707 protein-coding genes, 7 tRNA genes, 1 rRNA gene, 6 pseudogenes and 2 riboswitches (1 of these 723 cut by a window edge) are annotated in these 802,983 nt (G+C 62.1%); of the genes and pseudogenes, 382 read left to right on the forward strand and 339 right to left on the reverse strand.

The window, feature by feature from the left end:
* The 4 genes in view from V2B23_RS00550 to V2B23_RS00565 are tightly spaced (each overlapping or abutting the next) and all read left to right on the forward strand, a layout consistent with a single transcriptional unit that may run on beyond the window.
* Positions 1–8,432, forward strand: the 3' portion of a protein-coding gene (locus V2B23_RS00550; RefSeq protein WP_430948555.1) for an amino acid adenylation domain-containing protein. The gene continues 4,027 nt to the left of window position 1, outside the view; only the last 8,432 of its 12,459 coding nucleotides appear in the window; its start codon lies beyond the left edge, outside the window; its stop codon occupies positions 8,430–8,432.
* Positions 8,432–9,445, forward strand: coding sequence for a Fe2+-enterobactin ABC transporter substrate-binding protein (locus tag V2B23_RS00555; protein WP_430948556.1), 1,014 nt, complete (start codon positions 8,432–8,434; stop codon positions 9,443–9,445). The genes V2B23_RS00550 and V2B23_RS00555 overlap by 1 nt, the downstream gene beginning before the upstream one ends.
* Complete coding sequence (entS, locus tag V2B23_RS00560) at positions 9,442–10,755, forward strand: enterobactin transporter EntS (protein WP_430948557.1); 1,314 nt, start codon at positions 9,442–9,444, stop codon at positions 10,753–10,755. Before V2B23_RS00555 ends, entS begins: the two co-directional genes overlap by 4 nt.
* Positions 10,752–11,594: a siderophore-interacting protein gene (locus V2B23_RS00565; RefSeq protein ID WP_430948558.1), complete on the forward strand. Its 843-nt coding sequence runs from the start codon at positions 10,752–10,754 to the stop codon at positions 11,592–11,594. The genes entS and V2B23_RS00565 overlap by 4 nt, the downstream gene beginning before the upstream one ends.
* A gap of 42 nt (positions 11,595–11,636) precedes the next feature.
* On the opposite strand, the gene V2B23_RS00570 is transcribed toward V2B23_RS00565, so the two are convergent.
* Entirely contained in the window at positions 11,637–12,947 is a 1,311-nt protein-coding gene (locus V2B23_RS00570) for an alanine racemase (protein ID WP_430948559.1), read from the reverse strand.
* 32 nt (positions 12,948–12,979) lie between these two features.
* Positions 12,980–14,455 carry an amidohydrolase family protein gene (locus V2B23_RS00575; protein ID WP_430948560.1) on the reverse strand — a complete coding sequence of 492 codons (1,476 nt, stop codon included), beginning with the start codon at positions 14,453–14,455 and terminating at the stop codon, positions 12,980–12,982.
* A 188-nt stretch (positions 14,456–14,643) separates the two neighbouring features.
* Between V2B23_RS00575 and V2B23_RS00580 the strand changes: the two genes are divergently transcribed.
* The 4 genes from V2B23_RS00580 to V2B23_RS00595 all read left to right on the forward strand — a co-directional run bounded on the left by V2B23_RS00580 (position 14,644) and on the right by V2B23_RS00595 (position 19,399).
* Complete coding sequence (locus tag V2B23_RS00580) at positions 14,644–15,489, forward strand: M55 family metallopeptidase (protein ID WP_430948561.1); 846 nt, start codon at positions 14,644–14,646, stop codon at positions 15,487–15,489.
* Between the two features lie 144 nt (positions 15,490–15,633).
* Positions 15,634–16,728 (forward strand): M20 family metallopeptidase, encoded by a 1,095-nt coding sequence (locus tag V2B23_RS00585; RefSeq protein ID WP_430948562.1) that lies wholly within the window; start codon positions 15,634–15,636, stop codon positions 16,726–16,728.
* A 2-nt stretch (positions 16,729–16,730) separates the two neighbouring features.
* A complete protein-coding gene (locus V2B23_RS00590; RefSeq protein WP_430948563.1) occupies positions 16,731–17,669 on the forward strand; it encodes a GNAT family N-acetyltransferase in 939 nt (312 codons plus the stop codon).
* Complete coding sequence (locus V2B23_RS00595) at positions 17,666–19,399, forward strand: PucR family transcriptional regulator (protein ID WP_430948564.1); 1,734 nt, start codon at positions 17,666–17,668, stop codon at positions 19,397–19,399. Before V2B23_RS00590 ends, V2B23_RS00595 begins: the two co-directional genes overlap by 4 nt.
* Before the next feature lie 56 nt (positions 19,400–19,455).
* Here V2B23_RS00595 and V2B23_RS00600 read toward each other — a convergent pair whose 3' ends face one another.
* Together V2B23_RS00600 and V2B23_RS00605 are read right to left on the reverse strand one after the other, a co-directional pair.
* On the reverse strand, positions 19,456–20,352 hold the full coding sequence (locus tag V2B23_RS00600; protein WP_430948565.1) for a serine hydrolase: 897 nt from the start codon (positions 20,350–20,352) through the stop codon (positions 19,456–19,458).
* Between the two features lie 91 nt (positions 20,353–20,443).
* Complete coding sequence (locus V2B23_RS00605) at positions 20,444–21,331, reverse strand: LysR family transcriptional regulator (RefSeq protein WP_430948566.1); 888 nt, start codon at positions 21,329–21,331, stop codon at positions 20,444–20,446.
* 194 nt (positions 21,332–21,525) lie between these two features.
* Between V2B23_RS00605 and V2B23_RS00610 the strand changes: the two genes are divergently transcribed.
* The 5 genes from V2B23_RS00610 (at position 21,526) to V2B23_RS00630 (ending at position 27,825) form a co-directional block, all read left to right on the forward strand.
* A complete protein-coding gene (locus V2B23_RS00610) occupies positions 21,526–23,073 on the forward strand; it encodes an N-acyl-D-amino-acid deacylase family protein (protein ID WP_430948567.1) in 1,548 nt (515 codons plus the stop codon).
* The gene (locus V2B23_RS00615; RefSeq protein WP_430948568.1) at positions 23,070–24,497 is read left to right on the forward strand and encodes an FAD-binding oxidoreductase; all 1,428 of its coding nucleotides are present in this window, start codon (positions 23,070–23,072) and stop codon (positions 24,495–24,497) included. Before V2B23_RS00610 ends, V2B23_RS00615 begins: the two co-directional genes overlap by 4 nt.
* Complete coding sequence (locus tag V2B23_RS00620; protein ID WP_430948569.1) at positions 24,494–24,976, forward strand: RidA family protein; 483 nt, start codon at positions 24,494–24,496, stop codon at positions 24,974–24,976. Before V2B23_RS00615 ends, V2B23_RS00620 begins: the two co-directional genes overlap by 4 nt.
* A gap of 254 nt (positions 24,977–25,230) precedes the next feature.
* Positions 25,231–26,625, forward strand: a complete 1,395-nt coding sequence (locus V2B23_RS00625) for a serine hydrolase domain-containing protein (RefSeq protein WP_430948570.1) — start codon at positions 25,231–25,233, stop codon at positions 26,623–26,625.
* Between the two features lie 264 nt (positions 26,626–26,889).
* Positions 26,890–27,825, forward strand: a complete 936-nt coding sequence (locus V2B23_RS00630; protein WP_430948571.1) for an alpha/beta hydrolase — start codon at positions 26,890–26,892, stop codon at positions 27,823–27,825.
* 82 nt (positions 27,826–27,907) lie between these two features.
* On the opposite strand, the gene menC is transcribed toward V2B23_RS00630, so the two are convergent.
* Genes menC through V2B23_RS00660 form a run of 6 tightly spaced genes read right to left on the reverse strand, consistent with a single transcriptional unit; the run spans position 27,908 to position 35,216 of the window.
* Complete coding sequence (gene menC, locus V2B23_RS00635) at positions 27,908–29,041, reverse strand: o-succinylbenzoate synthase (protein WP_430948572.1); 1,134 nt, start codon at positions 29,039–29,041, stop codon at positions 27,908–27,910.
* Positions 29,031–29,894 (reverse strand): GNAT family N-acetyltransferase, encoded by an 864-nt coding sequence (locus V2B23_RS00640; RefSeq protein WP_430948573.1) that lies wholly within the window; start codon positions 29,892–29,894, stop codon positions 29,031–29,033. Before V2B23_RS00640 ends, menC begins: the two co-directional genes overlap by 11 nt.
* A complete protein-coding gene (locus V2B23_RS00645) occupies positions 29,891–30,682 on the reverse strand; it encodes an ABC transporter ATP-binding protein (RefSeq protein WP_430948574.1) in 792 nt (263 codons plus the stop codon). Before V2B23_RS00645 ends, V2B23_RS00640 begins: the two co-directional genes overlap by 4 nt.
* Positions 30,679–32,556 (reverse strand): dipeptide/oligopeptide/nickel ABC transporter permease/ATP-binding protein, encoded by a 1,878-nt coding sequence (locus V2B23_RS00650; protein ID WP_430948575.1) that lies wholly within the window; start codon positions 32,554–32,556, stop codon positions 30,679–30,681. Before V2B23_RS00650 ends, V2B23_RS00645 begins: the two co-directional genes overlap by 4 nt.
* Position 32,557: 1 nt before the next feature.
* Positions 32,558–33,571: an ABC transporter permease gene (locus V2B23_RS00655; RefSeq protein WP_430948576.1), complete on the reverse strand. Its 1,014-nt coding sequence runs from the start codon at positions 33,569–33,571 to the stop codon at positions 32,558–32,560.
* Between the two features lie 43 nt (positions 33,572–33,614).
* The gene (locus V2B23_RS00660; protein WP_430948577.1) at positions 33,615–35,216 is read right to left on the reverse strand and encodes an ABC transporter substrate-binding protein; all 1,602 of its coding nucleotides are present in this window, start codon (positions 35,214–35,216) and stop codon (positions 33,615–33,617) included.
* A gap of 593 nt (positions 35,217–35,809) precedes the next feature.
* Between V2B23_RS00660 and V2B23_RS00665 the strand changes: the two genes are divergently transcribed.
* From V2B23_RS00665 to V2B23_RS00680, 4 genes are all read left to right on the forward strand, one after another.
* Entirely contained in the window at positions 35,810–37,147 is a 1,338-nt protein-coding gene (locus tag V2B23_RS00665; protein ID WP_430948578.1) for a serine hydrolase domain-containing protein, read from the forward strand.
* 160 nt (positions 37,148–37,307) lie between these two features.
* On the forward strand, positions 37,308–37,523 hold the full coding sequence (locus V2B23_RS00670) for an RGCVC family protein (RefSeq protein WP_430949149.1): 216 nt from the start codon (positions 37,308–37,310) through the stop codon (positions 37,521–37,523).
* A gap of 62 nt (positions 37,524–37,585) precedes the next feature.
* Entirely contained in the window at positions 37,586–38,209 is a 624-nt protein-coding gene (locus tag V2B23_RS00675; RefSeq protein WP_430948579.1) for a TetR/AcrR family transcriptional regulator, read from the forward strand.
* A gap of 26 nt (positions 38,210–38,235) precedes the next feature.
* Positions 38,236–39,492 (forward strand): DUF1214 domain-containing protein, encoded by a 1,257-nt coding sequence (locus V2B23_RS00680; protein WP_430948580.1) that lies wholly within the window; start codon positions 38,236–38,238, stop codon positions 39,490–39,492.
* Positions 39,493–39,498: 6 nt separating this feature from the next.
* On the opposite strand, the gene V2B23_RS00685 is transcribed toward V2B23_RS00680, so the two are convergent.
* From V2B23_RS00685 to V2B23_RS00775, 19 genes are all read right to left on the reverse strand, one after another.
* Entirely contained in the window at positions 39,499–40,128 is a 630-nt protein-coding gene (locus V2B23_RS00685) for a class I SAM-dependent methyltransferase (protein ID WP_430948581.1), read from the reverse strand.
* Positions 40,125–40,781, reverse strand: a complete 657-nt coding sequence (locus V2B23_RS00690; RefSeq protein WP_430948582.1) for a lysoplasmalogenase — start codon at positions 40,779–40,781, stop codon at positions 40,125–40,127. Before V2B23_RS00690 ends, V2B23_RS00685 begins: the two co-directional genes overlap by 4 nt.
* 19 nt (positions 40,782–40,800) lie before the next feature.
* Positions 40,801–42,396: an NADH-quinone oxidoreductase subunit NuoN gene (gene nuoN / locus V2B23_RS00695; protein ID WP_430948583.1), complete on the reverse strand. Its 1,596-nt coding sequence runs from the start codon at positions 42,394–42,396 to the stop codon at positions 40,801–40,803.
* Positions 42,393–44,012 (reverse strand): NADH-quinone oxidoreductase subunit M, encoded by a 1,620-nt coding sequence (locus V2B23_RS00700; RefSeq protein ID WP_430948584.1) that lies wholly within the window; start codon positions 44,010–44,012, stop codon positions 42,393–42,395. The genes nuoN and V2B23_RS00700 overlap by 4 nt, the downstream gene beginning before the upstream one ends.
* On the reverse strand, positions 44,009–45,901 hold the full coding sequence (gene nuoL / locus V2B23_RS00705; protein WP_430948585.1) for an NADH-quinone oxidoreductase subunit L: 1,893 nt from the start codon (positions 45,899–45,901) through the stop codon (positions 44,009–44,011). Before nuoL ends, V2B23_RS00700 begins: the two co-directional genes overlap by 4 nt.
* A 1-nt stretch (position 45,902) precedes the next feature.
* Positions 45,903–46,202 (reverse strand): NADH-quinone oxidoreductase subunit NuoK, encoded by a 300-nt coding sequence (gene nuoK, locus V2B23_RS00710; protein ID WP_033234863.1) that lies wholly within the window; start codon positions 46,200–46,202, stop codon positions 45,903–45,905.
* Positions 46,199–46,996, reverse strand: coding sequence for an NADH-quinone oxidoreductase subunit J (locus V2B23_RS00715; protein WP_430948586.1), 798 nt, complete (start codon positions 46,994–46,996; stop codon positions 46,199–46,201). Before V2B23_RS00715 ends, nuoK begins: the two co-directional genes overlap by 4 nt.
* A complete protein-coding gene (gene nuoI / locus V2B23_RS00720; RefSeq protein WP_430948587.1) occupies positions 46,993–47,520 on the reverse strand; it encodes an NADH-quinone oxidoreductase subunit NuoI in 528 nt (175 codons plus the stop codon). The genes V2B23_RS00715 and nuoI overlap by 4 nt, the downstream gene beginning before the upstream one ends.
* A complete protein-coding gene (nuoH, locus tag V2B23_RS00725) occupies positions 47,513–48,853 on the reverse strand; it encodes an NADH-quinone oxidoreductase subunit NuoH (protein WP_430948588.1) in 1,341 nt (446 codons plus the stop codon). Before nuoH ends, nuoI begins: the two co-directional genes overlap by 8 nt.
* Positions 48,850–51,264: an NADH-quinone oxidoreductase subunit G gene (locus tag V2B23_RS00730; protein ID WP_430948589.1), complete on the reverse strand. Its 2,415-nt coding sequence runs from the start codon at positions 51,262–51,264 to the stop codon at positions 48,850–48,852. The genes nuoH and V2B23_RS00730 overlap by 4 nt, the downstream gene beginning before the upstream one ends.
* Positions 51,261–52,562 (reverse strand): NADH-quinone oxidoreductase subunit NuoF, encoded by a 1,302-nt coding sequence (gene nuoF / locus V2B23_RS00735; protein ID WP_430948590.1) that lies wholly within the window; start codon positions 52,560–52,562, stop codon positions 51,261–51,263. Before nuoF ends, V2B23_RS00730 begins: the two co-directional genes overlap by 4 nt.
* A 1-nt stretch (position 52,563) precedes the next feature.
* Entirely contained in the window at positions 52,564–53,379 is an 816-nt protein-coding gene (nuoE, locus tag V2B23_RS00740) for an NADH-quinone oxidoreductase subunit NuoE (protein WP_430948591.1), read from the reverse strand.
* On the reverse strand, positions 53,376–54,701 hold the full coding sequence (nuoD, locus tag V2B23_RS00745) for an NADH dehydrogenase (quinone) subunit D (RefSeq protein ID WP_430948592.1): 1,326 nt from the start codon (positions 54,699–54,701) through the stop codon (positions 53,376–53,378). The genes nuoE and nuoD overlap by 4 nt, the downstream gene beginning before the upstream one ends.
* Complete coding sequence (locus V2B23_RS00750) at positions 54,701–55,360, reverse strand: NADH-quinone oxidoreductase subunit C (RefSeq protein WP_430948593.1); 660 nt, start codon at positions 55,358–55,360, stop codon at positions 54,701–54,703. Before V2B23_RS00750 ends, nuoD begins: the two co-directional genes overlap by 1 nt.
* Positions 55,357–55,911, reverse strand: coding sequence for a NuoB/complex I 20 kDa subunit family protein (locus V2B23_RS00755; RefSeq protein ID WP_033234854.1), 555 nt, complete (start codon positions 55,909–55,911; stop codon positions 55,357–55,359). Before V2B23_RS00755 ends, V2B23_RS00750 begins: the two co-directional genes overlap by 4 nt.
* Positions 55,912–55,987: 76 nt before the next feature.
* Positions 55,988–56,347 (reverse strand): NADH-quinone oxidoreductase subunit A, encoded by a 360-nt coding sequence (locus V2B23_RS00760; protein ID WP_045067371.1) that lies wholly within the window; start codon positions 56,345–56,347, stop codon positions 55,988–55,990.
* A 233-nt stretch (positions 56,348–56,580) separates the two neighbouring features.
* Positions 56,581–57,003, reverse strand: a complete 423-nt coding sequence (locus V2B23_RS00765) for a hypothetical protein (RefSeq protein WP_430948594.1) — start codon at positions 57,001–57,003, stop codon at positions 56,581–56,583.
* 160 nt (positions 57,004–57,163) lie between these two features.
* Positions 57,164–57,598, reverse strand: coding sequence for an SRPBCC family protein (locus V2B23_RS00770; protein WP_033234851.1), 435 nt, complete (start codon positions 57,596–57,598; stop codon positions 57,164–57,166).
* A 61-nt stretch (positions 57,599–57,659) separates the two neighbouring features.
* On the reverse strand, positions 57,660–58,118 hold the full coding sequence (locus V2B23_RS00775) for a toxin-antitoxin system HicB family antitoxin (RefSeq protein WP_430948595.1): 459 nt from the start codon (positions 58,116–58,118) through the stop codon (positions 57,660–57,662).
* 158 nt (positions 58,119–58,276) lie between these two features.
* On the opposite strand from V2B23_RS00775, the gene thyX reads away from it, so the two are divergent.
* From thyX to V2B23_RS00805, 6 genes are all read left to right on the forward strand, one after another.
* On the forward strand, positions 58,277–59,026 hold the full coding sequence (gene thyX, locus V2B23_RS00780) for an FAD-dependent thymidylate synthase (RefSeq protein WP_430948596.1): 750 nt from the start codon (positions 58,277–58,279) through the stop codon (positions 59,024–59,026).
* A 69-nt stretch (positions 59,027–59,095) separates the two neighbouring features.
* Entirely contained in the window at positions 59,096–60,001 is a 906-nt protein-coding gene (dapA, locus tag V2B23_RS00785) for a 4-hydroxy-tetrahydrodipicolinate synthase (RefSeq protein ID WP_378661197.1), read from the forward strand.
* Complete coding sequence (locus tag V2B23_RS00790) at positions 60,002–62,023, forward strand: ribonuclease J (RefSeq protein ID WP_430948597.1); 2,022 nt, start codon at positions 60,002–60,004, stop codon at positions 62,021–62,023.
* 46 nt (positions 62,024–62,069) lie between these two features.
* The gene (locus V2B23_RS00795; protein ID WP_430948598.1) at positions 62,070–62,693 is read left to right on the forward strand and encodes a TIGR03085 family metal-binding protein; all 624 of its coding nucleotides are present in this window, start codon (positions 62,070–62,072) and stop codon (positions 62,691–62,693) included.
* A gap of 114 nt (positions 62,694–62,807) precedes the next feature.
* Complete coding sequence (locus tag V2B23_RS00800) at positions 62,808–65,612, forward strand: DNA translocase FtsK (protein WP_430948599.1); 2,805 nt, start codon at positions 62,808–62,810, stop codon at positions 65,610–65,612.
* A 46-nt stretch (positions 65,613–65,658) separates the two neighbouring features.
* Positions 65,659–66,633, forward strand: a complete 975-nt coding sequence (locus tag V2B23_RS00805; protein WP_430948600.1) for a TerC family protein — start codon at positions 65,659–65,661, stop codon at positions 66,631–66,633.
* A gap of 6 nt (positions 66,634–66,639) precedes the next feature.
* On the opposite strand, the gene V2B23_RS00810 is transcribed toward V2B23_RS00805, so the two are convergent.
* Together V2B23_RS00810 and V2B23_RS00815 are read right to left on the reverse strand one after the other, a co-directional pair.
* Entirely contained in the window at positions 66,640–66,921 is a 282-nt protein-coding gene (locus V2B23_RS00810) for a YciI family protein (RefSeq protein WP_430948601.1), read from the reverse strand.
* Between the two features lie 31 nt (positions 66,922–66,952).
* The gene (locus V2B23_RS00815) at positions 66,953–67,477 is read right to left on the reverse strand and encodes an amino-acid N-acetyltransferase (protein WP_378661185.1); all 525 of its coding nucleotides are present in this window, start codon (positions 67,475–67,477) and stop codon (positions 66,953–66,955) included.
* 120 nt (positions 67,478–67,597) lie between these two features.
* Between V2B23_RS00815 and pgsA (V2B23_RS00820) the strand changes: the two genes are divergently transcribed.
* From pgsA (V2B23_RS00820) to pspM, 5 genes are all read left to right on the forward strand, one after another.
* Complete coding sequence (gene pgsA / locus V2B23_RS00820; protein WP_430948602.1) at positions 67,598–68,245, forward strand: CDP-diacylglycerol--glycerol-3-phosphate 3-phosphatidyltransferase; 648 nt, start codon at positions 67,598–67,600, stop codon at positions 68,243–68,245.
* A gap of 3 nt (positions 68,246–68,248) precedes the next feature.
* The gene (locus V2B23_RS00825; protein WP_430948603.1) at positions 68,249–68,746 is read left to right on the forward strand and encodes a CinA family protein; all 498 of its coding nucleotides are present in this window, start codon (positions 68,249–68,251) and stop codon (positions 68,744–68,746) included.
* A gap of 146 nt (positions 68,747–68,892) precedes the next feature.
* Positions 68,893–69,282, forward strand: coding sequence for a helix-turn-helix domain-containing protein (locus tag V2B23_RS00830; protein WP_430948604.1), 390 nt, complete (start codon positions 68,893–68,895; stop codon positions 69,280–69,282).
* A 166-nt stretch (positions 69,283–69,448) separates the two neighbouring features.
* Positions 69,449–70,261, forward strand: coding sequence for a PspA/IM30 family protein (locus V2B23_RS00835; RefSeq protein WP_033234841.1), 813 nt, complete (start codon positions 69,449–69,451; stop codon positions 70,259–70,261).
* A gap of 105 nt (positions 70,262–70,366) precedes the next feature.
* Positions 70,367–71,149, forward strand: coding sequence for a phage shock envelope stress response protein PspM (pspM, locus tag V2B23_RS00840; protein ID WP_430948605.1), 783 nt, complete (start codon positions 70,367–70,369; stop codon positions 71,147–71,149).
* A gap of 12 nt (positions 71,150–71,161) precedes the next feature.
* On the opposite strand, the gene V2B23_RS00845 is transcribed toward pspM, so the two are convergent.
* From V2B23_RS00845 to V2B23_RS00855, 3 genes are read right to left on the reverse strand one after another with little or no spacing between them, the layout of a single operon-like run.
* Positions 71,162–71,767, reverse strand: coding sequence for an energy-coupling factor transporter transmembrane component T family protein (locus V2B23_RS00845; RefSeq protein WP_430948606.1), 606 nt, complete (start codon positions 71,765–71,767; stop codon positions 71,162–71,164).
* The gene (locus V2B23_RS00850; RefSeq protein ID WP_430948607.1) at positions 71,764–72,444 is read right to left on the reverse strand and encodes an energy-coupling factor ABC transporter ATP-binding protein; all 681 of its coding nucleotides are present in this window, start codon (positions 72,442–72,444) and stop codon (positions 71,764–71,766) included. The genes V2B23_RS00845 and V2B23_RS00850 overlap by 4 nt, the downstream gene beginning before the upstream one ends.
* A 7-nt stretch (positions 72,445–72,451) precedes the next feature.
* Positions 72,452–73,048 (reverse strand): biotin transporter BioY, encoded by a 597-nt coding sequence (locus V2B23_RS00855; RefSeq protein WP_430948608.1) that lies wholly within the window; start codon positions 73,046–73,048, stop codon positions 72,452–72,454.
* A gap of 230 nt (positions 73,049–73,278) precedes the next feature.
* On the opposite strand from V2B23_RS00855, the gene V2B23_RS00860 reads away from it, so the two are divergent.
* The 8 genes from V2B23_RS00860 to recX all read left to right on the forward strand — a co-directional run bounded on the left by V2B23_RS00860 (position 73,279) and on the right by recX (position 79,727).
* On the forward strand, positions 73,279–73,455 hold the full coding sequence (locus V2B23_RS00860) for a hypothetical protein (RefSeq protein ID WP_378661164.1): 177 nt from the start codon (positions 73,279–73,281) through the stop codon (positions 73,453–73,455).
* A gap of 18 nt (positions 73,456–73,473) precedes the next feature.
* Positions 73,474–74,187: a PIG-L deacetylase family protein gene (locus V2B23_RS00865; RefSeq protein ID WP_430948609.1), complete on the forward strand. Its 714-nt coding sequence runs from the start codon at positions 73,474–73,476 to the stop codon at positions 74,185–74,187.
* 65 nt (positions 74,188–74,252) lie between these two features.
* Positions 74,253–74,891, forward strand: a complete 639-nt coding sequence (locus tag V2B23_RS00870; RefSeq protein WP_430948610.1) for a TetR/AcrR family transcriptional regulator — start codon at positions 74,253–74,255, stop codon at positions 74,889–74,891.
* A gap of 4 nt (positions 74,892–74,895) precedes the next feature.
* Positions 74,896–76,440: a glycerol-3-phosphate dehydrogenase/oxidase gene (locus V2B23_RS00875; protein ID WP_430948611.1), complete on the forward strand. Its 1,545-nt coding sequence runs from the start codon at positions 74,896–74,898 to the stop codon at positions 76,438–76,440.
* Between the two features lie 32 nt (positions 76,441–76,472).
* Entirely contained in the window at positions 76,473–77,636 is a 1,164-nt protein-coding gene (locus V2B23_RS00880; protein WP_430948612.1) for a glycosyltransferase, read from the forward strand.
* 47 nt (positions 77,637–77,683) lie between these two features.
* Positions 77,684–77,878, forward strand: coding sequence for a DUF3046 domain-containing protein (locus tag V2B23_RS00885; RefSeq protein ID WP_033235000.1), 195 nt, complete (start codon positions 77,684–77,686; stop codon positions 77,876–77,878).
* A gap of 191 nt (positions 77,879–78,069) precedes the next feature.
* Positions 78,070–79,107 (forward strand): recombinase RecA, encoded by a 1,038-nt coding sequence (gene recA, locus V2B23_RS00890; protein WP_033234999.1) that lies wholly within the window; start codon positions 78,070–78,072, stop codon positions 79,105–79,107.
* 8 nt (positions 79,108–79,115) lie between these two features.
* The gene (gene recX / locus V2B23_RS00895) at positions 79,116–79,727 is read left to right on the forward strand and encodes a recombination regulator RecX (RefSeq protein ID WP_430948613.1); all 612 of its coding nucleotides are present in this window, start codon (positions 79,116–79,118) and stop codon (positions 79,725–79,727) included.
* Between the two features lie 134 nt (positions 79,728–79,861).
* Here recX and V2B23_RS00900 read toward each other — a convergent pair whose 3' ends face one another.
* From V2B23_RS00900 to gluA, 4 genes are all read right to left on the reverse strand, one after another.
* Positions 79,862–80,758 carry an amino acid ABC transporter permease gene (locus tag V2B23_RS00900; protein ID WP_430948614.1) on the reverse strand — a complete coding sequence of 299 codons (897 nt, stop codon included), beginning with the start codon at positions 80,756–80,758 and terminating at the stop codon, positions 79,862–79,864.
* Complete coding sequence (locus tag V2B23_RS00905; protein WP_033234831.1) at positions 80,755–81,435, reverse strand: amino acid ABC transporter permease; 681 nt, start codon at positions 81,433–81,435, stop codon at positions 80,755–80,757. Before V2B23_RS00905 ends, V2B23_RS00900 begins: the two co-directional genes overlap by 4 nt.
* 100 nt (positions 81,436–81,535) lie before the next feature.
* A complete protein-coding gene (locus V2B23_RS00910) occupies positions 81,536–82,372 on the reverse strand; it encodes a glutamate ABC transporter substrate-binding protein (protein WP_430948615.1) in 837 nt (278 codons plus the stop codon).
* A 78-nt stretch (positions 82,373–82,450) separates the two neighbouring features.
* Positions 82,451–83,179, reverse strand: coding sequence for a glutamate ABC transporter ATP-binding protein GluA (gene gluA / locus V2B23_RS00915; protein WP_430949150.1), 729 nt, complete (start codon positions 83,177–83,179; stop codon positions 82,451–82,453).
* A 309-nt stretch (positions 83,180–83,488) separates the two neighbouring features.
* On the opposite strand from gluA, the gene miaB reads away from it, so the two are divergent.
* A complete protein-coding gene (gene miaB / locus V2B23_RS00920) occupies positions 83,489–84,967 on the forward strand; it encodes a tRNA (N6-isopentenyl adenosine(37)-C2)-methylthiotransferase MiaB (RefSeq protein ID WP_430949151.1) in 1,479 nt (492 codons plus the stop codon).
* Entirely contained in the window at positions 84,964–85,557 is a 594-nt protein-coding gene (locus tag V2B23_RS00925) for an Rv2732c family membrane protein (protein ID WP_430948616.1), read from the forward strand. The genes miaB and V2B23_RS00925 overlap by 4 nt, the downstream gene beginning before the upstream one ends.
* A gap of 30 nt (positions 85,558–85,587) precedes the next feature.
* Here the strand turns inward: V2B23_RS00925 and V2B23_RS00930 are convergent, their stop codons facing one another.
* On the reverse strand, positions 85,588–86,988 hold the full coding sequence (locus V2B23_RS00930; protein WP_430948617.1) for a DUF349 domain-containing protein: 1,401 nt from the start codon (positions 86,986–86,988) through the stop codon (positions 85,588–85,590).
* A 139-nt stretch (positions 86,989–87,127) separates the two neighbouring features.
* Here V2B23_RS00930 and V2B23_RS00935 point away from each other — a divergent pair, with 139 nt between their 5' ends.
* The 6 genes from V2B23_RS00935 (at position 87,128) to V2B23_RS00960 (ending at position 93,118) form a co-directional block, all read left to right on the forward strand.
* Positions 87,128–87,859 carry a class III extradiol dioxygenase subunit B-like domain-containing protein gene (locus V2B23_RS00935; RefSeq protein ID WP_430948618.1) on the forward strand — a complete coding sequence of 244 codons (732 nt, stop codon included), beginning with the start codon at positions 87,128–87,130 and terminating at the stop codon, positions 87,857–87,859.
* Positions 87,856–88,797 (forward strand): tRNA (adenosine(37)-N6)-dimethylallyltransferase MiaA, encoded by a 942-nt coding sequence (miaA, locus tag V2B23_RS00940; protein WP_430948619.1) that lies wholly within the window; start codon positions 87,856–87,858, stop codon positions 88,795–88,797. The genes V2B23_RS00935 and miaA overlap by 4 nt, the downstream gene beginning before the upstream one ends.
* 50 nt (positions 88,798–88,847) lie before the next feature.
* Positions 88,848–89,564 carry a class F sortase gene (locus V2B23_RS00945; protein ID WP_430948620.1) on the forward strand — a complete coding sequence of 239 codons (717 nt, stop codon included), beginning with the start codon at positions 88,848–88,850 and terminating at the stop codon, positions 89,562–89,564.
* A gap of 31 nt (positions 89,565–89,595) precedes the next feature.
* On the forward strand, positions 89,596–90,465 hold the full coding sequence (dapF, locus tag V2B23_RS00950) for a diaminopimelate epimerase (RefSeq protein WP_430948621.1): 870 nt from the start codon (positions 89,596–89,598) through the stop codon (positions 90,463–90,465).
* A gap of 66 nt (positions 90,466–90,531) precedes the next feature.
* Complete coding sequence (gene hflX / locus V2B23_RS00955; protein WP_430948622.1) at positions 90,532–92,094, forward strand: GTPase HflX; 1,563 nt, start codon at positions 90,532–90,534, stop codon at positions 92,092–92,094.
* Positions 92,087–93,118 (forward strand): hypothetical protein, encoded by a 1,032-nt coding sequence (locus V2B23_RS00960; protein ID WP_430948623.1) that lies wholly within the window; start codon positions 92,087–92,089, stop codon positions 93,116–93,118. Before hflX ends, V2B23_RS00960 begins: the two co-directional genes overlap by 8 nt.
* Before the next feature lie 52 nt (positions 93,119–93,170).
* Here V2B23_RS00960 and V2B23_RS00965 read toward each other — a convergent pair whose 3' ends face one another.
* Genes V2B23_RS00965 through V2B23_RS00980 form a run of 4 tightly spaced genes read right to left on the reverse strand, consistent with a single transcriptional unit; the run spans position 93,171 to position 97,315 of the window.
* Complete coding sequence (locus V2B23_RS00965) at positions 93,171–93,428, reverse strand: HPr family phosphocarrier protein (RefSeq protein ID WP_033234824.1); 258 nt, start codon at positions 93,426–93,428, stop codon at positions 93,171–93,173.
* A 36-nt stretch (positions 93,429–93,464) separates the two neighbouring features.
* Positions 93,465–95,543 (reverse strand): PTS fructose transporter subunit IIABC, encoded by a 2,079-nt coding sequence (locus tag V2B23_RS00970; RefSeq protein ID WP_430948624.1) that lies wholly within the window; start codon positions 95,541–95,543, stop codon positions 93,465–93,467.
* Between the two features lie 18 nt (positions 95,544–95,561).
* The gene (gene pfkB / locus V2B23_RS00975; protein ID WP_430948625.1) at positions 95,562–96,551 is read right to left on the reverse strand and encodes a 1-phosphofructokinase; all 990 of its coding nucleotides are present in this window, start codon (positions 96,549–96,551) and stop codon (positions 95,562–95,564) included.
* Entirely contained in the window at positions 96,548–97,315 is a 768-nt protein-coding gene (locus V2B23_RS00980; protein ID WP_430948626.1) for a DeoR/GlpR family DNA-binding transcription regulator, read from the reverse strand. Before V2B23_RS00980 ends, pfkB begins: the two co-directional genes overlap by 4 nt.
* 205 nt (positions 97,316–97,520) lie before the next feature.
* Between V2B23_RS00980 and V2B23_RS00985 the strand changes: the two genes are divergently transcribed.
* The 3 genes from V2B23_RS00985 (at position 97,521) to V2B23_RS00995 (ending at position 101,815) form a co-directional block, all read left to right on the forward strand.
* Positions 97,521–99,194 (forward strand): phosphoenolpyruvate--protein phosphotransferase, encoded by a 1,674-nt coding sequence (locus tag V2B23_RS00985; protein WP_430948627.1) that lies wholly within the window; start codon positions 97,521–97,523, stop codon positions 99,192–99,194.
* A gap of 45 nt (positions 99,195–99,239) precedes the next feature.
* A complete protein-coding gene (locus V2B23_RS00990) occupies positions 99,240–100,538 on the forward strand; it encodes a uracil-xanthine permease family protein (protein WP_430948628.1) in 1,299 nt (432 codons plus the stop codon).
* A 134-nt stretch (positions 100,539–100,672) separates the two neighbouring features.
* Positions 100,673–101,815 carry an acyl-CoA dehydrogenase family protein gene (locus tag V2B23_RS00995; RefSeq protein WP_033234819.1) on the forward strand — a complete coding sequence of 381 codons (1,143 nt, stop codon included), beginning with the start codon at positions 100,673–100,675 and terminating at the stop codon, positions 101,813–101,815.
* Positions 101,816–101,881: 66 nt separating this feature from the next.
* Here V2B23_RS00995 and lexA (V2B23_RS01000) read toward each other — a convergent pair whose 3' ends face one another.
* On the reverse strand, positions 101,882–102,607 hold the full coding sequence (lexA, locus tag V2B23_RS01000; protein ID WP_033234818.1) for a transcriptional repressor LexA: 726 nt from the start codon (positions 102,605–102,607) through the stop codon (positions 101,882–101,884).
* A 416-nt stretch (positions 102,608–103,023) separates the two neighbouring features.
* Here lexA (V2B23_RS01000) and V2B23_RS01005 point away from each other — a divergent pair, with 416 nt between their 5' ends.
* The gene (locus tag V2B23_RS01005; protein ID WP_430948629.1) at positions 103,024–103,647 is read left to right on the forward strand and encodes a LysM peptidoglycan-binding domain-containing protein; all 624 of its coding nucleotides are present in this window, start codon (positions 103,024–103,026) and stop codon (positions 103,645–103,647) included.
* Positions 103,648–103,872: 225 nt separating this feature from the next.
* On the forward strand, positions 103,873–104,358 hold the full coding sequence (nrdR, locus tag V2B23_RS01010; RefSeq protein ID WP_430948630.1) for a transcriptional regulator NrdR: 486 nt from the start codon (positions 103,873–103,875) through the stop codon (positions 104,356–104,358).
* A gap of 285 nt (positions 104,359–104,643) precedes the next feature.
* On the opposite strand, the gene hrpA is transcribed toward nrdR, so the two are convergent.
* Positions 104,644–108,549 carry an ATP-dependent RNA helicase HrpA gene (gene hrpA, locus V2B23_RS01015; RefSeq protein WP_430948631.1) on the reverse strand — a complete coding sequence of 1,302 codons (3,906 nt, stop codon included), beginning with the start codon at positions 108,547–108,549 and terminating at the stop codon, positions 104,644–104,646.
* Positions 108,550–108,645: 96 nt separating this feature from the next.
* On the opposite strand from hrpA, the gene V2B23_RS01020 reads away from it, so the two are divergent.
* Positions 108,646–109,266: a Pr6Pr family membrane protein gene (locus V2B23_RS01020; protein WP_430949152.1), complete on the forward strand. Its 621-nt coding sequence runs from the start codon at positions 108,646–108,648 to the stop codon at positions 109,264–109,266.
* Positions 109,267–109,309: 43 nt separating this feature from the next.
* Here the strand turns inward: V2B23_RS01020 and V2B23_RS01025 are convergent, their stop codons facing one another.
* Positions 109,310–109,624, reverse strand: a complete 315-nt coding sequence (locus tag V2B23_RS01025) for a DUF2322 family protein (RefSeq protein ID WP_430948632.1) — start codon at positions 109,622–109,624, stop codon at positions 109,310–109,312.
* A gap of 143 nt (positions 109,625–109,767) precedes the next feature.
* Here V2B23_RS01025 and V2B23_RS01030 point away from each other — a divergent pair, with 143 nt between their 5' ends.
* Positions 109,768–110,991, forward strand: a complete 1,224-nt coding sequence (locus tag V2B23_RS01030; protein ID WP_430948633.1) for an aspartate aminotransferase family protein — start codon at positions 109,768–109,770, stop codon at positions 110,989–110,991.
* A gap of 9 nt (positions 110,992–111,000) precedes the next feature.
* On the opposite strand, the gene V2B23_RS01035 is transcribed toward V2B23_RS01030, so the two are convergent.
* The gene (locus V2B23_RS01035) at positions 111,001–111,255 is read right to left on the reverse strand and encodes a hypothetical protein (protein ID WP_033234812.1); all 255 of its coding nucleotides are present in this window, start codon (positions 111,253–111,255) and stop codon (positions 111,001–111,003) included.
* A 43-nt stretch (positions 111,256–111,298) separates the two neighbouring features.
* Between V2B23_RS01035 and V2B23_RS01040 the strand changes: the two genes are divergently transcribed.
* Positions 111,299–111,988 carry a hypothetical protein gene (locus tag V2B23_RS01040; RefSeq protein ID WP_430948634.1) on the forward strand — a complete coding sequence of 230 codons (690 nt, stop codon included), beginning with the start codon at positions 111,299–111,301 and terminating at the stop codon, positions 111,986–111,988.
* Here the strand turns inward: V2B23_RS01040 and V2B23_RS01045 are convergent.
* From V2B23_RS01045 to V2B23_RS01055, 3 genes are all read right to left on the reverse strand, one after another.
* Positions 111,983–112,663: a PhzF family phenazine biosynthesis protein gene (locus V2B23_RS01045; protein ID WP_430948635.1), complete on the reverse strand. Its 681-nt coding sequence runs from the start codon at positions 112,661–112,663 to the stop codon at positions 111,983–111,985. The genes V2B23_RS01040 and V2B23_RS01045 overlap by 6 nt on opposite strands.
* Before the next feature lie 89 nt (positions 112,664–112,752).
* Positions 112,753–113,292, reverse strand: coding sequence for a carboxymuconolactone decarboxylase family protein (locus tag V2B23_RS01050; protein WP_430948636.1), 540 nt, complete (start codon positions 113,290–113,292; stop codon positions 112,753–112,755).
* Between the two features lie 2 nt (positions 113,293–113,294).
* Positions 113,295–113,882, reverse strand: coding sequence for a peroxiredoxin (locus V2B23_RS01055; protein ID WP_033234808.1), 588 nt, complete (start codon positions 113,880–113,882; stop codon positions 113,295–113,297).
* A 197-nt stretch (positions 113,883–114,079) separates the two neighbouring features.
* Here V2B23_RS01055 and V2B23_RS01060 point away from each other — a divergent pair, with 197 nt between their 5' ends.
* Entirely contained in the window at positions 114,080–115,006 is a 927-nt protein-coding gene (locus tag V2B23_RS01060) for a LysR substrate-binding domain-containing protein (RefSeq protein ID WP_430948637.1), read from the forward strand.
* 249 nt (positions 115,007–115,255) lie between these two features.
* Here V2B23_RS01060 and V2B23_RS01065 read toward each other — a convergent pair whose 3' ends face one another.
* From V2B23_RS01065 to V2B23_RS01100, 8 genes are all read right to left on the reverse strand, one after another.
* A complete protein-coding gene (locus V2B23_RS01065; RefSeq protein ID WP_430948638.1) occupies positions 115,256–115,435 on the reverse strand; it encodes a DUF7683 domain-containing protein in 180 nt (59 codons plus the stop codon).
* A gap of 199 nt (positions 115,436–115,634) precedes the next feature.
* Positions 115,635–115,778, reverse strand: coding sequence for a hypothetical protein (locus V2B23_RS01070; RefSeq protein ID WP_430948639.1), 144 nt, complete (start codon positions 115,776–115,778; stop codon positions 115,635–115,637).
* Positions 115,779–115,879: 101 nt separating this feature from the next.
* Complete coding sequence (locus V2B23_RS01075) at positions 115,880–116,125, reverse strand: DUF7683 domain-containing protein (RefSeq protein ID WP_033234805.1); 246 nt, start codon at positions 116,123–116,125, stop codon at positions 115,880–115,882.
* A gap of 3 nt (positions 116,126–116,128) precedes the next feature.
* Positions 116,129–117,334, reverse strand: coding sequence for a colicin E3/pyocin S6 family cytotoxin (locus V2B23_RS01080; protein WP_430948640.1), 1,206 nt, complete (start codon positions 117,332–117,334; stop codon positions 116,129–116,131).
* A complete protein-coding gene (locus tag V2B23_RS01085) occupies positions 117,334–117,621 on the reverse strand; it encodes a WXG100 family type VII secretion target (protein ID WP_033234803.1) in 288 nt (95 codons plus the stop codon). Before V2B23_RS01085 ends, V2B23_RS01080 begins: the two co-directional genes overlap by 1 nt.
* Entirely contained in the window at positions 117,621–117,995 is a 375-nt protein-coding gene (locus tag V2B23_RS01090; RefSeq protein ID WP_307718109.1) for a WXG100 family type VII secretion target, read from the reverse strand. Before V2B23_RS01090 ends, V2B23_RS01085 begins: the two co-directional genes overlap by 1 nt.
* A gap of 166 nt (positions 117,996–118,161) precedes the next feature.
* Positions 118,162–119,547: an FAD-binding oxidoreductase gene (locus V2B23_RS01095; protein ID WP_430948641.1), complete on the reverse strand. Its 1,386-nt coding sequence runs from the start codon at positions 119,545–119,547 to the stop codon at positions 118,162–118,164.
* Positions 119,548–119,603: 56 nt separating this feature from the next.
* Complete coding sequence (locus tag V2B23_RS01100; protein WP_430948642.1) at positions 119,604–120,452, reverse strand: LysR substrate-binding domain-containing protein; 849 nt, start codon at positions 120,450–120,452, stop codon at positions 119,604–119,606.
* Between the two features lie 56 nt (positions 120,453–120,508).
* Here V2B23_RS01100 and V2B23_RS01105 point away from each other — a divergent pair, with 56 nt between their 5' ends.
* Positions 120,509–120,916: a DUF5997 family protein gene (locus tag V2B23_RS01105; RefSeq protein WP_033234799.1), complete on the forward strand. Its 408-nt coding sequence runs from the start codon at positions 120,509–120,511 to the stop codon at positions 120,914–120,916.
* Between the two features lie 53 nt (positions 120,917–120,969).
* Here V2B23_RS01105 and V2B23_RS01110 read toward each other — a convergent pair whose 3' ends face one another.
* The 3 genes from V2B23_RS01110 to V2B23_RS01120 form a co-directional block, all read right to left on the reverse strand.
* Entirely contained in the window at positions 120,970–123,474 is a 2,505-nt protein-coding gene (locus V2B23_RS01110) for a DEAD/DEAH box helicase (protein ID WP_033234798.1), read from the reverse strand.
* Between the two features lie 26 nt (positions 123,475–123,500).
* A complete protein-coding gene (locus V2B23_RS01115) occupies positions 123,501–124,538 on the reverse strand; it encodes an alpha/beta fold hydrolase (protein WP_430948643.1) in 1,038 nt (345 codons plus the stop codon).
* A 175-nt stretch (positions 124,539–124,713) separates the two neighbouring features.
* Positions 124,714–125,673, reverse strand: a complete 960-nt coding sequence (locus tag V2B23_RS01120; RefSeq protein WP_033234796.1) for a proteasome assembly chaperone family protein — start codon at positions 125,671–125,673, stop codon at positions 124,714–124,716.
* Between the two features lie 311 nt (positions 125,674–125,984).
* On the opposite strand from V2B23_RS01120, the gene V2B23_RS01125 reads away from it, so the two are divergent.
* Positions 125,985–126,752: a sensor domain-containing protein gene (locus tag V2B23_RS01125; RefSeq protein WP_430949153.1), complete on the forward strand. Its 768-nt coding sequence runs from the start codon at positions 125,985–125,987 to the stop codon at positions 126,750–126,752.
* Positions 126,753–126,908: 156 nt separating this feature from the next.
* A complete protein-coding gene (locus tag V2B23_RS01130; RefSeq protein ID WP_430948644.1) occupies positions 126,909–128,030 on the forward strand; it encodes a DUF4192 domain-containing protein in 1,122 nt (373 codons plus the stop codon).
* 31 nt (positions 128,031–128,061) lie between these two features.
* Here the strand turns inward: V2B23_RS01130 and galE are convergent, their stop codons facing one another.
* Together galE and V2B23_RS01140 are read right to left on the reverse strand one after the other, a co-directional pair.
* Positions 128,062–129,045 carry a UDP-glucose 4-epimerase GalE gene (gene galE / locus V2B23_RS01135; RefSeq protein ID WP_430948645.1) on the reverse strand — a complete coding sequence of 328 codons (984 nt, stop codon included), beginning with the start codon at positions 129,043–129,045 and terminating at the stop codon, positions 128,062–128,064.
* A gap of 8 nt (positions 129,046–129,053) precedes the next feature.
* Complete coding sequence (locus V2B23_RS01140) at positions 129,054–129,740, reverse strand: metal-dependent transcriptional regulator (protein ID WP_033234793.1); 687 nt, start codon at positions 129,738–129,740, stop codon at positions 129,054–129,056.
* A 176-nt stretch (positions 129,741–129,916) separates the two neighbouring features.
* Here V2B23_RS01140 and V2B23_RS01145 point away from each other — a divergent pair, with 176 nt between their 5' ends.
* Complete coding sequence (locus V2B23_RS01145) at positions 129,917–131,188, forward strand: acetoin utilization protein AcuC (RefSeq protein ID WP_430948646.1); 1,272 nt, start codon at positions 129,917–129,919, stop codon at positions 131,186–131,188.
* Positions 131,189–131,246: 58 nt separating this feature from the next.
* Complete coding sequence (locus V2B23_RS01150; protein WP_430949154.1) at positions 131,247–133,898, forward strand: GNAT family N-acetyltransferase; 2,652 nt, start codon at positions 131,247–131,249, stop codon at positions 133,896–133,898.
* 89 nt (positions 133,899–133,987) lie between these two features.
* Here the strand turns inward: V2B23_RS01150 and V2B23_RS01155 are convergent, their stop codons facing one another.
* From V2B23_RS01155 to V2B23_RS01165, 3 genes are all read right to left on the reverse strand, one after another.
* Positions 133,988–134,959 (reverse strand): sigma-70 family RNA polymerase sigma factor, encoded by a 972-nt coding sequence (locus V2B23_RS01155; protein WP_033234790.1) that lies wholly within the window; start codon positions 134,957–134,959, stop codon positions 133,988–133,990.
* Between the two features lie 163 nt (positions 134,960–135,122).
* Positions 135,123–136,607, reverse strand: a complete 1,485-nt coding sequence (locus tag V2B23_RS01160; protein ID WP_430948647.1) for a DUF7059 domain-containing protein — start codon at positions 136,605–136,607, stop codon at positions 135,123–135,125.
* Between the two features lie 42 nt (positions 136,608–136,649).
* A complete protein-coding gene (locus V2B23_RS01165) occupies positions 136,650–137,009 on the reverse strand; it encodes a DUF3099 domain-containing protein (RefSeq protein ID WP_430948648.1) in 360 nt (119 codons plus the stop codon).
* 85 nt (positions 137,010–137,094) lie between these two features.
* Here V2B23_RS01165 and V2B23_RS01170 point away from each other — a divergent pair, with 85 nt between their 5' ends.
* Positions 137,095–137,331 carry a DUF3039 domain-containing protein gene (locus V2B23_RS01170; protein WP_033234787.1) on the forward strand — a complete coding sequence of 79 codons (237 nt, stop codon included), beginning with the start codon at positions 137,095–137,097 and terminating at the stop codon, positions 137,329–137,331.
* Here V2B23_RS01170 and V2B23_RS01175 read toward each other — a convergent pair.
* The gene (locus V2B23_RS01175) at positions 137,304–138,551 is read right to left on the reverse strand and encodes a YihY/virulence factor BrkB family protein (protein WP_430948649.1); all 1,248 of its coding nucleotides are present in this window, start codon (positions 138,549–138,551) and stop codon (positions 137,304–137,306) included. The genes V2B23_RS01170 and V2B23_RS01175 overlap by 28 nt on opposite strands.
* A 255-nt stretch (positions 138,552–138,806) precedes the next feature.
* Here V2B23_RS01175 and V2B23_RS01180 point away from each other — a divergent pair, with 255 nt between their 5' ends.
* Positions 138,807–140,588: a DEAD/DEAH box helicase gene (locus V2B23_RS01180; RefSeq protein ID WP_430948650.1), complete on the forward strand. Its 1,782-nt coding sequence runs from the start codon at positions 138,807–138,809 to the stop codon at positions 140,586–140,588.
* Between the two features lie 98 nt (positions 140,589–140,686).
* On the opposite strand, the gene V2B23_RS01185 is transcribed toward V2B23_RS01180, so the two are convergent.
* On the reverse strand, positions 140,687–140,878 hold the full coding sequence (locus V2B23_RS01185; RefSeq protein ID WP_033234784.1) for a DUF7455 domain-containing protein: 192 nt from the start codon (positions 140,876–140,878) through the stop codon (positions 140,687–140,689).
* A gap of 234 nt (positions 140,879–141,112) precedes the next feature.
* On the opposite strand from V2B23_RS01185, the gene V2B23_RS01190 reads away from it, so the two are divergent.
* The 3 genes from V2B23_RS01190 to V2B23_RS01200 all read left to right on the forward strand — a co-directional run bounded on the left by V2B23_RS01190 (position 141,113) and on the right by V2B23_RS01200 (position 143,239).
* Entirely contained in the window at positions 141,113–141,490 is a 378-nt protein-coding gene (locus V2B23_RS01190) for a DUF952 domain-containing protein (RefSeq protein WP_430948651.1), read from the forward strand.
* Between the two features lie 86 nt (positions 141,491–141,576).
* Positions 141,577–142,059 (forward strand): cation:proton antiporter regulatory subunit, encoded by a 483-nt coding sequence (locus V2B23_RS01195; RefSeq protein WP_033234782.1) that lies wholly within the window; start codon positions 141,577–141,579, stop codon positions 142,057–142,059.
* Between the two features lie 7 nt (positions 142,060–142,066).
* Positions 142,067–143,239, forward strand: coding sequence for a cation:proton antiporter (locus tag V2B23_RS01200; RefSeq protein ID WP_430948652.1), 1,173 nt, complete (start codon positions 142,067–142,069; stop codon positions 143,237–143,239).
* A gap of 114 nt (positions 143,240–143,353) precedes the next feature.
* On the opposite strand, the gene V2B23_RS01205 is transcribed toward V2B23_RS01200, so the two are convergent.
* Both V2B23_RS01205 and ppgK read right to left on the reverse strand, forming a co-directional pair.
* Complete coding sequence (locus tag V2B23_RS01205; RefSeq protein WP_202025569.1) at positions 143,354–144,799, reverse strand: RNA polymerase sigma factor; 1,446 nt, start codon at positions 144,797–144,799, stop codon at positions 143,354–143,356.
* A gap of 112 nt (positions 144,800–144,911) precedes the next feature.
* On the reverse strand, positions 144,912–145,655 hold the full coding sequence (gene ppgK / locus V2B23_RS01210; protein ID WP_430948653.1) for a polyphosphate--glucose phosphotransferase: 744 nt from the start codon (positions 145,653–145,655) through the stop codon (positions 144,912–144,914).
* A 95-nt stretch (positions 145,656–145,750) separates the two neighbouring features.
* Between ppgK and V2B23_RS01215 the strand changes: the two genes are divergently transcribed.
* The gene (locus V2B23_RS01215) at positions 145,751–146,680 is read left to right on the forward strand and encodes an inositol monophosphatase family protein (RefSeq protein WP_430948654.1); all 930 of its coding nucleotides are present in this window, start codon (positions 145,751–145,753) and stop codon (positions 146,678–146,680) included.
* Here the strand turns inward: V2B23_RS01215 and cei are convergent.
* On the reverse strand, positions 146,670–147,350 hold the full coding sequence (gene cei / locus V2B23_RS01220; protein ID WP_430948655.1) for an envelope integrity protein Cei: 681 nt from the start codon (positions 147,348–147,350) through the stop codon (positions 146,670–146,672). The two genes, V2B23_RS01215 and cei, sit on opposite strands and share 11 nt — an antisense overlap.
* A gap of 535 nt (positions 147,351–147,885) precedes the next feature.
* Between cei and V2B23_RS01225 the strand changes: the two genes are divergently transcribed.
* Complete coding sequence (locus V2B23_RS01225; protein WP_003942593.1) at positions 147,886–148,188, forward strand: DUF4193 domain-containing protein; 303 nt, start codon at positions 147,886–147,888, stop codon at positions 148,186–148,188.
* A 98-nt stretch (positions 148,189–148,286) separates the two neighbouring features.
* Here the strand turns inward: V2B23_RS01225 and V2B23_RS01230 are convergent, their stop codons facing one another.
* On the reverse strand, positions 148,287–148,787 hold the full coding sequence (locus V2B23_RS01230) for a DUF3093 domain-containing protein (protein ID WP_430948656.1): 501 nt from the start codon (positions 148,785–148,787) through the stop codon (positions 148,287–148,289).
* Positions 148,788–148,906: 119 nt separating this feature from the next.
* Here V2B23_RS01230 and dut point away from each other — a divergent pair, with 119 nt between their 5' ends.
* Both dut and V2B23_RS01240 read left to right on the forward strand, forming a co-directional pair.
* Complete coding sequence (gene dut, locus V2B23_RS01235; RefSeq protein WP_033234988.1) at positions 148,907–149,401, forward strand: dUTP diphosphatase; 495 nt, start codon at positions 148,907–148,909, stop codon at positions 149,399–149,401.
* 3 nt (positions 149,402–149,404) lie between these two features.
* Positions 149,405–150,232 (forward strand): DUF3710 domain-containing protein, encoded by an 828-nt coding sequence (locus V2B23_RS01240; protein ID WP_430948657.1) that lies wholly within the window; start codon positions 149,405–149,407, stop codon positions 150,230–150,232.
* Here the strand turns inward: V2B23_RS01240 and V2B23_RS01245 are convergent.
* Complete coding sequence (locus V2B23_RS01245) at positions 150,226–150,972, reverse strand: alpha/beta fold hydrolase (protein WP_430948658.1); 747 nt, start codon at positions 150,970–150,972, stop codon at positions 150,226–150,228. The two genes, V2B23_RS01240 and V2B23_RS01245, sit on opposite strands and share 7 nt — an antisense overlap.
* A 137-nt stretch (positions 150,973–151,109) precedes the next feature.
* Here V2B23_RS01245 and V2B23_RS01250 point away from each other — a divergent pair, with 137 nt between their 5' ends.
* A complete protein-coding gene (locus tag V2B23_RS01250) occupies positions 151,110–151,484 on the forward strand; it encodes an OB-fold nucleic acid binding domain-containing protein (RefSeq protein WP_033234775.1) in 375 nt (124 codons plus the stop codon).
* 66 nt (positions 151,485–151,550) lie between these two features.
* Positions 151,551–152,228 carry a DUF3159 domain-containing protein gene (locus tag V2B23_RS01255; RefSeq protein ID WP_430948659.1) on the forward strand — a complete coding sequence of 226 codons (678 nt, stop codon included), beginning with the start codon at positions 151,551–151,553 and terminating at the stop codon, positions 152,226–152,228.
* Here the strand turns inward: V2B23_RS01255 and V2B23_RS01260 are convergent.
* The 3 genes from V2B23_RS01260 to V2B23_RS01270 form a co-directional block, all read right to left on the reverse strand.
* On the reverse strand, positions 152,221–152,514 hold the full coding sequence (locus V2B23_RS01260) for a GNAT family N-acetyltransferase (protein ID WP_430948660.1): 294 nt from the start codon (positions 152,512–152,514) through the stop codon (positions 152,221–152,223). The genes V2B23_RS01255 and V2B23_RS01260 overlap by 8 nt on opposite strands.
* Positions 152,515–152,544: 30 nt before the next feature.
* Positions 152,545–153,207: a potassium channel family protein gene (locus V2B23_RS01265; protein ID WP_138868212.1), complete on the reverse strand. Its 663-nt coding sequence runs from the start codon at positions 153,205–153,207 to the stop codon at positions 152,545–152,547.
* Positions 153,208–153,285: 78 nt separating this feature from the next.
* Positions 153,286–153,951, reverse strand: a complete 666-nt coding sequence (locus tag V2B23_RS01270; RefSeq protein WP_430948661.1) for a potassium channel family protein — start codon at positions 153,949–153,951, stop codon at positions 153,286–153,288.
* A 171-nt stretch (positions 153,952–154,122) separates the two neighbouring features.
* Between V2B23_RS01270 and V2B23_RS01275 the strand changes: the two genes are divergently transcribed.
* The 4 genes from V2B23_RS01275 to V2B23_RS01290 all read left to right on the forward strand — a co-directional run bounded on the left by V2B23_RS01275 (position 154,123) and on the right by V2B23_RS01290 (position 159,743).
* Positions 154,123–156,117 (forward strand): APC family permease, encoded by a 1,995-nt coding sequence (locus V2B23_RS01275; RefSeq protein WP_430948662.1) that lies wholly within the window; start codon positions 154,123–154,125, stop codon positions 156,115–156,117.
* A gap of 88 nt (positions 156,118–156,205) precedes the next feature.
* The gene (locus V2B23_RS01280) at positions 156,206–157,480 is read left to right on the forward strand and encodes a class I SAM-dependent RNA methyltransferase (protein WP_430948663.1); all 1,275 of its coding nucleotides are present in this window, start codon (positions 156,206–156,208) and stop codon (positions 157,478–157,480) included.
* 150 nt (positions 157,481–157,630) lie between these two features.
* Positions 157,631–158,137, forward strand: a complete 507-nt coding sequence (locus V2B23_RS01285) for a MarR family winged helix-turn-helix transcriptional regulator (protein WP_430948664.1) — start codon at positions 157,631–157,633, stop codon at positions 158,135–158,137.
* 4 nt (positions 158,138–158,141) lie between these two features.
* Entirely contained in the window at positions 158,142–159,743 is a 1,602-nt protein-coding gene (locus tag V2B23_RS01290; protein ID WP_430948665.1) for an MDR family MFS transporter, read from the forward strand.
* Here the strand turns inward: V2B23_RS01290 and V2B23_RS01295 are convergent, their stop codons facing one another.
* Both V2B23_RS01295 and glsA read right to left on the reverse strand, forming a co-directional pair.
* On the reverse strand, positions 159,744–160,412 hold the full coding sequence (locus tag V2B23_RS01295) for an SIMPL domain-containing protein (protein WP_430948666.1): 669 nt from the start codon (positions 160,410–160,412) through the stop codon (positions 159,744–159,746). It abuts the gene before it with no gap.
* Positions 160,413–160,425: 13 nt separating this feature from the next.
* Complete coding sequence (gene glsA / locus V2B23_RS01300) at positions 160,426–162,249, reverse strand: glutaminase A (RefSeq protein ID WP_430948667.1); 1,824 nt, start codon at positions 162,247–162,249, stop codon at positions 160,426–160,428.
* Between the two features lie 252 nt (positions 162,250–162,501).
* On the opposite strand from glsA, the gene dxs reads away from it, so the two are divergent.
* Entirely contained in the window at positions 162,502–164,439 is a 1,938-nt protein-coding gene (gene dxs, locus V2B23_RS01305; RefSeq protein ID WP_430948668.1) for a 1-deoxy-D-xylulose-5-phosphate synthase, read from the forward strand.
* A gap of 77 nt (positions 164,440–164,516) precedes the next feature.
* Here the strand turns inward: dxs and V2B23_RS01310 are convergent, their stop codons facing one another.
* The 4 genes from V2B23_RS01310 to V2B23_RS01325 form a co-directional block, all read right to left on the reverse strand.
* Positions 164,517–165,959 carry a sugar porter family MFS transporter gene (locus V2B23_RS01310; RefSeq protein WP_430948669.1) on the reverse strand — a complete coding sequence of 481 codons (1,443 nt, stop codon included), beginning with the start codon at positions 165,957–165,959 and terminating at the stop codon, positions 164,517–164,519.
* Between the two features lie 158 nt (positions 165,960–166,117).
* Positions 166,118–166,588, reverse strand: a complete 471-nt coding sequence (locus tag V2B23_RS01315; protein WP_430948670.1) for an SRPBCC family protein — start codon at positions 166,586–166,588, stop codon at positions 166,118–166,120.
* A gap of 39 nt (positions 166,589–166,627) precedes the next feature.
* Positions 166,628–167,641, reverse strand: coding sequence for an iron-siderophore ABC transporter substrate-binding protein (locus V2B23_RS01320; protein WP_430948671.1), 1,014 nt, complete (start codon positions 167,639–167,641; stop codon positions 166,628–166,630).
* A 49-nt stretch (positions 167,642–167,690) separates the two neighbouring features.
* Positions 167,691–169,028, reverse strand: a complete 1,338-nt coding sequence (locus tag V2B23_RS01325) for a lipase family protein (RefSeq protein ID WP_430948672.1) — start codon at positions 169,026–169,028, stop codon at positions 167,691–167,693.
* 339 nt (positions 169,029–169,367) lie between these two features.
* Here V2B23_RS01325 and V2B23_RS01330 point away from each other — a divergent pair, with 339 nt between their 5' ends.
* A complete protein-coding gene (locus V2B23_RS01330) occupies positions 169,368–169,919 on the forward strand; it encodes a TetR/AcrR family transcriptional regulator (RefSeq protein ID WP_430948673.1) in 552 nt (183 codons plus the stop codon).
* A 168-nt stretch (positions 169,920–170,087) separates the two neighbouring features.
* Positions 170,088–171,683, forward strand: coding sequence for a GMC oxidoreductase (locus V2B23_RS01335; RefSeq protein ID WP_430948674.1), 1,596 nt, complete (start codon positions 170,088–170,090; stop codon positions 171,681–171,683).
* A gap of 95 nt (positions 171,684–171,778) precedes the next feature.
* Here V2B23_RS01335 and V2B23_RS01340 read toward each other — a convergent pair whose 3' ends face one another.
* From V2B23_RS01340 to V2B23_RS01360, 5 genes are all read right to left on the reverse strand, one after another.
* Positions 171,779–173,884, reverse strand: coding sequence for a 3-hydroxyacyl-CoA dehydrogenase NAD-binding domain-containing protein (locus V2B23_RS01340; RefSeq protein WP_430948675.1), 2,106 nt, complete (start codon positions 173,882–173,884; stop codon positions 171,779–171,781).
* Entirely contained in the window at positions 173,885–175,105 is a 1,221-nt protein-coding gene (locus tag V2B23_RS01345; RefSeq protein WP_430948676.1) for a thiolase family protein, read from the reverse strand. It lies immediately after the preceding gene.
* A gap of 161 nt (positions 175,106–175,266) precedes the next feature.
* On the reverse strand, positions 175,267–176,580 hold the full coding sequence (locus V2B23_RS01350; protein WP_430948677.1) for an HRDC domain-containing protein: 1,314 nt from the start codon (positions 176,578–176,580) through the stop codon (positions 175,267–175,269).
* 11 nt (positions 176,581–176,591) lie between these two features.
* Positions 176,592–178,031 (reverse strand): WS/DGAT/MGAT family O-acyltransferase, encoded by a 1,440-nt coding sequence (locus tag V2B23_RS01355; RefSeq protein WP_430948678.1) that lies wholly within the window; start codon positions 178,029–178,031, stop codon positions 176,592–176,594.
* A 62-nt stretch (positions 178,032–178,093) separates the two neighbouring features.
* A complete protein-coding gene (locus V2B23_RS01360; protein ID WP_430948679.1) occupies positions 178,094–178,684 on the reverse strand; it encodes a DUF3000 domain-containing protein in 591 nt (196 codons plus the stop codon).
* A gap of 181 nt (positions 178,685–178,865) precedes the next feature.
* Between V2B23_RS01360 and hemE the strand changes: the two genes are divergently transcribed.
* From hemE to V2B23_RS01395, 7 genes are all read left to right on the forward strand, one after another.
* The gene (gene hemE, locus V2B23_RS01365; protein WP_430948680.1) at positions 178,866–179,963 is read left to right on the forward strand and encodes a uroporphyrinogen decarboxylase; all 1,098 of its coding nucleotides are present in this window, start codon (positions 178,866–178,868) and stop codon (positions 179,961–179,963) included.
* Positions 179,960–181,321: a protoporphyrinogen oxidase gene (locus tag V2B23_RS01370; RefSeq protein WP_430948681.1), complete on the forward strand. Its 1,362-nt coding sequence runs from the start codon at positions 179,960–179,962 to the stop codon at positions 181,319–181,321. Before hemE ends, V2B23_RS01370 begins: the two co-directional genes overlap by 4 nt.
* 4 nt (positions 181,322–181,325) lie before the next feature.
* Positions 181,326–182,021: a hydrogen peroxide-dependent heme synthase gene (hemQ, locus tag V2B23_RS01375; RefSeq protein ID WP_033234754.1), complete on the forward strand. Its 696-nt coding sequence runs from the start codon at positions 181,326–181,328 to the stop codon at positions 182,019–182,021.
* A gap of 48 nt (positions 182,022–182,069) precedes the next feature.
* Entirely contained in the window at positions 182,070–184,346 is a 2,277-nt protein-coding gene (locus tag V2B23_RS01380; RefSeq protein ID WP_430949155.1) for a molybdopterin-dependent oxidoreductase, read from the forward strand.
* Between the two features lie 83 nt (positions 184,347–184,429).
* Positions 184,430–184,897 carry a YbaB/EbfC family nucleoid-associated protein gene (locus tag V2B23_RS01385; protein WP_430948682.1) on the forward strand — a complete coding sequence of 156 codons (468 nt, stop codon included), beginning with the start codon at positions 184,430–184,432 and terminating at the stop codon, positions 184,895–184,897.
* Entirely contained in the window at positions 184,890–185,201 is a 312-nt protein-coding gene (locus V2B23_RS01390) for a WXG100 family type VII secretion target (RefSeq protein ID WP_430948683.1), read from the forward strand. Before V2B23_RS01385 ends, V2B23_RS01390 begins: the two co-directional genes overlap by 8 nt.
* On the forward strand, positions 185,201–185,878 hold the full coding sequence (locus V2B23_RS01395; protein ID WP_430948684.1) for a hypothetical protein: 678 nt from the start codon (positions 185,201–185,203) through the stop codon (positions 185,876–185,878). The genes V2B23_RS01390 and V2B23_RS01395 overlap by 1 nt, the downstream gene beginning before the upstream one ends.
* A gap of 105 nt (positions 185,879–185,983) precedes the next feature.
* On the opposite strand, the gene V2B23_RS01400 is transcribed toward V2B23_RS01395, so the two are convergent.
* Complete coding sequence (locus V2B23_RS01400; protein ID WP_430948685.1) at positions 185,984–186,652, reverse strand: TetR/AcrR family transcriptional regulator; 669 nt, start codon at positions 186,650–186,652, stop codon at positions 185,984–185,986.
* Positions 186,653–186,879: 227 nt separating this feature from the next.
* Between V2B23_RS01400 and V2B23_RS01405 the strand changes: the two genes are divergently transcribed.
* Complete coding sequence (locus V2B23_RS01405; RefSeq protein ID WP_430948686.1) at positions 186,880–187,689, forward strand: TauD/TfdA dioxygenase family protein; 810 nt, start codon at positions 186,880–186,882, stop codon at positions 187,687–187,689.
* A 104-nt stretch (positions 187,690–187,793) separates the two neighbouring features.
* Here V2B23_RS01405 and msrB read toward each other — a convergent pair whose 3' ends face one another.
* The 4 genes from msrB to V2B23_RS01425 all read right to left on the reverse strand — a co-directional run bounded on the left by msrB (position 187,794) and on the right by V2B23_RS01425 (position 191,899).
* A complete protein-coding gene (gene msrB / locus V2B23_RS01410; RefSeq protein ID WP_033234722.1) occupies positions 187,794–188,213 on the reverse strand; it encodes a peptide-methionine (R)-S-oxide reductase MsrB in 420 nt (139 codons plus the stop codon).
* A 9-nt stretch (positions 188,214–188,222) separates the two neighbouring features.
* Complete coding sequence (locus V2B23_RS01415; protein WP_430948687.1) at positions 188,223–189,503, reverse strand: glycosyltransferase family 87 protein; 1,281 nt, start codon at positions 189,501–189,503, stop codon at positions 188,223–188,225.
* Positions 189,504–189,564: 61 nt separating this feature from the next.
* Positions 189,565–191,121, reverse strand: a complete 1,557-nt coding sequence (locus V2B23_RS01420) for an alpha/beta fold hydrolase (RefSeq protein WP_430948688.1) — start codon at positions 191,119–191,121, stop codon at positions 189,565–189,567.
* Between the two features lie 19 nt (positions 191,122–191,140).
* Positions 191,141–191,899, reverse strand: a complete 759-nt coding sequence (locus tag V2B23_RS01425) for a pyrimidine reductase family protein (RefSeq protein WP_430949156.1) — start codon at positions 191,897–191,899, stop codon at positions 191,141–191,143.
* Positions 191,900–191,933: 34 nt separating this feature from the next.
* On the opposite strand from V2B23_RS01425, the gene zapE reads away from it, so the two are divergent.
* Complete coding sequence (zapE, locus tag V2B23_RS01430; RefSeq protein ID WP_033234718.1) at positions 191,934–192,950, forward strand: cell division protein ZapE; 1,017 nt, start codon at positions 191,934–191,936, stop codon at positions 192,948–192,950.
* Here the strand turns inward: zapE and V2B23_RS01435 are convergent.
* Positions 192,947–193,480: a GNAT family N-acetyltransferase gene (locus V2B23_RS01435; RefSeq protein ID WP_430948689.1), complete on the reverse strand. Its 534-nt coding sequence runs from the start codon at positions 193,478–193,480 to the stop codon at positions 192,947–192,949. The two genes, zapE and V2B23_RS01435, sit on opposite strands and share 4 nt — an antisense overlap.
* Before the next feature lie 66 nt (positions 193,481–193,546).
* A complete protein-coding gene (locus V2B23_RS01440; RefSeq protein ID WP_430948690.1) occupies positions 193,547–194,743 on the reverse strand; it encodes an MFS transporter in 1,197 nt (398 codons plus the stop codon).
* A gap of 118 nt (positions 194,744–194,861) precedes the next feature.
* Between V2B23_RS01440 and V2B23_RS01445 the strand changes: the two genes are divergently transcribed.
* A complete protein-coding gene (locus tag V2B23_RS01445) occupies positions 194,862–196,247 on the forward strand; it encodes a GH1 family beta-glucosidase (RefSeq protein WP_430948691.1) in 1,386 nt (461 codons plus the stop codon).
* Between the two features lie 161 nt (positions 196,248–196,408).
* On the forward strand, positions 196,409–196,888 hold the full coding sequence (locus V2B23_RS01450; RefSeq protein ID WP_430948692.1) for a 2-isopropylmalate synthase: 480 nt from the start codon (positions 196,409–196,411) through the stop codon (positions 196,886–196,888).
* 150 nt (positions 196,889–197,038) lie between these two features.
* Here the strand turns inward: V2B23_RS01450 and V2B23_RS01455 are convergent.
* The 3 genes from V2B23_RS01455 to V2B23_RS01465 all read right to left on the reverse strand — a co-directional run bounded on the left by V2B23_RS01455 (position 197,039) and on the right by V2B23_RS01465 (position 197,283).
* A tRNA-Val gene (locus tag V2B23_RS01455) sits at positions 197,039–197,113 on the reverse strand.
* A 1-nt stretch (position 197,114) separates the two neighbouring features.
* Positions 197,115–197,185 (reverse strand) — tRNA-Cys (locus V2B23_RS01460).
* Between the two features lie 25 nt (positions 197,186–197,210).
* A tRNA-Gly gene (locus V2B23_RS01465) sits at positions 197,211–197,283 on the reverse strand.
* 285 nt (positions 197,284–197,568) lie between these two features.
* Here V2B23_RS01465 and V2B23_RS01470 point away from each other — a divergent pair.
* Positions 197,569–197,640 (forward strand) — tRNA-Val (locus V2B23_RS01470).
* 293 nt (positions 197,641–197,933) lie between these two features.
* Here V2B23_RS01470 and V2B23_RS01475 read toward each other — a convergent pair.
* Both V2B23_RS01475 and V2B23_RS01480 read right to left on the reverse strand, forming a co-directional pair.
* On the reverse strand, positions 197,934–198,809 hold the full coding sequence (locus V2B23_RS01475; RefSeq protein WP_430948693.1) for a zinc-binding dehydrogenase: 876 nt from the start codon (positions 198,807–198,809) through the stop codon (positions 197,934–197,936).
* An 81-nt stretch (positions 198,810–198,890) separates the two neighbouring features.
* A complete protein-coding gene (locus V2B23_RS01480; RefSeq protein ID WP_430948694.1) occupies positions 198,891–199,484 on the reverse strand; it encodes a TetR/AcrR family transcriptional regulator in 594 nt (197 codons plus the stop codon).
* Positions 199,485–199,629: 145 nt separating this feature from the next.
* On the opposite strand from V2B23_RS01480, the gene V2B23_RS01485 reads away from it, so the two are divergent.
* The 14 genes from V2B23_RS01485 (at position 199,630) to V2B23_RS01550 (ending at position 210,767) form a co-directional block, all read left to right on the forward strand.
* The gene (locus tag V2B23_RS01485; RefSeq protein ID WP_430948695.1) at positions 199,630–199,989 is read left to right on the forward strand and encodes an MmcQ/YjbR family DNA-binding protein; all 360 of its coding nucleotides are present in this window, start codon (positions 199,630–199,632) and stop codon (positions 199,987–199,989) included.
* Complete coding sequence (locus V2B23_RS01490; protein ID WP_430948696.1) at positions 199,986–201,329, forward strand: replication-associated recombination protein A; 1,344 nt, start codon at positions 199,986–199,988, stop codon at positions 201,327–201,329. The genes V2B23_RS01485 and V2B23_RS01490 overlap by 4 nt, the downstream gene beginning before the upstream one ends.
* The gene (locus V2B23_RS01495; protein ID WP_430949188.1) at positions 201,326–201,520 is read left to right on the forward strand and encodes a hypothetical protein; all 195 of its coding nucleotides are present in this window, start codon (positions 201,326–201,328) and stop codon (positions 201,518–201,520) included. The genes V2B23_RS01490 and V2B23_RS01495 overlap by 4 nt, the downstream gene beginning before the upstream one ends.
* On the forward strand, positions 201,517–201,711 hold the full coding sequence (locus V2B23_RS01500) for a hypothetical protein (protein WP_430949157.1): 195 nt from the start codon (positions 201,517–201,519) through the stop codon (positions 201,709–201,711). The genes V2B23_RS01495 and V2B23_RS01500 overlap by 4 nt, the downstream gene beginning before the upstream one ends.
* A 146-nt stretch (positions 201,712–201,857) precedes the next feature.
* Positions 201,858–202,259 (forward strand): TIGR02611 family protein, encoded by a 402-nt coding sequence (locus V2B23_RS01505; RefSeq protein ID WP_430949158.1) that lies wholly within the window; start codon positions 201,858–201,860, stop codon positions 202,257–202,259.
* A 131-nt stretch (positions 202,260–202,390) separates the two neighbouring features.
* Positions 202,391–204,448 (forward strand): threonine--tRNA ligase, encoded by a 2,058-nt coding sequence (thrS, locus tag V2B23_RS01510; RefSeq protein ID WP_430948697.1) that lies wholly within the window; start codon positions 202,391–202,393, stop codon positions 204,446–204,448.
* Positions 204,445–204,999 carry an HIT family protein gene (locus V2B23_RS01515; protein ID WP_430948698.1) on the forward strand — a complete coding sequence of 185 codons (555 nt, stop codon included), beginning with the start codon at positions 204,445–204,447 and terminating at the stop codon, positions 204,997–204,999. Before thrS ends, V2B23_RS01515 begins: the two co-directional genes overlap by 4 nt.
* 60 nt (positions 205,000–205,059) lie before the next feature.
* The gene (pgsA, locus tag V2B23_RS01520; protein WP_430948699.1) at positions 205,060–205,719 is read left to right on the forward strand and encodes a phosphatidylinositol phosphate synthase; all 660 of its coding nucleotides are present in this window, start codon (positions 205,060–205,062) and stop codon (positions 205,717–205,719) included.
* Positions 205,716–206,618: a phosphatidylinositol mannoside acyltransferase gene (locus V2B23_RS01525; protein WP_430948700.1), complete on the forward strand. Its 903-nt coding sequence runs from the start codon at positions 205,716–205,718 to the stop codon at positions 206,616–206,618. The genes pgsA (V2B23_RS01520) and V2B23_RS01525 overlap by 4 nt, the downstream gene beginning before the upstream one ends.
* On the forward strand, positions 206,615–207,742 hold the full coding sequence (locus V2B23_RS01530; RefSeq protein ID WP_430948701.1) for a glycosyltransferase family 4 protein: 1,128 nt from the start codon (positions 206,615–206,617) through the stop codon (positions 207,740–207,742). Before V2B23_RS01525 ends, V2B23_RS01530 begins: the two co-directional genes overlap by 4 nt.
* Positions 207,739–208,761, forward strand: coding sequence for an NUDIX hydrolase (locus V2B23_RS01535; protein ID WP_430948702.1), 1,023 nt, complete (start codon positions 207,739–207,741; stop codon positions 208,759–208,761). The genes V2B23_RS01530 and V2B23_RS01535 overlap by 4 nt, the downstream gene beginning before the upstream one ends.
* A 103-nt stretch (positions 208,762–208,864) precedes the next feature.
* A complete protein-coding gene (gene pdxS / locus V2B23_RS01540) occupies positions 208,865–209,773 on the forward strand; it encodes a pyridoxal 5'-phosphate synthase lyase subunit PdxS (protein WP_033234706.1) in 909 nt (302 codons plus the stop codon).
* A 26-nt stretch (positions 209,774–209,799) separates the two neighbouring features.
* A complete protein-coding gene (locus V2B23_RS01545; protein WP_430948703.1) occupies positions 209,800–210,462 on the forward strand; it encodes an AzlC family ABC transporter permease in 663 nt (220 codons plus the stop codon).
* Entirely contained in the window at positions 210,459–210,767 is a 309-nt protein-coding gene (locus tag V2B23_RS01550; RefSeq protein ID WP_430948704.1) for an AzlD domain-containing protein, read from the forward strand. Before V2B23_RS01545 ends, V2B23_RS01550 begins: the two co-directional genes overlap by 4 nt.
* A gap of 43 nt (positions 210,768–210,810) precedes the next feature.
* Here V2B23_RS01550 and V2B23_RS01555 read toward each other — a convergent pair whose 3' ends face one another.
* Together V2B23_RS01555 and V2B23_RS01560 are read right to left on the reverse strand one after the other, a co-directional pair.
* The gene (locus V2B23_RS01555) at positions 210,811–210,999 is read right to left on the reverse strand and encodes a hypothetical protein (protein WP_430948705.1); all 189 of its coding nucleotides are present in this window, start codon (positions 210,997–210,999) and stop codon (positions 210,811–210,813) included.
* Between the two features lie 310 nt (positions 211,000–211,309).
* Positions 211,310–212,134 (reverse strand): helix-turn-helix transcriptional regulator, encoded by an 825-nt coding sequence (locus tag V2B23_RS01560; RefSeq protein WP_430949159.1) that lies wholly within the window; start codon positions 212,132–212,134, stop codon positions 211,310–211,312.
* Between the two features lie 244 nt (positions 212,135–212,378).
* Between V2B23_RS01560 and V2B23_RS01565 the strand changes: the two genes are divergently transcribed.
* Entirely contained in the window at positions 212,379–213,203 is an 825-nt protein-coding gene (locus tag V2B23_RS01565) for an SDR family oxidoreductase (protein ID WP_430948706.1), read from the forward strand.
* Positions 213,204–213,322: 119 nt separating this feature from the next.
* Positions 213,323–213,856 (forward strand): DUF4440 domain-containing protein, encoded by a 534-nt coding sequence (locus V2B23_RS01570; RefSeq protein ID WP_430948707.1) that lies wholly within the window; start codon positions 213,323–213,325, stop codon positions 213,854–213,856.
* Between the two features lie 113 nt (positions 213,857–213,969).
* Here V2B23_RS01570 and V2B23_RS01575 read toward each other — a convergent pair whose 3' ends face one another.
* On the reverse strand, positions 213,970–214,908 hold the full coding sequence (locus V2B23_RS01575; protein ID WP_430948708.1) for a LysR family transcriptional regulator: 939 nt from the start codon (positions 214,906–214,908) through the stop codon (positions 213,970–213,972).
* 119 nt (positions 214,909–215,027) lie between these two features.
* Here V2B23_RS01575 and V2B23_RS01580 point away from each other — a divergent pair, with 119 nt between their 5' ends.
* The 6 genes from V2B23_RS01580 (at position 215,028) to V2B23_RS01605 (ending at position 220,339) form a co-directional block, all read left to right on the forward strand.
* Complete coding sequence (locus V2B23_RS01580; protein ID WP_430948709.1) at positions 215,028–216,275, forward strand: MFS transporter; 1,248 nt, start codon at positions 215,028–215,030, stop codon at positions 216,273–216,275.
* Between the two features lie 247 nt (positions 216,276–216,522).
* Complete coding sequence (locus V2B23_RS01585; RefSeq protein WP_430948710.1) at positions 216,523–217,389, forward strand: amidohydrolase family protein; 867 nt, start codon at positions 216,523–216,525, stop codon at positions 217,387–217,389.
* 49 nt (positions 217,390–217,438) lie between these two features.
* Positions 217,439–218,023: a TetR family transcriptional regulator gene (locus tag V2B23_RS01590; RefSeq protein WP_430949160.1), complete on the forward strand. Its 585-nt coding sequence runs from the start codon at positions 217,439–217,441 to the stop codon at positions 218,021–218,023.
* Between the two features lie 201 nt (positions 218,024–218,224).
* Positions 218,225–218,350 carry a hypothetical protein gene (locus tag V2B23_RS01595; RefSeq protein WP_430948711.1) on the forward strand — a complete coding sequence of 42 codons (126 nt, stop codon included), beginning with the start codon at positions 218,225–218,227 and terminating at the stop codon, positions 218,348–218,350.
* Positions 218,350–219,198: an SDR family oxidoreductase gene (locus tag V2B23_RS01600; protein ID WP_430948712.1), complete on the forward strand. Its 849-nt coding sequence runs from the start codon at positions 218,350–218,352 to the stop codon at positions 219,196–219,198. Before V2B23_RS01595 ends, V2B23_RS01600 begins: the two co-directional genes overlap by 1 nt.
* Before the next feature lie 52 nt (positions 219,199–219,250).
* Positions 219,251–220,339, forward strand: a complete 1,089-nt coding sequence (locus tag V2B23_RS01605) for an alpha/beta fold hydrolase (protein ID WP_430948713.1) — start codon at positions 219,251–219,253, stop codon at positions 220,337–220,339.
* Positions 220,340–220,373: 34 nt separating this feature from the next.
* Here V2B23_RS01605 and V2B23_RS01610 read toward each other — a convergent pair whose 3' ends face one another.
* Entirely contained in the window at positions 220,374–222,002 is a 1,629-nt protein-coding gene (locus V2B23_RS01610; RefSeq protein ID WP_430948714.1) for a flavin-containing monooxygenase, read from the reverse strand.
* Positions 222,003–222,115: 113 nt separating this feature from the next.
* Here V2B23_RS01610 and V2B23_RS01615 point away from each other — a divergent pair, with 113 nt between their 5' ends.
* The 6 genes from V2B23_RS01615 (at position 222,116) to V2B23_RS01640 (ending at position 229,338) form a co-directional block, all read left to right on the forward strand.
* Positions 222,116–222,733, forward strand: a complete 618-nt coding sequence (locus V2B23_RS01615) for a TetR/AcrR family transcriptional regulator (protein WP_430948715.1) — start codon at positions 222,116–222,118, stop codon at positions 222,731–222,733.
* A 100-nt stretch (positions 222,734–222,833) separates the two neighbouring features.
* The gene (locus tag V2B23_RS01620; RefSeq protein WP_430948716.1) at positions 222,834–223,811 is read left to right on the forward strand and encodes an alpha/beta hydrolase; all 978 of its coding nucleotides are present in this window, start codon (positions 222,834–222,836) and stop codon (positions 223,809–223,811) included.
* Positions 223,804–225,537, forward strand: a complete 1,734-nt coding sequence (locus V2B23_RS01625; RefSeq protein WP_430948717.1) for an N-acyl-D-amino-acid deacylase family protein — start codon at positions 223,804–223,806, stop codon at positions 225,535–225,537. The genes V2B23_RS01620 and V2B23_RS01625 overlap by 8 nt, the downstream gene beginning before the upstream one ends.
* 40 nt (positions 225,538–225,577) lie before the next feature.
* A complete protein-coding gene (locus V2B23_RS01630) occupies positions 225,578–227,191 on the forward strand; it encodes an ABC transporter substrate-binding protein (protein WP_430948718.1) in 1,614 nt (537 codons plus the stop codon).
* Between the two features lie 184 nt (positions 227,192–227,375).
* Positions 227,376–227,801 (forward strand): DUF7144 family membrane protein, encoded by a 426-nt coding sequence (locus V2B23_RS01635; protein ID WP_430948719.1) that lies wholly within the window; start codon positions 227,376–227,378, stop codon positions 227,799–227,801.
* A gap of 166 nt (positions 227,802–227,967) precedes the next feature.
* On the forward strand, positions 227,968–229,338 hold the full coding sequence (locus V2B23_RS01640; RefSeq protein WP_430948720.1) for a cytochrome P450: 1,371 nt from the start codon (positions 227,968–227,970) through the stop codon (positions 229,336–229,338).
* A gap of 6 nt (positions 229,339–229,344) precedes the next feature.
* On the opposite strand, the gene adhP is transcribed toward V2B23_RS01640, so the two are convergent.
* Positions 229,345–230,385 (reverse strand): alcohol dehydrogenase AdhP, encoded by a 1,041-nt coding sequence (gene adhP, locus V2B23_RS01645; RefSeq protein WP_430948721.1) that lies wholly within the window; start codon positions 230,383–230,385, stop codon positions 229,345–229,347.
* Positions 230,386–230,725: 340 nt separating this feature from the next.
* Between adhP and V2B23_RS01650 the strand changes: the two genes are divergently transcribed.
* From V2B23_RS01650 to V2B23_RS01685, 8 genes are all read left to right on the forward strand, one after another.
* Positions 230,726–231,520, forward strand: a complete 795-nt coding sequence (locus V2B23_RS01650) for an SDR family NAD(P)-dependent oxidoreductase (RefSeq protein ID WP_430948722.1) — start codon at positions 230,726–230,728, stop codon at positions 231,518–231,520.
* Between the two features lie 51 nt (positions 231,521–231,571).
* Complete coding sequence (locus tag V2B23_RS01655; RefSeq protein ID WP_430948723.1) at positions 231,572–232,489, forward strand: tyrosine-protein phosphatase; 918 nt, start codon at positions 231,572–231,574, stop codon at positions 232,487–232,489.
* Between the two features lie 146 nt (positions 232,490–232,635).
* The gene (locus V2B23_RS01660; RefSeq protein WP_430948724.1) at positions 232,636–233,220 is read left to right on the forward strand and encodes a biotin transporter BioY; all 585 of its coding nucleotides are present in this window, start codon (positions 232,636–232,638) and stop codon (positions 233,218–233,220) included.
* Positions 233,217–234,323: an AMP-binding enzyme gene (locus V2B23_RS01665; RefSeq protein ID WP_430948725.1), complete on the forward strand. Its 1,107-nt coding sequence runs from the start codon at positions 233,217–233,219 to the stop codon at positions 234,321–234,323. The genes V2B23_RS01660 and V2B23_RS01665 overlap by 4 nt, the downstream gene beginning before the upstream one ends.
* Positions 234,320–235,447: a thiolase family protein gene (locus V2B23_RS01670; RefSeq protein ID WP_430948726.1), complete on the forward strand. Its 1,128-nt coding sequence runs from the start codon at positions 234,320–234,322 to the stop codon at positions 235,445–235,447. Before V2B23_RS01665 ends, V2B23_RS01670 begins: the two co-directional genes overlap by 4 nt.
* Positions 235,448–235,457: 10 nt before the next feature.
* Positions 235,458–236,840, forward strand: coding sequence for an AMP-binding protein (locus V2B23_RS01675; protein ID WP_430948727.1), 1,383 nt, complete (start codon positions 235,458–235,460; stop codon positions 236,838–236,840).
* 62 nt (positions 236,841–236,902) lie between these two features.
* Positions 236,903–238,081, forward strand: a complete 1,179-nt coding sequence (locus V2B23_RS01680) for a helix-turn-helix domain-containing protein (RefSeq protein WP_430948728.1) — start codon at positions 236,903–236,905, stop codon at positions 238,079–238,081.
* A gap of 148 nt (positions 238,082–238,229) precedes the next feature.
* Positions 238,230–239,051: an alpha/beta fold hydrolase gene (locus V2B23_RS01685; protein WP_430948729.1), complete on the forward strand. Its 822-nt coding sequence runs from the start codon at positions 238,230–238,232 to the stop codon at positions 239,049–239,051.
* Between the two features lie 90 nt (positions 239,052–239,141).
* Here V2B23_RS01685 and murJ read toward each other — a convergent pair whose 3' ends face one another.
* Positions 239,142–240,755, reverse strand: a complete 1,614-nt coding sequence (gene murJ, locus V2B23_RS01690; protein WP_430948730.1) for a murein biosynthesis integral membrane protein MurJ — start codon at positions 240,753–240,755, stop codon at positions 239,142–239,144.
* Between the two features lie 86 nt (positions 240,756–240,841).
* Here murJ and V2B23_RS01695 point away from each other — a divergent pair, with 86 nt between their 5' ends.
* The gene (locus V2B23_RS01695; protein WP_430948731.1) at positions 240,842–241,369 is read left to right on the forward strand and encodes a hypothetical protein; all 528 of its coding nucleotides are present in this window, start codon (positions 240,842–240,844) and stop codon (positions 241,367–241,369) included.
* Between the two features lie 499 nt (positions 241,370–241,868).
* Here V2B23_RS01695 and V2B23_RS01700 read toward each other — a convergent pair whose 3' ends face one another.
* The 3 genes from V2B23_RS01700 to V2B23_RS01710 are packed head-to-tail and all read right to left on the reverse strand — an operon-like array spanning position 241,869 to position 244,758.
* Positions 241,869–242,552, reverse strand: coding sequence for a TetR/AcrR family transcriptional regulator (locus V2B23_RS01700; protein ID WP_430948732.1), 684 nt, complete (start codon positions 242,550–242,552; stop codon positions 241,869–241,871).
* Positions 242,552–243,367, reverse strand: coding sequence for a Fic family protein (locus V2B23_RS01705; RefSeq protein WP_430948733.1), 816 nt, complete (start codon positions 243,365–243,367; stop codon positions 242,552–242,554). The genes V2B23_RS01700 and V2B23_RS01705 overlap by 1 nt, the downstream gene beginning before the upstream one ends.
* Complete coding sequence (locus V2B23_RS01710) at positions 243,364–244,758, reverse strand: putative nucleotidyltransferase substrate binding domain-containing protein (RefSeq protein WP_430948734.1); 1,395 nt, start codon at positions 244,756–244,758, stop codon at positions 243,364–243,366. The genes V2B23_RS01705 and V2B23_RS01710 overlap by 4 nt, the downstream gene beginning before the upstream one ends.
* A gap of 199 nt (positions 244,759–244,957) precedes the next feature.
* On the opposite strand from V2B23_RS01710, the gene V2B23_RS01715 reads away from it, so the two are divergent.
* Genes V2B23_RS01715 through atzF form a run of 5 tightly spaced genes read left to right on the forward strand, consistent with a single transcriptional unit; the run spans position 244,958 to position 251,697 of the window.
* Entirely contained in the window at positions 244,958–246,481 is a 1,524-nt protein-coding gene (locus V2B23_RS01715) for an amino acid permease (protein ID WP_430948735.1), read from the forward strand.
* Positions 246,478–247,365: an urea amidolyase associated protein UAAP1 gene (locus V2B23_RS01720; RefSeq protein ID WP_430948736.1), complete on the forward strand. Its 888-nt coding sequence runs from the start codon at positions 246,478–246,480 to the stop codon at positions 247,363–247,365. Before V2B23_RS01715 ends, V2B23_RS01720 begins: the two co-directional genes overlap by 4 nt.
* The gene (locus tag V2B23_RS01725) at positions 247,362–248,015 is read left to right on the forward strand and encodes an urea amidolyase associated protein UAAP2 (RefSeq protein ID WP_430948737.1); all 654 of its coding nucleotides are present in this window, start codon (positions 247,362–247,364) and stop codon (positions 248,013–248,015) included. The genes V2B23_RS01720 and V2B23_RS01725 overlap by 4 nt, the downstream gene beginning before the upstream one ends.
* A complete protein-coding gene (locus tag V2B23_RS01730) occupies positions 248,012–250,024 on the forward strand; it encodes a 5-oxoprolinase/urea amidolyase family protein (RefSeq protein ID WP_430948738.1) in 2,013 nt (670 codons plus the stop codon). The genes V2B23_RS01725 and V2B23_RS01730 overlap by 4 nt, the downstream gene beginning before the upstream one ends.
* Entirely contained in the window at positions 250,021–251,697 is a 1,677-nt protein-coding gene (gene atzF, locus V2B23_RS01735; RefSeq protein ID WP_430948739.1) for an allophanate hydrolase, read from the forward strand. Before V2B23_RS01730 ends, atzF begins: the two co-directional genes overlap by 4 nt.
* A 28-nt stretch (positions 251,698–251,725) precedes the next feature.
* On the opposite strand, the gene V2B23_RS01740 is transcribed toward atzF, so the two are convergent.
* Positions 251,726–252,154 carry a pyridoxamine 5'-phosphate oxidase family protein gene (locus V2B23_RS01740; protein WP_430948740.1) on the reverse strand — a complete coding sequence of 143 codons (429 nt, stop codon included), beginning with the start codon at positions 252,152–252,154 and terminating at the stop codon, positions 251,726–251,728.
* A gap of 56 nt (positions 252,155–252,210) precedes the next feature.
* Positions 252,211–253,509 (reverse strand): serine hydrolase domain-containing protein, encoded by a 1,299-nt coding sequence (locus tag V2B23_RS01745; RefSeq protein WP_430948741.1) that lies wholly within the window; start codon positions 253,507–253,509, stop codon positions 252,211–252,213.
* Between the two features lie 175 nt (positions 253,510–253,684).
* On the opposite strand from V2B23_RS01745, the gene V2B23_RS01750 reads away from it, so the two are divergent.
* Positions 253,685–254,506 carry an acyl-CoA thioesterase gene (locus V2B23_RS01750; protein ID WP_430948742.1) on the forward strand — a complete coding sequence of 274 codons (822 nt, stop codon included), beginning with the start codon at positions 253,685–253,687 and terminating at the stop codon, positions 254,504–254,506.
* Here the strand turns inward: V2B23_RS01750 and V2B23_RS01755 are convergent.
* The gene (locus V2B23_RS01755) at positions 254,500–255,147 is read right to left on the reverse strand and encodes a hypothetical protein (protein ID WP_430948743.1); all 648 of its coding nucleotides are present in this window, start codon (positions 255,145–255,147) and stop codon (positions 254,500–254,502) included. The genes V2B23_RS01750 and V2B23_RS01755 overlap by 7 nt on opposite strands.
* Positions 255,148–255,236: 89 nt before the next feature.
* Between V2B23_RS01755 and V2B23_RS01760 the strand changes: the two genes are divergently transcribed.
* Both V2B23_RS01760 and pdxT read left to right on the forward strand, forming a co-directional pair.
* Entirely contained in the window at positions 255,237–256,109 is an 873-nt protein-coding gene (locus V2B23_RS01760) for an acyl-CoA thioesterase (protein ID WP_430948744.1), read from the forward strand.
* Positions 256,106–256,711: a pyridoxal 5'-phosphate synthase glutaminase subunit PdxT gene (gene pdxT / locus V2B23_RS01765; protein ID WP_430948745.1), complete on the forward strand. Its 606-nt coding sequence runs from the start codon at positions 256,106–256,108 to the stop codon at positions 256,709–256,711. Before V2B23_RS01760 ends, pdxT begins: the two co-directional genes overlap by 4 nt.
* Here pdxT and V2B23_RS01770 read toward each other — a convergent pair.
* Both V2B23_RS01770 and V2B23_RS01775 read right to left on the reverse strand, forming a co-directional pair.
* A complete protein-coding gene (locus tag V2B23_RS01770; protein WP_430948746.1) occupies positions 256,708–257,643 on the reverse strand; it encodes a hypothetical protein in 936 nt (311 codons plus the stop codon). The genes pdxT and V2B23_RS01770 overlap by 4 nt on opposite strands.
* Complete coding sequence (locus V2B23_RS01775; RefSeq protein WP_430948747.1) at positions 257,640–257,996, reverse strand: GntR family transcriptional regulator; 357 nt, start codon at positions 257,994–257,996, stop codon at positions 257,640–257,642. The genes V2B23_RS01770 and V2B23_RS01775 overlap by 4 nt, the downstream gene beginning before the upstream one ends.
* 146 nt (positions 257,997–258,142) lie before the next feature.
* Between V2B23_RS01775 and V2B23_RS01780 the strand changes: the two genes are divergently transcribed.
* The 10 genes from V2B23_RS01780 to V2B23_RS01825 all read left to right on the forward strand — a co-directional run bounded on the left by V2B23_RS01780 (position 258,143) and on the right by V2B23_RS01825 (position 269,690).
* On the forward strand, positions 258,143–258,898 hold the full coding sequence (locus V2B23_RS01780) for a YebC/PmpR family DNA-binding transcriptional regulator (RefSeq protein WP_045067518.1): 756 nt from the start codon (positions 258,143–258,145) through the stop codon (positions 258,896–258,898).
* A 130-nt stretch (positions 258,899–259,028) separates the two neighbouring features.
* Positions 259,029–259,601 (forward strand): crossover junction endodeoxyribonuclease RuvC, encoded by a 573-nt coding sequence (ruvC, locus tag V2B23_RS01785; protein WP_033234673.1) that lies wholly within the window; start codon positions 259,029–259,031, stop codon positions 259,599–259,601.
* Positions 259,598–260,194, forward strand: coding sequence for a Holliday junction branch migration protein RuvA (gene ruvA / locus V2B23_RS01790; RefSeq protein ID WP_430948748.1), 597 nt, complete (start codon positions 259,598–259,600; stop codon positions 260,192–260,194). Before ruvC ends, ruvA begins: the two co-directional genes overlap by 4 nt.
* The gene (gene ruvB / locus V2B23_RS01795; RefSeq protein WP_430948749.1) at positions 260,191–261,288 is read left to right on the forward strand and encodes a Holliday junction branch migration DNA helicase RuvB; all 1,098 of its coding nucleotides are present in this window, start codon (positions 260,191–260,193) and stop codon (positions 261,286–261,288) included. The genes ruvA and ruvB overlap by 4 nt, the downstream gene beginning before the upstream one ends.
* Before the next feature lie 138 nt (positions 261,289–261,426).
* Entirely contained in the window at positions 261,427–261,774 is a 348-nt protein-coding gene (gene yajC, locus V2B23_RS01800) for a preprotein translocase subunit YajC (RefSeq protein ID WP_430948750.1), read from the forward strand.
* A gap of 128 nt (positions 261,775–261,902) precedes the next feature.
* Positions 261,903–263,639, forward strand: coding sequence for a protein translocase subunit SecD (gene secD / locus V2B23_RS01805; protein ID WP_430948751.1), 1,737 nt, complete (start codon positions 261,903–261,905; stop codon positions 263,637–263,639).
* On the forward strand, positions 263,636–264,856 hold the full coding sequence (secF, locus tag V2B23_RS01810; protein ID WP_430948752.1) for a protein translocase subunit SecF: 1,221 nt from the start codon (positions 263,636–263,638) through the stop codon (positions 264,854–264,856). The genes secD and secF overlap by 4 nt, the downstream gene beginning before the upstream one ends.
* Before the next feature lie 2 nt (positions 264,857–264,858).
* Entirely contained in the window at positions 264,859–266,592 is a 1,734-nt protein-coding gene (locus tag V2B23_RS01815; protein ID WP_430948753.1) for an ABC transporter substrate-binding protein, read from the forward strand.
* A gap of 35 nt (positions 266,593–266,627) precedes the next feature.
* A complete protein-coding gene (locus V2B23_RS01820) occupies positions 266,628–267,179 on the forward strand; it encodes an adenine phosphoribosyltransferase (protein ID WP_045067526.1) in 552 nt (183 codons plus the stop codon).
* 96 nt (positions 267,180–267,275) lie between these two features.
* Positions 267,276–269,690 carry a RelA/SpoT family protein gene (locus V2B23_RS01825; RefSeq protein ID WP_430948754.1) on the forward strand — a complete coding sequence of 805 codons (2,415 nt, stop codon included), beginning with the start codon at positions 267,276–267,278 and terminating at the stop codon, positions 269,688–269,690.
* Between the two features lie 71 nt (positions 269,691–269,761).
* On the opposite strand, the gene V2B23_RS01830 is transcribed toward V2B23_RS01825, so the two are convergent.
* From V2B23_RS01830 to V2B23_RS01845, 4 genes and pseudogenes are all read right to left on the reverse strand, one after another.
* Positions 269,762–270,070: a hypothetical protein gene (locus V2B23_RS01830; protein ID WP_430949189.1), complete on the reverse strand. Its 309-nt coding sequence runs from the start codon at positions 270,068–270,070 to the stop codon at positions 269,762–269,764.
* A 29-nt stretch (positions 270,071–270,099) separates the two neighbouring features.
* Positions 270,100–270,264, reverse strand: a pseudogene (locus V2B23_RS01835) (flavodoxin domain-containing protein); the annotation flags it as partial.
* A gap of 90 nt (positions 270,265–270,354) precedes the next feature.
* Positions 270,355–271,155, reverse strand: coding sequence for a peptidylprolyl isomerase (locus tag V2B23_RS01840; RefSeq protein WP_430948755.1), 801 nt, complete (start codon positions 271,153–271,155; stop codon positions 270,355–270,357).
* The gene (locus V2B23_RS01845) at positions 271,155–272,027 is read right to left on the reverse strand and encodes a peptidylprolyl isomerase (protein WP_430948756.1); all 873 of its coding nucleotides are present in this window, start codon (positions 272,025–272,027) and stop codon (positions 271,155–271,157) included. Before V2B23_RS01845 ends, V2B23_RS01840 begins: the two co-directional genes overlap by 1 nt.
* A gap of 166 nt (positions 272,028–272,193) precedes the next feature.
* On the opposite strand from V2B23_RS01845, the gene V2B23_RS01850 reads away from it, so the two are divergent.
* Genes V2B23_RS01850 through V2B23_RS01870 form a run of 5 tightly spaced genes read left to right on the forward strand, consistent with a single transcriptional unit; the run spans position 272,194 to position 276,893 of the window.
* Positions 272,194–272,874, forward strand: coding sequence for an MBL fold metallo-hydrolase (locus tag V2B23_RS01850; RefSeq protein ID WP_430948757.1), 681 nt, complete (start codon positions 272,194–272,196; stop codon positions 272,872–272,874).
* Positions 272,875–272,890: 16 nt separating this feature from the next.
* Positions 272,891–274,162 carry a histidine--tRNA ligase gene (gene hisS, locus V2B23_RS01855; RefSeq protein ID WP_430948758.1) on the forward strand — a complete coding sequence of 424 codons (1,272 nt, stop codon included), beginning with the start codon at positions 272,891–272,893 and terminating at the stop codon, positions 274,160–274,162.
* The gene (locus tag V2B23_RS01860; protein WP_045067991.1) at positions 274,152–274,781 is read left to right on the forward strand and encodes a hypothetical protein; all 630 of its coding nucleotides are present in this window, start codon (positions 274,152–274,154) and stop codon (positions 274,779–274,781) included. Before hisS ends, V2B23_RS01860 begins: the two co-directional genes overlap by 11 nt.
* A gap of 53 nt (positions 274,782–274,834) precedes the next feature.
* Positions 274,835–275,824 (forward strand): malate dehydrogenase, encoded by a 990-nt coding sequence (locus tag V2B23_RS01865; RefSeq protein ID WP_430948759.1) that lies wholly within the window; start codon positions 274,835–274,837, stop codon positions 275,822–275,824.
* 58 nt (positions 275,825–275,882) lie between these two features.
* A complete protein-coding gene (locus V2B23_RS01870) occupies positions 275,883–276,893 on the forward strand; it encodes a hypothetical protein (RefSeq protein ID WP_430948760.1) in 1,011 nt (336 codons plus the stop codon).
* Here V2B23_RS01870 and V2B23_RS01875 read toward each other — a convergent pair.
* Complete coding sequence (locus V2B23_RS01875) at positions 276,847–277,476, reverse strand: hypothetical protein (protein ID WP_430948761.1); 630 nt, start codon at positions 277,474–277,476, stop codon at positions 276,847–276,849. The genes V2B23_RS01870 and V2B23_RS01875 overlap by 47 nt on opposite strands.
* A gap of 68 nt (positions 277,477–277,544) precedes the next feature.
* Positions 277,545–277,904 (reverse strand): PadR family transcriptional regulator, encoded by a 360-nt coding sequence (locus V2B23_RS01880; RefSeq protein WP_430948762.1) that lies wholly within the window; start codon positions 277,902–277,904, stop codon positions 277,545–277,547.
* 163 nt (positions 277,905–278,067) lie between these two features.
* On the opposite strand from V2B23_RS01880, the gene V2B23_RS01885 reads away from it, so the two are divergent.
* From V2B23_RS01885 to V2B23_RS01895, 3 genes are all read left to right on the forward strand, one after another.
* A complete protein-coding gene (locus V2B23_RS01885; RefSeq protein WP_430948763.1) occupies positions 278,068–278,772 on the forward strand; it encodes a TetR/AcrR family transcriptional regulator in 705 nt (234 codons plus the stop codon).
* Positions 278,773–278,797: 25 nt separating this feature from the next.
* Positions 278,798–279,970 (forward strand): FAD-dependent oxidoreductase, encoded by a 1,173-nt coding sequence (locus V2B23_RS01890; protein WP_430948764.1) that lies wholly within the window; start codon positions 278,798–278,800, stop codon positions 279,968–279,970.
* Between the two features lie 115 nt (positions 279,971–280,085).
* On the forward strand, positions 280,086–281,459 hold the full coding sequence (locus V2B23_RS01895) for a DUF222 domain-containing protein (RefSeq protein ID WP_430948765.1): 1,374 nt from the start codon (positions 280,086–280,088) through the stop codon (positions 281,457–281,459).
* Between the two features lie 91 nt (positions 281,460–281,550).
* On the opposite strand, the pseudogene V2B23_RS01900 reads toward V2B23_RS01895, so the two are convergent.
* The 8 genes and pseudogenes from V2B23_RS01900 to V2B23_RS01935 form a co-directional block, all read right to left on the reverse strand.
* Positions 281,551–281,910, reverse strand: a pseudogene (locus V2B23_RS01900) (amino acid permease); the annotation flags it as partial.
* 174 nt (positions 281,911–282,084) lie between these two features.
* Positions 282,085–283,098, reverse strand: a complete 1,014-nt coding sequence (locus V2B23_RS01905; protein ID WP_430948766.1) for a HEAT repeat domain-containing protein — start codon at positions 283,096–283,098, stop codon at positions 282,085–282,087.
* Between the two features lie 16 nt (positions 283,099–283,114).
* Positions 283,115–283,780, reverse strand: coding sequence for a HEAT repeat domain-containing protein (locus V2B23_RS01910; RefSeq protein WP_430948767.1), 666 nt, complete (start codon positions 283,778–283,780; stop codon positions 283,115–283,117).
* Positions 283,781–283,848: 68 nt separating this feature from the next.
* Positions 283,849–284,268, reverse strand: coding sequence for a hypothetical protein (locus tag V2B23_RS01915; RefSeq protein ID WP_430948768.1), 420 nt, complete (start codon positions 284,266–284,268; stop codon positions 283,849–283,851).
* Between the two features lie 172 nt (positions 284,269–284,440).
* Positions 284,441–285,181: an acyl-CoA thioesterase gene (locus V2B23_RS01920; RefSeq protein ID WP_430948769.1), complete on the reverse strand. Its 741-nt coding sequence runs from the start codon at positions 285,179–285,181 to the stop codon at positions 284,441–284,443.
* Between the two features lie 543 nt (positions 285,182–285,724).
* Positions 285,725–285,859 (reverse strand): hypothetical protein, encoded by a 135-nt coding sequence (locus V2B23_RS01925; RefSeq protein WP_255285223.1) that lies wholly within the window; start codon positions 285,857–285,859, stop codon positions 285,725–285,727.
* A 164-nt stretch (positions 285,860–286,023) separates the two neighbouring features.
* Positions 286,024–287,370, reverse strand: coding sequence for a hypothetical protein (locus tag V2B23_RS01930; protein WP_430948770.1), 1,347 nt, complete (start codon positions 287,368–287,370; stop codon positions 286,024–286,026).
* Positions 287,367–287,696, reverse strand: coding sequence for a type VII secretion target (locus V2B23_RS01935; RefSeq protein WP_430948771.1), 330 nt, complete (start codon positions 287,694–287,696; stop codon positions 287,367–287,369). Before V2B23_RS01935 ends, V2B23_RS01930 begins: the two co-directional genes overlap by 4 nt.
* A 100-nt stretch (positions 287,697–287,796) precedes the next feature.
* On the opposite strand from V2B23_RS01935, the gene otsB reads away from it, so the two are divergent.
* Positions 287,797–288,591 (forward strand): trehalose-phosphatase, encoded by a 795-nt coding sequence (gene otsB / locus V2B23_RS01940; RefSeq protein WP_430948772.1) that lies wholly within the window; start codon positions 287,797–287,799, stop codon positions 288,589–288,591.
* A 371-nt stretch (positions 288,592–288,962) separates the two neighbouring features.
* Positions 288,963–289,514: a transglycosylase family protein gene (locus V2B23_RS01945; protein WP_430948773.1), complete on the forward strand. Its 552-nt coding sequence runs from the start codon at positions 288,963–288,965 to the stop codon at positions 289,512–289,514.
* A gap of 84 nt (positions 289,515–289,598) precedes the next feature.
* Here V2B23_RS01945 and V2B23_RS01950 read toward each other — a convergent pair whose 3' ends face one another.
* From V2B23_RS01950 to V2B23_RS01960, 3 genes are all read right to left on the reverse strand, one after another.
* Positions 289,599–291,032 (reverse strand): putative nucleotidyltransferase substrate binding domain-containing protein, encoded by a 1,434-nt coding sequence (locus V2B23_RS01950; protein WP_430948774.1) that lies wholly within the window; start codon positions 291,030–291,032, stop codon positions 289,599–289,601.
* A 50-nt stretch (positions 291,033–291,082) separates the two neighbouring features.
* Positions 291,083–291,976, reverse strand: coding sequence for a DUF5995 family protein (locus V2B23_RS01955; protein ID WP_430948775.1), 894 nt, complete (start codon positions 291,974–291,976; stop codon positions 291,083–291,085).
* A gap of 63 nt (positions 291,977–292,039) precedes the next feature.
* Positions 292,040–292,405: a RidA family protein gene (locus V2B23_RS01960; protein ID WP_430948776.1), complete on the reverse strand. Its 366-nt coding sequence runs from the start codon at positions 292,403–292,405 to the stop codon at positions 292,040–292,042.
* A 99-nt stretch (positions 292,406–292,504) separates the two neighbouring features.
* Between V2B23_RS01960 and V2B23_RS01965 the strand changes: the two genes are divergently transcribed.
* The 9 genes from V2B23_RS01965 (at position 292,505) to V2B23_RS02005 (ending at position 300,802) form a co-directional block, all read left to right on the forward strand.
* Positions 292,505–293,527 (forward strand): Rv2578c family radical SAM protein, encoded by a 1,023-nt coding sequence (locus tag V2B23_RS01965; RefSeq protein ID WP_430948777.1) that lies wholly within the window; start codon positions 292,505–292,507, stop codon positions 293,525–293,527.
* Positions 293,528–293,758: 231 nt separating this feature from the next.
* Positions 293,759–294,169, forward strand: coding sequence for a hypothetical protein (locus V2B23_RS01970; protein WP_430948778.1), 411 nt, complete (start codon positions 293,759–293,761; stop codon positions 294,167–294,169).
* A gap of 90 nt (positions 294,170–294,259) precedes the next feature.
* Positions 294,260–294,745, forward strand: a complete 486-nt coding sequence (locus tag V2B23_RS01975; RefSeq protein ID WP_045067557.1) for an FBP domain-containing protein — start codon at positions 294,260–294,262, stop codon at positions 294,743–294,745.
* Between the two features lie 142 nt (positions 294,746–294,887).
* A complete protein-coding gene (locus V2B23_RS01980) occupies positions 294,888–295,331 on the forward strand; it encodes a helix-turn-helix domain-containing protein (RefSeq protein ID WP_430948779.1) in 444 nt (147 codons plus the stop codon).
* Positions 295,332–295,341: 10 nt separating this feature from the next.
* Positions 295,342–295,752: a VOC family protein gene (locus V2B23_RS01985; protein ID WP_138868378.1), complete on the forward strand. Its 411-nt coding sequence runs from the start codon at positions 295,342–295,344 to the stop codon at positions 295,750–295,752.
* A 77-nt stretch (positions 295,753–295,829) separates the two neighbouring features.
* Positions 295,830–298,211: an ATP-binding cassette domain-containing protein gene (locus V2B23_RS01990; protein ID WP_430948780.1), complete on the forward strand. Its 2,382-nt coding sequence runs from the start codon at positions 295,830–295,832 to the stop codon at positions 298,209–298,211.
* Between the two features lie 119 nt (positions 298,212–298,330).
* A complete protein-coding gene (locus V2B23_RS01995; RefSeq protein ID WP_430948781.1) occupies positions 298,331–299,605 on the forward strand; it encodes a M23 family metallopeptidase in 1,275 nt (424 codons plus the stop codon).
* 84 nt (positions 299,606–299,689) lie between these two features.
* Positions 299,690–300,115, forward strand: a complete 426-nt coding sequence (locus V2B23_RS02000) for a hypothetical protein (RefSeq protein ID WP_430948782.1) — start codon at positions 299,690–299,692, stop codon at positions 300,113–300,115.
* 141 nt (positions 300,116–300,256) lie between these two features.
* A complete protein-coding gene (locus V2B23_RS02005) occupies positions 300,257–300,802 on the forward strand; it encodes a hypothetical protein (RefSeq protein WP_430948783.1) in 546 nt (181 codons plus the stop codon).
* Between the two features lie 299 nt (positions 300,803–301,101).
* On the opposite strand, the gene V2B23_RS02010 is transcribed toward V2B23_RS02005, so the two are convergent.
* Positions 301,102–302,037, reverse strand: a complete 936-nt coding sequence (locus tag V2B23_RS02010; protein WP_430948784.1) for an NADP-dependent oxidoreductase — start codon at positions 302,035–302,037, stop codon at positions 301,102–301,104.
* A gap of 203 nt (positions 302,038–302,240) precedes the next feature.
* On the opposite strand from V2B23_RS02010, the gene V2B23_RS02015 reads away from it, so the two are divergent.
* The 9 genes from V2B23_RS02015 to V2B23_RS02055 all read left to right on the forward strand — a co-directional run bounded on the left by V2B23_RS02015 (position 302,241) and on the right by V2B23_RS02055 (position 310,249).
* Positions 302,241–302,747, forward strand: a complete 507-nt coding sequence (locus V2B23_RS02015; RefSeq protein ID WP_430948785.1) for a MarR family winged helix-turn-helix transcriptional regulator — start codon at positions 302,241–302,243, stop codon at positions 302,745–302,747.
* A gap of 424 nt (positions 302,748–303,171) precedes the next feature.
* Positions 303,172–303,738: a hypothetical protein gene (locus tag V2B23_RS02020; protein ID WP_430948786.1), complete on the forward strand. Its 567-nt coding sequence runs from the start codon at positions 303,172–303,174 to the stop codon at positions 303,736–303,738.
* A 181-nt stretch (positions 303,739–303,919) separates the two neighbouring features.
* On the forward strand, positions 303,920–304,516 hold the full coding sequence (locus V2B23_RS02025; RefSeq protein WP_430948787.1) for a hypothetical protein: 597 nt from the start codon (positions 303,920–303,922) through the stop codon (positions 304,514–304,516).
* A 372-nt stretch (positions 304,517–304,888) separates the two neighbouring features.
* A complete protein-coding gene (locus tag V2B23_RS02030; protein ID WP_430948788.1) occupies positions 304,889–305,272 on the forward strand; it encodes a VOC family protein in 384 nt (127 codons plus the stop codon).
* Positions 305,269–305,391: a hypothetical protein gene (locus V2B23_RS02035; RefSeq protein ID WP_430948789.1), complete on the forward strand. Its 123-nt coding sequence runs from the start codon at positions 305,269–305,271 to the stop codon at positions 305,389–305,391. The genes V2B23_RS02030 and V2B23_RS02035 overlap by 4 nt, the downstream gene beginning before the upstream one ends.
* Before the next feature lie 766 nt (positions 305,392–306,157).
* On the forward strand, positions 306,158–306,661 hold the full coding sequence (locus V2B23_RS02040) for a DinB family protein (protein WP_430948790.1): 504 nt from the start codon (positions 306,158–306,160) through the stop codon (positions 306,659–306,661).
* A 276-nt stretch (positions 306,662–306,937) separates the two neighbouring features.
* On the forward strand, positions 306,938–308,191 hold the full coding sequence (locus V2B23_RS02045) for a DUF3500 domain-containing protein (RefSeq protein WP_430948791.1): 1,254 nt from the start codon (positions 306,938–306,940) through the stop codon (positions 308,189–308,191).
* 190 nt (positions 308,192–308,381) lie between these two features.
* Positions 308,382–309,191, forward strand: a complete 810-nt coding sequence (locus tag V2B23_RS02050) for a hypothetical protein (RefSeq protein WP_430948792.1) — start codon at positions 308,382–308,384, stop codon at positions 309,189–309,191.
* A complete protein-coding gene (locus V2B23_RS02055; protein ID WP_430948793.1) occupies positions 309,188–310,249 on the forward strand; it encodes an ABC transporter substrate-binding protein in 1,062 nt (353 codons plus the stop codon). The genes V2B23_RS02050 and V2B23_RS02055 overlap by 4 nt, the downstream gene beginning before the upstream one ends.
* A 337-nt stretch (positions 310,250–310,586) precedes the next feature.
* Here the strand turns inward: V2B23_RS02055 and V2B23_RS02060 are convergent, their stop codons facing one another.
* From V2B23_RS02060 to V2B23_RS02070, 3 genes are read right to left on the reverse strand one after another with little or no spacing between them, the layout of a single operon-like run.
* On the reverse strand, positions 310,587–311,183 hold the full coding sequence (locus tag V2B23_RS02060; RefSeq protein WP_430948794.1) for a CHAP domain-containing protein: 597 nt from the start codon (positions 311,181–311,183) through the stop codon (positions 310,587–310,589).
* 27 nt (positions 311,184–311,210) lie between these two features.
* Positions 311,211–312,842, reverse strand: coding sequence for an MDR family MFS transporter (locus tag V2B23_RS02065; RefSeq protein WP_430949161.1), 1,632 nt, complete (start codon positions 312,840–312,842; stop codon positions 311,211–311,213).
* Positions 312,803–313,435: a TetR/AcrR family transcriptional regulator gene (locus V2B23_RS02070; RefSeq protein ID WP_430948795.1), complete on the reverse strand. Its 633-nt coding sequence runs from the start codon at positions 313,433–313,435 to the stop codon at positions 312,803–312,805. The genes V2B23_RS02065 and V2B23_RS02070 overlap by 40 nt, the downstream gene beginning before the upstream one ends.
* 111 nt (positions 313,436–313,546) lie before the next feature.
* Between V2B23_RS02070 and V2B23_RS02075 the strand changes: the two genes are divergently transcribed.
* On the forward strand, positions 313,547–313,891 hold the full coding sequence (locus V2B23_RS02075) for a zinc ribbon domain-containing protein YjdM (RefSeq protein ID WP_430948796.1): 345 nt from the start codon (positions 313,547–313,549) through the stop codon (positions 313,889–313,891).
* A gap of 9 nt (positions 313,892–313,900) precedes the next feature.
* Here the strand turns inward: V2B23_RS02075 and V2B23_RS02080 are convergent, their stop codons facing one another.
* The 4 genes from V2B23_RS02080 to ppk2 all read right to left on the reverse strand — a co-directional run bounded on the left by V2B23_RS02080 (position 313,901) and on the right by ppk2 (position 319,628).
* The gene (locus V2B23_RS02080; protein WP_430948797.1) at positions 313,901–314,146 is read right to left on the reverse strand and encodes a hypothetical protein; all 246 of its coding nucleotides are present in this window, start codon (positions 314,144–314,146) and stop codon (positions 313,901–313,903) included.
* Positions 314,147–314,163: 17 nt separating this feature from the next.
* Positions 314,164–315,867, reverse strand: a complete 1,704-nt coding sequence (locus V2B23_RS02085; protein ID WP_430948798.1) for a SulP family inorganic anion transporter — start codon at positions 315,865–315,867, stop codon at positions 314,164–314,166.
* Positions 315,868–315,946: 79 nt separating this feature from the next.
* Positions 315,947–318,730, reverse strand: coding sequence for a cation-translocating P-type ATPase (locus tag V2B23_RS02090; protein ID WP_430948799.1), 2,784 nt, complete (start codon positions 318,728–318,730; stop codon positions 315,947–315,949).
* Positions 318,731–318,761: 31 nt separating this feature from the next.
* Positions 318,762–319,628: a polyphosphate kinase 2 gene (gene ppk2 / locus V2B23_RS02095; RefSeq protein ID WP_116104390.1), complete on the reverse strand. Its 867-nt coding sequence runs from the start codon at positions 319,626–319,628 to the stop codon at positions 318,762–318,764.
* Between the two features lie 190 nt (positions 319,629–319,818).
* Between ppk2 and V2B23_RS02100 the strand changes: the two genes are divergently transcribed.
* Positions 319,819–320,031 carry a three-helix bundle dimerization domain-containing protein gene (locus tag V2B23_RS02100; RefSeq protein ID WP_430948800.1) on the forward strand — a complete coding sequence of 71 codons (213 nt, stop codon included), beginning with the start codon at positions 319,819–319,821 and terminating at the stop codon, positions 320,029–320,031.
* 168 nt (positions 320,032–320,199) lie between these two features.
* Positions 320,200–320,580 (forward strand): SHOCT domain-containing protein, encoded by a 381-nt coding sequence (locus V2B23_RS02105; RefSeq protein ID WP_430949162.1) that lies wholly within the window; start codon positions 320,200–320,202, stop codon positions 320,578–320,580.
* A 98-nt stretch (positions 320,581–320,678) separates the two neighbouring features.
* On the opposite strand, the gene V2B23_RS02110 is transcribed toward V2B23_RS02105, so the two are convergent.
* A complete protein-coding gene (locus V2B23_RS02110) occupies positions 320,679–321,515 on the reverse strand; it encodes a lysostaphin resistance A-like protein (protein ID WP_430948801.1) in 837 nt (278 codons plus the stop codon).
* A gap of 46 nt (positions 321,516–321,561) precedes the next feature.
* A complete protein-coding gene (locus V2B23_RS02115) occupies positions 321,562–322,284 on the reverse strand; it encodes a methyltransferase domain-containing protein (protein ID WP_430948802.1) in 723 nt (240 codons plus the stop codon).
* A gap of 242 nt (positions 322,285–322,526) precedes the next feature.
* On the opposite strand from V2B23_RS02115, the gene V2B23_RS02120 reads away from it, so the two are divergent.
* Together V2B23_RS02120 and V2B23_RS02125 are read left to right on the forward strand one after the other, a co-directional pair.
* Positions 322,527–322,946 (forward strand): DUF1622 domain-containing protein, encoded by a 420-nt coding sequence (locus V2B23_RS02120; protein ID WP_430948803.1) that lies wholly within the window; start codon positions 322,527–322,529, stop codon positions 322,944–322,946.
* Between the two features lie 49 nt (positions 322,947–322,995).
* Complete coding sequence (locus V2B23_RS02125; protein WP_430948804.1) at positions 322,996–324,432, forward strand: DUF2252 domain-containing protein; 1,437 nt, start codon at positions 322,996–322,998, stop codon at positions 324,430–324,432.
* A 25-nt stretch (positions 324,433–324,457) separates the two neighbouring features.
* On the opposite strand, the gene V2B23_RS02130 is transcribed toward V2B23_RS02125, so the two are convergent.
* From V2B23_RS02130 to ypfJ, 4 genes are all read right to left on the reverse strand, one after another.
* The gene (locus tag V2B23_RS02130; RefSeq protein ID WP_430948805.1) at positions 324,458–325,105 is read right to left on the reverse strand and encodes a maleylpyruvate isomerase family mycothiol-dependent enzyme; all 648 of its coding nucleotides are present in this window, start codon (positions 325,103–325,105) and stop codon (positions 324,458–324,460) included.
* Positions 325,098–325,814, reverse strand: coding sequence for an SRPBCC domain-containing protein (locus V2B23_RS02135; RefSeq protein ID WP_430948806.1), 717 nt, complete (start codon positions 325,812–325,814; stop codon positions 325,098–325,100). Before V2B23_RS02135 ends, V2B23_RS02130 begins: the two co-directional genes overlap by 8 nt.
* 2 nt (positions 325,815–325,816) lie before the next feature.
* Positions 325,817–326,425 (reverse strand): winged helix-turn-helix domain-containing protein, encoded by a 609-nt coding sequence (locus V2B23_RS02140; protein WP_430948807.1) that lies wholly within the window; start codon positions 326,423–326,425, stop codon positions 325,817–325,819.
* A 75-nt stretch (positions 326,426–326,500) separates the two neighbouring features.
* Positions 326,501–327,421 (reverse strand): KPN_02809 family neutral zinc metallopeptidase, encoded by a 921-nt coding sequence (ypfJ, locus tag V2B23_RS02145; RefSeq protein WP_430948808.1) that lies wholly within the window; start codon positions 327,419–327,421, stop codon positions 326,501–326,503.
* A gap of 163 nt (positions 327,422–327,584) precedes the next feature.
* Between ypfJ and aspS the strand changes: the two genes are divergently transcribed.
* From aspS to V2B23_RS02160, 3 genes are read left to right on the forward strand one after another with little or no spacing between them, the layout of a single operon-like run.
* Positions 327,585–329,387, forward strand: coding sequence for an aspartate--tRNA ligase (gene aspS, locus V2B23_RS02150; RefSeq protein ID WP_430948809.1), 1,803 nt, complete (start codon positions 327,585–327,587; stop codon positions 329,385–329,387).
* An 18-nt stretch (positions 329,388–329,405) separates the two neighbouring features.
* On the forward strand, positions 329,406–330,371 hold the full coding sequence (locus V2B23_RS02155) for a DUF389 domain-containing protein (protein ID WP_430948810.1): 966 nt from the start codon (positions 329,406–329,408) through the stop codon (positions 330,369–330,371).
* A 54-nt stretch (positions 330,372–330,425) separates the two neighbouring features.
* The gene (locus V2B23_RS02160) at positions 330,426–331,604 is read left to right on the forward strand and encodes a kinase (protein WP_430948811.1); all 1,179 of its coding nucleotides are present in this window, start codon (positions 330,426–330,428) and stop codon (positions 331,602–331,604) included.
* 60 nt (positions 331,605–331,664) lie between these two features.
* Here the strand turns inward: V2B23_RS02160 and V2B23_RS02165 are convergent, their stop codons facing one another.
* On the reverse strand, positions 331,665–332,045 hold the full coding sequence (locus V2B23_RS02165; RefSeq protein ID WP_430948812.1) for a nuclear transport factor 2 family protein: 381 nt from the start codon (positions 332,043–332,045) through the stop codon (positions 331,665–331,667).
* 157 nt (positions 332,046–332,202) lie between these two features.
* On the opposite strand from V2B23_RS02165, the gene V2B23_RS02170 reads away from it, so the two are divergent.
* From V2B23_RS02170 to V2B23_RS02195, 6 genes are all read left to right on the forward strand, one after another.
* On the forward strand, positions 332,203–333,549 hold the full coding sequence (locus V2B23_RS02170) for a replication-associated recombination protein A (protein ID WP_430949163.1): 1,347 nt from the start codon (positions 332,203–332,205) through the stop codon (positions 333,547–333,549).
* A gap of 91 nt (positions 333,550–333,640) precedes the next feature.
* Entirely contained in the window at positions 333,641–336,313 is a 2,673-nt protein-coding gene (gene alaS, locus V2B23_RS02175) for an alanine--tRNA ligase (protein WP_430948813.1), read from the forward strand.
* Positions 336,314–336,315: 2 nt separating this feature from the next.
* On the forward strand, positions 336,316–336,852 hold the full coding sequence (gene ruvX, locus V2B23_RS02180; RefSeq protein WP_430948814.1) for a Holliday junction resolvase RuvX: 537 nt from the start codon (positions 336,316–336,318) through the stop codon (positions 336,850–336,852).
* Complete coding sequence (locus V2B23_RS02185; protein WP_430948815.1) at positions 336,849–338,159, forward strand: endolytic transglycosylase MltG; 1,311 nt, start codon at positions 336,849–336,851, stop codon at positions 338,157–338,159. The genes ruvX and V2B23_RS02185 overlap by 4 nt, the downstream gene beginning before the upstream one ends.
* Positions 338,149–338,976: a shikimate dehydrogenase gene (locus tag V2B23_RS02190; RefSeq protein WP_430948816.1), complete on the forward strand. Its 828-nt coding sequence runs from the start codon at positions 338,149–338,151 to the stop codon at positions 338,974–338,976. The genes V2B23_RS02185 and V2B23_RS02190 overlap by 11 nt, the downstream gene beginning before the upstream one ends.
* Before the next feature lie 56 nt (positions 338,977–339,032).
* A complete protein-coding gene (locus tag V2B23_RS02195) occupies positions 339,033–339,647 on the forward strand; it encodes a prepilin peptidase (protein ID WP_430948817.1) in 615 nt (204 codons plus the stop codon).
* Positions 339,648–339,653: 6 nt separating this feature from the next.
* Here V2B23_RS02195 and V2B23_RS02200 read toward each other — a convergent pair.
* Positions 339,654–339,915 (reverse strand): annotated as a pseudogene (locus V2B23_RS02200) (Txe/YoeB family addiction module toxin).
* Positions 339,912–340,178 (reverse strand): type II toxin-antitoxin system Phd/YefM family antitoxin, encoded by a 267-nt coding sequence (locus V2B23_RS02205; RefSeq protein ID WP_430949164.1) that lies wholly within the window; start codon positions 340,176–340,178, stop codon positions 339,912–339,914. The pseudogene V2B23_RS02200 and the gene V2B23_RS02205 overlap by 4 nt, the downstream one beginning before the upstream one ends.
* A gap of 92 nt (positions 340,179–340,270) precedes the next feature.
* Between V2B23_RS02205 and V2B23_RS02210 the strand changes: the two genes are divergently transcribed.
* Complete coding sequence (locus V2B23_RS02210) at positions 340,271–340,570, forward strand: hypothetical protein (protein WP_430948818.1); 300 nt, start codon at positions 340,271–340,273, stop codon at positions 340,568–340,570.
* Positions 340,571–340,733: 163 nt separating this feature from the next.
* Here the strand turns inward: V2B23_RS02210 and V2B23_RS02215 are convergent, their stop codons facing one another.
* On the reverse strand, positions 340,734–341,030 hold the full coding sequence (locus V2B23_RS02215) for a hypothetical protein (protein WP_430948819.1): 297 nt from the start codon (positions 341,028–341,030) through the stop codon (positions 340,734–340,736).
* A gap of 468 nt (positions 341,031–341,498) precedes the next feature.
* On the opposite strand from V2B23_RS02215, the gene V2B23_RS02220 reads away from it, so the two are divergent.
* The 4 genes from V2B23_RS02220 to V2B23_RS02235 all read left to right on the forward strand — a co-directional run bounded on the left by V2B23_RS02220 (position 341,499) and on the right by V2B23_RS02235 (position 343,825).
* Entirely contained in the window at positions 341,499–341,966 is a 468-nt protein-coding gene (locus V2B23_RS02220; protein WP_430948820.1) for an SRPBCC domain-containing protein, read from the forward strand.
* Positions 341,963–342,298: an ArsR/SmtB family transcription factor gene (locus V2B23_RS02225; protein WP_430948821.1), complete on the forward strand. Its 336-nt coding sequence runs from the start codon at positions 341,963–341,965 to the stop codon at positions 342,296–342,298. The genes V2B23_RS02220 and V2B23_RS02225 overlap by 4 nt, the downstream gene beginning before the upstream one ends.
* A 19-nt stretch (positions 342,299–342,317) precedes the next feature.
* Positions 342,318–342,761: an SRPBCC family protein gene (locus V2B23_RS02230; protein ID WP_430948822.1), complete on the forward strand. Its 444-nt coding sequence runs from the start codon at positions 342,318–342,320 to the stop codon at positions 342,759–342,761.
* Positions 342,762–342,838: 77 nt separating this feature from the next.
* Positions 342,839–343,825 carry a tellurite resistance/C4-dicarboxylate transporter family protein gene (locus tag V2B23_RS02235; protein WP_430948823.1) on the forward strand — a complete coding sequence of 329 codons (987 nt, stop codon included), beginning with the start codon at positions 342,839–342,841 and terminating at the stop codon, positions 343,823–343,825.
* Here V2B23_RS02235 and narI read toward each other — a convergent pair.
* The 6 genes from narI to V2B23_RS02265 all read right to left on the reverse strand — a co-directional run bounded on the left by narI (position 343,799) and on the right by V2B23_RS02265 (position 351,797).
* Entirely contained in the window at positions 343,799–344,530 is a 732-nt protein-coding gene (gene narI / locus V2B23_RS02240; RefSeq protein WP_317540392.1) for a respiratory nitrate reductase subunit gamma, read from the reverse strand. The two genes, V2B23_RS02235 and narI, sit on opposite strands and share 27 nt — an antisense overlap.
* Position 344,531: 1 nt before the next feature.
* A complete protein-coding gene (gene narJ / locus V2B23_RS02245; RefSeq protein WP_430948824.1) occupies positions 344,532–345,185 on the reverse strand; it encodes a nitrate reductase molybdenum cofactor assembly chaperone in 654 nt (217 codons plus the stop codon).
* Positions 345,182–346,840 carry a nitrate reductase subunit beta gene (gene narH, locus V2B23_RS02250; protein ID WP_430948825.1) on the reverse strand — a complete coding sequence of 553 codons (1,659 nt, stop codon included), beginning with the start codon at positions 346,838–346,840 and terminating at the stop codon, positions 345,182–345,184. The genes narJ and narH overlap by 4 nt, the downstream gene beginning before the upstream one ends.
* Positions 346,840–350,517 carry a nitrate reductase subunit alpha gene (locus tag V2B23_RS02255; RefSeq protein ID WP_430948826.1) on the reverse strand — a complete coding sequence of 1,226 codons (3,678 nt, stop codon included), beginning with the start codon at positions 350,515–350,517 and terminating at the stop codon, positions 346,840–346,842. Before V2B23_RS02255 ends, narH begins: the two co-directional genes overlap by 1 nt.
* A 127-nt stretch (positions 350,518–350,644) precedes the next feature.
* Positions 350,645–351,043 (reverse strand): low affinity iron permease family protein, encoded by a 399-nt coding sequence (locus tag V2B23_RS02260; protein ID WP_430948827.1) that lies wholly within the window; start codon positions 351,041–351,043, stop codon positions 350,645–350,647.
* 40 nt (positions 351,044–351,083) lie between these two features.
* Positions 351,084–351,797 (reverse strand): GntR family transcriptional regulator, encoded by a 714-nt coding sequence (locus tag V2B23_RS02265; protein WP_430948828.1) that lies wholly within the window; start codon positions 351,795–351,797, stop codon positions 351,084–351,086.
* Between the two features lie 109 nt (positions 351,798–351,906).
* Between V2B23_RS02265 and V2B23_RS02270 the strand changes: the two genes are divergently transcribed.
* The 16 genes from V2B23_RS02270 (at position 351,907) to V2B23_RS02345 (ending at position 369,792) form a co-directional block, all read left to right on the forward strand.
* A complete protein-coding gene (locus V2B23_RS02270) occupies positions 351,907–352,626 on the forward strand; it encodes a phosphonatase-like hydrolase (RefSeq protein WP_430948829.1) in 720 nt (239 codons plus the stop codon).
* A gap of 68 nt (positions 352,627–352,694) precedes the next feature.
* The gene (locus V2B23_RS02275) at positions 352,695–353,663 is read left to right on the forward strand and encodes a phosphate/phosphite/phosphonate ABC transporter substrate-binding protein (RefSeq protein WP_430948830.1); all 969 of its coding nucleotides are present in this window, start codon (positions 352,695–352,697) and stop codon (positions 353,661–353,663) included.
* A 2-nt stretch (positions 353,664–353,665) separates the two neighbouring features.
* A complete protein-coding gene (phnC, locus tag V2B23_RS02280) occupies positions 353,666–354,463 on the forward strand; it encodes a phosphonate ABC transporter ATP-binding protein (protein WP_430948831.1) in 798 nt (265 codons plus the stop codon).
* A 29-nt stretch (positions 354,464–354,492) separates the two neighbouring features.
* On the forward strand, positions 354,493–356,055 hold the full coding sequence (phnE, locus tag V2B23_RS02285) for a phosphonate ABC transporter, permease protein PhnE (protein WP_430949165.1): 1,563 nt from the start codon (positions 354,493–354,495) through the stop codon (positions 356,053–356,055).
* Positions 356,031–357,080, forward strand: coding sequence for a zinc-binding dehydrogenase (locus V2B23_RS02290; protein WP_430948832.1), 1,050 nt, complete (start codon positions 356,031–356,033; stop codon positions 357,078–357,080). Before phnE ends, V2B23_RS02290 begins: the two co-directional genes overlap by 25 nt.
* A gap of 107 nt (positions 357,081–357,187) precedes the next feature.
* Positions 357,188–357,670 carry a hypothetical protein gene (locus tag V2B23_RS02295; protein WP_430948833.1) on the forward strand — a complete coding sequence of 161 codons (483 nt, stop codon included), beginning with the start codon at positions 357,188–357,190 and terminating at the stop codon, positions 357,668–357,670.
* Positions 357,671–358,257: 587 nt separating this feature from the next.
* A complete protein-coding gene (locus V2B23_RS02300; protein WP_430948834.1) occupies positions 358,258–359,340 on the forward strand; it encodes an NAD(P)H-dependent amine dehydrogenase family protein in 1,083 nt (360 codons plus the stop codon).
* 56 nt (positions 359,341–359,396) lie between these two features.
* Positions 359,397–359,951 (forward strand): nuclear transport factor 2 family protein, encoded by a 555-nt coding sequence (locus tag V2B23_RS02305; protein ID WP_430949166.1) that lies wholly within the window; start codon positions 359,397–359,399, stop codon positions 359,949–359,951.
* A gap of 281 nt (positions 359,952–360,232) precedes the next feature.
* Entirely contained in the window at positions 360,233–361,561 is a 1,329-nt protein-coding gene (locus tag V2B23_RS02310) for an ABC transporter substrate-binding protein (RefSeq protein WP_430948835.1), read from the forward strand.
* A 30-nt stretch (positions 361,562–361,591) separates the two neighbouring features.
* The gene (locus tag V2B23_RS02315; protein WP_430948836.1) at positions 361,592–362,404 is read left to right on the forward strand and encodes an SDR family oxidoreductase; all 813 of its coding nucleotides are present in this window, start codon (positions 361,592–361,594) and stop codon (positions 362,402–362,404) included.
* Positions 362,405–363,109: 705 nt separating this feature from the next.
* Positions 363,110–364,558: an ABC transporter substrate-binding protein gene (locus V2B23_RS02320; protein WP_430948837.1), complete on the forward strand. Its 1,449-nt coding sequence runs from the start codon at positions 363,110–363,112 to the stop codon at positions 364,556–364,558.
* A gap of 3 nt (positions 364,559–364,561) precedes the next feature.
* A complete protein-coding gene (locus V2B23_RS02325; protein ID WP_430948838.1) occupies positions 364,562–365,401 on the forward strand; it encodes an NAD(P)-dependent oxidoreductase in 840 nt (279 codons plus the stop codon).
* Between the two features lie 227 nt (positions 365,402–365,628).
* Positions 365,629–366,804, forward strand: a complete 1,176-nt coding sequence (locus tag V2B23_RS02330; protein ID WP_430948839.1) for a sulfotransferase family protein — start codon at positions 365,629–365,631, stop codon at positions 366,802–366,804.
* Positions 366,797–367,858 carry a hypothetical protein gene (locus tag V2B23_RS02335; protein WP_430948840.1) on the forward strand — a complete coding sequence of 354 codons (1,062 nt, stop codon included), beginning with the start codon at positions 366,797–366,799 and terminating at the stop codon, positions 367,856–367,858. Before V2B23_RS02330 ends, V2B23_RS02335 begins: the two co-directional genes overlap by 8 nt.
* A 65-nt stretch (positions 367,859–367,923) precedes the next feature.
* On the forward strand, positions 367,924–368,760 hold the full coding sequence (locus V2B23_RS02340; RefSeq protein WP_430948841.1) for an aldo/keto reductase: 837 nt from the start codon (positions 367,924–367,926) through the stop codon (positions 368,758–368,760).
* A gap of 150 nt (positions 368,761–368,910) precedes the next feature.
* A complete protein-coding gene (locus V2B23_RS02345) occupies positions 368,911–369,792 on the forward strand; it encodes an IclR family transcriptional regulator (protein WP_430948842.1) in 882 nt (293 codons plus the stop codon).
* A 123-nt stretch (positions 369,793–369,915) separates the two neighbouring features.
* On the opposite strand, the gene V2B23_RS02350 is transcribed toward V2B23_RS02345, so the two are convergent.
* The 7 genes from V2B23_RS02350 to V2B23_RS02380 form a co-directional block, all read right to left on the reverse strand.
* Positions 369,916–371,508, reverse strand: coding sequence for an ABC transporter substrate-binding protein (locus V2B23_RS02350; RefSeq protein WP_430948843.1), 1,593 nt, complete (start codon positions 371,506–371,508; stop codon positions 369,916–369,918).
* A gap of 50 nt (positions 371,509–371,558) precedes the next feature.
* The gene (locus V2B23_RS02355; protein ID WP_430948844.1) at positions 371,559–372,293 is read right to left on the reverse strand and encodes a 3'(2'),5'-bisphosphate nucleotidase CysQ; all 735 of its coding nucleotides are present in this window, start codon (positions 372,291–372,293) and stop codon (positions 371,559–371,561) included.
* A 6-nt stretch (positions 372,294–372,299) separates the two neighbouring features.
* A complete protein-coding gene (gene cysN / locus V2B23_RS02360; protein WP_430948845.1) occupies positions 372,300–374,222 on the reverse strand; it encodes a sulfate adenylyltransferase subunit CysN in 1,923 nt (640 codons plus the stop codon).
* Positions 374,222–375,124 (reverse strand): sulfate adenylyltransferase subunit CysD, encoded by a 903-nt coding sequence (gene cysD / locus V2B23_RS02365; RefSeq protein WP_430948846.1) that lies wholly within the window; start codon positions 375,122–375,124, stop codon positions 374,222–374,224. Before cysD ends, cysN begins: the two co-directional genes overlap by 1 nt.
* 327 nt (positions 375,125–375,451) lie before the next feature.
* Entirely contained in the window at positions 375,452–376,510 is a 1,059-nt protein-coding gene (locus V2B23_RS02370) for a hypothetical protein (protein WP_430948847.1), read from the reverse strand.
* 9 nt (positions 376,511–376,519) lie between these two features.
* Positions 376,520–377,662, reverse strand: a complete 1,143-nt coding sequence (locus V2B23_RS02375; RefSeq protein WP_430948848.1) for a sulfotransferase family protein — start codon at positions 377,660–377,662, stop codon at positions 376,520–376,522.
* Between the two features lie 286 nt (positions 377,663–377,948).
* Positions 377,949–378,821: an SDR family NAD(P)-dependent oxidoreductase gene (locus V2B23_RS02380; protein WP_095886235.1), complete on the reverse strand. Its 873-nt coding sequence runs from the start codon at positions 378,819–378,821 to the stop codon at positions 377,949–377,951.
* A gap of 156 nt (positions 378,822–378,977) precedes the next feature.
* Here V2B23_RS02380 and V2B23_RS02385 point away from each other — a divergent pair, with 156 nt between their 5' ends.
* The 5 genes from V2B23_RS02385 (at position 378,978) to V2B23_RS02405 (ending at position 385,241) form a co-directional block, all read left to right on the forward strand.
* A complete protein-coding gene (locus V2B23_RS02385) occupies positions 378,978–379,919 on the forward strand; it encodes a LysR family transcriptional regulator (RefSeq protein WP_430949167.1) in 942 nt (313 codons plus the stop codon).
* Positions 379,920–380,422: 503 nt separating this feature from the next.
* On the forward strand, positions 380,423–383,737 hold the full coding sequence (locus tag V2B23_RS02390) for a protein kinase domain-containing protein (protein WP_430949168.1): 3,315 nt from the start codon (positions 380,423–380,425) through the stop codon (positions 383,735–383,737).
* A 155-nt stretch (positions 383,738–383,892) separates the two neighbouring features.
* Positions 383,893–384,336, forward strand: coding sequence for a hypothetical protein (locus V2B23_RS02395; protein ID WP_430948849.1), 444 nt, complete (start codon positions 383,893–383,895; stop codon positions 384,334–384,336).
* A gap of 74 nt (positions 384,337–384,410) precedes the next feature.
* Complete coding sequence (locus V2B23_RS02400) at positions 384,411–384,752, forward strand: ArsR/SmtB family transcription factor (protein WP_430948850.1); 342 nt, start codon at positions 384,411–384,413, stop codon at positions 384,750–384,752.
* Positions 384,753–384,755: 3 nt separating this feature from the next.
* On the forward strand, positions 384,756–385,241 hold the full coding sequence (locus V2B23_RS02405; RefSeq protein WP_430948851.1) for an SRPBCC family protein: 486 nt from the start codon (positions 384,756–384,758) through the stop codon (positions 385,239–385,241).
* An 83-nt stretch (positions 385,242–385,324) separates the two neighbouring features.
* On the opposite strand, the gene V2B23_RS02410 is transcribed toward V2B23_RS02405, so the two are convergent.
* Both V2B23_RS02410 and V2B23_RS02415 read right to left on the reverse strand, forming a co-directional pair.
* Positions 385,325–386,749: an ABC transporter substrate-binding protein gene (locus V2B23_RS02410; RefSeq protein WP_430948852.1), complete on the reverse strand. Its 1,425-nt coding sequence runs from the start codon at positions 386,747–386,749 to the stop codon at positions 385,325–385,327.
* Positions 386,750–387,272: 523 nt separating this feature from the next.
* On the reverse strand, positions 387,273–387,680 hold the full coding sequence (locus tag V2B23_RS02415; RefSeq protein WP_430948853.1) for an SRPBCC family protein: 408 nt from the start codon (positions 387,678–387,680) through the stop codon (positions 387,273–387,275).
* 948 nt (positions 387,681–388,628) lie between these two features.
* Here V2B23_RS02415 and aroC point away from each other — a divergent pair.
* From aroC to aroQ, 4 genes are read left to right on the forward strand one after another with little or no spacing between them, the layout of a single operon-like run.
* A complete protein-coding gene (gene aroC, locus V2B23_RS02420) occupies positions 388,629–389,816 on the forward strand; it encodes a chorismate synthase (protein WP_033232168.1) in 1,188 nt (395 codons plus the stop codon).
* Between the two features lie 28 nt (positions 389,817–389,844).
* Positions 389,845–390,354, forward strand: a complete 510-nt coding sequence (locus tag V2B23_RS02425; protein WP_033232167.1) for a shikimate kinase — start codon at positions 389,845–389,847, stop codon at positions 390,352–390,354.
* 25 nt (positions 390,355–390,379) lie between these two features.
* Positions 390,380–391,489: a 3-dehydroquinate synthase gene (gene aroB / locus V2B23_RS02430; RefSeq protein WP_430948854.1), complete on the forward strand. Its 1,110-nt coding sequence runs from the start codon at positions 390,380–390,382 to the stop codon at positions 391,487–391,489.
* On the forward strand, positions 391,486–391,914 hold the full coding sequence (aroQ, locus tag V2B23_RS02435) for a type II 3-dehydroquinate dehydratase (RefSeq protein WP_430948855.1): 429 nt from the start codon (positions 391,486–391,488) through the stop codon (positions 391,912–391,914). The genes aroB and aroQ overlap by 4 nt, the downstream gene beginning before the upstream one ends.
* A gap of 91 nt (positions 391,915–392,005) precedes the next feature.
* Here aroQ and V2B23_RS02440 read toward each other — a convergent pair whose 3' ends face one another.
* Positions 392,006–392,614: a B-4DMT family transporter gene (locus V2B23_RS02440; protein ID WP_430948856.1), complete on the reverse strand. Its 609-nt coding sequence runs from the start codon at positions 392,612–392,614 to the stop codon at positions 392,006–392,008.
* Positions 392,615–392,725: 111 nt separating this feature from the next.
* Here V2B23_RS02440 and V2B23_RS02445 point away from each other — a divergent pair, with 111 nt between their 5' ends.
* The 20 genes from V2B23_RS02445 to V2B23_RS02540 all read left to right on the forward strand — a co-directional run bounded on the left by V2B23_RS02445 (position 392,726) and on the right by V2B23_RS02540 (position 414,228).
* Entirely contained in the window at positions 392,726–393,844 is a 1,119-nt protein-coding gene (locus V2B23_RS02445) for a M24 family metallopeptidase (RefSeq protein WP_430948857.1), read from the forward strand.
* A gap of 35 nt (positions 393,845–393,879) precedes the next feature.
* Entirely contained in the window at positions 393,880–394,443 is a 564-nt protein-coding gene (gene efp / locus V2B23_RS02450) for an elongation factor P (RefSeq protein ID WP_430948858.1), read from the forward strand.
* 1 nt (position 394,444) lies between these two features.
* The gene (gene nusB / locus V2B23_RS02455; protein ID WP_430948859.1) at positions 394,445–394,942 is read left to right on the forward strand and encodes a transcription antitermination factor NusB; all 498 of its coding nucleotides are present in this window, start codon (positions 394,445–394,447) and stop codon (positions 394,940–394,942) included.
* 182 nt (positions 394,943–395,124) lie between these two features.
* Complete coding sequence (gene pyrR / locus V2B23_RS02460) at positions 395,125–395,751, forward strand: bifunctional pyr operon transcriptional regulator/uracil phosphoribosyltransferase PyrR (protein ID WP_430948860.1); 627 nt, start codon at positions 395,125–395,127, stop codon at positions 395,749–395,751.
* Positions 395,748–396,692, forward strand: a complete 945-nt coding sequence (locus V2B23_RS02465) for an aspartate carbamoyltransferase catalytic subunit (RefSeq protein WP_430948861.1) — start codon at positions 395,748–395,750, stop codon at positions 396,690–396,692. Before pyrR ends, V2B23_RS02465 begins: the two co-directional genes overlap by 4 nt.
* Positions 396,689–398,026 carry a dihydroorotase gene (locus tag V2B23_RS02470; RefSeq protein WP_430948862.1) on the forward strand — a complete coding sequence of 446 codons (1,338 nt, stop codon included), beginning with the start codon at positions 396,689–396,691 and terminating at the stop codon, positions 398,024–398,026. Before V2B23_RS02465 ends, V2B23_RS02470 begins: the two co-directional genes overlap by 4 nt.
* Positions 398,027–398,037: 11 nt before the next feature.
* On the forward strand, positions 398,038–398,589 hold the full coding sequence (locus V2B23_RS02475) for a transporter (RefSeq protein ID WP_430949169.1): 552 nt from the start codon (positions 398,038–398,040) through the stop codon (positions 398,587–398,589).
* On the forward strand, positions 398,586–399,761 hold the full coding sequence (carA, locus tag V2B23_RS02480) for a glutamine-hydrolyzing carbamoyl-phosphate synthase small subunit (protein WP_430948863.1): 1,176 nt from the start codon (positions 398,586–398,588) through the stop codon (positions 399,759–399,761). The genes V2B23_RS02475 and carA overlap by 4 nt, the downstream gene beginning before the upstream one ends.
* Complete coding sequence (gene carB, locus V2B23_RS02485; RefSeq protein ID WP_430948864.1) at positions 399,761–403,117, forward strand: carbamoyl-phosphate synthase large subunit; 3,357 nt, start codon at positions 399,761–399,763, stop codon at positions 403,115–403,117. Before carA ends, carB begins: the two co-directional genes overlap by 1 nt.
* Positions 403,114–403,935 (forward strand): orotidine-5'-phosphate decarboxylase, encoded by an 822-nt coding sequence (pyrF, locus tag V2B23_RS02490; RefSeq protein WP_430948865.1) that lies wholly within the window; start codon positions 403,114–403,116, stop codon positions 403,933–403,935. The genes carB and pyrF overlap by 4 nt, the downstream gene beginning before the upstream one ends.
* Before the next feature lie 57 nt (positions 403,936–403,992).
* Positions 403,993–405,201: a glycosyltransferase 87 family protein gene (locus V2B23_RS02495; protein ID WP_430948866.1), complete on the forward strand. Its 1,209-nt coding sequence runs from the start codon at positions 403,993–403,995 to the stop codon at positions 405,199–405,201.
* Positions 405,202–405,571: 370 nt separating this feature from the next.
* Positions 405,572–405,892, forward strand: a complete 321-nt coding sequence (mihF, locus tag V2B23_RS02500; protein WP_033232153.1) for an integration host factor, actinobacterial type — start codon at positions 405,572–405,574, stop codon at positions 405,890–405,892.
* A 60-nt stretch (positions 405,893–405,952) separates the two neighbouring features.
* Positions 405,953–406,549: a guanylate kinase gene (gene gmk / locus V2B23_RS02505; protein WP_092808094.1), complete on the forward strand. Its 597-nt coding sequence runs from the start codon at positions 405,953–405,955 to the stop codon at positions 406,547–406,549.
* A gap of 73 nt (positions 406,550–406,622) precedes the next feature.
* On the forward strand, positions 406,623–406,922 hold the full coding sequence (gene rpoZ / locus V2B23_RS02510; protein WP_033232151.1) for a DNA-directed RNA polymerase subunit omega: 300 nt from the start codon (positions 406,623–406,625) through the stop codon (positions 406,920–406,922).
* A complete protein-coding gene (gene coaBC / locus V2B23_RS02515; RefSeq protein ID WP_430948867.1) occupies positions 406,919–408,214 on the forward strand; it encodes a bifunctional phosphopantothenoylcysteine decarboxylase/phosphopantothenate--cysteine ligase CoaBC in 1,296 nt (431 codons plus the stop codon). Before rpoZ ends, coaBC begins: the two co-directional genes overlap by 4 nt.
* Positions 408,215–408,390: 176 nt before the next feature.
* Positions 408,391–409,605: a methionine adenosyltransferase gene (metK, locus tag V2B23_RS02520; RefSeq protein WP_033232149.1), complete on the forward strand. Its 1,215-nt coding sequence runs from the start codon at positions 408,391–408,393 to the stop codon at positions 409,603–409,605.
* A 25-nt stretch (positions 409,606–409,630) separates the two neighbouring features.
* Positions 409,631–411,649: a primosomal protein N' gene (locus V2B23_RS02525; RefSeq protein WP_430948868.1), complete on the forward strand. Its 2,019-nt coding sequence runs from the start codon at positions 409,631–409,633 to the stop codon at positions 411,647–411,649.
* A gap of 217 nt (positions 411,650–411,866) precedes the next feature.
* Positions 411,867–412,925: an ABC transporter substrate-binding protein gene (locus V2B23_RS02530; protein ID WP_430948869.1), complete on the forward strand. Its 1,059-nt coding sequence runs from the start codon at positions 411,867–411,869 to the stop codon at positions 412,923–412,925.
* Positions 412,926–413,001: 76 nt separating this feature from the next.
* Positions 413,002–413,598: a PadR family transcriptional regulator gene (locus V2B23_RS02535; protein WP_430948870.1), complete on the forward strand. Its 597-nt coding sequence runs from the start codon at positions 413,002–413,004 to the stop codon at positions 413,596–413,598.
* Positions 413,599–413,694: 96 nt separating this feature from the next.
* The gene (locus tag V2B23_RS02540) at positions 413,695–414,228 is read left to right on the forward strand and encodes a glutathione peroxidase (protein WP_430948871.1); all 534 of its coding nucleotides are present in this window, start codon (positions 413,695–413,697) and stop codon (positions 414,226–414,228) included.
* Between the two features lie 195 nt (positions 414,229–414,423).
* Here V2B23_RS02540 and V2B23_RS02545 read toward each other — a convergent pair whose 3' ends face one another.
* A complete protein-coding gene (locus V2B23_RS02545; RefSeq protein WP_430948872.1) occupies positions 414,424–415,335 on the reverse strand; it encodes a hypothetical protein in 912 nt (303 codons plus the stop codon).
* 267 nt (positions 415,336–415,602) lie between these two features.
* Between V2B23_RS02545 and V2B23_RS02550 the strand changes: the two genes are divergently transcribed.
* Together V2B23_RS02550 and V2B23_RS02555 are read left to right on the forward strand one after the other, a co-directional pair.
* A complete protein-coding gene (locus tag V2B23_RS02550) occupies positions 415,603–416,058 on the forward strand; it encodes a MarR family winged helix-turn-helix transcriptional regulator (protein ID WP_430948873.1) in 456 nt (151 codons plus the stop codon).
* Positions 416,055–417,476, forward strand: a complete 1,422-nt coding sequence (locus V2B23_RS02555; protein WP_430948874.1) for an MFS transporter — start codon at positions 416,055–416,057, stop codon at positions 417,474–417,476. The genes V2B23_RS02550 and V2B23_RS02555 overlap by 4 nt, the downstream gene beginning before the upstream one ends.
* Before the next feature lie 10 nt (positions 417,477–417,486).
* On the opposite strand, the gene V2B23_RS02560 is transcribed toward V2B23_RS02555, so the two are convergent.
* Positions 417,487–418,131 (reverse strand): TetR/AcrR family transcriptional regulator, encoded by a 645-nt coding sequence (locus V2B23_RS02560; protein WP_430948875.1) that lies wholly within the window; start codon positions 418,129–418,131, stop codon positions 417,487–417,489.
* Positions 418,132–418,256: 125 nt separating this feature from the next.
* Here V2B23_RS02560 and V2B23_RS02565 point away from each other — a divergent pair, with 125 nt between their 5' ends.
* The 18 genes from V2B23_RS02565 (at position 418,257) to tpiA (ending at position 436,923) form a co-directional block, all read left to right on the forward strand.
* The gene (locus tag V2B23_RS02565) at positions 418,257–419,696 is read left to right on the forward strand and encodes an MDR family MFS transporter (protein ID WP_430948876.1); all 1,440 of its coding nucleotides are present in this window, start codon (positions 418,257–418,259) and stop codon (positions 419,694–419,696) included.
* A 69-nt stretch (positions 419,697–419,765) separates the two neighbouring features.
* Positions 419,766–420,731 carry an esterase/lipase family protein gene (locus V2B23_RS02570; RefSeq protein ID WP_430948877.1) on the forward strand — a complete coding sequence of 322 codons (966 nt, stop codon included), beginning with the start codon at positions 419,766–419,768 and terminating at the stop codon, positions 420,729–420,731.
* 205 nt (positions 420,732–420,936) lie between these two features.
* The gene (fmt, locus tag V2B23_RS02575) at positions 420,937–421,860 is read left to right on the forward strand and encodes a methionyl-tRNA formyltransferase (RefSeq protein ID WP_095886253.1); all 924 of its coding nucleotides are present in this window, start codon (positions 420,937–420,939) and stop codon (positions 421,858–421,860) included.
* Entirely contained in the window at positions 421,857–423,299 is a 1,443-nt protein-coding gene (locus V2B23_RS02580) for an RsmB/NOP family class I SAM-dependent RNA methyltransferase (RefSeq protein ID WP_430948878.1), read from the forward strand. The genes fmt and V2B23_RS02580 overlap by 4 nt, the downstream gene beginning before the upstream one ends.
* Positions 423,300–423,392: 93 nt before the next feature.
* Positions 423,393–423,740 carry an MmcQ/YjbR family DNA-binding protein gene (locus V2B23_RS02585; protein ID WP_033232253.1) on the forward strand — a complete coding sequence of 116 codons (348 nt, stop codon included), beginning with the start codon at positions 423,393–423,395 and terminating at the stop codon, positions 423,738–423,740.
* A 64-nt stretch (positions 423,741–423,804) separates the two neighbouring features.
* Positions 423,805–424,488 carry a ribulose-phosphate 3-epimerase gene (gene rpe / locus V2B23_RS02590; protein WP_033232252.1) on the forward strand — a complete coding sequence of 228 codons (684 nt, stop codon included), beginning with the start codon at positions 423,805–423,807 and terminating at the stop codon, positions 424,486–424,488.
* A 10-nt stretch (positions 424,489–424,498) separates the two neighbouring features.
* Positions 424,499–425,551, forward strand: coding sequence for a bifunctional diaminohydroxyphosphoribosylaminopyrimidine deaminase/5-amino-6-(5-phosphoribosylamino)uracil reductase RibD (gene ribD / locus V2B23_RS02595; protein WP_430948879.1), 1,053 nt, complete (start codon positions 424,499–424,501; stop codon positions 425,549–425,551).
* A 6-nt stretch (positions 425,552–425,557) separates the two neighbouring features.
* Positions 425,558–426,166: a riboflavin synthase gene (locus V2B23_RS02600; RefSeq protein ID WP_430948880.1), complete on the forward strand. Its 609-nt coding sequence runs from the start codon at positions 425,558–425,560 to the stop codon at positions 426,164–426,166.
* A 152-nt stretch (positions 426,167–426,318) separates the two neighbouring features.
* Positions 426,319–427,593 carry a bifunctional 3,4-dihydroxy-2-butanone-4-phosphate synthase/GTP cyclohydrolase II gene (locus V2B23_RS02605; RefSeq protein ID WP_430948881.1) on the forward strand — a complete coding sequence of 425 codons (1,275 nt, stop codon included), beginning with the start codon at positions 426,319–426,321 and terminating at the stop codon, positions 427,591–427,593.
* Complete coding sequence (ribH, locus tag V2B23_RS02610; protein WP_033232136.1) at positions 427,590–428,087, forward strand: 6,7-dimethyl-8-ribityllumazine synthase; 498 nt, start codon at positions 427,590–427,592, stop codon at positions 428,085–428,087. The genes V2B23_RS02605 and ribH overlap by 4 nt, the downstream gene beginning before the upstream one ends.
* On the forward strand, positions 428,084–428,551 hold the full coding sequence (locus V2B23_RS02615; protein ID WP_430948882.1) for a PH domain-containing protein: 468 nt from the start codon (positions 428,084–428,086) through the stop codon (positions 428,549–428,551). Before ribH ends, V2B23_RS02615 begins: the two co-directional genes overlap by 4 nt.
* Before the next feature lie 75 nt (positions 428,552–428,626).
* Positions 428,627–430,789 (forward strand): excinuclease ABC subunit UvrC, encoded by a 2,163-nt coding sequence (gene uvrC, locus V2B23_RS02620; protein ID WP_430948883.1) that lies wholly within the window; start codon positions 428,627–428,629, stop codon positions 430,787–430,789.
* The gene (gene rapZ, locus V2B23_RS02625; protein ID WP_430948884.1) at positions 430,786–431,685 is read left to right on the forward strand and encodes an RNase adapter RapZ; all 900 of its coding nucleotides are present in this window, start codon (positions 430,786–430,788) and stop codon (positions 431,683–431,685) included. The genes uvrC and rapZ overlap by 4 nt, the downstream gene beginning before the upstream one ends.
* A complete protein-coding gene (locus V2B23_RS02630; RefSeq protein ID WP_430948885.1) occupies positions 431,682–432,737 on the forward strand; it encodes a gluconeogenesis factor YvcK family protein in 1,056 nt (351 codons plus the stop codon). Before rapZ ends, V2B23_RS02630 begins: the two co-directional genes overlap by 4 nt.
* Positions 432,734–433,711 carry a DNA-binding protein WhiA gene (whiA, locus tag V2B23_RS02635; RefSeq protein ID WP_172935629.1) on the forward strand — a complete coding sequence of 326 codons (978 nt, stop codon included), beginning with the start codon at positions 432,734–432,736 and terminating at the stop codon, positions 433,709–433,711. The genes V2B23_RS02630 and whiA overlap by 4 nt, the downstream gene beginning before the upstream one ends.
* Positions 433,712–433,879: 168 nt before the next feature.
* Positions 433,880–434,899, forward strand: coding sequence for a type I glyceraldehyde-3-phosphate dehydrogenase (gene gap, locus V2B23_RS02640; RefSeq protein WP_033232131.1), 1,020 nt, complete (start codon positions 433,880–433,882; stop codon positions 434,897–434,899).
* Positions 434,900–434,916: 17 nt separating this feature from the next.
* Positions 434,917–436,128 carry a phosphoglycerate kinase gene (locus V2B23_RS02645; protein ID WP_430948886.1) on the forward strand — a complete coding sequence of 404 codons (1,212 nt, stop codon included), beginning with the start codon at positions 434,917–434,919 and terminating at the stop codon, positions 436,126–436,128.
* A gap of 6 nt (positions 436,129–436,134) precedes the next feature.
* Positions 436,135–436,923, forward strand: a complete 789-nt coding sequence (gene tpiA, locus V2B23_RS02650) for a triose-phosphate isomerase (RefSeq protein ID WP_430948887.1) — start codon at positions 436,135–436,137, stop codon at positions 436,921–436,923.
* A 66-nt stretch (positions 436,924–436,989) separates the two neighbouring features.
* Here tpiA and V2B23_RS02655 read toward each other — a convergent pair whose 3' ends face one another.
* Entirely contained in the window at positions 436,990–437,772 is a 783-nt protein-coding gene (locus V2B23_RS02655) for a tyrosine-protein phosphatase (protein ID WP_430948888.1), read from the reverse strand.
* Positions 437,773–437,958: 186 nt separating this feature from the next.
* On the opposite strand from V2B23_RS02655, the gene secG reads away from it, so the two are divergent.
* The 6 genes from secG to V2B23_RS02685 all read left to right on the forward strand — a co-directional run bounded on the left by secG (position 437,959) and on the right by V2B23_RS02685 (position 443,500).
* On the forward strand, positions 437,959–438,192 hold the full coding sequence (gene secG, locus V2B23_RS02660; protein WP_430948889.1) for a preprotein translocase subunit SecG: 234 nt from the start codon (positions 437,959–437,961) through the stop codon (positions 438,190–438,192).
* Positions 438,193–438,266: 74 nt separating this feature from the next.
* The gene (gene ppc / locus V2B23_RS02665; RefSeq protein ID WP_430948890.1) at positions 438,267–441,047 is read left to right on the forward strand and encodes a phosphoenolpyruvate carboxylase; all 2,781 of its coding nucleotides are present in this window, start codon (positions 438,267–438,269) and stop codon (positions 441,045–441,047) included.
* 275 nt (positions 441,048–441,322) lie between these two features.
* Positions 441,323–442,582: a PucR family transcriptional regulator gene (locus V2B23_RS02670; RefSeq protein ID WP_430948891.1), complete on the forward strand. Its 1,260-nt coding sequence runs from the start codon at positions 441,323–441,325 to the stop codon at positions 442,580–442,582.
* A 352-nt stretch (positions 442,583–442,934) separates the two neighbouring features.
* Positions 442,935–443,078, forward strand: coding sequence for a hypothetical protein (locus tag V2B23_RS02675; RefSeq protein WP_165826291.1), 144 nt, complete (start codon positions 442,935–442,937; stop codon positions 443,076–443,078).
* A gap of 45 nt (positions 443,079–443,123) precedes the next feature.
* Positions 443,124–443,267: a hypothetical protein gene (locus V2B23_RS02680; RefSeq protein ID WP_165826289.1), complete on the forward strand. Its 144-nt coding sequence runs from the start codon at positions 443,124–443,126 to the stop codon at positions 443,265–443,267.
* A gap of 65 nt (positions 443,268–443,332) precedes the next feature.
* Positions 443,333–443,500 (forward strand): hypothetical protein, encoded by a 168-nt coding sequence (locus V2B23_RS02685; RefSeq protein WP_165826287.1) that lies wholly within the window; start codon positions 443,333–443,335, stop codon positions 443,498–443,500.
* A gap of 95 nt (positions 443,501–443,595) precedes the next feature.
* Here the strand turns inward: V2B23_RS02685 and V2B23_RS02690 are convergent, their stop codons facing one another.
* The 3 genes from V2B23_RS02690 to V2B23_RS02700 are packed head-to-tail and all read right to left on the reverse strand — an operon-like array spanning position 443,596 to position 444,920.
* Complete coding sequence (locus V2B23_RS02690; protein ID WP_430948892.1) at positions 443,596–443,796, reverse strand: hypothetical protein; 201 nt, start codon at positions 443,794–443,796, stop codon at positions 443,596–443,598.
* A gap of 50 nt (positions 443,797–443,846) precedes the next feature.
* Positions 443,847–444,521, reverse strand: coding sequence for a hypothetical protein (locus tag V2B23_RS02695; RefSeq protein ID WP_430948893.1), 675 nt, complete (start codon positions 444,519–444,521; stop codon positions 443,847–443,849).
* Between the two features lie 42 nt (positions 444,522–444,563).
* The gene (locus tag V2B23_RS02700) at positions 444,564–444,920 is read right to left on the reverse strand and encodes a hypothetical protein (RefSeq protein WP_430948894.1); all 357 of its coding nucleotides are present in this window, start codon (positions 444,918–444,920) and stop codon (positions 444,564–444,566) included.
* 212 nt (positions 444,921–445,132) lie between these two features.
* Between V2B23_RS02700 and V2B23_RS02705 the strand changes: the two genes are divergently transcribed.
* Both V2B23_RS02705 and V2B23_RS02710 read left to right on the forward strand, forming a co-directional pair.
* Entirely contained in the window at positions 445,133–445,708 is a 576-nt protein-coding gene (locus tag V2B23_RS02705; RefSeq protein WP_430948895.1) for a Chromate resistance protein ChrB, read from the forward strand.
* Positions 445,705–446,880, forward strand: coding sequence for an MFS transporter (locus tag V2B23_RS02710; RefSeq protein ID WP_430948896.1), 1,176 nt, complete (start codon positions 445,705–445,707; stop codon positions 446,878–446,880). The genes V2B23_RS02705 and V2B23_RS02710 overlap by 4 nt, the downstream gene beginning before the upstream one ends.
* A gap of 69 nt (positions 446,881–446,949) precedes the next feature.
* Here V2B23_RS02710 and V2B23_RS02715 read toward each other — a convergent pair whose 3' ends face one another.
* From V2B23_RS02715 to V2B23_RS02735, 5 genes are all read right to left on the reverse strand, one after another.
* Positions 446,950–447,375 (reverse strand): hypothetical protein, encoded by a 426-nt coding sequence (locus V2B23_RS02715; RefSeq protein ID WP_430948897.1) that lies wholly within the window; start codon positions 447,373–447,375, stop codon positions 446,950–446,952.
* A 196-nt stretch (positions 447,376–447,571) separates the two neighbouring features.
* Positions 447,572–448,501: a TIGR01777 family oxidoreductase gene (locus V2B23_RS02720; protein ID WP_430948898.1), complete on the reverse strand. Its 930-nt coding sequence runs from the start codon at positions 448,499–448,501 to the stop codon at positions 447,572–447,574.
* On the reverse strand, positions 448,498–449,175 hold the full coding sequence (locus tag V2B23_RS02725) for a TetR family transcriptional regulator (RefSeq protein WP_430948899.1): 678 nt from the start codon (positions 449,173–449,175) through the stop codon (positions 448,498–448,500). The genes V2B23_RS02720 and V2B23_RS02725 overlap by 4 nt, the downstream gene beginning before the upstream one ends.
* A 76-nt stretch (positions 449,176–449,251) precedes the next feature.
* Positions 449,252–449,578, reverse strand: a complete 327-nt coding sequence (locus V2B23_RS02730) for a TfoX/Sxy family protein (RefSeq protein ID WP_430948900.1) — start codon at positions 449,576–449,578, stop codon at positions 449,252–449,254.
* A gap of 470 nt (positions 449,579–450,048) precedes the next feature.
* Positions 450,049–450,423 carry an iron chaperone gene (locus tag V2B23_RS02735; protein ID WP_430948901.1) on the reverse strand — a complete coding sequence of 125 codons (375 nt, stop codon included), beginning with the start codon at positions 450,421–450,423 and terminating at the stop codon, positions 450,049–450,051.
* Between the two features lie 105 nt (positions 450,424–450,528).
* Between V2B23_RS02735 and V2B23_RS02740 the strand changes: the two genes are divergently transcribed.
* A complete protein-coding gene (locus V2B23_RS02740) occupies positions 450,529–450,705 on the forward strand; it encodes a hypothetical protein (protein WP_430948902.1) in 177 nt (58 codons plus the stop codon).
* 105 nt (positions 450,706–450,810) lie between these two features.
* Positions 450,811–451,113 (forward strand): hypothetical protein, encoded by a 303-nt coding sequence (locus V2B23_RS02745; RefSeq protein WP_430948903.1) that lies wholly within the window; start codon positions 450,811–450,813, stop codon positions 451,111–451,113.
* Between the two features lie 47 nt (positions 451,114–451,160).
* Here V2B23_RS02745 and V2B23_RS02750 read toward each other — a convergent pair whose 3' ends face one another.
* The 6 genes from V2B23_RS02750 to tkt form a co-directional block, all read right to left on the reverse strand.
* Positions 451,161–452,087: an SDR family oxidoreductase gene (locus V2B23_RS02750; protein WP_430948904.1), complete on the reverse strand. Its 927-nt coding sequence runs from the start codon at positions 452,085–452,087 to the stop codon at positions 451,161–451,163.
* A 305-nt stretch (positions 452,088–452,392) separates the two neighbouring features.
* Positions 452,393–453,133 (reverse strand): 6-phosphogluconolactonase, encoded by a 741-nt coding sequence (pgl, locus tag V2B23_RS02755; protein WP_430948905.1) that lies wholly within the window; start codon positions 453,131–453,133, stop codon positions 452,393–452,395.
* Positions 453,126–454,034 (reverse strand): glucose-6-phosphate dehydrogenase assembly protein OpcA, encoded by a 909-nt coding sequence (gene opcA, locus V2B23_RS02760; protein WP_092808104.1) that lies wholly within the window; start codon positions 454,032–454,034, stop codon positions 453,126–453,128. The genes pgl and opcA overlap by 8 nt, the downstream gene beginning before the upstream one ends.
* The gene (zwf, locus tag V2B23_RS02765) at positions 454,034–455,578 is read right to left on the reverse strand and encodes a glucose-6-phosphate dehydrogenase (protein ID WP_430948906.1); all 1,545 of its coding nucleotides are present in this window, start codon (positions 455,576–455,578) and stop codon (positions 454,034–454,036) included. The genes opcA and zwf overlap by 1 nt, the downstream gene beginning before the upstream one ends.
* Positions 455,579–455,582: 4 nt before the next feature.
* The gene (tal, locus tag V2B23_RS02770; RefSeq protein WP_430948907.1) at positions 455,583–456,707 is read right to left on the reverse strand and encodes a transaldolase; all 1,125 of its coding nucleotides are present in this window, start codon (positions 456,705–456,707) and stop codon (positions 455,583–455,585) included.
* Between the two features lie 5 nt (positions 456,708–456,712).
* Entirely contained in the window at positions 456,713–458,815 is a 2,103-nt protein-coding gene (gene tkt / locus V2B23_RS02775) for a transketolase (RefSeq protein WP_430948908.1), read from the reverse strand.
* A gap of 216 nt (positions 458,816–459,031) precedes the next feature.
* Between tkt and V2B23_RS02780 the strand changes: the two genes are divergently transcribed.
* On the forward strand, positions 459,032–460,015 hold the full coding sequence (locus tag V2B23_RS02780; RefSeq protein ID WP_430948909.1) for a heme o synthase: 984 nt from the start codon (positions 459,032–459,034) through the stop codon (positions 460,013–460,015).
* 18 nt (positions 460,016–460,033) lie between these two features.
* Here V2B23_RS02780 and V2B23_RS02785 read toward each other — a convergent pair whose 3' ends face one another.
* Positions 460,034–460,999, reverse strand: coding sequence for a quinone oxidoreductase family protein (locus V2B23_RS02785; protein WP_430948910.1), 966 nt, complete (start codon positions 460,997–460,999; stop codon positions 460,034–460,036).
* A 99-nt stretch (positions 461,000–461,098) separates the two neighbouring features.
* On the opposite strand from V2B23_RS02785, the gene V2B23_RS02790 reads away from it, so the two are divergent.
* Positions 461,099–461,467 (forward strand): hypothetical protein, encoded by a 369-nt coding sequence (locus tag V2B23_RS02790; RefSeq protein WP_430948911.1) that lies wholly within the window; start codon positions 461,099–461,101, stop codon positions 461,465–461,467.
* Between the two features lie 59 nt (positions 461,468–461,526).
* Here V2B23_RS02790 and V2B23_RS02795 read toward each other — a convergent pair whose 3' ends face one another.
* Entirely contained in the window at positions 461,527–462,156 is a 630-nt protein-coding gene (locus V2B23_RS02795; RefSeq protein WP_430948912.1) for a MerR family transcriptional regulator, read from the reverse strand.
* Between the two features lie 101 nt (positions 462,157–462,257).
* Between V2B23_RS02795 and V2B23_RS02800 the strand changes: the two genes are divergently transcribed.
* On the forward strand, positions 462,258–462,737 hold the full coding sequence (locus V2B23_RS02800; protein ID WP_430948913.1) for a DUF4188 domain-containing protein: 480 nt from the start codon (positions 462,258–462,260) through the stop codon (positions 462,735–462,737).
* 13 nt (positions 462,738–462,750) lie between these two features.
* Here the strand turns inward: V2B23_RS02800 and V2B23_RS02805 are convergent, their stop codons facing one another.
* Positions 462,751–463,722, reverse strand: coding sequence for a COX15/CtaA family protein (locus V2B23_RS02805; protein WP_430948914.1), 972 nt, complete (start codon positions 463,720–463,722; stop codon positions 462,751–462,753).
* Between the two features lie 144 nt (positions 463,723–463,866).
* Here V2B23_RS02805 and lexA (V2B23_RS02810) point away from each other — a divergent pair, with 144 nt between their 5' ends.
* Positions 463,867–464,526, forward strand: a complete 660-nt coding sequence (gene lexA, locus V2B23_RS02810; protein WP_430948915.1) for a transcriptional repressor LexA — start codon at positions 463,867–463,869, stop codon at positions 464,524–464,526.
* A 6-nt stretch (positions 464,527–464,532) separates the two neighbouring features.
* Here lexA (V2B23_RS02810) and V2B23_RS02815 read toward each other — a convergent pair whose 3' ends face one another.
* From V2B23_RS02815 to mptB, 4 genes are read right to left on the reverse strand one after another with little or no spacing between them, the layout of a single operon-like run.
* Positions 464,533–465,930 carry a hypothetical protein gene (locus V2B23_RS02815; RefSeq protein WP_430949170.1) on the reverse strand — a complete coding sequence of 466 codons (1,398 nt, stop codon included), beginning with the start codon at positions 465,928–465,930 and terminating at the stop codon, positions 464,533–464,535.
* A gap of 47 nt (positions 465,931–465,977) precedes the next feature.
* Positions 465,978–466,835 carry an ABC transporter permease gene (locus V2B23_RS02820; RefSeq protein WP_430948916.1) on the reverse strand — a complete coding sequence of 286 codons (858 nt, stop codon included), beginning with the start codon at positions 466,833–466,835 and terminating at the stop codon, positions 465,978–465,980.
* Positions 466,832–467,776: an ABC transporter ATP-binding protein gene (locus tag V2B23_RS02825; protein ID WP_430948917.1), complete on the reverse strand. Its 945-nt coding sequence runs from the start codon at positions 467,774–467,776 to the stop codon at positions 466,832–466,834. Before V2B23_RS02825 ends, V2B23_RS02820 begins: the two co-directional genes overlap by 4 nt.
* Complete coding sequence (mptB, locus tag V2B23_RS02830) at positions 467,773–469,527, reverse strand: polyprenol phosphomannose-dependent alpha 1,6 mannosyltransferase MptB (protein ID WP_430948918.1); 1,755 nt, start codon at positions 469,525–469,527, stop codon at positions 467,773–467,775. Before mptB ends, V2B23_RS02825 begins: the two co-directional genes overlap by 4 nt.
* Before the next feature lie 210 nt (positions 469,528–469,737).
* On the opposite strand from mptB, the gene V2B23_RS02835 reads away from it, so the two are divergent.
* The 9 genes from V2B23_RS02835 (at position 469,738) to V2B23_RS02875 (ending at position 492,950) form a co-directional block, all read left to right on the forward strand.
* Positions 469,738–470,403 (forward strand): helix-turn-helix transcriptional regulator, encoded by a 666-nt coding sequence (locus V2B23_RS02835; RefSeq protein ID WP_430949171.1) that lies wholly within the window; start codon positions 469,738–469,740, stop codon positions 470,401–470,403.
* A 128-nt stretch (positions 470,404–470,531) separates the two neighbouring features.
* The gene (sufB, locus tag V2B23_RS02840; protein WP_430948919.1) at positions 470,532–471,992 is read left to right on the forward strand and encodes a Fe-S cluster assembly protein SufB; all 1,461 of its coding nucleotides are present in this window, start codon (positions 470,532–470,534) and stop codon (positions 471,990–471,992) included.
* Positions 471,992–473,212: a Fe-S cluster assembly protein SufD gene (sufD, locus tag V2B23_RS02845; RefSeq protein ID WP_430948920.1), complete on the forward strand. Its 1,221-nt coding sequence runs from the start codon at positions 471,992–471,994 to the stop codon at positions 473,210–473,212. The genes sufB and sufD overlap by 1 nt, the downstream gene beginning before the upstream one ends.
* A gap of 33 nt (positions 473,213–473,245) precedes the next feature.
* Positions 473,246–474,049 carry a Fe-S cluster assembly ATPase SufC gene (sufC, locus tag V2B23_RS02850; protein ID WP_430948921.1) on the forward strand — a complete coding sequence of 268 codons (804 nt, stop codon included), beginning with the start codon at positions 473,246–473,248 and terminating at the stop codon, positions 474,047–474,049.
* Positions 474,050–474,054: 5 nt separating this feature from the next.
* Positions 474,055–475,320: a cysteine desulfurase gene (locus tag V2B23_RS02855; protein ID WP_430948922.1), complete on the forward strand. Its 1,266-nt coding sequence runs from the start codon at positions 474,055–474,057 to the stop codon at positions 475,318–475,320.
* Between the two features lie 3 nt (positions 475,321–475,323).
* Positions 475,324–475,851, forward strand: coding sequence for a Fe-S cluster assembly sulfur transfer protein SufU (gene sufU / locus V2B23_RS02860; RefSeq protein WP_430948923.1), 528 nt, complete (start codon positions 475,324–475,326; stop codon positions 475,849–475,851).
* The gene (locus V2B23_RS02865) at positions 475,851–476,273 is read left to right on the forward strand and encodes a metal-sulfur cluster assembly factor (RefSeq protein ID WP_430948924.1); all 423 of its coding nucleotides are present in this window, start codon (positions 475,851–475,853) and stop codon (positions 476,271–476,273) included. The genes sufU and V2B23_RS02865 overlap by 1 nt, the downstream gene beginning before the upstream one ends.
* Positions 476,274–476,502: 229 nt before the next feature.
* A complete protein-coding gene (locus V2B23_RS02870; RefSeq protein WP_430948925.1) occupies positions 476,503–478,509 on the forward strand; it encodes a condensation domain-containing protein in 2,007 nt (668 codons plus the stop codon).
* A 266-nt stretch (positions 478,510–478,775) separates the two neighbouring features.
* On the forward strand, positions 478,776–492,950 hold the full coding sequence (locus V2B23_RS02875; RefSeq protein ID WP_430948926.1) for an amino acid adenylation domain-containing protein: 14,175 nt from the start codon (positions 478,776–478,778) through the stop codon (positions 492,948–492,950).
* Between the two features lie 4 nt (positions 492,951–492,954).
* Here V2B23_RS02875 and V2B23_RS02880 read toward each other — a convergent pair whose 3' ends face one another.
* The 3 genes from V2B23_RS02880 to V2B23_RS02890 all read right to left on the reverse strand — a co-directional run bounded on the left by V2B23_RS02880 (position 492,955) and on the right by V2B23_RS02890 (position 495,403).
* Positions 492,955–493,782: a Ku protein gene (locus V2B23_RS02880; RefSeq protein WP_430948927.1), complete on the reverse strand. Its 828-nt coding sequence runs from the start codon at positions 493,780–493,782 to the stop codon at positions 492,955–492,957.
* A gap of 82 nt (positions 493,783–493,864) precedes the next feature.
* On the reverse strand, positions 493,865–494,212 hold the full coding sequence (locus V2B23_RS02885; RefSeq protein WP_430948928.1) for a DoxX family protein: 348 nt from the start codon (positions 494,210–494,212) through the stop codon (positions 493,865–493,867).
* A gap of 51 nt (positions 494,213–494,263) precedes the next feature.
* The gene (locus tag V2B23_RS02890; RefSeq protein ID WP_430948929.1) at positions 494,264–495,403 is read right to left on the reverse strand and encodes a lycopene cyclase family protein; all 1,140 of its coding nucleotides are present in this window, start codon (positions 495,401–495,403) and stop codon (positions 494,264–494,266) included.
* A gap of 158 nt (positions 495,404–495,561) precedes the next feature.
* Between V2B23_RS02890 and V2B23_RS02895 the strand changes: the two genes are divergently transcribed.
* Positions 495,562–497,193: an ABC-F family ATP-binding cassette domain-containing protein gene (locus V2B23_RS02895; protein WP_430948930.1), complete on the forward strand. Its 1,632-nt coding sequence runs from the start codon at positions 495,562–495,564 to the stop codon at positions 497,191–497,193.
* Between the two features lie 60 nt (positions 497,194–497,253).
* On the opposite strand, the gene V2B23_RS02900 is transcribed toward V2B23_RS02895, so the two are convergent.
* Both V2B23_RS02900 and acnA read right to left on the reverse strand, forming a co-directional pair.
* Complete coding sequence (locus V2B23_RS02900) at positions 497,254–497,820, reverse strand: TetR/AcrR family transcriptional regulator (protein WP_430948931.1); 567 nt, start codon at positions 497,818–497,820, stop codon at positions 497,254–497,256.
* Between the two features lie 140 nt (positions 497,821–497,960).
* The gene (gene acnA / locus V2B23_RS02905) at positions 497,961–500,762 is read right to left on the reverse strand and encodes an aconitate hydratase AcnA (protein WP_430948932.1); all 2,802 of its coding nucleotides are present in this window, start codon (positions 500,760–500,762) and stop codon (positions 497,961–497,963) included.
* 443 nt (positions 500,763–501,205) lie between these two features.
* Between acnA and V2B23_RS02910 the strand changes: the two genes are divergently transcribed.
* From V2B23_RS02910 to V2B23_RS02970, 13 genes are all read left to right on the forward strand, one after another.
* The gene (locus V2B23_RS02910) at positions 501,206–501,805 is read left to right on the forward strand and encodes a DUF6676 family protein (RefSeq protein ID WP_430948933.1); all 600 of its coding nucleotides are present in this window, start codon (positions 501,206–501,208) and stop codon (positions 501,803–501,805) included.
* Between the two features lie 407 nt (positions 501,806–502,212).
* Positions 502,213–503,778: an NlpC/P60 family protein gene (locus V2B23_RS02915; protein ID WP_430948934.1), complete on the forward strand. Its 1,566-nt coding sequence runs from the start codon at positions 502,213–502,215 to the stop codon at positions 503,776–503,778.
* A gap of 173 nt (positions 503,779–503,951) precedes the next feature.
* Positions 503,952–505,124 carry an AAA family ATPase gene (locus V2B23_RS02920; protein WP_430949172.1) on the forward strand — a complete coding sequence of 391 codons (1,173 nt, stop codon included), beginning with the start codon at positions 503,952–503,954 and terminating at the stop codon, positions 505,122–505,124.
* A complete protein-coding gene (locus tag V2B23_RS02925) occupies positions 505,121–506,095 on the forward strand; it encodes a DUF58 domain-containing protein (RefSeq protein WP_430948935.1) in 975 nt (324 codons plus the stop codon). Before V2B23_RS02920 ends, V2B23_RS02925 begins: the two co-directional genes overlap by 4 nt.
* Entirely contained in the window at positions 506,092–507,072 is a 981-nt protein-coding gene (locus tag V2B23_RS02930; RefSeq protein WP_430948936.1) for a VWA domain-containing protein, read from the forward strand. Before V2B23_RS02925 ends, V2B23_RS02930 begins: the two co-directional genes overlap by 4 nt.
* 67 nt (positions 507,073–507,139) lie before the next feature.
* A complete protein-coding gene (gene fabG1 / locus V2B23_RS02935; protein ID WP_045067715.1) occupies positions 507,140–507,889 on the forward strand; it encodes a 3-oxoacyl-ACP reductase FabG1 in 750 nt (249 codons plus the stop codon).
* Between the two features lie 57 nt (positions 507,890–507,946).
* Positions 507,947–508,744, forward strand: coding sequence for an NADH-dependent enoyl-ACP reductase InhA (gene inhA, locus V2B23_RS02940; RefSeq protein ID WP_430948937.1), 798 nt, complete (start codon positions 507,947–507,949; stop codon positions 508,742–508,744).
* A gap of 114 nt (positions 508,745–508,858) precedes the next feature.
* Positions 508,859–509,626: a hypothetical protein gene (locus V2B23_RS02945; protein WP_430948938.1), complete on the forward strand. Its 768-nt coding sequence runs from the start codon at positions 508,859–508,861 to the stop codon at positions 509,624–509,626.
* 162 nt (positions 509,627–509,788) lie between these two features.
* A complete protein-coding gene (locus V2B23_RS02950; protein ID WP_430948939.1) occupies positions 509,789–511,357 on the forward strand; it encodes an LVIVD repeat-containing protein in 1,569 nt (522 codons plus the stop codon).
* Positions 511,354–512,019, forward strand: coding sequence for a DUF305 domain-containing protein (locus V2B23_RS02955; protein WP_430948940.1), 666 nt, complete (start codon positions 511,354–511,356; stop codon positions 512,017–512,019). Before V2B23_RS02950 ends, V2B23_RS02955 begins: the two co-directional genes overlap by 4 nt.
* Positions 512,020–512,124: 105 nt before the next feature.
* On the forward strand, positions 512,125–513,000 hold the full coding sequence (locus V2B23_RS02960; RefSeq protein WP_430948941.1) for an LLM class F420-dependent oxidoreductase: 876 nt from the start codon (positions 512,125–512,127) through the stop codon (positions 512,998–513,000).
* Between the two features lie 62 nt (positions 513,001–513,062).
* Complete coding sequence (locus V2B23_RS02965) at positions 513,063–514,784, forward strand: SulP family inorganic anion transporter (protein WP_430948942.1); 1,722 nt, start codon at positions 513,063–513,065, stop codon at positions 514,782–514,784.
* Between the two features lie 144 nt (positions 514,785–514,928).
* On the forward strand, positions 514,929–515,996 hold the full coding sequence (locus V2B23_RS02970) for a ferrochelatase (protein ID WP_430948943.1): 1,068 nt from the start codon (positions 514,929–514,931) through the stop codon (positions 515,994–515,996).
* A gap of 10 nt (positions 515,997–516,006) precedes the next feature.
* Here the strand turns inward: V2B23_RS02970 and V2B23_RS02975 are convergent, their stop codons facing one another.
* Both V2B23_RS02975 and V2B23_RS02980 read right to left on the reverse strand, forming a co-directional pair.
* Complete coding sequence (locus V2B23_RS02975) at positions 516,007–516,615, reverse strand: transcriptional regulator (protein WP_430948944.1); 609 nt, start codon at positions 516,613–516,615, stop codon at positions 516,007–516,009.
* A gap of 108 nt (positions 516,616–516,723) precedes the next feature.
* On the reverse strand, positions 516,724–517,065 hold the full coding sequence (locus V2B23_RS02980) for a metallopeptidase family protein (protein ID WP_430949173.1): 342 nt from the start codon (positions 517,063–517,065) through the stop codon (positions 516,724–516,726).
* 77 nt (positions 517,066–517,142) lie between these two features.
* Between V2B23_RS02980 and V2B23_RS02985 the strand changes: the two genes are divergently transcribed.
* Entirely contained in the window at positions 517,143–517,631 is a 489-nt protein-coding gene (locus tag V2B23_RS02985) for a hypothetical protein (protein WP_430948945.1), read from the forward strand.
* Between the two features lie 263 nt (positions 517,632–517,894).
* The gene (locus V2B23_RS02990) at positions 517,895–519,583 is read left to right on the forward strand and encodes an enoyl-CoA hydratase-related protein (protein WP_430948946.1); all 1,689 of its coding nucleotides are present in this window, start codon (positions 517,895–517,897) and stop codon (positions 519,581–519,583) included.
* Positions 519,584–519,602: 19 nt separating this feature from the next.
* Here V2B23_RS02990 and V2B23_RS02995 read toward each other — a convergent pair whose 3' ends face one another.
* Positions 519,603–520,421 carry a hypothetical protein gene (locus tag V2B23_RS02995; RefSeq protein ID WP_430948947.1) on the reverse strand — a complete coding sequence of 273 codons (819 nt, stop codon included), beginning with the start codon at positions 520,419–520,421 and terminating at the stop codon, positions 519,603–519,605.
* 67 nt (positions 520,422–520,488) lie between these two features.
* Here V2B23_RS02995 and V2B23_RS03000 point away from each other — a divergent pair, with 67 nt between their 5' ends.
* From V2B23_RS03000 to V2B23_RS03010, 3 genes are read left to right on the forward strand one after another with little or no spacing between them, the layout of a single operon-like run.
* Positions 520,489–521,322 carry a DUF3097 domain-containing protein gene (locus V2B23_RS03000; protein ID WP_430948948.1) on the forward strand — a complete coding sequence of 278 codons (834 nt, stop codon included), beginning with the start codon at positions 520,489–520,491 and terminating at the stop codon, positions 521,320–521,322.
* Positions 521,323–521,359: 37 nt separating this feature from the next.
* The gene (locus tag V2B23_RS03005) at positions 521,360–521,791 is read left to right on the forward strand and encodes an NfeD family protein (protein WP_430948949.1); all 432 of its coding nucleotides are present in this window, start codon (positions 521,360–521,362) and stop codon (positions 521,789–521,791) included.
* A gap of 4 nt (positions 521,792–521,795) precedes the next feature.
* Positions 521,796–523,070 (forward strand): SPFH domain-containing protein, encoded by a 1,275-nt coding sequence (locus tag V2B23_RS03010; RefSeq protein ID WP_430948950.1) that lies wholly within the window; start codon positions 521,796–521,798, stop codon positions 523,068–523,070.
* A gap of 36 nt (positions 523,071–523,106) precedes the next feature.
* Here V2B23_RS03010 and V2B23_RS03015 read toward each other — a convergent pair whose 3' ends face one another.
* Genes V2B23_RS03015 through V2B23_RS03025 form a run of 3 tightly spaced genes read right to left on the reverse strand, consistent with a single transcriptional unit; the run spans position 523,107 to position 525,008 of the window.
* Complete coding sequence (locus V2B23_RS03015) at positions 523,107–523,640, reverse strand: hypothetical protein (RefSeq protein WP_430948951.1); 534 nt, start codon at positions 523,638–523,640, stop codon at positions 523,107–523,109.
* A gap of 14 nt (positions 523,641–523,654) precedes the next feature.
* Positions 523,655–524,272, reverse strand: coding sequence for a hypothetical protein (locus tag V2B23_RS03020; protein ID WP_430948952.1), 618 nt, complete (start codon positions 524,270–524,272; stop codon positions 523,655–523,657).
* A 31-nt stretch (positions 524,273–524,303) separates the two neighbouring features.
* Positions 524,304–525,008, reverse strand: coding sequence for a TVP38/TMEM64 family protein (locus V2B23_RS03025; RefSeq protein WP_430949174.1), 705 nt, complete (start codon positions 525,006–525,008; stop codon positions 524,304–524,306).
* 400 nt (positions 525,009–525,408) lie between these two features.
* Between V2B23_RS03025 and mutA the strand changes: the two genes are divergently transcribed.
* From mutA to meaB, 3 genes are read left to right on the forward strand one after another with little or no spacing between them, the layout of a single operon-like run.
* Positions 525,409–527,304: a methylmalonyl-CoA mutase small subunit gene (gene mutA, locus V2B23_RS03030; protein WP_430948953.1), complete on the forward strand. Its 1,896-nt coding sequence runs from the start codon at positions 525,409–525,411 to the stop codon at positions 527,302–527,304.
* Positions 527,301–529,553, forward strand: coding sequence for a methylmalonyl-CoA mutase (scpA, locus tag V2B23_RS03035; protein ID WP_430948954.1), 2,253 nt, complete (start codon positions 527,301–527,303; stop codon positions 529,551–529,553). The genes mutA and scpA overlap by 4 nt, the downstream gene beginning before the upstream one ends.
* Positions 529,554–529,570: 17 nt before the next feature.
* Positions 529,571–530,590 (forward strand): methylmalonyl Co-A mutase-associated GTPase MeaB, encoded by a 1,020-nt coding sequence (gene meaB / locus V2B23_RS03040; protein ID WP_430948955.1) that lies wholly within the window; start codon positions 529,571–529,573, stop codon positions 530,588–530,590.
* Between the two features lie 112 nt (positions 530,591–530,702).
* Here meaB and V2B23_RS03045 read toward each other — a convergent pair whose 3' ends face one another.
* The 15 genes from V2B23_RS03045 to V2B23_RS03115 all read right to left on the reverse strand — a co-directional run bounded on the left by V2B23_RS03045 (position 530,703) and on the right by V2B23_RS03115 (position 548,109).
* Positions 530,703–531,209 (reverse strand): response regulator transcription factor, encoded by a 507-nt coding sequence (locus tag V2B23_RS03045; RefSeq protein ID WP_430948956.1) that lies wholly within the window; start codon positions 531,207–531,209, stop codon positions 530,703–530,705.
* Positions 531,210–531,311: 102 nt separating this feature from the next.
* A complete protein-coding gene (locus V2B23_RS03050; RefSeq protein ID WP_430948957.1) occupies positions 531,312–532,262 on the reverse strand; it encodes a sulfite exporter TauE/SafE family protein in 951 nt (316 codons plus the stop codon).
* 231 nt (positions 532,263–532,493) lie between these two features.
* The gene (locus tag V2B23_RS03055; RefSeq protein ID WP_430948958.1) at positions 532,494–533,528 is read right to left on the reverse strand and encodes a nucleoside hydrolase; all 1,035 of its coding nucleotides are present in this window, start codon (positions 533,526–533,528) and stop codon (positions 532,494–532,496) included.
* On the reverse strand, positions 533,521–533,997 hold the full coding sequence (locus tag V2B23_RS03060) for an OsmC family protein (protein WP_430948959.1): 477 nt from the start codon (positions 533,995–533,997) through the stop codon (positions 533,521–533,523). Before V2B23_RS03060 ends, V2B23_RS03055 begins: the two co-directional genes overlap by 8 nt.
* 31 nt (positions 533,998–534,028) lie before the next feature.
* Positions 534,029–535,333: a CoA transferase gene (locus V2B23_RS03065; RefSeq protein ID WP_430948960.1), complete on the reverse strand. Its 1,305-nt coding sequence runs from the start codon at positions 535,331–535,333 to the stop codon at positions 534,029–534,031.
* 18 nt (positions 535,334–535,351) lie between these two features.
* The gene (locus V2B23_RS03070) at positions 535,352–536,230 is read right to left on the reverse strand and encodes a 3-methyladenine DNA glycosylase (protein ID WP_430948961.1); all 879 of its coding nucleotides are present in this window, start codon (positions 536,228–536,230) and stop codon (positions 535,352–535,354) included.
* Positions 536,231–536,233: 3 nt separating this feature from the next.
* Positions 536,234–537,322, reverse strand: a complete 1,089-nt coding sequence (locus V2B23_RS03075) for a hemolysin family protein (protein WP_430948962.1) — start codon at positions 537,320–537,322, stop codon at positions 536,234–536,236.
* Positions 537,315–538,697, reverse strand: coding sequence for a hemolysin family protein (locus V2B23_RS03080; protein WP_430948963.1), 1,383 nt, complete (start codon positions 538,695–538,697; stop codon positions 537,315–537,317). The genes V2B23_RS03075 and V2B23_RS03080 overlap by 8 nt, the downstream gene beginning before the upstream one ends.
* 311 nt (positions 538,698–539,008) lie before the next feature.
* On the reverse strand, positions 539,009–540,445 hold the full coding sequence (locus V2B23_RS03085) for a GuaB1 family IMP dehydrogenase-related protein (RefSeq protein ID WP_430948964.1): 1,437 nt from the start codon (positions 540,443–540,445) through the stop codon (positions 539,009–539,011).
* 3 nt (positions 540,446–540,448) lie between these two features.
* Positions 540,449–541,330 (reverse strand): DMT family transporter, encoded by an 882-nt coding sequence (locus tag V2B23_RS03090; protein WP_430948965.1) that lies wholly within the window; start codon positions 541,328–541,330, stop codon positions 540,449–540,451.
* A gap of 5 nt (positions 541,331–541,335) precedes the next feature.
* Complete coding sequence (locus V2B23_RS03095) at positions 541,336–542,844, reverse strand: DEAD/DEAH box helicase (protein ID WP_430948966.1); 1,509 nt, start codon at positions 542,842–542,844, stop codon at positions 541,336–541,338.
* A gap of 62 nt (positions 542,845–542,906) precedes the next feature.
* Positions 542,907–544,364: an NADP-dependent phosphogluconate dehydrogenase gene (gene gndA / locus V2B23_RS03100; RefSeq protein WP_033232053.1), complete on the reverse strand. Its 1,458-nt coding sequence runs from the start codon at positions 544,362–544,364 to the stop codon at positions 542,907–542,909.
* Positions 544,365–544,581: 217 nt separating this feature from the next.
* Positions 544,582–546,435 (reverse strand): DEAD/DEAH box helicase, encoded by a 1,854-nt coding sequence (locus V2B23_RS03105; RefSeq protein WP_430948967.1) that lies wholly within the window; start codon positions 546,433–546,435, stop codon positions 544,582–544,584.
* A gap of 280 nt (positions 546,436–546,715) precedes the next feature.
* A complete protein-coding gene (locus tag V2B23_RS03110; RefSeq protein ID WP_430948968.1) occupies positions 546,716–547,669 on the reverse strand; it encodes a M56 family metallopeptidase in 954 nt (317 codons plus the stop codon).
* Between the two features lie 44 nt (positions 547,670–547,713).
* Positions 547,714–548,109: a BlaI/MecI/CopY family transcriptional regulator gene (locus tag V2B23_RS03115; protein WP_033232050.1), complete on the reverse strand. Its 396-nt coding sequence runs from the start codon at positions 548,107–548,109 to the stop codon at positions 547,714–547,716.
* 165 nt (positions 548,110–548,274) lie between these two features.
* On the opposite strand from V2B23_RS03115, the gene V2B23_RS03120 reads away from it, so the two are divergent.
* Positions 548,275–550,848, forward strand: a complete 2,574-nt coding sequence (locus tag V2B23_RS03120) for a rhomboid family intramembrane serine protease (RefSeq protein ID WP_430948969.1) — start codon at positions 548,275–548,277, stop codon at positions 550,846–550,848.
* Between the two features lie 10 nt (positions 550,849–550,858).
* Here V2B23_RS03120 and V2B23_RS03125 read toward each other — a convergent pair whose 3' ends face one another.
* Genes V2B23_RS03125 through V2B23_RS03135 form a run of 3 tightly spaced genes read right to left on the reverse strand, consistent with a single transcriptional unit; the run spans position 550,859 to position 554,276 of the window.
* Entirely contained in the window at positions 550,859–551,713 is an 855-nt protein-coding gene (locus V2B23_RS03125; RefSeq protein ID WP_430948970.1) for an ABC transporter ATP-binding protein, read from the reverse strand.
* Positions 551,710–552,813, reverse strand: coding sequence for a FecCD family ABC transporter permease (locus V2B23_RS03130; RefSeq protein ID WP_430949175.1), 1,104 nt, complete (start codon positions 552,811–552,813; stop codon positions 551,710–551,712). The genes V2B23_RS03125 and V2B23_RS03130 overlap by 4 nt, the downstream gene beginning before the upstream one ends.
* A gap of 2 nt (positions 552,814–552,815) precedes the next feature.
* Positions 552,816–554,276, reverse strand: coding sequence for a FecCD family ABC transporter permease (locus V2B23_RS03135; RefSeq protein WP_430948971.1), 1,461 nt, complete (start codon positions 554,274–554,276; stop codon positions 552,816–552,818).
* A gap of 208 nt (positions 554,277–554,484) precedes the next feature.
* On the opposite strand from V2B23_RS03135, the gene V2B23_RS03140 reads away from it, so the two are divergent.
* Positions 554,485–555,240, forward strand: a complete 756-nt coding sequence (locus V2B23_RS03140) for a hypothetical protein (RefSeq protein ID WP_430949176.1) — start codon at positions 554,485–554,487, stop codon at positions 555,238–555,240.
* A 259-nt stretch (positions 555,241–555,499) separates the two neighbouring features.
* Positions 555,500–555,928, forward strand: coding sequence for a PaaI family thioesterase (locus tag V2B23_RS03145; RefSeq protein ID WP_430948972.1), 429 nt, complete (start codon positions 555,500–555,502; stop codon positions 555,926–555,928).
* A gap of 75 nt (positions 555,929–556,003) precedes the next feature.
* Here V2B23_RS03145 and V2B23_RS03150 read toward each other — a convergent pair whose 3' ends face one another.
* Together V2B23_RS03150 and V2B23_RS03155 are read right to left on the reverse strand one after the other, a co-directional pair.
* The gene (locus V2B23_RS03150; RefSeq protein WP_430948973.1) at positions 556,004–557,395 is read right to left on the reverse strand and encodes an NAD(P)/FAD-dependent oxidoreductase; all 1,392 of its coding nucleotides are present in this window, start codon (positions 557,393–557,395) and stop codon (positions 556,004–556,006) included.
* Positions 557,396–558,552: 1,157 nt separating this feature from the next.
* Positions 558,553–558,780, reverse strand: coding sequence for a hypothetical protein (locus V2B23_RS03155; protein ID WP_430948974.1), 228 nt, complete (start codon positions 558,778–558,780; stop codon positions 558,553–558,555).
* Between the two features lie 89 nt (positions 558,781–558,869).
* On the opposite strand from V2B23_RS03155, the gene V2B23_RS03160 reads away from it, so the two are divergent.
* The 6 genes from V2B23_RS03160 to V2B23_RS03185 all read left to right on the forward strand — a co-directional run bounded on the left by V2B23_RS03160 (position 558,870) and on the right by V2B23_RS03185 (position 564,964).
* A complete protein-coding gene (locus tag V2B23_RS03160; protein ID WP_430948975.1) occupies positions 558,870–560,939 on the forward strand; it encodes a glycosyltransferase in 2,070 nt (689 codons plus the stop codon).
* Between the two features lie 28 nt (positions 560,940–560,967).
* Entirely contained in the window at positions 560,968–561,237 is a 270-nt protein-coding gene (locus V2B23_RS03165; protein ID WP_430948976.1) for a PqqD family protein, read from the forward strand.
* Between the two features lie 8 nt (positions 561,238–561,245).
* Positions 561,246–562,121, forward strand: coding sequence for a hypothetical protein (locus V2B23_RS03170; RefSeq protein WP_430948977.1), 876 nt, complete (start codon positions 561,246–561,248; stop codon positions 562,119–562,121).
* Positions 562,100–563,236, forward strand: a complete 1,137-nt coding sequence (locus V2B23_RS03175) for a nucleotidyltransferase family protein (protein WP_430948978.1) — start codon at positions 562,100–562,102, stop codon at positions 563,234–563,236. Before V2B23_RS03170 ends, V2B23_RS03175 begins: the two co-directional genes overlap by 22 nt.
* A gap of 223 nt (positions 563,237–563,459) precedes the next feature.
* Positions 563,460–563,858 carry a hypothetical protein gene (locus V2B23_RS03180; protein ID WP_430948979.1) on the forward strand — a complete coding sequence of 133 codons (399 nt, stop codon included), beginning with the start codon at positions 563,460–563,462 and terminating at the stop codon, positions 563,856–563,858.
* A gap of 347 nt (positions 563,859–564,205) precedes the next feature.
* Positions 564,206–564,964 (forward strand): ArsR/SmtB family transcription factor, encoded by a 759-nt coding sequence (locus V2B23_RS03185; RefSeq protein ID WP_430949177.1) that lies wholly within the window; start codon positions 564,206–564,208, stop codon positions 564,962–564,964.
* 709 nt (positions 564,965–565,673) lie between these two features.
* On the opposite strand, the gene V2B23_RS03190 is transcribed toward V2B23_RS03185, so the two are convergent.
* Positions 565,674–566,147, reverse strand: coding sequence for an alpha/beta fold hydrolase (locus V2B23_RS03190; RefSeq protein WP_430948980.1), 474 nt, complete (start codon positions 566,145–566,147; stop codon positions 565,674–565,676).
* A 335-nt stretch (positions 566,148–566,482) separates the two neighbouring features.
* On the opposite strand from V2B23_RS03190, the gene V2B23_RS03195 reads away from it, so the two are divergent.
* Positions 566,483–566,926: a MarR family winged helix-turn-helix transcriptional regulator gene (locus V2B23_RS03195; RefSeq protein ID WP_430948981.1), complete on the forward strand. Its 444-nt coding sequence runs from the start codon at positions 566,483–566,485 to the stop codon at positions 566,924–566,926.
* Between the two features lie 12 nt (positions 566,927–566,938).
* Here V2B23_RS03195 and V2B23_RS03200 read toward each other — a convergent pair whose 3' ends face one another.
* Positions 566,939–567,961, reverse strand: coding sequence for a hypothetical protein (locus V2B23_RS03200; protein ID WP_430948982.1), 1,023 nt, complete (start codon positions 567,959–567,961; stop codon positions 566,939–566,941).
* A gap of 106 nt (positions 567,962–568,067) precedes the next feature.
* Here V2B23_RS03200 and V2B23_RS03205 point away from each other — a divergent pair, with 106 nt between their 5' ends.
* The 3 genes from V2B23_RS03205 (at position 568,068) to V2B23_RS03215 (ending at position 570,598) form a co-directional block, all read left to right on the forward strand.
* The gene (locus V2B23_RS03205) at positions 568,068–568,526 is read left to right on the forward strand and encodes a helix-turn-helix domain-containing protein (RefSeq protein WP_430948983.1); all 459 of its coding nucleotides are present in this window, start codon (positions 568,068–568,070) and stop codon (positions 568,524–568,526) included.
* Positions 568,527–568,877: 351 nt separating this feature from the next.
* Complete coding sequence (locus tag V2B23_RS03210; RefSeq protein WP_430948984.1) at positions 568,878–569,018, forward strand: hypothetical protein; 141 nt, start codon at positions 568,878–568,880, stop codon at positions 569,016–569,018.
* 611 nt (positions 569,019–569,629) lie between these two features.
* On the forward strand, positions 569,630–570,598 hold the full coding sequence (locus V2B23_RS03215; protein ID WP_430948985.1) for a GGDEF domain-containing protein: 969 nt from the start codon (positions 569,630–569,632) through the stop codon (positions 570,596–570,598).
* A gap of 19 nt (positions 570,599–570,617) precedes the next feature.
* Here V2B23_RS03215 and V2B23_RS03220 read toward each other — a convergent pair whose 3' ends face one another.
* From V2B23_RS03220 to V2B23_RS03235, 4 genes are all read right to left on the reverse strand, one after another.
* Positions 570,618–571,061, reverse strand: a complete 444-nt coding sequence (locus V2B23_RS03220) for a DUF5709 domain-containing protein (RefSeq protein ID WP_430948986.1) — start codon at positions 571,059–571,061, stop codon at positions 570,618–570,620.
* A 48-nt stretch (positions 571,062–571,109) separates the two neighbouring features.
* Positions 571,110–572,300 carry a lipase family protein gene (locus V2B23_RS03225; protein ID WP_430949178.1) on the reverse strand — a complete coding sequence of 397 codons (1,191 nt, stop codon included), beginning with the start codon at positions 572,298–572,300 and terminating at the stop codon, positions 571,110–571,112.
* A 129-nt stretch (positions 572,301–572,429) separates the two neighbouring features.
* Positions 572,430–598,964 (reverse strand): non-ribosomal peptide synthase/polyketide synthase, encoded by a 26,535-nt coding sequence (locus V2B23_RS03230; RefSeq protein ID WP_430948987.1) that lies wholly within the window; start codon positions 598,962–598,964, stop codon positions 572,430–572,432.
* A 326-nt stretch (positions 598,965–599,290) separates the two neighbouring features.
* A complete protein-coding gene (locus V2B23_RS03235; protein ID WP_033232035.1) occupies positions 599,291–599,632 on the reverse strand; it encodes a hypothetical protein in 342 nt (113 codons plus the stop codon).
* A gap of 201 nt (positions 599,633–599,833) precedes the next feature.
* On the opposite strand from V2B23_RS03235, the gene V2B23_RS03240 reads away from it, so the two are divergent.
* Both V2B23_RS03240 and V2B23_RS03245 read left to right on the forward strand, forming a co-directional pair.
* On the forward strand, positions 599,834–600,172 hold the full coding sequence (locus V2B23_RS03240; RefSeq protein WP_033232034.1) for an RNA polymerase-binding protein RbpA: 339 nt from the start codon (positions 599,834–599,836) through the stop codon (positions 600,170–600,172).
* Positions 600,173–601,527: 1,355 nt separating this feature from the next.
* On the forward strand, positions 601,528–602,733 hold the full coding sequence (locus V2B23_RS03245; protein WP_430948988.1) for a YncE family protein: 1,206 nt from the start codon (positions 601,528–601,530) through the stop codon (positions 602,731–602,733).
* Between the two features lie 297 nt (positions 602,734–603,030).
* Here V2B23_RS03245 and V2B23_RS03250 read toward each other — a convergent pair whose 3' ends face one another.
* From V2B23_RS03250 to V2B23_RS03270, 5 genes are all read right to left on the reverse strand, one after another.
* Positions 603,031–603,828, reverse strand: a complete 798-nt coding sequence (locus V2B23_RS03250; protein ID WP_430948989.1) for a hypothetical protein — start codon at positions 603,826–603,828, stop codon at positions 603,031–603,033.
* 73 nt (positions 603,829–603,901) lie between these two features.
* Entirely contained in the window at positions 603,902–605,209 is a 1,308-nt protein-coding gene (locus V2B23_RS03255; protein WP_430948990.1) for a TerD family protein, read from the reverse strand.
* Positions 605,202–606,803 carry an apolipoprotein N-acyltransferase gene (gene lnt, locus V2B23_RS03260; RefSeq protein ID WP_430948991.1) on the reverse strand — a complete coding sequence of 534 codons (1,602 nt, stop codon included), beginning with the start codon at positions 606,801–606,803 and terminating at the stop codon, positions 605,202–605,204. Before lnt ends, V2B23_RS03255 begins: the two co-directional genes overlap by 8 nt.
* Positions 606,793–608,391, reverse strand: coding sequence for an amidohydrolase (locus tag V2B23_RS03265; RefSeq protein WP_430948992.1), 1,599 nt, complete (start codon positions 608,389–608,391; stop codon positions 606,793–606,795). The genes lnt and V2B23_RS03265 overlap by 11 nt, the downstream gene beginning before the upstream one ends.
* Before the next feature lie 18 nt (positions 608,392–608,409).
* Positions 608,410–608,973, reverse strand: a complete 564-nt coding sequence (locus V2B23_RS03270) for an FxsA family protein (RefSeq protein ID WP_430948993.1) — start codon at positions 608,971–608,973, stop codon at positions 608,410–608,412.
* A gap of 230 nt (positions 608,974–609,203) precedes the next feature.
* Between V2B23_RS03270 and V2B23_RS03275 the strand changes: the two genes are divergently transcribed.
* Entirely contained in the window at positions 609,204–609,896 is a 693-nt protein-coding gene (locus tag V2B23_RS03275; protein ID WP_430948994.1) for a hypothetical protein, read from the forward strand.
* Between the two features lie 12 nt (positions 609,897–609,908).
* Here V2B23_RS03275 and V2B23_RS03280 read toward each other — a convergent pair whose 3' ends face one another.
* The gene (locus V2B23_RS03280) at positions 609,909–610,568 is read right to left on the reverse strand and encodes a response regulator (protein WP_033232028.1); all 660 of its coding nucleotides are present in this window, start codon (positions 610,566–610,568) and stop codon (positions 609,909–609,911) included.
* 36 nt (positions 610,569–610,604) lie between these two features.
* Positions 610,605–611,327, reverse strand: coding sequence for a hypothetical protein (locus tag V2B23_RS03285; RefSeq protein WP_430948995.1), 723 nt, complete (start codon positions 611,325–611,327; stop codon positions 610,605–610,607).
* A gap of 142 nt (positions 611,328–611,469) precedes the next feature.
* On the opposite strand from V2B23_RS03285, the gene V2B23_RS03290 reads away from it, so the two are divergent.
* Positions 611,470–612,090, forward strand: a complete 621-nt coding sequence (locus V2B23_RS03290; RefSeq protein WP_430948996.1) for a class I SAM-dependent methyltransferase — start codon at positions 611,470–611,472, stop codon at positions 612,088–612,090.
* Between the two features lie 99 nt (positions 612,091–612,189).
* On the opposite strand, the gene V2B23_RS03295 is transcribed toward V2B23_RS03290, so the two are convergent.
* Both V2B23_RS03295 and V2B23_RS03300 read right to left on the reverse strand, forming a co-directional pair.
* Complete coding sequence (locus tag V2B23_RS03295) at positions 612,190–612,810, reverse strand: YdeI/OmpD-associated family protein (RefSeq protein WP_430948997.1); 621 nt, start codon at positions 612,808–612,810, stop codon at positions 612,190–612,192.
* Between the two features lie 128 nt (positions 612,811–612,938).
* On the reverse strand, positions 612,939–613,907 hold the full coding sequence (locus tag V2B23_RS03300) for a helix-turn-helix transcriptional regulator (RefSeq protein WP_430948998.1): 969 nt from the start codon (positions 613,905–613,907) through the stop codon (positions 612,939–612,941).
* 108 nt (positions 613,908–614,015) lie between these two features.
* Between V2B23_RS03300 and V2B23_RS03305 the strand changes: the two genes are divergently transcribed.
* On the forward strand, positions 614,016–614,957 hold the full coding sequence (locus V2B23_RS03305; protein WP_430948999.1) for an alpha/beta fold hydrolase: 942 nt from the start codon (positions 614,016–614,018) through the stop codon (positions 614,955–614,957).
* On the opposite strand, the pseudogene V2B23_RS03310 reads toward V2B23_RS03305, so the two are convergent.
* A pseudogene (locus tag V2B23_RS03310) lies at positions 614,911–615,268 on the reverse strand (hypothetical protein); the annotation flags it as partial. The gene V2B23_RS03305 and the pseudogene V2B23_RS03310 overlap by 47 nt on opposite strands.
* Positions 615,269–615,640: 372 nt before the next feature.
* On the opposite strand from V2B23_RS03310, the gene V2B23_RS03315 reads away from it, so the two are divergent.
* The 7 genes and pseudogenes from V2B23_RS03315 (at position 615,641) to V2B23_RS03345 (ending at position 620,373) form a co-directional block, all read left to right on the forward strand.
* The gene (locus V2B23_RS03315; protein WP_430949000.1) at positions 615,641–616,003 is read left to right on the forward strand and encodes an iron chaperone; all 363 of its coding nucleotides are present in this window, start codon (positions 615,641–615,643) and stop codon (positions 616,001–616,003) included.
* Positions 616,004–616,678: 675 nt separating this feature from the next.
* Positions 616,679–616,996, forward strand: coding sequence for a hypothetical protein (locus V2B23_RS03320; protein WP_430949001.1), 318 nt, complete (start codon positions 616,679–616,681; stop codon positions 616,994–616,996).
* A complete protein-coding gene (locus V2B23_RS03325) occupies positions 616,993–617,133 on the forward strand; it encodes a hypothetical protein (RefSeq protein ID WP_430949002.1) in 141 nt (46 codons plus the stop codon). The genes V2B23_RS03320 and V2B23_RS03325 overlap by 4 nt, the downstream gene beginning before the upstream one ends.
* A 395-nt stretch (positions 617,134–617,528) precedes the next feature.
* A pseudogene (locus V2B23_RS03330) lies at positions 617,529–617,858 on the forward strand (transglycosylase family protein); the annotation flags it as partial.
* 226 nt (positions 617,859–618,084) lie between these two features.
* The gene (locus V2B23_RS03335; RefSeq protein WP_430949003.1) at positions 618,085–618,993 is read left to right on the forward strand and encodes a DUF2268 domain-containing protein; all 909 of its coding nucleotides are present in this window, start codon (positions 618,085–618,087) and stop codon (positions 618,991–618,993) included.
* A gap of 29 nt (positions 618,994–619,022) precedes the next feature.
* Complete coding sequence (locus V2B23_RS03340) at positions 619,023–619,790, forward strand: MerR family transcriptional regulator (protein ID WP_430949004.1); 768 nt, start codon at positions 619,023–619,025, stop codon at positions 619,788–619,790.
* Between the two features lie 41 nt (positions 619,791–619,831).
* A pseudogene (locus V2B23_RS03345) lies at positions 619,832–620,373 on the forward strand (integrase core domain-containing protein).
* On the opposite strand, the gene V2B23_RS03350 reads toward V2B23_RS03345, so the two are convergent.
* Positions 620,370–621,035 carry a TetR/AcrR family transcriptional regulator gene (locus V2B23_RS03350; RefSeq protein WP_430949005.1) on the reverse strand — a complete coding sequence of 222 codons (666 nt, stop codon included), beginning with the start codon at positions 621,033–621,035 and terminating at the stop codon, positions 620,370–620,372. The pseudogene V2B23_RS03345 and the gene V2B23_RS03350 overlap by 4 nt on opposite strands.
* A 119-nt stretch (positions 621,036–621,154) precedes the next feature.
* Between V2B23_RS03350 and V2B23_RS03355 the strand changes: the two genes are divergently transcribed.
* Positions 621,155–622,549: an MFS transporter gene (locus tag V2B23_RS03355; RefSeq protein WP_430949006.1), complete on the forward strand. Its 1,395-nt coding sequence runs from the start codon at positions 621,155–621,157 to the stop codon at positions 622,547–622,549.
* 270 nt (positions 622,550–622,819) lie between these two features.
* On the opposite strand, the gene V2B23_RS03360 is transcribed toward V2B23_RS03355, so the two are convergent.
* Positions 622,820–623,983 (reverse strand): sensor histidine kinase, encoded by a 1,164-nt coding sequence (locus tag V2B23_RS03360; RefSeq protein WP_430949007.1) that lies wholly within the window; start codon positions 623,981–623,983, stop codon positions 622,820–622,822.
* Between the two features lie 87 nt (positions 623,984–624,070).
* On the opposite strand from V2B23_RS03360, the gene V2B23_RS03365 reads away from it, so the two are divergent.
* From V2B23_RS03365 to V2B23_RS03375, 3 genes are read left to right on the forward strand one after another with little or no spacing between them, the layout of a single operon-like run.
* Complete coding sequence (locus tag V2B23_RS03365; RefSeq protein ID WP_267951586.1) at positions 624,071–624,811, forward strand: TSUP family transporter; 741 nt, start codon at positions 624,071–624,073, stop codon at positions 624,809–624,811.
* Between the two features lie 4 nt (positions 624,812–624,815).
* Entirely contained in the window at positions 624,816–626,342 is a 1,527-nt protein-coding gene (locus V2B23_RS03370; RefSeq protein WP_430949008.1) for a TldD/PmbA family protein, read from the forward strand.
* On the forward strand, positions 626,339–627,700 hold the full coding sequence (locus tag V2B23_RS03375; RefSeq protein WP_430949009.1) for a metallopeptidase TldD-related protein: 1,362 nt from the start codon (positions 626,339–626,341) through the stop codon (positions 627,698–627,700). The genes V2B23_RS03370 and V2B23_RS03375 overlap by 4 nt, the downstream gene beginning before the upstream one ends.
* A 394-nt stretch (positions 627,701–628,094) precedes the next feature.
* Here the strand turns inward: V2B23_RS03375 and V2B23_RS03380 are convergent, their stop codons facing one another.
* Positions 628,095–629,585: a hypothetical protein gene (locus V2B23_RS03380; RefSeq protein ID WP_430949010.1), complete on the reverse strand. Its 1,491-nt coding sequence runs from the start codon at positions 629,583–629,585 to the stop codon at positions 628,095–628,097.
* A gap of 138 nt (positions 629,586–629,723) precedes the next feature.
* Positions 629,724–630,518: a TolB family protein gene (locus V2B23_RS03385; RefSeq protein WP_430949011.1), complete on the reverse strand. Its 795-nt coding sequence runs from the start codon at positions 630,516–630,518 to the stop codon at positions 629,724–629,726.
* Between the two features lie 278 nt (positions 630,519–630,796).
* On the opposite strand from V2B23_RS03385, the gene V2B23_RS03390 reads away from it, so the two are divergent.
* Positions 630,797–631,288, forward strand: coding sequence for a hypothetical protein (locus tag V2B23_RS03390; RefSeq protein WP_430949012.1), 492 nt, complete (start codon positions 630,797–630,799; stop codon positions 631,286–631,288).
* A 94-nt stretch (positions 631,289–631,382) separates the two neighbouring features.
* Here the strand turns inward: V2B23_RS03390 and V2B23_RS03395 are convergent, their stop codons facing one another.
* The gene (locus V2B23_RS03395) at positions 631,383–632,135 is read right to left on the reverse strand and encodes a pyrimidine reductase family protein (RefSeq protein WP_430949013.1); all 753 of its coding nucleotides are present in this window, start codon (positions 632,133–632,135) and stop codon (positions 631,383–631,385) included.
* A complete protein-coding gene (locus tag V2B23_RS03400) occupies positions 632,132–632,650 on the reverse strand; it encodes a flavin reductase family protein (RefSeq protein WP_430949014.1) in 519 nt (172 codons plus the stop codon). Before V2B23_RS03400 ends, V2B23_RS03395 begins: the two co-directional genes overlap by 4 nt.
* A 717-nt stretch (positions 632,651–633,367) precedes the next feature.
* On the opposite strand from V2B23_RS03400, the gene V2B23_RS03405 reads away from it, so the two are divergent.
* From V2B23_RS03405 to V2B23_RS03425, 5 genes are all read left to right on the forward strand, one after another.
* Entirely contained in the window at positions 633,368–635,515 is a 2,148-nt protein-coding gene (locus V2B23_RS03405) for a catalase (protein ID WP_430949015.1), read from the forward strand.
* A gap of 306 nt (positions 635,516–635,821) precedes the next feature.
* Positions 635,822–637,162, forward strand: coding sequence for an APC family permease (locus V2B23_RS03410; RefSeq protein ID WP_430949016.1), 1,341 nt, complete (start codon positions 635,822–635,824; stop codon positions 637,160–637,162).
* A 104-nt stretch (positions 637,163–637,266) separates the two neighbouring features.
* Positions 637,267–637,416 carry a hypothetical protein gene (locus V2B23_RS03415; protein ID WP_430949017.1) on the forward strand — a complete coding sequence of 50 codons (150 nt, stop codon included), beginning with the start codon at positions 637,267–637,269 and terminating at the stop codon, positions 637,414–637,416.
* A 30-nt stretch (positions 637,417–637,446) separates the two neighbouring features.
* Entirely contained in the window at positions 637,447–637,833 is a 387-nt protein-coding gene (locus V2B23_RS03420) for a DUF4440 domain-containing protein (protein ID WP_430949018.1), read from the forward strand.
* 98 nt (positions 637,834–637,931) lie between these two features.
* Positions 637,932–638,804 carry a TIGR03620 family F420-dependent LLM class oxidoreductase gene (locus tag V2B23_RS03425; RefSeq protein ID WP_430949019.1) on the forward strand — a complete coding sequence of 291 codons (873 nt, stop codon included), beginning with the start codon at positions 637,932–637,934 and terminating at the stop codon, positions 638,802–638,804.
* A gap of 567 nt (positions 638,805–639,371) precedes the next feature.
* On the opposite strand, the gene V2B23_RS03430 is transcribed toward V2B23_RS03425, so the two are convergent.
* The 13 genes from V2B23_RS03430 to V2B23_RS03490 form a co-directional block, all read right to left on the reverse strand.
* Positions 639,372–641,027 carry an ABC-F family ATP-binding cassette domain-containing protein gene (locus tag V2B23_RS03430; RefSeq protein WP_430949020.1) on the reverse strand — a complete coding sequence of 552 codons (1,656 nt, stop codon included), beginning with the start codon at positions 641,025–641,027 and terminating at the stop codon, positions 639,372–639,374.
* Between the two features lie 1,001 nt (positions 641,028–642,028).
* Positions 642,029–642,889: an alpha/beta fold hydrolase gene (locus tag V2B23_RS03435; RefSeq protein ID WP_430949021.1), complete on the reverse strand. Its 861-nt coding sequence runs from the start codon at positions 642,887–642,889 to the stop codon at positions 642,029–642,031.
* A gap of 87 nt (positions 642,890–642,976) precedes the next feature.
* A complete protein-coding gene (locus V2B23_RS03440) occupies positions 642,977–644,140 on the reverse strand; it encodes an acyl-CoA dehydrogenase family protein (RefSeq protein WP_430949022.1) in 1,164 nt (387 codons plus the stop codon).
* Between the two features lie 25 nt (positions 644,141–644,165).
* Complete coding sequence (locus V2B23_RS03445; protein WP_430949023.1) at positions 644,166–644,927, reverse strand: 3-hydroxyacyl-CoA dehydrogenase; 762 nt, start codon at positions 644,925–644,927, stop codon at positions 644,166–644,168.
* 212 nt (positions 644,928–645,139) lie between these two features.
* Positions 645,140–645,655 carry a thiolase family protein gene (locus tag V2B23_RS03450; RefSeq protein WP_430949024.1) on the reverse strand — a complete coding sequence of 172 codons (516 nt, stop codon included), beginning with the start codon at positions 645,653–645,655 and terminating at the stop codon, positions 645,140–645,142.
* Positions 645,656–645,826: 171 nt separating this feature from the next.
* Complete coding sequence (locus V2B23_RS03455; RefSeq protein ID WP_430949025.1) at positions 645,827–646,606, reverse strand: crotonase/enoyl-CoA hydratase family protein; 780 nt, start codon at positions 646,604–646,606, stop codon at positions 645,827–645,829.
* Positions 646,607–646,757: 151 nt separating this feature from the next.
* A complete protein-coding gene (locus V2B23_RS03460) occupies positions 646,758–647,402 on the reverse strand; it encodes a TetR/AcrR family transcriptional regulator (protein ID WP_430949026.1) in 645 nt (214 codons plus the stop codon).
* A gap of 70 nt (positions 647,403–647,472) precedes the next feature.
* The gene (locus tag V2B23_RS03465) at positions 647,473–649,026 is read right to left on the reverse strand and encodes an AMP-binding protein (protein WP_430949027.1); all 1,554 of its coding nucleotides are present in this window, start codon (positions 649,024–649,026) and stop codon (positions 647,473–647,475) included.
* Positions 649,027–649,127: 101 nt separating this feature from the next.
* Complete coding sequence (locus tag V2B23_RS03470; RefSeq protein WP_430949028.1) at positions 649,128–650,258, reverse strand: CaiB/BaiF CoA transferase family protein; 1,131 nt, start codon at positions 650,256–650,258, stop codon at positions 649,128–649,130.
* An 83-nt stretch (positions 650,259–650,341) separates the two neighbouring features.
* Positions 650,342–651,487 (reverse strand): acyl-CoA dehydrogenase family protein, encoded by a 1,146-nt coding sequence (locus tag V2B23_RS03475; RefSeq protein WP_430949029.1) that lies wholly within the window; start codon positions 651,485–651,487, stop codon positions 650,342–650,344.
* A gap of 127 nt (positions 651,488–651,614) precedes the next feature.
* Positions 651,615–651,758: an alcohol dehydrogenase catalytic domain-containing protein gene (locus tag V2B23_RS03480; RefSeq protein ID WP_430949030.1), complete on the reverse strand. Its 144-nt coding sequence runs from the start codon at positions 651,756–651,758 to the stop codon at positions 651,615–651,617.
* Positions 651,759–651,876: 118 nt separating this feature from the next.
* Positions 651,877–653,328: an aldehyde dehydrogenase family protein gene (locus V2B23_RS03485; protein ID WP_430949031.1), complete on the reverse strand. Its 1,452-nt coding sequence runs from the start codon at positions 653,326–653,328 to the stop codon at positions 651,877–651,879.
* A gap of 475 nt (positions 653,329–653,803) precedes the next feature.
* Positions 653,804–654,220 carry a hypothetical protein gene (locus V2B23_RS03490; RefSeq protein ID WP_430949032.1) on the reverse strand — a complete coding sequence of 139 codons (417 nt, stop codon included), beginning with the start codon at positions 654,218–654,220 and terminating at the stop codon, positions 653,804–653,806.
* Positions 654,221–654,408: 188 nt separating this feature from the next.
* On the opposite strand from V2B23_RS03490, the gene V2B23_RS03495 reads away from it, so the two are divergent.
* From V2B23_RS03495 to V2B23_RS03505, 3 genes are all read left to right on the forward strand, one after another.
* Positions 654,409–654,882, forward strand: coding sequence for a carboxymuconolactone decarboxylase family protein (locus V2B23_RS03495; RefSeq protein WP_430949033.1), 474 nt, complete (start codon positions 654,409–654,411; stop codon positions 654,880–654,882).
* A gap of 663 nt (positions 654,883–655,545) precedes the next feature.
* Positions 655,546–658,770 (forward strand): HAD-IA family hydrolase, encoded by a 3,225-nt coding sequence (locus V2B23_RS03500; protein WP_430949034.1) that lies wholly within the window; start codon positions 655,546–655,548, stop codon positions 658,768–658,770.
* Positions 658,771–658,783: 13 nt separating this feature from the next.
* Positions 658,784–659,635 carry a DUF1206 domain-containing protein gene (locus V2B23_RS03505; RefSeq protein ID WP_430949035.1) on the forward strand — a complete coding sequence of 284 codons (852 nt, stop codon included), beginning with the start codon at positions 658,784–658,786 and terminating at the stop codon, positions 659,633–659,635.
* Here the strand turns inward: V2B23_RS03505 and V2B23_RS03510 are convergent, their stop codons facing one another.
* From V2B23_RS03510 to V2B23_RS03520, 3 genes are all read right to left on the reverse strand, one after another.
* Entirely contained in the window at positions 659,636–661,465 is a 1,830-nt protein-coding gene (locus V2B23_RS03510) for an AMP-dependent synthetase/ligase (RefSeq protein ID WP_430949036.1), read from the reverse strand. It lies immediately after the preceding gene.
* 44 nt (positions 661,466–661,509) lie between these two features.
* Complete coding sequence (locus V2B23_RS03515; RefSeq protein WP_430949179.1) at positions 661,510–662,925, reverse strand: aldehyde dehydrogenase family protein; 1,416 nt, start codon at positions 662,923–662,925, stop codon at positions 661,510–661,512.
* Positions 662,926–663,148: 223 nt separating this feature from the next.
* Complete coding sequence (locus V2B23_RS03520) at positions 663,149–663,574, reverse strand: PPOX class F420-dependent oxidoreductase (protein ID WP_430949037.1); 426 nt, start codon at positions 663,572–663,574, stop codon at positions 663,149–663,151.
* 148 nt (positions 663,575–663,722) lie between these two features.
* Here V2B23_RS03520 and V2B23_RS03525 point away from each other — a divergent pair, with 148 nt between their 5' ends.
* The gene (locus V2B23_RS03525) at positions 663,723–665,357 is read left to right on the forward strand and encodes a GMC oxidoreductase (protein ID WP_430949038.1); all 1,635 of its coding nucleotides are present in this window, start codon (positions 663,723–663,725) and stop codon (positions 665,355–665,357) included.
* A gap of 6 nt (positions 665,358–665,363) precedes the next feature.
* On the opposite strand, the gene V2B23_RS03530 is transcribed toward V2B23_RS03525, so the two are convergent.
* Together V2B23_RS03530 and cobN are read right to left on the reverse strand one after the other, a co-directional pair.
* Positions 665,364–666,164: a hypothetical protein gene (locus tag V2B23_RS03530; RefSeq protein ID WP_430949039.1), complete on the reverse strand. Its 801-nt coding sequence runs from the start codon at positions 666,162–666,164 to the stop codon at positions 665,364–665,366.
* Between the two features lie 39 nt (positions 666,165–666,203).
* Entirely contained in the window at positions 666,204–669,824 is a 3,621-nt protein-coding gene (gene cobN, locus V2B23_RS03535) for a cobaltochelatase subunit CobN (RefSeq protein WP_430949040.1), read from the reverse strand.
* A 3-nt stretch (positions 669,825–669,827) separates the two neighbouring features.
* Positions 669,828–669,998, reverse strand: a riboswitch (adenosylcobalamin (AdoCbl) riboswitch).
* A gap of 47 nt (positions 669,999–670,045) precedes the next feature.
* Between cobN and cobG the strand changes: the two genes are divergently transcribed.
* From cobG to cobJ, 3 genes are read left to right on the forward strand one after another with little or no spacing between them, the layout of a single operon-like run.
* Positions 670,046–671,188 carry a precorrin-3B synthase gene (gene cobG / locus V2B23_RS03540; RefSeq protein ID WP_430949041.1) on the forward strand — a complete coding sequence of 381 codons (1,143 nt, stop codon included), beginning with the start codon at positions 670,046–670,048 and terminating at the stop codon, positions 671,186–671,188.
* Positions 671,189–671,207: 19 nt separating this feature from the next.
* Entirely contained in the window at positions 671,208–671,834 is a 627-nt protein-coding gene (locus V2B23_RS03545) for a precorrin-8X methylmutase (protein ID WP_430949042.1), read from the forward strand.
* A complete protein-coding gene (gene cobJ / locus V2B23_RS03550) occupies positions 671,831–673,315 on the forward strand; it encodes a precorrin-3B C(17)-methyltransferase (protein ID WP_430949043.1) in 1,485 nt (494 codons plus the stop codon). Before V2B23_RS03545 ends, cobJ begins: the two co-directional genes overlap by 4 nt.
* Before the next feature lie 24 nt (positions 673,316–673,339).
* Here the strand turns inward: cobJ and V2B23_RS03555 are convergent, their stop codons facing one another.
* The 7 genes from V2B23_RS03555 to V2B23_RS03585 form a co-directional block, all read right to left on the reverse strand.
* On the reverse strand, positions 673,340–673,837 hold the full coding sequence (locus V2B23_RS03555) for a DUF1990 domain-containing protein (RefSeq protein WP_430949044.1): 498 nt from the start codon (positions 673,835–673,837) through the stop codon (positions 673,340–673,342).
* Positions 673,838–673,855: 18 nt separating this feature from the next.
* On the reverse strand, positions 673,856–674,497 hold the full coding sequence (locus tag V2B23_RS03560; RefSeq protein WP_430949045.1) for a ScbR family autoregulator-binding transcription factor: 642 nt from the start codon (positions 674,495–674,497) through the stop codon (positions 673,856–673,858).
* A gap of 155 nt (positions 674,498–674,652) precedes the next feature.
* Complete coding sequence (locus tag V2B23_RS03565) at positions 674,653–675,555, reverse strand: HAMP domain-containing protein (protein ID WP_430949046.1); 903 nt, start codon at positions 675,553–675,555, stop codon at positions 674,653–674,655.
* A 163-nt stretch (positions 675,556–675,718) separates the two neighbouring features.
* A complete protein-coding gene (locus tag V2B23_RS03570) occupies positions 675,719–676,474 on the reverse strand; it encodes a cobalt-precorrin-6A reductase (RefSeq protein ID WP_430949047.1) in 756 nt (251 codons plus the stop codon).
* A 2-nt stretch (positions 676,475–676,476) separates the two neighbouring features.
* A complete protein-coding gene (gene cobM / locus V2B23_RS03575) occupies positions 676,477–677,226 on the reverse strand; it encodes a precorrin-4 C(11)-methyltransferase (protein WP_430949048.1) in 750 nt (249 codons plus the stop codon).
* On the reverse strand, positions 677,223–678,500 hold the full coding sequence (gene cbiE / locus V2B23_RS03580; RefSeq protein WP_430949049.1) for a precorrin-6y C5,15-methyltransferase (decarboxylating) subunit CbiE: 1,278 nt from the start codon (positions 678,498–678,500) through the stop codon (positions 677,223–677,225). The genes cobM and cbiE overlap by 4 nt, the downstream gene beginning before the upstream one ends.
* Positions 678,497–679,258, reverse strand: a complete 762-nt coding sequence (locus tag V2B23_RS03585; protein ID WP_430949050.1) for an SDR family NAD(P)-dependent oxidoreductase — start codon at positions 679,256–679,258, stop codon at positions 678,497–678,499. Before V2B23_RS03585 ends, cbiE begins: the two co-directional genes overlap by 4 nt.
* Before the next feature lie 30 nt (positions 679,259–679,288).
* On the opposite strand from V2B23_RS03585, the gene V2B23_RS03590 reads away from it, so the two are divergent.
* Entirely contained in the window at positions 679,289–679,720 is a 432-nt protein-coding gene (locus V2B23_RS03590) for a PPOX class F420-dependent oxidoreductase (protein ID WP_430949051.1), read from the forward strand.
* Here the strand turns inward: V2B23_RS03590 and V2B23_RS03595 are convergent.
* Positions 679,717–680,850, reverse strand: a complete 1,134-nt coding sequence (locus tag V2B23_RS03595) for a M24 family metallopeptidase (protein ID WP_430949052.1) — start codon at positions 680,848–680,850, stop codon at positions 679,717–679,719. The two genes, V2B23_RS03590 and V2B23_RS03595, sit on opposite strands and share 4 nt — an antisense overlap.
* A 37-nt stretch (positions 680,851–680,887) precedes the next feature.
* Here V2B23_RS03595 and V2B23_RS03600 point away from each other — a divergent pair, with 37 nt between their 5' ends.
* Positions 680,888–681,853 (forward strand): 5'-3' exonuclease, encoded by a 966-nt coding sequence (locus V2B23_RS03600; protein WP_430949053.1) that lies wholly within the window; start codon positions 680,888–680,890, stop codon positions 681,851–681,853.
* Positions 681,854–681,857: 4 nt separating this feature from the next.
* Here V2B23_RS03600 and V2B23_RS03605 read toward each other — a convergent pair whose 3' ends face one another.
* The 7 genes from V2B23_RS03605 to pafA form a co-directional block, all read right to left on the reverse strand.
* Entirely contained in the window at positions 681,858–682,679 is an 822-nt protein-coding gene (locus V2B23_RS03605) for a DUF4333 domain-containing protein (protein WP_430949054.1), read from the reverse strand.
* A gap of 80 nt (positions 682,680–682,759) precedes the next feature.
* On the reverse strand, positions 682,760–685,486 hold the full coding sequence (locus tag V2B23_RS03610; RefSeq protein ID WP_430949055.1) for a DEAD/DEAH box helicase: 2,727 nt from the start codon (positions 685,484–685,486) through the stop codon (positions 682,760–682,762).
* A gap of 109 nt (positions 685,487–685,595) precedes the next feature.
* Entirely contained in the window at positions 685,596–686,627 is a 1,032-nt protein-coding gene (tatC, locus tag V2B23_RS03615; RefSeq protein WP_430949056.1) for a twin-arginine translocase subunit TatC, read from the reverse strand.
* Positions 686,628–686,717: 90 nt separating this feature from the next.
* Complete coding sequence (gene tatA / locus V2B23_RS03620) at positions 686,718–686,987, reverse strand: Sec-independent protein translocase subunit TatA (protein ID WP_430949057.1); 270 nt, start codon at positions 686,985–686,987, stop codon at positions 686,718–686,720.
* 123 nt (positions 686,988–687,110) lie between these two features.
* The gene (locus tag V2B23_RS03625) at positions 687,111–688,088 is read right to left on the reverse strand and encodes a helix-turn-helix transcriptional regulator (RefSeq protein ID WP_430949058.1); all 978 of its coding nucleotides are present in this window, start codon (positions 688,086–688,088) and stop codon (positions 687,111–687,113) included.
* Positions 688,088–689,098, reverse strand: coding sequence for a helix-turn-helix transcriptional regulator (locus V2B23_RS03630; RefSeq protein ID WP_430949059.1), 1,011 nt, complete (start codon positions 689,096–689,098; stop codon positions 688,088–688,090). The genes V2B23_RS03625 and V2B23_RS03630 overlap by 1 nt, the downstream gene beginning before the upstream one ends.
* Positions 689,099–689,141: 43 nt before the next feature.
* Positions 689,142–690,500 carry a Pup--protein ligase gene (gene pafA / locus V2B23_RS03635; protein WP_185993216.1) on the reverse strand — a complete coding sequence of 453 codons (1,359 nt, stop codon included), beginning with the start codon at positions 690,498–690,500 and terminating at the stop codon, positions 689,142–689,144.
* Between the two features lie 143 nt (positions 690,501–690,643).
* Between pafA and V2B23_RS03640 the strand changes: the two genes are divergently transcribed.
* Positions 690,644–692,065, forward strand: a complete 1,422-nt coding sequence (locus V2B23_RS03640; RefSeq protein ID WP_430949180.1) for a phosphatase PAP2 family protein — start codon at positions 690,644–690,646, stop codon at positions 692,063–692,065.
* Positions 692,066–692,074: 9 nt separating this feature from the next.
* On the opposite strand, the gene prcA is transcribed toward V2B23_RS03640, so the two are convergent.
* The 4 genes from prcA to dop form a co-directional block, all read right to left on the reverse strand.
* Positions 692,075–692,863 carry a proteasome subunit alpha gene (gene prcA, locus V2B23_RS03645; RefSeq protein WP_430949060.1) on the reverse strand — a complete coding sequence of 263 codons (789 nt, stop codon included), beginning with the start codon at positions 692,861–692,863 and terminating at the stop codon, positions 692,075–692,077.
* Positions 692,860–693,738 (reverse strand): proteasome subunit beta, encoded by an 879-nt coding sequence (prcB, locus tag V2B23_RS03650; RefSeq protein WP_430949061.1) that lies wholly within the window; start codon positions 693,736–693,738, stop codon positions 692,860–692,862. The genes prcA and prcB overlap by 4 nt, the downstream gene beginning before the upstream one ends.
* On the reverse strand, positions 693,735–693,929 hold the full coding sequence (locus V2B23_RS03655; protein ID WP_033231954.1) for a ubiquitin-like protein Pup: 195 nt from the start codon (positions 693,927–693,929) through the stop codon (positions 693,735–693,737). Before V2B23_RS03655 ends, prcB begins: the two co-directional genes overlap by 4 nt.
* A gap of 144 nt (positions 693,930–694,073) precedes the next feature.
* Complete coding sequence (gene dop / locus V2B23_RS03660) at positions 694,074–695,573, reverse strand: depupylase/deamidase Dop (RefSeq protein ID WP_430949062.1); 1,500 nt, start codon at positions 695,571–695,573, stop codon at positions 694,074–694,076.
* Positions 695,574–695,630: 57 nt separating this feature from the next.
* Here dop and V2B23_RS03665 point away from each other — a divergent pair, with 57 nt between their 5' ends.
* Entirely contained in the window at positions 695,631–696,203 is a 573-nt protein-coding gene (locus V2B23_RS03665) for an NUDIX hydrolase (RefSeq protein ID WP_430949063.1), read from the forward strand.
* Between the two features lie 168 nt (positions 696,204–696,371).
* Here the strand turns inward: V2B23_RS03665 and arc are convergent, their stop codons facing one another.
* Positions 696,372–698,147: a proteasome ATPase gene (gene arc, locus V2B23_RS03670; protein ID WP_430949064.1), complete on the reverse strand. Its 1,776-nt coding sequence runs from the start codon at positions 698,145–698,147 to the stop codon at positions 696,372–696,374.
* Between the two features lie 192 nt (positions 698,148–698,339).
* On the opposite strand from arc, the gene V2B23_RS03675 reads away from it, so the two are divergent.
* A complete protein-coding gene (locus V2B23_RS03675) occupies positions 698,340–698,858 on the forward strand; it encodes a hypothetical protein (RefSeq protein WP_430949065.1) in 519 nt (172 codons plus the stop codon).
* A gap of 71 nt (positions 698,859–698,929) precedes the next feature.
* Here V2B23_RS03675 and V2B23_RS03680 read toward each other — a convergent pair whose 3' ends face one another.
* Entirely contained in the window at positions 698,930–699,943 is a 1,014-nt protein-coding gene (locus tag V2B23_RS03680) for a tRNA (adenine-N1)-methyltransferase (protein WP_430949066.1), read from the reverse strand.
* A gap of 87 nt (positions 699,944–700,030) precedes the next feature.
* On the opposite strand from V2B23_RS03680, the gene V2B23_RS03685 reads away from it, so the two are divergent.
* Together V2B23_RS03685 and V2B23_RS03690 are read left to right on the forward strand one after the other, a co-directional pair.
* Positions 700,031–700,921 (forward strand): RecB family exonuclease, encoded by an 891-nt coding sequence (locus V2B23_RS03685; RefSeq protein ID WP_430949067.1) that lies wholly within the window; start codon positions 700,031–700,033, stop codon positions 700,919–700,921.
* The gene (locus V2B23_RS03690; protein ID WP_430949068.1) at positions 700,921–701,730 is read left to right on the forward strand and encodes a thioesterase family protein; all 810 of its coding nucleotides are present in this window, start codon (positions 700,921–700,923) and stop codon (positions 701,728–701,730) included. The genes V2B23_RS03685 and V2B23_RS03690 overlap by 1 nt, the downstream gene beginning before the upstream one ends.
* Positions 701,731–701,938: 208 nt before the next feature.
* On the opposite strand, the gene V2B23_RS03695 is transcribed toward V2B23_RS03690, so the two are convergent.
* The 11 genes from V2B23_RS03695 to metH form a co-directional block, all read right to left on the reverse strand.
* Complete coding sequence (locus V2B23_RS03695; RefSeq protein WP_430949069.1) at positions 701,939–702,526, reverse strand: GTP-binding protein; 588 nt, start codon at positions 702,524–702,526, stop codon at positions 701,939–701,941.
* Positions 702,507–702,881 (reverse strand): DUF742 domain-containing protein, encoded by a 375-nt coding sequence (locus V2B23_RS03700; RefSeq protein WP_033237375.1) that lies wholly within the window; start codon positions 702,879–702,881, stop codon positions 702,507–702,509. Before V2B23_RS03700 ends, V2B23_RS03695 begins: the two co-directional genes overlap by 20 nt.
* A 5-nt stretch (positions 702,882–702,886) precedes the next feature.
* Complete coding sequence (locus V2B23_RS03705; RefSeq protein ID WP_430949070.1) at positions 702,887–703,303, reverse strand: roadblock/LC7 domain-containing protein; 417 nt, start codon at positions 703,301–703,303, stop codon at positions 702,887–702,889.
* Positions 703,300–706,077, reverse strand: a complete 2,778-nt coding sequence (locus tag V2B23_RS03710; RefSeq protein ID WP_430949071.1) for an ATP-binding protein — start codon at positions 706,075–706,077, stop codon at positions 703,300–703,302. The genes V2B23_RS03705 and V2B23_RS03710 overlap by 4 nt, the downstream gene beginning before the upstream one ends.
* 322 nt (positions 706,078–706,399) lie before the next feature.
* Positions 706,400–707,194 carry an MHYT domain-containing protein gene (locus V2B23_RS03715; RefSeq protein WP_430949072.1) on the reverse strand — a complete coding sequence of 265 codons (795 nt, stop codon included), beginning with the start codon at positions 707,192–707,194 and terminating at the stop codon, positions 706,400–706,402.
* A gap of 986 nt (positions 707,195–708,180) precedes the next feature.
* Complete coding sequence (gene hisG / locus V2B23_RS03720; RefSeq protein ID WP_430949073.1) at positions 708,181–709,032, reverse strand: ATP phosphoribosyltransferase; 852 nt, start codon at positions 709,030–709,032, stop codon at positions 708,181–708,183.
* Positions 709,033–709,104: 72 nt separating this feature from the next.
* A complete protein-coding gene (locus tag V2B23_RS03725; protein ID WP_003944933.1) occupies positions 709,105–709,368 on the reverse strand; it encodes a phosphoribosyl-ATP diphosphatase in 264 nt (87 codons plus the stop codon).
* Between the two features lie 58 nt (positions 709,369–709,426).
* Positions 709,427–710,287, reverse strand: a complete 861-nt coding sequence (locus tag V2B23_RS03730) for a pseudouridine synthase (protein WP_430949181.1) — start codon at positions 710,285–710,287, stop codon at positions 709,427–709,429.
* A 58-nt stretch (positions 710,288–710,345) separates the two neighbouring features.
* Positions 710,346–711,206: a rhodanese-related sulfurtransferase gene (locus V2B23_RS03735; RefSeq protein ID WP_430949074.1), complete on the reverse strand. Its 861-nt coding sequence runs from the start codon at positions 711,204–711,206 to the stop codon at positions 710,346–710,348.
* A gap of 16 nt (positions 711,207–711,222) precedes the next feature.
* Positions 711,223–711,921, reverse strand: a complete 699-nt coding sequence (locus V2B23_RS03740; protein ID WP_430949075.1) for an HAD family hydrolase — start codon at positions 711,919–711,921, stop codon at positions 711,223–711,225.
* The gene (gene metH / locus V2B23_RS03745) at positions 711,914–715,483 is read right to left on the reverse strand and encodes a methionine synthase (protein ID WP_430949076.1); all 3,570 of its coding nucleotides are present in this window, start codon (positions 715,481–715,483) and stop codon (positions 711,914–711,916) included. The genes V2B23_RS03740 and metH overlap by 8 nt, the downstream gene beginning before the upstream one ends.
* A gap of 51 nt (positions 715,484–715,534) precedes the next feature.
* Between metH and V2B23_RS03750 the strand changes: the two genes are divergently transcribed.
* The 7 genes from V2B23_RS03750 to V2B23_RS03780 all read left to right on the forward strand — a co-directional run bounded on the left by V2B23_RS03750 (position 715,535) and on the right by V2B23_RS03780 (position 726,589).
* Positions 715,535–716,482: a PAC2 family protein gene (locus V2B23_RS03750; RefSeq protein WP_430949077.1), complete on the forward strand. Its 948-nt coding sequence runs from the start codon at positions 715,535–715,537 to the stop codon at positions 716,480–716,482.
* Positions 716,479–717,660, forward strand: a complete 1,182-nt coding sequence (locus tag V2B23_RS03755; RefSeq protein ID WP_430949078.1) for an MFS transporter — start codon at positions 716,479–716,481, stop codon at positions 717,658–717,660. Before V2B23_RS03750 ends, V2B23_RS03755 begins: the two co-directional genes overlap by 4 nt.
* 148 nt (positions 717,661–717,808) lie before the next feature.
* Positions 717,809–718,894, forward strand: coding sequence for a helix-turn-helix domain-containing protein (locus V2B23_RS03760; protein WP_430949079.1), 1,086 nt, complete (start codon positions 717,809–717,811; stop codon positions 718,892–718,894).
* A 33-nt stretch (positions 718,895–718,927) separates the two neighbouring features.
* Positions 718,928–720,436, forward strand: a complete 1,509-nt coding sequence (locus tag V2B23_RS03765) for a TIGR02677 family protein (protein ID WP_141485635.1) — start codon at positions 718,928–718,930, stop codon at positions 720,434–720,436.
* The gene (locus V2B23_RS03770) at positions 720,433–721,863 is read left to right on the forward strand and encodes a DUF2398 family protein (protein WP_430949080.1); all 1,431 of its coding nucleotides are present in this window, start codon (positions 720,433–720,435) and stop codon (positions 721,861–721,863) included. The genes V2B23_RS03765 and V2B23_RS03770 overlap by 4 nt, the downstream gene beginning before the upstream one ends.
* Positions 721,860–726,035, forward strand: a complete 4,176-nt coding sequence (locus V2B23_RS03775; RefSeq protein WP_430949081.1) for a TIGR02680 family protein — start codon at positions 721,860–721,862, stop codon at positions 726,033–726,035. The genes V2B23_RS03770 and V2B23_RS03775 overlap by 4 nt, the downstream gene beginning before the upstream one ends.
* A 149-nt stretch (positions 726,036–726,184) precedes the next feature.
* Positions 726,185–726,589 carry a hypothetical protein gene (locus V2B23_RS03780; protein ID WP_430949082.1) on the forward strand — a complete coding sequence of 135 codons (405 nt, stop codon included), beginning with the start codon at positions 726,185–726,187 and terminating at the stop codon, positions 726,587–726,589.
* A gap of 60 nt (positions 726,590–726,649) precedes the next feature.
* Here the strand turns inward: V2B23_RS03780 and mshC are convergent, their stop codons facing one another.
* Entirely contained in the window at positions 726,650–727,891 is a 1,242-nt protein-coding gene (gene mshC / locus V2B23_RS03785) for a cysteine--1-D-myo-inosityl 2-amino-2-deoxy-alpha-D-glucopyranoside ligase (protein ID WP_430949083.1), read from the reverse strand.
* 10 nt (positions 727,892–727,901) lie between these two features.
* Complete coding sequence (locus tag V2B23_RS03790) at positions 727,902–730,034, reverse strand: MMPL family transporter (RefSeq protein WP_430949084.1); 2,133 nt, start codon at positions 730,032–730,034, stop codon at positions 727,902–727,904.
* A gap of 72 nt (positions 730,035–730,106) precedes the next feature.
* On the opposite strand from V2B23_RS03790, the gene V2B23_RS03795 reads away from it, so the two are divergent.
* On the forward strand, positions 730,107–730,565 hold the full coding sequence (locus V2B23_RS03795) for a MarR family winged helix-turn-helix transcriptional regulator (RefSeq protein ID WP_430949085.1): 459 nt from the start codon (positions 730,107–730,109) through the stop codon (positions 730,563–730,565).
* Here the strand turns inward: V2B23_RS03795 and V2B23_RS03800 are convergent.
* From V2B23_RS03800 to V2B23_RS03815, 4 genes are read right to left on the reverse strand one after another with little or no spacing between them, the layout of a single operon-like run.
* On the reverse strand, positions 730,562–731,368 hold the full coding sequence (locus tag V2B23_RS03800) for an SCO1664 family protein (RefSeq protein ID WP_430949086.1): 807 nt from the start codon (positions 731,366–731,368) through the stop codon (positions 730,562–730,564). The two genes, V2B23_RS03795 and V2B23_RS03800, sit on opposite strands and share 4 nt — an antisense overlap.
* Positions 731,369–731,371: 3 nt before the next feature.
* The gene (locus tag V2B23_RS03805) at positions 731,372–731,971 is read right to left on the reverse strand and encodes a DUF3090 domain-containing protein (protein WP_430949087.1); all 600 of its coding nucleotides are present in this window, start codon (positions 731,969–731,971) and stop codon (positions 731,372–731,374) included.
* A gap of 54 nt (positions 731,972–732,025) precedes the next feature.
* Positions 732,026–732,721 (reverse strand): histidine phosphatase family protein, encoded by a 696-nt coding sequence (locus tag V2B23_RS03810; protein ID WP_430949088.1) that lies wholly within the window; start codon positions 732,719–732,721, stop codon positions 732,026–732,028.
* Positions 732,722–732,779: 58 nt separating this feature from the next.
* Complete coding sequence (locus tag V2B23_RS03815) at positions 732,780–733,625, reverse strand: undecaprenyl-diphosphate phosphatase (protein ID WP_430949089.1); 846 nt, start codon at positions 733,623–733,625, stop codon at positions 732,780–732,782.
* A 242-nt stretch (positions 733,626–733,867) separates the two neighbouring features.
* On the opposite strand from V2B23_RS03815, the gene V2B23_RS03820 reads away from it, so the two are divergent.
* The 5 genes from V2B23_RS03820 to V2B23_RS03840 all read left to right on the forward strand — a co-directional run bounded on the left by V2B23_RS03820 (position 733,868) and on the right by V2B23_RS03840 (position 738,575).
* Positions 733,868–734,803: an aldo/keto reductase gene (locus V2B23_RS03820; protein ID WP_430949090.1), complete on the forward strand. Its 936-nt coding sequence runs from the start codon at positions 733,868–733,870 to the stop codon at positions 734,801–734,803.
* A 94-nt stretch (positions 734,804–734,897) separates the two neighbouring features.
* Positions 734,898–735,581: a heme oxygenase (biliverdin-producing) gene (locus V2B23_RS03825; RefSeq protein WP_045067844.1), complete on the forward strand. Its 684-nt coding sequence runs from the start codon at positions 734,898–734,900 to the stop codon at positions 735,579–735,581.
* Positions 735,578–736,588 (forward strand): heme/hemin ABC transporter substrate-binding protein, encoded by a 1,011-nt coding sequence (locus V2B23_RS03830; RefSeq protein WP_430949091.1) that lies wholly within the window; start codon positions 735,578–735,580, stop codon positions 736,586–736,588. The genes V2B23_RS03825 and V2B23_RS03830 overlap by 4 nt, the downstream gene beginning before the upstream one ends.
* A complete protein-coding gene (locus tag V2B23_RS03835; protein ID WP_430949092.1) occupies positions 736,585–737,670 on the forward strand; it encodes a FecCD family ABC transporter permease in 1,086 nt (361 codons plus the stop codon). The genes V2B23_RS03830 and V2B23_RS03835 overlap by 4 nt, the downstream gene beginning before the upstream one ends.
* Positions 737,667–738,575 (forward strand): heme ABC transporter ATP-binding protein, encoded by a 909-nt coding sequence (locus V2B23_RS03840; protein ID WP_430949093.1) that lies wholly within the window; start codon positions 737,667–737,669, stop codon positions 738,573–738,575. Before V2B23_RS03835 ends, V2B23_RS03840 begins: the two co-directional genes overlap by 4 nt.
* Here the strand turns inward: V2B23_RS03840 and V2B23_RS03845 are convergent.
* A complete protein-coding gene (locus tag V2B23_RS03845; protein WP_430949094.1) occupies positions 738,556–738,957 on the reverse strand; it encodes a hypothetical protein in 402 nt (133 codons plus the stop codon). The genes V2B23_RS03840 and V2B23_RS03845 overlap by 20 nt on opposite strands.
* A gap of 187 nt (positions 738,958–739,144) precedes the next feature.
* On the opposite strand from V2B23_RS03845, the gene V2B23_RS03850 reads away from it, so the two are divergent.
* The 3 genes from V2B23_RS03850 to V2B23_RS03860 are packed head-to-tail and all read left to right on the forward strand — an operon-like array spanning position 739,145 to position 741,557.
* Positions 739,145–740,170 carry a hypothetical protein gene (locus tag V2B23_RS03850; protein WP_430949095.1) on the forward strand — a complete coding sequence of 342 codons (1,026 nt, stop codon included), beginning with the start codon at positions 739,145–739,147 and terminating at the stop codon, positions 740,168–740,170.
* A 2-nt stretch (positions 740,171–740,172) separates the two neighbouring features.
* Positions 740,173–740,442: a DUF5703 family protein gene (locus V2B23_RS03855; RefSeq protein WP_033231923.1), complete on the forward strand. Its 270-nt coding sequence runs from the start codon at positions 740,173–740,175 to the stop codon at positions 740,440–740,442.
* Positions 740,443–740,486: 44 nt separating this feature from the next.
* Positions 740,487–741,557, forward strand: coding sequence for a quinone-dependent dihydroorotate dehydrogenase (locus V2B23_RS03860; protein ID WP_430949096.1), 1,071 nt, complete (start codon positions 740,487–740,489; stop codon positions 741,555–741,557).
* A 51-nt stretch (positions 741,558–741,608) separates the two neighbouring features.
* On the opposite strand, the gene V2B23_RS03865 is transcribed toward V2B23_RS03860, so the two are convergent.
* Positions 741,609–742,145: a YbhB/YbcL family Raf kinase inhibitor-like protein gene (locus V2B23_RS03865; RefSeq protein ID WP_430949097.1), complete on the reverse strand. Its 537-nt coding sequence runs from the start codon at positions 742,143–742,145 to the stop codon at positions 741,609–741,611.
* A 43-nt stretch (positions 742,146–742,188) separates the two neighbouring features.
* Positions 742,189–743,541, reverse strand: a complete 1,353-nt coding sequence (locus tag V2B23_RS03870) for a M20/M25/M40 family metallo-hydrolase (protein WP_430949098.1) — start codon at positions 743,539–743,541, stop codon at positions 742,189–742,191.
* Between the two features lie 117 nt (positions 743,542–743,658).
* Between V2B23_RS03870 and V2B23_RS03875 the strand changes: the two genes are divergently transcribed.
* From V2B23_RS03875 to V2B23_RS03915, 9 genes are all read left to right on the forward strand, one after another.
* Positions 743,659–743,744, forward strand: a tRNA-Leu gene (locus V2B23_RS03875).
* A 105-nt stretch (positions 743,745–743,849) separates the two neighbouring features.
* On the forward strand, positions 743,850–744,371 hold the full coding sequence (locus V2B23_RS03880) for a hypothetical protein (RefSeq protein WP_430949099.1): 522 nt from the start codon (positions 743,850–743,852) through the stop codon (positions 744,369–744,371).
* A 97-nt stretch (positions 744,372–744,468) separates the two neighbouring features.
* Positions 744,469–744,554, forward strand: a tRNA-Leu gene (locus tag V2B23_RS03885).
* A gap of 181 nt (positions 744,555–744,735) precedes the next feature.
* Positions 744,736–746,178, forward strand: a complete 1,443-nt coding sequence (locus tag V2B23_RS03890) for an SDR family NAD(P)-dependent oxidoreductase (RefSeq protein WP_430949182.1) — start codon at positions 744,736–744,738, stop codon at positions 746,176–746,178.
* Between the two features lie 142 nt (positions 746,179–746,320).
* Positions 746,321–746,734, forward strand: coding sequence for a universal stress protein (locus V2B23_RS03895; protein WP_430949183.1), 414 nt, complete (start codon positions 746,321–746,323; stop codon positions 746,732–746,734).
* A gap of 44 nt (positions 746,735–746,778) precedes the next feature.
* Positions 746,779–748,047, forward strand: coding sequence for a saccharopine dehydrogenase family protein (locus V2B23_RS03900; RefSeq protein WP_430949100.1), 1,269 nt, complete (start codon positions 746,779–746,781; stop codon positions 748,045–748,047).
* 106 nt (positions 748,048–748,153) lie between these two features.
* A complete protein-coding gene (locus V2B23_RS03905; RefSeq protein ID WP_430949101.1) occupies positions 748,154–750,337 on the forward strand; it encodes a malate synthase G in 2,184 nt (727 codons plus the stop codon).
* 131 nt (positions 750,338–750,468) lie between these two features.
* Entirely contained in the window at positions 750,469–752,124 is a 1,656-nt protein-coding gene (locus tag V2B23_RS03910) for a substrate-binding domain-containing protein (protein ID WP_430949102.1), read from the forward strand.
* Entirely contained in the window at positions 752,124–753,269 is a 1,146-nt protein-coding gene (locus V2B23_RS03915) for a metallophosphoesterase (RefSeq protein ID WP_430949103.1), read from the forward strand. Before V2B23_RS03910 ends, V2B23_RS03915 begins: the two co-directional genes overlap by 1 nt.
* Positions 753,270–753,291: 22 nt before the next feature.
* On the opposite strand, the gene gcvP is transcribed toward V2B23_RS03915, so the two are convergent.
* The 11 genes from gcvP to V2B23_RS03970 form a co-directional block, all read right to left on the reverse strand.
* Positions 753,292–756,150, reverse strand: a complete 2,859-nt coding sequence (gcvP, locus tag V2B23_RS03920; protein ID WP_430949104.1) for an aminomethyl-transferring glycine dehydrogenase — start codon at positions 756,148–756,150, stop codon at positions 753,292–753,294.
* 52 nt (positions 756,151–756,202) lie between these two features.
* Positions 756,203–756,332: riboswitch (glycine riboswitch) on the reverse strand.
* A gap of 213 nt (positions 756,333–756,545) precedes the next feature.
* Positions 756,546–757,124 carry a MerR family transcriptional regulator gene (locus tag V2B23_RS03925; RefSeq protein ID WP_430949184.1) on the reverse strand — a complete coding sequence of 193 codons (579 nt, stop codon included), beginning with the start codon at positions 757,122–757,124 and terminating at the stop codon, positions 756,546–756,548.
* A 380-nt stretch (positions 757,125–757,504) separates the two neighbouring features.
* The gene (locus V2B23_RS03930; RefSeq protein ID WP_033231914.1) at positions 757,505–757,978 is read right to left on the reverse strand and encodes a bifunctional nuclease family protein; all 474 of its coding nucleotides are present in this window, start codon (positions 757,976–757,978) and stop codon (positions 757,505–757,507) included.
* A gap of 89 nt (positions 757,979–758,067) precedes the next feature.
* Positions 758,068–758,805, reverse strand: a complete 738-nt coding sequence (gene ftsR, locus V2B23_RS03935; RefSeq protein WP_033231913.1) for a transcriptional regulator FtsR — start codon at positions 758,803–758,805, stop codon at positions 758,068–758,070.
* Positions 758,805–759,296, reverse strand: coding sequence for a glycogen accumulation regulator GarA (gene garA, locus V2B23_RS03940; RefSeq protein WP_033231912.1), 492 nt, complete (start codon positions 759,294–759,296; stop codon positions 758,805–758,807). The genes ftsR and garA overlap by 1 nt, the downstream gene beginning before the upstream one ends.
* Positions 759,297–759,495: 199 nt before the next feature.
* Positions 759,496–759,900 carry a glycine cleavage system protein GcvH gene (gene gcvH / locus V2B23_RS03945; protein ID WP_092807693.1) on the reverse strand — a complete coding sequence of 135 codons (405 nt, stop codon included), beginning with the start codon at positions 759,898–759,900 and terminating at the stop codon, positions 759,496–759,498.
* 46 nt (positions 759,901–759,946) lie between these two features.
* Positions 759,947–760,699, reverse strand: coding sequence for a DUF881 domain-containing protein (locus V2B23_RS03950; protein WP_430949105.1), 753 nt, complete (start codon positions 760,697–760,699; stop codon positions 759,947–759,949).
* Positions 760,700–760,702: 3 nt separating this feature from the next.
* Entirely contained in the window at positions 760,703–761,053 is a 351-nt protein-coding gene (locus V2B23_RS03955) for a small basic family protein (RefSeq protein ID WP_033231909.1), read from the reverse strand.
* 14 nt (positions 761,054–761,067) lie between these two features.
* Positions 761,068–761,934: a DUF881 domain-containing protein gene (locus V2B23_RS03960; RefSeq protein WP_430949106.1), complete on the reverse strand. Its 867-nt coding sequence runs from the start codon at positions 761,932–761,934 to the stop codon at positions 761,068–761,070.
* Positions 761,931–762,464, reverse strand: a complete 534-nt coding sequence (locus tag V2B23_RS03965) for a CDP-alcohol phosphatidyltransferase family protein (RefSeq protein WP_430949185.1) — start codon at positions 762,462–762,464, stop codon at positions 761,931–761,933. Before V2B23_RS03965 ends, V2B23_RS03960 begins: the two co-directional genes overlap by 4 nt.
* A 202-nt stretch (positions 762,465–762,666) precedes the next feature.
* Positions 762,667–763,281, reverse strand: coding sequence for an NUDIX hydrolase (locus V2B23_RS03970; RefSeq protein WP_430949107.1), 615 nt, complete (start codon positions 763,279–763,281; stop codon positions 762,667–762,669).
* 101 nt (positions 763,282–763,382) lie between these two features.
* Between V2B23_RS03970 and V2B23_RS03975 the strand changes: the two genes are divergently transcribed.
* A complete protein-coding gene (locus V2B23_RS03975; RefSeq protein ID WP_430949108.1) occupies positions 763,383–765,605 on the forward strand; it encodes a DUF2254 domain-containing protein in 2,223 nt (740 codons plus the stop codon).
* A 1-nt stretch (position 765,606) separates the two neighbouring features.
* On the opposite strand, the gene pepN is transcribed toward V2B23_RS03975, so the two are convergent.
* The 5 genes from pepN to V2B23_RS04000 form a co-directional block, all read right to left on the reverse strand.
* Complete coding sequence (gene pepN, locus V2B23_RS03980; RefSeq protein WP_430949109.1) at positions 765,607–768,093, reverse strand: aminopeptidase N; 2,487 nt, start codon at positions 768,091–768,093, stop codon at positions 765,607–765,609.
* A 38-nt stretch (positions 768,094–768,131) separates the two neighbouring features.
* Positions 768,132–768,932, reverse strand: a complete 801-nt coding sequence (thiD, locus tag V2B23_RS03985; protein WP_430949110.1) for a bifunctional hydroxymethylpyrimidine kinase/phosphomethylpyrimidine kinase — start codon at positions 768,930–768,932, stop codon at positions 768,132–768,134.
* A gap of 106 nt (positions 768,933–769,038) precedes the next feature.
* On the reverse strand, positions 769,039–770,334 hold the full coding sequence (locus V2B23_RS03990; protein WP_430949111.1) for a DUF1254 domain-containing protein: 1,296 nt from the start codon (positions 770,332–770,334) through the stop codon (positions 769,039–769,041).
* Between the two features lie 89 nt (positions 770,335–770,423).
* The gene (locus V2B23_RS03995; RefSeq protein WP_430949112.1) at positions 770,424–771,044 is read right to left on the reverse strand and encodes a class F sortase; all 621 of its coding nucleotides are present in this window, start codon (positions 771,042–771,044) and stop codon (positions 770,424–770,426) included.
* Positions 771,041–771,766 carry a hypothetical protein gene (locus tag V2B23_RS04000; protein ID WP_430949113.1) on the reverse strand — a complete coding sequence of 242 codons (726 nt, stop codon included), beginning with the start codon at positions 771,764–771,766 and terminating at the stop codon, positions 771,041–771,043. The genes V2B23_RS03995 and V2B23_RS04000 overlap by 4 nt, the downstream gene beginning before the upstream one ends.
* 522 nt (positions 771,767–772,288) lie before the next feature.
* On the opposite strand from V2B23_RS04000, the gene V2B23_RS04005 reads away from it, so the two are divergent.
* Complete coding sequence (locus V2B23_RS04005; protein WP_430949114.1) at positions 772,289–773,779, forward strand: UDP-N-acetylmuramoyl-L-alanyl-D-glutamate--2,6-diaminopimelate ligase; 1,491 nt, start codon at positions 772,289–772,291, stop codon at positions 773,777–773,779.
* A 38-nt stretch (positions 773,780–773,817) separates the two neighbouring features.
* On the opposite strand, the gene V2B23_RS04010 is transcribed toward V2B23_RS04005, so the two are convergent.
* Complete coding sequence (locus V2B23_RS04010) at positions 773,818–774,174, reverse strand: hypothetical protein (protein ID WP_430949115.1); 357 nt, start codon at positions 774,172–774,174, stop codon at positions 773,818–773,820.
* 300 nt (positions 774,175–774,474) lie between these two features.
* On the opposite strand from V2B23_RS04010, the gene V2B23_RS04015 reads away from it, so the two are divergent.
* Together V2B23_RS04015 and V2B23_RS04020 are read left to right on the forward strand one after the other, a co-directional pair.
* Positions 774,475–775,146: a HemK2/MTQ2 family protein methyltransferase gene (locus V2B23_RS04015; RefSeq protein WP_430949116.1), complete on the forward strand. Its 672-nt coding sequence runs from the start codon at positions 774,475–774,477 to the stop codon at positions 775,144–775,146.
* 5 nt (positions 775,147–775,151) lie between these two features.
* Positions 775,152–775,364, forward strand: coding sequence for a CDGSH iron-sulfur domain-containing protein (locus tag V2B23_RS04020; RefSeq protein WP_430949186.1), 213 nt, complete (start codon positions 775,152–775,154; stop codon positions 775,362–775,364).
* A 211-nt stretch (positions 775,365–775,575) separates the two neighbouring features.
* Here the strand turns inward: V2B23_RS04020 and V2B23_RS04025 are convergent, their stop codons facing one another.
* Positions 775,576–775,887: a MerR family transcriptional regulator gene (locus V2B23_RS04025; RefSeq protein ID WP_430949117.1), complete on the reverse strand. Its 312-nt coding sequence runs from the start codon at positions 775,885–775,887 to the stop codon at positions 775,576–775,578.
* 977 nt (positions 775,888–776,864) lie between these two features.
* On the opposite strand from V2B23_RS04025, the gene V2B23_RS04030 reads away from it, so the two are divergent.
* From V2B23_RS04030 to V2B23_RS04040, 3 genes are all read left to right on the forward strand, one after another.
* On the forward strand, positions 776,865–778,007 hold the full coding sequence (locus tag V2B23_RS04030) for an alkane 1-monooxygenase (RefSeq protein ID WP_430949118.1): 1,143 nt from the start codon (positions 776,865–776,867) through the stop codon (positions 778,005–778,007).
* Positions 778,008–778,488: 481 nt separating this feature from the next.
* Entirely contained in the window at positions 778,489–779,199 is a 711-nt protein-coding gene (locus tag V2B23_RS04035) for a GAF and ANTAR domain-containing protein (protein WP_430949119.1), read from the forward strand.
* A 215-nt stretch (positions 779,200–779,414) separates the two neighbouring features.
* A complete protein-coding gene (locus V2B23_RS04040; RefSeq protein WP_430949120.1) occupies positions 779,415–779,828 on the forward strand; it encodes a hypothetical protein in 414 nt (137 codons plus the stop codon).
* Between the two features lie 137 nt (positions 779,829–779,965).
* On the opposite strand, the gene V2B23_RS04045 is transcribed toward V2B23_RS04040, so the two are convergent.
* The gene (locus V2B23_RS04045) at positions 779,966–780,409 is read right to left on the reverse strand and encodes a DUF6389 family protein (protein WP_430949121.1); all 444 of its coding nucleotides are present in this window, start codon (positions 780,407–780,409) and stop codon (positions 779,966–779,968) included.
* 123 nt (positions 780,410–780,532) lie between these two features.
* Entirely contained in the window at positions 780,533–783,799 is a 3,267-nt protein-coding gene (locus tag V2B23_RS04050; protein WP_430949122.1) for a protein kinase domain-containing protein, read from the reverse strand.
* Between the two features lie 134 nt (positions 783,800–783,933).
* Between V2B23_RS04050 and V2B23_RS04055 the strand changes: the two genes are divergently transcribed.
* Positions 783,934–784,764, forward strand: a complete 831-nt coding sequence (locus tag V2B23_RS04055; protein WP_430949123.1) for a class II glutamine amidotransferase — start codon at positions 783,934–783,936, stop codon at positions 784,762–784,764.
* 77 nt (positions 784,765–784,841) lie between these two features.
* Here the strand turns inward: V2B23_RS04055 and V2B23_RS04060 are convergent.
* From V2B23_RS04060 to rrf, 19 genes are all read right to left on the reverse strand, one after another.
* Positions 784,842–784,915: transfer RNA gene (locus V2B23_RS04060), tRNA-Pro, on the reverse strand.
* A 101-nt stretch (positions 784,916–785,016) separates the two neighbouring features.
* Positions 785,017–786,444, reverse strand: coding sequence for a ribosome biogenesis GTPase Der (gene der, locus V2B23_RS04065; RefSeq protein WP_138868844.1), 1,428 nt, complete (start codon positions 786,442–786,444; stop codon positions 785,017–785,019).
* A complete protein-coding gene (cmk, locus tag V2B23_RS04070; protein WP_430949187.1) occupies positions 786,441–787,121 on the reverse strand; it encodes a (d)CMP kinase in 681 nt (226 codons plus the stop codon). Before cmk ends, der begins: the two co-directional genes overlap by 4 nt.
* 11 nt (positions 787,122–787,132) lie before the next feature.
* Positions 787,133–788,650 carry a pseudouridine synthase gene (locus V2B23_RS04075; RefSeq protein ID WP_430949124.1) on the reverse strand — a complete coding sequence of 506 codons (1,518 nt, stop codon included), beginning with the start codon at positions 788,648–788,650 and terminating at the stop codon, positions 787,133–787,135.
* A gap of 80 nt (positions 788,651–788,730) precedes the next feature.
* On the reverse strand, positions 788,731–789,438 hold the full coding sequence (gene scpB / locus V2B23_RS04080; protein ID WP_430949125.1) for an SMC-Scp complex subunit ScpB: 708 nt from the start codon (positions 789,436–789,438) through the stop codon (positions 788,731–788,733).
* A complete protein-coding gene (locus tag V2B23_RS04085) occupies positions 789,435–790,250 on the reverse strand; it encodes a segregation and condensation protein A (protein ID WP_430949126.1) in 816 nt (271 codons plus the stop codon). Before V2B23_RS04085 ends, scpB begins: the two co-directional genes overlap by 4 nt.
* Positions 790,250–791,233: a ParA family protein gene (locus V2B23_RS04090; protein ID WP_430949127.1), complete on the reverse strand. Its 984-nt coding sequence runs from the start codon at positions 791,231–791,233 to the stop codon at positions 790,250–790,252. Before V2B23_RS04090 ends, V2B23_RS04085 begins: the two co-directional genes overlap by 1 nt.
* Positions 791,234–791,405: 172 nt before the next feature.
* Entirely contained in the window at positions 791,406–792,329 is a 924-nt protein-coding gene (xerD, locus tag V2B23_RS04095) for a site-specific tyrosine recombinase XerD (protein WP_430949128.1), read from the reverse strand.
* Between the two features lies 1 nt (position 792,330).
* Positions 792,331–792,963, reverse strand: a complete 633-nt coding sequence (locus tag V2B23_RS04100) for an NUDIX domain-containing protein (protein ID WP_430949129.1) — start codon at positions 792,961–792,963, stop codon at positions 792,331–792,333.
* A gap of 7 nt (positions 792,964–792,970) precedes the next feature.
* Positions 792,971–794,731: a CTP synthase gene (locus V2B23_RS04105; protein ID WP_430949130.1), complete on the reverse strand. Its 1,761-nt coding sequence runs from the start codon at positions 794,729–794,731 to the stop codon at positions 792,971–792,973.
* 143 nt (positions 794,732–794,874) lie between these two features.
* A complete protein-coding gene (locus V2B23_RS04110; RefSeq protein WP_430949131.1) occupies positions 794,875–795,822 on the reverse strand; it encodes a copper transporter in 948 nt (315 codons plus the stop codon).
* Positions 795,819–797,003: a putative cytokinetic ring protein SteA gene (steA, locus tag V2B23_RS04115; RefSeq protein WP_430949132.1), complete on the reverse strand. Its 1,185-nt coding sequence runs from the start codon at positions 797,001–797,003 to the stop codon at positions 795,819–795,821. Before steA ends, V2B23_RS04110 begins: the two co-directional genes overlap by 4 nt.
* Before the next feature lie 88 nt (positions 797,004–797,091).
* Positions 797,092–798,867 (reverse strand): DNA repair protein RecN, encoded by a 1,776-nt coding sequence (gene recN / locus V2B23_RS04120; RefSeq protein ID WP_430949133.1) that lies wholly within the window; start codon positions 798,865–798,867, stop codon positions 797,092–797,094.
* A gap of 3 nt (positions 798,868–798,870) precedes the next feature.
* Entirely contained in the window at positions 798,871–799,818 is a 948-nt protein-coding gene (locus tag V2B23_RS04125; RefSeq protein WP_430949134.1) for an NAD kinase, read from the reverse strand.
* Positions 799,815–800,645 (reverse strand): TlyA family RNA methyltransferase, encoded by an 831-nt coding sequence (locus V2B23_RS04130; protein WP_430949135.1) that lies wholly within the window; start codon positions 800,643–800,645, stop codon positions 799,815–799,817. Before V2B23_RS04130 ends, V2B23_RS04125 begins: the two co-directional genes overlap by 4 nt.
* A 1-nt stretch (position 800,646) precedes the next feature.
* Positions 800,647–800,889, reverse strand: coding sequence for a hypothetical protein (locus V2B23_RS04135; protein ID WP_430949136.1), 243 nt, complete (start codon positions 800,887–800,889; stop codon positions 800,647–800,649).
* A gap of 75 nt (positions 800,890–800,964) precedes the next feature.
* Positions 800,965–801,948 (reverse strand): HAD hydrolase-like protein, encoded by a 984-nt coding sequence (locus V2B23_RS04140; RefSeq protein ID WP_430949137.1) that lies wholly within the window; start codon positions 801,946–801,948, stop codon positions 800,965–800,967.
* Positions 801,945–802,856, reverse strand: a complete 912-nt coding sequence (locus V2B23_RS04145; protein WP_430949138.1) for a hypothetical protein — start codon at positions 802,854–802,856, stop codon at positions 801,945–801,947. The genes V2B23_RS04140 and V2B23_RS04145 overlap by 4 nt, the downstream gene beginning before the upstream one ends.
* A 52-nt stretch (positions 802,857–802,908) precedes the next feature.
* Positions 802,909–802,983 (reverse strand): 5S ribosomal RNA (gene rrf / locus V2B23_RS04150); the annotation flags it as partial.

Here is an 802,983-nt window from a genome sequence, read left to right on the forward strand (position 1 = left end):
GGCAGAACAGTCGTGGGCACGAACTGGGTGATACGCAGACAGTGACGGTCGAAGGACACGGCCGTGACCCGCTGACCGACGACACCGACTTCGCCGGAACAGTCGGCTGGTTCACCAGCGAGTTCCCGGTTTTGGTTCCCACCGACGCAATTTCGAGCCGCGATGCCCTGATTGACGCTCTGAGTGGCGGTACAGCGGCCGGTGCTCTGCTGCGCAGCGTCAAGGAGTCGAAGCGAGCTGTTCCGGGCGGGGGTGTCGGCTACGGCGTGCTGCGCTACCTGGATCCTGTTGCGGCGCCGGAATTCTCCGACGCCGTTGGGCCTGAACTTCTGCTCAACTATCTGGGACGCTTCCCGTCGTTGCCGGGAACCGGGTGGAGGCTGCCCGAGCACGACGCATTCTCTGTTATCGAACCGGCAACAAAGGCAATGTCGGAAGTGTTGGCGCTCAACGCGTTTGTTCGCGAAGACGGTGACCCCCAGTTGGCTGTCGAGTGGACGGTAGCGGGCCGCGTGCTGGACGCCGCGACCGTGGATGAACTGCACGGACATTGGGATCACGCTCTAGCGGCACTCACCGCGCATGCGGCACTCTGTGCCGGCGGATTGACCCCCTCCGACTGCTCGGCTGATTGGGTCGATCAGGACGGCATCAACGAACTGGAGTCGATTCACGGCCCGCTCGCCGATCTTCTTCCGTTGTCCCCGTTGCAGGAAGGGTTGCTGTTCCACGCTGTTCGAGACGGCGTTGCAGATGTTTACACCCTCACCGCTCGATTTGATCTCACCGGACCCTTGGATGACGCGCGACTGGCTGACGCATTCGAGACGGTCATCGACCGGCATCCGAACCTGCGCGCAGCGTTCCACTACGAACAGTTCGATCGCCCGGTGCAGGCAATTCCGCGTTCGGCCAAGGTCGCCTGGCGATCTGTCGATTTGACGACGGTACCGAAGGCGGCAGCACTGCGTTCGGCGCAGCGCTTGGAGGACGAAGCTGCCGAGCACATCTTCGATGTCGGAATGCCACCGTTGTTGCGCGCCCTACTGATTCGTCTCCCCGGTGATGTTCATCGGCTGATCCTCAATGCGCATCACCTGCTCACCGACGGCTGGTCCACGCCCATCGTCCTGCGCGAATTGATGAACGTCTACCACGACGGTGACGCCGGTCTGCCGGCGCCGACTCCGTACCGCGACTACCTGGCGTGGATCGCCGACCGCGACGAGGATGCGCAGCGGGCAGCGTGGAGCGAGCGTCTACGTGGGCTGACCTCCCCGACACTCGTTGCCGACGGACAGTCGGAACGAGGCGTGCCGGTGCAGGTGCCGGTTCCGCTGTCGGACACGGACGCCGCAGCGCTGATCGAACTCGGACGCGCCCGCGGTTTGACTGTCAACACCCTGGTCCAAGGCGCCTGGGCTGCAGTTCTTGCCGAGTTGACCGGGCAGTGGGACGTTGTTTTCGGAGCGACGGTTTCCGGTCGTCCCGCCGACCTTTCCGGTGTGGAAGCAATGGTCGGATTGTTCAGCAACACCATCCCGGCGCGGCTCGACATTGCTGCCGACGTGCCCCTTCTCGACCAGTTTGCCGGTCTACAGAACGCACAATTCGATATACAGGACGTCGAGCACGCCAGTCTGGCAGAGATCGAGCGAATCGCGGGAATCGGGCAACTGTTCGACACACTTCTCGTTTTCGAGAATTTCCCGAATTCCGGAGCCGGCCAGCCCAGCTCGCACGAGCTGCGCGTCAGTAGCTTCACGAACCGTGGTGTCACGCACTACCCGATGACGCTGATGGCACCGCCGAGCCTCGGTCTCGATCTTGTGCTCTATCACGACCCTGTTGCCATTCCCGAAGACACCGCTGCGCGGGTGGTGACGCGATTGGGCGAGATTCTGGGCAGTGTTGTTCACTCGCCGTCGTTGCCCGCGGGGCACCTTCTCGACGTCGTGAAGCGCGTGTCGGTGCGCAGATCTTCACCGACGCCGATCACGTCGGACGCGGCGGCTACGGGTGGCGCAGACCCTGTCATCGTGGATATGGTGTGCCATTGCGCTGCAACGGTGTTGGATCTTCCCACAGTGAACCCGGCTGACAACTTCTTTGCCCTCGGCGGTCATTCGCTGACCGCTATGCGTCTGGTGGGAAGCCTGCGCAAGCTGGGCTTGCGCGTATCGGTTTCGGATGTGTTCGATACACCGACCCCGTTGGGGCTGGCCGGCGTTGCAAGGATTGACAACACGAAGTTCGTTGCGCTCGAGTTGGACTCCGCGGTGGCAACGGCCGAGGACGTTGTCGGGGATCAGAGCGAGGTGCGCCGCGGCCGGGCAGAGCCGGGAAATCCTGACGACGAACAGTATTGGGTTCAGGTGCTCAGCGGTCTGCCGCTCGACCTGGATCTTCCCTACGACCGAACTCCGTCACCGGCGTACCGTGCCCACACGTACATTCGGCAGTTGGGCGAAACCGTCTACCGGGATTCGGTGTTGCTGGCTGCTGTTGCCACCACGCTGAGTACCTTCGGCGCGGGCCGCGACATTGCCGTCGGATTGGTCGAGCCCGAAGCGGAGTCGATCATTCGGGTCGACCTGAGCGGCCGTCCGACCTTTACCCAGGTCGTGGACCAGGTCGAGAATGCCATGTCGGGCGCCCGTTCGCATTCCGACGTGAGTCTCGATCGACTCGCGAACCTCCTGGATCGCTCTCGGGCAAGTCTGTGCGCCGCTCGTGTGGGACATACCGACGATACCGCCGTCGATCTCGAATTCAGCCGCGCTGGTTCCGAGGTTCACCTGACCGTCAACGCTGAGGTGTACGACGGATCCACCGCCGACGCTCTACTCGACACCGTGATCTCGGTACTCGAGCGCGGGGCCCGACGCGGGGATCTTCCCGTTGCCGAATTGCTTCCGCCAGTGGTTCATCCGCACAACGACCCGCCACGGCGGCTCGAGGCTCCCGCAGGAATATCGATCCTGTTCGAGCGGAACGTCGCCACGGCACCAGACGGCATCGCGCTGGTCTCCGGCAAGTCAACGCTCACCTACCTCCAATTGTCCCGCCGGGTCGACGAATTGGCGCGTGAACTTGTTGCGGCCGGTGCCGGGCCGGAGCAGGTGGTTGCCGTTGCTCTGGACCGTTCCGTTGATCTGGTGGCAGGACTGCTGGCTGTTCTGCGCATCGGTGCGGTGTACCTGCCACTCGATGTCGATTATCCGGCCGAACGGCTCGAGTTCATGATCGAAGATGCCGCACCTGTGTGTGTTGTGACGAGTTCGGATGTGGCAGGGCAACTTCCGTCGACTGCGCCTGCGGTAGTGCTCGTGGACGAAGCATTGACGAGTGCAGATGTCGTTCTTGCGGAACCGCGACCGGCCGGTGAGCACCTTGCCTACGTCATTCACACCTCGGGTTCGACAGGTCGACCCAAGGGAGTGATGGTCAGCACCGCCAATCTCGCGGCGTTTGCCGAGACTGTGATCGGCGATCATTGGATCAGGCCGGGTGATCGCATTGTTGCTGTGACCACGGTGTCCTTCGACATCGCCGCGCTGGAACTGTTGTGCCCGCTGGCTGCCGGTGCCACCGTCGTGCTCGCCGATCGGGGGACGGTCCGTGATCCGGATGCCCTGCTGGAGTTGATCGCGCAAAGCCGTGCCACCGTCATGCAGGCAACTCCGTCGCTGTGGCGAGTTGTCACGGAACACGAGAATGCGCACCACCTTCGACAGGTTCGAGCGTTGGTGGGAGGAGAAGCATTACCGCAGGATCTAGCCGATGACCTGGTGACCTTCTGCCCATCGGTGCGCAACGTGTACGGCCCCACGGAAGCGACAGTGTGGGCGACGTCGGCGGTACTCGAACACGATGATCGGGTCACGATCGGGCGGCCGTGGACCGACGTCCACGTTCGGGTGCTCGACGACGATCTGCGGAACGTTCCGGAAGGTGTTGCAGGCGAGCTGTATCTGGGCGGTTCGCAGGTTGTTCGCGGATACCTGAACCGCCCGGACCTGACGGTCGCCAGATTTGTGGCGGATCCGAGCGTGCCGGGCGCACGCCTGTACCGCACCGGCGATCTGGTTCGACGCAGGAACGGTGTGCTGCAATTCCTGCGGCGCGCAGACGATCAGGTGAAGGTCCGCGGATTCCGTATCGAACTCGGTGAGGTCGAGGGCGCGCTCTGCGCTGTCAGTGGCGTGTCCCGCGCGGCGGCCACCGTCCGAATGGATGCGGCGGGCATCGCCACTCTGCACGGATATGTTGTAGCCGAAGTCGGTACCGGGCTCGATTCGGCTCTGGTTCGCAAGGAAATTGCGCTGCTGCTTCCCGAACACATGGTGCCGCAGACGCTTACGGTGTTGGACGCGCTTCCGCTGACACTCAACGGAAAGGTCGACCGCAAGGCTCTTCCCGAAACGGCGCCCGATCGGTTGCGCCGCCCGTTGGTGACCGTCGACGCCGATCGTCGGGCACGGCTCGACATCCTCAGCCCGGGTTGGCGGGATGTAATGCCTCTCGGCCCGTTGCAGGAAGGTATGTACTTCCAGTCGGTACTCGACGGCGCCGGCGGCACTGACGTCTATCACATGCAGCCGAAATTCGAGTTCTCGGCGGAAGCCGATGTGGACGTGTCTGCGCTGCGCGCGGCGGGTGATGCTCTTCTACGCCGCTACCCCAACCTGCGTGCCGGCTTCACTCACGCCGGGTTCGACGCTCCGGTTCAGTTTGTTCCGCTGGCGGCCTGCATGCCGTTCCGGGAAGTTGACCTGAGCAATACTCCGGCGAGCGAGATCGAGGGTGCAGTACAGGCACTCGACGAAGCAGAGTTCGCCACTGTCTTCGACCTGAGCGCTCCACCGCTGATCCGAATGGTTCTGGCGTGGTTGCCGGGCGGCGGCGCGCATCTCGTCTTCACCCAGCATCACCTGCTGACCGACGGTTGGTCGCAGACGCTGATGTACGCGGAACTGTTTGCGCTGTACGAGTCTGCTCGTTCGAACGGCACAGATCCGGTCAACCTGGACTCGGCGCTGGAAACCCCGGCGGATTTCCGTGATCACCTGCGCTGGATCGCCGAGGCGGATCGCCCGCAGGCTCTATCGTCGTGGAAGAGCTATCTGGCAGACCTCGAACAGCCGACGCTTGTTGGCGGGACCGGTTCCGGCGGTAGCGCGCCGCTTCCGGTATTCACCCGAGTTGTGTTGGAACAGAGCATCAGTAACGGCGTACGGGAACTTGCTCGCAGGTCAGGTGTGACCCTGTCTACGGTTGTCTCGGCGGCGTGGGGACTGGCTCTGCGAGCAGTGACCGGTCGCGACGACGTCGTCTTCGGTTCGACGGTGTCGGGGCGCACACCTGAGGTGGACGGCGCGGACCGCATGGTGGGTCTTGCGCTCAACACCATTCCGGTGCGCATGAATGTTCGCCCCTGGGAGCGGATCTCCGATCTGCTCGGACGGTTGTTCCGCGAGCAGGGTTCACTACTCGAACATCACCATGTGGGTCTCGGCGACGTTCAGCGCGCGGCCGGATTTGCCGCACTGTTCGACACGCTCTACGTTTTCCGCAATACCCCTCGCGACGAACAGGCACGCCAGGACACGTTCGGGCGCAGCGGAATCGTAGGATTCGACGCGGTGGACGGCACCCACTACGCGCTCACACTCGATGTCGATCCCGGTGTGGGTGACGCGTCGATGGCACTTGTTCTCGAGAACCGGCCGGATCTGGTTCCCGGCGATGTGGCGCACGACGTCCTGGCTCGTACCGAAGCGATCCTCGAACTGATGGCACGTTCCGAGGCGGCGACCGTGGCCGACACGGCAGTTCCGCGCGCACAGACGCCTGACGAGTTCGTGTCGCAGCGCGTCACGATGCCCCTGCCCGGTGAGCCAGGCGGTAGCGTCGACGCGTTGTTGCGAGAACGAGCATTGGCAACACCCGACGACACAGCACTCGTATTCGGCGGCGTCACATTGAGCGCCGCGCAGATGAACACGCGAGTTGATCGGCTGGCACGAATACTTGCAGCGTCCGGCGCGGGGCCGTCCAGCGTTGTTGCGCTTGCTCTTCCGCGGACAGCGGATCACGTGGTGGCGATCTTTGCCGTCATGCGAACCGGAGCTGCGTACCTCCCGTTGGATCTCGCGCATCCCGCCGCCAGGTTGCGGGAGTTGATCGAAGACAGCAATGCTGCCGTGGTCATCACCACTACCGATCAACACGATCTCATCGCGGCTGATAGCCGGACAAGCATCGTCATCGATCTGCCGAACATCGTTGACATTCTTGACGGCCGCGCCGAGACGCCCACAGTTGCCGATGCAGCTGTAGGCGGTCCGACATCGGCGGATCAGCCTGCCTACGTGATCTACACGTCGGGCAGCACCGGAAAACCCAAGGGCGTTGTGGTGGGCCACCGCGGACTGACCACGATGTACCACAACCACAAGGCCGAAATCTTCACGCCGACCGAAAACAGTGCTGCCGGGCGACGATTGCGCATCGCACACACGGTGTCCTTCTCCTTCGACATGTCGTGGGAAGAACTGTTCTGGCTCCTCGCCGGTCATGAGGTTCATGTGATCGACGAGCAAGCGCGGCTGGATCCGGTGTCGTTGGTCAAGCACTACCAGTCCGTCGGCATCGATGTCGTGAACGTGACGCCCTCGTATGCACGGGAATTGATGGCGGCCGGACTTCTCGACGGTGAACACACTCCGGCGCTGGTCATGCTCGGCGGCGAAGCGGTTCCCGCGGAATTGTGGTCGCGGTTGCGTGATCAGGACGGCGTCGACGGCTACGACCTGTACGGCCCCACCGAGTTCACGATCAATGCGATGGGCTCGCCGGTTCGTGCAAGTGACACTCCGTGCTTGGGGCGGCCGATCCTCAATGCGTCGGCGCGGGTGCTTGATTCAGGCCTGCGCGAAGTCCCGATCGGGGCGGCAGGGGAGTTGTACATGTCCGGTGACGGAACAGCGATGGGCTACCTCGATCGGACCGCTCTGACGTCGTCGGTATTTGTCGCCGACCCGTTCAGCGTCGGCGGGCGCATGTACCGGACCGGTGACGTGGTGCGTCGGCGGCGCGACGGGGAACTCGAATACCTCGGACGCGCAGACCATCAGGTGAAGATCCGAGGAATCCGGATCGAACTGGGAGAGGTGGAATCTGCACTGGTGGCGTGCCCCGGCGTGCTTCGCGCCGCGGCGACAGTTCGGCATGACAACGGTGCAGCTCCACGGCTGATCGGTTATGTGATTCCCGAAACCGGTTGTGCGCCGGCAGACCTACGGGCTGTTATGCGGGAACGTGTACCGGCGCACCTGGTTCCGTCGGATATCGTCACCGTGGCGTCGATTCCGCTGACACCCAACGGAAAGCTGGATCGAGCGGCGTTGCCCGCGCCGCCGACCCGGGCTGCAGCGCGCGAACCTCGCACCGAGACCGAAAGGCAACTGTGCCAGGTCTTCGCGCGTGTTCTCGGTGTCGACACCGTCGATCCGGAAGAGAGCTTCTTCGACCTCGGTGGAGACTCGTTGCGCGCCATGCGATTAGTGGGCGAAGTGGAACACGAACTCGGAGTCGGCGTCGGCGTGGGAACGCTGATGGCACGTCCGAGCGTTGCCGAACTTGCTGCCTATATCGCAGACGGTGCGCTTGATGTGGACCTCAGCCGTGATCACCTGGTGTCGCTGCGGGCCGAAGGCGCCGCCGAACCGTTGTTCTGTGTTCACCCGGCCGGCGGATTCGCGTGGCCCTATGCTCCGCTGACCGGGGTGCTCGAGGCTGATCGTCCGGTGTTGGGACTGCAGTTGCCGACGCTCACCGGCGAAACCCTCGAGGCTGCGAACGTGGATCAACTGGCATCGCTGTACGTGGAGACGATTCGCGGTGTGCAACCGGAAGGTCCCTATCACCTCCTCGGATATTCGTTCGGTGGCAACGTCGTTCACGCGATGGCTGCGCAGTTGGCGGAGGCGGGACACGCGGTAGGATTCACCGGCCTGATCGACACCCATCCGCTCGCAGGCGGGTCAGATGAGAACCGCGAAGACCGCGGCACCGAAGAGGACCTGGCAGCGGCACTCCCTCCGGAGCTCCTCGCGCAGGCACCCGTGCTGGTCGAGTTGGTGCGAACCGGATTCGATGCCACTCGTTCACTGGCGTCGGGTTCGGTAGACGCGAATTACGCCGGGTCGGTTACTCTGATCACCGCTGACGCGGGTGTCTCCGGGGAAGTGCTGGCCGATCGCTGGCGCACAATCCGGGGCGACCAAGAGCTTTCTGTCCACCACCTACCGTTCGACCACGCCGGATTGGTGACCCCATCCGGTTGGGCGGCAATTGCGCCACTGCTCGACAGTCATCTGTCGCAGCTCACAAACCACACAGTTGGAAACACAATGGGAGTTGAATGATGAAGTCCACACCGCCCCTCGCGATTCGGAGTTGGCGACGATTCGTCGCGATTGCGGGTCTGTTGATCGTTGCACTCGTTGCGATGATCGGTTGCAGCAGCGCGTCCTCGGACGAGCCTGCAAAGGCAGACGAACCTACGACGCGTGTGATCGAAACCGAGAAGGGTTCGGTCACCGTGCCGGCGTCGGCTGAACGCATCGTGGTGCTCAGCGGTGGCCTCGCCGGCTACCTCTATGCACTCGACGCACCCGTAGTCGCAACCGACACACGCGTTTTGGGTGTGACGAACCTCGATGGCGGCTTCCCGCCAGCCTGGGCAGCGGATGCAAAGGCCCAGGGCACCAAGGAATTGCCCGCCGGTGAGCAGCTCAGCGTCGAAGCCGTCGCCGCAGCTCAGCCCGACCTGATCATCGGTGGTGGACAGGGTGTCACCTCGGTGCAGGCTGAGGAGCTCTACGACCAGCTCACAGCAATCGCGCCGACCGTCCTCGTGCCGCGCACCGTTGCCGCATGGGACAAGCAGCTCGAGATCGTCGCTGACGCAGCCGGACGCTCCGACCAGGTTCCGGCTCTGATGGATGCCTACGATGCCAAGGTCAAAGAGGTAAAGGGCAAGATCACCGTTCCCGAGGGCAACGTTGTCTACATCCTCTCGCTCGCGAACAACAAGCCGTACCTCGTGCCGCCGACTGCCGCTCTGCCCGCGATGCTTGCAGAACTCGGATTCAAGGCCGACGACGTCATGACAAAGGCCGGAAACCCACAGCTCTTCGGCTCGGGTGACTCGTTCGAGGTCAGCCCGGAAATGCTCTCGCAGGTTGCCGACGCCCCTGTCGCATTTGTCATTCCGGTATCCGGACGCCCGATGGCAGAGCTTGCCACCGATCCGCTGTACTCGCAGCTTCCTTCCTTCAAGGCCGGAACGACGTTCGAGCTTCCCGCGACCAGCTACCGTCCTGACTACGACGGCGCAATGGCGACTCTCGACCTGATCGGTCAGACCTTCGGATGACCCGACTCGGTGGGCTGGTCATCGACGTATCACCATTGCGGACCAGCCGTCCCTTCCGGTACGCGTTCTCCGCGCGAATGATCTCACTGCTCGGGATCGGACTACTTGTCGTAGCCGTTCCCGCGCAGACGTACCAGCTCACCAAGTCGACCTTGCAGGTTGCCGGAGTGTCCACGGCGATGGCCATCGCCATGTTCGTCGGCAGCCTGTTCGGTGGGGTGCTCGCTGATCGATACGATCGGCGACGCACTATCCAACTTGCCCGCAGCGCTGCGGGTCTCGGATTTGTGATCCTCGGGTGCAACGCTCTGCTTCCGCATCCGTCCATGTGGGTCATCTATGTCGCAGCGGCGATCGACGGCTTGGCCGGCGGCGTCAGTAGCTCCGCCCTGATGGCTTTGATGCCGGCGTTGCTGCCTCGCGAGAAGATGGCGGCAGCCGGCGCACTGGTGGCGTTGACCACCGATGTCGGGACGATGATCTCACCGGCGATTGCCGGCGTGATCATCGCTTCCGGCGGTATTCCCGTGACGTACTTCGTGGCTGCCGCGGCCACGGCGGGCACGGTTACTCTCTTCCAGGCTGTCGGACCGGCGCCGGCACCCGGCACCAACCACGAAAGCCCCGTCCGCTCTCTCGTGACGGGAGTGAAGTTCGCTGGTACCCATACCGTGATCCGCGGGATCCTGATCAGCGGATTGCTGGTCATGTTTGTCAGTGGTCCGATGGTCCTGCTTCCGGCCTTTGTCGACGACGTACTCGGCGGTGGCCCCACGATGCTGGGTCTGCTGTATGCGGCGCCGGCAGTGGGCGCGGTGATCGGTTCGCTGACCAGCGGATGGACTGGGCGCGTTCACCGCAGCGGTGCGGCCATGTTGATATCGGTTGCGCTCATGCCGCTCGGTTTGGTGATTCTCGGGGCTTCGGGGGCTGCATTCCTGGCCTTCCTCGGTCTTGCCGGATTCGGGCTCGGACGGGCCCTGAACGACATCTTGCGCTTCGCCGTCCTGCAGCAGAACACGCCGGACGAATTGCGTGGACGTGTGTCGAGTCTGTGGATGGTGCAGGCCGTCACCGGTACGGCGATCGGGTCCATGGCAGCGGGATTCCTCGGGCAGTGGCTCGAACCGGGTACTGCTCTGCTGGCCCTGGGGATTGCAGGCCTGACGTTGGGACTGATACTCCTCGCAACACTGGGTTCGGTGCGGCGGGTAACTTCGGAGGTAATCGTGCTCGATCGCCCAGGCACTCGCCCCGGCACTGCGGTGCCCGTCGCCTCTGCGGCACGGGAAAAGAAAGGTAGTTCATGAATCGAGGAGACCACCTCGCGGCCATCGCCGACGTGCTGGCGGGAACCAGCGGCGCAAAAGTGCCGTACCCCATCGGCATTCGCGAACTCGAAGTTGTTCGCAGCACCATGGTCGGATCCGGGTTGTTGCGATTGACGTTGGGTGGACCCGAACTCGAAGGGTTCGAGTCGCATGCTCCGGATGAACATGTGCGTTTGGTTTACCCGAACGAGGACGGAACACTTCGACTGCCCGAGCGTGATGGAACCATGCTGAAATGGCCTAGGCCGCTTCCAATCTCACGCGAATACACCGTCCGTCGATACGACGCGGACCTGGCAGAACTGGACATCGACTTCGCCCTTCACGAGGGTGGCTTCGCTTCCGATTGGGCCCAGGCCGTGACGCCGGGAACTCGGATTCATGTGGCGGGACCGCCTGGTGGCGTCATCGTGCCGTGGACGTACGACCGGTACCTCCTCGCGGGCGATATCACCGCGCTGCCGGCGATTGCCCGGTGGCTCGAGATGCTGCCGGAAGCTGCATCCGGGTGGGCGTTCATCGAAATTACCGACGCTTCAGAGCAAATCGAGTTGACGGTCCCCGAGGGCGTCGAGGTCAGATGGCTACACCGCGGTGACGTGCCGGCCGGACATTCCGATCTGCTCGAGCAAGCAGTTCGAACTGTCACCGTTGCCGAAGGTGAGCGTATCTACGCCTGGATCTCCGGCGAAGCCACCAGCCTCAAGCCGCTTCGCAGGTTCGTTCGCGACGACCTGAAGTTGGACAAGGGCGATTACCTGATCACGGGTTACTGGAAGCGCGGCGTCGCCGATTTCGACGAGGACGACGAAGACTGAACTGGAAAAGGCGTCCCCGCGGGGACGCCTTTCTCGGAGTTTTCAGAAAAACGTGTGGACCGATCCTACGACGCGATAATGCGCATCGACCTCGGGAATCAGGGACCATTTGTCGAAAGTCGTGCACGGGTGCGAGATTCCGCAGCCCAGGAGATCACCGATACGCAAGTCGAAATCTGCCGGCAGATCGACGTACGCGTGCTGATCGTTGAGTGCAGAGACGGACAGTTCCCGAGCTGACTGATTGGACCCGTCTCGGCGTCGCCACAGTACTGTGGGAAAGCCCGCGTCGGAACCCACGTCGCGACGACCGAAGCCGAGGATCGCATGGCCAGGCTCAGGTAGGGAGAGCACAACACCCCAGACCTCAGCAGCTGCCCGCAAAGTTCGCGGACCATCTGCCCATGGCGAGGTATCAGCGTAGAGGCCGTGATCGTGAGTGATGTAGCAACCACTGCGAAGTACGACGCGCACACCGTTGTCTGTTGCCCAACGGCCGGCCAACTCGCGGACGACCAGATCGTGGAATGCGCTGCCGCCGAAGGTAACCAGGGGGAGCGGGGCTTGTGTCGAGTTGTTTTCGAACAGGTTCTCTGCGACGCAGATCTCGGTGAATACTCGCGCGGATCTGAGATACGAATCGACGGAGATGCGGCGGGCGGCCACGGAGGCGCCCGGCATCATGCCCTCGAACCCCTCGACTCCGGTGAGGACGAGTGACTGGGCCTGTGACGCTGCGCGGGCAACGTCGAGCGCCTGATCGAGAGTGCGTGCCCCGGCGCGACCGTTGTCGTAGCCGAGTTCGACAAGTACTCGGATTCTGCTACTCGGTGAGACTTTTGCGATCAACCGCTCCATCAGCTGGACGCTCTCGATCGAGTCGACCAGGGTGGCGACGAAGAATGTGGGATCGCTCGACTGCACATCACAGATCCATCGAATGCCCGCCGGGTCGAGTACTTGGCTCGCGATGACGATGGTGTCGACTCCGAACTCGCGGAGAATGCGGGCCTGCGCGACAGTGGCCGCGGTCATTCCCCACGCGCCTGCGTCGAGTTGCCGACGAACCAACTCCGGACTCATCGTGGTCTTCGCGTGAGGCGCCAGGTCTACATCGTGGTCGGCACAGAACTGCGCCATGACGGCCACGTTATGTGAGACCGCGTCACGATGGAGTGTCATCACCGGGAGTGGGAGGTCGCCGTCGAGAGCGGAGATCCCCAACGCCTCGAGGTCGGAACTGTGCAGACCGTGGAGGTCGGTTCCGAAGGCTTTGTGCTGCCAGCCGATCGGTGGGTTCGTGTGGTCGGTCATGCCGTCGTAAGTGCCTTTGACTGGTAGTGACGTGTTCATGAGTGAAAGACTTTCTGTCAGAGCTTTTCCGGTCACGAGCGGCGAATTGGTCGACCTGGCAGTGCATCCTCGACGAGGAGGCCTCCATCTACGACGGGTATTCCGCCGACCAGTACCCGGCTGATTCCACTGGAAGGCCGAGTGCCGTCGACGTAGGTGGCGTTGTCGGTAATTCTATCGGGGTCGAAGACGACGATGTCGGCGTCGCTGCCTGGGCTGATCCGCCCTTTGAACGACATCGCGGGAACTGACTCCTCCAAAATCTGGGCCGGGATCACTGTGCAGCGAGCGATGACGTCCGACAGCGACAGTAGTTGACGTTCGCGATACAGCGTGCGAATTGCACGTGAGTAGGTACCCGCGCCGCGAGGATGGCCGAGTGCAGTCGGGGGCAGCGGCCACTGCAGTGCGTCGGCCGGGGTCCGGCCGGGCCACGTCAGTGGCATCGCGTCGCTGGCTATTGCAGCTCGATCGAAAGTCATTGCCCGTTCGAGGAATTCGCGATGCACGGTGTCGTTCTCGTCGAGGAACTCCACCAAAACGAGGCCGCCGGGGTCGGTCGCCCGAAGATGTTCCAGCTGCTTGCGGTCCGCGATGCGTTCGCCGGTGGGCACGAATGTCAGCGATCGCGGTGTCAGATTCATCAGGTGCAGCTTGTCCGGATCGAGAAAGGCAGCGCCGACCGCAGTCGACCCGGAACCGTACGGATACGCCTCGGTGGTGACGCGTGAGCCTGCTTCCTGAACGCGCGCCACCACCGCCAGAGAATGGTCGACGTGTGCCCCCGAGGTGCTGTTGACATGGCAGTAATGCATGTGAGCGCCGGTTTCGGCTGCAGCCCGGGCGATTTCGACGGCGCCGTCCACCGGACTCGACGGATCCATCGAAATGAGCGGCCGCGCATGGGTATAGGTAGGCACACCCGCTCGGGCAGCGAGCGTCGCGACCTGCAGGTATTCCGCAGGGTCGGACTTCGGGGCGTATCCGACCACGACCCCGATTCCGAGAGCTCCTGCGGCGAGGTCACTGTCGATGAGTTCGAGAATGTGTGCGCGCTGCGCCGGCGTCGGCTCGCCCTGCCAACTCGGCGCACCCAGGTGATGAAGAAGTGTTCGGATGTCGCCGTCGGGATCGGCGCCGGCAAGTTCGATCATGCGGGCGTGTGCCCACGATGTTGCGTAACCGTAATTGATCGGGCGTCCTTCGGAAGCCGCTCGCGAGTACGCCTTCGCGACGGGTATGACCCCGGCCTCGAGTTCGAGGGCCGTCGTGACTCCGTCCATCGCCTGCAGTCGTTGCTCGGCGATTTCCTGTCCGTGGCTGTGCATATCGATGAACCCGGGGCAGATCACCTGCCCGGTCACGTCGATTGTCCGGAGGGCGTCGATCGCGTCGTGGCCCCAAGCGGACACCGTGCCGTCGGTGATCGCGATATTGCGAACCTCGTCGGTGCCCGATGCCGGATCGACCACGCGGCCGCCGGTGAACACGATGTCGTGGACCTGCATAAGCGTTGCACTCCTGTCGTCGATCGATAGTGTCCCGATGGTTTCACGGGTGCAGCTCCGGATTCTGGTGTGAACGTCCGAAATGGAGGCGTGCTCACCGTTCTGCAGAACAAGAATCTGACGCTCACGAATGTGAAGGTGAGGGGGAACGACCAACACGACTGGAACAGATTCGACGGAGGGCACGGATGCACGTCTATATTTCGGTGGACATGGAGGGTATCGCGGGTATTGCGACTCTCGATCAGACGGTTCGCGGTGGCAGCGGGTATCCGCGGGCGCAGGCGCTCATGACAGCAGAGACGAATGCTGCAATTGCCGGTGCGTTCGACGGCGGCGCGACGAGCGTCCTGGTCAACGACAGCCATGGAACGATGGACAACCTGATTCACGCTGATCTGGATGCTCGTGCGCGGGTGATCTTCGGTTCTCCGAAGTTGCAGTGCATGGCCGAGGGGCTGACGTCGGATCACGACATAGCGCTTTTTGTGGGCTATCACGCGCCTGCGGGTGGGCCCGGCGTCCTGGCCCATACGTTCTCGAGTTTGTTCGCTGACGTTCGACTCGACGGTAAGTCGGTGTCCGAGACCGATGTCAACACTCTGTACGCAGCGACGCAGGGTGTTCCGGTAGGTCTGGTAAGCGGCGACGACATTATCTGCGCCCTGGTGGATGCAGCTTCGCCGACGACGGAGACCGTGGAGGTCAAGAAGGCGCATGGATGGTCGGCTGCAAACTCGCTGCCTCCGTCGCTCGCGTGCGAGCACATCAGGGCAGGAGCGGAACGTGCGGTGCGCAAGGCCGACATGCTGAAACCCGTAGCGCTCCGGGACGAATGGACGCTCGAGATCGTTCACCCCACGACTACGGCTGCCGAGCTTGCCGAGGCTGTTCCCGGTTCGAGGAGGACCTCGGACCGCACCATCTCGCACACTCTGGGCAGTGTCGACGACATACTCGGTTTGATCACGGTCAACTCACGATTGGCCGCGGTCGGGGTCAAGACGATTGTGACGGTTGCCAATCGAACCTGATTCGCCGCTGCGCAGTCGGGGAAGAGTTTGGTGAGCCACGACGAATTCGAGTCGGAAGGACAGTAGTCCTGGACAAGATCTGCGGTAGCCGGTTCGGCCAAGCTTGACGGGAGTAGTCGACGTCGGTGACAGGAGTACCTGAGAGTGGACAAGAAGACAATGGTGGCGGACTTGGCCGCTTTGGTGATCGCCGAGTCACCCAGTTCAGATCTCGCGGCGGTCGACGCCTGTGCGGACGTGGTTGCCGAGATCGGGGAACGCCACCTCGGAAGTGCGCCCGAACGCATCCGTATCGACGGACGGCAGCACTTGCGGTGGGCATTCGGCCCGGAGCCGAAGGTGATGCTCCTGGGGCATTTCGACACCGTGTGGCCGCTCGGAACACTCACTGAACTGCCCTGGTCCGTCACCGACAACATCGCCACCGGCCCCGGAGTCTTCGACATGAAGGCCGGTATCGTCCAGCTCTTTCATGCGCTCGCATCTCTCCCGTCGCTCGACGGCGTAGTCGTGCTCCTCAATTCCGACGAAGAAATCGGCTCCCCGACTTCGCGCGCACTGATCGAGGAGAACGCGCGCCAGGTCGAGGCGGTGCTGGTCCTCGAAGCCGCCGCCGACGGCGCGGTGAAGACAGCGCGAAAGGGCATGTCGCTCTACTGCATCAACATCGAGGGACGCGCCGCGCACGCCGGCCTGGAACCCGAGCGGGGTGTAAACGCTGTCGTGGAACTCGCGCATCAGATTCTGGCCGTGGCGGAACTCGCGGATCCGGCCGCGGGAACGTCAGTGGTCCCGTCGGTCATCAGCGGCGGCACCACAACCAATACCGTTGCAGCGCAAGCGCAACTATGGTGCGACGTTCGGATGTGGTCCGCGAAGGAACAGGAACGCATCGATCGTTCGATCCGTGAACTGGCACCGGTGCTGGCCGAAAGCCGGATTTCGGTGACGGGAGGTCCCAACCGCGGACCGCTCGAGGCCGCGTCGTCGGAGAAGCTGTACTTCCTCGCCCATCAGATCAGCAGCGAGAGCGGGCTGGGGATGCTCCGCGACTGCGCGGTCGGCGGTGCGTCGGACGGAAACTTCACCGCTGCAGTCGGAACCCCCACGTTGGACGGCCTCGGCGCCGTCGGCGGTGGCGCCCACGCAGCTAACGAACACGTAGAGATAGATCAGATGATCCCGCGTGCCACGTTGTTGGCCGGTTTGGTGAGTCGAATCCTCAAGGGAGGACTGTAACGATGACGTCGCCGAACAAGTTCCAACGCAAGACCGTTCAACCATTCGGGGGTGTTTCGCCCTCACTTATGCGACGAGCGATCAGCCAAGCCGAGCAGGCAGCCCTGCTGGCGTGCGTGACTATCGAAACCGTTACCGGGCATGCCAAGTTGGAACAGGTATTCGGCCTGTTCGAGAAGGTATGGCAGCCGGAGAGCGGAAATCCGCCCGTGCACCGGGATATGATGCAGGCGTTCTCGCACTCCGGTAATTACGTGGCCGGCGCATTTCATGGTGGAGACCTGATCGGCGCGTCGGTCGCATTCTTCGAGGAACCGCAGCACCGTTCGTTGCACTCTCACATCACGGGGATCCTCCCGACCGTCCAGAACGGTCATATTGGTCTTGCACTGAAACTGTTCCAGCGGGCGTGGGCGCTGAAGCGGGGGATTCTCCACGTGCGGTGGACTTTCGATCCCCTCGTCGCGCGCAATGCCTACTTCAATGTCTCGAAACTCGGTGCGCTCCCGATCCAGTATCTGCCGCGTTTCTACGCGCCGATGAACGACAGTCTCAACGGAGGCGCAGACAGCGACAGGTTGCTGATCGACTGGGAAATCGGCAGTAGCAAGGTCTCCGATGTGGTCTCGGGTGCCGGCGAGGTTCCGACTCCTGAGTCTGTGGGCGCGAGCGAATTGCTGTCCATCTCGGAAGCCGGCCTGCCCCTGATGAAGCCGACCAAAAATCGATTTGTCACCGTGGCCACGCCGAATGACGTGTATGCACTGCGTAAGTCGGGCCCGACGGCGGCAAAAGATTGGCGACTGGCTGTCCGCGACGCACTCGGTGGCGTGCTCGCCGAGAACGGGGTGGTTGTCGCCGTCACCCGGTCCGGGCAGTACGTGCTGGATCGTGCGCCGGGATCAGAATTCGTCAAGGCGACAGTAGAGGTTACTTCGTGAAGGTTCCGGGAGGCCCAGGTGTTGCGGGAGGCCCAGGTGTTGCGGGAGGCTCGGGTATCGGCGTCGAACCGTATGACACACTTCGTTCACAGGACGAAGGAGTGATGGACGTGGGCACCGTGCGACCCCGCATCAGTTTGGTGCGGCTTCTCGAAGACGTGGGAACTACGGTGCTGAACCCGGTTGTCGGTGATCCGCAGTCGATGGACGAGGTTGCATCCGTCGTCATTCACGATCCCGACGACGATTCGCCGTCGACGTCGGACTCGATGGTATTGCTCGTCGGGATCAGTGGCGGTGAACGTATCGCGGAATCCGTCGTAGATCTGGCCGAGCGTGGTGTAGCGGTGGTGGTCGCGCGTGTCAGCTCCGACCTGAGCTCTGTGGACCGGGAGACCATCGAATCCACGGGTGTCGTCGTGTTGGCGCTGGCCAGGGGAGTCTCGTGGGTTCAGTTGACAAGCCTGCTTCATTCGGTGCTGGAAGCTCGTAACGAAGTCGGCCACATACATTCTCGCGGAGGTGGCCCGGCTGGGGATCTGTTTGCGTTCGCCAATGCCGTCAGCGCACTCCTGGACGCGCCGATCACGATCGAAGACAGAAGCTCACGGGTCATCGCATTCTCCGGCCGTCAGGAGGAAGGTGACGGTCCGCGTATCGCGACCGTTCTGGAACGGCAAGTCCCTGACCAGTACATCCGAGTGCTCGAAGAGGCAGGGGTATTCGACCGGCTCTATCGCAGCGACGATCCGGTATGGGTGCCCGCAGAGGTCCTCGGTACCAAAATGGGACGTATCGCAGTGTCTATTCGAGCGGGCGACGAGTTCCTCGGCTCCATGTGGGTAGCACTGGTCGCTCCGCTGTCGGAAGACCGAACGCGTGCGTTGCTCGATTCGGCAGGGATGATCGCGTTGCAGATGCTGCGGTTGCGCGGCGGCGCCGACGCCGAGCGGCGACTGCGCGCAGACCTGATCGCGACCCTGCTCGACGGAGGGTCCGGTGCGGTCGACGCGATGAATCGGCTCGGCCTCGGCACTGGCCCCATGCTCGTAATGGCTTTGGGCCGACGGTCTTTCGAGGGGTCCTCCAAGCCGGATGACGCCGCCCATATCGTGCGATTGACTGACGCTCTGGCGATGCACCTCGGCGCCGTCCACTCGCAGTCGGCGGCTGCCCTGGTCAACGGAACCGGCTACGCGGTGCTGTCCGTTCGCGGGCAGTCCCCGGCAGAAGCCGAGCTGCAGGCGTCCCGTGTGGCCTCGGATTTCCTGGACCGCACCGGAGCGTCAGGCGATACGATTATCGGGATCGGACGGGTCGTGACCAGGCCGGCTCAGTTGAGCAGATCGAGGCGCGATGCCGAGCATGCACTCGAAGTGTTGTTGGCGGGACGAGCGTCGGGCAGTGTCGCCACTTTCAGCAGTGTCCACGTTGATGCCATTCTGTTGGAGATCGCGTCGGAGGCCGCAGCCGAGGGGTTTTCGGACCTCGGACCGATCGAGGCGATTGCCAGTCACGACGCTGCTCATGCGACCTCGTTTGTCGACACCCTCGATGCGTGGCTCAACGCCTTCGGCGATGTCGGTGACGCGGCAGCGTCATTGCATGTGCATCCCAACACATTTCGTTACCGGCTCAGCAAGGTGAAGAGTATGGCGGCACTGGATCTCGACGATCCGAACGTGCGCTTCCGGCTGATGGTGCACCTTCGCTTGCGCGGGCCGCGTTAGCTCGAAAGCCGAAAAATGCGGGTCGCGTTGAATTCTCAGCGCGGCCCGCATTCTTGTCAGCTGTTACTGCGGAGAGCTTCGATCGCGATGCGGCCGACAGTTCCGATCGAGGCGTCGATTTTCGGTGCGCGTTTGGTGAGTTCGTGAGACTTGGTGAAGACACCCACGGCGTAACGCTTGCCGTCCGCGTACGTCACGACACCGGCTTCATTTCGTACCAATCCCAACGTTCCGGTCTTGGCCGCGACAGTGACCTCGTCGGGGAAACCGGATGAGAGTCGGTGCGGCCAGACCTGCTTGCTCATGATCGTTCGGACCTCGTCACAGGCCGATGCGGGCCCTGCTTCGTCGCGCCAGATTGCAGCCAGCAACTGTGTGATCTCGCGCGGAGTGCTGGAGTTGGTGCGGGCCGGATCCATGACGGAAATCGTCCGAAGAATTTCGATCTCGGGGTATTCGAGCAGCGTACCCGCGTCGACTCCGAGATCTTCGTAGACCGTCGTGAACAAGCCGCGGCAATCGCGGACCAGATTGGTCTTTTCCAGACCCAGACTGCGCAGCGTCGCAACGATGTTGTCGAGCCCGAGTCGGTCGTAGATGAAGTCGGTGGCCGCGTTGTCGCTGAAGCTCATCATGAGCAGAGCGAGGTCTCGCCAGCTGGCGGTGACGTCGTCGGCGCAGCCGCCGATACCGATGCCACCCGAGCGGAACTCGGCGGTCACGCTGGCGTGCTCGGTCGGATCAAGGGTGCCGGCCGCTACTGCGCGGGCGTACTCGAGAACGACGGGAATCTTGAAGACGGAGGCGAGGATGACACCGTCGTCAGCGCCGTAGCCGAACTCTTCGCCGGAATCGATGTCACGTACGTGCACGAACGCGTCGGTCTTCGCTTCGGCCAGAACAGAAGCGATCTCCTGCTGTGCGCTGTCAACGTGGGTGGCAGTGTCGGTCATTCGAGGGGCCTTTCGTCGGTGTCCGTAGATCTGAGGATAGTGAGATCCCGAAGGCCGGTCTTGTGTGAATCGACGAAGGTTGGCGCTGAGTTCAGTGGTGATCTACTACCTCGTCGACTATTTCGAGGAAAAGCCGGAGCGCGAGGTTCGGATTGTCTGCTCGAAACGCGAGACCGACCGTCAGATACAGTGGCGGTCCCTCGATCTCGCACATGTGAACCCCGGGAACCCGGTAGGTTGCGGCGCGGCCGGCGGGCATCGGCGCTACCCCGACGCCGGCCGCCACTGCGTGCAGTACCTGCTCGTCATCGGCCTCGCGTCGGACCACGTTCGGTGCCCTTGTGGGCCAGAACATCTCGACGATGGCGTCGTACATGCCTGGTCCGTTCGCCCGGGGCCAGAACACCACCGGCTCGTCGGTAAGTTGTGCCAGTTCGACTACTTCGAGGGCGGCGAACGGATGCCCGGACGGTACCGCGAGCAGGAGTCGCTCACGGTCGAGAATCCGAACCGTCAGCTTCGACTGGCCAAGAGGCGGGCGTACCACTGCGATGTCCACGGCCCCATCGGTGGCAAGTGCTGTGTTCCGGGTGGTGTAGCCCCGGTGCTCGGTAATCGCGACCTTTGGGTACCGGGCGCGAAATTGGTTGACGGCCAGCGCAATTGATCCACCGGCCCATGACCGCGTGTGGGCGATGCGCAGTTCGCCCTCGGATCCGAGCGCTGAGGCCCGGATCCGTTCGACGGCGCGGTCGGCTGATTCGAGCAGGAATTTGGCTTCACGAACCGCGACGATTCCGGGATCCGTCAGGCTGATCCTGGGCCCTCGCCGATCGAACAACACTACGCCGAGTTCACGTTCGAGAACTTTGATCTGTTGGCTCAGTGCGGATTGTGCAACATGCAGCTCAGCGGCGGCGCGCGTGAAGTTCAAGTGGTCCGCGATTGCCACCAGATATCGCGCCCGATGCAGGTTCACGCAGTAACTATAAGTGAAGATGATCGAACAAGCGTGAATGCGACTTGGACAGCGTGCGTGCGCCGAGGCATGCTGGGTGCTGATCGACATGCTGTCGAAATCAGACGGGCCGAAGCCCTCGAGGACCCCCACATGGCAGAAGACTCCCGCGTGTACCTGCTGATCATGGTCACCGAAACACGTTAGGAAATATCATGGACTACGACTTCGCGATAACCGGGGGAACGGTCATCGACGGAACCGGATCACCACGACGAACGACGGACGTGGCCATCGTAGGCGATCGGATCGCGGCGATCGGGCCGGGTCCGTTCCCGGCCACCGAGACCATCGACGCCACCGGATGCATTGTGACTCCCGGCTTCATCGACCTGCACTCGCACGCCGACTTCACCGTACTCGGCCACCCCGGCGCCGAAACGCAACTGGCACAGGGCGTCACGACGCTCGTCACCGGCAACTGCGGACTGTCGACGTTCCCGGTGCCAGGCAGCGCGCAGGCAGGGTCTGCGTGGCCCGACGCCTACGGCTTCGGTGCCGCGATCACCGCAGCACGACCGGCTGTCAACGTGGGATTGCAGGTAGGGCACAACACGCTTCGGGTTGCCGTGATCGGTGACGAGGATCGGCCTCCGACAACAGCGGAACTCGAGCAGATGTGCGCGATCATTTCCGAGTCTGCGACCGCGCCCGGCATCGTCGGGTTCTCGACCGGCCTCATCTATATCCCCGGACTTTTTGCCGAGACCGACGAACTGCGCACTCTGGTGGCAACCGCCGCGACCGCGGGACTGTTGTACTCGACGCACATGCGCAACGAAACATCTGAATTGGCCGCTGCGGTCGAGGAAGCCATCGAGACCGCCGAGCAGGCCGGCGCCCGTCTGCAGATTTCGCACCTCAAGGCAATGGGGCCGGAGAACTGGGGGTCGGTGCACCGCGCCCTGGAACTGATGGACCAAGCCCGGGTACGCGGAGTGGACGTCACCGCAGATGTTTACCCGTACACCGCGTCGAGCACGGACCTGTCCTCGCGGCTTGCGAGATGGGCGGTCGACGGTGGCCTCCCGGCGCTGCTGGAGCGGCTCGCGGACCCCGGGACCCGGATGCGTATTGCCGACGAGTTGAGGTCCCGGTTCGGCCGGGATATCGACCCCGACGGCGTCGTGATCGCGGCTCTGCCTAGCGGAGAGTTCCACCGCTACATCGGATACTCGCTCTCCGAGATCGGCGCGGACCGCGGTACCGACGCCGCCGATGCTGCTCTCGATGTACTTGCTGCACATCAGGGTTCGGTAAGCATCGTCAACCACGCGATGAGCGAGGACGACATGCGGTCGGTGTTGACACATCCGCAGGTATCGGTCGCCAGCGATGGCGCGATGCTTGCCCCGGACGGCCCCGGCCGCCCGCATCCACGCAGCTTCGGCACCTTTGCGAGAGTCCTCGGCCGGTACGTCCGCGACGAGCGCACTCTGACGCTCGAGGACGCGATCCGGAAAATGACATCGCTGCCGGCATCCCGGATCAGGGTGACCGACCGCGGCATTCTCGCGCCTTCCGCGGCCGCCGACGTGGTGATCCTCGACCCCGACACGGTCGAGGACACCTCTACCTTCGACGCACCCTGGCAGCTCGCCCGCGGTGTGCGTGACGTGTTCGTGAACGGCATACCGACTGTGAGCGGCGGAGACCTCACCGGCCACCGCGGCGGGCGACTACTCGAGAGGAGCGCAGCGTGATCGCATCCACCACGACGCTCGTCGACGAACTCGCCCGCATTGTCGGGCCGGCACACGTCTTGACAGATCGTGACCTGGTCGCGGGATATGTCACCGACTGGACGGGGCACTGGCACGGCGCCACCACTGCTGTGGTCAGGCCCGCCGACACCGGACAGGTCTCCGCGGTCCTCGCCTGTTGTCACCGCGCCGGCGTCGCCGTCGTGCCGCAGGGCGGCAACACCGGGCTGGTCGGTGGATCGGTTCCGATGTGCGGCGAGGTGGTGCTCAGCACGACTCGCCTCGACACCATCGAGGAAATCGACAAGGTAGGTCGCACGCTGGCAGCCGGCGCCGGTGTCACCGTCGCACAGGCGCAGCGGGCCGCCCGCGAACACGGGTTGGACCTCGGTATCGACCTGGCCTCGCGTGATTCTGCGACGCTCGGAGGGATCGTCTCCACCAACGCGGGTGGCGTGCGAATGATCAAGTACGGCAACACTCGATCACGCCTGCTCGGCGTCGAAGCGGTTCTCTCCGACGGCCGGGTGCTCTCGCGTTGGAAGGCCTTGACCAAGGACAACGTCGGCTACGACCTGCCGGGTCTGCTGACCGGCGCCGAGGGCACCCTCGCCGTCGTCACTCGTGTCCTGATGCGTCTGGTGGTTCCGGCCGCTGCGACCCAGGTCGTGATGATCGGGGTCGAATCGGTGGGTGCCGGACTGGAACTGATCCACAGGCTCGAGCGCGCGGGACTCACCCTCGAAGCTGCCGAGCTGATGACTCGCGCAGGTATCGGTCTGGTCCGGAAGCATCGGCAGCTGCGGCTACCGCTCGACGTGGATGCGCCGTTCTACGTACTCGTCGAGGTCTCCGGGCCGCCGCAAGCGCAGTCGCTCCTGCTCGGTGTGCTTGCCGACGCCGAGGAGATGGTGCACGGCGCCGTCGTCGAGACTGGGCCGGCAACAAAGCTCTGGCAGTACCGTGAGAGCCACACCGAAGCTGTCAGTGCCGAATCATCCACCCCGCCAGTGAAGTTGGATATCGCGACGCCGCTGCGAGAAATAGAACCCTTCCTCGAGTCCTTGACCGCAGGGCTTGCCATCTCTTTTCCCAGTGTCTACCCGATTTGCTTCGGGCACGTCGCCGACGGCAACATCCATGTCAATCTGCTCGACGTCAGCGGCGACCAACGAGATGCCGTCACCGACTTCGTGCTTCGCCTGGTTGCCCGACATGACGGCAGCATCAGTGCGGAGCACGGAGTGGGCCGCGCGAAGGCTCCCTGGATCACACTCGGCCGGAGCGACGTGGACCTCGACCTCATGGCCTCGATCCGGACTGCTCTGGATCCAGCAGGCATGCTCAACCCACACATCCTCCCGGGATCATCTGACTCCGAGAGTAATTCGCCGATACTGCTCGAACGAGAGGTTGCCCGATGACCCGCACAACGACCTGGACCGACCGGCTGCGAGAACTCGACCTATCCCTGCCGCCGGTCGCGACACCGGCGGGCGCGTACGTGCCGGCCGTGCGTACCGGGACCCTGGTCTATACATCGGGGCAGCTGCCACTGGTGGATGGCGTCAGCACCTGTACCGGGAAGCTGGGCGCGGACGTATCGGTCGAGGACGGAGTCGAGGCTGCGCGACTGTGTGCACTCAACGGACTCGCGGCGGTCGACATGCTCGTCGGCCTCGATCGGGTCGTCCGTGTGGTGAAGATCGTCGGCTTTGTCGCGTCCGGTTCCGGGTTCACGCTGCAACCGAACGTCATCAACGGCGCCTCCGACCTGCTCATCGAAGTCTTCGGTGATGCCGGTCGGCACGCACGCTCCGCGGTCGGGCTGGCCGAACTGCCTCGCGGTTGCGCCGTCGAGGTCGAGTTCGTCTTCGAAATCGAAGCCGACGGACTCTCGTAGCTGCTTGCCCGACGACGAACCCTGCGGCACGTCAGGCTCGTCGAATCGCACCATTTTCGGGTGCAAGTTCAGTGCGATCGACCAGGACGCGATTGCAAGCACGCTGAGATCATCGACTGACGGTTTTATCTTCCGCTTGCCTCACACCCCGACGAGTGAGACCTGGCGGAGCAGAACCGATTTTGCGAGACGGGTTGCGCCACAACGTGGATCGCATACATGCCATTGACTTCATGATCGAAGGAGTTCGACCAGTGACCGAATTACCCAAGGACCTACTTGTCGATCCGAAGTGGCAGGCACGCCTCGACGAACTGGCCGAGAAGCATTCGGTGCCAGGTGCCCAAGTGGGAGTGATCGCGCTGGGTGACGACGGCACTGCGGATCTCCGCGTGATCACTACCGGACTGACCAGCTTGAACACCCGCGTCGACGTCGATGCCGACACCCTGTTCCAGTACGGATCTGCAACCAAGATCTGGACGACAACTCTGATCATGCAGCTCGTAGACGAGGGCAAGCTCACGCTGGACACCCTTGTGGTGGAAGTTCTTCCGGAGTTCATGATCGCGGACCCGTCCAACACGAAGGAAATCACGATCCGCCAGTTGCTGACGCACACCAGCGGCATCGACGGAGACCTGTTCAACGACACCGGCGACGGTGACGACTGCGTCGAGAAGTACGTCGACGAGCTCGCGACCGCGATCAGCGTGACCAAGCCGGGCGGGCATCTGAGTTACAGCAACGCAGGTTTCTCAGTGGCCGGCCGCATCGTCGAGGTGCTTCGCGAGATGACGTGGGACGAGGCGTTGGTCGAATACCTCTGGAAGCCACTCGGATTGACGCACATCATCACCAAGGCCAAGGATGCCCCGCTGTTCCGCACCGCTGTCGGCCACGTGGGTAACCCGGATCGGACTTCACCGGACGCGGTGGTTCCGACGAAGCAGTGGCTGCTCCCACGCGGTATCGGACCGGCCGGCATCATCCTCGGATCCGTCAGCTCTCTGCTGACCTTCGGTGCTGCACACATGCGTGACGGCCTGGCTCTGACGGGCGAGCGCATCCTGTCCGAAGAATCCGCGCGTTTGATGCGGACCCCGCAGTTCGACCTGACAGCCGTGTCGAGCGTCGATCAGGCCTGGGGTCTTGGTTGGATTCTGTCCGACTGGGGCGGAGTCACGTCCGCGCAGCACGGCGGCGCGACGATCGGCCAGATCACCCGATTTCACACGTTTCCCGAGCTCGGCCTGGCCATGGCGGTCGTCACGAATTCGCGGGGCGGTGGAGCCCTGGCCCACGACATCGAGAAAGAGATTGCTCAGGAGTTCGATCTCGTCCTGCCCGAGCCGAAGTCCGAACGGGATGCTGCCGACATCGATCTGTCGACCATTCTCGGGACCTATGAATCGACAACCGTGCGAATCGAACTCACGCGCGGCGACGACGGTGGATTTCAGGTCCAGAACTTCGCCAAGGTCGAGATCGACGGTGAGCCCCCGGCCCCGCCCACCAAGGTCGTGCCGCTGTCTGCTTCCCGGTTTGCGGTCAGCAATGAGAGTGCCTCGGGCGAGATGGCTCACCTCACCATCGACGGTGAGGAATATCTCTACATGACAAGGCTTTTCAAGAAGATCCCAGAATAGCTGCGGCGAGATGATTCTCTCCGCTGAATGAAATCTCGGGCAGGTCGAGGGCGATGAGGGCCCTCGACCTGCCCGCACTACTTTCCCGAGGAAAACTCAGGTTGAAACCTCTCGCCGTCGGTATCGATCACATCGGATCAGGTAGTGATTACGATGGGTTCGACGACTTTCCCGGCGGCATGTGGGACCTATCGGCGAAACCGGTGTGGCCTCGATTTTGAGGCTTTCCTAGCAATAACGACGCTGAAGAACATGAGGATGAAGATGAAGAAGATTCGAACCGTTGCACTGAAAGCTCTTGCCTCGGTGTCCGTAGTTCTGGTTGTACTTGTGTCGGTTGCGCTTGTGTTCAACGCCGGTTCCAGTAAGGCAAACGTCCCGAGCGGGGAAGCGGGCAATCAGTTCGTGTCCGTCGACGGAAAGAATATGAGCGTCTCGATCCGCGGAAATGGCGATCAGACCGTCGTGCTGCTACCCGGGTTCGGGACCTCCGCACCGATTCTCGATTTCAAGCCGCTGATCGACGAACTCGCGCCGCACTACCGGGTTGTGGCGATCGAGCCCTTCGGGTACGGATACAGCGACGCGACGGACAAGGACCGCACCACGGAGAATATCGTCGACGAAATCCATGCCGCTGTGCAGTCTCTGGGGATTGACGAATACATCCTCATGGGGCACTCCATCACGGGAATCTATGCGCTGGACTACACAGCGAAGTACCGCGACGAGGTCACCGCTTTTGTGGGAATCGACAGCAGTGTCCCTGGTCAGCCGAACATGGACACGAAGTTTCCGATCGGAGCATTCAGAGTTGCAAAGCAATTGGGCTTCTCCGACGTTCTGGCCAAGTTCGCGGGTAACGAAGAATCCGATGCTTACCTCGATGACGCGGAGAAGGAAGAAATGAGCCGTCTGGTCGCGAAGAACAACTTCAGCGACACGTACCTCAACGAGATGGACCATCTTTCCAGCAACTTCGCTGCGTCGATCGGCAAAACGTTCCCGGCCGATCTTCCGATTCTGTTGTTTGCGGTACAGAATTCGAAGGTCGAGAGTTGGATAGCGCTGCACGAAGGGCAGGCAGCCTCCGTCGATCATGGTGAGTTGGTGTTGCTGGACGGGGACCACTACCTGCACCACACCAAGTCGAAGGAGATCGTCGAACACTTCACGACGTTCATGGACGAACTTCACTAGGCTCACCCGCGGTCACCGGCGCGAACGCAAACAGCCACCTCTACTGACAGACAGTGGAGGTGGCTGTTTGAGTTTGCGGACCTTACAGAATCTCGGTTCCGACGGTGAAGCGTTCTATGACGTCCTCGCGCGGAGTCACACCGAAGCCGGGTCCCTGCGGCACGGCGATGTGACCGTCTTCGATGACAAACGGCTCGGTGATGTCTTCTTTGTAGAAGCGATCGGACGCCGAGATGTCGCCGGGCAGCGTGAATCCGTCCAAGGCAGCGAGTGCGGTGTTGGCTGCGCGGCCGATACCGGTCTCGAGCATTCCGCCGCACCACACCGCAATACCGTGTGCGGAGGCGAGATCATGGATGCGCTTGGCTTCCAGGTATCCGCCGACACGACTCGGTTTGATGTTGATGACGGAAGCGGCGCCGAGCGTGATCGCGTCGGCGGCATCCTTCGCGGACTCGACCGACTCGTCGAGGCAGATCGGAGTCGACAGGGTTTGCGCGAGCTTGGCGTGCTGCACCAGATCGTCCTCGGCGAGCGGCTGCTCGATGAGCAGCAGGCCGAATTCGTCCAGGCGACGAAGCAGTTGGGAGTCCACGAGGGTGTACGCGGCGTTTGCATCGACCTGCAATGGCACGTCGTAACCGAATTCCTTGCGCACCGCGGCCACCGGGGCGATGTCCCAGCCCGGCTTGATCTTCAGCTTGATTCGCACGTAACCCTGCGACAGATAATTGCCGACGGTCTCGAGCAGCTGTGGAATGCTGTCCTGAATACCGACGGATACTCCCGAGGGAACCCGTGTGCGGGTCGCGCCGAGGTAGCGGGCGAACGACTGTCCGCGAGAACGTAATTCGGCGTCGAGGATTGCCATTTCGATGGCCGACTTCGACATCTGATGACCCACGATGGGGTGAAGCACGCTGCCGACCGTCTCAGCCGAGAGCGGCTGATCCGACTGCGACTTACGCAGCGTGGGGACAAGATACTCGCGCAGCATCGCTCGAGCCCCGGCGGTGTACTCCGAGTTGTAGTACGGATCGCTCAGCGAACCGCACTCGCCCCACCCGACTGCCGCTACGGGGCCGTTGGGGCCCTCGGTTGTACCGCTCACCTTCAGGACAAGAGTGTTGCGCTCGAGTTGGGTGCTGAAGGACGTGGTGAAGGGGGAGACGAGAGGGATGCGCAGCTCGCGCAATTCGACGGACTCAATGTGCATGGACTTGCTCTTCTCCGGTTGTCTCGCAGATTTTCGTGAACGTGTAAAAGCCGCTGGGGTCGAAGCCGGTCGATTGCCATTCTTTCGATGCGATGAGTGGCTCGAGGTACTCGCGAAGCGCGTGTCGCCAGGCGAAGGCGCAGGCGCGGTCGACCGTTCTCAGATGCTCGATATCTCTGGGTACCCCGACTGCGATGTCGACGCTGTCGGGCGGGATCGGGAGCATCCGAGGGCTACCGTCCTCGGCGGGTTGGAGCACTGTGAAGCTGTCATCAACGGCCACAGCCGATCTCGACACCGTTTCGGAGTCGAGGTCCCAACTCACCAACATGCGGTCGCTGGCATCGCCGGCATTGATACCGTCAGCCATCGACCCGTAGAAATCCGGATTGTATTCGGCCGGTTCGGCTCCGAGGCGCGCGATGTTGAAGTAGGCGTTCCGTGCGACGAGGGGGTCGAAAGTCCACCGGATCGTTCGGACTCCGCGTTCGATGCACCAGTCTCGCTGGTGATGCTTCAAAGCACGGCCGATTCCCTTGCCTGCGAAGCCCGGTAGAACCCCCGCGATGTGTGAGTGCAGAACCTCGCCGAGTGGCTCGACAAAGAATCCGACGCATCCGCCGATCATCGTGCCGTCGGAAAAGGCTCCCACTACGTAATGCCCGCCGTGATGAAGCGCAACCAGCATTGCCGTGCCGAAATGAGCCGGTCCGGGACTGGTAGCCCAGATCTCGTCGAAAACTGCAGAGAGATCCGCTATTTCGCGATTGTCGACAAGCTCTCGAAATTCAATTGCAGGGGAGAGCGCGGGCGCACCGGCGCCGGGTGAAGCCGGCCGGATCGAGTTTGTCATCGGAACATCGGCTCTCCGAATTGCGGAATCGCGGACAACAGCTTGGCCGTGTATGCCTCTCGCGGAGAATCGATCACGTCGAGAATCGGTCCGTGCTCGACGATCTCGCCGCCGAGCATCACTGCGACGTGGTCACAGACGTATCGGATCACCGCGAGATTGTGACTGACGAAGAGAACTGTGAGACCCAGCTGTTTCTGTAGATCTACCAGGAGATTCAGGACTGCGCCCTGCACGGACACATCCAATGCCGAGGTGATCTCGTCGGCGAGCAAAACGGACGGCGCAGCGGCGAGCGCCCTGGCCAGCGCCACACGCTGACGCTGACCGCCGGACAACGAACCCGGGTAGTCGTAGGCCTTCTCCGTCGGGAGTTGGACCGTGGTGAGCAACCGGGCCACCTCGACACCTCGCGCCGAACGATTGCGTTTGGTCTTGTCGCGGCGTTCGGTGGAGCGCAGCGCCTCGGCCAGGGACTGGCCGATTGTCATGCGGGGGTCCAGGCAGGAATACGGATCCTGGAAGACCATCTGGATTGTGTGGCGTAGGCGTGCCGTCGCCCCACGGGCATGTGCGACGTCGATACCGTCGAGGAGGATCTGCCCGGAACTCGGTTCGGCCAGACCGACCGTCGCCCGTGCCAGAGTGGACTTTCCGGAACCGGATTCGCCCACCAGTCCGACTATCGACCCCGAAGGGATGTCGAGGTTGACGTTCTTGACGGCGTGGAATCGTTTGGTGCCGTTGCCGAGATGGACGTTGACGTCGCGAAACTCCAGCCTGCTCATCGGATCTCCTCTGCAGCTGCAACCAGCTCTTGCAACTCGGCATCTGCAGTGCTCGTCATGGTGCCGAGGCTCTCGACCTGCCAGACTTCGTCGACGGTGGCGAGCGGCTTGTCGCGGTCGGTGGTCATGGTGGGAACCGCGGCGATCAGCGCGCGGGTGTACGGGTGCTGTGAGCGTCCGGCAACCAGATCGTCCACGGAGATGTCCTCGACGATGTTCCCGGCGAACATGACCAGGACGCGCGTGCACATTCCGGTGATGACGGCCATGTCGTGTGAGATGAGAAGGATTGCGGCACCGGTCTCTTCGCGAACCTCGTGCAGCAGACCCAGTACCTCACGCTGGACGGTGACGTCGAGTGCGGTGGTGGGTTCGTCCGCGATGATCAGTGCGGGCTTGCCCATCAGCCCCATGGCGATCATGGCGCGCTGACGCATACCGCCGGAGAACTCGTGCGGGTACTGCTTCGCCCGACGAGGAGCGTCGGGGATCTTCACCGCTGTGAGACGGTCTATGGCAGCCTTCTTGGCTTCGGCCTTGCTCATTCCCTCGTGCAACCAGCCGATCTCGGCGACCTGGTACCCGACCTTGATGGACGGGTTCATCGAGGACATAGGGTCCTGGAACACCATGGACATACGCGTTCCGAGTTGGCGCGCGATCTTGCGTGCGGCAGAACCTTCCGGCCGCTTTCCGTCCTTCATCAGGACGGTGCCGTCGAATTCGATCAGGCCGGCGTCGACGACCGTCGGGTGATCGGTCAGCTGCGAGATCGCCATGCAGCTGAGCGACTTTCCGGAACCGGATTCGCCGACGATGCCGACGGTTTCACCGCGGTGGACTGTGAAGCTGATGTTGTCGACAGGTCGACGCCACACGTTGCCCGCAGGAACCGCGACGGACATGTTGCGGACGGTGAGAACAGCGTTGTTGTCCACCGGAGCCGATGGGGACTCGCTCGAGGCCTTGTTGATCGGGTTCCACTTGGGGAGCTTGCTGCTGATCGGGCTGCGAATGCCGGCGCCGCGGGCGATGGCCTCGCCGACCAACGTGAACGTCAGACCGGAGAGCACGACGGCGATGCCGGGTGCCAGGGCGGTGGCGGGGTTGACGAAGATCTTCGACAAGCCTTCGTTGAGCATGCGGCCCCAGTCGAAGGACGGCGGCTGGATACCCAGGCCGAGGAACGACAGGCCGGCGAAGACGACCAGTCCGCTGCCGACGGAAATGCTGGCGTTGACGATGAGGGGTTCGCGGATGTTGGGGAGGATGTGCCGGAACAACAAGCCGGGCTTGGTGACTCCGAGGATGCGTGCGGCATCGATGAAGTCGCGGCCGTTCACCGAGGAGGATAGTGCGTATGTCAGCCGGGCGAACGGTGACGCCATGGCGAGACCGATCGCTATCACGGCGCTGCCGGAGCCCTGTCCGAGCACGACCAGCAGGAAGATGGCGAGGAGCAGTCCGGGGAACGCGATGGCGAAGTTGAGGAACGCCACGACGAACCGACCGATCCAGCGGGGAGCGAGCAGGGGGAGTGTTCCGAGGAACAAGCCCAACGCGACACCGAGACCTACGGCGCTCAGTGCCATGAGGACGGACAACCGGGCAGCGGTCATGGTGCGGGCGAAGACATCTCGTCCACCGGCGTCGGTTCCGAAGATGTGTTCGGAACTCGGCCCCTGGGAGAGTGCCTTGGGGTTGGCGACAACGGCGGCGTCGCCCCAGATGATCGGTCCGAAGATCACCAGCGCGATCAGCGCGGTCAGGAAGGTGAGAGCCAACACTCCCAGGGGTGTGCGGAAAGTCTGGACCAGCCAGTGCCGGCGAGGAGGCGTCGTTGCGGCCTTTTCGACCGTAGGTGAGGTGCTCAACTCAGTTCTCCCGGATGGTGGATCGTGGGTCGATCAGAGCGAGCACCACGTCGACGATGAAATTGATGAAGAGGACGATGCTGCCGTAGATCACAACCAGTGTCTGGGCGAGTGGATAGTCCTTCTCGGTGATGGCCTTGACCAAGGCCAATCCCATTCCCGGCCAAGCGAAGATGCTTTCGATGAGCACGGTTCCGGCGATGAGGCCACCCAACAGGAGACCGGCCAGCGTCAGGGTGGAGGTCAGGAGGTTGGGCATTGCGTGACGGAAATACATGCGCGCCGCGGACATCCGCTTGGCGCGTGCCGTTCGGATGTAGTCCATGTCCAGCACGCTGAGAGCCTCGGCGCGCACGATGCGTGACATGGAGGCGATGGTGCCGATGGACATTGCGGCAACCGGGAGGATGTAGCTTTCCGGTCCGCCTCGTCCGGCGACCGGAAGGATCGGGAACGTGACGGCGAACAGGTAGACCAGTGCCGTACCGAACATGAACTCCGGAATCACGGCGATGGTGCCCGACGTTGCGGTGTAACCGATTTCGACTCCGCGGCGACGCCCGCCTCGCGTCAGCGCCGCGAAAATCAGCCCGAGTGGGATGCCGATGACCAGCACGGTGATAACCGTGAGGAAGGCCAGTTCGAGCGTGGCGGGCAACCGGGTCCCGATCACCTCGAGGACCGGAGTCCTCAAGGTGATCGAGTCACCCGGATTGCCGCTGAGCAGACCGCCGATGAAGCGGAAGTACTGCTGGTAGAGCGGAAGGTCGTATCCGAGTTGCGACCTGGTCGACTCGACAAGCTCGACCGGGGCGTTCAGTCCCAGTGCCAACCGGACGGGATCGCCCGGAATCAGCTGGAGCATCAGGAAGGCAGCCGTCACCAGCGCCCAGAGAGAGACCACGAACGTGCCGAGGCGGCGCAGAAGGTACGCAGGCCAGCTGTCGGACTCGAATAATTTCTTTCGAGCCGACGGTGCCGCTTGTGGTGTCGCGGCTTCAATTGTTTGACTCATGGCTGTCTTTCCGAGGGGCGGGATGCTGGGACGGTGAATCGGCCTACTGGTAGACGCGCAGTGCGGACCCGATGTAGGTCTTACCGAATGCGAGTCCTGACTCGGAGAAGTAGGTGTTGTTGACCGAGTTCGCGAACGGCACGGCGTCGACCGACTTGACGATCTCGGACTCGGCCGCTGCCCAGGCATCACACGCTGCGTCGCCGGTCAGGTTGGAGGCCTCGGTTGCGCCTGCTTCGTATGCGGCGTTGCTGATGTCGGAGAAGTTCTTGCCCGCTGCCGGAACCGGTCCGGCGAAGAAGCCGGTGAACGCACTGGGCAGGGTGTTGTTGATCTGAATCCAGCCGATGTCCCAGGCGGAGTTGTCCTTGCCGCTGAGCATGACGTCGATGATCTTGTTGGAATCGCCACCGGTCACCTCGACCACTGCGCCGAGAGCATTCCAGGCGGTCTGTGCCATCTCGACTGCTGCGTTGCGCGAGTCGTCGACGCCGTCGTAGTACATGCGGAGCTTGAGGGCGGTTCCGTCCTTGCTGCGCTTGCCGTCCGATCCGGCGGTCCAGCCTGCGGCGTCCAGGGTCGCCTTGGCAGCGTCGAGGTCGAACTTGGGCAGGTTGCCGTCCACCGAGTTGTAGATGCAGGCGCGAGGTTCGAGGGCGACGAAGCTGGTTGCACGGACTCCATTACCAGCGGTGAGAACCTGGGTTATGTCGTCGAGATCGACGGCCTGAACCAGAGCCTTACGCACGGCGGGGTCGCTGGTCGGGTTACCGGCCAGGTGGTTGAAGTACATCTGACCGGCCGGAACCGGACGCTCGACGACGGTCAGGTTGGCGGAGTCGACACGGGCCTTGTCCGGTCCGGAGATCGCCACGGCGTTGATTTCGCCGTTCAGCAGCTGGTTGGCTGCGGTGCTCACGTTCGGAATCATGGACGCGATGACCGTCTTGGGGACACCCGGTGTCTCCGAGGTGGTGTCGTCCGGGCCCCAGTTGTAGCCGTCGCGGCGTTCGAACGTGTAGTGGTTGTTGGGAACGACCTCCGTGACCTTGAACATGCCGGTACCGAGCGAAGCCTTGTTCGCGGCAGTCGGGTCCTTCAATGCGCCGTCGCAGACGATGGGCAACCGGGCGAGGTTCAGCAGCAGGAACGGGCTGGCCGCCGGGGTGGTCACCGTGACCGTGCGGGTCGCGACGTCTGCCGTGGCCGTTGCAGTCGACGGAACGGTGGTTCCGCGCATCTGCGAGCCGTTGGCGGGGTCCGCGACAAAGTTGACGTTGTCGGCCACGGTCTGGGCGGTCAGGGTGGACCCGTCCGTACAGGTCACCCCGTCACGAATGGTGAAGGTCGCCGACGTGGGCGTCTCTTCCCACTTCTCGGCAAGCCACGGTCCGACGACGCTGGTTTCGGGGTCCTGGAAGACCAGGTAATCGTACGCCAGCTTCGAGATCTCCGCCGTGGCCGTCGAAGCTGCCATGATCGGGTTGAGTGAGCCGGGATCCGCTTGAAGTCCGAACCGGAACGTACCGTCCGTGACGGGATCGCCACCGGAGCCGCCTGTGCTGGTGCTTCCGGAGCCACACGCGGACAACACGAGCGCGAGCCCGGCGGCCGCCGCAATTGTTGGATAGGACCGGTTTTTCATAGTACCTCCGTGAAAGAGCGCGGGTCCGAGCGAATCGGTTGTACGCGGGTTGGCTTACTGACTGCTAAATCTCCACGATCGGCGTGACGCGTGTCTCGGCCGATCCTCAAGAAAATCAAGCCGTATTTCGTCCAGTCCCACCAAACCCGGCCGACGGTACTAGAGGATTACAGGATTCAGTACTTCAGGCTGAGTAACTCAGCACCGCAAGCCGATGTGCCGACATGAGACTGCTGATCAGATGGATCCATGAATTTCGGTGACACGCGAAGGAAGTGTCGCGCGCTCGCACTGGTACGCTCGGGCTTTATGTGCATGCGTGCCGGACAGCCTTGAACCACAGTCGATTACGGGTCGGCGACGTGTCAAGGGCATCATTTCCGTTACCCGCGAGACTGACACCGGATAGCCACTGCGCGGCTGGCCTGGCGGTTGATGACGATTCGGGTTTGGTGGCATCGAACGAAAAGCGGCTTGATAATTTTGAGGATCGGCTGAGACACGCATCACGCCGATCGTCAAGAATGGCAGTCGGTAACCTAGTCGCGTCCAATCGATTATCGCTCGGGCCCAGGCTTTTTCACGGAGGTAGCATGAAGCAGTTGCAGGAACTTGTCGACCAGTGGAGGGTCGAGGCGAACATCCCCGGCGTCTCGGTGGGCATCGTGCACGGTGACAAGGACATCGTCGTCACCAGTGGTATCGAGAGCATCGACACGCAACTTCCGGTCACCGACAAGACCATGTTCATGATCGGCTCCACCACAAAGGTTTTCGCCTCGACTGCTGCCATGGCACTCGTCGAGGACGGCTTGCTCGACCTCGACAGCCCGGTGGTCGAATACGTACCCGAACTTGTCCTCGCCGACGAAGAAGCCACCCGCACAGTCACCATGCGCCACCTCCTCACTCACACCGGCGGCTTCACCGGCGACGCCAGCCTCTCGGCAGGCTGGGGCGAAGACGCACTGGGACGCTCGGTTTCACGACTGAACGAGCTGCGACAAGAATTCCCCGTCGGTGAAGTCTTCTCGTACAGCAACTCCGGTTTTGTCCTCGCCGGACACGTCGTGGCCAAGATCAGCGGGCTGACGTTCGAAGAGTTGGTCAAACAGCGAGTCCTGGAACCTCTTGAAATGAAGGATTCGGCCTTCCTGCCCTGGGATGTGATGACTCATCGGTTTGCTCTCGGCCATTACATTCGCGACGGGGTCCCGTTCGTTTCCAACGAGACCGGACTCGACCGCGGCATGACGCCCTGCGGCGGAATGTGGTCCTCGGTGCGGGATCAACTCGTCTGGGCGCGCTACGCACTTTCCGGCGAACACCCCGGTGAGGGACGGCCGCTCGACGAGTCCACACGGTTGCTCATGCAGACACCGCAGCGGCCGGCGGCGATGATGTTCGAAGAGGTCGGTTTGGGGTGGCTGCTGACGAGATACGGCAGCACACAAGTCGTCCGGCACGGCGGAAACGTCAGCAATCTCCAGGTTTCCGAGTTCATGACGGTTCCCGAGAGGAACTTCGCCATCACCGTTCTGACAAATGCACTCGGTGGGGGTATCGCCAAGAAGATTGTCGATTGGTGCATGAGCAACATCGCGGAACTGCCCACGCCCGTTTCCCTCGACCTGGTCGACCTCACTCCCGCTGCGGTCGACGCAGTTCTGGGTAAGTATCAGGCCGGTTCACTGACAATGACGGTCGCCCCTGGTGACGAGGGAATCGGCATCCGAATGGGTAGCGCTAAGGACCTCGGTGAGTACGAGGACATCGTCTGGCCGCCGGCGATCCCGATCGCCTTCGTTGGCGACAGCAACTTCGCTGCACGTGCGGACACCACACGGGCGTTGGGACGCTTCGTTACCGATGACACCGGACGCGCCGTGATGTTGGAATTCGGTGGCCGCACAGCCAAGCGGGTGGTTTAGGCCGGTATCGGGAGGGCACCGAGTCCAACAGGGTAGCGTGGAGGCTGCCGAGGGTAATTCGTACATGCGCCGTCAAGCCATGTCGTCCTCGGCGTCCAAATCGGTCTGAACTCGAACGGCCGAGAATCGGAGAAACGCCATGGCTTCGAACCCGACTGATATGTCGAATTCTGCCGAGGTTTCTCAGTCACCTGCCCCGCAGCAGCTGGAGGGAGCGACAGACTCGACGCCGTCCTGTCCGGCTTGTGGGCACAGTCTGGAAGCCCACGATCCCCTCGGAGTTCGATTCTGCCGCGTGACTGCGGACCGGAACCTCGACCGGAAATGCATCTGCCCGGATGAGCATGTGAGCATGCAACACTACACGCGGTATTGAATCGAACCTGGAATTAACGCACTGCATTGACAATTTAATGCAGTGCGTTATAGCGTCCTCGTATGGCATCAGTAGATCCCAAAAGTGCAATGGTCGACGTCGCCGAGCGGCTACTCGGTACCCAGGGAGTTGATGCGCTCTCGATGCGAGATGTGGCAAATATTGCGGGCCAACGCAATACGTCCGCTGTGCAGTATCACTTCGGCGGACGTGATCAACTGCTGATCGAAGTGTTCCGTCGCCGAATGGTGGCAATCGCAGAGGATCGACGCGCCTTCTTGGCGGCAGCCGACGCAGCCGGTCGCGGCCGCGAATTGCGAGCACTTGTCGAGGCGTCGATCATTCCTTTTGCGTCCTCGGTGAGCAGTTCCGCCGACGGCGCGAACTACGCTGAATTCATTGTCAGACTCCTTCCTACGGTGGACTACTATGGCGCGGATCTTGATTCGCCCGGCAATGTGAACCGGGAAATCCACCAAAGGTTGGTGTCTTCATTGAAGCATTTGCCGGAGAACCAGGCCGCTGAGCGAGTCGAGATGATGTTCACTATGGCGTTCTCGGCGATCGCGCTACACATGAAACGCAATGCACTCGGAATCGGCTCTGCTTCAGGAACTTTCGATGACTATGTCGAACATGTACTGGTAGTTGCCGTCGCGGCGTTGTCGGCCGCGCAATCAGTGTGACTCTGAACAAACAGAAATGAGCAAAGATGGACGTTTCCTCTTATTCTGAAGCCGAAAATTCTGCGCTGGATGCAGCCTGGGCAAAAATGTGTGACGACCTGCGGTCCGCGGGCGCTCTTGTGGCACGTGACCCGGTAGCAATCGATCCCACGATGCGTTCGGCGGGATACCGATACTTGCTGAATCTTCTCAATGCGGGGCTGGAACAGATGGTGTTCAGCGCAGATCCACAATATCCGGAAGTTGGCCACCTCCAAGACAATACGAAGCGCTACGCGACGGAGTCTCCGGACTGTTTGTTCGGTCACGCAACTCTCGATGCGTCCGGTACATACCGACTGACGGGTACCGGCGGGTGCGCGCGATATCTGGGGCTGACGTTGTACGACTCCGTCAATCTGTACGAGAACCTGGACCGCGCCGCGCTCGAGCGCAGAGATTTTGCGGCTGCCTTCAAGGCGGCTACGTCCGGTACCCTGGGCGCGATGTCGAATCCCGGCGGAATCACCTTGGATGCAGAGGGCAACTTCGAGGTAATCATCAGTGCTGATCGCCATGACGGGAACTGGCTGCCGATGGACGCCGCCGCGACGAAGCTGATGATCCGTCAGTACTTCTACGACTGGGAAAATGAAGAGCCCTATCATGTTTCCCTCGAGCGGCTGGACTTCTCAGGAAATGGGCCGGTACCGGACCCAGTGGTGATCGCCAGTCAGGTAACGAGGGTCGGCGAGTTCGTCGACGGATTCTCGGACTACTGGGCAGCAATGTATTCGGCCCGCGCCGGTGACCGCAACGTACTGCGAACACAGCCACCCGTCAGCGAGACCTACGCTTCCGATACCGGGTACATCGCCTATGGCGGAGGAAGTTTCGAGATCGACGACGACGAAGCCGTCATTATCGAAGTGACGCCACCGGACTGCCATTTCTGGAATATTCATCTCGGCGACTACTGGGGCCAATCGCTGGACTACACGTTCCGCCAGACGTCGCTCAACGGACACCAAGCAGTGCTCGACGGCGGTGTCTTTCGTGCTGTTCTTGCACATCGCGATCCGGGCGTGGCCAATTGGCTCGACACGGCTGGAAACCGCTTCACCCGTTGTGTGTACCGATGGTGGCTCGCCGGCAGTGACGATCTGCCGACGCCCACAGTGCGAGTCGTGAAGTTCGCTGACCTGGCCGAGGAACTACCTGGGGTCGAACGGATTTCGGCGGACAAAAGGTCGTCGATGCTCGATCGTCGCCGTCGAGCGGTACTGGCTCGTTATCAACGATAGGGCCGACTATTCTGCGCGTGAACACACCGCGACCAAGAAACCGGAATTGCCGGTGAACGGGCGTAGGTCCCACGTGGAGAGCAGCAGATCAACCGCAAGCCCGCTGGCTGACGCGTCGGCCAGGAAGTCCGAGAATTCGTAATCGCGACCGGCGCCGAAACCGATGACCACGCGTCCGGTCGGGGAGATATGACGAGCGAATCCGGCCAATACAGTTGTGCGGGTGGATGGGGCAAGGAACGCCATGACGTTTCCGGCGCAGACGATGACGTCGAAATCTGCCGCAACTCCACGGGCCGGAAGGTCCAACTCCGCGAGATCGCCGACGAGCCACGTCGGTCCGGGGTGGTCTTCCTCAGCGGCGGCAATCAACACAGGATCAACGTCGACGCCGACAACTTCGTGCCCGGCCTCGTGTAGGTGGCCTCCAAGTCGACCAGGTCCGCAGCCCGCGTCGAGAACCCGACCGCCCCGGCCGAGCATTGCGTCGATCAGTCGCGCTTCACCGACTATGTCGTTTCCCTCTGCCGCCATGGTGCGGAACCGCTCCACATAACGCGACGAATGTGTCGGGTCTGCAGCAGTGATCTCTTCCCACTGGCTGGGGGTGCGCTGGCGCGGTGCCGGTTCAGTCATCTGTTGATGGTACCGAGCCTCATTTTCTCCTGGCTCAGGATGCCAACCGTCAGGAGTAGCAGCGCCAGTATGTACGACGCCATGATCCAGATATCGGTGGGCTCGGGCTGCCACTTGTCCGCCTGGCCCAACAGAATAATGGCATCCGAAAAGAGAAAGAGTGCTCCGCCCAATCCCGCAGTCTTGTTGTAAGCCAATGATGTTGCAGCGGTGCAGACAAGGATTGCGGCGTAGATCGGGACGGGAATCTGGAGTTCGCCGAGGCCGGACCAGGTGTAAGCAACAAGGGCGAGTGCCGCGGCGGTGTAGGCGAGGAGCACCCACGGGTTCTTGCGAATGCCTTGCAGTGCGCCGTGGGAGATGAAGAAACGGATGAAGCAGATGTGGCCGATCGCGAAGGCCGCCATTCCGACGATGAAGGTGGCGTCCCAGAGAAGAAACAGATCGCCGAAGGCGCAGGCGACAAGCGCGGCGGCGACAATTTTCGGTCCGTGATCCGCCAGAACCCAGGCGGCCAGTAGCGGAGCAAGCATCACTTTTGTGACGCCATCCCACGGCGTCACGTCCGCGCCGTTGAGGATCAGGTGCGCGGCGGCAACAATCGCGAAGGCAACAAACCACGGACTCCGCACGATGAGCTTTTCCACTGTCATCGATCCACCGTATCGGGACTTAACGGATGAACTCCGCGGCACGCTCGGCAAGATCGAGTGCTGGTTGCGGCAGCACTCCGAGGATCAGCGTCACGCCGGCACCGAGGCCGATGACACTGCTGGTGAGCGCACTCGGAACAACCACGCGCGGGGCGTTGTCAACAGGATCGGTGAAGAACATCAACACGATGACTCGCACGTAGAAGTACGCCGCAATCGCGCTGCACAGAACACCGACAATCACCAGTGGGGCGGCGCCGCCCTCTGCGGCGGCTTGGAATACCGCGAACTTGCCGATGAAACCACTGGTCAGGGGAATTCCGGCAAAGGCGAGCAGGAACAGTGCAAACACGACTCCGATCAACGGTGAGCGTCTACCCAATCCGGCACAGCGATTCAGTGCGGCAACTTCGCCGTCGGAGTCACGCACCAGAGTGACTACGGCAAAAGCGCCGAGGGTGCTGAATCCGTAGGCGAGTAGGTAGAACATCGTCGACGACAGACCCGCATCCGAATCGGCGGCCACTCCGGTCAGGATGAATCCGGTGTGTGCGATGGCCGAGTACGCCAGCATTCGCTTCATATCTGTCTGTGTGAGAGCGACAACCGATCCGACAACCATCGTGGCGATCGCAACGCCCCACATCAACGGACGCCAATTCACGTACTCGTTGGGCAGCGCTACGTAGAACACTCGTAGGATGGCTCCGAAGCCGGCGATCTTGGTGGCGGTAGCCATGAAGCTGGTGATCGGGGTTGGTGCACCTTGATATACGTCGGGAATCCACGAATGGAAGGGCACCGCACCGACTTTGAACAACAGGCCAACTGCAAGCAGAGCGGTGCCGAGCCACAGGAAGGAATCGTTCTCCGTTCCGATTCGTGCCGCTTCGGCGATTCCGGAGAGCGTGACCGTGCCCGCATAGCCGTAGAGCAGGGCAATGCCGAAGACGAAGAACGCCGACGAAAATGCGCCGAGCAGAAAGTATTTCATCGCCGCTTCCTGCGACAGGAGACGGCGTCGTCGCGCCAATCCGCATAGCAAGTACAGGGGAAGCGAGAAGACCTCGAGCGCAACAAACATCGTGAGGAGGTCGTTGGATGCGGGGAAGAGGAGCATACCGCCCACCGCAAAGAGCGTGAGTGGGAACACTTCTGTTTGTGCAACACCGGCTTTGGTTGCTTCCTGTTCGGCGACGCTGCCGGGAACGCTCGACGCTTGAGGCGTGAAACTTCCCAGCGCGTCCTCGTGATCCTCGGCGGGCACCGTATCGCCGGATCCTCGCTCGGCGATCAGCAACACGGCCGGAATCGCAACGAGCAGAATGGTGCCCTGCAGGAACAGAGTGGGACCGTCGACGGCAACGGATCCCGCCATCGCGAGTGATCGCGTACCCGCGAGCGCAATAACTGCTACAAAAGCCGCAGCCAATCCGCCGATGCCGAGGACCAACTGGACGGGGTAGCGCACGGAGCGAGGTGCAAACGCTTCGACCAGCACTCCGATCACCGCGACACCGAAAACGATCAGCATCGGCGAGAGCAGGCCGTATTCAACACTCGTGGAATGGGATGCAGGCTCCGCGAGAAGGGTCAATCCGTCGAAGGAACTCATCTGTGGGCACCTTCCTCGGCATCGGCATCGGCATCGGCATCGGCGATCACGGGTGTGGGCACCTCATCGACTACGGTGTGGCTGACCGCAGGGGTAATGATGTCGAGAGCCGGTTTGGGGTAGATGCCCAGGAAGAGCAGGAGGGCGATCAACGGCGCCACCACAGCAAGTTCGCGGCGAACCAAATCGCGGATTTTGTCGGAGCCTTCTTTCGCGGGACCACCCATCACCCGCTGGTAGAGCCACAGGATGTAGATCGCAGATAGGACCAGCGCACTGGTCGCGATGATGGCAGCGACGTGATAGCGCGTGTATGTGCCGATCAGGACCAGGAATTCGCTGATGAACGGCGCCAGACCAGGAAGCGAGAGAGTGGCAAGTCCGGCAATGAGGAAGGTGCCGGCCAGAACCGGCGCAACTTTCTGCACACCCCCGTACGCCGCGATGGTGCGTGTACCACGCTGCGAGACAAGGAAACCCGCGATCAGGAACAGTGCGGCGGTCGAGATTCCGTGGTTGACCATGTACAGCGCGGAACCTGCCTGGCTCTGAGTCGTCATCGCAAAGATCCCCAGAATGATGAACCCGAAGTGCGAAATCGACGTGTAGGCGATCAGACGCATGATGTCGGTCTGCCCGATCGCGAGAATCGCGCCGTACACGATACCGATCACTGCGAGCGTGATGATCCACGGTGCAAACGTCGCGGACGACTCCGGAAACAGTTGCAGGCAGTAGCGAATCATCGCGAAGGTACCCACCTTGTCGACGACGGCCATCATCAGAACAGCTGTCGACGGTGTGGACTCCACTGCCGAATCAGGCAGCCAACTGTGCAGCGGCCACAGCGGTGCTTTGACCGCAAACGCAAACATGAAACCGAGGAACAACGCGTTGAGTACACCGGGTCCGACACCCAGGTCGCCGTTCGCAGCCGCTGCAGCGATGGCTTGGAAGTCGAAAGTTCCTGAGGTGAATGGGCTTTCCGCGCGGGCGGTCACAACATAGAGACCAACGACTGCTGCGAGCATGACCAACCCGCCGAGCAGGTTGTACAACAGGAATTTGACCGCAGCGCGTGACCGGTTGGCGCCTCCGAAACCACCGATCAGGAAGTACATCGGTATCAGCATTGCCTCGAAGAAAATGTAGAAGAGCAGAACGTCGAGCGCGCTGAACGAGAGCAGTACCATTGATTCGACTACGAGGATCAAGGCGAAGTACGTGTGCGGCAAGCGCCGTGGCGGCTCGTCCGGGGTCTCCGGCGGCACCGCGGGGACGTCGTTCCATCCGGCAATCAACAGCAGCGGCACCAGAACTGCCGTCAGCAGAACGAGAACAAGCGCGATGCCGTCCAGTCCCAGGCTGTAGCTGGTCCCGAACGCGGGGATCCAACTGTGCCTTTCCACGAATTGGAACTGCTGCCCGCCACGGTCGAACGTGATGCCGAGAGCTACAGCGATGACCAGGACACCCATCGACACCGCAAGAGCTACGGATTTGGCGACGTGAGACATCCGGGCCGGAAGTGCGACCACCAGGGCGGCGCCAACCAGGGGGAGTAGCCACAGGATCGTCAAAGCGGGGAATCCGGCGTTTGTCACAGATTCGTTCACCACAGTGTCACCGCCATCATCGTCGCGACCACCAGCGCTGCACCCACGAACATCACCAGGGCGTAGGAGCGGACGAAGCCCGTCTGCAGCTTGCGGACCAGGCCGGAGAGTCCACTGACCGCTGCGGCAAAGCCGTTGACACTGCCGTCGATGCCTTTCGTGTCGACTACCTCCAGCGTCTGAGTGAGTTGCTGGCCGGGCTTCATGAATACCGCCTCGTTGAATGCGTCGCCGTACAGATCACGACGGGCCGCGACGGTCAGCGCGGACACAGCCATTGGCGCCTCCACCGGGATTTCCCGAGTTGCATACTCGCGGTAGGCAACTCCGACGCCGAGTGCGACCACTACCAGGGCCATCAGGGTGATGGTCCACGCGGGTATCGGCGGCTCCACGTGATGGGCGCCGACGACGGGTTCGAGCCAGTCCTGCAAGCTGGACCCGATGGTCAGCAGCATGCCGGCGCCGACGGATCCCACCGCGAGCACAATCATCGGAGACGTCATCACAGAAGGGGATTCGTGTGGGTTCTGGTTGTCCCATCGAGGTTTCCCGAAGAACGTCATGAGCATCACGCGGGTCATGTAGAACGCGGTGAGTGCGGCACCCAGCAACGTGACCAGGCCGAGGACTATGCCCTTGATCCCGCCGTCGCCGATGGCAACTTCGATGATCTTGTCCTTGGAGAAAAAGCCGGCAAACGGCGGAACTCCGATGATGGCAAGGTATCCGAGCCCGAACGTGACAAACGTCAACGGCATGAATGCTCGCAGGCCGCCGTAGCGTCGCATGTCGGTTTCGTCGTTCATCGCGTGCATCACGGAACCGGCGCCGAGGAAGAGGCCGGCTTTGAAGAAACCGTGGGTGATGAGATGCAAGATTGCGAAGGCATACCCGGCGGGCCCCAAACCGGCTGCGAGCACCATGTAACCGATCTGACTCATGGTCGACGCGGCAAGAGCTTTCTTGATGTCGTCTTTTGCGCAGCCGATGATCGCGCCGAACAGGAGCGTGACCGCTCCGACGATCACCACCACTGTTTGGGCGTCTGGTGACAGGTCGAAGATCGGGTTGGAACGCACGATCAGATAGACACCTGCAGTGACCATGGTTGCCGCATGGATCAGTGCCGACACTGGCGTGGGGCCCTCCATCGCGTCGCCCAGCCAGGACTGCAATGGAACCTGGGCGGACTTCGCGCATGCCGCAAGCAGCAGCATGAGGCCGATAGCTGTCAGAACGCCTTCACTCGCCCCCGAAGCGTTGCCGAAAACGGTGGTGAACGACAGTGATCCGAAAGTGTTGAACATCAACATCATTGCGATCATCAGGCCGATATCTCCGACTCGGTTGACCACAAACGCCTTTTTTGCCGCGGTCGCTGCTGTCGGCTTGTGCTGCCAGAACCCGATGAGCAGATACGACGCCAATCCGACGCCTTCCCAGCCGACGTACAGGCCGAGGAAGTTGTCGGCGAGGACCAGAAGCAGCATCGCCGCCAGGAACAGATTGAGGTACGCAAAGAACTTGCGGCGCTCGGGGTCGTGGTCCATGTATCCGACCGAGTAGATGTGGATCAGCGAGCCAACCCCGGTGATGAGGAGAACAAAGCACATGGAGAGTTGGTCGAGTTCAAGGCCGAACTGGACCTGCAGACTGTCAACGGGCACCCAGCTGAACAGGTGCTCGTTGATGCTCCGATCGGCGGTGTCGCGGCCGAGCATGCTGATGAAAAACGCCACGCCCACGGCAAACGACGCCAACGCCATGACACACGCGAACAGATGCCCCCAGGCATTGGTGCGACGACCGGCAAGGAGTAGGACGGTAGCGCCGCACAGCGGCAGGGCAGGCAGTAACCAGATGGCGGACGTGATTCCTCCTGACATGTCAGTACTTCAGCAGGTCTACGTCGTCGACGGATACAGAACGCCGAGATCGGAAGATAATCATGATGATTGCCAGACCCACAACCACTTCCGCGGCGGCCACAACCATCGTGAAGAACGCAAAGATCTGGCCGTCGAGATTGCCGTGCATCCGCGCGAACGTGACAAACGCGAGGTTGGCGGCGTTGAGCATCAGTTCGATGCACATGAACACGACGATGGCGTTGCGTCGTAGGAGAACTCCGGCTGCGCCGATGGTGAACAGCAGTACCGACAGGTAGAGATAGTTCTCGGGATTCATCGGTTGTTCTCCTCTCTGCTTGTCGGATCCTGCATGCGCGGCGTGAGGGCGCTCGAGACCGAGATGTCCGATGGCGAACCGTCGGGAAGCCGCGCCGGTATGTCGACAGCGTTGTTCCGCGCGTAGACGCCGGGGCTGGGCAGTGGTGTGGCCGAGCCCTTTTCGGGATTATGCTCGTCGCTGCCCAAATACTTGAATCGCTGCTGCGAGAGTTCGCGTTGACTCATCGACGCCTCGATCTTCTCCCGGTGCGCCAGCATCATCGCGCCCAGTGTGGCCGTAATCAGCAGAGCGCCGGTCAATTCGAAGGCCCAGACGTAGCGAATGAAGATCAGATCGGCGAGCGCGTCGATGTTGCCCTGCTCGAGGTTGGTGAACCCGGTGAATCCCGAGATCGATGCGTTGCCTAGTCCGCCGATCAGCAGCAGACCGAAACCGAGACCGATCACGATCGCGCTGACGCGTTGTCCCCGCAGGGTTTCGACCAGCGAGTCCGAGGAGTCGACGCCTACCAGCATCAGGACGAACAGGAACAGCATCATCACCGCACCGGTGTACACGACAACCTGAACAACTCCGAGGAACAAGGCACCTTGAACTATGTAGAACACGGCCAGGATGATCATGGTCATCGCCAGGAACAGCGCCGAGTACACAGCTTTCGGGGCAGCAACAACCCCGAGTGCGCTGATCACGGCGAGAGTGCCGAGAATCCAGAACTGCACGGCCTCACCCGTCGACGTCGACGTCAGCGTCCCCTGTGCGAGAACGTCAGCGGTGAGCGCGCTGATCATTGTTCCGGCTCCTGGCCGGCCGCAGCGATGTCGCCGCGGTAGTAGTCGTCTTGCGTGGTTCCCGGGCGCAATGCGTGCGGAGGCGCATCCATGTCGGGCTTGAGGGGTGCGAGCAATCGGTCCTTCTCGTAGATCAAACCGGCGCGATTGTCGTCGGCCATCTCGTATTCATTGGTCATGGTCAGCGCGCGAGTGGGGCACGCCTCCACGCACAATCCGCAGCCGATGCATCGCAAGTAGTTGATCTGGTACACCCGGCCGTACCGTTCGCCAGGGGAGTAGCGCTCGTCTTCGGTGTTGTCCGCGCCTTCGACGTAGATCGCGTCGGCGGGGCATGCCCAGGCGCAGAGTTCGCAGCCGATACATTTCTCGAGGCCATCGGCATACCGATTGAGTTGGTGACGACCGTGATAGCCCGGCGCCGTCGGCCGCTTCTCTTCCGGATAGAACTCGGTTTCCGGCTTCTTGAACATGGTCGACAGCGTGACGCCGAATCCGGCAAGGGGTCCGAGGAATTCAGGCATGGGAGTCCTCCGATGTTTCGGTGGGTGCAGCTGTCCCGGTGGGTGTAACCCCGGTTCGGCTGAATGCAGAAACCGTCTGACCAGGCATCGGCGGGACAGGGAAGCCGCCGGCCATGGGGTCGAAAGGCGTGGGCTCGAAAGGAGTGTGGGCGTCGGGTGGTTGCTCGAGGTCGCGTCGACGGCCCCGGTAGAGACCACCCACTGCCAGAACAAGCGCGCCGCCCAGCACCACACCGACGCAGAGGAGCACCAGCCAGGTGTTGTAGCCCGCGTTGCGGAAAGCACGTACCGAGGCGATTGCCATGACCCACACCAATGCTGCCGGAATGAGGATCTTCCACCCCAGGTTCATGAACTGGTCGTAACGCAACCGGGGAAGCGTGCTGCGGAGCCAGATGAAGATGAAGAGGAAGAACCAGACCTTGCCGATGAACCACAGCACCGGCCACCACCCCGAATTTGCGCCGTCCCAGAGATTGAACGGGAACGGTGCGTGCCAGCCGCCGAGGAAGAGCGTCGTGGCCAGGGCTGAGACCGTCACCATGTTCACGTACTCCGCAAGCATGAACATCGCGAATTTGAGCGACGAGTACTCGGTGTGGAATCCGCCTACCAGTTCGCCTTCGGCTTCGGGCAGGTCGAACGGTGCGCGGTTGGTTTCACCGACCATGGACACGACGTAGATGAGGAACGAGGGAAGGAGCAGGAAGACGTACCAGGATCCTTCCTGCGCGCTGACGATCCCGGACGTGGACATCGTTCCGGCGTAAAGGAACACGGCGGCAAACGACAACCCCATCGCCACTTCGTACGAGATGACTTGCGCCGTGGATCGAAGAGCGCCGAGCAGCGGATAGGTCGATCCGGACGACCACCCGGCAAGAACGATTCCGTACACCCCGACGGAGGTGACGGCAAGGATGTACAGAACGCCGACGGGAAGGTCCGTGAGCTGCAGCGGCGACCAGGTGCCGAAGATCGACACCTCGGGGCCGAACGGGACCACCGCAAACGCCATGAACGCGGGGACGACGGCGATGATCGGAGCCAACATGTAGATCGGTTTGTCGACGCCGGACGGTGTGATGCCCTCCTTGAGAGCCAGTTTCACGCCGTCGGCCAGGCTCTGCAGCAATCCGCGCGGGCCAACCCGGTTGGGGCCGACACGCATCTGCATTCGGGCCATGACCTTGCGCTCGACGTAGATCGCGATGAGCGTCGTGAGCAGCAGGAAAACGAAGATGACCAAGGCCTTGGCGATCACCAGCCACAGCGGATCGTGGCCGAACGCCGAAAGGTCCACCGGTTCAGCGATCAACGTGACGGTGCTCATTGCGGCACCTGATTCGAGATCGTGACGATGCCGCCCGGGGATACTCCCAGTGCTCGATTGACCTCGCTGCCGGTCGAATTGAGGGGGAGCCAGACAACTCGCGGCGGCAGATCCGTGATGGCCAGCGGCAGCGTGATCGTTCCACGATCCGAGCTGACCGACACGGGTCGGCCGTCCACTGCGCCGATTTCCGCGGCGGTGTCCGCGCACAGCCGCACAACCGGTGCGTGGGCCGTTCCGGCCAGGTTGGGATCACCGTCCTGTAGTCGTCCTCGGTCGAGAAGCAGGTGCCAGCTCGACAGGACGGCTTCACCGCGTTTCGGTTCGGGACGCACCGAGGCGGGGGAGCGGGGTGAGGGAACCCGCTTGCCCGACCAGGTTCCGAGGTGGAGGATCTCGGCGTGTGCGGTGGCAGCGTCGGGAAGTCCGAGGCTGATGCCCATCTCGGTCGCAATCGCCTGGAGGACTCGTTGATCGGGCATCACACCGGTGGTCCGCAGGGCAGTCTCGAAGGGACGCTCGCGGCCCTCCCAATCGACGAATGTGCCCGGTTTCTCGGCGACGGGCGCTACCGGGAACACGACATCAGCCAGTTCGGTGACGCTGCTGTGCCGAATCTCGAGACTGACGACAAAGCCGGTGGATTGGACGGCGGCGCGGGCAGCGTCGGGATCCGGCATGTCGGCAAGATCGACCCCACCGATCAGCAGAATGCCCAGCGCCGAGTCCGATCCCAACATCTGTGTTGCACTCAGGCCATGCTCGGTGGGAAGTTTCGCCGACCAGATCGAGGAAATATCCTCTCGTGCAGCAGGATCGGATGTCGGCCTGCCGCCGGGGAGTAGTCCGGGCACAGCACCGGCTTCGACGGCGGCCCGATCGCCGGCGCGACGCGGAATCCACGCGAGCCGTGCACCGGTGGTTTCAGCCAATTGAAGTGCTGCCGAGAGTCCGCCGTCGATTGCGCCAAGTCTTTCGCCGACCAGAATGACTGCACCAGGCTGACGCAGCAGCCGGCCGACTTCGCCGTCGGGATCACTCAGTGAATCCAGAAGGACAGGTTCGTGCCCTGGTGACGCCTGCAGAAGGGTGCCGGCCATTTTCTGTAGACCGCGGGTTGTGAACGGAGCCAGCGAAAGAACCCGAGTCCGATGCGTCCGCGCAGCCTTGCGGAGGCGGAGGAAGACCATGGGCGATTCCTCTTCAGGTTCGAGTGCCACCAGAAGCGCGACCGGGGCAGCCTCGAGGTCTGCATAGGTGACGGATTCATCGAGCGATCGCCCGGCGACGTGAGCGCCGAGAAATTCGGATTCCTCCTCGGACTGGGCGCGAATCCTGAAGTCGATATTGTTGGTGCCCAATGCAATACGTGCAAATTTGCTGTATGCGTATGCGTCTTCCAGGGTGGACCGTCCACCCACCAGTACGCCCGCATTGCCCCGTGATTCCGCAAACTTCCGGGCCACCATGTCAAGCGCGAATGGCCACGACGCGGGAACCAGCGCGCCCTCGCGGTCGCGGATCAATGGGGTGGTGATCCGATCACGTTGTGTTGCATACGAAAAGGCGAATCGCCCCTTGTCGCAGTTCCACTCCTCGTTGACGTCCGGGTCGTCGCCGGCGAGGCGCCGCAGTACCTTTCCGCGGCGATGATCGGTCCGTTGGGCACACCCGTCAGCGCAGTGTTCGCAGACACTGGGGCTGGACACCAGGTCGAAGGGACGAGCGCGAAAGCGGTACGACGTATTAGTGAGAGCGCCGACTGGACAAACCTGAATGGTGTTTCCGGAGAAGTACGACTCGAAGGGTTCGTTGGCATAGATCCCGACCTGCTGCAACGCACCGCGCTCGAGGAGATCGATGAACGGGTCACCTGCGATCTGCTGCGAGAACCGGGTACACCGCGCGCACAGTACACACCGTTCCCGATCGAGCAGAACCTCCGACGAGAGGGGAATCGGCTTGGGATACGTCCGCTTCTCCTCGCCGAACCTGGATTCTGTCCGGCCCGTCGACATCGCTTGATTTTGCAGCGGGCACTCGCCGCCCTTGTCGCACACCGGGCAGTCGAGAGGGTGATTGATCAGGAGCAGTTCCATCACTCCGCGCTGCGCCTTCTCGGCGACGGGCGAGGTGACCTGGGTGTTGACAACCATTCCGTCCGCGACCGTCGTGGTGCAGGACGCAAGCGGCTTGCGTTGGCCCTCGACCTCGACGATGCACTGTCGGCACGCGCCCACAGGATCGAGAAGGGGATGATCGCAGAAACGGGGAATGACGGTACCGATCATCTCTGCCGCGCGAATGATCAACGTGCCCTTGGGAACCTGGACCGTGGTGCCGTCGATGGTGAGGGTGACGAGGTCCGATGGGATTACGTCACCGGTTTCGACATCAGCCGCTGAAGTCATGAGGTGTACGCTCCTGTCGCCAGAACGGACCGCGCGGGATCGAACGGGCAGCCGTCTTGATCGAAATGCATCAGGTACTCGTCGCGGAAGTACTTCAGCGACGACATGATCGGACTGGTCGCCCCGTCGCCCAAGGCGCAGAAGGACTTTCCGAGAATAGTGTCGGAAATGTCGAGCAATTTCGTCAGATCGGACTCGGTGCCGCTTCCGCTTTCGAGGCGACGCAGAATCTGGACGAGCCAGTACGTGCCTTCGCGACAGGGGGTGCATTTTCCGCACGATTCATGGGCGTAGAACTCGGTCCATCGCAGCACCGCCCGCACGATGCACGTCGTGTCGTCGAAGATCTGCAGAGCCTTGGTGCCCAGCATGGATCCGGCGGCGCCGACACCCTCGTAATCGAGTGGAACGTCCAGGTGTTCATCGGTGAAAATCGGTGTCGACGATCCGCCGGGAGTCCAGAACTTGAGAGTGTGACCGGCCCGGACGCCGCCGGCGTAACCGAGCAACTCGCGCAACGTGATGCCGAGCGGGGCCTCGTATTGCCCGGGAGTCGTGACATGACCGGACAACGAGTACAGCGTGAATCCCGGTGATTTTTCCGTACCCATCGACTTGAACCATTCAGGGCCGTTGTGGATGATGGCCGGCACGCTGGCGATGGATTCGACGTTGTTGACCACTGTCGGGCACGCATACAGGCCGGCGACCGCCGGAAACGGTGGACGCAATCGTGGTTGCCCGCGGCGGCCTTCCAGCGAGTCGAGCAGCGCGGTCTCCTCGCCGCAGATGTACGCGCCCGCGCCGGCGTGCACCACCAGATCGAGGTCGAAACCGGAACCTTGGATATCGCGTCCCAGGTAGCCGGCCGCATAGGCCTCCGCGACCGCAGCCTGTAGGCGTCGTAGCACCGGGACAACCTCGCCGCGCACGTAGATGAAGGCCTTGGCCGCGCGAATTGCGTACGCCGCGATGATGACTCCCTCGACCAAGGTGTGCGGAGTTGCCATCATCAACGGCATGTCCTTGCACGTGCCCGGTTCGGACTCGTCGGCATTGACCACGAGGTAATGCGGCTTGTTGTCGCCCTGCGGGATGAAACTCCACTTCAATCCGGTAGGGAATCCGGCGCCGCCACGGCCCCGAAGACCCGCGTCCTTGATGGTTGCGATCACGTCGTCGGCTGTGCCCGCGAGCGCCTTGCGCAACCCCTGATAGCCGTCGTGTCGAAGATAGGCGTCGAGGGTCCACGAATGGGGTTCGTCCCAGTACCGGCTCAGTACAGGCGCAAGTGCCATGTCATTCCCCTTCGCCGGAGCTGGGATTGTCGGTGGACTGCGCCGCGGCCACTCTCAGTCCCGCGACAGTTGCCGCGCCACTGGTCTGAGCCTCGGCAGCTTCGGCGCGGGAATCCGCGAATCCGGCCAGGGTGCGGGCGGTTTCGCGGAAAGAACACAGCGTGGCACCGCGACTGGGGGTAACACGCTCGCCGCTACGGAGTGCATCGACCAACGTGCGTGCAGACTCGGGCGTCTGGTTGTCGAAGAACTCCCAATTCACCATCACCACCGGTGCGTAGTCGCATGCCGCATTGCACTCGATGTGTTCGAGCGTGATCTTGCCGTCCGACGTGGAAATCGAGTGTGACGCCTCGTCACGGGAGCCCGCCGATTCGAGGTGCTCCTCGAGAGCCTCGAAGATGGCGTCGCCGCCCATGATCGCGCACAGAGTGTTGGTGCAGACGCCCACCAGGTACTCACCCGTCGGACCGCGCCGATACATGGAGTAGAAGGTGGATACGGCCGCGACCTCTGCGCCGGTCAATCCGAGTTTTCCTGAGCAGAAGTCGATTCCGGCCGGCGTGATGTAGCCGTCCTCGGATTGGACAAGATGCAGTAGCGGCAGCAGTGCGGATCTGCTGGTAGTCGCGCCTTCGCCTGCCGAATCATCACGGTATCGCGCAATGACGGCCTCGGCATCGGCGTCGAGCCGTGCCAGGACATCGGCAGGGTAGCTGCTTCGAGCACCTGGTCGCACCAACTGGGTGGGCTCGTCGGGCCGTGGACCGAGTTCGAGGAAGACGCGGGTGCCACCGTTTTTCGTGGAGTCTGTCATCGGTCCACTCCGCCCATGACTGGATCGATGCTGGCCACCGACGCGATCACATCGGACACCATGCCTCCCTCACACATCGCCGCGACCGCTTGGAGATTCGTGAACGACGGATCCCGAAAATGCACTCGGTATGGACGGGTGCCGCCGTCGGACACCATGTGAACGCCGAGTTCTCCGCGTGGCGATTCCACGGCCACGTACACCTGACCGGCCGGAACGCGGATACCCTCGGTCACCAATTTGAAGTGGTGGATGAGGCCTTCCATCGACGACTCCATGATCTTGCCGACATGCTTCTGCGAATTGCCGAGTCCGTCAGCACCTACCTGGAGATCTGCAGGCCACGCAATTTTCCGATCGTCGACCATGATCGGTCCCGGGGCCAGCTTGTCGAGGCATTGTTCGACGATCTTCAAGGACTCCTTCATTTCCTCCACCCGAATGAAGTACCTTCCGTAACAATCGGACCCGGTGTGTGTGATGACGTCGAACTCGTAGTTTTCGTAACCGCAGTAGGGCTGCGCCCGACGCTGATCGTGGGGGAGACCGGTGGCCCGAAGAACCGGACCGGTGATGCCGAGCGCCATGCACCCGGTGAGGTCGAGGTATCCGATGCCGCTGGTGCGGGCTTTCCAGATCGTGTTGTCGGTGAGCATCAACTCCATGTCGCGCAAGCGATTCGGCAGAACCTTCAACAGTTCGCGGATCTTCGGGATAGCACCGGCCGGGAGGTCCTGAGCCAGTCCGCCTGGGCGGATGAACGCATGATTCATTCGAAGTCCGGTGATGGTCTCGAAGACATCGAGTATCAGTTCGCGCTCGCGGAACCCGAACAACATGGCCGTCACCGCGCCCAACTCCATACCGCCGGTAGCCAACGCAACAAGGTGCGAGGAGATCCGGTTGAGTTCCATCAACATCACGCGCACAACGGTGGCGCGTTCCGGGACGTCCTCGGTGATGCCGAGCAGCTTCTCGACGCCCAGGCAGTACGCGGTTTCGTTGAAGAACGGAGACAGGTAATCCATGCGGGTCACGAAAGTGACGCCTTGGGTCCAGTTCCGGTACTCGAGGTTCTTCTCGATTCCGGTGTGCAGGTAGCCGATTCCGCATCGTGCCTCGATGACAGTCTCGCCCTCGATCTCGAGGATGAGACGGAGAACGCCGTGCGTCGACGGGTGCTGTGGACCCATGTTGACGACGATGCGTTCGGCACCGGCATCGGATCGGCCCGCTGCCGCGGCAGCGACAATCTGGTCCCAGTCCTGCCCCGAGGCGGTGTAGACCGTCTCCTGCGATGGTGTGTCAGCTGTGTTGTTCATCAGATGTACGACCTGCGCTCGTCGGGTGGCGGGATATGTGCTCCCTTGTATTCGACGGGGATTCCGCCCAGCGGGTAGTCCTTGCGCTGGGGGTGGCCCCGCCAGTCGTCCGGCATCTCGATGCGAGTGAGCGACGGATGGCCGTCGAAGATGATGCCGAAGAAGTCGTAGGTTTCGCGTTCGTGCCAGTCGTTGGCCGGGTAGGTACCCACCAGCGAGGGAATGTGCGGATCGGAATCCGGTACCGACACCTCCAACCGGATACGACGATTGTGGGTGATGGACGAGAAGGGGTACACCGCGTGTAGTTCGCGTCCGGCATCGCGTGGGTAGTGAACGCCGTTGACTCCGAGACACAATTCGAACCGCAAGTCCGGTTCGTCGCGAAGACGCCGGGCCACCCGGGGTAGGTACGAACGTTCGATGTGCAACGTCATCTCGTCGCGGAAGATCACCACCTTCTCGACCGCGTCGTCGAAGGCAGTTCCGTTGTCCGACAGTGCAGCCGACAGTCCGTCCGCGATCTCGTCGAAGTATCCGCCGTAGGGTTGCGTCGCAGCATCCGGTGCGGCGGCAGGGCGGGCCAACCGGTTGTATCCGGAGGTGTCACCGCTGCCGCGTGCGCCGAACATTCCGCGGCCCGAGGATGCATCGGTCATCGCAGCAGCCCCTTGATGTCGATCAGGGGAGTGGACGCCAGTGCGGCGCGCTCGGCAGCGGCGCGCGCTTCTTCGCGGTTGACACCGAGCGGCATGTCCTGAATCTTTTTGTGCAGTTCGATAATTGCGTTGAGCAGCATCTCCGGACGCGGCGGGCATCCAGGTAAGTAGATGTCGACCGGTACGATGTGATCGACGCCCTGGACTATCGCGTAGTTGTTGAACATTCCGCCCGACGATGCGCAGACACCCATGGAGAGCACCCATTTGGGTTCGGCCATCTGGTCGTAAACCTGCCGTAGGACCGGCGCCATCTTCTGACTGACCCGTCCGGCGACGATCATCAGGTCTGCCTGCCTGGGTGACGCGCGGAAGGCTTCCATGCCGAAGCGTGCCAAGTCGAATCGGCCGGACGTTGTCGACATCATCTCGATGGCGCAGCACGCGAGTCCGAAGGTTGCCGGCCACAGCGATCCTTTGCGGAAGTACCCGGCCAGGCCCTCGACTGTTGTCAGGAGAAAACCGCTCGGGAGCTTTTCTTCGAGACCCATGTTCGACTCGTTTCCGTCGTGAGAGTTGCCGTCGGATGCGTGTGCAATTGCTGTGTGCAACTGCGGGGAAATCAGGTCAGTCCCAACTCAGACCGCCTCGTCTCCATTCGTAGGCATACGCAACCGAGACGTTGACGATGAACAGCCCCATGGCCGCGAGTCCGAACAAACCGAGCGAATCGAAATGGACGGCCCAGGGATAGAGGAAGACAATTTCGATGTCGAAGATGATGAACAGCATGGCCGTCAGATAGAACTTGACGGGAAACCGTCCGCCACCGGCGGCGCGCGGCGCCGGTTCTATGCCACATTCGTAGGCTTCGAGTTTCGCGCGGTTGTATCGGCGAGGTCCGACGACGGAGGCAAGAACGACAGACACCACGGCAAAGGCCATCGCAATGGCACCCAGAACGAGAATTGGCACATACGCGTTCATGTCGCACCGAACCTCTCTCCGTCTAGCGTGACGCCCCGTGAATGACGCTGCCCCCGAAAGACCATGCTGTTCCTGCCAGATCGATACTGCCAGCATCTCGCCGATCGTGTGACCTGTGACACTTACCCTAGGTGGTGCCTCCGACATTGGGGCTGATTTTCGAACTGTGGAGTTTTGCTCCCGAGATGCCGAAGTGCTCGCCGCCGCAAGGGAACTGTGTTTCTACCGGCCAGTCAGAGGTTCAGGCGAACGCGGAGCAAACGAATGACGGCCGACGCCAGTTCGATCGGGTCGAGTGGTTGGGAAACGGCAGCTTCCGCGCGTGACCACGACGCCAGCCAGGCGTCGTCGGGTCGACCGGTCAGAATCACGATCGGTGGGCAGTCCGCGATCTCGTCCTTGAGTTGCTTTGCGACGCCCATGCCACCGGCCGGGCTTGCCTCGCCGTCGAGAATGGCGAGGTCGATGCCGCCGCGGTCGAGTCGATCGATCACCACCGGTGCGGTGGCCACCTCGACGTATTCGATGGGCGGGAGATCGGGATGGGGGCGCTCGCCGAGGGCGAGGCGAACCTGTTCGCGCGTATGGGCGTCGTCGCTGAAGACGAGTACACGCACGGTGGGTGGGGTGCGAGGAGGTGCTGCCGCGTCGGACACGAGGCCGACGTTACCCCGCGACTATCCGGCGCGGCGGTGAATCATGAACTTCTCCAAGGGCTTTCCGTCGAACGCGGTGATCCGGGGCGTTCGTGAAATGCGGCAACCCTCGCGTCCGAGCTGGCCGGAGGCGAGGGTTGCGCGCGAATGGTACTGGCTGTCAGAAGTTTTCGACGAACTTCGTCAATCCCTTGCTGGCGGTCTCCAGTGCCGTTTTCTGGGCCTTCTTCACCAGGAATCCCGGCAGCGGAATCTTGGGGTCGATGGTCAGCTCGAAACTGATCTTGGTTCCGCCATCGGTCGGCGTCAGAGTGTACGAGCCGTCCTGCTGGTTCTGCTGTCCACTCTCGACGAGGGTCCAGCTCACCTTCTCGTCACCGTCGAAGGTGTAGTCCACCACTTGCTCGTCGTTGATGCCGAGAATCGACACGGCCATCCGGACGCGATGCGGCCGACCGTCGTCATGTGTGGTCTCGATCGTGATCTTCTTGTGCGCAGACGACCATTCGGGCAACCGGTCTACCGCCGCTACCGCTGCCATGACCGTGGCCGGATCGGCCTTGATCTCGAATTCCTTGACGCCCGAAACGGCCATACGACTTACTCCTCCATGCCTGACGGCAACAACTTCGTGGACTTGCTCGGACGCAATTAGATCAGTCCATGCCGTTCTTACGCATCTGATCCCGTAAAGCGCCTTGCACGGCTTGCGACACCCACGAATTCAAGGAGACGCCGTTCTGGTTTGCTGCTTCTTCGGCGCGGGCCTTGATCTGCTCCATCATGCGCAGGGTGACCCGACTGATGTCGCCGCTGACGTCGTCGAACGAGTAGGCGGATTCCTTTGCGGGCTCCTCGGCCGCGGAATCCTTCGATACTTTCTGGACGTCGACCAGAAGGTTGTTGCCGTCGAGATGGACCTTGACGTCGCGGTCCTCGACCTCGGCTCCGATTTCCTTGGCGAGCTCGGTTGCCGCGGCCAGGAGAACGAGGCGTATCGACGGTTCCATGGCGGCCGCGAGTGACGCCGCGATGCGGCGGGTGTGGTCGTCGCCGAGTTCGGCTGCGGTGACGAGGTCATCGTGCAGCTTTGCGGTGTACTCCGAAATATCCATGACACCACAGTGACGTCAAATGTGACGTCAGTCAAGGTGTCATGTGATGTCAGGGCTTCCCAGGTGGTTTCTGCCTATAGAGTTGCCGCGCAGCAAGGCCGGAAGCGTCCGGTTGGGCATGACAGCCGGAAGTGTCCGGCGGACTCGAGGAGTAGGTAGTGCCGCACACGGTGTCACTGAAAGTGCAGATGGTGGCAAAGTCCGAGTTCTTCCCGCCGGACGACATCGACTGGGAAACCGATGCCGACGGCGGTGAGGCACTTGCGGAATTCGCCGGCCGCGCCTGCTATCAGAGTTGGTCCAAGCCCAACCCGCGCACAGCCACCAACGCCGGATACATTCGACATCTCCTCGAAGTCGGGCATTCATCTGTACTCGAACATGCGACGGTCAGTTTCTACATCACCGGGATTTCGCGCTCCTGCACCCACGAACTGATCCGTCACCGCCACTTCTCGTACTCGCAACTCTCCCAGCGGTTCGTTCGGGAGAACGATGCCAACGTCGTGGTCCCGCCGGCCGTCGAAGGTGACCCGGAACTCGAAGCACTGTTCCTGGCCGCAACCGAGGAAAGTCGACGGGCCTACGGCGAACTGCTCGCTGCGTTGGAAGGTAAATTGCAGTCCGTCCCCGGTGCGCCCGTGCGCGGAAAACAAGCGCGTCAAGCCGCTCGCTCGGTCCTGCCCAATGCCACGGAAACCCGTCTCGTCGTCAGCGGAAACTACCGTGCTTGGCGACACTTCGTGGATATGCGCGCCACCGAGCATGCGGACGTCGAGATCAGGCGTGTCGCGATCGAGTGCTTGCGGCAACTTCAAACCGCCGCGCCAAATGTGTTCGGAGACTACGAGATTCTGCGCAGAAGTGACGGATCGGAAATTGCCGTCAGCTCGTTCGCTGCCGAGTGAAGTTACGTTCGCGACTCGAGTGAAGACTCGTGTGCAGAAGTAAGCGACTGACCGGGTAACCTTCTGACCATGACCTACGGTGATTCCGCTTCTCTCGTCGAGCGTCCGTTCGGCACCATTTCCGTTGCGATGGTGACCCCGTTCACTGCCGACGGGAAGTTGGACGTCGACTCGGGTGTGCGCCTCGCAGCCCATCTCGTCGACAACGGCTGCGACGGCCTTGTCCTTGCCGGCACAACCGGTGAGTCTCCGACCACCACCGAATCGGAGAAGCTCGACCTGCTCCGCGCGGTGATCGACGCCGTTGGTGACCGCGCCAAGATCGTTGCCGGAGCCGGCAGCAACGACACTGCACACAGCGTCGAACTCGCCCGCGACGCGGCCCGCGTCGGCGCTCACGGCCTTCTTGTCGTCACTCCGTACTACTCACGTCCCCCGCAGGCCGGGCTCTACGCGCACTTCACCGCAGTTGCCGACGCCACCGACCTGCCCGTCATGCTCTACGACATTCCGCCTCGCTCCGTTGTCCCCATCGAGACGGAGACAATCCGTCGCCTTGCCGAGCATCCCCGCATCAAGGCCGTCAAAGACGCCAAGGGTGATCTCAACGCGGGCGCAGAATTGATCGGCACCACCGAACTTCAGTTCTTCTCCGGCGACGACCCGTTGAACCTCCCGTGGCTCGCAGTCGGCGCCACCGGCTTCGTCAGCGTCATCGGACACCTGGTTCCCGGTCGACTCCGTGAGCTTCACACCGCATTTGTCACCGGCGACATCGCCCGTGCCCGCGAAATAAACCTCAGTTTGATCCCTGTGATCCGTTCCGTCGCCCGATTGGGCGGCGTCAGCGCGTCGAAGGCGGGTCTGCGACTCATCGGTATCGATGTCGGAGAACCGCGCCTTCCGCAGGTTGCACCCACTAAAGAGCAGATCGACGGCTTGGCCGCCGATCTGCATGCGGCAGGAGTTCTGTAAATGACCCGTCCCCCCCGACGTCGTAGTGCCAGTCGCCAAGCCGGACCGCCTTCGGCTCCGGCACCCGAATCAGCTGCGCCGGCAACCCCACCGGCAGCTCCGGCTCCGGTAGCAGCTGAGCCTGCTGCCGCGGCGTCGGCCCCGAAAAAGGCTGCACCGCAAAAGGCTGCACCGCAAAAGGCTGCCCCGCAAAAGGCCGCAGCCCAGAAATCGGCGCCGCAAAACGCCGCGCCGCAAAAGCAAGCCCGGAAGAGCGCTGCAGGCAACCGCCCGTCAGCCGCCAAGTCCGGTAACTCCCGTTCCGGGAACAAGCGTCCCGACAACCGTCCGCAGCTGGACCCGACCGCGCGTCTGGGCATGCCGCCCAAGGCACCGGCCAGTGGACTTCGTGTTGTTGCGCTCGGCGGTATCGGCGAAATCGGTCGAAACATGACCGTGTTCGAACACAAGGGCAAGTTGCTGATCGTCGACTGCGGCGTTCTGTTCCCCGAGGACCAGCAGCCAGGCGTCGACCTCATCCTCCCGGACTTCCGTTACATCGAAGACCGCATGGACGACGTCGAAGCCGTCATCCTCACGCACGGCCACGAAGACCACATCGGCGCATTGCCGTTCTTGTTGCGTCTGCGCGCGGACATTCCCGTCATCGGTGCCAAGTTCACGCTCGCGCTCGTGGCAGCGAAGTGCCGTGAACATCGCCTGCGCCCCAACCTCGTCGAGGTCATCGAGGGTGATTCCACCACACACGGTCCGTTCGACTGCGAGTACTTCGCGGTCAACCACTCCATCCCGGACGCGCTCGCCATTGCGATCCGCACCGACGCCGGAGTTGTACTGCACACCGGTGACATCAAGCTCGATCAGCTTCCGCTCGACGGGCGCTTGACCGACCTCGCCGGATTCTCCCGCCTCGGTGACGAGGGTGTCGACCTTTTCCTGGTCGACTCCACCAATGCCGAAGTGCCGGGATTCGTCACTCCCGAACGCGAAATCGGCGGCGTGCTCGACAACGTCATCGGCAAGGCCAAGCAGCGCGTCATCGTGGCGTCCTTCGCCAGCCACGTGCATCGCATCCAGCAGGTTGTCGACGTCGCGGCGCGGTACAACCGTCGTATCGTGTTCGTCGGCCGGTCCATGGTCCGGAACATGCAGATCGCGCAGGATCTCGGCTACCTGCGGGTACCCGACGGTCTGGTCGTCGACATCGATACCGCAGCCACCCTGCCGGACGATCGACTGGTTCTCATCTCTACGGGTTCGCAGGGTGAGCCTCTCGCAGCGCTCTCGCGGATGGCTCGCGGTGAGCATCGCCAGATCAACATCCGTGCCAACGACCTCGTCGTACTTGCGTCGTCGCTGATCCCGGGTAACGAGAACTCCGTTTTTGCCGTGGTCAACGGCTTGGCCAAGCGTGGCGCCACCGTCGTCACTCAGCAGAGCGCCAAGGTCCACGTATCGGGTCACGCTTCCGCCGGTGAGCTGCTGTACCTGTACAACGCGGTTCGCCCCACCAACGCGATGCCGGTCCACGGTGAATGGCGCCACCTGCGCGCCAACGCAGCCCTGGCCAAGGCGACGGGTGTTCCGGAAGAGCGCATTGTGCTGGCCGAGGACGGCGTTGTCGTCGACATGGTCGACGGTCTTGCCGAGATCGTCGGACGAGTTCCGGTCGGACACGTGTACGTCGATGGTCTTTCCGTGGGCGATGTCGGCGAGCCGACGCTCTCGGACCGTCTGGTGCTCGGTGAGGGTGGCTTCATCGCGATCACCATCGTCATCAACGAGTCGACGGGACGCGCGGTCAGCACCCCCGAGGTGTCCGGACGCGGATTCTCCGACGACCCGACCGCTCTCAAGGACGCCGCACAACTCGTGGAAGCGGATCTCCTGCGCCTCGCGGGCGAAGGAATCACCGACGCACATCGCATCGCACAGTCGGTGCGTCGCGTGGTCGGCCGTTGGGTTGCGGACAAGTACCGTCGCCGCCCGATGATCATTCCGACGGTTATCGCGGTTTCCTGAGCGACTTCTCCCGGCAGAGGGAAGAGTTTCGCGTACGTTGGCGAAGGTGACCTTTGCACATGACGAACGACTCGCCCTGGTGGACAGCATGGCCGAATTCGGCCCCGACGCTCCCACTCTGTGCGGGGAGTGGACAAATCGTGACCTGGCAGCACATTTGATCGTCCGGGAGCGGCGTCTCGACGCCGCTCCCGGAATCATGATCAGTGCCTTGGCGGGGCACACGGAGAGTGTCAGAAAAGCGGCCGCATCGCGCCCGTGGGAAGAACTACTCCGCGACGTTCGCAGCGGCCCGCCGCAGTGGTCGCCGATGTACTGGCTCGATTCTCAGGTCAACACCACCGAAATGTTCGTCCACCACGAGGATGTGCGTCGGGCACATCAGCATTGGGTGGCCAGGCCTCTGCCGCAGGCTCGTCAAGCGGAGTTGTGGAAGTACGCACGCCAGGTAGCCAAGCTGGGGTACCGGAAGTCCGACGTCGAAGTGATCTTCGAATTACCGTCGGGTGAAAGTGCCGTTGTGCATAAAGCAGATACTCGGACGGTTGTTCTGCAGGGGGAACCGGCCGAGCTCCTATTACACGCTTTCGGACGCAACGAAGTGGTGATCGAAGCCAAAGGGGAACTGTCCGACGTCCAGTCCGTTATGGGCTTGGATCGCGGTTTCTGACTCGGCGCATGGTCCGTTCCGCAGGCGTTGCGAACATCACGATTCGCACGTATGAACGGTGTTGCTGGTGTTGCGGATGGTCCGGATGGGGTTGCACCGACTAGCCTGAACGTCATGGCAGGTAAGTCGAGCGCCCGAGGATCCGGTACAGGTTCGAGTACAAGCACGTCCGCGTCCAGGGCATCGACCAGGTCGTCAGCGTCAACTCCAGCGGCAAAGTCGCGAACACGAACAGTCTCCACCCCCCGCAATGTCACGACGGCGTCGCATGCCGGTGGCCGCGCGGGAGCGGGTAAGGGAGCCAAATCGACCCCGCGGAAAGCGCCGGCGAAGAAGGCAGCTCCCAGGAAGGCGTCCGGTGCGTCCTCGGCGGCTCGTCGTCCGGTCGCAAAATCGAAGCAGAGTGCAAGCCCGCTCGACGTTGTCGGCAAAGGCATTGCCGCCGGGTGGTCGCTGGCCGCACGCGGCGTCGGCGCAACCACGCGCACGGTGAGCAAAGTCGGCGATATCGAGGCAGGCCACCGACGCGACGGAATTGCCCTCGGGCTCATTGCTTTCAGTGTTGTTGTCGCGGGCAGTGTGTGGTTCGCGGCCGGTGGTCCGATCGGCGGCGGAATCGAGACGGCGGTTCGCGCGGTGTTCGGGGCTGTGTCGGCCGTTTTGCCGATCTTGTGTGTCGGAATTGCAATCCTGCTGATGCGCACGGAGCCACGCCCCGAGATCCGGACCCGTCTCATCATGGGTTCGCTGCTGGTGGGGCTCCCCGCACTGGGCTTGTGGCACATCGGTTCCGGCGCGGAGACAACTGCGGACACACGTGAAATCGGAGCCGGATTTGTCGGCTCAGTTGTCGGCGGACCATTGACCAACGGTCTGACGGCGTGGCTCTCGGTTCCGTTGCTGGTAATTGCCGTTGGCTTCGGGATCTTGTTGTTGACCGGAACAACCTTGCGACAGGTCCCCGGAAAGTTTCAGTCGTTCTTCGGATCCCCGTCCGGTGACGACGACGAATTCGAGGACTACGGCAGCGAATTCGACGACGACAGCTACGGTCGCGACTACGGGGGAGGGTCGTACGAGTCATCGGAGTTCGACGCCGACGGGTATCCGGTGGACACGTATGCGGAACCTCCGCTGCGGCCGTCCAAGCGATCGAGCCGCCGGGCGCCGATCGACAACTACCCGACGGACGAATTCGAATCCGGCGACAAGAAGACCGAAATCCTCGACCTGTGGTCAGCGGACCCGGACGAGGTTGTCCCGGCAGCGGACGACACCGTCTCGGCTGCGGAAGCGCCGGTCGCCGAAAAGCCGGTGACCCGGACCAGGCCTCCTGCGCGATCGGTTCCGGTGGCGAAGCCGGCACCCAAGCCCGAACCGGAACCCGAAGAGGCAGAGAGCTTTGTCACCGATCGTGTGACGGACGGCGATTACAACCTTCCGCCCACATCGCTGCTGATCGACGGCGACCCTCCGAAACTGCGCAGTTCCGCGAACGACGCGATGATCGAGGCGATCAGCGAGGTTCTCGAACAGTTCAAGATCGATGCTGCCGTCACCGGATTCACGCGCGGCCCGACAGTAACGCGATACGAGGTAGAACTCGGTCCTGGCGTCAAGGTCGAGAAGATCACCGCGCTCGCTCGGAACATCGCGTACGCGGTCGCCACCGACAATGTGCGTCTTCTCGCTCCGATTCCGGGCAAGTCGGCTGTGGGTATCGAGGTGCCCAACTCGGACCGCGAACTGGTCCGCTTGGCCGATGTCCTGACGGCGCCGAGCATGCGACGCGAACACCACCCGCTCGTGATCGGACTGGGTAAGGACATCGAGGGCGATTTCGTCCATGCGAACCTCGCGAAGATGCCGCACTTGCTGGTCGCCGGTTCTACCGGTTCGGGTAAGTCGAGCTTCGTGAACTCGATGCTCGTGTCTCTGCTGACCCGCGCGACTCCCGATGAAGTCCGGATGATCCTGATCGACCCCAAGATGGTCGAACTGACGCCGTACGAGGGCATTCCGCACTTGATCACGCCCATCATCACCCAGCCGAAGAAGGCGGCGGCCGCGCTTGCGTGGCTGGTCGAGGAGATGGAGCAGCGATACCAGGACATGCAGGTCAACCGGGTACGCCACATCGACGATTTCAACGCGAAGGTGAAATCCGGCGAGATCACCGCGCCGCTCGGTAGCGAACGCGTCTACCGGCCGTACCCGTACATTCTGGCGATCGTCGACGAGTTGGCAGACCTCATGATGACGGCTCCGCGTGACGTCGAAGAGGCCATCGTGCGCATCACGCAGAAGGCACGTGCCGCGGGTATCCACTTGGTGCTCGCGACACAGCGCCCGTCTGTCGATGTCGTCACCGGTCTGATCAAGACGAACGTGCCGTCCCGATTGGCGTTCGCGACGTCGTCTCTGACGGACTCGCGAGTCATCCTCGATCAGCCGGGTGCCGAGAAACTCATCGGTATGGGTGACGGACTGTTCCTCCCGATGGGTGCCGGTAAGCCGACGCGTATGCAGGGCGCATTCATCACGGACGAAGAAATTACCGCGGTTGTGGATTTTGCGAAGAACCAAGCAGAACCCGAGTACACCGAAGGCGTCACCGCTGCGAAGGCCGGCGAGAAGAAGGACGTCGATCCCGATATCGGGGACGACATGGATGTGTTGCTGCAAGCGGTCGAACTAGTGGTGACCAGCCAGTTCGGTTCCACGTCGATGCTGCAACGCAAATTGCGTGTCGGGTTCGCGAAGGCCGGACGACTCATCGACCTCATGGAGAATCGTGGAATCGTGGGGCCGAGTGAAGGGTCCAAGGCTCGCGAGGTGCTCGTGAAGCCCGACGAGTTGGACGGATTGTTGTGGTCGATTCGTGGCGGCGATCCGGAGGACACTTCATCCGACGACTAGTGACGGGGTCGGCGGGTAACCGTCGGCAGACGACCGGAGGTTGCTCGTGCATGTGACACCGTTGACGTGGGTTATCACGATAGTGGTGATACTGGGTCTGTTTGTCTTCGATTTCTTCGCCCATGTCCGGACGCCTCATGCGCCGACCTTCCGTGAGTCGGCCTTCTGGTCGACGGTCTACATCTCGATTGCGATAATTTTCGGTCTGATCGTGATGTGGATCTGGGGGACGACGTACGGCGGCGAGTACTTTGCCGGCTACGTCACGGAGAAGGCGCTGTCCGTCGACAACCTTTTTGTGTTTGTCATCATCATGTCGACGTTTGCGGTGCCGCCCCAGTACCAGCAGAAGGTCTTGCTGATCGGAATCGTGCTCGCACTGGTGATGCGAGGGATTTTCATTGCGGTGGGCGCCGCGGCGATCAATGCCTACAGCTGGGTGTTCTACCTCTTCGGAGCCTTCCTGATCCACACCGCGTACACGTTGGTCCGCGACCACGGGCACGAGAAGGAAGCCGAAGAGAAACGTGACAGCCGCATCATCAGCATTGTGAAGCGTGTGCTGCCCACCACCGAGGAGTACGACGGCGACAAATTGATTACCCGGATCGACGGCAAGCGTGTCATTACGCCGTTGATGTTGGCGCTCATCGCCATCGGATTTGCGGACGTGTTGTTCGCGCTGGATTCCATCCCGGCGATCTACGGTCTGACCCAGGAGCCGTACATCGTGTTCACCGCCAACGCCTTTGCGTTGATGGGCCTACGGCAACTGTATTTCCTCATCGGCGGACTGCTCGAGCGGTTGGTCTACCTCTCGTACGGGCTGTCGATCATCCTCGCGTTCATCGGCGTCAAGCTTGTCCTGCACGCATTGCACGAGAACACGCTGCCGTTTGTCAACGGAGGTGAACACGTCAGTGTGCCCGAGATTTCGACGGCGTTGTCCCTGTCCGTCATCATCGGTGTGTTGGCCGTGACCACGATCGCGAGCCTGATGAAGACCCGCGACCGCACATGAGTCGGTTCAGGCCAACTGACCCAGCACCGGAACCCACTCGGTGATCCGGGTATTCGCGACCAGATCGGCTTTGGCAAACGGATCGTGCGTGAACAGAAGTGCCGCGGTGTCGGCGTCTGCCGTGTCGACGATGATGAGTGCTCCCAGGCCGTCGGCGAACGGGCCGGACGTCACGACGATGTCACGCTCGAGAAGATCACCGAGCCATGCCCGGTGATCGGGGCGGAGGGCGTCACGCTCGGCGTTTTTTGCGGGGTCATAGGTGTATTCGACGAGGAACAACGACATCGGGACCGCTTTCGGGATGTGAGTGAACCGATCAGAGCGTCAGAAGCATACGGGTATTTCCGAGGGTGTTGGGTTTGACGTAACTGAGATCGAGGAACTCGGCGACACCGGCGTCGTAAGACCGGCACATCTCGGTGTAGACCTCGGCGGTGACCGGAGTTCCCTCGATTTCGACAAAGCCGTGGCGGTGGAAGAAGTCGGTCTCGAAGGTCAACACGAACAGCCGCTCCAATTCCAACTCGCGTGCAACTTCGATCAGTTTGTCGACCACCTGGAATCCCGCTCCCTGGCCCTTGACGGTCGGATCGACTGCCACAGTGCGAATCTCACCGAGGTCCGCCCATAGGACGTGCATCGCCCCGCAACCCAGGATTCGGCCGTCCTTTTCGGCAACCCAGAACTCCTGCACAGCCTCGTACAACGTCACCAGGTTCTTTTCCAGCAGGATCTTGCCGGCATAGATGTCGATGAGGCGTTTGATTTCCGGGACGTCGGATGTTCGTGCCCGCCGCACGATCAAGTGGCTCTCGGTGTCGTTCGGCGCGGTGGAAGTCATGTGGTGCACATTAGTCAATGGGTCTACCGATATTCTGAGTCGCGTGCCTGTCCGCTCCACGAAATACCTCGCCCGCCCGGTCACCGTCCGGGTTCGGCCCGCCTTCCATGCGGTGATCCGATGAGTTCCCCGCGTGATCAAGCAGATGCCCATAGGGCTGCTGTAGGACCCACTGGAGAAACACCGGCCGACAAACCTGTCCCACTTTTCAATATCGCGAACATCTTGACGATGATTCGGATCGTTCTTGTTCCGGTCTTTCTCGTTGTGCTGTTTGTCGACGACGGTCAGACGACGTCGTGGCGTTTGGGCGCAATGGCGATTTTCATCGTCGCGGCAGTGACTGACCGGATCGACGGCCAGCTGGCCAGGAAGTACGGACTGGTCACCGACTTCGGCAAGTTGATGGATCCCATCGCGGACAAGGCGCTGATCGGCGCTGCGCTCATCGGGTTGTCGATGCTCGGCGATCTGTCGTGGTGGGTGACCGGGGTGATCATCGCCCGCGAACTCGGAATCACGCTGCTGAGGTTTGCCGTGCTCCGCCATGCTGTGATTCCTGCCGGCAAGGGTGGAAAGCTCAAGACCCTCGTCCAGGCCGTAGCGATCGGTTTCTACCTGTGCCCCTTGCCGAGCAGTTGGGACGTGGTCAGCTGGCTCCTGATGGCCGCGGCGGTTGTGCTGACCGTCGTCACCGGCCTCGAATATGTTGTTCAAGCCATCAGATTGCGGGCCGGCGTCCGGTTTGCCGAACGAGACGGACACTGACCTGTGCGCGATCCGCTGCTCGACCTCGGAGTCGGCGAACTCGTCGCCGCGTTGGTGGTTGCGGGGGAGAGCGTCGCCGCTGCCGAGTCGCTGACGGCCGGCCTGTTCACCGCTGCGCTTGCGTCGGTTCCCGGATCGAGCCAAGTCTTGCGCGGCGGCCTGGTGGTGTACGCAACCGATCTGAAAGCGACGCTGGCAGGCGTAGATCCAGATGCGTTGGCGCGCGGCGGCCCGGTTTCCGCATCCACGGCGATGGCTCTGGCCGACGGTGCCCGCACTCGTTGCGTCGCCGATTGGGGTGTCGGACTGACCGGCGTGGCGGGTCCGACCGAACAGGACGGGAACCCGGTCGGCACGGTGTTCTTGGGGATTGCCGGGCCTGACGGAACTCTGTGTGAGCGTCTGTCGTTGACAGGAGAGCGGTGGGATATTCGAATCGCTGCAGTCGCGGCAGCCGTGTCGCGGTTATGTGATCGTGTTGAAGAGCGCCGGGCACGATAGGCTCGGGAACCAATCGGTCGAGTTCGAACGTTGACTGTTGTGAAGGTGTGCAACAGCCGCGGTGTCGAGACGGTACCGATGTGGCCAGGTGACGGTGCGGACCTGTGAGATGACAGGCCCGGCACGACGGATGAAGGAGGAGCGAGATGGCGCTGCTATTGCGTGAGGCAATCGGTGACAGTCTCCGGCGTACGCGCGTTTCGCAGAGTCGCACGCTACGTGAGGTGTCGAACAGTGCGCGTGTGAGCTTGGGCTACTTGTCCGAGGTGGAACGTGGACGCAAGGAAGCGTCGAGTGAACTGCTGGCCGCGATCTGCGATGCGCTTGCCGTACCGCTGTCCGACGTGTTGGTCGACGTCAGTGAAACTCTGGCCACCAAGAAGTCCAACTCTGCGCTCGGTCGTCCGGTTTCCGGTGCCGCGACTTCCGGTGCGGCTGCTGCTGTGTCGGCACAGGTGTCCGGTTCGCCGTCCATCGCTCGGGATACCCGGGTGGTGATTCCGGCGCCCAACGCGCGCAGTTTGGCTGCTGCGTAGCTACTGGCCGGTTGAACCCTATAGATTCTGTAGATATACCGGTATGGCAGTGCAGGGTCAGGGCAGTTGGAGCGCAGCCCTGATGTATTGGTGAGTTTCGGTGTGCGACGGTCGTTCACCGGGTCGCGTAGCGCGCGGCGCATCAGATGGAGGCAGGATCAAACCCATGGCTAATCCTTTCGTCAAGGGCTGGAAGTACCTGATGGCGCTCTTCAATTCGAAGATCGACGAGAACGCCGATCCGAAGATCCAGATCCAGCAGGCGATCGAGGACGCGCAGCGTCAGCACCAGGCGCTCTCGCAGCAGGCCGCGTCGGTGATCGGTAACCAGCGTCAGCTCGAAATGAAGCTCAGTCGTCAGCTCGACGAGGTCGAAAAGCTCAACGCCAACGCGCGTCAGGCCGTCAACCTCGCCGATCAGGCTGCCGCTGCGGGCGACAACGACAAGGCGATCCAGTACACCAATGCCGCTGAGGCTTTTGCCGCTCAGCTGGTCACCGCCGAGCAGGGTGTCGAGGATCTCAAGGCGCTGCACGATCAGTCTTTGCAGGCTGCTGCGCAGGCGAAGAAGGCCGTCGAACAGAACGCGATGACGCTTCAGGCCAAGGTTGCCGAGCGCACGAAGCTGCTCAGCCAGCTCGAGCAGGCCAAGATGCAGGAACGCGTCAGCGAGTCGCTGCGATCCATGGACAGCACGCTGTCGGCACCCGGCAACACGCCCAGCCTGGACGCCGTTCGGGACAAGATCGAGCGTCGCTACGCAAATGCCCTCGGCTCGGCCGAACTTGCCCAGAACTCGGTGCAGGGTCGGATGATGGAGGTCCAGCAGGCTTCCGTGCAGATGGCCGGGCACAGCCGACTCGAGCAGATTCGCGCATCCATGAAGGGCGAAGCACTGCCGTCCGGTGGGACTGCGGCAGCACCTGCGCCTACATCCATCGAAAAGCAGCCGCCTGCTGCCGGAACCACCGGCCAGTAGATCGACGGTCTGCAGTTTTCCAGAGATACACGATTCGACGCACTGATGTTTTCTTCACGAGGTGGCCGGCCTGAGCGAGAGCCCAGGTCGGCCGTCCCTGTTTCCATGTCCGGCGCATTCGGTGCGCTGGGCCGTACGGCGGATTCGCTCCGCGAAGTGACGGCGTCGGCTGCGGAGGCGGCACGGCGGTGGCAGGATCCGCGGGCAAAATTCGAGCGCAAACGAGCACGTGCGAGGCGACGCGCTCAGCGCTGGGGATTCATCTCCGGTGGAACTGTGATCGGCACCGCCGGACTTGCGGTGGCGTCGGCGCCGGACTGGTCCGTTGTTGTCGCTGGTGGGGGAGCAGCCCTGTTTGCGGTACCTGCTGTTGTCGCGGTCGGGCGCTACCGGTCGATGAACGCCGGGCCTCCGCCCGCTCCGATCCGGCGTCGCCTGCCACCGTCGTCCTCGCGCGCGTTCATTCCGATGTCACGACTGGTCGGAGCAGAAACGTCGCTGTTCGAGATTCTTGGTGTGCTGCGACGCGCAGACACCATCGATCCCGGCGAACTCGACGAGATCACAGTTACTGCAGATTCCGCATTGCGCGCGATGTTTGCGGTGTCGAGCGACATCGCGTCGATGGAACGGGCTGTGACATCGACCCCCAAGGTTGCCGAGACACTCGAACCGACTATCGAAGGTGCAGTTCGCGAACTGCAGGCCGGACTCGGTCAGTACGAGGATCTCGTCAATTCAGCGGCCACCTTGACGGCGCCGCACACCCCGTCTGCCCTGGTGGGATTCAACCGTGAGTTGTCGGCTCTGCATGCGGCCGCAGAGCGTCTGTCCAGCCTGGCCGACGCGATCGGCGAGGTTGACGAGATCACCCAGAAATATCGCTGAGCTGGCTCAGGTTCAGTCGTCGGCCCCGCGAGCAGCCAGTGCCTCACCCATCGCGTCGGCGGTCATGAGGGTTCCGATGATGACGGGAACGGCAAAGGATCGCAGCGAGAACCCGAGTCCGCGGGCCTTGCGTGCTTCGGACACTTGAGTGATGACCTCGAACATCAACGGGATGCACCGGATGGTCATCGCCAGCAAGAGCGCGATTCTTTCGGGATTGACCCCGAATCGGCGCAGCGGAGTGAGGAAAGCCGTGATGGCGTCGAGCATTTCCGAAATGCGGGTGGTCAGACCCATGAGCGCGGCCAGCGCAATCGAGAGAATCAGAACTCCGCAGACTACGGCCGCGCGCTCCCATCCTGCGACGAGAATCTGGAATCCGCCGATGAACAACAGCATCCACAATGCCGGGCGCAGGTGGGCGATTGCGATGCGGAACGGAATACGCGCGGCCACGTAGAGCGCAACAACAACAACGGTGGGTGGCACCAATTGCCAAGGGCTGCGCACGAATACCGATACCGCAACGATTGCGACAATCAGCGCGAGAAGTTTGTAACCCGGCCGCGTCCGATGCAGTATCGACGTGCCGGCGCGATAGTGGCCGAGTGTGGTCACGAGACGAGGGAACGGTAGAAATCGACGGATTTCGCCGGCGGGCCGTCGGCAACAACAAGGCCGCGATCGATCACCAGCACCCGATCGAACGACGAGAGCAGATCCAGTTGGTGGGTCACCACGATCAACTGCTGTGTGAGGGACGCGAAGACAGAGCTGATGAGCTGAGAGTTGCGCAGATCGAGCAACGTTGTCGGTTCGTCCGCCACCAGAACCTTCGGCTCGGTCACCATGATGGCGGCCAGGGCAAGAAGTTGTTTCTGACCGCCGGACAGTTGATGGGTGGGATGGTCGCTGTGTGACGCCAGTCCGAAGCGCTCGAGGACGGACGAGACTTTGTGGGCCCGTTCAGCCTTGCCGAGTCCGCTTCGCCGCAGGGAAAACTCGATGTCCTCAGCGACGGTCGGCATGACGATCTGATGATTGGGATCGGTGAACACAAAGCCGACGTGCTTGCGTACGTCGCGTCCCTTCTTGGCGGTATCCAAACCGTCGATACGGACGGAACCGGTTGCCGGAACCACCAATCCGTTGATCATGCGGGCAAGCGTCGACTTGCCGCTTCCGTTTGCACCGACAATCCCGATGCGCTGCTCGGTCAGTGCCAGGTCGACACGTTCGAGCACGGTGCGTTCGCCGAAACTGTGTCCGACGCCGTCGAAGATGATCTCGCTCATCGAGGAATCAGTTCGCCACTGCTGTTTTTGCGCGTGCGGCGACGCTGTCACGAAGCAGTGCCGGATACGCGCGATGGACCTGAGCGGCGACCACCGCGGTGACAACGGCTTTCGCGGCGTCGAGGGGGATGAAGGCGGCGTTGGCGGTCCACGCGGCGAGGAAGGTCATGTGTCCACGGATCATCATTCCGGCGATTCCGAACAGGTAGAGAACTACGACACCGCCGAGAAGGTTGATGCCGATTCCCGGAATGATTCGGTACTTCGGGAGCATCTTCGTCGTCAGCCATCCGATGACAAACGCCGCAGGTATCCAGCCGATCAAGAACCCGGCAGTGGGACTCGACAGCGCAACTAATGCAGTCCGCCCGCCGGCGAGCACCGGTAGCCCGACCAGGCCGAGTGCGATCACGGTCAGCACCGCCAGTACGGCCTTGCGAGGCCCGAGGAGCGCACCGGCCATCATCACACCGAGTGATTGAAGGGTGATCGGCACACCGGAGATCCCGATGTTGATCGCCCCCGGCAGACCCAACGCGATGATGAGGGCCGCGAACACTGCAACGTGCGCGAGATCGCGGGCCGGAATTCGGGTGGTAGACACGGCGAACGTGCTCCTTAGGGCGTACTGGATGGAACTTCGCGAGTCTACGTCAGCGCGAATCGCGGGCGTTTTGGATGCATGCCCAGTCTCGTCATGGTTGATCAGGGTGAACCCTGATCTTTACCTGATCTTGCCGATGAGCTGCTGCTTTGTCCGACCGAACGTGTCAGGCTGGTGTCACGGACATTCTCTAGGCCAGTCCGAAAGCTCACGGTAAGTGGAGGTACGTCATGTTCTGGAAGATCGTGTTGGCTGTGGTCCTCGTGTGGATTGCGCTCGCAGTAGTCGGCGCGTTGATCAAGGGTCTGTTCTGGATTCTGGTGGTCGGCGCGCTGGGCGTCGGCATCTACTTCCTGGTGAAGGCGATGTCGAGCAATGATGAAAACTCACCCGTTTCACGGATGTGACAGGCACAATCGTGCGGTATGGAACCATTCCCCGAGGACTGGCAGCGCGCGATGGTGGTCGTCGCCCATCCGGATGACATCGAGTACGGAGCAGCTGCCGCGGTAGCCCGCTGGACGGATCAAGGCAAGGACGTCAGATACGTACTCGCGACGAGCGGGGAAGCCGGGATTGCGGGACTGCCACCGGCGGAGTCCGGACCCATCCGCGAGGCAGAAGAGCGTCGCAGCGCCGCTGTTGTCGGAGTAAGTGAAGTCGAGTTCCTGGGTCTTGCGGATGGTCGACTGATTGCCGGACTCGAATTGCGTTCCGTGTTGGCAGCCGCGATCAGGCGGCATCGGCCGGAACTCGTAGTAACGATGAACTTCTCGAACACCTGGGGCCCTGGCTACCTCAACAGCGCCGATCATCGAGCGTTGGGAATCAGTGTCCTGGACGCGACCGCGGACGCGGCCAACGAGTGGATCTTTCCGGAACTGTCGGACGGTGGCCTCGAACCGTGGACCGGAGTTCGGTGGGTTGCCGTGAGTTCGATGACACCGACTCACGGCGTCGACGTGAGTACAACGGTCGCGCGGGCGGTGGATTCCCTGGCGGAGCATTCACGGTATCTGGCTGCACTGAGTGAGATTCCGGTACGCGTGCAGGCGCAGGCTCAGATCGACATGGTGTCGGGGCCGAAACCCGGTTTCGAGGCCGACCGTGCGGTCGGGTTCGAGTTGTACTATTTCTGATAGTAGGAACACGCCGTGTACTAGTCGCGCTGCCAGACGGCGCGTCGGGTAGCGTGTTACACACGATGGCAATCCGTAACGCAGATGATCAAGTCCTGCCGCGAAAGGGCGACGGTCAGCGCAATCCAAACCTCGCGATCGACAATCTCATTCTTGATGCCGCGCGATCGTGCGTGCTCGATTTCGGTATGCAGCGCACAACGTTGGCCGAGATCGCACGGCGCGCCGGCGTCAGCCGGCCTACGGTCTACCGGCGCTGGACCGATACCAGAGCAGTTGTCGCAGACCTCCTTACTCGCGAAATTCGGGCGGTCCTCCCCGACATGCAGACGACCGGTTCGGCTCGGGATCTTCTTCTCTCCGCAGTGGTCGACGTTGTCGCCGAGATCCGCGATCATCCGTTGTTCGTGAAGATCCGGTCGACGGATCAGGAATTGTTGACCACTTACATCGTGGATCGCATTGGTGCCAGCCAGAAGTCGATACTCGAACTGATGACTGTTGTGGTCACAGCTGGGCAGCAGGACGGATCGATTCGTCACGGAAATGCCGACGAGATAGCGTCCATGATGTTGCTGATGGCGCAGTCGGTGGTGTTCTCGGCACCGACACTGCAGGATCGACTTTCTGCCGATGCAGCGGTGCAGCAGTTGAGAATTGCGGTGTCGGCGTACCTGACGCCGACTGCAGGAACGGACGGTTAGAGCGATGGCCGACAGCGATCGCACTGCACCGAATGCCGATCCGTCGGCGCTCAACGCCGCCCGTCGGACCCGCGAGTGGGATGAACTCTCACGCGGAAGTTCTGTGGATCTTCTCGTTATCGGCGGCGGAATCACCGGTGTCGGTGTGGCATTGGACGCCGTGACGCGTGGCCTGAGCGTGGTGTTGGTGGACAAGCACGACCTGGCCTTCGGTACCAGTCGGTGGAGTTCCAAGCTCGCTCACGGCGGACTTCGGTATCTTGCGTCGGGAAATATCGGTATTGCCCGCGAGAGTGCAGTCGAACGCGGAATCCTCATGACTCGAACGGCGCCGCATCTCGTACGGTCGATGCCGCAACTCGTACCGTTGCTCCCGCAGACGTCGTTCTTCGGAAAGTCTTTGGTGCGCACCGGATTTCTAGCCGGCGACGTGTTGCGGGCAACGGCTCGGACACCGTCGTCGGTGTTGCCTCGCTCGCGCGCGGTGAGCGCGTCTCGGGCACGCGAGTTGGTTCCGGCGGTACGGCAGGCGGACCTTCGTGGTGCGTTGACGGCCTACGACGGTCAGTTGATCGACGACGCTCGACTGGTTGTGAACATCGCCCGCACAGCAGCGTCTTTCGGTGCCCGGATTCTGACCAGGGTGGGTGCCTACGAGGTGTCCGGTACGTCCGCGACGTTGCGGGACGAGTTGACCGGAACCGAGTTTCTGTTGCGGGCTCGGAGCGTGGTCAACGCGACGGGTGTGTGGGCTGATCAGGTGGATCCCAGTATCACCCTGCGTCCGAGTCGCGGCACGCATCTGGTGCTCGACGCGAAATCGCTGGGCAATCCCACTGCCGCACTGACGGTTCCGATTCCGGGTGAGACCAATCGGTTTGTCTTCGCGTTGCCGGCGCAACTCGGCCGGATCTATCTCGGTTTGACCGACGAAGCGGCGCCCGGCCCCGTGCCCGACGTGCCGCAAGCGTCGGACGCGGAAGTGGATTTCCTTCTCGCTACGGTCAATACGGCTTTGGAAGTTCCGTTGACCCGGGCCGATGTGCTCGGGACATTTGCGGGTTTGCGACCGTTGCTCGATACCGGCGGGGGATCGACTGCGGACCTGTCGCGTAATCACGCGGTGGTCCGGTCGGCAACCGATGTGATCACGGTGGTCGGTGGCAAGCTCACGACATATCGCAAGATGGCGGAAGATGCCGTCGACTGCGCCGTAGAAGCGGGCGGATTGAACGCGGGTCCGTGCCGAACGCGCAACGTGCCGTTGGTCGGTGCCGCGTCGCGCGCCGTGTTGGACAAGGTTCGAGCGCCCGCCGGGCTGGTGGCGCGGTACGGCACCGAAGCCGAAGCGGTGGTCGGGGTGGGCGATGACGGACTTCGTCAGGTAGCCGGGCTGGATATCTGCGCCGCCGAACTCGCCTTCGCGGTGTCTCACGAGGGGGCGCTCGACGTGGACGATCTCCTGGATCGTCGGACGCGTATCGGACTGGTGGCTTCCGACCGTGAACGTGCCTTGCCGGAGGCAGAGCGGGCAATCCGGGCGGTATGACCGGTCGTTGTGGCGTGTGACACGCTGATGCGGTGCGAGTAGCCGTTGTTGCCGGGCCGGACCCGGGTCATGCTTTTCCCGCAATAGCGTTGTCGCTGGCGCTGATCGCCGCGGGCGACGAGCCGATCCTGTTCACGGGGTCGAGATGGGTGGAGAAGGCTCGTGCCGCGGGAGTGAACACCGAACCCCTCAAAGGCTTGGCGCCGAGGCCCGGCGACGACGACCTTGACGCCGGTGCGCGGATTCACTCGCGGGCGGCATACATCTCGACCGAACTGCTGCCCGATCTGAAAGCAGTAGCCCCGGACCTAGTGGTCTCGGACATCCTCACTGCCGGAGGCGGATTGGCTGCCGAGCGACTGGGGATTCCGTGGGTGGAGCTCTCACCTCATCCGCTGTACTCGCCGTCCCGTGGTCTACCGCCTATCGGCAGCGGGTTGGCTCCCGGTGTCGGGCTGCGCGGACGCCTGCGCGACACCGTGATGCGAGCGGCAACGGGTCGTTCGATCAAGCAAGGACTGGCTCAGCGATCCGATGCACGAGTCGGAGTCGGACTTCCCGCCGTGGATCCAGGTCCTCATGCGCGTTTGATCGCGACGATTCCCGCATTGGAAGTTCCGCGGCCGGATTGGCCTGCCCACGCGCACGTAGTCGGCCCGTTGTTGTGGGAACCGACTCGCGAGATTCTGGAACCGCCGCCCGGTTCGGAACCGTTGGTCATGGTGGCGCCGTCGACCGCGCACACCGGCGCGGTGGGAATGCTCGAGCAGACCGTCGACGGCCTGGAAGGGTCCGGCCTGAGGCTGATCGCGTCTGTTCTCGACGGTTCGGACGCGCTGTATCCGGACTGGGTTCGTGCCGGACTCGGCCGTCAGGACGTGATGCTGCGTGACGCTTCGGTTCTGGTGTGCGGAGGTGGGCACGGAATGCTGGCAAAGGCTCTGTCGGCCGGCGTGCCGACGGTTGTCGTTCCGGGCGGCGGCGATCAGTGGGAGTTGGCGAATCGTGCCGCTCGCGCCGGTAGTGCGGTGATCGTGCGACCGGCTGATGCCGGATCCATCAGGGATGCGGTGCTGCAGGTTCTTTCCCAGCGCAGCTTTGCCGAGGCGGCCGGCATTGCCGCGGCAACGGCATCCGACGTCCGCGACCCGGTAGCGGTGTGCCGGGAAGTTATGGCCGGGGGAGCGGCGGCCTGACCTGTACGGAGTGTGCACAGTTGCCTGGGTGGACTACCGTGGCGCCCGTGCGATTGACCGAGTTTCACGAATTGGTACGAGAAGAGTTCGGGCAGGTACGAGGTGACTCGATGCTGCTCGACCACGTCATCCTGAGCCTTGGCGGGCTGACTGCCGCAGAGGCTATCGAGGCAGGCCAGGACCCCCGCGAGGTGTGGCGCGCGTTGTGCGCGGAATTCGACGTGCCACCGTCGCGTCGCTAGTTTATTTCGGCAATGTTCGATCCTTGCCTGTGTTTCGAACAGATGTTCGTCTATGCTGAGTGTGTTCGGTGGTAACTGCCGCTTCCGCATGCAGGGTTCGAGTGGGTCGGAACGATGAATCAAAAGTTTGTCGGTAGCCGGATCTACTCTGATCGCAACACCACTGAAGAGACTTGAGAATGGGGATCACGATGGCACCACAGGCACCAGATCGGGACAAGGCGCTCGACCTCGCGTTGGCGCAGATCGACAAGAATTTCGGCAAGGGTTCGGTGATGCGCTTGGGCGAAGGCGTTCGCCAGCCCATCGCGGTGATCCCCACGGGTTCCATCGCGCTCGATGTCGCGCTGGGTATCGGCGGCTTGCCTCGTGGTCGAGTCGTCGAGATCTACGGCCCGGAATCCTCGGGTAAGACCACCGTTGCCCTGCACGCGGTTGCCAATGCGCAGGCCAATGGCGGTATCGCTGCATTCATCGACGCGGAGCACGCACTCGATCCGGATTACGCGGCCAAGTTGGGTGTCGATACCGACGCACTGCTGGTCTCCCAGCCCGATACCGGTGAGCAGGCGCTCGAGATCACCGACATGTTGATCCGCTCCGGCGCCCTCGACATCATCGTTGTCGACTCCGTGGCCGCACTTGTTCCCCGCGCCGAAATCGAAGGCGAAATGGGAGACAGCCACGTTGGTCTCCAGGCTCGTTTGATGAGCCAGGCACTGCGAAAGATCACCGGTGCCATGAACAACTCGGGCACCACCGTCATCTTCATCAACCAGCTTCGCGAGAAGATCGGTGTGATGTTCGGTTCACCCGAAACCACCACCGGTGGTAAGGCATTGAAGTTCTACGCATCTGTCCGTCTGGACATCCGCCGTATCGAGACGCTCAAGGACGGCACCGACGCAGTCGGTAACCGCACCCGCGTCAAGGTGGTCAAGAACAAGGTCGCTCCGCCGTTCAAGCAGGCCGAGTTCGACATCCTCTACGGCCAGGGCATCAGCAAGGAAGGCTCGCTCATCGACATGGGTGTCGAGCACGGGTTCATCCGTAAGTCCGGCTCCTGGTACACCTACGAAGGTGACCAGTTGGGTCAGGGCAAGGAAAACGCTCGAAAGTTCTTGCTGGAGAACACCGACATCCGTGACGAGATCGAGAAGAAGATCAAGGAAAAGCTGGGTATCGGTGCCGATGTCACCGCTACCGATGAAGCTCCCGCCGACTTCTGATCCCTGTCATGGAGTACATCGACGATGACGGTGGCAGCGACACCGGGTATCGACGGTCTCGTTCGCGCTCCGATCGGACAGGTAGCCGTGGTGGCAGCGACCACCGCGGTGAACGCAGGCAGCGCGGCGAAGGTACACAGCGCGCCGAGGGCGGCACGGAGGCGCAGGCAAAAGATGCTTGCCTGCGCCTCCTGAGTGACCGCGCGCGCAGTCGGTCCGAGTTGGAAAAGAAGCTGATCAGCCGGGGATACGAGACCGACATTATTACTCGGGCGCTCGATCGTCTCCAGGAGATCGGCCTCATCGACGACGCGGATTTTGCCAATCAGTGGGTGCATTCGCGTCATACCTACTCAGGTAAGGGCAAGAAGGCGTTGGCGGTCGAGCTTCGACTCAAGGGCGTCGACCAGGATGTGGCAACAGAAGCCTTGTCGCAGATCGATGCCGAAGACGAGCGCGAGCGGGCAGCAGATCTTGTTCGAAAGAAGTTGCGCAACAAGCCGGTCGACGATCGCGACAAGGTGATGCGACGTCTGGTGGCGATGCTTGCGCGCAAGGGCTACTCGGCGAGCATGTCGTACGAGGTCGTCAAAGCCGAGATGGCTGCCGCAGAGCCGTAGGCGACAAAACGACGCAGAGCCGTAGGCGACAAAACGACGCAGAGCCGTAGGCGACAAAACTAGAAGCGGGGTGTGTCACCGAATTCGGTGACACCCCCCGCTTCTAGTGTCAGTGGATCAGAAGGTTGATCAGATTACGGCTTGGTCAGATCCATTCCCGGAACCGACACCGCAACATCGGCGACCGGCGGAGCGATTGGGCCTTTACCCTTTCGCTTTCCGGACCTCAGTCGTTTCTCCACCTTGGTTGCCAGGTAAGTAAGCGACGAGTTCAAGATGATCATGATGACTGCAGCCACCATGAGCGCGGGCAGGTAGTTCTGGAACGCAGCACCCAACTGGGTGGACTGCCGAACAAGTTCGGTGTAGCCGATGATGTAACCCAGCGCTGAATCCTTGAGCGCAACAACCATTTGCGATATCAGTGCAGGCAACATGGTTGTGACGGCCTGAGGTAGCAAGATTGTCACCATGATTTGAGATTTGCGCATACCGAGAGCTTTGGCGGCTTCACTTTGTCCGCGGGGGAGTGAGTTGATTCCCGAGCGAACGATTTCCGCGATCACCGATCCGTTGTAGAGCGTCAAGCTCACCACGACGGCAGTAAGCGCCAAGTAGTCGAGTTTCACGATCTTGTATTCGGCAAGAACGGCGTACATGAAGATGATCAGCAGAAGCACGGGAATCGCACGGAACAATTCCACGATGACACCACTGATAATTCGCACGACGCGGTGATCAGACAATCTGCCGATTCCGAGAATTGCGCCGAGGATCAGTGCAAGCACGATGGACAGTGCTGCCGCAATCAAGGTGCCCTTGATGCCGGGAAGCAGATATGTCGTCCAGACGTCTGCCTGGAGGAAAGGATCCCATTTGGCCGAGGTCAGCTGCCCCTTGTCGTCAAGCGCGCGGTACACGACAAACGCGATGGCGAGGGCGAGGGCGGCTACGACAACCGAAGCGAGTCGGTACAGTGCCCGTGCCTTCGGGCCGGGTGCGTCGTAGAGAACCGTTGCTTGCTTTGTCATCGTGCGACCTCGAATTTCTTGGCGAGCTTACCGAAGAGCAATCCCGTAGGCAGGGTCAAGATGACAAAGCCGACTGCAAAGATTCCTGCGGTCACGAAGAGTGCGGCTTCGTTTTCGAGAATCTCCTTCATCAATTTCGATGCCTCGGACACGCCGATGACGGCGGCGACGGTGGAGTTCTTGGTAAGAGCGATCAGGACGCTTCCGAGCGGTGCGATCACAGCGCGGAAAGCCTGCGGAAGAACGATGAGTCGGAGGTTCTGCAGGAAGGTCAACCCGAGGGACCGTCCGGCTTCTGCCTGTCCGGCATGGACGGTGTTGATTCCGGCGCGGATCGACTCGCACACAAACGACGCGGTGTAGACGCTCAGTCCGAGGACGGCCAAGCGGAAGTTGTTGTCGATCACGAAGGTTGACGAGCTGGTCGATGCCAGGCTGATATCGAGAGTTTGGTACAGACCGAACACACAAAAGAGCAGAATCAGGGTGAGTGGCGTATTGCGGAAGACAGTGACATAAGCGGCGCCGAGGAATCGGGCAACAGGTACGGGGGATACCCGCATCGCGGCAACAATCACTCCGAGTATCAATGCGCCGATCGCCGAGAAGATCGTGAGCTGGATCGTGGTCCAGAACGCTTCGAGGATCTGGCTTCCGTAATCGTCGAGTATTTTCACTTACGGTCTCCCCAGTTCAGGGTCGTTGTTGAAAGTGCTTGCCCAGGTGGGGTTTCCGGACATGGAAACCCCACCTGGAATGGCTACTGCTCAGTGGGGATCAGTACCGGTCGACGGTGGGCGGAGCGGGCATCGTGTACCCGGACGGGCCGACCGTCTCGGTGAATGCTTCAGCCCACGCACCGGAAGAGATCATCTTCTCGATAGCGTCGTTGATCTTGCCGCGGCCTTCGGAATCGTCCTTGGCCAAGCCGATTCCGTAATTTTCGGTCGTGAACGGCTCACCGGCGATACGGAATGCACCGGGGGACTGTGCCGCGTAACCGGCGAGAATGATGTCGTCGGTGGTGACTGCGTCGACCTTGCCGTTGCGCAGTGCTTCGACGCACGCCGAGTAGGTGTCGAATTCCTGGAGCTGGACATCCTTGGCGTAGGTGTCCTTCACCTTCTGGGCGGGGGTGGACCCAGCCACCGAGCACAGGATCTTGCCACCGTTCAGTGATTCGGGGCCGGTGATGTCGGTGTTGTCGGCATTGACGAGCAGCGACTGGCCGGCGACGAAGTACGGTCCCGCGAAGCCGACCTTTTCCTTACGCGCGTCGGTGATGGAGTACGTCGCGACGATGTAGTCGACCTCGCCGTTCTGGATCAATGTCTCGCGCTGGGCGGACGGTGACTCCTTGAACGTGATGTTCTCGGGCGTGACGCCCAATTCGTTTGCAACGTACTTCGCGACCTCGACGTCGAAACCGGTGTACGTGCCGTCTGCGTTGCGCAGGCCGAGTCCTGGCTGGTCGAACTTGATGCCGATGGTGAGCTTGCCGTCAGCGGCGTTCTCGCTGACCGTCTTGCTCTCCTCGCCGCCGCCGCAGGCGGTTGCTGCGAATGCAATGGCCATGATTCCGATTCCGAAACGGACGGAACGATTGATCTTCATGGAGATCCTCTCAATTGTGTCGACATTCGAACTGTGCAGTCGAGACGGGTGTCTTGTGGACGTCGCTGCGGGACTTGATCAGTGCGTGAGGATCTTTCCGAGGAAGTCCTTGGCCCGATCCGACTTGGGGTGGGTGAAGAACTCTGTCGGGTTGGTGTCTTCGACGATTTGGCCGTCGGCCATGAACAGCACCCGATCGCCGGCCTTGCGGGCGAATCCCATCTCGTGGGTGACTACAAGCATGGTCATGCCTTCTTTGGCGAGGGAGGTCATGACGTCGAGGACTTCGTTGACCATCTCGGGGTCGAGGGCAGAGGTGGGCTCGTCGAACAGCATCACCTTCGGCTGCATCGCGAGCGCGCGAGCAATGGCAACACGCTGCTGCTGACCACCGGAAAGCTGTGCCGGGTACTTGTCGGCCTGATTGGCGATGCCGACGCGTTCGAGCAACTGTAGTGCCGTCTTCTTGGCGTCATCCTTCTTCGCCTTACGGACCTTCATCGGTGCGAGCATGACGTTCTCGAGGATCGTCTTGTGCGCGAACAGGTTGAAGGACTGAAAGACCATGCCGACATCGGCGCGAAGTGCGGCAAGGGCTTTGCCCTCCTCAGGGAGGGTTTTGCCGTCGACGGCGATGGTGCCCGAGTCGATGGGTTCGAGGCGATTGATGGTTCGGCACAGAGTCGACTTACCGGAGCCCGACGGACCAAGGACGATCACTACTTGGCCCTTGGGTACTTCGAGATTGACCTCTTGCAGGACGTGAAGTTCCCCGAAGTGTTTGTTCACCGAGGTCATCGAAATCATGGATGTGGAATCGCCGGAGGTAGTCGGCGTCGTCGCATCGTCGGCTTGGGTCATAACCGAGAACCTTAGGCGTAGTTTCCGTCTGTGCCCCGCATTTCGCCGGGGTTCCGCGTAACGGTAGTGAAAATTTTACGCCGTTGACGTTTATGTGGCGCTTTGTCGGTTTACCTGGGCGTTATTACACGTCGTAGTGGACGTGAGCTAGGCTGAAGCGTGTCACTGATCGACGAAAAGACCTCTACCGCGCCCGCGGCGACCACCGCTGAACCCTCGGCAACCACCGCAGCGCCTCCTGCCCGCACGTATGAAGTGCGGACTCACGGATGCCAGATGAACGTCCATGATTCCGAGCGTCTGTCGGGACTTCTCGAAGATGCGGGCTATCGCAAGGTGGAGTCCGGTGTCGATCCCGACCTTGTGGTCTTCAACACCTGTGCCGTCCGCGAGAATGCCGACAACAAACTGTACGGAACACTCGGTATGTTGGCGCAGAACAAGAAGGCCAAACCCGACATGCAGATTGCTGTCGGTGGATGCCTTGCGCAAAAGGACCGCGAGACCGTCGTCAAGAAGGCGCCGATCGTCGACGTGGTCTTCGGAACGCACAATATCGGTTCGCTGCCTGCTCTACTCGACCGTGCGCGCCACAATCAACGGGCCGAGGTCGAGATCCTCGACGCGCTGGAGGCATTTCCGTCGACACTGCCCGCGAAGCGTGAATCTGCCTATGCCGGTTGGGTTTCCATCTCGGTTGGCTGTAACAACACCTGCACGTTCTGCATCGTCCCAGCCTTGCGCGGCAAGGAAGTTGATCGCCGTCCGGGCGACATCCTGGCCGAGGTGCAGGCCCTCGTGAACGAAGGCGTGTCCGAGGTGACTCTGCTCGGTCAGAACGTCAACGCATACGGCGTGTCCTTTGCCGACCCCGAGCAACCGCGCGATCGCGGGGCCTTTGCGTCCCTGCTGAAGGCGTGCGGAAATATCGAGGGACTCGAGCGCGTCCGGTTCACGTCACCGCACCCCGCGGAATTCACCGACGACGTCATCGACGCCATGGCGACCACTGCCAATGTGTGCCCGCAGTTGCACATGCCGTTGCAGTCCGGGTCCGACAAGGTCCTCAAGGCGATGAAGCGTTCCTACCGCAAGTCCAAGTACCTCGGCATCATCGAGAAGGTGCGTGCCGCGATGCCGCACGCCGCGATCACCACCGACATCATCGTGGGCTTCCCCGGCGAAACCGAAGAGGACTTCCAGGAAACCCTGGATGTCGTGCGCAAGGCGCGGTTCTCGAATGCGTACACGTTCCAGTACTCCATCCGCCCGGGCACACCAGCGGCAGAGATGGAAGACCAGATCCCCAAGGACGTGGTCCAGGAACGCTACGTCAGGCTTCTGGCGGTGCAGGAAGAAGTCAACATCGAAGAGAACCGCAAACTCGTGGGCACCGAAGTGGAGCTCCTTGTTGCGGCAGGTGAAGGCCGTAAGAATGCGGCGACGCACCGTATGAGCGGTCGCGCACGCGATGGGCGCTTGGTGCATTTCCGGCCCGAAGGCAACCTGAACTCCTCGATTCGCCCCGGCGACGTCGTGACGGTGGTCATCACGCACGGAGCGCCGCACCACCTCGTTGCCGACGACGGAGTGCTCACCCATCGGCGCACACGCGCCGGAGATTCTTTCGACCAGGGCATCACGCCCAAGACCGCACCGATCGGTGTCGGTCTCGGACTGCCGAAGATCGGTGCCCCAGCCCCACAACCCGTCCAGATGGGATGCAATTCATGAGTTCAGCACACGACAACAGGACGTCGCCTTCCGGTGACGACGCCTCGTTCGAGGAATATCGTTCCGATTTGGACGCCGTCGAGCGAAAGATTGCCGGCGAAATCGATCCGGGTGTTCGAGCGATGGTTGTTGCGATAGCCGTTCTGGTGCTCGTCGGAACGCTTGCGCTTCCGCACTCCGGAGCAGCCAACGGCTGGGACGTCTTGGCGTTCAACCAGGATGCGGTTTCCGAGCGCATCGCACTGTTCTCACGACTGTATGTCTGGTTTGTTGTGATCTTCGGCATCGGATTCTCGATGCTCGCGTTGGTCACGCGTCGTTGGTCGGTGGCCTGGATCGCGCTGGCCGGTAGTGCGGTCGCAAGTGCGCTCGGCATGATGGCAATTTGGTCGCGTCAGACAATTCCCGAAGCGTTCCACGTAGCCGGACCGTCGATCGGACTTGTCATCGGCTGGTTCACCGTGATGTTCCTGACGTTCCACTGGCTCAAGGTCGTCTGGGCGCGCACGACAATCCAGTTGGCTGCCGAGGAACAGCGCCGGATCGCTGCGGCGGAAGCTGAGAAAAACCAGGAGTGGAACGCCGGCTGACCCCGCGGGGCCAGCCGACGGTAAACCCAGTCAGTCGTTCACTGCGCCTTCGGCTGCGTCTGCCCACTCTTGCCACTGCTTGGCCTGAGCGCGCGCCTTCTCCGCATCCTTGGTCTTGCCGGCAGCTTCAGCCTTCGCGGCCTGCTCCTCGAACTGCGTGACCCGTTCCTTGAACTGGGCTACGCGGGCGAGGGCCTCCGGGTCGGTACGACGCCACTGCGCGTCGACGGCATCACGGACCTTGCTCTCGAGAGCGCGGAGCCGTGCCTCGAGGTCCTGCATGCGATCACGTGGGACCTTGCCGATGGCATCCCACTTCTCCTGAAGATCACGCAGTGACGCGCGGGCACTGTCGAGGCCGTGCTCGGGATCGATGTTGGCGTGCGAGGCCAACAGCGCTTCCTTGGCTTTGGCGTTCTCCTCGAACTCTGCGTCGCGTTCTGCTGCTGCGGAATTACGCGCTGCAAAGAAGACGTCCTGCGCGGTCTTGAAGCGTTCCCACAGAGTGTCGTCGGCCTCGCGAGGAGCGCGACCTGCGGCCTTCCACTCGGTCAGAAGATCGCGGAACTGCCCCGCTGTCGGTCCCCATTCGGTGGACGTCGACAGCTTTTCGGCGCGCTCGACCAATTCTTCCTTGGTGGATCGGGCGCTGGCCCGGTCTCGGTCCAATTCAGCGAAGTGGGCGCCGCGTCGGCGGTTGAAGGATTCGCGGGCTTTGGAGTACCGCTTCCACAGGGCGTCGTCGACCTTGCGATCGATACCGCGGATGGTCTTCCACTCGTCGAGAATTTCGCGGAGACGATCGCCGGCGGTCTTCCACTGGGTGGATTGGGTGCCGATCTGCTCGGCCTCGACAGCCAGGGCTTCCTTGCGGGCCGTGTTGGTTGCCCGCGACTGCTCCTTCTCCTCCTTGGCGTGAGCTGCGGCTTCGTCGGAACCGGCAATGATGTGATCGAGGCGTGTGGCAAGCGCGTCGAGATCGCCGATCACGGCTGCCGTGGGAAGAGTTTCCAGAAGTGCAACGGCCGCGGTCTTGGTCTTCTTCGCATCACCGGCGCCCGAGGTCAGTCGCGCCTCGAGGAGAGTGACCTCGGTGGCGAGGTCGTCGTAGCGACGACCGAAGTGGGCCAGCCCCTCGGCGGCGTCACCGGCCTGCCACGATCCGATCTGGCGTTCTCCGTCGGCAGTCTTCACCCAGGCGGTGCCGTCTTCCTCGACGCGGCCGAACTTGCTCGGGTCGCTTGCCGGGGTAGTCGGTACGGCCGGTCGGCTGGCTGCCGGTCCTGGCCGTGGCGCGCCTGGCCGCGGTCCACCAGGTTTCGGAGCGCCCGGTTTGGGCGTCGACGCGCTCGGCTTGGCGGCACCGGGTGTTGGTGTGCCGGGTGCCGAGCTGGTCTCTGTTCCGGTGGTGGGTTCGCTGTTCTCGGTCATCGGTCCTCGTCTCTGCCGCGCGTCACGGCTGCCTGATCGCATTCCTGGTTCCATTGAACCCGGTACTCACGTTCTAGGACTATTGAATCAGGTAACAGGGTGTCAGGTTGTCACCTCGGGTTGGACTAGCGTGGCATCTGTGTTCACAGCTGCCGCACTGGTCCCGTCACCCCCACTTCTTGTTCCCCAATTGTCGGGTGACTCGGCCCCAGCCGGCGAGGTCAGGGCGGCTGCGCTCCAGGTGGTTCGCGAACTTGCAGCCACGGCGACGCGATGGATTGCCGTGGGCGCAGACACCGAGAAAGTCCTGGAAATGGCGGGAGCAGCGGGTGTAGGACGGGGAGAGGTGGGGACCTTTGCCGGCTTCGGAGCTGACGTTCGCACCCAACTCGACGGTGATGCGCAGGGACCGGCCAATCCGGAGCTGCCGCTGACTGCTCTGATCGCGGGCTGGCTTCGCGAGCAGGCCGGGCCGGACGTGTCCGTCGACGTACACCTGATTTCAACCAACGCGTCGGTGGACGAATGCCGCACACTCGGCGCGCACCTGCGTGAACTCTTGGACGCCGGAGACGAACCGGTCGGCCTGCTGGTCCTCGCGGATGGTGCGTCGACTTTGACCCCCAAGGCGCCGGGCAGCTTCGACGAGCGGGCCGCGCCAATTCAGGCGGTGATCGACGCTGCGCTCGAGCAGGGTGATCGGGCGGTGCTTCTGGATCTGGATCCTGCGCTGTGCGAGGAGATAGGTGCGTCGGGCCGAGCTGCGTGGCAGGTGTTGGCGTCGGTCTTCACCGAGCAACCCGACGCGGTGGCGCACTACAGCAGTGCACCGCTCGGCGTCGGCTATCACGTCGGGATGTGGCGCCCGTGACCAAAACCGGGGATTCCAAAACTGGGGATTGTCGACCCATTGCCGTGGTCGGTCCGACGGCTGCGGGTAAGTCCGATCTCGCGCTGGATCTGGCGCAGGAGTTCGGCGGCGAGATCATCAACATCGACGCGATGCAGCTCTATCGCGGCATGGATATCGGAACTGCAAAACTTCCATCCGCTGAACGTCGGGGGATTCCGCATCACCTGCTCGACGTGCTCGATGTCACCGAGACGGCCACTGTGGCGCGGTACCAACACGACGCCATCACCATCGCGGAACGGCTGATGGCGGCGGGCACAGTGCCCGTCATCGTCGGTGGTTCCATGATGTACGTGCAGTCACTTCTCGACGAGTGGGCCTTCCCGGCTACGGACCCTGTGGTGCGTGCGCGGTGGGAGGCCGTTCTTGCCGACGAGGGGATTGCGGCGGTGCACGCCGCACTGGTGGCGGCGGACCCCACTGCGGCTGCGTCGATTCTTCCGACCGACGGCCGCCGTATGGTGCGCGCGCTCGAGGTCGTGGAGTTGACCGGTCAGCCCTTCGCGGCATCAGCTCCGCAGATCGGTGAACCTCGTTGGGGCACAAGAATATTGGGTGTCGATCGGGAGACGGAACAGTTGGATGCGCGCATTCGGCTGCGTACGGAGTTGATGTTCGACGCCGGATTGGTCGGTGAGGTCGAGGCGTTGATCGAGCACGGTCTGCGCGACGGCGTGACCGCGCCGCGAGCGATCGGCTATTCGCAGGTGCTGGCTCATCTCGACGGCGAGTACGACCTCGCGGAGGCGCTGGAGCGCACATTTATCGGGACTCGTCGATACGTTCGGCGTCAGCGGTCGTGGTTCCGTCGCGATAAGCGAGTGCACTGGCTCGACGGCGGCGCTGACGGTTTGCTGGACGCTGCGCGCGCAGCTGTACTGGGGGAAATGCGCTAGTTGCCTGGCCCGGTGTGTAACGAATCCCCGAATTCAGCTATCTTACAGTTATGGCTATTGGTCATGGCGATCAGCTGACGAAGGGTGAAGAGAACATGGTGCAGACCGCGGCGCACGCTCGAACGCCCCGCAGGCGCAAGACAACTCTGCCCCTGGTTCTTCTCCTCGTCGTGTTTCTCGCAGCGGGTGGCATCCTTGTCTATCTGGCTGTCAGTGCCGCGGGAAAACCGATCAGCGCACCATTGCCTGATGCTCCGTTCGAGGTCGGAACAGCGCCGGACCCCGGCATGGTCTGGGCTCCCGCACCGACCGACCTGCCGCCCAGCACACTCGCGATCCCGGACCTCGACGTGCGGGCCGACATCGTGACCAGTGGTCTGGGCGCAAATCGCGGCATGATCCTTCCGCACCCCGACAAGGTCTCGCACTTCCTCAACGACGTGCACTTCGGTGAGCCGGACGGCACCAATCTTGTTGCCGGGCACGTCGACGACGGTGACCGCACCCACGGCGCGCTCTGGCCGTTGCACCAGATCAAGCCGGGAACGCCGATCTATGCCACCGACGACGCAGGCACCATGTACACCTACACCGCGGCAAGTCTGAAGCTCTACGAGAAGGTGGCGCTGCCGGCCGAGTTCTTCGAGGACACGGGTGCTCCGAGGCTGGTCCTGGTTACCTGCGGCGGTCCGACAGTTCCCGATCCGTCGATGCCCTCCGGATTCACGTACGAGCACAACCTGGTGGTCACCGCCTCACCGGCGTAAAGGTCCTGTCGGTCCGGATAGAATGGCGCCCATGGATTTCAGCAAGGGCCACGGCACTCAGAACGACTTTGTCGTGCTTCCCGACCTCGATGTCGCGATCGATCTCGAGCCGGCGCGCGTCGCCGCGCTCTGCGACCGTCGTCAGGGGTTGGGCGCCGATGGGATTCTGCGTGTCGCGCGGGCGGGTGCACTCGCCGACGCCGGTGTCCTGACCGAGATTCCGGCGGGAATTGCCGCAGACGACTGGTTCATGGACTACCGCAACGGTGACGGCTCGATCGCCGAGATGTGCGGCAACGGTGTTCGGGTGTTCGCGCATTACCTGACTGCGTCCGGCCTCGAGAACCGTCGCGAGTTCGTGGTCGGAAGCCGGGCCGGTGCGAGGCCGGTGGTAGTTCACGCCACAGGCGCCACCGCGGGTGATGTGACGGTTGGCATGGGAACCGTCACCGAGTTGGGAACCAGCAGCGCCAGCATCGAGGGCCGGGCCTTCACCGGACTGGGAATCGATGTCGGCAATCCGCACCTGGCCTGCGTCGAGAAGGATCTGCGCGCCGAGCAGTTGGTGGCACTCGATCTGTCTATCGCACCGGCATTCGATCCGGCATTCTTCCCGCACGGCGTCAATGTGGAATTCGTGACGCCACTCGAAGACGGTGGCGTCAGCATGCGTGTGTACGAGCGGGGAGTGGGCGAGACGCGCTCGTGCGGAACCGGAACTGTTGCCGCAGCCGCCGCGGCGCTGCGCCATGACGGTCGCAGTGACGGCACCGTCGCCGTCAAGGTTCTCGGCGGAGCGGTTCAGGTTGCGATCGACAAGGGCGTCGCCGAGCTTCGCGGACCGTCGGTTCTGCTCGCAGCCGGATCGATCAGCGACGACTGGTGGCGTTCACTTGCATGAGCTGCGTATGCCGTGCGCGAAAAGCGGATGCGCCGCTGTGAGGTTTCGTGGGAACATGGATCTTGTATGACGAAATCACATGACAATCAAGAATCCACTGCAGACGAGTCTGCAGAATCGTTTGCTGCCGACTCAGGTGCCGACTATTCACCGGCAGGCGAGCAGGCCGAGTACACAGCCGCCGGCGACGAGTCCGATTACGCAGCCGACGAGTCCGACTACGCAGCGTCCTCCGGTTCGGGAACGCCGTCGGTTGGCGAGATGCAGCTCTCCGAGCGTGGTGCATTGCGCCGCGTTGCGGGTCTGTCCACCGAGTTGGAAGACGTCACCGAGGTCGAGTACCGCCAGCTGCGCCTCGAGCGGGTTGTCCTGGTCGGTGTCTGGACCCAGGGGACTGCCGAGCAGGCGGAGTCCAGTATGGCCGAGTTGGCTGCGCTGGCGGACACGGCCGGTTCCGAGGTTCTCGACAGCCTCGTGCAGCGCCGCGACAAACCCGACACGGCTACGTACATCGGTTCCGGTAAGTCCCAGGAACTTCGTGAAATGGTGCTCTCGACCGGCGCCGACACGGTCGTCTGCGACGGTGAACTGACACCTGCGCAGCTCACCGCGCTGGAGAAGATCGTCAAGGTCAAGGTCATCGACCGCACGGCGCTGATTCTCGATATCTTTGCTCAACACGCCACCTCCCGCGAAGGCAAAGCTCAGGTCGCTTTCGCTCAGATGGAGTACATGCTGCCGCGTCTGCGCGGTTGGGGCGAGTCGATGTCGCGCCAGGCTGGTGGCCGCGCCGGCAGCAACGGCGGTGTGGGTCTGCGTGGTCCAGGTGAGACCAAGATCGAAACCGACCGTCGACGCATTCGTGAGCGCATGGCAAAACTGCGGCGCGAGATCAAGGCCATGAAGGCGGCCCGTGACACCAAACGGACGCGTCGACTGCGCAGCGACATCCCCGCAGTTGCCATCGTCGGCTACACCAACGCCGGTAAGTCGAGCTTGCTCAATTCGCTCACCGGCGCAGGCGTACTGGTGGAAAACGCACTGTTCGCAACGCTGGATCCGACTACTCGTCGCGCGTCGCTCGAAGACGGCCGCGAGTACGTACTGACCGACACTGTTGGTTTCGTGCGGCATCTCCCCACCCAGTTGATCGAGGCATTCCGCTCGACCCTGGAAGAAGTTGCCGACGCGGATCTGCTGATGCACGTCGTTGACGGTTCCGATGCGTTGCCCACCGAGCAGATCAAAGCCGTTCGGGAAGTGATCACGGACGTACTGCGCGAAACCAATTCACCTGCGCCGCCGGAGTTGATCGTGGTGAACAAGATCGACGCCGCAGATCCGGTCACGCTCACGCAATTGCGTGCGTTGCTTCCCGGCGCAGTGTTCGTCTCGGCCAAGACCGGCGAGGGAATTGCGGAACTGCGGGCTCACCTTGCCGAGGTTCTGGTGCGCCCCGACGTGGAAGTCGACGTCCTGGTTCCGTATCACCGCGGCGATCTGATGGCAAAGATCCATTCCGACGGAACAATTCTGGAGTCTGCTCACGAAGAGTCGGGCACCCGGGTTCACGCCCGAGTTCCACAGATGTTGGCGTCAGCTTTGGTCGAGTACGCACCGAGTGCGTAGTTCGCGCCTCGCGACTGTCGCCGCCGCCGGCGCGATGATAGTCCTGCTGTCCGGAAGTGCTGGAGCACAATCGAATACACCCGTCCCGGAGGCGGGTGTATTCGAGCCGCTCTGCACGCCGACCGATCCCGGACTCGAGGAACTCTCCGGCCTGGTGGCCGTCGGCAACCGGATCTACGCGGTCGGCGACAGTGGGAACGACGACGTAGTCCTGGAACTGGACACCGATTGTGTTGTGCGAAAACGGATTCCCGTTCCGATCGAACCGTACGACGTCGAGGATCTGGCGTCGTACGACGGATCGCTGATTCTCGCGGACATCGGCGACAACCTCAGGACCCGCGAGACCATCGCCTTCATCACGCTTGACCTTGCATCGGGTAGCGCCTCGTTGCATCGCGCGACCTACCCTGACGGACCGCATGACGCCGAAGCTGTGCTGGTCGATCGAAGTGGTCGCGTATTTGTCGTGACGAAGGAACTTTTCGGAACGAGCAGCATCTACACTCCCGCGCAGGGGCAGAGTCTCTCCGCGCTGGCCGAGCCCGGGCCAACACCCCTGACGCGAGTCGGCACGCTCAGCACCGGGGACGGGACCGCCGCTTCGATGTTCACGGGCGGCGCGGTGTCCACAGACGGTTCGGTGGTGGCTCTGCGGAACTATTCGGATGTCTATCTCTACACGGTCGGCGACGAGGGAATCGGCGCCGCACTCACCGAGGGGCAGCCGCTACGCATCTCGACGCCGTATCAACCTCAAGGCGAGTCGGTTACCTTCACGGCTGCCGGAGATCTGGTGATCGGTTCTGAGTCGAAGGGCGGAGCGCTCCCGCCGCTGTACGTGATGCGCGGGGCTGTCGAGAAGGCACTGGCGTCGCAAAACAGCGAGTCGTACGTGGCAGATATATCTGCGGGAGAGTCGCGCGAAGAGTCGAGTAACGCAGCGGTGTGGGGCATTGGCGGCGCTGTTGTTGCGCTCGCCATCGGTGGTGGTGTGCTCGTCCGCGTGCGCAAGCGCAGATAAACAGCACCGAAGCCGGACACTCGCACGAGCGTCCGGCTTCGGTGACGGCGATTCAGGCGTCGAGATCAGCAGCAACCAACTCGGCAACCTTCTCGAGGGCGTCGATGTCGTCGGATTCGATGGTGACTTCGGCACCCTTGGCGGCGCCGAGCGTCATGATCATGAGCGCTGAGCCTGCGTCGACTGGTTCCTCGCCGGCGACCGCGAGGGTCACGGTGGCTCCGGAGGCGCCCACGGCTTCGGCGATGAGGGCAGCGGGGCGAGCGTGGAGGCCGACTGCGGAACCTACGGCAACTGTCTTACTTGGCATGAGAACTCCTCAGGGTGGTGGTGGGTGTGATGTCGATCATGCCGCAGCGGGCACGATTTCGGGGTCCAACTCGGCGTCTGTCGGGCCACTTCGGATGAACTGTTTTGCGCCGATAACCGCCAGCGCAGCTACGACGGTTCCGGCGGCGAGAGAAACCAGGAACCAGCCGATTCCGCCGACTGCGAAGAATACGAAGATTCCGCCGTGCGGTGCGCTCAGTGTGACGTCGAATGCCATTATCAGACCGCCGGTGATGGCGCCGCCGGCCATCATCGAGGGAATAACGCGCAGCGGGTCGGCAGCGGCGAAGGGGATGGCGCCTTCGGAGATGAAGGCAGCGCCGAGCAACCATGCAGCTTTTCCGTTTTCGCGTTCCGCTTCACTGAACAACTGGGGACGCAGGACGGTGGAGGCAAGTGCCATCGCGAGCGGCGGGACCATGCCGGCTGCCATGACGGCGGCCATGATGCGCAGCGATGCGGGGTCGTTGACGTTCAAGCCGGCTACCGCGAAGGCGTAAGCAGCCTTGTTGACCGGTCCGCCCAGGTCGAAGCACATCATCAGGCCGAGGATGATGCCGAGGAAGATGGCGGAGCTACCCGAGAGTCCGTTGAGCCAGTCGGTGAGTCCGGTGGTGATCGCGGCCAAGGGGCGGCCGAGGACCAGGAACATCAGCGCGCCGACGATCATGGTGGCGAACAGCGGAATGATCACGACGGGCATCAATCCGCGGAGCCACTGCGGTACGGAGATCCGGCCGATGTACAGCGCGACAACACCAGCGATCAGACCACCGACGAGACCGCCGATGAATCCGGCACCGACAAAGACGGCCACGGCGCCGGCCGTGAAACCGGGAGCGATACCTGGCCGGTCGGCGATCGCAAAGGCTATGTAACCCGCGAGAGCCGGAACGAGGAAGCTGAAGGCCAGTGAACCGATCTGGAACAGAACGGCGCCGAGGTAGGTGGCGAGGCCGCCGTCGGGCAGGTCTGTCAGTGAGTTGTTGAGAACGATGTCGCCGGCGGGACCGGAGATCTCGTAACCGCCGAGGAGGAAGCCGAGTGCGATGAGCAAACCACCGGCGGCGACAAACGGAATCATGTAGCTGACGCCGGTCAGAAGGACCTGGCGCAGGTGCGTGCCGAACCCGACATCGCCGGTCTCGCCGTCGTCCGAGCCGTCGGCGACAACCCCGTCCACCGTTGCCGCTGAGGGATTGTCCGCGGCACGGAGTGCTTCGGCGAGCATCTTGTCCGGTTCGTTGATCGCCCGTTTCACTCCGGACGCCACGACGGGTTTACCGGCGAACCGCTCGCGGCCCTTCACCCCGACATCGGTGGCAAAGATGACGGCCGCGGCACTGGCGATGAGCGACGGAGAGAGCGGTGTGCTGCCGCTCGAACCCTGTGTTTCCACGTGGACCGTGACACCGGCGCGTTCACCGGCGGCGACGAGGGAATCAGCGGCCATGTAGGTGTGAGCGATACCGGTGGGGCAGGCCGTCACGGCAACGACGTGTCGCTCGGCAGCGGGAGCGGCAGGCGCGGCCGGTTCCGGTGTCGTCGGTTCCGCAGAGTGTTTCGCTGTGGAAACAGCGGCAGCTGCAGGCTCAGGAGTTGCCGGCTTTGCCGGTGCCGGATTAAGCACCTCGTCGACCAACCGCACGATCTCATCCGGTGTCGGGGCTTCCCGAAGGGACGTGACGAATGCGGGTCGCACCAGGGCGCGAGCCAGCGACGACAGGAGTTTCATGTGCTCTGCGCCGGCGCCCTCGGGGGCGGCGATCAGGAACACCAGGTCTGCGGGACCGTCGGGGGCGCCGAAATCGACCTTCGGATCGAGGCGCGCAAATCCCAGCGACGCCGACGTCACGGCCTCGGCGCGGCAATGCGGAATCGCGATTCCGCCGGGCAGGCCGGTGGCAGACTGCGCTTCGCGCGCAAGTGCTGCGTCGACCAGACCTTCGGCGTTGTCGGCCCGTCCCGCCGCAGTCAGTCGCGCGGCCAGCGCGCGGATGACGTCCTCTTTCGAGGCGCCGAGGTTGGTGTCGAGTGAGATCAGTTCAGGGCTGATGATCGGGGAGCCGGAACTGCGTGCAGTGGGTTCGGACATGTCGATTTCCTTACGGCGTCAGGCGAGTTCGGTGGGCAGGGCGGATGCGGATGTGGCAGACGAGATCGTGACGCCTGCAAGATCGACTTGTTCTGGAGTCGGGAGGGTAGTGCCGGGGAGGGATGCGGCAGCGCTTCCGTAGGCGACAGCGTGGCGAAGGCATTCACCTGGATCGGCCCCGGCAGTCGCCGCGAGGATGTATCCGGCAAGTGAGGAATCGCCCGCCCCGACGGTGCTGACCGCGACGATCGGGGGCGCAGTGGCAATCCAGGCGCCTTCGGCGGTGACCAGTACGGCTCCCGCTGCTCCGAGGGTCGCGAGCACCGCCCCGACACCGCGTTCGACCAGAAGTGTGGCCGCAGCGATCGCGGGCCCTGGATCGCCTTCTTGCGCAGCATTTTCCAGGGCATTTCCGTCGACGCCGGTGAGTTGCGCCAACTCTTCGCCGTTGGGCTTGAGGAGATCCGGCGCCGTGTGCGGAAAGTTCTCGGCAAGAGCGGACAGTGGTGCGTCGGAGGTGTCGACCGCGACCTTGCACGGGTGATCGCGCAGTGCCGCAACAAGTTCGCCGTACCAGCCGGGATCAACGCCCGGTGGAATGGAACCGGACAGAACGATCCAGCTGGCTACATCTGCTCGTGAGACGAGCTCGCGTGCCAGGTTGTCGAGTGTCGAACCGGAGAGTGCCGCGCCGGGTTCGTTGATCTTTGTTGTCGTTCCATCCGGCTCGGCGACGGTGATGTTGGTGCGCGCGAGGCCTTCGGTAGCGACGCCGAGGTGGGGGATTGCGCCTTCGGCAAGTGTGCTGAGCAGCGGATCGCCCGGGTTTCCGGGAAGAATGGCGAGAACCTCGAGTTTCGCCGCGCTCAGGACGCGGGCCACATTCACCCCCTTGCCGCCCGGATCGCTGCGGGTGGAGTGGGCTCGCAGTACTGAGCCTCGCTGCAGTGGTTGCTCCAGCTGCACCGTTCGATCGATGCTCGGGTTGGCTGTCAGGGTGACGATCATTCGATGACTACCTCGATTCCCTGGTCGTGGAACTCGGACGTGTCGGTCGGGGTGATGTCCTCGTCGGTGATGAGGACGTCGATACTGCTCAACGGCGCGAAGCTGATGAGATGCTCGCGGCCCACCTTGCTTGAATCTGCCAGTACCACTACGTGATTGGCGGCCTTGACCATTGCTCGTTTGACTGCAGCCTCCTCACTGTCCGGGGTGGACAGCCCGTGTCCGAGGCTGATGGCGTTGGTACCGATGAAAGCGACATCGACGCGCAAGGTGCCGAGCAGTCGTAGGGCGTCCTCGCCGACCGCTGCTTGGGTGACTCCGCGAACCCGGCCTCCGACGAGGATGAGTGACACCGAGTTCATCGACGCGAGTCGCGCTCCGATCGGAACGGAATTGGTGACTGCCGTGAAATCGAGATCGGTCGGAATCTCGGGAACCATCCGGCCGGTGGTGGTGCCGGCGTCGAAGAGTGCGCTACCGCCGTTCGGCGGCAGGTACGACAGCGCGCAGCGGGCGATGCGGTCTTTCTGCTCCGCGCGGGTTTGATCACGTTCGGCCATGCCGGGTTCGGTCACGTGCAGTGAGGCGGTGGGTACTGCGCCGCCGTGGACGCGTCGTACCTGCCCGATTCGTTCGAGAAAGGCCAGATCGCGCCTGACGGTTTCGGTGGTGACGCCGAAGGTCTCGGACAGTGCCGCCACGGACATGCGTCCTCGCTGCGACACCATCGTGCCTATCGCTTGTTGGCGTTCTTCCGCGTACACAGTCTCTCCGTTGCTGGTGCCGGTTGTGATTCGCGGGTGCGGTGCGAGTCACAGTCAATGTTGCTTTATGTTGTTTTACGCCCGAGTGTGTTGACATGTCAAGAGTTGCGAGTAATCTTCGTCACAACAAAGCTGAACAGGAAGTCAGCGCGGCGTGGGACCTACGGTTGGTAGCCAGTCGGGCAAATCGTTTCTAGGAGGACCGATGACCGAACAGATCGATATCGCGAGTGTGCATGGAACACCGGTTGTTCCCGGAGTCGCTTACGGCCCGGCAATCTGGCCGTCCCAGCGCCCCGAGTTGATCGCAGAAGCCCCACCACTGGACGAGTCGGTTCGGGCCGCCGCTCAGGACGATTTCATCGCGGCGGCCAAGACAGTCGAAGGTCGACTGCTCGCCCGAGCGGCCTCCGCGACCGGCGCTGCCGCAGAGGTGCTCACGGCAAATGCGGCTATGGCGGCTGACCGCGGCTGGATCGCAATAGCGAAGAAATCCATCGCTGCCGGGGTACCTCCGGTTCAGGCCACCATTGCGGCGACCGAACAGTTCGTGACGATGTTCACGAAACTCGGCGGGGTGATGGCAGAGCGTGTGACGGACCTCAAGGACATTCGCGATCGGGTGATCGCCGAGCTGTCCGGACTGCCCGAACCCGGAATTCCCGCCCCCGAGACGCCGTCCGTTCTGTGCGCCGACGATCTTGCGCCGGCCGACACCGCTGGCCTCGATGCAACCAAGATCATCGGACTCGTGACCATCCTCGGAGGTCCCACCAGCCACACCGCGATCATCGCGCGCCAACTGGGGATTCCGTGCATCGTGGCCGTCAAGGATCTCGAGACGGTGCAAGCCGGTACTCCCGTACTGATCGACGGAACCACCGGAGAGGTGATCAGCAATCCTGACGCCGACACGGCAAAGGCACAGGTCGAGCAGTCCAGACTCGAGCGTGAGCGGGTCAGCACCTGGGTGGGTCCAGGGCAGACAGCTGACGGTCGGCCCGTCGACGTACTGGCCAATGTCCAGGACGGCGCCGGCGCCCGCGCGGCAGCGCTCACCGCTGCCGACGGTATCGGGCTGTTCCGCACCGAACTTTGCTTCCTCGGACGCGAAACCGAGCCGACCGTGGACGAGCAGGCGGCAATCTACACAGAAGTTCTGGAAGCGTTTGCGGGCAAGAAGATCATCATCCGCACCCTCGACGCCGGTTCGGACAAGCCATTGAAGTTCGCCAATCACCAGGATGAGGCGAATCCCGCTCTCGGTGTTCGAGGTGTGCGAATTGCGTGGCAGGACATGGGGATTCTCGATCGGCAACTCGACGCGATCGCCGCCGCAGCAGCTGGTACGGGCTCGTCGCCGTGGGTCATGGCGCCGATGATCGCGACCCCGGCGGAAGCCAAGCGCTTTGCCGAGGCCGTCCGAGTCCGTGGCCTCGTTCCCGGCGTCATGGTCGAGGTCCCGGCTGCGGCGTTGCTCGCTGATCAGATCCTCGAGCACGTCGAGTTTCTCTCCGTCGGCACCAACGACTTGGCTCAGTACACGATGGCAGCTGATCGGATGTCGTCCGAACTGGCCGAGCTCACCGATCCGTGGCAACCGGCAGTGCTCGCGCTGGTGGCTCGGACCGCACAGGCCGGTCAGGCAGTCGGTAAGCGCGTCGGTGTGTGCGGCGAGGCTGCGGCCGACCCGTTGTTGGCGTGCGTTCTTGCCGGACTCGGTGTTTCGTCACTCTCGTGTGCTGCCGCGTCCGTTGCGGGCGTCGGAGCCAAGGTCGGTTCGGTCACGATGGAGCAGTGCGTCGCTGCGGCGGCCGCAGTTCTTGCCACCGGCGATCCGGCGTCGGCACGAAAAGCTGCTGCACTCGCCCTGAGTTGAACCGAATGAGGTCGCAGTACCAGCACTGACCTAGTATTTCGGGCTGTGACTAAACGAGAAACGACGACCGGGGCCAGCGGAATCGGTTGGACTGTCCACGGCGACGGTAAACGAATTGCCGACGGTGCTGTGGTGCGCCCGGACGAACGGCTCAGTTGGCCCCGAACCGTCGGCATCGGGATGCAGCACGTCATCGCGATGTTCGGCGCGACACTGCTCGTGCCGACGATTACCGGCTTTCCGGTCACGACCACTCTGCTGTTCTCGGGTATCGGCACCGCGCTGTTCCTGATCATCACCAAAGGACGGATTCCGAGTTACCTCGGTTCGTCGTTTGCGTTCATCGCACCGCTGACGGCGTCGGCTGGGTCCGGCCCGGCCGCGCAGCTCGGTGCGGTCATGGCGGTCGGCATCGTGCTGATGCTCATCGGTGTTGCCGTGCGCGTGATCGGCGGACGGGTGATCGACGCGGTCATGCCTCCTGTGGTGACCGGTGCCGTCGTGGCGTTGATCGGTCTCAACCTCGCGCCGACCGCAGCCGGGTCGTATCAGTCGCAGCCCCTGATCGCGACAGTGACGTTGTTCTCGATTCTTCTGGTCACCGTGGTCGGACCGGGCTTGCTCGGCCGACTCGGAATCCTGGTCGGCGTCGTGATCGGCTGGATTTTTGCCGCAATCTACGGTGGCCTCGACAGCGAGCGCGTTACTGCACTTCGTGAGGCCGACTGGTTCGGTGTCCCGAGCTTGCACGGTCCGTCGTTCGACTGGTCCGTCATCGTGCTGGCATTGCCCGTCGTGATCGTTCTGGTGGCCGAGAACGTCGGACACGTCAAGGCTGTGTCGGCGATGACCGGAAAGTCGTTGGACGACCTCGCCGGAAACGCACTCTTTGCCGACGGTCTGGCAACGACGTTGGCCGGCGCGGGCGGAGGATCGGGAACTACGACGTATGCCGAGAACATCGGCGTGATGGCTGCTACCCGCGTCTACTCGACTGCGGCCTACTGGGTCGCGGCGGCCACCGCGGTGGTCCTGGCGTTCTCGCCCAAGTTCGGTGCGCTGGTGTTCACCGTTCCGAACGGTGTCATCGGCGGTGCGACCATGGTCCTCTACGGCCTCATCGGCATTCTCGGTGTTCGGATCTGGATGGAAGCGAAGGTCGATTTCACCGATCCCGTGAACCTCACTGTGGCTGCTGCCGCGCTGGTCGCCGGTATCGGCAACCTGACCCTGACCATCGGCTCGGTCGAACTCGGTGGCATCGCCTGGGGTTCGATCGGCATCCTCGTCGCGTACCCGGTCATGCGTTATCTCGCCAAGTTCCGTACTTCGAGTAACAGTTAACCGGTACAGTCACGAATCGTGATCGTTCGGGTCATCGACGCGTGCTCGCAGGAGTTCTACCGTCAGAACGACAGTCAGGTGGGACGAGTGGACATCCGTTCGCCCCATGATGCATCGAAGCAGTAGGAGCTGGCGTGGAACGTACCCTGTTCGAACCGGAGCATGACCTTTTCCGGGAGTCCTTTCAGAAGTTCTTGGCACAGCATGTTGCACCCTTCCACGATCAGTGGGAGGAGCAGAACATCGTCGATCGTGGCGTGTGGGTCGAAGCCGGAAAGCAGGGCTTTCTGGGAATGGCCGTTCCCGAGGAATTCGGCGGCGGCGGCGTCAAGGACTTCCGCTACAACGCGATCATCACCGAGGAAGCCACCAAGGGTGGGTACAGCGGGCTCGGCTTCACGCTGCACAACGACGTTGTGGCGCCGTACCTACTCGATCTGTGCAACGACGAACAGAAGCAGCGCTGGCTCCCGGGATTTGCGTCGGGCGAGCTGATCTCCGCGATCGCGATGACCGAACCCGGCACGGGAAGTGACCTACAGGGCATCAAGACGAAGGCAGTCCGCGACGGTGACCACTGGATCCTCAACGGGTCCAAGACGTTTATCACCAACGGCATCAACGCCGATCTCGTCATCGTGGTGGCGTGCACCGATCCTGACAAGGGCGCGCAGGGCTTCAGCCTCTTTGTGGTCGAGCGCGACATGCCGGGCTTCGATCGCGGACGCAACCTCGACAAGATCGGCATGAAGGCCCAGGACACCGCAGAACTCAGTTTCACCGATGTTCGGGTTCCCGCAGCCAACCTGCTCGGCGAAGAGGGAATGGGTTTCCTCTACCTGATGAAGAACCTTCCGCAGGAACGCCTTTCCATCGCAGTGGTAGCGGCCGCGGCCATGGAATCCGTTCTCGAGAAGACCATCCAGTACTGCCGCGACCGGAAGGCATTCGGCAAGTCGATCGGCAGCTTCCAGAACACTCGATTCGTGCTGGCCGAATTGGCGACCGAGACCACAGCTGTCCGCGTTCTCGTCGACAAGTTCATCGAGCAACTCAACGCCGAGAAGCTGACGGTTCAGGAAGCTGCCATGGCGAAGTGGTGGACCACCGAGGCCCAGGTCAAGCTGATCGACCGTTGTCTCCAGCTTCACGGCGGTTACGGATACATGAAGGAATACCCGGTTGCCAAGGCGTACATGGATTCCCGCGTGCAGACCATTTACGGAGGCACGACCGAAATCATGAAGGAAATCATCGGACGGTCCCTGAACCTCTGATCGCAGCAGCAACAACTATGGCCCCGGCAGATTGCCGTGGCCATAGTTGGTTTTGCTCTATACGCGTCAGATCTTGCGCATGACGGTGACAACCTTGCCGAGAATGACGGCGTTGTTACCCGAGATGGGTTCGAACAGGGGATTGTGCGGCATCAGCCACACGTCCTTCTTGACTCGCTTGAATGTCTTGACCGTCGCCTCGCCGTCGATCATGGCAGCGACGATATCGCCGTTCTCGGCAACATTCTGCTGACGCACGACTACCCAGTCACCGTCGCAGATCGCAGCTTCGACCATGGATTCACCGACAACCTTGAGCATGAACAGCGAGCCCTGCCCGACCAATTCGCGGGGGAGCGGGAACACGTCTTCGACGGCTTCTTCCGCAAGAATCGGCCCGCCTGCAGCGATCCGACCGAGAACCGGCACAAATGCAGGTTCCGGAAGCGGATCGCCCGCAGCGCTGCGAATCTCCGACGCATGCCTCGTTACCGAAGCGATGGCGGTGTCGGCGGCAACCTCGTCCAGTCCTCGGACATCCACCGCGCGAGGGCGATTGGGGTCGCGGCGAATGAAGCCCTTGCGCTCGAGTGTGCGGAGTTGATGCGCGACCGACGACGTCGACGTCAATCCCACCGCGTCACCGATCTCCCGGATGCTGGGCGGGTAGCCACGCTCGCTCACCGAATCCCGGATCACTTCGAGAACGCGGCGCTGCCGCTGGGTGAGAGCTTCGGCTGACGTCGCGGCAACGCCTGCCGTTGCGGCACTTGTGGAGCGATCGTCCTTCATGGCGTTGAGCCTTCCGTGTTTGCGGTGATTGCAGTGTTTGCGGTGCTTGCAGTGTTTCTGGTGATTGCTTGTGGACGTGCAGTGAATATCAGGATTATCGGCGGTGCTGTGACTATTCGGTCGAACTTTGTTGTCTCGGTCGAACTTGTTGTCTCGGTCGCTTTGTTGTCGGTGGTGCGTGGTTCTCTGTGCGTACACGTCGCCCCAGGAGTCCCAGTTTCGGAATTCCCATTGTGTGACCTGACACGAATCTAGTCGCATTTGCTCGCGGTTTCAAACATCTGTTCGACCTGTGTCGCTCGAACAGAAGACTTTGTCAGTCAGACGTGGTAGAAATTCGAACATGCGTTCCATCGAACGCAGGTTCGAACCGCTAACGAGTTCGAATGAGCCGGTGTAGATCCGCGGAGGTCAAGATGGGCAACGCAGCACTGAAGTACGACGCAGCTTTCGAGTACGACCCAGCTTCTGATCAGGCACTCCCGGATCCTCGGGTGGCGCCGAAGTACCACGCGTCGTTCTACGATGCCGCGCCGTACGACGAGGCCGTCGGGGCGATGGCTTACCGCGTCCGCTGTGAGACGCCGGAATTTCGCGGCCGCCGTGACACCGTTCGTGAGCCGGCTGGTGATCGCCGATTCGATCGAGATTCGGATTCTTCACGGCCGCATAGCGGGAACTTCGAACACCGCAATCGAGTGGGAGTGTCGCGGGCGCCTCATTTTGTCGATGTCGATCGTGTCGATTCCGACGGCGTTGGTTGGCGGAGCATGGCCACCGGAGTGTTGTTGACGGCCGTGGCGGTGCTCGGTTTGGTGGGTCTCGCGGCTGTGTCCACAAGTGGTGCTTCGGATCCGGGCGGTGCTACCTCCGTCGTGCGTGTTGCGGCGGGTGAATCGTTGAGCGATATCGCAGCCGATATTGCTCCCGGCCAATCGGTGGGTGTTGTCATCGAGCGAATCATGGATCTCAATGCAATGAATGATTCCAGGCTGAAGGTAGGCCAGACGCTGATTGTTCCTGCCGCGCAGGGGCGTTGACGTACGCGCGGTGTAAGTGGAGGTCTCGGAGTGCGCGGGTGATCGGCACTCGATGGCCGGAGAAGGACCGAGCATGCGTTCGGGTGGTGTCGAACGAGTAAGCTGTGAGCTTGACAGTCACACCACCTCGGGTGGTCGCGCATCTGCTCTGTGGATCCTCCGAAGATTTGCAGTTGGTGGGAATTTTCAATTGCGGCCATTCCCGGCAACGAAGAAGGAACCGCGATGCATTGCCCGTTCTGCCGGCACCCTGACTCCCGAGTGGTCGACTCGCGTGAGGCGGATGAAGGTCAGGCAATTCGCCGTCGTCGTTCGTGTCCCGAATGTGGTCGTCGCTTCACAACGGTCGAGACAGCGGTGCTGTCAGTTGTCAAGCGCAGCGGTGTCACTGAGCCTTTCAGTCGCGAGAAAGTGGTGAAGGGTGTGCGCCGCGCGTGCCAGGGCCGTCATGTCGACAATGATTCGTTGAATTTGTTGGCTCAGCAGGTCGAGGATGCCGTGCGTGCTTCCGGTTCGGCCGAGATTCCGAGCAATGAAGTGGGATTGGCGATCTTGGACCCGTTACGCAACCTCGACGAGGTGGCATATCTCCGGTTTGCGTCGGTCTACAAATCTTTCAGTTCCGCCGAAGACTTCGAGCGTGAAATCACCGATATGCGTAATCGAGTGGATGCCAAGGCGTCCGGCGAAGAAGCCGTCGCCGTCGACTGAGTCACGTCGAGGGATCGTCCTTAGATAACGCTCCGAGAACAAATAGGGCTTTTGTCCTTATTCTTCGGCGATAGACGCCTACGCTCGACGAGTACGTTCAGCGGTCCGAGTCGGAATCGCAGCATTCGGGCCGAAAGTCCGCACCTGTCGTTACGGAGGCGTTATGCCCTTGAACGGAATCCTCGCAGTAGTCAACAGCCTGGTCACATTAGGTCTGGCCAACACTGTCGCAACGATTGGTGGCTCGGTCGCCAACGTGAACATTGTGCAGTGAATTCTTGACGGTCAGCGTTTGATCGCCTCAATTGCTTTGAGTACCCGCTTCTCCGAGACCGGGGTTGGGGTTCCCAAGGACTGTGCAAAAAGTCCCACCCGCAGTTCCTCGATCATCCACGAGATGGCGTCGACATCTCTGGCGCTGCGACGCTCTTCCGGCAGTGAATTCAGCAATCTGTCGTACGCGGCGTACACCCGATCGAGAACGTCCATGGCTTGGTGGTCGCGATGAGCGCTGGCCGGAAGCGCTTCGAGCCGGAAGGTCGCCGCCGCCAAGTATCGGGGCAGTTCGCGTAGTCTCGCCGAACCCAATTCCGCGACAAAGCCGGGGAAGAGGAGCGATTTCAGTTGCTCGCGAACGTCTTCGGCAGCTTCTCCGCTGGACCGCTGAAGGACGACATTCAAGCGGTGTGATTGTTCGAGGATGGGAACGATCATGCGCAGTATCGCGGACACGCGCCCGGCCAATTCCGATCGGGCTACTTTGACGAGTGCCGCGAAAGCCTCCGGTGTCCGTACCGGTCCACCTTGGGCAGCGATGATCTCGTTGGCTGCGGCTACACGGCAGTCCTCGACTAACGCTTCCAGGCTTCCGTCCGGATTCTGTCCCAGCATGAGTCGGTGTGTATTGGACAGCCCTGATGTGACTGCCTTGAGTTGAGTTGGCACCGCCGCGAGAAGAAGAGCCCGAGTGCCCTCGCGCATGGCCTGTGCCTGCGCCGCAGGGGTACTGAGAACCCGTACTGCCACACCGCCGTTTTCCGGCACCAGCGCCGGGTATCCGGTGACCTGCTGGCCGCCGATGCTCCTGGTGATGGTCGGCTCCAGTGCGCCCAGTGTCTCGGATGTCCACACCGTGGAGGCTGCCCGCTCGGTACCGGTCGCTGCTTTGGCGACTTCCTTCTGAACTCGCGGGGCGAGTGTGCGTCGTAGTTGCGCGAGGTCTTTGCCCTTGGCCAGAACCTTTCCGGATTCGTCCTCGACCACAAACGTCATTCGAAGGTGATCGGGGAGGGCGCTCGGATCAAAATCCTTCGCGTCGATGTGCGTTGCGCCCAGACGCGACAGCTCGCGCGCCATTGCGGTGAGCAGCGGTTCGGATCGTGGTTTCACGGAAGCCAGTGCTGCGCTTGCATAGTCGGGCGCCGGAACAACCTGCCGCCGGATGGTCTTGGGCAGCGTCTTGATCAATGCCGACACCAATTCGACACGCATGCCCGGTACCAGCCAGTCGAACCCGACGGGTTGGAGTTGAGCGAGGAGACCGACGGGAATGTGCGCGGTGACACCGTCGTCGTCCTTGCCTGGTTCGAATTGATAGGTCAGTGGCAACAGCATGTCGCCCTGACGCCAGGCATCGGGGTATTCGCCGCCCAAAACCGTTGCGGCATCGGAATTCACGACGGTTTCGGGCGTGAACGTCAACAGATTCGGATCTTGCCGGCGTGCTGCCTTCCACCACTTGTCGAAGTGTCGCGCGGACACAGCTTCGGCGCCGACGCGTGAGTCGTAGAACTCGTAGAGCGTCTCGTCGTCGACGAGGATGTCGCGTCGACGGGCCCGGTTCTCGAGTTCTTCGACGTTGTCGAGCAGTGCGCGGTTCTCGTGGAAGAACTTGTGCTGTGTAGTCCATTCGCCCTGCACCAGCGCATGACGAATGAACAGTTCGCGCGAGGTTTCCGGATCGATCGACGAGTAGGTGACAGCGCGTCCCGTGACCAGGGGTACGCCGTAGAGCGTCACGCGCTCGTACGCCATTGCCGAACCACGCTTGGATGACCAATGCGGCTCGGAGTAGGTTCGTTTGACCAGGTGAGGGGCCAGTTTTTCGGCCCACTCCGGTTCGATGCGCGCGGACATCCGCGCCCAGAGCCTGGTTGTCTCCACCAGTTCGGCGGCCATCACCCAGCGGGGTGGCTTCTTGAACAGGCCGGAGCCGGGGAAGATCGCAAATCGGCTTCCGCGAGCACCGAGGTAGTCGCGCTTTTCGCCTTCGCGGAGCCCGATGTGGGAGAGCAGGCCGGCCAGCAAGGATTGGTGGACCGAATTCTCGGATGCGGGAAGTTCGTTGACCGACCAGCCGAGTCCGCGAGTGATCTGACGCAACTGCCCGTGCAGATCTTGCCATTCGCGGATACGCAGCCAGTGCAGGAACTCGTTGCGGCACATCTTGCGGAATTGGCTCGAGGACAGATCGTTTCGCTGCTCGCGGAGGTAGTCCCACAACTTCAGGTAGGCAAGGAAGTCGGAATTCTCGACCGTGAAGCGGGCGTGCTTCTCGTCGGCGGCCTGCTGGAACTCGGCGGGCCGTTCTCGTACGTCCTGAATGGACAGTGCCGCGACGATGACGAGCGTCTCGTGCAACGCTCCGTTTGCCCTTGCTTCCACCAACATTCGAGCCATACGAGGGTCGACGGGAATCTGTGCCAATTCGCGGCCGATGGGAGTCAGTTCCGGATGTGACCCGTCGGATCCTCGTGCGATAGCGCCCAGTTCTTCGAGTAGGCCGATGCCGTCCTTGATGGCTCGCGAATCCGGTGGCTCGACAAACGGGAATGCACCGATGTCGCCGAGGTCGAGCGCTGTCATCTGCAGGATCACGGATGCGAGGTTGGTGCGCAGGATCTCCGGTTCGGTGAACGCGGGCCGCGCTTCGAAGTCCTCTTCGGAATACAGGCGGATGCAGATGCCTTCGGCGACACGGCCACAGCGACCGGACCGCTGACGCGCCGACGCCTGGGAAATCGGTTCGATCGGCAGCCTTTGCACCTTGGTGCGGACCGAATACCGCGAGATGCGCGCTGTTCCGGGATCGACGACGTAGCGAATTCCGGGAACCGTCAGAGATGTTTCGGCGACGTTGGTCGCCAGGACAACTCGTCGGCCGGTGTGCGGTGAGAACACTTTGTGTTGTTCGGCTGCCGACAGGCGTGCATACAGTGGAACGATTTCGGTATTGCGAAGTCTGCGGTCGCGCAATGCATCTGCGGTGTCACGAATCTCGCGTTCGCCGGACAGGAAGACGAGGATGTCGCCCTCGCCCTCTGCGCTGAGTTCGTCAACAGCTTCACACACGGCGTCGACCGGATCTCGGTCGTAGCTGATGTCGCCGGATTCGACAGTCAGTGGGCGGTAACGCATTTCCACCGGGAAGGTTCGGCCGGACACCTCGACGATCGGCGCGGGCTTCCCGTCGACGGCAAAGTGCTGAGCGAACCGCTCGGGGTCGATGGTCGCCGAAGTGATGATGACCTTGAGGTCGGGTCGGCGGGGGAGTAGCTGGGCCAGATACCCGAGGATGAAGTCGATGTTGAGGCTGCGTTCGTGAGCCTCGTCGATGATGAGAGTGTCGTAGCGGCGCAACATCTTGTCGCGCTGAATCTCCGCAAGCAGAATGCCGTCGGTCATCAACTTCACGTACGTGCGGTCGGATACCTGATCGGTGAATCGCACCGTGTAACCCACGGCGTCGCCGAGTTCGGTATCGAGTTCTTCGGCGATTCGCTCGGCGACCGTTCGCGCGGCGAGGCGCCGGGGCTGAGTATGGCCTATCAGCCCGCGAACTCCGCGTCCCAATTCGAGGCAGATCTTGGGAATCTGAGTGGTCTTGCCGGAACCTGTCTCGCCGGCGACGATCACCACCTGGTTTTCGGAAATCGCGCGAGCGATGTCGTCTTTGCGTTGGCTGACCGGCAGTGCCTCGGGGTAGGACACTGCGGGCACGTGCGCTGCGCGTTCCGCCAGCCGGATGCGTGCGGATTCGATCTCCTGGGCCAATGTTGCCAAGTTTTCCGGGGTGCGGGCGCGGTCGAGTTTGCGCCGCAGACGGTTCTCGTCACGGAGTGAGACCTCGGACAGGGCGCGTTTCAGGTCGCTTCGTCGTGGTGAGAGCGGGGCCGGTGGTGTTGTAGACATGCTGACGGACAGCTTATCGAACGCCGGGAAATCTCACTCCCGCAGCGTGCGTTGTGACACGATCGGGCAGTGACGACATTTGCGACATCCACTCCGATGGCGGTACGAATTCTCCGTCTTGCGTTTGCGGTCTACGGGCTGACCGCCCTGTTATGGATCCCGCTACGTAACGCCGAGGGATTCTCCCTTGTGAACTACCTCAGCTACTTCACTATCGAGAGCAATATCGCTGCAGCCGTCGTACTGATTGTCGGAGGGCTGCGGGATCCGCAGTCACGAACATGGCAGACGGTTCGAGGTGCGGTGACGCTCTACATGGTGATCACGGGCATCGTCTACGTCGTTCTGCTATCGGACGTCGATGTGACGCTGAACGACACCTGGATCAATGTCGCCCTGCATCAAGTTCTTCCGATGGTTCTGCTGGCCGACTGGGTGTTTTCGCCCTCGCGCCACCGCATTTCCGAAGGATCGGCCTTGACGTGGCTCGCCTTTCCCGCGCTGTATGCCGTGTATTCGCTGGTTCGCGGGGCGATCGTCGACTGGTACCCGTACCCCTTCCTCGATCCGCGAGCCCACGGTTACGTGTCCCTGGTGATCGGACTGGTTGTGCTCGCCGTGGCTATGGCCCTGATGGCACTGGCGGTCAATGCCGTCGGCAAACTGGGTGCGCGGTGGCGGTACGGCGACGCCGACAGGGACTCTGTCGCGATGTGAGACCGAGCGAACGCGCTTTATGTTGCCCTGGGAGGGGCTGCTACTACGCCGGAACTTCCTGCAGCCCGAGGGTGTTTCCGGTGGCAATAACCTGATCGAGACGGTCGATGTTGGGGTGCTTGCCGGGGTTCGCACGGGCATCGTCGGTGTGCTCGGCAAAAATTGCCAGCGCGGCCGTTGCGGCCTCAGGAGTGATGGCGCCGTAGACCTGCGCCAGGTGGTTGTAGACCTTGACCGAACCGGATTTGCCGGGCTTGTTCTCCACAGTGTCGATAACCGTGCCGTCGGTGTCGAGCACGTTGATGGCAGCGAGGTGATCGATGGCGGGGAGGGCAGCAAGATTCTCGGCAAAAGTCATGGTGATGAGATTACGTGCCCGGGGCGGCGATCCTCACGCAGGGCAGCATCACGCGGGGGCCGATTTGTGGTGTCGATATAGTTGCTGCACATTGTGTGCACACCAGCATCGTTGGTATTCGTTTGGACTCGAAGGGGAAAAAGATGGCTTCGGCACTGTGGCACGGGTTCGCGGATATGGGCGCGGTCGAGAAGAACGGCGCATTTGTCGTCTCTCGCGGTGAAGGCGCATATATCTGGGACTCGCAGGACAATCGGTACCTCGACGCAACTGCCGGGCTCTGGTTCACGAACGTGGGCCACGGCCGCACCGAGATCGCCGACGCCGTTGCCGCTCAGCTGTCGAAGATCGCTCACTTCTCCAACTTCGGTGATTTTGTCCCCGAAACCACGCAGGCATTGGCCGAGCGTCTCGCCAAGATCGCGCCGGTCCCCGGCAGCAAGATCTTCTTCACCTCCGGCGGTTCCGATTCCGTCGACACCGCAGCGAAGTTGGCGCGTCGGTACTGGCATGAGGTCGGCCAGCCCGACAAGAACATCATCGTCGGACGCCAGAAGGCCTACCACGGAATGCATGTTGCGGGAACAGCTCTCGCCGGTATCCCCGTCAACCGCGAGGGGTACGGCGAGCTGATGGCCGATGCTGCCACCGTCGGCTGGGACGACGCCAAGAGCCTCCTCGAACTGATCGAGAAGGTCGGCGCGAACAAGATCGCCGCATTCTTCGCGGAGCCCATCATCGGTGCCGGCGGCGTGTACCTTCCGCCTGAGGGATACCTGGCCGAGGTTCGCGACATCTGCCGTGAGCACGACATTCTGTTTGTCGTCGACGAGGTTGTCACCGGTTTCGGTCGTATCGGTGGCGAATGGTTTGCATCCACCCGCTTCGATCTGCAACCCGACATGATGACCACCGCAAAGGGTTTGACCTCCGGATACGTTCCGATGGGGGCCGTGTTCATCGCACCTCGCGTCGCGGAGCCGTTCTACAACGGTGCTTGGTGGCGTCACGGCTACACCTACGGCGGGCACGCCGGAGCGGCAGCTGCCGCCATGGCAAACCTCGACATCCTCGAGCGTGAGAACCTCCTCGGCGAGTCCAAGCGGCTCGAAGCGTCGTTGCACACGCACTTGCAGCCGCTGGCCGAGCATCCGCGGGTTTCCGAGGTCCGCAGTGGGCTCGGGGCCGTCGCCGCCGTTCAGCTGGCTGACCCCGCCGAGGCGCTGCCGTTCGTGAAGACGCTGCGCGAGCACGGAATTTCAGGTCGCGCAGCAGGTCAGGGAGCTATGCAGATTTCCCCGACCTTCGTGATGACGGACGATCAGGTGGCTGAGATGGCTGCGGGAATCCTCGCCGCTCTCGGATAGGTTTGCGAACTAGCTGCGGCGTCGGAAAAGCTTCTTCATCCGGCGCCGCAGTGTGCTCGGCACCGGCTCCAATTCGATAGTGTCCTGCTCTGACGCCCTGGCATACGCCTGTGTGTATCGCTCGTGGAGGACGGAGCGAATCTCGTCGGGGGAGTACGCCCGACGCGCACGCTCGTTCCGCACCGCGAGGACTCCGGTGGCCGCGACCCCCATAGCGCCGGCGAGGCCGACGAGCTTCCATATGTGCGAGGCACGAAGTGTCATGCCTCTAGGCTAAAGCCTGTGTCAGACCTCTACGCTAGAGGCTATGGACCGACGCTCGCGCTCTCAGGTGACCCTCGACGAGGCAGCCAGTGTCACCCGCACTGGCGATATCTGGATTTTCCGCGGAGCTTCCACCGCCGACAAGGCAATTCAGACGCTCACCAACAGTCCGGTCAACCACGTCGGCATGTCGGTCGTGATCGACGATCTGCCACCGCTCATGTGGCATGCGGAGCTCGGTCATTCGTTGCAAGACATGTGGACCGGGCGCTTCCAGCGTGGCGTGCAGCTGCACGATCTGAAGGCCGCCGTGCAGGTGTGGGGAGCCAAGTACGGGCAGCAAGGTTGGCTTCGGCAACTCGATACCCCGGTGACGCGTGAACAAGAGGATGCGTTGCTGCGCACCATAGCCCGCCTGGACGGCACGCCGTTTCCCTCCACCGCCAAGCTCGCGTCACGATGGTTCGGCGGGCGCGTCCCGAAGTTCCGGAAGAAGCCCGAAGCGCCCGCGTCGGGCATCGAAAGTGCCTACTGCGCCGAGGTTGTCGCGCAGACGTACGAGGCAATGGGTCTGATGGTGGGAAACCGTCGCATCAACTGGTTCGATCCCGGCAAGTTCTGGAGCGGCGATCAACTGCCGCTTGCACCCGGAGTGGCACTCGGCGACGAAATTACCGTGACACTCAGCGCCGCAGACCTCGAGGCAGGACGGAATCCGGCAGGGCAGTCATAAAGTTCGTGACTGCTCGGCAACCACGCGTCCGCCTACTTCCAGCCATCCTTCGGGTGAGTAGGTGGTGTGCAGGATCGATCCCCGTCCCTGGGTGATACGAAGCGATTTGCGTAGGTGATCGGTGATGCGCAGGGCTGCCGAGCCGGTAGCTTCGTCCTCGGGGATGCCCTTTTCCGGTGCGAACATCCGTGAGCGGATCGAAGATTCGAGCTTGTCCTGCCATGCCCACAGGTAGGAATGATCGGTTTCGTAGTCCGACGGAACCGCGTCGATTACGTCGTCCACCGTTTCCAGGGGGTAGAGAGCAAACTCCGGCGCCCATTCGGCGCGAGCGCGAACCCACGTGAGGTTGCTGCTGCGGCGTACACCGAGTTCACCGGCGGGGACGCCGAGTGTGGTCACCGGTCGAGCCTGCTCGTGCAGCCACCAGGTGAGACCGACTGTGGGATGGCCTGCAAAGGGGAGTTCTGCTGCCGGAGTGAAGATCTGGGCACTCGCCCGAGCGGCGCCCACATCGGGGAGATCGACAAAAATCGTTTCACTGTACCCGAGCGTCGCGGCGACTTCCTGCCGTTCGGATAGTTCGACCAGTGATGCGTCGACAATCCCGAGTAGGTTGCCGTGCTTTCCGTTCTCGTCCGTGAAGACCCGGACCACACTCACTTCGATGCCCATCGGTCCACATTAGCGCGCCGGAAAAACGAATAAACCCTCCCCGCCGTGGAAGGCGGGGAGGGTCTTTCGTCTACTGCGTCGGTCTGGGATCAGACCTGTGCGGCAGCGAGGATTTCATTGGCCTCGACAGCCTGCGCGACACCCATGACGATGGAACCGGCACGGATCGCTTCGAAGATGACCTCACGGGAAACGCCTTCCTGACGGAGGGTGTTCTCGTGAGCTTCGAGGCAATGGTTGCAGCCGTTGATCGCGGAAACCGCAAGCGACCACAATTCGAAGTCGGCCTTGTCGACGCCCGGGTTGCCGATGATGTTCATCCGCAGGCCCGCACGAAGGTCGTCGTACTTGCCGTCAAGGTAGCCCTTGGTGCGGTAGAAGACGTTGTTCATGCCCATGATCGCCGCTGCGCCGAGCGCTGCGTTGTAGGCCTCAGCGGACAGGTTGTCTGCCGCCTCGGCTGCGATCTCCTTGAGCGTGGTCGCCGACTTGGTGGCAGCGGCTGTTGCGAGGAGGGTGCCCCACAGCTGCTGCTCGTTCAGAACCGTGGTGCGCGCAATGGAACTCAGGTTGAGCTTGAGATCCTTGGCGTACTCGGGAAGCGAATCTTTCAGGTTGCCGACGCTCATGATCAGACGCTCGCGTTCAGCAGCTCGCCGGCGTTGATCGTCGGGTCGCCCTTCTTCCAGTTGCAGGCGCACAGCTCGTCGCTCTGCAGAGCGTCGAGAACACGAAGAACCTCGTCGACGTTACGGCCGACGGAACCGGCTGTGACGGAGACGAACTGGATCTCGTTGTTGGGGTCGACGATGAACGTCGCGCGGTCTGCAACGCCGTCAGCGTTGAGGACGCCGGTGGCCTCGGCAAGCTCGCGCTTGAGGTCCGAGAGCATCGGGAAGGGGAGGGTCTTGAGCTCGTCGTGCTGTGCACGCCACTGGAAGTGAACGAACTCGTTGTCGACGGAAGCGCCGAGAACCTGTGCGTCGCGGTCTGCGAACTCGTCGTTCAGCTTGCCGAATGCTGCGATCTCCGTGGGGCACACGAACGTGAAGTCCTTGGGCCAGAAGAAGACGATGCGCCACTTGCCGGCGTAGTCGTCGCTCGTGATCTGAGTGAAGTAGTCGTCGGGCTGCTGAGCGTCGACCTTGGAGAGGTCGCCGCCGATAACGGCCTTCAGGTTGTATGCCGGGAACTGGTCGCCGATTGTCAGCAGAGCCATATGTCTCGTCCTCCTACTTGTCTTGTGAACAGGTTTTTCTCACACGCACGATCACGAATGTTTGTGATCGAAAGTTCTCGATACCGTCGAAGCGGGTCTCACCGTCATGGTGCGTGACCGGCGCTTTTTGGTATGAGTCCATTCTGCATCAAAGTGGTCAAAAGGTAAAGGTGATAGGTGGCACTACACTGATAGCCATGGCTGATCAGACTTATCAACCTTCCTTGTCACAGCTGCGTGCCTTCGTCTCAGTGGCCGAACATCGGCACTTCGGCACCGCCGCAGCACGTTTGAGTGTGAGCCAACCCACACTGTCGCAGGCGTTGGCAGCGCTCGAATCGGGTCTCGGCGTGCAATTGATCGAACGCAGCACTCGGCGTGTTCTCGTCACAAGCGAGGGTCAGCGGCTCCTCGGCCAAGCAAAGCTGATCCTCGAAGCCGCCGACGGATTTGTCGCGAGCGCCGCCGGAATAGGGGATCGATTGGCCGGGCCACTTCGGATCGGGCTGATTCCCACTGTCGCGCCGTACATCCTGCCGTCACTGTTGCCGGCATTGCGGGCGTCCATGCCGACGGTTGCACCTCACGTCATCGAGGATCAAACCGCACGACTGCTCGACTCGCTGCGCTCCGGTGCCCTCGATCTGGCCTTGCTCGCGCTGCCCGCCGGTGCGCCTGGGCTGATCGAGATACCGCTCTACGATGAGGATTTTGTTCTTGTCGTCCCAGCAGACCACTCGTTGGCGGGACGCAGTGATCTCACCGCTGACGTCCTCGACGAACTGCCCTTGCTGCTTCTCGACGACGGGCATTGCCTGCGGGACCAGACACTGGATCTGTGCCGCTCCGTCGACGCCCACCCGCTCTCCGGGGATACACGGGCAACATCCTTGGCGACGATCGTGCAGTGTGTCGCCGGTGGGCTCGGTGTGACCTTGGTCCCCGAATCGGCTGTGCCGGTGGAGAGTCGGCGGGGTGAACTCGCCACGGCGACATTCACGGCACCTGCCCCTGGCCGGACAATCGGACTGGTATTCCGCTCGTCCAGCGGCCGCGCCGAAGGGTTCAGGCAGTTGGCGGAGCTGGTGAAATCCGTTGCGCCGGGGCGGACGATCCCTCAATGACCCCTGTCGTTATGACCGGAACCAGTACTGCTCGATTCCTTCAGATCAATATTTGACGGGTTTGGCATCCGGAAACCCCGGAAGAAACTCCGGAGCCTTGTGGAAATTCCACATCCCTCCGGGTTCAATGGTCTTGGCGTCGAATGTAGCCGGATTGGTCTCGAGGATTGGCCGACGAGGTGCAGTGTTGCTGTTCAGTCGGCGAATAGGCCTATTTCGTATTCGCGGTTCTCTGTTATCTCGATGGGTTTACAAGTGTATTTCGCGAACTCGAGTACTTTGTCGAGGGGAACGCCACTCTGACGGGAAATTTGGAGTCGTGTCGTCGATCCCGAGGATTTCCTTCACGATCTCAACAGCCATATCATGCAGAGCGTAATCTTTGATTAATCGATTATTTCCCTTGTCGAAAGCTTCGAGGTACCACATGTTTCACTTTCCTGCTAGACGACTTGGTGCGGCGCGGATGGTCTGCCGCATCCATTGAACTTGTCGGGTTCGAGCTGACAATCGAGGCCCAGGCTCGGTTCAATCCGTTAGATTTGAGACTTCAAACTCACTATTTCGGTCTATCTTGAAGGGTTCGTTAATGTATTTAGTGAACTCGGGCACTTTGTCGAGGGGTACGTCATTCTAGGATCCAGACGGGTAAGTCGAAGCCGCTGTCGTCAACGCCGAGAATATCTTTCACGATTTCGGCAATCATATCGTGCAAAAGGTAGATCTCGGTTTGTAATTCGGTGTCGTTGTCGTAGGCCTGGAGATGCCACATAAACTTCTCTCCTGGTTTGCGGGTGGAGTGGCGGGTCCGGAGTCGTGAAGTCGATCTGATGAACCGTCGGGCTCGACTGGTATTCGAACTCTCGATGGTTGTTACTCAGTTAAGAATGCTACTTCGTATTCACAATTTTGGTCTATCTTGAAGGGTTCGTTAATGTATTTAGCGAACTCGGGAACTTTCTCAAGAGGTACGTCATTCTGACGTATCCCAACGGGTAATTCGAAGTCGCTGTCGTCGATATCGAGAATTTCTTTCACGATCTCAACGGACATTTCGCGTAAGAGGTACTCCCCGGCTAATAATTCAGTATCGTTGTCGAAAGCTTCCAAATACCACATGTCTCACCTTTCTGTTCGGCGGCTTGGGTCGGCGGGTTTGGTCTGTGTGCCTGTATTCGCATCGTATTCTCCTAGATGCGTGCCGTTCTTGTTGTATTTCTCGACGGCACCGTGCTGATAGTCCCATTCGTAGATGTTGCCTTTGTCATCTTTCCAGCGCTTTCGCTCGTTCATTCTCTTGACTAGTTTGGCATTCGGGAATCCGGGGAGGTGCCGCGGTGCGGGATAGTAACCGAGCGTGTTTCCTCCGCCGCCGGTGTTGGCATTGAAGGTAGTCGGGTTGGCTTCGAGCAGTGGTTGCAGCTCGTTGACCGCACCCACAGCAGCAGCCCCCGCCGCGGCGACGCCACCGACCACCGCTACGGCGACCGCGTCCACGGCGCCGAGTACCCCAACGACACTGGCAGCGACCACACTTCCCGTCGCTCCGGCCGCGGCGACGGTACCAGCACCGAGGGTAAAGAGTGCGGTGACTGCGCCGGCCAAAGCCCCGACGATGATGGCTTTGCCGACGATGTCGAAGATCTTGCGGTGAGCCTCCTCGATTGTCTGTGCCCACTCGTCGCAGGCGGCGGCCAGTGTGTCGTACTGATCGGCGACGGCGTTGGTAGTGACGAAGACATTGTCGAGTTGAGCCAGGACCTGCGGCATCTCGTCGGAGTCGAGTTCCTCGAGGGCGACCCACGCTGTACCCGTTGCATCGTTTGCATCGCGCAACCCCTCGGCGGCTGTGCGCCACGCTCGCCCGAGTGCTTTCAATTTGTCGGGGTTCCCGTTGGGCCACATGTGTCCCTGCAGCCAGGCAGTAATCAACTCCCACCCGAGCGGCGGGTCGGTATCGCCGCCGAGCGCCCCGTGAAACGCCGGCGCCGACACGGTCGGAAGCTGCGACGCCGGCCCCTCCGGGGGCTCCGGCGGGTTGGTATTCGATCGCTCGGTGTTGGCGTGGTTGACACCGGTCGCCGCGAGTAGATCGTGCAGTTTGCTGAACGCGTTGACAATGTTTGTTCCGGCGGCGACGGCATCAAATGCGGCGGGGTCATAGCTCGCGGCCCACCCGGCTCCCGCGTTGTCGGTTCCGGCGCACCCCCAGTTGGTTTGGAGCGTTTCACCGAGCAGACGGATCACACTGTCAGTGCTGTTGCTGACCGTCTTGTACTGTGTGGCAGCGTCGACGAGGACTGCGGGGTCCATTGTGATCGGCGCCATCAGGGCCACATCCCACTGTTGTGTCGCGCGTTGGCGAGATAGCGATCGTGCGCGCCCTGGGCCATCGATTCGAGTTCGGACAGTGCAGTGCGCATGTCTTTCAGTTCGCGGTGCAAGGTTTCGTGTTTGGTGCGGTGGGCATCGGCGGCATCGCCGTCCCAGTCGACGTTGAGGGCCACGACTTCCCGTTCGACGTCGGTGATGCGGGCTTCGACGCGCATGCCGATCTGCTTCGCCCTGCCGACGAGACCGAGGATTTGCTCGGTGTCGGCAGAGTACCGGCCCATCAGAAGTCCATGTTCAGTCGAGTACCCGAAATGCTGCCGGCATTCTGGTCGTCGGTCCTTCTGTACTCGGTAGCTGCTTGATGCAGCAGTCCGGCGTCCTCGGTGAGTGCGCCCGCGACCTGGCGGGCGGAGTCGACCCACTCGGCCCACAGAGCGGCGTGGGTTCGGGACGCGTCCCCGGTCCATTCGGCTGTCATCAAGGATTCGGCATCGCGGCGCAACGTTTCCACGTCGTCCCAGAATTCGTCGGCGAGGTCTGAAATTCGAGTCGCTGTTGCGTGCATCTGTTCGGGATCGCAGCGCATCATTGCCCGCCAATTGATTTCTGGTACAGGTATTTTGCCTTTTTTGCGCTGGTAATGCCCACGATGGATCTACGCATTTACTGGTCCCCCCGGTCAGTGTAAATCTCGATGGAGTCTAGACCAATGTCGTCGCATGTCACTAACGCGAGGTGTTTGTCCGGAGTGTGCGGGCAGAGGTTTGGGCATGCACATTTTCGCCGACGGGTGTCAGCGAAAGTGGACTCGAGATGTGTGACTACTTCGCAGCGATGACCGCTCCGGGATTGAGAATCCCTAGAGGATCGAGCGCATCTTTGATCTTCCGGTTCAACGCCATTACGTCCTCGCCAAGCTGAGCTGGCAACCAGTCGCGCTTGATCCGGCCCACTCCATGCTCGCCGGTAATGGTGCCGCCCAGTGCAATTGCCAGATCCATGACCCGACCGAATGCAATCTGGGCGCGTTCGGTCATATCGGGATCAGACGGATCGAACACGATCAGCGGATGAGTGTTTCCGTCGCCGGCGTGCGCCACGGTGCAGATAAGGACATCTAGATCCGCGGCGATGGCTTCCACCCCGGTGATCAATCGTGGCAGTTCTCGCATCGGAACGCCGACATCTTCGAGGAGCAGATTCCCCAATGCTTGAACGGCTGGAAACACTGCCCGTCGAGCCGCAGTGAAAGCATCGCCCTCTGCTTGGTCGTCTGTCGCGAAAACTTCGGTGGCCCCGTTGTTTTCACACGCTGCGACAATGCTCTCGATCTCGAGTACGCCAGCGGCGCCGTGGGCATCGGATTGGGCCAGAATCAGTGCCCGAGCCTTCCGGTTGAGCCCCATCCGCACAGAATCCTCGACGGCATTGATGCTGGCGTGATCCATGAACTCGAGCATCGCCGGACGCATATTGCTGGTGATCGCCAAGACTGCGTCGGCAGCTTCCTCGACGGAATCGAACGACGCCACGACAGTGGAAGCGGGCGGCTGCGCCGGAATCAGACGCAAGGTGATCTCAGTGATGATGCCCAGAGTGCCCTCACTGCCGACAAATAGTTTCGTAAGTGATAGTCCTGCAACATCTTTCAAAAGAGGTCCGCCCAGTGACACCGCGGTGCCGTCGGCGAGCACTACCTTCAGGCCGAGCACATAGTCGGTGGTGACGCCGTATTTCACACAACAGAGTCCACCGGCATTGGTAGCGGCATTGCCGCCGATGGAACAGATTTCGAACGACGACGGGTCAGGTGGATACCAGAGTCCATGCTCAGCGGCAGCTTTCTTGACCTCGGCGTTCATCAAGCCGGGCTGAGTTACGGCCACCCGGGCTACCGGGTCGATGGTGATCGCGCGCATTCGCTCGGTGCTGACCATGATGCAACCGTCGACGGCGCTGGAGCCACCGGAGAGTCCTGAGCCTGCGCCGCGCGGAACCACGGGAACACGATGTTCGGTGGCCCAGCGCATCACGGCCTGGATATCTTCGGTGCAGGTGGCCCGGACAACCGCCAGGGGGTTGCCTGCATTCGGATCGGCTGCCCAGTCTTGGCGGTAACCAGCCGTCAGGTCCGGATCGCGCAGGAGTGCACCATCCGGCAGCACCGCGATCAGTTCTGCCAGTCCCGTCGAATCAACCGAAGTCATAACTCCATCATGCGCGCAGAACTTGGGGATGCGAGGTGAGTTGGCGGAACTCCCCGCTAACGGCCCTTCGGTTTGCCCGTGAACCGGCCACCCGAACTCTTGGTGCCGCCCGACTTGCCGCTACCCGCTTTGCCGCCGGCCTTGGCTTTGCCGCCGCTGGTATTGCGGCCCGAGACACTCTTTGCCGTTCCGGCGCTCTTGGCTTTGTGGTCGGCTTTAGCCGCTTCGGCACGGCGTTCCTTCGCTGCCTGCTTAGCTTTGACCGAACCCTTGATCTTCTCGGCCGGCTGGCCGTTGCGCCCGCGCGAACTCTGAGCGGTACGTCCTCGCACGATGCCGATGAGTTCTTCGACCAATTCTGTGGTCTTGGACTCCAACCATGCCAAGGCGATCGGGGACTCGGGAGCACCGGCAACAGGACGGAAGGTCAGATCCTTGCGGTGGTGCAACCGCGCAACTGAATGCGGAACTACAACAACGCCGATGCCGGCCGCAACCAACTCGATGGCGTCGGCGATAGTTTCCGGCCGCTCGGCTGCTGCCTTACCTGGACGCGTCGGCCATTCGAGGGTGTCCTCGAGAGGGTTGAGCACAATCTCGTCGTCCAGATCGGCGACAGAGATCTGTTCTACAGCGGTGAACACGTGATCCTTCGGGATCACCACGACCGGTGTCTCTGCATACAGGGAGATTGCGCTGAGTTCTGTGCGATCGATCGGCAACCGAACCAGGCCGGCGTCGGCCTCGCCCGCCCGTAGCGCCGCCACAACCTCGAGAACCGGAAACTGGACCAACTCGAGACGGACGTCTGGAAGCCGCTCGTGCCACACCCGAATCCACTTGGTCGGCGTTACCCCGGGGGCATACGCGAGTCGAAAAATTGCCGGACTATCCGCGTTGCTCACCCGGCAAGGTTACCGCCTTGGTAAAACGCGACGCGATGGCTGGCTACTCTTGTTGCATGACGTCGAACAAAACGCCCCAGACGATGAAGCCGACGACGGCTGCCAAGAAGCTGGGTGTGTACCTGGAAGCAACACCGAAAGAGTTCCAGGAAGGCGACGTGACCCGTGAAGAACTGACCGCGCTTCAGACCGAAGCACCGGAGTGGCTGCTGGAACTGCGCCGCACCGGCCCGCACCCGAAGCAGGTCATCGCCGCAAAGCTGGGCATCTCCATCGCCGGCCTTGCTCGCGGCGGCGTCGAAGAGGCGCTCACCACGGATCAGGTTGCTGCCCTGCTGGAAGAAAAGCCCGAGTGGCTGGAGAAAGAACGCGCCCTGCAAGCGGAGGTGCGCGCCGAGAACCTCCGTATCAAGGAGAAGCGCGCATCGCGCCGCAATCAGCCGCGCAAGGCTCGTAGGGGCTAAAGCCCCCTTGCGCCTTTTCGGTAGTGCCCACTGCCAAAAAGGCGCACAGGGTGTCAGCCCTCGACGATGCTGAGCTCGTCGAACACGATTTCACCCAACGCGTCGGACTCCGGGATGTCGACGACACCGAGCAGTGCCCAGCCGTGATCACCCTCCGGGTCCTCGAGCACCTGACGTACTCGCCAGAACTCGCCTTCCTCGACTACCTGGAACAACGCCGGCCCACGCGCAGACGGTCCTGTTCCGATGGAGCTGTACTCCTCGAAATAGGGGAGCAGTTGCTCTTCCCACTCGGCGGCGTCGATACCGTCGTCGAGGTTTTCCAGTTCGTTCCACTGTCGCCGCGACGCGAGGTCGATCCGGCGGAACATCGCGTTGCGCACCATGACGCGGAACGCGCGCGGGTTGGCCGAGATCGGGCGCGGAATGTCGGCGCCGAATGCAACCTCTTCGGTGTCGGCTTCGGCTCCGGGGTCGGTGAGCGACTCCCACTCGTCGAGCAGGCTCGAGTCGACCTGACGGATCAACTCACCCAGCCACTCGATGATGTCTTCGAGTTCTTCGGTACGCGCCTCGGTAGGCACCGTCTGGCGCAGGGCGCGGTACGCGTCCGCGAGATAACGCAGAACCAGGCCTTCGGAGCGGGTGAGGCCGTAATGGCTGATCAATTCGGCAAACGTCATGGCGCGTTCGATCATGTCGCGCACGACGGACTTGGGGGAGAGCGCAAATTCGGTGATCCACGGATGGCCGCCGCGGTACATCTCGAAGGCGGGGAACAGTAACTCCGCCAACGGTTTCGGCCAGGTGACCTCTTCGAGGAGTTCCATCCGCTCTTCGTACTCGATGCCGTCGGCCTTCATCTGGGCAACAGCCTCACCGCGGGCGAAGTGCTGCTGACCCATCAACACCTGACGGGGATCGTCGAGCGTCGATTCGATGATGGACACGACATCGAGTGCGTACGTATCGGATTCGACGTCGAGGAGTTCGAACGCGGCCAGAGCAAACGGCGAGAGCGGCTGATTCAAGGCGAAGTCGCGCTGCAAGTCCATCGTCAACCGCGCCATGCGGCCGTGCTCGTCGGGTTCGTCGAGGCGTTCCACGATGCCGGCGCTGAGCAATCCGCGGTACAGCGAGATCGCCTTGAGGATGTGCTTGCGCTGCGCCGGACGCGATTCGTGGTTGTCCTCCAACAGATGTCGCATCGCGTCGAAGCAATTACCGGGTCGGGCAATGACATTGAGCAGCATGGAGTTGCTGACGGAGAACCGCGACACCAGCGGTTCCGGTGATGCCGCAACCAGGCGGTCGAACGTCGCTTCGCTCCACGACACAAAACCTTCGGGAGCTTTCTTGCGTTGAATTTTCTTGATCTTCTTCGGATCGTCGCCGGCCTTGGCGACCGCCCGCAGATTGTCCACCTCGTGTTCCGGCGCCTGCACGACGACGGTACCCATCGTGTCGTAACCGGCGCGGCCGGCGCGACCCGCGATCTGATGGAACTCACGAGCCTTCAGGTGGCGGGTGCGGACGCCGTCGTACTTGGCCAGACCCGTCAGCAACACAGTGCGGATGGGGACGTTGATGCCGACGCCGAGTGTGTCGGTGCCGCAGATGACCTTGAGCAGACCGTCCTGGGCGAGGACTTCGATGAGCCGTCGGTATTTGGGCAACATGCCGGCATGGTGAACGCCGATGCCGTGGCGAACCAACCGGGAGAGCGTCTTGCCGAATCCCGTCGTGAAGCGAAATCCGCCGAGCGCCTCGGCAATTGCTTCCTTCTCCGTTTTGGAGCAGAAGTTGACGCTCGTGAGCGCTTGCGCGCGTTCGAGAGCTGCGGCCTGCGTGAAGTGCACGATGTACACCGGAGCCTGGTTGGTGGTGACCAACTCTTCGATGGTCTCTCCGACCGGTGTGGTGGCGTACGAGAACATCAGGGGGACAGGGCGTTCGGTACCCGAGACGACGGTGGTGGGCTTGCCGGTGCGACGCGTGAGGTCCTCGGAAAAGAAGTCCACTTCGCCCAGAGTTGCCGACATCAGCAAGAACTGGGCGTGCGGTAGTTCGATCAGTGGAACCTGCCACGCCCACCCGCGATCCGGTTCGGAGTAGAAATGGAACTCGTCCATCACTACCTGGCCGATGTCGGAATCGGGGCCCTCCCGCAACGCGAGATTAGCGACGATCTCCGCTGTGGCACAGATGATGGGAGCCGACGAGTTGACCGCAGCATCGCCGGTCATCATGCCGACATTCTCCGCGCCGAATACCTCGCACAGAGCAAAGAACTTTTCGCTCACCAAGGCTTTGATGGGTGCCGTGTAGTACGTGCGCTTGCCCTGGGACATCGCGTAGAAGTGCGCGCCGATCGCCACCATCGACTTCCCGGAACCGGTTGGGGTCGCCAAAATGACGTTGGCACCCGAGACCAGTTCCATCACAGCCTCTTCCTGGGCAGGATAGAGCGTCAAACCACGCTCGATCGTCCAGGATAAGAAGGCGTCGAAAACGGAATCGGGATCCGCGTTGTCGGGGAGCAGTTCCGTCAGCAGCACTTGTACAGGTTAGCCGCTGGCGGTGATCAGGTTGCGCTGCGCTCGTCGGAGCCCATCGCATCGAGTACCGCCATGCGTGTCGACGACGAACCGGTGATGGTGTTTTCGCCGACCCCGGCAATCAGCATGTGCCGCCAGTGCGCCTCGTCGAATACCAGTGGCGCGGTGTTCGAAAGGAATTCCTCGATCACCTGAAGGAAATGCATGGGGTCGTCGCGGAAGGGGAAGTGCCCGGATCCACGGAAAACTTCGAGTCGGGAGTTGGGCATCGCCGCATGCGCGAGGTGCGCGTGCGAGACGGGAATCACGGAATCCTCGTCACCCCAGATCAACTGAACCGGCAGATTCTCCGTCAGATAACACCGATCGAGCATCGTGACGACCTGACCTCGCCAGTCGACTACCGCGCGCAACGTCCGCAGGTATGCCTCGTAGGCCGTGGGGTCTGGTAGTTCGGCGAGAACACGAATCAGGTCCGGAGTGTCGTGCAGCATGGTTCCTGGACGCAGGTTCGATCCGTGAACGGCGCCGGCGAGACTACCGGCGAAGCGCACGATCGGCATCGCTCCGGGAATGCGCAGAAGTTTGAGGACCTCGTTGACCACCGGCACCGACATCAACCGGAGAATCGGATGGACGTCTTTGGTGATGCCGCCGGTCGAGACCAACACGAGTCGATCGACCATGTCGGGGAACTGGTATGCAAATTGCATCGCCACACCGCCGCCGAGCGAATGCCCGATGACACTGACGTGTTCGATGCCCAGAGTGGACAGCAAATCGCGCATGCCGTTGGCGTAGGCCGCTACCGAGTAATCGGCACGAGGCTTGTCGGAGCGACCGTGTCCGAGAAGATCGGGGGCGATGACGGTGTAGTTCTTGGCCAGGTGGGGGATGATCTCTGACCACGTGGACGAATTGTCGCCAATTCCGTGCAAGAGCAGAACTGCAGGGCCGTCGCCGGCAATGCGAAAAGCTCGACGGTAACCGTGAATCGTCCGAAACATCATCCGCGGTTCCTCGTCGGGAACTGGCCGGAGCTGCCGCGTTCGGGGTCTGCTCATGTCGCCTCCAGTATCAGCGCGTGACCACTGTTGACTGAATCGCTCCGATTTGTTGAGCCGTCAACAAAAGTCACGCAGAATTTGAGGCTATCCGACAGATGTATCGAGAACAACATCTCAGGTAACGACGTGGTTGCGGAATGCGCACGATGTGCGCAATTCCGCAGCTCGTATGTCAGTTTCGGTCGGATTCGCCGTCGTCCGGCGTGTCGAACTCTCCATTGCCTGCCTGTTCGGCCAGGAAGCGCTCGAATTCGGCACCGATCTCGTCTCCACTGGGAAGGTCGGCCTCACCGGCGAGCAGTGACGCCTGCTGTTCCTGCGCCGTCACGAAGGTGTCGTACTGGCGCTCGAGAGCGTGGACTACGGTCTGAACTTCTTCGTTCCCGGCTATGTGCTCGTTAACCTGTTCGAGGACACGCGCTGAAGCCTCACCCAGGGCGGCGAGTGGCAATTCGAGTCCGGACACCTCTGCCACATTCTCGAGCAAGGTCTCGGACGCAGCCGGGTAATCGGTCTGGGCCAGGTAATGGGGAACGTGAACGGAGAAACCGACAGCTTCGTGGCCGTGCTGGCTCATCCGGAATTCCAACAGCGACGACGCACTGCCGGGAACCTGAAGTTCGCCGGACCAGCGCTGGTGGTCGCCGATCAGATCCTTGTTCGTGGAATGCGCCGTCAGACCCAACGGGCGGGTGTGCGGAATCGCCATCGGGATCGCATTGAGTCCGATGGTCTGGCGCACGCCCAGCTGTTCGGCGAGCAAGCGGACAGCGGTGGTGAAGCGCTCCCACTTGAGATCGGGTTCCATGCCGGCAAGCAGCAGGAAGGGGGTTCCCACCGTGTCACGAAGCGCGTAAAGGTTCAGAGAGGGGGCGTCGTAGTCCGAGAAGTGATCGGCCTTGAACGTCATCGTGGGCCGGCGTGATCGGTAGTCGATCAACTCGTCCACGGCAAACGACGCGACAAGTTCGGTTTCGAGGCTCTCGCGCAAATGCTTCGTCGCAAGTTTTACGGCGTGACCCGCGTCGGAGTAGCCCTCGAGTCCGTGGATGAGAACCGGGCCCTGGCCGTCGGCAGCCGACAACTGGGGTGCCGGGAATTCCAGCTCGTACATTTTCGACTGGTCGTCCATCGCAGTCCCCTTCTTTCGCGGTGCGTGTTTCCAGTGTCCACTATCGGCGGTTGCCGATTCGCAGTGGAGTCGGCAGTGGAGTCGTCTTTACGCCGAGGTTCCTTTGGTGGAACGTGTCCGACGTGCTCAGGCATTCCCGAATTCCGACGCGGATGCGTTCGCCAGGAGCGAAGCGTGCCGGTTCGGGTTCGACACCGTCGCGCAGTGGGCGGAGATCCACGATCCGGGAGATAGGACATGGCAGAGTGGCGAAGAGGTACTGCCGTGGTGGATTTCTCCCATTCGGCTGCAGCCGAATGGAGGCACACGTGATGGTCGGTCGGGGATCGCGCAGGTCGATGCTCACAGGCGTCGTGGCTGTAGTTGCTGCGCTCGGATTGGTATCGGGGTGTTCCTCGTCGGTTTCCGGGGACGCTCAGCCTGATGCCGGCGGACAGACACCCGCCGCAGCAGGGTCGAGCGCTTCCAGTGCGGCAGCGTCGACACCACCAAGCACTACGGCTTCATCCACAGCAGCGCCGCTAGCGGACCTGTTGCTGACTCCCGCAGAGTTTCCGCCGCCATTCGACGCAGTAGTGCTTCCCGCGCAAGCTGTTCCGATGGCCGCGCCGGATCTGGTGGGCGTTCCGCGCGGAGCAACCGTCGACCCCGCAGACTGCGCCCCACCCGAACAGGACTACGGGCCGACGGGCACCGTCATGGCCGTGGGCACCGACAATGCGAGTAGGTCGACAATCTCGGTGGAGCTCACTCGGAGTGACACCAGCCTGACCACGTTGGAAGCGCAGACCGAAGATTGCACCTCGATGAAGGTGACCGCAAACGGAGTGACGTCGACGGTCACGACGGCAATTTTGCCGCCTTCGCCGATCAACGCCGATCAGACGTTGTCCTTGCGGAGGACGGTGTCCACGCCATCCGCGGCTACCGGGGACCAAACGATGTTGACTCTCATGGCCCAGGTCGGTGACGTGCGCATTGCTGTCACGCTGATGACATTCGGTGCAACCGAGCCGTCCACCGCGCCGCTGGACGAGGCATTCACCGCCGCTGTTCAGAAGGTTCGCGCGGGCAGCTGAGGATAATGCACGAGGCACCGACAATCATCGCGTGATCGGTGCCTGTGTTCGTGATTCATCCACAGCAAGATCGGTTGTCCACAGCTGACCTTGACGAGCGACGTTTTGCCAGGTCGAGCGCCGCAGGTCGGTGGCCGCTCTTGTCATGGTCTACGCATGACAACACCACCGTTTTCCCGGGAATTCGAATCCTCCGACGACCAGGCGCAGAGTTGGGCGTCGCGTGAGTCCGAACACCTTTCGGAACCTGGCGAGCTGATCGCCGCGATCCCAGCGTTGATGGGGTTCAGCCCCGAAGATTCCGTCGTCGCGTTGTGCCTGATGGGCACCACACCGAAAACGCTCGGACCGATCATGAGACACGACTACTTTCCGAACATCGGCTCCGAGCTGGCTCCGGCGATGCGCTCGGCCCTCGAGCAATTCGTTCGAGTCTGTGCGACAGAAGGAACAGTCGCGGTGATCCTGGTGATGATCGGAGACCATCCGTTGGGGGAATTATTCGATATCGCAGCGGAATTCAACGACATGCTTACCGGCAACTGCGTCGAACTCGTCGATGTGTTCGCAGTACCGGTGATCGCGAGGGGCCGCGACTGGATGAGCATCCTCGCGCCGGATCGGTATGGGCGCCTGCCCGATCCCGGTTCATCCTCTGTCGCGGCCGCCCAGGTCCTCGGCGGCCGTGTCATCCGAGCGTCGCGCAGCGAGTTGGTGCGCTCGGTTCGTGGGCAATCGAGCAACCACGCGACGATCGGGTCGTTGATCGACCAGGGGCGCGCGCAGATCGCGTCGGCGCGGTGCGAGGCGCACTGCTCGAACGATCCCTTCGCTCAGGTGCGCCGGGAGGTCGAGGAAGTTCTGGCGTTTGTCGAGCGGATGCGGCGCGGAGTATTTCCCGACCCCCGCGAATGTGCACACCTGGCACTGGTGTTGTCGGACGTGCGCGTCCGAGACACTGTCATGGGTCTAGCGGCCACGGAGTACGCAGATGCCGCGGAAGCGTTGTGGACGATCTTGACTCACGAGCTTCCGGTTCCCGAATGCTCTTATCCCGCTACGCTTCTGGGATTCTTCGCCTATGCCCGCGGTGATGGCCCACTCGCCGGCATCGCGCTCGCGTATGCGCTGGAAGCGGACCCCGAATACAGTCTGGCCGGCTTGCTCGACAACTCGCTGCAAGCCGGCATGCGACCGGACGGAATTCGCAGGCTGGCGGAAGTCGGACTCGACCTCGCCCGGGACTTCGACGTGAGTGCGATGCCCGAGGCGAGGTGAGTTGGACCTGAAGGACTCGAGCGTCGCAGATCTACCGAGCGGAGTGCGATGCAGAACCGAGGTCCTGTAGGAACTGCCAGGCATCCGCGACGATCACGTCGAGATCGGTGCGCGTCGGTGTCCACCCGAGTTCGGCAATTGCCTTGTCGCTGGACGCGATCAAGACGGCCGGGTCGCCGAGACGACGTGGCGCGTCTTCGACATTGATCGGCAGTCCCGTCACCCGAGCGCACGAAGCAATGACCTCGCGGACGCTGAATCCGGCACCGCTACCGAGGTTGTAGATGCGATGCTCGGACGGCGTGGACTTCTCCAAGGCGAGGAGATGAGCCTCGGCGAGATCGAGCACGTGGATGTAGTCCCGCACGGCAGTGCCGTCGGGCGTGGGCCAATCGGTGCCGAAGACCGCGATCTTGTCGCGCTGCCCGAGGGCAACCTGCAGGATCAACGGGATCAAATGTGTTTCGACAACCCGGTTTTCACCGGCAGACTTGTACGCACCCGCGACATTGAAGTACCGCAAGCTGGTGGCGGCAAGACCGTGCGCGACGGAGTACGACGTGATCGCGTGGTCGATGGCGAGCTTGGACGCTCCGTACGGATTGGTAGGCCGAGTCGGAGCAGTCTCCATGATCGGAGTCTGCTCAGGCTCGCCGTACGTCGCCGCCGTCGACGAGAACACCAACCTCGGAGTCCGAGAGGCGCGGATGGCCTCGAGGAGCGCGAGGGTTGTGACTACGTTGCCCTGCCAGTACTTTTCGGGATGCAGTACCGATTCACCGACGAGTGACTGCGCGGCAAAATGCAGTACACCGTCGAAAATCGGGGAGTTGCCGAGGACCTTCGCAGCCGTCTGAGCTACATCACCTTCGATGAAGTCGGCGCCGGCTGGGACGGCGTCGGCATTTCCGGTGGAGAGGTCGTCGATCACAACGACCTCGTGTCCGCGTTCGAGTAGCACTGTGCTGCAGACACTGCCGACATAGCCGGCACCGCCGGTAACCAAAAGTTTCATGAAATTCCTCAGACCAGCTTTACCTGTACGGCGTGCGCCATTTCTTCTGCCAACTCCACACCGTCGTGGCCGGGCACGATGATGGTCACCGAACCCGGGCGCGTCTCGACGGTAACCCTGGCGTCCGGAACGACGCCGGCGTCTCGCAGTTGCGCGATCACATCGGGATCGGACTGCACGTGCTCGGCAAGCCTGCGCACGACCACAGCCGTCGGCTTGCCCGCGGGAACGTCGGTGAGACGCATCAAGGTTTCGGCGGGATTGCTCGGCCCGTCCAGACCCAGCTGATCCAGCCCGGGAATCGGATTACCGTACGGCGACGTGGTCGGGTTGTTCAGAACGACGACGAGTCGGCGCTCGACGTCCTCGCTCATCACATGCTCCCAGCGGCACGCCTCCGCATGCACGTCTTCCCACTTCAAGCCGATGATGTCCACCAACAGTCGTTCTGCCAAGCGGTGCTTGCGCATGACTGAAACGGCAAGGTCGCGGCCCTTGTCGGTGAGCTCCAGGTGTCGATCGCCGGCAACCATCAGCAATCCGTCGCGCTCCATGCGCGCAACGGTCTGGCTCACGGTGGGTCCGCTCTGCTCGAGCCGTTCGGCGATCCGCGCCCGGAGTGGGACGACGCCCTCTTCTTCCAAGTCGTAGATCGTCCGGAGATACATCTCCGTGGTGTCGACTAGATCCTTCACACTCAACCCCTTCGTCAACGGCCATTCTACCGTTCGGTTCCGGAAACTTGTGCCGCTCCATCAGCGGCGAGTCCGGCTGTTCGGCCGGTGGCGACATCCCTGGTGTGACGGCCTGGACACACTTTCGAGATCAGTGTGGTGCACGGCACGAATCGACCACGAAGTAGCGTGTTCACATGACCGCCTCGATCAGATCTGACGAGGACCCCACGACGCCTCGAGCGAATCGAGTTGTGGTGTGGAGTCCGGAGTACCTGAGTTATCGGTGGAGTAACGATCACCCGATGAATCCGACCCGCCTCGACCTGACGATGGAACTCTCGCGTGGCCTCGGACTGCTCGAGGGAATCGAGTTCCTCGAGCCGACACCTGCCAGTGACGTCGACCTCCTCCGCATACACACGCCCGCCTACCTCGCCGCCGTCAAAGCAGCGGGCCACTCTGCATCCAACGGTGTTACCGGTGCGGATGTTCCCCACGGTCTCGGGACCGAGGACAACCCGGTCTTCCCACAGATGCACGAGGCGAGCGCAATTCTTGCCGGTGGTTCCCTGGCGGCTGCCAAGGAAATCGCGTCGGGGCGCACACGTCGAGCCGTCAGCATCGGCGGCGGAATGCACCACGCGATGGCGGACTGGGCATCGGGATTCTGTGTCTACAACGACGCGGCCGTCGCGATCTCCTGGCTGCTCGACAACGGGTACGACCGCATCGCGTACATCGACGTCGACGCACATCACGGTGACGGTGTGCAGCACGCTTTTCTCGGCGACCCACGAGTCTTGACGGTGTCTCTGCATCAGCATCCGGCAACTCTGTGGCCCAATACCGGTTGGTCCAGCGAAGTCGGGGACGGCGCAGCGGAGGGTACGGCTGTCAACATCCCGGTGTTGCCGGGAACCGTAGACGCATTGTGGCTGCGGGCATTTCACGCGGTGGTGCCCGGTGCGATCGCCGCGTTCCGGCCCCAGATCATCATCAGCCAGTGCGGGGTCGACTCGCATCGGGAAGACCCGCTCGCCGATCTGGCGCTGACCGTCGACGGTCAACGAGCGGCGTTTATCGCGATGCGTGATCTTGCCGACCGTTACTCCGAAGGACGATGGCTGGCGGTCGGTGGTGGCGGGTACGGACTGGTGCGCATCGTGCCGCGGGCGTGGACGCATCTCATCGCGGCAGCGCTCGATCGTGACATCGACGTGAACACGCCGCTTCCGGACGGGTGGAAGGAAAGGACCGGGGCCATGGCGCCGGGCGTCGAACTTCCCGAGATCATGGGAGACGGCGGCGACATCAACTTCTCGAAATGGGACGGGCCGGGCGGTACGCCCGAAACCGGAGTGGCGTCGGTAGACCGAGCACTCACCCGCATCGATTCGGCCATCATCGCGACGCGCCGCGCTGCGTTTCCCCTTCTCGGACTCGACCCGGAGGATCCCCGTGACTGAACAGTCCGACCCCAAGTCCGACCCCAAATCCGACAGCGAAGCCAAGGCAGACGCTGCGGTGGACGCGGCGCACAATTATCCGCACGAGTGGGTTGTCGACGTGCTCGCCTCGGACGGCGGCGCGGTTGCCTTGCGTCCGATCGTCCCCGAGGACGCGGACAAGCTTGTCGAATTCCACGGCAAGCTCTCCGAGCGCACGCGGTATCTGCGGTACTTCGGCCCGTACCCCACGATGTCCAAGCGCGACGTCACGAACTTCACGACGGTCGATCACCACAATCGGGTCGCGTTTGTCATGATGCTGGGCGACGAGATTATCGCGGTCGGCCGGTACGAGCGTCTCCTCGACGTCGGTGACGGCAAGTCGGCGGAGGTGGCATTTGTTGTCGCCGACGCCCATCAGGGACGCGGCCTTGGCCCCATCCTGCTCGAGTACCTGGCAGCGGCAGCCGCGGAGAACGGGCTGACGATGTTCGTGGCGGAGGTCCTGTCCGAGAACCGCAACATGGTCACCGTCTTCCGCGAGGCCGGATATCAGGTCAGCCGAACGTTCGACGGGGGAGTGCTGCGCCTGGAGTTCGCGATCGACCCCACAGAAGCCCTTGTGTCCGTGCGTAATTCCCGTGAGCGGGCGGCTGAGGCCCGGAGTATGGGCAACGTGCTCAGTCCGCGGTCCGTGGCCGTGATCGGGGCGTCGGCCGACCCGGCGAAGGTCGGTAACGCCGTGCTGACCAACCTCCTGCGTGGCGGTTTCACCGGTCCGGTCTATCCGGTCAACGCCGAACATCGTTCGGTACACGGAGTTCGGGCCTACAAGACTGTTCGCGAGATTCCCGACGACGTTGATCTCGCGGTGGTTGCGGTCCCCGCCGAATCCATCAGTTCGGTGCTCGACGACTGCCTCGACAAGGGCGTCAAGGCGTTGGTTGTCGTGTCTTCGGGATTCAGTGACAGCGGACCGGACGGTAGGGCGTCGGAGCGAAAGCTCGTCCATGCCGCCCGCGCCCACGGCATGCGTCTCATCGGGCCCAATGCGCTGGGCGTGGCAAACAACGATCCAGCGATTTCCCTGAACGCGACGCTGGCGCCGGTTCTTCCGGCGGCAGGCAACGTCGGCTTCTTCTGCCAGTCGGGTGCTTTGGGAATCGCGATCCTCGACGAGGCGGCGCGGAGTCGAATCGGGTTGTCTGCCTTTGTCTCTGCGGGCAACCGTGCCGACGTGTCCGGCAACGACCTTCTGCAGTACTGGGATTCGGATCAGTCCACCGAAGTGGTGCTCCTGTACTTGGAGAGCTTCGGTAACCCTCGAAAGTTCTCCCGGATCGCACGGCGGGTGGCGCGCAAGAAGCCCATCGTCGCAGTCAAGAGTGGACGCCACGCAGTGCCGCCCGTGCTGGCGGCCACCGGAGTCGAGATCGACGATTCCATTGTCCGCGCACTGTTCGAGCAGGCCGGTGTCATCCAGGTCGGGTCGATCTCCCAATTGTTCGACTGCGCACTGCTGTTCGGTTATCAACCGTTGCCGGCCGGCCCGCGTCTGGCCGTCATCGGCAACTCCACCGCTCTTGGTGTGCTGGCCGCAGACGCGGCCCGTAGCGAAGGGCTCCAAGTCAGCGACCCCATCGACCTGGGCGCGCAGGCCAGTCCGGAGTTGTTCGCGTCTGCCGTGCGTGATGCCTTGGCGTCCTTCGACGTCGACGCCGTCATTGCGGTGTTCGTCCCACCGGTCGCCATCCCGGTGGAGCCCTTCGCGAAAGCGCTCAAGGATGCGGTAGCTGGATCGGACAAGCCGATTCTCACGACGTTCCTGGCCGCGGAAGGTGTGCCGGAGGTGCTGACGGTCCGTGACGACGCGGGCAATCCGACTCGCGGATCGGTGCCGTCGTATCCGGGTCCCGAACGTGCGGCACTGGCGTTGGCTCGGGCCTGGCGATACGCCGAATGGCGAAGCAAGCCCGCGTCCAAGGTGGTTCGGCCCGCCGGAATCGACTCGGAACGGGCTCGTCAGATGGTTGCCGCGTGGCTCGAAAACTCGCCCGGCCGTTGGCTTTCCGACTTCGAAGCAGCGGAACTTCTGGCGTGCTACGGCGTCGACGTCGTCGAATTCCGCTCGGTCCTGAGCGAGGACGAAGCCGTCGAGGCAGCCGACGCACTCGGGTACCCCGTGGTTGTGAAGGCAACCGGCGAGCTATGGCGCCACCGCCCGGATCTTGGTGGTGTCCGCCTCGATCTGGTCGGGCCGGATTCGGTTCGACTCGCGTACAGCGACCTTGCCGCCGCATCGGGGGAGCCGCTCCTACACGTGCAGAAGATGGCGCCCAAGGGCATCGGGTGTGTTGTGGCCGTGCAGGACGACCCGTCGTTCGGTTCGCTGATCTCGTTCGGCTTGGCCGGCGTGATCTCGGATCTTCTCGGTGACCGGGCCTACCGAGTCCTGCCGCTGACCGAGGACGCCGCCACCGAATTGATCGACGCCCCCAAAGCCGCGCCGCTGCTCTCCGGATACCGCAACGCTGTCCCGGTCAACAAGGGTGCGCTGGTGGATCTGGTTCAGCGGATCTCGACGTTGGCCGACGATATTCCCGAAGTTCGGGAGCTTGCGTGTGAGCCGGTACTGGCGTCGGCTGTCGGCGCCGAGATCACGGACGCCCGCGTGCGTATCGGACCGGAGCCGAGCGCCGTGGATCTGGGACCCAGACGACTGCGCTGAAACCCCGCGTTCGACACAAAAAAGCCGGCCACCGTACGTTCCCGATGGGAGAACATACGGTGGCCGGTGAGTGTCACACGCCGCCGCAATCAGCTGGCGTAGGAGCGCAACTTCTCGGCACGATCGCCGACACGAAGCTTGCCCATGACCTCACGCTCGATCTGGCGCACTCGCTCGCGGGAGAGCCCGAAGAGCTTGCCGATCTGGTCGAGGGTGCGCGGCTGGCCGTCGTCGAGGCCGTAGCGCAGCCGGATTACCTGCTGCTCACGCTCGTCGAGGGTGCCGAGCACACTGCGGACATCGCTGTGCAGCAATCCGGCAATGACGGCGTTCTCGGCCGATGTTGCCTCGGCATCTTCGATGAAGTCACCCAAAGGTGCTTCTTCGTCGCTGCCGACGGGCATGTCCAGGCTTACCGGGTCGCGGCTGTGGTCGAGAAGATCGGCGATCTTGTGTGCCGGGATTCCCGACTCCTCCGCCAATTCGTCGTCGGTCGCTTCGCGTCCGAGCTGCTGATGGAGTTCGCGTTTGATCCGGGCCAGCTTGTTGACCTGCTCGACGAGGTGGACTGGTAGGCGGATGGTGCGGCTCTGATCAGCCATTCCGCGGGTGATGGCCTGGCGAATCCACCAGGTGGCGTACGTCGAGAACTTGAAGCCCTTGGCGTAGTCGAACTTCTCCATCGCGCGGATCAAGCCGAGGTTTCCCTCCTGGATCAGATCCAGGAGCGGCATTCCGCGTCCGGTGTACCGCTTGGCCAGCGATACGACGAGTCGCAGGTTCGCTTCCAGGAGGTGGCTGCGTGCCGACTCTCCCTCACGAACGATTGTTGCGAGATCCCTCTTCTTGGCAGCTGTCAAACGCTTTCCCGTAGCCAGAACGTGGCTGGCGTACAGCCCCGCTTCGATTCGCTTCGCCAGTTCGACTTCGTCTGCTGCTGTCAGCAGTGCGGTGCGACCGATTCCGTTCAGATAGACACGGACCAGGTCTGCTGACGGGCTCTGGGCGTCCAGATCCGCAGCGCTCGGACGAATGCGAGTAGTGGTGCTGGGGCTTGTCATGACTTGCCTCCCTATCGGCGGTCTCTCACAAGGTTCAACGCGTGAGAGTTCCGAGATAGTTCCCGCACCGATTTCGTCGAAATTGCTCTGACCTGCTGTGTTCCCCGAGCCGTCCTGAGAAGTTGCTGAGAACCCGAAAATCTGCAACTCAATCGGAACTCGACTACGTGACCGGCAACACCAATCCGTGACGTACGAGTGACACGAGCAGAGTGACGACGCCGGCACTGAGAGCTTCGGGGTCTTCACCGTTCGCGGCGGCAAGAAGTTCCACCAATTCCTCGACCACAAGTCCGTCGGCCCGCAGCCCCGCCAGTAGCGCGGCACCGAGGTCGTCGATCTCGTGCTGCCAATGCGGTCCGTTGCCACGGTGAATCCGAGTGACAACCTGGTGCCACCCTTCTTCGCCAGGCAGATAGACGCGTTCGAGGGCGGTGTTCGGATCGACGACAAACCGCTCCTGCAGCACGTCGTGTTCACGCAGCCAGGCAACCCGGTCGAAGTACGCCAGCGCCTCGGGCCCGAGCGGGTCGGCGAAACCGTGGAGGAGGTCCTCGGCCATCAAGTCAGTCGGGGAGTCCGTTCGGCGCAGGAAGACGAAGCCGAATCCCACACCTTCCACGTGCGATTCCTCGAGATGATCGAGCCACGCATTGGCGCGTTTCTCGGTGGCGGGGTCCCGCGGGTCCTGACCGCCGTCCTTGAGCCACGTCCCGACGTACAGCGCGGGATCCGCGACATCACGCTGCACCACCCAGGCGTCGACACCGTGTGCCGGGAGCCACGACGCGATCCGCGATCGCCAGTCTTCGCCTTCGATATGCACCCATGACGCGAGTAGCGCTGCGGTGCCACCGGGATTCAGATAGTCGACGGACCGCGAGATCATCAGTTCGCTGGCCCCGTCGAGATCGAGACCGGAATCTCGATAGGTGTGGTGAACGCGTGCCTCGCCGACGACAAAGGGGGGATTGGCGACAACTTGGTCGAAGGTTCGTCCCTCGATCGGTTCGAACCACGAACCCTGATGCAACTCGACGTCGAGGCCGTTGAGCGCCATGGTTGCTGCGGTGAGATCGATCGCGCGTTGATTGATGTCCGTCGCGGTGACGGAATCAGCGTAGGTCTTGGCGTGCAGGGCTTGGATTCCGCAGCCGGTGCCCACATCGAGAACCGTTCCGACGCGAGACGTCGGCGTTGCCTGCAGCAATGACAGTGAGGCATGTCCGACACCGAGGACATGGTCGCTGGTCGTGGACTGCTTCGGCCGAATTCCCCCGTCCAGGTCCGAAATCACCCAATGATCGCCGGCGCCGACGTCGATCGGCCGCAGATCGACGGCTGCACGCACAGCGGAGTCGGCTGAATTCTCGAGCAGACCGGCTTCGATCGCATCGTCGACGGTCAGCGGCGCCAGCGCGGCGGCGACGTCCTCGCGAGCACAGTCGTCGGCCAGGAGGAACAACCGGATGAGAACACCGATTTCACCGTGCTCACGGCTCGCGCGTCGCACCGGAACCGGTTCACTGCGACCGAGCGCTGCGTGAACTTCCGGACCGAGCAGCTCGAGCAGGGTGTCGGTGTCGAACCGATTGCGCAGCAGTGCCGTGCGCAGCGCAGGGGTGATGGACAGGAGTGTTGTGCTCACCCGGACATTCTCGCAGGCGAAGAATTTCTACCAGGTGATGCGTCAGCTCTCGATGATGTGATGCGGACTCGACTCGATCTCGCCGGCGGCCCGGCGTCGGCCGTCGTAGCGACTCGGCTCGTCCTTCGTGCGCGGTGGTCGATCATTTGCGATGAGGACCGCGATCCACGGAAGTGGGATGGACGCACCGATAATCAGCATCGAGACCCAGCCGTTCTCCCAAATGCCATACGCGATGGCAGCCAGAATCAACGCGGGAAAACGGAAAGCCATGATCGTCATGTACTTCCGCACGCGCGCTTTGTGCTGCTCGTCGATGGACAGCTGTGCTTCGGTGATCAATACGGGGTTGTCGGGTGTTCCGGCTTCGTCGGGGTGACCGAACGCGCCATTTCGTGCCATAGCTCCACTGTTCCACTCTCGGCCGACAATTGCACACGCGGCCCGACGGTCGCACTGCTGCCGCACAGACGGCATTATTGGAGGTATGAGCACCCAAACCAAGGAACGTCCCGACGTCTCGACCGACGAAACGACCGATGACGACACCCCGAAGGTCTTTCACTACGTCAAGAAGAACAAGATCGCCGAAAGCGCCGTGATGGGCACGCACGTGGTTGCACTGTGCGGCGAGGTCTTTCCGGTCACCAAGTCGGCGAAGCCGGGATCGCCCGTGTGTCCCGACTGCAAGAAGATCTACGAAGGACTTCGCAAAGGCGAATGACCGGGCAATCGGGAACGGCCTCGCTGGGCCGGATCCGATCCGCAGTCCGAGCTCGGCGACTCGACAGTGTCAGCGCAGTCGGTTGCCGGGTTCGTTTCTGCTCCGTTGCCGCCGCAATCCTTGATATCCGAGTCGGCGCGCCGACTGCGCGGGCGACCAAAGGTCGGAACTGTCGCCGGATCGGACTTGTCACCGGATACCCGAATCGGACTTGTTGCCAGGTGCCACGTCAGAGTGGCCACCGGTCCGGCGCTGCTGTCGTCGTCCTGCTGTGCGGCCAACCACTCGCGGACCTGTTCCATTCGCGTCGCTCGCGCCGGCCAGAATTCCTGCACCGTCGCGTTGAACTCGGCGCCGAGCACCACCGCAAAGCCGAGGAAGAATGTGAACAGCAGGAAGGCGATCGGCGTCGCCAAGGCTCCGTAGGTATAGCCGGTGCCGGTGACAAATCCCAGGTACCAGCGCAATCCGGTGCTCGCGGCCATGAAGAACACACCGGCAACCAGTGCGCCCGCAAGAAGTCGATGCCACGGCAGGGACTTCGGCAGCGCGACTTTGTACAGCGTTGTCAGGCCGATGATGACCAGCAAACCCACGGCCGGGTAGTAGAACGTGTCGACGAGGTTGGATCCCACGTCGTACCACGACGGCGGCAAGACCCGTCCGATCATCGTCGGGCCGAGGGCGACCATCGGCAGGATGAACACGGCCATCCCGAGGAACATCACGTAGAGCAGTAGCGCAAAAATCCGCTGCCAGATCGGGTTACGCGCATCCTTCTGCCCGTGCGCTTCGACAATCGAATCAACGAAAGTCGAGATCGCCGACGAACCGGCCCACAGCGACAGCAGGAAACCGACCGAGATGATTTCCGGCCGGCCACGCTGGAGAACGTCGGTGACCGTCGGCCTGATGATCTGATCGACGACGCTTTCGCTGAATATGGTCCCGCTGAACGTGACGATCTTCGACTCGATGATCTCGACTGTGTTCGGTCCGAACCAGCCGCCGATGTAACCGATCATGCCGAGCAGTCCCAGCAGCAGGGGCGCAAGCGAGAGGGTCTGCCAGAAGGCGGCTGTGGCGGCTTTGCCGAAGATCGAGTCGTCCCAGGCCTTGCTCAAAGTGCGGCCGATCAGTTGGCCCGTACGGCGCAGCGGATGCCATCTGCGGTGATGCAGATCACTTCCGCGCGTTTCCGGGCCGGCCTCTTCGCTCATGATCACTCCAGCATTCCTGATGACACACCCCGTTGCCCAACCGTGGCGTCGCCGTGTCGCACATTTTTCCGCGGTGACGTTGTGTCTCCGATCTCGTGAAACCTCGCCGAGGGGAGGGGATCGGTAGTGAATCAGGCCATGCCCGGGCGCTTCGGGTGCGGCTTTCGTCGGTGCCGACAGTTAGGCTCGTCGCCGGACATTCATGAAAAATCTAGGAGCGCGAGGCAACAGTGCGATTCCAGCGGAGGCGCGCTTATGACGTCTGAGACAACGGCGACAGAAGTGACAGGGGCAGCCGAAGTGAACAACTCGACCGAGAGTGCCGGAGCGCAACCGACGGCCTCGACAGGGTCGCTTCGCGCGTGGCAGCGGCGGGCACTCACCAAGTACTTGGCGAGCAGTCCTCGGGACTTTCTCGCGGTGGCAACACCGGGTGCAGGTAAGACGACATTTGCTCTGCGAGTGGCGTCGGAACTGCTTCGCGACCGGACTGTCGACCAGATCACCGTCGTCGCGCCCACCGAGCACCTCAAGCATCAGTGGGCGGAGTCGGCGCAGCGTTCGGGCTTGTCGTTGGATTCGCGGTTCTCCAACTCCACCGGCCAGACGTCCAGCGACTATCACGGCGTAGTTCTGACGTATGCGCAGGTGGCGGCGCATCCCACTAAGCATCGGGTCCGGACCGAAGGTCGCAAGACCCTCGTGATTCTCGACGAGATTCACCACGGCGGTGACGCAAAAAGCTGGGGCGAGGCAATTCAGGAGGCGTTCGGCGACGCCACCCGGCGCTTGGCACTGACCGGAACTCCGTTCCGAAGTGACGACAGCGCAATACCTTTCATTCAGTACGAGCCCGACAAAGAGGGATTGCTCCGATCCAAAGCCGATCATTCCTACGGCTACTCCGACGCGCTCAAGGACGGCGTTGTCCGTCCGGTTGTCTTTCTCGCGTATTCCGGTGAGGCCCGTTGGCGCAACAACGCCGGCGAAGAGTTCACCGCCCGGCTCGGTGAGCCGCTCAGTGCGGAGCAGACCGCCCGCGCCTGGCGCACGGCCCTCGACCCTGCCGGCGATTGGATTCCCGCTGTCCTGCAAGCAGCAGACACCCGTTTGGGGCAGCTGCGTTCCACCGGTATGCCCGACGCCGGTGGATTGGTCATCGCCACAGACCAGACTGTTGCTCGCGAATACGCCAAGGCGTTGACGGCGATCACGGGGGAGGAGCCCACCGTGGTCCTCTCCGACGACCCCACCGCGTCCAAGCGCATTGCGGAATTCGGTGCGAGCGACCAGAAATGGATGGTGGCGGTGCGCATGGTGTCGGAGGGCGTCGACGTTCCGCGTCTGGCTGTCGGCGTGTATGCGACCAGCGCATCGACACCGCTGTACTTCGCGCAGGCAATCGGCCGATTCGTGCGTTCACGGCGTAAAGGCGAGACCGCCAGCGTCTTCCTGCCGTCGGTACCGGTGCTGTTGGACCTTGCCGCACAGTTGGAGGCCCAGCGCGATCACGTCCTGGGCAAGCCGCACCGCGAGAAGGACGGCCTCGACGACGATCTTCTCGCCGACGCCAACAAGCAGAAGGACGAACTCGGCGAGGAAGAAAAGGCGTTCACGTCCCTGGGCGCCGACGCCGAGCTCGACCAGGTGATCTACGACGGCGCCTCGTTCGGAACCGCCACGTTCTCCGGCAGCGACGAGGAAGCCGACTATCTCGGTCTGCCCGGTCTGCTCGACCCCGATCAGATGCGCGCTCTCCTGCGTCAACGCCAGGCAGAACAGGTGAACAACAACACCGCGAAAGCGTCGGCTCCAGCGCCGACTGCCGCAGTAGTCGCGGAGCGCGCTGCCACCGCCGATCAACTGGGCGCTTTGCGACGCGAGCTGAACGGTCTGGTCGCGATGAATGTGCACCGCACCGGCCGGCCCCACGGAATCATTCACGCGGAATTGCGTCGTGTGTGCGGTGGCCCGCCGACGGCAATCGCAACTGTTGATCAGCTCACCGAGCGCATTGCGATCCTGCGTAGCTGGTAGAAATCCTGAAGACGGCAAAACGGGCGATCACAGTGACGTGATCGCCCGTTTTGGCGTTCATGGTGCGCCTCGCGAAGAGGCCACCCCCGGCTGACAGGTTAGTTTGCGGGTTCACTCTCGGAGACGACGGCATTCATCTCGCGAAGTCGATCCGCGTGTTCGGTTGCGTGGTGTCCGCAGAAGAGAAGCTCGCCGCCGGTGGGAAGCACGGCGCGTACGCGTGCTCCGGCACCGCACCGGTCGCACCGGTCGGCAGCGGTCAACTGTGGGCTGGTCAGTGTTCCGGGCATGACTCCTCCGTACTGGCTTGACGGCTTTCGTGCCGCGTGCCTGGGGCCTGGTCCGCCGCGTCGGAATGGCGCGGTAGATCCACTCTTACAGACGTTTGGCGTTCATGGGTTGTTCCCGGAAGAGTTTCTTAGTGTTGTGTCTCACTGGAAATGCGCTGGGCAGGCATTCTGTGGGCAAAATTGTTCGCTGAGAGCTGATTCAAATCCGCGTGTGCAGAGCGATATTCTGGGGCGATGAACCAGGACCCGGGAACGGACGTCGACGCATCGGTCGAGTTGCTCCATATGTGCACACACGCCGAATGGGAGCGCGCGCAGGAGATCGGGCAGCGCGTCCCCGACGGATTTGCCGCTGAGGGTTTTGTGCACATGTCGACGCCCGCCCAGGTTCATCTGCCGGCCAACCGGATCTTCGCGGGCCGAGACGACGTAGTGTTGCTTGCCCTCGATCCGGCTCTGCTGGGAGCCGAGGTCAAGTGGGAACCCGGGGTGCCGTCGGATCCCGATTCGATGCGTTTCCCGCATCTGTTCGGACCGATCCCCGTCGCCGCGGTTACCGCCGTCACCGAGTATCTCCGCGACGAGAACGGTGCATTTCCGTCCCTGCGGTGACGCGATGGAACACGCAGCGCGGCACTGGCCGACGATATTTTCGCCCTCCTGCGAAACTTGTCACAGATCGGCGCTACCGTTGATATATGAATGTAGAAGTCACCCCTCTACCGGGTATCGGGACTCGTAAGGATTTTGTCCTGGCCTCCGGTCGCCGCGTGGGTGTCGTCACTCATCGTGACGGACATACGGACCTCATCGTGTCCAAGGAAAACGATCCTGACGCGTGCGCCGCGTCGTTGCCTCTCACCACAGAAGAGGCCGCTGCACTGAGCAACTTGCTGGGTGCGCCGCAGCTGGTGGCCCAGCTCGAAGACGAACACAGCGACATACCCGGGATCAGAACCAAACAGCTGTACATCAAGGACGGCTCCCGCTACGACGGACAGACACTCGGCGACACCGGGATGCGGACACGCACCGGCGTCTCGATCGTCGCCGTGATGCGTGCCGGGCAGGTGAATCCGTCCCCGAACCCCGACTACACGTTCACCGGAGGTGATCTGCTGGTGGCAGTCGGCACACCCGACGGCTTGGCTGCCGCTGCAAAAATTCTGACCAACGGCTGACTGGCAGGTGGATACAACCACACTTGCACTTATCGAACTCGGCGCGGTCTTCTTCGCGCTCGGACTTCTGGGAAGGCTCGCAGCACGATTTGGCATGTCGCCGATCCCGTTCTACCTGATCGGTGGCCTGTGCTTCGGTCAGGGTGGATTCATCCAACTCGGCGACATCGGCGAATTTGCGCACCTCGCAAGCGAAATCGGCATCGTTCTCCTTCTGCTCCTGCTGGGACTCGAGTACACCGCAGCCGAATTGATGACCGGGCTCAAACGGTCGAGGGTTGCGGGAATCGTCGACATCGTTCTCAACGCCACCCCGGGCGCCGTAGTCGGGCTGATGCTCGGGTGGGGTGTTGTCGGCGCGACGGTTATGGCCGGTGTCACTTACATCTCGTCGTCGGGGATCATCGCAAAAGTTCTCAGCGACCTCGGACGCCTGGGCAACCGCGAAACACCGGTCGTTCTCTCGATCCTCGTGTTCGAGGATCTTGCGATGGCGGTGTACCTGCCGATTCTGACGGCGATGCTTGCGGGTGTCAGCTTCATGGGTGGACTCGAAGCTGTGGGAATTTCGCTGCTGGTCATCACCGTCGTGTTGGTGGTGGCCTTGCGATACGGCCGGTATGTCTCGGCTCTGCTGGACAGTCCCGACAGCGAGACATTGCTCCTCAAGTTGCTTGGTGCTGCCCTGCTGGTGGCCGGCGTCAGTTCTGCGATGCAGGTCTCCGCGGCAGTGGGGGCCTTCCTTCTCGGTATTGCGATTTCGGGTTCGACGGCACATAACGCCAGTCGGGTGCTCGAGCCCCTTCGTGATCTTTTTGCAGCGATGTTCTTCGTGGTGTTCGGACTCAGCACCGATCCCAGCACCATTCCGCCTGTGCTCGGGTGGGCCGCCATATTGGCCGTCGTGACCGCGATCACCAAACTGATCACCGGGGCATGGGCGGCCAAACGTCAAGGTGTGGCCCGTATGGGTCAGGCCAGAGCGGGAGCGGCATTGATTGCTCGCGGTGAGTTCTCGATCATCATTGCCGGTCTGGCAGTGTCCGCGGGCGCCGTGGAACCGGAACTAGCCGCGCTCGCAACGGCATACGTGCTTCTGATGGCCGTGATCGGTCCCGTTGCGGCTCGAGTTGTCGAACCGGTCACCTCGTTCTACATCAAAGTTCGCACAAAGTCCTGATCGGTGGACGAGATCGCACGGCTCAACGAGCTCGTGATCTGATGGTGAGCTGGAGACAAAAGAGCCGCTCCCCGACGAATGGGGGAGCGGCTCTTCTGTGTGGAACTGGTGTGACTAGTCGAGGTAGTCGCGCAGAACCTGCGAACGCGACGGGTGGCGCAGCTTCGACATCGTCTTCGATTCGATCTGGCGGATACGCTCACGCGTGACGCCGTAGACCTGTCCGATTTCGTCTAAAGTCCTCGGCTGACCGTCGGTGAGACCGAAGCGCAGGCGAACAACGCCGGCTTCGCGCTCGGACAGCGTCTCGAGGACCGACTGCAGCTGATCCTGCAGCAAGGTGAACGAGACGGCGTCAACTGCGACAACAGCTTCGGAGTCTTCGATGAAGTCGCCGAGCTGACTGTCACCCTCGTCGCCGATGGTCTGGTCGAGAGAGATGGGCTCACGCGCGTACTGCTGGATTTCCAGCACCTTCTCCGGCGTGATGTCCATTTCCTTCGCGAGCTCTTCCGGCGTGGGCTCACGGCCCAGGTCCTGGAGCAGCTCACGCTGGATACGGCCGAGCTTGTTGATGACCTCGACCATGTGCACCGGAATACGGATGGTGCGGGCCTGGTCGGCCATGGCGCGGGTGATGGCCTGACGGATCCACCACGTTGCGTAGGTCGAGAACTTGTAGCCCTTGGTGTAGTCGAACTTCTCGACTGCACGGATCAAGCCCAGGTTGCCTTCCTGGATGAGGTCCAGGAACGCCATGCCGCGGCCCGTGTATCGCTTTGCGAGCGAGACGACGAGTCGGAGGTTGGCTTCGAGGAGGTGGTTCTTGGCGCGGTTGCCGTCGCGGCAGATCCAGCTCATGTCGCGGCGCTGAGCTGCGGGCAGCTTCTCGCCCTTGTCAGCAAGATCCTGCATGATCTGCACGGCGTACAGGCCGGCCTCGATGCGCTTGGCGAGTTCGACTTCCTCTTCGGCGTTGAGGAGTGCGACCTTGCCGATCTGCTTGAGGTACGCGCGAACGGAGTCGGCAGACGCCGTGAGTTCGGCATCCTTACGAGCCTGACGAAGTGCCTCGGACTCTTCCTCGTCCCAGACGAAGTCGCCGGACGCTTTGTCCTTGTCGGTCGGTTCCTCGGTGGCGGGCTCTTCGTCCTCGCCGACTGCGACGACCTCGACCTCTTCGAGGTCTCCGTCCGTGATGTCGATGTCTTCCAACTCGACGTCGCCGTCTTCTACATCAGGATCCCCGGCCTTTTTGGGGCCGGCCTTCTTTGCTGCGGCCTTCTTCGCCGGAGCCTTTTTAGCGGGGGCCTTCTTAGCTGCTGCCTTCTTGGCGGGGGCCTTCTTCGCCGGTGCCTTCTTGGCGGCCGGAGCTGTGACGGTGGCCGCCTCCACGGCTGAAGATTGTGGCTCTGACTCTGATGGAGAATCAGCAGTCTGACGTGTATCGGTGGCTGCCACGTACGCCCTTTCGTGACGGTGTCGTGCGGCGTCACGCCAGAGTGGTGATCCGGCGGAGAGGTCAATGGTTGTGGCCGGCGCGCAGCCGGACTCCACCATTGTAACGACTCTCAGGAAACTCTTACGTCACGACGGGCGTTAACGGCTTTTTTCGCACCGGATTGATCCCTTGTTTCACCCTTTTGGTTGACCCGTCGGCAGCGGAGTCAACCTAAATTTTCGATGCGGCGAGGGCAGCGCCCGCGATTCCGGCGGTGTTCAGGAGGGCGGCAGGAACCACTGGCGTGCGGTTGGTGAGTAGCGGAATCCACTTCTCGTGTTTACGACTGATGCCGCCGCCGGCGATGAACAAATCGGGCCACGTCAGATCCTCGATCGTGGTGAGCACCTTCGAGACCTCGACTGCCCATTGCTTGTAGCTCAGCTCTTTCTTCTCCTTCACCGACGACGCAGCTCGATGTTCGGCTTCCTTGCCGTGGACTTCGAGGTGGCCGAACTCGGTGTTGGGCAACAGAACTCCGTTGTGCAGAATCGCAGACCCGATGCCGGTTCCGAAGGTCAGCAGGATGACAACCCCGGACGCGTCCTTGCCGGCGCCGTAGGTGTCTTCCGCGATACCTGCGGCATCGGCGTCATTCAGAACGGTGACGGCGCGGCCGCCGAGTGCCTGACCGAACAGTGCAACAGCGTCGGTTCCGATCCAGGACTTGTCGATGTTGGCGGCGCTGCGGGCGATGCCGCCGGTGACGACAGACGGCAGGGTGATACCGACGGGTCCGTCCCAGCCGGCCTGCTCGACGATCTGCGTCACAGTCGTGGCGATCGCCTCGGGAGTCGAGGGTTGCGGCGTCAGGATCTTGATGCGCTCACCGATCATCTCGCCGGTGCTCAGATCGATGAGTGCGCCCTTGACTCCGCTGCCGCCTACATCGATGCCGAAACCTGTCGTTGTCATCGTCCTGCGCTCCTGAGGGCTCGAATTCGAATGTCGCGATCTGACCGAATCAAACACTAACCCGAACGGGTACGCGTGGTGCGGCGCAACGATGGATGTGTTGCGATGGTGGTGTGCGCCCACAAGAGATTTCCCTGTCCGAGTTGTCCACGGATTCGCTCGATCCTGCCGAACTGAGAGTGGTGGCGGTGGCCGTCGCGGAACGCGCCGGCGCCCACGTTCGAACCCGCCGTCCGGAAGTATTCGGTGTCGTCGGTTCGGGTGAGACTGAGAACGGTTCCGACGCCGGAACTGTTGCGGCGAAGAGCACACCGACCGACCCGGTGACGATCGTCGACACCGAGACGGAACAGGTGATCCGGGATCTGCTTGCGACGCTCCGACCGCACGACTCGATTCTCGGTGAGGAAGGTGGCGGAGATGCCGGCGACGTCGTCGGGGTCCGCTGGGTTGTCGATCCCATCGACGGAACTGTGAACTTCCTCTACGGAGTTCCGGCGTTCGCGGTGTCGGTGGCGGTGCAGATCGACGGAGTTTCGGTGGCCGGCGCGGTAGTCGACGTGTCGGCGCGGGCGACCTATTCGGCGCACCGCGGTGGCGGCGCCACGATGACCACCGAGGACGGTGTGGTCAGTGAGCTCGCCGCCAACCCGGTGGTCGATCTGTCAATGGCGTTGGTGGCTACAGGTTTCGGATACGGCGCGCAGCGACGCAAGGCGCAAGGACGGATCATCGCGGAGATTTTGCCCCAGGTGCGCGATATCAGGCGGATCGGTTCCGCGGCGCTGGATTTGTGCATGGTCGCGACCGGTCGCGTCGACACCCATTTCGAGCACGGCCTGAGCCCGTGGGATTGGGCTGCGGGTTCGTTGATCGCCGAGGAATCCGGTGCCGTGATCTGCATTCCGGGCCCGAACTCGACGTCTGCGGCGGGCGATATCGTCTACGCGTGCGCCCCGGGAATCGCCGACGAGTTCGCAGCGATGCTCACCGCATGCGGTGCGGATCGCCCGATCAGCACCTAGCAGTTCGCGCTGCCTTCAGGAGATCGATGTCCATTGCAGCAGCTTCGGCATTCGCGGGTTGCTCGGCGAGGGCGCGGAGTACCTCGCCGGCATCGGTGTTGGGGGAGATCTTGCTGAAGTAAGTGCCGAGCGAAAGATCGACGGTGTCGTCGGTGCGGCCGTCCTTGATCAGTTCGGCACACGGAGCCACCAGCCACACGGCACTGGCCGCCGCGATTCCGTTCTCCCCGAAGCGGATCTGGCCTTGGCATTGCATGTTCTGATCCACGTAGACCGGGTCGTTGCCCACCTGTACGTCGGGAGCGCTGGCAAAGCCGTAGTCCTTCAACTGGGCGGCTACCTGCGAGGCCTGGCCACTTTCGCCGTTGGCATTGAAGACTCGAACCTTGGTCGCAGCCAGCGGCGCCGGTTCCACGTCGAGCAGCGTGGTTCGGTCCACAACCGAACCGAGGGGCATCGGTTGCGGCGCGGCCGGATCGGACGAGGCCTGCGGGCGATTGCAGGCGACGGTATCGCTGACTTTTGCGTCAGCCGTGAGGATCTTGATCCACAGCGCGCTGCCGAGGACGGCGAGTACTGCGAACACCGCGACGACCGGCCACACGCGCCGGCGCCGGAACGGACGACCCTGGTCGTCGGTCGCGCTGCCTTCGGTGATCAGAGAAACCACGGTATCCCTCGACTTTCTGGACGAGTTGGAGCTTCGTCGTCAAGCCGAGCAGAGCGGGCGTGACGTTCGGTGCCTACCTTAGAGGGCGCGCGGTTCAATCCCGTTCAGGTGTGTGCTGACTGGCCGTCAACCGAATTTTGCCGAGTTGATACGTCGGCGGTGCAGCGGTGATATCGAGGTGATTTCAGGAGCGTTTTCGGGGGCGAAGATCACAAAATGCTGTGTAGTTGGTGACGATTCGCAGACTTTTTTCGGAAATGACCGAATGGGTTACTACTTTCGCGCTTACGTCGGCTACTGTCTGGCGGCCCAGGTCGTTCGACTGGGCGTCGGCTCCATGCCGTAATGACAACCAAATGAGGCACAGATCACGTTCTCGGGAGAAGTTTCCGGGCACTTTTCCACCCGCTGCCACGTTGTGCAGCGACAGGGAATGATCTCCATGCCACGGCGGTTTCCATGCGCATGACGGGATCTACCGGATTCCAGGCGTTCATGGGACCGGGATACACGAGAAGGATGAGGGGTAAGCGACATGGCAACTGACTACGACGCACCGAGGCGTACAGAGTCCGACGAGGTTTCGGAGGATTCGCTCGAAGAGCTGAAGGCGCGGCGCAACGAGGCGCAGTCGGCTGTCGTCGATATCGACGAGACCGACACTGCAGAATCCTTCGAGCTGCCCGGTGCAGACCTTTCCGGCGAAGAGCTGTCGGTTCGGGTCGTTCCGAAGCAGGCCGACGAGTTCACGTGTTCGAGCTGCTTCCTGGTGCATCACCGCAGCCGTTTGGCGAGCGATGCAAACGGACAGCTTGTGTGCATGGACTGCGCAGCCTGATAGTTCTTCGCAGCTTTACATTGCGTCCCGGCGGTCGACCCGATGTCTTCGGGTCGACCGAGGGATCAAGGCGGTCGTGAGACCGCCCACTACTTGGCTCAGTCTTCGCTGAGGGCTTTGACCAGTTCTTCGGGTCGGCGTGAGCTCACGAGCCAGTACGGCGTCGGATCTTCCGGATCGTCGAGGACGATCAACACCATGGTCTTGACCCACGGGCGGTGCTGCACAAATGCAGACGGGTCGAGCTGGCGACCCATCGCTGCGCTCTTCGCCGAAGCCGGGACGGCAGCGGCGCGTGAGATCAGATTCACTGGAATGTGCGCTCGGCCAACATGCAATTCCTTGACCCCGCCGGTTTCGACAACCTCGACGCGGGTGCGGCTGAGCCAGAACGACAGCCAGATCGGGATGGGCAGAAGCACCACGTACGCGATCAGCGACACCAGCCCCGGGCGCCCCATGTGGACTTCCGCCGCCAGGAGCGCGGCTACCGCGATTCCGGCGATCCACCACCCGATGGGCAGCCAGAGGCGCTCGGAATAGAGCGTCGTGGACGCAGGGGCTGTGGCAGCGACGTCAGGTCGAGATGTTTCGGGCACGAGTCAAGGATAGTCCGTCGCGCGCAGTAGTCCTCTCGGCGCTCCGCGCGCAGTAGTCCTCTCGGCGCTCCGCGCCCAGTAGTCCTCTTGCCAGTCTGCGCCGAGTAGTCTTGGCCCACGTGAGCGATCATCTCTCCATCGCCTTGAAGCGACTGGACCCAGACCTGCCGGTTCCGCAGCGTGCACATCCCGGTGATGCCGGTGTGGATCTGTGCTCCACCAGCGATGTCACTATCGAGCCCGGTCGTCGTACCCTCGTTGGTACGGGTATTGCGATTGCCTTGCCGGTCGGCACCGTCGGACTCATCCATCCGCGTTCCGGACTTGCCGCGAAATCGGGTTTGTCCATCGTGAATGCGCCGGGCACCGTGGATGCAGGCTATCGCGGCGAGCTCAAGGTGTGTCTGATCAATCTCGACCCGGACACAGCGGTCGAGATTCGTCGTGGCGACCGAATTGCGCAGCTCGTGGTTCAGCGCGTCGAACTGCCGGTATTCGAGGAAGTGGAGTCGCTCGACGACACCGCCCGTGGTACCGGTGGATACGGTTCGAGCGGCGGACACGCGATACTCGACACCGATGCAGGTGTCAGTCCTGTCGTAGAGGGAGTCTGAAACATGTTCGGACGTAAGAAGAAGTCAGATGTAGACGAGGAACCGACAGGTTTCTTCGAGGGCGAGGATGTCGACCAGGTCGACGAATCCGACGACTCGGATGACACGGTGAGCGAAGAGTCGCAGGGCCCGTACGACATCGCGGACCTCGAGTCCGACGATCCGACTGCCGGTCGGAACGGTCAGCGACTCGATCTCGGTTCTGTTCTGGTTCCGATGCCGCCTGGCGGTCAACTACAGGTGGAGATGGCGCCGAACGGGTCACCCCAGGCCGTGCACCTGGTCACCGAGCACGGGCGGGTCACTGTTGCCGCCTATGCGGCACCGAAATCGCCCGGGCAGTGGCGTGAGGTCGTCGCCGAACTGGCGCAGTCCTTGCGAGACGACAACTCGCCGGTCAGCATCGAGAACGGTCCGTGGGGTCGCGAACTGGTCGCGGAGACCGCTGCCATGGATTTGCGTTTCATCGGCGTCGACGGTCCGCGGTGGATGGTCCGGTGTGTTGTGGCCGGTCCCAGTGGATCGACGGCAGCCGGTGCACCGCTGGTGGCTATTGCGCGCGACATTTTGCGCGATACCGTCGTCAATCGCGGAGCGGAGCCACATCCGGTTCGGACTCCGCTGCCGGTGGTGCTGCCGCAGGCGTTGGCCGAGCAGCTTGCTGCCGCGCATGAGCAGCAGATGGTCGCGCAGCAGCAGGCCGCAGCTCAGCAACAAGTCGATCAGCAGATCGCTGCGAGCCAGCAGGTGCAGCAACAGCCGCCCACGCCGCCGGTTCCGCCGCAGCGCCGCGGCGAATCCGGTTCTGCCATGCAGCAATTGGGTCAATAACCTACGTTTGCTTCAGGCGTTCGCGGCGGTTGAGAGTATTCGGCCGCCGTGAGCGACTCGAGGCAGGTGGCCCCGAGTATCGCGGCGTCCTGGCCGATCTGGTCCAGCTCGAGCGTGCCCACGTCGGCGCGGGGGAGCGCGGCCGCCCATTCGTAGCCGACGGTCGCCGGATGAACCGGATCGTCGAGCGCTACCGCAATTCCGACCGGGACGTCGATCTCCGCAAGGGCAGCTTCGGTCAGCGAGTAGTACGTTGCGGCCTCGTCGAGAGCCGCCGGCAGATCCGGCCACTGCGAACGCCACGAACGCTCCAGTTCGCGGCCCAGCCAAGTCGGGCTGGAGGCGAGCATCGCTGCAATGACCGATTCCAGACCCTCGCTGCGCAGTTGTGACGAGGTGAACCGCGCACTTGCCGCTGCCGGTGCGTGATCGGGTGCTCCGGTCCACGGTGGCAGCGCCGCCAACACCCCCGACGTTTTGTCCGGATTGAGCGCTGCCCATTGCAAGGCAACGGCAGCGCCGATGGACACACCACCAACAAGGATTTTTCCGTATTCGACGGCAGCGGCATCCATCGCGTCGAGGTAGCTGCCGACGACACGCCGAGGATCCGGTTCGATTGCGATGGTGCGCACACTTCGAGCTGTGAGCGGCCCGCGGAACGCGTGATCCGCGAAGTGTGCGTCAGAGCCCGTACCAGGGAGAACGACGGCAACGGACGGTGGATGTGTGAGCGCCATTACCTGATCTTGCCTGGTGCCCCGAGATCACCGATCGACCGGTGTGGTTACCCGCTCGTAATGGGGCTACAGTGGCGAACACACAGCCCTTCCGTGACGCGAAACCCGTGCGTCACATTTGTTCGCAGGAGCGCGCAATGGCACCCGCCGCCGCAGGATATTTTCGCCGACTGACCCGTCGTCTCACCGAGGATGTCGATCAGTTGGATGCACAGGAAATGACCGAGTCCATCGAGGCCGTGGGAGGCCGGAAAGCATGCGACTGTCGGCGTGGTGAAGAGGTCACGATGGAGGGTCGACTCCGTAGCGTCGACGCGTGTCCGAAGTCGGGCAATGCCAGCATCGAAGCGGAATTCTTCGACGGCACCGAGGTCATCAACCTCGTCTGGATCGGCCGACGCCGCATTCCGGGCATCGAGACCGGCAAGACCATCCTGATCCGTGGCCGCGTCGGCGAGCGGGACGGGCGCAAGGCAATCTTCAATCCGTACTACGAGCTGCGCGGCGAGTAGCCGCAGCCGTAGGACCAGACACAGCGCATTTGCCGCATAACGCGGCGCGTGTGGCACCCTCGACAGGTGAGCGAACCCAAACAGCAATCGGTGATGGACCAACTCGGTGGAGTGAGTGGTCTCGTCTACACGTCGTTGCCGATTCTGATCTTTGTTCCGGTCAACAGCATCTGGAACCTCACCGCTGCCATCTGGGCGGCTGTGGGCGTGGCCGTGCTGATCGCCGCGTGGCGAGTCTTCCGTAAAGAGTCGATCCAGCCGGCAATTTCAGGCGTTCTCGGTGTCGCCGTATCGGCGTTCATCGCGCACCGCACCGGAGATGCGAAGGGCTACTTCCTCTTCGGGATTTACACGAGCCTCGCCTATGGTGCCGCGTTTGTAGTGTCCATCCTGATTCGCTGGCCCCTGGTCGGTGTCATCTGGGGTTTTCTCAACGGTCACGGCAACCTGTGGCGTCGGCACAAAGGCGCTGTGCGGGCTTACGACATCGCTACCGCGGCATGGGCGTTGGTGTTCGGTGCCCGGTACATCGTGCAGTCGCAGTTGTACGACACAGATCACACGGGCTGGCTCGCGGTGGCACGTATCGCGATGGGGTGGCCGCTCGCCGGACTGGCGTTTGTGGTCACCATTTGGGCTGTGCGCAAGGCAGATCGGATTGTCGAGCCCCCGCCTACCGAGAGCGATATCGAAGCGGTAGGCGAGGAGCCAGGCGATCAGCCGGATCAGCGCGACATCAGCTGACCAGATCCTGATACTCGGGGTGCTTGCCGACGAACTTCACGACGTACGGGCACACCGGGTGTACTTTCAGCCCGCGTGATCGCAGTTGATCCAGTGCACCGCTCACCAGGATTGCGGCCAATCCGAATCCTTCGAATCGGGGATAGATCTCGGTGTGATTGAACGAGAGCACGTCACCGTTGGTGGTGTAGTCCTCGATCCCGGCAAGGTCTCCGTCGACGTGAATCTCGAAGCGGTTCTGAGCCGGATTGTCGACGACAACGGTGTTTTCGGGTGCAGTGGCCATGATTATCCCTTTCGTTGTGCGATGTCGGTGTCAGGCGTCGAGACGAAGCGCCGTTCGGAGCTGATCCTCGGTGTCGATAGCCGCAACGAAGAGAAGTTCGTCGCCGCCTTCGATCGGGTCGTCGAGTTCGGGAACAATGACGCGGCCACCGCGCAGGATCGTCACGAGCGCGCAGTCTCGGGGGAGTTCGAGCCGCTTGACGGGCTTGCCGGCGAGGGGTGTGTTGTCGGGCAGGGTGATCTCGACGAGGTTCGCCTGTCCCTGACGCAGAGTCATGAGTTTGACCAGGTCGCCGACCGAAACGGCCTCCTCGACCAGCGATGCCAGCATCCGGGGGGTGGAGACGGCAACGTCGACGCCCCACGACTCGTCGAAAAGCCATTCGTTTCGCGGATCGTTGACGCGAGCGACAACGCGGCGGACGCCGAATTCCGTTTTTGCGAGCAAGCTCAGCACGAGATTGGCTTTGTCGTCACCGGTTGCGGAGATGACCACCTCGTAAGACTCCAGCGAGGCTTCCTCGAGTCGGCTCAGCTCGCAGGCGTCGGCATGTACCCAGGTGGCTTCGGGTACTGATTCGGGTTCGACGTGTTCGATCTTGCGTTCGATCAGCATGACGTCGTGGTTACTGCGAATCAGTTCGCGCGCAATGGAGCGACCTACGGCACCTGCGCCGGCGATGGCGACCTTCACCTGGAACTTCCAATCACGTTGTGGTGCATCAAGTTTTCGGGCAGTGGGCTTGGGTGTGATGTGTGCATCGCGGCCACCTCAGTCGTCGCTCGGCGGCGGATTGCCGGCAAGCGCGATCGCTTCGGCAACGGTGCCGGACACCGCTGCGACGTACACCTGATCGTCGGCTTGGATGACCGTCTTGCGATCGGGGAGAACGCCGGTGCCGAAGCGGATGATGAATGCCACCCGGGAATTGGTCGCGCCTTCGAGAACCGAGATGGATTTACCGGCCCAATCCTCGTGTAGCGCAAGTTCGGTGATCGCGACGTTTCCCGACGGATCGCGCCACTTCGCAGTCTGGCTTTCCTTGGTCAGCGTGTGCAGGAACCGGTCGGTCGACCACGGAACTGTTGCCACGGTGGGGATGCCGAGGCGCTCGTACACCGCGGCGCGTTTCGCGTCGTAGATTCGTGCGACGACGCGTTCGACACCAAAAGTCTCGCGCGCAACCCGGGCCGCGATGATGTTGGAATTGTCACCCGACGAGACTGCCGCGAAGGCGTCGGCGCGCTCGATGCCTGATCGGATCAGCACGTCGCGGTCGAAGCCCATGCCGAGGACTGTGGTTCCCGTGAAATCATGGTCGAGCCGCAGAAATGCACTCTGATCGCGGTCGATGACCGCAACTTCGTGTCCGATCCTGGTCAGGGACGCAGCGAGGGAAGATCCCACACGACCGCATCCCATGATGACGACATACACGAACTACTCCATTCATGGACCTCCGACGCGATTGCACGTCGAAACGAACGGTACATCGCTGAGCGGGAAGAGCAAGTTTCGACTGGCGTTTTACCGGTGTGATCGCACAGCGGGCGACGGAGTTCTGCTGCGAATGACTCCATATCGGGCGCGACGGCTTACGCTTTGCACGTGTCTAAGCTCTCGACCGCGACGAAGCGGCTCTTGCTCGGCCGGCCGTTCCGAAGTGACAAACTCGGGCACACGCTGCTACCCAAGCGGATTGCGCTCCCTGTGTTCGCGTCCGACGCCATGTCGTCCGTTGCGTATGCCCCCGAAGAAATCTTCCTGGTTCTCTCCGTTGCGGGCATTTCGGCGTACGCCTACACGCCGTGGATCGGTCTGTCGGTCGCCATCGTGATGGCTGTCGTCGTGGCGAGCTACCGCCAGAATGTCCACGCGTATCCGTCCGGTGGCGGTGACTACGAGGTGGCGACGGTCAACCTCGGGCCGACAGCGGGTTTGACCGTCGGCAGTGCGCTGATGGTCGACTACGTGCTCACTGTTGCTGTATCGATCTCGTCAGCGGCGTCCAACATCGGTTCGGCACTGCCGTTCGTGGCTCAGCACAAGGTGCTGTTCGCGGTGGCGGCGATCGTCCTGCTGACGGCGGTGAACCTACGCGGCATCCGGGAGTCGGGAACTGCGTTCGCGATTCCGACCTATGCCTTCATCGTCGGGATGTTCCTGATGTTGGGTTGGGGGTTCTTCCGGATCTACGTGCTCGGTGAGGATGTTCACGCGGAATCGTCGTCGTTCACTCTCAATGCCGAGGACTCGCATCTGTACGGAATTGCCTTCGCGTTCCTGATCGCGCGCGCGTTTTCCTCAGGCTGTGCCGCGCTGACCGGCGTCGAGGCAATCAGCAACGGTGTGCCGGCCTTCCAGAAGCCGAAGTCGCGCAATGCTGCCACGACCTTGCTGCTGCTCGGGTCGATCGCCATCGTCTTGCTGATGGGCATCATCATCCTGGCTCAGAAGATCGGCATCGTGTACGCCCACAATCCGCAGGAACAGCTGGTCGGTGCTCCTGAGGGTTACCACCAGAAGACCCTGATCGCGCAGATCGCCGAAGCCGTGTTCAACGGATTCCCGATCGGATTCTTCTTCATCGCCATTGTGACTGCGCTGATCCTCGTGCTGGCTGCGAACACCGCGTTCAACGGCTTTCCTGTGCTCGCGTCCATCCTGGCCCAGGATCGCTACTTGCCACGCCAGTTGCACACTCGCGGCGACCGCCTGGCATTCAGCAACGGCATTTTGTTCCTGTCGGCTGCAGCTATCGCCTTTGTGGTCATCTTCGGAGCTGAGGTCACCAAGCTGATCCAGCTCTACATCGTCGGTGTCTTCGTCTCGTTCGTGCTCAGTCAGACCGGCATGATCAAGCACTGGACGCGCCACTTGAAGTCCGAGACAGACAAGGCGCAGCGCGCTCGTATGCAGCGGTCGCGGGTCATCAACTCGATCGGTCTCGCGATGACCGGCGCTGTGCTGATCATCGTTCTGATCACCAAGTTCGCAGCGGGTGCCTGGATCGCGATCGTCGCGATGGTGGCCATCTTCGGCGTGATGAAGTTGATCAGACGCCACTACGACAGCGTTGCCGCCGAACTAGAGGAGCAAGAGTGGGACGGAGTCCTGCCGAGCCGCACGCACTCGATCGTGCTTGTCTCGAAGCTGCACATGCCGACGATGCGCGCCCTGGCCTATGCGCGAGCAACACGACCGGACACGCTCGAGGCAATCACCGTCAACGTCGACGAACCTGACACCCGCGCGCTTGTTCGTCAGTGGGAGAAGAGCGACGTGACGGTGCCGCTCAAGGTGATCGAATCGCCGTACCGAGAGATTACGAAGCCGGTGCTCGACTACGTCAAGCGTGTACGACGCGACGCGCCCCGTGACGTGGTCACCGTCTTCATCCCCGAGTACGTGGTCGGCCATTGGTGGGAGCAGATCCTGCACAACCAGAGCGCATTGCGACTCAAGAGCCGTCTGCTCTTCCAGCCTGGCGTGATGGTGACGAGTGTTCCGTGGCAGCTGAGTTCGTCGGCGAAGGCCAAACCGCTCGATGTCGAGAAGACGGCCGGCGCTACCCGTCGGGGTTACGACGCAGGAGAAAAATGATTCGGCTACGACGCCGGAGAGAAATGATTCGCCTACGACGCGGGCGAAAGATGATCAATCGAGAAAATGGAACGGCAGGCGTAGTTCGTTGAGTGAGAATTGGACCGGTCAGACCTTCGAGGCCGAACTGGGCAAGCCCGGTCACGGCGGGTTTGTTGTTGCCCGCCACGAGGGACGAGTGGTGTTCGTCCGTCATGGCTTGCCGGGGGAGCGGGCTCTGGTTCGCGTCACCGAGGACAAAGGCGGATCGTTCGCCCGCGCCGACGCGGTGTCCATTCTCGAGGCGTCGCCGCACCGCATCGACCCGACGTGCCCCATCGCCGGGCCCGGAGGGGCAGGTTGCTGCGACTACTCGCATGCCGATATGCAGATCCAGCGCGAGATGAAATCTCTGGTGGTGGCAGAACAATTGCAGAGACTGGCCGGCGTCGAACACGACGTGCAGGTGGAGGAACTGCCGGGCACCGGCGACGGCACCGGGTGGCGGACTCGCGTTCGGCTGGCCGTCGACGGAAACGGTGAGGCCGGGTATCACGCGTTTCGCAGCAATCGCATCGTGACGGATTTGCGATGCACCCAGATCGAGGAACGTGCCTACGACGGATTGGCCGGACCGCAGTGGTCTCCGGGCAGTGAACTGCAGGTGGTCCTCGACGCCGCGGGTGCCAGGCATGTTGTCGAGATCAGTGCGCCCACCATCGCGAAGGCGGGGCGTCGTGCGCCCGGGCGGCGCGGGGCGACGGCTCGCCGTGCTGCGAGCAGTGGCCCGCGGAAAACCCGTGTTGCGATCGGTAATGACACCGTGCGTGAGCGCGTCGGAATCCGCGAGTGGGAATTGTCCGCGACGGGCTTCTGGCAGGCGCATCGTGGTGCGGCGCAAGCGTATTCAGAGGTCGTGCGGGAGTGGGCCGGTGTCGGGTCCGGTGCTACGGCGTGGGATCTGTACGGCGGAGTCGGGGTGTTCGCAGCGGTACTGGCCGATCTTGTCGGACCGGATGGCGTCGTGGAATCCGTGGAATTGTCGGCGCGGGCAACATCGGACGGACGGGCAGCGTTGTCCGATCTGGAACAGGTCCGATTCCACACTGACCGGGTTGAGAAGATCGTCGCAAGCGCGTCATTGTCTTCGGCGCCGGGTGTGATTGTTCTCGATCCGCCGCGAGCGGGCGCCGGCCGACCGGTGGTGGAGGCGATCGCGTCGACCGGAACCGAACGCGTGATCCATATCGGTTGTGATCCGGCATCGTTCGGCCGGGATATCGGTCTGTATCTCGAGCAGGGATTCCGCATCGGTGGGTTCCGTGCCTTCGACGCCTTTCCCCAAACGCATCACGTGGAATGCATCGCTCTACTCGAGCGTTGAGGACTCTCGGGGTCTGATCGCTGTCGGTTAGCTGATTCCCGAATCGAGTGTGACCCTTATCGCGTCGCCGGAGGTTGCTTGCGCTATGCAACTAAATGTATAGTTGCGTTCTGCAAGTAGTTTTCGCGTAGATCGTTGTCAGGGGTTCTCATGTCAGTGCAGCCGGATACGGCCCAAGCTCTTGTCGACACGGTTTTCCTGTTCGGCAGATCCTTGCGGGCCGTGGTGACGCACAGCGCTGAAAGCGTGTTACCGCCTGCGCTGGTCAGCGTGCTGTTCATGCTGGCAGCCAAAGGGGAGTGCAGGCAGAACGAGCTGGCAGTAGACCTTTGTGTCAGTCAGTCCTCGCTCAGTCGGCAGATGTCCGATCTCGTCGACGCCGGGTATGTCGAGCGAAGTCCCGACCCCGCAGACAAGCGAGCGTTCCGAATCCGGGTCTCGGACGAGGGACACAGCGTTCTCGAGGAAACGAAACAACGGCGAGCCGCGCGATTGCGCAGCATGCTCGAAGACTGGAGCCAGGAAGAGGCCGTGGCCGCAGTGGCGTCGCTTCAACGTCTCAACGAGACGTTCGGCGCAGCCCTCCATCGTCAGGCCTCACCTGCAGTCCCGCACCCGGTCATGCCGGTCGCGGGTGTAGAAACTATTGGGAGATAAGCACATGTCAGCCACAGTTGGAGAAACTCGGGCTAGTACCGAGAGCGGTGCTATGACGCACAGCGAAATTTTGAAAGTCCTCACCGGACTGATCGCGGCACTCTTTACCGCGCTGCTGAGCAGCACCATCGTCTCGACGGCTCTCCCGACCATCATCGGTGAATTGCACGGGACACAGACGCAGTACGCCTGGATCATCACGGCGGCACTGCTCGCGACGGCCGCGTCGACGCCCATCTGGGGCAAATTGTCTGACCTCTTCAACAAGAAGTTGCTGGTCCAGACGTCGATCGTGATCTTCGTGATCGGTTCTATTATCGCCGGCGCAGCACACAACGTGCCGCTGCTTCTTGGCGCCCGCGTGATTCAGGGCATCGGCATGGGTGGTTTGACGGCCCTCGTCGTGGCCATTATCGGCTCCATCATTCCGCCGCGTGATCGTGGTCGCTACTCCGGCTACATGGGTGCTGCCATGGCTGTCTCGATGTCCGGTGGACCCGTTCTCGGCGGTGTCATCGTCGACACTGTCGGTTGGCGCTGGTGCTTCTACGTGTGTGTTCCGTTGGCAGTGATCGCACTGTTCCTCCTGCAGCGCACCTTGCACATCGAGACCGAGAAGAAGGAAAACGTCTCTATCGACTGGTTGGGCGCCACCTTGCTCACCGCCGGTGTCAGCGTTCTGCTGATCTGGGTTTCCTTCGCCGGTCAGGATGACTACTACGCCTGGTTCTCGATGCAGTCGCTGTACTTCGTCGTCGGCGGACTTGCCTTGCTGGCTCTGACGATGTTCGTCGAATCCAAGGTCAAGGATCCGATCCTGCCGATCAAGATCATCACCGAGCGCACCACCGCGTTGGCCATCATCGCGTCGGTCGCTGTGGGTGTCGGCCTGTTCGGTGCGACAACCTTCCTGACGCAGTACTTCCAGACAGCTCGCGGTTTCGATCCGACGGCAGCCGGACTGCTCACCATCCCCATGGTGGCAGGCATGCTCGTCGCCTCGGTCGGCTCGGGTCAGATGATCACCAAATTCGGTCAGTGGAAGCCGTTCGTTGTTTCCGGCGCAGTCCTGCTGATGATCGGTTTCGGTCTGCTCTCGACGATCGACCACGCGACCAACCTGTGGACCATCGGAATCTTCATGGCCATCGTCGGTTTGGGCACCGGCATGCTGATGCAGAACATCGTGCTCGCGGTCCAGAACACCGTCAGCGTCGAAAACATCGGCGCGGCAAGCAGTATCGTTGCCTTCTTCCGTACCTTCGGTGGTGCGATCGGTGTGTCGGTACTGGGTTCCATCCTGGCAAGCCGCGTCGGCACCCTGACCAAGGAATCCGTGTCCGCACTGCCGCCCGAGCAGCAGATGGTTGCTGGAAAGAGCTTGCAGGACGGACTCGACCTGAACAACATGCCCGACTTCGTCGGACAGATCGTTCGATTCGCGTACGGCGACGCAACGGGACGCATCTTCCTGGTCGCAGCCGTAGTTGCCATCGTCACCCTGGTAGCGGTGTCCTTCATCCCGAACCGTGCACTGCGGACCACGATCGACATCGTTGTACCCGATGCGGACGAGGTCAACCTCGAAAAGTCGGCTTCACGCTGATCACGCCATAGACCATCGAACACGGATCGAGATCGTTTCCTCGATCTCACCGTGTTCGACGGCTAGCGGAGCAGAATCTGCCCGAGCCGCGGCAAACACACCGTGCACCGGGACCATCTGGTCGGCGCCCTCGACAATCTCGAGGGTGTCGACCAGATTTTTCCGTGCGAGGGCCGCCAACTGTAAGGCTTTTGATTGTGCTGACGCCCAGGCGGATTCGCGGGCGAGCTCGGCCAGCGCCGTTCGATCCTCGAGGTCGAATGCAACGCTGTCGAGTCGGATCGCGTCGCCGGAGGCGGACACGCAATCCGCGATAACGGCGGCGGGCGAATGCGCGCTGTTCGCAGTCAACTCGCGCACCACTAGTCGAAACGTCGTCGACGCAGTGAAACCGGTGGTTTCCGCTCGGCCGCCGTCCACCCACTGAGTTTGAGGGTGGATGCTCAATCCTGTTGTCACGAGGTCGGCTCCGCGGATGCCGTGCGCGTGCAGTGTGTCCGTCAATGCCGCCGAGTGCCTGGTAAGAGCATCGAACGCGTCGGCAACTGCCGGGTCTGTCACCGAGATGCCAATCGACAACCGGGCAATGTCGGGAGTGGCTGTTGCGCGGCCGATTCCACTGACCGTCACACTGGTCGCGTCCGACTGTTCCGAATGAGTGTTGGTCATAGGGTTTCTCCGATCAGATGCGTCCTGCGCCGATTACGCTGCGCAGGGTCATGTCGAGTTGTTCGTACGCGCCCGATGCCAGGCTCTCGAGCAGCGCAAGTTTGAGTTCCGGTGCCGCAGAGGTCAGTTCGCTGTACCGGGCAGTCGTAAGGACAGCAACAACGACAGTGGTGTCGGCGCGTACGTCGTTGAGGAAGCGGGAGTTCAGGAACATCGTCATCTCGCCGAACGTCATTCCGGCGGACAGCGTCGCGATCCGGTGCGTGAGGCCTTGAACATCGGTGAACGTCGTGCTCACCTGTCCTTGCAGAATCAGATAGAACCCTGACGCTGCATCACCGCGGCGGGCGATAGTTTCCCCCCTGGCATACGTACGGCTCTCGAGCTGAGACACGAAGGCAGACACCTGTTTCGGTGACAAGGCGTCGAGTACGGGGTGATCCTCGATCGATACGCTCGCCGGCTGCCGTTCCTGTGAGCAGTGGAGCGTCAGTAGCTCGTCCTCGCACCACGCCATCGCGGCGTCGAGGTCGGCAAAAACTCGTCCGCCGCGTTGTGCGGGATTGATACTCGAACTCGCCTGCCCGAGAAGTCCGCTCGGATCCACCAATGCCACGGCGCAGCCCTTGTCTGCCAGATCGGCGCGCAGAGCCGTGATCATGCGAATCGCCACGTCGCTGGCGTCGTCGACCCGTCGCACGTCGATCACGACCACCTCGAGTCCTTCGTCCACCGAACCGATCTCGCGCACGGCAGACTCTGCACCGGTGAACAGGAGATCGCCGTGTAGTTCGTAGATCCGGCTCCGCTTGCCGACGTCTTCGAGAACAGCCTGCTCGGTGGCTGTGCGCCTGACGCGGGAAGGAGCCTGCGTCACGTTGTAGCGAGCGCGGATCGACGACCTCGATGCCCGCGTCACATGGAGGAAGTGAAGTTCCAACTCCTTGGACAGTGCCTTTGCCGCGGCAACACCACGAACACTATTTCCATGAGCATCGAGTCTGGGGGAGTAGACGGCGATCCCGATCTGTCCGGGAAGAACTGCCATGACGCCGCCGCCGACGCCACTCTTGGCCGGCAACCCCACTTCGACCAGCCACTTTCCGGCACCGTCGTACATGCCACACGTCGACATGACACTGAGCACCTGTTCGACGCCGACGGCGGTGAGCGCGCGCTCGCGGGTCAGCGGATTGATTCCGTTGTTGGCCATCGTCGCGGCCATCAGGCTCAGGTCGCGGCAGGTCACGTCGATGGAGCACTGACGAAAGTACAGGTCCACGGCATCGTTGGGGTCGCCGGAGATCACATCGAACGAACGCAGCATGTGTCCGATCGCGCGATTGCGATGGCCTGTTCGCGCTTCGGATTCGTAGACGGCTTCGTTGAACGCCAACTCCCGGCCCGCGTAGCGCGAATAGGCTGCGCGAATTCGTTCGAAGCGGGTTGCCTGATCTGCACCCGTCACCAACGAGGCCGCGGTAATCGCGCCCGCGTTGATCATCGGATTTCGTGGTCGTTCGGTGAGGGGGTCGAGGCTGATCTCGTTGAACGGCTCACCGGACGGTTCGACGTCGATTTTGGCTGCGACGGCGTCGGCACCGTGATCGGCGAGAGCGAGTGCGTACGTGAACGGCTTGGAGATCGACTGGATAGTGAACGGATGTCGGGAATCGCCGACTTCGTACACGTAACCGTCGATAGTGGCGAGGCAGATTCCGAACGAATCGGGGGCGACGGCAGCAAGTTCGGGGATGTAGTCCGCGACTTCTCCGGCATCGAGCGATTTCACGTCGTCGAAGACTCGGGCGATCAAATCGTCCACTACGTTTCCCATAGAACGACTGTAGGCGGACGAGTTCGACAATTTGGGGTTGCCGAGCGGGTCAACACAAGATCCTTCATCCGATTTGTCTGTGATTGCGGTCACGAACCGTCGCCGAGGTGGTGCTGTAACCCGAAGTCACAGGTGAATACCGCCGAGTCCGCGTGTCGGTTCGCCGCATCGCTCCGTAGACTGACAGAACTGTCGTACAGACAGCCGCGGCGCGCACCGGTGCAGCTGTGAAGCACGGAAGGAGCGATCTCGTTGGGTGTTCTTGCCCGCATTCAGGGTCCTGACGATCTGCGTCAGTTGAGCCACGCCGAGGTTTCGGAGTTGGCTGACGAGATTCGTGAGTTCCTGGTGCAGAAGGTCGCTGCCACCGGTGGTCACCTCGGCCCCAATCTCGGCGTAGTCGAGTTGACCCTTGCCCTGCATCGAATTTTCGATTCTCCGCAAGATGCCATCATCTTCGACACCGGGCATCAGGCGTATGTCCACAAGATTCTGACCGGACGCAAGGATCAGTTCGAGACCTTGCGTAAGCAGGGTGGATTGTCGGGATATCCCTGCCGTGCCGAGAGTGAGCACGACTGGGTCGAGTCCTCCCACGCGTCAGCTGCACTGTCCTATGCAGACGGTCTGGCCAAGGCGTTCGCGCTGACCGGTCAGGATCGACACGTTGTCGCCGTTGTCGGCGATGGTGCACTCACCGGCGGAATGTGTTGGGAAGCCCTCAACAACATCGCGGCCGGCAAGGATCGCTCCGTGGTGATCGTCGTCAACGACAACGGTCGTTCGTACGCGCCCACTATCGGCGGACTCGCCGATCACCTTTCTGCGCTGCGTACCGCGCCGAGCTACGAGCGGGCGCTCGACAACGGTCGCAGGCTGGTCAAGAAGCTTCCGTGGGTGGGTCGCACCGCTTACTCGGTACTGCATGGAATGAAAGCCGGTCTCAAGGATGCGGTCAGCCCGCAGGTCATGTTCACCGACCTCGGCATCAAGTACCTCGGCCCCGTCGACGGCCATGACGAGCAGGCCATGGAATCGGCATTGCGCCGGGCCAAGGCATACGGCGGACCGGTCATCGTTCATGCCGTCACTCGCAAGGGCAACGGTTACGCGCACGCCGAGAACGACGTCGCGGATCAGATGCACGCAACCGGGGTCATCGATCCAGTCACCGGACGGTCCGACAAGACGCCGGCACTCGACTGGACGTCAGTCTTCTCCGCCGAGTTGATCGAGCAGGCTTCGCGCCGCGAGGACATCGTGGCGATCACAGCCGCGATGGCAGGCCCCACGGGACTGGCGGCGTTCGCGGAGAAATTCCCCGACCGCATGTTCGACGTCGGCATCGCCGAGCAGCATGCGATGACGTCAGCGGCCGGACTCGCGCTCGGCGGGTTGCACCCGGTGGTCGCGATTTATGCAACGTTCCTCAACCGAGCCTTCGATCAATTGCTCATGGATGTTGCACTCCTGAAGCAGCCGGTTACGGTAGTTCTCGACCGTGCCGGCGTCACCGGCGTCGACGGCGCCAGCCACAACGGTGTTTGGGACCTGTCCCTGCTCGGTATCATTCCCGGAATTCGTGTTGCGGCTCCACGTGACGCCGTCACGCTTCGTGAAGAATTGGATGAAGCACTCAAGGTCGATGACGGTCCGACCGTCGTTCGGTTCCCGAAGGGTGCTGTCCCCGAGGGGATTCCGGCGATCAGGCGGCTCGACGGAATTGACGTGCTTCGCGAATCCGACGGCGATCGTGGCGATGTGCTCCTCGTTGCGGTCGGACCATTTGCCTCCTTGGCCCTCGCGATCGCCGATCGTCTCGACAAGCAGGGCATCGCGGTGACCGTTGTCGATCCGCGTTGGGTTCTGCCCGTCTCGGACGCGTTGGTCAAGATTGCCGACAAGTTCGCGCTCGTTGTCACCCTCGAAGACGGCGGGGTACACGGCGGTATCGGATCGACGGTTTCCGCGGCGTTGCGGGCTGCCGGTGTTCACACCGCGTGCCGCGACATGGGCGTGCCACAGCAGTTCCTGGATCACGCCTCCCGTGAAGCCATCCATCAGGAACTGGGTCTGACGGCGCAGGATCTGTCCCTGAAGATCACCGGTTGGGTTGCCAGCATGGGAGGGTCCGCGGTTCACGTTCACGAGGATGCGCCTGCGCGCGGCGACGCTCCCGCCCAGGGCTGAGTACTAGCTCATACGTATCGGCACTGCTGAGAATTGCTTCTCGGCAGTGCCGATACGTTTATGCGCGGGTGTTGCAATTACTGCACCGATTCGAGTGTGCTGCCTCGTGTTTCCTTCACGAATTTCAGCACCACGAACAGCGACAGCAGAGCCATCACCGCGTAGCCGCCGTAGGTGAGGGACAGATTCCAATCGGCCAGCGACGGGAAGGTCCAAGACACCAGGAAGTTGGCGATCCAGTTTGCCGCAGTGGCGAGACCGACTGCGGTGGCGCGCACGCGGTTGGGGAACATCTCGGAGATGAGGACCCAGACGACAGGTCCCCACGACAGTGCGAAGAAGAACACAAAAGCGTTTGCACCGATGAGCGCGATGGTGGCATTGGCGCCACTGAGTGTCGCGACGGACTCGCCGATCTCGTTCTTGGTTACTGTTGCCGAATGGAAACAGATGGCCGCGGTTCCGAGTGAGATTGCCATACCGGCGGAACCGACCAGCAGTAGCGGCTTTCGCCCGACGCGGTCGATGACGGCAATCGCGACGAAGGTACCGACGATGTTGACCAATGCACTGACGACGCTGATCAGGAGCGAGCGATCTGCGCCGAATCCGACGGCCTGCCACAGCGTGCTGGAGTAGTAGAAGATCACGTTGATTCCGACCAGCTGCTGGAGAGCGGCCAATGCGATGCCGAGCCAGACCAGGTACGAGACACCGAGGCGCTTCGAAAAAAGCTCACGCACAGTGGTTTTGGCCTGCTTGAGTTTGAGAGACTCGCGAATCTCGTCCATTCGGCCGGTGACGGCGTCGTGGTCGCCGCCTTCGAGGTCGGAGATGATCTTGCGCGCCCGATCATCCTTGCCCTGAGCAACGAGGAAGCGAGGAGACTCCGGGATCGTGGTCGTCATGACAAGATACAAAACCGCAGGTACTGCCTCGAGCATCAACATCCACTGCCAGGCTTCGAGACCGGCGATCTGATTACGCGCGCCACCGGCAGCGGCCTGCAGGGCGTAGTTGACCAACTGCGACACCGCAATTCCGAGCACAATGGCCAATTGATACATCGAACCGAGGCGGCCGCGGATAGCTGCCGGCGAGATCTCCGCGATGTATGCCGGTGCGATCACCGACGCAAAACCGACAGCGACGCCACCGACGATGCGCCAAAACGTGAGGTCGTAGACACTGAACGGAACGGCCGAACCGACGGCGCCGACAACAAACAGCACTGCCGCGATCTGCATGACGCGGATGCGACCGAGTCGATCAGCAAGTGACCCCGCTATCCAAGCGCCCAAAGCAGCGCCGAGCAGGGTCAGCGAGACGGTGAGGCCCGTGGCACCAGCACCGATGTCGTACTTGTCGCGGATCGCTCCGACGGCTCCGTTGATGACAGCTGTGTCGTATCCGAACAGGAATCCGCCGAGCGCGGCAGCGCCGGCAAATAGAACTGCATGTCCGACGGCGGCGCGTGTAGCGCCGGAACCGCCACTGTCGGTCGAACCGCTGAATGCCATTCCTGCCCCCTTCGGGCCAAGTGAACGACGCCCCGATGCGTCGTCCGCGTGTAAAAGCACTCTGGACGCTACGCCCACCGCGCGCGATTTGGCGGCTAGACGAGTCTTGTTATCCACCTGAGTTGTTCGGGACATTCGTCGGCAACGCCGATCGAGCGTCAGGTTGATGCGATCCGTTCGGCCTTTGCGGCGAAGTTCGCAAGATCCGCGGCCATCATCTTTCGGGTGATCCGAAGTCCGAGACGTCCGAATACGGCGCCGAGGATTTTGGACACGGCCGACTGGGCTTCGGAAACACCGGCGAAGTTCATTTCGAGGAGCGTGCCGCCGGGTACGGGCTTCAGTGTGAATCCGGACGTGTAGTCCATGCCATTCGAATGTGCTTTCACCACAGTGCGAGTGGGCGCCTCGACCTCCACGACCCACATTTCCTCGGACGCTTCCTTGCCCATCAGCTTTCGGGTTTCACGCCACCTGGTGCCCACGGCGTACCTCTCACCGGCGAGCCGTTCGATACGGGTCACGCCGGTGAGGGTGTCGACAGCGCCGTCGAGGTCGGTGACGACCTTCCACACGGTGTCCACGGGGGCATTGACAACTCTGGTCACGGATGTCGCAAGTTCGGCCATGCGCAGAGCCTAGGTCGTGACACCGACAGCGGGTTACTGTCAGCCGGCGCGATTGGCGGCTTCCGTCAACGACGGCGTGATCTGGTCGAGGACCCACGGTGTGCTCAGGACGTTGACGTTGCTGAGGCCGCCGATGACTCTGGTGTCGCTGAGGAAGACCGTCGACCCGCGCTTGACGGCGTCGAGTGCGCTGACCGCGGGAATGGTTGCCGGGTCGGTGGTTCCGTCGGTGAAGCCGACAATGACATCGGCGTCGATGTCGCCGATGTTCTCGTACGAGAGCGTCGTGAAGAACGATCCACCGGCATTGGCAGCTCCGAGCTTTTCGACGCCAGGTGCGTTGACGAATCCCAGTTCGTTCAACACCTGCACGCGGGGATCCGTTGGGAGGTACACGTTGACATTGCTGGCGTCGGTGTCGAAGTTGACGACCGCAATAGTCTTTCCGGCGTATTCGGGATGCGTTGCGGCAGTGTCGGCGAGAGTGGTGTCGAGGCCCTCGATCAATGCGTCGGCTTCGGTCGGCTTGCCTACGGCCTTCCCGACAATGCGTGTCTGGTCCTGCCAGGTTGTCTGCCACGCGTCGCCGGGATAGGCAACAGTCGCCGCAATCTTGCTCAACTGTTCGTAGACCGACTTCTCGAATCCTTCGTATGGGGCAAGGATCGCGTCGGGAGTCAGGGAAGCGACAATTTCGACGGGCGGCTCGCCTGTGGCCGGCATGTCGAACAGTGTGGTCTTGTCAGCATCGAAGTATTCCTGTGCCCACGGCATCACTCCGTTGTCGTCGGCTCCGTAGGTGTACTTGGGCTGTCCGACCGGAGTGAGACCGAGTGCGTAGAGGATGTCTTGAGCGTTCCAGCCGAGGGTGACCAATCGTTCCGGTTGGGTTTCGATCGTGGTGGTGCCGAAGACGTTGTCGATGCTGACCGGGAAGCCCTCCGAGTTCGCCGGGGCAGACGAGGAGTCCGAATCGGATGAGCAGGCTACGAGTGCGGTGGCGGTGAGTGCAGCCAGACCCAATGCTGCCCATCCGCGAACGGTAGATTTCATGTAGGAAAGCCTAACCTGTTCTGGTAGCCGGAGGGCGACCTCTTCGGGATCAGTCGAACTGGCATCCGCTTACGGGTACGCCGTTGAAGCGATCGCGGAGGTAGTCGAACGCGTTGTTCGGGCCGAAGCCGTCGATGATTTCCGGGCCGAAGTGGTTGGCAAACGTTGTGCCGGGTGCGATCGGTGGCAGCCCGTTGGTTCGGAAGGTGACAGTGGCACCGCGTGAGCACCAGGTCTGCGCGAGCCCGCGTGCCTGCGAATAGGGGATGGTGTCGTCATTGATTCCGCTGGTTACGAGAACGGGGGAGGTAGGCGTCAGGTTGCCGACCTGTTGTTCGTCGAGAATGGTTGCCGCTTCGGGGATCTCGTCGAGGTGCGCAAGGAGGGGCCGGCCGTCGACCGTCAGCGCATCGGTGCGCATGAAGGGGTGTTTCACGATGATGTCGCCGACACATTCGGTGGACAGTTGATCAAGAAGGGCGCGCCCTTGCGGGGTGATTCGCTCGTCCAACGACGCATTCAGTTCGGGATAACGCGCGAGCAATCCGTTGATGTTGAATCCGACGACACCGCCGATCAAGTTGCCGTCGATCTGTCCGAGTACTGATCGCAGATCGGCTGGGGGAGCGCCCGCCCAGGTTCCCGCGAGATTGAGTTCCGGTGCGTAGCTCGGCTGGAGTTCGGCCGCTGCTGCGGCTGCTCCGCCGCCTTGCGAGTACCCCCAGAAAGCCAAGGGAGTGTCGGAGCCGGTTCCGCTGAGAATGTTCGCCGCCCGGGCAGCGTCGAGCATTGCGTGTGCTTCTTCGATTCGATTGACGTAGGTGTGGACGCCAGGGGTGCCCAGGCCGATGTAATCGGTGACAAAAACGCGGGCCCCCAGAGCATTCCAGGTTCCGGCGGAGAACAGTTCCTGATTTGCGGACATCGACGGCGGATCGGTCTGGATCAGCAGAGCGTCGGGAAAAGCACGCGACGCCGCGCACTGGTCACCCTGGCCCATTGTGCCCGGTCCGATGACAACAGTCGGTCGCTCGCCGGTGCCTTGCCAGGGCTTCGACGAGTCGATGTAGGTGCCCGTCGCCGCGGCGGGCGTGCCGTCCTGTAGCCGCGATGTGTACATGACTCGTTGCGCTGCGGCGGGCCATGGACCGTTGTAGTCGGGTAGTGATGCGATCAGCGTCATCGGTTCTGTGCGAATGACGCTGCCGGGAACGGTCGGGAAATCCGCGGGCGGTTGATAGAACTCGGGGATAGAAGGGGCGGCAGCGGCCGGGCTGATCGCGGTGACGGTACCGAGCGACGTTGCGACGACGGATATGCCGATCAGTGTGGCCACCCGGAATCTTCGGGTGGACGTGCGCCGAAACGCTACGGACAACTTGTTCATGGATGCCTCTCGATGCGTGTCGACGACAGCGCACGAGTTGCTGCGATCGACCTGAAGAAGTGTGAAAGACGGATCTCGACAGAGTCCCGCGTGCCGGAGTGGAACGCCGTACGCCTAGGTGCGGCAATCGATCTCGGCAGTGCTCGGAATGTGTGGTGCGGAGCTCACCCCTATGAGCTACCGGCGAGTAACAACATAGCCCATAATTTCGTGAACTGGGTCACGAAAGTGCAATTTCGCCCAAAAATCTTCTCGAACGGTTCGTAAATCGTCGTGACCTGCGGCCTTGTTGCGATCCTGTTTTGGGTGAATCGGGTGCTGATAGGCGATAATTGCCCAGTGCGGTCGCAGCAGAAGATCCTGAACGCCACGCTTCGACTGATCGAGGGTGGCGGGTTCGAGGCCGTCAACATGGCGGCGATTGCTCACGAAGCCGGTGTGTCGCGCCAAACTGTCTACTCCAACTTCGGGTCCCGCGAAGAAGTGGTGTCCAAGGCGATGTCCGATCTTACGGTCGAGATGTTGAGTGGCATCAAAGCTCGCCTGGCTGCGGTGGAGAGCGCCTGTGACTACGTCGTCGAATTCATCGTGGCATCACGGGCCGAGGTGCGGGCTCACCCAGTGTTGACGACCTTGTTGCTCGCCGAGCGCGGTGACCCGGTGTTCTCGGCGGAGATGATGGTGCGTGCTAAACCTGTTGCGCACGAGTTTCTTTCACCGATTGTCGAGCGAGGGCTCGCGACGGAGGAGGAGTTGGACGGCATTATCGAGATAGCCGTCCGGTTGGGTTTGTCGGTCATTGCGTTCGACAGTGAATCCATTCACTCCGACGACGATTTACGAACTTTTCTCACTCGGTGGCTGCAACCCGCAATGCGTTCCACTTCCTAGTTTGTAGCCTTCCATTCAACTTTTCTTGACACTATTGCGATAAGTGTCTAGTTTTGGACTCGCTCGGTTGTTTTGTCCATACGGAACTAGGCACTGCCCCCTGATTTTCTGGTGCCCCGTGAATTTTCGCCGCCGGCACATTCGGCGATTCACCAAGGGAGCACAGCTATGTCTGCACTGAAACGGCGAGCCTTTCTGTCCGGGGCCGCCGCGGCACTGGCCGCAGTGGCCATACCGAGTGTTTCTCGGGCCGATACCGGTACCGCTGCCAGGGCAGTGGGAGTGCCGCTCACCCGCGAAGAACACCGTGTTGTTGTGATCGGGTCGGGATTCGGCGGCGGCGTGACCGCGCTGCGGCTGGCCGAGGCCGGCGTTCCGGTCACGGTGCTGGAGAGGGGAATTCGGTGGCCGTCGGGTCCCAACGCCGAGACATTTCCCCATCCGGCCAATCCTGACAAACGGATCCTGTGGCACCAGTCCAGTCCGACGCTCTTCGGTAGACCGGTTGCATTCGAGCCGTACGTCGGGTTGCTCGAGACGGTGTCCGGCGAGAACATGACGTCGATCTGCGCCGCCGGAGTTGGCGGCGGATCGTTGGTGTACCAGGGCATGACACTGCAACCCGCCCAATCCGTCTTCAACACCCACTTTCCCGAGGAGTTGGACTACGCGACGATGGACCGGGTTCACTATCGGCGCGTGGCATCCATGCTGCAACTCGCCGTAGCGCCCGACGAGTTGGTCGAGAGTCCGAATTACGAGGCTGCCCGTGTATTCGCCCGCAATGCAACGCGTTCCGGGCTTCCGGTGTCCAAGATTCCGATGCCGATCGACTGGGATTTTGCCCTGGCTGAACTGCGCGGCGAGATGAAAGCCTCGTATACCAATGGCGACGGCGCACTCGGCGTGAACAACGGCGGCAAGCACTCGGTGGACGTCACCTACATCGCCGCTGCAGAAGCCACAGGATTGGTGAAAGTCGATACGCTGCACCAGGTTACCGATGTCGAACGCGCGGAAGACGGCCGGTGGCGGGTATACGTGAACCGCACCGACACGTCCGGGCAAGTGCTCGAGAACAAGATCTTGACCACAAAGGCCCTGGTCATGGCCGCGGGCAGCGCCAACACGACAAAGTTGCTCGTGCGAGCCGGTGCGCAGGGGCGGATTCCCGATCTCCCGGACGAGTTGGGCGGTGGCTGGGGTACCAATGCCGACCGCATCTACATCTGGTCTGACCCCACCGAGAATTTCGGTAGCACCCAAGGCGGCCCGGTTGTCTACGGAAGCCGGAACTGGGATGATCCGAACTCCGCGTTCACCATTATTCAGGCGTCGTTCCCGCCGGTGCCGTTCGATGCGCGCAGCACGGTGATGGTCGGATTCGGTGTCAGCAAAGACCGAGGCCGGTTTGTGTACGACTCCGCGCGTGGCGAGGCAGTGCTCCGTTGGCCGAAGGACGGCGACTCTGTAATTCAGCAAGGCCACATCGGGCCGGCCGCCCACAAGATCGCCGGGAACACCGGCATCCTCACGGACACGAATGAGCTGCTGTCGTCGACGTGGCATCCGCTCGGCGGCGCATGCATGGGAACGGTCTGCGATCTCGAAGGCCGAGTTCACGGTCAGCGCGGACTGTACGTGCTTGACGGAGCCTTGATGCCCGGAAATGCTGCTGCGTGCAATCCGTCGATGACTATCGCAGCCGTCGCGGAACGGGCACTCGACTACATCGTGAAAGACGATGTTGGAACAGTGTTTTGAGCTACGGAGTTTTGAGCTACTGAGCTGTTGAACTTACGCGAACGGCGCACCCGGAGAATCCGAGTGCGCCGTTCGCGATAGTCAGAACGAGGAGGTCAGACGCTCGCAACACCAGACGCGAGGAAGCGCTTGCCGTTGACGGCCTCCGAGGTGCCGGTGCGGTCCAGGTACGGCGTGATGCCGCCGTTCCAGAATCCGAATCCGCCGCCGAGCAGCAGGCAGAGGTCGATGTCCTCGGCCGCCGCTACGACGCCCTCGTCGAGCATGATCTGGATTTCCTCGGCGAATGCACGACGCGTGCGCTCGAGGACCTCTTCCGAGGTGGACGCCTTGTCACCCTGAGGCCACAGCGCAGCAACCTCGGGATCGACAGCTTGGCCGTTCTCGCCCCAGGTCCACACGCCGGGCTTGCGGGCCTCTACGAGTGCTTCGAGTCCGGGCGAGCTCTTGAACCGATCCGGGTACGACGCCTGCAGGGTCTCGCCGGTGTGCAGTGCCACTGCAGGTCCGACGAGGGCCAGCAGGGTGAACGGCGACATCGGCATACCGAGTTCGGCGATGGCGTTGTCGGCGACGTCGAAGGGGGTGCCTTCGTCGACGGCGGACATGACCTCACCCAGGGTGCGGGTGACGAGGCGGTTGAAGACGAAGCCGGCCTTGTCACCGCACAGGACGGCGGACTTCTTCAGCGATTTCGCGGTGGCGAAAGCCGTTGCGAGCGTAGCGTCGTCGGTCTTTTCGCCCTTGATGATCTCGAGGAGCGGGAGAACGGCAACCGGGTTGAAGAAGTGGAAGCCCACCACGCGCTCGGGATGCTTCAGCTCGGACGCCATCTCGGTGATGGAGAGCGACGAGGTGTTGGTCGCGAGGATGGTTTCGGGAGCGATGAACTGCTCGAGTTCCGCGAAGACCTTCTTCTTGACGTCCATGTTCTCGAAGACGGCTTCGATGACGAAGTCGGTCTTGGCAAACGCGGCCTTGTCGAGCGAACCGGAGACAAGTGCCTTGAGCCGGTTCGCGGCGTCGGGGGAGAGGCGTCCCTTGCCGAGGAGCTTGTCGATTTCGGTGTGGACGTAGCCGACACCCTTGTCGATGCGCTCCTGGTCGATGTCGGTCAGAATCACCGGCACCTTGAGCTGGCGGACGAACAGCAGTGCGAGCTGGCTGGCCATGAGACCGGCACCGACGATGCCGACGCCGTTGACCTTGCGGGCCAGCGAACGGTCGGGCGCTCCGGCGGGACGCTTGGCGCGCTTGTTCACCAGATCGAAGGCGTAGAGGCCGGCGCGGAGTTCGTCGGTCAGGAGGAGATCGGCAAGTGCCTCGTCCTCGGCCGCAAAGCCCTTGTCGAGCGAAGCGGCATCGGTGATGTCGGTGGTGCGAGCCAGTTCGAGCAGCTCGACAGCTTTGACGGCGCCGGGAGCGTTGCCCTTGGTCTTGCCGTCGACGATGGCTTTCGCGCGAGCAATCGCGTCATCCCAGCCCTGGCCACGATCGATCTCGGGACGAGCCGGCGTGACGGTGCCGGCGAGAACCTGCGACGCCCAGGCGAGTGACTGCTCGATGAAGTCAGCAGAGTCGAGAACGACATCCACGACGCCGAGTTCGAGTGCCTTCTTGGGGGAGAGCACCTTGTTCTGGTTCAGCGAGTTCTCGATCACCACGGTGACGGCGTTGGACGCGCCGACGAGGTTGGGGAGCAATTGCGTGCCGCCCCATCCGGGGACCAGCCCGAGGAATGCTTCGGGCAGACCGAGTGCACCGGCGTTGGCCGCAACTGTGCGGTAGTGGCTGTGCAGGCCGACCTCGAGGCCGCCGCCCAGAGCGACGCCGTTGATGAAGGCGAACGTGGGAACGGAGGACTCACGCAGGCGTCGGAACACCTTGTGGCCCAAGCGGCCGAGCTCGAGTCCCTGCTCACGGGAGGTGATGGAGGGAACGCCCTTGAGGTCTGCGCCGGCAGCGAAGATGAACGGCTTGCCGGTAACGGCGATGGCGACCGGGTTCGCGGCAAACGCCTCGTCCAGTGCGGCGTCGAAGGAGGCGAGTCCACCGGGGCCGAAGGACGACGGCTTGGTGTGGTCGAAGCCGTTGTCGAGGGTGATCAGTGCAAACGGGCCCTCGATGCCGGGAACCGAGATGATCTTGGTGTAGGCGTTCGTCACGACCTCGTCGGCGAATGCTGTTGCAATATCAGACATTTAGTTAACTCCTGCCTGGTAGTCAGCGTGGTTCGGGTTCTCCCAGATGACGGTGCCGCCCATGCCGAGGCCGATGCACATGGTGGTCAAGCCGTAGCGCACGTCGGGACGCGTCGCGAACTGGCGGGAGAGTTGCGTCATCAGGCGCACGCCCGACGAGGCGAGGGGGTGGCCACACGCGATGGCGCCGCCCCACTGGTTGACGCGCGGGTCGTCGTCGGCGATGCCGTAGTGCTCGAGGAACGCGAGAACCTGAACCGCGAACGCTTCGTTGATCTCGAAAAGTCCGATGTCCTCGATCTTCAAGCCGGTGCGCGCCAGAAGCTTCTCGGTGGCGGGAACCGGTCCGATGCCCATGACTGCGGGGTCGACGCCCTGGTAGGCGAAGCCGACCATGCGCATGCCGACCGGCAGGCCGAGCTCTGCTGCGGTGTCTTCACCGGCGAGAAGTGCTGCCGTGGCGCCGTCGTTGAGGCCTGCGGCGTTGCCGGCGGTGATTCGTCCGGCGGGGCGGAACGGTGCTTTGAGCTTCGCGAGGTCTTCGACGGTGGTTCCGGGGCGCGGCGGCTCGTCCTCGGTGGCCAGGCCCCAGCCCGCGGAGCTGCGGGTCGCGACGGGAACCAGGGTGTCGGCGATGAAGCCGGCCTTCTTGGCGGCGTCGTACTTGTTCTGGCTGTTGACGGCGTAGGCGTCCGTGCGGTCTTTGGTGATGGTCGGGAACCGGTCGTGCAGGTTCTCGGCGGTGTTACCCATCACGAGTGCGCTCGGGTCGACCAGACGGTCGGCGAGGAATCGAGGGTTGGGGTCTGCGCCCTCACCCATCGGGTGGTGGCCCATGTGCTCGACGCCACCGGCGACAACAACGTCGTACTGGCCGAAGCCGATGCCCGACGCGGTGGTGGTGACGGCGGTCATTGCGCCGGCGCACATGCGGTCGATGGCAAATCCGGGGACGGTTTCGGGCAGGCCGGCGAGGATCGCGGCGGTGCGGCCGATGGTCAGTCCCTGGTCACCGGTCTGAGTGGTGGCAGCGATCGCCACTTCGTCGATCCGCGCGGGATCCAGCTGCGGGTTGCGACGAAGCAGTTCGCGGATGGCTTTGACGACGAGGTCGTCTGCACGCGTCTCGGCGTACATGCCCTTGGGGCCTGCTTTGCCGAACGGGGTGCGAATGCCGTCGACAAAGACGACGTTGCGTTGGTTGGGTGTGGATGGAGCCACGCGAATTCCTCCTGATGGAGATGCCCACCACGCGCTGGGCGGATGGGACTTACGGTTCGGCAATCACGGCCAAGCGTCCGGCCTTGTAACAAGCGTACTACTGCCCATTACTCACCGGTAACTTAACGGGTCGAATTGCTCCACCCACACCCGCAGCCCCGTCAGGATTCGTCGGTTGCCGCTGCTTTCTCTTCGGCCCCGACCGCGTCATCCTCGGCCGGAACTACTGAGTTCAGCGCCTCCGCGAGGACCGGGACGGTCAAGGTGCGCTGCCACGTGCGGGCGCCGCCGGACGTGAGCTTCGTCTCGATCGCAGCCGTGACCACGGCGATGTCCGATCCAGGCTCGATCGTCCAGTCCCAGCACAGACGACGCACCAGATCCGGTTGCAGCAGATTCTCGACGGGAACTGATACCTCGGAACTGAGATCCGACAGTGCAGCGCGGGCCGCAGTCAGACGATCGGCGGCTTCCGGATCCTGACGCGCCCAGCGTCCCGGAGCAGGCGGGCCGATGCTCGGCGGAGTCTTCGGCGGAAGCTCGCGCTCCGGCAGGGCCCGAGCCGATTCCAACGCCGACATCCAGATCCGTGAGTAACGTCGTTGCCTCGGGCCACCGAACACCGGTAGCGACCGCAGCGCGTCCATCGACCGGGGATCCTTGAGTGCCGCGTCGATGATCGCCGAATCCGGCAGTACTCGGCTGGGAGAAACGTCGCGCTTACGTGCGAGATCTTCACGCGCTTGCCACAACGCCCGCACCGCAGCCAATTGGCGTGTGGTCTTCAGTGACGTGATGTGCGACGTGCGGCGCCAGCGATCCGGCTTCGGCTTCGGGGGGCCGGCAAGTCGAATGTGCTCGAATTCTTCTTTCGCCCAATCCAATTTGCCCTGCGCACGCAATTCAGCTTCCATGGCGTCGCGCAATTCCAGCAGTACTTCGACGTCGAGCGCGGCGTAGTTCAGCCACGGTGCCGGCAGCGGCCGTGTCGACCAGTCGGCGGCGCCGTGACCCTTGCGAAGTTCGACATGCAACGTGCGTTCCACGATCGCGGCCAGACCGACCCGTTCGAATCCGGCCAGTCGGCCCGCCAACTCGGTGTCGAAAAGTACAGCCGGATACAACCCCAACTCGGCAAGTCCGGGCAGATCCTGGTCCGCGGAGTGCAGAACCCACTCCAGAGGGTTGATCGCCTCGGCCAGCGGTGCCATGTCCGCGGCGGTGGGGATCGGATCGATCAGAAACGAGCCGGCACCCTCGCGTCTGAGCTGAATCAGATACGCACGGGCGGAGTACCGGAATCCCGACGCACGCTCGGCGTCAACAGCCAAAGGCCCGGTGCCTGCTGTCAATTCAGCGGCAGCCTTCGCGATCCCGTCGGCGGTGGTGATGACAGCAGGCACACCGTCACGCGGGACCAGGAGTGGTTCGACATCGGACGTGGGCTCGGTTGCATCATCGGTGACTTCGGACATGATCGATAACTCTACGTCGCAGAAGGCGTCGTAGTTGCGCAACCTTCCCCGTCACTTTCCTCGTCGCCTGTCTCGGCGGCTCCCAAGAGTTCGTCGAGCGCCACGGCGAATCCTTGCGCGAGCTCGTGCAATTGGGGTGCCAAGTCCGTGCAACTGACAATGCCCACATCTACTTTGCCGTCGAGCGACATCACCGTCACATTGAGTCCCGCGCCGTGAAAGATGGGTCCCAGTGGGAACATTCCCGTAATGCGTGCACCCAGGAAGTACAGCGGAACCGGCGGACCGGGAACGTTGGACACCACGAGATTCGACACGACGGGGTGCCGTTCCGCGAGCTTGAGTGAGGAGTAGACGCGCATTGCGGCGCCGAAAACCGCGGGCGACGCAAATTGTGACCAGTCTTGAAGCATGTTTGCGCCCAACGCCTCGTTATGGTTCTTCGAGGTCGCGTTGTATTCGCTGATCGCACGCAAGCGGTCCAGAGGGTCGGCGATCTGGGTGCCCAGTTGCGTGAACATGCCGGAGATCTGGTTTGTGCCGGCGCGGTCGGATTTCCCGTGAACCGACACGGGAACCATCGCGACCAATGAATCTGCGGGAAGCTCGCCGCGCTCTTCGAGATAGCTGCGCAACGCTCCGGCGCACAGCGCAAGTACGACGTCGTTGACCTTGACGCCGTGACGGTCCTTCACGGCTTTCACTTTGGCCAGGTCGAGCTGGGCGAAGGCAATATTGCGATGACCTGTGATGGCGCCGTTGAACGACGTTCGAGGGGCAGTGAACGGCGCAGGCATCGCTGTGCCCTTGCGGGCGCGGGTCACCCATTTGGGCAGCATCGCGATACCGCCGGGGACGAGGCGCGCCAGGCGCGCAGGCCTGGAAATTACCGCGAGGAGGCCGCCGACAGCGATATCGAGTGTGCCGGCATCGCCGGCAGTCTTGGCGGTGGTGTCCACCAGCGCGGGTGATTCCGGTTCCAGACTGCACAGTTGAGCCAGGATGTTGGCACCGGTAATGCCGTCTGCGGCACTGTGATGGATCTTCGACATGACGGCGATGGTTCCGTCGGCAAGTCCTTCGATGACCCACATTTCCCACAGCGGACGGGAACGGTCCAACGGTTGGCTCGCAATATGTCCCGCAAGTTCTGCCAGTTCGTCGTGGCCGCCTGGCGCCGGTACCGATGTGCGATGGCAGTGTCGTTCGATGTCGAAGTCGTGGTCGTCCACCCAGACGGGGTAGTCGAGATTCAGGCGTGAATCTTTCAGCTTGCGCCGGAACGTCGGCATCGCTGCCATGCGGGAGTCCAACTCGCCGAGAAGTGATCGGTATCGGTAACCGCCAGGGATGGTCGACGGGTCCAGTATCACCAGGCCGCAGACGTGGAGTAGCTGTGTCGACGTTTCCAGGTACAGGAAGGTGGCATCAAGTCCGCTGAGACGCTGCATCTACGAATTTTAGAACGGGTTCTAGTTGGATTTGGGTGGAATGATGAAACCGGAGCGGGAGATCAGTCGTTCTTTCTCGACAATTCTGTTACCCCGGCAGGTGGTAGGCCCGCGGCGTAGGCCAGCACGTCACAGAATGCCTCCACGTGGTGTCCCAATTCCGTTGACGTGGCAGTCCAGGAGGCCCGCAGTTCCAGTTGGTGTGCCCGCGGAGGCCCGGCGATGTCGCCGTAGCGAACCGACGTTGTTGCGGTGACCGTGCCGCCGAGCGCTACAAACGGAGCGCCGCCGGTTTCGAGAGCGTCCACCAGCCAACTCCATGCAACTTCGGGCAATAGTGGATCGGCGGCGAGTGATTCGTCGAGATCGGCCTGGATGTAGGCGACCAGACGCATGGTGCCGTTCCAGGCTTCGTCGCCGTCGGGGTCGAACAGCAAGATGAGTCGACCGAAGGCATCGCCCTCCGATTGTTCGGAGACGGTGTCCGATTCGGGGTGAAGTACCTCGGCGCCGATTGCATGGCTGTACGGGGCAAGTCGTTGTGGCGGGCGTATCGGACCGACTTCGATCTCGGACCGGACCTGTGCTGAGCCCATTGCGGCGATTGCGGCACGGAATTCGGCCGGGTCAGCGGTGGATCCGGAAGTTGTCACAGGTCAGGACGTTAGTCGGGGAAAAGGTCCCTGAGGTGGAGGCGCGCCGATCAACTGTGACGTGCTCCGCACAGATAAGTGTGAGCACCGTCACGAAATGTGACGTGGACTTTTCTTCGCGCCGAACATGGCAGCATTGGGAGCGGTCGAATACACATGTTGGCGGAGAGTGCGAGGATTGATGAGCGGGTTGGACAACTTGAATTCAGGCACCATCGGGTCAGCGGAGTACAGCGCACGGCGCGTGCTTCCGGATGCGCCGTTGTTGGCGGCGGCCACCGGTCGGAAGCCGGTGCGGCGTCCGGTGTGGTTCATGAGGCAGGCCGGCCGCTCGCTTCCCGAGTATCGCGAGATCCGCGCCGGAATCGGAATGCTGGAGTCCTGCTTCGATCCGGCGTTGGTCTGTGAGATCACGATGCAGCCGGTGCGTCGCCACGACGTCGACGCCGCGATTCTCTTCTCGGACATCGTGGTGCCGCTGAAGGCAGCCGGCATCGATCTCGACATCGTTGCCGGTGTCGGTCCGGTGGTTGCCAATCCTGTTCGTTCGATCGACGACGTCGCGTCCCTACCGCGGTTGGTGCCCGACGAGGTCGGCGCAATTGCGCAGGCCGTGCGTCTGCTCACCGCCGAGTTGGGTTCGGTGCCGCTGATCGGGTTTGCCGGAGCGCCGTTCACGTTGGCGTCGTACCTGGTCGAAGGTGGACCGAGCCGCAACCACGAGAAGACCAAGGCGCTCATGCTGTCGGATCCGGCGACGTGGCACCAGCTCCTCGGCAAGATCGCCGACATCACGATCTGCTTCCTGCAGGCGCAGCTCCACGCCGGTGTCGACGCTGTTCAGCTGTTCGATTCCTGGGCAGGCGCCCTCTCGCTCGCGCAGTACCGCGAGTTCGTACTTCCACACTCCGAGCGCGTGCTGGCCGAGGTGGCGAGCGCAGGAGTGCCGCGTATCCACTTCGGTGTTGGTACCGGTGAACTGCTCGGCGCCATGGGTGAAGCCGGGGCTGACGTCGTAGGCGTCGACTGGCGTATTCCGCTCGACGTTGCCGCGGCGCGAGTCGGTCCGGGCAAGGCGCTGCAGGGCAACCTCGATCCGGCAGTGCTGTTCGCGGGTCCCGAGGCGGTTGACCGCGAGGTCAGGCGCATTGCGGCTGAAGGCGACCGCGCTATCGAGGCCGGCGCCATCGGGCACATCTTCAACCTCGGACACGGTGTTCTTCCGGATACCGATCCGACGGCAATCACGGCGGCGGTGGAGCTGGTGCATTCGCTGTGACGACAACGCGTCCGTCGGTAGCGGTGATCGGGGGCGGAATTTCCGGCCTGGTCGCCGCCTACCGGCTTCGCCGTAGCCTCGGAGCAGACGCCGAGATCACGATCGTCGACCACAGTCGCAGGCTTGGCGGAAAGTTGCGAACGGTCGATCTCGGCGGCGGGCCGATCGATGTCGGCGCCGAGGCGTTCATTGCGCGTCGGCCCGAGGTTCCGGCACTTCTGGCCGAGCTCGGTCTCACCGACCAGATCGTGTATCCAGCCGGACGCACTCCGTTGATCTGGTCGCAGGACTCGTTGCATCGCCTCCCGACGGGCACGTTGATGGGCATTCCGGCGAGCGCCGACGCGGTCAAGGATCTTGTCGACGATGCAACCTCGGCGCGGATCGCGGCCGAGCCGGAGCGCCGCTTCGACTGGACTCCGGGTTCGGATAGTAGTGTGGCGCAACTTGTTTCGGATCGCTACGGTGATCAGGTTGTCGCCCGTTCGGTTGATCCGCTGCTCGGTGGCGTGTACTCCGGATTGGCGGAGAACATCGGAATACGGGCCGCGCTGCCGACCCTCGCGGCCGCGTTGGACGCCGGAGCGCAGAGCCTGTCGGAGGCCGTGACAGCGGCGCTGCCGACGCCGGCTCCCGGGCCGGTCTTCGGTGCATTGAAGGACGGTTACGGAGTGCTCCTGGACGCACTCCGGGAGGCAGCTGCCGCGCATGTTGTTCACGCGGAGGCCGGAGTCGTGCGCGCCGACGGAAGCCGCTGGTTCGTTGATCCGGTCGGCGCGGTCGACGCGATTGTTCTGGCAGTTCCCGCGCCGAATGCCGCACTGCTCCTGGCTGACGTCGCGCCACAGGTCGCCCGGGTTGCGGCTCAGATCGAGCTTGCGTCGTCGGCTGTCGTCGCGATGCGGCTGCCGGGCAATGTCGAGTTGCCGGAGAACTCCGGGATCCTCGTCGCGACGGACGCAGATCTCACGGCCAAGGCATTCACGCTGTCCAGTCGCAAGTGGACGCATCTCGCCGATCGGGGTGAGCACCTCGTGCGGGCGTCGTTCGGCCGTTTCGGTGCCGCAGACATTGTCGATCGCCCCGACGACGAATTGATCGCTTTCGCCCGCGCTGATCTTGCAACAGTGACGGGAATCACTGTGAGTCCGGCTGCGTCCTTTGTCCAGCGCTGGCATGGGGGACTGCCGCAGTACGCACCAGGTCACGTGCAGAAAGTGGCTGAAATCGAACAGTCGGTCGCAGCGTTGGACGGTATCGAGGTGGCCGGTTCGTGGCTACACGGCGTCGGCGTTCCGGCGTGTGTTGCCACTGGCACGACGGCGGCGACACGGATTTTCGAACGGGTGGCACGATAGAGGTATGGCACGCCTTGATTTCGACAAACTGAACTCTGAAATCCGATACCTCATGTTCTCCGTGTTCCAGGTGGAACCCGGTGTGCTGGGCGACGATCGGGAAGCTGCGGTCAAGGACGCCCGCTTGTTCTTCGAAGGTCTCGAAGACAAGGGCGTCGTGGTTCGCGGAATCTACGACATCGCCGGCATGCGCGCAGACGCAGACTTCATGATCTGGACCCATGCAGCCAGCATCGAGCAGCTGCAGGCCGCGTACTCGGACTTCCGCCGCACCACGACACTGGGCAAGATCAGTGCTCCGGTGTGGAGCAACTCCGCCGTGCACCGTCCGGCCGAGTTCAACAAGAGCCACGTGCCGTCGTTCATCGCGGGCGAGGATCCGGGCGACTACATCTGCGTCTACCCGTTCGTTCGATCGCTCGAGTGGTACCTGCTTCCTGACGAGGACCGTCGCAAGATGCTCGCCGATCACGGTATGGCGGCACGCGGATACAAGGACGTTCGCGCCAACACGGTGCCGTCGTTTGCGCTCGGCGACTACGAGTGGATTCTTGCGTTCGAGGCACCGGAACTCATTCGCATCGTCGACCTCATGCGCGACCTGCGTGCCACCGAAGCTCGCTTGCACGTGCGCGAAGAGGTTCCGTTCTTCACCGGACCGCGTGTCGACATCGAGAAGCTGGTTCTTTCCCTTCCCTGATCGAAAGTAGCTGCTGTGGCCACCACGCCGAATCGGCGTCATCAGCACATGTCTCATTGGGGCATGTTCACTGCCGAGTCGGTAGCCGGCGAAGTCACTGCGGTGCATCCGTACGAGGGAGATTCGAATCCTTCGCCGATGCTCGGCAACTTCGCCGGTTCGGTGCGCAGCCGCAGCAGAGTGGCCGGCCCCGCAGTGCGTCGCGGCTGGCTCGAGAACGGTCCGGGTCCAACGGACAAGCGGGGGTCGGACGAGTACGTCCCGGTCGAGTGGGACGAACTGACAGAACTGCTGTCCCGCGAATTGCGTCGGGTCGTCGACACGCACGGCAACAACGCGATCTTCGGTGGTTCGTACGGATGGGCCAGCGCCGGTCGATTCCACCACGCGCAGAGCCAGGTTCACCGATTTCTGAATCAACTCGGCGGCTACACCAAATCGGTCCACAGCTACTCGCTCGGAGCAACGGGCGTCATCATGCCCCGCGTGGTCGGGACCCACAGTCAATTGTTCGAACGCTCCACGTCGTGGGACGTCATCGCGCGACATTCGGATCTGCTGGTGTGCTTTGGTGGGGTGCCGATCAAGAACACTGGCGTCAATGCCGGTGGTAACAGTGATCATCCGACTCGCGGTGCGATCGACGCCTTCCGTCGTCGCGGCGGAAAGATCGTCTCGATCAGCCCGTTGCGTGACGATCTCGACGGTGAATGTGACTGGATCGCACCGATTCCCGGGACGGACGTCGCGATCATGTTGGCGCTGGCGTATGTCCTCGCTTCGGAGGGTTTGCACGACGTCGCATTCCTGAACCGGTACTGCGTCGGCTACGAGCGATTCGAGGATTATCTGCTCGGACGAAGCGACGGTATCGCGAAGGACCCTCGCTGGGCCCAGGAGATTTCAGGAATCCCTGCCGAGAGGCTGGTCGACCTGGCCTGCCGCATGGCAACCGGTCGCACGCTGGTCTCCGTCACGTGGTCACTGCAACGCATCAAACACGGTGAACAAGCCCCGTGGATGGGGGTGACCCTCGCCGCGATGCTTGGTCAGATAGGTCTTCCCGGAGGAGGTTTCGGGCACGGCTACGGTTCGATGAACGAGCCGGGAATGACGTCGATCCCGTACCCGCTGCCCACCTTCCCGCAAGGACGAAATCCGGTCGCGGACTTCATTCCGGTCGCCGCGGTATCCGACCTCCTGCTTTCGCCCGGCGAAGACTTCGACTACGACGGCAGACGCCTGACCTATCCCGACATTCGCCTTGTCTACTGGGCAGGCGGAAATCCGTTCCACCATCATCAGGACATCCCGAGGTTGCGGCGGGCATTGGCGCGTCCGGACACGATTGTCGTTCATGACCCGTATTGGACGCCGATGGCCAAACACGCCGACATCGTGGTGCCCTCGACCACGTCCTTCGAACGCTCCGATCTCAGTTGTACGCGCAACGACGCATTGCTGGTGGCCATGCACCAGGTCACCGAACCGTTTGCAGGTGCACGCGACGATTACGAGACCTTCGCGGCACTTGCCGATGCTCTCGGATTCGGTGACACGTTTACCGAGGGACGATCGTCGCAGCAATGGATCGAGTACCTCTACGGTCAGTGGCAGCCGAGTGTCGACGCTGACGGCGGCAACACCCCGTCGTTCGAGGACTTCTGGGCTGATGGTCACTACCGGATGCGTACGCGGGGCGACGAGGTGTTGTTCGGCGACTTCCGCGAGAATCCCGAGAAGTATCCGCTTGGCACACCCAGCGGGAAGATCGAGATCTTCTCCGCAACCATCGAATCTTTCGGCTACGACGACTGCGTGGGCCATCCCCGGTGGTACGAGCCCGACGAATGGCTGAAAGGTATACGCGCGGAGTCATTTCCGCTGCACCTCATCGCCAACCAGCCCAAGACACGGCTGCACAGCCAACTCGATCACGGTGCCGTGAGCCAGGCGTCGAAAATTCAGGGGCGAGAACCGATTCGGATGCATCCGGATGCAGCGGCAGAGCGAGGCATTGTCGGCGCGGACGTGGTGCGGGTGTTCAACGATCGCGGCGCGTGCCTGGCTGGTGTTGTCGTCGATGCAGACCTTCACCCGGGTGTTGTCCAACTTGCGACGGGTGCCTGGTACGACCCACTCGATCCGGCTGACCCGGACTCGCTGTGTGTCCACGGAAACCCCAATGTTCTGACCCCGGACGTCGGTACGTCGCTGCTGTCACACGGATGCACCGGACAGCACGTCCTGGTGCAGATCGAGAAGTTCGATGGGGAGCTTCCGCCCGTCCGCGCATTCGATCCACCGGTACTGAATCCACGCTGACGGAACCGATCGAGGCCAGTGCGCGTCGAACTTGGTGAGCACCTGATATTCGGGTGAGCACGTCGAGCGAGGTGGGGGCCATCGTGAGTACAGCAGAGTGGAATTCGACGCGGGGGAGATCGGAAGTCCTTCGCGGGCAGATCGATTCGATGATGGAGGATCTGCGCGAGCGGACGCGGTTGCTTGCGCTCGCCCAGGAGAAGATTGCGTTGTCGACTGCGCGTGCTCAGTCCGCTGACGGGTTGGTGGAGGTAGATGTCAATGCCTCCGGAGCCGTTGTCGGCGTCAAATTTTCGTCTGATGCGTGTGCGAAGTCGACGCCGAAAAAACTTGGTGCGTCGGTGCTGGCGGCGTCGACGGCAGCGTCGGCAGACATGCGCCGGCAAAACGCGGAAATATTGAAGCCGTTCACAACTGCGACGCAGTTGGATCTTCCAGATCTGATAGCCGGAGCGCCCAGCGTGCGCGGTCTGTCCGCAGTGCCTCAGATAGCCGAGCACATGGAACAGGATTGGGATCAGACCGTTCTGAGGAGCGCGGGCAATGTCTGAACTGTGGATCGATGTTCAGATTGTGCGTGCATTGGCACCGCGATTCGTGGGGCTTGCCGAAGATATCGAGAGGTCGAAAGCGGATCTCGAACGGGAAATGACGGCCGAAGGCCCGAGTTGGGGAAATGACGAGGTCGGCAGCACTTTTGCCGCCGCCTACCTTCCGGGCTCCGAGTCGGTGCTTGCCGGTATCTCGATGATGGCCGGCGTCATGCGGAATCTCACGGATGCGCTGTACCGGACTTCTGACAACTTCGAGGGCGTCGACGCAGAACTTGCCGACAACTTTGCAGGTGGTCTCTGATGGGCATCGAGATTCCGGGATATCTGCAGGCCGTTGCCAGTGTTGCAGTCGGTAGCGACTGGCCGGAGGGAGACGAGACGTCGCTGTGGCGATTGGGGGACGCGTGGACCGAGGTGGCAGACCAGCTGACCAGTGCATCCATGGACGGTGATGTAACAGTCCGAGGAGTACTGACCGCAATCACCGGCGAGACGCACGATTCACTCGATGCATTCTGGCAGGATTCCGGTGGAGTCGCTGACGTCTTCGATCGATTGATCTCTGCCGCAACGGAATTAGCGGAATCCTGCAATGCTACGGCGACGGAGATCGAGTACACCAAACTTGCGATCATTGCGGCGTTGATCGCGCTGGCGCTCGAGTTGGCGGCCATGGCAGCGGCAGCGATTCCCACACTCGGGCTGAGTGCGGTAGGAGCAGCAGCAGCGGAGCTCGCTACCGCGGTTACTGTTCGAATGCTGTTGCAGCAATTACTGGTCGGGGTGCTCGAGGCTGCTGCGGTGGAAGCTGCGTCGGCCGTCTTCTCCGGCCTGGCCATTCAGCTGGGGCAAATGACGATGGACCATCGCGACTCCGTCGACGTCGGCAAGGTCGTGACCGAGGGGCGCGAGGGGTTTGTCACGGGCGCGACGGATGAACTGTCCACATCCGGCGCCGCCCTGAACTGGAATTTCTGACGCAGTACCCGGGCCTGAGTGCACACAACCTTCATTCGCGTGGCCGGATGCGCCCTGTAGCTGCGACTTGTGTGCAGTTTTCGCTCGATTGACGGGGTTGGGGAATTAGCGGTTCGACGGAGTTAGGTTTTGCTGGGCGTCGAGAGTTTCCTGGGATACGGGGGCGCGCAGTAGGGCTTCCCATCCGTCGATCAGGGCGGACAGTTCAGCGTGGGTGGGTTTAGTGCCGCGTCTGTCGTAGCCCGCCAATACCCGGAGATAACTGGTGTAGACGATCTGAATACGCTGCAGCCGAACATCTTCCGTGAGTTCGCCAAGGCTGTCGTTGAGGCTCTGGTTGACGGCGGATCCGCTTGTTGTCACGGTCGGATCTACGGTGGTGAAGACGCGGCCGAGAATTGCCGTCTCCATCAGCCGATCGAGCAGTGCGACGTAGTGGTTGTCTGGGCTGATGCTGTTGGCCAGGGGTTGCACAACTGCCCATAAAGCCTCGCGCGTAGTCATATTCGCGCCCTGTGAGCTTGTCTGGAGCATCATTGCTTGCCTGTCGGCGTTGATCGCGGGTAGGCGGTAAGCGAATATCGCGTGCAGCAGATTTTCCTTCGAACCGAAGTAGTAGGCGATTACCGAGGCATTCTGCTGGCCTGCCGCGATGCGGATGTCAGAGATGGAGACGCCCTCGTAACCGCTGAGTGCAAATAGGCGCTCCGCGGTTTCGATGAGTTGTATGCGTGTCTGTTCTCCTGCGCGGTATCGGCCACGTTTTGAGGTCACGCTCGACGACCCTACCGGCGACCGTGTGGGCTTCCCGTCGTTGTGGGTCGGGTCGGGGGGGGGCGACGTGACGGCGGGCACCTGGCAGTGGTCGACCGGTTAGGGATCAAGATGACGCTCGTCAATGCTTAAATCATCGAAATTTTAACGATCCTCAAAATAATAAAAACTCATTACTTTGAACGCAGTCCAGTTTTGACACCGCGTCGACGTTTCGAGGAAGTTTGATGACCGCAATCGCAGAACCTACGACACCTATAATCGTGCCCCTCGCCGGCAAGATCGGCGCCGAAGTGCGGGGTCTGCGGGTGGACTCCCTGACAGACGCCGATGTTGAACTGGTCAAGGACGCGCTGTATCGCCACAGCGTGCTCTTCTTTCCGGAACAGGGCCTCGATCCGGCGATCCACCGGGCGTTTGCGCAGCACTTCGGCGAGGTTGTTCTCCCACATGAGCACTTGTTGAACCTTGGCGGCGAGGGTTACCGCGAGATCAGCGTGATCGGCACCGAGAACGGAAGCGCGTACCAGGCCAATCGTTGGCACTGCGACGTGTCATGGCGTGACGCGCCGTCCAGGTTCAGCGTTCTGCACATGCAGGTCCTCCCGGAGTTCGGCGGCGACACCATGTGGTCCAACCAGTCCGACGCACTGGACGCTCTGTCGGAGCCGCTGCGTGAACTCCTCTACGGCCTGACCGCCAAACACCGCATCGCACCGAGGGAGAACGTCCCCGAAGCCGACCACCCGTTGGTGATCCGGCATCCCGAGACCGGACGCGAAGCGCTGTTCGTCAACGACCTGTTCACCAGCCACATCAACGAACTCGACGCACAAGAGAGCGCCGCGATCCTGGGTGTACTCAAGGCGGTGTCGATCCGGCCGGAATTCACGGTCCGCCGCCGCTGGACTGTTGGCGAAATTGCTATCTGGGACAACCACTTTGTCCAGCACAACGCGATCTACGACTACGCGGATCAGCCGCGCCGGATTCATCGCATCGAGGTTGCTCCCGAAGCTCCTATCCCTGCTCGCTGACACCCCGGTCCGGCCGGAATGCACACAAGTCTCCCTCGGATGGCTGATCCAGCCACGCAGGGGAGACTTGTGTGCACTGTTACTCGTCTCAGCGATCCAGAGGACTACTTTGCGGGATTCAGCACCAGTGAAATTGAGTTGATGCAGTACCGCTGATCCGTCGGAGTGGGGTAGCCCTCACCCTCGAAGACGTGGCCGAGGTGGCTGTGGCACTTCTTGCAGATAACCTCGACGCGGCGCATTCCGAGGCTCACGTCTTCCTTCAGGATGACGGCGTCGGAGTTGGCCGGATCGAAGAACGACGGCCATCCGCAGTGCGATTCGAACTTCTCGGTGCTGCGGAAAAGTTCGGCGCCGCACGCGCGGCAGGAGTACACACCTTCGGTGGTGGTGTCGGTGTATTCGCCCACACCGGGCCGTTCGGTGCCGGCTTGACGCAGGACCGCGTACTCGGCCGGGGTCAGTTTTTCGCGCCACTGCTCGTCGGTGAAGGTGACTTCGGGGGCGTTATCTGTAGAACTCATGGCTACACGCTAATCCTTTACTGCAGGTTCGGCTTTGCTTGCAGGTGGGACGGCTTCCAAAGAGGGAAGTAGGTAGGCGGGATCGATTCCGCGGTCAAGCCGGCCCTCGCGTCGGGCAACCAGATACCGGTAGCCGAGGACGCAGAAGATCACGATCAGCAGCAGACTCCACCCGAGTGTGCTCTTCATGTATTCCGCTGCCCGGCCGAAGGCAGGCCAGCGGAAGGACCACCAGTCGTCGAACGTCATGCACCCGTACACGGCAAGCCAGGCCGGCCAGTTCCGCATGACGGAGTTCTTGAGTATCACCGACATCAGGAGCGGGAACAGCATCATCGAGTAGTACATCTGGCCGAGCGACGGCAGCAGGAACGACGCGGTCATGATCACGCCGGTTGTGGTGGTGAGGAAGAACAGATCGTCATGGCGGTAGTACCGGTAGAGCAGCCACAGCGAGATCAGGACCATGACGGCGAAGACCGCGCGAAGGGTGAATACCAACCAATCGGGCAGGCCGAAGTAGGCGCCGTTACCGACTATCGAACTGTTGAAGTAGTCGCGTGATTCCAGCAGATACGGAACCGTGCGTTCGACAAATGCCATCGGATCCGCCGAGAGCGGCACCGCGACGACGGTGAGGATGAACGGGATACCGAGTGCTGTGACAAAAACCTTCCACTGACCACGAACCAAGGGCAGCAGTAGCAGCGGCGCAAGAGTGGGTTTGACGGCCAGAGTGATGCCGATCGACGCGCCCGCCCACAGATCTTTTCGGCGCATCAGGAGCAGCAGGAACGCCATCTCGCTGAGCAGCACGATGCCATTGATGTTGGTGAACACCAGGGTGTTGGTGACGGTCTCCGACGAGAATGCAGCCAGTACGAGAATTGGCGCGGCGATGGAGCTGATTGTCAGATCGAACAGGCGCAGCAGCAGATAGAGCGCGACCAGGATCGCAATCGCGTTGGCTCCGATGAACAGCCAGCGGGAGCGCTCGGGATCGAGAATGGCCAGTGGTGCCATCAGCAAGGATCCCGATGGGGGATACAAGTAATGCGGATCTACCGTGTTGAAGTCCGCGGTGTAGACCTCGCGGCCGTTCCAGAATGCCAGCGCGGCGTTGTAGACCGGCCGGAAATCATCGGTGATCGACCCGTTGACGGCTTTGACGACAACGCGATTGATCACGGTCATCACGGCGATCGGCCACAAAACGTAGTTGACGACTTGTTGGGTTGTCCGCCCGGTGCGAGGCTCGATTTGTCTAAGGAACACTTCGGAACGGTACACCGAGACGCAAACAGATCTGGGGATGCACCCTGGATTGGCGGGTGACGGCAGTCATATTCGGTTAGGCCGGGCACACATTGCCGTTGGCGGGCAGGCTCTGATTGTCCAGGTAGGACACCGCGGCCTGTTGGACGCAGGCAGATTGCATCGCGGGGTGTCCGGAACCTTGCCAATCGAGGCTGGCGAACCGGGCGCCGGCGTTAGTGACAACTCCGGTGACAGTGGCCAGTCCAGTGTTGCCGACGGCGGGATCGGCCTGACCGCTCAGCACCAGAACAGTCGGTTTCAACGCCGTGGGCAATGGCGTCGGAGTGGTTGTCGGCCAGCTTGCACAAGCAGACAATCCGAGTGCGGCTTCGTTCCCGAACACGGGGTAGGACTTGCCCCACGTTTGTTGCAGTTCGCGGATGCGGCCCACTCCCGGCCACTGAATGCCGTCGGTGCAGCGTCCGACAAACTGACCGTCACTGGCAAGTGCTTTCTCCGCGGCTGCGGCACGTTCGCGCATGGGTACGGGGTTTCCCGTTCCGAGTGCGCTGAGAGCATCGGCCAGAGACGTTGTGTCCAGCTGGCGATTCTGGCTCGCGATGGCAAGACTTGCCGAGATTGCGCGGTTGATCGACGCCGCGGACAAGGGCCGGAACTCACCGGCTCGCGCGCGTTCCGTCAATGCAACGACGGCCGCGCGGGGGTCGGGTCCGAGTGAGCAGGACAGCGCCTCGCAGCGAGTGGCAAACGCCGTCAACGCTGCTTCCTGGCCTTGGACTCGGCTTTCCTCCTCGGTGGTGGCATCGGTGGCGATCGGTGCGGGCGAGTCGAGGATCAATCGTGCAATGTTGTCGGGATATGTTGCGGCGTAACTCAATGCGATGTCCGAACCGGAGCCTGCAGCCCACAGCGCGATGGTGTCGACGCCCCACCTCGTGCGCAGGGCGTTGATATCGTCGGCTGCGGCGTCGGCTCCGAATTCGAGTTCCTGTGGATCGAGGTAGTCGGTGCAGGAGATCGTCGCGTCGTGCCCGAGTGCGGCGACGGCGTCCGCTGCGTCTCCGCTGGAACTCGGCTCGAATTGGCCGAGATCGGCGAGCCCGCGCCGCGTATCGGGTTCCATGCATTCGATGGGCGTCGAGCGGTCGATCCCGCGGCGGTCGAGAGCCACGACCGGGTGGGCTGCGAGGACGGCCGTCAGTCCTGTTGAAGAGAGCATGGCCAAGGTGCTTCCCGACGATCGATCCGTCCCGGAGGTGAAGACAATCGGGTAGGCGTTGGCAGGAGTAGCCGAAGTTCGGGCCCGAGTCGCCGCAGCCGTGAATGTTCCGTCGATGCGGCCGCTGGTGTCGATGGGAGCGCTGAATTCGGCGCATTCGACGATGACGCCCGTGCTGGCGGCAGACAAGGCTGCGTCGGCAAGCGATGTCCCACTGCAGTCGCGCCATGGCAGGTCGCTGGTCGGGACAGCCGGAGCGGGAACCGGGGGAGATGTCGCCTGTGACGTGTCGGAACTCCCGGGGGTGCCACCCGTGTGACCTTCGACGGCGACGTCCGGGCGAATGGAGGGCCCTGCGCCACAGGCACAACACGTCGCCAGGACAACTGCAATCAAAGCCGCTCTGCGCATGCCGACCAGAGTGCCAGGTTCAGTACCGAGGACGTTGACGAACCCACCGCGACAGCACCGTGCCGTCGGAGTCCGTGACGATATGTGCAGGCATCATCGGGGTGGGAAGGGACTGCGCGGAGAGGGAAATCCGCCCCGCGTTGCCGCCGACCAGTTGTGGAGACGTCGTCACGCATAGTTCGTCGACGGAGTTGTCCGTGATGAGTTGGCCGAACAGGGACGGTCCGCCTTCGCACAGAATTCGCGGCAAACCCAGAGTGGACGCTGTGTTCTCGATGTCGACACTGCGCACCGCCGCGCCGACGCTTCGGTGAACGTCGGCACCGGCATCACTCAACCTCGATACAGCGCCTGGGTCAGCGTCGGAGCCGACCAGCAGAATCGGTGGCACTTCGGCGTCACGGAACAACCGGCTGTCGGGGTCGATCGACGCGCGCGACGAGACAACCAAGATCGGGGGAACAGGGGCCAGCCCTGACGCGACCCGGCGTGCCTGAGCGTCGTCGTTCATCACCGCGCCGCCGTAGTTTTCCGCACGCGCGGTTCCGGCTCCGACGACAACCACGTCGCAGAGCTCGCGCAGCGTGTTGAACACCGTCTTGTCCGCCGGTGTGCCCAGACCACCGCTGAGCCCACTGACAGAGACGGCACCGTCGATGCTGGACACGAAGTTCACCCGAACCCAGGGATGCTGCAGGTTTTCCGGATATGAATAGAGCTCTCGGAGCCGCTGCGGCTGATCGGGTGTGAAGTAGGTCGCAAAATCCAGATGGTGCATATGAGAGATCACACCACGTAGATACCCTTGATGGATGCCTCAACGTCTTGTCGATCGCAGTCCGGTGGTACCCGCCGATCAATTGGTCGCTCAAATGGTTCCACCCGCAATGTTCGACGACGTGAGCTTTGCGTCCTACATCCCGGATCCGAACGAGCCGAGTCAGGCAGCTGCCGTTGCCAAGACCGAGGAATTCTCCAAGCGCGTAGCCAAGATTCGGGCCGGCGGTCGTCGTGGATTGTTCGGTAAGAAGACTCAGGCAACCGGCGCTGGTCTGTACCTCGACGGCGGCTTCGGTGTCGGTAAGACTCACCTTCTTGCGTCGATCTTCCACAGCGTTCCGTCGCCCAAGGCATTCGGCACGTTCGTCGAACTGACGCACGTCGTCGGCGCACTCGGCTTCAACAAGGCCGTCGAGGCATTTTCGGAGCACAGCGTTCTGTGCATCGACGAATTCGAGCTCGATGATCCGGGCGACACCATGTTGGTCTCTCGCCTGCTGTCCGAGCTGTCGACGCGCGGCGTGTCCATCGTCGCGACGTCCAACACACTCCCGGGTCAGCTCGGTGAGGGTCGCTTTGCTGCGCAGGACTTCATGCGCGAGATCAAGAAGCTCGGCTCGATCTTCGAGACCATTCGCGTCGACGGTCCTGACTACCGACACCGCGATCTGCCGCCCGCTCCCGAGCCGATTTCCTCCGAAGAGTTGGTCGCGCGCGCCGAGTCCGTCGACGGCGCAACGCTCGATAACTTCGACGAGCTGTGCAAGCACCTCAGCACGCTGCACCCGTCGCGATACAACAAGCTGGTCGAGGGTGTTCGCGCTGTCTACATCGACGGCGTCCACCCCGCGACAGACCAGTCGGTTGCGCTTCGGTTCGTGGTTCTCGCCGATCGCCTGTACGACGCGAGCATTCCGGTGACAGTGTCCGGCGCTCGCCTGGACGAGATCTTCACCCCGGAGATGCTGGCCGGCGGTTACAAGAAGAAGTACCTGCGTGCCATGTCGCGTCTGCTTGCGCTGTCTCGTTTCGAGGTTGCCGCGACCTAGTTCACCGGTCGCTCCATCACAAAATCGTGATGGAGCTGGGTGCCTACGACAAAGGTCTTGGTCCCGACCCGCGTGAAGCCATGCTTTGCGTAGAACTTTTGCGCTCGCGCATTTTCCTGGTTCACTCCGAGCCAGATTCCCGCACTGCCGCTTTCGTGGGCGTGAGTGACCACCGCGGCCATCAATGACGCTGCGGCGCCGCTTCCGTGATTTCCGGGAAGTACGTACAGCTTGCTCAATTCCGTCGTCGGGCGAAGTGTGAGTGCTGCCCGCACGTCGGGATCGGACGGTTCGGCGTCGATGAGCATCGCGTAGCCGACTATGGCGTCGCGCGAGATCACTTTGAGAACCGTGCGCGTCGGGTCGGTCAGGTATTCGGAGAACTTGTCGACCGAGAGCACGTTGTCGATGAAGGCATTGATGTCGTCGGCGGAAGCATCGGGCGGGCAGGCGAGCGGAAACGTCACCGCGGCCACGTCGGCGATTGCTTCGGAATCCCAAATTCCGGCCCGGTCAACGGTGATGCTCACGTCACTTCGTCCTTCCCTGCACGCGCAATGGTCGCTCAAGTACACCACTTGCCGTGCCCGTGAAAGCTATCCGGCCTTCTCAGCCGCCAGGCTCTCGGTGCGTTTCGGGGCAAAAGCCGGTGCAAGCGCAATCAGAATCACGCAGAATGCCAGCGGAATGAGGAATCCGATCCGCAGGTCGCTGAATGCGGCGACAGCTCCGACGATTCCGCCGCCGACAACGGTGCCGACGTAGTTGAACAGGTTGATGCGAGCGATGACTGTGTCCACCTGATCGGGTGGCGCCATCCGTCCGGCAGCGCTGAAGCAGATCGGGGCGATGACCGGAAGGCCAAGGCCGACGATCAGGAACCCGGCAATGGCAATCGCGGGAGACTGCGCCGTCACCACAATGGTCATGCCGATCACGCCGATCACTGATCCCATGCGGACGACAGTGGTCTCACCGAACTTGCCGACCCAGTAGTCGCCGGTCAATCGTGCAACCAATGCCGCGATTTGGTACGCGGCCATCGACAGTGCGGCGGTGCTCGCGTCCGCAAGTAGGACGTCTTCGAGGTACAGGGTCGACCAGTTGCCGATACTGAAATCGACTGCATAGAACAGTGCCATCGCGATGCCGAGCAGAATGAACGCTCGCATCGGGACAGTGAGCGTAACGGAGCCACCGGTATTCGTATCCGCCACGGTTGTTGCGCTGCGATCGAGCAACGACGGCCCGAATGCCAGAAGCAGAAGGGCCACAATCACTCCCGCACATACCTGGGTAACCCGTACCGAGATGTCGAGTCCTGCGGTTGCCGAGATGTAGAGGGCGCCGGCAATTGCCCCGACGCTCCAGGCCGCGTGGAACGAGCTGAGTATGAAGCGTCCCTTGGCGTGTTGGATCGAGACGGCTTGCATATTTGCTGCCGCATCAACGATGCCGAGGCCGATTCCGTAGATAGCGAGGCAGACAAAAAAGAGTGCAGAGTTGGGGGCCAGTCCGGTGGCGCCGCCGAAGACCGCGATGACGGCCAGTCCGGTGCGGAGCGTGGTCTTGCTCGACGTTCGAACTGCGAGTCGCTCGGCGAGAACGCTGCCGAGTCCGGCGATCACCGACACCGACACAACCGCAACCACCAGCAACGACTCGCTGAGCGCAAACAAGTCCCGGTACGCGGGCAGTTGCGTCAGAATCGAAGCGAGAAGAAAACCCTGGAGTCCGAAAGCCACGGAGGTGGCGATCCGGGCCTTCGTCAGGCTGCGGGTGTGATCCGTCATCGAATGTGGCCTTGTCTGTGGTTGGGCACTGCCCGCCGAACGCTACTTGATACTTGGTACTGGTCGAGTGTCCAACAAAGTCGCGTGTCGCGCAGCATTCTTTGATTAACTGACGGCTATGAGTGCACATCCAGCAGCAATGTTTCCCCCCGAATTTGTGTGGGGAACCGCGACGGCTGCGTATCAAATCGAAGGCGCAGTTACCGAAGACGGTCGGGGACCGTCGATTTGGGACGATTTCTGCACTCAACCCGGTGCTGTGGTGCGCGGCGAGACCGGTGCCATTGCTGCTGATCACTACCACCGCTGGGAATCCGACGTCGAACTCATGGCGCAGCTCGGCCTCGACGCGTATCGACTGTCGCTGTCGTGGTCGCGAATCCTCCCCACCGGATCAGGTGCGGTGAACCAGAAGGGGCTCGATTTCTACGAGCGCGTGATCGACCGACTCTGCGAGTCCGGAATTAGGCCCGCCGTCACGCTCTTTCACTGGGATCTGCCGTCAGCTCTGCAAGAGCAAGGTGGCTGGATGAACCGTGATACCGCGTATCGGTTGGGGGAGTACGCGCAGATTGTGGGCGAACGGTTTGCCGATCGCGTCGGCATGTGGATGCCACTCAACGAGCCGGTTGTCCACACTCTGTACGGCCACGCTCTAGGAGTTCATGCCCCGGGACTTGCTTTGGGATTCGCCGCCTTCCAAGCCGCTCACCACCAACTCCTCGGACACGGCCTGGCAGTCGACGCACTGCGGTCGGCGGGCTGTTCGGGTATTGGCATAGCGTCCAATCACGCTCCGGTTCGCGCCGCATCTGATTCGGCGGAAGACGTGATGGCTGCAGACATCTACGACCACGTTGTCAACTGGATGTTCGCCGACCCGATACTGCTTGGAAAATATCCGGCCGACGAATTTGCGCAGATACTCACCGGACCGGTCGACGAGGATCTGGCGATCATCAGTGCGCCCCTCGACTGGTACGGCATCAACTACTACGAACCGACGATGATCGCCGCCCCTGTCGAGGGGCAGGGCACCGACGGCATTCTCGAGATCGATCTACCGCCGGGACTGCCCTTTGCTCCCGTGGCGATAACCGGTTACCCCACAACCGATTTCGGATGGCCGATCGTTCCCGAAGGGCTTGGCGAGATCCTGCGAACATTCCAGTCGCGGTTCGGTGAGTCCCTTCCGCCGATCTACATCACCGAGAGCGGATGCTCGTTTCACGACACCCTGAACAGTTCGGGCGAGGTCAGTGACACGGCTCGGATCGAGTACCACGACGCTCATCTGCAGGCCCTGCGATCGGCCATCGACGACGGTATCGACGTGCGCGGCTATTTTGTGTGGTCCCTGCTTGACAACTTCGAGTGGGCAGCCGGTTATCAGGAACGATTCGGGCTGGTCCACGTGGATTTCGACACTCAGGAGCGCACGCCGAAGGCTTCGTTCGAGTGGTACCGCAGCCTTATTGCGGGTCACAAAGCGTCGCGGGTTTAGCGGTCGAGTTTGCGTTCTGACACTTGGCCGCCTAGCCTCACTCACATGAAGCGCATTCTCGTAGTACACCGCCGTAGCGGGGTCTGAATCGGACCGACCCCCCGCTGCGGGTCGTCGTGCTACCAGTTGGTCCTCCACTTCATTCCAGGAAGACCACGACAATGACTTACAACTTCGCCTTCGCTTCTGATTCTTCTTCCTTTGCCGGCGATCCTTTTGCTGTGCGTCACGGAAAATCCTTGCCTGCCGGCCTGCGTGCCGAATGCTCTGAGATGTCGTGGACCGAATTCGAAGCGACCTATGCGGCAATGAGTGGACCGATCCGTCTCGGTGCATGGTCGAGCGAGAAGATCGCCCCCGGTCGCTGGACGTACGAAGCAACTCTCGGTCTGGGGGAGCGCATCGCGACGGGTTCCGCCACCGCAACCGGTGCAATTTCCGCAATGACTTCGATGCTGCATGATGCAGGAATCGCGCTGGAGATCCTGTCGTTCCATCAGCATCAGATCGGCCACCGCACAGCCACCTTCATCTTCACAGAGTGCAACGGTCGTCGGAACTGGGCCATGGGCATCGGCGAGTCGGCAACAGAGTCTTCACTGCGCGCTATGACGTCGGCAGCAAACCGCTTCTCGAACTGAGAAGTCGACTCACAATCCACACACGCTGATGCGGAACCCTGACAGGGCTCCGTATCAGCGTGTTTCGTGTGTCGGGGCCGGCAACGATATTGGCGTACAACGCATAAAGCCGGAATCCCGTAAGGAATTCCGGCTTTAGGCGTATTTCTGTGGTGCGCGATACTGGGATTGAACCAGTGACCTCTTCCGTGTCAGGGAAGCGCTCTCCCGCTGAGCTAATCGCGCGAGGTGGAGACGGGAATCGAACCCGTGTGCACGGCTTTGCAGGCCGTTGCCTCACCACTCGGCCACTCCACCGTAAAAGGTTGAGTTACACCTCTCGAGCGGACGACGGGATTCGAACCCGCGACCCCAACCTTGGCAAGGTTGTGCGCTACCAGCTGCGCCACGTCCGCATCGCACCGTGTTGCTTGGGGAGTTGGTTGCTCTCCTCGGTGCGTTGAAAACATTAGCCGACGGTATCGGATTCATACAAATCACCAGCTCAGTGGGCGTTTCGTTGATGGGATCGCTCAAATTTGCGATGTTATCGGCCGCTTGAGTGTGTGCGTGAAGCTCCGATATGAGTGAAATAGGGCGTTCTGGGAGGAGAATGAATGCCAACCTGGTGATTCGTAATCGGTGCGCGAGCGTGTTAATGTTCCAACTCGTTCGAGCGCATGCGTTTGAACGAGTTTTGAGGTCCCGTGGCTCAGTGGGAGAGCGTCCGCTTCACACGCGGAAGGTCGCTGGTTCGATCCCAGCCGGGACCACCCGAAGAACCCCCTGGCAACAGGGGGTTCTTTTCGTTTCGCGGAGGGTTAAGCGTGGAGCCGTGAGCCTTACGTGGGCCCTGGCAGTTACGGCGCTGTCTGGGAGGTCCTGTGGCTCGCCGTATCGTGGCAGGGGACTGCAATGGCGTGGCATGTGGGCTGGGAGCCGGACAGAATTATCTGTGCTGGAGTCTCCCTGTCTACTCGAACTTTTGGTCTACTCGAACTTTTGCATCGACAGGCCCCGATCCGTATTCCGATTTACGGGCGTTCAGTGTTCATGCTTGTAGGGATCAAGGTAGGACGATGACGTGTTTGCCGGGCTGGCCACCGGTCGTGAGTGCGCGGTGGGCCGCTGCGACTCCGTCGAGTCCCTGATGGGTGCTGGCAATGGTGACTTGTAGCGTCCCGGCTTCGATCGCTCTTAGGTGGTGGTCGAGCGCAGTGGCGGGGACGTCTTGGGCGGTGCCGGCGTAGCTGGTGAGTCGGACGCCGGTGGGGATACTGAACGGTGAGAAGTCAGGGATCGTCCACTGCCCGGTGAGTGCGCCGACGAAGCAGACGGTGCCGCCTGTGCGGACGAGGGACAGTGTGGCGGGGAGTGCGGTGGCGCTGACGAATTCGAGCGCCGCGTCCAGTCCTGTCGTGGCGAGTGTTCGGACGGTGTCAGCGAGGTTGGCGTTGTCGAGGATGGCGTGGCTGGCTCCGACCTGTTTGAGGAGGTCGAGGCTGGCGGGTTTGCGGGTGGTGGCGATGACGGTGGCACCGAGTTGGGCCGCGATGGCGATCGCTGTCAGTCCGACGGTGGAGGTCCCGCCGTGGATGAGGACGCTCTGCCCCGGTCGCAGTTGCAGTGCGGCGGTGAGTGCGCCGTGCGCGGTCTGCACCATCTCGGGCAGGGCTCCGACGATGTCCCACGGCGGGGAGGTCTCGAAGGGGATCACGTTCACAGCATCGACGACAGTGAATTCGGCATAGCTGCCGTCGATGGAGCGGCCGAGGCCACCCATCATCGTTGCGACCTTCTGCCCCGGTTCGAGATCGACACCCTCTCCGACAGCGTCGATCACGCCGACCGCTTCTATGCCGAGGATGCGGGGGAAGGTGAAGTCGGCGTCGGATTCTCCCTCACGGCTGGTGGCCTCGGACTCGTTGATCCCGAACGCCATCACCCGGATACGGACGGCACGTCGCTGACGGTGAGGCCGTCGATGTCGACGGGACCGGTGAGTCGAATCGCACGCATCGTGTCAGGCATGGTTCTGCTCATTCTTGTGGAATGGGTGATCGGCGGCGGGAAGCGCGACGAGAGCTTCATAGGCCTGGCGCACGGTCTCTTCGTCGAGTGCACTGTCCGGATGCACGACGCGGTAACTCCACCAGCCCCACAGCAAGGCATTGACGGCGAGGGCTGTGCGATCCGGGAGTACGCGGTGAAGCATTGCGAGTGACTCCGCCTCGACAGCGCGAAGGACATCCTCCACCTTCTGGTTGCGGGCGCCGTAGTGGCGTATGTCCTCGTAGAGGCGAATGTCGACGAGGCTCGGGCTCGTCGCACCGATCGTCGCGGCGACGAGCGCGTCGACGACGTCTGCGCTGGTGCGGGCGTCACGAAGCGGGGCTGCGTAACGGGGCTCGAGTTCGCCGCGGGTCGTGTTGAGGGCGCTCACGATGAGGCCCTCGAGGCTGGGGAAGTAATAGGTCATCGACCCCAACGGCACCCCGGCGTGCGAGGCGATACGCCGATACGACGCCGCGTGCATTCCATCAGCCCTGATCACATCGAGCGTCGCCTGCAGAATGCGGGACCGTCGTGCCGGGTCGTTCGGTTTCCCTCGGCGCACATCTTCTCCAGTGTCAGACCAAGTGCGTACACTCGTACGCATTAAGCTTCACGGTAGCCCAGGATGAGGGAGATTGCATGAACGGCGACGCACCGCAGGAGCGTGCTCGGGCACGAGTCGACGGGCTTCCCGGACGGAACAACAGGTGACACTTTCCGGGGCACGGCTGCAGCAGATCGCCCGCGACACAGCGGCATCGCTCGACGACGTCAGCAACGGGCGACCGTTCACCCCGCACCTGGACGTGTGGAAGGTGCGCGACAAGGTGTTCCTCATCGTCACCGATGACGACCCCGACTTGCAGATCATCACAGTCAAGGTCGACCCGCATCACGGTGATGCGTTACGCCGCGACCACGACACAATCACGGTGGGGCGCTACCTCGACAAGCGCCACTGGATCTCCGTCGGCCCGGGCGCAGGAATCACTACCGCGTTCATCGAGGACCTGGTGCACGGCTCCCACGAGCTCGCGGGCGAGCATCGAACGAGCGGGCGGTCATGACCGGGCAACCGCCGTCCCTGTTCGAGGTCGACGACGAATCCCGGCCGTTGGCCGACCGGCTGCGACCGCACACACTGGCCGATGTTGTCGGGCAAAACCACCTTCTCGCAGCGGAAGCGCCTATCGGGCGGATGGTCGACGGCCACCGCCTGGTGTCGATGGTGCTGTGGGGGCCACCTGGGTGCGGAAAGACCACTGTCGCACGCCTTCTCGCCGAGCAGACCGACCTCGCCTTCGAACCGCTCTCGGCCACTTTCTCCGGTGTCGCGGACCTTCGGAAGATCTTCCAGGCAGCCCGGCAGCGCCGAGAAATCGGCCAAGGAACCCTGCTGTTCGTCGATGAGATTCACCGCTTCAACCGCGCCCAACAGGACTCGTTCCTCCCGTATGTCGAAGACGGCACCATCGTCCTCGTCGGAGCGACCACCGAAAACCCCAGCTTCGAACTCAACGGCGCTTTGCTGTCCCGCTGCCAGGTGTTCGTCCTCAAGCGTCTCGACGACGTAGCGCTCGACACGCTCATCACCCGGGCGGAGCACCTGCTCGGCGAACCTTTGCCCCTCGATGCCGACGCGCGCCACGCGTTGATCGCGATGGCTGACGGCGACGGCCGCTATCTGCTGAACATGATCGAGCAAGTGAGGGCCCTCCCCGCACCCCTCGATCCGGCCGGGCTCGCCGCCGCCGTGCAGAAGCGGGCACCCCTGTACGACAAGTCACAGGAGGGGCATTACAACCTCATCTCCGCCCTTCACAAGTCCATGCGCGGCTCCGACCCGGACGCCGCTCTTTATTGGTTGGCGCGGATGCTCCAGGGTGGCGAGGACCCCCTGTTCATCGCTCGCCGCATCACTCGGTTCGCGAACGAAGACATCGGTCTCGCCGATCCGAACGCCGTGCAGCAGGCCCTGGCCGCGTGGGACGTGTACGAACGCCTCGGCTCACCCGAAGGGGAACTCGCCATCGCGCAAGCCGTGCTCTATCTCTCCACCGCACCGAAATCCATCGGCGTGTACCGCGGCTTCAACAAGGCATGGGCTGCCGCGAAACGCACCGGCTCGCTCATGCCGCCCGCGCACATCCTCAACGCCCCTACCAGTCTGATGAAGAACCTCGGTTACGGGAAGGGCTACCAGTACGACCCTGACACCGACACTGGATTCTCCGGCGCCGACTATTTCCCCGACGGCCTGCCCCGAGAGACGTTCTACGAGCCCACGACCGGCGGCTACGAGCGCGCCATCGGTGAACGGCTCCGCCACTGGGATCAGCTCCGCAACGGCACGACCAACGACGACGACAACGACCCTAAGTCCTCACCGGAAGGACTCGTTCCATGACTGGCACCATCGAAACGCACCCCGTTCGCTCCTGGCTGGGCATCCCGTTCTCCACTGCCGAACGCTTCCGCAGCCCGGTTCTGATCCCATACGACCCCGACCTTCCCTACGACGAGAAGGGTCCAGCCCCCTCCAAGCCGGCGCTCCCACCTGGCTCGAGGCCCACAACGGATTCAGCGAAGACTGCCTGAACCTCAACGTCTGGGCACCTGAGGATGCGGGCGCCGAGCCACTGCCGGTGATCGTCTACATCTTCGGCGGAGGCTGGGAGCTCGGCGCGAACACCCAGACAACCTCGAACGCGGCCGGACTTGCCACTACCGGCCGCGCGATCGGTTCCCGAGAAATCGGGACGCCTACAGTCGTTTCTGCGCCTACGTGACAATCCGGGCGCACTCGAGATTTCGGTAGCCTGGGGCGTAAGACGTGCTCTTCTAGGGAAACAGGTGAGGGAAGTTGACTACCAAAAAGGTCGACCCTCCCGTCGACGATTCCGACCTGACGCTCTTTCGCGAAGCCGAGTCTCGTATCCACGAGGCCGAGTCCCGCTGGTCGAGGTGGCGCGCGCATATAGCTGCCCGCCCGAGCTTGAATCTCGCGTATCGAATCGCGGTTGGGTTTGTCGGCCTCGTCGTACTGGCGGCCGGTGTTCTGGCCATCCCTTATCCCGGACCTGGCTGGCTTATCGTCTTTGCCGGCCTCGGAATCCTGGCGTCGGAGTTTGCCTGGGCGCATAGACTGCTGCATTTCGCCAAGGCACGGTACGACCGTTTCATGACGTGGTTCGGCAAGCAGTCCCTGTTTGTCAAGGGAATCGGCGTTCTCTTCACCACAGTGATCGTCGTTGCAACATTGTGGCTTCTGGGCACCTTCGGCCTGATCGGGACTTGGGTTGGCCTCGACTACTCCTGGCTCGAGTCGCCGCTCTGAGGTGAAAGTGGCTTGTTAACTTCACTCGGTTGACTCGTCGGGTCGGCAGGGTAGATAACATGATCGTGCACGTGCTCGCTGTGGGTGCGATGCACGTCTTACTTGCCGCAATACTTTAGGAGCACATCGCCGTGACCAGTCCCGCGCCAGAGCACTCAGCCGCCCCACTTCGGGTGCCCGCGGGGACGACCGCCGGAACTGCAGTGCGTGAGGCCGGATATCCCACCAAGGGACCGGACGTCATTGTCGTCGTTCGTGACAGCGAAGGAACGCTCAAGGATCTGGCGTGGACCCCGGAGGTCGACGTCGAGGTGGAGCCTGTTGCAGCGTCCACCGAGGACGGCCGCAGCGTGATCCGTCACTCGGCCGCGCACGTCTTGGCGCAGGCAGTGCAGAAGGAATTCCCCGACGCGAAGCTGGGTATCGGTCCGCCGATCACCGACGGCTTCTACTACGACTTTGCTGTCGATCGGCCGTTCACTCCGGAGGATCTGACCAAGCTCGAAAAGCGGATGAAGCAGATCATCAAGGGTTCGCAGCGATTCTCCCGCCGAGTGGTCGATTCCATCGAGGACGCTCGCGTCGAATTGGCAGACGAGCCCTTCAAGCTCGAGCTCATCAACGACAAGTCGGGCATCGACGATCCGGAGATCATGGAGGTCGGTGGCAACGAACTGACCATCTACGACAACCTCGATCCGCGTACCGGCGACACCATCTGGTCCGACCTGTGCCGTGGTCCCCACATCCCGACCACGAAGCACATCCCGGCCTTCAAGTTGACCCGAAGCTCCGCTGCCTACTGGCGCGGCAACCAGGACAACGCCGATCTACAGCGCGTCTACGGCACCGCATGGGAGTCCACCGAGGCTCAGGATGAGTACCTGGAGCTCCTGGCCGAGGCCGAGCGCCGCGATCACCGCAAGCTCGGTAGTGAACTCGATCTCTTCAGCTTCCCGGACGAGTTGGGCTCCGGTCTGCCGGTCTTCCATCCGAAGGGCGGAATCATCCGCACCGAGATGGAGAACTACTCGCGCAGCCGCCACATCGAGGCCGGCTACGAGTTCGTCAACACCCCGCACATCACCAAGGGGCATCTGTACGAGGTTTCGGGTCACCTCGACTGGTACCGCGACGGCATGTTCCCCGCGATGCATATCGATGCGGAACTGAACGAGGACGGCACCGTGCGCAAGCCGGGCCAGGATTACTACCTCAAGCCGATGAACTGCCCGATGCACAACCTGATCTTCCGTGCACGTGGCCGCTCGTACCGCGAATTGCCGTTGCGGCTCTTCGAATTCGGCTCCGTGTACCGCTATGAGAAGTCCGGCGTCGTCCACGGTCTGACACGCGTGCGCGGCATGACTCAGGACGACGCGCATATCTACTGCACACGCGAGCAGATGCGCGACGAGCTCACCACCACGCTGCAGTTCGTGCTGAATCTGCTCAAGGACTACGGTCTCGATGATTTCTATCTGGAGCTGTCCACCAAGAACCCGGACAAGTTCGTCGGTAACGACGACGTGTGGGAAGAGGCGACCGCAACACTCGCCGAGGTCGGCGAAGCATCCGGTCTGACTTTGGTGCCGGACCCGGGCGGAGCCGCGTTCTACGGCCCCAAGATTTCCGTTCAGGTCAAGGACGCTCTCGGCCGCACGTGGCAGATGTCCACCATTCAGCTCGACTTCAACCTGCCGGAGCGGTTCGACCTCGAATACACCGGCAGCGACGGCGTCAAGACCCGGCCGGTCATGATCCACCGAGCGCTGTTCGGTTCGATCGAGCGATTCTTCGGTGTGCTGACCGAGCATTACGCGGGCGCATTCCCAGCGTGGCTCGCGCCGGTGCAGGTCGTCGGAATCCCGGTTGCCGAGGCGTTTGTCGATCATCTCTTCGACGTCACCAAGAAGCTCAAGGCGGCAGGTGTTCGCGCCGAGGTCGATTTCAGCGACGACCGGATGCAGAAGAAGATCCGCAACCACACCACGCAGAAGGTTCCGTTCATGCTGCTCGCCGGCGAGCGCGATGTCGAAGCAGGCGCCGTCAGCTTCCGCTTCCGCGACGGAACCCAGATCAACGGTATTCCCACCGACGACGCGGTTCGGATCATCACGGAGTGGATCGCTCGACGCGAAAATGCTTCTCCGACTGCGGAACTGGTTCAGTCAAGCGTGGCGCCATGAGCATGCCCGATAGTGACGGTCCAGGTTCGTTGATCGATCAGGGTGTCGGTGATCCAGACCATCTTCAGCGGATCTGGTCGCCCCACCGGATGTCGTACATCACCGAGGCGCCCAACACGCCCGGCACGACGGGCGAACCGTTCATCGACATCCCCAAGATGTCCGACGAGGAAGGCTTGATCGTCGCCCGCGGTGAGCATGTGTACGCGGTCCTGAACCTGTACCCGTACAACCCCGGCCATCTGATGGTGGTGCCGTACCGCAAGGTCGCGGCGCTCGAGGACCTGACGCCCGAGGAAAGCGCCGAGTTGATGGCGTTCACGCAGCGCGCGCTGCGGGTCATCAAGAGTGTGTCCAACCCGCACGGTTTCAACGTGGGTCTCAACCTCGGCGCTGCCGCGGGTGGATCGCTGTCCGAGCACCTTCACCAGCATGTGGTTCCGCGTTGGGGCGGCGACGCCAACTTCATCACCGTCTTGGGTGGTGTGAAGGTGATGCCGCAGTTGTTGCGCGAGACCAGGGGATTACTCGCTCGTGCTTGGCAAGAGTGAGCGAACCGAGTTGATTCGACGGGTCCCACTTCGGGACTCACTAGGTGGAGGTTTCCAGAGGTGTTGAGCTTCTTCGGACGCGCATCGGTGTCCAAGGTAACGGCACCGATGGGTCAAGCTCTGATCAAAACCGGTTTGACGCCCGACGCGGTCACGATCATCGGCACGGTCGCAAGCGTCGCCGGCGCCGTGACACTGTTCCCGTCCGGGCATCTGTTCTGGGGAACCATCTTCATCTGGTTCTTTGTCATGTTCGACATGCTGGACGGCGCGATGGCCCGTGCCCGCGGCGGCGGAACCCGCTACGGCGCGGTTCTCGACGCAACGTGTGACCGTGTTGCAGACGGCGCGATTTTTGCGGGCTTGGCTTGGTGGGCTGTCTACCACGAGAACAACAAGTGGCTCCTGGTGGCGACGCTCATCTGCTTGGTCACCAGCCAGGTAATTTCTTACGCGAAGGCCAGAGCCGAGGCGAGTGGTCTGACTGCCGATGGCGGTTGGATCGAGCGTCCCGATCGTCTGGTGATCGTGTTGGTCGGTTCCGGCCTCACCGGACTCGGATTGCCGTGGGCAATCCACATCGCCATGTGGGTTCTTGCCGCGGGCAGTATCGTGACTGTTTTCCAACGTGTGCTTGCGGTGCGGAATTCGCCTGGCGCGCGGGAGCTTCTACCGATCGCACCGGCTGCATCCGACACCGAAGGTGAGTCCGACAAGTGAGTGTTGCCGAGCGCGCTACCGACCTGGGGTACGCCGCCGGGTGGAGACTGGTTCGCAGTCTGCCGGAGTCCGTCGCGGTCAAGCTTTTTGACGCCGGCGCGGATTTTGCAGTGCGCAAGGGTGGTCCCGAACAACTGCGCAAGAACCTGGCCAGAGTTCTCGGGACGACGCCGGCAGAGGTTCCCGATCAGCTGATCAAGGAATCGATGCGCTCGTACGCGAGGTATTGGCGTGAGGCGTTCCGATTGCCGTCGATGGATCTGGCTGTGACGGGCAAAGCCCTGAACGATCTGGTCGAGGGGCAGGAATACCTCGAGAAGGCAATGGCCGACGGCAAGGGCGCTGTGTTGGCCTTGCCGCACAGTGGCAATTGGGACATGGCCGGCGTGTGGTGTGTTCAGCAATGGGGTGGATTGACCTCGGTTGCCGAGCGGCTGAAGCCGGAATCGCTGTACGAGCGTTTTGTGGAGTATCGCGAGAGCCTCGGCTTCGAGATCTTCCCGCTGAGCGGCGGCGAACATCCGCCGTTCGTCGAGTTGTCGAAAGATCTGCGCGAGAACAAAATTGTGTGCCTGCTAGGGGAGCGCGACCTGGCAAAAAAGGGCGTGCCGGTGACATTCTTCGGCGAACCTACTCGTATGCCGGCCGGCCCCGCAAAGCTTGCCATCGACACCGGAGCGGCCTTGTTGCCGGTGCACTGCTGGTTCACCGACGACGGTTGGGGATTCAAGATCGATCCGCCGATCGACGTGTCCGAAGGCGTCGGCCCGGCCACTCAAGCGCTAGCCGACCAGTTTGCGATCAACATTGCAGCCCACCCGGCGGATTGGCACATGCTGCAACCGCTCTGGCGTTCCGACCTTTCCGAATCGCGGCTCGCCCGCATGGAGGGTGAATGAAAATCGGCATGATCTGCCCGTATTCGTTCGACGTACCCGGTGGGGTGCAAGCGCATGTGGTGGATCTAGCCGAGGTGTTGATCGAGCGCGGGCACAAGGTCAGCGTATTGGCGCCGTCGTCGGATGACGACGAGCTGCCCGAGTTTGTCGTTTCGGCAGGCAAAGCGGTCGCGATTCCGTACAACGGTTCCGTCGCGCGTTTGTCCTTCGGGCCTACGGCGAATGCGCGTCTGCGTAAGTTCATCGCCGAAGGTGACTTCGACGTTCTGCACATTCACGAGCCGAACGCGCCCAGTCTGTCGATGCTTGCGTTGCGCATTGCGGAGGGCCCGATTGTCGCGACGTTCCATACATCGACCACGAAGTCGTTGGTACTGAGCACTTTCCAAGGCGTGTTAGCTCCCTATCTCGAAAAGATCAGTGGCCGCATCGCTGTCTCGGAGTTGGCGCGTCGGTGGCAAGTCGAGTCCCTGGGATCCGACGCCGTCGAAATCCCGAACGGCGTAGACGTTGCTGCGTTTGCCGGGGCGGAACTTCTGCCCGGCTATCCGCGCGAAGGCGGAACCATTCTGTTCCTCGGTCGCTACGACGAACCGCGCAAGGGGATGGCGGTGCTGTTGGGTGCATTGCCGGCGCTGGTCGAGCGTCATCCGAACCTCGAGGTCATCGTCGTCGGGCGCGGCGACGAGGACAAGCTTCGTAAGGAAGCCGGTCGGTACTCCCGTCACTTGCGTCTGCTCGGTCAGGTCAGTGATGAGGAGAAAGCGTCGGCGTTGCGTAGTGCCGACGTGTACTGCGCACCCAACCTCGGTGGTGAGAGTTTCGGAATCGTGCTGGTGGAGGCGATGGCGGCGGGGACCGCAGTCGTGGCCAGTGAACTCGATGCCTTCCGCCGAGTGCTTCGCGACGGACAAGCCGGATTGTTGGTTCCGATCGGGGATTCCGACGCACTTGCCGCGGCTATCGATTCGGTTCTCGGTGATCCTGACCGTCGTAGGGCATTGGTCAATACCGCGACCGCGGTGGTTGCCGAATACGACTGGCCGGTTGTGGCTGAACAGATCCTGCGGGTCTACGAGACCGTGACTGTTGGCGGCACCGGCGTGCATGTGGTGGGATCGTGACTTTTTCTGCACTGACAATTTTTGTCCTGGGGCTCATCGCTGCCGTCGTTCTGGTCATCGGGCTGTGGGCGTACGCAACGGCAAACCGGTTGGACCGCTTGCATGTCCGGTCCGATCAGTCGTGGCTGGCGCTCGATGCGGCGTTGTCGCGCAGGGCCGCTGTGGTTCGCGCTGCGGCCGTCGACATGAGTGCCGAGGACGCTCGACGGTTCGTGAAGCTGGCAGATGCGGCCGAACGGGCCGATCGGCAGGACCGCGAGCTGGCCGAGAATCGACTGTCCAATGCTCTTGCGGCATATGGAACGACGTCGCTGCGGCCGCAGTTGGTTGCAGAGCTGGCTGACGCCGAGGCTCGGGTGCTGATCGCTCGCCGGTTCCACAACGATGCTGTCCGTGACACCCTCGCGCTGCGAACCCGCAGGTTGGTCCGCTGGCTTCACCTGGGTGGAACCGCGCCGCTGCCACAGTATTTCGAGATCACCGAACGGACCACCGCGGCCGCAGTTCCCGAGGGCATTACCGTGGATACGGCTCGGACGTCCGCGCGAGTGGTGCTGCTAGATCGGCAAAACCGCGTGCTGCTTCTGCGCGGCCATGATCCGAAGATTCCGGACCGTCAGTTCTGGTTTACGGTCGGCGGGGGAATCGAGCGTGGCGAACAAATTCGGGCCGCTGCAGTTCGTGAGGTCGCCGAGGAAACAGGGTTGACGATCGCGCCGGAAGACCTCCGTGGACCGCTGTGGCGCCGCGTCGCGATCTTCCCGTTCGACGGTGAGTTGATCCGCTCGGAGGAATTGTTCTTCACCACGCGTACCTCGGGCTTCACTCCGGTGTTCAAGGGTCACACCGAATTGGAACAACGCGCGATTTCCGGCTACCGGTGGTGCAGCGCTGACGTCATTCGTGAACTGACCAAAGCTGGGGAGCCGGTGTATCCGCTCGATTTGGCAAACTTGCTGGCAGAAGCTGCGACCGTCGCCGATGGCGCCGAAGATCCGGAAGTGCGCTCGATCCGCTGATCGCGTTTAAGGCCAGCAATGGCAAATTGGCTACGGAATCAAAGGCCGGTTCGTTCTACAGTTCTGGGGTTCGATCATCACGCCACTATTGCAGGAGTTTGCTGTGAGCACCCCCGATTCTGCCCCCACCACTGCCGTTGGCACCGCACGCGTCAAGCGCGGTATGGCCGAGATGCTCAAGGGCGGTGTGATCATGGACGTGGTCACCGCCGAGCAGGCCAAGATTGCCGAAGACGCCGGCGCGGTTGCTGTCATGGCACTCGAGCGCGTCCCTGCAGACATTCGCGCCCAGGGCGGCGTCTCGCGTATGAGCGATCCGGACATGATCGACAGCATCATCTCCACCGTCAGCATCCCCGTCATGGCGAAGGCGCGTATCGGCCACTTCGTCGAAGCGCAGATCCTGCAGAGCCTCGGCGTCGACTACATCGACGAGTCCGAAGTTCTCACCCCGGCCGACTACGCCAACCACATCGACAAGTGGAAGTTCACGGCTCCGTTCGTCTGTGGCGCCACCAACCTCGGTGAAGCACTGCGTCGTATCAACGAAGGTGCGGCCATGATCCGCTCCAAGGGTGAAGCCGGCACCGGAGACGTCTCCAACGCCACCACCCACATGCGCACCATCCGCGCGGAGATTCGTCGTCTCACCTCGCTCAGCGAGGACGAGCTGTACGTCGCGGCAAAGGAATTGCAGGCTCCGTACGAGCTCGTCGTCGAGGTTGCCAAGGCCGGCAAGCTTCCCGTCACCATGTTCACCGCCGGTGGCATCGCCACCCCGGCCGACGCCGCGATGATGATGCAGCTCGGCGCCGAGGGCGTGTTTGTCGGATCGGGCATCTTCAAATCCGGTAACCCGCAGCAGCGCGCCGAGGCCATCGTCAAGGCCACGACGTTCTTCGACGACCCGGACGTGCTCGCCAAGGTCTCTCGCGGACTGGGCGAAGCAATGGTCGGCATCAACGTCGACGACCTGCCCGTCGGACATCGTCTCGCCGAGCGAGGTTGGTGATTTTCGTAGGGCGGTAATCTGGCTCGGTGCCTGATCGTCAATCCCTTGCGGCTCTACTCCCGTTGGGATTGGCGATGGCGTTGGTCGGTGCTTCGTTCGGAGCGGTTGCGGTAGCGGCGGGGGTGTCGTTGCCGCAGGTTATTGCACTGTCGGGCATCGTCTACGCGGGCGGAGCTCAGTTTCTCGTGGTGGCGGCGGTGGTTGCGGGTGCAGCCCCCGCCGCTGTCGTTTTTGGTGGGCTGCTTCTCAACGCGCGTCACCTGCCGTACGGATTGGTGCTTGCCGACGTTCTGCGGGGGAGTTGGCGCTCACGCATCTTCGGCGCGCACCTGATGACCGACGAAGCCACGGCTTTCACCACAGCGCAGCTTGCGTCGCACGGTGACGTGGCTCGTGCCCGCAAGACGTTCTTCGCTGCGGGAATCACGCTGTTTCTTGCGTGGAATATCGGTACCGCGATCGGGGCAGTCGGCGGCAATCTTCTGGGCGATCCCGACGCGCTTGGTATCGACGCGGCATTTCCGGCAGCACTGCTGGCGCTCACCGCCGGGGCGTGGCGAGAACGGCTCGACCGGCGGGTTGCGTTGCTGGGGGCGGCAATTGCGGTGGTTCTGACGCCTGTGCTGCCTGCCGGTCTCGGCGTCATCGCCGGGTTGCTCGGATTGATCGCGGCGGGTCGTAACGGATGAGCTGGTGGATCATCGGCCTGATTGCCTTGGGAACCTTTGGCTTTCGTATTTCCGGGCCACTGTTACGGGATCGAATTCATTTCAGCCCGAGGGCGGTACGCATGCTCGGGTTGGGCGCAACGGCACTTCTGGTGTCGCTGGCCGCGACACAGACCGTCTACTCCGGCGACGGTTTTGCCGGGTGGGCGCGTGTGATCGGTGTTGCTGTTGCAGGCGTACTGATTTGGCGCCGTGCACCATTCGTGGTGATTGTGGTGGGTGCAGCCGCGACGACGGCGGTGCTGAGGATAGTGGGGGTTGCCTGAATCAGAGGTGATCTGCCTGCTGTAGGGCGAATTTCAGACCCGCTTACTCGGAGGCTGAATCGGAGTCGTCGGTGCCCGAGGTAGATTTGGTCTCCTCATCATCGAACGATCCTTCCGGACGGTCGACGGGACCACCACCAGGCTCGTTCGAACCGGTGTCGCGGGAGCCAGGTTCGCCTCGCTCGGATTGAGGTTCCTCGGACAGATGCTCACCGGGTGCGTTGTTTGTCATGATCGTCCTCTCATCTTTTGTGATCGACTTCCGGCATGATCACCTCGGAGTGAATGCAAGGCGACAAGCCCTCACTTTCCAGTGAACGCGGACGCAATATCGAAGTCAACGCCTCGAAGATTGGATCAGTGCAGGACGCTCTGACGAAGTTCGTCGTCGAGGGATGCCCTGGGGTCGTATTGGCTAGTGCCGTGACGAAAGTTCACCCGCGGCCCAGCTTTTCGATGCAGGTATTCGGATTGGGCAAGAGGCGTATGTGGACAGAAGTTATTTCTGCACAGTGTTTTTCGGACTTTGTGATGGGTGGAGGTCATAGCGTCTGCCGTTGTTGTGGCGACTTCGCGGCGCCCTCGGAGCGAAGCGTTGCGCTCCAGGTGGCGAGCAGTTTCAGCGCATCAGCGCCCGGTGTTCCGGGCTCCGCCGTATAGGCAAACAAGGTGAGCCCTTCCTCGCCGGGGAGCGTCATCGCTTGGAATGTGAGCGCGAAATCCCCGACGATCGGGTGATGAAAGGCCTTGATACCGGTGCGGTGAAACCTCACATTCTGTTTCGCCCACATCGTGCGGAACTTTTCACTCTTGGTCGACAACTCACCGATGAGGTTGGAGAGGTCACGGTTGTGAGGGTCCTGAGCAGCTTCATGACGGAGGATCGCAACGATGTCCTCTGCCATTGCGTCCCATTCGGTCAATCGTGTGACTGACCGGTCATCGAGAAACACATATCGGGCGATGTTGTCGGGCCGGCCGTCGTCATCTTCTCGGTAGTAGAGCGCCCGCGCGAGGTCGTTCATGCCGAGCACATCGAGGCACCCGTTCTGCACAAACGCGGGAACCCCGGTCATTCCGTCGAGGAGGTGGATAACGCTGGGGCGCAGCTTGTGTGTGGTTCGGCGTCGGTGCCGCGGGGGCGAGGCGTTCGCGGCGCGAGCGAGATCAAACAGGTATTTACGCTCCGCGTCGTCGAGCTGCAAGGCGCGGGCGAGAGATTCGATGATGTTCTCGGAAGCGCCTGCGAGATTTCCGCGCTCGAGGCGGTTGTAGTAATCGACACTCATCCCGGATATCATCGCGAGTTCTTCGCGTCGCAGACCGGGAACGCGACGCTGGCCGCCGTACGTCTGCACGCCGGCCATTTCAGGGGTAATTCTGGCTCGCCGTGACTTGAGGAAGTCTTTCACTTCTTGGCTGGTGGTCGCATCGACACACGGTACGCGCGAAGGTGGGGCCAATGGGAGGTACTGGCGTTACATGGAAGAGCAGTCACTACCTGCCTTCCCCGTTGGACGATTGTATGGCTTTATGCCCACAGTCAGCACATATGCAGTGCCGGCGGTCATGTCGAGTCCGCTGAACACGACCGAAAGAAGAAACCACATCATGAGTACCGAAGTCGCCGTCGTCATCGGTTCCGGAAGTATCGGAGTTGCCATCGGCCGCCGCGCCGCTGTTGGACGCAAACTCGTTCTAGCCGACTTCAACCAGCAGGCAATGGACGCCGTCGCCGAGCAACTGCGCGGCGAAGGCTATGAAGTGACCACCCACCCGATCGACATCTCGGCGCACGACTCCGTCAAGAAGCTCGCCGAAGACGCGGCAGCCCTCGGCGATGTCACGCGCGTCATCGTCGCGGCCGGGGTCTCACCTGTGCAGGCCAGCACCCAAAGAGTGCTGGCCGTGGACCTCGCCGGCACCGCCTACGTGCTCGAGGAATTCGGTCGCATCATTGCGGCAGGCGGGTCAGGTCTCGTGATCGCGAGCATGGCCGGCCATATGGGCGACGGCTACCACAAAGATATCGAGCACGCCCTGGCATACACGCCCGCCGCCGACCTTCTCGCCCTGCCTGCCTTCGACTCCGAGGTCGTCGGAAACTCCGGCGCCGCATACACACTTGCCAAGCGCGCCAACGCCCTCCGCGTCCAGGCCGCCGCTGTCAGCTGGGGCGCGCGCGGTGCGCGGGTGAACTGTCTCAGCCCCGGCATCATCTCGACCCCGCTGGCTCAGGACGAGATGTCCGGCCCCAACTCGGCCGGCTATGCCGCCATGATCCACACCTCCGCCGCCGGCCGCATGGGCACCCCATCCGAAGTCGCCGACATTGCCGCGTTCCTCCTCGGCCCCGACGGCGCATTCGTCACTGGTTCCGATTTACTCATCGACGGCGGCGTGATTGCCGCGATGCGCGCCGGCCAGCTCGGCTGACCGTGGCGAAACCGCAGCACCCAGGCGAACCTGGGTGCGGCGGGAACACGGCACTCGGCACGGCGGCAGACCAAGAAATGCACCGGCCGCAACCGATCACCGAAACGAAAGATGCACTCATGCCGCGCCTGAAACCACCCATTGCACTTCTTGTGCTGACGCTGGCCGTCACGGCCTTCCTCGCAGCCTGCGCGTCACCCACATCGACACCAGATGTCGCCTCGATCTCGACGCCGCCCGCTCCGCCGTCCTCTGCCTACGAACCCGAGGCCACTGCGCTCCTGACAGACGACGACGTGGCCGCGATCCTGCAGTCCGGCCGCGACCGAAGCCAAGCCATGGTGGAAAAGAACGTCGCGAGGCTCGACCAACTTCTCGCCGACAGCTTCACCGCCATCCACATCGACGGCTACGAGCAACCCAAAGCAGAATGGCTCGCTCGAATCACATCCGGTGACATGGCCTACCACCACGTGGAAGAAATGTCGGCAGCCGTCGCCCTCGACGGCGAGACCGCAGTACTCACTGCTCGGAACCTCGTTACCGCCACCATCAACGGTGCGAACGGAACGTGGCCTCTTGAATCCACCACACGCTATGCCAAGGAGAACGGCACTTGGGTGGCCACCGAGTCTCGATCCAGCACTTTCTGAGCGGACCATTTCAATGGGCAATTACCAGTATCGCGCTTGTCATGCACTGGCGGAATAACAAATGACCGTTGCGTTAGACATTCGTCGGTAACGCCATGGGGCAAGGATCTCAGTCAGTTCGGACCCGACGTCGCCCAGGACGGACGCCATACGGCTTCCGGGAGCGGTGTGAGGTTTCCGACGTGCTTGATGATCGCAGCTAGTGCAGGGTGTGGATTCACAGTGCGGTGAATGAGCGAAAGCGGATATGCGAGAGTTGGATTCACGATCGGAATACGGCGCAGGTCGTAGGTCGTCGGCCAGATGTAGCGGTCGCGCGCACCGACGAGAGTGGCCACGTCTGCGGAGTCCGCGAGGGTCTCGAGAAGGACTTCGTCGCCGAAGTGCGGGCCGGTGGCGTCGATGCGTAAGTCGAATTCGGTGGCGAGCTGATCGTAGAACTCTCCCCATTCGGTGCGGGGCGCGATACCCGGCACCCAGATCCGGTGCCGGCGCAGCTGAGGTGGTGTCAGTGCTCGCGAGGCAGCGAGTGGATGTCTTGGGCCGACAAGGAGTTCCAATGGGGAGTCGAAAGCGTGGATCATGCGTACGTCGCGCGGCAACATCGTCGGATCTGTCAGGGTGCGGAACGTGGCGTCGACCTCGCCCGCTTCGACGGCGGCGACCGCCACGCGTGGGTCGTTGACCCTGAGAGTCACTACGTCGAGATTGATTTCGGGATGTGACCGCCAATAATCATGCAGAATCACAGCCTGCGCGCTTCGCAGGCCGAGAACGTCGATTCGAAGTGCCCGCGAACCCGGTCGGACAGCGGTGATCGCGCGCTCGACTCCCGTGACGATGCTCCGCGCGTGCGGGAGAAACGCTTGACCATCAAGTGTCAGCTCGACTCCCCGGGCGGTACGGGTGAACAACTGAACTTCGAGTTCGCGCTCCAGCGCAGCGATCCGCTTCGACACGGCTTGCTGCGTCACACCCAGCTCGTTGGCTGCATGTTGCAGCTGTCCGAGCTCTGCCGCCCGTACGAATGATCGCACTGCTTCGGTATCCATCAACCCAGCCTATTCACGCACAACCAATCGCTGTGGCTCGCCGAGGGCCGGTTGTTTGATCCTGCGTCGGTGCCGCTGGTGTGATTCAGGTCGACATCGGCGTTGCGAAGGGGACTTGTGTGCGGGTGCAGTTGGGAAACAGTTTCGGCTGGCTGTGGACGGCCTACGCCATCAGCACGTACGGCACGTGGCTTGCTTTCGGAGCGTTTCCCCTGATTGCTGTTCAAGTGCTGCACTCATCGGCATTCGCAGTCGCGCTCCTGGGAGCCGCCGGACTTGCCGTTGCCGCGATCGTGGCGTTCCCGCTCGGGCCGTGGGTCGAGCGCAAGGCAAAACGGCCGGTGATGATCGCGACGGACCTGGCCCGATTCTTCGCAATGATGAGTATTCCGATTGCGTATTTCTTCGACATCCTGACCTTTGGACAACTGCTGGTTGTCTCCGTCGTCTCCGGAACCGCAGGTATCGTCTTTTCCTCCGCTTCCGGCGCATACCTGAAACACCTTGTCCGCAGCGATCACCTCCTTGTCGCAAACGGAAGGTTCGAAGGTACGAGTTGGGTGGCAACCGCTGCGGGACCGCCCCTTGGCGGCGCGCTCATCGGGCTGCTCGGTCCAGTCGTCACAGTCGCGGCCGACGCCTTCAGCTTTCTGCTGTCCGCTCTCGGGGTTCTCCGCATTCGTGGCGACGACGTCGAGGCGGCTAGAGGCGCGCCCACCAGTGTGTGCGCCACCGACCTGTTGAACGGCTGGCGGTACATTCGAGGCGACCGCGTCCTACGACGTCTGTTTCTCAATTCCGTTGCGGTCAGTGGTCTGATCATGGCAACCAGCCCACTCTTGTCCGTCCTGCTTCTCGGTCAATACCATTTCGCTGCTTGGCAATACGGTCTTGCGTTCGGTATCCCTGCACTCGGGGGTTTCGCGGGTGCCCGCCTCTCCGCGCCACTCGCCGCTCGATATGGTCGCCACCGCGTCATGATCCTCTCCGGGTGGCTGCGCTCGATCTTCCCGCTCGGTCTCGCCTTCACCCAACCCGGCGTCGTCGGACTTATCACGGTGATTGTTGTTGAGGGCCTGTTGATCACATGCATGGGCATTTTCAACCCCATCAACGCGACAGAACGCTTGGAACGCACTTCTGTCGATCAGGCAGCGCAGGTCCTCACGACATGGAGTGTCAGCAGCAAACTCGCCCAGGCGACGCTCATGATGGTGTGGGGTGTGCTCGCGACACTCACCAGTCCGATGGTCGGGATCACGACGGCAGGCGTTCTCCTACTTGCCACCCCGCTCCTGTTGCCGAAACGGGCACAGATGACCGCACCCAAGGCTGGGGTATCGGAGAAAGGCGTCCAGGCAGGATGACTCACGCAAACGCGGCGTCCATGATTTAGAACAGGATTTCAGAATGTTTCAATGCGCGACGTGCCAGACGGTGTGAACTCGAGTCCTCACTGGCATTCAAATTGGCATGATAGCTGGAAATTTCGATGTTCTTGCTATGGACATCTACTCGACCACACTCTACGCTCAGGCTCACCAGTAGATAGAACACAGTTTCATTTTAGGAATTCGATTCGGTAGGTGATCGAAAGGTGGAGGAGTCGCAGGTATGACGTCGTACGAGGGCATTCCGATTATCGACACTCTCATCGGCTTCCGTGAAGCAGGTGGGCGTGAGTACGACTTCATCACCCAGCAGACCAAGGACAGGGAAAGTCAGGAGGCGTTCGAGTTTCCGGCCGAGTACATGTTCAAAGGCGTGCCCAAGGAATTGCCTACCGACGACCCGGTGTCGGTGACGCTGCATGAAATGGACAAACACGGTATCGAGATCGGCATGGTTACTGTGGCGACCGAGTCGGGTAGGACTGCAGTGCAAAGGTTCCCCGACCGTTTTGTGCCACAGGGTTCCGCCGTGGACCCCAATGACATCATGGGCACGCTGTCGACGATGACGCGTGAGTACGAGGAATTCGGCATCAGATCGGTGAGTTCGTTTGCCGCAGGCACTTTTCCGCAGGTGGCTCTCAACGCGCCCCAGATGTACCCCATCTACGCGAAGTGCGTCGAACTCGATATTCCGATCTTTGCGTGCGCCGGTATCGCAGGGCCGCGATTGAAATCTGCTGTACAGCATGTGGAACTGATCGACGACGTGATGTTCGATTTCCCTGATCTGGTCTTCGTCACCAGGCACGGCTGTGAACCGTGGGAGGAATTGGCGGTCAAGCTGATGCTCAAGTGGCCGAACTTGTACTACTCGACCTCGGCTTTCGCGCCGAAGCACTACCCCAAGGCCATAGTCGATTATGCAAATTCGCGTGGCGCCGACAAGATCATGTACGCGGGCTACTTTCCGGCCGGATTGACGTTGGACCGAATCTTCGTGGATATGCCACACGTGCCGTTCAACGAGGACGTGTGGCCGAAGTTCCTGCATCTGAACGCCCGCAAGGTTCTGAAGCTCGAGGAGTGATCACACGGTGACCGATGCATCTGCGGCCTTTCCGCTGAATCCAGACGACATGACGGCGTCCCAGCTCCAGCGTCGTAAGGCGCTCACCGACACTGTTATCGGGATGCTTGCCGATATGAGCCCGGACAAGGTCCAGATGCGGGAGGTTTCCGAACGGTCGGGCGTTGCGCTCGGAACGTTGTATCGCTACTTTCCCGCCAAGCAGCAACTCTTGGCGGCGTCGATCGTTGCTTGGAACGACATCCTCGCCGATCGACTTGCAGATGAACAATCGAGTGGACGTGCGCGGCGTGGCGGCCACGACGCAGTCCTCGATCGAGTTCTCGACCTGTATCGCCGCCAGATGAGGGCATTCCACCGCAGACCGCATTTTGCGCGGCTCGAGGTCGACATGCAGACTTCGGACGATCCGTACGTTCGGGACACGATGGACGAACGAGCCGCCGCCAACCGCTCGGTGATTTTCGGACTGATGGACGGAGTCCCGGCTGAGTTGGCTCGTCTGTCCTCGCTGACCATCGGCAGTGTGATGCTCAATTCGTTGATTTTGTGGACCACTGGTCGCATCGGCTATCCGGAGGCGCTGCGCAATGTGGAGGAGACCTGTCGACTGGTCTTGCGCGACTGCTCCTAGAGGTGTGTCGCTTACGGGATCGGGTCGGGTATCTGGGGAATCGGGTCCGGCGGATAGGGGTTGGGCGGCGTTGGAGTAGGGGGGACCGGCGGCGGTACGGGTTCCGGCGCTGGCGGGATTGGTTCAGGCACGGGGTTCGGCGGAACCGGATCGGGCCCGGTACCCGACGGGGTGTTGTACGCCAACGCGAAAGGATCGATCATGCCGGTCGTGTTCCCCAATACTCCGGTCGTCAACCCTGAGGTGGGTTTCGGGTTTCAGCGTTGGACTCGCCGGGTAGCTGATCGCTGGCAGCGCGAACAGCGGCACAACGAGAGGGCCTTGTGATGAGTGAGCATCCGCGCGAGCGAATCGAATACCCCGGGCACACCGGCGACATGAGTGAAGAACCCCGCGACGAGATGAACAGTTACGTCGGGCGGGGCCTGCTAGATGGCAAACGTGCGTTGATCACAGGTGGCGATTCCGGTATCGGAAGGGCCGTGGCTGTCGCATTTGCCAAGGAAGGGGCCGATGTCGCGATTGCCTATCTCGAAGAGGACGCCGACGCCCATCACACCGCAGCACTTGTTGCGCATCAAGGCAGAAATTGTCACCTGATGCGGGGCGACCTCGCAGATCCGTACCACTGCAATGATGTGGTCGGGCAGACGGTGGACGTGCTGGGAGGACTGAATATCCTCGTCAACAATGTTGCGTACCAACAACCTGTCGATGACTTTGTCGAGCTGTCGGACGAGCAATGGCGTCGGACGTTCGCCGTGAACATCGACAGCTATTTTCACGTCACCAAGGCGGCGGTGCCCCACCTCAGAGGCGGTGGGTCGATCATCAACACGGCGTCGATCAACGGCCTGCGCGGAAATAAGAGTTTGATCGATTACTCCGCGACCAAGGGGGCCGTCATCGCGCTGACGTACTCGCTGTCCCAGTCGTTGCGTGAGCGATCGATTCGGGTCAATTGTGTTGCCCCTGGCCCAGTATGGACGCCGCTGATACCGGCGACATTGGACAAGGACAAGGTCGAGTCTTTTGGTCAACAGGCTCCTTACGGGCGAGCCGCCCAGCCGGACGAGATCGCACCGTCTTACGTGTTCTTTGCCTCGGAAACGATGTCGTCTTACTACTCAGGAGAGGTGCTGGCACCGATCGGCGGAGAAACGCTGCCCGGTTGACAGTTTCCGATGATCGCCGACCGCAGGGAGCGGCGTCGGCTAGGTTAGTGGTGTGGGGGACACCAGGGGACCTGATCCGATTGTCGTCGAGTCGCAATCGGCGGAGCAGACCGGTAATTCGACGGTTCGGAAGCCGCGGCGGCGATTCTTTCGCGTATTGCGATGGATCTGCGTCGGCTTGCTCGCGATAGTTGTTGGTGCTGTTGCGATCTCGACAGTCAATCATCGGTGGCAAACTCCGCGGGACAAGCAAGCCATCGAGGCGCTGATCGGTCCCTCACATCGCTACGTCGATGTAGACGGACATCGGATGAGCGTTGCTGTTCAAGGCTCGGGCCCACGCACTATTGTTCTTATGCCCGGTTTGGGTACGCCTGAGCCGATCCTCGATTTTGCGCCCCTCGCGCGACGCCTGGCCGAGGCGAACACGGTGGTTACCGTCGAAAACTTCGGGTTGGGACTCAGTGACGGCACAGACGCACCGCGAACAAGCGAAGCAATCGTCGACGAGACCCGTTCTGCGCTGAGTGCCCTGGGGTTGAACGGCCCCTATGTTCTTATGCCACATTCCCTTTCCGGTCTCTATACGATGTGGTGGGCCACCAACCATCCTGACGAAGTAGCTGCAGTGGTAGGACTGGACGACGAGCGGTACACGTCCGAGCTTGCCGAAGGGGCGCCGGAGTGGCCGGGCTGGATGTCTACGGTCACAGCGCTCGGCGGGGTCCGGAACTTGATCTTCCTGGATACGCGTACCGACTATTTGGGGCTGGCGGCCGACTACCGCGAAAGTCTCGGCGATGCCGACGAATATACCCCTGAGCAGCAAGAACTCTATTTGCGTTCCTACTCGTGGGTGTTGAATTCGACGATGCTCGCCGAGACCGCTCACGAAGCCGAGAATGTACGGGGAGTCGAGGGCGCCACGCTCCCTTCGACGATGCCGGCCATGTCTATTCTCGCGTCGTCGTCACTCACAGCCGACCCGGAATGGGAGTCGTCGCACCGCGCCGCAATTACCAACCCGGCGATTCAACGCGTCGAAATCTTGGACGGCCACCACTACCTGTTCCACGCAAACGCATCCGAGATTGCCGAGATGACCCAGCAATTTCTGGATGAATACGTACAACCTCGGTGAGTATGCAGGTCGTGACTCCAAGTTCGGCCGCGCTCTACCGTTTCGCGAGTTCGGGGGTCGTTGTGAACCCGCGGTAGTTGTCGGCGGCGATTTGAGTGCAGAGGTTTCGATAGTTTCCGACGCCGCCGAGGTAGGGCATGAAGATTCTGGGTTTACCCGGAACGTTGGCGCCGAGATACCACGAATCCGCTTGCATGTAGAGACTTTCCGCGGCAATGGAGGTCACGTGGTCCACCCACTGCTCTTGAGCGGAAGGGATAGCTTCGGCGAACTGCGCGCCGACGCGACGCATGTGGTCGATGTAGTCCACGACCCACTCGACGTGCTGCTCGATCGAAACCACGACATTGGACAAGACCGAAGGGCTGCCAGGTCCGGTGAGGACAAACATGTTGGGGAAGCCCGCAACCGCGACGCCGAGGTATGTGCGTGGCCCAGCAGCCCAGACCTCGCGTAGTTCGGTGCCATCCCGCCCACGGATGTCGATGGCGTTCAGCGCCCCGGTCATGGCGTCGAATCCGGTGGCGTAGACGATCATGTCAAGTTCGTGCAGGCCTGCAGAGGTCTGGATTCCCTGGGGCACAATTCGCTCGATCGGTGCGGCGCGGAGGTCCGCTAGGGTGACGTTGGCGCGGTTGAAAGTTTCGTAATAATCGGTTCCGATGCACAGTCGCTTCGATCCCAATGGATACCCCTTGGGGCACAGTGCCTCTGCCGTAGTGGGATCTTCGACTGTTTCGCGGATCTTCGACCGTACAAATTCAGCGGCGGTCTCGTTGGCGTCGACGCTGATCATGATGTCGCCGAAGGTGTTCTGAAAGGCGATTCCGCCGCCGGCCCAGCGGTTCTCGTATTCCTTGTCGCGCACTTCCGGCGCGGTCTCGAGTGCCAGGCCGACGGGCGGCGGGAGAATCCAACCACCATGGGATTCGCGCAGATTCTGGCGGCGGGTGGGGTAGTCGGCCTTGATCTCGTCGAGTTCGTCGGGTCCGAGCGGGCGGTTGCGTGCGGGGATGACAAATCCCGGGGTTCGCTGGAATACGGTCAGGTGTTCGGCCTGCTCGGCGATGAGCGGGATCGCCTGTACCCCGGACGATCCGGTGCCGATGACGCCCACGCGCTTACCCGTGAACTCGACTCCGTCAGACGGCCAGTGCCCGGTGTGATGGACGTCGCCGCGGAAATCTTCCTGTCCAGCCACCTCCGGCAGTCGGGCGGATGAGAGTGCGCCAGTTGCCATGATGGCCCACCGGCTGGTGACAGCCATTCCGTCGTCAGTTGTGATCGTCCACAACCCCGTTGTCTCGTCGAAATGGGCTGATGTCACACGAGTTCCGAATGTGATCTCCCTGCGCAGGTCGAACCGATCGGCGACGTGCTCGAGATAGGAGAGGATCTCAGGCTGCGCGGGGAAGCGTTCTGTCCAGACCCATTCCTGTTGAAGGTCGTCGTCGAACGAATACGAGTAGTCGGCGCTGTCGACATCGCAGCGGGCGCCCGGGTAGCGGTTCCAGAACCAGGTTCCGCCGACGCTGTTACCTGCTTCGAACCCTCGAACGGACAGGCCTCGTTGTCGAAGGCTGTGCAGCGCATAGAGGCCGGCGAATCCGGCGCCCACGACAATTGCGTCGCAATCTGGAGTTTGTTGAGGGTTGTTCAGCATGGGGACTGCCTCGTTTCACGGTGTGGGGCGGGGACGACGGGATGTGCCAGTAGCATCAGTGCAGGCTGTGAGTACGCCGCACGCTGTTCGGATGTAATGGGAGGAATGCAAACGTGGACGCAGGGCCAAACGACAGGCCGGCTCAATTGGATCCCGCGTCGTTGCCCAAAGGTCAACAGGCGCGGCGCCAACACATCATCGATGTGGCCGGCGAGTTGTTGGTCGCGGACGAGTTCGAGCGCATCCAAATCCGCGATGTTGCAGAGGGTTCCGGCGTTGCGCTCGGAACGGTGTATCGGTATTTCACGTCCAAGGAGCACTTGTATGCGGCGGTGTTGCGGGACTGGTCTGCGATGGATCCGATCAAGCACGGAAACCCGGTTGATACGTCCCGCTCGCCCGCCGAGCGGATACGCGTGCGTCTGCACCACTCGGTCCGTCGGTTCGAGGAGTATCCAACTTTTCTTCGCCTGCAAAGCAGCCTCCGGCAGTCGACGGATCCGATTGTGTCCGAGATCTTTGCCGAGTTCTCCGATCAAGTGCTGACGTCGTATCGCGCGCAACTTGCCGATCTGCCTGCGGGCGACGCAGCGGACATCGTGTCGATTGTGACCGCTGTGTTGACTCATCAGTTGGTGCTTTTCGGTCTGGGACGCCAAGACGCCGCCGAGGTTCATCGACTGCTCGATCGCACTGTGGACTTGATCTTCTCGCCCGACGACACGGTCTGAGTGAAGGCGGCGTTCGACGCTCGTAGATGCAGTCGCACGCTGACTCGCGATTTTAATGTGACCGTTGTCATATTCACAGACTAGAGTTAGATTCTAGTTCATGACAAGCGGCGTACAGAAACGAAGTGAGTTGGATCCGGCATTTCAGGCCGTCGCCGACGCGGCGTCGGGGGCGGGGCTTCCGCCGATGGTTGAGCTGTCTGCGCCGCAAGCGCGTGAGCGGATACGAGGTGCACTGCTAGCCTGCGCGCCCGGACCTGAGGTGGCGTCGATCGAAACTCGTGCGGCGGGAGACGGCCTTTCGGTGCGGATCTATCGGCCGGTGCAGGTGACCAACGCTGGTACCGTCGTACATTTCCATGGCGGTGGGTGGGTCACAGGGGATTTCGATTACGCGGACCCGTTGTGCCGGCTGCTCGCCGAGACTGCTGGTGTCCCGGTAGTGAGCGTGGATTACCGGCTGGCACCGGAACACCCGTTCCCGGCCGCCGTGGATGACGCGTTGACGGTGCTGCGCTGGGTCGCTTCAGGATCCGAGGGGCTGGATCCATGGATTGTCGTCACGGGTGACAGTGCCGGCGGAAATCTCGCAGCGGTGAGCGCGCAATTGATGCGGTCCGATGATGCCGTCAACCTTGTGGGGCAGGTGCTCATCTATCCGGTCGTGGACGCCGATCTGACACGGGATTCGTATGTCGCCAACTCGGGAGTGTTCCTCGGTGCGCGGGAAATGGAATGGTTCTTCGATCATTACTGCCCCGACGTGGACGCTCGGACCTCGCCCGATCTCGCACCGATTCGTGCCGCGGACCTGTCCGGGCTGCCGCCGACCGTTGTCGTTGTCGGCGGACACGATCCGTTGCTGGACGAGGGCGTCGAGTACGCCGAGCGGTTGCGCGGCTCCGGGGTGCCCGTCGAGGTGCAGCACCACCCAACTCTGCCGCACGGATTTCTCCAGTTCACTGCCGTATCGGCTGCGGCGTCAGCGGCCGCAGAGGCAGTGGGAGCAGCAACGGCACGTCTATTCGAAGACGTTGCCCGACAGTCCGATTCGACGGAGGCGGTAGACCATGCATGATTTGGTGATTCGCGGCGGGACAGTTGTGGACGGAACGGGCAGTGCGCCGCGGCGGGCGGACGTGGCTGTCGACGGCAACACGATCACCGTCGTCGGTGAGGTACCCGAGGCAGGACGTCGTGAGATCGACGCGTCCGGAAAGCTGGTCACCCCCGGTTTTGTGGACATCCACACGCACTACGACGGACAGGTCACGTGGGACACGTTGCTGACACCGTCGTCGCTGCACGGCGTGACCACCGTGGTGATGGGCAATTGCGGTGTGGGTTTTGCGCCCGTCAAACCCGAGCAGCGCGACTGGCTGATCAGCTTGATGGAAGGCGTTGAGGACATTCCGGGAAGCGTTCTGGCTGAAGGGATGAGTTGGAATTGGGAGTCTTTTCCCGACTATCTCGATGCGATCGATACGCCGCATGCCATCGACTTTGCCGCCCAACTGCCACACGGCGCGCTTCGTACCTATGTGATGGGGGAGCGCGGAGGTGACCATCTGGCTCGGCCGACTGACGCCGAAATGGACCGGATGCGTGATCTTGTTGCCGAGGCAGTCGAGGCTGGTGCGCTTGGCTGGTCGACATCGCGTTCTGCTGTGCACAAGACGTCCGCCGGTGAGCCGACGCCCAGCCTGACAGCATCTCGGGAGGAGTTGACCGGGATGGCGCGGGGGCTGGCGAAGGCCGGGGCCGGTGTTATCGACTTCATCTCCGATTTCATGGATGAACCGGAGGAGATGGAGTTTGTCAGTGCAATAGTCGAGGCCGCGCAGCGACCGATGTCCGTGTCGATCGTCCAGAGTGACCGGGCGCCGGACAAGTGGAGATCATTGCTAGACGGTCTGGCGGAAGTGTCTGCGCAACAGAATGTTCCGATCACCGGCCAGGTGGCGCCGAGAGCTGTCGGAGTCATGCTCGGCTGGGAGCTGAGCTGGCATCCGTTCATGGCGTATCCCAGTTACGCGGCACTCGCTGATCTTTCTCGTGAGGAAAGAGTGGTGCAGCTCTCTCGCCCCGAGGTCAAAGCGGCGCTTCTTGCGGAGAACCCGGAAACGGAGAGTGAGTTCGTCCAGAAACTGTCGACTCGTTTCGAGAGCGTTTACCTTCTCGGTGATCCACCCAACTATGAACCGGGACCGAATGATTCGGTTGCCGCCCTTGCCGATCGTTCCGGTGTGTCACCGGTCGAGGTTGCCTACGACGCGATGATGGCGCAAGGCGGGCGGGGTCTGCTGTATTTCCCGATGCTCAACTACGCAGGCGGGAATCTGGACGCGGTCCGCGAGATGCTCGCTCGGCCGGATACCGTCCCGGCGCTTGGCGACGGCGGCGCGCACTGCGGCGCCATCTGTGACGCGAGCTTCCCGACAACACTGCTCACGCACTGGGGTCGTGACCACCGGAATCCCGAATTGTTGTTTCCCGTCGAGTGGTTGATCAAGCGGCACACCGTCGACACCGCAGCCGTGGTTGGTCTACTTGACCGCGGTCAGGTACTGCCGGGATACCGGGCAGACCTGAACGTGATCGATTTCGACCGTTTGCAGGCTGATCACCCGGAAGTGCTGTACGACTTACCAACCGGAGGTCGTCGGCTGATGCAGACCGCCACCGGCTATGTTGCAACTGTCGTCGCGGGTGAAGTTGTCTTCGAGGAGGGCGAGCACACCGGCGCCCTACCCGGACGTCTGGTGCGGGGCGCTCGGCCGATTCCCGAATCAATCACGCGCTGAACGGTATATCCTCCCGAACACCCTAGGAAAGAAGGTCTAGATGCGCCGTAGTTCATTCGCTCGTGCCGCGACCACATTCACCGCGTTGGCGGCGGCGACAGTGCTTGTTGCCGGCTGCGCCGGAGGCGGGTCGGGTTCGGAGACCGATACGTCGGACGTGACCACCGGACTGGTCGGCGAACAGGGGGACGGCGGTGAGCCGACGTCCGGTGGAACACTGTCCTTTGCGACGTACAACGGCGTCAGCAGCCTCGATCCAGCCGACCGACAGGACGGCGGCGCGACCGGCGGCAACGAGATGGCCGCGATCTACGACCTCCTCGTGCGGTACGACCCCGAGACCAAGGCTTTCGAACCACAACTCGCGCAATCGCTCGAAGCCAACGGCGACAACAGCGTGTGGACGTTGACGCTTCGCGACGGAGCTAAGTTCAGCGACGGGACACCGGTGGACGGCGCCGCGGTGTTGTGGAGCATCAACCACTACCTGGAGAAGAAGGGGACCCACACGCAGGTGTGGAAGGCGACCGTTGCCGACGTACAGTCACCCGATCCGGCTACCGTCGTCTTCACGCTCAAGCAGCCGTGGAACGAGTTTCCGATCATGTTCACCACCGGCCCCGGGATGATCGTGGCACCGTCGTCGATGATAACAGGGACCTTCGCACCGATCGGAGCGGGCCCCTTCGTTGTCGAGAAGTTCGCCTCGCAGGATGAATTGGTGCTCGCCGCCAACCCCGGGTACTGGAACGGCAAGCCGAATCTCGACAAATTGCGCTTCCCGGCGATAGTCAGTGAGCAGGCCAAACTCGACGCCCTGCACACCGGTGGTGTCCAGGCGGCATACCTACGAGGCGCGGAGGTTGTTCACAACGCTCTGAGTGCGGGAGACGTGGGATACGTCTACACCGTGAATATGGGTGGTGTCGGCAACATCAATCAGCGTGAGGGACGCGCGGCGTCCGACGTCCGGGTTCGTAAGGCGATCGTGGCGGCATTCAACCCCGATACGTTCAACGAGAGGGTCGAAGCCGGCTACGGAATGCCGGGCAGCGATATGTTCCAGTCGTGGTCGCGGTGGCACGGATCCGTCGCCGGGAACGGGTACGACCCCGAGGCTGCAAAGAAGTTCCTCGACGAAGCAAAGGCAGACGGATACGACGGCAAGCTCACCTATGTGGGCTTGAACGACCCGGCAACTCAGCGGAGTGCGCTGGCGTTCCAGGCAATGCTGCAGGCCGTCGGATTCACGGTCGAGATCGTGTACACGACCAGCATCAACGACCTCGTGAAAACCATGTACGCCCAACATGATTACGACATCGGGTATGCCGGATTCAACGTGCTCGACGAATCGCCGTTCGTCCGGATGTACGGCAACCTGTACAGCGAATCGTCGTCGAATGTGATCGGGTACAAGAACGCGACCATGGATTCCCTTCTGATCGAGATGCAATCGGCGCCGACCGATGAGGACCGCACGAAAGTGATCGAGGAAATCCAGACTCTGGTCAACGAAACGGCCCCCATGCTGGTCGTCAACACGGGTAAGTATTTCATTCCGTGGAGCAAGAACGTCTACGGAATCACGCCTAGTGCCGACGGCATCATGCTGTTCGGAAACGCGTGGATCACACCTGATTCGACGTCGTAAAGAGGCAGCGAGATGCGGGGCCGCTCGGTGGGGAATCCACTGGGCGGCCCCGCCGACATGTCTGGGGCGTCAGGTATCCCGGTTTCTTTCGGGTACGAAGAGTGTTCACCCGTTCGGGGTGATGTTCGTCTTGCTGAATCTCGGGAAACTGTTCACACGTTATTCTGCCGATGAAGGGGACATCATGACTGCTCCGAACCATGCTCCGGCGAACCATCCTGTGCGACAGGGCTTTGCGATTGGGACTACGGTAGCGGCGGCTGCGCTGCTCCTCGTCGCAGGTGTGGTCGCTCTCCTGCAAGGTATCGCCGCTCTCGCCGACAACGATCTCCTGGTGGTCGGAACCAACTACGCGTTCAAATTCGACGTCACGACGTGGGGTTGGATCCACATCATTCTTGGAATCATCGGCATTGTGGTGTCGTTGGGGCTGTTCGTGGGACAGACGTGGGCCCGTGGGATGGCATTTGTCATCGCAGCACTCTCGATCGTGGCGAACTTCTTGTGGTTGCCGTACTACCCACTGTGGTCGATCGTGATCATTGCGCTCGATGTTGTGGTGATCTGGGCAGTCGCGACCTGGCGGCCCGACGCTACAAAAACGATCTGATCAGCGCCTGATACGTCGAAGCCGCTGGCACCCGACGGTGTCCAGCGGCTTCGTCGTGTCAGGTGCCCGTCTTGCGCCGCTCGGCAATTGGCCGCTCGGTGGGAAGGTTATCGAGCGGCCCCGTAGGCTTCCGGCGGATGTCAGCGCCAATAGCCAGGAGTCGTCAGTGAGCATCGAAGTTCCGCCCCACCCGCCGCGGCGAGTGCCGATTCTCGGCGACATCATCGGGCTGGATCCCGTCAAGCCGATGCAGAACACGGCACGGATTCTGGCGTCGCTGGGTCCGATTTACCAGCGTCGAATTCTGACAATGCGATTGAGCTTCATCGGTGGCGTCGACCTGGCCGAGGATGTGAACGACGAAAAGCGCTGGCAGAAGAACCTTGCCCGGCCGCTACGGCAGCTACGCCCGATTTCGGGTGACGGATTGTTCACGGCCGAAAACGACGAACCCAACTGGGCCACAGCTCACGCGGTCTTGATGCCCGGCTTCACCCAAGCGGCGATGCGCAGCTATCACGACACCATGCTCGATGTCGTCAAGGAGATGGTTGCCGCCTGGGATCATGCCGACGCCCCTGTCGATGTATCCGAGGAAATGAGCAAACTGACCCTAGAGACAATCGGCAGAGCAGGATTCGGCTATCGATTCAATTCCTACGATCGCGACGACGTCGATCCGTTTGTGACGGCGATGCTCGGAGCGCTGGAATACATTCAGCAGAAAGGGCTTCCGATACCAGGGCGGGCGTTGCTCGACCGCAGACGCCGACGTCGCCACGGCGCCGACGTGCAGTACTTGAATTCGGTGGTCGATCGGGTTATCGAAGATCGCCAAGTAAGCAGTGCCGATCGACCTGACCTCCTGACGTTGATGCTCGAGTCAGCCGACCCGGACACTGGGGAGAGACTCGATCCGGTCAACATCCGATACCAGATTTTGACCTTTCTTGTTGCCGGTCACGAGACCTCAGCCGGCGCTTTGTCCTTCGCGCTGTGGCTGTTGTCCCAGCATCCTGAGGAGGCCGCGAAGGCTCGCGCTGAGGTTGACGCGTTGTGGCCGTCCCGGGAGATTCCGGCCGTCGAGTTCGACCAGGTGGGCAAGCTGCGCGCGGTGCGGCGAGTGCTCGACGAAACAATTCGCCTGTGGCCGACGGCTCCGGGGTATTTCCGCGAAGCCAAGGAAGACACTCTCCTCGGTGGGAAATACGCCTTCAAGAAGGGCGACTGGGTGATGGTTGTTCTGCAAAGAGTCCACCGCGACAAGGCCGTATGGGGCGCCGACGCAGACGAATTCCGCCCGGATCGCTTTCTGCCCGAACAGGTCAGGGCGCGGTCCGGTGCCGCGTACAAACCATTCGGCACCGGACCGCGCGCGTGCATCGGGCGGCAGTTCGCCTATCACGAGATGCTCATGGCACTCGCAGTGATCCTGCATCGTTACGAGTTCACAGCGGACCCGTCCTACGAACTCGAGGTCCAGGAGCAACTCACGATGCGTCCACGAGGATTTGCCTTGACGGTTACTCGTCGCTAGTACAGTTCAGGACTGGCCTGCGGTGTAATCGAGGACGATACGGCCGTCGATCTGGCCGGCTTCCATGTCAGTGAAGATGCTGTTGATGTCCTCGAGTTTCCGAAGCGAATAGGTGGGTTTGATGAGCCCCCGGGCGAAGAAGTCCACCGCTTCGGTCATGTCCTTACGGGTTCCGACGATCGATCCACGGACAGTCAATCCCAACAGCACTGTAGTGAAGATGTCGAGGGGGAATTTCTCCGGTGGGAGCCCGACCAGGGAGACGGTGCCGCCGCGGCGCAAACTGCCGACCGCTTGGGGGAAGGCGTGTGCATTGACGGCGGTGACCAGCGCTCCGTGCACTCCGCCGCCGGTGAGAGCGCTGATGGTTGCGGCAGGATCATCCACTGTGCTTGCGTTGACGGTGTGTTCGGCGCCGTGTTTGGTGGCGAGTTCCAGTTTGGCGTCGTCGACGTCGACGGCAACTACGCGGAGCCCCATCGCGACGGCATACTGCACCGCGATGTGTCCGAGGCCGCCGATTCCGGAGATCAGAACCCATTGCCCCGGTCGTGTGTCGGTGACTTTCAGGCCCTTGTAGACCGTGACGCCGGCGCACAGGATGGGGCCCACTGCGGAGAGATCAACGCCGGCGGGAATGATCGGCGCATAGCGGGAGTCGACGAGCATGTACTCACCAAAGGAACCGTCAACCGAGTAGCCACCGTTCTTCTGGTTGGGGCACAAGGTTTCCCACCCGGTTTCGCAGTACTCGCATTCACCGCACGCGCTCCACAGCCAGGCGTTTCCGACAGTGTCTCCGGCGCTGATCCGGGTAACCGATTCGCCAACCGAGATGACCGTCCCGACGCCTTCGTGGCCGGGGACAAACGGTGGCGACGGTTTGACCGGCCAATCGCCGTGCGCTGCATGTAAATCGGTGTGGCAGACACCGGAATACTCGACGCGAACCAAAGCCTCGAAGGGGCCTGGTTCCGGAACTTCGATATCGTCGATCGTCAACGGTTCGGTGAACGAATGTACAACCGCAGCTTTCATGGTGCCCATATCTGCACTACTCCTCGCATCAGTCGACCACTACACAGGACGGAGAGTTGTCGCCACGTTGCAGAGTGGCGTGCGTCCGTCTCCATCATGGCCCTTTGCAGTCCGATGTGCGTAGGTTCGAAGGAGAATCCCTGTGCACAACACTGTGGCATGACTGCGAAACACGCCTGCTGAGACTGTTAGCGGTGTACAGCCATGCCTTACAACGGTTTCAAGTATCGCTGGGGATCAGTTGCCGGCAATGCCGTTCCGTCCCGGTCAGCGGACGGGGCGCTCTCGCTCCCCGAGCGGGCTCTGCACTATGACAGGCAGCCATTACACATGATGAGGTAGGAGAGCAATGGACATCGCGAAGTACGGGCCGTGGGCAGTAATTGCAGGTGGATCGGAAGGCGTGGGAGCGGAATTTGCCACCCAGTTGGCCGATCAAGGTTTCAACTTGGTGCTCTTGGCGCGCAAGGAAGGTCCACTCGAGGAAGTAGCTGATGCCAGCCGCGCTCGAGGCGTCGAGGTTCGCACGCTGTCGGTCGATCTCTTGGCTCCGGATGCACTTGATCGCATTCGGCAGATAACAGATGACATCGACGTCGGCTTGTTCATTTACAACGCGGGTGCCAACACTTACGGTCACGAATTTGCCACCGGCGATCTCACGCGATTTCAGTCCGTCATCGATCTGAACATCACCAGTCAACTGCTGCTCGTCCACCACTTCGGAGGCCGGCTGAGGGAACGCGGACGTGGTGGGATCTTGTTGGTGGGCTCGCTGAGCGGCTATCTGGGCTCGGCCCAGATCAGCATCTATTCGGCGGTGAAATCTTTCTGCAGAACTTTCGCCGAAGGGCTGTGGCTCGAGATGCAAGACCATGGTGTGGATGTACTCGAATTGGTTCTCGGCCTCACTCGAACCCCGGCTATGGCCCGCGCAGGTTTGAACATGGACACGCCGGGCCTTCGCATCTCGGACCCCCGCGATGTTGCCGCCCAAGGGCTTGCGAATATCGCCAACGGTCCCGTCGTGGTGGTGAAAGAGCACGAACAGGCGGCAATCAGAAATAGCGGCCACAATCGGGCCGAGTTGCTTCTGGCGTCCCAAGCTGCGGCACGAAAGCTGCTTCCCCCGCCAACGGTCTAACCGCGGTTCATATCCGAACTTCTTGTGCTCCTTGTGGAAAGGATTCATCAGATGTCATATCGTCCCACAGGCTTGCGTGGAGCGGCGCGAACATGTGTTGCGCTCGCAGCGGCTGGTTCGTTCGTGCTAGCCGGCGCGAGCGCTGCTATCGCTGAACCGATTGCCTTACCGTTTTCGGGATCGACGGAACTCGGCTCGAGTGCGCCGTCCACCGTCGTGACACCCCGACTCTCGTCGATAGACAATTTTCGCGATGTGGCAGGTCGGGAAGCCGGTTACATCGGAACCGGCGGCCTGCATGTGCGCCAGGGAGTGTTCTACCGCGCCAACGCGATTACCCCGAGCGCCGAAGACCTCGCGACACTCGAGTCGCTGCATGTGACCGCGGTGTACGACCTGCGGACCGAGGGCGAGATCGCGGCGAACCCGAACACTCTGCCCGGCGGCGTTCGATACGAGAAGGTACAGGTCCTCGCGGCTGATCCGAGCGGTGACGTCGCATCCATCACCACGAAAGAGCAAGCGCTGGCGTATGTCCAGTCCGGTTACCGGTCGACCGTCAGTGATTCCGTCTCTCGTGCCGGATACGGTGAGCTGTTGACCGAGCTCGCAAATACTCCGGGTGCGCAGATTTTCCACTGCACCGCAGGTAAGGACCGCACCGGCTGGGCATCGGCGCTGCTGTTGAGCATTGCGGGAGTATCGCGAGAGACGATCATGGAGGACTATCTGCTCACCAACGAGTACTCCGCGGCGTCAATCGACGCCAAGGTGGCTCGTATTGCTGCGGCAAAGGGTCCGGAGTACGCCGAGGTTTACCGGCTGCTCCTCGGCGTCGATGCCAGTTATCTGCAGGCCGCGTTCGACGAACTGGACAACAATTACGAATCCTTCGACAGCTATCTCGTCGACGGACTCGGCTTGGATGTGGCAACGATCATCAAGCTGAAACTCAAGCTTCTCGTCTGAGTTTGCGCGAGAGGAATTGAAAGCGCTGGGCGCGTGACCGATGTGATTGGTCACGCGTCCAGCAGTTTTATGTCGAATGCCGGGACTACTGGTGTAGTCGCAGACCTGCTATCTTGAACGTCGTTCAAGTATCTGAAGGAGTGGGCATGTCAAGTCTCGAGGGCGCCCAGGCGTCGCCGGTCGGCATTCAAGCAAGGGAAATGGCTCAGATCGCGGTGTTCGCGGCGCTGATCGCTGCATTGGGTCTGCCCGGCGCTATCTCGATCGGTATCAGCGGCGTGCCTATCACGCTGCAGACGCTCGGAGTTATTCTCGCCGGTGCGATCCTCGGTGCACGGAAAGGTGTTGCGGCAGTTGCCGTCTTCATGGCACTGACACTGATGGGATTGCCACTGCTGTCAGGCGGACGCACCGGACTCACTGCCCTCGCTGGACCTAGTGCCGGCTACCTGATCGGCTGGATTCCCGCGGTACTGTGCATCGGCTGGCTCACTGCCAGGATCTTGCCGAAGTATCCGCTTGTGCTGGGTATTTTGATCAACGCGTTTGGCGGAATTGTTGTCGTGTATCTGTTCGGCACGGCAGGGCTCATCCTGCGAACCGACATGGGTGTCGGTGCGGCACTGAGTACCAACGTGGCATTTATCCCCGGCGATGCGTTGAAGGTGGTTGTCGCGAGTGTTGTCGCCAAGGGGGTACACCGAGCATATCCGGGACTGATTCGTCGGTGATCGGAGCACTCGGGGGACACGGCGACCAGTGGGCGCTCGATCTCGGCGGCACAGTTCTCACCTATGCCGAACTTGACGCCGCCATCGAGCGATCGCCTCAGGCTGCCGTGTGTGACGCGTCGGCGCTGCCGGTGCTGGACGCGCTGATCTGCATCTTTGCTGCCGCGCGGCGTGGAACAGCGGTGATCGTGGAGGATCCGGCGACGCGACCCGAGCGCGGCGAAATCGATCCGTCGTCGTTCCTGCTTGTTGCCACGTCGGGTTCCAGTGGCCGGCCACGTCCGCTGGCCAGGACAGCGGCGTCGTGGTTCGACAGCTTCCCCGAGTTCACCACCATCACCGGCATCGAGGCACATGATCGAGTGCTGATCACCGGGCCGCTCCACGCAACGATGCATCTGTTCGGCGCTGTTCACGCACTGTGGCGAGGCGCGTGTGTCACCGACGACCCAACGGAGGCGACGGTTGTACACGCGGTTCCCGCCGTGTTGCGACGCGTTGTGCACGAGGCGCCGCGGTTGCGGACCGCTGTTGTTGCCGGGACAATGTTGGACGACGGCGCCCAGGCCGCAGCGTCGGGGATTGAGATAGTCGAATACTACGGCGCTGCAGAGCTTTCCATTGTCGCTGCCCGGCGAGTGCCTGAAGCGATGCGTCTACTCGACAGCGTCGACGCCGAGATTCGCGACGGCCTTCTGTATGTCCGTTCGCCGTATCGAGTGCTGGGCGCCCCGGAGTGGTTCGGTGTCGGGGACAGAGCGATCCTCGGATCGAACCGGGAGTTGGCGATTCTCGGGCGCGGGGAGTTTGCGATCAACGTCGGCGGAACCACCGTCATGGCCGAGGACGTCGAGCGAACCTTGGAGTCTGTGGACGGTGTCAAGGGCGCCGCCGTAATCGGTTCGCCGCATTCGGTTCTCGGAGAGACCATCACGGCTGTGATCGAGCACGACGACGCCGTCACTCTCCATGCAATTCGCGCGCAGGCGCGTGCGTTGTTGGCACGAGAAGCTATGCCGAGTCGCTGGATCACCGTCGACGAACTGCCACGTACCGGTAGTGGCAAAGTCGCTCGCGGACGCGTGAAAGAGTTGCACTCATGAATTCCGCTCCTGTTCTGGTGGCCGCACGGCGAAGCCCGATCGGTAATGCAGGCCATGGATTTGCAGACCTGACCACGACGGACCTCGCCGCCCCGGTACTGACGGAAGTGCATGCTGCGCTACGTCGATCCGGTATCGAGGCCGACGTCGACGACGTTATTCTCGGAAACTGCATGGGCCCCGGCGGCAATCCCGCGCGTATCTCAGCACTTGCGGCTGGGCTTGGTTTTTCGATTCCAGGTGTCACCGTCGACCGGCAATGCGGTTCTGGTCTCGACGCCGTCATGCAGGCTGCGCTGCGCGTACGTAGCGGAAACGACAACCTGATACTGGCCGGCGGCGTCGAATCCGCCAGTACCGCTCCGTGGCGATACTGGCCGCCTACTCAGAGCGGTGAACTGACGAGATACACCCGGGCGCCATTTGCTCCGCAGGGCTTTGCGGATCCCGATATGGGTTGCGCTGCAGATGATCTTGCACGTTTGCTCGGCATCAGCCGTGAGCGTCAGGATGCGTATGCAACTCGTTCACACACGCTAGCGGCTGCTACGGATTTCTCCTCCGAGATTGTGCCGATCAGCGGTATCGAAGCCGACCAGCGTATTCGTCGAGGCATGACCGAAGCGCGGTTGGCGAGGCTTCGTCCAAGTTTTGGGGTAGACGGCACAGCAACGGCCGGGAACTCGTGTGGCATCTCGGACGGAAGCGCAGTGCTGGCAGTGACGACAGAGTCACTCGCGCAGGGAATGCCGGCGCTCCGAATTCTCGGCACCGCTGTTGCCGGGTCCGATCCGGCATTGCCGGGACTCGGTCCGGTTCCCGCCATTCGCTCGCTGTTCGCAAAAACCGGAATCGGTGCGTCCGACCTGGGAATTGTCGAAATCACCGAGGCGTTTGCCTCCGTGGTTCTGGCAGTATCAGACGAACTCGGACTCGACGAATCCGTCATCTGTCCGCAGGGCGGGGCAATAGCAATGGGCCATCCGTGGGGCGCTTCGGGAGCTGTTCTGCTGGTGCGCTTGGCAAGTCAGATGCTCGCCGACGGCGGCCCGGAACTGGGGCTCGCAGCGTGCGCAATCGGCGGGGGACAGGGCATTGCGATGCTGGTCGAGCGTGTTTCGTGAAGCCGCAACGATGAGCGAACTTCTGGCGGAACGAATTGCTCACCGAGTTCGCAGCAATCCGTCGACGATCGCCGTTGTCTCGTCGCGCGAGGAGATCGATTACGCAGACTTCTGGGCGAGGGTATCTCGGGTCGCCGCGGGATTGGCGTCGATGAACCGAGTTGCGGTACTGCCGACCTCGGACGTCGAATCATTAGTGGTTGTCGCGGCTGCGATGCGGACGGGCACCAGTGTGGTGCTGTTGCATCGGCATCTTCTCGGGGCGCAGTTGGAGCGGGTGCTCGAACTATCTGTTCCCGGAGCAGTTGTCGCGGAATCGAAGCAGCACAGGCGGTTGCGCAGGCTGGGGTTCTCGGGTGAACTAGTCACCGCTGTTGATCTCGAAAGTACTGGGGCGTCCAATCAGGCGTCGGCTGACTCCGAACTGCTGATCGGTGTCACGTCAGGTACTACCGGCGAGCCGAAGCTCTTCGTCCGAAATCAGTTGTCCTGGGCGCGAACTCTCGATCGATCGGATGCGGTGTTCGACGTCGGTGTCGGAGATCGAGTGTCTGTACCGGGCGTCCTCGACCACACTCATTTTCTGTACGGAGCACTCCACGCGCTGACCCGCGGTGCCACTGTTGATCTTCGTGGCGCGGAGACAGCGGTGAAAGCCGGTGCAACCCATCTGTATTCGGTACCCACGATCGCCTGGGACCTCGTGCGGTCAGGCATTGGCCCTGTCGAATGTGTCCGCGAAGTGATCTCGTCGGCCGCCCGGTGGCCGCGCACCGGGCGGCAGGCGCTGCAGGAGATGCTGCCGAATGCTTCCTTGGTGCACTTCTACGGGGCATCGGAATTGAGTTTCGTCTCCTTTGATCGCGGGCTCGGTGACCTCGACGAGTTGTCGGCCGGAGAGTTGTTCGCCGGCGTCGAGGTCGAGATTCGCGACGGCCTTGTGCATGTGTGCAGTGACATGCTGTTCGACGGTTATCTCACCGAAACCGGGGTGATAGACGGGCCAGTTGACGGGTGGATGACTGTCGGTGACCGAGGGCACGTGGAGGCCAGGCGTTTGCGCTTGCTCGGTCGTGAGAGCGACATGCTGATCCGTGCTGGCCTCAAAGTGGAACCAGCGGCGGTCGAAGCGGCGTTGACCTCACTGCCGGGGATTGCCGAGGCCGCGTGCATCGGCGTGCCCGATGCGCGGATGGGGGAGGCTCCAGCGGTTGCCATCGTTGTCAGCGATGAAGGTTTGCACACCGACACGATTTGGCGGCATCTGCGAACAACCCTTCCTAGCCCAAGCATGCCGGTGCGGATCCTCCGGGTTGATCAGTTGCCGCGCACTCCGCGGGGAAAGCTCGATCGCTCTGCCCTTGCGATTACTCTCACGGATTCAGCAAGGTAAATCACACCGGGCTTCGGCAGTTTCGCGTGGCTGCAGCCTTGGATGTGGCAGACAATTTAGTCGTGCAAACGAAGCTGCAAGGAGTGGTCGACGAGCTTGCGGAGGTGCTTGCGCGTTCCGTGGTCATCAACGATGCGGACTACCGTCCCGTCGCCGCTAGTGCGCAAGGTGACGACATCGATCGAATTCGCGCGGAAAGCCTGTTGCGAAGATCGACGCCGGACGACGCCCGTCGTTATCTCGAGGGACTACGTGTCGACGATCTCCGGTATCCGATCACGGTCGATCTCTCCGGATTCGGTGCGCGCGAACGTCTTGCCGTGCCGATCCGTAGCGATGATCGGTTGTACGGAGTGCTGTGGCTCATCACCGGTGGTCTGCCGGCATTAACGAAATCCGATCTTTCCGCTGTCGACATCGCCGTGGACGCTGCACTGCCAATGTTGCTCTCGGACAGTGTAGGTACTGATGATTCGTACGGCCGCGAACGCAGTGACGGCTACCTCATGCGTCTGCTGTCTGACGACGTGTCAGTGCGGCGGCAAGCATTCACCGAAGGGCTCGGGCGTCACGCCTTTGTGCGCGGACCGGATACGGTCATTCGTGCGGTTCTCGTCGACGGCCAGGAAAACTCGATCGCGCTGAGCGTATTCGGGCGATGCCTCGACAGATCACGGGATTCGTCCGTTCGATTTCTGGGGTTGCGTGGTGACTGCCTGATCTTTGTCAGCCATGCGCGCGACGGTGCCGCGCTCGAGGAGAAGATCCGAGCCGAATCGGCGAACAAGGCGTTCGTCATTCGCAGCATCGGATCCGCAGCACACCATCACGACGACGATGATCTCCGAGTTGTAGCGGATCGGGCCGTGACAGCCGCGAAGACTGCCGCGGTATTGCCGGAGTTCGGAGCGCGAGCTGACTATTCGGAGCTCGGCAGCTGGATTCTGCTGCAGGCAGTGGGCGGTGATCGATCATTGCTTTCGTCGTTCTCTCCTGCCGCTTACGAACTGTGGGAACGCAGCGATGCGGTACAGCGGCAGACAGTCGAGACCTACCTCGATTGCGGCGGGCACGCCCAAGTTGCGTGCGAACAACTTCACATCCACCGCACGACGCTGTACTACCGACTCGAGAACATGCCAATCGCCGTGCGTGACGCGCTCGACGACGGTTTGGCTCGCAGTACATTGCACGTCACGCTCAAGCTGATCCGACTCTGGGAAGCGACGGGACGCCTGTAGATCGCGTCGTGTTCGACATTTGTAGGAAAAGATGTCGATCTTTGTCTCTGGTGTCGCCGGTGTGGGCATCCGTAGCGTCAGGGAGGTCGGGCAGCCGGCACATGGATGCTCGCAGATCTCCTTCCATCACACGAGAAAAGAGCACAGGATGCCGTACATCACCACCTCTGACGGAACCGAGATCTACTACACGGAGCAGGGCACCGGCCAACCCGTACTGCTGAGCCACGGGTGGCCACTGAGTTCTGACGCCTGGCAGGTCGAGCTCAAGTTGTTCGCGGATGCCGGGTACCGGGCTATTGCGCATGATCGTCGTGGCCACGGCCGCTCGTCGAAGACCTACACCGGCAACGACATGGATACGTACGCTCGCGACCTTGCCGAACTCGTTGAAACCCTGGACCTGAAAGAGCTTGTTCTCGTGGGTCATTCGACGGGTGGCGGTGAAGTTGTACGGTACGCCGCACAGCATGGAAAAGGCCGTGTGGCAAAGGTGATCACCGCCGGCGCCGTCCCGCCGATCATGGTCAAATCGGACGAGAATCCCGAAGGCACGCCCATCGAGGCGTTCGACGGAATCCGCGCCGGCGTGCTGAAAGACCGGTCCCAGTTCTACAAGGATCTGAGTGAGTCCTTCTACGGCGCAAATCGTGACGGCTCTGAGGTCTCGCAGGGCGCGAAGGACGACTTCTGGCGACAGGGGATGTTGGTGAACCTTGCAGCGGCCTATGACTGCGTCAAGGCCTTCTCGGAAACAGATCAGACCGCCGACCTCCAGGCGATCGACGTTCCGATGTTGATCGCGCACGGCGACGACGACCAGATCGTTCCCATCGCCGCTGCCGCCGAAAAGTCCGTCAAGCTCGTCAAGAACGGCACCCTCAAGGTGTACCCGGGAGCCCCGCACGGCATCTACGGCGCCTATCAGGATGCCCTTGACCAGGACATTCTCGCGTTCATCAAGGGCTAGCGTCCTGCGTTGGTGGTCCCGCACAGTCAGACCCGAGCGGGACCACCTTTGCACTGCCGTCCGAGTCCCGTCACACAGCGCTGTAGCACGTCAGTTCGGTGGGTGCGGTCTCTGTCTTCTCAACGATTGAGCAGGGCCTTGGCGTTGCGGACTTCGGGGATACCGATCTTCTTGGCTGTGACAAGGAATGTCGGCGTTCCGAGGACGAGTACAGCGACCAGTGCTGTTGCTGCGGCAGCGCGTGGGTTGTCGATCACCTGGTGCGAGGCCCAGACTGTGATGACGCAGACGACGCCGGCGGCTATCGAGGCCCACAGCACCTTCGAGAATGTTTCGAGCACCGTGTGGAAGCCAAGTAGGCCGTAGCGGTGGCGCAACACGAGATGCCCACTGATGGCGCCGACGATATACGACAGTGAACTTGCGACCGGCAGCATCACCACGATCGCCTGGTTCGGCAGGCATGCGACAGCCAGTGCAACGACGGAGACCTTTGTGACCACCATTGCGGCGTTGATCAACCGGTGTGCGCATGTCGTTGCCCGCGTAGAAGACTCGCAGTTGCAGCATGACCAACGCGAACGGGGGAAGCCCGAACGCCGACAATGCCAGCGCCACACCGATAGTGCGGGCGGCATCAACATCGACGCGTCCGACGAACATCACGGTGGTCAGTATCGGCCCGAGTAGGGTCATCGCGACTGCGGCAGGGACGAGAGCTACAACCGAGTACCGGGCAGCGCGCCCCATGTCGGCGACCAGAGCATCACGGTCCCCGAGCGCCACCGCGCGGGAGATGCGCGGCATGAGCACGGTCAACAGAGAGACCCCGAGGATGCCGTAGGGCACCTGGAACAGCAGGTCGGCGTACGTATAGGTCGAAACTCCGCCGTGGCTGAATGCGACTCTGAGTACGACCGCGACACCGACCTGACTGATCGCGACGTACAGCAGTACCCATCCAAGCACCCTCGCCCCAACTCGGACCGGCCGCCACGTGTACGGGACCGGGCGCACCCGCCAACTCCACCGGAATCCGGTACGCCGCAACGCTGCCACCGTCCACACAGCCTGTCCCACGATGCCGATCGTTGTCCCTATACCCAATACGAGTACCTGTGCGGCGGTCATCGTAGACGGCAGCAACGTCACCGGCCCCGGTACGGCAGCGAAAACCACGACCATCGCGAGCACGATCAGGTTGTTGACCACCGATGCCCAGGCCGCCGGCGCATAGCTTTCGCGTACATTCAGCACGGCAGTCGCGGTCGCTGCGATCGCGTAGAAGAAGATCTCTGGCAACAGCAAGTACGCCAGCACGGTTGCCAACTGTGACTGTTCCGCATCCGACACCAAGGCGGCGACGAGCAACGGGGCACACGCTACCGCAATGGCGGTGATGACAGCGGCGCCGAGGACAGTCGCCAGCAACAGGCGTTGGGTGAATATCCTCGAATAGGTTCGCCCGCGGAGTCGTGCCCGCGCCAGCACAGGGATGAGGACACTGCTCATCACGCCGCCGAGGAGTAGTTCGTACACCATGTTCGGCATGCTGTTCGCGCCGTTGTAGGCGTCGCCGACCACAGCAGTGCCAAGCACCGCGGCCAACGCAAGGGTGCGGATGAAGCCGGTTGCTCGGCTTGCTGCGGTCGCCACCGCGACTGCACCGGCTGTACGCGCGAATCCGTTTCGAGAAACCGCCATTCGACCATCGTGCCCTAAAGTCGCTCATCGAGGAGCTGTGCGGGTTCGCCACTGCCGACGAGCCGGGTGGTGGGTAGGGTGTGCCGGTGATCATCGCCGTCGAAGGGCCTAGTGCCGCAGGTAAGACCACGTGGTGCCGAGCCAATCACAGGGCGTTCGTCGCTGAATACACCCCGACGGGCCAGGAACCGGACGGATCCGACGCGATGGAGCAGGCGACCTATTGGGCACGGGTGAATGCACACCGTTGGACGCAATCGTTAGCGCTCGAGCGTGTGGCGGGTGACGCGATATGTGACAGCGATCCACTGAAACTGCACTACAGCTGGAGCCTGGCCGCTGTGGTGGTGCTATCGATCCCCGATATCCAGCGGCTGGTGACGCAACGTGACGGTGACTCCACTCGGCGACGCCGGAGTTTCGAGTTGCATGCGCGTCTCGCCGAACCGCTCGCCGAATGGTATTCCGCAGTGGACCGGCTCGACCCGGGCCGTGTCATTCACGGTTTCCCGACTGAGGTTGACTTCGCCGCGCTGGCACAACCACGCCCGGATCGCTACGACGTGAATTTACTCGACAGATTGCTCGACGTACTTCCCGCACAGGCGCACTAACGGAGTCCGTCCCTGTCAGTGTTCGGCGCTATACCGGTGCCTGATGAATGACCACGCAACACAATCCGCCGGCACTGTTCCTGGGTCGAAACCGGATGAAGTGTGAGCAGTGAGAATGGACTCGAACGCGGCCTGCAACGGACCGACTTCGTCGTCGTGGAGAACCCACCATAGTGCGCGGCCGACTGTTTCGCCGTGGTGTGCTGGTGTGATCGCCTGTATCCATTCATTTTCGAGTCTGACCAGCGTTGCGCGATTGTCGCGGCCTGTCCCAGGGTCCGTAGTTCGTTCGTCGCGGCCGGCCACACACAGCGCAGAGATCACCTGATCGACCTCATCACACAAGCCGAACACGCTCACCGCCATCACCGTGACCACGAGAACTTCCTGTTCGCACTACATATCTTGTTAGACGGCATCTTTGGCATCGATCATCGCTCCCGCAAACTCCGTCCGGAGACGAAGAGAGTCAGAGTACACCTAACCTTTCGCCAGCGCCCTACCCGCCGGAGTGCTCGTCAAGCAGTGCCGTTGTACGAGAAGCAAGTTCAGCCGTCGACCCTGTCCAGCCGAGGATCCGAATCGATGCATCGGCAATTACCTCGGGTGAAGGAAGGACGCCGGAGCCTTCCGCTTCGGCGTCCGACCTGGTGTTGATCACGGTCTCGACGAGACGGAACGGCAGCTGCGCGATGCGGAGATCGACTTCGCGGTCAGGGTTGATCTGAACCAGCGCGTTACGAGCGAATTCCGTGTACAGATCCATGAGTGTGCCGCGTTGGGCTCGGAACGGCTCGAACCTTTCGGTCCGTAGCTCGGGTAGCAGGTAGAGGGCACCGAGATTCCATCGCGAGTTCGCGAGTTGCTGCGCGTCGAACCAGGTCAGGGCGTACATACGCACGGCAGCGGGTTCCGGACTCTCGCGCATGTCTTGCGCAAAAGCCAACGGGGAGGTGACTGTCCCGACCAGCAGAGCGGTCAGCAGGTCGTCCTTGTTTGCGAAGTGATGATAGAGCGATGCCTGCCGGATGCCCACTGCGTCGGCGATCATGCGCGTCGACGTGCTGGTGAAGCCGCCGGTAGTGAACAACTCGGCCGCAGCATCGAGAATCTCGTCGCGTGCCGTTGCTCCGGGACGCTTGCGTGTCGACAGCCGTGGGCGGCCGGCTCCGGTTGTGGTCATCACACCATCCTTCCATCACCGCGGCCTACGAGTGCGCGTCGCAGCACGGGAATCAGCGGACGCGGCGACGGAGCACCGGTACGGCGGAAGGGAGACGAATCACGAGACGCGGCAACCCATTCCGCCGTATCGATGCTCGACAGGTCGAGCAGGAACCCCGTCGAGTTGACGAGCTGGTGTAGCAGCAGGGTGCCTGTACGGCCGTTTCCTTCACGAAACGGGTGCGCGTGGTTGTAGGTGACGTAGACAGTCGCCAGCGCGTAGGCCAGGCGTCCGCGGTCGGCCCGGTGCCAATCCGTCGCGGCAACCGCGATCTCGACTTCACGCAGATAGCGGCCGATAGCCCCGACCGGCGCGAAGCCGTCACCGTTCTTGGTGATGTCGACGATGCGTTGCTGCCCCGCCCATCCGAACACGTCACCGAACACCTGCCCGTGCAACCTGAAGATGTATTCGGCGTCCACCTGGCGCGGAGTCGGCGCGGGCTGCAGATGTGCTTGGAGCAAGCGGGCCGCGGTCGCGGCGTACTCGACGTCCCGAAGCTGGGCATGGTCTCTGAATCCGAAGTTGTTGCGCAGCACAGAAGTCCCGGTGACCAGGTACGGACGAGGTAACGCGAGCCAACGACGGCGCTGGACGGGGCGCGTGGACGCGGCACGACGGTGACGTTCGATGTAGTCCTCATGTGTGAGGGTGCCGACGGCCAGTGCATCCAGATCGGTGAGGTCGTCACCGGTGGGCTGCCATCCTTCGAGTCTCTCGGCTGCCACGGTCTGACGAACCGCGTGACGCTGAGCGGCGGTCAATTCAGTCATGCCGGCGGACCCGTGTATGCAAGTTTCCGCTGTATCCCTGCGATCTCACGGACGGCACTCCCGAGCAGACTGCGGTACAGGGGTGTCAGTGAGTCCAGTGGCAGGACATCGGTCGGGGCCTCGTCTCGCTCGATCTGCTCGCACTGGTGCCGCAGCCGGATCTGGGACAGCACGTCGAACGACTCGGTGAGCATCGTCGCGTCGTCCTCGGGCAGGATTCCCGAATTCGCTGCCGTTCGCAGTCGCACTGTGGTGGACGGGTCCGCGCAGTTTGCCGCCAGCCCCGCCCACCGCGCGATGTTCACGATCGGCATCACACCTTGCGCCTTGATGTCGACGGAATCGGTGCGCCGCGTGAGACGCTCGCGCAGTGAGTGCATCCGCGCCTTACCTTCGACTGCTTCTTTGAGCAGCAGTCGTAGTGCATCAGGTTCGAGTCGCTGGGATACGACGGGGGACAGAGCAAGTCGGTGGTCGCCGAGTGCGACGCGACTGTCGGCGAGCAGTGACACCATGACGATGCCCTGATCGACGTAAGGATCGGCGAGCCAGCCGTCGAGACCACGCAGCCAGTCGGATTCGGAACGCGCGAACCGCGGGCTGGATGCCACCGCCCCGTTGGCGTCCGAGGGGAGTCCGCAGCGCTCGAGTAGTCCGTGCACCCGATTTCCGTACGCAGTTTCGCGGGCTTGCCGTCCGGAACCGTTGTCGCCGGCCCAGATCAGGGCGCTGTCGACGTCGGAGCTCGGCATGGCCTCGCGGCGGGCGACGCTGCCGAGTGAGAGCCAAGTCGATTCGGGATGACCGTCGGCGAGCAAGCTCGCGGCTCGGGTGACGGCGGCGTCCATGAGTACCGACGCTATGGCGCTGACATCGACCGCCGCTACGCGTGCACGCCATAGTCCCACCACGAGTTCAGGGATCCGAGCTGTCACCGCTACTAGTTCGTCGGCGTCCGTCGCCTGAGAAATGGTGCTGCGCACCAGGAATCCGCTCCGAGTTGCAGTGGCGAACAGATCCGCGTCCTCGACCACGCCAAGAACGTCGCCGCGCGCGGACAGTACCGGCAGGTGCCGCACGCCGCGCTCGAGCATATCGCGCAGCACGTCCGCGCCGAGTCGGTCAGCGCTTGCCGTGTGTACGGGACTGGTCATCACCTCGGAGATGGGGGTGGTGGCGCCGAGTCCGGCCGCGACAATCCTCCGACGGAGGTCTCCGTCGGTGAAGATGCCCAGCGCATTCTCACGCAGGGGGATAAGTACGTACCGTCGGCCGGCTGCGGTCATGGCGCGCGCAGCGTCGGCGGCAGTTGTCTCAGGTGTGCAGGTCAATGCAGGACCACGCAACAGCTCGCCCACCGGGAGTATCGAAGGATCGCGGACGACGTTCATGGCCTTTATCTAATGCTGTGTCGCTCTGACGGGTGTCACCGACCACCCGCGTGAGGGTTCGGAAACGTTTCGGTAACCGATGTCATCGACTCGCAACGCAATCGCTACACAGCGAAACATGAGAGACACCAGCTGGGAACGGGAGCGCAGAAAACTATCAACTGACAGGAATACCGCCCCAGGCCTCCCAGGAGAATCAATGACGATCGCGGCACCTAAGCCCAGCGACGACAACGACCTCGCCGAGTTCGGCTACGAGCAGCAACTGCATCGCTCGCTCGGCAAGTTCGCCTCGTTCGCGGCCGGCTTCTCGTTCGTCTCCATCCTGACCACGATCTTCCAGTTGTTCGGACTCGGCTTCAGCTTTGCGGGACCGGCATTCTTCTGGACGTGGCCCTGTGTGTTCCTCGGCCAGTTCATGGTCGCGCTGAGCTTTGCCGAACTTGCTGCGCGGTATCCGATTTCCGGGGCCATCTACCAGTGGTCACGGCGGATGGGCGGCGAGATCATCGGGTGGTTTGCCGGTTGGTTCATGATCATCGCGCAGATCGTTACCGCCTCTGCGGCGGCGATCGCCCTGCAGGTGGTGTTGCCCAACGTGTGGAGCGGATTCCAGATCGTCGGCGAGGACAGTTCGCTGACGTCGTCGAGTGGCGCGACCAACGCGGTATTGCTCGGCTCGGTCTTGTTGCTGCTCACGACAACGATCAACTGCGTTGGCGTGAACTGGATGTCGCGCATCAACAATATCGGCGTGACCTGCGAGATCATCGGCGTCATCGCGGTGATCGGCATGTTCTTCACCCACGCCCAGCGTGGCCCGCAGGTGGTTTTCGACACCGGCGCCGCCGGCAGCGAGCCCGGCTACATCTGGGCCTGGATCGTCTCGGGATTGATGGCCGCGTACGTCATGGTCGGCTTCGGCTCGGCGGGCGAGCTCGCCGAGGAGACCCGCAATCCGCGCCGCGTCGCACCGCGCACCATTCGGTTGGCACTGTCGGTGTCTGCTCTTGGCGGTGGCCTGATGATCGTCGGCGCGCTGATGGCAGCGCCGAGCCTTACCGACGGTCGGCTCGCAACCGAAGGCCTGCCGTACGTGCTCGGCGCAATCCTGAGCTCTCCGTGGGGCACCCTGCTGCTGATCGACGTCGCTATCGCGGTATTCGTGTGTACCCTCGCAATTCAGACCGCCGCGTCGCGGTTGATGTTCTCCATGGCCCGCGACGGCCGCCTGCCCGCATCGAAGACCCTCTCGAAGGTCAACGCCCGCACCGGAACTCCGATTGCGCCGTCCGTCCTGATCGGTATCGCCTGCATCCTCGTCCTCGCGGTCAACGTCGGCAACTCGGCAATCTTCACCACCCTGTCGAGCGTGTGCATCGTGCTGATCTACCTTGCCTACTTGATGGTGACCGTTCCGTTGCTGCGTCGCCGGTTGCAAGGCTGGCCGCACGGAGATGTTCAATACGACTCCGAAGGCCGAAAGCTGTTCTCACTGGGCGTCTTCGGCATCCCGGTCAACATCGCGGCGGTGCTGTACGGAGCTGCAATGGTGATCAACCTGTCCTGGCCGCGCGCCGAAATCTTCAACCCGTCCGGTGACATGCCGATTCTTCAATGGGCCGCCCCGATCACCGTCGTTGCCGTCGTCCTGGTGGGTGCTCTCTGCTACCCGCGCGGCAAAACCGTTCCGAACCCCGTCACGATTGGAGCTACGAAGTGACCACGACCGACACAGCCACCGACACCACAACAGCCGCCCGTGAGCACGCCCGCTCGCAGGCTGGTGCGATCACCGACTCGATGCCCGTCGTTCCCGCCTCCGACTGGCCCACTCCTCCGGCCGGTATCGATGCGGACCGGCTCACCTGGGCGGAGACGGTGCCCGGCGGCCGCTACACCTCGAAGGTGCTCGCCCGCGGCACGCGGATCCGATTGCGCGACATCGCCGGCAGTGCCTGCGCGAACCTGCTGCTGTACCGGGCCGACGCTCCGCACGAGCGGCTCAACATCGCCGACACCGTCAAGGTTCCGTGGCAGGCGTACCTGGGCGTCGGCCATCCACTTCTCTCCGACCAGGGACGGGTGCTGGCGACTGTTGTGGCCGATACCTCCGGTCGCCACGACGCGTTCTGCGGAACCACGTCACTGGCCACGAACACGATCAAGTACGGCGAGGGATCCGCACATTCGGGAGCGCCCGCCGGCCGAGAACTGCTGACTCTGGCCGCGGCCAAGCACGGTCTGACCACCCGCGACCTACCGCCGGTGCTGTCCCTGTTCCACGGAGTGCGCGTCGAGTCCGACGGGGGACTCACCAGCATCGGAAACGCCGGCGCCGGAACGGAGCTGGAGCTGCTGATCCATCTCCCGGTGATCGTCTTGATCGCGAATACCGCACACCCGCTTGACCCGGCCACCACGTTCGGCACCACGTCCCTCGAGGTAGTGGCATGGGCGGCACCCGAGGATCTGGAGGCTCTGCCGAACAACGATCCCGAGTCCCGCCGCGCAGTCCTCAACACCGAGGACGCCTGGAACGCTGCCAAGCCCGTCAATGAAGCACAGCCCGTCAATGATGCACAGCTCGGAAGGGACGCCAAATGACCACCGCCGTAGACACTCCCGCTCTTGTCCCCGGAGCCGTGATCCTCGATGACACTGTCGGCGCCCGCGGACCCTGGTCCGTGATCGTGCGGGCCGGTGATGTCCTGACCATCGTCGACCTGCACGGCAATCAAGCCGTCGACTCCCTCTTCTACGCTGCCGATGATCACGCTGTTCGGTACTCGGCCGCCGCAACTGTCGCGGCGCAGCGCAATCTGTTTCTCACAACGGGGTCCGTGCTTCGCGCCGACGACGGAACTGCCCTGATGACACTTGTCGGTGACGAGGTCGGCAACCATGACACCGTCGGTGGTGCGTGCTCGCAGGAGTCGAACACCCTGCGCTACGGCCACCACACCAAGCATCAGCACGCGTGTGTCGAGAACTTCCTGATCGAGGGCGCCAAGTGGGGCCTGGGCAAGCGCGACCTCGTCTCCAACATCAACTTCTTCATGAACGTTCCGGTCGACGCGGACGGCACACTCGGCATCGTCGACGGACTCTCCGCGCCGGGCAAGCGCCTCGCTCTGCGCGCTGAAATCGACACGCTGGTGCTGGTATCGAACTGCCCGCAGATCAACAACCCCTGCAACGGTTTCGACCCCACAGAGGTACGGATGATCGTGACCCGGCCGGAGGAAGCGCGATGACCGAGATCACCGTTCAGCGTCCAGGCATGCTGAGCACCGTCCAGGACTGGCCAGGCCGCGTCGGCTACTGGCAGATCGGTGTTCCCCCGTCAGGTCCGATGGACGACCTGTCTTTCAGGCTCGGCAACGAGGCGCTGGGGAACGAACCGGGAGCCGCTGGGCTCGAGTGCACGATGGCCGGACCAGCACTGCGATTCGCCGAGGCCACCGTCGTGTGTGTCACCGGCGCACCCGCCATTGTCCGAGTGAACGGACTGCAGGTCCGGGCCTGGGCGCCGGTGCACGTTCCGGCCGGCGGTGTCCTCGATGTCGGGGCGACAACGGGTCCGGGACTACGAATCTACGTGCTGGTACGCGGAGGGATCGACGTGCCCGACTACCTGGGCAGCGGTGCGACGTTCACGCTCGGCAAGTTCGGCGGTCACGAGGGGCGGACGCTGCGCGAAGGTGATGTGTTGAGCTGCGGGGCGGGGCCTTGCAACCCCGATGCCGCCCAACCGGTTCCGATGGAACACGTGCCGGTGATCGGTGGCCGCTGGGAGATCGCTGTCACCGAAGGACCGCACGGGGCGCCGGAGTTCTTCACCCGCAACGATATCGACACCCTGTACGCCACCGACTACGAAGTGCATTTCAACTCCGATCGCACGGGTGTCCGGTTGATCGGGCCGCAGCCGGACTGGGCGCGCAACGACGGCGGAGAGGCCGGACTGCACCCCTCCAACATTCACGACAACGCTTATTCGGTTGGCGCACTGGACTTCACCGGTGACACCCCCATCCTGCTCGGGCCGGACGGACCGAGTCTGGGTGGATTTGTCTGCCCGGTCACCGTCGTATCGGCGGAACGCTGGAAGCTCGGGCAGTTGAGCCCCGGCGACACCGTTCGATTTGTGCCGATCCGCGCTGATCGCGCCGCGTCGAAAGGTCAACTGGGACTGAGTCGGCGCGCGAGCCTGCCTGCAGTGTTCAGCGACGGCGGAGACGGGGACGACGGAGTGATCGCCCGCCGCGACGGCAAGACTGCGGTGACGTATCGCCGCTCGGGCGACGACAACGTTCTTGTCGAATACGGAGACATGACTCTCGACCTCGCGCTCCGGGCGCGGGCGCACGCACTACATCAGCGTCTCGAGGCAGAGAAGCCTGCCGGGCTACTCGATCTCACCCCCGGCATCCGGTCGCTGCAGGTGCGCGTCGACCCCGACGTGCTGCCCGTGTCGAAGCTGATGGGTTTGCTCGCCGAGGCTGAGGAACAGATCCCGGATTCGTCCGAGCTCGTGGTTCCCAGCCGATCGGTGCGGATGCCTTTGTCCTGGGACGACCCGTCCACCCGCGAGGCGATCAAGCGGTACATGCACGGTGTCCGTGCCGATGCGCCGTGGTGCCCGTGGAACATCGAGTTCATTCGGCGGATGAACGGGCTGGACTCGGTCGCTGACGTCTTCGATACGGTTTTCGATGCCGAGTACCTCGTGCTCGGACTCGGCGACGTGTATCTCGGTGCGCCGGTGGCTACTCCGCTCGACCCGCGACACAGGTTGGTCACCACCAAGTACAACCCGGCACGTACCTGGACGCCGGAGAACGCGGTCGGGATCGGCGGCGCGTACCTGTGCATTTACGGCATGGAGGGGCCAGGCGGTTACCAGTTCGTGGGACGCACAACCCAGGTGTGGAACCACCGGTATCCCGAGAAGTCCGGACCGTTCGAGGACGGAACGCCCTGGCTGCTGCGCTTTTTCGACCGGATCTCCTGGTATCCCGTCGAACCGGACGAGCTACTCGAACTACGAGCCGAGACGGCGGCAGGTGGGCCTGGCGGCGTGCAGATCACCGACGGCAGCTTCTCCCTCGCCGAACACGAGCAATTCCTCACCGACAATGCGGATTCGATCGAGGCATTCCGCGCCACTCAGGCCGTCGCGTTCGGTGCTGAGCGGGACGCGTGGTCGGCCGCGGGTGAATTTGCCCGCACCACAACAACAGTCAAGGAGGTAGCGGCGTGAGCGCGACCGAGCGGGTATCGGCGGCATATCGGTCGATCGACCGCGTCGACCGGCCGGAAATCTGGATACACCTGCGCCCCGAGGCCGACGCATTGGCCGAGGCCGCGCGGGTCGATGCGTCCACCGCTGACCTGCCGTTGCGAGGTCTGGTGCTTGCGGTCAAGGACAACGTCGACGCGGCCGGCCTACCGACCACCGCCGGATGTCCCGAGTTCTCCTACACGCCCGCGGTCGACGCTGCCGCCGTTGCGGCGCTGCGGGCGGCGGGCGCAGTAGTGCTGGGCAAGACGAACCTCGACCAGTTCGCGACCGGGTTGGTCGGCACTCGCAGCCCGCACGGCGCGGTCCGCGACTCGCGTCGGCCGGAGTACATCTCGGGTGGCTCGAGTTCGGGATCGGCGGTGGCCGTTGCGCTCGGGTTGGTGGACATCGCGATCGGTACCGACACCGCTGGCTCTGGCCGCGTCCCGGCCGGGCTGCAGGGAATTGTCGGCATCAAACCGACCGTCGGGGTCGTCTCGACCGAGGGCGTGGTTCCGGCGTGCAGTTCCTATGACTGCGTGACCATCTTTGCTGCGGACCTGGCAAGTGCCGAGTCCGCGATGGCTGCGATGGCATCAGGCGCACGGGGTCGCCAGTGGCCCAGCGACGTCCGGTTGGCTGCGCCGCCGCGGCCGCGGGTGGCAGTTCCAGCTGTGCTGCCCGGACTGGACGAGCAGTGGGCGGCAGCGTTCGGCACAGCCGTCGAACAACTGCGTGCCGCCGGCGCTGAGATAGTCGAGGTTGACCTGACGCTTTTCCTCGATGCCGCGAAGTTGCTGTACGACGGTGCGCTCGTCGCCGAAAGGTATGCGGCGGTGGGTGAATTCGTTGACGCGCACCCCGATGCGGTGGACCCAACGGTACGTTCGATCGTTGCGCCCGCCGGAGCGATTCCGGCGCATCGATTACTAGCGGATCGGGAGTTGTTGGCGCAGTTGCGGAACCGGGCGATGAAGGAGCTCAACGGACTTGATGCCCTGATGGTGCCGACAGCGCCGGAACATCCGACGATCGCCGAGGTTGCGGCTGATCCGATCGGCGTGAACTCCCGCATGGGGACGTACACCAACTTCTGCAATCTGTTCGACCTGTCAGCTGTCGCGGTTCCTGCTGGTACTGCGGGCGATGCGCAGTTCGGGGTGACGGTGCTGGCGCGTGCGTTCGAGGACGGCGTCGCTGCTGACATCGCGGCGATGGTGACCGGCGACGAGGCAACCGGATGGTCGTCGCACGCGGCGGACACAGTCGAGCTGGCAGTGTTCGGCGCGCACCTGCGTGGTCAGCCGCTCGAGCATCAGCTGACCGGGCTCGGTGCCCGCTGGTGCGGCCCGGTAGCCACAGCTCCGCGTTACCGACTGAGTGCGCTGGACACCACGCCGCCCAAACCAGGGTTGGTCCGGGTGACTGAGGACGGCGTGTCCATTGTGGGGGAGCGCTGGCAACTCACTCCCGCTGCGCTCGGCGTATTTCTCGCGGCACTGCCGACGCCGATGATGCTCGGGTCTGTCGAATTCGACGACGGGAGTTGGGGAACCGGATTCGGTTGCGACCAGGAGGCAGCGTCCACCGGCAAGGACATCAGCGAGTACGGAGGTTGGCAGGCCGCGCTGGCGGCCGGGGCGGTGGGCTGACCTGATTAGTGCAGCGTTTCGATTGCGCTCAGCTCTGGTCGTGATCGAATGTCACGGTGCGGCCGGTGATTTCGTTCGCGGTGATTTCGACAACGTTGTACTTGGGCGTCGGAATCCAGGACCGCAATCCCAGTTCGTCGATCTTGGCGGTTTCGGTGAACGACGTAATAACGCGTGCGGTCCCACGTACTACTACGCTCCACCCTTGTTCTGGGCCAACATGATCGGCTTCGAACAGGACGTGGTCGTTGATGGTCAGCTCGACGAGTTTGGTTCCCTCGGCAGTGCGGAAATAGATGTGGTTCTGGTTGACCACGTAGTTGACCGGGAAAATGTCCGCGCGGCCGGAAGCTCCGACAACAATTCGGCCCAATGTGGCTTGGCTCAGCAGCTTCCAGCTTTCTTCGGCTGTGAGTACGGCGACGGGTGAGTTCGAGGAGAGATCGTTGGCGGTCATGTCTCATTTTCTCATGTGAGAGGGACAAATCGTGCGAGTTGGACGAAGATCACTCGTCAGCGGGTCGGTGTTGGCGCCGCGGGCACCGCAGCGGGGTCACCGCCCGGTACAGCGCCGCCGCCGTAGAACGTGGGAATGATTCCCTTCGCCAGAACCAACGCCGAACCCTCACCGCTCGGTACCGTCGCCAGGTTCGTAGCGATGACGATGGTGAGGTCGGTGTTCGGGTCGTGGGCCATGAACGTCATGAATCCGGGAATCTGGCCGTCGTGGCCGATCAGGGAAGGTCCGAAGCGTGCGATGCCGAGACCGTAGCCGGCCGCGGAGGGATTGCTCGGATCAGTGGGTTGAATGCTGTCGAGTCGAACCTTCTGCATCTCGTCGTTCAGCAACCCGCCGCCGACAAGGGCTTTGACGTAGGTAGCCAGCTCTCCGACCGTCGAGATTGCGCCGCCCGCCGTCCAGGTCCAGGACGGGTTGGCGTCGGTCTCGTTGTTCGGCTTCAGCGTCCCCGCCAACGCTGCACTCAGGTCTGGTTCGGGCAGGGCAAAGGTGTCGATCGTGGAGACGTTGGTGCCGAAGGAATAGCCCTGCGGATGGGGGTCGGGTATCGAAGAGTCGGTTGCTGCCGGCAACGACGTGTGTGTCAGACCGAGAGGCTCGTAGATACGTTCCTGGAATGCCTGTGCCGCAGTCATATCGGTGAGCTTTTCGATGAGCAGGCCCAGCAGCACGATGTTGGTATTGCTGTACTCGAACTTCTCGCCAGGAGCAAAACTGACGGGGTGGGAAAACGCGATTGCCAGCAATTCTTCCGGTGTCCACGCTTTCTGCGGGTCGTTGTCGAGCGTCGCGTTGAATTGTGGGTCGAAGGAATAGCTGTACAGCCCGCTGTGCATGTCGGATAACTGCGCAATGGTGATCGTGTCGCCGTTGGGCACCCCGTCGATGTACTTGCCGATGGGATCGTCGAGCCTGAGCTTTCCTTCCTGCACCAATTGGAGAATGACCGTCGACGTCATTGTCTTGGTATTGCTTCCGACGCGGAAGTAGTCGTTCAGTGACATCGGTTTGTCCTCGCCGATGACCCCAGTGCCGAATGTCGCGGTCCAGTCGCCTTGTGTCGGCGACGAAATCAGCACCACTGCGCCGGGAATGACGTTGTCTTTCATCAGTTTCTCGATGGTCGGCTGCAAGGTTGCCGCATACGCCGGAGCGGTGTCATTGCTGGTCGATGTGACCTGAGTCTGCGACACGCCAGTGGAATCCGCCTCCTCCGACGAGGTGCCGCACCCGGTCAGGGCGACGAGGCTCATCGTCAAAGCGATGGCTGCTGTTGTGCTGTGACGGCGCATGGGTTCTCCCGGTCTGCGATCGTGAATTCAGCTGCAATTTGAATCGTAAAGAACAACCGTGTCCGTTTTAGGTAAATCGCGTGTCTGCGCTGGTTGAATTCGCTGAATGGGTCAACCATCAGGCATTGTGTGACTGTCGGTGAGAATTCGGCGCATGCGGAGAATAGGAGTGGCGATGGCGACGATCGAAGAAATTCTGGAACTGGAACGCCTCGAACGCGACATTTTCCGAGGGATAATCGCGGAGACCACGCTGCCTCGAACATTCGGTGGGCAGGTGGCAGGTCAGGCACTTGTCTCGGCCGTGCGTACCGTTGATCCGGAATTTCTGGTTCATTCGCTGCACGGATATTTCCTCCGACCGGGAAACCCGAAGGAGCCCACTGTCTTTCTGGTTGACCGCGTGCGCGACGGCCGGTCATTTGCCACGCGTCGGGTGACCGGAATTCAAGACGGGCAAGCGATCTTCACGATGTCCGCATCGTTCCACGTTCAAGACGAAGGCATCGAGCACCAAGACGAGATGCCGCCGGTGCCCGATCCCGAGACGCTCGAGTTGGCCACCGACTCCGACGACGGCGAGACCGCGTGGCTGGCTCGGGAATGGGCGGATTGGGACCTCCGCCTGGTCCCACAAGCAGAAATCAGCAAGCGTCCCGGTGCCGCGGCTCAGCAGCAGGTGTGGTTTCGCTCGCGGGAAGCGCTGCCGAACGACCCCGTCTTCCACGTGTGCGCTCTCGCGTACATGAGCGACATGACCCTGCTGGGATCCTCTCGCATCCCGCACAAGGACACACCGATGCAGGCCGCATCGCTCGACCACGCAATGTGGTTCCTGCGCCCGTTTCGGGCGGACGAGTGGTTGTTGTACGACCAGACATCGCCGTCGGCGGGATTCGGTCGCGCATTGACTCAGGGACGGATCTTCGACCGGCGCGGAAACATGGTTGCCGCGGTGGTCCAGGAAGGTTTGACCCGTCACCTTCGTACTCAGTAGGAGCGGACGGCAGGCCGAGCGGGATGGTCGTACCGCACGTCCAGGTCGATCCGGTCGGTGACACTGCCCTGATGGGTGGCACTGCCCTGATGGGTGACACTGCCCTGATGCTCGAGTAGTGCCTCGACGGTCCATAACTGCGCTGACGGTGTGTGCCGTCGGAGCGCCGCCTCGGACATGTTCAAGCGGACGATGACGTCGAAGTCGAGACCGCGGCCCAGCAGCATCGGTCCGGCGACGACGATGACCGTTCGATCGTGAACGGGTCGGCGGGAGGAACGCGGCGACCGGTCTGCTGCCTCGTCCCACAGTTGGGGGAGCCACGTACGACGCGTACGAGCCGCCGTGACAACTTCGCGGTCAAGCGCGTCGTAGTCGAACCACATCGTTCGATAGCTCAGCGGATCTTCGTGCCCGAACTCGAGCCGCAACGACGCCGGTCGCACGTAGTCGTGAAGAGAGACAACAGCACTCGGACGTTGTCGCGCCTGCGCGGCCGTGGCGATCAGCTCTGCGAGTTCGACCGGCCGAGCGCAATCAGCGCCGTCCAGCGCCACGACCGCAACCGTCGGGTGTGATTCACACAGTGATACAACCTGTTCGGCCAGTGCCTGCGGGGTGGAGGGGATGAAGGCGTTCACGCCACCATGGTGCCGTGCGGCGACGGCGAACCGATAATGTGAACCCGTTGCCCGCCGGCGCTGTCGGCATCTACTCTGCCGGAGGACACATGATTGGTATCGAAGAGATCCTCGAGCTCGAAACGCTGGAAAAGGATATTTTCAGAGGGGCAGTTCACCCCACTGTCATGCAGCGCACCTTCGGTGGACAGGTGGCCGGCCAGTCTCTGGTATCCGCAGTCAGCACCGTTGACGAGCGCTTCCACGTGCACTCGTTGCACGGATATTTTCTGCGTCCTGGCAATCCCAAGATTCCCACGGTGTATCTCGTGGACCGGATCCGCGACGGGCGCTCGTTCTGCACGCGTCGAGTTAACGCAGTCCAGGACGGGAAGACGATCTTCTCGATGTCGGCGTCGTTCCACGTCGAGGATCAGGGCATCGAGCATCAGGATCGGATGCCGAATGTCCCGATGCCGGAGGAACTGCCCGACCCGCTGACGCTTCCGCACTTTGCCGGAACGCCGCTCCACGAGGAGTGGCGGAACTGGGACCTGCGCATCGTGCCCCCGGACGTCGCCAAATCGGCACCGGATATGCCTGCGCAGCAGCGAGTTTGGATCCGATACCGCAACATTCTGCCGGATCGCCCACTTCTGCACATCTGCACATTGGCCTATCTGAGTGACATGACGCTTCTCAACACATCGAATGTGCCGCACAAGGACGTGAAGACGCAGAATGCCTCACTCGATCATGCGATGTGGTTCTTGCGTCCGTTCCGGGCCGACGAATGGTTGATGTACGACCAGACATCGCCGTCGGCCGGGTTCGGGCGAGCTTTGACGCAGGGGCGCATTTACGATCGAAGCGGCAATATGGTGGCAGCAGTAGTCCAAGAAGGTCTGTCGCGGATCGAACGCGAATCCGTGATTGGTGAAGGCCCCTCGGTTAGTGACGACAAGGTAGGAACACAGGCATGACTCGTCCGTTGATCGGTGTACTCGCACTCCAGGGTGACGTGCGGGAACACCTTGCTGCCTTGGCGGATTCGGGAGCCGACGCCGTGGGTGTGCGTCGCCCCGAAGAACTCGACAAGGTCGACGGCATCGTGATTCCCGGCGGTGAATCTACAACGATGAGCCGGCTTCTTCAGGTTTTCGAATTGCTCGAGCCGCTTCGCGAACGGCTTCGCGGTGGACTACCCGCTTACGGTTCGTGTGCCGGAATGATTCTGCTGGCGAGTGAGGTACTCGACACCCGGCCTGATGCCGAGCACCTCAATGCCATTGATATGACCGTGCGCCGCAACGCCTTCGGGCGTCAGGTCGATTCCTTCGAGTCGGACCTCGAATTCGAGGGCATTATCGGAGACCCCGTCCGGGCGGTGTTCATTCGGGCGCCGTGGGTGGAACGGGTCGGCCCAGGGGTCGAGGTTCTTGCCCAGGTGCCGGCGGCAGCGGGCGAAGCTGCCGGCCGGATCGTGGCTGTTCGGCAAGGTTCGGTGATTGCGACGTCATTCCATCCCGAGGTGACTGGGGACCGTCGCGTGCACGAGCTTTTCGTCGACCTGGTGCGAGGCTAGATTTCGCGAGCGTTTGGCTGTTGAACGAGTGAATTGAGGAGTCGGACACCGTCTTCCGGGTGGTCGACGGTGACGGCGAACACGCGCCCGGTCTCGAGGGTAAGCACGATTGCCTCGCCGGAGCGCAGCGTGACCGCCGTGCCGCGAGGAGTGATGCGATAGCCGTATCCGCCCCACTCCAATGGCCGGATGGTGTCGACTGACGCGGACTTCACCCGCGGGATGGCGATCTTCTTCCACCGGATGCCCCACGAGCTGATGCTCAGTCCGGAGGTGTCCACGCGGACCGTGACGGACGCGAAAGCTGCTGTCATGACGGTGACGGCGAGCAGGATCGCAGCTACCCACCAGTCGGAGTACGCGGCGGTGCCGACCGTGAGGGCGGTCAGACCGGCGGAGAGGATCCACGGCCAAACGCTGTGTGCCCGGCCGATCCACGCTGCTCGTTCGGTGGCGGTGAGCGGTGTGTCCAGCGTAGGGGTGGGGAGCAGCGGTTGGGCATTGGCTCCGCCCCGTGAGGTGAGTGCCCAGGCGGCAATTCCCGTCATCGCCGCGGCGATGGGAAGTACGATCCACCACCCGATACGTGCGTTCTCCGGGGTGCCGGCGTCGAGGGTGAGGGCAACACTGAGGATCCAGATCGTCGCTGACGTCGCGGCCGCCGTTGCGGTGACGGACAACAACAGGGGAGCGGAGTCGCTCGCACGAACCGCTGTCGCAGCAGCAACGGCGGAGGCGATCAAAGACACCGCCAGCGTGATGGCGAAGAACGTTGTGGTCGCGGCGAATCCGTCCGGGGTCGATCCGGACCAGTGACTGGCGACGGTGGCCGGTAGCTGATCGCCCCACAGCAGGCGCGCCACGATCAGTGCCGCTGTGGGGATGAAGGTCAACGAGGCTGCGGTCCAGAGCCGGACCTTGTCGGTCGTCATTGTGTGCTGGTCTCCTTGATGAGGTCGAGCATGTGGGCTGTGTCGAGACCCAGATTGCGGGCCCGGCGGACGAACTCCCGCGCTGATTCGTGGAGAGCTGTTGCGCCGGAGTCGAATTCGGCGCGGATTACTGCGCCACGGCCGCGTCGTAGATCGATGAGGCCCTCGTCGCGCAGCGCCGCGTATGCACGCAGAACTGTGTGCAGATTGACGTCGACCGACTCGGCGAGTGCGCGAGCGGATGGAAGTCGATCACCTGGGCCGACCTCGCCGCGGATGACGGCCCCGCGCACTCCGGCCGCAATCTGATCGGCGAGGGGCGTCGCTGCGGCGTGATCGATCCGAATCAACATGTTTGCATTCTATGCAAACAATCTCGTGTTTGACGAATTAGTGTGCGGGGGATGCAGCACGTGGTGACGTGGGACGGGTAACATCGTCAGAGCTGAAAGAAGCGCATTCGGCGTGCGCAACACAGCAGGAAAGGGGCTTGAATCGCATGAGCGGCCACTCAAAATGGGCCACCACCAAGCACAAGAAGGCTGTGATCGACGCGCGTCGTGGCAAATCCTTCGCGAAGCTGATCAAGAACATCGAGGTGGCGGCACGAACCGGCGGTGGCGATCCCACGGGCAACCCCACGTTGTTCGATGCCATTCAGAAGGCAAAGAAGACGTCTGTCCCCAACGACAACATCGAGCGTGCGCGTAAGCGCGGCGCAGGTGAAGAAGCTGGCGGCGCGGACTGGCAGACCATCATGTACGAGGGCTACGGTCCCAACGGTGTTGCCGTTCTGATCGAGTGCCTGACCGACAACCGCAACCGCGCAGCTGGTGAAGTTCGTACTGCGATGACGCGCAATGGCGGCAACCTTGCCGATCCGGGTTCGGTCTCGTACCTGTTCGCTCGCAAGGGCGTCGTGACGCTCGAGAAGAACGGGCAGTCCGAGGACGACGTGTTGATGGCGGTTCTCGATGCCGGCGCAGAAGAGGTCACCGATCTCGGCGAGACCTTCGAAATCGTTTGTGAGCCACAGGATCTTGTCGCGGTTCGCAGCGCTCTGCAGGAAGCCGAGATCGACTACGACTCCGCTGAAGCCGATTTCCGCGCATCCGTAGAGGTTCCACTGGACGTCGACGGCGCCCGCAAGATCTTCAAGCTCGTCGACGCACTCGAGGATTCCGACGACGTGCAGAACGTTTACACGAACATCGATCTGTCCGACGAGGTGCTTGCAGCACTCGACGCCGACTAGTTCGAACTAGTGATACTCAACCCGGCCGCGGCGGTAATCGTCGCGGCCGGGTTGCGTGTTGATGTCGGCAGTTCGCCCGCGCACCGCTAAGCTATCGAACAGCTGTTCGGTGTGGAGAGGTGTGACAAAAGTGCGCGTGCTCGGAGTGGACCCTGGCCTGACCCGGTGTGGGTTGGGTGTGGTCGATGGGAGTAACGGCAGAGTTGTGCGTCCCATTGCCGTCGACGTGGTGCGAACGCCCGCTGACATGGACCTCGGACCTCGCCTGCTTCGAATCTCGGATGCGGCGGAACTGTGGATCGAGCAATACAAACCTGACGTCGTTGCCATCGAGCGGGTGTTCGCGCAACACAACGTCAGTACAGCGATGGGGACGGCACAAGCCGGTGGTGTTGTGGCGGTCGCGGCGACGCGACGAGGCATTCCCGTGTTCTTTCACACGCCCAGTGAGGTGAAAGCCGCGGTCACCGGGAGCGGAACTGCAGACAAAGCGCAGGTCACCGCGATGGTGACGCGAATCCTCAATCTCAAAACCGCTCCGAAACCAGCCGACGCGGCAGACGCCCTTGCTCTGGCGATCTGCCACTGTTGGCGGGCACCCATGATCGAACGAATGGCCCGCGCCGAGGCAATGGCTGCGGAACAGATGCGTAAGTATCAGGCAAAATTGGCCGAGACCACGAAGAAGGCAGGTTCACGATGATCGCGTCGGTTCGCGGCGAGGTACTCGACATAGCTCTCGACCATGCGGTTATCGAGGCGTCGGGAGTCGGTTACCGCGTCAACGCAACGCCGGTGACGCTGGGTGCGTTGCACCGGGGGAGCGAGGCGAGGCTTTTCACGACGATGATCGTGCGTGAGGACTCGATGACGCTCTACGGTTTCTCCGACCTCGAGTCCAAGGATCTGTTCAGCCTGCTCCAGACGGTGTCGGGTGTAGGCCCACGCTTGGCGATGGCCACACTGGCGGTGCTCGAGCCGGAGGCATTGCGGCGAGCGTTGTCGGAGGGCAATCTCACCGCGTTGACGAGGGTTCCTGGCATCGGAAAACGTGGCGCCGAACGCATGGTTGTGGAACTGCGCGACAAGGTCGACACCGTACCGACGACCGCCGGGGTATCGGGGGCTGTCGCGGGCAATGCGATCCGCGATCAGATCGTCGAGGCACTGGAAGGGCTCGGATTCCCGCTCAAGCAGGCCGAACAAGCCACGGATTCCGTGCTCGCGGAAACACCCGAAGCAACCACGTCCGTCGCACTTCGATCCGCACTCTCCCTGCTCGGTAAAACTCGATGAATTTCGACCCGATCGACGACTTCGACGACGAATCACAGGTCAGCGCCGAATTGGTGGCGGGGGACGGCGAGGTCGAGGCAAGCCTTCGTCCCAAGAGCCTGGACGATTTCATCGGTCAACCACGCGTGCGCGAGCAATTGCAGCTGGTGCTCACTGGGGCAAAGATGCGCGGCGGAACACCCGACCACATTCTGATGTCCGGGCCGCCCGGACTCGGGAAGACGTCGATGGCGATGATCATCGCAGGTGAGCTGGGTTCTTCACTGCGGTTGACGTCAGGTCCGGCTCTCGAACGCGCCGGTGATCTTGCGGCGATGTTGAGCAATCTGGTGGAGGGTGACGTTCTCTTCATCGACGAGATTCATCGGATCGCGCGTCCTGCCGAGGAAATGCTGTACCTCGCGATGGAGGACTTCCGCGTCGACGTCGTGGTCGGCAAGGGGCCGGGTGCCACCTCGATTCCGCTGGAAGTCGCGCCGTTCACCCTCGTCGGGGCAACCACCCGATCCGGCGCTCTGACCGGTCCGCTACGAGATCGTTTCGGTTTCACCGCGCACATGGATTTCTACGAACCCGATGAGCTGCAACAGATTCTGATGCGATCTGCGGGCATTCTCGGCGTGAATCTCGAAGTCGACGCCGGTGCCGAAATCGCTCGACGTTCGCGTGGGACGCCGCGTATCGCCAACCGCCTGCTGCGGCGAGTGCGAGATTTTGCCGAAGTGCGGGCAGATGGGATCGTGACGATCGAGGTCGCGCGCGCCGCTCTCGCCGTATACGACGTAGACCAACTCGGATTGGATCGTCTCGACAGATCTGTCTTGAGTGCACTCGTGCGTTCGTTCGGCGGCGGCCCGGTGGGAGTGTCCACTTTGGCCGTTGCGGTCGGTGAAGAACCGTCGACGGTCGAAGAGGTGTGCGAGCCGTTCCTCGTCCGCGCCGGCATGATTGCCAGAACGCCGCGCGGCCGCGTCGCAACTGCGGCGGCGTGGAAACAACTCGGCATGACGCCGCCGCCGGACGCCGCTGCGGGCGGTATCGAGGTTCGCGCCAGGGAACCACAAGCGTCGTTGTTCGACCCCGACGCGGAGTGAATTCTCATTGTCGGAGGCTCCTGTTAGTGGCGAACTGTCGGGTTTCCTAAGGAACTAGTGGCACACTGGTGTCTTGCGTAGGTCCATCCGGGGCCTGCGTGGCGAAAAATATGCTACAAAACCGAGGTTGATCAACACATGTCGAGTTTGCTTTTCCCCCTCCTGATCCTCGCGCTCCTGGTGCCGATGTTCCTGGGCATGCGTAAGCAGAAGAAGGCCATGGCCGCGACTGCCGAGATGCAGGATTCTTTGCAGGTGGGCGACCGTGTGCAGACCACTGCCGGCCTGTACGCGACCATCGCGTCGATGGACGACGACACCGTGGAGCTGGAGATCGCGCCCGGTGTCATCACCACCTGGTCGCGTCTGGTTATCCGCGAGCGTGTCAGTGATGTCGTCGAGGACTACAGTGACGACGAAGACGAGTCTTCCGAGTTCGAAGAATCGGCGACAGACACCGAGATCCGACTCACCAAGGATTCCTGAACGCAGTCACGTCGTGACCCTGCTCTAGAGTTACTGTGTAGTTAACGCATCGCCGCACGTTCGAACGGCGCAACTCGAGCGGTCGTGGACCGCTCACGTCCGGCACCTAATGAGGAGACTTAAAGATCGTGGCACCTTCCACCGGAACGGTGCATCCAGCCCGCTACCTAGCCCTGTTCGGGGTCCTGGTCGTGGCGCTGTATGCACTGGTGTTCTTTACTGGCGATAAATCGGCCACACCGAAGCTCGGTATCGACTTGCAGGGTGGAACGCGTGTCACGCTGACTGCGCGCACGCCGGACGGCAGCGCGCCCAGTCAGGACAGTCTGAAGCAGGCTCAGGAAATCATCGAGACCCGTGTCAACGGGCTCGGCGTATCCGGGTCAGAGGTTGTCATCGACGGTGACAACCTGGTCATCACGGTGCCAGGCGACGACAGCGCGCAGGCGCGGTCGTTGGGTCAGACGGCTCGCCTGTACATCCGTCCGGTTACCGGATCGATCGACGTAGCCACCCGCGACGCCAATCGAACGGCTGTCACTCCCGGCGCCGAAACACCGGCCGCAGAGGCGCCCGCAACGGACGCGCCTACCACCGAGACTCCTTCAACGGAAACGCAGACTCCGCAGAACCGTCCGTTCCCCGCGCAGGAACCGGCAACCAGCGAACCTGCTCCCACATCGGAAGCAGCGCCAAGTACAGAGCCCGCGGCACCGACTGCGCCGAGTGACGCCGCCGACGCCAGTGACGCCGCCGCAGCCGAGATCGCTGCTGCGCGTGCGCTGCGTCAGAGCACCGATCCCACGGTCCAAGAGCAGGCCGTCGCGAATCTCGATTGCTCGGTAGCTGATCCGCTGCGCGGCAATGACGACCCGACGCTTCCGCTCGTCGCGTGCTCTCAGGACGGTGCGTACATCTACCTTCTGGGCCCGTCGATCATCGACGGCCAGGAAATCTCGGACGCGTCGTCGGTGTTCAATTCCCAGCAGTCACGTCACGAGATCAGTCTGTCGTTCAAGACCACCGGTAGTAACACCTGGGCGCAGTTCACCTCGGCAAACATCGGCAAGCAGGCAGCCTTCGTCCTCGACTCGAAGGTTGTCAGTGCGCCCACGATTCAGGGCGCAACGCCTGCCGGTAGCGCCACTTCGATCACCGGTAGCTTCACGGCGGAGAGCGCGAAGGAACTGGCGAACACCCTGAAGTACGGTTCGCTGCCGCTCTCGTTCGCGGCTTCGGAAGCCGAAACGGTATCGGCGACACTCGGACTGGCATCTTTGGAAGCAGCGTTGATCGCGGGTGCGGTCGGCCTTGTTCTCGTACTCGTGTACTGCCTCGTCTACTACCGAATGCTGGGCGTGCTGACCGCGCTGTCCCTCGTCCTCTCGGGTGTCATGGTGTACGCCATCATGGTGCTGCTCGGCAGGTACATCGGGTTCACCCTCGACCTCGCCGGCATGGCAGGTCTGATCATCGGTATCGGTATGACTGCCGACTCGTTTGTCGTGTTCTTCGAACGCATCAAGGACGAGATGCGTGAGGGCCGCAGTTTCCGTTCCGCAGTACCGCGTGGTTGGGCCCGTGCCCGCCGCACCATCCTCTCGGGTAACGCGGTCAGCTTCATCGCAGCGGCCGTTCTGTACGCACTGGCGGTGGGCCAGGTGCGCGGATTTGCGTTCACCCTCGGCCTGACCACCATCCTCGACGTCGTCGTGGTCTTCCTCGTGACCTGGCCTCTGGTTCATCTGGCTTCGCGTTCGGCGTTCTGGTCCAAGCCCAGCGTCAACGGATTGGGAGCAGTCCAAGAGGTAGCCCGCGAACGTAAGGTTGCCGCCGCTGCGTCGGCTAAGGAGACACGAGCATGAGTGAGTCCAACAACAACTCTGCCGGAGATTCCTCGGCGGACCGGGAAGCACGTTCCGTAACAGCTGATTCCGGAGTCGACCAGGCGTCGATGCCCAAGCACAGTCTGCTGTCGCGTCTGTACACCGGTACCGGCGCCTTCGAGGTTGTCGGCAAGCGTCGGTTCTACTACGGCCTGACCGGCGCACTGGTAGCAATCGCACTGCTGGCAATGCTGATCCGCGGGTTCACGTTCGGTATCGATTTCGAGGGTGGATCGCGCATCCAGTTCCCGGCCGGAGACGGCGTCGAGACGTCGCAGGTCGAAACCGTCTACTCCGAAGCTCTCGGTTTCGAACCGGAGAGTGTGCAGACGGTGGGTTCGGGTTCGAGTGCGACAGTGCAGATTCGGTCGGAAACGCTCGATGCGCAGCAGATCGTGACGCTTCAGAACGCACTCTTCGATGAATTCCAGCCCGAGGACAGAAACGGGAATCCGTCCCGCGATGCCATCAGCTTTGCCGATGTGAGCGAGACCTGGGGTGGTCAGATCACCAAGAAGGCTCTGATCGCGCTGATCGTCTTCCTGGTCATCGTGAGTATCTACATCGCGGTTCGGTTCGAACGAGACATGGCGATAGCCGCGATCATCGCGTTGTTCTTCGACATCATCGTGACCGCGGGTATTTACGCGCTCGTCGGATTCGAGGTCACACCTGCGACGGTGATCGGTCTGCTCACCATTCTCGGTTTCTCGCTGTACGACACCGTCGTCGTATTCGACAAGGTGGAGGAGAACACGAGAGGCATCCTGCATCTGACGCGTCGCACGTACGGTGAACAGGCGAACCTCGCCGTCAACCAGACGCTCATGCGCTCGATCAACACAACGGTCATCAGTGTGTTGCCCGTGATCGCTCTGATGGTGGTCGCGGTGTGGATGCTCGGCGTCGGCACGCTCAAGGACCTTGCGCTCGTCCAGTTGGTCGGCATCGTCGTGGGCGCGTACTCGTCGATCTTCTTCGCAACCCCGCTCCTCGTGTCGATGAAGGAACGATGGGGACCGGTGGCCGTTCACACCCGCAAGGTTCTCGCTCGTCGGGCTACGCTTGCCGAAAAGGGTCTCGGCGCCAAGACCGCAGAGTCTGTCGGTGCCGGAGCATCGGCAACGCAACGTGCCGCAGTTGCTCCCGCGCCTGGCGTTCGGCCGACCGGAAAGCGGAAAAAGAAGGCTCACTGATCATGCTCCAAGCGAGGCGAGCAGTAGTTCGCTCACTGTCGTTTGTTGCTGCCACCGCGGTGGTCACAGGTTCGTTGGCGGCCTGCTCGGAGGACAACACCGAGCAGGCTCCGTCCATCGGATATGCAATCGACAACACGATCACCACGTACAACGGCAATACGACGGCGGGAGCCGTCTCGGGAACGATGGCGGCGCTCAGTAGGGTGCTCCCTGGCTTCACCTTCACCGGGCCGGTCGGCGCTCCGGTATCGGACACGGACATCGGTACTGCGGCGCAGTTGCCGGGCGAGGCGCTGACCGTGTCGTACACGCTCAATCCTTCGTCCGTGTACTCCGACGGTGTGCCGTTGACCTGCGACGACCTGGTTCTCACGTGGGCGGCCTCCAGTGGCCGATTCACGAAAACCGTCGACGGCGCGGACGTGCCGATGTTCGATGTCGCCAACACGTTGGGGTACTCCGACATCGACCGGGTGCAGTGCCAGCCCGGTGCAAAAGACGCGACCGTCGTGTTCAAGCCCGGCCGCGCGTTCACGGAGTGGCGATCCCTGTTCGGGGCGACGGCACTGATGCCGTCGCACATCGCGATGCAACGTGCCGGCGTGCCAGACCTGGTGGAGGCCGTGAACTCGGATGACACGGAGGCACTGACAAAGATCGCCGATTTCTGGAATACCGGGTGGAACATGACGCCCGGCCAGTTGGATACGTCGGTATTGCCGTCCTCTGGCCCGTACAGAGTCGAGGACTACACCGAAGACGGTGGGCTGGTGCTGGTCGCCAACGAGCGCTGGTGGGGCAATGCGCCGGCCACTGACCGCATCGTGGTCTGGCCCCGCGGTGTTGACCTCACCGAGGATGCTGTCGACCAATCGATCGAAGTGATCGACGTCGGTTCCGGTTCGGCCGGGGACCTCAGCTCGCTGTCTGGTTTCACCAGCGAGCAGATTCCGTCGAGGTCCATCGAGCAATTCATCTTGTCGACCTCGGGGGTTCTGGGCGACGAAGCGGCGCGGCGGGCCTTCGGGCATTGTGTGCCTCGGTCGACGTTGTTCGATCAGTACGGAAGCACCCCTGATGCGCCGGCAGTCGGTGTCGGATCCGGAACGGTGGATTCGCGTCTCGTGGTTCCCGATTCGCTGGTGTACAGCGATGCCGCGGCGACCGACGGTAATCGATACAGCACAGCGGACGTCGCAGCCACCAAGGTCTCGTTGTCCGAGGCCGGATTGGACGAGTTGACCGTACGTGTCGGATACCTGGCGCCGGACCCCGTGCGGTCCCAAATCGTGGCCGACGTGAAAGCCGCATGCGAACCGGCCGGAGTCACGATCGAAGACGTCAGCTCCCCGGATTTCACACCGGATGCATTGCGCACGGGTGGCGTCGACGCAGTCCTGGCCGGCACCGCCGGGCAAGCGGGTGCGGCAGGTATGGCGGACATGATCGACGCGCGCGGAGCACTGCGGTCCGGTAACTCCTCGAATTTCGGTGATTACGGAAATGCGCGGGTCGATCAGATCATCGACCAGTTGGACACCGATCCGGGAATAGCTGCGCAATTGGGACTGTCGGTGGAGGCGGAGAACATCCTCTGGACGCAGGTGCCTACTATTCCTCTGTTCAATCAGGTGCGAACTGTTGCCGTCGCTCAAGGAATGAGTGCCGTGGTGGCCAATCCGACTCGATCGGCCAGCGGGTGGAACATGGACAGATGGGTATTGCGTAGATGACGATTTCGAATGAAATCAGTGTGGGTGGGACAAGGATGACATCTGACGAGTTGAAGGCAGTGCATCTGGCTGCTTCGGATGCGGTTGTCCGGTTGACTCGGTGGGCCGACAATTTCCCGGGACCGGGTGTGCGTTTTGCAGACCTGACGCCGGTGTTCGCGGACGCCGAAGGTTTCAGTGCTGTTCTCGACGGGTTGATTGCGTGTGCACCCGACGTGGACACGATCGCGGCCGTCGACGCGCGGGGTTTCCTGCTCGGAGCCGGTGCTGCCGCTCGTATGGGCGCCGGTGTGGTTGCGGTGCGCAAGGTTGGCAAGCTGCCGCCCCCTGTTCTCTCACGTTCCTACAGCCTCGAATACGGATCGTCGACGCTCGAGATTCCGGCAAACGGGTTCGATCTCACCGGACGGAATGTTTTGGTCATCGACGACGTTCTGGCTACCGGAGGGACATTGGAAGCAGCCGTACAGTTGGTGGAACTGGCCGGCGCCACCGTCGTCGCGGTCGCAGTGGTGCTCGAGATCGAGGAACTTCGGGGCCGAGATCGGTTCGTTAAGTACCCGCTGACGTCCCTGGTCAAGGTCTGAGTATTAAAGTTGGCTCCTGGGGGTCTGGTAGACCTCCAGGGCAATTTCCCGTTGCAGGGCGGTTGCCTAACCAACTCGGTGGTAGGAGGTGGCGACATGACGTCGAATCTTGATCGATCACAGAACTCGGGTGCAGTGTCGCAGGAATCGGGTACCAACCCGGCTCCGGATACGACACCATCGAAGTCCGGAGTTCCGGACGACAGTTCCGCTTCGTCGCAAACAGCGGGCAATCGGATCGGTCAGAGTGCAGCCGTACCGGCGTCGGCGTCTCGCCGCGTTCGTGCTCGCCTTGCTCGGCGCATCACAGGGCAGCGCAATGCCACTATCCGCCCGGTTCTCGAGCCGCTGGTCAGTTTGCATCGTGAGCTGTACCCCAAGGCCGATCTTGCGCTCCTCCAGCGCGCGTACGACGTCGCGGAGGAACGGCACTCCAGTCAGCGTCGTAAGTCCGGCGATCCCTACATCACGCATCCGCTTGCTGTTGCGAGCATCCTGGCCGAGTTGGGAATGGACACCACCACTCTGGTGGCCGCACTACTGCACGACACGGTTGAGGACACCGGTTACTCGCTCGAAGAGTTGACCCGCGATTTCGGTGACGAAGTTGCGCACCTGGTCGACGGTGTCACCAAACTCGACAAGGTTGTCCTGGGCACTGCCGCCGAGGGCGAGACCATCCGCAAGATGATCATCGCGATGGCGCGTGATCCCCGAGTGTTGGTCATCAAGGTTGCCGACCGCCTGCACAACATGCGGACCATGCGCTTCCTCCCGCCGGAGAAGCAAGCGCGCAAGGCTCGCGAAACTCTCGAAGTTATTGCGCCCCTTGCTCATCGGCTTGGTATGGCGACAGTCAAGTGGGAACTCGAGGACTTGTCGTTCGCGATCCTGCACCCCAAGAAGTACGACGAGATCGTGCGTCTGGTTGCCGATCGCGCGCCCTCGCGGGACACCTACCTGGCGAAGGTGCGGGCCGAGATCAACTCCACGCTGTCCGCGTCGCGGATCAATGCGGTGGTCGAAGGTCGGCCCAAGCACTACTGGTCGATCTATCAGAAGATGATCGTCAAGGGCCGCGACTTCGACGACATCCATGATCTTGTCGGCGTCCGAATTCTGTGTGACGAGGTCCGTGACTGTTACGCGGCCGTCGGTGTTGTGCATTCGCTGTGGCAGCCGATGGCGGGGCGGTTCAAGGACTACATCGCACAGCCGCGGTACGGCGTGTATCAGTCGCTGCACACCACGGTCGTCGGTCCGGAGGGCAAGCCCCTCGAGGTCCAGATCCGTACGCAGGACATGCACCGGACGGCCGAGTTCGGCATTGCCGCGCACTGGCGGTACAAGGAGACCAAGGGCAAGCACGCGGGCGACATCGCCGAGGTCGACGACATGGCGTGGATGCGCCAGCTACTCGACTGGCAGCGTGAAGCGGCCGACCCGGGGGAGTTCCTCGAGTCGCTGCGCTACGACCTCGCCGTCAAGGAGATCTTCGTGTTCACCCCCAAGGGTGACGTGGTGACCTTGCCCGCCGGTTCGACGCCGGTCGACTTTGCGTACGCCGTGCACACCGAGGTGGGCCACCGCTGTATCGGTGCCCGCGTCAACGGACGTCTGGTCGCCCTCGAGCGCAAGCTCGACAACGGCGAGGTGGTGGAAGTCTTCACGTCGAAGGCAGCCACCGCGGGCCCCAGCCGTGACTGGCAGTCCTTTGTCGTCTCGCCACGGGCCAAGGCGAAGATCCGTCAATGGTTCGCGAAGGAACGACGCGAGGAAGCGCTCGAATCCGGTAAGGATCAAATCGCGAAGGAAGTACGACGCGTCGGACTTCCGTTGCAGCGCTTGATGAATGCCGAGTCGATGAGCACGATCGCGCACGAGCTCCGGTACCCGGACGTCTCCGCTCTGTATACCGCGGTAGGTGAGAGCCAGGTCAGCGCGCATCACGTCGTACAGCGTCTGGTGGCTCATCTCGGTGGCGTCGGCGCAGTCGAAGAAGAGCTCGCGGAGCGGTCGACGCCGTCGAACATGCCGGTGCGTACTCGCAGCACCGGTGACTCCGGCATCCTGGTTCCCGGTGCTCCGGGCACGGTGGCAAAGCTTGCCAAGTGCTGCACTCCGGTGCCGGGCGATTCCATTCTGGGCTTCGTGACGCGCGGCGGCGCGGTCAGTGTTCACCGCACCGATTGCACCAACGCCAATTCGCTGCACGACCAGTCCGAACGGATCATCGACGTCGAGTGGGCGCCGTCCGCGTCGTCGGTGTTCCTGGTCGCCATCCAGATCGAGGCGCTCGATCGTCACCGCCTGCTTTCCGATGTGACCAAGGCGTTGGCGGACGAGAAGGTCAACATCTTGTCTGCGTCGGTCAATACGTCCGGTGATCGAGTTGCCATCAGCAAGTTCACTTTCGAGATGGGTGACCCGAAGCATCTCGGCCACGTTCTCAACGTGGTCCGCAATGTGGAAGGCGTGTACGACGTGTATCGAGTGACATCGGCGTCGTAGTTCTCTCACGCCGACTGGCGCCGAGCAGATTCCCTGCTCGGCGCCAGTCGTTTATGTGAGCCCTTCGACCTTCACCGATCCGCGATAGCGGCGAGATTCGAACAGATGCTTTCGGCCCAAGCAGCGATATCGTCCGGCGATCGGAAATCGCCTTCGGTTGCTTTAGCCGCTCTGGTCGCAATGCGCTCGGTGAACGAGAGCACCGACTTATCGAGTTTGCCGCCGAACATGTGGTGCTCAACAGCCCACGGGGTGTTGATCCACTTGAGATTATCCGTGTTGTCACCAGGGGTGATGGGGCCGCTCGAGAACAACCACACCGGGCGCTTCTGCAGGGCATCGAGATCGCGATCACCAGACGGGTCGCATCCTTGAGCCATTTCCCCAGGTAGATCGCGCTGCCGAGAACGACGGCGTCATAGCTTTCGACCGTGTCGACGTCGTGGGCTTTCTTGATATCGACCTGAGGCTCGATATTCCGTGCTCGTAACCCCGAAGTGATCGCGCGGCCCAAAATCTCACCGATCTCGGCGGTCGATCCGTGCTTGCTCGCTGTTACGATCAGAATCCTCATGCAGTGATGATCCCGCTTTGTCGGTAAGACAAAACAGAAAAGGGCGATACGAGAGGAATCTCTCGTATCGCCCCTTTGGGTGCTGCTAGATCAGGCGACTACTGCTGTTTCGATGGTGATCGGGGTGTTCGGGGCACCGCCGCCGGTGGCTCCCATGCTGCCGTCGTCACCGTCGGCGGCAATCTTCTCGATGGTGGCCAGACCGGCTTCGTCGATGGTCCCGAAAACGGTGTAGTCGGGCGGGAGGAGTGAATCGTCGTACACGAGGAAGAACTGGCTACCGTTGCTGTCCGGCTGTGATGAATGAGCCATAGCCAGAGTGCCGCGCGGGTAAACGACCGGCAACGACAGCGCCGGATCGTTCTCGGCGTACACGGTGGTCGGGTACTCGTTGGCAAAGCCGAATCCCGGCCCGCCCGTGCCCTGGCCCGACGGATCTCCGCACTGCAGGATCTGCAGTCCCGGGCTGGTGACGAGGCGATGGCACGGCGTGTCGTCGAAGTACTTCTGCTCGACCAGGCTGACCATGCTGTTGACGGTGCACGGAGCAGCCGTTCGGTTGAGTTCCATGCCGATCGGTCCGGCGGTGGTGGTCAACTGCACGTTCACGGTGCCCTCGGCGGGAACGCCGGTGGCAGTAGGCGTGTCCACGGTCTTTGCTGCACCCGCCGCCGGAGCGTACGTGCAGTCGACCGTGGCACCGGCGGGCGCCGGAACGGCTGGCAGCTGCTCGAACTGCGACATGTCCAAGGGCGCCGACTTCGTGGTCGACTTTGCGCTCGACTGAGTGCTCGACGACGCCGAATCGCTCGTGGAGTCGTTGCTGGAACATCCGGCGAGAACGAGGGCGGTGGCGCCGACGGCCGCGATCAGAAGGGACGTGCGTTTCATCAGTCGATCCTTACAGTCTTGATATCGGTGGTGAGGTTCGGCGTGCCGTCGCCCTCGGGAGTGCTGCCACCCGCCGCGATCTTGTCGAGCGTCGCAAGCCCGGTCTCGTCGATCGTGCCGAATACGGTGTAGTCGGGCGGAAGCTGCGAGTCGCCGTAGACGAGGAAGAACTGGCTGCCGTTTGTGCCGGCGCCGGCGTTGGCCATCGCGATCATTCCGCGGGTGTACGTCACCGGCATCTGAGCGGCGGGATCGGCGGCGTCGAAAGCGGTGGTCGGGTACTCGTTGTCGAAGCGGTAGCCAGGTCCGCCGCTACCGGTGCCCGACGGGTCGCCGCACTGCAAGACCTGCAGTGAGGGGCTCGTCGTCAGGCGATGGCATGTTGTGGCGTCGAAGTAGTTCTGACCTGCGAGGCTCACAAAGTTGTTGACCGTGCACGGCGACTTCGTTCCATCGAGTACGAGGCCGATATTGCCCTGCGATGTCTCCATGCTGATGCTTGGCGTCGCATCCGGTGCGGTGGTGGGGATACCGTCCGCGCGCGGCGGGTTGTTCGGCTTCGATGCCGGCGCAGCGTCAGTCGGGTAAGCGCAGGAGACGGTCTCTGCCAAGGGCGTGAGCAAACCGGCAGGCATGGCGGCGGCAGTCTGCTCAGACGTCGATGTGGCGTCGTCAGCGGTGTTCTCGGTGTTGTTGTCGTCACCTCGGGTAAGGAGGACGATCCCGGCGACGACGGCAACAGCCACGACGACACCAGCAGCCGTGTAGACGATTGTCATTTGCTTGCGCTTGCGCGCCCGCTCGGCGCGGCGTTCGAGCTGGCGCTCGAGCTTGCGTTTTGCCGCCTGGCGGCGCTGCTCGTTACTCGGCACTGCTGGAGTCCTCCATATTCACGGGTGGAACTGCGTCTGGTCGGTATAACTTCAGTTGTCGGAAAGTCTCCCACTGCAACCTGAGAACTTACTGGCGGGGCAGCAGCTTTAGGCTGTACGTGACACCGTGTTGCCTGATTCGCCCTTCGAAGAGGAGTTACCTCAAGTGCTCGTAACTGGTTTTCCGGCCGGGATGTTCCAGACCAACTGCTACATACTCGCTCAGGACGATGCCTGCGAGTGTGTGGTGATCGATCCGGGTCAGGACGCTGCTGAGCCGCTGTTCGAGTTTCTCGACTCCAAGGACATGTCGGTGACGGCCGTACTGCTGACGCACGGGCATCTCGATCACATGTGGTCTGCGCGTGAGGTTTGCGAGCGGTACTCTGCGCCGGCTTACATTCACCCGGATGATCGCTACATGCTCACCGACCCTGCCCGGGGAATCGGGCCGACGATGAAGGACTTCATCAAGGACATGGCCTTCGTCGAACCGGACGAAGTCATCGAATTGTCCGACGGGGACTCGTTCGAACTCGCTGGAATGTCCTTCGCGGTCGATCACACCCCGGGCCATACGCAGGGATCTGTTGTCTTTCGCACCCAGGCGGGTACTGCAGAAGGTCCAGTCGATCTGGCTTTCACCGGCGACACCCTGTTCCAGGGCTCGATCGGGCGAAGTGACCTTCCCGGTGGCAACCACGAGCAATTGCTCGACTCCGTCGCGAAGAAACTTCTGGTCCTCGACGACGCGACAGTCATCCTCCCCGGGCATGGCGACAACAGTTCCATCGGCGCCGAAAGAAGCTCCAATCCGTTTCTCGTTGGACTCAGCGGACAGAAATAAGGAAAAGTAACCACTCGTGAGTAAAGCCAGCACCTTCTCTGCACCCAAGGGCGTCCCGGATTACGTTCCGCCGCAATCCGCCGAATTTGTTGCCGTCCGTGACGGTTTGACGCGCGCCGCGCGTCTGGCCGGATACGGCCACATCGAATTGCCGATCTTCGAGGACACCGCACTGTTCGCCCGCGGTGTGGGCGAGTCGACCGACGTCGTCAGCAAAGAGATGTACACGTTCGCCGATCGCGGCGATCGTTCCGTGACTCTCCGCCCCGAGGGCACGGCCGGAGTCATGCGCGCCGTGATCGAGCACAACCTCGACCGTGGCACACTTCCCGTCAAGGTCAGCTACGCGGGCCCGTTCTTCCGCTACGAGCGTCCGCAGGCGGGCCGCTACCGTCAGTTGCAGCAGGTGGGCGTCGAGGCCATCGGCATCGACGATCCGGCGCTCGACGCCGAGGTCATCGCCATTGCCGACGCCGGGTTCCGCTCGTTGGGACTCGACGGCTTCCGACTCGAGATCACCTCACTCGGCGACGACACGTGCCGCCCGCAGTACCGTGAGCTGCTGCAGAAGTTCCTCTTTGCGCTGCCTCTCGACGAAGAAACCCGTCGCCGCGCCGAGATCAATCCGCTGCGTGTCCTCGACGACAAGCGCCCCGATGTCCGGGCGATGACGGCAGATGCGCCGCTCATGCTCGATCACTTGTCGGACAGCTGCAAGGCCCACTTCGACGAGGTCCTGAGCCACCTCGACGCGTTGGGTGTTCCGTACGTCGTCAATCCGCGCATGGTCCGCGGCCTCGACTACTACACGAAGACGACGTTCGAGTTCGTCCACGACGGTCTGGGCGCACAGTCCGGTATCGGCGGCGGCGGCCGCTACGACAGTCTGATGGAGCAGTTGGGTGGACAGCCGTTGTCCGGCATCGGATTTGGTATCGGTGTCGACCGCACGGTGCTGGCACTCGAAGCTGAAGGCAAGTCCGTCGCTCCGCCGGCGCGCGTCGATGTGTTCGGTGTGCCGATGGGATCCGAAGCCAAGGGCAAGTTGGTGGCCATTGCACATCAGTTGCGTGGCAACGGCATTCGCGTCGATCTGGCCTACGGAAATCGTGGCGTCAAGGGTTCTATGAAGGCTGCCGACAAGTCCGGCGCGGCCTTTGCGCTTGTCCTCGGTGAGCGTGAACTCGAAGAAGGCGTTGTTGTCCTCAAACACCTCGCGACGGGTGAGCAGGAGTCGGTCTCGCTCGACGAGATCGTCGGCAGGCTCGGGACTCTCGTTGTCTCGTGACGTAGAACCGGTTTCGCTCGATCTTGTTCCGATCGCGTTGATTGCACCGAGACTCAAGCGGATTGCCGTCGCGGTGATTGTGCTCGGTGTTGTGGTCGGCCTGGTCGTAAGCGTCTTTGCCTCGACGACGGTGGCACTGCTGGTCGGCTTCATCATCGCGGTGCCGACTTCGCTTGCCATCTTGATGACCCTGCGTCGACACATCACGTTGTACGGCAAGAAGATTCGAGCGCAAGCAGGATTTCGCACCGGTGAGGTCGACGCGGCTGAGGTGGTCACTGCCGAGCTCATGGTGCGCACCGGGCGGATCAGCGAAGTCAGCATGAAGTTGACCGACGCGCGATCCAGCGTGCGAATTCCTCTTGCTCTCTACACCGCAGGGGGCGGGCGCGAGCTGGAGATCCTTGCGCTCCGCAAGCTGGCCGACGCCTTGGCGTCGAGTGAGTTGGTACCGGCGGCGGCCTTGTCGTCGGTCCTGATCGAGCAATTGCGCGCGGAAGCGCGCGGTGCCGGTTTGGCGGAGCGGCCACTGTACCGGGCTGTGGAGCTGGTGAGCGCAACGGGGAGAGTGCCGAGAACCACACTCACGGACCACGAAGTGGCGGGTTTGCTGGACTAGCGTGGAAGTCGTTCGCAGAAGTGAAAGCAGAACGGCAAGTGGAGGAGTCGGCAATGAGTGTTTCGCCAGTAACCGTCACGGTGACCGGAGCGTCGGGTCAGATCGCCTACGGATTGCTATTCCGGATCGCTGCAGGTGACATGCTTGGGCCTGATGTTCCCGTTCGCTTGCGACTGCTCGAAATTCCTTCTGCGGTGTCCTCTGCCGAGGGGGTGGCGATGGAACTCGAAGACGGAGCTTTCCCGTTGCTGGACTCCATCGACATCACCGATAATCCCGACGTGGCGTTCTCGGGCGCAAACGTCGGGATGTTGGTGGGTGCCCGTCCGCGCAGCAAGGGTATGGAACGCGCCGATCTGCTCAGTGCCAACGGCGCAATCTTCACCGCGCACGGCAAGGCGATCAACAACAATGCGGCTTCCGACGTGAAGTTGCTTGTGGTGGGCAACCCCGCCAACACCAATGCGCTGATCGCGATGAACAACGCTCCCGATGTTCCGAACGTACGCTTCACGGCTTTGACCAGGCTCGATCACAATCGCGCCATAGCTCAGGTGGTCAAGAAGACCGGTGCGGCGGCAGCGTCCGTTCGCAAGGTGTCGATCTGGGGTAATCACTCCGCGAGCCAGTATCCCGATCTGTCTCATGCGACGGTCGAGGGGAAGCCGGCACTCGATGTGATCAACGACCGCGAGTGGGTGGAGAACGATTTCATTCCGACGGTTCAGGTGCGGGGCACGGCGATTATCGCGGCCCGCGGATCGTCGTCAGCAGCCAGCGCGGCAAGTGCGTCGATCGATCACGTCCGCGACTGGGTCGGCGGAACAGCCGAGGGGGACTGGGTGTCGATGGCGGTTCCGTCGGACGGTTCGTACGGAGTTCCCGAGGGCCTGATCTCGTCGTTCCCGGTCACATGCACAGGCGGTGAGTACAGCATCGTTCAGGGGCTGTCGATCGATGAATTCTCGCGCGCTCGTATCGATATTTCAGTGAACGAACTGGAACAGGAACGAAACGCGGTGCGCGAACTCGGGTTTGCCTGACCTCGATTCGCAACCGATTTAGCGGCACCATCGCCGACACGTCCGTAACGTGAGCAGTATGGTCACGTGGACGCAAGTGTTGCAGATGATCACCGACGGCCCCGATCTACCTATGCAGGGCACGGTGGTCGAACGTGATGCGGGGAACTCGACACAAGCGGAATCGTTTGCTGTTGTTGGGGCTGTCCCGATGTTTGTCGGGGCCGCGGACAGCGCTCGGATCTGGCGACACGGGCTGAAGCTGCGTGTCGAAAACTCCAGCGGTGCGCCGGTGTTCATCTCCGACGGCGTGGTGGCCTGGGATTTTGCCGGCCACCAGGATGCTCCCCGAAAGGGGAACGTCAACAACCTCCGATATCTCGGATCCGCGCAATTCCTGTTCAACCGTCGCGGTGCCACCGAATGGACCGGTGACGATTTTACTCGGCCGACGGGACCTCCCGAAGAAGTCACCTATCTCGGGAGGGACTGTTGGGCAATTGAACTGGCGCCACCCGAACGCAAGCCGCATCCGATGCAGCTTGTGGTTGACGCAGAGACCGGCATGTTTCTCGCGCAGCGCGTCGACGCGGTCGGATATTCGTATTCATTTGCCGAACTTAGTCTCGGCGGCGAATTGGACGACGATCTATTTCGCTGGACGGGGCCTTCGGTCAGCGATGAAGAGCTCAAGCGTCGACGGATGGCGGAACACGAGCAGCGCGAGGTCGAGAAGCGCCGGTGGTTTGAACACGAAGTGACGAATCAAGTTTTGCGCGTTCGGGTTCCGATGGATCTGACGCCCGAACGGATGTTCGCGATCGATGAAGACTCTGGCGCTTTCGAGGCCGGACTCAAGGGCGGTAATCTCGCCCGGCGTCGTCGGTCGGAACTCGAGTGGAACCCCGGTTGGGTTGGTGTGGTTCACCGATGGTCGACGCCTGAGTTCGACTGGGCGATAACGGTGCGGGACGTCGAATTGGACGAGAAATCGCTCGCGGATATTCGTGGCCGTTTGCATCCTGGCGTAGCGGTGGACCGGATCAGCTCGGTTGTGGTTGATCGAGATCGGCGCCGCGGCCTGGTGTGAGGGCAAGGTGGCGGGCAGAAGCCACGGTAAGGGCGAGGATCAGAACGACGACAGCAACGACTACGGTGAACGTGAACGCTGTATTGGTGAAATTCAGCAGCCAAGCTGCGCCTACTCCGCTGCCTACGGCAAGAATGCTCCCGATCGGTAGTACTATCGCCAGTCGCTTGGTTGTCGCGGCAGTGCGCGGGTCGCCGCATCGCCGTAGTACTACCCAGACGCTCACGACTGCACACAGATATGCCAGGGCGCCGCTTGTCGCGGCGAGAGGTAGGGCCAACAGTCCGGGGCTGCTGGTATAGACATTGGCGAAGGCCGCTGCCAGTACGCCCAGCGTGCCGCTCAGTCCGATTGCCACTGCGAGTAGTGCAACCGGAATAATCAGGCCCAATCGGTGCGCGCGGCCATTCATTTGGCGTTCGTCCGCCCACATTCGGAGGGTTTCCGGGGCGTCCTCGCCGACCACCGCGGTGGAATCGAGTCCTTCGGCACACGCTCCACGGAGTTCGCTGTCCAGCTCGGCCACGAGTGTCTTGCGGTCGGCTGGTCGAACTGCTGCATTTCTCCAGATTCTGTTGGCCATGCGAAGAATCGTTCGCCGTTGCATATCGTCGGTCGGGACATCATTTGTGGGTGAATCGATGGTTGTGTTCACTGTGGTGCCCTTCGTGTTGCGTCGGTGATGGCGGACTCCAGAAGGGAAGTGACGTTGGCAGACACATCGCGCCATTCATCCCGGCCGGATTCGAGTGCATCTACTCCCTCCGTCGTGAGGGAGTAGTACTTGCGAGGCGGGCCGGATGACGAGGGACGAGACTCCGAACGGACGAGCCCGTTGCGTTCCAGTCGGGCCAAGAGGGGATAGGACGAACCTCCGGAAACGAGGAGGTCGCGTTCGGCAAGGCGTTCGGTGAGTTCATAGCCGTAGACCGGCCGATCCCGCAGGAGCGAGAGAAGGCACAGGTCCAGTACTCCGCGAAGGATCAAGCTTCGTCGTTCTACCACACTCATGTACAGCAAGGTAGCAGTCGGTAGTTGGCTTTACAAGGTACTGAGCTGGCAGGGTTGGCGTGAGGCGGGAGTTATGTCCCAGGTTGGCCGTTCGGCGGGCATGCTCACGAACATGTTCGTTACGAACATGTTCGTAACGAACATGTTCGTGTAGGGTTTCGGTATGCCAACTCCCAACCGCAGTCGCCGTGAACGACCGGCAAAACCTGCACTTTCGCGCGAGGGGATTATCGCCGCGACTATCGAGATCGTGCGCGCTGAAGGTCTCGAGAAGGCGACCATGCGTCGTGTCGCGCAGGCGCTCGACACCGGTCCGTCCGCGCTGTACGTCTACGTCGCGAACACTGCCGAACTGCATGGCTGGGTCCTCGACGAACTCGTTCGAACACTGGATGTGACCCCGGATGGGGACTGGCAAGCTCAGCTGGTGACGCTACTGCGTGACTACGCAGACGTTCTCTTCGCGTTTCCCGGCCTGGCGAGATCGGCGCTCGTGCTCAGGCCGTCTGGTCCGAATTCGCTCCGGATATTCGATCGCGTACTTGGGCTTTTGATCGACGGCGGGGTTGATCCAGCGCGTGCGGCCTGGGGTGCTGATCTTCTGCTGCAGAACGCCACCGCGGCTGCCGCCGAGCACAGCACGCCCAGTTCGAGTGACATCGACGCTTCCGTTGACGACGAGGCGGCGTGGGAAGGACTTGTGCGCGCGGTTCGGAGTGCCGACCCCAAGGAACTTCCCAGCATCGCGGCACATGCCGATGCGATTCTCGGCGGCACACCCACCGAACGCATGACGTGGTCGATACGAGCTCTCATTGGCGGTATCGCCGCCACTCCGACATCGTTCACACACCATGAATCGCCCTGACTGAAACTACTTTTCGAGGAGCATCATGATTACTCACCACCCCATTGCGATCATCGGTGGGGGACTCGGTGGCCTCATCGCTGCCCGCGTCCTTCATGTTCACGGCATCACGTCGGCCGTGTTCGAGCTCGAGCCCAGCCGCAGCACCCGAGTCCAAGGCGGCATGCTCGATATCCATGACCACAACGGCCAGAAGGCCATACGCGCCGCCGGTTTGTGGGACCCCTTCAGCGCCTTGATTCATCGCGGCGGCGAAGCAATGCGCATACTCGATCACACCGGCACCATCCTTCGGGAAGAGGCTGATGGCGGCACTCTTTCGCGGCCCGAGGTAGACCGTGGCCTCCTCCGCGACATGCTCATAGATTCTCTGCCTGACGAAGCTATCCATTGGGGGCACAAAGTCACCCGGATCCGTCAAGTCGAGGGTGTGGCCGGTCGCCACGAGGTTTCCTTTGCGGATGGTGGGAGCATCACCACCGACCTCCTCATCGGTGCCGACGGCGCCTGGTCGAGAACCCGTTCACTAGTCTCTGACGCCTGGCCGACGTACAGCGGGATTTCTTTCATCGAAGCCGACCTGCTCGACGCCGATGAGCGTCACCCCTCGGCGGCTGCGGTCATGGGCGGTGGCATGCTCTTTGCATTCCGCGGAAACGTCGGAATCCTGGGCCACCGCGAAAGCGATGGCAGTCTGCACAGCTACTTGGGCGTCCGGGCCGACGAGAATTGGCTCGACACTATCGATTTCACTGATGTCTCCGCAGCGACGAGTGCGATTCTCCCATTGCTCGACGGATGGGACAACTCCCTTCGTGACTTGATTGCCCGTGCCGACACCGGCTTGACTCCGCGCCGCATCGTTGCCCTCCCCATCAATCATTCCTGGAAGCGTGTCCCTGGCGTCACGCTCCTTGGCGACGCCGCGCACGTGATGTCGCCCTTCGCTGGAGAAGGCGCGAATCTTGCGATGTACGACGGTGCGTTGCTCGCCCTGGCCGTCGCCGAATACTCCGGTGACATCGAATCTGCTCTCGCTGCCTACGAAGCAGACCTATTTCCGCGGGCGGCCAAGGCTGCTGCCGAATCTGCCGAGAGCCTCGAAATTCTCTTCAGTGAAAACTCACCGCAGGGGCTTGTAGACATGTTTGCAGGCTTCGACGAGCAGGAGGCAGCGGGCGCTACAACCTCTACATGAATATTGCTGTGCATCAATGGCTCTCGAGTGACTATCGTTCCGAAACCTGCCCGATATCCCCCTTGATTCGAATAGATGTTCGAGTATAATTAAGGTCACGGGTGGGGAGGCCTTGATGACTACGGTGAGCGATTTCGTTTCGGTGGGGGATGTTGTAGCCGGTTCGGCTGCGGGTGTGCGCGGAAGGTTGTGGCGCTTGCGCCCGGCCGATGTTCGTGACGTTGCAGTCAGTGCATCTGCGGAAATTCTTCGGTTGGAGGCGATTCGGGTTGCCGCGGTCGACGCGTTGGCACTCAATCCGGATGAGCAGGTGCTGTGCTATCGGGGTGTGGGGCGGTGGTTGGCGGCAAACACGATGCTGCAGAATGTGGCCGGTAACAAGATCGCTGCCCTCGGCGCCGCACTGCGAGGGTTTCCGGACATTGCTGCTCAGTTCGAGGCCGGTGATCTCTCGTTCGATCATGCGGCAATAATCGTCGCGTTCTGCGAATCACCACCAAAAGGGATGCCCGACAGTGCGTTACCGTCCTGCATGGCAACCCTTCTTGCTGCCGCGTCGGGGGTGGAGGCCACAACCATTAAGCTTCGCTGTGCGATTGCGGTTTTGGAGCGGATTTTCGAATCCGACGAGACTCCGACCGGTGAGGACGATGATCTCAATGTCTTGCGGATTTCGCCGACGCTCAACGGTCGGGTTGCCATCAAGGGTGATTTCGATGCGTTGACCGGTGAAATGTTGTTGTCGGCGCTTTCGAAGTTGTCGATGCCGAAACCGGCTGCGGACGGAACTCCGGATCAGCGATCGGCTGCTAAACGCACCGCCGACGCCTTCACCGAACTTATCCGCCGCTATCTCGACAATGCTGTTACCGGGGTTGATGGTGGTCAGCGTCCGCATGTGAATGTGCATATCACCGCGAAAGATCTTGCCGAGCATCGCGAATGCGCCGCGATGCGCAGGGATACCGCACCAGGGGACGATGGCGAGTTCTACGGCGGTGCGTTCGATGACGATGAGCCAGATTTCGAGGATCTTGACGTCGGCTACATGCCCTGGATGGGACCACTCAGCGTGAGCCTGACCCGGATGCTCGCGTGCGATTGCATGCTCTCGACCGTGTTGATGGACGGTAAGGGCGCACCGCTCGATGCAACTCCACATAAACGCCTCGTCACAGCAGAACAGCGGACGGCACTGATCGCCCGGGACAAAGGCTGCGCCTTCCCCAACTGCGATGCCGTACCCGCCTGGTGCGACGCCCACCACATAAAGCCGTGGTCAACCGGCGGTTTGACGGTGATGGACAATCTCACCTTGCTCTGCCGAAATCACCACCGATTGATCCACAGCACCAGTGGGTTCCGCGGCATCTGGGAAATCAAAATAGGCGATGATCATAAACCCTGGTTCATCCCACCGTCGGTGATCGACCCGAAACAACGACCCCGCCGCTCCACCACCCGCCAAGGCCCAGTCCACCGAGACTAAATCCGGCTGCGCCGGAACTACATACCGCGCCTAAGCTTCGCATCACCAGCAAAGACGATGCGAAGCCCACACGCATGCGCTAGTGGCTCGCACCCATCGTTAACGCCCAGACTGCCAGCCAGCCGAATACCCAGCCCACCTTGGGGTTTGCCAGTCGCGAGGCCCATTGGTTGGAAGACCCGCTGAGCGGAGTGCGGGCAGCAAATTGTGCGTACACCAATTCCACCAGGACTTGCCCGAGCACTGCAATGGCCCATAACCAGATCCCGACTGGTCCTGAGTTGGCAAGGACGGAGTCGTAGCTTCCGAAGACGCCGATTACCACGGAGATGAACGCAAACGAGATCGCGAACATCTGAAATGAGTTCAGAGTCCGCTTCAGTTCGGATTCGTAGTCGGCGCGTCGTGAGACATTGTCGGCGGTCGGGTCATCTGCAAGCCACTTTGTCACCGTGGTGACCTCGTATCTCTGAAGAGAGTGTCCCGAAGGTGTTCTTCGCACTGTCACGCCAACGCAACTGACGCGCGGGAATCGCGGCCTTCCCAGGAATAATCCGGATAAACGTGATTTGGCCCGGGAATATGTTGTGGGGCTTTGTTTTCACTGCATCTCGGCAACTGGCGGTCAACGCTGTCTATGTCTGTGCTCTTGGGTGGATAAAATCGCAGCCGCAGTGGCCGCGATCGTTCGATCGTCGTCCTGCGTCAGTCGGGCGAGAGCGCCGAGTGCCGCTGGACCGGGAATCTCGGCTAACGCCTGAGTAATTCGCAACCGCGTTGGTGCATCGTCGGTGCTGTCGAGCTTGGTGTGCATTTGATCGACGATGGTGTCGGGTGATGGTGAGACGTCCGTCAATACGCCCAGAACTTCGGCCGCCTCGACGTCGCGCCGGCCGGCAAACACCATTTCGAGGAGGGCGGGGATCGCGTCGACGCTTCCCCGAGCGCCAAGTGCGAGAGCCGCGCGTGAGCGGACGGTGGCGTCGGGATCCTCGAGTGCTTGTCTCAGATGTGTCGTTGCCTCCGCGGTATGCACGGCGGCAATTGCAGCAACGGCGCGGCGCCGGACGTCGACCTCCTGAGACTGGAGGCCGACGGCCAGATTTGTGACTCCCTGGCCGGCGGCCCTGGCCAACGACCACTGCAGCGCACCAGCGACATTGAGATCGTCTTCCGTCAACGCTGCCGCGACCAATGCGTCGATGGGCAACGACGCATTGCCGTCCTGATTCAGGATTGCTTGTTGACGGCGGGCCGCAAACTCAGACTCGAGCGCGCGCAACATGGTGACCATTCGTAAGACGTCCTCCCACGCCAACGGCGCTGTGGCGTCGACGCGTTCGAGTTTCGTAAGTAGTTCCTGTTCGGCTGCGATGCGCTGACGTGTGTGTTTGATGAGGTCTCCCACCAGATCGGCGGGAGCAAAATCAGGCTCGTCCAGTGCGCGTCTGGTTTCGTCCAACGAGAGCCCGAGCGTCCTCAGGCTCTCGACATGGAAGAGCCGGCGGATGTCGTCGGCTGAGTACTCGCGGTAGCCGCCGGACGTGCGGCCAGTGGGCTTCACCAGTTCCAAGGCGTCGTAGTGACGCAACATTCGCGTACTGACACCGGACTGCCGCGAGACTTCGCCGATCAACATCTTTACTCCCTGTTCTCTACGTGTGCGGCCCGACGATTGCGACACGATGCGCCAATTCCACTGCGAGGGTGAAGCCGCTGTCGGGATCCAAGTAAAGCCGCTTTGTCGCAACTGCATGTGCGCGAATCTTCGGATCGGGACTTGTCGCAGCCGCGTCGAGGATCGGTAGGACGGAATCTCCGAGACTCACCAGCGCCCGGCTGAGGCTGAGGTGCATGTCCGTGTCGCCTCGTCCGAGTTCAGTGGACAGGTCGGCGATGAGCGAGGCCTCGTCGTCCGGTCGGACGAGCGCCACTGCCGCCCGCCAGGCGCTGCGCGCGACCTCGTCGTGGTCGTCATGCAGCAGTGCTATCACGGCAGGCCAGGAACCACGATCCCCGATCTTGGACAGGGTGTGCAGCGCCTGGCTGCGGGCCTGGACGGTGTCGGATTCGAGCTCGCCGATCAGTCTCGGCACTGTGACTTCGGCGGGGAGTCGGCACAATGCCCAGGTAAGCATGTCGCGGACAAAGAAATCCGGTTCAACGGCGCACCGATCGACAAGGGCTTCCATCAAGCCCCGATCGCCCCGCGTACCTGCAGCAAGTGCAGCCTGAAGCCGGTCCGACGAGTCGGTCGCAGTCAGCGCGTCGACGAGGTGAGTATTCGACCCACCGTTGTTGGTTGTGTTCACGACAACCACCTCCTTCGTCGACCATTTGAGTGGTTGTCACTGTGTCAAGGTCAAGCCAGGAGTGCCGCGCCGATCTCCTACGGAACGTAGAACGTTGCGCCACCAGGTGTAATTGTTCCGGTCGTGGATATGACCGCGACGGCTATTTGCCCGGTCCCGGTCTGCAGTGTCACCTCGGACGGGAAGCCGTTGAGTCCGTCCGAGAGTAGGGCAGTTCCAGAAACCCCGGTCGACAGGTTCAACCAACGCACTTCCGACGAGAGCAGGCATCCCCACCGGCTCTCTTTGCCTCCGGTGATCGTCACCGTGCCAGATTGTTCGCCGACCACGGCCACACAGCGGACCGAGGGTGCGTCGAAGCTGCCGTTCGGGTTTCCGAAGGGAGCTGGGTTGATTTGGAACGGAACCGTCACGGCAGCGGACGCGGTGGCTACCGGCGCCAGAGCCGAACCAATCACGACAGCCGAGCAGATGGCTAGTCGGCGAACGAGATTCATCACTGAGACCTCCAGTAGTCGGGTAACTAGGCGTGGCGCCCATCCTTCACCCAGAGTGCAATGGTGGCAAGGGATTCCCAGTTCTCGAACTGGTCTTCGTCGCTTGCGGCCATGTGCAGGGCGGGGATGGCGGGTCAAGTCAGCGGTGTGCGGAGCCGGCCAGATCGTGCACTCAGCTCACTATGCGACGCAGTTGCCTCGCCTGCGCCGCGAGTTCACCCGTTGCGGTGAACAATTCAGTCTCGTCGACGCACAGTGTGTCCGTTGCCCACACGGTGCGGTGGTGCAGGCGGTGCCACGGTGAATCTGAGGGCGTAGCGGGAGCGAAATGTGCACTGAACTCCACGGTGGGAATGGCAACGGGCATCGTAAGGGTCGCAAAAAGCCCGGGCGGCAATGCGTCGAGCAGGACTGCAGAGCGCTCGGCCGTCGTGAAATCGAGATCGTCGAGCAAACGAATCCAGACATCGAATTCGGGGGAGTCGCCACCGGCAAACGGTCGGGCGGCGTTGATCGGGCGAATGTCGAGATGCTGCGAGAATGGGACGAAGTCGACTGGTATCTCGAGGGCCGGCAGTGTCGACGGGTCGTCAAGCGCCGGTGCGAGAGACGACGTCGTCCGGACTGTGTGGCCGACGTCGCGAGCGAGACGAACGAGCGCGGTAGCGGAATCGGCAAGTGCGACGCGGCAACTGACGGTGCGGCCGCCGCGCACGTCATCGACTGTCAGGGCGGCTACGCCGGGTGGGACCGGCCGGTCGAGGTGCGCGCTGACCGCGGCCGGCGATGCGCCGGTGGCGTCGACTGCTGCTCGGATCATGCTCGCGACGACGAGTCCACCGTGAATTCCGTCGAAACTCTTCCAGCTGGGTTCGAATGCTGTGGTCTGCGATGTGGCGGTGGTGACAGTCATATCGAGGGCTCCGTAGTTCGACTGGTATCTGACTTGTGTTTTGTATAGTCAGAACCCTAGGTCCTGACTATGGTATTTACAAGCCAGGTGGTTGATGCAAAGGCACTCCCGGTAAACCTCTTTCTGAATACAGTCGATACGAACTTGCTGATCCACGGATCGGGCGGGGCCCGGGACTTCAAAGCCGTTGTCGCTTTGGGTGAAGGTGTTCGAGTCTCGTGAGACTGCGCTGATCGGCTTGGACTCGGTAGTCGAAGTGTCCTCGGCAGCAGCGGTGGCCTGGAAATTCTCGGGTAATGATCCGCAGTCGAGGGTTCGGTAGCGGCGAATCCCAGCACACGACTGTTACCCGGCGCCGGTCTCGATCAGGTGCCTGTCGAAGGGTCCACGGTGATGACGTGAAAGTTTCGGAGAAGCGTTCGGGGGAGGTCTGTCAGACAACTACGTCGGAGACCGACCGGTGCAAGACTGAACGAGCGGACCTCGACCCCCGACGCTATTGACCCAAAATTTCTCATACCGACGATCAAATGTCGGGTGCGCCTAGATCACGGCTCCGCCGCTGAGCACGCTGACCAGCCCGATCGCGATGAACGCCACTACGTAAAGCGGACCCCTGATGGGGTCTCCGGCACTTGCTCCCTCGTGAAGCCAGTTGAGAATGTCGATGGAACCCATATGCACACTCCTGCTCTCGTTTGGACAATCATTCACGGATTCAATCGCCCACACATTCGCCGGTGTTACTCATATCGGACAAAATCGACGCCAGTCAGCCGCTGGCCCAACGTCTCTAGTAGGCCAGAGGCGGCGTACTCCACTTTCGGACGATTGAAGTTGTCTCAGAGCCCGGTGAACAATGCCCGATCGGGATCTTCTGATCCGATCACCGCGGGCGTGACCATGGGGAGTTCCCCGATGACAGCGTTGTTATCCGATACCTCGATCAGGTAACCAGGCGTCGTCCTCGAACTGTCCTGTTGCCCCCGGGCGCCACCCATCGCTCCTGCTCCGCCGCCCATCATGGAACCTCCTGCGCTGGTACCGGTTACTGGACCGCCGACAGTTCCCGACTGCGCGGAGGGGGTAGAGGATTGGTTGATCGACGAAAGGGGTTGTGGCGCTGCGATTCCCGAAGGTCCCGCGACGCCACCGCCACCTGAGGAGGCTCCGAACGTTCCGCTGCCCGCGCGTGCGGTGGTTGCGGGCGCGATCGCACCACTGGTATTTCCGAGTTGGTGTGACGCGCCCGCGCCCGAAGCGGCGAACGGGCTTCCAGTGCCCCAGAGTTTGTCGACGCCCGAGGTCAATGCCGCTGTGGCCTGCGCTGCGCTCGTCTGAGCCGGTCCGGATGGTGTAGCGCCGGCTGCTGAACCGCCGGTGGCTGACTGTAATTGTGTGGCCCCACCGGCAGCGCCCTCAATCAGCTGTGATGCTTGTTGGGCGAGCGGTGAGGCCGCAGCGAGTGCGTCGCTGATCGGCGGGGCCGGAACGGGGATGGAACCGGCGAGAGAGTTCATCGTGGCAGTGTGCGCGAGCATTTCCGAGCGGGTCGTATTGACGGCTGCGATGGCCGCCTGCATGTGTTCCGCCGCGGCCGCGACGAGCATTGCCTGCCCGGGCGGGGTCCATGCTATCGGCGCTGCTGCCACCATTGCCGAGGCAAATGATTGTGCAATTGTCGCCAATTGAGCATTGCCGCGCTGAACGGATTCCGCCGCTGCAGCAGTGGTTTGGGCGATTGCATTGCCGCGACCACTGAGTTCGGATCCGCTGCGTTGCGCTTCCTCGTTGATCTGTGTCGCGGCCTCGTTGCCTGCGCCGTTCCAGGTCTGGCTGACTGACGAAAGCCCCTGTGTGGACAGGCCGGCCGCCTTGTCGATGAGTGCACTGGCCTGGCTGAGGACGTTGACCGGATCAACACCACTGAAGACTCCCGAACCGAGGCTCTGCGCAAGTTGGATCAGCGGCGTGAACAGTTGGTCGACGCCGGGTAGGGACGGCAGTGAAATTCCCTGCATGATCAGATCGGCGGCGCCCAGCGGGAGTTCCGGCGTGGGCGGCGCCACGAGGAAGTCAGGAATCGTCGAGTTCTCGACGGGCTCCGGGAGTTCCAGGCCGAGAATGGGTGCGAGACCACTGCCCTGGAGAAACTCGAGAACCGTCGTCGGGTCGTCCGGAGTGCTCATGCAAGGTCCTCATTGGTGGCAGCGGTACGTCGGAGGTCGGCGGCACCCGCTTGGTCGGTGGCGTCGTACGTGCTGGCGGCCGCACCTGCCGTCGCAGAAGTTCCGGCATAGTACGCGGCAAGTGCCGCAACGTCTTTGGTGTGGGTTGCCTGTGCGCGTGCGAAGGCTTCGAGGAACTCGAGCCCGACGGGTCCAACTGCCGGTGCTACGGCCGCGAGATTGGCGTTCAGATCCACTACCGCGGCGTGGGCAACTTGACCGGCAGCTTCCGCTGCGGTGGTCCCATACGTGCGGATGTTGTCGGTGACGACAGAAAGCTCGCTCATCATTACCCCCGTAGTTGGTAAGCGTCCTCCGAGGACTCTAATGGAATGAATTGGTCGAGTGCATGTTCGTGCGCGCCGATATCTTTGAGAGACTGAACCCATGAAAACTGCTTCGGACGTTATTGCCCGACTTGCGTCCGATCCCACCCGTTCCGGATTGGTGATGGACTTCGACGGGGTTCTTGCTCCGATAGTCGACGACCCGGCCACAAGCGCTCTGTTGCCAGGCGCAGCCGAGGTGCTCGACGTGCTGTCACGTCATCTCGCAATGGTGGGCTTACTTTCCGGTCGTCCCGTCTCTTTTCTTCAGGAGCGGGTGCCAGGCGAGAGTGTTGTCCTCATGGGCTCGTATGGAGTCGAGACGTGGGTCGACGGCGAAATTCGAGTATTGCCGGCGGTCGCACGGTGGAAGCCGGCGGTTGCGGAGGCAGAGGCCGAACTTCGGCGAATGATTGATGCCGCAGACGTCCCGGGGATTCACGTCGAGGGGAAGGGGCTTGCTGTCGCTGTGCATTGGCGGCAGGCGCGCGAGAGAGTTGCCGCTGCGGCGTTCGTGGAGCATGTGGTGCGTGAGGTCGCAACGAAGACCGGGCTGCGCCGTGAGCCGGGCAAGCTCGTCGAGGAGTTGCGCGCCCCTGTGGATGAGGACAAGGGGACAGGATTGCAGCGGGCGATCAAGGGTGCGGGCGTCGATGCGGTGGCGTACGCGGGTGACGATCGGGGTGACTTGCCGGCATTTGCGACGGTGTTGGCGCTCGGCGGCGACGCATTGGTAGTCGGCGGCGTCGACATCGCGCCAGAAGTCGCCGCGGTCGACGGCGTTGCGTTCAAAGATCCGGATGAGTTTTTGGTGTGGATGAGGGACCTGGCGACGGTTCTCGATGCACAAGTTTGATAACAAAGCCGAGATTTCCGTGCGGCGAGTCACAAAAAGTCTGTGATGGTCGTCACGTAACGGATGGATAACGATCGGTATGGTTGAAGCTCGAATCAAACCGTCGACCTGCAATTATCTGCCGGTTTTGAGCAAGTTAATGATACGCGCGTGCCAAAAAATTGCCCCGTGACCTTTCCGTGACCATCGCCTAGCGTCGTTGGCAGTCCGAAACAGCCGGACAAACACCGGCCCGCAACTGCGTGCTTCTGCCCCGCGGGTCCGGTACTCCCCAAACCTTCGCGGGGCAGGAGTGAAACAGGCGAGTCGTTCGATACGGCACACATGTGCCAGGTCCGATGTCGTCCGCGGTAGCGGAGAGGATTTACCTGATGACCAGCATTACTTTCAAGCGCGCCCTCGGCGCAGTTGCAACTGCCGGCGCAGTAGTAGCCATCCCGCTCGCGATGAGCACCGGCACCGCCTCCGCAGCCGGCCACGACTGGTCCGGAGTCGCGAACTGCGAGTCTTCCGGAAACTGGGCAGCTAACACCGGAAACGGCTTCTACGGCGGCCTGCAGTTCACGCAGAGCACGTGGGAGGCATACGGCGGATCGGGCAACGCTGCCAACGCAAGCCAGTCCGAGCAGGTCCGCGTCGCCGAGAACGTTCTCGAAGGCCAGGGCGTCGGCGCGTGGCCCGTGTGCGGTCAGTACCTGACCGGCGGAACCACCGCAGCCACCTACCAGGAGGCTTCGGCACCCGTCACGGCTGAGGCCGCCGTCGAATCCGCTCCTGTTGCCAACACTGGCGGCAACTACGTGATCCAGGTCGGCGACACCTTGTCTTCGATCGCTTCAGCTCACGGCATCTCGCTCGACGCTCTCGCAGGTCAGGTCGCCAACATCAACCTGATCTTCCCGGGACAGAGCCTGTCCGTCTAACCACCCTTGTGGTTGAACACTTCTGAATGTGTCCGGAGCGATCGCGCTCCGGACACATTCGGCGTTTGCGCAGGTCGTAGGTTTCTAGGGTTCGATATCCGGTAGTGCGGACGCTGATGCCTCGTACTCGAGTCGGCGCTGCACCCCGGCTACTTCCCTCACCGCATTGCCGAGCAGGCTGCGCGAGAGGGGAGTGAGGTCCGCAACCACTATCTCGTCGGTGGGCATCATGCCGGCGGCAAACTGATCCGTCTGGTGACGGACTCGGATTTGCTGGAGGACCTCGAAAGACTCGATCAGCACCCGCGTGTCGTCGGCGGGGAGGAATCCGGTGTCTGCGGCAACTTTCAGGCGTTCGACGGTGGTGCTCGTACGTGCACCGACGGACGTGCCGGCCCAGCGTGCGATATTCACGATCGGTTGCACAGCTGTAGTTTTCAGGTTGACGGTACCGGTACGACGCGTCACCACGTCACGCAGCGAATGTAGTTTTGCCTTCTCGCCCACGGCTTCTCGAAGCAGCAATCGCATGACGGCGGGGTTGAGGCGCAATTGATCCAAAGCCTCTGGCCTCGGATCGAGGGCAGGATCTCCGGCAACAACGCGGGCGTCTGCCAGCATCGACAGCATGACGAGGGCCTGGTCCTGGTAGGGATTGGCTACCCACTTGCGTAGGGCGTTACGCCACTGCGGAAGTGTGCGTGCAAATCTCGCCTGAGTTGCGACCGCGTTCTGCGCGTCGCGAGGGAATCCGCACCGGTCGAGAATCTCGTGGATGCGCTGCGCCGCGTCCGCACCTTCGCGGTGTGACTCGCCGCCCCACACCAAGGCGCTGTCGATATCCGACGACGGCAGAGCCTCACGCCGCGCTGCGCTGCCAAGTGACAGCCAGGCAAAGTCCGGGCTTTCGTCGCCGCCCACCACCAGTTCGATTGCGCGCCGCACCGTCACGTCGATCAAGACCGACAGTGTGCCGCTGATATCGATGGGTGAGACCCGTGCGTCGACCAGGCCGGTGACCAGCTCAGGTACAGCTCGGGCCGTGGCAATGAGTTCGATGTCGGTCTTGGCAGTCGCAAGGGCAGCGCGAAGTTCGAAGCCCTGATTTGTTGCCGAGGTCAGAAGGTCGCTCAGTTCGAGTACGCCGAGCAGTTCGCCGGAAGCCGTGACGACGGGAAGGTGGCGCAATCCGTGTTCCAGCATGTCCGTGACAGCGTCGGCTCCGAGTCGATCCGGATCCACCGTCACGGCAGACGGCGTCATCACCGTGGAGACCGGGCGAGAGCTGTCAATTCCTCCGACGACAACTCGGCTGCGCAGATCGCCCTCCGTGAAGATTCCGTAAGTGCTTGCATCTGTGGGAATTACGACGGCTCGACGCCCGGCTTCGGTCATCAGTGCAGCGGCATCGCGGATGGAGGAATCTCCGGAACACACAATTGCCGGTCCCCGCAACAGATCTCGTACCGCACGCATGGCTGGGTTCGGTACTGAGATTCGCGCGGTGTAGCCCGTCATGGCTCTATTGTCGCAGGCATGTCCGATAAATCGTCAGGTCGGTCGCGGCGTCAGAGGCCGCCAAGGCGTGCGAGCACGTCGAGCGCGGCGTCGGTAGTGCGCCACAGTGCGTCGATCTCCTGTTCGGCGCCGGCCTTCGTGTACGGGTTCTGTAGTGCAAACCCGTTGGTCAACGTGATCGTGTTGTATCCACTATCGGCGGCCCTGAGCAGAAGCTGGGACGGTTCGGAGTTTCCGGTCAGCCGATCGAGTCCCTCGCCGACGAAGTAGAACCGCCAGAGCGGGCCCAAGTCGGCGTCGTATTCGGCTTTGGTCTCGGAAACTATCGAACCGCCTTTTGTCGCGATGGAATCGACGATCTTGTAGAAATCGGGGATATCGACGGGCTGGGTGGCAGTGGTGGCCACGGTGTAGGCAAGATCGACGGTGAGGTGCGCGTTGTAGCCTGCCATGGCGACGCGTGCGGGACTGATATCGCATTGGCGCGTCAACGAGAAATAGTTGGACCATGCGGGATCGGTAGGGGCGCCGGTGAATTCGGCGTGGATATTCGCTAGATAACGGCGTAGTAGTTCGTAGCTGACCGAATGTGTCCAGGATCTGTTGGCGAATGCTGCCGGATCGCGCTGTAGAGGCATGACCGCCTCATGCTCGACGGCATCGAGCCCGATCGAGAAGAGTCCGCGCCAATCATGATGCGATACAAGGATTGTGGTGATTTGGCGATGCCGTTCGACTGCGGACTCCAAGCGTTCGAGGCCTTCTCCGTGCAGCGTCGATACGTCGCTCAGGTTCGCAATTCTTTCGACCTCGCCGGCAGTCAGTGGATTTCCGCAGGCGATTGATAGATTCTTGCCCGGATCCGCAGCTACGGATCCGGGCAAGAGCAGAGCGAATGTGAAACTCAGTGCGATCGCTGTGGTCACGATTCGGCTCGATTTCATCGGGCTCACACTAGTTGAACCGATTCGTGATCGCCGGGTTGGCAAATCAGCTGACCACTGCAATCAGCTCAGAACTGCGTCGGCTTCGATCTCGATGAGTAGAGCGGGGTCGATCAACGAGCTGACCTCGAGGATTGTCGTAGCCGGACGGATATCGCCGAATACTGCACCGTGAGCGAGTGCGGCCTGCTCCCACTGCGACATGTCGCGCAGGTACATGCGCGTGCGGATGACGTCGCCGAGCGAAGCGCCGGCTTCTTCGAGTGCGGCCTTGATGGTGTCGAGGGCGGCACGGGTCTGATCGTTCAGGGTTTCGCCGGGGGCGGTGGTGCCCGAGACGGCAACCTGGTTGCCGATGCGGACGGCGCGGGAGTAACCGATCTTCGGTTCCCATTCGGAACCGGACGAGATGTTGATTCTGTTGGACATGGCGTTGATTCTGCCAACAACTGATCGACCGTGGTGAAGCACGGGTCGCTTCCACGGTTCATCTTGACATAGCATAGAACAAGTGTTCGACTTGGGGCTATGAGGTGGTCGGGTCAGGCATTGGATGCAGACGACGGAGCGTTGCCTGGGCTCGAGCGAGCCGGGTTGGTCCGCTCGGTGCAGACGCCTGAGTTCGAGGGAATCACGTTCCACGAAGTGCTGTGTAAGAGTGCGCTCAACAAGATGCCGGAAGCATCGACGTTGCCGTTCAACTTCACGGTCAATGCTTTTCGTGGTTGTTCCCATGCCTGCCGGTACTGCTTCGCTCGGCCGAGCCATGAGTACCTCGACCTCGATGCCGGCCGAGATTTTGATTCGCAAGTTGTCGTGAAGACCAACGTTGCGGCGGTTCTGCGTAAGGAATTGGCGCGAAAGTCCTGGAAGCGTGAACCCGTAGCGCTTGGCACCAACACCGATCCGTATCAGCGGGCCGAGGGTCGATACAGGTTGATGCCCGGCATCATTCGAGCGTTGACAGAATCCGGTACACCATTTTCGATCCTCACCAAAGGGACCTTGCTGCGCCGGGATCTGCCGTTACTCAAGATGGCTGCGACTCAGGTCGATGTCGGCATCGGAGTGTCGCTGGCAATCCACGATCCTGTTCTGCAGAAGCAGATCGAGCCTGGCACACCGTCTCCGCGCGCTCGACTGGAGATGATCCGGGCAATCACCGACGCCGGATTCTCGTGCAACGTGATGGTTGCGCCGGTCATCCCGTTTCTCACGGATTCGAGCCAGCACCTCGACGAGCTGTTTGCCGCGCTCGCCGACGCCGGTGCTACCGGGGTGACGGTCTTTCCGATGCACCTTCGCGGCAGTACTCGCGGGTGGTTCCTGAACTGGCTGGCCGAAGAGCATCCTGCGTTGATCCGCCGGTATCGCGAACTTTACGGACGCGGTGCCTACGTCACGCCGGAGTACAAGAGTTGGCTCAAGAAGCGCGTCGAACCGCTGGTGGAACGGCACGGATTGGCAGGACCGTCGCAGCATCGTGAGCTCGAAAGCCCACGGGTTGAACGCGAACTGGTCGGTGCCGGAGCGGCATTGACGCTTTTCTGACAACGCTGCTTGGTACGGTCAGGCATGAACACGCCGGTGGTGATCGACAGATTACGGTTTTGTTGGTTTGCGCCCCCGAAGCTGGGAGAAACCATCCGCTGGGGGTTGATGTGGAACTCCGACAGTCCGCGGCGGTGGGCTGCGTTGGACCCGGCCTGGTCGTGTGTCGCGGACGTACGGCGAAGTTCGAAAACGATAGTGCGGCGTTTGACTGCAGACCCGGATGTTGATGTGGTACAACAACCTTCGATCGGCCGTGTGGGCAATCTGCAGTTCGCGTTCAACGCTGATCTACCGATTCCGTCGCAGATCGAGGTGTCCGGTGCGTTGCACCTAGTTGCGGGCACGACGCGCAAGAATCCGAATGCGTCGCAGGCATGGCTGGATTTCGACGCCGACGCCCTCACAACAGGAGTTGTTCGTGGGCTTCGGCTCGTGTCCATCGCTTCGGATATGCAGGCTGATCCGCGTCAACCGCATGGTTCGCACTGGGGGTGGGCATCGATGCAGTTCGTTTCCGGCACCGAACAGTTCTACGAGTTGGCGCACCCGCCGCAAGGGTTGCGCTCCTATCAACTGACTGACCGGGAGTGGGGGCCGCGCCGGGAGGATTTCCTGGTGGTCGACCTGGAGACGGATTAGATCGTGCAGCCCGGAAAATACGTTGCGCGAGGTAACGATCGTGCGTAGCGTCGGTTCGGCCTGATCCAACTGTCGAAATGGAGTTCCACCGTGCTGCCGCTCACCGAACGCGAAATCCGCGCGTCGTTCGTGAATTGTTCGAAAGGCGACGCAAAACGGCTGCCGGTGCCACGGGATCTCGAGAAGCGTCCGTGGGAAGACCTGGATTTCTTCGGGTGGAACGATCCGACAATGCCCGGGCGGGGATATCTGGTGATCCCGCAGGGCGACGAGTTGGTCGGCATCGCACTCCGATACCAAACCGGCAAATCGGGACGCGCGCAAATGTGCACCATTTGCCTCACGACGCATGGCAGCGGGGGAGTGTCACTGCTGACCGCCGCCAAGATCGGTGAGGCTGGCCGACGCGGCGACACCATCGGCACCTATATGTGTACTGACCTGGCCTGTCCGCTGTATGCGCGCAACAAGCGTCGGCCGTCGGCAGGGAACCGGTACCAGGAAAATCTCACCGAGCAGGAGAAGGCCGACCGCGTGGTAACGAACATCGCGGCGTTTGTGGCCATGTTGCGGTAGTAGATGCGTCGGAGCTAACACGGCTTGCAAACAGTGAGCACACATTTCAGCGTGCTGGAAGCCGTGTCAGCTTGACGAAACCACTGTCAGCTTCCCCGCGGAAATCGGCGAGAACGGGCGCGGACGTGGCACGATCAAACCTGTGACAAGTAGACCCGCGACCACGCAACAACTGCGCGACCTCGCGCTTCTCCGTCGTGTTCGTGATCGGATCGACCGGGAGTACGCACAACCCCTGGACGTCGAGGCGCTTGCCCGCGGGGTGAACATGTCGGCCGGACACCTCAGTCGCCAGTTCAGGCTGGCGTACGGCGAGCCGCCGTATTCCTATCTGATGACGCGACGCATCGAGCGCGCAATGGCGCTGCTTCGTCGTGGTGATCTCAGTGTCACCGACGTGTGTTTTGCCGTTGGCTGTTCATCACTCGGTACCTTCAGCACTCGTTTCACCGAGTTGGTCGGCGTTCCACCGAGCGTCTATCGGGACGAGGCTGCGGGCGTGACTGAGGGTATGCCGTCCTGCGTGTCGAAACAGGTGACAAGACCGATCAGGAATCGAGAAGCGCCGGCCCCCAGCCGCAGATAACGTGACGTGCATGGACATCACCATTGCATCGAGTTTCCTTCCGCAGGACGACCCGGAGGCCGCCCTTTCCTTCTACCGCGACACGCTCGGTTTCGAGGTCCGCCTCGATGTCGGCTACGACGGAATGCGCTGGATTACCGTCGGCCCACCCGACCAGCCCAACACGTCGATCGTGTTGCATCCCCCGGCCGTTGATCCGGGTATCACCGACGAGGAGCGTCGCACCATCGTCGAAATGATGGCCAAGGGCACCTATGCCGGTATTCTGTTGGCCACCAAGGATCTCGACGGTACCTTCGAGCGGCTGCAGGCCGGCGACATCGACGTCGTCCAGGAGCCGACCGAGCAGCCGTACGGCGTGCGGGACTGCGCCGTCCGCGACCCAGCAGGCAACTTGATCCGCATCCAAGAGCTCCGCTGAGTCAACTGAAGAGAACCGCGGCCACTCACACAGGGCGACACTGTGTGGGTGGCCCTCACCTGAGAGATGGAGACATGATGAGCACGGCTGAAATGGCGGAGCGAGAGCTACATGTTGCGGACACCCACGATCTGATCCGCGTGCAGGGCGCACGTGTGAACAACCTCCAGGACATCAGCGTCGAAATCCCCAAACGCCGGCTGACGGTCTTCACCGGTGTCTCGGGTTCGGGCAAGAGCTCATTGGTGTTCAGCACCATCGCCGCGGAGTCGCAGCGGATGATCAACGAGACGTACAGCGCCTTCGTTCAGGGGTTCATGCCGACTCTGGCGCGGCCGGACGTCGACGTGCTCGACGGTTTGACCACGGCGATCATCGTCGATCAGCAACGGATGGGCGTCGACCCTCGCTCGACGGTCGGTACGGCTACCGACGCCAACGCGATGCTTCGCATTCTCTTCAGTCGTCTCGGTAAGCCGCATATCGGTTCGCCCCAAGCATTTTCGTTCAATGTCGCTTCAGCCTCCGGTGCGGGTGCGCTCACCGTAGAGCGCGGTGGGCGTCAGACGAAGGAACGACGGACCTTCAGCATCACCGGCGGCATGTGTCCGCGATGCGAGGGGCGGGGCTCGGTCAACGATTTCGACCTGACGGCGTTGTACGACGACACCAAGTCGCTCAACGAGAGTGCCATCACGGTGCCCGGCTACAGCATGGACGGCTGGTACGGCCGGATCTACCGGGGGTGCGGCTACTTCGATCCTGACAAGCCGATCAAGAAGTACACCAAGAAGGAACTGAACGACCTGCTCTACAAGGAGCCAACGAAGATCAAGGTCGAAGGAATCAACCTGACGTACACAGGACTGATTCCGCAGATTCAGAAGTCATTCCTGTCCAAGGATGTCGACGCGATGCAGCCGCACATTCGAGCGTTCGTGGAGCGGGCCATCACGTTCACCACCTGTCCGGAGTGTGACGGGACGCGGCTGAGCGAGGGTGCACGATCGTCGAAGATCAAGGGCATCAACATCGCCGATGCCTGTGCGATGCAGATCAGCGATCTTGCCGGATGGGTGAGCGGTCTGAAAGAACCGTCAGTGGCGCCGTTGTTGACGACGCTGGCTGAAACACTTGACTCGTTCGTGGAGATCGGGCTGGGTTACCTGAGCCTGGACCGGCCGTCGGGGACACTGTCGGGTGGTGAAGCTCAGCGAACCAAGATGATTCGCCATCTAGGGTCCTCTCTCACCGACATCACGTACGTGTTCGACGAACCCACGACTGGCCTTCATCCCCACGACATCGCGCGTATGAACGACCTACTGCTGCAGTTGCGTGACAAGGGAAATACGGTGCTTGTCGTCGAGCACAAGCCGGAGACGATCGTTATTGGCGATCACATCGTCGATCTCGGCCCGGGCGCAGGCGCCGCGGGCGGAACTGTCTGCTTCGAGGGCACCGTCGACGGATTGCGGGCCAGTGACACGGTCACGGGACGTCATTTCGACGACCGAGCTGCAATCAAAGCGAGCGTGCGAAAGTCAACGGGCGCAATGGAAATCCGCGGCGCAACCTCGCACAACTTGCAGAACGTCGACGTCGATGTGCCACTCGGTGTGCTGGTCGTGGTGACCGGCGTGGCTGGTTCGGGGAAGAGTTCGTTGATCCATGGCTCGCTCGCGAAGCGGGAGGGTGTGGTGTCGATCGATCAGGGCGCGATCCGCGGTTCGCGTCGGAGTAACCCGGCAACGTACACCGGTCTGCTCGATCCCATCCGGAAGGCATTTGCCAAGGCCAACGGTGTGAAGCCGGCGCTGTTCAGCGCCAACTCCGAGGGTGCCTGCCCCACTTGTAACGGCAACGGCGTCATCTACAGCGATCTGGCGATGATGGCCGGCGTTGCGACGGTGTGTGAGGAGTGCGAGGGAAAGCGGTTCCAGGCCGACGTCCTGGAGTACAAGTTCGGTGGGAAGGACATCAGCGAAGTGCTTGCGATGTCGGCCGCCGAGGCCGAAGAATTCTTCGGAGACGGTGAGGCGAAAACCTTGGCCGCACACAAGATTCTGGTGCGACTCGTGGACGTGGGGCTCGGCTATCTCACCATCGGCCAGCCGCTCACGACACTGTCGGGTGGTGAACGTCAGCGGATCAAGCTTGCCACGCACCTGGCCGAGAAGGGCGGCGTGTACGTACTCGACGAGCCGACCACAGGCCTTCACCTGGCTGACGTCGAGCAGTTGCTCGGCCTACTGGATCGACTCGTCGACTCCGGTAAGTCAGTGATCGTCATCGAGCATCACCAAGCGGTCATGGCACACGCAGACTGGATCATCGATATTGGTCCCGGTGCCGGTCATGACGGTGGACGGATCGTGTTCGAGGGCACGCCGAGCGATCTTGTCGCTGATCGCTCAACCCTGACCGGCCAGCATCTCGCGTCGTACGTAGGCGCCTGATCACAACGATTCGACCCGCTTTGTCCTGATCCACAAAATCAGGACAAAGCGGGTCTTTCGTGCCTAGGCTCGAAACAACCGGGCCGACGCACTGGGCAGGGGCCTGCTCTGGAGTTCGCATGACGACTTCACACAGCCCTATCGCAGGGTGGGCAATCGCCGCAACAGTAATGACGCTGGTCCTTGCCGGGTGTTCATCGTCGATCGACACCACCGGACCGACCGTGCTCACTACGTCGACCATCGACAGTCGGGGCGGGATCCCGCGCGGCTACCCGACCGAAACTGACGTCACCTCGCCGTTGGTGATCTCGGCGCTCGGGCCGAATCCGATCCCTGTCACCGGGACCGACGGAATGCTGCACGTGGCCTACGAGATCGAAGTGCTGAACTTCTCGCCGCGACCCGCAACCATCACAAAGATCGAAACGCTGGCCGGGGGACCGGACGGGACCGTCGTATCGACCCTTGATCAGGGCCAAGTATCTGCGCGTTCGATTCTGGTAGGGAACTTTTCCTGGGCACCGTTCACCGAGATCCCGGTGGGGCGCACTGTGCTGATAGTGCTCGACGACGAATACGAGAGCCCCGACGATGTTCCGTCTGTGGTGACCCATCGACTGACTGCGACGTTCGGCCAAGCAACGCCGGAGGACGCTGCCACTGCGGCACGATATCCCGATAACGTCACGCAGTTCGGCGGAACAGTGATGACCAGTACAGACTTGCCGGTGGTTATCGGTCCGCCACTAGCCGGCGACAGTTGGGTGGTCGGGGACGGTTGCTGCGGGCTCTCGCAGCATCGCGCCGGGATGATGGCGGTCGGTGGCAGGATCAACGGCACCGAGCGATTTGCCGTCGACTGGCTGAGGATCGACCCGGATGCAGGTCCGCTCATCAGGTCGCGTGGTGACGGATCAAAAAATGAGGACTACTTCGCCTACGGCGCGCCTCTGCTGGCGGTGGCCGACGGTACCGTTGTGGCTGTGGTGGCGGGCGAGAATGATCAAGTGCCGCAACAAGTTCCGACGGACATGCCGTTCGATCACTTGGGCGGCAATTACGTCATCATCGACATCGGCGACGGAAACTACGCGTTCTATGCCCACCTGAAACCGGGATCGGCGACTGTGAATGTAGGGGATCTGGTGACCATGGGTCAGGTGATCGGGAACCTCGGCAACTCGGGAAACAGTTCAGAGGCGCATCTGCACTTCCACGTGTCACGGGCGGCGGTGCCGCTGTCCGGCGACAACGTGCCCTACGAGATCGACAGCTTCACATTTGTCGGATCGGTAGATACGGGCGCTCTGGTCGAGGGACCGAACGAGGGCGACCGCACGGACCAGTTGCCGCTCGACGGGGCAGTCGTCAACTTTCCACCTCTGCCCTGATTTCCAGAGTCGTGAACATCCCCGTTCCATCAGCGCATTTCGGTCTACTGTGAGTCGATGGGGCGAAGGAGCAGGTACGTTGCAATGGTGCTGTCGATCGGGACGTTGGCGCTGACCGGTTGTGCGTCGAATACTGACGAGCCGAAGACTTTTACCGCCATGGTGACCGTCATCGGGGACGCAGAACGAGCCGATCCGGAATCCGGACAGTGCATTGTCGGAACAATCCCGGTCGCGCCGAACGACCTGATATTCGTTGATGGAGGAAGTGGGGCCGCATCGACAAGGTCTGTGCTGGAAGTCGACTCCGTGGAACAGAATGCTGACGGCACCGGTACCTGCACGTATGTGGCGCGCTTCGACGCCATCCCCGCGAATCAACGCAACTACTCACTCACGGTGAGCAGTTCAGCGCCCCACAGGGGGAGTTTCACGTCGTCGGACTTCACCTCGGACGAACTCGAGAAGGGCGCGACGATCCACCTTCGAGCGCCCAAGCCTGAACCCTGATCCGATCTCTCGCCGGTAGCGCTTGCAGATTATGCGGGCGCCGAACGTCCTGGTCTCGATCAGGTCGAGCGGGACTTCACCGGCGACTGGCGGCACCCGTGATGTCAGTCTGACCACTGCCGCGGTGGGATACTGCGGATCATGAATTGGAAGAGCCCCACCGAGACAGGATGGTCGGTGCGTATCGCGGCGGACCACTCGTCCGTCGCGATAGTCGATCCTGCAGGAACCGTTCGCGCCGAACTCTTTCCAGCCGCAGGCGACGAGTTCAACGCGCATTTCGGCAGGTTAAAGCGGGAGACGCTGGCCGAACGGATTGATCGATTCGGCCCGGCACTGATCAAGGGCAAGCCCGCCACCTTGCGATTCCCGGACGGCACGGATGTGAGCGTTACGGACCAGAAGCGTCATGGGATGCGGCGCAGGAACAAACTCTGCCAAGTTGAGGTGGCTGGGCGCCACTATCGGTTCGAACATTCCTCAGGTCGAAAGGCAGCAGCACGGCGCGACGGAATCGAGTTGGCTCGGTACGTGCGTGCGCGTGGACTTCGTGCGATCGATGTGTCACGCAAGAGTTCGTCCGCAACAGACGACATTGACGAGTGCGTCTTGACGCTGTTTCAGAAGGTCATCTTGCCGGGGCGTGAAGGTGCATTTGGCGAGATCATGTCCGGCCTCAGTATCTGATCAGATCAGTAACGACTTTCAGGAATTGCGCGGCACCGGTGCATCACCTGATCAAGGGGTGAATCGCCTACAGCGATTCACTTTGGGCTGCACGTGATTTGGTCGACTTGCGGACCCTCCAGCTACCCTTCCGAATCTCTCGCCGCCCTGACCGGGATTGCCGTCGGCGGGACGGGCAGCGTGTCCGCAGGGCACCGACCCACGCACTCTTCGGTCTTGACATCGCCGAGTCTCGGCGTGTCCGCGCTGCCGGATGCATGACGCCCCTCTCGATATTCTGCGAGGGGCGTCAACGTGGTCTAGTCGATCGTGATGACGGTTTTGCCAATGAGCTTGCCGCTCGCGGCTTCTTCGTGGACGGCTCGTAGCTGCTGCAGTGGCCGGTGATCGACCACGGTGAGTTCGAGGCGGCCCTCGTCGAGGCGGGACACCATGTCTGCCAGGTGGGAGCCGTTGGGCGTCACCCATACGCTCGCGGTTCGCACCGAGCGCTTGTCGTCGGCGGGCACGGCCCCGGCGGAGCTGACCGCGATACCGCCGTCGACAACGAACGGGGTCAGCTTCGCAAGTCCGTCCGCATCCAAACGCACGTGATTGACGACCACGTCGAAAGGCCCGCCGATGGCGGCAGGGCCCGCATCTAGGTCCAGCGGGCCGACAACCTTCGTGGTGCCGTAACCGTGTAGACGAACGGCGTGCTGCGGTCCGTCGACGGCGGTGACGGTAGCGCCGGCGTCGACCGCAAGCTGGACGACGAGGCTGCCCACCGCGCCACCGGCTCCGTTGACGAGCACGCTCTGCCCTTTCTGGATGTCGGCCAGTTCGATGGCGGCCTGCCGGGCGGCGAGGCCGGCGAGTGGAAGGGCTGCGGCATCGGTCAGGGTCACAGTGCTGGGCGCCGCGGCGAGGAGATCGGCCGCGATCACCGCGTACTCTGCCGCACCGCCATGCTGGTCCAGGGGAAACATGCCGACGACGCGATCGTCGACCTGCAGTCGGCTGACCTCAGCGCCCAGCTCGACGACAGTGCCCGCAACGTCCAGGCCGGGCGTGATCGGCATTGAGGTGGGAATGGCTTCTGCGAGCACCCCTAGGCGGATGTGGTCGTCAACCGGGTTGAACGATGTGGCGGCGACTTTGACCAGAACCTGGCCGAGACCGGGTGCGGGGCGTGCCACTTCCTCTTCTCGCAGAACTTCGGTGCCGCCGAACTGGTGATAGCGAATCGCTTTCATGGACTCTCCTGGTGTGTGTAGTTGCCGGGTCGAGCACTGAGCAGGGCCGCCCGCCTTGACTATTCGGTCGTGCATCCAGCCGTCGTAACAAGGCGCTCGACGGGTGCCGACTGCCGCGCCTGACTTGCCTAGGCAAGTGAAAATAGAATGACTGACTTGCCTGGGCAAGTCAAATGACTGTGAAGGATGTAGGCTTTGACACCATGACAACTTCGCCGCGATGGCTTGACGAAGACCAGCAAGCGGTGTGGCAGGACCTGCTTACCGTCGTCATCGCTCTGCCAACGTTGCTCGATCGGCAATTGGAGCAGGACGCCGAGACATCGAACTTCGAGTACAGCGTGCTCGCGCGTCTGTCGATGGCCGCCGACCTGACGATGCGACTCAGCGACCTGGCTGCGCAGTGCGACAGTAGTCAGCCCCGAATGTCGAAGCTGATGGTCCGTTTCGAGCAGCGCCAGTGGGTCACTCGCCGCCCAGACCCAGATAACGGGCGCTACACACTTGCAACGCTGACCGAGGCCGGGCTCCAGAAGGTTGTCGACAGCGCGCCCGGCCACGTCGAACGCGTGCGAGAGCTGGTCTTCGACCCACTCAGTGCGGCGCAGCAGCGCGCTCTCGGCACTGCGCTCGCCCGCATCGCAACCACGGTGCGTCAACAACTGAACGGCACCGAACCTGAAACCGGTAGTCTCCGCTCTCAGGCGTAGCTCCGCTCCGTAAGGCCGCACGATCGTGGTACCGCGAGAAGTCGAATCCTTGCCCCAGTGCAGCACTCTCCGCCGATCTCGGTGACATGGCAGGTTGGCTCGTCCGGCGACCGCGCTCGGACGAGCAGTGGAGGATAAAGACTCACGGATGTCAGATTGATTGATCTGCAATAGATTTCGACCGGGTTTGTCAGATCAATCGCGGCGCCCTTGGCGACGCTGGTGTCTGGGCTTTGCAACAGCAACTGCATCCAGGGAAACCGACAGTGGGCGACCTGAGCTCGTCTTCGGGGATTCGGTGGGTACTGAGTCCAGCGGCGGCAGGCGGAGTTTCGTTTGCGAAGCTGATAGAGGGACTCGAGGTGCCCGGCAGATTAGATCGCATCTCTCGATGAAACGGCTACGACTCGGTGAGAATGACACGATGGCAACCGAAGAACAGCGAGACAACCGATCGCCGACGAAATGGCTCAGTGCAGCATTCTGGACGCTCATCCTGGTGTTCGTGTATATCCTGCTCGGTTTCTTCGACTGGTGGACTGGCCTGGTGTTCGTAGTTGCCGGGGTCGCGCTCACCTACTTCTGGTGGAGAAAGGTTCGGCGCAGTGAGTCTTCGGTTCTGTTCGGTTCCACGTGCGCGTGCTTTGCCGCCTTGGCGCTGGTCACGAGCGGAGCAGCGGTACTCGCACCCCTTTCCGCCTCGGTAGACAGCGTCGGGTCGCGCATGGTGGACTGCGGTTCCGTGATCGACCCGGTGCCGGAAAGGGAGCTGAGAGTGACGACTTCGGGCTCGAGTGAAACGGTGAAGCAGTCCCGGCCGGATGTATCGCAGTCCTCACTACAGAGGATGTGCTCGGATCGGCTCGGCTACCGAGGTAGTCGAGCGGCAGGACTGACCTTGGTCGGACTCCTCCTCGCAGCACGCGCAACCGGGCACCTCATTGCTCCGACCGAGTCGCGAACAGGTGATGCCAAGACCCACCATTTCTGACGTTCACAACGGCGTCGAATTGGCGCCGGAGGCAGTCGCGAATACACCGACCGAATCTCACAGCGCGATCTGAGTGCTGGTTTTGGGCGTCCAAGATTGCGGAACGGGAGCCGTTCAGTGTCGGGGCGTGCCTTTGTATTCGGGGGTGAATGGCCGACTATTTGTCAGGGATAATGAGCGGATGAGCCTGAGCGTATGCACCGATGTGTCGGCATCCGATTGGTTAGTCGGGCAGGATATGCCGTGGTACCAACTGTCGGCCAAGGGGCCGGTCGGATTTCCGGCATATGCAAGGCTTCGATTCCTTCCCGACGTTCCTTCCGAGGTCCAGACGACAACGGATCTGGGTTTTGCGGAAAGTTGGTATGTGGAGAACCCCGGGCAGTTCGCAACCGTCCTGGAATTACTATCCGGTTACACCTCCACGCCGGATAACTGTTATTTCTGCTTGTGGGACGGCTGGGGATGTGAGGTCATCGGCGATGACATTCCGATGGTGAGGATCCCCAACCGTGACTACTGGCTGTTCCGCGGTGCATTGACGGATTGGGATGACTGGGGCCACGATGTCCAGTTTGACCCGAGGGGTGCGTCCGACGCTGACCCGGCGTTCATATGGCCGGCGGATCACGCTTGGTGTGTCGCAAACGATGTCGATCCCGACTTCGCAGTGATCGGCGGACCGGCCGAAGCGATCGAACTGCTCATCGCGGATCCGCGCATCGACGCGGTAACCGTTGCCCCGTACACCCCCGCGGATCCAAATCGGTACCACTGAATTTCATTGTGTGGCAAGAGAAATGGTCCGTCTGGTCGGTGTCCGAAACGCAGGCTGAATCGATTGACCATTGATCGCGGGGGAGTGGGATCTCGGAGTCTCTGGACTCGGTGTCCCATTGTCCTCGTGCAGGGGATCGAGGCATAAAGCGCCGCGACAATCTTGCGAGTGACACGGGGTTCGACCGCAGCGTCGTGCGAGCGGGGACGACTTGTTGACGTCGTTTCCGATGGATTCCGGGGATGGTTGCAGCGCTGTGGTTGGTTGCCGGACAGCGAGATCGAAAGGGCAGTGCTGGCGTGCCGGCCTCGGTTCATCGCCGGCACTGTCGTTTCGGTACCAGTGCTCCTTGTGCGAGGTAATCTCCCGTATATGGCTGTTGCACATCTGGGTTCGATAACACTCGACTGTGATAACCCCGAGACTCTCGCGGCCTTCTGGCGCGATTTACTCGACGGAGAAATCACTTACTCCAGTGAGAAGTTCGTTGTCGTGAAGATCGCGCAAGGATTGTTGACGATGATGCGAGTTTCGGATCACCTCGAGCCGTCCTGGCCCGGAAGTGCGGTGCCGAAACAACTTCACCTGGACCTCGTCGTCGCTGATCTGGATGCCGCGGAAGCTGAAGCTGTTCGACTTGGAGCGCGAATCGCTTCCGAACAATTTGCGCCCGAGCAATGCCGCGTACTCCTCGATCCCGCGGGTCATCCGTTTTGTCTGAGCCTTCCTCAGAATTTTTCGAGAGTCGGAGGATGAGATCGGTGGGGAAGAAGTACGACGAAAACGGCGCACAGCATGTTCTGGACATGGCCGATGCTGAGCCGCGCTGCTCCGATGAACTGGGCCGGAAACAATCACGGTTGTGCACGCAGTAAAGAATCAACGACCATCGCCGCGATGGTTCGTGGTTCTCATCGCGTTGATGCCCATCTTGCCAATCGTTGGGTTGCTTGCAATGCGGTACAACCAGCCGGAATTGCTGTCTTCGATGACCCGCCCCGATGAGCTTCTCGTCGGGGGATTGCTGACATTGCTGCTAGGTGTCAGTGGGCTGTCATGGATGATTTCAACGCTTCGCATCGTGGGTGAGGATCGACGTTGGTCATGGTGGATTACCGTCGCGCCCGCTGTAGTGACGGCTGGCGCACTTGTGTATCTAACGGTGCCGACGTAGCGACCCTGTCGAGCGCAGTCCCCGAACGCTAGGACTGCGTAAACACACAGAAGTTCAGAGCAATGGCCGACATTCGGTGGCGGTGGTATGTGTTTCTCTGATGTAGATCTCCCATATCCTGAGCCCAGGTGGGCGCATCCGGAACGCGTCCGATCCGAAGCCTGCACCGGTGCAGTCGAGATTTCCTTTCCCGAACGCAACTGTGCGATAGGCTGCGTTGTGGCAGTCGTCCACTAACACTGTGGAACGCGCTATAGCGCTGGCCCTTCTATTGGAGCCCTCGAGCGCACATTCCCTGACGACAATTCCCTGACGACAAGCGGATCGCATGCTCTTTCCCCGACTCGTCTCTCCGCTCCGGACATTTCGCGTCACCCTGAAACGGATCGCTGCCTTGCATACCCCAGTCCGACTGACACATGGCGACCTAGCTTGACTATCCACACAACAGAATCGAGTGAAACCTTATGCCCATCAACATAATTACTTCCGGAACGGAGCGGTCGATCATCGAGAATATGCTCGACCAGAGTCGTGAGGCACTGATCGAGACTGTTCGGGGCCTGTCTGAAGCTGACTCCCGCCGACGGCTCGTCTCATCCCTGACGACGCCGATCTCGTTGATCAAGCATGCCGCTGCCGCGGAACGGATCTGGTTCCAACGGTTTTGGGCAAAACTCGGCGAATCCGAATGCGATGGGTACTCGCGCCGGGACGAGGGTACTTTCGCTGTCGCAGACGACGAGTTGTTGACAGATGTCATCGCCGAGTTCGAGCGCGCAAGCCAACGGTCACGCGTGATTGTGTCGGGCTTCGACCTTGACGACACCATGGACAACCCGCGTGAGGGGAATGTCAGCATGCGATGGACGCTGCTCGCCATGACCCAAGAGTTCGCCAGACATGCAGGTCACGGCGATATCCTTCGTGAACAGATCGAAAAACCGATACTGCGACAGCCGAATTCGTGACAATTCGCGCAGACGGAAGTTCCGTACTTCGCCAGCCGCGCGAGTCGTCGGCAGCCTCACGCGCTGGGCGGGCATACGCGTTGAGCGGTCGGAGTTCGTCATCTGAGTATTCGTTCGAACACCGTAACGCTCAACCAGTCGGCGTCGAAATCGCGCCGGCCGATCTCGCGTCCTGCGCTGCGCTGTGGCAGGAGACTGATTGGCCGCAGGTTTCTCACAGCAAACGTCCAGGTTCTTCGCGGAGGGTGTGCAGGATTGCCGAATACCTTTTGTGTCATGACGATTCACAGTTCTCAGAGTTCTCCCGCGGCCAAACATGGTCGCCGCCGCATGGCCCTAGTGTCTGCGCTGTTGGCCGGCGGTCTGATCCTGGGCGGGTGTGCCGCCGAGACGACCGCCACCAGCTCGACTACCTCGGTGTCAGTCGCTGACGTCGAGACCGTAGATTCGGCGACCACCACGGGCGATTCGAGTGCCACGGCCGAGACCATCACCAGCACCGCCGAAGCGGCTGAGGCATTTCTGCAGACTCTGTCGAGTGAGCAGCGCGAGCAGGTGACGTACGCGTACGACGACGAGACCAAGACCACGTCGTGGTCGAACTTCCCGGTGACGTTCGTCGACCGTGCCGGGCTTAACATCTCCGAGTTGACCGGCGAGCAGCAAGCGGCGGCGTTGAAGGTGCTCGAAGCTCTCCTCAGCGATGAGGGATACGAGACCGTCACCGGCATTATGGGCGGCGACGAGTTCCTGCACGATAACAGCAGTGCGACCGAGGAATCATTGGGCCAGTACTACATCGCGTTCTTCGGCGACCCGTCGGATTCGGGCACATGGGAGCTTCAATTCGGTGGCCACCACCTCGGTATCAACGCCACCATGGACGGCGCCGCTGACTCCATTACCTTCGCCCCGACGCACCTCGGTCTTCAGCCCGCTGTCTACACGGACTCCGACGGTAACGAGGTACAACCCTTCGCAACCACCTATGAAACCGCATTCGCGTTCTACGACAGCTTGACGGAAGAGCAACAGGCTCAGCTCTATCAGAGCGAGAGCGTATCCACCATGGTGTGTGCGCCGGGGAGCACCTGTGATTACCCCACTGGAACGGGTATTGCCGGCTCTGACCTGACGGAGGAACAGAAACAACTTCTGCTCGACGTGATTGCGAACTGGGCGGGCCTGGCCGACGAAGAGACGACGTCGGAGCAACTCGCTGCCATCGAAGCCACCTTGGACGAGACATACGTGAACTGGTCCGGGGCAACCGAATACGACATGACGCAAGGGGGCGGAATCTACTTCCAGATCTCCGGCCCGAATGTGTACATCGAGTTCGCTAACCAGCAGGGATCGGCCGGCGCTGATGTCGCGGGATACACAACCTCGGGTTGGGGTCACATCCACACCATCTACCGAGACCCCACCAATGACTATGCCAACAGTGTTACGCAGCAGGAAGCTTCCGGCATGGTCGGCGGGGGAGCGCCGGCCGGATCGATGGGCACCCCGCGGAACGGAGGCTGACTCTGGGAATTGAGCGTTAGCAAGGGATCGCTCAACCCCTCGCTTCCGGGCCTATGTACTGTCGACCGTTATGTGAGTGTTAGCCTACGCTAACCTAAATCCTGACGTGATGGTGAGAACCCACTCGCCACGCAACGGCCTCAACGAAGTGGGCCACCAGGAAGACCGAGCGCCTAACGGAGACGACGCAATGAGCATTCAGACGGACTACGACCTCGATGAGTCGAGAGACGAGGACGCCGGTCGCTATCAACAAACCGCCGCGCCGCGCCGCGGCGTTCATTGGCCGACAGTCGCGGTTTCCACTTGTGCGGCAATGGTTGTTGGGATTGCGATCCCCGGACTCGTTCTGTTTGGCATGAACCTCGGCGACCAGGAACGTCAGGTGGTCGTGACCATGGCTTCTCCGGCGGGGGCCGGCACCGCAGGCTCGACCGCCGCTGCGGCCAACGACGGCGTCGCCGTGCTCGAACCTCAGGCTCCGGTTCCGGCGGCCACCCCCGCACCTGCAGCGTCGGCGGCGGTCAGCGCCCCGGTAGCGGGCGCAGCACCTGCCTCGACCAGCGCCCCAGCAGCGAGTGCCGCCCCTGCGGTTTCATCGGCATCCGAGGGGCCGTCGACGCCCGACATTGCCGAACTGAACAGTCAACTGCAGCGCGGACTCAACTCGGCGACAAGTGACGCGGATGTCGCCTCGGCGCTCGAAGGCGGCGCGGCCGGCGTACCCACCGTGCGAGCTGTGGGAAGTGCCTTGAACATCGCGGCCGGAATCTATCGCTGGGATCTCACGGACCCCGTCACAGTGACCGACGAGGTGGCGCGCGCCCAGCTCGTGACCTCGTTGCCCGGCTCCGCGCCGGGACAAGCGACACTCAAATGGTATTGGATAGACGGGCAGTGGAAATTGAGTAACGACAGTCTCTGTTTCCTGGCGCATCGCGCTATGGCTACGTGCACCGTTCCCGGCAATCCCGGCGGACCGAATGGACACCCGCTGTGAAGCGCGCACTCTCCGCAGCGTTCGTTGCCCTCGCACTTCTCCTGACCTCGTGCGGCGGGAACTCCCTCGACACTGCCGACGGGGAAACAGTCACCGTCACAGGAAAATTCGGTGAAGCGCAGGTTCCGCTCGGCGCCGAGCGAGTGCTCCCGTTGTCGCCGCAGGACGCAGACATGGTGATCTCGATGGGTGTCGCGCCCATCGCACTGCCCACTGATACGAACATCCTCGTCTCGACGAACGGCGTGGGGGCGTGGCCCTGGCAGGTCGACGCGTTGGCGGACATGGGATATCAAGTATTGCCGCCGAACCCCGGTGGTGGCGTCGACGCGCTGCTGTCCGCCGGTGACAAGGAGATTCCGACACTGCTGTTCGAGGGTGACCCGCAGTCGTACGTCGAACAAATCGTTGCGCTCGATCCTGACGTCATTGTCGCCACCGGTCAGTGGAGTCTGAATGAGCGTGCCTATGAGCAGCTTTCGAGTATCGCCCCGGTCGTGCATTTCGATGAACAGGCCAACGTGGAACCGTGGCAGGATTCGACGCGCAAGATCGGCAAGGCGCTCGGCAGAGAGGATGAAGCCGCGGACGCTGTCGGATCGGCCGAGGCTGATCTGGCCGCAGTCCGGGCTGCTCACCCCGAATTCGAGGGCGTGAATTTCAACGCAGTGATCGGAGACCTGAACGGGCAGTTGTACATCCTCGCCGGTGAGGATCGCGGTATCGGAATGCTTATGAAGGACTTGGGTTTCCAGCTGACCGACTGGGCGCAGACGGTGCCGACGGACGCTGACGGGCGAGGAGTGATCAGCTACGAGTACGTCGCCCAACTCGACACCGACATCGCCGTTGTCATTTCACCTGCGGGGGACATCGACTACATGCGCGACAACGAGCAGTGGCGCAATTTGTCTGCGGTCCAACGCGGATCGGTTGTGTCGATCGCCCGCAACTCCGGAGTGCCGAATGCCCTTGGCTTCCCGTCCCCGATCTCGCTGCCTTGGGGCGCGGACCGAATCACCAACGCGCTGAGCACCGCAGTCTCACGTGCTTCGTGATCTAAGTGGACGTGAATCTGCAGGTGTAGACAGCGCATCGTAGCCCCGAGCCCGGGGGAGTCTTCTTACTTTGCAGTCGCAGTGTCGGAAGGGCTGGCAGAGTATCTGCCAGCCCTTCCGTTTGTGTTGGAAGTACTCGAGATCAGGTGGGCGGATTCCCTTTACGGCATGCTTCATTCACCGAGAACTGAAATCAGTCACGGACGGAAACATGAAATTTACCGAATTTAGTGCCACGGTCCGATCGACCCAACGGACACCAGAAACTACTCGCCTCACCAACCTTCCGCTCACCTCGCAACATCTAGGAGAAGGGGGGCGACTTTGCGCTGCGCCGTCAGAACGACCCGAACCCCACGATGCCGGCGACATCATCAGGGTTGAATCGGTGAAGCATCACCGAGTTGTTCTCGTTGCCGCCCACAGTGGTGACCATGCCGGCGTCATTGCGGAGCACGATGTTGACGTGTTGCCCGAAGGGGCTGGAATCGTCGTACAGAATCGTGTCGCCGGTCTTCAGTCGATAGTCCTGATCGAGCGGCACAAAGGTTCCGACGGATTCGTAGTACTCCTGCAAGGTGTAGACACCGGGGATTCGCCACGAACCGGAATTGGGGTTCGAATACGGCATGCCGATCTTGTTCATATTCCAGCTGACAAAGTCAGCGCACCAGGATTCTTCGACACCTTCGGCATACGTCGTGCCTGGCGCACCGGATTCCCATTCCTTCTCGAGCGTGGCCACCAGCTCGGACTGTGACTCACTGAGGGTGCTGTGATCGAGGGTGGGGAAGGCGTCGAGTGTTTCGCCGGCCAGCGCGTCGTTGCTACGGCTGACCCACCAGAATCCGCCGGCGATGACAATTGCCAGCACAGCGCAAAATCCGACCAGAACCACAAATCTGGATCTGGTCGGACTCGTCTCGGCGGGCATCACGTCACAATAGCGAACAATCGGTTTCTACTCGATCGGCGCTGCTGAGCGGTCGATTGTGGTGGCTAGCGGCTTCTCCTTCACGAAAAGAAGGAGAATGACCGCGGCAACCACCAGCGGAACCAAGTACATGAAGATCGGCGCCAGCGCGTCGTTGTAGGCGCCCACGATGATTTCGCGGATTTGATCCGGCAATTTCCAGAGGATTCCCGGAGTCAGTGAGTTCTCCTCTCCGCCGACACCACCGCCGCCGGCTGGCAAGCGCTCTGCAAGCAGATTGGACAACCGCGATGCGAAGAGGCTGCCGACGATCGCGCTGCCCAATGACGCGCCGATCTGGCGGAAGAAGTTGTTCGACGCGGTTGCGGTACCGACTTCGGCTGCAGGGAAGGTGTTTTGAACGATCAGGATCAGAATCTGCATAACCAGACCGAGGCCGACGCCCATGATGGCGATATAGATCCCGAACACGACTAGAGATGTCGACGGAGTCAGTCTGGAAAGCAGAACCAGAGAGACGGCAACGATGGACGTGCCGACAATCGGAAAGGCTTTGTAGCGCCCGGTCTTGCTGACGATCTGTCCCGAACCGATGGAGGACACCAGGAGTCCTGCCATCATCGGAATCATCATCAGACCGGCTTCGGTGGCGTTCTTGCCGGTCACCATCTGAATGTAGGTGGGGAGGTAGGCGAGAGCGCCGAACATCGCGATTCCGATGATCAGTCCGGCGGTTGTGGTCAGGACGAAGTTGCGCTCCGAGAACAGGTGCATGGGAATGACAGGTTCGGTTGCTCGTCGCTCGACCATCACAAAGCCGATTGCGCTGACGATACTGCCGATAATCAGACCGATGATGACGGCGGAATCCCAGTCGTAGGTGTTGCCGCCCCACGTCGTGAACAGGATCAAACAGGTTGCAGAAGTGGCAACCAGGATCATGCCGAGGTAGTCGATGGACGGTTTGCCGAGCTTGGGTTTGGGTAGATGCAGGAACGCCGACGCACTGGCTATCGCGAGCAGACCCAACGGCACGTTGATCCAGAACGCCCACCGCCAACCGATGCCTTCGGTGAACCAACCGCCCAGGAGCGGACCTGCAACCGATGCGAGCGCAAAGACTCCACCCATCGCGCCCATGTAGCGGCCGCGCTGACGGGCTGGCACAACGTCGGCGATGATGGCCTGCGACAGCAGAATCAGGCCGCCACCGCCGAGTCCCTGAACTGCGCGGCCGGCGATGAGCGTGGTCATGTCGTGGGACAAACCGCCGATCACAGAACCGACGATGAAGATGCTGATCGCCCCGATGAACAGGCCTTTTCGGCCGATCAGATCGCCCATTTTTCCGTAGACCGGCATCATGATCGTCGACGCCAGGATGTAGGCGGTTGTCACCCACACCATGTGATTGACGCCGTTCAGTTCGCCGACGATGGTGGGCAACGCCGTGCTGAAGATCATCTGGTCGAGGGACGCCAGCAGCATCGTGATCATCAGGCCGACGAACACCAGGATGATGGATCGTTTGTCCGACGCGGTGTCTGGTTCGTCTGCGCTTGTTGATGCAACTTCTCGAGTGGACATGTGGCTCCTTGGTGACGAGAGCGGTAGACGAACTACTGGGTGGCCCCGAGGATGTGGGTCATTAACGTCAATGCGGGATCAACGAGTTCGGCTCGCGGACGATCTCTTTCGCTGTTCTGCCAGGCTCGGAACACATAGCGCATGGCGGCTCCGGCGATGATCACGGTGGCGGTGGCCTCGTCGGCCGCGGCCATATCGGCGGGTAGTCGACCGTGGGTTGGTCGTTCGAGTAGTTCCTCCGTGAGCATCCGGGTGAGCGTGTCCTCGAGTTCGTGGAACGTGGCCAGATGCTGTTGGAGCAAGGTCGGGTGTCGCTCGAACAATTGGCGTCGGTGGACGAGAAGATCAGGTCGTTGGTCCATGATCTTCATGGCTTCGGCGAAGACAGCCAGTGCTCCGTGCAGTGGGTCGTTCGGATGGGCGTCGAGTAATTCCGAGATCACCTCTGTGGGCGGGACGACTATCGCGATTCCGCCGACCGCTGCGTCCTTGGTGGGGAAGTAGTTGAAGAACGTGCGCGTGGACAGATCGCAGGCTTCGCAGATCCGTTCCACGGTCACCTCGTCGTAACCCAGTTCCAGGACGAGTTCGACGGCGGTGCGTTCGATCAGTTCGCGTGTGGCAATGCGCTTACGTTCTCGAAGACCTGGTGTTTCGCTACCCATGCCTCCAATAATTGCACAGAGTGCAAACTTTCATTAAGTGCAAAATATTGACCAATAACTGGTTATGAAGTGCAAAAGTTGGGTAGCCGGGGCGGCGGATAGGCTGATCGCGTGGAAGACACCTTGCCGCCGTGCCCCGAATGCTCCAGTGAGTTCACCTACGAGATGGGTGCGCTCATGGTGTGCCCCGAATGCGCACACGAGTGGGCGCCGGAAGAATCGGCCGCCGAAGAAGACGGCGTCATCAAGGACGCCGTCGGAAACGTACTCACCGACGGCGATACCGTGACTGTCATCAAGACGCTCAAGGTCAAGGGCAGTCCCACCGGTATCAAATCCGGTACGAAAGTGCGAAACATCCGTCTTGTCAAGGGGATCGGTGATCACGACATCGATTGCAAGGTCGACGGTATCGGCCCGATGCAGCTGAAGTCGAGCGTCGTCAAGAAGGTCTGACGAACCCCGTCAGATATGGGAGGCTCCGTCGGCGATTCGGGATCGCTCGGCCATGCCGTCACTTTTCGCGATGACGTACACCAGGCCCGACACAAAGGGCACGAGGAGCAGGAAGCACACCCAGAGAGCGCGCATCCAACCCGATGTCTGACGGTCCCGGAAGAGGTCGGCGCTGATCTCGAACAGCAGTACCAGGTAAGACAGCAGCGCGAGCGAGATCACGCTGAGCCAGAAGACCGTCCAGAACGAATCCATGTGCCGCACTCCCGGGATTAGTGGTTGGTGTTCCCGCTTCGGCTGCGGAATTCGTTGACGGCAGCGTCAATGGTCGGGAAGAAATGAGTCGCATCGAATCGGTCGCCGACGCCGAATCTGATGAGTTTGTCTTTGATCGGCCCCTTCATCTCGGCAAACGCCAGCCGGATACCTTTGCCTTCGAGGTACGTGTCGAGGTCGACCAATTCGTCGACTGCAGTGGTGTCGAGGCCGGTAATCGGCTCTGCTGCAATGACTACCCATTCGACGGGCGTCGGCGCGTCGGCGACTACGGAGCGTACGTACTCGTCGAAGATCTCCCCGTTCGCGAAGAAGAGTGGAGCGTCGAATCGCACCAGGACCAGCCCGGGAATGCGCTGTCCGTCGGGATGTCGTTCGACGTCGTGAAATCCTTGGAGGTGCGCGATCTCCACGAGTTCGGTGCGATGTGGCTGCCAGACTTGCGCTACCACCGCGACAAACGACAAGCCGATCGCCACAAGAATGCCCTGGAGTACCCCCACGAGTGCAACGCCGAGAAATGCTGCGACAGCGAGGCCGAACTCCACGGTGCTCATGCGCCACATCCGGACCATTCCGCCCACGTCGATCAGAGCGCAGGCCGCGACGATGACCACGGCTGCGAGGGTCGCGTCGGGTAGGTACGCGGTGAGGCCTGGGGCGACGAGGACAAAGACCAGCACGGCGAGTGCGCCGACAACTCCCGCCAATTGTGTATGGGCACCGCTTTGTTCGGCTACCGGTGTTCGGGAGCCACTCGCCGAGATCGGGAATCCGCCGAACAGTCCGCCCGCCACATTGGCGACGCCGATTGCCTTCATTTCGGTGCTGCCGTTCACGTCCTCACCGTGCCGGGCAGCAAAGGTGCGGGAGAGAACGCCGGTGTCGGCAAATGCAATCAGAGCGATACCGGCCGCAGGTCCGATCAGGTGCCCGACGTCCTGCCAGCTGACGCCGCCGACAGAGGGCAGGGGGAGACCTTCAGGGAGGGCGCCGACCATCCCGATGTCATCGGTGAGGCCGGCAGCGGCGGACAAGATGATTGCGCCGACGACGGCCACCAGGACTCCGGGGACGACGGGGACCCAGAGTCGGAACGCGATGATGACAGCAAGCGAGCCGATTCCGACAGCGGCAGCGACGGGATCGATGTCCCCGCCCACCACGGACTTTCCGATCTCACCTACTTCACCGAGCAAGCCGGACGCGTCGACGGAGAACCCCAGCAGTTTGGGAATCTGACCGACGACAACGACAAGGGCGATGGCATTGAGGTAGCCGAGTCGGATGGGTTTCGAGAGCAGTTCGGTGACAAAACCGAGGCGCAGGAATCCTCCGATCAGGAGAATGAGCCCGACCAGGATGGCCAAGACACCGGCCAGCGCGAGCGCGTTGTCTTCGTCGCCGACGATGGCCAGTGGCAGAATCGCGGCAGCGATAAGTGGTGCGAGCGACGAGTCTGGTCCCAGCACTAGGATTTTCGACGGTCCCACCAGGGCGTATGCGAGGAGCGGCACGATGGTGGCGTACAGACCGGCGTATGCCGGAAGTCCCGCGGCTTCGGCGTACCCCATGCCGGCCGGTATCAGCAGGGCGGTGAGGACAAGGCCGGCTGTGATGTCGGTGCGCAGCCATTCACGGTGGTATCCCCGGGCGGTCGCGATCCCCGGCAGTCGACCTAGACCCTCTGTCCACGACATTTCTCGATTCCTTCCCGTCGCAGCCACAAAGCTCAGATATCCGTCAAATCAGTCACCCTGTCGGTACGACGAGTGTGCATCATCGCGCGTGAGCACGCTGTGGGGCGACCGCAGATGTGGCGGGAATAGGGGACGGCTGCACGAGGCGTCGGCGTCGGATCGCCTTGTCCAACTCCACGACGATCGGAATGATCAGCGACCATCCGAGGCAGACGAGCCACTGGCTACCCGTCAGCGAGGTGGTCATGAGGAGATCCTGGAGTACCCCTGCCTCGACGGCGAACACGGTAACCACGGTGGGTATCGCCAAGATCTTGAGGGCTCCGAGCACCGGCGGAATGAGGCCGGATTCCGGATCACGACGCATAGTCAGGCCGGCGAAGATGGAGCCCAACGACAGCACCACAAACGCCATGGTCATGGGAATATTTGCCTCGGTGGTACTCATCTCGCCTGGGGCGAGCAGCATCGCGGCAAGTGTGACGGCAAACTGCAGGATGCCGTAAGCCAGCCACTGTATGACTGCCCTTCGATTGGCTATCGGCGTCTTGGGATCTCGGGGTGGTTTCTTCATCAGGTCCGGGGGCGGCGGGTCGAGCATGATGACCGCAACAGGGAACAGGGTGATGAAGAAGTGCTGGAACAGCACCATCAGCGGGGTGAGCGCGACACCTTCGTTGATATTGAAAATGCTCGCTGCCAGGAAGAGCAGAACCAGCGAGAACAATTTCGACATCTGGTAGCGAATGTAGGACACGATCTTGCCGTAGATATTGCGTCCCAAGCTGATTGCGGTGATGAGGGTCCCGAAGTTGTCGTCGGTGAGCACCATCTTGCCCGCCTGTTTTGTCACTTCGCTGCCTGATCCCATCGCCACACCGATGTCCGCTTTCTTCAGTGCGGCGGCGTCGTTAACGGCATCACCGGTCATCGCGACAACCGCACCATCTTTCTGCATGATGTCGACCAGACGCAGTTTGTCCTGCGGGGTGACGCGGCCGAATACATGCAGGTTCGGCATCGCGTTCGACAGGTCCTCGTCGGTCATGGCTTGAAGTTCGCCGCCTCCGATGGCGCCCGGTCCGAGTCCGAGTTCGGCTCCGATCGCTGACGCGGTGATCGCATGATCGCCGGTGATCATGCGGACATGGATGCCTGCCGTGTGGGCGGTGCGCACCGATTCGATCGCCTCCGGGCGAAGGGGATCGATGATGCCGGCCATGCCGACGAACGTGAGGTCCTCGACAAACGACATGGGGTCGGCCCCCACAGCTGACTCCTGTCCGTCGAGTCGTCGAACGGCAAACGCCAGTACCCGAAGGCCCTTCTCGGACATAGCCCGGTTTGCCGCTGTCAGTTCCTCACGGACCTCGTCGATCGGTACAGGCCGACGGCCAGGCAGGAACGCCGTGGAGCACCGAGCCAGGACCACGTCCGGACCACCCTTGACCAGTTCCACAAATTGGTTACCGCCGTCGACCTGGAGATGGTGGAACGTCGCCATGAACTTGTATGCGGAGTCGAAGGGCACCGTCGCGACCCGCGGATACGCCTTTCTGGTGAGTGGGGCGTCGACGCCGATCTTTGCCGCGAGTACAACGAGTGCTGCCTCGGTCGGGTCGCCCACAACCTCGCCGGCATCGGAGACGGTGGCGTCGCTGTCGAGGCACAGGCCGTACGCAAGCAGCGTGAAGTCCGGTGGCGCCTCGCCTGCGACCTGCGTGATTCTCCCGGTCTTGGCGTAACCCTCGCCCTCGACGGTGTACCACCGGCCGTGGACGTACAACGACCGTACGGTCATCTGGTTCATCGTCAGCGTGCCGGTCTTATCCGAGTTGATGGCGCTCGTCGCACCAAGGGTCTCGACGTCGGTGAGGTTTTTGACGACTGCCTTCGCGTCGGCCAATTGACGTGCACCATAGGCCAGCATCGCCTGGACGAAGGTGGGTAGGCCGGTCGGGATTGCGGAGACTCCCATCGCAATACCCAGCAGGAGAAGAGTTGTCAGGTCCTGGCCACGGATCACGCCGATAACCACGATGATCGTCACTGCGCCCCACGCGATGATGCCGAGCAGTTTGGTGAGCGAGTCGAGTTCGCGTTGCAACGGAGACTTGCCAGGTGCGACCGCCGACAGCATCGACGCGATCTGCCCGATCTGGGTATGCATACCGGTTTCGGTGACGACCATGGTGGCAGTACCGCGGGTGACCGAGGTGTTCTGGAACACCAGGTTACTTCGATCTCCCAGGGGAATGTCTGTGGTGCCCAGCGTCGTCGGGTCCTTCGGGATCGGTGCGCTTTCACCGGTCAACGCCGCTTCCTGAGTTTCCAAAGTGGTAGAGGTGAGGAGGCGTCCGTCGGCGGCGACGATATCGCCCGCTTCGAGTTCGACGATATCGCCAGGCACCAGCTCGGTGGCGTCGAGTTGGATCAGTGTCCCATCGCGGATTACCCGTGCTTGGGGCGTCTGCATTTTTGCAAGAGCATCGACGCTGGCTCGGGCTTTCACCTCCTGCCGGGTGCCGAGCACGATATTGAGCACGACAAGTACCGCAACCACGATGGCAGTGGGAATTTCACCGATGACAACGCTGACCACAGCCACCGCGACCAGCATCAGATTCATCGGATCCCTCAACTGCGCCAGCGCAATCGACCACATCGAGGGCGGTGGCGTCGACGCAATTTCGTTGGGCCCGTACTGACGACGACGGTCCACCGCGTCGTCGGCACGCAGCCCCGACTCCTGATCGGAAGTCAACGCTGCGACGACGGACTCCGCGCTCTGGGCATGCCAGGGCGTGTTGTCGGCTGAGTCTGAATGCGCTCGACTTTGCGGCGCAGCTTCCGTGGGGCTCATGTGCCGCACGTCCTTTCCCTGGGCAGGATTTTCAGTAGGGGGTAGGAATCCAGTGCAGCGGTTGCTGGGGTGTCTTGTATCCGTCGGGGCGTTGTCGGTGTGGCAGTTTGATGTCGGGATGTTCCAAGGGTTCGTACGGAATCTGACTCAGGATGTGGCTGATGATGTTGAGCCGGCCGCGCTTCTTGTCGTCGTTGACCGCGACATACCAAGGCGCCCATCCTGTGTCGGTATAGCGGAACATCTCGTCGCGGGCCCGCGAATAGTCGTACCAATGGCTGTACGACTTCAGATCGAGGCCCGACAACTTCCAGATTTTTCGTGGGTCGTCGATTCGGCTCTGCAGGCGCAGCATTTGCTGTTCCTCACTCACCTCGAGCCAGTACTTCAACAGAATGACCCCGGATTCCACAATTGCGCGTTCGACTGTCGGGATGAGCTGAAGGAATTCGTGTGCTTGCTCGTTCGTGCAGTAGCCCATGACCCGTTCGACTCCGGCACGGTTGTACCAACTGCGATCGAAGATGACTATCTCGCCGGCTGCCGGTAGATGCGGCACATACCGTTGGATGTACATCTGGGATTTTTCCCGTTCAGTCGGGGCCGGGAGTGCAACAACGCGGAAGACGCGAGGGCTCACTCGCTCGGTGATCGCTTTGATCACCCCACCTTTTCCTGCAGTGTCACGGCCCTCGAACACAATGCAGACCTTGGCGCCGGAGGATTTGACCCACTCCTGCAATGCAACGAGTTCTGCGTGAACAGGCTTGAGATCACGGCGGTATTCCTTGTACTTCATGGGCTTTTCTGTCACGGCCGAGGAGGGTTCCACGCCGGTAACTCGGGGAGCTTCGAGCTCAGAGTTCTTGTGTTTCTTGTGCTTCGACTTCTTTCCCACGCTCGCTCCTCGACACCCATATTCCGGACAGTGCTTCCACGCAGGACGTTCTTGATCAAACACACCCTTTGCTTGTGTATGCCCCGTGATCGGCAAAGTTATTCCTGGCTTGATCGAATCCCGAATCGTGATGCTTTCGAATCTATTTCGAGTCTTGACGGCAGCTGGCTACCGGACAGACGATTAGCCGATGACCGGCGACGAAGAGTTGCTCCAGGTCGAACAGGTGATTGCGCGGTTGATCACCCGTTATCCGACCGTCGCACCTGTAGATATCGAACGAAGCGTGCGGATGATTCACGCGCGATTCAAAAGGGGGCGGATACGGGCTTTCGTCCCGCTCCTCGTGGAAAAGGCCGCCCGGCGTGACATCACCGACGCCATAACAGGTGCTGGTGCGTAGTCCATGTGTTATGAATTACAGACGGTAAGAATGGGTTTCGGGTCATAGCGAGCCGCTGTTGGCGACCGGAGCAGTGCACACAAGCAGATTCACAAGTGGGACGTCGCAGGTAGTGAAATAGTGACCTGGCTTCCTATCCGGAAACATCGACAGTACGGAGTTGCCGCAATGGAAGGCTTCTGGGAGTTTTTCTGGTTCATGTTTGTCTGTCTCGCATTTGTCGCCTACTTGAGCGTGTTGTTCTCGATCATCACAGACCTGTTTCGAGACCACGAGTTGTCAGGCTGGTACAAAGCGATCTGGATCATTTTCCTGTTTGTCGTGCCCTTCCTGTCGGCGATGATCTATGTGATCGTCCGGAATGACGGTATGACGCAGCGCTCGATTGCCGCGGCGCAAAAGCAGATGCAGGCACAGGGCGCGTACGTTCGTGAGGTCGCTGGACAATCTTCGGCTGATCAGATCACAGCCGCCAAGGGCCTTCTCGACGCCGGCGCGATCAACGAGGATGAGTTCCGAGCGCTCAAGGCAAAAACCATCATGCAGTGAGCAATGTGCCTTCCGGTTCCCGAACATGACGAAGCCGCCGAAACCCGTAGGTGTCGGCGGCTTCTCATCTTTCGGCTGCGCCGAAAGGTAGGCTGCTGTCAGGCGGCGGTGTTCGCGGGCTGATCTGTGCTGACTCGCCCTCGGATGAGGAAGACGGCGACTACGCCGAAGATGATCAGAAGGACTGTGAGGAGCGAGGCAACACTCGAGGCGCCGCTGGCTCCGGTCACTGAGGTGTCGAGTCCGCCCGTTGAGAGGATCGTTGTCGGGTCGGTGAGACCATGCAGCACAATTGCGGCCCAGATCGTGCCCGTCACGCGCATGGCCAGGTACATGCACATGCCGAAACCGAACGTGTAGACGACGGTGGCCAGGACGGTCGATGCTTTCATCCCGGAGATGAAGTTGACGGTGTGCATCAGGGCAAACAGCAGCGACGACACGACCGCGACGATGAGTTCACCGTGGCCGGCGTCACGCAGCATCTTCACCGCAATACCGCGGGTGAGGAGTTCCTCGGCAATGCCGACGCACACACCGAGAGCAACTAGCGAGATGATCTCGCCGGCGGACCACGCGCTCCAGTCGGTTCCGGTCAGGTGTGCGGCAATTGCGGCGGTTACGAGAATCGGACCGATCCACATCCAGCCGCGACCGCGGATAGGTTGCGGACCGAAGATGCTGCGTAGCCAGCCCAGCTTCGTGATGAATATCAGCAGCGCGATCGCGCCGATTGCGATGGGTAATGCAAGTCCGAAGATAATGCTGGAGGCGCTTGCCACCACGTTGTCGGTGTTGATCTGATCGGAGAAAACGCGCGAGATCACCTGCCCGACGGCGACGTAGAATGCCAGATAGACAACGACTACCAAGAGCAGCTTCCAAAGTGTGGGGCGGCTAAAGAAACCCGACTTTTCGGGAGTTGTATTGGTCACTGACAGATCGTACGGGAACCCCGGTAATTCGCGAGTCACGCGAAATTCACTGTGCGACGTACGGCCAGTGATTGCACACCAGCATCTGGTTGGCGCCTTTTTGGAAGTTGTAGTCGACCTCGATCGTGCGGCCGGCTATGTTGCGCTCTCGCAGGTCTGACAGAAGCTCGGCAAGTTGTGGGTACGGTTCCACCGAACTCACAGCCACCAACGGAAAGATACGCAGCTCGCCTGAGGTAACGCGCATCAATTCGGTAATTGCGTCGACGTGGAAGGTGTGGTCCAAGGTGTCGGCGTAGCTGAAGAGCAGGTGGGAACTGAGTACCAGATCGAAGCTGGCGTCAGGGAAGGGCAGTGTCGGCAGCCTACCCGCGATGTAGCGGTCGGGGTGTTGGCGAATATGAGCTGCGAACTGTTGCGAGGCGCGCGCCCTGTCGCGTTGGTGTTGATCGGGATCAGCGAAGAAAGTCCATTCGTACACTTCTGCGTGCGCGCGGACATATTGGTTCCCGCGGTCGGTCTCCGATAGGGCAATGGCAGCCAGATTATCGGGGCTGTTTCCGAGATAGGCTGCGTCGCATGCAGTTACATTTCCGCCGAGGTTGCTTACTTCGCTGGTGAAACTCGAGCCGCCGCTGGGGCAGTCGAGGATTCGCACGGACAGGTCATCGTCGGTGAGGGCGAACATCGCCCGGTATTCGGCAAGCGAACGAGAACTGATCAGCACATTGCCGATTCCGTTGACGCGATGGTCGTTTTCGAAGGTCATGCTCGGTCCTCACAGTAGGGGCATCTCACTGCGTCAACCGGGATACATGTAGGCGAGAATCGTCGGCCGCGCGAGAGGGCGGCCGAAAAGTGCACAGTTCAAGGCCGCAGTGAATGCGGCCACCAGAGCTGTACGAAAGTCATCACCGGCCAATTAGAGCACACGTTCTGATAGATGGGTTGGCAGAAGAGAATCGGCGCGCTTGCTCGACTTCTGAGCGATATACCTCGAGAATCATCTCCATGGACAAGATCAAGTTCTTCGAGTGGGTCACCGAATGGTTTGAAGTGCTTGGTGTTGTCTCGATGGTTTTCGGGTTTGTCTTCGCCTTCGTCATTGCCGGTCGTTCGTGGTTTCGTACCCGCAACGGAAGTGCGGCATTCAAGACTCTCCGTGAAACCCTCGGTGCCGTCATTCTTCTGGGACTGGAGATTCTGGTTGCCGCAGATCTCGTGAAAACCGTGACGTCGTCGCCTTCTCTGACAGATGCGGCTGTGCTGGGCATGATCGTCTTGATTCGAACTGTTCTGAGCCTGTCGATTCAGATTGAGATCGACGGGGTACTTCCATGGCGCAAGGCGTTGGTGTCGAGTCCCCAATTGCTGGTCCGTGCTGCACGCGGATCAGGTGGAGACGCGGCGTCCGACGCCTCGAAGCCGTAGCAAGGGCCGTCAACTCCGCAGGCCCACCGAGGACTGAAAGGTCGGGCAGATGACTGCAGTACCGGTCGACAAGGTTGCGCCAGCTGACAAAGCAGTACCCGCGCAGCACCCCAGCGTCAGGGACCGCAAGGCTCTCGGACAGCACGCTCGCCGAGAAACGCCGCTCGCGATGCTGGCTGAACTTGCTGACAGCGACCGCGACCCGATTTCCCTTCTGGAATCTCAGGCCGAATCTCGCGTGCCTGAGTTGGTGCCGATTCGCTACGGCCGTATGTCGGCGTCGCGTTTCTCGTTCTTTCGTGGGGCCGCGCTGGTTATGTGCGACGACCTTTCACGGAGTCGAAATTCCGACATGAATACGCAACTCTGTGGAGATGCGCATTTGAGCAATTTCGGGGTCTACGCCACCCCGGAGCGAAAGCTGGCGTTCGATATCAATGATTTCGACGAGACCTACCCAGGACCTTTCGAATGGGACGTCAAACGTCTGGCGGCAAGTTTGGCGATAGCGGGTAAGGACAACGGATATTCAGGTAAGGAACGTAGAAAGATAACTCTTGGTTGCGCCGCCGAATATCGGGAAACGATGATTCGTCAGGCGGAGCTGGGAAACCTCGCGGTGTGGTATTCGCACATCGAACCAGAGGACGGCCTCGAAGAGCTGAGTAATCAGATCAAGAAGCGAATGCTCGAACGGGCGCGTTCCACTCTCGATAAGGCGCGCCGACGGGACAGCATGCAAGCCGCGTCGAAATTTACCGAGATTGTCGATGGCAGAAGGCGATTCATCAGTGATCCTCCGTTGATTGTGCCGGTTGAGGAGCTGTACGACGGGCGGGATCTCGAGGATGTCGAAGAGGTGCTCCACGGACGAATTCGTTCGTACCGCAGCACCCTTCAGTGGGACCGCCGCGTGCTGTTACAGAGCTTCGAGATGATGCACATGGCGCGCAAGGTGGTCGGCGTGGGCAGTGTCGGCACGCGGGCGTGGATGATCTTGATGAAGGGACGTGACGCCGATGATCCACTGATCCTGCAGGTCAAGCAGGCGTTGCCGTCGGTGTTGTCCGGCTACGTGAATGGCCCGATATTCCGCAATGAGGGGGAGCGGGTGGTGAATGGTCAGCGACTGATGCAGGCCAGTAGCGATATCTTTCTCGGTTGGGAGCGAGGGCCAGGTCCGGACGAACTCGAGCATGACTTCTACATCCGTCAACTTCGAGACGGTAAGGGCTCAGCGGTGATCGAAGGTATGAAACCAGAAGGTATGGAGGCGTACGGACGCCTGTGTGCTCGCGTTCTGGCCTATGCACACGCTCGATCGGGTGACCGCATTGCGATTGCCGAATATCTTGGCGAGGGAACGGAATTCGACTTCGCGATCAGTGAGTTTGCCTCGGCGTACACCAAACGCAATGCTCGTGATCATGCCGCACTTATGACAGCGATCGACAAGGGGAGGGTGACGGCACAGACCGGAATCTGAACCACGCGGCATTGCTGGAGCGCAGTCAGGTTGTGCAACGCTCCCGCACTGTCGCTGCTCCGGGCCCGGTGAGTTCGTCGCAGTAAACGCGCCGCCCAGCCATGGCCATAGTGAGTGCCAAGGTCGTGCCGCTCACTAGTGGACCGTCGCCGGTCGAGAATGGCCCGTCGGTCGCTTCGACGCGAAGACCTTTGATTGTGCTGCGACTGGCCACAGTGAAGTCCCGTCGAGCGTAGAAACGCGCAACCTCGGTGACTGTCTCGACGGCTGGAATGTATGAGAGTCCGAGCGGACGCCGGATGTCCTGGGCGTGCACGACCACCTCGCCGAGCCATGCAGCAGTTGGCCCCGGCGCCGAGGTTCTGCTGGTGATAACGCGGCGGAACCGCTCGAGGGTCTCAGCCGGGGTCGTGCCTCGATACTCGGCGAGGCGTCGGTCGTTGTGTCGATCGAAGTCGAACCGTGTGCCCAGGACGCTGACAATCCAACGCCGTGCGCCGACGCTCGCCGCCGCCGTGAGATGCGCGACGACATCCTCGACAGTCCACCGTCCGCACAGTGACTGGTGACTCCACTGTGCCTGATTCAGACTGACAAGCTCGTCGACCAGAGCAGTGCGCTCGGTTTCGACGGCAGACCACAGGGCGTTGCTGTGCATATCGCGCTTACGCATAGACGCCGTCCAGCCAGCCTTTCCAAGCTGCTGAGGCTGCTTCTCCGTCGGCGTTGGTGGCAAAAAGGTGGTGCGCCGCATCGACGTTGCCGCCGAAGGCATTTCGGCCGTAGAACCGAAGCAGTGCGTCGTCGGTACGCAGTCCGACAAACCAGTCGTTGAGGTAGTCGATCACAGCAGTGATCGTGCCGATGCCGGGAACGTCGAAAGTCACAGTGTCGCCCACGGCGGTGTCGGATCCGATTCCGAGTGCACTGCGCAGAGTTGCCATCGCTGCGGGTGTGCCGGATGCTTCCGGACCTTCGGCGCCGACGTAGGTGGCGCTCTGCCCGGCGAAGTAACGCACGTACTGGCCGAGGCTGTGGAGGTAGAAGTCGGTGTGCTTGCTGGCTCCGTCGTACTGGTTGTCCCAGTCGTCGGCAAAGACTCCGGCATGGACGTAGCGCACCACGGCCGTGCTGTCGTCACGGGCTTCCACGAGATATTCGAGGTGGTTGAACCAGCCATCGGGGCCGTCCATGTGGATGCCGAGTTCGGTGGGCGGTTCCCAGGTAGCGATGACGGGACTGTCGGGGCGCGAACCGTCGGCCGGAATCTCGAGAGGCGATGGGAACATCCATCCGGCAGTCTCGGCGGAGATGGCAGCCCAGATCTGCTCCGGGGTTCCGGGTACAACAACTTCGCGGCGGATTTCGAACTTCTTCGACATGGCTAGTTCTCCGATTCGGGTGAGTGTGTGGACGGTTTCACGCTGGGATGCAGCGCCACGACAAGGCGGTGCGGGCGGCTGTCCGCGGTGTTGCCGTCGTGATACTTGGCAACCAGGCCGTTGACTGCTTCGCCGAGTTCGCGGGCGAAGTCCGCTCGGTCTGCGGCTGTCGCGAAAGTGATGTCACTGTCGATGGCATAAGACGCAAGAGGCTTTCCGGCGGCGGTTGCTCCGGCGATCAATTCGCCGACCTCTCGCACGATTCGCGCTGCCACAGCAACGAGCCATCGCGCCGAGAGTTGGTCTGGGAACTTCCGTGGATCGGGAGCCAGTGCGGACATCGCGGCAGGGGAGATGACGTACGACGCGGCACTTGCTTGCATGACTCGTTCGGTCATGCTTCCGCGTTTGCGTTCCTCGACGAGATGGACGAGTCCGTGTTCTTCGAGGGTTCGCAGGTGGTAGTTGACTTTTTGGCGGGTCAGTCCGACGAGCGGTGCCAGTGCAGCAGCGGATGCCGGGTTCACGAGTGCGGCCAGGATCTTTTGCCGGACGGGGTCGAGTGACGCTTCCGCGACGGCGGGTTTGTCGATGACTGCGACTTCCAACATGAGGAAACCATCCCACCGACAGTAAATATTGTCAAGACAAAAATAGTTGTCGGTGAGATGGTTGTGGGGCGAGTCTTACTTGCTCACTGCCGGGGGATTGTTCAAATCGCGCGCCGAGTAGGTGTCGCAAGCAGACACCTGGCCGGTCTTGTACCCGGCTGCAAACCACAACTGCCGCTGCTGGGATGAACCGTGAGTCCAGCCTTCGGGGTTGACCCGCCCGCTGGTGGACTGCTGGATCCGGTCATCGCCGACTGACGATGCTGCTGACAATGCATCGCGGATATCGTTCTGCGACAGCGTTTTCAAGAATGGTTGGCCGGTCGCTTCGTCGGGGATGGTGTCGGCGTAATGTGCCCACACGCCGGCGTAGCAGTCGGCCTGCAGTTCGGTGCGCACCGCGCCCGACTCTGCACCCTGCGGGTCGGCCTGCGCGCGGCTGATATCGCCGAGCTGATTCTGAATGTGGTGACCGAACTCATGCGCAACGACGTACTCCTGCGCCAAGGGGCCGGCGTTGGATCCGAACCGGTCGACCAGCAATTGGAAGAAGCTTGTGTCGAAGTACGCGGTCTGATCTGCCGGGCAGTAGAACGGGCCGACTTCGCTGGTTGCCTGACCGCACCCCGTGCTGACCGATCCGCTGAACAGGACGACCTCGGGGCGGACGTACGCCGTCCCGGTCTGTTTGATCAGTTGCTCTTCCCACACGTCGTCGAGGCTTCCGACGGTAAGTGTGACGCGGCAGTTCACGTCGTTGTTTGCATCGGTACCGGTGCAGTCGTCGACCGAACTCAGTCCGCTCGAGGAACTCGATGTTTCGGTGGAGGTGCCCAATAGCGAACCGGGATCTCCACCGAACAGAAGGGCAAGAATGAGCACGATGATGCCACCCGCGCCGCCGCCGATTGCCACCTTGCTGCCTCGGCTACCGCCCCCGCCGCCTTGAACCTGAACGCGTCCCGCTTCACCGCGGGCCCCCTCGTTGAAGGTCATCTATGTCCGCTTTCTTCTGTCGTCAACAAGTGCTTGCCGTCACTTCTGGTCCATAGCTTCGCATGCGAGGCGGGTCCGCGTTTCCGGTCTGGGCTGTTCGCTCCGTAGGATCGCAGGCAAAGTAGTCGGTCGTCGTTTATTGAAGTTGTTCGAAAGGAATCCCGTGCTGCGCACACATCTCGCCGGTTCATTGCGACCCGAGCAGGCAGGGCAGACCGTAACGCTCACCGGTTGGGTAGCCAGGCGTCGTGATCACGGCGGAGTGATCTTCATCGATCTCCGTGATGCATCCGGTGTTTCGCAGGTAGTTTTCCGGGCAGGTGACGTCGCCGAGCAGGCGCACCGCCTGCGCGCGGAATACTGCGTTCGCGTGACCGGTGTTGTCGAGGTCCGCCCCGAGGGAAACCAGAACTTCGAGATCCCCACCGGCGCAATCGAGGTCAACGCCACTGAGCTCGAGGTACTCAACGAGAGTGCTCCCCTGCCGTTCCAGCTCGACGATCAGGTCGGCGAGGAAGCGCGTCTGAAGTACCGCTACCTCGACCTGCGTCGTGAAGGACCCGGACACGCAATTCGCTTGCGCTCCAAGGTGAATGCCGCTGCGCGTGGCGTCCTGGCGCACCACCAGTTCGTCGAGGTCGAGACCCCGACGCTCACGCGTTCCACCCCTGAAGGCGCCCGCGACTTCCTGGTTCCGGCGCGTTTGCAGCCCGGTAGCTTCTACGCGCTGCCCCAGAGCCCCCAGCTCTTCAAGCAGCTCCTCATGGTGGGCGGCATCGAGCGCTACTACCAGATCGCCCGTTGCTACCGCGACGAGGATTTCCGGGCCGATCGTCAGCCTGAGTTCACACAGCTCGACATCGAGATGGCCTTCGTCAACCAGGACGACGTCATCCTGTTGGCCGAGGAAGTATTGACCGCACTGTGGAAGCTCGTCGGCCACGAGATCAAGACGCCGATCGCGCGCATGACCTACAACGAGTCGATGCGTCGTTACGGCAGCGACAAGCCTGACCTGCGTTTCGACATCGAACTCGTCGAGTGCATGAAGTTCTTCAAGGACACCACGTTCCGCGTGTTCCAGGCCGAGTACGTGGGCGCTGTTGTCATGCCGGGTGGCGCAAGCCAGCCGCGTAAGCAGCTCGACGCGTGGCAGGAATGGGCCAAGCAGCGCGGCGCCAAGGGACTTGCCTACGTCTTGGTCGGAGAAGACGGAACGCTCGGCGGACCGGTCGCCAAGAACCTCACCGACACCGAGCGCGAGGGCCTGGCGGCTCACGTCGGCGCGCAGCCGGGTGACTGCATCTTCTTCGCGGCGGGTGCAACCAAGCCGATGCGCGCGCTTCTCGGTGCTGCTCGCGGCGAGATCGCCCGTAAGAAGGATCTCATCGACCCCAAGGCTTGGGCCTTCGTCTGGATCGTCGACGCTCCGATGTTCGAGCCGGCCGCCGAAGCCACCGCGTCCGGTGACGTTGCTCTCGGCCACTCGGCATGGACCGCGGTGCACCACGCGTTCACCTCGCCCAAGCCGGAGTTCTTCAACACGTTCGACACCGATCCCGGAACCGCTCTCGCCTACGCATACGACATCGTCTGCAACGGCAACGAAATCGGCGGCGGCAGTATCCGTATCCACCGCAAGGACATTCAGGAACGAGTGTTCAAGGTGATGGGTATTTCCGAGGAAGAGGCACAGGACAAGTTCGGCTTCCTGCTCGACGCCTTTGCCTTCGGCGCACCCCCGCACGGCGGAATCGCCTTCGGTTGGGACCGCATCACCGCGCTCCTCGCCGGAATGGATTCCATTCGTGAGGTCATCGCGTTCCCGAAGTCGGGTGGCGGCGTCGATCCGCTGACGGATGCACCCACCCCGATCACGGCGCAGCAGCGTAAGGAATCCGGCGTCGACGCGAAGCCGGAGAAGAAGGCAGACGCTGCCGGTGGCGACGCCACAGACGGCAAGTAGAACCGCCCACAGCGCGCCATGCTGCACCTGAGGGTGATCTGCCCGCCCGAGCGCACCGAGGAAGTTCTCGGTGCGCTCGAGGCGGAATGCGGGGCTACCCACATTGTGGTGTCGCGTGGCATTGCCATCGATCCACGTGGCGATGTGGTGCAGGCCGATGTTGCCCGCGAGTCTGCGAACGACGTCATAGTCGCGATGAAGGATCTCGGAATCCCCGAGCACGGCGCGGTGACGCTGGTTCCAGTGGAGACAGTGTTGTCGGCCGCGGCCCGCAAAGCAGAACACGATGCACCCGGCGACGGCGCGGAGACCGTGGTCTGGGAAGAACTGTTGTCCCGGACTCGCGAGGAATCGACTCTTAACGGATTGTTTGTCGCGTTCCTGACTATCGCCTGCCTCCTGGCGGCAATCGGTGTAGTCACGGATTCACCGGTCACCATCGTCGGAGCGATGGTTGTGGGGCCGGAATTCGGCCCGCTGGCCGCTCTCGCGGTGGCCCTGGTTCGACGTGACCGAAAGCTACGTAGACGCTCGATTCTTGCGTTGGTCGTCGCGTTCCCGGTGGCGATGGGCATCACGCTGCTCGCGACGTTCGTGGTGAAGTTCTTCGACTGGATGGACGTCACCACTCTCGAATCACTGCATCAAGTCGATTTCATCTACAAGGTGGGACCGATTTCATTTGTCGTCGCCCTTCTGGCCGGTTCGGCAGGCATGTTGGCTTTGATATCGGCGAAATCCGCCGCGCTGGTCGGCGTGTTCATTTCAGTGACTACAGTCCCGGCGGCCGGTTTCGCGGTAGTTGCTGCGGCTAACGGTGAATGGCGGATTGCCGGGCTGTCGTCGTTGCAGCTCGCCGTCAACATGCTGGGGATTGTCACCGCTTGCACGCTCGTGTTGTGGTTCAAGACCCGAGCCGATGAGGAGTTTGCTGCAGCGCTGAAAGGCATTTCAGGTCTGATCGGCGACGAGAAAGCGCGCTGACCGTAGCGGGCGAAGACGCATGATTCCAGTCATTTACGGGTAAGTTGATCAGTGATGACCGTATTACTGGCAGACCCCGTATCCGAAGTCGTGGCAGCTGCTGAGCAGTTGCTCACTCGCCGCACCGGAGCACCCGTCACCCTCGTAGATCCCACGGATCTCGGTGGCAGTGGACGCACCATCGTGCTGCGCGTTCGAGTTGCCGAGAACCCGTTTTCCCTGCCTCGCACATTGGTGATCAAGCAGGTCCGCGATCCCTATCTGGGTGTGAAGAACGGCGTGACCCCGCCTGCTGAGGCAATCCACGTGTTCGATCCCGACACCGCGTTCCTTCGGGAAGCTGTGTCGTACCAATTCGCCAACGCCTTGGCCAAGGACGCCCGTCCCGGGGCGGAGCTCCTGGCGTACGACTTGGACGCCAGGCTCCTCGTGCTCAGCGACCTCGGTGACGCCACCGCGATCAGCGTCCTTTTCCAGGACAGCGACGCGGACACCGTCACGAATACCTTGATGGCGATGGCCCAGGCAATGGGTCGCATGCACGCAGCCACCGTCGGCCGTGAAGAAGATTTCACAGCCCTGCTTCGACGCGCCGAGGTTGTACACAGTTCCGACGAAGTGGCTGATCAGGTGGCGCGTGTCGTCACCGACGTGCCGTCGATGTTGGCGGACACGCTGGGTGTCGTTGTCGATCCGAATATTCTCGAACAGGTTCACCATGCGCAGAATCTGTTCAGCGGTGGGCGATTCCGTGCGTTCAGTCCATCCGATCTGTGCCCGGACAACATCATCGTCAACGGCGAGGGTGTTCGATTCCTCGACTACGAGTGGGGCGGATACCGAGACGCGCTTCTCGACATCACGTACGCACTCGTGTCGTTCCCGGGATGCCTGTGCAACGTCGACCTGACCGAGGAACGCGCGTCGGCGATGGTCGACGCGTGGCGTTCGGAAGTGGTGGGCATGTGGCCGGCACTTGCCGACGAAGCCGAACTCGGTCGTGGACTTGTCGAGGCCCAACTCATCTGGGTATGGCTGAGCACGTACATGTTCCTGCCCAATGATCATGCGCGGATCGCTGCAGTGCGTGAGCACTATCTGTCGATTCCGCGTTCGGATGCGCTGCTGCGCCGGTGGGCCCGGTTGGCGCGATCGGCTGAACTCGCGGGCAACGCCGCGGTGCAGGCGCATGCGAATGAGGTTGTCGCTGCGCTCAGCGAACGCGCTGAGTAGCAGGTCCACGAACTGACAAAGCGCCCGTGCTGGAGCACGGGCGCTTTTGTGTGTCGGATCTCAGTTGTCGGCGAGAGCGTCCGCTTCGGACAGATCCGTTGCCGCGAGCGCCGTCGCAAGATCCGGGTGCCGGAACGTGGATGTGACCTGGTCCTCGACCACGCGAAACGCCGACGCGATGGTGGCGGTCTTGCCGGGTTCTGCGGCCCACGTCGCAGTCTGCTCGACAACGACAACCCCGTGGTGGACGTACATCTTGCCGGGAACGAGCGTCACACCGGCGCTCGAGGCCCACTCGCTCAGTGCTGCCAATCCTTGCGTTGCGCCGTCGGCTCCGCCCACCTCGATATCGTCGCTCGACAACTGCAGGAGCGTGTCGATGTCTTGGCTGTTGAGTGCGTCATGCCACGCGAGGACGGTGGCGATTTCAGAAGTGCTCATGGCGACACGCTATCCAATTCGACTCGGCTGTGCTTTCCTCTTGCGACTTCGACGCGTCGGTACCTTCTAGTAGCGTCGTTTTGTGAGCGATTGGCAAGCTGAAGACAGTGTGGTGGCGGATGACGGCCTGTTCGAGGCAACTCCGGAAGAATCCGAGATCGTCGATGAACCAGATGTCGTCTCGGTAGCCGAGCGCGCCTTGTCCTCGGTACCGCCGGGTGCTCCGCTCGCTGTTCGCATGCGCCCGCGCACTCTTGGTGAGGTTGTCGGCCAGCAGCACCTACTCGGGCCCGGTGCGCCGCTGCGGCGAATGGTCGAGGGATCGGGCGCTGCATCGGTACTGCTGTACGGGCCTCCCGGTACCGGCAAGACCACACTGGCGTCGTTGATTTCCGGCGCGACCGGTCGGCGTTTCGAGGCGCTGTCTGCGCTGTCGGCCGGTGTCAAAGAGGTCCGCGGTGTGATCGAACTTGCCCGGCGACGGCTACTGAACGGTGAGCAAACCGTTCTGTTCATCGACGAGGTACACCGATTCTCGAAAACCCAGCAGGACGCGTTGTTGGCCGCTGTCGAGAATCGGATCGTGCTGTTGGTGGGCGCCACCACCGAGAATCCGTCGTTCTCCGTGGTGTCGGCATTGCTGTCCCGTTCACTGGTTCTGCAATTGCAGGCGCTCACCGCTGCCGATGTTCAGGAGCTTCTCGAGCGGGCAGTGAGCGATGAGCGTGGTTTCGGCGGCGCAGTCACCATTGCCGACGACGCGATGGAACATTTGGTGCGTCTGGCGTCCGGCGACGCCCGCCGCGCGCTCACTGCTCTCGAGGCGGCAGCCGGCGCAGCACTCGATACCGCGGGCGACCAACCCGGACCCGTCGAAGTCGATCTCGCGACAGTGGAGGCGAGTGTCGACAAAGCTGCCGTTCGGTACGACCGCGACGGAGATCAGCACTACGACGTCATCAGCGCATTCATCAAGAGCATTCGAGGGTCCGACGTCGACGCGGCGCTGCATTACCTTGCACGCATGCTGACTGCGGGGGAGGACCCGCGATTCATTGCGAGGCGACTGGTGGTTCACGCCAGCGAGGACATCGGGATGGCCGATCCCATGGCATTGCAGACCGCTATGGCCGCTGCTCAAGCCGTGCAGTTGATCGGAATGCCGGAGGCGCGCCTCGCCCTTGCCCAGGCCACGATCCATCTTGCGACCGCTCCGAAATCAGGTGCCGTCATCGAAGCGCTGGGCGCGGCCATGGCCGATGTGGCCGCCGGAAAGTCGGGCCTCGTGCCGCCGCATCTACGTGACGGTCATTACAAGGGGGCCGAGAAATTGGGAAATGCGGTCGGATACAAGTACCCCCACGACACCCGCGACGGTGTTCTCCGGCAGCAATATCCACCGGACGAACTGGTCGGTGTCGACTATTACAAGCCGACTGCCCACGGAAATGAGCGGGAGATCGCGGATCGAGTGGGGAAATTGCGCCGAATCGTGCGGGGTTGAAGCTGTAATCGTGCGGGGTTAAAGCGCTAAGGTCCCTGCACGCTAGGCTGGACAACGACAGTTCGACGCTCATGAAGGTAAGGACCGGTTAGTGCAAACCCACGAGATCCGCAGGCGATTCCTCGACCACTTCGTCAAGGCCGGCCACACCGAGGTGCCCAGCGCGTCGCTGATTCTCGATGATCCGAACCTTCTGTTCGTCAACGCCGGCATGGTTCCCTTCGTGCCGTTCTTCCTCGGCCAGCAGACGCCGCCCTACTCGCGTGCCACGTCTGTGCAGAAGTGTGTCCGCACCCTGGACATCGAAGAGGTGGGCATCACCACCCGCCACAACACGTTCTTCCAGATGGCCGGCAATTTCTCCTTCGGTGACTACTTCAAGAAGGAAGCCATCTCGCACGCCTGGGCGCTGCTGACCGGTTCGGTTGACGACGGCGGCTACGGCATCGACCCGACGCGCCTGTGGGCCACTGTCTTTCACGACGACGACGAAGCATTTGCCATCTGGCGCGACGAGGTCGGTGTGCCGGAAGAGCGCATTCAGCGTCGCGGCATGAAAGACAACTACTGGTCTATGGGTATCCCCGGACCGTGTGGCCCCTGCTCGGAAATCTTCTACGACCGCGGCGCCGAGTACGGCGTGGAGGGCGGCCCGGAAGCCGACGAGGATCGCTACATCGAGATCTGGAACCTCGTGTTCATGCAGAACGAGCGCGGTGAAGGCACCAACAAGGGTGACTACCCGATCCTCGGACCCCTGCCGAAGAAGAACATCGATACCGGCATGGGTGTCGAGCGTGTTGCTTTCCTCTTGCAGGGTGTCGAAAACGTTTACGAGACAGACCTTCTCCGTCCCGTCATCGAGAAGGCCGCTGAGCTGACCGGTAGCGTATACGGCACCGATCACACCTCCGACGTTCGTTTCCGCGTCATCGCCGACCACGCCCGCACCGCCGCGATGCTGATTGCGGACGGCGTCAATCCCGGCAACTACGGCCGCGGCTACGTGCTGCGCCGGCTGCTGCGTCGCATCGTGCGCTCCGCCAAACTGCTCGGTAGTGAGCAGCCCACCATGCGCGAGTTCATGATTGTCGTCCGCGACACGATGGCTCCGTCGTACCCGGTTCTCGAAACCGACTTCACGCGCATCGAGAATGTTGCCGTCGGCGAAGAGACCGCGTTCCTCAAGACGCTGGCATCGGGCTCGGCCTTGTTCGAGAACGCGGCCGAGACAGTCAAGTCGTCCGGAAAGTCGGTCATCGCCGGCGATCAGGCATTTGCCTTGCACGACACCTACGGCTTCCCGATCGACCTGACGCTCGAGATGGCTTCCGAGGCCGGTCTCACCGTCGACGAAGACGGCTTCCGCACCCTCATGGCCGAGCAGCGCAAGCGCGCCAAGGACGACGCTCAGGCTCGCAAGCACGCGCATGCCGACCTCACGGTCTACAAGGAACTGCTCGATCGCGGTCCCACCGAATTCACCGGCTTCAACGAGTTGGTCTCCGAAGCTCACGTCCTCGCGCTCATCGTCGACGGCGTCCGTGTGCCGGTCGCCAAGGCGGGGCAGTCGGTTGAGGTCATCCTCGACCGCAGCCCGCTCTACGCAGAGTCCGGCGGACAGATCGCCGACATCGGATCGCTCACGGCGCCGGGGCTCGAAGCCAAGGTCAACGACGTTCAGAAGATCGCCAAGAAGGTCTGGACGCACAAGGTCACCGTCCAGAAGGGCGAGATCACCGAAGGCGACATCGTCCTCGCACACGTCGACGCCGAATGGCGTAAGGGTGCAACCCAGGGACACTCCGGCACGCACATGGTGCATGCCGCGCTGCGTCAGGTGCTCGGCCCCAACGCCGTGCAGGCCGGCTCGCTCAACAAGCCCGGCTACCTCCGCTTCGACTTCTCTTGGCAGGGTTCGCTTTCCGAGTCTCAGAAGCAGGACATCGAAGTTGTCACCAACGAGGCTGTCGCGTCCAACTTCGCGGTCAACACGTTTGTGACGGACCTCGACAAGGCCAAGTCGATGGGTGCCATGGCACTTTTCGGCGAGAACTACGGCGACGAGGTCCGCGTCGTCGAAATCGGCGGCCCGTTCTCGATGGAACTCTGCGGCGGCACGCACGTCGGAAGTTCCGCTCAGATCGGTCAGGTCACTCTGCTCGGTGAGCAGTCCGTCGGTTCCGGCATCCGCCGTGTCGAGGCGTACGTCGGGTTGGATTCCTACCGTTACCTGGCCAAGGAGCGCGCGCTTCTGGCCGGGCTGTCCGCATCGCTCAAGGTTCCGTCCGAAGAGGTTCCGGCTCGCGTCGAAGCGCTCGTCGAGCGTCTCAAGGTGGCCGAGAAGGAACTCGAGCAGACCAAGGCCAAGGCCGTTCTGGCTGCAGCCGGCGAGTTCGTCGGCAAGGCCAAGCGCATCGGCAGTGTGCTCGTGATCGCAGAACCCGCACCGGCCGGTGTCGGCGCCAACGATCTGCGCACACTTGTCACCGACATCAAGGGCCGTCTGGGTTCGGAGCCCGCAGTGGTCGCGTTGCTCGGCGACACCGACGGCAAGGTGCCCTTCGTGGTTGCCGCCAGCAAGGCCGCGCAGGCACTCGGCGTGAAGGCCGGCGACCTCGTCGGCTCGTTCGGACCGAAGATCGGTGGCCGCGGCGGCGGAAAGCCCGACATGGCTCAGGGGTCGGGTTCCGACGCCTCCGGAATCCCGGCGGCGCTCGATGCGATCCGGGACCGGGTCGCGGAACTGGCGGGCGGCAGCTAACGGTGGCAGCGGCTTTGCAGGGTCCCGATCGCCCCGGCGTCGACGACCCTGGCCGCGGCCGACGCGTCGCGATCGACGTCGGCAGTGTCCGGATCGGGGTTGCGTCCAGCGACCCGGACGGAATTCTTGCGACACCGGTCGAGACCGTACCTCGCTCCAAGGAACGTGGACCCGACGCGCCGGATATCCGGCGGATTATCGACATCGTGTCCGAATACGAGGCCGTTGAGGTTATCGTCGGACTGCCACAGACGCTGCGCGGCGAGCAAGGTAAAGCCGCCGGCATCGCCACTGCATTCGCAAAACGACTGCAGCGGGCCGTCGAACCGATCCCGGTGAGACTGTCCGACGAGCGACTGACGACGGTCACGGCTGCGCGCAACCTCCGCGAAAGTGGAGTCAAAGCTCGCGGTCAGCGTCCGATGATCGATCAGGCTGCGGCAGTGGAGATCCTGCAAGGCTGGCTGGACGAGCGGAGTAGAGCAGTGAAACCAGGGGAGTCGTCGGGGGACACGCCTGTGTCGGAGTCCGATCGGTGAGCGGGCGGTGGGATGAGGGCGGCTCCGGCCGGCCCACCGGTTCATTCGATTTCGACAACGACGAGACCATGGTCATGCGTGCGCTGCCACAGACCATCGAGCCGCAGCACCTGTCCAGGGCAGAAGCGCGCAAACAACGCGAAGCGCAGTCCAAGCGAGCTAAACGGGGCAAGAAGGTCGGTGTCCTCGCGCTCCTCGTCTTGGTGATCGCGGTTCTCGGCGTCGGTGCCTATGGCGCGACGTGGTACATGAACCGCACGCAAGCGGCGGCGGACTACGCCGGTCCGGGCGGGGCACCTGTCGTGATCCAGATTCTTCCGGGTGAAACTGCGTCGGAGATCGGTGCCACGCTCGCCGAGAAGGACGTGGTTGCCAGTTCGGCAGCGTTCTACAACGCGGCCGTGAGTAACTCCGCCGAGATCCAGAGAGTTCAGCCCGGTTTCTACCAGGTACCTGTGCAAAGTAGTGCCGCAGAGGCTCTGGACACCCTGGTCGCTCCTGAATCTCGTGTCGGCCTGGTCGTCGTTGCCGCGGGGCGTCAACTCCACGACAGCAGTGACGCGCAGACCGGCGCGCTCAAGAAGGGCATCTACAACCTCATCGAGGAAGCCAGTTGCGTCGGAACAGCCAGTGCACAGACTTGTGTCTCGGCCGACGAATTGAATACTGCGGGAGCATCTTCCGATCTGGCTGCGTTGGGAGTTCCGTCGTGGGCGATGTCGTCCGTGCAGGGCGTGCCGGACAAAGACCGTCAACTCGAAGGCCTCATTGCGGCAAGTAGTTGGGATTTCGATCCCACCGCAACGCCGACGGAAATCCTGCGGTCATTGGTCCAAGGCAGTGCCGAGAAGTACGAAAGCACCGGCATTCTGACCGCCGGATCCGGCGTCGGACTCTCGCCGTACCAACTGTTGGTCGCGGCGTCTCTGGTCGAGCGTGAGGCTCTGCCCGACGACATGTCGAAGGTCGCTCGCGTGATCGTCAACCGCTTGGCTGTCGATCAGCCGTTGCAGTTCGACTCCACGGTCAACTACTCGCTCGACACCACCGAAGTTGCGACGACGGATGATGATCGCGCACGGGTGACACCGTGGAATACCTACGCAATGCCCGGATTGCCCGCCACGCCTATTGCGTCACCGAGCATCGAGGCGCTCCAGGCAGTTGAATCTCCGGCCCCCGGCGACTGGCTGTATTTCGTCACGATCAACATGCAAGGCGAAACGCTCTTCACGCAAAGTTACGACGAGCACCTCGCCAACATCGTTCTAGCGCAGGAAAGCGGGATTCTCGACAGTGGTCGGTAGCACCTCAACCGCACGCAAGGCAGCAGTTCTCGGCAGCCCCATTCAGCATTCGAAGTCCCCGTTGCTGCATCTCGCGGCATACGAGGCCTTGGGTCTGACCGACTGGACCTACGACCGGATCGAATGCACGGGGGAGCAGTTACCCGCGCTTGTCGACGGACTCGGGCCCGAATGGGTCGGACTGTCGGTCACGATGCCAGGGAAGATCGCGGCCCTCGAATACGCGTCGGAGCGCACCGCGCGCGCCGTTGTTATCGGGTCGGCAAACACGTTGGTGCGCATCGACGGCGGATGGCGAGCTGACTGCACCGATGTGGACGGTGTCAGCGGTGCCTTGATCGCCGGCGGTGTCGGTGATCTCACCGGTGCCCCCGCCGTGGTAGTCGGGGCCGGCGGAACGGCGCGGCCCTCGCTGGTTGCCTTGGCGGATATGGGTGTTCGCACCGTGACTGTTGTCGCCCGCGATCCGGGTCGTGCATCGGGCGCCATCGAATGCGGCGGCGCGGTTGGTTTGGACATCGATCTTGTTGCGTTCGACGATCCTCGTCTCGGCGGAATCTGCGCTGACTCAGCTGTTCTCGTCAGCACCGTTCCCGCTGATGCGGCGGCACCCTTTGCCTCGGAACTGGGTAAGGCACCATTTGTCCTCGATGCGATTTACAACCCCTGGCCGACGCCATTGGCCTCGGTCGTCGAGGCTGCCGGTGGCACCGTGATCGGTGGACTGGCGATGTTGCTCAATCAGGCCTTCGGGCAGGTTGAGCAGTTCACTGGCAAGCCCGCACCGCGTGAAGCGATGGCTGCCGCCATCGCTTAGCTTTATCCACAGCGGCGGGGTAGTCCACAGCACGATTTCGTCGGCTGCAGTGGTGGGTGGTCGCCTCCATGCTCGATGCCATGTGGATGATGGTGGTGTTGGCAGTTACGGGCGCGGTAGCCGGTTTTGGTGCGCGTTTTCTTGTTGACGATTGGTTGCGCCGAAACCTGTATGCCGGCATTTGCGTCCGTTGCGGTGCGCCTGAATTATGCGTCGCGGTGGGCTGGTTGTTTGTCGGTGTAGCGACTTCATCTGCGGTACAGCTTGTTTCGGGCTTGGTGTTTGTGTGGTGGTGCGTCGCGGTGTCGGTTGTCGATGTTGCGGTTCGCCGATTGCCGAACAGCTTCACCGCGGCAGGCTATGCCGTCGTGCTGGGTGTGTCCGTGTGGTCGGGAGCGTTGTGGACCGCGGTGATGGGATCGGTATTGCTGGCGGGAATACACCTTGTGCTGCACCTGATTTCGCCAGGAACTCTGGGCGCAGGTGATGTGAAGCTGGCACTTCCGCTGGGTGCGATCACGGGGTTGGGTGGTGCGCAGGTCTGGCTGCTGTCTGCTTTTCTGGCCCCGGTGATCACAGTGGTGGTGGCTGTTCTGCTGGCGAGGCGGTCGCAGATCCCTCATGGGCCATCGATGTGCGGCGCCGCGCTACTTGCCTGGACGATCGGGTGAGCGTGTTCAGTGTCCGTAGTGGTAGCGGCACGCAGCGATTCGGATCTGGTCGTCGGCGATTTTGTAAATCAGACGATGCTCGTCTGTGATCCGCCTCGACCAGTAATCTCGAAATCCATGTTTGAGTGGTTCGGGTTTTCCGATTCCTTCGTTATCAATGCGCTCGACGTCAGTGATGATGTGAATTGATTCGTAGGAGTACTTTCCGGTCCTGCGTTTGCCACCAGACGTAGTCTTCCCAAGCATTTTCGTCCCAGACCAGTTTCAGTCAACAAGATCTCGGACGGTTCCTTCGCCCGACTCCAGGCGATCGATCGCGCTCAGGAGACGCCGGGCATTTTCCGGGCTTCGCAGCAGGTATGCGGTCTCCTTCAACGATTCGTAGTCCGCCAGCGAGACCATGACGACCGGTTCATGTCCGGCACGTGTGATGACGACCTCTTCGCGATCATCGGCAACCGCGTTGAGCGTTTCTGCGCATCGTGCGCGTGATTCCTGACCATGCCTGGGCGCGGCACCGTCTCTCGTCACTGTTCCCTGACTGTCGCCGGCGGCGGTTGCCACGGGAGGGCGCAGGGTCCATTCGCGCTGCTCGTCCCGTTCATTTGTGAGAGCGTCGGGGCGTGAACACCAACGAGTGGGCAGACGACTACCGCCCGCAAGCTAAAGACAGTCCCTTCACGCTCATCGTCGAGGGCGAGGTTTTCACTGTCACGGTGCGCGAAAATGGCAGTGAGGATTACACCTGGGAATCCGGACCGAACAAGAACTACGGGTTCGGTGGTGGCTCAGTACAGGTGGCCAGTGTTCAGGATGGCGAGGTTCCGGACGCCGAGCCGTACCTGTCGACGATTGACGATCACCGCAGGTCGATCAGAAACTTCCTCGGCATGATCGACCCCGAAACCGGGTACATCGAATAAGTGCGCGGATGACGGCGATGGCCGAATGATCGTTGCCGCAGGAGATACCGGTCGGAACTGCGATGAAGGTGAAAAGTGTTTCGTGTCAACCGAATCGGAAACGATTGACCTCATGGAATGTGGTGAGTGCGCCAGTTCCGTGTGAACGTGTCCAGCGTGGCGGTTAGTGTTCGTCGTAATGCTCACCGTGTGCGGCATGTCGATGGCCATCGTGGACGTAGTCCGTGTGATCGCCGTGCGGAACGGCGACATGGCCGCACCCTTCGCCATGGACGTGATCGTGGCGTTCGTGTACGACGTGCTCCGAGGTCTCACATTCGTCGACATGATCGCCGTGGGGACGATGTAGGTGCCCGTCGTGCGCGTAATCGACATGGTCACCATGCGGAACGGCAACGTGGCCGCACCCTTCACCATGGCTGTGCTCGTGTTCCGAGTGTTGTTGATGTTCTGTTGTCATCGAAAACCCTTTCACTGGACGAATCAGTCAGGCGGTGGTGAACGCTGCCTGCCGTGTGCGAATTTGTTGCCGGTGAGACACGCTCGCCGCGTTCAGGAGTTGTGTTACTTCCGCTCTCCCGAAGCGGGGTGCACGGCCTTGCCGTCACCGCTGAAATGAGGCTGCATCGCTTGGTTGCATATTGACCTGACAGTGCCGACATTACGCCGGTGTGCCACAGGACACGTGGAAACGGGTGAGTCGTGGACGAAGGGCCCGGGGTTCGTTCGGGTCGAAAAGGATCTGAGACAAAGCGAAGTGACGGTCTTTACTCGGCACCCAGTCAGCCAATTATGGCGCCATCGACTGAATTGTCTCCGCGAGGTCGTGGTCGGAGTCGGGGCGTCCAAAGCGCAACGAATGGTTGCGTATGCGATTGCGGCTCGATATTCTGATATGCAACCAATCGTTGCAGAAGAGGTGCCGGTAATGGAGTACGGACGAATCGAGCGGTCAATCTACGTCGAAGCCGCTCCCGACGTGGTTCACGAAGTCATCAGCAGTCCTGAACATTTGACGGAGTGGTGGTCCGACGAGGTTGTCGACCTGGAACCGGTTTCGGGTTCCGTCGGCGAACTCGTGTGGGGCGAGCGGACCTCGCCTGAGCGTCATGTAGCCCGGATCGAGGTGGTCGACGCTGCGCCGCCCCGGTTGTTTTCATTCCGATGGGCTCACTTGGTCGACGACGCGGTGCCCCCAACAAAGAGCCTGTTGGTGACATTCGAACTCACTCCCTCGGGAGAGGGTACGACGCTCCGTATGACGGAAACCGGGTTCCGTGAAATGGGCTGGGAGGTCGCGGTTCTCGAGGAGCAGTACAACTCACACGTCGAGGGATGGAACCGGCATCTGCCGCGGCTCGTAGAGTGCGCCACCCGACTGGGGGCGAGCGGATGAACTTTATCGACGACGACCTGTGGACAGCGATCGGGGACCCCACACGAAGACGAATGCTCGACTTGCTGTTGGCAAACGGGGAGGGGACGGCAACCACTCTGAGTGAACAGCTACCCGTAACCCGTCAAGCAGTCGCGAAACACCTCAGCACTCTCGACCGCGTTGGTTTGGTACATGTGACGCCCGCCGGCCGGGAGAGGCTCTACCGGGTCGATGCCGCGCAACTTGCTCGCGCCGTAGCGCAGCTGAATGCAGTCGGCTCGTCGTGGGATGCCCGGTTGCAGCGCATCAAACGGATCGCGGAGGCAATCGAACGTAACAACCGGAAATGAGAAGAAGGAGGAACTCGAGATGGTCGACATTCTGCACAGGGTTGGGATCAAGTCGTCCTCTGTCGGCGATGTCTACGCAGCGTTGACGACGATTGACGGTCTGGCCGGCTGGTGGACCAGAGACACCGACGGCGATCCGAACATCGGAGGGACGCTTCAATTCCGCTTCGGTGAAGGCAGGATCGAAATGACGGTGGCAGAACTCCAGCCGGATAAACGAGTGCTGTGGGAGGTGACTGCAGGGCCGGAAGAGTGGATCGGGACCCGCGTGGTGTGGGACCTACGACGCGACGACGACTTCACAGTCGTCCTCTTCTCGCACGAAGGGTGGAAGGAACCGGTGGAGTTCCTGCACCATTGCAGTACCAAATGGGCGCTCTTCCTGATGAGCCTGAAGTCGATGGTTGAAACCGGCACTGGCGCACCAGATCCCCGTGACGTCAAGATCGACAACTGGAATTAGCCGATTCTCCTTCCTGACTCCTGGTCGTTGGAGTCGAAATCAGGACATACACTGCATCATCGCTCATCATTGAGGATGTGACCGGCGATCATCGCGCGAGATCGACAGCCAACCGCACGCTCGAGGTAATTCCTCCCGGTGCGGGAGCTGCCGCGATGTCTTCGGGAATCGTGTCGGTGGCCTTGCATCTGGTGGGATTCGAGGTCCTTTCGCTGGTGTGGCTGGGGATTGGCGCAGCAATCTGGCTGGTTCTGGCTGTGGTGTTCGTGTCGCGGTTGGTCGACAATCGCGCCCGGTGGATCGACGAGGCCGACACTCCGCCGGCTCTCACCGGAGTGGCCGCAACAACCGTGTTGGGTACGCGCGTTGTATTGCTTGACTGGGATCTGGTCGGTTATGCCGCGCTCGCGATTGCACTGGTGGCGTGGATCGTGCTCATACCGGCGGTGATTCGACACTGGACTTCGCCGACCGTCGGCGTGCACTTTCTGCTGTGCGTCGCAACGCAGGGTTTGGCCGTACTCGGTGCGACGCTCGCTGCCACGACTACGGCGCACTGGATTGCGATTCCGTCGGTGGCTGCGTTTGTGCTTGGCCTGGGGTTCTACGTGTTGGTGCTCGTACGGTTCTCGTTCAATCAGCTCCGAGTCGGGGCCGGTGATCACTGGGTGTTCGGCGGCGCCCTGGCCATCTCGACGCTTGCGGCCGGAAAACTCACAGCGGCAGCGCCCGTGGTGGGCTGGCCGGAAGCGCTTCACCTGTCGTTTCAACGATTGAGCATCGTGCTCATGATTCTCGTTCTCGGCTGCTACGGCGTGTTGTTGATCTGCGAATTGATCTGGCCTCGATTGGAATACGACGTCAGACGTTGGTCGACGGCGTTCCCGATGGGGATGACTTCGGCTGCGTCACTGACCGTTGCGGTGACGGCGTCGACCCCGTGGTTGAAGACGGTGGGCGAGATTCTGGTGTGGCCGGCGGTAGTCCTGTGCATCGTTCTGCTGATCGCATCTGCGTGGCGATTGTGGACTGTGAGTTCACCAACCCCGACGGTGGGGCCGTGAGCCGACAGGTTCACCCTTGCGCGCGTCGTCGCGGCTGCGATAGACGATGTACGGCCGAAACAGGTACGCGACCGGTGCGCTGAACACGTGTACCAGGCGCGTGAACGGCCACAACGCAAACAACACCATGGCGATCGTGACGTGGATGTGGAAGTCGAGTGACGCCTGTGCCATGAGGTCGCCACGAGGCTGGAAGATCCAGATGGATCGGAACCACGGGGATACCGTCGTCCGGTAGTTGGATTCTTCGCCGAACGCTCCGGATCCCAGCACTGTCGTGGCGAGACCTGCGACGATTGCGGCGATCAGCACGACGTACATCAGCTTGTCGTTCCAGGTCGTGGCCATGAACACCGGTCCCCGGGTCCGCCTGCGATACACCAGGATCCCGGCGCCGACCAAGGTTGCCAGGCCCGCGATCGAACCGAGAACGAGCGCTTGCAGGTGATAGATGTGGTCGGATATCCCGATTGCGTCGGTCCAGGATTGTGGGATCACCAGGCCGATGACATGTCCGATGATGACCACCAGAATGCCGAAATGGAACAGGGGGCTGCCAATTCTCAACAATCGATGCTCGTACAGTTGCGACGATCTCGTCGTCCAGCCGAACTTGTCGTAGCGGTAACGCCACCATGTGCCGCTGACGAAGATTGCCAACACGACGTACGGCACTATGTCCCAGTAGATTTCACCGGCAGACATCTCACGTCACTCCTTCGCGGCGGGGTGGGACGGTCAGGGTGAAGAGTGGGAGTCCGACAGATTCGGCGGGTGGTCCCGAGGCGGCGAGCTGCTGGGCGCGACGCATGTCGTTGTCGGAAGCCGGCGGCAGTGTGTTGCACACTGCCCTGAGAACAGGAGCGTACGGCGAGTCCGAAGCGGCCAATGACGCACTGATCATGTCAATTGGAACCCGATGCGCCGAAAGAAGTTTCGCGCCGGAATCCGGGTCGACGAGAGCAGCGAACTCGAGAACGACGGTCAGGTGATCTGCCGATTCGCTTTTCGGTGGGTCGACGCCGGCCGCGCGGTATGCGTCGGCAAACGCCAGGATTTCGCGCCCGCGATTGCGTGTGTCGCCCGCAGTCCAGTACGTGAGGTACAGCGTGCTGCGCCGTTTCAGATCGAATGTCTCGACGTACTGCGCCGCCGCTGCGAATTCATCGCAGTCGCGCAAAAAGCCGTGCGTATGTGCCAGTTGGCCTCTGGTGTCGGGTGGGAGATGCTCGAGAATATCCTGGACAAGCGCGAGTCTTTCGCCTTGTCCATTGTCGGGGTACGCCAACAACAATCCGGCAGCGTGCCACACCAAGCGGTCCTGCCCAGCGCTGCGCCGACGTCTGCCGAAGCTGATCATTGGGTCTCACCTCGATCAGGAAAGAGTCCGCTCGGCGAACCTTTGCCATCCCAGTTCAGAAGGTTGACCCGGGACGGGTTGGTCGAGTTGGCGGACAGTTCGCCGGTAGTCTGACGTTCCTTGAGCGCATGAAAGGTCTCGACTGCCACCGGGACCGGGCCGCCACTGGCCTCGCCAAAGGGGCCGGACTCGTGCATGCCCGGCCCACCGTCGAAGTCGAGAGCACAGTCGGTGGCTGTTTCTTCGAGCTTGTGTCCGTCGACGGCATACGCAGTGGGAATGATGTAGCGCTCGTCGTACTTCGCCAATGCCAGGAGGCGATACATCTCGTACATGCTTTCCTCGGTCATTCCCACGGCCTCGGGTATGTGCGGCTGCGGTTCGCGTCCTAGGTTGATGTCGCGCATGTACGACCGCATGGCGGCGAGTCGTCGCAGAACCCCGTCGATCACATCGGTATCGCCTGCGGAGAACAAGCCGGCGAGATATTCGATCGGAATTCGCAACGAGTCGAGAGCGCCGAACAGGTTGCCGACGTCTTCCCCGTCGTGACCGTCGCGGCTCACGGCGTCGACGACTGGGGACAGCGGCGGGACGTACCAGACCATCGGCATGGTGCGGAACTCCGGATGAAGCGGCAACGCGACGCGATAGTCCTTGATCAGTGCGTGGATGGGAGATTTCTGTGCTGCTTCGATCCACTCGTCCGAGATGCCCTCTGCGCGAGCACCTTCGATCACCTCGGGATCATTCGGATCAAGCAGCACGTCGAGTTGCGCCTCGTACAGGTCTTTGTCATCCGGAACTGTCGCGGCCGCGAGAACCTTGTCCACGTCGTAGAAGATGAGGCCGATGTATCGCAGACGGCCCACGCAGGTTTCCGCGCACACTGTCGGCAAGCCCACTTCGACGCGGGGATAGCAGAACGTGCATTTCTCGGCTTTACCGGTCTTGTGGTTGAAATACACCTTCTTGTACGGGCATCCGGACACGCACATGCGCCAGCCACGGCACTTGTCCTGGTCGACGAGCACGATCCCGTCCTCGGACCGCTTGTACATCGCACCCGACGGACAGGACGCAACACACGACGGATTGAGGCAGTGCTCGCAGATACGCGGCAGGTAGAACATGAACGTGTCTTCGAGTTGGAGTTTGACCTCCATGCTGATCTTTTTCAGAATCGGGTCGTCGGGAACGATTTCGGGTGAGCCGGCCAGGTCGTCATCCCAATTTGCCGACCACTCCACTTTCATGGGTTCGCCGCTGATGAGGCTGCGCGGGGCCGCTACCGGCATGTGCTCACCCAGGGGAGCCTGCGTGAGATTCTCGTAGTCGTACGTCCACGGCTCGTAGTAATCCTGGATGGACGGCATCTTCGGATTGGCGAAGATGCGTGAGAGTTTCTTCAGGCGGCCACCGTCCCGGAGTCGAAGTCGGCCCTTCTGGTCCCGAATCCACCCGCCGTTCCACTTCTCCTGATCTTCGTAAGTGCGCGGATATCCTTGACCTGGGCGGGTTTCCACATTGTTGAACCACACGTACTCGGTGCCGGACCGGTTGGTCCACGCCTGTTTGCACGTCACCGAACAGGTGTGACAACCGATGCACTTGTCGAGATTCATCACCATCGCCAGCTGCGCCATGACTCGCATCAGTACGTCACCTCCTGCGAGCGACGACGCACCACGGTCACTTCGTCGCGTTGGTTTCCGGTGGGCCCGAGATAGTTGAAGGCAAATGACGTTTGGGCATAGCCGCCGGCAAGGTGGGAAGGTTTGATCAACAGTCTGGTCAACGAGTTATGAATGCCGCCACGCTTTCCCGTTGTCTCCGTGAGCGGCACGTCGATGGTGCGTTCCTGGGCGTGATAAACGAAGACCACGCCGTCCGGCATTCGATGCGACACGATCGCCCGGCACACGACTACACCGTTACGGTTGACGGCTTCGACCCAGTCGTTGTCCGATACCTCGATCTTGGCAGCGTCGCCGGGGCTCATCCACATCGTCGGCCCGCCCCGCGAGAGGGAGAGCATGAACAGGTTGTCCTGGTACTCGGAGTGGATCGACCATTTCGAATGAGGCGTCAGATAGCGGACGCTGAGACCGATTCCGCCGCCCCGGTCCCCGAGAGCAGGTTCGCCGAACAGGCTCGCCATGTCGAGTGGTGGGCGGTAGATCGGTAGTTGTTCGCCCAGTTCTTCGATCCAGTCGTGATCGAGGTAGAAGTGCATTCGACCGGTAAGCGTGTGGAAGGGTTTGAGTTCCTCGATGTTGACGGTGAAGGGCGCGTAGCGTCGGCCACCGGTTTCACTGCCTGACCATTCCGGACTGGTGATGACCGGGACAGGTCGAGCCTGTGTGTCCGCGAAGGTGATTCGGCGTTCCTCACTGCCCGCCGCCAAATGAGTGAGTGACCTCCCGGTTCGCTTCTCCAGTTGCGCGAACCCTTCCACCGCGAGCCTGCCGTTGGAAGTTCCGGACAGCGCGAGGATTGCCTCAGCCATCTTCGCGGCAGTGTCGAGTGCCGGTCTACCTGCGGCAGCACCCGAATCGAAGACCCCGTGCTTGGCAGCGAGTTCTTCCACCTCACGCGTCGGGCGCGTTGTGACGCCTTTGGTGGTGAGTCCGGCTTTTTCGACCAACGGGCCTAGCGCGGCCCACTGTTCGGCGACGGCGGGATAGTCGCGTTCGACGACGACGAGGGGACCCATCGTCTTGCCAGGGACGGGCGTCTTTCCTTGCGAGCGCCAATCTTGTTCTCTACCTGATGCGTAGGCCATAGCCCCTGGTGTGTCGTGTTGCAGCGTTCCCATCACGACGTCGCGGCGTTTTCCGAGGTGTTTTTCCGCCAGCACGCTGAATGCCTTGGCAACCGCGCCGAAAGCGTCGAAATCCGAGCGGGTTTCCCACGGCGGGTCGATAGCGGGGGAGAAGGCATGAAGGAACGGATGCATGTCCGTGCTCGACAGGTCGTGCTTCTCGTACCACGTTGCCGCAGGCAGAACCACGTCGGAAAGCAAAGTTGTGGACGTCATCCGAAAGTCGATAGACATCAACAGATCGAGTTTCCCCTCGGGGATGTCGTCAGTCCATGTGATGTCATTGGGCCGCAGGTCCTCCGGCGTCTGCTCAGCCTGCAAGTTCGAGTCCGTACCGAGTAGATGACGAAGGAAGTACTCGTTGCCTTTGCTCGACGACCCAAGTAGATTGGCGCGCCACACGCTCAGTACTCGCGGCCAGTTCTGGGGGTTGTCCGGATCGGTAACTGCGAGTTTAAGTGCACCCGAAGATAATTGGCCGGCCACATGTTCGGCGACGTCACATTCGTGTGCATCTGCCTCGTCAGCCAGATCGAGGCTCGATCGATCGAACTGCGGATAGAAGGGGGTCCATCCCATCGAGACGGCCGATGTCATCACGTCCATCGTGTGTCGGCCACTGAAATTGCCGCGGCCGACGGGGCTGGCCAGTGCGTCCGCCTGGTAGCCGTCGTAGCGCCACTGGTCGGTGTGGACATACCAATAGGAAGTGCCGGCCATCTGACGCGGTGGTCGGAGCCAATCCGTCCCCATTGCCACTGTCGCCCAACCTGTGACGGGTCTGCATTTTTCCTGGCCGACGTAGTGCGCCCACCCGCCGCCGTTGCGTCCCATCGACCCGGTGAGCAGCAGGAGGCTGAGAACTGCTCGATAGGTGGCATCGCCGTGGAACCACTGGCAGATACCCGCACCCATGATGATCATCGAGCGGCCACCCGATTCAACTGCGTTGGTGGCAAATTCACGCGCGATGCGGATCACTTGCGCGGCGCTGACTCCGGTAATCGATTCCTGCCACGCGGGGGTGTAAGGCTCAGCCGGGTCGTTGAAGCCGGAAGGCCACTGCCCCGGCATTCCGTTGCGCTGCACCCCGTACTGGGCGAGCATGAGATCGAAGACAGTGCACACCAGTCGATCACCCACGCGTCGCACCGGTACACCGCGGATCATGGATTCGCCGTGACCATCCGGGGTGTCGAAGCGCGGAAGATGTATTTCTGCAGTTTCACCCCAATCGGTATCGACGCTCAGAGCAGGAACGATATCGCCCAGGTCGAGATTCCACTTTCCGACGCCTTCGTCTCCGAAACGGAAACCGAGAGAACCGTTGGGTACAACAGCGTTGTCGGTCGCGCTGTCGAGAACAACCGGTTTGAACGCAGCATTTTCGCTCGCCTCACCCAGATCGGCGGCGGTCAGGTTCTTGCCGGCGACAAGTCGGCCGTCGCGCTCCTCGATGGTGACGAGGAACGGCAGGTCGGTGAACTGCCGCACGTAGTCGTCGAAGAACGGCTCACGCTGCTTCACGAAGAACTCCGACAGGATGACATGGCCCATCGCCATCGCCATAGCTCCGTCGGTGCCGGCGGCGCACGGCATCCATTCGTCGGCGAACTTGGTGTTGTCCGCGTAATCGGGGCTGATAGCGACAACTTTGGTTCCGCGGTACCGAACCTCCGCCATCCAATGAGCGTCGGGGGTTCGGGTGACCGGGACGTTGGATCCCCACATCATCAGATACGACGCGTCCCACCAGTCCCCGGACTCGGGCACATCCGTCTGGTCACCGAACACCTGAGGCGATGCCACCGGGAGATCCGCATACCAGTCGTAGAAGGACGTCATGACGCCGCCGATGAGTTCGATGAACCTCGACCCCGCAGCGAAGGACACCATCGACATCGCCGGAATGGGGGAGAACCCCGCAACGCGGTCGGGCCCGTACTTCTTGATGGTGTGCACGTGTGCCGCGGCGATCATCTCGGTGGCTTCGGCCCAGGTGACCCGCACCAGGCCCCCTTTTCCCCTGGCCTGCTGGTACTTTCGTCGACGCTCCGGATCAGCTTGAATGTCGGCCCACGCATCTACGGGATCGCCGAGTCGGGTCAGTGCCTCGCGGTACATTTCGACCAGCACACCACGTGCGTAGGGGTAGCGGACCCTCGTGGGCGAGTACGTGTACCAGGAGAAAGCTGCCCCGCGTGGACAGCCACGCGGTTCGTACTCGGGACGGTCCGGTCCGACCGTCGGGTAGTCGGTCTCCTGGGTTTCCCAGGTGATGATGCCGTCCTTGACATAGATCTTCCACGAACACGACCCGGTGCAATTGACCCCGTGCGTAGAGCGCACCACTTTGTCGTGGCTCCAACGATCGCGGTAGAAGATATCGCCTTCGCGGCCGCCTGTGCGGTTCACGGTGCGAAGGTCGTCCGAGAATTTCCCAGGAGTGAAGAAGCGCCCGCCGCGGAGCAAGATATCCTCGGCGCTGCTACCGATGTGTTCGACCACTGTGCACTTCCTTCACGTCTTCTCCGTTTGCCGCAGCGAGGGAAAATCTGACGAATGAGCATGCACGTCCATAGAACCGCAAATTCGGATTCGTCGCGACGGTTCGGGCGAAATGGGCAGTCACATTTCAGTGGCGTTCTTCGAGCCCGACAGCTTCCCGGAGTCGTTTGGCGGCAGTTCGGAGCTCGGGATCATCGAATGCGGATGAATCCAGCATGGCCGCCAGTGCTTCGGCGATGACGTTGAGTTTTTCTTGCGACGCTTCACTTGCGCGGCGTCCGGCATTCTCGAGCAGTACTACCAACAGCAGCGTGAAAACACTCGCCACGGTATGAATGGCAACCTGCCAGGTCTTGAGATCCGTCCACCACGGCAAGCTGATAAACCAGGCCACAACAATGGCGACACACAGGAAAAAGAACGGTGCCTGACTGACTCGCAACTCGGCATGCTCGACGAACCGGTCGAACCGCGAGCGGCCGTTGCCACCGCTGCGGGTTTGCGCCGCGTCGCTGCTTCGCTCCATTACCAGAACTTTAGTCGGCGACGATTGTCTGCGCGTGTGTTTACGCGTGCATGACTGCGGTGAAGGTCATGCGGTCACCACGGTAGAGAGATCGCCTCTGTTCGATGGGCACTCCGTCGATGTCGTAGGACACTCGGTTGAGGAGGAACATCGGGGTTCGGGGGTCGACGTTGAGTAGTGATACTTCTCGGGCGTCGGGGAGTACGGTCTCGATGCTGTCGACGACCCGATCGAATTGTATTCCGCGTGTGCGTAGTTCGGCGTACAGAGAATCTCTGTAGTCGAAGGTTTCCATCAGACCGGGGATTCTCTCTGCGGCAATGCGGGTCGTTTCCAGTCCGACTCGGACATTGTCGGTGGTGAACACTCGCTCGAGTTGTACGACTGCGGCTCCCGGTTCGATGTGCAGGAGACCCGCGAGGTTGTCGTCAGCGCCGTCGATGGACCATCCGACCAGAATTCGGGTAGCAGCCATGCCCTTGTCGCGTGCGGCCTCGGTGTAGGAGCCGATAGCAAGCGGCAGAACGACTTTGGGGTCGGCGACAACGGTTGTTCGACCGCGCCGCTCGATGCGCCCGGCAACGAGCAATTCCCGCATGGCCTGACGCAGAGTTTCCCGAGATACGTCGTACCTCTCGGCGAGATCTCGTTCGGAGGGAAACGGGTCTCCTGGTGACAGGTCGTCGAGAAGCGCGTCGAGATTCTTTCGCACGATCTGATGCTTGAGCATCCGAGGTTCTGCGTCGACCACCATGCGTCAGACACTATCATTTCTTGGTCTAGACCAAGATGTCACTGTTAGTTCATTGTCAGTTCATGCAACGGATTCACCTTGGTCTATACCAACCTGCATCGTGTGTGTCATGACGAATTCGACCGCGACACAAGCGCTTAGCGAAACTGCCCTAGTCGGCCCTGCCATTGAACTAGTTGTGATGGACATGGCCGGCACCACTGTCGCCGACGATGGTCTCGTCATCGACGCCTTTGATGCCGCGGCCACTGCGGTGGGTCTCGCCGAGACCGGCACAGACCGCGAAGACGCTCGCCGCTATGTCCTCGAAACGATGGGCCAGTCCAAAATCGAAGTCTTTCGAGCACTCTTCGGCGGAGAAGACCGCGCCCAAGCCGCCAATCACGCCTTCGAAGCGGCGTACGACGCGCGCATCGACGGCGGCGTGACCTCAGTGCCCGGTGCTGCCGACGCCATTGCACAGCTCCGGGAGGCCGGCGTTGCAGTGGTGTTGACGACCGGCTTTTCCCCGGCCACGCAGCATCGCATTCTGGATGCTCTGGAGTGGGGCACTATCGCTGATGCTTATCTGGCGCCGGGGGATTCGTTCCGAGGGCGTCCGCATCCGGATCTCGTGCTGGCTGCTGCACTGCACTGCCGAGTCAGTGACATGGCGGCCGTCGCCGTGGTCGGTGACACCGCGAGCGATATCCGCTCGGGTCGACGCGCCGGTGCGTCCGTCGTTGCCGGGGTCCGCACCGGCGCCCACCGGAGTGAGGTTCTGATCGATGCCGGCGCGACCCACATCCTCGACAGCATCACCGACCTCCCGAGCCTCGTCCTTCTCTGAATTCGCTTAGCCCTGAACTCGACTGACGCCTTGTCTTCCTGCCTTCACTCGACCGAACGGACCACGACATGAGTACCCGCACTCTTCGCCGCACCAGCATTGCTGCGGCCCTTCTTTCCACCGCCGCACTCGTCGCTGCCGGTTGTTCCGGCTCCAGTGCTGAAACCACAACTGAACAGGGATTTCCGAAAACCCTGACGTTGGCCGCAATTCCGGCTGAAAACTCCACCGATCTCAAGGCAAGCTACGATCCGGTGATCGAACGACTGGAACGCGAGACCGGGGCGACCGTCGAATTTGTCCAGGCATCCGATTACGCGGGCGTGGTCGAAGGTCTCATCGCCGGCAACGTCGACCTCGCGTTCTTCGGTCCCTTCGCCTATGTTGTCGCCGGTATCAACGGTGCACAGATGACACCCCTCGGTGCTGTCGTGAAGAACGAAGGAACTCCTCCCGGATACCAGTCCTACGCAATCACCCGCTCGGACAACCAGTCCGTCAACGGTCTCACCGACTATGCAGGCAAAAAGGTCTGCTTCGTCGATCCCAGTTCGACATCCGGATTTCTGTATCCCACTGCCGGGCTCATCGAGGAAGGTGTTATCGCCTCCGGTTCGGAGGCAGACATCTCCGCCGCGGTCACCCCCATCTACGCAGGCGGACATGACGCGTCGGCGCTCGCAGTCAAGAGCGGGGACTGTGACGCCGGTTTTGCATTCGACACAATGGTCGACAAGACCATGATCGACAACGGTGAGCTGAAGCCAGGTGAGCTCAAGACTGTCTGGAAGTCGGAGATGATCGCAGGATCGTTGTTCGCTGCCAACAATGAACTCGGACCCGAGGCGATCGCGACCCTGAAGGATGTATTCGGCGAGGGTATGAACTCCGCGGCCTTCCAGGCTGACGGAATCTGCTCCGACGAATGCCGCATTACCGACGAGCGCGCTTGGGGCGTCGTCCCGGCACAGGACAGCGATTACGACGGCGTCCGCCATGTGTGTGAGGTCACCGGCTCGCAGAAGTGCCAAGGCTGATCATGCCCACATCCCCGAACGACATAGTCATCAGCGCACGTGACGTCACGAAGACCTTCGGGTCCACCACCGCACTCCAGAACGTCAACCTCGACGTACACCGCAGCGAGATGCTGGTGCTGCTCGGTCTTTCGGGCTCCGGCAAGTCCACACTGCTGCGCTGCATCAACGGACTGCATCCGATCACGTCAGGCAGCGTTACCGCGCTGGACACCCGTATCGACACAGCTCCGGCGCGGGACGTGCGCGAACTACGCAAGAACATCGGATTCATCTTCCAGCATTTCAATCTCGTTGGACGCCTCAGCTGTCTCGAGAATGTTCTCGTCGGAGGTCTCGGGCGATTGCGTATTCCCCGCTACGGGGCGCTGACGTATCCGAAGTCAATGCGCATCGAGGCACTGAGCTGCCTCGACCGCGTCGGACTCGCCGATTTAGCCGAGCGCCGCGCCGATACACTCTCCGGCGGGCAGCAACAGCGCGTGGCCATTGCACGCACCCTGATGCAGCGGCCGAGCATCGTGCTCGCCGACGAGCCAGTGGCCTCGCTCGACCCGGAGAACGCCGGCGTTGTCATGGACCTGCTGCAGCGAGTGTGCACCGAGGAACAACTGACCGTCGTGTGCACGCTGCACCAGGTCGACCTCGCGCTGGGCTGGGCGCACCGGCTCGTCGGCCTTCGCGACGGAGAAGTTGTTCTCGATCGTCCGGCGAGCGGGCTGAGACGCGAGGACGTCATGCCGATCTACCAACGCCTCGCACCCGAGCGTGACGCGTTGTCGGTGGTGGGATCGACGTGACCACCACGCTCGGTCAGCCACCACCGAAAATTGTTTCTACACAGCCAGTTACGCGAAATCGGCGTTGGCTACTCCCCGCTGTGAGCGTGGCCGCAGTGGTCGCGACAGTACTCTCGGCGAAGTACATCGACTTCGCTCCCGCGACACTGATCGACGGCCTCGAAGATGTTCAGCGTCTACTCGGACGCATGCTCCCGCCGCGCGTGGACGACACCGGCCGGATCGTCTCGCTCGCATTCGACACGCTGTTGATGGCGGTGCTCGGTACTGTCCTGGCTGCGATCGCTTCCATCCCCTTGGCTTTTCTCGCTGCCCGCAATACGACGCCGCACCCGTGGGTGTACAGCGTCGCGCGGGCCGTCATCACGTTCTGTCGAGCCATGCCCGACCTGCTGTTCGCAGTGCTGTTCGTCCGGGCACTGGGAATCGGTGTCCTCCCCGGGATTCTCGCACTGGCACTGCATTCGATCGGCATGCTCGGAAAGTTGTTTGCCGATGCGATCGAGCAAACCGACAGTGGGCCACGGGAAGCGATCCGCGCCACCGGCGCCGGCTATCTGCGCGAAATGATCAATGCTGTTGTTCCTCAGGTTGTTCCGTCGTGGATCGGCGCGTTCGTCTACCGCATTGATATCAACCTGCGGATGTCGGTGGTTCTCGGATTTGTCGGTGCCGGCGGAATCGGGTTTGCACTACAAGATGCGTTGCGTGGACTTGTCTATCCGCGCGCCCTGGGGATCGTGCTTGTCATTCTGGTCATCATCGCCGCGATGGAATTGGTGGCGATCGTTGTACGGCGCACGCTGCTCGTCCCGTCGATCGGTGGACCCCGCCGTGATCGAGCGATGCGTATCGGTGCTTCGACGCTACTGATCGCCTCCTGCATCGCCTCGTTTGTCGTACTCGACATCGACCCCAGAGCTCTTTTGACGTGGGTTGGGCCTTCCATGGAGGTCTTCGGACGCATGGTGCCGCCCGACTTCTCCTCCCTCGGCGTCGAACTACTCGACGCCACCGTCCAGACTGTTGCTATCGGTGTCGTATCCACGGCCATCGGCGTCGGACTCTCGATCCCGGTCGGAATCCTCGCCGCTGCCAATGCGACGCCGCATCCTGTGCTTTATTGGCTCGCGAGGGCGTGGATCGTTGTGGTACGCGCCGTACCCGAACTCATTCTCGCCGTCGTGTTCGTTGCAGCTGTCGGGCTCGGCCCGGTGGCGGGCACGTGCGCCCTTGCGATCGGCTCGGTGGGATTTCTGGGCAAACTTGTCGCCGACGCTGTCGAGGAGATCGACCCGGGTCCGCTCGACGCAGTGACATCCGTAGGCGGAGGATGGTGGAACCGAATCTTCAGTGCTGTTCTGCCACAATCTATTCCTTCGATAGTGGGATCCAGCCTTTACTTGCTCGACGTCAATATCCGCACGTCTACCGTCTTGGGCATCGTCGGCGCAGGCGGTGTCGGATTTCTGCTGTTCGAGTCGATTCGCACTCTGAACTTCCAGATTGCCGGCGCGATCGTCATCGTCATTTTTGTCATCGTCTACATCGTGGAAAGGGTTTCCGGATGGATCAGATCACTCCTCGTCTGACACGAGCTGCCGTATGGAACCGCAACGGCGTCGACATCAGGGAACTCGAGATTCCCGAACTCGGGCCGGGGGAAGTCCTCGTCCGTGTCAGCCTCGCCACGGTCTGTGGCAGTGACCTGCATACCGTGTCCGGACGCCGCGACGCGCCGTGTCCGTCGATCCTCGGGCACGAAGCCGTCGGGCGAGTGGTCGCCATCGGACGTGGTGCAATCCCTGACGTTGTGGGGGAGTGCGTGCGTCCACTCGCTGTCGGTGACCGAGTCGTGTGGTCGGTGACGGTCCCGTGCCATCGATGCCCTCGCTGCGCCAAGGGTTTCACCGCCAAATGCGTGAACGTGCGCAAGGTGGGGCACGAATCAGCACAAGGTCCATGGACATTGAGCGGGTCGTACGCCGCGCATATCGTTCTGCCGAGCGGGGTCGCGATCGCGCTGGTTCCCGATTCATTGACTGACGCGGTGGCCGCACCTGCAGCGTGCGCGACCGCGACAGTGATGGCAGCACTCGAAGCGGCGGGGCAGCTCACTGACAAACGAGTGCTGATCTACGGTGCTGGGATGCTTGGTGTGACCGCTGCCGCTGCTGCAACCGAGGCGGGCGCGCTAGTGCAGATGGTGGAGCCGAATCCGGTGCGCCAAAGTCAATCTCAACGGTTCGGTGCCTCCGACGGTGATGATCGGTTGCTCGCCGATATTGCGATTGATTTCTCCGGTGCCCCGGCTGCAGTGAACGCTGCCCTGCAACGCCTCGACCTGGGCGGTCGTCTTGTACTTGCCGGGTCAGTCAGCCCAGGCCCTGCCGTTGCAGTAGACCCGGAGGATGTCGTTCGTCGGTGGCTGACCATCACTGGTGTGCACAATTACGAACCGCGCCATCTCGGTCAGGCCGTCGCGTTCCTCGCCGCAACGAGTGAGAAATATCCGTGGGCAACTCTCGTTGACCACCCTGTACCGCTCGATGATGTCAGTGACGTTCTTCGGCCCCCAACGTCGCCGGTTGTACTCAGATCGTCAGTCGCGCCCTAGTGGTGCTTATTGGTGCAGGAGAAGCGGGTCCTGTGCGATTTCGATGACGGTCGCGGCGCCGGTACATTGGGCCGACAGGTGGCTGGACTACAGGATGGAATGCTGACGTGAGTGAGATCGAGTCGTATTCCAGAGTCGGATCGGTTCCGGGGACCGTTCTGATCGTGTTGAAGCGGGTGAAGCTCGCGCTGTTGTGGGGCGCCTCGTATCATCCGATTGTCACGATCAACGGCAGGACCCAAGCACTGCCGTGGGGTGCACACAGAGTGGCATTATCGGATACGGAGCCACTGTCGATCGACGTGTATGTCAATGAACGCAGGCTGAGATCGTTGAAATCAACGATCGGACGCTGCGCTGCGGTCATTCCTCCTGGAACAGCTCGGGCAGTGGAGTATTCGGCACCGGCACAAGGATTCTGTCGGGGTGAGTTGGGGCCGCTCGGCACGACGCGTTCGCGTGGGTTGGTCGCTCAGTTCCTGATCGTCGGCGTACTTGCATTGATCTGCGGATTCATGGCCATCGGGCTTCTCGGAGTGGGCCTGGCAGCCATGACAGGGCAGCTCGGTGAACTACGTCCGCCGCAATAATCCTTCAGAGGCGTGGCCCTTTGCCGTCGGCTCATCCGGCTAGGTTGCGCTACTGGTCTTTCCGTGATCGATCAGCTCGGAGTGGGGGCGTGCGTCGCATCGCCGTGGAGTCGGCGGTCCCGTCGATTTCGACGGAGATGAGCTAGTTCGAACTCCGCATGGCGAGCGGCGGCGACGCCCCGCAGTTGGTGATATCGCCATCCCTCGATGGGATCGCGATCCGTGCAGGAATCTGCTTTGGGTAGCTCGCTGCGTCATGCCACGCAAAATCCAACTTCGCTTGGTGGCCGTTTGACATTCATGGGGTGAACGATGTTCACGGTGCGCTCGTGCAGAACATCATCGACAACGACGAGTGTAACCTTCGCACTCAGAACCCTCCTGGGCGGAGTGGTTGCGCCCCAGTCTTTTTCCGGCGATCCGATTGTCCTTCTCGGGAAGGGTATCGCAATTGGTGAACCGGAACTCGTCCGAGAAGTTATGGCGCGACTGTGAAGTGATTGACCGCGGAGTGTCATTCTTATTTTGGAGAGGGGTGCTCTTCTGTCGTGCTACGTTGAGTAACCCGACACATCTTCAGGAGTCCGATGACGACCTCGCAGGAAGCGCCCACCTACCGCGTGATCCAATGGGCCACAGGAAAGGTCGGCCGCCAGTCGATTCGCCATTTCGTCGAGAACTCGGCGTTCGAGCTGGTCGGTGTCTTGGTCACCAACCCCGACAAAGTCGGCAAAGATGCCGGTGAGCTCGCAGGTCTGCCCGACACCGGTGTGATCGCAACGGACGACGTCAATGCCATCGTCGCTCTGGACGCCGACTGTGTGCACTTCGCGCCACAGGGAACGCTCCCGGACCTCGAGATGGTCTGTCGATTGCTGCGGTCCGGCAAGAACGTGGTCACCCCGCTTGGTCCATTCTTCCGGACTGAGCGCACCCGTGAGTACCTCGACACGATCGAGGCAGCCTGCCAAGAAGGTGGCACCTCATTTCACGGGTCCGGTCTGCATCCGGGCTACATGAGTGATCTGTTGCCGCTGACCTTGATTCGCCTGATGAGCCGGATCGACCGCATCCATGTGTACGAGACCGTCAACTTTCTCGCGTACCCATCCAATTACATCCCAGCCATGGGGTTCGGGCGCGCGCCCGACGATGTTCTTGCCAACCCGAGCCGTTCGGCAGACACCCATCACATCTACGCACAGTCGATGGAAATGATCGCCCACACCCTCGGCGCGACGATCACCGACATCACAACAACGCTGGAATTGGCCACCGCCACAGCGGACACTGCCTATCCGGGGGGTCTCGTCGAGGCCGGAACAGTAGCCGGACAGCATTACGAATGGACCGCGTGGGCCGACGGTGCGCCGCTGATCACTTTCCACGGGTTCTGGATCATGGGTGATGCCATCGAGCCTCGATGGGATTGCGGGGACGACACCGGCTACCGCGTGGTCATCGAGGGCGATCCGGGACTTGAACTGAACATTTCCCGAGGTGGCAGCATCAACGACGAAGACGACAGCGGCGCCCTGCCGTGGACCGGGTACATCGGCGCCAACGCGATTCCCGATGTCTGCGATGCGCCACCCGGAGTGATCACACATCTCGAACTCGGCGTAGTTCGTCCGCGCGGGTTGGTGCGGCCAGGTTCCCTCGTGCGTTAGAGCTTTCCTGAAATCGACCGAGAGTTCGTCGCAAGTGCACAAGGAAAGGCACAGTCATTACTGCATCCGAAGACAGCCTCGATCTGATGAGCCTGAAGGCGCGCTACTTTCGCACCCTGGACACGAAACAATGGGACGATTTTCGCTTGCTATTTGCCGACAACCTGCAGTTTTTCGTCGACGAGCAATCGCATGAGAGCGTCCGGCAATTGTTGCAGACATCGCCTGCCGACAGTCCATCGTCGGTAATCAGCCCCGCGGGAAGCTACCGAACACCGACAATCGTCGGCGCTGACGAGTTCGTCGAGTACATATCTCGCAGCCTGGCGTCGGCAATCACCGTGCACCAGGGGCACACTCCCGAAATTGCAGTGAGTAGCGACGGAACCGCGACGGGAGTCTGGGCCATGTACGACTGGGTCGAAGATGTTCACCGCGGGCTGTCGCTCAAAGGCTGGGGACACTATCACGAAGAGTATGAGCTCGATATCGACGGCCGATGGCAGATCAAGCGTATGGAGCTGACGCGATTGCGGGTCGACATGACGTCGCCGGATCGTGGTCTCTCCACGCCCGTGGCGCCCTGGACGCGCTCGACTGCAGCCAAATAATTTCCCTTGCTCTGACTACATCAGAGAGGTCGATGATGATTCGACGCACCCGCTTCCTGACCGCGGCACTCGCCGCCGCCTGTTCGACGGCACTCGTGCTGACCGCTTGTAGCAGCTCCGGTGCCGACAGTCAGGGCGAGTTATCGGCTGTTGGAGAGCCTGTGCCGGGCGGAGAAGCACGTGTCATTCAGGTCAATGAGCCGCGGACTCTTGACCCGGCAGGGCTGACGAATAACTGGGCGAATCACGCATTAATGGGGAATGCGTTGTACGGGACGCTGATGACCAACGATGTCGAGTCTTTCGACATCAAGTACAAGCTGGCCGAGGACTTCACCACCACCGACGGTGGAAGCACGTTCACTCTGAAACTCCGTCCGGGCTTACAGTTTTCGGACGGAACACCATTCGATGCAGCGGCCGTGAAGTTCAATTGGGATCGGTTGGCAGATCCTGCGTTGGGATCGAGTTCACTCGCAATGGCAACCCAGGTAAACGCGACGGAGGTCGCCGATTCCACCACCTTGAGTGTGAGGATGGACGCGCCCAACCCACACTTCGCGCAGGCGTTGATGACAAACGCGATGAACTGGATTGCATCCCCGACAGCACTGCAGAAAGGGCAGGCTGCGTTCGATGCGGCCCCGATCAGTGCCGGCCCATTCATTCTGACAGCGTGGTCGCGTCAGGACAGAATGGAGTTCGTGAAGAACCCCACCTACTGGGATTCTCCCAAACCGTACTTGGACAGCATTGTTCTCCGCACAGCGAACGACAGCAGCCAGAGAACCAACACGGTAATGACCGGTGGCGGCGACCTGACCTCGGAAATCAGTTGGCGAAACCTGGCCATGGCTAAAGCTGCCGGATTCCCCGTCGTGACGGCGCCGACGGGCGGCGGTCAATACATGGCGATGAATTTCCGCCGAGCTCCGTTCAACGACGAGCGTGCGAGAAGGGCGGTTGCACTGGCAACGGATCTCGATGCCTTGGACGTTGCCGTCAACGACGGTAAAGGGCAGGTTCCAGAGACGCTGTTCCCGGAGACATCACCGTTCCATGCGGATATCCCGCTGAAGACGACAGACAAGCAACAAGCACAGAAGCTGTTCGACGAGCTGGCCGCGGAGGGTAAGCCGGTGTCCTTCACGTACACATCTTTTTCGACAGTGGAGAACAAGGCTGGGGCGGAAGGATTGCAAGCCCAGCTCAGTGCCTTCGACAACGTCGATGTCAAAGTTGATGTCGTCGACTTTGCTGCAGGGCTAGCCATTTACGGCTCGCACGACTACGACATGATCGCCACGGGTGCAATGATTCAGGATCCCGACGCAGAGCTGTGGTCCAACTTTCACGGCAGTTCGCAGCGCAATCTCACAGGTATCGACGACCCGGAACTCAACGACGCGCTCTACGCCGGTCGCATAGCCGAATCGGTGGACGAGCGTAAGGAGGCGTACGAGATCGTGCAGAAACGGATCGTCGCTCTGACACCCGGACTCTGGTACGTGCGAGCGGCAACGTCGGTGGTCACAGGAAAGAACGTGCACGGCGTCGAACTGTATGGAATTGGATCACAGTTGCCTGAAGAGTTGTGGATCACGAAGTAACTGAATAGTCCTAATCAAAAGGAGGCTGTCGTGGGTTCGAATGTGTTGGTAGTAATCGGTGTTGGTGGGATGGGGCAAGCAATCGCTCGCCGGCAGGGAGCCGGAAAGACCGTGCTGCTCGCTGACTTCAACGAGGCTGTATTGAAATCTGTTGCAGCGCAATTGACCGGCGAGGGCCATAACGTGGTTACTCAGCAAGTTGACGTCTCGTCCGGCTCGTCGGTGGCTGCACTTGCAAACGCCGCAGCCGATCTCGGAGCGGTCACCGATGTTGTCCACACTGCGGGAGTGTCTCCGGTCCACGCAACTACGTCAGCTGTCTTGGACGTCGATCTTCTGGGGGTTGCGTTGGTACTGGAGGAATTCGGGCGAGTCGTCGCCTCGGGTGGGGCGGGCGTGGTCATATCGAGTATGGCCGGATACTTTGCCGCGCCACTTGATGCGGAGCAGGAGCGGGCACTGGCGACAACACCGTCAGGCGATCTGCTCGATCTTGCGTTTGTCGATGCCGATGCTGATCCCGGGCGCAGTTACAGCCTGGCCAAGCGCGGCAACCACTTCCGCGTGCAGGCAGCGAGCGCGTCCTGGGGTGCGCGGGGTGCACGCATCAATTCGATCAGTCCCGGTGTCATCTCGACCCCGATGGGGCAGGCGGAACTCGCCGGTGACAGTGGAGCAGGGATGCGTGCCATGGTTGCTGGGTCTGCCACACGACGCGTCGGCACGCCCGACGACATCGCTGACGCAGTCGCATTTCTGCTCGGCCCCACCGCGAGCTTCATCAGCGGCACGGACTTGCTCGTCGACGGCGGCGCCGTCGCGGGGGTGCGATACAACCGCTGATTGCTTCGCGCGATCCGCTACCAGGCCCGCGAACCGCCAGGCGCTCTCGACGGATGTTGAATCGTCGAACCCGCAATGAGTCAGCCGTCCGCACCCCACGAAAGTGCGTCCACGAAGATTCTGCTGCGGCGGATCCGTGGGGGAGGTGCACGAGCGCTGCCTCTCGAGTGAGTAACTCACCCGATGCTCTCAGATTTTTTGCTATTGCAATTGATCTATTGCCCATACTAGAGTGGCATTCGCCACACTTGACAGATTGACGGAGTCGGGAAGCTACTCACCCGCTGTATGCGCGAGTGCCTTCTTGCGTGCACTCCATGCCGGCAATGATGTTCGTGTAGTTCAGAATTCGAGTCTCTCCGGGGTCGATGCAATGCACCTCCTGCCTCGAGCAGTTCGACAAAGTTCCCTGGACGGTAGATCTACCGTCCAGGTAGAAGTGTCCGACGAGTAATTGCGTTGGGCTGTGCCGACTTTCCACATTCGGTGCTCGCCCCTGCACTGACGATTTCGTCAGTTTCGATGTGCACGTTTCCGTGATGGTCGCACAATTTCTTCTTCACATTCGAGAGGTCGACGATGCTCAAGAAAACACGCCTCAGCACCGCGGTAGTCGCTGTAGTCTGTTCAGCTCTTCTTCTGAGTGCATGCGGTGGTACAAGTTCTGGCGACTCCAGCGTTGCTTCGGTTGAGGCCGGTGATCCCGTGGCCGGAGGTGTAGCCGGCATTCTGCAGCCCGCCGAGCCACGGTCCCTCGATCCGGTAAACCTGTCCAATACCTTTTCGCACCAGCCGGTACTCGGTAATGCTCTGTACGGAACCTTGATGGTCAACAATCTCGACACGCTCGAGCTCGAATACAAGATGGCGACGGACTTCTCCACAACCGACGGTGGTTCAACCTTCACGCTGGTCCTGCAACCAGGCCTGACGTTCACCGACGAGACACCGTTCGATGCCGCTGCGGTCAAGTTCAATTGGGACCGCCTGCGCGATCCGGCTCTCGGCGGGACGGCGATCCGGCAGGCCGGACAGGTCTCTGCATCAGAAGTAGTCGATCCGATCACGTTGAAAATCACTCTGCGGGCACCGAACCCACACTTCGGCCAGGGCTTGATCACCAACGCGATGAACTGGATCGCGTCCCCGACAGCCCTGCAGAAGGGGCAGCAGGCATTCGATGCGAACCCGGTAGGTGCCGGCCCATTCACGCTGGTCAAGTGGACCCGACAGGACGCGATCGAACTCGAACGTAACCCCGGCTACTGGGATGCGCCGAAGCCGTATTTGGATCGCCTCACGATTCGTTCGACAGCCGATACCAACCAGCGGTTCAACGCGCTCACGACGGGAATGGCAGATCTGTCCTCGGAATCGAGCTGGTCCGTTCTGGCCAAGGCAGACGCGTCCGGGTTCCCGACCGAAGTTGTGCCGACCGGTGGTGGGCAGTTCCTCGGAATGAACTTTCGCCGTGCACCATTCGACGATGAGCGGGCACGGCGCGCAGTGGTTCTAGCCACGGATCTGGACGCGATCAATGCTGCTGTTTTCGGTGGTGAGGCGGCATATCCGCAAACCTTGTTCCCGCAATCGTCGCCGTACTTCGTCGACGTCACGTTGCCGACGCAGGACAAGCAAACCGCACAGAAGTTGTTCGACGAGCTGGCCGCGGAGGGTAAGCCGGTCACCTTCACCTTCTTGTCCTACCCGTCGGAGGAGAGCAAGGCAGTCGCGGAGGCCTTGCAGGCCCAGTTGAGTGCATTCGCACACGTAGAGGCAGAGGTCGAGGTCGCGGACTTCGCCGCAGTTACGGCCAGGGCAGGCGCGCGTGACTTCGACATGATGATTTCGTCTGCGATAGTTCAGGATCCGGATTACGCGCTGTGGACCGCTTTTCACGGGTCATCGCCGGGTAACTTCACGGGCATCAACGATTCGGAACTCAGTGCCGCACTCGATGCCGGCCGCGTCGGTACGTCGGTGGAGGAGCGCAAGACGGCGTACGAGACTGTGCAGAAGCGTCTCGTCGCGCTTAATCCGGGCCTTTGGTACGTCCTGGGGGCACCCTCGGTCATTTCCAGCAAAGAACTGCACGGCATCGATTTGTATACCTTGGGGTCTCCGTTGCCCGAAGAGCTGTGGATCACGGAGTAATCGATGGCAGCGAGCGTAGCCGTGTCACCTGCGATGACACGCGTCGGATTCATCGGAGCGGGACGGATGGGCCTACCCATGGTGCGACGGCTCGTCGAGGCCGGCCACGAGGTGCGGGTGCTCGGCAGGTCCGATGAATCACGCACTGCGATAACGGCGTCGGGGGCGCAGGCTGTCTCCGGTATCGCCGAGGTCGGTGAGGGCGCCGGCGTGGTTGTCATGTGCGTGTACACCGACGAGCAAGTTCGGGAGATCTGTCTCGACGGCACACTTCTGACCGGGATGCCGCGGGGATCCGTCTTGGTCGTACACACCACGGGTAGTCCACACACGGTCGAGGCCATCGCCGCCAGGGTCGAGTTCCTTGGCATCGATGTGCTCGATGCTGCGGTCTGTGGCGGACCACACGATATTGCGGACGGCCGATTAACCCTGTTTGTGGGAGGGGCCGATGACGCAGTAGCGCGAGTCAGTCCAGTTTTGCGGACCTATGGCGATCCGGTGCTCCATGTTGGGCCGGTGGGCACAGGGCAGCGTGTGAAGCTGGTCAACAACGCACTGTTCGCGGCGCAGATCGGGCTGCTCGCCGAAGCGGCCGACCTTGGACGGCAGCTCGGTATCAACGAAGCGACACTGCTGAAAGCGTTGCCCTATGGATCCGCTGCCTGTCATGTCATGGAGAATATTGCTGCGAGAGGGTCGGTCTCGGCGTTCACCAGCGCTGTCAGCCATTTTCTCGACAAGGACGTGGCCGTCGTGAAAAGTACAGTCGCCGATGTCGGAGGTGACCTAGGAGTCCTGCAGGTCGTCATCGATGCTCGGCAAACAGTCGATTCTTCTTGAGTGCTGTGTCGGGTCATTCCGTTTCCGAACTGCGTAACTAAGTTTTGCTATTGCAATTCCACTATTACCGCAATATGGTGGCATTCATCACTCGTGACAGGCTTACGTAACCGGAGCGTCACTCGCCCGCTGACTGCGCAATCATTTTCCGCCTTCGCTTCTGTCTGTCAATAACGTTCGTGTAGTTCACAATTCGAGTTCTCAATTGGCTAACGAGGGGAATGTAGATGCTGGATGCCGGTGCCATCACAACCGAAGCGGAAACGCGCGTTGGGATTTCGGACCCCGAGGCCGATTTGCTGAGGCCCAATCTCGATCACCTGGTGGCGGCAATCAACGCGACCGCCGACCTGGCGCTCGGATCCGAGGCCTCTGTCGGTAGTTCGCTGGTGGCCAGGACGGCCGACCGCCTGGAGGGTCTCGAATGGCTGGGCAGGCACCCCGAGATCGCCGATGAAGTCATCGCGGATCCGGTGTTCCTGTGCGGCTTGCCCCGTTCGGGTACAACGTTCTTCCAGTATCTGTTCGACCGGGACGAGAGGTTCCGACTCATCCGTACGTGGGAGGTCAGCGAGCCCTCACCGCCCCCTGGTGCTGATCCGGGGTCCGTACGTCGCCGCAAGGCGGCCGAAGCCGAACGACGCAAGACACACCGAATCTCGGGGTTCGATGCAATGCACCTCTCGGATGCCGACGGGCCCGAGGAATGTCACGCCTTCCTCGAACAGAGCTACTCGTCGGCCGGTTTTCACAATCTCATGAACGTGCCGGAGTACTTCGATTACCTGATGTCAACGGATCTCACCCCGGCATACCGTGTGCACAAGAGGCAATTGCAGCTCCTGCAATGGCGCACCCCGCGGCCCCGCTGGGCCCTTAAACATCCGAACCATGTCATCGCGACGGATGCAATCCTCGAGGTCTATCCGGACGCGCGCTTCGTGATCACCCATCGGGATCCGGTACAAATTCTGGCGTCCATCTCGAAGATGACCCTCAAACTTCGTGAGTCCCGTTCGAACTCTCCGGTCGACCCACATCTTGTCGGCCGACAAATGCTCGACTTCATCGAGCGTCACATCGACCGGATCATGACGTTCAGCGATTCTCCTTATGGCACGCGGGCGACGCATGTCGACTACTACCGTTTGGTCGACGACCCAATCACAGTGATGGCGGAGGTGCACAGCGCACTCGATCTCGATTCTCCACCGGCGGTACGCGAGGCAGTGGCCGACTGGTACTTGAGAAATCCGAAGGGCTCACGAGGCTCCAATCCCTACGCCCTGGAGGATTTCGGTCTAGACGGTGACATGGTGGCGGAGCAGTTCGGCGACTATATGTGTCGATTCGGTATTCCACGTGAGCAGGTCGGACTGGGAACGGATCGCTCGAATGTCTGACGGCCAGGCAGGGTGGATGGCACTCGATGCTGCCGTAGCGATGGCTCGATCCGAGTTGTCTGCCGCCGCACCCGATTCGGTCACCGGTGTCGAGAGTGAAAGCTGCCTGGCCCGCGTTGTGACCAGTAGTCTCACTGACAACTTTCTCCGCCACCAACTGACCGCCGGGGGTCTGACGCGGTCGGTGCCCACTATGGGCGGGCCCAATCCGGATTATCTACTGTGCAGTGCCCCTATTGATCCGGCGCGGCACTACCGATTGGAAGGCCGCTTGCACGACTCGGAGCGGGTGGCGGTTGGCCTCTATTCGATCGGCGTGGGCGGAGCGCTCTTGGCGGCGGGACAGGCGAGCTTCGAACGCGCGCAACTGGGTCCGGACGGGTGCTTCGCGCTCGATCTGGCGGCGGGCGCTCAGGGCAACGGACGCCTGCAGATCCAACCCGATTGCCGAGTCCTGCTGGTGCGCACTCTGCATCGCAGTCCTGAGGGTCGGCCGGTCAGCCTGACTCTCACGGGTGGAGCAGGGCACTCCGATCACGGACTCCAGGCGGGAGCTTCCGCCGGCGCTCTGGAACAGGCCGCACAACGAACGCTTCGCACCGTCCGCCAGTACATCGAATGGGCGCGACTGATCGGTACGACGCCCAATCACTTCGCCCCGCCCCACCCGAGCATTGCCGAGGCTGCTCGCGGCGATGCCGATACCGAGTATTTCTTCGGATACTACGAACTCGGCGAAGGTGAATGGCTGGAGGCTCTCGCGCCCTCCGGGCTGACCGGCTATTGGTCGTTGCACGCGTACAGCCACTGGCTCGAAGCGCTGCCCGGCGCCGGAGTCCACGACCTCAGTGCCGTAACGGACCCCGATGGGCGTATCCGCATTCGCATCGGGCCCGCAGTGCCGCCCGACCTGCCCAACCGGGTAGACACACTCGGCCGTCGACGTGGGGTGTTGATCTTCCGTGCCATCGGTGCGCCCGGGCTTGGTGTTCCCGGCACCGTATTGCGCTCGTCTGTGTCCGCCAACTCAGGGCGCCGCTACGAGACATCCTGAAGAAAGTCTGATTGAAATCCGACACTATCCACACACCTACGTCGCCGAATGCGGAAAGTAGCCCCATGACTTTGACCCCTGGCACTATCACCCTGAACTCCGGGGCCGTTCTCCCTCGAATCGGACTGGGCACCTGGCCACTGACCGGTGCCGACGCCGAGCGTGCCGTCGCGTCGGGGATCGAGGTTGGCTACCGCCACCTCGACACCGCCGCCGCGTACGGCAACGAGAAGGCCGTCGGCGCGGCCGTCAATCGCAGCGGTGTCGCGCGGTCGGAAATGTTCGTCACGTCGAAAATCCAGGGTAAAGACGAGGATTCGGGGGACGTGCGGGGCGGCCTCGAGCGGTCACTCACGGAGCTCGACCTCGAGTATCTCGATTTGTACCTCATTCACTGGCCGCGGCCACGCCTGGACCGCTACGTCGAAACCTTCACGGCCATGCGCGATCTCGTTGACGAGGGGTTGATCCGGACGGTAGGCGTATCCAACTTCAAACCCGCGCACCTCGAACGTCTCATCTCGGAGACCGGACAGGTACCGGCGATCAATCAGATTCAACTCAACACCACGCTGGCGCGTCTGCAGACGCGGGAGTGTCACGCGCGCCACGGAATCGTGACTGGGGCCTGGAGTCCGCTCGGTAGTGACGGCACGCTGCTGCGCGAACCCATCGTTGTCGCTCTGGCCGAAAAGTATGGCAGGACACCAGCTCAGATCGCTCTGCGCTGGCATGTGCAGCAAGATATCGTCGCCGTGCCGAGATCAGTTGATCCGAAACGGCAAGCGCAGAACCTGGATGTGTTCGGTTTCGCGCTCGAGCCCGCGGAGATCGATGAACTGACCAGTCTGGACCGAGGTGAGGCAGCGGCTCACGACGCGGACCTCGAAGAGCGGACCTGAAGGCCGAGTGGGGTTTCGCCAGGCCGATATATTGACGCAAGCTGCGGGAATGCTCCGGCAAGCGCGCTGGGGCGAATGCCGACCTTGTTATAACAAAATCATTTTCAGTGAAAAGTAGTTTTCGAGATAGACGTCCGATATGTTTACCGCATGGCCCGAGCTGCACCCGCGTCCGTCCGTGCTGTGAATATCGTTTCGTTCCTCACTGCCCACCCGTCGCGGGGCTTCACGATCAGCGAGCTCGCGCAGCATCTCGGAATGAATATCGCCTCGGCCCACGCCACGCTGGCCGTGCTGTGTGATTCCGGGTTCCTCATCCGCGACCCCGTTCATCGCACCTACGTGCTGGGACCTGCGCTGGCGGCAACTGGGTTCGCCGCGCTCGAACAACACCCGGCGATCGAAGCGGCAATTGAACAGGCCGAGGTCTTGTCTCTCGAGCTCGATGTCGAGGTCGGACTCTCCGGTATCGCTGGCACAGACGTCATCTTCCTCGCCCGTCGCGGCCCGGAGCCACTCACCTCGAGCATCGCCTACGTAGGCGACCGCTCACCGCTGCTCGCACCGATCGGCGCCGTGTTCGTGGCCTGGGACGACGACGTCTCTGCGTGGCTCGAACGCGGCGACGTCACTGCCGACCGTGCCGACCGCTACCGCAGCTTCCTCCGAGAGGTGCGCACACGGGGCTTCAGTGTCATGCCCGCGATACCCTCTCCTGACGTGACTGGTGCATTTCAACGGCTGCGGAGTGAGCCGACGGACAGCGATGCGGAGCAGAATCTCGCCGAGATGCTCCAGAAGGTCGACGAGGTTCTCATCTCGTTTGATGAGCTGTCGGACTCGGATGAGATTGCATTCAAAGCCCTTGCCGCACCGATCTTCGATCCGATCGGCCGAGTTCTGCTCTCTCTCAGTATCACCGGCTCCGAGCAGCCGGTGCGTGTCGACCGCATTCGGCATCTCGGTCGTCGGTTGGCCAAGTCCGCGTCGATTGCGACTCGCCGGACCCGAGGTAGGGTTCCAGGCCGTTAAGGCTCGTGATGTCGTCAATGAACGCGATGTGTTCAGGCCGTCTATCGCGAAGTAGTGCCAATCGGCGTGCATGTGTGCTGCGTTGGGAACAAGAACGTCAGTCATGCGGTGGCCGATAGTTGGCTATTTCTGGAACCAAAGCTCCTCGGGCAGTGGTGAACCCAAGGCGTACATCTCGATACCACGCAGGTTCTTGCCCGCCATGACCGAAGGTGCGGGTCGGATGGTCCACAGGACCGGAGTCAGAGCGACGAGTCGATCCTGCACGGTTTCGTACGCTGTCTTGCGTCCTTCTACTGTTGTACTGGTGCGACCGGCGTCCAGTGCGGCATTGAGTTCCGGGTCGTTGATGCCGGTGAAGTTACCGGGGGATAGGCCGTGGAATGCGGTCCACAATGCGTAGTCAGGGTCAGCGATGACGGCGGTCGAGATCATCGTGTCGAAGTCGCGAGAACCTGCTCGTGCTGTGACGGCGGCATAGTCCGCGACCTCGACCTGGACCTGAACGTTCTTGAATGCGCTCAGCTGCGCCTGCAGGCTCTCGCCGAGCGACTTGCTCTCCGTGGTCGGGTAGGACAGAAAGGTGAAAGTGACCGGCTTACCTTCCGCGGCCAACTCGTCGAATAGTTTCTGTGCCTTCGCCTTGTTCTGAGTGTGCAACGAGATGTCGGTGTAAAACGGTGAGGACTCAGGGAACAGTGTCTGTGCGATTTGGCCTTTGCCGCTATAGACGGACCAGTTGAGCGCGTCGGTGTCGGCAGCCAGAACGACTGCCTGACGGGCCCGTTCGTCGTTGAAAGGCGCCCGGCGAATATTCATTGCTATGAACTGTCCACCCCCAGTCGGCACGACCTCGGTCGAGAATCCCGCCTCCTCGGCCTTGGACAAGGTCATCCAACTAGCTTCCGAGGACAGGTCCGCACCGTCGGTCGTGATCGTGTTGACCCGTTGAGTACTATCGGCGGGCATTCGAATCGTGATGCCGTCGAGATAAGGCTTCGGCGCATCCCAGTACCGAGGGTTCTTCTCGAGTTCGATCGTGTCCTGACGGGTCCACTTCGCCAGGGTGAACGGGCCCGCACCGATCGGTGCCTTGTCGAACTCGCCCAGTCCTTTCTGTAAGGCGGTCGGGGAGGCGATCCAGTTCATGCCGGTATTGATCAGCCCCTGGGCGAAGTTCGGATTGGAGGACACAAGCGCGACCTTCAGTGTGGTCGCATCGATGACCTCGGTCGAGGAGACCTGTGCGGCCTGGCGGATCGAGGTCGATCCCAGGGCAGGGTCGCGCAGGCGGTCCCAATTGAACTTGACCGCTGCGGCGTCGAGCGGGGTGCCGTCAGTGAACGTCAAGCCTGGTTGCAGGGTCAAGACGAAATTGGTCCCGTCGTCGGTGGTGGAGAAGTCCGTGGCCATCGTGTATTCGATCTCGAGGGTGACGGTGTCGTTGATCATCAGTGTTCCGTACAGGGCATTGCCTATCACGGGTTGGTGCGCCCAACTGTTGGTCAGTGCCGCCGGATCGAGCGACCGAGGCTCAGCCGGTTGCAAGATACGAGCGATGCCACCGAGCACCGGCTCGCCTGCAGTGGTTGCGTTCCGGTCACCGGTATCAGAGGCTGAGCCACTACATCCACTCAGGATGAGCGTGGCGGAAATGACCGCAGCGGCTGTTGCGGTCCGGAAGGATCTGGATCGAGCCATTATTGCCTCTGACATCTGTTGGTGAACCTCGGGAGCCCTCGAACGGCACGCTGGTCTGCGCCGGATTATGTTCGGGCGTCTGAAATCGTTTGACTACGTAGGACTTCGAGTATCATCTCGGCAACTTCTGCACGGCAGATAAGCAAGTCCGGCAGGTAAGGATCGGGCATGTTGTACCGCAATGGTGCGCCGTCGAGTCGAGAGACGTGCAGGCCCGCTGCTGCGGCGACGGCGACCGGAGCGCAGGAGTCCCACTCGTACTGACCGCCGGAGTGAGCGTAGATGTCCACCTCGCCCCGCAGAACCGCCATCGCCTTGGCGCCGGCCGAACCCATCGGAACCAGGGTTGAGCCCAAGCGCTCGACGAGGTGATTGACACATGCCGGCGGGCGGGTCCGGGAGACCGCAAGTCGCAGTGGGCCCGTCCCTGCGGGCGGAACACCGCGCGGATCTCCTGTATGCAACACAAGATCAGCCCCGGGCAGTGCAACGGCTCCGACCGATGCAGTCCCGCTGACGGCGAGCGCGACATGGACCGCCCAGTCGCTTCGTGGGGGCTCGCCGTATTCCCGTGTTCCGTCGAGGGGGTCGATGATCCAGACTCGATCACGTTCGAGTCGAATCGGATTGTCCGCGCTTTCTTCTGACAGCACTGCGTCATCAGGTCGCAGTTCCGCCAACCGGCGAAGCAGGAGTTCGTTGGCTCGTTTGTCTCCCACCGCGCCACCTTCGGCGCGGATCTCGAGCAACAGTTCGCCGGCTTCTGCTGCCAGCGTTGCGGCGAGTGTGTGATCGTCCATGAAAGTTCACACATCCATTTCCGGTGTAAGGATGCCCGCCGCGCGCAGATGGGCAACTACTATCTCAGCCGATGCCTCGGCTGAGATGTCGCCACTTGCGTCAAGTCGAATATCCGGCGACTCAGGCGGTTCGTACGGTGAGTCGATCCCGGTGAAGTGCAGGAGTTCGCCCCGCCTTGCCTTCGCGTACAGTCCCTTTCGGTCTCGGGCCTCCACCACCGCGAGAGACGCGTCAACGTGGACCTCGACGAAATCGCCATCGCCGATCAGATCACGTGCCAACTGACGTTCCGCGTGGAAGGGAGAGATGAACGACGCCAGGACGATGGTTCCCGCATCGACCATCAACCGGGAGACTTCTGCGATGCGGCGGATGTTCTCCACACGGTCGGCATCGGTGAAACCGAGATCTTTGTTCAGTCCGTGCCTGACGTTGTCGCCGTCGAGGAGATACGTGTGAAAGCCGAGGTCGAATAATCGCTGTTCCACGAGGTTGGCGATGGTCGACTTTCCTGCACCGGACAAGCCGGTGAACCAGACAAGTGCAGCGCGTTGGCCTTTCAGTCGAGCACGGGCCTGCTGATTCACTTCGACGGCCTGCCAGTGGACGTTGTCGGCTCGCCTAAGCGCGAAGTGGAGCATCCCTGCCGCCACTGTCGCGTTGGTGAAACGATCGATCAGGATGAAGCCACCCATTTCCCGGTTCTCGGTGTACGGGTCGAATGGAATCTGTCGGTCGAGGTTGAGGTTGCACACTCCGATCTCGTTCAGTTCGAGAGTGCGTGTAGCTGTCTGTTCGAGAGTGTTGACATTGACCTTGTACTTGGGCTGAGCTGCACTCGCGCCGACGGTACGGGTCCCGATCTTCATCAGGTATTGCCGACCGGGAAGCATCGGCTCCTCGCTCATCCAGACGAGGTGACACTCGAACTGATCCGACACGGCTGGTGGAGACGACGCTGCAGCTATTACGTCGCCCCTGCTCACGTCGACCTCGTCGGCGAGAACAACAGTGACGGATTGGCCTGCGACGGCTTGATCGAGGTCGCCGTCGGCTGTGTGAATCCGGGCAACGGTACTTTCGGCGCCCGAGGGAAGGATGCGAACACGATCGCCCGAATTCACTGTGCCGCCCACTATCTGACCGGCGAAACCGCGAAAGTCGAGGTTAGGCCGGTTGACCCACTGCACAGGTAGGCGGAAAGGGTTCGTCTGAATGTCATCGGCGATCTCGACTGTTTCGAGATGTTCCATCAGGGACGGTCCCGAGTACCAGGGGGTGTTCGGGCTGGACTCCGTGATGTTGTCACCACGCAGGGCGGACATCGGAATGCAGACGATGTCGTCGAGACCGATCTCCGTCGCAAAGGCCCGGTACTGCGTTTCGATATCGTCGAATACTTCTTGGGAGAAGTCGACGAGATCGAGCTTGTTGACCGCGAGAACGACATTTCGTATGCCGAGTAGTGACACGAGGTAGCCGTGCCGTCGGGTCTGGGTCAGGATTCCTTTCCGCGCGTCGACGAGGATCACGGCAACGCCTGCCATCGATGCACCGGTCACCATGTTCCGGGTGTACTGTTCGTGGCCCGGAGTGTCGGCCACGATAAATTTGCGGCGCTCGGTCGAGAAATAACGATAGGCGACGTCGATCGTGATGCCTTGTTCCCGTTCGGCGGTCAGCCCGTCGAGCAGCAGCGCGAAGTCGAGTTCGTCTCCCTGGGTGCCTACCTTCCTCGAGTCGTTCTCGAGGGCTGCAAGTTGGTCTGCGAAAACAAGTTTCGAGTCGTACAGGAGCCGCCCGATGAGTGTGCTCTTGCCATCGTCGACGCTGCCGCACGTGATGAACCGCAGCATCGTTTTGGTCTCGTGCAGTTGGAGATACGTGTCGATGCCGTTTGCGACAAGGTCGTTGACTGAGTGCGCCATCAGAAGTAGCCTTCCTGCTTCTTGCGCTCCATGGATCCGCTCGCATCGTGGTCGATCACACGACCTTGCCGTTCCGAGCTCGTTGTAAGGAGCATTTCCTGAATGATTTCGGTGAGTGTCGACGCGTTGCTCTCGACAGCACCTGTGAGCGGGTAACAGCCGAGCGTTCGGAACCGGACGTTCTTGGTCACCGGTACCTCGCCCGGCAACAGGGGCATTCGATCGTCGTCGACCATGATGAGTGTTCCGTCGCGCTCGACGACGGGATGTGGAGCTGAGAAGTACAGTGGGACAATAGGAATGTCTTCCCGGTGGATGTACTGCCAGATGTCCAGTTCGGTCCAGTTCGACAAGGGGAAGACCCGCACACTCTCACCCGGCGCCTTGCGCGCGTTGAAGAGACTCCACAACTCGGGGCGCTGTTGTTTCGGATCCCACCGATGTTGGGCAGTGCGAATCGAGAACACTCGCTCCTTTGCGCGAGACTTTTCTTCGTCTCGGCGGGCACCTCCGAAGGCAAGGTCGAAGCCGTGGAGGTCGATCGCCTGCTTGAGCCCCTCCGTTTTCCACATGTCGGTGTGCGTGGCGGAGCCGTGATCGAACGGATTGATGCCCTTCTCGACACACTCGGGGTTCTTGTAAACGATGAGGTCTACGCCTAGCTTTTCTGTGATGGTGTCGCGAAACTTGTACATGGCCCGGAACTTCCACGTCGTATCGACATGAAGCAACGGAAACGGCAGTTTCGAGGGATGAAATGCTTTCATCGCCAGATGAAGCATCACCGCGCTGTCCTTGCCGACCGAGTACAACATCACCGGATTTTCGCTCTCGGACACCGACTCTCGGAATATCTGAATGCTTTCCGCCTCTAGGCGCTCGAGATGTGTCAGTTGTTTCATATTGGGCTTGCCTTCTCGTGGAGTATTCCCGGATAGATGGGTGAAATCGCGTATACATGACGGGCAGAGCGTCTTTCGTGGCGCAGTCGACTGGTCACCGGCAACGATGCGAGCCGCAGTCGATGGACCACAGCCGTCCGTTGATCCATTCCGAATCGTCCGACAACACCCGACCGGGAGTGCCTAGTGACCTCGCCGCTGTCACTGCCTGGGTTGCTTGCGTGAGAGGGTGCAGATTGGCGATCACTTCAGTCCGGACTTTTCTCGGCTGCGGCGCTGGCGAGTGAAATTCGAGATCTCGACGAGAGCTCGACAGCGGAGCGGGGGTTAGTCCACCGAGATTTTGTTGAGGGGGTTGGAGCGTTCGAGCATTCCGTAGGCTTCCTCGCCGTCCCACCTGTAGCGCACCCCGGCCTGGTGTACCGACGGGAAATTGGTTTGAAGTCCTTGCGCCGAATACGTCTTGTCGTTGTGATGAACGTCGTGTGCGCCGAACACCGTTTCGCCCTCGATGCTGAATATCTCGTCAGCAGTCTCGAGGACAAGCGAGACGTCCTCGCCTGCCGGCCTCAGCCGAGTCAGCCACGGAGCCTGCACGACTCGCGCCGGGATCAGCTTGCCTTCGCCACTGAAGATGTAGCCTTCGTTGAAAGTGGGTTGTCCGTCGTCGCGTGGCGGATAGGCGATGTAGCCGAAAGCGCGACCGCTGGGAAATACTGCCGACTGCCAGCAGTGCCCCCAAAATCCCTCGAGCTTGCGGATACCTTGGCGGCGGATCCGCAGACCGGTGCCGGTGAAACGGTGCTCCTCGCCGTCATCTACTGCCACGCGACCGGTAGCTCGGAACAACTGTTCGTAGCGGGGGCCGCCCATGAGGCCGCCTTCTACCGACGATGTAAGCTGAGCACTTGCCTCGCTGCGCAGCGCTCCCTGCACCCACGGCGGAACGGCCATCTTCGCTTCGACGTGGAAGCTGACATTGACCAACGGACCATCCGTGTTGCCGTCTACCAGGTCCGAAGAGGAAGTCTGGACTGCTTTCCCGTCGTATGTCATCGCCCAGGTATCGAACGGCTCGAGGCAGCGGAACTCTAATCCACCGGCGCCCAACACCGTGGGCTGTCCATCGGTACCGGCGACCGGCACAGACGGGGTGGTTTCGCGCAACCGGAATACTCGTCCATCCGGAAAAGCAATATTGACCTGGATGTCGTGTGCATCCCAGTTCTTGGAGATGGCCTCGATCCCGATGCGCGGCAACCCAACTTCGCCGCGATCGTCGAGCACCCAGAAACTCACCGAGTCCCGCATCTCCGGATCCTCGGGGCGTTCGGAAAAGACGAACTCACGTGAGCGATCGATACCGCCGGTCAGATCTACAGACATCAATCTTCCTTACTGTTCAGTGGTTTGACGATTGGTCCAACGGTGGGCGCTGTCCATGTACTGCGTGAACAGTGGACGTACCTGGTCGAAATCGATCCCGTATTCCGCCGGTTCTGCGCGCATGCTGGGCTCGCGCTCAGCGGCGGCCCGTGTCCACCACTGCCGCATCTGATCTTCGAACTGCGGGCCGACAGGCTCTCCCAGCCATCTGTACAGGCCTTCGACTTGACCAATGGGATCGGCTTGTATGGCGCGAAAGTCGATGTCGTAGAACCGTTCATCAGCACCGTCGGCGCGGAATTTCAATGTTCGTTCCATGCCCAGTGACAAATGTTCGACGTTGAGTTGGCCGATGTAGTGCTTGTCGACATCGTCGGTGAACGCCGCGATGATGTCGGCGAACAGGTCAGCCACGGAGAGAATGACATCGGTCGGATCACGATGTGTCATGACGTATCGTGCATCGGGAAAAGCTCGATCGAGGTGCTCGAGTGACATCACGTGCGACGGACATTTGAGCCGCCACTGTCGGCTCGGCTCACCCCATTGAAGAAGTTTCATTACTCGGCGTTGATACTCGTATGTCGGAGTGAGATTTGCCTTTTCGATCAACCACGTTGAATAGGAAGGTATCTGAGCGAATGAATGGAACATATGCGACTTGAAGTCCAGCGCCATCAGATCGTGACACTCCATCGGTCCGTGAGTGTCGACGGGGACATGATGCCTCGAACCGACCATCTCGCCCAGGTCCGGTGGGATGCGCGGGTCGACCCCATGCACCGTCGACGGAGGTGGACACGGATGTGACGATTCCCACCGCTTGATGTAACGCACCGAGGGATCTTGAGCCAACAGCAGCGACAGTGCTGTTGATCCGGTGCGAGGCAGGCCGATACCAATCAGTGGAGCTTTGATGGAACCATCGTCAATCTCCGGGTGGCGCCGATACCAGTCCTCGACCTGAAGTCGCTGCGTCAGGTGCAAGATGATGCGGTCGCGCAAGAACGATTCACCCACGGCATTCAACTTCGCTTCATCGCGGAGAGCGGTGAGGAGGATCTCGAGGCCTTCCCGGAATGAGTCGTCACCGAAATCGTTGAGACCGGTTTGTGTAACGGCGGTGTCCAGCATGTCGTTGATGTGAGACATGAATGACCTCTCCATTGAGTTGTCAGTTGAATGGGGTTGTGACGGTCCGACGGCAGTTGTCGCTTGATGCGGGACCTGCGGCCGGAGTCGAGTCAACCGCTCGAGACATTTGAATCAACACTGCGAAGATCGCTACCAGTGATATAAATTCATTCGAAAGTGTTGGTGTGCAATCAATTTAAGATTGGGTTTGCATGCTGGCTTGGGTGGCAGGTATGAGGTCGTTGTTGCAGAGGCGGGCTGATTCCGCGTCCTTGTTCACCAATCGAGGCCGCACGAGAGCGACTCAGTTCATGAACTGCCCGCCGGCCACATCAATGGTCTGGCCGCACATGTAATCGGCAGCTTCCGTAGCCAGGTACGCAACCATGTTGGCAATCTCCTCGGGTAGACCGACCCTGCCGAGTTGCACATAATTGTCTATCGCCTCCACGATGGCGCCGCGTGCGGCGCGCTCCCTGTCGTTCTGGGGATCGAGGAGGTACTCCCTCATGTCTGGTTTGATCATGATGCCCGGAGCTACACCCAACACATTGACACCGCGGGGCGCCATTTCATGGGCGAGGTTACGGGTAAACCCGATCACGCCGGCTTTAGCGGCGTTGTAGACAACCAGACCGCGGTGCTGCATTCGCCCTCCGACGGCCCCGATGTTGATGATCTTGCCCGATCCTTGCGGCAGCAGATATTCCAGCGCTGCGTGCGCGCCGTACATCATCATTGTCAGGCTGCCCAGCATCGTGTGGTCGATATCTTCCTTCGTATGTTGTTCGAAGGGGCCGGCAACAACCATGACGGGGTTGTTGACCATGATGTCGAGTCCGCCGAGTGCGGCATGACTATCCCTTACCGCTCGATGAACCTGATCCCAATCCGACATGTCAGCAGCGATCGGCACGGTGTTCACACCCCATCGCTGTTCGATCTCCTTCGCCCGTCTCTCCACTTTCTCGAAAGTCCGGCCGACCAGTGCGATATCTGCACCGAGTCCGGCAAGGCGATTTGCGACGGCCTGACCCAAGCCATCGCCACCGGCGCCGATCACAATCGCCTTCTTGCCGGTCAGGTCCATTAGTTCGGTCACGCGTTTCCCGACAATATGGGTGGGCAACCGATCGAAACCCATGACATCGGACCAGTCCCGCTCCAGTCCCTCCATTGAGGTCTCCTCTCATCGTTTCGGTGGTGGAAGCCGAATACATTCCGTTGGGACTCCGTTGTAGCGAGGCTATGACAGCAGTCACATTCAATGCCAATACCGATTTCAGGCATTGAGTCATATCAAACTGCTATGGCTGGCAGAATTGGATCGACCATGGACACGCATCGACTCAAGTACTTTCTGTGTATCGCCGACGAAGGCTCGATGACTCGTGCCGCGAGCGTGCTCGGGATCGCTCAGCCGGCATTGAGTCGTCAGGTGCGTCGTCTCGAAGATGATCTCGGTGTGACACTCTTTGTCCGAACCGCTCGCGGGATGCAGTTGACCGAAGAGGGCGAACGGTTGCGTGCGACCACTTCCGCACCATTGCGCCAATTAGAACTCGCGATCCAATACGCCGGGTCTCCCTTGGCACGAGTCGAGCGAGGCTACCGTCTCGGACTGCCGGAGACGGCTGCGGGCATCTTGGCCGCCCCACTGCTGGGGAGCCTGTCTGCGACATTCCCGAACGTGAATTTCTTTGTGACAGTTGCGCCTACAGACAAACTTGTCGAAGAGTTGCTCAAAGATACTCTCGACAGTGCGATTATCAATTCGGTGCCGGACGAGCGCCTGTTCTACAGCGACCTTCTGGTTGAGGATCTTGTCCTCGTCGGTGGGCAGGCATCGGATCTACAACCGAATCGTGCAATCAAGTTCGCTGAACTCGCGGGCTTTCCACTTGTACTGCCCAGCTCTCGAACTGGCATAGGCAATACCCTCGAGAACACAGCTCTGCGGCTTGACGTTAAGTTCAGCTCTCGATTTGCGACCGACTCACTTCAAGTCGCGAAGGATCTCATCGAAGCGGGTCTTGCTTACGGCGTCCTACCGCTATCTGCGTGCGGTATCGAGATCGAAGCCGGGCGAGTGCGGTGGGCGCCGATATGTGAACCGACACTCAGCCACAAGCTGGGCATGGCCGCCACGGCACAGTTGAAAGTGCCGCGCGGGTTCGGGATCAAGATCGGAGAGATCTTCCATGAAGAAGTGGCGCGCCTGACCAAGTCAGGCAGGTGGCCCGCGCAACTTCTTCCTTCCCGTCATTGGCATTGATCTCTCTGATGCGCAGCGCGAATGCCACAGAAGATGGCCGGAAGCTGGAAGGGTGCGATCCTGGCTTGACTACGACGCTCTCCTCGCGCGGCTGGAATCGCTCGTCTACGAGCGGGTCCGCGAAGTCCAAGACGCTGTACTCGCTCGTGACCCACGCCTGGTGCAAGAACGGCATCAGTTCGCCTGCAGCATTTTTGAGGGGACCGGAGCATGAAGTTCGGATCATCGGGATCTGGTCTGTCGACACGTAACGGGTCGACTTCCGAGGTGCTGTCGCCCAGAACAGGCAGGTGCTGTCCTCGATGCATTGGGCGCTAACGAACTTTCGAGCTGAGAACGTCGTTTGAAACATGGCTGGATTGCTAGGTGAGGCCCCTGAGCAATTGGACATCGTCGCGCCCGTCGGGCATATCCTAGGTAAGTCATTTCGAGATGAGTGCAAGCGTCGTGCGCCTTCTCCATGACCGAAGTCGCGAGGGCGGTGTGGTGAGATGGACGACCCGATGGCCGACTCCGATCCGCTCGCGACTCGACGTGCCGCGGTCCCGACGATTACCGAGGAGTTGAGCGCGGCCGGATTCGACGAGGCGCAGGAGATCGGGCGCGGCGGGTTCGGTGTGGTCTACCGATGCGTGCAGTCCTCGCTCGACCGTAATGTGGCCGTGAAGGTCCTCACCGCCGACCTCGATGACGAAGTGCAGGCGCGCTTCGTTCGTGAACAGCGGGCGATGGGACGCCTGACGGGGCACCCGAACATCGTGGGAGTGCTGGAGGCGGGCGTTACCGAAAGAAATCGCCCCTACATTGTGATGCAGTACCACCCGCGTGACTCGTTGAAAACCCGAATTCGCCGCGATGGCCCACTCGAACCAGCCGAAGCGCTTCGCCTCGGCGTGAAGATGGCCGGTGCTCTCGAGAGCGCACACCGCCATGGCATCATCCACCGCGACGTCAAACCCGCAAACATCCTGCTCACCGATTACGGCGAGCCGGCGCTCACCGACTTCGGCATCGCCCACATCTCGGGAGGATTCAAAACCACCACCGGCACGGTCACCGGATCTCCGGCGTTCACTGCCCCCGAAGTGCTCGGAGGTGACCCACCGAGCGCTGCCTCCGACATCTACGGTCTCGGCGCCACCCTGTTCTGCGCCGTCACCGGTCATGCCGCTTTCGAACGTCGCAGCGGCGAGCAAGTGGTGGCGCAGTTTCTTCGGATCACCACAGAGCCCGTCCCGAATCTGCGTGAGCGAGGCATCGATGAGGACGTGAGCGCGGTGATCGAGCGGGCGATGTCCCGCGATTCGCAAGAACGCCCCGCATCTGCTGCGAGTTTCGGCGACGAACTACGACAGGTCCAGGTCGCCAAGGGCTTTGCTGTTGACGACATGGCTTTGTTGTCTGGACCGGATCGTCCACGGAAAGAAGGGGATCCGCCTCGCACACCTTCGATCAGCGGAGAGTTTTCGTCGGCTCGACCGCATATCCACGCGGGGCAGGCCGTGCGGAGTTCGACCGGAGAGTTACCTCTCGAGCTCACTAGTTTCGTCGGGCGTCGCCGTGAGTTGATCGAGACCAGGGCGAGGCTGTCGGTCTCGCGCTTGTTGACCTTGACCGGAATAGGCGGCGTGGGTAAGACACGTCTCGCGTTGCACGTGGCAGCGGAAATGTGCGGCGGATTCAGTGATGGAATGTGTCTGGTCGAGCTTGGCGAGTTGCGCGACGGGTCGTTGTTGGTGGACGTGGTAGCCACCGCGTTGGGAGTACGAAATCCGTCTGCGCGCCCGCTCGAGGACGTACTGGTGGAGTTTCTCGCCTCGCGGAATCTCCTACTGGTACTGGACAATTGCGAGCAGGTGGTCGACGAGGCCGCCGCGCTGGTCGGCACGTTGCTGCGCACCTGCCCGGATCTACGAATATTGGCCACGAGTCGCGAGCCGCTCAGTATCGACGGGGAATCGGTGCTCCAGATTCCACCGTTGACGGTTCCTTCCTGGGAGGGCAATCCTTCCCTGCGGGCGATGACCCGCTTCGATGCGGTGAGCTTGTTCGAGGATCGGGCGGCCGCAGCAGTGCCGGGATTCGAACTCACCGAAGACAACAGAGTCGCGGTGGCCAGGATCTGCCATCATCTCGACGGCTTGCCACTGTCGATCGAGCTGGCGGCAGCACGACTGCGGGCAATGTCGATCGACCAGATTGTGGCGCGGCTGACCGACCGGTACTCGTTACTGACTCGCGGTCCCCGCGGTGTGCCACCACGCCAGCAGACGTTGCGGCTGTCGATCGACTGGAGTTACGAGCTGTGCACCGCGCAGGAACAACGGCTATGGGCGCGCCTGTCAGTGTTCGCGGGCAGCTTCGAACTCGACGCCGTGCAAGAAATCTGCGCAGACGATCGGGATTCGGCAGAAGTGATCGACACAGTGACTTCCCTGATCGACAAATCCATCCTTGCGCGTGAGCAGGTTGGGGAAGTGGTGAGGTACAGGATTCTCGAGACGTTACGTGCCTACGGTAGGGAGAAGATCGGGCCGGCCGATGAGTACACGGCGTTGCGGCGCCGTCATCGTGACTGGTACCTGAAGATGGTGCTGGATGCGGAGGCCGACTGGATCGGTCCGCGGCAGTTGGAACTGCTCGAGCGACTGGACCGAGAGCAACCAAACCTGCGTGAGGCAATGGAGTTCAGTGCGACTGAATCTGGTGACGACGGGATCGTGGCCGAGGTGCGAATTGCGGTCGCCCTATTCCCTTTCTGGGTTTCGCGCGGTCGCCACAGTGAAGGACGGCACTGGCTCGACCGCGTGCTGGCTGACCAGTCGCGCGTTCCGGCCCTGGAACGAGTCAGAGCCCTGTACGCCAATGCTCTGCTCGCCGGCATGCAAGGCGATTTGCCGGTGGGGAACGCGCTGGTCGACGAGGGTCTGGCGTTGGCTGAACAACTGGCAGACCCCGCGACGGACGCGCTCATCGCTGCGGCAGGTGGAATGCTGGCGCTCTACGGCGGGGATCTGTCCACAGCACGAGCACGGCTGAGCGACGCCCGCGAGTGGTACGACGCTCTAGCCGAGGTATCGCGAGTAGGCATTGCGGTCCTGCAGGCGCTGGGATGGACCTTCGAATTGCAGGGCGACGCGACTCAGGCCACGGCCTGCCATGAACAGGTGCTCGCGATAACCGAGTCGCGTCGGGAATCTGTGTATCGGTCGTACTCCTTGTGGGCAACCGGAGTCGCCGTGTGGCGACAGGGCGACGGCGCACGTGCCGCTCGGCTCCTGGAGCAGGGACTTCGGCTGACGTGGCTGGTTGATGACCCGCTCATAGCTGCCGCTGACCTCGAGGCACTGGCGTGGATCGCGAGCGAGCGGCGCGAAGCAGCGCGCGCTGCCGTCCTATTGGGAGCCGCCGAGTCGTTGCGGCGGGCAGTGGGTAGCTCCACCGTCCTGTATCTCCAACTCCTTGCTCACCATGAGCAGTGTGAGCAGCTTGCCCGTCGTGCGCTGGGGAAGCGAGCGTTCGAGGCGGATCACCGCAAGGGGAGGGCTCTGAGTTTCAGCGACGCGGTCGCTTACGCCCTCCGAGAGCAGTCGCCGGTTGCAACGACCTCCGCGGACGCTGTCCTGACAAAACGAGAACGGCAGGTTGCCCGTCTTGTGGCTCAAGGACTGACCAACAAGGCGATTGCCGCCCAACTCGTGATTTCGCAGCGAACCGCTCAGGGGCACGTCGAGCATATTCTCGTCAAACTGGGCTTTACCTCACGAGCTCAGATTGCTGCCTGGGTCGTTGAATGCGCGCGCGACGCTCCGGTCTGACCCTCAACCTCGAGGGTTTGACGGACCATTTGATGAAGTCGAGTTCAGTTGCGCGCCTTGAATTGTGGTGACGTGGTGCATCACACGACGACTTCGTGGGCGAGTCGGCTTCGGTGCGCCAGTAACACTCCGGCGCATTAAACCGACCTTTTGGTATGAGAGCTTCCCGTGCTACCCGAGTTTCCTCGCTCGCCGTGCTCATTTGCGCATCGGCTGCCACATGGTTTGCGCCTGCTGCCTCGGCCGAGGTGGTCGACGTCATGGTCGTTCCTGGGCTCGGTGGCGGCCCGACCACCCCGTATGGTGCCGGGTGTACGTACCTGGTGGTGGCCACGACGGCCGATGTCTCGGAGCCTGGCGTCTCCATTGTCGACTTCAATCGTGCATCGACGTTCTTTCCGCAGGAACTTATCTGGGACACGATCAATCCTTATTACGTGTCTCCGGTGATTCTCGGTCATGCATTTACTCTGTGGACTCCTACTGCCCCTGGCGAGCATTCCCTGATGGCGTACCAGACTTCGGCAGGTGGGCCGATCGAAACTGTAACCGTGAAACCGGGTTTGCCGATCGGGCCCGGTTGCATCGTCGCGCCCTGACGGTAATCCCGGGTGAGCCTATGGGTGTGGCCAGGGGGTCGACATCTACAACCAATTGGTTGTACGTTGGTGGTGTGAACGGAGATGACGAGGACCGCGCGGACGCACTGTTCCGTGCGCTTTCGGACCGGACGCGGCGCGACATCATGCGCCGTGTGCTGGCCGGGGAGTGCTCGGTTTCCGCGCTCGCGGCGAAGTACGACATGAGCTTCGCTGCGGTGCAGAAGCATGTCGCCGTGTTGGAGAAAGCCGGCCTCATCACCAAGCGACGCACCGGTCGCGAGCATCTCGCCAGTGGCGACGTGACGGCGTTGCGGTCGGTGGCGGCCATGCTCACCGAACTGGAACAAGTGTGGCGCGGCCGCATCGGACGTATTGACGAACTCATCGCACTCGACTCGCCCAAGGAGGGCTGAACCATGCCTGTTACGGACGTCCAGCAGGACATCGACACTCGAACGCTGACCATCGTCGCGGAATTTGCCGCGCCGGTCGAACGTATCTGGCAGGTCTACGCAGACCCGCGTCAGCTGGAGAAGGTGTGGGGCCCACCGACTTACCCGGCGACCGTGGTGGAGCACAACCTCACTCCGGGGGGTCGCACGACCTACTTCATGACGGGCCCGGACGGTGAGAAATTTGCAGGCTACTGGGAGATTACGGCCACCGACGAACCGACGAGCTTCTCGTTCGATGACGGCTTCGCCGATGAAGATTTCAACAAGAATCCCGAGATGCCGATTTCGAAGAACGTCTTCACTTTCACCGAGCACAACGGCGGCACGCGAGCGACCTATGTGAGCTCTTACGAGTCCGCCGAGGCGTTGCAGCAGGTTCTTGACATGGGTGTCGTCGAGGGCGCCTCATCTGCGATCAACCAGATCGACGATCTGGTGGCTTCCTGAGGGTGTGACCGCGTTATTGGTCCGGAAATTCAGCGCAAGGACAGCCGGTGGCACGCGCTGAGCGCCACCGGCTGTACAGCGAATCAGGCCTGCGGCTTGATTACGTTCGCGTTGAGGTACTTCGTGGAGATACGGTCGGCATCCAGATCGGTGCCCCAGATGCTCTTGTCGTTGGCGATGAGGTACTTGGGGTCGCACTTGAACTCGCCGGCTGTCGCCGGGAAAACCTGTGAGTACTCGGCGCCATTCAGCGAAGTCATGAGGCCGCAGGTGGCAGGCATGTTCTTGCCCGGATCGGTAACAGCGTGCAACCCTCCACCGTCCCAGTCGTGGATCGACGACAGTTCGTTGACCATGCACTGACGCGTCAGGTCGCTGCCACACTCATCGGCAGCGGTAGCCCACAGCAGGAAGGACGATGCAGCCTGCATACCGAGGAGTGCCGTCTTGCCGCCACCGGCGGATACCAGGTCGGAGTACTGCTTCACAGCCGGAACTTTGTCGGCATTCTCGAGCATCTGGAAAATCATGTCCGCGTTCAGATTGTCGAGCAGTCCGGTTTCCTTGTTCCAGGCCGAAACGGCTTCGCCGTACCAGGTGGCCTCACCGAAGAAGATCGGATCGATACCGACCTGATCGAGGGACTTGACGAAGTTCAGCTCCGGCGGGCTGGCCGAACGGGAGGTCCAGATACCCTTGACGCCGCATTCCTTGAACTTCTCGGCAAACGGCACGTAGCTGGACTCACCCTCGTAGTTCAGCGTGACGCCACAGTCCTTGAGCTTGAAGCCGGCAGCCGCGGCCATTGCACGGGTCTTGGTGGTGGAGTTGATGATTGCCGGCATCGTGCTGTTGACGACGTCGAAGTCATTGAGGAGGTCCGGGTGCATCTCGGCCATCTGGAACCAGGCTGCGGCATTGGAGTAGTCGACGGGCATCGGCACACCCTGGAATGACATCGGGCCATTGGTTGCGTCCGGTGACACCGTGAATCCGGGAACGGCAACCATGTTGCAGGCGACGCGGGTCTGTTCTGCGGTCTGGTCCATCGCAAATCCGTGGCCGACCATCATGAACTGGCTGGCGCAGGCTTCCTGCATGACCGAGTTGGCCTGCGTCATCGCCGCGTCGTAGTCGGTGCCGACCACTTTGCGGCCGTTGATGCCGCCCTGATCGTTGCACCAGGAGATGAGCGCACCGACGGCGTCGCTCATTTCCTTGTTCAGACCTGGGGATTTCACGTAGCCGCGGTCGTCGCCGAAGCCGATCTTGATCTCGGTGTCGCTGACGCCCTGATCCGTCGCGCCCTTCGCGTCTCCGTCACCGCACGGGGAGGCAAGTGTGCCGAACTTGGCGTCGGAACTCTTCGACGCGGCGTCCGCTGTCGCAACGGATGCACCGTTCGACGTCGCCGACGGGTCGTCGCCACGGGCACCGGAACAGGCGGACACCAGAGCGGCGGTTGCGGCAAGGGCCACAACCAGCTTCGCGGTCTTGTTGGGCTTCACTTCGAGCTTCTCCTTTTGCAGACGGCACAGCAGTTCACAGGCGGCACTGCCTGGGCAGTTGCACTGAGAGCCGTAGATAATCAGCGATCGGAAAATGTCGAATACGACTTCCCGATGAGTGAGATGCAAAAGTGAAGTGCAACACAATCTTGCAGCCTTTGTGGCTATGGTCACGCCTTTTGGCCTGTTGCAGTCCCGAGCCGTCGTGTGGGTGCCCCGAACCCAACATTGGATGACGGGAGCATTCAATCCCGGTCACCGCGCCCTCGGATTTCCGGGCGCGGTGGTGGATTACATGCCCGAGCCGCCGGAGAGCATCGCGATCGTCAGGAGGATGCCGCCGACAATTCCCGAGAATGCGCTATCGCTGTTGAGTAGCCAGTCGTTAAGGGATCCCATGGAGTACCTCTCTTGTTTTGTCCAGTTGTCGAGCAGAGCCTATCGACGGATCGTGTCCGAAATATCGCTTTCTGTCGATATCGGGATGTGAGGTGCTTCGATGTGGGACAAGAGAACTCGAGGCTTATCGGATGGCCTCCATTGTCTGTTTGAAGATGCCCAGGCCGTGTTCCATCGCGGCGCCCATCGCTATGGCGAGGTCGTCCGGTTGTACGTCGTGGATCCACACGAATCGACTGCGGCCGTCGGCGTCAGGGAAGACTTGCATCGACGCATTGTCGTGTGTCGGCGCCATGGTGCCGCCGATGACGGAGTAGGCGAGTCGACGCGATTGGTGGTCGAGCGCGATGAGCCGTTCACGCACGACGGTTCCGTCGGCGAAGGTAGCGATCCTGACGCCAGGCTCTTCGAGTTTGCTGTTGGTCACGAATCCCGGCGCCATCCGAACGGGTCCGTCGGTGAAGTCGCTGATAACGGCCCACACGTCCGCGGGGTCGGCATCGATGATGATTTCATTCTGTACGGAGGCCATTTCTGCTCTTTTCTGTAGAGGGCGCTCTGTTCGCTCTTGAGAACCACGCTACGAGGCAGTTAGGACAACTACTGACCTAGTTGTGGAGGAATTTGCTTTTGTGGACACCGCGGGTAGAGATCCGAAACAGACCTGGCCGAACGCCTCGCCGTTGCTGACAGGATCATCCGTCGCGATCAGCTCCGCTTCGGCTACGTCGCCCACGCCAGCGCTGAGAGCAGGAGGACGGCTGGGACATGGCATAGAAGGATTTGGCGAGCCTTCCGCGTAGACCAGTTGAACCGGCGTGATGCGTGGAACGGTCCATCTCACAGTTCAGGTAATCGATGGCGAGCCACGCGAACTAGCCATGGGTAACTGGGAAACAGTCGAAGAGATGGGGTTCCGGGCTCTGAAGCCTCCGATACCGCGGCTGCGTCATTTCGGCTTTGGCCGACACCGGGCGTATCGGTGACCATTAGTTTTCGGGACGTCCCCGCGGGGACGTTTCCTGGGGCGTCCCGGGTCGTTTGGCGATCGAGTCGGCCAACAATCGGCATTCCTGTTCTGAGCCGATCTCCGGTACCGCCCAGTCGACGAATGCGACCTTGTCGTGTCCTTACCGCGTCCCGCTGTTCTTCTCCGCGAACCTGCGACGGTGGGTCAGCTCTCCTATGGCTGACGGCTGTCGGTACGGAGGGCGCCTTCGACCGGGCCCGGGGTGCGATGGCGGAGCTCGCAGTCTCGATGCAACAGAAGCGCACGTCATATATCAATATGCGGCGAACTGCACCACGAACCCGGATCAATTCAGTCGTTATAATCTGGTTTCTCCCAACTGGTACGCGTTTCGGTGAGGAAACGGCACACGTTCGCGTAGTGCCCCTTCCGGTGTGACATTGCGCAATCGGACAGAGGTCGAAGGACCACTGTCACAACCACAGTCCGCGACGTGGAAAGATAGTCGTCGTGCTGCGTTGGATAACTGCTGGAGAATCCCATGGTCCCGCCCTCGTCGCGATGCTCGAGGGCATGGTTGCGGGGGTCGAAGTGACCTCTGAGGCCATCTCGTCCGAACTTGCCCGTCGTCGACTCGGCTATGGCCGTGGCGCGCGGATGAAGTTCGAGGCCGACAAGGTCACCATCATCGGTGGTGTCCGCCACGGCTTTACGCTCGGTGGCCCCGTTGCCATCGAAATCGGCAACACCGAGTGGCCTAAGTGGGAAACCATCATGTCCGCCGATCCGGTCGATCCGGATCTGCTCGCCGATCAGGCTCGCAATGCACCGTTGACGCGACCGCGTCCCGGCCACGCCGATTACAGCGGCATGCTCAAGTACGGCTTCAATGACGCCCGTCCCATCCTCGAGCGTGCGAGTGCTCGTGAGACCGCTGCCCGGGTTGCTGCGGGAACCGTCGCTCGCTCCTTCCTTCGTCAGGTATTCGGCGTCGAGGTTGTTTCGCACGTCATCTCCATCGGTGCGTCCGAGCCCTATGTCGGACCCGTGCCGGAGGGCAAGGATCTGGATGCGATCGACGCGAGCCCGGTCCGTGCCTTCGACAAGGCTGCCGAAGAGTCGATGATCGCCGAAATCGAAGCAGCGAAGAAGGACGGCGACACCCTCGGAGGCGTCGTCGAGGTTGTCATTCACGGCCTGCCCGTCGGTATCGGAACGTTTGTCAGCGGCGCGGAGCGTCTCGACGCACGACTTGCCGCTGCCCTCATGGGAATTCAGGCCATCAAGGGTGTCGAGGTCGGCGACGGTTTCGAGACCGCGCGTCGTCGCGGCAGCGAAGCTCACGACGAGATTCGCCCCGGCCCGGACGGCATCGTCCGTTCCACCAACCGCGCAGGCGGTATCGAAGGTGGCATGACCAACGGCGAGGCACTGCGGGTTCGCGCCGCGATGAAGCCGATCTCAACGGTGCCGCGCGCATTGGCGACGGTCGATATGGAAAGCGGTGAAGAGGCAGTTGCCATCCATCAGCGCAGTGATGTCTGCGCGGTTCCGGCTGCCGGTGTTGTTGCGGAATCCATGGTTGCGCTTGTTGTCGCTCAAGCCGCACTCGAAAAGTTCGGCGGTGATTCCATTGCCGAGACCACAGCAAACTACCGGCGTTACGCCGACGGTATCGCAGCCCGACCGCCTCGCTGAGAGCGTCCAAGCGGAAGGTCCTGCCACGATGAAACCGAAAGCTGTACTTATCGGCCCACCCGGCGCTGGTAAGTCAACCATCGGCCGTCGTATCGCGCAGGCGTTGGAACTCGACCTGGTTGACACCGACGCCGAGATCGAAAAGACGACCGGACGGACGATTCCCGACATCTTCACGCACGACGGCGAGCCACGTTTTCGTGAGATCGAAGAAGACGTGGTTCGGGAAGCGCTGGCCAGCACTGACGGCATCGTCTCGCTCGGTGGCGGTGCGATCCTGTCGGAGCGCACGCGCGCACTGCTCGACGGCCACACCGTGATCTATCTCGAGATCAGTGTTGCCGAAGGGCTGCGCCGGACCGGCGCGAACAATCATCGTCCGCTCCTGGCGGGTGGTGATCCCAAGGTGAAGTATCAGGAATTGATGCGGCGTCGACGTCCGTTGTACCGGCGCGCCGCCACCATCCGGATACGCACCGACGGTCGTAGTCCGTCACGCGTCGTCGCGCAGTTGGTGTCCAAACTTGAAGACAAATGATCAACCGGAGCGGAGCAGTGGAGCAGTGACCGAACCCGTAGTTGTAGAGGTGAAGACCGCAAGTCCTTACCCGGTTGTGATCGGGCGAGGTCTGCTCGGCGACATCGTTGCCGAGTTGGAGGGCACGCGGACCGTCGCGATCTTCCATCAGCCACCGCTCGCGGAAACGGCTGAGGCCGTGCGTGCTGCGTTGGCGGAGAAGGGAATCGACGCGCATCGCATCGAGATCCCGGACGCCGAAGACGGCAAGGATCTGGCTGTGGCCGGCTTCTGCTGGGATGTGCTCGGACGTATCGGCCTGACCCGCAGCGACGCGATCATGAGCCTGGGCGGCGGCGCAGCGACAGACCTCACCGGGTTTGTGGCAGCGACGTGGATGCGCGGCGTGAAGGTTGTGCACGTTCCGACCACGCTGCTCGCAATGGTCGACGCGGCAGTGGGCGGCAAAACGGGCATCAACACCGAAGCGGGCAAGAACCTCGTCGGTGCGTTCCACGAACCGGGCGCGGTGTTCATCGATCTCGCGACTCTCGAGACGGTGCCGCACAACGAGATCGTCGCCGGTTTGGCGGAGGTCATCAAGACCGGCTTCATCCAGGACCCGGTGATCCTGGACCTGATCGAGGCGGACCCGAAGGCAGCGTTGGATCCGTCGGGAACTGTTCTGCCCGAACTGATTCGACGTTCCGTCGAGGTCAAGGCCAAGGTTGTCGCAGCCGATCTTCGGGAGTCGGATCTGCGCGAAATCCTCAACTACGGACACACTCTGGCACACGCGATCGAGCGTCGTGAGCAGTACAAGTGGCGTCACGGCGCTGCGGTGTCGGTAGGCCTGGTATTCGCTGCTGAACTGGGTCGACTGGCAGGTCGCCTCGACGACGCGACGGCTGATCGCCACAAGTCGATCCTCGAGTTGGTGGGGCTCCCGACGTCGTACGACGACGACGCCTTTTCTCAGTTGCTCGCCGGAATGCAGACCGACAAGAAGAACCGAGCCGGACTGCTGCGGTTCGTTGTTCTCGACGGCTTGGCCAAGCCTGGCCGGCTCGAAGGCCCGGATCCGTCGCTGCTGGTTGCGGCGTACTCGGCTATCGCGCGACCGCCGAGGTCGTCCGGCGGAACGGTTCGCTTGTGAAAATCAACGTCGTCAACGGACCGAATCTCGGACGCCTCGGTAAGCGTCAGCCGGAGGTGTACGGCGCGACCACGCACGACGATCTGGTCGAACTGTGTGTCGCGGCCGGCAAGGAATTGGGCGTCGAGGTGGTCGTTCGTCAGAGCGATCACGAAGGCGATCTGCTCGGCTGGATTCACGACGCGGCGGATGCCGGTGAACCGGTAATTCTCAACGCCGGCGGATTGACCCATACCTCTGTCGTATTGCGTGATGCGTGTGTCGAGCTGACCGCCGGCCTGGTCGAGGTCCATATCTCGAATGTCCATGCGCGCGAGGAGTTTCGGCACAATTCACTCCTCAGCCCCATCGCAGCCGGCGTGATTGTCGGGATGGGTGTTGCGGGGTACCCACTCGCGATCAGGTTCCTCGCCGAGCGCGGCTGAAGTACGTAAACACGAAATACCTACACACGAGATATCGACACACGACTGAGGGCTCCGAGGATGATGTCCTCGGAGCCCTCAGTCGTGGAAATTACTGTTCGCGCTTGCCTGGATCGACGGCGGGAAAGACGGTTGTGTCGGCGTCGGATTCCTCGACCGTCATGGCAGCGCCGCTGTACGCGTGCTGGGTTGTGGGGGAGTCGTAGCCCTCGCTGACGGGGACAGGTTCGTGATGGCGCTCATGCGACGGAGTTTGCGGCGCCGTGCCGTGCTTGCGCTGCTCGCGGCTGGTGATGAACCGGCCGACGGTGACGGCGACCATCGCGGGAACGAAGATGAGCAGAATCGTGAAAGCGGCACCGGCAGTGATCTCGAAGAACAGACCCTGCTGGGTCAGTTCGAGTGCCGGGACGAGGCTCAGGAGCCAGCTGGCTGCGCCGGCGACGAACCCGCCGACAACGGCGGCCTTGAGCCACAGCATCAGGAGGTCTGCACCGTCGTCCGGGTCGGGGAAGTGGCGACGATCACGAATGCCGTCGATGCCGCCCCAGATCGCGGCGAGTGCGATGACGATGAACAGGGAGAGCCATCGCAGGGTGGAGCCCTGGAGAGGCCACTGCGCGATTGCCATACCGAGCAATGCGCGAAACACAACATGTATCAGGGCCATGCCGAGGCCACGTACTAACCACGCGTTCATACCTACAGCCTAACTAGAACAGATTCCACTTGTGGCCTAACCCACAATTATTGCTGTAACCGCGCGTTTCGGGTTGAGGGACAGACCACGACAAGCGGGTAGGTTCGAGTCATGTCAGTTGATCATCGGTCCCGCCGCGACGCCCTCCGTGCACTTCTGGTTGCACGCGAACTCGACGCGATTCTCGTCACAGACCTTCTGAACATCCGCTACCTCACGGGGTTCACCGGTTCGAACGCCGCGTTGGTGGTGAGCGCACAAGACGCCAGTGGTGACAGTGCGCACGGTGCAAGTGGCGACGAGGATGCGACGGTCATCTGCACGGACGGTCGTTACGTCACGCAAGTTGCCGAGCAGGTGCCGGATCTGCGGGCCGAAATCAATCGTTCGAGCGCAGCGCATCTGATCGGAACCTTCTCGGGCGACGTCTTGGCTTTCGAGGCGCACGTCGCGACGTTTGCCGAGCACCGATCCTGGACGGAGTCCGCGCCGTCCGTCCGGTTCGAACCGGTGAGCGGGCTCGTCGAGAAACTGCGCATGGTCAAGGACGAGCATGAGATCGGATTGCTACGTGCCGCGTGTGCGGCGGCAGATGATGCGTTGGCGCAGTTGATCACTCGCGGGGGACTGCGACCGGGCCGCACCGAACGCGAGGTGGGCCGCGAACTGGAAAACCTCATGTTCGAGAACGGCGCCGATGGAATTTCGTTCGAGACGATCGTGGCCGCCGGAGCAAACTCCGCGATTCCGCATCACCGGCCGACCAGTGCTGTATTGGCGTCGGGTGACTTCGTGAAACTGGACTTCGGCGCCCAGGTCGGCGGGTACCACTCCGATATGACTCGCACCTACGTGCTGGAGACTGTTTCCGATTGGCAACGGGACGTCTACGAACTGGTTGCCAAGTCCCAAGCGGCCGGCCGCGCGGCCCTGGTTCCCGGTGCGGAATGCGCAGCCGTCGACGCTGCGGCACGCTCGGTGATCGACGACGCAGGGTACGGCGAATTGTTCTTGCACGGCCTCGGACACGGTGTGGGGCTGGAAATCCACGAAGCTCCCGGAATCGGGAAGCTCGGCACCGGTACACTTCTTTCCGGCGCGGCGGTGACCGTCGAGCCGGGCGTGTACTTCTCCGGGCGCGGAGGCGTACGGATCGAGGACACGCTCGTTGTTCGTGAGCAGGGGCCAGAGCTGCTCACACTGACCGCAAAAGACCTTACCGTCATCTGAGACGGTTTCCCGACCCCCTAGGAGACGCGAAGCAAGTGGCTTCCACCAGTGATTTCAAGAACGGTCTGGTTCTGCAGATCGAAGGCCAGCTGTGGACGATTATCGAGTTCCAGCATGTCAAGCCCGGCAAGGGCCCTGCCTTCGTGCGTACCAAGCTCAAGAACGTGCTCTCGGGCAAGGTAGTGGACAAGACGTTCAACGCCGGTGTGAAGGTCGAGACCGCAACGGTCGACCGCCGCGACATGACCTACCTGTACCACGACGGTAGCGACTACATCTTCATGGACGGCGACACCTACGACCAGATTCCGATCAGCGAAACCGTTGTCGGCGACCAGTCGCGTTTCCTCCTCGAGAACATGGCCGTTCAGGTTGCAACTCACGAGGACGTCCCGCTTTTCGTCGAGCTCCCGGTCACGGTCGAGCTTGTCGTTCAGCACACCGATCCGGGCCTGCAGGGCGACCGCTCCACCGGTGGCACCAAGCCTGCCACCCTCGAGACCGGTGCCGAGATCAACGTGCCGCTGTTCATCAACACCGGTGACAAGCTCAAGGTCGATTCGCGTGACGGTAACTACCTCGGGCGTGTGAATTCCTAAAGTGTCCGGCACTCATAAGAAACTCGGTGCGCGCCACAAGGCGCGCAAGCGTGCTGTCGACTTCCTTTTCGAAGCCGAGGCACGTGACCTCGATCCGGTTGCACTGGCGTCGGAGCGTTCCGATCTGTCCGTCAAGGACGACGCGGTAGCTCCCGTTGCCCCGTACACGGTCACTTTGGTGTCCGGAGTTGCGGAAAACCTCGACCGGATCGATCAGGTCATCTCGTCGCACCTGCAGGACTGGACGCTCGAGCGTCTGCCTGCAGTCGACCGCGCGATTCTGCGTATTGCCGTGTGGGAACTCTTCCATGCGACGGACGTCCCGCCGGTTGTTGCCGTGGACGAGGCCGTCGAATTGGCAAAGCAGTTGTCGACGGACGACTCGCCGGGATTCGTCAACGGAATCCTCGGCCAGGTTGTCCTCGTAGCTCCGCAGGTTCGTTCGGCCGCTGCAGCGACTTCGCAGCGTGCGCAGGACACCGATTCGGGTACCGAGTAGCTCTACCGTTCCGCGTATTTCAGTACTACCGCCCGCCGTGCGAGCTTAGGTTGTGTGTCTGCACACAACCCGTCATGATGACGGCTCGCGCGGCGGGTTTCAGGTCTGTCGGCTGATAGGGTGGGGAACCGTCAGACATCCTTTAACGATCCGTCCAGTGAGGCGGAGAAGGAGGTCGCTGTATGAGCGTGCCCGAAGGGTCTCGCCCATCCGATCTTGCAGGTCCAGATACATCGCAGGCCAGTGACGCCGAGACCCGCGAATTGCTGTCCGCCCAGGATGTGGGCCGGACCGTCGCGCGAATCGCGCACGAGATCATCGAGAAGACGGCACTCGACGGACCAGAAGGTACTGCGCCTCGCGTCGTCCTGATCGGTATTCCGACCAGGGGCACCACCATCGCGACACGTCTTCGCGACAAGATCGAAGAATTCTCCGGTGTGCGTACTCCCATCGGATCTCTCGATATCACGCTCTACCGTGATGATCTCCGTACCAAGCCGCACCGCCCCCTCGAACGGACCTCCGTTCCCGAAGGTGGTGTCGACAACGCGTTGGTCGTGCTCGTCGACGACGTCCTGTTCTCCGGCCGTACCGTCCGCTCCGCCTTGGACGCTCTACGTGATCTGGGCCGTCCGCGTGCGGTGCAGCTTGCGGTACTGGTCGACCGCGGCCACCGCGAACTCCCGCTGCGCGCCGATTACGTCGGCAAGAACGTTCCCACCGCGAGGTCCGAGGACGTCAAGGTACTCCTCCAGGAACACGACGGCCGGGACGCCGTGGTCATTTCCGGAGGTAAGAGCGCGTGAAGCACCTTCTCTCCATCGCAGACCTCAACCGAGAGTCCGCGATCGAACTTCTCGACGAGGCCGAACGCTTCGAGCAGGCCCTCCTGGGCCGTGAAGTACACAAACTCCCGACACTTCGTGGCCGCACAGTCATGACGGTGTTCTTCGAGAACTCCACCCGCACTCGGGTGTCCTTCGAGGTGGCCGGCAAGTGGATGAGCGCCGACGTCATCAACGTCAGCGCATCCAGCTCTTCGGTGTCGAAGGGTGAATCGCTGCGCGATACCGCGATGACACTGCGTGCTGCCGGCGCCGACGCTCTGATCGTTCGTCATCCCGCGTCGGGCGCAGCTCATCAGATCGCCCAGTGGACCGGCAGCGCGTCGGACGGTGGCCCTGCCGTCATCAACGCCGGCGACGGCACTCACGAACATCCCACTCAGGCGTTGCTCGACGCTCTGACTTTGCGCCAGCGTCTCGGCGACATCGAGGGCAAGCGGATCGCCATTGTCGGTGACATCCTGCACAGCCGTGTCGCCCGTTCCAACGCATTGCTTCTGTCGATGCTCGGCGCCGAGGTTGTTCTTGTTGCCCCGCCGACGTTGCTGCCGGTCGGCGCGCACACCTGGCCGGTCACTGTCTCGCATTCGCTCGATGCAGAACTGCCCGGACTCGACGCTGTCCTGATGCTGCGGGTCCAGGCCGAACGTATGAACGGCGGATTCTTCCCGTCGCAGCGCGAGTACTCGATCAACTACGGCCTGTCCGAGAAGCGTCTCGGAATGCTGGCCGATCACGCGGTGGTCCTGCACCCCGGCCCGATGTTGCGGGGTATGGAAATTGCGTCCGCCGTCGCAGATTCGCCCAAAGCTGCTGTACTGCAGCAGGTTACCAATGGTGTGCACATGCGCATGGCTGTCTTGTTCCGGCTTCTGGTCGGTTCAGAGGATGGTGCGATGTGACAAGCAATCAGAACGGAGAATCGCCCGTGAGTGTCCTGCTCAAGGACGTACTGGTCTACGGAGAAGGGGAAGCCGTCGACGTCCGAGTCGGCGACGGAGTCATTCTCGAGATCGGCGTGAACCTGGATCCGGCCACTGCATCCGAGGTGATCGACGGCAGCGGCCAGATCCTGCTTCCCGGATTTGTCGACCTGCACACGCATCTGCGTGAACCCGGTCGAGAAGACACGGAAACCATCGAAACAGGTTCCGCGGCAGCCGCTCTGGGTGGATACACCGCAGTGTTCGCGATGGCGAACACCAGCCCGGTCGCCGATTCCGTGGTCATCACCGATCACGTGTGGCGACGCGGCCAGGAAGTCGGCCTCGTCGACGTCCATCCCGTCGGCGCTGTCACGGTCGGCCTCGAAGGCAAGCAACTCGCCGAGATGGCAACCATGGCTGCCGGTGTCGGCAAGGTCAAGATGTTCTCCGACGACGGCCACTGTGTCGACAACCCGCTGATCATGCGCCGCGCGCTCGAATACTCCAGCTCGCTGGGCGTTCTGATCGCGCAGCACGCTGAAGAGCCGAGGTTGACCGTCGGCGCAGTTGCACACGAGGGCCCGACGGCGGCTCGCCTCGGATTGGCCGGCTGGCCGCGCGCCGCGGAAGAGTCCATCGTTGCCCGCGACGCACTACTCGCCCGTGACGCCGGCGCCCGGGTCCACATCTGCCACGCGTCGACAGCGGGAACCGTCGAACTCGTCAAGTGGGCTCGTGGACAGGGTATTTCGATCACTGCCGAGGTCACCCCGCATCACCTGCTGCTCGACGATTCGCGTCTCGAGACGTACGACGCCATCAACAAGGTCAACCCGCCGCTTCGTGAGGCCAGCGACGTTGCTGCCCTGCGCAAGGGCCTGGCCGAGGGCATCATCGACTGCGTGGCCACCGATCACGCTCCGCACGCCGAGCAGGACAAGTGCTGCGAGTTCGCTGCTGCGCGCCCCGGCATGCTCGGCCTCGAGACGGCGCTCTCGATCATCGTGCAAACAATGGTCGAGCCTGGACTGCTCGACTGGCGCGGCGTTGCTCGCGTCATGAGTGAGCGTCCCGCAGCGATTGTCGGCCTCGACGATCAGGGCCGCCCCATCGAGGTGGGGGAGCCGGCCAACCTCACGTTGGTCGATCCCTCCGCAGAATGGACCGTGCACGGCAAGGCATTGGCGAGTGTCGCGAATAACACTCCGTATGAGTCGATGACATTGCCTGCTCGGGTCACGACCACACTGTTACGTGGCCGCGTTACTGCACACGACGGATCGCCGCGGCTGCTGAGCAGCAAGGAGTAGGCGTCATGGAGATGGAAAGAGTTCTGTGGATTGTCGGTCTGGTGGTCTTCTGGGCCGCGATGATCGGCTTGATGTTCATCGGCTGGCGTGGCCGCGCCCGACGACAGAAAGACAAGATCGGCGAGCTGCCAACAGTTCCCGCAACATTGGGTGAATTGCTGGTCATGCCGACCACCGGCCTGTACGTCGGCAGCACTATCGCGCCCAGCTGGCAGGACCGCATCGCTGTCGGTGATCTCGGATTCCGTGCGACCTGCGAGATCAGTCGCTACTCCAACGGAATTCTCGTCGAGCGTGACGGGGCGTCGGCTATCTGGATCCCCGAGAAGTCGATCCGCGCGATCCGCACCGAGAACGGTCTCGCAGGCAAGGTCATGAGCAAGGACGGGGTCCTGGTCATCCGCTGGGAGTTGCCGAGTGGAACCGAGATCGACACGGGTGTGCGCGGCGACGACAAAATGGTGTACCCGGACTGGGTCAAGCCGGTTACAGCTTCGAACAAGACGAACAACAATGAAGACGCAAGCTCTGGCGACATCGAGCAGAACGGAAAGAACGCATGAGCGGCTTTGACAGCAGCCCCGCAGTACTGGTCCTCGAAGACGGACGGGTGTTCCGCGGAACCACCTTCGGCGCGGTTGGACAGACGCTGGGCGAAGCGGTGTTCAGCACCGGCATGACCGGCTACCAGGAAACGCTCACCGATCCCAGCTACCACCGCCAGATCGTGGTCTCCACTGCGCCGCAGATCGGCAACACCGGCTGGAACGACGAAGACGACGAGTCGGTCGGACCGACCGGCGAGCGTGCCGGCGCAAAGATCTGGGTTGCCGGTTACGTCGTTCGCGACCCTTCTCGGGTGACCTCGAGCTGGCGCGCGACGGGTTCGCTGCAGGCCAAGCTCGAAGAGCAGTCGATTGTCGGCATCGCCGGAATCGACACTCGCGCCCTGGTTCGCCACCTGCGTACGCGCGGTTCGATGAAGGCCGGAATCTTCTCCGGTGAAGCCATCGCCGCCGACGACGAGTTGGTCCGACGGGTCCAGGATCAGCCCACCATGCTCGGCGCCGATCTCGCCGGTGAGGTCAGCACCACCAGTGGCTACGTCGTCGAGCCGAAGGGCGGCGAGGCGCTGTACACGGTTGCCGCCATCGACCTCGGTATCAAGACCAACACCCCGCGCATGTTCGCCGAGCGCGGCATTCGCGTCCACGTACTGCCGTCCAACGCGAGCCTCGAGCAGATCCTCGACCTCAAGGCCGACGGTGTGTTCCTCTCCAACGGCCCGGGCGACCCGGCCACCGCCGACGGCGCAGTGCACCTCACCAAAGAGGTCATCGGACAGGGCTTGCCGCTGTTCGGTATCTGCTTCGGCAACCAGATCCTGGGCCGCGCCCTCGGCCTGAGCACGTACAAGATGAAGTTCGGCCACCGAGGCATCAACATCCCGGTGATCGAACATCAGACGGGTCGCATCGCGATCACCGCTCAGAACCACGGCTTCGCACTCGAAGGTGAAGCCGGTCAGGAATTCGACACACCGTTCGGGCGCGCCGTGGTCAGTCACACCTGCGCCAACGACGGAGCCGTCGAAGGTGTTCGCCTGCTCGACGATTCGGCCTTCTCGGTGCAGTACCACCCGGAAGCCGCAGCCGGCCCGCACGACGCCGCGTATCTCTTCGACCGCTTCACCAGCCTGCTCTCCGCACGGAAAGAAACCGGAGTCAAGAACTAATGCCACGCCGTACAGATCTCAAGCACATCCTGGTAATCGGCTCCGGTCCGATCGTCATCGGTCAGGCCTGCGAGTTCGACTACTCGGGCACCCAGGCTTGCCGCGTCCTCCAGGAGGAGGGCCTGCGCGTCAGCCTGGTCAACTCCAACCCCGCCACCATCATGACGGACCCCGAGTTCGCCGACGCCACCTACGTCGAGCCGATCACGGCGGAGTTCCTCGAGAAGGTCATCGCCAAGGAAGCATTGCAGGGTAACAAGATCGACGCCGTCCTCGCGACGCTCGGCGGTCAGACCGCTCTCAATGCCGCAGTGGCGCTGCACGAGCAGGGCATCCTCGAGAAGTACAACGTCGAGCTCATCGGCGCGGACTTCGACGCCATCCAGCGCGGCGAGGATCGCCAGAAGTTCAAGGACATCGTTGCCAAGGTCGGCGGCGAATCCGCGAAGTCGGCTGTTTGCTACACGATGGACGAAGTACACGCCACGGTTGCCGAACTCGGCTACCCGGTTGTCGTGCGCCCGTCCTTCACCATGGGTGGCCTCGGTTCCGGTATGGCGTACAACGTCGACGATCTCAACCGGATCGCCGGCGGCGGTCTGGCTGCGTCGCCGACCGCCAACGTCCTGATCGAGGAATCCATCCTCGGTTGGAAGGAATACGAACTCGAACTCATGCGTGACAGTCGCGACAACGTCGTGATCGTCTGCTCCATCGAGAACGTCGACCCGGTTGGTGTCCACACCGGCGACAGCGTCACGGTCGCTCCGGCGATGACGCTGACCGACCGCGAATACCAGGCGATGCGCGACCTCTCCATCGACATCCTGCGTGAGGTTGGCGTCGACACCGGCGGCTGCAACATCCAGTTCGCGATGGACCCGGCCGACGGCCGTCTGGTTGTCATCGAGATGAACCCGCGCGTTTCCCGATCGTCGGCACTGGCATCGAAGGCGACCGGGTACCCGATCGCGAAGATGGCCGCCAAGCTCGCCATCGGCTACACCCTCGACGAGATCGTCAACGACATCACCAAGGAAACGCCGGCCTGCTTCGAGCCGACGCTCGACTACGTGGTCGTCAAGGCTCCTCGCTTTGCATTCGAAAAGTTCCCCGGCGCCGACGGAACACTGACCACCACGATGAAGTCGGTGGGCGAGGCAATGAGCATCGGCCGCAACTTCACCGAGGCATTCGGCAAGGTCATGCGCTCGCTCGAGACCAAGCGTGCGGGTTACTGGACTGGCCCCGAGGTCGAAGCCGAGAGCCTCGAGGCTCTGCTCGCCGATATCAGCGTTCCGCAGGACGGCCGCATGTACGGCATCGAGAAGGCGTTTGCCCTCGGCGCCACCATCGAGCAGCTCTTCGACGCCACGAAGATCGACCCGTGGTTCCTCGACCAGTTCCAGCAGATCCACGAACTCGGCGAAAAGCTGCGCGTTGCAGAGACTTTCGACGAGGTTGCACTGCGTCAGGCCAAATACCACGGACTTTCGGACCGTCAGATCGCGGCCCTGCGCCCCGAACTCGGCGGAGACACGCACGAAGGTGAGGACGCAGTTCGCGCCCTGCGTGACGAGCTCGGTGTTCGCCCGGTCTACAAGACCGTCGACACGTGCGCCGCAGAATTCGAAGCCAAGACGCCGTACCACTACTCGACGTACGAGCTCGACCCCAACGCCGAGTCCGAAGTGGCTCCACAGACCGAGCGTCCCAAGGTCCTGATCCTCGGATCGGGCCCCAACCGCATCGGTCAGGGCATCGAGTTCGACTACTCGTGTGTCCACGCTGCGCAGACTCTGTCCGAGGCCGGCTACGAGACCGTCATGGTCAACTGCAACCCCGAGACCGTCTCCACGGACTACGACACCGCTGATCGCCTGTACTTCGAGCCGCTCACATTCGAGGACGTGTTCGAGGTCTACCGCGCCGAAGCACAGTCGGGCACCGTTGCCGGTGTCATCGTCCAGCTCGGTGGCCAGACCCCGCTCGGGTTGGCAAAGCGGCTCGAAGCTGCAGGCGTTCCCATCGTCGGAACCACCCCCGCAGCCATCGACCTCGCCGAGGATCGCGGCGAATTCGGTCGAGTACTGACCGAAGCCGGCTTGCCCGCACCGAAGTTCGGCACCGCCACCACGTTCGACGGCGCCCGCGACATCGCAGCAGGCATCGGCTACCCGGTCCTGGTGCGTCCGTCGTACGTGCTCGGTGGACGCGGCATGGAGATCGTGTACGACGAGGCTTCACTCGCCAACTACATCTCCCGGGCCACGGAGATCTCGGACGACCGTCCCGTGCTGGTCGACCGCTTCCTCGAAGATGCGGTCGAGATCGACGTCGACGCTCTGTGCGACGGCACCGAGGTGTACCTTGCGGGCGTCATGGAGCACATCGAGGAAGCCGGAATCCACTCCGGCGACTCCGCCTGTGCGCTGCCGCCCATCACCCTGGGCCGTGCGGACCTCGAGAACGTTCGCCGCTCCACCGAGGCTCTGGCCAAGGGAATCGGCGTCAAGGGCCTGCTCAACGTGCAGTACGCACTCAAGGACGACATCCTCTACGTCCTCGAAGCGAACCCGCGCGCCAGCCGCACCGTCCCGTTCGTCTCCAAGGCGACGGCTGTGCAGTTGGCCAAAGCCTGTGCTCGCGTCATGCTCGGCGAGTCCATCGCCGAACTGCGGGTCAGCGGCATCCTGCCCGCAGAGGGCGACGGCGGCAACACCCCCGCCGGCGCACCGATCGCAGTCAAGGAAGCAGTGCTGCCGTTCAACCGCTTCCGTCGCGCCGACGGAACCGGCGTCGACACCCTGCTGAGCCCGGAAATGAAGTCCACCGGTGAGGTCATGGGTATCGACTTCGACTTCGGCACCGCTTTTGCCAAGTCGCAGACCGCCGCCTACGGATCGCTGCCCACCGAAGGTGCCGTATTCGTCTCGGTTGCCAACAAGGACAAGCGTTCGCTGATCTTCCCGGTCAAGCGCCTTGCGGATCTGGGCTTCACGATCCTCGCCACTGATGGAACCGCAGAGGTCTTGCGCCGCAACGGTATCGAGTGCACCAACGTGTACAAGCAGTCCGGCGAAGAGGTGCCGGAGGGCGCTGTGACCATCGTCGACCAGATCCGCAGCGGTGAGGTCGCGATGATCATCAACACCCCGTACGGCAACTCCGGCCCGCGCGTCGACGGATACGAGATCCGCAGTGCCGCTGTGGCGTCGAACATTCCGTGCATCACGACGGTGCAGGGCGCTTCGGCTGCCGTTCAGGGCATCGAAGCGGTTCTCCGCGGCGACATCGGGGTTCACTCCCTGCAGGAACTGCATGCAGGTCTTCGTCAGCCGGCACAGCAGTCGTGAGTCATAGTTGGGGTCATCGTCTCCGGTCCGCGATCGCGGACCGGGGGCGGCTGTGCGTCGGTATCGACCCGCACCCTGCTCTTCTCGACGCGTGGGGCCTGCCGCGCAACGCCGAAGGTCTCGAGACCTTCGCCGAGATCTGCGTCGAGGCGTTCACCGGTGAAGTCGCACTCGTGAAACCTCAGGTTGCGTTCTTCGAGGCATACGGCAGCGAAGGTTTTGCCGTGCTCGAACGCACCATCTCGGTGCTTCGCGCTGCGGGCACGCTTGTCGTCGCGGACGCCAAGCGCGGCGACATCGGTTCCACCATGGATGCGTATGCACACGCATGGCTCGGTGAATCGCCCCTGACCTCGGATTCGGTGACGGTGTCGCCCTATCTCGGATTCGGCGCCTTGGCTCCGGCCCTGGACCTTGCCCGCGAGAATGCGCGCGGAATCTTTGTGCTTGCGCGCACGTCGAACCCCGAGGGCGGCGGATTGCAGCAGTCCTGCGCCAATGGCGTGTCGGTGGCGCAGTCGATTGTCGACGACGCCGTTGCCGCCAACGCAGACGGCCGCGACACCGTCGGACTGGTCGTGGGCGCTACTCGCGATCACGGCTTGGACCTGACCGACTTCAACGGCCCGATCCTGGCTCCGGGACTCGGCGCTCAAGGCGCGACGGCTGCAGATCTGGCCGAGATCTTTGCCGGTTCGACGGAGTTGCTCCTGCCGAATTCGTCGCGCGGTGTTCTCAAGTACGGACCGTCGGTATCGGCGCTCCGCGAGGCGGCCATGCGTGATCGGGACGAGATCGAAGCAGCGTTGGCGAACTGATCCGTGAGCGATCACGACGTATCCGGTGGTGTCGGATCACGGTGGTACCGTCCTGCGGTGAGTGGATTGGACGGATTGTGGACGCGTCGCTGGTGGCGGGTCGGGGTGCTTGTTGCGGTGTGCGGGTTGTTGGCCACCGGGTTTCAGGCTCTGACCGGTGTACACGGCGACGACCTCGCGGTGTACCGGACGGCCGGGCAGGCCGTCTTGGACGGCACAAACCTGTACGACGGCTCGTTCAACGCCAGATTGCCGTTCACGTATCCACCGTTTGCCGCCGTCGTTGCCGTCCCGGTAGTGATCGGCACCTGGGGTTTCATGCAGTGGACGTGGAGTTTCATCAGTCTTCTGATGCTGGCCGCGATCATCGTACTGAGCTACCGGGGAGTGCCGCTCACGCGTAAGCGGCCACTGTCGGTGTATGTGGGATTCCTGATTCTGTGGACGATCGCGTCGCCGATTTCGGATCATCTCGGGTACGGGCAGGTTGGACTGTTTCTGACGTTCCTGTGCCTGATCGACGTCCTCGCGCGGCCGAAGTGGCTGCCCGAGGGCGTCTTGGTCGGCATAGCCGGCGCCGTCAAGCTCGTGCCCATCGTCTATCTCGGCTACTACGTCATCACCGGGAAGTGGAAGGCGTTTGCGGGAGGGGTCGCGGGTTTTGCCGGAGCCACCGCTGTGGGTTTCGCGATACTGCCACGGGCGAGCCTCGACTACTTCGGTGACATCGCGTCGCTGTCGGGACGCGTCGCCGTGGGGGACCCGGCGGTATTCGGAAATCAGTCGCTCCGCGGAATGGCGCTCCGGGTGCTTCCCGACGCCATGGTGGGGCCTGTGTGGCTGGCTGCGTGTGTTGTGCTTGCCGGGCTGGGGATTCTTGCGACGCGGCGTGTGCAGCGCTTACGTGGAGATCTGGCGGCGTTTACCGTGGTCGCGCTGCTTGCCGCTGTAGTGACACCTATCGCGTGGACCCATCACTTCGTGTGGCTCGTGCCCGCCGTAGGCGTGCTCTTGACGCCGCCGCGGGGGAGGAGCACGATCCCCGCCTGGTCGTGGGCCGCCGTTGCGCTGACTGCAGCAGTGGTGCTGTTCCGGTTGCCGCGCGTCGGAGCGGACCTCGACATCCCGGTTCTCGGCTTTGCATTGGAAAATTCTCTACTCTGGGCTGCGTTTGCTGTCCTCGTGGCGTTGGTCGTACCGGGTTCGAGCCGAAATGCCGGTGCCGACGCGAGCGCCGGCACTCCGAAATCTTCGCTTTCTGCGTGAGTTCGGCTCGCGACACGCGCAAACGCGTCGAATTGCGTCGAAAAATTTCACTGTGGCACCGGGCACGTTCGGTGGCGGCGTGGCCGAGGCCTGGGACAACCTTGGGTGCTATTCGGTAGATTTACCGAAAAGTCTTGTGTTAGAATAGGTTTCGCAATCATATAAACGTCCATGTTGTTTTGTTTCAGTCGAGATCGCGCTGTCGTGGACATCGATTTCGAGATGCGATCCAAGACGCATAACCCACCGTGATCTGCACCGGACCGCGGGGGGTGGGTTAGCAATTCGCGCCAGGCGTGAGTACGGTCGCTATCGCTGCTGGTTATCCAGTGGAATAGACAAAATTTGCACACGACGAGACGGAGGAACCGTGGCCCTTCCCCAGTTGACTGATGAGCAGCGCGCTGCTGCTTTGGAGAAGGCAGCTGCTGCCCGCAAGGCCAGGGCTGAGCTCAAGGAGCGCCTGAAGCGTGGCGGCACCGACCTTAAAGAGGTCCTCAAGGACGCCGAAGACAACGAAATCTTGGGCAAGATGAAGGTTTCTGCACTGCTCGAGGCTTTGCCGAAGGTGGGCAAGGTCAAGGCTCAGGAGATCATGACCGAGCTGGAGATCGCTCCGACCCGTCGCATCCGCGGCCTCGGTGATCGTCAGCGTCGGGCTCTGCTCACCAAGTTCGACTTCGAGGTCTGAGTCGAACCGTGAGAAAAACTGGCGCAACAGTAGTGATGAGCGCTGCGAAAACAGTTTCTTATGAGTGCTGAGGCTGTGTCAGAGAGCAAGACTGCAGTGCGGAGGGGTCGGCTGGTTGTACTAGCCGGCCCCTCGGCTGTCGGTAAGTCGAGTGTGGTCCGCGAACTGAGGACTCGGTTGCCCGAGTTGATGTTCAGCGTGTCGGCAACGACCCGCGATCCTCGCCCAGGTGAGGTGGACGGCAAGGACTACCGCTTCACCACTCGCGACGAGTTTCAGCGGATGATCGATTCCGGTGAACTCCTCGAATGGGCCGACATTCACGGCGGACTGCAGCGATCGGGCACCCCTGCTGCCCCCATCGAAGAAGCTCTCGAAGCAGGACGACCCGTACTGGTCGAGGTCGATCTGGCCGGAGCCCGTGCGGTACGCAAGGCAAAACCCGAAGCTCTCCTGGTGTTCATGGCTCCGCCGAGTTGGGACGTTCTCGTCCAGCGACTCACCGGGCGAGGTACCGAATCCGACGAGGTCGTCGCGAGGCGCTTGGAGACGGCGCGAGTCGAATTGGCCGCCCAGGACGAGTTCGACACGGTCATCGTGAACGAGGATGTCAGCCGTGCTTGCGATGAGTTGGTATCCTTGTTGGTTGGGAACTGATTTTCATCCATCCAGGTGCATAAAATCGATTCATGTAGGCCTTCATTCAAGATCTAATTCAGGAGACACAAGAGTGAGCAGCACTTCAGCCGCGTCCGCCGCAAGCCAGGGCGCTCTGCCTGCCTACGACACTCCGCTCGGCATCACCAACCCGCCGATCGACGAGTTGCTCGAACGCACCTCCTCGAAGTACGCCCTGGTCATCTACTCGGCCAAGCGTGCTCGCCAGATCAACGACTACTACAACCAGCTCGGTGACGGCATCCTCGAGTACGTAGGCCCCCTCGTCGAGCCGGGCCTGCAGGAAAAGCCGCTTTCCATCGCGCTGCGCGAAATCCACGCTGATCTGCTCGAGCACACCGAAGGCGAGTGAGCACGTCGTCTGCCGCTCCCGAATCGGCTTCGGGCACCGGGGGAGTAGCGGAAGCTTCCGGTACGGCGCGTAAACGCATCGTTGTGGGTGTCGGCGGGGGTATCGCGGCGTACAAAGCGTGTGCGATCATCCGCAGCTTCACCGAGAGTGGTCACCACGTTCGCGTGATTCCCACCGAGTCCGCACTGGAATTTGTCGGTCGAGCAACCTTCGAGGCGCTCTCCGGCAATCCAGTGCATACCGGTGTCTTCGCCGATGTACCGCAGGTGCCGCATGTGCGACTGGGGCAGGAAGCGGACCTTGTTGTCATCGCGCCCGCCACAGCCGATCTGATGGCACGTGCCGTCATGGGCCGAGCCGACGACCTGTTGACCGCAACCTTGCTGACAGCTCGTTGTCCCGTCGTCTTCGCACCGGCGATGCACACCGAAATGTGGGAACACCCCGCAACGGTGTCCAACGTCGCGACCCTGCGTTCGCGCGGAGTCCACGTGATCGAACCGGCATCAGGACGATTGACCGGCAAGGACACCGGTGCCGGTCGGTTGCCCGAACCTGACGAGATCGTCGGCCTCGCGTCGTTGCTCCTCGAACGCAGTGATGCTCTGCCTCGTGACCTCGAAGGGCGTCGCGTACTGGTCACCGCGGGCGGTACCCGCGAACCTCTCGATCCGGTTCGTTTCCTCGGCAACCGCAGCTCAGGCAAGCAGGGATACGCCCTGGCTCGCCTGGCCGCCCAGCGAGGTGCTCAGGTCACGTTGATCGCCGGGTACACGGCCGATCTAGCGGATCCGGCAGCCGTCGACGTCGTCCACATCAAGACAGCCGAAGATCTTCGTTTGGCCGTCGAGAAGCATGCCCCCGGGCAGGACGGCATCATCATGGCCGCTGCCGTCGCCGATTTCCGGCCCACCACGGTGGAGGGAAGCAAGATCAAGAAGGGCGCGAACGAACCCGACTCGATCCCCCTGACGCGCAACGCGGACATCCTTGCCGGCCTCGTCGAATCGCGTCGAGCTGGTGATCTTGCCGCGGACACCGTCATCGTTGGATTTGCGGCCGAGACCGGTGACGCACACGGCGATGTCCTGAGCTACGCCCGTTCGAAACTTGCTCGCAAGGGCTGCGATCTTCTCGTGGTCAACGCAGTCGGCGAGGGCAAAGCATTCGAAGTTGATCACAACGACGGTTGGCTTCTCGGCTCCGACGGATCCGAGGCTGCACTCGAGCACGGTTCGAAAGCGTTGATGGCCAGCCGCGTACTGGATGCGCTCATCGCGTTATTCCCGTAACGGGATGAGGTCCTTCTCACCCCTTTCGGGTGAGCGGAAGGGTGTTGCGCCGAGCGTTCAACGGATATCGTCGGCGCAGCTACACCCTGAATGAAGCGACAAAACGGCCACCGAACGGTGGTCGTGTTATTTCAATAAGCTGTAGTCATGAACTCAAGGCGTCGAGAGGGAGATCTGTGAGCAAGTCCGGCAGTCGGCTATTCACCAGCGAGTCCGTCACCGAGGGGCATCCGGACAAGATCTGTGACGCGATCAGCGACTCCATCCTCGACGCGATCCTCGCGCAGGATCCGCGTGCCCGCGTCGCCGTGGAGACTCTTGTCACCACGGGCCAGGTTCACGTCGCCGGTGAGGTCACGACCACGGCATACGCCGACATCCCCAAGATCGTCCGCGACACAGTTCTCGAAATCGGGTACGACAGCTCCGCCAAGGGCTTCGACGGCAACTCGTGCGGTGTCAACGTCGCGATCGGCGCGCAGTCTCCGGAAATTGCTCAGGGCGTTGACCACTCGCACGAAGCTCGTGTCGACGGAACCCTCGACGACGAAATCGACCGTCAGGGCGCCGGCGATCAGGGCCTGATGTTCGGCTACGCCACCACTGACACGCCGGAACTGATGCCGCTTCCCATCGCGATGGCTCATCGCTTGTCGCGTCGTCTGACCGAGGTTCGCAAGAGCGGCGTCCTGCCGTACCTGCGTCCGGACGGCAAGACTCAGGTCACCATCGAGTACGACGGTGACAAGCCGGTTCGCCTCGATACTGTCGTCATCTCCACGCAGCACGCCGCAGACATCGACCTCGACAACCTGCTCACCCCGGACCTTCGCGAGAAGGTGCTCAACTCGGTGCTCGCAGACATCAATGTCATTGATCTGGACACCTCCGACGTACGTCTGCTCGTCAACCCGACGGGCAAGTTCGTGCTCGGTGGCCCGATGGGTGACGCCGGTCTGACCGGACGCAAGATCATTGTCGACACCTACGGCGGAATGGCTCGTCACGGCGGCGGCGCATTCTCCGGCAAGGACCCGTCAAAGGTCGACCGCAGTGCCGCCTACGCAATGCGCTGGGTTGCCAAGAACGCCGTTGCGGCCGGCCTCGCCGATCGCATCGAGGTTCAGGTTGCCTACGCCATCGGCAAGGCTGCTCCTGTCGGCTTGTTCGTCGAGACGTTCGGTACCGAGAAGACCGACCCGGCTCGGATCCAGCAGGCCATCACCGAGGTGTTCGACTTGCGTCCGGGAGCGATCATTCGCGACCTCGATCTGCTGCGCCCGATCTACGCGCAGACCGCGGCGTACGGTCACTTCGGTCGCACCGATATCGATCTCCCGTGGGAGAGCACGGATCGTGCGGACAAGCTGCGCAGCGCAGCAGGTCTCTGATAACTGACGTACAGACGGGGCGCGGGTGGGCGCGGAAAGAGTAGCGGCAGAGGTTGATCCGGTTGCCCGGGTACTCCCGATGCTCCCGCTCGCCCATCTCGACCGAGAGTTCGACTACCTCGTTCCCCGTGAACTCGAAGCGGATGCGCAACCCGGTGTACGGGTGCGCATCCGCTTTGCTGGTCGTCTGGTCGACGGTTTCATCGTCTCCCGTGAAGCGACCAGCGATCATCAGGGCAAATTCGGGTGGCTCGAACGCGTCATTTCCGCCGAGCGAGTCCTCAGCGCCGAGATAGCGCAGTTGGTCGACCGCGTTGCCGAGCGCTATGCCGGCACCCGGGCCGACGTGCTTCGGCTTGCCGTTCCGCCCCGCCACGCCAAGGTCGAGGGCGAGCCGTGGGAACCGAGCGGTGACATTGCCGCGCCTACGTTGGACGAACGAGGATGGCACCTCTATCAGTACGGCGACGCGTTTGTCACCGCTGTCCGCGAACTGCGCGCTCCGCGAGCAGTCTGGCAGGCATTGCCCGGTGAAGATTGGCCACTGCGGTTGGCTGAACTCGCCGGCTCGGTGGCGTCGGCCGGCAAGAGTGCAGTCATCGTCGTTCCGGATCAACGTGATCTCGATCGAGTCCTCGCCGCCTGCGAGAAAGTATCCGGACCTGAAGCGGTAGTAGGACTTTCAGCGGGACTTGGCCCGGCCATGCGCTATCGGCGGTGGCTCGCGGCGCTACGCGGCAGTGCGCGCATCGTTGTCGGAACACGAAGCTCCGTTTTTGCCCCCACTCCCGACACCGGACTTGTTGTCGTGTGGGACGACGGCGACGACAATTTGTCCGAGCCGCGCTCGCCCTACCCGCATGCCCGCGAGTCTGCGGTATTGCGGGCGCATGTGGCCGGGTGCGCCGTGGTGATCGGCGGGTTCTCACGAACCGCGGAGTCTCAGGTGCTGGTCGATTCGGGGTGGGCGCACGATTTGGTCGCCGCTCGCGACGTGGTCAGGCACTGCTCACCCAAGATCACCGCGTTGGCGGACAGTGATCATGCGTTGGCCCGGGACCCTGGCGCGAGGGCAGCGCGGTTGCCGGCGATCGCCTTTGCCGCAGCGAGACGAGCATTGGGCGACGGGCGCGGCGTGTTGGTCCAGGTGCCGCGTCGTGGGTACGTTCCGACGCTCGCCTGCGGGAAGTGCCGGGCGCCGGCTCGGTGCCGTCGTTGCAACGGACCGTTGGCGTTGCCGTCTGCAGCCGGTCCCGACGGTGCCGGAATTCCCGAGTGCCGTTGGTGCGGCGTCGCCGACGCGGCTTACCGGTGCCATGCCTGTGGAGCCAAGGCACTTCGTGCCGTTGTGGTCGGGGCGGGCCGAACAGCTGAGGAACTCGGTCGCGCGTTCCCCGGGGTGAAGGTCGTGCTGTCCGGTGGTGGCGATGTGGTCAAGGAAGTTGCCCAAGGCCCGGCGTTGGTGGTCTCGACCGTCGGCGCAGAGCCGGTGATGACCGGGGGTTACGGTGCTGCTTTGTTGCTCGACGGGTGGGCATTGCTCGGACGTGCAGATCTTCGCGCCGAGGAAGAGACACTGCGGCGCTGGATGTCGGCCGCCGCCTTGGTGATTCCGCTGTCCGACGGCGGCGAGGTAGTCGTGGTCGCGGATTCGGGAATCCCGACAGTCCAGGCTTTGGTCCGGTGGGATCCAGTTGGCCACGCCCGCAGTCAGTTCGACGAACGAGACGAGGTCGGATTTCCCCCCGCGGTGCATCTGGCGGCAATCGACGGTGGTAGTGCCGCGATTGCCGAATTAGTAGCTTCCGCTGATCTGCCTGCGAGCGCGGTTCTTCTCGGGCCCGTGGAATTACCCGCGGGCGAGCGGCTTCCGTATTCAGGTGAGGACGAGGCGGGCGTAGCTCCCGAGCGTCTGCTGATTCGGGTGCCGCGCAAGGATGGCCGGGCACTGGCTGACGCTCTAGCTCACGCGCGAGCGGCAAGGAGTGCCAGAAAATCCTCCGGGCCCGTGCGTATTCAGATAGACCCGCGTCGAATCGGCTGAGAATTTCTTGGTGGCCTGGCGCTTTGCAGGATTACGGACATGTGCTGCCTATACTGACCACTGTCTGACGAGGGAATACCGGTGAGAATCCGGAACTGACGCGCAACGGCGATGGGATTTCCCACGAGTCCGAATACTCGTCCGGCACCACATCGAAGATGGCGATTGCCACATGTTGGGCTCCGCGACCGAGCCCCTGATCGAAGGACGACCTTCCGTGCCCACCGCACCACTGACGCGAGCACTCACTGCCGCGACCGGATTGCTCTGCACCACCGCACTACTGACCGGATGCTCCAGCGCATCTGCGCCGGACACCGCGACCCCGACAGCAATTGCCGCTGATGCAGCGGGCCCTACCAGTTACCCGCTGATGCTCGAAAACTGCGGGTTGACAGTAACATTCGACTCGGCGCCGCAACGAGCTGTGTCGCTGTACCAGAGTTCGACGGAGATTCTGCTCTCGCTCGGTCTGGGCGACCGGATGGTAGGCACCTCCACCTGGTTCGATCCCGTTCTCGCTCCACTCGCGGCTCAGAACGACGTGGTGCCGAGACTGGCGGACAATGACGCATCGCTCGAAGTGGTACTCGACACCGAACCCGATCTTGTGACATCGGCGAGCGCCCACACCTTCACCTCCGCCGTCGTCGCGGAGCGCTCGCGATTCGCGGAACTGGGAATTCCCACGTATCAGTCGCCGTCTGTCTGTACCGACGCCGTCGTAGAGGGGGAGAACGTCTCGCGTACCGCGACGCTGACGATCGACACCCTGTACCGGGAGATTCGTGAGCTGGCGGCGATCTTCGACGTGCAGGATCGTGGCGCAGAGTTGATTGCCGCATTGCAGTCGAGGCTTTCCCTAGCGGCGGCCGATGTTGCCGGTTCGGGAAGAACTGTCGCCTTTTGGTTCTCCGGGCTCGAGGCTCCGTACATGGCCGGATGCTGTTCGGCCCCAGGGCTTCTTGCAGATCAGGTGGGCGCGGTCAATGTATTTGCGGACCTGTCCGACGACTGGCCGGAAGTGAGTTGGGAGGCGGTTGCCGACCGCGACCCGGATGTGTTGGTGCTCGGTGACCTTCACCGTCGGCGGGTAGACGGTGATTCGTTGGAAACAAAAATCGCTTTCCTCGAATCGAATCCGGTGACCGCGCAGATGACTGCGGTGCGGAACCGCAACTACGTGACGTTGTCCGGAGCAGAGATGGATCCAGGGATTCGCGAGATCGACGCTCTGGAAAAACTTGCGGACGGGCTGCGCGCGACAGTCGGCTGATACTGCTTCGAGGCATTGCACCCTCGATCCATGCGATATATCGTCGAACTATCAGCGATATCGGTGGAGGGTAGCAATGATGGACAGGCATTTTCCCGACGGCGAGCGTGGACGTGGGCATCGTCGGGGACGATTCGGACCCGACGGCGGAACTGGCCCAGGCTTCGGGCCCGGTGCACACTTCGGCCGTGCGCGCGGACGCGGAGGCCGCGGGCGTCGAGGTGACGTTCGCGCGGCGGTTCTGCTCCTGATCGCCGAAGAACCGATGCACGGCTACGAACTGATTCAGCAGATCGTCGAACGCAGTGGCGGAGTGTGGAAGCCGAGTCCGGGTTCCATCTACCCCGCGCTGTCCCAACTCGAAGACGAAGGCCTCGTGATCATCGACAAGGTCGCCGGGCGCAAGACTGCAAAACTCACCGAAGAAGGTGCCGCCTACGTCGAGCAGCATCGGGAAGATCTCGGTGCACCGTGGGACGAGGTTCGCGACAGCGTCGGCGCTCCTGAGCAGGATCTGCGTGAGCTGATCGGACAACTGATGGGTGCTGCCGGTCAGGTTGCCGCGGTGGGTACGCCGGCGCAGATCAAGGCCGCTGCCGATGTTCTGATCGAAGCGCGTCGTGCGTTGTACCGCGTTCTTGCCGACGACGGGTCCACCGATACCGACAGTTGAGTGCGGCACCCGTATTGGTGTGTCCGATCACAATCGCCGGCGAAGCATGAACTACCTTGGGTAGCAAGATAATCACTTCGATAATCAGGAGAATTCATGAGTGTCCACAACTTCGCCGTCAAGGCTGCCGATGGATCCACCGAGGATCTGAGCCAGTACAAGGGCAACCTTCTGTTGATCGTCAACGTGGCGAGCAAGTGTGGATTCACACCGCAGTACGAAGGCCTCGACGCCCTGTACCGAGAGAACAAGGACCGTGGCCTTCGGGTCATCGGATTCCCGAGCAATCAGTTCGGAGATCAGGAACCGGGCCAGGACGCTGAGATCCAGGAGTTCTGCAGCACGACCTACAACGTCACGTTCCCGGTGTACGCCAAGATCGAGGTCAACGGCGACAACGCGGACCCGTTGTACGAGCACCTCCGCAGCGAGGCACCCGGCGAATTCGGGCCCGAAATCGGATTCCTCTTCGAGCACGTCAGCAAGACGCGCCCCGAGGCGATCGGTACGGACGAAGTGAAGTGGAACTTCACGAAGTTCCTCGTCGATCGCGACGGAGCGGTAGTTCGCCGGTTCGAGTCGACGGTCACCCCCGAGCAGATCGCCGAAGAAATTTCCGAACTGCTGTAGGCAGGTCAGCATACTGAATGTTTGGTCGTAATCCCGGGAGCCATCTGTGCGGTCTCCCGGGATTGCTGTCTTAAGCGTCTGACCTGTTGATTTCGATTGCGCAACGCAGCACAACTTGCCAAAGGTCGTCGAGATCGACGTCGGCGATTGCGAAACCTTTTGCGGTGGAGTGGTGGTCTTGCCCGATCAATCCGGCTAGTTCGGCGTAACCCGGGTGCTGTCGTACAAACTCGTATTGGTTCCAGGTTCCGTAGGCCATGAGTCGGCCGGTTTTGTTGATCCACAATTGGATGGGTGCGTACCGGAGTCCATAGGGGTACAAGAAGATGCCGCCTCCCGGACGATTGCCGAACCACAGGGCCTCATGTGGTCCGCGGATGTCATCGAGGTTTTCGAGAAGTTCGAAGATCCGCTGGGCGGAGACGCGGTCGGACGTGGCGCCGAGTGCGTCCAGGAATGATTGTGTGGTCCAGGATGTCGTGGGGCCAGAACTGCGGGCTTTAACGGCGGCGATTTCGCGGCGTAGGTGGACGGCATCAGGAATTCGATGTCCCCGTGTCGGGCATAAGTCAGCTGAAGAGCGGTGACTGCCACTTCGTCGCGGGTTATTCGGTTCAGGAATTCGACCAAACGCTTGAGATCGTTGTCGATACGGTCGACGGCAAGACACAGGTCGATGCGGCCTTCTGTGATGTTGAGGTCGAGTTGTTCAAGCGCTGTCTCCCCGAGCGCGGCAAGATCATTACCCCGCTGGCGATTCCATTGCTCCCTGAACGATTTAGCGCCATCGACCCAGATCGCGGATGCGTAGTCGAGAACCTGCCCGATCACCATTCTGCGTCGCTCGGAGTTCGATGCAAGCTTGCACTCGACGATCGTGATCGTGCCGTCCGGGCTGACAATGCACACGTCTGCGGGGCCTGCCGCGGTCGAAAGCTCGCGAACTGTCACAGCGCCTTCGGGGACACCGGGTACGTACTGCGGGTCGGTTGCGATGATCCGCTGCAAGTGGTCTTCGTTCTCGTAGGCGGTCATCTCGGGTGAATCCCAGGGTTCTGTGGATCCGATCCGTCGGAGCAGCAATCCGGGGTCTACATCGCGCGCCATGTGACGACTCCTCCGTGGCCTTAGTTCCACTGATTCTGACGCGTGAGCTGCGGCGGCGCCGAATCATGTGCGGGATTCCTGACGAATGCGCGGATTGTTGGGCGCCAACAGTGATGTCCAGGTGGAGCAGTTTAGGCTCGCAACGTCACGTCACCGCCCACAATTTGACAGATAGTCTGCTGAAAAACTTTCGATAAAGACAGCTCATATCTAATACCATGGAGAAAATAAGCAGCTATCATGGCTAATGAGATGAGGGAGAACTGCATGGACGAACGTGCCGACCGGCTGAGGGAAGACGTGGCGCTGTTTAGTCGAAGGATCCGAACCAAGAGTTCCGGGCATTTGTTGACTCCGACCCAATGGCAGGCGCTGGCACATCTGGATCGGGTTGGCGCGATGAGCGCGCGGGCGCTTGCCGATTTGGAGCGGGTAGTCCCGCAAACGATCGCCCGGACTGTGCTTCTTCTCGAGGAGATGGGGATGGTGACGCGCACCGTCGATCCACATGATGCCCGCGCCAGTTTGATCGCGATCACGGACATCGGCCGCCGGACCCTGGACGTGGAACGCGCCGCCGTTAGTGAATGGCTTACGTCCGTGCTGACGCAGGAGTTCACTGACGTCGAACGTGAGTTGCTCTATCTCGCAGGATGTTTGCTGCGTCGTGTTGCTGAGTCGACCGATGTAACACCGGCGCAGGAGTCAGTGATGCGCGCATGACGGCGGTCGAGGACGAGGCGGAAACCAAGGCCTTGCCGGTTCCGTTCCGGGTGAGCGGTGCGGCAGCGACGGGCAGCATTCTGCAGCCGCTGAACTCGTCGATGATTGCTGTGGCAATTGTTGGTATCGCCGCTCAGTTCGGGTCGAGCGCCGGCGTTTCCTGGATCATCTCCGCGATGTACATCACGACCGCAGTGGGTGCCCCGATGATGGGTCGGCTCGGCGCCTTGCTCGGAGCCCGCCGGGTATTTCTCGCCGGCTTGGCTCTGGTCGCGATCGGATCGTGCGTCGGGATGCTTGCCCCGAATGTCGGTTGGTTGATCGGTGCGTACGTGATCCTCGGATTCGGCATTTCAGCCCACATGCCGAACGCGATGACCATGGTCCGCAGCTACTCCGAGCGCTACGGGCGCCAGTCTCGGACTGCGATTGCGACGTTGGTCGTCTGCAGTCAGTCCGTCGCGGCTCTCGGTCCGACGGTTGGTGGTCTCCTGGTAGGGGCGTTCGGATGGCAGTCGATCCTGTGGGTGAACCTGCCCGTCGTCGCGATCAGTGCCGTCGTGGTTCTGCGTGCCGATGTGGGGTTTGCCGGTGGTGGGAGAGTGTCGGTTCGGGATGCACTTCATGCCCTCGACGTGGTCGGAATCGGGCTGTTCCTCGTGACGATTACGTCGACGATGGTGCTACTGGTTTCGTTGCCAGGTAGCCCGACGTGGTGGCTGCTTCCGGTTGCGGTGATGGGACTCGTCTTGTTTGTGTGGTGGGAGCACCGGGCGCCGGAACCGTTTTTGGATGTCGAGGCACTGGCACGAAACCGAGCGCTCAGCGCCACTCTGGGACGGACGCTGCTCACGTACACGTGCTGCTACTGCGTCTTTTTCGGAATTCCTCAATGGCTGCAATACGCGCGGGGGATGAGTCCGATCGAGGCCGGCTTGACGATGCTGCCCGTCGCAGGCGTCAGTGTGGTGGCCACAATGATTGGATCTCGCACGTATCGGCGGCACGGAGCCCGCCGCACTCTGTTTGTCGGTACGTGTGCGCTACTGGTTGGTGGGGTACTGATCGCTTCGGTCGAAAGCTCGACAGCACCGGTCCTGGTGCTTCTCCTTGTTGCCGCAGTATTGGGTGTGCCGAACGGTTTCAACAACATCGGTAATCAGAGCCTGATCAATGCGGTGACGACGGTGGACGAGGTTGGTGCCGCTATCGGTGTGTACCGGACAGTTGCGTTCATCGGAGCGAACCTTGCAGTTGTCGTGCTGCAAGTGACGGCCGGTCACCAGGTCGACGACGCTGGATTGCACCGGACCGGATGGTTCATCGCGATTTCCGGATTGGTCCTGCTTGTCGGCATCGTGTTCTCGCGCAACATGGGACCTGCCCGTGCCGTCGATTCCCCGAGTTTGTCATCCTGACTTTTGTTGATCAGCTCGCTGCGGCGCGTCGCAGATCCTCGCACGTGCTTCGGTAAATCTGCGCAAGATCAGCGTCGCCGCCGTTGTCCAGGCGTTCTGCCCAGGTGTCGACTGCGATACGTGTTGTCATCGCGGCACTTTCGACGAGTAACCGAGCGTAAGGGCGGGCGTTCTCCCCGCCGAGTTTGGCGGCGACGCGGTCCGTCAGCTGAATCAGCGCCATGGATTCTGTGGCAAACGAGGCCGCGCACAGGTGGTGGTCTGACGCGAGGAGGCGTCGAACGCGCAATATTCGATCTCGCCGGTCGGGCGACGTCTCCAGTCGCTCGATGACGTTTCCGTAGATCTCTTGAATCCCTGTCAGAGTCATGTCATCGGCAGTGATTGCATCAAGCCATTCGCCGATCTCCGCCTCGAACTCGACTTCGACGCTGAGGGCCGAATCTTCCTTGGTGGCGAAGCATCGGAAGAAGGTGCTGGGTGAGACCCCGGCGCGACGCGCGATCTCGTCAACCGTTGTCGCAGACGAGCCGTGGAGTTCGAAAAGTTCCAGGGCGGCCCGTGATATTTCGAGGCGAGTTTCCTGGCGACGACGTTCGCGCAGGTCGGGAGCGCGTTTTGCTGCGGGGAGCTTGACGCTGTCGTGTGTGGTCATCCGCAGTCCTCCATGTCGCTCAACTTACCAGCCGAAATCAAGTTGACAGTGACTCTCAAGATGATTGATATTGTCAGATAAATAAGTTGATTTGTCCTCTAAGACCAGAGAGTTCTCAGTAGCGCATGCACATTCAAGAGACGGAAGCCCAACCGGAATCGGTTGACCTCGACCGCGGTAGCAAATTGTTGATCACCGTGCTGGTCGTCGCGGCATTCGTGATGATCCTCAACGAGACGATCATGAGCGTGGCATTGCCACGATTGATGGTGGACCTGGATATCACCGCCAGCACGGCGCAGTGGCTGACCACTGGATTCATGCTGACTATGGCCGTTGTGATTCCGACGACAGGCTACCTGTTCCAGCGATTCACTCTCCGACAAGTATTCGCAGCGGCTATGACGCTCTTCAGCGTCGGCACGCTTCTCGCAGCGTCGGCGCCTGGATTCGAACTACTTCTGGCAGGGCGAGTGATCCAAGCCGGTGGTACTGCCATCATGCTTCCACTGCTCATGACGACGGTCCTGCGTGTTGTTCCCGTGCACAAACGCGGCGCCATGATGGGCGTCATTTCCATCGTGATCGCCGTCGCTCCGGCGATCGGTCCCACACTCTCCGGTGTGATCCTGCGCTCACTGGACTGGCGCTGGATGTTCTGGCTCGTGTTGCCGATCGCGCTTGTGGCGTTTGCCATCGGCTCTTCGTTGGTCAAGAACCTCACCACGACCGGTGCGGCACCGTTTGACGGGCTATCGGTTGTGCTGTCCGCGTTGGCATTCGGTGGCATCGTCTACGGGCTCGGTAGCCTCGGACACTCCGCCGAGGGATCCGGCGTGCCGGTGTGGGTGCCGCTCGTTGTCGGTGTCGTCGCTCTGGTGGTGTTCGTTCTGCGTCAGTTGTCACGGCAAGAGGACGGGCGCGCGCTCCTGGATCTCCGCCCATTCCTCACCCCGACGTTCAGTATCGGACTGGCCATGCTGGCGATCAGCATGATGGCGCTGTTCGGTGCGCTGATCCTGCTGCCGCTGTACCTGCAGAATGTGCTCGGCCTCGACACGTTGAAGACCGGTTTGTTGCTTCTCCCCGGTGGTCTGCTCATGGGCATTCTGGCGCCGTTCGTCGGGCGGGTATTCGACCGCGTCGGTCCGCGCCCGCTGGTCATCCCCGGCGCCATCGTGGTCAGTTGCGCGTTGTGGCTGATGACGCTCCTCGACACGGAGACCGGCTTGCCGATGGTTGTCGGCATCCATTCGATGCTGATGATGGGTCTGGCGTTGGTGATGACGCCGCTGATGACGTCGTCGCTCGGATCGGTTCCGTCTGAGTTGTATTCACACGGCAGTGCCATCTTCAACACCGGTCAGCAGTTGGCCGGTGCGGCAGGCACAGCTCTGTTCGTCACGATCATGTCGAACACAGCGGCCTCGAGCCTCGCCGATGGTGCGACAGATGTTGCTGCTCAGCAGTCGGGCATCCACACCGCATTCCTGTGGGGTGGCGTCATATCCCTGATCGCGGTGGTTGGGTCGTTCTTCATCCGGAAGCCTGCAGTGACCAGCTAGGGATGCGTGTTCATCTGCACTTATGATTGGCCGTGGTGTGGATCGGGATCGGGGCGGGAGTGCTGAACTATGTCGGGTATGACGAAATTTGCAGGATTGGTGCTGGCTGGCGCGTGTCTGGTGGCGCTACCCAGTGTTGCCGGCGCGCAGTCCGGGGCGAGTGTTCCCACGAACGTCGGACCGGCCCAGACAAGTCGTCACGCGGCAACCGCATATGCAGAAACCCACCCCGATTCGGCGCCAGCAGGGTCCAACGATTTCAATTGCCGGCCCACGGCCGAGCATCCGCGTCCGGTGTTGCTTGCACACGGAACGGACACTCAGGCGTACACCGACTGGGCAGCTGTGGCGCCGGCCCTCGCTGCCGACGGCTACTGCGTTTTTGTTCTCAACTACGGCGGGGATCCCGAAGAAGATACATACGGCGTCGGCGACATCGTCTCGAGCGCAGACGAATTCAGTGCCTTTGTCGATCAGGTGAGATCGAGAACGGGCGCTGATCGCGTCGACGTCATCGGATACTCGCAGGGCGCCACAGTAACTCGGTACTACACCAACAAACTTGGTGGTTCGCAGTTCGTCGACCACTGGATCGGGCTGGCCTCGCCGACGTACGGTGGTGTGATGTACGGGCTCGTGCCGCTCGTTCGGGCGATACCTGGCGGCGAAGAATTTGTCGAGGATACTTTCTCGGTTGCCGTGCGCGAGCAGATGGAGGGATCGGATCTGCTGCGCAGTCTCAACAACGGTGGCGATACCGTTCCCGGGGTGCAGTACACGACCATCGGCTCGCAGGTCGACGAAGTGATCCAGCCATCAAGCAATATCGCGCTGCGAGATTCCGGCGCTGAGAACATAGTCCTGCAGGAGCTGTGCCCGCAGAACCTGACCGGGCACTTCCGGATGCCGTACGACCCCTACGTGATCGACATCATCCGCACCACGCTCGATCCCGATGCCGAGGGGTACGCACCATGCACGGCCGTCCCGCTCGGCGCCGATATTCCGCAAGTGGTGATCGACGCAAATTCCTGACTTCTGCAGTCGATTCCGACCTCAGAAGTTGGCGATAGTCCCGCCCGGTATGCCGCGCGGTACAACCTGGGCTCAGCACTCCCTAGACTGAGGGTTCCATTCGTACAAACATCCGGGAGCGCTTTCGTGACTTGCAGTCCACCACGTTCGAGCGGCCAGCGAGCTGATCACAGTCTCGGCAGCCCTGAGAATAGGGAGGGCTGACATGCGCGTTGTATTCGCCGGAACGCCGGAACCTGCCGTCCCGTCCTTGCGTCGGCTCATCGAGTCGGCCAATCACGAGGTTGTTGCCGTGGTGACGCGTCCTGACGCCGTCGCCGGTCGCGGGCGTAAGGTCACCCGGTCACCGATCGGCATGCTCGCGGACGAACACGGCATTCCGGTGCTGACACCCGCCAAGGCGTCCGATCCCGAATTCGCGGCCGAGCTGAAAAGTTACGAGCCGGACTGCGCACCTGTTGTCGCCTACGGAAATCTGTTGCCGCAGAACGTACTCGACATCCCGAAGTTCGGTTGGGTGAATCTGCACTTCTCGCTGCTTCCCGCGTGGCGCGGTGCTGCGCCGGTGCAGGCAGCGATCAGCGCTGGTGACGAGGTCACCGGTGCCAGCGCCTTCCGCCTCGAAGCGGGCATGGACACCGGACCGGTGTACGGCGTGATGACCGAACGCATCCGCGATACCGACACTGCCGGTGATCTCCTGGGGCGACTGGCCGAGGGTGGGGCAGGCCTGCTCGAATCAGTACTCGACGGAATCGAAGCCGGCGCGATCACGGCAGTTCCTCAGTCCGACGACGGAGTCTCGTACGCCCCGAAGGTGACCGTCGACGCGGCCCGAGTGCGCTGGGATCGTCCCGCCGCGGCTGTTGACCGCCACATTCGGGCCGTCACGCCGGCGCCGGGGGCGTGGACGATGATCGGTGACCTGCGGGTCAAGCTCGGACCGGTCACCGTCACCGACGACGTCCTGGCAGTGGGGGAGATCGCGGTACGCAAGGACGGTCTTTACATCGGTACCGCTACGACGGCGGTGCGACTCGGGCAGATACAGCCCCCGGGCAAGAAATTGATGTCGGCAGGGGACTGGGCACGCGGTGCCCGACTCGACGCGGAGGTACGAGCAGCATGACCGAATCACGACGACCGGCCCGCCAGGCCCAAGGCCCCGGCGACAAGCGGAACGGGTCGCGAAACAACAAGCCGAAGCAGGCGAAGCGGCCCGATCCGACGGCTGGACTCGATCAGCCGCGTCTCGCGGCTCTCGACGTGCTGCGCGCGGTCCGCGAGCGTGACGCCTACGCAAACTTGGTACTGCCCGGATTGCTGCGCGATCGCAAACTCGACTCCCGCGACGCTGCCCTGGCAACAGAACTGGCGTACGGCGCCGCCCGCGCACAGGGGCTGCTCGACGCCGTAATCGTGCACGCGTCGGGTCGTCCGATCGAGGAAATCGACGGCAACCTCCTTGACGTACTGCGGTTGGGTTCTTACCAACTCCTGCGCACGCGCGTCGCGCCACACGCTGCCGTCGCAACGTCCGTAGACCTCGCTCGGGCCGAATCCGGCCAGGGTCGAGCGGGATTCGTCAATGCGGTACTGCGTCGGGTGTCCGAGCGCACGCAGGACGAGTGGGTGGAACTGCTGGCGCCGAAGGACACGATCGGGCACCTCGCGTTCGAGCACGCTCACCCGGTGTGGATTGCTCAGGTCTTCGCCGATTCGCTCGGTGCTGCGGCTGGTGAACTCGAAGACGTCCTGATCGCCGACGACGCCCGCCCCGCCGTGCATCTCGTCGCACGGCCCGGCGAAATCTCGGCCGAAGAACTTGCACTCGTCACCGGCGGCGAGATCGGCCCGTACTCGCCGTACGCCGTGCATCTCGACGGCGGCGATCCCGGCCAGCTCGACGCGGTGCGTCAGGGCTTGGCCGGCGTGCAGGACGAAGGCAGCCAGCTGGTTGCCCGCGCCCTGACTCTCGCACCGCTCGACGGTGACGACGGTGGCCGCTGGCTCGACCTCTGTGCCGGTCCCGGCGGCAAGGCAGCGCTTCTCGGAGCACTGGCAGGAATCGACGGTGGGCGCCTCGACGCCGTCGAACCCGTCGCCCACCGCGCGGAACTGATCCGCAAGACCACCCGTGAGCTACCCGTCGACGTACACGTGGCGGACGGCCGCGAGTCGGGCCTCGAACCCGGCTACGACCGCATCCTCGTCGACGCACCATGCACCGGCCTCGGCGCGTTGCGTCGGCGTCCGGAAGCGCGGTGGCGTCGTCAACCGTCCGACGTCGCGCCGCTGGTGAAGTTGCAACGCGAATTGCTGGCCGCGGCAATCGAATTGGTGCGTCCCGGTGGCGTGGTGCTGTACTCCACGTGCTCGCCGCATCTGTCGGAAACGCTGGCCGTTGTTGCCGACGCGGTCCGCCGTCACGGAGTCGTCGAACTCGACACCAAGGAACTGGTGCCCGGTGTGCCGGACGTCGGCGACGGCAATTCGGTTCAGTTGTGGCCGCACCGTCACGGCACGGATGCAATGTTCATGGCGGCCTTGCGGAAGCCGTTGGCGTAGCCGCTGTGCGCCGTTTCGGTAGCGGGACCTACCAAAACGGCGCGCAGGGGTGGGGAGGTGACTTCCGGCGCCCGGAGTCGTATGGTTCCCTCCATGGTTACGTGGGAACAGGTTGTCGTACTCGCTTCGGCGCTTCCGTCAGTGGAGGAATCGACGTCGTACAACACCCCGGCACTCAAGGTGGCAGGCAAGACATTTGCGCGCTTGCGGACCGAAGCCGAGGGCGCATTGGTCGTGATGTGTGGACTGGACGAGAAAGAGGCGCTGCTCGCCAGTGGTGAAGCACCGTTCTTCACGACGGATCACTACCACGGGCACGGTTCGATCCTGGTGCACCTCGAACTGATCGAGGAGGATCAGTTGGCGGAAATGCTCGAGGATGCTTGGCGGATCAAGGCTCCGTCGAAGGTGCGCAAGCTTCGCGCCGCAGTCAAACACTGACGTATTCCCGACCGCACCGACGGGCGTGCGCAGGGGCGCAGACGCCACGGCTAAACTCGGGCACGTGGCTTCCCCGATGATTGCACCGTCCATTCTGTCCGCCGATTTTGCACGCCTCGCCGATGAAGCGGCCGCTGTTGCCGGTTCTGACTGGCTTCACGTCGACGTGATGGACGCGCATTTCGTTCCGAATCTGACACTGGGTCTTCCGGTGGTCGAAAGCCTGCTCAAGGCAACGGATATTCCGCTCGACTGCCATCTGATGATCGACAACCCCGAGCGTTGGGCGCCGCCGTACGCCGAGGCCGGCGCTTACAACGTCACGTTCCACGCCGAAGCCACCGATGATCCGCGTTCGGTTGCCCGCGACATTCGTGCTGCCGGTTCCAAAGCAGGTCTGAGCATCAAGCCCGGAACCGACATCGAGCCTTACCTCGAAATCCTCAAGGATTTCGACACGTTGCTGATCATGAGCGTCGAGCCAGGCTTCGGTGGGCAGTCCTTTATGCCGCAGGTTCTCGAGAAGGCTCGCACGATTCGTAAGCTCGTCGACTCGGGTGAGCTGAAACTGCTTGTCGAGATCGACGGTGGCATCAACGCGGACACGATCGAACAGGCCGCCGAAGCGGGCATCGACTGCTTTGTCGCCGGTAGCGCCGTGTACGGCGCGAGCGACCCGGGAGAAGCTGTGCGCAAGCTACGTGCGCAGGCCGCATCCGCGTCGCCGCACCTGACGCTGTCGGTCTGAGAACGCCGACATGGCAAAGGCCGTTCCGGTCTCGAGTTCTGATCTCGACGCCGCAATGCAGATCGCGTTGACTGCTGCTGATTCAGCACGCGGGTTCACCAGCCCCAACCCTCCCGTGGGTGCCGTCATCCTGGGCGCCGACGGAACCATTGCGGGCGTGGGCATGACCCAGCCGCCCGGTGGTCCGCATGCGGAGATCGTTGCCCTTACCGAAGCCGGCCGGGCAGCGCGCGGCGGCACGGCCGTCGTCACACTCGAACCCTGCAACCATCAGGGTCGGACCGGGCCGTGTTCCCAGGCGTTGATCGACGCTGGTGTGGCATCCGTGGTCTATGCCGTCGGCGACCCCAATCCTGAAGCGTCCGGTGGTGCAGCGACGCTGATGCGCGCCGGAATCTCGGTCACGTCCGGGCTACGAGCGGCTGAGGTCGAAGCTGGTCCGCTGCGTGCCTGGCTGCACAAACAGCGCACCGGCCGTCCGCACATCACGTGGAAGTACGCGGCAAGCCTCGACGGTCGCAGTGCTGCCGAAGACGGCACCAGCCAGTGGATCACCGGTCCGGCCGCTCGGGCGCGCGTACATGCCCAGCGGGCGCAGGTCGACGCCATCGTAGTGGGAACCGGCACGGTCTTTGCGGACGATCCCTGGTTGACTGCGCGTCAGGCGACGGGGGATCTCGCGGCTCATCAGCCGGTGCGCGTGGTAGTCGGAAAACGTGAAATACCCTCGACTGCAAGGATTCTCGACGATGCGGCTCCGACCCTGGTCTTGAACACCGAGAGCATCGACGAGGTGGTCGAGGCACTCACCGAATATACGGACGTACTTCTCGAAGGCGGACCGCGTCTGGCGGGAGCATTCCTGGCCGCCGGGTATGTCGACGTTATCGAGGCGTATATCGCTCCGATCCTGCTCGGTGCGGGAGCATCGGCGCTCGTCGACGCAGGCGTGCACACCATCGCCGATGCTCGCCGGTTCCGCTTGGAGTCCGCGGTAACGATCGGCCCCGATATTTTGTTGAGTCTGGTTCCGGAGAATTCCGCTCCGGGGAACGAGGAGTAGGCACGCGTGTTCACTGGAATTGTTGAAGAACTCGGCGAAGTTGTCGCCAAGGAAGAACTGGTCGACGCCGCGCGCTTCACGGTGCGCGGACCGCTGGTCACCTCCGACGCCGGTCACGGCGATTCGATCGCGGTGAACGGCGTCTGCCTCACGGTTGTCGACGTACTCGACGACGGCTCTTTCACTGCAGACGTCATGCAGGAAACGCTGAACCGTTCGAGCCTCGCGAGCTTGGCCGTCGGCAGCCGAGTCAATCTCGAGCGCGCAGCAGCACTCAACAGCCGTCTGGGTGGACATCTCGTGCAGGGCCACGTCGACGGTACCGGCCACGTCATCTCCCGGTCGCCGTCCGAGAACTGGGAGGTCGTGCGGATTTCGCTGCCCGAGTCCATCTCGCGGTACGTCGTGGAAAAGGGATCGATCACCGTCGACGGTGTGTCCCTGACCGTGTCGGCGCTGGGCGGTGAGCGTGGGTTCGAGTACTTCGAGATCTCGCTGATCCCGACAACGTTGGAGTTGACGACGCTCGGAACCGCGACGATCGGCACGCCGGTCAATCTCGAGGTCGACGTGATCGCAAAATACGTCGAACGGTTGCACGCTGCCGGTAGGTAGGACCAACTCGATCGGGTCTTGACGGACGGTCGTAGGGTTGGTATCCCGCTAGGTCAGTAGGCTTGGCCAGTAGGGTTGTCGGTGCATCCACATCGGATGTACTCGTTGTTTTTCGATGATGACTAGTAGTCAAGACTTTGGAGTGCGAGCACGTGACCAGGTTCGACAGTATCGAGCGCGCAGTAGCAGACATCGCTGCAGGTAAAGCTGTTGTCGTTGTGGACGACGAGGATCGTGAGAACGAGGGCGACCTGATCTTCGCCGCAGAGAAAGCCACTCCTGAACTGGTGGCGTTCATGGTTCGGTACACGTCCGGTTATCTCTGTGTCCCGCTCGACGGAAACGACTGCGACCGTCTGGGTCTGCCCCCGATGTATGCGACCAATCAGGACAAGCACGGCACGGCGTACACGGTCACCGTCGATGCGCGTGAGGGAATCGGCACCGGTATTTCGGCGTCGGATCGGGCTGCGACCATGCGCCTGTTGGCTGATCCCAACTCCGGTGCCAACGATTTCACCCGTCCCGGCCACGTCGTCCCGCTGCGCGCGAAGGAAGGCGGAGTTCTCCGTCGTCCCGGACACACCGAGGCTGCAGTCGATTTGGCTCGCATGGCTGACTTGCGCCCCGCTGGCGTCATCTGCGAAATCGTCAGCCAGAAGGACGAAGGCGCAATGGCTCAGACGGACGAGCTGCGCGTGTTCGCCGACGAGCACAACCTGGCGTTGATCTCGATTGCCGATCTCATCGCGTGGCGTCGTAAGCACGAAAAGCACGTCGTCCGCATTGCCGAAGCTCGTATCCCGACGCGTCACGGCGAGTTCACCGCAGTTGGCTACACCAGCATCTACGACGAGGTCGAACACGTTGCGCTGGTGCGCGGCGACATCGCCGGCCCCGACGGTGACGGCAGCGATGTTCTCGTGCGCGTTCACTCCGAGTGCCTGACCGGCGACGTGTTCGGTTCACTGCGCTGCGATTGTGGTCCGCAGCTCGATGCGGCACTCGACATGGTGGCGCAGGAAGGTCGCGGCGTCGTTCTGTACATGCGCGGACATGAGGGCCGCGGAATCGGCCTGATGCACAAGCTGCAGGCTTATCAGTTGCAGGACGCCGGCTCCGACACCGTGGACGCCAATCTCGAACTCGGTCTCCCCGCGGACGCCCGCGACTACGGTATCGGCGCGCAGATCCTCGTTGATCTGGGTATCTCGTCGATGCGTCTGCTGACCAACAACCCGGCCAAGCGTGTGGGTCTGGACGGTTACGGGCTGCAGATCACGGATCGGGTTCCGATGCCACTGCGCGCCAACGCCGAGAACCTCACGTACCTGCGCACCAAGCGCGACCGGATGGGCCACGATTTGATCGGCCTCGACGAGTACGAAGCCGCTCAGGCCGCTGTCAAGCAGGACGGTGCGGTATGAGCGGTGAGGGACAGCCTCAGCTCGCTATCGCCGAGGCGAAGGACCTGAAACTCGCGATCGTTGCCGGTCAGTGGCACGCCACGATCTCCGAAGCACTGATCGCTGGTGCTCAGCGTGTGGCCGCAGAGGCGCAGATCAAAGATGTGACGTTGATCCGCGTCGCCGGAGCTATCGAACTGCCCGTGGTTGCACAGGCGTTGGCCAAGACGCACGATGCCGTTGTTGCTCTCGGTGTGGTCATTCGTGGTGGTACACCGCATTTCGAGTACGTCTGTGACGCTGTGACAGCTGGTCTGACGCGGGTCTCTCTCGACGAGAGCACACCGGTCGGCAACGGCGTCCTGACCACCGATACCGAACAGCAGGCCCTGGACCGTTCCGGTTTGCCCGGTAGTGTCGAGGACAAGGGTGCGCAGGCCTGTGCCGCAGCATTGGACACGGCCGTCACCTTGCGCCACCTACGACAGCCATGGACTGAGGATTCGTTTCGATGAGCACACCTGACGACAACTGGGAACTGATCGCGAAACCGCGCAAGTCGACGCGATACGCGATCGGAGTTGCGGCCCTCCTGGTCATCGTCCACGTCACTTTGGCAATCTCGCTGCGAAGCGGATCTACGGGTGTGTACTTCCGTGCGGCAGATCAGCTTGCCATGGCCACGATCGGCTGTGTTCTCGCCGGTGGTGTTTTGTTGCTCACCCGCCCGCGGGTGCGAGCGGGTGAACGGGGCATCGCGGTTCGCAACATTCTCGGTGAGAAGATCGTCGAGTGGGATCTGTTCGAAGGCTTGTCCTTCCCCGACGGTGCCGCGTGGGCCAGGATCGAACTGCCCGACGACGAGTACATGCCGGTCATGGCGATTCAGTCCAACGATCGCGAATACGCGGTGGACGCCGTCGTGAAGCTGCGCGACATCGCTGATCGCTACGCACCGGCAGCACACGAAAGCAACTGACGTTCGCCAGGCCGATTCGTGGGACACCACCAGCGTGTTTCCGAATCGGTCGGTGGCGACGACTAACGTGGAACTGTGCCGGATCCTTCGACTTATCGCCCCGCCACCGGAACAATCCCGGTGGCGCCTGGCGTCTACAAATTTCGTGATCCGCATGGTCGGGTCATCTACGTCGGCAAGGCCAAGAGCCTTCGTTCGCGTCTGAACTCGTACTTCGCGGACGTCACGACGCTTCATCCCCGTACCCGGCAGATGGTGACCACGGCCGGCAGTGTCGAGTGGACGGTTGTCAGCACCGAAGTCGAAGCGCTGCAACTCGAATACAACTGGATCAAGGAATTCGATCCGCGGTTCAATGTTCGCTACCGCGACGACAAGACGTATCCCGTTCTTGCAGTGACGCTCAACGAAGAGTTTCCGCGGTTGTTCGTCTACCGCGGTCCACGGCGCAAAGGTGTCAGGTATTTCGGGCCGTACTCGCATGCGTGGGCTATCCGAGAAACACTCGACCTGCTGCTTCGGGTGTTCCCCGCCCGTACGTGTTCTGCCGGAGTGTTCAAGCGCCACAACCAGATCGGCAGGCCCTGCCTGCTCGGGTACATCGACAAGTGTTCTGCTCCGTGTGTGGGTCGTGTCAGCCCCGAGGAACACCGACAGATCGTCGAGGACTTCTGCGACTTCCTCGCCGGGCGGACAGACAAGTTGGTGCGCGACCTCGAGAAGAAGATGCAGCAGGCTTCCGATGATCTCGATTTCGAGACCGCGGCGCGACTACGCGACGATATCGGAGCCCTCCGTAAGGCGCTCGAAAAGCAGGCCGTTGTGCTCGGCGACGGTACCGATGCCGACCTCGTCGCGTTTGCAACCGACGACCTTGAGGCCGCGGTCCAGGTATTCCACGTGCGCGGCGGTCGGGTGCGGGGTCAACGCGGCTGGGTCGTGGAGAAGGCCGGCGACGCCATCGACTGGGCTGCTCTCGACGCAGACTCCGACCTCCCGATTCTGGTCGAGCAGTTCCTGACCCAGTTCTACGGCGAGCAGGCATCCCTCGAGCCGGGGAGCGATCCGGAATCGGGTTCCAGCGCCGTTCCCCGCGAGGTGCTGGTTCCGGTGCTTCCTCCCAACGCCACCGAGATCCAGGTGTGGCTCAGTACCCTTCGTGGTTCTCAGGTTCAACTGCGAGTTCCGCAGCGCGGCGACAAGAAGGATCTCGCCGAAACCGTGCAGCGCAACGCGAAAGAAGCTCTGGCGCAACACAAACTCAAGCGAGCAGGAGATTTCACGTCACGATCGGCAGCGCTTCAGGGTATTCAGGAAGCCCTCGATCTGGACTCGGCACCGCTGCGAATCGAGTGTGTCGACATCAGTCACGTTCAGGGCACCGACGTGGTTGCCTCGCTTGTGGTGTTCGAGGACGGCTTGCCCCGCAAATCCGATTATCGTCATTACGCGATCAAGGAAGCTGCGGGCGACGGTCACTCGGATGACGTCGCGAGCATCGCCGAGATCACGCGTCGGCGGTTCCTCCGGCACAACCGTGACCTCGGAATCCTGGCGAACTCGGCCGCGGGTATGGACGCGGACGGAGGCGACCTGGCGCCCGAAGCGGCGATCGATCCTCAGACCGGACGCCCACGACGCTTTGCCTATCCACCCAATCTGTTTGTGGTCGACGGCGGTGCGCCCCAGGTCAATGCCGCCGCTGCGGTGCTCGACGAGCTCGGTGTCACCGACGTTGCCGTTGTCGGACTCGCGAAACGACTCGAAGAAGTGTGGGTGCCCAACGAGGAGGATCCAGTGATCCTGCCTCGGACCAGTGAATCGCTGTACTTGCTGCAACGGATCCGCGACGAGGCGCACCGCTTTGCCATCACCTTCCACCGCAGCAAGCGTTCGCGGCGGATGACGGCGTCGGTGCTCGATTCGGTCAAGGGCCTGGGGGAGACCCGGCGAACCGCACTCGTGTCCCATTTCGGCTCCGTGGCAAAACTCAAAACCGCGACAGTCGAGGAGATCATGGAGGTCCCCGGCATCGGTGCCGCTACGGCGCGGGCCGTACTCGACGCGTTGGGCGGCGAACCTGCGCACACCGTCAACCAGGCGGAAGCGCTGCCGCGCGGGGTAGGGGATGATAAACAGGACGTGGAGTTCGAAATGTCGGATCAATTGGTTCGACAGCTGCCGGACTCCGTGTCGAGTGAACCATCCATATCGACGACGGGGCAGAGTGCCGAGTGACCACAGACAGCGCAAACGACAGCCGAACCATGGACTTTCTACTGGTCACGGGATTGTCCGGCGCCGGACTGAGTACTGCAGCCAAGGTGCTCGAAGACCTCGGCTGGTATGTGGCGGACAACTTGCCGCCCGAATTGATCTCGCGAATGGTGGGATTAAGCCTGACGTCCGATCCACCGGTTGACCGACTTGCCGTGGTGATCGACGTGCGCTCTCGACTGTTCACCGGCGATCTCGGTTCGGTTCTCACGGAATTGGAAGCCGCGCCGATCCACACGCGTGTCCTGTATCTGGAGGCGTCGGACGACGTTTTGATCCGGCGGTTCGAGCAGGTTCGCCGTAGCCACCCGCTGCAAAGCGAGGGCGTCGACGGCACACTCGCCGAAGGTATTGCGGCAGAGCGTCGGCAGTTGGCCGTGGTCAAGGCTGCCGCCGACTTGGTGATCGACACGTCTGCGCTCAAGGCGCATCAACTGCGGCAGAAGATCGAAACGGCTTTCGGGGTCGAGGCGAACCGAACCATGAAGGTCACTGTTCAGTCGTTCGGGTTCAAATACGGTTTGCCCATCGATGCGGACCTCGTGTGTGACGTGCGTTTCCTGCCGAATCCGCACTGGATTCCTGAACTCCGCGACCATACGGGCCAGGAGGCCGGCGTCCGCGATTACGTCTTGTCTCAGGACGGCGCCGAAGACTACCTCGACACCTATCTGCATCTGCTCGAACTGACGATCGCCGGATACCGTCGAGAAGGAAAGCGCTACATGACAATTGCTGTGGGTTGCACCGGTGGAAAGCATCGAAGTGTGGCCATGTCCGAGGCTCTTGCACGCAAGTTGGGCAGTGAGGCCGACATCGCGGTCAGCATCGTGCACCGAGATCTGGGCCGCGAATGAGCGGTTCGTCGGGGCAGGATCTTCGGGAACCCGCGGTCGTCGCTCTGGGCGGTGGGCACGGACTGTTTGCGACGCTGCAAGCTGTTCGCCGACTCACCGTCGACGTGACTGCCGTGGTCACCGTCGCGGACGACGGCGGCTCGTCCGGGCGTTTGCGCGCCGAACTCGGTGTGATCCCGCCTGGTGATCTCCGGATGGCGCTGGCGGCGTTGGCTGCCGACGAACCTGATGTCAGGGACTGGACGCGCACAATCCAGCACCGTTTCGGCGGCGTCGGCGCGTTGGCCGGGCATTCGGTCGGCAACCTGATTCTGGCCGGCCTCACCGAGGTGCTCGGCGACCCGGTCAAGGCGCTCGACGAGATGGCGCGACTGTTGAGGGTGCGCGGGCGGGTGCTGCCCATGTCGCCGATCGCGCTCGACATCGAAGCCGACGTTCAGGGTTTGGAAGAGGACCCTCGCGTCAGCCGGTGTATCCGCGGTCAGGTCGCAGTGGCGACGACGCCGGGCAAGGTTCGACGCGTGCGCTTGTTGCCGGCAAATCCGCCCGCGAGTCCCGACGCGGTGGCTGCGATCGGACGAGCGGATCTCGTGGTGCTCGGACCTGGCTCGTGGTTTTCCAGTGTCATCCCGCACGTGCTCGTCCCGGAATTGGTTGAGGCTCTATCGACCACGGCGGCCCGAAAGGTGCTCGTTCTCAATCTTGCTCCGGAACCGGGGGAGACGGCCGGATTCTCGGCCGAGCGTCACCTGCACGTACTCTCCCAGCATGTGCCCGACTTCCGGGTTGACTACGTCGTCGTCGATTCTGCGTCGGTTCCGCCGGGACGGGAACGTGAACACCTGGCGCGGGCGGCGCAACAATTTCACGCCGAAGTCCGATATGCGGATGTCGCCGATACCGCAGCGGGTTCGGCGCATATCCACGATCCGGTGAAACTCGCCGAGGCCCTCGCCCAACTGACCGGGCGGACAGGCACTCTCGAACCGGCCAGCGGGGCCGGCGCCGATCATTCATCAGCAGAACAGAGGGAGAACACTTCGTGGCAATGACAGCGGAGGTCAAGGACGAACTGAGCCGGTTAGTGGTGACTCAGGTCAGCTGCCGAAAGGCCGAGGTCTCCGCACTGCTCCGATTTGCCGGCGGACTCCACATCGTCGGTGGCCGGGTTGTCGTCGAAGCCGAGGTGGATCTGGGATCTACCGCGCGTCGACTACGCCGCGAGATCTTCGATCTCTTCACCTACAGCGCCGACGTTCACGTGTTGAGTGCGGGTGGGCTGCGGAAATCAGCTCGCTACATCGTGCGCGTTGCCAAGGAAGGCGAAGCCCTCGCACGCCAGACCGGGCTCCTCGACCTGCGTGGCCGTCCGGTCCGCGGCTTGCCCGCTCAGGTTGTCGGCGGAAGCGTCGGCGATGCCGAAGCAGCTTGGCGCGGAGCATTTCTCGCGCACGGTTCCCTGACCGAACCAGGCCGATCCTCGGCGCTCGAAGTGAGCTGTCCCGGGCCCGAAGCGGCACTCGCGCTGGTCGGTGCTGCTCGCCGTCTCGGTATCTCGGCGAAGGCTCGCGAAGTGCGTGGAACGGATCGCGTCGTGATCCGCGACGGTGAGGCGATCGGTGACCTTCTGACCCGGATGGGCGCTCAGGACACTCGGCTTGTCTGGGAAGAGCGTCGGATGCGCCGCGAAGTACGGGCAACGGCCAACCGGCTCGCGAACTTCGACGACGCCAATCTGCGACGCTCAGCTCGCGCTGCAGTGGCCGCCGCCGCACGCGTCGAACGGGCCCTGGAAATCCTCGGTGAGGATGTTCCGGATCATTTGGCTGCCGCAGGTGCCCTGCGCGTCGAACATCGCCAGGCGTCGCTCGAGGAGTTGGGGCAGCTCGCTGACCCGCCGATGACGAAGGACGCTGTCGCGGGGCGTATCCGGCGTCTGCTGTCGATGGCCGATCGCAAGGCGAAGGAAACCGGCATTCCGGACACTGAATCCGCAGTCAACTCGGAGCTACTCGAAGAGGGCTGATGGTCCCTCACCGGCTGGGTCTTCAGGGTGGGCTGCGCACTCCGGAGCCAAGCACATTAGGGTAAGGGTCACATCGACCGATGAACCCCACGTCCGCGTCGTGCACACACGGATTCGGAACTGCGTGGGTCAAGTTGCACACCAGAATCATGGTCAAAGGAGCGAATTGTGACTGTCCGGGTTGGCGTAAACGGTTTCGGCCGTATCGGACGTAACTTCTTCAGGGCGGTGGATGCGCAGAAGGCGCTCGGAACCACCGATATCGAGATCGTGGCAGTCAACGACCTGACTGACAACGCGACGCTCGCTCACCTGCTGAAGTACGACTCCATCCTCGGCCGTTTGCCGTACGACGTGTCGCTCGACGGTGACGACACGATCGTCGTCGGCGATCAGCGCATCAAGGCCCTCGCACACCGCGGCCCGTTGAACGAGCTTCCCTGGGGCGAGCTGGGCGTCGACGTCGTCGTCGAGTCCACCGGCATCTTCACCGACGCCGCAAAGGCCAAGGGACACCTCGAAGCCGGCGCGAAGAAGGTCATCATCTCGGCTCCGGCCAAGGGTGAAGACATCACCATCGTCATGGGCGTCAACGACGACAAGTACGACGGCAGCCAGAACATCATCTCCAACGCCTCGTGCACCACCAACTGCCTCGGCCCCATCGCCAAGGTTCTCGATGACGAGTTCGGCATCGTCAAGGGTCTGATGACCACGATCCACGCGTACACGCAGGATCAGAACCTTCAGGACGCTCCGCACAGCGACCTCCGTCGCGCCCGCGCAGCCGCTCTCAACATCGTTCCGACCGGAACGGGCGCAGCCAAGGCAATCGGCCTGGTTCTCCCGCAGCTGCTCGGCAAGCTCGACGGCTACGCACTGCGCGTGCCGATCCCCACGGGTTCGGTCACCGACCTCACCGCGAACCTGAAGAAGTCGGCTACCGCTGACGAGATCAACGCCGCGATGAAGGCTGCAGCCGAGGGCCCCCTCAAGGGCATCCTCAAGTACACCGACGCACCGATCGTTTCGTCGGACATCGTCACCGACCCGCATTCGTCGATCTTCGACTCGGGTCTGACGAAGGTCATCGACGACCAGGTCAAGATCGTTTCCTGGTACGACAACGAGTGGGGCTACTCCAACCGCCTCGCCGACCTCATCGGCCTCGTCGCCAAGTCACTCTGAGCGGAGTTTCGATAACAGTGGCAGTTCAGACGCTGAAGGATCTGCTGGACGCTGGGGTCGAGGGGCGCACCATACTGGTGCGTTCCGACCTCAACGTCCCGTTGGATGGCGGAGAAATCACGGACCCGGGCCGCATCGTCGCGTCCGCTCCCACCCTGCGGGCACTTGCCGAGGGTGGAGCGAAGGTCATCGTGACCGCGCACCTCGGGCGCCCAGACGGTCAGCCCGATCCCAAGTTCTCCCTCGCACCGGTTGCCGCGAAGTTGGCCGAAATCCTCGGTCGCAACGTGCAACTCGCCGGTGACGTCGTAGGACAGGACGCGCTGGCTCGTTCCGAAGGACTCACCGACGGTGACGTCCTGATGCTCGAGAACATCCGTTTCGACCCTCGCGAGACCAGCAAGGACGAAGCCGAGCGGGTCAAGCTCGCCAAGGCTCTCGTCGAGCTGGTCGGTGACGACGGCGCATTCGTCTCCGACGGATTCGGTGTTGTTCACCGCAAGCAGGCGTCGGTCTTCGACGTCGCGAAGCTGCTCCCGCACTACGCGGGTTACCTGGTCGGCGCCGAGGTCGAGGTGCTGGCCAAGCTCACGACCGACGCAGCTCGTCCGTACGCAGTGGTGCTCGGTGGCTCCAAAGTCTCGGACAAGCTGGCCGTCATCGAGGCACTGGCTCCCAAGGTCGACACACTGGTGATCGGCGGCGGAATGTTCTACACGTTCCTCGCGGCTCAGGGTGTGTCCGTGGGCAATTCGCTGTGCGAAGAGTCCATGATCGAGACCTGCAAGGGCCTCCTGGACCGGTACGCGGACGTCATCCACATCCCTCTGGATGTTGTTGTCGCCGACTCCTTCTCGGCTGATGCCGAGTCGAAGATCGTTCCGTTCGACAAGATTCCCGACGGCTGGATGGGTCTGGACATCGGACCGGAGTCGGTCAAGCGCTTCGCCGCGATCCTGACCGGAGCCAAGACTGTGTTCTGGAACGGCCCGATGGGTGTGTTCGAGTTCCCGAAGTTCGAAGCCGGTACCCGCGGTGTTGCCGAAGCAATCGTCGAAGCAACCGCCAAGGGCGCATTCAGCGTCGTCGGCGGCGGCGACTCTGCTGCGGCTGTCCGCCAGCTCGGAATCCCAGACGAAGGCTTCTCGCACATTTCCACCGGCGGCGGCGCTTCCCTCGAATACCTCGAGGGCAAAGAGCTTCCCGGCATCGCAGTACTGGAAGGCTGATCCGACATGGCACGTAAGCCGTTGATCGCCGGCAACTGGAAGATGAATCTGAACCACCTCGAGGCTATCGCCCTGGTGCAGAAGATCGCATTCTCCTTGCCTGCGAAGTACTTCGACAAAGTGGACGTCACGGTTATCCCGCCGTTCACCGACATCCGTAGCGTCCAGACGCTGATCGAGGGCGACAAGCTCCTGCTCACGTACGGCGCGCAGGACGTCTCCGCTCAGGACAGCGGCGCATTCACCGGCGAGATCAGCGGTTCCATGCTGGCCAAGCTCGGATGCACCTACGTCGTGGTCGGACACTCGGAGCGTCGCACCCTGCACGGTGAGACCAACGAGCTTGTCCTCGCCAAGACCAAGGCTGCCTTGAAGAACAACCTCACACCGATTGTGTGCATCGGTGAGGGCCTCGAGATCCGCGAAGCGGGCGATCACGTCGCCTACAACGTTGAGCAGCTCAAGGGTTCTCTGGCCGGCCTGAGCGCGGAGGAGATCTCCAAGATCGTCATCGCGTACGAGCCTGTCTGGGCAATCGGCACCGGTCGCGTCGCTTCTGCCGAGGACGCTCAGGAAGTGTGCGCAGCGGTTCGCGGCACGGTGGCCGAGCTCGCCAACGCTGACGTCGCTGCAGGCGTACGCGTCCTGTACGGCGGCAGCGTCAGCTCCAAGAATGTCGGAGAGATTGTCGGCCAGGCCGACGTCGACGGCGCTCTTGTCGGCGGTGCTTCGCTCAAGGCGGACGAGTTCGCCACGTTGTCTGCGATTGCAGCCGGCGGGCCACTGCCCAGCTAGCGTGTGATCTGAAAAGAACAGTGGGCGCGTAACCGGAATGGTTACGCGCCCACTGTTTTTGCGTTCTCAGGCAATCAGTTTTGATCCGAGTGCGTCGATGGTGTCAGAGGTGAGGCCCAGTCCGTCGTGCAGATAGTTCTCGATTGACGAGTAGCTGGCGCTCACCTGCTCGAAGGCTGCGCCGAGGTAACTCTCCTCGACCGTCAACATGACTCGAACCACGTCGGCCCGGCCGATCGCAGCCGTTTGAGCAATACGCTCGGCAGCCGCGTCGACGTAAGCCGCGGAGTAGGTGTTGGTGAGCAGGTAATCGTCGACGATGGTCTCCTGCGAAACACCTGCGAGTGTCTGCAACAACGCTGCCGCCCAACCCGTGCGATCTTTTCCGGCGGTGCAATGGAACAACTGGGGCCCCGGTGTTGTCGCGAGCGCGGTAAGCAACTGGGAGAACCCGGCGCGGGTCGCGTCGTCGGTCACAAAACTGCGATTCAGTTCCCGCATGAAATCCTGCGCAGAGCCAACCGTGCGGATCGCCAAAGCCGAGTTCTGAATTGTTCCCGGAAGAATCGGGATGTGCGTGTACTTCGCAACAGAGAGAATGGTGTCCGGGGTTTCCGAAGCCTCGGCCTCGGAGCGAACGTCGTAGACGGCCGTCAACCCCAACGATTCGACAACAGCCAGATCCGCTCCGGTGGGGGTGAGGACGTTGGCACGGTAGAAGACACCGCGCCGCATGGTGGTCCCGCTTGCTGTCGTGTATCCGTTTCCGGCGACATCTCGGAAGTTGTGGACGGAAGCGAGACGCGGGGTGCTCTCGTGTGTAGTGGGACCAGTGGTGTCGGTGTGCATCAGAACAAGCCTTCCGAAGGTAATGTCGCGTCACTTCGAAACTAGCGGGCCGGAAACTCGGAGTTGTGATCGGTACCACCGAACGAGACAACTTGTCGCACGGGTATGTGGTCGGGTTAGCTGTGATCGCCTGTATGGTGTTATCGGTTGTAGTTGTCCCTAATGGATTGGTGGCCGTAGACAGACATGGAACTGTTCTTGGATATCCTGCTGGTCATCACCAGCTTGCTCTTGATTCTGCTGGTGCTGCTGCATCGGGCCAAGGGCGGCGGTCTGTCGAGCCTGTTCGGCGGCGGTGTCCAGTCCAGCCTGTCCGGATCGACAGTGGTCGAGAAGAACCTCGATAGATTGACTGTCTTCACCGCTCTGATCTGGCTCATTTCGATCGTCGGCATCGGTCTGGAGATCAAGTTCGCCTGATCGCCGTACGTCACGTTTTTCACACGGAACCCCGCCATCGAGCGGGGTTCTGCGTTTGAGTTGATAATTGAACGATGACCGAATTTGTTTCGAATCAGCATCGTGAAACGCCACGCGAGGCCACCGAGCCACTGCGTGAGGACATTCGGCTTCTCGGCGGGATCCTTGGGCAGATTGTTCGTGAACAGGCCGGCGACACCGTATTCGATCTTGTGGAACGCGCCCGGGTGGAGTCGTTCCGCGTGCGCCGTTCGGAAATTGACCGCGCCGAACTGGTGTCGTTGTTCGCTGGAGTGAGCACCGCAGACGCGATCCCGGTGATCCGTGCGTTCAGCCACTTTGCCTTGCTCGCCAATCTGGCCGAGGACATCCACCGTGAGCGTCGGCGCGCCATTCACATCAATGCCGGCGAACCGCCGCGTGACAGCACACTGGCCGCTACCTACAGCAAACTCGACGGTGCGGACATCAGCGCTGCGACGGTAGAAGAAGCACTTCGCGGAGCTCTTGTCTCACCGGTCATCACGGCTCATCCGACGGAAACGCGTCGACGGACAGTATTCGAGACTCAGTCCCGCATCACCGAATTGATGCGCTACCGCGAGCGCACAGCATTGAGCGTCGGGGAAACCGCGGAGGTGGATCTGGACTTGCGTCGACAGATTCTCACCCTCTGGCAGACCGCGCTGATCAGGCTCTCACGCCTACGTATCCAGGACGAGATCGAAGTGGGATTGCGTTACTACGACGCGGCCCTTTTCGAAGTCATTCCCAAGATCAATGCCGAGGTGCGCAAGGCGCTTCGCGGCCGATGGCCAGAGGCAGATCTCCTGCGTGAGCCGATCTTGCGTCCGGGTTCCTGGATCGGCGGTGACCGCGACGGTAATCCCTACGTGACGGGGGAGATCGTGCATCGCGCGACAACCCGAGCGGCAGCCACCGCAATCGAGCATCACCTCGCCGAACTCGAACACCTCGAGCGTGAGCTGTCGATGTCGGCGCGGTTGGTCACGGTGACACCGGAATTGGATCTCCTGGCGTCGACCTCGGGTGACGATTCGGTGTTCCGGGCGGACGAACCCTACCGTCGCGCAGTCCGGGGAATTCGTGGACGACTCACCGCCACAGGACTTTCCATCTTGGGGGAGATGCCGGCGCACGGCGGCGACTCGGGACTCGAGGCATACCTCGAACCCGCGCAACTTCAGCACGATCTAGCCGTGATCGACACGTCACTGCGTCGGAACGGTGACGCGGTGATAGCCGATGATCGCCTCGAACGTCTGCGAGAAGCCGTGGAGGTGTTCGGTTTCCATCTCTCGGGGCTGGACATGCGGCAGAACTCCGAAGTTCACGAGAGCGTCGTTGCCGAGTTGTTGGCCTGGTCGGGTGTTCACCCGGACTACGCGTCGTTGTCGGAATCGGAAAAAGTGGACCTGCTCTCTGCGGAACTGACCACCCGTCGGCCGTTGACCTCGCCGGACGCGGAGTTTTCCGAACTGACGACCAAGGAATTGGCGATCATGCACGCCGGTGCCAAGGCAGTTCGGGTTCTGGGCGCCGGTGCCGTTCCCAACTACATCATCAGCATGTGCAGCTCCGTGAGCGACATGCTCGAGGCCGCGGTTCTGCTGAAAGAGGTGGGAGTTCTCGACCCGGGTGTTGGCGGTGAGCCGTCTTGCCCCATCGGTATTGTTCCCCTGTTCGAGACGATCGAGGACTTGCAGGGCGGCGCCGCAACACTGCTGGCCACGCTCGACATTCCGATTTACCGAGCCATCGTGACGTCCCGAGGCAACAGCCAGGAAGTGATGCTCGGATACTCCGATTCCAACAAGGACGGCGGCTACCTGGCTGCCAACTGGGCGCTGTATCGCGCAGAACTCGATCTGGTCGACGCCGCGCGGAAGAGCGGAATTCGGTTGCGGCTCTTCCACGGTCGCGGCGGAACGGTCGGGCGTGGCGGTGGACCCAGCTACGAGGCAATTCTTGCGCAACCTCCCGGAGCCGTCGAAGGTTCGCTGAGGATCACCGAGCAGGGCGAGGTGATCGCAGCGAAGTACGCCGAACCACGGCTGGCTCATCGCAACCTCGAGACGCTCATTGCAGCGACGTTGGAGTCCACGTTGCTCGACGTCGAAGGGCTCGGAAACGACGCCGAGTCCGCGTACACCGTTCTCGATGAGCTTGCTGCTCTGGCGCGTACTGCATACAGCGAATTAGTCCATGACACACCAGGATTCGTCCAGTATTTCGAGGCCTCGACCCCGGTTGCAGAAATCGGCGCACTCAACATCGGTAGCCGGCCGGCCTCGCGTAAGCAGACCAAGGCGATCTCAGATCTGCGCGCGATTCCATGGGTGTTGTCCTGGAGTCAGTCACGCGTCATGCTGCCCGGCTGGTACGGCACAGGCGCAGCATTCGAGCGATGGATCGACGGCAACCCGGAGCGTTTGGCGACGCTGACGCGTTTGTACGAGAAGTGGCCGTTCTTCCGGACGGTGCTCTCGAATATGGCGATGGTGATGTCGAAATCCGACATGGGCTTGGCGGCCCGCTATGCGGAGTTGGTTCCCGACGTAGAACTACGTGATCGAGTCTTCGGAATGATCACCGACGAGCATGCCCGAACCGTTCGGATGTACAAGGCGATCACCGGTTACGACGATTTGTTTGCTGACAATTCCGGCCTGGAGCGTTCCGTCCACAACCGTTTCCCTTATCTCGAACCGCTGAATCACTTGCAGGTCGAGTTGATCAGGCGATATCGATCAGGTGACGAGAGTGATCAGGTGAGGCGCGGTATTCAGCTGACCATGAACGGTCTGGCGACGGCGCTGCGAAACAGCGGCTAAATAGCGGTCATTTTGCCCTCTCCGGGAGCCTCCCGGTTTAGTCGGTCGGCGTGACCAAGTCATGCCGACCGACCAGAAATCCAAATTGTCTCATTTGACAATTGGACGACCGTTCATGTGGTAGACATCACATCGCCTGACGTAATCGGGAACGGCAGACGCAAGCGGCAAAAGTCCTCAATTCGGGCACCGCGGCGGGTTTCGCACTCCCTAACGCGCCGAGCCGCCGGCCATCGCGCCGCGCGAAACTCTTGTCTCGAGGAGGCTTGTCTACGATGTCCACTGCGCTGTTGAATACCTCGGGGCCGCTGATGCTCGGAGGCGAACCCGCCTCCACTGCGGTCCGCGACTTCGTCCCGCTGGCGGCCGAACTTGTGAAGAACTTCTCCCGCGCCAACGCAACCTTCAAAACCCTCAACCTGGAATCCGTACAGGAGGATTTGGTTGCGGTGACCGCGCAGGGGTTACAACTTGCGATCCAGCTCATGGACCACAGGAAGCTGCCGACCGACCGCGACCTGGACAGTATTCACACCCTGACCGTCCGGCAGGCCCGACAAGGTGTCCCGCTCAGTGCCATCCTTGCCGTAACAGACGAGGCCATCAGCGTCATTCGCAACCTTATCCTCAGCAGGGCGGGCGTCGAGGACTCTGCCAACCTCAAGGAGCTCAACCACCTCCTGTTCACAGTCGCGCAGCGCCTTCATTCATTCATCTCGGTCAGCTATCTGGCGGCGATCCCTGCCGGCGCCCAGCTGGAGGGGAGTTCCGCCGGCGCCCTCGTCAAAGTCATGCTGGACGGAGACGATCCCACTGATCTCGCGTTGCAGTTGGGTATCGAGCTCGCACCCCGCTATCTCGTTCTGCGGCTCCTCGTGAACCTGCCGAAGCCTCGGCCGGGGGCCAGGGACGGCGCGCACCAGCGCCTGCAGGCATACCGCGATCTCGCCGCGGCGCAAGCCAAGGTCGCCGCCCACTTCGGAGCCAAGTTGCTCGAAGCCCCGGCGCCGCAGCGCGGGCTGGTCCTCATCGAGGGCACACCCCACTGGGGGTTGGTGTGTGAAGTCGTGCGCCAGGCGACGGCCAAGATCGGGGTGCAGATCACGGCAGTCGGCGAGAATGCCGCGCTCGAGGATCTTCCAGCGGCCCAGGCGAACACGCGCGAGTTGGTTCACCTCGTCCGCAGGCTCGGGCTGCCTGCGCAGTCATACCGGATGGATGACCTCGCGCTCGAGTTTCAACTGACCCGGAGCGGCCCAGCGCGCGACAGCCTGATCGGCCTACTCAGGCCGCTCGACAGCAACCCCGAACTGCTGCAGACGCTGTCCGTGCACCTGTCGAACGACCAGCACCGGCAGCGCACCGCATCAGCCTTGGGCTTGCACACGAACACCGTCGACAACCGGATCAAGCGCATCGCACACCTCACCGGATTGGACCCCACTTTGCCCTCTGAGCTGCTCAAACTGCGTGCTGCGATGATCGCACTCACCTTTGTCAGCACCGATGTGGACATCCGTCCAGCGAAACTGTGAAACCTCACATAACCGACTGGTAACAACCCACTTCTGCCGGCTGGACGCCACTTTTCAATAGACAAACGAGATATAAAAATGTGGCGCGAATCACCGCGCAGACCAGTAACGAAAAAGGGGAAAGACATGATCAACGGCCAGGAAAACGCCCTCCTCGGTGCCTTCTTCGACACGATCCTGCAGCTGTTCAACGCAGGCAGCACCGGAACTGGCTCGACGAACGGCGGCGGCGTCGCCTAGGGACGCGCATTTCGTGCCCCTGTGCGAGATCCTTCGCACAGGGGCACGTTTCTCGCCCCCACAATCTGAGGGGGTGACCACACCGCCACCCCGCTTAGACCAGGAGCAATACATGATCGCCTCACCAACGACCGGCGCTTTGGCCGTCGTCATGAACACCGTCCTGCAAATGTTCAACGCGGGCAGCAGCTTTCTCTTCACCAATAACGCTCCGCTCCCAGGCGGCGGCGAAGATCCCACGACGCCCGTGCCCTGATTCGCCCTAGCCGCTCGAACCGCAACATCGCAGACAGGAATCATCGTGATCAACTCGCCGTACACCCAGGGCAGCCTGGTCATCGACTTCGGCTCTCTTGCCAGCGCACTCGGTTTCGGAAGTGCCGGCCCGATCGTCTCGTTCGGCAGTGCCGGAAGCATTGAATTCAGTAGTGTCGGCGGACTTTGACGGACCTCACCGTCTCCCACGCACATTCTTCGTATCCACTCGCGAAACAGAAAGCAGGTCTTCCTGTGCCTACAATCCCGCTCACCGGTGACCCCGTCGTGATCAACATAATTGTCCAGCTTTTCAGCGCAGGCAGCAGCAATGCGCTCGCTCTGGGCGGTGTCGGGAGCAGCGGGCTCGGTAGCACCGGGCTCGGCAGCTTCGACTCGGCGAGCATGGGCAGCGCCGCATAGCAGCGACCGGCGGTGCTTTCGATCTGTGATTCTGCATGAACTGCTCCCCGAATCTCGAACTGACGAAGTTTCAGTTCTGACTTCCGGGGAGCAGTTCAGTTCGAGTAGTCTCGCAGCGTAAAAACGAACCCGACTGCAATCGCGGCACCTGCCAGGACGTACACCGCAATCCGCAACCATGCCGGGCCGATGACACTGATGGTAATCGCCGCGGTCAGAGCCACGATGATCATCACGACGCCGTAAGCCGGTGTGCGTTCCGGATGTTTCGCGTGTCGAGGCTGTGAATTCTCCACTACTTCACTGTGCGCCAACGGGGTTGGCAGATGCAATGGTGCGTGTTTCGTCAGCGCGAGTACAACTGTGTCTCGAGAGCTGGATTCGCGTGGACGGATTCGAGCCTGGCGAGGTCGGCGGACACGACAAGCGTGTCCATCTCGTCGATCCCGGTTGCGCCGCACCAGGTTTGGTCCGCAGGCCACCAGAAGTTCGGGGTGCGAGTCCGGGTGGCGCGACGTGCGGACCGGATGGTCGTGACGACCTCGTAGTTCCACCCCTGCAGGCCTTCCGAGGCACGAGCACAACCGCGGATCGGTTCGTCGAGGAACCCACCCCACCCGTCCCAGAACAGTCCCGATTGCACGTCGTCGAAGTGGTCGTAGACGATATCGATCAGCTCGGTAGGCAGTGACCCCATTTCCGGTTCAGTGTCGAAGATGCCTTCGATTGTCGTGCACGGATCCGGGTGTTTGACGCTATCGGGAAACCACGCTCCGACGATCTCGGAAAACGGCATCCCGACAATTAACTCTCTGCCGGCGGCAGTGGCGATCTGGGACCATGTCACCGCTCGAGGCTCACCGTCGTCATGGATATACGCCGGGTGCAGGATCCGCAGAACATGCGGGTAGCGGTCGGCTAGCCAGTGCCCTGTCGGTCCTGAATCGGGGTAGGGGAAGGGTGCGAGCCATGTCGCGTGATCGGGTAACGGATCGCCGATCCAACCAATGCGTGGGGACATGCTGCGATTCTCTCGAGTCGTCGAGGCGCTGCGTGAGTGCGATCAGGAGCAAACTTGCTGGAAAGTTGCGGCGCCCGGTCGTAATCGATAGCGCTTCTCGGTTCCGTCAGCTTCGAAAACAGTTGCGGTTTCAGATAACCGGGTCATAGTGCCCTTCTGGTACGGATCGTCCCAACCGGAGGGCGAATTATTTTGCCGAGCAACAGTATTGACCGCTTCCCAATACTTTCCTGCGAACTTGGCTTCTCGCGCACCGCAGTGGGTATACATCCTGTAGCTGTAGGCGGTGCCGATTTCGACCTTGTCCGGTGATGGCTCGGACGGAGCGCCGCATCCAGTCAGGCCGGCTGTGAACAGCGCCGCCATGCTCAGCCACTTCGCTACCGAAAGCCCTGTCATACATCGACTTTAGCTTTTGTTGGCTTTGTGCAGCGCTCAGCGCTGATGGGCCGGTTAGTTCACACTACGCGTGTGTTGTGCGACTGATGGCTGATGGCTGAGCGGCGGTACTTCACGGTGGCGTCGGCGCGGGCCGCGGGAGAGTAAGTGAGCGATTGAGTTTGGAAACGGGCTTCACACTTGGGAATGTAACGGGTGATACATTCTCAGATGTGAATTCCGAGTCATCTGTGAACTGGCGGATAGTCCTGATCAAGATTGCCGCCGAGCCCTCGCGTCACCGTGTTGCAGTGTGGCGAGAACTGCGCAAAGTTGGTGCGTTGTCGATCGGGCAAGGCACCTGGGCTGTGCCCAACGTTCCGGCATTCGCGGCCGGCGTCGACCGTGCGAAAGAACTTGTCGACCGCGCGTCCGGTGAAATCGTCTTCCTCAACGCAACGGGTGCGAGCGAGGAAGACAACTCGCGATTCGCCGCGATGTTCACTGCAGCCCGCGAGGAGGACTGGACCGAATTCCTGTCGGACTGCGCGAAATACGAAGCCGAACTCGACAAGGAGATCCGGATCCAGAAATTCACGCTCGCAGAACTCGAGGAAGAAGAGCAGAGCCTGGACAGGCTTCGTCGCTGGCATCGAGACTTGAAGGCGCGCGACGTATTCGGCGCGAGCAATGCCGTAAGCGCAACTGCAGCTCTCCAGCAGTGCACATTGCGATTCGAGGACTACTCGGAGCGAGTGATCAACGCGCTGCACTCTCCCGAAGGCGAAGACGACGGTGATCGCTCATGAGTGACAGCAAGGCGCAGGTCGAAGGCGCACGATGGCAGATGTGGCCGCTGTACGCGGCCGGATTTACGACTGCATTCGGAGCCCATGCCGTTGCGGCGAACCTCGTGTTCGATCTCGACGACCTGACGAGTTCACTGCTCTATCTCGGACTACTGCTGGCCCTGTACGACGGAGCTGAAGTCCTGCTGAAACCCGTCTTCGGCACGCTAGCGGACAGGATCGGTGCCAAGCCGGTTCTGCTCGGTGGACTCGTCGCATTTGCTGCGGCATCCTTGCTGTTTGTTGTTGTCGCCGATACGGATTGGCTGTGGTTGGCTCGGTTGGGTCAAGGTGCGGCAGCATCGGCATTCTCGCCGGCAGCTAGTTCTTCGGTCGCCCGGTTAACCCGAAAAGGCAAACACGGCAGTGCTTTCGGAACCTACGGGTTCTACAAGAGTCTCGGCTATACGCTCGGCCCGTTGCTGGGCGGTGTGATCGTGTGGATCGGCGGTCTCGCACTCTTGTTTGCAGTCATGGCCGTTCTCGCGCTGGTGGTCGCGATCTGGGCCAAGGCCGTCGTACCTGCACTTCCGCCGTTACCTCGGGCACGGCAAACCGTCGTAGATCTGGCTCGGCGCTTGAGTGATCGTCAGTTCCTCGGTCCCACCGCTGCTCTTGCGGCGTCGACGGCCGCTTTGTCGGTCGGTGTGGGGTTTCTTCCTGTTGCCGGCGTTCATGCCGGACTTGGACCGATTGCAACTGGCGCGGCCGTATCAGTTCTGGCGTTGTGTGCGGCATTTGCCCAACCGCGAGCCGGGCGAGCACTCGACGCCGGCAAGATTACCGTCGAGCGAGGTGTGGCTTGGGGATTGGTTGTCACCGCCGCGGGTCTGGCACTAGCCATGATTCCGGGTCTGGTCGGGATTCTCACCGCGGCAGTCGCTGTCGGCATCGGCACCGGCATCATCACACCCCTCGGCTTTGCCGCACTCGCTGCATCGACGCCCGAGGAGCGCATGGGGCAGACGATGGGTGCAGCCGAACTGGGCCGCGAACTTGGCGACGCGGGTGGTCCGCTGATCGTGGCGGGCGTGGCGGCTGTCGCGACACTGACGGCGGGCTTCGGCGTGCTTGCAGCAATAACACTGTTGATCGGCGCCGATTCCGCGCGTCAGCGCACTCTCCGTTCATGACGCCGTCGATGCTCCATGGCTAGGTTGCTGAAAACGTCGGTTTGAATTACCGCTCGTAATCTCGAAGTTCTATTCGCTGGCCTGCGCTCTGATCAGTTGGGCGAGCGTCGCCGACGTAATGGACAGGACTATCGCGGAGATCATGACCAGCCACAGTCCCCATCCGACTGACGGGCCAATCACTTTTCCGGCGATCTCGGTACCGCGTTGAAGGATGCAGGCGGCGTTGCCGACGGCAACGATCAAGACTGCGATTCCCGCCAAGGGACCAATGCAGTGGTTCCGTGTCTCCGGTGTGACGCCCCTCGAGAGAAGTGGAGTCAATGCCAATGCCGCACCAATCCCGAGGACCAGGGTGATCACGCCGCATTCGCCGATACCGGAACTACCCAGCGCGAGGAACGACGTCCACGGTCCGATGCTGCCGATGATGATGCCGGCACATGAGAGGGCTGCCGCGATCAGATTCGGCCTGAAATGAGCAGGCATCGCCATTTGAGGTGCTCGAGGTGCGATCCCGAATGGCTGCTGGTCGTGGGGCTGATTTACCCGAATGGTCACTGGGTCGACCGACTTTCTCTCACACCGTTGTTGCTCGTATCGAGCTTCTTCGGAGTCTAGAGACCACCCCCTGTGTTGTGACCGATTCGACAATATTCGATTGAATGCGAGTGCCGACCTGCCAAGAGTTTCAGCCCAAAGCAACGGGAAGCAAGCCTCGCGGAGTCTCCCGAATTATCTGGTTCAGCGCCGAGTCCAGAGTCGGAAACGTGAACTGGAAGCCGGTGTCGGAGAGAACGCCCGGGTCGACCCAGCGGCTCTTGAGTACCAGCTCGGCTTCTGTGCGTATTACGCGTGCGCCCAACTCCAGCATCCAGCCGGACGTCGGCATCCCGCGCACTCGACCCAGGGATGCCCGAACCTCGCGCATCAACACGGCATTGGACACCGCATCGGGCGAGGCGACATTGACCGGACCGGAGATGCCCTGGTGGTCGTAGATGTGGGTGATGGAGCGCACTAGATCGTGGGCGTGAATCCAGCTGAACATCTGCTGACCGTCGCCCATTCTTCCACCGAAGCCGACGCGGGCCAGATTGATGAACGGATTGATCGCTCCGCCACCGGCTCCGAGCACGATCGACATCCGAAGTGCCACCTTGCGAACGGTTGTCGGTGCCTCGAACAGCTCTTGTTCCCAGGCTCGCGCGACTGCCACCGAGAATCCTGTTCCCAGCTCGCCGGTCGTCTCGTTCATCGGCCGATCACGAGCGTCTCGGTAGATTGTGCCGGTGCTGGCATTTATCCACAGTGATGGCGGCCGCGGCGTGCGGGCCAGCGCACGACCGAGCTGCGCTGTGGTTTCCACCCGTGAGGAAAAGATCTCATCGGCATTGCGCTTGTTGTACCGACAGCTCACCGAGCGTCCGGCGAGATTGACAACCAGATCCGCACCGTCAAGAACGTCGACGATGCCTTGCTTGTCAGACCAAGCGGCATTATTCGAGTCACCCCGCCCGATCGTCCGCACATTGATCCCGCTCGTTTCGAGCGAGCGCCGCAGGTATTGCCCGATATAGCCCGACGCTCCGCAAATGACGACGTTGTTCATGGTGCTCATCGCACGGTCTCCTCTTCTCGCGCAGTTACTTTGGACATCAGTTTCGCGACATCACCGACCAGGCTCCTGGCCACCGGTAAGCGGGCCAGCTTGACGGCTTTTGCGACTACCGGGGCAAGGCCGTCGACCAATGCGCGAGTGCGAGCCTGCCCCGGCGATGAATCAGTGACCCAGTGCAAAGTCACGCCCATGTAGGTGAGCCACAGAAGTGTGGGGAGCTGCTTCTCCAATGAGGGCGGGGTCCGCTGGTGGGAGGCAGTGAGAGCTTCGCGCATCAGATCGATCGCCATTGCTCGGGCGTCGGTGGACTCGACCGAAAACGGGCTGGACCTCGAGGTGGTGGGTAACGCACTTTGCAGGAAGGTTCCGCCGAAGCCGTGATAGGGAGTCATCACATCGAGTCCGGAGTGCAGAACTGTTTTCAGGTTCTCCGCAAGTGAGCCGCCCTCGCGCAACAGTGGAAGTGCCCGGTTGCGATGATCGCGCTGGACGACGCGATACAGCTCATGGACAAGTTCGTCCTTGCTGGCGAAGTAGTAATAGGCATTGCCGAGTGAGACGCCGGCCTCGCTCGCGATCCGGCGCATGGTCGTCGACTGGAAGCCTTCGTCGCGGAAGAGTCGCAAGGCAGTGTCCAGCAGCTTTTCCCGTGTCTCGGCCCCGCGACTACTCATGACGTCTCCTTCTTTTGAACGTGTTCAAGTCGAGCTTACGCATTAGAGTTGAACATGTTCAATTAGAGACTCTTGGCTACTGAGAGTGCGCGAAATCCAGGGCTTCCTTGATCCAGGCGTTGAACTCCACGGTTGAACTGGTGCCGGTGCGATCGACCTCGATCCACCCTTTGCTCATCGGCTTTCCGCGCATGTCAGGCCAGTGCGCGCCCTTGTGGAGCAACAGTTCGTCGACGCGTTCCGGCGCGCCGCGGATCAAGAGGTTGCCGTGAGAGTTCGCTGCGACCGCCAATTGTCCGTTGACCATGAAACTCAGGCCGCCGAACATCTTCACTTCACTGACGTCATCCTCGATCACGAGTGCATCGCGGATCCGGTCTGCCAGTGCTTTGTCGTATGCCATGCGACCATCCCTCGATGTTGATCGCGTGCCCGGTACGGACATGCCTCATAAGCGTGACATGCGATGGCCGAAAGCGTTACGAATGAGCGGGCACTCGTGAACTACGTTCTCGGCCTTGCGCGCGGTATGCCGCGGGTGCCCGCCGTCATACACGCTAGGCGGATCGATCGGCCTTCCTCTCGGCAATCGCCGCAGGGTGGGAACAGCTCGACTCGGCTGACTACCCGTTCTTACGTCAAGTGACAGCGCAGCTGCGCGACCACGACGACCGCGAGCAATTTCTTGCCGACATCGATCTCATCCTGGCGGGAATCGAGACCGTCCGCAACTGACCATTCGGGCGTGCTGAACGGTAGATATCGGCACTGCCGCAGGCTGATTGTGCATCCGCGCGGTTGATCAACCACGCGGATGCACAATCAGCGCGCGGCAGGTAGAAGTGGATGATCGAAAGCCCTCGGAAGGCCGGGTTAGTCTCTGGCTGCGAGCAATTCGGCAATCCTCGCGACGAGATCGAGCGGGATCGGCTTGTTCAGAGGGAACTTCGCCGTCGCTTTGGCTGATCGATACGGGTCGATTGCCTTCTCGAATTCAGCGTCGCCCTCGGGGAGCGGGTACATCGAAATGTGGTGTTTCCACCCGGCAAAATGAACCACGCTTTTGCCGTTAACCGTGATGGTCGGCATCTGGTAGCTGATGGTTTCTCCGGCGCCGGGGACTGCCTCGTGGATGCTCTGACGGATGCTCTCGAGCACAGGTTGCACATCGATCGGGAAGGACGCGATGTACTGGTCGATCGTCTCGAATCTTTCCGGTCCCGAACTGTCGGGGCGTTCTGTGGTCACCCGTCGAACATATCGTCATCGGGCGTTGTCGACAGTGAATCCGTCAATCGATTGGTAACCATTGATTCGCTGATTCTCGTGTCGATTGGGAAGTACGGTGCCTTTATGCGCTATTCACGGGAATTGCTGGGAGTTGCTGCCGTCGCCTTGTTGGTGGGATGTGGTGCGCCGAGCAATAACGCGGAAGACGTAGCAGCACCGACGTCGCGGGCGAATGTGCCTGGCCTGGTGGAACCAACGTGCCTGGCAGGCAATCTTCTCGGATTCTCCGACTTGCCGTAGGCAGCAGCACCGGCTCCTGAGCCCCAGGCGATCCCGGCCGACTTTGTGCCCGTCCGAGTAGTTACATGTGAGGGTGACTGGAGCGCCGGCGTAGTCGAGCACTCAGTGTCATGGGTCGAGGAACGACGTGAGGGCAATATGGACGCCGTTATTGCAGGCTACCGGCTTACGTCCGATGCGCCGACGGAACCCCGCACCTGCATGGTGGACCAGCCGACGCCTCCGATTGTGTGGCTCGTCGACGATCAAGGCCTGGGACTGCGCGCGCCGGATCTGCCGACAGGCGAGTGCGGCGCGTTCAAGTGGGACGCGATCGTTGCCATCCGGGAGCTACCGGTCACCGAACGGATTGTTCACCTCATCCCCGTTTCACCGACGGTCGAAGCTCGGTTCGTCACCCCGGAGTGACGGCATCAGCGGACATTCTGGGAGGGCGCCAAATTTCGGGTGGGCGACTAATCGTGATCCGGCTGCCAGAAGTTGGGCCTCGAACCGTCTGTGTCCGCGAAGCCGTACTCTGCTCCGAGTTCACCTGAACTGACAGATCGTTGATTCCATCGGGCCCGATTCGGATCGGCGGCAAGGGCGGCAACTGCGCGTCCGACAAATCTCGGCGACTCGGAGCGCGCAAAATCCGGTGGCGCGGTCGGCCCATCCTGATTCGGCAGTAGTGCGTCTCGCCAATTCGATTCTGTGACACCAAAATTGTCGAGCATCATTTCTGATCGCAGGAAGCCCGGTGTAATGGCAATGGCGGTACATCCGAACGGGGCCAATTCATGACCCTGCGTATATGCGAGCCTGTTCACCGACACTTTTGCCAAGTCGTAGAACACCGAAATGCGGTAGTTCGAGGCGTTGTATTCGGTAGTGCCGTCGGTTATTTCGACAACCAAGCCACCTGGCCGGTCAATCATCAGCGGCAGGAGATGATGCGACGTAGTGATGTGGGTGTCGATCGCCAGGCGCAAGATGTGAAATCCCTTGTCCAGATCGTGTTCCCAGACTGGAGTGTTCCACTCCGCGGGTCCACCCTTGAGCAGTTCCGCGCCCCAGATGTCGTTGACCAACACGTCGATGTGGCCGTAGTCGGTGCGCAATCTCGCGGCGAGATCAGCCACCTGAGTGCTCTTGAGGTGATCAACGGCAATCGGTACTCCGACGCCGCCCAATTCGGTGACCAGAGCGGCGGTCTCCTCGATGGTTTCGCTCCGTTGGTAATCCGACTGAAGAATACCGGTAGAGGTACTCCGACCAGTGCAGATAACCGTGGCACCCGCTTCGCCCAAAGCTGCGGCGATTCCGCGTCCGGCGCCCCGCGTCGCCCCGGCAACAACAGCTACTCGCCCGCGTAGGGCATCAGGTTGAGGTGTCCACGCCATTGTCCGATTCTGCTCGCGGGCGCTGCCACGTTCAAGGCCTCGAAACAAAAGAGGAACCGAAAGCTCTCTGGGCGCGTCAAAGTTCGTGAGTGCTCAGGAACATGGACCGGGGGGAACATGAATCGTTGTGTCGGGCAGAGTGCCCACTGGAGAAACGGTGTCACGCCGATGAGTTCGGTTGTGGCACGAAGAAATTCGAGCAGGCTAGCGATTGTGCGTAGCGGTCGCCGCGGGGGAGTGGCCACAGAAGTTCCACCGACACGGGAGTCGCCCGAAGACGACTCCCGGCCGGAGTGAATCTGAAATCAGGGCAGCTGCGAGGCAGCGCCCGAATCGAGGAACCACCGGGTGGCAACCAACCCTGTGGCACCCGCGCATGGCCAGTCAACAGCGGCTGCGCCGCCAACGGCAGCGGCAACAGCTTCAGCCTTAGCTGCGCCGGAAATCAGCAGCCACACTTCCTTTGCACGCTGAACGGCGGGCAAAGTCAGAGTGATGCGGACCGGCGGGGGCTTGGGGGAGTCCGTCACCGCAACCACAAAACGAGACTCTTCACGAACCGCGTCGGTGTGCGGGAACAGCGAGTTGATGTGTCCCTCACCGCCCATGCCAAGCAGGTGCACATCAAATGTGGGGACCTGCTTGCCGTGCGCCTGCGCGCCCAGCAACTGCTCGTAGGCAGTTGCCGCGCCGTCAGGATCGCCGTCGTAGATGCCGTCCGAGGCGGCCATCGGATGTACCCGATCCGGATCGACCGGAACATGATCGAGTAGCGCCTCGCGCGCTTGAACCTCGTTACGCTCCGGATCGCCGGCCGGGAGGAAACGCTCGTCGCCCCAGTACAGGTCGATTTGCGCCCAGTCGATGTCGCCGGGAGTTTTGCGCAACTTTTCGAGAAGTGCGATGCCGGTTCCGCCGCCGGTCAGAACGATGGATGCAACGCCGCGAGCCTTCTGAGCCTCGACGATGGTGTCCACCAACCGTGCGGCAGCCGCGTCCACCAACTGGACTGCGTCCGAAAACTTCTCTACGACAACATCACTCATATGTCACCTTCTCGAGGCCGGCCAGTGCCTCTTCGTAGATTTCGTCAGGATCGAGTCGACGCAATTCCTCGGCGAGGCAATCGCGTGTTTCCCGGCGCCCCAGGGACACAAGCGCATCCGGCTGACCCGTGCGGATCAGCGTTGCGGTTGTACCCTCTTGCGGGCGGCTGATGGAGATGCTGCGCGTCTCGAGCTTCAGCTCCACATTCAGCGCGCCGGTGCGGCGGTACACCGGAACTCCGGTCTTTGCAGCCAACCAGCCAGCCAGAATATCCAGTGCGGGTTCGGTTTTCAGGCCTGACACCACAGCGGAGGTGACATTCTCGTGTGGCGGAAGATCGAGCGCCGACGCCAACAGTGCACGCCAGTACGTGACGCGACTCCACGCCAGATCGGTATCTCCGGCGGTGTACGACGCGAGTCGACCCTTGATGGTTGCCGTCGGATCGGGTGCGCCGGTCGCGTCGGTGATACGACGGACCGCGAGCTTACCCACCGGGTCCTTGGCCGGAATCGCGGGAGCCTCGAGCGGCCACCACGCGACAACCGGAGTGTCCGGGAGCAGGAACGGGATGACAACGCTGCTCTCGTGATCCGCCAGCGGACCGTAGAGACGGAGCACCACAACTTCCGAAGCGCCCGCGTCGCCGCCGACGCGGATCTGGGCGTCGAGGCGTGGTTCGCTTTGCTCGTCGCCGCGCAGCAGCACGATGACGCGACACGGGTGCTCGCGGCTTGCTTCGTTGGCTGCCTCGATCGCTTCTTCGGCGTTGCCGGTGTCGCGGGTGCAGACAACAAGAGTCAACACACGACCCAACGTGACAGCGCCGCCGGTCTTGCGTACCTCGACCAGTTTCTTGCTGACCTGGACCGTGGTGGTTGACGGCAAATCGAGAATCACTAGGGTCGCCTCCATTCGCGTCCGGTGCGGTTCAACATTTCGTCGGCAGATTCCGGTCCCCAGGTACCGGCCTCGTACGGGTCCGGTTTGCCACCGGCAGCCCAATGCTCGAGGACGGGATCGAGGATCTCCCAAGACAATTCGACTTCGGCGTTCACCGGGAACAGTGACGGCTCGCCGAGGAGGACATCGAGGATGAGTCGCTCGTACGCTTCGGGTGAAGACTCGGTGAAGGCCTGGCCGTACGAGAAGTCCATGTTGACGTCGCGTACTTCCATGCTCGATCCCGGAACCTTCGATCCGAAGCGCATGGTGACGCCTTCATCGGGCTGTACTCGGATGACCAGCGCGTTCTGGCCGAGATCGTCGGTCATGGTCTTGTCGAAAGGCAGATGCGGTGCCCGCTTGAAGACCACGGCGATCTCCGTGACCCTGCGACCCAGACGCTTTCCGGTGCGCAGGTAGAAGGGCACACCGGCCCAACGTCGAGTGTCGACCTCGAGGGTGATGGCCGCGTACGTCTCGGTGATGGAATCAGCCGCGAAGCCGTCCTCTTCGAGAAGCCCGACAACCGGGAGACCACCCTGCCAACCGCCCGTGTACTGGCCACGGGCAGTAGTCTCGTCGAGAGGTTCGGCGAGCCTGGTGGCGGAGAGGACCTTGATCTTCTCAGCTTGCAGGTTGAGCGGCTCGAAGCTGATGGGCTCTTCCATTGCAGTGAACGCCAGCAGTTGCAGCAGGTGGTTCTGGATGACGTCGCGAGCTGCGCCGATACCGTCGTAGTATCCGGCGCGGCCACCGAGACCGATGTCTTCGGCCATCGTGATCTGAACGTGGTCGACGTAGTGCGCGTTCCAGATCGGATCGAACAGCTGGTTCGCGAAACGCAAAGCCAGGATGTTCTGAACCGTTTCCTTGCCGAGGTAGTGGTCGATACGGAAGACCGTGTCCTCGGGGAACACCTTGTTGACCACAGCGTTCAGTTCACGAGCACTCTCGAGATCGTGCCCGAACGGCTTCTCGATGACAACGCGTCGCCACTGGCCTTCTTCGGCCTGGGCAAGCCCGGACGACGACAACTGCTCGAGAACCTGCGGGAAATCATCCGGCGGGATCGCGAGGTAGAAGCCGTGATTGCCACCGATGCCGCGCTCGGAATCAAGCGTGGCCAAGGTTTCGGCCAGGTTCGTGAAGCCCTCGGAATCGTCGAAGTTGCCCTTGACGAATCGGATACCGTCCGCCAGACGCTCCCACACGCTCTGCCGGAACTTGGTGCGAGCACCGTCCTTGACCGCGTCCAGAACTACCTGTGCGAAGTCTGCGTCAGTCCAGTCGCGCCGGGCGAACCCGACCAGAGCGAATCCGGGCGGCAGCAGCCCTCGGTTGGCAAGGTCGTAGACGGCCGGCATCAGCTTGCGCCGAGCCAAGTCGCCGGTGACCCCGAAAATCACCAGGGCGCAAGGCCCGGCAATATGCGGAAGACGTTTGTCCGTGCTGTCTCTGAGGGGGTTGACCCAATCCGATGCCGCCGCGGAATCGCTCACAGGCTCAGCTCTTCTGGGTTGCTGCGCGGAGCTGCTCGGCAGTCGCGTCCAGCAACTCGTTCCACGACACCTCGAACTTGTCGACGCCCTCGGTCTCGAGGACAGTGAACACGTCCACGAGGTCGATGCCGACGGCCGCGAGCTGATCGAAAACTGCCTGCGACTCCTGAGCGGTGCCCGAGATGGTGTCGCCCGCGATCTCACCGTGGTCGGCCAGTGCGTCGAGCGTCTTCTCCGGCATGGTGTTGACCGTGTTGGGTGCAACCAACTCCGTGACGTAGAGCGTGTCCGGGTAGTCGGGGTTCTTCACACCCGTCGACGCCCACAGCGGACGCTGCGCCTTGGCGCCGTCAGCCAGAAGCCCCTGGAAGCGCGACTGCACCTCGAAGACCTGCTGGTATGCGTTGTATGCCAGACGAGCGTTTGCGAGTGCAGCCTTGCCGCGAAGCTCGAGAGCTTCAGGCGTGCCGATCGCCGTGAGGCGGTTGTCGATCTCGGAATCCACGCGGGAAACGAAGAACGACGCCACCGACTCGATGGACGCGATGTCGCGGCCCGCAGCCTTCGCGGTCTCCAGACCGTCGAGGTACGCACCCATGACGGCTTCGTAGCGCTCGACCGAGAAGATCAACGTGACGTTGACGCTGATGCCTTCACCGATCACCTTGGCGATGGCCGGAATGCCGGCCAGCGTCGCGGGGATCTTGATGAGGACGTTCGGGCGGTCGACGATCTTGTGCAGCTCGATGGCCTGCGCGACAGTCGCATCGGTGTCGTGTGCCAGGCGAGGATCAACCTCGATGGATACGCGGCCGTCGACGCCGTTCGAAGCCTCGAACTGCGGAGCCAGGATGTCGCACGCAGCGCGCACGTCGTCGGTGGTGACTGCCGTGATGGTGGCGTCGACATCGGCGCCGCGCTGGGCCAACTCGCGAACCTGAGCGTCGTAGTCCGAGCCCTTGGACAGGGCTGCCTGGAAGATCGACGGGTTGGTGGTGACACCAACGATGGACTTGGTGTCGATCAGGTTCTGCAGGTTTCCGGACTGGATGCGATCTCGCGAAAGATCGTCAAGCCAGATGGAAACTCCTGCAGCGGACAGCTTTTCGGTGTTCACATTCTGTGTCATCGAGATCATCCCTTCACAGCGGCGAGGGAGCGCTGCGCGGCTTCGACAGTCGCGTCGGCGGTGATGCCGAACTCCCGGTACAAGGTCTTGCAATCGGCGGAAGCGCCGTAATGCTCGAGCGAGACGGCCTGGCCGGTGTCGCCGAGAATGCGCCACCACGGCATTGCGATACCGGCTTCGACGGATACGCGAGCACGCACGGCCGGAGGAATGACCTCGTCGCGGTATGCCTGATCCTGCTCGAGGAACCAATCGAGGCACGGAACCGACACGACGCGCGTTGCGACGCCCTGTGCTTCGAGGGTCTCGCGAGCCTCGGTGGCCAGGTGTAGTTCGGAGCCGGTGGCCAGCAGAATGACCTCGGGAGCACCGTTGGCGGCATCGGCGAGCACGTATGCGCCGCGCTTGACGCCCTCGGCTGCCTTCTCCTTGGTGCCTTCGAGAACCGGGACGTCCTGGCGGGTGAGTGCCAGAGCGGTCGGACCCGTCTTGTGCTCGAGCGCTGCCTGCCAGGCAAACGACGTCTCGTTGGCGTCACCCGGACGGACAACGGACAGGTTCGGGATGGCGCGCAGAGCAGCGAGGTGCTCGACCGGCTGGTGCGTCGGGCCGTCTTCGCCGAGTCCGATGGAGTCGTGGGTCCAGACGTACGTGACCGCGGTCTTCATGAGAGCGGCGAGGCGAACAGCCGGACGCATGTAGTCGGAGAACACCATGAACGTTCCGCCGTACGGGCGGGTCGGGCCGTGCAGCGCGATGCCGTTGAGAATCGAGCCCATCGCGTGCTCACGGATGCCGAAGTGGAGCGTGCGGCCGTAAGGCTTGGCGTTCCAGTCGTTGGTGGAGATGGAGTACGGACCGAAGGAGTCTGCACCCTTGATGGTGGTGTTGTTGCTGCCGGCGAGGTCGGCGGAGCCGCCCCACAGCTCGGGCAGGATCGGGCCCAGCGCGTTGAGCGCCGAACCGGAAGCCTTACGAGTTGCGACACCCTTGGCGTCGGGCTCGTACGTCGGAAGAGCGTCGGCCCAACCGGCGGGGAACTCACCGGCGAACAAGCGGTCGAACAGTTCCTTGCGCTCGGACTCGCGCGACGCCCACGCGTCGAACTCGACCTGCCATGCCTTGCGCGCGTCGGCTCCGCGGGAGACGACCTCACGGGCGTGTGCCAATGCGTCGGCGTCGACGTCGAACGACTTGGCCGGATCGAAGCCGAGAGCTTCCTTGACCGCGGCAACTTCGTCGGCACCGAGAGCGGAGCCGTGAACGTCGCCGGTGTTCATCTTCTTCGGAGCCGGGAAACCGATGATCGTACGAAGAAGAATGATCGACGGGCGATCGACGACGGCCTTGGCCGCAGCGACTGCGTCGAGAATGCCGGAGACGTTCTCGCCACCCTCGACATGCTGAACGTGCCAGCCGTATGCCTCGTAGCGCTTGCCGACGTCTTCGCCGAGAGCGATCGCGGTGTCGTGCTCGATGGAGATCTTGTTGTCGTCGTAGAAGACGATGAGGTTGCCCAGTTCCTGGACACCCGCGAGCGACGACGCCTCGGACGTGACGCCTTCCTCGATGTCACCGTCGGACGCGATCACGTAGATGTGATGGTCGAACGGGGAAGAACCGACCGGGGTTTCCGGATCGAACAATCCACGCTCACGACGAGCAGCCATTGCCATGCCGACTGCGGACGCGAGGCCCTGGCCCAGCGGACCCGTCGTCATCTCGACGCCGTTCGTGTGACCGAACTCCGGGTGACCCGGCGTGAGGGCGCCCCACGTACGGAGAGCTTCGAGGTCTGCCAGCTCGAGGCCGTAACCCGAGAGGTAAAGCTGCGTGTACAGCGTCAGAGACGAGTGGCCGCAGGAGAGGATGAAGCGGTCGCGCCCGACCCATTCCGCATCCGACGGATCGTGACGCATGACACGCTGGAACAAGGTATATGCCAACGGCGCCAAGCTCATTGCGGTTCCGGGGTGGCCGTTGCCGACCTTCTGAACCGCATCGGCGGCGAGCACGCGGGCGGTATCGACAGCCTTCGTGTCCAGGTCGGTCCAGTCCGAGGGGTGGACTGGCTGTGTGAGGACGTGGATCTCGTCTGTGATCGACACTGGCAGATGTCTCCTGACATTGTGTACGTGGATTGCGAGGGAGAGGTGTCCCTCCGCTGCGTCACCCAGCCTAATGGTCCTGGCTGTCCGGGTCGATTCGGTTCCTCGATGGCCGCGGTCTACCATCGTCCGTAGTAGAAAATGCGATAGTCCAGAAAAGTGTCAGCAGTGTGTCGTGAAGAGATAGTGCGGTAACGCGTGGTGCAAGGAGAGAACGTGCGGACAGGGCAACAGCCGAGCGGACATGGCTTCGGCAGCCCCGGAGCAGCCCCGCGGGCGACCAATCAGAACACCGTTCTGGGTCGCGCAATGGGGAAGGTTCTGGCGTACATCGCGCTCACGAAGCCGCGAGTCATCGAATTGCTTCTGGTGGCAACAATTCCGGCGATGCTCATGGCAGATCGCGGAAACGTCGACCTGTGGCTGGTGCTGAGCACCTTGTTCGGTGGATGGATGGGCGCCGCGAGCGCGAACTCCCTCAACTGCGTCGTCGACGCGGATATCGACAAGGTCATGAAGCGCACCGCCAAGCGCCCACTGGCCCGTGAGGCCGTCCCGACGCGCAACGCTCTGGTCTTCGGACTGGTGCTCGGACTGGCGTCGTTCGTGTGGCTGTGGTGGCGCGCCAACCTTCTCGCCGGTGTCCTCGTTGTCATCACCATCGCGTTCTACGTGCTGATCTACACCATGGTGCTCAAGCGTCGTACGTGGCAGAACGTCGTCTGGGGCGGCGCAGCAGGCTGCATGCCCGTCTTGGTCGGTTGGGCCGCCGTCACCGGTTCACTCAGCTGGGAACCGTTTGTTCTGTTCCTGATCATCTTCTTCTGGACGCCGCCCCACACGTGGGCTCTCGCCATGCGTTACAAAGAGGACTACAAGGCTGCCGGCGTCCCGATGCTCCCGGTCATCGCGACCGAAGAGCACGTCACCAAGCAAATCTTGTTCTACAGCTGGGCAATGGTGGTCACCAGCCTGATCCTCGTTCCCGCAGCCGGTCTCGTCTACGCGATCGTTGCTCTGCTGGCCGGCGCCTGGTTCCTGCTCCTCGCGCACCAGCTGTACCGCGGAGTCCGCGGCGGCGCAGAGGTCAAGCCCCTCAAGCTCTTCTTGCAGTCCAACAACTACCTGTCCGTGCTGTTCGTGGGCCTGGCCATCGATTCGGTGCTGGGACTGCAGACGATCAGCGAAATGTTCAGCTGACCGCCTGCAGCCACGAACCTAGGGAATCAGCACTATCGATCCCGTAGTTGCCCGGCCTTCCAGATCACGATGAGCCTGGGCAGCATCTGCCAACGGATACTGCGCACCCACCAGAATCTTCAAGGTGCCCGCCGCGATGGCGTCGAAGACGTCGCCGGCCCGCCACCGCAGTTCCTCCGGCGTGCGAATGTAGTGCGCCAACGTCGGCCGGGTCAGGAACAGTGAACCCGAGCTGTTGAGCCGCTGCGGATCAACCGGCGGCACAGCGCCACTGGCGGCCCCGAACAATGCGACGGTCCCGCGGATTCGTACCGAGGCGAGGCTTGCATCGAAGGTCGTTGCACCCACTCCGTCGTAGGCCACAGCGACACCTTCACCGCCGGTCAGCTCACGTACCCGGGCCGCGATGTCGTCCTCGTACCGCAGGACCTCCGACGCACCGGCCTCTCGCGACAGTTGTTCTTTGGCATCCGACGACACCGTTGTGATGACCTTGGCGCCGAGACTCACTGCCATCTGCGTGAGGATCAATCCGACGCCGCCGGCACCTGCGTGCACGAGCACCGTGTCACCCGGCTGGATCGGATACGTGGACTTGCAGAGGTAATGCGCGGTCATGCCCTGTAGGAGCGCCGACGCGGCAACCGGGGCAGGGACACCATCGGGAACTTTTACTGCAACAGTGGAGGAAACAGCCACCTTTTCGGCATAGCTTGCGGTTGCTGCCGCCCACGCCACCCGCTCACCGACGGCAAATTCCGTTACCTCGGTGCCGATAGCCTCGACGATCCCGGTGCCTTCGTCGCCGGGGATGTAGGGGAGATCGCGTGCATACATGCCCATTCGGAAGTACGTGTCGATGAAGTTGATACCGATGGCTTCGGTGCGGACGAGTAGGTCGTGTGCACCGATCGTGGGTTCGGGTTGTTCGGACAGAGTGAGAACGTCTGGTCCGCCGGTCTCGGAAACATAGATGGCTCGCATCTTGTCTGTTCTACACCCGAGGTCGCGTCGACTCAGGTCATGCCTCATATTGGCCATGCCTCGTGTTGCGGACGAACTACCGACCAGTATTGTCGAGCTATGAGCACCGATACCGAGAAGTCGGACGCCACACCGTCCGCGACCGCGCCGGAACTTCCGAAGTCGACGGTCAAAGCGATCACCAAGTTCGTCGCCGAACACGGCGGCACCGCGAGTGCCGTCATTCAGCCCGTCGGTGTTGTCGGGGTGCGCATCACTCTCGTGGGTGCCGACGGCATTCTCGGTGATCAGGTGGTCAAGGATCTGGCCACGGCAAATGCCGTCGTAGCGTCCTTCGACAACGTCACCGTTGCCGAGTGGGAACGCGAACTGACGAGCATCGTCACGCCGGCCGAGGGCCACTTCAAGAAGATGGCCGGGTGGGTTGCCCACCAGACGCGCTTCCCGAAGGCCCGCAACGGAGCCTGAACAACTGATTGGGGCGAACCCCGGCACCTGGTGCCGGGACTTCGCCGCACTTCGTTTATCTAGTCGGTTTCATCAAGTCGGAAACTGGCAGCTTCGAGCGCAAGCCGCCGCACTTCGACAAGAGCTCGCTCGTAGATCACCGTCCCGATGAGCATGGTCTCGACGGCAGCGGTGCGATCCGGCATGGATCGAGCGTATTGAACTTCGGCTTCGGCAGTTCGCTCGACGAAGTCTGCGGAATTGTCGAAATCCGTTGCCGCTGCGGGGAAGCCGAACCGGCGCAGCGTCGCGATGAGTTCCGCGAGTCGGTACGGCGCCGGAGCGCCATCCTCGATTTTCCAATTCCTTGCCTCGAGCCACGCCTGTACCTCGTCGTACGCGGCGGCGATATCGGTGGACGCGTCATCGGTCGGAAGTTCGTCGAGTCCATGCATCACCGCCCCGAATGCGTCGTGCATCGGGGTTGTTTCGTCTTCCGTCGCGGTCAGCGCCGCTCGAACTTTTGCTATCGACAGGCCGCCGATATCGATCAGAGAACGAATCAGTCGCAGGCGCCTCACGTGGTCCTCGTTGTAGTCGGCCTGGTTGGTGGCTGATTGTTGACCGCTGGTGAGCAGGCCCTCGCGCAAGTAGTACTTGATCGAAGCGATTGATACTCCACTTCGGGCGCTGAGCTCCGAGATCCTCACAGTTTTGCCCTTGACTTCACGTTCGGATAGTAGCACTATCCATTATAGATAGTGTCACTATCTGCACCGAGGCAACATGACACTGCGATGGAAGGATTCGCATGAATCGACATCAAGTTCAGAACGGCCGATACACCGCGGACGTCGACGGCCAGTTTGTGGTTTTCATCATCGGCATGAGGTTCAACAAGCTCTGGAAGATCCACAAGTGGATCGGCGCGTTTGTTGCGATGCCTCGAATGCTTCGAGAACTGCAGCGATCGCCGGACAAAGGGATGCTCGGGGCACGAATGTCCTGGGGAGGGCGCACGATTACCGTGATCCAGTACTGGCGAAGCTTCGACGACCTCGAAGCGTTCGCGAAGAACCCGAACGATCCACATCTGCCGGCCTGGAGGGCATTCAACCGGCGCGTCGGTAAGGGCGGCGATGTGGGCGTCTATCACGAGACATACCGCGTCGGAAGCGGCCAGCACGAATCGGTCTACGTGAACATGCCCGTCATGGGGCTGGCCGAGGCCACTTCCTCCGTGCCGGTGGGGAAGCGGCGCGACACCGCGAGGGAGCGGATGCTCAGCTGACCGACAGGTTGTGTCAGGCCGGTACAGCAGTTGCAGCCGGAACGTCTTGTCTGACCTTTCCTGCCGCCCACACCGCGGCCGTTGCCGCTGTGCACAGACCTGCACCCGCGACATGCAGGATCACGAGAATCTGCGGTACATCGGTGAAGTACTGAACAACGCCGATCAATGCCTGAGCAACAATCAGCACCAGCAGAACATGCAGACGTTTCTTCACTGCGGCTGACGTTCCCACGGCATACAGACCGAAGGTCAGGCCGACGACCAACGCGAGATAGCCGACCAGCAGTTGTGAATGCAGATGGACCAAGGTGACGATCTCGATTTCGAGACGCGGAACCGTCCGGTCGAGGCTCTTGTCGCCGGCGTGTGGGCCGGCTCCCGTCACGAGGGTTCCCGCAACCAGAACACCGGCAAGCGCAACACCACTCAGCGCAGCGAGCCAGCGCAGCGGCTTCGGCATCACGATCAGTGTGGTCGCGTCATCGGGTTCGGCGATCTTCGCGTACATGACGGTTGCGATCCACACCATCAGCATCGACGCAACCAGGTGAATGGCAACCGTCCACCACAGCAACCCTGTGAGCACGGTAATTCCGCCGATAATCGCCTGGATGACAGTGCCGAGCGGAATCATCCACGCGTACACCAGAACCTCGCGGCGACGACGCGCCCGCGTCACTGCCAGGACAATCGCAGCCGCGACAATCACGACCACAAACGTCAGCAGCCGGTTTCCGAACTCCACCACCTGATGGATGATCGCGACCTCACCATGGCCGACCGGAACAAAACTGCCCGGGAAGCACTGCGGCCAGGTCGGGCAACCCAGCCCCGACGCAGTCACACGCACAACCGCACCTGTGACAGCAATACCGCCCTGGGTCAAGATCACGATGAACGCGATGATCTTCTGCGTCTTCAGCGAGGGGAGAGGCAGGCGATCCACCAAGCTCAAAAATCCGGCATACACACGATTCACCACGCCAACGATGGTAGTTCCCCAACAACTACAGCGTGTCGTTGGGTCAGCCCGCTCCGCGTCTGCCCCCTGTCGTCGGGGCAGCCCGCCCTAATGCAGAAGCCCTAATGCAGAAGACTGTCGGCACCCCTCACTACGATTCTCCGAGTGACGCATTACGACGAACTCGACATGTTCGGTGGCCTCGACGCCTCCACCCTCCCGCTCCGCCAGCAGCAGATTCTCGCCACGATTCGGGACTGGGTGACCACAAACGGATCCACGCCGAGCACCCGGCAAATCGGGGACGCGGTAGGTCTGCGGTCGACGTCGTCGGTATCCAAACACCTCAAGAGTCTCGAGGAAAAGGGATTCCTCCGCCGGGGGACGGCCATGGCTCGGCAACTGGACGTCCGGCCCTTCCTGGTCGGAATCAAGGGGGGTTCGTCGAATAACAGTGTCGAGGTGCCAGTGGTTGGCGATATCGCGGCCGGTGCACCGATTCTCGCGGAAGAACACACCGACGAGGTTCTGGAACTCCCGCGCGAACTCGTCGGCTCCGGAACTGTGTTCGGGCTTCGCGTGCGCGGCGAGTCGATGGTGGACGCCGCGATCTGTGACGGCGATGTTGTGGTGGTGCGCCGCCAGGACGAGGCCCATTCCGGCGAGATTGTCGCTGCGATGATCGACGGCGAGGCCACAGTGAAGGTACTGCGGCGCCGTAACGGCCACGTCTACCTCGAGCCTCGCAACTCGGCCTATCACGTCATGGACGGTGACCAGGCAACCATCTTGGGCAAAGTTGTGTCGGTGATGCGGCGGATTTAGAGGGGCTCAGTACGCGCGAATTCGCACAATTCCGGAGATCGTTCCCTGGAAGTACTCGCCGGACGCGGTAATGAGGGCCGACATCTGCAGCGTGTCGTGCACCACGGTGGCGGGCATCGTGGTGGACCCGATCTGGGTTCCGTCCTTCGAGTCGATGACGGCAAAGGAGTAACCGTCGAGTGGCGTCGTATCGGCTGAGCCGTCGCGCGTCACGGTGTAGATGTTGTCGTCAGCAGTGGACAGGTGTGGGACTGCAGAGCTTCGAATCGTGTTGTCCCACACGACATGGCAGCCGACCGGATCGATGTCGACGCGGGTCATTCCGCCGTTGAAGGGCGCGGTGGCGGGAACAGCGGGCCCGGCGCCTTCCGGTGTGGTCGGATACGGATAGCCATAGGTTCCGGCTACGTAGATGGAGTGGCCGATCGCAATGGGGGAGTTCTCACTGCCGCTCGGTGAGCCGTCCTTGCCGGCTGCGGTCAGGACGGGTTGGGAGCACACTTCGCTGCCGGTATCGGATCGATAGACCCGCACGCTGACGGTCGGGTGAGCATTGTCGACGATCGTGACAAAATCACTGCCCGTCGACGGCCCGAAGTACGTGGGTGTGGACCCCGTGCCCCAACTCAATTGGCCGGGGTTCCTCGCTGGGCCGCGGTCGTACGGCTGACGCCAATCGACGGCGATATCGTCGCCCTTGCGGCTCAGTTGGTACAGCGCATGAGTGGTGGCGACAGCCGTTCCCGAGGGCGAGGTGGAAATACTGTTCTGAACCTGTTCACCCTCGGGGAGGTCGATTGTGCGAGCGATCCGATCGGTGCCGACAACGCCGACGGTGCCGTGGCCGGTCGCGAACCAGACATTGCCGGTCCAGTCCGGTGCCAACCCGGTGACATTGTCGTCAGCTGCGACGGCGCCGGAGAGGTCGATCACGTCGGAGAGTTCCAGCCGCCAGGTTCCGTCGGGGTTTTGCGCATGCGCGATGCGAACCAGTTGACGATTGCCGTCGACGGCAACCAGACGGTTCTCGTGATCGAGGTACGCATAGACGCCCCCGAGCAGGCTGCCCTTCGCCAAGGGGAGCTGTGCGACGGATCGGCCGAACGGTGACGCGTCGGCCTTGGGATCGATGAGGTGAATCGTGGGGATCTGGCCGAGCATCGTAGTGCAGAGCGAGACGATCAGGCCGTCGGAACCTTGAAGAATCGTCGGGCACGCGGACATCAGGGGAAACGCGGTGACCTCGTGAGGTTCGATACCCGGCCCTGGGAGAGGAGTGACGTCGGACGAACCGGCGTCGCCGTGCATTGTTGCCGTACCGACCGGACCGAGGTAGGGATTGGCCGGTGCCAGCGGGCCCGCAGTCGGCAACGACGCGGTTGACGGAACGGCAGCCAGTAGCATCAGCGCACTGGTTGCGCCGGCTATCCGGAGTGCTGTCCGTGTGCGGCTCACGTGAATTTGAACCACCGTGCGGCGCAGGCTGCGCCGATCACAGCCCAGACGAGCAGCACGACGATTGAGAACCAGTCCATCGACGACGCGAGCGCGGAATCGAGGGCATGTGCCAAGGCGCCGGAAGGCACCAGGCGCACCAAGGTGTGCAGGGCGTCGGGGATGTCTTCGCTGATCAGTCCGACGCTGCCGATTCCGGCCATCACAAACCACAGGACATTGGCAAGTGCCAGAACGATTTCCGCGCGCAATGTGCCGCCGAGAAGTAGTCCGAGCGCGGTGAAGGTAACCGTTCCCAGAGCGATGACCACAGCGCCGATCGCCAGTTCCGTCGGCGTCGGGCGCCAACCCAGAGCCAGGGAGATCACGCCGAGTAGAACCGATTGCAATGCCACGACGATGATGACGGCCGCGCTCTTGCCGGCAATGATTCCCCACCGCGGAAGTGGTGTAGCGCCAAGACGTTTGAGGGCGCCGTATCGGCGGTCGAAGCCTACTGCGATCGCCTGTCCGGTGAACCCGGTGGACATCACAGCCACCATCATGACGCCGGGCAGTACTTTGCTGACCCGTGAATCACCCAGATCGCCCAGAGGCAGGAGGGACAGTCCGATCAGCAGCGTGATGGGAATCAACATCGTCAGCAGCAACTGCTCACCGTTGCGCAGCAACAACGTCAATTCGAGCTTGGTCTGCGCTGCCATCATCTTCGCCGCAGAGTTGGGGCGAGGATCGGGGGAGAATGTGCCGGGCTCGAAGCGATTGTCAGCCAACCGTCGGTCCCGGGCGCTGTTCGCCGAAGCATTGTTCTGGCTGTTCGACACGGCTTTGTTCACGACCTTGTTTCCCGTCATCCCCGCAGATCACGACCCGTCAATTCGAGGAAGACGTCTTCCAAACTACGTTGATCGACGCGAATGTCATTGATCAGGACATTTTGTTCGGCGCACCACGTTGCCACCGTTGCCACCGTTGCCGGTTCGATCGAGCCTTCGATCAAGTATGTCCCCGGATTGGCTTCGCTCACTCGGAATTCCCCGGCGAGGGACAGAGCAAGTGAATCGACACTCAGTCCGGACATCGTCGTCAACCGCAACTGACCCTCGGCGCCCTTGCTGGTGACTTCGGCGGGAGTGCCCGACGCGACGATGCGGCCGTGGTCGATGATGACCAGTTCGTCAGCCAGTGCTTCGGCCTCGTCCATGAGGTGTGTGGTGAGGAGAATGCTGACACCGTCGCGGCGCAATGCATCGATCAACTCCCACACGAGCAGGCGAGCCTGGGCGTCGAGGCCTGCGGTCGGTTCGTCGAGGAAGACCAGTTCCGGCCGGCTCACCAGTGCACACGCCAACGACAGGCGTTGTTGCTGGCCGCCGGACAGGCGTCGATACGGCGTTCGCCGTGCATCGGTCAAACCGAGCTTGGACAAAAGCCAGGTGGGATCGAGCGGATCAGCGGAGTACGAGGCAACGAGGTCGAGCATTTCGCCGGCTTTGGAACCGGGGTACGCGCCGCCGCCCTGGAGCATGACGCCGATCCGCGAACGAACCTCGCCGGAATCGGCGATCGGGTCCAGTCCGAGTACTCGGACCGTCCCGGAATCGGGGGTGACAAAACCCTCGCACATCTCGACCGTAGTGGTCTTACCAGCACCATTGGGGCCGAGAAGGGCAACGACCTGCGCGGTTTCAACGGTCAGATCGATACCGTCCACGGCCCGAACACCGTCAAACGATTTCACGACGCCTTCGATCCGCACGGCAGGCGTCGACGATCTTGTTGCACTCGAGGTCACGGAGAATCAGCGTAAGCCCCGGCAGAGTTGCCTTCGTCCACTGGTCTGGTTTTCGTGATCTCCGCTACTGGTTTCTCGCCACGCCAGGGCAGGGAATTCCGGGTGAGGTAGATCAACGCGAAAGCGGTGATGATCGTCGCGACGACCGCTTGGACGATCATGAACGGCAGGTATTCGGCACCGTTGGACATGAGCATGACGCTCACGATCGACGTGAACACCACGGCCGGGACGCGGAATATCGGAGCCGTTGCCCAAGCCGCGAGCGGGAGTATGGCCCAGAGCAGGTACCACGGTTGGACAACGGGGAAGAGCAATACGATCGCGCCGAGGGCGATTCCGAGCCCGCCGACGGGGTGGAGGCGTCCCATGTAGACGGAGACCATCATTCTGGCCGTGATCAGCACTGCAACCAGATATGCGATCGGGCGGGTGATGGTGAGAATTGCCGTTGTGTGGTCGCCGAGTCCGAGAAGTACTCCGGCCAATCCGGTGCCAACACCGAGCAGCGTGGGTATCGACATCCAGCTTCGCACGGCTGTCGCGGTGTTGAGCGTGTTGATCCACCCCATGCCCAAGCCGCTGGCGACGCTGATGAAGCCGATCACCACAACGGTCACGCCGGCGAGCAGTAGCGCTGCCGAGAAGAACGATTTCCAGGTTCCGCCCCACCGGCGGGCCAAGGCCACTCCGACAAAACCGAGTGCAAGCAGGGACGGAATCTTGACGGTCGCCGACAATGCGATCAGGCCGGAACCGGCTATCAACAGAGCAAGCGAGCGCCCTCGGATCGGGCCGGCACCTTCGACAGCGCGCAGCGCCACCTCGATTCCGGCGAGCATGAGACCGAGCATCAGGGCCTCGTTGTGAATTCCGGCAACCAGGTGGAACAGCAGCAGGGGATTGGCAGCGCCGAGCCACAGGGAGCTGACCGCGGAGACACCGCAGCGCTTCGCCAACCGGGGAAGTGCCCACACGATCAACGCAACACCGACCAGAACGAGCAGGCGATGAAGGAAGATTCCGGCAACGATGTTGTCGCCGGTCAGCGAGCTGATGCCACGTCCAAGCCACAGGAAGAAGGGCCCGTACGGGGCCGGGGTGTCACGCCAGATCGTCGGAACAGTTCTGGTGAGCACGTGATCGACACCGAGCGCGGCTTTGGGGCCGATGAGATAGGGATCGAGGCCGCGTGCCGCGATCTCACTCTGCGCCAGATACGAATACACATCGCGACTGAACATCGGCGGGGCGACGGTCAGCGGCAGAATCCACAGCAACAGCGTGCGGTCCAGTTGTGATCTGCTCATGCGCCGCGGCGCGCCGGCGCGAGTGCGCAGATCGCCGACGGCAAATCGGCCCATCATGAGCCACGCGAGGACAACCAGAACTGTTCCGGTCATCGTCATCGTCAGCGAGACTGTCGGCATTCGTCCGGGGAGACTCAGCACCCGTAGTCCGGCCGTCGGATTCTGGAGAACGGGCTGCGCGCCCGCACCGAGTGCGCCCACCGCCATCAACACGGTGCCCGTCGCGCCGAAACGCCTGATTCCGCGAAGCTGAGCGGTCTCCTTCTCGTTCAGGCCGGGGCGCTCGTCCTCGTCGCCGTGAAGCGTTGCCATCACGGATTGCCGGGGCTTGGATCCGAACGGCCGGACACCGAGGGTGGAGAGGACAAGTTGTTTCGGCTTGTCCAGCAGGATCGCGCGGGTCGACTGCGCGGTCGTCTTCTGCGTGGAGGTCTGCGGCACCCAGGAAGCCTAGCGGCTCGTACGGAAGGCTCGGACAACTGTGAACAATGCGGGCAGTCCGCCTATTCCCGAATGTAATGCAGGTTGCCCTTAGTAGACCTGCGAAAAGAATTCCGTCACACTTGTGTTGTGAAAAGAAATGCGACACGTACTCAACGCAAGGAAGATGCAGGTCAGTCAACTGCAGCTGCCTCGCAGAGTCCTGTCGTAATGCCGGTAGCGGTGGGCGTCGAAGGCCAGACTCGGGCAGCGGTGGTCAAACTTCTCCTCGAAGAAGGGCCCATTACAGCCTCCGAAATCGGCACGCGACTCGGTTTGAGTGCAGCCGGTGTCAGGCGTCACCTGGACGCGTTGATCGAGTCCGGTGAAGCCCGCGCAGCATCCGCGTCGTCGCTCCGTCAGCGTGGACGCGGGCGTCCGGCCAAACAATTTCAGATCACCGCCACTGGACGTGGGCGTCTCGGTCACGCGTACGACGATCTTGCCGGGGCGGCAATGCGCCAACTACGCGAAATCGGTGGAGACGCCGCTATCGCGGAGTTCGCCAAGCGGCGGGTCCAGTCAATCGTGGGCGATGTCGAACCGGCAGATCCCACCGACTTGGGCGCCGTGGCGGAAACGGCAGATGCCATCGCCGACGCTTTCAGCGCCGTCGGATTTGCCGCGTCGACCAGGCCAGTGGGCAACGGCGTACAGATCTGCCAACACCACTGCCCGGTTTCCCATGTGGCAGAGGAGTTTCCGGAACTGTGCGACGCGGAACAAGAAGCGTTCCGCCAACTGCTCGGCACACACGTTCAGCGTTTGGCCACCATCGCGAACGGTGACTGCGCGTGCACGACACACGTTCCCCTCGTATCGAACGGGAGTAAATGAAACCTCCCGATCCGTTAGTTCCCAAAGTTTTTCGCTAGTTCTTCACAGTCAGAATGCTCCTCGCGTCGAATTCAGCCCTCGTCGCGGCGGAGCAGCCGTCAAGAAACAAGACTCCGGAAGGAGCTCGCATGACCGTCACATCAGACCAGGCGAATACCACTGCAGCTGCAGGCACCGAGCCGCTCTCGCAGGAAGAGGCCATCGCTTCCCTCGGTCACTACGGCTACGGCTGGTCCGATTCCGACGTAGCCGGAGCCAGCGCACAGCGCGGACTCTCCGAGGCTGTCGTGCGGGATATTTCCGCGAAGAAGAGCGAGCCGGAGTGGATGCTCGACATCCGCCTCAAGGCTCTGCGCACCTTCGACAAGAAGCCGATGCCTAACTGGGGCAGCGACCTCGAAGGTATCCACTTCGACAACATCAAGTACTTCGTCCGGTCCAGCGAGAAGCAGGCCGAGTCGTGGGAAGACCTGCCCGAGGACATCAAGAACACGTACGACAAGCTCGGCATCCCCGAGGCGGAAAAGCAGCGCCTCGTTGCCGGTGTTGCCGCTCAGTACGAGTCCGAGGTCGTCTACCACTCGATCCGTGAGGATCTCGAGCAGCAGGGCGTCATCTTCCTCGACACCGATACCGGTCTCAAGACACATCCGGAGCTGTTCAAGGAGTACTTCGGATCGGTCATCCCGGCCGGCGACAACAAGTTCTCCGCACTGAACACCGCTGTGTGGTCCGGTGGCTCGTTCATCTACGTTCCGCCGGGAGTCCACGTGGACATCCCGCTGCAGGCGTACTTCCGCATCAACACCGAGAACATGGGTCAGTTCGAGCGCACCCTGATCATCGTCGACGAAAACGCCTCCGTGCACTACGTCGAAGGTTGCACCGCGCCGATCTACAAGTCCGATTCACTGCACTCGGCAGTTGTCGAGATCATCGTGAAGAAGGGCGGCCACTGCCGCTACACGACCATCCAGAACTGGTCCAACAACGTCTACAACCTGGTCACCAAGCGCACCAAGGTTGAAGCCGGCGGATCCATGGAGTGGATCGACGGCAACATCGGTTCCAAGGTCACCATGAAGTACCCGGCCGTATGGCTGATGGGCGAGTATGCCCGCGGTGAAGTTCTCTCCGTCGCATTCTCGGGCGAGGGACAGCACCAGGACACCGGTGCCAAGATGCTCCACCTGGCTCCGCACACGTCGTCCACCATCATCAGCAAGTCCGTCGCCCGTGGCGGTGGACGCGCGTCGTACCGCGGTCTGGTGCAGGTCAACAAGGGTGCCCATGGCTCCAAGTCGACCGTCAAGTGTGACGCTCTGCTCGTCGACCAGATCAGCCGCAGCGACACCTACCCGTACGTCGACATCCGCGAGGACGACGTCACGATGGGTCACGAGGCCACCGTGTCCAAGGTCAGCGACGATCAGCTGTTCTACCTCATGAGCCGCGGACTGACCGAGGACGAGGCCATGGCCACCATCGTCCGTGGATTCGTCGAGCCCATCGCGAAGGAACTCCCGATGGAGTACGCGCTCGAGCTCAACCGCCTTATCGAACTTCAGATGGAAGGGGCTGTGGGTTAGTGACCACGCCAGAGACCGGTGTCATCGGAGCAGTTGCCGGGGAAAACCCGAGTGCTCCCGTAAAGGGCGCAGCCACAGGCTCGCCCATCACGAACAAGGGTGAGCAGTTCTCCTCGTTCGACGTGAATGCATTCGAGGTTCCCGGCGGACGTGACGAGATCTGGCGGTTCACCCCGCTGCGTCGCCTGCGCGGATTGCACGACGGCAGTGCTGTTGCCAACGCGCAGATCACCGTCGACGTCGAGGCCGGTAGCGATGTCACCGTCGAGACTGTCGGTCGCGACGACGAGCGCCTCGGCAAGGCCGGCGTTCCCGCCGATCGTATTGCAGCGCAGGCATACTCGAGCTTCGAAGCTGCGACGGTCATCTCGGTTGGAGCCGAGGTCGAGGTCGAGAAGCCCGTCGTCGTCACGATGACAGGCGCCGGAGCGGACACAGTGGCCTACGGTCACACCCAGATTCGTCTGGCTCAGTTCGCGAAGGCAACCGTTGTTCTCGATCAGCGCGGCAGCGGAACCTTCGCGGAGAACGTCGAATTCGTTCTCGGCGACAGTGCGCACCTGACCGTCGTCGCAGTTCAGGATTGGGCCGAGGACGCCGTGCACGTCACGTCGCATCACGCTCGTCTCAGCCGCGACGCAGTTCTTCGCCACACGGCGATCAGCCTCGGCGGCGACCTCGTTCGTCTCTCGGCGACGGTGAAGTACGACGGACCAGGCGGCGACGCCGAACTGCTCGGTGTGTACTTCGCTGACGACGGACAGCACTTGGAACAGCGTCTGCTCGTGGATCACAGCCAGCCCAACTGCAAGTCCAACGTGGTCTACAAGGGCGCACTGCAGGGCGATCCGAATTCGAGCAAGCCTGATGCGCACACCGTGTGGATCGGCGACGTTCTGATTCGTGCGGCAGCCGAGGGAACCGACACCTTCGAACTCAACCGCAACCTGGTCCTCACCGATGGTGCACGCGCAGACTCGGTGCCGAACCTCGAGATCGAGACCGGCGAGATCGTCGGAGCCGGACACGCCAGCGCTACGGGACGTTTCGACGACGAGCAGTTGTTCTACCTGCGCGCCCGCGGCATCCCGGAGGATCAGGCACGTCGCCTGGTCGTACGTGGGTTCTTCCACGAGATCATCAACAAGATCGCTGTTCCCGAGGTGCGCGATCGCCTCGAAGCCGCAGTCGAAGCCGAACTCGCAGCAGTCGGCTCCTGACCGCCCTCATACTTCTCATCTTGAAGGAATTTCATGTCTACCAGTGAAAACACCAACTCGGTCCTCGAGGTTCGGGACCTGCACGTCGAGGTTGCCAACAGCGACGCCAACGCCGAGCCCATCCAGATCCTCAATGGCGTCGACCTGACGGTCCGCTCCGGCGAGACACACGCGATCATGGGCCCCAACGGCTCGGGCAAGTCGACGCTGTCGTACGCCATCGCGGGTCACCCCAAGTACCAGGTCACTTCCGGTTCCATCACCCTCAACGGTGAAGACGTCCTCGCGATGAGCGTCGACGAGCGCGCTCGCGCCGGCTTGTTCCTGGCGATGCAGTACCCCGTCGAGGTTCCCGGTGTCTCCATGTCCAACTTCCTGCGCACCGCCGCTACCGCAGTGCGCGGCGAGGCCCCCAAGCTTCGCCACTGGGTCAAGGAAGTCAAGGAAGCACTCAACGAGCTCGAGATCGATCCCGCGTTCATCGAGCGTTCCGTGAACGAAGGTTTCTCCGGTGGCGAGAAGAAGCGCCACGAGATCCTTCAGCTGGGCATGCTCAAGCCGAAGATCGCGATCCTCGACGAGACCGACTCCGGTCTCGACGTCGACGCGCTGCGCACTGTCTCCGAGGGCGTCAACCGCTACAAGGAGCGCGAGAACGGCGGCGTTCTGCTGATCACGCACTACACGCGCATCCTGCGCTACATCGCTCCCGACTTCGTGCACGTCTTTGTCGGCGGCCGCATCGTCGAGTCCGGTGGACCGGAATTGGCCGATGAGCTCGAGACCAACGGCTACGTTCGTTTCACAGCGGACGCTTCAGCAACCCAGGGAGCATAAGCGCGATGACCACCTCGGTGCGCGAGCTCGACGTCACCAGGATCCGGAAAGATTTCCCGATCCTGGGACGTACGGTGCGCGACGGAAAACCCTTGGTGTACTTGGATTCCGGTGCGACGTCGCAACGGCCACTCCAGGTGCTCGACGCCGAGCGGGAATTTCTCACCACGTGCAACGCAGCGGTTCACCGGGGTGCTCATCAGCTGGCCGAAGAGGCTACCGACGCCTACGAGGACGCGCGATCTCTGATCGCGGAGTTCGTCGGGGCGGACTCCGACGAACTCGTCTTCACCAAGAACGCCACCGAAGCTCTGAACCTGGTGACGTACGTTCTCGGTGACGACCGCTTCGATCGGCACGTCGGTCCTGGCGACGAGATCGTCATCACCGAACTCGAGCATCACGCCAATCTTGTTCCGTGGCAGGAACTTGCGCGGCGTACCGGCGCTACCCTGAAGTGGTACGCCGTCACGGACGACGGCCGGATCGACCTCGATTCGCTCGAATTGACCGATGCCGTCAAGGTTGTCGCCTTCACGCATCAGTCCAACGTGACAGGCGCGATCGCTCCCGTCGAGGAATTGGTTCGTCGGGCCCGCGCGGTCGGCGCCCTCGTGGTTCTCGATGCATGCCAGTCGGTTCCGCACATGGCAGTGGACTTCCATGCGCTCGATGTCGACTACGCAGCCTTCTCGGGACATAAGATGCTCGGCCCCACCGGCATCGGTGTTCTGTACGGCAAGGCTGCGTTGCTTGCCGCGATGCCTCCGTTCATCACGGGTGGATCGATGATCGAAACCGTCACGATGGAAGCCAGCACGTATGCGCCTGCGCCGCAGCGGTTCGAGGCAGGCACGCAGATGGTCTCGCAGGTAGTCGGTCTCGGTGCTGCAGTGCGCTACCTGAACGATTTCGGGATGGACGCCATTGCCGCACACGAGCATGCGCTGATCGAAGCCGCGCTCGAGAAGCTCTCGGCAATCGACGGCCTACGCATCGTGGGTCCGCAGACCGCCGAAAACCGCGGCGGCGCAATCTCGTTTGTCGTCGACGGCATCCATGCCCACGATCTCGGTCAGGTTCTCGACGACGAGGGTGTAGCCATCCGCGTCGGACACCACTGCGCTTGGCCATTGCACCGCCGCCTCGGGGTCGCGGCTACGGCCCGTGCGTCGTTTGCCCTGTACAACACCGCTGAGGAAATCGACGTGCTGGTTGCTGCGATCAAGCGTGCCCAGGAATTTTTTGGTGTCGCAGGGGAGTTGAACTGAATCATGCGTATGGAGCAGATGTATCAGGAAGTGATCCTCGATCACTACAAACATCCGCACGGCCGCGGCCTGCGTGAGCCGTTCGGCGCCGAGGTTCATCACGTCAACCCGACCTGTGGCGACGAAGTAACACTGCGCGTGCACATCGCGGACGACGACACCGTCGCTGACGTGTCGTACGACGGCCAGGGTTGCTCGATCAGCCAGGCGTCGACGTCGGTGCTCAACGATCTTGTCATCGGCATGAAGGTCACGGATGCGCTCGAGACCGTGGCCGCTTTCAACGAGATGGTCAGCAGTCGCGGCAAGATCGAGGGCGACGAAGACGTTCTCGGTGACGGCATTGCCTTTGTGGGAGTTTCGAAGTACCCGGCACGCGTGAAGTGCGCGTTGCTCGGATGGATGGCGTTCAAGGATGCAGTTGTCCAGATTGTTGACGGCGGTACCGTTTCTGCCACCACAGGCGGCGGTGCCGTGAACGCTCGAGGCAACAGCAGTGATTTGGTCGACACGACTAGAGGACAGGGATAATGACCGAGACACAAGCAACACAGGAGTCCGAGGCCACCGCTCCGGTGAACCCCAATCCCGATTCCACTGCGGAATTCGGTGGCGCGCAGGGTTCCGGAACATTGCCCGCACCGGAACGACTCGACGAACTCGAAGAAGCCATGCGCGACGTCGTCGACCCTGAATTGGGAATCAATGTCGTAGACCTCGGTCTTGTGTACGGGATCTTCGAGGACGACGGCGTTGTCACGATCGACATGACGCTGACGTCGGCGGCGTGCCCGCTGACCGATGTGATCGAGGATCAGGCTCGCGGCGCGTTGGTTCGCAGCGATCTGTGTACCGACATGAAGATCAACTGGGTGTGGCTGCCGCCGTGGGGCCCGGACAAGATCACCGAAGACGGACGCGAACAGCTTCGAGCTTTGGGTTTCACCGTCTGAATCACTGAGACTTTTTCCCGTCCAACGCCGGTACCTGATCAAGGTGCCGGCGTTAGGCGTTATGTCCGGTAACGGAGTTATATGTTCGCGCGATAGTTACCAGCGAAGGCATTTTGCCGTTTTCGTACCGAACGTCCCAAGGGAGATCCGCGTGAAAGGCAGCTCCGATAGACACCGTGCTCTCGGAACCTCGCGCGATCGTCGGTCATCTCGTCAGGGTCAACTCACCGTGCTTTCGCCGCAGCAGCAGGAACTTCTCGAGGCGCAGCATTCTCGACCCGACGTGCCACTGACTGTCAGCCACTACGTGGACATCGTGGGAAAACTGGACGTCGACACCCTGAACGCTGCAAGTTCACTCGCAAGCCGTGAATTCGGATGCCGATCACTGCTGCGGACGCAAGATGTTGTCATGAGTCACGGTGGCAACCGGGGCGCGCATTCGTTCGACGTTGTCGACCTTCGGTCAGAGCCCGATCCGCGCACAGCGGCCCGAAACTGGATGCAGCGCGAATCTGCTCGTTCGATGGACCCGTCGACCGATCAACTCACACGGTGGGCCGTTCTGGTCGTCGGCGACGAGCACTGGTTCTGGTATGCCCGAGTGCATCGAATCGCTCTCGATGTTGCGGGCGGGCGGTCGATGATGATTCGGGCGGCGGAGATCTACACCGATGCCGTGCGGAACAGGGTTCAGGATTCGCCACATTCGCCTCGCACGGCGGTCGACACCGAGGTCGGCTACCGTGTGTCGAAACGCTGGATCCAGGATCAGAAGTATTGGGACGCAACGCTTGCCGGCGCACCGACCCGAACGTCGCTGGCGGCTGAAACCGCGACGGTTGTGGCGTTGCCCCGCGTCCGAAGCGGAACTGTGCCGCGACATGTCATCAACTCTCTCGAAGGCATCGCCGAAGCGGAGAGCGTGAGCCTGTCCACGGTGCTCATCGCGACGTTTGCCTTGTATCTCGGCCGCACGACGGGTTCTGGCGATGTAGTTCTTCGAATTCCGACGCCGGCGCCGACGTCGTCGACTGCGCGGGTGGCCGGTGCAAGCGCGTCGAATATCGTGCCGTTGCGCGTCATGCTCGATCCGCACTGCCGAGTGGGTGAATTGGTGCGGGCAGTCAAGGTCGAATTGGTGGGTGCGATTCGCCATCGCCGCTACCGCGACCAGCAACCGCATCGCGCACCGGTTCTGGCGTTGAATCTGTTTCCAACTGGAATCACTCTGGGTGACGCGCGGGGTGTGCTGCATCTCGAGTCAGCGGGCCCCGTCGAAGATCTGGAGGTCGCGCTCTACTCGCACTCCGAAACGAGCGGCATTCAGGTCGATTTTGCAGCGCATCCTGATTTGTATTCCGAGGAAATCCTCACCGAGCACCATCGCAGTTTTTGTGAACTACTCGCATTGATCGGTTCCAGTGACGCGGCGACCCTCGTGGCGGATGTCGATCCGCGGGCTGACAAGAGTCGGGATTCAGTCGGGTTGCAGGCCCGTAACTTGGAGTATTGGCGTGCGGCGCTGTCGACACCCGCGCCGAGCTTGGGATTGCTTCCTGCGCTCGCGGGTGAGCGTTCCTCTGCGCCGGTCGTCATTTCCCCACAGCTGTATCGAGGGCTCGAATCGCTGGCAGCATCGATGTGCACCAGCATGTTCGTGTTGTATCACGCGGCCGTCGCGGGATTGCTGCGTCGGCGAGGTTCAGCCTCGGAGGTCTCGATCGGGGTCCCGCTCCGAGGGTATGGTGCGCCGCACCCGGACAACTTTGCCTCGATGTACGCCCATCACGTCGTACTTCGTTTGACCATCGACACCGCGGAGAGTTTGACCCGGTTGATCGAGCGGACCGATGATGCTGTTGTCGATGCGCTGATCCACGCGGATATCCGGTTGTCCTCGGTGGCGGCTGCGCTGGGCGAGCGTCGTTCACTCGACTACGGGCCGCTGTTCAGGACACTGGTATTTGCGCAAACACCGATGGACACCCATCCACGGTTCCGGGCCGTGATGGGCGGGGCGCCAGTCGGATTCGAACTTGCCGACATGCCGGAACTGTTCATCTCGCTGCCGAGTCAGACGGATAGTTCCCGAGCTGTCGGCTACGTGAACTGCATTGCTCCGCCGAAAGAGACCCGTGATCTTGCATTCCGGTTTCAGCGGATACTTCGCGCCATGGCCGACGATTCTCGCCTGACACTCGAGGCAGTGGATCTGACGTACAAGAACCTGTGACGTTTGGTGTCTCATGGTGAGGTATCTGACCCGCCAGTTTGTTTACCGTGGGACTTTTCGCCATTATATGCAGGACGATAGTCCTGCTTTGCCGCATTTGTGATCCGCTCTCGTATATCTGTGTGGTAACGCCGCGGCGGATTGTCACGATGAGATCTCAAGTGGGCAATTTGTCAGCTTTTGGCATTTGCTCCTTTCTTGGCTCGGCTTGTTGACTGGTGCGTTTTTGCTCGTGTGTCACGACTACTTCGTTCAAGGAGATCCGTGTGGAAGGTAGCCCCAATCGAGGAAGAATTTCCGATACTTTCCCGCTGTCCCCTTCACAACTTTCCTTACTCGTCGCGCAACAGCTGAGGCCCGAAATTCCGGTCACCATTGCGCAGTACGTCGATGTGGACGGACCGCTGGACATTGCAGAGCTGACCGCGGCGAGTAAGCAAACGGGACGTGAGATCGGATCGGGGTACCTCCGATTGGTCGAGGTGGACGGCACGCCTCGGCAGTGGCTCGACGTGAACATGGATGACCAGCTGGACGTGGTGGACCTGCGCGCAGAGCCCGATCCTGAAGCAGCAGCGCAGGATTGGATGCACCGCGAACACACCACCCCGATGGATCCCTTCGTCGATCGTCTGGTGCGGATGGCAGTTCTCGTGCTTGGGGAGGACCGTTACTACTGGTACAGCCGCATTCACCACGTCGCTCTCGACGGGTTCGGCGCGATGTCGATGATGAATCGCACAGCCGAGATCTACACCGCATCCGTTCGGAACGAACCGGTTCCCGAGCAGGAAACAGCGTCGCTCCCCGCTCTGGTCCAATCCGAATCCGACTACCTGGGTTCGACGCGTTGGAACCGCGATCGCGAGTACTGGAACACGAAGATGGCTGATCAGCCGTCCGGGACGTCACTGGCACGCAATACGGCACCAGCGCAGTCGTGGGCCCGGATCCGATCGGCGACTGTGCCTGCGGCGCTGCGAAACACAGTCGCAGACGTCGCGGACGCTCATGACGTGACCACCGCGTCAGTAGTGATCGGAGCCTTGGCCGCGTTCCTGGCTCGCACGATCGGCACCCGAGACGTGGTCCTGAGTATGCCCGTGTCCGGACGCACGACAAAGGCTGCCAGACGGTCGGGCGGAATGATGTCGAACGTTGTACCGCTGCGGGCGACGATCGACCCGAACCACTGCGTCGGTGACGTGCTCCGCGAGGTGAAACTGGAACTCACCGGCGCATTGCGGCATCAGAAGTATCGGCACGAGGATCTGCGACGAGATCTCAATGCGGGTACTGGAGCCATTGCCGATGGTCGAGGATTTCATGGACCACTGATCAATCTGATGCTGTTTCATTCCGGCATTACTCTTGGCGCCGCCACCGGTGAACTCCGGGTGATCTCGACGGGGCCGGTGGAGGATCTATCGGTCAACGTTTACCAGCCGTCCACCGCCGACATCCAGATAGATTTTGCGGCCAACCCGGATCTTTATACCGACGAGACCCTCACTGCCCACCATCGTGGGTTCCTCGATTTCCTCGAATTGTTCTGCGCCGCTGGTCCTGATACCCGATTGTCGGATATAGATTTTCACGGGGCGCGGAACTGGGTCGACAATGTTCGCCATTCGCAAAATATCGAATACTGGGCGCGGAAGCTCTCGACACCTGCAGAAGAATTGGGACTACCGGTGTCGGCGGACGGGATTCGCTCTCAGGCGCCCGTCGTCATCGAATCCGAGGTGTTCCGGTGTCTCGAGTCGATGGCCGCAGCGACGGATACGAGTGTGTTCGTGTTGCTGCAGGCCGCGATGGTTGGCCTCCTACGACGCCACGGTTCCGCTGAAGAAGTGTCAATCGGCGTATCGGTGCGCGGTTACGGTGCGCCGAGTCCCGACGATTTTGTATCGATGTTCGCTAATCAATTGGTCCTGAGAACCGAAGTGTCGACCTCCGCGACGCTCGCGGAATTGGTCGAACTCGTGGACGGTGTCATCGTCGAAGCCTTCGATCGTGCGGACACCCTGCTGACATCGGTCACGGCAGCCCTCGGGGACGGTCGCACGGTGGAGACCGGACCGTTGTTCCGGGCGATGCTCTGCTTCGACGAAGCACTCGACGCACACCCCAGGTTTCCCGGACTGATAGTAGGGGTGCCCATCGGGTCCGACATCGCGACCGACCCGGACCTTGTTGTCTCGCTGACAGTCCCGGCGGGCGGTCCCGCCAATGCAGACCGGACGATCACCGGGGTTGTGGACTGGCTCGGTTCGAAGCGAGCCGCCGAGGATCTCGCAGGCCGCTTCAACCGCATCCTGACCGCTTTGGTGACGACGCCTCGTTTGGCCTTGGGGGCCGTTGCGCTACTTCGAGCAGACGAGCGAGGTGCGCTCCTACCGGCGGTATCGGCGCCGATACCGGTGTGCACGCTGACCGACATTCTGGCAGGTCGAATCCGGGACCTGCCACACGCTGTTGCCGTCGTGTGCGGCACCGAGCGGATGTCGTATCGAACGCTGGACGAGCGATCGAACCGGCTGGCCCGCAAGCTGATCCAGGAGGGCGTGCGCTCCGAATCGCTTGTCGGCATCATGCTGACGAAGTCGCTCGACATGATCGTCGCCGTAGTTGCCGTATTGAAGGCCGGCGGTGCTTATCTCCCACTCGATCGTGCCCACCCGGCTGATCGGGTGAGTTTTGTGATCGACGACGCGAAGCCGGTGTGCATCATTTCCGACTTCGAGATTCCTGACGCGGTCGTGGTCGGCGTCGAATCCGCCGAATTCTCCGCGGGCGCTCTGGGCGAACTCTCGGGTTTTCACAGCGCCGACAACCTGGCCTACGTCATTTACACGTCGGGCTCGACCGGGAGGCCGAAAGGCGTCCCGGTCACGCACGCAGCGGTGATGCGACTGTTCGAGAACACACGCCGTGATTTCGGGTTCGACCACACGGATGTGTGGACGATGTTCCACTCGTTTGCCTTCGACTTCTCGGTGTGGGAATTGTGGGGAGCGCTGCTGAACGGCGGAACGCTGGTACTTGTCGACCACGACCTTTCGCGTGATCCCGATGCCTTCCGCGCCCTTGTCGCCGAAGAAGGCGTCACGGTGCTCAATCAGACACCCTCGGCGTTTCACCTGTACATCGAGGCGGACTCGCGTGCAGTGTCTCCGACCGCGCTCCGGTACGTGATCTTCGGCGGTGAAGCACTGGACCTGCGTCGCCTCGGACGCTGGTACGACAATCACAATGACGCGGCTCCGACTCTGGTCAACATGTACGGGATCACCGAAACGACGGTGCACGTCACTCGTTTCGAACTGGGCAGTGCACACGCGCGCTCGGCGGCCGGCAGCCAGATCGGTGACGCCATCGACGGACTTCGGGTCTACCTGCTCGACGACCACCTCTCACCTGTACCCGTAGGTGTCGCGGGGGAGATCTACGTAGCCGGCGGCCAGCTCGCTCGCGGTTACCTCGGGCGTCCGGACCTGACGGCGTGCAGGTTTGTGGCCGACCCGTTCAACGCCGGCGGAGGGCGGCTGTACCGATCCGGAGACCGGGCTCACTGGGTTGAACCCGGCCGGCTCGAGTACCTCGGCCGCGGTGACGCCCAAGTCAAGATTCGTGGCTTCCGGATCGAACTCGGTGAGATCGACGCCGTAATCCTCGGTGCTCCTGGAGTGAACGACGCCGTGACGGTGGTGGCACCCACACCGGCTGGTGACGTTCTGGTCACCTATGTGACCACCGCCGAAACCGTCGCCGCCCCGGCGCTCCGAGCCCATGCAGCCGGAATGCTCCCGACGTACATGATTCCCGACGCGTTCATGGTGATCGACGCAATTCCCTTGACCACCAACGGAAAACTCGATCGACGCAGCCTGCCGTCGCCGATCCTGGGGTCCCAGGCGGCGTTCCGGTCACCGACTACCGCGACCGAAATTGCCGTTGCCGCTGTTCTTGCCGACATTCTTGGCAGCGGCCCGCTCGGGCTCGACGACAATTTCTTCCATCTCGGCGGAAACTCATTGGCCGCGACGACGGTGGTTGCCCGGGTTGCCGAGGCAACGGGCGTGCGCATAGCGTTGCGGGCGCTGTTCGACCACCCGACCGTGTCCGGAATTGCCGCGAGCGTCGCACACGCAACTCAGACGCCAGACGGTGGTGCCCTGCGGGTTGAACAACGCCCGGAGACGCTACCGCTCGCGCCCGCACAGCAGCGACTGTGGTTCCTGGGGCGAGTGGCGCCGAAGTCGGGTGCGTACAACATTCCGTTTGCGATATCGCTGCGGGGCAACGTCGACACCGCTGCGCTGCAGCAGGCTCTTCTCGACGTCGTGACTCGGCACGAATCGCTGCGCACCGTGTTTCCACAACGCGGCGACCAGGCAGTTCAGGAAATCCTCGATCCCGGTGACAGCTTCGAGGCGCTGGAATCCATCGACGTCGAACCACGCTTGCTCGATACCCGGATCTTCGAATTTGCTTCGGCCGGTTTTGATCTGGTGCGTGAATCGTCGGCGCGGTTCCTGCTGATCCAGGTTTCCGGTACCGACGAATATGTCCTGGTGGTTGTCCTGCATCACATGGTGTCGGACGGTTGGTCGCTTGCTCCGCTTGCCGCCGATCTCACCGGCGCCTACGCATCCAGAGTTGCCGGCAACGCTCCGGTGTGGGATCCGCTTGCCGTCCAGTACGCCGATTACGCCCTGTGGCATCGTCGGCACCTTGGCGAAGTCGACGACCCGAATTCGCTTGCATCCGAACAGATTGTGTTCTGGACTCACCAACTCGCAGACGCGCCCGAACAACTTGATCTGCCGATCGATCGTCCTCGCCCGATCGAGCCGTCGCTGCGCGGTTCGCACGTGGATTTCAGGATCGATGCGTCCGCTCACCAGAAGCTGGCGACGCTCGCCGCAGGCCACGGAGCCACGCCATTCATCGCTCTGCACGCCTGTTTTGCGTTGCTCCTGGCCAAATACAGCGGTACGGACGACATCGTCGTCGGAACGCCGGTCGCGGGCCGAGGGGACAGATCTCTGGATCCGATTGTCGGCATGTTCGTCAACACACTCGCTTTGCGGACTGTCATAGATCGCGCCATGACGTTCCACGAGTACCTCGAGCAGGTCAGAAGCATCGACCTCGACGCTTTTGACAATGCCGACGTGCCGTTCGACGTTGTGGTGGACGCACTCGAACTCGATCGCTCGTCATCGCACAATCCGGTGTTCCAGGTGGCAATCACCTCGCGGATCGCGACCACCCAGACGGGCGAAATCGCCGGGATCTCGATGACGGCCCGCGCGGTCGACACCGGCCTCACCAAGTTCGACCTCGAATTGACGATCGCCGAACGGCACGAAGCCGCGGGCGAGGGGATCGCGAGACCAGACGGAATCGACGCCACACTCACCTTTTCCGCCGACCTGTTCGACGCGTCGACAATCGAAGCGATGGCCGAGAACTTCGTGACGCTCGTGGAGTCCGCAGTTCTGGACCCGACAACTCGAATCGGTGATCTTCACACGCTCAGTGCCGGTGACAGTGCCGTCGTACTGCCACGACGCGGTCAGATAGGGCTGCCCGATGCCACGTTGGCGCAGATTCTCGGCGTAACGGCGAAGGCGTATCCGGATCGGATTGCCGTCGACGACGGTGAGCGCGCACTGTCGTATCGCGAGCTCGACAGTGAATCCAATCGGATCGCTCGATATCTCATGGACCTGGGCGTCTGCGGCGAGGTACCGGTAGCGCTGGCAGTTGCGCGGTCGGTCGACTCGGTTCTTGCAGTGTGGGCAGTCGCCAAATCCGGTGGAGTCTTCGTTCCCGTCGACCCGCGGTACCCGGAAGATCGCGTCGCGCACATGCTCGAGGATTCCGGAGTGCGGATCGGCATCAGATCAGTCGCGGCCGCAGCAGGTGGCAGCGTTGCCGCGTGGATCGACTTCCGAGACCCGGACACCGCGGCAGAGGTCGCGGCGTACCCGGACTCACCGATCGGCCACGACGAGCACTCCACACCGACCACACCAGCGTCGGCGGCGTACATCATCTACACGTCCGGATCGACCGGCGTGCCGAAAGGCACCGTCGTCACGCACTCCGGATTGGCCAATCTTGCGCGGGAACAGCAGGATCGATATCGGATCACCGAGCATTCGCGGACGCTGCATTTTGCGTCACCGAGCTTCGACGGTGCCGTACTCGAACTTCTGCTCGCAGGGTCCACCGGCGCGACGATGGTGATCGCGCCGGCCGACATCTACGGCGGCGCCGCGCTCGGGAAGTTCCTTCGAACCAGTGCGGTGACACACGCCTTCATCACACCCGCAGCACTCGCGACGGTGGACCCCACCGGTGTCTGCGACCTCGAATGCGTTGTTGTCGGCGGCGACGTCTGCACTCCGGAACTCGTCGAGAGTTGGGGCCGGGGACGCCGATTACACAACGGGTACGGGCCTACCGAAACCACGGTGATGGTGGCGATCAGCGACCCGATCGACCCCGGTCAATCGATCACCATCGGCGGACCCATCCGCGGTGTCGACGCCGTCGTCCTGGACTCGCGGCTGCAACCGGTGCCGGTCGGCGGCGTCGGCGAGCTGTACATCGGTGGACCGGGGCTGGCTCGCGGATACCATCGCCGCGCCGGATTGACATCGGATCGATTTGTCGCACATCCATATTCGTCCGGCGGCGCACGCATGTACAGAACCGGCGACCTCGTTCGCTGGACCAAGGACCTCACACTTCGCTACGTGGGGCGCAGCGACCATCAACTCAAGATCCGCGGATTCCGCATCGAACTCGGCGAGATCGACGCCGCGTTGATGGAATCTCCGCTTGTACAGTTCGCGACAACCATCGCCGTCGAATCCTCCGTGGGGACGACTCTGGCGTCGTACGTGCTGTTCAGTGGCGAAAACAGCGGTACTGATGCTCTGTTCGGGTTGCTCGGGGAAACCTTGCCCCGCTACATGATTCCGTCGTCCATCACCCCCATCGACGCCATACCGCTGACGCCGGTAGGAAAGCTGGACCGCCGGGCGCTACCCGCGCCGGTCGCGCGTGAAATCCTCGGTGCCGGTCGCGCCCCGGAGCCGGGTCTGGAGCAGGCAGTAGCGGATGTCTTTGCAGCGCTTCTGGATGTGACCGGGGTGCAAGCAAGCGACAGTTTCTTCGATCTCGGTGGCAACTCGCTGATTGCCACGCAGGTCACCGCACGATTGACCGCCGCGACGGGCATCGCGGTGGAAGTGCGTTCGATCTTCGAGAACCCCACCGTCGAAGGTCTGGCACTGCGTCTGGCTTCGTGCGCCACGGCCTCGGACGATCGCCCGGCTCTCACGGCCGGTGTCCGCCCTGATCGGGTACCACTCTCGGCAGCGCAACAGCGCCTGTGGTTTGTCAACCGGTTCGATCCGGCGTCGTCCGCGTACAACATTCCGTTCTCGATCCGGATTTCCGGAGACGTGTCGGTCGAGGCGCTCGAAGCGGCATTGGCCGACGTCATCGCACGTCACGAAGCACTTCGAACCGTCTATGTCGACGACGCCGACGGTCCCGTTCAGATCGTTCGCTCATGGGCCGACGTGAATTTTGCGGTGGAGCAACGCGCCGACGACGCCGACACCGCGGCGGACGAGTTCACGGGTCGAGGCTTCGACCTTAGTGCGGACCTTCCGCTGCGGGCGCTGCTGGTAAGCGAAGGCCCGGACGTGCATCGTCTGGTGGTGGTTATCCACCACATTGCCTGTGACGGTTGGTCGTTGACCCCGTTTGCTGCGGATTTCATTGCGGCGTATTCGGCTCGCGCTGTGGGAGACTCACCGATTCTCATGCCGCTGGACGTGCAGTACGCCGATTACGCGCTGTGGCAGTACACGATTCTCGGCGATGCACACGATCCGGAAAGCTTGGTTTCTCGTGAGCTGAAATTCTGGACGGCGGCAATGGCAGGCGCGCCGGACGAATTGCTCCTGCCCAGGGATCGTCCACGAGGATCCGAGTCCACCACCGCGGTCGGTTCCGTCCCGATAGTTCTCGACGCCGATACGGGCGGGCGCATCGGCGATCTGGCCCGTGACTGTGGAACAACGCAGTTCATGGTCCTGCACGCGATGCTTGCCGTTGTTCTTGCACGTCTAGGCGCGACCGACGACGTGGTGATCGGAACTCCGGTTGCCGGCCGTGGGCGCCCCGAACTCGATGCGCTGATCGGAATGTTCGTCAACTCGTTGCCGCTGCGCACAGCGGTTGATCACCGGGCGTCGTTCACCGACCTGCTCGACGCTGTACGCGAGGGCGACCTCGCAGCATTCGAACACGCCGATCTACCCTTCGACGTGTTGGTGGACGCACTTGATCTCGACCGGTCGACGCCGCGTCATCCGGTGTTCCAGGTCATGCTGTCCTACCATCAGAATCTTGGGTCTCCGCAGGTGAGCGTGCATGGCGTCCATTTGCATGCGGAGCCACTCGAACCTGCGGTCGCGAAATTCGATCTCGAACTGACGCTCGTGGCGGGTGATTCCGAGAACCCGGAGATCACCGGCTCCCTTCGTTTCGCGCACGCCTTGTTCGACGAGGACACGGCAGCTCGGATTGCCGCACGGTTCGAGTCGGTAGCGCTGGCCGTAATCGCCGATCCGAGTACCACGATCGCTGATATCGAACTGCTCACAGCAGACGAGCGCGCGTCGCTGATGCCGGTTCGCGGACCGGCGTGGGTCGGTTCGCGCACCTTGGCGGACATCTTCACTCAGTCTGCAACGGAGGCCGGAAATTCGGTTGCGCTCCGATCGGGCAATGTGACCGTGCGCTACCGCGAACTGTATTCCCGAGCGTCAGCGGTGGCGCATCGGTTGACCACGGAGGGAATCGGCGCCGAAGACATTGTGGCGATAGCGATTCCGCGTTCCGTGGACTCGATTGTCGCGCTGTGGGCTGTGGCATTGACCGGTGCGGCCTTCGTGCCCGTCGATCCGCGATATCCGGCTGATCGAATCCTGCACATGCTCACCGATTCCGGGGCGTCACGCGGATTGACGACAACATCTGTGTGTGGGTCGCTTCCACGATCTGTGCCGTGGTTGACAATGGATGAGATTGCCGCTTATTCGCGCGAACTGGTGGTTCCGGCAGCACCTATCCGAGCCGACAACCTCGCGTACATCATCTACACGTCGGGCTCGACGGGTAAACCCAAGGGCGTCAGCGTTACTCATCGCGGTCTGAGTGCGCTGGCCGAAGAACAATCGCAGCGATACGGCATCTCCGCATCCTCACGGACCTTGCATTTTTCGTCACCGAGCTTCGACGCCTCCGTCCTCGAACTACTGCTCGCCGTCGATACCGGCGCCACGATGGTGATTGCCTCACCCGATGTGTACGGCGGCCAGGATCTGGCTGAGCTCATCGCCGGTGAAGGCGTCACGCACGCCTTCATCACACCGGCAGCGCTTGCCTCGGTCGATCCCACCGGACTTGACGTGCTCCAATCGATCGTTGTCGGCGGCGAAGCGTGCCCGCCCGAACTGGTGCAGCGATGGGCGCCGGGGCGCCGGTTGTTCAACGGCTACGGACCCACCGAAACCACGGTCATGGTGTGCATCAGTGACGCGTTGGCAGTGGGGGAGCCGGTCACTATCGGCGGACCGGTCCGCGGAGTGTCGGCTGTTGTTCTCGACGGATCCGGAAATCCGGTGCCCGTCGGTGTGACGGGGGAGCTCTACATCGCTGGTCTCGGACTGGCCCGCGGATACCACGGTCAGCCTGCGCTGACCGCATCGCGATTTGTGGCGGCGCCGTTCGGTCCCAGTGGATCTCGTATGTACCGGACCGGTGACCTGGTGCGATGGACTACCAGTGGAACGATCGACTACGTCGGACGGTCCGATCATCAGGTGAAGGTTCGCGGATTCCGCATCGAACTCGGCGAAATCGATTCGGTTCTCAGCAGCCACCCCGGCGTCGAATTTGCCGTGACCGTCGGTGTGGACGGGCCGGGCGGCGAGACGATTTTGGCGTCGTACGTGGTGCTGTCCACGGAAACAGTTGCGGCGGAAGAACTTCTGAGCCACGCGCGCCGGTCCCTGCCGGCGTTCATGGTGCCCTCGGCGATCACTCCGATCGGCCGCGTTCCGCTCACCCCCGTCGGAAAGCTGGACCGCGCCGCACTACCGGCACCGGTACTGGGCATGATCGAGCGAACGGTGGCGCCTCTGGTCACCGCCACCGAACTGGTGGTCGCCGACGCGTTCGGAGAACTGCTGGGTACCGAGGACCTTGGCGGCCTGGACAATTTCTTCGATCTCGGCGGCAACTCACTGCTCGCGACCAGGCTGGTTGCGCGTCTCGGTGAATCACTGGGCCGCCACGTTCCGGTCCGCGTGCTGTTCGAACACCCCTACGTCCGAGACCTGGCAGCTGCACTGGATTCAACGGCATCGGTCCAGGCACTGCCGCCGATCACTGTCAGCGAGCGACCCGAGCGAATTCCACTGTCGTACGCGCAATCACGCATCTGGTTCCTCAACCAACTTGATCCGGCTTCACCCGCGTACAACGTTCCGGCGGCAATCTCACTCGACGGCAGCCTCGACGTGCCAGCTCTCGAATCTGCGGTGTTGGACGTGATCGAGCGTCACGAGATCTTGCGAACGGTCTTCCCCGACTCCGGTACCGGGCCGCATCAGGTGGTGCAGCGCAACGTCACCGCGGTGGAATTCGAGACGGAGGGCGCCCGTGGGTGGGTGTCGATTGCCGCCGAATTTGCTGCTCGCGGGTTCGATGTCACCTCCGAAGCACCCATCCGCGCACTACTGATGGAGACCGCCCCGGATCGTCATACTCTTGTCATCGTCGTGCACCACATCGCCGCTGACGGTTGGTCCGTCGCGCCTTTGATGAGGGACGTGCTCACCGCCTACATTGCGCGATGCTCCGGACAGGCTCCGCACTTCACACCCCTTGACGTGCACTACGCAGACTTCGCCCTGTGGCAGCGCCAGGCGCTCGGCGCTGTGGACGACCCGGTAAGTGTGCTCGGCGCACAAGCGTCGTATTGGCGGGAAACCTTGCGCGGTGCACCCGAGTTGATCGATCTTCCCGTTGATCGGCCGCGCCCGCTCGCTCAATCGCTGGCCGGTGCGCACGTCACCGTCACGCTGCCGTCGCACATTCGCGCTGCGGTGGACGTTCTTGCCGGATCGAACGCTGCCACACCGTTCATGGTGTTGCAGGCGGCATATGCCGTGCTGCTGTCTCGTGTGAGCCGCAGCAGCGACATCGTGATCGGCTCACCGGTCGCCGGTCGCGGCCACCGAGTTCTCGACGATCTGGTCGGAATGTTCGTCAACACCGTCGGACTGCGCACGATTGTCGATCCCGCAGCGACCTTCGTCGACGTACTACGCACTGTTCGCACCGTTGATCTGGACGCCTTTGCCCACACGGACATTCCGTTCGAGCAGGTTGTGGAGGTTGTTGCGCCGACGCGTACTACCGACCGCCATCCGTTGTTCCAGACGATGTTCTCCTTCCACGCCGCACATCAGGTGGCGTGGGAACTGCCCGGACTGAGCATCCGCGCCGAGGAGATCACGCCCGACGTCGCGAAGTTCGATCTGCAATTCACGGTCGTGGAACAGACGGAAGACGAGGGTAACGGCTACACCGCGTCCCTGACCTATGCAACGGATCTGTTCGACGCAGATACCGCCGCGTCGTTTGCAGCGATGCTGGAGACGTTGATCGCCGAGGTGGCTGCGGATCCGACCGTTGTCGTCGGCGACGTGGACCTCCTCGGACCGAATGAGTCCTGTGCTTTGCGCGGTGATCCGGCCACCCACCCCATGACGCTGCCGCAGCTTCTTGCCCGAGCCGCGTCCGATCCGCTGGCTCTGGCGGTGATCGACGTGGCGGGGTCCGACGCGCTGACGTACGGCGAACTCGATCGCCGATCCGACGCACTGTGCCGCGTGTTGGTCGAGCGTGGCGCTGCCCCGGAAACGATTGTTGCGATTGCACTTCCGCGTTCCGTCGACTACGTGATCGCAGTGTGGGCTGTAGCCAAGACCGGTGCGGCGTTCCTGCCTGTCGATCCGGCGTATCCGGTCGAACGCATCGAACACATGCTTCGCGACAGCGGGGCCGTTCTCGGACTGACAGCCGGTGACTATGTCGCCGACCTGCCGGACACTTCGCGGTGGGTGACACTCGAGTCACTCGACCTCGCCGAAAGCAGTGCAAACGTGCGTCCGGTGTCGCTCGAAGTCGATCACCCGGCCTACCTGATCTACACGTCCGGTTCCACCGGAAAACCGAAGGGCGTGTTGGTCACCCACGCGGGACTGGCAGCTTTTGCGGAGGAACAGCGCGAGCGATTCGGCGTGAGCGCTGATTCCCGCACCCTGAGTTTTGCCTCTCCCAGCTTCGACGCATCGGTTCTCGAACTGCTGCTTGCCGTCGGCGCAGGTGCAACCATGGTGATTGCGCCGCCGACGGTGTACGGCGGCGCCGAACTGCGAGATGTCATGGAGCGCTGCGCTGTCACTCACGCGTTTGTCACCCCCGCAGCCCTGGCGACGGTTGATCCCAGCGGACTCGACCAGCTCGACGTTGTGATCGTGGGCGGCGATACCTGCTCAGCCGAGCTTGTATCCCAGTGGGCCCCACGGCGACGGATGTTCAACGCCTACGGTCCGACCGAGGCCACGGTCGCGGTCACGATCAGCGACGCGTTGACCGTCGGGGATTCGGTGTCGATTGGTGGCCCGATCCGGGGCGTCGACGCGCGTGTTCTCGACTCGCGCCTGCACTCGGTGCCCGGGCGACTCGTCGGTGAGTTGTATGTCGGTGGGGCCGGACTCGCACGGGGATACCTCGGTAGTCCCGCGTTGACGGCAACACGGTTTGTTGCCGATCCACACGGCCAGGCAGGGACGCGGATGTACCGCACCGGCGATCTGGTGCGCAGCGACCGCGGTGGTTCGTTGAGCTACCTCGGACGCGTCGACCATCAGGTCAAGGTGCGCGGATTCCGTATCGAGCTGGGGGAAATCGACACGGTCGTGGCGTCGGAACCCTCGGTCCGCGCAGCCATCACGGCCGTCGTGGGGGCCGGCGGTGATTCGAGGATAGTGTCGTACGTCGTCCCTGCCGTCGGCGGAAGTATTGATTCGGCAGCGTTGCGCCGACATGCCGCCCGCTTGTTGCCGACGCACATGGTGCCGTCCGCCTTCGTGACGATCGACTCGATCCCGACGTCGCCGGCAGGCAAACTCGATCGCTCCGCGCTCCCGACCCCCACGTGGGACGACGACGGCGGGCGCAGACCGGAAGGTTCCGCCGAGATCGCTCTGTGCGCGGCGTTCGCCGAGGTACTCGAACTCGACGTCGACGTAGTCCACGCAGATTCGAGCTTCTTCGATCTCGGGGGAAACTCGTTGATGGCAACACGTCTGGTGGCTGCGATCGAGGCGAGAACCGGCAGCGCCGTTCCCGTCGGTTGGTTGTTCTCGGATCCGACACCGGAGGCACTGGCCCGCAAGGTTGCCGACGCAGACGCGTCCGAGCCGGATGCATCAGCACTGTCGATTCTGCTGCCTATCCGAACGTCAGGGGACGCGGAACCGCTGTTCTGCATCCACCCCGCGATCGGCCTGGCCTGGTGCTACGGCGGGTTGGCTCCGTATGTCGATCCGGCCCGGCCGCTGTACGGTCTGCAGTCGCCGATCCTCACGGACCCGGAATTCCGGGCAGAGATGATCGAAGATTTTGCGGCGCGCTATGTCGCGGACATCCGCCGAGTCCAGCCGCACGGTCCGTATCACCTACTCGGATGGTCGATCGGGGGACTGATCGCGCACGCTGCTGCCGTGCAGCTGCAGGCATTGGGGGAGAGCGTTGCCGAACTGGTCTTGTTGGACAGTTTTGTGCTCGAGGATCCGACAATGGACGGCGCACAGCCCACACTCGCGGAATTGGTCGCGGGGCTGGGGATAGCGGTCCCTGATGCGGTGGAGTTGACGCCCGCAGCTGCGGAAGCGTTACTACGCCGAAGTATCGGGGATCATCCGTTGGCCTCGAGCAAAACAATCGAGCGACTGTACGACGAGTACTGCGCCGGGGCTGACCTTGCGCATCGGTATCGCCCCGGCAGATTCGACGGTGATCTGCTGTTCTTCTCGGCACAGACGGACACCTTCGATCCACTGCGGACTGCGTCGGCGTGGCGACCGTTCATATCCGGCGTGATCGTGGACCGTCCGGTTCCCACCTCGCACGCGGACATGTTCACCGGCGCCGGGCTAGCAGCGATCGGGCCCGCGGTGAAACTGGCCGTCGCTTCGGGTGGTGGTCGCAGCGCCGACGTCGACGCCGAACTGGATGCCTTGATCGACGAACAGGACATTCGGCAGTAGGTGCTCAGGCGCGCTTGCGGGTCTTGGTCTTCGACGCGTTGGATTTAGCCTCGTCGACGCTTCGCTGCAGTGCTGCCACCAGATCGACGACGTCGGCGTCCTCGCCGCCTTGTTCGACCTCGGCTGCAGGGATGACCTTCTTGCCGCCGCTCTCGATCATGTTCTCGAGCAGTTCGCGAAGCTGAAGTTGGTAGTCGTCGGTGAATTCGGTCGGGTCGAAATCGCCCGCCATGCTGTCCACCAGCGTCTGTGCCATCTTGAGTTCCTTCGGCTTCGGCTTCTCCGCGCCGTCGAGCGAGGGGAACTCGGCAGCGCGAACCTCGTCCGGCCACAGCAGGGTCTGAATTACCAGGACGCCGTCCCGGGCGCGCAACGCCGCCAGCCGCGTTTTCTGTCGGAGCGTGAAGTGGACGAGCGCTGTGCGATCGCTCTCCGTCAGCACCGTCGAGAGAAGGACGTAGGCCTTGGGCGATGCAGAGTCAGGTTCGAGAAAGTAACTCTTCTCGAAAAGGATGGGATCGATCTGCTCGTTCGCGACAAACTCGAGCACCGGAATTTCATGCTTTTCCGCAGCCGGCAGCTTCGTGAAATCCTCGTCGGTCAGAACAACACGCGAACCGTCTTCGGCGTCGTACGCCTTGTCGATATCGGCGAATTGCACGGTGTTTCCACACTCCGAGCACACGCGGTTGTATTTGATCCGGCCGCCGTCCTTGGCGTGGACCTGATGAAACTTGATGTCGTGATCTTCTGTTGCGGAGTACACCTTGACCGGAACATTGACCAGACCGAACGCTATCGAGCCTTTCCAAATCGATCGCATGGTTCCCATGATGGTCGCTACAGCGCAATTGCGCGAGAGAAAGCAATGGGTGCGATGTCGAATTGTTGTTCGCGATCACCGCGTCGGCGGGTCAGGACGACGCGATACGCAGCACCAAGGCGGCAACGGCGAGGAGTCCGAGCATCGCGGGAGGCACGATGTTCTGGTCGCCGGATCGCAGGTGAGCGACGACGGCGCCGACGAAATACAGGATCAGCCCGATGGCAGCGGCGATGCCGATTGCCGGCACCACAAGCCCGACGAGCAGACCGACGATGCCGACCAGCTTGATGACGCCGAGTCCGGGAATCCATTCTTCGGGAACGCCCAATCCGGTCAGAGTGTCGACCAGTTTTTCTTCGCGCGTGATGTCGAGATAGGCAGATCCGGCGAGAGTGGCAGTCAGAATCACGGCAACGACGGCATAAAGAACGAACAAGGAAACTCCAGTGATCGGTCGGGCGATATGTAGTGACGCTATCAATGACCGTTATTTCGTCCGCAACGCCAAAAGCGGCGCTACCGTCAATGTTCGTCTGACCCGCCACGGTGAGGCTGCGAACAATGACGTCATGACCTTTGCCGTAGCGGCCGAATCGCGGCGATCCGACAGATAGGCCTGTTGCTGCTCGACGGGCAGCGCAAAGAACGTCGCAAAGAAGGCCTCGACGTCACCAGGCTCGAGGGTGAGAAGCGCGCTCAGTCCCACTCGCCGTAGCGCTGCGACGCCTCGTGCCGATCGCGGCCACAAAGCACGCTGAGGGTCGTCGCCGCGGGCAATCGCCGACGCAACACCGTCTGCTTCGTTCAACGCTGTGGCGACGCTGTACCCGGTGCCTGGATGCATCAGTCCGCCGCGTGCGCCGAAACGGAAAGGATCACCGCGCCGACCAGGTGGCGATTCCACAGCGAATCGGACACGTTCGACGGGGGCGTCTTCCGCAGGGGTGACGCCGCGATTGCCGAGCCGACTGTGCAGCCGCCGTTTCAGCTCGGCCAGCGGCAGGGGTGGCCGACCCACAAGACACGTCTCCTCGAGGAGCGTCCGGTCGGCGTCGAGGGGGACGGCGTAAAGGAAAGACGGCTCCGCGCTTTTCGGGGTTCCGTTGTCGCGTCGCCAGTCCATGAACCAGGCTGCGTTGCCGTCGAGTGCGGGCTCAGCGGCGGCGGGATCGAGCACGATTCCGAAGGCGGTTTGCTGTGCCGTTCGGGGAGTTGGAGTTGTTCCGCGGGCGTCGACCACGACCTGTGCGCTGACACGGGTTCCGTCGGAGCAGATGATCGAGTTGGCGGTCAGATGAGTGACTTTGGTAGCTATGAACTGCGTAGATCCGGTCGACAGTATTGATTGCAGTAGCGATGTATTCAATACACAGTAAGTGCGGTCGAGCGTTACGGGTCGCTGCGCCCACGCCGACGGGCGAGCGATACGACTGGAAATGGCCGCGTCCGGCAACCACGTCGGAAGCTCGTCGAGCCAGGCCGCGTACGTTGCCGTCCACGCTCGCGCGGGGTGGGGATCGACCAGAATGACCGACAGATTGTGGGCGACGCATCTCGTCGCCAGCGCCCGCCCGGCCGGCCCGCCGCCCACGATGACGACGTCTGCGTCGGTAGTTCGGGTTGTCATCCTCCGAGGATTCCATCTACATCGCGGATCTCCCACTGTTAGCGGATTCACACGCCGCTGGTCGGAGATGGCCCCAGCTCACGGTAAAATTGGAAGTTCTTGTGTCTGCCGTCAGGACACGTTTGCCCGTAGTTGTCTTTAGTTCTGAGGAGTTCTGCTTGATTACCGCCACTGACCTCGAAGTTCGTGCCGGTGTCCGCACCCTTCTCACGGCGCCCGGTCCGTCCTTGCGAATTCAGCCCGGTGATCGCATCGGTCTGGTCGGCCGTAACGGTGCCGGCAAGACCACCACGCTGCGTCTCCTCGCCGGTGAAGGTGAGCCGTACGCGGGCAAGGTCGTCCGGACCGGTGACCTCGGCTACCTGCCGCAGGACCCCAAAGAGGGCGACCTGAGCATCCTGGCCAAGGATCGCGTCCTCTCTGCCCGCGGACTCGACACGATGCTCCGCGACATGGAGAAGCAGCAGATTCTCATGGGCGAGGTTCTCGACCAGGAATCACAGGACAAGGCCGTCAAGAAGTACGGCCAGCTCGAAGACCGCTTCTCCTCCCTGGGCGGTTACGAAGCCGAGAGTGAAGCTGCGCGCATCACCAGCAGCCTCGGTCTCGAAGATCGCATCCTCGGCCAGCCGCTCAGCACGCTGTCCGGTGGTCAGCGTCGACGCGTCGAATTGGCTCGAATTCTCTTTGCCGCATCCGACGGCAGCGGGGCGCGCTCGGACACGACTCTGCTCCTCGACGAGCCCACCAACCACCTCGACGCCGACTCCATCACGTGGCTGCGCGGATTCCTCCAGAACCACGAGGGTGGCCTCGTGGTCATCAGTCACGATGTGGATCTGCTCAACGACGTCGTCAACCGTGTCTGGTTCCTCGACGCCGTGCGCAGTGAAGCCGACATCTACAACATGAACTGGAAGAAGTACCTCGACGCCCGTGCAACGGACGAGCAGCGTCGACGCCGCGAGCGCGCAAACGCCGAGAAGAAGGCCGGCGCTCTGCGCATCCAGGCAGCCAAGATGGGTGCCAAGGCAACCAAGGCTGTTGCCGCCCAGAACATGGCAAAGCGCGCAGACAAGTTGATGGCAAACCTCGATGCCGAGCGCGTGTCCGACAAGGTCGCGAAAATCCGTTTCCCCGAGCCCGCAGCGTGCGGCAAGACGCCGCTCATGGGCAAGAACCTCACGAAGGTGTACGGATCACTCGAAATCTTCACGGGCGTCGACCTGGCGATCGACCGCGGGTCCCGCGTCGTCATCCTCGGCCTCAACGGTGCCGGCAAGACCACCCTGCTGCGCATCCTCGCGAACGCTGAGAAGGCCGATGCCGGTGAGCTGATCGCGGGTCACGGACTCAAGATCGGTTACTTCGCGCAGGAGCACGACACCCTCGACGACAACGATTCGGTGTGGGAGAACATCCGTCACGCCGCACCGGACACGGGGGAGCAGGAACTGCGTTCGCTCCTCGGTGCATTCATGTTCACAGGCCCGCAGCTCGAACAGCCGGCAGGCACGCTTTCCGGTGGTGAGAAGACCCGTCTGGCACTGGCCGGCCTCGTGTCGTCCGCTGCCAACGTCCTGCTGCTCGACGAGCCCACCAACAACCTCGACCCGATCTCCCGCGAGCAGGTCCTGGACGCGCTCCGCAGCTACACCGGCGCCGTTGTCCTGGTGACTCACGATCCGGGCGCGGCTGAGGCCCTCAACCCCGAGCGCGTCATCCTTCTGCCCGACGGCAACGAGGATCACTGGTCGCAGGAATACCTCGAGCTGATTCAGCTGGCGTAAACGCCAGTGCGCCTTTCTGGTAGTTCCCACTACCAGAAAGGCGCACGGGAGCTCCGCCCCTCAATCCCGTCGACGCACCGATTCCTCGACCAGATCGAGGACAGCCGAGAGATTGTTGCCGGCATGGCCCGACGCGATTCGGGCCACCAGACCGTCCATCACCAAATCGAGATAGCCGATCAGTACGTCGGTGGGTACGTCGTCGCGCAACCGCCCTGCAGATTTCTGAAAGGCCAGACGGGCGCTTGTTGCTTCCGTGAGTTCGGCCGACCGGTGTGACCATTTGGCGCGGAAATCCGCATCGTTCCGCAGTCGCCGGGCAATTTCCAAGCGCGTGCCCAGCCAATCGAATTGGTCGGGTTGGGCGAGCATATCGCGCATTACCTGCACAAGGCCCTCTTCGGCGACGACGTCAGCCATGCGGCTCGCGTCCTCGCTCGCCAACGCAAGGAAAAGTCCGTCCTTGTCCTTGAAGTGATGAAAGATCGCGCCTCGGGACAACCCGGTGACTTCTTCCAGTCTTCTGACCGTGGCGCCGTCGTAGCCGTATTCCGCAAAGCAGCGGCGGGCACCGTCAAGGATCTGACTGCGCCGTGCCGCGAGGTGGTCTTCACTGACCTTGGGCACGTTCTTGTCCTCGTCTCGCGCATCTCGACGATGCCGACTCCTTCTTCGGAGTTGACATCACCCGTGAACCGATACCAAACGCACACGGCGGACTCAGCAAGGTCGCTGAGTCCGCCGTGCGGAAAAGGCAGGCTGGCGAACTAGCCTCGGATCATGTTGCGGAGCACGTACTGCAGGATGCCACCGTTGCGGTAGTAATCCGCTTCACCGGGGGTATCGATGCGTACGACTGCGTCGAACACGACCTTCTCGCCGTTCTCGCGCGTTGCCGTGACCTTCATGGTCTTCGGGGTGACGCCCTCGTTGAGCTTCTCGACGCCTTCGATGTCGAAGGTCTCGGTGCCGTCGAGCTTGAGCGACCCTGCGGACTCGCCGACCGGGAACTGCAGCGGGACAACGCCCATGCCGATGAGGTTGGAGCGGTGGATGCGCTCGAACGACTCGGTGATGACGGCCTTGACGCCGAGCAGGCTGGTGCCCTTGGCTGCCCAGTCACGCGAGGATCCGGAGCCGTACTCCTTGCCGCCCAGGACGACCAGCGGGATGCCGGCTGCCTGGTAGTTCTGCGACGCGTCGTAGATGAATGCCTGCGGTGCGCCTTCCTGCGTGAAGTCGCGGGTGTAACCACCGGAGACGTCGTCGAGGAGCTGGTTGCGCAGACGGATGTTCGCGAACGTTCCGCGAATCATGACCTCGTGGTTACCGCGACGCGATCCGAGCGAGTTGTAATCCGCACGCTCGACGCCATGGGAGTCGAGGTACTGCGCGGCGGGGGTGCCGACCTTGATCGGACCTGCCGGGCTGATGTGGTCGGTGGTGACCGAGTCGCCGAGCAGCGCGAGGACGCGAGCGCCCTTGATGTCCTTGACCGGAGCCGGATCCATCGTCATGCCGTCGAAGTAGGGTGGCTTCCGCACGTAGGTGGAGTTCGCGTCCCACTCGAAGGTGTCACCCTTCGGGGTTTCGAGGTTCTGCCAGCGGCTGTCGCCCGCAAAGATCGTTGCGTACGACTTGCGGAACATGTCCTGATCGATCGAGGACTTGATGGTGTCTTCGATTTCCTGCGTGGACGGCCAGATGTCCTTGAGGTAGACGGGGTTTCCGTCGGTGTCGTTACCGAGCGAATCGGTCTCGAAGTCGAAGTCCATGGTTCCGGCGAGACCGTAGGCGATTACCAGCGGCGGGGAAGCCAGGTAGTTCATCTTGACGTCGGGGGAGATGCGACCCTCGAAGTTACGGTTACCCGAGAGCACCGCGGTGACCGAGAGATCGTTGTCGTTGATGGCCTTCGAGACTGCCTCGGGCAGCGGGCCGGTGTTACCGATGCACGTGGTGCAGCCGTAACCACCGAGGTAGTAGCCGAGCTTCTCGAGGTACGGCCACAGGCCGGCCTTCTCGTAGTAGTCGGTGACAACCTGCGAACCGGGAGCCATGTTGGTCTTGACCCACGGCTTGGTGGCAAGGCCCTTTTCGACGGCGTTGCGTGCGAGCAGTGCAGCGCCGAGCATGACCGACGGGTTGGACGTGTTGGTGCAGGACGTGATGCCGGCAACAACGACGGCGCCGTGGTCGAGAACGAACTCACCGGCGTCGGACTTGACGACAACCGGCTTGCTCGGACGGCCCTGTGCACCGTTCGCGGCCGAGAGAACGTTGACCGCTCCGTCGTCAGCGAAGGAGAGCACCGCGGGATCGGAAGCGGGGAAGGACTCTTCGACGGCCTCGTCGAGCTGCGTGTGCTCGGTCGGCTGGTTGTCTTCCACGTAGTTGTGGATGTCCTTGCGGAACGCAGGCTTGGAGTCCGACAACAGGATTCGGTCCTGCGGGCGCTTCGGGCCGGCGATCGAGGGAACAACGGTTCCCAGATCCAGCTCGATGTACTCGGAGAAGACGGGCTCCTGATCCGGGTTGTGCCACAGGCCCTGTTCCTTGGCGTACGCCTCGACGAGAGCGAGCTGCTCGTCGCTGCGGCCGGTGAGGCGCAGGTACTCGATGGTTTCGCCGTCGATCGGGAAGATCGCTGCGGTGGAACCGAATTCGGGGCTCATGTTGCCCAGGGTTGCGCGGTTCGCGAGCGGAACCTCGGCGACACCCTTGCCGTAGAACTCGACGAACTTGCCGACGACGCCGTGCTTACGGAGCATCTCGGTGGCGGTGAGCACGACGTCGGTTGCGGTGACGCCGGGCTTGATCTCACCCGAGAGCTTGAAGCCGACAACGCGGGGGATGAGCATGGAGACGGGCTGGCCGAGCATTGCTGCCTCGGCCTCGATGCCGCCGACGCCCCAGCCGAGCACGCCGAGGCCGTTGACCATCGTGGTGTGCGAGTCGGTGCCGACGCAGGTGTCGGGGTATGCCTGTCCGTTACGGGACATGACGGTGGGTGCCAGGTACTCGATGTTGACCTGGTGAACGATGCCCATTCCCGGGGGGACGACCTTGAAGTCGTCGAATGCGCCCTGGCCCCAACGGAGGAACTGGTAACGCTCGCCGTTGCGCTCGTATTCGAGGTCGACGTTGCGCTCGAGCGCGTCGGCCTGGCCGAAGACGTCGAGGATGACCGAGTGGTCGATGACCATGTCGGCGGGGGAGAGCGGGTTGACCTTGTTGGGGTCGCCGCCGAGGGTGGTGACAGCCTCACGCATGGTGGCGAGGTCGACGATGCAAGGAACGCCGGTGAAGTCCTGCATGATCACGCGGGCAGGCGTGAACTGGATTTCGATGCTCGGCTCGGCTGAGGGATCCCAGCTTGCAATGGCGCGGATGTGATCCGCGGTGATGTTGGCACCATCTTCGGTGCGGAGAAGGTTCTCGGCGAGAACCTTCAAGGAATAGGGCAATTTTTCGGTGCCGGGGACGGCTGCAAGGCGGAAGATCTCGTAAGAGTTCTCACCGACCTCGAGGGTTCCCTTTGCTCCGAACGAATCAATACTGGTGCTCACGTCTGCTCCACTCGTCTATGAGGGTCGCCACCGACGGGGCTGTGTCGGCAGCTGAAGCGAGGTACATACACCTCGGCGTATCCAGCGACAGCTCACGCCAATCGCACAGTTCACGTGAGAACTGTCCGAACATCGGAGCTGAAGTGGACTCGGTCGAGGCGAGGTACCTCTCGGTCTGAAGTCTAACAGTACGCTTGTCCTGTGAGACTTCGGGGCAACTTGACCGAACCAATCTTCACGCAGTCTCAGGACCTGCGCAACGCAGGGTGGACTGGGTGAGCTGACCCACAACAGATTGCTCGCAGTGGCGAAGAGACGCGGGATTCGCGCTCAACCTCAAGTAGGGTGCATTCAGGCCCGTCGCGGTCAGACCGCCGATAACGACCTCGGATTCATTCACACACTCGCGTGTGGACGAGCGCCGAACTGCACCCGGATGAGAGATGTCTGCTCCTACACATTTGGTCTTCACGCCCTTGCATGCGAGCGGTCCGCTTCATGCCGCACCACCTCTGCATGCCGCAGTCCCATCCGACGTCGATGTCGACGACGTAGTTGCCGACGTTGCGCAGAATGGGGTTTCCGCACCGGCTGCCGATGTCCCGGCACTGGTGGACGTGGTCGCCGACGCCCGTGAGCGCGGTGTCGATTTGAGCGTAATCGTTCTCGATACCAATCCTTCCCGTGATACTGATCTCCGGGACTTGGCGACGACCGTCGGTGAATCCGAGGGCGGCACGATCTTGGTGATGAGTCCGGACTGGATGGGCAGCTCCAGCGATTCGATCAGTCGAGTACAGCTCGAGACCGCGCAGGATCGTTCGTTCGGGGACAGTTCTGCTGTGATCGCTGATCGCTTTTCCCACGAGATCGTTCAGCCGGGTCCGCCGTGGGCTTTGTATACGGTCCTTTTGGTGGCGATTGTGGCTGCTGCGGCGGCAATTACTTTTGTCGTCAAATGGCGTCGAAGTCCCGAACCCGTGGAAACCGACCAGGCGAGCGAGCCTTCGGAACAAACCGTCGGACACGCCGGATCTGAATAACTCCGCGCGCACGTCCGCGGATATCGAATAGCAGGTATTCACCAGCATTTGTGGTGAGTACCTGCTTTTTCATTTAGATACAGCCATCCACCTGGGCGAAATACCCGATGTGTTATTTGGGGCTAAAGTTTCCAAAGTTCTCTCAAGTGTCGTACGGTACAACTGGCACTTTTTGGGGAAGAAGTGTCGCAGAAAGATGGCTGTTGTTCGACGGACTGCGCGCGACGCCACCCGAAACCGGGCGGCGCCGAGCGTTGCCCCCGAACGGCGGGTTAGCGACAAGCGGTAGCTACTTCGCTACATCTTGTTGGTGGCGCCACGTGGCGTCATAGCTTCCTGCGCATTCCCTCCCCGCACGGATCGGCGACCCAGCGGGCCCGTGGCGTACACGCGAGGGAGAGTTATTTGTGAGTCAAGTAACACGAGGCGGATTCGGCCGTCGTAAACCTTCCCGAGCGTCGTCCCGCCTGGCACAACTGGTTATCGGTGCGGGCATCGTCACTGCCCTGGTTGTCGGAAACCCGGGTGTCGGAGCGTCTGTCCCGCCGCCTCCGCCCAATCCCAGTGACTCCGAAATCGCGTCCGCAGATTCGCAGGTTTCATCGAGCGTCAGCACCGTCAGCGCCCTCATCAACCAGGTTGCCGCGGCAAATGAGCAGTTGTCTGCACTCGACAACGAAGTTGCCATCAAACGCGAAGACGTCAACAAGACACTGGTCGACCTGCAGAACGCACGTGGCGCCGCCGATGCCGCAGCCCAAGCCGTCGGCATCACGAAACAAGCACTTCGGGACGCCGGCGCACAGATCGACGTAGCGCAGAGCGACTTCGACAAGTACGCCCGATCGAGTTACGTCCAAGGCACCAATACCGCGTCCATCTCGTCGTTCCTCGACGCCAAGGGCCCGGGCGACGTCCTCGATCGAGCTCAAGTCCTCAAACTTCTCTCCAACACCCAACGCGCCGTGCTCGACGGTTTGCAGCGCGCGCGGACCGAACAGGCGAACAAGGACTCCGCGACCCGGCAAGCCAAGCTCGACGCCGACGCGGCCGCCGAAATTGCCGCCAATCTTCAGGCTCTTGCCGAGCAGGCCATCGCCATCGCCCGCAACGCGCTCGACCAGCAGGTAGCCAAGAAGGCGTCCATCGAATCGGAGCGCAATTCCGCACAAGCTCAACTCGATGCAGCCCGCAACGCTGTTGCCGGTTTGCAAGGGCAGCGCCAGGCATACGCGACGTGGGACGAACAGCGAAAGGCCGAAGAAGCTCATCAGGCTGCACTCGAAGCGGCTGCCAAGCAAGCCGCTGAGGAAGCCGCCGCCCGGGCTGCTGCCGATCAGGCTGCCCAGGACCGTGCCGCCGCATTAGCTGCCGCGCAGCGCCCGCACACTGCCGTCGAAGATCCGACTCCGACAGTCATTCCCGATGACGACGACGAGACGTCGACGGACACGAGCACCGATTCGGATTCCGACACTCCGGTCGCAACACCGAAGCCCACAACTCCCAAGCCGGCAACTCCGAAACCGACAGCGCCTTCGGTGTCCGGAAGCGCCGCAATCGAATCCGTGATCGACCGCGGTATGTCGCAAATCGGTATTCAGTACGCGTGGGGCGGCGGCGACGAGAACGGTCCGACCCGCGGAATCCGTGACGGCGGAGTCGCGGACAGCTACGGCGACTTCAACAAGATCGGGTTCGACTGCTCAGGTCTGATGATCTACGCGTTTGCCGGAATCGGTATCTCGTTGCCGCACTACACCGGTTACCAGTACACCGCGGGCAAGCAGGTTCCGTCGTCCGAGATGAAGCGCGGCGACATGATCTTCTACGGGCCGAATGCCAGTCAGCACGTGGCCCTGTACCTCGGTGACGGGCAGATGCTCGAAGCGCCGCAGTCCGGTTCCAGTGTGAAAGTTTCACCCGTTCGGTGGGGCGGCATGACCCCGTACGCCGTTCGGCTGGTCTCCTGATCACGAGGGAAGGCTGAACCCGTTCATGCTTCGATGCCCGGTTCGTTGCATGTGTTGACGTGGTGTTGCGGCATCACGAGCAACTACCTGGAATAGTTGGCGGGGAACACGTTACTGTCGGAACTTTTCTAGGTGAAAGCGATGGATTCTTGGTGACCTCACGTGAAGATTCGATCGGATCGGTCGACGTAGACAAGGCGAGTGGAAATTCCGACGGGGTAGCTCCGTCGCTCGCCGCCGACGTCCAGACTCTGGAACGAGCGATCTACGAGGTCAAACGGGTCATCGTCGGCCAGGATCGTCTGGTCGAGCGGATACTCGTCGGGCTACTGGCAAAGGGACACGTGCTCCTCGAGGGTGTGCCCGGTGTCGCGAAGACACTGGCGGTCGAGACCTTTGCGAAGGTAGTCGGCGGATCGTTCTCCCGTGTGCAGTTCACCCCCGACCTCGTGCCCACCGACTTGATCGGTACGCGTATCTACCGACAGGGACGCGAAGAGTTCGACACCGAACTCGGGCCGGTCGTCGCAAACTTCGTCCTGGCCGACGAGATCAACCGCGCACCGGCAAAGGTGCAGTCGGCGCTGCTCGAAGTCATGGCCGAGCGTCACGTCTCCATCGGTGGCAAGCGCTACCACATGCCGGACCCGTTCCTGGTGATGGCGACGCAGAACCCGATCGAGAACGAAGGCGTGTATCCACTCCCGGAAGCGCAGCGTGACCGCTTCCTGTTCAAGATTCTGGTCGACTACCCGACCGTCGAAGAAGAACGCGAAATCGTCTACCGGATGGGCGTCGCCGCGCCGGAGCCGCACCAGATCCTCGGTCCCGAAGAGTTGGTCCGACTCCAGCGTGTTGCGAGCACCGTCTTCGTTCACCATGCGCTGGTCGACTACGTGGTTCGGGTTATTGCGGCTACCCGTACGCCGAGCGAATTCGGCCTCGACGACGTGGCCGGCTGGATCGCCTATGGTGCGTCGCCGCGCGCAACTCTCGGCATCATTGCCGCCTCCCGAGCGCTCGCCCTCGTGCGTGGCCGCGATTACGTTGTCCCGCAGGACGTCGTCGAGGTCATCCCGGACGTGTTGCGCCACCGCCTCGTGTTGTCGTACGACGCACTCGCCGACGAGGTCACTCCCGACGCCGTCATCACGAGGGTCCTGCAGACGGTCGGTCTGCCTCAGATCGCCGCGCGCCCGGTGCCCACTGTCGCGGGACCGCAACCGGTACCGGGACAACCGGTAGGCCAGCCGATGCAGCAACCACAGCAGGGCGCACCGCAGTTCAATCCCGCGGGGAACGGCGCGCAGTTCATGAGCCCTGATCCGATGAGTCGCCCGCAGTGACGGAAAGTCACCTTCCCGGTCATACCGGTGCACCGCCGTCGTTCGAGTCCGGTGAACTTCGTGACCCACGGCTGACCGCGGCGTTGCGAACACTCGAGTTGACGGTCCGCCGCCGGCTCGACGGGGTGTTGCACGGTGATCACCTCGGACTGATCCCCGGTCCCGGGTCCGAACCCGGCGAGGCTCGGGAGTATCAGCCGGGTGACGATGTGCGACAGATGGATTGGTCGGTCACCGCCCGTACGACGCACCCGCATGTGCGGCAGTCGGTGGCTGATCGGGAACTCGAGACATGGTTGGTGATCGACCTGTCCGCGAGTCTCGACTTCGGTACCGCTGGTTGTGAGAAGCGCGATTTGGTTGTTGCTGCCGCTGCTGCGGTGACGCACCTGACCAGTTCGGGCGGCAATCGCGTCGGTGCGATCATTTCCACCGGCGCGCAGATGACTCGGATTCCGGCCAGGGGAGGCCGCGTCCACGCTCAGGCGATGCTTCGCAACATTGCAACCACTCCGCACGCTCCCGATGGTGTGCGCGGAGATCTGGTGGGCGCAATCGAGGCGCTACGACGCCCACAGCGCCGGCGCGGGTTGGCCGTCGTGATCAGTGACTTCCTGGGCCCGACGGACTGGGAACGTCCGTTGCGAGCCATTGCCGGTCGTCATGACGTGCTCGGGATCGAAGTGGTGGATCCACGCGACCTCGAACTGCCCGATGTCGGTGACGTCGTCTTGCATGATCCGGAATCCGGTCGCACACGCGAGTTCTCGACCACTCCGCAGTTGCGCGCGGATTTTGCGCGCGCGGCCGCGGAACATCGCGTCGAGGTTCAGCAGGCATTGCGCCGGTGTGGGGCACCGCTCATGTCACTGCACACCGATCGTGACTGGATCGCCGACGTGGTTCGATTCATCTCGGCACGCCGTCACAGCTTCGGTGTCGGCGCCGGAACTGGGGGCGTTCGTTCGTGAGTCTTTCGCAATTCACTGCGCCGTGGTGGCTGCTGTTCCTGGTCGTCATCGCCGCGTTGGTAGCCGGTTACGTCTATGTGCAGAAGCAGCGTCAGAAACATACGTTGCGGTTCACCAACTTCGATCTCCTCGAGAAGGTGGCGCCGTCGCGTCCGGGTCGGTGGCGCCACGTTTCCGCCATTCTGATGGTGATCTCGTTGGTGTTCTTCACGGTGGCGTTGGCCGGTCCCACAGCGGACAAGAAGGTTCCGCGGAACCGGGCCACCGTCATCCTGGTGATCGACGTGTCCCTGTCGATGCAGGCCACCGATGTGGAACCGACGCGTCTCGCGGCCGCTCAGGAGGCGGCTAAATCGTTTGCCGACGGTTTGACGCCTGGCATCAACCTGGGACTGGTCGCGTTTGCCGGAACTGCTTCGGTATTGGTGTCGCCCACGACAAATCGCGACGCGACCAAAGTTGCCATCGACAATCTCAAGCTCAGCGAGCGGACCGCGACCGGCGAAGCGATCTTCACGTCACTGCAGTCGATCGACACGTTGTCCGCCGTGCTCGGCGGTAGCGACCAGGCGCCTCCCGCGCGGATCGTCTTGCTCTCCGACGGCAAGCAGACGGTCCCTGATAATTCGGATGACCCGCGCGGCGGATTCACCGCGGCACGTCAGGCCAAGGACAAAGGTGTTCCGATCTCCACGATCTCGTTCGGCACCACGTATGGCCGTGTCGAAATCGAGGGTGATCGCATTCCGGTCCCCGTCGACGACGCGTCGCTGAAGGAAATCGCGAATCTGTCCGGGGGAAGTTTTTTCACCGCATCCAGCCTCGAAGAATTGCGTGCGGTCTACGACACGCTCGAAGAGCAGATCGGATTCGAGACCACCCGTGGCGATGCAAGCAAGCCGTGGTTGATTCTCGGAGTTCTGTTTGCCACCGCAGGTTTGACCGTTGCCTTGGTCACTCGCCAAAGGCTGCCATGACCATGCACCATTTTCGCTTGTCCGACTACTGCCGGAACTCGGCCCTCGAATTGATAGGTTGATCGCCATGTCTACCCCTTCCACCCCCGTGGTGTCAGAACGGACCGTCACCACTCCGCGCTCGGTTCTGGTTACCGGCGGCAACCGCGGTATCGGTCTCGCCGTCGCACAGCGTCTGGCCGCAGACGGACACAAGGTCGCCGTCACACACCGTGGCAGCGGCGCACCTGAAGGCCTCTTCGGTGTTGTCTGTGACGTCACCGATTCCGAGTCGATCGACCGCGCGTTCAAAGAGGTCGAGGCACATCAGGGCCCCGTCGAGGTCATCGTCGCCAACGCCGGTGTCACCGACGACACCCTGATCATGCGCATGTCGGAAGATCAGTTCACCAGCGTTATCGACGCAAACCTCACGGGCACTTTCCGGGTTGCGAAGCGGGCGACGCGATCGATGCTGCGGGCGCGTTTCGGACGCTTCATCTTCCTCGGGTCCGTTGTGGGACTTGCCGGTGGCCCTGGGCAGGTCAACTACGCGGCGTCCAAAGCTGGCATCGTCGGTATCGCTCGCTCGCTGACCCGCGAACTGGGCTCCCGCTCGATCACGGCCAACGTGGTTGCCCCCGGATTCATCGAAACCGACATGACCGCAGCACTGGGCGACGACGTGAAAGACAAGGCCACCGAACACATTCCGCTTCAGCGCACCGGCAAGCCGGAAGATGTTGCGGCAGTTGTGAGTTTCCTGGCCTCCGACGATTCGGCGTACGTGTCCGGTGCCGTCATTCCGGTTGACGGTGGACTGGGCATGGGGCACTAGTTTCCCGCTTCCACACATTCCTTTCACTTCGTACGTCTCACTTCAGGAGGACAACTCATGGGCGGTTTGCTCGAGGGTAAGACCATTCTCGTTACCGGCATCATCACCGATTCGTCCATCGCATTCCACGTGGCGAAGGTTGCCCAGGAGCAGGGCGCCAAGGTGCTGATCACGGGTTTTGATCGTCTGCGTCTGATCGACCGAATTGCTCAGCGTCTGCCGCAGCCGGTGCCGCCGGCCATCTCCCTCGACGTCCAGAACCCGGAAGATCTTGCCACGTTGGCCGATCGTGTCCGCGAGTTGGCTCCGGAGGGCATCGACGGCGTTGTTCACTCCATCGGCTTTGCGCCGCGCTCGTGCCTGGGCAGCCCGTTCATGGACGCGCCGTGGAGTGACGTGGCTGTTGCTCTCGAGGTGTCCGCCTACTCGTACAGTGCCCTGGCAAAGGCGTTGCTGCCGGTACTGAACGACAAGGCGTCCATCGTCGGTATGGACTTCGATCCGTCACGTGCGATGCCGTTCTACAACTGGATGGGCGTTTCCAAGGCCACTCTCGAGGCAGTGAACCGGTACGTCGCCAAAGAGGTCGGCGTTCGTGGCATCCGTTCCAATCTTGTTGCGTCCGGCCCGATCAAGACGCTCGCCGCCAAGGCAATCGCCGGCGACAGCACCGGCCCGGGTGCCGAGTTGGACAAGCTCAACACGGGCTGGGACAGTGCTGCGCCCATCGGCTGGGACGTCGAAGATCGTGAAACCGTTGCAAAGACAGTCTGCACCGTTCTTTCGGATTGGCTGCCGGGCACAACCGCGTCGATCATCTACGTCGACGGCGGTTTCCACGCAATGGTGGGTTAGTAGGTTGATTCCGGTTCGCCCTCGCCTGGAACTGTTGCGTCCAGGCGACGGCGAACACGGAGGACATCAACTCGGAGGACGTCAACACGGAGGACATCAACTCGGGGGACAGCGATGATGGAACCAGTCGACGACGTGTCGGTCGGCCACTGGATCCAACCACGGTTGTCCACGTCGTGGGGTTCGCTGACAGCAGTTGTACCGTCGGGGTTCGACGCTTACGTACGTGTTCTCCACCCAGTCGATGTCGACGGCACTGATGTGGTCCGATGGGGTGATGTGGCGGCCGTAACCGGTCGGCACGTTCATCCGCTGGTCCAATGGTGGCGTTTGATCGACGCCACTCATTCCGTGAATCCGCGCAGCGAACTCTGGGACGGCGGCGAGCCGGATATCGGTTCACTCGACCCGCCGGACAATCAGCGTCTTGTCGATCTTCTTGCAGGCCATACGACTTCACCGGACAATGCCTACTTCGCGGTGTGGGAGGGCAATGGCTTCTTTCATGCCGGAGCTACCGTGATCTACAGTGCCGGAAAGTCACAATCTCGCCCTGCACCCGTTGTATCGCCGGCCCGGGAACTGATCTCCGGACCGCGCCTGCGGCACCCCGGACGGGACTACGTTCTGCTCTCGGGGCCGCTCCGTGAAGCGTCGACTATTCCTGATCTGCTCGGTGCGAAGCCATGGACGCCGTCAGCGAATCTGGTCTGGCCGCAGGACCATTCGTGGTGCATTGCCACGGAGGTCGATTTCGATTCGACCCTTGTGGGCTGCAGTCGCGCCGCAGCGAAAGAGATCCTGGCATGCCCTGACCTCGAATCGTTCCCGATCAATCCGAATGATTCGTTGCAGTACGACGCTGATGTTGTGAATGTCTGAGATCTGCGGTCAGTGACGGAGAGTCGCATTCACCCTTGACGAGAGTGGCGTGCATCACGCAGAATTCCCCCCAGGGAACCGGACATTCGGTCAGGACGTCGGTAGGTGGGATGGATACAGTCGTGTATCACCGACACCCGATATGCAGGGGGTTGGGCAACGATGGAACCACTGAGCGCTCGTCGAACGGTCAGGTCGGCGATCGTTGCCGCGGCGGTTGTACTGCTGCTGCCAGTGGTCGGCGCCGCAGCGGCGCCGGAATCCAGCCTCGGTACGGTCTACGAATCCCATGCCGTCGGCAGTGCTGCGGTCGAGCGCGCGAGTTGTAACGAGGGTTCTCAGCCGGAAACCGGATTGCAGGGCGACGTATCAGCTGAAGACCGTAACAGCGGACGCAGTCGAACGGGCTACAGCTGCAACATCTCTCGGTTGGGCGGGTACGAAGGCCGCGGTGGCGGGATCACCTCCACGAGTTTCGAGCACTGCGCGTACGTCGGCAGCTTCTTCCCCGGAAATCTCCTCGGACCGGCGCAAGGTGTACAGGTTATCGATGCCTCGGATCCCGCAAGCCCGAAACTGACTGCAACGTTGACCGAACCGGCGATGCTCGCGGGAACGTGGGAGAGCCTCAAGGTCAACACGCAGCGAAAACTCTTGGTGGGAACGGGAGTTCCCTTACTGACCGGTGTGGGTTTGATGTCGGTGTACGACATCTCCGATTGCGCTCATCCGAAGCTGCTCAATCCAGGACCGGGAACGGATCTGGGGATGCTTCTTCCCATTACGTCGCATGAGGGCGGGTTCTCGCCGGACGGCAATACGTACTGGTCCTCTGGCACTGCGCCCGGCATCGTGAGCGCTGTCGACCTCACCGACCCGTCCACTCCGAAGGTTGTGTGGCAGGACCTGATCGGACTCTCGACACACGGAATTGGTGTCAGTGACGACGGGAATCAGCTGTATCTGTCGAACAATCTGGGCGGCATCCACGTACTCGACGTCAGTGCGGTGCAGCGGCGCGACCCCAATCCTCAGGTGCGCCAGCTCTCGCAGCTGTCGTGGACGGACGGATGGGCAACGCAGCACAGTATTCCGGTGAACTACGACGGCGCACCGTATCTGTTCACCGTCGACGAGGGAGGATCAGGCGGAGTCAAACTCATCGATGTCTCCGACGGGGCCCGGCCGGAGATCGCCGCGTCGATCAAGCTCGAGATCAACCTTCCCGAAAATCAGGATTCCTCTCTTGCATCAGCGTCCGGCGGCTCGGCCTTTGCGTACGAATCGCACTACTGCGCAGCGGATCGCCCGGACAATCCCACGGCGCTCGCGTGTGGGTGGATATCGTCCGGGATCAGGGTGTTTGATGTCCGCGACCCGTTCGACGTCCGGGAAATCGCCTATTACAACCCGCCGGCGAAGACGGGGGACAATCTTGCGCTGACAAACTCGCCCCACGCGTTGGCATCGATCCTGGGCGTTCCACTGCTGAGCGCGCCCGCGATCGGCCAGTCGATTCTCAGTGGCCAATTCGACCCGAACCAGGCACTCGGCCCGCGAACCGGGATGCTCACCCAAGGTGACATCTCCACGGACTGGTGCTTCTCGGCGCCGGAGTGGCGCGGCAGCAAGCTGTGGGTGACGTGCGCCGACAACGGATTCATGGCGTTGCAACTCGATCCCGACGTCTACTCGCCACCGGCCGATCAGCACTCGACCGTCGGTTCATGACGACAACGCGAGTGGTGCGCATCGCAGCGTTCGGTTGTGTTGCGGTGATGCTGGTTGTGCTCGGTGCGGCGCTGCGGCCGCTGATCATCGCGGAGCAGCCAGCGCCGGCAGAGATCCTGAGCGACAACGAAATCGGGTTTGTCCACGATATGGTCGCGCACCACCAGCAAGCGCTGTTCATCGCCCAGCGACTGAACGCGAATGCCGATCCGGCGGTGAGTAGGCTCGCGCAACAGATCGACGATTCGCAGCGGAGCGAGGTCGGGATGATGCTCGGTTGGCTCAGACTCGCGAATGTGACCCCGGGCAGTCGCACTCCGATGGACTGGATGCACACCGCGTCGAATTCGACGGACCTTGCCGCGCACCACGGCGTCATGAGGCCGGACGCAACTACCGGTGACTCGTCGATGCCGGGGATGGCGACCATGGCCGAACTCGACGCTCTCACCGCAGCTACCGGGGTCGACGCGGAAGTGTTGTTCCTGCAGTTGATGGAGCGTCATCACCGCGGGGGGATCGTCATGGCCCAGGCCGCGAACGAACTTCTGGCCGACGGTCCGGTCAAACAATCTGCCCGCGACATGATCACCACCCAGAGTCAGGAATCCGGATTGATGGCTCTCATGCTTGCTCAGCGTGGTGCCCAACCGCTCGGGTAGTCGAGCACGATACCAAAATGAACAGTGTTCATTCCTCTGGTACGTTCAGCTCCGAGAGCGGCCGTCACCCTCACGTGCCGGTGCACAGTCGAAGGAGTTGCATCGATGCGAATCGGCATCAGTACACCGGTCGTGAGCATCATCCCGGGCCGCACGGCGGAGTGGGAACTAGGCGCGGGGATCGAGGAAATCGCCGAGATTGCGCAGCATGCCGACCGGCGCGGCTTCCATTTCGTCACGTGTAGCGAACACATCGGTATGCCCTCCGGGGTGTGGTCGCCTCAGCTGCCGAACGGGCGCGGAACGCGCTATTGGGATCCTCTGGCAACCCTGTCGTATCTGGCGGGAAAGACCGAGCGCCTACGTCTTGTGACGAACATCCTTGTTCTCGGATATCACCATCCCCTCGAGATCGCCAAGCGCTACGGGACTCTGGACCGGATGAGCGGCGGGCGTGTGGTTCTGGGCCTGGGCGTAGGGACAGTCGAGGCGGAGTTCAAGGCACTGGGTGTGCCCTTCGAAGGACGAGGCCCGCGCGCAGATGACGCGATGCGCGCGCTCCGCGCATCGCTGTCACAGCTCGAACCGGAGTATCACGGCGAGTTCTACGATTTCGAGGGATTGATCATCGATCCCCACGCGATCCAACCGCGCGTGCCGCTCTGGGTCGGTGGGCACAGCAAACGTGCATTACGACGGGCTGTGACGCTCGGCGACGGGTGGATGCCCGGCGCACCGGACCTGGATATCCTTCGCGCAATGTTGGCCGGATTTCCGGAACGTCCTGAGGGCTTCGAGGTGATTTGCGGTGCGGACTCTCTGGACCCCGCCGCGCACCCCGACCTGGTGGAGGAGACGCTTGCCGAGATGGCCGAGGCGGGCGTCACAATGATCCCGTTCCGCCCAGTTCATCGATCACTAGCGCACTATCTCGAACAGCTCGATGCGATGGCGGCATTGGAGAACTTCACGCCGCTGTGATCCTGCGGAGTTCTCGAGGAAAAAGCCCGCGGCACTTCACCCGGTCGGGATGAGGCGGGAGAGTGCACACGTCGTCGACGATGGGCTACATGAGCGGAGTGCTGGGTCGCATACGTGCTCTGCTGCCGCGCGAGCGAATGACCCGAGCCGATGTGATCGCGGGTCTTCCCGGTGCGATCGGTAGCGTGCCCGACGGTATGGCCTCAGGCGTGCTCGCCGGAGTGAGTCCGCTGCACGGTCTTTACGCGAGCATGGCCGGCCGGGTATTCGGAGGATTGTCCACCAGTACCCGGCTGATGGTGGTCACCACGACGAGTGCCTCGGCACTGGCCGCGGGATCGGCGCTGACCGACATCCCGGATGAGGATCGCTCTGCGGCTCTGGTGATGCTCACCCTTGTCGCCGGTGGTGTGATGATCGTGGCCGCCGCTCTGCGGCTGGGGAGATACACGCGCTTCGTCTCACATTCCGTGATGACCGGATTTCTTATCGGGGTTGCTGCCAACATTGCATTCGGTCAGATTCCGGCCTTGCTGGGGGTGGACGCGGAAGGCGGGTTCGCGCTCGCCAAGGCAGTGAATGTGTTGACCCACCCGGGGGAGATCGACTGGCGGTCCGCGGCGGTGGGGGTCAGCGCTCTGATACTCATGTGGACATTGGGACAGACCCGGTTTCGGTTGTACGCATCATTGGTTGCGCTGATCGTGCCGACCGTTCTTGTGGTGGCGTTGGGGTGGGATTCCGTGAGCCGCGTTTCCGACATAGCGACTATCCCCACTGGATTCCCGACCCCGGGTCTTCCCGATCTGACCGTGCTGAGCCCCGCACTGCTGAGCGGCGCTCTGACGGTGGCGGTCATTGTGCTGGTCCAAGGCGCAGGAGTGGCCGAATCCGCCCCCAATCCAGACGGTTCACGCTCCTCCGCCAATCGAGACTTCACCGCCCAAGGTGCCGGCAACGTCGCTGCCTCATTGCTCCACGGAATGCCAGTCGGAGGATCGGTGGGGCAGACTGCGCTCAATCGCACAGCGGGTGCCCGTACCCGATGGGCAGCGATCTGGTCAGGCCTGTGGCTACTTGTCCTGTTGGCCGCAGTTGCGGGACTAGTCGGGCAGGTGCCTATGCCAACCCTGGCGGCTGTCCTGATCGTCGCGGCTGCAGGCTCCCTCGATCCCGCCCGGACCTCTGCGATCTGGGGTAGCGGCTACACCTCGAGAATTGTGTTCACCACCACGCTTGTGGCGACGTTGCTGCTGCCGGTGACAGCTGCGGTCGGTATCGGGGTCGCGCTCTCACTGATCCTGCAGCTGAACCAGGAAGCAATCGATCTCAAGGTGGTCCGGCTGCGCGTGCACGGCAATCAACTGGTCGAGGCGAGGGCACCGAAACAACTCTCCGACAACGAGATTGTGATACTCGACGTGTACGGCAGCCTGTTCTACGCGGGAGCGCGCACGCTTGCGGCGCATCTGCCGGATCCCGCCGGTGCGAGGTCGCCGGTGGTGATCCTGCGGCTGAGGGGGCGTACGACGGTAAGCGCAACGTTCTTCACCATCGTCGCGGATTATGCTCGTCGCCTCGACGCGGTTGGCGGTCAGCTGCACCTCAGTGGGATCGACCCGCGCATTCGCGACTACTGGACCGACGAACTCCTCGCCGCGCACGGAGTGCGTATCGAGTTCCATCCTGCCACCGCAACTATCGGTGAATCGACCCTCGCTGCGTACGCCGAGGCGAGAGTTCGGACGCACGACGGCGACAATCCGCCAGACGTGGGCCGATGAATCTCGCAGGAGCTAGAGGACTACTCAGTGATCGCCGCTCGACGGAGCACGTGTGATCTGCTGTGTGAAACGCGTTGTTAGTTCTACTACATCAGTGCGTACCCGGGTTTTGTCTGCCGAACGGCATCGCGCAAGATTGAAGGCATGACTGCTGGTGTGGACGCCGAGTTCGATGCTCTTCTCGTGTTGTCGTTCGGCGGTCCCGAAAAACCCGAGGACGTTCGACCCTTTCTCGAAAACGTCACGCGGGGAAGGGGAGTACCACCGGAGCGTCTTGATGCGGTCGTGGAGCACTACATGCATTTCGGTGGAGTCTCACCGATCAATGCGCTCAATCGAGAGTTGATCGAGCGAGTCCGGGGTGAACTGGCAACGGCGGGATTGGATCTTCCGATCTACTTCGGAAACCGCAACTGGCACCCCATGGTCGAGGACACTGTTGCACAAATGCGCGACGACGGTATCCGCAACGCGGCTGTGTTTGCCACCTCGGCGTGGGGCGGATACTCGGGGTGCCGTCAGTATCACGAGGACATCGCGCGTGCCCGTACCGCGGTCGGTGACGGTGCACCGACCTTGACAAAACTTCGCCAGTATTACGACCATCCGCTGGTCGTCAACGCGTTTGCCGACGGAGTCCGGGCGGCGCGGGCGGCTCTGCCCGAGGCAACTCGCGAAAACGCCCGGCTGGTGTTCACGGCGCATTCGGTACCGATCGCGGCAGACAGAAATGCCGGTCCGCCCGAGTTGGGCGGCAACCTGTACAGCCGTCAGGTCGCTGAAGCCTCGCGCCTGGTGGCCGGCGCTGTGGGCGTCGACGATTTTGATCTTGTGTGGCAGTCACGATCCGGCCCGCCGCAGGTGCCGTGGCTCGATCCTGACATCTGCGATCACCTGGATGTGTTGTCCACCAATGATGTTCGCGGCGTCATCGTATGTCCTGTCGGTTTTGTGTCCGACCACCTCGAAGTAGTGTGGGACCTCGATACCGAAGCCAAGGACAAAGCCGCAGAACTCGGAATGGATTTTGTGCGGGCGGCGACGCCCGGCCGGGACCCACGTTTTGCTCAGTTGGTCCCGACGCTCATTGCCGAACGTGTGGCCGGCGAGCCGCCGCTCCGCCTCGGGGTCGAGCCGTTGCTCGGCTCGACCGCCAACGGCGTTTCCTGCGCGGTCAACTGTTGTGCCGCAGTGCAGCGGCCCAAACGCTGAGCACGTCGAGCTATGCGTTGGGCTGCTTCAGCTTTCCGCACGGGCCGGGCACCGTCGACGTGCTTCGTGAGGTCAGCAGGGTGGCGACGATCGCCTGGTCTTCGGCGCTGAGCGACGGATCGATGTAGTTGAGCGACGGCGCACCTAGTTCACGGACGCGTCCGGCCAGCGTTGCGACAAACGACACCTTCTCTTCGTCGCCCCGGTTTACTTCATGGATCTGGAGGACGGAGACCGGAAACTTGCGCAGTGTGACCGGCAGGAAACGAGCGGCCAGAACATGGTCGACGTTGAATCCGGCCCACACTCCCTGATTTGCTTCCACACACTCGGCGTCGGAGTGCCCTGCACTTTCACCGATGTACTTGCGCGGCGGGACCAACTTCTTGGGGGCAAGCTCGGAGGCGCCCTGCTGCAGGACCGGATAGTCGCCGTCTGTGTACATCCACGGCTGGTTTGCCATCGTGATGAGTCGGCCGGCATCCAAATCGGGTAGGTACCGGGACTTGAGGAGGAAGGCAACGCTGTCAACCGAGATGCCCAGCAGTTCGGCGGCCTTCTGACGGCTCATGGCGAAGGTCGGCGTGTTCTTCGGGGCGATCTGGATCAGGTTGACCATGTGAACTCCTGTAGATGTTCAGTTGTTGCGGCGTGTCGGTACAGCTGACATGACTATTCGGCGATTATCAACCTCTAGCTCGTTTTCGTGGCCTAGGTGAGTGTGATGTCACCAACCGAGCTCTCGTAAACGGGGATCGCCGATGCCGAAGTGATGACCGATCTCGTGGATCACTGTGCGTCGTACCTGCTCGACAACCTCGTCTTCGGTGGAACAGATAGAGCAGATCGATCGACGGTAGATGGTGATGCGGTCGGGAAGTACTCCGGCGTAAGTGGTTGTCCGCTTCGTGAGCGGTATTCCCTGGTACAAACCGAGGAGTCCGGGTGGGCCACCTTCGAGTTGAACGGTCACCGCAACATTGGCCATTTCGCGACCGAGTTTGGGCGGCAAGTTGTCCAAGGCGCGTTTGACCATGTCCTCGAACTGGGCGTCGTCGACGTCGATCATCAGACTATTGTGCGGGAATCGCGCGCCTTGGGGTGTGTCCATCTGGAAACAGTGCAGCGTGCGGCTAAGTTAGTGCAGTGGCCGATGATCTGTACCAGCGTTACGAATTCACGTTTATCGTTCCCTTGTTGACGCTCTCGCAGGAACAGATGCTCGACAAGTCCCTGGGTGGACGGGTGGAGGAGCGAAAAGGTCTGCAGTTGTTGACTCTCACCGCGGAAGGTATGCGGGCGGCGACGACCGCGATCACTCTGGTGGACCAACTTGTCGGCTCCGGTGTGCGACCCGAGCGGACCCATCCGGATCTGGTGTCGCGGCAGGACATCGCAGATCGTGCGGGTGTCACGCGGCAAGCCGTCGGACAGTGGGTGCGCGGAGTTCGGCAAGCATCGACGCCCTTCCCGGTTCCCTACAACTCGGTGGCGGGTGGCATCTGGTTCTGGGGAGACGTTCTGGCGTGGCTGCGTCGTCAGGGGTACGGGCAGGACACAGGCTTGCGGTACCCGACGTTGGATGAGCACATCCGGATCGACCGGCATATCGCGATCAACCACAAAACCCCCTGACGTCAATTCCAGCAAACTGTTTGCTTGATAGTAGCTGTTGAAACAAACCGACTGTAGGTATATGGTCCCCAAGTACCTAATTCAACCTATCGGTGCGTTGGTCCTGCTTGGGGGAGCCTGGTCTACGCCGTTGATACCCGACTATGCAAGCAGGGGAATTCATGGTTTCGACCCCCAGGGCGATCTCGTCAGCTGTGTCGCTGACGGTCGCCTCACATGGCGTGATGTCACCACCAGCAACGTCTAGGCAACGTGACGGGTGGGTGAGTGGGCAACGATTGCGCACTGTCGCCGCTGGCCTCTTTGCCCGAAACCAGCCAAGCGAGTCGCCGACGCCGACGCTCACAGTGCTACTGCTTGTCACCTCGGACAACGGGCTGTCGCAGCGGGCGGCGCTGGTGTTGCGCGAGGCCGGCCATCGAGTGCGGACGGCAGTAGTGTCGGACGCGGAGTCGGCGTTCGCGGCTACGGCACCTGACGACTTCGATCTCATCATCTGCCCGTATCTGAAAGTTTATATTCCGGAAGAGATTTGGCGACGATGGACGACGATCATCATCCATCCCGGACCGCCCGGGGATCGAGGTCCCTCTTCGCTGGACTGGGCGATCGCCGATGGCGAGAGCACCTGGGGCGTCACGGCATTACAGGCTCGCGAGGAACTGGACGGTGGACCGGTGTGGGCGTGGCGAACCTTCGACCTGTGCGCCGGCGCCCCCAAATCTGCGGTGTACAACGATGCGGTTACCGCCGCAGCGGTGGAGTGCATCCAGGAGGTAGTCGACAAGTTCGGAACTCCGGATTTTGTGCCGCTCACCTCGGAATCGATTCCGCGGCCAGTAGCGTCCGCGAAGACACGGCCGGTCATGAAACAAGCAGATCGCGCGTTCTCGTGGTCACAGGACGCGCCGAGCATCGTGCGCGCGATCAATGCGGCGGATGGTTTTCCCGGTGTGAACACCGAATTGGGACTCGACCGTGTATTTGTCTACGACGCCCACCTCGACGCGCATGTCGACGCCACCCCCGGCACAATTCTCGAGTATCACCACGAGGCAATCCGTGTTGCCACCGGTGCCGGCACCGTCTGGATCGGGCAAGCGCGCCCTGAAGGTCCGACGGGTTTCAAGCTCCCGGCGACAGCCGTGGTTCGCCCAGGCACCTTTGTTCCGCAGGTGCAAGACAGTCGTTACCCGGGTATCCACTACCGCCGGGACGGCGATATCGGCTACCTCTCCTTCCGCAGCTACAACGGCGCGATGAGCACTGCGCAGTGCCGACGGTTAACCGATCGTCTGCGCTGGGCCATCGAACTTGATACCAAGGTTCTGGTGTTGACCGGTGATTACGGCGGATTCAGCAACGGTATTCACCTCAACGTGATCGAGGCCGCCGCCGATCAGGCCGGTGAAGCGTGGTCGAACATCAAGGCCATCAACGCCGTCGCGAACCAGATCGTCAATTGTGTGGATCAGGTGATCGTTGCCGCCTTCACCGGAAATGCCGGAGCCGGCGGCGTCATGCTCCCGCTCGGCGCCGACGTCGTCGCAGCCAGAGCCGGTGTAGTTCTCAATCCGCACTACGCCACGATGGGATTGTTCGGCTCGGAATTGCACACCTATACGCTTCCGGCTCGGGTCGGTGAATACCAGGCTCGGCGGCTGCTCTCCGAGTGCCGACCCATCAGCATCGGCCAGGCTCGGCAGATCGGACTTGTCGATGCCGTCGGGCCTCGCGATCCGATGCTTTTCGAGTCGTGGCTGAACAAGATCGCAACAGATCTTGTGGTCGGCGATCGACGGAAAGCGATGCTCGAGAAGAAGCGATCGCGCCTCGAACTCGATCCGGTCGCGCCCTACGAGCAGCGGGAGCTCGAAGAAATGAAGAGCGATATGTTCGGTGATCGCAACGGATTTGCCGAGAAGCGTCGAAAATTTGTGCTCAAGCTGTGATGGGCGGACGGCTCGCTGACTAGTTCTCGCCCGCCGGGTGGTGCGAGGAGGCACTCGCCACCGCCGCTGTTCGGGCGGATCGCACTGCGGCCCACAGTGGCCGCAACAAGGATTCTCGGGTATGGACAGCGGCGATGCTTGGTGGTTGGTTGGTCGAATCATGCTCGGCCACAGTCAAAATGGCGGCAACCTGATCGGCGCTGTCGAGGACTCGCAGCGCCCGAGGTGCAAGGGAATCGGGGTAGCTGTGATGCGCCAGGTCGGAGAGTGCTTCGGCAATTGCGGCCCGGGCATCGTCACCAGGAGTGCCGGTGGGGACGGTCTGCAGCGACAGCAGTGCCGCGGCGGCGTCGCGAACGGCCTCGCGCATCGCATATTCGGCTTCTCCGAGACCGACGTACTCGGCCGGCCCTGTCACGGTCGGCACGGAGTACACCGTCCAGCGCAGCACGTCGGGACCTTCGTGAACGGGAACGAGTCCGATTCCGGCAGATCCCGGAGCGCCCACCAGAACACCTTCACCGGCGCCCAACGCGGCTGCGGCGAAGCCGGTACCTGCGGGTAAACCGCGCACATCACCCGGGGCAGGTAGCGCCAATCGTAAGTCGGCCGGTGAGATGTTCCCGGCGCGCCGTAGAACCCGGAGCAACGTCGGCGCGCCGCCGTCGGTGATGCCCGGCCAGTCGAGTCCGAGGGCCGAAGCGGTATCCGCGTCGGCGGCACCGATCAAGTGCATCGGCGCCCACGCCACGAGCGCATCGATGACGTCGTCCGGTGCGCTCTCGCCGGCGAGCCATGATGCTGCCCACACGGTGAGCGTTGCGCTGGGAGAACTCATGACAGAAGAGTTTAGTTCGGCGTGGCAACCTGTGCCCCTTGGGCGTTGTCACCTAGCGTTATCCGGCGTGAGCGGTGGAAACGGATACGGTGACATCTTCGCGGGCCATGCCCGCACCCAGAAGCGTCAAGTGCCCCAGGTGGCGGCAGAGCGCGACCTCGTCGTCGAGGATGCGGCAACGGGATTCTGCGGCGCGGTCGTCGGATTCGAGCGCACGTACGACGGTGATTTCGTCCGGCTCGAGGACGGCCGCTCGCAGAAGCGACTGTTTGCGATGCGTGAGGCTGCATTCCTCATCGACGGAGCGCCCGTGACCTTGGTGCGTCCGGCACCGAAGGCGGCCTCGGCACAGCCGGCGAGGTCTGCGTCAGGCTCGACCCGTGTTGAAGGATTGCGCGCTCGCACAGCACTTCCCAGCCGGATCTGGGTGGAGGGTGTCCACGACGCGGCCTTGGTGGAACGGGTGTGGGGACATGACCTGCGCGTCGAAGGTGTTGTTGTCGAACACCTCGAGGGCCTGGACAATTTGGGGGAGCGACTCGCGGAGTTCGGCCCAGGCCCAGGGCGACGCGTTGGTGTCCTGGTCGATCACCTGGTGACGGGATCGAAGGAAACGCAACTGACGCAAGGCCTCGGCCCGAACGTGTTGGTGACGGGCCATCCGTACATCGACGTCTGGGAAGCGGTTAGGCCCAAGTCCGTCGGAATTGCTGCCTGGCCGAAGATTCCGCGCGGTGAGGATTGGAAGACGGGGATTTGCCGCGAACTCGGCTGGGGGACACCTCAGGAGGGTTGGCGACGTGTCTACAACGCGGTGGAGAGCTTCCGGGATCTGGAAGCTCCGCTGATCGGAGCTGTCGAACAACTTGTCGATTTTGTCACCGAGCCGAACCTGACGTAGGCGCGGCGCAGATCACACTCTCTGGTTAGATGGTGTTGTGGCTGCACTTCTTTGGCTTGTCGGGGCACTTGTGCTCGCCGGCGCGGAAGCACTGGCAGGAGATTTCTTTCTGCTGATGCTCGCCGGTGGGGCGCTTGCTACTGCCGGTGTCAGTTCGGTCACCGATTTTCCCGTGTGGGTCGACGCCATCATGTTCGGTGTGTTCTCGGGAGTGCTCATTCTCGGTGTTCGGCCTTTCCTGTTGCGACGCTTCGGGACTCCGCCGCCCACTCCGATGGGCATTCAAGCGCTCGAAGGTAAACATGCCGTCGTTCTCGAAGAGGTCGGCGAGCATGCCGGTCAGGTCAAGCTGGACGGTCAGATATGGACGGCTCGCCCGCTCGACAGCGCTGACGTGTATCCGGCGGGGACAACGGTGACGGTGATGGAAATCAACGGGGCAACAGCAGTTGTCTGGAGGGGACCGTAAAAACATGGCAGCACTCATAGTTCTTGGTGTGTTGGTGCTTTTCGTGATCTTGGTGGTTGCGAAATCGGTAGCACTCGTACCGCAGGCGGAAGCCGCGGTCATCGAACGTCTCGGCCGGTACTCGAAGACAGTGTCGGGTCAGCTCACATTTCTGATCCCCTTTGCGGATCGGGTGCGAGCGAAGGTAGATCTGCGCGAACGCGTTGTGTCCTTTCCGCCGCAACCGGTGATCACGCAGGACAACCTGACCTTGTCCATCGATACCGTGGTGTATTTCCAGGTCACCAATCCGCAAGCTGCGGTGTACGAGATCAGTAACTACATTGCCGCGGTCGAGCAGTTGACCACGACAACTCTGCGTAACGTCGTCGGCGGTATGACGCTGGAAGAGACGCTGACCTCGCGTGACTCCATCAACGGTCAGCTGCGCGGTGTGCTCGACGAAGCAACCGGCCGCTGGGGCTTGCGGGTCGCGCGAGTGGAACTCAAGAGCATCGATCCGCCGCCGTCGATTCAGGAGTCGATGGAAAAGCAGATGAAGGCCGACCGCGAGAAGCGCGCGATGATTCTCACGGCGGAGGGACATCGCGAAGCCGCGATCAAGACCGCCGAGGGTGCGAAGCAGAGCCAGATTCTGTCGGCTGAAGGCAATAAGCAGGCGTCCGTTCTCAACGCCGAGGGTGAGCGTCAGTCGCAGATCCTTCGCGCGCAGGGTGATCGCGCTGCCAAGTATTTGCAGGCGCAAGGTGAAGCCAAGGCCATCGAGAAGGTGTTTGCTGCCATCAAGTCGGGTAAGCCGACGCCGGAACTTCTTGCGTACCAATACCTTCAGACGTTGCCTCAGATGGCACAGGGTGACGCGAACAAAGTTTGGCTGGTGCCGAGTGATTTCGGCGACGCGCTCAAGGGGTTCGCCAAAACACTGGGGGCGCCAGGCGATGACGGCGTGTTCCGGTACGAACCGCCCGCTGCGGAAGAGAACCTGCCCAGCCCGGAGGATGATTCCGACGAGGTAGCGGAATGGTTCGAGACAAAGTCTGATCCGGCTATCGCCGAAGCTGTCCGCGCTGCGGAAATCGCGGCCCGGACGCCAGTGGAGGATCCTGCGGCAGCGATTCGCTCACAGCGCGAGAGCGCCCCGCAGTTCACCGACCCGGCCCTGCCGGCGCCAGGTGAAAGCCAGTGGAGCGGACAGTTCCAGCAGGAGCCGGAACCAGGGGATTTCCAGCAGAAGTACCCATACCAGGACCAACCGCCGGAGGGCGGACCGCGCCACTGACGTTGGAATGAACTCGAAAAGCGCTGATCACTAGAACTACGTGATCAGCGCTTTTCCTATTCCACAGACAGCAATCGCCCAGAGGACGCTGGCGAAGGTTCCGATGATGAACTGTTCCGAGGCGTGGGGTTCGCGTAGCTCTGGATACCGGGCCAATCCCTTCACTGCCAACACAATTGCGATTCCTTCCGGCCAACCAGCCAGGATGGATACCGCAACGGCGATGCGCTCGAGGACTCCGATGACGCGGCCTCCGCGCAATGGACCTGCGTTGGGTGCGGGGCTGCCGTCCGGTTGGCGTCTGGCTACCTTGAACGTAGCCAAGACCACGGGAGCACCGGCCGTTGCGGATGCCAGGACACACAGGACAAGGGTCGCTCCGAGCGCAAATCCCGTCACCGGTGTGGTCCGACTGGCGGCCAGCGCTGCAACCCCGAGGGCGGGCAGAGCCACGGTGGCGGACACCCATTCGGGAATCTGGACGTGGCCGCCGCTGAGTTTTGGCAACGCAGCCGCAATCAGCGGTGCTGCAGCAGCAACTGCAAGCGCGATCAGTGCCAGAACAACCATGTAATGCGCCCCTGTCAGTGTGTGGTGCGAGCAGTGTAGGTCTGCACTCGGACAAGTAGCCGCTGCGCGAGTCGTCGACCGGCAAGTTCGGCTTGCCAGCCGGCGGTGAGCAGGCGTTTCGACATGGCCTGCTTCGTGATTCCGAGGTGCTCCGCTGCGGCGACCTGGGTGAGGCTGTTGTCCATCAACGCGATAGCCGCGCGTCCGTCGGGTGTTTGCCGAAGCACGATCGTGCCCAGCATCGTGAAGGCACCGTCGATGTCCGCGGCGAGTTCGGCGAGATCACCGTCGGCAGGGGCCTGCTCGACGGCGATTCGCGCGGGGGCTTTCTTGGCGCGTTCGACGGCGATGCGTGCCGCTTCGAATGCCGGACCGCGCCCGGCGCGAGTCTGGGCTGGGAGTGGTTCTTCGACGGGGCCGATTCCGATTCCGACACTCCAGTAGTCGCGCCGCAGTAGTTCGAGCGCCAGGTGCACCAAAACTTGGGGATCATCGGTGACCGCTTGAATCTCGTCGCCTGCCGTTCGTTCGAATGCTCGGACGAGGGGAGCGGACGCCAGATCTCGAAGGACTTCGCCGACACGGTCGACATCGCGGCGGCTACTGCGTTGGTCGACCGTCAGCACGAACATGAGTCAACATTAAGAGGTTGATTTCTAGATGTCAATCTCTGAGAGTTGACTTTTCACTATCAACCTCAAGGGGTTGACTATCAGATGGCTGGTGCAGTTCCACCGACGTCTTGCGGGCATCGAACAGCAACCCGCCGATGCCGATGGCAATGCAGATTCCCGACAGCACAAGCAATCGCGGATCGGCTTCGCCGGACAAGGCATCGCCGAGCACAACAATTCCGATCGTGCCGGGCATAATCCCCACGACTGTGGCGATCACGTACGGCACCAAGCGGATCGAGGAAATGCCGCAGCAGTAGTTCACCACTGAAAACGGAACGAACGCAATCAAGCGCAGGGACCCAACGGCCAGCCATCCGCGTTTCTCGATGCGCTCGTCCACTCGCCTGATTGTCGGACTCGATATCCGTTGCCAGACCACCTCTCGACCGATAGCGCGGACAAGATAGAGGGCCAGGATGGCACTGACCGTGGTTGCTCCAACCGTCAGGGCGATACCTGTTGCCGATCCGAACAGCACGCCGGCGCTGAGGGTGAAAACCGTCCGAGGAAAGGGGGCGACGGTAACCAGAGAATGAACAAGAAAGAACACGAGCGGAAACATCGGTCCGATGGAATCGGCCCACTCCCGAACTTGAGACACCGACGGGTGCGGCGCAAGGAGTGCCGCCACGAAGAGCGCGAGCACCAGCAGGACAATCGCGATCAATCTTCGGTCCAGCAGGCGCCCCATCACAGGGCACAAGGCTACCGGTGCGCGTGAGGAATCCCGACGTATGCGGCCCCGTGGTCCGGAAATCGGGTGCCCCTACCAGCGTGATGTGATGAAAACCACTACCCTTCGGGTGTGGGTGACGCAGTAGGTCCCGCCCAGTGAAACCAACTCGCCGGTAATTCGTAAACATGCTGAACAATCGCTAGGTAAGGATCAGGGCTACGCGCCAATCCGCGGCGTACCGGCCGGTAGGCAACCTGCCGGGCGGCCTTAGCAGACCCCCTCGCTGCGAACGTGACGTGATCCTCACGATAAGCACGTCCCGAGGCGGGTTAGCATCACAGCCATAACGAGCAATTCGATTAACAGATCCGATAACAGGTATAACGCTTACGCACAACGAGAGGCAGCGGACACAGTGTCATTAGCTTCAGAAGCCGAGGCTGTCGAGCAGGCATATGCGGAGTGGCAACGCTCCGTCGCCGGAGTGCTCGCCAAGTCCCGTCGAGTCGACGCAGCAGAACTAGGCCCCGAGCCACAGAAACTGCTCGAAACCGTCACATACGACGGCGTCACTGTCGCACCGCTCTACAGCCCACGCGACGAGCGCCCCGAGCAGGCCCTGCCGGGTAGCTTCCCGTACGTCCGTGGAGTCGACGCTCATCGCGACGTCAATGCGGGCTGGTTGGTTTCGGCTCAGTTCGGAACCGCATCCGCCGCAGACACGAACCGGACCGTTCTCGATGCACTCGAGAACGGTGTCAGCGCGATCTGGCTCAAAGCCGGACTCGGTGGTGTCTCCGTCGACGACCTGAACGCGGCACTCGAAGGCGTGCTTCTCGATCTCGCTCCGCTCACCCTCGATGCCGGCGTCGAAGCAAGCGCCGCAGCCCGCGCGATCCTGGCACTGCTCGATGCCCGCGCCGAAGCCGGTGACGGCGTCAGCGATCGCAGCAGTATCCGAGTCCACCTCGGTGCAGCTCCGCTGACCAGTTCGTTCTCCGGCGCAGCCGATGTCGACTTGGCCGAAGCCGTCGAGTTGGCCGCCCTCGCTGCAGCTCGCACGGAAACCGTGCACGCGATCACCGTCGACGGCACGGCATTCCACAACGCCGGTGCCGGCGATGCCGAGGAGCTCGGAGCCGCGATTGCTGCCGGACTCGAATACCTCCGCGCACTCACCGCAGAGAGTGGCCTGACAATCGGTGCAGCGTTGTCGCAGTTGGCTTTCCGCTACTCGGCAACCGACGATCAGTTCCAGACCATCGCGAAGTTCCGTGCCGCTCGCCTGGTGTGGGCACGCATCGCGCAGGTCTGCGGAGCTTCCGATTTCGGTGGAGCGCCCCAGCACGCGGTCACGTCCGCCGCGATGATGGCTCAGCGTGATCCCTGGGTGAACATGCTGCGCACCACCCTCGCCGCATTCGGCGCCGGCGTCGGCGGAGCAGACGCGGTGACGGTGCTCCCGTTCGACGTCGCCCTGGCCGACGGCACCCTCGGAGTCAGCAAGTCCTTCTCCTCGCGCATCGCGCGCAACACCCAGTTGCTTCTCCTCGAGGAGTCACACCTGGGACGCGTGCTCGATCCGTCGGCCGGCTCCTGGTACGTCGAAGACCTGACGCAGCAGATCGCCGCGACTGCCTGGGGGTTCTTCCAGGAAATCGAAGCAGCCGGCGGATACCTGGCTGCACTCGAAGCGGGAATCGTCTCCGATCGCATCGCCGCCACCAAGGCCAAGCGTGACTCCGACATCGCACACCGCAAGACCACGGTCACCGGTGTCAACGAATTCCCGAACCTCGGTGAAACACCGCTGTCCGCCGAAGCTGTCGAGCCCGGCCAGGCTGTGGCCCGCTACGCAGCTGCCTTCGAGGCACTTCGTGACCGCTCGGACGCATTCCTCGCAGCCGGCGGCGCCCGCCCGACCGCGCTGCTCGCGCCGCTCGGCTCAGTGGCAGAGCACAACGTGCGCACGACGTTTGCGTCGAACCTTCTCGCTTCGGGCGGTATCGACGCAGTCAACCCCGGCCCGCTCGAGGTAGGCGCAGAGGCCATCTCCGCAGCCGTCAAGGCATCTGGCGCCACCGTTGCCGTGCTGTGTGGCACGGACAAGCGTTACGGCGAGAGCGCCGCCGCAGCCGTCGCCGAACTCCGCGCTGCCGGTATCACCAAGGTGCTTTTGGCCGGCCCGGAAAAGGCCGTCGCAGACGCGACGGGCGACGCCCGCCCGGACGGATTCCTCACAGCCCGCATCGACGCAGTCTCGGCTCTGACCGAACTGCTCGACTTCATCGAGACGGGAAGCTCCAAGTGACGACACGAGAGGTCAAGCACGTGATCGGCAGTTTCGCCGAGGTCCCACTCGAGGACCCGCAGTCCCCGGCACCCACACCGCCGTCGGTCGAGCAGACCCAGGCCCTCATCGAAGAGGGTGCCAACGCCAACAACTACGCCGCCGAGCAGGTTGTCTGGTCGACTCCGGAAGGCATCGACGTCAAGCCGGTGTACACCGGTGCAGACCGTACGGCCGCCGCCGAGTCCGGTTACCCGCTCGACAGCTTCCCGGGTGCTGCTCCGTTCCTGCGTGGTCCGTACCCGACCATGTACGTGAACCAGCCGTGGACCATTCGCCAGTACGCCGGCTTCTCCACTGCCGCCGAGTCCAACGCGTTCTACCGTCGTAACCTCGCGGCCGGTCAGAAGGGCCTCTCGGTCGCCTTCGACCTCGCCACACACCGCGGCTACGACTCCGATCATCCTCGCGTTGCCGGTGACGTCGGAATGGCCGGTGTCGCAATCGATTCCATTCTCGACATGCGTCAGCTCTTCGACGGAATCGACCTCTCGCAGGTGTCTGTCTCGATGACGATGAACGGCGCTGTGCTGCCGATTCTCGCGCTGTACGTCGCTGCGGCGGGCGAGCAGGGTGTCACCCCGGACAAGCTGGCCGGAACGATCCAGAACGACATCCTCAAAGAGTTCATGGTTCGTAACACCTACATCTATCCGCCCAAGCCCTCGATGCGGATCATCTCCGACATCTTCGCGTACTCGAGTGCGGAAATGCCGAAGTACAACTCCATCTCCATCTCGGGGTACCACATTCAGGAAGCCGGAGCGACGGCCGATCTGGAACTGGCGTACACCCTCGCGGACGGCGTCGAGTACATCCGCGCCGGCCTCGACGCCGGTATGGACATCGACAAGTTCGCACCGCGCCTGTCCTTCTTCTGGGCAATCGGCATGAACTTCTTCATGGAGGTTGCCAAGCTTCGCGCCGGACGCCTCCTGTGGGCCGAGCTTGTTGCCAAGTTCGATCCCAAGAGCGCGAAGTCGCTCTCGCTGCGTACCCACTCGCAGACCTCGGGCTGGTCGCTGACCGCGCAGGACGTCTTCAACAACGTTCCGCGTACCTGCGTCGAAGCCATGGCTGCCACCCAGGGACACACGCAGTCACTGCACACCAACGCACTCGACGAAGCCATCGCTCTGCCGACGGACTTCTCCGCCCGCATCGCCCGTAACACCCAGTTGCTGCTGCAGCAGGAGTCCGGAACGGTCCGACCCATCGACCCGTGGGGCGGCTCGTACTACGTCGAGTGGCTGACCAACGAGCTCGCCAACCGGGCACGTAAGCACATCGAAGAGGTCGAGGAAGCCGGCGGAATGGCTCAGGCCATCAACGAAGGCATCCCGAAGCTGCGTATCGAGGAAGCTGCCGCCCGCACCCAGGCGCGCATCGACTCCGGCCGGCAGCCGCTCGTCGGCGTCAACAAGTACGTTCCCGACGAGGTCGACACCATCGAGGTTCTCAAGGTCGAGAACTCCAAGGTGCGTAAGGAACAGCTCGAGAAGCTGGTTCGTCTTCGCGCAGAACGTGATCCGGAAGCCGTCGAGGCCGCACTCGCGAACCTCACTCGCGCCGCAGCATCCACCGAAGGCGGCATGGAGAACAATCTCCTCGCCCTCGCTGTTGTCGCCGCTCGCGCTATGGCAACCGTCGGCGAGATTTCCGACGCCCTCGAAAAGGTGTACGGACGCCACCAGGCCGAGATCCGCACCATCAGTGGTGTGTACCGCGACGAGGCAGGATCGGTGAGCAACATCAGCAAGGCGATGGAACTGGTCGAGAAGTTCGCCGAGGACGAGGGACGACGTCCCCGTATCCTCGTTGCGAAAATGGGCCAGGACGGTCACGACCGCGGCCAGAAGGTCATCTCCACGGCCTTCGCGGACATCGGATTCGACGTCGACGTCGGACCGCTGTTCCAGACCCCCGAAGAGGTCGCCAATCAGGCGGCCGACAACGACGTCCACGTAGTCGGTGTGTCGTCGTTGGCAGCCGGTCACCTGACTTTGGTGCCGGCACTGCGGGAAGCTCTGGCTGCGGCCGGTCGCCCCGACATCATGATCGTGGTCGGCGGCGTCATTCCGCCCGGCGACTTCGACGAGCTCTACGAAGCCGGCGCTGCTGCCATCTTCCCGCCCGGAACCGTCATCGCCGACGCTGCCAGCGGATTGTTGGAGAAGCTGGCCGTCCAACTGGGTCACGATCGCAGCTGAGAAGGGGTTGACTGAAGATGGCACAGCCCATCGACACGCCGACGCCGGCTGCCAGGCCATCTGTTGATTCCCTTGCCGAGGCCGTGCGCGCAAATCAGCGCGCCGGCCTCGCCCGGGCGATCACCCTCGTCGAGTCCACTCGCGACGATCACCGGGCGCTCGCGCAGCAACTTCTGCTGAAGTTGCTGCCCGAAGCCGGGGGAGCGCACCGGATCGGCATCACCGGCGTTCCAGGCGTCGGCAAATCGACGTTCATCGACGCGCTCGGAATGTACTTGCTGGGCAAGGGACATCGGGTTGCGGTGTTGGCGGTCGATCCGTCGTCCACCCGCACCGGCGGCTCTATCCTCGGCGACAAGACGCGCATGGCTCGGCTCACTGTCGAACCGAACGCGTACATCCGGCCGTCACCCACGTCCGGCACGCTCGGTGGTGTGGCGAAGGCGACCCGCGAGACCATCGTGCTTCTCGAAGCTGCTGGTTTCGACGTCATTCTGGTGGAGACGGTGGGTGTCGGGCAGTCCGAAGTCACTGTTGCCAACATGGTGGACTGCTTCACGTTCCTGACCCTCGCCCGTACCGGAGATCAGTTGCAGGGCATCAAGAAGGGTGTCCTCGAACTCGCGGATCTGGTGGCGGTCAACAAGGCCGACGGCAAGCACGAGCGCGAGGCGCAGGGCGCTGCCCGAGAACTTGCGGGAGCGCTTCGCCTGATCTACCCACACGACGCCATCTGGAAGCCACCCGTCATCACGATGAGTGGCCTCGAAGGTCTTGGCCTGGACGAGTTCTGGGGAACCGTCGTCAAGCATCGTGAGGTGCTCACCGAAGCGGGCCAGTTCGAGGAGAAGCGTCGACAGCAACAGGTCGACTGGACCTGGACGATGGTGAACGACCAACTGCTTCGCCGACTTTCGGCAAACGAGAGCGTTCGCGCGATCCGTGCCGATGTCGAACAGAGCGTACGCGAAGGATCGTTGACTGCGGCGCTGGCGGCTCAGCGGATTCTGGACGCATTCGACGGAAGCGGTCAGTAGCTCTACAAGTTAGGCACGGTCGTTGCGACTCTTCACATCGAGGAGGAGCAGCGACCGTGCCGTTTCTGCATGCGTAGCGGGTAACCAGTCGTGAGAACTGCCTCGATGAACCTCAGATGAATTGCAATGCATGCGCTTGTGCTATCGCCTCGTCGCGATTGTGTGCGTCGAGTTTCTTGTACAGGGAACGCAATTGAGACTTGATCGTGTTGGCGGAGACATGAAGTTGCCTGGACATCGCAACGGAGGTCATTCCGAGGGCAAGTAGTGCGAGTACCCGTTGTTCCCCACCGGTCCGGACGACAATGTGCACGGACTTCGGAAATGATTCCGGGGTAACGACTTTCGTAAACTCTGCGAGTGCACTCGATCGCGTCGATGCGGCCTTGTTTCCTTCGCCGAGGGCCAGAAGTAGATCGATCCCGCTCCAGTAGGCCATCCGCGCCAGGCCTGTCGATTCGGCAAATCGGCCGTTCAGTTGAAAGGAAATCGCCCATTGCGCTCGCATGGTGGAGAGCCGATCACTGATGTCGTGCCGATCGCTTTCCGTGATGTAGCGGCTCAATTCGATCAGACGCACGGTGACATCTGCTGCGCGATCGTATTCGCCGACGTGCATGATTGCGGGCGGCCCGGAAACTCGAGTGCTTGTCGGTGGACTCGGGCGGAATCTGCTCGAAGGCAGAGCGAACCAACGAGGTGCCTTCTTCGGCAGATGAATTTATCGCTTCTCGGGCGTGACGGTCGGCTCGGCGATTTCTTTCTCGACGGCCAGTTCGATACCCGCAAACTCGCCTTGGGCTTCGGCTGCGGTGAGCTTGGAGCGCTGCCATGCGTAGACCAGCAACGCGGCCCAGGCACTGACAATTGCCACGTACCCGAGCACCGTCACAGTGCCGGAGATGTCGTAGGACTTGAACAGTTTCTGTGTGTTGGTCAGTACGATCACACCGCCGACGGCAGTACCGAGCAAGGTGGCAGGAACGCGGCTGACCAACCAGGCCGCTGCGGGAGCTGCGATGATTCCGCCGAGTGCCAGCCCGGCCACCACCAGTAGGTTTCCGGCCGACTCGCGGCCCAAGCCCACGAGGAATCCGAGCGATGCCGCCGACGCGACCAGGAACTCCGACGCGCTGACCGAACCGATCACCGTGCGCGGAGCAGTTTTGCCACGCGAGAGCAGGGTGCTGGTGGTGATAGGACCCCAACCGCCGCCGCCGGAGGCGTCGATGAATCCTCCGAACAGGCCCAGCGGCGAGAGGAACCGAGCAGTGTGCGGTGTACTGCGAGCATGTGCGGTCGCCGGTGGTCGGACCGAGAAACGCAGCGCTACATAGACACCGATCGCGAGGAGGATCGTCGCCGTAATCGGGACCGCTGCTTCGGTGGACAGGCCCGACAGCACCGTCGCTCCGATGAAAGCGCCGATTGCACCCGGAACACCGAGCTTGGCGACCAACTTCCAGTCGATGTTCTGGAACTTCCAGTGCGACAGACCCGACGCCAGGGTGGTTCCGACCTCGGCAAGGTGCACCGCGGCACTGGCCTGGGCAGGCCCGAGCCCCCCGATCATCAGCAGGGTGGTTGCGGTGACACCGAACGCCATTCCGAGTGCGCCGTCGACGAGTTGAGCGCCGGCACCGACAAGTGTGAACAACAGCAGGTTGAACATGAGAAGACAGACTCCGAGCGAAGAAGCGACAAAGTCAGGGGTGCAGGCAGCGAGAAATCGCCGCTCAGCAACACGCCTGATCGAAGCATGCGCTACGACGAGTGGGCCAGAACGCCATCAATCCGAGCGCGAATGCCGGCGAGGCATCGGAGCTGGATATCTGCACGTTGTAGTCCTTTTATCTCGTTTGTGGGTTCTGTTCCTAGCGAGCATAACCGTTGACAGCGAATTTCAACCCACGGCGCGAGCGAACCGTCCCACCCGTTGGACAAGTTCATCGAAGAACTTCACCGGATCAGTGCTGACAGCAATGTCCGCATTGGGGTCACGTTTCCAGTGTCCGACCCAGTCTGCGACGGTGGTTCCGATCAGAAGTGGGCTCTCCGTTTCCACATCCACGGTTGCCGGCCTCAGTGTGGCCATCGTCGGGTCAAGGGCAATCGCGGCAGCAAACGGGTCGTGCATGTGAGCGAGGAACCCCTGGTCGTACTCCCGATGGAACTCCATGTAGAAACGGATCGCATCGGACAGATGCCGAATGACGCTGTTGGACGCGGAACTGCGGACGTCGGGTCCGTCGTCCGGAGAAATGATCTCCTCGGGGGCACTTGCCGCCGCTTCGGCAAGCCGGCGGACGTGTTCCGGGTACATCTCGATCGACTCGGTGACATTGAGCCCACAAATGATCGGACGCCGGTGCGCCGGGACACCAGAAAACGCGTCGAACACTTCCTTGGCCGCATGCGGGTCGACAGAGACGTTCCATTCGGCGGTGGGCGTGGTGTTTCCCGGGTAGTTGAACGAACCGCCCATCACGACCAAACGATTCAGCAAACGCGGGAGGTCGGGTTCGATCCGGATCGCGAGGGCAAGATTCGTCAGTGGACCGGTCACCAGACCGGTGATCTGACCGGGATATTCACGAACCAGGTCCACCCACAGTTCGGTGGCGGTGCGTACTGAAAGCTCTCGCCCGGAATCGGGGAGTACCGCGTGACCGATGCCTTGCGGTCCGTGGGTTTCCTCAGTGGTCCGTAGCGGGATCACCAGGGGAACGGTGGCGCCCAGCGCCACCTCGATATCAGGGGCCCCGCACAGTTCCAGCCAGTTGAGATTGTTGGCCGCGACCTGCTCCACGGGAACATTTCCCGCTGTACTCGCGATGCCGAGTATTTCGGCTTCGGGGCTGGCAAGCAGATAGAGCAGAGCGAGTGAGTCATCGATGCCGGTGTCGACGTCGACAATCAGCTTGTGTCGGCTATTCATCCGTAGCCGCCACCGTGGTAGGCGAGTTCAGGACGGGAAAGTTCACGGACCGCGCGATGAAGCACTTCGCGTGAGCGGGGCCGTGCAGAGCCTCCGCTTTGTCGACCATCGACGCGTCGGACACCAAAACCGTTGGATGCAAGGTCACTTCGATGAATTGGCCGTCACCGTCCGCCTCCTCGATCATCGTGCCGACAGGTTGATCCGTGTAGTCGAGCACAACGATTCCGGCAGCCGCTGCCAGTCCGAGGTACCAGAGCATGTGGCACTGTGCGAGCGAGGCGACGAGCATTTCTTCGGGGTTCCACCGCTCCGGGTCGCCGCGAAAAGCGGGATCGGAACTGCCGAGGAGTTCGGGTTTGCCCGCAGCTGAAACGGAATGGTCACGCGAATAGGCTTGTGAACTGGAGGTTCCGGTTCCCAGATCGCCTGTCCACTGCAGATCCAGGGTGTACGTATGCGACTTCACATGTCCATCTTGCCCTGTATGCGTCACTATCTCAGTGCACCCACGTGGCAACGTCCGTGCCCCACCGCTGTGCTGGTCGCGGATAGTCGTCGAACTCGGCAAGCGCCGGCCGCGCGGTGGTGACTTCATCATGTGTGACAACAACATCTGGCCCTGGTGTCCTTGCCGGCTCAGGTTGCAGGGTTCGCCCCGGAGCATCGAGCAGTCGGACCCCGGTTCCAGCTAGTGCCACGTCGACGTCGCGACCGCGCCCGTCCTCTCTCCGCAAGGTCAACGCGTCCACGACAGCGGCCGCGAGGAAGTATCCCGTGGCGTGGTCGAGCGCTTGGGCAGGGAGCGCACCAGGCTTGTCGCCACCTTCGAGGAACGAGATCCCCGACGCGGCTTGCACGATGGAGTCGAACCCGCGTCGATCTGCCCATGGACCGTCCCACCCCCACGCGCTGACCCGTCCGTGAACCAGGTGTGCGGGGAGTTCGTGCCCGATGAGTGCCTCGAGCGCACCTGGCCGGTACCCGGTCACCAGCACATCGGCGGTGTCGAGAAGTTCGCGGAAACGTGCGGCGCCTTCGGAGCTCTTCAGGTCGAGAAGCGCTGATCGCTTTCCGTGACCCGTATCCAGGTGCTGCCATTCGATTTCCGGCATACCCGGGGGATCCAGGCGAAGGACGTCGGCACCGAGTAAGGCCAGAGCGCGTGTTGCGACAGGTCCGGCAATGACTCGGGTGAGGTCCAGAACGCGCGGTCGGGTCGAATGCCTGGGTGTTCCTTCGGTCTCCCGGGCTCGGACGGACACGAGCGGCGCCGACCGTGCCGTGGCGTACTGCTCGCTCAGGCGCCATTCGTTCTCGGTACGGACACGGACTGCGATAGCGCCGACATCGGCGGCGCGCTGTTCTATCTCGATCGCATCGATCGCGGATATCCGTTGCGCTACATCGTCTTTGGTTGCACTGGAATCCAGGTCGAGGATGGACAGCAGTCGGTCGCGGTGGTGCGGGTAGTTGCCGTGGGTGCGCACCCAGCCGTCGCGGGCGGCAAAGAAGCCCGAGTAACCCGAGAACGCGTCGACGGGTTGTCCGCCTATCCGCAGGAATCGGTCACTGGAGAAGGACGCGGCAATGCGTTCGGGATCGAGGGTCCATGGCACGCGATCAAGCAGGGGCGAGCGGTCTATCGCCGACGCAAACGCGGCCACCGATCCGGCAGCGAGGTCGAACACCGGTAGGTGCGCCGAGAGGTAACCCCCGGACTCGGGACAAGTGATCGAGGAGTGAACGTGCGCACCGACGTCGCGCTGGTATTCGTCCAGATAGAACCCGTAACCGTGGTCCATACGATGCCTTTCGGGAGTTCAGCGACCGAGCAGGTCCCGGCACCGTTCGGTCAGCGTAGCGCGCAGCGGGGCAGCCCTGTCCGCCAATTGCTGTTGCTGGCGCACGTATTCGGCTCGGCCCGCCGGTGTTTCGATGGCGATGGGGGAGTATCCGTATTCGCGCAGATCGTAGGGACTGGCACGCATGTCGAGTTCACGTGCCAGGAGCGCGTGCTCGAAGCACGCCATCACCAGGTCGGAATCGACAAGCGGCAGAAGTTTGAAGCTCCATTTGTAGAGATCCATCCCGGCGTGCAGGCATCCTGGTTGCTCGTAGTCGATCTGCGTTTCGCGAATCAGGTTGAGCGCATTTTTCGGAGCCGCGTCCGGTGTGAAAAACCGGAATGCGTCGTAGTGAGTGCATTTGAGGGGTAAGGATTCCACGACCGCGTCGGTGCCCGCGAATCCCAGTCGCAGGGGAACAGACTGATGGCGAATGGCTTCCTCGCCGCCTCGGTACACCATCGCCCACTCGTGCAAGCCGAAGCAGCCGAGCACTGCGGGGCGCGAAGAAGTCTGGTTCAACAGATTCCACACGAATTCGACAGTGTGCAGTCGACGCTCGAGCACCGATCGGTCGACGCTCGCGCAACCGGATTCGTCGACGCGATACCCCGAGAACTCTGCGTACTCGGACCCGGCTTCCAGTGCTACGCCGTAGCCGGGGTGCCAGCGTCGAAGCTGCGCGGGCTTGAAGTTGTAGTACGTGAACAGGAAATCGTGCACCGGATGAGAAATACCGGCACTACGACGCGTCCGGTGCGGCCCGACAAGCTGCTCCACTTTCTCGAAGTGCAGCGCTTGCCGAGCCGTCCACTCGCTGTGCGCGAGGGCGAGTGTTTCCACCGAACGTGTCATGGATCAGTTGTTCCGTTGTCCCGGAACCGCATCGGTTCCGCGGTGAGTGCCGTCACGGACGGTGCCGACGTACTCCTCGAGGAGGTCTTCCAATGCCACGATGCCGATGACAACGCCGTCGGCATCGGTGACGGCACCGAGGTGTGAGCTGGCACGGCGCAGGCCTGCCAACGCCTCGGCGAGCGGCGTGCTGAGCGGAATGACGGGCAACGGACGAATATCCGACGTGGGTACGACGGTATCCGGCCCGGCAGCTTCGTCGAGAACCTCGTCGAGCACGTCCTTGAGGTGCACGTATCCGGCCAGAGTGCCGTCGGCAGCTCGGACGGGGTAGCGCGAATAGCCCGTCTCGATGACGGCCCGCTCGATGTCGCCCAGAGTGGTGCCGGTCGGGGTGAGCGGGATGGTGCGCACCTTGTCGAGAGTGATCAGCACTTCCGACACCGTGCGATCGGTCGATTCGAGGGCCTGCTTCAATCGCCGGTGCTCTTCGGCGTCGATGAGCCCTTCGGATCGTGATTCACCGATCATCGCGGACAACTCCACCGCCGAAACGGTGACATCGAGTTCGTCCTTCGGCTCGACTCGCAACAGACGCAGAATGCCGTTTGCACAGATGTTGTAGAACGCGATGAGCGGGCGCGCAATCTTGATGAACGCAAGATGGATCGGCACGAGCAGCATCGCGGTCTTCTCCGGCCCTGCCAGCGCGATGTTCTTGGGCACCATCTCACCGAGCAGGATGTGCAACACGACCACGAGGGACAGTGCGATCGCAAACGAAATCGGATGTAGCAATCCGTCGGGCAGACCGGCCGCTTCCATCGGCACCTCGAGGAGATGCGCGATGGCGGGTTCGGCGACCTTACCGAGAAGGATCGAACAGATCGTGATGCCGAGCTGCGCCGCGGCCAGCATCAGCGACAGGTTCTCGCCGGCCTTGATGACGGTGAGTGCCCGCTTCTTGCCCTGAGCGACCAACGCTTCGAGGCGGTCGCGGCGAGCAGAAATCAGCGCGAATTCCGCGCCGACAAAAAATGCGTTACCGGCCAGCAGTACAACGGTGAGGAGAACGCCGAGAAGGTTATTCATCGTCGGACTCCTTGGTGCGTTCTGCTGCTGATTCGGGTTCGACATCGCCGGGGACCGGAGTGATGGTCACGCGGTCGATACGACGGCCGTCCATCGAGGTGACTCGCGCAATCCACTTGCCACGGTGATCGCCGGACGCGTCGACGTCGGGCAATGCCACTTCGTCGCCCTCGTCGGGTATCCGTCCCAATTCGGTGAGCACCAAGCCACCGAGGGTGTCGTAATCGCCTTCGGGCGCGGTGTACCCGGTAGCGGAGGTGACTTCGTCGATGCGCAGGAGTCCGGAGCAGGACCACCCGTCGCCGACGCGCTGGACGTCGAGTTCCGGTTCGTCGTGCTCGTCGCGCACGTCGCCCACGATTTCCTCGATGAGGTCTTCCATGGTGACGATGCCGGCGGTTCCGCCGTATTCGTCGACCACGAGTGCGACCTGCATGCCGTCCGAGCGGATGCGTTCCATGACGGCGTCACCGTCGAGGCTCGACGGGACGACCGGCACGCGCTGAGCGAGACTGTCGACTCGCGTCGTGCGTCGTCGTTCGGCGGGAACCGTGAACGCGTGTTTGATGTGAACAACTCCGACGGTGTCGTCGAGGTCGCCGCGAACAACGGGGAACCTCGAGTAGCCGGTACGGGACGCCGTCACGATGAGATCGGCGACGGTATCGGACAGCTCGAGTGATTCGATCTTCACACGCGGTGTCATGAGTTCTTCCGCTGTGCGGTCACCGAACTGCAACGACCGGTTGACCAGAAGCGCAGTGCCCTCGTCGATGGATCCGCGCTGCGCCGACGTGCGGACCAGCGAGCCGAGTTCCTGCGGGGAACGCGCCGAGCGGAGTTCCTCAGCAGGTTCGATGCCCAGGCGCCTGACGATCACGTTGGCGGTTCCGTTGAGACCGTTGATCGCCCACTTGAAGACCAGGGAGAAACCGGCTTGCAAACCGGCTGTGGCGCGGGCCGTCGGCATCGGCTTGGAAATCGCCAGGTTCTTGGGGACAAGCTCACCGAAAATCATCGAGAACGAAGTCGCGATAACCAGGGCGAGGATCAATGACGTTGTGGACGATGCTGATTCGCTCAGCCCGATGGCCTTCATGACCGGGGTGATGAACCGGGCGAGAACGGGCTCGGCCAGGTAACCGGTGATGAGTGTGGTGATCGTGATGCCGAGCTGCGCGCCGGACAACTGAAACGAGAGCGTCTTGTGCGCGTGCTGGACCTGACGCGAACGGAGGTCGCCGTCACGTGCAGCTTCGTCGACGGTGCTGCGCTCGAGCGCGGTAAGTGAGAATTCTGCCGCCACGAAGAGGGCGGTGCCTGCGGTCAGTGCGATGAAGCCGAGCAGGCTGAGAATGGTGAATGCGATGTCCATCGATCATCGCCACCCAAGTGGAGAGCGAAGTGCGCCGGGTTTGTCTCCCGGCTCGCTAGAGGAGCCCTCCGAACCAGCGGAATCAGATGATTCCTCGGATATGACGACGGGTGTTGCGCCGGGTAAGTGTGTGGGTGCCTCGGGCACCGGGTTCCTTTCGTCGGGCCGACGACTGCTCGGCTCTAGCGGGCTCGGTCGGGTTGCCGCTTGGCACCCGACCGAGTTTTCATTTGTTGTTTCCAGGTTCGATGATACCGGCGAGTGCCCGGGCATTGGGAGCCGAGCACCCGCCGTTCGTCACAATTACCGATTCACCAGCCGACGGGAAGCGGCCGTCCCTCGGCAAATCCGGCTGCAGATTGCACGCCGAGGACTGCCTTGTCGTGCAGTTCCTCTAGCGAGCGCGCCCCGGCATACGTGCAGGTACTGCGGACACCGGAACAGATCTGGTCGATCAGATCCTCGACGCCGGGACGCTCGGGATCAAGTCGCATCCGTGAACTCGAGATGCCTTCCTCGAACAATCCCTTGCGGGCGCGATCAAAAGCCGTCTCGGTGGCGGTGCGCGCAGCAACGGCGCGCTTGGACGCCATACCGAAGCTCTCCTTGTACGCGTTGCCGGCCTGATCGACCTTGAGATCGCCCGGCGACTCGTACGTGCCGGCAAACCACGAGCCGATCATGACGTTCGACGCACCAGCAGCCAGAGCCAGAGCAACATCACGCGGGTGCCGTACTCCGCCGTCAGCCCACACGTGTTTACCCAATTCGCGTGCTGCTGCGGCGCATTCGGCCACAGCCGAGAACTGCGGTCGACCGACGCCGGTCATCATGCGTGTCGTGCACATCGCGCCCGGGCCGACACCGACCTTGACGATGTCGGCGCCCGCGGCGATGAGATCGCGGGTGCCCTGCGCGGAGACCACGTTTCCGGCCACCAGCGGCACACCGAGATCCAGGGCCTTGAGCGTGGTCAGCGCGTCGATCATGCGCTGCTGATGCCCGTGGGCGGTATCGACGACGATGACGTCGGCACCGGCGTCGACCAGCGCTTTGGCCTTGGCACCCACATCGCCGTTGACGCCGACCGCAGCGGCAATCCGTAGCGCGCCGTTGGCATCCACAGCTGGGTCGTAGATTCCGGCACGAATTGCGCCCGTACGAGTCAGGACGCCCGCGAGGGTGCCGTCGTCGTTGACGATGACGGCAAGCGGATCGTGCTTGGTTTCGAGCAGTTCGAACACCTCACGCGGTGTTGCGCTGACCGGTGCGGTGACGAAGTCGGTGATCGCGACGGTACGAAGGCGAGTGAACCTGTCGACGTCGGCGCAGGCAGCTTCGGTGACAACGCCGAGCGGCTTGCCGTCCTCGACGACTACAACCGCGCCGTGCGCCCGTTTGGGCAGCAAGGCCAACGCGTCGGAGACAGCGTCCTCGGGGCTCAGGGTCACCGGAGTGTCGGCCACGAGATGACGGCTCTTCACGAACGCCACCGTCTCGGCGACTGCTTCGGTGGGGACGTCCTGAGGAATGATCACCAACCCGCCGCGCCTGGCGACAGTTTCGGCCATTCGGCGACCTGCCACTGCGGTCATATTGGCGACGACCACGGGAATGGTGGTTCCCGAGCCGTCGGCCGACGCAAGATCGACGTCGAATCGGGACGTCACGTCAGTCCGGTTGGGGACGAGGAAGACATCGTCGTAGGTCAGGTCGTATGGGGGGCGTTGCCCTTCGAGGAACTGCACGTTTCACGAGCTTACCGGCGACGGCGCAGTTACGCCGATTGTTTCGCGCCCTTGCGACCGCGAAAGCGCGATGGTGGTGACGATCATGACTGCCACCGCGCAACCGATGACGGCAATCCCAAAGCCCTCGACCCGTAGACGCTCGTCGAGAACCGTCATGCCCAGGAACACTGCCGCGATGGGTTCGCCGATGGTCAAGGCCGGCAACGACGCAGACAACGGACCCACCTGGAACGCTCGTTGCTGCACATACACGCCGATAGCACCCGACGCGATGAGAGCCCAGGTCTGCCACGCGCTCACGACGCCGACAAAACCGTGCTCCAGAAGCTCGGTCACGTATTTCGTGAACGCGACGGCTATACCGAAGTAGATGCCCGCTGCGGCTCCGAGAAGCAGTGCGCGCCAACCGGCATCGAGTTTGGACAAGCCGCCGATGGTGGCAACGACGGCCACACCGACCGTGATCGCCAGCGGCACCGCCCAGTCCGACCACGGCGCATTACTGTCACCCTCGGTGGGATCACCGACAACGAGGAACACGGCCAGGGCAATCGCCAGCATGACCGCAAACGTCCAGGCCGTCCGAGTGATCCGGATTCCCGAGAACTTTGCCGACAGCGGCAGAGCGAACAGCAAGGACGACACGATCAACGGCTGCACCACCAACACCGAACCGAGTGCCAGCGCGAGGGCCTGCATGACATAACCGCCGCCGTCGCCGATCAAGCCGGCCCACCACCGGGGACTTCGCATCAACGACGCCACCAGCGCGTCGCCCTCGGACACCGACGAAGCGGCCCGCTGTTGAGCTACCGACGCGCACGCGAAGAGCAGTGCGGCAGCGAGTGCGCAGATGATCGAGATCAGTGGAAGATCGCCCATAGATCTCAGTGTGCGCGTTTGCCTCCGGCTTTTCCGGCAGACGGGCGACCGGAATTGGGTGTACCTGTTCCGCGGCGCGGCGTGAGCCCCTTGGATGCGAGGCGCTCCGAACGCGTGGGGACGGGAGTGCCGTCGGCGCGGATCTTCTTCACCGACTTGGGATCGGTGACCCGGCGCGACGCAACAGCGCGCTTGTCACCGTCCTTCTTCATCCGACCACCAGCAGCTGTGCGGCCCGCGGTGTCGTGTTCCTGACGCCCACGCTTGGCTGTATGTGTGACCTCGACGGTCGTGTCGGGCGCTGCGACGGGGATCCCCGTCGGCTCCATGGCCCCGGTGATGCGGGTGAGCTCCAGGTCGTCGGGACGGACCCGAACGCTGTGAACCTTCACACCGGCCGCCTTGGTCAGCTTCTCGACCCCTGCGCGTTCTTCATCGGTCACGATGGTGACGACAACACCCGATTCACCTGCTCGGGCGGTACGACCGGCGCGGTGCAGGTAATCCTTGGCCTCGGCAGGCGGATCGACATGGACAACCAGCGTGACGTCGTCGACGTGGATACCGCGGGCCGCGACGTCTGTGGCAACCAGGACCGGCGTCGTGCCGTCCGAGAACGAGGCGAGGGTCTTGGTCCGGTTGTTCTGCGTCTTTCCGCCGTGCAGGGCTCCGGCGGATACGCCGATCAAATGCAGTTGCTGCGCAAGACGATCGACACCGTGCTTGGTCTTGACGAACATGATGGTGCGACCAGCACGCGAAGCGATATGTGCGACAACGGATCTCTTGTCCACCTGGTCCACGAAGAGCAGGTGATGTTCCATGGTCGAGACCGTTGCAACCGGGGGAGCGGTGGCATGCGATGCCGGGTTGCGCAGGTAGCCCGCGACCAAATCGTCGACCTTGCCGTCCAGCGTTGCCGAAAAGAGAAGGCGTTGACCATCTTTCGGCGTCGTGTCGAGAATCTTGGCGACTTCGTCGATAAAGCCCATGTCAGCCATGTGGTCGGCCTCGTCGATCGTGGTGATCACAACGTCGTCGAGGATCACCGACTTCTGTTCGAGCAGATCGAGGAGACGGCCAGGCGTGGCAATCAGCAGATCGACGCCGCGCGCCAGAATGTCGGCCTGACGCTTGATCGGGACACCGCCCACCGCGCTCGCTACCCGCAAGCCGACCTCGGTCGCCGCGTCGTCGAGCGCTTTGTGAATCTGAATGGCCAGTTCGCGGGTGGGAGCGAGCACCAATCCGCGGGGGCGATTGCGTTTACTCGCGCCGCCCTTGAGGCGCACCAGCATGGGAAGCCCGAAAGCCAAGGTCTTGCCGGAACCCGTCGCGCCACGGCCCAGAACGTCGCGGCCTGCCAGCACATCGGGAATGGTGGCAGCCTGGATGGGGAACGGGGCATCAATCCCGTTTCGGCGCAGTGCGTGCACCATCACAGCAGGGATTCCGAGGTCGATGAACGAGCGCCCTTCGGTAGACGTGGGCGAGTCGATCGTCGATTTCGGCATTTGTCCAGGCTACCGGGTATCGGTAGACGCAGGTGACCGCGTCTACCGATACCGGGTGTGAATCAGGCCTCGATTTCGCTACGGTCGCCGCTCCACAACGTGTGGAACTTGCCGGGCTTGTCGATGCGCTCGTAGGTGTGAGCGCCGAAGAAGTCGCGCTGACCCTGAGTCAACGCCGCCGGGAGACGCTCCGCGCGCAGACCGTCGTAGTACGACAGCGACGAAGCAAACGCCGGCACCGGGATGCCGAGCATCGTCGCGGTGGCGACAACACGACGCCAGCTGTCGATTCCCGCTTCGATGGCTTCACGGAAGTACGGAGCCAGAATCAAGCTCGGCAGCGACGGATCAGCGTCGAACGCGTCCTTGATGCGGTTGAGGAACTGCGCCCGGATGATGCAACCACCGCGCCAGATCGTTGCCAGGTCGGCAGGCTTGACGTCCCAGTTGTACTCGGCGCTACCAGCCGCGATCTGGTCGAAGCCCTGCGCGTACGCCACGATCTTCGACGCATACAGCGCTGCCTGGATGTCCGCGGCGAACTGCTCGGCATCGGCCGGCTTGTCACCGAGCGAACCCGAAGCCAAGCCCTGCGCCTGAGCTGCGGCGCGCTGCGTGCGGCTACCGGAGAGTGCGCGAGCGAACACCGCCTCGGCGATGCCGGTAACCGGCACACCGAGATCCAGAGCGGACTTGACCGTCCAGCGGCCCGTGCCCTTCTGCTCCGCCGCGTCGACGATGACGTCGACCAACGGCTTGCCCGTCTCGGCGTCCACCTGACGCAGAACCTCGGCTGTGATCTCGATCAGGTACGACTCGAGAGTGCCCTTGTTCCACTCGGTGAAGACGTCGGCGACCTGGCCGGCGTCGTAACCCAGAGCGTCACGGAAGAGGTTGTACGCCTCGCCGATGAGCTGCATGTCGGCGTACTCGATGCCGTTGTGCACCATCTTGACGAAGTGTCCGCTGCCGTCGGGACCGATATGCGTGCAGCACGGGGTGCCGTCGACGTGAGCGGAGATGGACTCGAGAAGGGGGCCGAGAGCCTCGTAGGACTCCTTCGGACCGCCCGGCATGATCGAGGGACCGTTGAGAGCGCCTTCTTCGCCACCGGAGATACCAGCGCCGACAAAGTGCAGTCCGCGCGCACGGATGGCGGCCTCACGGCGAATCGTGTCCGTGTACAGCGAGTTACCGCCGTCGATGATGATGTCGCCCGGCTCCATTGCATTGGCGAGCTCTTCGATCACAGCGTCGGTCGGCGCTCCGGCCTTGACCATGATCAGCACGCGACGCGGCTTCTGCAGCGCGGCAACAAATTCTTCGACAGTCTCCGTGCGCACGAAGTCGCCCTCGGAACCATGGTCGGCGATCAACGCATCGGTCTTCGCGATGCTGCGGTTGTGCAAGGCAACGGTGTGACCGTGGCGGGCGAAATTGCGGGCAATATTCGAACCCATGACGGCCAGTCCGGTGACGCCGATCTGTGCCCGGGGTGATTCGGTGCTAGTGGTTGACATGCTTACAGCTTTCCCTCTCGGTCCGCGGCTGTGAAATCCTGCGCTGTGCGCAGCCGAAAAACTGTGCGGCCGCGACGCGCGTGAACATCAGACCGTGCATACAAAACACGGATGCAGATCACTTTATTGCAGTGACCTGCATCCGTCTCGATACAGCTTCCGGCGTGGCCGGAGTGTGATCAATATTCAGTTGGTGAGCCGCAGCTCAGCGAGCGTATTACCGCTGATCGCGCTTCGGTCCGTCGAAGCCGTCGTAGCTACGACGATCCGTACGGCTGCGGAATCCGCCGCCGCTGGTCGAGCCTGCGCGGTCGCTGCTGTCGCGGTTGCCCTGGTATCCACCCGAGGAGCGGTTGCCCTGGTAGCCGGTGGAGGGGCGGCTGTCGCGGTCTCCGTAGGACGGGCGGCTGTCGCGGTTGCCCTGGTAGCCGCCGCGGCTTTCACCGTCGCGGTTGCCCTGGTAGCCACCTGACGAGCGGTTGCCCTGGTATCCACCCGAGGAACGATCACCCTGGTAGCCGCCGCTTGAGCGGTTGCCCTGGTATCCGCCACGGTCACTGGTGTCGCGGTTGCCCTGGTATCCACCGGAAGAACGATCACCCTGGTAGCCGCCGCTTGAGCGGTTGCCCTGGTATCCGCCACGGTCACTGCTGTCGCGGTTGCCCTGGTATCCACCCGACGAACGATTTCCCTGGTAGCCGCCGGAAGAGCGGTTGCCCTGGTAGCCACCTTCACGGTTGCCCTGGTAACCACGTGAACCACCGCGGTCGCCGAAAGAACGCTCGCCACGAGAAGAGCTCTCGCGCAACGGTTCTCCGGTGGGCTTCTTGGCTCCGGTGATGCGAGCCAGCTCGGCGGAACCCGGGGTGACGGGAACAGCAGCGGCGTTGACGCCCGCCATTCCGGTCAGGCGCTTGAACTGACGCTTCTGGTTCGGCAGAACGATCGCGACGACGGTTCCCTTCTCGCCGGCGCGAGCCGTACGGCCTGCGCGGTGAAGGTAGTCCTTGTGATCGGCCGGGGGATCGACATGCACAACGAGGTCGATGCCGTCGACGTGGATGCCGCGGGCTGCGACGTCAGTGGCGACAAGGACGGGAGTTCGGCCGTTCTTGAAACGCTCGAGGACGCGGGTGCGCTGGTTCTGTGCTTTGCCGCCGTGCAGGGACTCTGCGGCAATTCCGACTGCGCGGAGGCGATCGGTGATGCCTTCGCAACCGAGCTTGGTGCGGGCGAACATGATGGTGCGTCCGTCGCGGGCGCCGATTTCAGCGAGAACCGCGTCCTTCTGTCCACGATCGACCAGGAGTACGTAGTGCTCCATCGTGTCGACGCTCGCGCGGCCGTCTTCGGTGGAGTGGGTGACGTGGTTGGCCAGGAACTGACGAACCAGCGACTGGACCTCACGGTCGAGGGTTGCGGAGAACAGTAGACGCTGTCCGTCGGCAGGGGTCTCGCCGAGGATCGAGCGAACCTCGGGCAGGAAGCCCATGTCCGCCATCTGATCGGCTTCGTCGAGTGCGGTGATTTCCACCGAGTCGAGGATGCAGGTGCCCTGGCGCAGGTGGTCGCCGAGACGGCCCGGCGTAGCGACGAGGACGTCGACGCCGCGGCGGAGCTGGTCGACCTGCTTGGCAAACGGAGTACCACCGACGGCGGGACGCACCGTGAGTCCGAGGGCGCCGGCGTAGGAGTTCAGGGAGTCGACCACCTGGAAAGCAAGTTCACGGGTCGGGACCAGGACGAGTGCGCGAGGACGCTTGGCGGCCGGACGGTCTTCGTGGCGCGACAGGCGGGTCAGCATCGGCAGACCGAAGGCCAGGGTCTTACCCGATCCGGTCTGTGCGCGGCCCAGAACGTTGGTGCCGGCAAGTGCGTCCGGGATGGACTGAGCCTGGATGGGCGACGGGCTGGTGATGGAGTTGCGGGCCAGAGCGGCAACAAGCTGCTCGGGCAGGCCGATTTCGGCAAAAGTGATGGTGGGCTCAGCTGAAACTGCGTCGGTGGCAGCTTTGTCTTCAGTGACGGTTGTTACTACAACGTCTTCGATGATGTTCTCAGAAGACGACATTTGGACAGCGTTGGTCACGCGGAAACCTCTCCGGACTACGGGCACGTCGCGGAGCGGAAGAAGCCATGCTTGAACACACGACACAGTTCGCAAAGGGACGAGCCAGGGCACATGTCACCTGGCAATCCGAACGCATACTGCGGGGAATTGGGCTGTGTGCCGTTAAATGTTGATGAACCACGATGGTGGCCGGGCTCTACTGTACGCCACCCGATGCCGGGAAGTCAGGTAACCCCGCGTGTGACCTGCACTACTACAGCGTGTTCTGCTGGTCAAGACTTTAGTACGCGTTGAGAAGTAAGCGAAGTTCGGTGAGCCACGGCACGGCGACGGCAACGGTGGGGACTACCAGAATCGTGATCGCGGCAAGATAGGCACATACCGCAACACGGGGATCGGCAGCATCAGACGAGAGTCGCTGGACACGAATCAGCGTCGACGGACCGCCGGCTGCCATGGCGCCGCGCGGTGCGGTCGAACCTGCACACGCGACCAGTGCCCGGGCCAGGGGAGTCGGGCCCGTAACGCGAACCGCGGAATCGTCGGCCAGCAACTCGACCAGCAATTGGACGGATCCGAGGGCGGACTTGCTACGAACGAACCGGGGAAACGCATGGTTGACCGCGGTGAACGCTTCGAGAACGAGATCGTGACGCGCACGCAGGTGTGAACGCTCGTGCGTGAGAATTGCCTTGACCTCGGCATGATCGAGGTTCTGCAACGTTCCTTGGCTCAGGACCACCCGCTGGCGTATTCCGGGCAGGCAGTACGCGATGGGTTCTTCGACATCGAGAACACGCAGGTCCGGGGTGCGCTCCACTGCGGCAGGCATGGCGCAGTCGTCGAGTAGATCCACGAGGATGCGATGGCGTGCGCGTCGACGCCGAGTTCGCACACCCACTTGCAGGATCGAAAAAATCAGTTTCGCGCCGATAAGCAGGGTGAGCGCAAACACCACGACGTACAGGATCCACAGGGGCAAACCAAGAGCGTCGATCTCAGCGGTCGGCGCAGTGGTCGGTCGTCCGTCCGGTCCTGGAACCAGGAGCTGACTGGCAATTGCCAAGCCCGAGCTGAAAGCTGACAACACCGCGGCAAGCGCGATGGCCTGCCACAGGACGAGAGCCGCGCGCGGCGCCCGGTACGGCCACGTAGAGCGGCTCAGGAGTGCTGGTACCGGACCCGCGAGCAACAACGCGAGGATTCCGAAAACCAGTGCAGTGGTGGCGTTCATGACCTAGTCATCATGCACGAAGAAATCAGATAGGCCTAGAAAATCTACGGCCGCACATCTTTTTTCGCGGATTCGCGCACCTCGAGAGCGGCAAGTGCTTCGCGTAGCGCGTCAGCCTCGTCGGCATTGACCTGGCCGACGAAGTGAACCAGGGCTGCCGCCCGACCGTCGGATTCCGGCGCCTGAGCCAGAGCATCGACCATCAGGCTCGCGACCAACTCTTCACGCTTGTTCACCGGGAGGTAGCGATGGGCGCGATCGTCACGTTGCTGAATCACCAGGTGCTTCTTCGCGAGTCGTTGCAGGACGGTCATGACCGTCGTGTACGCCAGTTCGCGATGAGTTGCGAGTGCTTCATGTACCTGTCGCACAGTTTGGGGTTCGGTTGTAGACCACAAATGATCCATGACCGCGCGTTCGAGTTCACCTAGACCTGCCATTCTTCGATTCTACGGACTTCCACGACGAAATACGTACTACTGGTAGTAGTAAGGGCGAATCAATGAGTGTGGTATTGGACATAGTGAGCTGTAGGACAGATAACGTGGATCGAGACCGTGGCCACGGCAGTGCAGAGTCGATCAGTAGAAAGTAGTCGCGCGCAGATGAAGATCGACAGTTCCTCGGAGTCCACGCATCTCTCGACCCGACTGTCGGCGTACGGGGGTAAAGCCCGCGAGCTTGTTCGTTTCGGAATTCGGGATGCACCGATGACGACGTCGCTCGTGGTCATTACGTGGGTTCTGGGTGCGGCGACGGGAAGCCTAGTGCACGGGCCGTCGAGATCGCTGGCTCACCAGATTGCCGCCGGAATGGGTTCGCTGCAACACGGGCGACTATGGACACCGCTGACATCTGCGCTGTGGGAGGGCAATCTTCTGCGGTACATCGGCGCGACCGTACTGTTGTTCGTTGTCGCCGCACCCCTCGAGCGACGCATGGGCACCGTGAAACTCGCGATTGCAGCCGTGACAACCCAGATACTCGGCGTGATACTCGGGCTGGGGTGGGCGTCGCTGGCCAAGGTTGTCGACGCCAGCTGGGGGTTTCGCCTCCACTCGGGAGTCGCCGTGGGCGCCAGCGCGTGGGTCGTGGGTGCTCTCATGGTCGCGACCGCGAACATGGGCACGCTGTGGCGTCGACGCATCCGCGTGGGCGTTCTCGCTCTCACCATCACGCTCGCGTTGTTCAGTGGGCAACTTCAGGACGTCATCCGACTCTTCGCGGGTGTGGTCGGGTTGGTGATCGGTGCGTGGATCGTCGGTAGGTCCGCGCGAGGTGACCGAATCGTCGGGACTCAGCGGGAAGGCCGCGTGCTGGTGGCGATAGTTGTCGCGGCGAGTGCGATCGGGCCGATGATCGCGGCACTCTCCCCGGAGGCAGTGGGACCCTTGGCTGTTCTCCGTGATCTGTTCCGCGGTGTTCCGTGGACAGTGGCCGAGGTCCGCGACCTGTGCGCCGAGTCGTCGACCGATCCGGATTGCCGACGCGGATTGTTGGAACTGCGTTTGTCGGGGATCGGGCCGACGTTGCTCTCACTCATGCCCTCGATCTTCGTGCTCGTGCTCAGCGACGGTTTGCGGCGCGGCCGACGCTTCGCCTGGATCGCCACCGTGTGCGCGCAGGTGATTCTGTTGATTCTCTCGATCGGGAACTTCGTCATCCGGTTCGTCGACGCAGCAGACAGCGAGAGCTTGTTCTACGGCATCGCCGACCCCAACGTGTATCGGACGTTGGTGCCGTTCCTCACCCCACTGTTCGTGTTGATCATGCTGATCCTCACACGGCGATTCTTCGACGTGTCCGCTCCGGCGGGAACCTATCGCAAATTGGCTGTCTCACTGTTAGCGCTGCTGGCCGGCCTGATCGCGGTGTATGTGGGCGGCGGGATGGTTGCGCGCCACGGGTTCGACCGTGAACCGAGCGTCGCGATGCTCCTGGCGGATTTCCCGCAACGGTTGGTGCCGCCCGTCTATCTGCAACTGGTTGACCCGCGGCTACTGCCCGTCGACATCGAAGCGACTCTGTTGTTCGAATGGACAGGAGTCGTGTTCTGGGTGGCCGCATCGATTCTCGTGTTCGTGACGTTCCGCAAACCCGTCGACGCACTTGATCCGCGGGACGCCGCGCGCGCCCGAGGGATGCTGATCGCGGGAACCGGAAGCCCGCTGTCGTGGATGACGACGTGGACGGGAAACACCTTCTGGTTCTCGTCGGACGGCTCGAGTTACGTTGCTTACCGGGTTATTTCCGGGGTTGCACTGACTACCGGCGACCCGGTGGGGCCACCTGATCGGATGCGAGACACCATCAGCGAATTTGCAGAATTCGCCACGGCCAACGGCTGGATTCCGTGCTTCTACTCGGTCACCGACGACGTTCGAGCGATTACGGATTCGATGGGGTGGAGCGGCCTGCAGGTTGCCGAGGAAACGATTCTCGATCTGGGCGAGATCGCGTTCACCGGTAAACGATTCCAGGACATTCGAACGGCGTTGAACCGGGCGAAGAAGTCCGGTATCACGGCCGAATGGATCAACTATCCGCACGCCGCCATCGCAGTCAAGGATCAGATTGTCGCGATTTCCGAGGAATGGGTCGCAGACAAGGGAATGCCGGAAATGGGCTTCACGCTCGGCGGACTCAACGAGATCGACGACGACAACGTGCGGTGCCTGATCGCGATCGACGAGGAACGCACAGTTCACGGTGTCACGTCATGGCTGCCTGTCTACCGTGACGGCCGAATTGTGGGCTGGAGTCTCGACTTCATGCGGCGACGCTCCGAGGGTTTCAGACCGACCATGGAGTTCCTGATCGCGTCGGCGGCCCTGAGCTTGGAATCCGAAGGAGTCGAATTCCTGAGCCTCTCGGGTGCGCCGCTCGCGAAGGTCGCAACGGATGACGGCTCGAATTCGATTGAGCCGGAAGCGATGACATTGTCCGGCGTGATGGACAACGTGCTCGAATTCTTGGGGCGCACCCTCGAACCCGTGTACGGCTTTCGCTCGCTGCTGGCCTTCAAATCGAAGTTCCAGCCGCGCTATGTGCCCATGCACATGGTGTTCGCCGATCCTGCCGCGCTGCCGAGTATCGGCAACGCAGTGGGGCGGGCGTACCTGCCGACCGTGTCCTTCGGTCAGGGAGTGAAGTTGGTGCGGACGATTATCGGTCGATGAGTGAATGCCGTCAGGAAGGCCTTGCGGCCGGCCCGCCGACAGTACCGAAAACGTGTCGAGTTCCGATGGGCACGATCAGCGGGCGATCCGAAACCGGATCGTCGATGACAGCGGCTTCGAGGCCGAACACGTCGAGGAGCAATTCCGCCGAGATGATGTCCTTCGGAACGCCGGAGGCGACGATGGCGCCGTCCCGCATCACGATCAGGTGGTCGCTGTAGCGCACTGCCAGATTGAGATCGTGCAGGATCATGACCACAGTGCGGCCCATCTCCTCGTGCAATTGATCGACGAGGTCGAGAACCTCCATGGAGTGCGCAAGATCCAAGTAGGTCGTGGGTTCGTCGAGTAGAAGGATGTCTGTGCCCTGGGCGAGCGCCATCGAGATCCACGCGCGCTGCCGCTGACCGCCGGACAGTTGATCGACCGGGCGATCGGCAAGGTCGGAAACCCCGGTCAACTCGAGGGCCTGAGCCACTTCGCCTTCGTCGTCTGCCGACCATTGCCGGATCCACGTCTGGTGGGGATGGCGGCCACGCGCAACCAGATCGGCGACGGTCAACCCTTCGGGAGCGACAGGAGTTTGCGGCAGCATGCCAAGGACTCGTGCGACGTCCTTGGTCTTCATCGAGCTGATTGCCTTGCCGTCCAACACAACCGACCCACTCTTGGGCTTGAGCAGTCGTCCCAGAGCACGCAAGAGTGTCGACTTGCCGCAGCCGTTCGGTCCGATGACCGTTGTGATCACGCCGGTCGGGATTTCGAGATCAAGACCGTCGACGATGATGCGATCCCCGTACCCCAGGGTGAGATCCTTTGCGACGAGCCGTGCGGGGGCGTCGACGGACTGGGACAACGTGGTCATGCTGTGACCTTCCGATTGTTACGAACCAAGAGGTAGAGCAGGAACGGTCCGCCGAGCGCTGATGTCACGATGCCGACGGGCAATTCGACGGGTAGAACCGTGCGAGCGATAACGTCACTGCCGACAACGAGCACGGCGCCGGTGAGCGCCGACGCCACGATCGGGGGACCGGCAGATCGCACCAAGCGCATCGCGACCTGCGGAGCAGCCAGGGCGACAAAGCCCACCGGTCCGGCAGCGGCGGTGGCGATCGCAGCCAACGCGACGGACGAGAGCAGAAGCTTGGCCTGCGACGACTGCAGGCGCACGCCCAGAGACGTCGCATTGTCCTCGCCCAGTCGCAGTGCGCCCATGGTGAACGACGCGATCACGGCGTATCCACCGACAACAACCACCGCGACGGCAACCGGCCACATCTGATTCCAGGTCGCGCCGTTCAGCGAACCGTTCAGCCATACCTGCGCGCGGGACGCATCGTTGATGTCGGCTGAGATCAAGAGCCATCCCGTCGTTGCGACCAACATGGCGTTGACGCCGATGCCGATCAGGATCAGGCGGAATCCCTCGACGCCTTTGCGCCATGCCAGCGTGTAGATGACCACAGCGGTCAGTAGCCCGCCCGCCAGTGCTGCCAACGGAATGCCCAGTGTTGCAAGTAGACCTACAAACGACCCGCCGCCACCGAGAACGATCAGCGCGACGGCTGCGGCGCTGGAACCCGCGGTGATGCCCAGGATGTCCGGACTTGCGAGTGAATTGCGCGCGATGGTCTGAGTGATGGCGCCGGCGATGCCAAGTGCCATACCGATGAACAGTGCTGTCAGCGACCGGGGCAAGCGGAGATCGAAGACGATGAGGTTCTGGGTTTTGTTGCCTCCGCCGAACAGAACTGAAATCACGTCAGGGATGGAGATCGGGTAGTCGCCGCGTCCAACGCTCAGGCAGATCAGCGCGAACAAAGCGGCGGTCAGTGTAACGCACACCGACACCGCGAGCGGGCGATACACCAGTGAGAACGAACCGACACGAATCGCTCTGCGGGAGGGAACCGTTCGGGGGAGCACACCAGGTTCACCCCGGAGAACTTTGCCTTGTGTGATGGTCACAGACTTGCCAACTTCCTGCGCCGTACGAGAGCGATGAAGAACGGCGCACCGAAGATCGCCAGAATGATTCCGACCTGTAGCTCACCCGGACGGACGACAACGCGTCCGATGATGTCGGCGGTGATCAACATGATCGCGCCGAGCAGACCCGCGTACGGGACGAGCCAGCGGTAATCAGGACCGGTGATGGCCCGGGCCACGTGTGGCACGACCAGGCCGATGAAGGCGATAGGTCCGCAGGCCGCGGTGGCGGCGCCGGTCAGCAAGGTGATCGCGACAATGCCGAGAGTGCGACTGAACACGATGTTGGTTCCGAGCGCTTTGGCTACGTCGTCTCCGAGACTGAGGACGTTGAGTCCGGGCGTACTCGCGAGAGCAATGACGAGGCCGACGAGTAGGAAAGGAAGCACCTGCCACAACACGTCGAATCCGCGTCCGGACACCGAACCGACCACCCAGAAGCGGTACGCGTCGAGACTTGCCTGGTCGAGGATGATGACCGCATTGGTCATGGCCTGGAGGAAGAATGCGACAGCGGCTCCGGCGAGAGCAAGACTGAGCGGACTCGAACCTCCGTTGCCGATGGATGACAGACCGAAGACGACAACGCTCGCGATGAACGAACCAGCAAACGCAAACCACATGTACTGACTCGGTGCGGTGAATCCGAACAGGTAGATCGACATGACCACCAAAAACGCAGCGCCGGCATTGAGACCGAGTAGGCCGGCGTCGGCAAGGGGATTTCGGGTGTGACCCTGGATGAGTGCGCCGACGATTCCCAGCGCGATGCCGACCACCAAGCCCAGGATTGTTCGCGGCGCGCGCAGTGTTCGCACGATGATGTCGGTCTGTGACCCGTCGGAACTGAAGATTGCATGGAAGATTTCGGAAAAAGTCAGCGGACGCGCTCCGACTGCGATGCTGGCAAGCATGACCAACACCAGGAGGACGGTCAGAACCGCAAGACCGATGAGACGACGCCTGCGGGTGGCTGATACCGAGTTGTCGCGCTCGAGTTCGGCGAACCCCTCGTCGCGAGCGGTGCTTTCGCGGACAACTTCGATTCCGGATCGGTTGATCGGGCGCAGGAGTGCGCGTCTGACACCGACGGGCTGCTTGGTCTGTGCATCCCGGGTGATCAGGCCGACCCAACCTTTTCCGGAGGTTCGGCCGCTCGTGCCGTCGCGGAATCCGAGGTTCCAGATGAGAAGTCCGATAGCGATGGCGATTGCTGTGCCGCCGAAGACTGCGCGATCAGCTTCACCGCCGCCGTTGTCGTCCTGCAAGGACTGGACTATGTACCAGCCGATTACGAGTGGGAGCGCAATGATCGCGACATCGAACAGTGCGGCAAGGACGCGCAATCGGACGGGCGCCGGCCCCCGGGGTACGACACGTCGTCCGTAGTTCTCGCTGGGTCCGCGCGGATGTTCGCTCCCGGGCGTGTCGGTCATGGTCACTAGTGGATCGAACTCCTGGTCTTGGCTCGCAGGGATTTCAGATCTTAGGTTACGGAACCCTATCCCCGGGAACCTCGCGCGGGTTGGTTTCCGAAGCGAATGTGCGTGCCGAGGCTCACAGATCTTTACTCTTGAATTATGGTGAGGCTAACCTATGTTGAGTGTGTAAGACCCCTACGGCCGATTGGAGTGCATGGTGACCATGACCCTGACCACCGAGCATGTGCAGATTCGTGACTTGGATTTCCGGACTGACGCATTCAGCCGCACCTGCACACGATTACGGGGGCTCAACCCCGATTACCCGCGCGTGTATGCGGTTGCTGCCATGGCTGGTGAGGGTAAACGTCGATGGTGGAAACTGAGCACCGGTCTGCAAGGTGAACGAGTCGAACAGCTGTATTTGCGATCTCTCCAGGATCTCGACAATCCGGAGGCCGCGGCAATCCAGGTTGCGACGTCCTTGATTCATGCCGTCGTCGGCAGGGTGACTGCTTCCATTGTCGCGGAGGGCTCGGCGTGGGATCCCGGCCTCGAGAACCTCTGGATACATATGGACAGCGACAGTGGCATCGACTGGGCGGGCGTGGTTGACGAAACGCTGCGCGTAGCTCCGGGCGGTACCGAGTACGGCCGGGACGGTGTTGTCGACATGCCCTGTGAGGAAGCGCTTTTCGTGTGGACGGCGCACCGGTGCCTTGGCGCCCTGCATGCAGTGCTCGCCGCTGTGTCTCGTTGCGCGCCGATAGATCCCTATCGTTTCTGGGGCTTGGTGGGCGAGGCCATCCTGGGAGCTACCGCGTACGTCCCGATTCTTGCCGGTGGCGGCGAAACGGCAGCGCAGCGCCGAGGTCAGGGGCTACTCGACGCATTTGTCGGCGTCGGAGTCCCGGTGCGGTCTCGTCGGAAGATCGCTGCGCGCCCCCGCTGGAATCAGTTTGACGAAACGCTTGCTTAATTAGGTAAACCTTGCCTATGATTGAGGAGCGCGAGGCGGGGAGAACAACCCGCTGAGTTCAAGAAACTGCCGGACCGCGCCGGAGTCCTGAGGGCTGCAGAGACTCCCGGTCCTTCCCACGGCGGGTTCCGCATCGTCACGATGCGGAACCCGCCTGTTCGTCTTTACGGACCTGAATCGACGCTCGAGTTACGGCTGGTGTAGGCAAGTAGTCAGCGGCCGCCGCACCGGCGCCATGGGAAACACAGATGGAGAAGGCATGTCCGACACAGCTGACATCGCAGACTTGAAGAACTTGCTGGGAACCGGTTTCGACGCCACCATCGGTTTGGAATACACCGATGTGACACCGGATCGAGTTCGCGCTCAGTGGACGGTCAAGCCGACGCTGCACCAGCCGGCAGGCATCCAGCACGGCGGCGTGTACTGCTCCGTAGTGGAATCACTGGCCAGCATCGGCGGCACTGTGTGGCTGGGGGAGCGCGGGCACGTTGTCGGCGTCAACAACAACACCGATTTCCTGCGCGCGACACGCGAAGGGACGCTGACCGCAGAGGCCAACCCAATTCATCGCGGTCGCACATCCCAGTTGTGGGAGGTGCGCATCACCGATGAGCAAGACCGACTGGTTGCGAAGGGACAGGTGCGCCTTGCGAACATCACGGACACCTCAGCGATCGGCAACTGACGACGGCGAGGCCTGAGAACAACACAACGGCGGTGGAATCAAATTCCACCGCCGTTTGCGTGTCAAACGGGAGGCTCAGCCGGCAGCTTGTTCAGGTTTGCCTTTTCCGCTCTCGACCGCCGCCTTGGATTTATTGTGTTTCTCCAACTCGCCCATGGCATTTCGAGCGAATACCTGCTGCTCAGTCGACGCCATCTGAGCGCGGCCACGGCCGAAGAACGTCACCGTCCACGACAGGATCGTGGACACGCGTGAGCGGAACCCAACCAGATACAGCAGGTGGATGGCCAACCACGCCACCCAGCCGATGAAACCGCTGATCTCGAGCTTGCCCACCTTTGCCACCGCGCTGAATCGCGAAATGGTGGCCATACTGCCCTTGTCGAAGTACTTGAACGGAACCCGCGTGGCGGGTGCCTGTCCGTCGATCTCGGCTTTGATCTGCTTTGCCGCGTACTTGCCGCCCTGCATCGCAACCTGCGCCAAGCCCGGCAATTTATCCAGCGACATCATGTCGCCGACAACAAACACGTTGGGATGACCCGGCAGTGACAAATCCGGGTTGACCATGACCCGCCCAGCGCGGTCTGTCTCGCCGCCGCTCTGCTCTGCCAGCTGCTTGCCGAGGGGGCTCGCTTGAACACCGGCCGACCACACCTTGCACTGCGACTCGATGCGGCGTAGGGTGCCGTCCTTCTCCTTGATGATCAGCCCGTCGTTGTCGACATCGGTGACCATGGCGTCCAACTGAATCTCGACGCCGAGACCCTCGAGCGTTTCTGCGGCCTTTCGGCTCAGCTTGCCTCCGTAGACCGGAAGCACCGCAGGCGCACCGTCCAGCAATACAACCCGGGCCTCCCGTGGATCGATCTTCCGGAATGCGCCATCGAGGGTGCGACGCGACAACTCCGCGATCTGACCGGCGAGCTCAACACCCGTCGGGCCTGCACCGACAACAACAAACGTCAGGAGGCGTGCGCGCTCGGCGGGATCGTCCGACAGTTCTGCCTGCTCGAACGCGCCCAAGATACGACCGCGAAGCTCGAGCGCGTCATCGATTGTCTTCATGCCCGGCGCGAATTCGGCAAAGTGATCGTTTCCGAAGTACGACTGTCCGGCGCCCGCAGCGACGATCAAACTGTCGAACGGCGTCACGGTAACCCGTTCCAACAGCCGCGACGTGACGGTTTTCTCCTTCAAGTCGATCGTCTCGACTTCACCGAGTAGTACCTGCGCGTTCTTCTGCTTGCGGAGCACCAATCGGGTTGCCGGCGCTATATCGCCGACGGACAGAATTCCTGTAGCCACCTGGTAGAGAAGGGGTTGGAAAAGGTGATGGGTGGTACGCGCAATCATCGTGATTTCGGCATCGGCATTTTTGAGAGCCTGAGTGCCGAACAATCCACCGAAGCCGGAACCGATCACCACGACGCGGTGGCGGTGCGATTCAACCGACTGGATGCTCATTCCGTGCTCCTCGAGTTGTAGACGACGGTTCTACGGTAGTCCCACCTACGCTGAGGTTCTCTGCGAGTCCGCAAGATGTCCGACTCTTCCGGAATCGATCCAGTGAAGAGTTCCCAGAGCCCCACCTGCCGCATGGACAAGTAGGTGCACCGGGATGATCACGCGGGGCGCATGTGCGTCGAACTACTGCCGAATCGACAGGATGAACAGGGCGATACAGCCGCCTACGAAAACCAAGATCGACAACGCGACAGACGCGTACCCGACGCCCACACCAATTGCTGCCAAGTCCATGTGCTGACCCTCTCCTCTCATGCCAAAAGTTGGCTCGATCACATCACGGTACTGATGTGCCGTGGATCTGTTGGCATAACCCCTCTCCGGCGCGCCGGAAAGGGGTGTGAACTACGGGTTCCGGCTACGGTCCGACTGGCAGCGCGGATCGCGACGGGCCAGCTACGACATCAACGGATCAGTTATCGCTTTCGGTTACCAAGGAAAATTGCCAAAAGTATGCCGATCTCGCGGATGTGGGCGTCCCCAGCGACTCGGTGTGCAGAACTCGTGAACTGAAGCGCGCTACATGTGACCTTCAATCGGCGCCCGAGTCGGCGCGCGTTCAAACATGCAGGTGTAGACGACTCTGATGCGAAACTGGTTATGTAAGGCAATAATTCGTGAATCTGAGGTTTTATGTGACAGCCGAATCGGTGTACGGGAAGCTCCTGATCGCTAAATCGGATAATTGCGACATTGGACGATCTGGGAGTTGGTTCGGTAATCGAACTGAAACCCGCAGGGAGATTGAAGGAGTTAGCTGAATTCGACCAAAATCAGCGTTTCGGGTCGGTTTGTTCGCTATATGGATGCTAGCTTTGTCGCAAACAGGTCGATTGAGCGTGAATGAGTGAATTCGGGAGGACACCCGTGGGTGGCGATGCTTTTCAGACTGTTCCGGTAGGTCGACGGGAATTCGTGAAAACTGTACTTGCAGCTTCTGCGGTCACGGTTCCGGTAGTGACATCCATCAGCCTGGGTGGTGCTGCGCCGGCATTTGCATCAGGTGACACACCGAACTTGTCGGGTTTGCCGAATCGAGGGCAGCAGGGGCAGAACGGTCAGGGTAGCCAGCCGAGTCAGGGCGATAGCGGATCTGGTCAGCCCGGCAGTTCCGGGTCGTCGGGATCTTCGGGTAGCTCTGGTTCTTCGGGATCGTCAGGTAGTTCCGGATCTTCCGGCTCATCGGGATCCAGTTCCGGTAGCTCGGGATCATCGGGGAGTTCTTCGGGTTCGGGCGGAACAACAACCACCACGGTTCCGACGGAACCCACCACCCCGGCGGGACCCACTAACCCCACCGAGCCGACTGATCCAACAGTTCCCACTGATCCAACGGACTCTACAAACCCGACAGAACCCACAGACCCCACTGACCCGACCTGATCCTTGTCGATAACGAGGGACTACGCACACGATGAGTGAGTTCGATGCCGCGCTGCACCGCGCTCTGAAGAAACTTCAGAGCGCGGGCACCGTGACGGTGAAGGAGACACCGCCTCACGGGAAACCAGTGGATCTGACGATTGCCATTGCGACGTACGACGATTTCGACGGCGCGTATTTCACGATCCACTCGATACTGACTCACCATCGTGAAGTCCTCGATCGAGTCGAGTTCGTGTTGTTGGATAATTTCCCCGAGGGGTTGCCGGCGCCGATGCTCGAATCGTTCGCAAAGTATGTGGACCGGTTCCGCTACATTCCGTTCACGGAGGTGCGTTCGACGGCAGTTCGGGATGTGCTGTTCCGCAAGGCAACTGGGAAGTACGTGTTGGTGCTCGACTCGCATGTGATCTTGGCCCCTGGGTCGTTGGCTTCGCTTCTGGCCTATTTCGATGCGCATCCGGACACTGATGATCTGATCCAGGGCCCGATGCTGTCGCAGGACTCCTCACACATCGCGGCCACACACATGGAGCCGGTCTGGCGGCGCGGGATGTTCGGCGCCTGGGGTGTAGATCCGCGGGCGAAGGAGAAACCCGACGTTCCATTCGAGATCCCCATGCAAGGTTTGGGGTCGTTTGCGTGTCGACGCGAAGCGTGGCCCGGACTGAACTCGCACTTCACAGGCTTTGGTGGTGAAGAGGGCTACATCCACGAAAAATTCCGGATCAACGGCGGAAAAGTGATGTGCCTGCCGTCATTCGGCTGGTTGCACCGGTTCGAACGCCCTGCCGGGGTCCCGTATCGCATCAACTGGGACGATCGGATTCACAACTACCTTCTCGGTTGGCAGGAGATCGGTTGGGATGTCGAGTCCGTACACCGTCAGTTCTCCAAACATCTGGGCAACTCGTATCCGAGCATTCGTGAGCGTGCCGAACGGAGCGTGCAGAAGCCTGAGCTGATCTTCGGTGGTGTGCTCGTCCTGAGTGACGATCGCCGCGTCGCGCCATGGCGATCGTGCCTCGCCGAGGCCGAATCGGTCGATGTGGCAGTGCACCGAGTCGTGCCCGTGGAGGAGGTCGAGGATCCGTGGCGGCCGGCGAGTGCGTTTGTCGCAGGAATCGACAAGGCGATTCTGTTGGGCTGGACGTCCGTGGTCTTCCTTGCGGAAGACCACGTCATCGACGGTGCACTGCCATACAAACTCCGAAACGTAATGATCGATCTCGCCGACGACGTCGATTGTGCAGTTGTCCACGGACCCGAAGCCGACTTGTCCGGTGCGGTGTTGATCGTGCGCAATAGTGCCTACGAGCGTTTGCACGACGGACTGTCCGAGTTCACCAACGGTGTGGGTGCGGGTGAATTCTCCTTGCCCGCTTGGCTCGTTGCTGAGGGAGCGAGCGATGTAACGCTGAGACACGATCCGGCACGCAGTCGGGTTACTTCCGGCGATGATTCGGTGGCCACCATGGGAGTGGCCCTGGTAAATCTCGATACAGATCGTGAAAGCTGGTCGCACTCGTGGCGGAAGTTCAATCGACACGCGAATATCGCTGGGGTAGAGAGAATTTCGGCGTACGAGGACCGCGCGAACCCGGCAATCGGATTTGCGGTCTCCTGGCGTCGTGCCATCACACGGGCAGCAGAGAAAGAATGGGGTTCGGTTCTCGTCGCGGCCGACAATCTCGATCTGCTCGATGTGTCGTCGTCGATACTCGACGCAGCACGCACTGAACTCGACAATCTCGAGTGGGACGTGGTGCATCTCGGCCATGACCCGAAATCGCAGGACGGCGCCCTATTTGGTGATTCGTCGCTGATTCGCGTTAGCGCGGAAAACCGTGGAGTGCATGCGGTACTTGTGAATTCTCGTGCGTTCGAAGCGATTCTTGCCGCCATTCCCGATCGTGAATCGCAATCCGCCGAGTTTGCGCAGTGGGCTGGTCGATATCGTTCCCTCGCCGAGTTTGTAGTGGATGCCGGCGCTTCGGGCATGCTGACCTGTCTGTCGTTGTCGCCAGGTATCGCCACCAATCGGACCTTGCTCCGGTCAGGCGCACTCGAATCCGAATACTCACGACGCTTCACCCTCTGATTACCAAACACATCCACGGGAGGCTCCCTTGACATTGCTCGTAGACACCCGGCCCCAGCGTGCACGCAGCGTAGAAAGCAATGACCTCGCTGACGGAGTTGTCCTCTACGACAGCTCCAGCGAGGTTGCGCATCACCTCAATCCTGTTGCGACCCTGGTATGGGAACTGTGCGACGGCCGGACTGTCGGAGACATAGTCGACGCCGTTGCTGAAGTCCTCGAAATCCCCACTGCTGAAGCGCAATCCGTGGTCAATGAAACATACGGACAGCTGAACACGTCACGGTTGTTGGTGTGAGGTCCTAGGTGACGGCAGGCGATGCGGAGAACATCCGTTCGCAGTACCTGTGGGTCGACGCACACGTCACGGGCACTGCTGTTCCCGAAGTTCGCGTCGTTGAACACAAGATTTCCAGCCCGTGGTCTGCGAACCACCGGGTAGACGCGCACGTTGTGCCCAGTGAATCGCTGTCAGGGCGATGGGATGTGACCATCCTTTCCACGATCGATGCGGCCCGTGAAAACTTGGTCGGGCTCGACGGTCTGCATGCCGCCGAAAGTATCTATCGCACCGTGCACCGCGATGTCATGACCGCGGCTCGCGTCGAGGAGTGGACGCGCCTGCACGCTGCTTTGGTGGATTGTGGCGGTGTGCGGGTGGCGATTGCCGGCCACTCGGGGGCCGGGAAGACCACGCTGGCACTGGCGCTCGCTCTGAAGGGCGCGCAGCTTCACGCGGACGAGGGCATCTTCATCCGAGGTGAGGACGCTGTCGGCCTACCGCGTCGTGTCCATGTCAAGGTGGGCACGTTCGATGTGTTGCCCGAGATCAGCAGCCGTGAGCTTCTGCATCTGCCGTATGAACCCTCGGTGTGGGCACTTGACCCGACCTCACTGCCGACGCCACCTGACGTTGTGGCCGGGTTGCGGGGGATCGATGTGCTGTTGATCCTCGAGGGGTGGAGTGACACGACGCGGGTTGTGCCTATGCCTGCCTCTTCGGCCTTGCAATCGTTGGCCGAACAATCCGCATTGTGGTCAGACGATCACCGGCTGACGCTCCGTAATATCGCAGCGCTGTTGTCGAATACGGCGTGCTTCAGTTTGACTCGCCAGCACCTGGATTCCGGGATCGCGGCCGTCGAGGATTTGGTGGCGTCGTGCGTGACACGCAGTATCTGATCGCGATGCTCGACGCCGAGGATGGTGCTGAGGTCATTCGTTCATGTAGTGATGACGACTGGCCGCGGCTTATCGACGTTGCCGCGCGGCACAGGGCGCTACCGCTACTCGCTGCTGCAGCTGTCGACGCTGGGTTCGCCTCGATCCTGTCGCCAAGTTTTGCAACGATGCTGGCAACATCGACAGCCGACGTATCAAGTCCACAATTGACACTGAGCCTCGTGCACCATCGCAATACGCTGCGAATCGCCGATCTGGAATCTCAGCGGGCTGAACTTCAGGAGATGCTGCGAGATAGGGGGTTTCCCACTGTTGCACTCAAAGGCGCGGCGTTACTCGAACGCAACATCTGGCCCACTCCCGCGGCGCGGCGGATGACCGACATAGATCTGCTTGTCGTGGACCTTGCTCACGCGGTCCCTGCCAACGACGCGATCATCGACTACGGCTACCGCATGGTGCGCGCCGACGAGGTATCCGCGGATTCCATCGATCACGACGACCATCAGGAACCAGCGCTGCTTCGAGACGATCGACACGGTTCCGTCGAAATCCATTCGCACCTACTGCCGCGCTTTGCGCGACATGCGCTCACACGAGAGCGTGCGGTGCAGAACGTCGTGTCGTCGGCCGGCGCCAACCTTGCGCTGGATGATGTTGCACTGCACGTTATCGCCCATGCCCGCCTTGCCGACCGGGCACTGGTACGCGCCGACCTCGCATTGAACAGTGTTTTCGACGTCGGATATCTGCTCGCGTATGACCCGTCGCTCGGCTCCGCGTTGTCGAGTCGCCCGATGCAGCGTGACGTTCGCCGTGCCGTGGACGTGCAATTGGCAGCCGTGGAATCAGTCTTCGGCACAAGCATTGTCGGCGTTACGGCGTCGGCACGTCTGTGGTGGCGATGGACGCTGTGGTTGGCGGATCACCCGCGCCTGCACTCGCTGTACCGCGATCTGGTCATGGTTCCGTTGTTCCTCGATCGTGATCGACTCTCGATCAGGGCAGGACAGGAGTTGCACGGAATTTCTCTGGTGCGCGCCCGACTGACGTATTTCACCCGCCGCGCGCGGACCGCACTCGCCGACGCGCAGCGCACGTCGGCGCTTGCCTAGGCGAGCTTTCTCGTCAGTCATGTACGGCAGCACAGTGAGACCTGCGTTCGGGAGGAGTCGAAACCTAATTCCTTACAGTCGCTTCTCATTAGGCAGCGGACCACTTCGTGCTGAACTACCGCGCGATGACGTGAATGTCCGTTATCTTCCTCTGTAGTGGATGCAATCTCGTGGCTGCTCCGCGTTGCGTGCACGGCTGCTGTCACAACAAAGGAGTACATCTGTGAATGGTCTCGAAATGCCCGTTCGTTGGTCCCGGACCGCCGCGGTGCTTGGAGCCGGCGCACTCGCCGTCGCGATCACCCTCGGCAGTGCAGTTGGTACCGCGTCAGCCGATAGTCCGGTCACCGACTTCGGCAGTGTCTCGTTTTCGGTGACCAACACTGCCGACAACACCATCTACGACATCAATGCTGTCCTCAACCTCCCGACCGGCACACTCCCGATAGGGGTGATGGTCCCGCCTATCGGTGCGCGCGCCTCGGCCCCTCAAGCGGTCAACGACTCCCTGGTGGGCGGCTCGTTGGAGTTCGTGGACTTCGTTCTGGGTTTCGTTCTGGCTGCGGGCAATTTCTCTTTAACGCCCAGCAACTTCGGATCACCCGGGAGTTCGGGGTGGTAAACCAGCCCCGACGCACATAGTAGGGGATTCGTTCCTGTCAACAACTGAATACCGTCTGCGGGCCAGCGATCCAATCTCGCTGGCCCGCAGACGTTTGTGCCTACCAAGGAAGGTCTCCAATGATCAATCAGGCGGGTACAGGTCGATGAACGTACGAGATTGGAAGATTCAAGCTCGAAACACTCTGCAGGAATACAGGTTTGATCCGGAGGCGCTCGTGGATCTAGCCAAGCCCGACGCGGCAACGCGACAAGTTCGCAGAAGTTCGAACTCGTTGGTCTGTTGCACAACGCTGGACATGCAGGTATTTGCCTGCATATTATGTGTCCATGGCGTCATCTACCGACCTGGTTTTCAAAGCACTGGCGGATCCAACGCGCAGGTTCCTTCTCGACTGCCTGCGCGAAGACAATGGTCAGACACTGGGGGAGTTATGCGAGCGCGTGACGATGACACGCCAGTCGGCAACCCAACACCTAGCCGTGCTCGAGGCGGCAAATCTGGTGAGCCACGTACGCCATGGTCGAGAGAAGCGTCATTATCTCAATCCTGTTCCGCTCGAGGAGATTCGCGAACGATGGATTGACACTTTCGAACACTCGCGACTTCATGCGCTGAGTGCAATCAAACGACATGCGGAGGCAGAAATGAGCGTCAAGCCCACCTACAAGTACGTCACCTACATCGAGAGCACGCCGGAAGCGGTGTGGCGAGCACTCACCGACGCGGACATCACAGCGGCGTATTGGGGGCACCAGAACGTTTCGGACTGGAATGTTGGATCCTCGTGGGAACACCGCCGCAACGATGGTTCCGGTGTCGCTGATGTCGTGGGCACTGTCATCGAAAGTGAAGCGCCGAACCGACTCGTCACGTCTTGGGCGTCTCCTGACAATCCCAGCGAGGACACCACCTCTCGGGTGACTTACACAATCGAACCGTACGGCTCGATTGTTCGACTCACGGTGGTGCACGAAAACCTCGCCGACGAGGATGCACACAACAGCATTTCCCGGGGTTGGCCGGCAGTTCTCTCCAACCTCAAGTCCCTGCTCGAGACCGGGCATGTCCTTCCCGACACACCGTGGGAGATGCCGGCCAACTGACGGACAACCCGGCTGGTTCACGGGGAAGGGGAGGGTCTCGTGAACCAGCCGCCGGCAAGTCCACGAGAGTGATTGGGGTAGTGTCGTGCAGCACCCAGGGGGGAGTGACAGTCGGTCCAATTCCGAGAAAACCCATGTGATAGTGCGGTTTTCGATCGCAGTTGGCTGATCAAACAAGACAGCTCGCCAAAAATGGAGTCTTGTCGTTCGCTTCCCTGTTCCGATTGCCTAAAATCAGTCGTCGACGGAACAACGTAATTTTCCGAATCTAGGTGGTCAATTAAGCACCAGGCACTGCCACACAGATAGCCGCACACCTCACCCCACCACAAAACAAGTCGGGCAAAACGCTAAGACAACAGGGGTTCGACCTGTCACGATGTCGCATGTATGACGAACCCTTGTGCGTGAACACCTGCTGCGATGGAATTGAGGAAGCTGGATCCGGGGGAGAGCGCTCCCGGCAGATTCGTTTCCTGACGTCAGGTGTGGAGAGGTGCGCACCTTCGGAAAGTTCGTTGCAATCGGTGAGACCTATGCAAAATATCGAGATCGCACGGATCGTGATCTGCGAATCTTTGCACTTGCCCCACGGTGAGAAGCGCAGGACTAGCACTTACTAACTAGGACCTAAGTGCAGAGCACAGAGCGGAATTTAGCTCGTCTGCCGGCACCATCGGAAGTCCATGGTGTGTCGCCGAAGCGAGAATCAAAGGCTCAGTGTGGGGGAGCGTCGCACGTATCGAAGCTGCAACTTGGCGACTGTCATGAACTTGCTTCGCCCCGCGAGAATGACCGTCGTCTCGACGGAAAATCCCTCTAGCGTCTTCGTGTCGGGGCACTTCGGCACAATCGTCTTCGATTTCGGGAAGTGGGCAGCTCCAAGCGTGAGGAGAGACATGAAGTCCTCGGACAGCGGTGCGGCGTCGGTTTCCCATTCTATGAACGTCCGTTCCCGTTTTTCGTTCGGGCGCAGGAGAATTGGGAGTGCATGCGCCAGGTACTGCATCCTCATGCCGGCGAAGCAAGAATTGGGGTCGATCAATATGAGCCGACCCACTCCGTCGGGATTGTGCAGTGCGTAGGCCAATGCCATCATGGCCCCGTACGAGTGGCCGACAACAAACGGGGGAGTCGACTCCGAGCCCGTCTGTAACGCTCTCCAGCCAGTCGAGCAGGTCATCGACAGTCTTCATCGGTTTGCCGTGTGCGGTACTGCGTCCAGCATCTCCCATCAGATCCACTGCATAGACCCTGTTCCGCGCGCTGAGCGCAGTCACATTGCCAAACCATACAGTTGACGTTGCTCCACCTCCTGGTAGAAGAATGACCGGAGGGCCTGATTCAGGGCCGCACGCATTGATATAAGTTGTGCCGTAATCGGATTCGAACCTGATAGCAGTCGTGTCGTCCGGCCACGCGGACAGTACCGAATCGTATGCAGCGTAGAAGGCCGCACCGATATCGGTTGCCGCGAACTGATCGATCGATGATGCAGGCATTACCAGCGGTCACGAGATGGTGCACCTACTGCGAGCGTTGGTCGTGCAGCTGGATCTGTTCGGTGCGAACTTCGCTGCGCAGCATCAACTTCACTCCACAGATGTGCGAGCGCTGATCAGCCTTCTAGACGCCGAACGTGCGGGACAACCAGCCACGCCGGGATGGCTGGGTCAGCAACTGGGCTTGAACTCCGCGTCGGTAACAGCATTGATCGACCGTATGGACCAACGCGGCCTGGTGGTCCGAGAGCGGGATATGAGTGACCGTCGACGCGTGATCATCGGTGTCACCGACAGTGCCAAGAATCTGGGATGGTCGTTTTTCGGTCCACTGATCGGCCAGGCCATCGACGTCTTGGAATCCTTTTCGCCGACGCACTTGAATACTATCGGCGAGTTCTTGACGAAAATGAGTGCCGCCGTCGAGGTCACCCGAGGATCTCAGGCACCAGGCGATTAGACAGGCGCCCGATTAGACAGGCGCCCAGAGATTCTCGGAGTCCGGACGCCAAGCGGTCATATCGCCGTCGACGGTGATGAAACTAGTGTTCAGCCAGAACGTGGTGTCGGGATTCCAGCCTGCAAGTACGGTGGCACCTGAGTGGTCGGACAGAGGAATCGTGATGCCAGGAGTGGTGAGATACCCGATCATGCTCAGGTGAACTGCGTCGTAGTCGTTGACTACCTTGCTCCAATCCGGAATAAACCAGTCGTGATACTCGCCTGTGGTCTCGTACCAAACAGAACGACGCGATGCCGGCACAGCGAGGGGATAGGTGTCGACGAGGTGTGCCCAGGCCGTGGGGCTGGTGATCTCGTACACCCGAGGTGTTCTGTGGACGCTCACCTGCCACACGTGAGCGAAACCCCATCCTGGGCTGTCCTCAACGAGCATCAACTCGATAGCTCCGAGGACGTCCCGGGCGCGAGTGGTGTCGTAAGCCCCGTTCGCGGCTGGGATCGACCACCATTCACCGCCGATCTGCCTGTCAGGATCTGCTTTCAGACATTCGACAAACGTCGCTTCGTAGTCCAGCGTGTGAGTTCGCCACTGCTCCAGTCCGTCCTGGAACTGTCGGATGTGCAGGGGAGTCACCTCGGGGTCATCGGAACGGTCGAATTTCTGAACCATTCGCTGGTTGAAGTTGTCGACGGGCTCAGCCCACCACTGGGTATGCGGTGATGCCAAGATCGCATGAGCGATGGGTCGGAGAAGCTCGACAACCTGGGGGACCACCAACACGATGTCCTCTTCGTCCGGCGGCTGCCAGTAGCGTGCAAAATCCACGGCATAGGCGAACCGGTCGAGAATTTCGATTTCGGACAATGCCGCGATCGCTCCGACGTCAACGTTCGCAAGGACATCGACTACGTCGCTGAGCGTCCCGGACCGACCGTAACTCGACGCCAACTTGTGCGTGCTGCAGGCGTATCCGATATTTGCACAGAAAAACCGACCACGAGGCGAGCCCAACATCATTGAGGCGGTATCCATGAACCAAAGCTAGTCGCCGGTAACCGAGTAGCCCTGCATGGGCACCCCGGCGCGGCGAACAATCAAATCACGGTTACCTTTCATAGCTTGTGCAGGGAGACATCTGATGGTTGCCACACGGAAGCACAGCGCCGGCAGTTCGACGTCAAAAGCGCGCCATGCGCGCCTACATTTGGTTGCGGATCTCAGCGAGGCTGATGCCAATGCGGTTCGTGCTGCCGCCGACGCACTCATTGACACCGGACTCACTTGCAAACAAGCTGCCCACTTACTGGGCGTGCGGGAGCAGGCCATTACGGCAAAGATTGACGAGGGAAAACTGATCGGCCTCAAGCGCGGACGTGAATGGCGTTTGCCGGCATGGCAATTCATTCCGGATGATGCATCCATTCCACGCTTCGACACGCTGCAAGCTGTGTTTCCAGGTGGGCCCGTGAGCCTGTCCGCTTGGATGAACAAACCCAGTATCGAATTCGACGGACGTACGCCACTGCAGGAAATAGTTGCGCACGGACCTGACGGAGTCGTCGCACATGCGCAGCGCCTCACTGCCGCTGCATGGTGAAATCTCTCGGGTCGCCGGAGCGGCCTATGAGTCCAGGTGGCGTTCTGTGGCGATGGATTCCACCCGGATCAGGACCAGGGGAGCCGTGGCAGGGGTGCCGAATCTATCACCGCGGGACGTACGCGCTGGATGGCGCGACGTTTCGTTCATTTGGACCGCTAAGCAGATTCGATCATCAGACACCGAGTCCGAGTTGCTCGAGGCGCAGAGTCCAGAGCGTCAACTCAGGAATGGGCCCGCGCGATATTCGAAGATCAACCGGCCGGCGATTCCGTCACTGGGATTCATTACCGGACGGCGTGCGGAGACGGTGACGCGCTCGCGTTGTGGGATTGCAGTTCGAAGGTCCGAATGCGGCGCGACGCGCGCGGCAAGATCCTGGACCATCCGCTGCAGCATCCGCCGTTGTTGCGTCGTCTTCAGGTCCAGATGTGGAAACGACGAATCGGCGTCGAGACTGTCTCGGAAGCGTCGTGCTCGATGTGCGCCTGATCCACGGGGAAGGTGCTCCCGACGCCTAGATCCACACTACTTGACATAATGTAGATTATCGGCAAATTGACGACGTGCGGATATCTGGCGGACGACCCGAATAAACAAATTCCCCGTGATGCGTGTCTGTGCCTACACATACACGCGCTCTCATTCCGTCCATGTCTGCGCGACCGACTGGTCTCAGCCCTGCGGAATCAGTTGTCAGCTCAGATTGTCTGGCTCCGCCACGCCCGTGCTCCCGGGCCTATGGCAACTAAACGCCGCCTGGCTCAGGCCTAGGCATATTGACGAGCCTGCGCGGGATTCCGGCCAGCGGTCGGCGACTTCCTGGGTCGGCCTCCCCCAGCTTAATACGTCACAGTGACGTATTAAGCTCTCTGGTTCGTGTTCAGAAAGCTCTAAGAAACTCGATATGCGACTAAACTCGTCGGCATGCCCGAATTTCCGCTCACGAGTTCGCGAGGCCAATCTCCTCAGTGAACCCCATACGAGATGTGGTCGAACGCTGGCTCGCTATGCCTGACCAGTTTGATCGATTTACCCGTTTGCTTCGCGGCAACGGATTCCTCAAAACCACACGAATACTTATCGGCCTCATGGTTTTTTCCATGGGAGTCACTGTCGTGGGAAAACGACTGGGAACGGCATCAGATCAAATAAGCAGCATTCCGCTTGACCTGATCATCGGTGTACTCGCGCTGATAGGCGGATTGGCATACCCGGTATTCACGACTACCAGAAACCGCTCGCTTCAGTTTGTCATCGCGAGTGATGTGTCGATTGCCATTATCGTGCTCACCGAAGCGGATCTTGATCAGCGACTCCTCGGGTCACTGGTGTTCGGGCTGATCGGCACGTATATCGCTTTCTTCCACAACATGCGTGCTCACCTGGTTCACCTGCTGTTTTCGATCACAATCGTCGTCGCAGCATGCTGTGGTGTCTTCACCGAAGAACCGACAACGTTCTTCGATACCTTTGGGCGAATCCTCTTTGCGGTGAGTGTCATCAGCGTCATTCCGTTCCTGACGCAGATTGCGTTGATCCTGCTGAGCAACGACGCACAGGGTTCTGAGCTCGATCCTCTGACAGATCTTCTCAATCGCCGCGGTCTTGCCCGTCGCACAGCGGAGTTGATTCGATCCAAGTCCAGTATCGGCCAGTCATTGTTGGTGGTTGTCATCGACATCGATAATTTCAAGCAATTCAACGACACTTTCGGACATGATGTCGGTGATCGCGTCATCATTCGTACAGCGAATCGATTGACCGCATGGGCGCGAGCAGATGCAGCAATTGCCAGAGTCGGCGGTGACGAATTCATCGTGGTTCAGATCATGCCGCTCTCTGATGTCGGTGATCTGATCTCGCGAATCCACCCCGCAATGAATACACCGATTGTCGAACCACGATCGACTACAAGTATCGGGATCGCAATCCACAATGGCAGTTGGCTGGATTCAGATGCAGAGGAAGCCGGAATCGACGCGCTTCATCGTCTCGCCGATTCCGCGATGTACGAGAGTAAACGACTGGGCGGAAATCACGTCCACACAATCGTGATGACGTCGCCGTAGCCGTCAACCCTCGAACAAGCTAGTCCTCGATGATGTGAATCGCTGCTTCCTCGGCCGAGGCGGCGGCTCCATCGACACCGACGTCCTCGGCTACCAAGTTGCTTTCCTCGTCCTCGTATTGGCCTTCGTCCTCGGCAACAAGGCGTCCTGCGCGGCGTGTGCCCACTTCACGGTCGGGTGGGAATTCCGCTTCGCGGACAGCGTCTTCCGCGTCGCGTTGCTCGAATAGCGGATCCCCCAGCTTCGCCGCAGGGTCAGGTTCTTCTTCGGCAAGACGCTCGTCGAGGGTCTCCCCCGTTTCTGTATCACCGAGGGCATAGGGACGTTCAGGCGGCGAAATCCCCTCGTCGAGGATGTCGTCAACGCCTCGGTCGATCAGAGTGTCTTCGGGTTGTAGTTGGTCGTCGGGATCGAGGCTGTAGTTACCTTCGGCTGCTGCGCCGGTATCGTCCGCATCATTCATGACTTCACGATGCCACCGCGCGCGACATTTGGCCACGGAACGCTCATGTCAGCAGTTACTCGGCGCCGGTCGGCCGGCAAATCGATCTTGCAGATAGTCGACCGCGGCCGGCAGTCCGATAGCTCCTACGGTGAGGTGATCCAGATTGGGGCCCAACACGCTTTGGATGGTGGCGCCTGCTGCGCAGTATCGGGCCATGGTTGCGACAACGGAGTCGACCGGAATGAGATTGTCTGTGGCACTGTGCCATTCGTATACCGGTGCCGTCGGAACTCCGGGATAGAGTTCCACGCTGTTGTCATTCATGACGCTGATGGCGTCAGGGTTGTCCAGCATCGATGTCGACAGCGCTACATCGAGGGCGCTGCGACCGGCTCCGGTGATGAGGAGTTGGGTTGTGCAGGCGTTGGTCAAGTCTGCAGCCAGAGCATGTCCTAGACCGTTGAGTTGGCTGGTAAGCGGTAGTGCGGCCGGATATTCGCGTTCGAGACCCAGTGCAGCCGCAAATGCCAAACCGAACGCGGGGTGAGGATCGCGACCGAGTGCGTTTGCCATCTTGGTGATGTTCATGGGTACACCGCCTTCGGCGACGCCGACGATGTTGATTTCAGGGGCATACGTCGGTGCAAGCGCGGCGGCCCACGCTGTTGCCATACCGCCACCTGAGTAGCCCGCGATTCCGACGGGGCTGGATGTGAGCCCGAGTTCGGGTAATTTCTGCACAGCGCGTATTCCGTCCAGAGTGATCTGTCCGCCGAGGCGGGCGGCGCCGTACGCGCTGGTGGGACCCAGATGGTCGGGAAGTGCCACTGCCCAGCCGCGTTGAAGGGCGATGTTCAGTGCTACGGCTTCACGGTAGGTGCTCCTGGGGTCAGAGCTGTAGAGAGCTCGCGATGGTGCGCATTCAGTGCCCAGTGCGTTGACGATGTGTTGGTACGACAACAGCGGGCCGTCAGGTGCGTGGTTGGGCGGGATTATTACGGTGGTGACGGCGACGATCGGATTATTTGCCGAGTTCAGCGATCTGAAGTTCACTTGCCAGACTGCGGATCCTGGGAAGGTCAAAAGGTCAGGCGCTCGTCGGACGGAGATGGGTGTGCCGACGGGACCGGTGGCGGCTTCGGTTTGTGCGTAGAACGGGTCCGGATCCAGAGAGGCCGGCGCAGCGGATGCTGTTATCGGTGTCGTGGAGAGCGCAAGCACGGTGAGCGCCGTCGCCAGCATCGGTCCAGCAAGCATCCGTCGAGTCGTGAATTTCAATTGTTTCCCCTCTACCTGTTTGTCGAGCAGGCACAAACTCCCCCGTAGGTGCCACTCTGCACCTTAGTGCGTAGTAGTACCCAGCGGCTACATCTTTCAAGCATCGTCCTATATGAGACGCTCTCGCAACGCTGCCGCTATGTATGCGGACGGCGCTGGATCAATCATCTGGTTGTGGGCGCAGTCGACGGTGTCGACTGCGATCTCACCGCCCACGTAGTCACGCCACTCGTCAACACTATGGCCGTTTCCAGTTGATTGTCCGGCTACGAAGTAAGTGATGTCACCACTGAAATGCGACGGACTATAAGCATTAACCAGTGTGACCGAGCGGGAATAGCCGTCGCTGATCCGGGCGAGGTGATCGGCCTCGATGCCGGTGCCGGGTCCGAGTGTTCGCTCGAGGAGGTCGACAGCCTCGTCGAACGTCGCGACGTTTGTCTCCCCCAGCGGCAATCCGAGTCCCGCGACCAGTTCGGTGACGGAGAGGTCACTCGGTTGGTCGTCGTCGGTGGACGGGTAGCTGTCGAGGATCGCGACAGTCGATACGTCCGCGTGCCGCTTCTCGAGTTCGTGGGCCACCGCGTGGGCGATGACGCCGCCGAGCGACCACCCGACCAGATGAATCGGTCCGCTGGGTGCAAGCGATTGGATGCGGTCTGCGTAGTTCTGCGCGAGTTCGGTGAGAGTGCTGAAGCTGGGTCCTCCGCTCAGGGACGGTAATTGGAGTCCGTAGAGGGGGCGATCTGCGTCCACATGCGCAGCGAATCCTGCGTATCCCCACGCCAACCCGATACCGGGATGGATGAAGAACAGCGGCGGTTTGGTTCCGCCTGCGCGCAGAGTGACAACCGGAGCGAGGAACGCGGAAGTGTCGGCGGGTTGATTCACCTGGTCTGCGGCTCGGGCGACGCCTGCGGGTGTGGGGTCGAGGAAGAGTGCTTGCAGGCGGACGCGTCGGCCGATTCGTTGGTCGAGTTCGGCGGTGATCCTCGTTGCGACGATGGAGTTGCCGCCGAGATCGAAGAAGTTGTCGTCGATACCGACGCGGTCGACACCCAGGACGGACGCAAAGACCTCGGTCACAACTTCCTCGGTGTGGGTTGTGGGCGGTGCATACGGCACAGTGCGGTTCTCGAAATCGGGTGTCGGAAGCGCGCGGCGATCGAGTTTGCCGACGGGCGTCATCGGAATCCTGTCGACGACGATGATTGCCGCTGGGACCATGTGCGCGGGCAGTCTGGACGAGAGATGATGCCGCAGTTCGGCTTCCGCGATGGTATGTCCGTCGACGGGCTGCACGTACGCCGCGAGCATGGTGTCGCCTGACGGTGTTTCCTGGCCGAGCGTCGCGGCGAAGGACACGGACGGGTGGGACGTGAGAACCGAGTCGATCTCCCCGAGTTCGATGCGGAATCCGCGAACCTTGACTTGGAAGTCGCTTCGTCCCATGTATTCGAGAGTGTGATCGGTGTTCCAGCGGACCAGGTCACCGGTCCGGTACATCCGTTGGCCTGGTTCGCCGTACGGATCAGCGACAAAGCGGTCGGAGGTAAGTCCCGGGCGGCGGTGGTATCCGCGCGCGAGACCAGGACCGGTGACGTAGAGCTCACCGATGACGCCGACGGGTACCGGCCGCAGGTGGGCGTCGAGTACCAGTCCGGCAAAACCGATGGCTGGGCGTCCGATGTTGACGTTCTTCCCCGGCCGCATGGGCGTGCTGACTGCTGCTTGGATGGTGGATTCGGTTGGCCCGTATCCGTTGAACATCCGCCGGTCGCGTCCCCAGGTGTCGACGAGTTCGGTGGGGCATGCCTCGCCGCCGACTGCGAGTACTTGCAACTCCGGCAGTGCCGAGCTTTCGATCGAGCTCAGCGCGGTGGGCGTGATGAAGGCATGGGAGACGTGTTCGCCCGCAAAGATCTCGGCAAGTTCGGATCCGCCGAACACGGCCGGCGGAATGACGACGAGGCACGCGGCGCTGCCGAACGCCATCATCAGTTCGAAGACCGACGCGTCGAAGCTCGGTGATGCGAGGTGCGCGATGCGCGAGCTGGTCTGCACGTTGAAGCGTTGGTGCTCTTCGGCGTTGAGGTTGGACAGGCCGAGGTGCGTGACGATGACGCCCTTCGGTTTTCCGGTCGATCCCGAGGTGTAGATGAGATACGCGGGGTGCCCGAGGCGCAAGGGCATGGTGCGTTCGGCATCGGTGAACCGGGCGGGACTCTGTGATGTGAGTTCGCGGTTGGTCGGTTCGGAGTCGACGACTATCCAGTCGATGTTCGGGGGCAACTTCGCATGCTGTTCGGCGACGGTCAATCCGAGGACCGCCTGAGAATCGTCGAGCATGTGAGTGATGCGTTCGTGCGGGTAGTTCGGGTCGACGGGTAGGTAGGCGGCGCCGGTCTTGGCGACTGCCCAGATCGCGATGACTTCCGAGGCCGATCGTGGCAGCGCGAGGGCAACATAATCTTCGGGTCCGATTCCCCGGGCGCGGAGCACTCGTGCCAGTCGATTGGCTTCGGTGTCGAGTTCTCGGTAGGTCAGGGTGCGTTCCTGGCTGGAGACTGCCGGCGCGTCGGGGTTCAGCGCGGCAGCGGTCTCGAGGATCTCGGGCCAGGTTCGCGGCCGGGTCGCGTCGGCGCCTAAAGCGGGGACAAGTGATTCGGTTTCGTCGGCACCGAGGATATTGATGTCGGCGACGTGGATGTCGGTGCTGTGAACCACTGTGTCGAGGATCAGTTGGAGTCTCTGCGCCAGCGCGTGAATGGTGTCGGGTTCGAAGAGGTCGACGGCAAAGATGAAGGCCGCGGACATTCCGTTCGGTTGTCCGTCTGCGTCGAAGGATTCGTTGACGACCAGTTCGAGGTCTTCCTTGGCGGTCTTGGATTCTGTTCCGAGTGCTTCGACGGTGAGTCCAGGTAGTTCCAGCGCCACCGTCTCGTTGTTCTGCAGTTCGAGCGCGACTTGGAACAGAGGTGAGTACGACGTGGACCGGGTGGGATTGACAACGTCGACGAGTCGTTCGAATGGCAGATCCGAGTGATGGTAGGCGGCGAGGTCGGTGTCGCGGATGCCTTCGAGGAGTTCGGTGAACGTCTGATCGGGGTCGACGGGGGTGCGCAGGACCAGTGTGTTGACGAACATTCCGACGAGGTTCTCGAGCTCGTCTTTTCCGCGTCCGGCGATGGGTGTACCGATGCTGACTTCGTCAGCTCCGGAAAGTTTCGCCAGGAGCACGGCAAGCGCGCCGTGTAGTGCCATGAACATCGTGACGCCTTGTTCACGAGTCAGCGCGGTGAGCGCACGGTGTGAGTCCGCGTTGATCTGGAAGTCGAAGCGGTCACCGTGGAAGGTCTGTTGGAGAGGCCGGGGGTGGTCGGCTGGTAGCGCGATGACGTCGTCGAGCCCGGCGAGTTGCGCGTCCCAGTACGCGATTTGATTGCTGATGATCGATTCGGGATCGGATTCGGAGCCGAGGACGTGTTGCTGCCACAGTGTGAAGTCGGCGTACTGGACCGGTAGCGGCTCCCAGGCCGGTGCGATGCCGGCTGTTCGCGACAGGTAGGCCGTCATGACGTCACGTGCGAGTGGTGCCATGGATGCGCCGTCCGCGCAGATGTGGTGGACCACAACAAACAGGACGTGTTCGGTCACGTCGGATTCGGTGTCGACGGTGAACAGCGTGACGCGCAGTGGGAGTTCGTCGGCGACGTTGAACCCTTCCTGTGCGAGTTCGCTGATTCGACTGAAGAGGTCGTCGGGTCCGACGGTTGCGGTGGCGATGCGGGGTAGGGCGTCGGCGACGTCGAGCACCTTCTGGAACGGTTCACCGTTCGCGGTCGGGAAGACGGTTCGCAGGCTTTCGTGGCGCCTCACGACGTCGACGATTGCGGCTGTCATGGCGTGGGTATCGAGGTCACCGGTCAATCGCACGGCAAACGGAATGTTGTACGCGGCTGAGCTGGTGTCGAATTGATTGAGGAACCACATCCGCTTCTGGGCGAGTGAGAGCGGAATATTGCCGTTTCGCTCGAACGGCGTGAGTGGGACGTGGATGCTGGTCGACGGCCCCTCGTCCCGCTGCAACGAGATCAGACTTGCCAGCTGCGCGGTGGTGGGTGATTCGAAGATCGTCCGCACGCCGAGGTCGAGGTCGAGTGCCGTGTTCAGCCTGGACACCACGCGGGTGGCGATCAACGAGTTGCCGCCGAGATCGAAGAAGTTGTCGTTGACGCCAACTTTGTCGAGGTCGAGGATGTCGGCGAACACTGCTGCGATCTGCCGTTCGAGTGGTGTCCGGGCCGCCTGGAATTCCGTTGCCGGCGCGGCGAAGTCCGGAGCTGGCAGTGCGCTTCGGTCGATCTTTCCGACGGCGTTGCGAGGTAGTTCGTCGACGATGGTGATGCTGGTGGGCACCATGTGGGTGGGCAGACGTCCGGCCAGGTGCGAGACGACGGCGGCGGGGCTGAGGCCGGATCCTTCGGAAACGGTGAGGTACGACGCGAGGACGGTCGCTCCACCTGGTCCTTCGACTCCGAGGGTGACGGAGTTGGTGACACCGTCGATGGAGGTTATCTGGGTGTCGATTTCGCCGAGTTCGATGCGGAAGCCGCGGACTTTGATCTGGAAGTCGCTGCGACCGACGTATTCGATGGTGTGGTCGGCGCGCCAGCGCACGATGTCGCCGGTGCGGTACATCCGCTCGCCTGGCTTGCCGTAGGGATTGGCGACAAAGCGTCCGCTGGTCAATCCGGTGCGCTGATGGTAGCCGCGGGCGAGCCCGACGCCGGCGATGTACAGCTCGCCTTGTGCTCCGACAGGTACCGGTTGGAGACGGCTGTCGAGGACGATTTCGCTGACACCTCGGATGGGGCCGCCGATGGTGATGGGTGCGCCGACCGTCATGGGTTCGCTGATATCGGCCATGACGGTGGTTTCGGTGGGTCCGTACGCGTTGGCGAGTTCGCGGCCAGGGGCCCACTGGGTGACGAGGTGCGGCGGGCAGGCCTCTCCCCCGACAACAACGTGCCGGAATTCGTCGAGTCCTTCGGCGTTGACGGTGGCAAGGGCGGCGGTAGTGATGAAGGCGTGTGTGACGTGTTCGGTTTTGATGAGTTCGGCGAGTTCGCTGCCGCCGTAGATGTCGGTGGGCACCAGCACCATCGTGGCTCCCACGCCGAATGCCTGGAGGTATTCGAAGATGGCGCCGTCGAAGCTGGGGGTGGCGAAATGCAGTGTGCGCGAAGTGTGGTCGGCGTGGAAGCGTCGTTGTTGGTCGAGCGCGAAACTGTCGAGACCCGAATGGGTGACGACCACGCCCTTCGGCTTTCCGGTGGAACCGGAGGTGTAGACGATGTAGGCGGCGTTGTTCAGGTCGATGGGCCCCAGTCGTTCGTCCTGACTGATCGGAAGTGTGCAGGCGAGTGAGACGTCCCGGATGAAGGGTTCTTCGTCGAGGACGAGCCACGGCGCCGCGGGTGGGAGTGAGTCGACGGAGTCGTGGACAGTGAGGCCGAACAGGACGTTCGAATCGGTGAGCATGTGTTCGATGCGGTCAGCTGGATAGTTGGGGTCGACGGGAACAAAAACTGCTCCGGTTTTGGTGACGGCCCATACTGCGAGTACCGATTCGATCGAGCGGGCAATGCCGATCGCGACGGCGGTTTCGGGGCCGGCGCCGCGCTTGATGAGTTCGCGGGCCAACTGGTTGGATTTACGGTCCAGTTCCAGGTAGGTGAGCGTGCGTTCGCCCGCGGAGAGCGCGATGTGTTCGGGGAACGTTGCCGCGGCGTCGGCGAACACTTCCGGAAGTGTTCGGGTGGATCGCCCGGGAGCGCCGAAGACCGGGACCAGGTCGCGGCTCTCGAATTCAGTGAGGATGTGCATCGACGACAGTGGTTCGTCCGGCGTCGCCGCGATGCGTTCGATCGCGATGAGGATGCGTTCGGCGATGATTTCGGTGTCACGCTCGGTGAACTGGTTTGGCTGGTATTCCATCTTGATGTGGAGGGCGCGGTCTTCGGAGGCGACTACCGCCAGGGGGTAGTGGGCGGAGTCGCGTCCGTCGATTCCCAGGACGTGCATGCCGGCGATATCGGTGCCCGCGGACAGTCCGGCGCGATCGACCGGGTAGGACTCGAAGACCGTCAAGGTATCGAAGGAAGCTGCAGGGCCTACCGCTGCCGAGATGTCGGTGAGCCCGACGTAGTGGTGGTCCAGCATGTCGGCTTGCTCGCCCTGGATGCGAACGCACAACTCGGACAGCGATTCTCGTGCGTTCAGTTGGACGCGCACGGGAACCGTGTTGATGAAGAGGCCGACCATGGACTCGACACCTGACACCTCGGGTGGGCGCCCGGAAACTGTTCCACCGAATACGATGTCGTCGCGGCCGAGCAACTCCCCCAGCACAATTCCCCACGCGGCCTGAACAACCGTTGCCATGGTCAGTCCGTGCGAGCGGACGAAGGCGCGCAGAACATCGGTGCGTTCGGGCGACAGACTGACCGAGCACACCTCACTTGTCTGCTCGGGGTCGTCGGTGGACGCGCACAACAGTGTTGGTGTGTCGATCCCCTGCAAGGCGCCTCGCCAGGCTTCGAGCGATGTTTCGCTGCTGCGGGTGGTCAGCCAGGCGAGATAGTCACGGTAGTGCGGTGCGCGGGGCAGGATCTCGGGGTCGCCGTCGGTGGCGTACAGCGTGAGCAGGTCGCGCAGCACGAGAGGCGTCGACCATCCGTCGAGCAGGATGTGGTGGTTGGTGATGACAAGTCGAGCCGAGTCGGCGCTGATACGGACGAGCATGAACCTGATCAGCGGCGCTGTTTCCATATCGAAACGCCGCGAGCGGTCGGCCTCCAGGAGGCGTGTCCACTCCGTTTCGATCTCGGAAGGCCGGAAATGGGACAGGTCCGCATCGGTCCAGTCCGCCGTTACGTCGGATCGGATGATCTGCAAGGCGCGCCCGCCGGGCGCTGCGATGAATCCGGCTCGCAGGCTGGGATGACGGTCGAGCAATGCCGCTGCGGCGCGGTGCATCCGCGCGTGATCGATGCGGCCGCCGAGTTCGAGGGTCAACTGCACCATGTACGGATCGATGCCGGTGTCGTCGAACTGCGCGTGGAACAACAGCCCTGATTGCAGCGGGGAGAGGGACCAGACGTCCGTCAGATCGGGGAATCGTGTGGTCAGGTGTTCGATCGCAGGCTGATCGAGAGTGACGAGGTCGACGTCCGACGGGGTGAGTTGCCGGGTGTGCGTCTGATCGACATAGGTGCTGAGTGCGGTCAGGGCTCGGGTCCACAGTTCAGCTAGCTCTGTCGCGTCGGCAGCGGTGAGGACGCCTCGCGGGAACGCCCAGGTGCTGCGCAGGACTGGGCCGTTGCCGCTGTCCGTGGTCACGGTGTTGATGTCGAGCACCGACGCAGCCGGGAGTTGTCCGTTGTGTGGTTCGTCGAGGGTTACTCCCGGCACTGGCAACCACGGGACTTCCTCGCCGCCGGTCTCGGTACCGCCGAGCCGTCCGAGATAGTTGAACGAAATCTGCGGCGCCGGGAGCGCATGCAACGATGGGGCGTCGTCGAGGTACTTGGCCATTCCGAACCCGATACCGTTGTCCGGTACCGCGAGCAGCGTTTCCTTCACCGATTTCACTGCCGACGCGATGGCGTCGCCGCCGGAAAGAGCGTCGATGACGGAGATGCCGGCGAGGTCGAGCCGAACCGGGTAGATGGTGGTGAACCAGCCGACGGTTCGGGACAGGTCGGCGCCTGATACTGCGGCTTCCTCGCGTCCGTGGCCTTCGAGATTGATCAGGACATCGGTGCCGCGCTTTCCGTGCGAGTGACGCCACCCGGTCACTGCCAGCGCCAGTGCTGCGAGCAGGCCGTCGTTCACCGAGCCGCCGAACAGGTGCGGAACGGCGGTGAGAATGTTGTCGGTGACCGCGGAGTCGATGTCTACGGTGATCTTGTCCACGGTCGAACCGAGGTCGACGGCCGGGTCGAGTGCCCGGTTACCCAGCAATGCGTCGCGGCCGGCTGTGGCTTCCCAGCGCGTGATTTCGGCGCGGCGCGCGGGTGCCTGTTCGGCGAGTCCGGTTGCCCAGCGGCGCATCGACGTCCCACCTGCGGGCAGCGCGGCCGGAGTGCCGGCTTCGGCAGCGGCGTAGGCGGCCGCAAGATCGGGGACGAGCAGGCGCCACGACACACCGTCGACGGCGAGGTGGTGAATTACCAGCAGTAGCCGTCCACGGGCGCTGGCTCCGACAGGATCGAGCCACACCGCCGCGATCATCTTTCCGTTCTCGGGATCGAGACGCCTCGACGCGTATGCCATGGCTTCTTCGGCGCTGCGGAGGAATTGCGGCCCCTGATCTGCACTGATCTCTATGCGGTGCAGGACGTCCGATGCGCGCACCGTTCCGGGTTCGGCGACGATCAGGCTGTGTGCGCCGGTGTCGAGTCGACTGCGCAGCACATCGTGATGGTCGAGCAGGGTTTGCAGGGCGTCGTCGAGCGCACGGGCAATGGTGTGACGAGGTAGAGAAAGGAGCGCGCTCTGGCTGTAGCTGCGGATCAGTTCGAGATCGCCACCACTGCGCTCGAGGAGCCATTTCATGATCGGTGTGAGCGGCATTGTTCCGATTGCGCCGCCGGGTAGTTCCTCCAACGCGGGTGCGGTTTCGAGGGGTTCGCTGCGGACTACCTGCGCGAGTCCGGCTACGGTTTTTGCCTCGAACACGTCGCGCGGAGTGAAGGCCAGTCCGGCGTCCTTGGCACGCGAGACCAATTGGATCGACATGATCGAATCGCCGCCGAGGCCGAAGAAGGAATCGTCGATGCCGACCGAGGGTAGGCCGAGAACGTCGGCGAAGAGGTCGGCGAGGACGGATTCTGTTGTGGTGGAGGGGCTTCGGTTCGACGTCGGTCCCAGAGTGAGCACGGTGAAGTCGGGGGCCGGGAGATGTCCCCGATCAAGTTTTCCGTTGACGGTCAGCGGAAGCTCGTCCAGGACCACTATCACTGTCGGCACCATGTACGACGCCAATTCGGCGGACACGGAGACGGTCACTGCTTCGGAATCGATGTTCGCTCCCGCTTCGGGCACAACGTATCCGACGATTCTGGAGCTGCCGCTGTCGCTGCGCACAACGGCGACGGATTGCGCGACGCCGGGGCAGCGGAGCATGGCGGCTTCGATCTCTCCGAGTTCGATGCGGAAACCTCGCACCTTCACTTGGAAATCGCTGCGTCCCACATACTCCAGCTGCCCCGCGTCGTTCCACTTCGCAAGGTCCCCACTTCGATACATTCGATCCCCCGAGTCACCGAAAGGGTCGGGTAGGAACCGCGTAGAGGTCAATGCGGGCTTTCCGAGATACCCGCGGGTGATCTGGTCACCGGATACATACATTTCTCCGATTACGCCGGGCGGTACCAGGCGTAGTCGCTGGTCCAGGACGTAGACGTTCATTCCCGGGAGTCCGCGGCCGATGATGCTGGCGGACGCGCGATGCGCGTCGTCGCGGGTCAGGGCGATGCGACTGACATGGACGGTGGTCTCGGTGATGCCGTACATGTTGATCAGTGCAGGGGTTGTTGGTCTGCGGTCGAACCACTTTCGCAGTTGACCGAGGTCGAGTGCTTCTCCGCCGAAGATGACGTAGCGCAGAGCGAGGTCGGGTTCGCCGGGTGCCGGGTGATGACCGCGGTCGGCTTCGGCGAGTTGGTAGAACGCGGTGGGCGTCTGGTTGAGGACGGTGACACCTTCGCGGCGCAGCAGCTCGTCGAACATGTCGGGTGAGCGGGTGGTGTAGTAGTCGACGACAACAAGTCGGCCACCGTGCAGGAGCGGGCCCCACAGTTCCCAGACGGAGAAGTCGAAGGCGTAGGAGTGGAACATCGTCCACACGTCGGTGTGGTCGAAGCCGAAGGTCGGGGACGCGTTGTCCATGAGGGTGAGGACGTTGCGGTGCGAGACGAGTACGCCCTTGGGTTGTCCGGTCGATCCGGAGGTGTAGATGATGTAGGCGGTCGAGTCGCCGCGGAGTGGGGCCAGGCGATCCGCGTCGGTGATCCGGGACGGCGCAAGATGCTCGAGGCGCAGGTCTGTTTCGGGTGTGCCGAGTTCGACTACCGGAAGGCTGTCACCGTCCGTGAGGCCGTCGGGCAACATCCGCAGGAACTCGTCGGAGGTGATCAGGGCGCCGGGTTGTGCGTCGGCGACGAGGAATCGTATGCGCTCGCCCGGATAGGTGACGTCGATCGGTAGGTAGGCGCCGCCGGCCTTGATCACGGCCAGGAGCGCGACCACCAGTTCGGTGGTGCGGGGCAGCGCGACTGCGACGACGGATTCCGGTCCTATCCCCTGGGCGATCAGCAACCTTGCCAGGCGATTGGCGCGGGCGTCGAGTTCGGCGTAGGTCAGTGACGTGGTGCCGTCGCCGACGGCGGTAGCGCTGGGATTCGCTGCGACGCTGGCGTAGAAGCGGTCTGCGATGGTGTCGTCTGCGGTGAGCGACGCATATCCTGCGGTGTTCCAGTCGGTCAGCACGGTGCGGCGCTCGGTGTCGTCGAGAATCTCGAGGTCGCCGAGCCTGGTTGTCGGCTCCTGCGCAGCGGCGGTGAGCAATTCGACAAACCGGCGAGCATAGGTTGCCATGAGATCGGCGTCGAAAAGATCTGTGGCATAGATGAACTCGGCGTCGATACCGTCGGGAACGCCGTGTTCCCCGTACCGTTCCGTGACCGAGAGTTGCAGATCGAATTTTGCGACAGGTAGGTCGATGTCCACCCCGGAGACACTCAGTCCGGGAAGTTCGAGTGTCGGTACCACGTTGTTGCGGAATTCGAGGAGGATCTGGAACAGCGGTGTGTGCGATGTGGAGCGCTCAGGATCCAGTGCGTCGACCAGTCGCTCGAACGGTAGGTCACCGTGCTGGAACGCACCGAGGTCGATCTCGCGCACCTGATCGAGCAGGTCGGCGAAGGTGGAGTCGAGGGAGAGCGGGGTGCGCAGGACCAGGGTGTTCACGAACATGCCGATGAGGTGATCGAGTTCGGCTTCGCCGCGTCCGGCGATGGGTGTTCCGATCACGATGTCGCTCTGGCCGGACAGTCGCGCAGCAAGTGCGGCGTAAGCGCTGTGCAGGACCATGAACATGGTGACGCCGCGCCGGCGGGCTATGTCGGCGAGGAGTCGGTGGGTGCTCGCCGGAATCTCGAACGGCGCCGCGGCGCCTCGCATCGACTGCTTTGCCGGACGGGGATGCGAGGTGGGCAGATTGATGGGTTCGGGCAGATCCGCCAGTTGGTGCGTCCAGTAGTCGAGTTGACGGGAGAGTTCCGAGTCCGCGTCGTCCTCCGAACCGAGGTTCGCCTGCTGCCACAGCGTGAAGTCTGCGTACTGGACGGGCAGTTCGGCCCAGGTCGGCGCGCTGCCGGTGCTGCGTGCGGCGTAGGCGGCGGCAACATCGAGCGCGAGGGGGTTCATGGAGAACCCGTCGGCGATGATGTGGTGAGCCACGACCACGAGAACGTGGCGATCCGGAGCGATCTCGAGCAGTGTGCTGCGAATCGGGACCGCACGCGAGACGTCGAAGCCCGCTGATCCGAATTCGAGGATGCGGTTGATCAGATCCCGCTCGGCGATCGGTTCCGGTTCCAGATTCAGTGGAACGTCATCCACGGAGACGATGCGTTGCGTCGGTGTTCCGGCGGTGGCAGGGAACATCGTCCGCAAGCTTTCGTGTCGATCCAGGACGTCGTCGAAAGCGCGGGTCAACGCGTCGTGATCGAGTTCTCCGGTCAAGGTGACGGCAAGTGGGATGTTGTATGCCGATGAGCTGATGTCGAATTGGTTGAGGAACCACATGCGCTTCTGTGCGACGGACACCGGGATGGGTTCGGGGCGCTCGATCGGGGTGAGTGGCACTCGCGCAGTGAGGTCGCGGCCGGCGTTCTGGGCGGCGTGTGCCAGTGCCCGTACCGTCGGGGCGTCGAACAGGGTCCGCACGCCGATATCGCAGCCCAGCGCGGCGTTCACGCGTGCAACGACGCGAGTCGCGGTGAGCGAGTTTCCGCCGGCGTCGAAGAAGTGCGTGTCGAGGCCGATCGGTCCCGATTCGAGGACTTCGTCGAATGCTGCGGCGACCAGTCTTTCGAACTCGGTGTTGGGGGCCGTGAATTCTCCACCGGCGGTGTCGAACTGCGGTTCCGGGAGGGCCGCCCGGTCGACTTTGCCGGTGCCGGTTAGTGGGATGTCATGCAGGATGACAACGCTGGCGGGGACCATGTGAGCGGGTAGGTGCTCACGTGCGTGTGCGAGGACGTCGGCGACGGTCACCGCAGCGTCGCTGTCGATCAGGACGTACGACGCGAGTGCCTGTTGATCGGCCGGTCCGTGAACGGCGAGGGTGACGGCAAATTCGACGCCCGGCAGCGCGGCGAGGGCAGTGTCGATCTCTCCGAGTTCGATGCGGAAGCCGCGGATCTTGACCTGGAAGTCGCTGCGGCCGAGATATTCGACGGTACGGTCGGTGCGCCAGCGCACGACGTCGCCGGTGCGGTACATCCGCTCCCCTGGTTCCCCGTACGGGTCGGCGACAAAGCGCTCGCTGGTCAACCCGGCGCGCTGGTGATAGCCACGCGCCAGTCCGGCGCCGGCGATGTACAACTCACCGGGCACTCCCACGGACACCGGTTGGAGGCGTCGGTCGAGGACCAGTTCACGCACGCCCCGGATCGGTCCGCCCAGGACGACGGTGCCGTCGGCGGGTATCGGGTCGCTGATGTTGGCGCCGATCGTGGTTTCGGTGGGCCCGTACAGGTTGTGGAAGGACCGCCCGGGTGCCCAGGTGCGCAGCAGTTCCGGCGGGCACGCTTCACCGCCGACGATGACGCACGTCAACGCGTCGATACCGCTCGGGTCCACGGAGGTGAGCATGGCGGGGGTGAAGAATCCGTGGGTGACCGCCTCATCGCGCAGGACTGCGGCCAGTTCCTCGCCGCCGTACACGGTGGTCGCCGCGATCACCATGGTGGCGCCGTTGGGGAAGGCGAGGAGGTATTCGAGAACGGAGGCGTCGAAGCTGGGCGAGGACAATGCCAAGGTGCGGGACTGCTCGTCTATCCCGAAACGCTCACGTTCTTCGTCGGCGAAGTTCTCGAGGCCGGAGTGCGTGACGAGCACGCCTTTGGGTTGACCGGTCGATCCCGAGGTGTAGATGACGTACGCCGCGTTGTCCAAGCGCGTGGGGATCATGCTGGGGCCCGATTCCGAGGTGGCCAGACGCGCCTGCGTTTCGGGTGAATCCAGTTCGATCCATGCAATAGCGCCAGGTAGTTCACCGGAGTGCTCGGTGGTGGTGATGCCGATGTGCGCGGCGGAGTCCGCGAGCATGAACTCGATCCGCTCGCGTGGATAGCGCGGGTCAACCGGAACAAAGGCGGCACCGGCCTTCGTGATCGCCCACATTGCGACGACGGATTCGACGGACCTGCTGACACCGATCGCGATCCGATCCTCAGCCGCAACGCCATCGGCGACAAGCATCCGGGCAAGGCGATCGGATGCGTCGTCCAGTTCGCGGTAGGTGACCCGGCGCGCGCCGGCAGCCACTGCGATCCGGTCCGGGAAACCGGTTGCGGCGTCGGTGAACAGTTCGGCAAGAGTGCGATTCGACCCACCCGGTGTCCCGTGCGCCGGAACCAGTTCGCGCATTTCCTGCTCGGGCATCAGGGACAGGTGAGCCAGCGGCAGGTCGGGCTGCGCGGCAATGAGTTCGAGCGTGCGCATCAACCGATCGGCTACGGCGTCGACGTCCCGATCGGCGAGTGCGCCCGGGAAGTACTCGAACTTGAGCTTGAACATGCCACCGTCGGTGGACGCGATGACGGCCAACGGGTAGTGCGCGGCGTCCTGCGCGTCGTGCACGTCGAGAACGTGCATTCCGGCGATGTCTATTCCGGCGGACAACCCGCTGCGATCGACCGGGTACGACTCGAAGACGGTCAATGTGTCGAACGTGGCTGCGCCGCCCACCGCGGCCGAGATGTCCGGTAGACCGACATGATGGTGGTCGAGCAACGCGGTTTGTTCACTCTGCACGCGAATGCACAACTCGGCCAAGGTTTCCCGGGCGTCGAGTCGCACCCGGATGGGAACGGTGTTGATGAACAATCCCATCATCGACTCGATCCCGTGCACCTCGTGCGGCCGCCCGGAGACCGTGCCGCCGAAGACGACGTCGTCGCGTCCGAGCAATTCGCTCAACACGAGTCCCCAGCCCACCTGGATCAGTGATGCCATGGTCAGTCCGCGGGATCGCAGGAATCCGCGCAGGGCTTCGGTTCGCGCGACATCGAGTTCGAGGAATGTGTCACGCGATGTGGTGGTCAGTTCGTCGGCCGTGTGGGCCTGGGTGACCAAGGTAGGTTCGTCCATCCCGGCCAGGGCATGCGACCAGGCTGTCAAAGCCGACTCGGTGTCGCGGTGTGAGAGCCATTCGAGATAGTCGCGGTAGGGATGGACGCGGGAGAGGGCACTTTGGTCGGAGTCCGTCGCGTACAGCGTCAGCAGATCCCGCAGCAGCAGCGGCATGGACCAGCCGTCGAGGAGGATGTGATGGTTGGTCAGAATCAGTCGGTACGTTGTCTCCCCCGTCCGTAGGAGCAGGAAACGCAGCAATGGCGCGGTGGCCATGTCGAACCCGCGGACGCGATCTGCTCGGAGCAGTTCGTGGAATTCTGTGTCCTGCTCGCTGGGCGGCAGCGGAGAGATGTCGATCTCGGTCCACGGCACAACCGCATTCGCGTGGACGACCTGCACGGAGTTACCGGCCTCGTCGGTGACAAACGATGTGCGGAGGTTGTCGTGCCGATCGAGCAGTGCTTGCGCGGAGCGATGCAGACGCGCAGGTTCGACGCTCTCGAGGTCGAGGGTCAACTGGACGGTGTACGCGTCGACGGTGTGTTCGGCGTACCGCGCGTGGAAGAGCAACCCCGCTTGCAGGGGTGAGAGTGACCAGATGTCGGCCAGATCGGGGATCTGCTCCTCGAAGCGGTCGATAGCGCTCTGATCGAGGTCCACCAGCGGGAGATCGGACGGTGTGAAGCCTCCGCGTTCGGCGTTCTCGGCGTGAGCTGCCAGGGCGGTGAGCGCCGATACCCACAGATCCGCGATCTCCTGGACGTCGCTGCCCGACAGGACGCCGGTCGGGTACGCCCATGTCGCCGACAATTGGGGTCGCCCGTCGATGTCGGTGGCGACGGCATTGACGTCCAGGACAGCCGCGAGTGGCATGTCGGATCCCCGCGCGGATGCCTCCAGATCGACGTCCGAGGCCAACGCCCAGTCGCCGTCGTGAGTGGATTCGGAGCCGCCGAATCGGCCCAGGTAGTTGAAGGAAATCTGAGGCGAGTCCGGTCCCGAAAGCTGTTGCTGCCCTACATCGTCGAGATACCGGAGCAGTCCGTATCCGATGCCGCTGTCCGGAATTGCGTGAAGAAGTTCCTTGACCGATTTGAGAAGCGGTCCGGCATTGCCCTGCCCGGACAGAAGTGCGGCGGTATCGACTCCCGACAGATCCACCCGCACCGGGAACACGGTGGTGAACCAGCCGAGCGTGTGTAGAACGTCGGCACCGGGGACAACGTGCGCTTCGCGGCCGTGTCCCTCCAACGAGACCAGTACGTCGTCGGTCCGAACTCCGCGAGACGATCGCCACTGCGTCACCGCCAGTGCCAGCGCAGCGAGCAGTCCGTCGTTGACCGAGCCCGAGTACAGGGCGGGCAGGGTGGTCAGCACCGTCTCGGACACGTCCACCGGAACCTCGACGGCCACGCGCGCCAACGCCCGGTCGGTATCGAGGTGCGGGTCCAGTGGCCGTGAACCGATTTGCGGGTCCGCTCCGGCCAGCATGGAACGCCACAGGTCTATCTCGCTGCGCCGGGTCGGGGCGATCTCGGCGAGCGCGGTTGCCCAGCGCCGCAGGGACGTTTCACCGGGGGTCGACGTCGAGGCGGGAGTGAGTCCGGCGTCGAGTTGATGGAAGGCTGCCGCGAGTTCTGGCACCAGCACCCGCCAGGAGACACCGTCCACTGCAAGATGGTGAATGACCAGGAGCAAGCGCCCGGCGCCGGTGGGGCCGGACAACCAGGTGACCTTGATCATCGACCCGTTTCGGGGATCCAACCCGTCGCGGGCGTCGTCGAGGGCGGAGACGACCGCCTCGTCGAACTCCGACGTACCCGGTACGGCGTCCACCTGCACGTGCCGGCACACGTGTGCCGCGTCGATGCTCCCGATCTCACCGACGACCAGCGCCCGGTGCGGTTGCACTTCGAGCCGAGCACGCAACGTGCCGTAGCGGTCGAGAACGACTTGCACTGCGGCAGTGAGCTGTTCGATATGATGCAGCGCGGTGGGGGCGTTGAGCAGAGTGGATTGCGAGAACGAGTCCAGGCCCGCCGTGTTCTCGGCAAATCGATCGAGCCACCAGTGCGCCACAGGCAGGAGGGGCATCGAACCCACTCCCCCTCCCCGCAGTTCCTCCAACACGAGCGGGACCGCGTCTTCGGCAAGTTCGATCACTGCCGCCAGCGCGGCGACGGTCTTGGCTTCGAACACCTCGCGCGGAGAGAACACGATGCCGCTCGCGCGAGCCCGAGCCACCAGTTGGATCGACATGATCGAATCGCCGCCGAGCGCGAAGAACGAATCGTCCACGCCTACCGAATCCAGCCCGAGAACGTCGGCAAACAACGCGGCGAGAGACGTCTCGAGTTCGGTTTCCGCTGCTCGCGAATGCGTTCGAGCGGCAGCGAAGTCCGGGACCGGGAGTGCGCGGCGATCAAGCTTTCCGTTGGACGTGCGTGGCAATTCGTCGAGGACGACAACCGTCGACGGCACCATGTGCGGGGCCAGTTGGGTGCTGACCACTGCGATCACGTCATCCGGATTCAGAAGCGAGACATCGGTATCCGAGGCGACGACATATCCGACGATGCGTGCCGGTCCGCCGTCACGTTCGACTGTGGTCGCGACAGCTTGGGCCACACCCGGGCACCCTGTGAGCGCTGTTTCGATCTCGCCGAGTTCGATGCGGAATCCGCGGATCTTGACCTGGAAATCGCTGCGACCGAGGTACTCCAGTTCGCCCTCACCGTTCCAGCGGACCAAGTCACCGGTCCGGTACATCCGGCTACCTGGGGCTCCGACGGGATCGGCGACAAAACGTTCGGCCGTGACTGCGGTTCGGTTCCGGTACCCGCGGGCCACACCGTCGCCGCTGACGTACAGCTCGCCGGCCACACCGATCGGCACCGGGTGCAGTCGCGCGTCGAGAACGGATGCGGTGATCCCGAGCGACGGCCGCCCGATGCTGACGCGCCGCGACGGCGTCAGCGGTTCGGTGATGCTCGCGACGACGGTCGATTCGGTCGGCCCGTACGCGTCGATCATGATCCGCCCCGGGCGTGCCCAGGCGGCTACCAGTTCAGGCGGGCAGACGTCGCCGCCGGTTCCGACGGCCTCGATGTCGCCCAGGACGCTTCCGTCGACGGTTGCCAGGGCAGCGGGCGTGATGAAGGCGTGAGTGACGTGTTCGTCGCGCAGCAGTGCCGTGAGTTCGTCGCCGCCGAGGATCGACGGCGCCGCGATCACCATCGTTGCGCCCGCGGACACCGCGAGCAGCAGTTCGAGGATCGAGGCGTCGAAGCTGGGTGAGCTGAAATGCAGGGTCCGCGAGTGTGTATCGACCCCGAATGTGGTGCGTTCCTGCTCGGCGAGTGCTGCCAGGCCCCGGTGGGTGACCATGACGCCCTTGGGGACTCCGGTCGAGCCGGACGTGTAGATGACATAGGCAACGTGGTCGAGGGATCGGGGCGCGCGGAGTTCCGAATCCCGGATCGGCTCGTCCGATGCGGCGGCGCACTCTGCGCGGACCTCCATCGTGTCGAGAACAACCGTGCTCACGTTGGGCGGAATGATGTGTGTGTCGGTCGTGGTGGTCACCACGACGCACGCGCCGGAATCGGTGATCATGTGCTTGATCCGGTCCGCGGGATACGACGGGTCGACGGGAACGAACGCTGCACCGGTTCGAGCGACCGCCCAGATCGCGAGCACGGACGTCGCCGATCGCGCCAGGGCCAGCGCCACGACGGTCTCCGGGCCTGCGCCGCGCGAAATTAGCACTCGTGCAAGTTGATTGGCGTACCGATCGGCAGAATCGTAGGCGATCTCGATTCCCTCGAAGGACAGCGCGATCGAATCGCTGCGGTAGTTGGCCGAGAGCAAGTCCGGCAGAAGCGCAGGTTCGGGAAGTGTCCGCGTGTCGGCGGCGTGCACCTCGGCGCTACCGAGCAAGTCGATGTCGCCGACGGGTGCATGTGGATCCCGGGTGACCGCGTCGGTGATTCGGAGCAGGTACTCGGAGAATCGCTCGATGGTGGAGCTGTCGAACAATGCGCTCGCGTAGGTGAATCCGGCCTCGATACCCGCCGGTTCGCCGTGCTCGTCGAACTTCTCGGCGAGCGTCAACTGGAGATCGAAGTTGGACACCACTGTTTCGAGGTCGAGAATGCCCACGTCCAGGCCGTCGAGAGTCAATGTCGGACGCTCGGTGTTCTTGAACTCGAGCATCGCCTGGAACAGCGGGGAGTGCGACGTGGAGCGCTGCGGCGCCAAGGCATCCACGACGCGCTCGAACGGGATGTCCGCGTTGTCGAAGGCGTCGAGGTCGACACTGCGGACCTGCCCGAGAGCGTCGGCAAAGGAGCGAGCGGGGTCGAACCCGGTGCGCAGGACCAGTGTTCCCACGAACATGCCGACCATCGGATCGAGCAGCGCGTTACCTCGCCCGGCAATCGGTGAACCGATCGCGATGTCGTCCATCCCGGACAATCGTCCCAGCAGCAACGCATATGCCGCGTGCATCGCCATGAAGAGGCTGCTGCGAGAATTCTGCGCGGTGGTCAGTAGCCGCCGATGTACGTCCGCGTCGATCTCGAACCGCACCACAGCTCCGGACAGATCCTGAACGCGCGGACGGGGTCGATCCGTCGGCAGTTGGAGTACTTCAGGGAGCCCTTCGAGTCTGCGTGTCCAGTAGTCGAGCTGGCGGGACAACTCGCTCCCACGTTCGGCGACATCGCCGAGGACGCTCTGCTGCCACAACGCAAAATCTGCGTACTGGATCGGCAGCGGAGCCCAATTCGGCACGAATCCCCGGGTGCGGGCGGAATACGCGGTCATCACGTCGATTGCCAGCGGCGCCATCGAGAAACCGTCCGCGCAGATGTGGTGCACCACGACAACGAGGACATGTTCGTCGGTCGATACCTGGATCAGTTCCGCTCGGATCGGCGGTGCCACCGTGACGTCGAATCCTGCCGTGGCGACATCGTTGATCCGGCTGCGGAGCTCGTCGGGCGTGCAGCGGAGCAGTGGCAGCGACGGCAACGCGTCGGCTGCCGGAACGACGACCTGAGCGGGAACACCGTCGACCATCGGGAAGGACGTGCGCAGCGATTCGTGCCGATCGAGTACGTCGCCGAGTGCATTCTGCAGGGCGCCGTGATCGAGGTCGCCGCGCATCCGGATTGCGATGGCCACGTTGTACGCCGACGAGTTGATGTCGAACTGGTTGACGAACCACATCCGCTTCTGGGCCAGTGACAACGGGATTCGGTCCGGACGCACCTGTGGTTCGAGTGGAAGTGTTGTCGCCGCGCGTGCCGCGCTCGCGCAGTTCGTTGCCAGGCCTTCGACGGTCGGCTCGTCGAAGATACTGCGGATCGACAGGCTCACTCCCAGTGCGTCGTTGACGCGGGCAATTGCGCGGGCCGCGATGAGGCTGTTGCCGCCGATGTCGAAGAAATTGTCGTCGACGCCGATCTCGTCGATACCGAGAAGTTCAGCGAGGATGTCTGCGATGGTCTGTTCGAGCGGCGTACGTGGTGCGACATAGGCCCGCGTGCTCGTGAAGGTGGGATCCGGCAACGCCGTTCGATCGAGCTTTCCGGTGGAGCCGAGCGGAAAAGCGTCCATCGTGATGATCGACGACGGCACCATGTACGCCGGGAGTTCGTCCCGAAGTACCTGCCGAATCCGATCCGGATCGAGCGCCGCCCCCTTGTCGCCGATCGCGTATCCGACCAGGGAATCGCCGAGAATGTCGTCGTGATGTACACGGGCCGCGGCCTGCGCTACCCCCGGGCTACGCAGTATCGCCGATTCGACCTCGGGCAATTCGATCCGCAAACCACGAATCTTGACCTGGAAATCTTTTCGGCCGATGTAGTCGAGTTGACCGTCCACCCGCCACCGCACGATGTCGCCCGTGCGATACATGCGGGCGGCTCCGGTTCGGCTGTACGGATCGGCCACAAAGCGGTCGGCGGTGAGCTCGCTCCTGCCGAAGTATCCGCGCGCCAACTGCACGCCGGCGAGGTACAACTCGCCGTGAACGCCGACCGGAACCGGATGCAGGCGCGAGTCGAGCACGTAGACCTGGGTGTTCCAGACCGGTGCGCCGATCGGAACCGACGTTCCCGGGCCGGGCAGGTATTCGGCCGCGGTGACGTCCACAGCAGCCTCTGTCGGTCCGTACAGGTTGTGCAGGGCGGCATCGCTTAGACGGGTCAGGGCCATCGCCGTCGCCGGCGGTAGTGCTTCGCCGCTACTGAATACGTGGCGCAGAGTGGCGCAGTCGTCGCGCGATGCGGCCGCAACGAACTCCGCGAGCATGGACGGAACGAAGTGAGCCACGGTGACCCGCGATTCGGCGATCAACGTCGACAGGTAGGTCGGGTCGCGGTGACCGTCCGGCGCCGCGATCACCAACTCCGCACCGGTCTGCAGGGGCCAGAACAGTTCCCAGACTGACACGTCGAACGTGATCGGCGTTTTCTGCACCACAACATCCGACGGTTCCAGCGGGTAGGCGCCTTGCATCCACTTCAGCCGGTTGACTATCGAACGATGCGATACGGCAACACCTTTCGGGCGACCGGTGGAACCGGACGTGAAGAGGACGTAGGCGATGTTGTCCGGGCGGAGCGGAGCAATCCGGTCGGCGTCGGTAACCGGAGGGGTCGGCGAAGCTGTGAGGTCGACATCGAGGAGGTCGATGTCCGCCGGGAGGTGTCCGCGATGCCCACTGCTGGAGAGGACACACACCGGTGAGGCCACGGAGAAGACGTACCGGATTCGCTCCTCGGGATGGTCCGGATCAACCGGGACGTATGCGCCACCGCTACGGATCACCGCATGGATCGCCACCAACAGTTCCAGCGAGCGCGGAATCGCCACCGCGACGCGCTGATCAGGCCCGACACCGCGGTCGATCAACGTTCGAGCCAGTGCGTTCACCTGGTTGTCGAACTGTTCGTAGGTCAGTGTGGCGTCACCGAAGCGCACAGCGACCGCTTCGGGAGTTCGCTCGGCCTGGGCGCGTGTCAGATCGTCGAGGGTCAGTGGCTCGAGCGGTCGCGACGTCGCGTTCCACCGCTCGAGGACCAACGCGCGCTCGCCTGCTGCGCACAGGTCGATGTCTCCGACGGCGGAATCCGGCGTCTGAGTCACTGTGTCGAGAAGGGTGACAAATCGATCGGCCAATCCGGACATGGTGTCGGAGTCGAACAGATCACTTGCATAGTTCAATCGCCCTTCCAGGTGATCACCGCGCTCGGTGACAATGACCTGGAGATCGAATTTAGCTGCGCCGGTGGCTAATTCGTCCACCGACACGGTCAGGGACGGTAGAGCGATCTCGCTGGGCGTCGCACCCTCCATGACAAGCATGACCTGGAACAGTGGCGAGTCACCGCTCAGGGCGTCCACCAGCACGTCGTAGGGAACGTCACTGTGCCGCAGTGCTGCCACATCGGTAGTGCGCGTGCGGGATACGACGGTCTCGAAACTCGCGGCTGCGTCGACGACGGTGCGCAGGGCCAGCGTGTTGACGAACATGCCGACTACATCGTCGAGCGCACGTTCACTTCGCCCCGCGACGGGTGTGCCGATGACGATGTCGTTCCCGCCGCTCTCCCGAGCGAGGAGGACTGCCAACGCTGCATGCACGACCATGAACACGCTGGCGTCGTGCTCGGCAGCGATGGCCGCAACGCGGCGATAGGTCGGTGCATCGATCGTGAAGTTCACGTCGTGGGCGCGCAGGAATCCACGCGCCGGGCGCGGATGGTCCATCGGAAGTTCCGGAAGGTCTTCGCGGGCAGTCAGTTCCCCGCGCCAGAAATCCAACTGTGAGCCGAGAATCGAATCGGGTGCTGCCGCGTCACCGACCACGCGTCGCTGCCACTCGCTGAAATCGCCGTACTGCACCTCGAGCGGCAGCCACGCCGGAACCCGTCCGGACTCCCGGGCCGAGTACGCCACCATGACGTCACGGGCCAACGGCGTCATCGACAGTCCGTCGGCGGCGATGTGGTGCACCACCAGCACCAGCACGTGGTCCTGTTCGGAGGCTTCGAGCAACACCGCCCGCACCGGGGGCGCCGACGTGACATCGAACCCCAGTCGCGCCAACTCTTCGGCTCGGGCACCCATCGCGCCGGCGGGGATCGTCTCGACGGTCAGTTCCGGGTTCACCTCGGCGACGTCGAGGACCTGCTGCACCGGCCCCCACGCGGTCGCCGGGAACACCGTGCGGAGAGACTCGTGGCGGATCAGCACATCCCGCAGAGCCGTCGACAATGCCGCCACGTTCAGCGGGCCCGTCAAGTGCACGGCGATCGGAATGTTGTACGCCGGTGACGCCGGGTCGAGTTGGTTGATCAGCCACATGCGCTGCTGCGCCAGTGACGCCGGAATCGGTTCGGGCCGCTCGATCCTCGTCAACGGCGGGAGGAGGGTCTCCCGTGAATCCGAGGAGTCCGCGCGCGCAGCCAGGCCGGCCACGGTCGGTGCCTCGAACAGGTCGAGCACGCTCAAGGACGTACCGAGCGCACCGTTCACCCGCGCCACCACCCGCGTGGCAATCAGCGAGTCGCCGCCGAGGTCGAAGAAGCTGTCGTCGGTGCCGGCGCGAGCGATGCCGAGAAGGTCGCAATACACGGCCGAGACGCGCTTCTCGGTGGAGCTTTCCGGTGCGCGGTACTCGCCGATCCCCGACGCCTCGTCGATTGCGGGCAAGGCGTTGCGGTCGATCTTCCCGGCGGGCGTCAGTGGAATCGCGTCCAGCACCACGATGCGCGAGGGCACCATGTGCGGTGCCAGCGAGGCCGCAGCATGTGCCGTCACCTCCGGCACCTCGATACGCATCCCTGGCGCTGCCGTGACGTACGACGCCAGCATCGTCTGTCCACTGCTGCCGCTCACCCCGACAGTCACCACGTCGTCGAGACTCGGATGCTGGCGCAGCACTTCGTCGATCTCACCGAGTTCGATACGGAATCCGCGGACTTTGATCTGGAAGTCACTGCGGCCGAGGTATTCCAACTCGCCGTCGGCAGTCCAGCGAACCAGATCGCCGGTCCGGTACATCCGCTCGCCGGCTTCCCCGTTCGGCGTAGCGACAAAACGCTGAGCCGTCGTGGCGCCCTGTCCGTGGTAGCCGCGGGCCAGGCCGACACCACTGACGTACAACTCACCGGCCACGCCGATCGGCACGGGATGCAACCGTGCGTCGAGCACCATCGCCGACGCTCCCCGCACGGGTTGCCCGATCGTGACCGGAACGTCGCTGCGCAGCGGACCGGCCATGGTGGCGACAACAGTCGTCTCGGTCGGTCCGTACGCGTTGAACATCAATCGGTGCCCGGCCCATTGCTCGACCAGCGACGACGAGCACGCGTCACCGCCCGTCGCGATCACACGCAGTAGGGGCAAGTGGCCTGGATCAACCGTCGCGAGGGCAGCCGGGGTGATGAATGCGTGCGTCACTTTGCCCGCACGCAGGACCTCTGCCAGTTCTTCTCCGCCGTAGACCGTGGGCGGTGCGATCACCATCGTCGCCGCGGCTCCGAACGCGAGCAGGAGCTCGAGAACCGACGCGTCGAAACTGGGGGAAGAAAAGTGCAGGGTCCGTGCGTCGGGGGTGGTGCCCAATCGGATTCGTAGTTCCTCGGCAAAACTGCTCACACCGCGATGCGTGACGACAACACCTTTGGGCACGCCGGTCGAACCCGAGGTGTAGATCAGATAGGCGGGATCGTCGAGTCGCAGAGGCCGGAGCAGATCTGCGCCGGTGATCGGAGCGCTTGAACGGTGCTCCAGATCGCCGAGCACCAGCCAGTCGACCGTATCCCCCAAACCGCCCCGGACATCGCTGGTGCAGATCCCGAGCGTCGCTCCGGAGTCGGTCAGCATGTGTGTGATCCGGTCAGACGGGTAGTGCGGGTCGACGGGGAGGAACGCGCCGCCGGCCTTTGCGACAGCCCAGGTGGCGATCACCGATTCTCGTGAACGTGCCAGAGCGAGCGCAACATACGTCCCCGGTCCGACTCCGCGCGCAATCAACTCTCGCGCCAGCGCATTCGACTGGGCGTCGAGGTCTCGGTACGTCAGTGCCTGATCGCCCAGGACTATCGCGTCGGCATCAGGGTTCACTTGTGCGGCGGCGCCCAGAATGTGTGCGAGAGTGCGAGGAGTCGCCGCTGCGGGACCGGGAACTGCGTGGAGCGATTCCCCTTCGGCCTCGTCGAGTATCGGCAGGTCACCCACTGCCATAGCTGGAGATTCCAGCGCCCGTCCCAATACCCGCAGGACTCGCGAGAGCACCTGCCGCGCGGAGCGCTCGTCGAGGACAGCCTGGTCGTAGGCGGCCTCCAGAGTCAGCGTTCCCGCGTCGTCGACGACACCGATTGCAAGATCCGTGCCCGCGACAGAGCCGTTGGTAGGCCCGTCGTTCAGGACGACATGAAGTCCGGCGGTATCCACGACGCTCTCGCTGTATTCGCGGACCGTATTATTATGTGCTGCAACATCATTAAACACATCGACACACGAATGCGCTTGATCGACGGCGCTGCGGAGCGGCACCAGGGGTGCGCCCGGCGCAAAACGAGCGCCGATCACGATGTCGTCGATGTTGGTCAGCCGAGACAGCACGATGGCCAGGGCGCCGTGAACCAGACTGAACACGTCGGTGCCCGCTGCCCGCATACGCTGGTGCAACTCGGGTGCAATGGGGGTGCGCAGAGTTCCGATCCCCTCGCGGCGATCCGAGGTGCGTGGACGATCGAGCACCACCGACGCGCCTTCGGGGGCGTCCGTCATCTCCCTCGCCCAGAACTGCTCGAGTTCACGAGCCCGTGCGCGCTCGCTACCGATCTCAGCAGATCGGCGATGAACCTGATCGAGCGGTGTGCCGGGCCCGACTGCGATCAACTCGCCAATCAACTCCGCAAAATTTGCGTGGTGATCTTCGAGTTCGGTGTGCTCGTACCGATCCGGATTTGCGCGGAACTCGATCAGCGTCTTGACGGGGCTACCGCTCTGGTAGATGTTGACCAGCAGGTCTTCCACCGGACCCGACGTCACGATGTGATACTCGCCGATCATCGGACCCAGGGTGATTTCCTGCCGGAAGAGCATCACATTCATCATCGGCCCGGACAGTCGCTGGTCTTCCACCGACAGTCCGGCGTCACGGCGAATGTCTTCGAGGCTGCACCGCTGATGCCGAAGCGCGCCGAGTAGCTCGAGCTGCACCCGCCCCACCAAATCATCGACAGTGTCACCCGGGAGCACCTCGATATGCAGCGGAGCCACGTTGACCAACATGCCGCCCGAACGCTGCAGCGGCGCGGTGGTGCGGGCCGAGACCGGCAAATTGATCAACACGTCCCGATAACCGGTACGACGCGAGAGATAGCAGGCCAACGCCGAAATAAGCACAGCAGCCGGCGTTGCACCCGACCGCGCACTCCACCCGTCCAAAGCTGCGACGGAATTTTCCGACAGCGAACCCGTCACAATCCGAGAATGCGCTCGAGGTGGCGCTTCCCGGCCTGCGAGTGTCGATCCGTGATCCACGCCCGCGATGCGATCTGCCCAGTACTGCCGATCAGCGTCGAACCGACTCGACACCCGATACGCCTGGTCCAACTCCGACAGCTTCACCACATCGAGCGCTTTGTTGGGCGCGGGCTCACGCCCCTCGAGTTCCGCGGTGTAGAGCGCCGCGATGCGGTTGACGATGGTCATACCGCTGTATCCGTCGAGCGCTACGTGGTGAATTCGCGTGTACCACAGGTAATCTCGATCCCCCGTTTGCAGGATCGTCATTTCGACCAGCCGGTCGCGCGTCAAATCGAGCGGTGTTGCGTGGTCGTTGTCCATCCACTTCGCGGCTGCCTCGCGCGGATCGTCGCATTCACGGAAGTCGAAGTAGTCGATCTCCGCGCCGATCGTGGGGTCGACGATCTGGCACGGCTCGCCATCGGGGTACATCAACCGAAGGAACGGTGATTCGAACTCGTGCGCCGCTGCCACCGCCGACCGCGACAACAAGTCGATGTCCAGGTCGCCGTGTATCTCGATGTACTGCGCGATGAAGTACGGAACCGCCGGGTGCAACTGCTGCGCAAACCACATGCTCCGCTGTACCGCGGACAACGGAAACGCCCCGGCAGGCAGGGTTCGAGCCTGCTCGCCCATGTTGTCGGTACCCATCACAACCACCCCCGCATGCTTCGCCGGGAGTGGCGATCCAAAGGTGTGGTTCGGGGATTGAAGAAGTACATCGCACCGCCTCGATATCGAGAGTGGAAACCATGAACGACCCTGTTCGAGCCCACCGAATACCTGATCAATCGCGATAGTGACGCGATAGTGGGTCGGCTCGGAGTTCGAACCTCCCCGAAGGTCCGAACTGAAGGATTTAAGTTGTGTCGCCTCGTGTGCCCACCGCATATTCACGATGCTGCGCACACAGCTACAAAGTGATTGCCCAGACGGGGAGGATCGAAACACCTCGTCGATCGAAAGAAATTACGGGTTCAGCGAAAACGTTCGGCTTCGCGTGCGAGCACCGTCAGCTGCTCGCACAACGCGAGCAGTTCGGTAGTATCGGCGCCCTCGGCGACAGCAGTAGCAACATCTTCAGCTGCACAACGCACTTCGAACATTCGGTCCACCAACTCGACAGCCTCGGTGGCCGTCAGGATGACCGCGTCCGCTGGAACGCTGGTGCCCTTCACCGCATTACGCTGCTCGTACGCACGCTGACGACACGACTGGCAGCAGTACCGGCGGCGACGGCCGACGCCCACTGCTGCAACGCCACGACCGCACCACGCGCAAGGACTACCGGCGCTTCTGGGGCGCGTGCTCGAGGTCATGAGATGACACTTTACTCGAGATTCAGACGCCCTCGATGTCCGCGCGGATGTGACCGCGCGGGACCCGGTAAGATGGGGAGGTTGCGTCTTCTCGCCACACGGGAACCAATCCGGTGCTCGTGGCGTTGTAGATGAGTGTGAGCGTCTACTCCCCAACACCGGGCGCCCACCAGCGGTGACGAACGAAGAGAGGACACCACCATGGCAGATCGCGTACTTCGAGGTAGCCGACTCGGAGCTGTGAGCTACGAGACCGACCGTGACCATGACCTCGCCCCCCGTCGTATGGCGAAGTACAAGTGCGACAACGGTGAGATCTTTGACATCCCGTTCGCCGACGACGCCGAGATCCCCGGTACCTGGATGTGCCGCAACGGCCTCGAGGGTTCCCTCATGGAGGGCACTGCGCCCGAAGCCAAGAAGGTCAAGCCGCCGCGTACCCACTGGGACATGCTGCTCGAGCGCCGTTCCGTCGAAGAGCTCGAAGAACTCCTGAAAGAGCGTCTCGATCTCCTGAAGGCCAAGCGTCGCGGAGCGTGATGCACTAGCACCACAGTTTGCACGTCGAAGACCGTCCGGCAAGTTGCCGGGCGGTCTTTCGCGTTGCATTCGATGCCGATGTGGTCCTTGTGTTGCAGTCATTGTCCACGAACCCTTCTTCGACGTCGATGTCGTCCGAAAGCGTTTCCGCTCAGCAGTTTTCATCGATCAGACAAGCACCCGTGCCGGCAGCCTCCCTCGCGCTGTTCGGCGGGGAAAGCCATCGGCACGGATATCTGTACCAGTGTTTGCTGTATCCCCTGACGGCTCGGCTGCCAAACGTCACGGACGGAGCACGGCCGGTAGGCGAGTGAGCACACTTTCTGCTCAGTGAGCACAGCCTCCAGTGCCGTGAAAACCATGCTCACTCGAGGAAAAGGGGCCCAGCTTCTATCTCGTCCGCCCCGACATTCGCTCAGTGAGCAAGAACCTTCACAACCAAGCTCAATCCGCGAGCCGGAGTTTGTGGCGGGCACGTTGACCATGTTCAAGGTCATCAAACGCACGAAAACTGGTGTCGGAGAATCGGAAATCTGTGGTGCCACGTTAAATGTCCGAGACCAGAAGGTCCAACTCGGAATATCCCAGTCAATTCTGGGCGGGTGAAATCGGGGGTGAACCTGTAGCTCACCATTCCTTCGTGGCATATTTTCAGCTATGTATTTATTACGGAAACTCCTCAGCATTTCACGCCAGTAACGCTGGGTATTGAGTTTTACGTGTTCGCGATCATGACCCCGACGGAAGTAGCCGTGCAGTCGCTGAAAACACCTTTCCGATGGAGCGGCGCTTGAGAGGCATGTAGTTGAACATGCAAACAATTCGAGCTCGTGGGACACTTCGCCGGTGAAAATGCCTCGCACACGACGGCGAAGACGTCGACATATCGACAAAACTGAGAGATGGAAAACACTGCTTGTCATTGGTTTGTGCATACTCGCTGCAATGGTGGTCCTTCTCGGAATGCGCTACGACAAGACCCGCTGGGTCACGCCTGCAAGCGTCGGGACCAATTCACTGCACTTTCCAGCGCAACACGTGGCGCAGACAGCTTTAGTCAACGACATGTGGAATCAGAAGCAATAGGTAGTCGGCGCCACTACCGTCCTGTCGAGTCGCAGTCGCCCAGCGTGACCAACAGCAATACGGGCCACGGTTCGCCGCGACATTTTCTGGCACTTTGGACAGCAGATGAGATGTCCTCTAATGGCCACTAGAAAATATGTCCTAAAGTGGCCGACTCAAACTCTGTCAAGCAGGCGAAATGTCCTATACCTTCCGATGTGGTGGTTGCCTTCCCGTGGCCGCTGCGCATCCCGGTACGGGCGCTGACAACTGGAAGGGCTTGCTTCTTTATGGATGTCTTCAATCGAAAAGCATTATCTCAGAGTCGATCTCAGACCACCACGGCATTCGGCGCTGCGGTTCTTGCGCTAGCCATGACGCTCGGCAATGCCGGCGGTATCGCCGCCGCGGACACCGTCCTCGACACCACCATCCCGGTCGCCGCACAAGCTCGTGGGGTGGCGATCTCCCCCGACGGCAGCCGCGCCTACGTAGCGCACGAAACCTATCCCGGCGCTTTGTTGGTGATCGACACCGCCACCAATGCAGTCATCGGCAACCCCATCGAGGTCGGCTCGCGGTCGGTTGGCATGGCGTTCACCCCCGACGGAACCCGCGCTTACGTCACTCACGACACCATTCCCGGCAACGTATCGGTAATCGACACCGCCACCAATACAAAGGTCGGCGAAGTCGCTATCCCCACCTATTCCAACGGGGTGGCGTTCACCCCCGACGGAACCCGCGCCTACATAACCGCCGTCGAACCTGCCGGGGTCTGGGTGGTCGATACCGCCACCAGCACGGTCATCGGCGGTCCCATACGTATCGACGGGTGGCCCAGCGGGGTGGCAATTACCCCCGACGGCAGCCGTGCCTACGTCAGTCACGAAACCAATTCAGGCTATATATCGGTGATCGACACCGCCAGCAACACCGTCGTCGAAGAGTTCACGGCCGGCGTGCGGCTTCGTAGCGTGGCGATCACCCCCGACGGCAGCCGTGCCTACGTCACCCACGACACCAGCCCCGGCAAGGTGTCGGTGATCGACCTCGCCACCAAGGCAGTCATCGAAGAGATCCCGGTCGGCGCGTATCTTCGTGGGATTGCGATCACCCCCGACGGCGGGCATGCCTACGTCGTCGACAGCAGCAGGCAATTGGTGTCGGTGATCGCAATCGACAAAGCGCCCACCCTGGCCGGGACACCTCCCGCCGGTGTCGTCGGCACGCCATACAGCCACACCTTCACCGTGACCGGACAACCCGCCCCCACGGTGACCGTCACCGACGGCACGTTGCCCGACGGACTCGAACTCAGCACGGCCGGGCTCCTGTCCGGAACCCCCACCACGGCAGGGTCGTTCACCTTCTCGGCGACAGCGTCCAACGGCTTCGGTGCACCGGCAGTTCTCACCGATGTGACGATCGAGGTCACCCAGACTCCCCCGCCGGCGACTGGATTTTTCGGATCACTCGAGACCTTTGAGTCCTGACCTCGGCTTCCTAACCTGTTAGATACCAACGCGATACGTATCGTGGCCGCTCATCCCCCGTCGGGTGGGCGGCCATCGCCATGAGCTGACGGTAGGAACAGGCACGACATCTGCTCACCATCGTTCTCGACGGACTACGCCAACCCGCCTCACAAGCAATACGGTGACCCGAATGCACTGAGAACTTTTCGTGTCGCAGCAAGCTAACACTCGTTCCACACAGTGAACACATGCTGCACCACGCGGGAGCCTATGTTCACTCGAGAAAAAGGGGCCCAGCTTACTTCCCGATTGCGCCTACGTGGTCCAACGACGCATCGCCACGTATCCCGCCGCGCCCACCACGATCAACGCGACACCCAGGGCGACAGGCGTCGAATCCGTCACCAGTCCCGCCATGCCGGTGACTGCTACGAAAACGGGTACGAAATCGAACAGTCGAGCAATGGATTCGGGAGGTTCGACCGGAAACCCGAGTGCTTGGCCGGCCTTGCTGCGGGCGTAGCTCGGATACCACTCGGTGAACGAGATAGCGAAGAACGTGCCAGCCAACTGCAGAATCCAACCGGTCCAGAAATTGCCGCTGTCGCCCAGCACTGCGTCACCGATCAGTCCGACAATCGCCGACCAGGTGAAAGCCAGCGCCCAGACAGCGGTGATGACGTAATTGATCCGCAAGAAAAGCGAAGTGGTCCAGTACTCCTCCGGAGTGGATTCCTTTGCATATTGCATGGTGAACGGATTGCGCAGCAGTATCGATCCGAAAGCGAACACAACAAGCGCGATATTGGTGAGCTCACCGCCCCACAATTCGAACCATTCGATCGTATTTGCCGATGCGAACAGTCCAATTCCTGCGAGTATGCCGAAGAAGAGGACATCGAACAGTTCCAGCAGTTTCAGAGTGCCGCCCCGCCGATGATTTGCGGCCAGTATCAGCAGAGACAGTCCGAGCGCCGCCGCAGCGGATTCCTCGAATCGCCCTGGTCCGGACAATAGCGAGAGCAGAATCCACGGCGACAGTCCGGCAAGTGGAGACCGCAGAACAGCATCGACAACGCTCGTTTTACGGGCAACACTCTGATCTTCAATCATGGGAAACGCCCTTTGCTCGACTAGGTGTCATGGCGAATACCCGAAATTGAAGGGGGCGAAGCCCCCTGTGCGCCTAACGACGCTTTTTACGCCCCGAATCACACGGGCCGGAGTACTTGTCCAACCCGATGCCCTTGTTCGCTTTCTTGCTGCGCCCGGTCGGGCCTGATTTGGGACGCTGCACCCACTGGCCGTCGGTGTCCAGACCAGGCATGCGTTCACTGAGCGTTCGGCTGTAGCGCGTCTCCCCGTCGACGGTCAGCACACCGTCCTGCACATCGATGTGCGCGACGGTCGCCCAGAACGAGTTCTTGCCGTTGCCGACAAACACGAGGATCTCATCGGCGTCGGGGCCAGGGAGCCCGTCCTTACCGGCTTTGCCGTAGCGAATGGCGACGCGAGGATTGCCGAACGAATCGATTGCACCAGCCCCGTTGTCCACGCTCTGATAGACGTTGACGAGGAGATCACCATTCTCGTGGGGCAGCACGCGAACCTGCTCGACGGCGGGCTTTTTCCCTTTGCCCGGTCCGGCACTGTCACCGTAGTGGTAGATGTGCGGCCAGGTTTCGAGTCCACCTCGATGGTTCGGCTCGCCGCTGATGACAACGTAGTCGTTGGTCTCTTCGTTGCGGCAGAAGAAGTAGACGTCGAGGTCTCCCTCGCCGTACTTCTTGACCTTGCCGTTCTTGTCGTAGGTTGCCCCGCGTCCGTCCCATTCCAGGCCGACGGTCAACACCCAACTGGGATCGCCCTGGCTCTTGCGTAGGTCGATACGCGCTGTCTTGTCCGGTGAGTCCTTGGTGAGGCTGACGGAGACTTTCTCGAAGCTGATGGTGGGAGCGGGAGCGGCTGCGGGTACCTCAGGAGCCGCAACAGTAGTGGGTTCGTCGTCATCGACGTCGATACCGTGTTCGGCGGCAAAGGCTGCCAAACCGGCGCTGTATCCCTGTCCGACGGCGTCGAGACGCCAACCAGCGCCGCGCCGATACAAAGCGACCAACTGCAGCACGGTTTCGGTAGTCAAACCTGTTGGCACAAAAGACAACTGCTGCGACGACCCACGGGCGTCGACGCGGATGGAAGTGACATCCGAGAAGTTCTTTCCCTGCGCTTCGGTGCTGCCGGTCATCAGCACACGGTGAACGTCGGCAGGCAGCGCGCCGAGGTCGATGGTGATCGTCTCGTCCGAAACGAGTGCAACGCCGGGGGCCTTCGGGTTGTTGAAGAAAACGAAGTCGTCGTCGGTTCGCACCTTACCGTCGGCGCCGAGCAGAACTGCCGCGATATCCACCACACCACGAACGCTTCCGGTGTCGAGCGCGATTGTGTAGCTCGTGTCCACCAGATCGGTTTTCGAGCCCTTGGTTACGTCAGTCATTGCTCTCTCCTGTTTCGGGAAGGGAGGGTTCACGTCGTCGGGAAATTACTGCCATCACTATTGCGCCCGCAGCGAGGAGACACAGGACCACCTCGGGCGTGGGGCCAAGCTTCGTTGCAAGGGTGGTGTCGGTCGAAAGCGGCACATCCGCAACCAGGTACTCGGGTACAAACAAGTCGGTTTCCGAGGTGACGGAACCGTCCGGCGAGATGATGGCACTGACCCCGCTCGTAGCTGCGACAACTACTGCTCGTCCGTGTTCGACGGCACGTACTCGCGACATCGCCAACTGCTGGTACGTCATCTCCGTATCGCCGAAGGTGGCGTTGTTGGTCGGTACGGCAAGAAATTGAGCCCCGTTTCGGACCGATTCCTGAAAAGCCCGGTCGAAGGCCACTTCGTAACAAGTTGCGATCCCGATAGGCACACCCGCGGCGTGGACAACGCCATTGCCGTCGCCGGGCACGAAGTTGCCGGCCCGGTCGGCGTACTCGGAGAACTTCCGGAAGAAATCGCGGTACGGCAGGTACTCGCCGAACGGTTGGATGATCTTCTTGTCGTGCTGTTCCTGCGGACCCTTGTTTCCGTCCCAGACGATCACGGAGTTCGTGGTCGTCCGGTCGGCGTTGACCAGCACGGTACCGACCAGAATCGGCGCACCGATCGACACGGAAGCGCGAGTGATGTCGGCTGCTGCGTCCACGTTGCGCAGCGGATCGATGTCGGAGGCGTTTTCCGGCCAGATGACAATGTCGGGTTGTTCGACGCGTCCGGCGTCGACCTCGTCGGCAAGCCTCAGGGTTTCGGCAACATGGTTGTCGAGCACCTGCTTGCGTTGGGAATTGAAGTCCAATCCCAACCGCGGGACGCTTCCCTGAATTGCCGCGACGGTGATTGTCTTCTCACCGGAATCCATGGTCGCGAGGAACGGCGCCACGGAAACAGCCAGTAGAACCGGTACGACGGACGCGGCAACCGCTCCGACAAATCCCCGGTCCCAGCGTTTGCCTGCAACGGCAATGGCCACCGCAGCCAAACCGGTGCCGGTCAGGGCCACCGCAAAACTGAGCAGTGGCGCTCCGCCAAGACTGGCCAGCGGGAGCAGTAAGCCTTCGGACTGGCCGAAAGCAAGCCTGCCCCACGGGAATCCGCCAAACGGAACGCTGGAGCGCAGCCATTCGGTCAGTGTCCAGGTTGCGGCAATCCAGAGCGGAGCCCACGGCAACCGGGACACCAACACTGCCAGAAGACCGAACAATCCGATGAACAATGACTCCACGGCAGCAAGGGCGATCCACGGCATTGCGCCGACAAATACCCCGATCCACGGGAGTAACGGAATCAGGAAACCGAGACCTGCCAGATAGCCGTATCCGAATCCGGCTCGCAGCCTCAGTCCCCCGCGGCCGAAGTTCGTCAGCACACACGTGAGCAGTGCAATGCCCACCGGTGCGAGAAACCACAATGGCCGCGGCGGAAACCCCGCAAAGATCAGAAATCCACCAGCAGCCGAGTACAGCGACCGCAACCATGTCGAACGGGTGAGGACCTCGACTATCCGAGACCGCTGCCCGATCGGTGCCTCAACGCTCATAAACGACGCGTCCGCGATGCACCGAGCGAACACACACCGGTGCCGGCGCGTCGGCATCGAGACTCGGTAGCGCCGGGACACGCGAGCGCGGATCGGTCGACCATCGCTGGACCGAGTCGGCCGGCGCGCTTACCTCGAGGTCGCCCGCTTCCCAGATGACGTACGACGCCGGCGCACCCGGGTTGAGTGTTCCTGCTGCGCCGTCGCGGACTCCGCCGGCGCGCCAGGCGCCGCGGGTTGCGGCGGAGAAGGCCGCACGCGGTGAGATGCCACTTCCGTCGGTGCGGTGATGCACCGCGGCGCGCAGCATCGCCCACGGTTCCACCGGAGTGACCGGTGCGTCGGAACTGAAGGCGAGGGAAACGCCCTTGGATGCTGCCGGGGCAAACGGGTTGAGCGCGACGGCGCGTTTGCCGCCCAGTCGTGTGGCGTACAGGCCGTCGGTGCCGCCCCACAATTCGTCGAAGACCGGCTGAACGCTGGCGATGACGCCGAGCGCGGCAAAGGTTTCCGCATCAGCGATCGACATCATCTCGGCGTGCTCGAGACGGTGTCCCAGTGCAGCGACCTTGGGTCCGCCGAGTTCATCGGCAACCTGCCGAAATGCTTTCGCGGCGGCGGAGACGGCGGCATCACCGATTGCATGGAAACCGGCCTGGATTCCGGCAAGGGTGCAGGCGCGAACGTGCTCCGCGATGGCGTCGACGCCCAAGTAGGCGTTTCCGGTCGAATCCGCTTGATCTGCATAGGGTTCGGTGAGCCACGCAGTGTGCGATCCCAGCGAACCGTCGATGAAGAGATCACCACCGAGTCCGTGGGCGCCTGTCTTGTCGAGGAGCGCGCGAGCGTCTTCCTCGGTGCCGACGTGCTCGCCCCAGTATCCGCGGACCTCGACGCCGTGATCGTGGGCGAGGAGTTCCTGGAAATCGGTGAGGCCGGAAATATCCGGGCCACCGCACTCGTGCACGGCAATGATTCCGCGTGCGGCGCAGAGATCAAGAGCGGCGGTGCGAGCCGCGGCGCGCTGATCTGCTGTGAGGAGATTGCGTGCGGCGGCGCGGGCGAGGTGGTGGGCATCGAAGGTCAGCGGGCCGTCGACGGAGTAACCGGCCTCGTTTGCCAGTCCGTCGATCCCGTCCCGCAGCGTGCTCGAGCAGACTGCCGAGTGCACGTCGATGCGGGAGAGGTACACCTTGCGTCCCGGCGCTGCGGCATCAAGGTCTGCCGTCGACGGCGCAGTCTGGTCGGCCCACTCGGTGTCATCCCAACCGTGCCCCCAGATGACGGCGTCGGGATTGGCGTCGGCGAATGCCGTTACACGCAAAAGGCATTCGTCGAGCGACTGCGCACCGACAAGATCAAGTCCGACAATGGACAATCCGAGAGCGGTGATGTGGACGTGAGTATCGACAAAACCGGGAGTGACAAACGCACCGTCCAGATCTTCGATCTCGGCGCCGGGATGCAATGCGCGTCCGGCGCGTTCGTCACCTACCCAGACGACGGTGCCGTCGGTGATGGCGAGTGAAGTCGCGTCAGGTGCGAAGGAACTGTAGATCCGGCCGTTGACCAGCAGTCGAGTAGTCACGAGCGCCAAGTCTGCCTGCTAGTACTGCGGCCCCCGCGAACGGGTGGGTGTATCCGTGTCGAGAATCTCACCCTCTATAACAAGTTCCTTGCCGTTGCTGGCCACATATTCGGTGGTCGCGGTAGGTGTTTCGACGATGATCTCGCCGTCGATGACCTCACCGTTTCCGCGCATCCGTGCTGCGTAGCCGACGGTGCCTGCAAAGGCGTCACCACCCGCTGCGAACGCCGCCGCCCGCTTGCCCGCCAGGAGGACGGCGAGCGGACGCAGTGCCCAACGGGTCGGGGGAATCAGTAGGAGCAGACCCAGGACCGATGTGACAAGACCGGGAACGAACATCAATGCAGAACCAGCCGCAACGAGGGCGCCGTCTGCCACGGCGAGCGACGGTGAGCCTTCACCGCGCGTTGCCTTGCGGAATCCGTCCATGACTTTTCGCCACTGCGAACGCATGAGCACCATCCCGACCAGTGAACCGGCCAGGAACAGCAAAATTGTCCAGGCAATGCCGATGGCGTTGCCCACGATGACAAGTGCGGCGATCTCGACGATCACGTAAAGCAGGAACAAGGCGGCGATCATGACGTCCCCTTTCAGACGGTCTACCACTACAACGCACGACGGTTCGGTTTTTCTCCCGAGCGCCCGACATTGCCTGTGTAGTGAGTCACTTCCCCGCCGCGCTGGGTGTGCGCGGCGGTAACTAACGCTCCGCTAACGATCTAACCCTAAAGTTGACCTTTAGACTCTGCGTGTGGTCAAGTCGATTCACCCGCTTTCCAGCGGACCCAGTGAACGTGAAGGAGCCCGACATGAGCCGACTCCCCGGCAACAGACTTTCCCGGCGTCTACCCGCTGCGCTTGCCGGCGCTGCCGTCGTAGCCCTGACTGCAGGGTCTGCCCTGTTCGGAGCCGGTACTGCGGCGGCAGACCCCGAGGCGCCCGCCGAGTTCACGGTGCCCATCGAGATCAATGTGCCCACCGACCTCGCGGCACTGATCGATCAGGCCGCAGCGATCTCCCCCGAGGCGAGCGCTGCGTTGAATCAGCTGATCGGGACCGCGGCAACTGAGCAGATCACCAAGGCCTTGGATATCCCTGATTTCGGCGTCACAACACCGGCAGCGTTCATGTATCCCGCACCGACGGTTGGTTGTGGGCTCGACGGACAGATGGCGACGGTGACTCTCGCTACCGCACAGTCCGGCCCTAACTTCCCGTTGCCTCCGTGGGTGGAGGACAACCAACTTCGATTCCAGGCACTCCCCGCGTACATCGGGATTCCGAAGACGTCAGAGTTGAGTGTCGCGTGGATCAACACCAGCACATTCAAGGGCGGAATTGTTCCCCTGGACGAGACCATCCCGGTCGTGGACACTCCCCTGATGTCGACAGTGGTCGACACCGGTGACGGCAAGGTTCTGGCCGCGATGTTCGGCAAGGTCGACTACGCCGACGGAAAGTCCTGCATCGTGCTTCCCACGGTCGGTTCCTTCGACGCCTGAGTTCGTATCGGCCTACGAGCCCGGAGTCACCAGCCCGGTCTCGTAGGCCAGAACGACAGCTTGCACGCGGTCGCGAAGATCGAGCTTCGTGAGGATGCGTCCTACATGAGACTTGATCGTCGACTCCGACAAATACAATTCCTGGGCAATTTCGGTATTGGATCGCCCCGCCGCAATGTGGCTGAGCACTTCCCGTTCACGCTCGGTCAGCACGTCCAGAACGATCGGATCGCGCCGCGGCGCCGGACCGTCGACGATGAAGCGAGACAACAACCTTCGCGTCACCTTGGGTGACACGACAGCATCGCCGGCCGCAACACTGCGGATTGCGGACACAAGATCCTCGGGTGGAGTGTCCTTGAGCAGGAATCCACTGGCACCGGCTCGCAACGCACCGAGTGCGTGTTCATCGAGATCGAACGTCGTCATCACGAGAACACGTGATTCGATCCCCGACGCCAGAATCTGCTCGGTAGCACTGACTCCGTCGACAATCGGCATCCGGACGTCCATCAGCACGACGTCCGGCTTCAGTGCGATCGCCGAGGCAAGGGCAGCCGCTCCGTCCCCGGCTTCACCGACCACGGAAATATCTTCGTGTGCCGCGAGGACCATGTTGAGGCCCATACGCATGAGTTCCTGGTCGTCGACAATCAGCACGGAGATAGGCACCGCGTAAACCTATCGGGCCGACCGGGCTGATGCGACTCAGCCTTGCGGATGGGCCGGCAGATGTCGGGTGGCGTCGTAGGGCTCGAAGTAGGATTCGCCCACGACGAACATCCCCTTCTGCGGCAGCCAGAAATCTCCGAGACTTGCCTGCACAGGTAGCGGGCCTGGCGGTCCGATATCGACCCCGTCGATACTCGCCCGACTCCGGTCGACGGTCCACAACATCCGAGGATTCGCTCGGAACCATTGACCGTTCGAGGTGGTCCCGGTCAATTTCACCCGGCCGACGCCCAGCGCGGGTCCAGCGGCGCGTCCCATCGCGGACATAACGCCGTCGCTGCGCCACATTGCGGCAGGCATGAGTTTGCCCATGCCCGTCATCGCGGCGGTCGCGGCTGATCGGCCCACGTCGAGTTCCCACTCGATTGTCTCGTCCACCTTGACAGTGAAGGCGGATGGCCCCGTCCACGCCACCTTGATTTCCGCCGTTCGCGCGTCGGCGAGATCCGAGCCGAAGTATCGGGCGCAACTGTTCTCGGGCGAGTTGCTGCTGTAAATGATCCAACGTCCGTCGGGGTCTCGATGCCACACCGAGTCGTACCCGGCGCCGACCGAACTGGCGGGAAAGTGCCGCATCGCCAAGTAGTGGCCGCTGGTGAAGGGTTGCCCCATCACCCCGTAGCCGGCGAACCGTTCTTGTCCGTCACCCGGGGGAACATCTCTGGTGCGTTCTGCAATTGATCGTGGATTTTCAGTCATCATCTGTCCTCTCCGAATCCATCCCCGTCAGGCGGTTACCCCGTTTCGGCGTCGGCACCAGCGCGTTGTGAGTTGCCGGTGCAACATTTATCGGGATTCTGCAATGCTGGATGTACAGCAACCGGAAGACAGGGAGGCTGCCATGAGGTTTTACGAGGATCACATCGTTCCGCGACTGGTGAACGCAACCTGCGGGATGTCGCTGACCGAACCCTCGCGCAAGCGAGTCTGCGCCGACCTGCACGGTCGCGTTGTCGAGATCGGGTTCGGATCCGGTCTCAACGTCCCGTTCTACCCAGACTCCATCGATTCGGTCAGCGCCGTCGAACCCGCCGACCTCGGCTGGAAACTAGCGGGCACACGGCTCGCGGCGTCACCCGTGCCCGTCGAGCGCTCCGGACTCGACGGGCAGTCACTTCCCTTCCCCGACAACACCTTCGACGCCGCGCTCTCCACGTGGACAATGTGTACCATTCCCGATGCGGGTGCTGCGCTGCGCGAGGTGCGACGGGTCCTCAAGCCCGGCGGAACCCTGCACTTCGTGGAACACGGACTCGCGCCGGATGAGAATGTCCAACGCTGGCAGAACCGCTTCGAGCCGATACAGAAAGCCGTCGCTGGAGGTTGTCACCTCACCCGCCAGATCCCGTCACTTGTCCAAGCCGCGGGCTTCGAGATCCGCGACCTCGACACCTTCTATCAGAAGGGTGTACCAAAAATCATGGGTGCTCTGTCCCTCGGCGTTGCCAGGCCCGTAGGTTGACCGACTCCAGACACTGGGCATTGTGTGGCGCTACCTGCTGCGTCGCCGAGTGATCCGAAGCTCGCTACGGCTTCGCGCCGGGCGCGAGCGAATTGCGGATCAGCCGCGGGCACGTTGACCGATGGCCGCTTCGGAGACGATACGGGCGATTCGACTTGCCCGTGTTGCGTCTCGAGCGGCACTGACGATCCACCACAGCATCTGTTTACGGGCGCTGGGCGGAAAACCGTCCCAGTTGCTTCGAGCTCGCGGGTCTCGGTCCAGCGCCGCCTTCAAGTCAGATGGTTCCTCGAGGTCTTCTACTTGGTCGGAAATCGTCCACCAGCCGTTGGCTTTCGCGGCAGCAATGGCGTGGAGACCAAGGTCGGTCATGAGGCCGCGCGCCTCCATATCGGCTGCGCGTTCGCGGTTGAGCCGGGTCCAAGAACTCTTGGGTCTGCGTGGCGTGAACAGTTGCAAGCCGCGCTCTTCGTCGAGGATGGTGTTGGTGGAGTCGATCCAACCAAAGCAGATGGCTTCCTCGACGGCCTCGGGGTACGGGCAGCGTTGACGGCTGGTGGTGCTGCGCCAGGAGCACAACCACACGCCTCGGGCTGATTTGTGGTTGTGCGTCAGCCAAGTTCGCCACTGTTCCCGAGTCTCAGCATGGATGATCGGGTAGTCGAATTTCCATGTTGGGGGGTGGACGGAAACTGGTGGCGTTGATTCCGAGGTGGTCATTTATCCTCCTAGCTCAGAGCGAAACGGACACGTATCTCGATAGACGAGGGCGTGGGTAACACGACCGTGAACTCGTTCCAATGGAGACCTGGACGTGCATGCCTTGGCGCGCAATCCTCCTCTAGTCGTCATGGTGGCGAGACTCGGAGGTGAATGGCGAGCTGCCTTACGGTGTCGGCGAGCTCGGCTGGTTCGATGACTGTCACTGGAGCGGTGAGCGCAATGCGAGCAACCGTCATGGCGAGCCGGCCGAGATCGTCACCGCGGATCTCGACCACACTGAAGTTCGGCCCCAGCTCGATTGGTGTGTGGTCGATCCATCGGAGCACACCCTCGAGTTCGGAGAACGTGGCTTCGATGACGAGTTTCGCATCGTGGTGACGGGGTGTCGAGCCGAGTGAGCTCGCGACGTAGCCCGCCGCATCACCGCCCGGAATCTCGCGTGGTGTGAAATGACTGCCAGCAAGCCGGGGCTCCCGGAGTCGGTCCAGTCGAAACGTACGCCAGTCACCACGATGTTGGTCCCATGCTAGGAGATACCAACGACGTCCTGCCGTGACAAGTTGGTGCGGCTCGACCAGCCGTCTGCTGCTCTCGCCATCACCTCGCCGATAGTCAAAACGCACATGCTCATGGTCGCGACATGCCGCGGCGAGCACACTGAGCGCTTCGGGATCAACTATGTCGTTGTCATCCGCCCGCCGCATCGACGTGACACTCGAATGCAGCGCTGACACACGTCGGCGCAGGCGATGAGGCAGGAGTGTTTCGATCTTCGTCAGCGCGCGCAGCGACGTTTCTTCAATGCCGTCGATGGCGGCCTCAGCGGCGTAGCGTAGTCCGACGGATACCGCGACAGCCTCGTCATCGTCGAGGACCAGGGGCGGCACGTGTGCCCCCGTTGCAAGTCGGTAGCCCCCATATTTTCCCGACGTGGAATCGACCGGATAGCCAAGGTCGCGTAGGCGATCAACGTCACGGCGCACCGTTCGCTCCGTCACCTCGAGTCGTGCAGCGAGTTCGGAGCAGCGCCAGAAACGATGAGTCTGCAGGAGCGATAGCAGCTTCAGCGCTCTACCTATGGGATCGTTCCGCATTTCTTCAGTTTGCCAACGATCGCGGACACGACGTGTCCGCAATGCTCCCTATCGTGAGGGCAATCGGTCAATACACACAAGATCGGTAGTCAACCCCAAGGAGAATCCGTGAATCCATCCGACTTTCCCAGGCCCATCCGTATCCCAGTCAACGGCGTGGAACTCGAGGTCTTTGAAGCAGGGCGACACAATCCCGGGAAACCCATCGTGCTGTGTCACGGGTGGCCAGAGCTTGCCTATTCTTGGCGACACCAGGTGCCCGCCTTTGTTGCAGCGGGCTACCACGTCATCGTCCCGAACCAGCGCGGTTACGGCAACTCATCCCGTCCGACCGAAATTACGGACTACGACATCGAACATTTGTCAGGTGATCTCGTCGCACTTCTCGATCACTACGAATACGACGATGCCACCTTTGTCGGTCACGATTGGGGTGCCTTTGTCGTTTGGGGACTGACCCTGTTGCATCCAAACCGAGTAAACAAAGTGATCAACCTGAGCCTGCCCTACCAAGAGCGCGGAGAGAAACCCTGGATCGAGTTCATGGAAGCCGTGCTTGGCGGTGACTTCTACTTCGTCCACTTCAATCGACAGCCGGGCGTCGCGGACGCCGTATTCGAAGACAACACCTTCCGGTTCCTCCGCAACATGTACCGGAAGAACGAACCCCTCAGGGAGCCTCAGCCGGGTATGGCGCTGATCGATCTCGCCAGAGCAGAGACGCCGCTCGGTGAGCCTCTGATGAGCGATAGCGAATTGGCCGTTTTCGTCTCCGCCTTCGAATCGACAGGATTCACGGGCAGTATCAATTGGTACCGAAACTTGGACCGCAACTGGCATTTGTTGGCGGACGTGAACCCGATCATCCAACAGCCCACACTCATGATCTACGGCGACCGCGACGCGATCGCGAAGTCTGAAAAACTGACAGAGTTCGTGCCCAATGTAGAAGTAGTCAATCTTGACTGCGGTCATTGGATCCAGCAAGAAAGGCCCCATGAAACTAATCAGGCAATCTTGAATTGGCTGGAACGGCAGGATGCCACATAGTTTCTACGCTAGGTACGGTCTCAGTGAATATGTCAATCTCCTTCAGATCCAGTAGGGCGGCTTGGTCCGGACCCCTGGTGTGTGAATCAGTCAGATCACTGAGTTCGGTTATGCGCGAATAGGTTTCGATGATATTGCCGCCGAACGTGAACCGATCGACGCGCACAGTCGCGGTCGTCGAACGTTCTCGTCCAACTGGAGAACGACTCGTTGTAGCCAAGTTCATCGAGCAAAAGGAGATCCACTCGGCCGTAACAGGCCAACGTGCGGGCGAGCTGTTTCTCGTCAGCGGCTTCGACGAGCTCGGTCACTCTGGATGCTCAGTCATGCACCGCTCCAACAGCTCCGCCCCGCGTTCTTCGACTTCGCGCCCCATGCATCCGCAATCGCATTGCGTGAATCGGCCAGGAGATCAGACGATCCCTTTTGCGCTTCCCTACTGGCGAACACGATCAGCCATTCGATCCGCTTGATCAGAACGGGGATCTGTATATGCCTCCGCCGTCGCCTCCCACGCGTGCAGAAGTATGGACAGCCCTTCGATTGCTTCAACGGGCCCTGCGATCACGGCGAGATGCGGATCGACATCGCGTGTGACACACCACGCGCAATCTGCTGGCCCGTTTGCCCTGGTGCGCCGTCACCAATGAATAGCCGGAGCCGCGCAGCGTTAGGCTCATGTCATGGCTGAAAAGGCGAAGAACGTCGAAGAGTATCTCAATGCTCTCGACCCCGCGTACCGCACAGAACTCGAACGGATCCGCGCGCTCGTAACACAACTCGTGCCGGACACCGAAGAGACGATAAGTTATGGGATGCCGACTCTCAAATATAAAAATCGGGCGCTGGTGTACTTCACCGCATCCAAGAAACACATGAGCTTCTATCCCTCCTCATGGGCCATCAAGGAGCTGAAGGACCAGCTCAAGGACTACAAGACCACCGAACACTCGGTCCAATTCACGCTGGACAAATCCCTGCCCAGCCGCTTAATCGAAGATCTTGTTCGCGTACATGTGCGCGAAATTGACGCCAACAGGCAATAAGCTGCGGTGTCTCACGATCCAGCATCATGGTCGCTGCAATGGCGAATATACTTCGAAAGCCCTCCCACCGAGGGTTGCGGAGAATACATGGCCGGCGAGTGAGATCCGTTCTCGTCTTACTGCGACCTGACCAGTTCTGTGGGCAACGTGCAGAATAATTCCGGGAGTCACAACCTGATCGATCCACGGACTCGATTGGTTCAGCCGTCAGATCAGGAATGACTCGGCGATGATGCTTTATATCGACCGTGCAATCGTCTTGTGAAAATGCAGTCGCCTTCTGAGGCCGACAGATTCACCTGGGGAAATTCATCAGATCGGTCCGGTTCGAATGTCCGGCAAAGATGCCCGATGCTGCACAGTTCATACCGGACAATGTGTGTCCGGCGCTGCTGTACCCGGGCAGGTGTCGACGCGCAGACGGGATTGACAGAATCGCGACGAACTCCAGCCCTGTCAGCTGTCGACAACCTGGCCCGTCGCCAGAGGAGAATTTCCACCGCAAGTGACGCTGCATGCCAAAGCGAAAGTGGCCCAACATTATCGAAATGCAGCAATTTTGGACATAAAGGCTGGATTTACGACAAGCCTGGGACAAATAGATCCGGAAAAGGCCAACTAGATGGGGAACCTATAACTTCTGTTTGATAGCGGCCGGTCGGTACGCTCGTGGACATGGTTCTGGGGCTTTTACTGCTGTTCGCCATGTTCGGCCCGTTGGCGGTGCTCGGGTGGGCGGCTATTCGGGCGAAGCGCCGCGGACTTGGGGGGTCGTTCGTCGGGCCGTTTCAGGAGATGTTTGATCCCGGTGCGGCGCGAGCACAGATCGTCATCGAGCAGATCGCGGAACTGCCTGACCCTGCGGGCTCCGGCGACCCGGAAAACGACGACGATGTGCCGTACACAGTCGCCTATAAGGGCGTTCAGCTCCACATCAACCCTGACAGGGGTCGACAGCGTGGAGGTGACGGAACCACCGGGTGCGCTGGGTGAGCACCCACCTGGCCAACTCCGGCAACGCCAACCCCGACGCGGCCGCATTCCTCGAGGACCTTTACCAGGCACTCGTCTCAGATTTCCACGCCAGCGGCACGATCAACGCCAATTCTTTTGCACTACAACGAAAATAGGGTCGGTCGGTCGACAAAATCCGAACCTCGAAACAGTCGATTCCGCGTCATTTCTCGCCCACGGCGGGCATGTTTCGGGCCACCAGAGGCCGTCGTGGCTATGACATGCATCACATTTCAAGTCAACTCTGTAACGCTTTTCGGACCCGGATAACGGTGATCGACCTGCAATAACACCTTTCGATGCACATCTGTTGCACAAACATGTGTCGACACGCCGACCCGTGACCTATCCGTGACAGTCCCCTACCTTGGAGTGAGCCCAAGCAACCGGGCATTACCGGATCGCCACCGCCAGCCCCACCCCGTGATTCGGATTCGACAACATCCCTTTGTGGTGGGAGCTGAGACGGTCACCGTCATCCGCTGGCGGAAATGGAAAGGAATTCATTTACATGAAGAACAACACTGTTACTCGCGTCCTTGCTTCCGTCGCCACTGCCGGCGCCCTCACTGCGGGAGTCTTCGGACTGAGCACCGGCACCGCATCCGCCGCCGGTCATGACTGGTCAGGCGTCGCGGAATGCGAATCCTCGGGCAACTGGGCCGCGAACACCGGCAACGGCTACTACGGCGGACTCCAGTTCAGCCAGAGCACGTGGCAAGCCTACGGCGGCTCGGGCAGCGCACACACCGCCAGCCAGGCAGAACAGGAACGCGTCGCGGAAAACGTCCTTGCAGGTCAGGGCGTAGGCGCGTGGCCGGTGTGCGGACAGTACCTGAGCTGATCCCCACCCCTCACGTATTTCGTCACTGCCCGGTGACCGTCGACTCCGACGGTCACCGGGCAGTTTCGTTTCTATCGGCACTCAGCTTCGAAAGACCGCGCAGCTCAGGTGAATTCCTGACGAGTGCGGCCTGCTATAACCACCACTAGGTGTACTGGCCGGGGACATTGATCGAGAAAGAAGTTTGACCTTGCCGTAGCGGCAATGTTTACCGTCGCTTGCCATGACCATTTCAGTGATTAACAGTGCCTCGGGCATGAGCCGAGTCCTGACGGCGGATGCGAAGGATCGCGCCGACCTTATCCGTGACATGTGGGCTCCAATGGTGGGGATGTACCATTTCATCCCCGGCGGCGTGGATATGGCCACCGTGCACCAACAGAACTTCGGCTTCCGCCTCGACTCCGCAATAGAGCAGGTCCACGAAGGTCTGGAAACCCTGGTCGCGGCCGACGCGTGGACCCGTGTCGAAAAGGCGCTCGAGAGTGGCGTCACAGCGCTGGCGGCTGCCGATCCAGGTGTGGCGATCCCCGACCTGACCGTGCTGCTCGTCCTGGGTGATCCGACCAGTAAGCACTTCGTCGACGAGGTGCAGGGGATTTCGGGTTTCGGCGGTATCAGCGGCTACATCGCCATCACCGTCTGGCCCACCTCGCGCGTCCTCGATCGCCTCGAGGCGATTGCGGTGCACGAGCTGCACCACAACGTGCGCTATTCACCCGGCGGGATCGTGTGGGACCCACAGACGGTGACGGTCGGCGAGCACGTGGTGTCCGAAGGGCTCGCGGACGTTTTCGCGTCCGAGTTGTACGGCGACGCTGGCTACACCCACTTCGTGCGCGACGGAACCTGCTCCGACGACCAAGTTCTGGCCGAGGTCGCCAGCGGGCTTGGCGTCACCGGTATGGCGGACTTTGCCGCATGGGTACTCGGCGACTCAAGCGCACGACTATTCGGTGCCGATCCCGTCGGCCTGCCGACCGGGGCGGGCTATGCAGCCGGCGCTCGGCTCGTCCGCGCTTACCTCGACGCCACGGGCGCCACGGCGACCCAAAGCGTCCGCACTCCCGCGTCCGACATCCTGCGCATGGCACTGCCAAGGCTGGGCCTGACAGCAGACACGGCACACTGAGCAGCACGTCGAGCGGAAGGAGCCCGGTGATGGAATGGACGGTGCGCGAACTCGCTGAACGCGCTGGCATCAGTGGCCGCGCGCTGCGCCACTATCACCGCATCGGGCTGCTCGAGCCCGATCGCGTCGGGTCCAACGGCTATCGCTACTACGGTCCCGACGCGGTCGCGCGCCTGCAACGCATCCTCCTGCTCCGCGACACGGGGCTGGCACTGGCGGACATCGCCGCCGTCCTCGACGCCCCCGAGACTCCGACCGCCGAGGTCGAAGCACTCCATGCCCACTTGGCGCAACTCGCCGAGGATCGCAAGGCCCTGGACCGGCGCATCAGCGCGGTCGAGCACACCCTGCAGATGCGTCGAGAAGGTCGCGAGCCGCGCATGGACGTGATGCTCGAAGGTTTCAACGACCGCTACGAGGCCGAGGTCGTACGACGGTGGGGCCGCGAAGCCTTCGACGCGTCGAACCGATGGTGGCATGCCAAGTCCGTTGGACAGCAACGTGACTGGCAGGCCAGCGCCCAGGCCCTGCTCACACGGTGGGCCGAGATTCACGACGCTGGTCACACACAGACATCACCCGTTTCTCAAGAACACGCCGCCGCCCATATGGCCTGGTTCGCCGACATCCCCGGAACACCCACCCACGCCGGCGATACCGAACGATCCGCCGCAATGGTGCGAGGCATGGCCGACCTCTACGAGACCAACCCCGACTTCCACCAAACCTTCGGCAGCCAAGAGGCCGCGCGGTTCGCCGCGAACGCCCTGCGCATCCACGTACAGCGCCCGGCCTGACACAGCGGGTACCGCGGCGCCGTCCCGGACCGAAAGATGCCATGTCCCATCCCAACGCTGCCCTACACCGCGTCACCGTCTGAAAGTTGCCAACTCGTCGTCGAGGAGGGCTGGCCGATCAGTGAGGCGCCGCACGCTTCCAAGTCTCGTGGCCAACCGTGCAAGCCCATCACGAAACGGTGCATCAGCCTGCGGATCAGGTTGTGGGAAGGGCCTGTTCAACTATCAGCGCGGCTTGGGATCGCGCCCTCCACGGTCCACCGCATCCTCACCGCATCTCGATTGAATCGTTTGTCGCACGTCGATCGGGCGACCGGTGAACCGATCCGCCGTTACGAGCACGCGCACCCCGGGTCGCTGGTGCACGTAGACGTGAAGAAGCTGGGAAACATCCCCGACGGCGGTGGCTGGCGCTACGTCGGCCGACGGGTGGGCTTACACCCGCTGCTACCGATCCGAGACAGAACGACGCGGTTCGCTTGAATCGTGGCTGCACCACTACAACCATCACCGACCCCACACGGCCTGCGCGAACCAGCCACCCTTCACGCGGTTGATCAATGGCCCCGGTCTATACAACTAGACGGGGTCACGCAAGTATCCGCCGATCAGTATGTCGAGACCTTCCAGATAACCATCGGTCGTCGTGCCTACCGGCCAGTCTTCGAGCACCTCGCTGAGTACGGGTAGTTCCGCGGGCCCGATTTCTCGGATCTTGATCGCAAGAGGTGAAACGCTGCCTTCAGGCCGCGTGTCGCTATCGGAGATGTTGAGTAATGAGCCGAGCGTGTAGCTCCACAGCGCTCGGTAGACGAATAGTGCGCGACGGGGCGACATTCCGAGCTCGACGCACGCAGTCATGGCCCGATCCACCATGACCAAGGCGCCGCTCCCTCCGCGCCCACCGCGCTGAAGCAACTCGATGATCCAACGCTCCGACGCCAAGGTATCGAAGATCGCGGAAAAGATCACGCGCAGTCGCTGCGCCGGGTCCGGAGGCAGCACCAGCGAACCGAGGTGCTGCGAGTACGCATCGAGAACCGCGCTGATCAGCTGTTCCCTGTCCCCCACATGCCGGTACAGCGCCATGGGCGTTGTACCGAGCGACTTCGCCAATGCCCGCATGCTCAGAGCGTCGGCGCCACCGACCTGAAGTTGCCGTTTCGCCTCGTCGACGATCTGCTCCGACGTCATCGTGGGGGGACGTCCGAGCCGCGGTGATCTCGGCTCCATCTTTTCCGCCATCCGTCGATTGTGCGCGCTCCTGTCACATCGCTCTCACTCGGGGAACCCCTTGCTTCTCCGTCATCTGCAAGGTAAACCTAACTACTTATGAGAACACGTATACAAAATAGGGACGCGCAATGACAATAACAACTCGGACGGTGACCGCGCCGACTCTGGTGCTAACGGCCGCCGCGGCAGCGCAATTCTTGGTGGCCTTCGACATGTCGGTCATCAACGTCGCGCTGCCCGACATCCAGGAATCACTGAACTTCTCCGACGCCGGGTTGTCCTGGGTCGTCAACGCGTACGCCCTCACCTTCGGCGGACTGCTGCTTCTCGGTGGCCGTCTATGCGACGTGAAGGGCACTCGTCGAGTTCTGGTTTCCGGGCTTCTGCTGTTCGCCCTCGTCAGCATCGTCGGCACCTTCTCCGCGTCCGCCGAAATGCTTGTCGGAGTTCGGGCACTTCAAGGCGTGGGCGCTGCACTGATCGCGCCGGCCGGGCTCGCCGCCCTCAGTCAGGCCTTTCCCACCGGACGCGCCAGGGCCAAGGCATTCGGCATCGGCGCAATGTCATCAGCACTGGGCGGCGCACTCGGTGTCGTCCTGAGCGGCATTTTGACCGAAGGGCTCAGTTGGCGATGGGTGATGTTCGCCGGCGCACCGGTGGCCCTGATCGCCGCAGTTGCCGGTGCCCGTGGCCTGCCTGCCGGCCAAGCCGCTAGAGGCGGCTCCCTCGATCTCCCCGGCGCCATCTTGGCGACGACCGGAATCACCGCCCTTGTCGGCACCGTCATCGCCACTGAATCAGATTCCTGGACTTCGGGTTGCGTGCTGGGTGGATTCGCGCTCACGATCGCCCTGCTGACTGCCTTCGTCGTGGTCGAAAGCCGCTGCGCCACACCACTGGTACGACTGTCCACCCTGCTTCGACCCCGAATCGGACTGGCCAACGCCATCATGTGCCTGGTGTGCGCGGCCCAATTCAGCGCGTTCTTCTTCGTCTCACTCTTCCTGCAACGTGGACTGGGATATTCGCCGACCATCACCGGCCTGGCTTTCCTACCGTTCTGTTTCGGCCTGGTCATCGGTATCCTCACGTCCACCAAACTCCTACCGCGCTACGGGGTTCGGCCGTTGCTCGTAATCGGAACAGCAGTCGCAGCAATCGGAACCTTCATCTTCTCGACCATGAACGTCGACAGTCCCTTCTGGGCGGTCATCCTGGTGCCTTCGCTTCTGGCGAGCATCGGCATCGGCCTGTCGTTCATGCCGCTCAGCAACGTCGCCACCGCCGACGCTCCCCCCGAAGAAGTCGGTATGGCATCCGGGCTACTCAGCACGTCACGTCAGATCGGCGGTTCGCTCGGACTTGCCGTTCTCGTGAGCGTCGCCGCGTCCGCAACGGCACGTTCTGACATCGCGCCGACCGAAGCGCTCATTTCCGGATACTCGCAGGCTCTGCTCGTCTGCGCAGGGTTACTGCTGACCGGCACCTTCCTGTCCTTCTTCTTTCCACGAATGGATCGTTGATCTCCGATGCTCATTACTCGAACACCACAGTCATCAGCGAGTCCTGATTCCGCGCCGTCGAGGGCGGTGACACCGACGCAGTGACCGGCTCCTATCGCGACGATGTGACCGTCTGACACAACTTCGACAACCTCCGCCAACTCAACGTCGCCTTCAGCTGATACGAGTTGCACCACGGCTCCGAAGCCTGCTGATCACGATCAACGTACTGTTCGAAGTCGAGCGATCGAGTCTTCGTCGACGGTCGCCACCACTGACCTGCCCGGTCGGTCAATCCTGGATCGAGAGGGGAAGCTCGGCGTAGACGCGCCAGCTTCCGTCCGGACGTCGACCGGTCTCGAGAGTTCCTTGCAGAACTGCGACGCGCTCACGCATCCCGACCAATCCGTTGCCGGAACCACCGGTAAATGCAGACGTCGCCGTCCCCTTGTCGATGACTTCCACCAGAACTGCAGTGTCGGTGCGCCGCACGGTTACTCGCGCTTTCGGACTGTCACCACCGTGGCGCAGTACGTTGGTCAGTGACTCCTGAACAATCCGGTGAATGCCCAAACTCACTGACGGCGTGATGTCGTCGAGTTCGCCCGTCAACTCCAGTCGCACGTTCAACCCCGTCGCGCGCATCATCTCTACAACCTTCGCGATGCCGGCAGACCCGTGCTGCGGCATCGCGTCGTTGTTTACTTCGGTGCGCAACAGCGAGACCGTGCGTCGCAGTTCCGCCAGCGCGTCACGACCGGTGCTCGAGATGTTGCCGAGTGCTTTCTTCGCGAGGGCCGGATTCGTATCGACTGCGTAGCTCGCCCCGTCGGCTTGGACGATCATCACGCTCACCGCGTGGGCTACGACGTCGTGCAGTTCGCGGGCGATCCGTGTCCGCTCCGCGGCAACGGCTTCCTCGGCCCGGCGGTCGCGGTCGTATTCGGCCACCTCCAGCCGTGCCGCCACCTCTTCGTCATACGCGCGTCTGGCACTGACAAATTCGGCGGTGATCCAGGCCAGCGCGAACAGCATTGCGGTGACGATGAGATCCAGGACGATGTCTGTTCGCACGACAAGCATCGCCAGAGTCGAGTCGATGAGGAGAAAGCCGAGATAAATTGCAGCGGTGCGCCGGTCCACGTACACGACCAGCGTGTACAGAGCCACGCCTAACGCCAGCAACCCTGGATGTTCGACTGATGCGTTTCCACTCATCCACATGAGAAAAGTACTGGTGAACGACATCAGGAGGATCGCCACTGCCGATACTCGCGGGTACTTACGGCGCCAGAGGACAGGAAGGCAGATCAGGAATCCGAGCGCCAGCTGTTGCCAGTGCTCCTCGCGCTCAGAGCCTATGTACGAGACGATCTCCAAGGCGAAGAACAGCAGCGCCAATGCGCCGTCGGCGATCATCGGCTTGCCTCGCAGCCACAGGCTGAACCTCCTCATGCGGTCAAGACTCCCACACCGTCACCGCATCACCGCTCACTCTGTGAGAGAGTCACCGCCGTGGATATTGCGGACTGGGGCCTGCTCATGACTGCGGCGACGGCGGCCGGATGGGTTGATGCCGTGGTCGGCGGCGGCGGGCTGATTCTGCTGCCGGCTCTGTTCCTTGTTGCACCCCAGTTGACGCCGCAGGCCGCACTGGCCACCAACAAGCTCACCGCGTTCACCGGCACCAGTGCTGCGGTGTGGACGTTCTCACGCCGAATTCCGATGCAATGGCGACAGTTGATCCCGGCGGCGATCTTGGCCGCGATTACTGCAGCGTGTGGCGCGGCAGCAGTGTCGTTGATCGACAAAAAGTACTTCATCCCGATCGTGATGGTTGTCCTGGTGGCCGTCGCCGTGTTCGTCACGATGCGTCCGAGCCTGGGCACGACGCTCGCCACGCACCGCCCGACGCAACGCAAGTCGGCACTGGTGATCTTGCTGTCGGCTGGACTCATCGGGCTTTACGACGGTTTGCTCGGGCCCGGCACGGGCACGTTCTTGATCATCAGCTTCGCGACGTTCCTCGGAACGGAGTTCGTCCGCAGTGCGGCGATGGCGAAGGTCATCAATCTGGGTTCGAATTTCGGTGCTTTGACGTACTTTGCCGTCACCGGCCATGTGTGGTGGAGCTTGGGATTGGCGATGGCCGTGTGCAATGTTCTCGGTGCGGTTGTCGGTTCGCGCATGGCGCTGAGTAAAGGGTCCGGTTTTGTCCGGATCACACTGCTGGTTGTTGTGATTGCCATGGTGATTCGCCTGGGGTGGCAGCAGTTCGGCTAGCGTCATGACCGTGACCGTCACCCGATTTGTCGATGCAGATTTCCTCGCCCTCCCGCTGAAGGCAGTAGCGGACGCCGCGCTGTCGGCAGCACGCTCTGCCGGAGCCGAGCACGCCGATGTACGTGTACACCGGTTGCTCACTCAGTCGATCAGGGTGCGCGACGGCAAGGTTCAATCGGTTTCGGACAGCGACGAAGTGGGAGTGGCTGTCCGCGTGATCGTGGACGGAACCTGGGGGTTTGCCTCCCACGCCGAGGTTTCACCCGCTGTTGCCTCGTCATTGACACAGCAAGCCGTCGAGGTTGCGAGGGCGTTGCGATCACTCAATCGCGATCCGGTGACTCTGGCCGACGAACCGATCTACTCCGACGCCACGTGGGTGTCTCCGTACGAGATAGATCCGTTCACCACGCCGACGTCGGACAAGGTGGATCTACTCCTGGACTACTCGGGCCGTCTGCAGGCATCCGACGGCGTCGACCATGTCACCGCTGGGGTTCTGCAGGTCAAGGAGCAGACGTTCTACGCCGATCTGGCGGGCTCGTCGATCACCCAGCAGCGGGTGCGACTGCATCCCGAAATCGAGGCAACAGCCGTCGACAAATCAGCGGGCAGCTTCGAATCGATGCGTACTTTGGCGCCGCCGGTCGCGCGGGGTTGGGAGTATCTCGGCACCGGTAGCACCTGGGACTGGGCCGAGGAACTGGCGCAGATCCCGCAGTGGCTCGCCGAGAAGGTCAAGGCGCCGTCAGTGACACCTGGCCCGACAGACCTCGTGATCGACCCGACCAACCTATGGCTCACCATCCACGAATCCATCGGGCATGCAACCGAATACGATCGGGCAATCGGATACGAAGCCGCCTACGCCGGCACCTCCTTCGCGACCCCGGACAAGCTCGGCACACTGAAATACGGGACCGACATCATGCATGTCACCGCCGATCGCAACGTCTCCCACGGACTGGCCAGCGTCGGGTACGACGACGACGGCGTCGCCGCCCAGCGCTGGGACCTGGTCGCAGGCGGCACACTGGTCGGATATCAACTCGACCGCGCGTTTGCCCCGCGTCTGGGCTTGGAGCGCTCAAACGGGTGCTCGTACGCCGATTCACCGCACCACGTTCCCATCCAGCGCATGGCCAACGTATCCCTCTCCGCCGATCCAGAGGCCGACACGTCCACGGCCGACTTGATCTCGAGAGTCGAGGACGGCATCTACATCGTCGGAGACAAGTCCTGGTCAATCGACATGCAGCGCTACAACTTCCAGTTCACGGGTCAGCGGTTCTTCAGGATCCGGGACGGCAAACTCGACGGCCAGGTCCGCGACGTCGCCTATCAAGCCACCACCACCGACTTCTGGGGCTCGATGGAAGCCGTCGGCGGAGCGTCGACGTGGAAACTCGGCGGCGCCTTCAATTGTGGAAAGGCGCAACCCGGACAAGTCGCCGCAGTCAGTCACGGATGCCCGTCAGCCTTGTTCCGCGGCGTCAACATCCTCAACACCCGTTCGGAGGCCCAGCAGTGATCACCGCGCAGCAGGTAGTGGAACGCGCGCTGGCCGCGCGAACTGTCGACGAGTCGATCGTCATCGTCACCGACGCCAGCGAAGCGTCGTTGCGGTGGGCCAACAATTCCATGACCACGAACGGTGTTTCACTGTCGCGGACCTGGACCGTCATCTCGATCGTTCGGGACGGTGACGTCGCCCGTGTCGGCACTGTCAGTTCCAGCAGTGTCGATCCCGCGCAGATCGAAACCGTAGTGAAGGCAAGCGAGGACGCTGCCCGGAGCGCAACACCCGCGGACGACGCCTCCGACCTCGTACCGGCAGGTCCAGCAGATTCGGAATGGGAATCCGGTCCTGCGCTGACCGACATCGCTGTCTTCAGCCGCCTTGCCGGCGACCTCTCCGTCGGTTTCGACGGACAAGATCAATTGTTCGGCTTTGCCCACCATCAACTGCACACCACGTGGCTCGGAACCTCCACCGGCCTTCGTCGCCGCACCGTTCAACCCACCGGCTCAGTCGAGATCAACGGCAAACGCGGCGACGCCAGCGCGTGGGTCGGGTCCGGAACGATCGACTTCAGCGACATCTCGATACCTAATCTTCTGTCCCAGTTGACTACTCGTCTCGATTGGGCGAAAAACTCGGTCGCCTTGCCGGCCGGACGGTATGAAACCATTCTTCCGCCGTCCGCGGTTGCAGACCTCATGATCTACCTGATGTGGACCATGGAAGGCCGCGGAGCCGAAGAAGGCCACACCGCACTGTCGAGGACAGGTGGCACCCGAATCGGGGAAACCCTCGGAACACTGGGTTTGACTCTGACCTCGGACCCTGACGCCGACGGCTTGAATTCCGCGCCGTTCGTGGTGACCACGTCGTCGAGTGAATCCGTGTCGCTCTTCGACAACGGTATCGACATCGATCGTGTCGACTGGATCAAGGACGGCACGATCTCAGCCCTCGCGTATCCGCGTCACGCTGCCCGCGAATTCGACCGACCCGTTGCCGTGCCCGGTGACAATCTGATCCTCACCGGCGGCCACGACACCGGCATCGAGGACATGATCGCGAAAACCGAACGCGGTCTCCTCCTCACCACACTCTGGTACATCCGAGAGGTAGATCCGACAACGCTGCTGCTCACCGGGTTGACCCGGGACGGCGTGTACCTCATCGAGAACGGCACGATCGTCGGGGCGGTCAACAACTTCCGCTTCAACGAGAGCCCGCTGGACCTCCTGCGCCGTGTCACCGAAGCCGGACGCACCGAGATCACGCTCCCCCGCGAATGGAAAGACTGGTTCACCCGCACGGCCATGCCACCGCTGCGCATTCCCGACTTCCACATGTCGTCGGTCAGCGCGGCGCAGTAGAAACGTTTCCCTCCAACCCGCTCTGGGTACGCCGTCGATAGGACTACACGAAGAAGTTTTGCAATGGAGAAGTACAAGATCACCCTGCCGGAAGGCACCTCGACAGTCGGAGAATTCGAATCCGACCGGGACGCTATTGCCTATGCAGTTAAGTTGAATCACGGTTGCAGCGAGAGCGTTTCGGTATCGAGGATCGACAACACCGGAAAATTGATATCAACCTCGCTGCAGTGCGATTCCGCCGGTCGAGCGAAGAATCGACGACGGTCAACGAATTCCGCGCAGCATGCGTGAGATTGGCTGATGCTGGTTGCCGAGACGCCGGTTACAGGTGCTCGGCGGTGCACTTGCCGAAGCCTGTCCGATCAGGCAGCGGCAAACGGTGGTCGTTGTACTAGCCGCCCACTCGGATTACTCCACTGATCGTCCCTTGAAGGTAGTCGGCACTCGAATTGATCAGCGCGGACATCTGCAGGGTGTCGTTGACGATGGTCCCGGGTAGATCCCGCGAGGCCAGGACCTCCCCTGTATTCGGATCGATCACTGTGAACGCAAAGCCGTCGAGCGGAGTCGTGCTGTCGGCTGAGAGCGGGAGCCCTTGACGGACGACGGTGTACAAATTTCCGTCGGCTGTCGAAAGATGCGGCACGGCGGAGCTGCGAACGTCGTTGTCCCACACTGTGTGGCATCCGGTTCCACCATCATCGACATCGACGCGAGTCATGCCGCCGACAAACGGTGCACTCGCGGGTACTGCGGGTCCGGCGCCCTCGGGCACCGTCGGGTAGGGATAGCCGTAGGTACCGGCAACGAACACCGAGGTGCCGATACCAATCGGCGAGTTCTCGCTGCCTGGCCCTGCTGTACTGAGAACCTTTTGACTGCACACCATTTCACCGGTTGTCGCGCGATAGACCAACAGATGCACCTGTGTGTCGGCGTTGTCGACGATCGTCACGTAGTCGTCTCCGTTGGGACCGAAATAGGTTGGCGTGGAGCCGGTCCCCCAACTGAGTTGACCGGGCTTGCGCGCACTGCCACGGTCGTACGGTGCACGCCAATCTATCGTCGGGGTGCCGTCCTGCGCGGCGCTGAGCTGGTACAGCGCGTGAGTAGTCGCGACGGCGGTGCCGAACGCCGAGGTGGAGATGCTGTTCTGCACTTCCTCGCCGGCCGGCAATTGCAGTGTGCGGGCGACTCCTCCCCCATCGACGCGACCGACGCGACCGGCGCCGGTTGCAAACCACACATTGCCCTGCCAGTCCGGTGCGAGGCCGGTGACGTTGTCGCCGTCGGGAATTGACGAGGTCAGATCGACGGATTGGTCAACGAAAAGCCGCCAACCGCCGTTTGCGCTCTGCTCGTGCTGCACCCGCACCAGCGTGCGGTTACCGTCCACCGCGACGAGCCGGTTGTTGTTGTCCAGGTACGCATAGACACCGCCGAGAAGGCTGCCTTTCGCAAGTTCAAGTTGCGCAACGGAAGCAGCCGGTGAGAATGATCCGATCGACGAACCCGCCGATCCGGTACCGAGCGCGGACGTGTCAATCAGGTGCACCGTCGGAATCTGACCGAGAATGCTGGTGCACAGAGCCAGAACCAATCCATCGGAACCTTCCAGCAGCGTCGGGCACGCGGCCGCCAGCGGAAGCGGATCTACGGCTAAGTTCCCGGTGCCCGGACCTCTGAGTGGTGTCGCATCGGAGGAACCGGCGTCACCGTGCATCGTCGAGGTACCCGTGGGTCCGAGGAACGGATTGGGAGCGGCGAGTGGACCCCAGGATATGGGCTGAGCGGACGCGTTGCCACCGGCTGCGGCAATCAGGACAGCAGTAAGAGCCGTGAGAACCATTCGGCCCCTCGTCCCGCTCGGCACCTTCTGCATCGCATCTCCGTTCCCCGTGGGAGTGTTTCGCGGGCGACAGACGCAGACCCGCGCTAGTGCGGTTCGAGTCGACCACACATTTGTCTGCCACCAGGCCGATTAGCGAAAAATCGCGACAAATACCGCAAAGGGTCGACGTTACGCATGTCCGCCCCAACTAGGCGCTTGAGCGATCAGCGATTTCGAGGTCAACAGACGTGGTTCGCTGCCGTCTGGGTTCATGACCCAAATACCGACGAGGGTACGAGGTTCAGCTACCCCGTGCGTGTAGACGATTTTCGAGCCGTCTGGCGAATACACCGCTCCGACATCATGTTCCGTCGTAAGTGCGCGAATGTCCTTGCCGTCGGCGCTCATCACGTATGTCTCGGATTGGTTTTTCCCGCCGCGGTTGCTCGAGAACACGATGGTCGACCCATCCGGCGAATAGGCGGGGTCGGAGTTCCAGTACTGGTCACGCAGAACCTGAAACCACCCGGTGCCATCAGCCGAAAACCCTGCAATGTAACCATTTTCGTTGAAGATGATCTTCGTTCCGTCCGGGGAGAACGACGGATAGGATCGACTCGGGACGCTGTGATCGTCATTGACCTCCGGTGAGAGTTGTTTCCGATCGGAACCGTCAGCATTGATCAGGCAAATCCCGCCGACGCAGCCGAATACGATCTTCGAACCATCCGGCGAGAAATTGGGTGAACCGCCGCGGTCGGTCACGGTCGTCTGCTCGGTTCCGTCGACGTTCATCACCGCGATCCCAGATCCACGGGTGTAAGCAATCTTGCTTCCATCCGGAGTGACAGCAGGGTCGGACGCGTACTCAGCGTAGTTGTCGTCAGTGATGGTGGCGGTGAGCTGACGAAGTCCGCTCCCGTCCGGCTTCATCGTGTAGATCGAACCGTCGCCATCGGCGAAGGCAATGACTTCTGTCGCCACGTCATGTTCTGGTTCAGGGCTGCTACAAGACGCGACGATGAACATAGCGAGAGCCGCGACAATGAGCACTCTTGATTTGCTCGATCGAAGCCACCCGTAATTTGTGCGAACTCTCATCATCGACCTCAGCTCCCTAACCGTGAGGACCAGGCACTCGGTCCACTATTACTGCGAGTGTGCCAGGGCCGACGGACCGTCAAGTCCCACACGGCAATGACAACCCGACGATTTCTTGCCGCAGTCAAGACGCGCGTAGGGCCAGCTGCTCTAATCAACCGATGACGATCACAGGATTGATAGAGGCTGAGCACCACACGTTTCTCATCTCGGCAGCCGACGCGGATCCCACCGATACATACACCACCGGCCAGGTTTTCGACGCCGGCAATCACCTCATCTCCGTTCACACCGGCATCGCCTACGGTCCCGTCAATGTCACACTGGAACTGTTGTCCGGCGAGGACCACATCTTCGAAAACGGTGGGCCTTACATCGATCTCGACGCATGGGACAACATCGAAGAAGTCACCGTCGTGTGCCGCGAACCCATGGTCTTCATCACCTTGGCAAACGAGATCGTCGAAGAGTTCGGGGAGCTCACCTCCCACCGAGGTGCTCGGCACTTCCGCATCGCCACCCGTGGGCGAGCATCGCACTGGGACCTCGATGTCGACACCCCCACCGAGGACTACCTCATCCAGACCTGGCCCACAGGCGGACCTTCGATGATCCGCGAGATCAAAGCCACCGATGGCGTCTGGAAAGAATGAGCGCAGATTCTTGCCTGCTGCCTGCACTCGAATGGGAAATCCGTCTATCGTGTCGGCGCACGTCAAAAGGCGGCCCGAGGAACCTCGAAGTGCATCAATGCGCAGAGTAAGGGCGCTGGTAGCGCATGTACAAGTATTCGGCTTCGAGCAAGACGTGCCGTAGCTGCAACGTCTGGGGAACCTCGAGTGGCGGGGCAGCGATCGGTCCGGAGACTGGCTGGGGCCCCGCCAGTGTCGGGGAGAGAGTAAAGCACATGTCGTCAACGAGATCGTGGGCCACGAGGGTGGACAGAAGGGCTGGGCCCCCTTCACAGAGCACTCGCATCAACCCGCGATCGCGTAGGCCCGCGATCATCGCGACCGGATCAACGTAGTCGTCCCCTGCCACCATGATCTCGACACGGGACCGCACATCGGGACCGTATGTGGCGGCCGCCTGTGCGCTGGTGACAACAATTGGGCGCGGCCCTTCTGCGGTGAACAGCGCGGATTTCCAGGGAAGGTCACCGCTGTGCGTCACAACCGCAACGGGCGGCATCGACACTTGCCCGCACGCGTCGCGGCGGTATCGCCGGAGTTCGGCATCGAGCACTACAGGTCCGTACCGTTCCGCGCGTATCGTTCCGGCGCCGACGAGAAGCACATCGCAGTAGGCGCGCAGGGACCTCAGTAACTGATGATCAGCAGTGTTGGAGATTGGGCGTACTCGACCGTCAAATGCAGCGGCGCCGTCGAGGCTCGAGACCATGTTCACCCGAACCCCTTCGGGGGCGTCGGCGTAGAAGTCGTGAAGGGTGCGGCCTTGGGCGTCTACGGGATATAACGATCGCCACCGATGCACTGTCATGCGTCGTGTCCGGGTTCGAGCGCTCGAACGTCGGCGAACGTGGTGTACTCGTCGAGTCTTTCAGGTGCGTAACCGGTTTCGGGTTCGAGCAGGAAAGCCACATGGTCACCCGCGTCCACCTGTTCGAGGATGCGCCCGGCGAACCAGGCCGTTGCTTCTTCGAGAATGGGAAGCCCGAAAGGCCCGTGGCTCCACTCGCAGCGCGTGAACTTGTCGATATCGTCGCCCGTCGACTCCCCGAACAGCTTCGCTATCGCGTCGTTTTTGCGGGGGATGAGGTGTACGGCCAGATGCTCGGCGGTGGCAGCGAGTCGGTAGGTGTGGTTCTTGTTCGACAGACCGATGAGGAAACGCGGAGGCGAAATACTGATCTGCGAGGCGAAACCGACGAGGCACCCCGCCCGCTGGTCTCCGACATGAGTGGTCACGACGAACATCGGATAATTCAGCGCCCCCACGATCCGCTCGAAGGCACCGCTGTCCGGCGAATGAAGGCTCTCACTCGAATCCTGCATCGTTGCTCCCTTCACTTCGGTAGCTACCCCTGCGATTTCCTTGTTGCTCAGCAACCCATTCGCACTGTTGCCGATTATCTATATCAGATGATATAGATTTGAGGTAGCGGGAGTTGCACATACCGATGGACAAAAATCAGATGAGGTGCTGTCAGGCGCAGGGCATGACGTCGGTTCCCGGGGCAGCCTCACCTGAATCTCTATCCAGTTCGATGCCGGCAAGTGAGGACAACTAATGGGCAAGTGGGTTTCCCTGCCATGGGACGTATTGCGCGTGCAATACACGGTAATCCGGTTTCCGCTGACACTTCTGGGGCGCCTGGTGGTACGCGCATTCGATACCGATGCGCCATGTCGGCTGACGTATCAACAGATGCTCGAGTCGCTTGACGGTACAGCGGGGACCATTCTCGGTGACCGCACCCTGGCCCGCCGAGCACAGGCAGAGATGGGGCCCGCCAGCACGGAACTACTTTCGCCGACAACCTGTGGTCTCCTGCCCGTGGGCTTCCATTCGGAAATCACAGGCACGAACCGAATCCCCCCGGGGACAGACGACTGCACGCGAATCACATGGCGGATTGGGGGCCTGGCCCGGTCGGCACCAATTACCAGGTCAACGACGTAACACCTTTCCGCTAAATCGAAGTTCAGCACACACTTCCCACCACATTCTGGCGCGAAATCAACTTTCGGAAAAGTAATCGAGGAGGCACAGTGACCAAGAAGAAGCCCATAAAGAAGCCCCAGATCCCCGGGGTTCCAGGCCCAGTGACACCGCCTTTGAAGGAACCAGTCGAGCCCATCGCTCCATTGCCGTCGAAAGACGATCAACGCGCCCCACAACTACGCACTGCGACAGCCACCGCTGTAGAAGGGCCACCGTCCGCGCGCTCGCAGCAGGGCGAATATCTGACCACCGCACAGGGCGCCCGCCTCTACGACACAGACCACTCTCTCAAAGCCGGGGAACGCGGCCCAACTCTGCTCCAAGACCACCACTTACGGGAAAAGATCACCCATTTCGATCACGAGCGGATCCCCGAGCGTGTCGTCCACGCACGCGGCGCCGGCGCCCACGGAGTGTTCCGCGCCTTCGGCGCCGCTGAAAAAGTGACTAAAGCCGGCTTCCTACGTAGAGGAGTCGAAACCCCCGTATTCGTCCGCTTCTCCACAGTGCTGGGTTCACGCGGCTCGGCGGACGCAGTCCGAGACACTCGCGGGTTCGCCACCAAGTTCTACACTGCCGAAGGAACGTTCGACCTGGTCGGCAACAACATTCCCGTCTTCTTCGTCCAGGACGGGATCAAATTCCCCGACATCGTCCATGCCGCGAAACCACATCCAGACCGCGAGATCCCGCAAGCCCAGAGCGCGCACGACACATTCTGGGATTTCGTCTCCCTTCACACCGAAGCCACTGCGCACACGCTCTGGAACATGTCCGACCGCGGTATTCCACGTTCGTATCGGATGATGGAAGGATTCGGCGTTCACACCTTCCGACTCCTCAACGACAACGATGAAACCTCACTGGTGAAGTTCCATTGGAAGCCCCGCCTGGGTGTGCATTCCGTGGTGTGGGAAGAAGCGCAACTGATCAACGGATTCGATCCCGATTTCCACCGCCGCGATCTCGCCGACGCCATCGAAGCGGGCGCTTACCCGGAATGGGAACTGGGCATCCAGATCTTTCCCGACACCCCCGAGCAGACGTTCGAGGGCATCGATCTCCTCGATCCCACCAAATTCGTTCCCGAAGAACTGGCGCCGGTACAACCGATCGGGGTGATGACACTCAACGCGAACCCGACCAATTTCTTCGCCGAAACCGAACAGATCGCCTTCCACCCCGGCCACCTCGTGCCCGGTATCGACGTCACCGACGATCCGCTACTGCAGGCCCGCCTGTTTTCCTACCTGGACACCCAGATCAGCCGCCTGGGTGGACCCAATTTCGGTCAGATCCCGATAAATCGTCCACACGCACCGGTCAACGACATGTTCCGGGATGGAATGCACCAGAGCGCAGTACATTCCGGTGTCGCCCCGTACAAGCCGAATTCACTGGACGGGGGTTGCCCCTTCATGGCCGGCGCAGAGTCCGGGGCCTTCGTCGAAGTACCGGTAGCGCTCGAGGCCGGTACGAAACTTCGCGGCGCGCCAGCCACATTTGACGACCATTACTCGCAGGCGCGTCTGTTTTACAGCAGTCTCACTGTCGTCGAACAAGACCATGTGGCACAGGCATACACCTTTGAACTAGGAAAGTGCTACGAACAAACGATCAAGGAACGAGCCCTCGGTGTGATCGCCAACATCGATCCCGACCTGTGCGCGAGAGTTGCCACCGGCCTTGGCCTGCCCGCTCCGCAGCCGTCCGTCCCGTTCGACGACGCGCCGATGCCCAGCTCTGCCCTGTCCCAGATCGGCGCGCAGTGGCCGGTTACCGGCCGGGTGATCGGTATCGTCGCTGACGAAAATTCGGACCTTCCCGGCATCGAAGCGGTACTGTCCGGCCTCGCCGAAAGCGGGATAGTGCCACTGGTGATCGCCCCACACGGCGGCACATTGGTCTCGGGATCGGTCACTGTTCCAGTCTCGCGCACCTTCGATACCGCACGATCGATCGAATTCGACGCTCTCCTACTCGCCGGGGCACCTGCAGACCCACGAGTGAATATTCTCCTGACGGAAATGTTCCGACACGGCAAGGCCATCGGGGGCTGGAACGACGGGACAACGCCCCTCGACAACGCTGGCATCGCTACTTCCGACGGCGTCGTGACCGGCGAGGACGGCCCGTCGGTGCTCGAACAAGTAGTGACCCTGCTCGCATCGCACCGAGTCTGGAGTCGCCTCTGAGCAACCGCCGGTGAGTGGGCAGTTTCCGATCGGCGCAGAGGACCGGAAACTGCCCACTCGCTCCCAAGCCTGATGCGCCGACACTTGATGTCTTGCACCGTCGACCGCCGAACCAAGTCACACAAGCGGCGCACTGTTTATCGCCGCGGCCGCGGCGCGTGCCAACAACAAACGTCGAAACGTCAAGATTTCAGCTCGTGTTGGAAACCACGATCGATGGCTAAGTGACTGAATCCGGGTGGCGGCACGGCCACAGTGAAGACAGGATGACCCTTGCAGAAACGACGCGCCTCACAGTCGGTGAACGTGGACGAGACCGAACAACCCGACAAGAGCGGACAGCGAAACGGTCTCGCCCGGGCCATAACAGGGCCACTTCTATTCGTCTTCATACTCGGCGACGTTTTGGGCGCCGGCATCTACGCATTGGTGGGTGTCATCGCCGGCGAGGTCGGGGGCGCGGTCTGGGTGCCACTTCTAGTAGCGCTAGCGATGGCGTTGCTGACGGCGACGTCGTATGCCGAGTTGGTAACGAAGTATCCGCGCGCCGGCGGTGCCGCGGTGTTCGCGCAACGAGCATTTCGGAAACCGCTTGTCTCGTTTCTCGTCGGTTTCTCGATGCTGGCGGCAGGTGTTACGAGTGCAGCGGGACTTGCACTTGCCTTCTCCGGGGACTATCTCAAAGCCTTTGTCGACGTGCCCACTGTTCCGGCCGCACTCGGCTTCCTGCTACTGGTGGGCCTTCTCAACGCGCGAGGCATCAAGGAGTCGATGCGCGCAAATGTTGTCATGACAGTCGTCGAGGTCACCGGTCTGGTATTGGTCGTCGTCCTCGCGTGCGTCGTGCTGGGGCGGGGTGACGGAAACTTGAGCCGCCTGGTCGAGTTCGACGATAATCGTTCCCCGGCTCTGGCGGTGCTGGCTGCTGCACTGCTCGCGTACTACTCGTTTGTCGGCTTCGAGACTTCCGCGAACGTTGCCGAAGAGGTGAAGAACGTGAGCAAGGTCTATCCACGTGCGCTGTTCGGAGCTTTGGTGACGGCAGGCGTCGTCTATGTGCTTGTAGGACTCTCCGTTTCGGTGGTTCTCCCCGCCGATGAACTCGCCGAATCTTCCGGTCCGTTGCTGGCGGTAGTGTCAGCGGCTGATGTCGGCTTTCCACCTCGACTGTTCAGCCTGATTGCGCTCGTCGCCGTTGCCAACGGTGCGCTGCTGACGATGATTATGGCTAGTCGGCTCACTTATGGAATGGCATCCGAAGGGTTGCTTCCTCGATCGTTTTCGAAAGTACTTCCGCAGCGCCGCACTCCATGGTTGGCAATTGTCGCCACCACTGCCGTCGCCATGGGTTTGTGTCTGACCGGTTCGCTGTCTGCCTTGGCTGAGACGGTGGTGCTGCTATTGCTCGTCGTCTTCATCAGCACAAATATCGCCGTACTCGTTTTGCGTCGTGATGTGGTGAAACACAGCCACTTCCGAGCGCCGACCATCTTCCCGATCCTTGCTCTTCTCACCTGCGTTGCGTTGCTCACTCAGCAGAGCGCGGCGACATGGCTACGCGCGGCAGCGTTACTCGCGGTCGGGATAGTTCTCTACGCCCTCTCGTGCCGCGCCACGAAAAATGGCGCGACGAGCTCCAACGCGTAACCATAGGGATTTTCTGCTACCGTCGCGCTCCCGACGAAGCAGCTAGATTGGTGTCGCGGGTCCTGCCCTACAAGTACAACGACAATTTCGATCGAGGAGATCACATGGCGAAGACGGATCGCAGCAATGAAACCCCGAAGGCTGGACATCCCGGCCCCACAGACAAGGGCGAGAGCGGTGGTATGGCTACGCGCGAGCAGGCGGCGGAGTCGGCTCCGAATTCAACTGATGAAAAGAAAAAGCGTCAGAAATAGTCCTGATTCATCGGTCGCTGTGACATACCCGTGAGTGAGCCCGACCGCAACACCGAGCCCGAACTCCTTGACCTGCTCGACGAACTCAAATGTCGAGAGCCGATCTTCCACCACCCAGAACTTGGCAACACACGGGAAGACTTCGATCGGATGACCGACCCGGGTTTCTGGGAGACGGGGGCGTCCGGCCGCCGCTACAGTCGCGAGCACGTCTGGTCGATTCTCGAGCAGCGATACACGTCGGACCCCTCCGACCAACTCGATCAGGGCTGGCACACCAGCGAGTTCCAACTACGCGAGATCGCCCCGGCTACCTATCTGCTGACCTATACACTCCAGCAAGACACCACGCTCACCCGCAGGGCAACCATTTGGGCTCACCCGCAGGGCAACCATTTGGCAACGGCGCGAAAGTGATTGGGCAATCCTCTACCACCAAGGAACTCTCGTCTCCGACCCGACACCAAACGTGGTGATTCATCACCCTCACGTGGATCAATAGCTAGGCTCACGTTATGACACGACAAGTAAGTGCATGGGGTGGCGCGCTCTGGCTGAGTCCGCAACATCGCGAGGAAGCACTCGACGCAGCCCGCGAACTCGACGAGTTGGGTTACACAAGGCTCTGGACGTCAGGCGGTTTCGGAGAAGGCCTGCCTGCCGTGTACGGCGAAGTGCTATCTGCGACAACGCGAATCGGTGTCGCCAGCGGCATTGCCAGCATCTGGCACGCCGACCCCACCGAAACCGCCCAAGCCGTCAGCACCCTCGAGCGCGACTACCCTGGCCGCTTTCTCCTGGGAGTAGGAACCAGCCACGCACCGATCGTCGATGCGAAGGCGCAGCACACCTACACCAAGCCTTACACGCACATGGTCCAGTACCTGGACGCTTTGGACGCCGCACCGGAACCGGTCCCCGCCAGTCGCCGAGTCCTGGCAGCCCTTGGTCCTCGCATGCTCAAGCTGTCGGCTGCCAGATCGGCCGGAGCACACCCGTACTTCGTCCCGCCAGAACACACAGCGCTTGCACGAGAGATTCTCGGGGCCGAGCCACTGCTCGCACCTGAAGTTGCCGTGGTCCTCGAAGAGGACGAAACCATTGCCCGCGGGATCGCCCGCGAATACATGCGCGGCTACCTGTCGTTACCGAACTACTCGGACAATCTCCGCCGCCTCGGCTACACCGACAAGGATTTGTTGGACGGGGGTAGCGACGCTCTGATGGACACCCTGATTCCGTGGGGTGACCTCGAGCGTGTCTGCGCCGGCATCGAAGCGCACTACGAAGCGGGCGCCGACGAAGTAGCGATCCAAGTGCTCACTGCAGACCCAACGTCCTTCCCAGCCGCAGAGTATCGGGATCTTGCCACGGCACTGATCGCCTGACAGACACCCAGGGTGTTCACCCGTCAATCGCTGTTGGGTTCACCTATTAGATCTGCAGATTCTTCCGATAAGCGATTTCTGCTTGATCAGGCTTCGTGAGGGCGGTTTCGCCGGATCTTCGACGAGCACTGCGGGCTCTCGAGACGTCGGGAGCGACAACTTCGGTGAACTCGGCGGTTACGGCCCGTGCTTGTCTGTGTCGGCCGCGCTCCGCTAGCGGAATCCGCCTGCTCACGCCGGCTATGCGAGTCGCGCAGGATCACATTCAACGCGGCGAGGGTGAACCCCATCAGAAGGGCGTAGCGGCGGATTCCGAACCCACGAAAGAACCCGCGGTGCACCGCCATCCGGTTGTTCTTCTCGGAGTCATGGGAGAGAAACCATGTCCACAACAGTCATCGTGCTCACACCACGTAGCGAACGCCTGCAGTCAGGTCGCCTCAGACGTTCGCTCGCTCTTCCGTCAGTTGCGGTACCGAACACCTCGATCCCGACAGCAGCGACCAGGAAGTCGATAATCGCATATGCGCAGCGGCGCTAGAGCTGGCAGCGCATCGGAATTGTTGCTCATACCGATTTCCCGCGCAGAGCCGCTTCAGCCAATTGCAGTGGGGTCCAGTCGTCGACGTCGCGGAGAAGTTGGCGATCGTGGGTGGAGAGAACGACCGCGGCGTAGGTCGCGGCCAATGCCTCGGTGAGTTCGTCGACGAGGGCAACTGAGAGGTGGTTCGTCGGCTCATCGAGTAGGAGCACATGCGGCTTGCCGGCTAGCACCATCGCGAGGTCGAGACGACGTTGTTGTCCCATCGACAGTTCACCGATCCGCTTGCTCGATTCACGCGCGCGCAGGAGGCCGAGGTGCGAGAGCCCGATTGCATCGGACGGCTCCAGTGTCCCTGCTGCGATGAGCGCGTCGAGGTGAGCGGCATAGACCTCACCCGCCCGCCTGTGCAATGGCAGATCGGTTTCCTGACGGAGGTACCCGAGACGGGTGCCCTGCGACTTCCGGACGGAACCCGTACTCGGTTGCAGTTCACCGGCTATCACGCTCAAAAGCGTCGACTTTCCGGCACCGTTGTGGCCAGTCACGACGAGGCGATCGCGGCGAGAGAGCGTAAAGGAAACCTGGCAGTCCAAGCGGGCCGCTACGCAGACCCGATCCGCACTCAACAGCACCTGACCGGCTTTTGCTGCGAGTTCAGGGAACCGAAATTGCTGGGGTGGTTCCGGCATCGTCACCGCGTGCGCTTCGAGTTGCTCCTGGCGGCGATGAACGCTCCGCACGAGCCCGCCCGCGCGCGTCGCGCGACCATGCTTGTCCGTTCCCTTCTCCGGTCGCCATCCAGATTGGAGACGGTTCTGCGCTGAACTGAGACTGTCTTTCAGTCGGGCATGTTCGGCTTGTTGGCGGTCGTACTCTTGTTCCCAGAGTGCGCGTTCGGCGAGGCGGCCCTCGCGGTAGCCGGCGTAGCCGTTGCCGTACAGGCGGATCCGGTCATCGGATGAGGGGTCGAGGTCCACGACGGTATCCGCAATAGCGGAGAGCAGTGCGCGATCGTGCGTGACGACAACGACGCCTCCTTGGCGCTCTCGGAGCTGTGCAGTCAGGAATTCGAGACCGCTGATGTCGAGGTGGTTTGTGGGCTCGTCGAGGAGCAGGAAATCGTCATCTGCACCCAGAAGGCAGGCCAGGCGTACTCGGTATCGCTGCCCCACGGAGAGAGTGTCGAGCAATCTGTCAGGGTCGGTTTCTGCGTCGAGCGCTTCGAGGGCGATGTGCACCCGGCGCTCGGCATCCCAGGCGTTCAGCACTTCGGCGTATTCCAAAGCGGCCGAGTATCGCTGAGCCCCGTCGGCGGTTCCATCGGATATCGCGTGCATTGCGGCGTCGAGTGACGCCAGCGCCGCGAGCGATTCGGCTATCGCGTCCGCGACGGCTTGACCGACGGTTCGATCGTCGTGTGCCGGCATCTCCTGCTCCGCGACACCTAGTGTGCCGATGCGTTGCACCGTGCCGGAGTCAGGGGTGAGGGTTCCGTCGAGTACGTGGAGGAGGGTGGATTTCCCTCGCCCGTTCTCTCCCACAATGGCGATACGCGATGTGGGAGTGACATTGAGGTCGACGTGGTTCAGGACTGGGTTCGCACCGCGCATCACGCATACGTCGGAGGCGATGAGCTGGGCGCGTTGGCGCATGGATTGAGCGTTCGTGGAAGTGAGCATTCGGATCCTTCGAGAAGACACACCGGCTGCCAAAGGCAAACAGGTACGCCGAAGACGGCGACCCCACGCAGGGGTCGATAACGAGCGGCCGCCGCAAGCTCGGATGACTCGACGAGCGCGGAAGGCCTTACTCAGCCGTCTTAGAGAAAGTACAAATGCACGCCCCAAAGGTAAATGTATTAAGAACCAATTGCAAACGGTTTAGGCGGTTCCCGCTTGGGCATAAGGAACGCGGGCGGCTGGATATCATTTCTTCCACTCGGCCGAACGAGCACCGTCCCAAGGACAGAGTGCAGACCGAGGATTCGGCCTCGAATCGTTTTGCGTGTAACCGAGTTTTTGGCCCGAGAGTTGATTGTCTGCTATCGCGTTGTTGGTGATGACCACTGTTCGATGTTTGTCGGCGTTGTTGACGGTTGCCAACATGCGTAGCCAATGCTCGTTGACATCTCCTTCCGGCGGTCGACTGCAGGCTGGTGAGGCCTGAGAATGTCGACCAGCTCGGACAAGCCTTTGTCAGCTACCCATCCCTTGGCGAATTTTTCTTCGAATTCCGCCGCGTCGTCGAAGATGGGGAACTGTGCACGGCGGCCAGCTCGTCGGTTTACCGCGGTCAATGAATGGTCCGGTGCCGACCGCGGGTTCGCGATCACGTCACCGAGGACCTCGACAGCGAACCGAATCAGCGTTCGCGTCAGAGCCTCGTCCAACGTCAAGGGATGATCTCCACGATCTGGCACGCCAAAGATCATGCACCCCAGTGCAATACGAGATACCTGCAGCCCTGACGAGCCCAGGCGAACATACTGCATGTCAATTCCTTGAGGGTCTTCACATCTGCGCTTCATATAGGCCAGGGTGAATAGCTATCGCTTAATACGGTTTTCGCTCGGCGACACTCACGAAGCAACGCAGATGGGAGAGCTCCACCTGTCAACGCTCCTCATGATGTTCCATGCCTCGAACAGGACTTCGCCGTCCACAGACTTCCGACGTCGATATCAGAGCGGAGAGGACACCTCGTCGAGAAATGTCGCGATCGATGCGGCAAATACCGCGTTGTCGTCGCCGGCGATCATGTGGCCTGCGCCGGCGACAACCACCTCACGTGATCCGGGGACCATCTCGAGGAGTTCCGCGGTGCCGGCGGCTGTGACGACGTCCGACTTGCCCCCTCTGACAACGAGTGTGGGGACGTCGATGTTGCGGGCAGCCGCGATCAGCCGGTGCTCGTGTTCCGATCTGGTCGGCTCGTCGGCGGAAATGAGAAACGCGGGATCCCAATGCCAGTGCCACCGACCGTCCTCACGGAGGCGGACGTTCTTACGGACCCCGTCGACGTTCGAGGGGCGGGGTCGATGCGGATTGTAGGCCGCGATCGCGTCGACGACGTCATCGAGTGAGGCGAATCCATCTCGCCGAGCGGTCATGAAGTCGTGGATCCGGCTGACGCCAGAGGCCTCGACGCGAGGAGCGACGTCCACGAGGACCAGCCCTCGCGCACGCACCTTGCCTTCACCGATGGCGACGAGGCTCGTGATTCCGCCCATCGATGCACCGATGAGGACGGGCTCGGTGTCGAGTTCGTCGACGACGCAGGAAAGGTCGTCGACGAGCCGATCCATCGTGTAATCCCCGTCGGACGACCATCCACTGTCGCCGTGTCCACGGGCATCGAGAGCCAAGGCTGTCCACCCGCTCTCCTGCAATGTTGCTGCAGTACGCGACCAGGAGTGCCGAGTCTGCCCGCCACCGTGGAGAAGGATCGCAACGCCACGCTCGCCCGGGGCGGCTCTGAGGTCGCCGGCCAGGGTCAGTCCGGCCGCCTGCACGGCGAAGGCCTTGTGCATGAGGGTGGTCATGTCGATTCTCCTGTCGTGTTACCAACGATGTGGTGGTGTTGCGGTGACAGCTCGATTCGGCGAGCCGTCACCGCACCGGGCGACTCGTCACTGCGACCGCGTGCGTGCGGCGATGTCTCGGCCGATGATCTCTTTCATGATCTCGTTGGTACCGCCGTAAATCGGCAGGATGCGGGCATCGGCATACGCCTTGGCGATCGGGTATTCGAGCATGTAGCCATATCCGCCGTGCAACTGCAGGCAGCGGTCCACGATTTTGTTGTGCATGTCCGAGAGCCAGTACTTGGCCTGTGCTGCGTCGACAGCGGAAAGCTCACCGGCGTTGAGCAATACGGTGGCGCGGTCGAGAAGCGAGGTACCCGCCTCGAGGTCGGTCGCGATCTCGGCCAGGGTGAATCGCGTGGCCTGGAAGTTACCGATGGGCTGGCCGAACGCGTGTCGCTCGAAACAGTACGTCCGTGTCCACTCGAACGCTGCCGCCGCAGCAGCCACAGCGGTGGCAGCGATGGACATGCGCTCACGCGGAAGCCGTTCCATCACATGAACGAAACCCTTGCCCTCGTGACCGAGAAGACTGTCGGCGGGCAGTCGCAGATCATCGAAGAACAGTTCGGCAGTGTCATTGCTGCGCAGCCCCAATTTCTCGAGTTTGCGCCCGCGCCGGAACCCGGGCGCGGTCGTCGGCACGAGGAACAGGCTCATGCCGCGGGAGCCTGCACCATGGGTGGTCTTGGCCAAGACGATCACCACGTCCGCCGCGATTCCGTTGGTGATGAAGATCTTCGAGCCCTGCAGTACCCAATCGTCACCATCACGTGTGGCAGTGGTTCGAATGCCCTGGAGATCGCTTCCTGCGCCCGGTTCGGTCATCGCCATAGCGCCGATGGCCGTGCCATCACACAACGACGGCAACCAACGCTGCTTCTGCTCATGTGTTCCGAGATCGACCAGGTACGGAATGACCAGATCGTCCTGGACGCTGGTGCCGGCGTTGAACGAGTTGGCGCCGACGGCGGCGAACTCCTCCATCTGGACCGTCCGGAACCGGAAATCGGGTATTCCGCCGCCGCCGTACTCACCAGGCACGGAGATCCCGAGCAGTCCTGCTTCACCGGCCGCTGTCCAGGCGTCACGGTCGATGAACCCTTCCGAATCCCATCGTTCGATGTTCGGGGTGATGTGTTTGGCGATGAAGGCCTTGACGCTGCTGCGGAAGTCCTCGTGGTCCTGGTCGTAAATCGAGCGTTTCATGATGTCCTGTGTGAGAGAGATGGATTCAGCGTGGGGCCATGCGGATGGCGCCGTCGAGGCGGATGGTCTCACCGTTGAGCATCGGGTTCGACACGATGTGCGCGACCAAGGCGCCGTACTCGGCTGGGTCGCCGAGACGCGACGGATGCGGCACCTGCCCGCCGAGGGACTTCTGAGCTTCCTCGGGCAGTGATGCGAGCAGCGGGGTCTTGAACAGGCCCGGGGCGATGGTGTTCACGCGGATCAGCAGCGACGCGAGGTCCCGCGCGATCGGCAGGGTCATGCCGACGACGCCGCCCTTGGATGCGGAGTACGCGGCCTGGCCGATCTGGCCGTCGAACGCGGCGACGGAGGCGGTGTTGATGATGACGCCGCGCTCGCCGTCGATCGGCTCGGTCCTCGAGATGCGCTCGGCGGCAAGACGTAGCACGTTGAAGGTGCCGACGAGATTGACCTGAATCACCTTCACGAAGAGATCGAGCGGGAAGGCTCCTTTGCTGCTCACCGTTTTCGCTGCCGGTCCGATGCCGGCGCAGTTCACGGCGACACGCAGCGGGCCGAGCGACTCCGCGACATCGAGAGCTGCGGAGACCGCGGACTCGTCGGTGACGTCGGCGGCGGCGAAGCGGGCGCGGTCGCCGAGTTCTTCCGCGATGCTCTCACCGTTCGACGACGGCAGGTCGATGATGACGACCTGGGCACCCTCGGCGAGGAGCGCTTTGGTGGTGGCGAGACCGAGTCCGGACGCGCCACCGGTGACGACGGCGACACCGTCATTGACGATCATGAGTATTCCTTTCTGAACATACTGTGGCTCAAAGGCGTTCGATGATGGTGGCGTTGGCCATGCCCGCTCCCTCGCACATGGTCTGTAGGCCGTAGCGGCCACCGGTGGCCTCGAATAGGATTCGTCGGTCTGGCGATCGCGTTCCGAGACACTCGCTGCCTGCCGCTCACAGCGGGCGGCAGCAAGCGTCTCGGTGAGGTTGTGACTACGGGTCAAGCTTCGGGTGTCCCCGCCCCCTGGAGAACGTGGACGACGCAGACGGCGCCGAGGCCGACCATGTGTGCGAGACCAGTGCGGGCGCCGGCGTGCTGGCGGGCGCCCGCATCGCCACGAATCTGCTCGGTGATCTCTGCGATCTGCCCGATCCCGGTCGGGCCGACCGGGTGCCCGGCTCCCAGTAGACCACCGGAGGTGTTCACGGCGACGCGGCCGCCGCGATCGAACTCGCCGGCGGCCAGAGCCTTGACCGCTTGGCCCTCCTCGGCGAGACCCATCGCCTCGAGGTACTGCAACTCCTCGATGGTGAAGGCATCGTGCAATTCGACGAGGTCGACGTCTTCGGGGGTGATGCCGGCCTGCTCGTACGCGAGGTGAGTGGTCTCACGTGTCAGTTCCGCATCGAAACTCTTTGCGCCGTAGAGCTGTTCACTGCGCTGCACCGAAGCCAGAACGCGCACTGCTCGCGTGCGGTCGAGCTGTAGCCGATCGATCGCGTCTTCGGAGACCACAAGGGCGGCTGCCGCGCCCTCACCGACGGGGCAGCACTGCAGTTTGGTGAAGATACCGGAAATGGCCGGGCCGCCCAGAACCTCCTCGATACCCTGCGCCCCGCCGGTGATCAGTGCGACCTTTCCCTCGAGGACGTCGGAGGTGATTGTGGGAACAAAAGTCGACGTGGCCTAGCGTCCCTTCCATACGGGCTCCCGCTTCTCGATGAAAGCTCGGATGCCTTCCTGCGTGTCTTCGGAGTTGATAGCCGGATCGGCGTACACATGCTGCTGCTTCCACGCGTCCTCGTCGGTCCAGTCGAAGGCGCGGCGCACGATCTCCGTGCTTGCCTGCACCGCGAGAGGCCCCGATTTGACGATCTTTCCGGCGAGTTCGACTGCCGTCGCGAACACCTCTTCACGCGGAACCACGTAGTTCACCAATCCCCACCGGGCGAAGTACTCCGCAGGCCGGGCTTCGCCCGTCAACGCCAATTCCATTGCAATGTGGTACGGAATGCGCTTGGGCAGGCGGAACAAACCACCACCCAACGCGACCAGCGCTTTCGCTGCCTCCGGAATGCCCATCGTGGTGTCGGTGGATGCCACCACGAGATCGCACGCCAGGCACAGTTCGAATCCGCCTGCCAGCGCATGTCCCTCGACAGCGGCGATCAGCGGCTTCGTCGGCCGCACCTTCGAGACACCGAAGCCACCGCGCCGCTCTGACGTGCCAAAGTCGCCGTTGGCAGCAGCCTTGAGGTCTCGTCCCGCCGAGAATGCCGAGCCGGCGCCCCGGATGATGGCCACACGGGCGTTGTCGTCGCTTTCGAAGGCGTCGATCGCCTCCTCCATCGCGAGTGTGGTTGCTCCGTCGAACGCATTACGTCTCTCGGGGCGATTAATGGTGATCACCGTGATGTTCTCGTCGACCTGGTCGACGAGAATCAGTGGGCCAGATTCCAGCGCCATGTACTTCTCCTTGTTCGTTCGTCGCTCCGCCCTGGGAGCGCGTACTTAAGTCGTGACTCACGTTATATCATTGCTGGTTACACAACAAGTATTTAGGACTTTTCGCCCGAGCACTCCTCCGGCATGTCGACGCCCGAGTGACAGGCGTCGATCAGGCCGCGAGCGCTCCTCGAACCATTCGAATGGACGCTTCGATAGCTTCGCTGCGTTCGACATTCTCGGGATCGACGAGGATCTGCAGAAGCACTCCTCGGAGGATTCCCTCCACCACTACAGCCATCCCGTCGGCGTCCGGTTGCGGCCGGACCTGACCGAGTTCGACCGCTTCCCTCACCCAGTTGACGATCATCGCCCGGATGACTGCGTTGTTCTCCGCGACAGCCCGGGTCAGGTCCGGTCCAGCTGTCAACGCTTCGACAATCACGACGTACATGGCCCGAGCCGCGTACGAATGGGGCCAGGTCTCTTGAAGATAGGTTCTAAAGAGGTTCTCGATGGCGTCCATCCCCCGCAACTCGACCGGCTCGCGGAGCGTCGACTCGGCAAGGTGGCGGATGTGCGCGACGACCTCGACCACGCACTGTTCCTTCGATCCGAAGTGGTGCGTGACCAATCCCCGGCTCACCCCGGCGGTCTCGCCGATGGCAGCAAGGCTGGTCCGCGAATAGCCCCTGGTAGCCAACAGCTTGATGGCGGCATCGATGAGGCGACGCCGCGACTCCGCGCTCCGCTGGGTTTGTGTCCTTCTTGTTCCACGAGGACACAGTATCGAGTGACGCTGTGTCGAGTTCCTCATCTCACCCGTTCTCCTGGATTTCCTGACACGATGACCGTCCAGAGAGCGTCAAGCGGCGATACGCGTAGGACTAACGTCCGTTTGCTCGCAGCGCCTTGCGGTCGATCTTTCCCACCCCGGTCAGCGGAAGCGTCTCGATAATCTCGACGCTCTTGGGTGTGTTGATCGCCCCCTTCCTCTCTCGGACGTAGGCGATCAACTCCTCCGGATCCGCGGATAGCGAATCAGCAAGAACCACAAACGCTTTCACGGACTCTCCCCACTTCTCGTCCGGAACACCCACCACAGCTGTCATGTGCACGGCCGGATGCTCGGAGAGAACTTTCTCCACTTCGCTGGGATAGACGTTGAAGCCACCGGAGATGATCATGTCCTTGCGACGGTCCACGATCGTGATGTATCCCGCATCGTCGCGACGCGCGAGGTCGTCCGTGTGCAACCAGCCACCGCGGAACGCGTGATCCGTCGCATCGGGGTTCTTCCAGTAGCCCTTCATCAGCATCGGCCCCCGCAGGCACAGTTCCCCGACCTCGCCCACGTCCGCCTCGCTGCCGTCTTCACGCAGAATCACCGCCACGACGCCGAGTCTGGGACGCCCAGCGGATGCCAGCAGATCCGGTCGTTCGAGGCTGTGGTCGTCCTTCGTCAGCCGCAGGATGGCCGGTCCTGCCTCTGTCTGCCCGTACCCCTGCGTGAAGACCGGACCGATCCGGCGCAAAGCCTCGGCCAGCCGGACGGGTGACATCGGTGCAGCCCCGTAGCCCACCTCCTCGAGGGAAGTCACATCGATCTCGGGATGTGCACTCAGATAGTCGAGAAGCACGTAGACCATCGTGGGTACGAGGAAGGCGTGAGTGATCTGCTCGCGCTCAACGGTTCGAAGGAACAGCTCTGCCGAGAACCCATCGAGGAGCACCACCGTGCCGCCCTGCATCAGTGTTGGGGTGATGACGGTGCCGCCGGCATGACTGATGGGTGTAGAGATCAATGTGCATCGTCGGCTGGTGTCGCTCGAAGAATCCGCCGAGCTGAGGAACATGAGCTGCGTGTACAGCATGCCGAACCGGGTCTGCATCACCCCCTTGGGCTTTCCGGTCGTACCGCCGGTGTAGTAGAGCGTTTCGATGTCGTCGCCGCTCAGCGGCGCAGGAGGCACCGGGGCAGTACTCTGCTGAGCGGCAAGTCCGAGAAGGTCCGGATTCGTGCCGTCGGGACCGAGCGCATATGTCCGGCCGACGGCACCGCTGTTACGGAGTTCTGCCACGCGGGTGGCGAACACGCGCGGGTCGTAGAACAAAAACTCGATCTCGGCGTCCGCGATCACGTACGCCTGGTCCTCGCACGATCCCATCGGATGGAGCGGGGTGTATCGCGCCCCGACGAGTTGGCCCGCAATCTGGACGAGGTAGGCCTCGGGAAGATTGAGGCTGAGCATGGCGATCGCGGATCCCTTGCCGACGCCGATCACTGTGAATGCGCGGGCAACCTGGTAGACAATGCTCAAGCACTCATCACCTGTGAGGCGACGATCGTCGTGCACGAGAACGACTTTCGATCCCGCTTCTTTCAGGGCGCGGACCGCGCCGACGTGTCCGCTTACCTCTTCATGGACTTCGAACTGCATTTCTCTCCGATCTCGCACATTGAAATTCGTGGTTTGGAACCTTTTGTTACGACTGGTGTCGGCGAACAATGTGCACCGGCGATGCCGTGTGCGTGTTCCGCCTAAAATGCCACTGTCGCTGTAGTCACCACGCCCATATCGATGAGCGCGGTGACCTCCTCGCTCGTGTATCCAAGATCCAGCAGGATCGCGGTCGAATCTGCCCCGTGGCGAGGCGCCGTCTCGACTGTCTGCAATTCACGACCGAGCGGTGTCCGCGCAACCTCCTCACCGGGTGTACCCACAACGATCCCTCGCTGCCGGAACAGCGGGTCGTCGAGAACGGACTGCGCGTTGTTGACAAGCCCGACGGGCACCCCGGCGGGCACCAACAGATCTATGAGATCTCTTGTACGGCACGGAAGGATCGCCGCGGCAATTTTCTCCCGCAGCTCATGCACTTGCAGTTGTCGGCGCTGAGCCGACAGTCTCGCGATATCGTCCAGTCCTAGTGCTGCGCACAGCGCCGCCCAGAAGTGGTCTTCGTGCATCACCGACAGGCTGACCCAGCCGTCTCGCGTCCGGAACAATCCGTACGCAGGTTGCTGTGCTGCCACACCGCCCTTGCCTCCGGTTCTCCACTCGAGTGCAAGTTGAGGAATCTTCCAGGCGAGAACGGAGTCCGCGAGGCTGAGGTCGAAGTACAGCGGATCGCTTCGATGCAGGGCACAGGTCACTGCCAATGCCGCGAACATCGCTGCGGACAGGTCGGCGACAGGATAGCCTTCGCCCTCCTCGTGCTGGCTCGAAGGCGTGAGACCTGCAGCGCGTGCTTGATAGGAGATGTCGTGACCGGGAACGAGGCGCTCGGCGACGTCCTGCCCGTAACCCGAAATCGAACAGTAGACAACGTCCTCCCTGATCGCCCGGATTGCGTCGAAGTCGACACCTAGACGAGCTGCCACCCCGGGACGAAATCCTTCGAGAACGACCCGTGACGTCGCGGCCAACCGCCGGAACGCCTCTGCTCCCTGGGGTGACTTCAAATCCAGAGCGATGCTTCGCTTTCCGCGGTTGACCGATTCGAAGAACGGAGCGACCGCTCGCGCCGGGTCTCCCCCCGTTGTCTGCTCGACGAGGATCACGTCGGCACCCAACTCGCGCAAGAGCATGCCGGCGTACGGACCTGGCAGCTGTTGCGCCAGGCTCAGAACGCGGACCCCCTTCAATGGTTGAAGTTCGGTGAGGTTCATCGATAGAGATCTCCTACTCGAAAGGTGAGCCACCACCGCAGTGCCCAGTAGATCTTTGGTTCCACTCGGCGGTTGGGCGACGGTCAGCTGTTGAGGAGCTTGCGGGCAATTACCTGGTACTTGTGGACTTCCGTGGGCCCTTCGTAAATGCGGGCTAGGCGCTGCAGTCCGTACCAGTGGGCGAGCGGGTTGTCGAAAGACACGCCGGCGCCGCCGTAGACTTGGATCGCGCGGTCCAGCACGCGGCCAGCGGTTTCCGTTCCCAGCACTTTCACCATTCCGGCTTCGACGCGTGTGTCGTGGCCTTCATCCGTCCGCTGTGCAGCGTGGTACATCGCAAGTCGAGCCTGGTGAATCTCTATCCACGAATCCACGATGAACCCCTGAACTGCCTGCTTGTCCGCAAGTCGACTGCCGAAGGCTTCGCGTTGCTTTGCGTAGCCGGTCATCATCTCCAGAGCACGCCACGCGATGCCCAGCGCTGCGGCTCCGACTGTCATCCGAGCGGCGCTCAGCATCTGCTGGGCCTGGCCGAAGCCACCACCCTCGGCACCCAGAAGTGCGTGGGCAGGAACCCGACAGTTGTCGAAGAACAATTCGTGAACCCGTGTTCCGCCGAGCACGTCGATCTCCCGGGTGATCTTCAGGCCCGGATTGTCTATGTCGACAACGAACATCGAGATCCCGCCCTGCTGACGCTGATCGGTGCCGGTGACGGCGACAACAAACACGAAGTCTGCGAAATCCACTGCCGTAATGAACACCTTGTTGCCGGTGATGACCCACTCGGCGCCATCCCTGACCGCGCGGGTCCGGATGGACCCGGCCGGATCGGAACCGCCGGACGGTTCCGTCTGGGCAAAGCAAAATGCCTTTTCACCGGAGAGGACCGGATCGGCGTACAGCTCCTTCTGCTTACCTGAGGCGTTCCACAGGAACGGGGGAAGCTCACCCCAGAACCGCAACGGAGCCAAAGGCTTTGATGCTGCCTCCTGCACGGCCACCAGGTTGTAGCACGACAGGTTTGCCCCACCGAGCTCCTCCGGCAACGACAGGCCCCACAGCCCTGCCTCACGCGCAGCCCTGATCCCAGGCTCAAAATCAGTATGAGTGAGCTTCTCACCGGCGAGAATGCGCTCTTCGAGCGGCATCTGGTACTTCTCGCAGATCTTGGTCGTCAAATCACGAATGTCCCGGGTTTCTTCCGGGAACTCGATTGGGTCGTACACGAGTGTTCCTTTCGACTGTGGCGTGCTGTGGTTGCGTCGAGACCAGGCCTCACGAATGCGGTGCAGAGCGAGCGGTTGCAGGTATCCGACGTCACGATCCGACGCAGGCCCAGATAGGCTCTATCCCTTAACTTTCCGAGAAAATCGGATGCAATTCGGCGACACCTCCGACGCCTTCGTGCCCCAGCACGATCGGCATCGGCAGCGGGAAGTGCCGGTCGCGGACAGACAGGTCTGAATGACAGATGCCTGCCGCGACCATACGAATCATGATCTCCCCACATCCCGGCTCCGCCAGGTCGGCATCCTCAACAGCGAATTCACCGCCCTTGCCCCGAAGGATGGCAGCTTGAATCCTTATGTGGTGCAAATACTTCCGTGAGTTGTGGTCAGCCTACGGCTGGCACGAAGATGGACTGGATCTCGGTGTATTCGTCGAGTCCCTCCGGGCCGAGCTCGCGGCCTACCCCGGAGTCTCCGAACCCGCCGAACGGGACTGCCGGATCGAGCGCCATCGTGCCGTTGATATATACCGAGCCGACCCGAAGCCGACGGGCGACGAGTTCGGCGCGTTCGAGATCGGCGCTCCAGATCGAGCTCGACAGTCCGTACTCGGTGTCTCCGGCGATTCGTATGGCGTCTTCGACGGTGTCGTAAGCGATGACGCAGACGACCGGACCGAACACTTCCTCCTGGGCGATGTGCATGTCATTGGTCACGTTCGACAGCACGGTGGGCTCGACGAAGAACCCGTCCCTGTCTGGGGCGCCGCCGCCGACGACGACGACGGCTCCGGCGGCCTGAGCTTTGCGAATGTGGTTCAGTACGCGTTCGCGGTGGGCCGCACTGATCAAGGGACCGACGATGACAGTCGGATCGGTGGGGTCACCAACCGGCAGCGCTGCGACGGCCGCGGCAAGTGCGGCCACGATTTCATCATGTCGGTCACGTGGAACCAGAATTCGACGTTGCGCGATACAGGCTTGACCGTTGTTCAGCGCCACCCCCAACATGGCCAACCCAGGGGCAACGAGTTCCAGTGGCGCGTCGTCTAGGACGATGGCGGCCGCATTGCCGCCGAGTTCCAACGCATATCGACGAAAGTCCGCCGCACAGGTTTGCGCGATGGATCTCCCGACGGCCGTGCTTCCAGTGAACGCGACCATGTCGACGTCGCGGTGCGACACCAAATGCTGGCTACCGGCCATGTCGGCTGGGATGACGTTGATGACGCCGGGTGGAAATCCCGCCGCGTCGGCGGCCTCCGCGAGCAGGTAGCCCGTCAGTGGCGTCTCCGGTGATGGCTTGTACACGACGGTGCAGCCGGCGGCGAGGGCTGCTGCGATCTTCGACAAGGCACCCAGCAGGGGGATGTTCCATGGTACGAGTACCGCGACCACACCCAGTGGGCAGCGACGTATCCGTACGTCGGCGTGTGCCAGTGCGCTCCATCGCACGTCGGCCTCTGCACTGTCCCGAGTGAGATCAGCGTAATAGCGAACGAATTCGATGGCGACGCCGACGTGACTGGTTGCGGTGACCGCCGATGCAAACCCAGCTTCACGGGTGATGGCGTGCGCAAAGTCGTCGGTGCGCAGCGCCAGTTCATCAGCGAAGCCGTCCAGTGCCTTGGCGCGCTCGGACGCCGAGAACTCGTGCCATCGGCCCTCATCGAATGCGAGTCTTGCGGCACCGACGGCGCGATCCACATCTTCGGCCCCACAACTCGGGACCGTTCCGAACTCCTGCCCGGTGGCCGGATTGACTACGGAAATGCGGGATTTCGTCAGCGCAGGGGCGAAGACCCCGTTCACATAGACAGTGTCGTGTTCGACTTTCACGGACTCTTCTTCCTAGTTGTCGGCACCTCACGAGAAACCTGGATGCTTGTCGATGGCGGGGCAAACCGTGCCGCAACAAGACGGTCGTGTGTCACGGAGGCCATAGGTGCGAGGCGGAGCGGATTGCAGGCGGCTCGCGAGCTTTATATGACTTGTGTCACAGCGTGAGACTAGTGAATAGTTGCTTGTTGCGCAACTAATATTTGCGACAGGTCCCGTCGAGAGATCGGGGTCGATCGTGAACAAGTTGGCACATGCGCCCCGACGTTCGGGCCACCATCTGGCGCTTGCGTACCAGGGAGTCCGATCATGGTTGTCGGTGCGGCCGATTCGGTTGGGCTCGGCGCTGCCAGACACGGATTGACGATTTCGTGTCAAACCAGAGAGCCCTGCGGTACGGAGGGACTAGGTCTCAGGTACAGCTGATGTTGCGGACCGGGGCCCCGAGACGACCCGATCAGAGCGAACGCCGCAATCAAGGTGGGCCTTTGGAAACCGTGGGTGTTCGGGCGCCGTGCGCGAACGTGTACCAGTCACCGTCGAGTTCCTGGTAGCCGATGTCACCGTCATGCCTGGGATCGCCGAGGTACGGCGCTCTGGCCGGCAGGTACGCGAGACCGATCGAATTGATCAGCCCGCCTTCGATGAAGAACAGACAACCGTTGTCAACGGCCTGGATCCGCTTGACTTGATACGTGCCTATTCGACGGTCAGTCGACGACGTCGAGCAGTGCTGTGCCTCGGCAGCCAATGAGCCCTGCGACGCCATGAACGCAACTCGCGACGGCACCGACAGCGCTACAAGTGCACATGTGACGAGGACGAGGGCCGGCGCAATAAGACTCCAGCGCAAGGCTCGAAACTTGAACCAACCAATCAGACTGAGTGTCAACCACACTCCACAGGACAACACCACAAGCCCCGGCAACGAGGCGGCCCTGGCATACGAAGATGCGCACGGTGTCGAAAACAGGACACATCACTTCGAGCGCCAGCGGTGTAAAAAGCACTTCCTCGTCACTAACGTGGAATTCGGAGCGACCACGGCTCGCTCCCCCAGCAGACGCAAAGGAGGACCACGTGAGCACCATCGAAAGTCGACCCCGCGCCACCCAACGACTGTCTGTCAGCGACGTAGACCCCGAGGCGTACAAAGGCATGCTGGCCATCGAGAAATATGTCCACGCCGGCGACCTCGAACCGAAAACACTCCATCTCCTGAAAATCCGTGCCTCGCAGATCAACGACTGCGCCTACTGCTTGGACATGCACACAACAGAAGCCCGAAATGGCGGCGAAGATCAACGCCGACTGGACGTATTAGCGGCATGGAAAGAAGTGCCGTCGTGGTTCAGCGAGGCTGAGCAGGCGATGTTGGAATTCACGGAACAAGTGACGCTCATCGAGAAAGGCGGCGTTTCGGATGAAGTCTGGACGCGAGTGAAGGCGTCATACACCGAGAATCAGATCATCCGCCTGTTGATGGCGATTTCAGCGATCAACACGTGGAATCGGTTGGCCATCTCAACCCATCAAGAGCTCACCCCGCTTTAACACTATTCGGATGAGGAATATAACGGGACTGCATTCCGGGATGCACGAGTAAATAGATTTCGTATTCAATCAGAATCGAATACATGGCCGGTACTGCCCGTCCCTCAAACGACAGTTGGTGCTGCGTACGCCCCCTGATCGGGCGTACGCAGCACCTATGGTCACTTACCTTATTCCACGGTCTCCGGCGAGTCCGATGAGAATGAATCCACGAATGCGATCAACTTTTGCAGCACTGCCGAGATATCGAAATCTTCCAAACTACCCATTTCAATCTTCCCTTCGTGGTGAGTTGAATGAATCCTTACAGCACCGAATGTAGATCATGTTTTGTCAGCGCGCACGGCAATTCCACCGAAGCGTCAAAACTACGACAATCAGCAAGACATGGGTTAATTTTACGCATATGGCCTGCTCAACCGACTGTATTACGCATATTAGTCCAACCTGAAATGCTGGTGAAAAAATTCAAGCTAATCTTTGGAAAAGATTACCGAAACCGGCGTGTCGAAATATGTGATGCACAAAAAACACGCGAAAAACCGTTGCGCACCGCCACTCCCTCCGGAATGTCCGATACCGTGAAGCGAACTGCGCTGCTGGAGGGAGCGAACCCGTGCCTACCTCGATTCATTCGCCCAGAACCTCGTCAGGGGAGCCGCCATGACGATCTGGCGGGCAGATGAAACTCTTCGGGCGTCGATCGTCATCGACGGCAAGGTCTTCCGAGCCGTCTTGTTCGACATGGACGGTGTGGTCACCGATACTGCCAAAGTTCATCTCGCGGCCTGGCGGCGACTCTTCCACTACCTGACCGAACGAGGCGAGATCGGCGATGTGGAACTCAGCGACCACGACTACCGGCGATATATCGACGGCAAAGCACGAGCTCAGGGCCTGCAGTCTTATCTCACTTCGCGCGATGTGGTTCTCCCGCAGGGAAATTCGGAGGACTCCCCTAATGCGGTTACCATCACCAGCCTTCTCGGGCGCAAGAATACGTACTTCCTCGAAGAACTTGGTCGACATCGTGTCGAAGTGATCGTTCCCACGGTCCGGTGGATTCAGCAGTTACGCTCGGCCGGCGTCCACACAGGGATCGTCTCGGCAAGCAGAAACGCGAAGTTCGTACTCGACAGCGCCCACTTGGCAGACCTCTTCGATATCCGCTGTGATGGCATCGACGCCGCAAAGCGCGGCCTTACAGGGAAACCGAATCCCGACACCTATCTGGAAGCTGCAGCGCGCCTGTCCGTCCCACCCTCTGAGTGTGTTGTCATCGAGGACGCGACCTCCGGAATCCGCGCCGCCCACTCTGGCGGCTTCGGCATGAGTATCGGACTTGGACCGGCCGAAAACGTTGCGGCCTTGATCGACAGCGGAGCCGACCTCGTGGTATCCGACGTCAGTGAGATCGATTACCACTTCGTCACCTCCACCTCGGCGGAGGGTGACAACGACGATGCCGCGTGCGAGCTGTGTACTGACGGCGCCGACCCGTCGTGGTCCCTCGAATACCGTGGACTCAGCCCCGACACCGCTGGGCTGCGGGAAACGCTGTTGACACAGGGAAACGGCTATTTCGCCACGCGCGGAGCGCTCTCGGAATCACATGACGACGGCGTGCACTACCCCGGCACATACATCGCCGGGTGCTACAACAGATTGACTTCGCAGGCAGCAGGTAGGTCTCGCGAAGACGAGAGTGCCGTCAATATTCCGGATTGGACGGTGTTCACCGCGGCCGGACCCGACGGCGAGTGGCTTGGGAGCGAGTCCCATCTGATCGATCATCACCATGAAGAATTCGATCTACGCTGCGGGACCGTTCGGCGTGAGACGACTTTCCGCGACATCGACGGCCGAGTGACCAGAATTCGTCAACAACGATTCGTCTCGATGGACGATCCTCACCTCGCGGCAATCAGCACGACGATCATCCCCGAAAACTGGGACGGCACTGTCCACGTGCGCTCAGGTATCAATGCAGCTGTGTCCAACAACAACGTCCCGGACTATTCCCTCCTCGCGAATCGCCACCTCACTGTCATTTCCGCAGAAACGGTTGATGCCGAACGCGTTTCATCCACGGTAGAAACGTCGACCTCGCATATCCGTGTGTCGCAATGTGAACGGTTGAGAGTCCGGCTCGTCGACGGGTCGACGCCGCAACACACACGGCGAGTGGACGACAGCGAAAATTCCGTCGCACAGGTCGTCACATACGCTGGAAAGTCGGGCCAGCCCGTTGTTTTCGAAAAAACCATGTCACTCTTCACATCTCGTGACCATGCAACAGTGGAACCCGACCATGCGGCACGGGAACACGCGCTCGACACTGCCGATCACAGCGAATTGTTCCGCCGGCATTGCATCGCGTGGGAGCTTCTGTGGCATAAATTTGCCATCACGCTGGGCTCCGATGTCACAACATCTTTGGCGGCCAACGTCCAGCTCGTTCACGTACTGCAGACCCTGTCCGCGCACACCATTGATCTGGACGTGGGCGTTCCGGCGCGAGGACTACACGGCGAGGCCTATCGCGGGCACGTGTTCTGGGACGAATTGTTGGTTACACCGATCCTGACCGTGCGCCTACCTGAATTGACACGGTCATTGCTCCTGTATCGAAGTCGCCGCCTTCGACAGGCACAAAGCAACGCGAGAAGGCTGGGGCACGACGGCGCACTGTTCCCCTGGCAAAGCGGTAGCGATGGGCGCGAGGAAACGCCTTCGGCACTGTTCAATCCGCGTTCCAAGCGCTGGATGCCCGACAATTCTCGACGTCAACATCACGTGAACCTCGCCATCGCATACAACGTGTGGCAATACTGGCAAACAACCACCGACCTCGAATTTCTCAGGAATCACGCAGTCGAACTTCTTGTCGAAAATGCTCGCTTTTGGATCAGTCGCGCTGAATACGACGCCACCGATGACCGATACGACATCCGGGGCGTCATGGGTCCCGACGAATTTCACGACGGCTATCCGGACCGACCCGGCGCGGGCGTCGACAACAATTCGTACGTCAACATCATGACGGAGTGGTCACTGATGCGAGCGCTTGATGCTGTCGAGATACTCGGCCGCACAGACCGATCCGTCACCGATGACCTTGAGGTCACCGAATCCGAGTTGGCGGCCTGGGAAAAAATGAGTCGACGTCTGCGCCTCACGTTCCTTCCGAATGGCCTGCTCGCGCAATTCGAGGGTTTCGACGCGCTCAAAGAACTGGACTGGGCAGACTACCGATCCCGGTACCTCGATATCGGTCGCCTCGATCTCATCCTCGAGGCTGAAGGCGATTCAACCGTCCATTACAAAGCCTCAAAACAAGCAGACATTCTCATGCTGCTCTATGTCTTTCCCGCGGAGGAACTGACAGATCTGATCGCACGGTTGGGATACAAATTCGACCCGTCCTCGATTCCGTCGATGATCGACTATTACCTGTCCCGCACTACGCACGGATCGACTCTCAGCCGAATCGCACACACTTGGGTGCTGGTACGAGGTAATCGTTCGCAATCATGGAACATGCTTCGTAGCGCGCTCGCGTCGGACCTCTCGGACACCCAGCGTGGCCGCACACGAGAGGGCATTCACCTCGCTGCGATGGCAGGTGCGATCGATATTCTCGAACGCTGTTACACCGGCCTCGACTTTCGCGAAGACATTTTATGGCTGCATCCGCAATTGCCACTCGAACTGAGCGAACTAGTCTTCACGATCTACTACCGTGGCCATCGATTGCAGGTCCAGTGCACACATTCTTCAGTGACCGTATCGTCGGAGACGAAAGACGCTGCACCGATCGAACTTTCGATCGACGGCAGCAGTCACATAGTATTGCCAGGATCGTCCGTGACCGTTTCCGCCCAGTAACTGGAGATCCAACATGCCTCATACCAACCCGGACGATCCGCATTCCGCATCGACGGGATACAACAACTCGTCCTCTACCGCCGGCCAAGTCGCCCAGAACAGCATCTTCGAGCGTATTGCCCGAGCAGGCTTCGTCGGGAGCGGCATCGTTCACCTGATCATCGGCTACATCGCCATCCGCCTCGCCCTCGGGGGCGGCGGAACCGCAGACCAGTCCGGGGCGATGACGGAACTGGCAAACAAGCCAGGTGGCGGCTTGGCGCTCTGGATCGGCGTCGTCGTATTTGCAGCCATGGGCCTGTGGCGGGTGGCTGAAGCGTTACTCGGCAGTTCGTCCAGGCCCGATGCCAACAAGAAATTGTCGCGGATATTCGATCGAATCAAGGCGTTCTCCCTGGCCGGGGTTTATTTTGCATTTGCGTTCACTGCTTGGGGTTTTGCACGCGGAATCGGCAAATCCAGTAGCAGCCAAAGCACCGGGATCACCGCGCGCCTGATGCAATCCGGTGCAGGCTCGGTCGCACTCGTTGCCGGCGCTCTGGTTATTGTCGCGATCGGCGGTTACCACGTGTACAAAGGTGCCAGCCAGAACTTCCTCGACGACCTCGAAGGCCCCACCAGCGACCTGGTTCGACGTCTCGGCACGGTCGGGTATATCGCCAAGGGATTGGCCATTGCGGCGATGGGGGTGCTGGTGATCGTAGCGGTGATCCAATCAGCCCCCGATAAATCTTCCGGCCTCGACGGTGCCCTGAAAACCCTCGGCGCCCAGCCCTACGGCGTAGCGCTCCTGGTAGCCGCAGGGCTTGGCATCATCACCTACGGTCTCTACTCCTTCGCCATGGCACGCTCCGCCAAAATGTAATCAACCCACGTTGATGACACCGTCATCCGTGCCGTCGGCGTAGAGGGCGGTGATCGTAGCCGCGTACTTACTCGCGATCGGTTTGCGCCGCAACTTCATCGTCGGGGTCAGTTCATCACCGCCCGGAACCCAAGCCGATGAAACAATCGAAAAGCGTTTCACCTGTTCAACTCTGGACAATTTCGCGTTTCCAGCCTTTACTGCCCGCGTCGCCTCTTCCACGATCTTCGGGTGTGCGACCAAATCCGCGAGTTGCGCTCCGGGCACCCCTAAGGTCTGTGCTCGCAGGTCAGCGACGTCCGGATCCAACGTCACCAGCGCAGTGACGTACCTCTGGTTGTTACCGATCGCGACAACTTGAGCGATCAACGACGAGGAAGCCTTCACAGCATTCTCGATATTATTGGGCGCCAAATTCTTTCCCGAAGAATTGATGATGAGTTCTTTCTTGCGGTCGACGATGGTCAGGTTGCCGTTGTCATCGAACTTCCCGACATCGCCAGTCGCCATCCAGCCATCGGAGTCGATGGTTTCAGCGGTCTTTTCGGGCTGATTGCGGTATCCCCGCATCACGATCGGTCCTCGTACCAGTACTTCACCATCATCAGCGAGTCTGATTTCTACGCCCGTGACAGGTTTACCCACTGTCCCGATCTTCAGATTGTCAGCGGTGGTCATCGCACCGAGTCCAGTGGTTTCCGACATGCCCCAGGTCTCGAGCACCGGGATACCCAGGCCTGTGAAGTACTCGAGGGTCTCGACGGGAATGGCCGCTGCTCCTGTGAATGCCAACCTGAGCTGATCGAACCCGAGAGTGGTCCGCACCTTCGAAAACACCAAGGTGTCGGCAAGCTTGTGTTGCAGTTGCAGCGCTCGCCCCCGCACCCCGTTCAGATCTGCTTTTGCTGCCCGCGTACCCACGTCGAAGGACCAGGTCGCCAATTTGGACCTGATCGGGTTTGTTTCCGCTGCAAGCTTTGCCTCAATTCCAGCCTGGATCTTCATCCAGACCCGCGGCACACCGAGAAACATGGTCGGCCGCACGTCGGACAGCGCCGACATCAATTGGCGCAGATCTCCGACCGACGTGATCTGCACACCAAAAATCTGGTTTGCGCCGTGCGTCGAAATCCGATCAGCGATGTGCGCCGACGGCAAGTACGAGATAGCCCGATCCTCGAATCCGAGGTCGAAGCCGTCCATAGCTCTGGCAACAGCGATAGCGTTTCGGTGCGTGACTTCCACGCCTTTAGGGAGGCCGGTGGTACCTGAGGTGTAGATGAGGGTGACCAAATCCTCCGGTCCAACAGCTCGCCATGACGCTTCGAAGTCGAAGTCAGCGGCCGAATTCGATTCAATCTCCGCCAGCTCGCGTGCTCCATCCGCCGGGCCGTCCACGGTGACTATGTGCTCGAACTCCACGCCAGACGCTGCAATCGGCGACAGGAACGCCTGCTCGGTGACGATCGCCCTGTTGCCGGCGCTGGTAAACAGAAATTCGAGTTGATCTGGCGCACTGGTGTTGTACACCGAGAACGGAACCGCTCCTAGATGGGTGATCGCAGTGTCGGCGAGGTGAAATTCCGGCCGGTTGGTCAGCATGAGCCCGACGGTGTCGCCGCGCCGAACACCTAGCTCCGCCAGTCCACCGGCGATGGCCTCGACACGTTGCGCGTATCCACGCCAGGTCACCTCCTGACATCCGCCGGGAGTGCGCAACGCGACTCTGTCCGGATGCATCCGCGCAGTGTGCTGGAACGCCTCTACCGCAGTCCGCACTTCGGCCCCAGACGGGTGTACAAAAACCAAGTCACCGGTATTGTCGATCATCACTTCTCCTACCGGAATCGAAATCGATTGCCGAAGTCGAGGATTCAGAACAGGCGACGCATCATCTTCACGGAACGCGCGGTGTACGGGGGGTAGACGAACTTCAGATCCGGCCTGAATGGCTTGACCAGCACAGACTTACGATGACTGAAGGCTTCAAAGCCCCACTTTCCGTGGTAGGCACCCATCCCGCTATCCCCGACGCCACCGAACGGCAATTGCGGCACCATCGCGTGCACGGTCACATGATTCACCACTGCCCCACCGGAACTGATTCTGTTCACCAGCTTTGTCGCCACGGTTCGTGAACTCGTGAAGTAATACGCAGCAAGCGGTTTGGGCCGCGTGTTGACGAACGTGATCGCCTCGTCGATCGAGTCCACAGCGAGCACAGGAAGAATCGGTCCGAAGATCTCTTCCCGCATCACGGCGTCGTCAGGATCGGGGTCGGTGATCACCGTCGGTTCTATCGTGAGGGCATCACGATCCGATCCACCGCCGAGCACGATCCGCCCAGAAGTGTCGGCAAGGCTTGCGGCGAGCCTGTCGAACTGACGCTCGTTGACAATCTGCAGTCCCCGACCTTGCTGATCGGCCCGAAACTGCGTGAAAGTGTCAATGATGCGACGCACCAGCTCTTCGTGGATCGACCGTTCCGCGAGCACGTAGTCAGGCGCAAGGCATGTCTGTCCCGAGTTGAACAACTTCGCCCACGCAACGCGTCTCGCCACGACATCCAACTCGGCGTCGGCAGCGACGATGACTGGACTCTTGCCGCCAAGTTCGAGCAGTACCGGCGTCAAATGTGGCGCCGCTCCTGCCATGATCTTGCGCCCGATCTCGGTACCGCCCGTGAACAACACCTTGTCAGGACCTTGGGACAGCACTTCCTGCGTCACGTGTGCATCGCCTTCGACAACCACAACGGACTCCGGATCGACGTACCGCGGCAGCCAGTGAGCCAGCAGTGCGGACGTCGCAGGGGCCACCTCTGACGGTTTGACGATGACTACGTTGCCCGCGGCAAGTGCTGCGACAAGTGGGGTGAGTGTGACGTAGACGGGATAGTTCCAGGCTCCGATCACCAGCACGACACCGAGCGGCTCGGGCTGCACCCAGCCGATTGCCGGCAGTTGGTTCAGCGGGAGCGGTTGTGGTCGCCGACGCATCCACCAGCGCAGACGTTTTCGCGCGTAGCTCGCCTCTGCCTTGACAAGTGCAATGTCAGCGAGCCACGCCTCCATCTCGCTGCGTCCAAGATCTGCCGCAAGTGCCGCCGCTATCTCTGGCTCGCGTTCGTCGAGAAATTTTTCGATTCCCTCGATCTGGCCTTTGCGCCAGTCTGCTTTTCGGGTCCGGCCACCGGCATACACTTTGCGAAGCTGAGCCACGATGAGGGTGACGTCAGATTCTGCGGACGAACTCTTGGAATGTGATTGATTGGTGAGTGTCATGTGCAACTCCGTCAGATCGAAGATCTGGACATGTCGATGCGGAGAGCACCTGTTGTGATGGTGCGTCGCGCACACCGACATGTCCAGCGTATCGACCCGAGCGATGCCGTGCGATGACTAGGAATGGATCACCACATTCGCTAGACTGCTGCACCTTTGCCGTCATCTCGATTGGTTATTTAGTCCAATCACCTTGCCCGAAACCACGATTCAACAAACTATCGTCCATTTATGTTTCGGAAATCGCAATTCCGACGGTTCCGGTCTTGCCGCGACGAAGGAGACTGCCCTTCATCGTGAGCCAACCGATGATTCCGTAGCGACGAGCAATCGCATCACGGGCGTGATCGGTTCCGGGGCCGTCGAGGATTTCCGCCTTCGCGGCCACCGGTTCGCCTTTGGGATTTCCGCGAGCATCGCACACTGCGACGGTCACTGACGGGTTCCGCCTGATCCGCTTCACCTTGTAGGAATCGGTCACCGTCCACATCAGCAACCGCTCGCCGTCGAGGGCAGCCCACAGCGGCGTTGCGACGGGTGTGCCGTCTTTGCGGAATGTGGTGAGCAGGACGTACTTGGATTCTGTCACTCGCTTGAAGTCTGGGGTCACCTGTCGAGGATAGGTGCGAATCGCGGTAATCACGCGACCTGACATTTCAGACACCATTCCGCGATCTACCCTATTGTCCGAGTTGTCCCACTTTAGTGGCTAATATCAGGACAAGGTTCACTCTCAAATTCTCACTCGAGCTATTCTGTCGTTACCTAGGTCTGTCAAGGTATCGGGAGTTGAGCTTTTCATCATGCAACGTCGAAGTTTCTTTAAGGCGGCCGGCGTTGGCGCAGCGGTTGCCGCGACAGCATCACTGACAAATACGGCTGTAAGCCAGGCGACGCCGCGGCACACTCTCCCGATGGGCGTGGACCACTACCGCAACCTCGTTCCCGAACTGTTTGCTCCCTCACCGGTCCCCCTGCAACATTCGGAAGCCATCGTTATCGGCTCCGGATTCGGTGCCAGTGCCACCGCGCTTCGACTCGCACAGAGCGGAACTCAGGTCACGGTATTGGAACGGGGACTTCGATGGCCTCATGATCCGTATCGCGAAATCCACACCTCGGACCTGCTCGCCGACGGCCGAGGCGTGTTTCGCCGCACATCGTTCACCAACCTCACCGGGATTCCGGTTGCGTGCGATTACTTCAGTGGAGTTCTCGACGCCACCGACTACGAAAACATGTCGGTGTGGCGCGGCGCCGCAGTCGGCGGCGGTTCCGTCATCTTCACCGGCGTGATGATCGCACCCGAGCGCAGATTCTTCGACGCAGTGTTCGGCAACTCACTGAACTACGACGAGATGTCTGCTACCTGGTACCCCAAGGTCCGCCAGATGTTGCGCCTGAGCCCACTGCCCGAAGATCTCTACCAAACGGCGAACTTCGGGCATTCGCGTCGGTGGGATCAGGATGCCCGCCGAGCCGGCTTCGACCCGCATCGCATCGACGGCATCTGGAACTGGGACGTCGTTCGTTCCGAACTGAAGGGCGGCTCACGCCCGTCCGCAACCGTCGGCGACACCAACATGGGCAATTCCAACGGCGCAAAATTCGATCTCACCCAGAATTACATTCCCGCCGCTGAAGCCACGGGCAAGACCACGGTGTGCTTCGGGCATCAAGTGTTGAGCATCGGCCGCGAGAAGGACGGACGATACGTCGTCGATGTCGAAACAAGCGATCCCACCGGCGCAGTGTTGAACAGGCGCACCATCACGTGTGATCGTCTCTTCCTCGGCGCTGGGTCGATCGGAACGTCCGAACTGCTTGTCCGCGCTCAGGCGACAGGCGCGCTGCCGAACCTCAACGAGCACATCGGTAAAGGGTGGGGCACCAACGGCGACGGCGCGATGGTGCGATCCTTCGGGTTCAGCGACGGCTCAGCGCAGGCAGCACCTTCCGCGTCGCGCATCGTTGATGAAACGGGACTGCCTCTGTCCCTCGAAAACTGGCATGCAGCAGGAGTTCCGGTGAACATCGGCATGCTTGCCAGCCTGGGGATGACCCTCGATCCGCAACGCGCCGATTTCAGCTTCGACGCCCACACAAACCGTGTAGTTCTCAACTGGCCGAAAAACGGCAGTGCGGCCACGATCGAGGCCTTGCGTGCTGTGCAGAACACAATGGCCTTTGCAGGTTCGACGCTGCCGTCGGCATTGCCGTTTGCGCAGGACGTCAACTGCTCGTTCACCGCGCATCCTCTCGGCGGCGCAGTCTTGGGCAAAGCCACCGACGGTTACGGCCGGGTCAAGGGGTACGACGGTCTGTACGTTATGGATGGAGCGGCGATCCCGGGTAGTACCGGCACGGTCAATCCGTCGTTGACAATCACGGCGTTGGCCGAACGCAACATCGCGCAGATCATCAACTCGAAGCGCTGAGAAAATCTAAGTGCTGAAGGGATGGTCCCTGACCCCGATCAGCACACGGCAATCGGGTGAGACCAGCCAGAAATTGTTGTCGGCCTGGATTTCGAACAGCCCCTCACCGAGTTGGACGAGAGTCCGCGGATCCCATTGTGCGAGTGCCCGCCGAAGTGTGGTGTCGACGTCGGCAGTCAGCGCATGGATTCGGGCGTAGGCCTGACGGACCCGCACCGTCAGATGCACCGAAGACGGTTCGAAGGTGTCGGCAAAGTCCTCCGCCAACACCGGTGGACCCATTTCCGGGCGTGGCACTCCCGAACCGCCATGATTACGACCCGAGAAACGAGACTTGACCCCGCTCTTGACCTGTTCCCACGTCCGCTCGCGATGGATCGTCGAATACCCCGTAATCGTGCCTCGATCGGGCGAGAGCACGACGTCGAAACCGTTACGCGAGAGCCGCAGGTAACCGCCACTCGACGGCCTACGGGCAGACTTCAGCAGGAAATCCTCGAGCATGTTGCGCAGTTGGAACTCCGCTGCCCGCTCGTCTCCGCCGTGGTGGTAGCGAAAGCTGTCCGTGGCGCGAACCGTAACCCGCACGTCGTGGACATCCTCGACCGCGATGTCGCCGACCGGCAGATCGCGCGACATCCGGATGTGTTTGGCCGTGCCGTGCGGAACACCGACCGATTCCGGGGCGCCCGACTGCTCGGCCCGCAGGAACCCGTCGCACCCGTCCGCCCGGCACCAACCGTCGACGTACTCGGTCTGGTTGGTGCAGCGGACGCCGTCCCGTCGGAAACGTGTGCAAACTGACATTCCGCCATTATGGGTCGGAGGACCGACAAACGTGGGTAACTACTCCCCTTCGAGCTCGCCTTCGGTTTCGAGATACACCTGACGCAACCCGTCGAGCGTCTTCGGCTCCGGGTGCTCCCACATCTTGCGCTCAGCAGCTTCGAGAAGTCGTTCGGCGATACCGTGCAATGCCCACGGATTGGACTGCGTCATGAACTTCTGATTCTGCTCGTCCAGGACGTAGGTTTCGGCCAGCTTCTCATACATCCAGTCCGCGACCACGTTGGTGGTGGCGTCGTACCCGAAGAGGTAATCGACCGTGGCCGCCATCTCGAATGCACCCTTGTACCCATGACGGCGCATCGCGTCGAGCCAGCGGGGATTGACCACGCGCGCCCGGAAGACACGTGCGGTCTCTTCCGAAAGTGTCCGTGTGCGAACCGATTCCGGCCGGGTGCTGTCGCCGATGTATGCCTCGGGAGACTTCCCGGTCAGCGCGCGCACGGTTGCGACCATGCCGCCGTGGTACTGGAAGTAGTCGTCGGAATCCGCGATGTCGTGTTCACGTGTGTCAGTGTTCTTGGCCGCCACGTTGATTCGACGGTACGCGCTGCGCATGTCGTCGGCGGCGGGGATTCCGTCGAGGCCGCGGCCGTACGCAAAGCCGCCCCACGTGGTGTACACATCGGCGAGGTCGTCGTCGCCGCGCCAGGTCTTGGAGTCGATGAGTTGCAGCAGACCAGCCCCGTAGGTTCCGGGCTTGGAGCCGAAAATACGCGTGGTTGCACGCCGGGCGTCTCCGTGCTCGGCAAGATCTGCCTGTGCGTGGGCGCGAATGTAGTTCTGCTCGTCGGTCTCGTCCAACGCCGCGACCAACTGCACGGCGTCGTCGAGCAGCGCCAGGACGTGCGGGAACGCGTCGCGGAAGAAGCCGGAAATGCGGACTGTGACATCGATGCGCGGGCGTCCCAGTTCTTCGAGATCGATGACCTCGAGGTTGACGACGCGTCGACTGGCTTCGTCCCAGACGGGGCGAACACCGAGGAGCGCAAACACTTCGGCGATGTCGTCGCCGGATGTACGCATGGCGGCGGTACCCCACACGGACAGACCCACCGAACGTGGGTACTCCCCGTGATCGGCGAGGTAGCGGGCGGCAAGAGACTCCGCCATGGCCTGGCCGGTCTCCCACGCCAGACGCGACGGAACCGCCTTGGGATCGACCGAGTAGAAATTGCGGCCAGTGGGGAGCACGTTGATCAATCCGCGCAGCGGCGATCCACTCGGGCCGGCCGCGATGAAGCCGCCGTCGAGTGCGTGCAGCACCTGCTTGATCTCGCCGGAGGTTTGACGCAGACGCGGTACTACCTCGGTGGCTGCGAACTGCAGAATCTTGATGACGGTCGGATCGTCGCTGAGTCCCTGCGCCGCAGCGGGATTCCACTCGGCGTCGGACATGGCGCGGATGAGCGCGTGCGCCTTTTCTTCGATGTCGTCGACGCGGTTACGTGATTCGTCGCCGTCCTCGCTCAGGCCGAGTGCCTCACGAAGACCGGGAACGCTCTGCTCGCCGCCCCACATCTGTCGCGCCCGCAGCATCGCGAGTACCAGTTCGATTTCGGCGTCACCCTCGGGTGCGCGGCCGAGGATGTGCAAACCGTCGCGGATCTGGACGTCCTTGATCTCGCACAGCCAGCCGTCGACGTGCAGGAGCATGTCGTCGAACACGTCTTCTTCCGGACGTTCGGCAAGTCCGAGGTCGTGGTCCATCTTGGCTGCACGCATCAGGGTCCAGATCTGCTGGCGGATGGCCGGCAGCTTGGACGGATCGAGCGCGGAGATGTTGGAGTGCTCGTCGAGTAGTTGTTCGAGCCGGGAAATGTCGCCGTAGCTTTCGGCGCGGGCCATCGGCGGGATCAGGTGATCGACCAGCGTCGCGTGCGCCCGGCGCTTTGCCTGGGTTCCCTCCCCCGGGTCGTTCACGAGGAACGGGTAGATCAGGGGCAGGTCACCGAGCGCGGCGTCGGTACCGCAGCTGCTGGACATGCCGAGCGTCTTGCCCGGCAGCCATTCGAGGTTGCCGTGCTTGCCCAGGTGAACAACCGCGTCGGCACCAAATCCGCCGTTGTCCGGGGTCGCAGCGATCCAACGGTACGCGGCAAGGTAGTGGTGACTCGGCGGCAGATCGGGATCGTGGTAGATCGCGACGGGCTTCTCACCAAAGCCCCGAGGCGGCTGAACCATGAGCACGATGTTGTTGAATCGCAGTGCGGCGATGACGATTTCGCCGTCCGGGTCCTGCGACCGGTCGACGTACAGCTCGCCGGGCGCTTCACCCCAGTGCTCTTCGACGCCGCTACGCAGATCTTCAGGCAGGGTGGCGAACCACTCGCGGTACTGCGCTGCCGAAATGCGGATCGGGTTGCCCTCGAGCTGCTCGGCCGTGAGCCAATCGGGATCCTGCCCGCCGGCCGCGATCAACGCATGAATCAGAGCGTCGCCATCCTTGGCGGCCAAGCCGGGAACAGAGTCGGGACCGTCGACGGGTCCGAGGTCGTAACCGGTGCTGCGCATTTCGGTCAGCAGGTCGATCGCGCTGGCTGGTGTGTCGAGTCCAACGGCATTGCCGATGCGAGCGTGCTTCGTTGGGTATGCCGACAGCATCAATGCAACACGACGCTCCGGCGTCGGAATATGACGCAACTTGCCGTGGCGCACCGCGATTCCGGCCACGCGGGCTGCACGCTCCGGATCAGGCATGTACGTGGAGAGACCGTCGGAATCGATTTCCTTGAACGAGAACGGCACCGTGATGATGCGTCCGTCGAATTCGGGGACCGCAACCTGGGTTGCGACATCGAGCGGCGACAGTCCGTCGTCGTTGGCATCCCAGGTAGCGCGACTGCTGGTCAGGCACAGCCCCTGCAAGATCGGTACGTCCAGTGCGGCGAGTGCTGCCACGTCCCAGGCTTCGTCGTCGCCGCCCGCGGACGCGGTGGCCGGCTTCGTTCCGCCGGCTGCGAGAACCGTCACGACCATGGCGTCGGCGCGGCGGAGTGTGGTCAGCAATTCAGCTTCGGCGCTGCGCAACGAGGCGCAGTAGATCGGGAGCGCAGTGCCGCCGGCATCGGCAATCGCATCGCAGAGCGCCTGGACGTAGCGGGTATTCCCGGCGAGGTGCTGGGCGCGGTAATAGAGAACCGCGATGACGGGACCACTGTTGGCGGTGATGTCTGGGGCAAAATCAGCAATTCCCCACGACGGCAGCCGCGCCGGGGCCTCGAAGCCGTGACCGGTGAGCAGCACCGTGTCGGACAGGAAGTGGTGCAGCTGAGCGAGGTTGTCTGCGCCGCCTTCCGCCAGGTAGTTGTGCGCTTCAGCCGCAACGCCCGGGGAGACAGTCGAGCACTCCATGAGGTCGGCATCAGGTGCGTGTTCGCCGCCGAGCACCACGACGGGCAGGCCGCTGGCCAGGACCATGTTCAGGCCGTCTTCCCAGCTCCGACGGCTGCCGAGGATGCGCACGATCACAAGATCGGCGCCGTCGAGCAAGCCAGGTAGATCCTCGGAAACCAGCAGCCTGGACGGGTTTGCCCACCGATACGAAACGCCGTCGCCGTTGTCCTGGCTTGCGCGAGCGCTCAGCAGATCGGTGTCGGACGTCGAGAGCAGAAGAATCACAGGTGAAACCTTCCTGGGGTTTCGCGCCCCGTGAAAAAGATCTTTCATGGACAGCAGTTGAGGGTCTGACTCGTGTGTACAAACGGAAACAGTTCCGCTTGCACACACTCACAGTGGCGCGACCGCACCGGAATCTCACCGGTTTCCTCACCTGCTGTCACTGGTTGCCCGTGATGCTACCGGTCGCGGGTCCGCGCTCTGCACGGTCGTACCCTTGACCCATGTCCACAGACCGTTCGCAGCCAGATGCGTGCCCTGGAGCACTGCAAGTTCACCAGGCCGCAGCCGGCCCGTTGGCGCGCGTGCGCCTACCCGGCGGCGCGCTGGCTCCACACCAGTTGCAGACGCTTGCCGAGGCCGCCCGCGACGTGGGCAACGGGCAGATGGAACTCACCTCACGCGGAAATATTCAACTCCGCGCTGTCAAAGACCCCCACGTATTTGCCGAACGGATCGCGTCCGCCGGTTTGCTTCCCTCAGCGACGCACGAGCGGGTTCGCAACATTCTGGCGTCGCCGCTCTCCGGCCGAATCGGGGGTGTCGCCGATGTGCGTGAGCTGGTTCGCCATCTTGACGCGGCGGTGCAGTCGGACCCGGCGTTGGCGCAGTTACCAGGACGAACACTCTTCACACTCGACGACGGCCGCGGCGACATCAGTGGTCTGCACGGCGATTTCGGACTGCACGCCCACAGCGAATCCGAGCACTCCCTCGTGCTCGCGGGGCATCGCACCAACCACCTCGTCCATGTCGACGACGCTGTGCCGTTGCTCCTCGACACCGCGCACGCGTTCCTGAATCTTCGTGACAAGCACTGGCGACTGGCCGAAGTGCCCGACGGAATCGCTCGAACCATCGACCGCCTGGGACTTTCGGCCGAATTTGCTGGTGCCGTCGACCTTGCCCCAGACGCCGGGCCGGCCATCGGGTGGCTCGAACAACGCGACGGAACCGTCGCATTGGGCGGCGGGCTCCGCTTCGGACTCCTCGACGCACGGCTCGCCGAATTCCTCGCCGCCATCGAAAAACCCGTGGTCGTGACGCCGTGGCGCTCGATCATGATCTTCGATCTGGACGAAGGTGCAGCCGAGCAGGTGGTGCGAGTTCTCGCGCCGATGGGCTTGATCTTCGACGAGAATTCGCCGTGGCTCGACGTCACAGCCTGCACCGGAAGCCCCGGATGCGAGAAGTCGCTCGCCGATGTCCGAGCGGACGCCATCGAAGCCGTCGAGCAGGATTCACTACCGATCGAAGGCCGGCAGCACTGGGCGGGCTGTGACCGTTCCTGCGGGCGCCCCCGCGCGAAAGTAGCCGACGTGATTGCGACGACTGACGGTTACCGGGTGAATCAGACCGATCAGTGATACCTCTATCCTGTGCCCCATGATCGAGTACATCCGTGACGGCGCAGAAATTTATCGCCAGTCCTTTGCCACAATTCGGGCCGAAGCCGACCTGAGCCGTTTCCCGGCGGATGTCTCGCAAGCTGTTGTGCGGATGATCCATGCCAGCGGTCAGGTCGACCTGGTCGACGACATCGCGTTCACACCGAACGTCGTCACCGTCGCCCGAGCTGCCCTGCGTGCGGGTGCGCCGATCTTCTGTGACGCGAACATGGTCGCCGCCGGAATTACCCGCAAGCGCCTGCCTGCCGACAACGAAGTGATCTGCACACTGCGCGACCCGCAGGTTCCGTTGCTGGCGAACACAATCGACAACACGCGCTCGGCGGCCGCTATCGAACTGTGGGGGCAGAAACTCGAAGGCGCCGTGGTCGCGATCGGCAATGCACCGACCGCTCTGTTCCATCTCCTCAACCTGATCGAGGCGGGCGGACCGCGGCCTGCTGCTATCGTCGGCGGACCCGTGGGATTCATCGGATCCGCCGAATCCAAAGAAGCGCTGATCGAACATCCCAGCGGCATAGAACATTTGATACTGAGAGGCCGACGCGGCGGCAGCGCCGTCACCGCGGCTGTCGTCAATGCGATTGCGAGCGAACAAGAATGAGCGAAGGCAAGTTGTGGGGAGTCGGCATCGGACCCGGCGATCCGGAGTTGGTGACCGTCAAAGCCGCCCGCGTGATCGGTGAGGCGGACGTCATCGCGTTCCATTCCGCGCGGCACGGAAAGAGCATTTCCCGCGGGGTTGCTGCTCCGTACATGCGCGACGGCCAGATCGAGGAACACCTCGTGTACCCCGTCACGACCGAAACCATCGACCATCCGGGTGGTTACCAGGGTGCGATGGACGAATTCTACGAAGTCGCAGCCGAAAGGTTGGCCGTCCACTTGGCAGCCGGACGCACTGTTGCGCTACTCGCTGCGGGCGACCCACTGTTCTACAGCTCGTACATGCACATGCACAAACGCCTGGCGGATCGTTTCGAGGCCGAGGTCATCCCCGGTGTCACCTCCGTCAGTGCCGCGTCGGCCGCACTCGGAAAACCCCTGGTAGAGGGTGACGAGATCCTCACCATCCTGCCCGGAACATTGCCGCAAGCCGAGCTCACGCGACGCTTGAAGGAAACAGACGCCGCAGCGATCCTCAAGTTGGGTCGCACTTTCCCGCCGGTTCTGCGTTCACTCGAGGACGCCGGCCGACTCGGCGAAGCGCACTACGTCGAGCGGGCCAGTACACCTCGCCAGCGCGTCGACGCTGCCGCCGACGTCGATCCAGACGGCGTTCCGTACTTCTCCATCGCCATAGTTCCCAGCCCGTCGAACAATGCCGCGCCGCGCGAAGACAGTGCGGGTGAAGTTGTTGTCGTCGGCCTCGGACCCGGCGACACCTCGTGGACCACACCTGAAGTGGCGCATGAACTTTCACTGGCCACCGATCTTGTGGGGTACGGCCCGTACGTCGACCGTGTGCCCACCCGCCCCGGGCAGCGTCGCCATTCCAGCGACAATCGCGTCGAAGCGGAGCGGGCAGCGATGGCCCTCGATCTGGCGAAGAACGGCGCCCGCGTGGCCGTCGTCTCGTCCGGCGATCCTGGTGTATTTGCCATGGCTGCAGCGGTTCTCGAGGTCGCGGCCGAAGATCAGTGGCGCGGCGTTCCCGTTCGCATCCTGCCCGGTATGACAGCGGCAAATGCCGTGGCCAGCCGCGTCGGAGCCCCGCTGGGTCACGATTACGCCGTGCTGTCCCTGTCGGATCGGCTCAAGCCTTGGGAAGTGGTTGCCCGTCGCATCTCCGCGGTCGCCGCGGCAGATATGGCTTTTGCCGTCTACAACCCGGCGTCGAAATCGCGAACCTGGCAGGTCCAGGCCATGAAGGATTTGGTACTCGAGCACCGCTCCCCCGAAACCCCGGTGATCATCGGCCGTGATGTGGCCGGCGCGGAGGAATCGGTGCGCATCGTCACGCTCGGCGATCTCGAACCGTCGGAGATCGACATGCGCACGTTGCTGATCGTCGGGTCGTCCATGACAAAGGTCGTCGATACCGGATCCGGCCGACAGGTGTTCACGCCGCGTCGCTACCCCTAGCGGTTCGTGAAGGATTTTGCTCGCTCAGCGAGCAGAATCCTTCACGGCACGGATGTAGCGTCTGGTCACCCACGCCTGCACCAAACGCCCGATCGGCGCACCCACCCTCACCCACCAGGTGCCGGGCTTGGAGAACGCCGTGATCTCGAGGCGAACCTGATTGCCGGACTCGTCGAAATGAACGATGAACGACTCTTCACCGCACTCGGGATGACCACAGCGCGTGCCGTACGCAAATCCGGCCCGGTTCGGCTCGTCGACCACATAAACGACGCGAACCGGAACCGATATCGGCCCGAAACCGAAACTTGCGTCTTCACCGGTACGCGCGGCGTCACCGGCAGCTTTCACCGTCAATCCAGCGCCGCGGTGCATCCCCCACGTCATGACCGTGCTGACCGCTGACTCGAAATCGGCGCGGGCAGCACCGACTACCGCCCTCTCGCGCACGTGATGATAGCCGGTGGGTAATACGCCACCTGTTGCCCCGATTTCGGCGTAGGTCAACGGTTCCTGGTCCACGTCAGCAGTGTGGCACAGCTACGCGGCAGCGGGTTCCCAGCGCGCCCTCACGAGTCTGTCGATGTCACCCACGACCGGCCCGGACACGATTCCCGGTAGGAGCAATTGCCACATCTCGTCAACTCGTTCGGTGAGATCGGTGCGCCGGGTGATCACGTTGGACACCAATTGAACTCCGGTGAATGCAGCCGGAATGAATCGACCGAGCGCGGCGACGTCCACCGACGGCTTGATCTGACCGCTGTCCTTCGCTTGCTGCATGAGTTCGGTACACGCATTGATCCAGTCTGCGTAGGGCTCGACCGGTCCCTCGAAGGTGCTCAGTTCCAAGGTCAATCGAATTCCGGCTCGGACGATGGGCTCCTCGACGATCTGGCGTGCCATCTCATGGGTGAGCATGACCACTTTTTCGAGCGGCGACGCCGACGTTGCGGATATCGACTCGACCGACTCGATGGACATGCGGTGCTGTTCTGCGATGACAAACTGTGCCAGTTCGTCTTTCGATGCAAAGTGGAAGTACAGAGCGCCCTTCGTGGTGCCGGCGCCCTCCACGATGTCACTCATGCTTGTGCTGCCGTACCCGGTCTTTTCGAATTGTGCTGCCGCGCCGGCGACGATCTGCTGCCGCGTCAGCTCGGCGCGTGCTTGCTTGACCACGAGAACTCCTCTCTCACTCGAGGGTCCCCCGCAAACCCTCTTTCGGTTTGCACCCCAATCGGGCTATACCCAGAATGATCTAAACTCCCCCAACTAACCAGCAGTGAATTGTCAGAAAATATTTCGCAAATACATAACTCCAGGTGAGAGGTGCATCATAGGTGAGATTCGATTCGTCCGGAGGCGCTTTCGTCGACCCGGGCACGGTCGACAAGCTCGCCGACCAGGGCGGTCAATTCCATCATCTGATGTGTAATCTCGTCTCGCAGTAGTGCTGTTTCGGCTTCCGACACAGTTCCGGACGCGCTGTCGATCGACATCAACAGTTCGATATTCGTTCGCAATGCCGTCAGGGGTGCCAGCAAATCCTGTCCGGCATCAGTGATCAATCTACGCTGACGTGCCCGTGATTCCGACAGGGTGCCCAGCATTCGGTTGAAACTGACAGTCAGCGAGGCCAACTCGTCGTCACCTGTGACCGGTATCGGTGTGAGATCGTCTGTTGCGGCAACGCGTTGTGTTGCCGCTGTCAACCGCGCAATGGGCCGTAATCCCGTGCGCGCCACAGCATCTCCTGCAGCATATGCCAACGCGATACCTGCGGCACCGAGCGCAGCCAGCACTACCGCGAGTCTTTTCAAGACGGAATTTGTCGGGCCCAGCGACTGCGCGACGATCAAAGTCTGACCCGCAACCGACGGCGTTACCAGCACCCGATACGAATCCATGGTCGCGATGGTGGACCCGGAAGCTTTGTGGGCCAGGGATTTGATTGCCTCACCGCTGGTACTGAATGGCGGCAGCCCAGGTGTTGCCGTCACCAACGCACCGTCGGTCGTCACCAGTCCGACGGCCTGAATCACGGCGGTATCGGCTCCGGCGGTCAGTCCCAAAACCGGTGTGACACCGCCGAAATTGACGGTGTCGGCAATTGCGTCGGCTGTTCGCTCCAACTGACGATCGACATTGCCTTGAAGGTAGGCGTTGAAAACGAAATACACCGAAGCGGCAGACGCGATCACAGCAATCGCCACCAAGCCTGCGGTGAGTACTTTCACCCGGGCGTGGAGAGTCCGGACACGAATTGTCGAACGCTTCCGACGCCCGAGTGCGGGGACGGACACCCTCATAGGCGCCCTCGGCGTGTTGGACCCGTTCCTGACATGGGTCCAGTATGTTCTGCGAACCTTAGACGAACCTGAAACGCGTGCCCCTGAAATCTCACACGACTGTCGATTCGAGCCACGCTACGGCGGCAGCCGGCGAATCGAAGCTGTCCACGCCCTCCGGTGCCGGCGGGCGCTCCACAACGACGACCGGCAAGCCCAGTTGCCGAGCGGCAATAATCTTGGCGTACGTCTGGTCTCCCCCGCTGCTCTTGGTCACGACAACGTCGATTCCGCGGCGGCGCATGAGTTCGCGCTCCGATTCGACGTCGAACGGCCCGCGCGCCAGGATCAGTTCGTGGGACGCTGGCATAGCGCCCGTCGGCGGATCAATGGACCGCACGAGAAAACTCACGCCGCCGACCTCGGCAAACGCGGACACTCCTTGCCTACCGATTGTCAGGAACGCCCGGGTGCCCAGCGTGGGTACCAATTCTGCGGCGTGGCTGAGATCGCGAACGGGAAACCATCGGTCCTGTGGGTGCTGCGCCCACGACGGCCGCCGGCAGAGAGCAAACGGAATCTCGCAGGTACGAGCCGCAAGATGCGCATTAGCCGTGATGCGGGACGCGAAGGGGTGCGTTGCGTCGAGCAGCGCACGAATATCGTTTTCCGATACCCACTCCGCGAGGCCTTCGGCGCCGCCGAAGCCGCCGACGCGAACCTCTCCCTCAGGCCAGCGCGGGTCGCGCACCCGGCCGGCGAGTGAGGTGACCACCTCGAGGTCCACTGAATCCGCGAGGCGGACGGCAATCTCGCGCCCCTCGCCGGTTCCTCCGAGCACAAGGACGCGGGTGCGGGCGCTCCGCACGGTCAGTGGGTGACCCGCTCGCGTGCGGCCGAGTACAGGTAGCTGTCCGGGAACCCCTCGGCCGTGAGCACACGCCCGACGATGACCACGGCAGTCTTGGTGATACCGGCCTCGTGCACCTGACGCACTATCGAACTCAGCGTTCCACGCACCACGATCTCGTCGGGGCGCGACGCAAATGCCACCACTGCGACCGGGCAGTCGATCCCGTAATTCTCGGCGAGCTCGTCGGCGATCTGCTCGATGCGGTGCGCGCCGAGGTGAATCACCATGGTCGAACCACTGCGTCCGAGAGACCGAAGATCCTCACCGTCGGGCATCGCCGTCGACAGCGTCGACACTCGGGTCAGCACGATGGTCTGCGATACACCTGGAACCGTCAATTCACGGCCCAACGCGGCTGCTGCCGCAGTAAACGCCGGAACACCTGGCACCATGTCGTATCGGACTCCGGCAGCGTCCAGTCGGCGCGCCTGCTCCGCTACGGCACTGAAGATCGACGGGTCACCGGAGTGCAACCGCGCTACGTCGTGGCCTGCCGAATCCGCTGCGACGAGTAGCGCGGTGATCTCGTCGAGGCTCAATCGCGCGGTATCGACCACTTGAGCGCCGGCCGGGCAGTGTTCGAGCAGTTCCGCGGGGACGAGGCTGCCCGCGTACAGGCACACCGGACTCGCCGCGATGATGCGCTGCGCTCGCACGGTGATCAAGTCTGCAGCACCGGGACCCGCACCGATGAAATGGATGGTCATTGAGCGTTTTCCTCCGCGTGATCGGCAACTGCACCGGCAGCTGCCTCTGTTTTCGTGACCGACCACTGCACTACGGGCAGTTGAGGTCGCCACACGTTGAATGTTCCCAAAGGCTCGGCCCGCTGAATCTGTAACCGCCGCAGCGTTCCGCCGAAACGGGTGAACCACTCCAACAGCAACGCTTCCGATTCCGCGGTGACGGCGTTGGCTACAAGCCTGCCGCCGGCCTCGAGGCGGTCCCAGCAGGCGTCGAGCATTCCCGGTTGTGTCACACCGCCGCCGATGAAGATGGCATCGGGTATGCGGGTCACCTCGGCAAACGATTCCGGCGCGCGCCCGAGGACATCGAGGCTCGGCACACCCAAGGCCCTCGCATTACCCTCGATTTGGGAAATCCTCGACGCCACCTGCTCGAATGACGTTGCGGTACAACGTGGGTGGGTGCGCATCCATTCGATCGCGATAGTGCCCGACCCGCCGCCGACATCCCACAAGTATTCGCCGGGAGCCGGGGCCAACGCGCAGAGCGTCAGCGCGCGGATCTCCTGCTTAGTCATCTGACCGTCACCGCTGTATGCCGCGTCGGGCAATCCGGGAACGCGCGTCAGGCGGTGAGGTGCGCCCGACACAACACATTGCACGGCAAGAACATTCAACGGATCGACATCTGCGGCGTCCACATCCCACTCGTCCGCCTGGGCAACGGTTCGTGATTCCTGTGCTCCACCCAATTGTCCGAGGACAGTGATCGTCGAGCGACCGAAACCGGCCGAGGTCAGTATTTCTGCCACCTCGCCGGGCGTGGCCCTGCCGTTGCTCAGAACCAGCAATCGCGCACCGGCGGTGACGGACGGCAAGATGGTGGTGGCGTCGCGGTTGACCAGGCTCACCAACTCCGCATCAGCCGACGCCCACCCCATACGAGCACTCGCCAGAGCAATCGACGACGGGTGCGAGATCACTCGAAGGTTGTCAGCACCCAGCACGCGCACGAGTGTGGCACCGATCCCGTGGAACATCGGATCGCCGCTGGCCAGCACGCAGATACGACGGCCCGCGTGAGCCTCGAACAGGCCAGGGAGCGCTGGGAGCATCGGCGTGGGCCACGTTATCCGATCGGCCGAATAGCCGTCTGCATGTGGGATCAGGTCCAGTTGACGCGAGGAACCCATCAGCACTTCAGTGCCGAGCACAGCGCGCTTCGCCGAGTCCGACAAGCCCTCCCAGCCGTCAGCGCCAAGACCGACGACAACAACGGGTTCGCGGGCGGTCATCGCGGCATCCGCCGCCAGATCGATTGTGGGAGAAGTCGCATCATGAAGAAAACCGGTTGGAGGATTCGCGGAACCCACACCCGTGTTGCGCCGGACTGCAATCCCCGAACCACCGCGTCGGCGACCTGCGACGGTGTGCTCGACATCGGCGCCGGCTTCATGCCCTCGGTCATCGTGCCGATCACAAATCCAGGCCGGACGAGTAGCAGTTGAACTCCACTGCCGTGCAACGCATCTCCGAGGCCGCTGGCAAAGCCGTCCAAGCCGGCCTTTGCAGAACCGTAGACGTAATTTGCGCGGCGCACCCGGACACCGGCCACGGACGAGAAGACAACGAGCTTGCCGTGCCCTTGACGTTTCATCACTTCCGCGAGGAGCGTCAGGATGCTGACCTGCGCCACGTAATCCGTATGAACGATTGCAACGGCATGAGCTGCATCGGTTTCCGCGCGCGCCTGATCACCCAGGATTCCGAACGCCAGCACCGCGACGTCGATCCGGCCGTGCGCGTGGGCAACCTGTTCGAGGAAGTCTGCATGAGTGTCGGTTGCGTCGGCATCGAATTCGACAGCCGACACGGCAAGGGCACCCGCATCGGTCAGCGTCGTGCGTTGCCGTTCGAGGTCGCTGCTGCGCCGCGCCGCCAGCACGATTTTTCGGCCGGGGGCCAACCGGACGGCAATCTCCAGACCGATTTCGCTTCGCCCTCCCAGCAGGAGAACCGTCTCGGCATCTTCAGTGTTCGCACCCGCAGTCACTGCACCAGTGTCCTCGATTACCGTCGTGGCATGACCATCACCCCCTCTGCACCCGCCGCGCTCTCCGACGACGGTCTGGCGTTCGTGCGCGAATACCATCTCGCCACCCTGACAACTCTGCGCCCGAACGGCACACCGCACGTCGTGGCCGTGGGATTCACGTGGGATCAGCACGCAGGTAAGGCACGCGTCATCACCAGCGGCGGATCACAAAAGGCTGTCAACGCCGCCCGGGGTGGCTACGCCGCCGTCAGCTCCGTCGACGGTGGACGCTGGCTCACCCTCGAAGGTCCGGCGCGCGTGCTCGACGACCCCGAATCCGTGGCCGACGCCGTCCAGCGCTACGCCGAGCGGTACCGCCAGCCACGGATCAATCCGGCGCGAGTGGTCATCGAAATCGACGTCACCCGCATTTTGGGAACGGCCGCATTCAAACCTGCGGCCGAAGAACTGACCGGCTAGAGGATCGTCAAACCGTGCGGACGGTTGTTGAACGACTCGCAACCGTCCGCGGTGACAACGACGATGTCCTCGATCCGGGCACCCCAGTTGCCCCGGAAGTAAATTCCCGGTTCGATACTGAACGCCATACCCTCGGCCAGTTCGATACTGTTGCCCTCCACGATGTACGGCTCTTCGTGAACCGACAATCCGATGCCGTGGCCTGTGCGGTGAACGAACACCTCGGCCAGCCCCTGTGCGGCGAGCACGTCGCGCGCAGCGGCATCCACGGATTCCGCCGACACACCGGGGCGAACTGAGTCCACAGCCGCCTGCTGCGCCGCTTCGAGCACGGCAAACTGGGCAGCAACCTCGATTGACGGCTTCCCCATGCTGTACGTGCGAGTCGAATCGGAGTTGTATCCGGGCTCCACCGGCCCGCCGATGTCGATCACGACAACATCGCCGCTCTCGATCACGCGATCGGACACCTCGTGATGCGGATCGGCGCCATGCGGACCCGACCCCACGATGACAAATGCCGCCTCGGTATGACCTTCCTCGAGAATCGCTGCTGAAATCGCCTCGCCGACTTCGGCTTCCGTCCGTCCCACAACCAGGAACTCGGCCATCCGTGCATGCACACGGTCGATGGCCTGCCCGGCGCGGCGGAGCGCGTCGACCTCCGCGGCGTCCTTGACCATGCGCAGCTCACGCAGCACGCCGGTAGCCAGAATCGGCAACGAACCCACAGCGTCGGCCAACGGAATCAGATGCAACGCCGGCATTGCATCCGTGACCGCGACCTTGGCGCCCGTCGGCAATTGCCCGGCGACAATGGCATACGGATCAACACCGTCCACCCAGTCCAGCACCTCGAGACCAAGATCGCCGACCGCGGATTCCTTCAAAGACGCCAGTTCCAGCCGAGGAAGCACGACCGATGCCCTGGCTCCGTCGGCAGCGATCACCAGGGCCGTCAACCGTTCGAAGGAATCCGCACGCGAGCCCGTCAGATAGCGCAAATCCGGCCCAGGCGTGACCACGAGACCGTCCAGACCGGCCGCGCTCGCCAACTCCGCGGCGCGGGCGATACGGGATCCGTAGACGGCAGAGGGGAATCGTGAACCATATTCGGCGGGAGAGGTCATGGCTTCCAGATTAGTGCCGACTGGCAGGATGGTGACCATGAGTGGGCCTTTGCTTCTCCTTGACGGTGCCAGCCTGTGGTTTCGTGCGTTCCACGCACTGCCCGAGTCCTTTGTCGGCGATGACGGCAGACCCGTCAACGCAGTCCGCGGATTCACCGACATGGTCGCGTCGCTGATCACCAAGCACCAACCGAGTCGCCTAGCCGTCTGCCTGGATCTGGATTGGCGACCGCAGTTCCGCGTCGACGCCATCCCCACCTACAAAGCTCACCGCGTTGCCGAGGGATCCGACGGCTCGTCCGAGGAAGTGCCGGATACCCTCACCCCGCAGGTCGACATGATCATGGATGTTCTTGCGGCAGCGGGAATCGCCACCGCCGGCGCGGTCGGTCTCGAAGCCGACGACGTCCTGGGCACGCTGGCCGCCACCGAGCGCGACGATCTCACCGTCGTCGTCAGCGGAGATCGCGACCTGTTGCAGGTTGTCACCGACGATTACGTTCCCGTTCGCGTCCTGTACGTCGGCCGCGGCTTGGCTAAAGCCGAACTGTTCGGGCCGGCCGAGGTAGCCGAGAAGTACGGTGTGCCCGCCGACCGCGCCGGCGACGCCTACGCGGAACTGGCTGCGCTGCGCGGAGATTCATCCGACGGGCTTCCTGGCATCAAAGGCGTCGGCGAGAAGACCGCGTCGACGCTCATGCTCAGGTATGGATCGCTCGCCGGAATCCGCACGGCGGCCGAAGATCCCGAATCCGATATGGCCAAAGGTCTGCGAGCGAAACTGACGTCGCCCGAGGCGAAGGCGTACCTCGACGCTGCGCTACCCGTTGTACGCGTCGTACGTGACGCGGATGTGCAGTTCTCGAAGTCCGATGCACTTCCCGACGCACCGATCGATCAAGCCCGCTTCGACGAACTGGCCGGCACTCTGAGAATTGAACGGTCGGCGGGCCGACTTGCCGCGGCACTGAAAGCTGCGGCAAGCCGACCGGCTGACATCTGACGACTCAGCTGGGGCGCGAGACTTCGTAGGTTCCGGTGTCGTCGACAAACGTCAACGTCACCGACTTCTTCTCACCCGAGACGGAGAGGGTGCACGTGAACTTTGCACCGGACTTGATTTCCTGACCCGACGGGCAGGAAACGTCGCTGACGTTCTTGGCGCCGTACGACTCGGTGACGATTTTCTCGACACCCTTGGCCGCAGCATTTGCGTCCAGCGTGTCTTTCGACGTGAATACGAAGAGTCCGACGACCACGGCTGCCAGAACGACCAGTACACCGATCGCGCCGAAGATCAGCGGCTTCTTGGACTTTGCGCCCTGCGGCGGTCCCTGATTCCACTGAACCGGCGCGCCGGGCTGAACACCGGGCTGCGCGCCCCACGCCTGCTGCGGTTGCTGGGCGCTCGGCTGTCCCCAGACCTGAGTCTGGTCGCCCCCTGGCTGCTGACCCCACTGCTGCTGACCCGGCTGACCGGGCTGCTGAGGCTGACCCCACGGCTGCTGCTGACCGTATCCGGGTTGGCCGGGCTGGCCCTGTGGCTGACCTGGCTGGCCGTAACCGGGTTGCCCGTACGCAGGCCGGCCCTGTGGCTGACCAGGCTGGCCCTGTGGCTGACCAGGCTGGCCCTGTGGCTGACCAGGCTGGCCGTAACCGGGTTGCCCGTACGCGGGCTGGCCCTGTGGCTGACCGTAACCGGGCTGACCCTGGGGTTGACCCGGCTGACCCGGCTGCCCGTATCCAGGCTGTCCCCACGGCTGCTGCGGTGGTTGTTCACCTTGGCCCCACTGCCCATTCGGATCATTCGGTCCGTAAGGCCCGCTCATCTTCGCCTCCACTCGAAATACCAGTCTTCAGTTATCGCGTGCACACGCAACTCCTGGAAATCCAACCACACAGTCCGCGCTCAAGCTGCGTCGAGAGCAACCACTCCGCGACGAATCGACCCCACCGCCTTCGCCGCGACCTTCGCGACGACAGGATCCGTAGACGTCAGCCGCACCTGATCGAGAAGATCGATCACCTGACGGCACCAGCGAACAAAATCACCGGCCGACAACGCGCGCCCCTGCACACCGGCAGCCAACAACGCTTCGACCAGCGAATTGTCGCTTGCCCAGTGATAGACGGCTGTGACAAAACCCAGATCAGGCTCACGCGTCGGCGGCAATTTGTGGCGAATTTCGTCCGTACGCAGTTCACTCCACAGTCGTTGGGTGTCCGTGAGCGCATGACGAATTGCCTGCGTCGGCACTCGACTCGCCGTGTCGCCGTCCCTCCGGGACTCGTACACGACTGACGACACGACCGCCGCAAGCTCCGGCGGCGTCAGCCCCTGCCAGGCTCCGGTGCGGAGGCACTCGGCCACCAGCAAGTCACTCTCGCTGTAGATCCGGCTCAGGCGTTGCCCGGCTTCCGTCACTTGGGGCACGGACTCGGCGCTCATGTACCCGCGCTCCTTGAGCAGCGACACGATGCGGTCGAACGTGCGCGCCAAGGAATTGGTCGTGGCTGCCGCTTTTTGCCGCAGTGCCTGTGTTTCTCGGGCCAGTCGGTTGTACTTCTCCCCGATACGACCGAGATGGTCACGATCGGGCCAACTGTGGCACGGGTGCGACCGAATCGCGCGACGCAACGACGCCACCTCGGCGTCCTCGGACGCGCCGCCCTTGTGCCGCTTCTTCCGCCGCGGCGCGGTGAATCCGGTGCTGCGCAACGCCGACGCCAGATCACGCCGCGACCGTCCGGTGTGGTGATCGACGAATTTCGGCAACCGCATCACACCGAGCGTTTCGGCAGCTTCGGGGAAATCCGCGGCGGACAGCTTTCCGGCCCACTGATCTTCGGCGAGAACCAACGGCCGCGGATCCTTCGGATCGTTGTCCGGCACAAGCACAACAGCGGTACCTGAATGTCGTCCGATCGGAATCGCGATGACGTCACCACGGCGCAGTGTCCGCAGCGATTCGACCGCCTGATCGCGGCGATCCTCACGACCTTCGCGTTCGAGTTTGCGTTCCCGATCGCTCAGTCGATCACGTAACGACGCGTACTCGTAATACTCCCCGTCTGGACCACCAAGCTTGTCCTGCAACGCTTTCAGTGCAGTCTCATTGCGTTCGACGGTCCGCACCACGCTCACCACGGAGCGGTCCGCCTGGAATTGGGCGAACGAACGCTCGAGCAGCGTGCGGGATTCCTTGACGCCCATGCGATCCACCAGATTGATCGACATGTTGTACGACGGCCGAAAAGAGCTGCGCAGCGGGAACGTTCGGGTGGACGCCAAGCCGGCGACGTCGGTCGGTTCGACACCTGGCTGCCACAGAACTACTGCATGCCCCTCGATATCGATGCCGCGTCGGCCTGCTCTACCGGTGAGCTGTGTGTACTCACCCGGCGTCAGCTCGGCGTGAGTTTCGCCGTTGTACTTGACCAGCCGTTCGAGAACCACGGTGCGGGCCGGCATATTGATGCCCAGTGCCAGTGTTTCAGTGGCGAATACTGCGCGGACGAGTCCCTTGACGAACAACTCCTCGACCGTCTGCCGGAAAGCGGGCAGCATCCCGGCGTGATGGGCTGCCAGACCGCGCTGCAACGCCTTACGCCACTCCCAGTAACCGAGCACCTCCAAGTCCTCCTTGGGGAGGCCGCCGATGTGCTTGTCGATGATCGTGTCGATCTCGCGCACCTGTTCGGGAGTCGTCAGATCAAGCCGGGAGCGTACGCACTGAGTCAGCGCGGCATCGCACCCGGCGCGCGAGAAGATGAAGGTGATTGCCGGTAGCAAACCTTCCTTGTCCAGTTGTGCGATCACATCCGGCCTGGGAAGTGGCCGGAAATCGTTGGCACTCTGGTAACGACTACGACCGCGTCCGCGGGGCTGCCAGCTTTCCACCCGGTCGAGTGCCTGACGTTGCTTGACATGGCGAACCAGATCCTGGTTGACAACAAATTTCGACGGTCCGGCCGAAGGGTGACTACGGCTGTCGAAGAGGTCGAAGATCCGGCGCCCCACCATGATGTGCTGCCACAACGGAATCGGCCGCGTCTCGTCGACCACAACGGTGGTGTCACCGCGGACAGTTTCCATCCAGGCGCCGAATTCCTCGGCATTGCTCACGGTGGCGGACAAACTCACCAACCGCACGTCCTCGGACAGATGCAGAATGACTTCTTCCCACACAGCGCCGCGGAACCGGTCGGCCAAATAGTGGACCTCGTCCATCACGACGTGCGACAGACCGCGTAGCGCCTCCGAATTGGCGTACAGCATGTTGCGAAGCACTTCGGTGGTCATGACAACAACAGGAGCGTCGGAGTTGATGCTGGTGTCTCCGGTAAGCAAACCGACGTCAGCCGGCCCGTACCGCTCGCTCAGTTCGGCGTACTTCTGATTGCTCAGCGCTTTTATCGGAGTGGTGTAGAAGCACTTCCGCCCAGCAGCCAATGCCAGGTGGACGGCAAATTCGCCGACCACTGTCTTGCCGGCACCTGTCGGCGCGCACACCAGCACACCGTGACCCTCCTCGAGGGCGCGGCAGGCTTTGATCTGGAACGGATCGAGGTCGAACTTCAGCCCCGAAACAAATTTGGTGAGCTCAACATCAGAACTCGTCTCACTGCTACTCATAACCACCTCGTCAGCGTGTCACACGCAGCCGACACGGCAACCCCAGCACCTCGGAGACACGCCTCACAAGGTATCGGGGACACGCCTCACAAGGTACCGGGGACACGCCTCACAGAGTGTCGGTAAAGTCCTGTCCCGACGTGTTGTCGCCAGAACCGGACCCGGTTTCAGTGGCGGCAGTTGCCTTCGCCTTCGACTTCCGACCGAACATTCCGCGTGACTCCGCCTTCGGCTTCGCGGGTTCGTCCAAAGCTTCGCTCAGATCGGTCGGTGCCGAGATCGACGACGCTTCCTCGTCAGACAGCGCGCCCCAGTCTTCGCCGGACTTCCTGGCCTTGCGCTTGTCGTTGATGCGGGCGATCTGTACCGCGAACTCGAACAGCAGAGTCAGCGAGAGGGCAAGTGCGAGCATCGAGAACGGGTCCGAACCCGGAGTCGCGATGGCCGCGAACACGAACAAGCCGAAGATCAAGCCGCGACGCCACGCCTTGAGCCGCTCGTAGGTGAGGATTCCCGCAAAGTTCAGTACGACGACCAGTAGCGGAATCTCGAAACTGACGCCGAAAATCAGCAGCAGGTTGATGATGAATCCGAAGTACTCGGAACCGCTCAGCGCCGTGATCTGAACGTTGTCACCGATGGTGAGAAGGAAGTGCAAAGCCTTCGACACGACCAGGTAGGCAAGAACGGCACCGAGGATGAAGAGGCCGGCACCGGCGGTGACAAACGCCACGGCGTAGCGGCGTTCCTTCGAATACAGGCCTGGAGTGATGAATGCCCACAATTGGTACAACCAGATCGGGCTGGCAAGGACGATTCCGGCAGTGAGGGCCACCTTGAAGCGCAGCATGAACTGCTCGAACGGACCGGTTGCCAGCAAACGACACGCATCGTCGACGCTCAGGTTTGCGCGGCTTTCGACCGGAAGCTCACAGTACGGTCCGCGCAGGAGGTCGCCGAGGCTCTCTATCCCGAAAATCGACGTGGAGTACCAGAAGAAACCGAAGGCGGTGGTGATGATGACACCGAGGAACGCGAACAGCAGTCGAGTTCGTAATTCGTACAGGTGGTCTATCAACGACATGGTGCCGTCGGGGTTGACCTTCCGCTGGCGGTTACGCGGGTCTAACGGAATTCGCACTGGTACATCCTGCTCTTGGCAAACTGGTTTTGGTCAGCACACAACCGGGGTGAATACAGATTCTCACCCCGGTTGGACAGCGGCATGTAGCTAGAGCGGCTTTACTTCGTTCGGCTGCGCGATCGGAGCAGCAGCAGCGCCGGTAGCGGTCACCTGTGCGGTCGGCAGCTGAACCGGGGCCTGAGCAACGACGGGCGCAGCGGGAGCCGCGTCGTCATTCTGCATTTCCTTGACTTCACTCTTGAAGATGCGCAGTGAACGGCCGAGTCCTCGAGCTGCGTCGGGCAGTTTCTTCGACCCGAACAGAATGACAACGACAACAGCAACAATCAGCCAATGCATCGGCTGCATTGCACCCATAATGACCTCCCATGATCAGATTCCTCGATGCTACCGGACACAACCGGCGTTAGGAGGCTTCAAAGTCCTTACTTCAGCTATCGTTTACCTGTTTGTTTCATGCACGGTTGCTGTGAAGCCTGCTCACGATCCGATCGTGTCGTAGGCGTCCAACGCCGTCACCGCCCGATTGTGCACTTCGGCAACCAGTTCCGGCGGTGCAAGCACCCGAACACCCTCACCGAACCCGAGAACCAACCGCGCCATCCACTCGAGTGTGCCGAAACTCATTGTTGCCTCGACGGAACCGTCGTTGTTCACCTTCTGGACGTCCATCGGGTAGTAATCGAGCATCCAGACACAGTTCTGAGCTACGAACAATCGGGCTTCGGGCAAAGATCCGTCACCACTGAACAGTTCCAGACTGGAATCCTCGTCGAGCGCGTGCTGCGGCGGAGTGGACGGTTCGTCGAGTTCGATTGCCGCATCGATTCGATCGAATCGGAACAGCCGCACACCCTCGGCCTGGCGGCACCAGCCCTGGAGGTAGCTGAAATTGTCGACCAACACGATTCGCACCGGGTCCACCACCCGCTCGGACACCGCGTCCCGCGAAGCCGAGTAGTAGGTCAGCTGCAGTGCGCGCCGATCAGCCAGCGCCGACCGGACCGTCGCTGTTACCGGGTCTTCGGCGACGTCGACTTCCGGTTCGGCCTCATGCCCGTTGCCCGTGGCGCGTGCTGCCGCAGAGCCTGCCGCCGCTTCGATCTTGGCGATTGCTCGTTGTGCCGCGGACGGATCGACCATGCCCGGCATCTCCACCAGCGAGCGCAACGCGATGAGCAACGCGGTCGCTTCGGTCGACGTCAATCGAAGAGGCCGGTCGATCCCGGCCGAGAACGTGACGTCGATGCTCTCCTCGGAAAATGACAGGTCGATCAGATCACCCGGGCCGTACCCGGGTAGCCCACACACCCACAATTGATTGAGATCGTTCATCAACTGCGTTGTGCTGACACCGAGTTCGCCGGCGGCCTCGGCGGCGCTCATTCCGGGGTTCGCGATGAAAAACGGAACAAGATTCAGCAACCGGGCAAGCCTCGACGACAGACGATTGTTCATCAGTGAGTTTCCTTCTGCTCGGCAGTCTCCGAGCGTGCCGCCGCACCCTGAAGTTTCGTGATCACGTCGGCCCGCAAATCCGGAGGATCAAGCACCAACGCATCCGCTCCGTGCCCGGCGATCAACCTGGCAGTCCACTCCCACGATCGAACCGGGATCGACAAGACACTTCCCTCGCGTTCGGTGAGCGTCCGATCCGTCATCGACGACGCCAACCTGCGCAACTCGTGTGCGCGGTTCGCCGCCACCCAGACCGTCGCGGTACCGGTGACAACACCGGATCCGGTTACTCGGTCCACAACTTCGCGGAGATCAAGTCCCTCCGGTTTGTGCACCGCGCCGGCTGGGCCGAATTCTCGAACATCGTCACCGATGCGGGACAGGCGGAACGTGCGGACAGCGTCCCGATCGACATCATGACCGACCAGATACCACTTGCCGTTGTGCGTGACGACGCCCCACGGTTCCACCGTCCGCTCGATGAACGGTTCGTTGAGCGCAGCTCGGTGCTGAAAGTGCACTGCCCGCCCGGCGTCGACCGCCGCGAGCAGTTTGCCGAGAGCCGGTTCGGAACCGCGTGAGCGAGCCGGAATCGCGGTTATCGGTGCGGCGGAAACATCCCCGTCGACCTGCACGCCGGCAGCACGCAGTTTGAGCAAGGCACTCTGAGCGGCAGAAATCAGCTCCGGTGATTCCCACAGCTGCACGGCAATGGCGACGGCCGCCGACTCTTCACTGGTCAAATCGACATCAGGAAGCTCGTACGCATTGCGATTGATCCGATATCCCTCGACCGTCGAAAACCGCCCAGCCGGCCCCGTCTCCAACGGAACTCCGAGGTCACGAAGCTCGTTCTTATCCCGCTCGAACATCCGGGAGAACGCCTCGTAGTTGGCGGAATCGCTGTAACCGGCTACTGAATCACGGATTTTCTCCGCTGTGAGGAACTGCCTGGTGGAGAGCAATGCAATCACCAAGTTCATCAACCGCTCGATTTTCGATGTCGCCACGCCGAAATCCTAGTGGCTCCGCGGTTGCCGACACGTCAGCGCGCTACATCGACGCGATGAGTCGCTCAACTCTCTCGTCGACCGAACGGAACGGGTCCTTGCACAGGACTGTTCGCTGAGCTTGATCGTTGAGCTTGAGATGCACCCAGTCGACGGTGAAGTCACGTCCCGCGGCCTGCGCTGCAGTGATGAAATCGCCGCGAAGTTTCGCGCGTGTCGTCTGCGGTGGGTTGTCGACGGCGTCGTCGATGGTTTCGTCCTCCGTGACGCGCTTGACCAAGCCCTTGCGCTGCAACACGTCGAAGACACCGCGCCCACGCTTGATGTCGTGATAGGCAAGATCGAGCTGCGCGATCTTCGGGTCCGACAGATCGAATCCGTGACGATCCTGGTAGCGCTGGAACAACTTACGCTTGATCACCCAGTCGATCTCGGTGTCGACCTTCGCAAAATCCTGGGCTTCGACGGCGTCGAGCATGCGACCCCACAGATCCACAACTTGCTCTACCTGCGGATCCGGTTCACGATTGCGCAGGTGCTCCACAGCCTTCGAATGATACTCGCGCTGGATGTCGAGAGCGCTGGCCTGACGTCCGCCGGCCAACCGGACCGGCCGCTTTCCGGTGACGTCGTGGCTGACCTCTCGGATGGCGCGAATCGGATTGTCGAGGGCGAAGTCGCGGAACGAGACTCCCGCCTCGATCATCTCGAGCACCAAGGCGGCCGAGCCGACTTTCAGCATTGTGCTGGTCTCGGCCATGTTGGAGTCGCCCACGATAACGTGCAGGCGACGGTACTTCTCGGCGTCGGCGTGAGGTTCGTCGCGGGTGTTGATGATCGGACGCGAACGTGTGGTGGCCGACGAGACGCCTTCCCAGATGTGCTCGGCACGCTGGGAAAGACAGAACGTGGCTGCCTTCGGCGTCTGCAGGACCTTTCCGGCACCGCAGATCAATTGGCGCGTCACGAGGAACGGCAACAGCACGTCGGAGATGCGGGAGAACTCGCCAGCTCGCGCGACCAGGAAGTTCTCGTGGCAACCGTACGAGTTTCCGGCGGAGTCGGTGTTGTTCTTGAAGAGGTAGATGTCGCCGCCAATTCCCTCTTCGGCCAGCCGCTCTTCTGCATCGATGAGCAATTCCTCGAGAACTCGCTCGCCGGCCCGGTCATGGTTGACCAGTTGAATGAGGCTGTCGCACTCGGCCGTTGCGTACTCCGGATGAGAACCCACATCCAAGTACAGGCGCGCTCCGTTACGGAGGAAAACGTTGGAACTACGACCCCACGACACGACACGACGGAAGAGGTAACGAGCAACCTCGTCGGGGCTCAGTCGCCTGTGCCCGTGAAAGGTGCAGGTAACGCCGAATTCCGTCTCGATACCCATGATTCGTCTCTGCACACTTCGACAGTACAACCAGAATGCCCGCTTCACCCGTGTTGAAGAACTCTGGTGGCGTCACGACTCGACAACATCTCGGGTCGGCATAGTGTGGCGGGGTGAGCTACCTGCACCGAAAAGTTGTCCGAACCGACGTCAAATGGATGGAAAGCACTGGCGCACTGAAGCCTTCCACCCTCGATTCCATGATGCGGCGCCTCTCGCGAGCCGCCGACCACGGATTCTTGTGGATGTGCATCGCCGGTGTCCTCGCGCTGATCGGCGGACAACCGCGCCGCGCGGCTGCCCGCGGCATGCTCGCCTTGGCCGGATCGAGCGCACTGGCTAACGGCGTGTTGAAACCGCTGTTTCCTCGTCGACGCCCACCCGCTCGTGTGTGGCTCAACCCGAAGCGCGGAGTCGAACTCCCCACGTCGTCGTCGTTCCCGTCCGGTCATAGCGCCTCCGCAGCCGCATTCACCACGGCAGTGGCAATGGAATCTCCGGCAACCGGCGTGGTACTCGCTCCGCTCGCGGCAGCCGTCGCCTATTCACGCGTACACAACGGGGTGCACTGGCCTTCCGACGTGTTCGCTGGAATTGCCGTCGGAGGTGCGGTAGCGGCAGGAACTCGCAGGTGGTGGGCATTACGCGACGAGGAACCCGCCGATCTTGGTCCCGAGTGCGTGGTACCTGCCTTGCCCAGCGGCGACGGAATGGTTGTCTTCACCAACCCCGGATCCGGCAGCGAAGACGACGGCATCGTGGATGCGATCCGGGAAGCCCTGCCCGCAGCGGTCATCGTCGAATTCAACCCGGACATAGATTTCGACAAGCAGATCGAGGCAAAGATTCGTGAGTCGAAACCACGAGCGATTGGCGTGTGCGGCGGCGACGGCACCGTCGTCACGGTCGCGGACGCGGCAACACGACACGATCTTCCGCTCGCAGTGTTCCCAGGTGGCACCCTCAATCACTTTGCCCGCGACGTCGGTGTCGCGGACGTCGAGGAAACGGTGACAGCGGTCGAGTCCGGGCAGGCAGCATTTGTCGATCATGCCGTGGTGACAACCGATACCGGAGTTACCGCTCGGTTTCTCAACACAGCCAGTCTGGGCGGTTATCCGGATGCGGTGCGGCTGCGCGAAAAGTGGGAACCGCGATTCGGTAAGTGGCCGGCGGCTGCCGCCGCGATGATCCGCGTGCTAGCCGCCGCAGAGCCGATGAGTGTCACCATCGACGGCACCAAAGCAAGCATCTGGATGCTTTTCGTCGGAAACGGCCGGTACTCCCCCGGCGACCAGGTCCCGATGTCGCGGCCCGAACTCAACCGTGGACTCCTCGACATCCGGTACTTGCGAGCCGACCGAAAATTCTCCCGCACCCGGTTGCTGTTTGCCGCTGCCACAGGAACATTGGGCAGCTCACCGGTCTACGTCCACGCCCTGGCACCGAAGCTGTCGGTTCAGGTGAAGGCTGAGTCGGTAGCGATTGCCACCGACGGTGAAGTCGTGGCAGACGCGCGCCGGTTCGAATTCACTACCGAACCGGCCGCGGTTGCCGTCTACAGAATGACGAAGGACTGACGAACTCTGCTACTGGGATGCGTCGCCGTTTGACGGCGGCGCATCCTCGGGCTTGTCAGCCTTGCCCTGTGGCTCTGCCGCCGTCGGCAGCATGGCTTCGAGGGCTGCTCCCGAGATCCGCTTGAACGCACGACGCGGACGGTTGTTGTCGAGAACTGCAACTTCCAGTGCCTCGACGGTCAGCACCCGAGGCTCGGCCTCAGTGGTCCCGACAGGTGCCGGCCCACCCTTTTGCAATGCTCCAACTGCGATACGCACAGCGGACTCCAGATCGAGGTCACGCTGATACGACTCACGCATCGCGGTCACGATGGGCTCTGTTGTGCCGCCCATGACCACAAATTCCTGCTCGTCCGCAATCGAACCGTCGTACGTGATCCGATACAGCTGAGCCGGCGTACTGCTCCCGAAGCGGCCGATTTCTGCAACACAGATTTCGACCTCGTACGGCTTTGGTTGCTCGGTAAAAATAGTGCCCAAGGTCTGGGCGTACGCATTGGCGAGCGAACGACCGGTGACGTCACGACGGTCGTAGGAGTACCCGCGCATGTCCGCGTGCACAATGCCGGCGCGACGGAGATTCTCGAATTCGTTGTACTTGCCGACAGCCGCAAAACCGAGACGGTCGTACAACTCACTGACCTTGTGCAAAGCCCTCGACGGATTCTCCGCGACAAACACCACACCGTCGCGATACGTCAGTACGACGACGCTTCGTCCACGGGCAATTCCTTTGCGCGCCAATTCCGAACGATCGCGCATGATCTGTTCGGCTGATGCGTAATACGGCATCGTCATAGCGCAGAACCCCCTTCCGGATTGCCGAGCGCCGTACGCGCCGCAACAATGTCCCTGGCGATTTCGGCCGCCCGCTCCGTGGACAGTTCCACGGCTCCCGCCGCGGTGATCGTGACTGCGGTCGGATAAATGCCCCGGGTGACGTCTGGTCCACCCGTCGCCGAATCGTCATCGGCAGCGTCGTACAGAGCTTCCACTGCCAAGCGAAGCGCAGTGGCCTCGTCGATGCCCGGTGAATACAACTTCTTGAGCGCCGACTTCGCGAACAGTGATCCCGATCCGACAGCGTGATAGCCGGCACGTTCCTCGTACCGCCCGCCTACGACGTCGTAAGAGACGATGCGACCCGCCGCCGTAGGGTCGACGGCGTCCACGTCGTAGCCGACCAGCAGCGGTACCACTGCCAGTCCCTGCATTGCTGCGCCGAGATTGCCACGCACCATCGACGACAGACGATTTGCCTTGCCGTCGAACGTCAGTGACACGCCTTCGATCTTCTCGTAATGCTCGAGTTCGACTGCGAACAGGCGCACCAGTTCGATCGCGATGCCGGCGGTCCCGGCGATACCCGCAGCCGAGTAGTCGTCCGTGATGTACACCTTCTGCACGTCACGGCTGGCGATGAGATTGCCCATGGTCGCCCGGCGATCGCCGGCGAGCAACACGCCACCGGCGTAACTGATCGCGACGATGGTGGTCCCGTGCGGAGCAACATCACCCCCGCCCATGATTGCACCTCCCGTGTCAGCGAAGCGGTTCTGCGGAAGATGCTCCGGTGCATGCACTCGAAGATATTCCGAGAATGACGACAGATTTGAGCCGAAGCTCAACCGTGTGTCCCCGTCGGTTATCCGGGGCGCGCGATCCACCGTCACTGGCCGCCCTTCTGCACGTAAGCGCGGACGAAGTCCTCGGCGTTCTCTTCCAACACGTCGTCAATTTCGTCGAGTAGGTCGTCGGTTTCCGCAGCGAGCTTCTCGCGACGTTCCTGGCCGGCACTACCGTCGCCGCCCGTGGTGTCGTCGTCTTCGCCGCCACCGGCACGCTGCGTCTGTTCTTGAGCCATCGCCGTCGACCTCCTTGTGTGAAGGGAGCTCTCACGAGCATCCTGTTCTGCCCAGCAGTCTCGGTTACTGATCCGCTCGGACCTTTACCCTACCGAGCGACACCGTCACGCGCCGGGAGACTCGGCCGCGATTAGGCACCAAAATCAATGTGTGAGCTGATCCACCAACTCTGCGGCGCTGTCGACGGAGTCGAGCAGAGCACCCACATGAGCCTTGCTGCCGCGCAGTGGTTCCAGGGTCGGAATCCGGATCAACGACTCACCACCGAGGTCGAAGATCACCGAATCCCAGCTGGCAGCAGCAATATCGCCACCGAATCGGCGTAGGCATTCACCACGGAAATACGCACGCGTATCGGTCGGCGGATTGGACACCGCGTCGAGCACCTGCTGCTCGGTGACCAGGCGTTCCATCGATCCGCGGGCAACCAACCGGTTGTACAAACCCTTGTCCAAACGGACATCGGAATACTGCAGATCCACCAAATGCAGGCGCGGGGCAGACCACGCGAGACCTTCGCGGTTGCGGAAACCTTCGAGCAGGCGCAGCTTTGCCGGCCAATCCAGGATGTGCGCACAATCCATCGGATCGCGTTCGAGAAGATCGAGAACCATGGCCCACTTGGACACGATGTCGTCGGCGCGCGCATCCCGATCGGTTTCCCGGTCGAGGAACTTCGCGACGCGCTCGAGGTAAATACGTTGCAGCGCAAGCCCGGTCAACTCGCGACCGTCGGACAAGGCGACGGTCTTACGTAGGGTCGGATCGTGGCTGATGTGGTGAACCGCGGTGACGGGGCGCGCCAACTGCAGATCCGTCAGATCGACGCCCGCTTCGATCAGATCGAGAATCAGCGCCGTGGTCCCCACCTTGAGGTACGTGGACATCTCCGCAAGGTTCGCATCACCGATGATGACGTGAAGGCGCCGGTACTTGTCCGCGTCCGCGTGCGGTTCGTCGCGAGTGTTGATGATTCCGCGTTTGAGCGTCGTCTCCAGCCCGACCTCGACCTCGATGTAATCGGCTCGCTGCGACAACTGGAAGCCGGCTTCGTCCCCGGACTGGCCGATGCCGACACGACCGGAACCGCAAATGACCTGGCGAGACGCAAAAAAGGGCGTCAGACCGGCGACGATGTCTGTGAACGGGGTCGCCCGGGAGCACAGGTAGTTCTCGTGCGTGCCGTACGACGCTCCCTTGCCGTCGACGTTGTTCTTGTACAACTGCAGGCGCGGCGCGCCGGGCACACTAGAGGCGTGGCGAGCAGCGGCTTCCATGACCCGTTCACCGGCCTTGTCCCAGATCACCGCGTCGAGTGGATCGGCTACTTCAGGTGCCGAATACTCGGGATGTGCGTGATCGACGTACAAGCGCGCGCCGTTGGTGAGAATCATGTTTGCCGCACCGATTTCGTCGGCATCGATCACCGGAGCCGGCCCGCTGAGTCGACCGAGGTCGAATCCACGGGCATCACGCAGGGGCGATTCCACCTCATAGTCCCAGCGTGTACGCCTCGCTCGGGGCACACCGGCGGCGGCGGCGTACGCCAGTACCGCCTGGGTAGACGTGAGTATCGGATTCGCCGAAGGCTCACTGGGTGAAGATATTCCGTACTCGACCTCGACACCGATAATCCGCTGCATACGTTCGAGACTATGCGATCGAGCGTCAGTACCTGCAGTGGTGGCACAGTAGGAGGAATGCAGCATCCACCTGACACCGACACAAAACGATCAGATGAGGTTGTTGCGGTCTACGACCAGTTCGGTAAACCGATCGGCCAGGCGCCTCGCGCCCTCGTCTATCGAGACGGTCTCTGGCACGCCAGTTCAGGAGTTCTCGTGCGCTCCACGGACGGCGAGCGCGTGTACGTTCATCGCCGAACTACAAGCAAAGCGGTCTTCGGTGGCCATCACGACTGCATCGCCGGCGGCGTCGTCGACCCTGGTGAATCGCCACTCGAAACGGCTGTTCGTGAAGTCGGTGAAGAACTCGGAATCTTCGGTACCGAGGACTCTCCGTTGGCGCTGACGGAAATCGCCAGAATCTCCTGGGACGGCGAATGGGGCGGTCACGCATTGCGATGCCATTTGTTTGCCTTCGAACTCCGCTACGACGGTCCCGTCATGCATCAGCCGAGCGAAATTGCCGACGGATGGTGGTGGACTCCAGCTGAACTCGACGCGCATCTGCAGGACCCGTCGTGGCCCTTCGTCCCCGATACCCGAGTGTTGTTGGCCGACTACCGATGGAGCCAACTCGGCAGCGAATGACCGGGATAGGTTCGGGTTGGGCGTGCGTATCTGCACACAACCAGCTCTGAGATGTCACATCTGGCCATTTTCGACGCAGTTGTGTGCAGCGAGGACCGAGTTGTCAGGCACTCGATTAACAGAAACGGGCCGGCACTCTTGTGAGTGCCGGCCCGTAGCTGCGGCGTCCTACAGGTACTGACCTGTGTTGGACTCGGTGTCGATAGCGCGGCTGGCGCTGGCGTTCTTGCCAGTGACCAGGGTGCGAATGTAGACGATCCGTTCACCCTTCTTACCCGAAATGCGGGCCCAGTCATCAGGATTGGTGGTGTTCGGCAGGTCCTCGTTCTCGGCGAACTCGTCGACGATGGAATCGAAGAGATGCTGAACCCGCAATCCCGGTGCACCGGTGTCGAGTACCGATTTGATGGCGTACTTCTTCGCCCGGTCGACGATGTTCTGGATCATGGCACCGGAGTTGAAGTCCTTGAAGAACAGGACTTCCTTGTCACCGTTTGCGTAGGTGACTTCGAGGAAACGGTTCTCCTCGCTTTCCGCGTACATGCGATCCACAACACGAACGATCATCGCCTTGAGGCATGCTGCACGATCGCCACCGAACTCGGCGAGGTCGTCGGCATTGATCGGCAAACCGTCCACCAGGTACTTCGAGAAGATGTCCTGTGCGGATTCGGCGTCGGGACGCTCGATCTTGATCTTCACGTCCAGACGCCCCGGCCGCAGAATGGCAGGGTCGATCATGTCCTCGCGGTTGGACGCACCGATCACGATGACATTCTCGAGACCTTCGACGCCGTCGATCTCACTGAGCAACTGTGGAACCACTGTCGTTTCCACATCCGAGGAGACTCCGGAACCACGGGTGCGGAAAATCGAATCCATCTCGTCGAAGAACACGATGACCGGGGTGCCTTCGGACGCCTTCTCGCGGGCTCGCTGGAAAATCATCCGAATGTGGCGCTCGGTTTCGCCGACGAACTTGTTGAGAAGTTCAGGGCCCTTGATGTTGAGGAAGTAGGACTTTGCGTCCTTGCTGTCCTGTCCGCGGGCTTCGGCAATCTTCTTTGCCAACGAATTGGCCACTGCCTTCGCGATCAGGGTTTTACCGCAACCGGGCGGACCGTAGAGCAGAACACCCTTCGGTGGACGCAGTGAGTACTCGTGGAACAGGTCCTTGTGAAGGAAGGGCAGTTCGACGGCGTCCCGGATCTGTTCGATCTGCCGACCGAGGCCACCGATGTCGTCGTAATGCACGTCCGGCACCTCTTCGAGGACCAGATCTTCGACCTCGGCCTTGGGAATACGCTCGAACGCGTAACCGGCTTTGGCGTCGACCAGCAAGGAGTCGCCCGGGCGCAGCTTCCTGGTCGGGGAATCTGCGTCGTAGGCGATGATGTCGGCTTGAGGATCCGCGAATACCGCTGCCAGGGGCGCAGCGAGCCACACGATTCGCTCTTCGTCGGCGTGCCCGACTACCAGCGCCCGCAAGCCATCGTCGAGTACCTCACGCAGGGTACTGATTTCGCCGACCTGCTCGTAACCTCCGGCCTCCACGATGGTGAGGGCCTCGTTGAGCCGGACGGTCTGACCCTGAGTGAGCGTTTCGGTTTCGATATTCGGTGAACACGTCAGACGCATTTTGCGGCCGGATGTGAAAACGTCGACGGTCTTGTCTTCGTGAACTGCAAGCAGCACGCCGTAGCCACTCGGCGGCTGACCGAGTCTGTCGACCTCTTCGCGTAAAGCGATCAGTTGCTGACGGGCCTCTTTGAGAGTGTCCATCAACTTGCCGTTTCGGATGGCGAGCGAGTCAACTTTCGACTCCAACTCCCGCACCTGCTCCGGCGACTGCGCGAGTTGACGCCGCAGAACCTGCAATTCCACACGTAACGCGTGAAGCTCTTCTGCTGCCGCAACCGAATCCGGGTTCTCTGTCGAGCTCATATGCGTCTCCTCCCAGTGCGATAGATCAACGCTACCGGCATCGCGGCCCAAGTGTCGCCAGACACGGTGCGCGAGTTCGATTTCACAGCCGTGACTGCGACACCGAGACTGCTCCTGAACCAAAAGTAAGCCATGTTAGCCTTGCCTACAATGCCGAGACAGCGCCTGTCTCCCCCAACGAAAGGTCACGCTGTGATCATCCGCAAGACACTCGTCAGCGCCTGTGCCGTCGCCGCCGTTCTCGCTCTCGGGGCATGCAGCTCCGACGACAGCTCGGACTCGTCGGCCACGTCCACCTCTGTTGCCGCAACGTCGAGCGCTTCTGCCGCATCAAGTGCAACGACGTCCGCAGCCGCGGCCGCAGCAGCTCCGACAGCAGACGAGCTGAATGCACAGCTGGTAGCGCTTATCGATCCGGCCAAGCCGATCGCCGAGAAGACCGTCCTCGTGGTCGACGGAACCAACCGTCAGGCCAACATCGAGACCATGGGTGCCGCTCTGGGCGGTAACCCCGCGTACCAGATCTCCTTCACCGTCGAGAACGTAAAGGTCGACGGCGAGACGGCCACCGCCGATGTTGCAGTGGTGAGCCCGCACGGCGCGATGCCTGCCGCTCCGTGGACGTGGGAGCTCGAAGACGGCACCTGGAAGCTGTCCGACACCTCCGCATGCGTGCTCCTGGAAATGGGCCGCGCTTCCTGCGCAGGATAATTTCTCCGCAAAATAAAACGAGCGGCGATCCGATTCTTCGGGTCGCCGCTCGTTTTATTTGGAGTCAGTGGTTACTTGGCGGCAGTGTTCGAGCCCTTGCCGGCGCGGCGCTGAGGCTTCGGGGTCACGGTGCCCTCGGCTAGACGACGCGCACTGATCAGGAACGCGGTGTGCCCCTGCATGCGGTGCTCGGGACGAACGGCCAATCCGACGACGTGCCAGCCGCGGACGATGGATTCCCACGAGCGCGGTTCGGTCCAGCATTCCTGCTCACGCATCGCCTCGACCACCTTGGACAGCTGCGTCACGGTCGCGACGTACACAATCAGAACGCCGCCGGGAACCAGGGCCTTCGACACGGCGGGCAGAACATCCCACGGCGCGAGCATGTCGAGAACCACGCGGTCGACCTTGCCGCCGTGAGCTTCCGGATCGAACTCCGCAAGATCCGCGATCGTCAGTTCCCAGTTCGGCGGACGCTCACCGAAGAACGTCTCGACGTTGCGAACCGCGTGTTCGGCATGATCGTCGCGTACCTCGTACGAGATGACCTTGCCCTCGGGCCCGACCGCGCGAAGCAGTGAACACGTCAACGCGCCGGAACCGGCGCCTGCTTCGAGTACCCGGGCACCCGGAAACACGTCGCCTTCGTGGACGATCTGCGCCGCGTCCTTCGGATAGATGACCTGCGCGCCGCGTGGCATCGACAGCACATAGTCGACGAGCAGTGGACGCAAAGCAAGGTACGGCGTGCCGTTGACCGACTTGACGACGCTACCCTCGTCCGCACCGATGAGATCGTTGTGCACGATCCCACCCTTGTGGGTGTGGTACTCGCGGTTGGCCTCGAGCACGATCGTGTAGTGCCGTCCCTTGCCGTCGGTCAGCTGGACGCGGTCGCCGACACGGAACGGACCGGAGGGGCGCTTACCTGGTGCTGTTTCCTCGGCCTCTGCAACTACTTCGGCTGCTGCCTCGTCGTCTGCTACGGCTACTACAGCGTCGAGTTCCGGTTCGGTGACAGCAGACTGCGCAACCTCATCCAACTCGGTCGTGATTTCTTCGGGTTGCGTATCGTTCACCATGCGTGAGTAATCCCTGTTCGTTTTGCTCCGGCGTCCTCGCCACCGGCCCCGACGGAGTTGTCGGGCCAAGCGTCTAGCCTGCCAGGTGTGAGCTCTGTAGAACTGCCAACCCCCTCCTTAGCGGGTGGAACGTCACACGATCGCCCGCGTAGTCGGCCGGCACTGTCGCCTTCTCGTGCGGGTGACTACAAACAGTGTCCGCTGCTCTACCGGTTCCGAGCGGTCGATCGAATCCCGGAAAAACCAACAAGAGCACAGGTCAGAGGCACTGTTGTCCATGCTGCCTTGGAAGCGTTGTTTGCGCTACCCACCGATCAACGGGTTCCGGATCGGGCTGCGGAGCTGGTTCGCCCCGCTTGGGACCGGGTGAGTGCTGACTCCCCCGACGCGGCCGAGTTGATTCCCGACGAGGACCTCGACGGTTTTCTTTCCGAAGTGAGCAAGCTGGTTCAGACGTATTACACGCTCGAGGATCCGACGCGGTTCGACGCGCAGGCGTGCGAGGTGTACGTGGAGACCGAACTCGACAACGGTGTACGTCTTCGCGGATTTGTCGATCGCATCGACGTCGCCCCCACCGGCGAAGTACGCGTCGTCGATTACAAGACCGGAAAGGCCCCGCGGGAATTCACCGAGTCCAAAGCACTGTTCCAGATGAAGTTCTACGCGCTGGTTCTCCTGCGCACTCGCAAGATCGTGCCCGCTCAACTCAAGCTGATCTACCTGGCGTCGGGATCGATCCTCACGTACACCCCGGATCACGACGAACTGGTGCGTTTCGAGCGGACATTGTCCGCTATCTGGAAGGCAATCCTGGCGGCAGGTGCAACGGGAGACTTCCGACCCAAGCCTGGCAAACTGTGCGACTGGTGCGATCACAAGGCCCTGTGCCCCTCGTTCGGCGGCACACCTCCGCCGTATCCCGGGTGGCCGGACCTGCGAGGCACAGAAGTTGTTGCGGCAAAGGAGAATACGTAATGGCAGACACTTCGTACTACCAGTTCTTGGGCTCTACCGAGGAAGGCCACGAACGTTTCGCGACTACGCAGGCAACGGTCAGTATCTGGGGTCCGACGCTCCAACACGGCGCTCCCCCGTCGGCATTGTTGGTGCGCGCCCTCGAACGCCACGGCGCGCGCGAGGGAACACGTCTGACCCGGGTGGTCGTGGAGATTCTCGGGCCGATCCCGATCGCCGACATCGAGGTTCGCTCGTGGATCGAACGCCCCGGTCGCAGAATCGAATTGATCGTCGCCGAATTGTGGGCAACCGCGCCCGACGGATCGTCACGGGCTGTGGCGCGCGGTACGGCGTGGCGCATGGAAACCGCAGACACCACCGACGTTCTCCATGTGGTTGATCCACCGCTGGAACCCCGCGAAACCGGCACGCCGGGTGTACTGGGCGGTATGTGGAACATCGGCTATCTCGAGACGCTCGATTGGTCCTGGATTGCCGAAATCGGTTGCGAGGGAACCGGAAAGGTGTGGGCGCGGCCCAAGCCCGCATTGGTTGAGGGCGAGGAGATGACAGCCCTGGAGAGGTTGTTTGCGATTGCCGACATCTCCAACGGCGTCGGAGCCAAACTCGACCCCGCGCACTGGACGTTCCTGAACACCGACCTGACCGTGCACATCTTCCGCGTCCCGGAAGGCGAATGGGTCGGGGTTTCCGCGGAAACCACCACCGGACCCGATGGCATCGGAATGTGCGCTGGAGTGCTCTACGACGAGCAGGGTGCAGTCGGACGCATCGCCCAGACCTTGCAGATTCGTGCCCGAGACTGATCGTCCCAACCGAAACCGGGACCGCAGCGCGGTTGACTATTTACGCCGGTCGACTTCGACGGCCACACAAAACAGGGGACCGACGACGCCGGCAAAACGCCAACTGCAACATCGACACTTACATTTTGATCATACATGTAAACATTGCGATGCGGTAACCAACTGGTCAGTAACCTCGGACACTTCCTACAATAGCGATCACTCAGGGTTAAGCGGGCGCAGCGGCAGCGAGGCGTTCGAGCGAATATTCGGTGACAGTGATCAATGCCTGTACCGCCGACGCACGGTCGCGTGCATCGATCTCGATCATGGGAATTTGGTCGGACAATGCCAGCGCCTGGCGGAGATCGTGTGCCGAGTGAATCGGGGCACCGTCGAAACGGTTGACTGCCACGATGAACGGTAACCCGCGGGCTTCGAAGAAGTCGACAGCGGCAAAGCTGTCTTCGAGGCGGCGCGTGTCGATGAGGATGACCGCTCCGATGGCGCCGGTGATGAGGTCGTCCCACATGAACCAGAACCGTCGTTGACCCGGTGTCCCGAACAGATAGAGAACCAGGTCGTCGGCCAGCGTGATGCGGCCGAAATCCATTGCGACTGTTGTGGTGCTCTTGTTCGGTGTCGCGCCGAGGTGGTCGATGCCGTCACTGGCGTCGGTCACCATTGCTTCGGTGCGCAAGGGGACGATCTCGGAGACCGTCCCGACAAGGGTGGTCTTTCCGACGCCGAATCCCCCGGCGATCACGATTTTCGTCGAGGTGACGCGAGATGGCGCGTCAGAGTGCCCGAAGTCCACGGAGGGTCCTTTCGATCAGGTCGAGGCGTTCGACAGCAGTCGCATCGCTTCGCAGAGTGGCTTGTACTTCCAATGCCCCGGCGACAACAAGATCTGCCACGAGGACCCGAGCCACCCCGATCGGCACACCAAGGTATGCCCCGATTTCCGCGATGGAGATTCGCTGCCCACAGAGCGCGACGATGGACCCGCGAATGTCCTCAGGTGCAAGGTTTTTCGCGATGACATCCTCCACCGTTGCGACGATCGCTTCGAGCGGAAGATCGATGGACGGCTTCGTCCTGCCTTCGGTAAGTGCGTACGGGCGAACGAGACTCGGTTCAGGATCAACGTGCTCGGAGTGATGTTGTGGCATCGAGATCACATATCCCGACCTGATCTGGGCGCGATGTCCATGGTTGTTCCGACACGATCGACCAGAGTTGCCATTTCGTAACCGATCTGACCGATGTCGCATCCAGCAACGGCGAGTGCAGCCAGGTAGGCGCCGCTGCCGACGCCCATGAGGAGGAGGTAGCCGTTCTCCATCTCGACCACCGATTGCAGGACGGCACCGCCGTCGAACAACCGCGACGCACCGGCGGAGAGGCTGGCGAGTCCTGACGTCACGGCGGCCAACTGGTCCGCACGATCGAGAGGCAGGTGCGAGCTTGACGCGCTCAACAATCCGTCGGCCGAGACGATAATGGCATGACTTACTCCCGGAACGTCGCGCGCAAAGCCCGACACCAACCAGTCGAGTGCGCGAGGAGTTTCTGGGGCTCCGACAGGATTCACTGTTCTCCTTCGTCTTTCTTCACATGTGTGTCCGAGTGCAGGGATGCGGGGTTCTCACTGTTGGCGTGCAGTCGTCCCCGGCTGACGCCGGATTGGTAGTCACTCCACCCTCGTCTGATGTTTTCCGGGTCGGCGCTGCGGCGGTGGGTTCCGGAACGGAATGGGGCATGTGTGGCCCCGACAGTTCCGGGAACCAACCGGGCACCGCGATCCCGGATCGGTAGACCCGAATCGGCGATCCTGGTGACGGGCATGTCCGTCGACGCGCGCGCGGCAACCCAACCCTCGTCCGCTTCGGTGGTCCAGATCATTCCGCTTGTGGCACTGGAAACTTCGTCTGTTGGGTCGACCAGCCACTCGGACACCATCCGGGCAAAGATCGGGGATGCAGCCTCTGGAACATCAGAGATCGCCTCGGAAGAAGCCACACTGAAGACGTCCACGCGCGGCGGTGTCGATTCGCGCGGCCGCGAGGAGAAGAACGCCGCCGTGTTGGTCGGATTAGTGGCGGCGAACAGGTGTCGTGGCGCAGGTTTTTTGGCGGCGGACTCGCTGGTATCCGGTTGAGCGGCAGCAGTTTCCGTGTCAACCGGTGCTGCAGTTTCCGGTTCAGTTGCGAGTGTTCTACCCACGCCGGGTATCCCGCTGTTCCCTGGGGTACGGCGCGGAAGTGGGTTCGCCGTAGAAAGCACACCGGTGTGCGCCTGCGAAACGACCGCAGCGGGAGCACCTGAGACGGGCGGCGGCAAGGTGACCGCAATGGTGTTTCGAGGTTGGCGCTGTGGCAGCCCATTCGCCGATACTGTGGGCGCCGCGGCCGCCGGAGTTTCGGGGCGATCGACAGGCACCGGAGTAGCTGCGCGGACCGGAGCAACACGCGGCGCCGTCGGCGTTCGAACCGCGTGGTCGCGTGGCGCGTCGAGCAGTGCCACCGGTAGGTGAACCATGGCCGTGATGCCACGGTGTTCGGATGTGCTGCCGGACGGGCGCAGACGTACCGAAATGTTGTATCGGCGGCTGATGCGACTGATGACAAAAAGTCCCATGTGCCGGGCGGTGTCGGGACTCATCTCGCCTCCCGACGAGAGGCGCCTGTTCGCGTCGAGCAGCTCGGCTGAGGACATTCCGATACCGAGATCGGCGATCTCCACGAGCACGGAACCATCGTTGGTGCGTGCCGCATCAATCGTGACCGTTGTTTCGGGCGGCGAGTAGCGCAGGGCATTGTCGAGGAGTTCGGTGATGAGGTGCACGACATCTGCACTGGCCTGGCCACTGACGACAGCCGACAGAATCTGCCCGAGTTCGACGCGCAGATAGTCCTCGACTCCCGAAACCGAAGCGCGCAGGGCGTCGGCAAGAGCGATCGGCGCGGTTCGAACGCGTCGTCCTTCGGTGCCCGAGAGGATGAGGAGATTGTCGCCGTTGCGTCGCATCCGGGCGGCGATGTGGTCGAGGCGGAAGAGATTTTCGAGACGATTGGGGTCGTCTTCGTCCTTTTCGAGTTGTTCGATGAGGCCGAGTTGCTGTTCGACGAGGGACTTGTTTCGACGGGAGAGCGTTTCGAACATGTCATTGACCTGACGACGCAGCGTTGCCTGCTCGCCGGCCAAAGCGATCGCTTGCCCGTGCATGTCGTCGACAGCGCGGGCAAGTTGGCCGATTTCCTCGTGGGTGTCAACAGGCACGCGAGGGATTTCGAGGTCGCTGACCTTCTCGCCGGCGCGGATTCTTTCGATCGCGTCTGGCAGTCCCCGTCGTGCTGCGTGGAGAGCGGCGAATCGTAAGCGTCGGATGGGTTCGACCAGCGAGCGGCTGATGATCAGCGCGAGGACGAGTGCGGCGAGGAGCGCGCCGAGAACCAGCGCGGTGTCTCTCAGTGCAGCGGAACGGGCGGCGTTGGCTTCGGCGCCCACTGTGGCGGCGAACTTGCTCGATGCTGCGGCGGCGAGGGCGTCGTAGTGATCACGACTTGTCTGGAGCCCGGCGTCGATCTGGCTGCTCAGCGGGGATGTCGATGCGGTAGCACCGATCTCGTCGACTCGCCCCTGCGCGGACGCGCGAAGTGCGGTCACAGCGGCGACGGTGTTCCGGGAGCTTTCCGATTCATCGCGCGGGAGCACTACACCACGCAGAGCTGCGATTTCTGCGCCCGCAATGCCAACCAAGGCGGTTCGCGCTTGTTGATCGAGGCGTCCGGAACCGAACAGAATGCGCTGATCGGCAAATGCTCGACGCGCTGACCACAGAGCTGAGAACTCGCCTCCGCTCTGGCGCATGACCGGCTGCGGGGAATCCCGCATGATGTCGGCGAACATGGTCCAGATATCGATGGATGCCTCGTTGACGCGGGTGACCAGCCGAGCGGGTGCTACTGCGCCGGCTGACACTTCGTCGATAATCGACTGGCTGGTCTGCAGAGCGCGGGCAACTTGGTTACTGATCGCCCCGTTGGTTTGGAACATTCGACCGGCCGCGGCGAACTCGTCCATGGCCGCTGTCGTTGCTGCAGATGCGGTGGCGAGTTCGCCGCCGGACGAGGAAGCGACAGCAAGGTCGTCGAGAGCCTCTTCCAGCCGAAGAGCCGCGGGCGCGGCAAGCACGCGTTCCGACGACGAACTGAGTTTTGCAGCAGTGGAGAGTTCGGCCTGGATCCGAAGTGTGCCGAGCAGGATGGCAACGAGCATCGGAACTGCAAAGACGGCGACAACCTTCCAACCGAGGCGCCATTCGCCGATCGACCACCACGAGGTGGTGTGTGCATCGTGTTTCATGCGGACCAATGCCTCTTCGCGTCTGCTGTTAAAGTCTGTCAACCCCCCGATCAGGGAATCGCCTGAGCTCCGTCGACTGCGCACAATCGAAGGAAAGCGATTGAACGGTAACAGAATGATCTCTATCGCATTGCGCCGATAGGCGCTTTCGTTGAAATTTTTGGTCTGCTGTATCGATAATATGGCTATTTGCGTCGCCACCGTAGCAGGTATCAGTGGCCGAAAGAGATCTACCCCCACGGGCAATTCGACAACAATTGACGAGGCCGGAAATCCATATCCGAAAAGCTGTTCGGCGAGCTCCTGGACTCAATCTTGCGGTTCAGTCTCTCACTGCGAATTCCCGAGCTTCCAAAGCCAGATCATCGGCAACGGAATCCATCTGTGCCGCCATCTGATTTGGAGCGGTCAAGACCGCCACGATCGGAACGGCCAGTGTCAGGAGGCCGAGCACGAAGACGGGGAACAGGAACGAGAACACCTCGAGCCCCTCGGGAGTAGTTGCCGACGGATCGTGAACGACGTCTACCGCGGCCATTCCCGTGTAGTGCATGCTGACCACTGCAACTCCCATGATCACACCGGCGAAGAGGCGCAGCACCGTGGATTCCACAATCGTCGTGAACCACAACGCAACCGTGCCGGCAACGACGGCGATCACGAGCGAGAGTGCGACCAAGTACGCGTCGTAGCGGATCTCACCCTGAAAGCGTAAGGCGCGCATACCCGTGTAGTGCATGACGTTGACCGCGACGCCCATGACCAGGCCACCGGCGAGCAGTCGAAACAGCCGGAACTCGGTGCCGATCATCACCAATCCGATGAAAACGGCGGTCACCGAAATCAGTGCCGAGACCACCGTCCACATCAGGCTGTATCGAATGAGGCTTCCCGGTACCGAGAACCCGAGCATTGCAATGAAGTGCATCAACCAGATGGCGACGCCGCCGATCGACAGCGCCGACATGAACAACCAGCGCATCCGAGATCTGCGGGTCGTGGCATTCATGGAATGACGGGTGCACGCCAAGCCGACAATCGATCCGACGACGGAAACAACGAAGGCGAGTGCGAGCAGCCAGATTCCCATCGAGAAGTGCTGCATTTCATCCGACATGCCAGATCCTTAGGATTGTTGTTGACACTTTCAATTGATGCACTCTCTCACAGAGATTTCAGGTAGCAGCACTACCACCACCAGTAGAGGCAGCTTCGTAGCGACATTCCATTCCCGCTGACAAATCCTTAACACCTTCGGGGCCGGGCCGGAGGAATTGCGGCAGATTCGCCGGTTGCTCGTAGGCCTCTATTCTCGAACGCTTTGGCGTGATCGGCACATTTCGTCTCGACTATGAAATTCCAGTCTTTTGATAACAACATAGAATCGCGTGAGGGCCTTTACTCGCATCCAGTTCTGCTCAATTGAAACGAAGAGTAACGACGATCTTTTATAACCGATTACGACGTTATGATGCGATTAATTCACATGTGGGAAGTGAATCGGTGGCGACCATGATGAAGACCGCGTCAACATACCCAGCGAATCTATCGGGCATTCGATCTCTGATTTTCAACCGCTCTGTCAAGATCTTGGTTTACGTTCAGCCCCATAGTGATTCGGCTCCGAGCCAAGGGGTTGGTTGGTCGCATCTCGCTAACGGGTGCACCGGGAAATGGATCGACCGGTCACTGGACAATCACCGACCTATCCCGGCAACGCTTCGAGGCTCGAACTGTGCATGCTTAGATCTGCCCGCTTCCAGATTTGAGATGCACTACAGCCGTCTTCGTGGCGGAGGCCTAGGAACGCGGGTCAAGTCTGATATGCAACGCGGCGCAATATGTAAAGCTCGTGCACGTTCTTCGGCAATCAGCTTCAGCGAATATTGGAATGATATTCTCATTCACAAGATGGATGCTCTCAGTTTGCTACATCGAGTGATCCGACACGCACTCCGGAGTCCGATGACGGCTTCGCATGACGCGCCCACCTACCGCGTGATCCGCGGACGAGGGTGGACAGGGCGGTCTGCGCCCGGGCATACAGATTCGCGCCCGTTCCTGATGTTCCGGAACGGGCGCGAATCCGCGAGAACTAACTGATCAGAAGGCGCGTACCGAACGAATGTTGGACGCGAGAATGGCCCGGGCGCCAAGTTCAGCCAGAGCATCCATCACCTGGTTGTGTCCCTTGATGGGAACCATGGCGCGCACAGCAACCCATTCAGGATCGGCGAGCGGCGACAGCGTCGGAGATTCCATGCCCGGCGTCATCTTGATTGCTTCGTCGAGGATGCTGCGCGGGCAGTCGTAGTCGATCATCAGGTTCTGCTGAGCGAACACGATTCCGCGAACACGCTCGATCAACTGGTTACGCGCCGCGTCGTCCTGCGGGGCGCCGGTGCGCTCGATCAGGACACCTTCCGAATCGCACAGGGAATCGCCGAAGGCAACAAGGTTGTGCTGACGAAGCGTGCGGCCGGAACCGACGACGTCGGCGATGGCGTCGGCGACGCCGAGCTGGATCGAGATCTCCACCGCGCCGTCGAGGCGGATGACGGAAGCGTCGATGCCGCGAGCGGCGAGGTCACTGCGAACCAGGTTCGGGTACGACGTCGCAATACGCAGGCCGGCAAGATCTTCGACGGTCCAGTCCTTGCCGGCAGGTGCGGCGTAACGGAAGGACGAGCGACCGAAACCGAGCGCCAAACGCTCCGAAACCGGTGCACCGGAATCTCCGGCGAGGTCACGACCGGTGATGCCCAGATCGAGTTCACCCGATCCGACGTAGATGGCAATGTCCTTGGGGCGCAGGAAGAAGAACTCGACCTGGTTGGAGGGGTCCAGAACCGTCAGGTCGCGGGAATCGGTGCGACGGCGGTAGCCCGCTTCGCTGAGGATTTCGGCGGCGGACTCGGACAGCGAACCCTTGTTGGGAACTGCGACGCGCAACATCAGTGAACGTCCTTTCGGAAGGTGTGGTCAGACGTGGGAAAAGGGAACCGGAATTGTCGGGTCAGATCCTCTTCACAGATGTCGGTACACGTCTTCGAGGGTCAGCCCGCGGCCGACCATCAACACCTGAGTCCAGTACAGAAGCTGAGAAATTTCTTCGGCTAGCTGCTCATCGCTCTGGTACTCCGCAGCGATCCACACTTCACCGGCTTCCTCGATGACCTTTTTGCCCTGTGCGTGAACACCGGCATCGAGGGCGGCGACGGTGCCGGACCCCTCGGGACGGGTGGCAGCACGCTCGGTCAACTCGGCGAACAAGGATTCGAAGGTCTTCACGGGTAGCTATTCTTTCACGAGTGCGGAACGGATTTTCACAGGCCTACAGGCTGGCCCCTCACAAGCCCTGATCGAGGGCGCGTGCGCTGACGAACCGGCGAGTACTGCCTGTGATGGGGTCCGGGTATTCCAGTGCCCGGGCGAGCAGTCGCAGCGGCGTGGAGAAGTCACCTGGTGCCGACGGACGGTAGTGCGGGTAGTAGTTGTCACCGACGATGGGAATCCCCATCGAATTCAGATGCAACCGCAGTTGGTGGGTGCGCCCGGTTTTCGGGAACAGCCGGTATCGACCGAGCGCGCTACCAGCAGAATCGGTGATCCGTTCGACCAACTCGATTTGGGTTTCACTGTTCGGTTCGCCCTCGACCTCGGTGGCGGTCATCTCGCCGTGCACCTTGTTGATCCTGCTACGGACGATGCGTGGAAACGTCAATTCGGGATCGAATCCCGCGATGGCTTCGTACTCCTTGACGATCTTCTGCTCCGCGAAGAGTTCCTGATAAGGCCGTCGTAGTTCCGGAGACACGGTGAACACGATGACACCGGCGGTCATACGGTCCAGTCGATGCACAGGTGCCAAATCAGGGAGATCAAGGTCACGGCGTAGACGGACGACCGCGCTTTCGAGGATGTGCGCGCCGCGCGGAATGGTCGCGAGGAAGTGCGGTTTGTCGATCACCAGGATCTGCTCGTCGCGGTACAGGATCTCGATCTCGTGCGGTACCGGGATTTCGGGTGGTGGTTCACGGTAGAAGTAGACGAACCGAGTGGGCTGATACGGAGTCTCGCTCGAAATGATCCGCCCGTGCTCGTCGACCACGTCGCCGGCACCGACGAGGGCGTTCCACAGGTCATGCTCGCCGGGAAACTCACCGACCAGAAACTCGAGGACCGTACCTGCGTCGGATTCCCGGGGCATCCGCAACCGATCCGGCCCGAGCCCGTTTCGGATCGGCAGCGGAGCCTTTGGCACGTCGTCAGACCTGTTCGAGATCGGGTGAGCAACTCTCGCACAGCAATTCGAGGGTCCTGCCGTCTCCGTCGATCCTGTTACGGAAACGCGGGGTCGGCGTTCCACAGTCGACACAGACACCGAGCACCTTTGCCTCGGGCGAGAATTCGATGTTCATCCGCTTGTCGAAGACGTACAACGATCCGTCCCACAGGCCCTTGTCGCCGAACGTCTCGCCGTAGCGCACGATTCCGCCGTCGAGTTGGTACACCTCACCGAAACCGCGTGAGCGCATCAACGACGACAAGACTTCGCAGCGCACTCCCCCGGTGCAATAGGTGACCACTGCCTTGTCCTTGAGGTGGTCGTACTTGCCGCTGTCGAGTTCGCTGACAAAGTCCCGTGTTGTTGTCACGTCCGGAACAACGGCGTCGCGGAAGCGTCCGATTTCGGCTTCGAAGGCGTTCCGGCCGTCGAAGAAGACAACGTCGTCGCCGCGGTTGTCGACCAGTTCGTGCAGTTCCTTCGGCGCCAGGTGAACGCCGCCGCCCACCACACCTTTGGCATCGACCTCGAGTTCGTCGGGCGCACCGAAAGTCACGATCTCGCTGCGCACCTTGACGGACAGGCGCGGGAAATCGTTGCCGAGCCCGTCCGACCACTTGATGTCGGCCGTGCGGAACGGTTCGTACCCGCGGGTGCCACGCACGTATCGCTTGACGTCCTCGATATCGCCGCCCACCGTCGCGTTGATTCCGTGCTGCGAGATCAGGATTCGGCCGGTCAGATTGTTCGACTCGGCAAGGCTGTGCTGCCACAACCGAATCGCTTCAGGATCGGCCAACGGCGTGAACTGGTAGAACAGAACGATCTTCGGAATGGACACTTTTCCCTATACCAGCCTAACGTGCCGCACGCGCATGAACGTCGTGAAGATCGTGAATCGACAAGTCCGTCAACGACTCCCGGAAGATACGCCCCGGTCCTGCCGGAACATCGACTTCACAGGGAACAACCAGCACGCTGCAGCCCGCGGCGGTGGCCGACGCCGTGCCCGTCGGTGAATCCTCGATCGCCAAACACTGCGACGGTTCCAAACCGAGAAGCGCAGCGCCCCGCACATACGGATCCGCGGCAGGCTTGCCGCGAGCTACCTCGTCACCGCAGACACTGTGGTCGAAGAATTCTCGTCCGAGCATCCCGAGAGCACGATCGACCAGAACTCGCTCGGTATTGGTGACCAGAGCCGAAAGAAGTCCCCCGTCGCGAACCGTCGCCAGTGCCTCCTGCGCCCCGGGACGCCACGTCACGCCGTCTTCGAAAAGGTCTCCGACGCGGGTGTACATCCAGTCCTTCGCCTCGGCGACTGCTTCCGGGTGCTGCTCGAGACCCAGTGAATCGAACACCGTCGCCAGGGCAAACGGGCTCGACGCGCCGATGACGGCAACTCGCGTCGCCTCTGTCATCGGCCCGCCCAGCCGCAGCGACAGCTCGCGCAGCGCAACGTCCCACAATTTCTCCGAATCGAGCAAGGTGCCGTCCATGTCCCACAGGACACCACCAAGCGTCGTCTCGGATACCTCGGTCAACAACTCAGACATTGAAATACTTGGCTTCCGGGTGGTGCAGGACAAATGCGTCAGTGGATTGTTCCGGATGCAACTGCAGTTCCTCAGAGAGATGGACGCCGATCCGTTCCGGCTCGAGCAGCGCGACCAACTTTGCGCGGTCCTCGAGATCCGGGCAGGCGCCGTACCCGAAGGAGTAACGCGCCCCGCGGTATTCGAGGTCGAAGTAGCCGGACACATCGGTGGGATCCTGCTCGGCAACCGTGTGGCCGCCCGGCAGAATCAGTTCCTCACGGACCCGGCGATGCCAGTACTCGGCCAGCGATTCGGTGAGCTGTACACCGATGCCGTGAACCTCGAGGTAGTCACGATACGAATTCGACGCGAACAACTCGTTGGCGAAGTCCGCGATCGGCTGCCCCATGGTAACCAACTGGAACGGGAGAACGTCCACCTGGCCGGTCGCCTCGGCTTCCTTGCGCGAGCGCACGAAGTCCGCGACGCACAGGAAACGGTCCCGGTGCTGGCGTGGGTACGTGAACCGGAATCGTTCCGGCGCATCCGGTTTCGGCTCGGTGAGCACGATGACGTCGTCACCCTCGGACACGGCCGGGAAGTAGCCGTAGACCACGGCGGCGTGCGCAAGAATGCCCTCGGCCGTCAACCGGTCCAGCCAGTACCGCAGTCGCGGCTTGCCTTCGGTTTCGACCAGCTCCTCGTACGTCGGACCATCGCCCTTACGCTGACCACGAAGTCCCCACTGCCCCAGGAACAGTGCGCGTTCGTCGAGCAGACCGGAGTACTCGGAGAGTGCCACGCCCTTGACGATGCGGCTGCCCCAGAACGGCGGCGTCGGGACCGGGATGTCGGCTGCAACATCGGAGCGTTCCGGCAGGACGACGGGAGCTGCTTCGGCCTTGCGCTTTTCGGCGATCCGCTTGGAACGCTCGTGGCGAGCCTTCCGCTCGGCAACCTTCTCGCGGGCGGCGATCGCCTCAGGACTGTCCGGTGCCGGCCCGCCGCCGCGCTTGGTGGTCATGATCTGATCCATCAGGTTCAGACCCTCGAACGCGTCGCGGGCGTAGCTGACCGCACCCTCGTACACCTCTTGCAGATCGTTCTCGACGTACGAACGTGTCAGTGCGGCACCGCCCAACAGGACCGGGAACTGTTCCGCCACACCGCGTGAGTTCAGTTCCTTGAGGTTGTCCTTCATGACGACGGTCGACTTCACGAGCAGACCGGACATACCGATGACGTCGGCCTTGTGCTCGATCGCGGCATCGAGAATGGTCGCAATGGGCTGCTTGATGCCGAGGTTGACGACGTCATAGCCGTTGTTGCTCAAGATGATGTCAACGAGGTTCTTGCCGATGTCGTGGACATCGCCCTTGACCGTCGCGATGACAAGCCGGCCTTTGCCGTCGTCGTCCGTGGCCTCCATGTGCGGCTCGAGGTACGCGACTGCCGCCTTCATGACCTCGGCGGACTGGAGAACGAACGGCAACTGCATCTGCCCGGAACCGAACAGTTCACCGACGGTCTTCATGCCCGAAAGCAGTGTCTCGTTGATGATTTCGATCGGGGACTTGACCGTCATCGCCTCGGTGAGATCGTCGTCGAGGCCATTGCGCTCGCCGTCGACGATGCGACGCTCGAGGCGATCGAACAGTGGCAGACCGGCAAGTTCCTGAGCGCGTGACTCACGGGCCGACGCCGCCGAGACACCCTCGAACAGTTCCATCAACTTCTGCAGGGGGTCGTACCCTTCGCTGCGACGGTCGTAGACCAGGTCGAGTGCGGTGACACGCTGCTCTTCGGGGATCCGTGCCATCGGCAGGATCTTGGAGGCGTGCACGATCGCGGTGTCGAGACCGGCCTCGGTGCACTCGTGCAGGAACACCGAGTTGAGCACCTGACGGGCCGCCGGGTTCAAGCCGAAGGAAATGTTGGAAATACCCAGCGTGAAGTGCAGTTCCGGGTACGCGGCCTTGAGCTGACGGATCGCTTCGATGGTCTCGATGCCGTCGCGCCGCACTTCTTCCTGACCGGTGGAGATCGGGAAGGTGAGTGCATCGACGATGATGTCGGACTCGGCGAGGCCCCAGTTTCCTGTGATGTCCTCGATCAGGCGCTTGGCGATCGCGACCTTCGTCTCGGCCGTACGCGCCTGGCCCTCTTCGTCGATGGTCAACGCGACAACGGCTGCGCCGTGCTCCTTGACCAGCGTCATGATCTTGTGGAAACGCGACTCGGGTCCGGCGCCGTCCTCGTAGTTGACCGAGTTGACCGCGCAGCGACCACCGAGGTGTTCGAGTCCGGCCTGCAGAACCGCAGGTTCGGTGGAGTCGAGCATGATCGGCAGCGTCGACGCCGTTGCCAATCGGCTGGCGAGCGCGGACATGTCGGCTGCGCCGTCGCGGCCCACGTAGTCGACGTTGAGGTCGAGCATGTGTGCGCCGTCGCGAGTCTGATCCTTCGCGATGTCCAGGCACTTCTGGTAATCCTCGGACAGCATCGCGTCGCGGAAAGCCTTGGAGCCGTTGGAGTTCGTGCGCTCACCGATCATCAGGATGCTGGCGTCCTGTTCGAACGGGACAGCCGAGTACAACGATGACGTGCTGGCCTCGTGAATCGGGGCGCGCTTCGCCTTCTCCACGAGGCGAACCGCGTCGGCGACTGCCCTGATGTGGTCAGGGGTGGTTCCGCAGCAGCCACCAACCATGCCGAGACCGAATTCGGAGACGAATCCGCTGAGGGCTTCGGCCAATTCGTCTGCGGTCAGCGGGTACTCGGCACCATTGGGGCCGAGCTGCGGCAAACCGGCGTTCGGCATGACCGAGACCGGCAGCGTCGAGTACTTGGACAGATGGCGAAGGTGCTCGCTCATCTCCGCCGGACCGGTTGCGCAGTTGAGACCGATCATGTCGATGCCGAGCGGCTCCAGTGCCGTCAACGCGGCGCCGATCTCGCTGCCGAGAAGCATCGTTCCGGTGGTCTCGACCGTCACGTGCGTGATGATCGGAATCCGCAGGCCCAACTGCTCCATCGCCCGCTGGCTGCCGAGAATCGCAGCCTTGACTTGAAGGAGGTCCTGGCAGGTCTCGACGAGGATGGCGTCGGCGCCGCCCTCGATCATGCCGAGGGCAGATTCGGTGTACGCGTCGCGCAGGACGGCAAACGGGGCGTGGCCGAGGCTGGGCAGCTTGGTTCCCGGACCCATCGAGCCGAGGACAAAACGGGCCATACCGTCGCGGCCTGGACCCATCTCGTCAGCAACCTCACGAGCGAGGGCAGTGCCCTTCTCGGAAAGCTCACGGATTCGATGCGAGATGTCGTAGTCGGCGAGGTTGGGCAGGTTGCACCCGAAAGTGTTGGTCTCGACAGCATCGGCACCGGCGGCAAAGTACGCGCGATGGATGTCTTTGAGCACGTCGGGGCGGGTGTCGTTGAGGATCTCATTGCACCCCTCGAGTCCGAGGAAATCATCTAGTGTGAGGTCCGCGGCCTGCAACATGGTGCCCATCGCTCCGTCGCCGATGACAACGCGCTGATTCAACGCATCAAGCAGGGCAGAGTTAAATGGGGCAGACATGCCGTCCAGAGTAGTAGGCGCCCCCCGATGCTCTGGCCGTAGGCTGGGTGCGTGAGTCCAAGTGAGTTCCCCGTCACTCCCGACGGCCCGGTTGATTTTGATGATTCCGCGGCCTTCGAGAGCCCCGATCGCCCGCAGGGCGATATCCCCGTGCTCCGCGATCCCATTCTCGTGGCAGCCTTCGAAGGCTGGAACGACGCAGGTGACGCGGCCAGCGGCGCCATCGAGCACCTAGAACTGATCTGGGATGCCCAACCGCTCGCGGAACTCGATTCAGAGGACTATTACGACTACCAGGTCAACCGCCCGACCGTCCGACAGGTCGACGGCGTCACCCGAGAAATCGTGTGGCCTGCCACACGTTTGTCCGTCTGCTCACCCCCCGGCAGCGAGAGCGACATCGTTCTGCTTCACGGTATCGAGCCGAACATGCGGTGGCGAAGCTTCTGCGAGGATCTTCTCGAGCTGATCGACCAACTGAACGTCAAAACGGTCGTCATCCTCGGCGCACTTCTCGCGGACACACCACACACTCGCCCGGTACCGGTGACCGGAACCGCATACAGCAGTGAATCCGCAACTCGATTCAACCTCGAGCAGACTCGCTACGAAGGCCCCACCGGTATCACCGGAGTTCTCCAGGACGAGTGCGTCCGCGCCGGCGTTCCAGCCATCTCGTTCTGGGCGGCAGTGCCGCACTACGTGTCTCAACCTCCCAACCCCAAGGCCACGGTGGCACTGCTGCAGCGCGTCGAAGACGTCCTCGACATCGAGGTTCCCCTGGGCGAGCTCCCCGCTCAATCCGAGGACTGGGAGGAAGCGGTCAACGAAATGACTGCCGACGACGAGGAAATCGGCGAATACGTACGCACTTTGGAAGAGCGCGGCGACGCTGAGACGGACATCACAGAAGCAATCGCCAAGATCGACGGCGACGCGATCGCTGCCGAATTCGAGCGTTACCTACGGCGACGAGGCCCCGGTAGCTTCGGGCTGTGAGCAACACTTCTCCTGACGAAAACACGCACAACCCCAGACCGTTTCGCCTTCGCCTCCAGTTGATCGCGCTGTACGCCGGCGGGTTTCTCGGCCCGTTCGGCGGCGGCGTGGTGGCGTCCGTTCTCCCCGAAATCGGCGACGATCTGGGGGTCGGGGCGTCTGCGGCCGCGTCGTCGCTCACTGCCTACCTCCTGCCGTTTGCGGCGTTGATGCTGGTGTCGGGAACTCTCGGCTCGCGGTGGGGCAAGGTACGGACCGTCCGCATCGCGTATGGCGTGTACGTGGTTGCGTCGTTGGCATGCTTCCTGGCTCCGACGCTGGAAATCTTCCTGGCTGCCCGGGTCCTGCAAGGAAGCGCCAATGCGTTCACAACTCCCCTCTTGCTTGCATCGTTGGCGGCAGCGACGCCGCAGGCCCGCCTCGGCCGCGCACTGGGCGCCTTCGGTGCGTTTCAGGCCGCAGGTCAGTCGTCCGCTCCCCTGATCGGCGGCCTCGCAGCCGAATTCGATTGGCGCCTGGCGTTTCTCGTCATCGCCGTTGTGGCCGGAGTTTTGGGCGGCGTCGGCTTACCCAAAACCACAGCGCCTCCGCCTGCCGCGCCCGCCCGACTCCGCGACGCACTGCGCCCGGAAGTGCTTCGGATCGGCGTTGTCGCCCTCCTCGGCTGGGGCGCACTCGGCGGCCTGAGCTTCCTCCTGGCCTTCCGATTCGAGGACGAGTTCGGTCTCTCGCCCACAGCCCGCGGTCTGATGCTGACGCTGTTCGGGTTGGCCGGCATCATCGCCGCCCGCCGAGCGGGAATCCTGATCGACCGTATCGGCGCGCGGAAGGCCGTGACCATCGGCGCAATCAGCGGCGCAATCCTTGTTGCAGTCGTAGGACTCGCGTCCGCCATTCCAGCCATCGCGATCGCGTGGTTCGTTGCGGGTGTGTCCAGCCAATTTGTACTTGTCGGTGTCAATGCAGCGGTGCTCGGCTCGCAGGGTCCGAATCGCGGCGGCGCGGTATCCGTCGTCCAGGCAATGCGCTTCGGCGGCGCGGCGCTCGCTCCCCTGGCTCTCACACCGATTTACGACGCGTCGTCCATTGCAAGTTTCCTGATACCAGCCGCTCTCCTGGCTGTAGTGGCGCCGCTGATCATGCCTCGGCAGAAACCGTCGAATACCGCGTCGGCGTAACCCCCTGTGTCGAGGAATTTTCGGATCTTTTTGCTTACTGGGGTGCGCTGACGTTGTGAATTGGGTTCGTTGTTACGGACTAAACCAGGGCCTAATATTCGGAAAATTTGGTGTTTCCGTCAACGACTGATATTGATACAATGGAACAATGAGCGAATCCGAGTCGGAACCCGAGCGCCCCATCGACATTTTTCGGCGATCGGTGGCGATCATCGAAGAAAATCTGCCCGCCACCTGGTCACTGTCGACGCAGCGCTCCCCCGACTTGTCCGAGGCACCCCTTCGCCTCGACCTGCGCTCCCCTGACGGGTCGGTAGCGAAGTTCGGCGTCTACGCCGCGCATGGTGTTCTCAGCAGTGACGTTCCCGGCATCGCCGACCGCTTCCCCACCGGGCAAACCGGGTTCGTCTGCGCCAAATATCTGTCCGAACCGGTGCGTCGCCAGCTCGACGCCCATGCACTCTCCTACGCCGATGCGACGGGCAACGTCTCACTCACCGCCGATCGCCCTGCCGTCTGGGTGCGAGGCAGGGGTGCCGACGCCGATCCGTGGCGCGGTCCCGGCCGGCCGTCAGGCCAGCTCGCCGGCGATCCGTCGGCGCGGGTCGTGCGGGCGCTCGCAGATTTTGCTCCGCCCCTGGCGATCACCGCTCTGGTCCGTTTGGCCGGCGCGTCAACCGGCGCAACATACCGAGTGGTGCAAACTCTCGCCGATCGGGAATTGGTGACCCGACTCCCCCGCGGCGGGATCGCGGACGTCAACTGGCAGAAAATGCTCCGGGAGTGGGCACAGGAATCCGTCGCCAAAGCTCCCACCCCGCACGGCTTTCACGCTCCGGACGGACTCGAGGCGCTCTTCGATCAGCTCCGCCAACTCAGCGGACACATCTATGCGGGTACGGCATCCGTCGCTGCCGCACCGTTCGCCCAGTACGCACCCACTGTGCGGGCTCATTTCCACGCCGACAACGTCGACCAGTTTGCCGACGCGTTGGGCCTGCGGCGCGTCGAGACCGGCGCCGATGTGTGGGTCACCGCTCCCCTGTCACCGTCGGTGTTCGACCGAATTCTCACCCGCGACGGCATCCGGATCGTGTCGCCGAGTCAGGCCTACGCCGATCTTCTGGTCGGTCCGGATGCCGACGAAGCAGCGGCCGATCACCTCATGGGCTGGATGATCGAGAACGAATCGCAGTGGCGACGCGCCGCCTCCCCAGCCAAGGATCGACCGTAGGGAAATTCGGACTGCACTCTCGCCTACGCTGTCATGGTGAATGAAACGCATATCGCGGGCGTAGCGACGGCGTACGCGGATACCCATCGACTGAAATTGTTTTCGTTCACGGTCGCCGAGAAGCGCGCCGAGTACCTGTGGGTGCTTCGCGCATTCGACCACGCCCGCGCCAATTACACAGTCCTGCTCCATGCGGGGACGGTCGCTCAGATCCTCGAGAAGATCGGTGGCTCGGATCCCGCCGCTCAGCTGTCGTCGACCGAGATTGCGCCCCTGCTGGATCAGTTGCACGTGTGGGAAATTCTCGAACGCAGCTACGACGGCACACGCGCCGCGTCGTTGGCCGAGTATCGGAACCGCCATTTTGTGTACCAGTTCGGCCAGGCCGGGTATCAGGTGTACCGGTCCGTCGAGGACGTTCTTGCCGCCAGGCTCGACAATTCGTCCCTCTCACGACTGGCGTTGGCGGACCTTCTGGCCGACATGTCGGAACTGGCCGAAGCGAATCGAACGGCAGACGGCGACCTCATCTTCCGCAAACTCAAACGCCTCGACTCGACACTGTCCGACATGGCCGATCGTGCCGCGCACTTCTATCTCACGCTCGGCGATCTGGTTCGGACGACGGAAGTCACGCCGCAGGCATTCCTGAACCACAAGGACGCCCTGCTGACGCACATGCGCGAATTCAGCTCCGACCTCGCGCGGTACGCCCCGAAACTCAAGGAAGCCATCGAGCACGTCGAATCGACGGGTGTCGACCGGATGATCCGGCTCGCCGCCGCCAGCGACGAGCGAGTGTTCGTGCCGATCGGCGAACGCGAAGACGACTGGATGGCCCGCTGGCGCGGCTTGACCGCGTGGTTCGTCTCCGCCGAGACCGGAATCAGTGAGTCCGAGCGACTGCGCGAAGGCACCATGAGCGCGATTGCCGCAGTGCTCGCCCTGTTGCGCCGCGTCACGGAAACCCGTCGAGGCGGGGTCAGCCGCGAAAGTCAGTTGCGCCATCTCGCCGGGTGGTTTGCCGCCACACCGTCCGAAGACGCGGCTCATGCACTGTTCCAGGCCGTGTTCGACCTCGGCCGCCCGCGCCACCTGTCGATGGTCCACCCGGACGCCGACATCATCTCGCATCACCGATCCTGGTGGGAGGCACCGCCCGTCGAGATCGCCCGCACTCTGGCGGAAACAGGGCGCCCGCCGTCGCCCGGCCTGCCCAGCAAGGTCGCCCGCAACGACGGCAGCATCCGGCGACTACGCGAAGAACAGCTCGCAGCGCAGCGAACCCGCAGTGCCGCAGCACAATCCCTGGCCACCAACGGTGTGTACCAACGTGAGCTCAACGAGCAGGAGACCGAAGTTTTGCTGAGTTTGCTCAATGCCGCACTCACGGCCCGCGTGCCGGTAGTCGGCCGCGTCAAGAGTTCCACCGGCAGCGAGAACGGGGTGAAATTGACGCTGAGCCCGTCGGATGGTTCCACCACCATCACCACCGCGCGTGGCCGGATGCACCTCGACGGCATCGAGGTCAGCGTTCGATGAGAGCTCGCGAGATCACTCCCCTTGCGCTCGATTCGTATCAACGCGCAGCCCGGGTCATCCTGTCGAATCACCTGGTCACCACGTCGTATCCGGATCGTGCGGCGTTGCCACTGCTGCGCCGGTGGGCCACCGAACTGCGAGATGACCTCCTCGACCTCTTCGGCTACCGCCTCGAGGTCACCGAGACAACGGCCCGGTTGTTCACCGTCTCCGATCGTCTCAATCCGTCGGCACCCGCCCAGACGGCAACCGAGCGCACGTTCGACCGCACCCGCTACTCGTACCTGGCACTGTGCCTCGCCGCCCTGGGCCGCGTTGGCAACCAGATCACGTTGTCGGAGTTGGCAGATCACGTGGCCGCCGACGCCGCACAGGTGGACGGTGTCGAACTGTCCACCGCTCGCGGCGCCGATCGCGACGCGTTTGTCGACGCCGTCGGCTGGCTCGGCGTGCGCGGCGCCATCGCACTCGCCGACGGCGACGCAAACGGCTGGGCATCCAATCCCGAAGCGGGAGAGGCGCTCTACGACATCGACCGGTCCGTCGTCGTGGCACTGTTCCGCCCGCCGCGCGCTCTGCAGCACCTACATTCCATTCGCGGACTCCTCGCTGCGGAAACATCCCAGGCGGCCGAGGAAGACGGAGTTCCCGTGGACGCCAAGGCAATCGGGCGGCGAGTGCGTCGGGCTCTCGTCGAACGCCCGGTGGTGTTGGCCGGTGAACTCGATCAGCATGAACTGATTGCGTTGGCCCAGCCCAAAACCGCGTCCGACGTCGAAATGCTGACCGGACTCGTTGCCGAGCGCCGGGCCGAGGGAATCGCGATGATCGACCCCACCGGGCGCCTGTCGGACGTGCGTTTTCCCAGTACCGGCACGATTGCCCAGGTCGCACTGCTGCTGGCCGGGGAGATCGCCGATCGGATTCTCGACGTGGATGCCCCGGAACTGCCGAAACTCCCGCTCCCCCTCGAGTCTGACGACCACCTCATCGAGCAACTCGATGCGGCAATCCCCGAGGCCGGAATCTTCGAGGATCTTGCCGACGAGGATGCCGAACCGGTCGAACCTGGCTCGGAGCCTGCCGATCCCGAAGAACCGGCGACGTATCCCCTGATCGACGACGCGTGGCTGGCGGACAAGATCACCGAACTGGTGGATCAGTTCGGCCGAACGTTTGCGGCGCAGTGGCAGGCGGATCACAACGGACTGCGTAAACAGTCACTCGGCCTGCTGCAGCGACTGCGCCTGACCCACGCGGTACCCGGCGGAGTGCTCGTTCTGCCTGTACTCGCGCGCTACCGCGACGTTGTGGTCAATGTCCGTGAACGCGACCCCCTCATCGATTTTGCAGTCGACAACTCCGCACCCGAGCCCAGTTCCGAATTTTCCGGCAGCACAGAAGAACCAGAGGTAGAAAACGCATGAACAGCGCCCGTTTCCGACCTACCCGGGCCGGCATCATCAACCTCTGGGATTACCGCGACCAGGAATTCTCCTTCGCCGACGGCCGCCTGGTCCTGCGCGGACCCAACGGCTCCGGCAAGACCAAGGCCCTCGAGGTGCTGTTCCCGTTCGTCTTCGACGGCCGCATCGAACCGCGTCGCCTCAATCCGTTTGCCGGCGAAGAACGCACCATGAAATCGAACCTGCTCTACCGCGGGCAGGACACCGCACACTCGTACGTGTGGATGGAGTTCTGCCGGGGCTCACTCGACGACCCCGAAGCCGTCACCGTCGGCATCGGCATGCGTGCGAGCCGCACCAACGACAAGGTCACACGCTGGTACTTCGTCGCCGACGGCCGAGTGGGTGTCGACTTCTCGCTGATCGGCGCCGACGATCGCCCGCTGACAAAAAAGCAGTTGGCCGAGCAACTGGGCAGTGACGCGATCACAGACCGTCCCCTCGACTACCGCACGGCCATCGACGCGCGCATGTTCGGCCTCGGCGTGCAGCGTTACGACCAGCTGATCAACCTGATCCTGACGCTGCGCCGTCCGCAGCTGGCGAAGAACCTCGACCCCAAGGGTCTTTCGCAGGCACTCACCGACGGACTGCGCCCCCTCGACGATCAATTGGTGCTCGAAGCTGCCCGCTCGTTCAGCGACATGGAAGAAGTGGGCCGCGCGCTCGAAGGGCTGGCCGCTGCCGACGGCGCCGCACAGACTTTCATCGGCGTCTACACCAAGTATCTGCGTCAACAGTCGCGTGGTGAGATCGAACAGGTCGGCGCTCGCCTGGCTGCGGTCACCAAAGGTGTTGCCGCCATGGACGAATCAGCTGTTGCCCAGTTGCGGAGCCGAGAAGCCCGCGCCGCCGCCGAAGAACGATTCAACGCCGCCGAACAGGCACTTGATCACGCCCGCGCCAATGTCGAAGCGCTGCAACGCTCCAGCGCGTACGAAGGCAAGCAGCAGCTCGACGATCTCGCACAGGCCGTGGCAACTCTGAAACTGTCCACCGAGCAGCAGGCCGACAAGTCACGCAAGGCGCAGGCAACATTGGCGCAGCGCGGCGACGAAGCCGAGAAGGCCACCGCGTCCGTACGCCGCGGCGCCGAGGCACTCTCGCGCGCCGAGGACGAACTGCGCGTCGCGGCCGAAGACGCCGGTATCGTCTGGACATCGCTGCCCGACGGTTCCCGCAGCGATCAGATCACCGCGGCCGTACGCGGCCACGCCGAAGAGCGCGACGGTGACGTCCGTGTTGTACGCGCCGCCCTCGCAACCGTCGAGAAGGCCACCACCGAGCGGACCCGCGCGGAGAACTCGTCGCGTCGCGGCCAGGAACTGCTGGAATCCGCCAAAGCGGCGGTACTCGAGGGCGAAGCCGCCGTCGAACTGGCTCGCAGTGAATGTGCGACCGGCCTTCGCTCGTGGTGGACCGGGCATTCGGAGCGCTACGCCGCTGCCGGCGCCGATACCTCGCTGTTCGAGGCGCTGGACGGTGCACTGTCGGCAGTCGGTGACGAAGACGCTCCGACATTGGCGGCCGTGCTCGCCGAACACACCGAGGCCGGAATCGAATCCTTGCGAGAGCGTCGGCGCAGTGCGGAAGCCGATATCTCAGCCGCCCGCGCCTCCGTCACTGCACTGAAAGCAGAACGCACAGCCGTCTCGGCCGAGCACGACGACGCTCCGCCCGCATTCCATGCCCGCACCGACAGCCGCAAGGACCTGCCGGGTGCTCCCTTCTGGAGCCTGGTGCGATTCGCGGAGTCTGTCGAACCCGACGTTGCGACGGGGATCGAATCCGCGCTGCAAGCGGCAAACATGTTGGACGGCTGGGTAGTCCCCGGCGATGCGCTTCCCGAGTTTGTCAGTGAGCAATTCCTCACGTCGCTCCCGGAAAAGCAGCGACCGAAGGGACGCACCCTCGCCGATGTCCTGGAGGTCGAAGGGAACTCCGACGTCCCCGACGCACAGGTCCAGGGAATTCTCGCCTCGATCAGCCTGGTCGAGAACGCGGACACCACCACCGCCGCAGTTGCAATCGGCGTCGACGGCCGATTCTGGCAGGGCGTGGTCCACGGACGGCACGTCAAGACCGACGCCGAGTACATCGGTACAACGGCCCGTGCGCGTCGTCGCGCTGCCCGGATCGCCGAAATCGACGTAGCCCTCGACGAACTGGCCACGGCAATCGACACGGGCACAGCGCTCGTGGCACAGACAAACGAGCAGTTGGCTCAACTTGCCGCGGCCGCAAAGGAACTCCCCAAGACCGGCTCGATTCTGCGCGCGCTCAAAGCTGTCGCCGAATCAGCGGGCGCACTGCGCACACGATCCGAGGCAACAGACAGCGCGCAGCGCGAACTCGACGCGGCGATAGCGGATCTCGCGGCCAAGGAAAAGCAACTGCGTGCAACTGCGTCGACGCATCGCACCCCGCACGTCGGCCGGGAACTCGACTCGTTGGCGGCGGCGATCCGTCACTTCGAGAAGCAAGGCGACGTGGCCCTGCGATGCCGACGCGAACACGCCAAAGAGGTGGAACTCGAACGCGAATCGATCGACCGCCTCGACGAGTCGCGCACCAACGCCGAGGAATTTGCCGAAGAAGCGGCCATCGCGGAGGAGAGCCTGCTCCAGCAGGTCCAACGCCTGGAAACCCTGCGCGACACCCTCGGCGCGAGTGCCGAGCAGATCGATCTCGACCTCGCCAAGGCGCGCGCCAAGATCGAGGAATGCAAAGTCGATCAGCGCGCCGCCCGTAAGGCCTACGACGCGGCCGTGCTCCACATCGGTACCGCGGAGGGCGCATACAACACCGCCGTCGAAACCTTGCGTCACACTCTCACCGAAACGCGCAGCGACGCAGAGCAACTCGCGCCGTACGCACGACCCGATCTGCTCGAGCTGCTCGGCATCACCGAACCACTGAGCTGGCCCGCCAGTTCCGCGGCGTGGATGAGCCCCGATCAACTCGTCTACAGAATCCAGAACGAGGACCGGACCGACGACGCCCCGCACCCGCCGGTACTCCCCGAAGACGTGGACAAGCTGTACCGGGCACTCGACGCGGCCACCTCGACGGTGCGCGTCACCGACGGCGCCCGCAAGGCGACCCGCACGGCCCTGACATCCGCGCTGCAGGAATTCGACGCCCAACTCGCCGCCGCCGGCCAGGACTACCGCCTGCAGTGGGACGCACCGGACGGGCTCACCGTCGTCCGCGTACAGGACGAGCAGGGGCACTCCTCGATCGGCGAGTTCGCAACCCGGATCCACGAAGCTCGCGGCGATCAGGAACAGTTGCTCACCGAATCCGAGCGGCGCATTCTCGAAGATGCCCTGCTCACCGGACTGGCCCAACAGATCCACGAGCGTACCGTCGACGCCCGCGAACTCATCGCGCAAATGGGCACCGAGATGCGCGAGCGGCACATGTCGTCCGGCAACACCATCGGCGTCCACTGGGTTCTGGCCGACAACCTCGACGACAGCTCCCGCGCCATCTCCAAACTGCTCGATCGAGACGCGTCGGCGCTGGGTGTGGACGAGTTGGCGACACTGCGCGCACATTTCGCGACGCAGATTCGCACTGCCAGAGCAGCGCATCCCGAGCGGTCGTACCCGGAGATCCTGTCGTCGGCGCTCGACTACCGGCAGTGGCGGTTCTTCTCCTTCACCCTCATCAGCGGCGAAGGCAAAGAAGACCGACTCACCGTCGCCCGGCACAGCGCCCTCTCCGGCGGCGAGCAGTCGGTGTCACTGCATCTGCCTCTCTTCGCGGCAGCGCACGTCATGCTCGATTCGGCCGATCCACACGCGCCGCGGCTACTCGCACTCGACGAGGCATTTGCCGGCGTCGACGACAACGGTCGAAGCGAGTTGTTGGGATTGAGCGTCCAGTTCGACCTCGACCTCTTCATGACCGGGTACGACCTCTGGATCACGTACGCCGACGTCCCGGGGTGCGCGCACTACGACCTGGCTCACTCGACAGCAGAACAAGCCGTCAGCGCTGCGCTGCTGGTGTGGTCGAACGGTGAACTGCTCGCCGAGCACGACGGAACGGACTTGGCGCGGGCGCTCGGGTCGCCTCTGCGCCGGCGGGTACCCACCCCAGCCGAGGGTGCGCTCGATTACGCCTAGTGCTGTGTGCCTTTGTTAACCGCCCGTGGTTGACAAAGGCACACAGTATGCCGCAGGTCGGTCTATCGGAATGGGAATCACCCGGGTTGGGTACCACCGCACAACCCGCGAATTTCATCCATGGGCCGAACCTTGCGAGCGGAGACGATATGAAGAAAACCACCGCAACAATCATGATCGCGGGCGCAGTCTCGATGATGTGCGCCTGCGGAAACGACGACGGTGAACAGAACCAGGGCAACGGTCACGCCACCAGTCAAGAAACCATGCGAATGCCCGCCGGTACCGCTACGGGCGATATGAGCACTGTTGATCAGGGAAAACTGACTGCATTTGTTGTTGCATTTCGCACCCGCTACCCGGATCTTTCACAGGATCGAGACGATGCGGACATCAAAGAGATCGTCCTCGACACGTGCGACGACATCGCCGAGGGCGCCTCGGAGCAACAGGTCAGCGACGAAATCCGCGATCAGGCCGAACACAACGGCGTTGTCCCAACCCAAGCCCAAGTAGACGAGATCTACGACATGGTCACGCCGGCCTGCCCGTGAGAGTTTGCTGTGCGCCTTTGGTTAACCGCCCGCGGTTGGCAAAGGCGCACAGCACATACTTCAGCGCAGCGAAATCCCCAACAGAGCGTCTACGGCATCGGCGAACTCGCCCGGTGCCTGTGCGTCGGATCCGCCACCTTCGAGTGCGCGACGCGCCCAACCGTCGAGAGCGTCCAAAGCCTTCGGGGTGTCGAGGTCGTCGGCGAGATGCTGACGCAACCGTGCGACCGTGTCGGTTACGGACGCAGCCGAACTCAGGGCCGCTGCCTCGCGCCAGACCTTCAGCCGAGCCTGGGCATCTTCGAGGACCTGTTCGGTCCAGGCCCGGTCCTGGCGGTAATGACCGGAGAGCAGTCCGAGACGGATCGCTGCCGGGTCAACGCCTTCGCCACGAAGCTTCGAGACGAACACAAGGTTGCCGCGACTCTTCGACATTTTCTCGCCGTCCAGACCGATCATGCCGGTGTGAACGTAGTGACGTGCGAAACGACGGTCACCCGTGGCACATTCGGCGTGCGCTGCCGAGAACTCGTGGTGCGGGAAGATGAGGTCGCTGCCGCCGCCCTGGACGTCGAAGCCGGATCCGATGCGGTTGAGTGCGATGGCCGCGCACTCGATGTGCCAGCCGGGACGCCCCGGACCGAACGGTGACGGCCAGGACGGCTCACCCGGCCGCACGGCCCGCCACACCAGTGCGTCGAGCGGATTGCGCTTGCCGGCGCGATCCGGATCGCCGCCGCGCTCGGCGAAGAACTTCTCCATGGTCTCGCGGTCGTAACCGGACTCGTACCCGAACTGCTCGGTGGCGTCGGCCCGGAAGTAGACGTCGGGGAACTCGGCGTCGTCGACGATGTATGCCGCGCCGGATGCGACGAACTTCTCGACAAGTTCGACAACTTCGTTGATCGATTCGACGGCACCGATGTAGTCCTTGGGAGGAATCACGCGCAGTGCTTCCATGTCTTCGCGGAAGAGCGCTGTCTCGCGCATTCCGAGAACAACCCAGTCTTCACCGTCGCGGTTGGCGCGTTCGAAGAGCGGGTCGTCCACGTCGGTCACGTTTTGGACGTAGTGAACGTCGTGTCCGGCGTCGCGCCAGATGCGGTTCACGAGGTCGAAGGTGAGGTACGTCGCGGCGTGCCCGAGGTGGGTGGCGTCGTACGGTGTGATGCCACAGACGTACATCGTGGCGGTCTTCCCGGGGGTGACTGGACGAACCTGACGGTCGGCTGTGTCGTACAGCCGCAACGGCGGCCCCTGACCGGGTACGGACGGGAGTGCGGTATCGGACCAAGACTGCATACCGGCGAGCCTAGTGGAGACTGGTCGAGGGCTCGGAAGGTGCTGGCTGATCTGGTGTCGGTTCCGGGGTCGACGCCAGCTTGCTCGGCCACCAAATCTTCTGGCCGATGTCGTACGTCAACGCCGGGACCAGCAGTGATCGGACAATCAACGCGTCGAGCAGTACACCGAACGCAACGATGAAGGCGATCTGCGCGAGGAACAACAGCGGAATCACAGCCAACGCCGAGAAGGTTGCTGCCAGAACAACTCCGGCCGACGTGATGACGCCGCCGGTGACGGTCAGTCCCCGAAGCGCGCCTGCCCGCGTGCCGATCTTCTGCGCCTCTTCCCGAACCCTGGTCATCAGGAAGATGTTGTAGTCGATCCCGAGTGCGACGAGGAACACGAACGCGAACAACGGCACCACCGGATCTGCACCGGGGAACCCGAAGACATGCTCGAATACGAGCGACGAAATACCCAGTGTCGCAGCAAAAGAGAGCACGACAGTACCCATCAGCAGCAGCGGCGCAAGAAGTGATCTCAGCAACAGCGCGAGGATCGCGAAGACCACGAGCACTACCACCGGGATGATCAGCGTGCGGTCGCGTGTCGACGTGGTCTTGGTGTCGAGATCCGTTGCGGTCACACCACCGACCAAGGCGTTGGCCCCCTCGACGGAGTGCACTGAATCACGTAGTCGCACAATCGTGTTTTCGGCCTCGATCGAATCAGCGGCATCGGTCAGCGTCGCCTCGAGCGAGACCCGGCCGTCGACGACGAGCGGCGCTCCCCCGTTCTGAACAACAGTGACGTCGCTGACACCCTCGACTCGACTTGCCGCGACAACAGCATCCATCTGGTCCGCATCAGCGATCACAATTGCCGGGGAACCCGATCCGGCGTCGAAGTGGTCACCGAGAATCTCCTGGCCCGCAACCGAGTCCACCTCGAGCAGAAAGACGTCAGACGACGCCACTCCGCTGGCCTTGAACTGCGGCATCATCAGCGCGAAGATCACCAGAACCAGCGTCGACGCCACCCAGAAGCGGCGCGGATGCCGGCCGATGCGAGCGGCAAGTCCGGCCCAGAAACGGTGGTCGTTCGCCTCGTCGTGGTGGGCGACGTCGGCGTCGAACTTCGGGGTGGTCGGCCAGTACGCGCGACGGCCGAACAAAACGAGAATGGCCGGCAGGAAAGTCATCGATGCGAGGAACGACGCGGCGATGCCGATGGCAGCGACCGGTCCCAGTCCGCGGTTCGAGTTCAGATCCGACAGCAGCAGGCACAGAACGCCCGCGATCACGGTGCCCGCGGACGCCGCGACGGGTTCCAGCGTGGCACGCCACGCCACCCGCATCGCCGCGTATTTGTCCTGCTCGATGCGCAGTTCCTCCCGGTAGCGTGAGACCAGAAGCAGCGCATAGTCTGTCGCGGCGCCGAACACCAGGATGAACAAAATGCCCTGGCTCTGACCGTTCAACGCGATGATGTCGGCGTCGGCCAGCGCGTACACCAACAGACTCGACAAGCCGAGCGCAAAGACCGCCGAGAAAATGACGACGAACGGCAGGATCGGACTGCGATACACCACGATCAAGATCAGAATCACCACTGATCCGGCGACCAGCAACAAGAGACCGTCGATGCCGGCAAAAGCTGCGGACAAATCGGCGACCTGACCGGCCGGACCGGTCACGAGTACGGTCAGTCCCTCAGGAGCGGATTCGAGCGCGGCACGCAGTTCCTTCACCGAAGTCTTGACCTCGACTGTGCTGTCGATCGGGAGGAACAGCTGCAACGCCTGACCGTCTGCCGACGGAATCGCGGGCGAGCTCGCGTCACCGAATCCTTCGGTTCCGACAAACTCTGCGACCGTGTCCGTCAGGAAGGCACTGTCGCCACCCTGCAACCCACCCGATCGTTCTGCGACGACAATCGCCGGAACAAATCGAGTGTCGGTGAAACCTTCCTGGAGCTTGCCGACCTCGGTCGCTTCCGCCGATGCGGGCAGGAACGACGTATTGTCGTTCTGCTGCACTGTGCTCAGTTTTCCGGCAAACGGCCCACCGAAACCGCCGATCGCCAACCAGCCGATTACCAGCAGAGCTGGCACAATCCATCTGAGGCGACGACGCGTACTCGTGGGTGGTGTGCTCACGGTTTCTCCAGAGTTCGGCTTGGCTGGTGCGTAGTGGTCCCCTATTTTGTTCAGTAAGCTGAACAATTGCAAATGGAAGGCAGGAGAGTGGCCGAGGACGGGCTCGAAAACTGGCCGACAGGCCGCTTGTTGTCCACTGCGGCGCGCCTCGTCGAACACTCGTGGGAGCAGGTTCTGCGCAGCCAGGACATGACGCACGCCGGGCTGATCGTCCTGCACTCCATCGCCACATCCCCCGCGTCTCAGCGAGACATCGCCAAAACGGCTCGGGTGACCGATCAGACGATGAGTCGGACCGTTGATCGCCTCGAGCGTGCGGGATACGTCACCCGAGACACCGATCCACGCGACGAACGACGACGCGTCATAGCCATCACAGCGTCCGGCCAGTCGACCTACGAACGCCTACTCGAACTCGAAAAGGACGAAGCCGCCCTGGCCTTCGGCGGCGGAGATGTGTCGGAATTGCGCGAACAGCTACTTCGGCTGGTTCGATCCCCGGAACTCAATCCCAAGCACAACGAAAACTAGAACGCCGGCCACGGGATCGTTCGATGCCCGTTCGGCACAGGCATCACTGCCGACAACGTCAACTCGCGCGCCCGCTGAGCTAGCGCCGCAATTTCCTCGTCCGTAACCAGTTCCGACAGCTCGTCACCGAAACTGCCGTCGACAGTTGCCGCGAATTCCGCGACATCCGCGATCAACGGCCCGGGAACTTGTCGGCCGGCCCATCCCCACAGGACAGTGCGTAGTTTGTTGTCCGTGTGCATGCAGATGCCGTGATCGACGCCGTACACGGAGCCGTCGATCCCTTCGAGTGCATGACCACCTTTGCGATCCGCGTTGTTGATGAGGACATCGAGCACTGCCATTCGCTGAAGCCGCGGATCATCGGCGTGAATGAGCGCAACCGGTTCCCCCGCAGAATCGAACGCCTGAAGAACCTCGAACCATCCTGACGGGACATTGTCCGGGCTGCAGAGATCGACAATGTCCGGCATACCGAGCATGTCAGCGTGGCGGTCGACAGTGTCGATCCACTTCTGCACCATTCCTGGACCAAAAGGTCCGTCGCGCAACACGGTTCGTGGGATGACACCCCACCCCAGCGCCTCCGACACCCGATACGACGCCACTTCGCGCCCCGCCAGGGTGCCGTCCGGGAAGTCCCACAACGGACGCTCGCCACGCACTGGCTTGTAGACGACCCGCATCGACTCGTCGCCGAGAACGGCGTCGCACACCAAAGTTGCGTTGCTGGCAGTGGTGATCTGACCGATCACCGTCAGCTCGCCTTCGAGCTGGACGTCAGTACCGGGCGACCTCGACACCGCTCAGTCCTCGTCGGTATCGGCGTCGTCGATCGCGAATCCGAAGGAATCACCGCGGCGATATCCGTTGGTCCGGACGCAGATATGTCCGTCCGGAGCGAGAGGTTCGCCGCACAGCGGACATGGCGCACGGCCGGCGGCAATCACTCGCTCGGATCGCAATGAAAATTCGCGCGCCTGCTCCGGCGTCAAGAACACGCGGACCGCGTCGGGTCCGTCGTCCGAATCGTCGAGCACTACCGACTCGTCGAACTCGGTCTCGCTGACTGCGAGAAGTTCCACCACAACGGCGCCGGCATCTGCGTCCCAGCCCAAACCCATCGTCCCGACCCGGAATTCGGCGTCGAGCGGAGTAACCAGCGGACTCAGATCGGTTATGTCACCGGCCTCGGGCGGAACGTCGGTGCCAAAACGGCGGTGCACCTCTTCGAGAAGTAGACCCATCCGATCGGCAAGTACCTGAACCTGCTGCTTTTCGAGCAGCACGCTCACGACTCGGGCCTCGTGCACGGCTTGGAGATAAAAAGACCTGTCACCGGGTTCTCCCACGGTCCCTGCGACAAATCGGTCAGGGGTGCGAAATACGTGAATCGCGCGCGACATTGCACCTCCTCGAATTCGAGCGGAACTTCCCTGGGTACCCATTATCCGTCACGATCACACTCCGACCTCGCCGCCAGGCACGGATTCCTGTTCGGGAGCGGAGCCGTTGGTTGACGCCTTGGCCTGACCGATCGCTGCCAGCGCGTCTCCGGTGTCGTTGACTCGCAGCACGAAGGGCGAGGTGGTGGAGTATCGGATCACACTCATCGACGCCGGTTCGGCAACGATGCGCTGGAACGAGTCGAGATGCATCGCGTACGCGTCTGCCAGTACGGACTTGATGACGTCGCCGTGTGTGCAGGCAATCCAGACGACGTCCTTTCCGTGCTCCTCGGCGAGCCTTCTGTCGTGTTCACGAATCGCGGCAACCGCCCGCGCCTGCACTTGAGCCAGACCTTCACCATCGGGGAAGACTGCTCCTGAAGCGTGGCGCTGCACTACCTTCCACAACGGTTCCTCGAGCAAGTCCTTGAGGGGCCGACCTGTCCATTGGCCGTAGTCCACCTCGACGAGGCGTTCCTCGACGACGGGAGTCAATCCACGGTCCTCGGCGATGGGACCCACGGTCTGTTCACATCGCAGCAGCGGGGACCGCACGATCTCGGCGATGTCGAGACCCACCAACCTGTCGACGACGGCCGCAGCCTGTTTCCGGCCGTGATCGTCGAGTTCGATGCCCGGCGTGCGACCGGCAAGTGTGTGGGCCGTGTTGGACGTCGACCGCCCGTGCCGCAGAAGGACAACTGTCATGCCATAACCCTAATGGGGCGGGGCAGAGCGCGGCGGGCGGTCGACGTCGAAACCGGCGTTATGTCGCGGATACAACCCCTGTGGCCAGCAACGCAAGGACGACTACGCCGAGAGCGATTCTGTAGCCGACAAACCAGTACATCGAATGATTGACCACAAACTTGAGCAACCACGCGATGGCCGCATAGCCGACCGCAAACGCGATCACCGTCGCGACGAGCAACTGTGGGCCACTGGCGTTCAATCCCTCACCCGCAGGTTCGAAGGCATCGGGAAGGCTGAAAAGTCCCGACGCGAGCACTGCCGGGATTGCCAGCAGGAACGAATACCGTGCGGCGGCCTCACGCGTCAGTCCGAGAAACAGACCGGCACTGATGGTTCCACCCGAACGCGACACACCGGGGATGAGGGCAAGCGCCTGCGCCGAACCCATGATGATGCCGTCACGCGCTGTGAGGGATTCGATGGGTCGGGACTTACGTCCGTAGTACTCGGCGGCTGCGATCACGAGCGCAAACACGATCAGCATCGTGGCGATCAACCACAAATTTCGTGCGCCGGTACGGATTTGGTCCTTGAACAGGAACCCGAGAATACCGACGGGGATGGTGCCGATGATGACGTACCAGCCCATCCGGTAGTCGAGGTCGCCGCGATGCTCGGCGTGGAACAACCCTCGGAACCACGCGGTGACGATCCTCACGATGTCGCGCGCAAAATAGATCAGAACCGCAAGTTCGGTGCCGAGCTGAGTGACCGCGGTGAATGACGCACCGGCGTCACTTCCGAAGAAGATCTCGGAGACGATCCGCAGATGCCCCGACGACGAGACGGGAAGAAATTCGGTCAATCCCTGCACGAGTCCCAGGACCATGGCCTGTAGCCATGTCATCGCCTCACCCATCAGAGAACCGCCCCGACTGTCTGGAACTGCACTGATTCGAATGGGATTACTACACAACAGTTTCGTGGGGCGAGTTCACTTTTCACTGGCGTCACGCTACCGGTGCGCCTCCAGACCTGCCGAGTCCGGCACGCTGATGCCCGAATCCCCCGAGTTCGGTCGGGTGACCACTAGTCTGCACGTGGTGAGAACTCCCGGGTGCGACGCACGCTCTCGGGTCGGGCGTGAGATGGACGGCATTGATGAAACACAGATCAGTCGGAACGAGCGGACTTCGGGTGTCGCGACTTGGACTCGGCACGCTCACCTGGGGACGCGACACCGACGGGGACGAGGCCGCCGCACAACTTCTGGCTTTTGCGGAAGCCGGCGGAACCCTGGTGGACAGCTCCCCCGCGTACGGTGACGGCGCGGCGCAACGACTCCTCTCCGAACTTCTCGACGACGTCGTCCCCCGCGACGAACTGATCGTCAGCTCGAGCGCCGGGATCAATCCCAACCCGATCGGTACGGATCGCGTCGACTGCTCGCGGCGAGGCCTGCTCCGCCAATTGGACGCAACGCTGCGCGAACTCGGCACCGACTACCTCGACATGTGGCAAGTCGCGACCTGGGATCCGCTGACCCCGGTCGACGAGGTCGCTGCAACTCTCGACTACGCGGTCTCGAGCGGCAAAGTGCGCTACGTCGGCGTGCGCGGCTACCTCGGGTGGCAGTTGGCTACCGCCGTCGGCGCTTGTGGCACAACATCTCTCACCGCCACTCAGGCGGAATACTCGCTCTTGGCGCGAGGCGTCGAAGAGGAATTGTTTGCGGCCGCATCACACCACGGCGTCGGAGTCTTTGCTGCTGTCCCCCTCGCCGGCGGCGTCCTCACCGGTAAATACCGGGGCGGGATTCCCGTCGATTCCCGCGGCGCCGACGATGCTCATTCCCACCACGTGCAGAGCTACCTCACGGATTCGTCGGTGCGGGTTGTCGACGCAGTCGTTACAGCTGCAGACGGTCTGGGTACCTCACCGTTGGCTGTTGCTCTCGCCTGGGCTCGCGATCGCCCGGGAGTTGCCAGCGCCGTCGTCGGCACTCGGGATCTCGCGCAGCTGACTGGTGTGCTGGTAGCCGAGGAGTTGGAGTTGCCTGCGGCGATCGCTGCGGCACTCGACGACGTGAGCGCGTAACTTGCGGTCTCACTTGACGAAATACCCGAATTACCCATTTAGCGAGGGCAGGCTAACCTAGTAGATAACACGTTCCTTAGCTAGAGGAGAACCTATGACCACGCTTGACGTAGACCACAGTCCCGCCGACGCGTCGGCGTTCTCCGAGCGCATCAAGGCGGAGACCGATGCAGCGCACCGCGAAACCGAGCAGTCACGGTTTGTCGGCGCTCTGCTCGGCGGCGAACTGACCACCGCCGGATACGCGGCACTACTGGGACAGACGTACCTGGTCTACACAAGCCTCGAAGAAGCCGGCCGTGCACATGCGGACAACGCTCTGGTCAACCCGTTCCTCTCCGACGATCTCCTCCGTGTCGCAGCGCTCGAAGCCGATCTCGAGTTCCTCAGCGGACCGAACTGGCGTGAGAGCCTCGAGGCCCTGCCCGCAACGCAGCGTTACGTAGCGCGTTTGCAGGAAGTTGCCTTCGACTCGCCGGCCGACTTCGTCGCGCACCACTACCTCCGGTACATGGGCGATCTGTCCGGCGGCCAGATCATCCGCCGCATGCTCGAGCGTGCGTACGGTTTCGAGACCGACGGCCTACGTTTCTACATCTTCGACGGCATCCCCAAGCCCAAGCCGTTCAAGGACGCGTACCGCGCAAATCTCGACGCACTCTCGATTTCTCCCGAAGACCAGCAGAAGTTCATCGACGAGGTCAACCTGGCCTACCGCCTCAACGGTGACCTGTTTGCCGACCTCGAGGGCAACATCGAGAGCTACCTCGTCAAATGAGCAAGCGGTGGGCCGCTGCAGCACTGGTTGCGGTTGCCGGTTTCGGATTGGTCGCATGTGGGTCGGCGGCCGACGACGGGGGCGGCTCAACGCAGGCCCGCACTGCGGTACTCGAGGATTCCAGCCCCACGCCGGTAAGTGAAAATCCCGTTGCCGCGTTGCCCACCACTGTCACCGGCTTCGACGGCGTCCCCGTCACGATCACCGACAACAGTCGAATCATCGCTGCCGACAGGTACGGAACCTTTGCCGCAACCACCGTCGCACTCGGACTCGGGGACAACCTGGTCGGGCGTGACACGTCCGCCAAATTCCCGGCTGTCGAAGACGTACCGGTTGTGACGGTGGGCGGTTCGTCGCTCAGCGCCGAAGCGATCCTCGATCTCAACCCGACTGTCGTTCTCACCGATACCAGCATCGGCCCACAGAGTGTGCAGGAACAACTGCGGGCGGCCGGGATTCCGGTTGTCTTCTTCGATCCCACCCGCACTCTCGAAGGTGTCCCGGCACAAATCCAGGCAGTCGCCGACGCCCTCGGTGTAGCCGACCAGGGCAAGGCCTTGGTCAACCGGACCGAAGGTGAAATCGCCGCTGCGCGGGACCTGGTCCCCGATGACAGAGATCCCCTGAAGATCGCGTTCCTCTACCTCCGAGGGTCGGCGATCACCATGATCGGCGGTGACGGATCCGGAGCCGATTCGCTCATCGAGGCACTCGGCGCCGTCGACGCCGGGACAGCATCGGGCATCACTCAGAAATTTGCTCCCATCACCAGCGAAGCACTCATTGCGGCAGCGCCCGACGCGTTGTTGATGATGACCGACGGTCTCGCGTCCATCGGCGGGATCGACGGTCTCGAGAAGATCCCGGGCATCGCGCAGACCCCGGCCGGAAAGAACCAGCGAGTCGTCGACATGGAAGACGGCGTGCTGCTCAGCTTCGGCCCCAACACTGGGCGAGTGATGCAATCGCTCGCCGAAGCAATCTACGGACCCGCTGATTCGTGAGTACAGAAACAGATAAAGCAGTCGAGAAATCGGCACCTCGACCGACATCGCGCTCACGGGTGAGCGGGGTGTTGATCGGACTCAGCGCCGCATTGGTGATCGTCGCCGTGCTCTCCGCGTGTATCGGTCAGGTGCCGACCTCGCCGTTCGAGGTCCTCGGCAGCATCATGCATCGCATCGGCCTGGACATCGGCCCGATGCCCGCCCACCCCAGCGGTGAAGTGACGCTCTGGGAAGTACGGTTCCCCCGCGTCGTTCTGGCCATCTGCGTCGGTGCAGCTCTCGGGTGTTCCGGCGCCCTGCTTCAAGGCGTCTTTGCCAATCCGCTGGCCGAACCCGGTGTGATCGGCGTGTCCTCGGGCGCAGCGGTAGGCGCCAGCGCGGTCATCGTGGTCGGCGGCAATTTCGTCGCAGGCTGGGCCATTGCCGCAGCCGCGTTTGTCTGCGGACTCCTGACCACGGCAATCGTGTACCTGTTCGCGCGACACGAAGGCCGCACCGAGGTAGTCACCTTGGTCCTGACCGGTGTGGCAGTGAATGCGTTTGCCGGCGGTCTCATCGCATTCTTCACCTTCATCGCCAGCCCGTCGGCACGTGATCAGATCGTGTTCTGGCAACTCGGCAGCCTCAACGGCGCGACGTGGAATTCGGTAATGGTCGTTGCCCCGATGGCCGTCGCCGGTATCGCAGCGACCATGGCCATCGCATCACGCCTCGATCTCCTTGCTCTCGGCGAACATGCCGCCAGGCACTTGGGTGTCAACGTCGAGCGGCTGCGGCAGCTGGCGGTCCTGATCGTTGCGCTGTTGGTGTCGGCGAGCGTTGCCTTCACCGGCATCATCTTGTTTGTCGGACTGGTTGTCCCCCACCTCATGCGCATCGTCGTCGGTCCGGGCCATCGCGCGCTCATCCCGGCAAGCGCACTCACCGGCGCGTTGGTTCTCCTGCTTGCCGACCTCGGATCCCGGTCCCTGATCGACAACGCCGACCTTCCACTCGGCATGCTCACGGCACTGGTCGGCGGACCCTTCTTCTTCTGGCTCCTCCGACGCACCCGTTCACAGCAAGGTGGGTGGGCATGAGCAGCATCGCCCGGAACTGGCGCGAACTGTTCGGACGAACGCCGCCCGAACCGTCGATTCCGCAGAGCGGTGACATCACGCTGCAAGCGCGGAGCATCACCGTCGAACGAGGTGGCAGGAACATCCTCGAAGACGTCAGCGTCGAGGTTCGCGCCGGCGAAGTAGTTGTTCTCGTCGGGCCGAACGGCGCAGGAAAGTCGACGCTCCTCGCGGCGCTGTCGGGCGATCAGCCCGTCGTCGCCGGCCGCGTCGACGTCGACGGAACCGACTTGAATCACTGGACACCGTTGGACATGGCCAGGCGACGCGCCGTACTCCCCCAGAAACACACCATCGGCTTCTCGTTCACCGCGACGCAGGTCGTCACAATGGGCCGAGCGCCGTGGGCCGGCACCGCCCGCGAGGATCGCGACGGCGACGCTATCGCTGCGGCAATGAAAACCTGTGACGTCGAAGCTTTTGCCCATCGCCCGTTTGCCGCGCTGTCCGGCGGCGAACAGGCCCGGGTAGCTCTCGCCCGCGTTCTGGCGCAGGAAACGTCCACGGTTCTGCTCGACGAGCCCACGGCCGCACTTGATCTCGGGCATCAGGAAGCCGTCATGTCCGTTGCGCGCAGCCGCGCCGCCGACGGTAACGCCGTCGTTGTCGTTCTCCACGATCTGGCGTTGGCCGCCGCCTACGCGGACCGAATAGTCGTCCTCGAGAACGGCCGCATCGCCGCCGACGGTCCACCTGCGTCGGTTCTACGTGAGGATCTGCTCACCCGCGTCTACGGCTATCCCGTGGAGGTGTTCGCCCACCCCCGGAGCGGCGCGACGCTGGTGATACCGCGGCGCGATTCCCGCAGCACGCAGGATCAGCAAGCCGGCGTCAACGAACGGAATCTCAACGAACGGAATCAATGATCGAACCGAGCCGATCGAGCACTCCGCGCAACGTGGTCACACCGGAACCACGAGCCGGAGAATGTGATGAATCCGACTCGGCGGAATGTACTGCGTCTCGCACCACAGCAGAAATGCTGCGTTCATCGGTCAGGTCGATATCGGTCACCGAACGATTGGCCGTGGCGATCACGTCGTCAGAACTCGGCACGGTGCGCTCGCAATAATCGCGATACACCTCGACATACAGCACACTCTTGCGGACCCGAAACGCGAAAGTTCGCCCCTCCGACCTGCCAAAACCGTGGGCATAGGGGCCTACCGAGATATCTTCGATCTCGAAATCGCCGAAAGATCCGCTTGGTCGTTCCGCAGCGGATTCGGTGGGTTCGACAGGAATCACAGTGATCTCCTCGAGGATTACCGCGTGGGCGGAAATCCGTATTTGTACGGTATCGCGTGCGAACAGCAGACGGAATGACCGTTGCACTCCGATGCAATGAAAACCGATTCGCAGCAATCAGGGATGATCGAGTGCAGGCGCGTTCCGCTGAAACACCGTCTCGAGTAGAAAACGAGGATTCAACACCATGACTCGCATTGGGCTCCGCACCACCACAGCAGCGATGGGGGCGGCGTTGATGCTGGTGACAGGATGTTCTTCCGAAAGTGACGGCACCAAGCTCCAGACAATTGATCCGGCAACCGCCGTAGTGTCGCCTGCCACGACAGATTCGCTGGACGGCGTCGTTCATCCGTATTCGGGTCGAATCGATTCCATCACATTTGATCCGGTTACGCGCAACGTAGTTCTCGTATCGCAGGATCCGTCCGCCGTTCGGATCGTCGCGGCCGACGACGTCGAGTCGGTGGGCGCGGCTGCGGCCGGCCGCGACATCAGCATCGACGGCAACATCCGGGACGTGTCGATCGCGTCCGACGGAAACGCATTGCTGTCCATGGACAACCAGGTTGTGAAGCTGAATCTGACCTCCGGCGAACAGACGTCCTTCCCCTCCCCTGATCCGGCCAACTCCGCCGTCGAACTGCCCGACGGCCGCATCGCGATCGGAACCGAGCGAGGCACAGTTCACGTTGTCGATCCGGGTTCTGATACGTCACAAACAATTTCGGGCCTTGCATCGGTCGACGAACTTGCCGTCACCGGCGACAACCTGAGCGCCCTCGATCATCGTCAGACCTCACTGACGGACATCAACCTCGACGAAGACCGACTCGGATCAGCGCTGCGCGCCGGAGAAGGTGCGACGCACCTCGTGACCGACCATTTCGGTCGCATTCTCGTCACCGACACCACCGGCGACGAACTGTTGGTCTTCACCGCCGATTCGCTTATCCTGCGCCAGCGATTCCCGGTCGGCGATTCGCCGTACGCAGTGGCATACGACGAGACCGCCGACCGTGTATGGGTGAGTTTGACCGGGACCAACGAAGTTGTCGGACTCGACCTCTCCTCAGGAATCCCCGTAGAAACGAACCGATTCAACACCGTTCGTCAGCCCAACTCCCTCGCGGTCGATTCGAGCACCGGAACCCTCGTCGTCGGTTCCGCAACCGGGGGCGGCGTGCAGGTCATCCCCACACGGAACGGCTGACGATGCAGCGGCACAACGGTGGATCGCCACATCTGCGACGCACTCCGTCACCACAGTGGGACATGTCCGACGACGTGTTCGACTATCTGCCGCTGCAACTACCACCTCACGTCTCACGAGTGACGGCGTCGATGCGCCTGGCCATTTCCGCGGAGTTCGGCGGTTGGGAACTCTCGCAGGTGCGGCTCTACCCCGACGGCAGCCGCCGGGTCCTTCTGCGGCGCAAGAAGACCCCGTTGCACGTGGACAACCCGGACGGCATTGCTCACTGAGCCGCCCGTTTCATCGAAGATCTCACCAGACAAGCAGGAGAATCGTGTACCAACTGCTCTTGAGCCTGATGTTCCGGCTACCCCCGGAACGCATCCACCACCTGGCCTTCACCGCGATGAAACTGGTGACCCGGTTTGCACCGATCCGGTGGCTCGTGGCGAAGGTTCTTGTTCTCGACGATCCCGTGCTGCGCAGCCAGGCATTCGGACTGACATTTCCCGCCCCACTCGGTTTGGCCGCAGGCTTCGACAAGGATGCAACCGGCGTCGACGCCTGGGGTCCGCTCGGTTTCGGATTCGCGGAAATCGGCACCGTCACCGCGCAGGCTCAGCCCGGCAATCCGCAGCCACGACTTTTCCGCCTGCCGGCCGACCGAGCGCTGATCAACCGGATGGGATTCAACAATCACGGCGCCGGACATGCCGCGAACTTCCTCCGTCAGCGCCGAGTCACCGTGCCGATCGGCGCGAACATCGGCAAGACCAAGATCATCGACGCCGCGGACGCGCCCGCCGATTACACTGCCAGCGCCCAATTGCTCGGGCCGCTCGCCGATTTCATGGTCGTCAATGTCAGCTCACCGAACACCCCCGGCCTGCGTGACCTGCAAGCCGTCGAGTCGCTGCGCCCACTCTTGCAGGCCGTACTCGATACGGTCCATATCCCGGTGCTGGTGAAGATCGCGCCTGATCTGTCCGACGAGGACGTCGACGCCGTCGCAGACCTGGCAATCGAACTCGGGTTGGCCGGCATCGTGGCCACGAACACCACGATTCGCCGTGACGGTTTGAAAACCCCGGACGCGGAGGTAGCCGCGATCGGCGCCGGTGGACTCTCCGGAGCTCCCGTCGCGGACCGTTCACTCGAGGTACTTCGCCGGCTCTACGCGCGGGTTGGCGACAAGCTCACCATCATCTCTGTCGGCGGTATCGAAACAGCCGATCAGGCGTGGGAGCGGATTCTTGCGGGTGCAACGTTGGTGCAGGGCTACACCGGCTTCATCTACGGCGGCCCATTCTGGGCGCGCAGCATTCACAAGGGAATCGCGAAGCGCGTTCGCGCGGCAGGCTTCTCGTCGATCAGCCAAGCCGTCGGGGCGGAAAACCCGCGCTAACTGCTGTGCGCCTTTGTCAACCGCGGGCGGTTGACAAAGGCGCACAGTGCGTTACGCGACCTCGAACGTACCGGTCAGCGTTGCACGCGCAATTGCGTGCTGGAACACGTTGAACCCGAGAAACGCCGGCGAAGAATCAGCCGTGACTCCGTCGAGCTTGTCCACGTCGAGCGCGTGCACCGCGACGATGTAGCGATGCGGTCCGTGTCCGGGAGGCGGGCCCGCACCGATGAAGCCGAAACCGCCGCCGTCGTGGCGCAGCGTCACGGTGCCCGCGGGAAGGTCAGTGCTGTCCGCACTACCGATACCGGCAGGCAGTTCAGTGACCGAAGCCGGAATGTTCGCCACGGCCCAATGCCAGAATCCCGACGCCGTCGGAGCATCAGGATCGAACACGGTGACCACAAAGCTCTTCGTCTCAGCGGGGAAACCCGACCAGGAGAGCTGCGGCGAGATGTCCTGCCCGCCGGGGACGCCGAAAGCGCCACTCGCCTGCGCAAGTTTCAGCGGCTCTCCGGCAGTGATGTCATCACTGGTCAGCTCGAAGCTCGGGAGCTTCGGCAATGGTTCGTACGGATCGTAAGCCATGCGAATCCTCTCTGTTTCTCGTACTCGGTGACTGTCTACGCGTTCAGGAATTGCGGAGAAAATGTTCCAGCACACGCGTTCCGAACAGTAGTGCGTCCACCGGCACCCGCTCGTCGACGCCGTGGAACAGCGCGGTGAAATCGAGTTCCGGCGGCAACTGCAGCGGTGCGAACCCGAAGCACCGAATCCCGAGCTTCGCGAAGGCCTTTGCGTCGGTACCCGCGGAGAGCATGTACGGCACGGTGCGCGCGCCCGGGTCATGGGCCAGGATTGCATCGTTCATCGCGTCGACGAGATGACCGTCGAACGTTGTCTCGTACGAGTCGAGTTTGGTGATCCACTCACGGGTAACGTCGGGTCCGATCAGAGCGTCGACGGTCCGCTCGAACTCGGCTTGCCGGCCGGGAAGCACACGGCAGTCGAAGACAGCCTCGGCCGTCTGCGGAATGACATTCGCTTTGTAGCCGGCTTTGAGCATCGTCGGATTGGCGGTGTCGCGGAACGTTGCACCGATGATGTTGGAGATGCTCCCCAGCTTCGCGAGTGTCCCGTCGATGTCCGGTGACGTCGGGTCGAAGTCGAGCCCGGTTTCTTCACCGACCGCCGTCAGGAACTCCGCGACCGAATCGGAGATCACGATCGGGAATTCATGCGCGCTCAAGCGAGCCACCGCACCGGCCAGAGTTGCCACAGCGTTGTCGTCATGCAGGAAGGAACCGTGTCCGGCTCGGCCTTTAGCGGTGAGCCGCATCCAGCCAAGTCCCTTTTCCGCGGTCTCCACGACATACAGCCGACGGTCGGTCCCGTCCGGACGGGGAACGGTCAGCGAGAACCCACCCACTTCACCGACCGCTTCGGTGACGCCTTCGAACAGGTCCGGGCGGTGCTCGACGAGCCACTGGCAGCCGTACTTGCCTCCGGCCTCTTCGTCGGCGACAAACGCAAACACCAGATCGCGCGGCGGCACCGTTCCCTCGGCCTTGAACTGCCGCGCCAGAGCCAGGATCATCCCGACCATGTCCTTCATGTCGACAGCGCCACGCCCCCAGATGTAACCGTCCTGCACGGTGCCCGAGAACGGATGAACACTCCAGTCAGCAGGCTCAGCCGGCACGACGTCCAGGTGACCGTGCAGCATCAGGGCCCCACGGCCGGATTCGGCGCCCTTCAACCGGGCAAAGACATTGCCGCGACCCGGAGCGCCGGATTCGACGTACTCGGTCTCGTATCCCACTTCCTGAAGTTGGGCGGCAACCCATTCCGCGCACGCCCGTTCACCCTTTGTTGTTTCGAGTTCACCCGTATTGGACGTGTCGAACCGGATCAGAGAGCTGACAAGGTCGACCACTTCGGTTTCGGCGCGAGAAGGGCCTGAGTCTTTCGGCGATAAGGACATGTCACTTTCCTACCACCGAAACACTCGCCGCGGCGGCATGGACGTGGCCCGACCTGGCGATTTGGGCAACCTCAGCGAATCGGATACTCTTTCCCAGCACCGAGAAATCGGGGCCGAGTCCGAGTGGCGGAATGGCAGACGCGCTAGCTTGAGGTGCTAGTGTCCTATTAACGGACGTGGGGGTTCAAGTCCCCCCTCGGACACTCGAATAAACAACCAATGACTCCAGCTGATCAAGCTGGGGTCATTTTTGTTCACTATGTACCGAACGGCAGAAATTCGGACATTCCCTGTGCTTCACTACTTCTATGCGAAAATCATTGCTGGTCGCCGCGTTGCTCGGTGCGTCGATGATTGCCGCGACAATGCCTGCCGGGGCCGCTGAGCAGACCTGGGACGGCGACTACTCGGTCAAGCGGTTTGCTGCCTCGAAAACCGGAACCAGTCTCGCGGCGAGCCAGTGGGAACCGGATTTCTCCGATATCTACACTTTCGACACCGATTGTTCCGGCGGGCCCTGTGTCGCCACCGTCATCGCCGGACCGGCGCCGGCAAATCCGACTTTGCCTCAGCCTGCGCAATACACGTGGGACGCCACCAGTTGGGTTCATCCCTACGACTGGGAATGGGACTGCTATCAAGGTGAGGGTGTGCCCAAAGTGATGGCGCCGGCTCATTCCTTGGCCTACTACACGCCACAGCCAGACGGATCCCTTGTCGGTTCGTGGCGCACCGACATTGACGGCGGCCCCTGCGACGGTTCGGTGATCATGGCCGTCGCGGCCTACCCCGTCAACCCGAATCCAGGACCGTTCGTCGGCGGCAGCTGACGCGCCTGAACAGGACAAACGTCCGCACTGCCTACTCGATTTGGGAGAGCGGGACAGCATCGGATAGTCTTTCCCAGCACCGAGAAATCGGGGCCGAGTCCGAGTGGCGGAATGGCAGACGCGCTAGCTTGAGGTGCTAGTGTCCTATTAACGGACGTGGGGGTTCAAGTCCCCCCTCGGACACTCTGTGTTGAGACAGACAGGAAAAGCTCCGGTTCATTGAACCGGAGCTTTTCTCGTAAAGGGCCAAGTTCCCACACCGGGAACAGACCGCGCGAGCGGCGATCGAGATGGAACAGAAGTTCACGTGGATACAGACACACGGCAGTTCGACGTAACGGATTCAGAAACTGCGACAGCAGAACTGGCCGGACTCGACCCCGCAGAACTCGAAATCTGCTTGAAGGTTCTGCGCGAAGCAGCCGAACTCGACGACGAGCATCCCGACTCGATCACCATGCAGCGTGCCGTCGGCCATCTGTTCAAACGCCTCAAGAAGAAGCGTCGCCTCGCCTCGCGTGCGGCAGTCAACGAAGCCGACCGCAATGTCGTCGCCGCAACGGCAACGGGATCACCCGATCGAATCGACGACGAAACCGCCGGCATCCCCATCACGTCCAACACTGCCGGGGCAACCGCGGGCACCCTCATCAAGGCGCGTCCCTGCTACATCTGCAAGCAGCGCTACACCCAGGTCGACGCGTTCTACCACCAGCTGTGCCCGGACTGCGCCGCAACTTCTCGCGCCAAGCGCGACGCCAGCACAGACCTGACCGGACGCCGCGCACTCCTGACCGGTGGCCGCGCCAAGATCGGCATGTACATCGCCCTGCGCCTCCTGCGCGACGGCGCGCACCTGACGATCACCACACGATTTCCCAATGACGCGATCCGACGCTTCAAAGCGATGGAAGACAGCGCCGACTGGATCCACCGCCTTCGCATCGTCGGCATCGACCTCCGCGACCCTGCGCAGGTAGTCGCCCTTGCCGATTCCGTTGCAGCACAAGGCCCGCTCGACATCCTGATCAACAACGCCGCCCAGACCGTGCGTCGCTCCCCCGGCGCGTACGGCGCGCTGGTCGACGCCGAATCCGGCGCGCTGCCGGCGGGTGAGCTCCCCGATGTGGTGACCTTCGGCAAGACCAGCGACGCGCATCCCGCAGCGCTCGCAGGGTCACTGTCCGACGTCGCAGCCATCACGTCCGGAAATCTCTCCGCCGACGCCGTCAGCTCGCTCGCGCTCGTCGCGAAATCCGCATCACCCGATCGCATCGAGCAGGGCATCGCCATCGATGCCGGCGGACTCCTCCCCGACCTCGCACACACCAACAGCTGGGTGCAGACCGTCGAGGAAGTTGATCCGATCGAGCTTCTCGAAGTGCAACTCTGCAATTCGGTTGCCCCATTCATTCTCGTCTCGCGCCTGCGCCCGTCGATGGCGGCAGCAGCCGCGCGTCGTAAGTACGTCGTGAACGTCTCCGCGATGGAAGGCCAGTTCAGCCGCGCGTACAAGGGTCCTGGTCACCCGCACACCAACATGGCGAAAGCAGCACTGAACATGCTGACTCGCACCAGTTCCAAGGAAATGCTCGACGATGGCATCCTCATGACGGCCGTCGACACCGGGTGGATCACCGACGAACGCCCCCACTTCACCAAGATGCGCCTCGCCTACGAGGGTTTCCACGCTCCGCTCGACCTTGTCGACGGCGCCGCCCGCGTCTACGACCCCATCGTGCAGGGCGAGCTGGGCGTCGACATCCACGGCTGCTTCCTCAAGGACTACAAGCCCTCACCCTGGTGAGTGGTGACCCCACACACCTCATCCTCGCGATGTGGCGATCTCGACACCCCGTACACGCCGTGTCGAGTACCGCATTTGAGGTAGTGCTCGGCAATACCGCGCGATAATGGACTCCGACACTGCCCACTGCCTCGGAGGAACCATGACGATTGCCGTCGTACACAAGGACAGCCCGGAGGGCCGCGCGGCAATTGTCCACGGAGCACGGGAATCCGTGAATCGACGCGAGCAACTTGTCGTGCTGCACGTACTCGACGATGTCAATGTCCCGGACACCGACGAAGACAGTGCGGCTTTGCGCGGCGAGATCCAGTCAGCACTCGACGCCGGCGGATTCGCACAGACACCGTGGGAGCTCCGCACCACCGAACACGACGGCGATCCGGTGACCGCGCTGGTCGAGTTGGTCGATGCCGTCGAAGCCGATCTGTTGGTCGTGGGAACGCGTCGTATGTCCCCGATCGGCAAGTTCCTTCTCGAGCGACCGCTCCAGCGGCTTCTCCTCGAAGTCGAGGTTCCGATCCTGGTCGTGAAGGAACCACTACCTGCGGAGTGAGCTCACTCACACGCATTCGGGCCCCGCATTTGTAGGCTGACTACATGACCGGACCCCTGAGTGACCGCAAGCTCGACATCATCGTCTACGGAGCCACCGGCTTCGTCGGCAAGCTCCTTGCCGAATACCTCGTTCAGCATGCACCCGCCGGAACGAAGATCGGTCTCGGCGGGCGTTCCCTCGACAAGTTGACCGCGGTGCGGGCCGGCTTGGGTGCTGCGGCCGCCGAACTCCCGCTCGTCGTTGCCGACGCCGATGATTCGACTGCCTTGAAGGCGCTTGCCGAACGAACGCGCGTTGTGGCCACGACAGTCGGCCCGTACGCGAAGTACGGCCATCAGTTGGTTCACGAATGCGCCGCCGCGGGAACTCATTACGTCGACCTCACCGGCGAGGTTCTCTTCCACCGCGAGAGCATCGACGCCAATCACGAACTTGCCGTGTCGACAGGTGCCCGCATCGTTCATTCCTGCGGCTTCGATTCCGTCCCTTCCGATCTCGGGGTCCATGCACTGCACAAGCTGATCGAAGCGGATGGCGCCGGCGAGTTGACGGACACCACGCTGGTGGTCACGTCACTGCGCGGCGGCGTCAGCGGCGGGACCATCGATTCACTCCGCACGCAGATCGACGTGTCGAAACATGATGCGCGGCTGCGGAAACTCGCGGCCTCGCCGTACTCTCTGAGCCCCGATCGCGCCAGCGAACCCGACCTGGGCAAGCAGAGTGACGCCGCAGTGGTCGACGGCCGAAAGATCGATCCGTCGCTGCACGGTTGGAAGGCGCCGTTCTTCATGGCGTCGTACAACACCCGGGTCGTGCGTCGCAGCAATGCCCTTCGCGAGTGGGCCTACGGCCGAAAGTTCAAGTACACCGAGGTGATGAACGTCGGTTCGTCGTTGGTCTCACCGGTGATCGCCGGCGGCGTTGCCGTGGGACTGGGCGCCTTGATCGCGGGCCTCGCACTGCCGCCGACGCGTTTCCTCCTCGACAAGGTTCTGCCGTCCCCGGGCGAGGGACCAAGCGAGGACACTCAGAGCAAGGGCCATTTCACCCTCGACGTATTCACGGTGACCACAACGGGCGCGCGTTACACCTCGCGTGTCCGCGCCAAAGGCGACCCGGGATATAGTGCTACCGCAGTGATGCTCGGCGAATCAGCGTTGAGTCTTGCTGTCAGCAACGCAGAATTGCCCGATAACGCAGCATTACCCAAAGCTGCAGGCGTCCTCACCCCGGCCACAGCCTTGGGGGATGTCCTGGTCGAACGTCTGCGTCGTAGCGGTTTCGAGATCTCCGCAGGCCGGTTGTGATGTATCCATCGAGGCTCTGTCCACCTGCGAGATACTCACGAGTAACATTGATTGTGGTTCATGGCACCCGTCGTGGTGCTCCGATTTCGGAAAAGTGAGGCTATTCATGACTGAGCGCGTTCAGGTCGGCAGTCTGCAGGTTGCCAAGGTTCTCTACGACTTCGTGGTCGAGGAGGCTCTGCCAGGCACCGGTGTAGATGCCGAGACCTTCTGGGCCGGCGCTGACAAGGTCATCACCGAGCTCGCGCCGAAGAACCGCGCCCTGCTTGCCAAGCGCGACGATCTGCAGGCGCAGATCGATCAGTGGCATCGCAATCAGGCCGGCGCTCCCATCGACGCCGCCGCATACAAGGCGTTCCTGCAGGAAATCGGATACCTCCTGCCCACCCCCGCCGAGTTCTCCGTGACGACCACCAACGTCGACACCGAGATCACGTCCACCGCGGGCCCGCAACTGGTCGTCCCGATCCTCAACGCCCGCTTTGCACTCAACGCCTCCAATGCTCGCTGGGGTTCGTTGTACGACGCGCTCTACGGCACCAACGCCATCTCCGAGGAGAACGGCGCCGAGAAGGGGTCGGGCTACAACAAGGTCCGCGGCGACAAGGTCATCGCCTGGGCTCGTGAATTCCTCGACGCGGCAGCACCTCTCGCGTCGGGATCGCACGCCGATTCGACCAAGTACTCGATCGACGGCACTGACGTCAAGGTCACCCTCGCGGACGGCACTGTCACCACACTCGCTCAGCCGGAGAAGTTTGTCGGCTACCTCGGCGAGAAGGACGCGCCCACCAGCATCCTGCTGCGCAACAACGGACTGCACGCCGAGATCCAGATCGACGCGTCCTCCCCGATCGGCAGCACCGACGCCGCCGGCGTCAAGGACGTCGTTCTCGAATCCGCCGTCACCACGATCATGGACTTCGAGGACTCGGTCGCGGCTGTCGACGCCGACGACAAGGTTGTCGGTTACCGCAACTGGCTGGGTCTGAACCGCGGCGACCTGTCCGAGGAGATCAAGAAGGGCGCCAAGTCCTTCACCCGCACGCTCAACGGCGACCGTAAATACACGGGGGTCGACGGCAGCGAACTCAGCCTGCACGGCCGTTCACTCCTGTTCGTCCGCAACGTCGGTCACCTCATGACCAACCCCGCGATCCTCGACGCCGACGGCAACGAGGTTCCCGAGGGCATCCTCGACGCCTTGATCACCAGCGCGTGCGCGGTCCACGGCCTGTCGATCAGCGACGCCAACGGCCCGCTGGACAACAGCCGCACCGGCTCGATCTACATCGTCAAGCCCAAGCAGCACGGCCCCGAGGAAGTTGCCTTCACCACCGAACTGTTCGGCCGTGTCGAGCAGGTCCTCGGCCTTCCGGAGAACACGCTCAAGGTCGGCATCATGGACGAAGAGCGTCGTACGACGGTCAACCTCGCTGCCTGCATCAAGGAAGCCGTCGACCGCGTTGTGTTCATCAACACCGGCTTCCTCGACCGCACCGGCGACGAGATCCACACCTCCATGGAAGCCGGCGCGATGGTGCGCAAGGCCGAGATGAAGAAGCAGAAGTGGATCGGCGCCTACGAGGACTGGAACGTCGACACCGGACTGGCCTGCGGCCTGCAGGGCAAGGCGCAGATCGGCAAGGGTATGTGGGCCATGACCGAGCTGATGGCGGACATGCTCGAGCAGAAGATCGGCCACCCCAAGGCCGGCGCCAACACCGCTTGGGTTCCCTCGCCCACCGGCGCGACGTTGCACGCGACGCACTACCACCGCGTCGACGTGTTTGCGGTTCAGGACGGACTGAAGGGTAAGCCGCGCGCGAGCGTCGACGACATCCTGACCATCCCGCTCGCTCCGAGCACCGACTGGACGGAAGCGGAGAAGAAGGAAGAGCTCGACAACAACTGCCAGTCCATCCTCGGCTACGTCGTCCGGTGGATCGACGCGGGTGTCGGCTGCTCCAAGGTTCCCGACATCCACGATGTCGCCCTCATGGAGGATCGCGCAACGCTGCGTATCTCGAGCCAGCTGCTCGCCAACTGGCTGCGTCACGGCATCGTCAGCGAGACCGATATCGTGAGCGCGCTCGAGCGCATGGCACCGGTCGTCGACCGTCAGAACGACGGCGACGCCGAGTACCGGAACATGGCACCTGATTTCGATTCCAACATCGCCTTCCAGGCCGCGAAGGAATTGATCCTCGAAGGTGCGAAGCAGCCCAGTGGCTACACGGAGCCGATCCTGCATCGCCGCCGCCGCGAGTACAAGGCCGCCAACGCCTGATTTCACCTCGCTCAACGCGAACAGCCTCGACACCGCTCCCGGTGTCGAGGCTGTTCGCGTTGGCCGCGAAGTTTCGTCACTAGACTGGCTCCCGGCAGAGATCGTCGAGTGAGCAAGGTAGGGCAGCGTACGTGGGCGAACATCGCGGCGGGTCAGGCGCCAGAGGTATCAGTAAGGGGCCGATCCTGGTTGTCGTGGCAGTCGTCCTGATTGTGGCCGGATTCTTCGGATGGAAGGCCCTCGGTAATCGCATCGACGATCAAGGACAGCAAGCAGCGGGGACGTGCGTCGAAGGCAACCGGACGCTCGACATCACGGTTGATCCGTCGATTGCGCCGCAGATCGAGCAGTTGGCCAAGCGATTCACCGACACTTCACCGGTAATCCGAGATCACTGCATCACCACTGCAATCAATGCGGTGCCATCGACACTAATCGTAAATGCCCTGGCAGCAGGTACCGAGTGGGATTCCACCGCACTGGGCCCACGCCCGAATCTGTGGATTCCGGTCAGTTCGTTCGAACTTGCCCCACTGTCCGGCAAGGCCGTGATCAACGGAGAGCCACGGTCGATCGCGAACTCGCCGGTCGTGCTGGCGGTTGCGCCGGAGACAGCAACTGCGCTGGAGTCCGCGAACGCGGGATGGCAATCCCTCGGTGAAACGACACTCGCACTGCCCGTGGGCAGCCCGCAGACAGTCATGGCAACGCAGGCGATTGCCGCGGCCGGCGCCGGTTCCGGACCGGTCACCCTCGAACAGGCTCAGTCCAGCCCAGTGACATCGGCATTGAGCGCTCTGGCGTCACAGTTCCAATCCCTCCCGACACCACCCGACACCACTGCCGACGCGCTGGCCGCCCTCACCAGTGGAGCAACCGACACCGTCACCGCAGTCCCGGCCGTCGAACAGTCGATCGCCCAGTCCGCCAACGCGGACATGACGGCATTTTCCCCGAGCGGCGCGGCCCCGCTCGCGGACTATCCGGCAGTGATCGTGGCTGGTGGCGGAATCGACGAAACCGCCTCACGCGCCGCCGCACAGTTCTCCGAATTCATACGCGACGCTGAGCAGTCCCAGATCTTTGTCGACGCCGGATTCCGCGTCGAAGGTAAGAGTGTCCCCGATCTGGGTGCACTCGAACCCGCGAAGATCGAATCCACTCTGACGCCCGCATCGGCGGAAACTACTGCTGCTCTGAACGCCGTTGTCGCCAACCCTGTTTCCGTTCGCAGCGCAACTATCCTGATGGACACCTCGACGTCGATGAGCACCAACTTGTCCGCGGCCGGTGCGGCGATCGAGTCTCAATTGCTCCGCAGCCCGGACGCCTCCGATGTCGGGTTGCACGCGTTCCCTGGTTCAAGCGCCGCAGCAGCGGAGCGTGTGATCGTTGCCGGCGCACCCCTCGACGCCGATCAAAGAACCAAACTCACCGCCGCTATGAGCAGTCTCAGCGCTGAGGGAAAAACATCGAAGTACCCCGCGTTGGCCGCAGCGTACAAGGACGCGGCCACCGGATACGACGCCAATCGAACCAACTCCGTACTGCTTGTCACCTCGGCTGCCACCGACGAGTCGACGATGACGCGCGCCGAACTCCTCAGCGCCATCGCTTCGGCGACTGATCCGGCTCGCCCGGTGCGGGTCGACGTTCTGGTTATCGGCCCCAGTGGTGATGCCGCCACGTTGCAAGACGTCTCCGACAGAACGGGTGGAACCTTGATTCGTGTGAACCCGGATGACTCCGCCGCGATGTCGGCTGCAGTCGCGGAACTGCTGTCCTGATGGCGCGCATTGCAGTATTTGCCGTTGTTCTCGCGCTTCTCACCTGGTTTCTGCACCGCAGGCTCTTCCGCGCAACCGGCATGCCGACGCGTTGGGCCCGCATCGCCGACACAGCATTGGTGCTGTTGGCCGTCCTGACGCTCATCGGTATGGGCAGCGGCGAGGTCTTCCCCACGTCGTGGGCCCGCCCGGTCGGTTTTCTCGGGTGGGTCTGGTTGGCTTCGTGGTTGTATCTGATTCCGGGACTGCTGATCATCGGCGTGTGCGCCGGGGTCAATCGTCTGGTGCGTAGACGCCGCAAGGAACCTGAGGTGGATCCGGCGAAGCGTCGTACTTTGCAATTGGCTACCGCCGCGGTCACGGTTGCGGCGTTGGGCACTGCCGGATACGGGGTGTACGAGGCGTCGAACCCGAAGGTCTCCCGAATTCGGGTGCCGCTCGCTCGCCTGCCCGAAGGCTTCAACGGCTACCGGATTGCCTTGATCACCGACCTGCATGTGGGCCCGGCCCGCGGAATCGACTTCACCCGCAAGGTGGTCGAGATCGTGAACTCGCAGAATGTCGATCTGATTGCGATCGGTGGTGATCTCGTAGACGGCACCGTCGCGAAAGTTGCTCCCGATCTTGCGCCGCTCGCCGATCTGCGTGCGCCGGACGGAATCTTCGGAGTCAGTGGCAATCACGAGTTCTACGCCGACGACGGCGGCAAGTGGCTCGACGTCTGGGAAACCTTGGGGATCACCACGCTTCGCAACAGCCGAACGTCGATCCGGCGCAGCGGCGACACCATCGACATCGTGGGCATCCACGACTACACGTCACCGGCCCCGTACGAGCCGGATCTGACTGAGGCTCTGAGCGGGCGCGATCCGAACACGTTTGCGTTGCTGCTCGCGCACGAACCGCGCCAAGCGCTCGAAGCGTCGGAGATGGGGATCGATCTGCAACTGTCCGGGCATACGCACGGCGGACAGATGTGGCCGCTGCGCTATCTCGTCCCGCTGCAACAGCCTTCTGTGCAGGGCCTGGACACGATCGGCAACACCGTTCTGTACACAACGCGCGGCGCCGGAGCGTGGGGTCCGCCGGTGCGCGTCGGCGCGCCGCCGGAGATCACCGTCCTCGAACTCGTACGCGAGAACTGATGGTCTCCGGCGGGCACACGCCTTAGTTGCCTGCGAACGCTTCGATCGGCGGGCACGAGCAAATCAGGTTGCGGTCGCCGTGTGCACCGTCGATACGACGCACGGACGGCCACACCTTGGGACGAGCCTTACCGCGCGGGAACACCGCAATCTCACGCGAGTACGGGTGATCCCACTGCGCCGCGATGCTGCCGGCGGTGTGGGGCGCGCCGCGAAGCGGGTTGTCCTCCACAGTCCACTCACCGGCACCGACGCGCTCGATCTCGCCGCGAATTGCGATCATCGCGTCGCAGAACTCGTCGATTTCTTCGAGGTTTTCGCTCTCGGTCGGCTCGACCATCAAGGTGCCGACCACGGGGAAGCTCATGGTCGGAGCATGGAAACCGTAGTCGGCCAGACGCTTCGCAACATCGTCGACGGTGACGCCGGTGTCCTTGGTCAACCCGCGCAGGTCGAGGATGCACTCGTGCGCGACCATGCCGTTTTCGCCGGTGTAGAGAACCGGGAAGTACTCGTCGAGCCGGCGTGCGATGTAGTTGGCCGACGCGATGGCCGTCAGGCTGGCGCGGCGCAGGCCCTGAGCTCCCATCATCCGGATGTAGGTCCAGGTGATGGGCAGGATGGACGCGCTGCCGTACGGTGCTGCCGAGATCGTGCCTCTACCACCGAGTTCGGGTGCCATCGGGTGTCCGGGCAGGAACGGCGTCAGGTGTGAACGCACACCGATCGGGCCGACGCCGGGTCCGCCGCCGCCGTGCGGGATGCAGAAGGTCTTGTGCAGGTTCAGGTGGCTGACGTCGCCGCCGAATCGGCCCGGACGGGCAAGGCCGACAAGCGCATTGAGGTTGGCGCCGTCGACGTACACCTGACCACCGGCGTCGTGCACCGCTGCGCAGATGTCGGAGATCTCGTGCTCGTAGACGCCGTGGGTGGACGGGTAGGTGATCATGATCGCGGCGAGACGCTCGGCGTGATCGGCGATCTTCGCACGCAGGTCGTCGACGTCGACGTCACCGTTGGGACGGCAGGCAACGACCTCGACGCGCATTCCGGCCATGACGGCAGAAGCCGCGTTGGTGCCGTGAGCACTCGACGGGATGAGGCAGGTGTCGCGGTGATCGTCGCCGCGACTGAGGTGATAGTTACGGATCGCGAGCAGGCCCGCGTACTCCCCCTGGCTGCCGGCGTTGGGCTGCAGGCTGACGTTGTCGTAGCCGGTGACCGCGACCAGCCAGTCCTCGAGGTCCTTGATGATCTTCAGCAGACCGGGTGCGTCGGACGTCGGCGCAAACGGGTGAATTGCGTTGAACGCGGGCCACGTGATGGATTCCATCTCGGCGGTCGCATTGAGCTTCATGGTGCACGAGCCCAGCGGGATCATGCTGCGATCGAGCGCAATGTCCTTGTCGGACAGCGCGCGCAGGTAGCGAAGCATCGCTGTTTCCGTACGGTAACGGGTGAAGGCTTCGTGCTGCAGGTAGTCCGACGTGCGCTCCTGAGCAGCCGGAACTGAATTGCCTTCTGCCTCGATCGCGACAACTGCGTCGTCGATACCGAAAGCGTCGAGCACTGCTAGGACGTGATCGGCGGTGGTGGCCTCGTCGCACGAGATGCCGACGTGATCGGCGTCGACCAGACGCAGGTTGATCCCGGATTCCTTTGCGGCAGCGACGACGTCGGCCGCCTTGCCCGGGACCTGAGCCAGCACGGTGTCGAAGAAGGAATCATGGACAACGGTCACGCCGCCCTCGCGCAGGCCGTTTGCCAACGCGTGTGCGCGGGCAGCGACGCGCAACGCAATCGCCTTGAGCCCCTCGGCGCCGTGGTAACTCGCGTACATCGCAGCGAGGATCGCGAGGAGCACCTGCGCGGTACAGATGTTGGATGTCGCCTTCTCACGGCGAATGTGCTGCTCACGTGTCTGCAGCGCGAGGCGGTATGCCTTGTCTCCGTCCGCGTCGATGGACACGCCGACCAAACGGCCAGGCAGCTGACGCGCATGCTTGGAGTGCACGGCCAGGTAACCGGCGTGCGGTCCGCCGTATCCCATGGGGACACCGAAGCGCTGGGTGGTGCCGAAGCACGCGTCCGCACCGAGCTCGCCGGGTGAGGTGATGAGAGTCATCGCTAAAAGGTCTGCGCCGACGGCAACCAGTGCGCCGCGCTCGTGAGCTTCCGCGATGAGCGAGGTGTAGTCGACAACGCGTCCCGAAGCGCCCGGGATCTGGGCGATCACACCGAAGAAATCACCCTCGGGCAGTCCGGCAGTGAGGTCTGCGGAGACGATCTCGATGCCGAGCGGCTCGGCGCGCGTCTCGATGACAGCAAGGGTCTGCGGGTACAGGTCTGCGTCGACCACAAAGCGCGGAGACTTGCTGCGGTTCGCTCGGCGCAAGAGCGTCATGGCTTCGGCGGCGGCGGTGGCCTCGTCGAGCATGGAGGAGTTGGCAAGCTCCATGCCGGAGAGGTCGGCGACCATGGTCTGGAAGTTGAGGAGGGCTTCGAGGCGGCCCTGGCTGATCTCGGGCTGGTACGGCGTGTACGCGGTGTACCAGGCCGGGTTCTCGATGATGTTGCGCAGCAACACCGGCGGCGTCAGCGTGTCGAAGTAGCCGAGTCCGATCATCGACGTGGCGACGGTGTTCTGGGCTGCGAGTGCAGTCAGTTCGGCAAGTGCCTCGTGCTCTCCGACCGGAAGCGGCAGAGCGTCGAGTCCGGCCGCGATGCCGTTCGGGGCAGCGTCGAGGATGACGGAAGGAACGGCCTTGGTTGCCAGTTCGTCGAGTGAATCGACCCCGACGAGTTCGAGGATGCGCGCGAGTTCCGCGGCGTTCGGACCGACATGGCGGTCGGCAAAATTACGGCTTGCAGCGTCGATCACGACAACTCCCAGGCAGATCGGAGGATCAGGACACACACCGACTGCGGTGTGTTCCTCCCCCTCTGTCGCCTGCTCGACAAACGAGCGCCTGAGAGATTCGGTAGTGATCCACCATGCCGGCGGAACCACAGCCTTTCCCCGTCGGCGGGTGGGTTATCCCACCGCTTTCCAGAGGCGTCGGAGCCCGTACGGTCCTTGGTGCCTGAGAGATTGACGGGGAGGTATTGCTCCTTCGGCGCCCTGATAACGCTCACGACAAGTCCGCAAATCGAAGACTGGTGTGTGAAGCACTACCCGAGGCTCTCCCGTACGCCGGCGACGCGTGGCCCAGTCTAGTTGACCGGCCGACCTTCCGTCGCCACCACATCGACCGAGCGGGTGTGACGACCGGAACACTATCCGGTCTTGCGACTCACACGATTCTTGCGGCGCGACGCCAATTCGTCTTCGGGATTCGGATCGCTTTCGCCGCCATCGGCGCGCTCGGCCGGGAAGTCGGCGATGGTTCCGGTGAGTTCACGCATCGCGCCGCTCACGGCGATGCCGAATACTCCCTGCCCACCCTGGAGCAGGTCTACGACCTCTTCGGGGGACGTGCACTCGTAGACGGTGGTCCCGTCGGAGAACAGCGTGATGTTAGCGAGATCGCGAACGCCGCGGTGACGCAGGTGATCGACGGCCACCCGGATGTTCTGCAACGAGATTCCGGTGTCGAGCAATCGCTTGACGATCTTGAGAACCAGAATGTCCTTGAACGAGTACAAACGCTGACTGCCGGAGCCGGCCGCGCCGCGGATGGACGGTACGACCAAGGAGGTACGTGCCCAGTAATCGAGCTGACGGTAGGTGATGCCGGCGATCTGGCATGCGATGGGCACGCGGTAGCCGACAAGATCGTCAGGAATGGAGTCGTCCGGGAACAATCCCGGCTGCAACTCTTCCGACGTGGATCGGGCAGCCGGATCTGCAGTCAGTTCAGCGACGCCGGAATTCTCCGCCTTGCCTTCGTTCGACTGTTCTTCCACTGCCGTCTCCTTCTCGATACGCCATCGTGTCATCACGCTGTGCTATGCGGCAGAGTCTGATACCCGAACAGAAACGGATACCCGCGTCAGCCGATCTCGAACCACCAAACATTTCGAAGCAGTGAATCCGAGGCACGTAATTCCACGAGTGGACTTACCTAGAGTACGCCCCGACAGAGCACCAAGACCAGACTCTATTTCAAGGCTCAACGATCTTCACCGCTCGCAACGGTAAGACCCCGGCGCGATTTTGGTCAACGCAACACGCCGAACGAGACTAAACCTCTACTTGAGAGTTGAAGCCTAAAGTCAACCCCAGTGAATGCCCGCTAACCGTCAGTTGCCTTGAAATCATCCGGCGAGATCGTGTCGAGGAATTCCTTGAACTTCTCCACCTCGTCCTCCCGCTCGTCGGGAATGACCAATCCCGCCTCGGCAAGGACCGATTCCGAGGCAAAGATCGGGACACCGATCCGAAGTGCCAGCGCAATGGAATCCGACGGACGAGCCGAGACCGTAGTTTGCTCGTCGAAAACCAGGTCGGCATAGAACGTGCCTTCTTGCAGATCCACGATGCGGACTTCCTGCAGACTGCGGCCGAAGGATTCGATCAGTATTTTGATCAGGTCGTGTGTGAGCGGCCTCGCCGGCTCGACTCCCTGTTGCTCCAGAACGATCGCCGTGGCTTCCGTCTGCCCGATCCAGATCGGTAGGTACCGATCACCGTCCGACTCGCGGAGCAACAAAACCGGCTGATTCTGGGGCTGCTCGACACGAACTCCGATCACACGCATTTCGCCCATCGAGCTTGCCTCCAACCTGAAATGACCCTGGTGGCCGAATTCACGACCGTACTGAGATTCTATTCGCGTGGAACGAGATGATCGAGAACTCAGCGATCAAGACTTCCGCGGACTGCTGATTTGACCAGGCATGTGTGCAATGTCAGCGACAATGCTGCCAGTTCTCGAACCATTTCCTCGGCTCGATCACGGGCACCCGCATCACGGCCCTTGGCGACCGGTCCGGCAATCTGGGTAACCAACCCGGCTTCACGATCCGCAGCCAACTTGAACGCACGTAGATGTCGTACTTCCAAACCGTATTCCGCCATCGCCTTGGCCGTCCGGGCCAACGTCACTGCGTCTTCGTCGAAGAATCCGGCAGCGCCCGGCACGATCAGGCCGGTGCGAATCAGGTCGGTCAGGAATCGATCGTCGATGTCCGCGCGAGCGAGAAGATCCGCCCGACCCACTCGGACTTCGCGATCCACCCGGAAAACCTCGGGTGATACTTCCCCCGGAGCGATCGACAGGACGCGCGGACGTCGCGGCGCAGAGTTGTCTGCGCTGACCGTCGCGGCACCACTGTCGATCGCCTCGAGTTGTTCCTTGATGACTTTCAGCGGCAGGTACTGATCACGTTGAGCTGTCAGTACGTAGCGAAGACGCTCGCAGTCCTCGATGGAGAACCTGCGGTATCCCGACGGCGTTCGTTGGGGGCTGATCAAGCCCTCGGACTCGAGGAAACGAATCTTCGAAATCGTCACGTCGGGAAAATCTGGACGCAACCGATCCAGCACGGAGCCGATAGACATCCCCGGCTGGCTCTGCTGCCGCAATGCCGTCATTAGCTACCAGCACCTGCTGACGCCTCGCCCACCTGCGAACCGCCGGAACGCGGGCCGGTGAGGAAAACCAGACGGAACTTACCGATCTGCACCTCGTCGCCGTTGGCCAGCACTGCCGAATCGACAGGCTCGCGGTTGACGTACGTACCGTTGAGGCTTCCGACGTCGACGACGTGGAATTCGGCTTCTTCCTGACGGAACTCGGCGTGGCGGCGGCTGACCGTCACATCGTCGAGAAAGATGTCACTGTCCGGGTGGCGACCTGCCGACGTGGTCGGCTGATCCAGCAAGAAACGCGATCCCGCGTTGGGTCCTCGTTTGACGACGAGCAGAGCGGCGCCGGCAGGTAGACCTTCGACACCTGAAACCGGCTGCTCGGCGGCCGGTGCTGCTGAGGAGTTGTCGAGCTCGTTGAGGAAATCTGCACGGAATACCGATGTGGTCTCCGCCGGCGTCTCCCCGTAGCCCGCGTCGTTACCGTTCTCGCTCACTGTTTCTCCTCCTCGATCAATCGTCCAGATCAGAAATCACTGGACTACGCAGTGCACTTTTTTCTCGAGCATCTTTCACAGTCACTTACAGATACGACCTGCACCCCGACTTGGCACATGCGTACCCCACGACCGTACCCTGCGCGCACCATTGTGTGCAGCGAGACAGGCCGCGACACAAATGGTCGGCAGTCAACCCCTAGCTGGACGTCAGTGCGGTGTATCCCGCAGCATCCAAGGTCTCCGAAATCGCACTGTCCAAAGTGGCTTCGTCGGCAACCTCGAGATCGACGAGCCAACCGTTGTTGTACGGATCGGTGTTCACGAGTTCCGGAGCACCGTCCAATTCGCCGTTAGCCGCAATAACTTTCGCGGTGAACGGCGCAAAGATGTCGGACACGCTCTTGGTCGATTCGACCTCACCGAGCGACTCGCCTGCGGTGACGTCTTCTCCCGCGGCGGGGAGCTGAACGAACACCACATCTCCGAGCTGTGACTGAGCGAAGTCGGTAATGCCCACTCGAACAGATGTCGGGCCGGTTCGCTTCACCCACTCGTGTTCCGCGGTGTAACGCAGATCGGTAGGTGTATCGAGCTCACTCACAGTGGCTTCCTTTCACATGCCGCCCGAAAGTTCCGGACGCAAAAATTCAATTTCCGGGTTGAGCGTATTGGCGCGGATTCAATTGTCGCAAGGCGGAGATCGTGACCTGCTGTGATTGCTCGACGGTGGAGCTTCCTCCGCCCCGTGAAACGTTGTCGAACACTCCGCCTGGAATGTTCAATGCCGCTGCCAAAGTCGGCGGATCGCCGATCGCGCTCACAGTGTACGGCGCGGCGATCTTGATTCCGTCCACTTCGATGTCACCGCCGCGGCCACCGACCCACGAGCTCACGCCGATTCGGATCGGTTCGCCTGTGGCTCCGGCAATCTGAATAGCTTCGGCTCCGGCTGCACGTAGTTCCTGGATCAGATCGAGAATCACCTCGGGCCCGACACCGCCGGTCGGATCGGTCAATGTCATGGTGACGCCGGGGCCGCTCGCCGGCGCTGTCCCCACCTGGATGGCGAGGGCATTCAATCGGGCCTGCGCTTCACTGAGAGCCGCGTCGGTGCTTCCGCTACGCCGCAATGTCGCAAGTGAATCCTCGAGCTCCGAGACTTCCTGCCGCAGCGCGGCTTCGCGCCGATTCAAGTTGTCGAGAACCACAAGTAGATCGGCGGGGCGCGCAGAATCGAGCGAGTCCCCCGCAACGGTACTGCGCACCTGAGTTGCGATTGCCACTCCCAGAACACCGAGCAGGACGGTCGCAAGAATTGCGAACACCACGTTGCTTCGGTGCTTGTTCACCGGTCGCAACTCGTGTCGTCCCTCGTCGTGCTTCCTGACCGCGTCAGCCATGTCTCACGCTCCGAACAGCCGGCGACGCAGTGCCGCTGCATTGCCGAAGATTCGAATCCCCAGCACCACCACGATGGCCGTCGAGAGTTGTGTACCGACTCCGAGCTGATCACCCAACCAGACGATCAGCGAGGCAACAAGAACGTTGAAGACAAACGAGACGACAAATACCTTGGCGTCGAAGATCTCGTCCAGGTACGCCCGCAAGCCACCGAATACTGCGTCGAGTGCGGCCACAACGGCAATCGGGAGATACGGCGCGAAGGCATCGGGCACTTGCGGGCTGAAGACAACACCCAGCACGATCCCGATCACCAACGCGGCAAGTCCGTACAGGGCGGAACCGGCCTTCATCGAACTCGCTCCATCTATTTGGGTCCTATCGGTTCGGTCGCAACGCGCACCGGGCGCGTTGCGGCGGGCGGAAGGCTCATCGAATTATCCTCGGCCACAGCAAAACCGACGCCGTACAACTGCGCGATGCTGGACATCCGCAAGTAGGCATCGCTGACGACAAATTCTCGCTGCAACGCGCGAGAGTCACCGATTGCCTCGACGACGTACGGCGAGAAGACGGGCTGATTGTCGACCAGCATCGCGCCGCCGGCCTGACGGATCGTTACCGTCGGGCCGATGCGGACGCCGCCCACCGCAACAGCCTCGGCGCCGCCGGCCCACAGCGCGTTGACGACGCTCTGTATATCTCGATCGAGCACGACGCTCTTCCCCCCGACGCTGCGTTGCGATGCGTCGGAAAGATTGGGGCGTCCGGCCGGGTCGGTGAGGGTGACGGTGATGCCTTCGCCGTGCACGGCTTCGGCGCCCGCTTCGGATTCGACGCCGCGCAGTTCCCCGAGAATTTTGTTGCCCTCGGTATCTCCTGCCAATGCGGTGGCGCGGGCGGCGTCGACCTCCTCGCTGAGGGAGTGCCGAGTCGTGTCCAGATCGTCGATCTGATCTTCGGTCGCACGTACCTTCGCAACAAGATCGGAACGGAGATCTTCGGTGCCCGACACCTGCCCAGCTGCCGAGACCGCTGAGACTGTCAGGACAAACCCGAGAAGGAGCCCTCCGAGAGCCAGCCACGGCCCGGTGCGCGGCACAGCGTTCTTACTGTGATCGTGTTCTCGCTCGAGCGCTGCCGCCTCGTATCCGGGATCGAGGTGTTCCGTCATCAACGACCGGAGCAGTGACGGCACCGGGTTGCGGCGCACGTCCTCCCCCGTTCTTTTCATCGGGGTACAACCTCGTAGGTCCGCGCGATCCGGGCAGCTTTGAGCACGTAGATCAGGGCGGTCCACACGTACAGAACTGTTCCCCAGATCAGGAAGGCAAAACCGAAAGATTGAGTGAATCCGGCAATCGGCCAATCTCCCTGGCCTGCGAGTATCAGCGGCAACGCAAACATCAGCAGGAATGTCGCGGCTTTCCCGAGGTAGATGACCTCGGGCGGTGGGAGGCCCCGTCTGCGGTAGATCGGGAGGGTGAGCGCAAGGATCAAGTCCCGGCCGATCAGGATCGCTGCGACCCACCAGGGAATGAAGTCGCGGACCACAAACGTCACAAGCGTCGTCACGACGTACAAACGATCGACCAGCGGGTCGAGCACAGCGCCCAATTTCGAGCTCTGATCGAGAATCCGCGCCAATTTGCCGTCGAGCCAGTCCGTGAATCCGGTGAGCATCAGCAGTGCCAGCGCCCACCCGTCCGCGTGAGTCACCAAGAGCAGGTACGCGAACACCGGAAGCAGCAGCAGGCGAGCCATGCTGAGAATGTTGGGAACCGTCAGAACTCGATCTGTCACGACAAGTTCCTGTTCACCTGATGTCACCGCACACACCTCTTATTGTTCCGCACTCCGCATCGAACTGGCCGCGGTCGCGGCGCCGTGGTGCCAGCTTTCCACAGCACTTGCGACATTTTGCTCATGGTCGCTCAGTGAGCCGCTCGCGCCCGTGCGGGTGTTGTTACCGCCAGGCAAAGACGGGTTGTTCGAGGTTGTCGATCCGGGTGTGCCGCCCACTGAGGACTTCTCGCAGTTGGTAGACGACGGCACCGGTCGGCGCATGCACGAGGCTGGTGCGAAACGGCCACTGCACCACCGGGTTCGGCGACTCCTCGATCGACACGAAACGCGGGTCCACATCGAGTTCGGCGGATGTCACCGCATACAACGACGCAACTTCGTCGGGGTTGGGTACCAACTTGTCGATCTCGGCGCCCGACCACACGACAAACGGGCGGATCACAAAGCCTGAGCGTGTGACGTAATCGTCGAGGCGGCCGATGATGTCGGACGTCGCGGCGGTCAGCCCCAGTTCTTCGGAAAGTTCGCGCAGTGCGCCTTCCTCGGGTGTTTCACCGGCGTCGACGCTCCCGCCTGGCAGGGCGAATTGGCCGGGGTGCGCGCGCATTTTGCTCGGCCGCTTGGTCAGCGGGAACACCGATGTGCCGTCGGCATCTCGCATCAGGGCAAAGACCACAGATGCCAATCTGCGTCCGTCGAGGTCGACAGAGCGTGGTTCGAAGGTCGAAAAGGCTGATTCGACATGGGCCCGATCCAGTAAATCCGCGTTCACCATTTCTCGACAGTAGCGCGGCCCCGGCAAGATTCAGACACAGGCCAGTTTCCAATTGAGCGTTTTGCGAGAATACCTGCGGAAAACCCTGTCATGCTGACGTAGTGAAGGCATGGTTCGAGCACACGGTCGTCGATACCGGACGACTACCGTTGTTCTTCCTGCTGGTCGCGTTCCTGCTTACCTTTCTGTTCATCAGGTTCAGTGTGCGCATGATCCGCGCCGAGGTGTCGTGGTGGCCGGGCAATGTCACGCCCGGCGGAATGCACATTCATCACATGGTGTTCGGGCTGATGATGATGCTCGTCTCCGGGTTTGCCTTTATCGCATTGGCAGATTTCCACACTCCGGTCGCCAATTGTGTGCTCGCGTCGGTGTTCGGAATCGGTAGCGCCTTGGTTCTCGACGAATATGCGCTGGTCCTGCATTTGCGTGACGTCTATTGGGCTGAAGAAGGCCGGTCCTCGATAGATGCAGTCTTCGTGGCGATCGCCATTTCCTTTCTTTTCTTGTTCGGCGTCCATCCGATCGGGTTTGCCGGCGAGTTCGACCCGTACGAGGAAGATCGCAGTATCGCAACCCTCATTGCAATTGTTGTCGCGCTGATAATCCAATTGGCGCTCGCAATGATCACACTTCTCAAAGGCAAGTTGTGGACCGGTTTGATCGGATTATTTTTCCCGCCGCTCCTGATCGTCGGCGCAATCCGTCTGAGCCGACCGGGTGCGCCGTGGGCCAGATCCCGGTACCGCGACAAGCCGGCGAAGATGTCCCGCGCGGTCGCTCGCGAGCAACGCGTCAGAGAACCACTGATCAAAGCCAAGATTCGATTCCAAGAAAGCGTTTCGGGGAGTTTCGGGGTACCGGAAGCCATCCCGGCAGCGGCCGGTGAACCCACCACGGCGTCGACACCCGAACCCCCGGCTACGACTCCGAAGTGGCGGCTATCCGACGCACTGCGGTGGCGTCGTACTCGCAGACGGCTTCGCACTGTCCCCGTGTGGCGGTTACCTGTTCTGCTTGTCGTCGCGGCGTTCTTCTTGGCCGACACGCTTATCGATCTCGACAGTTCGGTGTTCGACGGCTTCGGTTCTGATTCCCTCGAATACGCCGTGGATCCGGGAGCTACAGCCACCCTGCTGAGCGTGATTGCCGGCGGAATGATCACCCTCACCGGTCTTGTCTTTACCGCGATCACACTGGCCATGCAATTCGGTGCTTCGCAGATATCGGTGCGAGTAGTACCCATGCTGGCTCAGCAGCGAGTCATGCGATGGTCCATCGGGATGTTTCTCGCGACATTTGTCTACTCGATCATCGTTGCCCTCGATCTTGCTCTCAACACCCAGCATTCAGCTCCGCAAATCTCCACATACACGGCGTTGTTTCTCGCGATCATCAGTGCAATTCTGTTCATCGCTCTGGTATCTCGCGTCGGTTCAATTCTCAATTCCAGTCGCCTCTTGCGGTGGATCGCGGCCGAGGGACGAAGCGCAATCGTTCGCTCCTATCCGCATTACGACGAGTCGACGCACGGCGCGCTCCCCGCTGCCGCACCCTTCGTCGCCAATCCCGCACCGGCCGACGAAGACTCCGCAGACCTACTGGTGGTCCGACTGCGACACCTCTCCCCCAACGGACGCATCCTGCTGGCGATCAACCTGCCGCGACTGGAGCGATTGGCGTCGAAGTGGGGAGTCAGCATCGCAGTGGTGCCAGGCATCGGAGAATTTGTAGCGCAGAATGCGCCGCTGTTCGAAGTGCGCGGCACGTCGATGGCCGTCCGACCGGATTCTCTGATGTCGTGCCTGGTCTTCGGTGACACTCACGGTCCCGTCGTCGGTCCGGCCGCGGCAATCCAATCCATTGTCGATATTGCGCTCAAGGCGCTGTCGCCGGCTATCAACGATCCCGGCCGCGCGGTCCAAGCTCTCGACCACATCGAGGATCTGCTCGTTCTGCTGGCACCGCGGGTGCATGCCGACTCCGCGACGTCGACGCTGACCCGGATCCGCGGGCAGCAACGAACCTGGACGGACTACGTGTCCATCGCGACCGACGAAATTCGGCACTTCAGTACCAATTCCGCTCAGGTACAGCGCCGACTACGCGCGGTGTTCACCACCTTGATCGCGGCGTGCCCCGCGGATCAACACCCGCCGCTCCTCGAACGCCTCGACGCCATGAACGCCCAACTGACCCGCGAATGGACCGGCGAGCTGGACATCCGACTGGCCGGTGTCGCCGATCCCCAGGGGCTCGGATCCGAAGCCGGTGCCAGCGGACGTGTCCATCCGCTGATAGTCGGACGACCAGCGGCGAAGTGATTCAGAGTCCGCGGTTGAACGCCTGAACCCGAAGATCCCGAGCCAGGTTGTCGCGCTTCTCGAGCACCAACCGCCGCAACGACGCCGGCGCATCGGCATTCGCGTCGAGCCACTGATCGACCGCACTCAGATCCCCGGACGCCGGGAACAAGCCGTTCACCAGTCGCCGCGCAATCTCGATGCTGCGGCCTGACCACCACGTGCGCAGCGAAGCAAAATAGTCGGACGAGTAGCCCTCGATCAGCGTGAAGTCGACGCCGGCTTTGAAGCCGCCGATCATGGCGTCGAGATGATCGTTCGACAGTGTGACGTCTGTGGTTGCGGCCTGCCAGACACGTTCCTTGGTCGCTGCGGTGGGCAATGACGCAAGTCCGCGAGCGTGGGCGATCTTGCCGGCTGATGTGCCGTCGCTGCTCAACTCGCGGTCGAGGTCACTCGGTTCGGCAAAGCCTGTGGCAGCCAGAGCAATCCACATCGACCACCGCAGATCGGGATCGAGAGCGAGCCCGATCGGGCCGGGGCTCTCGCCGAGCAGAATGGCACGCAACGCTTCGGCCCGCGAATCGTCGAGCGCAGCCGCAGCGGCACAGGCTCGGGCCCAGGCCAACTGGCGGCCCGATTCCGGTTCGCTCTCGAACATCGCCTTCCACGCCGTCGCCAACCACCCAGCCGCCGCGCTGGAGCGCAGTTCGCTCGGAACGTAATGCACGATCGCGAACTGCGCGTCAGCGGTGATCGAACTGAGAATCGCCAGGTCCGGTTCCGAAGGGCCACTTTGTTCGGCCACCGCAAGATACCGGAATACCGACAGCTCACCGTCACGCACGGAGTTCCACAGCGAAGACAGAATCAATCCACGCGCCAGTGGATCGACAACACGCTCGAGCGATGATTCGACGGTGGCGAGCGACGCGGCGTCGAGCCGAATCTTCGCGTACGTCAGGTCGTCGTCGTTGAGCAGGATCAGCGGTCCCGCCGGAACGTCGATCGGTGTGCGCTCCGCCGAAATGTCAACCTCGATGCGGGCGGTGCGAACCAGGTCGCCGGTATCGCCGTAGTTGTAGACCCCGACTGCCAGGCGATGCGGTCGTGGATCGGTCTGCACCAATTCCCCGGCCTCGAACGTCAATGTCGACACACCCGTTGTCTCGAGCCAAGCACGTGACCAGTCGCGCATGTCTCGCCCTGACGTCGCGCTCAAGGCGTCCAGGAAATCGACTAGCCGAGTGTTACCGAAAGCGTTCGCCCGGAAGTACTTCCGTGATGCCTCGAAAAACGCGTCCCGTCCGACAAAGGCCACCAGTTGCTTGAGAACGCTCGCGCCCTTGGCGTAGGTGATACCGTCGAAGTTCAGCTTCGCCGCTTCCAGATCGACGATGTCGGCAACGATCGGATGTGTGGTCGGCAACTGATCCTGCAAGTACGCCCAGGCCTTTCGCTTGATCGCAAACGCCACCCAGGCGTCGGTGAACCGCGTTGCCTCGACGCTGACAAGCGATCCCATGAAATCGGCGAACGATTCCTTGAGCCACAGATCGTCCCACCACACCATGGTCACGAGGTCGCCGAACCACATGTGCGCCATCTCGTGCAGGATTGTGTTCGCGCGGCGCTGGTACTGCTCGGCAGTGGCTTTGCCGCGGAATACATACGATTCGGTGAAGGTGACGAGCCCCGGATTCTCCATTGCGCCGAGGTTGTACTCGGGAACGAATATCTGGTCGTACTTGCCGAACGGATACGGGTAATCGAAGGCCTCGGCATAGAAGTCGAGGCCTTGCCGGGTCACCTCGAACACATCGTCGGCATCGAGATACCGGGCCAGCGACGCTCGGCACAGAACGCCCAGTTCGACGGTGAGGTCGCCGCGACTCCATGCCGAGCTCACTCGATGGTACGGACCGGCTGCCACGGCCGTGATATACGTCGAAATAGGAAGCGTCGGAGCAAAAGTGACGGTCTTGCTGCCAGCGGCATTCGAATCCGTCTGCACCGGAACCTGATTCGACAGCACTTCCCAGGACTGCGGTGCTGTCACCACGAAGGTGAACGGCGCCTTCATGTCCGGCTGCTCGAAGCACGCAAACACCCGACGCGCATCCGCTGGTTCGTATTGCGTGTACAGGTACGTCTGCCCGTCGGCGTCGTCGACAAATCTGTGCAGACCTTCACCGGAGCGGCTGTACTCCGCGAGCGCCACAACTTGGACGACGTTCACATCCGACAGTCCGTTCAGCGCGATCCGCGCGCCGTCGTATTCGACAGCAATTCGACGGCTGTTCACCTCGACCGATTCGACCGACCTACCGATGAAATCGAGCCACGTCGAATCCACGGTCGATGTCATGTCGATCGTGGTGATTGTCCTGAACGTCGACACAGCAGGGTCGACCGCCGAGCGGAGATCCAACTCCACCCGATAACCGGTGACCGATACCGCGGACGATCGGAGAATGACTTCGCTTCGGTTCAGGTTTGCTGTGCTCACCCGTCTGATCCTGCCAGGCCGGGCGAGCCTCAGATCCCCTATCCGGTGAAAGCGCCCTGCCACACAGTGTCGAACGGCGTGTGCGCCGAGACCCGGGCCTCGATGCCTGCGGTCACGAACTTCTTTGCCAGAGCCACAGCTTCTCCCACGTCAGCGCCCTTTGCGAGCTCTGCAGTCACTGCGGCAGCAAGGGTGCAACCGGCGCCGGAGACGCGCTCCTGGCCAACCTTGGGAGCAGAAAGAACCGTCACATCGGTTCCGTCGAACAGCACGTCGACGGCGTCGTCGCCGGCCAGTTCCACGCCGCCCTTCGCCAGAACGTACTTCGGTCCGAGATCGTGGATGCGACCCGCCGCTTCGATCAGTTCGTCGACGCTCGAGATCGCGTCCATACCGGCAAGGGTGCGCGCCTCGAAGAGGTTGGGTGTGACAACAGTTGCGAGGGGCAGGATCGAATCGCGCAGCGCCGTATCGGTATCGAGCGCCGCTCCGGGCTCCTGACCCTTGCAGATCAGAACCGGATCGAGAACCACGTGCCGCCACGACTGACGACGGAGTCCCTCGGCAACAACCTCGATGGTCGCGGGCGTACCCAGCATGCCGATTTTCACGACGTCGAGATCGTGCGCCGACGTTGCTGCCTCGATCTGGTCGGCGATCACCTCGGGCGCGATGGGGACAAAGCGGTGGCCCCAGTTGTTCTTCGGGTCGAAGGACACGATGCACGTCGTAGTCGCGATGCCGTAGACGCCGCGGGCCTGGAAGGTCTTGAGGTCGACCTGTAAGCCGGCACCACCGGTGGATTCGGATCCAGCGATGACATAGGCAAGGTCAACCACGGTACAAACTCCTTTTGAGGCTTCGACACCATCCACGAATACACGCGAACGCCGGAGGTCGAAGTTTACCAACGACGACCCCGGCGCTTCTCCGCGACTACTCGCCCTAGATGCTCACGTTCTCCACCGGAGGGTAGGAATATGTTTCGTCGAGAATCGCCTCGCCGGGCATGTAGAGCCGGAGTACCAGCCTGAACGCGGCGTCGGGCGCCGGCAGCCAGTTTGCTCGCGCCGTGGTGTCGGTCGGCTCGGCGTTCGAAATGGTGATCCGGAAAGACCCGTCGGCGTCGTAACGGATTCCGGCGGTGCGGTCGCCGATCGAGTACCGGTCTATCGGGTTGTCGACCAGGTAGTAGCGCGGAATGTCGTAGAGCGTGATCGACCAGAATGCACCGACGGGCGGCTTCTCCGGAAAGTTGATGAGATAGGTGTTCTCGCCGATCAGTGGCGCTCCGGTCACGTCGGTGAACGCTTGTGCATACACCGCTTCGTAGGCGTGATTTCCCCATAACCCCAGGCGGCACGCAATCGCCCTTTCGACGATGCGCACTTTCTCGTCGAGGATCTTCCACCGGTCGTCCTCGATTGTTCCGAGGCCGAGGTTGTAGAGGTTGTAGTCGAAGAGGTGCAGCGCCACTGTCCACCCGTTGAAGACCGGAGCCTGGCCGTGTTTGGTGGCATCCTCGAGCTTGGCGACGCCTTCAGCGTGCCACACGCGAAGGTCATCGCTGTCGACATCCGAAGACCACAGACCGGAAAATTGCTCGATCAGGGCAGATTCCGCAGCCGGCGCAGGGAATGCCTGTGACCAGCGATGCGCTTGCTGCCAGAAGAGCAGTTCGTCGGTGAGGTTCGCGTCCACCGACGGGAGCCCTTTCGCTGCCGCGGTCGGGTCGAGTGGCTCGAGCACCAGGGAATCCTGCAGTTTGGTCACTGCGGGAATGTCATCCGGGCCGGCGCAGGCAATTCGGCCCACTATCGACACGACGTCGGTCGAGGCCTGGACCACCGGATGCTCCGATTCCCCTGCCCAGCCCGGTGGGACGATCAGAAAACTGCCGGCGTCATTTCCCGTTGCTCGGGTGCCTACATAGGCGATGTTGTTAGTCCAGGCGTCGACAAATTGGAGTACGTAATAGCGATCCCCGGTCGACGGCACGTCCAGTCGCAGAGGTCCACCCGAAAGATCAAGCTGCGCAAGCGAATAGACGGTGTCGTTGTTGATCGTGACAAAGGTGTCCTCCGGGCCTGCAAGTTTGCGGGCGTGCGAGAAGCTGTTGAACGGTGCTGCCGGATTGGAACCGACGCCGGTCGTGACGTAACGCTCCACCTGTCGGAGGTTCTCCACCAGCGGGTAGTAGTAGAAGTACGCGGCGCTCGCAGTCTCTGTCAGTGCACTCAAACTCGTGTCCTTCAATTGGGCACTGTCACCAGTGCTGTGAAGACAGCTAGTGCGGCCAACAATATCGATAATCGCGGCAATACGGGCAACTACGACAAATCGGGAATGCGTGTTGCCCAGGCTATGTCGTTGTCCTCGTAACCCAGCGGCGGACCCACGAACTCTCCCCCACACGTGATCAACGCAAGCGTCTCCGGTCCGTCCAACCGGTTCAAGCGCTCGACGGGCAGTTCGCCATCCTTGCGGTACTCGTCAACCGCATCGATCCGATACGTCCACTCGTGGCCATCCTCCCCGGTCAACGTCACGAGCGATCCCGGGGTCAACGACGAGAATTTCTTTCCGAAACCATCACCGGCGTACACGTCGTTGATATGCCCGGTGATCACAACGGTTCCCGCGCCCGAACCCGGAAAAGCGGAGTCCGCCCACCAGCCGACCTTGCTCACGTCCTCCGGCGGAATCAGCGAACCGTCCGACGTTGTCTTGATCGCCAGAACTTCAGCAGCCTCGTTACCGATGCGCAGTTGAGTCGGTGTTGCCGGATTGTCGACTGCAGCCTGCACCGCAGGCGGTAAATTCTCCTGCCCGGTCGCGAGCACTCGAACCGGTTGATCACCGTCTCCCGAACACCCGCCGACACACAACAACACTGTCAGCGCCGCTGCGCCGCACAGTCGCCGAAACGTACGGCCAGACGATTGTGTCACCGCGAGATCGGCCCGGACGGAACCTGGGAGATAGGGACTCGATTGCCTACATCGCGTCCGGGCAGTTCACCGCCCTGGTTGCCACCGTTGTTTCCGCCGTTTCCGCCACCGCCGTTACCACCCTGGTTGCCGCCACCACCATTCCCGCCGCCACCGCCACCGCCGCCGCCTGGGCAGTCGGTTCCCGGATCGGTTGTATCGCCCGTCAGCACGATTTTGACTGCAGAGAGGTCAACGGATTGATTCTGCGCCACGAGGTTCGGAGTCGACGCGTCGAACGCGAGTGTTGCTCGAACCGGAATCACTCGTCCGTCGTCGGCGTGCGTGACCTTCGTTCCGGACATCCCCAGATCCTGGGTCAATGTCATACGTGAGCGGAGTTCTGCGTCGCCGGTGAGTCCCGCGCCATCGATCCTTAAGGTGCCGCTGACCGGGCTGCCATGCGCGCGAATTTTGACCGAGGCTCGGAACTCGAGCGTGTCGCCCGGGACGGTGCGCCAGGACTCGATGGAGTTGATCTTCGTGCCGGGTGTGCCGGTCGAGACGTCGTACCAGCCGTCGATGACCGCCGGATCGAGTGACATGGAGTTGTCATTGATCTCGGGAACGCACGTCTGCGTCAAGACGGGCGCGGCGCCGGCCGCTCCCGACAGCGCCGTAGTGATCAAGACTGCGGTGGCAAAGATCGCTGCGCACGCACCCGCGGTACCAAAGCTTCTCATCCCGCTACCCTCATCTACGGTCTGGCAATCTGGTCAATTCAGTCAAAATACCAGCACAATCGCATAAATCGGCACGATCGGACTGACAAAATATTCTTGTGGTGCCATCGGGCAATTATTCCGCAGCCGATCCCGACATTGGGTACATCGTTCGGGCGCGATTCAAAAGTTACAGATCGCCCGAGCGATCGCCGCGCGGCAATTGTGCTCACGCAGACCTGATCAACCGCGCGTGCGCACATTCGGCGAGCGAACTTGGTGTTCGAGTACGACCACCCCCTTCCCGGCGTAAAGCCTGCGGCCATCGGTTGGACTGAATCCACGAGTTACTTTGGTAACCAAACATATTGGGGATGGCCGGGGAACCGATCCGCACCTCGTCTTCGATTGCGAACCAGGTTGATCGGTGATCCACCGGACTTCGATGGGGCGCAGCGCTGCGTGACGTTTGGCGCGACTCACAAATGCCAAACCTTAGGTATGCCGCCTAGAGGACGAACCCAGTAATCCAACATGCGCACAGTGTCGAATAGACCCAGCAGACAACCGACATTGCCACTCGCGGCGGTCGCTGAATATCTTGGCGCGGAAAGCAAGCTACTGGGCGAGCAAGGAACCCTGGTCGTCACCGGCGTGTGCCAGGACTCCCGTCAGGTTCGCCCGGGCGATATCTACGCGGCACTGCCGGGCATCGAGCACCATGGTGGGGAGTTTGTGGCGGAAGCAGCGAAGAGGGGCGCCGTGGCTGTGATCAGTGATCGCCCCACTGAAATATTGCCGGCGTTTGTGGTGAAGAACCCCCGAAAGATCCTCGGCCCTTTGGCCGCCTGGATATACGGTGACCCCTCCACGTCGCTCGACGTATACGGCGTTACCGGCACCAACGGCAAGACCAGCACTGCATTTATGCTCGAAGCCGGTCTAGCTGCAGCCGGAATACGCACCGGCATCATCAGCGGAATCTGCATTCGGGGACCAGACGGCGTATCGGAGGCGGAGCGAACGACACCCGAGGCGTGCACGTTGCAACGTACGTTGTCGGCTTTCGTCGACAACCGCGTCGACGCCGTCGCCATGGAAGCGTCGAGTCATGGACTTGCACTACACCGAATCAATGGGACGTTCTTCCGTGTCGCTGCCTTCACGAACCTTTCGCGTGATCATCTGGATTTCCACAGATCTATGACGTCATACTTCGAGTCGAAGGCCCAGCTTTTCTTACCGGAACGTTGCGCCCGCGCGGTGATCAGCGTCGACGACCGGTACGGCAAAGCCCTCGCTGAACGCGTCACTGTTCCTCGTTTGACCTTCTCATCGCACGGTGCAACCGCCGATGTCACCGCCACTGACATCGAGGCCGATCAAACGGGAACAACTTTTGTCGCGCGGCATGGAAGTTGGCGGAGGAAGGTCCGATTGCGCCTGCTGGGGTGTCACCAAGTTGACAACGCTTTGACTGCAATTGCCGCTCTTCGTATCGGTGGAGTCGATATCACCGCGGCGCTCGACGGTATCGAGAATCTCGGCACCGTCCCCGGGAGATTGGAAAGCGTGGAGTTAGGACAGAATTTCCTGGCATTCGTCGACTACGTGCACAACGCCGGTGCGCAACTCCGCTTGTTTCCCTACCTACGCGCGTTGTCGAAGGGAAAGATCATTGCCGTCATCGGTGCCACTGGCGGCCGGGACCCAGGCAAACGCGAGCCTCTGGGTCGCACGGCCGGCACTCATGCCGACATCGTTATCGTCACCGACGAAGGACCGTACCGCGACGATGCAACACACCTCAGAAATGACGTGGCCACTGGGGCGCGACACGCGAATCATGCAGAGGTGCTTATCATTCCGGATCGAGGTGATGCTATTCGGACCGCCGTAAGCAGGGCACATGCGGGCGATATCGTTGTCGTTGCCGGGCGCGGGAACGACCACGTGATGAACTACGACGGTCTGGAGATAGTGTTCGACGATCGCGAAGTACTCGAGCGCGCACTAGTCGAATGTGCAAAATAGTCGTCAGCACACTGTCGTCCATTTACCTGTCGGACCGATCAGAACAAGATGGAAAACGACACCGCGCCGTACGCCACGCCCAACACCACCAGAATCCATCCGACATACGATCTGATGGACAGTCTGCGCGTGCGATGCCATCGCGGCGACGCTCGTAAGAATGCCCCTACGGCGCCCACCAAGAGCGTCACGCTCGGCAAGAACACCAAAAGGCGTCGATCCTTGCGCGAGCAGACCAGCACGTCGGTGTCGAAACACTCGCCCCGCCGAGAACCCAACACCACAAGTGCCACTATCATCACAATCACAACCAGGACGATCGAGGCTGCGTAAGTGATTGTCCTCCTGCCGATTTCCCGCTCGGCCCCTGCGGCAAGACCGGGTTGTTCAGTCATCGAGGAAACCCTCCGCTGTATTTCACGCCGACCCATTCAGTATCGCAGTAGCGTTTCGCTCACGCTCGGCGCCCATAGGCATTCCTGGGCCAATCGACCGCGCCGTCGTGCTGATTGATCTGTAACCAGTCATACCTCCCGCCATCTTCGCCTAGTCCTGATTTCGGATCGGATTGTCATCCAGTCTAAATGTAGCTTATCTGCATCAGTGGATGCAGATAATTGACGGTTCAGAGTATAGGATTACTTCAGTTAAAGCGGCCACATCAGACCAGAACGCACAACCTCGAGGAGTCACCGATGCTCTTGCGTCTGCCAGGCGTTTACCCTCCGCAGGAAGATACGTGGCTGCTGGCCGACACACTGGCTGCAGAGAGGCTCGGACGGGACTCACGGGTACTGGATCTCTGCACCGGAACGGGGGCGCTGAGCTTGCGCGCCGCCGAAATCGGAGCCGGACACGTGACGGCCGTGGACATATCTCGTCGCGCAGTCGTCACCACCCAGTTGAATGCCATCCTGAATCGGCATTCGATTCGAGTGATTCGTGGCGATCTGACTACACCCGTTCAAGACCAACGTTTCGACGTAGTCATTTCAAACCCCCCGTACGTTCCTGCGCACGACGACGTCCTACCCACTCGTGGCGTGGAGCGGGCGTGGGACGCGGGCGTAGACGGGCGAGTGCTGCTGGATCGGATATGTACACACGCACCCCGAGTGCTTACGGAGTCAGGTGTTCTCTTGATCGCGCAGTCTGTGCTCAGCGGGATCGAGAAAACTCAGGCCATGCTGGAAGAACAGGGATTGTTCGTGGAAGTCGCCGCTCGCGCGGAGATCCCTTTCGGGCGCGTGCTCTCCGCGCGGGCGGCACTGTTCGAGGCCCGCGGCCTCATCGCTCCGGGCCAGCGCACCGAAGAGATCGTTGTCCTTCGGGCCGCGAAATCAAGTCTCGACAAGGAGGTCATGTGAATCCCATGTCCGATACCGAACGCGACAAGAGCGCGGTCACCGTCACCGTGTGCCCGGACGGACCGATACTTGTTCGTGGTCCTGCAACCGTGATCGATGGCGCGGGCAATCCGATCGAACGAAAACGGGCGACGGTTGCGTTGTGCCGATGCGGCGGCACGGGCATCTCTCCCTTCTGCGACGGCACACACAAGAAAAGAAAGTCCCGACTCTCATGACCAGGGCTGAATGTGGACGTGATATGACCAAGCCAGGTGAGCTCTCCGTGCGGGAAGGTGTCCCGACCCTGAGCACGGCAAGAACAGAGAATGGCGACCGGGATCCTCTGCCTTACAGCAGAGTCGATCTGACGACCGGAGGTTCGAGAGTTATAGCGGGCCATCATGATTTCCAGTCGAGCCGCATTGGAAACTGGAACCAACTCGGCGGTCAGGCTGGAGCGTCGGTCAATTCGCTCAACTGTGCAACCCTCGCCGCCAGGATGGAGTTTTCGGCCTCGAGCGACAGTATTAACCGGATGCCGACCAAGTTGACCCCATCGTCGATCAGTGCGGTGATGCGGGCCAGCGTCTCCAGATCTGATTCGCTGTATCGGCGGGTTCCGCCTCCGGTGCGAGTCGGTGTCAGCAACCCTCGTCGCTCGTACAATCTCAATGTCTGCGGCCCGACTCCGGAAAGCTCGGCCATCACCGAGATTCCGTAAACGCCTCGAAGCGCGCGCGCCTGACCCTCTGACGTCACGGTATCCTCCTCGGCGTCTTCGTTGACCGTGCAACCTTAACATTCTCTGCATTTCAATCTAACGTCGCCAGCACAGATTTCATGAGTCCAACAGTGTGCAGTGCGAGCGCGCAGGTGTAACGTCAATTTTCCACCTCAGCTGTTGCCAATTATCTGCATCTGCTGGTATAGATTTTGAGACACCACTAATCAAATGCGGGTACGGCACCCATTCCAACGGGAGGTCACACTCCACCTCGAAAGAAAGATGACGACGCGCCTCGGGCAGTGTTGACCATGCAACTCCAGGAGGCTCAATGACCCATCACGCAAGAAACCGAACGAAGGCTTATCCGACGGTATCGAGACTGTCTGCGTCGATCGGGTTCCGAAATACGGACACCAACTCCAAACCGACCTGACTGACACTGTAACGTGGTCTGAAGAGGGGCGGTGCGAACATACGGTGCGAACATACAAGGGCCACAACCGATCCGAACGACGGATAGGCACGCGCGGCGCGCTGTCTGTGTCGAGCATTCCTGCTCGCACATAAGAGTTCCGCCACGAGTGCGATTCTTCAGAACTGGACCTGAGCTGCACGGCGCATCGTCCAGTCTACTGCGCGGGAAGCGCAGTGCCACAAGCAAACTGAACAGCACTAGTTATTTTGCTGTCCAGCCCAGAGAAGCGTCGTCCGGATCCTGAAGTTTCTGCTTGATTTCCCGCATACGCGGCGAGTTGACCGCACATTTCCTCGCAGCACCGTTCACCATTTGGGGACATTCGCATACGGACGCGCAGGAAACGGCGCGGCACAAGATGCCGGCAACACGAGACGCTGTCGATGGACGCGACACCGAGAATGCTCGGGAACCACCCCATCAGTCGCACGTATGTCTCTGTAACTCATTGCGGCGGAAAGGGGTACACAGGTTGCATGCTCAGCCAACGACCGGAACACCCGCGACCGTGCGGCACATATCGGAGAGGTCAAGATGACCGCCAAAGATACCGTCACCGAGACGGTTGATCTACCCAGGTGGCGGGATCGAAAACGGTACTGGTGGCCAGTGGCGTTGTTAATTCCACTGAGCCCATTCCTGTCCTGGTTTCTCGTCGATCGTCTAGGCTTGGGATTGTTCTGGGCAACCGGGGCATGGATTCTGGTACTGATCATTCCGATCATCGACTTGATTGCGGGTAGAGACGGGCAAAGCCCGCCGGGTTACGCAATTCTCCCACTGCAGAAGGATCGCTATTATCGTTGGTGCACATACTTTTTCGTGCCGATACAGTATGCCGGGTTGGCGTTTGCGTGCTGGTGCTGGGTGAACGCCCCTATGGCGACGGGCGAGAAGATCGCCCTCGCTATGACTGTCGGAGTCGTAGCCGGCGTCGGAATCAATGCCGCACACGAACTCGGTCACAAAAACGAATCCGTCGAGCGATGGTTGGCGAAAATCGTCCTCGCACAATCGTTTTACGGGCATTTCTTCGTCGAACACAATCACGGGCACCATGTCCGAGTGGCAACGCCGGACGATCCAGCCAGCGCTCGGTTCGGCGAATCATTCTGGATGTTCCTCTCGCGCAGTGTGATCGGTGGAGTGAAATCGAGTTGGAAGATCGAGACAGCACGAGTGCGACGACGCGGAAAACTCACCTGGGGTGTGCAGAACAGCATCCTTCAGACATCGGCGATGAGCATCGTCCTATTCGGTGGACTGATCACTGTGTTCGGCTGGCAGATCGCCCCTTGGCTAGCACTCCAAGCGATCGCCGGGATCTCATTTCTGGAGGCGGCAAATTACATCGAACACTACGGACTGCTACGCAAGCGCAGATCAGACGGCAGTTTTATGAAAGTCCGACCGGAGGACAGTTGGAACAGTGATCACATCGTCAGCAATGTGTTCCTTTATCAACTTCAACGTCACAGTGATCATCACGCCAACCCACTCCTGAGATACCAATCATTGCGAAGTAGTCCGGCAGCACCCCAACTGCCGGCGGGATACGCAGTGATGATTGTCTGCGCTTGGATACCCCCGTTGTGGAGGTGGCTCATGGATCGCCGAGTTCTCGACTACTACGACGGTGATCTGACCCTCGTCAACACGAAAGCGACTTCGCGATGAACGCGCGCACTGGTGGGGAGAGGCAGGGTTCCACTCCCCCGGCAGGAACGACGGACCGTAGTAAAATCCCGCCAGCCCCAGAGATCATCGCCGCGGTGGAATTCCTCCGGACGCAGCCTGACGCAGCAAGCATCCGGCGCCGATATCTTGACTTGATAACACCAGGTAACGAGCGTGACGGCACAGCCACCGACTACACGGCAGCCGAGCGCTACCTACTTGCGACCGCTGCAAGATACAAACGGCAAGTGCGCCGTGGTTCCCCCACAGAGCAGGGCAACTCCGACCCGCCGTCAACTCGTCCATAGACCCAGATGACATCGGTTGACTCCTTCTCCACCGGCGTCGGGTCGTAGTTCACACCGTTTCAACGGTCTGGGTCCGGGAATATATCGAGCCACAAATAGCTGCTGACGACGAGAAAGTAGGATCTACTACCGTTCGATGTAGGTAGGAATGAGCAGACCCCGAGGTGCACACGATGTCTTGGCCAGACAAAGCCCCGACAGAACCCGCAACAGTTTTTGCGGCGTTGGCCGAGATCCTTTACTCCGCGACGGACGATGCCGACGTGTACAACGCAATCTGTTCGGCCGCTGTCAACCTGATTCCTGGTTGCGACCATGCCAGTTTGATGCTGCGTCGCGGAAACACCACCGTCACCGTTGCCGCGAGTGACGAGATCGCCGTTTTCGCAGATGATTTGGAGCGCGCCACCGGCGAAGGTCCGTGTCTCGACGCGCTGGAAACCGAATCACCGCAGCTCGAGTCCGATCTTCGCACTCCTAACCAGTGGCCCGAGTTCGCTCGGAAAGCTCTTTCGAAGACGCCGATTCGGGGAAGCATGGGGTTCCGCCTACTCGTCGACCGACGCAAAATCGGTGCTCTCAACCTGTTCTCGGATACACCCGGAGCATTCTCGGAGGACATTGCCGACCTGGCAATCATCCTGGTCTCCTTCGCGTCTGTGGCAGTCACCGCATTGTCTCGAGGAGAGGATGCCGAATCGCTACGGCGAGGCCTGGCCGGTAGCCGTGAAATCGGCCAGGCCGTCGGTTTACTGATGGGATTACACGGGGTACCGAGCGACGCCGCGTTCGAGATTCTTCAGAAGACTTCGCAGAACATGAATATCAAGGTCGCAGACCTCGCTCGCGACGTCATCGTCCGGCATCGATCGACTCTCGACTAACCGGCGGTTCGTGCGCCAGAGTCAGCGCGAGATGGTGGCCTGGCGGCCGGCAGCATCCTGTCCGGACCGCTGGGATAGTATCTGTATCAGTTCTTCGTCAAGCAACGGCAACGGACGTTTAATTCCCATGCCGTGCTGCCCTGCATCGGCCACCTCGAACAGGTAGGTCAATCATTCCCCTAACGTCGAAGCACTCGAAAACATATAACGACGCATTGATCGCATTGGCCGCTGCAACCCAGCGTCCGGCGAATGTCGTCAACCTCGCCGGCGATTACGCCATCCGTGTCGATCTCGAGTACAGCCGCTACGTACTGGCCACCAACACTGCCCAGGGTCTGTCGGACGAAACCTATCCCGCCGGCTCGTGGTTGGTTCGTATCTTCCAATCTCAAATCGGCGGCCTCCCAGACGAACTACTCGCCGACGCCACCGATGAATGGCTTATCGACGCCCTTGATTCCGTTCTCAGGCACCTCGAAGCCGGCGGAAAGAAGATCTTGGCGGACGCAAACTTCGGAGACGTCAGCCTCCCGAAGCCGCCAACGCACGTGATATCGGTGCACTCACAGATCACCCCGGCCCCTCGGCTGGGTTGCACGACTGAGGGATCTGCGTTGCAGGAGTAACTCACTCTCGATCAAATACCAACCAGATCAAAACAGTGTCCCGATTGGCATTGCTCCGAACCACGCGCTTTGCCCCATCGCTGCCACGTAGATGTCAGCCGAGCGCTTCCCCACCAAGAACGCAATCGACTGCCGGCTCAGTCACGGTTCGCTCCGACGGGGCGCGGGTCGACAGCACCGTCCGGCGTGGCGACCTCCCAGTACAGATTCGATACCCCGACTGGGATGAGCGTGTCGATCCACTCGGCAATGACCTCGACGATGACGCCCTCGAGTTCCTCTCGTGACCAAATCCGCGGCCGGACCGGAACCGCAGGCTCCCAGCCGTCCTCACCCCAGATGACCCCGAACAGCTCCCGCTCATCGCCGAGCTTCCGATCCAACGTGAACGCGTCGGGGCCGTCGAATCGCGCCCAGACATCGAACGTGCCGTGCGCGTCCTGGTCGACGAATACCTCGATGATCACGCCATCAATTCGGGCAGACGCTGTGTTGCATATCGTTTCGAGCCGAGCGGCCACGGCCGGCGACGCGGTGTCGAGGACGGCTCTCAGTGCGGCGCGGTACTCAGTGGCTTCCACAGACTCAGCATATCCGCGCCGTTTCCGGATCCGTTCGTCCTCGGAGCAACCGAAAGCCACCGTTAGACGGACACACCAAATCTACTGATCAACAATCGATCTCGCGAGATCCTAAATAGATTTTCAATCGCGGGCTCGCTCCACGACCCAGGCTGCAACCTGCGCCCGCGAGGTGAACCCCAGTTTTGTCAGTATGTGCTCCACATGCCCTTGGGCGGTGCGCGGTGAGATCACCAGCCGATCGGCGATGGCCTGGTTGGTCAGACCTTGAGCGATGAGATCGGCGACTTGGCGCTCCCTCTTGGTCAGTCGCGTCGGCGCGTCGGCGTCGGATCTGGAAGCATCGAACGTTGGTTCACGGAGTGCGTAGGAAATTGCCACGTCGAATCCAAAACCTTTGCCCTTCCGGTAAGCCGCCGCGAATGCTTTGTCTCCGAGCATCTGACGCGCCCTCCGCTCGCATTCCTGTTGGTAAGCAAGTAAATTGGAGTGAATAATCGCGGTGCTGCCCATCGAGTGCGCCAACCCCTCTGCCGCTCCTGTCAACACTGCGGCTCTGGTGGCGTCGCGCCGCCTACACTCGATCCAGGCCACTGTCCCGAGGCAGGCTGCGGCAACACGAGGGCTTCGCGTTTGCCGCGACAGGTTCAGCGATTGCTCGAGTAGCCGCACCGCACGATCGGTATCGCCCTTTTGCCACACTTCGATTGCGAGTGCCCATATCGAGTACGACCGAGCCATCGTCTCTCCGCGTGCTTCCGTGATCGAGATCGCTCGCTCGTGGCATTCGATCGCTTGGTCCGTCGAGCCACGCAGTCCGTAGGCCAACCCCAACGGATACAGTGCACCTATCTCCAGTGCGGTTTCCTCACGCCCGCTGAATCCGGCGACGGCGGCTTCGAGACGCGAGGAGGCTCGCGTGGGGTCACCACTGTAAAGGGCATGCATTCCGTCGGCAAGAGCGACCAGTATCCGCATCATCGGGTCACGCATGTGAGCGGTGAGACTCCGCGCCTCGTCGACGAGCCCCGCTCCCGCCGTGAGGTCACCCTGCACACTCGCCATCAGAGCGGCGAAATCGAGGCCCTTGACCCAGTCGAGAGTGGGTGGGCCACTCTGAAGGGCAAGCAACTGACCGATCCAATGTCGACACTCGTTGTAGGCGCCTTGGGAGTTCCAGAAGAAGGACAGTGCGACAGCGGTCCGCAGGCCAACGGCAGGATTGTCGGCGATGCTGAATTCGAGTGCCTCTCGCAGGTTCCGCTGTTCGCGATTCAGACGGGCGATCCAGTCGAGTTGGCGCGCGCTGATCCACTCGGACTCCGCATCGAGCGCCAACCGCTCGTACCAGTCCCGATGACGGCGACGCAGTTCCACTAGATCACCGGCCTGCTCGAGCTTCTCGTACCCGTACTCCCGCAACGTCCCGAGCATCCGGAACCGCACCACCGACCCAAGGTCCTCGCGAATCAGAATCGACTTGTCCACCAATGACGACAAAGTATCCAAGAGCTCGCCCGGATCCTGGTCCGCGCCGCACACCAGTTCCACAGCATCGAGTTCGAAACTACCCGCGAATACCGCCACTCGTCCCCACACCAGTTGCTCACTCGCAGTACACAACTCGAAGCTCCAGTCGATACACAACCGCAGCGTCTGCTGCCGCGACGGGGCACCCCGGCTGCCACGAGTCAGCAGCGCATATCGGTCGGTCAACCGCTCGAGGATCTGCTCGAGCGACATGGCCCGCAACCGTGCCGCAGCCAACTCGATAGGCAACGGCAACCCGTCGAGCCTGCGGCAAATCCCAGCCACCGTCTCCGCATTCTCCTCGGTGGGCACAAATCCCGGAACTGCCGCCGCCGCGCGCTCGGTAAACAACGACACCGCGTCGTATTTGGGCAACCCCCGGAGCGACAGCTTCCCCTCCGGATCGGGTACGCCAAGCGGCGGAACCCGCAGCACCGCCTCCCCGCCGACACCAAGGGGTTCGCGGCTGGTGGCAAGAATCCGTAGCGACGGACAGACGCGCACCAATGTGGCGGCCAATTCTGCAGCGGCATCGACCAGGTGTTCACAGTTATCGAGAACCAATAACAATTCCCGCGGCTCGAGGAACTCGATCAGAATCTCCGTCACCGGTCTCGCTGGCTGGTCCTGCAGTCCCAGTACACCGGCCACCGTCTCGGCCAGCAACGACTCGTCACGCAACTCGCCTAACTCCACGAGCCGCGCACCGTCGGCGTACTCCCGTTGCACCCCCGCCGCGAGCCGCATCGCCAGCCGGGTCTTACCGACACCTCCGATCCCGGTCAACGTCACCAACGGGCCCGCGGCGAGCAGCCTTTTCGCCTCGGTCAGCTCGCGTCGGCGGCCCACAAAGCTGGTCAGTTCCAGCGGAAGCTCCCCCGTCGTCCTCGGAGAAAAGGCAACTGAACGTCGCAGTCGAACTTGTGGCCCAGGGCGCCGGTCGTTGCCCTGCGTGTCGGGTTCGTCGCGCAGGGGCATCTCATCGACCGGAAAATCGTGGCGCCGTTGCAGTTGCCGCAATTCCTCGCCGAACTCCGCTGCTGTGGCCGGGCGCGCGCCGGGCGTCCTGGACATCGCGCGGGCGATTACCTCGGACACGTCGTCGGGGACCCCGTGGTCACGCAAATCGGGCACCGCCTGCGTGGTGATCCGCAGAAACTGCGCGACAACCTGCTCACCGCTACGACGCTCGTACGCGGCATGACCGGTGAGAGCACAGAAGAGGACGGCACCAAGCCCATAGATGTCGGCCGCTGGACTCGGCGGATCTCCCCCCAACACCTCCGGCGCCGTGTACGCCGGCGACCCGGTAACGACACCGGTGGCGGTCTCGAAACCCCCGGTGATGTGCGCAATACCGAAGTCCGCCAACTCCGGTTCTCCGTAATCGGTGAGCAATATGTTGGCGGGTTTGATGTCCCGGTGCACGATGCCGAGCTTGTGCGCCGACTCCACCGCACCCGCCAGTCTCACCCCCAGTCGCAACGCCTGATTCAAAAGCAATGGACCGTCGCGGCGGATCCGTGCGTCGAGGGAATCCTGCGGGTGATACGGCATCACGATGTATGGACGGCCACTGTCGGTGGCACCTACCTGCAAAATGTTGACGATGTTCGGATGCCCGGTCAATCGACCCATCGCCTGCTGTTCGCGGAAGAAGCGGGCCCGGTTCTCCTCGTCGAGATCGACGGTGAGTATCTTCACCGCAACTGTGCGATCCAAGTCTGCCTGGATACAGCGATAGACGGCGCCGAAACCGCCGCGGCCGATCTCCTCGGCATCATCGAAGCCGGCACTTCCCAGCTCCGCGGCCGGCAACGGCGGGTACCGCTGAGTGCCGAGCGAATCACCTTTATCCATCGGACGGTCTACTCACTCCGTCGGCGCGTAACTCCTGGCCACTGGGCCCGACGGCACAACCAGTGCACTTCAACCTTAACCCTCAGCACTCGTAGAGGATCGTCATCACTGCCTCGATCTGATTCAATGGAAATATGTGCAGGTGGCTGGCATATTCAGGTGAATCAATCCTCGCGCATGACCTTTTGTTCCGGCCAAAGCACTCGTTGATCGACCAGAGCCTGCATTCTCGTCTCGGTGCTACAACAACTAACGGTGACGGCTTCGGAATCGGTTGGTACGGCGAGGGCAGCGCGCCAGCACTGTTCAAGAGCATCGAACCCGCGTGGAACGACTCGAACCTCCGCGAGGTCACCAGCCAATTGCGAACGCCACTACTCTTCGCACACGTCCGCGCATCAACAGGTACTCCAGTGCAGCGCAGCAACTGTCACCCATTTCGGCACAAAAATTGGATGTGGATGCACAACGGTTCCCTGCACGGCTTTCATGAGATCAAACGTGAACTGGTGACCGCCATCGATCCATCGCTCTTCCCCGACTTGGAGGGCACCACGGACTCTGAAACGCTGTTCTTTCTCGCGCTCACCTTCGGCTTGACCGATGATCCGTTCGACGCGGTTGCCAGAGCCGTCGGGTTTGTCGAGCACACAGCCCGCGCCCACGGAATCGACAATCCAGTACAGATGACGGTTGCTACGACGGACGGAGCATCCACCTGGATCTTCCGGTACTCGAGCGAAAAGCAATCAAGGTCGCTCTTCTTCTCCACCGAGATCTCCACGCTGCGGAAACTCCATCCCGAAGTGGAAGCACTGCATCATCTGGGTGAGGAAGCACGAATCGTCGTTTCCGAACCACTGCGCGACCTTCCGGGAGCGTGGAACGAAGTACCCGAATCATCCGCGGGCATAGTTCGTGCAGGGCGGGACGAAATGCGGGAGTTCGAGCCAATCCCTGTGTGAATGCCGGTTCGACATCCACTAGGACAAACAAAAATGGTGGTTTCGGATTTCTCCGAAACCACCATTTTGTTCTTCGGTCGGGCTGACAGGATTTGAACCTGCGACCACTTGACCCCCAGTCAAGTGCGCTACCAAGCTGCGCCACAGCCCGTCCGCGCCCTTGTTTCGGGCGCTTGGAAAGATTACATCAGAGACGGGCTGAAGTACCAATCGGCTGGTCAGAGGCTTTTTGGCACTACATTGGCGTGCAAACTAGCGGCTCTTGCGGTCCCGCTTCTCGCGCACTCGCACGGAAACGCGGACGGGGCTGCCGTCGAAGTTGAACTCTTCACGCAGACGCCGCTCGATGAAGCGGCGGTAGCCAGCCTCGAGGAAGCCTGTGGTGAAGAGAACGAAGGTCGGCGGGCGTGTGCTTGCCTGGGTCGCGAACATGATGCGAGGCAGTCGACCACCGCGCATCGGCGGCGGTGTTGCTGCCACAACTTCTTTGAGCCAGGTGTTCAGGCGACCCGTGGGGATGCGCTTGTCCCAAGACTCGAGAGCGGTGTCGAGGGCGGGCACGAGCTTCGCCACGGCGCGACCGGTGTGGGCGGAGATGTTGACTCGCTGAGCCCACGGAACGCGAACCAGATCGCGGTCCACTTCCTTGTCCAGCATGAGTCGACGGTCCTCGTCCACGAGGTCCCACTTGTTGAATGCGATCACCAGAGCGCGACCCGTGTCGGCCACCATGCTCAGGACACGCAAGTCCTGCTCGGTGATCGGCTCGTGTGCGTCGATGAGCAGGATCGCGACCTCAGCGGCCTCGATCGCGCTCTTCGTGCGCAGCGACGCATAGAACTCGGCGCCGCTGGCATGGCTGACGCGCTTGCGCAGACCAGCCGTGTCGACGAAACGCCAAGGGCGCCCGCCGAGTTCGACGATCGAGTCGACGGGGTCGACGGTGGTGCCGGCAACGTTGTGCACAACGGACCGCTCGTCGCCGGACAGCTTGTTGAGCAAGCTGGACTTTCCGACGTTCGGCTTTCCGACGAGAGCAACACGACGCGGACCGCCGCCGGGGATGCCTTCACGCGGGGTTTCCGGAAGCTTCTCCAGAACCTCGTCGAGCAGGTCGCCGGTACCGCGGCCGTGCGTCGCACTCACGGAGTACGGCTGACCGAGGCCCAAGGACCACAGTGCTGCAACCTCGGACTCGGTGCGTCCGTCGTCCACCTTGTTGGCAACGAGGATGACCGGGGTCTTGGAACGACGCAGCACGCGAGCGACAGCTTCGTCCGTCGCAGTGGCTCCGACAACAGCGTCGACGACCAGGAGAATGGCGTCAGCCGTTCCCATGGCCAACTCGGCCTGACGAGCAACGGCCTGCTGAAGCCCCTTCGCGTCGGGCTCCCATCCGCCGGTGTCCTGGACGAGAAAGCGTCGTCCGGCCCAGTTCGCCTCGTATGAGACGCGGTCGCGGGTAACGCCGGGGATGTCCTCGACGACCGCTTCACGGCGGCCGATGATGCGGTTCACGAGCGTCGACTTGCCGACGTTCGGTCGACCGACAACAGCCAAGGTCGGGACGGCAATGTGCGCTTCGCCCTCGCCGTCCGCTTCGAGATCGGCGTAGTCCCACTCCGATTCCTCGGACCAGGTTCCGTCGCCGGCAAATTCGGTTACCAGATCGTCGCTCACTGCACTGCTCCAGTTCTGTCGCTGACCACCAACAGCAGCTTGGCGATCACATCTTCAATGCCCAATTCGCTCGTATCCACCAGGATGGAATCCTCGGCAGGGCGCAACGGCGACACTGCCCGAGTCGAATCGAGATGATCACGGCGCTGCACATCAGCCAGCACCGCTTCGTAATTGTCTTCTCGGCCTTGGCCGACGTTCTGCGTATTGCGCCGTGCCGCACGGGTTTCCGCGGATGCGGTCAAGAAAATCTTGACGTCCGCATCCGGGAGTACGACGGTTCCGATATCGCGTCCTTCGACGACGATCCGGTCTGCGCTCGACGCCAACTCGCGCTGCGTCGCAACGAGCAGATCCCGAACTTCCGGCACTGCCGACACTGCGGAGACCGCTTTGGTCACCGCGTCGCCGCGGATCTCTTCGCCGACGTCGACGCCGTCCAGCAGAACCTGCTCGCTGGTGGGATCGGTGCCGATGGACCACGGCAACGCCGCAACAGCGCTCGTCATCGCAACGGAATCAGCCAAATCGATTCCCTGACGCAGCACGTGCAGGGTCGCGATCCGGTAGATAGCTCCGGTGTCGAGGTAGCGAGCACCCAAACGCTCCGCCAACGCGCGGGAGACGCTGGACTTGCCGGTTCCGGACGGTCCGTCCATCGCGACTACCAGCGGCATGGACGAATCGGTCACAGGCCGACCGCCTCGTACAGTCCACCGACCTCGCTACGACCGAGTACGCGCTGCGTTCCCGGACGCTGATCGCCGAGAGCAACAACTCCGACGTTGGTGCGAACCAGACGGACAACGGGGTGACCGACGGCATCAAGGAGGCGACGCACGATGTGCTTACGACCCTCGTGCAGAACGAGCTTGACGAGCGTCTTGCCCTCGTTGATCTCGAGCACGGTGAACGCGTCCACCTTGGCCGGACCGTCGTCGAGGGTGACACCGTCGCGCAGCTGCTTGCCGGTGCTGCGCTCGACAACACCGTGAACGGTGGCGAGGTACGTCTTCGGAACCTCGAACGACGGGTGCATCAGGCGGTGAGCCAGATCGCCGTCGTTGGTGAAGAGGAGCAAGCCTTCGGTGTCGGCGTCGAGACGTCCGACGTGGAACAGTCGCTGACCGGACTGAACGCGCTCGGAGACGATGTCACCGACGCACGGGCGACCGAGGTCGTCCGACATGGTGCACTGCCATCCACGCGGCTTGTTCATTGCCAAGTAGACGAGGTCCTTCTGCACGACCACACGAACGCCGTCGACGCGGACTACTGCGTTTTCGGGATCAACACGCAGACCCTGCTCGACCACGATGCGGCCGTCGACCTCGACGCGACCCTGGTCGATCAGTTCTTCTGCGGCACGGCGTGATGCGACGCCGGCCTGAGCCAGCACCTTCTGCAAGCGGACGCCGTCGCCCTTCGGCGGGCCGTCGTGCTTGGTGACCTCGGCGTGCTGATGACGCGCCGGCTTGGCGTTGGACACCAACGGGTTCTGGGAGACGACGCGCTGCGGCTTCTCCGTCTTCGGCTTGCCACGCTTGTTGGTTGCCGCCGGTGTCGGGGCTGCCGGGCGCTTGCGCGGAGGTCCGTCGAACTTGGATCCGCGAGGTGCGTTGGCCCAGGCAGTGCCGCGAGGAGCCTCGGGGCGTGCGCCGCGCTGATCGTCGCTGCGTCGGTCTGCGCCACCGCGCGGTGCACGACGGGCATCAACGTGGGGTGTACGACGGTCATCGCTGCGGGGGCCGCGGCGGTCGTCATTACGAGGGCCACGGCGATCGTCGTTGTACCCACCACGACGGTCATCGGTGCGAGCGGGACGGCGATCGTCGTTGTACCCACCACGACGGTCATCGGTGCGAGCGGGACGACGGTCATCGCTACGTGCGGGACGACGATCATCACTGCGCGGGGGGCGCCGATCGTCACTGCGTGGGGGGCGGCGATCTTCATTGAATCCACCGCGGCGGTCGTCCGTGCGGGGGCGGTCGGATCCGGCATTGCGGTCGTATCCGGAAGTACTGCGGGAAGTGTTGCTGCGTCCACCACGGGGGGCTTCGCTGCGTGCGCCACGGGGGGCGTCACTGCGTGCGCCGCGGGGGCTGTCGCTACGACCACCACGGGGTGCATCGCTGCGTGCGCCGCGGTTGTCGCGGGAGTTGTTACGGTCCGGTGTGCCATCTCGGCGAGCGGGATTGTTCACTTTTTTCCTGTCAGTTTTCAGCTGTTTCCCGACTGTGGTCGGGTCTTTTCTTTCTGCTGACGACGGCGGGGTTTCACCCGTCAGTCGTCGTCGACTTCGGTGTCCACCACATCGGCGGGCACGTCAGCCTTGTTCATTCTCGCAAATCGCGGATCGGATTCGAGGCTTTCGCTGATGTCCTCGATCAGGTCGACATCAGGCAAAAGCGGTGCCAACTCCGGGAGATCGCTCAGCGAGCTCAATCCGAGCCGTTCGAGGAACAGTTCGGTTGTGGAGTACCGTGTCGCGTTGGTGTCCGGGTCTGGCCCGGCTTCCGCGATCAGTCCGCGGGCGAGGAGGGTGCGTACCACCCCGTCCACGTTGACGCCTCGTACTGCACTGATCCGCGCACGAGTCAACGGTCCACGGTATGCGACTATCGCCAAAGTTTCCAATGCTGCGCGGGTCAGTTTGGTGCGTGCGCCATCCAGCAGCAGCCGTTCGACGTAGGGGGCGAACTCTTGGCGCGTGTAGAAACGCCATCCGTCGCCGGCGTATCGCAGGTCTATACCGCTGCCACGGGCGGTGAGTGAGGCAGACATCACCTGCAGTCGCTGCTCGACGCGAGTCGGATCGGTACCGGTCACCGAAGCTAGTTGGGCCACCTCCGCAGGTGAATCGACGACGAGCAGCAGCGACTCGAGAACCGCGTCGAGTTGAGTGTCGCCGAGCTCGAAATCAAGCGCTGAATCGGGCTCACCAGAGTCTTCTACCTGCGCAGATTCCGACGCGGCTGGATCGAGACTCATCGGTAGTCCTCCTCGGTGACGAGGCTTGATTCCTCGCCGGTCCAGGTAACGAGCAGTGGCCCGAGCGGTTCGGGTTGGTCAAAGGCAATGGTGCGCCGACGGTACAGCTCGAGCAGCGCCAGGAAGCGCGCGACAATCGGGGCGGCGTCGTCGCAGTCTTCGATCAGGTCCGGAAACGGTACCCACTCCCCGGCGCCGCGGGCGCGCAGTATTTCGAGTAGGAACTCCGCTTGTTCGGGGATCGAGATATTGGACACATGCAGGTGATCGAGGCTGACTGTGGGCACCGGCCGGGGCGCGAAGACGGTTGCCGCGATCTCCGCGAACTTGTGCGAATCCACCCCGAGCAGCACTTCAGGTAGGAGATCGGCAAACTGGTCTTCGACGGCAACGGAACGCGGATATCGCCGCAACGCTGCTTCCTCGAGTTCACCGAACAGCGTCGCAACTTGCTTGTAGGCGCGGTACTGAAGGAGCCTGGCAAAAAGTAGGTCGCGGGCTTCGAGTAGAGCAAGATCCTCGGCGTCCTCGACCTCTCCCGCCGGCAGGAGCCTGGCGGCTTTCAGGTCGAGAAGTGTCGCGGCGACAACAAGGAACTCTGTTGTCTGATCGAGCCCCATCGCACTGCCGAGTTGCCGGGTGTACGCGATGAAATCGTCGGTGACGGTGTGCAGCGCTATCTCGGTGACGTCGAGTTGGCGTTGGTTGATCAGGGAAAGCAGCAGATCGAAAGGTCCTTCGAAATTTCGAAGTGTTACGCGAAACTCTGCAACTGCCGGGGATGAATCTTCTTGCGGTGGAATCAGTTTCACTAACGACCAGACCGGTGGATTACTTCGCGGGCCAGCGCCCGATACGCCTCGGCACCGGCAGATTTTGGCGCCCAGGTAGTTATCGGCTCGCCGGCCACGCTGGTTTCGGGGAAACGCACGGTGCGGTTGATCACGGTGTCGTAGACAACGTCGCCGAACACCTCGACGACGCGCGCCATCACCTCACGGGCGTGGAGTGTGCGCGAATCGAACATCGTGACGACGATACCGGCCAACTCGAGTTTGGAATTGAGCCGGTCGTGAACCTTCTCGACGGTGTCGTTGAGCAGCGCCAGTCCGCGCAGGCTGAAGTACTCGCATTCCATCGGAATGATCACGGAATCAGCGCAGGCCAAGGCATTGACCGTCAGCAGACCCAGCGACGGCTGGCAATCGATGAGGACGTAGTCGTATCGATCCAGAACCGGATGCAAGACGCGGCCCAGTGTCTGTTCACGTCCCACTTCGGTAACCAGTTGAATCTCGGCCGCCGACAGATCGATATTGCTCGGCAGCAGATCCAGTCCGTCGATCCGGGTGCGCATCAGCACGTCGTCGATCGACACACGTGGTTCGACGAGCAGGTTGTGAACCGTCAGTTCCAGATCGTGGTGCTGCACGCCCAACCCTGCGGACAGTGCGCCCTGCGGGTCCAGATCGACCAACAACACGCGGCGGCCGTACTCCGCGAGCGCCGCCCCCAGATTGATAGTGGACGTCGTCTTGCCGACGCCACCCTTCTGGTTGCACATTGCGATGATCATCGCGGGACCGTGGTGTGGCAACGGCGTCGGCATCGGAACTTCTCGTACCGGCCTACCGGTTGGTCCCAGCTCTTCGACGGACGCAGTGTCCGACGCTGCCGGTAGATCGAATATCGCGTCGGAATCGGCGGCTGGGGCAGGTTCCGTAGAAGGGTCGAGGTACTGGGTTGTGACATACGGCGGCGCTGACTCCGCCGCTGCTCGCTGCGATGTCGACACGGTCCGATGCTCCCCTGTTCTTTCGACGGTTGCTCTCGGCGCCGGCAACCCGTGGAATACCCGGCAACACCGAATTCCGACAGGCTAGATACTCACAAGAGTCGCTCGCGCGCCTTGAACGCTACCGCTTATTTCTCCGATTTCTCACGCAACACGCATTACACGCAGGCAGCTAGCGCGCCCGAGGGTGTGCTTGCGCCCACACTTCACGCAGCGCTGTGACGGTGACCAAGGTGTAGATCTGCGTTGTGGTGACCGACGCGTGGCCAAGAAGTTCCTGCACGACACGAACGTCGGCACCGCCGTCCAGCAGGTGTGTGGCAAAGGAATGTCGCAGCGTGTGGGGCGAAACGTCAGCCGTGATTCCTGCCGCTGCCGCCGAGTCCTGAAGGATCTGCCAGGCACTTTGCCGGGACAACCGGCCGCCGCGAGCGTTCAGGAACAGTGCGGGCACGCCTCTCGTAGCCAGTGCGGGCCGGCCGCGCACAAGATACGCGTCGACGGCCTCGATCGCGGGCCGGCCGATGGGCACCACACGTTGCTTTCCGCCCTTGCCTTGGAGCACAACGGATCGCGACGCGGTGTCGATGTCGTCGACATCGAGATCAATCGCTTCCGAAATACGCGCCCCGGTGGAGTAGAGCAGTTCCAGGAGCGCGCGATCCCGCAGATCCCGTGGACCGTCTCCGGCAGCGCCACCACCGGACGCTTCGAGCAGGGCGATGATCTGGTCGAGTGGGAGCGCTTTGGGGAGTTTGCGTCCAGGGGTCGGTGGTTTGACCGCCCGGGCCACGTCGACGGTTGTGAGTCCTTCGGCGGTCGAGAACTTGTGGAAACCGCGTACCGCGATCAGGGTACGCGCGGCAGAACTCGGCGCCAACGCGACGATTCCGGCGTCCTTGTCCCCCAGACGCAGATTCGTCACGAATTCCGTGACGTCGTTTTCAGAAACACGCGAGACGTTGTCGATGCCCCGGGCATTGAGGAATTCGACATAGCGATACAAATCGCGGCGGTATGAGAGAAGGGTGTTGCGCGCGGATCCCCGCTCGACGGCTAGGTGGTCCAGAAACGAATCCACCTGTCGGGCAAGCATTTCAGGCCCTGGACTTGCGTACCCCGAAGGCCGTCGGACGGTCCGGCCACGGAGCGTCTGGCGGCCGCAGTTCGGTGCCGACGGCGCGTGCTGCCGCCAGCGCCATGATGCCGGACACCGCCGTTGCGTTCACCAGATCGCCGCGCAAAGCCATGTCGACGGCTTCAGCCAACGGCACCCGGGCAATCTGCAGGTCCGCCTCTTCGTGTTCGGGATCCTCCCGGTCGACCTCGTGCAACCCCTCGGCGAGGAAGATCCGCACAGCTTCGTCGGTGAACCCCGGTGACAGTGCAACATCGACGAGCACCGACCAACGATCAGCGCCGAGTCCCGTTTCTTCACCCAACTCACGCGCGGCAGCGTCCAACGGACTCTCGCCGGGTGCGTCGAGAAGACCGGCCGGGATCTCCCACAACCGATGACCGAGCGGATGCCGGTACTGGTGAATCAGAACAAGATTGTCGTCGGCGTCGATCGCCACCACCGCAACTGCGCCGTGGTGTTCGACGACCTCCCGGTCGGCACGCTGACCTCCTGGCATCAACACGGAGTCCTTACGTAACGCGATAATCGCGCCGGTGTAGATCGTGGTGGAGTCAAGGGTGTCGAATTCGTGCCGACCGGGGTCGCTCATGTGTTTGCTAGACCTTTTCCGAGGATTCGGTGACGGCGTCGAGTTCAGTTTCGGTGGCGGCCGTATCGATGGTCTTTTCGGCGTGAACATCGACGGGCAGACGCTCTTCGAGCTTGTACTTCAGCGCCGCATCGATGAACGCCGCGAACAGCGGGTGCGGACGCGTCGGACGGCTCTTGAGCTCCGGGTGCGCCTGCGTGGCGACAAAGAACGGGTGCTGCTCGCGCGGGTACTCGACGAACTCGACGAGATGGCCGTCGGGCGAGGTACCGCTGAACTTCAAGCCGGACTTGGCAATCCGCTCACGGTAGGTGTTGTTGACCTCGAAGCGGTGACGGTGACGCTCGGACACATTTTCGGTTCCGTAAGCCTGCGCGGCAACCGAACCCTTGGTCAGCACTGCCGGGTACGCACCGAGACGCATCGTGCCACCGAGGTCGGCCTCGCCGGCGATTACGTCTTCCTGATCGGCCATCGTGGAGATGACGGGGTACTTGGTGTCCGGTTCGAATTCAGCCGAGTTGGCGTCCGTCAAACCGACGCTGCGTGCCGCTTCGATGACAACACACTGCAGACCAAGGCAGATACCGAGCAGCGGGAGCTTGCGTGCGCGGGAGTATCGGATCGCGCCGAGCTTGCCTTCGATACCGCGGATGCCGAAGCCGCCGGGGATCAGAATGGCGTCGACGTCGCCGAGTGCGGCCTGAGCACCCGCTTCGGTCTCGCACTCGTCGGAAGCAACCCACGAGATCTCGACCTTGGAACGGTTGGCGAAACCGCCGGCACGCAAGGCCTCGGTCACCGACAGGTACGCGTCCGGCAGATCGACGTACTTGCCGACCAACGCAACTCGGACGGTCTCGCGCGGCTGGTGAACCCGATCGAGCAGATCGCCCCACACAGTCCAGTCGACGTCACGGAAGGGCAGACCCAACTGGCGCACGACGTACGCGTCGAGGCCTTCGCGGTGCAGGACCTTCGGAATGTCGTAGATCGACGGAGCGTCGGGAGTGGAAATGCAGGCGTCGACGTCGACGTCGCACATCAGGGCGATCTTGTTCTTGAGGCCCTGCGGGACGTCACGATCGCAACGAAGGATGAGCGCGTCGGGCTGAATGCCGATGCTGCGCAACGACGCAACCGAGTGCTGCGTCGGCTTGGTCTTGAGTTCTCCGGACGGGCCGAGGAACGGCACGAGGGAGACGTGCAGGAAGAACACGTTGTCGCGGCCGACGTCGTGGCGGACCTGACGGGCGGCCTCGAGGAACGGCTGCGATTCGATGTCGCCGACAGTTCCACCGATTTCGGTGATGACGACGTCGGGACGCACACCCTGCAGATCCGGGCCGCTCATCTCGAGGATGCGGCGCTTGATTTCATCGGTGATGTGCGGGATGACCTGAACGGTGTCGCCCAGGTATTCGCCGCGACGCTCCTTGGCGATAACCGTCGAATACACCTGGCCGGTGGTGACATTGGCCTGACCCGAGAGATCGCGATCGAGGAAGCGTTCGTAGTGTCCGACGTCGAGGTCGGTCTCCGCGCCGTCTTCGGTGACAAACACTTCACCGTGCTGGAACGGATTCATAGTGCCCGGATCCACATTGAGATAGGGATCGAGTTTCTGCATGGTCACGCGCATGCCCCGCGCGGTAAGCAACTGTCCCAAACTGGAGGCGGTCAAACCTTTACCGAGCGAAGAAGCAACACCTCCGCTGACGAAGATGTGCTTGGTGGCGGTACGCGTGGTGTTGCGTGACTGTGGCAAAAGGGGCTCCCGTGACGACTGTGCAGGGCTTGGTCTGTTGAAGCAATGCTGGGGCCTGCCGACCCACGGGATTTCACGGTAACACCAATGGGGCCTCGACGCCTACTACGCGCCGAGTTTCGCCCCACGATGTGACCGGGGTATCAACTCGCGGGCGCACCGACGGTGATCGCCGCGGCTCCCGGGCCGGTTCCGTACCGTCCTGCTCCGCCGTTCAACTGCTCTTGTAAAGCAAGCGAGGTAGTGATCTTGCCGGCTTCCCGATCAACGTTGTCGATGGTCGTCAGACCCGCTGAGAGCGCCGCATCGGCCCGTACAACCGCGATCGGACCATTGCCGTCGGCCGAGCCGGGTCGACCCGCCAGAACCGTTCCTGCGCCGCGTCCGTCCAGCGCACCGGCAAAACGAGCGATCACGGCGCCGCGATTTCCGGAAGCCCCGTCGTCCGAGCCATTGTCGCCCGTGAGAACCACCGCGAGCTGAGCCGGCTTGACGACGCCGTCGTACGTGACGAAGCCTGCGCTGCGCAACGTGTCGAGAGCCAGATTCAGCTCGTCCCGCGTGCTCTGCGGCTCACTGGTCGATCCGTTGAGCAAGAGGACTGATCCGAGCAGGTCACCGGCGAGGCTGCCCTGGTCGACTGCTCCGGTCTTGAGCGTGATGCCCGCCGGAATCACGTTGTTCACAACCGTCCGCAGACGGTCGCCACCGCTGGCGTCGACAAACGAATCCGACAGGGACACTCGACCGGTCACCGCGCCGCCCGATGCAGCGATCAACCGCGTGACACCGTCCAAGTCGCTCGGATCGGCGTCGGGCGCAGTCACCAGCACAACAGTGCGATCGGCGAGGGAATCACGTACGACGCGTCCGCCCACTGCCGAGTCGAAACCGTCGGCGGAGTTGAGTTGCTCTTCGAGATTATTGTTCTGTTCGTTGAGATTTTCGATCTCGTTCTGCAGATCAGCCTTGTCGTCGCGTAGACCGGAAAGCAGCCCACTCGACAACATTCCGGATCCCAGAACAACGCCGATCGCGAGTGCCAAGAAAATAGCCGCAATCGAAATTGCGTGTTGACGCATAGAAATCACTTGAAGAGCCCCTGAACCCACAGCGCAAAGCTGTTCCATGTTGCGATTGCCCAGTCGAGAACTTCACTACCGGCATTGGATACGACCAGCGCGACGATCACCGCGACCAGTGCGGCGAGCACCAGCAGAGCGATGGCTCCCCCGGATACCCGACTGCGATACAGCGTTGCGACGGCTTTGGCGTCGACAAGTTTCGGACCGACCTTGAGCCTGGTCATGAACGCCGACGGATTGCTTTCGCGGCGAGCACGATCGAAGAATTCATCGAGCGAGACGACGTTACCGACCGTCACGATCAACGACGCACCATGATGGTCCGCAAGCAACAAAGCCAGATCTGTCGGTGACCCCGTTGCCGGGAACGTCATGGCTCCGATGCCGAGATCCTGGATACGCGAAAGGCCGGCAGCGTGACCGTCCTGGTCCGCGGGGAGAACCACCTCGGCGCCGGACTTCAGAGTGGCACTGGTGATTTCTTCCGGGTCGCCCACGATGAGGTCGGGGCGGTAGCCGGCTTTGCTGAGTACGTCGGCGCCCGCGCCGACGCCGATCATGATCGGCGAGTACTCCTTGATGAACGGCTTGAGGTTCTTCAGATCCGCCTCGTGATCGGGTCCGTCTGACACCACCACGACGTGCCGATCCTTGAGATTGATATCGACGTCGGGCACGCCGATGCCGTCGATGAGGAGCGGACTCTCGGTTCGGATGAACTCGATTGTGTTGCCGGAGAACGCTTCGAGGTGATCCACCAGTCCGGTTTTTGCCTCGATCATCCGATCGGAGATCTCGGCCTCGGACTGTTCCTCCCCCTTGACGAGGCTCTTTGTCCCGTTGAAGATCTCACCTTCGTGCAGGCGAATCTTGCTGCCGTCCTTGATGGACTTGAAGACCTCGCCGTCCGGCGCGTCGATCAGGACAATGCCGTTGGCGACGATCACCTCCGGGCCGAGGTTGGGGTATCTACCGGAGATGGACGGCGACGCGTTGACCACCGCGAGCACTCCGGCTTTCACCAGAGCGTCGGCTGTTCGCCGGTCGATGTCGAGTTCGTCCAGGACGACGATATCCCCGGGACCGACACGGCGTAAAAGCTTGGCCGTATTCCGATCGACCCTGGCGATGCCGCTGATCCCTGGCAACGACGTGGTGTTACGGGAGAGCAATGCGGGCATCTTCATGGATTCGATGATGAACCCGAACTTGCCGCTATCGGTGGAGGCGCGCCGAACCAACTACCACATCAACCACAACTGCACCACAAAATGTTCAATCTGTGACGCGTGCCGCATTGGCTATTTCCAACAGTTCCTCGGCGTGTGCACGGCCCGTTTCAGTATCGTCCAAACCGGCCAGCATCCGGGCCAATTCCACGACTCGATCACTGTCCGAGAGTGTCCGTACACCACTGCTGACTACGCCACCCTTGTCGTCGACCTTGTCGACCACGAGGTGCGTATCAGCGAATGCCGCGACCTGCGGAAGGTGCGTCACCACGATCACCTGATGCGTACGAGCAAGTTTGGCCAATCGGCGACCGATCTCGACGGCGGCACGACCACCGACTCCGGCGTCCACCTCGTCGAACACCATCGTCGCGCCGGTGTCGCTACCGGCAAGAACAACCTCCAAGGCGAGCATCACGCGCGAGAGTTCACCGCCGGACGCGCTTTTACTGATCGGCAACGACGGAGCGCCGCTGTGCGCCGACAACCGGAACTCCACCTCGTCGACGCCACCGGAACCGGCGTGCAGTTCCACTCCCCCGACGTTCAGCGGAGCCGAATCCTGAGGGCCGGCGACCTGCTGCCGGACACTGACTTCCAAACCAGCCCGGCCCATAGCCAGTCCGGCCAGTTCCGCGCTGACGGCTTTCGACAGCTTTGCAGCCGCCTTCACTCGCGCCGCGCTGAGTTTGGTGGCCGCATCTGCCGTCAGTGCAGCGGATTCTTCGACCTGCTTGCTCAACAACCCGAGAGCATCCGACGACACGTCGAGTTTGGACAGTCGAGTGCGAGCGGTGTCCGCCCACTCCAGAACTCCGTCGACGTCAGCGGCGTACTTGCGTGTCAGCGTCTTGAGCTCGGATTGGCGCGAGAGCAAGGTGTTCAGAGCGCCCGGATCGGACGGCAAACCGGCGAGGTAGGTATTGAGATCGCCCGCCACATCGGTGACAACAGCGATGGCATCGGCCAACCGCGCACCCAATCCGTCCAGATCGGTGTCGACGACGGACTCGATCCGTGCTCTGGCCTCCGACATCAGATCCAGTGCGGGCGAGACTCCGACATCAGCACCGGCCATGTCGTCGCTACCGGCGAGTGCCGCATGCGCTTCCTCGGCTGCCGAGCGCAGCGAATCCAAATCGCTGAGGCGCCGAACCTCGGCGACAATGGTGGCGTCCTCGCCCGGTTCCGGTGCAACACCGTCGATTTCGTTGAGCGCAAAGGTCAGCTGATCTGCTTCCTGCGCCAGTTCGCGGGCCTTCGACGTGCGTTCGATCAGTTCAGAACGAGCATCGAGCCATTCACGGCGATGCTTCCGGTAGCGCGTCAGTAGCGTTCCGATTGTCTTGTCGCCAAAGCGATCCAGAGCATTACGCTGCTGGTCGGGGCGAAGCAGACGGAGCTGATCGTTCTGACCGTGCACCGTCAACAATGGATCGGTGAACTCCGAGAGCACACCGGCCGGAACGCTGCGACCACCCAGATGAGCGCGCGATCGACCGTCGCTGCCGACGGTCCGGACCGCGATGATGCTGCCGTCTTCGTCACGTTCGGCGCCGGAGGACTCGAGGATCCGCGCGATCTCCCGTTCCGACGCCGGCGACAGATCCGTGACGAACCTGCCCTCCACAACGGCACGGGACGCACCCAGGCGCACCCGCCCCGCATCGGCGCGAGCACCACTGAGCAAGTGCAGGCTGGTGACAACCATCGTCTTACCCGCACCGGTCTCACCGGTCAGGACGGTCAATCCCTCGTGGAATTGCGCTGACGCCTCGGAGATCACACCCAGGCTGTCGATTCGGATCTCTGCGAGCACGTTTTAAGGCTTCCTTCCCCGCCACCCGGTCACCGGCAATTCGAACTTTCGCACCATCCGATCGGCAAACGGCGCCGAATCCAGTCGTACCCACTTGACCGGCGTCGCACCCCGGACAATCTCGACTCGTCCACCCGCGGGCAGTTCCAGCGTGCGGCGACCGTCGCAGAACACCAACCCGTCATGACTGCCGGCAACAGTCTCCACCGCGATCAGAGATTCGGGGCTGGTGACGAGTGGACGCGCGAACAGTGCATGGGCATTGCTCGGAACCACAAGCAGCGCTTCGAGTTCCGGCCACACCACCGGACCACCGGCAGAAAACGCGTAGGCCGTCGACCCCGTCGGCGTGGACACCAGGACACCGTCACAGCCGAACGCCGATACCGGCCGCCCGTCAACTTCGAGAACCACTTCGAGAACACCCAGGCGAGAACGGTTTTCGATGCTCGCCTCGTTGAGAGCCCACCCGCGATCGATGATCTCGTCATCGACCCGAATCACGACGTCCAACGTCATGCGGTGTTCCACGCGGTATTCCTTGCGGACTACCTGCGCGAGGGCCTCGTCGAGGTGCTCGGCCTCGGTCTCCGCCAAGAACCCGATGCGCCCGAGGTTGATTCCGAGAACCGGAATCGACGCTTCCTGCGCTAACTCCGCCGCGCGGAGAAAGGTGCCGTCGCCGCCGAGAACCAGAACCATTTCGCAGCCGACAGCCGCTTCGGGGCCCGGGTGGACAACTGTCACATCGAGATCCGGCGCCGAGAATCCCTCAGGCGCCGTCATTGCCTCGATACGCGAGCTGTCGGCTTCATCGACCAGCACCCGCAAGCCAATGCCCGCACTCTCGAAGATCTTTCCGACGCGTCTGGCAGTTTCGGTGATATCACGGCGACCCGGGTGTGCCACCAGAAGAATCTCGCGTGACTCACCCCCGGCGGTTGCATTCACTGCGGACCTTCCTCTACAGCTCTGCGGATCAGATCCTCGACCGACGGCTCATCGTCAGCCTGCTCCTGCGGCACAGATTCCTTCTTGAGCCACAGGAAGTACTCGACGTTTCCGGACGGGCCGGGCAGCGGACTCGCAACAACACCGGCGGTACGCAGGCCCACCTTCGCGGCAGCTTCGGACACTTCGAGGACAGCGGAGATCCGAAGCTCAGGGTCACGAACAACCCCACCTGCACCGACACGATCCTTGCCGACCTCGAACTGCGGCTTCACCATCGGAACGAGATCGGCACCGTCTGCGGTACATGCGACAAATGCCGGGAGTACAAGTTTGAGAGAGATGAACGAGAGGTCGGCAACAACCATGTCGACGGTCCCGCCGATGGTCTCTGCGTCGATGGCGCGGACATTGGTGCGGTCGATGACGTGAACCCGCTCGTCCGACTGCAGCCGCCACACCAACTGGCCATATCCGACGTCGACGGCAACCACTTCTTTGGCGCCGCGGGTCAACAGAACATCGGTGAATCCACCGGTTGAGGCACCCGCATCCAGGCAACGACGCCCCTCGACGTTCAGCCCTGATTCACCGAAAGCATCAAGAGCGCCAATCAGTTTGTGTGCTCCGCGGGAGGCCCAGGAGACTTCCTGCTCGACCTCGACCACACGCAGCGGTGTTCCGGCTTCGATGGCCGTAGCCGGTTTCGTTGCGACGGCGCCTGAGATGAGGACCCGGCCGGCCGAGATCAACTCCTGTGCGTGATCGCGTGAACGTGCCAATCCACGACGGACGAGTTCGGCGTCCACCCGTGCTCTACGTGCCATGTCAGACCCTGTCCACAGACGCCAGTGCTTGGACCAGCACCTCGTGTGCTTGTTCCAGTAGTTGCGCCTTGTGTGGAATCACGCCTGCTCCGTGCTGATCGTTCGGATCCTGATCGAGTTGCCCGAGACTCACGAGCAAAGCCTCGACGTCGGACCGAATACGCTCCGGGTCAATACCTCGCGACGGCCCCGGCACACCGGTGCCAGGGCTCGTGTTTTTGTTGTTCGATATCGGCGTGCTCATCGCGCACAACGCTAGTGCATGACTATTGGTTGCGCACACATCCCCGCCCCGCGAGTCGAACACTCTTGCGAGAATTTACACCTGCCACGAATCTACGACGCGTTGCACCTCGGCGTCCGATGCCTCGACGGTTTCGAACGACGGATGCCCCCATGCCACGGGAGCGAGTGCGCGCAGCAGCGACATCTCGTCACCCACCATCGGCCCGTCTACGGCCAGTGCCGTACCGGACACGGAGATGGTCCACTTCGATTCTGCGCCGACCTTCGACAACGCGGCAGGCTGGTTCAGTGCATCCAACGTTGCGGCAATGAAGGTGGGGTGCTGCTCGAGCGGAGCGCGCAGGACATCGGCGGGCGTACTGACACCGGTCAGAACAAGCAGAGAATCGATCGAAACGGCATGTGCGCCTTCGATATCCGTATCAAGTCGATCACCGACGACGAGAGGCTTGGTGCAACCGCTGCGGAGAAGTGCGTCATTCATCAGCGGCGCCGCGGGTTTACCGGCCACCAACGGTTCGACGCGCGTCGCGGCGCGCAGCGCAGCAACCATCGAACCGTTGCCGAGCACCAGACCACGCTCGGACGGCAACGTGGTGTCGAGATTGGCCGCCACCCACAGCGCGCCTGCGCGAATTGCGAGGCACGCCTCGGCGAGGATCGACCAATCGGTTGCGGTCGAATGCCCCTGTACGACGGCAACCGGAGATTCGGCGAACTCGCGCACCGGACGCAGTCCAACCCGAGTCACCTCGTCGGCAAGCGCTTCGGTTCCGACAACAAGGACCGCAGACCCGGGAGCGACCCGTTCGGCGAGCAGACGTGCAGCAGTCTGTGAACTCGTCACAACTCGGTCGTCGACTGAATCGAACCCGAGTTCCGTCAGATGTGCAGACACATCCGATGGTGACCGGCTCGCATTGTTGGTGACGTAGTAGAGAGCTTGCGATCCCTGGCCCAGAGCACTCTGGGTACCAGGGATCGCGTGAGCGCCCGCGTACAGCGTCCCGTCGAGATCAAGCAGAAGTACGTCGTACTGGCTACGGAGAACCGTCACAGATCTTCTCCGGACAGCTCCGCCACCCGCTCTTCTGCATCCGTGTCGCCCTCGAGATCTGCTGCTGCAGCATTGAGGAACCACTTCAGACCGTCTTCGACGCGGCCGGCCGCAACAAGCGCGTCGGCGTAGGCGTAGAACAACCTGGCAGCGGACGCACCGGTGCGTTTTGCGTCAAGATCGGCAGTCTGCAAGGTGACAACTGCCTGATCGAACTGGCCGAGATCCATCCGTGCGCCTGCCACGACCATCCGAAGTTCCGACGCTTCATCGCCCGACAGCAGTTTGGCTTCGTCACTACGACCGAGTTCGATCGCCCGCTCAGGGCGGCCCAATCCGCGTTCGCAGTCAGCCATCACAGCAATGAGCCCAGGACCGCCGGCCATGCGACGAGCTGCACGCAGCTCGGACAATGCCTCAGCCCATTCACCTGCGTGGTACGCGGTGATTCCGGCAGCTTCGCGAACGACCGCGATACGGCCGGCGCGCTGACGGGCAGCGCGGGCATGGAGCAGTGCAAGTTCCGGATCTTCGTCGACCAACTTGCCGGCCATGACGAGGTGACGCGCAACTGTGTTGGCGTTGTCCTTGTCCAAGCTCAGCAGATCACGACGAACAGCTGGATCAAGTTCGGTCGGTTCTACGTTGTCGGGTAGATCGGGTTCGTCAGGGCGTGCTGCCTGACGCTGATTGCGGTCACCGTCGCGTCCACGAGGGGCAAATCCACCCTCGCCGCCACGACGCGATCCGCCGCTTCTGTCTCCTCCGCCGCTGCGGCGGTCGCCGCCACCGCTGCTTCGGGGACCACGCCCGTCGTTGTCACGACGGGGGCCACCTGAACGAGGCGTTCCTCCCCCACGGAAGGACCGACGCTCGTCGCCATTCTCCGACACAGTCTTTCCTTTCATACAACGCACGAAAGGGGACCCAGTATGTTGGGTCCCCTTTCGGTTAACGGGTGTTCGGCGGTGTCCTACTCTCCCACACCCTGTCGAGTGCAGTACCATCGGCGCTGAAGGGCTTAGCTTCCGGGTT

It is taken from the genome of Rhodococcus sp. 24CO, from assembly GCF_050586165.1.
GTDB lineage: Bacteria > Actinomycetota > Actinomycetes > Mycobacteriales > Mycobacteriaceae > Rhodococcus_F.

What these genes read in the sequence shown, in the direction of transcription:
- gmk (WP_092808094.1), top strand. Translation starts at nt 405,953, where the DNA reads ATGAGTGCTGAGGCTGTGTCAGAGAGCAAGACTGCAGTGCGGAGGGGT.
- V2B23_RS03190 (WP_430948980.1), bottom strand. Translation starts at nt 566,147, where the DNA reads ATGACCTGCTCGACTGGCTGGAGAGCGTTACAGACGGGCTCGGAGTCG.
- nuoI (WP_430948587.1), bottom strand. Translation starts at nt 47,520, where the DNA reads ATGCCTGAATTCCTCGGACCCCTTGCCGGATTCGGCGTCACGCTGTCG.
- V2B23_RS01750 (WP_430948742.1), top strand. Translation starts at nt 253,685, where the DNA reads ATGGCGACGATCGAAGAAATTCTGGAACTGGAACGCCTCGAACGCGAC.
- pspM (WP_430948605.1), top strand. Translation starts at nt 70,367, where the DNA reads ATGTCCGGCGCATTCGGTGCGCTGGGCCGTACGGCGGATTCGCTCCGC.
- V2B23_RS01870 (WP_430948760.1), top strand. Translation starts at nt 275,883, where the DNA reads ATGGTCACGTGGACGCAAGTGTTGCAGATGATCACCGACGGCCCCGAT.
- V2B23_RS02725 (WP_430948899.1), bottom strand. Translation starts at nt 449,175, where the DNA reads ATGAGTAGTCGCGGGGCCGAGACACGGGAAAAGCTGCTGGACACTGCC.
- V2B23_RS01145 (WP_430948646.1), top strand. Translation starts at nt 129,917, where the DNA reads ATGACCGCCTCGATCAGATCTGACGAGGACCCCACGACGCCTCGAGCG.
- V2B23_RS03820 (WP_430949090.1), top strand. Translation starts at nt 733,868, where the DNA reads ATGAAACACAGATCAGTCGGAACGAGCGGACTTCGGGTGTCGCGACTT.
- V2B23_RS02230 (WP_430948822.1), top strand. Translation starts at nt 342,318, where the DNA reads ATGGTCGACATTCTGCACAGGGTTGGGATCAAGTCGTCCTCTGTCGGC.
- hisG (WP_430949073.1), bottom strand. Translation starts at nt 709,032, where the DNA reads ATGTTGCGCGTCGCAGTTCCCAACAAGGGTTCGCTGTCCGAGTCCGCC.
- sufB (WP_430948919.1), top strand. Translation starts at nt 470,532, where the DNA reads ATGACCGTCACATCAGACCAGGCGAATACCACTGCAGCTGCAGGCACC.
- V2B23_RS03275 (WP_430948994.1), top strand. Translation starts at nt 609,204, where the DNA reads ATGAGCCGACTCCCCGGCAACAGACTTTCCCGGCGTCTACCCGCTGCG.
- V2B23_RS02815 (WP_430949170.1), bottom strand. Translation starts at nt 465,930, where the DNA reads ATGCTACTGGCTGCCGTTCCGTCAACCGCGTCGTTGCCGACTGCGGGC.
- V2B23_RS01490 (WP_430948696.1), top strand. Translation starts at nt 199,986, where the DNA reads ATGACCGGGCAACCGCCGTCCCTGTTCGAGGTCGACGACGAATCCCGG.
- V2B23_RS03710 (WP_430949071.1), bottom strand. Translation starts at nt 706,077, where the DNA reads ATGAAACACGATGCACACACCACCTCGTGGTGGTCGATCGGCGAATGG.
- narI (WP_317540392.1), bottom strand. Translation starts at nt 344,530, where the DNA reads ATGTCTGCCGGTGAAATCTACTGGGACATAGTGCCGTACGTCGTGTTG.
- V2B23_RS01155 (WP_033234790.1), bottom strand. Translation starts at nt 134,959, where the DNA reads ATGACAAGCCCCAGCACCACTACTCGCATTCGTCCGAGCGCTGCGGAT.
- pyrR (WP_430948860.1), top strand. Translation starts at nt 395,125, where the DNA reads ATGAGCGTGCCCGAAGGGTCTCGCCCATCCGATCTTGCAGGTCCAGAT.
- V2B23_RS02865 (WP_430948924.1), top strand. Translation starts at nt 475,851, where the DNA reads ATGACCGAGACACAAGCAACACAGGAGTCCGAGGCCACCGCTCCGGTG.
- V2B23_RS02080 (WP_430948797.1), bottom strand. Translation starts at nt 314,146, where the DNA reads ATGGATTCGTTCTGGACGGTCTTCTGGCTCAGCGTGATCTCGCTCGCG.
- V2B23_RS02165 (WP_430948812.1), bottom strand. Translation starts at nt 332,045, where the DNA reads ATGAGCACTTCTGAAATCGCCACCGTCCTCGCGTGGCATGACGCACTC.
- V2B23_RS01205 (WP_202025569.1), bottom strand. Translation starts at nt 144,799, where the DNA reads ATGGTGGAGTCCGGCTGCGCGCCGGCCACAACCATTGACCTCTCCGCC.
- V2B23_RS00770 (WP_033234851.1), bottom strand. Translation starts at nt 57,598, where the DNA reads ATGGCCGTTTCGGGCGTCAAGGAATTCGAGATCAAGGCCGATCCGGCC.
- xerD (WP_430949128.1), bottom strand. Translation starts at nt 792,329, where the DNA reads ATGCTTGCCCGACAGGTGGATTCGTTTCTGGACCACCTAGCCGTCGAG.
- nuoN (WP_430948583.1), bottom strand. Translation starts at nt 42,396, where the DNA reads ATGAGTTCCTTCGACGGATTGACCCTTCTCGCGGAGCCTGCATCCCAT.
- V2B23_RS02890 (WP_430948929.1), bottom strand. Translation starts at nt 495,403, where the DNA reads ATGACAACCCGAACTACCGACGCAGACGTCGTCATCGTGGGCGGCGGG.
- V2B23_RS01170 (WP_033234787.1), top strand. Translation starts at nt 137,095, where the DNA reads ATGAGCACCCAAACCAAGGAACGTCCCGACGTCTCGACCGACGAAACG.
- V2B23_RS01085 (WP_033234803.1), bottom strand. Translation starts at nt 117,621, where the DNA reads ATGGGCCGGTACTCTGCCGACACCGAGCAAATCCTCGGTCTCGTCGGC.
- V2B23_RS03090 (WP_430948965.1), bottom strand. Translation starts at nt 541,330, where the DNA reads ATGGGCGATCTTCCACTGATCTCGATCATCTGCGCACTCGCTGCCGCA.
- V2B23_RS04050 (WP_430949122.1), bottom strand. Translation starts at nt 783,799, where the DNA reads ATGGATAAAGGTGATTCGCTCGGCACTCAGCGGTACCCGCCGTTGCCG.
- V2B23_RS01180 (WP_430948650.1), top strand. Translation starts at nt 138,807, where the DNA reads ATGACGTCTGAGACAACGGCGACAGAAGTGACAGGGGCAGCCGAAGTG.
- pgsA (WP_430948602.1), top strand. Translation starts at nt 67,598, where the DNA reads ATGAGTTCCCCGCGTGATCAAGCAGATGCCCATAGGGCTGCTGTAGGA.
- V2B23_RS01865 (WP_430948759.1), top strand. Translation starts at nt 274,835, where the DNA reads ATGAGTGTTTCGCCAGTAACCGTCACGGTGACCGGAGCGTCGGGTCAG.
- V2B23_RS00600 (WP_430948565.1), bottom strand. Translation starts at nt 20,352, where the DNA reads ATGACCGACACTGCCACCCACGTTGACAGCGCACAGCAGGAGATCGCT.
- V2B23_RS03140 (WP_430949176.1), top strand. Translation starts at nt 554,485, where the DNA reads ATGACCCTGACCACCGAGCATGTGCAGATTCGTGACTTGGATTTCCGG.
- V2B23_RS03915 (WP_430949103.1), top strand. Translation starts at nt 752,124, where the DNA reads ATGGCGCGCATTGCAGTATTTGCCGTTGTTCTCGCGCTTCTCACCTGG.
- V2B23_RS00875 (WP_430948611.1), top strand. Translation starts at nt 74,896, where the DNA reads ATGGCCGACAGCGATCGCACTGCACCGAATGCCGATCCGTCGGCGCTC.
- V2B23_RS03795 (WP_430949085.1), top strand. Translation starts at nt 730,107, where the DNA reads ATGGAAGGCAGGAGAGTGGCCGAGGACGGGCTCGAAAACTGGCCGACA.
- pdxT (WP_430948745.1), top strand. Translation starts at nt 256,106, where the DNA reads ATGACTCGTCCGTTGATCGGTGTACTCGCACTCCAGGGTGACGTGCGG.
- V2B23_RS03285 (WP_430948995.1), bottom strand. Translation starts at nt 611,327, where the DNA reads ATGACTGAAAATCCACGATCAATTGCAGAACGCACCAGAGATGTTCCC.
- scpB (WP_430949125.1), bottom strand. Translation starts at nt 789,438, where the DNA reads ATGAGTCTCGATCCAGCCGCGTCGGAATCTGCGCAGGTAGAAGACTCT.
- V2B23_RS03690 (WP_430949068.1), top strand. Translation starts at nt 700,921, where the DNA reads ATGGCAGACACTTCGTACTACCAGTTCTTGGGCTCTACCGAGGAAGGC.
- V2B23_RS02390 (WP_430949168.1), top strand. Translation starts at nt 380,423, where the DNA reads ATGGCCGACTCCGATCCGCTCGCGACTCGACGTGCCGCGGTCCCGACG.
- V2B23_RS01575 (WP_430948708.1), bottom strand. Translation starts at nt 214,908, where the DNA reads ATGGATACCGAAGCAGTGCGATCATTCGTACGGGCGGCAGAGCTCGGA.
- V2B23_RS00715 (WP_430948586.1), bottom strand. Translation starts at nt 46,996, where the DNA reads ATGATCAGCGCGCTCACCGCTGACGTTCTCGCACAGGGGACGCTGACG.
- ppc (WP_430948890.1), top strand. Translation starts at nt 438,267, where the DNA reads ATGACCGAATTTGTTTCGAATCAGCATCGTGAAACGCCACGCGAGGCC.
- V2B23_RS03340 (WP_430949004.1), top strand. Translation starts at nt 619,023, where the DNA reads ATGGAATGGACGGTGCGCGAACTCGCTGAACGCGCTGGCATCAGTGGC.
- V2B23_RS02740 (WP_430948902.1), top strand. Translation starts at nt 450,529, where the DNA reads ATGCGCTATTCACGGGAATTGCTGGGAGTTGCTGCCGTCGCCTTGTTG.
- V2B23_RS00690 (WP_430948582.1), bottom strand. Translation starts at nt 40,781, where the DNA reads ATGACAGTGGAAAAGCTCATCGTGCGGAGTCCGTGGTTTGTTGCCTTC.
- V2B23_RS03065 (WP_430948960.1), bottom strand. Translation starts at nt 535,333, where the DNA reads ATGGACCACGGTTACGGGTTCTATCTGGACGAATACCAGCGCGACGTC.
- dapA (WP_378661197.1), top strand. Translation starts at nt 59,096, where the DNA reads ATGACCTACGGTGATTCCGCTTCTCTCGTCGAGCGTCCGTTCGGCACC.
- V2B23_RS00730 (WP_430948589.1), bottom strand. Translation starts at nt 51,264, where the DNA reads ATGACTTCAGCGGCTGATGTCGAAACCGGTGACGTAATCCCATCGGAC.
- V2B23_RS01290 (WP_430948665.1), top strand. Translation starts at nt 158,142, where the DNA reads ATGTCAGCCACAGTTGGAGAAACTCGGGCTAGTACCGAGAGCGGTGCT.
- V2B23_RS02220 (WP_430948820.1), top strand. Translation starts at nt 341,499, where the DNA reads ATGGAGTACGGACGAATCGAGCGGTCAATCTACGTCGAAGCCGCTCCC.
- V2B23_RS03595 (WP_430949052.1), bottom strand. Translation starts at nt 680,850, where the DNA reads ATGACCTCTCCCGCCGAATATGGTTCACGATTCCCCTCTGCCGTCTAC.
- V2B23_RS02700 (WP_430948894.1), bottom strand. Translation starts at nt 444,920, where the DNA reads ATGACAGGGCTTTCGGTAGCGAAGTGGCTGAGCATGGCGGCGCTGTTC.
- V2B23_RS03830 (WP_430949091.1), top strand. Translation starts at nt 735,578, where the DNA reads ATGAGCAAGCGGTGGGCCGCTGCAGCACTGGTTGCGGTTGCCGGTTTC.
- V2B23_RS03020 (WP_430948952.1), bottom strand. Translation starts at nt 524,272, where the DNA reads ATGTTCGTGCTGACGGTCGACCAACGCAGTAGCCGCCGCGATGTCGAC.
- V2B23_RS03700 (WP_033237375.1), bottom strand. Translation starts at nt 702,881, where the DNA reads ATGCCACAACATCACTCCGAGCACGTTGATCCTGAACCGAGTCTCGTT.
- nuoL (WP_430948585.1), bottom strand. Translation starts at nt 45,901, where the DNA reads ATGTCAGGAGGAATCACGTCCGCCATCTGGTTACTGCCTGCCCTGCCG.
- ftsR (WP_033231913.1), bottom strand. Translation starts at nt 758,805, where the DNA reads ATGACGGCATTGCGGCAGCAGAGCCAGCCGGGGATGTCTATCGGCTCC.
- V2B23_RS00910 (WP_430948615.1), bottom strand. Translation starts at nt 82,372, where the DNA reads ATGAAGATCAATCGTTCCGTCCGTTTCGGAATCGGAATCATGGCCATT.
- V2B23_RS00860 (WP_378661164.1), top strand. Translation starts at nt 73,279, where the DNA reads ATGTTCTGGAAGATCGTGTTGGCTGTGGTCCTCGTGTGGATTGCGCTC.
- V2B23_RS03840 (WP_430949093.1), top strand. Translation starts at nt 737,667, where the DNA reads ATGAGCAGCATCGCCCGGAACTGGCGCGAACTGTTCGGACGAACGCCG.
- V2B23_RS00555 (WP_430948556.1), top strand. Translation starts at nt 8,432, where the DNA reads ATGAAGTCCACACCGCCCCTCGCGATTCGGAGTTGGCGACGATTCGTC.
- V2B23_RS02380 (WP_095886235.1), bottom strand. Translation starts at nt 378,821, where the DNA reads ATGGAGGGACTGGAGCGGGACTGGTCCGATGTCATGGGTTTCGATCGG.
- V2B23_RS03255 (WP_430948990.1), bottom strand. Translation starts at nt 605,209, where the DNA reads ATGACTGACGTAACCAAGGGCTCGAAAACCGATCTGGTGGACACGAGC.
- pgl (WP_430948905.1), bottom strand. Translation starts at nt 453,133, where the DNA reads ATGAGTGATGTTGTCGTAGAGAAGTTTTCGGACGCAGTCCAGTTGGTG.
- V2B23_RS04030 (WP_430949118.1), top strand. Translation starts at nt 776,865, where the DNA reads ATGACCGCCAAAGATACCGTCACCGAGACGGTTGATCTACCCAGGTGG.
- V2B23_RS02535 (WP_430948870.1), top strand. Translation starts at nt 413,002, where the DNA reads ATGATGGACAGGCATTTTCCCGACGGCGAGCGTGGACGTGGGCATCGT.
- V2B23_RS01115 (WP_430948643.1), bottom strand. Translation starts at nt 124,538, where the DNA reads ATGAGCAGACCCCGAACGCGGCAGCTCCGGCCAGTTCCCGACGAGGAA.
- V2B23_RS02100 (WP_430948800.1), top strand. Translation starts at nt 319,819, where the DNA reads ATGACCGGCGACGAAGAGTTGCTCCAGGTCGAACAGGTGATTGCGCGG.
- V2B23_RS01425 (WP_430949156.1), bottom strand. Translation starts at nt 191,899, where the DNA reads ATGCACCATCTGGATTTTGCGACCTACTTCACACCCGATCAGCCGCAG.
- V2B23_RS01320 (WP_430948671.1), bottom strand. Translation starts at nt 167,641, where the DNA reads ATGAAATCTACCGTTCGCGGATGGGCAGCATTGGGTCTGGCTGCACTC.
- V2B23_RS03870 (WP_430949098.1), bottom strand. Translation starts at nt 743,541, where the DNA reads ATGTCCTTATCGCCGAAAGACTCAGGCCCTTCTCGCGCCGAAACCGAA.
- V2B23_RS00670 (WP_430949149.1), top strand. Translation starts at nt 37,308, where the DNA reads ATGTCGAATTCTGCCGAGGTTTCTCAGTCACCTGCCCCGCAGCAGCTG.
- V2B23_RS01050 (WP_430948636.1), bottom strand. Translation starts at nt 113,292, where the DNA reads ATGAGCGTCGGCAACCTGAAAGATTCGCTTCCCGAGTACGCCAAGGAT.
- hemE (WP_430948680.1), top strand. Translation starts at nt 178,866, where the DNA reads ATGAGCGGGTTGGACAACTTGAATTCAGGCACCATCGGGTCAGCGGAG.
- V2B23_RS00865 (WP_430948609.1), top strand. Translation starts at nt 73,474, where the DNA reads ATGGAACCATTCCCCGAGGACTGGCAGCGCGCGATGGTGGTCGTCGCC.
- V2B23_RS03270 (WP_430948993.1), bottom strand. Translation starts at nt 608,973, where the DNA reads ATGATCGCCGCCTTGTTCCTGCTTTACGTGATCGTCGAGATCGCCGCA.
- V2B23_RS01620 (WP_430948716.1), top strand. Translation starts at nt 222,834, where the DNA reads ATGACAAGCGGCGTACAGAAACGAAGTGAGTTGGATCCGGCATTTCAG.
- V2B23_RS03965 (WP_430949185.1), bottom strand. Translation starts at nt 762,464, where the DNA reads ATGGCTCGCCTGCTGCTGCTTCCGGTGTTCGCGTACCTGCTCTTGGTG.
- meaB (WP_430948955.1), top strand. Translation starts at nt 529,571, where the DNA reads ATGGCACAGCCCATCGACACGCCGACGCCGGCTGCCAGGCCATCTGTT.
- V2B23_RS01700 (WP_430948732.1), bottom strand. Translation starts at nt 242,552, where the DNA reads ATGACCACAACCGGAGCCGGCCGCCCACGGCTGTCGACACGCAAGCGT.
- V2B23_RS01625 (WP_430948717.1), top strand. Translation starts at nt 223,804, where the DNA reads ATGCATGATTTGGTGATTCGCGGCGGGACAGTTGTGGACGGAACGGGC.
- V2B23_RS03395 (WP_430949013.1), bottom strand. Translation starts at nt 632,135, where the DNA reads ATGACAGTGCATCGGTGGCGATCGTTATATCCCGTAGACGCCCAAGGC.
- V2B23_RS02015 (WP_430948785.1), top strand. Translation starts at nt 302,241, where the DNA reads ATGACAACTTCGCCGCGATGGCTTGACGAAGACCAGCAAGCGGTGTGG.
- V2B23_RS01705 (WP_430948733.1), bottom strand. Translation starts at nt 243,367, where the DNA reads ATGACTGAATTGACCGCCGCTCAGCGTCACGCGGTTCGTCAGACCGTG.
- V2B23_RS01350 (WP_430948677.1), bottom strand. Translation starts at nt 176,580, where the DNA reads ATGTCCGAAGTCACCGATGATGCAACCGAGCCCACGTCCGATGTCGAA.
- V2B23_RS03365 (WP_267951586.1), top strand. Translation starts at nt 624,071, where the DNA reads ATGACTGCGGCGACGGCGGCCGGATGGGTTGATGCCGTGGTCGGCGGC.
- V2B23_RS03430 (WP_430949020.1), bottom strand. Translation starts at nt 641,027, where the DNA reads ATGCTCACTTCCACGAACGCTCAATCCATGCGCCAACGCGCCCAGCTC.
- V2B23_RS01725 (WP_430948737.1), top strand. Translation starts at nt 247,362, where the DNA reads ATGACCACCGCCGTAGACACTCCCGCTCTTGTCCCCGGAGCCGTGATC.
- V2B23_RS01955 (WP_430948775.1), bottom strand. Translation starts at nt 291,976, where the DNA reads ATGAAATCGAGCCGAATCGTGACCACAGCGATCGCACTGAGTTTCACA.
- V2B23_RS01420 (WP_430948688.1), bottom strand. Translation starts at nt 191,121, where the DNA reads ATGCGCAGAGCGGCTTTGATTGCAGTTGTCCTGGCGACGTGTTGTGCC.
- V2B23_RS01555 (WP_430948705.1), bottom strand. Translation starts at nt 210,999, where the DNA reads ATGACAAACAACGCACCCGGTGAGCATCTGTCCGAGGAACCTCAATCC.
- narH (WP_430948825.1), bottom strand. Translation starts at nt 346,840, where the DNA reads ATGCGAGTCATGGCGCAGCTGGCGATGGTGATGAATCTCGACAAGTGC.
- V2B23_RS03455 (WP_430949025.1), bottom strand. Translation starts at nt 646,606, where the DNA reads ATGGCGCTGGAATCTGGCCCACTGATTCTCGTCGACCAGGTCGACGAG.
- V2B23_RS03050 (WP_430948957.1), bottom strand. Translation starts at nt 532,262, where the DNA reads ATGTTCAACCTGCTGTTGTTCACACTTGTCGGTGCCGGCGCTCAACTC.
- V2B23_RS01960 (WP_430948776.1), bottom strand. Translation starts at nt 292,405, where the DNA reads ATGTCCAACAGAATCAACATCTCGTCCGGTTCCGAATGGGAACCGAAG.
- V2B23_RS02135 (WP_430948806.1), bottom strand. Translation starts at nt 325,814, where the DNA reads ATGTCGAAGAAGTTCGAAATCCGCCGCGAAGTTGTTGTACCCGGAACC.
- V2B23_RS03320 (WP_430949001.1), top strand. Translation starts at nt 616,679, where the DNA reads ATGGTTCTGGGGCTTTTACTGCTGTTCGCCATGTTCGGCCCGTTGGCG.
- V2B23_RS03810 (WP_430949088.1), bottom strand. Translation starts at nt 732,721, where the DNA reads ATGACAGTTGTCCTTCTGCGGCACGGGCGGTCGACGTCCAACACGGCC.
- V2B23_RS02820 (WP_430948916.1), bottom strand. Translation starts at nt 466,835, where the DNA reads ATGACGGGAAACAAGGTCGTGAACAAAGCCGTGTCGAACAGCCAGAAC.
- V2B23_RS01965 (WP_430948777.1), top strand. Translation starts at nt 292,505, where the DNA reads ATGAGGTGGTCGGGTCAGGCATTGGATGCAGACGACGGAGCGTTGCCT.
- V2B23_RS01730 (WP_430948738.1), top strand. Translation starts at nt 248,012, where the DNA reads ATGACCGAGATCACCGTTCAGCGTCCAGGCATGCTGAGCACCGTCCAG.
- V2B23_RS01285 (WP_430948664.1), top strand. Translation starts at nt 157,631, where the DNA reads ATGTCAGTGCAGCCGGATACGGCCCAAGCTCTTGTCGACACGGTTTTC.
- V2B23_RS03115 (WP_033232050.1), bottom strand. Translation starts at nt 548,109, where the DNA reads ATGGCAGGTCTAGGTGAACTCGAACGCGCGGTCATGGATCATTTGTGG.
- V2B23_RS03905 (WP_430949101.1), top strand. Translation starts at nt 748,154, where the DNA reads ATGACTGAGCGCGTTCAGGTCGGCAGTCTGCAGGTTGCCAAGGTTCTC.
- V2B23_RS01985 (WP_138868378.1), top strand. Translation starts at nt 295,342, where the DNA reads ATGGACATCACCATTGCATCGAGTTTCCTTCCGCAGGACGACCCGGAG.
- V2B23_RS03600 (WP_430949053.1), top strand. Translation starts at nt 680,888, where the DNA reads ATGAGTGGGCCTTTGCTTCTCCTTGACGGTGCCAGCCTGTGGTTTCGT.
- V2B23_RS01190 (WP_430948651.1), top strand. Translation starts at nt 141,113, where the DNA reads ATGAACCAGGACCCGGGAACGGACGTCGACGCATCGGTCGAGTTGCTC.
- V2B23_RS03855 (WP_033231923.1), top strand. Translation starts at nt 740,173, where the DNA reads ATGCAGCGGCACAACGGTGGATCGCCACATCTGCGACGCACTCCGTCA.
- V2B23_RS00640 (WP_430948573.1), bottom strand. Translation starts at nt 29,894, where the DNA reads ATGACAAACTCGATCCGGCCGGCTTCACCCGGCGCCGGTGCGCCCGCG.
- V2B23_RS03415 (WP_430949017.1), top strand. Translation starts at nt 637,267, where the DNA reads ATGGCGAAGACGGATCGCAGCAATGAAACCCCGAAGGCTGGACATCCC.
- V2B23_RS04145 (WP_430949138.1), bottom strand. Translation starts at nt 802,856, where the DNA reads ATGAAAGGAAAGACTGTGTCGGAGAATGGCGACGAGCGTCGGTCCTTC.
- V2B23_RS01355 (WP_430948678.1), bottom strand. Translation starts at nt 178,031, where the DNA reads ATGCAGCGTCTCAGCGGACTTGATGCCACCTTCCTGTACCTGGAAACG.
- V2B23_RS01840 (WP_430948755.1), bottom strand. Translation starts at nt 271,155, where the DNA reads ATGAAACGCACGTCCCTTCTGATCGCGGCCGTCGGCGCCACCGCCCTC.
- V2B23_RS00570 (WP_430948559.1), bottom strand. Translation starts at nt 12,947, where the DNA reads ATGAACACGTCACTACCAGTCAAAGGCACTTACGACGGCATGACCGAC.
- V2B23_RS03825 (WP_045067844.1), top strand. Translation starts at nt 734,898, where the DNA reads ATGACCACGCTTGACGTAGACCACAGTCCCGCCGACGCGTCGGCGTTC.
- V2B23_RS04015 (WP_430949116.1), top strand. Translation starts at nt 774,475, where the DNA reads ATGCTCTTGCGTCTGCCAGGCGTTTACCCTCCGCAGGAAGATACGTGG.
- V2B23_RS00930 (WP_430948617.1), bottom strand. Translation starts at nt 86,988, where the DNA reads ATGACCGAGAACAGCGAACCCACCACCGGAACAGAGACCAGCTCGGCA.
- V2B23_RS02580 (WP_430948878.1), top strand. Translation starts at nt 421,857, where the DNA reads ATGACCGAATCACGACGACCGGCCCGCCAGGCCCAAGGCCCCGGCGAC.
- V2B23_RS01315 (WP_430948670.1), bottom strand. Translation starts at nt 166,588, where the DNA reads ATGGCCGAACTTGCGACATCCGTGACCAGAGTTGTCAATGCCCCCGTG.
- V2B23_RS03505 (WP_430949035.1), top strand. Translation starts at nt 658,784, where the DNA reads ATGCCTCATACCAACCCGGACGATCCGCATTCCGCATCGACGGGATAC.
- V2B23_RS02345 (WP_430948842.1), top strand. Translation starts at nt 368,911, where the DNA reads ATGGCCCGAGCTGCACCCGCGTCCGTCCGTGCTGTGAATATCGTTTCG.
- mshC (WP_430949083.1), bottom strand. Translation starts at nt 727,891, where the DNA reads ATGCAGTCTTGGTCCGATACCGCACTCCCGTCCGTACCCGGTCAGGGG.
- metH (WP_430949076.1), bottom strand. Translation starts at nt 715,483, where the DNA reads ATGTCTGCCCCATTTAACTCTGCCCTGCTTGATGCGTTGAATCAGCGC.
- V2B23_RS03460 (WP_430949026.1), bottom strand. Translation starts at nt 647,402, where the DNA reads ATGAGGAACTCGACACAGCGTCACTCGATACTGTGTCCTCGTGGAACA.
- V2B23_RS04035 (WP_430949119.1), top strand. Translation starts at nt 778,489, where the DNA reads ATGTCTTGGCCAGACAAAGCCCCGACAGAACCCGCAACAGTTTTTGCG.
- V2B23_RS01930 (WP_430948770.1), bottom strand. Translation starts at nt 287,370, where the DNA reads ATGAGCACTCCGGACGACCCGACGACGGTTCTCGAGTTTCTCCAGGGC.
- zapE (WP_033234718.1), top strand. Translation starts at nt 191,934, where the DNA reads ATGCCTCAACGTCTTGTCGATCGCAGTCCGGTGGTACCCGCCGATCAA.
- V2B23_RS03360 (WP_430949007.1), bottom strand. Translation starts at nt 623,983, where the DNA reads ATGAGGAGGTTCAGCCTGTGGCTGCGAGGCAAGCCGATGATCGCCGAC.
- V2B23_RS01080 (WP_430948640.1), bottom strand. Translation starts at nt 117,334, where the DNA reads ATGGCGCCGATCACAATGGACCCCGCAGTCCTCGTCGACGCTGCCACA.
- carB (WP_430948864.1), top strand. Translation starts at nt 399,761, where the DNA reads ATGCCACGCCGTACAGATCTCAAGCACATCCTGGTAATCGGCTCCGGT.
- V2B23_RS01335 (WP_430948674.1), top strand. Translation starts at nt 170,088, where the DNA reads ATGTCTGCACTGAAACGGCGAGCCTTTCTGTCCGGGGCCGCCGCGGCA.
- V2B23_RS03775 (WP_430949081.1), top strand. Translation starts at nt 721,860, where the DNA reads ATGAACAGCGCCCGTTTCCGACCTACCCGGGCCGGCATCATCAACCTC.
- V2B23_RS03605 (WP_430949054.1), bottom strand. Translation starts at nt 682,679, where the DNA reads ATGAGCGGGCCTTACGGACCGAATGATCCGAATGGGCAGTGGGGCCAA.
- V2B23_RS03880 (WP_430949099.1), top strand. Translation starts at nt 743,850, where the DNA reads ATGCGAAAATCATTGCTGGTCGCCGCGTTGCTCGGTGCGTCGATGATT.
- V2B23_RS01440 (WP_430948690.1), bottom strand. Translation starts at nt 194,743, where the DNA reads ATGACGGATCACACCCGCAGCCTGACGAAGGCCCGGATCGCCACCTCC.
- hemQ (WP_033234754.1), top strand. Translation starts at nt 181,326, where the DNA reads ATGGCACGCCTTGATTTCGACAAACTGAACTCTGAAATCCGATACCTC.
- V2B23_RS03015 (WP_430948951.1), bottom strand. Translation starts at nt 523,640, where the DNA reads ATGGTTGTTCTGGCACTGATCGCGCTTGCAGTTGCTGCTGCAGCACCG.
- V2B23_RS03780 (WP_430949082.1), top strand. Translation starts at nt 726,185, where the DNA reads ATGAAGAAAACCACCGCAACAATCATGATCGCGGGCGCAGTCTCGATG.
- nuoE (WP_430948591.1), bottom strand. Translation starts at nt 53,379, where the DNA reads ATGACAGACTCCACGAAAAACGGTGGCACCCGCGTCTTCCTCGAACTC.
- prcA (WP_430949060.1), bottom strand. Translation starts at nt 692,863, where the DNA reads ATGACGATGCCGTATTACGCATCAGCCGAACAGATCATGCGCGATCGT.
- V2B23_RS03500 (WP_430949034.1), top strand. Translation starts at nt 655,546, where the DNA reads ATGACGATCTGGCGGGCAGATGAAACTCTTCGGGCGTCGATCGTCATC.
- V2B23_RS02710 (WP_430948896.1), top strand. Translation starts at nt 445,705, where the DNA reads ATGAGTGACAGCAAGGCGCAGGTCGAAGGCGCACGATGGCAGATGTGG.
- V2B23_RS02945 (WP_430948938.1), top strand. Translation starts at nt 508,859, where the DNA reads ATGATGGAACCAGTCGACGACGTGTCGGTCGGCCACTGGATCCAACCA.
- V2B23_RS01825 (WP_430948754.1), top strand. Translation starts at nt 267,276, where the DNA reads ATGACGTCGAATCTTGATCGATCACAGAACTCGGGTGCAGTGTCGCAG.
- V2B23_RS03740 (WP_430949075.1), bottom strand. Translation starts at nt 711,921, where the DNA reads ATGTCTGAGTTGTTGACCGAGGTATCCGAGACGACGCTTGGTGGTGTC.
- V2B23_RS02670 (WP_430948891.1), top strand. Translation starts at nt 441,323, where the DNA reads ATGTCCACTGCGCTGTTGAATACCTCGGGGCCGCTGATGCTCGGAGGC.
- V2B23_RS00750 (WP_430948593.1), bottom strand. Translation starts at nt 55,360, where the DNA reads ATGACCGATGCATCCTCGGGCCGCGGAATGTTCGGCGCACGCGGCAGC.
- V2B23_RS03680 (WP_430949066.1), bottom strand. Translation starts at nt 699,943, where the DNA reads ATGGTGAACGATACGCAACCCGAAGAAATCACGACCGAGTTGGATGAG.
- V2B23_RS00685 (WP_430948581.1), bottom strand. Translation starts at nt 40,128, where the DNA reads ATGACTGAACCGGCACCGCGCCAGCGCACCCCCAGCCAGTGGGAAGAG.
- V2B23_RS03205 (WP_430948983.1), top strand. Translation starts at nt 568,068, where the DNA reads ATGGTTGCCACACGGAAGCACAGCGCCGGCAGTTCGACGTCAAAAGCG.
- V2B23_RS03215 (WP_430948985.1), top strand. Translation starts at nt 569,630, where the DNA reads ATGGGAGTCACTGTCGTGGGAAAACGACTGGGAACGGCATCAGATCAA.
- V2B23_RS03865 (WP_430949097.1), bottom strand. Translation starts at nt 742,145, where the DNA reads ATGGCTTACGATCCGTACGAACCATTGCCGAAGCTCCCGAGCTTCGAG.
- V2B23_RS02960 (WP_430948941.1), top strand. Translation starts at nt 512,125, where the DNA reads ATGCGAATCGGCATCAGTACACCGGTCGTGAGCATCATCCCGGGCCGC.
- V2B23_RS03355 (WP_430949006.1), top strand. Translation starts at nt 621,155, where the DNA reads ATGACAATAACAACTCGGACGGTGACCGCGCCGACTCTGGTGCTAACG.
- V2B23_RS02550 (WP_430948873.1), top strand. Translation starts at nt 415,603, where the DNA reads ATGGACGAACGTGCCGACCGGCTGAGGGAAGACGTGGCGCTGTTTAGT.
- V2B23_RS03465 (WP_430949027.1), bottom strand. Translation starts at nt 649,026, where the DNA reads ATGCAGTTCGAAGTCCATGAAGAGGTAAGCGGACACGTCGGCGCGGTC.
- V2B23_RS02270 (WP_430948829.1), top strand. Translation starts at nt 351,907, where the DNA reads ATGACGAATTCGACCGCGACACAAGCGCTTAGCGAAACTGCCCTAGTC.
- V2B23_RS02405 (WP_430948851.1), top strand. Translation starts at nt 384,756, where the DNA reads ATGCCTGTTACGGACGTCCAGCAGGACATCGACACTCGAACGCTGACC.
- V2B23_RS02215 (WP_430948819.1), bottom strand. Translation starts at nt 341,030, where the DNA reads ATGACAACAGAACATCAACAACACTCGGAACACGAGCACAGCCATGGT.
- V2B23_RS03590 (WP_430949051.1), top strand. Translation starts at nt 679,289, where the DNA reads ATGACCATCACCCCCTCTGCACCCGCCGCGCTCTCCGACGACGGTCTG.
- V2B23_RS03300 (WP_430948998.1), bottom strand. Translation starts at nt 613,907, where the DNA reads ATGCGGAACGATCCCATAGGTAGAGCGCTGAAGCTGCTATCGCTCCTG.
- V2B23_RS01515 (WP_430948698.1), top strand. Translation starts at nt 204,445, where the DNA reads ATGAGCATGCCCGATAGTGACGGTCCAGGTTCGTTGATCGATCAGGGT.
- tatA (WP_430949057.1), bottom strand. Translation starts at nt 686,987, where the DNA reads ATGGGTGCAATGCAGCCGATGCATTGGCTGATTGTTGCTGTTGTCGTT.
- V2B23_RS03245 (WP_430948988.1), top strand. Translation starts at nt 601,528, where the DNA reads ATGGATGTCTTCAATCGAAAAGCATTATCTCAGAGTCGATCTCAGACC.
- V2B23_RS01585 (WP_430948710.1), top strand. Translation starts at nt 216,523, where the DNA reads ATGACGTCGTACGAGGGCATTCCGATTATCGACACTCTCATCGGCTTC.
- V2B23_RS01340 (WP_430948675.1), bottom strand. Translation starts at nt 173,884, where the DNA reads ATGTCTGATATTGCAACAGCATTCGCCGACGAGGTCGTGACGAACGCC.
- V2B23_RS02785 (WP_430948910.1), bottom strand. Translation starts at nt 460,999, where the DNA reads ATGCGAGCCATCTATGTTTCCGAGACCGGCGGACCAGACGTTCTCACT.
- V2B23_RS02020 (WP_430948786.1), top strand. Translation starts at nt 303,172, where the DNA reads ATGGCAACCGAAGAACAGCGAGACAACCGATCGCCGACGAAATGGCTC.
- V2B23_RS00835 (WP_033234841.1), top strand. Translation starts at nt 69,449, where the DNA reads ATGGCTAATCCTTTCGTCAAGGGCTGGAAGTACCTGATGGCGCTCTTC.
- hrpA (WP_430948631.1), bottom strand. Translation starts at nt 108,549, where the DNA reads ATGTCTACAACACCACCGGCCCCGCTCTCACCACGACGAAGCGACCTG.
- V2B23_RS04100 (WP_430949129.1), bottom strand. Translation starts at nt 792,963, where the DNA reads ATGAGCGACCCCGGTCGGCACGAATTCGACACCCTTGACTCCACCACG.
- V2B23_RS03425 (WP_430949019.1), top strand. Translation starts at nt 637,932, where the DNA reads ATGACACGACAAGTAAGTGCATGGGGTGGCGCGCTCTGGCTGAGTCCG.
- V2B23_RS03120 (WP_430948969.1), top strand. Translation starts at nt 548,275, where the DNA reads ATGAAGATCGACAGTTCCTCGGAGTCCACGCATCTCTCGACCCGACTG.
- V2B23_RS04010 (WP_430949115.1), bottom strand. Translation starts at nt 774,174, where the DNA reads ATGACTGAACAACCCGGTCTTGCCGCAGGGGCCGAGCGGGAAATCGGC.
- V2B23_RS03225 (WP_430949178.1), bottom strand. Translation starts at nt 572,300, where the DNA reads ATGCTTGCTGGACCGATGCTGGCGACGGCGCTCACCGTGCTTGCGCTC.
- V2B23_RS02395 (WP_430948849.1), top strand. Translation starts at nt 383,893, where the DNA reads ATGAGAGCTTCCCGTGCTACCCGAGTTTCCTCGCTCGCCGTGCTCATT.
- V2B23_RS00970 (WP_430948624.1), bottom strand. Translation starts at nt 95,543, where the DNA reads ATGTCCGAACCCACTGCACGCAGTTCCGGCTCCCCGATCATCAGCCCT.
- V2B23_RS01185 (WP_033234784.1), bottom strand. Translation starts at nt 140,878, where the DNA reads ATGCCCGGAACACTGACCAGCCCACAGTTGACCGCTGCCGACCGGTGC.
- V2B23_RS03850 (WP_430949095.1), top strand. Translation starts at nt 739,145, where the DNA reads ATGACTCGCATTGGGCTCCGCACCACCACAGCAGCGATGGGGGCGGCG.
- V2B23_RS01660 (WP_430948724.1), top strand. Translation starts at nt 232,636, where the DNA reads ATGTCAAGTCTCGAGGGCGCCCAGGCGTCGCCGGTCGGCATTCAAGCA.
- V2B23_RS01495 (WP_430949188.1), top strand. Translation starts at nt 201,326, where the DNA reads ATGACTGGCACCATCGAAACGCACCCCGTTCGCTCCTGGCTGGGCATC.
- V2B23_RS00760 (WP_045067371.1), bottom strand. Translation starts at nt 56,347, where the DNA reads ATGAACGCGTATGTGCCAATTCTCGTTCTGGGTGCCATTGCGATGGCC.
- V2B23_RS03055 (WP_430948958.1), bottom strand. Translation starts at nt 533,528, where the DNA reads ATGAATAGCCGACACAAGCTGATTGTCGACGTCGACACCGGCATCGAT.
- V2B23_RS03150 (WP_430948973.1), bottom strand. Translation starts at nt 557,395, where the DNA reads ATGAGCATCCAGTCGGTTGAATCGCACCGCCACCGCGTCGTGGTGATC.
- V2B23_RS00870 (WP_430948610.1), top strand. Translation starts at nt 74,253, where the DNA reads ATGGCAATCCGTAACGCAGATGATCAAGTCCTGCCGCGAAAGGGCGAC.
- V2B23_RS03045 (WP_430948956.1), bottom strand. Translation starts at nt 531,209, where the DNA reads ATGCACGTCGGCGAATACGATCGCGCAGCAGATGTCACCGTGCGTCTG.
- narJ (WP_430948824.1), bottom strand. Translation starts at nt 345,185, where the DNA reads ATGATCAGCTTCGGCAGACGTCGGCGCAGCGCTGGGCAGGACCGCTTG.
- V2B23_RS02140 (WP_430948807.1), bottom strand. Translation starts at nt 326,425, where the DNA reads ATGTTGGAAGTCGCAGTCATCGACAAACCCGCCGTCGCGGAAGCGTCA.
- sufU (WP_430948923.1), top strand. Translation starts at nt 475,324, where the DNA reads ATGCGTATGGAGCAGATGTATCAGGAAGTGATCCTCGATCACTACAAA.
- V2B23_RS02720 (WP_430948898.1), bottom strand. Translation starts at nt 448,501, where the DNA reads ATGAGCACCATGAACAACGTCGTCATTTGCGGAGCGTCGGGCTATATC.
- V2B23_RS03390 (WP_430949012.1), top strand. Translation starts at nt 630,797, where the DNA reads ATGACGATCACAGGATTGATAGAGGCTGAGCACCACACGTTTCTCATC.
- V2B23_RS02355 (WP_430948844.1), bottom strand. Translation starts at nt 372,293, where the DNA reads ATGGACGATCACACACTCGCCGCAACGCTGGCAGCAGAAGCCGGCGAA.
- V2B23_RS02855 (WP_430948922.1), top strand. Translation starts at nt 474,055, where the DNA reads ATGACCACCTCGGTGCGCGAGCTCGACGTCACCAGGATCCGGAAAGAT.
- V2B23_RS01880 (WP_430948762.1), bottom strand. Translation starts at nt 277,904, where the DNA reads ATGAGTGTGGTAGAACGACGAAGCTTGATCCTTCGCGGAGTACTGGAC.
- V2B23_RS01685 (WP_430948729.1), top strand. Translation starts at nt 238,230, where the DNA reads ATGCCGTACATCACCACCTCTGACGGAACCGAGATCTACTACACGGAG.
- V2B23_RS01630 (WP_430948718.1), top strand. Translation starts at nt 225,578, where the DNA reads ATGCGCCGTAGTTCATTCGCTCGTGCCGCGACCACATTCACCGCGTTG.
- V2B23_RS02090 (WP_430948799.1), bottom strand. Translation starts at nt 318,730, where the DNA reads ATGAGCCCCACGGAAGCTGCGCCGCAAAGTCGAGCGCATTCAGACTCA.
- V2B23_RS00850 (WP_430948607.1), bottom strand. Translation starts at nt 72,444, where the DNA reads ATGAGCGAGATCATCTTCGACGGCGTCGGACACAGTTTCGGCGAACGC.
- V2B23_RS02160 (WP_430948811.1), top strand. Translation starts at nt 330,426, where the DNA reads ATGACCGTATTACTGGCAGACCCCGTATCCGAAGTCGTGGCAGCTGCT.
- V2B23_RS01225 (WP_003942593.1), top strand. Translation starts at nt 147,886, where the DNA reads ATGGCAACTGACTACGACGCACCGAGGCGTACAGAGTCCGACGAGGTT.
- V2B23_RS02800 (WP_430948913.1), top strand. Translation starts at nt 462,258, where the DNA reads ATGAATCGACATCAAGTTCAGAACGGCCGATACACCGCGGACGTCGAC.
- cysN (WP_430948845.1), bottom strand. Translation starts at nt 374,222, where the DNA reads ATGGCGCACTCAGTCAACGACCTTGTCGCAAACGGCATCGACACGTAT.
- V2B23_RS03025 (WP_430949174.1), bottom strand. Translation starts at nt 525,008, where the DNA reads ATGGGGCGCCTGCTGGACCGAAGATTGATCGCGATTGTCCTGCTGGTG.
- V2B23_RS03765 (WP_141485635.1), top strand. Translation starts at nt 718,928, where the DNA reads ATGGTGAATGAAACGCATATCGCGGGCGTAGCGACGGCGTACGCGGAT.
- V2B23_RS03520 (WP_430949037.1), bottom strand. Translation starts at nt 663,574, where the DNA reads ATGTCAGGTCGCGTGATTACCGCGATTCGCACCTATCCTCGACAGGTG.
- V2B23_RS01405 (WP_430948686.1), top strand. Translation starts at nt 186,880, where the DNA reads ATGACCGCAATCGCAGAACCTACGACACCTATAATCGTGCCCCTCGCC.
- V2B23_RS01130 (WP_430948644.1), top strand. Translation starts at nt 126,909, where the DNA reads ATGACAACACCACCGTTTTCCCGGGAATTCGAATCCTCCGACGACCAG.
- V2B23_RS02980 (WP_430949173.1), bottom strand. Translation starts at nt 517,065, where the DNA reads ATGATCGACGTCGACGACGCCCAGTTCGAGGACATGGTCAAACGCGCC.
- V2B23_RS03315 (WP_430949000.1), top strand. Translation starts at nt 615,641, where the DNA reads ATGGCTGAAAAGGCGAAGAACGTCGAAGAGTATCTCAATGCTCTCGAC.
- ruvA (WP_430948748.1), top strand. Translation starts at nt 259,598, where the DNA reads ATGATCGCGTCGGTTCGCGGCGAGGTACTCGACATAGCTCTCGACCAT.
- V2B23_RS03610 (WP_430949055.1), bottom strand. Translation starts at nt 685,486, where the DNA reads ATGAGTAGCAGTGAGACGAGTTCTGATGTTGAGCTCACCAAATTTGTT.
- V2B23_RS02445 (WP_430948857.1), top strand. Translation starts at nt 392,726, where the DNA reads ATGTCAGTTGATCATCGGTCCCGCCGCGACGCCCTCCGTGCACTTCTG.
- V2B23_RS03240 (WP_033232034.1), top strand. Translation starts at nt 599,834, where the DNA reads ATGGCAGATCGCGTACTTCGAGGTAGCCGACTCGGAGCTGTGAGCTAC.
- pfkB (WP_430948625.1), bottom strand. Translation starts at nt 96,551, where the DNA reads ATGATCGTCACCCTGACAGCCAACCCGAGCATCGATCGAACGGTGCAG.
- V2B23_RS04000 (WP_430949113.1), bottom strand. Translation starts at nt 771,766, where the DNA reads ATGAGAAGCTTTGGTACCGCGGGTGCGTGCGCAGCGATCTTTGCCACC.
- V2B23_RS03545 (WP_430949042.1), top strand. Translation starts at nt 671,208, where the DNA reads ATGATCGAGTACATCCGTGACGGCGCAGAAATTTATCGCCAGTCCTTT.
- V2B23_RS03220 (WP_430948986.1), bottom strand. Translation starts at nt 571,061, where the DNA reads ATGAATGATGCGGACGATACCGGCGCAGCAGCCGAAGGTAACTACAGC.
- V2B23_RS01125 (WP_430949153.1), top strand. Translation starts at nt 125,985, where the DNA reads ATGGTCGGTCGGGGATCGCGCAGGTCGATGCTCACAGGCGTCGTGGCT.
- V2B23_RS03960 (WP_430949106.1), bottom strand. Translation starts at nt 761,934, where the DNA reads ATGAAAAGAACGGGGGAGGACGTGCGCCGCAACCCGGTGCCGTCACTG.
- V2B23_RS02475 (WP_430949169.1), top strand. Translation starts at nt 398,038, where the DNA reads ATGGAAAGAGTTCTGTGGATTGTCGGTCTGGTGGTCTTCTGGGCCGCG.
- V2B23_RS02440 (WP_430948856.1), bottom strand. Translation starts at nt 392,614, where the DNA reads ATGAACGCGTGGTTAGTACGTGGCCTCGGCATGGCCCTGATACATGTT.
- V2B23_RS01945 (WP_430948773.1), top strand. Translation starts at nt 288,963, where the DNA reads ATGACCAGCATTACTTTCAAGCGCGCCCTCGGCGCAGTTGCAACTGCC.
- V2B23_RS00815 (WP_378661185.1), bottom strand. Translation starts at nt 67,477, where the DNA reads ATGACTTCCACCGCGCCGAACGACACCGAGAGCCACTTGATCGTGCGG.
- V2B23_RS01390 (WP_430948683.1), top strand. Translation starts at nt 184,890, where the DNA reads ATGTCTGAACTGTGGATCGATGTTCAGATTGTGCGTGCATTGGCACCG.
- V2B23_RS01875 (WP_430948761.1), bottom strand. Translation starts at nt 277,476, where the DNA reads ATGGCCAACAGAATCTGGAGAAATGCAGCAGTTCGACCAGCCGACCGC.
- V2B23_RS01995 (WP_430948781.1), top strand. Translation starts at nt 298,331, where the DNA reads ATGACGACTTCACACAGCCCTATCGCAGGGTGGGCAATCGCCGCAACA.
- V2B23_RS03510 (WP_430949036.1), bottom strand. Translation starts at nt 661,465, where the DNA reads ATGATCGACAATACCGGTGACTTGGTTTTTGTACACCCGTCTGGGGCC.
- V2B23_RS00790 (WP_430948597.1), top strand. Translation starts at nt 60,002, where the DNA reads ATGACCCGTCCCCCCCGACGTCGTAGTGCCAGTCGCCAAGCCGGACCG.
- secF (WP_430948752.1), top strand. Translation starts at nt 263,636, where the DNA reads ATGAGTGAGTCCAACAACAACTCTGCCGGAGATTCCTCGGCGGACCGG.
- V2B23_RS03230 (WP_430948987.1), bottom strand. Translation starts at nt 598,964, where the DNA reads ATGGGTACCGACAACATGGGCGAGCAGGCTCGAACCCTGCCTGCCGGG.
- msrB (WP_033234722.1), bottom strand. Translation starts at nt 188,213, where the DNA reads ATGAGTTCTACAGATAACGCCCCCGAAGTCACCTTCACCGACGAGCAG.
- glsA (WP_430948667.1), bottom strand. Translation starts at nt 162,249, where the DNA reads ATGGGAAACGTAGTGGACGATTTGATCGCCCGAGTCTTCGACGACGTG.
- V2B23_RS03160 (WP_430948975.1), top strand. Translation starts at nt 558,870, where the DNA reads ATGAGTGAGTTCGATGCCGCGCTGCACCGCGCTCTGAAGAAACTTCAG.
- V2B23_RS03655 (WP_033231954.1), bottom strand. Translation starts at nt 693,929, where the DNA reads ATGGCTCAAGAACAGACGCAGCGTGCCGGTGGCGGCGAAGACGACGAC.
- V2B23_RS02115 (WP_430948802.1), bottom strand. Translation starts at nt 322,284, where the DNA reads ATGACCTTCGAAAACGACCATCGCGTCAACGGAATCGGCAATGTGCTG.
- cobJ (WP_430949043.1), top strand. Translation starts at nt 671,831, where the DNA reads ATGAGCGAAGGCAAGTTGTGGGGAGTCGGCATCGGACCCGGCGATCCG.
- V2B23_RS00810 (WP_430948601.1), bottom strand. Translation starts at nt 66,921, where the DNA reads ATGTCGTTGTTCCTCGTCGAATACACCTATGACCCCGCAAAAAACGCC.
- V2B23_RS03665 (WP_430949063.1), top strand. Translation starts at nt 695,631, where the DNA reads ATGCAGCATCCACCTGACACCGACACAAAACGATCAGATGAGGTTGTT.
- gndA (WP_033232053.1), bottom strand. Translation starts at nt 544,364, where the DNA reads ATGTCAACCACTAGCACCGAATCACCCCGGGCACAGATCGGCGTCACC.
- V2B23_RS02005 (WP_430948783.1), top strand. Translation starts at nt 300,257, where the DNA reads ATGAATTGGAAGAGCCCCACCGAGACAGGATGGTCGGTGCGTATCGCG.
- V2B23_RS01920 (WP_430948769.1), bottom strand. Translation starts at nt 285,181, where the DNA reads ATGACTGTCACCACCGCCACATCGCAGACCACAGCATTCGAACCCAGC.
- V2B23_RS01065 (WP_430948638.1), bottom strand. Translation starts at nt 115,435, where the DNA reads ATGTGGTACCTCGAAGCTTTCGACAAGGGAAATAATCGATTAATCAAA.
- V2B23_RS03070 (WP_430948961.1), bottom strand. Translation starts at nt 536,230, where the DNA reads ATGACACGTTCGGTGGAAACACTCGCCCTCGCGCACAGCGAGTGGACG.
- phnC (WP_430948831.1), top strand. Translation starts at nt 353,666, where the DNA reads ATGCCCACATCCCCGAACGACATAGTCATCAGCGCACGTGACGTCACG.
- V2B23_RS01245 (WP_430948658.1), bottom strand. Translation starts at nt 150,972, where the DNA reads ATGGCGCTCACACATCCACCGTCCGTTGCCGTCGTTCTCCCTGGTACG.
- V2B23_RS01675 (WP_430948727.1), top strand. Translation starts at nt 235,458, where the DNA reads ATGAGCGAACTTCTGGCGGAACGAATTGCTCACCGAGTTCGCAGCAAT.
- V2B23_RS01045 (WP_430948635.1), bottom strand. Translation starts at nt 112,663, where the DNA reads ATGGGCATCGAAGTGAGTGTGGTCCGGGTCTTCACGGACGAGAACGGA.
- V2B23_RS03625 (WP_430949058.1), bottom strand. Translation starts at nt 688,088, where the DNA reads ATGAACAATCGTCTGTCGTCGAGGCTTGCCCGGTTGCTGAATCTTGTT.
- ribH (WP_033232136.1), top strand. Translation starts at nt 427,590, where the DNA reads ATGAGCGGTGAGGGACAGCCTCAGCTCGCTATCGCCGAGGCGAAGGAC.
- V2B23_RS03970 (WP_430949107.1), bottom strand. Translation starts at nt 763,281, where the DNA reads ATGGTGAACGCGGATTTACTGGATCGGGCCCATGTCGAATCAGCCTTT.
- V2B23_RS03770 (WP_430949080.1), top strand. Translation starts at nt 720,433, where the DNA reads ATGAGAGCTCGCGAGATCACTCCCCTTGCGCTCGATTCGTATCAACGC.
- V2B23_RS03290 (WP_430948996.1), top strand. Translation starts at nt 611,470, where the DNA reads ATGAGGTTTTACGAGGATCACATCGTTCCGCGACTGGTGAACGCAACC.
- V2B23_RS01395 (WP_430948684.1), top strand. Translation starts at nt 185,201, where the DNA reads ATGGGCATCGAGATTCCGGGATATCTGCAGGCCGTTGCCAGTGTTGCA.
- V2B23_RS01905 (WP_430948766.1), bottom strand. Translation starts at nt 283,098, where the DNA reads ATGTTGATCGGCGAAGTCTCGCGGCAGTCCGGTGTCAGTACGCGAATG.
- cobM (WP_430949048.1), bottom strand. Translation starts at nt 677,226, where the DNA reads ATGACCATCCATTTCATCGGTGCGGGTCCCGGTGCTGCAGACTTGATC.
- V2B23_RS02120 (WP_430948803.1), top strand. Translation starts at nt 322,527, where the DNA reads ATGGACAAGATCAAGTTCTTCGAGTGGGTCACCGAATGGTTTGAAGTG.
- V2B23_RS02330 (WP_430948839.1), top strand. Translation starts at nt 365,629, where the DNA reads ATGCTGGATGCCGGTGCCATCACAACCGAAGCGGAAACGCGCGTTGGG.
- V2B23_RS00630 (WP_430948571.1), top strand. Translation starts at nt 26,890, where the DNA reads ATGAAGAAGATTCGAACCGTTGCACTGAAAGCTCTTGCCTCGGTGTCC.
- V2B23_RS01025 (WP_430948632.1), bottom strand. Translation starts at nt 109,624, where the DNA reads ATGACTTTTGCCGAGAATCTTGCTGCCCTCCCCGCCATCGATCACCTC.
- lnt (WP_430948991.1), bottom strand. Translation starts at nt 606,803, where the DNA reads ATGAGCGTTGAGGCACCGATCGGGCAGCGGTCTCGGATAGTCGAGGTC.
- V2B23_RS02540 (WP_430948871.1), top strand. Translation starts at nt 413,695, where the DNA reads ATGAGTGTCCACAACTTCGCCGTCAAGGCTGCCGATGGATCCACCGAG.
- nuoH (WP_430948588.1), bottom strand. Translation starts at nt 48,853, where the DNA reads ATGAGCACCGTCACGTTGATCGCTGAACCGGTGGACCTTTCGGCGTTC.
- V2B23_RS01095 (WP_430948641.1), bottom strand. Translation starts at nt 119,547, where the DNA reads ATGACTTCGGTTGATTCGACGGGACTGGCAGAACTGATCGCGGTGCTG.
- arc (WP_430949064.1), bottom strand. Translation starts at nt 698,147, where the DNA reads ATGAGCTCGACAGAGAACCCGGATTCGGTTGCGGCAGCAGAAGAGCTT.
- V2B23_RS01295 (WP_430948666.1), bottom strand. Translation starts at nt 160,412, where the DNA reads ATGACCAACACTCATTCGGAACAGTCGGACGCGACCAGTGTGACGGTC.
- ppgK (WP_430948653.1), bottom strand. Translation starts at nt 145,655, where the DNA reads ATGACAACGACAGGTTTCGGCATCGATGTAGGCGGCAGCGGAGTCAAG.
- V2B23_RS02000 (WP_430948782.1), top strand. Translation starts at nt 299,690, where the DNA reads ATGGTGCTGTCGATCGGGACGTTGGCGCTGACCGGTTGTGCGTCGAAT.
- V2B23_RS02370 (WP_430948847.1), bottom strand. Translation starts at nt 376,510, where the DNA reads ATGTCTGTAGATCTGACCGGCGGTATCGATCGCTCACGTGAGTTCGTC.
- V2B23_RS02545 (WP_430948872.1), bottom strand. Translation starts at nt 415,335, where the DNA reads ATGGCGCGCGATGTAGACCCCGGATTGCTGCTCCGACGGATCGGATCC.
- V2B23_RS01020 (WP_430949152.1), top strand. Translation starts at nt 108,646, where the DNA reads ATGGCGGTACGAATTCTCCGTCTTGCGTTTGCGGTCTACGGGCTGACC.
- V2B23_RS01380 (WP_430949155.1), top strand. Translation starts at nt 182,070, where the DNA reads ATGTCTCATTGGGGCATGTTCACTGCCGAGTCGGTAGCCGGCGAAGTC.
- adhP (WP_430948721.1), bottom strand. Translation starts at nt 230,385, where the DNA reads ATGGGCACCATGAAAGCTGCGGTTGTACATTCGTTCACCGAACCGTTG.
- V2B23_RS02995 (WP_430948947.1), bottom strand. Translation starts at nt 520,421, where the DNA reads ATGAGTTCTCCCAGCGCAACGCTCACCGTGTGGGCAGCATCATGGCTC.
- inhA (WP_430948937.1), top strand. Translation starts at nt 507,947, where the DNA reads ATGGGCGGTTTGCTCGAGGGTAAGACCATTCTCGTTACCGGCATCATC.
- V2B23_RS00660 (WP_430948577.1), bottom strand. Translation starts at nt 35,216, where the DNA reads ATGAAAAACCGGTCCTATCCAACAATTGCGGCGGCCGCCGGGCTCGCG.
- V2B23_RS02105 (WP_430949162.1), top strand. Translation starts at nt 320,200, where the DNA reads ATGGAAGGCTTCTGGGAGTTTTTCTGGTTCATGTTTGTCTGTCTCGCA.
- V2B23_RS02585 (WP_033232253.1), top strand. Translation starts at nt 423,393, where the DNA reads ATGGTTACGTGGGAACAGGTTGTCGTACTCGCTTCGGCGCTTCCGTCA.
- tpiA (WP_430948887.1), top strand. Translation starts at nt 436,135, where the DNA reads ATGGCACGTAAGCCGTTGATCGCCGGCAACTGGAAGATGAATCTGAAC.
- V2B23_RS00945 (WP_430948620.1), top strand. Translation starts at nt 88,848, where the DNA reads ATGGCTATTGGTCATGGCGATCAGCTGACGAAGGGTGAAGAGAACATG.
- tal (WP_430948907.1), bottom strand. Translation starts at nt 456,707, where the DNA reads ATGACACAGAATGTGAACACCGAAAAGCTGTCCGCTGCAGGAGTTTCC.
- V2B23_RS01565 (WP_430948706.1), top strand. Translation starts at nt 212,379, where the DNA reads ATGAGTACCGAAGTCGCCGTCGTCATCGGTTCCGGAAGTATCGGAGTT.
- galE (WP_430948645.1), bottom strand. Translation starts at nt 129,045, where the DNA reads ATGAAACTTTTGGTTACCGGCGGTGCCGGCTATGTCGGCAGTGTCTGC.
- V2B23_RS03250 (WP_430948989.1), bottom strand. Translation starts at nt 603,828, where the DNA reads ATGATTGAAGATCAGAGTGTTGCCCGTAAAACGAGCGTTGTCGATGCT.
- V2B23_RS02335 (WP_430948840.1), top strand. Translation starts at nt 366,797, where the DNA reads ATGTCTGACGGCCAGGCAGGGTGGATGGCACTCGATGCTGCCGTAGCG.
- V2B23_RS00610 (WP_430948567.1), top strand. Translation starts at nt 21,526, where the DNA reads ATGGACTACGACTTCGCGATAACCGGGGGAACGGTCATCGACGGAACC.
- ruvB (WP_430948749.1), top strand. Translation starts at nt 260,191, where the DNA reads ATGAATTTCGACCCGATCGACGACTTCGACGACGAATCACAGGTCAGC.
- V2B23_RS01035 (WP_033234812.1), bottom strand. Translation starts at nt 111,255, where the DNA reads ATGACACTTCGTGCCTCGCACATATGGAAGCTCGTCGGCCTCGCCGGC.
- V2B23_RS03335 (WP_430949003.1), top strand. Translation starts at nt 618,085, where the DNA reads ATGACCATTTCAGTGATTAACAGTGCCTCGGGCATGAGCCGAGTCCTG.
- V2B23_RS01215 (WP_430948654.1), top strand. Translation starts at nt 145,751, where the DNA reads ATGTGTTGCGATGGTGGTGTGCGCCCACAAGAGATTTCCCTGTCCGAG.
- V2B23_RS01530 (WP_430948701.1), top strand. Translation starts at nt 206,615, where the DNA reads ATGAAAATCGGCATGATCTGCCCGTATTCGTTCGACGTACCCGGTGGG.
- V2B23_RS02225 (WP_430948821.1), top strand. Translation starts at nt 341,963, where the DNA reads ATGAACTTTATCGACGACGACCTGTGGACAGCGATCGGGGACCCCACA.
- V2B23_RS03125 (WP_430948970.1), bottom strand. Translation starts at nt 551,713, where the DNA reads ATGACCACGTTGTCCCAGTCCGTCGACGCCCCCGCACGGCTCGTCGCA.
- V2B23_RS01060 (WP_430948637.1), top strand. Translation starts at nt 114,080, where the DNA reads ATGGCTGATCAGACTTATCAACCTTCCTTGTCACAGCTGCGTGCCTTC.
- V2B23_RS03095 (WP_430948966.1), bottom strand. Translation starts at nt 542,844, where the DNA reads ATGCCGAAATCGACGATCGACTCGCCCACGTCTACCGAAGGGCGCTCG.
- V2B23_RS02340 (WP_430948841.1), top strand. Translation starts at nt 367,924, where the DNA reads ATGACTTTGACCCCTGGCACTATCACCCTGAACTCCGGGGCCGTTCTC.
- V2B23_RS04055 (WP_430949123.1), top strand. Translation starts at nt 783,934, where the DNA reads ATGTGCAGGTGGCTGGCATATTCAGGTGAATCAATCCTCGCGCATGAC.
- V2B23_RS02385 (WP_430949167.1), top strand. Translation starts at nt 378,978, where the DNA reads ATGGACACGCATCGACTCAAGTACTTTCTGTGTATCGCCGACGAAGGC.
- V2B23_RS03955 (WP_033231909.1), bottom strand. Translation starts at nt 761,053, where the DNA reads ATGAAGGCCGGTTCCGCCCTGTACGGACTTGCCGCGTTGGTGATCGGG.
- V2B23_RS02555 (WP_430948874.1), top strand. Translation starts at nt 416,055, where the DNA reads ATGACGGCGGTCGAGGACGAGGCGGAAACCAAGGCCTTGCCGGTTCCG.
- V2B23_RS02350 (WP_430948843.1), bottom strand. Translation starts at nt 371,508, where the DNA reads ATGTCAGAGGCAATAATGGCTCGATCCAGATCCTTCCGGACCGCAACA.
- nuoD (WP_430948592.1), bottom strand. Translation starts at nt 54,701, where the DNA reads ATGAACAACACAGCTGACACACCATCGCAGGAGACGGTCTACACCGCC.
- dop (WP_430949062.1), bottom strand. Translation starts at nt 695,573, where the DNA reads ATGCAGCGGATTATCGGTGTCGAGGTCGAGTACGGAATATCTTCACCC.
- V2B23_RS01105 (WP_033234799.1), top strand. Translation starts at nt 120,509, where the DNA reads ATGACGTCGAACAAAACGCCCCAGACGATGAAGCCGACGACGGCTGCC.
- V2B23_RS01775 (WP_430948747.1), bottom strand. Translation starts at nt 257,996, where the DNA reads ATGTTGATTCGGATCGATCACGCCGCAGCGACGCCCCTCGCCGATCAG.
- V2B23_RS00680 (WP_430948580.1), top strand. Translation starts at nt 38,236, where the DNA reads ATGGACGTTTCCTCTTATTCTGAAGCCGAAAATTCTGCGCTGGATGCA.
- V2B23_RS00675 (WP_430948579.1), top strand. Translation starts at nt 37,586, where the DNA reads ATGGCATCAGTAGATCCCAAAAGTGCAATGGTCGACGTCGCCGAGCGG.
- V2B23_RS03295 (WP_430948997.1), bottom strand. Translation starts at nt 612,810, where the DNA reads ATGACCACCTCGGAATCAACGCCACCAGTTTCCGTCCACCCCCCAACA.
- V2B23_RS02715 (WP_430948897.1), bottom strand. Translation starts at nt 447,375, where the DNA reads ATGGCGATGCCTGCTCATTTCAGGCCGAATCTGATCGCGGCAGCCCTC.
- secG (WP_430948889.1), top strand. Translation starts at nt 437,959, where the DNA reads ATGGAACTGTTCTTGGATATCCTGCTGGTCATCACCAGCTTGCTCTTG.
- V2B23_RS02615 (WP_430948882.1), top strand. Translation starts at nt 428,084, where the DNA reads ATGAGCACACCTGACGACAACTGGGAACTGATCGCGAAACCGCGCAAG.
- V2B23_RS00985 (WP_430948627.1), top strand. Translation starts at nt 97,521, where the DNA reads ATGACCGAACAGATCGATATCGCGAGTGTGCATGGAACACCGGTTGTT.
- V2B23_RS01655 (WP_430948723.1), top strand. Translation starts at nt 231,572, where the DNA reads ATGTCATATCGTCCCACAGGCTTGCGTGGAGCGGCGCGAACATGTGTT.
- V2B23_RS01710 (WP_430948734.1), bottom strand. Translation starts at nt 244,758, where the DNA reads ATGAACGTCGTCCGCGATCCTTCGATACTCCCGGTGGGCGAGCTGTTG.
- V2B23_RS03805 (WP_430949087.1), bottom strand. Translation starts at nt 731,971, where the DNA reads ATGTCGCGCGCGATTCACGTATTTCGCACCCCTGACCGATTTGTCGCA.
- V2B23_RS03715 (WP_430949072.1), bottom strand. Translation starts at nt 707,194, where the DNA reads ATGTCGGATGAAATGCAGCACTTCTCGATGGGAATCTGGCTGCTCGCA.
- V2B23_RS02415 (WP_430948853.1), bottom strand. Translation starts at nt 387,680, where the DNA reads ATGGCCTCCGTACAGAATGAAATCATCATCGATGCCGACCCCGCGGAC.
- V2B23_RS00775 (WP_430948595.1), bottom strand. Translation starts at nt 58,118, where the DNA reads ATGGATATTTCGGAGTACACCGCAAAGCTGCACGATGACCTCGTCACC.
- V2B23_RS00925 (WP_430948616.1), top strand. Translation starts at nt 84,964, where the DNA reads ATGAGTTCAGCACACGACAACAGGACGTCGCCTTCCGGTGACGACGCC.
- V2B23_RS01600 (WP_430948712.1), top strand. Translation starts at nt 218,350, where the DNA reads ATGAGTGAGCATCCGCGCGAGCGAATCGAATACCCCGGGCACACCGGC.
- V2B23_RS00655 (WP_430948576.1), bottom strand. Translation starts at nt 33,571, where the DNA reads ATGAGTCAAACAATTGAAGCCGCGACACCACAAGCGGCACCGTCGGCT.
- V2B23_RS03110 (WP_430948968.1), bottom strand. Translation starts at nt 547,669, where the DNA reads ATGAACGCCACCACTGCACTGGTTTTCGGAATCCTCGCGTTGTTGCTC.
- nuoK (WP_033234863.1), bottom strand. Translation starts at nt 46,202, where the DNA reads ATGAATCCCGAGAACTATCTCTACCTGTCGGTACTGCTGTTCACCATC.
- V2B23_RS02565 (WP_430948876.1), top strand. Translation starts at nt 418,257, where the DNA reads ATGCACATTCAAGAGACGGAAGCCCAACCGGAATCGGTTGACCTCGAC.
- V2B23_RS01890 (WP_430948764.1), top strand. Translation starts at nt 278,798, where the DNA reads ATGATTACTCACCACCCCATTGCGATCATCGGTGGGGGACTCGGTGGC.
- gluA (WP_430949150.1), bottom strand. Translation starts at nt 83,179, where the DNA reads ATGATTTCGATGACCTCGGTGAACAAACACTTCGGGGAACTTCACGTC.
- V2B23_RS02260 (WP_430948827.1), bottom strand. Translation starts at nt 351,043, where the DNA reads ATGGAGCGAAGCAGCGACGCGGCGCAAACCCGCAGCGGTGGCAACGGC.
- V2B23_RS02425 (WP_033232167.1), top strand. Translation starts at nt 389,845, where the DNA reads ATGAAACCGAAAGCTGTACTTATCGGCCCACCCGGCGCTGGTAAGTCA.
- V2B23_RS03470 (WP_430949028.1), bottom strand. Translation starts at nt 650,258, where the DNA reads ATGAACCTCACCGAACTTCAACCATTGAAGGGGGTCCGCGTTCTGAGC.
- V2B23_RS01250 (WP_033234775.1), top strand. Translation starts at nt 151,110, where the DNA reads ATGGCACCCGCCGCCGCAGGATATTTTCGCCGACTGACCCGTCGTCTC.
- V2B23_RS02310 (WP_430948835.1), top strand. Translation starts at nt 360,233, where the DNA reads ATGACCAACGATGTCGAGTCTTTCGACATCAAGTACAAGCTGGCCGAG.
- V2B23_RS04130 (WP_430949135.1), bottom strand. Translation starts at nt 800,645, where the DNA reads ATGGCACGTAGAGCACGGGTGGACGCCGAACTCGTCCGTCGTGGATTG.
- V2B23_RS03480 (WP_430949030.1), bottom strand. Translation starts at nt 651,758, where the DNA reads ATGATTCGTATGGTCGCGGCAGGCATCTGTCATTCAGACCTGTCTGTC.
- V2B23_RS02010 (WP_430948784.1), bottom strand. Translation starts at nt 302,037, where the DNA reads ATGAAAGCGATTCGCTATCACCAGTTCGGCGGCACCGAAGTTCTGCGA.
- V2B23_RS02035 (WP_430948789.1), top strand. Translation starts at nt 305,269, where the DNA reads ATGAGATCGGTGGGGAAGAAGTACGACGAAAACGGCGCACAGCATGTT.
- V2B23_RS03370 (WP_430949008.1), top strand. Translation starts at nt 624,816, where the DNA reads ATGACCGTGACCGTCACCCGATTTGTCGATGCAGATTTCCTCGCCCTC.
- V2B23_RS01310 (WP_430948669.1), bottom strand. Translation starts at nt 165,959, where the DNA reads ATGGCATTCAGCGGTTCGACCGACAGTGGCGGTTCCGGCGCTACACGC.
- V2B23_RS02695 (WP_430948893.1), bottom strand. Translation starts at nt 444,521, where the DNA reads ATGTCCCCACGCATTGGTTGGATCGGCGATCCGTTACCCGATCACGCG.
- V2B23_RS01635 (WP_430948719.1), top strand. Translation starts at nt 227,376, where the DNA reads ATGACTGCTCCGAACCATGCTCCGGCGAACCATCCTGTGCGACAGGGC.
- V2B23_RS02750 (WP_430948904.1), bottom strand. Translation starts at nt 452,087, where the DNA reads ATGGCGTGGACACCTCAACCTGATGCCCTACGCGGGCGAGTAGCTGTT.
- V2B23_RS02675 (WP_165826291.1), top strand. Translation starts at nt 442,935, where the DNA reads ATGATCGCCTCACCAACGACCGGCGCTTTGGCCGTCGTCATGAACACC.
- V2B23_RS03080 (WP_430948963.1), bottom strand. Translation starts at nt 538,697, where the DNA reads ATGGACATCGCATTCACCATTCTCAGCCTGCTCGGCTTCATCGCACTG.
- V2B23_RS03530 (WP_430949039.1), bottom strand. Translation starts at nt 666,164, where the DNA reads ATGTCAGTTTGCACACGTTTCCGACGGGACGGCGTCCGCTGCACCAAC.
- V2B23_RS01070 (WP_430948639.1), bottom strand. Translation starts at nt 115,778, where the DNA reads ATGTGGCATCTCCAGGCCTACGACAACGACACCGAATTACAAACCGAG.
- fabG1 (WP_045067715.1), top strand. Translation starts at nt 507,140, where the DNA reads ATGTCTACCCCTTCCACCCCCGTGGTGTCAGAACGGACCGTCACCACT.
- ribD (WP_430948879.1), top strand. Translation starts at nt 424,499, where the DNA reads ATGGCAAAGGCCGTTCCGGTCTCGAGTTCTGATCTCGACGCCGCAATG.
- V2B23_RS02125 (WP_430948804.1), top strand. Translation starts at nt 322,996, where the DNA reads ATGACTGCAGTACCGGTCGACAAGGTTGCGCCAGCTGACAAAGCAGTA.
- sufC (WP_430948921.1), top strand. Translation starts at nt 473,246, where the DNA reads ATGTCTACCAGTGAAAACACCAACTCGGTCCTCGAGGTTCGGGACCTG.
- V2B23_RS01475 (WP_430948693.1), bottom strand. Translation starts at nt 198,809, where the DNA reads ATGGCGTTCGGGATCAACGAGTCCGAGGCCACCAGCCGTGAGGGAGAA.
- V2B23_RS02630 (WP_430948885.1), top strand. Translation starts at nt 431,682, where the DNA reads ATGAGCGGTTCGTCGGGGCAGGATCTTCGGGAACCCGCGGTCGTCGCT.
- V2B23_RS01550 (WP_430948704.1), top strand. Translation starts at nt 210,459, where the DNA reads ATGAGCTGGTGGATCATCGGCCTGATTGCCTTGGGAACCTTTGGCTTT.
- V2B23_RS01745 (WP_430948741.1), bottom strand. Translation starts at nt 253,509, where the DNA reads ATGCGCCGTCACAGCACAACAGCAGCCATCGCTTTGACGATGAGCCTC.
- V2B23_RS01570 (WP_430948707.1), top strand. Translation starts at nt 213,323, where the DNA reads ATGCCGCGCCTGAAACCACCCATTGCACTTCTTGTGCTGACGCTGGCC.
- V2B23_RS00965 (WP_033234824.1), bottom strand. Translation starts at nt 93,428, where the DNA reads ATGCCAAGTAAGACAGTTGCCGTAGGTTCCGCAGTCGGCCTCCACGCT.
- V2B23_RS02955 (WP_430948940.1), top strand. Translation starts at nt 511,354, where the DNA reads ATGACGACAACGCGAGTGGTGCGCATCGCAGCGTTCGGTTGTGTTGCG.
- V2B23_RS01950 (WP_430948774.1), bottom strand. Translation starts at nt 291,032, where the DNA reads ATGACGGGCTACACCGCGCGAATCTCAGTACCGAACCCAGCCATGCGT.
- nrdR (WP_430948630.1), top strand. Translation starts at nt 103,873, where the DNA reads ATGCATTGCCCGTTCTGCCGGCACCCTGACTCCCGAGTGGTCGACTCG.
- V2B23_RS03400 (WP_430949014.1), bottom strand. Translation starts at nt 632,650, where the DNA reads ATGCAGGATTCGAGTGAGAGCCTTCATTCGCCGGACAGCGGTGCCTTC.
- V2B23_RS03435 (WP_430949021.1), bottom strand. Translation starts at nt 642,889, where the DNA reads ATGACCACCCTCATGCACAAGGCCTTCGCCGTGCAGGCGGCCGGACTG.
- V2B23_RS00580 (WP_430948561.1), top strand. Translation starts at nt 14,644, where the DNA reads ATGCACGTCTATATTTCGGTGGACATGGAGGGTATCGCGGGTATTGCG.
- V2B23_RS02730 (WP_430948900.1), bottom strand. Translation starts at nt 449,578, where the DNA reads ATGGCATACGACAAAGCACTGGCAGACCGGATCCGCGATGCACTCGTG.
- V2B23_RS03235 (WP_033232035.1), bottom strand. Translation starts at nt 599,632, where the DNA reads ATGACCTCGAGCACGCGCCCCAGAAGCGCCGGTAGTCCTTGCGCGTGG.
- nuoF (WP_430948590.1), bottom strand. Translation starts at nt 52,562, where the DNA reads ATGGCACTTGCGCCTGTACTGAGCCGGTACTGGGACGAACCCCATTCG.
- V2B23_RS01780 (WP_045067518.1), top strand. Translation starts at nt 258,143, where the DNA reads ATGAGCGGCCACTCAAAATGGGCCACCACCAAGCACAAGAAGGCTGTG.
- whiA (WP_172935629.1), top strand. Translation starts at nt 432,734, where the DNA reads ATGACAGCGGAGGTCAAGGACGAACTGAGCCGGTTAGTGGTGACTCAG.
- V2B23_RS02560 (WP_430948875.1), bottom strand. Translation starts at nt 418,131, where the DNA reads ATGACCACACACGACAGCGTCAAGCTCCCCGCAGCAAAACGCGCTCCC.
- V2B23_RS03210 (WP_430948984.1), top strand. Translation starts at nt 568,878, where the DNA reads ATGCGGCGCGACGCGCGCGGCAAGATCCTGGACCATCCGCTGCAGCAT.
- V2B23_RS03145 (WP_430948972.1), top strand. Translation starts at nt 555,500, where the DNA reads ATGTCCGACACAGCTGACATCGCAGACTTGAAGAACTTGCTGGGAACC.
- V2B23_RS00645 (WP_430948574.1), bottom strand. Translation starts at nt 30,682, where the DNA reads ATGAGCAGGCTGGAGTTTCGCGACGTCAACGTCCATCTCGGCAACGGC.
- V2B23_RS00830 (WP_430948604.1), top strand. Translation starts at nt 68,893, where the DNA reads ATGGCGCTGCTATTGCGTGAGGCAATCGGTGACAGTCTCCGGCGTACG.
- cobG (WP_430949041.1), top strand. Translation starts at nt 670,046, where the DNA reads ATGTCCACAGACCGTTCGCAGCCAGATGCGTGCCCTGGAGCACTGCAA.
- V2B23_RS03760 (WP_430949079.1), top strand. Translation starts at nt 717,809, where the DNA reads ATGAGCGAATCCGAGTCGGAACCCGAGCGCCCCATCGACATTTTTCGG.
- V2B23_RS01815 (WP_430948753.1), top strand. Translation starts at nt 264,859, where the DNA reads ATGCTCCAAGCGAGGCGAGCAGTAGTTCGCTCACTGTCGTTTGTTGCT.
- V2B23_RS01830 (WP_430949189.1), bottom strand. Translation starts at nt 270,070, where the DNA reads ATGGCTCAAGGATGCGACCCGTCTGGTGATCGCGATCTCGATGCCCTG.
- V2B23_RS02880 (WP_430948927.1), bottom strand. Translation starts at nt 493,782, where the DNA reads ATGGGAACCATGCGATCGATTTGGAAAGGCTCGATAGCGTTCGGTCTG.
- V2B23_RS00620 (WP_430948569.1), top strand. Translation starts at nt 24,494, where the DNA reads ATGACCCGCACAACGACCTGGACCGACCGGCTGCGAGAACTCGACCTA.
- V2B23_RS02970 (WP_430948943.1), top strand. Translation starts at nt 514,929, where the DNA reads ATGACTGCTGGTGTGGACGCCGAGTTCGATGCTCTTCTCGTGTTGTCG.
- V2B23_RS02375 (WP_430948848.1), bottom strand. Translation starts at nt 377,662, where the DNA reads ATGTCTCACATCAACGACATGCTGGACACCGCCGTTACACAAACCGGT.
- V2B23_RS02030 (WP_430948788.1), top strand. Translation starts at nt 304,889, where the DNA reads ATGGCTGTTGCACATCTGGGTTCGATAACACTCGACTGTGATAACCCC.
- V2B23_RS01650 (WP_430948722.1), top strand. Translation starts at nt 230,726, where the DNA reads ATGGACATCGCGAAGTACGGGCCGTGGGCAGTAATTGCAGGTGGATCG.
- V2B23_RS02325 (WP_430948838.1), top strand. Translation starts at nt 364,562, where the DNA reads ATGGCAGCGAGCGTAGCCGTGTCACCTGCGATGACACGCGTCGGATTC.
- V2B23_RS02910 (WP_430948933.1), top strand. Translation starts at nt 501,206, where the DNA reads ATGTCTGCTCCTACACATTTGGTCTTCACGCCCTTGCATGCGAGCGGT.
- V2B23_RS03440 (WP_430949022.1), bottom strand. Translation starts at nt 644,140, where the DNA reads ATGAAACGCTCGATTTACGACCAGGACCACGAGGACTTCCGCAGCAGC.
- V2B23_RS02155 (WP_430948810.1), top strand. Translation starts at nt 329,406, where the DNA reads ATGCTGCACCTGAGGGTGATCTGCCCGCCCGAGCGCACCGAGGAAGTT.
- otsB (WP_430948772.1), top strand. Translation starts at nt 287,797, where the DNA reads ATGAAAACTGCTTCGGACGTTATTGCCCGACTTGCGTCCGATCCCACC.
- V2B23_RS00755 (WP_033234854.1), bottom strand. Translation starts at nt 55,911, where the DNA reads ATGGGTCTCGAAGAAAAGCTCCCGAGCGGTTTTCTCCTGACAACAGTC.
- V2B23_RS00900 (WP_430948614.1), bottom strand. Translation starts at nt 80,758, where the DNA reads ATGACAAAGCAAGCAACGGTTCTCTACGACGCACCCGGCCCGAAGGCA.
- V2B23_RS03075 (WP_430948962.1), bottom strand. Translation starts at nt 537,322, where the DNA reads ATGAATAACCTTCTCGGCGTTCTCCTCACCGTTGTACTGCTGGCCGGT.
- V2B23_RS01040 (WP_430948634.1), top strand. Translation starts at nt 111,299, where the DNA reads ATGGACCGACGCTCGCGCTCTCAGGTGACCCTCGACGAGGCAGCCAGT.
- V2B23_RS00800 (WP_430948599.1), top strand. Translation starts at nt 62,808, where the DNA reads ATGGCAGGTAAGTCGAGCGCCCGAGGATCCGGTACAGGTTCGAGTACA.
- V2B23_RS01560 (WP_430949159.1), bottom strand. Translation starts at nt 212,134, where the DNA reads ATGGCCGGCGTGCAGACGTACGGCGGCCAGCGTCGCGTTCCCGGTCTG.
- V2B23_RS01240 (WP_430948657.1), top strand. Translation starts at nt 149,405, where the DNA reads ATGTTCGGACGTAAGAAGAAGTCAGATGTAGACGAGGAACCGACAGGT.
- V2B23_RS04135 (WP_430949136.1), bottom strand. Translation starts at nt 800,889, where the DNA reads ATGAGCACGCCGATATCGAACAACAAAAACACGAGCCCTGGCACCGGT.
- V2B23_RS02050 (WP_430948792.1), top strand. Translation starts at nt 308,382, where the DNA reads ATGAGCATTCAGACGGACTACGACCTCGATGAGTCGAGAGACGAGGAC.
- V2B23_RS02570 (WP_430948877.1), top strand. Translation starts at nt 419,766, where the DNA reads ATGTCGGGTATGACGAAATTTGCAGGATTGGTGCTGGCTGGCGCGTGT.
- V2B23_RS02060 (WP_430948794.1), bottom strand. Translation starts at nt 311,183, where the DNA reads ATGCCCGCCGAGACGAGTCCGACCAGATCCAGATTTGTGGTTCTGGTC.
- V2B23_RS03895 (WP_430949183.1), top strand. Translation starts at nt 746,321, where the DNA reads ATGACGATTGCCGTCGTACACAAGGACAGCCCGGAGGGCCGCGCGGCA.
- menC (WP_430948572.1), bottom strand. Translation starts at nt 29,041, where the DNA reads ATGCACATTGAGTCCGTCGAATTGCGCGAGCTGCGCATCCCTCTCGTC.
- V2B23_RS02130 (WP_430948805.1), bottom strand. Translation starts at nt 325,105, where the DNA reads ATGCGTAAGCGCGATATGCACAGCAACGCCCTGTGGTCTGCCGTCGAA.
- V2B23_RS03445 (WP_430949023.1), bottom strand. Translation starts at nt 644,927, where the DNA reads ATGATCGTCAATGACGGTGTCGCCGTCGTCACCGGTGGCGCGTCCGGA.
- hflX (WP_430948622.1), top strand. Translation starts at nt 90,532, where the DNA reads ATGACGAAATCACATGACAATCAAGAATCCACTGCAGACGAGTCTGCA.
- V2B23_RS01760 (WP_430948744.1), top strand. Translation starts at nt 255,237, where the DNA reads ATGATTGGTATCGAAGAGATCCTCGAGCTCGAAACGCTGGAAAAGGAT.
- V2B23_RS03815 (WP_430949089.1), bottom strand. Translation starts at nt 733,625, where the DNA reads ATGGGTGAGGCGATGACATGGCTACAGGCCATGGTCCTGGGACTCGTG.
- V2B23_RS03350 (WP_430949005.1), bottom strand. Translation starts at nt 621,035, where the DNA reads ATGGCGGAAAAGATGGAGCCGAGATCACCGCGGCTCGGACGTCCCCCC.
- V2B23_RS03010 (WP_430948950.1), top strand. Translation starts at nt 521,796, where the DNA reads ATGGCAGCACTCATAGTTCTTGGTGTGTTGGTGCTTTTCGTGATCTTG.
- V2B23_RS01885 (WP_430948763.1), top strand. Translation starts at nt 278,068, where the DNA reads ATGCCAACTCCCAACCGCAGTCGCCGTGAACGACCGGCAAAACCTGCA.
- V2B23_RS00575 (WP_430948560.1), bottom strand. Translation starts at nt 14,455, where the DNA reads ATGCAGGTCCACGACATCGTGTTCACCGGCGGCCGCGTGGTCGATCCG.
- ypfJ (WP_430948808.1), bottom strand. Translation starts at nt 327,421, where the DNA reads ATGACCTTCAACGAGGGGGCCCGCGGTGAAGCGGGACGCGTTCAGGTT.
- V2B23_RS01895 (WP_430948765.1), top strand. Translation starts at nt 280,086, where the DNA reads ATGACTACGGTGAGCGATTTCGTTTCGGTGGGGGATGTTGTAGCCGGT.
- cmk (WP_430949187.1), bottom strand. Translation starts at nt 787,121, where the DNA reads ATGCCGCTGGTAGTCGCGATGGACGGACCGTCCGGAACCGGCAAGTCC.
- V2B23_RS01595 (WP_430948711.1), top strand. Translation starts at nt 218,225, where the DNA reads ATGCCGGTCGTGTTCCCCAATACTCCGGTCGTCAACCCTGAGGTGGGT.
- V2B23_RS01770 (WP_430948746.1), bottom strand. Translation starts at nt 257,643, where the DNA reads ATGACGACCGACAAGGTCCGGCTCTGGACCGCAGCCTCGTTGACCTTC.
- V2B23_RS01610 (WP_430948714.1), bottom strand. Translation starts at nt 222,002, where the DNA reads ATGCTGAACAACCCTCAACAAACTCCAGATTGCGACGCAATTGTCGTG.
- V2B23_RS02655 (WP_430948888.1), bottom strand. Translation starts at nt 437,772, where the DNA reads ATGCACACCGACACCACTGGTCCCACTACACACGAGAGCACCCCGCGT.
- V2B23_RS01120 (WP_033234796.1), bottom strand. Translation starts at nt 125,673, where the DNA reads ATGGACGACCAGTCGAAAATGTACGAGCTGGAATTCCCGGCACCCCAG.
- V2B23_RS02975 (WP_430948944.1), bottom strand. Translation starts at nt 516,615, where the DNA reads ATGGTCAACCTGATCCAGATCGCCCCGAAGAACACGCCGACCTTCGCC.
- cbiE (WP_430949049.1), bottom strand. Translation starts at nt 678,500, where the DNA reads ATGACCGCCCGCGAACCCGTTGTTGTCGTCGGTCTTGGCGCTGACGGC.
- V2B23_RS01935 (WP_430948771.1), bottom strand. Translation starts at nt 287,696, where the DNA reads ATGAGCGAGCTTTCTGTCGTCACCGACAACATCCGCACGTATGGGACC.
- V2B23_RS01590 (WP_430949160.1), top strand. Translation starts at nt 217,439, where the DNA reads ATGACGGCGTCCCAGCTCCAGCGTCGTAAGGCGCTCACCGACACTGTT.
- V2B23_RS01005 (WP_430948629.1), top strand. Translation starts at nt 103,024, where the DNA reads ATGGGCAACGCAGCACTGAAGTACGACGCAGCTTTCGAGTACGACCCA.
- fmt (WP_095886253.1), top strand. Translation starts at nt 420,937, where the DNA reads ATGCGCGTTGTATTCGCCGGAACGCCGGAACCTGCCGTCCCGTCCTTG.
- V2B23_RS01325 (WP_430948672.1), bottom strand. Translation starts at nt 169,028, where the DNA reads ATGAACAAGTTGTCCGTAGCGTTTCGGCGCACGTCCACCCGAAGATTC.
- entS (WP_430948557.1), top strand. Translation starts at nt 9,442, where the DNA reads ATGACCCGACTCGGTGGGCTGGTCATCGACGTATCACCATTGCGGACC.
- recA (WP_033234999.1), top strand. Translation starts at nt 78,070, where the DNA reads ATGGCACCACAGGCACCAGATCGGGACAAGGCGCTCGACCTCGCGTTG.
- V2B23_RS02045 (WP_430948791.1), top strand. Translation starts at nt 306,938, where the DNA reads ATGACGATTCACAGTTCTCAGAGTTCTCCCGCGGCCAAACATGGTCGC.
- yajC (WP_430948750.1), top strand. Translation starts at nt 261,427, where the DNA reads ATGTCGAGTTTGCTTTTCCCCCTCCTGATCCTCGCGCTCCTGGTGCCG.
- V2B23_RS01165 (WP_430948648.1), bottom strand. Translation starts at nt 137,009, where the DNA reads ATGGCACGAAATGGCGCGTTCGGTCACCCCGACGAAGCCGGAACACCC.
- V2B23_RS01030 (WP_430948633.1), top strand. Translation starts at nt 109,768, where the DNA reads ATGGCTTCGGCACTGTGGCACGGGTTCGCGGATATGGGCGCGGTCGAG.
- V2B23_RS02275 (WP_430948830.1), top strand. Translation starts at nt 352,695, where the DNA reads ATGAGTACCCGCACTCTTCGCCGCACCAGCATTGCTGCGGCCCTTCTT.
- V2B23_RS04020 (WP_430949186.1), top strand. Translation starts at nt 775,152, where the DNA reads ATGTCCGATACCGAACGCGACAAGAGCGCGGTCACCGTCACCGTGTGC.
- V2B23_RS03730 (WP_430949181.1), bottom strand. Translation starts at nt 710,287, where the DNA reads ATGCCCCGGGAATCCGACGCAGGTACGGTCCTCGAGTTTCTGGTCGGT.
- V2B23_RS01925 (WP_255285223.1), bottom strand. Translation starts at nt 285,859, where the DNA reads ATGGGTTCCATCGACATTCTCAACTGGCTTCACGAGGGAGCAAGTGCC.
- V2B23_RS01055 (WP_033234808.1), bottom strand. Translation starts at nt 113,882, where the DNA reads ATGGCTCTGCTGACAATCGGCGACCAGTTCCCGGCATACAACCTGAAG.
- V2B23_RS02265 (WP_430948828.1), bottom strand. Translation starts at nt 351,797, where the DNA reads ATGGTGGTCGACGCAGAACCTCGGATGCTCAAGCATCAGATCGTGCGA.
- lexA (WP_033234818.1), bottom strand. Translation starts at nt 102,607, where the DNA reads ATGAAGGACGATCGCTCCACAAGTGCCGCAACGGCAGGCGTTGCCGCG.
- V2B23_RS02790 (WP_430948911.1), top strand. Translation starts at nt 461,099, where the DNA reads ATGAGCACCGATACCGAGAAGTCGGACGCCACACCGTCCGCGACCGCG.
- V2B23_RS01195 (WP_033234782.1), top strand. Translation starts at nt 141,577, where the DNA reads ATGAATGTAGAAGTCACCCCTCTACCGGGTATCGGGACTCGTAAGGAT.
- murJ (WP_430948730.1), bottom strand. Translation starts at nt 240,755, where the DNA reads ATGGCGGTTTCTCGAAACGGATTCGCGCGTACAGCCGGTGCAGTCGCG.
- dapF (WP_430948621.1), top strand. Translation starts at nt 89,596, where the DNA reads ATGGATTTCAGCAAGGGCCACGGCACTCAGAACGACTTTGTCGTGCTT.
- V2B23_RS01915 (WP_430948768.1), bottom strand. Translation starts at nt 284,268, where the DNA reads ATGAATCTCGTTCGCCGACTAGCCATCTGCTCGGCTGTCGTGATTGGT.
- V2B23_RS03525 (WP_430949038.1), top strand. Translation starts at nt 663,723, where the DNA reads ATGCAACGTCGAAGTTTCTTTAAGGCGGCCGGCGTTGGCGCAGCGGTT.
- carA (WP_430948863.1), top strand. Translation starts at nt 398,586, where the DNA reads ATGAGCGGCTTTGACAGCAGCCCCGCAGTACTGGTCCTCGAAGACGGA.
- V2B23_RS03105 (WP_430948967.1), bottom strand. Translation starts at nt 546,435, where the DNA reads ATGTCGTCTTCTGAGAACATCATCGAAGACGTTGTAGTAACAACCGTC.
- V2B23_RS01990 (WP_430948780.1), top strand. Translation starts at nt 295,830, where the DNA reads ATGAGCACGGCTGAAATGGCGGAGCGAGAGCTACATGTTGCGGACACC.
- V2B23_RS01175 (WP_430948649.1), bottom strand. Translation starts at nt 138,551, where the DNA reads ATGAGCGAAGAGGCCGGCCCGGAAACGCGCGGAAGTGATCTGCATCAC.
- V2B23_RS03195 (WP_430948981.1), top strand. Translation starts at nt 566,483, where the DNA reads ATGGTGCACCTACTGCGAGCGTTGGTCGTGCAGCTGGATCTGTTCGGT.
- V2B23_RS02290 (WP_430948832.1), top strand. Translation starts at nt 356,031, where the DNA reads ATGGATCAGATCACTCCTCGTCTGACACGAGCTGCCGTATGGAACCGC.
- recX (WP_430948613.1), top strand. Translation starts at nt 79,116, where the DNA reads ATGGAGTACATCGACGATGACGGTGGCAGCGACACCGGGTATCGACGG.
- V2B23_RS02950 (WP_430948939.1), top strand. Translation starts at nt 509,789, where the DNA reads ATGGAACCACTGAGCGCTCGTCGAACGGTCAGGTCGGCGATCGTTGCC.
- V2B23_RS03135 (WP_430948971.1), bottom strand. Translation starts at nt 554,276, where the DNA reads ATGACCGACACGCCCGGGAGCGAACATCCGCGCGGACCCAGCGAGAAC.
- V2B23_RS00590 (WP_430948563.1), top strand. Translation starts at nt 16,731, where the DNA reads ATGACGTCGCCGAACAAGTTCCAACGCAAGACCGTTCAACCATTCGGG.
- V2B23_RS01450 (WP_430948692.1), top strand. Translation starts at nt 196,409, where the DNA reads ATGACTTACAACTTCGCCTTCGCTTCTGATTCTTCTTCCTTTGCCGGC.
- V2B23_RS01740 (WP_430948740.1), bottom strand. Translation starts at nt 252,154, where the DNA reads ATGACCGCCAACGATCTCTCCTCGAACTCACCCGTCGCCGTACTCACA.
- V2B23_RS02085 (WP_430948798.1), bottom strand. Translation starts at nt 315,867, where the DNA reads ATGTCGTGGACAGAGGGTCTAGGTCGACTGCCGGGGATCGCGACCGCC.
- V2B23_RS02300 (WP_430948834.1), top strand. Translation starts at nt 358,258, where the DNA reads ATGACGACCTCGCAGGAAGCGCCCACCTACCGCGTGATCCAATGGGCC.
- V2B23_RS02070 (WP_430948795.1), bottom strand. Translation starts at nt 313,435, where the DNA reads ATGGGTAGCGAAACACCAGGTCTTCGAGAACGTAAGCGCATTGCCACA.
- steA (WP_430949132.1), bottom strand. Translation starts at nt 797,003, where the DNA reads ATGAAGATGCCCGCATTGCTCTCCCGTAACACCACGTCGTTGCCAGGG.
- V2B23_RS01445 (WP_430948691.1), top strand. Translation starts at nt 194,862, where the DNA reads ATGAGTGCACATCCAGCAGCAATGTTTCCCCCCGAATTTGTGTGGGGA.
- V2B23_RS01075 (WP_033234805.1), bottom strand. Translation starts at nt 116,125, where the DNA reads ATGTGGTATTTGGAAGCTTTCGACAACGATACTGAATTATTAGCCGGG.
- V2B23_RS03200 (WP_430948982.1), bottom strand. Translation starts at nt 567,961, where the DNA reads ATGGATACCGCCTCAATGATGTTGGGCTCGCCTCGTGGTCGGTTTTTC.
- V2B23_RS03640 (WP_430949180.1), top strand. Translation starts at nt 690,644, where the DNA reads ATGGAAAGCACTGGCGCACTGAAGCCTTCCACCCTCGATTCCATGATG.
- V2B23_RS01670 (WP_430948726.1), top strand. Translation starts at nt 234,320, where the DNA reads ATGAATTCCGCTCCTGTTCTGGTGGCCGCACGGCGAAGCCCGATCGGT.
- V2B23_RS03950 (WP_430949105.1), bottom strand. Translation starts at nt 760,699, where the DNA reads ATGGCTGACGCGGTCAGGAAGCACGACGAGGGACGACACGAGTTGCGA.
- V2B23_RS03930 (WP_033231914.1), bottom strand. Translation starts at nt 757,978, where the DNA reads ATGGGCGAAATGCGTGTGATCGGAGTTCGTGTCGAGCAGCCCCAGAAT.
- V2B23_RS02835 (WP_430949171.1), top strand. Translation starts at nt 469,738, where the DNA reads ATGCCGGTAGCGGTGGGCGTCGAAGGCCAGACTCGGGCAGCGGTGGTC.
- V2B23_RS03380 (WP_430949010.1), bottom strand. Translation starts at nt 629,585, where the DNA reads ATGCAGAAGGTGCCGAGCGGGACGAGGGGCCGAATGGTTCTCACGGCT.
- V2B23_RS03900 (WP_430949100.1), top strand. Translation starts at nt 746,779, where the DNA reads ATGACCGGACCCCTGAGTGACCGCAAGCTCGACATCATCGTCTACGGA.
- V2B23_RS02040 (WP_430948790.1), top strand. Translation starts at nt 306,158, where the DNA reads ATGCCCATCAACATAATTACTTCCGGAACGGAGCGGTCGATCATCGAG.
- cysD (WP_430948846.1), bottom strand. Translation starts at nt 375,124, where the DNA reads ATGAAACAACTGACACATCTCGAGCGCCTAGAGGCGGAAAGCATTCAG.
- V2B23_RS01715 (WP_430948735.1), top strand. Translation starts at nt 244,958, where the DNA reads ATGACGATCGCGGCACCTAAGCCCAGCGACGACAACGACCTCGCCGAG.
- V2B23_RS01260 (WP_430948660.1), bottom strand. Translation starts at nt 152,514, where the DNA reads ATGGCCACTGCACCCGAAAACACCGTTGTCGTCGACAATCCGGCTCAG.
- V2B23_RS02025 (WP_430948787.1), top strand. Translation starts at nt 303,920, where the DNA reads ATGAGCCTGAGCGTATGCACCGATGTGTCGGCATCCGATTGGTTAGTC.
- V2B23_RS01820 (WP_045067526.1), top strand. Translation starts at nt 266,628, where the DNA reads ATGACATCTGACGAGTTGAAGGCAGTGCATCTGGCTGCTTCGGATGCG.
- V2B23_RS00565 (WP_430948558.1), top strand. Translation starts at nt 10,752, where the DNA reads ATGAATCGAGGAGACCACCTCGCGGCCATCGCCGACGTGCTGGCGGGA.
- V2B23_RS00665 (WP_430948578.1), top strand. Translation starts at nt 35,810, where the DNA reads ATGAAGCAGTTGCAGGAACTTGTCGACCAGTGGAGGGTCGAGGCGAAC.